The sequence below is a fragment of the Paenibacillus sp. FSL P2-0322 genome, from assembly GCF_037975315.1.
In the GTDB taxonomy this organism is placed as follows: domain Bacteria; phylum Bacillota; class Bacilli; order Paenibacillales; family Paenibacillaceae; genus Paenibacillus; species Paenibacillus polymyxa_B.
On the sequence record NZ_CP150243.1, the window covers coordinates 3,964,794 to 4,887,539 of the forward strand.

The window sequence follows — 922,746 nt, forward strand, 5'->3', positions numbered from 1 at the left end:
ATCTATTCGTAACGCATTAGTTGCTTAGGACCGGCATGGATTCGGATGTGAAATTGATCGTTTCCAGCATTCTTAGCAAAGCGCGTACTGTATCCAGTGAGGTCATGCAGACGATGCCATTCTCAACCGCTTCGCGGCGGATACGGAATCCATCACGCTCTGGCGTTTTGCCTTTGGTCAGCGTATTGAAGACAAAGTTGGCTTCACCCGTACGGATCATATCCAGGATGTTCGGGTTACCTTCGCTCAGCTTGTTGATCGTGTTCACCGGAATATTGGCCTGCTTCATAGCAGCCGCCGTTCCACCTGTTGCAATAATTTTATAGCCCAGTCTGTAAAAGCCCTGCATCAACTCGACAGCTTCTTCTTTGTCCTTATCTGCCACTGTAATGATGATTGCTCCAGTGGATGGAATTTTCATGCCAGCCCCCACAAGTCCTTTGTACAGTGCTTTGGCATACTGAATATCGCGTCCCATGACTTCACCTGTCGATTTCATTTCTGGGCCCAGCGTCGGCTCTACACGGCGCAGTTTGGCAAAGGAGAATACCGGAACCTTAACCGAGACATAATTACTTTCAGGCCAAAGGCCTTCTGAATAACCTGCATCTTTAAGCTTACCGCCCAAAATAGCCTGTGTAGCCAGATTCGCCATCGGGATATTCGTTACTTTACTCAAGAAAGGAACCGTCCGCGAGGAGCGAGGATTAACCTCGATCACGTACACCTGGTCTTGATGAATGACAAACTGGATATTTACCAGACCGATCGTTTTTAATTCTTTGGCGATACTGATTGTAATTTCCACAATTTTTTGTTTCAGCTCGGCAGACAAGTGCTGTGGTGGATACACCGCGATCGAGTCACCTGAGTGAACCCCGGCCCGTTCTACATGCTCCATAATGCCTGGTACCAATACTGTCTCGCCGTCGCAGATGGCGTCGACCTCAACTTCTTTACCCAGCATATAACGGTCGATGAGCACCGGATGCTCTGGATTGATTTTAACCGCTTCTTCCATGTACCGCAGCAATTCCGTATCTGAGTACACGATTTCCATAGCGCGCCCGCCCAGAACGTAGGATGGACGTACCAGGACCGGATAGCCTAGCGCCTGTGCGGTTCCTACTGCTTCATCTACCGATGTGACCGTGTTGCCTTTAGGCTGTGCGATAGCCAGACGAGACAAAAGTTGCTCGAACTTTTTCCGGTCTTCCGCTTCATCGATACTTTCCAGACTCGTACCCAAAATATTCACGCCTGCCGCACTCAGCGGAGCTGCGAGATTAATGGCCGTTTGACCACCGAACTGGACGATAACCCCAATCGGTTTTTCCTGCTCGATGACATTCATTACATCTTCGAAGAAGAGCGGTTCAAAGTAGAGGCGATCGGATGTGTTAAAGTCCGTAGATACCGTCTCCGGGTTGTTATTGATAATCACTGCTTCGTAGCCTGCTTTTTGAATAGCCCATACCGCATGTACGGTGGAGTAATCAAATTCAATCCCTTGCCCGATCCGAATCGGTCCGGAGCCGAGTACGATAACTTTCTCTTTGTTAGATGGAATAACTTCATTTTCCACCTCGTAAGAGGAGTAGTAGTACGGAGTTGTGGCTTCAAACTCGGCTGCGCACGTATCTACCATTTTGTAGACCGGACGCAGGTTTTGAGCTAGACGGAATTCACGTACCTCACGCTCGGTTGTCATACTGTCGTTTTGGCCCATACTGCGAATCTCGGCGATAGAGCGGTCGGTAAAACCTTTACGTTTGGCCTGATAGAGTGTTTCGTAGGTCAGCTCAGACTCTCCAGCGATGTTGGCTTCGAACTTGACGATTCCCTCTACCTTATCGAGGAACCACCAGTCAATTTTCGTCAAATCTTGAATCTCCTGCTGCTGCCAGCCGCGACGGAACGCCTCGGCTACCAAGAACAAACGCTCATCATCTGCTTTAACCAGGCGATCCTTGAGCACGTCATCAGACAGCTGTTCGGCTCCCTTAAGATGCAGACGGTGTACACCGATTTCCAAAGACCGTACCGCTTTATGGATGGACTCTTCGAATGTGCGTCCGATGGCCATGACTTCACCCGTTGCTTTCATTTGCGTGCCCAGCTTGCGGTTGGCAGAAATGAATTTGTCAAATGGCCAACGTGGTATTTTGCTCACGATGTAATCCAGTGTTGGCTCAAAGCAAGCATACGTTTGTCCCGTTACCGGGTTCACAATTTCATCCAACGTGTAGCCCAGTGCAATTTTGGCAGCCATTTTAGCAATCGGATATCCGGTTGCCTTGGAAGCCAGCGCCGAGGAGCGGCTTACGCGTGGGTTTACTTCAATTACATAGTATTGATAGCTGTGCGGATCAAGCGCAAACTGTACATTGCAGCCGCCTTCGATATTGAGGGCGCGGATAATTTTCAGAGAAGCGGAGCGCAGCATCTGGTATTCGCGATCTGACAGCGTCTGACTCGGAGCTACGACGATACTGTCACCAGTATGCACGCCGACTGGATCAAAGTTCTCCATATTACAAACAACGATGCAGTTATCATTGCCGTCACGCATGACCTCATACTCGACTTCCTTCATACCTGCGATACTTTTTTCCACCAAACATTGTCCGATTGGACTGTATCTCAAGCCAGAGCTGACGGTTTCACGCAGTTCTTCTTCTGTAGAGCAGATACCACCGCCTGTTCCCCCTAGGGTATAAGCCGGGCGAACGATAATTGGATAACCGATTTCGTTAGCAAATTCTAACGATTCCTCTAAGGTTGTTACAATTACACTCTCCGGGACAGGCTGTTCCAACTCGCGCATCAAATCACGGAACAGATCACGATCTTCGGCTTGTTCTATCGAATTCAGTTGAGTTCCCAGCAGCTTGACGTTTTCACGCTCCAGCACTCCGGCGCGAGCCAGTTCCACTGCCATATTCAGACCTGTCTGTCCTCCCAGCGTAGGAAGCAGACCATCTGGACGCTCTTGACGGATAATCTGTGTTACAAAATCAAGTGTAATCGGCTCGATGTATACTTTGTCTGCCATGTTGGTGTCTGTCATGATGGTTGCCGGATTACTGTTGATCAGTACTACCTCGACGCCTTCTTCTTTGAGCGCTTGACAAGCTTGTGTACCAGCGTAATCAAATTCTGCTGCCTGACCAATGACGATAGGACCGGAACCGATCACAAGTATTTTTTTAAGTTCTGTATTTTTCGGCATATTAGCGCTCTCCTCTCACTGCGGCGGCGATAGCAGCCTGACGCGGTTGCTTTGGATGATTTCTTTTGTGCTCACGGATCATGTCCAGAAAACGGTCAAACAGGTAGCCATTGTCGTAAGGTCCTGGTGCAGCCTCTGGATGATATTGCACCGAAAACGCGGGATGCTTGGTATGTTTAAGACCTTCAATCGTTTTATCGTTGTTATTAATATGCGTCACTTCAAGCTCAGTTCCTTGGATCGAATCCTCATTTACCGTGTAGCCGTGATTTTGCGATGTGATAAAGCAGCGTCCGCTCTCCAGTTCTTTCACCGGATGGTTACCACCGCGATGTCCGAATTTCAGCTTTTCCGTATCCGCTCCCGAAGCTAAAGCGAACAACTGGTGTCCCAAGCAAATTCCGAAAATCGGGTATTCCCCTAACAGTTCAGCTACCGTACGAACGGCATGGGGTACGTCTTTTGGATCTCCAGGGCCGTTAGACAGCTGGATACCGTCCGGGTCCAAACGGCGAATTTCCTCAGCCGTCGTATCATGTGGAACGACAACCACATCGCAGTCCCGTTTATTCAGTTCGCGCAAAATGCCGCTTTTTGCACCGTAGTCAATCAATACAATCCGCTCTCCGTTGCCAGGACTGCTGTACGGATGAGGTGTGGAAGTCATAGGAACCTGATTACGCAATTCTTCAATGGTGAGGTCAGACATCATTTCTTTCAGTTCTTCCAGCGGCTGGGAACCAGTCGTCAAAATGCCCTTCATCGTGCCGTGATGGCGAATAATCCGGGTAAGCATGCGGGTGTCGATGTCGCTAATGCCAATGATGCCATATTCCTTCAGCAAATCGCCCACGCTGTATTGAGCACGCCAGTTGCTTGGCGCCGGCTCGTAATGTCGAACAGCAAAGCCGTGGACATAAGGCCGTACCGATTCAAAGTCATCCCGAGTAATTCCGTAATTGCCAATCAGCGGGTAAGTCATCGTTACGATTTGTCCGCAGTAAGAGGGATCAGTCAGCACCTCTTGATAGCCTGTAATCCCTGTGTTGAAAACGACCTCGCCTGTTTTATCACCTTCCGCACCAAATGATGTGCCTGTAAACAGCGTGCCGTCCTGAAGTAACAATCTTGCCTGCATCCCGTCTCACTCCTCTATATTGTTTCCTGCTATTAGGTTCTATTTATTTAGTGGTTTCTATTTATTTTGCTTCGTCAGCAGACCATACCAGTTTGCCGTCTACCCAAGTTTTCACGGGCCAGCCTTTGAGCTTCCAGCCTGTAAAAGGAGTGTTGCGTCCTTTGCTGGCAAACGTTTGCGGATCAACTGCCTGCTCCTGCTCCAGATCAATCATGGTCAGGTCAGCTGGAGCCCCTTCTTCCAGGCGTCCCGTATCAAGGCGGAAGACACGCGCTGGATCAGCAGTCATACGACGCACTAGAAAGTCCAGCGTCCACTGTCCGGTGGCTACGAATTTTGTGTACAACAGCGGGAAGGCTGTCTCAAATCCAACGATTCCGAATGGCGCCAGCTCCATACCTCTTGCCTTCTCTTCCTCACTGTGCGCTGCATGGTCGGTTACGACGATGTCAATCGTACCGTCTTCCAGTCCCTCTATGCATGCCTGCACATCACGTGGGGAGCGGAGCGGAGGATTCATTTTCCAGTTCGCATCCAGCCCAGGGATGTCCTCATCTGACAATACCAAGTGGTGTGGGCATACCTCAGCCGTTACCTTGATGCCAAAAGATTTCGCGTGGCGGATTAACCGCACTGACTGCTCCGTGCTGACATGGCATACATGATAGTGTGCCCCGGTTGCCTCGGATAGTAAAATGTCTCGTCCGACGTGAATGGCTTCGGATTCGTTCGGAATGCCTTTAAGTCCGTGGCGCTTGGCAAATTCGCCGTCCGTCACCGCCGCTCCTTCAACAAGCGTGTTATCCTCACAGTGTGCAATAACCGGGATATCCAGTGCTTTGGCCCGCGCCATGGCATCCTTCATCATTTGCGCGCTTTGCACCCCGACACCATCGTCAGTAAAGCCAATTGCACCTGCTGCCTTGAGCGCTTCAAAATCTGTCAGCTCACGACCCAGTTCGTTTTTCGTAATGGCTGCGTAAGGAAGAACCTTGGCAAGCCCGGCTTCCTGTCCCTTTTTCAATACCAGCTGGACTGTGTCCACATTGTCAGTCACTGGACGTGTGTTTGGCATGCAGGCAATCGTCGTAAATCCGCCTTTCACCGCCGCACGGCTGCCCGTTTCAATCGTTTCTTTATATTCAAAGCCAGGTTCTCTCAGATGCACATGCATGTCGATTAAACCGGGGATGACCAGTTTTCCCTGGGCGTCGATTTTTTCAACTTCGCGCTCCTGCTCAGATGCCCCTTCTTCTATAAGTAGGCTGACTCCAGCATCTGCATTTGCGATAGCCAAAATTTTTCCGTCGGCGATTAGGATGGATTTCAATTCAGCCTCGCCCTGCTCGTTCAATACGCTTGCATTCATTATTAATTGTTTCATCTGAAATATTCCTCCGCTCAGTTTTCTGCAACTTTTTCCTACGATCCTACTGACAGCTTCTACAGCTTCATTGCCCGTTCCATAACCGCCATGCGGATCGGAACCCCGTTTGCCATTTGCGGAAAAATTCGCGATTGTTCGCTTTCCACAACTGCACTATCAATTTCCACATTCCGATTCACTGGAGCTGGATGCATGATAATCGTTCCGGGCTTCAGGTTCGCTGCTCTTTTTTCTGTCAAACCGTACTGCTCTCGGTACTCATCCGCTGAGCGCAACATCCCTTCAGCATGCCGTTCCAGCTGTACCCGAAGCATCATGACCACGTCCGCCTGTAGTGCCTCTTGCATCGGAACATAAGGCGCGTACGCCGCAAGATCAGGTGCTTGCATATTATCAGGAGCGCAGAAGCTAACCTTGGCTCCGAATTTTTGCAAGGCCCACAGATTCGAGCGAGCGACACGGCTGTGCAGAATGTCTCCTATGATGGATACTCTCAAGCCTTTAAGTTCACCGAAAGTTTTGCGCATGGTGTACAGGTCCAGCAGAGCCTGCGTTGGATGCTCATTGTTGCCGTCCCCCGCATTAACCAGTGGGACACTGACCTTCTCGGCGAGCTCTTGCAGCACACCGGCTGGCTTTAACCGAATGACTCCTGCATCAATGCCCATGGATTCGAGCGTACGTACTGTATCGTAAATGGACTCCCCTTTTTCCACACTGGAAGCCGCAGCGGAAAAGTTCAAAACCTGAGCGCCCAGCCGCTTCTCTGCCATTTCAAAAGAAAAGCGGGTGCGAGTGCTGTTTTCAAAAAACATGTTGGCCGCAAAGCGTGATTGCAGTACTGGAACCAGTTTTTCTGGTTGAGACTCCCAATAATGAGCGCGATCCAGAATGGACTCGATTTCATTTCGGCTAAGTTCCTTTAACCCGAGCAGGCTACGTTCTTTAAGTTGACTGGCTGTTGTGATCATAGCTGTTCCCCCCGGTTCTGAATGATTGTCACTTCGTCCTTACCGTCCGTCTCTTGAAGGGCTACTACGATTTCCTCAGATTTGGAGGTCGGGATGTTCTTGCCGATGTAATCCGGACGAATCGGAAGCTCACGGTGTCCGCGATCCGCTAGCACTGCCAGCTGAATCATTTGCGGTCGTCCGCAGTGCATCAATGCATCCATCGCCGCGCGGATGGTGCGGCCTGTATACAGCACATCGTCAAAGAGAATGACTTTCTTATCATGAACCGATACGTCAGCAGGATTCATCAAAAGCTCTTTTCCATTTCCTTTAGCTTCGGCTACGCTGCTCCGGTCATCCCGGTAGGCTGTAACATCCAGCTCTCCCCATGGAATTGGTGCGCCTTCAATCTCAGCAATTTTTTCAGCCAGACGTTGCGCCAAATGAACTCCGCGTGTTCGAATACCTACTAGCACACAATCGTCAATACCTTTGTTTTTCTCCAAAATTTCATGTGCAATCCGTGTCAATGCCCGACGAATCGCAATTTCATCCATCAGTACATGTGTTTCATGACTCATGCTTCCAGCCTCCTCAGGTGATGTTCCCTTCAGACCTGGTCCCGTGTTCGGATACAAAAAAGACTCCTTGCCCAAGTTTGGCAAGGAGTCTCGTGTGAACAGTCTTCTACTGTTCTCCGATCTCTCGGACACACTGAAGACATACCGCCGCAGCGGATGCACTGATCAGTGATCCATTCACGTTACCTTGCCAGCCTCACGGGACTGATTTAAAGGTGCTATTCAGGATTTCCTTTGTCCTGCTTCTCATAGTGTGAGATGGTTAGCCATCTCTTGGACAAAGTTCATCGCAACTACGAGAAGTATGACAGATTGAAAATCGTGTGTCAACACCCGTTCAACCGGAACCACCGGAAGCACTCTAATAATTATACAACTTCATTGTATAATTATCCATAGTTGTTTTTACCCATACCTTATCCCACAATAAAAAAACCGCCATTTAGGCGGTTTAACTTAATAATTTATTCAGGTTTGTGAATAGGAATGCAAATTGTCATTGTTTTAGCGACTACGCAAGGATGCTAACACATCCTCCATATCAGGAGGGATCGGTCTGTTGAATTCCATGTACTCTCCAGTGGATGGATGCTTAAAACCCAGTACCGCCGCATGCAGCGCCTGACCATCCATACGAACCCCTTTGCTGCGTCCATACATAGGGTCGCCAACCAATGGGTGTCCAATAAATTTCATGTGAACACGAATTTGGTGTGTGCGTCCTGTTTCCAATTGAAGTTCAAGCAGGGTATAATCCCCCAACCGTTCAATGACGAGAAAATGGGTGACTGCATGCTTGCTGTTACGTTCCGTCACTGTGAACAATTTGCGATCACCCGAATCGCGGCCAATCGGAGCATCTACCGTTCCCTGATCGTGGCTCAAATGACCGTGAACTAAGGCTATATATTTCCGAGTCACACTATGGTCCTTAAGCTGTGCTGCAAGTGATGCGTGAGCCTGATCATTTTTAGCCGCCATCAGCAGTCCTGATGTATCCTTATCAATACGGTGAACAATACCAGGACGTAATTCCCCATTGATGCCGGAAAGATCGTGGCAGTGGTACATCAGTGCGTTAACCAATGTTCCCGAAGAGTGTCCCGGTGCAGGATGCACGACCAGACCACGTTGCTTGTTAATAACAATAACGTCCGAATCCTCGTAAACGACATCCAACGGAATATTTTCCGGTACAATATCTACACTTTCTGGCTCCGGTACCGATAATACAATACGATCTCCTTCAGCCAGCTTGTAGTTCGCCTTGATCGCCGTACCGTTCACCAACACCCGACCATTTCCGATCCACAGCTGTATCTGAGAACGAGACACTTCCTTCATTTCTTCGGCGATATATTTGTCTATACGTGTTTTGGCATCCACGGAATCCGCTGTCCATTCCAGAGATTCACTCTCCAGTTCGTCTTCATAAGACAGACCTGCGGCTTCGCCATTTTCATTCACTTCGCTCATGCTATGACTTCCCTTCAATGCTATCATTGCCATTTCCTTTTTCCCGACGCGATTCCAGCAATGTATCCAAAATAATCAGTGCTACACCGATGACAATCGCCGAATCTGCCACATTAAAAATCGGGAACGTATAGCTTCCAAAATTGAATTGCGCAAAATCAACCACTTCACCTGAAATAGCCCGATCCAAAAAGTTACCGACTGCTCCCCCCAGCACCAAACTTAGCGCAACAGGAAGTAGCTTTTGTCCAGCCTTGACTGTTTTTCGCAGGTACCAGACGATACCGATCACCACTACAATTGTAATCACGATAAAAAGCCAACGTTGACCTTCCAAAATCCCAAAAGCGGCTCCACGATTACGATGGGAGGTGATTAAAAAGAAATTGCCGATGACTGGTATTTGCTCGTACAATTCCATCCGCGTAGCCACCAAATATTTTACTCCCTGATCAATCAAAAAAATAATTAGCGCAATACCAAAATAAATCACAGTCCTTCGTCACTCCGATCCGCTTATATCCGTTGTTGAACCCATTTATTGTAGCATAAGCGTTCTCAGATCGTCCACGAAACCCGCAAGCTATCAAGTACAGATCATCTATAAAATGAACTCCACTGCATTTGATTAGAATTTCCTATGTAAAAGAGGCCTTCCCGGTGCAAACTACAAGGAGCATACTCGACACAACGCATGCGCATGTAAACCTAGAACAAGGAGAGGATTCCATGTCCCCATTGACGGAGCAACAATTGCAGGGCTTGCGTAACGAACTGCTGGAACGCAAAAAAGAAATTGAGCATCGTTTGCAGGACAACGGCCATTACGGACTCGGCGATTCCCAACGCGATCAAACCGGCGAGCTTTCTCCTATTGATAACCACCCAGGAGATCTGGCTACCGAAACCTACGAGCGAGCCAAGGATATTTCCTTACTGGAGCACGACGAATTCCAATTAGAACGCATCGAATCAGCTCTGATGGCCATGGAAAAGGGGACGTATGGCATTTGTGCCGCCAGCGGTAAACCCATTCCCTATGAGCGCCTACTGGCTGTTCCCTATACCATTTACTGTAAAGAGTACAGTCCCGAAACAGAAGTGTCTAACCGCCGCCCAGTGGAGGAAGAATTTCTCGCTCCCTCGTTCGGCAGAACAAGTCTGGATGAGCGTGATGATCAAAACGGCTTCGACGGTGAAGATGCATGGCAGATCGTCGAAAATTGGGGTACCTCTAACACACCAGCCATGGCCGAAAGTAGAGAAATCCACAGTTATGATGATATGGAAATTGAAGCAGGCGACGATAATATGGGCTTCGTAGAACCATACGAAAGCTTTGTTGCTACTGACATTTATGGACAAAATGTTTCCGTTATTCGTAGTTCCATTTATCAGCGTTATATCGAAGATGGCGAGGGCGAAGGTCTACTGGAGCCGGATACGCACGAAGACGAATCGTGAACTTCAAAGTGGAGATCGCTGCCTAATAGGTAGTAAGCTCCAATTGTCGTTGTACAATTCGTACAATATCAGCGATATAATCACCGATAATCGGCAAATTCAACGCTCCGAGCACTTGCAGCACATAAATAATGGTAGCGGCAAAAAAAGTAAAACCTAGCGCGATGCCGATTCCCCTGGAAACGCCTGATATTAGATTTAGCCAAAGTAATCGCCAAGGCTTGTTCAGCAGCAAAGCATAATCTGCAATACGTGTCCGTTCCATCTGCTCTGACACAGCACGTATCAGCTTTTCAACACGACTTAATTGCTCTGCCTGATTACCTGTTTTGCTTTTATCTGCGGCTACGGCAGCTCCCTCTCCGTTCATCCCTCGGAGACTTCTCCCCTGTCTACGCCTTGATCGTGCCGTCATATGCACAATCCCCCTTTTCCCATGGCTGCCCTGAACGCAGCAAACGAGCCGAAGCACGTAACGGAGAAAAACCGTTTCCGATGCTTAGGCTCGTTTTTATATGCTGCCTGTTATTGTATTATGGGACAGGGGGCTTGTAATTATTCTCCAATATGAACGCCGATGGTTTTACCGTTCACATCCACATGTTCTACCGGTTCGGCTTGACCAAATGTCACAGTAGTAACCAATACGTTCTCACGCAACACAGAATCGAAGCTTTCGATGGCCTGACGCAGCTCGTTATCTACATCCAACGTCAACGCCACATACTTTTCAATCGGCAGATCCAGTTTTTTACGATAATCCTGTACCGCACGAACCACTTCACGTACCCAACCCTCTTGCTCCAGCTCTGGCGTAATGTCTGTGTTCAACGCTACCGTTAAGCCATAACCGGAAGCAGAAGCGAAGCCTTCTTTCGCTTTTTTCTCCACCAGCAGTTCTTCGGCCGTAACTTGCAGCTCTTCACCTTCTGGAGAAGCGACGTTTAACACTCCTTTTTCTACAACAGAACGAGTATCCTCAGCAGACATTCCTTTGAAAAAGTTTTGTAGGAAACCGACATTTTTGCCGTATTTCTTGCCTGCTACTTTCAAATTCAGTTTCAGTGTAAAATCTACAAAGCCGCTATCGTCCGTCTCAACATGAATATGCTTCACGTTAATCTCATCTTTGATGATTTCCTCATAGCCACTCAGTTCAAAGTCCTGATCCATGGACAGAATCAACTCGGACAACGGTTGACGCGTTTTCAAACCCGTTTCGTTGCGGACGTTACGCGCCAATTCAACGACACGGCGTGCCGTTTCCATATCTCGTTCCAGTTCCAAATCGATCAAGGACTCATTGGCAGTCGGATAATCATCCAGATGAACACTTTCCCCGTTGCTTAGGTTGAGGTAAATATCCTCTGCAAGCAGTGGTGTAAACGGCGCAAGCAGTTTGGCAGTCGTTAACAGCACCTCAGTCAGTGTACGGTATGCATCCAGCTTATCTTCTGTAAGACCATTGCCCCAGAATCGGTCGCGTGAACGACGGATATACCAGTTGCTCAGCTCATCAACAAACGATTCAATTGCTTTAGATGAGTTCAGGAAGTCATTTACAGCCAGCGCTTTGTCCACTACCAAAATGAGGCTGTTCAGACGGGACAAAATCCAACGATCCAACTTATGAGCCGATGGTTTGAACGGATGCTGTGCCGGATCAAATCCGTCGATATCCGCATACAAAGTCAGAAAAGCGTGTGTATTTACAAGCGTATCCACCAGCTTCGATTTAGCCTCACCTACAATGCCTTTGGAAAAACGTTTGCTATTCCATGGTGCACTATCAGACAGCAATGCCCAGCGGAAAGCATCTGTACCGTACTCGTCAATCACTTCCCACGGATCAATAACATTACCCTTGGATTTAGACATTTTCTGCCCCTGCTCATCCAGTACATGGCCTGTCGCCATGACAGCTTTATAAGGAGCTTTGCCAGTCAGCATAGTCGAAACCGCAAGCAAGCTATAGAACCAGCCACGAGTCTGGTCAATCCCTTCGCAGATCATATCTGCCGGAAATTGCTGCTCGAACGTTTCATTATTTTCAAAAGGATAATGATGCTGTGCAAACGGCATAGAGCCACTATCGAACCATACGTCGATTACTTCCGGTGTACGAGTCATCTCGTATTTACCGCATTGGCTACGAACCTTAATATCATCTACATATGGTTTGTGCAGCTCGATGTCCGCTGGTACAACGCCAATCGCACGTTCCCTCAATTCAGCAATACTATGTGGAGCGAACTGTTCTCCAGTTTCTTCACAAACCCAGATGTTTAGCGGTGTACCCCAATAGCGATCGCGACTGATGTTCCAATCCACCAGTTCCTCCAAAAACTTGCCAAAACGTCCTTCACGTATATGCCCCGGGTACCATTCGACTTCGCTGTTGTTGGCAATCAGTTGATCCTTGATCGCAGTTGTTTTGATAAACCAGCTGTCCATAGCATAGTACAATAATGGAGTATCGCAGCGCCAGCAGAACGGATAGCTATGCTCGTATTTTTCCTTGCTGTACAGCAAGCCTTTTTCGGACAGCATTTTAACAATATCTACATCACAGTCTTTTACAAAACGGCCTGCAAAATCAGTGATTTCCTCTACATAGTTACCTTGGAGATCCACTACGTTGATGAATTCAACACCATTTTCACGACATACCCGGTAATCATCCTCACCATGCGCTGGAGCCATATGAACGATACCTGTACCACTGGAGTCTGTTACGAACTTCGCACCCAGAATCTGATTACCCTTCTCAACCTGAAAATACGTAAATGGCGGGGTATACGTTTGGCCAACCAGTTCTGAACCGGATAGTGTGCCAATCACTTCATGATCGCCTTTAATTACGTCCTCAACCAGATTTTTAGCAACGATGTATACACCGTCTTCCTGCTTCACACGTGCATATTCCAGTTCAGGGTTGACGGCGAGCGCCACGTGACTCGGCAAGGTCCAAGGTGTTGTGGTCCAAGCCAGTACATATTCACCACTGCTATGCAACTTGAATTTGGCAGTGGCACTCAGATCCTTCACATCTTTGTAGCCCTGCGCTACTTCATGAGAACTTAGCGTCGTCTGACAATCCGGGCAATACGGACTCACACGATGACCACGATACAGCAGATCTTTTTCATGAATTGTCGCCAAAATGTTCCATACGCTCTCGATATAGTTATTATCCAATGTAATGTACGGGTTATCGAGGTCAGTCCAGTATCCGATCGCTTCGGTTAGATCACGCCATTGTTGCTCGTACTCAAACACGCTTGCCTTACATTTTTTAATAAACTTTTCAACGCCATATTCTTCAATTTCAGGTTTGTGGGAGATTCCCAGTTGCTTTTGTACACCCAATTCTACCGGCAAGCCATGCGTGTCCCAGCCTGCCTTACGTACGACGCGGTATCCCTTCATTGTCTGATAGCGACCTACAAAATCCTTAATTACACGGCCCAGCACGTGACCGATATGCGGTTTACCGTTAGCTGTTGGCGGGCCCTCATAAAACACAAAATTGGGCTTTCCTTCACGATTTGTTATGGATTTACGGAATGTGTCCTCTTGTTTCCATTTGCTCAGGATGCGCAGGTCACGGGACCGTGCTTTTTCTTTAACATCCACTCTGTTCATACTGTCATACTCCCTCTCTGCTCATCATTGATTTCCCTAGCATTTCCTAAAAAAAGCAACAAAAAAAGCCCCATCCCTGTAAAGGGACGAGACTGTGCTCGCGTTACCACCCTGATTCCGTAAAAACAGACCATTCTAAAATACAGTCTCATCACGGCTCTCTGAGCCCCACTCAACTACAGCAGGGCGCCATTATAACGCATGGCAAACGGTGATTGCTTACACACGCCATAAAAAATCTTAAGCGCTTCAGCTCACTTCTCCGGGAGGATCTTCGGTCATGTTCTGAACGTTGGCTTGCACCGGAAGGCCAACTCTCTGAGGGACAAATCATGACGTACTCGTTCCCATCAACGAATTAAACATGTTAAATTCATCGAATATTAAATCAGCAACATCGTTGCCTTGAATAACAACCATCAGCCGACGGACGGATAATCATTGAATTCAGTATAGTATTTACAGTTATAGCCTGTTTAAAGATAAAAGTCAACCCTAACAAAGCCTAATAAAAGCTTGTCAGAAATGAAATTAGTAAATTTCTTTCATCTCACGCTCGCGCTCCAGTACTTCGCGTTCCCGGTTTTCAAGGGCTTCCCAGCCGTCTTGGCTTAACAAGTCAAGCTGTGCTTCCACCAGTGTACGAAACCGTGCTCGGTAAATCGATGCCTGCTTCTTCAGTTCTTCAACCTCCAACGCGATCTTGCGGGATTTAGATAATGCTTCGTTCACAATACGGTCCGCATTTTTTTCCGCTTCCTTCACGATCAGTTGGGATTCTTTCTTGGCGTTGTTACGAACTTCATCAGCCGCTTCCTGCGCCACGATAATCGTCTTACTCAGCGTATCCTCAATGGTCGCGAAATGATCGAGCTTCTCCTGTACGTTCAACAACTCGGTGCTCAGTTCTTTATTTTCACGAATAACGCCCTCGTAATCTTTGATCACCTGATCCAAAAATTCATTAACCTGATCCTCATCATAACCGCGAAGCCGGCGGGCAAATTCCTTGTTATGTATATCCAATGGCGTTAATGGCATGCCGTCCACCTCCTATAAGATTGACAAAAAATACATTTTCCGCGTCACGACGCTCACTATCATCTATCGGTCATCATACCCCGTTTTGTGAATACTGTACAGAGCAAAATCGTTCCAGTTCTTCGCTATAGCTTAATTCTTTCGACAGAAAGCTCGTGATTCCTGCCTACAGCTATACAAACTTACCAATTTTGACACGGAATCTTCCCTTTTTTGTCATCCCGTCTGTTTCAAGCACTTTGAAACGCCCAAAACCCTGCATGGAAATAACGTCCCCAGCTTTAAGTGGAGTGGATGGATTCTCCTCCACCTTCCAATTTACCCGGCACCGTCCCGCCCGAATCGGTGTTAATATTTTACTGCGGCTTAGCTTGTATACATCGCTGGCAATACCGTCCAGTCGTAAAGAAGCGACAGTCAGATCTAGCGCCTCTAATGCAACTTCCTTCGTTCGCAGACTCGCTACAGGCAACAGTTCTGTCCATACATGGACACGATGTACCTGCTGCAAATGCATCGTCATAAAATCGACAATCTCTGAAGCTACCAATACATGGCACCCATCATCAAGTACATGAATGTCCCCGATTTTCCCACGTTTGATTCCAAGTCCCAGTAGGGCACCTAGATAATCACCGTGCTCAAGGGTACCTATTTTATGATCGTCAGATGTGATGGAAAGGACCTGAATCCCCATCTCCTCACCGTCCAAATACGAATAATCGGGCGCAATAAGCGCCCGCTTTCGTTCCGAAGCCATGTATCCGCCATCTACCCTAATCGTGACCTTGTCTTCCTTCGAAGCAAGTGTCTCCAATATGTACTGTTGGCGCGGGTCCAAAAAATCAGTCAGCTTCTGCTCATGATAAGCTCCCGCATGACTGATCCATTCGGAAGCGCGATCCACATAATCCCGTTCATCCGGGTGAAAATGCTCATAAATCTCAGTTCGCATAACTCCTCCTAGACGAAATTACCAATCAAAGAAATCAAACCGTATGACGCAAAACGCAGAGCAATCAGCGCAACGATGGGTGAAATATCAATCATCCCGAAGATTGGCGGTATAAACCTGCGAAAAGGAGACAAATACGGCTCCACAAACTTGGCAAGTAAATCACCAATTACACTCTCTCTGGCATTAGGAAGCCATGACAGCAGAACATATGCAATGATCATGTACGAATAAATCTGAAATAGCCAGTAAATTACCTCGATCAAGAAAAGTTCACCTCATTCTGTTAAGTTCTTGTTCAGTGTCAGCCAGTATTTCCGTAATAGAGCCTTGAATCTCAACCGTATCTGGTGTACACAGAAAAATATTGTTCCCGACCTTGGAAATACCACCACCCAGTGCATACACAGTACCACTCAAAAAATCAATAATGCGCAGCGCCTGATCCTTGCGAATTCGTTGCAAATTAACTACGACAGTGCGATGGGAACGGATATGGTCGGCAATTTCCTGTGCTTCATCATAAGAACGCGGCTCATACAGGACAACTTTCACATTTTTCTGTGAATGGATGCTGACAACATTAGTGCTCTTCTGGTTCTTACGTTTATCAAAGCTTGGGGTTTCAATTTCTTGATCTTCCGGCGTATTCATAACCTCTCGCTCTATAACTTCCTCTTCTTCCTGAAGCCCCAGAAAGTTCATGAACTTATTCATTACGCCCAATGGAAATCCTCCTCTCGTCCGACCAGTACGGAACCAAGCCGCAGCCAGGTCGCTCCCTCTTCAACCGCCACTTCAAAATCATTGGACATCCCCATAGACAAGTGAACGATGGGTTCTCTGGTCAAGGCTTGTCCATTTAACCTATCCCGTAATTCACGTAATCCCCGAAACACAGGCCGAGTTTTTTCCGGGTCTTCCTCATGAGGAGCCATCGTCATCAAGCCAATCACGTCCACATGCTCCAACTCGCGAATTTGTTCCAAAAAGGGGACAACCGCCTCAGAGGACAAGCCATATTTGGATATTTCCCCAGAAATATTGACTTGCACAAAAGCTTTAACTCGCAGTCCCAGAGCGGCTGCCTTCTTGTCCAATTCCTGAGCGAGCGATAAGCGGTCAAGCGAATGTATAAATTTAAATTTTCCAATCACATCTTTAACCTTATTCGTTTGGAGATGACCAATAAAATGCCACGTTCCCCGGTCACCCAACTTGCTCCATTTATCCGCAGCATCCTGCCAGCGATTTTCGCCCACATGCTCTAAGTCGCTATCCAATACCGATGTCATTGTCGCCGCCGAAACATATTTCGTGACAGCGATCACATTAACTTCATCACGCGAACGTCCGCTTCGGGCACATGCCGCTTCTACACGGGCATTCACTTCTTTAATTCGTTCCTCCAAAGACACGGGAGGACTCACCTCTCTTCCAGACCAATCCAACTCGCCATTCTTCCTGTGACGCCGCCTTCTTTGCGATATGAAAAAAACAAATCGCTACGGCTACTCGTGCATAAGGTAGTACATTCGATATGGCTCGGCAATATTCCTGCTTTCATCATAATGTGTCGATTGCATTGTTTCAAGTCAAGTAGTGTTTTTCCGTTGGTTAAGGGGAAGTAAACAGAACCTTCCCATTTATCATTACCCGGGCAATCATACTCCAAAACCCGAATTTGGCTCATCACGTGCTCATCCACCTCATAGGATTCAGAACCAATGGAAGGACCAATAGCTGCTAGTATATCAGACGGCTGAGATCCATATTCGTTTTGCATGGTCTGTACCATTTTCAATGCGATTTCCGCAACGGTTCCCTTCCAGCCTGCATGCGCCAACCCAATCACACGGCGCACTGGATCACAAAAATATAATGGTACACAGTCTGCATAAAAGGACGTCAGCAAAATGCCAGGTACATTCGTCAAAAGTCCATCTGTGTCCTGAAAAGCGGATGCACGATCCATAAAGCCTCGCCCGCGATCAGCAGCCTTGACCACGGCAACATGATGACCATGAACCTGTTCACCGCACGTCCACGCTTCAGCAGCAAAGCCAAGCTGCTCAGCAATGAGCCGACGGTTACGAATAACTTGCTCGGGGTCATCCCCTACATGGAACGCACAGTTCAGACTAGCGTAGGGCACCTCACTGACACCGCCATGACGACCTGTAAAACCCGCTGTTAATCCCTGAACCTGCCGCTCCCAAGATTGAATATATAACAACTCCGGTACGGGACGTCCGCCATCTTTCATAAGCGCAGCCCCCGTAGCCTCGGTGTTCACTACAAATGGTTCCATTCATTCTCACCTCTACTGCCCAGTGTACCAAAAAGCCGCCGCCGTGTCTTCACAACACACTAAAATACGTAGATCTGCAAGTTCAGAAGCCCCGTCGGTCACTCCGCTCTTGACGTTCGATATACAACTTTTCCTCCCCTTCACCCGGCGGCTCATGCAATCCTTCCAGTCGTACAAGCACAACATCCGAACCAATTTTCACAATGTTGCGCCACGGAATGACCAACTCGCTTCCGCCTCCAAACCAGCCCATAAAACGACTGCTGCCTGGAACCACAATGGCTTCAATTTTCCCCTGCCGCACGTCAATCTCCAAATCACTGATTTGTCCCAGACGTCTTCCATCTACAATGTTAATGACATCCTTGGTTTGAAACTCGGAAATTTTCATTGCTCTTACTGACGTTTCCGGTGCACTCACACGCATCACATCCTTTATTTCACTATATGAGCGGAAGAGCCCAAAAAATGTCCTGTAAACGCAAAAACGATCCGGTAGGATCGTTTTTATCGCTGAATCATTCAAGCATTCATTTCATTAGGACTTTACATGTTTTTGCATTTGCTGTATAGCCGACTTCTCTAATCTTGAAACCTGGGCTTGAGAGATACCGATTTCGTCGGCAACCTCCATTTGCGTCTTTCCTTCATAAAAACGCATAGACAATATCATCTTTTCACGCTGGCCCAGGCGATGCATCGCTTCCCGCAGAGCGATTTCCTCAATCCATGAGACGTCTTTATTTCTGTCATCACTGATCTGATCCATCACATAGATTGGGTCGCCCCCGTCGTGATATATCGGCTCGAACAGCGAAACCGGATCCTGAATCGCATCCAACGCGAACACAACGTCTTCTTTGGGCACATTCAGTGCCTCTGAAATTTCAAAAATCGTTGGTTCTCGCGAGTTCAGATTCGTCAGACTGTCCCGCACCTGAAGCGCCTTATATGCAATATCCCGTAACGAACGAGATACACGGATCGGATTGTTATCCCGCAAATAACGGCGGATCTCTCCGATAATCATCGGCACCGCATAAGTGGAGAACTTTACGTTTTGCGAAAGGTCAAAATTATCAATCGCCTTCATTAGGCCGATACATCCTACCTGGAACAAATCGTCCACAAACTCTCCCCGATTGTTAAATCGTTGAATCACACTCAGGACGAGTCGGAGATTGCCGTTGACCAATTTTTCTCTGGCTGATCGTTCATTATTTTGCTGAAGTGATGTGAACAACTCGCGCATTTCTGCATTGGTTAATACCGGCAGTTTGGCGGTATCCACACCGCAAATTTCCACTTTATTTCGGGTCATCGTGTCTTACCTCCCAAGGAGCAACATTAATGTACATTATCTCCTGAGGGCATTTTTTTATTCGCCGTTTCCATCGCTTCCGGATATACCCATGCATTATACCATTTTATTAAATTCTTTTCGTAAGCGCTTTATAATTCGCTTTTCCAGACGCGAAATATACGATTGCGAGATACCCAACAGGTCAGCAACATCCTTCTGTGTCTTCTCTTCTCCGTCTTGTAAGCCGAAGCGCAGCTCCATAATCAAACGCTCTCGATCCGTCAACTTATCCAGTGCCTTATGCAATAATTTTCGGTCCACCTGCTCCTCAATATTACGGTAAATGGTATCATTTTCCGTCCCCATCACATCGGAAAGCAATAATTCATTACCGTCCCAATCAATATTCAGAGGCTCATCAAAAGAAACTTCCGTTCTCGTTTTACTATTGCGACGCAAATACATCAAAATCTCATTCTCAATGCATCGAGACGCATATGTCGCAAGTTTGATTTTCTTCTCTGGATCAAAAGTGTTAACCGCTTTGATTAGTCCAATAGCACCAATGGATACGAGATCCTCAATGTTGATTCCCGTATTCTCAAATTTACGGGCAATATATACGACTAACCGCAAATTTCTTTCGATTAGCATCGACCGTACTGCTGCATCTCCAGAAGAAAGTTTCCCCAGCAAATATTCTTCTTCGTCTCTCGTCAGCGGTGGGGGGAGCGCCTCGCTGCCGCCAATATAATAAATTTCTTCACTTTTCAGCCCAAATAAAAATAAAATACGATAATATTGCAATTGCAACGCTAGCCTAATTTTCATCTTCAATTTCATCTGTTCCCACATATCATTCTCCCCCTTTTGAAAATAGTGCAATTCCAGCTGTGCTCCGCCCATTTCACCATTGGATATTTCTCGTCGCCTTCAAACATCATTTTGTGTTTATGCTCGTCATCCTGATTCCGTAAAATGCTCACTAAAATGTGCATCTCGTTTCTGGTTGGTATCAGCACTGCCCTCTTCTTGTGCCGTTACATCCGGGTGGATGATGGCACGATACTTACCCTCTGCTGACAATGTTCCCCCATCCAAGCCAATCAACACTCGATGATGTACAAAATGAGCCCCATTCATCACCACCTCTACTCGGTCTGGTTTGAGGGCGAGCATAAAGGAATGACTGCGGTTAATTCCACGATAGGGGACGAGACGAACACGATCCTGCCAGCTAAACGATTCGTCCCCCAGTTCCATCACCAGTTGGTCAGCATTACCCTCAGAACATTTTCGAAGCCAGGAGGCGGGCAAATACGATTCCCACAAGGCCGCCTCCATGACCATCACCGGGGTTCGGGTCAAAGGATCATAGAGCTGGTTACCTGTATCCAACAAGCCTGTACACTCAATATGATCCTGCCCAATCCACACCTGCACTTGTCCCAGAAACCCACTCATCCTTTCTGTGCGCTGCTTTGAGGACTGCACAATACGAAAGAAAAGCATCACTCCGCCAAATGCGCATAAAATAAACCAGAATGCGATTTTCAGTTCAAAAGACATTCCTCCCGAAGCGGTGTACCAGATACCATTAAACAATTCCCCCGTATTTTGGAGAAAATAATGCATCCCCAAAATGCCACCTGCAGCTACAAAATTGATCATGTAAAAAGCACCCATTGTACGAAGATACTTTTGCATGCTGCCAAATCCAAAAGCCACCAGCAGCATTATGACCGATAATGCCAGTTTGATCAGGAACGTAAATAAAAAGGACAGTTCCGGCACAAACATCATGACCACGTACATTGCGCCGATTCCAGCTGAAGCCATCAACCTCCACCACACCGGACGAATTTTTCTCATCCAGGCGGTGACCATCAGCAGCACAGCATCAATGAACAAATTGGCCAAAAAAATCAAGTCGATATAAACAACCAAGGCTTCACCCGCCCAGCGTTTGCAGGATAGGCTTAAGTATAGTAGTCATGCTGTTCAAAGTCTGTCTAACGGTGGGGACGGTGACCGACTAATTTTGTCGGAAAGAGGAGAAGCGCCTGAACTGCAGGATGCGGAAAACAGAAAGAAGCCCGCATCTCCAAGGAGAATGCGGGCAGTCTGAATTAAAACTAGTTATCGTTATTATTATTGCGCGAACGGTTACGTAAGAATGTAGGAATGTCTAATTGGTCACTGCTTTGAGTGTTACCAAATGGACGCAAGTTAGGAGAGCCTTTTTCCGCCGATTCGGAAGTAGCCGGGTTGGCTGCCGGTTTACGTCCCGGTGCCGGTTGACTTGGCTTGCCTTCAAAGCCAGTGGCAATGACGGTAACCTTGATCTCTTCTTTCAACTCTTCGTCAATGATAGCACCGAAAATCATGTTTACTTCCGGATCGGAAGCCGATGTTACAATTTCAGCTGCCTCATTAACCTCATACAGAGACAGGTTGTTGCCACCAGTGATGTTCATAATCACACCACGAGCACCTTCAATGGATGTCTCCAACAACGGGCTCATGATAGCCTTGCGTGCTGCTTCAGCCGCACGATTTTCACCAGTTGCTTCACCAATCCCCATCAAAGCGGAGCCACGCTCCGTCATGATCGTCTTAACGTCAGCAAAGTCGAGGTTGATTAGACCCGGTACAGCGATCAAATCTGAAATACCTTGTACCGCCTGACGCAGAACATTGTCTGCTTCACGGAATGCTTCCAACATTGGGGTTTTCTTGTCCACAATTTCAAGCAAACGGTCATTCGGGATTACTATCAAAGTGTCTACTTTTTCTTTTAATCCCTCAATACCAAGTTCAGCTTGATTGGAACGCTTACGCCCTTCAAACGTGAATGGTCGGGTTACCACGCCTACAGTCAGCGCGCCGCATTCCTTGGCAATTTCAGCAATGACAGGAGCCGCTCCGGTTCCAGTACCGCCACCCATTCCCGCCGTTACGAATACCATATCCGCACCTTTGAGCGTATTCATAATGAGCTCACGCGATTCTTCAGCCGCTTTTTTACCCACATCCGGGTTAGCGCCGGCACCCAGACCGCGGGTCAGCTTATCCCCAATTTGAAGCTTATGCTCAGACTTCGCTAAATGAAGTGCCTGGGCATCTGTATTGACTGTGATGAACTCCACACCCTGAACACCATTTTCGATCATTCGGTTAACCGCATTGCTGCCGCCGCCTCCGACGCCGATCACTTTAATTTGAGCCAAGCTCTCCATTTCAAAATCAAATTCCAACATACTATTCCATCTCCCCCTCAATGTGCATGGATGGCCCGTCCATGATTGGCATAATTAGCAATGAACGTTATATAAATTCACTGAACATATTTTTTAAGCGTTCAATCAACCCCTGCTTTTGCTCGCCTTCCGCAGCGGGACTACTGCTTTTGGTTCGGTTAGTCGGCTTCTTGGTACTTCCGCCACTGTTGCTAACGCTAGTCGATCTTCCGCGATAGTAACGAATAGCATTATGCAAGATTCCAACTCCGCTCGTGTAACCCGGATCCCTTACACCGATAAAATCAGGTACGGCGATCCTTACGGAAGCGGCCAGTTCGCTTTGTGCCACCTGAAGTACACCAGGCATGGAGACGGTGCCTCCGGTAAGTATATAACCTCCCGGAAGCTCTGTGTAACCCAAGCGCTTAACTTCCGCCTGAATGAGTTGAAAAATTTCCTGCACTCTCGGCTCAATAATAGCAGCCAAATCCTGCTGGTTGAACTCCTTATCCACGTTACTGCCGATACGCGTCACTTTAAAGACGACATCGGCTGCCGCATCATCATACCATGCGCAGCCGTACTTAAGCTTTACTTTTTCGGCTTGATCGGTAAGGGTTCTCAGTCCGTAGGCAATATCATTGGTTACAAATTCTCCACCAATCGGAAGTGTAGATGTGGCAACAATCGTTCCTTCCTGGAAAATGGCAACATTCGTAGAACCTGCACCAATATCCACCAGCACCGAACCCATCACCTTTTCATCCTTCGAAAGAGACAATTGTCCGGCTCCAAGAGGCAGCAAGACCAGATCTTTAATCCTCAAGCCGGCTTTCTCAACGCAGCGCAACAGATTATGTATCGGGGTCTTGCCTCCAGTAACAATCGTAGCCTCTACTTCGAGACGAACTCCAATCATACCGCGAGGGTCCTGAATGCCTTCAAGGCCATCCACGACATACTGCTTGGCTACCACGTCAATAATTTCTCTCTCCGGTGGTACAGCAATAACCTCAGCTGCCTTCAGTACACGCTCAATGTCCTCCTCACCGATTTCACGGTCCTCGTTGGACACGGCTACTACGCCATGACTATTTTGCAGGCCAATATGATTGCCTGAAATCCCCACATACACTTCTGTTATTTGAATACCAACCATGCGTTCTGCGTGATCCACGGCGTTACGGATTGATTGCACGGTTTGATCAATGTCTACAATTGCACCTTTGCGAATCCCTTCCGAGTCGGCAGATCCAACTCCAATAATATTAAAGGTTCCATTATTCATTTCCCCAATAATAGCCCGAACTTTGGATGTACCGATGTCCAAACTAACAATGATGTCATTGTTGCTCAAGTCTGTGGCACCTCCTGACTCCAAAATGAATTTCGTTCTTTAAACACACTCTGTACATATTCAACAAACTCCATGCTTTCCCTCTTTTTTCTACAAATTTTTTAGAAGCCAATTTATGGTTGCAGTCACATAAAAATTTGAAGAAAAAAGAAGGAGGCAAGTCTATTACCCATAAAATCAATTCTAGCATTTTTTCACATCACTGAGTAGTATCTTTTTCTTGGCCCTCTTCACTCGTATCCGGTTTGAACGGAACGTAGGAATCCGCCTCCAACATGGTGATCAAACCTGGATCTTCTGTTTCTAGCACCTGGTTCAAATAGCTGATTTTAGAATTCAGTAGAGAAACGGTTGTAATAACCTCAAACTGGGAACGTGTGTACATTTTGATGCGGTCCGGAAAAGAAGGAATCGGCGCGGGAATAATTTCTGAAATATCGGCTGTCCATTCCCCCGGAATGCGTGATAAAGCATCACACAGCTTCGCTTTGTACGGATCATCAGATTTCCATTTGGTCAAAATAGGCTTCTCAACGGCTATTCCGCTACTCCCCACGCCCACGCTTGTCCCGTTCGCTAGAATAGCACGAAGGCTCCCGTCACTCTGCAACTCGTAAGCGACCGTAGCAAACTCTTTAATGTGAATAGCAATAATCCCCGGAAACTGCTTGTCCACTGTGACTTGCTGTATCGATTGAATTTCCCGCAGTTTCTCAGAGATGTCGGATGAACTGACTCCGAAATACTGATCTCCAACAGCCAGACCGCTTCGATTAAGAAGCTGATCTCGGGTCGAAAATACATTACCATCAAAACGAATTTCAGAAACCCGACTCAACGAAGAACGGAAAAAGAGAACAGCAAGCAGTACGATAAACAACAAAATGAGAAGAATAGCAATCTTCCGGCTTGTACTTTTTTTCGTTCTGTTCTTTTTAAGAACAGGTATTTGAGCATTTGGCATAGCTTCTCTCCACAAAAGCCTTTTGTCCCCCCGTTAACGGAGGGACATTACAGGCATTAATTTACGAAATCCAGCTGCTCCGGCACCGGAGACTGACGGCTCATTCGGGCACCCAGTCCCTGGAAAAGACGTTCGATTCGGTCATACCCTCTGTCAATATGATGAACCTGCTCGACAATGGTACATCCTTGAGCCGCTAGACCCGCTATGACCAGCGCAGCCCCTGCCCGCAGATCGGTAGCCTCTACCGTAGCCCCGTACAGACGAGAAACTCCTCTTATAAAAGCAGCATTTGCATCAACCGTAATATCAGCACCCATTACATTTAGTTCATCTACATGTTTGAATCGGCTTTCGAAGACGGTCTCTTTCATGACACTGAATCCGTCCGCCAAGGAAAGCAGAACCATGACCTGTGATTGCAAATCCGTCGGAAAAGACGGGTAAGGGGAGGTAACGATCCTTTCCACTGCTTTGGGACGACTCATACAACTTACGGTCATTATATCATTCAAGATGCCGATTTGAACACCAGCCCGCCTGAGGACATGAATCAGAGCAGACAAGTGGGATGGATTGCAGTGGGTCAGCGACACACTTCCTCGTGTAGCTGCAGCTGCGATCATAACCGTTCCAGCTACTATGCGGTCAGGAATGACCTCATACGTACACGGATTGAGGCGACTGACCCCCGTAATTGTAATCGTGTCGGTTCCAGCACCGATAATGCGGGCTCCCATGGCATTCAAGAAGTTTTGTAGATCCTGAATTTCCGGTTCCCTCGCTGCATTGGTGATCGTTGTTCGTCCTTCAGCCAACGCAGCAGCCATCATAATATTTTCCGTTGCACCTACACTCGGGAAATCCATGTGGATGTCCGAGCCGATTAGCTTGTGGGCTCGAAATGTAATTTGCTCGTCTTTTTCCTCTATCTCTGCGCCAAGAGCTTTTAAGCCCTCTAGGTGAAGATCAATTTTGCGCTCGCCTATGGCGCAGCCTCCGGGCTGGTAAATGGAAACTTCTCCATATCTGGCGAGCAGCGGTCCCATCAGAAAGATAGATGAGCGCATTTGCTTCATCAAATCTTCTGGAATTTGGAACGTTCGGACGGACGACGTATCCACGTATACCGTTTCCTCTTCATGTCGGCATGTACAGCCGAGTCTTTCAAGGATGTGCAGCATGACCTTAATGTCTAAAAGATGGGGCACATTCCGAATTTCTACCTTACCTTGTGCTAGTAAGCTCGCTGCAAGAATAGGTAGTGCCGCATTTTTTGCCCCATGGATACGTATGGTGCCTGACAGGGGACGGCCTCCCTCAATCACCAATTTGTCCAATGTATCACCTCCGAGTTTACCGCTCACCCACTACGAAAACCTCCGGAACTAGCTTGATGCCGGTTTGAGATGATATTGTACTTTGAATATGCTTCATTAGGGTAAGCACGTCCTCTGCTGTCGCTTGACCGGTATTTACAATGAAATTGGCATGCTGTACAGATACCTCTGCGCCTCCCGCCTTCAAGCCCTTGAGACCTGCGCTCTCAATAAGACGAGCAGCATAGTCTCCTGGAGGATTACGGAATACGCTTCCTGCACAAGCTAACTGTAACGGCTGGGTCAGCCGGCGGCGGTCTTTAAAAGCCGCAAGTGCTGCTGAAATTTCCTCGCGGTCGCCCCGCTTCATCCGAAACACTGCCTCTGTCACCATTCCACGTTGCTCATGCAACACGGAGTGACGATAGCTGAAATGCATATTCTCGGCATCGTACACAACCAATTCCCCTGTATCCAGCACAATCTCAGCGGACTGGAATATTTGTGACACATCAGACCCATGGGCACCGGCGTTCATGTAGACAGCCCCACCGACTGATCCTGGGATACCACCAGCAAATTCAAGGCCGGACAGGCCCTGCTTGCTGGCCATAACGCACAGTTTGACCAGTGAAACGCCTCCTCCAGCAACGATCTGTTCATCTTCAAAATGAACATAATCAAATCCTGGCCCCAGCTTGATCACAAGTCCCCGTATCCCTTTGTCAGAGACGAGCATGTTGGAGCCCCGACCCAACTGCATCCAGGGAATTCCGTGCTCGCTAGCCAGCTTCAATACTCTTGCCAGCTGCTCTTTGGTATCCGGGATGACAAGTGCATCCGCAGGGCCTCCAATCCTCCATGTCGTATATTTGGACAGCGGCTCATGCTCCAGCACTTTTCCGATATCATGCTCCGCTAATAATGGCATCCATTGCTGCATTGTACTGAAACCTCCTTGTTGCTTGCCCCGCATGGTTATAAGGCTCTCACCTGACAACCGGCAGCCTGAGTGATGGTCACAATCTATAGGGTATCCTATGTAAATACCATCCGGTGTGTGACAACCGCCCAATTCTGCGCTGCAGACTACCTTTTATGGGCAAGACGTTCCATTTCTTTTACTAAAATATCTGCTGAGTCAGGCTTGCCAAGCGCAGACGCCGACTCTGCCATACGACTCCGCCATGCCTCATCCTTCATAATTCCCGCTATAGATTGAAACAGGGCCGGGCCACTCAGTTCCTTTTCTACAATCATGACGGATGCGCCTGCCTTTTCAAGTGTACGAGCATTAGCCTCCTGATGGTTATTCGTCACATTAGGTGATGGGATCAGAATGGACGGAATGCCCAACGATGTGATCTCTGCCAAGAAGGACGCACCTGCGCGATTAACAATTAATGAGGTACAAGCCAGCACCTCTGGCATATTGTGAATATAGGGAAGCACGTGTAGATGATTGGGCAATGAGCCGATCTGATTCCGTATGCTATCCAGCGTTTGCTCATAATAAGATTCACCGGTTACATATACAAAATGGACGTCTTTCAGTTGCGAAAGTTGCGGAGCCATTGCAATCATGGCGTCATTAATGGCCTTCGCTCCCCTGCTGCCACCGACCACAAGGACGACCGAGCTGTTCATCGGTACCCCAATAGTAGCAAATCCCCGATCCCGGTTAGCCAAACGAACTGTTGTAGCACGCGGGTTCCCGGTGTACAGTACATTTTTAGCTTTGGGGAAAGCTCCTTCTGAGCCTTCAAAGCTAACAGCCACTGTATCCACATAGCGACTCAGAAATGTATTAGTCAGCCCTGGAATTGCATTTTGCTCATGAATAATGCTGGGAATTCCCAACTTGGAAGCTGCATAAACGACGGGGCCGCATACATATCCCCCGGTGCCAATAACGACATCTGGCTTAAATTTCTTTAATAATGCTTTGGATCTGCGAACCCCTTTGAAAAAGCGCATGATCGTTTTTATATTTTCCACAGACAAGCTGCGACGAAATCCTGTGATATCAATAGCCTCAAATGGAATTTTTTCCTGAGGAACCAACTTGCTTTCGAGTCCTCGTTGACCGCCAATGTATAAAAATTCAGCGTCCGAATCAATCTCTTCGCACTGTCTGGCTACGGCCAGCGCCGGATAAATATGCCCTCCGGTGCCGCCGCCGCTCAACACGACGCGCATAAACGTTCACCTCGCATAACGTGATAAATTTAGTAAAATGCCCAGAGCAGTTAGCATTAAGGTCAGAGAAGAACCTCCATAGCTGATTAAGGGCAGTGTTATTCCTGTCACCGGCATTAAACCGATAACGACCCCAATATTAATGACGACCTGTACGGCGACCATTGCGACAATACCCACCGCAAGCAAACTACCATAGGTATCCGGAATGGTTATAGCGACACGCATTCCTCTCCACACGAGAACCAAAAAGAGCCCCAGCACCGCCATTCCACCGATAAAGCCAAGCTCCTCCGCCAAAATGGAAAAAATAAAATCAGTCTGCGGCTCAGGAACGTAGCTATATTTTTGTCGACTCATGCCAAGCCCCAAGCCCGCTAGGCCGCCAGGACCAATCGCATATAGCGATTGAATAATTTGATAACCTGCGCCAAGCGGATCGGACCAAGGGTCCAGAAAAGCGGTGATGCGCTGGAGCCGATAAGGTGCAGCTGCAATCAGTGCAGCAAACCCTGCTGCTCCCGACAAAGCCAGCAGACCGAGATGCTTCATACGCGCGCCTGCCGTAAATACGATGAGCATGGACGCTCCCATCATTACCGTGCCAGTGCCCAAATCTGGCTGGAGCATAATAAGCCCAAAAGCCAGTCCCATGAGTCCAAGCGGGGGCAACAGGCCGCGCGTAAAAGAGCTAATATCATAGTCAGGACGACTGAGCCAACGAGCGAGAAAAAGAATCATACCCAGCTTCATAAACTCGGAAGGCTGAATGCCGAAAGAGCTAATACCGAGCCAGCTTCGTGCCCCGCCTCTTACTACACCAATGCCGGGAATTAATACGGCAACCAGCAACGCAAGACAGATCAACAACACAACCTTGGCATATTTCTGCCAGATCCGGTAGTCCGTTCTGGCAGTAAAGTACATCGCTACAAGACCGAGCCCTGCAAACAGCAATTGCCGCTTTACAAAATAGTAGGAGTCCCCGTACTCGTGAAAAGCGAGGACGGCGCCCGCACTGTATACCATAACCATGCCGATGGCTAATAAGCTTACAATACAAACGAAAAGCCATAGATCCGGCGCTGGACGAGATTGCTTCATCAGGAGGCCACCCCTTGCATAAAAGTAGGGGCTTATCCAACCCCCCTACTTACAATTTATGCGCCGCCTCTTTAAAAATACGTCCACGCTCTTCATAGGATCGGAACATATCCCAGCTTGCACAGGCGGGTGAGAGTAATACTACATCTCCCGTCTCAGCAAATTCAGCAGCCTTGTTCACAGCCTCCACGAGCGTAGCGGCGGCATCCTCCCCATTATCGACGACCTTGACATGCTCTATTCCGGCCTGCTGGGCGCGCTCAGCCAACTTATGCCGTGTCTCACCCAAGAGCACAACGGCTTTCACACCTTCCTGCAATGAAGGTACGAGCTCTGTATAATCAGAACCGCGATCCAATCCTCCGGCAATGAGTACAATGGGTTGCTTAAAGGAAGATAAGGCCATCATTGTTGCTTTCGAATTGGTTGCTTTGGAATTATTGTAATAAGCTACACCAGCGTGTTCTAAAACATATTCAAGCCGATGTTCGACGCCGCGAAAAGTACTTAATGGTTCCGCCAAATTCGCTGGTTCTGCGCCTGCAGCAATGGCGATTGCGCAAGCAGCAAGAGCATTTTCTACGTTAAAACGACCCGGAAGTCCAATCTCAGCTACGCCTATAATGGGATGCAGCACACCATTTCCATCGCGGTATACGATGCTACGTTCAATATCGTCCGTCACATCCGGTATGTATGGCGGGTCAGCGAACAACCCTTCCTGCAAACGTTCTGTCATAGAGAACGGAAGCAGCTTCGCTTTTATATAGGGTACGAGCTCCCGGCAGACGGGGTCATCCCAGTTCACCACCGCAGTATCCGCCGCCGTTTGATTGGCAAATAGACGCGCCTTGGATGCAACGTAGTCCTCCATGCCTCCGTGGTAGTCCAAATGGGTCTCAGCTACATTGAGCAGGCAGGCCACAGCGGGCTTGAAATCCTTTGTTCCTTTTAACTGAAAGCTGCTCAGCTCCACAACCATCCACTCGTCCGACTTGGCGTCCACAGCCGCCTCACATAAGGGCGTACCGATATTACCAGCCACGATTGGATTCATGCCGGATGCCTCCAACAGCTTGCCTACCCAAGTGGTCGTGGTCGTCTTTCCGTTGGAGCCAGTAATTCCGATGATCGGAGCTTTACATAGATGGTAGGCGACCTCAACCTCGGTCACGACCTCAATGCCGAGCTCGACAGCTTTCTGTACGGGAGGAGCCGTATAAGGAATCCCTGGATTTTTGACAACCAGCTTCACTCCAGGATGAATTAGCCCCTCTGGGTGACCCCCGCATAAAACGGAAATTCCCAAAGCCTCTAATTCAGAAGCTTCGGGACATTGTTCCCTATCTTTTTTATCATTGACTGTCAGCTTGGCTCCGGCCTGGTGCAGCACCTTGGCAACTTGCACGCCGCTTTTGGCCAGCCCGATAATGACGACTTCCTGATCTCTGTATGCGTCTGGATGGTTCATTTGTCTACAACCCCTTGTTGAGATAAAGTCCGAGTCCTGCCAACAACAGTCCTACAGCCCAGAATGTAATAACTACGCGCCATTCGGACCAGCCGGACAGCTCGAAATGATGATGAATCGGGCTCATTTTGAAAATACGCTTGCCACGTGTTTTAAAAGAAGCTACTTGCAAGACCACGGACAGCATTTCAATTACGAATACACCACCGATAATGAGGAACAAAATTTCGCTTTTCGTAACGATGGCAATGGCACCTATGGCGCCGCCGATTCCCAGCGAGCCTGTGTCACCCATAAACACCTTGGCAGGATGAGCATTATACACGAGAAATCCGAGTACAGCGCCAATCATAGCCGCTGAGCATACTGCTGCCGGAAGCGAGGTCGCCTGAATCGCGACAATGGCATAAGCAGCAAAGGCAATGGCACTTGTACCGGACAGCAGCCCGTCCAGCCCATCCGTGAAATTGACAGCATTGCTAATCGCCAGCATCATGATAATGATGAACGGATAATAAAACCAGCCGCCCCAATCAAAAGACCATGACGTTCCAGGGATGCCGATCGCAGTACTATGATCATTACTAAGCAGAAGCCAGCACATGATCGCGCCAAACAATAATTGCCCAAACAGCTTTTGACGCGCCGTCAGACCTAACGAGCGTTTGAATACAATCTTGATATAGTCGTCCAAAAAGCCGATCAGCCCAAAACCCAGCGTAGCAACCAGCAGAACGTAAAAGTCCGTATTTTTGATAGCTGAAAACTTAAGAAAGGTCAGCGTAAAAGCCACCAGAATCACGATACCGCCCATTGTAGGCGTACCTATTTTTTTAAGATGGCTTTGTGGCCCGTCATCCCGGACCTGCTGGCCGAATTTCATTCGCCGCAGCAGCGGAATGAGCAGTGGAGCGGCAATGACCGCCAATATAAACGATACGACGATCGTCAGCAGTAATAATTGAATATCCATGGGAGTCTCCCTCTCGTCAACATCAGTTCTGTAGCGGACCGTTTTTCAGCGCATCCACAATTTCTTCTAGTCGCATCCCTCTGGATGCCTTAACCAGCACAATATCATTGGCGTGTAGATGAACCAGCAAATACTGGATCAGCTCTTGCTTATCTGTATAAGCGTGCACGTTAGCAGTTGGCATCAACCCTTGCGCACCCTGCGCAATCGAAGTGCCTAACGCACCGTAGGTAAACAGTACTTCTACGTCATGCTTTGCCGCGAAAATTCCAATTTCCTCATGGAATTGCCTTTCCTCAGGTCCCAGCTCCAGCATGTCACCAAGCACGGCGATTTTACGTCCGTCCGTTTTATACGCAGACAACGTCTGAATTGCAGCCTTCATTGAAGCCGGACTGGCATTATAAGCGTCGTTTAGCACGGTAAATCCATTAGGACAGTTCACGACCTCAATGCGCATGCCCGTCAGCTTTAAAGACGACAACCCTTTACGTATATGGTCTGCATCGACATTGAAATGACGCGCTACCGCCAGTGCTGCCAAACCATTTACAACATTGTGCTGTCCAAGCAAGGGAAGCCGGAAAGCCTCTTTTCCAGATTGGGCTGTTATAAATAAGCTGCCTTCTCCATCGGAAGTGATTTCAGTTGGATAGTCATCGTTGCCTGCAACTAGCCCGAACGTAAACAATTTTAAACCTTCAGGCTTGACCGTTTCAGACTCCGCCAACACTTGTGAAAGCAGTGGTTCATCTCCGTTGTAGATCAGCAAACCACCAGCCTTAAGGCCACTTGTGATCTCCAACTTTGCACGAGCGATTTCCGTACGAGAACCAAGCTGCAGCAAGTGCGATTCGCCTATGTTCGTTATGATAGCTACATCTGGTTGGGCAATATTAGCCAGCAGACGAATCTCTCCACGTCCACTCATGCCCATCTCCAGAATGAGAATATCTGTATCCTGCGGCATGGACAGTACCGTTAAAGGCAAACCGATATGATTGTTATAATTCCCTTCGGTTTTGTGTACTTTAAAAGTCGTGCCCAGCAGAGCGTTTACGATGTCTTTCGTTGTCGTCTTGCCGTTGCTTCCCGTGATCCCAACGACAGAAACGCCGGTTTCGCGTAAGTATGCAGCTGCTAGATGCTGAAGGGCTTCTAACGTATCCTCTACCTCAATAGCGTTCTCAGCCGGAGGTGCTCCATGATCCTTTTGCCATAAAAATGCAGCTGCACCTGCCTCGCTTACGATCTGCTGCACATAATTATGCCCATCAAACCGTTCACCCACGAGTGGAACAAACAACCCTTGGCTCTGCGCCCTGCGAGAATCTGTAAAAACGCCTTCGACCATCTGTTCGGTGTCCGCTTCTCCGTGAAGTATTCCTCCACACATAGATGCAATCTGACCGATTGTTCTTTTCATCACTTGGATAAACCCCTTATCGCTTCTTTGGCTACGATGCGGTCATCGAATTCATGCACCGTTTTTCCGATCAATTGGTAAGTCTCATGACCTTTTCCCGCAATCAATACTACATCGTCAGGGCTTGCCATTTCAACAGCTTTATGAATTGCAGTTCTGCGATCCACGATCAATTCGTATCGTTCTGCGGGTACACCTTCGTCGATCAACCCTTGTTCGATGTCTTTCAAAATCACTTTCGGGTCCTCTGTTCGCGGATTGTCGGAAGTAATAAATGAGTGATCGCTGTAACGCGCAGCAATTTTCCCCATCAATGGGCGTTTCGTACGATCTCGGTCGCCGCCGCATCCAAATACACACCATACTTTACCGACCGCAAATTCCTTTACGGTGCGAAGGACATTTTCCAATCCGTCCGGTGTATGGGCATAATCTACAATAACAGCAAAGGGCTGACCCGCATCTACAGGCTCTACCCGCCCATCTACGCCTGCAATAGACTCTAGACTGCGCTTGATATCCACCAACGAGATTCCTTCCAGCAAAGCAGCGGTAATGGCCGCCAGTGCGTTGTACACATTGAACTTGCCTACCATTCGAAGCTCAATATCGGTATCTCCTTTAAAAGTAGACACATGAAAGGAGGTTCCCTTGGAACCTATAGTGATACGAGATGCCTGCACATCAGACTCCTTTTCCACGCCGTATGTAATCACTTGGGCCGCAGTTTGAGCCTGCAAATAGGAAGAAGCCGGATCGTCTGCATTCAGAACAGCATATTTGCTATCGGATGCATCCCGCGAGAAAGCATTTCCCAACCTAGAGAATAAAAGTCCTTTTGCAGCACGGTACTCCTCCATTGTGTTGTGGTAGTCCAGGTGGTCCTGCGTCAGGTTTGTAAATATAGCGGTGCGAAAATCAGTTCCTTTGACGCGGCCCTGCTCCAACGCATGTGAGGATACTTCCATGACACAGCATTGAACCCCCTGCTCTGCCATATTTCCGAGATAACGTTGCAGTTCCACCGCTTCGGGCGTAGTGCCAGACATTGGGTAAGACTGACCACCGTAACGCATTTGAATCGTACCAATCAGTCCGGTGTTCACCCCCGCATCCTTCATAATCTTTTCAATCAGATAAGTTATCGTTGTTTTACCGTTGGTTCCGGTTATGCCGATCATGCGCATGCGTCGGCTCGGTGAATCAAACATATAATCTGCCAAAACCGCCATGGCATGTCGTGCATCCTTAACTACAAGCTGCGGAACAGGTACATCCAGTTCACGTTCAACGACCAAAGCTGCCGCCCCGGACGCAATTGCCTGCTCAGCATAGTCATGTCCGTCCACTGTAAAACCTGGCAAACACAGAAATAAATCCCCCGGTTGCACTCGACGTGAATCCGCCCCGATTCCTCGGCAATCCACTGTACCGTCACCCACCACACGGGAGACGGCCAGCAGTGAAGCCAATTGTTGAAGCTGCATCTTTCATTCCTCCATTGCTCTCTCGTTATTCATAGTATGGTATAAAATGAACCTATCAATCCCCCATGTAAATACGGATCGTTGATCCTCGCTCCAATCTGGAGCCCGGCTTCGGCGCCTGACTCACGACCGTCTTGCCTGACCCAGATTTCACGAGCATAAAGTTCATATTCATATCTTCGTACAAATCAGCTGCAGTAGCACCTACCAGATCAGGTACCGTTTCGATCGGATTTTCTCCATACTTGTACTCTTTGGCAATTTGATTGGTGCGAGGCGGTATTTTCAAGGCAATCAGCGCGTCCTTTAAAATATTTTGCACGATTGGCGCAGCAACCACCCCGCCGAATTGAATTCCCTTCGGGTTATCGACAGCGGTATAGACGACGATTTGCGGATCATCCGCCGGCGCAAAACCAATAAAGGATACAATATGCTCCGAGGAAGAATAACGTCCGTTAATGACCTTTTGTGCTGTCCCCGTTTTACCTCCCACCCGGTAGCCTTCAATGAAAGCAGGACGACCTGTACCTTTAGCAACGACGCTCTCCAGCGCTTCTCTTACCTGTCGGGAGGTCTCCTCTGAAATGACCCTACGTACTAGTTCTGGTTCTACTTTTTCCAGCACTTTTCCGGTTCCCGGCTGAACCCAACCTTTTGTAATGTGAGGCTTATAAAGATTACCGCCATTGATTGCCGCCGATACAGCGGTAACCTGCTGGATCGGAGTGACAGACACCCCTTGACCAAAAGCGGTTGTCGCCAGTTCTACAGGACCGACCTGAGGTAGCTTGAACAAAATGCCGTTGCCCTCACCAATCATGTCGATTCCCGTTTTGCTGCCGAAGCCGAAATTCCGAATGTACTTGAAAAGTGCTTCTTTACCTAACCGCTGCCCCAATGTTACAAAACCGGGGTTGCAAGAATTCTCCACCACTTGAAGGAACGTTTGGCTTCCATGTCCGCCTTTCTTCCAGCAACGCAGGCGTGCTCCACCGACTTCAATATATCCCGGATCAAAAAAACGGTCATTTTTGAGATTGACCTTCTTTTCTTCCAAGGCAGCCGCCAGTGTAATAATTTTGAAAGTAGACCCAGGTTCATATGTCATCCAGATAGGCAGATTTCGATTATAGATTTCAGGCGCATATTGCTTGTATAGTGCTGGCTCATAGCTTGGTCGTCCAGCCATGCCTAATATTTCACCCGTCTTGGGGTTCATAGCAATAGACAACGCGGACTTCGCCTGAAATTTGACCATGGCTTGGTCAAGCTCCCGTTCCATAATGGACTGCACAGACTTATCAATGGTTAATTGTAAATTCAGTCCATCCTTCGGTTCAATGTATTTTTCAGAAGAACCAGGCATCAGACGACCACCTGCATCTGATAAATACGCAATGCTTCCGTCGATTCCCCGAAGCTTACTGTTTTGCTGCTTCTCTACGCCTGTCAGCCCTTGATTATCAATTCCTGTAAACCCAAGAATATGAGCCGCTAGATCACCATAAGGATAATAACGTTTGTTGTCTTCAGCAACAACGATACCCGGCAGCTTCAAATCACGAATTTGCTGCGCTTTCTCCATCGTAATTTTCCGTCCGCCGGGCTGAAGTTTTTGGCTTGCTGTTCGTTTGGTAATCAGCTTGAGCACTTTATCCTCACTCATATCCAGCAAGGGCGCCAGCCTGCGTGCCGTTTCTTCCGGCTTCTTAATTTGCACTGGTATCGCCATGACTGTCGGCGAACTGACATTGTAGGTCAGCGCCGTACCCTGCCGATCCAAAATTTCGCCGCGCTTGGCGGCAAATGGAATATTGCGGCGCCACGAATCCTCAGCCTTGGCCGAGAGCTCGCCTCCTTTACCCAATTGAACATAGGCGAGCCGGATCGACAAGGCCGCAAACAGTACAAATAATCCCATTAGCCCCCATACCAGCCTCCGCCGCATGGTCACGTTAGATTTTTTCAAACGCGCTCCCTCCGTTCCTCAAATACTCATGACATGTCTTACCTCATGAATATTCAAAAGAACGGACATTAGAACAAGCTATCAGTTATCCTCGCCTTTAATCGCAGCAGCACTTTTCTCATCTGCAACAGCAGATATTCCTCCCTTAGGAGCTCCCGCGTCTGTTCCAGCATCAGCAGTAGTACTGGATTCGGTTTTAGTATCGGCCTCCGTTTTTGTTGCGCTGCCGGTCTGGTTAGCTGCAACTCCATTGGTCGAGTCCTGTGTTTCCTCCGGTTTCACTCCGGTCACCGTTTCTTTGGCCGGCTGAAGCGTCACGCTGACGATCCGCTTTCCATTTACCATTTGCGCCTTTTGAGAGACAACATAACCTTCGCCGCTTACCTGCACACCAACCTTCATAAGGGTCAGAACTTGAAGTGTGTCACGCAACGAAACACCTGTAAAATCAGGAATAGTCATGTTGGCACTATCCTCAGTCAGCAAGTAAATGCGTTGTCCGGGTTTCATTTTGACGCCTGCTTCAGGATATTGGCGAACAATTTTGGAGCCTTTGCCTACCGTTTCATAGGCAATTCCCTGTTTGAGCAATGCATTTTGCGCATCTTTCTTCACCTGACCAGTTAATGTTGGTACCGTTGGCAAATTCACTGTTTTTACAACAGCGCCACCTGATTTATTCGTTTTAGTTCCCGTTTTTGGAACCCCCATATATTGCAACGATTGGGATACGATTTTTTTAAATACAGGCGCTGCTGCTGTACCGCCGCCTACTGATTTGTTAGGTTCATCCATAACAACCAAAACAGCTATTTTCGGATCATTTACTGGTGCAAAACCTATAAAGGACACGACATCCTTCGAATGGTCATATACTTTTCCGACGACCTTCGTCGCTGTACCTGTTTTACCAGCTACACGATATCCGTCAATATAAGCAAGGCGTCCCGTACCAATTTCTTGGTCAGATACGACCTGCTCCAGATAGCTGCTTGTCTGGACTGCCGATTCCCGAGTAATCACTTGGCGGACTTCCTTCGGTTGAATCGTCTGAACTTCGCCTGTATCTGGGTTCATGATTTCTTTCACCAGATGAGGTTGCATCAGCTTCCCCCCGTTAGCAATTGCCGAAATTGCAGCTACCTGCTGGATTGGAGTTACCTGAACACGTCCGTGTCCATACGAAGCCGTTGCCACCTCGGATTTGTACTGGGTATGGAAAGTAATAGCTCCGGTAGACTCACTCGGAAGATCAATGCCTGTTTTCACGCCGAATCCAAAGTTATTAATATATTTCTTCAGCCTTTCGCCACCCAACTTATCCAATCCCAGATGGACGAAACCGACGTTACTTGAACGCTTGACCCCCTGAAGATAGGTTAACGTTCCCCAGTTACGGCTTACGTCACGAATATCCCAGCCTCCGACCCGAATCATACCAGATTGGTAGGATTCATTTGGATTGAACACCTTTTCTTGAACCGCAGCTGCCAAGGTGACAATCTTAAACGTGGAGCCAGGCTCGTAGATAGATTGAGTAGCATTATTACGGAAATATTCCAAGGGTGTACTCCCATATGTATTGGGATTAAAATTCGGGTAAGTCGCCATACCGAGAACATCCATCGTTTGGGGATCAGCAGCTACTACAGTCATCGTTTTCGGGTTGTATTTTGCAATAGCTTCCTGCATGGCATCCTCTATATAATACTGAATCGTATCGTCAATCGTCAGCTTTAAATTTTTACCATTTTGTGCCGGCTCATAGACACTTTCCGATCCTTGAAGAGGAACTCCCTTCCGATCCCGCTGATACAGAAGCTTTCCAGCCGTCCCCGAGAGCTCTTTATTATAATAAGCTTCCAACCCCATACCTGCTGTGCCATCTTTTCTTTGATAGCCAAGAACATGGGAAGCCAGCTTATTTTCCGGATAATAGCGTTTGGATTCTTGAACGGTGTCCACAGCTCCAATTACTTCATACTTATCCTTCAAATACTCTTTGAACGTATCCACTTGTGCCTTGACCTCAGGATCTACCTTCCAGCCCCCATTACGAATCTCGCGATTTTTTAAGTAGTTCCCCTTTTTATCCTTTGCAGAAAGATGTCCTCTCAGCTCATCCTCAGGCGTTTTGAGTAACTGGTGCAGCTTAGCTACAACCTCATTCTCCAAATCATACTCCTGAATGATGCTAGGATTGACAACTACCGTATAAGCCGGTGCATCCGTAGCTAATACGTTTCCTTTACGGTCCGTAATGGTTCCACGCTTGGGCTGAATCACCTGATCTCTTTCTACTTGATTAACTACCAGGTTATGCCAGTACTCCCCACTCACAACTTGAATCCAAAATACCTTAAGTAGCAGAACAAGAAAAAAGAGGGTAATACATCCCCCTATTAGCAGTGTGCGAAGCTTTATTCTTTTGACCATAGCTCAAACCTCTCTGCAAAAAAAATGTACGTCAGAGCATAGCTTGATGCTATGCCCTTAACTATTTGGCAGCCTGCTTTTCCACACGAATGGGCTCTCTTGTTGGTTCGATATATCCCTGTTGCTTTGCAGTCGGCACGATCTGATTTTCCAGACGCTCCTTTTGAATCTTCAGTTGGGCGATATTGGTCTGTAATTTGGAAATGTCCTTGCTTGCCGTATTAATCGAATAATTGATTTGATAAATGTGAGCGTACCTGCTAATCAACATACCAGCAATGACAATGCACGCTACAAGTGTCAATAGATACAGCAGCTTTTCTCGAATCGGCAGCTCTCTGCGGCGTGTAACGACTTTGGTGGTCTCACGATACCGTTGTTGCTGAACCTGTTCCTGACGGGCTCTTTCTTTTACAGCCAAATTACCGCGTGTATAAGCCATGTCGCCTCTCCTTCTCCATTAAATTTACAATTTTTCGGCAACTCTCAGCTTCGCTGACCGGGACCGTGGATTAAGCTCCAATTCCTGCTCTGACGCCACAATCGGCTTACGGTTCACCAGCTTCAGATCGCCTATCATTTTGTCCTCCAAAATAGGCAAATCAGATGGATAGATGCTTTTCGCCAAATACTCCTTGAAAATATGCTTGCATATCCGATCCTCCAGAGAATGGAATGTAATGACCGAAATTCTGCCTCCTGGAGCCAGACATCTTATTGCCTGATGCAAAGTATCTTCCAGTGCACCCAACTCATCATTCACAGCAATCCGCAAAGCCTGGAAACTGCGTTTAGCCGGATGTCCCCCGGTTCTGCGTGCCGCAGCCGGAATTCCTTCTTTGATAATATCGACAAGTTCCCCTGTTGTGTGAATAGGCTTGTTCAATCGACGTTCAATCATGATCTTTGCGATCCGCCGTGAAAACTTCTCTTCTCCGTAATGAAACAAAATACGCGCAATCTCTGCTTCCGACCATTCATTGACAATTTCGTAAGCCGTAAGCGAGCTACTCTGATCCATCCGCATATCAAGCGGTGCATCATGATTGTAGCTAAATCCCCGTTCCCCCTCATCGAACTGGGGCGAGGATACACCCAGATCGAACAAAATACCCTGGACCTGCGGGACGCCGTCTTTTTCGGGCAATCCCAGCTCGGTCAGCTTGTCCTGCAAGTGGCGGAAGTTGGATTTCACTAATGAAATCTTACCTTCATAGGCTGACAGCTTCTCTCGCGCATTGTTCAATGCCCAGTCGTCCTGATCAAAGGCAATGAGCCTTCCCTCAGGGCCAAGCTGTGATGCAATGACGGAACTGTGTCCTGCCCCTCCCAACGTGCAGTCCACATAAATCCCGTCCTGCCTGATGTTTAGTGCCTGTGTTGCTTCTTCTTTGAGTACGGTAATGTGGTGAAACAAACGGCTGACCTCCTAAATTACAATTCAAAGTTGAAATCAACCAATTTCTCAGCAATGTCGTTAAATGCTTCTTCTGATTGGTTGAAATATTGCTCCCAAGTATGCTTGCTCCAAATCTCTACACGGGTGGACACTCCCAATACGACGCACTCTTTAGTAAGCTTGGCGTATTCGCACAAATTCCCCGGTAAATTTACCCTGCCCTGTTTGTCCAATTCGCATTCAGTCGCCCCCGAGAAAAAAAAACGGGTAAACGCCCGCGCATCGGCCTTCATCAGAGGCAGTGCTTTAAGTTTTTTCTCCATGACAGCCCACTCATCCATGGGATACACGAAGAGGCATTGGTCCAGCCCGCGGGTAACCACGAACGAGGCACCGAGAAGTTCACGAAACTTGGCCGGTACAGTAAGCCGACCCTTCTCATCAATGCTATGTTGGAACTCCCCCATAAACATTGGTTTCGTCACCCCTTACCCCATTCTCCCACTTTGGCCCACTTTCCACCACCTAAGCATAATAGATTCGCTTTAAAAAATCAAAGACCTCTTTTTCATTACCAAAAAGTGATAGAAGCCGGATCCATACCCTTATGTCTGTTATTGTAGCCCTGCGTCACAAGATGCAAAAAAGCCCCTTACCCCATGAAGCCGGCCCCCGACAATATGCATCAGGTTTCGAAACAACACGGAATAAAGGGCTTACTCTCTGTCCATTATGCCAACCTAAACAAACACTTGCATTAAAAACGCAACACTTTTGCAGCGAAAATCGTGATGAAATAATCCGATTACGCGTTCCAGCTGTCCAAATAGATCTTTTGGTCTTCAGTTAACGTGTCAATTTGGATTCCCAGACTATCAAGCTTGAATCGAGCTACCTGTTCATCAATTTCATAAGGTACATTAATAACAGCTTTGCCTAGCTCATTGTAACGATCATTCACATATTTCAAGCCAAGCGCCTGAAGCGCAAATGTCGTATCCATAATTTCCGCAGGATGACCATCAGCAGCAGCCAGATTCACGAGGCGTCCTTCTGCCAGCAAATACATTTTACGTCCATCTTTAAAGCGATATTCCTCGATATTGCGACGCACCGTACGAATGGATTCGGAACGTTTAGCAAGCTCAGGCTTACTAACCTCCACATCAAAATGCCCTGCGTTACACAGCACAGCTCCATCCTTCATCACATCAAAGTGTTCTCCTGTAATTACAGCCTTGTTTCCAGTTACTGTAATAAAGAAGTCGCCCAGTTTGGCAGCCTCTACCATCGGCAACACATGGAACCCATCCATATGGGCTTCTACTGCCTTGATTGGATCAACTTCGGTTACAACAACGTTGGCTCCTAGCCCTTTCGCACGCATTGCAACCCCTTTGCCACACCAGCCATAACCTACCACAACCACTGTACTTCCGGCTACAACCAGATTAGTCGTACGAATAATGCCGTCGAAAGCTGACTGTCCTGTACCATAGCGGTTATCAAACAAATATTTGCAGTAAGCATCATTAACAGCCACCATCGGAAAGTGAAGTTGCCCTTCTTTTTCCAAAGCCTTCAAACGAATAATGCCAGTAGTTGTCTCCTCTGCTCCCCCACGGATCGTAGAAATCAGATCAGGCCGTTCGGATTGCAACAGAGTAACCAAGTCACCACCATCATCTATAATGAGATCCGGCTTTGTTTCCAGTGCCTTGATTTGCAAATTTTTGAATTCTTCCGGGTCCGGATTGTATTTAGCTAATACTGTAACGCCATCTTCAACTAATGCGGCGCAAACATCATCTTGTGTGGACAATGGATTACTACCCGTAATAGTTACCTGCGCTCCACCTGCTTGTACCACTTTAGCCAGATAAGCCGTTTTGGCCTCCAGATGTAGACAGATGGTTACCTTCAGACCAGCAAAAGGCTGCTCTTGCTCGAATTGTTGACGTATACGGTTCAATACTGGCATATGGGCTTCTACCCAATCAATTTTCAAATGACCTTCAGGGGCCAATTTAAGATCGTGAACTATGCTATTTTGCAGAGAATGGGAAGTCATACTTTGTTTCCTCCTTCATATTGGTTAAATTTGCTCCATGATAAATCCTATATAAAATAATAAATCATACATAAATAGCGCGATGCGTACCCAACAGATCCAATGGTACACTCATAATCATATCAATCAGGCTGAGACCATGACGGTTCAGAAAATGATAGATCGTATACGCCCGCTCCTGCGGCTGTCCAAATGGAAAAATCGACCACTCAATACGATCCCACTGGCGAAGTGCTGTTTCATTTTGCCGAAGCAACGCTTCCTGAACTTTTGCCTCCAGATAGGCGATCTGTGCCAGAATCTTATCGCGGTTGGTTTCTCCGAGCGGTAGCAAACCTTTTTCAATCAAACCTGTCTGCTGCACAAGCGGTTCGTACATGCGGACAAAAGCTTCCTTAGCCCCGGAAAACTGATCCTGCATTCCAAGCTGATCTTGAGTGGCGATCCATTGCTTTTTCCGTTCCTCAAGTCCGTCTCTAACTTGACCAAAACTCAATTCATACTTAAGCATATGCTTCTCCACGCCTGGCTCTACCAACGTAAAAGACATTCGTGGCAGCAGTATCGGCATCTGCATCTCCAACACCCCGAAAGCATCCCGTGTAATCGCCCAGTAAGCAATCTCTCCTAGACCCAGCACAGATGCCAGCACCGGAAACAGTGAATCCTGCATTAGAGGACGAGTTAGCACATTGTTACTAAAACGTTCGGGATGTCTATCTATCTCTTCAAGCAGTTCATCCACAGTAAACACCACCAGACCGTGTCGGTCCGTGAATAGTCCAGCTTTTTTGAAAAGCAGCAAGCGTTCATCTTCATGGATATAAAAGAGATTCGCGCCACCTTCATGCACATCGGCTTGTAAATGATATCCATAATCTACGATCCGCGCAGCAGTCGTCCGGTAAGCCTGCTCCAACTCATCATTGTGCTGAACCAGCCGCTTAAAAACGGATGCTTCCAGCTTGCGTAGCGAAGGATCTGCTGAATCCAAGAGTACTAATCCATAGGTGCCGAACAAAAGGCCCAGCAACTTGGCAAAGGCTTCACTCAGTCCATATGAATCCGTTAGCCCGTTCTCAATCATGCGCATTATATCAGCCTTATGTTCTGAATCTGGCAAGCTTTGCTCTATATCCGCTATCGCTTGCTTCCACTCAACAGCCTCAACTTTAATGGCACTAACCGAAGAACGGCGTTCAGGTTGCTTATTCAGCTTGATTTTGACGGCTTGTGGGTCATTTGCCATTACGTATGTATGATTGACCTCGTCCCAGTCATGATCTTCGCCAGCAATCCAGAAGACGGGAATAACCGGACGTCCAAGCCGTTCCTCAGCTTCTCTCGCCGCCTTAATTAGGGTAGCAGCTTTGTAAATGACCAGCATCGGACCTGTGAACAATCCGCTTTGCTGCCCGCCAGCTACTACTAAGGCATCTGGACTTTCCAGACGGTCCAATGAAGCACGAACCGCCTCATACGAATTGTATTTCTCATTGTATATACGAAGACATGCTACGATATCCTTACGGTTTAATCGCAGATGCCCCGTCTTATCCAGCCACTTCGCCCGTTGGGCATAAGCATCAGCATGCAGCACATTATATTCATACAAGTCGCTTGCGCGTCCTGTACCCTGTATATAATCTTCTGCCAAAGCCGACCCTCCGCGAAGCGTTTCCGGAATTATCTTCATGGGTCTGCCTCCTGTCTCCACTAAAACCTTACTGCTTGATTGTACCGAAAGCCCATGTCCACGTCAAAGCTTCCTACAAAAAAAAACCGCCGAATAACTCGGCGGTTGGTGCATAAAACAAGATCAGGCGTAAGGCTCAGCTACAAAATGTCCTTTAGACACTTCGATGAGCGTGGCATTTTCCAGGTTATAAGCCCCTGTCTTGCTGCCAGATGCATCATGAATCGGGCCTGCTTGGTCGCCTGGCATAATAATCCGTTTTTTGTTGGCTTCTACTTCTGGATCAGGAAGTGGGATCGCCGACAAAAGCATTTTCGTATAAGGATGGATCGGATTTGCATACAATTCAGCACTTTCTGCAAGCTCGACCATTCTACCCATATACATTACAGCTACCCGATCACTGATGTGCTTGACCATCGACAGATCATGCGCAATGAACAGGTATGTCAGACCCAAACGTTCTTGAAGCTCTTTTAACAGGTTGACAACCTGAGCCTGAATAGATACGTCAAGAGCTGAAATCGGCTCATCACAAATGATGAATTTAGGATTAACCGCTAGTGCGCGTGCAATGCCGATCCGTTGACGTTGACCACCAGAAAACTCATGCGGATAGCGTGTTGCATGGTCAGGGTTCAAACCAACCAGATCAAGTAACTCTTCAATCCGTTTCTTACGTTCTGCACGGCTACCCGCCATATTGTGAATATCCAGTGCCTCACCAATAATATCAGAAACGGTAAAACGCGGGTTCAATGATGCATACGGATCTTGAAAGATCATCTGCATATCACGGCGCATTGCTTTCATTTTACTTGGTGATAATTTGTAAATATCCGTACCGTTAAAACGCACGCTACCTGCTGTAGGTTCATACAAGCGCAAAATCGTACGACCCGCTGTAGACTTACCACAGCCGGATTCGCCAACCATACCCAGCGTTTCACCCTCGCGAATATAGAAATTCAGGTTGTCCACCGCTTTGAGCACACGGTTTTTGCCAACATTAAAATACTTTTTAAGACCTTCAACCTCAATTAAATTGTTGCTACTCACCATGATCTCACCTCCTATTTCTTCAACTTCGGATCAAGCGCATCACGCAAGCCGTCGCCAAAAAGGTTGAACGCAAGCATAATCAAACTGATCAAACCTGCTGGGAAAAGCATCCGCCACGGGTAATACATCCACCCGGTCAGAGCCGATTCAATCATTGAACCCAGCGACGCCTGAGGAGCCTGTACCCCTAATCCAAGGAAGCTCAGGAATGCCTCAGAGAAAATAGCACTTGGAACTGTCAAAGTCAGTGTGACAATGATTGGTCCTACCGCATTAGGCAACAAGTGACGGAACAGCAAACGACCTGCACCAGCACCCATTGAACGGGAAGCAAGTACGAATTCTCGGTTTTTAAGTTGTAACATCTCACCACGTACAATCCACGACATGTTAATCCACCCCGTTACACAGAGCGCAATAATAATTGTAGTGATACTTGGCTCCAGTACAACCAGCAACAGGATCGTAACAAGCAAGTAAGGAATGGAGTACAAGATTTCAGAAAATTTATTCATGATTTCATCAACGCGGCCACCAAAGTAACCCATAATTCCACCATAAATAACTCCAATCATCAAGTCAATCATTGCAGCAGCCAAACCAATAATCAAGGAAATCCGAGCGCCCATCCAAGTACGTACAAACATATCACGTCCCAGATCATCTGTTCCGAACCAATGTTCCGCCGAAGGAGGAAGATTGGTGCTCAACAAATCATTGGTGCGGTCATCGTATGGGGACAGCATCGGCCCAACAATTGAAGCAAGCACAATGAGAACCAACACACTCAAGCTCGTCATTGCCAGTTTATTTTTACGAAGTCGTTCCCAAGCATCTCGCCAAGCGGACAAGCTTTCGCGCTGAATAACTTCAGACTGCTTTTCATCCGCCCCGACCTTCTGGAAATCTTCCGGTTTTACCTGAAGCTTATCCAAGTTCACAGCATTATCTTTAACAGACATAAAGTTATCCCTCCTTCCCGCCAGTAAGCTTAATCCGCGGATCAATAAATCCATATGCAATATCTGTAATAAAACGCGCCACCATCAGCAAAATACCGTAAAAAATAGTAACTCCCATAATCATGGTATAATCGCGGGTTGTAATACTATCTACGAATACCTTACCAATACCGCCAATCCCGAAGATACGTTCAATAACAACTGAACCCGTAATAATATTGGCCGTCATGGGTCCCACATAGGTAACAACCGGCAAAATAGCATTACGTACAACGTGTTTGAACATAATTGTAATGGATTTCAAGCCTTTAGCTTTGGCAGTCTTAATGTAATCCGCATGAAGCACTTCCAGCATGCTGGAACGCGTTAGTCGAGCGATAAACGCAATTGGGGAAGCAGATAAAGCTGCAACAGGCAGAACGTAGTCCATCGGACCGTCAAAGCCCATAACATTAAACCAACCTAACTGTTGAGCGAAGAAAAATTGAATCAACGATGCTAGAACGAAGCTGGGAACCGCAATCCCCATGATAGCTAATACCATTGCAACGTTATCTATTAGCCTACGATGATACAAAGCTGCCAGCATACCTAGCAAGAGACCGACAATTATCGACACGATTATGGCAACAAAACCTAGTTTGAGGGAAACCGTAAAAGTTTGTCCGATAATGTCAGTTACACTTTGATTCAGCTTTTTCATAGAAATACCAAAATCACCTGAAGCAATATCACCTAAGTATTTAAAATATTGGACATATACAGGCTTATCCAGCCCATATTGTTCCATTAACCGGGCTTGAATCTCAGGAGAAGTCGCTTTTTCACTCATGAAGGGGTTACCCGGAATTGCTTTCATGAGAAAAAACGTCGCAGAGATCAGAATGAACAAAGATAGCAGCATATAGAAAAATTTACTGATCAAATAACGCGTCATTGCCCGTTTACACCCCCCATAAATTTTTTTCGACACCATTCGATTTTATCGAAATAGAATTGGACTGTCCAATCTACTTATTTGCATGGTTACATGATGATGGAAAAGACCATGACACACAAAAAAAACGGGATATATATGGTTCTATCCACATATATATCCCGAAGTAACTATCAAACTTCAGAATCGAGCTTCAGTTACTGTGTAATATACGCTCTTGTGAAATCAACTGCTCCACTAAAGTCAAGCCCAATGTCTTTTACATTCGGTTTCGTTAAAGAAACATTTGAGTAGTAGTAGATCGGAAGCATTACCATATCGTCTTGAACCAGAATTTTCTCCGCTTTCGCAAAATCTTCCATGCGTTTTGCTGGATCAGTTTCTTTCTTAGCTGCTTCAATCAAAGCATCATATGCTGGGTTAGCATAACCTGCATTGTTGTTGCCATTGCCTGTTGTCCACATATCCAGGAATGTCATTGGATCATTATAGTCAGCAGACCATCCACCACGAGCGATTTGGAAATTCAGCTTGTTACGTGTTTGGATAAATACGCCCCACTCTTGGTTTTGAGTTTTGATGTCAACACCAAGGTTTTTCTTCCACATATCAGCAACTGCCAAAGCAATCTTTTGGTGACTCTCACTGGAGTTATACAGCAATGTTACCGGAGGAAGTGTAGTTACGCCTTCTTCCTTCATACCTTCTTGAAGCAATTTTTTCGCTTCAGTGAAGTCTTCTTTGAAGTAATCATCTTTATTCTCAGTACGGAATTCTTGAGATACTCCTTTGATACCTGGAGGTACAAAGCCGTATGCAGGAATTTGACCGCCCAATGTTACTCTTTCAACGATTGGTTGGCGTTCAATAGCCATCGCAAACGCTTTACGGATTTTAACATTGTTAAATGGTTTTTCAGTTACATTAAACAGATAGTAGTACGTACTTGCAATCCCTTTTGCCTTAAATTCGTTAGGCAGTTCTTTTTTCACAGCCGGAATTTGGTCGGTAGGAATTTCACCGTTTGGCATACCTGCGTAATCGAGTTGTCCACTTCTATAAGAAGCCAGCTCTGTTGCACCGCTATTTACAAGGGACATCGTAATTTTATTCAGCTTGATATCATCTTTACCCCAATAGTTTTCACTTTTGGTTACTTCGATCTTTTGACCGCTGTCCCAAGTCGTTAATGTGTAAGGTCCGTTAGTGATCATGCTATCTTTCTTAACAGCCCACTTATCATTACCTTTAACGGAAGGATTTACAGGGTAAAAAGTGTAGAAAGAAGTCAATCCCAAGAAGTAAGGAGTTGGGTGCTCCAGCTCTACTTGCAATGTATGGTCGTCAACAGCTTTAACACCTACATCTTTAAAGTCTGTAACTTTAGTGCCTTTAAAAGATTTCGAAGTGCTCAGGTTGTAACCCTCAGCATTTTTGATATAGTACAATTGGTAAGCATATGGAGGTGCAGGAGCCGTGGAAGGATCCAATACACGTTGCCAAGCAAATACGAAATCGCTTGCTTTGACTGGGTCGCCATTACTCCATTTTGCAGTATCACGAAGCTTGAACGTATAGGTTTTGCCGTCATCGGAAATTTTCCAAGATTCAGCTACGCCAGGGATTTCTTTGCCGTCAGGACCCATACGTACGAGACCTTCATACAAAGTTTTCAGAACCGTGTTAGTTTGACTATCCTGAGCTTGTGCCGGATCGAAGGTTGGCGGCTCGGAAGCAAGGTTAATGCGCAAAATTTGCTTGTCGGCCGGAGCCGGCGTAGTCGAGGTGTTTTCTTGTGCGCCCTTACCATTATCGTTCTTGCTGGAGCCACAACCTGCGAGCAGTGCACCAACTGCAAGAATGAGTGTCAAAAGGACTAAAAAGCTTTTCCTTTTCATCTAGCGTTTTCCCCCTAGTTCTAAAGTGGTATATGTTTATAGATTATACAACCAGCGGTCAAAAAAATCTACATTACATTTCTTCAAATTGAGCTTTTTTTTCAAAAAAACATGATTAATTCATATTTTTTCACCTTTTCATGTCACCTTATATCACATGATGTTGAATATATTCTTAAATATACCAACAACAGTCAACAAAATATACGCCAATGTCATCGCTATAAAAGTTAATCTCCAGACCGCTCTACATAATCTTTTACCATCAACCTTCCCTTTTATTCGATTTTGAGCTCCTCCAATTAAACCCAAGGCCAGTAATAGGAGCAGTAGAATCAAATAAAAACCGAATCGAGATGTAAAAATGACGTTAAAGAGTGCTGCGACGGAAAATATCAGAAAAAACGTGGTAATATCCATAGAAGTAAGTAACGATTTCTTTTTTTCCATTTTAAGAATGTAGCGACAAACCGCAAACACGATCAAAAACGGAAAAAAGGGAAGAATACTGAAAGTGATAATAGTACCTTGTATAAGACTCAACTGATCACCCCTCTTTTAGCCGCATGCCTTCAATTAATTGCCACAATACCTCATGAGTTGGTGCAGTAACTCCAGCCCGATCTGCCATCTGCACCAGTTGTCCGTTAATTGAAGCAACTTCCGTCATGGACTGTGCAAGTACATCAGCTAGCATGGACGAGTGATTTTCTGCCGTTGCCCGGCATACATTCATAATTTGCTCCCACCATGCGTTTTCCCAGTGGATACCATGAGCTTCATACACTTGAATGCCTTCATCGTACAGCCTGCGCATCATATGTATTCGAATAGGGTCCGAAAGCAGCTCGCCATTACGAACTCGCCATACCGCTGTCAGCGGATTGATCACAGCATTGATCAACAACTTGCGATACATACCGTTCTCGATTTCTTTCGACAAGCAAACGTCAAATCCTGCTGCAAGCAGCTGATTTAGCACACATTGATTAAAATTATTGTTCTTCGCCTCCTCCCCTTCCTCCGAACTACCAATTTCAGTAACACCCGATCCTGCATGTACAATAGATGCTACTCCCTGCCTCTTGGCTCCTTCAGTCGTCACAGCAGGGTATACCACAGCTTCAGGCCAAGCCTGTCTAATGCGTTCTATATGGCCGATTCCATTCTGCAAGCAAACAATTCCTGTATCTCTATCCATTTGAGCTGCAGGCTGGATCTGTTCTAATACTTCCTCAATCGCCCCCTGTTTGGTCATAAGCATTATCCATCGTGCTGGAGCCTGTGAATTTAACCGTTGCCAATCTGCCAATGGCGCTACCTTCAATTTATCCCCGGAAACATGTACTGCCGTCTGTCCCTCCTTATCAAACACAGTAATCCCTTCACGAGCAATGACGCGTGCCTGCTCAAGTGTACGCGTCCACAGCCTTACTTTTGTACCCGAAGCAGACAACCTCCCGGCAAACAACAATCCCAGCGAACCCGCTCCAATAATATCAATCACCTTTGTATCGTCTCGCTTCCATCTTTTTTTCTACTATATCATATGCACTCTAAAGAAATACAAAAAACGCCAACTACGGCAAAGCGCTAGTTGACGTTTTATTTCAATATTGCAGAAGTAATCTTGTTACTCAATGCGCTCCAGATTCCCATTGGCGTCCATTTTGAATCTGGATTTAAGCTCTTCCTCATCTTCAGTGATTAAAGCCAAGCGCCGAGCTCGGTCCATAATCTGAATCAGAGCTTTATAATCATCATTCACAACACGATAGTCGGTTTGTACATCATTCACTTCTTTGGACAGCCGGTCATTAATGGAGCGAAGCTGATTCAATTCTTCTTCCTTTTCCCGTAAATCTTTCTCCAGCATCTTAATCTGCCGATTCGTTTCCTGGACGGATCCCTTCCATTGGCGCAAGAAGCGAATTACTGCATCAATAGATAATGTATCCTCACTCGCACCATCCGTTCTGTATCCACCTTCGACTGTATCAAGCGAGGCAAAAGCCGCAACCTGTGATACACCCACCGGGTTCTGCTTACGGATATAACTGCGCTTCTGGCGCTGTGCTTTGGCAATACTAATCGCTTCATCGTAACGTTTGCGCACGCAGCTATTCCAACGAAACCCACATGCTGCAGAGGTTCTTCCTATTTTTTGTCCAACCTCCTCAAACGCAGCGAGCTGCGTTCCACCTTCACGGATATGCCGCAATGTCACCTCCGCCAATATCAAGTCATCTTCCACACTCCATGCATCTTGTCTTATTGCAGTCATGCCTCTAGCCCTCCTAACAACATCCTGAAATAACCGTCTTCATGAACCGATCTTGCCGGTATTTGAATAGGGTATAAAAGCTGTTTATTCATTCCTATGCCTCTCGTAGAGTTCATAGAATCTATTTGATACTAAATTGTATTTCCATTTCTGCAAGAACTCATACGTGAACGTAAACAGTTTCGGGTTTCAAGCATGCTCAGACTGCTGTACAATAAAATGAATGGTTAAAGAAACAGAAAGGATCATATACATTACCATTAGTTTTTTTCGGGAATACATAAAAGGGGAAACCAAATGAACAAACGAATAAAAATCACAATCAGCACCCTGCTGACCACCATTATGTTGCTAACTTTCATATATGTACGTCCTACCCTGGCCGCTCCCTCCCATGAAGAAAGTCAGATTTTACAAGATAGCCTGTCGATTGTAGAGATAGACCATGAAATTGAGCGAATCAGTCAGGAGCAGCATACCCTTTTGCAGCGTCAGCAGGAACTGCGAAGTAATCTCACCGTTCAGCAAGAGCAAATGACCATACAACGGAAGCGTGCAGGTTCTGTGCTGCGATCTTATTATATGGGGGAAAGGGACAAACTGTTGAGTGTGGTGCTAGGGGCGAAAAGTATAAGGCAACTTCTCTCTCTGTACGATTACTACTTATTATTGATTAATCACGATCAGGATGTGCTTCAAGAATATGAATCCAATTATCAATCTATGCGAAAAACAGAACAACAAGTCACCCAAGCCTCAATGGAACTGGAGACTGTCAAAACAAACTTACTGGCACAACGTAAACGCATTGCTCTGCTTCAGTCGCGTGTAAATGACGGCGTTAACGCCAGTAATGACCCGGATACCCTACGCAAGCTAATTGGCGAAATGACAGCTTATTGGGAGAATGTAGGTGTCTACGAGGTAAATAAGCACTTTAAAGCATTAGCTCAAGCTATGCAGAATTTACCACAATTCATTCAACAACAACAAGGTGCCATGGTTACAAATGGAAAAGTCATTACGATAAGCATTCGTGAAGAGGACTTTAACCGTTTTTTAAAGTCAGAAAATGAATTGTTTAATCACTTCAACTTTACATTTGCGCAGGATCGAATTGTGGTAGAAGGTCAGCAGGGAACGATGAAATTAAGGGTAGAAGGTCACTACACGCTAGAGAATGAGCCGAAAAATGCAATTTTATTTCATGTGGATCGATTGGTATTTAATGGTCTGGAGCTACCTGATACGACCCGCAACAAGCTGGAAAAGGATTTTGATCTGGGTTTCTACCCACAGCAGCTTATTTCATATGTCAAAGCCACAGAAGTACGCACTTTAGCAGGAATGCTTGAAGTTAAGCTCGAATTAAACTTTAAGTAAAATTTTGCTCACCTTTCATTGTTCTGAATTTTTACGTGTATAAAACAAGAGACCCCGGGAGATTCCCGAGGTCTCTATTATTGTAATAACGGTAGGGATTTTATAGTAGATCGGCTGCCAACTGCGCGAGCTTGGAGCGTTCTCCTTTTTCCAACATAATATGCCCGCTAATCCCTTCTTGCTTAAACCGCTCCACCACATAGGTTAGACCGTTACTGGCTGCATCCAGATAAGGGTGATCAATCTGCTCTGGATCTCCCATCAAAATGATCTTGCTCCCCTCACCCACCCGGGACACAATCGTTTTGATCTCATGTCGGGATAAGTTTTGCGCCTCATCGACTATAATAAATTGCCCAGGTATCGAACGCCCGCGAATATAAGTAAGTGCCTCCACCTGAATACTGCCCAAGCCCATCAAAATTTTGTCGATATCACCTGATTTTTTGGCATCAAACAGATACTCTAGATTGTCGTAGATGGGTTGCATCCACGGGCGAAGCTTTTCATCCTTTTCTCCCGGTAAATAACCAATATCCTTACCCATAGGAACAACAGGCCGAGCAATCAGCAGTTTCTTGAAGCGATGTTCATCCTCTACCTTAAGTAAACCTGCCGCCAGCGCCAGCAGCGTTTTGCCCGTACCCGCTTTTCCTGTAATGGTCACGAGGGGGATATCGTCATTAAGCAAAAGCTCCAATGCCATCCGCTGTTGAGCATTACGCGCGCTGATTCCCCACACCGATTCGTTACTTAAGTACAGCGGCTCTAATCGCTCTGCCTCCTGATTCACTTTCAGCAAAGCTGATTTTCCAGTTCCCATTTCATCTTTCAGAATAACAAATTCATGCGGATACAGCGTATAAGGTAGTTCCAGTGGCTTGATTGGTAAAAAACGGTTAGAGTAAAATTCATCTATGATGGACGGGTGCACCTGTATTGCCGAGTATCCGGGATATAGCTCACTTAGATCGCCTGTTCTATCGGAGAGGTAGTCTTCGGTCAGCAGTCCCAGTACATCTGCCTTGATCCTGACCAGCACGTCTTTACTGACCAAAACGACCGAACGTGGTTCAGGCTGCTCCTGCTCTTCCAGATGATAATTCAAGGCGACCGCCAAAATCCGGTTATCGTTCGAAACCTCCCCGAACATCTCCTGAACTTTCAAAAAACTTCGGTGGTTTAACTCAACCTTAAGCCTCCCACCTTGGGGAAGTGCAACGCCACTGTGCAGATGACCCACTTCTCTTAACCCGTCCAACAATCGCGATACATTGCGGGCATTCCGTCCAATCTCATCCGCGTTGCGTTTTTTGGAGTCGATTTCTTCCAGAACAACAGCTGGAATGACAACTTCATGTTCTTTGAAGGTAAAAATGGCTTTCGGATCATGCAGCAGCACATTCGTATCCAGCACAAAAATTTTCTTCATTAAATCCCCTCCAAAGCGGCGTGGACAATCTCGTGTTTCATACCTATACCTATTCACCGGGTACCCAATACTTGCTGATTCCCTGAAAAAAGAACCCCAAAGCAGATAAAGCAACGAAAAGTTGTAGTGAAGATAGCTCTGAGCCTGTACATTTTTAAAATTAGACACAAAAGGCCCAGTGATTGCTCACTGGACCTAGACTTGGTTCACTATAACTTTAGACATACCTCAACCCCCTTATGTTATATAAGAGCTTTACTCGCTGCGAGTATAACATAAGAGAGGAGAAAGATACATACTCAGGAATTGGAAGAAGCTGCAGTAGTGTCGCTTGCTTTTTTAGCTAATTCCTCTTGTAGCGCTTGTTTGGCCAAATCGAGCTGTTGCTCATCAATGTACACATACGGGCTACGCCACGTTCCTGCCACCGGATTGTATTTCACATTTTGCTTGGAAATATTCCAATAGGTTTGTACGATATTTTTCATTTGCTGTGACTCGATATCTGTCATCATATTCTTATCAACCGATTTAATAATTGCGCTAAACTTGGTCAAAGCGTTAAAGGATTGCATTTGGTCAATTAGGGAATGAAGCACCTGATTTTGTCGACGATTGCGATCAAAATCGTCAGATTCAGCTGTTCTTGGACGACAATTCGATTTGCGGTAGCGAACAAAATCAAGAGCCTGATCACCGTTCAAATGCTTGGCTCCAGCTGACAGGTTAATATCGGTACCATCTGCACGGTCACGATAACACATGTTTTTATCAACCGTCACATCTACGCCACCCAAATTATCTACTACATCTCTAAAGCCCTGGAAGTTAATAACCGTCACATAATCGATATCAATGTTTAAATATTTGCCGATCATCTTCTTCATTTGTTCTTCAGCAACTTCACCAGATTCTTTCTCTCTAGCCTTAAACACCGGATAATACTCATTCAACTTGCGTGGTTTATATCCATCCATTTCTAGACGCGTATCGCGCGGTAAAGACACGATGGTAGACGATTTGGTATTGGGGTTTAATGTAGCTACCATAATAACGTCTGACAAATAAGTCGGATGATCAGGGCGGTAATCGGTTCCCAGCAATAAGATAGTCAAAGGCTTAGCTTCAGCCAATTGTGTTTTGGGTACTTCCTTGTTGATCCCCGTATCCAAAACTTCCTCTACCTGATTGTAAAGATAGTAGGTATAACCACCTGCTGCCAAAATACCTATAATGAGCAGAAACAAGACAAACTTCATAAACGATCTGAAAAAGCTTTTTTTCTTTTTCGTTTTTTTCGGTTTGGCGGATTTTTTCCCGCTTTGTGTCCGGGGAGGCAATCCGTTCGAAAGATTACTCATGCTTCAACACCTTTTCCTGCGTTTTGAGAAATATCGCTTTCTCCAAGTTTACAATCCTAAAACACATACAGCGGCGCATCCCGTTCCCGGGCGTCGCCGCTGTGGCCAAAGACCAATCCAATTAATTACGTATTTGCTTGTGCTGTTTTACGTTGTTTCTCCGCACGCTCGCGTTCACCTTTGTTCAAGATCTTTTTACGCAAACGGATGGCATTAGGCGTAATTTCGCAATACTCATCATCATTCAGATATTCGAGCGCCTGCTCCAGAGAGAAGATAACAGGTGTTTTCAGTTTAACTGTATCGTCTTTTGTTGCTGAACGAACGTTTGTCAATTGTTTTTCTTTACAAATGTTAACGACGATGTCGTTATCACGTGTGTGCTCCCCAACGATCATGCCCTCATAGATTTCAGTACCTGGCTCCAGGAACAAAATACCGCGATCTTCTACGCCCAGCATACCATAAAATGTAGAGCTGCCGTTTTCCGTTGACACGAGAACACCCTGATGACGTCCACCTACTTGACCGCCAACAAATGGTCCATAGCTGTCAAACGCATGGTTCATTACGCCGTAACCACGAGTCAAAGTCAGGAAGTTTGTAGTGTAACCGATCAGACCACGTGCAGGGATCAGGAATTCCAAGCGAACCTGTCCGGTGCCGTTATTAATCATGTTAACCATTTCGGCTTTACGGGAGCCCAAACTTTCCATAACCGCGCCCATGCTTTCTTCCGGAATATCAATGAGGAGACGTTCGATTGGCTCCATTTTCTTACCGTCAATTTCCTTGACGATAACTTCCGGTTTGGACACTTGCAGTTCGTAACCTTCACGACGCATGTTTTCAATCAGGATACCCAGATGCAACTCACCACGTCCGGATACAATAAAGGCGTCCGGGCTATCTGTTTCATCAACACGTAAGCTGACATCCGTTTCGAGTTCTTTCAGAAGACGCTCACGCAATTTACGGGATGTTACCCACTTACCATCGCGACCTGCGAATGGGCTGTTGTTAACCAGGAAGGTCATTTGCAGCGTTGGCTCATCAATCTTCAGTACAGGCAATGCTTCAGGATGATTTGGATCGGCAATGGTTTCACCGATGTTGATATCTTTAATTCCCGCAATCGCCACAATGTCACCAGCGCCCGCTTGGTCAGTTTCAATACGTTTCAGACCTTGGAAGCCGAACAGCTTCTCAATACGCGCTGATTTACTGCTACCATCACGCTGCATAACTGTGACTGCTTGCCCCTGCTTGATGATACCGCGGTTTACACGACCTACTGCAATTCGGCCAAGGTATTCGTTATAGTCCATCAGTGTTACGAGGAATTGAAGAGGCTCATCTACTTTCTCAGTTGGAGCCGGAATGTGCTCTACAACTGTTTCGTACAATGCTTGCATGTTATCGTCTTGCTTTTCAGCATCCATGCTGGATGTTCCGTTCAGCGCCGAAGCGTACACAACAGGGAATTCCAATTGCTCATCATTCGCACCCAGCTCAATGAACAAATCCAATACTTCGTCAATGACTTCTGCCGGACGAGCTGCCGGACGGTCAATTTTGTTAACTACAACGATAGGCGTCAGATTTTGTTCCAGCGCTTTACGCAGTACGAATTTCGTTTGCGGCATGCAACCTTCGTAAGCATCAACGACGAGCAAAACACCGTCAACCATTTTCATAATCCGTTCCACTTCGCCACCAAAGTCGGCGTGTCCCGGTGTATCTACAATGTTAATCAGGTAATCTTTGTAAGTGATTGCTGTATTTTTAGCCAAAATCGTAATACCGCGTTCACGCTCCAGATCGTTGGAGTCCATGGCGCGCTCCTGAACAGCCTCGTGTTCTCTAAATGTTCCGGACTGTTGAAGCAGCTTGTCGACAAGCGTCGTTTTTCCGTGGTCGACGTGGGCAATAATCGCAATATTGCGAATGTTTTCTCTTGCATGCATGGTTTGTATCCATATCCTTTCCGTATATCAAAATAGTGTCTCTATCCTGAAGCAGTGCTGATTCAAGGCTAACAATCGTTCTTTAGGCCCACTCCCTGCCAGCCTTCTATATGTTTCAGGCTTTGTACAGACAGCTTCTCTCTCCGATTCGCGTGAAAACCTTAAAATAAGCGTCAGAAATCTCCGACGCTCTTATCATATCCATTATATTATAGTTGAAATATGTCATAAAGCAAGACATTATTGCCTGTTCCGTAATTTACCGCCATAAAATCTCACAGCTTGTCGTTTTACCTTTTGCGTTTGCCACGGTTGTTTAGGACCAACCAGGTTCCAGCTCCGATCAGTAAAACTGCAATAACATATATGATGCCCGTTCTTAGCAGGGTAATGACCAATAAAAACACCGATATCAACCCCAATATCACGCCCCCTGTATAAACATTACGAGAAAGCGAAATATCATTAATGGCGTACTGCCATAATCCAATCGCCACACCTAGAAGTAGCAAAGGCCATAAATAGGCCATTAAATGCCAGCCCCAAATATTGCAGAGCAAAAATAAGAAGCCATAAACCGACAAAATCCCTGCCGGCAGCAACATAAAGGGTGAAACTTTACGCTTCATGTACATTGCATGCAGTACGATTCCAGGTATTAAAAACAGCAAAGGCCAAAAGTTTCGTCCCAAGAAGGAGAACGTCCCCAGTTTCCCCAACAAAATAATCAGTCCTACGGCAACAATGCCCACTCCGATCATACGCTCTTTTCCGGAATTCATCGTGGTCTCCTTTGTTTGCTGAATTTGTTTTTAGGTCTTTTAATGTGATTGTTTTTAAGTATATTTTAGCCGATGTTTTCCAAAAAAACTACGTTCAAATATGGCGAGCTCGTAACTGACGATATATTCCTACAATGACAACTGCTGCGGCCAAAAGTCCCGGTAACCATGCATGTATTAGCTCCCCCGCACCTGCTAACCACACACCCAATCGGGGATCACGGAGTAGCATTTCTCCTGCCGTAAAAGCCAGGATTGCAGATCCAAGCAAAACAAGTACAGGGAACCGATGAAGCCAGATCGCAATCACGTTGCTGCCCCAGACGACAATCGGAATGCTAATTGCAATACCAATGACGATAATGGCGATATCCCCATCTGCTAGGGCTGCAATAGCTAATACGTTATCTAGACTCATCACAAAGTCCGCTACCAGAATCACCTGTATAGCCTTCCATATGGTTGTTTCTGCTCTGACTCCCACATGATCCTCATTCTCATAAAGCAGCTTAAACGCAATCCATAACAGAAGTAGACCGCCTGCCGCCTGAATAAAGGGTATGCCCAGCAAAATGACAGCTACAAAAGTCAAAACACAGCGCAGGAGGACTGCACCGACTGCCCCCCACCATATAGCTTGACTCCGCTGCCTTGCAGGCAAGTTTTTGCTCGCCATGGCTATAACAACTGCATTATCACCGCTTAATACCAAATTAATCATTAATATTTTCAACAGCAAAATGATATGCTCCATGTGTACAAACACCCCCATCCTACTTGTATGCGAAATAGGACGAGGCTATGCTTATAAGCCTTGTCAAATAAGTCATCATTTATTAAAAATTGATGTCAAATTTGTTGAGTAAAGACCTTGAAATCAATAACAAACAGCAATATAATGAATCGTATTTCCGAAAAACGGGTATTAAAATAAACAACATACAATGATTTTAGGATGTTTAATCAGGGAGATGAGAACGATTGATATGTCCGGACTTCAGTTCTTTTGGCTACTGCTTAATGTGATATTTATTGATCTTCTGCTCGCAGGAGATAATGCGATTGTAATTGGACTTGCCGCCAGAAAGCTGCCTCCTGCCACGCAAAAAAAAGCGATACTGTACGGTACCGGTGGTGCCCTGCTCATTCGCATAGCAGCCACCATTGTGGTACTCTGGTTGCTTCAAGTACCGTGGTTGTTACTCATCGGGGGTGTCATGTTAGTCTGGATCGCGTATAAGTTACTCGTAGACCAGGAGGACCATACCGAAGTCAAAGCGGGAACAACGTTATGGGGTGCTATCCGCACGATTGTTGTAGCCGATGCGGCTATGGGTCTGGACAACGTGATTGCGGTTGCTGGCGCGGCCCAGCAGCATTTGCTACTTGTAGTGCTTGGCCTGTTAATTAGCGTACCGATCGTTGTATGGGGTAGCACTCTTTTTATCAAACTGATCAATAAATTTCCCTGGATTATCTATTTGGGATCGGCTGTTCTTGGTTATACAGCCTCTAATATGATTACTGAAGAACGTAAGCTGGAACCCTATTTTACCGAGCACCCTGCGCTGCGTATCTTGTTTATTGCCGCAGTTATGGCTGGTATTTTGCTCACAGGATATCTTCAAAATCGCAGAGCAGTATCCAGTCGAGAAAAAGCCGTCTAAAATGATTCAAAAACTGTTTTAACTAAAATAAAAAGGCAGACCCAAATTAGCTGGTGGGTCTGCTTTTTTATTTTAAAACCAATCTTCCTGTATAACTTCCTCTTTACGCCCCTCTATAGCTCCACCTGTCTCCAGGACAAGTGTCTCCGTTTCAGCCACAGCCTGTTCAATCAAGGCATTTAAATCCCGAATAGAGGCTTCAATCTTTTGAACAACCCACAAATTCGGATTGGTGGTTGGGGATTTGGGAACAAACAATGTGCAGCAATCCTCATATGGAAGGATGGATAGATCGTAGGTGCCAATTTGCTTTGCGATTTCCGTGATCTCCTGCTTATCCATCATTACGAGAGGTCGCAGCAATGGTAATTCTGTCGAACGGCCAATCACATTCATGCTGGATAACGTTTGACTAGCGACTTGCCCCAGACTGTCGCCCGTCACGAGTGCCAGTGCTCCTTCACGCTCAGCCAGCATCGTTGCAATTCGTAACATAGACCGTCTCATTAACGTAATAATCAGATTATCCTGTCCAGTGCGCGTAAAGGCCGTCTGCACCTCTGTAAACGGCACAAGGTGGATTTTAATCCGACCCGCATAGCCTGCTAAGACCCTTGCCAATTCAATGACCTTTTCTTTCGCACGCTCACTTGTAAACGGATAGCTATAAAAATGCACACATTCAATTTCCAATCCTCTACGCATGGAAGACCACCCTGCTACCGGGCTATCAATTCCACCAGACAGCAGCAGCATAGCTTTACCGTTCGTTCCTAACGGAAAGCCCCCTACAGCCATAATAACATCGCTGAATATATAGGCCGCCTGCTCTCTAACCTCCACACGTAACTCAATATCTGGTCGATGTACATCGACCCTCAACGCTTGAAACTCTCGCAAAATAGGAGAACCAATTAAATGGTTCATCTCTTGTGAAGAATGGGCAAATTCCTTCCACACTCTGCGGGCATTTACCTTGAAAGTCGTTCCCTCGTCCACATTCAGCTCACGCATCAAAGCTACAGCGGTCTCAATTATAGCACCAAGCTCGACAGGAGCCATTTTGACAGGACTTATTGTCGTGATGCCAAACACTTTTTGTAACACTTGAATGATCTGTTCATAAGGCTCTCCTCCGAGAACCACATAAATCCGTCCAAATTCCTTCCGCAAAGAAGCACCGGGAAACGGTTTGAGTAGCAGCTTCACGTGATTCAGTACTGCCTTTTCAAAACGAGTCCGATTCTTCCCTTTTAATGTAAATTCACCGAAGCGAAGTAACAACATATCATAGTGCATTTTAACGTTTCCACCTTTCAAGGGATTCCAGCTTGGCTACAGCCTGTCGCAGTGCAAGTATAAGCTCATCGATATCCTGTTCCGAATGCTCATCACCGAAGCTGATACGAATGCCGCCAGACGCTTCCGCCTCATTGCATCCCATCGCCAGCAGCACCCGACTGGGTTCAGCCAATTTCGAAGAGCAAGCCGATTTGGTGGATACTACCACACCCAATTGCTCCAACGTATGCAGCATTACCTCGGCCTTCATGCCCGGATACGAAAAGTGGACAATATGCGGCGCTTCTTCCCCGCTGTTCAGCCGCAGTTGACGGATTGTCTTCACTTCTGCGACCACCCGTTCTCTCCACTCGGTCATACGGCGTGCTGTCTCTGCTTGCCGTTCGCCCGCCAACCTTACCGCCTTAGACATACCGACTAGCAGCGGTACATTTTCCGTACCTGCACGAAAACCCTGCTCCTGAGAGCCGCCACTATGCAGTGGGAAAAGCTCCACACCTTCCCGAACGAATAGTAGTCCAGCACCTTTGGGTCCACGCAGCTTATGCGCAGAGAGGCTGTACAGATCAGCCTGCCAGCCCCGGATATCAACCGGTAGCTTTCCAAACCCCTGTACACCGTCAATATGAAATAGCACACGGGGGAACTGTTTCTTGAGCGCAGCTCCGATATCATGCAACGGTTGCACCCTTCCCGTCTCATTATTGACATGCATGATACTGACTAAAATCGTATCTTTACGGACAGCGGCACAAACCTGTTCGGCGCTCACATGCCCCTCCGCATCGACAGGTAAAAATGTAACCTCGAAGCCCAGATTTGTCAGTTGTCTGCAAGCTTCGTACACAGACGGGTGCTCTGTTGATACAGTAACAATATGCTTGCCTCTGGTCTGATACTGCAAAGCTGCTCCCTTAATAGCAAGATTGTTGCTTTCCGTTGCTCCGGATGTGAAGACAATCTCTGATGGATACACTCCCAAAGCCGCAGCACATACTTCGCGCGAACGCTTAAGCAACTTATCCGCGTCCTCTCCATACCGATGCATTGAAGATGGATTCCCATAGTGGCGTCTCATGACCTCGGCAACTGTTGTAATCACCTCTTCAAAAGGTGGAGTTGTCGCCGCATAATCAAAATATTTCATTACACTCCCCTTTCTCTCCTATAACTGCTACAACAAAAAAAGACCAAAACAGGGAAAGGCCGCTACATTATAGCGACACCCTTTCCCCATATTGATCCTATCTGCGGACCTAATCTAAATGAAATTACGCACTTTTTTTCGTTATAAGCTATAGGGCTTAGATCGTATATTTTTCACGTGCATTTTGAATTTTGGTAATATATCTTTGCGTTTCCAGCGGAAGCTTGTCCAGTACAGCCATTAACTGTTCATCACTATTTACACCAAGCCGCTGCACCCGCCCGGGACCTGCATTATATGCAGCCAGCGCCATATTTTCTTGTCCGTTAAACCGTTTAATCTGGTAAGACAAATAACGAACACCTGCATCAATATTTTGAACAGGATCATATGGGTCACTGACTCCCAGACCTTGAGCCGTAGCATCCATAAGCTGCATAAGCCCTTTGGCTCCAGCCGAAGAAGTGACCGACGGATTAAATGAAGATTCCGTATCAATAACTGCTTTAATCAACGCTACTGGAATGCCGTATTTCTGACTAGCCTCGTTAATCAAATCATCATATGCTGTAGGTGTTGTGGGTCCGTCTGTTGCTGTACTGGAAGGAGCGGGATACAGTGACGAAGCCGTTCCCCTGGAAGGTCCCAATTGAAGCCATAGTAAACCGTTTTCGTCTCTGGTAACATCACTTGAATTTTCTCGAGTCACAGCACCATCTGTTTCCAACTGACCTACTTGTTCCAGTAATCCGGAAAAAGCGTCCGTTGTACCCGTCTGGGTTGTAGCACTCATATTATTTAACAGCTGCATGTCTAACATGGACTTGGACACGCGCGGATCAATTTGCATGTGGTGTTCCCAACTTTCTATAGTTGTTATATCCCAAATAGCTTGTCATTACTGCTATGATACAACTTTTTACTATGTACTTCCATACCTTTTAATGAAAAAAAGCTCCGTTTCTGTCGAAAAGACAGCGGAGCTTTATAGATCAGCTTTAATGTAATTATATCACTAAGATGATTTTTCTCGGATATACAAAAGAAAACTGAGCTTTTTCCTCCAGTAGGCTCAACGAACGAACGGGATAAAAGCAAAATAACTCAATGTTGCCAGCGCCCCAAGACCAATCGACCAAATGCCGGTCGTTTTGCTGCCATTCACATAAGCAAAAAAACCTAAAACTGCAGCAATAGGCCCCAGCACAATTGACCACATAAACAATGAGGCAATTCCTGCAGCCAGACCAATATAGCCAGAAATACGACCACTATTGTTTATAACCTGCTCTTCACCCTTGACCTCATGTCGAGTCACAACTGATCCGGGAGCAACCTCTGCTGCATATTCTTCACGATCATTACGGCGCTTGGCAGATCGTTCATGAATGTGACGGGGGTAATCTACACGTTTGCGGCTAACATGCTCTTCATTCTGATGCTTGTCGTTTTCATGATCTTCCATAATAAACTGCACCTCCAAATGCGAAATGAATCGCGTAATAAAATTCACACGGACTTCGGCTTAAAAGTGTGGCAACAGGTTGCGGCTGACATGGCAGCCTTATCACGTTCTTCTGAACTGAAGCTTTCCCCCGCATATTCTTCTTTAAATTTCTTTCCGGCATGACCATCAACTTCAATCATGATCAAATCTGCCTTGCACAAGTTATTTTCTCCCCAATAATGGCAATTGGCTACGCTACACTTAACGATTGGCTTGGCCTCTTGGCTCATGATCATCACCTCGGATTCATTGTCCCCCCGCTACCCTGCACCTATGCGTTCATGGTATATGGCAGTTGGTGACATACGAAAAAAGCCGCTTCCTTCACCTCCTCCAAAATGGCAGGAAGCAAGTAGAAAACGGCTTGCTTGTCTTAGTTTTTGATTAGAAATGATCTTCCCCGTTGAATGCTTTAGGCATGAGTACGTCGAGTCTGCATCCGGCGCTGAGTCAAATAGTCACTTTCATAATAAGTCAGATCATCACGCAATTCTTCAAAATTTTTCGTGATGTCCATGATCACTTCGCGAGCGGCTGGCACTGGCGTTTTACGGAAGCGGATAGCATCTTGTCCCGTATACGCATAGCGTCCATCCTCTGCGTAAGATTCATTTTTGGGATAAAAAAAGCTGTTCACGCAGTCATGGTAAACGTTATACAATGCCTTTTCCGCAAAATCGACGTCAAAATTGGCACGGCGTAAAGCCACACCCAGCTTTTCATAAGATACTTCGGAAAAAACAAGGACATGACGGAGATCCGACAAAAAGCCTTTGTAAAAAAGTACGGACTCCTCATTGCCATCTGTAGCCAGTTGCGGCAGAGCATGCTCATTGAGGAATGTTTCCACCCGTTTCACGGCAGTTTTCAGTCTCTCCTGCGCCGACTCACATAATTTTTGTACGTTGACTGCTGACATCAAGGCAGCTCCCCCTTATTTGTTGCTTGTTCATCAATTTGGTTACCCGAAAATAGTCCCTTCTAACCGAAAGAGCTGTAATTTTCAGTATTTATCCTACCACAAATGAGCATTGAAAGGTATAAAAACATGCCAACCTCCTCACGCTAAACCATAAATTTATGAATACTCAAGGAGGACGGTCCCATGTCTCGGCGAAAATGGTTAAAACCCCTGCTAGGAGCAGCTGCCGGGGTGCTTCTCATCACACTGATGCTGCCTTCCCGTGATCATCGCCCTACACCGCAACCCGAATATACGGCCAAGATGGTGCCACAGCAAGAGAAGCAGCTCAAAAAAGGAATGTTGGCTTTGGACCTGTCCGCTACGGATACCCTCACACGCATGGATGCAAGGCAGGATATTCAATACGTGATGCGGGAGCTTGATGGTAAAACTGCTGATCAGAAAAGACAGTTTACTCGCACGCTACAGCAATCGCACAGTCATCTTCATACGTTACTGTGGATTCACACACGCGACGGGAACACGAGCACCTACACGGGCAGCAAAGCACAAACTCGTCTGCTCAGTCATCCTCAAATCAACAGCAGCTTGGCTGCGGCTCGCCGTTCCGTCATGCAAAATAAATCCTACGAATCTGCTGCATTTCAGGCTGAAGGCGGTAAATATTTTGTCATGGCAGAACCATCGGCTGACGGAACATGCGGCGTTGCTGCCCTGGTCAGTCAGCAAGTATTGCGTGACGTGGAGAAGCATCAGCGGAAGAATTTGCGTTTGATTCCCTATCCAAAAGAAGGCAGCTACAAAATCGAATCCGTACATCCCGACACATTGCACGATATTACTGTCAAGACGGGCCATGACAACGAAAATGCAAGCCATTATTTCGAAAACGAAATTGTCGTTCGCTTCCGTCACAATCCTGATTCACGACAGCTGCAGGAAATTGCAGCAGATTTACACTGTGCGCCAGGCCGCAAGCTTGGTTATACCTATGTATTTCATTCGGATAAGATGAACTTCAAGGAACTAAAACAATATTTTTCAAGAAAGTGGAACCCGCTTTATACTGAGCCTCACTATATGTATCTAACCAATGAGAAAACACCTATCAAAGCGGACAGCTCTATCCCCAATGATTTGCTCTTTTCCCGCTATCAATGGAATCTGCCGGCTACTGAAACCAACCGGGGTTGGAAATTAAGCAAAGGCAGCAAGGACGTAATTGTCGCTGTCGTAGATACAGGAGTAGATTTGGATCACCCCGACCTAAAAGGTCAAATCCTTTCAGGTCATAACGTGGTAAATCCGTCTGAAAAGCCTTATGATGACGTCGGTCACGGAACGCACGTCGCTGGCATCATTTCTGCCCTCGTGAATAATGGTGAGGGGGTCGCTGGCATGACATGGTACAACAAAGTCATGCCGATTAAGGTACTTGACCAATCCGGCTCCGGTACGACTTACTCGGTTGCAGAAGGTATTATATGGGCAGCTGATCATGGGGCCAAGGTCATCAATTTGAGTCTGGGCAATTACGCACAAGCTGAATTTTTGCATGATGCGATCAAATACGCCTATGATAAAGATGTCGTATTAGTTGCAGCTACAGGTAATGACAATACGGAACGACCTGGCTATCCAGCAGCGTATCCTGAAGTATTTGCCGTTTCCGCTACAGATTCTTCTATGCACCGTGCATCCTTTTCTAACTATGGAGATTATGTAGACGTCATGGCTCCAGGTGCAAGTATTGCCAGTACGTACCCAGGGAACCAATATGCTGCACTGTCGGGTACTTCAATGGCCAGTCCCCATGTATCAGCGCTTGCTGCACTGATTCGATCCATTAACCCCGATCTGACCAACAAAGAGGTTATGGATTTAATGAGAAGCAGCGTAATTGACTTGGGCACACCCGGGCATGACAAGTATTTCGGATATGGTCAAATTGACGTGTATAAAGCGTTGAAAGCAGCACAACGTCCATATGTTCCTTTGCAATTCTATCCACAGCATTTAAGTGACAAGTTAAAATCAATATTAAAGAAACTGGAAACGTAAGATTCCTTATTGGAAAAAAGCAGCCATGTTGCTCCATGGCTGCTTTTTTGGGCTTTATTAACGCTTGGAACTGCTTCGAACAGGACGCTTGCCATGACTGCGAGTATGACAGCAAGGTTCTCCAGGGTCCTTTATACTCACCGGAAATACGTGATGAGGTACAGGTACAATGTGCGTCTGATTAACAATTTCAATCGGATGAACCACAGGCACGACTTGTGGGAAAAATTGATGATTTACAAATTGGATCGGCGGGCACACGATCGGGTCGTAAGGGCAATGACTCATAATGTGCAACTCCTTTCGGTGAATTAGTACAGCATATTATGAAGGCGGGTGCTGTGCTTGGATGTTTACCCCCTAATACAAATATCCCTTATAAAATAGGCTTCCGTTCAACAATGACCGAATGATCAAGCAGTTCGCCCAACAAACGGCACAGTTTGTGAAGACCTGTTTTAAGTGTTTCCTTGTCCGCATACGAAAAAGAAATACGGATATGATTACTGTCCATACCACCTGCATAGCATACTGCACCAGGTAAAAAGGAAACTCCTTCTCGGTCAGCCAGCCGCTCCAATTCTGGAATATCAACATTAGGAGGAAGCTTAATCCACACATTTAAGCCGCCTTCGGGGGCATACCAACTGACCTCTGGCGGAGCATAGCGCTGGAGCGTATGCAACGCGACTGTCAACCGATCCCGCATTTGTTCCCGCAACCTAACAAGATGCTGATCAAGTCGGTTCTTGATAAAGGGCAATAGCGCTTTTTGCGTTAATAGAGGGCTCCCCAAATCCGTAGTAGACTTGGCAGCCACCAAACGATCCATTACACTGCCAGTGGCCGCTACACAAGCTATACGGCAGCCGGGAGCAACGGTTTTGCTAAAGCTTTTGATATATATCACATGTCCGGACTGATCATGCGCCTTGATAGAGAGTGGCGGCTTTGTTTTATAGTATAGGTCGGAAAATGGATCATCCTCAACAATGAGGCAATGATAACTTTGAGCTAGATCCAGTAATTGTGTGCGTCTGGCCATCGTTAAAGTTACTCCGGTAGGATTATGAAAGGTGGGTATCGTGTAGATTAGTTTTGGGGGATGAGTGTCACAGAGACGTGTGAGGATATCAATCCGCATGCCCTGCTCATCCATCGGAATCATAATTACTTTGGCACCACGACTGGTAAACACATCAATGGCCCCCGTATATGTAGGAGCCTCCATGTAGACAACATCACCAGAACCAACAAAGGTACGTGCCACCAAGTCAATGCCCTGTTGGGCACCACTAGTCACGAGCAGCTGTTCTGCCACTGTGCATATACCGCGTTCGTTCAGGTGATCTGCAAACACTTCCCTCAGCGCTAAATCACCTTCAAAAGTCCCGTATGCTGCCATTGCATCGGGATTTCCAGAGGATAGACGTTGAGTATCAGCGATGATTTCGCGTGTAGGAAGAAGCTCCGGTTGAATTGCTGCTATATGAAAAGAATAAGGAAACTGTCTGCTATGGTTAAAGTTTCTCCATAACTGTGCGCGCGGCAAATAATCGATCAGCGACATTTGCCATGACAAGTCCTGTGCTCCCTCACGTTGAACAGCTACCGAAGGCTCCGCTACATAGCAACCTTTTCCCTGTGTACAGGTAACCAAATGAATAGACTCCAACTCAGCATACGCCTTGCTTACAGTTACGGGACTTACCGCAAGCAGACTGGACAAATGACGGACAGAGGGAAGCTTTGTGCCCTGAGGCAGCAATCCAGACTGGATGCGATCTGCTAATGTTTTGGCAATCTGTAAATATAATTTGACACTGCTATTGCGGCTGAGATCAATATGCATCGGAACCGTCCCCTCCAAAAATCAACTGTTACATTTAGACGTTTACTGTTATACTTCATTATCGATATAATACAACAAATTTCATAGTACAGTATAGAACACAGGAGATGATTGGATTGGAACACAAATTTTCGGGTATGGCTCGTACTCAGGGCTCGTCCATGGTAAGGGACATTTTAAAGCTGACACAGGGAACAGATGTATTATCTCTGGCAGGCGGCCTTCCGGCCGATGCCTTTTTCCCCATCGAAGCTGTTGCTAAAGCCTATGAGCGGGTATTTCGTCTCGGCGGTACTACCGCTCTTCAATACGGCCTAACCGAGGGCTACATTCCTCTACGGGAACGTCTTGCAGCAATCATGTCATCCCAAGGCATCTCCGTCACCAGAGATAATATCATCATGACGACGGGCTCACAGCAGACCATTGATCTGGTTTCGCGTGTGTTGCTCGATCCGCAGGATACTGTATTGGTGGAGTCCCCTACTTATTTGGCAGCTCTTCAGGTATTTAATTCCTATGGTGCCAACATTGTAAGTGTAGATACAGACTCTAACGGTATGCGATTAGAAGATCTTGAAGCCAAGATCAAAAAACATCAGCCTAAATTCGTGTATGTCATCCCCACCTTCTCCAACCCGGCAGGAAGTGTTTGGAGTATGGAACGCAGAACAGGCGTTGTTGAACTATGCCGTAAATACGGCACTTTGATTTTTGAAGATGATCCTTACGGACGTCTTAAATTTGACGAAAACCTTAACTTTCCATCCCTTTTCTCAATTGATCAACAACTAGGTGGAGACGGTCATGTGATGTACACTTCTACATTCTCTAAAACCGTTGCTCCTGGTGTTCGCTCTGGATGGTTGGTAGCCGATCAAGCTATCGTCGTTAAAGTCGCGAATGCCAAACAATCTGCCGATCTGCACTCCAGCAGTATTGATCAACGTGCTTTGAATGAGTTATTGGACTTTTTTGACTTGGACGGACATATTCGTACCGTGTCCGCCGAGTACTACACTCGTATGCTACGTCTCACATCGCTGATGAAAGAACGTCAATGGGAAGGAATCACCTGGAATGATGCACTCGGCGGTATGTTTATGTGGGTTACTCTACCCGAGGGCTTCCGTTCTGATCGGTTGCTGCAACTCGCAATTCAGGAAGGAGTCGCATTTGTCCCCGGACAAGTCTTCTATGCTGACCTAAGTGGCAGCAACCACATGCGGATCAACTTCACGCATACGGATCCTTCCCTGCTGCCTAAAGCGGTTGACCGATTGGATCGAGCACTGAAGATGTACACAGAGGAAAGTGTGGTAAAAAGCGTGCGATGATGGAGTTGGCAGGATATGTACGTGAGGCCGCTTCACCAATCATTTGATTTACGATCGCTGTTACCCCTGATTCGTTTGGAATTTGAATAGTATGGTGGAATCTGGGACAAAGGTGCAGGCCTCGCTTCTACAGATTCAAATGCGTTGCTACACTAACTACGTGCCTCATCCTCGAACGGTTTTACGGTAGAGGAAGTAAAAATTAAAATGAAAGCCCCAGTAATTATGCTGGGGGCTTCATTCTAAGAAGGCACTATTTCTGCGTAAATACGGTATGTTAAAAAGGGTGTGCCATGATTCCCGTTGGAATATGACACACCCTTTTTAATTCAATAAATACATTTGGATTAAAAGCTTTCATGCAAACAGGTCATTTACAAAAGTTAAATTTATACATTTTAAGGTGTTGCAGTGGGGAAAGTTTTCCGTAAGCCGGGTTCTGTGCTATTCGTGGTACAGACGGGAACTACCCTCCCACTACAAGCGACAATCATCTATCTAGGCCGAACATTGCTATCCAGCTCCAGCGACCAACCTAGACACGCCTCGGGCTAAGGCTGCTTCGCGAAGAAGCTGTGTCCCATTAGGTCTTGCTCCAGATGGGGTTTACCAGGAACGAAGTCACCAGCGTTCCTCGGGGTCTCTTACACCTCGGTTCCATCCTTGCCTGTGCCGCAAGCGGCCATCGGCGGTCCATTTCTGTGGCACTATCCTTCAACTCGCGCTGACTGGACGTTATCCAGCATCCTGCCCTATGGAGCCCGGACTTTCCTCTCGCGGCTCACGCCGCCAGCGATTGTCTGTCAAACTTTCCGAACAACATTACATAGTATACAGGGAACGCGCGCATGATACAACCCTGAAAATATTGTAAAAAGTAGAAAGCTCCCTTTATTTTCTCATAGGCGTTGGTTTTACAAAAATTGAAAAGGCTCGGTTTCCACCTGAGATACATGTACTTCTGTTGAGTATCGACCTTCTACCAAGCATTTACGCATCCACTCTGCAGTTTTAGGCTTCATAATCTTTTCAGCGTTATGTCCAGGGTCAATAATAGCAATCCCCGCCATAAGGGCATCCTGAGCCGTGTGATAGTCAATATCCCCCGTGACTAATACGTCAGCTCCCTTAAAGAGCGACTTGTTCACATAACGGCTACCAGAGCCCCCAAGCACGGCTGCCTTTTTGATCGTACGATCTAAGTCGCCCACCACACGTACATGCTCGACGTTGAGACCGTTTTTTACAACATCGACAAACTCCCGTAACGTGCAGGTTTCCTTGAGCTTGCCGACCCGCCCCAAACCAAAGCTACGGCCTTGCAAATCCATATGGTACAGGTCATAAGCCACCTCTTCATAAGGATGAGCCTTCAGCATCGCTTGAACAACTTTACTGCGTACACCCTGCGGTACAATGGTCTCAATACGAACCTCTTCACTACGTTCCATTTTACCCGGCTCACCCAAAAACGGCTGTGTGCCTTCACCCGGTACAAAAGTTCCGTAGCCGTCAATGTTAAAGCTGCAATGGCTGTAGTTGCCGATATGTCCAGCTCCCGCCCCTAATACGGCATCAAGTACCCGTTGATGATGTGTTTTGGGTACGAAAACAACAAGCTTGAATAATTGCTCGGTGTGAACATCCTCCAGCGTACCTTCACTTTGAATACCCAGAGCTTCCGCCATCCAGTCATTCATGCCGTCCTCAGCCGTATCCAGATTCGTATGACTGATGTAGACAGCAATATCATTCTTGATCAGCTTTTCATACAATCTGCCCGCAGGCTGATCCGTGTTCAATGCTTTAAGTGGGCGGAATATAATCGCATGATGTGCAATAATGAGATCAGCTTTTATACGGATTGCCTCTTCGACAACCTCATCATTAACATCCAGGGCTACTAATATGTTTTTGATTTCCTTTTGCAGACTACCCAGCTGAAGCCCGATTCTATCGTCCGGAACTGCCAAGTATTTCGGAGCCAGCTGCTCCATGTAGCTAATCACTGTCTGTCCTTTGGCAAACATGCAAGTACCTCCTCTAGCTGTTCAATTTGCTTGCGCAATTGCTCCCGCTTATGCTGTGCGGATTCCTGATCTGATCGTGCCACTTGTGCCAGCACATCCTCAAGCTTGCGAATCTCCAATTTCCATTTATAAAAAAAGATTTCATTCGGTGCTTTGACCAATAGCGGTCCGAGTTGCATTAACAAATCCTGTGTCAGTACCAGCGAACTATCGGGAAGTTTCCATGGTTGATACAGCTCATCCTGTTTCAGTGGGCTTACCGAATCAGGTACGGCCGTCAGAATTTCATATATTTTTCCGTCTTCTTCCATAATATGTTCACTTGTTAGTACCCATTGATGTTCGATGAGCCAACGGCGTAAGATATCCTCGCCTACGTTAGGCTGTAGAACAAGCTGTTTCACTGAAACAAGCTTGTCTTTCCCTTGCTCTAAAATGGAAGCGATCAAGGCACCACCCATGCCGGCTATCGTAATAACATCAACCTCATTGGCCTTAATTACAGCCAAGCCATCTCCCTTTCTAACCGCAATGCGATCAGTAAGACCTGCTTCGGCCACCTGCTTTTGAGCCGCACGTAACGGACCATCGTTGACCTCACCCGCCACGGCTTGCGGTACTCTGCCACTACGCACTGCAGCCACAGGGAGTAGTCCATGATCCGAGCCAATATCCGCAAGTCTGCTCCCGGCAGGAATTTGTTCCATAATATATTGTAATCGTTGAGAAAGTTTCATGACGTCACCCACGTAATCCATTTTTTTCGAGTCCAAAATAAAATTCCTACAACAAATGCCAACTTCAGTATGCTGTAAAATACCACATCACCCGCCGCTTGATGGCGCAGGATAATCATGTCTGCTTCAGCCATGAATGCTAGTGTCATGCCTATAGCGAAATAAATCAAAGCGAGACCCGGAAAGCGGCGATGTACCCACCAGCTTAGCCAGATCAACAATACTGCGTGCAAAATCCAAAATGCCTCAAGCATCACTAAAGTTGCTGTAGGCCAGTGGCGGCCTATAAGGACCGCGTACACTAAAAGCAGCCCAGCAAGACCACAGTAATGAAGTAAGCTGATCCGCAAAGTTAATCCCACAAGACACCATACCACACCGCATAGGCCTACGAGCAAAAGAAACCAAACCTTAGCTTCACCTTGATGGAGCTGAATGATCCACACACCCGAACCCAGCATAATCGCACTGCCTAAAGTGCTCAACATCGCACTCATACTCTTTTCGGAAGACCGCCAAAATGCGGCCACTCCATAGCAAATCGTAGTAACTGCACTTGCCGAGAATATTTGCATTGCCAACGGAAAAGCGGTAAAATAAAAACCGATCAAACAAATGCAGGAAATAATGACAAAACCAAGAAGCCAGGCGATCCCATGCCCGTGTCTAAGATATGTAAGCAGCCCGGTGTTGTTACGGTTCTGGCTCTGCGACGGATCTTCGTCCTCCCGATACAGGTTAGACAAAAAATCGCAATATTGCTCAGGGAGCAGCCGACTTCGCCGCCAATGCTCAATTTCATGTAACAGTATTGCCCGTTTTTTCTCCTGGTCCAAGCTTCTTCCCCTCCACCAAGGCTGCCATGAGATAAAAAAAGACCTCCTGCGCGCTTCAAGCCGCAGAAGGTCCGCAATGTTACGCTTCTATTCGAGGAAATCCTTCAGTCGCTTACTGCGGCTTGGATGGCGCAACTTACGCAGCGCTTTGGCCTCAATCTGACGAATACGTTCACGTGTAACACCGAACACTTTACCCACTTCTTCAAGGGTTCTGGTTCTTCCGTCGTCCAAACCAAAGCGGAGACGCAAAACATTCTCTTCCCGTTCGGTTAACGTATCCAGTACATCCTCGAGCTGTTCCTTCAGAAGTTCATAGGCAGCCGCATCTGCAGGCGCCAATGCTTCTTGATCCTCAATGAAATCCCCCAGATGTGAGTCATCCTCTTCACCAATTGGTGTTTCCAATGAAACAGGTTCTTGGGCAATTTTCATAATTTCCCGTACTTTTTCCACGCTCAGCTCCATCTCGGCAGCCACTTCCTCCGGCGTAGGTTCGCGCCCCAACTCTTGCAACAGTTGACGCGATACGCGAATCAGCTTGTTGATCGTTTCCACCATATGCACCGGAATACGGATTGTTCTCGCCTGATCGGCTATTGCGCGCGTAATGGCCTGACGAATCCACCAGGTTGCATACGTACTGAATTTAAAGCCTTTTTCGTAATCAAATTTTTCTACTGCCTTAATCAAACCCATATTACCTTCCTGAATCAGATCCAGGAAAAGCATTCCGCGACCAACATAACGTTTGGCAATACTTACAACCAGACGCAAGTTCGCTTCTGCCAACCGACGCTTAGCTTCTTCATCGCCGTTATTGATCCGTTTGGCAAGCTCCACCTCATCATCAGCAGAAAGCAACGGTACACGACCGATTTCCTTCAAGTACATCCGGACCGGGTCATTAATTTTAATACCGGGAGGCAGGCTCAGATCGTCATCGAAATTAAAATCATCCCCATCATTATTTTCCGGGTCGTCATTTTGACGCAATCTGGTAACTTCTTCGTCGTTGTCATTCACAACTTCAATCCCCAAGTCACCCAGTTGCTCATAAAACTCATCCATTTGCTCGGGGTCCTGATCAAACGGCGACAGTTTTTCCATGATATCTTTGTAGTTCAGAGAAGAACTTTTTTTACCCAACTCAATCAGTTGATCTTTGACCTGATCCAGTGTTAGTTCCGTCTCCAGTTCAGTATGCTGATCATTCGCCATCTTTCGACTCCCTCCTCCCTAGAAACATCCGACCTCTGTGTGTTCATTGTCTCTCTAGGGCTATAATCTCACTTGCAATTTGTGCTGCGCGCAAAAAGTCACCCAAGCGCTCAGCGGCTCTCATTTCTTCCCTTTTCAAATCCAGTTGCTCCTGCAATGGAAATTTTCGCACCTGATGAATATAATCATCCAAAATGTGCGGTGCCCATACGCCTGGAGCATCCATCATCATGATCGAACTTACGTTCTTCTCCAGCCGGTCGTCTTGCAAAGATGAAATAAAACGGCTTGTATCTGGTAACTTCCCTTGCGCGTAATAGGCATATAGATAAGCAGCAATTGCTGCATGATCCTCAATATTAAAGGCGTCGCCCAGATGCTTTTCTACATACTCTGCAGCTTCTAAATCCTGCATCATCCAGTGAAGCAGCCTGCGCTCAGCCACATGGTAAGCCGGCAACAGATTAGGTGTGGAGACCTGCCCTTTTTTATGCCTACCATTATTCCACCCATTTTCGTTATTATCCCCAAAGTTCTGTTTTTTTTGCAGGGATTGACGCAGTAAATTGCATTCTTGCTTCAAGGTTTCAAAATCCACCTTGACTTCGGCTGATACTTCGCGCAGATACACTTCCCGCTCGGTCGGGGATGACAGAGGTGCAATGACATTTAATGCTTCGCGGGAATACGCGATTCTTCCTTCTTCCTCTTGCAGTATATGGTTTTTTTTCAGATATATAAGCTTAAATTTCACCGTTGAAACAGCACTTTCGATAATTTGACGCTGGAATCGTTCGCCGCCGTATTGCCGGATAAAATCATCCGGGTCCATACCGTCACTGACCAGCGCTACTTTCACGTGAAGTCCCGCATTTTCCAACAGCGGAAAATTTTTAAGCGCAGCAGCTTGTCCTGCCCGGTCACCATCATAACAAATAATGACCTCATCGCACAGTCCTTTTAACATCGTAGCATGGTGCTCCGTTAGAGCAGTGCCCATGGCGGCCACCCCATTTTGTACGCCAGCTTCCCATGCCGAGATGACATCACCGTAGCCTTCAAAAAGAACACTCTGGCGGAGCTTGCGAATTGAGGTTTTAGCATGATGAAGATTGTACAGCGTTCGGCTCTTGTTGAATAGCTTGGTCTCTGGTGAATTCAAATACTTTGGCTGTCCCTCACCAAGTATACGGCCTGCAAAAGCAATAACTTTTCCGTTGCGATTCCAAATGGGAAACATGATACGATCTCTGAACCGATCCACATATCCATCACCCTCATGCCGGGGAGAAATAAGCCCTCCCTTTTCCATCTCCACGGGATCAAAAGAACGCTTCTCCAGAAACTGAACGATCGTATCCCATCGGTTGGGTGCATAGCCAATTTGAAATTGATCAATGATCTTGTCACTGAATCCTCGTGAACGCAAGTATTCCATCGCTGGTTTGCCGTGCTCCGTATTTTTAAGCAAAAAATGGTACATCTTAGAAGTTAACTCATACGCTTGCAACAGCCTGTCCAACTCAGGATGCTGATGCGATGAATCACGTCCCTGCCATTCGCCGAGCGGGATATGACTTTCTTCTGCCATTGTCCTGACAGCTTCGGGAAAGGATAGTCCTTCGATTTCCATCATAAACTTGATGGCATTGCCTCCCGCGCCGCAGCCGTAGCAGTAAAAAATCTGACGATCCGGTGTCACGGTGAATGAAGGGGTTTTTTCGGAATGAAAAGGACAGAGGCCTTTCATATACTTCCCCTGCTTGGTCAAATGCACGTACTTGCTTACCGTATCTACAATATCATGATGTTGTAAAACTGACTCAATGATATCGTCCGGTATGTTACCTTGTCCGGCACTCATATTAACCACCTTCATCTCTTTAGCACGTAAATATAATTCGATACCGTTACTCATTCTCCTGCAAGCGAAGTAAAAGTTTTGTCAGTTTATGTTGAAAAACTTCACGATCCTCTAATGTAAACGGTTTAGGACCTTTTCCATAACGTCCTTTTTTCCGTTCTTTGGCAGAAGTATGACGTCGGTCAAGCATGAAATCTATCGAATCGTTTCGATACATAGCTCCGCGAAAAGACATCACTTCACAACCTTTTGCCAAGGCAAGTGCAGCAAGACCATAATCATTGGTGGTTACAATATCGCCGCGGCGGATATGATTGGCAATATAGAGATCGGCACTTTGGTCGCTTCGGTCTACTTTAACGATGCTTACGCCTTTGCTGCCCTGAATGAGATGATCATATGAAGATACCATAATAACCTCAATATGAAAACGGGAAGCTATCTCCGCAATTTCACTTTTAACAGGACAAGCGTCCCCGTCAACAACGATCCGCACATCCAGTAAAGTTCCGGTTCCCTCCATGAGCATCCCCCATCTCCATCCGCATTCGAGTAAAATACGGAACGGCTGCAAGATTACTCTTACACCGTTCCGTATATTTATACCCATTTTTTCAAGTTGTTCATACTACCACAACTGACGTTTAAACTACAAGCTTGGAAAAATCGGCAAAACGCTTCAGTTCTGAGTCAATAGCAGCCAGCAATGCCAAACGATTATTACGAACAGCATCATCCTCAGCCATAACCATAACGGAATCAAAGAACGCCGTCACCGCAGGGGTAATGGATGAAGCAAGCGCTAACGCCCGTGTCGCATCACCTTCCTGTAAAGCTACGCTATAAGATTCAAAAGCGCTATACCATGCTTCGTAAAGCGTTTTTTCGCCTTGCTCCGTAAACTCACCTGTATTAACTGACTTATGAACTGCTTTAGCAGCCAGATTACCTACACGATTAAAGGACTCAACTGTTGCTTTGAATACCTCACCTGTTTGTACGGCAGTCATTAACGCAGTTCCGCGGTTAACAACGGAAGCAACATCGTCATATCCAGCTGCAAGTACAGCATCAACAACGTCATAACGAAGTGTCTCAGACAATAGTTTCTTCACGCGTAATCCGAAAAACTCATGTAATTCTTTACGTATTTCATCAGCGGAACGTTTCATATTTCCAAGGTTGCCATGCACCTCGAGCGCGATATTGAACACATCAGACAACGTAGCCGAAAGCTTACGATCCAACAATATCTGCACAATACCTGCTGCCTGGCGACGAAGCGCGTAAGGGTCCTGTGAACCTGTTGGAATAATACCGATAGAGAAGCAGCCTGTAATGGTATCTATCTTGTCTGCGATACTTACAATCGCTCCAGCATTCGTTGAAGGAACCGTTTCTCCTGCATAACGCGGCTGGTAATGCTCAAACACCGCTCTTGCCACTTCTTCCTTCTCTCCAGCCTTACGAGCATAATCCTCACCCATTACACCTTGCAGTTCTGGGAACTCATATACCATTTGTGTTACCAGGTCAAATTTACAAATATCCGCTGCTCGACTAACCGACTCCTGTGTATCTGGAGAAACGCGAAGCTTCTCTGCCAGAGCATCAGCAATACGGCGAATCCGGCGCACTTTGTCTCCAACCGTTCCCAGCTCTTCGTGGAAAACGATACTTTCCAGTTTGGATAGTGCTTCCTTAATTTCCAGCTTCTGATCTTCTTCATAAAAGAATTTGGCATCAGACAGCCGCGCACGCAATACTTTTTCATTCCCTTTAGCAATGACTTCCAGCGATTGACTTCCTCCGTTACGTACCGTAACAAAGTATGGCAATAGCTCTCCTGTGTGATCCAGCACTGGGAAATAGCGTTGATGTTCGCGCATGGAAGTAATGAGTACATCTTTCGGAATGTTCAGGAACGCAGGATCAAAACCTCCGAACAGTACTGTTGGGGTTTCCACCAAATACAGCACTTCTTCCAGCAAGTCATCCTTGACCGCAATCGTCCAATCTTTTTCGGCAGCCAGCGCTTCAATCTGCTTTACAATAAGCGATTGACGTTCCTCAATGTCCACAATGACATGCTGCTTGCGAAGCACTTCAACATAGTCAGCTGGACTTTCTACTACGGCATCCTGTCCCAGGAAACGATGCCCTCTTGTCACATTTCCTGACTGCACGCCGGCAATCTCCAAATTAACAATATCGCTACCAAACAAGGCAATCAACCAGCGGATCGGACGAACAAATTTAAAGTCATAACTTGCCCAGCGCATGAATTTAGGGAATGTCATGGCATGTAAAATGTGCAATAAACCTTCGGACAGTACATCCGCTGTTGGTACACCTATGCTGCTCTTAGTTGCGTAAATATATTCCACGCCTCCAAGCTCCTTGAACGTGAACTGTTCAGGATCAACACCTTGGCTGCGAGCAAAGCCTAGTGCAGCCTTGCTCCAGTTACCAGCCTCGTCGAGTGCGATTTTGCGGGAAGGACCTTTAACTTCTTCGTTAATATCTTCCTGCTTCTCCGCTACTTCCTTGACAAGTACCGCCAAACGGCGAGGTGTAGCATAAGCCTCTACAGCACCATAAGCAATACGCGAACTGTCAAGCCACGCCGTCATACGTTGCTTCAACTGCTGAATTGCATTCGGGATAAAACGTGCAGGGACTTCTTCCAACCCGATCTCAAACAATAAATCCTTAGACATTTGCCGCACCTCCTTTCTTCAACAGCGGGAAGCCCAGCTTCTCGCGCTCCTCCAGATAGGTCGCAGCCACCTGACGCGCCAAATTACGCACTCGTATAATAAACCCAGTCCGTTCTGTCACACTGATCGCTCCGCGAGCGTCCAGCAAGTTGAACGCATGAGAACATTTCAGCACATAATCATAGGCTGGAAACACAAGATGCTGCGTCATCGCTTTATTTGCCTCTTCTTCGTACATATTAAAAAGAGTAAAGAGCATTTTGACGTCAGATACTTCGAACGTATACTTAGAATGCTCAAATTCAGGCTGGTGGAAGACATCACCGTACGTGATTCCATTGACCCACTCCAAATCGAACACATTCTCCTTGTCCTGGATGTAGGAAGCAAGACGCTCCATACCGTACGTGATTTCTACGGCAACTGGACTGGCATCAATACCGCCCACTTGCTGGAAATACGTGAATTGAGTAATTTCCATACCGTCCAGCCATACTTCCCAACCTAAGCCCCACGCTCCCAGCGTTGGTGCTTCCCAGTTGTCTTCAACGAAACGAATATCATGCTCCAGAGGGTTAATGCCCAAACGGCTCAAACTCTCCAAATACAATTCCTGAATGTTATCTGGTGAAGGCTTCAAAACTACTTGAAACTGATGATGCTGATACAGGCGATTCGGGTTCTCACCATAACGTCCGTCTGACGGACGACGAGAAGGCTCAACATAAGCTACGTTCCACGGCTCAGGTCCGATCGAACGTAAATACGTCATCGGGTTCATCGTGCCTGCCCCTTTTTCCGTGTCATACGGCTGTACAATAATACAGTTGTGTTCAGCCCAAAATTGTTGCAGCGTTAAAATCATCTGCTGAAAATTCATTGGTACACGCTCCCTTTCCAATTCCCTCAAATGTTGGTGATTTCTTCTCATTAAGCTCGTATGTACAGGGCTATTTTATCCCAAAAGCCTTGCTAGAGACAGCAAAAAGCCCCCGCCTCTACGCCTGTACAGACGTAGGGACGAGAGCTGACTCCCGCGGTTCCACCCTACTTGATTGCGATCCTACATCACCAATCAGATCGTAATCCTCTTTTCCGTGTCCATTCAGACGCTCCCGAGTGCCTTGTTCACGAAGAATTCCCACTGGGCTTACACCGTCCCCAACTCGCTAATTACAGAGAATACATCCCGCTACTTTCTCGTTCAATGCATCTGCTCCCGAAGGAGATATATAGTAGGATATTACACGTTTTCAGCAATACAGTCAAGAGAATAGGGCGTTTCACATATCGTACTTGTCGAGCTGATCCAAGAAATTGCGGGATTTCAGCTTGACCTCCAACTGCATATCCATGAACTGACGCATGACATGTTTGATCTCCAGCTTTGTGGAGTCCTTTACGTCAATGTTGCCGAGCCGATTCAAATCCATTCTGGCGAACAAGCGCAGCAACTTCAATGTACGTGGAGTCACGCTCAATGCAGCTGGATCATAATGCTTGTAGCTCCGACACAAAACTCCGCCCAGCCTCGGACTGACAAACATATCTTCATCAGCACATTGTTGACCACTTGAAATACATGCATCAAGCTGAGGAGCATATCCGGCCGCCTGCAATATTTTAAATTCATAAATACTCATGACGATCAGCGGATCTTTGCCACTCTCCAGCGCCTCCAAACATGCTTTAAGCTGCTTAAACCAGAACGCGCCTGTTTCCTCATCCTGTAGCACCCGATCGAGTAATTCACAAGCATAAGAAGCGTAAGCAGCTTTAGTAATATCCTCGCGTAATGTATGGTGGGATTGGATGATTTCACCGGCATTCAACGTGCCTAAGCCTGTGTTTCGAAAAAAAACGAATTCACCGTACGTAAACGGCTGCGTTAAAGCAGCGTGACGGCTTTTGGACTTTTTTGCACCTCTGACCAGCACGCCTGCTTTGCCTCCGCTTTCGGTGCAAAGCGTAATAATTTTGTTCCCCTCACCGTAATCCATGCTGCGGATGACGATTCCTTCCACCCTGTAAAGCATGCCTCTTCCCCCAAACATTCGCGAAGAAGCCAGTGGCTTGTACTATTCACGAGCTTCTTCATGCTCGTCCGACTCTCCCTCATCCGTGTCTTGCTCCCTTGTCACGGCGCTCTCCCGATATAACAGATACGCACCGACATCTCCAGTCATCGCAAAATACTTCCACGAAAAATCTCGCAATCGTATTCATCCTTTCTTCGGAAATGACGTTTGCATCTCAAAAATAGGATGATGCGAAGAGGGGAGAAGTATGCGATGAAATTAATGGATTACGTTGAAAAAGGCTACTGTATGAGGGTTATAACACCGCTCCGCTACAATGTGCACACAGTTACAATAACTCTTTTAAAAGCACTCCTTATTTCATCACTGGAAGAAAGGGGTAAAAAGAGCAAGAGTTAAGCGCCGCATATGCGCGGCGCTTTGAATGACCAAAAAACTGTTACTTATCTCAGTCATAGAGATCGGTACGGCCTTTTTATGATGCTTACAACAACTATACATATTTATTTAATATCAATTTTTTAGCCTCAATAAACCCTTGAACTAAAGTGACGTAGAATCAAGTTCTGTTTTTAAGCGTCGCGATGGAAGCCAAGGTCACGAAGGACGCGTTCCTGGTTGCGCCAGTCTTTTTTGACCTTAACCCAAAGTTCCAGGAAAATCTTGGAGCCTAGCAGGTTTTGGATATCCTGGCGGGCCTGTTTGCCCACTTCTTTGAGCATGGCTCCCTGTTTGCCGATAATGATCCCCTTCTGGGAGTCACGCTCTACAAAAATAACAGCCATAATATGCACTACCCCATTATCCTGCACTTTCATGTCTTCAATCATAACCGCAATAGAATGGGGTACTTCCTCACGTGTCATATGCAGAATTTTTTCCCGAACCAGTTCGGAGATGACAAACTGTTCTGGATGGTCGGTAATTTGATCATCCGGATAATATTGCGGACCTTCTGGCAAGTATTTTTGCACCTGCTCCAGCAGGGTGTTTACATTGTTGCCCATTTTGGCCGAGATCGGTATGATTTCTGCAAAGTCGTACAACTTGCGATACTGCTCAATCAGTGGCAACAACGCTTCCGGCTCAATGCGATCAATTTTATTCAGCACCAAGATAACTGGCGTTTTTACTTGTTTAAGCTGTTCCGCAATAAAACGGTCGCCACCGCCTAGACCCTCAGCAGCGTCAATAAGAAAAAGCACCGCTTCTACTTCACCCAACGTATTAAAAGCAGTCTGATTCATGTAATCGCCTAATTTTGACTGGCGCTTATGAATCCCCGGTGTATCCAAAAATACAATTTGTGTGTCCTCTGTAGTAAATACGCCGTGAATTTTGTTGCGTGTAGTTTGCGGCTTGTCCGACATAATGGCAATCTTCTGCCCAATGACATGGTTCATCAGTGTTGATTTTCCGACATTGGGTCTGCCAACAATTGCGACAAAGCCTGATTTAAAGTGTTTCTTAGCCATTTCATTTCCTCCAGCGCGATTAAGCACCTATTTTATTTTGGTTTTTCCATTAAAACAGCGAACTAATTAACGTTAACATAGGCCTATAAAACACAAATATACCAATAATTACAGCAAAAACCGCTGCCAGGAGCACGGCTCCGGCGGCGGTGTCTTTAGCCGCTTTGGCCAGCGGATGAATATCAGGTGAGATGAGATCCACCGCTGCTTCAACAGCGGTGTTGAACAGTTCGGCTACAATGACTATAGCGATAGCCACGCAGACGAATAACCAGTCGAGCCGGGAGATGTGCAGAGTTAAGCCTGCTACAATGACAAAGAGCGCCATGACCACATGTATCCGCATATTTACTTGCGTACGCAGAGCGTACATCACGCCTTCTGCCGCATAGCGAAAGGTCATTCTCCAAGGCTGACGTCTCATTACCTTGTCAACCCCGCTTGAGCCAGTACAGCTTCCTGTTTGCCCATCATTTCAGCTTCACTCACATCATCCTGATGATCATAGCCTAACAGATGCAGAAAGCCGTGAACAAACAAAAAACCGATTTCACGCTCAATCGAATGTCCGTATTCTTCGCTCTGAGCTTGCGCTGTCTGTACAGAGATTATAATATCCCCCAGAACATCCGGTACATCATTCATTGAAGTTTCTTCATTCGGTTCGTAAATAATTTCAAGCTCTTCATCCAGTGTCTCCTTCATAGCAAAAGACAACACGTCGGTGGGACGATCAATTCCCCGATAGTCCCTGTTCAACTCATGAATTTGCTCATCATTAACGAAGGTAAGGGCTACCTCACCGTCTGTGACTCCTTCCACTTTGCCTGCCTCCTCCAATAAGGTGTTCAGCAACGTAATCAAGGATTCGTTAATTACCATATCGTTTTGTTCATTATTCCAAGCTAATTGAAGGCCCATGCCAACCGCTCCTTTTAATTCTAGTGCTCTAACCGTGCTTCGTGCACAAGTTATATTAAGCTTTTCCGTTTTCAGACTTGGGCCTTTCCTCTGGATACTCAATACGGGAATGGAAAATCCCCATTACTGTTTCCTTGAGGGTTTGAGCCACGATATCAAGCTCCCGCATGGTCAGCTCACAGTCGTTAAATTGGTGATCATCAAGACGGCTCTTAATAATTTTCTCAATCATGGATTCTACCTGTTCCACCGTCGGCTTCCGTAAGGAACGAACTGCTGCCTCCACACTATCAGCAATTCCCACCACAGCAGACTCTTTAGACTGTGCCTTCGGTCCCGGATAACGGAAATCATCCTCCGTGAAGTCAGGCTCTACCCCTCGCTCTTCAGCCTCACGCAACGCCTTGTGATAAAAATAGTGCAAGAATGTCGTTCCGTGGTGCTGCTCGGCAATATCGCGAATTGGCTTGGGTAGCTTGTAATCCAATTGCATTTCCACCCCGTCACGAGCATGGGCGATAATGATGGATTTGCTCAGCTTGGGCTCTATTGTATCATGTGGATTTTCCAACCCATTTTGATTTTCAATGAAGTACGAAGGCCTCTTGGTTTTACCAATATCATGATAATACGAACCAACCCGGCACAACAAGCCGTTTGCTCCTATAGCCTCCGCTGCGGCCTCTGACAGATTACCCACCATTACACTATGATGATACGTTCCCGGTGTCTCCGTAAGCAGCTTGCGGAGCAAGGGATGGTTGGGATTCGACAGCTCAACAAGCTTCAGTGCCGACAAGATACCAAAGGTAGACTCAAAAAATGGCATTAGCCCAATAACAAGTATTGCTGTTATCAGACCGCCTGCAAAAGCAAAAGCTACCCCATAGAGCGTCGTCGTTTGAGTCCAATTCCCTTGGTCAATCAGTGCCAGAGAAAAAACAGACAGGGCCCCGAACAGGCATACCATGATCGCCCCTTTGAACAGTGTTGAACGCTGGCTGGCTCGATGGGTAGAGAAAATCGCTGCCAGACAGACCACAAGAGCAAAAAACCCAAAATTAAAGTCAAAAATTTGTCCCTGACGGACATTCAAAATAACACTTGCCAATATACTGAATATAACGGCACATACGAAAGCCAACGACATATCAAGCAACAGCGTTACGAGCATAGCTCCAAGCGCGATAGGCGCCAGATAGCCGAGATAGGAACGTTCACTGTTCTGCAGTATGGAAATTAACATCATTGCTCCCACTGTAATCACAAAGATTAATACTAGCATGAGCAACTGCGCATTATTATACTTGAAGTTTCGTGTTCGTGATTGGAATTGACGAATATACATAAACAAGCCCAACGCAAGCATCATAGACATCATCAGTAGACCAAATTGTGGCCAATAATTGATTTTATCCTTGAGCAATTCATTTTCATCAAGCAGTGTATAGATTTCCTGGGTAATAATCTCACCCTTCTTGACGAGTACTTCACCCTGTTTAATGTAAACTGTCGGTGTATCTTCACGAGCCTGTACCTTGGCGTCCTTCGTAGCTGTATCATCATAAAACTTGTTGGCGGTAATCACAAGCCTTGCAAGTTCCTGAACAACCTCCCGTGAGGTACGTTTGGTAAGCGAGCTTGTACTAACCCGCTCAGCTACCTTGGCTCGAGCTGTCTGGGCATCCGTAATTTGATCATTCATCAACCCTGTCACAATCTCACGGGCAACAGGCCGCATTTCAGCAATATCCTCAGATGTAAGGCGCGGAATTTTAATGAATGTCTCCTCTGGAATTCGGTACGTTTGCTCTTTCGTTTTTTCCAGCACTTCATCCAGCAACTTATCTGGGTAGGCATCCGCATTACGGCTGTTATTCACAAAATTTTGCACAAATTCCCGTGCACGTTGCGGAATCTCATCCTTATAAATCGAAATCTTATCTGCTCTGGAAACCTGATCATCCTGATTGAGCCGTTCAATTCGATCCAAAATACCAGTAATCAGGTTATCGTTGCGAACTGGCACAATGGTATACATGGGCTGCACACGTTCAGCTGATTCCTCTTGAGCCTTCAAAGTCGCCTTACTGTTAGGAAGCTGCATCGGGGCGACAATTTCCTTTTCACTCGGTTGATTTACCCGAATGTCATAACGCTCGGGAAGCAGCTTGGATGCAAAGCCTACATAAAAAAGAACCACCAAAAATAAAAACAGAAGATAGCGTGTCGCCACGCTATACTTCCATCCATTCATTCTATGCTGGAACGTTTTCCCTTTAGATAATTCCTTCGAGGTCATCTAAAACAATCCCTCTCCATCATCTTTTTCAAGGCAGCTACACTGCTCATTTTATACTTTTTCTGATCGTACACACCATACTCGTGATTGAATGGCTATCCATGATTTTCGGCAATACGGTCATAAGCAACAATGATTTTTTGAACTAGGGAATGACGGACAACATCCTCTTCTGCAAACTGGACAAAGCCTATTTCTTCAATCCCTTGTAAAATCGCATTCGCTTCAATCAGACCGGATTTTTTGCCACGAGGCAAATCAATTTGCGTAACATCGCCGGTAATGACCATTTTGGAGCCGAAACCAAGTCGAGTCAAAAACATTTTCATTTGCTCGGGTGTGGTGTTTTGCGCTTCGTCCAAAATAATAAATGAATCATCCAGCGTACGTCCCCGCATATAAGCCAAAGGAGCAATTTCTATTAACCCACGCTCCAGTGCCTTTGCAGTCTGCTCTGGGCCCATCACATCGTATAGGGCATCATACAATGGGCGTAAATACGGATCAACCTTTTCCTGCAAATCCCCTGGTAAAAAACCTAAATTCTCCCCTGCTTCGACCGCAGGACGAGTCAGTACAATGCGCTTGACTGAACCTTCCTTCAGGGCAGCTACAGCCAGCACTACAGCCAGATAGGTTTTACCCGTACCCGCCGGGCCAATTCCAAATACAATATCGCGTTTCTTAATCGTGGTTACATAGTGCTTTTGTCCAATCGTTTTGACGCGAATCGGTTTCCCCCGGAACGTCGTCGTAATTTCACCCTTGAACAAATCGAGCAGCTGATCAGCGCGCAAATCTTTTGCCAATTCAATCGCATAATGGACGTCCCTTTCGGTCAGTATATACCCATTGCGAATTAACTGGAGTAATACATCGAACAATTGTTCGAGCACTTCCACCTCGTGAGCATTACCAAAAACATTAACTTCTGCCTCACGAGATGCTATTTTTGCTGGAATAGCGGCTTCGATTAATTTTAAAAAGGAATCCTGCGGGCCAAATAACGCCTGTCCTTCTCCCGCATTGTTCAATGCAATTTGTATGCTGCGTTGTTGTTCTGCCAAATAGCCTCATTCTCCTTGGTTATGAACTAACGGAAGTTCTTCCGCAATATCCTGCTCCACTTCAAAAAGCACTTTCATATAAACTTTACCATTCTCTCTCTTCTCATGCAAAATTTTTTGGCTCATTATTTTCGTTCCTTTGCCGTATTTAGCTAAAATATCAGCTCGCGCGCCTTCTATTCCTGACATTTTCGCTTCTGCTTCCGTAAGCTTCTGCTCTTGTATCTTTGTCTCCCTCACACTTTCAGTCATCCAACCCATCGGAAGTTTGAAGGAACGCCAAGTTAGCGGATCATGTTCAACTGTTGTTTTATGTGTAGAATAAGGTATTTTCCCATATCCCCACAATTGTATCGCACGATTGCCTAACACCAGATACAAGCGGTCGTGACTGTTACCTGTATACGTGCTGCTGCGTTGCACCGTAGGACTGCTAATTTCGTATTCATGCCATACAAGACCCTTAACCTCTCCTTTGGCTACGACCTGCTGCTGATTCTCCTCATCTCCAAGCGTTCCCGAGATGAGGATGGCTCCTTTTTTGACACGTGTATTTTTATGCACGACAGGACGACCCTGCTCGGCAAAAATCTCAGTGACTACCGCGTCTGCCTTACTGATGATATGACGTGGGCTGTAGAGCGGCGCAGGGGTAGGCTGTGAAGCTTCAACAACCTGAATCGTTACCAAAGTACCCTGCTTTTCCACACCGATCCAGGATGCCTCTGGAAGCTTCTGCATGAGCGCACGGGAAAGCTTGTCTTGACTGGAAAGACGAAAGCTCCATTGAAACGGATACAGCCCCTCCTGTCGGGCGGCTTTGAGAACGGAGTCCGTCGAGAGCTTATCATTCCCCTTCACTTCAATGTCCCAGATAAGCGAAGACATCAGCAGGAGACCTATCCAGAACAAAGCCAATCCAGCCATAAAAAATTTACGTTTGGCAAGCCGTATAACAGTAAAGGGAAGCCCTTGCCGCTTCAGAACATGCATTTTACAGCCTGTCCTTCTCAAAAGCGGGCGTAGGAGGAAGACGTGCGGCAGCAGAAGGTTCATTTCTGCATGTCTAGTACCCATCGGCCGCACGTTCCAAACAGGTATATGGTGATCGGTGAGTAAATTAATGAAAGCTTCCACACTTTCGCCCTTGACAGCAAGGGTAACCGTGCCACGCAGCATTGCTAAAGCAGGATGTTTCACGAGCCTTCCTCCGTTCCTTCCATTTGGATATCTGTTATATGTCCCTCCACACTTACCTGCTCTGGCAGAATAGACGTAATGACTAAATCATGGCCGGACACCCTCAGCCTGCCTTTCTCAAGTGCAAGTACGAGCTGATTCGGTGTGAAATCCACCACGCCCCGGTGATTCTCCACATAAAGCTGGCGGCTGCCGATGAGGGTTAACCGCGGCAGGTCAAATAGAATGTCCTGCGGAAGCTCCAGCGTCTCGCTGGCCCACTTTCGCAGTTTGCGGCTCATCCGGCTCATACGGCGAAATCTCCTTTCCTGTCATCAAAACATCTGTTATCCAACGGCTAATGTTGTTTTGATGACAGCACGCTGCTATTTTTTCATCTTCTGTTATTGCCATTCGGTACCCATAGATGTTTCATGGCAGCTACGCTGCTGGCTTTTCATCTTATATTCTTATTATCAGTGAACGCCATTACACCAGCGCCACAGATATCTGTACTGTACATTTTATGATCCAGTCCCCGCATTTATGAGGCTAAACTTACAATTCGCAGCAGCTGCTATATTGCAGAGGAAAAAGATGTGTCCTTTCAAAATTTACAACAAAAAAGACAGCCTCATTTTCATATCGAAAACAAGGTTGTCTTTTTTTTGATTTTCATCAGATGACACAGTTATTTTTCGGTATCTCGATTCAAAAGAGAGTTTTTTCTAGAGTATAAGAAGTAAACCGCCATACCAATGACAAGCCAAATAATAAAGCGAATAAATGTCTGGCCATTCAGATTAAGAATGAGCACCCCACATGAAACGATAGCCAGGATCGGAATATACGGAACTCCAGGACATCGGAAGGCCCTGGGCAAATCAGGTTGTGTTTTTCTCATAACGATGACGGCGACCGAAATCAGAATAAATGCTGACAAGGTTCCAATGTTCACCAAACTAGCTAACTCATCCAGCGGGATCAGCCCACCCATTAATGCAGATAAAGTACCAAAAAACAACGTGTTAATGTAGGGCGTTTTATATTTAGAATGAACCTTGGATAATACTTTGGGGACTAAGCCGTCACGTGACATAGCAAACATAATGCGAGTTTGACCATAGAGCATTACCAGCATGACCGTTGTCATCCCTAAGATAGCTCCTATATCTACAATACCTGCAACCCAGTTCTGGCCCGCAACCTGCAATACCAATGACACTGGGTGAGAGATACCTTCAAATTGCATAAACGGCACAATACCTGTCATAATCGCGCTAACAATAACATACAAAAACGTACAAATAACGAGTGAGAAAATAATGCCTCGCGGTAGATCACGAGCGGGATTTTTGGTTTCTTCAGCCGCTGATGAAACAGCATCAAAACCAATAAAAGCAAAAAACACAAGTGCTGCGGCTCCAAACACCCCACTGAACCCAAACGGCATAAATGGTGTCCAATTATCTGGCTTCACATATTTAAAAGCAACGATGATAAATAATAAAATAACAATAATCTTTACAATTACCATGAAGTTGTTTATCCGTTTTGATTCTTTTATCCCAAAATAAAGCAAGAACGTGATACCCATCAAAATTAAAAAAGCTGGGAGATTAAAATAAGTAGTTTGGTCTTTTAAAGTCCCCGGTGCGGCAGTGAATTCAAGCGGAATGTGAAGGCCAATTCCATTCAAAAATGATACAAAGTAACCCGACCAACCTGCGGAAACGGCGCTGGCTGCCAGCATGTATTCCAAAATTAAATCCCATCCAATAATAAAGGCCAATAGCTCCCCCATCGTAGCATATGTAAAAGTGTAAACAGAACCGGATACTGGAACGGTGGATGCAAACTCCGCATAAGCCAATGCCGCGAATAAACAGGCGAGTCCCGCAATCACAAAAGAAAGTACCAAGCCTGGACCAGCCGTAACTGCTCCCGTACCTGTCAACACAAATATCCCCGTTCCGATAATGGCTCCAATCCCAAGCATCGTTAAATCAAACGCACCCAGTTCCCTTTTGAGTGCTTTTTCCCCCCGCGTAGCGGCAATCAACTGATCAATGCTCTTCTTTCTGAACAAGCTATTTCCCATCTATCCCATCCTCCTAGAAATTAATTTTCCATTTTTATAATCTTGTTTTATCACCTCGATATAAATCAAATTTTAGCTAAATTTGGAGTAAATTTCATAAGTATCTATCATTGAGAACATTATATATAAAAAAGAAAAAATGAAAACTGCTTTTGGAAAGCTCCATTCATATTGTTACATTTGATCATTTTTCACGAATATATTTTCATAAACGAGACCCTAAATTAGACAAAATGCCACCATTTTAGATGACAACAAATGTGAGAAACCTAGGGCGCACAAGGGATTATCACATTCGTTGTCAGGTAATTAGAGCATTTGTCGTTAATTCATTTTTTATTCTGAGCATGCTTATGTATTCCTAAAGCTCACAAAAAAAGATCCGCCACAGCCAAAGCCGTGACGGATCCACTATCATTTTAACGTCTTCCTCCACCCATATAGCGCTTGGAACGCGGAGGACCTAATATTTCTGCCCAAATCACACCTCTGCGCAGATCAGCCGTATCCACCGTATTACGGTCTTGCGAAGCTATCTCTGGCGCATCTGTAATTTCCCCTGACTCCCTCGCGTTGGATATACGATCGAGACGGGCTAAAACCAATCTGCGTTCTTCTTCCATAGCACGGATCCGATCCTCTAGAGTCGAACCGTTATCTAATGAATCCCGGTCCATCCGTTCTTCCGTTTCTGACCGATCGCCCACTTCTTCTATACGACGAGCTTCCATAACTACCCGTCGTTCATTAGGAAATTGACGTTGCAACTCTCCAGCAGCATCCTTTTGGCGCTGCTCTTGCCCATGTTCCGTTGTGAAGGGTCTGGATGACGTCGAGGGCCCACGAGAACCATGATCACCACCAAAGGTGGGCATACCTTTTCGTGGCGGAGATTTCCGCCCTGTGCCTTGGATGCTTTTCCCCAAAAAGGACACCAAAGCAAAGCCAATCACGATCAGGATATACAAATGCTCAAAGATCCAGCTGATAAAGTTCATTACTCACCACCTAGCTGCCGTAATTCATCGGCTATGTCCCGTTATTAATCCCGGTTCTTGTTATCATTCCCCGAGTTCTCATTCGGTTTGCCTAAGGAGCCACGCATTTGCGTATCCGCCTCAATATTTTTCAAATTCATATAGTCCATGACGCCAAGTTTCCCGCCACGCAGTGCTTCAGCCATTGCCAGCGGCACTTCGGATTCGGATTCCACCACGCGTGCTCTCATTTCTACGACACGTGCCTTCATTTCCTGTTCCTGCGCTACAGCCATCGCACGCCGCTCTTCTGCTTTTGCCTGCGCAATACGTTTGTCGGCTTCCGCCTGCTCTGTTTGCAGAAAAGCACCGATGTTTTTACCTACATCAACGTCCGCAATATCAATGGACAGGATTTCAAATGCTGTCCCAGCATCCAAACCTTTGGACAATACAGTTCTCGAAATTGAATCCGGATTCTCCAGCACGTCCTTATGCGAATTACTGGAACCTACGGTTGTAACGATACCTTCACCGACCCGTGCAATAATCGTTTCTTCTCCGGCACCCCCGACGAGTCGATCAATGTTGGCACGCACGGTAACACGAGCTTTAACCTTCACTTCGATACCATCCTTGGCGACCGCTGCAACAGTAGGTGTCTCAATAACACGCGGATTAACGCTCATTTGGACCGCTTGCAGAACATCCCGTCCTGCCAGGTCAATCGCAGCCGCACGTTCAAATTCAAGCGGAATGTTAGCACGCTGGGCAGCAATCAACGCATTGATCACTCGGTCTACATTCCCTCCTGCGAGAAAATGGCTTTCCAGCTGGTTGATGTTCAATCCCAGACCCGCCTTGGTTGCCTTAATGAGCGGATTGACAATTCGGCTTGGCGTGACGCGCCGTAACCGCATAGCTACCAGCGTAATGATGCCAATACGCACACCCGATGCCAATGCTGAAATCCACAGCATCACCGGGAAGAAACTGAAAAATACGCTCAATACAATAATCACTACAACGGCAATCAGCAAAACGCTGACAATACCCGATTCGAACACTCGCATCATCCTCCATTAATCTAATTCTTTGTTATTTACTTGTTTAGACGCTAGTGTCAGCCTTGACCACAATTCGCCCACCTTCTACTTTGGATACTATAATCGGCATATCTGTAGCAATAAACTCGCCGTTCGTTACAACATCGACTCGCTCATCAGCAATCAGCACCGTTCCGGCTGGACGAAGTGGTGTCAGACTGACACCCCGTTGACCTAATAGCATTTCCCGGTTCACAACTGAAGAAAAGCCTTGTTCAGCCGTTAAACTTTCTTTAAGTATAAAACGGTTCCATATCCCTCGGTCCTTGAATACAACTGCGATAATCGCCACAACAGCAACCGCAGCTGCAAAGGCAATGCCCAAAGATATAAACGCATGCTGCATGTTGTATGCTGCCCGAACAACTCCGGCGACAAGGCTGACTGAACCCAAAATGCCCAAAATACCAAAGCTTGGGATGAACATTTCAAGTATAAGCAGAGCCAGACCGATAATAAACAACAACCACGTCTCCGAACCTGCAAAACCAGCGATATAATTGCCGAAAAAATACAAACCAAATCCGAGTATGCCCAAAATTCCCGGTACACCAAAACCGGGTACGAGCAGCTCAATAACGACACCCGCGATACCGATAAATAAAAGTAACGTCTGCACAATTGGGTTGGTCAATATCTCGGCTGCTTTTTCAGCCCATGTTCGCTCCACATGAATTACATCATCCGTGCTGTAACCCATCCACTGGATAACTTCTTGTTCGGAAGACGCGATGTGATCCGCATAACCCAACTTCAGCGCTTCCTCACTGGTTAAAGAAATGATCTGACCATTTTCCTTATTAAAGTTCATCTCTGGAATAGATACGGTCGTTTTGGAGTCAACCATACCTCTGGCAATATCCGGATTACGTCCGCCAGCTTCTGCGGCAGATGCCATGCTACTCTTCCACCAAGCTACCGTTTTTGGATCTGTGATAGCCTGCCCCCTACCGTCTACTAACGCTGCTGCTCCGATAATACTCCCCGGTTTCATAACAATCTTGTTTGCGCTCAACGCAATATAGCTACCCGCTGAGGCCGCTTCGCCCCTTATATAGGCTACGGTCGGAATTGGACTGTCTTTAATCAGTTTACCCAGCTTCTCCGCTGTATCTACCCGTCCACCGGGAGTGTTAATATCCAGTAAAATCAGACCTGCTTTGGAATCTGCTGCTTCTGCAAATCCACGTTCCATAAATTTGCCTAGACCTTGCTCAATTTCCTGATCAACTGGTATAACAAACACAGCTCCACCTTTAGTTTGGGCCGCCGCTGATTCGGAATGAACTAAGGGTAACAGCAAAACGGATACCATAATCCACAACGTTAAAAAGATCAATTTGCGACTGGAGTGGTGATGTTCTCTATGCATTTCTCTCCCCCTTTCGATCTTTCTATGTTACAGCATACCAAACTTTGTTAGACAAACTATACAGTTTTCAGGATTTAATGTGAAATTATTGGGTATATTGCTAATCCTGACGGCTGTCAGATACTTTACGCACCCAACGGACATCACGTTTCACACAATTAATAATAGCGCTTACATAAAAGAATCTTCTCATCATTACATTCTATGGTAGGCATCGCATATATAGAAATAACACCCTCTGTAAACAGAGGGTGTTGTGTTTTCCTGTTTGTCGCAGGTTTATTGCAGAAATTGCTGAACCGCTTGGTTCACGAGCTTACCGTCAGCGCGGCCTTTTACCTTAGGCATCAAGGCCGTCATTACTTTCCCCATCTCGGCTTTCGAAGAAGCACCGGTTTCCTGGATGGTCTGCTGTACAATAACTTTAATTTCTTCCTCAGAAAGTTGTTCGGGAAGGTACTGAGCGATGATCTCTATTTCTGCTTTAGTGCTTGTCGCAAGTTCATCACGACCGGCTTTTTCAAATTCATGGAGGGCATCTTTTCGCTGTTTGATCTCACGACTCAGAATATCAAGCACTTCGTTGTCGTCCAAATCCCGTTTCAAATCTATTTCAAGATTTTTAATCGTAGAACGAACCATTCGAATGGTGGAGAGTTTGAACTTGTCCTTACTCTTCATTGCTTGCTTCATATCTTCGTTCAATCGTTCGCTCAAATTCATGATTGCTTAGATCCTCCTAGAACTTTCTCTTACGAGCAGCCTCGGACTTTTTCTTGCGCTTTACGCTTGGCTTTTCATAATGCTTGCGTTTCTTCACCTCAGCCAATACGCCATCCTTAGCAATGGAACGTTTAAAGCGACGAAGTGCAGCATCAATTGTCTCGTTTTTGCGAACTTTAGTTTCAGACACCAGTTTTCCCTCCCTCCGACCAGACCGTCCAAGAGCAATAACACGGTTCATCAAATTTTATTATAGGTGAAACGGAAACCAGGTGTCAACCTATAAGAAAAAATGAATACATAAAGGGCCATTTTTCTCCATTCACATCCGTATTACTGAAAAGACAAGCTCTGTCATTTTTTAAGAATGTGAGTCCGAAATACCTGTCAAGGCACCCAATTTGGCGCCGCCCAGTAAGTGATAATGCAGATGCCCCACCGCTTGTCCACTATCTGGGCCACAGTTGTTAATCAACCGATAGCCAGACTCGGCAATTCCTAACTTTTTCGCAACCTCAACCGCAACACGATGAATCTCCGCGATAAGAGGAAGATCCTCCTCTGTCACAGCGTTCATCGAAGGAATATATTTTTTTGGAATAATGAGCACGTGTACTGGCGCCGCAGGCTGGATGTCATGAAATGCGAGCACATTGTCGGTTTCCAACACCTTCTTGCTGGGGATGGTTCCATCCACAATTTTCAAAAACAGATCGTCCATTCAAAACCCTCCTTTGGCAGTGAGCCGATCATAAGCAAATAGACAAAAACAGCCCTTGCTCTCGGCATTCAAAGTTATGTATTTCCCACACTGAATAGAAACATATACAGCCATGTTTGGTTATACTTATGTTTCTTTATGTATCATAACGGAAAAAGGGTCTTAATACCAGTTTCCCTTACTAACTTCCTCTATAATAGCTTTCACCCCTGCATCAATTTGATCCAACTGCGCGCGCGAAATACTTATGCGCAAAAATTTCTCTTGTTCCCTATAGCCTGATAAATAAAAGCCTTTGCCAGCTACAACCTGGATGTTCCTCGCGGAAAGACACTGTACCAAGCGTTCCAAATTCACCGTCCGAGGCAGTTTAAACTGCATATAAACTCCTGAAGTTACAGCTGAAGTCTGAACGTATCCGGCCTGATTGTATCGTTCCACAGCCTTGTTAAGAGCACGAACGCGCTCCGAATACAGTTTATATATCGTGTGCTTGTGGCGTTCATACATTCCATTTTTAATATAAATATCAAGCGCCGCCTGAGACAAAATAGATGTGTCGACATATCTTTTATAAGTGTTAAACGTCTTCAATAGGACTTCTGGCAATACCGCAACTCCTAATCGCAAGCCGGGGAAAATGATTTTCGAGAAGCTTTTCAAATAAATAACATGGTGCGTCTGGTCGTATGCATAAATGGGATCAAAAAGATGATCGGCCCCCAAATCTGCCATATAGTCATCTTCTACGATGTACACATCATATTTGGCGGCTAAGGCAGCTATCGCTTTTCGCTCCTCTGTGTTGTAAGAGACTCCTAATGGATTATGATATCTTGACATGGTATAAAAAAACTTGATGCTCTCGTTCTTAAATTGATTCTCCAATTCGTGAAAATCCATACCTTCCGCTGTCCGGACGATGGTACTGACGGGTATGTTCTCTTCCTCCAGAAAACGCAAATATATATCGTAACTTGGCTGCTCGACCAAAACCTTTTCTTTGCCATTGGGAAACGGCATTTTAGCGAGTATCTCCAATGCCTGCTGAACACCCGAAGTAACGATAATCCGATCCATTTTTGCAAACACCTGAGTATCAGCCAAATGGGAAACCAACGTATGACGCAGTGTTTCCAGCCCTTGCGAATCGCCATAAGTGAACAGATGATATTTGTAGGTGTCAATAGCCTGATTCAAACAATGTTGGAAATCCAGATAAGGGAATACATTCAAATCCGGGGAGGCCGAAGCAAAATCAACGGAGTCTTGAATATGGCTATGGTGTAAATCGCCCGAATTTTCCACTACATAGTATCCACTTTGCGGTATGGAATAGATGGCGTGTTTCTTTTCAAGTTCAGCATATGCCCGCAGAATCGTGCTTTTGCTGCACCTGTATAATTCAGAAGCCTCACGGACCGACGGCAACTTGTAACCTGATTTATATTGTCCCTCGCGAATTTTAAGTTCTATATCCAATAAAATTGAAACGTATTTTTTCACAATATCCTCCCACCTGCTCTTTACATACTCATTACATGCTTATTCCGTCTTATGTTTCTTTACACGCTAGATATTACCATGGTTTATGAATAAACAGGATACCTCATTTCATTGAACTGTACTAATACAGTTTCAATCATTGAATCATATTCGGGATGTTTTACGTGAAAAAGAGGCTGTTTCTTCATAACGAAGAAGCAGCCTTGCATGGTGATAATGTATGGATGCGCCTTAAAGTCACTTGTACTGCACAAGAACTGTAGGCGGGAGAGAGCAGGAATTCACTATGTCTGACGACTAAGAAAATAGGATTAGTAATAAGGCAGCAAGCTAATCGCTGTCAACGCTGCAAGTGGCAGAATCAAACGATTAAAGCGACGGCGTCCGTATGGGAACCCATATGCATAAGCGGGTGCTGGATACGGGTACGGGTACGGATACGGATACGGAGGATAAGACGCATAGCCACCATAAGCACGGGAGCCGCAGCCACAATTATTAGGCGGATATGGGAGATTAACATTGACATTCTCCATTTCGTCTCCACCCATAGGAACGGCTAAGTATATCTTTTCATCATCCACATGCTCTACAATGCCGTCATACATTGTCCCGTCCTTCACCCATACGCATACATAACGATGCATATGCTTTTGACATAGTGTTTTAGCATCCGTCTGTTCCGGTGCTGTAACTTTTTCGGTTGTCATGCTTTTTTCCATGGTTGTTTCCTCCTAGGCTCTTGCATGTATACCGTATGTTATTCAAAAACGGGCTATTTGCTACATCAAATTGGGCGAATTCCGGCTTGCAAAAAAAAAAGAAGCACCCCGGGAGCTCTTGGCAGAGCCCCTCTGAACGGACGTATGATGGGAAGATTTCTTCCGCAGCATACGTCCGCCGGGGTGCTGTATGATTAACTTGTCGGCTTGGCTGTATTATAACAATAGTTTGAAACTGTATCTGTGACCTGTATCACATTGCTTCAAAAAGTTTCCATAACCACACGTGAGCCGCCTCCAGCCTGCTCTGCTGGCAGAACAACTAGCTTGCGCGGAAGACGGGCCCGTAGTTCAGGCACATGACTAATCACACCAACAGACAATTGATCATGGTGCAGCTTTTCCAGTGAGGTGATCACTGTGTCAAGCAGCTCAGGGTCCAACGTTCCAAAGCCTTCATCCAGAAAGAAAAATTGCAGAGGGTATTGGCCCCGCAATTGAATTTGAGCCGACAGCGCAAGCGCAAGCGACAAGGAGGTCAGGAACGTTTCGCCACCGGACAAGGTCGATACCGGACGTTTGACCCCACCGTTGGCATCGTCACTAATGACAAATCCACCGCTGGAATCTACCTCTAGCGCGTAACGCTGCTTGGTCAGAAAACGCAGGCGGCGTGAAGCCGACTGACTGACCTGCATGAGCTGCTCCTCGGCAATATATTCAACAAAGGCATTGCCGCGAAAAACAGACTGGAGCTTGGACATTTTTTCCGCTTCGCTACGCAAATGTATACGATTGGACTCCAGCTCCATCCAGCGGACATGTCGATGCTGCAAGTCCTCTAAATCACGCTCAGCCTTCGCGCGATTCTGAAGCGCCTCTTCGTCGCGTGCACGGCAATCACGTAGCTGTGCAGTGGCCGTTTCCCACTGTTCCTCTGTTACCGTTGCTCCATTCAGCTGCTCTTCGACATGTTTTAAGCGGGAAGACAGCTCTTTTTCCCGTTCTCGATGCAAACTCACTTCACGCTCATAGCGTGCGGCTTCTTCCGGTCCCAGGCAGCATTCCATGACCTCTGCTTCCGTAGCGAAGGAGGATGCTTCCAGACGGCTGCCCCAACGGGACTCTGCCATTTGCCGTCTTTCTTCTGCCGAGTCGGAGGCCTGCCGGGCAATCAGTGAAGCATGAACGGCTTGCTGCTTGCGTTCTTCCGCTTCGGTACGGCGGCGTGCCGCGGCTTCGGCTCCGTTTTTCAGTCCCAGCAGTCGCAAGGTCGCTTCTTCCAGCAATGAAGCCGCTTGGCCATCTCCAACCCATTTTCGGAGCTGTGCTAACTTTTCACGAAGCGAATCATCTTTGCTTTGGAGCCCTGTACGGCGGGCAATAATGATTTTGTCCTCCTCGATGATACTCTGCTGTATCTGTTGAACACGCGCCGCCTTTCCTTCGAGGAAGGTCACACTCGTCTCCAGCCGGGACCGCAGTTCTTCCGCACGCCCGTCGCGCTCCTGCATGGCACGGTAACGCTCCGCAGCTTCGCTCGGAGCGACATCCGTTAGCTGCGCCGCCCATTCGGCGCGCAGCCCCTCGCTGCGCGTGGTGCACGCCTCGCGCTTACTGCGTGCCTGCGTCAGCGCTGCTGCTGCTGCCTCCTGCTCGGCGGCAGCACGGATACGCCGCTGCTGTCCGGCGGCGTCTGCCTCGCGCAGCGCCTGTGCCTCGGCAGGCAGCGTATGCGCACGTGCGGCTAGCTCTGCCGCAGCACGCTCCAGCGCCGTGCAGCGCTCCGCCCAAGCGGCGGCACCGCGCGGCTCTGCTGGCGCTGCCGCAGGCGTGAAAGGCTCGCCCGTGGCGGCAGCGCCGCTGTCTGCGGTGGCGGGCTGGGCCAGCAAGCTGCGCTGCTCGTGCAACTGCTGGCGCAGTGTGAGGCGCAGCTCCTGCAAACCAAGCCGCAGGCGGTGCAGCTCATCTGGCGCAGCGGCATCCGCGCTATGCGCCGCGACGACGGCAGGCGCGGGGTGATGCAACGAGCCGCACACTGCGCACGGCTCGCCTTCGCGCAACTCGGCAGCGAGATGCTGAGCAAGACGGCCCAGCTCCTCGGCACGGAGCTCGTGGCGCAGTTGCTCTTCCTCGGAGGCCAGTGACGACATATCGACGGTGATCTCTGCCTCCAACGTCAGCAATGCCTCAATGCCATCAGCTGCCTGTGCAGCAAGGGCAGAACGCCGTGCCTCTGTCTCCTGTGTCTCCTGGTCCGTCAGCTGTAAACGTTCGTCAGCTTGCACAAGCCGATTCTCCTGAGCGGTGTACTCCAGTTCAGCTTCACGCAATTGCTCATTCGCGACTTCCAGCTGTTGCAGCCGTTGCACAGCCTCTTGCAGCATACGCCGCTCATCTGCCCGCACTTCATTTTGCTTTAGCTCCTGTTGAAGCTCTTGCTGTCGCTTCAAGCCTCGCGTCTGTAGCTCTTGTTCCTTTGCGAGTCCTTCTGCATGTTCAGCAAGGGTTTGTTCGCTTTGCACAAGCTCGGCCGCCAGACGTTCCCGTTCGGTCCGCAACGCTTCCGTATCACGCTCCAGTTGAAGCGCCTGCTCTAGTTGGTCGATCCGAAGCAATAGCTTCGGTTCTTCGGCACTGAGTGCTTGCCGGGCCTGCTCATCTGCTTGCGTAGACACAAGCGCAGCCTCCTGCGCGGTAGCGGCCAGGACTTCCATTTCTTCGGCAGTCTTTTGCCGTTTTTCCGCTTCAGCAATGGCTTCCTTCCAATCCGTCAGCGCAGGCAGCAATGCCTCGGCTGCAGTTGCTTGTCGAAGCTTGCGCTCCAGCAAAGCAATGCCCGGCTCCTGTGCTGCCAACTGCTCCAGCTCGTTCGATCTTTGGCTGAGCTCGATGACCAGCTCACGGGTTTTGTTTAGCGCCTCCGATTCACGTGAGACACGCTCTAGCTCGCGACGCGAAGCTTCTGCATTGGCAATCGCCTCTTTGAGACGCAACTCTACATGTTCAAGCGCTTCAGCACTCGCATCCCCCAGCCCTTGCTGCTCCGCCTCTAACGCTTTCAGTGCGCTATCGTTATCTTTCACACGACGGCTTAGCTTCTGTGCAAGTTGATCTCCGTACTTCTCCAGATGGAATAAACGCTGTAGCATCTGTCTACGTTCACTGCCTTTTAAGGACAAGAATTCCGCAAACTTTCCCTGCGGCAATACAACAGCTCGTGTAAAATCGTCCATTTTCAGGCCGATATACTCCTCTACACAGCGCGTCACATCCTGCACCTTATCGGCAAGCACTTCCTCGCCATCCTCTGTTAACGCAATAAAACGGCTAAGCGTATTATTAACCGATACGCCTCCAGCACGTTTGAAACGTCGTTCTACACGGTAACGACGAGGCCCTTGAGCTGACATTAATTCAAACGTAAACGCAACAGACAACGTATCCTCAGCATGATTCATAATGCCTTGTGTACCATTCACTGCCCGCTCCACTTTACCGTACATAGCCAACGTAATGGCATCCAGCAGCGTTGATTTTCCACTACCCGTTGGGCCAAAAATTCCAAACAGTCCAGTTTCGGTCAAATCGTCAAAGCGAATTTCCTGTGACTCCCGGTAGCTTTGCAACCCCGCCAGTTTTAGAAGGATTGGTTTCATGCGTCATCCTCCTCAGCGTGCTCTCTTGCATCATCCTGTTCCACCAGTTCCAGAAACAACTGCACTAATCCGTCATCTGGCTGTGCTCCACCTGTCTGCCGCTGATAGAATGCCCGGAACAACTCATGCACTGGCAGTTCTGATCGTTGGTGCTCCAGCTGTGCGGCAGCCATTTCTGGATACATTGGGCGAATATGAATGATGCCTTCACGGCTTTTGCGCAGCCGCTGAATATCTCCCATCGACATCGCTTCATCCAGCGTAATTTCCAGATCAATAAAGGCATCGGCATCCAGTCCTTCGTCCAGCCAGCGATATACTTCCTCCAGACCTCCCCGTGCACGCCACCTCACTAATGGGCGTCCACTGGTAATATACAGTTCCTCGACCTGAGCAGGCTTGCCAGCAACCACGTCAATTAACGTAACCGATTTGGCTTGTCCGGCTTCGGAAAAGCTATAAGCCAGCGGCGAGCCACTGTAACGCATCAGCCCGTCTCCCTTCACATATTGGGGACGATGCAAATGTCCTAGAGCCGTATACTGTGCCCCAATGCTCAAAGCAGACGGATCTACGGTATACGCCCCCCCGACCTGAATCGGACGTTCCGAGTCCGATTCCAGCCCGCCGAGCACATAAATATGGCTCATCGACAAATTAACGGTGTCAGGCCGAAATGCTGTACCCAGCTGTGACATCAGCAAGCCCACACGGCGGCTGTATGCCTCGCGCAATACTGTTTCATCTCCGTCTTCAGACAATAGCTCGTTCAGACGAGACTCGGAGGGATATGGCAAGGCTGCAATGCATGCCATTTCACCCGTTCGCGGTGTATGAACGCGTACCGCTTCCCCATGGGGCAGTCCCAGCAATGTAATTCCGCGCCCGCTCACCAGCGGTGTGACCGAGGATACCCTTTCCGGCTGATCATGATTGCCCGCAATGACGACTAGTGGTCTTCCTCCAGCCGTAAGACGGGCAGACGTTTCATAAAACAATTGCTCGGCTGCGGCCGATGGATTGACTGAGTCGTATACGTCTCCAGCCATCATAATCAAATCGGCCTGCTGATCGTCAGCCATTTTCGCCAATTCTTCCAAAAACGCCTCCTGCTCCTTTAAACGGCTGCGTCCTTCCAACGTGCGGCCCAAATGCCAATCACCTGTATGCAAAATCCGCATGCTATTCCTCCTCTCCCTATCTATATAACTACAGCCGTACACTCTCTCCAGCTTCTAAAAAATACAGCCACTTCTCAGCAACCTTTTTGCCTGTAATCTCTTCGATCACACGGGCATACAGCTCCAATTGAAATCGATATTGGTCTGTTAAATGGGACAGTGTACGATATTCAGATATCCGATCTGTTTTATAATCCACCAGCACGAGTCCTTCGGGAGTTTCAAATAGACAGTCAATAATCCCGTTCATCAGCACTTTATCTCCGTCCTGCCCACCTTCCGAATCTGTTTCTTGTCCTGGTGACATTGATGGTAAGCTGTGGTTCCAGTAATCGGTTGCCCGCATGGTATAAGTAAACGGAAGCTCTCTTTGAACATGGGATGCCCCCAGCATTCTGCTCCCCAGCTCACTAGTGAAAAAGCGTAATATTTTATCCGTCTCTAGCGCTTTTACATGAACATCCAGTAACATACGCTGATTGAGCAAACGAGCCTTGGTTTCCTCAATAACTTCGGCGCTCATCCCCCCATCTAGTGGCAAATGCAGCATCAACGTATGATAGACTGTTCCTCGTTCCGTTGGAGTCAGACGCTGATTCCCCATAAACTTAGGTCTGCGCAAGTGTAATTGACTTCCCCCAGTGTGAGAATCCTCCCAATCCTCCGGTAACTCTGCTAGTAGGGAGGTAGATAGATTCAGCCAATCGTCCGAACCCATCTCCTGCATTTCCAGCCATCTTTTCATCTCAGTAACCGATGTATTGGCTGCCGTCTTGCCAGCCCGTTCATACGGATAAATCCAGGAAAGAGCAGCTTCAATATCCGTTTCACTCTCTTCGTTCAAGTCGATTAGCTCCGCATTTCTCAGTGCTTCTGTCTTCTTTTGGCGCTCTTCTCCCGACACCTCTTCCTCATGATCTGAGTTCACACGAGAGCCGGAAAGTGTTTCCGAGGCCACGATTTTAAATAACCAGTCTGTTCCCGGCATATGTTCCAGCCTGTGATAGTACCCATCCTGATCACCTGCGGCTTCCCTCAACAAAGTAGCAGAAGGATGCCGAATCAAAGCGGGACCTACCCAGTCCAGATAGCTGCGGCCTGCCGCCAGCATATAGTCTGGTAAGACAATTTCCGTATGTTCTTTGGCACGTGCCCAACCCGCTGCGCGCGAAGCGAGATCCTTCACGGTTCCGGTCATAATCAGCTTTTCGCGCGGACGTGTAAGCGCCACGTATAACACCCGCATTTCCTCAGCCAATAGCTCCAGCTGTGAGCGTCGGCGGATCGCTAAATTAGGCAGCGTAGGGTAGCTGACACGATTTTGTTCCTCCACATATTTAGGACCAAAGCCCAACTCCTTGTGCATAAGAAACGGCGCATTGAGATCCTGTTGATTGAACATTTTTGCTGTCCCGGCAATAAACACGATAGGGAATTCAAGTCCTTTACTTTTATGAATGGTCATAATGCGAACAGCCTGATCGGGTTCAGTCCCTCCGCTAATTGATCCTAAATCACCGCCTCGCTCCCGTAGACGGGAAATGAAGGTCAGAAATCGGAACAATCCTCGGTTGGACGTAGAAGTCTCATACTGTCTCGCTCGGTCATATAGCGCCCGCAAATTGCTTTGACGCTGTGAGCCGCCAGGCAGTCCACCGACCCAATCCAGATATCCTGTTTCCTCCAGCACATTCCAAATCAATGCACTTAAGCTACCTTGTCTGGCTTCCTGCCGCCAGGCTTCCAAATTACGCAAAAATGAACGTAGTCGGGCAGACAACGTATTCCCGTCATTTCTATTACCAAAGTCAGATGAAGATAAAGAGTCCTCTGGGAAAATATCCAACTCCATGATCTCAGCTGAAATCCCTTTTTCGCTTTCTTCCAGTGGGTCAGCCTCAGCCGCCGCCAGCAATGCGCCATAAAACAATCCATCCGGCTTCTCCAACCGAATTTGTGCCAGTTCATCTTCGGTCAAGCCGACAATCGGCGAACGAAGCACTGATGCAAGCGGGATATCCTGCTGCGGATTATCAATAATGTGCAGCAGAGACAACATTACCTCAACTTCCGTTGCTTTAAAAAAGCCTGTCGTCTGCTCCCCGGAGGCCGGAATGCCCTCAAGCCGCAGTTCCTCCACAATTAGGGGGGCCCACACGCTTGCGGAACGAAGCAAAATGACGATATCACCGTAGACTGCCGGACGCATCGCTTTTAATCCTCTGTCGTAAATCAACAGTGGTTGTCCAGTGTCTCCGGTCAGTTCTTTAATCCGTTGCGCGATCGCACGAGCCTCTAACTGTGCCGTTTCTAACTCCACAAGCTCAGCCAGCTCACTTTCCTGTAAAGCAGATTCGTCCCCCGTTTCGGACAGCTCCGAAGCCTCAGAAAGACCATGTCCACCCTTATCAACTAACAGCAGCTCAGGTGCGTATACAGATGCGGCGTCTTGATCCGACTGGTCGGGATAGGATGCGCCGTGTACCAGCCATGCTCGTTCATCGTACTCAATTTCCGCCACATCCACACTCATAATCTGGCGGAACACCAAATTGACCGCATCGACAACTTCCTCCCGACTGCGGAAATTACGCGCCAGATCAATTAATAAGCCATCTTCCTGCTCCTGCATGCCGTACCGTTGATACTTATTCAAAAACAGACCCGGCTCCGCCAGCCGAAACCGATAAATACTCTGTTTCACGTCGCCCACCATAAAACGGTTACCCGGTTCCTCCCGTGATACCAGCCTGACGATATCTTCCTGTACGGTATTCGTATCCTGATACTCATCCAGCAGCACCTCGTCAAATTGCGCCTTATATTCGAGCGCAGCGTCGGAAGGTAGTAGCTTGTACGGAGTAGAATCGGGATGTCGTAATATTTTCAGACAATAATGTTCCAAATCCCCGAAGTCCACCAACCCTTTTGACTGCTTGTGTTGTTGAAATCGTTCCCCGAATACAATCACGGTTTCTATCAATTCGTCCATCAGCGGAGCCGCGGCGTGCAGCTCCTCCCAATAGGCTTCTGCTCTCCTGCCAAACAGGGAAGCCTTCATATCTGTAATCATTTTTTTGGCTGCTTCACGCAGCGTTTTAACCCGTTCCTGCAATGCAGGCTCGGTCTGATCTTTTTTGACGGGCTTGAGCTTACCGAAGGAAGCTGTCTGAAAATGATCATATAGAGATGCCCACGGCTGTGTCTCCAGCTCCTGTAACAATCCCTTCACCATCGCCGCATCCTCTTGCAGCGTCACGGCATAAGGTGCAGGACCGCCGGGCTGCATAGCTGTTTCATGCGCCTGTTCCAGCAAGCTCGCTGCTCCGCGCAATGAAAGTGCAGCATCCGCCAAAATGCTGCGAACCCAGGGAGTCTCTCCCAAAGCGGCTACATCCTGTACACGAAATGCTGCCGCTGTCTCCCGCAGCCAATGTTCTGGCCACGGATGACTTTGAGAAAAATCATACAGCCGCTGAACAAGCACGTACATTGCATCATCGGTGCGTTCTCCACTGAACCAGTCGACCAGTCTGCGGAATGTACTGCCTTCATCATGAGCCTCATATTTCTCCTCAAACAGTTCTTCTAGAAGCTCCTGACGCAGCAATTCTGTCTCATGCTCATTCATAATCCGAAAACCGGGATCAAGGGGAATGGCCTGATAATGCCTGCGGATGACCTCCATACAAAATGAGTGAAGCGTCGTAATCGAGGCCCGATTCAGCAACGATAGCTGGCGGCGTACATGCTCACTTTCCGGTTCCTGCTCCAGTACACGTTCCAACGCTTCGCGTATCCGTTGACGCATTTCGGCGGCGGCAGCCTTCGTAAAGGTCGCTACCAGTAACCGATCCACACTGAAGCCGAGCTGGGGATCGACGATTTTACGAATAATACGCTCTACGAGCACCGCTGTTTTACCAGACCCTGCCGCTGCCGCGACCAGCATGTTGTTACCAGATTCCGAAATTGCACGCCACTGGTCATCGCTCCACATACTGCCTTCCGGCTTCGGCATGCCTTTAGTGTTTGACGTGCCTATCATTGGTCCATTCCTCCTTTCCCTTCCTGTGTATGACCCAGCAGATTCCAGATCTGATCCTTACCGGGTTTACCCCATTGATTGTAGCCACTACCGTCCAGACTGTCGTCAAATTGACAAACAGGCTTAAAAGAACAGAAGGTACAAGCCGTCTCTTGCTGGATACGATAAGGTTCAATGGCCACATCGCCCTCTGTCATCCGTGTGCCAATCGTCCGAATATTATGACGTACCGAAGCTAGCAGGCTGTCCCACTGTTCCGGCGAAGCAACCGAAGCACTGCTATAAAAACTGCCGTCTGCTTTTACCGCAACAGGTAAAATAGAGGAATATCCCTTGTCCAATGCTGTATCCATTTGCCCAACTACATCCCGATCCGCGAGCAATAATCCCTTCATCTTAAAACGTTTTAAAAGCTCCTGACGGGCCTGTTCTGCGCTAAGACCGTTAGGCGACTGCAACATCGGATTGTGGACGTGAAAATACAGTGTACCCGCTGGATAAGCTGTCTCGCCCAACCATTCCTCCGCCGCATTCAGCAGCACATCCAGGTAGGTGAGCATCTGCAAGGACAGGCCATAGTACACTTCATGCAGCTTGAGATCCTTTTGGCTAGATTTGTAATCGATGACACGCAAAAGTAACCCCTTTTCTCCCTCTGCCACATCTACACGGTCAATCCGTCCGACAATTTCCATCACAACGCCGTTATCTAACCGGAAGCTTAACGGAGGAAGCTGCTGACCCGGCCCAAAGTCCAACTCCAGCCCAATCGGCTCAAAGCTACCTCTTCGCGCATGTTCACCTAAAATCAACGAGGCACGGCTCACGATGTCTTTCAATTTACGCAAAATGTAGCCATACCGCTTGGAACTCATTAAAATCTCGCCTTGCAGACGAGGAGCCAAACGCTCCACTGTACTTTCCGCCTCTTGGCGGCATTCCTCCGTGCTGAGACTGCCCCAGCTGACATTGCGTTTACGCAAATTGATCGCCATCTCTCCAAGCGCTGCATGGAATAATTGTCCGATATCCGGGGCCTTCAGGCGATACATTTGACGTTCCTTCAAACGAAGACCGTGAGAGGCAAAGTGCGAAAATGGACATGCCACAAAACGTTCCATACGAGATACGCTGGTACGCAGCTTGCTGCCGTACAGACGGCGGCTCGTTTCCTTCTGCATTTCGGCATGGTTCTCGTAAAAAAGTGAGGTCAACAGCTGACGCAGCTTGTCCTTCTCACGCCCTTGCTGGCTTGCGTACCAGTTATATACCTCCCACCAAGGGGATAAAATGTCACCGCCACGCCGCCAATGCCGTAATTGCGCAATGAGCTGCGGTAAAGCCTCGGACGGATGAGAAGCATACTCCCATTGCGTCGTCCAAGCATCCCCAGGCAAAGGGTATCCAGCCAGTGGACGCTCGTCCAGACTAGGAAACAGGTGCCGCACATGTCGTACTAACTCAGACGGCAGCAACGACTTCCCTTCTTCATCAGTCACTGCATAGCTCATCCACAGGCTTTTACCGGCTGAAGTAAGGGCCGTATAAGCGAGAAAACGTTCGTCCAACAGACGTCTTGTCATATCCGGCGCCAGCTCTACGCCTCGTTCGTTTAATGCCGTACGCTCCTGCTCATTCAGCACACCGTCCTCATGGAACACAGCCGGCATCACACCTTCGTTCATACCTAGTACAAAGGCATGTTGAATACCGGACACACGTGTACGGTCCGTGTTTCCGACTAGAACCTGATCCAGAGCTGGCGGAACAAGTCCCATACGGAACTCAGCCAATCCCGTTTCCAGCACACCCGCAAACAAAGAGGTATCCAGCCTCTCATCACCCATCATTTCGACAATTTGATCCAGTAGTTCAAGCACCGCATCCCATACTTGACGATGCTCCTTCGCCTGCTCAGGTTTTCCTGCTTCCTCTGCCTGATGAATGAAGGCGTCCAGCTTGTGGCCGATTTCTGCATCCTCCAGTAACAGATATACCGCTTCACACTTCTCAAGTGCAGTTCGTGCCTTGCCGACACGTTTCTCAAACGCACGTAAAGGCGTCACGATCACATCCCGGCACAGTTCCATCAAATCCAACGTTTCATCCCGTTGACGGCTCCGTTCCTGCTCCTCCAGCTCCAGTGACAAGCTGGGCACAGCCTGCCACGGGCGACCGTCTGTCCAACGGCTGCCTTGTATTCCGCAGGCTAGTACATAGTTTTCCAAACGGTCCATCTCCTCACGACTTACCCGACCATCCAGCGGCAGGAGAAGGTCTGTTTTGACCGCACGGAATACATCCTCATATCGCCAACGACGCTGCACGATATCCAGCGAAGCCCGAATCAATTCCACTAAGGGATGATGCAAAACACTTCTCCGCTGATCCAGAAATACTGGAACCTCATATTGTTTGAATATCGGTTCCACCCATGGCTCATAATCTTCAATATGACGTACAAACAGGGCCATCTCCCGATAACGAGCGCCCTCATCTCGGGCCAGACGACGCATTTCGCGTACAGCCCCTTCCAGCTCTGCACGGCGATTAGCCGCAGTGTACAGTTTTATGCCTTCCGGCTGTTCTTCTGTCCACTGCTCTCGTAGCTGCTGCAGCCGCATCCATTGTTCCTGATTCCGTAACCCTGTACGATGTTCAAAGTTAGCCTCCAAATACGCCAACGCCGGACGCTCCTTAAATCTCGGCAGCGGATCAGGGCGCAGTAATTGTGTCTGCGTCTCTATCATCAGCTCGTCTGCCATTCCTTTGAGCTTTACATACGTAGCCGCTGAGGGATGAAACAAATCCAGCTCATGCGGAAGCTGTCCGCTCTCGTAGCTGCGGTTGCAAGTCAGCGCCACCGTCAACGAAGAAGCGTGCAGCATAAGCTGCTCCACCACCTTGTATTCATGTGGTGTAAACCTGCGGTAGCCATCCATCCAAATATCTGCCCCACGCACAAGGGAAGACTCAGCAATCTGTTCTGCCAGCATGCGCAGCGTATCTTCACCGTCAATATATTTAAGCGTCAGCTCTCGTTCAAAATCCTCATAGATTAGACTGATATCTTTGAGCTTGCCGCGCAAAATCGGAGTTGACTCTCCAGCAGCGTTCATTCGCTCCAGTTGCTCCGGTACAGACCGAGTATCATTTCCATACTGCTTTAGCTCCGTAAACAATGTATTCAACCGATCCACAAAGCCGAGCTGGTCTCCCGAATCCTTAAACAAACTCAGTTCATCCTTGCGACGACGAATAATTTTATATAAAAGCATCTTCTTGCCTTCTTCCGTTACAGGCACCAGTGCTGAACCCCCGGTTTCCTGCATAACTAAATAGGCAAGACGATGAAATCCCATCACTTGGGCGCGCACCGACCCCTGAATACCGTTTCCGGATTCTGTAAGTAACGCATGCTCAGAAGCAAATGACGATTGCTCCGGTACAAGTAACAGCATAGGCTTACCTAGCGGCTCCTCGCGTAACATAGACGTCATTTCATTGCGGATTAACGTACTTTTACCACTCCCAGAGCGGCCAATCAACAAGCGAACCGACATGATGCGGCCTCCTTTCCAACGAACAACATTCTATTAAACAGTATAGCATATCAGGCAAGGGAGAAAAGAACGTACGTTTGCCATGTTGTAGCAATTCTTCCTCCCTCTAAAAAAACAAATCAGTCCCGCAGATTGGCTTGGTGCATGCCTTCTCTACAGGACTGATTTATACCTAAACGAGTCTATTTTACCTATTTAATCACCAAAAAGGCGATTGACTTTGACCTTGTATGAAACCTACAGCTGTGTCCGGCTGCGCACCTCAAAGATGGCGAATTTCAAGTAATGGCCTTCCTCCACACCCAAAATTTGAGGATGGTCTTTACCAGCCGCTCTCCAGTCTACCAGACGAAGGATTTTGCCGGCATCTGCCGCCGCTTCCTTAATGGTATCTAAAAACAACTCTGGCCGCATATGGAACGAGCAGCTCGCAGTCACCAGATAGCCGCCCTCATTAACCAGCTTCATCCCGTGCAGGTTGATATCTTTATATCCACGTGTAGCTCCTTTGACAGCGTTCTTCGTTTTGGCAAAGGCTGGCGGATCAAGAATGACCACGTCAAAGGTGCGTCCGCCACCTGCTGTCAGCGGCTTGGATGTATCTCCTTTGCCCCCGGCTCGTGCATTGCGTTCCTCTACACCTTTCACTTGATTGCGCAAATATTGAAAAGCATCGTCGACGACAAACTCAACGCGTTCCTCAAAACCGTTCAGCTTGACATTATCCCGCGCACTTTCAATCGCATGCTCTGAAATATCAAGACAAGTTACTTTTTTAGCACCATGTTTACATGCATTGAGCGTAAAGCTTCCCGTGTGCGAAAAACATTCCAATACGGTTGCGCCATCCCAGAATGGGAATTCAACAACCTTACCACTTTTATTCACTGGCTTCATGACCGTTGTGCCCGCATCCCCTGAGTCTGCAGCTACTTCTTGTAGCGTAATTCCACTACGTGCTCCCCAACCTGTCATCAACGGTGCTATGGCCGCACGATTTTCACGCTGGTCAAAGAAATAACCCGTCTTCTGGCCCTCTACGATATCAACCTTGATTTGCAGGCCATTTTCCGTCACTACCACATGACGCGGGCAATCACCGTACAAAGGACCCTTCGTTTGTTCCAATCCTTCCAGCTCACGGATGGATACATCACTTCGCTCATATATACCAACAGGACCCACTACTTCAACGAGCGCATCCCTGATTTCTTCCCTGCGCCGATCCATGCCAAGCGTTAACAACTGCACGACTAACACATCACCAAATCGATCTACAATCAGTCCAGGCAAAAAATCAGCCTCGCCGTACACCAACCGATAAGCGTTTCCCCCGGTCACAAAACGTTCGCGGTGCTCCAGACATTTGCGAAAGCGTTGGGCAAAAAAGTTTTGATCCATTGCTTCCAGCGGCTCGTAGGACATCACACGCACTGTAATTTGTGAAGCTGGATTATAGTAACCTGTCGCCAAATAACGCCCCTGATGGTTAACGATACTGACCAAATCGCCTGCCTCTGGGTCCCCTTCGATCTTGGCTATTTCGTTTTTAAACACCCAAGGGTGTGCGTGCTCCAGCCTTTTTTTACGGCTGCGTTCTAATATTACTGAAGGCAAAATCCTTCACTCCCATTCTTGGATTACTCAAAGTCCTTAATATCGTTCCGTAAAAAAGAGCTCAGCCATGCTTGTCATGGCTGTCCCCGACAGATCATAGGCTGTTACATAAGTATTTTTACCTAGAAAAGGGGGCTATGCCCGTGTTTATACATGTTATACTCCCACTGTGCGGCGGGCTGTTTATTTTTTTGGGCGGGATGAAGCTGATGGAAGCAGCCCTCCGGCATTTAGCCGGCCCCTTCCTCACCCGCTGGCTGAACCGCGCCACAGTTTCCCCTTGGCGGGGCATGCTGTTCAGCTCAGGCATTACGGCCCTGCTGCAAAGCAGCACCGCCGTAACGGTGCTGACGATCGGACTGGTTAACGCCGGGCTGTTGACCTACGGCCGCACGCTCGGCATCATTCTCGGCACCAATATCGGCACCTGCCTGACCACCGAGCTGATGGGGCTCCAGCTTGGCATGCTGGCTGTTCCGCTGCTCTGCGGCTCATTGCTATGCTGGAGCACTGCCGTCCTGTGGGGTGAAGCTGTCCCCAATCGCCAGTATGCGTCCGCCGGAGCTTCACCCGGCTCCAATGGGCTTAGCCGTCCGCAGGCTGTACAATATATCAGCCTCGTCTTTGCTGGATTTTCGCTGATTCTGGCAGGTATCCGCGTGATGCAAACGGTCGGCCCCTGGATTGAGCAGGCCGGACTATTCCGCTGGTTTCTTGATCACGCTGCGGCCAACATGTGGTGGGCCTTCGCTGCTGGAGCCTGTCTGACCGCGCTGGTTCACAGTAGCGCAGCCGTCATTGGCATGGCGATTAGCCTTGCCGCTGCGGGAGCCTTGCCAGCCGATGTGGGGATCGCCATCGTCATCGGCTCCAATGTAGGCACCTGCGTAACCGCCCTCATTGCCGCTGTTGGCGGCAGCGTGTCCGGCAAATTTGTAGCCTGGTCCCACGTGCTGCTGAACGTAGGCGGAGCCTTGCTCTTTATGCCGTTGATCCCTGGTCTGGAGATGGCCGCTGCCTGGATATCTACCGAGCCCGGAGCCAAGGTAGCCCATGCCCAAACTCTGTTTAACGTTATTAGCTCTCTGCTGGTCTTGCCTCTCTGCTATCTACCTGTGTGGACGCGTTTAGAGGATCGTATATCTCCCCACAGAATCAAACATTAATTCCTAGCATGGACAGCGCCTTGCTTAAAATGACATCATTATTGTCATATCCACCCTGGCGCTGGAGACGCCATGCTTCCTCAGGCGTATGCCACGCAACTCCTTTAATTTCTTCGATCTGTGCCTGTAAATCCCCATCCAGTGCCTCTACGAGATAATAATGTACTTCTTTATCTACTTCCCCAAATTCTGGATGCTGATACGTATAAGCAATCATATCTACATGCTGGATAATCCGCCCGTTCAACCCTGTTTCCTCGCGAATTTCACGTAAAGCCGTCTGTTCGATTGTTTCTCCCAACTCCATTTTCCCTTTAGCCAAGGATACCTTGCCATATCGGTCAGTAATGAGCTGAATTTCAAGCTGCTCCCCCTGTTTGCGAAACACAACGCCGCCTGCGGAAATTTCCTTTTTTGCTGCCATCCTGCAATCTCCCTTCCTTGCGCAACAAGGATTCCGTCCTCTCTGTAAGGAAAGGCGAAATCCTTGTTTGCCATCTCTATTGCCTGTTCAGGCTTTTTTTGTTCTTACAGAGCTGTTTGCAGCCCATTCTCTAGTACGCGGACCAATTGGCCTTCACTTTCATTAATGCCTGCCTTCGTCAGCTTCACGCGGCATACCTTGCCAACCAGATCCTCAGTACCTTCAAACGCCAGTTGAATATAATTGTCACTATATCCATGGAGTATGCCGCTATCTTCGGTCCCTTTCGGCGCAACTTCCGGAATGACCTCCAGCACCTGACCTACAAACTTCTCAGCATACGCCAGTTGCATCTGCTCTGACAGTTGTATCAGCTCATGCACTCGTGCATTTTTCACGTCTTCGTCCACCTGATCCTCCATACGCGCCGCAGGAGTTCCACTGCGCTTGGAGTACGGGAACACGTGCATTTCCGAAAAACCAATTTTTTTCATCAGCTCATAGCCATTGCGGAACATTTCATCCGTCTCCCCAGGGAATCCGACAATCACGTCCGTTGTAATCGCTACATCTGGCATTGCTTTGCGAATCATAAGCATTTTGTTATAAAACTCTTCTGTCGTGTACTTGCGACGCATCCGTTTCAATACAGTGTCATCCCCCGCCTGAAGCGGTATGTGAAAATGACGAACCAGCTTGGTAGAACGGTTCAGCACATCAAGCATTTTTTCATCAATCTGGCTGGCTTCAATCGAACTGATACGGATACGCTCCAGCCCTTCCACCTTCTCCAGATCCCACAGCAGATCAGATAGGTCATAATTATCCATGTCATCACCATAACCGCCAGTATGGATACCTGTGAGTACAATTTCCTTGTAGCCTGCGTGTACCAGTTGGCGCGCCTGTGCAATAATGCTCGCAGCGTCACGACTGCGGGATAGACCCCGCGACCACGGAATGATGCAGAAGGTACAGAAGTTATTGCACCCATCCTGAATTTTCAAAAAGGCCCGAGTATGATTAGCAAAATCAGGCACATCCATTTCCTCAAATACACGCGTTTTCATAATATTGCGCACGGCGTTCACCGGTTGACGCGTCCCTTGAATTTCCTGCACGAACGGAATGATTTTGTCCCGATCTTGAGTCCCGATAACGAGATCAACGCCAGGAATATCCATAATTTCGGCAGGAGAAGTCTGGGCGTAACAGCCCGTCACTGCCACAATGGCATCTGGATTCCGGCGAATCGCGCGGCGAATGATCTGACGACTCTTTTTATCACCGGTATTCGTAACGGTACATGTATTGATAAGATAGACATCAGCAGTCTGCTCATCAAAGTCCACCTGTTCATAACCTTCATTTTTAAACAGCTGCCAGATCGCTTCTGTATCATAAAAGTTTACCTTACAGCCCAATGTGTAAAATGCCACTGACGGCATATTAAACCCCTCCCATTTCTCCTGTCTCATATAAAATGCATGCCAATGCAGCCATTCCTGCGGTCTCCGCACGCAAAATACGTCTTCCCAGTCCTGTAGACTGTGCCCCGGCCTGCTCGGCCTCCAGGCTTTCCGCTTCAGTAAAGCCGCCTTCCGGGCCTACCACCAGCAGAACACGCGGCATGTCCGTCGACGCCCATTGTCCTGCCAAAGGCTGGATTACATCCCGTAGCTGTTTACCCTGCTCTTTTTCATAACAATAACATATCAAATCATACCCAGCAAAAGAAGCCAGAAGTTCTTTCCACGTCATGGGCGCGCTAATTTCTGGAATCCGGTTACGGTGGCTTTGTTCAGCCGCTTCCTTTACAATCTTGCGCCAACGCTCCAGTCGCTTGCCTTCTTTTTTGGCATCATACTGCACGACCGTACGCTCGGACAAAAACGGTACAAACCCGGTTGCTCCGATTTCTGTACATTTTTGCATCACCGTCTCCATCTTGTCTCCTTTAGGAAGACTCTGAGCGATAGTGACCTGCACATGCGGTTCAGAGGTCATCTTCAGCGGCTCAATAATCGTCGCCGTAACATGATCCTGCTCAATCGTATCCAATGCAACCAGCGCTTCCCTAGATATCCCGTCACTAACTATAATTTTGTCACCACTACGGCCCCGCATGACTTTAGCGATATGTCGCGCGTCCTCACCCGCAACAATCACGTGATCTTCTAGAAATTGCTCTGCCGGAATAAAATAACGCTGCATTCTCTCTCACACCTATTCCTGGATTTTGCAAAATCCTCATTCTAAAAATAACTGTTATCCACTAACGTTCCGTACAAAATCCGAATAAATCACCAAGCAACATCATATCATCTTTTGCGCCTGTATGACCAGTCTGTTCCCTCTTCCATTCAGGTTATACCTACCTATTCTCGTAAAAAAAGGAGCCCTTAGGCTCCAAACAATCCAGTGATATAAAAAGAGAACTGCAAAAACTGTATATAAATCATCTGGGCCAGCGTGTAAAGAGGTTCAATTGTTACAGCTCGAACCTGCGGAATGACCAGGATAAGCAGAAAAATAAAGATCGACCACTGTTCAAATTGCTGAAGTTTACGGCGTACAGGAGTGGGGGCCACATCTTCCACAATCCGGTATCCATCCAGTGGAGGCAGTGGGATCAAATTAAAGATAAACAAAAATAGATTTAAATTGATCAGAGCATTGATAAACAAATAGATTGCTTGAGCTACCCGTTGGTTCTCCATCCCCGGCAATACTTGAAAATGAAGGAGCACGGCATAGATCAAAGTAGTAACAAATGCAAGCAGCAGATTGCTCAGCGGACCCGCAGCCGATACGATAATGCCCATGAGGCGCGGACGGCTAAAATTGTCACGATTAACCGGAACTGGCTTGGCCCAGCCAAAGCCTCCGATCAACAGCAGCAGCGTACCCAGTAGGTCAATATGCACTGCCGGATTTAAAGTCACGCGCCCAAGTAGCTTGGCCGTAGGGTCACCAAATTTATTGGCATAATACGCATGTGCAAACTCATGAACCGTGAACGATATGATCACAGCCAGTAAATAAAAGGGAAGAACATTTAAATTTACACGAAAAATATTTTGTAAAAAATCCATACTTACCTCTTTCTCGCCACAAACGCCAGCCAATCTTCATCCCGGCTTATTTCGGCAATCTCAAAGCCAGCTGCTTTCAAAGCAGTTTCGACAACCTCTTCTTTGTTCTTCCAAATCCCTGAAGCAATATAAATACCACCTGGTTCCAGGGCTTTATATACATCATCAATGAACAGCAGAATAATCTCTGCCAATATATTAGCTACCACTAGCTTGACCGGTAACTGGATACCCAGTGTTGGATCGCTTGCATTAAGCACGGATAGCAAATCACTTTCTTTAATGGTAATGCGTTCCTCCAGTCCGTTCAAACGCGTATTTTCCCGCGCACTGGATACTGCCACCGGGTCCAAATCCAAGGCAAGTACATGCTTCGCTCCCAGCTTTACAGCTCCAATGGCCAAAATACCGGAACCCGTGCCGACATCAATAACTTCTTCTCCACCCTTAATCACAGACTCCAGCGTTCTCAGACAAAGGGATGTCGTAGGATGCGTTCCGGTCCCAAAGGCCATACCAGGGTCCAGCTCAATGATTTTTTCCTCTTCACTCGCAGGCTCATAGTCTTCCCAAGTGGGTTTAATCGTCAGACGGTCCGACACACGCAAAGGCTTGAAATATTGCTTCCAAGCATTTGCCCAGTCATCCTCATCAACTGTTTTCAGCTCATACTGAACCTCACCAGGATCAATATCGAAAGTTCTCAATTCTTCGACGCGCGGCTCAATCTGCGAACGAATACGATCCATGTCCACTTCTTCGGCAAAATAGCCTTTGATGATCGCTTGTCCTTCAGGTATGTCGTTCAAAGGCCGATCATACCACTGTCCATAGGACGTATCCCGCGGCTTGTTGAGCGAACCGGATTCTTCAATGGAAACCCCTCCTGCACCTGCTTCGTGCAGAAAATTCGAAATCATTTCGATGGCTTCTTCGGTTGTATGTATTGTAATTTCATTCCACAACATGGTTTTCATTTCCTCCTCATTTCACATGCATACATTACATTGTACTATATACATGCACAGGAGTTCAAAAAAGCTAATATTATCGAAGTTCAAAATATTTTTTGTAGAGCTTGTATATATTGTCCACTCTTTTAGTCCAAGCACCCTTAACTCTAGTACATACAATACAATATACTAGAAAAGGAGTGATTTAGTATGGCAAAGACGGTGTTAGATTATAATGCCAGTGTTATTACACCTATCACTAATGGTATAAATCTTCCTGTTCCGATTTCTCCAGCCGGACTTGGAATTGCTACGACGTCTGTATTTATTGATCCTGCTATTTCTGGAGCTGTCAACAACCGAGTAGAGTTAAAAGCCTCGATTGGACTACGTTTTGTCGGTGCCGGCAACATTAGAGTGCTTGTACGGATTTGGAGAGCCGGCAAGGAAATTTATTACGGACTGGAATCCAATGTCTTCGATAACAATATTATTCTTAATGTCGAAACGGTAGACGTTGCGCCTCTGGGCGTGCAAAACTACCAACTGATTATTGAAAATCAAACGCCTGCGACTACTGCTTTCGTCGCCGGTCCTCTTGTTTTTAGTGCAACAGCATACAGCGGATAATGAATAGAAAGAGGAAAGAACACAAATAAGACGGGCTATCCCACAAATCATCCTTATTAATGGAGATAACCCGTCTTATTAAATTCTACTCATTGTCGATTATGATACGCTGCTGACGACGGTCAGCTACTTCGCTACGCCGGATCGCTTCTAGATCCTCAGCATCTGCCTGATCTGCCGAGAACTCTACATCTTCATTTTTAGCAGATTGCATGCGTTTGATTTTCTCCGTTTTGGTCAGCACTTTATCAAACCGTTTGTTTTTGGACATCGGTCACTACTCCTTCCAAACTTTTCACAGCATTCCACCCGCTTGTTCCACGATGGACATCGCCTGATGATGAATGGATTCATCCACCACAGCAGTCAACAAAATATCACGGCCCGTCGGTCCGCCCTGTCCTCCATCACTCATGCCACTGGCGGACGGATCAGCTGCAGCCAGTATTGCTGGAGTTGCATCTGTAAAGTCCACGCCCTGTGTCAGTGAGGACAAGCTGCTAATCTGTCCTGAAAATACAGGCAATCCGGCGTTGCCAGTAGACTGCCGCGGATACCGGCTAAATCGGTCTATCGACACATCGGCTACCCGGAGAGCTTCCAGTTTTCTAGCGGCTCCCTGTGCTTCCTCAGGACTTTTGAAATACGCCAAAATATTTTTTTCGCCCATCTCAAAATCTCCCTGTGTAGTATTGAGCGCAACTGCTCTTCAAGAGCATAGAGCGTTACGCTTTGTTATATCCTGCTCATTGGCACGATTTTATATTCCCTACGAAGGCTAGACGGATCAGGCGGTATCGAGAACAGCAGGCCAAGACTGTGAACCATAGTTTGTGAAGAATATAACTTTTACGGGTGTAAAGTAGCAGCCGGAGCTTCACCTGACTTGGCCACTCCTGTCTCCCATGCAGCACGAATGACAGCATCCCGTACCTTTTGAACCACCTTCGGATTAAAAACATTCGGTATGATATAAGTTTCACTTAGCTCCTCAGGACAGATCGCATCAGCGATAGCAAGTCCGGCAGCTAGTTTCATTTCCTCATTAATCGTCGTAGCATGGCAATCTAGAGCACCCCGGAAAATTCCCGGGAAGCATAGCACATTGTTAATTTGATTTGGAAAATCGGAGCGGCCAGTAGCAAGCACACGTACATGAGGTGCGGCTACAGCCGGATCAATTTCCGGCTTCGGATTCGCCATGGCGAACACGATAGGATCAGTTGCCATGCTCTGTATATCCTCCACAGTCAGTATATTCGGGCCTGACACACCGATGAATACATCAGCTCCCACAATCACATCGGATAAACTTCCACTTAAATTGTGCGGATTAGTCATGTTCGCATACTCTGTCCAATGCGGGTTACTGTACTCCACGTCACGATGAATAGCTCCCTGTCGATCAACGCCAATCAGATTGCGTACACCTGCCTTAAGCAGCATACGGGAGCAGGCCATACCCGCCGCACCGATCCCTGCAAATACAACTTTGACATCCTCCATTTTTTTGCCACATACCTTTAATGCATTGACCAGACCCGCTAATACAACGACTGCCGTACCATGCTGATCATCATGAAATACTGGAATGTCCAGTTCCTGCTTCAACCGTCTCTCGATTTCAAAACAGCGTGGCGAAGATATATCTTCCAAATTAATGCCGCCAAAGGCAGGAGCAATCATTTTGACAATTTGAACAATTTCATCAGCGTCCTTCGTGTCGAGACAGATCGGGAAGGCGTCAACACCTGCAAATTGTTTGAACAACACTGCTTTACCCTCCATCACAGGCATAGCGGCCTCCGGTCCGATATCTCCTAATCCAAGTACCGCAGTTCCGTCTGATACGACTGCTACTGTATTCTTTTTGATTGTTAATTGATACGCTTTGGCTGGGTCATTGGCGATTTCCATACAGATTTCAGCTACACCCGGCGTATAAACTTTGGACAGCCCCTCCATCGTTTCAATTGGCTTCTTTGGTAAGGTCTCCATTTTGCCACCTGCGTGTAATTCTCTAATTTCATCTATTAAACTGCTCATATTTTTCTCCGTCCTTCCATGTCTCTATTTGGAATGAATCTTAGTCCTGTGTATAAAACTCATCAGCTCCATAATTGGAGTAACAAAGTTGCTAAAATGACCGTGCCTGCCCCTCCAATACGTGTTGCAATTTGCGCAAAAGGCATCAGTTCCATCCGATTGGACGCAGACAGAATGGCTACATCTCCCGTGCCCCCTAATCCACCGCGACAGCTAGTCACTAAAGCAGCTTCTACGGGATACATGTGAATCCATTTTCCTGTGAAGTATCCGGTAACAATCAATGCAACTACAACAGATGCGCAGGTGATGGCATAAGGAACCGTTAAAATCCCAACTACACTATCCAAAGGTACATACAAAATACCCAATCCCACCATCAAGGGCCACGTCAGACTTGCCGTTATACATTTGTACAAGTGAAAAGCTCCCTGCTCCAATGTGTTCGGCATGATCTGAATACACTTAATTAATGCCGCCGCCAGAATCATGAGGATCGGGCCTGGAATATGGAGATACGGCTCCAGCAACTTACCCACAATAAAGAAAGTGCAAGCTAACAGCAGACCTCCTCCCATCAATGGAAAAGAAATCGATTGCTCCAAACTTGCCGGAGCTAACTTATCTGCATCTTTCTCCAGTTTCAATAACCTCCCGTTACCTGAAGTTTTCGGATTTTTCTCTGCTAATCTCTTCAGAACACCCGCACCTATGATTGCAACAATGTTCCCGATAATTGCAGCCGGGATAAACTGGGATACGAATACTGCGGAATCCTTGCCCAGCACCAATCCATACGAAATGGACAACGGTAAAATGCCTTCCCCAATCCCACCGGAGATAATCGGAATGATGATGAAAAAAAATGTATGATAGGCGCTATAGCCAAAAGCCATCCCCACCACCATCCCCACGGCAACAGCTGCAATAGATCCTATAATAATGGGGGCAAAAATTTTGACAATTCCGTTCATCAGCATTTTCCGATCCATGCCAAGAATACTTCCCGTTACTAGACATGCGATGTAGAAGTAAAGAAAATTCGAGGTTTTCATAAGCGTGTGTACAGCACCCATCGCAGATGGACTGAACATATTCCAAAATACCATTAACGATGGAACCATAAGAGATAAAATGGCCGGCCCGCCAATATGCTTAAGCAACGGAAGTTTGGCCCCTAGATCACTGAGAAGTATACCTAAAATCATGATGACGGCAAACCCGCCCAACAGATCGTTCGGAAGTCTTTCAGTAATTGCAGCTGCATAAACAATTAGCGCGATCACGGCATAGAGTGGAAGAGGAATAACCCCCACCTTTACCCTACCCAGCATTCTGATGCCATCTACAAAATTTTTACTCCATCTTTGCCCCTTTTGAATGACAGGCTGATTCGTAGCATTTTCCATAAATCTCCCTCCATAAAGTGAAGAATGATGATCATGTTTCCATTCTACACCTTGGAAAACGCTTTATTTGGTTTTAAAACTAATCATTCACTTTTGTAATTAAAGTAATCAGAAAGAAGATTTAAATAAAACTATTCATGATGCCTTCTGCCTGTGGCAATATTCGGTATTGGTAAACAGGACGCCCTATGGTACCGTATATGGTTTCCATGGAAAGAGCCTCAATCTCTGTCATAAAAGCCAGGTACTTGCGCATAGACACCCTGGATATCCCTGCACTTTCCGCAATATCCTCGGTGGAAAATAGCACCTTATTATGCCGCTGGATACAATTCCATATCATAGACAGCGTGGATTTAGTTATGCCTTTGGGCAACCGTGCCAAGTCTTTAGTCAAGCTTTTATGATAAATCAGTCGGTCCAGTTCTTCCTGCGAAAGTAGGCTGCGCTCACGCACGATGCTAATGTGCTCTCGGTACCCCGTGAGGGCCTCCAAAAAACGGTTAAAGTGGAACGGCTTAATCAAGTAATCCACCGCGCCGAAGTTCATCGCTTTTTTGACACTGTTCATGTCACTTGCAGCCGAGATGACAATGACATCTATATTTACACCTGTCTCCCGTATGAATGACAGTAAATCGAGGCCATTGCTTTCCTGCATATACACATCTAGCAATATCAAATCAATGGCTTGTTCAGCTATATATTTCTTAGCCTCTTCCACAGAAGAAGCCCAACCCCCACATCGAAAACCTTCCACCTGCTCCATATATTTGCGGTTAAATTCCGCAACCATCGGATCATCTTCTACAATCAGGACATTAATCATGTTCATCATTCCCCGCTATAATGTATGGAATCGTAATCTGAAAACAGCACCCTTGCTCGGCTGGGATCAACTTTATGCTTCCCTGTAATCTTTTCACACTTTGCGTCACCAGATAAAGACCCATCCCTCGTGACTCTCCCTTGGTCGAAAAACCTTTTTCAAATATAGCCTTCACAAGCCCTTCCGGTATACCCGGACCATTATCGCACATGATACAGGTCAGATAGCCGTTCTTCTGGCTTTCCTCATAATAAAGTGAAAGGGTAATCCGTTTGTGCTCCAAAGATTCCATCGCCTCCACCGCATTATCAAACAGATTGCCAAGAATAGTAATCAGTTCATGCGTCGTCTGAGTTTGACTGGATTCGGGCAAGTAACTACCTGGAGTCAGTTCAAAAATCACCCCTACTTCTCTGGCCCGGCTTAATTTCCCCAACACAAACCCTGCCATAACTGGGTCCCTGATCTGCCGGGTGATGGAGCCAATTTCCACTTGATGATGCTCGACGGCATCCATAATGTAATGCTCCAGTTTATCGTACATTCCCAAGTGTACCATCCCCATAATGACATGCAGCTTGTTCATAAATTCATGAGCCTGCGCACGTAGTGCTTCCGTGTACAGGGACACTCCTGTCAAACGTTCCGCAAGCTGGTTCATCTCCGTTTTATCCCGAAAGGTTACAATTGCTCCCACAATTTCCCCTTTGACCCGTATCGGAACACTGGTGGTCAGCAAGGTTATTCCACCCAGCTCCATTTCCTCATCCATCTGTGGAGTACTCGCTTCCAAGACCTCTTGCAATCGAAAAGCGGATAAATAAACGGTAATCTCCTGTCCGGAGAATGAGAAATCTTCAATCCCCGCTTGCCTAAGCAGACGTATCGCTTCTGCATTCATCAGCATGACGCGACCGAATTCATCTACCGCAATAACCCCTTCCTTGATGGATTGCAACATAGCGCTGCGTTCCTCCAGCAAGCGTGCGATTTCCGGCGGCTCCAGTCCGACTAGCATATTTTTGATTTTACGAGCCAGCACAACCGCACCTCCAGTACCAATCAACATTCCAGTGCCAATGGCGATAGCAATAAGACGGTTGTTGCCTTCCTGAGCCATCTGTACATCTTGCATGGATATACCAACAACAATCGCCCCTACCTGTTTCCCCGTTAAACTGAACACGGGGGAAAAGGCTCGCATGGACAAGCCCAATGTTCCCTTCGCAACGGACACGCTCTCATGGCCATGAAGTGCAGTATACTCGTCTCCGCCGACAAAGGCTTTGCCGATCATCCTAGCATCCGGGTGCGTTTTACGAATTCCCTTCATATCCATAGCCACGATAAACTGGATGTGATTTGCTGCTGAAACCCTCTTCACATACTCCTGCATAGAAGGAGACGAACCCGTCCCTTGCAATTGCTCGACAATAAGCGGCGTATGGGCGAGTGTACGCGCGATGGACATTGCCTTTTCTTCCAGTCCCTTCTCAGTTTCATGTTCCACTCTCTCAGCAAATAACAGGGTTACAGGCAGAAGCACAAGTGCCATAACTAGACATACTAGCAGTGTAATTAGGCCTCTGAGCTTTAATAGTGGTTTACCCCGACGTAGCTTGAGCTGTACATTTCCGATGGAACTCACCCCTTTCTACTTGATATTAAGTCTCAACAGTTCAACATGCCTATACAAAAATGGTTATGTATGTGTTTACGTGAATATAAAAAAAGGAACTATCCCGCAATTGCGGAATAGTTTCCTTTGATTCATGGTTGAAGCTCCGCGATTCCTAATTGGGCTTAGTCGCCTCGGAAGGCGCGCTTCACACGGTCAAAAAAAGACTGCTCATTCTCATGTGTCTGCTCTCCGCTAAGCGAAGAGAATTGACGCAGCAAATCCTTTTGTTCTTCACTCAGCTTACTAGGCGTTACCACAACGACCTTAATATGCTGGTCACCCTGACCTACGCCACGCAGTTTTGGCACACCTTTTCCTTTAAGACGGAAGTAAGTACCTGTTTGCGTACCTGCTGGAACTTTCAGCTTCACTTTCTCGGTCAACGTTGGGATCTCGACTTCATCTCCCAATGCTGCCTGTGAGAACGTCAGCGGAATTTCACAGTAGATATCGTCTCCCTCACGCTCAAAGAAGTCGTGCGATTTCACACGGAACACGACGTACAAGTCACCTGCCGGTCCTCCGTTGACACCGCCTTCGCCTTCACCGTTAATACGCATTTGTGCGCCGTCATCTACACCCGCTGGAATGCGGATATGAATTTTACGTTGCTTGCGTACCCGACCCGAACCGCTACAAGTCGTACATTTTTCTTTAATGATTTTACCGGAACCGCCGCAATTGGAGCAGGCGCGTCGATTAACCATGCGACCAAACGGTGTATTCTGCACCACTTCTTCCTGTCCGCTGCCGTGGCAGACGGAGCAGGTTTGTGGTTGAGTACCCGCTTTGGCTCCCGTACCGTGACACGTATCACATGTTTCCGTACGTTCAATATGAATGTCGGTTTCTTTACCGAACACCGCTTCCTTGAATTCAATCGTCATCGTATATTGAAGATCGTTCCCACGCTGCGGTGCATTCGGATCACGTCGACCATTGCCGCCGCCACCAAAGAACATATCAAAAATATCGCCAAACCCGCCACCGAAGTCGGCGCCACCACCGAAGCCGCCTCCCATGCCCTGGTTCGGGTCTACATGACCATACTGATCGTATCTTGCCCGCTTCTGACCATCGCTGAGAACATCGTAAGCTTCTTTCACTTCTTTAAATTTAGTTTCCGCGTCCGCAGCCTTGTTCACGTCCGGATGATACTGACGCGCAAGCTTACGGTAAGCCTTTTTGACTTCTTCATCCGAAGCGCCCTTCGCGACGCCCAGCACCTCATAATAATCACGCTTATCAGCCAATGTTCCACCCCCATGCCTACAACGTGTCTGCACTACATATAAAAGGAAAGCCAAAGGCACGGGATGACCCGGCTTTGACCTTCCCATCATTTCAAGGCAGTACAACCCGTAATATGCTTATTTATCTTGGAAATAACTGTTACCCTTCGGCTAATTGTTATTTATCAAGGCAGCTACGCTGCAATTACTATTCAGTATATCATAACGCATCGGTGTACCGTAAAGCTACCACTACCCGATCCGTAGCTTAGTCTTTCTTCTGGTCTTCGTCAACAACTTCATAGTCCGCGTCAACCACATTGTCGCGGCCTTTGCTGTCTGCTGCGCCATCTTGAGCTTGTTGAGCCTGTGCTTCTTGAGCAGCTTGCTCATATAGCTTCACAGACAATTGCTGAACGATTTCAGTCAGTTCTTCAGTAGCTTTTTTGATGTCTTCCAGGTTGTCGGTTTCCAGCGTTTTTTGCAGATTTTCTTTAGCTGCATTTGCTTTTTCGACTTCGCCTGCATCCGCTTTTTCGCCCAGATCTTTAATCGTTTTGTCTACAGAGTAGATCAGTTGATCCGCAGCATTTTTCGCTTCTACCAAATCTTTGCGTTTTTTATCTTCTTCCGCATGCAACTCGGCATCCTTCATCATACGTTCTACTTCCTCGTCGCTCAAGCCGCTGGAAGATGTGATCGTAATTTTTTGGCTTTTGCCTGTGCCTTTATCTGTAGCGGATACGTTCACGATACCGTTCGCATCCAGATCAAAGGTAACTTCGATTTGTGGTACACCACGTGGTGCTGGAGGGATATCTCCCAATTGGAAACGACCCAGTGTTTTGTTGCCTGCTGCCATTTCACGTTCACCTTGCAACACGTGAATTTCTACGCTAGGCTGATTGTCGGCATATGTCGAGAATACCTGCGATTTGCTCGTAGGGATCGTCGTGTTACGATCAATCATTTTAGTAAACACGCCACCTGCGGTTTCAATACCGAGGGACAGTGGAGTTACGTCAAGGAGAACGACGTCTTTCACATCACCAGTCAGTACACCCGCTTGAACTGCCGCGCCCAAAGCTACCACTTCATCAGGGTTTACGCCTTTGTGTGGCTCTTTACCTGTCAGCTTTTTGATTGCTTCTTGTACAGCCGGAATACGTGTGGAACCGCCGACCAGAACGATTTTGTCGATGTCGCTGGCACTCATGCCTGCATCTTTCATTGCTTGACGAGTAGGTCCCAATGTACGTTCTACCAGACCTTCAGACAATTCTTCAAATTTCGCACGAGTCAGGTTCAACTCCAAATGCTGTGGAACGCCATCAGCTACTGTGATAAACGGCAAAGAAATCGTCGTTGTCAGTACGCCGGACAGTTCTTTTTTCGCTTTTTCCGCTGCATCTTTCAGACGTTGTACAGCAGCTTTATCTTTGCTCAGGTCGATGCCTTGATCTTTTTTGAACTCATTTACGAGGTAATCAATAATCACTTGGTCAAAGTCATCGCCACCCAGCTTGTTATCGCCGCTTGTTGCTTTAACTTCGAAGAAACCGTCGCCCAGTTCCAGAATGGATACGTCGAATGTACCGCCACCCAAGTCATACACGAGAATCGTTTGGTCTTCGGATTTTTCCATACCATATGCCAATGCAGCTGCTGTTGGCTCGTTGACAATCCGCAGAACTTCCAGACCGGCAATTTTACCTGCATCCTTGGTTGCTTGACGTTGACCGTCATTGAAGTAAGCTGGAACAGTAATAACAGCTTGAGTAACCGTTTGTCCCAGGTAAGCTTCAGCATCGGATTTCAGCTTTTGCAAAATCATAGCGGAAATTTCCTGTGCGGAATATTCCTTGCCGTCAATGCTTTCTTTATGGTTTGTACCCATGTGACGTTTGATGGACATGATTGTACGATCCGGGTTCGTAATTGCTTGGCGTTTTGCCGTTTCCCCTACAGTACGTTCTCCATCTTTTTTGAAACCAACAACGGAAGGGGTTGTGCGTGCGCCTTCCGGATTTGGAATAACGACCGCTTCGCCGCCCTCCATAACAGCCACACAAGAGTTGGTTGTACCTAAGTCAATACCGATTACTTTGCTCATCGGACAATTCCTCCTTCTGTATATACGAGGCCCGCAGGCCAGAATGGTTGAATCAAAATGATGTATTTCTAATGTATATTGAAAAAGCTACATGCTCACTTTTACCATCGCTGGACGAAGCACCTTGTCCTTCAGCATGTATCCTTTTTGTACCTCTTCAACGACGATGCCTTCCTCATGCTCTTCGCTCTCCACCTGCATAATAGCCTGATGGAAATCCGGATTAAACGGTTGTCCCACCGAATTCATGGCCGTTACACCCTCTGCCTGAAGCACACTCTCAAACTGGCGGAAAATCATTTCCACGCCTTTGCTGAATGACTCAGACTCCGCTCCTTGCGGTGCTGTTGCCAGCGCACGCTCGAAGTTATCCAAAACAGGCACCAACTCGGTAACCAGCTTCATAGATGCATATTTGGCAAGGTCTTCTTTTTCTTTCAGCGTACGACGGCGAAAATTATCAAAATCCGCCTGAGCGCGTAAAAACCGCTGTTGATGCTCTTCCGCCTGTGCGCGAAGCTTAGTCAGCTCTGTTTCGCTTTCTTGGTCTTCCAGTGCTGCCGCTTCATTAACCGGCTCTTCCTGCTGGCTCGTTTCGGCGGCTTCCTCTGTGCTTACATTTTGTTGTTTTTCTTCTTGGAACGCTTGTTCTTCCTTCAAAATGTTTCACCTCCTTCAAGTCATAACTACCTTTACAAAAACACGCAACAATGCACCCGCGCAGGATACAAACCGTATCCCGGCGCGGAACATGTAGTACCGCAACCTATGCGGTCTTGTTCTATTTAAACCGTTGCGTTAGCATTGCGGTCAAATCCTTAGACAGGATACCCAAAATATTAATAACTCTCGCATATTCCATCCGTGTCGGACCCAGTATGCCTATAGTGCCCAACGCTTCTCCATCTACTGCATACGTAGCAGTAATCAGGCTGCAATTGGCAAACGCCTCATGATCATTTTCAGTGCCGATGCGGACTTGAATTTCAGGTGCCCCGGCAACAGGTGTCATTAGTTTAAGCAGCGTTGGTGTTTCCTCCAGCAGATCGAGAATATGTTTAACCTTTTCTACATCTTTAAATTCAGGTTGATTGAGCATGTTCGTCGCACCGCTCAAATACAAGCGCTGATCCGATTCATTATCCAGTGCTTTATCCAGCACCTTCATAGCGTCCTCAAAATGAGACACATGCTTCTCCATCTCCTGACCAAGTGCGGTGTAAAGGCGCGATTTAAGCTGATAAATCGGCACACCGACCAGCTTGCTGTTCAGTAAATTCACAACCTTCTCCATCTCGGAAATCGAAATTCCCGGTGGAATATCTACCGTTTTATTCTCCACCTGACCGGTATTGGTCACGATTATCGCCACAGCCGTCGTTTCGTTGAGCGGCAGCAGCTGAAAATGACGCAATGAAGTATGAAAAACCTCCGGCCCAAGCAGGATGGAAGTATAATTGGTCATATGGGACAAAATGCCTGACGCATGCTGGATCACTTGCTCCATTACATTCAGCTTTTCGGCGTAAAAGGCTTTCAGTTCCCGCATTTCCATAGGCTTCAGCGTATTCAGTGGCACCAGATGGTCCACATAATAACGATAACCTTTATGAGACGGGATGCGTCCCGCTGAAGTATGGGGTTGCTCCAGATAGCCCTGTTCCTCCAAATCCGACATTTCATTACGGATCGTGGCCGGGCTGAATCCGACATCCTGCCTTTTGGATATGCTGCGGGAACCCACTGGCTCAGCCGAACGAATGTAGTCATCAATAATCGCATTCAGAATGAGTCTCTGACGTTCGGTTAACAAGCGAATCCCCCCTTGTTGTTTATCCATAATAGCATGATTGTTAAATGGAATCATTAGCACTCGTTCGCGATGAGTGCTAACCGTTAATACAAAAATACCAAACCGACCTGATCATTGTCAAGTCAGTTCAGTATTTTCAATAAACAAGATTTATCACAACAGTTTAGTTTACTGGAATGAATCCACAACGTTTACACTTTTTCACGAAAAATCTCAATATCCAGCGTATAAAAACCGTATTTATGTATAGTGACACAGAAAATAGAAAAATTCGAGACTATGTCTCCATACCATTATAGCTTCTTTGTCCTTGAGGAGGAATTAAATTTGAGAACTAATCGCCGCAATCTTTTATACGCATCGATCGCACTTTTACCTACAATTTGTATGTTTCAGATTTTAATTGAGTTGTTTCCGTATACAGGACTAGGAAGAATAGTTGCTTTGCCATTGGTTTTCATCCTGAATGCAGCCCTTATTATTTCAGTCATCCATCTAATTCGTAAATTAAGCCCCCTGTGTTGTGCCTTAATCTTGGTTCCTACAATACTTTTAAGCATATGGAATACCATTTTGTTTTAACCTCAAGAATTCAGTCCAAGTATTCCCAAGCAAATAAAATACAGTATATCGGCAATACAACATTACGATGATTTAACACTAGCCGATTGGGAAGGATATACATATAGTCCAAGCAGAAGCGGAGCGTCTGAAAGATATGTTGTCGCCTTGTATAAATATAAACACCGAGTTCCATTAGACGGCACTTCATACTTTTATAATGATACTGATTATCATAAGGACCATCCCATAAGAAGCCTGAATGGAATACCTTCCGAACTGGAGCCTCATCATCAATTCATTTGGTGGTTGCTCAAAGCATATGAGAAATGAACCAGGATTAAACAATGTAGGCTGTATAACAAACGCACGATTATGGCCTGATGAAAAAAGAACTGACCTCATTATTGACAGGTCAGTTCAGTACTTTCAACACTGCGATTTCATCACAATTGTTTTGTTTACTACAGTGAATGCAGTCGGTCCATACCTTTTCAGGGAAAATCTCTTTACTTACTACATCAAAACCGTTTTTTATAAAAAAGGAGACCTCGTAGGTCAATGCCATAATTTTAGGAATACGTTGCCGCCGTGCTTCTATAATAAGGCCCTCCACGAGCTTGGAGCCAATACCCATACCTTTATGTCCCTCAGAGATGCCAAGGGAGCGAATCTCTACCAGATCAGCGCCCAATTTGCATAAAGAACCACAACCAACAACTTCGCCGTCCACCTCTGCAACAATAAATAGCTCCAGTTGGCGCGTAAGCACTTCCCTCGAACGTGGCAGCATAATCCCCCGCTCTGCATAGCCGCTAATCATTTGATATAAAGGCTCCACATCCTCAGGAACCGCACTTCTGCACAATACATCTTTACACACTGAAGCCATCTTGCTCTCCTCCTGCCGCTTGCCGCATATAATGAATAAATATACAACATCACGCATAGAATCGCAATACTCCATTTACCCTGCTGTGACAGAATAGTGTTATAAAATGATTGTCCCAGCTTACGAAGTTGAAACGTACTGTATTGAAGCCTACGACTTACGACTTATGAATTTACCGTGATTGAACCGATGAACTCTGCAAATACATCATTTCCGAATAAAATGCCGCGTTCACTCAAACGATAACCGTCCTCAATTGATTCGATTAACCCCGCATTGAGCATTTTTCCGAGAGGAGCAGTAAACGTATCCTCCAATGCCTGACCGAATTGAGCTTCAAAGCGGGACTTGGATACGCCCTCTAGCATTCTCAAACCGACCATAAGAAAATCCTCCATGGCTTCCGCCGCCGGCACCTCAAAGCTATCCAGACGTGGTAAGCCATTACGACTAGCCTCCACATAAGGGTTAATGCCTTTAATGTTCATATGACGCTCTCTGCCAACATATCCATGTGCCCCAGCGCCGAGACCGTAATAGTCCTCATTTCGCCAATAGGTCATGTTGTGCTTGCTCCCCAAGCCTGGTTTTGCGAAATTACTAATCTCATACTGCTCATACCCCGCTTCTTTCATGCGACGCATGAGGAGTAAATACATTTCCAGTTCGTCATCCTCATGTGGAAGTGGCAGCTGATTTTTCTGGTACAGCGTATGGAAGAGTGTGTTTTCTTCAACCTTCAAGCTGTAGATAGAGTAATGAGGAAGCTCCAGCTCTAGCGCTCTACTGACGCTTTCATGCAGCATCTCCACCGTTTGGTTCGGCAAACCGAACATCAGGTCAATCGACAGGTTGTCCAAGCCAACCTTACGGGCGTTTTCCAAACTGCGATATACGTCATCTGTACTGTGAATACGACCTATGCCTGTGAGTAGCTCATTCTGAAAAGCCTGTACACCAAAGCTGAGTCGATTGACGCCGCCTTCTTTCATCACAGAGAGTTTTTCAAAATCAGTGGTGCCTGGATTGGCTTCCATGGAAAACTCAATATCTTCCGCCCAATTTGGGAAATAGGTTCGGACGCTCTTCAGGAAATATTCCATTTCTTTCGGGTTTAGGGTAGTTGGTGTTCCGCCCCCGACAAAAATGGTTTTAATCTCTCCTGGCGGGTGAAGCTTGACTGTATGTTCCATCTCCCGTTCCAGTGCATACAGATATTCCATAACAGGTTGATCCTTGAGCACATAAGAGTTGAAATCACAGTAAAAGCATTTATTCGTGCAAAAAGGTATATGCAGGTAAACCGCTTGAGGCGCGGATGAATGTTCATGTTTTTGTATGGATGCGGTCATACCGATCCTCCTTGTCAATTCAGTGTGTGGTGATTGAAAAAAATGGCGAAGAGGGGGGAGAACGCTCCGTGGATGGATCATTCTTCCGATCGCTGTTACCCCCGGATTTTTTCTTTGTAAATAAACTTAATAGGGTAAAATCCGGGGATAAAGGCGAACGCTAACGCTTCTTCAGAACGATTCCATCCACTCTGCTGCTGCCCACCACCATCGGTCATTTTTTGTGATGTAGGTGTTGCAGTAAGAGTAAAGTATCTTTAGAAATACGCTAAAGATACTGTTGTTATACTATTTTTGCAACTGAGATAACAAATACTCCATCTCTGGATAGCTTGCTCAAATAAATAACGTCCATTCTCCATGCACGGCAAATGCCCCATGAAAGAATGGACGAATACTTCAAGCAGCTTTACTCATCTATTTTCAGTACCGCCATAAATGCTTCCTGTGGTACTTCTACGTTACCGACCTGCTTCATACGCTTCTTGCCCTCTTTTTGCTTTTCAAGCAGCTTCCGTTTACGGGAAATATCGCCGCCGTAGCATTTGGCCAAGACGTTTTTACGCATCGCCTTAACGGTTTCACGCGCCACGACCTTTGTTCCCACAGATGCCTGGATTGGCACCTCGAACATTTGACGCGGGATTAGCTCGCGCAGCTTCTCACAGATAATACGTCCGCGATGATAAGCCCGATCTCTATGCACGATGAACGACAGCGCATCGACCTGCTCGCCATTCAACAAGATATCCATTTTCACCAGGTTGGACTGGCGATAGCCTGAAATCTCATAATCAAAGGAAGCATAACCTTTGGTACTTGATTTAAGCTGATCGAAGAAATCATATACGATTTCAGACAGCGGAATTTGATACGTAATGGTTACCCGTGTCGTATCCAAGTATTCCATATTTACGTACTCACCACGTTTGGTTTGACAAAGCTCCATCACCGTACCTACGTAATCATTAGGGACGATAATACCTGCTCTTACATAGGGCTCTTCCACATGTTCAATCCGTCCGATTTCCGGATAATTCGATGGGTTGTCGATCTGGATTGTTTCCCCATTCGTCAACTTAATACGGTAAATAACGCTTGGTGCCGTTGTAATCAGTGGAATGTTAAATTCACGTTCAATCCGTTCCTGAATAACGTCCATATGAAGCAGACCAAGGAATCCACAACGGAAGCCAAAACCCAACGCGCTTGATGTTTCTGGCTCAAAGCTGAGCGAAGCATCGTTCAGTTGTAGCTTTTCAAGCGCCTCACGCAGATCGTTATACTCCGATGTTTCGATTGGATACAGACCGCAATATACCATCGGATTAATTTTCCGATAGCCTGGCATCGGTTCTAATGTTGGATTTTTTGCATCTGTCACCGTATCCCCGACACGCGTATCACCCACATGCTTGATACCAGCAACGATAAAACCAACATCACCGATGTTCAGCTCGTCCACGATGCTCATACGTGGCATGAAAGCACCAACTTCAATAACCTCAAACGTTTTGTCAGTTGCCATCATTTTAATTTTGGAACCTGCCTTGATGCTACCATCTACGACGCGGACATACACAATAACGCCTTTATATGGATCATAATGCGAATCGAAAATAAGCGCCTTCAGCGGATTATTCGGATTCCCTTGCGGAGCAGGTACGCTTCTGACCACCTGTTCCAAAATTTCCTTGATACCGATTCCAGCTTTGGCCGATGCGTGGACAGTCTCGCTCGTATCCAAGCCGATAACATCCTCGATTTCCTGCTTCACCCGTTCAGGATCGGCACTTGGCAAATCAATTTTGTTAAGCACTGGCAGAATTTCCAGATTGTTGTCCAACGCCAAATATACGTTAGCCAATGTCTGTGCTTCAATACCCTGTGCCGCGTCTACAACTAGCAAGGCCCCTTCACAGGCCGCCAAGCTTCGGGAAACCTCATAGGTAAAATCGACGTGTCCCGGTGTATCAATCAGATTCAAAATGTACTCTTCGCCGTCATCGGCCTTATAAGTGAGTCGCACTGCCTGGAGCTTGATTGTAATCCCGCGCTCCCGTTCCAGATCCATCTGATCAAGCACTTGCTCCTGCATTTCACGGGATGTGAGTGCACCGGTGTATTCCAAAATCCGGTCAGCCAGCGTGGATTTACCGTGGTCTATATGTGCAATGATACTAAAGTTCCGAATTTTACGTTGTCTTGCCAATATGTCAGTCATGCCTTACCCCCACACAATGCCTAGTGTCAATCAGCTTATTATAGCAGTTGTATAGGGGGTCAGCAATATTTCTATTCTGTCACTCCGTCAAAAACAGACACAACCCATCGAATCCCCTGTCTTGATAGGTTTTGCAGCAGCCCAGCCGTTTTGTCCGCCATGGTATCCACCGAAGCTTGTTGTCCCTTGACGGATAACAGTTCACGCGGTGTCTCCAGGTCCTGAGTATTGACATGCTGCGCAGTCGTCGAATACCACCTGGATGCCCCGAGTTCCGTCTGCTCCTCATTTTCTTCCCTTCCACTAGCTTCATTTATACCCGCTCCCGTTTTCGGCTCAACCTTAACATTTCCACTTGTGCTATACGTACCGCTATATGCACGAGCGTTAGCTGCGGGTGTATCCTCAATAACCGTCTGTTCATATCCGACTTTCTGTTGATTTACCGATTGAATCGTATCCCCGTTCCATTCCGGTCCATACACTGAACGCAGGCCAGATCCTGCCAGTTGCATACCCAGTAGAATACCTGCCCCCATGAGCAATACAAATCCAAGTGCTTTCTTACGAAAATGTCCAGACATTACCTTCCCCCCTTACCGCTACCTCATTTAATTGCCGCTGTTGCTCTTTTTTGTATCCGATACGTTAGTGCCCGCTTTCTGAGCTTTCTGATCTTCCCAATACACTTCACCGATCATGTCCGCCAAAACGTCTGAGGTGCGTTTCAACTCCTCCTCGGTGTTGTCAATACCCCCGATTTCAATTAAAATGCTATGCGAAGATAAGCTTTGATTGTATTCACCGTTGTTGCCTTTGCCACCATCTTTCCCCCATACACCACGTGATACGCCATGATACGATTTTTCCAGCTTTTCATGAATACGAGCAGCAAAAGCTTCATTTTCGCGCCAATTTTTGTTGTCATGTCCGATAATAAAATACACCTTGGCATAAGAGAGCCCATTAATGGTTGCTGTTGTTTTTCCGTGACGTTGTGAATCTCGATGGATATCAAGCAAATAAGTTAAACCTTTATTTCCAGCTAAAGCTTCCTTGACTGTTTCGCGTGAATATTTATAGGAATAGTTCCAATTGTAATTTTGAACTGTAGTGGCATAATCCTTGTTTACATGCAGTGTGGATATCCCTTGATTTTCCAGCCTCTTCTTTACGAAGTCCCCTACCCTTGACACATTGGCTGATTTAGAACCTGAATTGGGGTTGGAACTGGTTTTGCTGAGTAGTGGGTTATATGCTTCTCTGGGATGAGAATGGTAGATTAATATACGCTTGTACCCTTTGGCCGTATCACCTGGATGATCTTCACGTGCCGGATCTGTTTGCGGTGTTGTCGGAATATCCGGCGTAGTAGTCGGTGGGTTCTCAGATGCATCTGAGCCACCAGGGGCATCCGCCGTTCCCTGATCGGGCTGATAATCCGTAGGACCCTCTACCTTTGTGTTCCCCGAACCCTTGCGCAGCAAGACAGGCGCTCCCGCAGACATGCCAGGAATTTCACGAGAAATGAGACTTTTGGGATCCTGCGGATTAATACCTGTAAGCATCTGAAAAACAAAAGGCGACCATTGTTCACCCGACAACGAAGATTGCTGCTTCTTTTGTGCCAAATGAGGTACTTCCATACCTAGCATATCCGCAAAAAAACCGCTAGACACCGAACCTGCCAATCCTTTCATCGAAGAAACAGGAGATGTTTGTAGACGATTTTCTGCCAATCCCCCTAGCCCCAAAACGACAAATAAAAGCGCCGAGCCCATGATCAGCAGCACAAGCGTATGTCCCATCGCCAAAATTTCGATACCTTTTCTTCTCCATCTTCCGACGTTCCAGGTCTGAATTTTTTTCATGTGAGCCTTGTCCTCCTTCGTCCCGTCGAAACCCGCTTTATATTCGGAACATAGGGTTCCTATCTGCTGCGGAAATCTCTTATACTTCAACTCTATGAACGGAGAACAATTACTAGAACACAAAAAATCTCTACTACAGGTATATCACCTCCCTTTTTGAAAGAGAATTAGATTCCTGTTAAATAGAGACTTTCGTGTATCGAAATACGATTTTACCAACCCTTGATTAATGCGTATACGCGGCGACATTGCCAGGATCAACAGCTTCGTGCAGAGCAGCGTTCAATCCAGTAGCAATGATGTTCGCGATATCTTCAATAAATTCATCGATCTCTTTAGGAGTCACAATCAGATCATGCCCCAGCGGCTGCAGTACCTCTCTCACCAGCCCAAGTCTCTCAGGTTCTGAAATATCGTCCAACATCCCCAGGATTGCTTTTGTAGAAGCCTTTTCTTTGGTAAAATGTGTTTTCATCAGTTCGATTACGTTATTGACAATGGTAGAAGCGTAGCATACCGTCGGAACGCCGATAGCGATACACGGAACACCCATAATATCCTTGGTGATACCGCGCCGCTTGTTGCCAATACCTGAACCTGGATGTATCCCGATATCAGCCACCTGAATGGTCGTATTGACGCGCTCCAGTGAACGTGACGCCAGAGCGTCAATTGCAATAATCAGTTCTGGCTTTGTGCGATCCACGATGCCTTGAACGATTTCACTGGACTCGATCCCCGTAATACCCAGGACGCCCGGTGCAATTGCGCTCACATCTCGATAGCCCGGGTTGATTTGATCAGGTGTCAGTTCAAAAAATTGACGAGTCACCATCAAATTTTCAACGACAAGCGGCCCCAGCGAATCGGGAGTAACGTTCCAGTTGCCCAGACCTACCACCAGTACCTTTGCCGTATTAGAGATCCCTATTTTTTGTATAAAATGCTCCATTTCTTTTGCAAATGCAATAGCTACACGTTGCTGGAGCCCCGTGTCGCCTTCACGCAAGCCGGGTACTTCCAACGTGACGTAATGCCCTTGTACCCGCCCAATACGGTTGGCTCCTTCTTCATTCAGTACGTCCAGCCGTGTGATTTTGATTCCGTTATCTTCCTCCACGTTCTCACTTATGCCCGACAGAGGTACAGGCTGATCCCGTTCGGCCAGTTCTCTTGCCTCTAATGCCAAATCCGTGCGTACCGCATACTTCTGCAAATCCAGATCCATCTTTTAAGCCTCCTTGGATACCATCTTTGACTATAGTGTGCGAGACACCCAACAGGTTTATGCACATCCATTTTCATCCTGTAATTCGCATCGCCTCAGAATGTTTTCTTATTGCAATTTGAGGTGTGGCATGCTAAAATATTTTAAGTTGTGAAACGTTTGTGTTCATAAGTAATGCCTTTACAGGAGGTGAATGTAATGCCAAACATCAAATCCGCTATCAAACGCGTTAAAACTAGCGACAAACGCCGTGCGTTGAACGCTTCCCAAAAATCCGCGCTTCGTACAGCAGTAAAAGCTGCCGATACAGCGTTGGTAGGTAACGAAGCTGAAACTGCTGCTGCTGCTTTCAAAGTAGCTTCCCAAAAGCTGGACAAGGCTGTAACTAAAGGTCTGATCCACAAAAATGCAGCTGCTCGCAAGAAATCCCGCTTGGCGAAAAAACTTAACGCTCTTACAGCTCAAGCGTAAGCAAGAGCTACTTTCATACGTTAATGAAAAAAACCTGACCAGCCTTGGCTGATCAGGTTTTTTTAGTTTATAACTTTTGTTAATTTATAGAGTCAGCTTTCCACGCTACATGAGCTGACTCTATAACAGCACATGGGGGATTAGATTGAAGCCCCCGCACCCATTTTCATCAAAAATAGCTCCAGTCCCAGTACCTTGTCAACGACACCTGTTTTCATATGATAATCCAGCTCGCCCAATTCGTAGAGAAGCTGACGCAGCTGCTCAGGGCGGAACCTCCGCGCTTGGTCCCCTGCAACTTTCACCCCATAAGGATGCAAACTAAGCTGACTGGCAATTTGTTGCTGGGAATAGCTTTGACCTGCCAGCTCTTTGACCTGCAACATAATACGGAACTGTCGCGTGATCAAAGCGGCAATCTTGATCGGTTCCTCTTTTTGCTTAAGCAACTCATAAAAAATACTAAGCGCCTTATCCAGCCGCAAATTAGCCAGATCCTCAACCATCGCAAATACGTTTTGCTCTGTGTTACGAGGCACCAGGGATTCTATATCAGCGGATGAGATCGTTCCCTGTGCTCCTGCGTACAAGCAGAGCTTGTCTATCTCGGCAGCCAAGGATTGCAGCCCGGTACCTGTGAATTGAATGAGGCTTTCAGCAGCTCCTGCAGCCAATTGCACTTCTCTTTCTCCTGCACGCTTATGGATCCAAGCTATAAGATCATCTCCACCCATTGGAGCAAAAGCAATAACCGAAGCATCACTTTTCAGCTTTTTGACAATCTTTTTCCGTTCATCCAACTTTTCAGCCTGAACCGTAAAAACGATGACGCTATAGTCAGTCGGGTTATCCATATAAGTCAACAGCGTCTCAAGCCGGTGCTCTATCTTACCGCTATCTTTGCCTGCTGCAAATACACTGGTATCCCGTACAATAATCAGCTTCTTTGGCACCAGAAAAGGCGCTGTTTCCGCCTCTTCCACAACCACCTCAATTGGCGTTTCGGTTAAATCATAAGGAATGATGGCGAAGTCACGATGCTCCTCTTCCACCACTTTCTCTTTAAGCATCTCAACAAACTGCTTCATTTGATATTTTTCACTGCCGTATAGCAAATACACTGGCGAAATGTCGCCTTTGCGAATAGCCTTAGAGGCTGTTTTTACATCCATTTTCCGTTCCCCCCACCCACTGATCGTACCCGACATCCGACCGGAAGGCAAGTCATGATACAAACGAAGGGACCCTGCCTATAGACAGGATCCCTTCACCACCATCTATATCAACACGGCAGCAGAAAGCTCTAGAAACTTTCGGCCGTCGGGATACGACGTCGGTTCATATAGTATATTCTCTGTTTTTAAAAGTGTGCCAACTTACGGAAACTATTTTCCAGTGCTGCGCGGGACGGTGTACGTATATTTACTTGCTGTCCCATCCTGCTCCGTCTCATACATAAAGGTCTGGCTGTCTTCTGACCAGCTTCCTTTGACCCAGGCACCTTTTAGAGTACGGACTTCCAGTGTTGTTCGGTCTACACCGTTATCAGAAAGCTTATACACTTTCAGCTTTTTGCCCTCAATAGCCACCGCATAGCTACCATCTGGCGAGTTGAGCTGATCTGTAGAGGCAGATTGGGCACTATAGCTGGAAGCATTATTGTTGTCCGGAGAGACCAGTGAATTAGATACAAATCCTTCTTTACGAACCGGGTCTTGCGACACGGATGATTGCTGATCATTAGAAGCTGCATTGCTGCTATCCGTTCCCAAGGCATTGCCCGAATCCTTTGTGATACTTTTGGAAGTCGTTTCTTTCGACGTTTCATTTGACGCAATTCGATCCTGTACCTTCAAATCCTGACTAAGCGACGAAGAAGAATCATTCGTACTTGTATTACCATTATTATCGTCCTGAGCGGTACCCGTATCCGCTAGGGGTGCTTTTTCCATTTTCGGTTCCACCTGTTCAGCAGGAGCAATCGTGGATCGATCAGATTTTTCCTGACTTAACTGTTTGTCCTCAGATTTAGGAGCATCTCCAGCAGACGGATTTTCCTTTGTCACCTGACGATCCATACGTAGCTGTCCCTGCCCTTCATCCTGATGAGAAGAATGTTCAGCTGGTGCAGACTTCGTCGAATCTTCCTCCCCAGCTCGCTGATCGTCACGTTTCCCAGCATCCCGTTTGGAAGAGTTCTTTTCATCATCTGCATTGGTTGCACCTTGTTTGCTCAGGTCAGGATCTTTATCCGCAGGTAGCTGAGATGCATCCATTCCTTGCCCCTGCTCTGACGGCTGCTGTGTAGAATCCGAACCAATGGCTGCATCACGGCCTCCACTGCCATTGGCTGTACCTGGAAGAATTTCCGTCTGATTCTGCGGATTCGTCACTTCGGGCGTCTGGGTTGTAAGTATGCCTTCCGCATCCTGCACTGTTTTAGGCTCGAAGTTAAACACTACAATCCCCAGTACAACAGCAGCGGCAGCCACGCCCATGGCAGCGCGTCCAGCCATTCGGTTCCACCAAGGTGTAGGCTGGGTACTTTGTCTAGGCACTGGTCCAGGTTTTACAGCCACAGGCTGCATTTCCTGAAGCGCACTTCCCTGCTCTTCACGTGCGCGGTCAATGGCATCAAGCTGAGGCATGATGGAATCCACCAGGCTGAACGCCGGGGAAACCGTAGGCAATTCCTCCAGCTCGCGAGAGAGTGTCTGAAGAATAAGAAATTTTTCCGCACAGTCCGGGCAAGTCGCAATATGGTTCATTAATTGGGACGTCTCTTCTTCGCCCAGCTCATGATCCACATAACGCTGCATCCAATCCATCACCTCTTCCCCACACTTCATCCTGATACACCACCTTTCTGATATTCCTGAAGTAGCCCTTGCAATTGCTGTCTTGCACGATATAAGTATGACTTGACCGTATTTAGCGGCAAATCCAGAGAATCTGCAATCTCGTTATAGGAGAAATCCTGCAAATATCTTAAGACAATTACCGTCCGGTGGTGCTCCGGAAGTTGTTGTATAGCCTCACGAACATCCTGTGCCATGTAAGAGGTCAACACCTCGACCTCCACGTTTTGGGGATCGTTGAATATCATGTCGTGCTCGTCAATGGAAACCGAGGGCTTCGTTCTTCTGAATTTGTCGATGCATATATTCGTTACAATGCGTTGGACCCAGGTTTTAAACTGCGCTTTTTCCTCATAAGAGTTAATTTTGGAATAGATCCGTATGAGGGCTTCTTGTGAAGCATCCATGGCGTCCTGCTCATTGTTTAGAATGTAATATGCCGTACGGTACACATGCTGTTCTATCTCTCTTAATAGGGTAATGAGAGCGTCGCGATCGCCCGATTGAGCGGCTCGAATGAGTCCCTGCTCTACCACAAAGGATCCCCCTCTCCCTGCAATATTACAGACGCATCCATTTTGCAAATTGTTGCAGGATAGACGTCTGACACTAATTTTATTTTTTCAACAAAAAAAATTATACCAAAAAGCCCAGAATCCCCAGCGTATCCTCCCTTAGAATAACAGAAAAAGGGAAGGTAGTCACCTTCCCCTAGCTCCTACATACATCTAAATGCTAGCCTATCGAGCTGCAAGATCATATTGTTACTTCTTGGAAACCAAAAAATCAGATATGAGTTCTAATTGATAAGTCAGAGCAATCGGATCTTGAAAATAAAAATCGTCGATTGAGTATTGATATACTTTACCTGTTTTAACGGCAGAAAGGTTCTTCCACACACTTTTAGATAAAATATCTTTTCCTTGGTCTGTTCCGTCGCCTCTAATACCCAACATTAAATAATCGGCATCGCCCAGCATCTCCGGTAAAGCCTCTATTGAAATGCTGGCCCATCCCTTCTCGAACGCTGCCTTTTCTACCTTCTCAGGAGCATGAAGTCCCAGCTCATCATAAAGTATGGCTCCTCCACGTCCATAAGATTTTCCATATAGATATAATTCTTTTCCTGTAATCTCAAAAATAGCGATTTTTTTACCCGAATCAATGACGTCAGACAAAGCCTGTTTCTTCTCAGCAATCTTGGTTGCAAAATCAGCCAGGCAATTCTTCGCTTCCTGCTCCTTGTTTAACACTTTGCCCAGCTCCATCAGACGGTCCTTATATTGATATTTACCATATGGAATATATACTGTAGGTGCTATTTTTTTCAGATTTTCATACGCTTTCTCATCATAGGTAATGATCAAATCCGGCTTCAGGGTGATTACCTTTTCAAGGGACAATGCGGAACTGTCACCGATATTTGCAACACCATTCAAATATTTTTTATAGTATGGAGCATCAAATACAGTGTCTGGAGCCCCTACAGGTGTAATACCAAGTGCTAGCACATCACCTACATAATCATCGACTGCCACTACGACACGCTGGGGATGCTCAGGAAGAGTAATTGTACCTTTATCACTTTCATATGTACGTGTGGCAGCTTCATCTCCAGTTGATGTGGTCTTGAGAGCAGTCGATTGACCGCTTTCTGTTACAGTCCCACCCCCACTTGTAGCGCATGCGCTCAATACCAGCATTAACGAAATGATGAACAAACAAGCTGATGCTCTGAATTTAAAATAACTCACAATATTCCTCCCATTAATAATGATTCTCATTTTCATTACACATATGATTCTATCAAAGCTTACAGCTACTGTCCATGCAGATTGGATTCAAAGCAAACAGCCCACTCCTGAGAGTGAGCACCCGTTTTAGTGTGTTGTTGTACTGATAAAAAAGGATTGAAAAAACTATTTGCGTTGGTACCGCACACTCAGTTTTCCTTGCTGTGCTCGAATCTGTATCTCTCCCATCGTATCTGTTCGATATATAGCAGAATTAACTGCCGATAAACGTTCCAATACCGCTTCATTCGGATGTCCGTAAGTATTGGTCGCACCGACCGAAATAACAGATACTTTCGGTCGCCAGTAGGATAACCACTCTTCCGAGGTGGAGTACTTGCTGCCGTGATGTGCTATTTTCATGACATCTATAGCTTTCCTTACTTCCCCCGTTGCTCCCTCATCTTTCACACTTGATGAAAAACGAGTTAATTCAGAGAGCAACGACGACTCTGCTGCATCATCCATATCTCCTGTGAACAAAAAAGAGGCTCCCTCCATCTCCAATATCATGGCAACAGAGTAATGATTCTGTTCCTTCATAACAGGCAACTGCTCAGATTCGTTCTCCGGTAGTGTAAACGGATAGAGAAAGCGGATTTTCGTAGCCTGGTCTGGTTCCCATTCCATACTATGATGTGCACCATACAGCTTGATCTGCTTGTCTAAAGCCGTGTTCAACAGCTTACGGAATGGGGTTTTATCTGTCAGGGTACCGTTAAAAAACAAAGTAGATACGGGAATCTGGTCAAGCACAGCCTGTAGTCCTCCGGCATGATCATGATCTCCATGCGTTAAAATGACAGCGTCCAGGCGATGCACACCTCGTTGCTTTAGCAAGGGTACAATCGTATCTTCACCCACCTCGTAGGGATCTGCACGCTTGCGCCAAGCATTTTTCCCTGTCGCAAAATCCATTGTACCCCCACCATCAACCAAGATATGTTTCCCGCCCGGTGTTGTAATTAAAATGCTGTCACCTTGGCCCACATCCAGATATTGAACAATTCCCGTATTTCCCTCACCAGGAGATTGGTAACCTGTATACAATATTCCAAGCCAAGCAATAACACTTAGAGCCAGTGCCAAATGACGATAACCATTCCACTGTCGACTTGCAAATTTCCCTGCTCCCTCAGGTTCAGGAGCCGTATGCAATATAGCCGCCCATTCTGGAGAAGCTGCTAATCCTGTATATATAGGTGATGAAATGGCAGTAGAATTCAAGACGGTAATGTCGTTCGTTTGCCTGCGGGATGTCAGCCACCTTTTGAGCCAGTACAAAACACTGTACAGAGCTGCGTAATACGCCATGACCCACAGGATGGAAGAAGACGGCCAAATACTCACATAAGCATCATCTACATTCAGCCATTTCACTAGTAAAAAGGTCAAATCGTTCAATTGCTCTGCCGGCCACGCAAGAATACGAGCCCCATCCCCCCACAAAAAGGAAAGCCCCATCGCCACCGTACCTAATGGAAGCACGATATATGTAATAAGGGGTACAAGCACAAAATTGGCCGTAAATGATAACAACGAAAATTGATTAAAGTAGAATACCGTCATTGGAAACGAAACAAGCTGTGCCGTAATTGTAATCGCAACTTCACCGCCGATTAGGAAAGGCCATTTGGCGAAAAACGGCTTCATAAGCGGCATATAAATGAGCAACCCACCTGTCACCAAAAAGGAAAGCTGAAAGCTGACACTAAGTAGATAATATGGATTCCAAATCAGCATGAGCAACGCGGATATACTTAGAATATTAAGTCCGTCTTTGAGCATACCTCGTCGGGCTGCAAACAAGCCGATCATCGCCATAATTCCCGCCCTCACAACAGAGGGAGAGGCACCTGTCAGCAGGACATAAGCCGGAATGAGTATCATCACGACCGTAAGAGATGTCTCGCGGCTAACTCTTAGTAGCTTGAGTAAATATAATAGTGTAGCTGCATATACCGCCACATGCATCCCCGATATTGCTAAAATATGCGTTAAACCAAGCTGCGTAAACTCGTTATACGTTGCTGGGTCCAACTCATCTGTTACCCCAAGTACCAGTCCTTTCATATATCCTGCGTGATGAAGTGATGTAAATGCCGATTCCATTCTCTGCCCTAGCTGCTCCCTAAGCTGATCATTCCATCTGAACAAAGTGTAGCGGTTCCACAGTGAAGCCTCCTGCTTCTGTAACGAGGCTGCCCCATCGCCTTTGAAAAGCCAGTGGATTTCCTGTGTGTGCAGGTATTCACTGTAATCAAAGCCACCAAAGTTCCCCGCTTTTGCAGGAGCCTTTAAGGTGCCACGCAGTAGGATTGCATCTCCACGTTGCCACGCTGCCGCAAGTTGCTGTTCCTGCTTGGCAGCCAACTTGATATGAACAATGACCTGTTCCGAAATTAGTGCACGATTCTCGTCCTTTTTCGAATGACTTCCGTAGTGATTGATTGAGGTGACTCTCATCTCAAACTGTGTTCGATCACCATCTACCTGTACTTCAGAAGCGATAAGCCCTGCTGCTTGAACAGACATGTCTTCCACCATAGAAGACGATACATGGAGAGCATCGGGAATACTGCTAACATTATGCGTATCATGCCAATACCAATGAAATCCACCACCGCTGAATGCAAGCCAAAGTAATACCATATGCCGGATGGGGATTTTCATCCATAAAGCTATAAGCGGAAAGATCAGGGTAACCCCCGCCCAGAGCAACAAAAGCATCCGTCCAGAATACAGACATGCCCCTGCACTTCCTGTAATCCAACAAACAGTAAGGGTCAATATAGGTCTAGTTAACACAAGTTTAGCTTGAATACAATCACCTTCCGGTAGGAAACATTGCTTTCTGTCCAAAAAACACAAAACAAAAAGAACCTCTGACAAAATAGCATTTGTCAGAGGTTCTTCCTCGTTTACTTTTTAATTCATTACATCCATCAGCGTTTCTTTCGGTGGATGATAGGTCTTCAGCATACGAAAGGCGATTCCCTTTTCCTCCATCATAGCACGAACCTTGTCGGCATCTTTGGGATAAGGTCTGTGGTATACAATCTCCACAATACCGCTGTTCGCCAACATATTGGCACACGTCCAGCATGGCTGGTCGGTGACATATACTGAAGAGCCTTCACGATCAATTCGGTCAGTAAACAGTAGCAGGTTCTGCTCCGCATGAATAGTGCGAATACAACGCTGCTTCTTAACCATTTCCTCGCGCCCATCACGGTGAATGACCTCATACTCCTCTGAGATCATACAGCCTGCCTCAGAACAGTCAGGCACCCCGGATGGTGCTCCATTATAGGCTGTCCCCAAGAGCTTTTTACCTTGTACAAGTACGGCTCCAACATGACGCCGCGCACAGCGCGAACGGGTGGATACCATATAAGCGATATCCATGAAATAGGTGTCCCAGTCCTTGCGTACATCTGCACTCATTTCCATCTCTCCCGTATAAACAAGTTAAAACGTAAACCATATCCGCTACCGCCGTTCTCAGGGCCTGTACATTGTAATCTTATATAAGTTACAAGCTGACATACGGCTTCATTTTCGCCAACATTTTAGCTCCGATTCCCTTTACATGATCCAAATCGTTCACACGTTTGAACGCCCCATGCTGATTACGGTAGTTCAAAATAGCCTCGGCTTTTTTAGCCCCAACCCCTGGTAGCTCCATTAACTCGGCAGCAGTCGCCGTGTTGATGTTTACCTTTTTTTCGCCGGAAACGGGTGTAGTAACCGAATCACTTACCGTATTGGTCCTACTCGTCGTTGCACCACTCGAACTAACAATACCTGTGTCTGAGCTCGGATTCGCAGCAGCAGATACACCAGTAGAAATCTGCACAGTATCACGTTTCACATTGTCAGCGGCTTCGGCATTCCTACTGCGCTCAGCTTTGTCTGAGGGTTCTTTTACAGCAGGCTTTTTCTGGGCATAGTCACTGCTGCGCTGCGACTCATTTGGCTCTGAATCCATCGCCACAGCCTGCTCCACCTTATGGTTAAGTAAAGTCCACTCCTCTTGCGGCTCAGAGCGCTGTCCTCCGGCAAATAAAATAAGTCCACTCCCGATTACAGCAAGCGTTATCGCTGTTCCTGTCCATACGCGTTTCATTTCCGTATCGTCCCCTACTCCACATGGATTTCGGGAAATTGAGCCGACTGAAAACACCGTCTCAATCAAACAGAGCAAGTCTGTCCAATTCCCGTTAAACCGGAGGGTGCAAACAACCTCCATACGGTTTCGCTGTGAGCATTTTCACAAATAAGTGGTACGACCCCGGGCACGATCTAACATGCTCAGACATAAAATTCGTCATGTCGGCCAAGACCAGGCGCATACACTAAGAAGAATGACAGCTGACAGCACAGCGTCTATACCGCAAAGTATGAAAGGAGGACGTTGAACAATGAAAGTTGGATTTATCGGGACTGGCAGCATGGGAAGTCTGCTAATTGAGTCTTTTATTAATTCTAACGCACTCAAGCCGCAGCAAATATCAGCAAGCAATCGAACGCATTCCAAGGTAACCGAGCTAGCCCGTCGTTATCCAGGTTTGCATGCAGCCCAAAGCAACCGTGAAACGGCAGCGGAAAGCGATGTTTTGTTTATCTGTGTGAAGCCGCTGGAATCAAAAGCCGTAACGGATGAAATACGCAACGTCATTACAGAAGAGCAAATCGTCGTATCTATCACAAGCCCGGTGCAGATTCGTATTTTGGAGCATGCACTGAAAGCCAAAGTGTCCAAAATTATTCCCAGTATCACCCACCAAGTGGGCAGCGGAGCCTCACTATGCATCCATGGAAGCCGGATTACAGAGGAGGACCGCACCCTTCTGGAAGAGCTTATGTCCCACATCAGCAGGCCGATTCGGGTTAAAGAATCTTATACTCGAATCACGTCGGATTTTTCGAGTTGCGGTCCTGCTTTCTTGGCCTTTTTTATGGACCAGTGGATTCAAGCCGCAGTTCAAGCTACAGGTATAGACCGTACGGAGCTATGCGCCCTGGCCGGTGAAATGATCATCGGCACTGGAAAGCTGCTCACGGAAGGCGGGATGACACCAGCCGAGTTACAGGCCAGAGTAGCGGTTCCCGGAGGTATTACTGCCGAAGCTCTCGCACTGTTGGACATCAGCCTGCATAGTGTCTTTCCCGAGCTGATACAGGCCACGCACAACAAGTATGAAGAAGACATGCAAAAGGTGGATGTCTCCTTCGGCTTAAAGCCAATTAACCGGCAACAATATTAACCAGCTTACCTGGAACAGCAATTACCTTGCGGATCGTTTTGCCGGCCAGTGCCTGCTGAACATTGTCCAACGACACAGCGAATGCTTCCATCGCTTTAGCATCAAGATCCTTGGCAATCGTTGCACGCTGCACAATTTTACCATTCACTTGCACAACAATTTCCACTTCGGCGTCCACCGTCCATGCTTCATCATAAGCAGGCCAGGCCGCGTAGGTAATGCTATCATTGTGCCCCAGCAGCTGCCACAATTCCTCGGCCAGATGGGGTGCAAGCGGCGACAGCATTTGCACGAAGTTTTCCATTGCTGCACGCGGCAGAAGGTCTGCTTTGTATGCATCGTTGGTGAAGATCATCAGCTGGCTGATCGCTGTATTGAAGCGCAGTGCATCCAGATCTTCGGTTACTTTTTTCAGCGTTTTATGCCAAGTACGATTGAACTCATCGCTACCGCCGTCATTTGTAATTTTATCGTTCAGGCTACCATCCTCGGAAACAAACAGGCGCCATACGCGGGACAGAAAACGATGTGCTCCCTCTACCCCATTCTCATTCCATGGCTTGGTCGCTTCCAGCGGCCCCATAAACATCTCATAAATACGCAGCGTATCGGCGCCAAACGTATTGACAATATCATCAGGATTAATGACATTACCGCGTGATTTACTCATTTTTTCATTGTTGTTGCCCAAAATCATACCCTGGTTGACCAGCTTATAAAAAGGCTCTTTCGTTTCCACTACGCCGATATCATACAGTACCTTATGCCAGAAACGGGCATACAGCAAGTGAAGAACCGCATGTTCCGCTCCGCCAATATACAAATCAACAGGCATCCATTCACGTTGTTTCTCTTTGGATACAAGCTCTTTGTCATTTTTCGGATCAATAAAGCGCAGGTAATACCAGCAACTGCCTGCCCATTGCGGCATTGTATTTGTCTCGCGGCGTGCTTTCATACCTGTCTCAGGATCAATGGTTTCGATCCAATCTGTTGCGTTCGCCAGTGGGGATTCACCTGTACCTGAAGGCTTGATATTGTCCATCTCCGGCAGTACGAGCGGAAGTTGGTCCTCAGGAACCGTTTTGATCGTTCCATCTTCCAGATGAATTACCGGAATCGGCTCGCCCCAATAGCGTTGACGGCTGAACAGCCAGTCACGCAGGCGATAGGTGACTTTACCGTGTCCTTTGCCCTCAGCTTCCAGCCATTCAATCATCTTCGGAATCGCTTCCTCGTTGGTAAGTCCATTCAGCGGGCCGGAATTGACGTGCGGTCCATCCTCAGTATATGGCTCATTAGCGACATCTCCACCTTGGACAACCTCAATGATATTCAATCCAAATTGCTTGGCAAATTCCCAGTCACGCGCATCGTGAGCAGGTACAGCCATAATCGCTCCAGTTCCGTAGCCTGCAAGTACATAGTCAGCAATCCAGATCGGCAGCTTTTCGCCGTTCACCGGGTTCACTGCATAAGCTCCTGTGAATACGCCTGTTTTATCCTTGGCCAGATCCGTACGCTCCAGATCGCTTTTACGAGCAGCTTGTTCACGGTACTGTTGCACAGCATCCTTTTGCTCAGGCGTAGTGATAATATCCACCAATTCCTGCTCTGGTGCCAGCACACAGTAGCTTGCGCCGAACAGTGTATCTGGACGGGTTGTAAACACTGTGAGTTGCTCGTCATAGCCTTCAATTGGAAAACGAACCTCTGCCCCGGTAGACTTACCGATCCAGTTCCGCTGCATATCCTTAATACTCTCAGACCAATCCAGTTCCTCCAGATCCTCCAGCAGACGATCCGCGTATTCCGTAATTTTCAGCATCCATTGACGCATTGGTTTACGGACGACCGGATGACCGCCACGCTCACTCTTACCGTCAATAACTTCTTCATTCGCTAGCACCGTTCCCAGCGCCGGGCACCAGTTCACAGGTACTTCAGCTACATATGCAAGGCCGCGCTTGTACAGCTGGATGAAGATCCACTGTGTCCATTTGTAATAATCAGGATCCGTCGTGCTGATTTCACGATCCCAGTCGTAGGAGAAGCCGAGCGATTTGATTTGACGGCGGAAGTTATTTACATTTTTCACCGTAATTTCGCGTGGGTGCTCCCCTGTATCCAGCGCATGCTGCTCGGCAGGCAGACCGAAGGCGTCCCAACCCATCGGATGCAGTACGTTGTAGCCGCGCATTCTTTTATATCGTGAAACAATATCCGTAGCTGTGTAGCCCTCTGGGTGGCCTACATGTAGGCCGGCTCCAGATGGGTACGGAAACATATCCAAAGCATAAAACTTCGGTTTGCCCGGCTCTTCCCCGGTACGGAACGTCTTGTTCTCATCCCAATATTTCTGCCATTTTGGTTCAATACTTTGCGGTTGATAGCCGTGCTTCGGCTGTGTGTCTGTCATTGTCTTTTCCTCCTCAAACGGTATGCAACAAAAAAACCTCTGCATCCCGTAGCGTGTCAGCGCTAGGGACGAGAGGTTATATTCCCGTGGTACCACCCTAGTTAGCAGAAAGCGTTCTTCGCGTTCTACTCCCTTTGCACCTGATAACGGAGGTGATCCGATGCGGGTTAATAACAGGATACAAGCACCTGTATAGGGCGTTCCTGCGTTGGACGCATATCTCCGAGGCGAGTTCACTTTGCACTGTCAACCGGCTTGCACCACCCGCCAGCTCTCTACATGTCCAGACAAAGCTACTATTCCTCATCAGCGATTGTTTAACCGTTAATAATGGCACTATTATATTGAAAACCGCGAAAAAAGTCAAATAAGGACTACCTTTGGTGTTAAAGACCCTCTTCATACTAATTGTTCATGACACATGCATACGAATGTTTTATAATGATTTCGAATTAAATCGCTTCAAGTTGAGATGAGTTGAGATAAGAAAGGTGAGCTGAGAAATGGCACAGATTAAAATTTACGGAATAAAAGAAACTCTAAATCCAATCAAAAAGCAACTTTCAGAGGTGATTCATTCTGCTGTGGTGGATGCGTTCAAATATCCTCCTGACAAGAGGTTTCAACGTTTTTTTCCTATGGATCAGGAAGACTTTATATATGCCGATGGTCGCTCTGAGGCGTACACCATTATTGAAATCAGTATCTTTGAAGGCAGAACGACAGAAGCTAAGAAGCAACTCATTAACCTGTTATTCCAAAGAATTAACGATCTTTTGGGTATTTCTCCACAGGATCTTGAGATTACTATATTTGAAACACCCAAACAGAACTGGGGCATTCGGGGTGTACCGGGTGATGAGCTTCAGCTGAGCTATAAAGTGAATATATGAGTGCAAAAAGACGCCCTTCATGTCATCATGAAAAGCGTCTTTCTTTTCCCATACTCGCTAAATGAAGCCTTGCTATTTTACAGCAACATAAAACAGTCTCGCCGCGTCATCTTCTGCTTCTACCCATTCAAAATCCGCATATACCTTCACATCACGAAAACCCGCTTTGGACAATTCTGCCTTCATCCAGTCTGGGTCATAGGCACGTTGAACATGTATTTCCTCGAAACGCTGGTATAGATCGCGTCCTTCTTGTTCTGCTTTCGCAAAGATACTAAGATGATGCTCAATTTCACAACGGGGAGTGTCCAACGCACATGTCCAGATATACGAGATAGAGCGTTCATCCAGTACGAATGGTTGCTCTTCATCATAACGTAAAAACGTCTGAGGATGATGTACATCGAACAAGAAGGTTCCGCCAGGCTTTAGACCAGCATGCGTTCTGCGAAAAGTAGAAATTATATCTTCTTCCTCCAACAAGTAATTCAGACAATCGCAAAAAGAAATTACAGAATCCACAGGCTCGGGTAAAATCCATTCTCTCATATCCTGCTGTATCCAGCGAACGCTTCCCTCACGAAACAATCGCTGTCCCTGTGGAGTGGTTTCCATTTTGCGACGGGCTACTGCCAGCATGTCAGAGGATAAGTCGATTCCAGCCACCTCGAAGCCCGAGTTAACCAGGGGGATCGTAATTGAACCCGTTCCGCAGCCCAGCTCGGCCACCGTATGAGGCATACCGTACTGATCCCAAGCCTGCCGTGCAAAGCGCAACCAGTCCGGGTACGGCATGTCCTGCATCAGCTCATCATACACATAGGCAAACTTCCGGTAAGAAGCCATTTTTTATTCCCCATTCCCGTCCTTCGGTTCAGGTATATTCTCCACCAGGTAGGTCCAGTTTTCCTTTTGTGTAACCAGTCCTTCCTTCATCAGCTTGCCCATCGCACGCTTGAAGGCGGATTTACTGATACCAAACCGTTGCTTGATAATATCCGGCGGTGTTGCGTCGGAATAAGGCATGCCGCCGCCCGGACGCTCTTTCAGAAAAGCAATCAACCGCTCCGCATCCTCATCACGGCCTACTTCCTTGCGTGGTGACATCGCCAGATTGACCCGACCGTCTTCCCGAACAAGCGTGACCCGTACCTTGACCTCTTCGCCCAAGCGAAGCATCCGGTTACGCTCCGAGGAATGAATCATTCCAATCGCGCCAAAACCAAGCACACCTCCGTTCACCAGGACGAATGTGCCCATCTGAAGCGGCTTGTACACAGTCGCCTGCACCCATGTATTCAGCCACGAATCAGGGGCGTGGAAGCACAACGGAGCCAGCTCCTGTTCCCCTGCCAGCTTAGCCCGCAGTCTGCCTTGCTTGTCATGCTCCATAATGGCATACACGTAGTCGCCCACCCGAGGATGCAAATCTCGGTTTTCTGGCAACTCACGAATCGGCAGCAAAAGCTGACGACCCAATCCCATCTCCAGGAAACAACCCAAACGCGGATGCACATCAGCCACTTCAAGCTTTGCCATTTCGCCCAACGACAAGAAAGGCTTTTTCATAGTTGCGGCCAAGCGGTCCTCTGTATCGTGAAAAATAAATACCTCCAACCGTTCACCAACTTCGATTTCACGTGTCAGCTCCGTATAATGCAGCAGCACATCCTGCTCACCAACAGTGAGAAAGTAACCGAAAGGAGATACCTCACGATCCACCATAATGGTGACATAAGTACCGGCGATCAAACTCATACCTTTTCCACAACCTTAGCATCCGACCAGAGTCGTTCAATGTTATAGTATTCGCGCTCGTCGCGATGGAAGACATGCACTACGACATCCCCCAAATCCATTAGAACCCAACGGGCGGAATCCATTCCTTCGATTCCTTTGATGGTTACACCTTCATCATGAGCGCGTTTGCGAATTTCTGTTGCAATCGCCTGTACCTGTGTATCCGAATTACCGTGGCAGATGACAAAATAATCAGCTACTAGTGATATTCCCCGCAAATCCAGTGCGACAATATTCATTGCCTTTTTATCATTTGCAGCATCAACCGCTGTTTGCATTAATTGCTCATTAGTTAGGGTCATTCATGAACCTCCGTTTTTCTCTGTTTTAGTTGTTGAATCAAGTCATTGCGCGACAAGACTGTCAGTGGAAAAATAACCTTTTTCTTTTCCAGCAACAATGTAATCGTGGAGTCAAATCCAGCGATAAGGCCCTGCTCCAAGCTTTTCTTTGCCTGTTTACGGATATGCTCAACCCCCGGAAAATCCCGTCCCGGTTCGATGTAATCAGCGAGACACACGACTTTATCCAGCAGGCTCATACCTACGCGTCCTGACGTATGCCAGCGGATCGCATTCCTTATTTCCGGATCATCCACTCCGTAATCTCTTGCTGCAACGCAGTATCCTACCTCTGAATGCCAGAGCTGCTTGTCATGTTCCAAAAGCTCCTGATCACATTCGGGATGACTGCGAATCACCTCTTCCATCTGCTGGACAGGCCAATATTTCGCTACATCATGCAAAATAGCCGCCAGTTCGGCCTTATCCGGATCTGCTCCATATCGCTGCGCAAGCTCAACTGAGGTATGCATAACACCTAGTGTGTGCTTCCAGCGCTTTTCAGGCATTTGACCAGATACGGCTTCCATTAATTGCTCACGGCTGTACTTCATACAAACCGCCCCTTGTAATATAGTCATGCACACGATCAGGCACAAGATAACGGATGGTACGCCCTTCCGCAGCACGCTCTCGAATATCCGTCGACGAAATGTCCACCACTGGCATATCCGCCAGCAGTACCTTGTCCTGCAAATAATGCGGCAACTCATCCAACGCAAGCTGGAACCCTGGGCGCCGAACACCAATAAAATAAATTCGCTGCGCCAGTTCCTCAATTCCCTGCCAATGAGGCAAGTAGTTCACCATATCCGCACCAATAATAAAATAAAAATCCACAGCAGAGTGCAACTCCTGAAGCTCCTTGATCGTGTCAATGGTATAGGATACTCCCCCGCGAAGCACTTCAATATCCAGCACTTCAAAAGCAGGATGACCCGCTACCGCTTCACTCGTCATCTCCAGACGCTCCTTACCGCTCGCCCCCGCCTGATGTTTGTGCGGAGGAATATGAGAAGGCATAAACCATACTTGATCCAGCCCATAGGCATCTCTTGCCGCTTCTCCAGCCAGCAGATGTCCAATATGAATCGGGTCAAATGTACCACCCATAATACCGATTTTCATAATTTTCTCCCCGCGTGTTATCCTCTAGGCAACTCGATTTCCTTATGATCACGGGATTCTTTGTACAAAATAATAGTGCTCCCGATGATCTGAACAAGCTCAGAACCTGTCTCCGCGGCCAGTTCTTCCGCAATTTCATGTTTGTCGTCCAAACAGTTGTTCAAAATTTGCACTTTCATCAGCTCACGCTTTTCAATCGCATCGTTGATGTGACGCATAAGATGCTCATTCGTACCGTTTTTGCCTACTTGAAAAACCGGGTCCAAATGATGCGCCATTGAACGCAGATATCTTTTTTGTTTACCTGTTAACATGTATATTTAACCCCTTCGTCGCCACATATGCAATGCAGCATTTCCATAATTTTAATGTACAATCTTACTTACGACAGGCTACTCAGCACAGCCGCTCTCATTTGCTCTACAGCAGGGACAACCCCTGTAAAATACTCAAAAGCCACAGCCCCCTGGTACACGAACATGCCCAAGCCCCCATGTACAGTGCAGCCGCGCTGTTCACGGCTTTCCCGTAAAAGTCTCGTTTCCAGCGGATTGTAGATCAAATCACTCACAATGATTCCCTCCGGAATCAAGCTCGTTTCCAGTGGAAGTTCATCCGATAAAGGGGACATTCCCACCGAGGTTGTGTTAATCAACACATTCACTGTGGCGAGCACGCTCTTGGCATCCTCGTTAGAATAACCCCTCACTGGGATCGCCTCCGTCGTCCACTCTAATGCCAGTTGCTCAGCTTTGTCACGTGTTCGGTTCAAAATAATAACCGATTCCGGTTGCTCCTCCAATAGAGCATGAATTACGCCACGAGCAGCCCCTCCGGCTCCAAGAACAGCAATTCTTGCGCCCTTCAAATCGACAGAAGTCTCTTCTTTGAGGGAACGTACGTAGCCAATTCCGTCCGTGTTATAGCCCTTGAGCCGTCCATTGTCATTCACTATCGTATTGACAGCGCCAATGAGTCTGGCCCCTTCATCAATCTCATCCAGATATTTCATAACCTCGACTTTATGGGGAATCGTCACATTGACTCCGCGGAAATGCATAGCGCAAATCCCCTTCATGGCATCTTCCAGCTGATCCGGTTTGACATGAAGAGGTACAAAATCTCCTTCAATCCCCGCTGCCCGTAAAGCTATTTTATGCATAAGAGGCGATTTGGAGTGCTTGATCGGATCACCCAATACGCCCAATAGTACAAGACCTTGTTCGGTCGCTTCAGACTCCCCGCTGTTCATCGTTGCTCTCCCCCATATTGCAAAATATTAGGCCGCACAAATACATGAATGGCGGCAGGAACCAGTACCTGTTCCTTGCCGCCCTATAACATGGTTACAGCAACGTTATATCAACGCAGGCCGCAAAAGCACACGGACTCCCCGAGGAGCATGAACCGCAACCAGAGCTCCGTTCTCGCTATTCACTCTGATCCATCCCAAACCGGAAATGTAGATGTCCGATGGAGATTTGCGTGGAACGCGGAACTCATGTCTTGTCCATTCCGGCATTTCTGCCAATTGATCGCGTGTTGGCGGAGATAACAATTCCCCGGCATGATCAGCGAACAACTGATCAGCCCGCTCCAGCTTCGTGCGATGTATTTTAAGACCACCGTTAATATAGCAGGTAAATGATTGGTGCTGACCCTCCACAAAATCAAATCGGGCCATACCGCCGAAAAACAATGTTTGTCCGGCATCAAGCTGATACGCAGCAGGCTTCAGCGGCTTGTCCGGCATAATAGCACTCAAGTCCTGACGGGAGACAATCTCACTGAATCGCCAAGGGTATACAATACCCGGAGTATCAATAATGTGCTTGCCGTCGTCGAGCGGAATATTCACCATATCGAGTGTAGTCCCCGGGTAACGGGACGTTGTGAGTTCCTGCTCCATATCGCTATAATCACGAATCAAGCGGTTAATAAGCGTCGATTTACCCACATTTGTCGCTCCGACCACATATACATCGCGGTTACCACGGAGCTCAGATACCACATCCAACAGACGGTCAAAGCCCTGATTTTTCTTAGCTGAGCACAGTACGATTTCTTCTGTGCGTAGTCCTTGCTCCTTCGCTTGCTTTTGTACCCAGTTACGCACCTTGTTCCAATTCGTTACCTTAGGCAGCAAATCGGTCTTGTTCACAGCCAGTATAACCGGATTGGAGCCTACAAAGCGTTGCAAACCGGAAATCAAGCTACCTTCAAAATCAAAAATATCTACAATGTGGATGACGAGCGCATTCTTGTCACCAATTTGACTGAGCAGCTTCAAGAACTCATCTTGATCCACCGTCACTGAAGACGTCTCATTATAGTTTTTGATCCGGAAGCAACGCTGACAGATGACAGGTTCGCGAGTAAGCAATTTTTCAGGAATATATCCCGGAAGCTCCGGGCTAGTGGTCTGCACGGTGATACCGCAACCACTACATTTGACGGCAGTGCCGCCGTCAGGTCTTTCAGTCATTCTTCTTTTCCTCCTCAAGCCATAAGCCTTTCTTACGTAACCTTGTGAGCGCGATTCGCTCCAACCGCCGATTAAATCGGGTCATGACTCCTTCATCATGAATGGATATCGGTAGCACCAACACCGTATGCAATCCCAGTCGGTTACCTCCCAATACGTCCGTCAACATTTGGTCTCCGACCATAATAGTCTCTTCCGGAGTCAGCCCCATCATACGGATGGCTCTACGAAAAGACGAGTTGGAAGGCTTCCGTGCGGCATGTATAAATTCAATGTCCAAAGGCGTAGCAAACACGGATACACGGTCCATATTGTTGTTAGACACGATGACAAGCTTAAAACCCGCCTGTTTGACCTTCTCAAACCAGGCCACCAGCTCGGGAGTCGCATTCGGCGCTTTTGCGCCGACCAGCGTGTTATCCAGATCCGTAATAATGCCGCGATATCCTTGAGCATACAAGCCTTCGAGATCAATATCAAAGACGGTATTCACCCGTAATTTGGGCATCAGCATTTCAAACAACGTCGGTCACCTCAGTTTCATACGACAAACTATACCATATTACTATGGCTTAGTAAAAAGCTATCCGCAACAAACGGACAGCTTTTTCACTAAATATATAGCTAAAGATTAAAATAGACGGCAAATTGAACCAAATCAAAAATAGACTAGTCTTGATCCTTCTGATCCGTCGCAGCTTTTCGTCCAGCCCATCGTTTTATCCATCCTTCTTTGTGTAACAGAGAGGCCTGCTGGCGAACCATATGCCAATCTTCTGCGGTTACGGATGAGGGACTATAACGCGCTTGTTCAAATCGTCCAAGCAGCTGATGTAAAATAGAAGCTTGTTCCGGTACTTCTAGCGACCATCTATCAACTGATTCCCTCAGCGTCTCGTGACTGGCGCGGACAAATCCCTTTCTTCGCATGTACCTTAACCAGTGCTCAGTTTCGACGACCACCTTTTCATCCGGGGTCAGCGGCTTACCTCTGCGTAAACGCAGCAGATAAAAGTGAATGTCTGCCCGATTACGCCAGACGATATAAGCAGCCCACAGCAGCAGAATTGCAGCAGCAGAACCTATGATTACAGGATGAATCTTTGAACCTTCCTCTGGATCAGTCTGCGGGTTCTGCTCAGGCTGTTCTGGTTCAGGCTGATCTTTAACCTCTGGGGCTTCTGGAGTCTTTGAATCCTCCTGTTCCGTAAGCAGCGGCATATCAAAGCCAGGCGTAGCTTCTACAGGAACCCAACCGTATTCACCTAAATATACTTCCGCCCAGGAATGAGCATCCGCATTTGTCACGGAGTAAGAGGACATATTTTCGTCACCTTCGCCCGTTGTTGCATCATCTGAAAACGTCTGCTGACCAGGTGCATACCCTTTAACCCAACGGGCTGGAACCCCAACAGAGCGAGCCATCATGACTAATGAGGTGGAATAATAATCGCAATAGCCCTCCCGAATCTCAAACAGAAAGGCATCCACAAAATCTCTGCTTCTTTTCCGTGAGAGGTCCGGATTGTTCGTATATGCATAATTTTGCTGCAAATACTGCTGTAGTAATCCGACTTTTTCATATGGCGTTTTCGCCGTTGACGTTACGTTCTGAGCCAAATCACGAACCCGCCGTGGTAACTCATCTGGAATTTGTAGATAGGCTTCCTGTTTGTTTTTTCTGTACAACTCATTAAAAGTTTTTGTGCGTAGCTCTTTCTCAGGGATCACAGGGACATGTGATACCAGAGTATACGTTTTAGGATAAGCAGTTCTTCGGGAGGATGGATTCCAAAGCAGTTCCGCCTGTTCCGGGTTCCAACGTAACCCCTCTGCCCGTGAATCTCTGTCCACCGATTGAACACGCTGCACCGAATAGGCGCCAAACAGAACAGGATAGCTCTGGTCATTTTGCATCGTAATGGTCTGAACGACCTGCTCAGTCGAATGCCGCGTTTCTTGTGTGTTTTCAAGCTCTGCGGTCATCGGCACATCATTTAGCGTTTGATCATCGTTTCCCCCGTCACTCCAGCCTGTACCGGAATAGGTTCGTTTCGTTTCCCCCCGCCAATAGCTTCGTTGAGTGGTCGTGATGGTCATGACAGGAGAATAATCAAAATTAAAACCTCCACCCAACCGATTATCCTGGCGACTATACCCTGATGCGGTGTTCATCCGCTGATTCAGTGCCCCAGATCCATTGCTAATCCCGGCGGTGGTTGAGCTATTTCTCTGGGTCCACGCTGTATAGGGATCCGTCAAAGCTGGCTGTACCTCGGGCATATTGACACCAGCCATAATAATGAGCGCAAAAATGACCGCAATATTGGCTGCTATTTTATATGGATAGCGTCGAATATGCTTCCACCCTTGAGGATAATGCTGCCGAAAATACTGCAGATGCTGTGTCACTAGCCAACCCATACCAGCAAAGACGATCCAGGCAACCTCCTCCCACAGCACAGTTGGCGTAAAGGAATCAAGCACTGCCAGCGCGGCGATATTAATACCCACAAAAACAAGAATCCGCTGTTTCGTTGTAACGATGAGCGGCACCATTTCAATAACTAGCCAAGCGATGAGGGAAAACCAAATATAAGGAGACATATTGGATATAAATTGGTCCAGGCGATTGGCTACCCCTCCGAAGGGGATAATGATGGAGTAAGACACCAATGTCCGATACAAAATAAAAAACAGCGCCGCCGCCTTAACAATAAATTCAATCCAAGGACGAAATGGTAGTACAATCTTCACCAGAGCCAGCATTGTAATGGTCATCAGTACAAGTGCTCTCGTCTCTTCCAGCCATAATTCGGAAGCAAAAGAAACCCATTGCATGGCAATAATAATAATCCATAAAAATGTAAAAGCGGGGGCCCAGGAACCCTTTAACGATTGTAACCAGCTCTTCATAGTGTCCCTCCCCCCATTACAGCCGGGAGCTCTTCAAGGCTCTCAACATCGTAGCCCTTGATTCCCCTTGCACGAAGCATGCTCATCCATTCTTCAGCTTCTCCCTCAGCAGAACCTTCTCCGATATAGACATGGCACGGAGTCATCCCTCGGGTATCGGCCCAACGAAGAAGCTCCATCGCCTGATAATCATTCAGCGGACTAATCAGTATAAAATAACAGCCTTGCGGAAACTGGCGCACACTGCTTTCTACAGCGGATTTCAAGCTACCTTGTGAAGTTGTGTGTATGTCTACCAAGTGATGCATCATTCGTTGTCGTTCCATTGTCTGCTCACTTGGCTGAAAGACAGTGCCTTTTTCTCCAGCTGTGCACAATCCAACCCCCATTCGCTCCCGTCCACCATATTCCAGCAATGAAGCGGTAGAGGATACAGCTAGCTCAAACTGTTCGGCGTTTACATAATGCTTCATGTGTACGTCCAGCACAAGCATCGTTTTTGGAACGGTCTCATGCTCGAATTCCTTGGATTTCCAGCTACCTGTACGAGCCGTCGCATTCCAATGGATGCGCGAAAACCGATCTCCATATACATAGTCCCGTACACCGTTAATTTGTGTCGTCTCACGCCGCGTTCGAGTTTGAACGGTCTGCGGTCCAGACATCCTTGAGCGACGGTCATTCATCTGCCAATACGGAATGAATACCGTTCGGGGCAGCACCCGAAATTCACCGCGTGCGTTCAAGCTGCCTTTGTGCTCCAACAGACCGAAGATGTCCTCACTCACACATTCAGTTTCCTCAAAGTGGTAGCTTCCTCGCTCTAAAGCGGGAGTCTGAAATGTAAGCTGACCGCCCCCTTTTAGACTAGGAATGACACTGTCCTCAAACGACCAGGATTCACCTGTATGCCGCTTGAGGACCTCACGGACAATGACATAGGGTAACGGAAGAAAACCAGGAATGCTGAGGCTCAGCTTTACATGCACCTGATCTCCCGCATGCAGCAGTTCTCCAAACTCCGAGCCTTGCGAAAGCTGCCGGGAGCCTTGCACACGGCGAACTCCACTCAGACCAACGATCCATAAATAAACGATTAACAGCGTAACCATAGACAACAGCATGACCGACGTCTTGCCGCCCTGAAACAACAAATATAGCAGGCACACCACCCATATGACCACCAGAAGCCAGATGCGGCCTGACAGCCGGGGAAGCCTGCGCTTCCTTTTGACCATATTCATTCCCTAAGGACGCTCCATTCGTACGGGTACATGAACCTGCCGAAGGACAGCTTGGAGCACGGACTGGGCATTGGAACTGTCCAGACGCGCCTCGGGACGCAGCAACAAACGATGCGTTAGCACATAAGGTGCCAGCGCCTTCACATCATCAGGCAGCACATAGTCACGGTTGTCCAGAAAAGCGTATGCCTTCGCAGCCATTACAAAAGCAAGCGCCGCCCGGGGGCTAGCTCCCAGCAGCACGGATGGATGTTCTCTTGTCGCACGCACGATATCAAGTAAATAGGACGTCACTGCTTCGTCCATATAAATTCCTCTAATTTCCTGCTGGATGTCAGCAACCTGCTCCATATGAGCTACAGCCTCCAGACGGTCTGCTGGCTGGCCTGCCTGATGATGAAGCAGCATGTTTCGCTCCGTCTCCATGTCAGGATAACCCAAGCTGATTTTGAGCATAAAACGATCTAACTGTGCTTCCGGCAGCATATAAGTGCCTTCAAAATCAATCGGATTTTGTGTCGCACACAGCATAAAAGGATGAGGCAACATATGAGTGTCCCCATCCACTGTCACACTGCGTTCCTCCATAACCTCCAGCAGAGCCGACTGGGTTTTCGTCGTCGCTCGGTTAATTTCGTCCGCCAGCAAAATATTAGTCATCACAGGACCCGGACGGAAATAAAAACGCTCGTCCCGTGGATGAAATATGGATACCCCTGTAATATCACTCGGGAGAATATCAGGATTACATTGAACACGGCGGTAATCACCGCGCATGGATTTGGCAAGCGCCTTGATCATTTGCGTTTTCCCCGTACCCGGAACGTCCTCGATCAGAATGTGTCCACCCGCCAGCATAGCCGTAAGCAGTAATTTTATTTCAAAGGATTTACCTAATATACATGATTCCAGATTAGAACGGATTGCAGATACAATCTGCACAGATTCTTGACGTACGGGCATAGCTCTGTAAACCTCCTAGATAGCAACATGTTTCCTATTATTGTACATGAAGGCGGGCACAGAGTACACTTAACCCCCTGCCCGTATTATTCAAACTCCATCCTTCTTTCGATCTTTCATGTGCAGAACAATTAAAAACCCTTCGGTCATTAGATCCGAAGGGCACATGTATATAATCATTTATTTTTATGTCATTTCTAAAGTACGCTGCTTTTATATGCTTCCTTTTGGACGAACAAACAAGCATGCCAGAAAAGAGAAAATAATCGCAGAGGAAATTCCTGCACTTGTCAGACTAAAGATCCCTGTAATGACACCCAACCATCCGTCCTTCTCCAATTCGGTTAATGCGCCGTGTACAAGTGAGTTACCAAAACTGGTAATTGGAATGGTCGCACCCGCCCCTGCAAATTTAATAAGCGGATCGTATATCCCAACAGCATCAGCAATTGCACCTGCAACTACCAACGTACTCATCGTATGTGCCGGCGTCATTTTGAACACATCCATCATCAACTGGCCCACGACACAAATGGCACCACCCACTAAAAAAGCCCATAGAAATATCATACCGTTCCTCCCGCTTCAAAAGCTACAGCATGTGCAACACAAGGAATGCTTTCACCCTGCTGTGTAGTCAAAGGAGATAATAACGCTCCGGTCGCCACGACCAGTACCTTTTGCAGCTCTCCTTTTTCGATCCGCTTCAACAAATGCCCGTAGGTTACAACAGCCGAGCAGCCACAACCACTGCCTCCTGCAATGACTTTCTTTTGCTTATTAATATCGTAAATCAGTAAACCACAATCATTAAATTCCGTCTGATTCATATCGAATCCATCTTTTTTGAGCAGCTCCTTGGCAATCGGTAGCCCCACTGAGGCTAAATCGCCCGTTACAATGAGATCATAGTAACCAGGGTCACGGCCAGTATCTCGAAAATGAGACAACAACGTATCCGCAGCCGCGGGAGCCATGGCTCCCCCCATATTAAAGGGATCTTTAATACCCATGTCCATTACACGTCCAATGGTAGCACAATCCACCACCGTCCCTGACTTGGCATGTCCTACAATTGCGGCGCCTGAGCCGGTAACAGTATACTGAGCCGTAGGGGGCTTCTGTGATCCGTATTCATTAGGATAGCGGAATTGTTTTTCTACAGTACAGTTATGGCTGGTCGTACCCGCCATCACGTAGTCACCGGCCTCTGAGTCCACAATAAGTGCGGCTAAGGCTAAGCTTTCCATTGATGTTGAGCAGGCTCCAAAAACACCCAAATAGGGAATGGCCAGCTTGCTAGCCGAGAAGGAGCTACTGATAATCTGATTCATCAGATCACCACTAATAAAAAACTGCACTTCTTCTTTGTTCAAATTGGCATTAATTAGCGCCAGCTCTGTAGAATGCTCAATCAATCTACGTTCCGCTTTTTCCCACGTTTTCTCGTTGATTTCTATATTGTCATAAATATAATCAAAATCTGTGGATAACGGTCCCTCTCCTTCATCCGGGCCCACAACGGTGGCACTTCCAATGATGCGCGGTCTTGATTCAAACTTCCAGGTTTGTCCTCCCTGTCTTCTCATAAGTGATTGCCTCCCACACCAAGGATGGCATATATAACGCCTACGATAAATGCGGCCACCACCCCGAATACGATAACTGAGCCTGCCAGCTTGAACATATTCGCGCCCACTCCGAGCACCAGTCCCTCAGAACGATATTCCAATGCAGCCGAACACATGGAGTTAGCAAAGCCTGTAATTGGCACAGCGGTTCCCGCGCCCGCCCATTGGGCAACCTTATCGTAAACCCCGATACAGGTTAATATGACCGCCAGCAAGATCATCATGGATGAGGTTGGCGGGGCGGCCTCCTTGGCTGATATGTGCATTCCTGCCATAAAAGCCTCTTGAATCGCCTGTCCAATCACACATATCCCGCCTCCAACCAGAAAAGCGCGCACACAATTGGCAAATACTTTCCTCGAGGGTTCATGCTTTTGTGAAATATTCTGATAGTCCTTCTCATTTATGGACAGCGGCGACGTATTGGTACGAAAACCGCGCTGCCCTGATTTAGCTGGCATCATTCACCACCCCTTGTCTGTAAGTTTTCGCGCTTGGCGGTTCGAATTGCTTGGGTCTTTTTCATTATGAGCTTTTTGGAGAAATGTTATGTCAGGAAAATGATATCGTGGACATTCGATACAAATCCATTCATACTGAATACATGACGACCACTGGTTAATTAATAAGGAGTGAGGTATACATCATGGAATCAAAAACATTGGAATTGTTTAAAACCTTAACGGAGTTTCCTTCCATTCCTGGACATGAGCGTGAGTTGCGGGCATGGGTTAAGGAACGGATATCCGGTTATACCGATGAAATCGTGCAAGATCGATTGGGGAGTCTTTTTGGGGTGCTTCGCGGCCAAGAGAGTGGACCACGAGTAATGGTGGCAGGCCATCTGGATGAAGTCGGTTTTATCGTGAATGGTATTACGGAAAATGGAATGATTCGTTTTCAGCCGGTTGGAGGCTGGTGGAGCCAAGCCATTATGTCACAACGTCTTCAAGTATTAACTCCAAAAGGCCCAGTTATCGGTGTAGTTGGCTCTGTCTCGCCTCATTTGCTGGATGAATCGCAACGCAGCAAACCTATGGACATCAAGCATATGTATCTGGATATCGGCGTAGACAGCAGACAAGAAGCGCAAGATCTGGGGATCTTACCAGGAACGGCCATTGCGCCGATCTGTGATTTCACTCCACTGGCAAATCCTAAAAAAATCATGGCTAAAGCGTGGGATAACCGCTACGGTGTAGGCTTGGCTATTGAACTACTTGAAGCGTTACATAAAGAAAAAGAAAAGCTTCCCAATACATTGTATGCGGGGGCCACTGTTCAAGAGGAAGTGGGACTGCGTGGTGCACGCACAGCGGCCAATCTGATTCAGCCGGATATATTCTTTGCACTGGATTGCAGTGCGGCTAACGATATGGGCGGCGACCCGAATGCTTACGGGCACCTCGGTAAAGGCGCACTGCTGCGGGTATTTGATCCGGGTATGATTACACATCGCGGAATTGTGGAATACGTGCAAGACATGGCGGAAACTCACAAAATCAAGTATCAATATTTCATCTCCACAGGGGGAACCGATGCAGGCCAAGTACACTTGAGCGGAATTGGCGTGCCATCCACCGTCATAGGCATCTGTGGACGATACATCCATACTTCCTCGTCCATTATTCACACTGATGATTATGATGCAGCCAAAGAGCTGATCATCAAGCTGGTTCAAAATCTGGATCGTACAACGCTGAATACCATTATTGAACGAGCCTAAGGTGTAACAGAGAATCGCAATCTATAAAAAAACAGTCAAGACACGTACAACGTGCATTGACTGTTTTTTTAATTTAATAGAAACAAAAGATAGAACATATCAAATCAAATGCTTATAACGAAGCAAAGCAATCACTACAAGTACAGTAGTTAAAGCAACGCAGACGTTTTCTACCTTAGCTCCCTTCCGGGTTCCAGTACTCATCAATTTAAATCGCAGCTTCCATTTAAACGGCGGCAAAGGTTTAATTCCATTATTCGTCAAGGAATCTGCCAGTAAATGCAGCAAGTACGCCATACCTCCAGCCAGCCATATGCTGTCACCGTGCAAACGTGTCGTACCATAAAGCAGCGCAGTCCATGCGACGGTTCCGTATACCGTATGTGTCAACCCCCGATGTGGGACTAGCGTACAAATGATCAGCAGACACCCGGCGATATAATTCCAAGGTGCATATGATTCTCCATACCAGGCTAGGCCGATACCAATTAAAAAGATAATAACCTTGCGCATGGATCGTGAAGGCATAAAAGAAGCACTGATCATCAGCAAAGCCAACACAAGATTCCATGGAGGTGGAGCCAAACGGGTAAAAAATACCCAACCAGCAGCCCCAATCATTAGAAGCTGTACGAGCCTAAGCATTTTGGTTGGTAGCGCTCGGCTCACGAGCATGGAGTTAGGCTCGTCAATATCCGGCAACAGTGAACCGACCACAGCAGCTGCCACGGCAGCCGGGGTCACTTCGTATCCACTTAGAGCTAATACCGACAGGGAGACCCCGGTTCCAATAATCAAATGGGCTCTTCCCATCATGGTGCAAAACATCCTTTCGTTGCAGCATACAACAGAGTTCAACATCACTCCATTTGAATCAGCATGATTCGATTGTATACGACAAACAAAAGGAGAACAATAGTTCGCTTATTCTATTTAAAAGACTTCATTCAAAAGTCCTAGTTTCGTCCCCATTATTAAACCCCTCCTCTGTGCTTACTCTCCAGTCAGCCCTGCCCTCTGTTATAAGGCTACATCTTCCTGACCTTATCGCGGCTGCCCTGCAAACTTTCTGCGAAAAAGAGCACAGTTCAACCATTTCCCAAAAAACAAGACATATGGCCTATGAGTATGTTGACAAACATCTTCAATATTTTCTTTTTGCCTCAAAGTCCTATTGTACAATTTGAAATATTAGGTAATATAGTGTTTATATTTACTATATGAATCTATTAAATGAATAAGGAGGAAATGATTATGCAAAAAAAATCGACGTTCCGAAAGTTCAAAACCATCGGTCTGACATCGTTGCTAAGTCTTGTATTATTCGCCCTTCCCGCTTCAGCTGCTTGGAATGATACATACACGGGGTACGCCACATATACGGGATCAGGTTACTCTGGAGGGGCATTACTGCTTGATCCCATCCCTTCGGATGCCAAAATTACAGCGCTTAACCGCACACAACTGAATTATAACGGAATCAAAGCTGCATTAGCTGGAGCCTATTTGGAAGTTCAAGGTCCCAAAGGGAAAACAACCGTATATGTAACTGATCTTTACCCTGAAGGTCCAAGTGGCGCGCTCGATCTGTCCCCAAACGCGTTCAACCTGATTGGAAATCAAATAGACGGAAAAATCAATATTTCATGGAAAGTTGTCAAAGCTCCGGTTAACGGCAATGTCTCCTACCGCATTAAAGAAGGCAGCAGCCAATGGTGGGCAGCCATTCAAGTACGCAATCATAAATATCCGGTCTTGAAGATGGAAGTCCAACAAAACGGACAATGGCTCAATCTCGAAAAACAGGATTACAACCACTTTCTAGGTACTAACTTAGGAAAACAACCTCTGAAAATACGGATTACGGACATTCGTGGTGTCGTGCTGAACGATACAATCCCAGCTCTAGCGGAAAATGGTACAGGCGGAGCCTATGTCGTTAAAGGTAACGTTCAATTTCCTGACTAATTGTAGTACTGTCATCTTTCCTTCTTTTATTTGAATAGACAAACCCGGCCGGGAACCGACGCAATCCAATGCGTATAAGTGTTCCTGGCCTTTTTACGAAAAAATTATTATTTTTCACAAAGAATCGGTTTGTTCACTGTCCTGTTCACAAGATCACACGTATAATGAATACATAAATAGGGTGTACTTTACAGCTACGTGCACACAGACAGGAGGCCTGTTCATATGAGCAATTTCAAAAAGCATCACAAGCTTCACAGCAAATTGCTGGTCAGCATTACGTTATGTATTACGCTAACGTTGCTGGTATCCACCACTGTGTATTATTTTTACTATATTCGCGTGGAAAAGGAGCAGGCATTCGAGGCTAATCACAACAGCTTGACGTTGAGAAGCAGAGAGGTTATTAACATGACATCTATTGCTCAGTCGTTGGCATTCCAAATGTATCGCAGCAGTACCCTGTCCAAGTTGTTGTATTATCCAAAACCTAATGTATATGATGTAACCGCTGCCATGACCGAATTGAACAATTATCTTAATTCCATGCCGTATATCGAATCCATCTACGTGTTTAACCCTAAAAGCGGCACCTTCTACATTGCGTCCTCACAAGGTCAAAACGGGTTATTCAGCAAACATGAACTAGCTGATACAGATATCATTCGCGTGCTGGATCATTATCAGGACTATAAACCCTTTACGCCTATTCCACGCATGTATCCGCTGCTGTCTGCCTCAGACTCCAGAGCTGAAGTAGAGCAAGCAAGCCCAGATATCGCAGCCTATACGTATTTATGTTATGACGCAATTAACTCGAACGAAGCAATAAATTCGGCTGTGATTGTGAATGTGTCGGCGGCATGGATGAACAAGGAAATGGCGGCGAATCCAATCTCAGGCGGGACCGCTTATATTTTAGACGATCAGGGCAGACTGTTGTCTGGTACAACATTGACAGACGAAACTTTGAACGAAAAAGAACAGCTATGGCTGCACACGAGAGTCAAAAAACAAGAAACAGGCTATTTTGTAGAAGACTTTCATGGTAAAAGATCACTCATTTCCTACACCTCTCCAGATGGACTAGGTTGGCAGTATATTAGTGTCACACCGTATGAAAGCGTTATCAAAATGGCAAGTGTTATTCGTAATGCGATGTTACTGATAGCCGCCATCATTGCATTGGCAGGATTCGTGGCTTCGTGGCTGCTGTCCAAAATGCTGTATACGCCTATTGGCCAAATTGTTGTGCATATGAATTCACTGGAATCAGAGAAACGAAACAGTATGTACACGATCCGGCAAAACATTTTAAAAAATGTGATCCGGGGAATCCGAAATCTTCCTACCGGTGAAGAACCGGAACGATTGCGCGAGCTTGGGATTACGTTCCAGTTTGACAAAGACTACCGCCTTGTGCTGCTGCGCATAGATGAATATACCCGATGGCAAAGCGAACGTGGACCTGATCTGCTACCCTATAAGTTTGCAATCATGAACATTGCTTCTGAAATATGCGGACAGACGTACCAGGTGGAGACCGTTGATATGGATGAGGACAGTGTACTGCTGATGCTTAACATTCTCGATCCCGCAGAACATACAGACACTGTACTGCTAGAAACCTTATTACGCCAAATACGTGAAGCTTGCTTTGAATATTTGAAGCTGAGTGTTTCATTAACTTACAGTGCCATCACGAGTCAACCAGAACGGCTGCATCTGCTGTACCGCCAAGTACAAGACGCATCTATGCACCGATTTTTTCAGGGGCACAGATGCATTATTAATGCGCAAAACACTACAGAGGAGGATATCCAAAATACTTACGTATATCCAGCCGATAAAGAGAAAAAAATGCTAGATATGCTACTGTCTGGTCATACGGAGGATGCACACAGTATGTTCAAAGAATTATTGATGCATATGGAAAAATATCCTTTTTCCTCTGTTCAAGTGGCGATATCCCGGCTCATCATGAGTGTAAATAATGCTGTTCGGCATATCAGTGAGCTCAATGGATTTGCTATAGAATCTAAATCTGAATTACCATCCGCTGATCGGTTAGAGACCGCTGAGAATCTTATTGATCATTATCAATTGGTCTTTGATCATATTCGCTCCAGTCTATCGGAAAAACGAAACACGAAGCAGGAACGACTGGTACGGCAAATTAATGAACGAATGGAGCAAGCCTATACGGATCCCAATTTTTGTCTCAATCAGATTGCGGAAGAACTGGATATGTCGCCGATCTATGTCAGTAGGCTATATAAGCAACAGACCATGTCAACTATCGTGGACGTCATCCAACAACTTCGTATTCGCAAGGCCTGTGAGCTGCTGGAACAGACCGACTGGTCCGTAGCTGACGTAGCAGAACAAACCGGATTTGCGAGTAGCTCTTATTTCCATCGTATGTTCAAACGTAGCTTGGGTGTAACACCGACAGATTTTCGCCGTTCTAAAGCAAATGCGCAATAAGTAAACTGCTCTACACGCCTGCTCCGAGAACGGAACATTGCTCCCAAAAAATAGACTGACATTAAAAAAGCAAGCCTCCAACTTTCTGGAGACTTGCTTTTTTCTTTATCACAATTCTTTATGTTTTATTTAACCCCCTTCTCCTTTACATAGGCTTCCCATTGTTTTGTATATTCGGTTTGAATTTTCTCCAAACCAGCTTGGTTTGCCTTTTGCAAGAAGGTCTGCAAGCCTTGATCTACATTGTCGATCAGTCCAGCTTGGAGCGGATACAGATATTGCTTCTCAACCTGTTCTAGAGCTGCTTTTTCTGCTTGATATGTCGTGTAGTCCTCTGCAAAGCCTGTAAACAGGTCAGGCTTCTGGATTTTATCCAGCTCGGCAAAAATTTTCTTCACACGGTCAAAGCCAGAATCAAACAGCATGTATTCCGGGTTACGCCAAGCCCAACTATTCATACCTTCGCGTGAAAATCCATTAGTACTGCCGCTACCTATCATTTGGTAGTAACCCTCTTTGACTTCGTAGTTTTTGCCTTCAATACCATATTGCGTGAGCAGGTTATAGCGTTTGTCCGTCACCAGCTTTTCATAAAAGGCCAATGCGCGCGCTGGATTCGGGCTGCTTTTTGGAATCGCAAAGCCGTTATGAATCGGATGCACTGGAGTTGCATAACCTGTCGTCAAAGGGAATGGGTAGTACTCGAGCTTCCAGTCCGGGTGAGATGCTTTGAGCTTAATGACCATATCATTAAACCGGGTTGGATTGTCACCGAAAATACTCGCTGCTTTACCAGAAGTCACTTGATCCTGAAGCGTATCTTTTACGTTTAATACGTTTTTGGGAATGAATCCTTTATCGGCCCAGCGTTTGTAAGTGTTCAGCTCTTCTTTTTGTTCATCCGAGCCCCAAAATTTATATACCTCTGTTGGTTTTTCGTATTTAATACCGATACCGTAAGGCAGTGTGCCCACGCTCTTCGTTACTAATTCGGTATATCGATCATGCAGATTTCCCTTAATATCGCTGTTCAGAGATACGGTTTTCATATTTGGCTCATGCTGACGTATCCCATCCATATAAGCCTCATAACTTTTCATATCTGTCGGTTTAGGCAAATTGTACTTCTCACGTAAATCCTCACGCCATACAAAACCGTTTGTGACATATTCTTTATACGTGCCAGGCACGGTATAAATTTTGCCTCCGATTTTAACTCCATCCCACATGTCCTGAGGCACAAATTTTTGCAAGGCAGGTGCAGCCTTAGGCAGCAGATCGTCTAGCGGCAGGAATGCGCCCTTTTTGGCATAGGCCTGATACTGCGTCCAATCTGCAGTGAAGATCAGGTCGATAGGCTGACCCGAAGACAATAACAGCTTATATTTTTGATCCCAGTCTGTCCACGTCGTATAGTTAAATTTGACGGTGGCATTCAGATCTTTTTCCGCCAACTTATTGATCTCTGTCTCAATGGTAGGCAAGTCCTTAGGAGCATCCCCCAGCATATAAAATTGCAGCTGTACTTTCTGGGATTTATCATCCTCTCCATTTGCTTTTTGAGCGCTGTTTCCACTACCTCCTCCACATCCGGCTAATAGCGCCGTGATGACCATTACTGCAATCAGGATGGACATGCGTTGTTTTCTTTTCTTTGTGAATGTCATGTGAATCCTCCCTTTGAAATGGTAGTCTGATTAAATAAAACGCTTACAAAGAGTGCTATTTAGATGGCACAACGTCAGCACGTCATGCCATCACAGTCCTTGAGTGCCACTTTAGCCTTTTACCGCACCAATGGTCAATCCCTTAACAAAATAGCGCTGTACGAACGGGTACAGCAGCAAAATAGGTCCGGTAACCACGATAGCCATTGCCATTTTGGTCGACTCTGTCGGCATATCGTTGGAAAGGGTTACGCCAGTACCTGCACCCATTTGAGCGATAAATTGCATGGAGTTAATTACATTATACAGATAATATTGCAACTGGTATTTATGCGGATCGTTAATAAAGAGTGAGGATGAGAACCAGTCATTCCAGTAAGCCAAGGCCAGAAACAGTCCCACAGTGGCAATACCCGGTGTAGATAAAGGCAACACAATTCGATAGTAAATTTTAAAATCACCCGCACCGTCAATTTTAGCGGACTCGAACAGCTCTTCCGGCATGGAGGAACGAATGAAGTTTTTCATTAAAATGATCAGAAACGGAGTCATCAATCCCGGGAAAATAAGCACTGTATACGTATCAAGCAATCCTAAATACTTCGTCAGCATAATGTACCAAGGTACCAAACCGCCTCCGAACAGCGTCGTAAAGTAAATATAGAATGAAAACGCATTACGGTATTTAAAATCTTTGCGTGCCAGCACATATCCTGCCATCGTCATCAGGAACAGGCCCAACGTCGTACCTACAACCGTGGTAAAAATCGTCACCCCGTATGCCCTTAACACCTCTTCAGGAAAGGTGAACACCGTCCGGTAACCTTCCAGTGAGAATTGCTGTGGTATAAAGTGATATCCATCCCTGATAATCGATTCATTACTGGTCAGTGAAGCCGAAATAATAAGTAGAAACGGGAGTAAACAAGCAATGGAAGCAATAATGATAATCACATAAGAGATAATTTTAAAAATTCGAGTGTATACATCCTCTTTGATCGCCATCCGTTTGGGTCCTCCTTTCTAGAATAAGGCATACTCGTCGTTCAACTTGCGGATGATATAGTTCACGGTCATGATCAGTACAAAGCCGAACAATGATTGGTATACGCCTGCCGCCGAAGCCATCCCCACATCAAAAGTTACTTTCAGCGAACGGTACACATAAGTGTCCAAAATATCCGTCGTATTGTACAGCACCCCATTGTTTCCGATTAACTGATAGAAAAGATCAAATTGTCCTTTCATAATACTACCAAGCGCAAACAACAGCAGCACAACGAATGTCGATTTAAGCATAGGAACGGTAATGTACCAGATTCGTTGAAAAATGTTGGCCCCATCCATTTTAGCTGCCTCATAATATTCGTCACTGATACCTGTAATCGCTGCCAGATAGATCACCATACTGTAGCCGAGATTTTTCCATAAATAGAACAGGATAATCAGGAAAATCCATACCCATGGTTTGTTGTATACATCCACGCGTTCACCACCAAATTGCAGCAGCAGCGTATTCAGGAAACCATTATCATAATTAAATATGTTATACACGATAACACTTAGAATAACGAAAGAAACAAAATAAGGCAGGAACATCACGGATTGAGCGATCTTTTTAAAGTAGCGGCCTCTCAGCTCATTCAGCAAAATAGCGAGAACAATCGCTAGCACGTTACCGAGTAAAATAAACGCTGCATTGTATCCGACCGTATTCAATGTCAGTTTTGTCAGCGTGCCGGATTGCCATAGAAAGCGAAAATTTTGGAGTCCGACGAACTTGGCATCAAACAGGCTGGTATTAAAGTCGAACTGGGTAAATGCATAATAAATACCCACCATAGGAATGTAGGAATTAATGAAGAAAAAAATTAAAGTGGGCAACAACATCAAAAATAATACCCGATTGCGGAACAGTTCATAGAAGAACCCGTGTTTTCTACCCGTTCCCAGCCTCTTACCGTTCAGGCGGGAATCCGTTGTAAGCATTGCAGAATTTTTGGGCATAGGCTGATTCAATGTGAGTCACTCCCCCTCTGTATACGTTACCGACAGCAAAGTTTGTAGCACCGCCGCCGTATAACTATATTTTATGTAAGCGCATTCAAAATGAAAAGTGAAGCCTCTCATGCTTCATGAACAAAGGAGTGTCCTGAGGAGTGAACAATTCGGATATTTGTGAAGTTTTGTGTAATATGAGGCGTCTAATCGACGCCTTAAGCCTATTCATAAAGCATATTTGAACGATCTAATCTACTCCTTTTGCCCACCCTGGAATGTGGTTTCATCCTGTTTTACCCAAAATCCGATTTTCTTTGCCTGCTCCAGCAGCTCAGCGGCATTATCCTGCGGCTTATATCCGATTAGTTCTTCCAAGTAGCCAATGTCATAATAATTATCCGTATTGGCTGACGTACCGTACAAATTAAGATAGCTCATCTCCGGACGAGCTTCGATACAGCAGACAGTCAGACGGATCATATCGCGCTCAGAGATCCAAATATGAGCGGCGCGCTCCGAATGGGGCCGATCATCTCCAGGAAAATTTCCGATACGGATATTCATTGAAGATATTTTGCCCTGATCGGCATACAGCCGTCCTAACAGTTCAATGTAGCACTTACTCAATCCATAAAAACTGTCGGGTCGGTAGGGATCTTCTACATCTATACTTTCGCCTACTTTATAAAACCCTGTGGCATGATTGGAACTGGCAAAAACAATGCGTTTTACCCCATTTTTCACCGCAGCTTCATACAGCTTGTAGGCTCCACTAACATTGCCAGACAGCACTTTGCCGAGGAAATCCCCTTCATCCTTGATCCATGCAAAATGCAGTACCGTATCCACTCCGCGTGTAAGCTCAGCCAGTCGTGCAGCATCATGTATATCCATTTCCACAATCCCTGCCTCTTCATCCCTCTTCACATCAGCAGCGATTATTTCATATTTACCTTCCGCTTTTAGCCCTTCATACAATACTTTCCCAATTGTACCTGCTGCACCTGTAATCAACAATTTTCGTGCCATCGTCCGCATCTCCCTTCTTTGCTTGGTTGTATGCTGTCATCCATATCATAATCTTAACCAACTCCCCAGGGAGGAAACCCCTTAAACTCTCGAATTAGGCAGGTCAAAGCCCACGTAGCTGTGTCTCCTGTCGGCATATAAAAAGGGACCCTGCTACTGTGCAAGAGTCCCTTGTTGTTACTATAGTTTCAAGTTCTATCTTTCAATCTCTTGGTTTCAACTACTACGCTCAAGCTTGTCGTACTACTCTCGCTCTGCGATTAACCAAATAAATGCTAAGCCCGATTAAGATTAACCCGATAAGCAGGAAAGCCGTAATCGCTTCGCCCAGCACCAACGAGCTGACAAACACCGAGATCACAGGCACCAAAAACGTATAAGACGCAACCTTACTCGCATCCCCTGAATTAACAAGTGTGAAATACAGCAACCAGGAAAGTGAAATTCCCAACACCGTGCCGAATATCAGCCCTGACACATACGGGACATTCCATACGATATCCGACCAGTTTTCCGTCACCGTTCCAGCTCCCGTCAGCACGATGCCTCCCAGTGTACATTGGAATGCAACCAGCCACAGCGAATCCACACGCTGGTTTACCTTTTTCACATATACCGTTCCCAATGCCCAGCTCACGGCTGTAATAATGGCGATGATTACACCTGCCACAGCCACATGCCCTGAAAATCCGCCCACACTGACAGCTGCAACGCCCAAAAATCCGATGATCAATCCAATCACCTTGAGTCTGGACATCGCTTCCCCTAGCCACATCCATGCAAAAATACCGACCAACACAGGCTGGAGATATACCAGCACAGAAAACAAGCCGGAGGGGACGTACATCAGTCCCACTGTTTGCAGGCCATAAAACAGTACCACGTTAAAAATACCTGAAATAGCATACACCCGCCAATTTTCTTTCCAACGAATGCGATTCCATCTCGGTACTAAAATCACTCCCAACAGCAGACCGCCCAGCAGTGTACGTAGCCCTGCAAACAACAGTGGAGGTGTGAATTCCAATGCGACTTTATAAATGGGCCAAGAAATGCCCCATAATACAACCAGCAGCGCGATCATCATTATCCGCTTGGCTGTCGTTAACTCTCCCATGACGCTCTCGCTCCTCTATGAAAAAAATCACTAGACTTTATATACTACGCCTACAGAACGACTTTATCAAACAAAAAATATGTATTGGAAAGCTCCACCTTTCATGCCCGCTTGTTCATCGAGGTATGTCTTCGGACAGAGGAATCCAGTCATTTTCCTATGTTACAATATACCAAAAAGATAGATAAAGCTTATAAGGATAGGAGGTTGTCTGCACTTGATTTATATCATCAAATTTTTGTACAGCTTTGTGCTCCCTCCCGGTTTGTTCATCCTGGTGATGGCAGGGCTCGTGATCTGGCTATGGAAAAGGGCACGTATACCTGCGGTCGTATTGCTTCTTGTCACATTGCTGCTGTATGTTTCCTCGACCAATTTGGCTGGAGATTTGTTAATCAGTAGCCTGGAAAAACAGTACTCACAACCCCGTACCGTTCAAGGCGATGTCATTGTCGTACTTGGGGGCGGAGCCACACAGGGAACCCCCGACATCAATGGACAAGGCAATCTGCTAGGATCTGCGGCTAATCGACTGCTCACTGCGGCCCGACTGCACGAAGCAACAGGCTTACCTATTCTTTTCTCCGGCGGGCAAGTGTTTGGAGACAGTGGTAATGAAGCCAATATTGCGCAGAGGCAGCTACTAGGACTCGGTATTCCGGCAAAGGACATTCTGATCGAAAACCATTCTTTGAACACACAGCAAAATGCCGTATATACATCGCAAATTTTGGGAAAACATCAACTCACTAGACCTGTTCTGGTGACCTCCGCTTTCCATATGCCACGTGCTGCACTGGAATTTCAGCGTGCAGGCATGCAGGTCATAGCTTATCCTACCGACTATCTGGCAAGTGAAAAGCTGGCACTGTATGCTGGCAAGCTCTCGCCGTCTGCTGGGGCCATGTCTACAACCGGAACAGCCCTCAAGGAATACCTAGGAATTCTTGCATTAAAGCTTAAATAATGTGATGTCTAATTGTATAGCGGCACACAGCACAAACAAGCGTCTTGCGCTCGCAGGTATAAGCCTGTAAGCTAGCAAGGCGCTTGATCTACCATTTCATATTTAATCCAAGAAAATATCCGATATTTGTTCTTCCGATATGACCTTAAAGCCTTCCTTTTTTAACAAAGCCGAGGTTACCCCGTTACCTGCTATTTTACGGTTTTCGAATGACCCATTATATATTGCTGCTGATCCGCAGGACGGGCTATTTTCTTTTAAAACAACAAATGTTGCGTTAACCTCTCTGGCTATATTCAGGGCTTCGTACGCACCTCTAATGTACATATTGCTGACATCGTTGCCTGAAAACTCGACCACCTTGGCTGTGCCGTTCAGCACATCCTCCCCTGTCCCTCCAACAATCTCAGCAGGCTCTCTCGGAGTCACAAAGCCCCCCAAAAGCTCAGGACAGATTGTCATAGCCTTCTTTTCCTCTACCAACTTCTGAATATGTACATCCAGGCTATCCGTCCCGTTATATCGTACCTTCATGCCCGCCAAACACGAACTTACCAGAATCATTAGTTCCACCTCATATCCATTGCATTCACTATTAAGTAGTTAAAGTATAAACAAATTTTCTCGTAGAGTCATCGTGCGAAAATTTAGACTCGCCACTACGTCCGCGTTCCGTAAGGTTATTCGTCCAGCTGATGTCATAATCATGATCCTGCGCTCTACCCATACCCTTTTGAATTCTGTTCGAAATACAAGTAATGAAAAAAGGCCCTGATTAGGGCCTTCAAATACTGCGGGAGTTCAACGGATCTCCTTTGTCATTTATCCCTTCTGTTTGACTTTCAATGGCCTTGATCAGTCCGATGGTACCGAAGGATATGAGGTCCTCCAAATCTTCACTGGTTTATCAAATTTAAGGAAGGCGGAACGTGTACTCATCCAAAATAACCTGATAAAAACAAGCCGGAGGCGCATGCTGGGCAGCACTACGGCTTATTTTTATTGTTGAGGTTCACCCTGCTCGTAAGTAAGATAAATTCACTCTTGCTATAAGTCGTAATTTAAGATATATTATTAATTAAATAATCAATCATTTAATTAATAAAAGTTTAGTTTAGAGAGAGGGGAATACATTTGGCAAGACCCATCAATGAAGAAAAAAGACTGGAGCGGCGTAAACGTATCCTAGAAGAAGCTGTTGTCCTGTTCGCAGAAAGTGGATATTCTAATACCACAACGGCAATCATTGCGCAGAGTGTAGGAGTGACTCCTGGAACCATTTTTCAATATTTCCCTAGCAAAGAAGCTTTATACTACGCCGCTGTTCTTGAGCCGCTTGCTGATATTCAGGCGAAATCGCTTGCTTGTCTACAACAAGAGGAGACGCCGGGCGTATTGATTAAGAACATGGTGGCAGAACAATTCAACCATATCTACTTCTATATAAATGAATTGCGGCTTGTTCAATCTGTCTTAGGACAACGAATAAGATTCCCTGAACTTACACAGAAGGTCCTTGAAAGTATAAAGGTAATGACAGATGCGATCGAATGCGTCTATGCCAAGGGACAGTTAATGGGAGAATTCAACAAAAGCTTTTCTCCAGCAATGATCTCTCGTGCCTATATCTCTTTCTTAAATGGAGTGGGCTTAACTCTTGCAGAAAGTATTATTCATCATCCCGAGTGGGAAAATCTGAAGGGGCATGCCTTTTATTTGTTCGCACCCATACAACCTAAAGAAAAACTGGAGGAGTCTGAATGAGTCAGGCATCATTACAACCCGATCTGACATTTAACGTTCGTGTAAAAAAACGAAAGAAAATTTTATGGAGCCTAGGGATCGTGCTTTTGCTTGTGATGGCTCTTATATTTTTTATATCTTATAAAGTAGTAGACACCTTGTTGCACCATCCTAGAGACACTAATGTCAGCTACGGATTGAATATCGATAAAACTCCCTACGAAGAGGTCGAGTTCAAGAGTTTGAAAAATGATAATACGATTAGAGGCTCCTTCTTTCCTGCAAGCGGTCTTTCTGGTAAAGAAAGTAATAAGACAATTATTGTCGTCCATGGATATACGAGCAATCGTTTAGTCAAAGGACGGACCCAAAAGTTAGTAGAGCATTTCGTTCCGAAAGGCTACAATGTATTGGCATTTGACCTCAGCTCACAAGGTAAATCCGATGGTGATTTGATTACACTGGGCCTCAATGAAAAATACGATTTGCTAGGAGCTGTAAGCTATTTAAAATCGAGAGACCATACGGGTGATAACATTGGAGTTATTGGCTTTTCAATGGGTGCTGCTACTACTTTGCTGGCCGCAAATGAAAATGATGACATCAAAGCCGTAATTGCAGATAGTCCTTTTCGTAATGCTGGTCTATTTCTGAGAGAGGGTTTGCCCTTCTTTTCAGGTTTACCTGCGTTTCCATTCAGTTATACATCGACATGGATGGCAAGTTGGGCCTTTAAGGTTGATCTTGATTCCATATCTCCTATGGATGCGGTAAAAAAGATGCAAGACAAGCCAGTTATGCTTATTCATGGTACTGGAGATCAGCAAATTAGTTATAAAAATACAGAAATTATTTACGAGTCCTTAAAAGATAACCCAAAAGCAGAAGTATGGTACCCGCAAAATACGGAGCACATCGATGCCATCAACCATTACCCCACTGAATATTTCAAAAGAGTAGATCGCTTTTTGGATGAGTATGTAGGAAAATAAATTCAATCCAAGAGAGCCAACTAGCGAAGGAGCTTGTCCTGATGAAGTGAAAATACCCAATATATCAAGCATTTTTATCCTGTAGTGTAGAAAAACACTACAGGCTTTTATTTGCGTTTTAAATGAAAATACATAGCAAAATAGTTATTATTTAAGCGAAAAAAACAGTGTACGAGTACTGAGCATGTTGATAAAAACAAAAAGACAAGCGTATGCTGTTCACTGGTCAGGAGAAGATCCTTTTTAGAGATCATTTGAACAAAGACCCGGAATCGAATTAATGAACTAGAAAACAACGCGTTCTCTACATGAGCAACAAAGAATAGTTCATCTGATATTTCCCATCTTGACAGTATTAAAGATATTCGGGAATTAAAGCTTATTGAACGAGTAACCACACTTATAGAAAAATTGCCTAGCGCTTTTCAGCGTAAAGGAGCAGTTGTTTTTATAGGATAGCCTTATATAAGAATATTGGATGGGCAGAGGGGGATGCAATTTAAACACGCCTCTGAAAAGAAGCAAGTAATTGAACTATGAAAAAGACCTAAAAAGGCCCTGTTAAGGGCCTCAAGCGGCTTCATATATCTCCTTATCCATTACCCCTTCTGCTTGTAAAATTCATGGTACAGCTTCATTAATGCACGCTTTTCAATGCGGGACACATACGAACGCGAAATCCCCAGCTCTCTGGCAATTTCCCGCTGTGTTCGTTCCTCTCCTCCGGCTTCCAGGCCGAAACGGCCAATCACCACTTCTTTTTCACGCTCATCTAAAATATCCAGGTTGCGATAGATTTTACTCTTCTCGATTTTAAGTTGTACTTTATCTACAATATCGTCCGCCTCGGTGCCGAGGATATCAATCAAAGTAATTTCGTTTCCTTCCTTATCAGTCCCTATAGGATCGTGGAGAGATACGTCTTTGCGTGTTTTTTTCAGAGATCGCAAATGCATCAGGATTTCATTTTCTATACAACGGGCTGCAAATGTTGCCAGCTTGGTGCCTTTCCCGGTCTGAAAGCTTTCAATGGCCTTGATCAGTCCGATGGTGCCGATGGATATAAGATCCTCCAAATCTTCGCCGGTGTTATCGAATTTTTTCACAATATGGGCCACCAGCCGTAGGTTATGCTCAATGAGTGTGTTACGGGAGTGTGCATTGCCTTCGGCAAACAGCTTTAGGTGTCGAGCTTCCTCTTTCTCAGTCAATGGCTGCGGAAAGGCGTTGTTTTTCACGTAGGAAACGAGTAGCGTCAATTCCTTGATGAACAGAGCGATAGCGCTAAATAGTCCGGGCACGGATGACACCTCCTGAGGTAGTTGCGAACTTACCGGCCTTTGTTACTTACCGGGCTTGCGGTCTGTTTATTGTATGTAGGCAGGTGCCCATCCGTGCCTGTACTCCGAAAACTGCTCCGTAACAATTTGCCGGATATCTTTCTGGAGCAACCTCCAATACTTAATTCGAAGCATAGAGATCTCTTCGACACAAATCAACGCACTCCATATAGCCAGAGGAAAACCCGGGATACGCTTTACATTATTCATCACTTGGTTTCCCCATTTTCTTTCAGTAGAGTATTAACTTCTTTCTAGATATGACAATGGAAGTGGCGAATAGACCATTGTATCTCCATCTTCATCTCGTTTTAAAATAATAGCAAACTCAGCACCATTACTTTCATCGCCTCTTGGCAACGGAAATATCATAGCCGGACAACGCAACTCATAATTATGAGGAAATTCTTTTCGAAAGTTCTCTAAAGCATAATTCAGAATCGCATCTATTTTGTCGGTAAGCACATTAAATCCACCTATTACAAAATCATTATATTCTTGGGAAGCGGTGTACTTCTCAAATAATTTTCTTTTATATTCCTCAACAGTACTAAAACAAACTTCCCAATCCAAAGGGAAAATGCCATCTCCCAAATAATAAGTGTATAACTAGTATGCATTCCATCATCAAGGAATATATTCATAGAGAGTTTCATATAAATGATATGAATCAACCTTTTCGACACATTCAAAAATTAAACTTAAGGAGGAATTTCAACATGGCAAAATTCAGTCAAAATCCAGACGACTATACTTTTTCCGTGGATCCTGTTGTTATAGCAGAGGAAAATGTTTCAACGAACGGAGATTCTAAAAATACTTTTCCGAAAAATGTTTTAATCGATAATAATCTATATTGGGAAAGTAGTTTAAGCGGTAAAGGTGGAGAAATCATCTTCAAATTAGATACAGGTAAGACGATCAATGATATTCTTTTAGCTCAACCATCTTCTCGAGCTTTTATACTTTCATTTTCTTTTTACGGCTCTAATGACGGAGAAAATTGGTTTAGGTTAGGTGAAGTCGAAGCTTTGCCAACCACTGCAAAAACAACCTATCAATTTAGTAATGAGATTCCTTTTTCATATTATAAAATAACTGTACTTTCATCTGGGATGAGTAGTACAACCTCCTATTATGGTATACGATATATTCAGCTAAAAACCGCACTCATTAATGGTGTTCCTGCCTACAGAGCATCCAATATAAACCCCGCTATTGCGGAATAAGTTAAGTTAGTACACACAAAAAAAGGGGCTGGCCAACGCCGCCCCTTGATTCGTTCTATTTCATTTGAAGCATGTTATAAATCATCTCAGCCGCTTCCGCACGTGTGACCTCCTGCTTGGCCCGAAAGCTACCATCTGGATATCCTTGTACTAAATTTATCTCCGTTAGACCAAGTACATCCTTTCTGGCCCACTCGACAATTTGAGAGGAATCCGAGTATGCACTGCTTTCTTGCTGTGGTGTAGCCTTGATAATGTTATTCACCATTTTAGCCGCCTGCTCACGGTTAATGACCCGATCTGGGCCAAATTCTCTATTACTAAACCCGCGAGCGACCTGATCTTTAATCGCCGTTTTGAGAAGATCAACGTACCACGCCGATGGATTGATATCCTCGAAACCTAAAGTCACATCTGTTTCGAGCGGTAATTTCAAGGAACGGACCAGCATAGAAGTGAACTCCATACGCGTTACAGGTCTGTTCGGCTCAAACAGCGTGTGGGTTATTCCCTTTACTATACCCAAATCGGCAAGCACATTTATTTTTTCTTTATTAAATATCCGATCAATGTCACTAAAATGATTTGGCTTCTTCTCAACGGTTGAATCCTGAATGTGCTCTGTTTCTATCGGTTCCTTTATAACAGGCTGAATCGGTTTTACACTCTCCGCCCCTCCTGCTCCGCCACCTACGTCCACAGTATTACCCGTTGTTTTTCCATGCGCTTGTTTTGCCTCTGTGCGTTTTCCTTGACTATTTTCTGCCCAAAGTTGAACTGTATACAACTGCTTCTCTTTAAGTTGTCTCCAGATATAGCTTCGATCCTTACCACGATATAGCTCTGTTCCTCCTTCACTGGCAAGGACGAAAATATCATTCTCATGGTCTGATTCCCAATGGATGATAAATTCACTATTCGTTGTTTCCGTCTTCAAAAACGCAAACGCTGGAGACGGCAGCGTCTCGACCTGACCTTCTGTCTGCTTACCTTCACCACTTGTGTTCACTGGCTTAATGGTAATACGATACACTGTAGAACTGTCCAATCCATCTACTTTAAATTCATGGGTGGTCGTATGACCGATAAGCACCTCGTTTTGGTAGACATTGTAAGCATCTGCACCCGAAGCTTCTTTCCACGTAACAACCAAATCGGTATCTGTTACTTCTTTCACTGTCAATCTATTGTCTGGTATTTGACCTGGCAAAGCGCGAAGCGTAAAGGGAGCTATATTACCTACCCCCGTTGTATTCACGGCCTGTATACCAAACGAGTAAATCATACCAGGCTGGATATCTGAAAGCTTAATATGGGCATCTCTGGTGTTAAAAACTTCCCCCGTATCTTTACGGGTTACAGTATATTGAGAAGAGCTCTTGATTTCATCCCAGCTCAGTGAAATCTGGCCACCCTCAAGTTCTGTAACATTAACATTTTGTACTTCAGGAGGAAGTGTCAGCAGCTCACCCAACGCTGGCTGGCTGAAACCACTACTGTTCCCACTGCTCACTTGAAAATCATAGTTTCTCCCACCTGTTAAACCAGATACAACCACACGTGGTTCCGTACTATAATAATTTTGACCGTTGATCGTTACCTTATATTGAGTTGCCCCATCAACCGGGGCCCATATCAATGTGGCATCGTGCTCGCGAACATCTTCAGCTGCAAGTTGCACAGCCGAATCAGGTAGTGTTAATGCCTTGATAGATGTATCTTTACCCGTGCCACTTCGATTGTAGGCTCGTATTTTAATATTGGCAGATCTACCAGCAGGCAAGTCCTCAAACGTATAAGAATGGATACCACGCGCAACCCGCACCTTCGGTTCATCGTTAACATTCAAGATGTATCCTTCAGCCCCCTGCACATCCTGCCACGAAACACCGATAGCATACACATCCTTCGTCACACTCGATAATGTCGTTACTCGATCAGGTAAAGTGATAACTCCCAGATGGGCATAGTCTCCGAATCCTGTTGCATTTTCAGCGGAAACGTTATAACCATACTCTGTTCCCGCCTGAAGATCAGTATCGGTGAATTCTGTATACACATCGTTATAAACCGATACTTCGTCACGTTCTAGGGCGTAGTAGGTGGCAGTGATTACAGAATTCCACTTCAAGTCGATTCCATCTTCTCTTACAGTTACATTCCGAAATCCGTTCGGGCTGTCTGGTAGACTTAAAAAAGATACATGCTTTGCTGTACCCTCTCCAGTGTCATTAATAGCTGATACAGAAACATCGTAATATTTACCAGGCTTCATTCCCGTAATTGGATTATACACATCCTGTGTAACCGTATCCTTAAATATGATTTCTCCCGTACTTACGTCTGCTGCTGTAATATTATATTTGTTAGCTGATGAGACTGGCGTAAAGTCAGCCATGATTTCTGCAGAATGACGAGAGACAGGTCGTAACTGGACATGCTCAGGGGCATCAGGTAACGTTAATATATGGACTCGATTGGAATAGGCATTGCCTCCTACATGATTACTAGAACGGACTTCATATTCGTATTGCCGTCCTCCTTGTAGCCCTCTATCTGTAAAAGAATTTGTCGGATGCGTAACATCCCAAACCTCATTAGTTGTTAGATTTCGGACTGTATAAACGTAACCATTATCAAGACCAGACGGGAGAGTCCACTGCAAATCAGCTTCTGTATTTCGTATGGATGTCGCAGAGAGCACAACCGACTGGGGCTGCTTTTGAATACGAAGTGCACTGCTGACCGTTTCATAAATGTTACCCACCCTGTCTTTGACCTTGGCATGAACATACCATTCACCTTCATCTGAAAGATCCATCTGGATTGTTGTATCGGCTGAAGCATCCCAGTTTTCGGGTGAATCAGGGCTGTTCGTGATTTTATACTGCATTGTGGATGACTCAATCCCCGAATGCTGATCGGCATATCGTATCCTCACATGAATATGGGTATCTTTCCATTCACGCGAATCCGGCGTCAGTTGAATCGTCGGTGGTTCCAAATCAATATAAGATATTGCGGATACTGGATCACTTCGATTCCCAGCTGAATCTACAGCTTGAGCAGTCAATTTTACGATACCCGAACCATTTAATATTCCAGACGAACCAGACACATAGGTGCCAGAACCCAATTGATATTCATAATGTACTGCTGTAGTATCCGTCGCACCCGATAGAGTAAACTGCACTGGCTTATTGGTATATCCGGTAGGTATCGTCACCTCGGAAAACGTAACTTTCGGAGGCGTTGGCTTGGTTCGATCAATCATGACCGATTGAGTCACGATTGGACTAGACACGTCGAGATTATTGATCGTCCGCGCTGATAATTCGTAAATCCCTTCTGCATTTAATGTAAAAGTACCCTTGTAGGTCAACCACTCCCCTGATGGAATCAAGCGATACTGTGTCATCTTAATTCCATTTGTAAGGTCACTTCCTGAATCAATGGTAATATTCACATCATGGTTCGTTGGGCCTGTTTCACTAGCCCGGATGACAGGAGCAGTCGGTCCCTTTTTATCAATGGTGACTTCTTTGCTTACTTCTTGGCTCACATTACCGACGCCGTCAATGGAGCGTGCATGTACCGTGCTTTTGCCATCTTTATTCACATGAAACACTCCACTATAATCCTGCCAATCCTGATTCACAACGCCCGTCAAACGAAATTGAGTATGGGCTAGTCCAGAATAATCGTCTGTTCCCGGTTGTAATGAAATCGTATAGTCATTACTGTTTCCCGTTGCGTTTAGGATGGGTGGAGTTGGTGGCATCTTGTCTATTCGGACATTCCCGGAAGAAAGACCACTATACTGGTTATTCACGTCTACTGTCCGGGCATAGATCGTATTTACACCGTGATCATATACAGTAAAGGGACCTGTGTATGGCTGGAATGCTCCTCCATTCAGGCTATATTCATAGTATTTTAGCCCTTCAGGAGCCACGTCCCCATTTATCCACACGGTTACGGGTTCTTTGGTCCATCCTGTAATCGCTTGTCCCTCTGTACCTGCATGGATCTGAGGTGGTTTAGGCATTAGGTCCGATTTGGGAATAACACGGATTCCAAACTTGGATATTTCATTGCTTGTCTGTTGGTTAGTTCCCATCGCTCTGAAATATCGAACATCCCTTAATGTAATAGAGTCGGTGATATCTATCCATTTTCCCTGGTAAAATCTATCGGCATAGAATTTCGTTACATTAGTCCATGTGTATAAGTTCGTTCCGTTAGGCCTCCAACTGTCGCCTGCTGCGTTATTAGATGTATATATATCAGTATGATACGACCCTTCAATGTAAACAAAAATTCTATAATCAGAAGTCTTAATAGATCTTCCAATATCAATAAAACGATTTGTCGGCTGCGTAGTACCATCACATTTATACCTGGCCGAACCCATGCCAGTGTATACTTCCGTTGCTCCTATCCCACTTCCTGACCAAGAGCCCCAACTGTCGCCTCCACCCGGCAAATTGTTTTGGCAAAAAGGTCCTCCCATGATCTCCTGAGTAGCAGCTGATACCCTTTCCGGAAATATGGGAATTATCGTTAATAGTAGGACTACAGCCAAAAATCCGTACACCCACTTCCTATACTTCCTTACCTTTCGCTTATTTTTTCGATACATACACTTCTCCTTACTTTATTTTATTTTCAAAGAGTTTTACAAACTCGCTTCGGATAAAATAGAAAAAGCACCTCAAACGAAGGCGTTAATGCCTAAGTTTGAGGTGCTTCCTCTATATCACGAGTATGTTTTGAAGCTATTATACTTCGTTCCAAGCAAGTTGTAAACAGAACTGACAAATTATTTGAAAGTGTTAATGGACCTGAACGCCTAAGTTCCGAAAAAATCCTCGCATATTCTGCATGTAAGAATCCTGAGTAGCGGAAGATTCCTTAAGAAGATTTTGCATACTGTTCATAAAAGCAGAAGCTGATGTCGTATCCGCTTTGTCAAACCGATTGTTTAGCGGTGTGTTATTGAGCAACTCTGCGTTCTGTCCCGTACGTTCCTTGTATTTCTCAATCCAATCGGGATGTTGAGGAACCTTTTGCGCAAAATTTAACAGTTGGCTCAGCCCATTTCCTCCACCTTTAATATCATTCATGTACGCAGTATATTTTTGAGGATCAACCTGCTTCATCACTTCCGACAGCTTGACATAATCCTCAGGAGCACCTGACGGACGATCTATTGGAGTCGTGTAGCTAATATCTCCGGTCTCTGGATCAGTGGATCGTGTCAAAGCAATACTAGCAATCTGGTTCATGGTTTCCAGAAACTCTTTGGCCTTGTCGCCTTCCATGTAATGATCGGCAATATACTTGGATTGAGTAACTCCCATCTCCAGCAGCACAGCTCGTTGACTCTCATCCGTTACTGTTCCGTCGACGATAAAATTAGATTCAATCATACTGTACACTGCATTAGACACTTCTTCTGGCTGACCTTCCAAAACCCGGTTTAATGAATCATTGATCTGTGTTGTACCGAAATACTTGGCAGCCTGTGATACAATAGCTCCTTCCGCCAACTGTCTACCGGCTTCACTAATCTCCACGGAGTCTTGAACTACCACTCTGGAGACCTGTTCTTCATGAAGCTGGGGTGGTGGAGCTTGCTTGCTTGTCGGATTGATCCGTAAGCTACTTGCATTAAGAATCGCTTGCTGTGCTCTAAGAGGTCCAAAATTCATTCTATTTCCTCCTGTCATGTTTGTAACAGGCAATCTAAGGCGTATGTATAGTGTAATGTGACCCTGTTTCTATATATATCGGACAAAGCATATATGGAATGAACATATGCTTTGTCCTAAAATTGAACAAATATTGAAACGAACTACTTTTGTTTCAGATATAAAATATTCAAGCAACAAGTTACCTTAAGTGTTAGCTTAACCCGTCCATCAGCCGCCATAAATACTATAGGCAAAGTGATATACAATATCTGTGTCTATAATCGAAGTACCTGACACCTGAACGGCTACCCCTGATAGATCATAGTAGTGTGTAAAACTGATGGCTCCAGACAGGTATTCCGCTATACTTCCAGTGGAAGATGGCAGGGAAAGAGTCACACTAAAGGCTCCATTCTGGTCCGTATAAGCTGTGCCTGTACGAGTACGATTTCCGCTGCTTTCAGTCCAGTTCTGATTCAACCAAGTCACATCAACAGGCGCATTTGCCACTGGATAACCATCAGTTGTCTTAACTACCCCCTTCACGGTAAGGTTGCTGCGTTGATTAACCCGATAATGACGACCATATGAGTAGTTCGGATAATCATTAGGACCATTAACAGAATCATAGCCGGTAATTTCAATTTTGCCAGCCCGAAGCACTGGCTTCAGTGTAAGTGTGTATAAATGATTGGGTGAATACTGATTGGTTGTGTACACTCGCACATAGTAGGTTCCTGTATTTAAGCTGACATTATGGTTCGTTTGCGGCAAAAGCGCCATTTGGTTTCCTGTAAGAGCTCCGTAGACTTCCGCTTTGTAGCCATAACCGTCCGAAACACTATCAAGCTTTACGTTCAAAGCATCATAATTGCGGCTGGCAGGGATCGTAACTTGGTACCAGTCATTATCAATGCCTGAATGAATGGAGCGTGAATTAAGCGATGAACCGCCCGTACTAAAGGTAAAGTTATAGGCATGGAAAGCACTCTCATCTGGTTCATATGCATCGTAGCTGGAGCTTGTATCGACCGTTAGATAGAAAGGATCATTGATGCTGGAACCCTTTTTGGCATGAACAGCAATCGCATATGCCTTTTCATATCCGGTAGCGTTACGGGTTCCTACGTTCTCAGGAAGTGAGGCAGCCCCCTGTTCATAATTGTTAAAATAAGTACCATAGGTGGATGCGTCAATGGCATTAGGATTAATGTCACCTGTCGTCATATCAAACTCATATAAGTATAAGTCATAGTCAAGCTGGGCTGAAAATGGACCATCCAACTGGGACTGCAACAATTCACCAGGCTGCAAATAGATCGGATATAAAAATTGTGTGCCTCCCTCTTGCGTAATCGTACCGGAATACGTAGCAGAGGAAACTGTGGCTGATGCAGCCATTGGGTTTGCCTTCAGCGAAGAAATGGGTTCCCTTTTCAATGATGTTGTCTCTGGTGTCTTGAAGTTGAGATTTTCTTGCATGACATAAACCGAAGACGTAACGTTGTCTGGCTTGTCTGCTCGCGTTAAACGCTTAATCACGTCTTCATTTCCAGTTGTTAGCTGAATATCGGATTCCACTTTAATCGCTTGATCCGATGTAGCCTCCGTACTTTCACTCGCATTCGCAGTCATTCCGAAAGCAAACAGGAGCATCATGCTTAACATAACTGCAATAGCCTTTTTGAACCTCTTCATACTGAAATCCCCTCTCAAATGGTTTAAGGAATTCCCGCTATCCCCGGATAAACCAGGGTGATTTCTAGGCTGTATGGCTCTATCATAAATCATCTTTGGTTCTATTGGAATATATTATGCAAAACAATTTCTATTTGTAATCTATGAAAACAAGACCATTTTCTTATTCTTGGTGAATAAACATGAAAAGTCGCTCTTTCAGAAATGGAAAGCCTCAGCTAACCATTCAAAAAAAGCGACTCTCATGAATCAAAACTACATTAAAGCATATCTTAATTTCTCAAGCTATAAGCAAACAGATAAACAATGTCCGTCGCACTAATCGAAGTTCCATCGACCTGAGCGGCAACTCCTGTAAGATCATAGTAGTGTGTGGAACCAATTTCACTTATATAATCTACATTTTTTCCTGTCGATTGTGGAAGAGAAAGGGTCACACTGAATTTACCGCTATCATCGGTGTACGTAGAAGCCGTTCTCGTACGGTTACCGCTGCTCTCGGTCCAGTTCTTATCCAGCCATACGACCGTGACAGGAGCATTGGGAACCAGTTGACCATCTGTTGTTTTCACAACACCGTTCACGATCAGACTGCTGCCTCCGTTAATACGATAATGACGACCGTAAGAATATGTCGGATAATCATAATAGCCATTGGAGTTATAGCCGGTAATTTCAATTTTGCCAGCTCGAAGCACTGGTTTAATCGATAGTGTATACAAATGGTCGGCTGAATACTGACTTGTGCTGTGCACTCGTACATAGTAGATCCCTGTGTTTAGGGTAACATTATGATTGGTTTGCGGTAGAAGCACCATTTGATTGCCAGTAAGAGCTGCATATACTTCCGCTTTGTACCCATAGCTTTCCGAAGTGCTGTCCAGCTTCACATTTAATGCATCATAATTACGACTGGCCGGCACTGTAACTTGATACCAATCGTTGTCTTTAGCGGAATGGATGGTGCGGAAGTTAATCGAGGAGCCTTTGTCGTTAACCGTAAAATTATAAGCATGAAAGGCACTGTCATCCGGCTCATAGGCATCATAGTTGGAGCTTACAGCTACAGTTAAATAGAAAAGGTCATTGATGCTAGCCCCCTTCTTGGCATGAACCGCAAGCGCGTAAGCCTTTTCAGCTCCGATCGAGTTGCGAGCTCCTACGTTTTCAGGAAGAGAAGCAGCTCCTTGCTCATAATTGTTAACATAATTCCCGTAGTTGGAAACGTCTATGGGATTGGAATTAATATCGCCTGTCGCCATATCAAACTCATACAGGTATAAGTCATAGTCAAGCTGGGCTGAAAATGGACCATCCAACTGAGCCTGTAACAATTCACCCGGCTGCAAATAGATCGGATATAAAAACTGTGTGCCTCCCTCTTCTGTAACCGTACCGGAATATGTAGCAGTGGACGCCGTCGCTACGGTCGCTGCGGCTTTAGATGATACTGAGTTTGCACTGGCTTTGAGCGAAGGGGTAACTCTCTTTTTCAATACAGATTTCTGTGGTGTCGCCAAGTTAATATTTTCTGTAATGGTGTACACCGAATCTGTGATACTGGCAGGCTTGTCCGCGCGTGTTAATTGTTCAATAACACTTTCCTTATCAGTTGTTAGCTGCACATTGGAAACTGTTTGAATCGTTTGATCCGTCTTCACCTCTGGGCTTGCACTCGCGTTCGCCGTCATACCGAATGAAAGCAGGAGCATTGAGCTTAGTGTAACTGAAACCACCTTTTTAAATCTTTGCATACTGAAATCTCCTCTCAAATGTATTAAAAAAATCAACCATTCCCCAAATATATACAGGGAAATTCTAGGATGTCCTTTTCTATCATAAAGTAATTCTGGTTCAAATGGAATATACTTCTTAAAAAATTCTTATTTGTAATTCCATGTGAATAGGTTTAGGTTAATCAACTTAATTTTGACACTATTTTACCATAAAAATCCTACCATTCTCTTATTTATACGATATAATCAAATAATATGGATAGTTCTTTGAGACTATTAAATAAATCGAATTACCCATAACATACATAAAAAAGGGGAATACAGATGAAAAAACTTAGCGTGTTTATGTTAGTATTATGTTGCTTCTCCATTTTGGCAGCCTGCTCTACCGATCCGATAAAAAAAGATTTAATCACGTATGTAAATGATGGAATGCTTCCTTTGGCACAAGATGAAAAAGCAGTTACTGATAAGTATGAAGCTGTGACTGGAGATAACTTTACAGATGATGTTACACTATATAATGCTTTAAAAGACGATATCATCCCGGAATACACCAAATTTGTTGATAAGTTAGAAGCTGTAAAGACGGAAACTCCTGAGGTAAGAGCCGTCCACGAAACCTACATCAAGGCCGCTAGTACTCAAAAGGAAGCCTTCATTAAGATGCTCGATGCGTTGGATAAACAGGATCTGAACTTAGTCAATGAAAGTAACACCAAGCTCAGCGAAGGTAGAAAGCTATTCAGAGATTTTGGTGAACAAGTCAACACACTTGCTAAAGAGCATGATGTGGAGATGAATAAGAAATAAATAAAAAACTCCCTTTATGGGAGTTTTTTTATACTTCAGGATTTTGCAAAATCCTCACTTATGAATATTCGAAGCAAATTACCGCTTTACTTAATTCTTGGTCGTAAAATAAATAGACGGTATCCGCCCCACACGCTTGAAAATAATACCCGGTAATGGAACCGATATAGGCAAAAGTCTCACCATTGGGACATTTAGGTACATGAAGCAGGTTGGTTTGCTCGAATTGGAGCATCTCTTCCAGAGATTCGTCATATTCCTTGATGTAACTTTGAGCCTTGTCAGACTGAAAAGCGATATCATCCAAAATTCCATTAACTTCAGGGAAACTCAGCCCCCAACCGCTGGATTGCTTTTCCTCAAAATCACGGGTGAGCTCTTCCACAGGCTTTTGGGCCTCCCCAAAGGAGGAATATGGATAAATTTTATTGTTTTCCAGGAAAAATGCTTTGCGAGCTTGGTAGTCTTGTTCATTAGCCATATACACCTGTTCCAGTCCGTCCAACGCCATAACTTCTCTCTTCATACGTAGGTACGCTTTATCCCCGGTAGATTTCAGCGCTTCATAGGTGGCTTCCAATTGCTCTTTCTGATGAAGGCTAAAATAATTCCAGTCCGCTTCAAATTTGTATTTGCCGTCAATTACATCGAAACCCAGCATATCTTCCTTGGTATATGAGGTATGAAATTGCTGAGTATTTTCACCCACACAGCCTTCGTGTATTTCTTTTACGGAAACAAAATGCAGCCACTCGTCCTGCTCCGGGAATAAAAACTGAAGATTAATCGAGCAAATCGGCAGAAAGTGCTTGCGATGATGTTCAAGATTACCAATAAATACGTCCTCATATGCTGGAAACCGTTTGATAAATCTCTCTGGTATGTTCATGATACTCCCCCTATATTGTATAGTTTTCCGGTAGCCTTTTGATCTGAAACGTTCCTTCAATGGAAATCACACTATAGAGTTCATCAAATCCTTCTTCGTAGCTTGGGACCTCTAGTTTACTCATTACACTTTTAATACCGATTTCAGGAATATACTCTTTGCCTGTGCGCTGCTCATTACGCTTAATAGATTCTGCAAAATCGGGCTCAAAATAGTAGCCAATAATTTTAAACCCCTTATTTTTACAAGCATCTATATATTTCTTTCGTTCTATAACAGTGGCATTTGTATTGTCTACAACAAAGCGCTGCATGGTTTCGATGGAGGCTTGTAGATAAATATTTTCCCTATTCCGTGTTTTAAGCATATCAAGGTTTATTCGCATATGTGTTTTGAAGAAATGTTCTTTATAAAATGTCGACTTGCCCGAAGCCTGAATTCCTATAAAAATGACACACTCCAAATCTACACATCCTTGTCCAAGTATACATATTGGTTAATATAATCTCTATTCTGTGAAAAAATCGGTGTCTCATGATCAACATCCCACTTGCTTCTGACGGCTTCGCCTTTGTTGTACTGTTGTTTGGTAATGCAAATTCCCCGCTTTTGCCAGACTGGAATATCGTTCCAGTTTAGCCCTTTTTCCACAAAAAGCTTGTCTTGTAGCTGATTTCCGTTCAATCCTTCTAATTCTGAATGCCTGAAATGGGCTTGAGCCACCATAGAAATGCTGTTTTTAGTAGCATCTTGCTGTCTCCATAGAAAGTAGTTTGTAACCTCATCCTGGGGCAAGACCCATGCTCTTGCATCAAAAGTGGCTAAAGGCTGACCTGGGTAAACCTTTTGGATTTCCTCATTAAATTTGGCTGTAGCCAGAGAAGCAGATATGGACACCATCTTTTGAAGATTATTTTCAAACCAGGATTGCGTCGTTAATTTGTCATAATTCGTAAGAAGCAATGAAATTTCATCGCTCTGATGATACACCAGTTTACATCCCATAATGTTATAGGCCAAATATTTACACGTCTCCCATAATGCAAAAATTAGTTTCTCATCAAAAGGTTTCGTCATCCCACGTGTAAAGGTATGAAAATGCGCACCATCAATTCTGATGATTACGGGTAAACGGCGTGGTAGGCTTAATCTATAGGCATTTTCATATTCCTTCATCCTATTTCCAAAATCATTTCTTTTCATAAACTATGTAGGTTCCTTTCATGATCCGTGATTTGCACATAGAGTAAAACAATGTCTATCTTCCCCAATTGACATATATAAGAATTGTAACAAATTGGCTGATACATCGCTAGGAATTAAGAAAGACAAAAAAACTTAGCAGATGGACTTGCAGAGTCTTTCATTTTTTCTTGGTATCTATTCTCCAAATGTTAGGCTATAATAATTTCAGTTTTTACTTTATTCCGATATGAAAAGGATGATATATATGAGCCAAAATCCATCTTCCATTCCGCGTCCGTTAGTCAGGGCTAATCAATGGGTAATTGTTTTATCTGTAGTTTTTACTTGGATTACAGGGGGATATGGGGTGCTAGTTATTCCTCTTATCGCGGGGTTGCTCGGCGTCCTTTTTAACTTCAATCCAGTAATGCGGATAGCCAAGCTTTTCTTGAAGAAAAGCCCCTCCTCGTATGTGCAGGAGGACCGAGAGCAGCAAAGGTTTAATCAGCTTCTTGCCGTCTTTTTTCTGTTGGTCGCTTGGGTAGGATTTATGCTCCAGTGGAGTATTGTCGCTTATGTATTCTCGGCCATGGTCCTGGTGGCGGCCTTGGTGGCTATCCTTGGTTTTTGCATAGGATGTTTTGTTCTCTACCAATGGTCCCAATATCAATATCGAAGAAGAAAAAACGTGTAAACAGAAACAGCTCTCTTTTCATTCCATTAGGACATCGTTAATTAAATCGAAGGTGCAGCCGAACTCTCCGACAATATGGATGCTATGTCGGTTCCGCCTTCTTTTTATTTTGCAGTAATATTATCTTCAAATACAAAAACGGAGATGGCTATATCTTCCTCCACTTTAATATCTGAAAAGAGGTGCAGCAGCCGGGAATCCATGTAATCCTCCAGTTCTTTATTGAAGTGTGTGGGATATATTTTTTGAACCATTTTGGTTCGGGCTGCATGCACCATCTCTTTCCCGGATTCTTCTTGTGCAAGAAACTTTTCAGATGGGGTTAAATTTCCATACAGCATCGTGATAGCCATATTATCTACAAAGGTCGTATGTATGCGTTCCGGGCCTTTCCCAAACAGCTCTTTACGTACTTTTCGAATAATTTCGTTAAAACCCGTTTCCCTTCTCATATCGCACCGCTCTCCTAAAATCTACTAAAATCCCTATTACTATTTCCATCATAACCGATTCCTATCATATAAAACAGAGACTAGCGAAAGTGATTTTTGGAACATGATTTTATCTGCAATTATAAGCGTTCATTAATTTTGATTAACATTTCCTCTAAAATTCGCTTCTCCTCTTCGGTCAGGGCTTGAACAATTTCGTCCTCCACCTTTTGGAAAGAGTCACTAAAAGCTTCAATCAATTCAATGGCTTTTGGTAAAACATAAATATTTTTTTGCCGTTCATTATTGGCCGGGATTTTGCGCTCGATGAATCCTTTTTGCTCAAGACCTTGAAGTATGCTTGTAATGCTGGCTCCGCGCAGATGAAACCGATCGGCAAGATCCTTCTGAATTAAATCATTTTCTTGATTCTCGTAGATATATTTAATCATTTTTCCTTGTTGAGCATTTAATCCCAACTCTTTTATGCTCTCGTCCGCTCTTTTCTTTAACTTAAGACCAATAATCTGAAACAAATCCAGATAAACCGTATCCTTTTGGGTTTTCATAATCATATCTCCTCAAATTATTAGAAGTCTAATTGTCAGTAAATAAACTATATAAATCTCTAAACTGTTTGTCAAATGAAAATTAGTTTATTGACAGTTATAAAACTAATAGTTAGAATTCTAAGTGTTTAAGATTGAACACTAAGGAGGAACGACATGAAGAATGTAACTCAAAGCTCTACGGTAGAAAAAGTTACAGCGATTACGAATGTACGTATTTTCGATGGTGAAAAAGTTATTGAGCCCAGAAATGTTGTCATCCATGGGGAAACCATTATTTCGGTAGGCGGAGACCTTCCGACACATGCAACGATCATCGATGGGGAAAATGCGACATTATTGCCCGGCCTGATTGATGCGCATGTCCACACTTCAATCGGTGGGTTACGAGATGCTTTAAAATTCGGCGTCACGACAGAACTCGAAATGAACGGCAGTTTTACAGAAAGAGGGCGCAAGATCCAGTTGAAAAACGTGAATGACGTCGCCGAAGTCCGTTCTGCCGGCACAGCGATCACTGCTCCAGGTGGTCATCCGGATGAATTATTGCAGGATGAGGATGAAATTCCGGAGTTCGTATTAAAGGAATTGGAGAAGTTACCTAAGGAAGACCGGGAAGCTATGCTAGCCGCCTACGCTCACGATCACGAAGAGGTGCCCCAAGTGACGACAGTGGAAGAAGCGATCAAACATGTGCATACCCAGGTGGAGAGTGGCGCCGACTATATTAAAATCATGATTGAAGAAGGGACGGTCTTGGGTGCCCCTGGACTACCTATTTTAAGCGACGAGATTTTAAAAGCAGCCGTGGCAGAAGCCCATAAATTCGATAAAATTGTCATAGCCCACGTCTTGACGGCTGATTCTTCGCAAACCGCCATCGATATGGGAGTCGACGGATTGGGTCACTTATTTCTCGACAGGCCCGAATGCACATCCGAGTTGGTGAAATCCATAGCGGATTCAGGCGCATTTGTTATACCGTGCTTAGTATTGAACTCATCCATTCTGGGAAATCCGGCATCAGAATTGGCGAATGATTCACGTGTTTATTCCAAATTAAGTCCAGAATGGATCGATATTTTGAACTCAAGCTTCCATACTTTCCCGCAAGGCAATTTGGAGAATAGCTTTAAAAATGTGATGGATCTTCACCGTGCCGGTGTGGATATTCTGGTCGGGACGGATGTCGCCCCCGTTCCTGTTCCCAATCTTGGCGGTCTTGCTCATGGAGCCAGCGTTCATCATGAAATGCAATTGCTGGTTGAGGCCGGATTTACTCCCATAGAAGCGCTTCAGTCGGCTACTGCGAAACCGGCCCGTTGCTTTGGGCTTTACGATCGCGGCTGTATTACCGAAGGTGCGCTCGCTGACCTTATACTAGTAAACGGTGATCCGACAACCAACATCTCGGATACCTTGTCGATCAAGTCCGTATGGTTCAAAGGTGTACAACAACTATGTTAATCAGAGCCTCTCGAACAGAAACAACCATCTAATCTCATTTGTACGACTTCCATTTTTACTTTCCGAGGATAGCTTAATCTTGTTGCCAACGCAAAAACACCTCCAAAGTTTATCCTCATATCTTACGACATGGGGATTCTCTTTGAAGGTGTTTTAATTGCAAGGAACATTGTAAAAACGTACAAGCAGCGGCCCCACATAGATTCGCTATGCACTAGTCATAAAATATAAGGCTTACTCGTAGGCACCGATGTTCACCGCGGCTCCCTGTACTCTGGGCTTCCCGTCAATATCCAGTGTTCCAATGATGGCACGGTCCGTGTTCCCGGCATCGATCGCCGGTGACGAAGACTGCAAATGGAAGTCGCTGTTCGCGGCATTCACGAATTTAGGATCGGCAAACAGAGAATGCGTATCGTTGCCGGTCCCCGATTTGTACGCGGAGAATCCCGTATACTCTTTATTTTTCCAGATCCAGTTAGCTTCCGAACTGCCGCTCGGAGCAAAGTATAAGTTATAATCCACAACATTGCCGGAATTTTTGGTGTATCCATTGGAGATCAGCATATCTGTGGAGCTGGCCACGAAAATATTGTTTTTGATCACATTGTTTCGCGTATCGTACTGAACCAAAAGCTGGCCGCTTCCGTCGTCAAATGTATCGTTCTTGTATAGCGTATTGTTCACGATCTTGCAGTTTACCGTTGAGCCGCGCTCCTCATTGTAACCGCCCATGGCAATACCAGTCAGCCGGTTGTTATATATCACGTTGCTGCGGACTGTAATATTGCTGGTGGCTTTGCCGGCATGCTCAGAGGCCATTTCGACGCCGATGTCGTTGTTGTAGCTGTAATTCTGCTCGATAATACTGTCCTTGCCTCCATCCACATAAATACCACCGGCCGAGTTGTCATCGCTCTTGTAAGATGGGTTATTTTGAACAGAATTATTGTACACCCGGTTGCCCTTCACTAGCCCGTTTCGCGCCTGATCGTAAGCAGTATTCGGCGCAGTTCCCTCAAAACCGATCAGATCAATCCCGATGTTGTCATTATCGTGAATGAGGTTGTCGGTCACCGCAAAGCCGTCCACGTTGCCGTTTAAAACGAGCGATTCGCTGGAGCCCAGCACGAGATTGTACAGCTCATTACCGCTGATCGTAAGGTCGTGAATCGAAGCCGGAGCTTTCGTGCCATAAACAGCGATACCGTGAGCGTCCCGGCCCAGCCGATCTTTGCCGGTCGGGGTGACCGTGTTTTTGATGTCATGGATTTTGTTGTTGGACAGATTAATGAAGCCGCCCGAACCGTGGACATAAATACCTACGGGCACTGTGTTCTTGGAAGCAGTGGTAAAATTACGGATTTCAAACCCCTGAACGGTAACGTGATTGACATCGGCCAGTTCGATCAGCCCTTCGTTCCCGCTGACCGAAAGTCCGCTGCCATCAATAATGGCGGTCTCTGTCCCATAGTTGGTGAACACAATTGGACCCTGCGAAGCGGAGCCAGAGCGGGTAATCTTTACTTTCTGCTTGTACACGCCGCCCCGGACGTAAACCGTGCTGCCCGCAGGAGCCACGTCGGCCGCATGCTGCAACGTCTTCCACGGCGCATCGTTCGTTCCGGCGTTAGAGTCGCTGCCGCTCGTGGCCACATAATATTCTGTACCGGCCGCGGAAGCGACGGGAGGTTGCACATTTCCGGCCACCAGACCAAGCCCGAAAACCATGGCTAAACCTACCAGAAACATTTGCCCGAATTTCTTCATGTTCCTCATCCCCCTTTATTTTTCTTGTAAATTGTACCATAATTCCACTAAATCTGTTCTATAGCATCGGCCATTAGTGCAACCTAATGCGCCATACCAAGGACCGGGAGGTCACCGTAATCGCTGTCGAAAGAAACAAGAAACCCTGCGTTTTAGTAATCGCAGGGTTTCTTGGTGATCTAAGCTGCTGACGTTGCCGCAGCTGCCCTATCGGCAGACTACGCATGTTCTTACTCCAACGGACTAATCCTTTACCAGTCGATTAGAAAGCATCAACATAATAAAAGAGAATAAAATGATGACAGCTACCCAGCTCCAAGAGAGTGTCATATTTCCGACCTCGGACGCGGTGTAAATCGCTGTAGGCAGGGTTTGGGTCTGTTCAGGAATATTACCCGCAAGCATCAGCGTAGCGCCAAATTCTCCTAACCCTCGGGCAAATCCGAGAATGTATCCTGAAATGAGTGGTCGGTAGGCAAGGGGCATCGTAATGTGGCGAAACACTTGCCATTCGTTGGCACCTTGCGCACGTGCAGCCTCCTCTACCTCTGGGTCTACAGCTTCAAAACCTGCTTTAATGGTACGGTAAGCCAGTGGAAAAGCAACAACTACGGCCGCCACCACTGCAGCTCCCCATGTAAATACAATCGTCTGCTGGAACAAGCTTTCGAAGGCAGTGCCAATCCAGCTTTTCCTTCCCAGCAAGATGAGCAAAATAAAGCCGACAACAGTGGGAGGCAAAACGAGCGGAAGAAGTAGGACGGTCTCAATCACGCTGGTTCCCCTCCGCGGCGTGCAGTTCGCCATCATCCGCGCTACCACAGTAGCTAATAAAAAGACGATGATGCTGGCGACGACAGCAACTTTAACAGATACGATAACCGGAGGAAGAAAAGCTGACCAATCCAACGGAACCCCCTCCTTTATCTGTGAATTCTATTTTCCCGCCATTTCTGTAGGGGCTGAAAATCCATCTTTACTGAACACACTCATAGCTTCATCTGTCCGTAGAAAATTAAGAAACTCGCCTGCTTCCTGGCTGTGTTTGGTTGCTTTTACAATGCCTTCAGGATACAGGATGGGTGCATGCAATTCCTCAGGCACTTCCAGTGCTATGACCGTTTTATCAGATGATTTGGCATCCGTCAGATAGACGAGTCCTGCATCGGCGTTGCCTGTTTCAACATAATTTAATACCTGTCTTACGTCCTTGGCGAATACCATCTTAGGTTCCAGCTTGTCCCATAGTCCAGCCTTCGTTAACGATTCTTTGGAATACTGTCCGGCGGGAACGGTAGTAGGCTCCCCAACAGCCACTTTCAGGTAAGAAGGACCCATCAAGTCATTGAGCGTAATGCTTTTGTTATCTGTGCTTTTCGCCTTATCTTGTGGAACAACCACAACCAGTTTATTTTGAAGCAACACGTTATCCTTTTCCACCAATGAAGCATCCGTTAATGCCTTCATTTGCTTCATGCCCGCCGAAATAAATACGTCAGCGGGTGCGCCTTGTTCAATTTGTTTTTGTAATGTACCAGATGAAGCGTAGTTAAAGGTAAGTTTGATATCTGGGTGCTGTTTCTCATACTGGTCCTTGAGCGTATTCAGACTATCTTGAAGACTTGCAGCGGCAGATACGACTAGTTCTGTCTTGGGTGCAGACTGTGCCGACTGTACAGCAGCCGGAGACGAGCACCCCGCCAGAACCCATGCCAACAATCCAACGAACGTGAATATGTACCCAAATTTCTTTTTCAATTTGTTCTTCCCCTATCCTATAAATTCCAAAATGAGATGACGAAAATGTGATGGCGAAAATAAGAAAACATTGTACATCTCATAACGGTTCGAATCTATTGGGTCAACCCAAATATTTGTGATAAATCGATCTCGCCTCAGCGATGTCCTTCGTGCCATGAATTAAGACGCGTCCATCCTGAAAAAGAACAATTCGATGCGTTCCGATAACAACGGATACCAGGTATGGATTATGCTCCACTTTGCCCCCCTGACGGGATAACAAACGTGCCGCTTCATTCAGATCACGTACAGTACCCGGGGCCGGGCGGATTTGAACCGTATCTCGTCCGCACAAGACAGCCGTTTTAGCCTGATGCTCCGATTGTAAAAAAGGATACACAGGGTACTCACCACATGTTGGACAATCAGCTTTCTTCATGGCGCTGATTTGGATCGCCTGATGCTGATTGTTCCACAGATCGAAGGAAATCAGCTTACCCTGTAAGGCTGATTCGTTCCCGGTGAGCAGCTTCAATGCCTCGGCGCTTTGATAAGCCGCCACCATCTGTACAGCCGGGCTAATCACACCGACCGTATCACAGGTCGCACCGCCGAGCGGTACGGTTCCGAGCAGGCAATGCAGGCACGGTGTCTGCCCTGGCACGATGGTAAAGGTTGTCCCATAGCTGCCCACACACGCCCCGTAAATCCAAGGGATTCGATGCTTGACCGCATAATCGTTCATAAGCAGACGTGTATCGAAATTGTCGGTGGCATCTACGATGAGATCCACCCCTGCTGCGATATCGTCGATTTCATCTAGCGAGACGTCCCGGACTAGCGCACGAATGTCCACGTCCGAATTGATTTGCTGCAATCGCTTCTGCGCGGCCACTGCCTTGGGGATCTGATCACGGGCATCCGCTTCGTCATAGAGCTGTTGGCGCTGCAAATTGCTCCAATCTACATAATCGCGGTCTACCAACGTCAGCCGTCCGATGCCCGCTCGCACCAGCATGTCAGCATTGGCAGTGCCCAGTGCGCCGGCCCCCACCATCAGCACGTGCTTACTACGGATATTTTGCTGGCCTGTCGGTCCAATTTTCGAGAATAATTCCTGTCTAGAATAACGGGCATGAGACGCATGCGCATGTGCTTGTGCAGCAACTTCTATTTTCTGGATTTTGTCCATTTCTGACATCGTTGGTTTACCCTCCATACTTATCCATTGATAGCTACAAGTTGATCAGACAAGCTAAAAGCTTCAGATGTCCTCGTCCTTATTCGAAAGCTTTGGGGTATTTTGAGGATTCCAGCCACCCAGCTGATGCCCCTTCCATTCTGAGCCGTCCTCCCACACTTCCTTTTTCCAAATCGGTACGATTTGCTTTAACTGTTCAATGGCATGGCGGCTGGCTTCGTAGCAAGTATCGCGGTGTGCAGCAGAGACAGCAATCACCACACTCGTCTCTCCAATTCTGACCGTGCCAAGCCGATGTGTAATCGCAGTACGTGTAGAAGGCCAACGCTCTGCAATTTCGTCACCAATCTGCTTCATCGTGTTCATGGCCATCGGGACATACGCCTCATATTCAAGCAGCACCGTTCGCTGACCTTGCGTGAATTCCCGAGTCGTACCATTAAAGGTCAGCGAGGCGCCATGAGAAGGGTCGAGCACCTTTGAGGTTACTTCATCGGCATCAATCGGGTCGTACGTAATGGCAAATAAACCACATTTTGAAACGACCGTCTCCATCCCGGGTGCTGACTGATGAAGAGCAATTGCATCTGATGGAAGCACAAGTTCATCTGGAGAAGCCAGCTTTTTATGATGGGTAAAAAAAGAACCTGGCAGTTGTGAAGTCACTTCCGGGTACAGCTCATTCAGCCTTTTTCGAATGTCTGCCATGGTCACCGTTTCATGTGAAAGTTCTACCGTGATCACATCACCAAGTTGCTCCGCCATACCTGCGAATAGCTGAATACGGTATTGCATATGATCTGCCCCCTTGCACCTATTCTATCGAATTCATCTATCTATATAATAGAATTTACCCTCCTGAAACCGGAGGAATAATCGCAATCTCATCATATATACTCACGAGGTCCTCAGGAGCGGCGTAGGCTTGATTTCTGGCAACAAAAGAACCCTGCAACTGAGCTGCCGATTCAGGGAAACACTCGGATAGCAAGTCTTTTAACGCGGCAACGGTCATCGTTTCTTGCTCAGTAGGCACCATAATTATAGGCCCTCCCATCTGTTCCGCAAGTCCGGCAAATACTTGAATATGATAGTTCATTTAACATGCCCTCCTTTTCAGTACAGTGAATGTCCACCACATATGTACCAAGAAAAACCAACATGAATGAATACCCCGAAAGGTTTTATTCCATGCTGGTTAACTATGACGGTGTACATTGTAGATTTTTATATTATATTTTAGATTCGACCAGTTCATCAATCCGTTCAGTATGCGTATACACATTCAGAGAACGACTGCGTATAAAGCCGACGGTCGTAATCCCCAGATCCTCAGCCAACTCAAGTGCAAGCTCTGTAGGAGCTGACTTGGACAAAACAACTTCACAGCCAATCTTCGCAACCTTCAACAAAATTTCAGACGAAATGCGTCCGCTGAATACTATGATTTTGTCTTGTAATACAATATCATGTTTTAAGCAATGTCCATAGATTTTATCCAGCGCATTGTGTCGGCCGATATCTATTCTGGACAGGATCATCCCGTCTTTATCGCACAACGCTGCATTATGAACACCACCGGTCTGTTGGAACGTAAGTGCCGAGCTTTGCATTAAATTCATCAAGCGGAAGCAATCGTCAAAGGACAGCGTAACATGGGTGTCATTCATTCTTTTTGCCACTTTGGCATCATTCATAAAATAAAAGCCCTGTCTACTTTTTCCGCAGCAGGAGGTAATGTACCGTTTGGAATGAAAGTTTTGATAAAACTCATTCATTCGACGGGTTTTAATATGAACAAAACCTTCTTTTTCCTGAACCCAAATATCTTCGATATCATCGTACCGTTGAATGACGCCTTCAGAGGCCAAAAAACCTACCGCCATATCCTCCACATACTCCGGTGTACAAACCATGGTAGCAAATTCCTGCTGATTGATTTTGATGGTCACCGGATGCTCCGTCACCACAGTGTCTTCAAAACGCTTGATCTGACCGTCACGATAACGTAGAATCTCACGTTTTACCTCAGCTGGCTTTTCCATGTGCTCCACTCCCTTGTTTCTGACAGGCTGGCTCTTCGGCTCACCCGCCGATGTGTGACATTTCAATTTTAGATGTTGCTTGCTGTGTATGATTCAGCCGTTCCTCTGAATAGCGATCGGTACGTTCTCTCCAAACACGCTCAATGTAAGCTCTAATCTCGTCATCGGACTGTTCAGAACGCAGCATCGCGCGAAGCTTGTACCCTTGCGAGGCAAACAGGCACGTGTACAAGGAGCCTTCAGCAGAAATTCTCGCTCGTGTACATGTGGAGCAGAAGGCGTCCGTAACAGACGAAATAATGCCGATTTCCCCGTCTCTGTCCTGATACCTGTAGCGCGTCGCCACCTCACCTTTGTACTGGGGTGGGACAGGCTCTAACGGCATATGCTCGTGAATGGCTTCGATGATCTGCTGCTTGGAAACGACCTGATCCAATTTCCAGCCATTGGTGTTGCCTACATCCATAAACTCAACAAAACGTAAAATATGCTTTCTCTTTTGGAAATAATCGGCCATGGGAACAATATCCTGATCGTTAAAGCCCTTTTGCACGACCATGTTTATTTTCACCTGCATCCCTGCTTGAGCCGCAGCCTCAATACCATCCAGCACCGCCTTTACACTGCTTCTGCCCCCGTTCATTTGGCGGAACCGATCATCATCGAGCGAATCCAGACTAACCGTCACTCTCTTTAGTCCCGCCTCTCGCAGTGCTACAGCATATTTAGGCAAAAATACGCCGTTTGTCGTCATTGCAATATCCTCAACCCCATCGAGTTGAGTTAACGAATGAATAAGCGAGGATAAATTTTTCCTCAGCAACGGCTCACCACCAGTAATGCGCAGCTTCGTAACACCCAGCGAGACAAAAATACGGGAAAGGCGCGTAATTTCCTCAAAGGTCAATATTTTTTCTTTTGGCAAAAACGGATAGTCATGGCCAAATATTTCTTCCGGCATACAATATCGGCACCGAAAATTACATCGGTCTATGACGGATATTCTTAAGTCCCGTAACGGACGATTCCATTGATCGTCGCTCCGGTTCGCCATCCTGTTCACCTCAATCCGTCTTCATTAATAAAACTCTTTACACTCTAAATTGGAACGGTATTTCCATTCATTTTATACTGAACCAAAAAAACCGGCATCACAACAACTTCTTCGCTTATGAATATCGAAGAATCTGCTAAATGCCGGTTAATTTATCTACATCAGGATTTTACGAATCCCACATCATGTGATATAGAAAAATCAAACTAACAAGCGCTGCGACAAATAAAATATACGCGATTCCCACGTACACTCCATTTACGATTGCTCTGAAATAGGTTACATTCCTATTGTTAGCAATCCTGGAACGTTTGTCAATGATTTTTCGATTTCTCAGACGATAATCATTATCAATTAAAAAATTAATAATGTACCGTTGAACTATCTTAAATTTTACGTTATAGTTACACGAGATGACATGCAGAAAATGACATATCTAAGTTATTCAGAAGTTATTGATATACAGACGGTGCGTACTGTTTGTTATTAATACATATTCAAATGGCGGATTGGCCTCCAGGACCTAGAGCTTGGTCACTACTCCACCATAAACACAAGTGCTGGAACACGAGCACTTGTGTTTATGGTGGAGTTTTTTTATTCCTAATTTTTAAATTTAAAATCTGAAAGGAGCCTGAACCGTGACTGATAGTGCGATCAAAATTACATTAAACGGACAGGAACTGAAAACGAAGAACAGCGCAACGATTCTTGAAGTGATTAACGAAAACAACATCGCCCATCCCCAGCTGTGTTACGTTCCCGAAGTCGATCCGATCCGTACCTGTGACACATGTATCGTGGAAGTGGACGGAAAACTTATGCGTTCCTGCTCGACACTGGCTTCCGATGGAATGAATATTCATTTACATTCGGATCGCGCGAAAGCAGCTCAAACCGAGGCTATGGACCGATTGCTGGAAAATCATCTCCTCTACTGCACAGTGTGCGATAACAACAACGGTAATTGTACTTTGCATAATACAGCAGAGCTAATGGAAATTGAACATCAAAAATATCCGTATCAACCGAAAGTTGACCCGACAGAAGTAGATATGTCTCATCCTTTCTATCGATATGACCCCAATCAATGTATTGCATGCGGCCAGTGCGTAGAGGTATGCCAAAACCTTCAGGTCAATGAAACGCTCTCCCTTGACTGGGAAGCTGAACGCCCTCGCGTCATATGGGACGACAGGGTTGCGATTAACGATTCCTCCTGCGTTAGCTGCGGTCAGTGTGTAACCGTCTGCCCATGCAATGCCTTGATGGAGAAATCCATGCTGGGAGAAGCAGGCTTCATGAGTGGCATGAACAAGGATTTATTAAATCCGATGGTGGATTTAATAAAGGAAGTGGAGCCGGGCTATAGTGGGATTTTTGCTATTTCCGAAGCCGAAGCAGCGATGCGTGAAACCCGTACGAAAAAAACGAAAACCGTCTGTACGTTTTGCGGTGTAGGTTGCAGCTTTGAAGTTTGGACCAAAGACCGCAAAATTTTGAAGGTACAACCTACCTCTGAGGGACCTGTTAACGGTATCTCGACATGCGTAAAAGGGAAATTTGGCTGGGATTTTGTGAACAGTGATCAGCGTCTGACCTCCCCTTTAATTCGTCAAGGTGACGAATTTGTGGAAGCAACCTGGGAAGAAGCCTTGAGCCTGATGGCCAGCAAAATGGGAGCTATTCAAGAAACTTACGGCGGTGAGGCACTCGGCTTTATTTCTTCGTCCAAATTTACCAATGAAGAAAACTATTTGATGCAGAAGTTGGCTCGTCAGGTCTTCCAAACGAATAACGTCGATAATTGCTCACGGTATTGCCAATCTCCTGCGTCATGGGGGCTGCAATACACCGGAGGCATCGGTGGGGACAGCGGTACGATTAAAGACATTGCCAAAGCAGGTTTGGTCATGCTGGTCGGTTGCGCGCCGGGAGAAGGACATCCAGTGCTGGCTACTCGTATCAAACGTGCGCATAAGCTGCACGGTCAAAAGTTGATCTCGGTCGACCTGCGCAAGCATGAAATGGCAGAACGCGCAGATCTGTTCATTCGTCCGAAGCAAGGTACTGATTATGTATGGTTATCCGCTGTAGCCAAATACATCATTGAGCAAAACTGGCATGATGCAAAATTCATTGAAGAGCATGTAAACTTCTATCCTGAATATTTGAAGTTGCTAGAGCGTTTCACCCTGGAATTTGCCGAACAGGAAACTGGTATTTCCAAAGAGACACTGATTGAGGTAGCGACTTTGATTCACGAAGCCGACGGCACTGCCATTTGTTGGGGCATGGGTGTGACGCAAAACATCGCAGGCTCTTACACTTCGATTGCAATTGCCAACCTGCTGCTGGTGACTGGAAACTTTATGCGTCCGGGTGCAGGCGCATATCCGCTTCGCGGACATAACAATGTTCAGGGTGCTGCCGATATGGGTACGATGCCGGATATTTTCCCGGGCTATCAGCCCGTGACGAACGATGTCATTCGTGCCAAGTTTGAAGCGGCCTACGGCGTACAAATTCCAGGTCAACGCGGACTGGACAACATTCAGATGCTGGAAGCCATTGAAACAGGTAAGCTCAAAGCGATGTATATCGCTGGAGAAGAGATGGCATGGGTGGATGCCGACTCCAACCATACCCAAGAAATGCTGGCGAACTTGGATTTCCTTGTCGTTCAGGATGTATTTCTGAGCAAGACAGCTGAATTCGCTGACGTTATTTTGCCAGCCGTACCTTCACTCGAAAAAGACGGAACCTTTACGAACACCGAACGTCGTGTTCAGCGTCTATATGAAGCACTCCGCCCTCTAGGAGACAGCAAACCAGATTGGTGGATTTTCAGCCAATTTGCCAAGCATATGGGATTTGATTGGGATTACAGCCATCCAAGTGAAATTTTTGAGGAAATGGCGTCGCTCACTCCATTTTTCTCCCAATGTAATTATGACGTTTTGGAAGGCTGGAATAGCTTCCACTGGGGATCGCCGGATGGTAGCAATACACCGTTGCTGCACAGCAACGGCTTTAACTTTCCGGATAAAAAAGCGCGTTTGGGACTTTTCGAATATGTACCACCGAAAGAGTACCCCGTTGAATTCGATTTGACCTTAAATAATGGTCGACTGCTCGAACAGTTTCATGAAGGAAATATGACGACCAAATCAGCGGGTATTCAGCTCAAACTTCCAAAAGTATTTGTGGAAGTGTCCCCTGAATTGGCTGAGGAGCGCGGAATCACTAATGGATCGCTGGTTCGATTGGAATCCCCTTATGGTGCGGTCAAGCTACGCGTTCTGGTTACAGACCGCGTGCAGGGAACTGAAATTTATGTGCCAATGCACTCTACCAGCCATGATGGTGCGGTCAATCTGTTAACTGGTGGAGCGTTCGATGTGGTCACCCGTACACCGGCCTATAAACAAGCCAAAGTACGGATGCAAATTTTGGAGGTAGACGGTCAAAATCCACTACCACGTATCAATCCGCGTTACAAAAAACGTCATCCGCAAAATGGGGTTGAAGTGGACCGTAAGTGGAACCGTCCCGGTTATGTCGATTTAGTGGATCAAAAATAAGGAGGTCAAGCCGTGGCTAAGCCTATTTCAATTGTGAGAAAACGCGTTCTGACAGAAGAAGAACGGCAAAAACAATCGCTGGATCAGCTTACTGCTGATCTGGCGGACAATGGGGCGGCATTGCAGAAGACGCTTGAAATCGTACGCGAGCTGCACGACAGTGGTCTTCTCGAAGCAGCTCAGTCTATGCTAAAAGCCAAAGAAAGCATCGTCAAAATCGCTGTAGGACAAGCGACGCGTAAGCCTGTGACGAACATCATCAATAATCTCATGGGAGCAGCAGGGATGCTGTCTGAGGTAGACCCCGAGCTGATGAAAAAGCTGACAAATAGCGTTACCAATGGCCTGAACGAAGCCGAAGAACATCTAAAGCAGAATAAAAAGACTCGTCTGCGCGATCTTATGAAGGCAATGAATGATCCAGATGTAAACCGGGCAATGGGATTTGGCATTCATTTTCTCAAAGGAGTGGGAAAAAGTTTGTCTGATAAATAACTCATAGAGCGTGAAGTTGGAAGACTAGTAACAACAGACAATAAAAAGAGCTGGCTCCGAAAACGGGGGCAGCTCTTTTTATTTATTTTTTATCCACCTGCAATAGCGTCACCGTTTTAAGAGAAACGGCATCTTTTATTTGCTCCTCTGCGATGACCTTGAGCTTAAGCAAACTGGCAATCTTCGACGTATCCGGCTTGGAAAACAAGCGCCATAGCTGCGGATCAGGCAGTGAATCATACAGCTTTGTATGATCGTATTCCTTGCGGTGCTGCTGTATAATCTTGACTCGGTAGTTGCCAATTTCCCAATCTGATACTTCCTGCTGTGCACAATGAGCGGTAATGTCATTACGCAAATCAGTCAGTTCACCTTCAATTTCTTTTTGCTTTTGCTTTAACTGGTAGTAGCGACGCACCTTGTTTTCCAATCCCATCACGCTCCTCTGCTTACATATGTATGTTTGCAGAAGCGTTTTAGGACAAGTTTTGTAATGTTAGGATTGAAGGTATAACTGCAAAAGCATTTCCCGGGTAATGGAAAGGTCCATAAGTTGAGAGCATCATCATCCAAACTTTATTTAGGCACATTCACACCTGGATTTACAGGCCCTGTTCCTTGGGATTTCCCCTTACGCTTCATATAATTGGCCCAGTATGCCGTCAGAATAGGTACCAAAATCGAGGTCACAATGACCGAAGCAGCAACTAAGGCCGTTGCAGATTGCGCAACAGGCAGGAACTCAGGCTTGATATTGGCGACAATGACTGGATTGGCTACTGCTGCTCCTGCTGTACTAGAGGCTGCAATTCCTGCTGTACCGTTGCCACCACCGATATATTTGTCCGCCAGAATCAGTGGAATACCTGTAATGATAATGACAAAAATACCCAATAAAATACCAAGCATACCTGTCTGGACAATGACACTCAGGTCAATGGAACAACCAAGTGCAAAACCGAAAAATGGAATCAAAGCTTGCGTTGCGTTCCCAAAATATTTTCGGAAATCATGATCCAGATTGCCCAACATAAAGCCGACCAAAAATGGTAATACCGCCCCCACAAATGTCTGCGGTTCAAAAACGGCCAGCCCAGTGCTACCCAAAATAATCATGGTCACCAACGGACCCGATTCCAGTGACATCAGTACAAATGCTCCTGCCTCTTCCTTGGAGCCATACTGCTGCATAATGGAGGCGTATAACCCGCCGTTAGTCATATCCATAGCCGAGATCAGCGCCAGCACCGACAAACCTGCAAATAGTCCACTTTCTACACCACCAATAGGCAGCAATCTGGATGCAATGATCGCCACTACCCACGCAACCGCGATTTTAGTCAATACGAGCGTTCCTGATTTACGCAATACAGTACCCGTCGCTCGCACATCTATAGAAGCACCCATACAAAAAAACCACACTGCTAAAATGGGTACCGTACCTGTCATCAGCCCCTTGGTAAAAGATCCAAAATAGTCGCCTGCCCATGGAGTAAATGTATGAAAAAGTGCGCCAATAAACAGCGGCACCAGCATAATGCCCCCTGGAATTTTATCAATGTTTTGTTTGATTTTCATTACTTCGTTCAATCCTTTCGTTTTTGCCAATGCAAAAACAAGGCCGTATTACTTGCGGCTCAAGCCGAGCTCGGGAATCAGTCTTGCGAAGGTATCATGACTCTCCTTCAGTTGCTGCGCGAATGCCTCTGCATCCTGGACACGCAATCCCAACCCATGCTTACGCATTTCCTCCCTGAATTCCTCGTCTTTCGTCCCCTTGATCAGTGCATCCGTCAGCGTTTGAGCAACTTCATCCGGTGTATCCTTGGGTACAGCCAACCCTCTCCAAGTGCCGATAAAATGTACACGCAGCCCAGTGGCTTGCTGTAGTGTCGGCACTTTTGGAAACGCTTCCGAAATAGTGTCTGCCTGGATCGCCAGTATGCGAAGTTTCCCTTCGTCCACGTATTTCTTCACTTCTGCGGGACTGACGGGTACAGCATCCACGAATCCGCTCATCAAAGCGGAGACGGCTGGGCCTGCTCCCTCATAAGGGATATGGGTAAAGCGGACTCCGCTTTTCTGCTCCAGCATTGCGGCAGCAAGGTGCCATATGCTCCCCGTGCCTGCATTCCCCATTTTGAGCTTGCCGGGATGGGCCCCAGCATCCTCCAGAAATGCCTCCGCTGTCTTCCATGGTGCATCCGCCCGGACCGTAATGGCGGAAGGGTCCATATTGGTTTGAAGCAGCGGCTTAAATCGCTCATAGGTGAGCGGTAGCAGTCCCAAATGAGGCAACGTAGTCAGCTCAGCGACCAGATACGTTACGGTATAACCGTCCGCCTGCGCCTCAGCCCCTTCCATCAGCCCGACAGAACCGCCTCCCCCCGTTCGATTAACGACGATTATCGGCTGACCGAGATGCTTTTCGGCGGCTTTCGCCAACGCTCTCGCGGTAATATCTGTACCGCCTCCAGCCGCATAAGGAACGACGAGTGTTATTGGCTTCGTAGGAAATATACGGCTGTGATCCTGCAGGGTGCGGTGATCCACATATTCACTGATACTCAAGGCAGAAAGCATAGCTACTCCCGCCGCAACCAGCACATATTTTTGCCATGGCTTTTTCTTCATTATGTTTCCTCTTCTCCAAAAATGAACTGGGCCCGTCATGCGCCCGTTTTCACCTCCAACGTTTTCGGTCTTGTTGTTTGCGTTTACATGAAGTCAATGTACCGCAACGTGGAGGGCTACAGCTATCGCTTAATCTTCGTATTTATCTTCTATTTCGCCAAAGTATCGGCCTTTTGACCGATCTGCATATTCATTGGAAGATTTGCTGATTTGTCTGAATTTCCCTGGGGTCACTTGTTTGTGCTTGCGGAATACCCGAATAAAGCTGTTCTCATTTCGGTATCCGACCTGTTCTGCAATTTCACCGATTTTCAAATGGGTTTCACATAGTAATGTGCATGCCTTTTTTACGCGTAATCCAGTCAAATAATCGTAAACGGTGGTCCCCGTTTCTTCCTTGAACATGCTGCTCACCGAGGACACGCTCATGTGAACATGATCCGCAATTTCCTGAAGCCCGATGTTCAAATGCAAATGATGTTCCATATATTCGATCATCTCTTGTACACGCACAAAATCTTTGGACTGAATGCGACCGTGCCATTTTTCTTCGATATCAGTCAACATAATGACCAGCAATACCTCAATGTCTTGAAGGTCTAGTGTCAGAATCTGATTCCAGTGGTAATCAGCAAGCTGATCCGGCGGCGTCACACTCTGAGTGGTACACCATTTTAGCAAATCTTCCAGCAATTCATGAACAAACAAGTAGACCTGGGCTGGGGATGTTCTGTGGAGTCGAAGTTCTTCTACCCAGTGGCTGATTAGCTTTACACTTGCACCAGGTTCCTGTGACTCCAGGGCACGAATCATTTCCACACGCCGATTGTCCAGCAATGTTGAATCCTGAATCTGCTCCTTTGACTGTTCATCCACTGTGTTATCCTTTTTCACACTTATGCTGCTGTCTATATTCGTATATGAACGTCCATACCCCTCATACAAACGCAAATTAAGGGCCTCTTTTCCTTTTATAAAAGACGCCCGTGCCTCTTGAATATCCGTGACTATATGACCAATCCCTATAGAAATAGTCAAAGGAAGATACTCACCGACAACCTGAATCAGCCTATCCACGCTTTTCTGAAGCAAAATGCTCTCTTGGAGGTCAGTCTCTGTACCAACTTCATTCGAACTCTCGCTGAACTGTAACAGCACAATAAAACCACTTTCCTCCTCCGGCGAGCATACTGCTTTCCAGTGAGGTTCGAGCATCTCTAGCAAAATATTGTTCAGCGCATACTTGAGCAGCATTTTATCCTCTTCTGGAAAGCTTGCGGCCCACGCAGAATACCGGTCGATGGACACGATCATGATAAACAAAGAATGGCCGTCCCAATCGGAAAAATACTGTTCCCATTTCATACGCATTTCCTGTATGCCCATTCTACGCTGGATGACATCTTCCATATATTTGGAACGCAGCTCCGGCAGGCTTCGCTCTACCACCAATGATTTGCGGTGAAACTCTCCAACCAGTTTGCTAATCACAGGTTCCAGGTCATACAATCCTCCTTGGCGCGTTCCCTTATTGCCCGAATTTAATAGGCTATTAATTTTTTTCATGGGGCGAAAAGCTGCATAATTGTAATAGTAAACTGCTGAGCACCCAGCCAGTATGGAGATAAAGGCCAGCCACAGCATCATATTGCGCGCCAGCTTTACATTTTTCAGCAGCTTGTCCATCGGAACGAGCGATACTAGACGCCAGCCCGTTACATCTGAAAAGGTTTGGTTGGCCATATATTCCATGTCCCCTATCTCCACATAAGCATAGGGGCTCACATCCAGCTCTTTCAAAATCCTGCCCATATCATTTAAGGGTAAGGACGATTTCAGCTTGGGATAGATCAACTCGCCGTCCAGATCATACACGTATTGCGAGTTGGATAAATGAATATAGAGTTTGGAAAAAAAACGATCGTAATCCAGATTGATTAGCACCGCACCCATGACCCGACCATTCTTTACTATGGGCCTGGCCAGCGAAAGCAACTCTATCGTCCCCTGCTCACGATCAGTGCCATACCATCGCCGCTTAATCAACAACGGCTTTTTTTGAATGTCCTGAATCCAGGGAACCCATGTGGTATCCGGTGCCTGCTTCCAATCAGGCATGTAACCATAATTGCTGGATACGAGAGCATGATTGTCCAAAGAAATAACTTCAACCGAATAAATTTCTTCGTGCGAAGAAAGGGTTTTCAAGTATTTCTGAAGCCGATCTATGACGGAGGCGTTGTCTTCCAGCGATTTCCCGTCCGTTTGGACACGTACAAAAGCCTCTACATCCGGATGATAGGCTGCGTCCAGCGCCTTGTTATCAGACTCACGAAAAGCCCGATTGGTCACATCCAGATTGATTTGCAATAATTCTATATTGGGTGTGTTCAGCTCGGTATCCAAACCTTCACGGTATCCTGAATACGATAGCAAGCCGATCACGCTAATCACAAGCGACACGCACAGAGTAAGCAGTAGAATCAATCTTGTCTGTTTATTTTTCAGTATCAATCGAAGCTTAAGTCGCAGCATTCCCGTAACTTCATCCTTCCGGACTTCGTTGTCCATCTTCCTCTGACCCATATACTGGTGACATATTCTCCCTATTACTATTTGACGCAAGAGTCGGAATTCCCTGCCTATGTAATTCAAACTTAATATAAGGAACAACATTCATATAAAAAAGAAGAAGTCTCCCTGTACAAGGTAGAACTTCTTCTTTGGCACTGCTTGTATTCATTATTCAGCAAAAACAGATACTTGCTTCACAGGTTTTAGCTTGTCTTTTCCACCTGAAAACGATCTAGCTCCCGCTGCATTTCCTCGCGAATCTGACGAAGCTCTTTTACCTTCTCAGCCGATTCCTCAAATGAACGCTTCTGCTCTACCGTGGAAGCCGTAATCTCTTCACTGCCTGCGGCGGATTGCTGAGTGATTGCGCTGATATTTTCGATAGCTTGCTGTACCTGTACGCTCAGTTCTCGCGATACATTCATGTCCGTTGATAACTTGCTGACTTGGCTGGCAATTTGCTGCACTTTGCCACTAATCTCTGTAAACGATTCGCCGGTTGAGGAGGTTGCCTTCTCCTGCTCACGGAACAGCTCCTGACTTTGCGCCACAGAAATCTTCACCTTATCCATAGCCTGCGTGATACCGTCAACTGCGGTATAAATTTTCTTTACAGCAGACTCTGATTGATTCGCCAGCTTTTTCACTTCATTGGCAACAACAGCAAAACCTTTTCCTGCTTCACCTGCACGTGCAGCCTCAATAGAAGCATTCAAGGACAACAGCGATGTTTGGCTGGCAATTTCGGAGACATATCCAGTCATGGTTGTAATCTCGACTGCATTAGCCTCCAGCTCCTTGACCGTCTGCTCCACTTCGGACATGGCTGAACGATTTTCTGCAACAATACGCAGTTGATCGCTCATGACCCGCGTACCCTGCTCAATGACACGCAAAGCATCCTCACTATACGCGGTCGATTGTGTGGTTTCCAGTAGATTCGATTCAAACTTCTGCTGCATCTCGTCCACAACGCCAACTGTCGACGACAGATCCTCAGCAATTTTCTGACTGCCTATTGCCAGTTCCTCTGTTGACGTGCTGACTTGTGTCACAATTTCCTTCATGGCCTCATTATGCTGATCAATATCCCGAGCCATCAGATCGACACGATTACCCGCCTGATCAATGGAGAGTACAATGCTGCGCAAGTTCCCGATCATCACCCGGAAAGATTCATTGAGCTCGTCCAGCTCATCGCGTCCCTTGGTTTGGGCAAGCTGCACTGTCAGATTTCCCTCAGCAATTTGCTTTGCGGCATCCGTTAATTTGCGTGTTCTAAGGGCAAGCTGCCTGGATGTATATGTATTATATAGCCCAACCGCCACCAGAAGTATAACTGCACCTGCCAAGGCCAATTGCCATGTAAAACGAATGCTCTTGGTCAAATCTTCTGTGTATTGGTCATAACGTGCCTTGGTCAGCAGATCCAGCATAAATACATCGTTCTGAATCCCTTGGGCACGCATGGCCTCCCGCTTGGACTCCGGGCTGTTTTGGGTACTCATGGCTTTCTCCGTTGCTACTTTCAATTGGCTGAATTTTGTTTTAATCGTATTCAGTCGCTTTTGCTGCGCTTCGGTTTGCATCATGCCCTGTGAAAGCAATGCAATCGTCTTTTCAGACTGAGTCAGTTGATTTTGCACATCGGCTTTGTTGCTCTCCGTCATGGAAGCTGAATAATTTTGCAGTGCCTGCCCTGACTGAATCAAATAGGCATTGAGCTGCTGTACATTCAACATAGCCGGAACCAGATTACTACTTTGCGAGTTAATACGAATTAATTCAAAAATGATATAAGCCACTAAAGCCAGGCAAGCGATCAAGGAAATCATCGCGTTCAGCACCAGTTTACCTTGCAGTTTCATCAGCTTTCATCCTCCGTTTGCGAAAATTTATTGGGTGGGAACAGTCAGTGTGCCGGATTTGATTTTTTCCTTTAAATCATCCAACAACTTTTGCTGATCCGGATTCAGTGTCACGACACGAATAGGCGCTAAACCTACGCCATCTTCTGCAAGACCAAACACCATATCCTTCTCCGTAAATTTTCTTTGATGATCTGCAAAGCCTTTGATTGCTGTATAAATTGCAATGTCTACATTTTTAAACATCGAGGTCACTACCGCTTTTTCCGCAATAAAAAACTGGTCACTATCGACCCCGATGGCTAATTTTTGCTGCTTTTGCGCTTCCTGTAGCGCACCTACACCCGTAAGACCTGCGGCTGCAAATATAACATCAATCTGATCCTGATTAATCATGTCATCTGCAATTTCCGTACCCAGTTCCGGCTTTCCAAAATCTCCTGCATACGTTGCAGTAACTTTGGCATTAGGCTTGACTGATTGCACCCCTGCGCGATACCCAATTTCAAATTTTTTCAACAAAGGAGATTCCGCACCTCCGAGAAAACCTACCTGTTCGGTGCGACTCGTCAAACCCGCAACGACCCCAGCCATAAAACTGCCCTCTTCTGCTTTGAAGCTAATAGAGGCCACATTCGGTAAATCTGATTTCTCATCCACGATTAAAAATTTACGGTCTGGATATTTTTTGGCAATGGACTCCAAGCTGTCCTTCACCATGTAACCCAGCCCAATGATTAAATCCGCTTTTTCTTGAGCAAGCTGCTCAAAAGCCGCATCATACGTCTTGGTCTCAGTTATTTCCCGGTATTCAAAAACAATCTTCCCCTCATCCCTTGCCTTGACCAAACCTCGAAAAGCCGCGTCGCTGTAAGATTGGTCACCCAGACCAATATCTGACAGTACGATTCCCACCTTAATGGGCTGAGCCTTGGTTTGTGCTGCCGACTGCCCACATGCACTTAGCAATAATGCAAAGACTGTGACAATGGGAATCCACCTAAAATTTAATAATACAGCTCGCTTTTTCATGACATATCACCTCAGCATAATTTGGAAATCCCCAACATCTTTATATCGGTTATAAAAGCATATTTTTTCATAAGAGTTTCTGTAAATTCATTGTAAATAGAACATGATAAATAAGATTATTTTTCTCTATATGTAAAAAATGTATATTTTTATGCTTCTTTTATTATACGAACTGTCCAAATTCACTTATTTTCGTTTATATCGTAAGAATAAAGTGTAATTTGGAAAACATAGGTACTCTGAAACCATCACTCTATTTCAATTCGAAAGGAGCAACATTAAAAATGACTTCGACAGATTTAATTCCACAGCCCAAAACTTATGGTCCCTTAGGTAATCTGCCCTTGATCGATACACATGCCCCTGTCCAGTCTCTGGTTAAGCTTTCTTATGAGTACGGTCCAATTTTTCGCATGGATCTGCCTGAAGGAACGAACATTTATATTTCCGGTCATAAGTTGGTCGCAGATGCTTGTGATGAATCCCGTTTCGACAAACAAGTGTGGGCTCCATTACAAAAAGTACGAGCTTTTGCAGGAGACGGACTATTCACAAGCTGGACTGAGGAACCGAACTGGCGCAAGGCCCACCAAATTTTGCTGCCAAGCTTCAGTCAGCGGGCCATGAAAGGTTACTACAATATGATGCTTGATCTTGCTGTTCAACTGATACAAAAATGGTCTCGGCTCAATCCCGATGAAAGTGTAGAGGTTCCGGAAGATATGACCCGGCTGACTTTGGATACGATCGGATTATGCGGCTTTAATTATCGTTTTAACAGCTTCTACCGCGATCAGCCCCATCCGTTCGTGACCAGCATGACACGCGCATTAGATGAAGCGATGGGTCAGCTGCAACGCCTTAATCTGCAAAACAAGCTGATGTTATCGAAGAAAAAGCAGTTTAAAAACGATATCGAAACGATGTTTTCTCTGGTAGACAGCATTATTCAAGAACGCAAAACCCTTGGCAACCAAGGAGAAGAGGATTTACTGGCACGTATGCTGGAAGGCAAAGATCCAGAAACTGGTGAGACGCTGGATGATGAAAATATCCGCTATCAGATCATCACCTTCCTCATCGCCGGTCATGAAACGACCAGTGGGCTTTTATCCTTTGCCATTTACTATTTGCTTAAGAATCCGCGAACGCTAACCAAGGCTTATGAAGAAGTGGATCGCGTGCTCACCGATTCGCTGCCTTCTTATACTCAGGTTCGTGAACTCAAGTACATAAGGATGATACTGAATGAAGCTCTGCGACTATGGCCGACAGCGCCCGCCTTCTCTCTCTTTGCCAAAGAAGATACGTTGCTCGACGGAACCTACCCACTTAAAAAAGGTGACAGCGTCAATGTACTCATTCCAAAACTGCACCGTGATACCGAGGCTTGGGGCGAAGATGTTGAGGAATTTCGACCGGAACGCTTCGAGGACCCATCCGCCATTCCGCAAGATGCCTACAAACCGTTTGGCAACGGTCAACGCGCCTGTATTGGACAGCAGTTTGCCTTACAGGAGGCCACTCTTGTGCTGGGTATGGTACTGAAACATTTTGAGCTGATTGATCATACTCATTATGAGTTGAAAGTCAAAGAGACGCTCACACTCAAGCCGGAGGGCTTCACCATTCAAGTACGCCCGCGCAGCACACAGACTGCTGTCATGCTGCCAGGTGCCGTTCAAGAACTTCATGAACAAGAGGAACACAAGGTTGCACCCCCCCATGCCGAAAAGCATGATACTTCTTTGCTGTCTTTGTACGGCTCGAATCTGGGTACAGCTGAGGGACTTGCAGGTGAACTAGCCGATTTAGGTCGAAATTGGGGTTTCAACAGTAGCATAGCAACTCTGAATGATCGTGTGGACAATTTGCCTAAAGAAGGCGTGGTACTTATTACGACCGCATCTTATAATGGGCATCCGCCGGACAATGCTGATGCCTTTGTACAATGGTTGGAGCAGGCAGGCGAAGGGCAACTGGCAGGCGTAAGATATGCTGTATTCGGCTGCGGCGACCGCAATTGGGCCAGCACGTATCAGCGTATTCCAAGGCTGATCGACGAGCTGATGTCTGCCAAAGGGGCAAAGCGACTGTATGACCGGGGTGAGGGCGATGCCAGCGGTGACTTCGAGAAGGATTGGGAAGCCTGGAACCACGGCTTATGGCCGGATTTGTTGAATGCTTTCGGGGTAGAGCACAATGATACAGAACCGCAGGACAGCAACAGCCTGAGCATAGAGTTCGTCAGCGCCATACTCAGTACACCTCTTGCAGACAACTACGGAGCAGTTACCGCCGTCGTTACAGCGAATCGTGAGCTGCTTGCTGCTGAAAGTGAACGTAGTACACGACATCTGGAGCTCAAATTACCAACCGGATTGTCCTATCGCGAAGGTGACCACCTTGGTGTGTTGCCGCGTAATCCTGCTTCGCTAGTCAAAAGGGTGATGCAACGCTTTAAATTACAGGAACAGGATTACATCGTATTGAGAGGCAGTGACCGGGATGCGGCGCATCTCCCCTTAGATCGGCCTGTCAGTATAGGAGATTTGCTCACTCTCAGTGTGGAACTGCAAGAACCGGCAACGAGAGCCCAGCTACGGCAACTGGTATCCTTTACAGTGTGTCCACCGCACAAGAAAGAAATTGAAGCTTTGCTGGAGGATACTACCTTTGATCGAGAGATACGACAGAAGCGCGTCACGATGCTGGATATTCTGGAGAAGTATCCAGCCTGCGAGCTGCCATTTGAAAACTTTATCTCGCTGTTACCACCACTCAAGCCTAGGTACTACTCCATCTCAAGCTCTCCGCTTGAATCGGATAATTCGGCGAGTATAACAGTGGGCGTCGTGCGTGGACCAGCCCGTAGCGGACAAGGTGAATACCTAGGAATTGCCTCCAATTATTTAGCACAGCTCCAACCAGATGATTCAATTGTCATTTTTGTGCGTAAGCCTCAGTCGGGCTTCCGATTGCCAGAAGACCCGACCGTGCCTGTCATCATGGTCGGTCCGGGCACTGGAGTGGCACCATTCCGCGGATTCCTCCAGACACGCCATGTACTTAAGGAGAGAGGAGAACAGCTCGGCGAGGCTCATCTATACTATGGCTGCCGTAATCCTAAGCTCGACTATCTGTACAAGCAAGAGCTGCAAGCCTGGGAGCAAGAGGGAATCGTTACGCTTCATACAGCCTTTTCACGTCTGCCCGATCAACCCAAAAGATACGTGCAGCATGTCATGAAGGAAAATGCGGACGCTCTGATTCACTTGCTTGATGAAGGAGCGCATCTGTATGTATGCGGTGATGGTAGCCGGATGGCTCCCGATGTAGAAGACACCCTTTGTGCTGCTTACGCGGAAGCACACCATACCAGTAAAGAAGAAGCACAGCAATGGTTGGATCGTCTCCAACAGGAAAAACGCTATGCCAAGGATGTCTGGACAGGCATCTAATGTTAACAATATAAGAGCAAGCATCATGTTAAAAAATAAAAGGGACTGATTACTGGGCTTCGATCTCGTCGCAGTAGTTCAGTCCCTTTTATGATTATCTTTCACTCCATTTGGAAGCAATCACATCTACTTTGCTTTCTATTAGGTCCATAACCTCCTCGCGCTGCCTAGCCTTGAATAAATCAATCATGTCGATCAAGTCGTTGCGGTCTAATAATTTAACCCCGTTGACAGCAGCAAGTGTTTTACAGGATTCCGTATAACGGCCGGAGGTGATGACGAGGGACTTGTCAGCTGCATAATAACGCATAGAGGTATAAATCTCCTGCACTGCTCCCAAGCCTACCGGATGTTGTACCCCATAACGTTTGGCCTGTATGACAACTCTGACGCCTTCACGGTCTGTAAAAACCAGATCCGCTCCAAAATCCCGGCTACTGGTTGTTTTATAGATGTCCTTATAGCCAAGCGCGGATAATAACCGTTGCAAATAAAGTTCAAATTCCGAGCCATCCTCCATACGATCTATATCCTGAATTCCAATTTTGCGTGGGTCCAGATCACGTAAAATCCGATTTCTGCGACTACGTATCAGTCCTCTGATGATGAGCGCAAACAACACTAAAAGTACAATGAGTCCTATTCCTAATTCCTTGTATGCCAATAATTTCTCTAGCAACATCCAACTCTCCCTTTTCTACCATAAGCGTAGCCATATCATCCTTGACAGGACACTCCCCTATGCACGCTGGCACCCGTATTACATCTGTGTTATCACATAACAATAGCCCCGCCAGATTCGACGGGGCTATCTTCGTCTTGCCTCAAAGCTGTCTATCTAAACTCCATACTCCGCATCATTATTCACGATTCAGCAAAGATTCTCCGGCAATACCAGGCTGAGTCATTTGGTACGGGTCCAATATAATGTCCAGCTCCTCCTCGGTCAGTACATTGTACAGCAAGCACAACTCACGCACCGATTTCCCAGTCGTAATTGCTTCGCGAGCAATACGTGATACCACCTCATATCCAAGATGCGGATTAAGCGCTGTAATAATGCCTACACTGTTCTCTACATATTCACGACAACGCTCCACATTCGCTTCAATCCCTTCCACACAATGAATGCGGAAGACGTGGAAGCCCTGCTTCATAATTTCCAGCGATTGCAGCAGATTGTAGACCAGTACAGGCTCCATCACATTCAGCTCGAGCTGACCAGCCTCTGAAGCCAAGCAGATTGTATGATCATTACCAATGACCTGAAAAGCAATTTGGTTAATGACCTCACACATCACCGGATTTACCTTGCCCGGCATAATGGATGACCCTGGCTGACGAGCAGGCAGACTCAGTTCTCCCAGACCTGCACGAGGTCCGGAAGCCATTAACCGGATGTCATTTGCCACCTTAGACATATTCATCATACAAATTTTCAAGGCAGCAGACACTTCAGTATAAGCATCCGTATTTTGTGTAGCATCTACAAGATTTTCGTCAGCTTCCACAGGGAAGCCACTGACTTCTGCCAGTACCTCTGCGACACGCTGAATATAACGACGGTCTGCATTCAGGCCAGTACCCACCGCAGTTGCACCCATATTAATCGTTAGCAGGTGCTGCTTGGTCGCACGGACGCGTCCGATATCACGACCCAGCACACGCGCATAAGCCTGAAACTCCTGCCCTAATCGTATGGGCACTGCATCCTGCAAGTGAGTCCGGCCCATTTTAATCACACTATCAAACTCATTTGCCTTCCGGGAAAATGCTTCCTGAAGCTCACTCATGGTAGCTAACAGCTTATCAATCATACTTAATACAGCCAAGTGTACGGCTGTAGGAAAAGCATCGTTCGTCGATTGCGCCATATTAACATGATTATTAGGACTGATCTCCTGATAATCTCCGCGTTGCTTGCCAATCAGCTCCAACGCACGGTTCGCAATCACTTCATTTGTATTCATATTAATGGACGTGCCTGCGCCGCCCTGAATCGGATCGACGATGAAATGATCATGCAACTGTCCTTGTATAATCTCATCAGCAGCCTGAATAATGGCCTCTGCTTTGGGGCGATGTAAACGGGTTAGTTCCATATTTACCGTCGCTGCTCCCTTTTTCACGATCGCCATGGCTTTAATCAACTCAGGGTGCAGTCTTTGGCCTGTAATTGGAAAATTTTCTTTTGCTCTCAGCGTTTGTACACCGTAATAGGCATCTGATGGCACTTCCTTGGTACCTAAAAAATCATGCTCCAACCTCATATTCTCTGATTCCTCCGCTGTGTTTGCTACGTTCTTCAATTCAGTACAGCCAAATTGACATAAAAAGACCTTTTCTGATCCCCTCTTTATTATACGTTTCTATTCCCGAGCTTTTCCAGTCGAATAAACGCGGAAAAAGCTATGTAATCCTATGACAAGTTATGATTACCCGTATATACCACACTTATTCGGTAAATGCTCAGCTATGACTAGAATACAGATTTAATGGCTTATAATAATATCGAGTGGCATGAAGCTGACCATCGGCTGATTGAGCATAACCCGGAATAACACCAGCTTCTACGAACCCGATCGACTCGTATAGTCCATTGGAGGGATCACCCACCCGCGTATCGAGCACCAGTAACGTTCTATCCTGACTTAGTGCCTCTTCTTCCGCTACCTTCATTAACTGTCGTGCGATCCCCAGTCTGCGTCCGGACGGATGCACCATAAGCTTTGCAATTTCCGCACGATGAATAGCGTTAGCTTTTTGAGCCAAATACAGCTGTACCGTCCCTACAGGTACTCCGTCCTTCTCAGCAATCCACAGAACTACACCGTCCTCAAGTACATTGTTCCAATAAGCTGCTGCTTCCTCATAACCTAATGGGGGTAAGAAACCTATAGATGCACCGTCTGCAACCACGTCGATTAACAGTCGACTCAGTGAATCTGCCAGGGCTTCGCTCAGAGCTTGAACAGGGTAGACTCTCATTTCGTTAGACATTGTGATTCCTCCCGGTGAGTTCGATAACATACAATAAAGAAAGCAAACTATCTTTTGAGGATAGCTTACTTTCCATAATACTTCGTTTACTTCATCATTCTTATTTCCATTACTGCTCTGCCATATAAAAGAACTCCCACAGATGACCATCCAAATCCTGAAAGCTCCATCCATACATAAAACCATGATCTTGAGGTTCGTTCGAGGGCTTACCGCCCGCTTCCAAAGCCTTGTGGACGATCTCGTCCACCTTTTCTCGGCTCTCTACCGATAAGGCAACAATCGCTTCTGTACTTTTTGTAGCATCTGAAATTTCTTTTGTCGTGAACGCTTTAAAACGTTCTTCAACCAATAACATGACAAAAATATGCTCACTAACAACCATACAGGTTGCATGTTCATCAGTGAACTGAGCGCTGAATTCAAATCCGATGGTAGTGAAAAAATCAATGGACTGTTGCAGGTTTTTAACTGGTAAATTCACAAAAATTTGTTTAGCTGTTACTCCCACGACATTTCACCTCTTCATTCGTAATTCATTCTACTTTTTCATACTACCTATCCACAAAAGATAACTTAACTATCGTATAAAGTCAATCAATCTGACATTTGTGTAATGAAGTCTCCTATTCCCAAAGTAGCTTATCCAGTGTGCGTGATAATACAATCGCTGCTTCTGCCCTCGTCACAGATGTATCCGGGCCAAAACGGCCTTTCTCGTCTCCCTTCATAATACCTAGTCCAGACAAAGTCTTCACAGCCGGAGCTGCCCATGTAGAGATCTCCTGCGCATCCGATAATGATACAGATATACTTTCACTCACTTCTCCTGTATGTTCTTCTGTGTTCCCAGCGAAGCGCAAGGCTCTCTCTATGATCACAGCCAGTTCCTCCCTCGATACCGGTGTATTAGGACGGAAGCTTCCGTCAGCATAGCCGTTGATCAGCCCGGCTACTGCTGTGGTACGTACGGAATCCGCATACCACGATTCGGTTTGAACGTCGTCAAAGCTCGTCAGCGTGCGATCTGTACGCTCCAGTCCAAGCACACGAACCAGCATCGCTGCCAGTTCAGAGCGTCGCATCTGGCCTTCAGGCTCAAAATGCATGTTCGCTAAGTCCCTTTCATGAGTCGCACTAGCTGTAGACGCTGTTGAATCGGTCCCCGTCACAAGCAGGCGAGTCGCCAGCCGTGTAATGTCTTGCTGCGCCCAATGGCCGGATATATCCATGAACGTTCTGACTTCACCAGAAGCCCCGCCATCAAGCACAGCGTAAGTCCCTCCCGAACGTCCATACACGGTTATTTCCTCACTCGCAGCGTGAAAAGGAACAGGCTGATAGGACAGCTGTCCGGCTTGGTTGGTCGATACCTTCACTACAGCAAGCTGGTCTGCATCGACCGTTGCAGGAACACGTAACAGATAACGTTCATACCCACTACCAGAGTCTCCGTTACCTGCCAAAAGCTGTTTCCGTCCATCCTCGTTTCTCAGCTCAGCGGCGATATCCAAAGCCTGTAACAGTTTGCGCCCTGTCGGAACATCCAAGCGTTTAGCCAATTCTTCGTTCAAAGCGACGGAAACATTCAAGGAAATTTGTTTTACAGGCACCTGCCAGGTATCAGCCAGTTTCTGAAGAGACAAACGACTTGTCGCTACTTCATATCCACCCTGTGGCGTTTCCACTCGAAGAGTACGAATACGGTCGTTCAAGACGGCTCCCAAAGCTTCACCGTTTAAATGAACCTCGTACGTCCTCGCTTCTACTTGCTCCCCTGCACGGATCACAAGCGTACCCTTCGCGCCATTTTGAATGGCCTTTTGTATTTCAGCAGCCGGTACTTGAGCAACTGCCTTTTTCAGTCCGTTTTGCTCCACTCCGATCATTACAGACTTGACTTGCACCACATTTGTACCAGACAGGCTGCTTCCATTGGGTTCACTACTGGCAGTCTGACCCTGCCCATTTACCGTTCCATTCATGTTACTGCTACTGCTATTCCCAGCGTTGGCGTTTCCAACGTTATCCTGCTGATCCTCATCGTCATTTCGGCCACTCCCACCATCTGTTGGTGGTTCTTCCGTTTTGCGCGGCAAATCTATTTGCGCAACCAACGGATCATGATCGCTGACCCGCCCGTCTGCCGTACTAAAGTCTGCATTCATATGAACGATATCCAGCACGGATGTTTTGCTTAGTGACGGGCTGACCAGCATATGATCCAATGTTTGCGAATTACCTTCATAAATATAGGAGTACCGTTCCTTTTCATCCAAATTGTCAATCAGATTGGTCAATTCATGCCCCCGTAGCAAAGCCAGCGTTTCAGAAAATTGAAAATCATTCAGGTCACCGAGCACCACCATATTGGCCTTGGGGTTTACTTGCAGTACCGACTTTACAAAGCCATTCACAATCGTTGCAATCTTCGCACGCTGTATTTCGCTGCTTCGCACAGGCGGCTGAATTCCTCCAAATGGCGCTTGATCGCCCCCTTTGGAATTAAAATGGTTAGAGACCACAATCACCTGCTGGCCTTCAAACTCAAATTCAGCGGCCAACGGCTTGCGCGAGTCTTCAAATGACGCATTCAGGGGATCAATCCGACCCGGGTTGAGAGAGAGTCCCTGCACTCCATAAGTGACAGACGTAACTGAATCCCCCTTGGGCTTGTCGGTCAGCGTAACACGTTGCGGATTGTACAAGAAGCCAACACGGATATTGCCACCGGGGGCACCGCCATCCTTATTATTTTCAGGGGCAATATCTGTAAAAGCGTACTCCGGGCCTCCATGAGCTCGAATCGCCTCTATGAGCACGCGGAAGCTTTCGGAAGCGTCTGTGGTCCCATCGTCTTTCTCACCGTTATTATCCTGCACTTCCAGCAATCCTATGATATCCGGATGATTCAAATTTACGGCAATAGCCTGCCCCAGCTGATCTATTCGTTTTCCATCACCGGGATCAAAGTTTTCCACATTAAAAGAAGCTACTGTCAGCTTACGATCATCGCGTATCAAACGCGTGTTGGTTGGCTGGAGGCCACCTGATACAATACCAGGCAGACGTTCTGGCAACAGCTTATAATTGCTAAAGCTATAGCTCACCACACCTGTGATAGGACCCGCAAAACGATCGCCTGTTTTCAAAGGAGCCGAAGGCTTCGCATCAATCAGAATCCGTTGCGGGTTCAGACTTCTTTCTGTCAGCATGAGTCCGCCTGCCTCCGTTACAACCTCACCTGTGTTTGGACCGTTATCAATTCGGACTGGAATTTCATAACCATAAGGACCAATCACAGTGGCATCCTTCAACTCTACACGCATGCCTTCCAGGCTTTCGAAAAAGTCCAAGCCATCCTCCTGTGGATCAAACACCGTCATTCCGTCATTATCCACAACAGATGTCGGCATCACACGTCCCTGTTCACCTAGCAAAATTGGAGATGCCAATGGACGGTCATTGGCAATTACCTTAACCGAAGAAGCCACAATTTCTGTGGTCGTCAAGTCGATTGGCTTACTTGCATATGTTCTTTCCGTGTATTCCTTCACCGAACCGCTAACCCTTACCTCATCCCCTACCTGTGCACCGTGACTAGGCTTGTACACTAAAATGGCCTCGGATGTTTTTTCATCCTGATCCACTTGATCATCCATCTCTTGGATATAGAAGCTGCTCCCCTTCACCATCGTGACAACGCCTTCAATATCCGCTACTTTTTGTCCTTCATATGGAGAACGGTGTGCTCCCCCCTGTATATCGTGGATGCGAGGCTTTTTAGGAAAATAGACATCTGCATATACACTTGCCCCTACAGTTACGGGTGAAGGTTGCACCTCTTTTCCTGCAAAAGATGCAGGCTCTGCCGAAGCTTTTCCACTGGACAACCCTACCGGCCCTCCATCCGAAAGCACCAGTATGGCACTGAGCCATGTGATCCCGAACCTTTTTAATTTCGTGGGTAATATTTTTTCTATGTATTCTTGTTTCATCAAAAGATACTCCCCTCCCCATTTTTACTATGATTACGCTTACAAATATATTCTTCTTTTAAGATACCATAAATTAGTCAATTTAGTACCTGAATTATGTAAGGATTTTGCAAAATTCGATTCCAGTCGCTCCAAAGTGCAAGATATAGACGCACTAGACCACTTCGGTCTATATATTGTTCATTGGAAGTCGCTTATTGGATTTTTGCAAAACCATCATATAAAAATGAATTCTTCTTGCCGTAGCATATTCAGATCAAATTATTGTAAACTTGTTCTAATACAGAAAAAGGTGGCACATACGCTATGGAGCATTTGCTTAACGATCAGGTTAAAAACATTCAAATCAGCGGCATCCGCAAAATTGCCAACAAAGTTGCGGCATTACCCGGAACCCTGTCATTAACGATCGGACAGCCGGATTTCCCTACCCCTGCGCATATTATGGAAGCTGCCCATCGGGCGATTAACGAAGGACGCACCTCCTATACACCTAATCCGGGACTGCCGGAATTAAGAGAAGCCGCAGCGGCGTTTGTAGCTCGTAAATACGGCCTAAATTACCGTGGACAGGATGAGGTTATCGTAACGAACGGAGCCAGTGAAGCGCTGGATATTACCTTACGCACGATTTTGTCACCTGGCGATGAAGTCATTCTGCCAGTGCCGATCTACCCAGGGTACGAGCCATTGATCCGTTTGTCAGGCGGCATTCCTGTGTTTGCCGATACCCGCAGTAGCGGCTTCAAGCTCACGGCCGAGGTGCTGGAGCCTTATCTGACCGAACGGACAAAAGCAGTCATTCTCGGATATCCTTCGAATCCAACCGGACGAGTGATGAGCCGTGAAGAACTGGAAGCGGTCGCGGATTTACTGAAGGAGCGTGATCTGTTTATCATTTCGGATGAAATATACAGTGAACTGATTTACGATACCCCCCACGTGTCCATTGCAACTCTGCCAGGTATGCGTGAGCGCACCATCGTCATTAACGGTCTGTCCAAATCACATTCCATGACGGGATGGCGCATTGGTTTTACACTTGCACCCGCTGAAATTACACAGCACATGGTCAAAGTCCATCAGTACAACGTAACCTGTGCCAGCTCGATTAGCCAATATGCTGCCCTGGAAGCCTTGACCACTGGTGTCGATGATGCACTTCCGATGCGTGAGGAATACCGCAAGCGTCGTGATTATGTACATGGAAGGCTGACAGACATGGGTATCCCGCTGGAGAAACCCGAGGGAGCCTTTTACCTTTTCCCTTCCATCGCGCATTTTGGATTAAGCTCTATGGATTTTACCTTGAAGCTGCTGGAAGAGCATGGAGTGGCTGTCGTACCTGGAGATGCCTTTTCTTCCTATGGCGAAGGATACATTCGCTTGTCTTATGCTTACGGGCAGGATGTGCTGGAGCAAGGGTTGGATAAAATAGAGAGGTTTGTTAGAGGGTTATAGGGAGTTAAGGCGGGAGGAGGCGCTACGCAGTCCTTTTGATCTTCCGATCGCTGTTGCTGGGGGATTCTTGGATTGGATAAAACATTTATAGGTAAGAATCCCACAGCAAAAGCGAACACTACCGCTTCTCCAGATTCAAATGGCCCGCTTCGCTCACTGCCCGCCTTAAAATCCCACAATTCTCTAACGTGTGTGTGGAGTATGGGGAAAAGAAGTACAATACTCACCCGCTTTTACACGGTGAATAAACAAAACAGGCCCTTGAACCACCTGTACGGATGGTTCAAGGGCCTGTTCGCTCTTCCTCTACTCCCTCATCTGGTGTGGGATTAATGGGTGCGTACCTTTAAGCACGGTGCAGCGGAGGGGGCGGAATGGTGCTGGACAAGCGAAGCGGTCGCCTTTAAATTCCGATTTTCACCTTTAAATATTCAATCAAAAAAATCGGAATTTAACAGCGATGGTAAGCACCATCCACCACCGCAGCGACCTTTAAAGCACCAACCCCTAATCCCAACGCCACTCCCCTACTTTAAATGCATTTTGAATTGCAGGAACAATTCATTGTAATGAGCGAGCATGCGCTTGCCCAGATTGTTGTATACTTCCAGCTTGTCAGTAATTTCCGACGGAGGATAAAAACGCTCGTCACCAGAGATATCTTCAGGCAACAACTTCTTTCCATCCTCATTAGGTGTGGAGTATCCTACAAACTCGGCATTTTGAGCGGCTACATCGGGCTGCATCATGAAATTGATGAACTTATGGGCCGCATCCACATGCGTAGCGGTTTTTGGAATAACCATATTATCAAACCACAAGTTGGAGCCTTCATCTGGCACGATGTAATCGAGCTTCTCGTTCTCATCCATGATTTCAGACGCATCACCGGACCATACAACGCCGGCAGCAGCTTCCTCGTTTGCCAGCAGCATTTTAATCTCGTCACCGACAACCGCTTTGACATTAGGCGCTAATTTCTCCAACTTCGTCAAAGCCTGCTGTAAATGTGCCTCATTCGTATCGTTCAAGGAATAGTGAAGGCTGTTCAGTGACATTCCTACGACTTCCCTCGCACCATCAACCAACAGTAGGTTATTACGTAGCTTTGGATTCCACAGACCGTTCCAGCTATGAAAATCAATGCCTTTCGTCAGCTCAGGGTTAAACACAATCCCGACTGTACCCCAAAAATACGGTACCGAGTATTCATTATTCGGGTCAAACGAAAGGTTTAGAAAATGAGAATCCACATGCTTCAAATTCGGCAGCTTGCTGTGGTCCAACGGGAGCAACAAGTGCTCCTGCTTCATTTTAGCCAAAGCATATTCCGAGGGAACCGCTACATCAAACGAAGTTCCTCCCTGCTCGATTTTCGTCAGCATCGCCTCATTGGAGTCAAAGGTCTGATAAATGACAGTAATCCCCGTCTCCTTCTGAAACCGTTCCAACAGCTCGGGGTCAATGTAGTCTCCCCAGTTGTACACCGTCAGTGTGTTGCCACCGGAGTAGCCTTGACTGGAATTAAGCCATGCTGCACCCCCCATCAGACCAAACGAGATGATGAAAATGGACAGAAACACGCGCACAAGTGACTTCATCTAGGCACCCCCATTTCTGCCGCAGGCTCTTTTTTACCATTACGATTCGCCTTGCGCATAATAAAGTAGTAACCCACCACCAGCAGCACAGTAAACAGGAAAATGAGCGTGGATAGCGCATTGATGGACAAGGAAACCCCTTGACGGGCACGTGAGTATATTTCCACCGATAAGGTCGAATAGCCACTACCTGTCACAAAAAAGGTCACCGCAAAATCATCCAGCGAGTATGTTAACGCCATAAAGAAGCCCGCATAAATCCCTGGCTTGATAAAGGGTAGAATCACCTTGGTCAGCACATCCATTCGGCTGGCACCCAAATCACGCGCGGCATCGACCAGAGATGGACTCATTTCCTGCAACCGCGGCAAAATCATAATGACCGCAATCGGCACACTAAATGCAATATGGGATAATAAAACGGAGTAGAAACCCAGCTTAATCCCTACCATCGTGAACAAAATGAGGAAGGAAGCGCCAATAATGACGTCCGGGTTCACGATCAATACATTATTGAGCGATAGCATCGTGTTTTTGACTCGACGGTTCTGCATCTGATGAATAGCCAGCGCCCCCATAATGCCAATAATCGTAGCCAACGCAGACGACAGCAAAGCAATCACCAAGGTGTTAATGACAATAATGATCAAACGGGTGTCTGCAAACACCTCTTTGTAATATTGGAGTGTAAAACCTTCAAACTCATGCATCGTCCCGCCACTGTTGAAGGAATAGTACATCAAATACAAAATAGGTGCGTACAACACGAGAAAAACAATCACCAAATAAATATTCCCGAATCGGTTTTTATTTACCATGCCGCACCCTCCGTTTCGTTCCCGAGGTGAGCAGCATAATGATCCCCATCGCCAAAATCAGGAACACGGCAACCGTAGAGCCCATACCCCAATCCTGAGTAACCAGAAAATGCTGCTCTATCGCCGTCCCCAGTGTAATCACACGGTTACCTGCAATCAGGCGGGTAATCATAAACAGCGACAATGCTGGAATAAACACAGCCATGCAACCGGATCGCACACCCGCAAGCGTTAACGGGAAAATAACCCTGCGAAACGCGGTCCATTTGGAGGCTCCCAAATCACGGGCTGCGTCCAGCAATGACGGGTTTAACCCTTCCAGCGCGTTATAGATGGGCAAAATCATAAAAGGCACAAAAATATAAACCGACACAAACACAAAGCTGGAGCTGGTAAACAATAATTGCTGACCACCCAACCCAACCATACCTAACACCGCATTCACTGGGCCATAGGTACCAAAGATCCCGATAAAAGCATACGTTTTGAGTAGCAAGTTAATCCAGGTCGGCAAAATAATGAGCAACAGCCACAGTTGCTTATGCTTGGTGCGTGTGAGCAAATATGCTGCCGGGTAAGCAACTAACAGTGAAAATACAGTGATCAGAAATGCATACCAGAACGAGCTAAGCGTCATGCTCAAATAAACAGGTGTCAGAAACTGAGCGTAGTTGTTGAAGGTGAGATGACCATCCACATCAAATAATGAATAGTAAAACACAAGTACAACCGGAGCTGCCACGAACAGCACAATCCATAAATAGTAAGGCAGCAGATACGCTGCTCTTGTATTACCGGACATGCTGATCCACCTCTTCATAGGCTTCCAGACGCCGATCAAATTCTTCCTCTGTTTCCCCGAACCGCATCACATGGATCGCTTCCTGGTCAAATCGCAGACCGATTTCACTGCCCAGCTCCGCCTTTTTGGTAGAATGTACGAGCCACTCCTGACCCGAATCATCATAGCAGCTTATTTCATAGTGAACACCTCGGAACAATTGGGTATCCACTTTTACACGTAGCTTGCCTTCAGCCACACTCGTAATCTCCAAGTCCTCTGGCCGGATCACAATTTCAATGGGCTCGTTCGGACGTAAGCCTCCGTCAACACATTCAAACTGTCGACCGTTAAATTCCACTTGGTAATCCGCAATCATCCGTCCTGGGACAATATTGGATTCGCCGATGAAATCAGCAACAAACCGATTAATCGGCTCATCATAAATATCATTAGGCGTACCACTCTGCTCAATCTTACCTTTGTTCATGACAAAAATTTCGTCCGACATGGCCAGCGCTTCCTCCTGATCATGCGTAACGAAAATAAAGGTAATTCCAAGGCGCTGCTGCATTTCGCGCAAAATGTACTGCATTTCTGTACGCAGCTTTAAATCCAGTGCAGACAACGGTTCATCCAACAACAGAACATCAGGCTCATTGACGATAGCCCGTGCGATGGCTACACGCTGACGCTGTCCCCCGGACATCTCAGAAATTTCTCGCTCACCGTAGCCTTCCAGATTGACAAAGGACAACGCCTGTGTCACCTTCTCCTGAATGTCCTTTTTGTTCATCTTTTTGATGCGCAGACCAAAGGCTACATTTTCAAACACATTCAGATGCGGAAATAGCGCATAATCTTGAAAAACCGTATTGACCTGCCGCTCATTGGCTGGAACACGATTAATGAGTTTTCCATTTAAATAAATAGAGCCTTCTGTCGGCTCCGCAAAACCTGCAATCATACGCAGAATCGTTGTTTTACCACAGCCGGAAGGACCCAGCAGTGTATAAAATTTACCACGCTCAATCTCAAAGCTGACGTCCGCCAGCACTGGGGGATCGTTGTCATATTGCTTGGTCACCCGTTCAAATCGGATGATGGTTTGCTCTCCCATAACACCCTCCTTCAAAAATTCGACTTCATTCCATTTCATTCTTTTCATTAAACATAATTATTCAGGGCGTATCATTTACCCTTGAGACTTCCATGTAAAATAGTCTGTCAGCACACGAATGGCTACACCAATCGCTTCCTCCGCAGGTTCCAGCTTCGCATGATGCAAACCATAAGGCGTATCAACACCAAGCCAGAACATCAGACCGGGAATTCGCTCCAGAAAATACCCAAAGTCTTCTCCGGTCATCGCTTCTCCGCATTCAATAAGCTGCACATCCTGCCGATTACGGACCCAGTTCATAAATTCCTCGGTCACCTGAGCTTCATTGTACACTTGCAAATAGTTTGAGCCATAGTGAATCTCTGCATGGCATTCAAATCCAGCTTCAACACCGCGTACCAGCGCTTCAATCCGTGATTTAACCAGCATCATTGTATCGGCTGACAACGTTCGAATCGTACCCTCCAAACGGGCGGTTTCCGCGATAATATTCTGCTTCGTGCCTCCGCTAACCTTACCCACGGTAATGACCGCTGCATCGAGTGGATTCACATTACGGGCTACAACCGTCTGTAATTGTCCCACCAGTTGGCAAGCAGCTACTACCATATCATTCGCCTTGTGTGGATACGCAGCATGCCCGCCCATACCCTTCAGGTCGATGAAAAGCTCCGACGTATTGGCAAATAGGATGCCCGGGCGAGTCGCAATTGTACCGACAGGATATTCAGGTGCAACGTGCAGCGCGACAATTTCATCGGGTATCCAGTCTGCCAGCTCCGTGCTGTCCCGCATAGGCAAGGCTCCGCCCGGCCCTTCCTCAGCCGGTTGAAACAACACAACCAGGTCATCCTTAATCGGATGGCTTGCAAAGTGAGTAACAATTCCCAATCCAATCGTCATATGTAAATCGTGTCCACAAGCATGCATATAGCCGGGATGAGTCGAACGGAAATCGTAACCTGTCTCTTCTTCAATCGGCAAACCATCCATATCACAACGATATCCATAGCGGCGTTCAGGAGCTGTTCCATGAATGAACACTAACACGCCCGTACGCCATGTACGAATTTCCAACCGCTCCTGAGGGAGCGTTTCCAAATAATCCAGCAAATATTGCTGTGTTTTGTATTCCTCAAAACCTGGCTCGGGAATTTGGTGTAAATCTCTTCGTATTTGGACAAAAGAACGATAGTCGACCGTACTCATTACCGCTACGCCTCCTCTTTATAGCTCATCAGCTCTTATCTGGCAAAAGAACAAAAGGACAAAAGCCCGGCGCAGCCGCCGAGCCTTGTCCGTTGTGCTTCGTCCCTAAGTTATGCTGTCAGTGCATCATGCTTCTGACAAGGAATCGTTCACCTTTGGTACATAAAAAACTTTTGCCTTCTTACAGAACGCGCAGTTCTTTCAAAATCTCAGTTTTAGATTTGGTCTTATCGTCGACCTGTTTGATCACACGTGCAGGTGTACCCGCCACTACGGAGTATTCAGGCACATCTTCAGTTACGACAGCTCCGGCTGCAACAACTGCACCTTTACCAATTCGCACGCCTTCCAATACGACCGAATTCGCACCGATCAATACATCGTCTTCTACTACAACTGGCTGTGCAGATGGTGGTTCAATGACACCCGCCAGGACAACGCCTGCACCGATGTGACACATGTTACCTACTTTAACACGACCGCCCAGCACAGCATTCATATCAATCATCGTGCCTTCACCAATGGTGACACCGATGTTAATCACTGCACCCATCATGATGACTGCGTTGTTACCGATGCCAACCATATCACGAATATATGCGCCTGGCTCAATGCGGGCATTGATGCCTTTCAGATCGAGCATAGGAACAGCAGAGTTACGGCGGTCATTTTCCACCACGTAGTCTTCTTCTTTCGCGTTTGCGCTATCCAGTACAGGCTTGATATCAGCCCAATCCCCAAATACAACACCACTGTCTCCAGAAATAAAAGCTTGAACATTCTCGCCAAAAGATGCGGAAGCCAAAGCTCCTTTTACATATACTTTAACAGGCGTCTTTTTCTTGCTGTTTTTAATCACGTTGATGACTTCTTGTGTATTCATTTCGATGGACATAGTAAATCTAACAACTCCTTCATCGCTTCATACGACTTCGCAAGCCGGAATGATCTTATTCTCTCATCCTTTATAGCACAAAAGTGCAGGTCTCGCAATTATAGATTAGACCCTTATAGCTCTAACCTAGCCCTTAAAATAACTATTTTCAGCGGCATGACTGCCTTAAATTCATAATTGTAAGCCGCCGACCACCCCACACCAAAGTAGGGTTATTTATTAGCTTGCAGGCTCTCCAGCGATGTATAAATGAAGGATTCGAATCCTTCAGCAGGTTCACCTTGTGGAATGTTCACTTTCACGATGAAACCGCCTGTTTTATTTTCTACAACAATATATTGTTGTGTGATCTTCGAACCGCTCACTTGCAAGAACAGACGGCTGCTGGTCAGCTCTTGAGGGACGGATGCTTTGTCCAGCTTTTGCACCTTGCCGATGGAAGCTAGATCCTTTTCGCCTTCTTTTTGAAGCTCATCCAGATTAAAATCGGAGGGCAGCTTTGTAATTTCAGCATAATAGTTATCATCTACAGCCAAGGCAACACGGTTTTGATCGGGAAACAGGGACATCGGATCAAACACATACAGTGAATATCCCTCTCCTTTTGCCAATGTTGCTGTCTGCTTTTCCTTTTTTCCTTCAAGGGTAAGCTCAAAAGCTTGAGTTTTCGAGCGTTCCCCGCCTGCTAGTTTACCAGAACTTCCGTTTTGACTGCTATCTGTTGCAGCCTCTGTTTTTTGTATTTTCGTTAAAGTCAGTTGCTTCGCCGTCGCGTCGCCCTCTACTGCTTTCTCGTTATATTCAAACGCTACTGTATCGCCTTCTTTAAGACCAGCTATTACCGTGTCCAGTCCCTCCCCCAATTGGAAGGATTGGGCTTCGCCATTGGTTTCAATTTCAACCGTATGGGGGTCAGCAGCTCCATTGTATACACCTGTGCCTTTTTTAACCTCCGGCTCAGCGATTGGCTCCGGTTTAACTTGCGGCTGCTGTTGCGTTTGCGGTTGGTCTGACCCTTGAGGTACGGTGTTATTGGTTTGCGGTTTCGTTCCACAGGCTGACAGAGCCAGCACTGCCACTACAGTCAGTAGTATGATTGAAAATGTGTTTTGTTTTTTCATAAAATCCACCTCCACTATGATAGACGAGCTTGTGCAGCAAAAGTTCTACGCAGCATCTCACTTAAAATCCTACCTCCTGCTCCCGTTTATAATATTCTCAGGATTTTGCAAAATCCTAATACCACGGGAATGTCAGGTACGGTATAATGGGCTGTATTAAACCTATTTTTCGAGATACCGCTTGGAAGGAACATAGACGTATTTACTTTCTTCCATACGGATGGAGCTGCCACATGAATCAAGCACACAAACCGTCGTTTTCCTTTGAATTATTGTACATCGTAGGTATTATCGCTATTTCGTTCTCCTCGATCTTCGTAAGATGGTCTGAAGCCGAGGTGTCCGTCATCGCTATGTACCGTTTGTACCTAACCAATCTGATCATGCTGCCTTTGGTCTGGAAGTACCGCACTGAGCTGTTTAGCCTGACCCGCAAGCAGTGGATGCTGATCCTCTGGTCCGGTATTGCGCTGGGGCTGCATTTTTTGCTCTGGATGGGCTCACTGCGACTGACCACCGTTGCAAGCTCTACCGTTATTATGACATTGGAGCCGATCCTTGTCATGCTCGGTTCTTTTTTGTTTTTCCGGACGGGCACGAATCGCGCTATGCTCATCGGAATGGGTATGGCTTTTATCGGCTCACTGGCCATCGGAGCTGGAGACTTCCATGTCTCGGGACAAGCCCTGCTCGGGGACGCACTGTCCTTCTTGGGTATGGTAGCCGTGTCCATCCATATGCTAATGGGCAAGCATCTGCGCGAGCATTTGAGCGCGTTTGTGTATAATTTTTGGGTTTTCGCCATCGCAGCCACCTCACTTGCGCTGTATAATGTGGTCAATGCTATTCCTTTTACCGGATACGCTCCACGGGAATGGGGACTGTTCCTGCTGCTTGCCATTGTGCCTACGCTGTTCGGACATTACCTGTTTAACTGGCTGCTCAAATACATTAACGCCACCGCGGTGTCGATGGCGGTACTCGGCGAGCCCGTTATTTCTTCCCTGCTAGCTTGGATGCTGCTCGGGGAAAGGCTGTCTACTTTACAATTTGGTGCAGGCTTTTTCATCCTGTTCGGGGTATGGATTTTTATCCGATACGGAGCGGATTTTAAAAAGAAAGTCATCCACCAAAGTGAGTTGCCCGACACTGAGCATCCCCTGAAGGCCAGCTCTTAACTTATTTACCCCATTTTCATAAACCATACTCAACGGATTAAATTTACTGTTAAATAAAGGAAGGCGGAATCCTCTATGAAATCCATCGTATCCAAACGCTGGCTGCTGGCCCGATTGTATGAGCCGGACATGATCATTGCTGACTGCCGTTCCCTGCTCGGACAAGCCGGGGCTGGACGGACTCAATTTAATGAAGACCATATTCCAGGGGCGGTTCACTTCGATTTGGAAGAAGACCTTACTGCTCCTCTTGGTGAGCATGGTGGTCGCCATCCATTACCTGATGCGGATACACTTGCCGCACGTCTGAGTCGTGCCGGGATCAACGCATCTTCACGCATCGTCGCTTATGATGACCAAGGCGGTATGATGGCTTCCCGCTTCTGGTGGCTCCTGCGCTATCTCGGGCATGAGCAGGTGTACGTACTGGAAGAAGGCTACAGTGCCTGGAAGGAAGCAAAATTCCCCGTTACGGCAGATCAGCCGATTCGCATTCCCTCGACCTTTGTGGCAAATGTTCAGCAACAAATGCTCACAAGTATGAAAGAAATACAACATATATCCGAAGATTCTGCTCCTGTTGGCTCCTATATCGGTTTTTCACCTATACTGATCGACTCCAGAGAGCGGCCGCGCTACCTGGGACTGGAAGAGCCCATAGATCAAGCTGCGGGGCATATCCCCGGTGCGGTGAATTACTTTTGGAAAGAAGTATTGGACGAAAAAGGCAGCTTTAAAAATGCGGAACAATTGCAGCAGCACTTTGCCGACCTTGATCCAAACGCAGAAATTATCGTGTATTGCGGTTCTGGCGTATCCGCCTGTCCCAACGTACTCGCCTTGAATGAAGCTGGATTTAGTAAGGTCCGTTTATATCCGGGAAGCTGGAGCGACTGGATCAGCTATGAGGAGAATCCGGTGGCGACCGGGGAGGAATAAAAAGTTTTCAACGGATATACAGGTTCTAAATACAAATACACTGTCCTAGCGATTAGGCTTACGGCAGTGTATTTGCTTTGTTCAAAAGTACACAAAAAATCAACTTGAGCTGAGTGAAGCAATAAAACGATGTAGAAGAAGTTGCTTGCTTCTTAGAATAGCTATCCAATCTTTTGAACAAATATATATCTTAATTCATATTTTTTCTGTTGTTTTTCTGCATATATTAGAGTCTCTCTTATGGAACCCGTTTCTAATATATTCAAATCATTAAAATGTCCTTTTAAATCTTCTTCAGTAAAGAAGTGAGCATATTTACCCTTCTTGTATTCGTATGTTCCTTCTTCAATTTCCCTACCCACACCATTATTAAAATCACAATTAGAAAAACATGTGAAATACATTACTCCCAATTCCTTCAAATGCTTCACGCAATTCTGTATCAGTTTTTTTCGGTCTTCTAACAAAAATAAATGCAATAAATCATAACAATATATTCCATCATATCTTTGGCATGTACTAAACTCTAATACCGATTCTTGAATAAAATTCGTTTTTAAGTCCCATTCTTTTGCTAGATTTATAGCTGAACTAGATATCTCAATTCCATCAACCTGAAAATAAGAAGAGAACGCCTTTGTATTTCTTCCATATCCAGCACCAGGAACCAAAATATCATGTACATTATTCTTTTTGAACAAATCTATAGCTTGGGTTACAGTTTGACTTGGTTCACAACCCCAAATCATCCCTTCTTCAGTAAATCTTTTGTTCCAATAATCCCCCATATGATTCACCCGCCTATATACTCACATAGCTCTTCTTTTAAGCTCATCAATCTGTCTTATGTGATGTTGATCATGCCAGATAAAATCTCTTAAATATGATATTACAGTAAACTTCCCGTCAGCATATTCTTTAGTAAACTTGTCGTCTTCAAAACTTTCTATACTCTCCAATATCATGTTACGGTACTGAATAGTCAATTTAATTAATTCTTCTTTCGTTTTTGTTTTTCCATATTCAATAGCATCCTGATTAAATTTATCAAAATCAATACGTGTTAATGTCAGAGGTTTATTGTTTAATATGGGACTTATTGCTGCTTCAAAAAAGTATTTATCCCACAGTAGTATATGACTTACGATATCCTGAACTGACCATTTACCTTCAGCAATCGTTATTTGCCAATCCATTTCACGAATCTCAGAAACAAAACTGATCCATTCTTTGAACTCCTCTAGTAACCGTGACTTCTCATTCATGGTATCACGCTCCTTTTTTCAAATTGCAATTATTTAGGATAACGTTTTTGTATTCACGCTCCCCCAAAGGGGGTGTCTGCTGAAAATCCTTTTTCGAGACTCCTTCTCGCAGACCTAGGCTCCGTAAGGAGATGCAGTTGAATATTAAGTATAGGATATCCACCACATTTTTTTGAGCTACTAACATCTTCTAATCCCACATAACTCACCTGATAAATAAGACGAATATTCTGTCCTAACCAAACCAGAAAATCACTCTTACATCTTCAGCATTCCCTAATTTCAATAATTTTGGAATTGTTTCATTGATGAAGTTCGAACATGTATTCATAATATTTCTGTATTCCATAAATTGATCACAATAATAATTTTCATCCCATTTAAAATTAATTAAATCCTTCAATAATAGCCAACTGTGGTCATAAAAATCATCTTTATCCTCGAATGCAACTTCACTCAATTGAGGGGAAATATCCACTGGAAGACCTCTTGGCAAAGATATAAACTTTAGATTATGATCATTCCTAGTATTCGATAGAATACTAAATAAATCATAGTTTCTATCCCCACTGTAAAATTCATAAGGATCACTTGGTTTCAATTTAGAAGTCTTGTGTTCTGGATACAGATAGTAATAAGGGTTAACAGTCCACTTATCTACACTTAACCAAGTAGCAGTATCATTTAATTCTTGCTTACTCTTTTTGATTTTTCTCCAAGTACCATCAATCTGTTCACATTCGTCTCTGAAGTACCTTTTCTCTACAAAAAACCAAATGTCTGTACCCACATATAGCCTCCCACAATGTTTTTTGCATACACCCTACTTTAAAAGTCTCTGTACCGTACCAAAGGAAATCTTCATATTAGGTGTTATACTAACCAAGATTTATCACTGAACTCTTTAGAAAAAGTTGCTTCTGCTTCATATTGTTTTTGATATTTTATTGGCTTGCTTAATTAATTCCATGCCTTTGTCAATGCCAGTATATGTTGATCCATTTGGTAGCAATGGAAGAAGCTTTAGTCCTAAATATCCAAAATCGCATCCATAATCTATGATCTTTACAGGTTTATTTATCTTCCAAACCCTTTGTATAAGAAATTCCAAGTAATCATCGTTATAGTACAACCAGCGGGTATTTCTTAGATAATCAATTTTATTGTCCCAGTAATATCAAACATAAAAATTCCCCTTGTTATTTAATTTGGCGATTCTCAGCTAACGTTTATGTATTTATCCCCCGAAAGGATTAAGGTGCTTCAGCACCGAGTCAAATACTTAGCCTTGCAAGGTTGATCGCCTGAGCCCCAGAGAGATAGCTTGGAGAAGTATAAATTTCCGAATTTTCAATTCGAAGATGTACATCTGCCCAACCAATATTACTTAGTGTATAAGTAAATTTCATGTATACTCTCCTTTTCAATATTACGGTTATTTCGGCTAACGTTTGTGTATTCACGAACATGAGAACCTTAAGGCTCTGAAGGAGCTGCCCGCTACATGGTTAAGTTCTCAGACGGTCCACTGAATTCGCTTCTTGAGCCGCATCTAGTGGACCAAGGAAGCGAAAGCGACTACAGTGTGAATACGATGTTAGGTGGAATGCACTGAAATACTCACATAATTAATTCAATTTTCCCTTTAGGCTCTACTCGAACTAATACCTCTTCTATAGTCATTTCTGGAGTTATAATTATCGTTTTGTTTAGGTTCCGACTTAAATCTTTTAGAAAGTTCATGAGTACATCTATTTTTTTCTCTGAGTCTATCTGTATTGGTGAAATATCAAATTCAATAACGCTTCCTTCATAAAAATGCCCACAAATATCAATTTCACTATATTCAATAGTTATCCCAATACTTGCTTCTTTTTTAATTCTTAACAATTCAGCAATATCCCTGATTCTAGTTAGTAGCCCATCTATAGTTACCTGATAATTAATCTCACTACTTTCTAGGTAATTAAAAATTAAGGCCCATACTTGGATGTCTGTATCCAATATATAAATATCCCTTAGACTTCCATCTTTAAAGAATACTTCATTTAATACTTCATCGTAATTCATTCAGGCCTCCTAACACTCTGTATTTCACCTAACGTTCTTATATCTACAAGCCCTCACTATCTATTAGCTTCTAATCTTCATTCATTCTATCTGCTCGTATCCAGCTCATTTCCTCAATGTTTAATAATTCTTTAAACTCTTCTACTAACTGATGCTCAGATTCCAGTTGTGTATAGTAATTATTATTCAAAATATCGTCTAATTGTTTTATTCGCTCATTATCTAGTTCAAAAAATCTAAATGTTTTTAGATTGCAATTTGTAAACTGTTTTGCTATTTTCTCATTGTATTCATTAGATCTCAGAACTTCTTCAATTAATTCAGTTCTGATTTTGTCCCCTCTAGGGTCTACATATAAAAATTCAATGTGATCTTCCTCTGGATATCTTTCTTCTGCAAGCTTAATAATTGAAGTATCTAATAACACATATGATATATGAAGACTTGCTATCTCTTGTGAATTGTAAACTACACGGTATCCCCAACAGTGATCTTCAAAATTATAAAAATATAACACTGGGATTTTTTCTGAAATTTGAAATAGACTTTCTGGAATTTCTTCACTTTCTTCTGTATCTTTGGTTACGAAAACAAACCATTTGTCATTTAAATCCTCCGCGTATATAGGATCATGCTCAAGAATTGCTTCTTTATATTTCAATAGTGATAAGCTTCCTGAAGTCAATTCACTCATTGTTTTGGCTCCTTTTTGTTTTTTTAGTCATATTTCAGCTAACGTTCTTGTATTCATGAACCCCTAAGGGGTTGTCTGCTGAAATTCCTCTCCGAAATCCACCTCGCAGACCCATACTCCGTAAGGAGCCGCTGCTTGAATATGATGTTAGGCGATACCCTTGATCTCTTTTGAGTTCCTTAAAATAATCCCTATTACTACTGTATTTTAACTTCTCAAATCGACAACCATCGTGATTGATGAATCAACTTTCCCAACTTCTTTAAATCCGAATCTCTCGTAGAGTTTCATTGCCGCTGCATTGCTCGGATCAACACTGAGGGATAATTTTTTTATATTCCTCTTCCTAGCTTCTTTAAATAATTCATCCATTAAGGCCATTCCGATTTTTCTTCCCCTGTATTCTTTTAACAAAGCCATTCCTAGTTCGGGTACATCATTATCAATAAATCCAAATCCCTTATTATCCTCGTTAAAATATCGAACTGTTATTGATCCGACGGGTTCACCCTCATGGTTCATTGCTATAAATCCAAAATCCCCCTCTCTTCCCCAACCTTCAATATATTTTGATATATAAGGGTCTTTTATTATCGCTTTATCGAATGGCTCTTGACCTTCTGGGACAAATAATGATTCATATAACATCTCCCATAAAAAAAACACATCATCTTCTATTATTGGTCGGATTCTGTATTGCATCATTGAAGTTACCTCATTTCTAGATTCTCAAAGGTTTCACCTAACGTTTCTGTATTTTCCATAAGAGCCGTAGCTTGAATATTATGTTATGCAATTCCTCCATCCTCTCCAAATCAACATTCCAAAGCTTGGCTTGCTTCTGTTAATTCATCATTTACCTCTAAATATTTCAATGTTTTTTCAATATCGTCGTGGTCCATTGTTTTCGTTATAATTAGATGTTTAATATTAAAGCCTGGTGGTTCCATTTCTTTTTTAAAGTGATTTACTAATTTTTGAGGGGTTGTCACCAAACTCCAACGTTCACTTCCATCCGAAAAAGTAAGGGTCACCTCCACCAAATCAAACTCCTTTGGATCATCATCAAACTTCCATCTTTCTAAAAAAGGCACTTCTATATTTCCTTCAATAAAATGAGCTTTTGATATCCAAACTGCTTTTCCATGGTTTCCAATAATTCTATACTTGTCCCCATCTTCTTTTTTTACGATGTATTTATTGCCCCTTGTAAGTGCATGAGCATAAACGCCTATACTCATACAAGTTATGATTGGTCCCTCCATCAATTCACTTCCATACCGTATTTAATTTACTGAGGTTTCGCATAACGTTCCTGTATTCATGAACCCCAAAGGGGGTGTCTGCTGAAATTCCTCTTCGAAATCCAACTCACAGACCTAGGCTCCATTGGAGCGGCAGCTTGAATGTTATGTTGTCAGATTACAGTGCCTTCCTTGATTTACTCAACGTCAATTTTTGTTTAAATCCTTTGTCAGTATTATTTCTAGAGGTTCGTTCTCAAGCATTAAACATCCAGCATCTCTATATCCAAGCTTTCTATAAAAATGTTGGGCTCCTTCATTTGAAAGTGTTGAGGTCATGACCATTTCAAATCCTTTTTGTTTCATTAATTCTTCCCAATACTGGACAACTTTTTTACCAATACCTGTTCCTCTATACTCCTCATCTATCCATATCATATTCATAAATGGTGTGTTGTCCCAAAAAAATCCGTATCTCATCCAACCTATTTCTTGATTGGATTCTCTAATTATTAGAATTTCATTTTCTTTTATTTTTGGTCTTATAAGTGTCTTATGTATGTGCTTGTCTCTTAACGCGATATACTCATAATCTGATTCAATCGCAAAATCAATCTGCATTGTAAATCCTCCCTTTCACTCTTTTCATTGAATAGCTTCTTGGTAACACTCAGCACTGATGTCTCATAACGTTTGTACATTACATAAGTTTATAAAGTCTTTTTAAAAATGTATAAGTCACCTTCTTCTCTAACCTTAGTAAACCCACACTTTGAATAGAAGTGATGATTCTTCACACTCCAGCTAGGAGTATCCAGCCACCATTCAGTGCTGTCTGGAAATTTACTTTCAATTTTCTCCATCACCTTCGTTCCGATTCCTTGATTTTTAAAATTTGGATCAATAAAGATTCTTCCTAGATTATGCACTTGATTACATTCTACAAATATCATAGCACCCCCGATTATTTCTCCATTAAAGAGTACCTTGAAATATTCGCAATTTTGCATCATCTCTTCTTGCCAACTTATGGAGTCATATCCTATTGGCCCAACGGTTTCGTTATTCTTAAAATGCTTTGATTCATCCTCAAAACTGGCCTTTTGTATTTCAGCAAGTTTTTGTGCATCATTTTTTCTAGCTTTTTCTAATGTCAGCACCAAACATACCTCCATTGTCTTTTTATTTTTTCCGGGGTTGTCTGCTGAAATGCCTCCTCGAACTCCATCCCAACAGGCTAAGGCTCCGTGAGGATTCTTATGCTTGAATATTATGTTATCAGAAGTTACCGAACTTCTTCACTATGCATTCAAAATCAATGGGCAAATTTTTTTATCAGCGAATTTTCTTATATGGTCTTTTTCCATTTTGTAGTTTGATTATTAGTTCATATGCATCTTTTCGAATTATATTAATTCCAATTGGCAAAGAGTATATCCATAAAATGACCTCCAGATCTTTCGTGTTCTTTATACTATAGTTTTTAGTACTTTTGAAATCTTATTATTATGTTTTAGTAATTCAAGAATTTCTGATAACGTTTGTGTATAAAGCCTCTAAATTAGAGACTCAAATGGACGATGTTCGTTCGTGTCCCTCGACACCACGGTTCAGCAAATTCCAAAATTGTTCAACCATGACCGATGCCGGATATGGCATCGAATGGGTAATCCACCATTCCAATACCCCCACTGCCGCTGAAATTAAAAATTGCACCGTAATGTCCCTGTTCATTTCCTGATCGAGGTTGATCGAATCCAGATGCTCGCTCAGACTTTGCCAAAACATTGTCTCCATTTGGTTCCGAAAAATCGTACTTCCCTTGTTCGTCAGCATTCTAGAATAGAATGAAGCATGCTGCTCCAAATATTCAAACGTACGCAGTAATGCGGTTTTGGAAGGGAGATGAAAGAAGTTATCTTCAGACATAAAATTGCGTAGTAACTCGTTAATTTGAGCTTCCATGCATTGATCACGCAGATCGTACTTGTCAGCGAAATGCAAATAAACCGTTCCGCGATTGACATTCGCTTCCTCCGCAATTTGATTGATCGTAATTCTCTCGGATTCCTTTTCTGACATCAGCCTCATAAAAGCATCAATAATGGCTTGCCTCGATTTTTGAATACGCCTGTCCATATCCTTCTCCCCTTTGCACCATCCGAAAAAATGAACATTTCGAAGTCCTCTGTTGAAAAATCAACAACCACGCTTGTTTTAACCATTGAACCCCATATACCGCTCTGATACATTCACTTTATAAAATTTATGTTGATGATTCAACATATGTTCAATTTTAGAGGAGCCATACTTATGAAAGCTATTGTTTTACAATCTTTGGATAATTTAATTTACAATGAATTAGGAGGGTTTAAAAATTGAAACTTACAGGAAACACGATTTTTATTACAGGCGGCGGTTCGGGAATTGGACGTGCGTTAGCAGAAGCTCTCCACAATCTTGGAAACAAAGTTATTATCTCCGGTCGACGTAAAGAGCGTCTGGAGGAGACGATCAAAGCGAATCCCGGCATGTCCGCAGTGGAATTGAATGTACAAGATCCTGCCCGCATAGAGGCGGCCGCCAAGCAGTTAATCGAGAATACCCGGATGTTAATGTCTTGATTAACAACGCTGGCATCATACAGTCCGATGACGCGGCGGGCGTGATCGATGAAGATGTTTTAATTTCGACTGTCACTACAAACTTGCTAGGTCCCATTCGGTTGACTTCTGCATTCATCGAGCATTTGAAGTCCAAAGAAGAAGCGGTTGTCATCAACACGACTTCAATACTCGGATATGTACCATTAGCAACAACTGCTGTATACTCCGCGACGAAAGCAGCACTTCATACCTATACGCTGTCCCAAAGGTACATGCTTAAAGACACATCGGTAAAAGTAATAGAAATTGTGCCCCCATGGGTTCAAAGCAACAACGATGAACCACGGGCGATGCCACTTACTTCATTCATTGATGCAACAATAAAGATACTTGGCACGGATACAGACGAAGTTCTAGTGGAAGAAGCGAAAATATTTCGAAATAACCCTGGTCCGAACGAAAATGTTTTTGTGACCCAGCTTAACGATACGATGAATTCCGAACCTCCAAAGATCCATTGATCCATCTGTAATTCAATTCTCAAAAATTTAGGCGAACATGAAGTAAACACTCAGTTCCGTCTACTTCATGTTCATTTTTATTGCAACTTGCTCGTGAAGCAAGAATACACGCCAAGCGGTCACACCCATGTTTACCTCTTAAATAATTATGTTGATTTCACAATATTCCCGCAGTTCAAACAGCCCTTTGTTAGGTGATGTCGGGGACATTCTCAATTTACTAAAAAAATGTTTTCATGATCTTACTTCATTTAAAAATCTTGTTATTATCGGTAGGTCGGGAGGACTTATTTGGTTGGGTATCTTGTTTAAATCAAAAAATCGTATATCTTGTACTTCAGCTTCATCACCTTTAATTATTCCACTGTATTCTTTACATATATAAGCTGCAACTACGTTATATACTTCATCTCCATGCGGATATCGATAGTAGAGTTCCGGGCCTGAAAATATATCAAGTAATTCTAACTCTTCGGCTTCTAAGCCTACCTCTTCAAAAAGTTCCCGGCTTGCAACCTCCTTCATATTCTCACCAGGCTCCATTGAACCTCCTGGTAATCCCCATAGACCATTGTCAGTTCTTTGCTGCAATAATAATCGTCCCTCATCATCTATGAGAATCACACATGCTCCTGCCATAATTATAGGTCGGGTACCTACTAACTCTCTTAATTCTTTTATGTAATTCAATATCTTCACGCCCCTTTGAGATCCTTTAACAGACCAAGGCTCCGTTAGGAGCCACTGCTTGAATTTAACGTTATATGACGGATTCACTTCTAAAATCTACTTTCGTCAATGGATAAGGTACGTAGTCTGGGTGGCTCTGCCACTTAGCCGGTTGAATGTTTCCGGTGAATCCGCCCTTCCGAAATGCATCTTCCGGGCTAAGGGTCGGGCTTGTCCCGGCCAGATGAGTTGAATGCTATGTTAGATAACGTTGACTTTTTTCGAGTTAAGTAATTATTATTCTCGTTTCCATTTATGTGTTTCGAGTAGTTTTCCAGTTTCATAAAAATACTTTATTACTTCAAGCATAGGAATTAATTCTATACAAATGTTATCGCAATAATTGCCTAACTGGCCACCAGCAACCAGATGAATTTCACCGTTTCCCTGTTTATCGTTCATAAGAGTATATATATTACCATCAATTGTAATAGACACTATAAAATATTCCGGTCCGCCTCCAACCAATGCTGAATCTGTATCTGATACCTCAAAAAAAACTAATGTAAATTTATCTCCATCGAGTTTTTTCAAAAAACTTAAAGTGTCTGCCCACGTAGGATTCATAACTATTTCTTCATTGAATGTGGTCCCAATCCATTCATCAATACTAATAGATTTTATCACTTTTTCTTTTCATCCTTTTTAGATGGTTTTATTTATTCGGGGGCTTTCATCTAACGATTCTACATTCACGATCCCAGCGAATGCTCAGGTGTCCTACAGTGATCTCCTTTTCCGAAATCCTTCTGCCGGGCCGAGGGCGTATGCCGATGTGTGACACTATGTTATCAGATGGACTATGACAACTTTGAGGATATTTACAAAATTTCTTCTCCCTTTAATATTTTATTTGAGAACTGGTCCACAGCCAACCACGTTGAAACATCCTCTTTGATATTCTTATTCCAAGCAACTAAAAAATGTACTTGACATATCTCATTAGAATCAATTAGTATCATAGGAATTTTAATGCCTTTATCAGAACTTAGGATAAAACCGTGCTTTTCAAAGTCAAGTTTAAACATAGCGATTTAGGAATCATATCTCCTTGATTTCTTCTTGCCATTAACATATCCCCGTCTTGTGTCCCCAAGTGTAAACGGTATACCTGATTCTCGTATTCGACAGCTTCAAGATCTTCCCCAGTATTAGATCCATAATCTGTCCAACTGTAACCCTCCTTCCAAGAAGCAGAAAAGCTGCACGTACTTATTTGAGTGTTCGCATGAGGCTTTATTCTAAATACTGCTCCCCAACATTCTTCTACTGTCAGATGTAAAGCGAGATTGAGCTTGGGTCTACAGACAACTAGCTCACAATCAAATGAATCATAATAATATTTATATAATGACCCACCATTTTTGAGTTTATAACTTTGTTCTGGATGATAGAAGTGATCAGAGACTGTGAGTGAAAATTCAATTATTCCAAGAGGAGTATGTATTTGTGGCTGTAAGAGATTGTTTTCTTTAATTAAGACTTGTTCTCCATGAAATAGCTTCATTTTTTCCCTCCTCATAGTCTTTCTAATAACATTCCTGTATGCATGAAACCCAACTCGCAGACCTAGGCTCCGAAGGAGACGCAACTTGAATATTATGTTATATGATGGGGATGTCTTCTTCGAATTTTCTACAGTCTATTTTAGTATTCTCCATTGTATTCAATAAAACCGGTTTGTTTAAAGAGTGTAATATGATATGGGGTATAAACATACTTTGAATTTGGACTTAAGACTTCAATAAAACTAATTGCTGCATCTATATAGTCATCTGATGAGAAAACATCTTCATCTAGAAATCCACTTAAGAGTGCTGCATCTCCTTTATATTTCAAACAAAGATAGCCATACCCAGGGTCAACTATAACTAAATTTATTATGTCATCTTCTTCTTGTTCTTTGGAGCTATCGAAATATCTAACTATTATGTCCTTATCTTTGTAATAAATCTCGGTGTCACAGGATAATTTATTATGACTAAACTTCATTGTGCTATTCCCCCCTTTTGGATTTTTTTAGCTGTTTTAAAAACTAATTTTTGCTTCCCTTTCACATAACCTTCTTGTATCTACGAATCCGAGAGGCTTAAGGCGCAAAGTGCCGGTTCCAACGGACTTAGCTTCGCAGGGTTGTGAGTTGATCCCGGCTTCTCTGCTTTCCACTTCTAGTGAATCAAGGGCAACGCCCGCAGCGTAGATGCGATGTTATATGAGGTCAATTCTTCTTCGAGCCAACTAATAATTATGCTTCCTTGCTAGTTCCCACTTCATGAATAAATTTATATCACTTATAGCATCTAATATTATTCCTTTATGTTCTATATTATTTTTTAATTCTTTCAAAATGATTGGTTTTACTAGTCTTTTATCTAACTGTTTTTTAGTTCTTGCTATATGTGCTAATCCCAATACAGAATTCGCTCTTACATTTGGATTATCATGTTGCGCTGATTTAAGACATATATCTTGAGCAAACTTCCAATTGTGATGATACATTCCAACTGAAAGTGGTAAATATATAAGTTCTTCTACTTCTTGACGAGTTAAAATATCTTTTGTTTCCTGATCTGTGTATTCCTTGATATGCTTGTAAATTCGCTCCATAGTACTTGCTCCTAAATATAATCTTTTATACCTAGCTGATTTCACGTAACGTTTCTGAATTCAAGACGTCCGGCGTATGCCGGATATGTTCGGCTGATTCTACTTCATGGCTTCTCAACTTCTGCCGAACCGAGGAGCGAATGCGACGATGCTTGGATGTGATGTTATACAAAGGTACCATGAATTCATTGAATCTACTTAGAAATCCTGTTTAATTCACCATCACCATTCTCTCCATTCTTCTGTAATATCTTGATCTTCCTCAATTTCTAATCCAGCTAGTCTTGCTGCCTTGTCTATAAATTCAGCCAATTCTTCACGCTCCATCGTTTCAATAAAATAGTCGTTCTTTTCATTCAATTCATTAAACGTAATTACAATTTCTTCTACAGCCTTCATAATACTTTCAGGATGTTTAGTTTCTTGTAATAATATTAATTGGTTTAGATAGTTATCCAGGACTTTATTAGACATTAATAATCTCTCTTCCGTAAAAAGGTCATCTCCGTATTCAACCATTCTTTTGTACCACAATTGAGTTGGTTTTTCATTAAATAGGTCCTGTAATGTCATTGGGCATATCCCTCATTTTCTGGTTTTTGTTTTAATAGATTTTCAAAAATTGTTGCATGGTATTTCACCTATGAGTTTGCTTACTAACTTGCTTTTCACTTCACTTATCTAATTTTTTCTTTGATTCATTTTTTTTCATCTGTTAGTACACCCTTAATGAAAGACCAAGTATGGTCAACATCTAGTCAGTACAATTGGCTTGGAGGGTTTATTCCCTTCTAAGTCTCAGGTAATAAAAACCCACCTTCGGCTCTTAACCTTTAGGTGATTTTTTACCTTCTCTTGTTGTTATTGATGCATGTTAAAAATGCAAGAATAGATGTCCAAAATAGTAACATTAGAGTCACCGCATCTTTTACTTCCATGGTCTCACTTTTCGAAGGAAAACCATACCCACCCAAGAGTCAATTGTATCTATATTTTACCTGTGTTCACGTCTACAAACAAGTGTTCTCATCTATTTTCTTACATTTTTCTTTTATTCTATTTGTTGTCCATCATTTCTAGCATATAACGTTTCTGTGTTCACGATGTTCCTCTGACTTATGCGAACGAAATGAGCGGCCGCCGTGCGTATGTGTCCGCCTGCCCCCACTCCCTGGCAATCCTCTTTGCCGGACCGAGGAACCGCCAGGCTCCGATGCGTGGATATGATGTTATCTGATGGATTGGCCATAAAAAAACAGTTCAACTTTCCCTCTATGACATAAGGCAAAGATGAACTGTCTTTAGTTCCTGTTAAAATCTCTATGAGCACAAGTAGCAACTTCTTCTCCCATCAAGCCAACAAAGCCTGAGCGATCTGATCCACAATGCCATTGATGCCTGTGGGTCCATAACAGCCGATCCATGTCGCGGCATCGACCGAGTGTATGTGCTGGCGCTCAACGGTATCAAGCATTCCCCAGACACGTTGCTCTGTCGCGGATATTCCCTCCTGCATGAGTTCATGGCTAAGCAAGAAGTAATGGCTAGCATGTACAGCTGGTAGTCTGTCAACTGAGATGTGATAGGCCGTGTCGGAGGTATCTGCCACAAATAACGGAACAGGCAGACCTAGATCATGGTACAGCACAGCCCCTGTACGATGAGAGGCAGAATGCACGCGAACCAGAGAATCCAGCGGACGGATCAGTGCCACGCTCTTGCCTGCCAGAACGGGAGCAAGTTCTTCGGACAGCAATGTGGTTCGTCGGTGATAATCCGCTATAATACGCTTTGCCTCTTCTCGTTTGCCTGTCAGTTCACCGAACAGAGTCAGAATAGTCTGCCAGTTTTCATTGCGCTTAAACATGAGAACTGGAGCGATCCGGCTTAACTGTTCATAGTGCGACTCATGTACCTCGGTGCAAATAATTAGATCCGGAGACAGTCGTTCCACTGCAAGCAGGTCGGGGTACTCATATGTTCCGAGTAATTCAGTATTCTGAAGTCCTGCCCTGATCGTTTGAGGGAAATGTAACACTGCATTGCCTAGTCCTACACTACCTGCTGGAGAGAGCCCCAGCGCAAGCAAATGATCGGCATATTGCACATCGAGTACAGCGATACGCTTCGGAGATCCGATAACATAGTATTCCCCTCGCATATGGCATATCACCGAGCCTTGGGCCGACTCATATGAAGAAGCTGTGCGGTTCCGCTGCAAGGAATGAGCATAGTCTATATCTGTTTTCGAAGCGGCATCAAGCCTATAACGCAGCGGAGGGACGCCATAATATTTCTTAAACGCCCTACTGAAATAATACATGTCGCGATAGCCCATTCTGTCAGCAATTTCACCGATGGGAGCATCCGTGTGACGCAGCATCCGCGATGCACTCTCCATGCGCAACTGAATGACATACTCAGTCAGTCCGAGCTGCTTCTCTTGTTTAAATCGTCGCTGCAGCTGTCTTAAGCTGCATCCAGCAAGGGCTGCCAGCTCTTTAAGCTCCAGATTCTGGCGATAATGCGACGCTATATATGAAGCGACAACATCCACCATGTCAGACGCTTCTCCTCCCTGACCACGTTCGTAATCCATGATCAGTTCGTAGATCATACCCTGAAGCAACGCATTGGCATGAAAACGTTCCATCCCTTCGCCACGACGCCATTTGGCAACGATTTTTTCTGCATTCTCGATCCATTCTGCTTGGGTTACCGAATTTTGCACAAATGAAGTGCGCAACGGATGTTTTCGATATGAAGGCAAAACAAGAGAGGCTCCCTCCATAGAAGAAGCCTTGTACATGATCACGATATAATAAATGTCGTCTGATCTGGCCGTCAGCGTTAAGGATGTCCCCTTAACAACATGACCAGCAAAAAAAGCTCCAATGTGGCAAACCTCACCATTCATTGCAAGCTCTCCTTCCCCTCCGTATGCCAGCAACAACACATTCGAGGTTAATTCCGTTTCGCGAAGAACACTGCCTGTCTGCAAAGTACCGCTATACTCGTCAAGCATCTTGATCGTTGTATCACTCCATAGACTTGTCTGTTCTTGTAGCGGCATTTCTCTCATCTCCTGACAATAGCATCCTTTGCTAGAGTGACTCTCATGACTGGACTTAACCAATTAACTACAACCAGGCCTGTTAGCAAAGTAAAATTGTTGCTGTTGTCATTTTAATTGAGATTTATTCTCATTGTCAATTTTCGGACATTTTCTGCAATATTCCCCTGACATCTGGTAATAAAAACAACAGGTGGTACGCTTGCTTTTCACGGCTGGAATGCTGTCCTTATTTTTTGTGAACCGGGTGAACGGATTTCTTTTTACACCGAACAAATGCCCGGGCGCTCCTTGCGTCAGATATGAAAAATCTGCCTGGATGTGCTGACTTCCTTGCTCAGCATTGTCTACTTCAGGAGTATATAATGGGACAATGCGTATCATGATATTCTCCCAAAGGATACTCATCGAAAGAGGAGCAATCGCAGCAAGCGTCTTTAACAGCGGTGTAAGGTGTAACGCAAACATCTCCTTTACCACCTTTTCCCGCCACACTTCCCTGTCTCCAGTTAGTGCTTCTGCCCGAAGCCCGTTCATAGCTAGAAAAGGAAAATGCGTCCCCCCCTCGTTAGCTGTGAGCGTCGGATGATAGAGAAAGCTGTTGTCTAGCCGAAAAGAAACATGCTGATGATGAACGGTCATCGCGGTCAGCAACGGAGCAATCCACAGGTAGCCGATTCGCTTAGCTAACATCGAAGCAGCTACTCTCATGTCAGGCGCACCAATATACTCTTGAAGCCAGCTTAAATACTCTCGGCATGCAGCTTCTTCATGTAGTTGACTCAAAGCAATAATACGGACATTATCTTCAGACGGCTCACCAAGCCGAATCGAGTGTTCATCCGCCGTTTGCTGCCATAAGTCAGTCGATAGATAATGGTCCATTTTAATTCGATCCCAACAGTGCTTCCGATGCCTGATCTACAATAATATTAATTGCAAGTGGGCCATAATAAGCGATCCAAAGTGTAGAATTAACATCATATGCACGGTTATTTTTGACTGCATCAAGGGATTTCCATACTGAACTGCTATCCAAAGCCTCTGCCTCTGCCGCAAACAACTCATCAGACAGAACAAAATAATGATCTGCTCCAATCTCAGGAACTTTCTCCATCGAGATTTCAACGGAGGTATCATCTTTGATCTTCTGGACTAATGCAGGCATTTTTAAGCCCAAATCCTCATACAGAATGCCGCCTGTTCGATGCTCAAGACCATGAACACGAATGCCTTCTTTTCTCGGACGAATAAGTGCTACCGTTTCCTCTCCCAACTTCTCCGACAGCTTCTCCTTCAGTCCTGCAATTTTGTCCTCATAAGCCTTACGCACAGTTTCTGCCTCTGCCTGCTTACCTGTGATCGCAGCCACTGTAGCTAACGTATCTCGCCAATCCTCGTAGAAGTCAAGTACGATTGTGGGTGCTATTTTGCTTACATTCTCATACTCTTTCTCTTGAAAATCAGTCATTAAAATAAGATCCGGGTCCAATGCTACAATCGCTTCCAGGTTGGGCTTGTCCCGTGTACCTAAAACCCGTACGTCACCCGGCTTATCCCCTAAATATTCTGGAAATGTGCTATTGCCTTCAGCGATAACACTGCCTGCCGGCTGCTCGCCAACGGCTAGCAATTGATCCAGAAATTTGACATCAAGCACAGCAATTTTCTTTGGTTTCTCGTTAAGCGTATACTGACCCTTCATATGCGAGATCGTAACCGGGAAGGCTCCGGCAGTCTGAGACGCTCCATTCGAAGGCGTGCCCGTTGGAGTTGTAGCAGACTCATTGCCGCCATTTGTACCTGCTCCGGCACCGCAAGCCGTCAGTACAAGAACAAGGGCCAGCATCCAGCCCATTAAAAATCGTGATTTATGGTCACCATGTGCCATGCTTCCGGCAGCTTGCCTCTTTGTTCCTTTATTCATGGTGAATCCTCCTTATGTATGATAATGATTTTCATTATCGAAATATAAGGCGAGTATAATATATCTCCACATCGCGTTACCATGTACTTTTGCGACATTTCAGCCGGACTAATGCGACATGTAAACCGCTTACCCAGCTTTTAATTTTTCTGCAAATATACAATTGCAATTTGTAAATGTCCGAGTATGGAATATAAACTCCCGTATTCGAAAGCTTCTCCATATATATCTTCATTTACAATTCTATCAGCTCTTTTACTAATTACTGCATAATCATCGTCTAATGTATCAAGCCAACAAAACCAAGAATCTCCCATTTTTTCTTTCCATTCATTTGGGAGTTCCGTTATTTCTAATCTAGCAACAACTATTTGATCTTCATTTTCTTCAAAAGAATATTTTTCTTTTCATTGATTTCTACCTCTTGCGTCAATGTACATTCCATATCCATTTGTTCCATTGAAACTACAACAAAGGTTTGTATGATAAATTTGTGGGTACTCTTCATTAAATTCTGAATGTGGAAACTCATAAAATGTTCCTTTGGATTCATAAGCCATTTTCGATGAAACATCTATCTTTAATACCCTTTCATCCGCAGATATTTCTATAACATTTTGCTTTCTCCTTTTATCAAGTATTTCCTATAACGTTCTTGTATTTATGAACCCGTTAGGGGGTGTCTGCTGAAATTCCTCTCCGACACCCTTCTCACAGACCCAGGCTCCAAAGGAGCCGCTGCTTGAATATTATGTTATGTGTAGTTATCACTCCAATGATTTACATTCTATTTTACGCCTTCCAACCCATCTCTTTATACAATCTTCTAATCTGTTTTATAAAACTATCATCTTCTCTACCCTTATTTATAATCTCTTCATCGGTGGTTACAGCCCATCTAAAAATTTGTTCAATACTCCCGTAGCTACGTTTAAATCCTTTGGCCAACTTCAGTATGTTTTCTTTAGTTGCGGCAAATGATAATACTACTCTTAACTCTTCATCTGTCCAAGATCTCCCCTTATTTTCTGTACTATACGCTTGTTTTTTCTCATATTCAAAAATCAACAATTTCGTTTTGTGGATTACTTGGTCTGTTGTTAGTTCTTCAATTCCTTCATTAAGTAATTCAATTAATCTATCTTTATATTCTTTCTTTTTCATACATTGCCCCTCCATGATCTTTTCAATAATTGCACATAACGTTTCTATATTCATGAACCCCAACGGGGTTGTCTGCTGAAATGCCTCTCCGAAATTCACCGCAGACCAAGGCTCCATTAGAGCCGCAGCTTGAATATTATGTTATCATATTTCAGCGTCTTCCTTGAATTACTTACAACAATCATTTTTTGTTTTTAATCACCAAACTGATAGTCTTGTCCTTGTATCATTTTCATCAGTTATATATTCCAGAGATTTATATCCCTTTCTCTTTATGTGATCATATAAGTCCTCAAGTTTTTCAAGGTCTTTGCAGTAAACTGTTATGTACACACTATCAATCACAAGAAGAATAATCTGACACTCACTCGCAATATATTCTTCATATGACATTACATCTATTATATTTGCTCCTTTTGGATACGCCTTTAAATTCGCAAATATTAAGTAGTACTTGTTGTAATCAATAATCTTTTTAAGATCTTCTCCATCCATTCCAGTAACCATGTCTGGAAAGAGATTACCCCCTAAAGTATCATCAACAATAAAATATGACTCTTCTCCACCAATAAACCAACTGAAAGTAGTTATATCTATTGGCTTTAAAATCTCTCCAAGATGGCTTCCATAAGAATTTGGAATTTCAAAACTTATGCCTCTATTCATTTATTCACCCACTTCACGCTGATTTCTGATAACGTTCCCGTATTCACGACTCAGCGTATGCTGAGTGTCCGACGCATGTCGGACCAAAAGCGAATGCTCGCAGCGTGAATATTATGTTATATGCTGCCTGTGCTCTTCCAATTTCTCTTAATCTTATTTGATCTTTTCCTTCTTTAATTCTATGCTTTCTTTCTGTCTTTCTCCAATGATTTTTTAGTTCTTCCTCGATTGTTTAGCTCTTCCTCAATCTTTTTCAAATTTCCTTTGGTTTAAAATGCTTTCCAAACTCCCTTTCTTCATTCGTCTGATCGGAAACGACTCCGTGCTTCCTATTTCAAATCTGGACTTCATGCCTTAATCGTTCTTATCTCTGTAAATCGTTCTGATTTTTTAAATGTTTTTAATCTTAAACAAAAAACGCCGATAGGGAACTCGGCGCTTTGCAATCTTATTCTTTCCCTCATGGGTTCCCAGTTTTTCAGGTTACATAGAACGTTTCCGCAGTTCCCGACGTTCCTTCCTTTTTATGCCACAGCAAAAAAAGTGGCGCAGTACTTGCTTCGTAACAGCTGTGAATCGGAAGGAATGTAGTAAATTGTCGTGTTATAGGATGTTTGTTTCGTTTAATATACAAATGCATACAATCGAAGCATATTTCACTTTATTTAATTTTCAAATATTTACCTCTTAGCTTACACAAAAAATCCGTTTCTTCGAATTCATTTTGGCTCAATATAGTCATATCAATCTGAATTCCACTATATTCATACATAATAGAACTTATTTCCTCAGAATCATATAAAACCTTATTTGTTAATTCATCGTATACTAATAAAATATCAACATCGTTTAGAATCTTATTCAAAGATAATATCGAGCCAAATAAGTATACATTTGAAAATGAATCAAACAAGGACTGATGTTGAACAAAACTATAGTAAATTTTATAAATCTTATTTAAGTCTATTAACGTATACATAAAATTTATCCATTGTTAATAATGTGACAGCCATTTCGTCAGCCAAAGCATAAGCTTCACTCGATATACATCCCTTACCATTCCAATTGTGTAGATTTACTAGAATGCTATTTTCAGATGGAGTTAGTTTCATTAGGTCTACTTTACTGAGACAGTAATTATAAATGAAGATCATTTTTTTCCCTTTCACTATAACCTCTCTCAAATTAGTGTAATCATTAAACTCAAACATAACACCTCTAGTTTTTATAAATTTATAAGCAAAGTTTAAACTGTCCAATCGAACTTTCGCTCCCCGAAAACAACCATAGTCAAAATAGAATTGTCTTAGTCTAGGTGTATCATTTAAATACAATTTAACCACATTACCATCTTCGAGAAGCTCTATGTATGGATTATCAGTGCCTAAAACTATCCCTACGAATTCACCTTGCCTTTGTAGCTTATTTATCAATATTTCTAACGACTCAACTGAGGGTAATAGTGACTGATCGACGGGTTCTATTCCAAACAAAGAGTTTATCTCTTCTGGGAACAGAACCTGTCTATGTTTTTCAACAGTAGGTCTAGTTGATTCAAATTCGGCTATATGAACAAGAAATGTGTCAATTATCGCTAAATTTGAGTAACTTTCATCGCTATGCCTTTGAATTAAATTTCGATTTTGCTCAAGCAACTTCTTTAACATATTATTATTTGCTAAAATCTTACCTTCAAACACGTTCCAAAGTTCTTTTTTATCACCAATATAGTAGTTTTCAAAAATTACTTTATTTTCTTTCAGTAATGGAGCCACTCTACTTCTGAGTTCATCAAATGCACTAAATTTTTCACCAAAAAATCTATCAAATTCTTCTTTTCTATTCTGTTTCCACATTGTCACGTGAACTTTCGTGAATGCAGAATTCTTGTCAAAATCAGTATGACAATTTGGACACAGGACTACTAAATTTTCGAATGAGTTATCTTCTGAATCGCAGAAGGGCGTTAAATGCGCTTTCTCAATTATGTCTCCATTATCTCTAAACAACTCAACCTTACAATCAGGGTTCATACACCGCCCCATTGATTCGGCATACAACATTCTTTGAACGTGATCACTAATTTTTCTGCCCATAATCTACTTCGCCTCCAGCTAGTTTATTACTCATTTATTTTGAATATCAACATTTAATTGTTTTCATAAAGTTAAACAAAACCTTCAGATGAGAAAATAATATCCTATAACATTCCTGTATTCACAACTTATCGCATGCTGAGTGTCCGGCGTCTGTCGGACCAAAGGCGTAGATACATGTCGAGTGTCTAGCGAATGCTAGACTAAGGGCTTATGCCCGCAGCGTGAATATTATGTTAGATAATGCCTATGTCCTTCCAAATCCTCTTAATCTTATTCGATCTTCCCCTTCTTCAATTCTATGCTTTCTTTCTGTCTTTCACCAATGATTTTTTAGCTCTTCCTCCATCTTTTTCAAATCCCCTTCGGTTTGAAATGCTTTCCAAATTCCCTTTCTTCATTCGTCTGATCGGAAGCGACACCGTGCTTCCTATTTCAACTCTTGGCCCCGTGCTTTAATCGTTCTTAGATCTGTAAATTCCTTTGATTTTTCAAATACTTTTACCCTAAACCAAAAACGTCGATAGGGAACTCGGCGCTTCGTTATCTTATTCTTCACCTATGATTTCCCAGTCTTTCAGGTTGCATATAACGTTTGGGCATTCCTGACGTTGACTTCCCTTAGATAGCTCTTATCTTAGGGAAATCAATGTGTCACCTGAATCTTCTTCTTCGAGATACCTCCGGTGACCAAGGGGCGAACGTCCCGCAGTAGAAATGCGATGTTAGGCGATTTATTCGTCTTCCTGTATTATCAAACAGTTTATTTGTCACTTATTCGTTTATTTTCTTGGCTCTTAAACCAGTTTCTAATTCCCTTTCCTGCAAAAGGTTCATCTAAAATCTAGGTATGACATGCATATGAGCATGAAATACATGTTGTCCTCCAACTGACCCACAGTTCCAACCCACGTTATAACCATCAGGCTTTATATCTCTATCAAGAATTACTTTTATTTCTTTTAATAATGAGAGTGTAGAATTCCACTCTTCCTCACTCAAATCAAATACGGTTTCTCGATGTTCTTTAGGTATTATTATTCCGGATCCTTCTATTTCAGGTTTTAATAGTTGTAAGTATTTGCAGTGATCATTCTCTATTAAAACTTTTTGGTGTTCTAAGGTAATATTGCAGTATTCGCAATTCTCCATTTCTATCTCCTTTAAGTTAATAAGGTTATAAATGTTTTTCAACGCACTTCGAATATTTCACCTAACGTTCCTGTATTCGTGACGCCCAGCATATGCTGGGTGTGTCTGCTGGAATTCCTCCCTGAAATCCATCCGCAGACCAAGGCTCCCTTGGGAGCCGTAGCATGAATATTATGTTATACGAAGGATCATTTCTCTTTGATAGACTCTCTACCTTAAAACTTAAATCTTTCTTTTATCATTTCAGCTACCTGATTTGCTTCCAACCCACTGTTGTTAATCCTTATATAATTTTGTTTAGTAATCTCTCCGGGTAATGAATTCAACCTATGTTTTTCATGAGTTTCAATCAACTCAGCCTCCGACCACTCCACATTTCGTTTAGTTGGTTATGTATCAATCTATTCTCAGTCGTATTTCGTTTTTTTCGTTCTTCCAAGTCGGCCTCTAGTTCAACCAAGTACACGGTTCCTCCTCTCGATTCAAATAGGTTTGAAACCTGCTCAATGTAGTTCCAATCACTTTGAAGATCAAATGCCCATACAAACGTAAATATGAGTCCTTCCAGTTCACTTTTGGACACTTCTTCAAAAATCTCTTGCCTGATTAGACTAACCAGACGCTTTCCGGCAGGTGTGCCGTAATCAAAAAATAGAGACACAAAATCAATAGACATGTGATTATGGAATAGTTTTAAATCTGTTGTTGCTTCTAAACATTGCCCTACTGTCATCTTCCCCACTGCTTGGGGGCCAAAGATTATAACCAACTTCATTTAAATAACCTCCATCAAAAATTTCACTCTATTGATCTTTCGTATAACGTTCCTGTATTCACGACGCTCGACGAAGTCGAGTGTGTCCACAGCAACAGCTTCCTTGAATCAACTTCTGGGACCGAGGGCGTAGCACGATGCGTGAATATTATGTTATAGGATGTCAGCGCCTTCTTCGAACAGCTTCAAACTAATTACTTTATATATTGCTTGAATTTCTGTTCCATTTTAATCAGTTGATCTTCAAAAATTGATATAAGATCATTAATTATTTGAGTTATTTCAGCCTGCACTTGTCGTCTAAAATTAATTGATTCTAAAGATACTCTGGCGTTTGTTCCAAACTCATCATCAGCAATTACGAGTGAAATTAATGGATGGTTAGCTGATTTAAGAATACAGTTGTCTTTTCGTTCTCTGATTTCTTTCATTTTTTCATAAAGAGCGCCGTCAATTTTATTTCCTGATTCTGCAGCCGAACTGATTGTACTTGACATTAAATCAAAATACTCTGACGGGCGTTCATACTGTGCTAAACCTTTAATAAAGTATTCGTTATTATTAAAAGAATCACGCTGACCTTTAAGTTTAAAAAGAACATCCGTCAGAAGTTTAATCTTCTCAGGGAACTCATCAATATATTTTTGCTTCGTTTGTGTGTTAATTGTTTGTCTTACACCAAGATATGTAAATAACCCGCCGATTACTCCACCGAAAATCGCTCCAAAATAACTTGCAAAAAATCCTATCCAAGATTCAGTACTTCCAAATGTAATTGATGTCCTCCATCCCATAAATGATACATTAATGAAGAATGGAAATATTGCTAAAAAAGTAATGACACAGACTAGAGCAATAACAAACTTATTGTTCATATTTTTGTTGTCTCCTAAATAATATTTTCTGTATTTTAATTTTTTAGTTTTTAGCGCTGATTTCCTATAACGTTTGGGCATTCCTGACGTTGACTTCCCTTAGATAGCTCTTATCTTAGGGAAATCAATGTGTCACCTGAATCTTCTTCTTCGAGATACCTCCGGTGACCAAGGGGCGAACGCCCCGCAGTAGAAATGCGATGTTAGGCGATTTATTCGTCTTCCTGTATTATCAAACAGTTTATTTGTCACTTATTCGTTTATTTTCTTGGCTCTTAAACCAGTTTCTAATTCCCTTTCCTGCAAAAGGTTCATCTGAAAATCTAGGTATGACATGCATATGAGCATGAAATACATGTTGTCCTCCAACTGACCCACAGTTCCAACCCACGTTATAACCATCAGGCTTTATATCTCTATCAAGAATTACTTTTATTTCTTTTAATAATGAGAGTGTGGAATTCCACTCTTCCTCACTCAAATCAAATACGGTTTCTCGATGTTCTTTAGGTATTATTATTCCGGATCCTTCTATTTCAGGTTTTAATAGTTGTAAGTATTTGCAGTGATCATTCTCTATTAAAACTTTTTGGTGTTCTAAGATAATATTGCAGTATTCGCAATTCTCCATTTCTATCTCCTTTAAGTTAATAAGGTTATAAATGCTTTTCAACGCACTTCGAATATTTCACCTAACGTTCCTGTATCTACGAACCCGAGAGGCTTAAGGCGCATCGCGCCGGGTCCGACGGACTTAGCCTCGCAGGGTTGTGAGCTGATTCAACTTCCCAGCACTATTACTTCTTGCGAACCAAGGGCAACGCCTGCAGCGTAGATATGTTGTTAGATGATGCATCTGACATCTTTGAATCTACTCTCATTAACCTCCAATATGATAGTAATCAGGATCCAAGACAATCTCACTACCATTCTTATCTAGCCACTCATTACTGATTGTTATAACATCCCAAATTCGTTTCGAAAGTTTATTCCTCGAATCGAAATTTATATTATGAAAAGATAAAAGAGGTTCTTTCTGACCAATGTTTATTATCGCTTTGTTGACTACCCTAAACTTTCCCTCAGCATCTTTCTTTGCAAGAATATATGAATTAATTGGGTTTAAAGAGTTCATTTTAGATGCGGAAATCACATCATACTTATCATCTATTTTCTTAACGTCTTGAAATATATTCAAGTTACTCCTCGGTGAAATGCTCCACCTATAACTCCTTATCCAATCTCTAAATTTTAAAATTGTTATAGCCCATTCAACTGGATAAGTATTGGAGGTAGTAATCACAGTGTAAAGATCATCTAACTTTTCACTTACATCATTCAGATTATTATATACAAAGAAACCAAGTATCTCTTTATCTTCTTGTAGCTTCTCATTTAATGTTGATTCGGTTAAATTTAGAAGTTCAGTCACTCTAGCTAATGATTCAGACATTGAAACAGTCCCAAACACGAATGAAGTCATATGCTTTAGTATTTCAAGCAAACAGAAATCTATTTTTCCTTTAATGTGATCCTTTATGGGATTAAACAATATGCCCTTTGAATGTATTTCAGAAATACTTTGATAAATTATTTTTGATACTCTCTCTTTTTCATCTAATTCATCTGAGTCGTAAAATAATATACGCTTGTGATTTAGATCAAATGGAACATCTCGTACATTTCCAAATTTCTTATTAAAGAGACATATTATTTTTTCCCATCCTAATACCTTCGCTGCATAACCTAATTCTAATAACACATTAGGATTAGGTGTCTTTCTGCCACCGTAGTCTTGATTAATTATTGATACGTCACATATAAAAATATCTGTCTTATCGATTTTATTAAATATTGTTTCACTAATGTCCGGAGAACCAGTTACACCGAGAGTATCTCGGTCATAATCGAAATAAATCGAATATCCAGTGTTTTTACTTCTTTTTATTGCCTTTTTGATCACATCTTCAATAAAGGAGCGATTTGTATTATTGGGTAAATCAGATTGCCAAGAATAAAAAATGGTATAATTCAAAAGATCAACCTCACTATCCTTTAGGTTTACAGATGTTTCATCTAACGTTCGCACATTCCTGACGTTCAAGCGGCTTAAGTGACCATAGGGAACGGGTCGTTAGACTTAGCCGATTGAATGTGTCGCCAGAATTAACTTCTCCGAAATCCCTCTTGGCGACCGAGGACGCGACGTTGTAGGAATGTAATGTTAGGTGATGTCATCGGTTCTAAGAGTTACCTGAGGTTCATTAGAAATTATTGATGGATCGTTTGTTATAAAATCGATGATCTTAATAATGTCTGTTTTTACACTTGAAAAATACTCATCTATTGCTTCCTTAGTAATCACGTTTATTACAGTATGCGGCATCCCAACAATTGGGTTTCTCCATACCATAACTCCTTTAGAAACCTCAATTACAGACATCTCATTACTTTCATTTAAATAAGTTTCAAATAGTTTACCGTCGATCACTATTACAGGCAAACAGATACTTACATATCTATCATTCTTTCTTGAATCTACACTTTTTGATATAGCTCTAGTTGCTTTAGAAACCGAAACACATGAATTATATGCAACATCATTCCCGTTTGTAAAAGCTTGTGTAAGTCCATAACCGGGGCGTTCTGGTAAGCTAAATAGATTAAGGTCTTGAATTTCTTTTTTATGTGCTAAGTTTCTCAATACAATATTTCCAATTCTTGAGCCAGCTCTTTGAGCTATTCTAGCTGGAGGAGCTAATCTTGTATTCTCTGAGGTAAATATTATCCATGGTTTATCTTTCGATACTTTGCATTCAATTATCAGGCTTATTCTAACAAGTTTATTACCAATCTCTTTTTGAAGACTTGCAACTATATCTATCTCTCTTTGTTGAGTTGACTCATCATCAATAAAATACTCCGATTGAATAACATTAAATTTTAAGTTCAGTAAAACTTCTGCCACACTCATCTCTAATGGATAGCCCTGAGAATTTAACCAATCCATTATTCGTGTATTAATATTATTGTCTGACAATATCTTCACCTTTTCCTTTCACGATGATTTCACCTAACGTTCCTGTATTCATGAACCCCGAAGGGTTGTCTGCTGAAATGCTTCCCTGAAATCCTTCTCGCAGACCAAGGCTCCGAAAGGAGCCGCTGCTTGAATACTATGTTATATGACGGAATCACTTCTTCGATTAACCAACAGTCATTCTTGATTATAATCAGTCATTGTTCTGCTATATGTTCCAATAAATCTCCTGGCTGACAACCTAAAGCCGCACATAATTTATCAATCACTTCTAATGACACATATTCGTTCGTATTGAGTTTCGCCATTGTAGCAGACGAAATACCTGTCATTTTCAATAAATCCTGCTTCTTAATCTCCCTGTCGATCAATAATTTTTGAAAAGGTTTATAACTAATCATCTGATATTCCTTTCACACATCAAGTGAATTTTTCTTTAATTATATGAAAGTATATTTTCTTTATCAAAAACATCTTCAACATGTATTGACTTAATTGTTTTACATGTTAAAATTATATTTAATAAGTTAAACTTTAATTCATAAAGTCAAATGAATTGGATGGTGTTCAGAATGCATAATTCTTTGGAAGTCTTACTTGATTCACTGATTCAGACTCGAATTGAATCTTTATATGGCGAGCTTATCAAAAACAACTCCAGCTACAACCAGTTCTCATCCGAACGGAATCTCTACTTCAAGCAGTTACATGAAGGAGTACCGGAGAATATACAGAAGATCCTATTCCTTTACGATGATGCTGAGCTTTCTGTTCAAGCTATTTTAGAACGTGAAATTTATTTGCAAGGTTTTAAGGACGCTCTTCATCTGCATAACGAATTACATATATCTTTAGATTGAGAGCCTTCAGGCTCTTTTTCATTTTGATTCTGTCATATAAAGTTTTGCCCATTCACGAACTCCGTCAGGAGTTATCTGCCACGATTTTTCGGCAGATCAAGGAACATATTAACGGTGCGTGAATGGAATGTTATGCGGAGTACTTGTCGTCACTGAATTATTTACTGACCTCCTTAGTTTCCTCGTTCGCAACAATTGCTTCAGCCTTATAATCCATCATTGTTCTCAAGTGTTTTTTATAGGCTGAAAATGTTGAATAAATATAGTAAACGTAAAATACTGGGATACCGATACCCAGATACATTAACAAGTCACCAAGTAACAATTCTGTCGAAAAAAGATTGATTTTGTTATTAATGCTGGAGTTATTATTTGTATAAAGACCTAAGATAAATATTATAATGGGTATGGGTGAGAACGTTTTTAACAGATCTAATTTTGTTTTAGTTATTTCAACAAAAGTCCCTGACCACACTGCATACATCTCTAACCTTGCATAAGATAATTTTTCTTTTTTAGTTTTATAAATCAAGTTCATGTGTCTAGAAAACTCAATAATTTCTTTATAATCCTTATAACATATACCAATTATTATGATCGAATAAATTAACCAAAAATAAAATGAAAACATAAATTTTGATACATCAGGAAAAAAAGTTTTTCCCAAATATGAAACTATAATCATTAGAATAATCTTAGATATAAAGGAATAAATAGATCGTTTTAAGTGATAGTTCAATTGTTTGTCTCCTTTTACAAGAATTTCGTATAACATTCTCGTATTCATGAACCCCAAAGGGGTTGTCTGCTGAAATCCCTCCCCGAAATCCATCTTGTAGACCAAGGCTCCATTAGGAGCCGCAGCTTGAAAATTATGTTATATGGTATAGGCCACTTCCTCGAAAGCATGCTATATTATTTCATAAATCTTCAAACTTCTAATCTTTGAATCTAGATACCTACTTGTTCCTAGTGACTCTGAATATATGGTTTCAATGCAGTGCTCAATAATTTTGTCTTTTACTCCTGTAAAATTCATAATTACTTTAGGATTCACATCAATCTTAAGCATCTCGGTAATTGCATATTTTATAATTCCTGTAAGTCCACCTCTCCCTGTTATTTCCTTCAATAAAGTTACTCTTGAGCTTGTTTTTTCTGGTAAATCGCTCCCATCAAATTGTATTAATAATTTCGTGGAAATTGACTTACTGTCACGTATATAAATATATTCATTAAGTTGTCCTACAAGTTGCTCTGGAAGATGTATAGAAAATTCGTTAATTGTTATTATCCCAATATTCTCTTTATACGAGGTTCTAGGTAAATCAATAATTTCTCTATATGCAATTCCAGTAAATATAGTTAACTTATAAATTATTGCAGACAATAGTTTATTAAAACTAATCGAATCAGATTCTGCATACCTTGATACATCCTGTATGACGCTATTACATTCATTAATTAAATCTATAATCTCTTCTTCAGTGAATCGGCTTGACTTCCCAGATTCTTTAAGGATTGGGTGATCAGAAACTGCTTTATTTATTGAATACCTAAATGAATCAATTTTATGCGCAGGTAAACCAATAGCCTTTAACAGAGGCTCATTCTTAACATGCCCTACAGTCATTATGTATACAAAAAATTCCTTTACCGCTGAAACAAACCTCTGAACAGTTGACACAGATGTTACGTTGTTCTTCGTGATATAATAATTAATACAATCAATTATTATATCAGTTGAAATTCCCCTTAAATATTCGTTAATATTTTTTTCTGTTACATCTTTACTTTCAAGAAAATCATGAAATACACCTAAATCCTTATAATATCCAACGACATTCCTTGATTGTTCATTTTGCTTTGCTTGAATGAACTCATCAATTAAATCTTTTAGCTTCATGTAAATTCCCCCACAAGAGTAATAGAACTTCTAATTATTCGGGTTATGTCATATAACGTCCTATTTACGAACTTTATGAATCCTGCACTTTTCCCCTTATTCTCGCACTTTCTGCGTTTCTATCCTCCAGCCCGCTCATCCGGTCCAACGGACTTTGATTCCCCCCAATGTCCCGTCTGCTCACATGTGTATACCGCTCCTCGTTCGCACACTCTGATGCCCTAGCAGTTCCTGAATATATAGTGAAGATCGATCCTATTCTCCAGTAAGTGGGTCGCAAAGCAATGCCTTAGCGAATGGATACTCACCTGTTTGCGAATGTCCGCTTCAACCAGCGCTTTTTCAAACACTTTCTGCGCTGAACGTTCCGTCAGGTGGCAGCCTTCTCTCTGCCCTGGAAATAGTCAGTCTTCTAGCTGTCCAACCCTTATGTACTGCTCGGCCACCGCAAAGGCCACTTTGGAGAGCAGCGTTTGCCGAACCTTCCTGCTTCATCCCGATAGAGTAGGTTTATCTTCATCTCACTTGTCTCCTTAGTATATCAGCCGTTCAAAAATTTGGAAATCTAATTTTGCACAAAAAAAGGGCCTTAAGATGGAAATTTACCTTAAGTCCCTGATTCTTTCGGATCAAATTATTGATCCTTTAAGTTCAATTTTCATTATCATAATTACTTAAAATAAGGCTCCGAAAACAGTGGAATAGTGTAACGCTAATCTCTTGTATAAGGATAAGCCGTTAAAAAGCGCATTTTATCGCCATTTTTTTCAGATAAACCGCTTGTATTACAATCATATATAAAGAACAACGAATTATATTTACCATCTATTTTACTCAAGCCATTTAATAATGGAGATAAAAAAGAATCAACGTAGGAAACATCTTTTATACCATCATCTGCCCCATCCATCAGAAAGACTCCTTCAGCAAAATCTTCGTCAAAATCATCTACTGCATGGTCATTCAAAAAACCGCTAAAAACATCCTCATTCTCATCTTCCGGGTATTTGATCTCAACATATTCAAACAACTCATCTTCAGAGGCAAAGTGACCGTACCAGACGGACACCATATTTTTTTCAAAGCAATTCATATCTTCCCCCCGCTAATATTTCAATTTATACGTATGTTCTATCTCTATCCCGCACCAACTACCATGCCCTCTACCCCTCAACAGCCGTTGAAGCTAAAAAGCCCACGCTGAACGCGGGCTTTGCTGTATATTTGGTCAAAATCATGCCTAGTAGGCTTGTTACTCGACCTTGAACTGTTTTAATTCGTCTTGAAGCTTATTGGACAATTGGTTTAATTGTTTGGATAGTTCAGCAACCTGTCCGAAGCTTTCCAATTGTTCCTGCGTGCTGGCGCTGACCTCTTCGGTTGAAGCGGAATTCTCTTCAGTGGTGGAAGAGATGATCTCCAGCGCTTGCAAAATCTCATCTTTGTGCTTGTGGACTTTGGAGGTGTTCGTGCTGATCTGGATCATTCGTAATTTCAAATCTTCCAAATCCTTGTTGATGCTAAAGAACACTTGCTTCGTGTCCTCTACCGATCTCGCATTTTCTTCTGCAATTTTCAGACCATGAACCGTATGCTCGACCGATACGCTGGTTTTTTCTTCAATCACACGTACCTTCTTGTAGATTTCCTGTGTCGCCAGTGCAGTCTGCTCAGCCAGCTTGCGAACCTCCCCGGCAACAACAGCAAACCCTTTGCCCTGTTCTCCTGCACGTGCAGCTTCAATGGAAGCATTGAGCGCCAGCAGGTTGGTCTGCGTTGCAATTTGGTTGACCGTATCGACGATGCTGGAAATCTCATGACGGCTCAGATCAATATCTTGAATAATAGACGACATCGCTTGTGTGGAATTGTGATTTTCTTCCGCCCATCTGGATAACTGATCTACTACAGCAAGCCCCTGTCCGCTTTGTTCAGCAGAGATTTGCACCATTGTTTCGATGGCTTTGGCATCATTGGCAATTTCGTCAATTTGGCCGGATAATGCTCCGGTTTTTTGTAAAATGTTATCCGTTTCAATAGATTGGTAGTTCGTTGCATTGGCAATTTCATTAATTGCTGTCGCAGTATCGTTCATCGTAATCGCGGTTCTGGAAGAAATGGATTGCAAATCATGAGAAGACTGATTCAACACTTGAGCTGAGCCACCCACCATTTGGAGCATGCCTTGAATTTTTTGAACCATATTGTAAATTCCTTGAGAAATTTGTCCGATTTCGTTGTTGGAATGCGTATCAAACTGAACGGTCAAATCTCCATTTTCAATCAGCTTGATTTTTGCAAGCAGCTTCGGTATGGATCTCAACAGATAACGGAGCGTTATATAACAAATCACAACGAGCAGGATGGTGGCTGCCGCAAAACCGCCAATGGTAATCCAGGTAAACGCTTTTAATTCTGAGAGCACCTCTTCTTCAGAAATGGTTAAGCCTACAGACCACCCCGTATCTTTACTGGTTGCATACCCGATATAACGACGTTCGCCATTATCATTAATTAGCTGTACTCCGGACTCACCAGCAATCATTTTCTTTCCAATCTCCCCAAGATCACCTGTGCTTTCGTTAATCTTTTCTTTCAGCACTTTATTTTGATCGGGGTGATACAAAATATCACCTGTTTTGGACGCAAGAATCGAATAACCTGTGCTTCCAAGCGAATAGCTTTGCATAACGGCAGGGATGTCTTTGAAAGCAATATCAACTGCAGCAAATCCGATTAATTGGTTACTGCTATCTTTAATCGGATAGAAAATGCCCATGAGCACATTACCCGAATTGACGTCCTTATAGGGTTCTGAGTAGTATAAACCGTCTGCTTCAACAGCTGGCTTGAAGTATGGGCGTGTATGGATATCAAAATCCGGTTTAGAAGCAACACCATCATTCTGAAGAAAGAAGCCTTTACCAGATATTCCTGCAATCCAGGCGTCGGCAAAAGATGGCTCTGCCTTTACAATGGCTGCCAGAGTCGCTACTGTTTCCGCAGCATAAGGAGAAGTTTTCACCATTTCTGCCGATGGGGTGGTTTCTAAATATTGCTTAAAAAGATTGTTCGTTGACATTTGTTTGACAAGCGATCCCTTTTCCTTAAACAACGCATCGAATTGAGTGACAACGGCCTGCGTCTTGGTCTGGAGCATGGCCTCTTGCTGCTTGACAAGTATGCTTTGCGTGCTTGCAAACATGAACGTCCCCAAGGTTGCAAAGACGACAACGATAATGACTAACAAGACCATGGCCAATGTGTTGGCGATGCTGGATGATCTAACTACGCGCTTCTTAATATTTTGTGACATGCTGCCATCTCCCCGAGGAATATTGAGCGAAAAGCTCTTAGATAATATGTCGGAAGTTTGCAGTTGTTTTAATAGGTTTTTAGTATACACAATTTAAAGTTTCGCTATCTGATTCCTCATAGATTCCCTCCCAACCTGTTCGGTAACTCCAGCAAAAGATTAGGACAGCACAAAGAGCCTCCGTCAGACGTAGGCTCTTTACTAAAAGCTGTATATGAGAACGCAGAGTTTTGCGGATTTAGAGCGTTTCAGCGATCCGTAAGCTCAACCCTCATCCTCCGTCGTTAACCCAACTGCATCGTTGTGATACACGTATCGTTTTTCTCATATGTAGAGAATTCAGTTTCAGCCGTTTTACCTTCATGATTCACGCTAATGCGGTATGTTTTATCCCTCGGTAGCCATAGATCAATAAAACCATTGGATTGTGATTTCATGGCGGCATTCTCCATGATGACTTTCCCTTCGGAGTCGTGAACGGTCACATTGAACGCTCCGTTTTTTATTTCGCCTTGGCAGCCCGTTAGACTATGAGTTGCACAAGGGTGGGTCTGTTCCACATATGGTGCAATCGAAACAAAAAACTCGTTGTCAGGCAAATCATAATTCATGGTCTGAGTATCGTCCCCTGTGACAATCAACTGACTGGAATTAATGGAAGCGGACTGGGCTGTTGCCTTGCCTGCACTTATATCATGCACCAATTGCTTGATATCTGTTGTCCCGAGCTTTTCCGCTCCTTCTCTCTGAATATTTCCTGCAATTAGGTACGTCCCCAATGCGGCAACAACCAACCCTGAAGCGACCAAGATTCCTTTTTTCATCTGGAGTTCATCTCCTCGTCTATTTTGTATTATTATAAGGGAGAATGCACCATAATGGGCAAAATGGGGTGCTGAAGTCACCAGATATTCACATTCAACGTAAAAATACCCCATTACTCTTGTGGAGCATTGGGGTACACTCGTTTTTAACGGTCCCTGTTCACGACATAATGTATTAAGTGCTTCAGAAAAGCAATATTACGTGGGATTTCTTCCAATGCTTCCATCGCGAGGCAATAGTGTTCCCACATCTCTTGACTGGCACCTTCAAGACCAAGGATGGACACGAAATTCGAATTGTTATTATCAGAATCTTGGCCAACAGGTTTTCCGAGTAAGAGCATATCTCCTTCCACATCAAGCAAATCATCTTTAATCTGAAAAGCAATCCCCATATGATAGGCAAATTTCTTCAAAGCAGCAATTTCCGACTCCTTGACCTGTGCAAGCATGGCTGGCATAACCAGACAAGCCTCAAACGCCACTCCTGTTTTGTAAAAGCACACCATATTCAGCTGCTCCAAGGTCAGTGCCTTTCCTTTGGAATCCAGATCCATCGCTTGCCCCATACACATATCTTCTGCTTTCTGGGCCGAGTATTGTATCAAAGCAAGCACCGTTTCAGCATTGAACTGGTCAAGTGACGATTGTTCCCCAATCGCCTTCTGGATCAGATACAGACCGGTTAGTTCCGCGGTGGCGCTATTGTGCACCTGATGCAAGGTCTGACGCCCTCTACGGGTAGACGCATTATCCTGGGAAGGAAGATCATCAAAGATCAGGGATGCGGTATGCATATACTCCAGTGATCTCAGAAGAGGCACGATTGCCGATGCATCTAATCCATATTCGTTCACGCCCATGACCCAAGTCAATATAGGCCGTATCCGCTTCCCGTCCCCTTCGAGACTGTAATTTGCAGCCTCAATAAGCTGTTCTTTCATGACCGGAATCCCTTGAGGCTTGGTAATTTCCAATTGGTTGTTAATCTGCTCACGGACCATTTTGACCGTATTGAAAAAGTCTTCCTTTTCCCTCGCATCGTTTTTCAGATGGGTAATCATCTGATCCCGAAGCAGCTTATCTAAGAAATCTACATCATCCGCTTTTTGTACCATCTTCTGAATGAGATTATTAAATTCCGGATTTCCGGATGCAAAGATCTCCATCGTTTCATCATACTTTTCAATACCTACACGTTCTTTATAACGTTTGAGTCCATTCATTGCACGATCCAGTATCACCTCACGAGCCATGGCATCGGAGTCATATACGTTATGGATCAAATAGGAAATAACCGCCCAGTATAATTCAAAGGGATTGATAAGATCCGATCTCTGATGATGATATTTTAAATAGTAGGTATAGGGTGTTACCGCACCGTCTCTCATATCGTCAACCATATCCGCAAAATCATCAGCAAGCTGGTTATAGATACCATAAAAGAATGTTCGTTGCTCAAACCCCTCATCCGCAGGAGCACTAATCACGGAACGGACAATCAATCGGGATGAGGAAGACTTCAAAATAACGGGTATATAAAGCTCTTCATTGGTATAAGTAGCTCTCGTTAGGTCCTTAATACGGTCAATATCTTGAGAATGAAAAAAGACATAGGACTGCTCGAAAAAGGTTTGCTGTGTGTCTGGCCGCTGATGTTCCTTAATATACTCAAATGCACCCGAGAGCTCCGAATGTATGTATTGAATCAACTCCATATGATTTCCGGTCCAATCGCCCAACTCAGGCACAGATCCACTGAGAAGCGCGGCACGTATCATACGGGAATATTGTTCTTTTTCTTCAACCGTCAAAACCTGAGAATCGAGAAGATCATCAATGAAAGGATAGGTTAGACCATAGGAGTACCCAAGCCTGATGGCTTCATCAAGTCTGCGAGCACGTTCCACAGGCAACACTGTATCGTCCATTTCTTCCATCACATGCAGAATAACCCCGATAATGATCTTAATCAGTTTGCGCTGGGCTTGCTCGGCATCCATCTCCTTGGGAATATGGGAGGATACGGACCTAAGTTTGTTGATCACCCAAATTATCGCGGTTTCTATACCTTCCCTCTGGGCCCACCGATACACCCCGGCCAAATTCATAAATTCCGGTTGGTCTCCCCCGTTTGCACGGGTGGATTGGATCAAGTGTTTTTTTACGTCTGCAATGACACGCTGAATCCGGGTATGTGTGTCAGGAGAATCCAGAGCTTTGCCTAGGTCCCTCATATAAATATAGGAGACACTTCGGTCCAGATAATCATCCAATTTGCCTGTATAATTCAGCCATTGAATGTATCTATTATAGTCCCGAGTATCAGGTTTTCTCTTTCTCCGTGAAAAAAAGGATAACCATGAGGAATGATGAATATGATTTTTTTTCCACTTTTGAATGTCTTCTGTCAGGGTAGTCACATAAGATTTGTCTAAGACCTGATCATACAGTAATGCAAAATACTGAATCGCCTTCCGCTCAGCCAGCTGATATCCTGTATTGGCTTGTAATTTTTCATTCATATAATGCATTACCTCAACTTCTCATTTTGTTAAACATGGTTGCATTTCTCCCTGAGGGAACGAACTTGGATCATGTTTTTATCTTTATACGGAAAAAAAACTGTAAGGTTACGAAATTATCATGCTGCTTATCGATACCCCCTCTTTGGCAATATCCATGAATTTAAACCAAAAATATAGGCTCAAAATTACTTTCAATCAACAAAAAAACCCACGTCTGCCGTGGTTTTTTATGCTAACTCTTCAACAGCCACCTGATATAGCAGAGAACCTTCACGGAGCAGCAGGCGGTTTTTTCTGAAATCCTGTTCGTGCGGCTGAAGAAACTCTTGATCGTCATTTAAAAAACGGATGTTTTGCCCTTTGCTCAAACTACCTGGCTTCACATTCTTTTTCAGGACATATTGTCCACTCTTTCCATACCCGCCATCGAATAAAAAGTGATATCCATCTGTAGCCACCCCGGAGCAGCCGGAAATCCTCGGATTCATAAACGTAATATTCGTGTGGTCACTACCGGAAATACGTCCTAATGAAAAGTCTGAATAGTAATAAAACCAGATTTCCTGTTCGCTGACTACGTTTAATGCATAGCAATCATCAATAGCTGCTGCTTGGTTCTCATATATTTTATCTCCCTTTTCATTCCAGGCAACAAGGCCGGAGGACCCAACAGGCTCAACCCAACCATAATTGCCAAATATACCTTCGTCAAAATAACTGGTCCAGATCGTACCTTCTTCTGTTACCTGAACACTCTGGATGCCGTCTCCAAGCAACATCTCATTGACGGTATGACCTTCATAATCAAGGATTTTACCATTTAGATCGTATTGACCAGGCCCATAATAATGGCACCGTGCTCCGACGAGTAACAAATGATTTTTTAGAGGCTGTACATAATGATAGTTGAACTGCTGCCCCTCCACACACACTTCTTCGATGTGATCGTCTAGGATGAGTACCTTGTAAGTATGTCTGTCTTTAAGAGAGGCAGGCGTGAACATCCCCCGCACTCGTTCTGGGACTTTATCAATCAGCAAAATATACACGCGCCCATCAGGGCCAAATTGGGTCGAAACGATCTCAAATCCTTTTATATCATTGGAAATATCAGCAAATGAATGAAGCCGTTTAAATAGATGTGACAAGGTAATTCCTCCTCTGAAGGGTCAATAAAGTGAAGTGTTATTTGTATTGAACTCATTTTGTCATAACGGCATGTTGCTGAGTAGGGCGGAAGTATGGCGATATAGCAAACAAAAAAACAAGCTGGGCTCTGCTTCATAAGAAAAGCAGCCCAGCTTGATCTTTATAGATGTTCCCCTTGGAGCGTTTGGTCCTTCTCAACCTTCTGCCATAAAGCCTCAGTCAGTTCATCTATCGTCTCCTTCATCGCCAGCTTCTCGCGCCAACGACTCGGAATACCGCTTATTCCGTAATAAGCTCCTGCAATTTGCCCGTACACCGCCCCAGTCGTATCAGCATCATCCCCCAGATTCACTGCCAACAGTGCTCCCTCTTCAAATGAAGTCGAATGGTGGAATGCCCACAACGCAGCCTCAAGGGAACGAATGACATACCCGGTTCCTTGTATTTCAGGCGGCTCTTTATGCCGGTAAGATCCCCGAATTATTTCTTCAATGGCTGCCGAATAAGCGGGCTCGTCCTGCCGCCACTTATAACAGACGTCCGCCGATAACATGGATTCTTTGTCCGCTCCTCGCAAACCTGCCACAAGGATTGAAGCAAGCACAGCACAGGACTCCACACTTTCGACTGCTCCATGGGTGGTTCGTGAGCTCATCTCAGCGTACATCACCGCCTCTTCCGGACGGTTCGCATAGGCCATAGCTACAGGTGCAAGCCTCATAATAGAGCCATTGCCGGCAGTCATGGGGTCAACGGACCCACTGTACGGATCTCCGGTAGCTTCGAAGCGATGCAGTGCTGCTCTCGTTGCACCACCGATATCAAAGCACGTTCCCGTGCTGCTCATATATCCCAAGTGGTACCAATTGGTGTATCGGCGCATTTGATCTGCCGGATCAAAGCCATCTTTTCGCACCATACTCTCGGCCAAGCAGAGCGCCATCGACGTATCGTCCGTCCACTGGCCCGGCTTTAACCCAAAGACACCGCCGCCAACGATATCCGTTACAGGTTCAAATGTACCTGGACTGCTGAATTCCACAGTGGTTCCCAAAGCATCGCCCACGGCCAGCCCAACCAGGCATCCCAAAAAACGATCCTTGATAAGTGCCATTTTGGTTTTACGCCCCTTTTCAAATGTAATAACTACCGCATATTTTCCCATCTCGCCAGGAAGGAAGCCCGACACTGCCATTTATTCGTAGCTTAAGGCTTTACAGCGGCTATCCGGTTTCAATTCAATGAAAATTCCTGCCTCTTGATGGTAAACGAGTGGAAACCGCTCCGTATCTACATATTCCCGCACACCGCTTGAAAGCCGCCATACCTGAAGCGAGACTCCTTTTCCCCATAAGAATAATCGGTCACCACAAATGGCCATATCCGCTTGGGGAAAAGGAAAAGTCCCGTCTTCAACAGGCTCACAATTTAGAGATGGAATCGCTGGAAGCACACGTCGGTACCCGGGCTGGGTCATATCGAATAGGACAACAGCCGGTTCAACTCCTTCCTCTCCCCAATCTTCCTCCTCCAGTAAATCAGCATCCATCTGTCCCCAAACCGCCAATGTATCGGGTCCTGTCCAGCACACTGGCCCATCCCAATCTATGGTTTGCCAAAGATCGCGAACCGACGGACCCTTCTCCGATGCCCATGGATTCAGCAGCCAATCCGATAACGACCAAGTTCGGACCACTCCAATCGGAGCCCACACCCATCCCGTATCCGCAATCCACTTTCCCCCTGGTGAAATCAGCAGCCTCCCATGAAAATAATCTAGATAATGCTCATTTTTGCTGTCGCTGTTATACACAGGGGTAGGTCTTGCTGTCAAAAGCATGCCTGTTTCTACATCCGTCAGATCAAGCCGGTTCCATTCCGTCCCATGAACAAGAATGCATGCACCATCTTGGTGTACAAATGCCAGGGGAAACATACTTTTATCGTAGTGATATTCGTCCCGTGATAATTGCATTTTTTCTTGAGCATGGACTAAATCATACACTGCCGCATGCCGTCCAAAACGATTGGAGATAGCTACGTAGTTGCCGTCAGAACTGGTAACCATTTGGACAGGTTGCATGGGATTAAAATCAGGAATACAAATACGTGTGCACAATTCTGCGCTGCCAGAGCGAAGTTCTAGTCTCCACAGTTCTGCTTGTGTGTTTAGTGCCAGCAGGGTTATGCTTTCCTGAGAGTCCCCCTTTAGTGGATGAATGGCTGTAAGGCGTCCGATAGACGATGGTAAGTCAGGTAAAGAAACGTGATGGAATGGCATGATTAATCCCCTTTTACTCTAGATAAATAATAATCTATACCCACATTTGTGAAGCTGGATTTATCAACAAAAAATCTGATATCAAGCAATGCAGTCAATACTTTCATAAAAACTCCCGGTTTTTTCTTGCAAAACAACTTAAGATATGTAATTTCACTAGGATCTCTTTTGAGAACAAAATAGGAGTAATTCATCAAGATCAAATGGGAGATGAACTGCTCTGTTGGAGATTGATGCTCATTGATACAGTCTATCAGCACCTCTAATACCCTATTTTTATTAGATTTGTAGGCTTGCATAAACATCGTTGCTTCTACAAATGGTTTGTTGAAATCATCGAATGGAAAATCATATACATCATGACTACCCAGCATAAAGTTGACCCATTGGCCTTGTAAAAATTTTATTTTTTCCAGCGCTGCTTGTGTATCCATATCCATCTTACTTTTGTGAATATGCTCATGCAAAATGTTAATAAGAATGTGCAGATCATAATATTGTGCGTCTTCCATTCTGTACATAATCCTATTATTTTCAATCGTTAGACGATCATAAATGTCGTCACCTAAACCCAGTTCAAATAAGAGATGGTGAAGGAAAAATAGTCTGTCCTGAGTAAGCGAGAATTCATTCCCTCTCTCTCTTAGATGTGAAACTTGATATTGATAATAAAAACAAAATACGTTTTTTCTCCTATAAGCAACATCTTTATGTATATCAAAAACATTAAAAATGAACGAAAGCAATCGAACCAGGCGTTCAGCATCCAGTTCGCTTCGAATGACATCATCCATTTTTGTAAATAGCGACCTGTCAAACAGATCATGCCATCGCACTAGAGAAACATAATCCTGTTCGTTTATATTCAGGGTTAATATTCTTAAATTTTGCTCTTGATCGGGATAAGAATAAAATAGATATTCATGACTTAAATCAGAAATTCGCTCATTAAAATAAGCTCTTAATTTGTAATCGTATATTTTAGAAAAAGACATGCTTATCCTCCTTACAAGTAAGCCTGAGCATATTAAACTAAGCACAAAACATTTTCGAACTCCTATATTGTAAAATTAATCTGGATAGACTGGCAAGGCGGCACAATTACAGAAACATATGTTCTCCAAATCTATATTATGATATCTTTAGGCTAGAAATGAAACGTTATTGTCGGAGGTCATAGCCTACAATTAGAAAGGAATGAACACCTATGAAACAGTTAAGCGAAGCTTTGGCCCGTTTTGTACAACAACAAAACTTATATAATGATGCCTACGGGCTGTTCCAAAACCACGACATCCAGCCCCGGATGGAGAACCTAACAGATTGCTGGGACAGACGGATTCCCGTATCCCCTGAGCTTGAGTACCTGTATAGCCATTATGAAATGATCGATGCTAAGGCAGCGGGAACACACAAATTAAAAAATGCAGCAGTTGAAATCGGGGATGCCGCGGTTCTCTTTTTTGCCGCACCAGAACATCTGTATCGCCAACAGCTGGGCTATCGCTGGATTACATCTGGTGAGCTTGTCCAAGAATCTTCTTCGTGGCCGCCCCATCATGTCGTGATTGCCACTTTTAATGACGATCCAGTCATTGTCGATACTAGCGCACTCGGTTCCCCTGTATATGCTGCATTCGAAGGCGGTGTCCCGCAGCAGATTGCTGACTCTTTAGCTAACTTCTTTACGGCTCTCTCCATCCTGATTGAAGGTGCCTGTACCTTTAAGGGAGAATTGAAAGATGAGGAGACCTACGAAACCAAAGCAGAATATATCGAGCACGTAAAACCGCTGCTGCATCCGCTGTTGAGCGAAAATCAAACCACGTATTTAATGGAATACCTATCCCTTTGTTAGAAATCCTTTTTTTTGAAGAGAGGTGGGACTTTTTATGATCTATATCGCATTACTGCGGGGCATCAATGTTGGCGGCAACAACAAGATCGAGATGAAGAGGCTCAAGCAAACGTTTGAAAATGCAGGTATGGGGCATGTGACAACTTACATTAATTCTGGAAACATTATTTTTTCTAGTCAGACCCAGTCTAACCAGGAGCTTTCACTCATATTGGAACAGGCGATTCTGGAGGATTTTAGCTTACCCATCCGCGTCATCGTCCGTAACATGAAGGAAATTCAGAGCATTATGGAGGCACTGCCGAATGAATGGTCTAATGATACACAGATGAAAAGTGATGTAATGTTTCTGTGGGATGAAATTAACGATATTTCCGTTCTGGACAAGCTTCCTTTGAAACCGGGAATAGGCCATGTAATATATACGACCGGGGCCGTTCTGTACTCTGTCAGCAAAGAACAAGTCACAAAAAGCGGGTTAACGAAATTAGTCGGAACCAAGCTGTATCAGCAAATGACGGTGCGGAATGTGAACACAACTCGTCAGATTTATAAGCTGATGCAAATGGCTGAACAGGAAGAGTTGCAGGATACGAGTTCTTGACTGTAATCCAAAAGCAACGTTGGAAGGGTAAACTTAAAAAGGAGCCTTTTTAGGGCTCCCCAACTGTTTTTCTTCGATGTAAAGTTTTCCCTAGTCTTTATATATTGTCTCGTTAAATTTTAAAGCCTTCGACCAGTTCATTCAGTCGGGCAGCGCTTCCCTTCACCTGATCAGACTGGTGTGCCACTTCAAGAGATTTCTCCGTCGATGAAACCATATTCTCTGCAATGTGCTGAGTGGATATAGCGGACTGTTCGCTGGCTGTTGCAATCTCATGAATTGCTCTCACCATGGTTTGGATGGTTGCATTCACCTGCTTAGAGGTAGCGTTCAAATCATTGACCGTGTTCGTATGCTCCACGGCATCATTGTAATATTGTCCTGCTGTATCCTCAAGCAGCTGATAATCCTTGCCTACCTGGGCTTGCAGGAAGTGCAGTAATTCTTCGGCATTAGTAGTTAAATTCTCTACCGATTGCACAACTTCTTGAGTAACACTCTGAATTTGGTCTACCGCGTGTTTGGAGCCGTCTGCCAACTTGCGAATCTCGTTAGCCACAACCGCAAACCCTCGACCTGACTCACCCGCACGAGCCGCTTCAATGGATGCATTTAGAGCCAGCAAATTGGTTTGTGCCGTAATTTCTAAGATAGACTGAGAAAGTAAACGAATTTGGTCTACGGCCTTGGCTCGTTCTAACGCTTCCTTCATCTTTTCATTGGCCTTCCGGTAAATTTCCTTGGCCGCTTTATTGGATTCACTTGCCGCATGCTTCAATGTTTCGGCTTTTACACTTGTATCATGGGCAGACTGAGCTCTTTCTTGAGTTTTGACCGAAATGTACTCTGCTGCCCGCTGCATTTCTTCCGCCGAATGGTTCATATTTTCGGTGTATGCCGAAGTCTCTTCCATAGCTGCTGACAGCTGTTCGACCGTGGCAGATACATCTCTAATCCGCTCATTGAGATCTGTCATATTATGATTCGTCTGATCACTCAGTTGGTTAATTTGGCGTGACTCTTTGATAACCCCCGTAATGACCATTGAGGTTGAATCTGTCATTTGTTGAATGGCACGCGCAATCACAGCGATCTCATTATTTCCTTTAAGCAAGGCAGGATCAAGTGCTGCCGTTAAATTTCCTTGGGTAATCTCCTCACAGTATTTCGTAATTGTACTCATCCGAAAACGGATATTTCGAATGGCCGCAAAGGAGATGGTGATAAGAATAGCCAGCACGAGGGCCAGAACTGTGATCAAAACAATTGTACGCATTTTAATCTCATTTTGCGTATTTTGATATAAGTTGGCGGATTGCTCATTGTTATAATCTGAAATCGTAGTCAGCATCGTAACAATTGCCGTACTGGATTTATTAATCCGGCCTCTCTCTTCCGTGTCATACGTTCCGCTATTTTTTTTGACTGCCATGATTTGCTCAATATCCTGATAATATGTGTCTATACTCCCCCGTAGTTCCTCGTACATTTTCTGTTCCTTAGCATCCAAATTCCTTTGTGAGAATTCATTTAGTCCGGTTGTAACGCTATCTTTTCCTTTCTGCACCTGCTTATACTGTTTATCTGTGTACTCCTTATTGTCGAGTATTTTTGTATAATTAGCCCGCATATTATAGAAATCACTTTTGACTTCAAGAATATTCGTTTGGTGTTGAAAGCGATCCACATACAAAATACCTTGACCCTCTTTAGCTTGATACATACCGATAACCCCTACCAACGATACAATGAGTAAACCCACTAAGCTGATTACAATCATGGAGATCATCGTTGTCGTAACCTTTAAATCTCTAAAACCCTTCCCTTTTTTAGTCCTGTCTGATAGCTTGTTACTCATCCAAACCCCTCCAGATCGTCTATGGATAATAGTTCACGCTGCTCTCAACTTTCACGAGTTTCCGCTCGGTCTCCTTGACATTGCCCTCCAAACAACACAATGAAGCAGATCACAGAACGTGATGATATCTATATTTATATATATCGGTAGAAAGCGCTTAAATTTATAAGTAAGATAACAGTGATGCAAAAATAAAGAATATTCTGATAGCCAAATTCATTTGCAGACTTGCTATGTAACTCAAAATTTTAGATACTCATGGGCTTGAAGAATTTGCTAAACCTATCTACTATTTACTTTTAGCCATATGATAACAAGCCCCGATGATAAGTTATTTCATCGGGGTATATTATCCTATGGCTATGTCCTTCTTCTCTTTATTGTTAAGTCTTCAATTTAAAACCTAGTGTGATAATTTCATGCGGCTTTACAGACTGAAGTAACTCATCAGAAGAATCCATTACGATGTCTTCTCCTTGTTCTTCGAGGATATTACTTTTATAAAAATCGTATTGCTGCGTCCTGGGCTTGATAATTAATTCGGCTATACTATGACTCATATTGTACCAGCGTAACAGCACATCCCCCGACAGCTCATTCATTTTCATAGAGGAAAAGGCAAGCTCCGTGCTTTTCCAATCAAACGGCCCATAATCTGGAGCAACTGTACCCTCATGAATCCCCGTTTGTTTTACAATCCAAGGAATTTGGTATTGATAGGCTTCTCTATACGCGCCGGACTGAATACCGTCGCCATCATGTGGAATGATTTCCAGACGGGCGGTATGCTCACCTGGACATTGCGCTTCCGGCGTCGGGAACCATCCCCAATCACCCAGCTCGCCAACTGAGCGAAGCAGCGTTACTGCAATCGTGTTACGTCCATCACGCAGCACTTCATATTCATTCAACCCGAGATTGGCCACGGTCAGACCGGTTTGTTCCCCGCTTACATCCACAAACGCCTGCTGATGCTGTGTGTTGCTTGGGTTTTCCCACTCAGGTGCGGGTTCATTGTCCCGGATTGCAATTTCAAACATGGCGTCCGCCCGATGCTCGCCAGAGTGTATTTCTGTCGGAAACAGAGCGCGTAGTCGGTGGTCCTTGGCTTGGTTGTTGAAGGTGGTTTCCATAGAAACACCCCTGCTGTTCCGAGATAAAGAAATGACAGTCCGTATCGTCAGCGGAACAGTCTGTCGGGAGCGCTGAGCCTGACGATACGGATAATAAACTAGCTCTCGCTGCTCCTGCCCCAGCGTTTCATCCGCAGAGGCCGGTATTTCCCAATGATGGATAATCTCCAAGGATGCGAGAAAAGGTGTATCTTCAAGCACACGGATGTCAGCGATCAAATCTTCGGTGGTCAGCGCCTGCTCTCCCTCGGGCTGTCTGAACATATACTCGTTGCCGATATCACCAACATTTTCATATACGCCAAGGTCTTTGTAGCTGCAGCCTGTACGCTTATCCGTCAGGGTAAAAGAGCCGTTATCCGCAATTTCGACGTGAAGCAAATCATTTTCCATACTTCGACTGCCTTGAAAAAGTGAAGAGGAGTCAGTCTCGACATTGCTTTTCAGCCAAGCATAGGTTTTTAAGCCTAGCAGGGGCACACGTTCTACCTCAAAGGTAAGGCGAACCCGACGAGACATGTAAGGCTGGCGGAATCGATCATCCGGCAAATCATAACCGAACTGTAGCCCGAGGTCCTCCACCTTGCATGCCACCGGACACCCTTCACTGTCCACCAGTACGCGCCCGGAAAGATCCACTTTCTTCGCTCGATGAGAGGCCTCCTCAAGCGTGTATCCTTCACGGAAGTATAGACGCACCACTTCCAGTTCTGCCGACACTATACCACTGCGTTCCCAGCCTGACGTATTAAAAATCACGAGTGGCAACGCATCTTCTCCAAATCGACTGAAGCCCGTCGTATCCACTGCTTGCGCAATGACCTCAATGCTTTCATCCACAATGCTCTCGGCTACATGACGGCTCTTATCAAACCGGGTCACCATCTCACGGTGCACCTCGTCCACACTACAGCCGCAAATACTGTCATGCGGATGGTTCTGCATCAGTGTTTTCCAGGCATAGGTGAACAAATGGTGAGGGTAAGCCTGCCCCAACAGATGCGCGAAGGTTGCAAGCGGCTCAGCCACTTTTTCCAGCATCACTTGTCCCAACTGGTTCATCTGTTTCAAATACACCCGGGCAGAAGCCGTATTCACCAGCGTTCCCCAGCCGTCCGTGCGCTGACTGCGAAACTCTCCCTTCACTGACGAGAGTTGCCTTTGGGAAGCCCGTTTCAGAGAGGTCAGATAATCGTTGAAATTAGAATGAATAAACTCCATATCCGGATAAAGCTTCTGTGCCGTACGGATTGCTTCCGGTAAATCAAGCTGTAAAGGCTGGTGATCGCATCCGTTCATGAACAGCAGCTCGCCAGTTGAAGCATATTTTTGCGCATCATCCAGTTTACGCTTCCAATAAACCTTGGCTTCCGCCTCATCTACCGGAACCTCATTGCCGTTGGAATACCAGTTAGCGAATAAAATACCGAGTACCTCCGATCCGTCTGGCCCCGTCCATAACAGTTCCGAAAAGGAGGACTCGTAGCCTCTATCCGACACTGTATTGTTAAACCCTGTGGGCTTTACGCCCCTTCCGAAGAAAACATTCGTAATCCCCGACTGTAGCATTAACTGCGGAGTCTGCCCAACCAGACCAAACGTATCGGGGAAGTATCCGATCTTGGACGGATTGCCGTAACGTTCAGCATCGCGGTGCCCGATCTGCATATTACGTACATTGGCTTCGCCGCTGGTCAGAAAAGCATCCTGCAAAATGTACCAGGGTCCGATAAAAATACGACCATTGCGAATATGCTGCTCCAGCCGTTCCTTATGCTCGGGGCGAACCTGTAGATAATCCTCCAGAATGATCGTCTGCCCGTCCAGATAAAAGCTTTTATAATCTGGGTCCTGCTCCAGCTTATCCAGTAGAGAATCCATCAGGCTAATCAGGCGCATATGGTGCTTCTCATAAGGCAAATACCACTCCCGATCCCAGTGGGTATGCGAAATAATATGTGCTGTCGTCTTGCTACCCGTATATGTGTCTACTTCCCTGCTTATCGCTTGATTGCTGATTGATTCATCCCTTTGCTCGCTCATTGTATATCTCCTCACCGTATATCTTGACCTGCCATTGTTCACTGCATCACTTCAATCGTCACGTCCTCGGGACGATATACTGCTAGCAACTGACCTTCTCGATCCACAGCAAACAAGACAGAGCGGCTCCTTGGCAACAGAAAAGCGTAGGATAATCCAGTCGCTTTATCTCGAACACGCACTTGCGTATCCCGGGAAAACTCCGATACGAAAATATACAAGCCCCCATTCTCGAAATTCAGCTTACGTCCATATAGTCCCGGCTGATCGCCACCGTCTATCCACTCCAGTTCTCGCTCCACCCCGGCGGCAGTGAGGGCATAGCGATATAGCTCACCAATCGGCTCATCCCTGCCATTCAACTCCAGTGGAAGCGGACTCCAGATCAAGCGCCCCTTGCCAAGCGGCAGGTTCACGACTTCATCCACCATCGCTCCATCCGCTTCCGGTGACAGTTGTTCCTCCTTAGCCACCTCAGCAATTCGCCGCTGACCGAATGAGACAGGGAAGGTTTGACCCTCCAGACTCATCACTTCCTCCCGTTGGACGTTCCCCAGCGTACGCTGCCCAATAATATCATCGACTCGGTCGCTCACTTTCCAGTAAGGATCAAGGCCCAACGGTCCGGTGACTAGTAAAGTCACACCGAAGGAACGTACCATTTCCAGAAGATGTTCCAGCGATGTACTGTCGAAATTGTGCGCGCTAGGGATCATAATCAGTTTCGGTAACTGCCGCTTGAGCGAGTCCAGATGATACTCGGAGACGGCACGGAATGGCTGCTTGAGATCATAGGACATCACCCGTGTAAGCCGTGTCGTGGCATCAAAGGCAAGCGATCGGTTGGAGAAATCATTCGAGTACGGGAATACAACAGCCGTTTCCTCCAGTTTTCGGTCTGTAAACAGATCGCGAATATCATTCATAAAACGCCCAAAATCGTAAGATACCTCTGCTTCCGGCTTCTCGGTCCCATCCGCACGTAACGCACCGATGTGAGATTCATTGGCATTATCCATATAAAAGTTCGTATTCCATATCCAATGAATCGCACCCGCTCCACCAGTCGAAAAGGCATACGCATACTTGCGCTCCAGCATATCGCGCAGCTCCGGCTCTGAACGTTTGGCTCGACCATCCGGCGTCTCAACATACATTATTCCGGTTTCCTGCACGAGATTCGGTTTGTCTGGTGTTTTGGTAAAAATACCGTCCCACACCAAATGGTCATTCAGCCACCATGAATGCACCGTCGTATAATCCACCACAGCCTCATAAAAAAACGGAGACGGCCGCTGCGCGCCCATTGCCTCGTCCTGTCCTACAGTTACCAAATGCCCGGGACAAAGCTCTCGAATCGTAGTCGCCAATTGCTCGGCCCACAGATTGTGCATATCCATTGAAAACAGACAGTAATCCAGCCACTTGGCTCCCTTTTTGGCCTGATGCATATCCTGAACGTCGAAGTTTATCTCCTCCGGCTCGGGAATTGTGGCAGAAGCAAAACAGGGAAGCTGCTGTGGCGTCATATTCCATGCTTCCTGCAAACCCTCAATGCTGCCGTGCCGTTGCCCCAGCCATGTGCTGAATGCCTCCTGTTCCCATGAGTTCCTCGCAGAACGCGGACCATCCGCGAAAATGCGCGACGGATCAAACATGGAAGGCTCGTTAATCAGATCCCAGTCTACATGGGTTGTAGTCGTGTGACGGCTGACAATACTGCGAATGAACCGCTTTTGTGCTTCCACGCTTTGCGGATCGAGATAAGGGTTAACCCCTTCCCATGTTTCCGGTGTAAAAGAAAAGAACGTGAACGTCACCTGCAATCCATGCCTTTTGGCTGTCAGCAAAAAAGCATCAATTGCTCGAAGCGCCTCTTCCGAGGCGTGCCCGTCTATCTGCATCATGTTGCGATAAGCCGTCCATACCCCTGTACGAATCCAGTTGATGCCCACTTTGGCCATCTGGGCCATATCCCGGTCCCAAATTGCTGCATTGGGCAAAAACAGAAACTTCCGTGCTACATCTGAGGTCATATAGGTCATGCCGACAACAGGCAACGGGCGCCCATCCTTTATAAAATAGTCCCGACTGCGCATGATGATCTGTCCTTCAGCCAGCAGTTCGGCATCCTGCCCCCAAAAGCCCTGTCGCAATATACGCACTTCACCATCCGATGACTCGGCTCGGCAAATGACCCGATATAAACCGCTTAGGATGAAAAAGGAAAGGGGAATACGTACAAAGTCCTGTTCTCTGCTAACTTCAATCTGCAAGCGCTTGCTCCATACCTGCTGACTGTGATCATCCAATATTTGCTCCACCGTCAGGTCAAAGCTCCATATCTCGTGATATCTGGGCGTGGCTCCTCCTCGATGCAATCTTTGGGTTTGAAGTGTCAGTATGGCTCGTTCCCCAGGCTCATAAGCAGCATAGTTTGGCTTGATAGCTAGCTCCGTCATCCCCTTGGCGCAAAAACGTGCCCATTGGGCAAGCAACTGCTCCCCATCCTGTTCCCAAAAGGAAGCTATCAACGGCAATTGGACAAACATCCAGCGTGCGCCGGCAAACAGACCTCGGGCATGCTCCCATAGCACCACCGGGGCGGCAATGTCCCGTCCGTCCTTACTTACTCCCTTGAGCAAAGGATAAATTCGCGTATTCATCGGCCCGGCAGAGCCCATTTGGTGCGGCAGATCGCTGCTTTTGGTCGTATGTGGAACGAGATTCCACGTATCCGTCACCTGGAACAGAGACTCCTGACCACACAGCACAGGAATATCCTCTGATGCGACCAGGGAAGTCACCTTCGACGCGTCTACTCTCAGCACCTCATGAATATGCAATTCCTGATGATATGCAGTCTGCTCAGTCTCAATTACCCAGTCTCCATGCTCATCAGCAGGATCGCGAACCGGATTCTTAAAGGGTGCTCCCCCGACGTTAAGCAGCCCCCCTCCCCTGTGGAGAAATGCCACGATTTCGGTCCAGGCGGACTTGGGGAAGTACGGTGCATGCAGATTGACAAAGCAGCCGTTGTCCATATGCTTTAGCGTTTCAGCCAGTTCATCGGCTCGTACGACCACCACGTCTGCAACTCCCTGAAATGCCTCGTCTGGCAACAGGCTCCCTATAGCGGGAAAGCCTCGCTCACTGAAAACAACGATGGATGGGTTTACTATGGATTCATTCATAACAAGCCATCCTTCATGGCCTTATACACAAGCTGGGCAAACAGACTGTTGGACCAGGCGAACCATTTTCTCGTATAAACCGTGGGATCATCTGCATGAAAGCCTTCATGCATATATCCGGTGTCGCCATCTGTCGCTTCCAGCATCCGGATCATCTCCAGCTTTTCTTCTGTAGTCTGGGCCGTTAACCCTTGCATAGACAGGGACATATGCCAGATGTAACCCGGCAGAGTGTGCGGACTTCCGATGCCTTTAGCCGCCTTGCCTTCATAGTAAAACGGATTCTCCTGACTTAAAGCGAAGAGTCTCGTATTTTGATAGATCGGATCGTCCGCCGTCGTATAGCCCAAATACGGAATGGACATCAATCCCGGCGTACCTGCGTCATCCATCAGGCAGTAGTTGCCAAATCCGTCCGTTTCATAAGCATATATAGGCCCGAATACCGGGTGGCGGTAAATGCCGTACAAGCGGATACCGTGCTCCACCTCAGCCTCCAGCTCCTTCAGCTCGTTCAGAAAGTCCATATCACGAAATACCCACTCCGCAAACTCCTGCATCTGCCGTAGAGCAACTACCGCAAACATATTACCGGGTATATTGTAGTGGAAATCGCAAGCATCATCACTGGAACGGAAGCCCGACCAAATCATCCCTGTATAATTTACAGGCATACCGAGTCCCAGATTGCGCAAGGAATCGGTGAAAATGCCGTTATTACGCGTAAACCGATACGCAGATTGCTCTTGGTGACGTTGCTCCGTTTTGAACACATCCACCATTTTACGCAGAGCCATCTTGAATTTTGAATCAAAAATATCGGTAAGCTCCGTTTCCTTCCAGTACATATAAGCCAGCCGAATGACAAAGCAAAGCGAGTCGATTTCAAATTTTCGTTCCCACACCCATGGCGACATTTCCGTCTCATCGGCCGCGTTCCAGTGCCAGTCATTCGCCGTCTCATTGAACGCATTCGCATACGGGTCTATGAGGACATAATGAATATGGCGCTTGATCAGACCACCAATGATACGCTGTAAATCAGCATCCTCCCTGGCTAACGGCACATAATGAATGACCTGCTCTACGGAATCCCGCAACCAAAGAGCCGGAATATCACCTGTAATGAGAAACGTTGTCCCATCATCCATTAGTTTGGTCGTTGTCTCCAGTGAATTTGGAAAACAGTTTTTAAACAGCTTCAGCAGCTTCGGCCTGTGAGCCAGTGCTTGCTCCGCTTCCTTAAGTACGTCCTGAACAGCCTGCGGCAAGTCAAGGTCGGGCATCGGTATTTTGGGAAGTCTGAATTGTTCCAATAGCTTTTTCGCTCCTTTATCATATCTATTGCAAGCGTATCGTTTTAATTTCATAAGGTGTAAAAGACAATGTGAGACAGCTACCTTCCAGCTCAAGCGGCTGAAGGGGTTCCTCCAGCGCATTCGACACGTAGGCTGCGTTGAACGTGTAAGGCCAGAGCAACTTGATCGTTTCCCGTCCCCCAGAAGATTCGTACAAACGAAGAATCGTCCCCAGTCCATCTTCGGCCGGCTTGATCGTATCCAGCATAACGTGACGGCTATCAAAGTTAATGAACGATCCGCTGCTCGGCAGCACTCCGGTGCTGCGCTTTTGCTGTTGCACAACAGGCATATCTTGGTTCAGCTCAGCCGCATGACGCAAGGTATTGGCGCTGCGCCAGTCTCCCACATGCGGATATAGCGAATACGTAAAATCGTGCTCGCCCAGATCGGCATCTTTATCCGGCCATTTGGGTGCACGCAGCAGAGACAGACGGATGGTGCTGTCTTGAATGTCGTAGCCATATTTGCAATCATTGAGCAGACTCACTCCATACCCGTGCTCGGAAATATCCGCAAATCGGTGTCCACACACTTCATACTGCGCCTGCTCCCAGCTCGTATTCCGATGAGTCGGCCGCTCCAAAGCACCAAAAGGAATTTCATATGTCGCCTTGTCCGTAACCACATCTATAGGAAAGCCTACCTTTAGCAACTTGTGCGCTTCATTCCAGCTCACATGCGTCTTGAAATCAATTCGCCGCTCATGATGATAAAAAATCACATCCTGTGTCATTTCAGATTGATGGATTCGCCATCGGAAGCGCAGCACATCCTTCGTTTTCCCCTGGAGCACTACTTGTTTTTCCAGCAACTCGGCTTCTCCTGCTACCTGTTCCTCATAGCGGTCATCCAAGTCCCATGCATCCCACAAGGTCGGACGGTCATGGAAAAAATGAAAACGGTTTGCCCGTTCCCCTTGCTTCAAGATTTCACGGTTTGCCGCTTTATCCAGCAGACGAATCATTTCGCCCCGCTCATTAAATTGCACCTTATAAAATCCCGTCTCCCAGATATCCCCCAGCGATCCAGATATCACAGCTAGCTCGGGCTTCTCACCTGTTTGAGCCTGTTCTCGCTCCAACCAAATCGTTTTGTAGCCCAGTGCAGGAACATCCGGAATACGCACCGAAATGCCGCCTTCCTCCACATCGATGTCCAGCCGCTCGGCTTCATTATTAGCGTAGTGGTAGGCATACAATCCCTTTGCCGATTCCGTAGCGATATGGATCATGGCACTACGGCTCCAGCCCAGGCTGTTAAACACAAGATACGGCATTCCTGTTCTCGAGCCTTCCGTGTTCACTTGAGCCGCCAGCGTCGTAATCCCCTGTTGAAGCCCGACATGTCCCCATTCGAAAATTTGCTGATACTCCTTATCCGAAGTCCCGTAAACCTCGGTAATCGCAGAGCCGGGGATAATATCGTGGAACTGATTCAACAAAATCAGCTTCCAGCCCTCATGCAATGCCGAACAGATGTCCTGCACCTGCTTCGGCTCCAGCTTTGGTAATGCTAGCGTGCTCCATAGCTCTGCCTCGCGGTAGACTCCCTCCGCTTTCCGGTTATTACGTTTGTTGCGAGCATGGGTCGTGTAGGTTCCCCGGTGCAACTCAAGGTACAAGTCACCATGCCATTGGGGAAGCTTCGGATGTGCCTGATCTATGCCTGCGAAAAACTGCCCCGCCGTGCTGAACCGACTCGCAGGCAGTCCCACCATTAGCGGAGAACGCTCTATATATTCCAGCATTTCACGCGTAACTCCACCGCCGCCGTCTCCATGTCCATAGAGCAACATGTGCTCAGGATGAGCCGATTTTTCACGATAGGACTGCCAATGGTCATGAATGTCCTGTGGCCGTGTATTTTCATTCACGCCATGATTGAGGTAGGACAACATCGAAGTACCATCGATGCCCACCCAGTGGAACAAATCGTAAGGAAACACATTCGTATCATTCCAGCCGAGCTTGGTCGTCATAAAATAGTCTATCTTCCCATGCTTTAAAATCTGCGGCAGGGACGCACAGTAGCCGAACGTATCCGGTAGCCATTCGATATGAGAGGTTTTGCCGAATTCCTGTTGGTAAAAACGCTGACCATACAGCATTTGGCGGATGAGTGATTCGCCACTGGGCAGGTTCAAATCAGGCTCTACCCACATCCCCCCAACCAGCTCCCACCGTCCTTCGGCGACTCTCGCTTTGACCCGTTCATACAGCTCTGGATCATTTTCTTTTACAAAAGAGAACAGCAGCGGCTGGCTCTGTGCATATTGATATGCCGGGTATTCATCCATCAGCGCATCCACCGTTGAGAAGGTTCGGCTTGTTTTCCGTACGGTCTCGCGCATCGGCCACAGCCAGGCAATGTCAATGTGCGACTGTCCTACCATGTGCTCCAAACCTTGCGCATTCCCACCGATCTCCTGAACTTGCTGAATGAGCTCCTTTTCTGTCGCTGAGATCGCTCCCCCTTCTCGAATGGCGTCTTCCTCCAAATTCGCAAAGCAATCCATCACCCCATACAGAGCTTTCAGCAGGCGTATTCTGCGGATATCGCCCTCAGGCAGCAGTAGAGCGGCTTCGCTAATAACGGTAACGGTATACATCAGACTCTGCACGGGCTTGTTTAGCCGTACAAGATAGCTTGTAATAGAAGAAATCGGAGGTTGAATGACAGCCTGCCGATTAAGTGGATCAACGGGTTCGGGTACAGGATCAAACAGTTCTATATCCAATACCGGTGAAGGTCCGATGACCTGCGGATTAAGCGTGACATAGGTATGATTGCGATCAAGCCCGTGATAGGAAGCACCATTGACCCGCAGCAATCCTTCTCCCCCGGACTCAAACACCAATCCAAAAGGCTCTCTCAACCACGCTGTCGGTACATCCAACTGCGTTTGAAAAAAATAAGTCGTCCCCTGACTGCTGGGGAATCGCTTGAGGTCCAGTCCTTCCGATAAAGGTGCGGCGTCTTCGTATTGACCTGGTGTTTGGTAAGTGGAGCGTGTAATGTTCCAGCTTCGCAAATCCAGCTTCTCCAGCCATTGGCATTCCGACAATTCCCGAATCAGGCGTTTGATACGCTCCATTATTCATCCTCCCGTACGATCAACTCGGCACACAGGGTATCTTTGGAGTGCCTGCCTACTTGAATAGAAAATCGCCCTGCCTCAACGACTGGCTGTAGATCACGCCCTATATATTGCAGCTTGTCGGAGCCTACAACAAACTCAACCGTCCGTGTTTCTCCCGGCTTTAATACAACTTTGCAGAAGCCCTTGAGCTCCCTGATTGGGCGGGTCACCAAACTCACCGTGTCCGAGATATAAAGCTGTACCACCTCAGCTCCTTCCCGTTCACCCGTGTTGGTTACATCGACTGTAACCGTAACGGATTCGTCCGCTCGGATCGTGTTGGTGCTTAATGTAAGCCTTTCATAGCTAAATGTCGTGTAGCTGAGACCGTAGCCAAACGGATAGCACGGCTCGGAATCGTCCTCCAGATACCGCTTGCCCCGGGAACGCTTGCCATTGTAATATACCGGCAACTGGCCGACATGCTTAGGGATGGAGAGGGTCAAACGTCCCGAAGGATTTACATCCCCAAATAAAATATCCGCGATTGCATGTCCTCCCTCCTGACCGGGATACCATGCTTCCACAATGGCGTGCGCATGCTGCTCCACCCACGGCTCAGCAATCGGTCGCCCGTTCATATAAACGACGACAAGTTCTTTTCCCAGCCTGTAGACTTCCTGCATGAGTTGAAGTTGTACCCCCGCAAGCCCCAACGTCATCCGGTCGATGCCTTCGCCGCATTCCATGTCGTTCCAATCGTGATCCGATACCTTCGATGCGCCGGTTTTAAGATCAATCGCCCCTTCCCCGAAATCGCGGGCGCTGGACCCTCCAACCACCATCACCACTGTATCGACCTCAGCCGCACATGCCAGTGCATTTTCAAAGCCTTCCCGGGATTCTCCCTTGATCCGGCAGCCAGGTGCGTACAGAACGCTATCCTGATCCTTGCCCAGCTTGCCACGGATACCATCAAGTACAGTTATCACGCGGGATCTCGGCTGCGGTGATGTATAATCTCCCAACTGATTGTAGACCTGATCCGCATTCGGGCCGATGACCGCAATACGCTTGGAGGTTTTCGGCAGGGGGAGCGTTCCATCGACGTTTTTGAGCAGCACAATCCCTTCTGTCGCAATCTGACGAGCCAACCGAATATGCTCCGCCTGACCAATCACCTGCTCTGCTCGTTCCGCATCCACATACGGTTTGTCAAACAGACCCAGCCTGAATTTTAGCGTGAGCACCCTGCGAACCGCCCGATCCAGCACACTCGTCTCCAGCTTGCCAACGCGAACCGCCTCGGCCAGATGACTTCCGAACATTTCGCCGGACATTTCCATATCAATCCCTGTGCGAATCGCCTGCACAGCGGCATCCGATCCATCCTCGGCCACATCGTGCCCGCTCGCCAACATTTCAATCGCGCCACAGTCCGTAATGATCACACCGTCAAATCCCCACGCCTGACGAAGAATATCGTCCAATAGCTCAGCATTCACTGTACACGGGACCCCGTCGATTTCGTTATAGGCTGGCATAACAGATTGCGCCCCTGCTTCCACCGCTTTTTGAAATGGATACAGATCCACCTCCAAAAGCTCGCGCCAGCCCATATGCACAGGTCCGGCGTTACGTCCGCCTTCCGAGCTGCCATAGCCTGCAAAATGCTTTAATGTAGCAGCTACGCTATGTTCGCTGAGTAAGCTTTCCCCCTGAAGCCCCTCCACTGCGGCAACAGCAAATTCACCGATGAGATAAGGATCTTCGCCGAAGCATTCCTCTGTGCGTCCCCAGCGCGGATCACGCACAACATCAAGCACGGGCGAGTACGTGACCGCCCCACCCTGAGCGCGGGTTTCACTCGCAACCGCACGGCACATATCGCGGTACAGATCGACATTCCATGTGCTGCCGATGGACAGCGGAACCGGAAACACAGTGCCGTCAATCGCCATATGCCCATGAGAGCATTCCTCACCGATCAGTATCGGGATGCCCAGCCGGGAATGCTCTACCGCATAGCGTTGGATCAAGTTCACAGCCTCCGCCCCTTGCTTGGCAGATAAACCATTCTCCAAGGTCACCCCGGTCCACGGATCAGCGCGAAGTACCCCGTATAAGGAACCGACTCCCCCATTTTGCACCTGCTGCTTGAAATCATGATGTAGGGACAATTCCCCATCTGTGTGCTCATACACTTGCCAGCCAAAGGGCTGCACAAGCTGTCCCACCTTTTCCTCTATTGTCATCAAACCGATTAAGTGCTCCACCCGTTCTTCGATCGGTTTGCTTTTATCTTTATAAATCAACATGGTCATGCCCTCTCCTCCCCTGTTATTCCTTCACAGCCCCAACCGTAAGCCCCTGCACAAAATAACGCTGGAAAAATGGATAAGCGAATATAATAGGTAGCGTCGCCAGTACTACCATCGCCATTCGTGAAGTATCCTGCGGAATGGATTGAAGCGCAGCCAGGCTCATAGAGCTATTCTGCGAATTTTGCTGGATGAACTGAATGCTGGATTCAATCCGCATCAGCATGGACTGAAGTGGCACCAGATTGGGATTGTCAATATACAACAGGGCATTAAACCAGTCGTTCCAGTAACCAAGCGTGCTGAATAAACCAATGGTCGCAAGTCCAGGAAGAGAGAGCGGAAGCACCATTTTTAAAAAGGTATAAAACTCGCCTGCCCCATCTATTTTGGCTGACTCGACGATGGCATCTGGCACGCTGGTGCTATAGAATGTGCGCAGGATCATAATATAAAAGGCATTCATAGCCAGCGGTAAAATCAAAGCCCAAATCGTATCCTTAAGCCCGAGCAATTGGGAAACGACCATATAGGTCGGGATCATTCCGCCATTAAAGAGCATGGTTAAAATTGCAAAAACCGAAAAAAATCTTCTATAACGGAAGCTCTTTCGTGAAATAGCATACGCATATAATGAAATAAGAATGAGACTGATCACCGTACCGATGACCGTTACAGCAATCGTCACCCCATAGGAGCGCAGTAGCGTATCACTGGTACGAAATATGAAACGATAAGCCTCCAGACTCCATTGGGACGGGAGTAACCGATATCCGTCCCGCGCCAGCGTTTTCTCATCGGTTAGGGAAATAATGACGACGAATAAAAAGGGAAATACACACAAGAACGCGAACACCCCTGCTACCACATTCAGAACAACATTCCAGCCCCGTGAAATATGATGGAAATCTCGTTTTTTTCTTTCTTTTCCAGAAGCCACAGTCCACACCCCTCTCCTCTTTTTTAGAACAAAGCGCTGTCTTTATCTATTTTTCGCACAACATGATTGGATAGGATGACGAGAACGAAGCCAACCACCGACTGATACAAACCTGCGGCTGTGCTCATCCCAATTTCCCCTGTCGTTTTCAACCCGCGATATACATAGGTGTCGATGACGTTCGTTACCGAATACAAGGTGCCCGAATCTCTTGGAACCTGATAGAACAAACCAAAATCCGCATAAAAAATCCGACCAACCGCAAGCAGCGTCATTATGATAATGATTGGCGAGAGCAAAGGGAGCGTCACATTACGAATTTGCTGCCATTTGCTGGCTCCATCTATCATGGCTGCTTCATACAAGGATTTGTCGATCCCCAAAATCGAAGCCAGATAAACGACACTGTTATATCCAATCGCCTTCCATAGACTGACTAGAATCAAGATATACGGCCAATAAGCAGCCTCCGAATACCACTGAACCGGCTCGATGCCAAACCCTGCGAGAATTTGATTCAGCATCCCCCGATCCATGCTCAGAAAGCTGAAGGCAAAGTAGCCCACAATGACCCATGACAGGAAATACGGGAGAAACATGCCTGTCTGGTACAGCTTCGCCAATCGTTTATTAATCAGTTCGGAGAGCAGAATAGCCATAGCTACCGAAAACACAAGTCCGAGAATAATAAAGACCAGGTTATACAAAAGGGTATTTCGCGTGATGACATAGGCATCGTTGTTATTGAACAGAAACTTGAAGTTATCCCAACCCACCCACTTGCTCGTATAAATACTGGCCCAGAATCCTTCCCTGTTAAAACGATATTGCTTGAAAGCAGCCACTGTCCCGACCAGCGGCAGATATGAAAAGAAGAAGAACCAGATAGCGCCGGGTAGCACCATGAACAGCATAACTTTGTTTCTCATCACATTTTTGAAAAATGCGGCCATAGGTATCCCCCCAATCTGTTATGAGAAAAGCAGCTAAAATAGCTATTGAAAAAAGACCGGGCGTAACTTACACCCGCCCGATCTCTCCTATATTTCACGACCTAAAATATTATTTGCTGTTTTTTTCCTTCCAGGCATCAAGCTGGGATTGCGCTTCCACCATCACCTTATCCAGACCAGCCTGCTTGAATTTCTCAATCACTTTCGGGAGATTCGTTTCCGGGTCCAGCGTGCCTGTCATCAGCGAAGCCCAAAATTGCTCTTTGACGTTCTGAACCGCTGCCATCTCCGTAGATACTTTACTGCTGTCAAAGTTGAAGCTCAGAATTGGAGAGTTTTTTCCTTCCGAATTGAACTTCTTGAATTGCTCCCATTTATCAGCCGGATCATTCGGATTCAGATACAACAGCATATTGTTGCCGAGTGAATACGAAGGCATATCATAGTTTTTGGAATTAGCCAGATTTTCGATATACTGGCCATCTGTTTTTTTGTAATGCACCCCTTCAATACCGGAGTCAACCATATTGCGTAATACCGGATCTGTATTCAGCAGGTTCAGGAACTGCATCGCCTTTTCAGGGTTTGCCGAGTTTGCCGAGATCGCCATAATGGAGCCCTGTACAGACGTATTGGTCACAATTGGATCGCTGGCAGGTGTCGATATCACCGGATAGCCGTAGCTTGCAGACCACAGGTTATCGGCCAGCGGTTGAGTTTGCGCACGATCCAGAAACCAGTTCCCGGACGTAGTTAAATCATTGGTCGAGCCTGTGGTTGCAGCTTCCGGTGATACGTATCCGGCCTTGTAATACTTATGCATCGTCTTCAGCGCCTGCTTCATTTCAGGCGTTTCCAAGATGTTTACGATCTTATAATCCGTGGTATCCAGTTTGACAGCCATCGGCAGGTTTTGAATGATATAGTCATATGGAACATAAGGAACATAGTTTTTGTCCATGCCGAATGCAGTTACGCCAGGCTCGTTTTCTTTAATCGTTTTGAGCAGAGGCTCCAGGCTATCCAATGAGCGGACATTTGAAAGGTCCAGCTTGTATTGCGTCAGCAATTTGTTATTGAACCGCCATACCTCTTGCTGCGGAAGCTCCTTATTGGCAGGAATGCCATAATGATGTCCATCCACCTTAGAGCCTTCCAGAAACGCAGGGTCAATCGTCTTTTTAAGATCCTGGCCGTACTTGTCAAGCAAGTCGTCCAGTTCCATGAAAGCGCCCTTTCTGGCATTTTGCACATAATCAAAGCCACCGGAAGCCGTGAATACAATATCCATGGGCTCTCCCGAAGCCACGTTCACCTGCATTTTTTGCGGGTAGTCGCCCCAATCGACCATTTTCATTCTAAACGTGGCGTTTATTTTCTTTTGGGTATACTTGCTAACCTCATCCATCACCCGATCTACATCTTTTTGAGGCGTACCAATGGTGTACCAGATCAGTTCTACCGGTTTTTCCGCTCCTCCATTCGTCGTTTCCCCGCCACCGCTGCTTCCTCCACAAGCACTGAGAATGAGCGTCAGCACCATACACATCACGAGAACAAGCGAGTAGCTTCTTTTGCTTTTACCCATGTATGATCCTCCCTTATGAATTGGAATTTGACCCTATCTTGTTCATTGGAAGTCGCTTATGGGATTTTTGCAAAATCCTCATTTATGAAGCAACTACGTTAACCTTAACTAATGTAAGCACTTTCATAAAGAAGATAAACTTAATAAAACAAGGTACAAATTAAAGAAATCCATGTACACCTGGTATTTATCCCAATCCTTTATAGTCTGTCGGGGAAATGCCCACATATTTTCTGAACTGCTTATAAAAATATCCCGTCTCCCAATACCCCACGTTCCGCGCAATTTCGTGTACCTTGAGATTGGTGTTTTTAAGCTGTTCCTTGGCTTTTTTAATCCGGTACTGATTGATATATTCAGCAAAGGTTTCGCCCGTTTCCTTATGAAACAACTGACCGAGATAAACGGGATGAAGGTGGTACTGGTATCCTAATATTTTTAATGATAGCTCCTTGGCATAATGAACATGGATATAGGACAGCACCTGACTTACGATAGGGTTTTTCATTTCTTGCAGCAGTGAATTCACCGTCTCTGTCGCCACATGCTGAAGCGCACTCACCAGCTCTGCCAATGTCGTACAGCATTTTATCTGGTGAAGCCCCTGCTGAAACCGTTCCGACTCATTGGAATGCTTGATGTTCTCCAGCTCCATCTTGAACCGGATCACCAACTCCAGCGCCATATTCCGCAGTTCATCCGGGGTAACACTTTCGAGATGCTGAAGCTGCTCAAAATCACTCTGAATTCGTGCGGTAAGCGCATCTAGGTCTCTTGCTATAATCAGCTTCACATAATCCTTCCAGTCGATGGAACAAGTCTCGCCAGCGTTGCCCTCGCTCTCCTCCAGCATTGTATAGTCAATGATCCGGCGGTCATTATATATCATAAAATATTCCAAAGATTTTTTAGCTTCATTATAACTGCGTGGAGCTGCAGCAAGCGAACCGGCGCTGCCTATCCCGATATACACCGTTTCTTCCCCGTCCGTCGACCACTGAACAGAAAAATCCTCCAAGAGCGTTAACAAGTCCTGTCTGCCCTCATCATAATTCGGTAGTGCGGCAATGATTACACTAACCGCATCAACATCGCGAAACAATGTTAAATCGGGCTGGTGTTGAATGTACTGCCTTAACTGTTGATGCATTCCTGCCGAATCCCCTTCCGTCCGTAACACAGCTACCTCCATGAAGGGGATATTTAACGAAAAACCTATCAATTCAGCACGTTCCTGGAATTCTGTAGGCGCAATCTGTCCTGTCAGCCAACGGTACAACGTATTTTCCTTGAGAACTTGCACCCCAAACGTCTCATATTGTTGATCCAACCGGGACCTGTCCAACTTCTCCGTTGTATTGCATAAAGTGGATTCCAGTTCCTCCACATTAATCGGCTTCAAAAGGTAATTTTCGATGCCCAGCTTCATGCCTTCCTTCAAGTAATCAAATTCATTAAATCCGCTCAACACAATCGCCTTCAAGTCAGCATGCAGCTTTCTCGCCTCATGAATCAGCCTGAGACCATCCATCGTCGGCATAGAAATGTCCGTAATCAGTACGTCCACGGGTCTGGAGGCCAGCGCTTCCAGCGCCAAAGATCCATTTTCCGCATGTCCGACAATTTCTAGCCCAAAAGAGGTCCAATCCACAATATCGTATAATCCCTCAATGATAAAAGGCTCATCGTCTACAATAAATACTTTATACATATATGGCATCCATCCCTTCCCTGTTAGGGCATCGTACCCGAATCGTCGTTCCCTCGCCGCTGCGGCTCTCCAGTTCAATCCCGGAATCGGCTCCGTGTAAAAACCGAAGTCGGGTGTGCACACTGCGTAGTCCAAACATTTGTCCGTCTTCCTCCTGGCGTTCCAGTTCCTCCAGAATCTGTTTCAAACGCTCCCCTTCAATGCCCTTCCCATTGTCACGGATCTCAACCAGCAGAACCTCCCCCGTTTCACGCACTTCAATGGTCAGCACATTATCATTCCGATCGCTTTGTATACCGTGAACAATATAATTCTCAATAATGGGTTGAAGCATCAGCTTCATGACAGAACGAGTATACAACTCGGGGTCGACCGTAATCGTGTAATTGAACCTTTCCTTGTAGCGTATTCTGAACAACTCAAGATATAATCTGCAAGCCTCCAATTCATCTTTAAGCGTGTATATTTTTTTCTGCTGAACCAGGCTTTTGAACAATACCGATAAGCTATAGATCATTTCTCCTACATCCTTGGCTCCCTGGGAAATCGCCCTCATACGTATCACTTCAAGCGTGTTATACAAAAAATGTGGATGAATACGTGCCTGCAAGGCAACAAGCTCCGTTTGCTTTTGCTTGATCTCTGCTTTATACACCCGTTCAATATATAGATTAAGATCGTCCAGCATATCGTTGAAGCTTCGAGAGATTTGTCCCAGCTCATCCTCTTGGGGGTCTTGGATACGAGCTGTAAGATCGCCATTTTTCACCTGACGAGTGAATTTAATAATCCGATTCGTTCGTTTAGCAAAGTTAATGACGAAAAAGGCAGGGAACAGCACAGCAAACAGAATACAAACGACACTGATTGTCAAAATCGTATTACGGATACCCCGGTACGATTGAGCCATTTCCTCATTGGGGACTGCCCCAATCACGACATACCCTTCGTCCGGAGAAATCAGCTTGTTAATATACATATTTTGCTTCGCCTGAATGATCCCGGCATCGGAATCCACATCGTCATATAATGATCGGGTCACTTCCACATAAGGGTACGTTTTTCCGTAATAGTTATTCCTTGAATCGAACAGAACGGTTCCATGGGTGGACAGAACGATAATTTCTCCCTTCAGGTTGTTCCCGTAGCTGGCAAGTGCATTGGAGATACTTTTGGAATTTAGAAATACTAGAAGCTGACCGGTATTTTTGAGTGTTTGCTTATTGTTAATGGGGACTTGTAACGAATATAACGAGGGGCTCCACTGATCGACCGCCTTGCGAATCCAGTAATTCGGAGCAGAGACGCTTTTGCTTTCGGCAGCCATCACATCCGGTACAAAGGAACGCGCCGCATGCACCGGGAATTGCTTGAATTGCTTGCTCTCATTGAAGGTGGACAAATATTGCTGGTCGGCACTGTACAATATCAAATTGCTAATATCGCTATTTTCATCCAGCCAATTTTTAAAATAAGTGAGCACATCTGTTGAATAATCATGACTCTCCATGTACGTTTCGTCCATGCGGTGCTGTACATATTCGGAATACGCGTGGTCCATAAAAAAAGAAACGTTCATCGAGAGCGCCTCATTCCGGTACATATCCCGCACCATGTTCTGAACGGATTCATGCCGGAGATGGATATAGCGGTCAACACTCTCCATCGCTGCTTTCTGGGTATCCAGTTCCCGTCGAATCATGGATTGCGATATGGATATATACGTGACATATGCAATCGTAATAATTGACAAAATGGCAATACAGGAGAACAACAATAGTATCCTCAGGAACATGTTGTTTTTAAAATAAGCTGTGTATCTATTGCCCCTTTTCATCGTATAGGCCCTCCAGGATCGTTCATGCGTAAATAAAGTATACCATGTCCTTTGCTGGATATAAGTAAGCGCATTCATTAAAATGAGGATTTTCTTTAATTTAAACGCCATATCTTTAATTTAGCCTCTATGTAAAAACCGTTTTATTGATTATCTTTAGGGGGATAAATACTCGTTAGGGGGATGAGCTATGAAACGTAACAAGGTTCACAAGTTCGCTTTAAAATGGACTGCGCTGGTTTTGACTTCTGTCCTGTTAAGTCAAACCCTCTCTCCATCCGTTTATGCAGGCGATACCCTCCCATATGAAGGAGAAAGCGCCAAAGGGCCGAATCAGCCTTATCAGCACGGATACGCAAGCTCACATATTTTGGACTGGACTCCTACCAAAGATGTCTATGGAGATATGCTTCGCGCTCGCGTCCCTCTGCAACAACGTAACAGCTCCTTCGCCGCTACACAGGCCCAACCTGCTTTAAGCCCTGACACGCAAATGTTTACACTTAGCGGCGATTATGGAAACGCTTTTTTTGATAGCTATTCCTATACCAATAAATTCAGTCAATACTTGTTTAACTATTGGCAGTATACCGACTATTACGGCTACTGGCACGGTATGCCTACCGCCCATGTACCCGAAGAGCTATACGATCCCCAAAAGGATTGGACGGAAAAATGGTTCGAGTTCGGCATTCTGAACATTCCAAATCCGGGTTATACAAATGCGGCGCACAAAAACGGCGTTCTCTCCATCGCCTGTATTTTTTTCTCGGATAATGACCGTGGACCGCAAACGTATAAGCAAATGCTCGTGCAGGATGCTCAGGGTGGATTTCCGGTAGCTAAAAAATTGATCGAAATGGCGAAATATTATGGCTATGACGGCTACTTCATCAACCAGGAGGAAGCTTCTAAAGGCGTAGCTACAGAGGATATCCCCCGTTACAAGCAGTTTATGAAATACTTGCGAGATCAGGGCATGTATGTGCAATGGTACGACTCCACCGTAAACGAAACCGGTAAAATTGCTTATCAAAATGAGTTTAATGCCGTGAACAGCCCGTTTGTCAAAGACAAGCAATACGGACAGGTGTCCGATTCTATTTTTCTCAATTATTGGTGGGACAAAGCGAAGCTGAAAAGCTCCCGCGACCATGCCAAGCAATTGGGTCTGGACTCTCTTAAAACCGTTTTTGCTGGGATTGAGGGCGGGAACGGTGACTTTGGCAGATGGAAGCAAAAATACGATCTTCGTCTGAATATCGGTGATAACGGGCAGCCAATGAACAGTATCGCGACGTTGGGAGCAGATTTCACACATAATGCGCTGGATGAAGAGTTTGGCGGACAGGACACCAATCGCAGAGCTGACAATGCGTATCAATGGATGACCTTTATCCGCGACCGTGTCTGGTGGTCAGGTCCGAATCAGAATCCCGTCCGTGCACAAAGAAACCCAAGCGTAGATTTGTCCGATGTAAAAGCTTCGGGCGCAAACTGGGACGGTATCGCGGCATATATCGCCGAACGTTCTGTCATCCGTGGCTCCCATTTTAATACCAGCTTCAATACCGGACATGGCTTGCAGTATGTCGTGAATGGAGTCATCTCCAATCCCAAGGAATGGTCCAACATCAATATTCAGGATATCCCGGTAACTTGGCAATGGTGGCTCGATACCAAAGGTAAACCGCTCTCGGTTGACTATGACTATGGTCCGAATTATACCAAAGGCACTCGGTTTACCTATCAGCCTGTGGGCGCTTATCAGGGTGGCAGCTCCCTCGTCGTTAACGGAGAGCTGAATTCAGATAACTTTTTACGCCTGTATAAAACGGATCTGTCGGTAAATAAGAATTCAAACTTGTCCATCACGTACAATAAGCCTTCCTCCGATGACAGCTCGGTGCTGAGTATCGGACTTATTTTCAAAGATAACCCCAGCCAAGTCGTAAAAGTCAGCATCCCTAACTCTGGTAAACAAACCACGGGCTGGGTAAGCCACAATCTGGATTTGAGTGCCTATAAAGGAGAAACAATTGTAGCTTTCGGTTTATCTTTTGATAACGCGAATAAAACAATCAAAAACTATCAGATGAATATCGGCCAAATCAAGATAACAGACCATTCTGTCCTGAAACCAGCCGCGCCGACGGGATTCAAAATCACCAAGGCACTGACCGATACGAACGAAATGCTCGTAGCCTGGGACCTTGAGGATTACTCCAAAGTTAAACAATACAATCTGTATGAGAACGGCTCCTATATCGGCGGAATTTATGACTCATCCTATTATATTAAATCCCTAAACCATAAATCCGGTGAATTAATGCTTACTGCAGTTGGGGCTGATGGAACGGAAAGCGAACCGGCTCGATTAAGCTACGATCTGAATGCTGCCGTCAGTCATATTAAGGTGGAGACTCAAGAAAACGGTGAGGCTACAGTAACGTGGAAAAATCCCTCTGAAGCGGACGGAACGGTTAAATTGACCTTGATCACCGACTATACGGACACCGTATTCCATAAAACCATTACGGCGGACAATAGCGCTGAAACGGCTACGTTTACCGATCTGCCCACAAACGGTGATAGCTACACACTACGTATCGCTATCGGCAATCATGAACCTGTAGCATACACTGGGTATCTCGCAGACACGACGATAGAGCCTTATGTAGAAGAGAATGTGACGGTCACTGGGTCAACGTATACGCTTGCTCTACCAACCTTGAAGGACTGGCATCGTTTATATGTATACGAAAACGATGTGCCCAAGCAATTTGGCGTAACTTATGTATCGAAAAAGTTTCCTTACATTGTCCGGGGAAGAACAAAATTAAGTGAACTGACTTTTACCCCTACTTCTCGTACCAGCTCGCTAAAGATCGTGCTTGAAGATTATGCCGGCAATCAGGCCACAACATATGTAAGATAGCTTTGTGCAAGAATCCCATGGTCCTGATTGTGTATCGCATATCCGCTACAAACAGTCCCAATGAAGAGTTCCTTCAATGGGACTGTTTGTAGACTTCTCACTATTGGCTATATATTGGGCAGAATCATGCAGGTATCAATACAATGCCCATTTTTCCGTACACAGCTCTATAAATGAATGGGCAACCTGTTCACATTCGTCATATCCCAGACTACCAGAATGAGCAAAAAGAACGGGATACTCATTGTTTCTTTTTTCCTCTCTCATATCAAACATATAGTGGTTTCCGCACCCATCCATCGCAAACGACACAGCACCCGGCATATATTCCGGCAACTCGTAGGCGAGGTTCATTTCTCTCAAATCTTCGGTATTGAAAAACTGAAAATAACGTTCTCCATTTTGAAACTCCCCACCATTAGAATATTTCAAAAACTCCATATAGCTGTCAGGAAATTGTCCTTGGGGCAGATGCCAGCCAACAGGATCTAAAGGTTTATATTGATCATAGAAAGGAGACGACTTTGGAAAAGGGTTCACTTGTCTTTGCTTGATTTCGTGAATCTCTTGCTCGGATAGCTTTATGTTCCATGTTTTCAAAAAATTCGCGATTTGTTCATCAGTTGCTTCCTGACTTATTACAAACGGTTGTTCAAATTGAATACTCCACATATGTGCCAACCTCCATGCCTTGATGCCTCTAAGAGTTGTTGTTTATACCACAAAAGCTATTCCTTATCCAATGCCACCTGCCATGCATTTGTAATGTCTATAGGTGACTTGCTGCTGGTCTCCCCTCCACCTTCTTGGGTCCATAGCGGCGGATAATATGCAAATACCTCTCCCGGCTGAAGTTGCTCCATATCCTTCTGCCAACCGTTCCAGCGGAATGTCTGGTAGAACAAGCCCAAATCTCCCTCAGCCAACCAGCTCAAGAAACCGGAATAGGCCAGCTCAGTGGATTCCCATTCCAATGCATCTGGTGCAAAATAGTAGATATGACCGCTACGTCCGAATTTCCCTATATCCAATCCAAAAAATCCACCTGCTGCATCATAGGCCACCATTAGCATCCCCTCAAGCGCAGGAACACTTTCCGGTTCTTGAAGCCCGTTCCATGAGGTCAAGCTACCATAAATTCCAGAGCCACCTGCACCCAGCAAGGTGATCCAACCGTAATCAAACACGATTCCCCCTGTCTCATAGGCAACTGTTCCCAAATACGATTTCGTACTCACCTGCAAACGGTACAGCGTGTCCCCCGTAGCGGATTCCGATTCGGCCGATACAATGTGATGTGAATTCTGGCCTTCTTTCAGAATATTTCTGACCTCTTCCCATGCATGGTTATCCTTATCCACCAGTTCATCAACAGTTAAAGTATGCATGTTCATTCCCCTTCCCGCATATTCCAAAATTCACTTTCAACCTACAAACTGATTTTTGAAAACCTGCGTTTGATCTAAAATCACCCACTGATTCACTTCGTCGTATCCTTTTACAATGGCCGTGACCTCATGCTTCGGATACATCCACTCGGATGGTGTCTTTTCCTCATATGTACGAGTGTCTGACAATCCGACCGCATGATGCTGGAAAATATGAATAAGCGTACCTTGTGGAAAAAACACTTCAATATAACCCTTTACCTTAGTTCCAACGGGCAGTGCATTTTTGATTTGATGCCATTCCTGGTTCAAGGTGTGAAGATAATTGGACCATACTTCTTCAAACTCTTTTTTTGTAATTTTCGTATAATAGGGCTCCGTGTCATCAATCGCTTTCTCAGCTAATAAGAAATGATACTGCTCGTGCTTGCGATTAGAGGCGATATACGTGCCGTCATCCTGGATAACAATTTGTCGATAAGCTATTCCATCCGAATCTATTTCAAAATACCAGGTTCCCATGCCTGGTTCCGGGCAATCCTTAAGATATTTCATGGGCCCCTCCTATTAAAAAATTCAATTCGTTTGTATCACTTTTTCCCGCCATAGGTTCTTGCCAAATATGCGAGATATTCCGAACGCGTCAGTCCTCCCGTTTGACGGTTGAACTCATCATACGAAATGTCTTCCGGGAATCCGAATTCGGCCAGTGCTTTTCGACGTTCATGCTGATGTAACGGATTATCCAGCGTTTTGTGCCACTCCCGCTCTTCCCAGGAGCCAAAACAGTCGGCAACGATACCTGAATAAGCACCGTTATTTGAAAATTTTCGCGAGGACTTGAACACGGTCTCCCCTTCCGGTTTGGAAACCGTGCCCGTTCCCCAGGACAGACTATATGTTTTTTCTTTTCTACTATCCGTACTACAGCCATAGCCGATGGGGAACACAATATCCTCTTCCACTAACAGCTTATGCCCTACTCGCTCATAGGCACCCCGCATAAAGGAATCATCCATAACAATCCAGGTCGTTTCGGATAATGGGGCGGATGTGATAGATTCCAAAGCTGTTGAACGGTCACGACTCGTAAACAAATATGGACGTACGAATAAAGGCATGGTCATGACACTGTTCCAAATGCTCTCCTCTGCAAACAACTGATCCTTTTGCATTTGGCGCAAATCTCCAACGACCAGCACATATCCATCTGTGAAAAGGTCTATTTCCACGCGGAAGATGTCTCCTGGGACCGTTTTATAACGCTGGTTTTTCATATGCTTCAACCGGTGCAACCTGCGATCGTAATCCTTGGGCACAAGTGACGGATATTGCTGAAGCCAATCGATGATCTCTTCTTTACTATGTAAATGCTCACATCCCGTAATAGGGAGTTTCACACCCGTTTTGCTATTCACAGCAGTAACATAACTAAGAGGACGATCCCTTCGAATGCCTGCTGAAAAGGTCACGCCTTCTGCCTTGATGCTCGAAACACTTGTGTAATTCAGCTTTTTCTCTTTGCCACGAGCCGTTTTAGGCAAAACAAATACCCGGTCACGCGTAAAAATCTCTACATCGGTTTCTCCATAAGTATCCTCAGTGGAAGAAATTCGCTTGCGAATAACGTCTCCATCCACACAAATAAAGTATCCTTCTTTAATTTCTACCACATCCCAATGCTCTTCCAGCGCCTCCAGCCCGAAGTACGGCCGTAATGCGTTCGTTAGCCAACTATTCATCTGTTCCTCCAGTTTCGAGTACATTTCAATGCACCCAGGCTCAATTTTCCCAAAGATTATAACATAACGCGGCATTTAGCTCGTTTATTCATACACTGTTCCAGCTTGGACCAACTCTTCCTGAATCCAGCTACTGCTGGTGGAAAGCTGGCGCAAGTCGGCAGAGATCTGTTTGACCTGCTCTTGCAATACGTGTGACTGATCCGTTCCTTCCAGAAAGCGACTCAAAAAATGAAGAAATACGTCTACCTTCCTAAGCAGCATCAATATAGGCACAGCATCAATCTCGGTGTGGCTTAAATGAACCTGGCGGCTGAAGCCCCGGCAAAAATCCCGAACTGCTGTCGTCTCCTCTGGTTGTCCCAAAAATCCTGATAAGATGACCGCCGGCTCCATGACCCGAACGTCTAGCGTACAAAATTCGAAATCAAGCAGTGCGGTTACTAGACTATGATCAGAATCCTTTACTAACAAATTGGAAGCGTTCAAGTCTCCATGTACAAGCTGATGCGGCAACTCTTCCAATGCATGAAGCGAATCTGTAATCTCTTCATAAGCTTCCCCTATTAATCGCAGTTCTTCATGCAAATCCTTTAGAGGCTCAGGCGGATGTAAACAAAAGCCCTGAACCGTTTCCCGGTTACACAACGGATAGGATTGCTGCAAAGCATAATACGGTCGATAGACTGGAGTCATATCAAGATTAACTGTCGCAAGCACAGCCGATAATTCCCCCGTAGTCTCGCCCAAAGAATAGGCAAAGCTTGAATCCTGCTCCAGGGGTGATATGCCTTCTATGTATTCGAACAGACACACATATTTACCGCTTTCCTTCTCCAGTTGAGCGAGCGTCTCTCCCCTGACCGTCGGAATAGGCGTGGGTGTCCTGAACGATAGTGAATGCTTACTCAGCTCCTGCAAAACTGCATGCTCAAATTCAATTTTGTCCCGATCCTTGTGTGTATCGTAGACGCGCAGCACTCCGTTTCGCCCACCACTCTTAACAAAATACGTCGTATTATTCCAACCCCCGGTTTGTTTCTGCAGCGTTCCGTTCCACTCTGGCCAGTGACGTCTTAGTATTGCCTCCAAGGATGTACCCTCCCTTATAAACACCAGCTTATGAATTTGCAGATATTATAACAAATATAGACGCCCATTAGAATTGGACGTCCTTGTATATCCTTCATTTCCTCAACTGTTTGTTTCGGATATTTTGCGGGGTGGCACCATATGCTGTTTTAAACTTTTTATAGAAAAAACTCATGCTGTTATATCCCACCTGTTTAAATATCATTTCGAACGGCAGATTGGTATTCACTACCAAAGAATAGGCTGCATTGAGTTTAATGTTGGCAATAAGCTGAGTGTAAGTAAGACCGGTTACTTTTTTTAACTTATTACTTAAATACGTGCTATTGTAATTAAAATGGTTAGATAATTGCTGTAGGCTTAAATGCTGATAGTGCTCTTCCATGTAATTCAGAATAGAGGTAATATTATTTTCCTGCTGGTTTAAGTGAATATTATGCTCGCTTTCCAATACACGGACCAATTCTCCAAATACAATTTGCAAATAAGCCTTCACCAATTCCATCGAATCCTCTTGCCTGGAATAATATTCGATTAAGATTCTACGCAATATATATTGAAGGTTCTCATTATGCTGCGACTCAAAAATAATAAAGTGATTATGGTGCTGATGCTGGAGGACAGAGTTGGCTAGAAATTCGCCAATCAGGCTTTTTTTCTTAGATAGCCGCTGCAGAAATAGGGATGAAATTGTTTCTCTTTGTAGCAAGATATTAATCAGTATATCGTCTTCTCCCAAAGGAGCGATGCTGTGAGGCACATCCTTATCCAGGACACATACTTGGCCTTCACAAAGCTGAATTTCTTTGCCTGCTATGATTTGATTGCACTTACCTGAGTAAACATAGTTTAATTCGATAAATTCATGCATGTGCTCCAGCATCGGAGCAAATCTATTGTGCTTGCTAATATAAATATCATGTTCTCCAAAGAAAAATAAAGCGGGCATACGGTATATATTCTGATTTATATCAAAAAAACGCTCATTCTCCGATTCTTTGGAGAGATCATTAATCACCTGATTGTTTTGCTGTTGTAAAAGTTCAATTTCCGTTTTGTTTCTCAGCAACTGATCCAACTCATGAAGGTTCATAAACACTGACTCCTCCTTCACTATATGATGGAAAACGGGCGGTTCTCCGCCCGTTGAAAAAATTACTATATCGGATACATCCCATTAACTGTGGACTGCCGCTTGAGTTTTGCTTCCCTTTCCTCTAATAGCGATTCCCAGACAAAGGAGTGCCGCAATCGTAAATACAATCGCAGAAACAAGGAAGGAAAATGAAGCCGTTTCATTTCCAGACAACACGCCAACTAACTTGATCACATAAGGCGAAGCAAACGCTCCCAAATTGGACCCTACCATCGCAATGGAAATGGATAAAGTCTCACTGCCTTTAGGTACGATTTTAGTTAGTATGGTAAAAATATAAGGAATAAACAGCGCAAAACTAAAGCCAATGATCAGCATGGCAACGGTAACCATGGTAACATTCTGAGCAAACCATAGTAGTACAAAACCAGTTGCTGTTAATAGACTGGAGATAAAGGGAGCGTAATTTCTAAACCATTTATAGATTCTACCAAACAGGAAGCCCGCAATCATGGTGGACAAGGAAAACAGCGTTAACGCAGTTCCTAAAAAACCAGCATTGGGCATGCTCTTTTCAGCAATCATAATGCCTGTTTTGGTATATACAATCATGATAAAAGTCATAAACAGAAAAAGTGCAGCCCCTAATCCAAGTACAGGTATGGATATTCCCCCGCTCTTGTGACCCTTTTCTGTCGAGTTCTCTACTGTAGGCTCCCCGCGCTCTGGTTCGGGAATGATCAGAAAGAATAATAGCGCAATAGGAATGGTGATTCCATAGCATAAAAAAGCGAACTGCCAGTCAATTAGGGCGAGCTGCCCTGCCACAAAGGTAGCCAAGCTGCTTCCGAGTCCTTGAACGGCGCTTTGAAAGCCTACTAATTGAGCACGTTCATCCCCTTCAAAAAAATCACTAATTAAACTGACGGCCAGTGAATTGAACATCCCGAGACCTGCACCTAGTACCAAACGCAGCGCAAGAATCCATGTAATATTCGTCGTGAACATGGGAAGTATTCCGCCGATGACTACGAGCAAAAGCCCTAGCAGGACTGTATTTTTTTTACCCAATCGAGAAGAAATCGGGCCACTCAATAGCACAAACAGCATCATCGAGAAGGATGGAATCGTGACTACGCTTTCAATCAGCGAACTGGAGACGCCTGATAATTGGTTCAGCATCATTGGTATGACAGCCGAAATGGCACTCGCTGACGTCAGGACTAAGGAAATGGATAGCAACGCCGTTTTAAACAAAACTTTGTTCTTTATATTCATTAAGCTCTCACCTCTAGTCTATGTTATTTAGCCTCTAGTTGCATCTGTACTGGAACGTATACTGTCCAGAACCGACCGTAAACGTCATTTCATGATCTCCGCTCCTTTGGAAAATCGCCTGTTTCCCTGTAGAACCTAATTTCCCAGCCAGCTCCTGTGGAACATCACCAGGCGGATACTGAATCGACGGATATTGCATAACAATGATTTGCTGTAGTGCATCCGGCTCCATAACGCCCGGAAGTGTAATCTCAGCCGTCGTATTATGTGGTACGTGAACCGTCATCTTCATTTCTTTATTCACGATTTCCCATTGGACTTCAAGCGTGCCATATGGCGTCTCCAGCTTGCCATGGGCCGAAGTAAGATTGGCAGGCGGTTTAGGAGCTAAACGTGATTTTTTATAGCCCGCTTCAAGCACATCGATTCCGGCAATATTTTGGTACATAAAGTCTCCTACTGAACCGTACGAATAGTGATTGAACGAGTTCATATCGGTGCTCCAGAACGAGCCATCCACTTTGATGCTGTCCCAATGCTCCCACATGGTCGTTGCTCCCCGTTCAACCTGATAGAGCCATGAAGGATAATCATTTTGAAATAAAATGTTATAAGCGACATCCGTATAGCCATGGTCGGATAAAACCAGACATAGATAGGGGGTGCCCACAAAGCCGGTATCCAGATGCATATCATTTTTTTCGATGAGCCGTACGAGCTCCTGGATCACTTGCGTTTTATACTTTTCTGGCACCAATCCGAAGTGCAAAGCCACAACCTGTGCAGTCTGGGTATTGGAGGTCAATTTGCCCGCGTCATCGAAGTAGCGGTTCGCAAAAGCCATTTTAATCCCCTCATGTAAGTTTTTATATGTGTTGTAATCGGTATAACGATTCAGCAGTTTGGCCGTCTGTGCCAAAATATGAGTCGAATACGCAAAATAAGCAGTGGCCACTAGCGTTCCGTCCGTCGCCCCAAAATAGCTTCCTTCCTCGCTATCCAGCGCAAGCCAGTCTCCCAGCTGCAAACCGGTATCCCAAAGACATTCTTCGTCCCCTTGGGCGCGAATATAATCCACCCATGCTTTCATACTGTCATACTGCTGCACTAAGATTTGCTTATCCCCATAGCATTGATATAGGGTCCACGGACATATAACCGCCGCGTCTCCCCATGCTGCCGTCGTTTTGTCCATATTATCGGCAAAGGTTCCTTTGAGGACATCCGGCACTACAAAAGGCACTGCCCCATTTTCCAGCTGGTTGTAAGCCAAATCCCTAAGCCACTTTCGGAAGAAGGAAGCCGCATTCATATTGAAGCTGGCAGTTCTAGCAAAAATCTGTGCATCGCCGGTCCAGCCTAATCGCTCATCACGCTGCGGACAATCGGTTGGCACATCCAGGAAGTTCCCCTTTTGCCCCCACACAATATTGTGTTGAAGTTGATTCAGCTTTGGATCAGATGTCTCAAACACCCCGATCGTCCCCATGTCCGAATGCAGAACAACACCCGTAAAATCTTCAATCGTAACGCCATCAGGAAAGCCCTCAAGCTTCACATATTGAAAGCCTTGAAAAGTGAAATGCGGCCTAAATATCTCCGTCCCCTTCCCGCTACAAATGTACGTAATCTGCTGCGCTGCATCCCGAATATTATCTCTGTAAAAGTTCCCTTGCTGATCCAGCACTTCACCATGAACCAGATTCAGAACCGTACCTTCGGGGGCTTCCACTTTAAATTCCAGCCAACCTACCATATTTTGACCCAAGTTAAGCACCAGCTCACCTTTAGGAGTTCGAATGAGTTCAACAGGCTTCAATCGGTTCATCACACGGACAGGTTCGTTCTCCTGAGCAATCAGATGACTTAACGGGAACGAGACGACCTGCATCATTTTCCGTTCGGTTAAGGAGCTATGTTCGGCTGCCTGCTGCTCAAGTCGGGCATCATAGATTTCGCCGTTATAAATATCCGACATTAAAATGGCACAGCTCGTTTCCTCCCAGGAAGAATCAGAGCAAATGACTTCAGAACGGCCATCTTCATAACTAATCTTCATTTGAAATAACAATGCATTCGTGTTCCCGTAGGTGTCCTTGCGCTTTTGCCAACCCAAATAACCGCTGTACCAGCCTTCTCCCACCGTGGCTGTGATTCGATTATGTTGTTCTCGAATGGTAGAAGTCACGTCATATGCTTGCACCTGGACACGATCGTTATAATCCGTCCATCCCGGGGTAAAGTAGGCATCGCCCACCCTTTGTCCATTGAACTCCAGTTCATACAGCCCAAGACTTGTAGCATAAATGACTGCTTTTTTCACTTTTCCCTCAACCGAAAAATATTTGGAAGCGGCAAAAGGAGCTCTTGTCTGAAACTGTTCATGGATGCTCCGCTCCTTCACTGTGATCCATTGTGCTTTCCAGTCCTGCTCATGGAGCAGCCCCATCTCCCAAAAGCCGGACTCACTCCATTCCGATTCTTCCGGTTCTGTGTCACCCGCTCCCTGAGCCCATACTTTTACCCGATAATAATATCTTTGTCCTGATTCCAGCGGGGGGCCTTCATAGGGAAACAAAATGGATTGATCCGAATAGGTAAAATGATTCCAAATCAGCGGTTCAAAAGTGGGATGAACGGATACTTGCAATTGGAAACGTTTTTGAGAAACATACATTTTTTCAGATTCGATCTGCCAACTTAACCGCGGTTTTAGACAACCCAATCCAATCGGATTATTTAAATGCTCGCATCTAAGCGCTTTCACTTTTAGCATTCTTATGTCCTCCCTGAGGTCTTCTTTTGTATTTCTATATTCAAATTAAAACGCTTCCATTGATTGTGCGCAATGTTGTATCCCTGCATGTTATATGCTTGATTTACAGGTGTTGAAATTCCACCCCTTATATTGAATCTTAAAATGGATTTATTGGAAAAATATGTGCGTTTGCAGAGCAGCTACACTTAAAAAAAGCCCGAATCCGTTAGAGAAGGATTCAGGCTTGATTCTTGCTAGAAGGTCTATCTATTCTTTTTCAGTTGGCTTATGCTCGTCCGGCTATCGCTTGTTCCGGCGTGGAAGCTGGATACAAGTGACAGGCTACCTGCCGCCCTGGTGCAGCTTCGGCAAAGATGGGCTGTACTTTGCTGCATATCTCCATGGCTGCCGGGCAGCGATTATGAAATGCACAACCACTTGGCGGATTTTCTGGACTGGGCACATCCCCTTTAAGTACAATCCGATCACGCTCCGCTTCCGGATCAGCTACAGGTACCGCAGACATTAGCGCCTTTGTATACGGATGCAGCGGCTCTTTGAACACTTCTTGGGTCGGTGCGAGTTCGACCAGCTTGCCCAGGTACATCACACCCACGCGGTCGCTGATAAATTTGACGACCGACAGATCATGGGAAATGAACATATACGTCAGGTCATATTGTTTTTGCAGGTCCTTCATCAGATTGAGCACTTGCGCCTGAATCGACACATCGAGGGCCGAGACTGGCTCGTCACACACGATAAATTTGGGATGAAGCGCCAGTGCCCGTGCGATCCCGATCCGCTGGCGTTGACCACCCGAGAACTCATGCGGATAACGATGTGCATGATAAGGAGACAATCCGACCACTTCGAGCAGCTCTTCCACCCGCTCTTTGAGCTGCGTTTTGCTTAGCTTTTCATGCGTGATGAGCGGTTCTTCCAGCACCTGCTGTACTGTCCATCTGGGATCAAGCGAAGCAAACGGATCTTGAAACACCATCTGCATATCCGTTCTGAATTTGCGCAGCTGCTCTGTGTTTAGCTTACGTATATCCGTGCCGTTAAACAGAATCTCTCCATCCGTCGGTTCGATCAATCTGAGAATTGCCCGTCCAGTTGTGGATTTGCCGCAGCCGGATTCTCCCACGATTGCCAGGGTTTCACCCTGCTGTACAGTCAGGTTAATACCATCCACCGCTTTGACTGCTCCCACTTGTTTGGAAAAAAGTCCTTTTTTGATCGGGTAGTGTTTTTTCAAATTACGTATTTCAAGCAGTGTACTCATGATATCCCTCCTGCTGTAGCAAGCAGCGGCTTTTGTGTCCGGGTTCCACTTCTGTAAGCTCCGGGGCCTCTGCACGGCAAATTTCCTTGGCAAACTGACAACGTGGTGCAAAGCGGCAGCCATGTGGCATATCAAGTGGGTTGGGAACCTGGCCCGGAATAGAAGCCAGACGCTCCTGATCACTGTTTAATTGTGGCAGTGAAGCTAGCAAACTTTGTGTATACGGATGCTTGGGCTCTTTAAAAAGCGTTTTTACATCGGTTTCTTCTACCACTTGTCCGGCGTACATAATCACGACCCGATCGCACATTTCAGCAACGACACCCAGGTCATGAGTAATCATCAGAATGGAAGTTCCTTCGGACTTCTGCAGCTCACGCATCAAGTCAAGAATCTGTGCTTGAATGGTTACATCTAGTGCCGTTGTCGGTTCATCGGCGATCAGCAGCTTCGGATTGCACACCATCGCCATCGCAATCATCACCCGTTGGCGCATCCCGCCCGAGAGTTCATGCGGATAAGAAGCGGCTACTTTTTCTGGACGTGGAATTCCCACTTTCGTTAGCATGTCCACAGCCATGTCTTTCGCTTTGTGTTTGCTTACACCGTGGTGGTATCGGGCAGACTCCGCAATTTGCTTGCCGATTTTGAACACAGGATTTAGCGAAGTCATCGGCTCCTGAAAAATCATGGCCATCTCGTTGCCACGAATCGAGCGCATTTTCCGCTCCGAAAAATCCAGCATGTTTTCACCGTTAAACCGTACTTCACCAGCGGCTACTTTCCCAAGTCCCTTGGGGAGGAGCTGCATAATGGAAAGGGAGGTAATGCTCTTGCCGCACCCGGATTCGCCAACGATTCCGAGTGTTTCGCCTTTGCCAACCGATAGATCGACGCCGTCCACAGCCCGGATGGTGCCAGCCGCAGTCTTGAACTCCGTCCGGAGGTTGGTTACTTCAAGCAGTTGTGCCATGCCCTCTTCCTCCTCCTTGTCCATCATTGAACCTTCATGTTCTTTTTAACTTAGGGAATAAAGCTTATTCAGACTTGCCCATCGTTTGTAGATGCTTCATAGTACCGTACAGTTTAGTAATATGTTGAAACTCCTTTTCCGAATGAAAAGAGCATTGCCCACGTCCATAAGCTTTGGCTGTTTCTACAGCCAATTTAGCCGCCAGCGCAATATCGCTTTCGTGGCTGGCCCCCGTTGCACTGCCTGGGACAGGAGCAGCGGCCGTGATGGCTACACCAACCACTGGAGCGGAAGTTGCCACCGCTGGTTGCAAAATGCTGTTGATGTGATACAGGTCGTTACCATAAGGTGTGATGTCCTGCGTAGTTACAGCAAACGTGACACACGGTTCGCCAGTAACGGTCTGAACAATATCGACGAGGTCTTCACTAATTCGTAGCACATAGCCTTGACGTACCGTCGGGGAAATGGCAATACCTTTATGGTTAATGACCCGATTCCCTTTGGTCGTATCAATGGATAGGATCGCTTCCATTTCGGGCGTCACTTCATATTTGTTCATCGTCAAAATATCTACGGGTGAATCCATAAATGGAACCGGATCATGGGGCTGAGTGGGTGCATCTGGACAAATATGTGTACAGATGATCACATCTCCGTCAAGCACATCTCCTTTGGACTGCATGCTCAGAAGTTTAGCCGCCGCCGAAATTGCCGCTGCCGCACCGTCACCATCGGATACAAATCCGATCATTTCCGGTCGTGCTCCAAGTCCACCAAGTCGCCCTACTACACCCAAGGTTGGAGAATCGCCCCCCTGAATGCGACCCGTTTTACCGGCAATGACAATTTTAATAAAATCCGTAGAGCCCTTTTCACCTTTCACGGTGGAGACCGTAATCTCCGCTTGACCCAGTTGTTCCAAATAAGCTTTGACTTCTGCCCCGCTGGCAAACGGACTATCCAAAAGGTCATAGACTTCAAAAACTTGTTTCATCATACGGCAGATCCCCTTATGCTTCTTTTTGTGTTGTTTTCAGATATTTAAGCGCCGTCAAGGCGTATACTTTCGCAGATTGAATGATCTGCCATACCGGAGCTTTTTCATTAAAATTGTGAATGGTCGACAGTTCGGCAGGACCGTATTGCAATACCGGGATATTGTATTTGCGGAATGCACGTGCGTCGCTGGTTGCCCATTGCAGTACGCCATAGGCCTCTTTACCGCTGACCTCAGCGATAGATTCCACAAGCTCCTGTACAATCGGCTCGGTTGGAGGGGTCCAGTTGGCATTACCATAAAATCCGAATTGTTTGGGTTCCGCGTCAATGCCTACACTTGCAAGCAATTCTTTGGCTTTGGCCAGTACATCGCGGTGGTCTACGCCAAATGGAACACGGGAATCCACTTGCACTGTGCAACGGTCTGCAACCACATTGACTTTGGTGCCTCCCTGAATCGTACCAATGTTCACTGTTACATGATCAAACGCTTGTCCATAGCTTGGGTTCTCCCGTTCACTTGCATAACGCTTGGAAATTTCAATGATCTCTTTGACTTCTTCCGGGATGTCCGGCTTGATGTCCCACAGTTGTTGCAGCGCTTCAATTCCTTTTGCTGCCTTCAAAATAGCACTTTCACCTGCTATCGGCTGCAAACTGCCATGACCCGGTGTGCCTTCAACGGTAAATTCAAACCAGCAGCTTCCTTTTTGCCCGATGGTCGGGTTTTGCGGGCCTGAAGGCTCTGCGATCACAGCAGCTGTTCCTTCAATCAGCTTTCTTTCCAGCACCCAAGGTACTCCAAGATGTCCCCCGGTTTCCTCGTCTGGAACTACAAGCAACGACAACGCACCTTCGAGTGGTACGCCTAGTTTGGAGAACAGCGCAACGGTAAATATTAATCCGCCCAGTCCTGCTTTCATGTCCGAAGCACCGCGACCCAGGAGATAGCCATCACGTATCTCACCACAAAACGGATCAAAATCCCAACGAGTACGATCCCCTGCCGGCACAACGTCTGTATGCCCACAGAAAATCAGTTTTTTTCCGTCCGCCGTTTCAGCGCCATAATCAGAAATGAGATTCCACATATTCGGCCCGGATTCATGCACCGTTGTTTCTATACCTGCTTCTTTAAGATAGTCCATAATGAACTGACTAATTTCGCGTGAATCACCTGGAGGATTTTCCGAAGGAAACTGAATCAACCGCGAGCATAGCTCAAGCAATTCGTCCTGCCGTTCATCTATTTCATCAAGAACCAACGTTTTCCAATCTGTCATTTCCATTCAGTCCCTTCACGTTTTTCATTTAGCCAACTAAATTTTTTACGATCCATCGGGATCAGCTTCATACTTCAGGTGTAAAATGATAGCCTTCGGCTGTAAAAACCGAAGGCATAAGGTAAGATCACAACTTACTCTTTATTCAATGAATAGAATCGGATAACCTCATCTGGGTAGTAAACATATCCAGTGACGTCTTTGCTCATGCCAACAACCCGATTGTATTCATACAGGTACGCCCATGGCGAATCTTGATTTATAAGCTCTTGTGCTTTGCCATACAGCTCTTTACGTTTATTTTCATCTTGCTCTTTGCCTGCTTGTTCCCAAAGCTTATCCACTTCTGCATTAGCATAATGCATATAATTCGAAGAACCGCCGCTGTACATCAGGAACCCGAGATGGTAACCAGGGTCGTTGACGAAGGAAGTCCATTTGGAAATGTATGCTGTCAGGTTGCCTTCTCGTTGCTGTTCAAGGAACTGTGCACGGGCAACATTGACAACATTCATCTTTACGCCAATCTTGGCAAGTTCAGCTTGAATCAATACAGCATCATCTGCCCAGTCCTGGAAGCCGGAACCCAGTGTCAAATCAAAATTAAACCCATTAGAATAACCCGCTTCTGTAAGCAGCTGTTTTGCTTTGTCCAGGTCGTGCTTGTAGCTGTAACCCGCATCGGTGTAGCCAGGCGTGTTACTCGCTACAGAACTCTTCATTTGCTTTGCTTGACCGTACATGACATCGTCGATTAATTGGTCGTAAGGAATAGCATAAGCAATGGCTTGACGCACTTTTGGATCATTAAAAGGTTTGACTTTGTTATTCATGGCGAAATACAGAATCCGGTTACTTGCATTGGATTGAACCTTCAGATCAGCGTTGGTTTCCAGCTTCGAAACGTCCTTTGCAGGAATTTCAATCGCCATGTCCACATCGCCTTTATCCAGCAGAAGTACACGGTTGGAAGCTTCCTTGGTAAACTTCATCGTTACTTTGCTCAGATTTGGCGCTCCTTGCCAGTAGCTGGCATTAGCATTAAAGACAGCTTCTGTCGCAGGGTCCCATTTTTCAAGCTTGAACGGACCTGAACCTGCCGCATGTGTTTTCAAATAGTCGCCATCGCCATTTTCTTTGACAAGCACATCATCCACAATAGAAAAGTTGTACAATGACAGGATTTGCAGAAACATATGATTGGGTTGGGACAATGTAACGACAACGGTGTGCTCATCAGGCGCTGTAGCGGTTTTAATGGAGCTCATACCATACAGGAAGCTACCGGAATCGGAATTTTTAAGCCGCTCAAAGGAATACAACACAGAATTGGCGGTCAGCGGGTTGCCGCTTTGGAATTTAACGTCTTTACGCAGATGGAGCGTATAAGTCATGTTATCAGCGGACACATCCCATTTTTCAGCCAACATGGGCTTAATTGCTTCCGTATCTGCCACTTCACCGCTATCCGTAGACTTTTTGCCGTAGGTCACAAGCTGATCATAGAGCGCAAGCACAAGGGTGTCCGAGGTAAGATCACTTGCTTCAGCAGGGTCCATGGTTGACCCTCCCTCCGAGTAAGCAAGTGTAATCGTCTTTGGTGGGGATGGGGCATCTGCGCCTTTCTCTCCAGATGAAGCGGACGGGCTGTTAGCATTGCTCGCACAGCCTGCCGTCCATAGCAACGTAGACAAGACGACAATTAGAGAAAGACTTTTTTTCAACATGGCTTACGTTCTCCCCTTTAATGATCTATTTATTTTTATTTGCTAGAGCGCAGTCTAGGATCAAGAACATCCCGCAAACCGTCTCCAAGCAAATTGAAGCCCAAAATAGCTGTCGCAATTCCAAGACCCGGGAAGGTTACAATCCACCACTCACCGGAAATGATATACGCTCGCCCTTCTGAAATCATTGCACCCCATTCAGCAATCGGGGGTTTCACACCGAGCCCCAGGAAGCTGAGACTGGCTGAGGTGAGGATGGCAAAGCCCATTCCAAGCGTTGCATTCACAAGCAGTGGGGCAAGTGCATTAGGCAAGATGTGGCGAAACAGGATCGTTCCGTTCGTTACACCAATTGCCCGGCTGGCCTCAACAAACTCCTTTTCCCGGAGAGAGATGGTTTGTCCGTGAATCAGTCTGGCGAATTCGGGTATGCCTACAATGCCCACGGCGATGAGTGCACTCATCAGTCCTGGTCCCATCGCTGCAGCAATGGCCATGGCGAGTACCAGCGACGGGAAAGCCAACAGAATATCCATACAGCGCATAATAATGCTGCCCATTCGACCGCCATAGAAACCTGCGATGGCTCCAAGCGGTACGCCGATGATAAATGAGATCGACACGGCAATCATCCCGGTCCATATGCTGATTCTGGCTCCGTAAATGACACGGCTGAGAATGTCACGTCCGTAATTATCGGTCCCAAACCAATGTTCTGCACTTGGCGGCAGCAGCTTGTTCGCCGGGTCGGTTACATAAGGATCATGTGGAACGATCCATGATGAGAGGATGGCAATGAGCGTCCAGCCAACGATAAAGATGAATCCGATTAAAGCGAGTTTATTGCCAAACAGTAATCGCCAAAAGGTCTTGCGTTTCGGTATAGCGGTTGCATTGGGCTGAGGTACAGCCGCTTTTGCCACCAAATCACTTGCAGTGCTCATCCGAGTACCTCCCCCTACTTTTGTGCTTCGTTCATTATTCGTACCGGATACGTGGATCAATCAATCCGTAAACCAAGTCGACTCCAAGATTGATAAAGCTGTAAATCAGCGCACTTACGAGGGTAAATGCTTGAATCGGTGCGTAGTCAGCCGCCAAAATGGAGTCCGTCACATAGCTGCCCACTCCTGGCCAGGTAAAAATGGTTTCGGTAATAACCGCTCCACCAATCAGGTAACCGACCTGCAAACCAAGTACGGTAAGTGTTGGAATAAAGGCGTTAATGAGTGCGTGCTTATAAATAACAATTCCTTCGCGCAGACCTTTGGCTCTGGCTGTGCGAACAAAATCCTGACCGATCACTTCCAGCATGCTGGAACGCATCATCCGTGCCACAATCGCCATAGTGCCTGTACTGAGACAGACTGCTGGCAGAACCAAATGGGATAAACTGCTTTTTAAAGCTACAAAATCACCGGTCATCAAACTATCGAGTACATAAAGTCCCGTAACGTGCGTCGGCGGATTGATGTCACCGCTAATTCGACCCATGGGCGCAGGAGCGATGCCCCATTTAGCATAGAAGATATAAATGAATAACAGGCCAATCCAGAAAATGGGCATACATGCACCGATCAAGGAAAACACACGTGAAATGTGATCCACAATCGATTCTTTACGGGTTGCTGCCAGGATGCCGATTGGGATTGCCACCAGAATCGCAATAACCAAGCTTGCCAGCGCCAACTCGATGGTTGCTGGAAACCGGGTAGCAAAGTCGCTTGCCACTGACTGTCCGGTGTGATAAGCCTGACCCAGATCACCTTGGAACAATCCAACTACATAATGAAAAAATTGAATGTACTTCGGTTGATCCAGTCCCATGCTGCTTCGAATATTTTCAATCGTCTCGGGTGTAGCCTGTTCCCCCGCAAGCATCACGGCAGGATCACCCGGAAGCACTCTTGAGATCATGAATGTAATGACGACAATACCAAGCAGTGCCGGAATCATTTGTATCAATCTACGTAGTGTGTATACGGCCACAGCCTGTCCCTCCTTATCCGTAATTCCTCGTGTCTTTGTCACCTTTCTTTTCATCACTTGTTATTTTTATTCATTGTACTAAGGAACAAGAACGGTTTCCACGTCCTGAATAACTAAAAATAATGACGAATTTTGTCGTTTGCGCACTAAAGTTACTCACCATGTTATTTAAATGTCGTGTTTTATTCGAATATAGAAATCAAAATCAGCATGATGCCAAAAAAAGCGGTCCCCTTTCAAAAGGAAATCGCTTGTTTTTTATATATAGATTGTAGTATTAGGCCGATCAGGAAAGGAGAAATAATCGCGAGCACTGCAAAGAACGAGGTGTTCGACTCAGCAGCTTGCTGTCCGGTCGCACCTTGAAGCGAGGGGGAGCGAAAATACGTATTGCTTTGTCTTTCTCTATAGATTTCCAGTCACGATAATACCATTTGCTTTCTTCAGGTGTGCTCTGACCCAAGCTATAAAGGAATCGATAAATATGCGCAATTCCGGCTCCTTGGCAGGCCAAGCATCCAATTCTGTTAATATCTCATGCCATATCGACTCCGGAATCGGATTATCCCAACAGGGATCAAAAGCCTCATACGTTTCCCCCGTATCAGGATCGTCAAGTGGATATTTGGACTTTAACGCAGACAACACGATATCAAAGTCATCTGCGTAGATAAAGATTATCTCCTCCAGCTTTGGTTCATCCGTATCCCCATAACGCAGCGGTTCAAAAGTATATCCAATATTGGCTCGTGGACCACTATAGCGATAGATTAGTGTCTGAATCTCTTTTTTGTCCTTCTTACTCAATCTCACCACTCCTTTCTTCGGCTATAACTCGAACCAATCCGCAGCGCATTTCTCTTCTTCCAGCACCCTGCACATTCCTTCCCTCCACTTCACCGCATCTTCGCCACCAATATGAAATAGACAATAGATATAAGGTTCACCATCTTTTAACCCTTCAATATTCCTTGCCTCTTCCACAGACACCTGGAACGCCTCAGGCCAATCGGGATCATTTTGAAGCAGGACAAAGCCATCCTCATCCCTTTGCATCCGATATCCGTCAATCCTAGGCAATGCTTCAGCTAAACGATCCATTAGCACTTGAATATCCTTAACATCTGCGACTTTAATTCCATACTCCCAACCCATCTGCATCCCTCCAATTTTATGAACTCCTCCTTAACTAGCCCCCCCTAAATCGGATTTCACCTTCTCATTCACCTCAGGAGTTCAGTCGTAGTCCGCATATAAGAGGTACTTTTTTGTTTAAAGCCACCCACTTTTGCTGGATTTCCATGAGCCTCCCACTTTCCTTCTGCTTTCCCTGAATTTTCTTAAAAATTATTATAATAGATATCTAAACTATGTAGTTTATGAATTAGCAAATTGAGACCTTTTGACTATCATTCAAACCAGCAAACAAAATAGGCTTCTCGTGAATATAGCACGGAAGCCTATGGGTTCATCAAACAATTCTTTTATTTATTTGGTCCTCTGAGATACCAGCTCACTATTCCCTTTTCTCTTTCTTACCCCCAACATAATGATGGCCATAACAGCTACTAGAGCTGCTATAAGAGCAAAAGGAATATATTTGTCCACCCGATATAGCGTCGTTGTCAAAATAGGAGCAATAATTGCAGAAATCCCTTGGACAGTGGCCACCAGACCAGCGGCTCCCCCTTGCTGTTCTTTACTAACAGAAAGAGAAGCCCCAGCCATAAATCCAGGCATAAGCAAGCCTGTACCTATACCAAACATAAAGAACGCTAAATAGTAAACAACCATGCTGGCTGACATGAGGAATATCAGCATACCGGCAATAAGGAACAGAGAACCGAGCAAAATCATCGGCTTGGGTTGCCATTTAAGCCATTTCATCTGAACGATCTGTACAATCAACATGGCTGCACCGGAAAACATAAGTCCAAAGGAAACCACTCTTGCTGTTTCTTCGGATGAAAGGCCTAGTTGATCTTGAAAATAAAATCCGCCTATAACCTGGATGGTCACAATACTAATCATCGTAACCAAACCTGCAAACAAATACATTCGTAGACCGGGTTGAAACGGGTTAATCCGAGCTGGCTTTTGCTGAATAACGGGCTTGGCAGACGGAATTGCCAGCAAGGCCACTACAAATGCTACAGCCGCAATCACGATCCCAAAATATAGAGGCCACAGCAAGCCTATTAAAGTAAAGGCACCTGCAATAGCAGGCCCAAATACTAATCCAAGTCCATTGGCTGCGCTAATGATCGCCATCCCACTGCCTCGATCTTCTCCCTCGGTCACATCTCCCATATAAGCTTGGGAGGATGACAATACCGCCGGGATAAACCCGCCGATCAAACCGCGTGTAACAATTAACAGGACTAACAGCAGCCCCCCGCTGAGCCAACCTTTTAATCCTACAAAAAGAGTAAGCGTAAACAGCAAGCAGCTTACACACATCCCTATGAATCCAAGCAGAATCACAGGCTTGCGTCCCTTTGCATCACTCAGATTTCCCCATATTGGGGCCATTAAGGCCATCGTTATGGAGCCAAGCGATATAATTAACCCAGAATGACTTTCTCTTAATCCCAACTCACGAATAAGGGGCGGCATAATTGGAGCAATGAGCATGAGCCCAAGCATAGCCACAAATACACTGAAAAAGATGCTCCCTTTTATTCTGTTCATCCTCGCACACTCCTCTGTTATAGATTCTCTCTATGCAGAAGTATACGAGTCACAGCACCACTCTACTGCCTATATACGGATTATTCTACGGTTAAACGGATTTTATTTTAAAATACCTTCTTTAAGGATGATGGCTTCACTCCGTATTCCCGGAAAAATTGCTCTGAAAATGCACTCACATTGCTATATCCTACAGCCATCGCAGCTTCAGTCACATTGCTTTCTTGGCTTCGGAGCAGCTTCATCGCATAATCAAGACGAATTTGGCGCAAATATTCAAATACAGTAGTTCCAAAGCAGGCTTTGAATCCTTTTTTTAATTTAAAATCGTTTAATCCAACCTTTTTGGATAATGTGATCAGTGAGGGTGGATCAATCATGCTGAACTCAAGTATCTCCCGAGCCATATGCAGCTTTCTAACATCTTCTTTAGACAAACCTTCGGGCATAGGTGTTAAATCAAATAATTGAATCATAAATCGATTTAAAATCTCAAGTGCTGCTGCTTCCATTAACAAAGGCGATTTATGCACACTTTTCAAGTCTTTGATCAAATGTTCAATCATCACTATACTTCTGTGATCCAGTTCAAAACTAAAGTGATGGAATGCAGCTCCATTAAGAATTTGATTAAATTCAATAGCTACCTGCCGACGAGCCGCTAACTGTGAAGCCGCATAATTAAACAACGAAATCGGAATGCCAAGTGCAAATGATTTGTATTGTTCGTTAACCGGAGGATGAAAGCAAGCTTTAAAATCCTGTAAAAAAATAAGTGCCCCCTGTCCCATCGGGAGTGTATAATCCAACCCAGCCACATTCACATGACGTTGACCCGAAAGCGCAAATTGGAGCTCAATCATTTGTCCACTGGAAGCAAAGTTGGTCGGATACGGCTCGTGATATTGAATATGCGAATACACGATCTCAATTCCACTATAAGTTGTAACTCGGTAGATATGTCCATGGCCCGCTTCCGGTAAAATCATATACGTATGCTCGTTCTGTTGTCTGAACGGGGTCTTTTCCAAATAATGCTGATATATTAATGATAACGAATTTGAATTCACAAGCGTCCACCTCAAATGTTTTCATTCATCCTGATCCTTCGAATGAGAATCGTTATCAATAATAGTAGCTGAATTTGAATGGTTTGACCAGACCTATTGGAGTGAGCTGTGGAGACATTCCGGGGCTTTTATAATAAAAAGCCCGCCGTAAGAGGCAGGCTCGGCTAATTAGCTCTAAGGCGTGTCAGCTCTTAATTCCCTTTATTAAGACTTTATCTAACTCTTTACAAGATTTGCTGAATGAGTGACCCGATTTCTCCCGCCACTTTTGGAAGCATACAGAGCCAAATCCGCTTGATGAACAATCGTTTGTTCCGTATCCTCTTGCGTCACCGTTGCCACACCAATACTCACAGTAATAGCATATTCTCCCCAATCCATCGAGGCCGTCGTGGAGCGGTATCTTTCCGCTGTAAGAATAGCTTCTTCTTGATCGTTGCCCGGAAGAATAATTACGAACTCCTCGCCGCCATACCGAGCGACAATGTCCCTATCCCGTGACATGGATTGCAGTAATTCTGCCAGATTCGTAAGCACTAGGTCGCCCACTGGATGACCATAAGTATCGTTAATACTTTTGAAACGATCAATATCAATGATAAGCAGCGAAAAAGATATTCCACTCTCACGAAAGGACGCGAGGCTAGCTAGTAATTGATCTTGGAAATACCTTCTATTTTTAAGACCGGTTAACGGGTCCGTTGATGCCATCGTTTCAAGCTGGAGATTAATCCTTTCTAGCTCCTGCTGTTTGATTTCATATTCTTCGTGCAACCGTTCAAGCTTCTGGTTCGCTTCATTCGTAGCCTGATATAATTCCTGAAGCTTGGTTTTGGTCTGCAGAATATCTCTCTCATGTTCAATTCGCTTACGCATCATAAGCACTACACAATCAATAACAGTTTCTCCGTTGCGTTCCTGGCGCACCCCGTTTAGAAGTACAGGCACATCCTGTCGATCACTTGTCCGAAACGAAAAGTACATCTCATCGACATGCCCGTACAACTGAATATAGGGATAAAAATAAGTATGAAAAAATAGCTTGTTGGTAACAGACATTGTGGATTCAATCGGCCGTCCGAGCAATTCATTACGGTCATAAAGTAGCATATCCAATAAAGTTTGGTTTACCGATTGAATGAAGCCAGAATCCGAGATTGAGAAATATCCACAGGGAGCTTTATCTAATTGAATATCCATTTCATGACTGCCTTTCTCCTGATATTACACACTGGCTAAATACTCTTTAATCAGATCGCTTGTTTCTCCAGGTTGACTTAAGTGAGGATAATGCCCCTTTGCCCTCATCTGTTGAAGCCTGCTGTTTTTAAGATGAGTATGTAAATAATTCCCTACTTCAATCGGAGCAATGCTATCGTCCGAGCACTGGAGAATCAGTGTAGGAATCGAAGCATGCTGGAGATCGACACGGCAATCCGAAAAAAAAGTCACTTCCGCAAATTGTCGTGCAATATGAGGGTCTCTTGAGCAAAAGGTTTTCTCCAACTCTTCGGTTAATTCCTGTCGTTCAGGATTCTGCATAACAATGGGTGCCAGGTAACTAGCCCAGCCAATGAAGTTCATTTGCATCATATCAAGCAATTCATCGATGTCACTCTTATCGAAGCCTCCATAATAATAGGGGAGGTCATTCACATAACGAGGAGAGGGACCGAGCATGACGATGCGCTCAAAATATTGGGGATTGCGGATAGAAGCAAGCATTCCGATCATACTACTAACAGAGTGTCCGACGAATATGACATTTCTTAATTCTAGCGCTTCCATAATATCTAGCACATCTTGGGCATACCCTTGTAAGTCGCTGTATTTTTCTGAATCATAGTACTTAATTTGAGATTCTCCGGAACCTACGTAATCAAATAAGACGATTTGGTAGTTGTCGATAAAGCTAGGGACGATATAACGCCACATATCCTGATCGCATCCAAAGCCATGAGCAAATACGATCGTTTGGCTGCCTGAGCCCAGCACTTTTACATTATTACGTACGAGGATGTCAACGGTCATTATAAATCACCTCTCTGAGGTAGTATCTGTTCTATCAGCTTCTTTTCATTATTATATCGGAAAAGATTTGATTATGGATAATGAATCTCATTCAGAAATACATGTACCCAATATTCTTCTAGTTCGGAGTAACTCTGTTCATTTAACTCATTCAAATTCATATCTGTATCCTCTCCGCGGCATTTATTCATCTAAATGAAAATATTTTTTTATAGGCAAGGGCATCGCAGAGAATATTAATTCGCCTAATTGCTCTGGAGATTCCTTCATGCCGTTCTCAAGCCAGTCCTTAGTCACATTCACTCCTCCATAAGCGTTAAATCTTATAGCAAAAAGGATGTCGGGAGGCAACGAAGTCCTATTTGTTTTCTTAAGAATATAATTGGTGTGGCATTCAACCGTATAGTTAAAGATATTATTATAAAAAGACAAGTGCGTATTGTCATCAAAAGCCTTTTTAAAATAGATGTAATCCACTTTAATAAACTCAACAATTCTCCCGGCAACACGTCCCCAAGGCTCTTTTTCTATATATTGTTCAATAATTTTATCTGCCTTATCACTATATATCCATGAGATCAGGTCATATTTACTGGAAAAATGATAATAAAACATCTGTCTGCTAACCTGACAATTGTCAGTAATATCCGTTACGGTGATGGACTGGATTGGATGTATTTTGGCTAAGTCTATCAAAGATTCAGCAAGAAGTTCCTTAGGAGTTGTTTTTCGAATCATGTTAGCCCTCACAAAATTTTATTTTACATTTGTACACTATGAAGCATTTGTCTACATTTTTAACACTCTTAAAAATCAGTCTATTATTATTTAATTGCCTATATTTTATACTAATGATGTAAATAGAAGCTGGACAGCCATCTACCAAATGAAAAGGTAATGGTTCAAAATCTTTTTTATAAAGGAGAATAACAGCATGAATCCCAAAAAGATTAAAAATGTAACTATTAATGCTTCATTCAACAGCGAGAATGAAGTTGCTAAAAAGAACATGGATGTCATTGTAGACTTTTTTTCTTTATATTTAGGAGATACGGACAAATTTTATTCTTTGTGGGTTGAAGATAATCCGGCTGTAATTACCCCATTTACCACTGATGATGTGGCAGTTTTGCACAATTCTGTTCAAGAAGGCTGGGATGCTGTAAAAGGCTTCTTTAATCCCATTTTTAATGATATGAAAGGGACATTTGAATGGACCATCGATGAGTTTATAGTCGGAGAAAATCCTAACACGATTGTGACAAAAACACGCAGCCATATTGATATCACAGCGAATGGACCATGGGGAGAAAATAAAAAAATAAAATACAACGGGATCTATGTCCAGATCTTTAAATTTGAAAACAATAAAATCAAATCTTTCGAAGAGTATTATGATACTGCACTGTTAAACCAACAATACTCGTAAATATTTACTATTAGAAAAAGTCTCGGCCTGTAATCTACATTTCCATACGGAATGTACAATTCACAGACCGAGACTTTTTTTCATTCTTTATTCTGCTTCAACATCATCCGTGATTTTTTCTACTAACCCTCTCAAGCCGTGGTTGGTTACATTTAATTGATCAATAATATTCATAAATTCCGTAACAAGCTTGGCTTGCTCTTGGGAGGATACCGCAATCTGTGTGATTTCTTGTTCCATGTTATAAACCGATTGTCTGACGGCTTGCAAGGACTGCTCAATCCGTCCGGTTGCTTCCTTGGTGCCCGTAGACATTTTTCGGATTTCTGTAGCCACAACCCCAAAACCAGCTCCTGCCTCACCCACTCGGGCTGCTTCAATTGCTGCATTTAATCCAAGCAAGTTCGTCTGCTCTGAAATTTCCTTAATGTAGCCGGCCACCTCAGTCACGTTACCGGAGTCCTCAACCGCCTGTTTAGTATTGCTTAGAATTTCTTCGGCTGTCGCACTAAGCTCCTCCGAATGGGCCGCCACATGCTGAATCCCTTCAACTAGCTTGCTTGTAACATCCTCGGCTTGAGTCATCAACTTCTTCAGTTGATCTTGATTATCCATACTATAGGTGATACACATTACGGCCTCGATCTCATTCTGTTCATTCTTAATCGGATGAAAGTAAGAATCAGCAGCGATGCCGAAAACTTCAGCAGCGTAACGCTCTCTGGTCTTTTCACCGCCTACTAGCATTTTGAAGTCTCTGTGTACATCAGGAAGAGGATCGCCTGCTTTGAAGTCATAAACTAAGCTTTTACCCGACTGAAAGAACAGAAATTTTTCCCTGTCCATTACGGAAATTGAAACATCTTGTCGTGCAGCTTCTTTGATAAATGGCATGGCGGTCAAAACAGCTTCTACTTGATTCATAATATGTATCCACTTCCTTATATTTTGATATAAGTCCTATCTTCTTTTTCGACATTTTCATCCCATGTGTTTAGTGAATTTTAAAATACATGGATGATGTTGAGCCCCTACCTATAAACAATCTCCGTAGTTTCCTGAAGGGAATCCATTTTTACGGCCGGGATGCATATCCATTTAAGGTATTGTTTTCATTTCATAATAAATACAAGCAGCGCGTACCGATTAAAATTGGCACGCGCTGACGGTATGACTTTTATGAAACAGGCGCTAAGATTTAATCCAACTGCTCTCCATTGGTTTCAATCACATTCTTATACCAATAGAAGCTCTTCTTTCTGGATCTGGCAAGTGTCCCTTTGCCTTCATTATCCTTATCTACGTATATAAACCCATAACGCTTTTTCATTTCACCGGTTCCCGCACTTACCAGATCAATACATCCCCAAGGCGTATACCCTATTAAGTCTACTCCATCAGCAATCGCTTCTTTCATTTGCTCAATGTGTTGCTTTAGATAATCAATTCGATAATCATCGTGAATGGAGCCGTCTTCTTCTACTGAATCTACGGCGCCAAGGCCATTTTCAACAACCATTAACGGGATTTCATATCGGTTGTAAATGTTATTGAGGGACCATCTCAACCCCTGTGGATCGATCTGCCAATCCCAGGCACTTGCTTTCAAATGAGGATTCTTTAAGCCCATAGATAAATTTCCTCCCACCTTCTCCTGGTTGGGATCGGCACTGACACAAGTAGAGGAATAATAGCTGAAGGTATAGAAATCTACGCAGCCTTCCTTTAAGATGTCCTCATCCTCTTCTTGCATTTTGATCTGAATGTTATGATCTCTAAAATAGCGTTTGGCAAATCCCGGATAAGCGCCTCTTACTTGAACATCTGAGCATAAGAAATTACTTAAGTTATCCTTTTGTTGAGCTAGCAGAATATCATCAGGATGGCATGTAAGTGGGTAGGAACACATATAAGCAATCATACAACCGATTTTAAAGTCCTTATTGATTTCATGACCCAGCTTTACAGCCTTTGCACTGGCAATAAATTGATGATGCAACGCCTGATACAAAACCTGCTCATCCTTCACTGTAGCATGGGCAAGCTCTCCATTCCCCTCCGGCATCATAGCTCCAGCCATGAATGCGCCAAATGACAAGGTTAAAATATTGATTTCATTAAAGGTTAACCAGTATTTCACAACATCTTTGTATCTGTTAAAAAGCACTTCACAATATCTCACATAAAAATCTACGACTCTGCGATCTGACCAACCATTATATTTTTGGGTCAAATGAAACGGTGCTTCATAATGTGAGATTGTAACCAAAGGCTCAATATTATACTTTTTCAATTCTGCGAATACACGATCATAGAACTGCAAGCCTTGCTCATTCGGCTCTGCATCATCTCCGTTAGGAAATATTCTTGACCACGCAATGGACATTCTAAAGACCTTGAATCCCATCTCTGCAAATAAGCGGATATCCTCTTGATAGTGGTGGAAAAAATCAATAGCCTCGTGACTCGGATAGTTCACTCCTTCTTCCAGTATAGGTGTAATTCTTCGGGAAGTCGTATGCGTTCCAGCCGTAATCACATCCGCAGTGCTTAAGCCTTTACCTTCTTCATTATATCCACCTTCAAATTGGTTGGCAGCCGTTGCACCTCCCCATAAAAATCCTTGTGGAAATTCCAATTTAGTTGTATTTTCCATTGTTAATTCCTCCTCAACATTTAATTAAGATTAGACTACGACGGTCAATAAATCCTCTTGATACTCAATCGCCTTCTTCTCTGTTTCAATGACATCCAGGTAATTCGTAGTATTGGCAACGATAACGGGTGTGGTCAAAACATAACCAGCCTCTTTTATAGCTTCCATATCAAACTCCATAAGCAGCTGGCCTTTTTTAACAGCATCTCCCTGTTTTACTTTAGGATAAAAATGTTTGCCTTTTAATTTGACCGTATCTTTGCCTACATGGATGAGGACCTCAACACCGTGATCACTTGTAATTCCAATCGCATGACCTGACGAAAATAATGATGTTAATACACCATCTACAGGTGAAACGACCTTACCTTCAGAAGGTTCAATGGCGATCCCTTTACCCAGAGCACCTGTCGAAAAGGCTTCATCTGTTACTTCAGATAAAGACTTCACTTCACCTTTTAATGGACTCATCACCGTCTCTTGTTTTACTAAAACTTCTCCTCTTGCCGCTCCTGGTGTACTGTCTTCCTTTTTTGCTTCTTTCACTTCATCATCTTTAAATCCGCCAAAGAACATAAGCAAGAAGCCTAATACAAAGCTTACCAGGATACCGATAACAGCCCCATAAAATCCGTTGTCTATTCCTGCCGGACTGATATAGCTCGGGATAGCGAAAATACCCAATCCACCAATAATGTAACCTTTAGTTCCCATCATTCCTATAATACCGCCGCCTACTGCGGATGCTATACAGCTTAAAATAAATGGTTTCTTACGTGGTAATGTAATCCCGTAAATTGCTGGTTCTGTCACACCAAAAATCCCGGAGATGACAGCTGGAATGGAAAGTGATCTCAGTTTTACATTTTTGGTCTTAAACAAAATCGCCAGTACGACGCCCGTCTGAGCAAAGGAAGCTCCCAGCGTAGCCGCAAGAATCGGATCGAATTTAAGCACTGCTAAATTGTTCATAGCGATAGGAACAAGTCCCCAGTGTAATCCAAAGATAACAAACACTTGCCAGAAAGCGCCCATGAGCATACCTTCAATAATCGGACTTAAGTTATACACAAAGAGGGTTCCAGCGCCAAGCAGTTGACCTGCCCAAGTCGAGAGAGGTCCAATCACAATCAACGCTAAGGGTACAATAACTAACAATGTGAAAAACGGAACCAAAAATGTTCTCACTACGCTAGGGATTACCTTTTTAAAGAAGTTTTCTATTTTTGAGCCTACATAGGTGGATATGATAATCGGAAGAACGGTTGACGCATAACTCATCAGAATGACCGGAATACCTAAGAAGGTGATATATACCGGTGACTCAAATATAGTACCGCTAAATAGAGTGTATAGTGGTTTGCCCGAGGCTGTTATCGTGCTAAATGTTGGGTACACAAGCGATGCACCTATAGCCATGCCTATAAAAATGTTGGCATTGAACTTTTTAGCTGACGTATACCCCAGGAAAATAGGAAAGAAGTAAAACAAACAATCACCTAAAGCATTGAGAATTTGATAGGTACCCGATGTAGTAGCCAGCCAGCCCAAAGCTACAAATAAGGCGGTGAAGCCCTTAATCATACCTGTGGCACTTAAGACACCCAGCGTGGGTGTAAATACACCTGAAATGGTATCAATGAATCTATTGAACAAACTCATTTTTTCACCTGATGCTTCTTCTGAATCTCCTGTTTGAAAACCACCTACAGCAGTAACATCAGCATAAACCTCAGGTACATGGTTACCTATAACAACCTGGTATTGCCCGCCACTCTTTACCACAGTGACAACACCATCCATATTTTTCAAAACCTCTGTATTGGCTTTACTTTCATCTTTTAATTTGAAGCGCAAGCGTGTAATACAATGAGTTAGACTATTCACATTTTCTTTGCCGCCGACATTTCTGATGATGTCTTTTGCTAATGTCTCATACTTCATTGTAACTTCCCCTTTAATTGTATTTATAAAAAAAGGCAAAACCAAAATAGATCAAATTCGATCTAGGTTGGTTTCGCCTGCATTACCAGTAACAATCCAAGAGTTATTCAATTTTCTCTTTGGGTCACACGCTGAATATGAATCGTTATATACAGCTTTTCCTCATCTGACAATACCATATCCAAGTATTTCTCAATCTTCAGCATGCAGCCATAAGCCTTTTTGTACTTTGCTTTCACTTGCCTCCACAAAAAATCGTCTTCCAGTTCTACTTTTTCTTTTTTATTTAATCGCTGAAAGAAGAACCTTAAATGCGTAATAAATCGCTCATAACTGATCGAGCGTTCATCTATGGTGGTATTATAAGAGTATTTAATAATATTCAAGATGTCGTGTATTTTTTGAGTTTGCTGAGCAACATCTGCTACCTTGTTGTAGGAGCTGTTTACTTGAGCATTTATTAAATGAAGAGCAATATTACCTGCTTCATCTTCTGACAATCGTTTGCCTGTTTCGTCTTCAATGAACTCCAGTGCTTTTAATCCAACCGCAAATTCTTTGGGATAAAATTTTTTAATCTCCCAAATTAATGGATTTGCATTTTTAAACCCTTCATCAAACATTTTAAATGCATTGTTCATGTGATCCGTAAGCGAAACATATATATAATCGCTCAATTGTGCTTCTAATATGCTTTTTCCATATTCAATGATGTCATAGCATAACGAAACATATTCTGATGGAACATCCTCTAACAATAGCTTGAATTTCTCTGAAGCATCTTTATGTTTAAGCACAAAGACCTTTTCAATTAGATGCTCTTCTACTTGTTCACCTGCACTCTTTTTGAATGCAATACCACGACCCATAACAACAAATTCATCTCTTTTTTGATCTTTGGCTATTATGGCGTTGTTATTAAATATCTTCGTTATGATCATCTAACTGCCCCCCTTATCCCATCAAATTTAAAAAAGGATTTAGTTGCTGGGCGAAATTTCAGATAGGTCACAAGACGGTAATAGCCGATCAAACCTTCGTCGTAAATCAAATGCAAATGTATTGATTTACAATTTCGTGTTATGAAAACGCATTCATAATGAGAGACAAAGCCTTACGTTTTCCCTGAATGATCTTGAGTGCTTCCAAACCGATCTGATATTCCGTTTTGAAAATGAATATAGTCGGTTAACCACGTCCTATGACATCATTTTTCGGATGTCGATTCGTTGGTCGACGTCATCATCTTTGTTGTTCAGCACTTGTAAGGCTTTATATCACTCACCTTTCTGCGTTATGGCTGGGCCATATATTCATATCATGCAGGATATCGTAAAGCTTGTATTCTAAAAAGAAAAGGCAAAACCCAACACATGGAAATCTAATTCCATGCCTCGGGTTTTGCCTTTTCAGTAACAATCCCAAGATCATAATAACATCGAATTTAAGTTTTGCCAACAAAAATGTTTGCGCTTTCTTTTTCGAGGCAACCACATCAAATACAGCACATTCTCATGGTATAAAATGTCAGCCGCCAATGTAGGACATGTTAATCTTTTTTTTGTTGTTGGCTGTCTGCTCCGTACGTTCATCGGAATACCGGTCTGTGCGTTGCTCCCATACAGAAGTAATCACATCGAGTAATTCCTGGTCATTCGCTCCATTACGAAGCATCTGACGTAGATCAAATCCGCCTGAAGCAAACAAACATGTATAAAACTTGCCATCGCACGATAAGCGGGCACGTGTACAAGACGAACAAAACGATTCAGAAACCGAAGTAATAAAACCAATCTGTGCGTCGCTGTCTTTATAACGGTAACGCTTTGCTACTTCTCCAAAGTAATCCTGATCCATCGGCTCCAGCTCGTACGCATTCTTAAGTCGTTCAACGATTTCTTTTTTGGTTAGTACCTTTTTGAAGCTCCATCCGTTGTCATTACCTACATCCATAAACTCGATAAAGCGAAGGGTTATTCCCTGCTCCTTAAAATAGGCGGCCATCGGCAAAATCTCCGAGTCATTAACGCCTTTTTGAACTACCATATTGACCTTGATTTCAAAGCCGATTTCTCTTGCATATTCGATCTGCTTCAAAATAATATCAGGCTTAATCCCCCGCCCATTCAACCGCCCAAATAGCTCGGGGTCCAGAGCGTCCAGACTGACATTAAGCCGTCGTAGCCCCGCGTCATAGAGAGGCTTAGCCTGCTGTCCTAGCAGCACACCGTTGGTGGTCAAGCCGACATCTTCCACTCCGTCAATGGACAAAATTTGGGAGACCAGGTCGGGTAGATTCCTGCGCATTAATGGTTCGCCGCCCGTGAGTCGGATCTTTTTTACACCCAGGGATACAAAGAGCTTCGTCAGCCGGTGAATCTCTTCAAACGACAGACATTCATTTTGGGGAAGAAAGGCGTAATCGTCACCGAAAATTTCTTTAGGCATGCAATAGGAACAGCGGAAATTGCAGCGGTCTGTAACCGATATACGCAGGTCACGAATCGGCCGCTGCAACTTGTCTTTCAGTGGATGAAAATTCATACGCCCCCTCCTTTCTAGTTGTTTAGCATCGTTATCATTAGCCGCCGCTGACTGGGGGAATGAAGGCTGCAATGTCTCCATCCTGTAATACATCCGTAGACAACGCATACTCCTCGTTTATCGCAATTCGCACAGACTTGATCGGCATATCTGGATATTGATCTGTTATCCAATTGGATAAATCGCCTACCGTTTGGCCCGCCAAATCTGCCAATTCTTCTGCTTTTCCCGTCACCTCACGGAGTCCCGCAAAGTAGTACAGCTTAATCATGACTGATCTCCCCCCGGCTTTTTCTTTTGATCTCCGACCCACTGCGTTCCATCTTCCCAAATCTCTCGTTTCCAAATAGGAACTATTTCTTTGATTCGTTCGATCGCGTATTCATTCGCCTCATACGCATCCGAACGGTGAGGTGAAGAAACGGCAATGACAACGGCGACATCACCGATTTGAAGCTCGCCAATGCGGTGCGCGATCGCCACTCGCGTTCCTTCCCATTTCTGTTCGATTTCGCGACCAATCTCTGCGAGTTTTTTTTGAGCCATAGGGACATAGGCCTCATAAGCAAGGTATAAGGTCCGTACGCCTTGAGTCCATTCTCGTACGTGCCCTGTAAAAATAGTCACCGCTCCTGCTTCCGGCCTTAGGACATAATCCGCATAAGCCTGCGGGATAATGGGCTCCGTTACGATTTCAAACACACTCATCTTTTCCACCTTCCAGCCACCGGACAAGCCACTCTCCGGTGACAGACTCTTTTAAATGTTTCTGCTTTTTGTATCTACATCTCATTTAACCGAACAGCTGATGATATAGTTTTTGACCGTTGGCAACACTCCGGACACCGTGTATGAGAAGCCTTCCGTTTTTGAATAAAATCATTCGATGCTTAAAAGCATAAAACTCAACGAAATAAGGGGTTCTTTTTACACGATCTGCTATAAGCCTGCCCATTTTCTCTGCATCATCAAGCGTGATCGGACGTTGTGGGTCTGGAAGAACCTGTACCACGTTCCGTCCGCACAGAGTCGCATACGCCGAGCGACGTGATGCTGTCAGTGCAGGAAACGTAGGATGTTCTCCACAGGTTGGACAATCTTGGTTACGGATGCGGGAAATCCCTATGTCCATCTGCGTATTCTCCCATAGATCAAATAGATGAACCTTGCGGCGCATCTTATCATGTCTGCCACTCAGCCACTTCATGGCTTCTGCACATTGGAGGGCAGCTGTCACCTGGACTGCGGGTGAGATGATTCCAGCCGTATCGCAGGTCTGATTGATCGCAGGCAACGATGGCAGAAGGCAGCGTAAACAAGCAGACTCGCCCGGCACGAATGGAAAAACAACGCCTGTGCTTCCAACACAGGCTCCATAAATCCATGGAATTCCTGCCTTCAGTGCAGCGTCGTTGATAAGCAGACGAGTTTCAAAATTGTCCGTAGCATCCATCAGCAATTTACTTTTGCTGGCAAGTTCTTGAACAAGCTCGGCATCCAAATTATCGAGATATGTGTGCAACCGCACGTCTTCTCGTATGGCTTTCAGCCTTTTTTCGGCTGCCATGACCTTAGGCTGCATTTCCGCGGCGTCCTGCTCCGTGAACAGCTGCTGACGTTGCAGATTCGACATCTCCACATAATCCCTGTCGACAAGATGAAGCTCCCCAACGCCCGCTCTTACCAATGTTTCGGCAATGGCGGAGCCCAGTGCCCCGCAACCGATAATGGTGACGACAGCAGCGGATAAATTACGCTGCCCTTCGCCACCAATAGGTCTAAATAAGATCTGTCTGGAATAACGCTCATTCATTAGATTGTGTCCCTTGATAATACAGCCATATAACGAGGATCAGGCTAGCCAGCGCCACTTGGGAGAGGAGCATGAATCCAATGGAATATTGGCCAGTAGCGGCATGTATCGTCGACAACAAGATCGGAGGGAAAAAGCCACCGAGACCGCCCATCATGGATACAATTCCGTTAACTATACCTGCCTGTTTATTAAAATAAAATGGAACTAGCTTGAAAATGACGCCGTTCCCCATTCCAGCACATACAGCGATCGCCAAGCAGCCTACTGTATAAAGGGTAATCCCTGGTGAAAAAGCCAAAAGAATCGCAGCGACCGTATAAACAGAGAACGTGCCTACCAGCAGGAACAGGGGCTGAAACCGATCCGCCAGCCAGCCACCGATGGGGCGGAAGAAAGTGGCAATCGCTATAAAGCCTGCTGTACGCATCCCTGCATCCACTTTAGTCAGCTCAAAATTCGATACCAGGAAATTCGGCAAGTACACCGTGAACGCTACAAATGAGCCAAATGTAATAAAATAAAAGAGCGAGAAAAACCAAAGCTTTTCATTTTTGTAAACCCCTTTAATCTGTTCCATAATGGGCGTCTTTACTTTAGCTTCATGACGGTCCCCTAAGAAGAAATTCAAAGCGATAAAAACAAGCAGCAGAATGAGATACAGCTTCACTGTAGGGGCCCAGCCAATTTGAGTAGCCACAATAGGGGCCGAGAAGGTAGTGACGGCTGTTCCCAAATTTCCTATGCCATACATCCCATTTACAAACCCATGCTTTTCCTTTGGATAATACTTCGGCAGCGAAGTCACCCCAACCGAGAACACAGCTCCCCCAATCCCAAGGAACAAGCCACCGATAATTAAATCCATCATCGTAGAAGCTTCACTGATATAGTAGACGGGAAACAAAAGCAAAATAAAGCTAACGAGAAAAACGATTCTTGCTCCGAAGATGTTGGCATAATAACCAAGCGGAATGCGCAGAATCGAACCAAGCACGACTGGAATTGCCGTGACCATGGCCAATTTTCCGGGTGGAATAGCAATATCCTCCGTAATGAACGGCATAAGAGAAGAAATGATAACCCATACCATGAATCCAAGAATCAAGTTCAATGTTTGTAACGGCAACTGCATTTTTCTAATCATTTAACTCACCTTTTCAACGTTTTTTCTGTCGAATTATTGATTTGAATTTTCTGTCCCCATTGTAGCCGCTAGCCCATCCATTCGAATATAGGGGACTCCCCTTTACCTGGCAGGGGACTCCCTGAAAATATAAAAAGCCGCTTCTATAGGAAGCGGCTTGGTCAATTCAAGAGATAAGCGTATTTAATTTGTCACATAACTTGGTCAGATCATTCCGATTGATCTGTTGCTCTGCCATAGGAAAAAGTACGGCTTCTTCTTTTATAAAATGTACAGTCAGGACTTCGAAGGCCTCCCCCGCGTTCTTGGTCGCCTCCTGAATCTCATCAAGCGTGAGCAAACTCAGATCGCCCTCCGTCTGATAAAGAAAATGATCGATATAGCCCTCTATTTCACGGTGCTCCTCCTGTATACCAACGAGCGGTCCCTGCTCAAAACCAATGTAGGTTCCTAGCATAGAAAAGAAGTGTTCTTCTTCCTTTTCGGTATGTTTCTTGAGGGGTACCCTAAAATCGATAATCTGCGTTCTCAGTTTTTCCAGTTGCTTGCGGCCTTCTTCCAAATCTAGTATTCTGTGCTGCTCAAACCACAATACAATGGCATGCCATTCATCCATCAGATAGGTTAGATAGCGATGCTCATTTTCAAGAATACGCATGGCAGGTTTGGAAAAGCGCAATTTCTCATTTTCCAGCACGCGGATTTCCTCCATTCATCGGCTAAAAATCCAGCATTTTTTTCTTTAATGCATATTGGACCAGTTCAGGCCGACTTCTTAAATTCAATTTCTCCATGATTTTCGCTTTGTTCGCTTCCACCGTCTTGACAGAGATGAACAGCTTTTCCGCAACTTCCTTGTTACCGTAACCTTTTGCGACCAGAGGTAGAATCTCCAGTTCCCGCTTGGACAGGATCTCATAAGGATCTTCTGATTGTGACGTCGTATCTTTTTTGATGAACTCACGAACGAGAGAAGTAGCCATTTTAGGATGGATATAAGTCCCACCCCCATGAATGGTTCGTATAGCAAGCAATAACTCCTCATCTGGGGCATTTTTCAAAACGTATCCTGAAGCACCATTCTTTAAAATATGAAAAAGATATTCTTCATCGTCATGCATGGTCAGAATCAGAATTTTAGTATCAGGGTGGTCCTCTTTAATCTTGCCTGTAGCGATCAATCCACTTTCGCCTGGGGGCATGCTGAGATCCATGATTAGAATATCCGGACGATATTTAGCTACCATCGTATACGCTTCAATGCCATCCGCAGCCGTTCCGACAACCTCCATATCCGATTGGAAGTTCAAAATCATGGAAAATCCGCTTCGTACAATAGCATGGTCATCCGCTAACACAATTTTGATCAAGTCTCTATTCCTCCTCTTGGCCAATCGGAATTTGTAAAAAGACTTTGGTTCCCTGACCAACATTTGAAAGGACGCCAAAACTCCCGCCTACCAGCTCTGCTCGCTCCTGCATGCCATATAAACCTAATCCCGTTCCAATAGGCTTGCTCCCCTTTTCAAAGCCAATTCCATCGTCCTCTACAGTCAAACGAAGTGTATGATCGTGCTCAGTCAAAGAAACTTTAACCATGTCTACCTGGGCATACTTCAAGGCATTGAGAACAGCCTCCTGGCAGACACGGTAAATGACCGTTTCCTTTTCACTTCCATATCGCTTTTGGGAAAGATCCGACACAAATTCAACTACCAGACCAAAGCTTTGTTCAACCCTCTTAAAGTGGGAACGAAATGCCGCTTCAAGCCCAAAATCATCAAGTGTGGCGGGGCGTAATTCCACAGACAGGTTGCGGATATCATCCAGCAATCGCGTCATGGATGCTTCAGTCTGCTTCATATTTTTGATGAGCTGTTCATCATTCGTCATGTATTTTAACACCCGTAGTTCAACAACCGCGCTCATCAATTCCTGGGCCACACTGTCGTGCAGTTCCCTGGAAAGCCGTTTGCGCTCATTTTCCTGCGCTTCAATGACATGCTTCATCATTTTGTTTTGATACAATTTTTCCTGCGTCTGAAATTGTGGAGTCAAGTCTCTCAACATCAACACCCGTGTTCCATGTTCAGAATCAATGGTGTGAAAAGAAGCGGCATAGGGAACCATTCGGTTGCTCTTCGTTTCCAGATACACCTGAAAAGAAGCGAAATCCTTGGATTCTGGCATATTGAAATAACAGTCAAGGCAGGTACGGGGCTCCGTTTCGCTTGTATAACCCCTGCATGTTCCACATAAAGCTCTTTCCTTCCCTTCATAGAGTTGGATGAGGACGTCATCGCCCACAATCTCCTCAGCTGCCGGATTCATGGCTAGGGTATTCCCTTGCCTATCAAAAAAGAAAATGGCTTCCGTACTGTTCTCAAACAACTTCACCATTAGCGCACTCAAAGAGCCAGTCCCTAAAGACAATGTCAATTCACATCACTTCCTTCCCGTTCAACTCTCCAATTCCTCTATGTGCCAAGGCTTCCAAATCACGCATCATGGCTTCGGTCATGAGCTGTTCTTCCCGAAATCCACCAAGCAGTACGCCCGCGACGCGAGCATCATTCCATAGGGGAACAGCCCCGAGACTCTTGAGCTTCTCGGATTGAACGATCGGATAGTTAAACAGGTTGTCTGCCCCCACATATTGATAAATAGATGGAATGAAAACGGATTTCCCGGTTTTAAACACGATTCCTGCTATGCCCTTACCGGATTGCAGCACAATCCGCTTAAAGCGATCATTTAAATTACCGGCTGCATTTTTCCATTTAATTACGTATTGATATTCGGCCGGTTCAACCAGAGCTAGCGCCATGAAATCATAACCGAAATGTTCGCGTATTCGCTCAAGCTCCCTTTGATAATCCATCCTATTATTCATCGCTCTCTCCTAATAGAATTAGGAAAGAAGGCAGAGCCCGCTTTCCTAATTCGATTTATGTCTTCTGTAAAGGATATAACTTCTGCGCACATAATTCAACGGAACACTCCACACATGTACAAGCCGGGTAAACGGCCAGAATGCAAAAATCGCAAAGCCCATAAGTATATGAAGCCTGAAAGACATCGGTACGTCTCTCATCAGAGTCGGGTCAACACGGAATATGAATAAACCGCGGAACCAGATCGAGATCGTCTCCCGATAATCGAATTCCGGCTGTACCGCATTCGTTACGAGAGTCGCGAACATCCCCATGCATACAATGGCCAAAAGCAATACGTTTACAATCAAATCAGACGCTGTACTTAAACGGCGCACATTGCGCATTGTAAAACGACGAGAGGTAAGAATCAACATACCGAGGAATGTCATCGCTCCAAATATTCCACCAACATAAACTGCTCCAATATGATACAGATGATCGTTTACACCCAGTGCATGCATCCAGGTTTTTGGTATGCCCAAACCGGATACATGACCCATAATAACTGGGATAATACCCAGGTGGAATAAGAGACTTCCGATCATCAATTGTTTTTTTTCAATAAACTCACTTGATTTTGCTGTCCAATTGAACTGGTCGTTTCTATAGCGGAAAATATGCCCTACAATAAAGACCACCACGCACATATAAGGGAAAATAACCCATAAAAACTGCTCTAGCATCATCATTGCGCGGCTGCCTCCTGTTCTACGCAAACTTTAAGCGTTTCACGCAGTCCCTTCACCAAATGAAAATACGGGCTTTTCATTTTTTCCAACGCTTTAAGCAAATGATATGTGCCGTCTTCCAAGATCGCGATTGGCATGCGGAAGTTTTCTGTCGTCTTCGGATCTTGCGACCATTCGGCGGCATACAGAAATTCACACATGAGCGGCAGGTAATCTGGCAGCTCTCCATCTGGCATTTCAAGACCATACATCTCGTATAGCACCTTTAACTTGACCAACATTTGTCCCCGTTCTTTTGCATCTTCGAATTTAAAGTAAGTCATATATAGTGCACAATTCTTTTGAAAATCAAAGGTTTCCGTATACATTTCCTGAATCTCTTCCATACTGAACTCTTGCATAAGGGACCAGTAGGTGTTCGCATACGTATATGCCGGATGGTTTGGATCAAACGATGTTTCCAGAAAAGCCGGATGAAAATCCAGCTTTTCTGGGTACATGAGTTGCTGGGCGAAAAACCCGAATGATGGCTTGCATTCATACAGCTTCGCTACATTAATCACGCCAAATCCCCCCGTAGAAGTTTTCTTCATACATTTCTTTGCCCGTTTTCAAAGGCTCTTCCATCCCCATCGAACTTGCCATACTACAGCCGTCACATCCAGAGCCAGAACCCATGTTTCCCATGGTATCGCCGTAACCAGCAGATCCTTGAGCCCGATACGGATTCGAGTATCCTTCTTTATGCGATGTCGGAATGACGAAACGATCCTCATACTTGGCAATCGCCAGAAGTCGATACATCTGCTCAGTCTGCCGCGGTGTCATGCCGATGCGCTCAAGACGGCTTTCATCGAAAGATTGTCCTGTGGATTGGGCACGCATATAGGAGCGCATCATAGCCATTCGCTGCAAGGATTCCTTCACGGTTTGCGTGTCGCCCGCCGTCAGCATATTGGCAAGATACTGAATGGGGGTGCGCATCTCTTCGATAGCCGGAAAGATCATATCGGGATTCTCAATCGAGTCTTTCCCTTCAAAGTAATTCATGATCGGACTAAGTGGTGGCACATACCAGACCATTGGTAATGTGCGGTATTCCGGATGAAGCGGGAATGCCAGCTTGTGCTCAATGGCAAGCTTGTAGACTGGCGAGTTCTGCGCTGCTTCAATCCAGTCCTCCGAGATACCGTCTTTTCTCGCTTGAGCAATCACTGCCGGATCACTTGGATCCATGAACAGGTCGCACTGCGCTTTATAAAGTTCTTTCTCATCCTGCGTAGAAGCGGCCTCAAGCACTCGATCCGCGTCATACAGCATAACGCCGAGGTAGCGAATTCGTCCTGTACATGTCTCGGAGCAGACTGTCGGCAGGCCCGCTTCCACACGTGGGAAACAGAAGGTACATTTTTCCGCTTTGTTCGTCTGCCAGTTAAAGTACACTTTTTTGTATGGACAGCCCGTCATGCAATACCGCCATCCGCGGCAGGCTTCCTGATCCACGAGCACGATTCCGTCCTCGTCTCGTTTGTACATGGCGCCCGAAGGACAGGACGCGACACAGCTTGGATTTAGGCAATGTTCGCAAAGCCGTGGGAGATACACCATGAACGACTTCTCAAAGTTAAATTTAATCTCTTCTTCGATTTTCTGAATATTTGGATCAAGCGGACCGGTTACATGCGCACCCGCCAGGTCATCTTCCCAGTTTGGGCCCCACTCCAAATCCATTTTTTCACCTGTTACCGCAGAATGCGCGCGTGCCACAGGTGAATGCTTCTGTTCGCCGGCGTTGGTCAGTTGCTCGTAATTGTAAGTCCAGGGCTCATAATAATCTTTCATTTCCGGCATGTCTGGATTGTAAAAAATCTTACCCAGTGCTATCTTGGACAGCTTGTTGCCTGACTTCAGTTCCAGTTTCCCTTTGCGGAGCTGCCAGCCCCCTTTATATAATTCCTGGTCTTCCCAGCGCTTCGGATAACCGATACCGGGTTTGGTTTCCACATTGTTAAACCACATATATTCCGCACCTTTGCGGTTCGTCCAGGTTGTTTTACATGTCACGCTGCACGTATGACAGCCAATACATTTATCCAGGTTCATGACCATGGCAATTTGAGCTTTAATCTTCAAGCCAGTTAACCTCCTTCATTTTACGTACCGCAACGTACACATCACGCTGGTTGCCGATCGGACCATAATAGTTGAATCCATAACTAAGCTGAGCATATCCACCGACCATCTGGGTTGGTTTGAGATGAATTCTTGTCGGTGCGTTATGACTACCGCCGCGTGTATCCGTGATTTCGGAGCCTGGCACTTGAATGTGCTTATCCTGAGCATGGTACATGAACATCGTTCCTCTTGGCATCCGGTGGCTGACAACGGTCCGGGCGGTTACGACGCCGTTACGGTTGTATACCTCTACCCAATCATTGTCGGCCAGATCATGTGCCTCTGCGTCTTCATTGTTGATCCACACCGTAGGACCTCCGCGAAACAGTGTAAGCATGTGCTGGTTATCCTGATAGGTGGAGTGAATATTCCATTTACCGTGCGGTGTCAGATAACGAAGCACAAGTGAATCTTGCCCGCCTTTTATTTCCCGGTCGCGAGGGCCGAACACCATCGGCGGCAAAGTCGGTTTGTAGATCGGCAATGATTCCCCAAATTGTTGGAAAATCTCATGATCAATATAGAAATGCTGTCTTCCCGTCAAAGTACGAAACGGAACGAGACGTTCAATATTCGTTGTAAATGGTGAATAGCGGCGTCCCTTCTTGTTCGATCCAGTGAATACCGGTGTCGGTATAACTTCACGCGGCTGTGCCGTGATACTTTGGAAAGTAATCCTTTCCGCTGCCCGATCGGCCGAGATGTCTTTGAGTTCCACACCGTGAAGCTCTTCTGCCTGCTCATAAGCCTTTTGCGACACCCGTCCATTAGTCGCGGATGAAAGGTGAAGAATTGCATTGGCCACTTGGCGAGCTGTCTGGATTTTGGGCAGCCCATCTTTAATGGACTCATCGTAATAAACTCCGTTCAACTTTTTCATTTCCTCATATTCGTCCGCTACGGAGAAGCTGACGCCATGCGCACCTGCTTTCCCAGTAGTCAAATTAGGACCGAGTGAGATAAATTTATCGTGAATTTTAGTATAATCGCGTTCGATGATGCTGAAATTCGGCATGGTTTTACCCGGAGTCGCTTCAATCTCGCCCTTCGTCCAATCCTTTACAAGACCCATCGGCTGTGAAATTTCGCCTATACTATCGTGTGCGAGCGGCGCGGTCACAAGGTCTTTATATATTCCTGGTAGATACTCTTTTGCCATATCCGAAAAGACTTCGGAAAGCTGGCGGTAAATATCCCAGTCCGCGCGGGATTCCCACAGAGGGTTAACAGCCGGATTAAATGGATGCACGAAAGGATGCATGTCTGTTGACGACAAGTCTGTTTTTTCGTACCAGGTTGCCGCCGGAAGCACGATGTCCGCGTACAATGGAGTTGTTGTCATCCGGAAATCAAGTGCAACCATCAAATCAAGCTTTCCTTCTACATCTTCTCTCCAGACGATTTCCTCAGGTTTCTGTTCTTCGTTCGGCCGGGCAAGCAGGGCATCAGATGCTCCGAGTAAATGTTTCATAAAATACTCTTGTCCCTTCGCCGAACTGGAAATCAGATTTGACCGCCAAACAAAGAGTGAGCGCGGGAAGTTCTCGGCTGCCCCAGGATCTTCTACAGCGAAGCGTGTCTTACGTGATTTAATCTCTTCCACAGAATGATTAATGATGTCCTCGTTGGACTTCTTGCCTAATTGCGCAGCCTCTTCGGCGAACAGTAGACTGTTTTTATTAAACTGTGGATAAGAAGGTAGCCATCCCAGACGCGCTGCGAGCACGTTGTAGTCTGCTGGATGTCTGTAACTGACATCTCCGCCAATCGGTGACTTCAAGGAGTCTGTTCCACTTTCTTCGTAACGCCACTGCTCTGTTGCAAAGTAGAAAAACGATGTAGCATTTTGCTGTCGAGCCGCCCCTTGCCAGTCTTTTGCAAAGGCAATCGTTGACCAGCCTTCGATTGGGCGAAGCTTTTCTTGACCCACATAATGCGCCCAGCCTCCACCGTTTACACCTTGGGAAGCAGTCAACACGACAAGATTCAAGATGGACCGATAGATCGTGTCACTATTGAACCAGTGGTTGATACCCGCACCCATAATAATCATGGAGCGACCTTTAGTATCGATAGCATTTTGGGCAAATTCCCGAGCAATCTGTACCACAACAGACGCCTTCACACCTGTGATCTTCTCCTGCCAGGCAGGGGTATAATGCGAAGCTTCGTCGTAATAATTCTTGGCGTTATGAGGGCTGTCATTGCGTGCGACACCGTACTGGCTCATCATCAAATCGTACACGGTTGCTACGTAACGTTCCGAGCCATCTGCCAAGCGTACTTTTTTGGCTGGAATTACACGTTTGAACGTTCCATTACCGGCGTTATCAAAGTAAGGGAATACGACTTCTTCCCATTGCTCGCCATGACCTTCCACAGTGAGCGCGGGCTCAACCTTTGTTCCGTCTTCCCGTTCCAGAATCAGGTTCCATTTCTTATCCTGCTCCCAGCGCTGTCCCATCGTACCGTTCGGGACCAGCATTTCCCCCGCCGCTTCGTCATATATGACCGGCTTCCAGTCCGCATGCGGCGAAACATCCCCCAGGTCACTCGCCCGTAGAAAACGTCCACCTTTCCAAGCTCCCTCGTGCGGATCAAGCAGAATCATAAACGGCATATCTGTATATTGTTTGGCATAGTTAATGAACATCGGTTCTTGGCGCTCTCTGTAAAACTCATCCAAAATAACATGCGTCATAGCCTGGGCTATGGCAGCATCTGTACCCGGATGTGGTGCAAGCCAGTTGTCAGCGAACTTCACATTCTCCGCCAAGTCGGGAGCCACGGATACGACTTTTGTTCCCTTATATCGTACTTCCGTCATAAAATGAGCGTCTGGCGTCCGGGTAAGCGGTACGTTCGATCCCCACATAATCAGGTAACCCGCATTGTACCAATCAGAAGATTCCGGTACATCCGTCTGTTCACCCCAAATTTGAGGAGATGAAGGCGGAAGGTCGGCATACCAGTCATAAAAACTCAACATCTGTCCACCGAGAAGCGAAATGAATCGGGCTCCTGAAGCGTAGCTTATCATTGACATCGCCGGAATTGGCGTAAAGCCCGCGATCCGGTCGGGACCATACTTACGAATGGTATAGATGAGTTGCGCCGAGATCAGGCGTAGGACATCGTCCCAAGCGACACGGACATGACCACCTTTTCCGCGAGCTGCTTTGTAGAGCTTGGCTTTCTCCGGATCTTCCACAATGCTTGCCCATGCTTCCACCGGATTGGCATGTTCCTGGATGGCTGCCTGCCAAAGCCGCAACAGCTTGCCGCGCATATAAGGGTATTTCACCCGTAATGGACTGTATTCATACCAGGAAAATGTAGCCCCACGCGGGCATCCGCGCGGTTCAAATTCTGGCATATCTACACCGCAGGAGGGATAATCGATCTGTTGATTTTCCCAGGTAATGATGCCGTTTTTCACAAAAACCTTCCAACTACAGGAACCGGTGCAGTTCACTCCGTGAGTCGTCCGAACCACTTTGTCGTGAGACCAACGCTGACGGTACACGTTTTCCCATTCTCTATTTTTTTCCTCAAGGATTGACCAATTTCCCGAATAGCTTTCGATCGGTTTAAAAAAGTTGAGGTTGTATTTTTTTTTCATCGATGACCAACACTCCTTTTTAGAAAGAATCATCCCAACGCAAGTTCCAAGGGAAGACTCATTCGCTTACTCTCATTATGTAATTCATTCATCTCTGTTCCCATTAGGGAATGTCCTATAGCGCTACAGGAAATCCCTCGTTCTATGGAAAGATACAAAAAAGCCTCCCCCTGCTAAAGGGAAGCTTGTATGAAGTAATTAATTGTTCTTTTGACCCGTTAACAGGAGCATGATAAAAGAAATGAGTATGATAGAGCATGTCCACGCCCAGGCCATAGGAAGATGACCAGCATCCACCGCAATATAAATGGCCGTCGGAATCGTTTGTGTTTTACCCGGAATATTTCCGGCAATCATCAGCGTAGCACCAAATTCGCCCAGGCCGCGGGCAAAACCGAGTATAAAGGCAGCCTTAAAAGAAGGGAAAATTAAAGGGAAGGTGATATATCGAAAAACCTGCCATTCACTTGCACCCATCGAACGTCCCGCGTTTTCCAAGTCCCGGTCAACAGAAGACAATCCCATTCTCAGCGTCCGATAGACAAGAGGAAAAGCCACCACCACCGCTGCTATAACCCCTGCCCACCACGAGAATATAATAGGCTCTCCAAACCATTGCTCCACAAAACGTCCGAACCCGCTTTTTCGTCCAAGTAATATTAGTAGTAAAAATCCAACAACAGTTGGTGGGAGTACCAAAGGCAGCATAAGCACGGTTTCAACGACCGTTTTCCCTTTAAATAATCCTAACCGCGACATTGACCATGCCACAAGCAAGCCTAATATGATTACCAGAACGCTGGATAACAGTGCAACCTGCAACGATAATCGGATAGGAGGCCAATATTCATTCCAATCTATATCTTGCATGCTCACTTCGGTATGGTAAATCCATACTTAGCCATAATATTCAGAGATTCTTGCGATTGTAAGTATGCATAAAAGTCTTCGGCTTCTTGAATGTGCTTTGAAGCTTTGACAATCCCGATTGGATACTCAACAGGTGAATAGGTTTTGGGATCCACCTCAAAGGCGATTTTTGCCTTCTGTGAAGTCAACGCATCTGTTTTATATACAAATCCGACATCAGCATTCCCCGTTTCCACATATTGCAACACTTGTCTAACGTCTTTTGCCTGAACCAGCTTGCTCTGTAACGTGTCCCAAAGCTTCGCTTTCATCAGCGCTTCCTGTGCGTAGTTGCCCGCAGGGACACTTTCAGGAATTCCGATCGCAACTTTCTTCACTTCTTTTTTTGTTAAATCGGTTACACTCGCGATGTTCATCGTCCCGTCTGCAGGGATAACCGCGACCAATTCGTTCGTCAGCCACGTTTTTTGTTTTTTCGTATCTATTAACTGCTGATCAACAAGGGACTTCATGTTTTTGGTCGAAGCGGACAGAAACAAATCCGACGGCGCTCCTTGCTCAATTTGTTTTTCCAACGCACCAGAGCCGCCGAAGTTAAAATTCAATTTGATGCCTGTATGGGTTGATTCGTATGAATGCTGAATTTCTTTGAGCGCATCCGTTAAACTTGCTGCTGCGGATATGGTAAGCTCAATAGTTTCAGCCGTTTTCGAAGATGTCTGGCTGGAAGATCCATTCTTACCGGCGCTGCCAACGCATCCTGATAATAATAAAATGATGGAAATAACCAAAACGAAAACAGTGCTACTTTTAATGAATTTATGCATTTGGTTCGGCTCCTCATGTTCGTTCATCATCAATTAATGGGTTTCGCGATTAGCTGTGCCTGTCTCGTACGTTCGATCAGTGTACAATTTTCAAGAAGAATATGATTAAAAATATCTGCTTCCAGGTCTTCTAACCGCTTCAATACGAGTCGGTGCGTACCACAAGCTTCCTGCATCGGCTCAAAGCCGTTTGTGATCAAGCGCATTTCCTTCAGGAATTCCACCACCGTTTGATGCTCGTCTTGCAACTTGGACAAAATTGGATTCAACTCATCTGCTCGTTCCACTGTTGATTCTTGTAAAAATGCTTCAATCATCGGAAACACAAGGTCCTCCTCATTTTGAATATGTTCCGATAATTCCTGTTTAAGCAAGGTGAACAGTTCATTAACTCGCTTTAGATGCGGATAACGTTCGCCGTGAACCCGCGTTAGTTTGGTTACATACGGCGTTAACGCCGATAGTTCTTCCCGAAGCTTCGTATGATACTCATTTTGAATATAGGCGATTAGCTCTTTTGGTTCGAGTGAAGGAGGTTGCATTTGCTTATGCTGTGCCTGCTTTTCTTCCACTTCATGTATCTGCGTTAGCAGTTCACCAGCGTGGAGGCCTCGATTGGCTGCTGCTTCACGGAGCGATATTTTCCCTCCGCAGCAGAAATCAATCCTAAGTTTGCGGAACAGATCTCCTGTTTTGGGTACTGCTTTCACAATGTCCGCCACCCATGTTTCTTCCGTTAACTGGCTCATCTTCCATTCCTCCATCATACTTCGATTTTGTGCTTAACTTTCATTCTACGTCTCCCTTAAAGCTGAACCAATCAGGGGGTTCCCTCTTTCACTAGTGGAAAGAGCCTGATTATAACAAATCAGAAAGCAACTGTTCAGCCGCTTCTTTCCCTTGAGCGATGCAATCTGGAATTCCAACGCCCCCATAGCCGGCACCGCATAGAAAAACACCCGGTAAATACTGTGCAAAGTCCTGTCTCATCTTCGCCATATGCTCTTTGTGTCCAATCGGATATTGCGGCATCGATCGATCACACCTACTGACTTCTGTGAATTCTGGTTCCGCTTCCAGGCCCATTAAATCTTTCAAATCCTTGCGCGCGGCATCCACAAGTTGATTGTCTGTCATTTGAACCCACTCCTGTGCACCTGCATGTCCGATATAGGTCCGTAAAAGCGTATATCCTTCAGGAGCAGTATGGCTCCACTTCGTCGAAGACCAAGTGCATGCGGTAATCTTTTTGCCTTCTTTGCGGGGGACTAGAAATCCCGTTCCCTCAAAAGCAAAATTAAGATCTGTGTTTTTATAAGCAAGGGCAATATTGGCTACGGAAACATAGTGAATCTTGTGTAACCAGCTAGCGCTTGCAACGCCGGAAAATAATGCAGCCGCTTCAAAAGCTGGAACAGCACAAATCACCGCATCCGCATCTATTTTTTGTCCATGTTCTAAAATGACCTGATAACCGTTTTCTTTCCTTACTTCAACTACACCTTGCCCCATAACAAAACGTACGGTATCCAGCCTTTCCTTTAGCCGCTCCACGATCGTAGATAATCCTAGCCGATAAGAAAGAAACATACTTTTCTTAGCGATATCAGGCAGTTTGTCTTGTACTGCTGGCTTTCTTCCCGCCCCTTTAGACATACCCTTAATCAGACTTCCATGCTTTTGTTCCATTAGTTTAAATTGAGGGAAAGTTGACATAAGGCTCAGAGAATGAGTATCCCCAGCATAAATTCCAGACAACAGAGGTTCTGTAATCTGATCCAGAACTTCTTTGCCGAGACGCCGTTTGATAAAATCCCCTAGAGATTCGTCCGCATCACCTTTCTTCGCCGGAATGATTAAATCCAGAGCTGCCCGTGCTTTTCCCAACGGAGAAATAAGCCCTGTCCGAATGAAGGGGGTGAGCTTTGTTGGAATGCCCAGAATGAAGCCCATCGGCATCGTATGAAGTTTGCCCTTATGCAAAATGCAAGCAGATTTGGCTTTCGGGTTTGTCGATACCAGCTCTGCTTCCAGCCCCAACTCCATGGTCAGATCCAATATTGCTGTCTTTCTGGCCAAGAAAGCATCTGGTCCTTTTTCGATCATAAAATCGTTTTGGCGAACGGTTTGTAGCTTTCCTCCCAGACGTTCACTTTTCTCCACCAGTGTAATCTCTACTTCAAGCTGCCTATCCTCAGCCAGCTTTTTCACATAAAAGGCAGCACTTAAACCGCTTATTCCTCCACCGAGAATAACGACTTTTTTAGAACTTTTTTTCATGAAAACACTTTTCCTCTCCAACTCCGGGTATATAAGCACAATAAGGGTCACTCTCCAAATAGTCTCCTGTTATTGCAAAAGCCCTTGCTCTAGAGCCCCCACAGACAGCCTTGAATTCACAGACTCCACATTTACCTTTAAGTAGGGACTTATCTCTAAGATTCATCATGATCGGAGAGTTGCGATAAATATCTGCCAGGCTATCCTTTCGTACATTCCCGCATATAAGAGGCAGGAAACCGCTCGGGTATACTTCGCCGATATGACTAATAAAAACAAATCCATCTCCATCATTTACGCCTTTAGGAGCACGTCCTAAAACATCTGCCCTTTTTTGTCCGTCTGCTACACTGCTCTCACCTGCTCTGTGCTTTTCCTGCAGTACGACCCTCCGGTAGTGAGGAGCTTCTGTAGCCTTCACACCGTACGGCATCTGTTGCTGTATTTGATACAGCCATTTCATTACGGCTTCATGCTCATCAGGAGTAATCATATCTTTCTCCATGCCACGTCCGGTTGGAACAAGGAAAAATAAACTCCATAACACGGCCTGCATTTCCTTTACCCTTTCTGCAATTTGCTCCAGATCATGAAGGTTGTACCGGGACACCGTCGTGTTCACTTGAATAGGGATATTCAGTTCCTTCAAATAACCAATTCCTCGCATGGTCGTATCGTAAGAACCCGCTGTACCCCTAAAATGATCGTGAATGTCTGCACATGAACCGTCCAGACTAAACGCCCATCGCGATAACCCAACTTGCTTTGCTTTCTCTACCGCTGCTCGTGTCACTTTAGGGGTGGCACTGGGGGTCATTGAAACCGACAGATATTTCTCTTCAATTGCATATCGAGCCAGTTCAAACAGATCAGGACGCATTAAAGGATCTCCGCCTGTGAATACAACCAACGGATGATTCATTTCAGCAATTTGATCTATCAGCTTCTTACCCTCTTCTAATGTCAGCTGGCGAGGATCAGGTTTGTACTGAGCTTCCGCTCTACAGTGAAGGCACTTTAAAGCACAAGCTCGTGTAACCTCCCAGATGACTATAAATGGGTCTGTATGATAATCACGCGGCGTTTTCAAAGATATCATTGATGTCTCTCCTTTTAGAAGTATAAAAACAACACAAAAACATAGAGCATCATTGAAAATCCAATTTCCGCCATGCCAACTTGTTTTGCCTTTAATCCGAGTTTAGGAAGCCATATGGCTCGTATCAAAAAAATCAAAAAAGGAACAAACAGAGGTAACTTTAACCAGGTAGCAAACAACAAAATCACCAAATGATAGATGATGGAAGCATAATGGTAACGTATATTTTTTCTTTCACGAATGATCGTTTTGACATACAAAGCAGTTCCGATAAAGTAAAGCATCAAAAGTAAGAATAGCTCTGTTGCTACTCTCCAATCCTCTCCTCCCCCCATATAAATAACAGGGTATATAAAAGAACAAAAGAGTAGAATTGCAACAATGTCATTGAGTAAAGCACGTTCATTTTTCGTTTTTGCAAAATAAATATTAGCCATAAAAAAGAGCAATAGAAGAACTCCATACCAGATCAAGGCAGGCTCAAACCATATCAGTGAAATTAACAAAGGAAGTAATATCACTCCGTATACAACGGCGGGTTTGCGGTATCTTTCACTGCTGCCTGTTTTGATCCATTGGAGGACAGGAAAACTGAATAAGTAGATAAAAAACCAGCACACAAATAGGGGGATATGAATGAGTTCCCCTCGAGAAGCAGCTAAACCGAATAAAAATGGAAGAACGAGCATGGCCCAGGCTCCATGTTGATTAGGTATGTATCTGCTCATCCCCTTCAAACCCTTGATCCTTTTTTCACAATCTTTTTTATGTCTGTTATTTCGGTTAATCGATTCATCATCCATTCCCCCAAGATTGAGTTTTATCTTCTAACTTCATTCTAAGTATTATATGAAATTGAACCAATTAGGGAGTTCCCTTTTCCTTAGCGGGGAATATCCTAACCGGAAAAATAACGCTATTTTCTTATGCTATACTGTACTAAAAAAGGGAACAAAGAAAGGATGAACTGTTATGGGAGGACCTTCTTTACGTCAACTGCATGCTCATCATGCCATTCATCAAGGCGGGCTAACTGGCGCTCTAGATAAGACGAGAGAAGTAGAAGAATTACTCGAAGCAAAAGAATTCAAGGTGGCGCGTCAGGCTGCCGACCACTTGATCGAATATTGGGAAACCCGCATTCTCAGCCATGCTGATGCAGAAGAGGAAGGATTCTATCAGGAAAAGGTCGAGAAAAAACCGGAACTGCAGGAGGCTGTCGTCAAACTTACACGGGATCATGACCTGCTCCGAATCATTGTAAAAGAGCTCAAAGCCGGGATCCGTGAAGAAGGGCTTACGCCTGAAGTTCTTCAGCAGTTCCACGCGCTTCTGGTTGTCAATGCTATTCATAGTCGGGAAGAAGAACGTTTGTTGTTTGAGGAACCGTCATGATCAAGATGTGGCATAACGATTCACTTTCTCTATAAAAACGTACCGAAGAAATAGTCCAACGCCTCCTGCGAGTATCTGTCATCTCCTTGCCAAGCTGCTACGGAATAAAAATCATGATTGCCGTGCTGTCGTTTACGAGGCGTGTCCTGTGGGACCAGCAGTCCGGCATATCCCCACACCTCCATGACTACATCACGCTCGTTTTTGCTGGATGGAAACACATCCTTCCAGCGCTTTTCCAATTGACGTGCACTGCTTTGGGCATCACAGTTCTGAACAGCTTCGAGCATGTTATGAAGTATAGCTAGATCCTCATCGGAAACCTGAACATCCTCTTCTTGACTGAACAATTCAAGGTCCATCCAGCAATATAGAAGGTGGTTCAGACGAATACCGCCCCATTTGATTCGTTCAAAATTCAGTACATTCAAATCTTCATTGACGTATTCATTATCAGACATCATTTTATTAAAATTACAATCCCCACAGCTACTGTAATTGGGCAGGACGACAGGCCGCTCACCATAGGTGTGCAAAGGAAGCCCAGCGGTTAATGCCCAGCTCGATAAGGCGCTTCGTAAATGAACCTTTTTCGTGGAAAGGCTGTGCAAAAATGCTGCTGCCACTCGCTCTTTTGTAGCCTTTTGCTGATGCAGCTCATGTAATCTGTTTATAATCTCGTTATGTGTAATGGTGATCGGATCGAACATCAAGCCCTTACTTTTGGCATATTCAAAATCCTCACCCGAAAAAGATCCCCGCTCCTGCTTCCAGCCGCTGGAGGACCAGAATGTGTTCATCAGTATTTTTTTTGCCTTTTTATCCACAACACATCTCCCTTACTCATCTCAACCCCTTCACCTCCAATACAAAGCTCAGGGTTGTAGTGCATTTTATGTAAGATTGCTATTCATCTTTATATTTAAAAGCAATGGCCGTATTTCCTGACCGGGGGTCAAAATAAGAAGAGATTTTCCCCCAGCTCAGTTCATATTCCATATAGGGGTAAGGCTTGGTTTGACGATAGCTTGGCTTCACGGACAAATGTTGCTGTAACAAACGATCATGCTCCCCTTGCCGCTTTCTCTCCCCTTCCTCAGACCAATTATCCCAAGAAGTTGGAAATTCATTGCCCTGAAGCGAAATCTCCACGACAATTAGGCTTGTATCCTTAAAGCATACAGACACAAAAAAATGCCGACGCAGCAAAGAAACCTGATCGAAATGATACCAGATGTAGTCATTCCCTAGCCTTCTTACAGAATGAAAATATTTCGAATACCAAGTGGTCTCTAACAACTGATCTTCTGTTAAAGACGAGTAGATCGCACGCTCACCATCGACCTGAATGATTCCCGATTCCCAGTCATTCATTGCTGCCACTCCTTCAGCTATTATGCCAATCTCCTACAGTTGCTCTCTGTCCTCATGATTGAAAATGGCCCGCCAGGCCCGATCTAGCACGTGCGTATGTAATTGTTTGGCATAAACATTTCTAACGATGGCAAGAACGATCACACCCACGAATACTACACTGAGCAAAGTGATAGAGGGAACCCAATGGTCAAACATGGCATTCGCCAGCACTTGCAGCAAATGTCGTTCGGGTTGTAAATATTCCACCGCCGCAACGATGCCTGCTGCCAGCAATATAATCACAGATATGATCATAAGCATTGCATTGATTACTTTGTATTTAGCAAGCCCTCGCTGAAAAACGCGAGTTCCAGCATATTGCTCCAGCACGATGATCTGTTTGTGAAAATCATTTTCTACCTGTTCTACAGGCAGATCGTGCTTCTGAATTAATGCATGGGCTTTCTTCAATTCGGATTGAATAAATAAACTACTCTGGATAGCAGATCCCAGCTGACCTAAAACATTCATATCTTTTTACCCCACTTCAATAGTGTCTAACTTACGAGTATATAGGGTTGCCATGCTCTACAACACGATCGGTTCCAGACTGCTCTCTAAGTGAGCTAATCAGTAAAAATCAAAGTAACCCCGCCAGGCTCCTTCATTCTGATGCTTGGCAAAATAAAAGCTGCCTCCATCGACAATATTCAATTCGGCTTTGGCATCTGAAGCAATCTGAAACACAAATTCATAGCCCTCGCCAAAGTCGATGCCCGATTGAACAAAGCTGGGATAGCCACCGATTTTGTGAACCGCATATATTTCCTCTACGATGTCCTCAAAATAGTCGGGTTCCTCCTCGTCCAAATGGTTGAGGGCATCGCCATATTCCTCAGGAATGTCTTCACCGTCCCAGACCGGATAGTCATTCTCTTTGAGCTCAGGGAATAGCGGGAACGCCTTGATTTGCATAAATGCCGGACCAAAATCTTTTTCGACCAAATCCTCTACCGACGTATACTCACGAATACACATATATCCTTCCATGTCCTCATGATCCAGTACATCGGGAGACAGAAAGACCGTCAACAGCTTGACACTGTGCATAGCCGGAGGAACAAAGGGCAAGGCAGGCAAATACAATTGCATGATCGGAGCCATAACATTCCCCTGTACATCAATGGGTTGCTCCTCCGTTGGCAAAGCCACTGTAACTCTACCAATCCAGCTCTGTTCAAGGGAACCGGACGGTCTACGGCCCCCTGTATGGAAAATAGTAGCTTTACGTTTTAGAATCGTTCTTAGCTTCTCAATAGCGTTGCTGGACAACGAAACCACTCCTTTCTAATCTAGAATAGAAACGCAACAACATCCTCTCCTGCTTTAAAACCAAACTCACTTAAGCGGTCTTCCATCTCTTGAATCTGATGTAGATAATCTTCCTGCACAGCTGGCAGACCCTGTTCATTCACTAATGTCCCGCCGAGTCTGGCGCATGCATATTCGGCACTTTTCCACATCGTCTCAAACACAGTTTGCGGCTGCACGGTCCGTACCCCATCCATACTGAAAATCAAATCTGCAAAGCGATCCTCTGCGAGTGTACTCAACCAAAAAAATCCAGGCTCGGTTCCCGTATGTACGCTAAATAGTTCATCATAGCCTCCCAGCCCGTGATGGTGTGCATGGAAAATATCCATATCTCCCCACTCCATTCCGAGGCTCAGCATGACATCCCAGATATCCGCTCCACGGTAAGATTGGCCTTGATCCGCCACCAGCCTAAGCATGACAGCGTGTTCCCTTTCACCTTCCTGATCTGTAAATGCTTTAAGTTTTTCCGCTTTTACACGTGCACGGGCAGCATCCTCCCGAGGAAGCACATGAACGGTGCCCTTCCCCTGAAAACGCGCTGGCAGTGTGTTCATAAAGTCTGCAACCTTGGCTTCATCTAAACGAATCTGCATCTCTACATTATCGAATATATCCATACAAATACAGATTTTATCAAAATGGCATTCGCCTGCCGATCTGCGTCCCACACTAGTCCATATCTGCAAATCATGCACATGTCCATACACGATATACCCCTTAAGCAATTGCAAAATATCCTCATCTGATAACGTAAAACCGCTGAATTCCACGTCAATCAGCCAATAGATATTAGAATCAGGCTCCACTTGATGGATTCCTTTTATGGTCTTCACAGGCTCATGTTCCAACTCCACGGCAAGGATGCTAGATACATCCTCACTCCCATGTTCGGGTAAATTCATGAATCTCCCTCCTAGCTAGCTGTTTTCACTTTACAGTTTCCTATAATTCTCAATCTATATTAAACTATAACTCACCAAGCACAAAATAGTATAAAACGGTGCTGGGTCGTTGAACTTAACTTTTAGAAATTCAAAGCTTCGAAAGGGGAGAACTCGTGATGCAAAAACTTTGGCAACAAGGGAAGGCTTTGTCTCTGCCTATTATGGTGTCCGCATCGCTAATATCTGGAGCGCTGTCTGTAAGTACACCTGCGGCGAATGCGGCTGCAACCAAGGAATTGCTTCAGCTATCCGGTCAGACGACTTACTATGGAGAGGTCGAGAATGGGCAGCCCAACGGACGTGGTACGATCAAATGGAGCGAATATAAGCAGTATTCGGGTGATTTTGTGAATGGCAAGCGTTCAGGTACTGGAAAATATATAAATCAATACACGGATGCAGATGGACAAAATCATAAAGTCGTATACAACGGCACATGGAGCAATGACACGATGAGTGGCAAGGGTACGCAGACTGAAAAAGTGACACAAATGGACGGAACCGTACGTTCGAACGAGATCCAAGTAGGTACCTTTCAGAACAATGGATTACAGAGTGGCTACCAAGTGATCCACGCTGTGGCAGATCCAGACTACAGCTTCACTTATAAAAATAGCAAAGAAATACTAAATATCTTGCACAGTAATCAAGATCTGGTCCAAAGATGGCAAAAAGGAGATCTCTTCTCCGTAAATTATAAAAATGGCTCTGTCCAAAAGGAATACTCTATGTTCCCTGAAGAGACTGCTACCAAAGAACGTCAAAGACAAGCGTCCATCAAGTATCTCAAAGGAATTACTGCCGAGGTCACTCCTTATTTGCAGCAGTTTGAAAAGCTGTCCAAGCATATTCCGCTAAAATAATTAAAACGACGCGAAATATGTATTAGCCTCTACGCAAGAAGGCCTCTCTTTCTAATGGAAAGCTCCATTTGAAAAGAGTGGCTTTTTTTTGTTTCGTTATGAATGACATATAAGAACTTCGGAGCATAACACCTCCTACTATTCTCCCTTATAAATCCTCAGGAACTCATACAAATGACTTATTTTTCACTTGAATCCCCTCCTTTTTTTGCTAACCCCCACTAGATTCACTAGAATATAAGTAATTATTTTAATCATCCGAGGTGGACATCATGGCAAAAATTATGGTTCCTCCTGAGAAACTTGAGGCGGTTTCCAGGCAGTTCGCACAGGCACGTGAGCTGGGGGCACAAATTTGCGGACAACTGTCACAGCATATTCAGATGTTGGAAAATAGCTGGGCAGGAACAACACAGCAGCGCTTTTATCAGGATTTTCATAAAGCGCGTGGACAAATGGATGCTTTCACTCAAACTGTCGGTTCTGTCAGCACAGAGCTGCGTTCCATTGCAGTAAAATTCAAGGAAACAGATACACAAGCAGACACGGGTATTAATAAAGGAGATCACAGAGGACAGATCGGCAGCAGTGAAGGGGCAACTTCCGGGAAAAAAGGACCCGATCCAGCAGATATAGCTATTAACAGCATTTCAGAAGCCAATAAATGGCGCGGGCAACTGGGATTTGCCGGAACAGCTATCTATAGCGGTCTGGCTTCCACACTTGTGCTCACCAAAACAGTAGAATTCAAGAAAAGTCTGAAGAATCCCACTCGAGCGGTTATACATAATGCGGCATGGGTGAATGGCAAGGGTAACAATGCGTTTATGCGTAATTTGGGCAAAAGCCTAAACCGCCAATTCGCTAAACCCGGTATTGTGATGAAGGGTTTAAAGGGCTTTGATCGTTTAGCTGGAAAGCTTCAAATGGGTAAGCTTGGCCTCGGATTCAACAAAGCCAATAGCTTTCCTCAGTGGACGCGGAACGTCATCGCCGGGGTGGAAAAAGGCCGTTACGGCATAGCCACCCGCCAAATTCCCGGCATGATTGCCAAAAAGCTATACCCTATTAATGCCACCATGAATATTGTGGGCGAGGGTATCAGTCTGGCTGGAAAATGGAAAAGCGGGAAGCTTACCGGAACGGATGTGGCTGTATCTGCTTCTAACGTAGCGATTAAAACCGCTGCAACTTATGGCGGTGCTGTTGCTTTGGGAGCCGTAGGCGGCGCTATCGGTGGTCCGGTCGGTGCAGCCGTCGGTGCTTACGTCGGCGGTACGGTGGGAAGCTGGGCAGGTGGAAAGGTCGCCAAATTCGCCGAAAAAGGGATACGTTGGGCCAGCAAACTATTTAAATGACATACACCTAACAGATGGAGAAGGAGCCTAACTATGGACAAACAAACGGTAATTTTAACGCTTGAGGAACTAGGCTTTGCCTTGACCGCACTGGGCGCAGAAGACATGGCTTCTGGTCTGCTCCAATCTTATTACGGGGAACTGACCGAAGATCGCTGGGAACTGCTTTTTCATGCCGCAACGCATAGCCTGATATCCAAGGGTTTGATGGAACAACGAGATGACGAGCAACAACAGCTTGAATTTGATGCGTTCATTGTTGAAATGCTAGCTCATCTGGTACAAAGTCGTCAGATGCTACGTGGCTACAAGGAGCAACAGGATAAGCAAAATACATTAACGATACACCATGGAAATGAACGTTTTCTGTATCATTTTTCCAGCCACAATGAACTCCATTTCTTTCGCTGGTCTTCCCCAGAAGACTGGCATCACGACATTGATCAATTGTTCGGCCTGCTTGCTTCGAACTTCAATGAGCACAGCCGATACGTCGATCTGACAGAAGAACAGTGGAATGAGTTAACCTCTTCCAGCTTCAGCATGCAGCAAATGACAACGTGGAAGCTTCATGAGTCCGCTCAGCAAATAATACAAGACTGGCGAGAGGATTTTGATCGTAATCAGTGTAGCCTAGATAATTTGAGCCAGATGATATACGCGGATACGGATGAAGATGGACCTTCCGTTACAAATCTACTATTTGTTCTTAAAGGAACGAATGATGTGTGGATCGTAAGAAATACAGAACTGGATATGCAGGCCACCCCATGTCTGCGTATTGAAAGTGTAACCGAAGCTGACTGGAGAGAACGAATAACTTATTTCATTCAGGAGTTTGTACGCGACGAGGCGGTATTCCGTGGATAAAATTGTATATCGAAGATCTTTGGCATTTTGGAAAGCCATGGGCAGCTTGATGTTTGTGCTGATTTGTCTGCTTTTGCTGCTGCTCATTTTTATCGACGAAGATATCTCAGCTCTACAAATCTTCTTCTTTATTACGTCCGCCATTGTCGGACTTCCTTTTTTCGGTAGCTATCTTGTGGTTTGTTTGAGCAGAACGCTTCGTAAGGATACCTATCTGTTCATTTTTGACGAGCACAGCATTTCCGATGGTATTCGAACTGTCCCATGGTCTGCAATCACTAAAGTCGAATTCGAAGGGGCCTCCATCCGCAAATGGTTGCGTCCTCGCTTTCCCGCCTTTATTTTTCATCTGAATGACCACAGCACCTGGGAAGTCAGCACCGATTATGTGTTGAACGATGTTGAGCTAAACCAAGCCGGGAAACAACTTCGAACTCTCATTAACCAGCATGGCAAGCCAAAGAAAAAACGTTCCTGAATAGTGCCATTGAATATGTCAAAGCTTGTCTCTATCATATGCAGCTACAAGAGCCACAACCACTGCTGCCGAGTTGGCCGCAGCCAAATCAAGATTGGAGTCAAAAGAATCCGCCGCTTCTACACCGGCAAGATCAGACAAAGAACGGACAGCCAAAAACGGAACACCAAACTGGTACGCAGTCTGAACGACCGCGGCCCCTTCCATATCCGTCACTTTCGCTTCAGGAAACTGGCTACGGATAAAATGGGCGCGCTCAGCCTGGGAGATGAAAGAGTCAGCCGTCGTAATCAATCCGTTGACGATCTGCCCCTCAATCCTGGTCTCCGCCAGCGCTTCTGTCGCAAAAGCAAGCAGCGCTGGATCGACAGGATAACTTGCCGGCATCTGTGGCACCTGTCCGTAGGTATAGCCGAACGCCGTTCCGTCCACATCGCTGTAAGTCAGCTCGGTCGCCACTACAACATCGCCAACATGCAGCGCTGGATCGAGCCCACCCGCAGACCCGGTATTAATGACAAGCTCCGGGCTAAATCGCTCAATCAGCAGCGCCGTAGTCGAGGCTGCGTTCGCTTTGCCAATTCCTGATTGCAGCAGAATAACCTCCTTGCCCTCAAGCTGGCCTGTATAAAAAATCCCGTTCGCAATCTGGGTCATCTTTATCCCTTCGATCTGCGCTTTCAAATCTGCTATTTCTTCCTCCATGGCTCCGATAATCGCTATACTCAAAGTTCTTCTCGCTCCCTCCATGAATTCCTTGTATTCCAGCTTATACTTGAAAAATACCCGTTGCTGCGATGCGCTGCACCGCCTCCAGCAGCCTTTCTTCACTGTTCACCAGACTGACCCGCACATAAGAAGCTCCCGCACGACCAAAGCCTTCTCCAGGGGCGACCGCAACATGTGCCTCGTCCAATAAAAAGTCTGCAAATGAAGCGGATGTGTAACCCTCTGGCACCTTGAACCAGGCAAAAAAAGACCCTTGGGGAACAGCTACATCCCAGCCAATACCTCGTAACGCTGCAATGAGAATATCACGGCGCCGCTCATATAACGCCGCGAGTTCCCGTACCGGTTCCTGCGTGCCCAGCAATGCCACAGCCCCCGCATCCTGTACCGCTCCAAAAACAGTGCTGTAGGCATGCGTATGATAATGCTTGAGCGCACCAATGATGGACGAATTTCCCACTGCAAAGCCGAAGCGCCATCCAGCCATGTTATACGTTTTGGAAGCCGTATACGTCTCGACGCCATATTCCTTGCCGCCGGGGATTTGCAATAAACTAATCGGCTTATGCCCGTCAAATCCAAGAGCACCGTAAGCAAAATCATTCATAACCGGAAACTGATATCGAGCGGCATAATCCAGCGTCTTTGTCAGAAAATCTGCAGTAGCTACTGCTCCAGTCGGATTGTTCGGATAATTAATCATGAGCAATTTGACCTGCTCTGCGATTTCTTCCGGCACGGTTGTATAATCAGGCAAGAAGCCATGCTTCTCATCAAGCGGAATCGTATGAATATGGGCTCTTGCCAGCGCAGCAGCGGAATAATATTGGGGATATGCCGGATCGGTGGTCAATAACCAATCACCGGGATTCAGCAGCGCCTGTGGAATCCCCATTACGCCTATGGCTGAGCCGTTGAATATGGCAACCTCCCGGTCAGGATCCAGCTCCACCTGATACTCCCGTTTATAGAACGCGGCGACAGCCTCCAGCGTGCTTTTTTTCCCATGAAAAGGTGGATAGCCCTGATTGATCGGTTGATCGACCGCTTCCTTCAAAGCGCTGATGATATGCGCCGGTGTTGGCTGATCCGGGTTGCCGGCTGCCAAATTGATTACATCTATTCCTTTGCTTTTATACAGATTCACTTTGTCATCCATTGCGCTAAAATAGTTGTCAGGCAGAGCCTTGACGAGATCAGAGGATGAAAAAATCACGTTCATCTCCACCTTTTATCCATAAGATACAGGCTGACAACGTCAGCCCGCAGAAGATAATACCCCATATTATTTGAAATAGCTTGGTAGCTTGTAGCCTTCATAAACAGGATTCGATTGGATGTACTTTTGGAATTCATCTGAATGATATCCTTCAATAATGTCTTTGACGAAGGGCTTATCCTTGTTCTTGTTGTCCACAGCTACCACGTTCGTGAACGGATCTGTCATATTTTCAAGCTTTAATGCCGAGGTCAGCTTTATTCCATTCGATACAGCAAAGTTCCCTTGTATAGCCGCAAAATCAACATCCTCTAGTGCACGTGGCCCCTGTGCCGGGTCGGTAGCAACAAATTGCAGATGATGCGGATTAGAGGTGACGTCATTCACCGAGGTTTGCAATGGATCGATTTTGTCCTTTAACGTAATCCAGCCTACTTCCTTCAAAATATTCAGCGCACGCAGCATATTGACTGGCTCGTTGGGCAGGTTGATTTGGGCTCCATCGCTGATTTCGTCAAGGCTGGTGTGCTTGCTGGAGTACAATCCCATTGGAGGAGTCGGGACCTGCACAGCACCAATCAGATCAATATTCTCCCGCTTATTCATAGAATCCAGGTAAAGCGAATGCTGGAACACATTAGCATCAATATCCCCCTTAGCCACGGCTACATTGGGCTGAACACCGTCTGTAAACTCTTTATATGTAATCGTATAGCCTTTCTTCTCCAAATATGGAGCCACACCATTCTTAAACTGATCGCTATATGGACCGGGATTAAAGCTGATATGCAGTGTTTTCTTTTCTTCACCCGCAGCGTTGCCCAACGTATTCTTGCTGCCGCAACCTGAAATAAAAAGCACGACTGCTCCCAGCAGCAATATAAATGAAATCCATGGTTTCTTCATTTTGATGTCTCCCCCTGCTCCTTGATATCATCTACTTTTGGTGAGTTAGAATGTTACAGTCGCTCAAAATACCAAGTAATTTGATGCGTTTTATAGATATTACAATGATTTTTTATTCACTGTCAACAACATTTAATTACGCATCTTCTGCATAGCAAAAAAGGGGGCACAACAGGAGATCCTCCTGAAAGCAAAACACTTCACAAGTTTGTCATATACTTCCGTTTTAAAAATACCCCATAGGGGTATTTTAAATATGTAATTAAAACCCTAAAGGAGCTGTAAATATGAGAATGCAATGGGCTTTGCTCGCTGGTGCAGTCATGATTATTTTGAGTGGGTGCGGGAACAGTAACATGTCGAACCAGGAGCACACGACAAACAGCAGTCAACAACACGACACATCGGATATGAACCATTCCACTTCCAGTGAGCTTCCTGCCGGACTAAAAGAAGCTGAAAATCCAGCCTTCAAAGTTGGTAGCCAAGCGACTATCCAAGCCGACCATATGGCAGGCATGAATGGGGCTACTGCCACGATTGTTGGTGCTTATACGACTACTGCTTATACAGTCTCATATACTCCAACCACTGGAGAAGAAAAAGTGAATAATCATAAGTGGGTTATTCATGAAGAGATTAAAGATGCAGGTAGCGAGCCCTATGCACCGGGCACAGAAATTATCCTTGGGGCAGATCATATGAAGGGGATGGATGGGGCTAAGGCTACCATTGATTCCGCCGAGCCAACGACTGTATATATGGTCGATTATACGCCGACTACAGGAGGAGAGCCTGTCAAAAATCATAAATGGGTGACGGAGAGTGAGCTTTCAGCCCATTAGAACTCTTACAACACAGGCGCTTATGATAGCAAAAGGGAGCCTTACATCGGCTCCCTTTATACGGCTTTATTTGAGTTTGGACAAACCTACTTTGCTAAATTCAGCTTGGCATCCTTGATGTCATACAAAGTCCCTTTGTTGGTTTCTACAAGCTTTTTCATTTGTTTGTTGGCTAGTCCATTCGCAGGCACGATTGCATTAAAAATAACACCATTTTTCTGTAATTGCTCGTTGATTTCATCTACTGAAAAACGGGCTTTACCCAGAGCTGTATTTTTATCATGAACTGGTGCATCTGTAATGAATATAATTGTTTTGGAATTAGAATTCTTGGGAAATTTACTTATAGCTAGCTGAATAGCCTCTAATCCCGATTCCTTCAAATCCCCGCCAGCGGAAGGGCGCAGCATATTCAAATTACCTTTTAACTTGTTTTTATCGGTCGTAAACTCCAAAAATTCTAAATCTTTATCTGCCTTCAGATTGATATCCCGAAATGCAACGACAGCAAATTGGGAACCTGCTGGAACGGAATCAACAAAGCCTTTCACCTTCTGTCTCACATAATCCAGCGTCCCTGTCATACTACTCGTAACATCTATGACGAACACAATATCCGTAGATTTGGAGAAGGTGGTGGATATCTTTTTCAGAATCGTTGGATTGGAATGTGATTCGGAAGCATCTTCATTTTCCTCCATTAATTGTTCACTTTCACTGGTTGTCAAAACCTGCGGTGGAGCAAGAAAAATCACAACGCTCTGAGCTGCAATATTCCATTTTACCTTCGCACCCAGCGCCTCACTTACAAAGCGAATAGGAACCATTACTTTGCCATTAATGAGTCTCGGCGCCGCATTGAGACGCACTAATTTACCGTTGATATAGGCATCTCTGGAGCCTACAGTTAACTTAATCGTTGTATTTCCCTTGGTTGCAGTAACGGTCTTGGTAGCTCCATCCCATTTCACTTTCGCCCCAAGCGCCTCAAAAACGGCACGAAATGGCACCAGCATACTTCCGCTAATAGAGGTCGCAGGCTGCTCATATTGTTGCAGTTTCCCGTCTATAAACACCTCAACCTGCTGAGCCTTGTTATTATTTATGGGAACAAATTGGGGTACAGATGCTGCCGAATTTCCCGACTGATCGATCATTTTGATATAAAAGTAGTATCCACCCGTAGATAAATTCAGGTTACTCAATGGGTAGCTAAATGTTGTTTCCGGATCGAACTGAATCCGTTTAATTAATTGAGCATCCGCATTTTTGACCATAACGTATGAAGTGTACGTGGGTTGAATATTTTTCATTTTCAAACGAACCGAAAATGACGTACCTGAAGAGTTGATTGTAAATGTACCCGGAAAATCTTCTCCAGACGGGATAGACAAAGGGATTTCCGGTGACTCATCCACCTCTTGGTCCACTTTAGGCTCCACGACAGGCTGGGTTACTTGAGGTTCAATGACTTTCGGTTCATCCACAGGTTGAGCAACCTCGGGTTCACTGGGAGTGGGAATCTCTTTTATATTGGTCTCCACCTCAGGCTGCGTTACTTTCGGCTCCTCAGCAAGTGGAGTTACTGTAGATTCATCGACTGACTGCACAGTCCCTTCCATAGTTGTAGCTATAGGAAACTCTATATGATTTTCTGATCCTGGCCCAGGTGCTGGTCGTGAATCCGCAATTGAAATTGTGGAGTTGGCATAATCGATCGTAAAGTCACCCGGAGGAATTTCAATATAGTTGCTATACAGACGAATTGGTGTATCAGGCTTAATCGTAAACGGGAGATCGAATTTAAACACTCTGTTTACTCCATTACCATCACCAAGGGTAAGCTTAAGCTTATCTCCATCTCTGAATACTGTCGAATTGGCAGCATGAACACTTTCTGTACACAAAGTGAACAACCCTACGAGTATCGTTAAAAACGAAAGTAGGAACATCATTCTTTTGAGCTTCATTCTTATTTCCCCTTTTGAATCTATAGTCTTGTCGGTAAATCATAGCATAGGGTTAGATGAAGTTCATGCCATCTGATTACAGTTATGGATATGCGAACTCACTTTTTCCATCATTCGCGCTCTGTTCATCTGTTCAATGTTCATATGTATCTCCTTGGCCCGCTTCTTCAACGTGGCATACGTAATATGGCCGCCTTCAGTGCTTTAGTGCCTTCTTCGCTTTTCAAATAATCCGACGGTGTTTCGTTGCCGAGTGCGGGGACTTTTCGATCCATCCAAGTCAGCAAATATTCCCCCATATCGGGCAGCAGCACAATCTGAATCTCCTTGGGAATTTTACTTTCGACCACTTTTGCTCTTATAGCCGGATCTACCTGTGCATACCGCTCCTGATAGATCTGAACCATGTTGGCCCAGTTCTCCGGCTTAAACTCTTTCAAATATATGTCTCTCATCTACGAACCCTCCTTAGGGCCTCAGACAACGCTTTTCATGCTGGAGCAACCATTCTTTTCTCCATAGCCCTCCTGCATAGCCCGTTAGTTTCTGATTGGAACCGATAATTCGGTGACATGGAATCACAATGCTCAGCTTATTTTTTCCATTAGCACTGCCTACGGCTCGGATCGCTTTTTCATTTCCAATAGCAAGAGCAATATCTTTATAAGCTGTCGTTTTACCGTACCCCACGGACACCAGAGCATTCCATACTTTTTGCTGAAAATCCGTACCTTCAAAGGCATAAGGAAACGTAAACTCAAAGCGCTCACCTTTAAAATACTCGTCAAGCTGGATAGCGCATTCCGCTAATACTTGGATTGGAACCTCTTCTATAGCCCTCGTTAAGAGCTCATTCCGATTAGAGAACATAATAGAATAGACAGCCTCATTTGTGCCCTGTATCTCTATCTCTCCAATCGGCGATACATACTTCAATACGTAAAGTTCACTCATAAAAGGATACGACCTCCTTCCTTTCCTATTCCTTACTCAACTTTCTATACTCACTAGGAGAACAATGGTTCAAGCTGCGAAACGCCTTATAGAAATGGGAGGGACTTTGGAAGCCCGTCTCATAGCAAATCTCAAGATTCGTAAGATTTGTACTTTTAAGAAGATAGGCTGCCTTATCTACTCTTATTTTTTCCAAATACGTACGCGGGGTTTCGGCGGTTTCCTGTTTAAAGATCCGATCCAAGTAAAAGGAGCTTATTCCGATATGGTCCGCAATATCCTGCAATACAAGTTTTTCCTTGTAATGATTGACCAAGAAGGTTACTACATTCTGCACAAGTCTGATATACGGCGAATGGTCTGTATGGGGCTGGCATCTTTTGCAAGCACGAAAACCCGCCTTTTCCACTTTGTCCAAATCAAAGTAAAACTCCACATTTATTTTCTTCGGCTTTTTGGATCGACAGGAAGGTCGGCAGTATATGCGGGTTGTTTTCACAGCGGTAAAAAACAACCCGTCATACTTACGATCACACGCTATAATTTTCTCCCACATTTCTTCAAAAGAAAGACTAAGGTTAGCCATGATCGAATGCTCTGTCCTTTCTATAGTTCATATTCATCTAGCTCAAGGATTTTGCAAAATCCTCATATAAATGTGATGTATCTTGAAGCTCTATCAACTGTTCTGCATTCTTTTGCAAAGCAACTATTATCTTATCAGAAAATGCATTTCCAAAGCTAAACCGTTTAACTCCTAACTGCTGAAGCTGGTGGACATTCGTCAGACCCGGCAGGGATAAAACATTAAGCGGAGCATGTATATGAAACACAACTTCCCTGATCTCTTCATCACGCTTTAATCCTGGAACAAAAATTCCGCTCGCACCACTATCCACATACGCTTTGGCCCGCTCTATGGTCTCTGAAAGTGGGGCATCCATCTGCAAATATGTATCCGTTCTTGCGTTTATAAAAAACTTTTTAAACCCACGCGTATCCAATGCTGTTCTTATTTTGGACAACAGGTTACTGTGCAGGCCCACTTCTCGAAGTCCCTTTTTCGTTTTCAAAGAATCCTCAATATTAATCCCTGCAACTCCCACATCGGCTATCCTTAAAATATGCTCAACAATCGTTGCCGTATCCTCCCCATATCCTGCTTCAATATCTGCCGACACTGGAATCTGAACATGCTCAGCAATCGTCCGAATAATGCTTACATGCTGGTCAAAATCAATAAGCTCTCCATCTGAGAATCCAAGCGTATTGGCAATTCCCCAGCTCGTCGTACCTATCGCCTTAAAACCTGCCTTCTCCAGAGCCACCGCAGATAGCATATCCCAGGCGTTCCCTAAAAATAAAAGTTCCTCTGATGTGTGAAGTGCATGAAACTGATGAATTTTGTTCATAAATATAGCCTCCTGATATGTGATGTAACTCATTTTATCAAGAGGCTATCTTTGTTTCGTCCTCATTCTTGCACTTATGGTCTGTAGGAATCTAGGAACAACTAGGTCCATTTATTCACATATAAATCATAATTTTTGAAAAAAACGGTTATTTAAGCTCTATTCAATCATATTCTTCTTATCTATACTCTTGCTAAATCAATTCGAGTTAGATGCAAATCTACGCTTTTAGCTTTTAGCCTTTCACAATTACATTATTATAGGAGGAGTTATATGTATAAAATAAGCAATAAGCTCATTTCCAATAAAACAAAGTTTCTTATGATCTTGCTAAGCTTTACTGTAATTGCTTCTTTCTCTAGCTTGTCGGGCCCACCTGCCAAGGCTTTTGCTAAAGAGAATGGAACTCCAGTACAGAAAACGATCGATTTAAATGAGGGCTTCGACAACTCAAATGAAGCTAGTATAGAGCCATTATCCCTTACCAGCGAAGCAGCTACTAGCCAAGAAGCGGTTACAGCTATTGATCATGATGCTAATTTCTCACCTTCAACACTTCAGTTTCTGAAGGCTAATACAGGACTCGACGGTGAGCAATGGGATAATATTATGAAGCTAGTGAACAAACCAGAGCAAGATTCTTTGAAATGGACTGAATTCTATGGATATGCTGAAGATATCGGCGATAATCGCGGATACACCATTGGTATCTTTGGAGCAACAACAGGCGGTTCAAATGATACGGGACCCGATGGTCCGGACTTATTCAAAGCTTTTGATGCTGCTAGTGGAGCTAGTAACCCTTCCATTGCAGGTGGATTAACACGTGCTGGCCTGAAGGGGAAAATGAGTGGTTCGATTTTAAAGCTCAGCGATAGCGATAGTGTTATCAAGAAGAAGATCAACGCTCTCCAAAACAATGAAGCTTGGAGAGAAGCCATGTGGCGTACGTTCTATGACACCTATATCGAATATAGTGTACAGCAAGCACAGAAACGCGGATTTAATACTGCTCTGACGATTGGTTCATTTGTCGACACAGCACTCAATCAAGGCGCTACTGGTGATTCAGGTAGTCTTGAAGGAATCCTCTCACGTTCAGGCAGTAGTACGAATGAGAAGAAGTTCATGACTAGCTTCTATGCTAAGCGTACATTGGTTGTCGATACCAACGATTATAACCAACCTCCCAATGGTAAGAATCGTGTGAAACAATGGAGCTCTCTCTTAGCTTCTGGCGAAACAGATCTTAAGAACGCAGATGCAGCTGTGATCAAAGCAACGAATTGGGAACTGAAGTAAATATAATATACGTCATGAGGAGGGCATATCGTATGTCCTCCTTTATCTATTTTTTATGAACATTGAGTTGGTGTTGACTGCTAACAACATCCCATTCTCCCATACAGTTCCTCTCATCATTCGAGTATGTAGGTCGCGTGTACAAATAGAGAGACTGTCCCAAAAGCCCGAAAGTTGCAAGCTCCTGAAACAGTCTTGTAAAATGGTTTATGAAGTCGAAATAAGGCCGTTAGATGATTCGATAGCCAGATGGCAGTCTACCGCTACTGCGGATATTACGGATTTGCTGCAACGTCAAACGTTGATTGGTAGAGATAATAGATTCCACATCATTCCCGCGAATCAGATCATCCAGGTCGGCGATGTTGCGATTGCCTCTAAACACACGGAAGTTACCTCTAAACCGCGTGCCAGTAAAGAGTACAAGTGTAGCATTGCTGCTAGTAGAAAAGAAACGCAAACTTTCGATGCCGTTGAGAATGTTATCGGTATTACGAATGCCTAGGTTTCCTCTGAATACTCTCCTGGAACCCCGAAAATTTTCTTCGTTGTAGACTGTAAGACGTGGATACGTTTGAGATACATATGCTTTGTTGTCCATGTTGTAATTCCTCCTTTCAACTTTATCTTATGCTTCACCATCCGATTGGCGCGGGCCTCGCAGCATCCATCTAAAAATAGTTATGTGATTGAATAGAGCAGATGCAGACTTGAAAAAGGAACATATGTTCTGTATAATCTAGCTTAGCAATTTGGAAAATCCTGAACTAACGGAGATGCGGACATGGACGATAAATTTATTGAGGAACTACGTGAAATTAGCAGAAACGACAAGCGAAGATCCGAATTTCTTATTAAGGGTATGAAGGAAACACTTCAGGAAAGAAAAGAAAAAAACTTTATCGAAAGATGGATTTGGCGACAAAAAAATAAGAAGCTTATAGCGCGGAAGTTTAAATCCTAGTAGATATAACAACTGAATCTTCATAGATTTCTACTTTTTGTTTAGGTCATAGCTCATTTTTAGGAGGCAGAGTCATGATTGAGCTACTAGTCTCAAACGACGATATATTAAATCAAAATCAATTTTTGGCTGATGAAGTTCGATACAATTTGATCCATCGAATTTGTGAGTCAGAAGAGTCAACATGCCTCAAAACGTCCGATAAAAATATGATCTTTGCTCAATCACCCGGACATAAGGCTTGGCTATGGATCTCACAACAAATCACAGATGATTATAAATTGACCTATATAGAAGAACTCTTACGTTATTTAAAAGGAACCACCCTATACCCCGCCTAATTTGCGAAAGAAAGGTTTTGCCAGCGCAATGGTATCCGAGCTATGTTGCATTTTGGAAAATGAGCATTTAGTACCCATGCTATATGCAGATTTAAAAAATTCGGTTTCCAATCAAGTTTATAATAATATCGGCTTTGAGGAAGGCGGCAAAATCACTGATATTGCGTTTGAATAAGCCTTCCTACTGCAAGAGAGCATGTTATTGCTCATTCAAATCAAAGAAGGCCGCAATGTCACCTTCATCACTGGGCCTCCTCTTCACTTATCTATACACTTTACTCCGTAACACCCACTTGTGTTTGAACTGAGGATCTTCGTGTAAGTAAATACGTAGCCACAATAGCGATACCAACCCCTGCTGCTCCAAACCAGGTGATGGAAGACAGCGAAACCTGACCAACAACTACACCGCCAATTCCGGCTCCGGCTGCCATAGCAAACTGCATTGTAGATTGATTGAGACTCAGCATCACACCGGAAGATTCAGGCACAAGTGTGACCAGATTATATTGTTGAGTAGGTCCAGTTGTCCAGGCTGCGAACGACCAAAGGATCAATAAAGCAAATACTGCGATCAGGGAATGAGCGGCAAAAGGAAGCAAGAGTAAGGAAATACCGTGCAACACCATACCCCCTAATAATGTAAAGGGTGTACCCTTTTTATCCGCACTGTACCCACCAATTTTTGACCCGATTAGACTGGCAATTCCGAAGGCGAGCAATACTGAGCTTAGCATATCCTCTCCTACACCTGATACATTCAGCAAATACGGTGAGATGTAAGTATACGCGAGTGAATAACCACCTAGCCAAAAGAAGGTAATGCCTAATCCCAAAGCAACTTCAGGCTTTTTCAGAAGAGCAAACTGTTGTAGTAAGGGGACAGGTCGATCTCCTTTTAAGCGGGGAATTGTCATAGATATAACAATTAGGGCAATAATCCCTGTCAACGCGATGCCGAGAAATACGGTTTTCCAGCCATATGCAGAAGATATCATTCTCCCAAGCGGCACCCCAATAATCAGCGAGGCTGTAAAACCCATAGTAACCGTAGCAATAGAACTGGCCTGCTTGCCGGCTGGGGCAATTTTCGCAGCAATGCTCAGTGCTGTAACCACGACCATCCCCGCCCCGAGGGCCATAAGAATACGTGCGGCGATAAACATTCCAAAACCCGGCAGAACAAAGGAGAGGACATTGGCTACTGCAAATAATCCGAGGGAACTCAAGAGCAGCTTGCGTCTGTCCCATTTAGCGGTTACTGCCATCAGGATCGGCGTGCCAATCGCGTAAGCAAGGGAAAAGACTGTAATCAGCTGGCCCGCTGCGGACACCGTAATCCCCATGGTTGTTGCAATCTGATCCAAAACGCCTGAGATAATGTATTCGGATGTGCCTACCAAAAAACTAACAATTGCCAAAATATACACTTTCCATGTACTCTGCATTTTCTAGTAACGCCTCTTTCTTTTTATATTTTTATATTTTTACAAATATCGAAATTAAGACTAAAAAAATTTATGTTATTAAGAACGGGGCATATTTCTGCGCTGCTTCCACATCCAAGCTGTAATAAATAAACGTCCCCTCTTTACGGTATGTGAGCAACCCCGACTCTGCCATTTGCTTCAGATGGTGCGATAGCGTTGAAATAGCTACACTGTTCAGCTTCTCGCCCAGCACAGAGCAGCATTGGTCGCTTTCCTCTTTTAGCAGAAGTGCTATCTTGAGACGAGTCGGTTCTCCAAGTGCTTTATATATTTTTACAGCCTGCTGCATCTCTGTTGTATCTTTCACCCTGTTCGGCTCCCTTCTGTTCCAGTCTTAATTTCGATGTTTGTCGAAATAAAATTATCACAAACATTTGTAAAAGTAAATACGTTTATTATAAAGGTACAGCTATTTTACACTCTGTGGTGTAAATGATGTTCTTTCTCATCCGATAAATAACCCCCCATCCATAAAGGATGGAGGGAAAAATGATCTGAGTAGAGAGAGAGTCATGGATGCCATGGCGTTAATTCGGGCTTGCCGTGGGTCTGACAATAATTTCATTAACATCTACATCTGCTGGCTGCTCCATGGCATACAGAATGGAACGGGCAATGGCATCAGGCGAAATCGAAATACGACGGTACTCTTTCATTCCTTGCCGGGCCTCTTCATCTGAAATACTGTCAGCAAGCTCAGATTCGGTTACTCCTGGCGATACCAGCGTCACACGAATATCTCCCCCCACCTCCAAACGCAATCCTTCAGAGATCGCCCGAACCGCATACTTCGTTGCGCAATACACCGCTGCAGTTGGGGTTACACTATACGCGCCAATAGAGGCGATATTGATAAACTGACCAAATCCTTGCTTTTTCATAATCGGAAGCCCTGCCGCAATCCCATGCAGAACGCCCCGTATATTTACATCAATCATGCGATCCCATTCCTCTACCTTCAGGGCTTCTAATTTTGAAAGAGGCATCACTCCCGCATTGTTCAAAATGACATCCACACGCCCAAATGTTTTTTCCGCGTACTTAATGAACGCTTCCATCTGGTCCCTCTTAGTCACATCCAGTTGCTGATAATCAGCCGATCCACCTTTAGAACGAATCTCAGATGTCAGAGCCTCTAGTCGCTCTGTGCGTCTGGCCCCTAATATTACATGAGCCCCATGGTGAGCAAGTAAACGGGCAGTAGCTTCACCGATCCCACTGCTTGCCCCCGTAATAGCTACGACTTTCCCTTTAATATCCAACATTCTTATTCCTCCTCTAGTTAAAAATATCACTGAAACAGATTACTTTTTTACTTCCCTGTAAAAAACCATCCCTGCATGATACAAAACACCATTTTTGAATACACCATCTGCCGTAAATCCGGTGTCGTCCACATATTCGATATAGTCATCTTCTAAGATATAGCTGCCTGTATAGGCACTTTGTCTCTGACCCCGTGCTTCATCATAACGGCCATTAGGCAAGAGTTCGTGACGGATATTTCCGTCTTCAGTTACCCACATCCCTATATAGGGATGCTGCGAAGCGTGTACACTTTTTTCCGCTTTGTTACTCTCCATGACTCCCACTCCTTTGTACTTCTATTTTTTTCTCAATTGCTCATTAGGTGTTGTATCTGCATCTTATTATGAGAGGAATGTCCATCAGCCCGGTAGAAGAATCAGAGCAAATTATTGCCTAATCCTCCAAAGCCCCTTAATATGTAATAAACTACTGAAAATGAAAACGGGCTACGTTGCAAAGAAGGGATGTGTCATGATGGGGGCAACCAAAATAGAAGGTTCTACCATGGAAAAACAAGCCGAGTTGGCAAGGCTTATAGAACGATTTTCAAATCAGGACGGAGTTCTCACTACAGCCATACCTTCGCTTCATTTCGTCCGAAGTTCAAATACAACCGTACCGATACATCAAGTCCATGAACCTGCTTTATGTATTGTGGCACAAGGCAGAAAAGTCGTGATGCTCGCAGAGGAAAGTTACCATTACGGCACATCCGATTACCTTGTTGTGTCGGTGGATTTGCCGATTTCCGGGCAGGTCATTCAAGCGTCAGCAGAAGCTCCTTATTTGTGCCTCCGGCTCAATTTTGATCCGCATCAGGTTTTGGACCTGATCAAGGAATCTGCTTTTCCCACAAGCCCAATGCCTGATTCCAGACGAGGCTTGTATGTAAGCCAAACTAACTCTCTACTGCTGGATGCCGTGGTAAGGCTAGTGCATCTTTTGGAAAACCCGCAAGATGTTCCGGTGCTGGCTCCATTAGTCATTCGTGAGATACTGTATAGGATTTTACAGGGGAATCAGGGGGAATCCTTAAAACAACTGGTCATGACCGGCAGCCATTCCAACCGGATCGCAGAAGTCATAAAGCGGATTAAGCAGGATTATGATAAGCCGTTACGTATTGAGGAATTGTCCAAACTAGCGAATATGAGTCCTTCGTCACTACATCGTCATTTTAAAGAGGTTACGGCTATGAGCCCAATGCAATATCAAAAACAATTACGTCTACAAGAGTCCCGCCGCTTGTTGTTATCTGAATCAGCGGATGCGGCAGATGTCGGTTTTCAGGTAGGCTACGAGAGTCCCTCACAATTCAGCCGCGAATACGCCCGCTTGTTCGGCCTGCCTCCAATTAGTGATATTAAACGCTTGCGCTCAGATCAGGATCACCAGACCACTTGAACCCATTGTTAGATGAACATCTGAAACCAATGGTTCTACTAACGTTTATGCCAATCATAAATGCCAGGATGTAAAAAACAGCACAAAACAGCCGCTCCTCCGGTAGAGACGCGGCTGTTCAATATATTCCTCTATGCATGTGGTCATCACTATTTGAGCATCAATACGGATTATCCAGCTTGACGAACAAGGCTCGGATGACATCCTTCTCTGCCGTAGTAAGCTTTTGTCCTGCCTGCCATTGTTGAATCTCTTTCTTGACTTCCTTGGGTTCTCTATAGCTGAGAGCATACCCGATGCTTCCTATACCTTGTGTGCGGTTGGTTTTGTCCATATTTGCCAATGCTCGAGTCATCGCAGTTCTATCTCTTGTAAACAAATCTCCCATAAGACCAGCATAGCTTTCGCTTAAAGCTCCATCCAATCCGTCAGAAGCCTGAATCAGATTTGCAAAGCTTTCCGATGGAATAAAAGCGCGCTGCCTATACAGATATTCGATAATTTCCAAGCTTTGATGTTCTTTGATTTCGTTTATCTTTCCCCATTGGATTCCTGCTAAATGGTCCGTCATATGACGGACTTTTGCTTCATCACTGAGGGATGAATCTTTATAAAAGGACAGCACTAGCTCCTCTTTACTTTGCTGGGTGTGCTGCGTATTGGCTACAGTTTGCTTGGACTCCCCATTGTTTGCCCCGGACGGCGCCGCAGTTTCAGCATCCTGTCCCACTGGATGGGGAGTGCACCCTATGGTTACAGCCAGCAATAGTGCAGTACAAGCTACAGAAACGAACCCATTACCTTTTAACATGAATCCACTCTCCTGTCTGAACAAACAATGGTCGTTATAATTGCCCAAAATCCACTCATACCCTACTACTCATCACGCCCTACCGTAGGCTTACGGATCACAGAGACGCTCGATTCCCTCACGATCAGGCGAGGCTCGAATTGCACACGCTCATAATCCCCAGGTGTCTGTTCCTGAATCCGCTTGAGCAGCAGCTCCGCAGCCAACCGTGCCACCTCTTCTCCCATGATGGAAACTGAGCTGATCTGAGGGGTCGTTACCATAGCCCACAGATTGTTATCAATACCGACTACAGCAACCTCATCTGGCACTTTTACACCCAAATCCTTAAATCGATTGACGATCCCTATCGCCACCATATCGTTAACCGCATAAATAGCATCCGGCATATGTTTCAAGCTGTAAAAATAATCGGCTGCGCGCAGCCCTGTCTCAAAGGAGAAATCATCGCCAAAATAAACGAGTGAAGGGTCCACATGCTGGAGAGACTGCTCATAAGCGAAGTATCTTTCCTCGATTTTGTCCTTCGCAGCACCTGCATAGGCAATTCTTGTTCTGCCGATTTTAAGCAAATGCTCCATCACGAGTCTTCCCTCTTGCCGGGCCAGACTGACGATATCCGCTTTGACATCTTCGCCCAGCTTCTTGCCATAGTTAATAATGGACACGGGAACGCTGGCTTTGTTAATCAGATCTACCAACATTTTGGGATACGCCAGCGGCATAATGATGAGCCCGTCGACATGCAGCTTCTTGACCTCACGAACAGTTTCAAGCTCCATTCTGGCATTCCCGGCGGTATTGATTTGCACGACCCGGTAACCATGCTGCTTGGCAGCCTGCTCTACGGACCAAGCGATCTCTGGAATAATCGCGTTACGAATATCTGGCACGGCCAGTGCGATTTGTCGTGTCTGACGAACTTTCAAGCTCTGAGCCGAGGTGTTGGGCGTAAACCCCATCTCTTCAATCACTTGCAAAATTAAGGCTTTCGTTCTCGGGCTGATGCCCTCACTATCATTAATAGCTCTGGAGACAGTCGCAATACCGACTCCTGCCCGCTTGGCTACATCCTCTATGGTTACTTTCTTTTGATCTGTCACGCCCAAAATCCTTTCAAGAACGGAATCGTTTTCTGACTTTCTAAAATAAAGTCTTAATGCTGATATTATACCACAGAATGAGTGTCTAAAATTTGAAGTCGTTTTCTTCTTGTCTTTGCTTCACCTAAAAAATTCGCAAAATCTCTTTGTATAAAAGTAATGAGCCAAATATAGCACTGTAGTCACAAGTGATTATATTCACAAAAAAATCAAGTGCTTTTTGCATTAAATTGGTTTGACAATGTGTAAAAATTGTGACATATTATTTTTCGGAAACGTTTCCTAATTCATTTACTTTTATAGAGGCAATGATCATATATTCGTCAAGGAGATGACAGACATGCAAGCATTGAGATGGCATGGAGTAAAAGACTTACGATTGGAAAACATTGAGCAGCCCGCTGCTCTGGCAGGAAAAGTAAAAATCAAAGTAGAATGGTGCGGCATTTGCGGAAGTGATCTTCACGAATATGTAGCAGGACCGATCTTCATTCCCCAAGATGCTCAGCATCCATTGACTGGCGAAAAAGCGCCGATCGTAATGGGACATGAATTCTCTGGACAAGTCGTCGAAATCGGTGAAGGTGTAACCAAGATTCAGGTTGGCGACCGTGTAGTTGTAGAACCGGTTTTTGCATGTGGAGAATGTGATGCATGTAAACAAGGCAAATATAATCTTTGCGATAAAATGGGCTTCCTCGGCCTGGCAGGCGGCGGCGGTGGATTTTCTGAATATGTCGCAGCTGACGAGCACATGGTTCACAAAATTCCAGAAAGCGTATCTTTCGAGCAAGGCGCATTGGTAGAGCCTTCGGCCGTTGCTTTGTATGCTGTTCGTCAAAGCCAACTGAAAGTCGGCGACAAAGCTGTAGTATTTGGCGCTGGTCCTATCGGCTTGCTGGTTATTGAAGCGTTGAAAGCTTCGGGCGCATCTGAGATTTATGCAGTAGAGCTTTCCGAGGAACGCAAAGCTAAAGCTGAAGAGCTGGGTGCTATTGTGCTTGATCCTAAGACTTATGATGTGGTGGAAGAACTGCACAAACGGACTAACGGCGGTGTAGATGTAGCCTATGAAGTCACTGGAGTACCTCCTGTACTGACTCAAGCTATTGAATCTACTAAAATTAGCGGACAAATCATGATCGTCAGCATTTTTGAAAAAGAAGCTCCGATCAAGCCTAACAATATCGTTATGAAGGAACGCAATCTGACTGGTATTATCGGCTACCGTGATGTATTCCCAGCTGTCATCAGCCTGATGGAAAAAGGTTATTTCCCTGCCGACAAGCTGGTTACCAAACGTATTAAGCTCGAAGAAGTGATTGAGCAAGGTTTTGAAGGACTCCTGAAAGAGAAAAATCAGGTTAAAATCCTGGTATCTCCGCAAGCCTAATTTAGAAAACAAACCAGATGTCTGCTCTGTGCAGACATCTTTTTATAAAAAAACGCTCTCCTTCCTGCGACATGCTGTCGTCAAGATGAGTAGCGTTTTTTGATTACCATTTGGATTACTTAGTTACATTTTTCAGAACATCGTCAATCATTTGACTGTTTGCAATTGTACCTGTATACAACCAGCTGGAATCCTTACCAAAATCGTATACGTGGCCTTCTTTAACGGCTGGGATTCCCGCCCATACAGGATCTTTTACAATATCTTCTTTACTTACATTTTTGCTATTCACGATAAAGATATAATCCGCATCCAGCTCGGCCAGCTTCTCCAGCGATAAATTACTCCAGTTCGCCTTAGCCGTTTTGGAAATCTCCTGTACGACTTGTGGAATCTTGAATCCCAAATCCTTATACAATACATCACCGCTGGATAGATTCTGGTTTACGACATACACGTTTTTATCCGTTACCCATAAAGCCGCCGCAGTTTTTTGTCCCACCGTCTGACCCAGCTTGGCTTTAGCCTCTGCTGCTTTTTTGTCGTAGTTGCTCAATGCCTGCTTAGCTTCATTGCTCTTATTCAGCACCTCACCCACGGTCAGCAGCTCTTCACGCCAATCATTGTTCATATTACTGCCTACCACGTAGGTTGGAGCAATTTTAGAGTATTGATTATATTTGTCGCCTTCCACCATGCTCGCACTGTCCATAATGATCAAATCAGGCTTGAAGTTCAGAACCGCCTCAAACGGAAGATCTGAAGCAATGGTAGGAACGTCCTTCAGTTCTTTTTGCAGGTAACCTTGAACTGAATTTTTGCCTACCGACCATTGGGCTACGGGTTTAACACCTAGGGCCACTAGATGATCCTCCAGATAAGAAGCGATCACACGCTGAGGCTGAGCCGGAACCTTCACCTCATGCCCAAGTGCATCCTTCAGCACCCTTTCCTGTGATGTTGGTTCCGCTGATGTATTATTGTTCCCTTGGGAAGCGCCATCGGTTGCCGCAGGACTGGATGTGCCTGAGCACGCGCTGAGCAGCAGGGTAAAACTAAGCAATAAAATAAATGCCATGGAATGCTTTGCGTTTCTATTCATTCGTAAAATCCCTTCATCATGATTTTGATAATGATTATTATCCTCAATAACAGTATGCAGGGCGCCACTTGCCGAATCAATGGAACATTCGGACATGCTTAATGGATTATCCAGACTGGTATCTCTCACAAAAGCAGATGAATATAGGCTGTCCCGGTAATGAACCGGGGATACACCCGTATATTTTTTGAATGCCCGGCTAAAGAAATAGACATCCGGGTACCCCACACTGACAGCGATATCCTGTAAAGTAGCATCCGTCTTCCGCAAAAGCTCCTTAGCCTTGTCCATTCGCAGTTGAATTAAGTACATAATCGGGCTACAATCCGTTTGTTTTTTAAATAACCGAGTCAGATGTCTCGGACTGCATTCCAACAATCCGGCCAAACGTTCGAGCGTTATGGACTCCGCGTAATGATCCTGCATAAATCGAATCGCCTGTGTCACGATATCCCGCCCAGAAGTTCGAGCCTTCGGTTCTTGCAATTGCCGCATACATTCATATGCAAAATCATAGAACCGACCCTGAGCCTGAATCTTGGATAGCGCCTCATGATCCTGCCATGCGTACTCCAGTAGTTGCAGCTTTTGGTACAGTATAACCGGATAAGGCGGTACAAAACCATGAGCTATCGAAGGATGATTATACATCGTGTGTCCCGATAGAGAAGTCGCTTTATATAGTACAAGGATATATTCTATCCCGTATTGCGAGGGTTTCATATTCAGTTCAAAGCCTTTGCTGCCATGCAGTACGTACCCTGAATGTGGCGTATCCTTCCAATCACCATCCAAACGCACGCTACCCTGCAATACAAATACAAAAGCCTGCGCTGGAAGACGATACGGTTGAAGCAACGCTTCCGGCTCCAGTCGAATATGCCGGACATCCATGACACGGATCGACGAATGAAGCCATAGGGACAGCAGTTTGTTTAACTCATCAGCTTCATGTCCCTTGCTCATCCCGGTATGGGAACCTGCCTGCTTTTGTCGATCCTGCTTCACGTATCAAAGCCTCCGCTTCATAAATATCATACTTTTTTTCCACACCAACCTTATTATATATCATCTTTTACTGCGTCTACTATGAGACAAATATTCCTGCACGAAACAAGGTGAATATACCATTTCCATGGTACAATTTGTATAAATACAAGATTTAAAATACATAGGGGGTTTGACAGCATGAGCGGTCCCAACATTGCATTGAGTACAGGAGCTAATGCACCATTCGGTAAGGAAGATACGGTGCGGGTCACCATTACATGGAAGCATGCACCTGCCGAACTGGATGTTAGCTGTTTTATGGTAGGAGCAGACGGAAAGGTTTCCTCAGATGACTACTTCATTTTTTACAATCAACCCGCTGACCCGCACGGCCATGTACGGTTACAGCGTCCAAATGACAGAACCACTGAGTTTACTGTAGCGCTCCAGGAACTGGAACGAACCGGAGTGGAAAAATGTGTGTTTGCGGCCACACTGGACGGCCCGGGTACTTTTGCCGATGTGGTCGGCTGCTCACTTACTGCTCAAGGCAAGCAATCCCATATCACCTACAGTATCACCGAAGCCACCAAAGAAACGTCACTCGTATTCGCTGAAATATACCGCCATACGTCTGGCTTCAAGCTTCGCGCAGTTGGGCGTGGTTTCAATGGAGGACTAAAGCCGCTCGCCGAAGCTCATGGTGTCACCGTAGAGGAAACGGAATCGCCAGCAGCACCGTCAGCGGATAAAGCCGGCGTGAAGGAGCCTTCTCCTGTGAATGGAAGAATTAATCTGCTTAAACAGAAGGTACAAATTTCACTCCAAAAGAAGCAGATAGACCGTGAAAAAGCACGAGTAGCGGTTGTATTCGATGCTTCTGTTTCTATGTTCAAATTGTACACGGGTGGGACGGTGCAAAAAGCCTGCGAACGTGTGTTGGCTGTAGCCGCCTGTATGGATGACAATGGTGAAATGGATGTATGGTTTTTTGCAGACAAAGCCAAGCGTGCTCCAAGCGTCACAGAGAGGAATTTCGAGAATTACATTCATAGGAATTATGCTGAGCCTAGTGAAGATAGTGAGCTGGGGTGGGGCAATAACGAGCCGGAAGTCATGAAGGATATCATACTTAAATACACAAAGGAAGATCCCAACGATATAATCCCGACCTACATTATCTTTTTCAGTGATGGAGGTATTTATGAACAGAAAAAAATAGAACAGCTGCTGATTAAAAGCTCAAGCACTCCGATTTTCTGGCAATTTGTTGGTCTTGGTAATGCTGATTTTGGAGTCCTTCAAAAGTTGGATAATCTGCGTGGTCTCGTAGTGGATAATGCAGATTTCTTTGCCTTGGATGACATTGAGTCCGTGACAGACGCAGAATTGTACGACCGTCTGCTGAATGAGTTTCCTGGTTGGCTCAAGCAAGTGCGGGCTAAAGGAATATTGCGGAGCTAATTCTTCACCGCAATGCGATACTCCTACATGATCACTTAAATATCCGCCGAGCAGAACAATAAAGGCAGAATGACCGCAGATAGAGCAATCATCAGCGCCAGCATGCTGCCTCTGTTTTCCTCAGTTTGTTCTCTAGCGATTTCAATCTCCCTACCAGATCCTATTTATTTCATTTCCTAATTGGATATTTTCATGTAGTATAAGTCTAATTGAAGTAACCCTGTTTGGGCCATGCTGAAGCTATACACTAATATGAAGGAGGATTTCATATTGAAATCAAATGAAGCAACTTTGCACAAAAAGCTGCTCCCACGGCACATTACCTTTATGGCTATGGGTGGAGTTATCGGAACGGGAATTTTTAAAGGAAGTACCGAAACGATTAGCTTGGCGGGACCTGGAGTTATTTTATCCTATGTCTTCGCAGGACTCTTGCTCTTAGTCGTTATGGGCGCAATTGCCGAGATGGCTACCGTCTACCCCAACATGAATATGAAGGATTTTATTCGCAAAGCTTTTGGAGAACGACTGTCCTTTATTATCGGCTGGTTGTATTGCTTTATGTGGCTGGCCGTCTGTATCATTGAGGTCATTGCTGCGGGGAGCTTCCTGCAATATTGGTTGCCAGATGTTCCTCTATGGGTACTCAGTTTAGTGAGTGCGGCTTTCATTATTGTCGTCAACATGCTGAGTGTCGGCGGTTTTGGGGAGCTGGAATTTTGGCTTGCGGGTATTAAGATTGCCATGATTATTATCTTCATCGCCTTGGGTGGCTGTATACTATTCGGGATTATTCCCACTGAAACTCCACCTTATCTAAGCAACTACGCGCAGCACGGCGGATTTCTACCTAATGGCTGGTTAGCTATCTTTTCAGCGCTGCTGGTCGTTACCTTTTCATACGGAGGGTCCGAGCTGATTGGACTGACGTTGACGGAGACAGAAAATCCGGAAAAGGTACTACCTAGAGTGGTTAAAAGCTTTATTCTTCGCGTTGTTTTGTTCTATACGTTGCCCATTCTCATCATTTGTGGCTTGATTCCATGGAACCAACTGGATGCGAATACCAGCCCGTTTGTACAGGTATTGTCTTCTGTAGGGCTTCAAGGCTCGGCTCATGTTATGAACTTTATTCTGATCACTGCTGTACTGTCTGCCGCCAATTCGGGAATTTACGGGGCTACACGTATGCTGCATTCGCTGGCTATCAATGGAGAAGGTCCCAAATCACTCGCCCGCTTATCTTCAAACGGGGTTCCGGTAAATAGTCTCAAATTGTGCGCTGTAGTCCTGATTGTCGGTTCCATGGTTGCTTATGTCGCTCAGGACGGGCTGTTCCGTATTTTAATGGCTGTACCTGGCTTCGTCGTGCTGCTCGTCTGGAGCTGCATTTGTCTGTCCCAATTGAAATTGCGCAAATCTTATCCAGTGGAGCCTACTTTCAAGATATGGGGATTCCCTTATGTAACGGCGGTTACAGTGGGATGCCTATGGGTCATTGCGTTTCTATTCTTGCTTGACCCGCAAAATCGCATTAGCATTAGCGTATGCGTGGCTTTCATGGCATTTCTGGTCATCTGGTCTTTGGTGAAGTTCCGGAGAAAGCAGGCGTAAGTAGCACATGATTCAATCTTACCTGTTTCCTGTTTCGTATGCCTTTCTTGCGTTTCCTTTTGCTGCCTTATTGTTCACACTGCCTTTCCTAATCGTGCAATATCGCAGGCATGGCTATATTCACAAGGCTAGAGCATGGCTGCTTTACTTGATGCTGTTATACTTAATGAACGCCTTCTTTCTGGTCATACTCCCACTTCCGGCATCGCGTCATAATGCTGCATTAGCCGGGGGAGCGTTGCAGTTGATGCCCTTGCAGTTCGTTCATGACATTATAAGAGAAACATCCATCTCACCCGCCCATCCCTCCAGCTATGTTCATTTGCTGAAGGAGCGCGCTTTTCTGCAAGTCGTTTTTAACGTTGTGATGACCGTGCCTTTCGGTATGTTCTTACGTTATTATTTCCGTGCACGATGGGGATGGTGTCTGATTCTGTCCTTTATCCTCTCCCTCTTCTTTGAGGTGACGCAGCTGACAGGACTGTATGGATTTTTTGACCATGCGTATCGTGTGTTCGATGTAGACGATTTGATGGCTAATACATTAGGCGGTATGCTAGGCTTTCTATTAGGCGAATGGTTTTCACGCTTCCTGCCCCGCTTGGAACATCTGGACAAGCATGTGGACATGGCAACGAAGCGAGTGTCCTATACCCGACGGGGCGTAGCCATTTTCGTGGATTCTATCATATGGACCGGGCTACTCGGAATCATGGAGTCTCTGCATGTGCCTGCTGCTTTCTGGGTTTCCAGTGGGGTATACTTTATGGTGGTTCCTTACCTAACGAATGGACGAACTCCAGGGAAATGGCTGGTGCGTATTCATCTCACAGGGACAGGACAACGGATTTCCCTATGGGAGCTCATAAAGCGTTACAGTCTCTTGTACTGGGTGTATTTTGGACTTAATTACGTACTGGGTGGGCCTGTCCTATGGTCTCAAGTGTCCCCTTGGCTAAGTGTTCTGATTAGCCTTTTGCTGTTAGTGATCAACGGATGGTTCTTTTTCCATCTGGTCATACGCCTATTTAAGAAAGACCCGTTATTTTATGAGGAGCTTAGCCATACTTCACACCAAATTATATGGCCCAAGCACTATCATCATCCTCAAAATGACACCGCTGACTCGGCAGAAACGTCGGGAGCGAATACCGTGAAATGATAACTGAAAGACTGACAACGTGATAAGCACCCGCGATCTACGTTGCATCTAAGCAAATAAAAAAACAGGCGAAGCAAAGGATTTCCTTTGTCCGCCTGTTTTTTATTTTGCGCATAGATATTAGTTCGTTTCCCTTATTTCCACTGTGCAATTTGATCAATAGGCAATCGTGTGGACGGATGACCATCGTTGATACCTTTACCCATGGAAATGAGCATAACAGGGACATAACGATCTTTTTCCAGACCAAAGGCTTCAGCAATTTGATCCTTTTCAAAACCGCCAATAGCGTTAGTATCATAACCATGAGCGCGCGCTACCAGCATAAGCTGCATGGATACCAAACCACCGTCAATCAGGACTGTTTCTTTGTTCACAACTGGATCAAGCGCTGCAAAATGAGCTGCCACTTTTTCCTGTTGCATTTCTTTAATGTCTTTTGGCATATAGCCCAGTTCTACAGCTTCTCCGAAAATTTGTTCGAAATTATCAAAGTTATTCAAATCCCCAAATACAGCGATCACTGCCGAAGATGTTTCTACTTGACGTTGGTTGAAACGGGCCAATGGTGCCAGTGTAGCTTTACCTTCAGGGCTGTCAATGACGAGGAAACGCCAAGGTTGCAGGTTAATGGAAGATGGTGCGCGTGTAGCTTCTGTCAAAATCTCAGTCATTTCCTCACGGCTGATCTTCACGGACGGATCGTATACTTTTACAGAACGGCGTCCCAGGGCGATTTCTTTAAAATCATTCGTTTTTACAGTACTGGATGTGTTCGTATTATTCATTCCAATCTCTCCCACTATAAATTAATATTTTCTCATGTTTTCTCACTCGTTCTTCGGTTTTCAGCCATTGACATATCGAGCACTGGAGAAGTCGTGTAAGAATCTCATTATTTTCCGTATAAGCCGGTGGCAGGAATAGAGGTTGAGACATTTTTCCCAATCTATGGATCGACTTCTATGATCGCACCTTGGATATCCACTCCTGACTCTTGACGGCTTACCCTCCCATATCACGCGGGGTCTTTGCCCTTATGGAAATGATTCCTGCGGCTGCTCCGTGCTTCCTTTGTCTCTGCTTATTCCTGTCCGATGAGAAACATAAATCCGGTTTTTCTTAAGCTGTCTTCTGTAACTGGGCCTCACGTACTGGCCCTAAAACGTCGTTTGCATCGTACCGAACTTGCTTGGTGCCGAGCGTGTGAAGAACGCGAATCAGCTTCCCGCACAACGCTACAATCGATTGCTTTTTCTTCAGTGGATTCTGGCTTCGTTTGGTAAAGTATTGGTGCAGTACCTTAAACTCCGCATTCTTCGCCACCATGAGCATCACGACCGAAACAGTAGCGCTCTTAGCCTTGCGCGTCCTCGTTTGGTTATACTGGATTTTCCTTTTTTCTTCCCCGAGCTGTTCTCTTTGAGATTCAGTCCGGCCAGCCGTATAATCTGCTGTCCATGCTCGTAACCCCTTAGATCCCCCACTTCCGCCAGGAACCCCGCCAAGGTGACCACAGCCACGCCTGGCACAGTGAGCATCTCTTTCGTTCCTGGGATTTGAGAGAGTAGACGTTCCACCTCGGCTAGAATCTCTTCGAGCTGTCTGGCGAACATGTCGTACTGTTCCAGAAGTGTTTTAATCTCTATTTTTGCTGCTGGAAGTCCTTCGGTCAGACCGATGGAACTTCTCGCCGTTTCCACCAGTTGCCGGGCTCGTTTCGTCCCTACGGCTCGCTTCACGTCTTTCTTTCAGCGCTGGACGATGGCTTCTGCACCTAATTCTACGATCTCACCTGGCGTTGGAAACTCCTGCAAGGTAATGCGCGAAGCTTTCCCTTCCCAGTCTTTAAATACCTGCGTGTACTCTGGAAAAAAGCGATCCTGCCAGTTCTGTACCCGTGCATACAGGAGGCGCTTTTTTTGTTCAAATCTCAAATTAATTCATTACAGAAATGGCTCCTTACCTTAAAAATGAATGAACCCACTTCATCTTCTGACATTAGCGATCAGATAATAATTTTCCTCCCAAACCAATGTTTTCTTTTTCGCTTTCCTTAATCAAAACAATAAAAGCCGACTCGGGTACATTCATTATGGTTGAAGCTGATGTGGTAAGTTCAGTGACCAACGATCTTTTTTGTTCTTTATTTAATTTGCCTGCTTCAATAGTAATTACTGGCATGTAAATTCCTCCTTGTTTCCCCTATGGGTATAATGTAATTGGGGTCAGTCCATATCGGACATATGACCATTCATAACTTGCAGCATATCGGCTAGCTGGTGCCGCTGGGTCTCGTCGAAGCTCTGTAGCAGCTGAGCTACAAACTGCGAGCGCTCCTGCTTAAAGATGACAATGCGTGCACGCCCATAATCGGTCAGGCTTACCAAGGTAACCCTGTTGTCCTCTGGCTTCGTGCGTCGTGTGACCATCGCTATCGTTTCAAGCTGCTTCAAATGGCGCGTTACGGCTGCAGCGTCAATGCCAACCTCTTTTTGCAGGAGAGTTTGACTAATCTCCTCCACTTGATACAACTTGCACAATAGCTGCAATCTGGATGCGCTGACTCCTGCGCAACGCTCAAACTTGGAGCTAATCTGCTTGTTCAGCAACAACAGCATGTCAAAAATATACTCAGGCTCGGATGGTGTCTGGGTGATATCAATCTCTCCTCCCTTAAGCATATCGCTGGGCTTCGTGATCCGACCTTTGATCCAACCTTTGATCCATCAATTATTGATCTATCAAGTAATATACATCCTCTTTAAAAATAAATCAAGTCCCTGAGAAAAATAAAGTGCTCTTTGCAAATAAAAGCTGAGCGACTCGCACAAGAGCCGCTCAGCTTCAATTTAAATTTATTATGTTCCGTTGTGCTAAATAATCCCGTGGGACAGCATTGCGTCGGCCACACGCACAAATCCTGCGATATTGGCTCCGACAACCAGATTGCCCGGCACGCCGTATTCCTCAGCCGCCTTCACGCTGTTAGCATAGATATTTTTCATAATATCATGCAGCTTGGTATCCACTTCCTCAAAGGTCCATGACAGACGCATGCTGTTCTGCGACATCTCAAGCGCCGAGACCGCTACTCCGCCTGCATTGGCAGCTTTGGCTGGCCCAAACAGAACTCCATTGCCCAAAAATACTTCAATGGCCTGTAACGAGGATGGCATATTGGCACCTTCGCCTATAGCTTTTACGCCATTGCTTACCAGCAGCTGGGCTGCTTGCTCGTCAATTTCATTCTGTGTGGCACATGGCAGTGCGATGTCGCATGGGATCGACCAGATCCCTGAACAGCCTTCTGTATAGATTGCGCCTGGACGCTCTTGAGTATACTCACTAATCCGCAGACGATTCACTTCTTTCAGCTGCTTCACCAGCTTCAGATCGATACCGTCTGGATCATAGATGTAGCCATTCGAGTCACTACATGCCACGACTGTAGCGCCAAGCTGCTGTGCTTTTTCAATCGCATAAATGGATACGTTCCCCGAGCCCGACACGACGACGCGTTTTCCTTCAAAGGACGATCCCTGCGCCTGCAACATCTCGTTTACAAAATAAACACAGCCATAGCCAGTCGCTTCCGTACGTGTGAGACTGCCTCCGTAATGAATCCCTTTACCCGTCAGGACGCCACCTTCATGTCCTCCGCGAATCCGCTTGTATTGTCCGAACATGTAACCGATCTCGCGGCCACCTACTCCAATATCCCCAGCCGGAACGTCGGCATCTGGACCAATATATTTATACAACTCAGTCATGAAGCTTTGTGTAAAACGCATCACTTCGTTATCTGATTTCCCTTTGGGATCAAAATCCGAGCCGCCTTTACCACCACCGATGGGAAGACCCGTCAATGCATTTTTGAAAATCTGCTCAAAACCCAAAAACTTGACGATTCCCAGATATACAGACGGATGGAAGCGAAGTCCACCTTTATAAGGCCCTATCGCACTGTTAAACTGCACACGGAAGCCACGGTTGACCTGTACAACCCCCGCATCATCCACCCAAGGTACACGGAAGGTAATGACTCGCTCCGGCTCCACTAGCCGTTCCAGAAGCCCCTGCTGCATATACTTAGGGTGCTTAGCCAATACCGGAATTAGCGAATCCAATATTTCCTTGACGGCCTGATGGAATTCATTCTCATGAGGATTGCGCGCGATAACCTTCTCAAAAACGGACTGCACATATTCGGCTGCTGCTTGTTGACTCTGCTCTGGACGGATCATGGTCATTTTTTTAATACACCCCTTTTATAATTAGCCCCTCTGTTAAATGACGGAACGACGTTATTCTGCACCTTCGAGAGTGGAACTTTATGTATTCATAAAATTTAGTTAACTATACATGATTTTTTATAATAATACATCTAATTCGCCTATAAAAAATTTTTGTATCCTTCATTAAATAACTCTATGAACCTCTCATTGTCTGTTAGTTTACTAAAGCTAAATCCCTTGATTCACGGGCTTTTTTCACGATTTCTAAGGCCCTAACACCTTACCCTACATGGCATTATAATGTGAACAAATTGAAACTAAAACATACATTATGTCTGGAATATGGAAATAAGAAAAAGAGGCTGCGCGCAGGGCGTAGCCTCTTTTCCCATTCTATAAGGGTGCAACAACACACCATGACAGAAATGATCTTTTACACATAAAAGGCTTCAAGCTGACGCACAATTTCTGCCTCGTCATGCTCTACCACCTGCTGATGCTGCGATTTAGAGAACAATTGTTCAATTTGCGCTGGGAACTCCTGCTTGATGTCCACTAGACGGATGGCTTCATCAAATTTGGCCGGATGTGCTGTCGCAAAGGTCACACATACTTCGTTCGCGCCATTATACGCCTCATACGCGGCAATACCGCATGCCGTATGGGGATCGAGCAAATAATCGTATTCGGCCTTGTATTTCTTGATTAGCTCCAGACACTGCTCATTCGAAGCGCCGAGCGCTTCAAAATCCTGCTGTACCCGTTTCAAATCCTCTGCACTGATCACAATCCGTTCCTCGGTTTTGAGGTTATTCATGTATTCAGATACCTTGGCTGCATCTTCTCCAAGGAAGTAATACAGGTATCTTTCGAAATTGCTCGCCACCTGAATGTCCATCGAAGGACTGTATGTGCTTTTGAAGTCACCTGGCTTGTATTCACCTGTCTTCACGAAGCGCTCCAAAATATTATTTTCATTGGTTGCAATAATCAGCTTATGGATCGGCAGGCCCATTTTCTTCGCAAGAAAGCCGGAAAAAATATTGCCAAAGTTGCCAGATGGCACACTGATATTGATTTTTTTCGTACCCGCAGACTCATGCGCCCGGAAATAAGCATAGAAGTAATATACGGTTTGCGCCAAAATGCGCACAAAGTTAATCGAGTTAATCGCCCGCAAATGATGTTTAGCTTTGAAATCCAGATCGGCAAACAGGTCCTTAATGACTTTTTGACAATCGTCAAAGTTCCCTTTTACGGACAGATTCAATACATTTTCATCGTCAACCGTCGTCATTTGCAGCTCTTGTACCTTGCTCACCTTTTGGTGTGGATGCAAAATACAGATTTTAATGCCTTCCTTGCCACGCACGCCCTGAATCGCTGCCGCCCCAGTATCGCCCGAGGTTGCACCCAAAATGTGAATGATCTCATTCTGCTTTTTGGACACATAGGAATAAAACTCACCCATAAATTGCAGCGCCACATCCTTGAACGCAAACGTAGGTCCGTGGAACAGCTCCAAAATAGACAGAGAATCATTGATCTTCTTCACTGGCGTAACTTCTGGATGACGGAAGCTCGCATAACTGCGCTCCACCAGCTGCTCCAAATCTTCACGAGGAATCTCATCATTGATATACAGCGCAAAAACTTCCAGCAGCAGCTCTCTGTAGCTCAATGTTGCCCATTGCTCCAGCGTAGCTGCCGACACGGTCGGAATCTGCTCAGGTACCATCAGACCTCCATCGTCAGCTAACCCCATGAGCACGGTATCAATAAATCCCTTGGCTTCTACTCGACCTCTAGTGCTTATATATCTCATATACATCCCCCAATAAAAATTCAATTCGAACCTTTTTTCGAATATATTATTGTCTATAATACCCTGTCGCGGTGCTGTAACCAAGCCTTTTTTTCATATTTCACAGACTTTCTCCTACTTTACCATACCCTGATGCATCAGGCATCTGCCATCAGTAGACAATTGGAACGTCAGGAACAGGCCGTGAGTCTGAAAAAAGAAGGCTACTTCAGTCATTAGGAACCTGAAATCGAGAGTGCAGCCAGCTTGAGCGAAGGCGATGTGCAGCTTCCCGTAAAACGCAAATCATTGCCAACTTCCTCTATCTGCTGCAACACATCAAAGAAGTTGCCCGATACGGTGATCTGATTGACCGCTCTGATCACTTGCCCCTGCTCAATCCAGTATCCCAGACAAGCCAGCGAAAAATTACCGGACGCCGTATTCGTACCCGCATGCAGCCCTTGCAGCTCTACGATCATCAGCCCGCGATCCGTCTCGCGAATCATGTCCTCCAACGTAGACGTGCCTGGTTCCACATACAGATTATGATATGACACACCAATTTTACCGTTATAGCTGCCCTTGGAAGCATTAGAGGTACTTTCCACCCCAGCCTTGCGGGCTGTCTTGCGGTTATGGAAATACGTCCGTAGTTCTCCGTCCTTGATGATCTCATTACGATGCGTTGCGCTGCCTTCGGCATCAAACGTACTGCCTGCGGGAACGTTCTCCATCAGCGGATCATCAATCAGCGTAATACGCTCACTTGCCACCTTTTGCCCCAGTTTCCCAGCCAATCGCGAAAAGCCTTTATCCACCGATTCCGCTGAAAATACCGACGTATACGCAGCCAGCAATTGCGCTGCGGCATCATGACGGAAAATGACTGGATAGTTATCCGATTGGATCGTGTGCGCACCCAGCTTGGAAACAGCCTCTTTTACGGCTTTACGCGCCACATCCACAATATCGATTTCCTCCACGCTCCGCAGCGAATAATCATGCCAGCCCCCGGTTACCGTCTCGTCATGGTCTGCTGCAATCACATACACATAAGCGCTCGCCAGACTTTTGCGACGATGGCAGTGCAGTCCTTTTGTATTTACTATTAGAACCTCATTTTCACGAATGCTGACCGAGCAATGCCGAGCCATCACAATCCGTGGATCTGCGGCAAGCGCTGTGCGCTCCATTTCTAGCGCCGCTTCGATCAGAATCTCAGGAGCCGTGTCAGCCAACGCTGCGGCATAGGCAGGCTGCTCAGGGTAGCTCTCAGAGCCTGCGAACAACTCATCCTGTTCCTCACTCTCCAATATGTCCGCGTTGCTGCGTGCCTCTTCCAATAAAAAGTCGATCACGTCCGGTTCCACCTTCTCCGTAGAGGCATAACCCATTTTCCCGTTAATGACACCCCGGAAGGAAAGCCCATCGTTTTCGACGATGGTATATTGATCAATTTCTCCCTTCAGTACCTTTACCGAAGTAGAACGTCCATTGACATAGTAGATTTCCATATCCGCGTAGCCGATTTCCCGACCTTTTGTGAACAACGCTTCCTGAAATTGCTGAATATTCATCGCCTATTCCCCCTTCCGTCCGCCAACGGTCATCTCGGACACTCGTATCGTTGGCTGTCCGCAGTTGACCGGAAGACTTCCGCTGACCGAGCCGCACATCCCCTGACCATGATCCAGATTGTTGCCGACCATATCAATATTTTGCAGGGTTTCAATCCCTTTGCCGATCAACGTTGCGCCTTTAACCGGCTCCGCAATTTTGCCGTTGCGAATCATGTATGCCTCTTCGACTGCAAAATTAAACTCGCTCGTCGAGGTATTCACCGAACCGCCGCCCAGCGATTTGGCATAGATTCCGTACTCCGTATTGGCAATGATCTCTTCACGGGTCGAATCCCCATTCGCAATAAACGTATTGTTCATACGGGAAGCAGGCGCGAATTTATAGGACTGTCTTCGTCCTGACCCTGTCGCAGGTACACCCATCTGGCGCGAGCCCATGCGGTCGATCAGATATCCTTTTAAAATGCCGTTCTCAATCAGTACATTGCGCTGTGTCGGCGCTCCTTCATCATCGATATTGAGCGAGCCCCACGCGTTCTGAATCGTTCCATCATCTATAGCCGTGACGAGCGGTGAAGCCACCTGCTGCCCGATCTTATTCGCAAACACGGAAGTTCCATGCGCCACCGCCGTAGATTCCAGCCCGTGCCCACACGCCTCGTGAAAAAGAACACCGCCGAAGCCGTTCTCAATCACGACCGGCAGTCTGCCGCTAGGTGCATATCCCGCTTTGACCATCGTGGTCGCAATACGAGCGGCGTGTCTCGCATTTTCTTCGATATTCAGATTCTCCAGGAATTCAGTCCCTGCATACGCTCCCGGCCCACGGAACCCGGATTGTCTATGCTCCCCATCGGTCGCAATCGCGCTTATTCTCATGCGTGTATACGTACGGGTATCCTCCACCAGTAGCCCGTTGCTATTGGCGATCAGCACGTTTTGGATTGAGTTACTGATCCCAATAGAGGTTTGCGTAATGGAAGGATCGTATTGGCTTGCCGCCTCATGCGCCCGTCTCATCATGTCAATCTTGGCGCGTTTCTGTGAAGCGTCAGGAATGATCGCAATTGGATGGTGATTAGGTATAGCATGAGGATGGAGTGTAATGGTGTGTGTACCTGGCGCTCCACCTCCGCGAATGGCCTTAGCGGCCGATTTGGCCAGTCGAATCAGGCTCTGGTCGCTAATATCACTGGTATAGGCATACACCGAGAAATGCTCCTTCATAATCCGAATGCCAATCCCAAAATCCCGGCCTGACAGCGCTGTATCCACGACGCCTCCGGTCATGCCCAGTTGTCCATTGGTGCGGTCCTCGACGAACACCTCTGCAAAATCCCCGCCCGTCTCCAATGCGGCTTGCAGCATATCCTGAATCTGTGTTGGATGTATCATCACGTTCCTCCTCGTTTTTGCCATGTTTCTTATTGTACGGTTAAGCGATCAAGATAATATGCGGGTTCATGTTCATTTCCCATAACTTTACTATACATGATGTTGGGAGTGGGTGTAACTATCTGGGTGGCAAGTGGTTTGGAACGGAGTGAAGAGTTATGGGGCGGGGATGGTGAGATTGAAATGAGAAAACCCGATTAGACCATTAAGGGTCATGCCGGGTTATTTGAGCAAATTGATTATCTGGTTGGATTGAGCAAGTAAGTGCAACTAAGGACGCTACGTAGACGGATTATTCTTCCGATCGCTGTTGCCCCAGATTTTTTTGATTATATTTTAACGGTAAAAATCCGGGTTCAAAGGCGAACGCTCCGCTTCTTCAGAACGATTCCGTCCGTCCCCTTCTCTCTATGCTTGGGTGTGCTTCATTTTGTTTCAATTTCTAACTTGTTAGTTAAAATACTTTTCTCTAAGCGGATATAGTACAAAACATGGTTTAGTTCAATCTCCGTTGAGTGTAAATAATAAGCCGCTTCCTTAACTGAATCCATGCTCAACGCTCCTGCTTTGGCAGCGATAATGTTAAACGCATCTCCAAGTAATTTAATACAAGTTTGAATCCTCTCTGTGTATTGCTTTTCAAGATCTACTAACTTTTCATACTCCGCTACCATGTCACTCTGAGAAGTCAAAATATTCCCCACCTTTTGGTACGTATATGAGTACCAGTTTTACAAAAATTATATGTTACGTTTATGCGTATCGTCAAGAAAAATTTGTAAAATAAGGTGGGAAACCTAATGGCTAAGAAAGTAGTTGTGAAAATTAACGAAATTACGAGAAAACACAATATCTCCTTGAGAGAACTCTCACGTTTATCTGATGTACGACACGCTGCTCTAAGCGAACTTCAATCAGGTAAACGTGAAAGCATCAATTTTAATCATATTGAAAGAATTGCCGATGCCATGGATATTGAAGATATTCGGGAGATTATTGATCTGGTTGAGATGGAAGAACTAGAATAGTTATTATTTGTCACGCAAACAGAAGAACAAACATTCTTAATATATTATTCCTATTGATAGGGTTAAAGTTCATAGATGTTTATAACTACGAGGTCAACGATCATTACGAAAAGACTCAGCAACTATTGCTGAGTCATTGAACTCGGATATCGATTAAAATTAACTTAAGTCAATTTTAATCGATAAAAATGCCTCTTCAATTATAAAGGAAAACTATCCCTCAACCTTTCTTTAAGAATTGCTAGTAGCTTCCTTAAAAACCGAGTTTCTTTAAAAAATTTCTAATCCTTCCTATTTTATTTTCAACATAACTTTCCTGTTTTAGATGTGGATCAATAATTGATTTTGAATCTTTTAAAATATTAGAGATACGCTTCACCCCGTTATTAGCGTGTGCAGTTTCTAAATTTCGGTCATCTTTTTGTTGATGACTAGTACTTATATTAAACTTTATTTTGTCCATATCTTCATAATTTAATTGAGGTTGCTGAGTTTCTTTTTCCTCTGATATGAGAAGAATATCATTTAAAGGTTTTGGATGATCTATCTCTTTTATTAAATTTATTTCCTTAGTAGTCACCAAAGTTTGTGCAGTTAGAGTGAATTTTTCCAATCGACAATTTGCAAAAAAATCTTTACCACAAGATTCGGATAATATCTCCATATGGAAATCGTGATTAAGTTCTAAAAACTTTTTTTTAGGTTTATTTTTAGCAGGCTTAACAACACCATATGCAATTACATATTTATCTTCAAATTCCAATAAATTCTTTATGTTTGCTGTTGGATATCTTAAAATTGCTGTAACCTCATAACCATCTATTATATAAGAGTTTATAAATGCTTTATCTCCCGAAGTTACTACTTTGTTTACTTTAAATATGATAAAACGTCTCTTTCCATGAGGTACTTTGTGAATACCATGACATGGAAAAACAAGTTCATCAATACTCAGTATTTCCTGACTACTTAACCGAAATGAAAACTCTAACTTACTTAGTGACTGCATACTGTTAGCTTCAATCATTTTTTTCATTTGATAAATACTTCGAATAACATCTCTAAATACCTTTTCTTTTGAGGAGTTATAGGTACCTTCGTTTAAAATTGCTTTAGGACTGTTTTTCGAAATCCTCTCTTTAGGAGGATTTACTCTGGTCAGCGCTTCAATATCGATAACAACTTTTTTGTGCTCCCCTACGCTTCCATTCCATTCAACATACTTTTTACCTTCCCAATCAGCATCAAAATATTGAGCCAAAGCCCTCCCGCAATGATGACCGCCCATATTTCTCCAAGCCATAAAAAATCCTTTTACATTATAAGTGACTTTCAAAGGAGGATCGCAAAAAGGACAATAAATATTATCATGATGAATAGATTTTTGATAATCAGATAAATGAATAATCAAATCTTTATACTTAGCTATTAACAATTTCTCAGCCATAGACACCTCGATTATGCTCTTTTATATTCTAAGCTCTCTGAGTTGCATTATCTATAAATCCAATTTCGTAACCTTCTCTTGGCACCGCACTAAATTTTTTAACCACGTTGTCTTCCAATTGCTCTTCCATATTTTCAGGCAAGTCATTGTCCACAACAATAATCTGAAAATCATGCTTACTAAGCAAGTCTTCACACATTGAGATTAAGTAATCATAAATATTTTTATACTTAAGAGGATCGCTTAGACCCTCAGCACGATCCTCAGCTTGATTAGTTAATGACAAATACTTTGGTTTAGTCTTCCCTATATATTTACCCACTGTATCAATCATAACAAGGCTTGGAAAATTAGTTTGGCTCCCTAGACTATTTCTCAAAATACTAATCAAATAACCAACTGAAACCAATGTTCTAAGACCACCTGATGTTAGTTTTGAGTAATCCTTGTCTCTAACGACAGGAAGGAATGTATTCTTACTAATACTGATTCCATAAGCATTTCGTATCGGGATTTTTCTAAGAAAATCGTTTAATATATCTCCTATTCCTCCCAGAACACCATCTACAGAAGGAGCGCTTGCCGCAAGAATCTCCAATTGACTATTTAGTTCTTCAATTTGATTTGCTAATTGGTCTGACCTTTTCGTGAGGTCGTTGACTTGATTTCGAAGTTTTTTTAAATATTCGACCCGTTTGATTTCCTCAGTTATCTCCCCTCTTCTTCTGAGAAGTATATCTCTTTGCGCGATAAAAGGTGAGACAAAGTCTTGCGTTTTTATATCTAATAACTCTTTAGCTCTGCGAATTTCATCTTGAACAGTATCTGCTTCAGAAATTAACTTTAAAATTTCTTCCCGATCTTGCTCAATTAAGGCAGTCAGTTCCTTAGCCCGATTTTTTAAGCTTTTGATTTCTTGCTCAATGGATGTTGAATCATAATGACTAAATATTTCATTAAATTTAGCAGCTTTTAACTCACTATCGCATATTGGGCAATTTATATGATGGGATTCATTCTTAGGCATTTTACGAATAACTTCAAGAGAAGCTGTTAATTTATCTATATCTTGAAGGTAATCCTTTTTCAGTCTTAGATTTTGATCCATTTGTGTTTCTTTATACATTCTACTCATGGATAAGTTATCTTGCTGACCTTGTTTATCAATAACTAACTTTCTAATCTCTTCATCTTGCTCACTGTTAGCTTTCATACTTTGGGTAATATCCAAAATTTCCAAGTCTACAGTTTGTAATGCTTCTTTTAACTGAGTGAATTTATCCTCTAACGATTCCATTGATTCTAAGCGCGCTTCTCTTAGAAAGGAAGAAACTATTGTGAATTGCTGGATAATGGATTGCTTCGCACGATTTTTCTCACCAATTTCCTCTTGCAAGAGTGTAATTTTATCGTCTAACAAATGATGAAGAAACTTAAATGTCTCTTTGTTTTTAACAAATACAGAATGGTTCTTCTGATCCAATATATCCTTATTGCCTACCTCATCTTGATCCATATAGCAGAATTTGAAGATGTCACGAAAACTTAAAGTAGACATTTTGGAATCAACTTTTGAAGGTGCTTGTTTCAATTTGACCCGTGGGATGTTAAGTGATTCTAATAAAAATTCTGATAAGTATCCAGAAGGTCCTTCTTTCCTGGAATGCGGTCCATATTCCTTTGGAAACACTTGATTAATTTGATCTACTGGGGCTTTGAAAATTTCAATATACGCATTTGAATCAAATATGTCTCTCTTAATGGTATACACTTGATCATTCAAATTGATTTCAAGTAAAGCATACTGTCCATGCATTTCAATTTCATCATACATATTGACTTCACTAGCACCTAGCAAATAATCAATTAGATTCAGAATACTTGACTTACCGGTATCTGAATCACCAAAAATTATATTTAAGCCCGATGAAAAAGGAACTATATAGTTCTTATCTCTACCAATCAAGATAAGTTTATTAATGATCATTTTAGGAGAAAGATTAGTTTTCATATTTAGAAAAGCACCCCATAATTAATTGATTTTATAAGCTTTTTCAATTGAGCATTAGACAATTTTTGGAGTGAGACCAAGACTTTACTCAGAGTTCGAGTTCGATTGAAATATGAAGACTCAAGTTCTTCAGCAAATTGATCTCCGTTAGGGGTTGTAAAATAATAAATACGTCCTTCTTTGTCATGTCTAGCTGAAATATATCCTAGATAAAATAGCGAGTACGTGATTCTTTTAATGCTATTAGAGTCATATAAGGAGGCTCGGTTTGGATACAAGGATTCAATAGAATCTCGCTCTTCATATCTTAATTCCATTAATCTACCCTGCCCTTCTGCATCCAATACTCCCTTAAGTAACACAGGATTCCTCAACAGATGATCGTACATAGCTAAACGATCGAGGCTCATAACCAACTTACCTCTCTTTGTATAAGCCAGTTCCTTTATTAAAATCAACAACCTCGCAAATCTTACATTATATTCATTTTCAGGAATAATAAAAGGTAATGTTGTCATTTTCCTCGTGCCTTTCTAAACTCTTCAATTGTTTGAATATCATGGCCTTGTGCCCACCACAAATCCTTCTCTAATTTATTCATTAGTTGATGTAACATACCTGTTTTATGAAAACTACTTAACAAAGGAATAGCACATTTGAGCGATTCTGGTTCTTTCATAATTTCATCATGAACATAGGTGACCAAGTGATTACTGTCCTTTAGTTCATTAATCATTAGCTTTCCAAAAGCAACAGAATAAAAGAATTCAATTTTCACATATAACTCTGTCAAAACCTTTATTGCATGATCCCCCTGATTCATAAGGACTTTCCTCATGTATTCTGCATTGAAAAAAGTTTGTTTAGCACTATTCACGTGAATATTATGAACATCGGCAATTAATAAACGAATTACAAAAATTTCGTCATCCATTTGGCCTTGATCTACAAATTCCTGAACCGTTAATACCGTTTTTTCCGATGCTTCTTTGGAAAATTTTTGTAATATTGATTTTACAGCAACATATACAAGCCTTTCCTTGTTAATTGGTCTAGTAATTGTATTATGATCCTCATCACAAGGCACTCTTTCCGGTTTTTCAACTTGTAACAATACAGCACTCTCTTTTGATACTACATCATCATATTGACCGTAAAAGCATACTGTTTTAGGGGTGTTTGAGCTCTCAATCCATGCCCTATTACTTTGTGACAACAACGGGCTTAAAGGGTTGAGATCAACTGCTTGTTTATTTCGAAAAAGCTTTTCACCTAAAGTAGCCCATTCTGATCCAATATGAGGAACCGCCAATGAAATAAACAATTTTACTTGAGGAGTAGTAGGACGTTGCTGTAACTCACTCAATATATAAGACTTTGCTACTAACCCACCCATACTATGTGCGATAATAATAATATTCTCATAAGACTCGCATTGATACTGAATAACTGCTTGAATGAATTCACCCAATTGTCCAATACCAACATTTCTACTTGCAGTTCCAGTATTAAAATTAAACATTCGCATTAATTTTTTTGTTTTTGACTTGATACCATATAGATCAATTAATTTGGTATAATAAGTAATATAAGCAATATCAAATTGTTCATAGATTTCCTCTTCCTCAAGAAGCATTTTTGGAAATTCTTGTCCATTTTCATTAACCCATGTTTCCTTACTCCCAGTAAATCCATGTATAAACAAAACTAAATTTTTTCTGTTGTTTTTTGATACAAACTCAATTGTATTCATTTCAACCCTCACCTATCTGCGTAGCACTGATTCATACCAGTATTTAAGTCCTATACCATTATATCTTTAGACCTATGTCGAAAGTAGTCGAAATCTGTTGTCGAATTATATTTTCCTCCAAATGTAATACGAATAACTCTAAATTCGGCAATTTTACAACCACATATTATATCCATTAAACAGGTGCAATTTATAAAAAAATTATAATTATATTCGTATTAATTATTCCTTATATAGAATTAAGAAGGTTTTTTAAATATACGAGAAAGTAAGCACATAAGCTGTTATTCATTTAAACTAGAGACACAAAAAATGCCATAAATAATTATGCGCATTCTTTAGAGATTTTAGGTATTTGCTTGTTACGAAGCGATATCCGTTCCTTGTGCATAAAAGCATCTCACCTTGTTATATTCCTTGTAATATTATTACCAAGCACTTCACATATGTCGAGACGATGGAAAGACATGCTCATCCTTACTCCTACCATAAGCTTTTTTTCTACGCTACACTTCTCTCCCATACCTTCTAATTCCAAAAATACACATTAAAAATCCCCCAATGAATGGGTCATTCTGTAAACTAAGCCTCTCTTTTAACCGATAAATACATATGCTGGGTTGTTTATTAAATATCACCTCTCGTCCCTTTATAACGTACAAACCTTGTAATACATATCTATCTTGACTGACAGATACACCCATCTGCTGCTTCTATAATCAGAAGCAATTGCAAAATGACGTGCTTCACTTGGAAATACCCATCGCATCTAGAAAGGAGTTATGAACTCACTTGAGCGTATTATCAGATGGGATCGGATATGAAAGCCTACGCTTTTATGGTCCCTTTCAGCCACTACACATCGAACAACTTCAAATAACACGCACCATTAATGATCATGCCTTTTTACATATCAGTGGCATGCTCTCCGAAGAACAAGGAGCTGTATGCATCGGACAGGATATGGAGCAAGAGCCCATTGTGATCCGTCAGTTGGATGATCAGGGACAATCGTTGAGAAGGCTGTTCCATGGGATTGTTACGCGCATGTCCGTACATTGCGTGCGAGGCGTGTATACGTTTGAACTGGAGGCCGCTTCCCATTCGCACCAGATGGATATTAAGCGTAAAAGGCGCTCCTATCAAGATATTCACCGCACCTATGATGATCTGGTCACTGCGCTGGTTCGAAAATATCAGTACGGAGATGCCATTGATACGGTAAGCAACCATGCCAAACTGGAGACATTTGTTTTACAATATGAGGAGACGGATTGGGCGTTTTTAAAACGTCTCGCTTCTCGCTTTGGTTCCGTACTTGTGCCAGAGGTAACCGCAGCCTCGCCCAAGGTTTTCTTCGGGATGCCCGAAGGCAAGCAGCATAAGGTGGAGCGAGATGTATTTTATCGAGTACGAAAAACGTTTCATGAGTTGGATGCGGAAAAGCCAGGCGAACGTGCTGGCTCGTATGTCACCTATATGATCGAAAGCCTACAATACTATGCGCTGGGCGACCTCATCACGTTACCCATTGGACAAGGCAAAGAACTGGTCGTGGTTCGAGCCGTGACCACACTAACAGATGGCTTGCTACGTACCCGTTATGATCTTCAAGCCGAACAGGATATCCGCTATGCTCGGTATGAAAACGATCAGGCCACCGGAATTTCGTTGACAGGAACGGTTCTCAAGGTACAACAGGATTTCGTACAGCTTCAACTGGACATTGACCCGAAGCAAGATCCTGCTAAAGCCTGCTGGTTTCCCGTAGCCACCCGTTATGTCGCTGAAGAACATAGCGGCTGGTACGATATGCCTGAAGTAGGAGAACAGGTGGAGTTATATCTGCCTACCCACCGCGAACAAGATGCCTATGTCACGGATTCACTGCGACAACAACGCCACACCAATGGACAGCCGAATGTGAAGGTATGGCAACATGTACAAGGTAGCGGCGTAGAAATGTCTGAGCATGAGCTGACTCTATCCACCTCCGGTGAATTCTCCATTACACTACATGAAGGTAGCGGAATTACCATCGACAGTCCGGGGAATGTGCAGATTCAAGGTGGTCACGTGAAGCTCGATGCTGGGCAGGAACTTTCACTCGAAGCTGGAACAGCGCTGTATCTAAAAGGCGGAGCCAGCAGCATGGTATTGGATGGTGAGACGGATACCAAGGCTCCGGTGATTTATCAGGAAGGTACGGTGAAAGCCCCTGTTTTCGTAGCCGACCTCCCCCCTGTGCCTGAGCCGCCACTCATGAGCATCAAAGCATATGAGGCGGCGCAAGCTCCATCAGCAGCTAAGACTTCATCAAGCAGCACTCCTACCGCCAAAGTAACAAGTCCGGCTGCACTTCAACAAGCCAACTCTTTGTTGGGTACGGTGTCCAAGCTATTAGGCTCCATTCCAGTGATGGGAAAAGTGGCTGGTGTTGTTGCGGGAGCTTTAGGTGGGCCTGCGGTGGGTGTCATTCTGAAAGCAACCGCAATGATCCCCGTTCGGAGCAAAGGAACTCCTACAATTGGAGGCGGTAAGGGGAACGGTACTCATCCGCTGAAACACTTGGCTGGTCTAGCACTCCAAGGATTGATTAATAAATATGAGCATGATCAAGCGAGACAAGCCTACTATAGCAAGTGGATTTTGGGGAAAGTGTTTACGAGTGCGCGTCATATAGCGCATTCCGGTGGCCCACTGGAACTGGTTCAAAACCTGCTGAAAGAGTCTAATGCCATGGTTCATGCGTATCAGCAGATTCCTGTAGATCTGAGACAACGCTGGAGAGCCAATTATGACAGCTACATGGCAGCTGAAAAAGCCAAAGTATCCTATAATTTTGATGAGTATGATAAAAAATTTATGGGTACTATGTGGGTCCTCAGTAAAAATGGAGTTACCGATCAGAAAGCAGCCCAAGCCACTCTTGCCTATAACGAAGCTATCAAAAATGGAGAAATCAAATTACATCACGAACCAGAAAATGTGGATATTTTCGTAGAACAGATTAAAGCAGCTAAAGAAGGAAAGAACTATTGGACAGGCGAAGAAATACCAGAATGGCAAGCAAATGCAATTATAATCAGTAGCGTATTTTCTGAATTTCAAATGGTTGGAAGTTTATACGGTGCTAAATTTGGTAGGAATATAAAGATACCTTCTAAATCAATTAAAGCTCCAGTATCTATCGTTGAAGAACCAGGAGTCGTAAAACCTGCGCCTTCTAAACCTATTGAACCACCAGCAGTTTCACGTAAAACTGGGGCTTATAACTCATCACATAACGGTACATCAGGTCAAGGATTAGGTAGGTTAGAGGGAAAAGAACTTAATGTATCCGAAAAAGGATTAAACATTGTGAAAAAACATCTTTCGTCGAATTTTGAAGAATTTCCTGAAAATACGGCTATGATCAAGAGGCTTGAAGATGCACTAGCTAATAAAAAGAAAATATCAGGTGCAGATGCGAGTTTTTACATGCATGAGGTTTCCGAATCAACTATGATGAAAAAAGGGATTGATTATGACACAGCTCATGAGATGGCACTTCAAAAATATGATGTCTCACGGTTCAGTGTGTATCACCCTGATGTTATTGAATCAATGCCAAAAATTTTTAATAAAAACTGGAGAAAGTTTTGGGGGTTAGAATAATGATTACATTAAATAATTTAGGACAGAATCGTAGAGGTAGAATTTGGATAAAAGATCTCCCTGAATTAGAATATAAGGTTATTGATAAAATATCAACTTCTATTCAATTACAACAAAATAATGATATTAAACCTTCTCAACTCGCTCTTGAACTTTTACTTTCTCGTCGTGATATGAGTAATTACGCGTTTTTAGGTGTTAGATTTACTCCAAAAAACGGAAATAAGGTAAATATTTGCGTACATGTTGGGATGGATGAAGATGAGCCATTAGATGATCATATTGCAAAGAAATCGGATAGAGTTTTTGTCGGGATACCTTGGGAGTATGCTGAAGAAATCATCATTTCCGCAAAAAAAGTGATTCAAGAGATATCTCAATTCCCTAGTGGTGATTTGGAATTTTATTTAGGAGCTCACAGTGAAGTGGGATCAAGCAAAATGACATTTTCTAAAGTTACAGAGATAATTTTAGGATTACTGATAACTGAGCCTGACAGTAGTGATGTTAATAAAATTGAGAGAATTGTCAGTAGTTATCTATAACCGACAAAAATATGAGATTCTATATAAGTTATCCGCAGTAAAATCATTCGTACAATGCAACTAACAAACCAAACACTAAAAAACATAAAATAAACTGTCAAAGGCTTATTCCGACTTGAATCTATGAGTAGGGATAAGCTTTTTTTGTATACTCAAAATCAAAAGAAGACGAAAATAAAGTCAAATCAGATATAGGTAGAAAACATTCAAACATATTTCAATGAGGGATAGAGTTGCATATGGATTGGCTACACTTAGTTGGACAATAAAAATGAGGGATTATAGAATAAACCTATCATCCTAAGGAGCGGATCCTACAATGCCGAAGCAACAACGTACGTTTACAGCAGAGTTCAAGAAACAAATAGTGCAATTATACGAGAATGCGAAGCCCAGAGCAGATTTGGTGAGAGGAATATGGCCTCACCGCATTGACTCTAGACTAGAGCGTACTGGAGGTTTGAGTAAAAATGGATTATAGGTTATCTATTGGCTCTAATTTGTCTAGGGAAGCCTTGGGAAAATTGCTTTACAATATGATATGTGAAGTGTTAGTAATGGAAATAAATTTATATGAAGTAGAAGTAAAAGATTGGTCTGATGCTCGACAGGTGAGTATTAGTTGCACTTATTTTTCTATAAGCATTAATTTAGATGACGAGGATGACTATTTAGAACGTTTTCGAGAAATGAACCTCGAAGATCACGGCGTAGATACAAATGTTCTTATTAGTATTCAATTTGTATCGCGTACTTTTGACATTGGATGGTTAAAGCTACTCGAAGTTATTGGAAAACTATTGCGATTAAACGATCAAGATTTGGTTGTTGAAGATGATTCCTCATACCCACTATTAAAAAGAATTAAAGGGTGTTTATTTATCAATAATAATCTAGATGAATATCAAACCAGGTATATCACTAAAGAAAATCTAGAACTACTGAATTATCCTTATTTAGAAGAAGACTTTTTTAAAGATAGCGGATATCGAAGGTAACTTTTTTCTGTTAATTGCATGATAAAAGTGAAATCAGAATATCTTAAATAACGTTTTTCATTACGTCGAACGGGTCGATTATGGTCAGATACTACCATGATTGACTTGTTTTTTTGCTTTCCTCTTTGCCCTAATGCCGTCTGGTGATATGAACAAGCTGATGAGATTAGAGGATAAAGGGTTGAAGGTAAAGGGTGAAAGACGAGAGATTCCCAATGACGGCAGCTATTTAACTACAGATGGTGAAAACGATGAGGAGGAATGAGCCTTTTTTCCACACAAAAAAATAATTTTTCATCCCTCCCTATCATTAGCCGACCAAAAGAATAAATTTAAAAATTAAGATGACTTTTAATCTAAGCCTGAGAGGAAGAAATATGTGGTTAAAAAAATTATACAGCTAATAACATACCCTACTTTAGATGAAGATGATCGTGTTATAGTAGCTGCTCTGAAGTTATTAAAAAATGATTGTAATTTAGAAGAATTAGTAGCTGACTACTTTGCTCAACTTGTTAGTATGATTCCTCTGGTTAAAGAACAGAGTACAAAGGCACTTTTAATCGAAACAATTGTGGAATCTCCAGAATTCGTTAACGACGATACGATACTGGACGAATATGTGAAACTTATATCAGAAGGTGCGACTAACGTTCATGAGGCGGCAAGATGTCTAGGTGCATTTACCGCCTCCGGCTCTACAAACAATCAGATATTCTTACAATTGGCCAATAAATTAAATAATGAATTTGCCGTTGAAATACTAGTTTCAATGGGACGTTCTAATTGGGGAGAAATCCCTCATTACCTAGAAACATTTGCCCAAGAGGTTCAAAAAGCACAAAGGATAAGATATCGTTCAGGAATAATTGCAGCCTTTTTATTAATTGTTCATCCTCTGTGTTCTGAATACGCTCATGTCAGTTCGTTATCTTTTGGATATCCATTTACTGAAGCAGCTGTGAATGATTGGGCGTGGGTAACTCCAAAAAATACAGAAAATATAGTACAAAAGAAAATAGTAACCTCAAAAGAAGCTGACGTATTGGTGAAATTAGGGGGATTATTGCGATATAATAAAGATTTGAATTTAAACGAAATTGCAAAGCTCTACACCGATTTTTTTGAAGATAAGAACCCATTTGATGTTATTTACACTCTACCAAAATAAAAACATAGCGCCAAAGAAGTCACTGCGAGAGTTGTTTCGTTTTGTATAGAACACGCCCCTATCTTTCCCCAAAAACAATGACTTAAGATCCCTCCCCATCTGAACGCGTTTGACTTGCAAGAGTAAATGTTCGAAGAATACAGCGCTGGTTAAGTACGGGCACCAAAACAGATAAGTAACGTTCATATTGATATTGAAGAATAGGAGGATAATTAAATGCTTATAATAAAGGCTTTAACAAAGATGTATGACGATTGGGGTGAAGATATAGACGACTTCTATATTACTTATAGTATAGATATCGGACCCAGTGAAATAAATGGAGCATCAGACATGTTTTCATTTGAACTAGTAAGTCCTAAAAGGTTAGATAGAATGACAGATCAAGGTGATATTATTATCGGTCATGGTCATTTTATAGCAAAGGACTTTAATGAAAATACACTTAAAGCCACATTAAATCGTATCATTAATAAATGCGCAGATAATGATATTAATAAGGCATACAAAAACCTATCTGCATATTTTCGCTGGGAGATGGATGAATAATTAACAATATCCCTAGAAGCCAGATTTATATTTAGCATCTACTTTAGGGGACGTGAGTTTGGTTCGGTAAGCGACCAGTATATTGCTCAGACTAAACCACCGTTGAACAGTTTAGATAAGCAGTTTAGATAAGCAATTTAAAAAACAAGCGAAGGCTACGATCGAAGCAGCAATTGAACCGAACAGAAAAGCATATTTTCACTTTGAAGGTAAGCCCGATGACAGAGTGTTAAAACAACTTAAAGAATATGCCGAAAGATAGGGTGTAGAAATAATTATTGATACTAAGCCCCTAATACCATAAGAGGATGAGTAGAAATGTTTGAGTATCACGGGTGGGTAACCATCAGAGAAAGTTCCTCATTTGAAGATGATGATGAAAAATTATCGTTAATTATTGAAGATATACAAAACTTTTTGAATGAATTGGATTGGTCTTCTGGTGTTCTCGATTTAAGAGCTGTAAATGGAGATTATCAACTCTGGATAGCAGGTCTTAACAATCATAAACCTGCTGCTAAACACAATCCAATAGAAGTATTAAAAAAGGTAGGGGAGTTAGCCCCAGGATCGTATGGAGTTTTATATGTAAGGGATAGTGATGATATGAAATTATTTAATGAATTTAGGGTTCATGCGTTAATTCGAGGTGCACTGACTGAACATACGGACCCCTTCTTGTCTCCATTCATACCTAAAGTAGAAGATGACTATGAGGATTGAAATGTTTTAAAACAGAACGATGGATTTCCCCCAGACAGTAAAACTAATCACTACAACCAACAAACGCAACATAAAAAGCAAAAAATTGATAAAAGCTCAAAGGCTTATTCCAACTTAAATCTATGAGTAGGGATAAGCTTTTTTTCTAAAGATCTAGCTGATTTATATACACACAGTTAACTCAATAATAGATTTTACAAAATATTGTCGTGATCACGATCACGGTTTAGACTGTAAATTTAAGTTAAAATACAAACAATTTTAAATTTATTTCAGCTGAAACCAAAGATACTGTGATCGATCACAAAGAAAAAACAAGGAAGTGTACAAAGATGAAAAGAACTGATTTACCTCTTGTCTATTCTTGTTCTGGATGTTCCTCCGCAGCACAAACCGCTAACATGATCGCTATACAAATGGATCGAGAAAAAGTCGCTGAAATGTCCTGCATAGCTGGTGTTGGTGGTGATGTCAAACCCCTTGTCAGAACAGCAAAATCGGGACGTGACATCATTGCAATTGACGGCTGTCCCTTGTCCTGTTGCAAGAGTTGCTTAGCAAGACATGAGGTTCAACCCAAATACCATTTCCTACTGTCTGACTTCGACGTACCCAAGATAATAGGAGAAGATCCTAACCCCGATCATTATAGGAATGCTTACACACAAATCTTAGAACAAATTGGACAATAATTCTTAGTCAAAATTAAGGTGTGTATCGAAAGATGGCTCACCCATTTTTTTATTCCTTTGAGGTGTTGGTACAATATACAGTAAAAGTATAGTTGGCTCTTATTAACAATATAAGTAAATTAGTTTTTACTGGTGGCTCCTATCGCATCTTTAAGGGGCACCAGTATTTTTTTACTCCCAGTTTAATCCAGAGTCATTTTTTAAATTTTTAAGTAGCTCATTTGCAACATCTGGCAAATCGTTTTCGAACACTTTTCTTACAAGTACTATACATTTATTCTCTTTTTTTAATTATTTTCAGATAACTAAGGTTCCCCCTCCTATATTACAAGCTCCCCCGCTCCTTGCTGCCTTGTAAAATTACTCGTCGTTACCATCCAAGCAACACAGCAACTATGTACCTGCTTACCAGCCTTGAGTTGGAGTAGTATACCATTCTCAACATCACGTTTCCAGCATTTGCACTGAACGGCGATTTTATAGCTCTCTTTGCCTTTGAGAATTACTTTGCATAATAGCGAAGAGCCTAAAAATAAACGTAATGATGAAATCAGTGAATATCACAATATGACAACAGATGTTATATTATACTTGATTGAAGTTAAGCAAAGGAGATGCTTATGATGAATCAAGAACCAAATCAGCAATTAGGTGAGATTATTGAACAGTTCATACATTCATATATTGCAGAAAATAACAATATTCGATCCCGAAAAGTAATCAACACTGCAGATGAGGATACAATAGCTCATTTAAGGGAAATTGGTTTTCCGAAAAAAGGAAGACCGATACAAGAGGTCGTCGATGAAATGAGGAAAAACGTCTATCCTCACCAAACCTTCATGCAACACCCTCGCTTTTTCGCATTGGTTCCTGGTCCAATGTCTCTTTACTCGTGGTTAGGAGATATCATGACCAGCGCTTATAATACCCATGCCGGAAGCTGGATGCTGAGTTCGAGCGCAAGCCTTTTAGAGGGGGAAGTGATCCGGTGGATGTGTGACCAAGCTGGATATCCCAATACTGCTGGAGGCTTATTTCTGTCGGGCGGATCGCTGTCGAATTTGACCGCTTTAGCGGCTGCACGCAATGCAAGGTTATCCGAGCAGGAATATGCCATTGGAACTGCTTATGTTTCAGATCAAACTCATTCATCGGTCGCCAAAGGGTTACGCATCCTCGGATTCCGTGGTGATCAAATCAGAAAGATTCCAAGTGATAAAAATTTTCGTATGGATGTTTCAGCCTTAGAAAAAAAAGTAATGGATGATCAGGCGGCTGGCATGAAGCCTTTTGCGATCATTGCCACGGCAGGCACAACCAATACGGGAAGCATTGACCCGTTGAACGAAATTGCTGACCTATGTGAAAAACATAACATTTGGTTACACGTGGATGGAGCTTACGGTGCATCGATTTTGGCTTCTTCGAAATATAAGCCCCTTTTGAGCGGGATATCGCGTTCAGATAGCATCACCTGGGATGCACATAAATGGTTAATGCAGACATACTCCTGTAGCGTAGTTTTAGCCAAAGAAAATCAACAGCTTAGAAACTGCTTCAGCACACATCCAGAATATTTGAAAGATGCCGAGACTAATGAAGAATATATTAATTATTGGGATCTGGGCCCTGAATTAACGCGGCCTGCTCGAAGTTTGAAACTATGGGTGACACTACAGGCTTTAGGAACTAATGCTGTCGGTGAAGCCATAGAGCATGGAGTTCAACTCGCAGAATGGGCTGAAGATGAAATCAAAAAACATAATCATTGGGAAATTGTATCCCCCGCACAGTTAGCGATTGTTAATTTTCGATATGCGCCAACTGGATTATCTGAGCAAGAATTAGATTCACTCAATAAAAGGATCTCCCAAGAAATGATGACAAACGGATACGCCTCTGTGCTTACGACACAACTTAATGGAAAAACTGCTCTCCGAATCTGTGCAATTCACCCAGACACTACGGAACATGAGATAAGGAATACAATTCAGCTTTTATCGAATATAGCACGATCATTGAATGAGACAAAAGCCTTTTTGTGATGAAAAATCTTGAAATGAAATGCTACGCTTTCTGTAAATGAATAAAAATGCTCAACATCACACAAATAAGAGGGGCTCGCCGCCTCTCTTTACTGTTTCCTAAACATCTTCCAAATTATTTGCCATTGTGCAATGCAGTAACAATGAACAGCACTCAATCCTAAAACGTTTTTTTGAATGCAGGAACATATTCAAGTTGCTCTTAAATCCTCATTCATCAATGCTTCTCATCTATATATCACTACCACGCACTCCACGTGTGTCGAGACTATGGAAAGGATATACCCCCTATTACCACCTGAATTTTCATAAAGCAACCTGTTCTGAGAAAGAACCAATGTAGTATACATTCGAGATGATAGAGAGATTCTTGCAAACAAGCCCGAATTATTGGAGCAGTGGTCTAATGCAGAGCAAGTAGGAGAAAATTTATTTAAAACTAAAGAAGGACAAACTATCACTGCTCCAAAGCAAACATGCGACCTAACACAACCTATCTCAATTCACGGAGGGTGAAAAATGAAACGAAAATATTTTTATAGAACGGCTGTATTATCCCTTGCAGTTCTTGTGAGTTCTATATTTGGAACCTCTTCTTATAACGCTAATGCAGCACCGATTAATCACTCTATTCATGTCAATGGAACCTCTTTGCTCAAAGTGAATGATTATGACGTTTTGTACTGCACGCCGATTGGTCCCTACGTTAATGAAGAAAAACGTCTCATGGTTCCGCTTCGTTCCGTTGCCGAGCTTCTTGGCGCAAAAGTTGATTATAACGGTAAACTTCAGGAAGCAAAAATCAGGTGGAGGTCAAATGAAATTGTGTTTCAAAAGGGAGCGAAAACATATAAACTGAACGGTACTCCAGCACAGATGGACACTCAGCCCGAAGTGATTCAGGATGCCTTTGTCATTCCGCTTGGGGTATTAGTGAGAAGTATGAATATCCCGTTTGAGTACATGAACAACAAAGTAATTTTAAAAGATCTTGCTTTTGACCAAAGCAAGATCTTTCAAAAAGTAATAGAACTGGATCGAGGAAGATCCATTGTTGACAATCCTTCTGCACTGGATATTCAAAATTTCAATCTTGTGGAAGAGAAAAACTCAGCAAGCGAAACCAGAGGGAGTATCACAGTGAGTGGGTTAAATCGGACAGGCTCCACGATTAAAAAAGGGAAAGAAGATTTGCACATCATTGGCTTCTTTAATCAAACGGTGGAAATGGATGCAGATTTCGCGTCTGTAGATATCCCGGATCGAAAACGTCCAAAAGTTAATCAGGAAGGTCGCGTGTCTCAAAGTCTGTCGTATCTTAAAATAAATGACCCTTTGCAGTATATACTAGCTGCCGGAAGAACATTACAAACGAAGAATGAACGAAAATAGTAATATTCCATTGGACTGAGGCCTTTTAGTTTTGCCTGCAACCTCATTATTTTAAATAATAGATGTATAGGTTTCAATATCCTTCTTCAGTTCCTCAAAGGTCCACCCTATGCCTTAAATTTTTCATATCTACATTAGGTCTACAATTAAAAGTGATTAAAAGCAAAAACCCGCTCAGTGAGCGGGTTTCAGTATAGAGACGTGGAGAGTTGAACCCCTGTTCAAAACTTTCTCTGCTATTCATTAAAACATTGCTCCTCAAGCCTTATGTACCAGACTTAAGGAGCAATTAGTTTGTTACCCATTCCCAAGCAATCAAGTATTATTTCTTAATGTCAACATGTAATGTTCCATTGATCTTAGTTGTATTTACTGTAGCCCCCAGAACTTCTGAAACAAATCTAAGAGGAACCATAACCCGATTTGGATATGGCGGCATAATGGGAGCACTCGGCATCATCTTTTCTTCATCGTTCATGTATGCAACTTTGTGCCACCAGAATTTCTATTACATCATTTTAGCAGATAGTCACTTTAACACTTTTCATCAAAAAAAGTTATTGCATTTATTCTCCACTAAAGCTTTTAGCCCATTCAGCAACCCTACGACTACTTTCTTCTTCTGACAAATCCTCGATTCTGGTCATAATAGACCATCTTACTCCGCAAGGATCCAATATACTTCCGAATCGATCACCTGAAACAAAGTTTGTAACTGGTTCCCTTACTTTCGCTCCTCTTGCTACCGCATTTTCAATGACCTGATCAGCATTCATGACGTAAATTCCGAAAGAATAACACGCATTGTCTTCATCTGGCGGCAAGACCAATTGATATGCCGGATTCGCTGCTCCCAGCTGCAAAAAACCATTTCCAAAATCTAATTCCGCATGAACAATTATTTTATTGCCATTCTCATCAGGATATTCAGTAATATCCTTAACCCTTGCATTGAAAAGCGTTGTATAGAACTCTATTGCTTCCGAAGGATTCTTCACTGTAATAAAAGGGGTAATAGATGTAAAGCCGTTGGGCATTCCATTCTTTGTATATTTACCTGACACTCCCGTATATTCTCTGCTTTCAGTCATTTTAACTCCTCCTTTAAATGATCGTAATAGTTCAATTTTATGCTTATACCTTCATTGGATTGAATTCATCAACTCATAGTAATATTTGGATTCACGTGTTTTGTTAAGACTATACCAGGCTTCTAATGTTTTTGAAGAAAACACACCCAGAGCTTTTAAGACATGTACAGAAAACTCCAACGGAGCTGTTCCAGATGCAGTGATCAGTTTTCCATCCGTTACAGCAGACTCCACTTTGTAATAATTTTCGCCCGTGTAGTTGGGACAGATCATTTTAAGGTATTCCAGATCATTGCTTGTATGCCAACGTGAATTCAGCAATCCTGCCTGGGCAAGTCCCATGGTAGCACCACAAATCGCTGCAACCCATATCCCTTCCTCTAAACACCTCTCAGCTATTTTTAAGATGGGTTGGTGAATGGTTTCTGTCCATGTATCTCCACCGGGTAAAATCAATGTATCTGTGCTTTCAATTTTGCACTCATCCAGTTTGATATCTGGCAGGATTTTCAATCCGCCCATTGTAGTTACAGGGGTCTTTTCCATTCCCACGGTAACTATTTTTGATGGGACCAGCTCCTTTTTATAATATCTCCCCGAGTTCAGTTCGGCAGTTAAATAACCTATCTCCCAGTCTGCCATAGTGTCAAACACATAAAGATATACCGTATTATTCATTTGCAAGTTCTCCTTATTTTATAATTTATCGAGTGTTACCAGCCCTCGGTAATCCATGATTATCCTCATTATAAAAAAGCTTCACTGACATCTACTGTCAGTGAAGCTTTTAACGTTGATAATATTCCATTAACTCCGACGCAACAGCAACAAGTTTTTCCTTCAAACTCTGTGGTTCGATGACTTGAATGGATTTCCCGTAGGGTAGGAGTAAATAAGGGACATATGTATGAAGTGATTTTTCCTCAAGCAAAAAGATGGCTTGATTGGATGTCCGCTCTTTTAGATGATGCCCCAAAAACCAATGCAGACATAAGTCATCCAATGCCTCTGACCTGCCTCCGATAGTTAAAGAAATTAAACTGTCCTTGCCCACTAAATCAGGTAATAGATTTTGCATAAAAAATTCACGGGCTGAAAAAGCTTCAGAACGCTTAAATATGATTGGAGTACGCTTGATTTGTAGAATTCGATCTGCCCGAAAGCAACGGATCTCATTTCTTAGGTGACAAAATGCAACAGTATACCATTTATTGTTCCAGTAGACCATTCCATAGGGGTCTATCACCCTATTCTTGGGTTGTTCTTCATGGCTTGTGCGATAATCCATTTCTACAGAGAATTCGTTGGCTATAGCCTGTTCTAATTCCGCCAATACCGGCTGAAGAGAAGGGTCTCCCATGCGATTAATAACTTCAAATCCGGCTAAATGACGGCTAAGTATACTTTCCTGCTCTTGATTCGAATACATTTTCAATTTTGATGTCGCATTGTCTAATGCCTCACTCAAAGGGTATCCAGCTTCTTTTGCAAAAATAGCAGCATGAAGGAGTGCCTTTTTTTCCTCAATATCAAATAGCAGAGGTGCTCTGATAAAATTATTCAGCAGGCTATACCCGCCATTATGACCTGTGTCGGATATTATAGGCACTCCACTGGCACATAGTGCATCAATATAACGATAAACTGTCCTTATATTTATTTCTAACTTTTCGGATATTTGTTTTGCAGTCATCTTTACGCCCGAATTCAGCATCCATAGAATGGCCAGCATATTATCGTTTTTTGGCATAACATGAACCCTCATCTTTCATTTAAGCTCAATCTTATATATATCTTTTTATACTCCCTCTTACCACCTATTATATACTTTTTTCCACCTTATACTTCCCTCTCATATCTTCTAATTCCAGATTTACACATAGTAAATACCACTTCCAATGGTTCATTCTGTAAAATAAATCTCTCTTTTAACCGATAAATACATATGCTGGATTTATCAATAACCACACATTACTAGCTGGGAATCTCATAATAACATTTACCAAAAACAACTATAGAAGGAGACACCTATGGAAAACATCGTGACGTACGGTCATATCGAAATCATGCCTTATGAGTTCGTCCGCCTTCATGAACTTAAAATCTTAAAAACAGTCAATGACCATGCCCGAATGATCTGTACAGGTATCATTTCGGAGAAAAATCGAGAGCTGTACGTACGTGCTTCGGATGAAGAAACCCAGGTCAAAGCTTTTGTTACGGACAAAAATGACAATCGACAGCCCCTTTTTCGAGGCATTGCCTTGGATGTGGAGGAAAAAGTCGTTCACGGGGTCCATTACCTGACCGTCGAAGCCATATCTCATACCTACGAGTTAGATATTAAGCGGCATCAACGCTCTTTTCAGAACCCCAAGCTCACCTATACGGGTCTGATCGAAAGTATTGTATCTGATTATTCCAAAGCCGAAGCCATGGATGTTGTATCCCATAAGAAGCCCATCGGTACCTTTATCATGCAATATGATGAAACCGATTGGCAATTTCTGAAACGGATGGCTTCGCACTTCTACTCTCCACTCATTCCTGCGGTGGGCTATGGAGTGCCAAAGTTTTATTTTGGCCTGCCTATGGGACTCAGCAAAGGAGAAATTAAATCTACGAATTATAAAGTAACCAAACGAGTAGCTGATTTCCAGACCGCCTCAGAGAATCATATCCCCGGCGTACGTGATGCTGATTTTATCCAATATGAAGTCGAGACGGAGAAATTGCTGGAGCCTGGCTACGAAGTGACCTTTCAAGGCCATAAACTGATCGTAGCTGAGGTGCTAACGGAGATGAAGGATGGGGTGCTGACCCATACCGCCAAGCTGTCACCACGAAGCGGCTTACGTCCGATTAAAGACTACAATCGCTCCATTATCGGCGCTTCCATTCATGGCAAGGTACTGAGCGTTCGTCGGGACAAAGTACGCGCCCAGCTTGACATGGACGATCAGCAAGATCCGAACACGGATTACTGGTTTCCCTACTCTACCATCTATGCATCTGCGGATAACACGGGCTGGTATTGTATGCCTGAAGACGGGGACAGCATCCGTATCTATTTCCCCAGTTATAAGGAAGAAGAGGGTTACGCGATCAGCTCAGTCAAAAGAGAACCACAACCTTCCGGGGGAAAATCTACTGCTACTTCTGGACATGCCACAGCTTCTGCTTCGTCTGCTGGATCAAAGTCTTCTTCGGCACTGTCTGCGGCAGCTCCTGCGCCAGATCGAATGGCTGACCCTGCCATTAAGACGCTGCGAACCAAATACGGCAAAGAAATCATGCTCGCTCCGGATCAAATCGTTATTTCTGGCAATGGCATGTCCATTGTCATTAACGATAAAACAGGCATTGATATTGTAAGCGGAAAAAATGTGAGTATTAGTGCGGCTTCGGATATTGTTATGAGTTCTGGTAACATCCAGCTTTCTGCCGGAAAAATTGAGTTGTCTGGTAAAGGCAATACCATTACGCTGGATGACAAAACGACCTTCTCCGGTACGGAAATCAAGATGAACTAACGGGAGGTTAGTAGATGGATAAACAAGCAGCGTTACAGCATTTTAAGGAACATCATTTTACACCCTTACTGGACATTCAGTTGGACATGCTGGAAGCCATGTTTCATCGCTACCAAGCTCAACTAATCTTCGATTTCAAAGAATCGTTTAGGGATTTGTGTATACACATTTTGAGCATGCAGCAACAAGGTCAAAAAGATCCCATTGGATATATCCACTACTCGTTTTTGCGTACTCAGATGCTGGAGCAAACCTACCTGTATATGGTCGAGGCTTATTCTGCTGAATGGTACGAAGATGATTCCGATTGCAAATTAACCTATGACGCTTCATGGGCCTATGCACCGATGAGTACCATGTTGGAAACCTTGGAACAGGAACGAAAAATATATATGGGGACGATTACTTCTGTGGACGTTGAACGAATGATGCTGGAATCCGCTCCTTTTTTCCACCAGTTTGTGAACTCCCTCCTGCGCTTAGGAATGGCAGAAGTGGTTCAAATGCCTGAGTATCTCGCCATTCATAAAGCTGATCGTGTAGCTATCCGAACGGGCGAGTACAAGGATATCAGCGAGAATCTATATGTCGAAGATCAGAAATCGCTTCTTGCAGATCAAGTGAGAGAGCAATTGATACATTCCAGTGAAGAAGAACCCTATGTTTACGAAAACCTAAAGCGGCTCTCTCTTCCCCACATTCACCTGATGCAAAAGGATTTGCGCTATAACGATTTTAGCCACAGTGACTTACGGGAAAGCCAGTTTCACAGCTGCATATTGATCGGAAGCATTTGGCAACGAGCGAATCTGGCAGGAAGCAGCTTTCAGGGATGCCTCCTGACCGACACGGATTTTAGATATAGCGATTTGAGAGGTGCTAACTTCAGCAGTGCCAGCGGACAGCCGCATCGGGAACATGGAGTTCGTGTGCCGGGGCTATGTGGACTTCGTTTTGAACACGCCAACCTGGATGGGGCCGATTTTACAGATGTACATTCGTTTGAACATGTGTGTTTTGAGGGGGCTACAATGCAAGGAACCCTTGTCCCGCGAAAGTACCAACAGCATTGGAAACTAAGCGAAGCACAGCGTCAATCTATTGTGTGGACGGAATAAGGAGGAATGTGTATGCGCCATTATTATGTGCTGGTCGATGATCATCGTATTTCCCGAAACATTAAACCGATGAATTTAGACCTTTTTAAAACGCCATTTGTTGGCATGCCTCCGGCTCAGGTTTTAGATGTTCATGCGACAGAAGATGCCGAGTACACGGACTGGCTACCGTTTTCACCCTCACAACCGCTATTTTCCGATCCTATGAAACGGATTCTAGAACTATACAATACACAAGCTCGTTTTAAGCAGTTGTATATCGTGAACCGGGAACCCAGCCGTCAGGAGCTATATTGGATTCCATCTGTTACCTCCGTGGATGGTATTTCGGAACAGACTGAATTTTATCCGCATGATCAAACCCTGAAACGCCTTGTGCTGGATAGTCAAAAGGTGAATGGACACCATTTTTTCAGACTCTCCAACGTGAGGGAACCTTATTTCATCATTAGCTTAGAGGCTGCTGAAAGTTTGCTGCGACGGAGTTTGAGTGGTTTTCGGCTACAAAAGCTAGAACTCTTATAAGGAGGTTCAACCTTGACGGAGCATTGGGATGAATTTTTTTTGAAACTGCATCATCAACAAACGTTGAAAGAGCAACTAAGTACAGCGGAAAACGATGAAAGCTGGATGATGATATCTATTGAAGCGGCGATGGAGGGAATTTTGAAAGGCTCACTAACCCTACCGAATGAACAGGAAATTCGATTTCAAACCCTTTCTGTCTTTGAAAATCAACACACCATTTCCCTGCCTGACTCTCTTATTCCAGAAGTTCGGGCTGGACAGACGGTAGATCCGTCGAAAAGCTTCGTTGTTCAGGACAAGCTGGGTGGAATCCTGTTAGGTCTGCACCAAAGCAGGCAAGAACTGGACCCCACGCAAATAGAAATCTATCAACAGCAGATGATTGAGCAAACGAGTCGCGCACAACCAAGTATGAAGCTCGTGGATGAAAAGGCTCTTTCTATTCATGATACCGTCATTGGTTGTTATGAAGCTATTTTTCTAGTTTCCCCCTCTCCCTATTATCAGATTGTCTTTGTGCGTTCCTGGCATGGCAAGGCTGTGATCGGAAGTTGCCAATTTAAGCTGGAGGATGCTCCCCTCTGGGTTCCCTTAACCTATGCCATGCTGCACACCGCAACATGGTCGGAGCTTTCTTGATTCTATACCTTTTATTCAAGGAGGTACTTGTATGTTTTTACCTTTACTTATTAAAGCTCTGGCTCAAGGTGCACTCAGTGGAGAACATTCTTATGTGGTGAGAGGAGCCAAGTTACAGTGCAGTCAAGGCACAGACCCTGGTGTGCTCAATATGATGTACAGCCACGGTGTTTTCATTAAAGATAAACCCGTTCTGAACGTGGACGATGCCATTTGTGGAGCCAATATTAGCAAAATCAATGCTTTTGGATTGTGTAAATTGAAGCAGGGTCTTCCCTGTGAACCGGAGATTGCGTTTGGGTCCAAGTGGACAGGCGGTAAGGAAGACGTATTGATTGAGGGGGCACCTGCCCTACTCAACAATTCTACCTTAATGTGTAGCTGTCAAGGTGTACAAGAGGCGATATCCTCCTTTTTTGGTGCAGACAGCACGGGATCAGGTGGTGGAGGTATCATCTCCATTACTGATGACGGACAGGATGGTTGATTTTATCAAGCAAGGAGATTAAGGATGAACATCGTAGCGAAAGACCGCTTTACCTATCACCACTTACATGTCACTTGGCCCTATGGCAAGCTGCGTCTTCACAACGTCCATATGAGTCACGAGCTGGGAGAGCATGCTAGACTGGTGATCACGGGTAGTCTAGAAGCCGATCAAGCAGACACAATCATTACCAAAGCAAGCAGTGACGACGAAGTTGAGCTATGGTATTCCGATGCCAAAGATCAGAAGCATCCCTTATTTATGGGACAACTATACTGCTTAGATGTGGAGCACAGACATCAGGAGATCGTGGTAACTCTCGACGTCATTTCTCATAGTTTTAAACTGGATACGCAGCTCAAAAACCGCTCCTTTCAGCACATAAACCAGAAATATGTTGAAATCGTCGACGCAGTGCTGGCCGATTATAAGGGCTCGGACAAGATTGATGAAGCTTTTGAGAAAAAAGCGACAGGCCAGTTTATGTTGCAGTATCAGGAGTCAGATTGGACTTTTTTAAAACGGCTGGCTTCGCATTTGGGAGCCCTTCTCGTCCCAAATATCGTTTCACACCACGCACAAATTTGGATCGGTATTCCGCAAGCCAGACAGCATATTCATTTGAAAGAGGTTCCTTTTTCGTTGCAGCGCAAGATTGCTCCCTATCTGGATCAGGAGGCGAACGGCTGGAGATCTGCCAGCATCGGAGATTACACCCGGTATACCTTTGAGTGGGATCAAATGCTGCAATTGGGAGATGAAGTCGAACGCAATCACGAAACCTACGTCATCACCAAACGTGAAGGACAGTTGATTCGCGGTTTGGTTACTTGGTCGTATGAATGCGCCCTGTTGGCGGGCTTGAAGGTCCCTAAAATATATAATCGAACGATCATTGGCGCCGCTATTGAGGGGAAAATATTAGAGGTCAGCCGGAATCAGGTTCGATTGCATCTGGATATAGACGATCAGCAGAATCCCAAGGATGCCCAATGGTTCCCCTATTCTGCTGAAGGTAATCAGGTTTGGTATCTGATGCCGGAAAAAGGTGCGCAGGTGAAGCTGTATTTTCCAAGTGCTGACGAAGACGATGCGATGGTCATACAATCGGTTCGAACGAAACCATCCAGCGTTGCTGTCCCTTCATCTCACGCAGCTCAAGGTGCCGTGGTCGAATCGCCTGCAGTACGCCACCAGCGTAAAACGGCCGATCCCGGGGTCAAATCCTTTGCGAATCCGCAGGGAAAAGAAATTTCCTTAGGGAACTCCGAACTGTCGATGAGTGCTCAGGAAGGATCACTATACATCTCCATGAATACCCATAACGGTGTCAGCCTGAACAGCACCCAACGTGTACAAATTCAAGCCACAGGCAGTCTTAGTCTTTCGGCAGGTAGCATCCTGCTGCAAGGAACCAACGGCTTACACTTAAATACGACAACCGATACGTTGGATCTGGAGCAGGAAGTTAACAGCGTGAGTTCAGAAATCCAGCTTAAAGCTTCCCTCCATCAATACTACCCAGAACCGATTTTGTCTGACTTTGAGAAGCAAGTCGCTGAAAACGGAATCCAAAGTGTGCTCGGAGCACGCGTTAAGGAAAATGTAGGCGCCACGCTCAAGGGAGAATGGGATGCGGGTATAGAGTTTTTAAGCGGGGTATGGGACTCAGTTGTCGATATAGCGGATATGGGGACCATGGTAATGACTCCTTTCGTTATGCCGGGAAATTACACTGGTAAAGGTTTTCTGGAGCGCAATGAGACGCTCGAGGGTATTAAGGGCGGTGCGAAGTTTGGCTGGAACTATATTGCCGATTCATTCCAAGGGAAAAAAACAAAGAAAGATGTAGTTCACGACCTTGAAACCGTGTGGGACGGCATAAAAAGCATACCCGATCCGATTGAGCGAAAATTGAATAATTTCTTCCCTAATCCATTGACCGATACCAAACAGGAAAGTTACGACGCAGGATATGACAGTATCAAGGCCGTTGAACGTGTAGCAGATATTTATGGGTTTGTCAAAGGCGGCGCAAAGTTAGTTAGAAAGCTGGGTAAGTTGGGTAAAGAAGAAGCCTCCTTATCTAAGGGACTCAAGGAAGCTGAAGAAAGGAAAGCTGGTAAAGGAGGGACACCGGGGTTATTCGGAGATTCAGCAAAGGCCGACTCTGCTCTGGCCAAAGTTGGAGATGGAAAATTCAAAACGAATGCCATCCGTTTTCCAACCAATTTTGAATCCTTGGGGAGTTACTTGCAAAGTGTAGCTAGAAAGATGAACATCCGTATAACTAAAAGGTTACCCATTTTCGAAACTGCTGGAGGTCATTATCGGTTTCATGATCCTGGTCCTGACGTCCCACATTCTAAAGGTTCCGGTGCAAAGATTTCGCCTGAGAGACAAAAACAGATTGATGCGTTAGAATCAGGAGAGTATACAGGTAAGAGCACTAAGGGGACGGGAGAAGTTCCAAAGTTTAAACTTACTGAACCTTCTTTACCAAAGGGTGGCAAACCTAAAGGGAATTATGGAGAAGGAGATTCCCATGGAATAAAGAAGCAAAATGAAACAGCCGATGTATTGGCTGATAACGGCTATGACATTGAGATGTTAGATGAAATTGATGGTGGAAATGGTCATGGCATTGCAGAAGGGTCGAATCCAGATTTTCTAATCGAAGGAAATGTATTTGATTGTTATGCACCAAAACCAGATGGAAAGATACAAAGTATAATTAAAGAAATAGCAGGAAAGACGAAGAAACAGTCTGGAAGAATTGTTTTGAACATAGACAACTTTCCAAATGAAAAAGTTACCGAAATTATCGAAACAATTTTAAGAAAAGCAAATCCGAATGGAGATCTAAAAAGACTAGAAGAATTAATTCTAGTGAAGGATGGAAAGATTACAAGAGTGTTTGGAGGTTAAAAGTGAGATGGACTGTACGTTATTCTTAGTCTCAAATTTAGATAAAGAAACACTTAAAAGCATAATTTATGAAATAGTATGCGATACAGTTGAAGATAAAGTAACTAACTACGAAGATTTTTCTCGTCTTAGCTGTAAATACTTCACACTTGATATTGAAACAGAAGATATTATTAGTATTGATTTTTTAAGAGAAGAATATGGGATGAAAATTAATGCAGAAATTGGGATTCAATTATTCGGGAAATTATTCGAGGAAGGATTAGAAGTATTATTTAAAATTTTCGGTAATATTTTAATGGTTTTTAATCCTGACATGGTGTTTGTGGAAAATGGTACAGATCAAATATTCAGAAAAGAAAATGCTACTGTAATCATAAATACAAAGCTAGATCAATACCAGAAAAAGTATCTATCAAACAAGATAATTACTTCACTGCGATACCCATATATTTTCGAACAGTTATCAAACTGAAAGCAGGATATAGAATGCTTGTTGGATATGAATCCACTCGAATCATGAACATTTTAAAGGTGGTGGGACTACCAAATGACGAATGAATCCATCATTCAACCAATAACACATATAAGCCATGTAATACCCGTATAAAGATTCCTCTATTTCGGTTGTAGGCACATCAAATGCTTTAATTTTATAACCTGAATAACGCTATTCCGTTACATCTAACAGGTTAATTATGGTCAGATACCACCATAATTGACCTGTTTTTGTTATCTTCGTTTTTTTCTTGCGTTTTTTCAAATTTACTCACAACTGTAGAATACGCCGATAAAATAGCAATAAATCGCATCTTTTAGGATAGGCACCGCCACTATTAGAGTAGGGCGGCAAAAACGAAAGATTTTTCATACGTCCGCAACTTAACGGAACATTTCAGCGATTCTTACAGCGAAGAAAGAACTCTGCTGACGAACAGTTGACATAGAGCAGGTAAGGATACGTTCTAGGCTCGCCTTCCTGACTTCATAGCCGCCGTGCGGCGGTGTAATCAAAAACGCATAAGGCAGGGATTGAAATGACAACAAGAGCGAGTGATTTCGTTTTGATTCAAAACCGCCAAGTCGCTAACGAGTACATGGACAAGGTAAGTCAAGATAGCGAGTTCACGTCACTTCATAAGGGATTTACCAAAGTGCCGCTTAAAATCCATCGTTGTTATGGCTTGAGCCAGTATGAGAAGCTGATACTGGTCGACCTTATCGCTTATATGAGCGACAAGGCTCAGTGTTACCCCACCTATGAGATGATTGCTCGAAATGTCGGGAGTAGTTAAAAAAAGCTTAAATCTATGTTTTTTCTACTTTCATTTATGTATTCCCCATCAACTCAAACTAAACTCACGCAAAAAATACACCCTCTAGCATTCACCGGATAAACCAAGAGGTTTGATCCAATGTCTACACTAGGGGGTGCTCTTCTATTCAGGCAAATTTTCTTTACCCCTTAACCGACCCGGCCGCAATCCCTTCCACAATCCGGTCACTCATGATGAGGAACACGAGCAAAATGGGCAAAATGCTGATCATCAATGTAGCTCCGATAGCTCCCCAATCGGTCGTATATTGTCCGATAAAGTTCTGGACGCCTACGGTCAGTGTTTTGTTTTCGTCCGAGCTGATGAACGTATTGACGAAAATAAACTCATTCCAGTTATAGATCATGTTAATAATAGATGTCGTTGCCATGACGGGGGTTGTCATGGGCAGTATGATCCGAAAGAACATCCGGTTGACAGAGCAGCCGTCCATAACGGCCGCTTCTTCCACTTCACGAGGCAAGGCGTAATAGAAGCCCAGCAAGATCATCATCGTTGTCGGCAGATTAAAAGCAACATACGACAGGATGATGGAGAGTGAAGTGTCTGTTAAATGCAGTTTGAGAAACATACTGAACAACGGAATCAAGGTAGAATGGACCGGAATCATCAGTCCGACCATAAAGAGCCCGAGGACCAGTTGGCTTCCTTTCCACCGCATACGCGTAATAGCAAACGTTACAAAGCTGGCTAGCAGCACCGTCAACGCCACGGATATGACCGTAATCCACACACTATTGAAAAAGTACCGCCCGATGTTGCCGCTGGTCCACACATTCATATAGTTCTCCCAATGCGGCTGGGACGGGAGTGCAAACGGCGGAAGGTTAAACACTTCCTGATTATTTTTAAGCGAGAACAGCATCAGCCACACCAGCGGTAAAAGCTGCGTCACCGCCAAGATGATTAAAATGATATACAAAGCGGCATAACCGACCCGAGTTAACATTTTGCCGCGGGTAGCGACTCCAAGCGGATAGTTGGCGGCTGCCTGGGTTTTCATATCCGTTCCTCCCTCTTTCTGTCCTTTGTTCCCTCATCTATTTGCATGACCGTATTATGAATACTGGATGGTTTCACTTGTGGCCGTAACCTTACGGATCAGCCACGTAGCGATCAGACAGATGAGCAGCAGGGCAAAGGCTGTAGCGCTGCCGTATCCAAAATCAAAGCTGCGGAATGCCTGGTGGTACATGTAAGAGGCCATCACTTCACTGGCTCCATTCGGTCCACCGTCCGTCATGACGTAGATAAGGTCAAAATATTTGAGCGAGCCGACAATCGACAATATGATCGTAACGTTAATCACCTCGCGCAGCAGGGGCAATTTGATACGAGTCGCAATCTGCCAGGGGCTGGCCCCGTCAATCCGGGCAGCCTCCATCAGCGTTTCGGGAATGTTTTTCAGCCCGGCATAGTAGATCAGGATATAAAAGCCTGCATATTGCCAAATAATCGGGATAAACAAGGCAATCAACACCAGAGACGGATTAGCTAACCATTCAGGTGGGTTGTGAACGCCGACCGACACCAGTAAGGAATTGAGTACTCCGTTCGTTGGATGATATATTTTGAGCCATAGCTGTGCGATCGCTACAGAAGACAGCAGCATGGGAATCAGATAAATTTTCCGCAGCAGATTCGCTCCCTTGATTTTCCCTGACAAAATCATCGCAATGGCCAGATAACCGATCAGACTAATTCCTGAAAACAAGGCCAGCAGCAGCGAATGCCATGCACTTTGCCAGAACGCTTTGTCTGTAAACAGATGTTGATAATTGTCCAGCCCCACAAAAGTCATAGAGCCAATTCCATTCCACTGATTCAAGCCGTAATAGCCAGTCAGTACGATGGGTACATATATAATAGCGAATAGCAATAGTAGAGAAGGCAATACATATAGAGCAATGACGAGCTTATTCGACATGACCTTTTCCACGGTCGGACCTCCTTAGGTGGTCAATTTCAATTTCCTTTCTCGATGGCAGCCTTATGCTGGTCGGCAAATTGTTGCGGTGTCACCGCTTTACCAAACAACGCCTGAATCATATTCAAATGCACCTGCGCTGCATTCGGCTTCATCTGTACATCGGCGAACAATGTAATGCTGCTAGCTTGATTCAGTCCGTTCAGCAAATCGACATACAGCTTGGGCAAATTTTCTTTGGAGGTGTCCACTTTCGTCGCCGGAATAACGCCTGCCTGTGTGACCGATTGTTCTCCCCATTTGACTACGAAGTATTCAACGAACGCTTTGGCCTCTTCTTTCACCTTGGAATTTTCCGAAACGAACAAGCCTACTCCCGGACCTCCTACCCAACTGTTCTCGTTGCCCTTGCCGCCTGCAACCATCGGGAATTTAAAGAAGCCAATTTGATCTTTAAATGCTTGTGGGATTGCGGGATTGGTCGTAAAATTCGGCAATTCCCAAGTAGCCATCAAATACATAGCTGCCTTGTCGTTCATAAACTCGGATTTTCCCTCATCATTGGACAAGCCGTTAAATCCTTTGTTAAAGGCATTCATATCCACAAGCGTCTGGACTTCGGAGGCCGCCTGAATTAAACCAGGGTCATCGAACGATCCTGAGCCGTCAATCGCTTTTTTCAGCGTTTCGTTACCCGCTATACGCTCTGCCAGATACATGTACCAGAGTGAGCCGGTCCAGCGGTCTTTATTGCCCAATGCAATCGGTGCAACTCCATGATCCGTAAGTGTTTTCACAACCTGCTTAAACTCGTCAAATGTCGCAGGTACCTTCAAGTTGTATTTTTGGAATATGGCTTTGTTGTAATAAATAGGTGTAATATTCAATTCAATCGGAAGCGCATACGTTTTGCCATTCAGCGCATAAGCTTCGGTCGTTCCCGGTACAAATTTGTCCTTCAGCTTGGAACCATTCAACAGGTCATCCATCGGTGTAAATAATCCACCTTTAACGTAAGGCTCCATAAAGCCCGCTGCCCAGGTGATTCCGATATCCGGCAATTCATTGGAAGCTGACAGCACTTTGAGTTTGTTTTTGTATTGTTCATTTTCCAGCACTTCCTGCTGAATGACGACATTCGGATGATCCTTTTGGTATTGATCTATAATCTGAGTCACAAGCTTGCTCTGCTGTGCCGAGCTTCCCTCTGGCCACAGGTGCATCATTTTGAGTGTAACCTTTCCCCCTTCTCCACTGGAACCGCCTTGACCATCCTTACCAGCACTGCAACCGGATAGCACCAGCATGAATGACAGCAGCAGGGTCAACCCAGCAAACCATTTTTGATGTGAGCGCTTACGTAAACCATACTCGTTGGACATCGTTAGACCTCCGTTTGTTGTAATTATATTTTTTGTAACCGTTATCATTTGTAAGTTTAGCACTCCATTCCTGCTTCCAACAGGGTACGCTCATTGGGTATAATTCCACTTTTATTGGGTTTGATCTGCCTATACGTCAGTCGATATTCTCCGGCCCTGTACGCATCTGCTGCCTGTAGCGACTGGGACTTACCCCCTCGGTCGCTTTGAATACTTTAATAAAATATTTATCTGTTCGGTAGCCTGATCGCTCGCCGATTTGGGCAATCGTCAACTGAGTATGCAGCAGCAACTCCTTAGCCCTTTGGATCCGCAGCCGATGCAGATATTCGCTGAAGGACAAACCACTTTGCTCCTTGAATAAAACACTAAAATAGCTGGCATTCAGGTGTGAATGCGCGGCAGTCTGCGCCATCGTAATGGATTCGTGAAGATGCTCCGCCATATAGGTGAAGGCACGTCGTACCGGATCACTAAGAGTAGCCGCCTGGAGATCAAGCTCTAGCAAAACAGGGTCAGCCAGCTTGTCCAGCTTCTCGTACCGCTGCCGCTCCTCTTCCAGCCGAAGCGCTTCATTGACCGCATTCAACAGCTCCTGCTTATCAATCGGTTTGAGCAAATAATTGACGGCTCCCAGACGAAGAGCCTGCTGGACATAATCAAACTCCGCATAACCCGATATGACAATGATCGCTGGTCGTCGTGAATCCCGTTCCAGAGAGCGGATTAAATCCAGCCCACTGAATTCCGGCAACCGGACATCCGTAATCAACAGATGAACTGTCTCCGCTCGCAGTATATTTAATGCTTCCAAACCATTATCGAATGTTACAATCCGGTATTTCCCGGCGGCCCATTTCTCCAATGTCTGGTGTATCCCCTGACGTGTTCGCTGTTCATCGTCTACAATGACAATGGTTTTGGATGAAACACTCATTCCTACCGCCCTCCATATTCATCAGGAATTTCAAAAGTGACCACAGTTCCTTCCTGCTCAGCACTATGTATCAGCACACCGTCCGTTGGATAAGATGCGCTGTCATAATAGAGAGCAAGCCTGCGCTGCACATTCACTAGTCCCATACCGGTTCCCTTGCTCTGGCAGGCTGCTCCCCCCATCAACGCTGTACGCACAGCTGCAAGCTCTTCCAGTGTCATTCCAGGTCCGTTATCTATGACCGCGATCTTGGTCCAACCCGATCTGGTCGAAGGAGTGACACTAATTTCAACACGGCCGTTGCCGATGCGATTTTCGACACCATGCAAAATGGCATTCTCTAGAATAGGCTGGATCAGCAGTTTAGGAAGCGGAATTCTGGCTGCCTCCGAAGGCATATGAATTTGCCAACTCAGACGTTCACCCAGACGCATCTCCATCAGTTCCAGATAACGACGGATTTGCGCCATTTCTTCCCCGAGTGTCACCCAAGAGTCATGGTGAGCAGGTTCGATAACATAACGAAACAGCCGCGACATGGACACCATCAGCCCGGCAAGCTCCTCCTCTCCCTTCTCCTGTAGCGACCAGTTGAAAGCATCCAGCGTATTAAAAAGAAAATGCGGATTGATCTGCGCCTGCAGAGCTTTAAGTTCGGTTTGGCTTTGTAAAACCTCCTTCTCGCAAATAACACGGATCAATTCATTAATATCGACAATCATTGTGTTGTACTCTGCATTTAATTCTCGCAGCTCGACCGCTGCTGCCGGTTCTGGATTCAGTGCCAATGCCCCTTCCCGTGAACGACGCATCGCCTGAATCAAGTGACCTATCGGTCTGGTAATCAACGTAGACAACATAAAGGACATGAACAGGAATAGCACGGCACCAAGAGACGCGGAAATGATAAGTGTAGTCCGTAAAACCGTAATTCCGTCTGTGACGACGCTAACCGGAATCAGGATCAGCAGCGACCAGCCCGTCCGCTCCGACTGCTGAACCGCCTTCACATATTCCCGTTCCCCAATATGAACCGTCTGTGTCTTGCTATGCAGTACACCTGACAAATCCGTCTGGTTCATAGGTTCACCCGACAGCAGCTGGCCTTGTCGATCTACAAGCAGCATAGTTTCATCCGCTTCTTCATTGACCGCTGTCGCACCATTCAGCCCAAAATAACTTCGCTCCATACGGGTAATCAAGTACCCTCCACGTGAGAACCAGCGATCCACCAGGCTCACCTGCCGAATTGCCAGCAGTGACCGGGAGTCTTCGGGATCAATGCCGATCCAGACCAGTCTTCCCTTCATCTGATTCGCTTCTCGGATGTCTGCCTGTCCAATACGTTCCTCCAGACTGCCCTCTCTAATCGGAAACAACATCTTTCCTTCGGCGGTATACAGCTCCAGTGAGCCGACACTCGGCATATATGCCTGATAGCTATGCATCACTTGCAGTAGTGATTGACGCTGTCCGAAATTCACCTTGCCCCCGTTACGCTCCTCCAGCAAAATATGCTGAACAGACGGGTGATTCGCGACCTGCTCCGTCAAGCTGTCCATCTGGCCGATTAATGCATCCAGCCTACCGCTTGCTTGTACCGCAGTCTGACCAATATGTCGCTCGGCACTGTCTTTTAACAGGTGAGACACATTGAGATAAATGAACGCCCCCGCCACACTCATCATAATGAGCATCACCAGTATAAATCCGATAAAAATCTGATTACGTAATGTGTTTAATGGCTGAAACCTTGACCTTGAACGCATAAGCCTTCTCCCCCTGAACCATCACAGAAAAATGGGTGATGATAGCGCTTTCCTTTTCCTATTCTATCGCATCGTTCGTCTTTGTTGGCATATTTTCAGCAGAGATTAATCAAAATGGGCAGGAATGCTATGAAATAGAAAGGTCGTAGGGTAAACGAAAAAAATGACTCCCGACAAATGCAGGAGCCATCTACTGACCAGTTACACCGAAGCTTCTTTCAAATCACCCAAACTAAGGTACCGTCCAGGCTCCGAAGCTTGCATATGAAATGGGTATCCTATTGGAGCGCAGCCAAAATGCGGTCGCACAGCTCCATCGTTTTCACGTTATCCCGTCCACTTGAATCAGGCGTCCGTCCTTCTTGGCAGCAGTTCATGAAATGTGCGATTTCACCAACAAAACCGCGCAAGTACAAATCACGGTATCCGCCCGACATCGCGGAGGCTGACGGTGTCAGAACCGTATCGTTTTCCGCAAGGGATTTCCAAGGAAGCTCTGTATGACTCTCCGACTTGTGAATGATCAGTGTATTCACCTCATCCGCGTTCGCAAAACCATGATCAAAGGTTACCGTGAACCCTTCGCTCTCGCGTGTCCATGCTGTCATACCTGCGAAGTATAGGCTACCCACTACACCATTTTCAAATTTCAGGGCAATCGTATGGGAAATACACTCGCCGTTATCGTTCGCAAATCCGGTAACCTGCACCACTTCTCCAAACAAATAACGTACCAGATCGACCATATGAACCGCCGCCAGCTTCATGAAATCTTCGCCAGTTTTGCAAAACAGGGTACTGTCCACGAGGAATTTCGCCTGAAACGAGCGTGCGGCTCCAAGCGAGCCACCCTCAATCAATTCTTTTAATTTTATGTATACAGGCGCGTAGCGCTTCATGAAACCGACCATCAGCACGACACCCGCTGCTTCTGCCGCACCTGCAATTTGGGCCGCTTCCTCGGTATTCCAGCCCAGTGGCTTGTCTACAAAAACATGTTTTCCAGCCTTAATGCAGTCCAGTACGAGCGAAGGATGATCTGCCGCTTGTGCAATCACGACAACTCCATCACAGTCTTCCTGCTCCAGCATAGCCTTGTAATTGTCATAAGGTGTGCCGCTGCTTCCAAACTGCTGAAGTGCTGTCTTCGATCTGCTTAGATCTCTAGTCGCAATCGCCTGAATTTCAGCACCTGCCCCAATGACAGCAGGATATATATTCGTTGAAGCGTGAAAGCCCGCCCCGATAAAACACAGCTTCGCCTTGCTCATGTTAGTCCCTCCCATGTACACACTAAAATAATCCGATCCCATCGTACCATATTGCCGAAGTATATATACAGTGGCATAAAGATAAAGGACATGATTCTTAAGGAGAACAAGATAAAAAAACCTTAACAAAGATAATCCCTTATCCTTGTTAAGGCTCTGTCTGTATCACCAGCAACAATCCTTAAAAATACATTCAATTACAGGGTTCAGACATTATCTTGTGGATAACGAAGCCCATTTTTGCTCCAGCCACTGATCAAATTCAGCACCCTTGTCACCTTCATAGATGTCATAAATATCGACTCTCATCTTGTGCAGCTTTTCGCGAAAATCGTTATAGGTATGGTCGGCTGGTAAGCTTTTTTTAATCCGCACCAGAATCTTCGTCAGGCCCTTAACAAGCTCACCCTCTTTGCGCACAGGCGGCTGTACATTCTCGCCCCATTCCTGAAGTCTGCGGTAAGCGGCTTCCTGAACGGCATATACCGTATCATTATTCAAACGGTGTGTCAGCAAGTCAATCGTCTGCTGGTTCTTCCATGCACCCAGATCATTTACCGCGGCTAGGCGTGTTTTCCAATCGGAGGTTCGGTTTGCAGCTACTTTGAGCTGCTCATATACATCTGCAAATTCTTGCTGAGTTTCGTTGTTTTCCAAAATCATCTCATCCTTTTCTAAAAATCACTATATTACTGTTCATCACGATTGCCGTTTGTTAAATATAACATACTTGCAGGTCTTCTTCTAAAAAAAGATAAAAAGAAATGTATCGGACATAACATGGTCAGAAGGCATTCATTCGCCTCTGTTGTCTGCCGCTGAAAGGCATCGTAAATTCCTCCAGATATCGGGGTAGATAAACCGTATTTTGAAAGGGGAATTTACAGAAAATCTGCACGTGCTGGTGTAAATGCATCTAGCAGAATACCGCCATCCTCCAGTGGGATACAGCCATGAAGAGTATCGGATGGAAAATGGATGCTGTCTCCTTCTTTGACAGTCTGCACTTCCTTTGTTTCGCCATTATCGATCATGAACTTAAAGCTTCCCTTTATTACATAAGTGACTTGTTCATGGACATGCTTATGCAACAGGATCTCCCCTGTTTGGGCTTTAGCAAACATCACTTTGACATACATAAGCTGGTCACTGTGGGCCAGCACTTTCCGGGTGGTATTACTGTCAACGATATCAATTTGAATATCTTGATCGTTAAAAAACATGGATAATTCCTCCTCTTTTTAAGGCACAAATGATTTAGATAAGTTATTTTGGAAAAACTCATAAATCGATTTAGTTTAAAACCAGCGAAAAATAAGCCAAAGTACTCCAGAAAGGGTAGTAAAGTCGGGATCGGCGAACGTTACCCCTTCGGCACCCAAAAAAGAAAAGAGCGGCAAGGTGAGAGCCGGCAGCAGACAGAGCAAGAATCCATTAAGACAACTGGAAATAACAGCTCCTCTGAAACCACCGCTGGAATTGCCGAATATCGCGGCTGCACCACCAGCGAGGAAGCAGGCCATGATCCCTGGCACAATGACAGGCAATCCGATAAACGGGAAAAGAAAGACGCAGGCAACGCCTGTGAAGAAGCTGACCAAGAAGCCTACCAACGCGGAATTGGGTGATTTGTCGAACAGTACCAGAACATCCACACCAGGGATTGCTCCAGGTGCAAACACTTGGGAGAAACCTTTGAAAGCGGGTACAATTTCAGTTGTGAACAGCTTAACACCTGCTTTTGCGATATACAAGCCGGCAGCAAAAATAGCTGACTGTTCGAGGATGAAGACGATATATTCTTTGCCATCCGATAATTTGCTGACATAATCAGAACCAGCAACCAGTCCAGATACCAGTAAAAGCACAAGCATCGTCAAGGTCGTTGCAACATTGGGGTCGCGCAAAAAACTGATGCGGTCATTAATTTTTACATTTTCGGTGTCATTTTCACGGTTGCCAAAAACTTTCCCTAAATAGGTACCTAGAATGTAAGAGGTCATGGAAGCATGAGCAATCGTATATTCATCCGATTTAATAATGTTTTTGCTGGCATTCCGGAGTAGGTAAGGAAACACCGCCATATAGCTCCCAATTACCAAAGAACCGACGATAATCGTAGTTAGCGAACTGAGACCCAGACCTTTCATAACGGCTGTAGCGGCAAAGCTCATAAACAAAATCAAGTGAAGAGACAAATAAATGTACTTGAACTTGGTCAGGCGTGCAAGCACGATGTTAAGGATCATGGAAAAGAGCAGAATGAGTGCAGCATCCGCCCCGATCTGATCAATGGTCAGTGCCATAATGGCTTCATTGCTTGGTACGACACCTTTAAGGTTGAAGGCATAAGAAAAAATTTGGCTGAAGTTAGTGAGAACGCCACCTAAAATTCCGCCGCCGACCTTGATCATGGTGAAGCCCATAAAAGAAAGGGTAGTTCCCGTAATGATCTCTGATACTTTCTTCCTCTGGAATATAAGGCCGAGTAATGTCACAATCGCGATAATGATGGATGGCTCCCTGATAATGCTCATAAACATTTCCATAGTGATCTCCGACTTTCTTTTATTTATTTTCCATTCTTACTAAATCGATTTAGTAATACTCGAAAAAAATTTCCCTCTCGGGAATGTAAAAAGAAGCAGAATCATTTTTTGTGAATTAAATCACAACTTATTCCATACATTATTCGTTAAGCTTCATTCCTCCCCTCTCTTCAATCGCAATCATCACTAAAATCAGGACATACATAAATGAAAGGGTATTCATGACTCGAATCATAAGATCATTATAGCTCTTTATTTTCTTTTTACAATAGAATTTATAAAAACGTTTTCAAAAAGATGAAAAGGACATATTCAATCATTCAGTTCAGTTTTTGGACAGATTCTCTGTGGTTAATGACCGGATTCATTCGGATGATTTCTGACATATCCTCATGATCCTGTTCTTTTTGATCAATTTTCTCCAGCAGTAGCCTGGCACTTCTTTTCCCCATTTCAAAACTCGGCTGGGAAACGGTTGTGATCGGCGGATTATAAAAAGATGCAAAGGATACATCATCTATGCCAATCAAGGAAAAATCATTAGGTATGGTCAGATGATTATTTTTTGCATAAATCAGCACCTGCTCCAAAATCATGTCATTCGTAGCAATGATTGCGGTGGGCGGATTCTCCATATGGAATAGTTGTCCAATCAGATTAGGCATTTCATCCAACCTGCCGCTTTTGATATAGTTTTCATTCACTGATATGTCATGTTTGCCCAACGTATTTCGATAACCTGACAGCCGCTCACTTCGTGTGGTGATCGCTTTTTTGCCTAAGGGGAACGTGATAATCCCAATGTTGTTATGACCATGCTCAATGAGTGCTTCAACCGCAAGCTCGCTGGCCTTTTCATTATTCAACAGCACTGTGTCTACACTGATTTCATCGATTTTTCGGTCCACAAACACGAAAGGATAGCCATTCTTGGCAAGGGAAACATATAATTTCTTGTTCTCTTCCGTCGGGAAAATGATAAGTCCATCCACTTGCCGAGCAATCATCGACTGGACATACTTTTTCTCTTTGAGCGAATCATCATCAGTATTGCAGACAATGACCTGGACATTTTCCAGTTGGCATTCATCTTCAATTGCACGCACGACTTCTGTTGTAAATCTCGATAAAATGGTTGAAGAAATAACCCCCACAATGAAGGTCTTCTTCTGCTTGAGACTACGTGCCACCTCATTAGGTATATAACTGAGATCCTCAATCGCTTGCTCGATCTTCTTCTTAGTGTTTTCACTCATATAGTTGTATCTCTTTTGCAGAAACTGCGAAACTGTACTCTTCGACACCCCGGCACGTTCTGCAACTTCCTTCATCGTTGTTACCATAATTACCCTCCTTTCTTTTTCTGCATGTCAGCCGTATTAATTTTCAAATATATATATTCTGCAACCTGTATGTAAAGTGAATTTCACTTTATTATATACCTTCTTTTACAGCAGGAAAATATAATAAATGAGGAGTTAGAGCGTGCCCTCCACCTCATATATAACCGCCCCCACAAATGCTGGACACTTAGCTTAACCATCCGTTGTTACGAATCTATTGAATTCGAACGAAATCTTAGAAATATACGAATTTTATGAACTTGTTTGATGGAAGATTTGAACATAAAATGAGAATGTAATCGGTTACAATTTCTTTTAAATAAAGGAGGAAGCAGAATTATGAAGAAAAAAGGACTGAAAAAAACATTTTTCATCATTACCTCCCTCGTAATGGGCTTCACACTGTATGGCTATACTCCCGCTTCAGTAGATGCAGCCAGTGTGAAAGGATATTATCACACCCAAGGAAACAAGATTGTAGACGAATCCGGGAAAGAAGCGGCATTTAACGGCCTGAACTGGTTCGGTCTGGAAACTCCTAATTACACCTTGCATGGACTGTGGAGCCGCTCAATGGACGACATGCTGGATCAGGTGAAGAAAGAAGGCTACAATCTGATTCGTCTGCCTTACAGCAATCAGTTATTCGATTCCAGTTCCCGTCCAGACAGTATTGATTATCACAAAAACCCTGACCTGGTCGGATTAACTCCGATTCAAATTATGGACAAGCTGATCGAAAAAGCTGGACAACGCGGTATTCAGATTATCCTTGACCGTCACCGTCCAAGCTCAGGTGGGCAATCCGAGCTGTGGTACACATCCCAGTACCCTGAGTCTCGCTGGATTAGCGACTGGAAAATGTTGGCTGATCGTTATAAAAATAACCCTACCGTCATTGGTGCGGATTTACACAATGAGCCACACGGTCAAGCAAGCTGGGGCACAGGCGATGCCTCCACAGACTGGCGTCTGGCGGCACAACGTGCAGGGAATGCGATTCTGTCCGTGAATCCGAATTGGCTGATTCTCGTAGAAGGTGTAGATCACAATGTACAAGGCAACAATAGCCAATACTGGTGGGGTGGCAACCTGACAGGTGTAGCCAACTATCCTGTCGTTCTGGACGTACCGAACCGTGTCGTATATTCTCCTCATGATTACGGCCCTGGTGTGTCTTCGCAGCCATGGTTCAACGACCCGGCCTTCCCGTCCAACCTGCCAGCGATCTGGGATCAAACCTGGGGCTACATCAGCAAGCAAAACATAGCTCCGGTGCTGGTCGGTGAATTCGGCGGTCGTAATGTTGATTTGTCTACTACTGAGGGGAAATGGCAAAATGCACTCGTAGACTATATTGGTGCCAACAACCTGTACTTTACGTACTGGTCCCTGAATCCGAATAGCGGCGACACAGGCGGTCTGCTGCTGGACGACTGGGTTACCTGGAATCGTCCGAAGCAGGATATGCTGAGCCGGATTATGAAGCCTGTTATTTTTGTAGCGGAACAAGCGAAAGCAACCGCCGAATAGGCACAGGGCTTCACTTCACTTATTGAAAAAGCCGATTTTCCTCCTTCAGGCCAGATTATACTGGGCTATGAGGATGTGGAGAAACGGCTTTTTTTTGTGATACCTGCAAACCTCCAGGATTACACTCCACGTGTGTACATGTTTTCCTCCCCTTCTTGACGCCTTCTATCCAGTTTTATACATTGTAAATTCCCCATCGAATGGGGCATTTTGTAAACTAAATCTCTCTTTTAACCGATAAATACATATGTTGGATTTGAACTCAGGAAGGAAGATTTCATGTGATTGTTTGGAAGGGTTTTGGTATTTTAAACATCGTTGTTCCAGGGATTTTATTTGTTATAGTCGGGAGTTTAGTATCCGCTCTAGGGCTTGACTCCATAGATTCCCGGCTACCGATGGCTTTTGTGTTCATTGTGTCGGGGGTTATTATCTGGTACTTGGGAAAAGCGCTTAACGCCGACTCGGACAAAGTGCTAGTTGATATGGAAACGGGGCAACGCTATCGAATGGGAACCCAGCACAGTCTGTTTTTTATCCCTATGCATTATTGGGGCCCTGCCGGTCTAGCGATCGGATTTATTTTAATCGTTGCATCGATATTTTATATAACGTTGATTTCAAAACATGAGCTATCCCGAACACCACAATGCGAGTCAGTTGCTCCCATTGTGGTCTTTTTCCTTTTCGCAGGTCAATTATGATCAGATACCACCATGATTACCTGTAGGCCAATGAATTTGGGGCAGGCAGGTGAAAACCTAGCTCATATTTCGCCCCAGCTGCTCCACCTTGCTCAGCCAATCGTTGCGCTGCTGATCCGATAATTTATTCATGAGATCAATCGCAGTAGAATGCACCGGTTTGACACCACATAGATGCAGCGTGGAATCCTTCATCATCCGATGTCCAGGCTGTCCCTGGAAAAATCGGTAGTACCAATGCGGACCGTCCATCGTTGTAATGAGGCGGGCCGTTCTTCCTTTTAGAAGCTTGTCAGGCAGGGGTTTTCCTTTTTGATACTTAAACGCAAATCCCGGCATAAAGATACGGTCAATGAATCCTTTCATTAATGCAGGCAAGCTGCCCCACCAGATCGGAAAGACAAAAACGAGGTGTTCTGCCCATTTAATCGACTCCTGTGCTTGGATCAAATCAGGTTCCAGCGGTAATTTATTACGATATCCACCTAATAGATTTGGATTAAAATCCAACGCGGACAGCTGCAACAAACGAACCTCCGCCCCTGCAGCCTTCGCTCCTTTTACATAGGATTGAGCCAGCGCTTCCCCATAACTGCCAGCGACCGGATTCCCTTGAATCACCAATATTTTTTTAGACATATAAACCACTTCCTACCTTCATATTATGATTTTAGTTAGAAGACACTAACTTTATATTTAAAAAGAAAAGGTCACTACTGACCTTTACTTAATAAAGCAGTTAAACGTTGTTTGACCTCTGCTGCAAATGGAACCAACTGCTGTGGAAGTTCACCTTCCAGGCTGGACACGGACAAGCGTGTAATGGCTCCAATGATGAGCACACCGGATAGCAGAGCATCCTGCTTCGGCAGTTCACCTTGTTGAATCCCCTGTTCGATGAATTCAGTCAACGCCTCCAGCGGCTGACGCACATTCTGGCTCTGGCTTGCTTCAACATACAGCTCATGATGCTGTGATAGTAGAAGCAAACCATACTGGTCCTCATCATGCATATTCAGCACTTCATCCACCAGTTGATGGAAACGACTAACGAAGTTCCCACTCTGCTTGCGATAGAAGTCAATTAATGTGGTGTAGCTATTACAATACTGCCCGAATACTTCCAAGGCCATCGCATCTTTACTCTTAAAATGCTTATAAATCGCGGCATCCGTCACACCGGCAGCCTCTCCAATTTCTTTGACTGAAATGCCGTCAATTCCTTTGGTTGCAAATAAGCACATTGCTGCCTGCAGAATATCTTTCTTTTTGCTGTCTACATGTGTTTTCTTATTCATAAGCTTATAGTAAGTGATAACTAACTAAAATGCAAATTATATTTATGCAGGCTCATTCTGTCTTCATACTTTCATTTGAAATATATTGAATTAAACCTAAAAACCATGTTTTATAAGCGATTAATCATAAATACCCTAAATAATACGTGCATCATCCCATTTTATTCATATAAAAAAGATATGTAACCGAATAAAACGGGCGCTAGGATAGGTGGGACTAATTATGCTTGAGGTGCATGCAGTCACCCAGCAGGGAAAAGACTCAGGCAGTCTTGGATATGGAGCGACGAGCACATTTCCCCGCTGCAAAAAGTCGTACAAGCCATCCATGACCAAGGCCCCAAAGCCGATCTTCAGCTTTGGCGTGTCGGGCGCAAAGGCTCGTTGCCCCAAGAAACAGCTGTATCTGCCTCTGGGTTGCCTCACCGCAAACAGTATCATCCACTGGATCGCACACTAAATTGGACAATTTCCACAATAATAGGTGTGCCGGAGAGAATTGCCTCTCCTTCGTTAAGGCGAATCGTCAGCGATGAAGGTGTTAGGCTATACAATGTGCTTTCTTGTATCATTCCATTAATGTATAGATTGGCATAACTGTTGCTTCCGACATTAAAACGCTTAAAGGCCTCCTGTACACCATCTACAGAAAATTGATCCGCCATTATCGTGATTGAAGATTCAATTGTAGCAGGTGCAAGATAAAAATACCGCTCAGCTATGGGTATAATTTCAATATTTGAAATGTCAGCTGCCGGGCCGGTTGGCCCTGTTATACCTCGGGCTCCAGTAGGACCAGCTATGCCCTGCGCTCCAGTAGGGCCGGGTACTCCTGTTGCACCTGGACTTCCTTGGACTCCAGCCGGACCTGGCACTCCTGGCGCTCCCCGTGTTCCTGCTGGACCCTGTATTCCTGGTATTCCTTGGACTCCCGGTGTTCCCGCAGTTCCCGATATACCTTGGGCTCCTGCTAAACCTGGAATACCTTGTACCCCTGTCAAACCGGGAATGCCTTGTGCTCCTGCCGAACCCGGTGCAGCTCGCTTTCCCGTCTGGCTCATGCTCCTCCTCCGCTTGCTAGGAGTATTTCTGCACCTCCGTTGCATGATTAGCTTTGGATGCTTTTTGGCATGGAACCCCGTTTTTGTTCTACCTTTGAATGAATAACTTGTTTTACACTTTTTACGTTTGTTGATCTTGTAATGTACGGTCCTCTTTCCTAGCCTCCTTAGTGATGAATCGCGTCTCCTCATACCAGCCGTATACACCTCCTTCTCACATGCTTATTTATGTATTGTATGCACATCCCCCTTTAGGGTTTTAGGCATTTGTAACCTTCAGATTCCAAGTATTCGCTTCCATCTATATTTGTACAAAATAGGGCCTTCTCCATTTACCCTATTATTAATAGAAAGGTTAATATGCCGTTTCCGAATAGGTTGAACAATCATTTATTGATTAAGAGCCAGCGAATGCAAATGGCTCATTACCAGTAAAGAAAGGAGATGAGAACTATGCCAATCATAAAACCTGTGTTTACAGCAGTAGCTACTGCTCCCGTGTCAACAGGTGGCGCCATAGCCACGACCGTAGCCCCAGCCACGACTCGCTTTTTTGCAACGATTACAGCTGGAATGATCGGAGCAACAGAAACAACCGTTCCTGCTGCAAGCTTTGTAGATGACGCCGATGCTCCAGTTGTTGCTTTACCGACATTAACGGCTACTGATTCTTCTAATTTTTATATTAACGGAGTTATTCAGCAGAGCTCCTTATTCACCCTCACCACAGCAAGTCTGGTCATTGCCTCCGTAGATATTACACCAGGTGTCCCAGTTGTTATAGAAATAACAGATTTTAGCGGCACAACTTCCATTATCGCGACTCAGCCTACCATCTCTGCGCCTACCGTCACTATTATCACTTAACACTTTTCATATTTTTGATTCAAGTTGGACTGAACGGTCATTCACGCTGTACATTACCCCGTATAAGCTAGAAAAGACCGATTCAGATGTCGATATCTGAATCGGTCTTTTAGATTATATAATCGTTTTCAAATGACTGGATACTGTATGATTAAGGCAAAATAGCAAAGGAGCGCACCGGAAATCCAGGGGAATCTTGAATGCTCGGAACGATATTATATATGACCGCGCCCGTCGGGGGCAGCTTGTCCAAATTCGTCAGCACCTCAACTTGATACCGATCCTGCTCCAATATGTAATATTCCCCTACCAGCTTGCCAGCTTTGCGATAAGCTACAGAGGAATCGGTATCTAGCGTTTCATGCCCAATGGCAGCCACATTCCGTTCTTCTACCAAAAAGCGCAGCGCCTCCAGCGACCAGCCCGGGCAGTGTGCATCTCCGGCGTCGTCCTTGTTCGAGAAGGCATCTGAATCAGGCCAACGTTTGCTCCAATCACTGCGAAAAGCGACAAAGGACTGATCAGCAATGCGTCCATGCTCTTTCTCAAAGTCCAAAATATCCGCAACCGTAAGTTCATAGTCAGAATTGGCTGCAACGGCTGCTGAACGGTCAATGACAACTAGCGGCAAAACCAGCTCCTTCAACGAAAGCTCATGCAAGTAACGTTTGCCCTTCACAAAATGAACGGGTGCATCAATATGAGTCCCATACTGACCGGGAAAGCAGTATTGTTTTACAAAAAAGCCATCATCGTGGGTAAACAGGGTATCCACCTGAACATTATCGAATACTGGAAAATGAGGGATTTCAGGATAAAAAGCGTGGGACAAATCCACCCACTCTTTTTGCTTCAACAACTTCAAGATATCTGCTAAATGCTCTGCCATGATGCCCATTCCTCCTCAGCTTTATTACAAGCCATTTTACCTGAGGATTCTGCAAAAATCTATAAATCGATCTGCTCTTCTAATATATAGAAAGAAATCTATTTTGTGCGACGGTATGGACGAAGAAGCTGCCATCCCAGTCTACGATGAAATGAGCAATTTATTAACATTTGATATTCATGAATGGCCTGTACCAGGCAAGAACTCCTCCAGCGACTTTTTAAGCCTCCCTAGAGATCGTTAAGCGCGAGCCAGCTTCCCGTCTATTCAAATGCTGATCAGCTCTATCTTGTACAACAGCAAAAAAAAAGACGTTTCCAGTTTATACTGGAAACGTCCTCTCGTGCCGATCTGAGCATCAACAAAATTGTACCTCTCTCTAATACTGACAGCCTCATACTTTCCATTCCTAGCACGTATATTTTCGCAAAAACGAACGAATACTGTTAATTTTCAATGTGCTATTTTATTCAACTCCTGTGCTTTTTGCGGGCTGTCTGCACCTTTACCGTTCATTAATTTGAAACTATCCCAAAAGGGGAACCTCTACTTAAATCAAGCTCTTTTGCTTCGGTTTCTCATTCGTGTAACGACTACGATCAAGAGTAAGGGAAGAACATATGCCAGATTATCGAATAAGGTCCAAGCCATGTATCCGTCCTCGTTGAAGGACGCCTGATCATGGTACATGGTAACTGAAAGAAGCAAGCAGATATATGCTATCGGAAACGTTAAAATACGGTAATTTTTTACTCTAAAAAATCGCGAAAATAAATTCGTCAATATAAATACCATGATCGAGGTTTTCATGTACGAACCGGCAATTAATGAAAATCCGATTACAGGCTCAATTCTTTCGATAATCTCCTGTATATAGATTAATCTGGCCAGCTGATACATGGAATAATTCATCTCGCCTGCTAAAGGTCCTAGAGCCAGAATGGTGCAAATAATAGATGCAATTAATGTGACTCCGTTCATTATAATAGCAAAGTACATATATTTTCCGAGCATTCGCTCTTCGCCTTTACGTGCAAACGGAAGAAGTGAAGAGTACAATACGACTTCTGCGAATGGAAACCCATAGGTGATATAGGCTCCATGAAGAATCGGTTTCATTCCGTCCGGCATGATCGGCAGTAAAAATTCTGGATGGTAGTTGGCAGAAGCCAAGACCAAAACCAATAAAATAAACCCATACATCATAATCAATAAAATGAAAAACATTCGGGCCATAACTTCAATTCCAGCCCGGGCTGTCAGTGCAGCCGTCACAAAAAACAAGGTATGGACAACAGTTACAGGCGTTTTTGTCATTATAGTACTATTGAAAAAACCGCCAACTTCAATAATTATGGCGGCGTTCTGCCAGAACAGGGCACAAGTAAAAGGAATGATCATTAAGAGGGTCAACCATTTTCCCAGCGCTTTACGGCTGTATTCGACGAAGAGCAATCCGGGATATTGGCTGTGCAAATAAAGGACGCAGGCCAATAGACACATCCCCATTACCCAAGCTATTAATAAGGAAATCCATGCTCCGTTTTTAGCAGCGCCGATTACTGAAGCAGGGATCAGAACGATGGCCGATCCCGTCATTCCGGCAAGAAACAACACCGCTGTCTGGAGCGCACTGATACTCTCTTGATTTTTCATGAGATTCCTCCGCTGATATGAAGTGAGTTCAGGTCGGGAGCCTGAACCATGCGACGATGCGTTTGGCCGGAGCGAGAAGAAAGAAATCAATAAGCTCGTCAAGATTTGGCCACGGGAGATTCGTAATATAGAGTAAGCCAAGATAGGCTATAGGCAGCATAAGCGATAGATACAGGATACGTGCTCTGCGATTTGTCCGTTTCCACTTTGGAATATCAGTGATCAGCATTGCAGCATTACAAATCATAAAAAACAAAAATTTAGCAAACATGGCTATCTCCTTTTCTAAAATGGTACTCCTATCCCCATTCCCGTACTCACAATATTAACTTCAACGGCTACATTAAACTCAGCCTTGGCAAACCGTTCGTTCCAGGTTGGCTTCCAGCGTTTCCATAATGCCGAATTTTTTTGAAAAATCTGATTGCCGATTCCTATTGCATCTAATCGTTCCTTCTGAAGAAGGGAAATCGTTTCCCTCAATTTCTCCTTAATCTCGGCTTCGAGTCTGCCTTTAAATTTATTTTGCTCCTCTCTGGTCATCACGGAAGAGCTATGCAGCTCGCCGATTGCCCCTATGATTTTGATATGTACACGAGCAACGACATCCTCTCCTTCGATAAAAGGTACTATCTTCGTTTTTAAGGAGATAACCTGGAGGCTTTCTTTGGTTTTCTTTTTTTCAGACTCTGCATCCTTATCCGCAATATCGATAACTCCGCTTTTGAATTTTCCAAGCAGCATCAATAATGGTTGGGTATTTGTCGGGCTGATAACACTTTTTACCAGCTTTCCTTCTTTAAGCAGCGCAACTCCGGCAATGGAAATCTCATCGAGGGGCTTGTCTTTGAATACATTAGGAAGCGTTGTGACTCCGGTTTCGTTTTTTAGATGAATCGCCAGATCAAGTAACGGAACTCTGGAAGTTTTGGCAGAAAACCGTGCTGTCGTTTCTTCAATTTTCCGTAATTGCTGACCTATGGTGTTCTCAATATACGGCTTGGTTTCTAAATAGTCGCTTGCTTTCCCCCGAGCAATCAGGACAAGTATGGTTTTTCTAGTTTCAGGATCTCTCATGAAAAAATCAAGAACGTCTTCTAAACCTCGTTGTCGGGACATTTCTTCCCCGATGATAAGAATGCGCATGTGATCCAATTTTGCCCTTCTACCAAGGTGGATGGGAATGTCTTTTATCGCTTCATTCATGTTATCTCCTTTTGTTAGGATATTAAATGCTTTTGAGGACTGCTTGGGGGCTCCTCCCATCTCCTGCGAACCCGAGGGATTGTAAAAATGGGTAGTGAGATATATTTCTTCACTTTGGTCCAGGTCAACCGCTATCGCTTGTGCATACCCGAATTCCACCAGCTCCGCCTTGTCCCAGCAGCCCGCGAGCAGGATGACAGCCAATATACAGAAACCAATGGATATTCGCGTTCTCATGTTTTCCCCCCTTTTCTTTTATGCAAATGGCGGTTTCGCGGTTGGTGAAGCAGTATTTTTCGCGGGGCAACAATGAATACATCGCGCAATTGATTGATTCTAAGCGGCCCCAGTGGTGCAAAATAGGGTTGACCCAAAGAGCGCAAGCAAACTAAATGCAAAAATATGAGGAGAAGTCCGAACATAATTCCAAGTCCTCCCAAAGTGCTAGCAAGGATCATTAAAGGGAATCGCAGCATGCGGATCGATATGGCCATACTGTATTGAGGCAGTGTAAACGATGCGATACCGGTCAGAGCGACGACTATGACCATTACCGGCGAAGCAATCTTGGCTTGAATCGCAGCTTGACCGATGACAAGCGCTCCGACAATGCTTACAGCAGAGCCTATCGGACGGGGCAACCTGATTCCAGCTTCCCTAAGAAGCTCGAAAAAAACCTCCATAATCAGTGCTTCCACGAAAGCGGGAAACGGAATCCCTTCTCTCGTATCCAGAATGGCTAGAAGCAGAACGGTCGGAATCATCTCAGAATGGAAGGTTGATAAGGCAATATATATGCTTGGAAGCAGGAGTGCCATCACGAATGCACCAAATCTTAGTATACGTATCAGCGAAGCGAAGATGGTTTGCTGATAGTAATCCTCACTGGAGGCGAGGAACTCAAAAAAAATTCCCGGACATATCAATATTGTTGGAGTTCCATTCACCATTACGATAATCTTTCCATCCAACAGGGCAGACACAACGGTATCTGGCCGTTCCGTGTAGCGCACCTGAGGAAAAGGAGAATAGACAGAGTCGCTGATCCATTCTTCCAAATAAGATGTTTCAAGAATCTCTTCCGTGTCGATGTCTGCAATTTTTTGTTTAAACTCTAATAGCGATTCAGGATTGACGGCCCCATCCAAATATCCGTAAGCAATTTTTCTCTGACTTATTTCTCCTACCGTGAAATACTCAAATTTAAGTTTGGCTGATTTGAGCAAGCCACGAATGATGCCTATATTCACATTCAGTTCTTCAATTGTACTTATATGAGGCCCTTGAACGACCGGTTCTGTGATCGGCTCACTAACTTGTCTAAAGGGAAGCCCACTAGCAGCATAGCTAATTGCTTCCTCCCAATGATCAAAGAATATAACTATGGCTCCACTTAATATCTGTTCATTAACTTGATCAATGTCTTTCAACAGCTTGGGAGAATGACCAGTTATTCCATGTTTTTTGAAGAAACGCATCACAGCTTTGGGAGTGACCGCCTCCGCCGAGCCAGCTTCATAAGTGATTAGATCCTCCATAGCAGATTTCATGTATTTTAAATGTTCATTTTGAATCATTGTCTCAAAGTAAACAGAAAGAGCATTATGTTCAAAACTCGAACCATAACTCCAAGGTATGAGAACAAGATCGGTACAATCGGAAAAGCTGTCCTGAATTTGTTTTAAATTTTCGGCCAAGCATTTCGATATCATCACCGTTCCCACCTCTTAGCTATCCTTTATTTAAACTATTTTTAATGTGCTGATTAGTATCTCTTTAAGATGAATCTTTTATGCAAGGCTATATCTAGTTTCTCACGAACAAATCAGCCTCTCCATATGGCAAACCCCGCGATAAATGGGTGAGGGGAACACTCCATTTTTTCTCTGGCCACAGGGTCGTTCTCAACATCTCCATAGATCCGTCTCTCCAGATGAGGTCTTAAATTTTGGCACCATGCTATCATCACCGACAAGTGTACCGTCAATGTCGATAAACACAAATGACATGATTGTTGTTATGTACTACATTTACACCGTAATTAGTGTAACGCATTACAGGTCAAATCTTTTTTGAGAAACTGATACGTTTTAAAAAAAAGCCGCCAATATGGCGACTTCCTATATGACTAAAACCTGCTTGGAGTGTAATTGCTGTTTTTTAAATACTCGATTACGAATTTGTCTAAAAATAAAAACAGATTTTCATTCATCACTTTGTAGTCACTATTTCTCAGTAGTTCTGGCTGCTGAATGAATCTGTGGCTACTACGTTCAGATAGTCCGGCTTCCGAATTCTCGATTAGAAGCTCTACCAATTCATGTTTAAACTCCATATGGCATTGAAAACCGTAGACAAGCTTCCCGTATTCTCTATAATCTGCCTCGGACAAGCTTCACTGTAGGCTATTATTTTGCAATTTTCAGTTAATCCAGGCTTATCATTTATGCCAGTGTCCAACAATACTAGTATTGTCAAAATGGGCAAATTTATCATTGCATTTTCCTTCATCTGTGAAGATTATGAAAAAAAATCCTGCTTCTAACTTTTTCAGTGTACGATTGTACGGTTATGTGTTATCCAATGTTTTTAACATTCCGCTTCGGGCGTTGTAAGATCCAACACATACTTTCTGAAAGTACAATATTCGCTAGCTCCATCAGGGTTTTTATTTCAAAGGTTGGTTGAATTGCAGATGTGTTTATTTTCCCGGTAGGGTTGAACCAACAGCTATCAATTCCGTTATTGTTCCCTCCCTGAATATCCTAAGTCAGTGAATCACCGATCATGAGAGCCTTCCTTTTATCCGAAATGACCCGCTTTGTAAATACATAATCAAAAATAGCAGCTTGTGGCTTTTGGTAACCTACTTCTTCCGAAATAATCACCTGTTCAAACACATCACGCAGTGTTTGATCTCCCAGTTATTATACAGAAGCTGGTCGTGCCATCAAGATACGATCAAGAATTGAAATCGTTAACATTCTGATAAAAATACAAAAACAATTCCATATATTCATATATACATTTCCTATTCCGTGTGATTGTTAACGTTTTCATTATTACATATACGTCTTGATTGGAAAAAGAAGGGGGCTATTGAATTATATAAAAAATTCGACAAAAATTTTAGTATGTAACTTTTATTATATTAACAAATACTGGAACAGAAAGTATGATAGAAAATGTAGAAACCACAGGAGCACCCGGGACTCCCTTCGTTCATCTACTCCATTAATCCAATATACGGAGGTATTTTATGAAAAAGAGATTTTCACTCGGAATCGCAGCGGCTCTACTGTTCACTACTCTGGCTCCTATAGGTGCACCTGCTCATGCAGCCAGCGATATTGGCAAGGAGACGCTCGGCAGCAAAAACGGATGGGCAGCCTTTTCTACAGGCACAACAGGTGGAGCTACGGCGACTACCTCCAATATTTTCACCGTAACGAATCGCAAGCAACTTGTCGATGCTTTGGGCAAAAACAGCAATAGTACGCCTAAAATCATTTATGTCAAAGGCACGATCAACGCCAACGTCGATGACAATAATAAACCGTTAGGATTGAACGACTACAAGGACTCTAAATATGAGTTTGACGCCTACCTCAAAGCGTATGACCCGTCCACATGGGGTAAAAAGGCCCCGTCTGGCACATTGGAAAAGGCACGTGAGGCTTCACAAAAAAATCAGGCCAGTCGTGTCGTCATTGAAATTCCGTCCAATACTACGATTGTCGGTCTGGGAAGCGACGCGGTCATTAATGGCGCAAACTTCCAACTAAAAAAAGGGACAGACAACGTTATTATCCGTAATATCGAATTCCAGGATGCCTACGATTATTTTCCTCAATGGGACCCGACGGACGGCAGTACAGGCAATTGGAATTCGGAATATGACAGCATTACAGTTAACGGCGCCACACATGTATGGGTAGACCACAATACCTTCAATGATGGATCTCACCCCGATAGCCAAAATGGCACCTTTTACGGCCAAGAATACCAGCATCATGATGGACTTCTCGATGTGATTAACCAAGGCGATCTGGTTACGGTTTCTTACAATCATTTTTACGATCATGATAAATCATCGATTATTGGCAACAGTGACAGTAAAACAGCAGATGAAGGGGCTTTACGTGTAACTCTGCATCACAACTATTATGAAAACACGGTACAACGCACACCACGCGTGCGGTATGGACAAGTCCATCTGTACAACAATTACTATACTGGTGATGTAAAACGCTCCGAATATCCTTCACTGTATATATGGGGCGCAGGTAAATCCTCCAAAATCTTCGCCGAAAACAATGTCATTGACGTTGCCGGTTTAACTGCAGCTAAAATCGTGACTGTCTTTGGAGGAACTGCCCTGTCAGATACGGGCACAATCCTGAATGGACAAGCTGTTAACGCAGGCTCCAGCGCGGGTCTTAGCTCCTCTGTAGGCTGGAAACCATCGCTGAACGATAAAATCTCCCCATCCGCCAGTGTGAAGGCAGAAGTCACTTCCCAAGCCGGTTCCGGTAAGCTGTAAGCACTGCCCGCTAACACAAATAACCACAGGCGCCTACAACCTGCGATTTTACACCAAAAAGGCTGTTTCCTCCGTAGAATGATTCCACACGGAGAGAACAGCCCTTTTTTTATTTTTCATTTGTTTAATTACAAATTATAACACGCCTTAACTGCCGTATTGTTCTACCAAAACCGGCTTTTCAAATGCGTTATCCAGCTTGCGAAGTTTAGCCTTTACAGCTTCTGGTGGCTCAACCGCAGGCGCATCTGGATGCAGCAACCATGATTTCACAAAGTGCGTATCGGATAATTGAAAGAGTGGAGGCTCTTTCTCAAAGTCAATTTTCATAGCATAAGAACTGCGGGCTGCAAAAGCATCCCCTACAGGTGGGTGAAGCAGATCCGGAGGTGTTCCCGGAATAGCTGCCAGCTTCTGACCATGGCTGTCCAAACTTGGCATAGAAGCGAGAAGGCCCCATGTATATGGATGTTTCGGGTTATAGAAAATTTCATTAACCGTACCTGTTTCCACGATTTGTCCTGCGTACATAACGGCAACGCGATCAGCCATCTTCGCCACAACACCGAGGTCATGAGTAATAAAGATGATGGAAGTATCGATCTTTTTCTGAAGATCCTTCATTAGCTCCAAAATTTGAGCTTGAATCGTTACGTCCAACGCAGTCGTCGGCTCATCGGCAATCAGAAGTTTCGGATTAGCAGCCAATGCCATCGCAATGACGACACGTTGACGCATACCGCCACTAAATTCATGCGGATATTGGTTAAAACGCTGTTCAGGATGTGGAATACCTACCAGATTCAGCAACTCAATACCCCGCTTGCGAGCAGCATCCTTGGATATTTTTTCATGCTTGAAAAGCACTTCCGTGATCTGCTTGCCCACTTTCATCGTCGGGTTAAGCGAAGTCATTGGGTCCTGAGAAATCAGGCCAATTTCCTTACCACGAATTTTTTGCATCTGCTTCTCTGTTTTATTAATCAGCTCTTGTCCGTCAAACATAATTTGACCCTTTTGATAAATGCCCGGAGGGGTCGGAATCAACTTCATAACAGCTTGTGAGGTTACGCTTTTGCCTGAGCCGGATTCGCCCACAATCGCCAGCGTCTCTCCTTTATTGACATGAAAGTTTACGCCACGAATGGCCTGCACTAGTCCCTGACGGGTCTTGAAAGATATCGTTAAGTCCTTCACTTCCAAAAGGCGGTTCATCTCATCACTCTTTCATTTATTATTCATCACTATTATTGACCACTATCTAAAAAAACGACGTCCATGAGTCAAGGTATATACGATTAATTTTACTCAGTTTAGTACCTACCAGTCAAGCAATATCTAAAATATCATCAAAAACCTTTCACAACATGTTATATAAATGGAATGTTTGCCCGAAAAAACGATCATTTTTAACCATTTCTGTACTCATTTATAACATGCGCTGGATATAGCTGAAGCGTGCTCCACCCCATGGCGAACGTGTGCAGAGTAGTTCTCCGTTCAATCGGGTAGCAATTTGACGACAAATAGCCAATCCAAGACCTGTGGCACCATTCGAGCCCGCATAGAATCTTCCAAATACCTCGGCTGCCTCTTGTTCGGTCAGCCCTTCCCCATCATCATCCACATGCATAACCCATACAACCTCCGGTGTTGTCCCTGTCTCCAAATGAATGACAACCTCCGTAGAGGTGTGCCGAACTGCATTTTGCAACAAATTCAATATCATACGGAACAATTGCTCGGCTGGAACGGCCACATGCAGGCCCTCTCCCTCCACTCGAAGCGAGATAGAACGTTCAGCAGCCACCGGCATCAATAGATGAACAGCATCCTCCGCCATGCTTCTAAGATCAACCAGAGAGACAGGCCATTCTTCATTCAGCGCCTCCAACCTCGATAGCTGCAGCAGCTTTTCCACCATATCAATTAACCGCTGGGACTGCACTTTGATGATACTCAGCCCCTCGTCCTGGGATACCACTTGATCCTGAATGGCATATACATAGCCTTGAATCGACATTAACGGTGTCCTTAGCTCGTGAGATACATTTTGCAGGAATTCAATTTGACCGTGGTGATGGTGCTGAATACGGGCGGACATGGAATGAAAGGTACCGATCAGCTCGCCAATCTCACTTTTATCCGCCTGCGGAAAATCACTATCCTGCGGCTGATTCGGTTCGTAGTTGCCTACCGCCTCCTTCAATCGTTTGAGCGGACGCACCAGACGTGAGACAACCATCAGACCAATGACGAGAATCACCAAAAAACCCGCGATGATAGACAGTAATGTGGTTCTCATTAAAGGTACATACAGTGCTCGCAAAGAAGATAAGGGTGAGTATACAAAAATACGAAAAGGTTGTCCGGGCAATTCTTCATTCGTAAACAGTACCTTTTTACCTTGAAGCACAGCCACCCCTTCATGTGTAGCGGTCAGATCCTGGGCAGACGGATGAACCGATGCAAAAAATCCTTGGCGGATCAAAAGCAAACGCTCTATCTTTTTGCCTTCCATTCCAGAGACGCTTGAGTCGATGATGCGGTTATCCGTGCTTAAAATAAAGTAATCAGCAGATAAAAGCACGCCCTTGATAACATAGTTAAATTCAGCATTATCCAGTCGATCAAAGCCTCCGTCGCTCATAATATGGACGGCTTTGCGTGCCTGCTCATGAAGCTTGGATTTGGCCTGATTCACCAAAATGTCGTCGATAAGCCTGATGAATAAGACCACCGTAATACAGACGGTAATAAGCATGGCGATGGTCAGGGAAAGCAGTATTTTAGCTCTCATCGTACGCATGGTTACAACTCCTGAACCGTTGCTTTATATCCGAAACCCCATACGGTGTTAATGACGAGCGTAGAGTGATATTCAGCTAACTTTTTACGAATCCGCTTGACCAAATCATCCACAACTCTCACATCACCTATAAAATCATAGCTCCACACCTGCTGAATCAGATGTTCCCTGCCGAAAGGTCTTTCCAGATGATTCGCAAGAAACAACAGCAGGTCGAATTCACGTGAGGTCAAATTTAGCTCTTGTCCGTCCACTGTGACTTTACGAAAGTCAGCAAAAATACACAGATTGCCCGCATGGCATATATCTGCGCTTTCTGCCGCTTGCCTATCGTCTGATGCAGACATTCCGGCCTTGCTCAGTCTCAGCATCGCTTTGACCCTTCCTACCAACTCCCTTGGATTAAAGGGCTTGGTCAAAAAATCGCTGCATCCCAGCTCCAGCCCGTGAATACGGTCGTTTTCTTCTCCACGGGCAGAGATCATAATAATCGGCATTTCCGTAAACTCGCGAAGCTGAGTCAGTAGAGAAAGCCCATCAATGCCAGGCATCATAATATCAAGAACGAGACAATCCGGACGGTTCGTACGGATATGCTCTACCAGTGTTTTACCACTGGAAAAGGAAGTGACCTCGTAGGATTCTTTTTTCAAATATTCAGATATTAATTGCAGAATGAACACATCGTCATCCACTACTACTATTTTTGTCATGACCTTAACCCCTTGCCGTTGTTCTGGATGCTTCCATCCTCTCTTTAAGCTTAACAGAAGCCCAGCAGAATAGACAAAAGACGGGTATACCGTTCCCGGTCCCGTCTTTCTTATCATGAATCGCTGCTGTATATGCCAGGCGAGCTGAATGCTAACTACATATCAGTCTTATTTCTTGGTTGTTACTGTTTTTGGAGCTGTTTTGACTGTTTTTGGAGCTGCTTTGGCTGGAACTGCTTTTTTAACTGGAGCTTTGTGGGTCACTTTTTTAGCTACGACATGATGTGCACGAGTTTTATGAGTTGTTGCTTTGTGTTTAACAACATTATGTTTTTTTGCATGATGTTTAACTGTACGATGCTGCACTTTCACTGCTTTTGTTTTGTGGCTTGCCACTTTTTTCGCAACGGATTTTTTGGCAGGGGCTTTCTTCGCTTTGGTTGTTGTTTTATGAGCTGTTGTAGCTTTTTTAACGGGTGCTTTCACCTCAGGTGTTTTCGTCACAGGTGATTTTGCCGGTGTTTTGGTAGCCGGAGTCGTAACCGCAGGAGCTTTGATTGCTGGTGCAGTGCTCGCTGGAGTCGTTGTTGCTGTAGCGGCGAATGCGCTGCTTGCTCCTCCCAATACACTTACTACGGTTAATACGGCTGCTGCATTTTTAGTCCATTTTTTCATGATTGAATCACCTCTCCTTTAAAGTATCTTTAGCTTATCAGGAGAATTCGGGATAATTGTGGAGCAAATGTGTGAAAAGTATATGAAAAAGCGTGCAGCCCTGTATTTAGAAAATACATGAGTCTGCACGCTATGAGTTTTACAATAACCATCTTCACTAACCAATGGCGATCCAGGAAATAATACCGTAGTTATGCGCGGTTTCGTTCCACTTGGTTACGACGATCACTGCTCCATTCGGCGTCTGAGATTTCAGCGTCGCATGAAAGAGAGGGTGGTTCGTCATCGCTACCAACGTGTAGTCCGGGTTTACAAAAGGCTCCCCGAATACAATGGTCACTTCCGTCTCTCCTTCACTGCCTTTCAAAAGAAACGGCGCTCTGCCAAACTGCTGCAATGCTGGCTGATTCGCACAAGTACGGACCGGGGTGATGCTCAAATGCTCCGGCTTCACTGCGTTCAGCTCCAGCTCACGTGAGCCTACCGAGCCTTCCACCAGATGATGACCTTCAATGCTCTGCTCTGCCACATGATGGCTTTGTACCGCAGCCGCTTGCAGATGCTCTGGTCCCACGGCTTCTGGGCTCAGCACCTCGCTGTCGACGGCCTGAGCTTTCAGATGGCTGCGAGATACACTGTTTGCCTGAAGTCTGTCGCCACTGACGCCTTCCTCTGGCAAAAGTCCCGAGAGATGTATATCTGTGGACAGCTGAGCCAGTGTCACCGAGCCCGGCTTTAGGTGATGCGAATCAATAACTTCCTCTCCAATGTGGTGGCTTGCAATAGCCTCCTCAGCCACATGGCGGGACTGTACCGTTCCATCTGCCAGCTTGCTGGACGTCACCGCTCCTTCCTGTATAGCATCCTCAGCCACTGCCTGCCAGCCTACATGCTGTGGCTGAATAGCCCCTGCCTGCAGATGCTCCGACTGGACTGAATCCAGCGCGATATGCCTGGACTGCACCACGCCTTCTGCCAGTGCGGACCCTTGGATCGCCCCCTCGGCCAAATGCTGAGCGTGTACGGCATGCTCCGTCAAATGGACGGAGTTTACGCTGGCTTCTGCCAGATTCGAAGCACGCACCGCCCGAAGCGCAAGCTTCTCAGCGTTCACGCTGCCTGCCTGGAGCGCGTGAACCGATACACTCCCGGGCGCAATATGCCGAGTCATCACTGCCGAAGCCTGCAAATGAGCAGAGGTGACGGATTCCGGAGCCAGATGGCTCGACTGGACGGCCTCTTCTGCCAAATGATTGGCTTGCACAGCTTCGTCCGTAATATGCCACGGCTGGACCGAATGAGGAGATATTTTGGCAGCAGTTACGCCATCATCCGCCAGTTTGCCGGACGTAACCGACTCATCCTGCAAAGCATCAGTTGATATTGCTTGGGATGCGATATGCACACCCTGAATGGTTCCAAGGTGTAGATGGTGCGGCTGAATGGACTCCGGTGCGATATGCACGGACTTCACTGCCCCCTCTGCCAGCGCTCTGTCCTGTACTGCGCCAGGTGCCAAATGTCGGGGGTATACGGCATGCTCAGACAACTGTGAAGGACCGACGCTTCCTTCCGCGAGATTCGTCGCTTGCACCGAGCGTGCCGCCAGCTTTTCCGAGGTGATGCTTTCTGCTTGAAGCGCACGACCTGACACACTGTCAACGGCCAGATGTCTCGCAAACACCGAGGAAGCCTGTAAATGATCAGAGGTGACGGATTCCGGAGCCAAATGGTTCGACTGGATGGCCTCTTCTGCCAAATGATTGGCTTGCACCGCTTCGTCTGTAATGTGCCACGGCTGGACCGAGTGGGCAGACAGCTTGGCGGCAGTCACGCTCTCATCCGCCAATTTGTCGGACGTAACAGATTCATTCTGCAAAGTATCGGTCGATATCGCCTGTGAGGCGATATGCACACCCTGAATGGTTCCCATTTGCAGATGATGCGACTGGATGGACTCCGGTGCGATATGCACGGACTTTACTACCCCTTCTGCCAGCGCTCTGTCCTGTACTGCGCCAGGTGCCAAATGTCGGGGGTATACGGCATGCTCAGACAACTGTGAAGGACCGACGCTTCCTTCCGCGAGATTCGTCGCTTGCACCGAGCGTGCCGCCAGCTTTTCCGAGGTGATGCTTTCTGCTTGAAGCGCACGACCTGACACACTGTCAACGGCCAGATGTCTCGCAAACACCGAGGAAGCCTGTAAATGATCAGAGGTGACGGATTCCGGAGCCAAATGGTTCGACTGGATGGCCTCTTCTGCCAAATGATTGGCTTGCACCGCTTCGTCTGTAATGTGCCACGGCTGGACCGAGTGGGCAGACAGCTTGGCGGCAGTCACGCTCTCATCCGCCAATTTGTCGGACGTAACAGATTCATTCTGCAAAGTATCGGTCGATATCGCCTGTGAGGCGATATGCACACCCTGAATGGTTCCCATTTGCAGATGATGCGACTGGATGGACTCCGGTGCGATATGCACGGACTTTACTACCCCTTCTGCCAGCGCTCTGTCCTGTACTGCGCCGGGTGCCAAATGCCGGGGGTGTATCGCCTGCGTGGACAGATGTGAAGGGCCGACGCTTCCTTCCGCGAGATTTAACGCTCGCACCGAGTGTGCCGCCAGCTTTTCCGAGGTGACGCTTTCTGTTTGAAGCGCACTACTGGATACGCTATCCGAGGCCAGATGGCTCGCAAGCACCGCCGAAGCCTGCAAATGGGCAGAGCTGACGGATTCCAGGGCCAAATGGTTGGACTGGACAGCCTCTTCTGCCAAATGATTGGCTTGCACCGCTTCGTCTGTGATGTGCCACGACTGGACTGAGTGGGCAGACAGTTTGGCGGCAGTCACGCCTTCATCCGCCAATTTGTCGGACGTAACGGACTCATTCTGCAAAGCATCAGTCGATATCGCCTGTGAGGAGATATGCACATCCTGAATGGTTCCCGTTTGCAGATGATGCGACTGGATGGACTCCGGTGCGATATGCACGGATTTCACTGCCCCTTCTGCCAGCGCTCTGTCCTGTACTGCACCCGTTGCCAAGTGCCGGGTGTGTATCGCTTGCGTGGACAGATGTGGAGGGCCAACGCTGCCTTCCGCGAGATGCGTCGCTTGCACCGAGTGTGCCGCCAGCTTTTCTGAGGTGATGCTTTCTGCTTGAAGCGCACTACTGGATACGCTATCCGGGGCCAGATGGCTCGCAAGCACCGCTGAAGCCTGCAAATGGGCAGAGGTGACCGATTCCTGGGCCAGATGATTGGACTGAACGGCTTCTTCTGCCAAATGTTTGGCTTGCACCGCTTCGTCTGTAATGTGCCACGGCTGGACCGAGTGGGCAGACAGCTTGGCGGCAGTCACGCCCTTATCCGCCAGTTTGTCGGACGTAACGGACTCATCCTGCAAAGCATCGGTCGATATGGACTGTGATGCGATGTGCTCTCCCTGAATGGTTCCAATTTGCAGATGATGTGGCTGGATGGATTCCGGTGCGATGTGCACGGACTTCACTGCACCCTCTGCCAGTGCTCTATCCTGTACTGCTCCAGCTGCCAGATGCCGAGTGTGCACCGTTTGCGCAGAAAGATGTGAAGGGCCGATGCTGCCTTCCGCGAGGTTCATTCCTTGTACCGAGCGCGCTGCCAGCTTTTCCGAGGTGACGCTTTCCGCTTGAAGCGCACGACCTGGCACACTATCCGGGGCCAAATGTCTCGTGAGCACCGAGGAAGCCTGTAGATGCACCGAGGTGACCGCTCCTGCAGCCAGATGTGCCGAATCCACGGCCGCCACAGCCAAATGGTTGCTTTGTACAGCTTCGTCCATAATATGTCCGGACTGCACGGCATGGGCAGACAGTTTCGTGGGAGTTACGCTTCCCTCCGACAGTTTGGCAGAGGTGACCGATTCATCCTGTAAAGCCGGAGTCGCTATAGCCTGCAATGCGATATGCTCTCCCTGAATGACCCCGCTTTGCAAGTGCTCCGATTGGATGGATTCGGGCGCAAGATGTGCAGACTTCACAGCATTCTGGGCTAATTCCGTCTCCTGTACTGCTCCTGCTGCCAAATGCCGAGTGTGTACGGCTTGCGCAGCCAAATGTCCTGGACCCACGCTATTTTCCGCCAGATTGGGAGCCTGCACAGCACGGGCTGCTAGCTTCTCAGAGGTGACACTTTCCGACTGAAGCGCATGACCGGATACACTATCGGGGGCGAGGTGTTTGGTTTGGACCGATGCAGATTGCAAATGATTAGAGGTGACGGATTCCGGAGCGAGATGATTCGCCTCCACCGCTTCAACAGCCAGATGGTTACTCTGCACTGCTTTATCCGTAATATGCCACGGCTGCACGGAGCGAGCAGACAACTTAGAGGAAGTGACACTACCCTCAGCTAACTTAGGAGCCGTAATCGCCAAATCATTGATTTTATCCGTGGCCACACTTTCCGGCGATAGTTTCAGCGAAGTAACAGCATGATCCTGCAAATGATGGGAGTACACCGCTCCGCTGGCCAAATGCGCGGTTTGAACAGCGCCTTCACCTAGTATGTCCGCGGTAACGGACTGTTCTTGCAAAGCCGAGGTTCCAACACTGTCTTCCCCAAGATGTTTGCTCAAAACAGAACTCTGGGCCAGATGGGCCGAATCGACGGATTGAGCCTGCAATGCCTTTCCACCCACACTGTTGTCGGCAAGGTGGTTTTCACGAATTCCCCCCGTTGCAATGTGTACGTGTGTAATGGCTTGAGAGGCAATCTTATTTCCGGTTACCGCCCCTTTGCCAATTTTAGGTTCTGTCACTGCTTCGTCAGCGATTTTGTCAGACTTAATCGCGCTCGAAGCAATGTGATTTTCCTTGACAGCCTGATTCGCCACATGGTGTTCCAGAACTGCTCCCTTCCCTAATTTCTCGCTCGTCACAGCCCCGGAATGCAAATGTTGCTCCGTAACCGCCTCCGATGCAATATGATTCTTTCGAATGATTTCGGACTGGAGGTGTACGGAAGAGACTGCCTCCGGAGAAATTTGGGGACCTTGTATGGCTGCTGTAGCAATATGTCTGGTAAGTACCGCCTCGTCGGCAATTTTGTGTGGTAATATGCTCTGATCCGATATCTTGGATGAAGTGACGGATTGATCGACAATTTGCAATGAGCCTACAGACTGATCTGCCAGTTTATTGGACTGAATACTCCGATCCGCCAGGTGACGGGCTGTTACTTGGCCCGTTCCAAGCTGCTCTTCCCCAATGGAGCCAGGACTCAGATGCTTTCTTTCAATCGCTCCAGCCTGAATATGCGAACTGGTAACTGCCTCCGACTCCAGATGACGCCCGCTGACAACACCTTCCTCCAATTGTTCCTTGCCCACAATTCCATTGGATAGCTGCTTGCGATTAATCGAACCGGGGGCCAGATGCCTTGCATGAACGGCATGCTCGGTCAGGTGTGCACTCTCAATGCTGCCAGCTTGGATTTTAGCCGCATCCACAGCCCCATCCCGCAGTTTGGAAGTGGTCACAGATTGATCGCCCAGCTTGGAGCTATCGACAGCTTCATTAGCCAAATTGTTCGATTGAATCGTACCACTGCGAATTTTATCAGATGTAACCGCCTGATCTTGAAGCATATCTGAAGACACGATCCATTGCTTGAAGTGACGGCTCTCAATGGAGCCATTCGCAATATGATCGCCGCTGATAATCTTATCAGCCAGCTTTTCTGGAGTGATGCTACCATCTCGAAGTTTTTCACCACCGATGGAGCGATCCTGCAATTTACTGCCTGCCACCGATGCGTCCGACAGATGTTCCACCGTAATGGAGTCCGGGGCAATCTTCGAAGAAGTCACAGCACCGTCGGCTATCTTAATCGTTTGAACGGCATAATCCGCCAGAGATTCCGTGTGGATACTCTCTTGCTTCAGCTTGCTGGAATCTATGGAAGCGGGAGCGATCTTCTCACCCGTTACAGCGAGATCGCTCAAATCGTCTGTATAAATGAAAGCGTTGTTTACATGCGGAGCCTTCTTATTGCTCAAAATTTCCTCCACATCAATTGGATCAGGTTCTGGTTCTGGTTCTGGCTCCGGCTCTGCTTCTAGCTCTGGGGGTTCCTCCATCGACACTTGAGTCTCCTCTGCATCCGCAAATTCAACCTCCGTCTCATGCGAAGCCTCGACTTCAGGTTCGACAACAGTCTGTAGCTCCGGCTCCTCTTTGGTTGGGGGAGGCGGAGAAGCAACTTGATGAAGTCTTGCTTCTGTCTCCCTCTCCGCAGGCTGTGGCTTCACGCGATGTATCATACTTAATTCATTCATATCCGGGTCAATTACACTATAGAGCGGCTTTTTGTTTCTTATGGTTTTGCGGCTCTTATTCTTCAAGCAGCTCTCTCCCTTCTCATATTTATCGTTACAGCATCATATGCAGGCACTTAGGCACTTGCCACCCCGTGCAAGGATACACTTTTGGGTAAAAAGGATACTTACTAAAATCCACGTTTGAAAAAAAATAGTTAAAAGTTAAAATAGTAAGGGGGAAGATCGCTACAAGAAGAGAGGAATTACAATAACATGATTATCAAACCAAGAACACGTGGCTTTATCTGCACCACTGCTCATCCGGTGGGCTGTGCCCAACATGTTCAGGAGCAAATTGACTATGTACAGGCCCGTCCTGCTATCCAAGGACCCCGTAATGTACTTGTGATCGGGGCATCTGCCGGATATGGGTTGGCCTCTCGCATTACTGCCGCCTTCGGTGCGCGTGCCAATACAATTGGTGTATATCGCCCTAGTAATGCTACCGCCACACGTACAGCATCGGCAGGCTGGTACAATTCTGCTGCATTTGAAAAAGCTGCTCAGGAAGCTGGGCTTAAATCCTTAAGCGTAACAGGCGATGCCTTCTCGGATGAGGTCAAATCCAAAACGGTGGAAGCCATTCGCGAAGAACTGGGACAAGTCGATCTGGTGATTTACAGTGTCGCTTCAGGTCGTCGTACAAATCCCCGCACAGGCGAAACGTTTAATTCCGTGCTCAAACCTATTGGTAAGCCTTACACAAACAAGACCGTTAACTTCCACACCGGGGAAGTCAGCAGCGTGACGCTTGAACCCGCAACAGAAGAAGAAGTACAAGCAACTGTAGAGGTTATGGGTGGTGAGGACTGGAAATTGTGGATTAACGCCTTGCGTGAAGGCGGTGTATTGGCTGATACTGCAACAACCTTTTCCTTTTCGTATATTGGTTCAGATATTACGCAAGCCATCTACAGAGAAGGCAGTATCGGAAGTGCAAAGGATCATTTGGAGGAGACAGCACATCAGCTGAACGATCAGCTGAAAGTTACAGGCGGACGCGCCTTCGTCGCAGTCACCAAAGGACTCGTTACCCAATCTAGCTCCGCTATCCCTGTCGTTCCTCTGTATATTTCTGCTTTATATAAGATAATGAAGGAAAAAGGGCTGCATGAAGGGTGCGTAGAACAGAGCTACCGCCTGTTTGCTGAGCGTCTGTACGCACCAGAAACTCCTGTAGATGAAGAAGGACGTATTCGTATTGATGATTGGGAACTGCGCGAAGACGTACAGGCAGAGGTTGAGAAGATATGGGAGGCGCTGACGACCAACAATATCTACGAATTGTCAGATCTTGAAGGATATCGTCACGAATTTTTCCAACTGTTCGGCTTTGAGTTTGAGGGCGTAGACTATGATGCTGACATCGATCCCATCGTAAATATTCCTAACGTGCGCTAAGTCTTTTCATATCGTCATTATGTCAGAAAAACAAAAAAAGCTGTTCTCCAGCAGAGAAACATTTCGTTCTGCATGGAGGACAGCTTTTGTTTTTTAATTAAAAGGGACACTTGTGTCCGCTTCGAACTGCAAAAAGAAGCAAACATTGCAATTTTAAAATTCATTTGATATTGTACAAGTAGGCATAGCAAAGTCCCTCTTCCTAACAAGAGGGTAAACACAGTTGGACAAGTCCTACCTTGACTGACCGTGATTATATTTGCTCAGCCCACCACATCCATATAAGGAGGTGTACAACATGGCAAAAGACGTTCTGTGTGAAGTCAATTCATGTACGCACTGGGCCCAAGAGAATAAATGCAGCGCTAGCTCCATTTACATCGTAAGCAACAGACCTGAAGACACTCACAAGTCTGAAGAAACAGACTGCAAAACCTTCGAAGCCAAGTAAATCTTTGATTTCAAGCCTAGTTTTATAATGAAGGAGCCCATGCCCGGGTTCCTTCTTTCTTATGATATTCTAACAAGAATGATAATTATTATCAAGTCCTTTTTCGGTACAGAAAAACGCTTTTCGCTTGTATACAATCATTTCTCTGCTACTTTATAAATCCAAGCCGAAAAGGACACTGCTGTTCTCGATAAAGACAAAAAAAAGAAGCGTCGCTCTGAACGATTCGCTTCTTGTGCTTGACCTTTTGTAATTGTTCTTGCTTGGTCGGCTTCATTCGTATGTGCTGTGAAATCTCGCCATAATGGTCATTCGTTTTGCGGCTTTGTGCCGCGCAATAGATTCCAGCGCGTTTTGCCTTGCTCAACGCTTTTTGTGTTTGAGTACGTGCCATACGGCTTCACTCTCCTTCATTGGACTCCTTTTATCATAGCATCCAATCGTCAAATCGTGAATGGTTTGTCTGACTCAAGCATTCTTCAATTGATTAAATGTCTGAAAAAATATCCGGATCGCCACTGGAGGCCGCTACAATAAAAACAATAACTATAAAAATGATGATCAGTGTATAAATCAGTGTACCGATAATACTACATACCAATCCAGCAATGGCCATACCTCTGCCTTGCTCACCATGACGGTTAATTTCCTTCAAGGAAAGACTGGACAAAATAATACCCACAATTCCGATAATCAACCCGATATAGGGAATGACAACAGATAAAATCCCGAGCACCATCGAGGCAACAGCTTTACTATTCGTAGGTGGAACTACTGGGGGCGGGTTAAATGGGGCGTTATAATCGTTCGTCTCCTGAAAAGGATCGGAAGATCGAGGCTCCTTGTACAAATCACTCATCTGTTAAATTCAACTCCAATACGAAAAATAGCAATTATATAAGTTCTAGGGTACCACAATCTTACAAATCAGGACAGTACTTATTTCGAATTTTTAAATTAGAACGTTAAAAAGAAGAAACCTAGCGATATTAGCACTTTTTGAGGTAACCGGGCATACAGTATTGTACCTGTTACAGATCAATTGTGCTCCATGAGAGCATCCTGCCAAGGAGGTCGGAGCTATGCTATATCGTGCAACATCCCGCAGAAAGGGCTCGCCTCACAAACGTTTAAATGCAAACACACTTAGGATAATATCCGCTGCCATGCTGCCATTTTACAAAGCTATTGCAACTCGCCGTGCGTTTGCAGTTCAATGGTCACGAGCTGTCGTTCAGGGCAACTTGGATCGGATGAAATCCCTTCTCTGCTCAGTAGCGCCATTTGCCGCCAAACAAGGCTTAGGCACGAATGGCATCGGCTACTTTATTTCCTTTTTAGCTCATCCACCGATGCTCTATTATACGAATGGAACGACGATTCCACCGGGGACTGTGCAGTTTACGTTTGAGCCGAGAGTTCATCGCGCCATTGCAAAAGCCGTTTTTCCGCTGTATCGCGAATTGGCACGCAATCCATGTTTTGCTTCTGCCTTTGCCAAAGCGATCAACAGACAAGACCAGCGTGCAGTTCATGTAATGATCCGTAGTTTGATTCCATCCTCTGCGCTGAAATCCGTACAAATTGAGGATGATGGCTTTGCATTGCTATTTAAGTATCCCTTTAGTAAGTACCCATATCGCAATCTGCTCTTTCGGGAGTTCACTTAAAAAGGTATGCTACTAGCGTGCTTGCTTGAGTTCTCCAATGAGCTCTTTCCCCAGTTGTATAGCCATATCTGTCAGCACCCGGATTTCGTCCTTGGTTGCATGATCTAAATGTGCCCCGCAGCAAATGGCAAAATTGCCTGCAAACTCTTTTCGCAAGCGAACTGCAATTTCTTCGGTAATATAAAACTCCTTGTGATTTTGCAATTGCACAGTTTGAATCGGCTCGAGTCTGGCCCCTGCTGTAATCGTTCCCAAATGAGGCTGATCACCGCCTGAAATGAGTACAATGATATCTTCCCCCATAAAATAGGCATCCAGCTCTAGACGGATACGTCCGCTTTCTTTTTGCAAATGAATCAATAGGATCCTCTCCTGCTAAAAAATATTATTCAGGATTTTGCAAAATTCGATTCCAGTCGCTCCAAAGTGCAATATATAGACGAACTAGACCATTTCGATCTATATATCGTTTATTGAAAATCGCTTATTAGATTTTTGCAAAATCCTCTATTGTGAAACGATTCACTTTATAGAGTTCTACTCATTGTACCGCTTCTTGAACGGTTCGACAATTTAAAAATGGCCCACAGCAGCCTCTATAAACCGTGGCTTGCTGTGGGCCTTCATTGTTATTCTAAAAGAAGCATTTCCTTTCCTACTGGCTGCTAACGGATCGTGATCGTATGCACAGTCTTACCACTTGCGCCGTCATTATCCGTCACCGTTAGCTCTACGGTATACGTTCCAGCTGTGGTGAATTTATGCTTCACCTTGGAACCGACCGCCGTATCGCCATCGCCAAAATTCCAGCTGTAACTAACGATCTCACCGTCTACATCACGGGAAGCTTTGGCGTTAAATTGTACATTTTTGTTCTTCTTAGCTGATTCATTAGCCTGAATAATGGCTACCGGCTTCTCATTGGATGGATTCGGATCAGGGTTCTGTCCTCCACCATTGGCTACATACAATCTTCCCGGTGCCTCCGTCTCCACTTCATTTCCCGCTGCATCCCTTACCCGGATCACGATGACTCCGCCTTCCAGATTCAGAGAAGATGAAGTGAAATAAGTACCTTCATAGTGGCCTGACGAAGTTTCATTTAATGGAATATCGTTGCGGCCCAAAGTGGACAGGTTGAAAGGCAGCTCCACATGGAAGGACGCCTCCAAACCGGATGCACTGTCAAAGGATACTCGTACCGGCTGCCCTGGAGTAATACGCACATCCTCAGCAGGGCTAATGTTTTCAAGCTTCGGCAGAGCTGTATCGACATACACCGAGCGCGTAACACTTGTTTCGTTTTCGGCAAGATCCTTGGCCGTCACCGTAATTTGATTTTCACCTTCGTTGATAAGCAACCGCTTGTTAAAGCTGCCGTCACTTCCAAATTCAGCGGGCTCACCATTAATCGTCAATTCGGTGAGGAACTCGTCATACACGGTACCGACTACACTGACTACACCCGCGTTTGTACGGGCCCCTTCATCAGGTGAAGTCAGGATCAGACCCGGTTTAGTCTGATCGAGTGTCACAACCACCGTTTCGGAACGATCCGTTAATTTGCCGTATACCGCTGCTTGAACACTTAGCGGATTAGCTCCTGGTTGAAGATCAACCGACAAACTGAAGTGGCGATCCTTCACTTTCGTTGTGCCAGCCAGCTCCTTACCGTTAAAGAGCTGAATATCGGCTCCTTCTGCCGGGGAAGTTCCTGTTACGGTAATCGACTCTTCCTGCGTATACGTAGCCTTCGTAGGAGTCGTAATCGTTGGAGCATTCACCGGATATCTGACGATAGCCCGGATCATGTAATTCCCTTCCTCCTCAGGTGATTGGCTCCATGCGCCGCTTACACCTTGCCAGCTGCGAAGTGCATTCGGGCCACTCTCATCTGTAGCAAGACCCGGCGACTGTGTGCCCACAGCAGACTGTGTATATACGATGTAGAAGTCACCTTGAACCGTCACCGGTTCTGGAAGCTGCACTGTCGTCCATTGTGACTCATCCCGCACGGCAGTCCCGTCGAATGGACCAGCCAATAATCGTCCAGGCGCTCCTGCCGCACCGGAGGCGTCATAAACAGAATATTGGAATGCCGTTCCTCCCGGATTCGGGAAGGCAGAGTTCCAGAACAAAAGCGATGCTCCCGTCACTTGAGCCACTTCCGACTCAGGCGTCATTCTGACTGCCCATGAATTGCCTGCCGCGTTAAAGGCTCTGGCATTTTCTCCTGTCCCGTCATCGTAAGCAATGCCTCCCTGGAACCCGATGAAAGGTTTCAACGTGACATTCGCTTCCACACTACCGTTCGGAGGAGCAATAACAGATACACTGTCGCTATAATAATTCTCAGCTGAAATAGACAATGTGTATGTTCCTTCCAGCACGTCCAGCGTAAATTCTCCAGCCTCATTCGTCTCTACCGGAGCAATACGTGCATCCTCCAGCACCAACACTTTCGCTTTTTGGATCTGTTCACCGGATTGCTTGTCGATAATGACCCCGTGAATCGTACCGTGAGGTATGGCCTGAAGGCTAAAGTTTGCTCTAATGACTTTGTTATTCTCAATCGTGACTGCTTTCGTTTGAGGCACGTAACCATAGGCTTCAGCCTTCAGCGTATAGTCGCCCGCTACATGGGTGAAGCTGTATTTGCCCGTGGTCGGATCGGTTTTCACCGAACGTCCGGTTTCCATTACCGTAACCGTAGCGCTGGCTGGAAGACTGTCGAGCCCGACACGTCCACTCTCCACCGTTGTTTCTGCCGGCTTCACTTTCTCCTGAAATTCACTCTTTTCAGTGCTTGTAATTTTGTACAGCGGGAATTGTTCTTCCGCTTTTTCCAGCTTGATATTCGACTCAGGTACAATGTCCTTGGTCACTGTCGCAGCTGGAATGCCCAACACACGGAAATCGTCAATGTACCAGCCGTTCTTGTTCACACTGTTATCCGATTTCAAACGGAAGCGAATTTGAATCTCATTGCCGGTGTAGCTATCCAGATTGTAATAAACCGGAGTCCACTTTTTCCCATTCGTATTGTGAGAGAACTTGCCCAGCTCGCTCCACGTGTCGCCATTGTTTTTGGACACTTCCACATAACCGTAATCATAGCCGGCCTCAATTTCAAACCAGTGATTGAAGGTCAGTGTTGCATTGCGTACAGCCTGCAAATTAATTTTTGGAGAAACCAGCGAAAATTCAGCCCCGTTCTCATAATTGCTATCAAGATCGGTTGCCCACACATTCGGTCTGGACACTGCGCTCTCTGGTCCTACTTCCTTCGGAATGCCACGTTCCCACTCATCCTTGGTACCGGAATGAGTCCAGCCATTATCCGAGCTGCCGTCAAAATGATCGCTATACAGCGTATCCGGCACGTCTACTCTCAGAGAAGCCTCATTCGACTTGATTCCTTCATTGCCACTATAATCCTCAGCCGCCACTGCATAATGATAGGTCGCTCCACCGACCGTGATGGTATCTGTGAGTGTCAGTGCTGAGGTTGTACCGATGGAAGTATAATTTTTGCCTGATTGGGTAGAACGATACACCTTGTACTGCTTCACATCTTCATCGGAGGAAGCATTCCAGGCCAGTGTGACGTTGCCCACAGTATCGGCTTCAGCAGTCAAATTGCTCGGCGCAGCAGGTGCAACGGTGTCTGGCTCCTGAATTGACAGATCGTCAATATACCAGCCATCTTTCACAACCGTATTGTCACTCGTAAAGTTGAAGAGGAGGTATACCTTTTGACCCGCGAATGCCCGCAAATCAAGATATTGTGTTTTCCAGCCGTTGCTGGTGCCAGTAAACGATAATACCTGCTCAAACGCATTCTGATTGTTTGTGGTTGCTACGTATACTTTGCCGAAATCAGAATTGTTTTCAAGATCGTACCAATGCTTGAAGCTGACCAGTGCCCCTTTTGAGCTCTCGGTCAGATCAATCGGAGGGGCCATAAAATAACTGTTGGAGTTGGCCTGATATTGGCCTTCGAGATTAGTCGCGATGACCTTTGTACCCGAATTTGCGCTTTTAGGGCCGCTTGTCGGAGTTCCCCATTTCCAAACACTGCCCTGTCCACCGATATTAATACCGGCAATGTCTTTTTCAAAGTCTTGTGTGTAACCTGGTTTTACGCCTTTGGAGATTTTAACCTTGTATACTTCAGTTTCAAATCCGTTATTACCGTAATCATTTACACGAATATAGTATTCCAGACCAGCGCTGTCCACCAAAAAAGTCGGGATGGACGCTTGATATGTACCATCTTTGCTGTCGCCGGAGGTCCGTTCCAACGGAATATATACATAGTTTGACGTACCTGCTGTTTTGGCAAATGCCTCAACGGCTGTCACGCCGACATCATCCGTTACATGAGCAGTCAGAGGTATATCAATACCTTCGAATGCCGCTGCGGGCGGTGTATGCTCGAGAACAGGTGCTTCCAGATCGTCGCCACCCGTTACAACTTTACCAGACACGGAGCCCAGACCTTGCATGACCGAACCGACTGCATCCAGCGCATTAATGACACCATGTCCGTAGCCATTGTTTGGCGAAGTAGGATATGTGCTGTCCGTGCGCGGTGTAGCTGTGTTCATCAAAATTTCCTCAAGCTGATCTACGGTAAGCGAATGATTCGCTTGCAGCAACAGGGCTGCAAGAGCCGCAACATGAGGTCCGGCCATAGAAGTACCGTTATATCCGCCTTTATAGCCGCCACCAGCGACAGATGACCGGATATTAACACCCGGTGCGGAAACTTCGGGCTTCACCTCACCATAGGGTGATGGTCCTAACAAGGAGAAGCTGGCTAGATTATCATTGATATCGGTGGCTCCAGTAGCGAAGGATTCCGGATAGTTCGCCGGATTGGCTACCGAAGCAGGTCCGCCCGGATTGGAAAGAGAGGTATTACCTGCAGAGAATTCAGGGAAGATTTGAGCATCCCGCCATGCCTGAACCACAGGCCGGAACCATTCATCAAGACCCGGTCCGCCTCCCCACGAGTTGTTCACTACGTCTGGAGCAAGCTCGGGATGAAGATTCCCTTGGGCATCTTTTGGCGCAAGCAGCCATTGACCGCCATCCAGTATAATCGCATCCGTCGTTTCCGGATTAAAAATCCGAACCGCAATCCACTTCGCACCAGGTGCAACGCCAACTCGGTTCGTTCCGTTTTCCTCAGAGCCGACCATCGTGCCCATCGTATGTGTACCATGGGAATCGTCTTCCTGATCGACCGGAAGCGTCGCATGACTATGCGGATCGTACCAGCTCAGTTCGGGATTCACGACATTGCCTGCCGCGTCCAGCCCCCGCCATTTGCGATGAAGGGCCGGATGTGTATAATCTACACCTGTATCCAGATTGGCAACCACGATTCCGGTTCCGTCAATTCCCTTTTCCCACACTTGTGGTGCGTTAATATGGGATATGTTCCATTCCACCGTAGATGGGTCTACAGCGTTCTTACCTGCATTGCCAGGCTTAGCCGATGTTTTGCCATCGTCCTTCTCCAGCTCTACAGCCTTCTCTACCGTCGTAGACTTCGCCGCGGCTGCTGTCACTGTTTTAGCTGTTTCAGCCGTTTTGGCATTTGCTCCCTCTGCTTGCTTGTCAACCGTCACCTTTTGCAGATAACGCGTTTCATTCGGCAAGACTTTATCGACCTCAGGCAGCTGCGAAATATGATCCAGCACCTCCTTGGTGCTTGTTACAGCCAATGCATTGACAATAAAAAAGCTTTTATATTCCTTCACTCCGCCGCTCTCTGATTGCTTATCCAAATAATTTTCAAGCCCATATTGGGTTCTTGAAGCCGTTTCACGCAGAGAACTGATCACATGGCTGCGTGCAGCCATTTTGGCAGCGGAAGGTGTTATTTTCTCAAGTGAGGCCTTTTGAAGAGCATTTTTGGAAACCTTGTTGGTGTCTACCTGTTCTTTTAATTTGACCAGATAGGTAACATAGTTATTCTCCTCAAACTGTTTGGTCAGTTTCGGGGATACCTTCGCGGTCGTGACCTTATGCGAGGCGGATTTCAGCTCCAGCTTGGAGCCATCTGGTGTGTTATTCGCCAAAGCGGGTTGAACAAAGGAAAAGGCCATTAGCAAAGATAGTCCGATAGATAGTGGTTTCTTGAATCGTTTAGGTTTAATCAATTACTTCTCCACTCCTTTTACTAGGTTTAATGTTTCTGGAATAACCTGTACAGAGTAAGACCTCATACCTTACACATCAAACACACGGGTTGCGCAACACGATGTGGTTGGCGATCACCTCCTTCATAGAATATAGAGGCACAAAAATATTTGGCTGTTCATAGGTAGCAGTACTTCATAGGTGAGTTTGCAATCCCAATAGAAAAGCGATGAATTCAGTAGAAACCAAGGAGAAAAAGCAGGAGAAATTCGAAGAAAAACATGTTATATCATTACATTTTATATTAAAAATTGATATATAATCATATATTATGGAATAGTATAAAGTTATCAAAACAGATATACAAGTCATTTTTTTGCATTTTTCTTGAAATTCTATGACTTTTATATTCTTTTATGTACGAAAACCCCTTTTTGCGGCTACGTAATAGTGCAATACACGGTTAATAGGTGTATGCAATCTCTGTACGAGCCGCTCAAAGGGATTTTCGGGGGTCTTTCTTAATCCTATCTTTCGCTCTATATCTTGTTCATTGGAAGTCGCTTATAGGATTTTTGCAAAATCCTCACTTAAGTACGGAGTTCACCGCAGCAAGCGCGTCGATCAGACCATATCCGTAACCATTGTTCGGTGAAGTCCGATACTGGCTATCTGTCAGCGGCGTCGCTGTTTTTGAAATAACATCCTCCAGTTGATCCACAGTCAAAGATGGCTTGGCCTGAAGCAGTAATGCCGCTAATCCAGCAGTATGCGGGCCTGCCATAGAAGTACCGTTCCATCCCCCCTCATACACTCCACCCGGTACAGAAGAACGGATGTTCACACCAGGAGCCGAAATTTCAGGCTTCACTTCGCCATAAGGAGAAGGACCGCGCAGCGAGAAGCTGGCCAGCTTGTTGTTTACGTCCGTGGCTCCTGTCGCATAAGCTTCCGGTAGATTCGCCGGATTGGCTACAGACCCAGGTCCGCCCGGATTGGACAATGTTGTGTTGCCAGCGGAGAACTCAGGGAAAATCTGAGCCGCTCTCCACGCCTTGGTGACTGGACGATACCATTCATCCAGGCCAGGTCCACCGCCCCAAGAGTTATTCACCACATCCGGTGCAAGCTCAGGGTGCTTTTTACCGTTTTTATCTACAGGAGCAAGAATCCACTGTCCACCGTCCAGTAAGATGGAGTCGGTGGTATCTGGATTGAATACTCGAACCGCAATCCATTTGGCGCCGGGAGCAACACCGATTTCATTCGTACCGTTGCTGTCCGAGCCAACGCTCGTCCCCATCGTATGTGTACCATGTCCATTTGAATCAGTTGGCAGCGATGCTCCATTAACCGCATCATACCAGCTCAGTTCTGGATTAACGACCTGGCCGGAAGCGTTCAGACCACGCCATTTTCTTTTCAGTGCCGGGTGAGTATATTCAACGCCTGTATCCAGATTGGCGACAACAATGCCTTTGCCGTCAATGCCTTTGGCCCAAACCTGTGGTGCTTTGATTTTAGAAATATTCCACTCGACACGGCTTGGCGTTACCGCATCCTTATACACGGATTCTTCCACCGATTTTTGCGCATTCTCTTCCGTCACAGCCGTATCTACAGCGGCTTGATCTGCAACCGCTTGGTCAGCTGTAGATTCCTCAACTACGGGCTGGGCATCCTTATCTATTTCTACCTTTTGCAGTTCCCGCTTTTCATCCGGTAAAATTTTGTCGATCTCAGGAAGTGTGGCGAGATTATCCATGACCTCTTTGGTGCTGGTTACCGCAAATGCGTTCACGATAAAGTAACTCTTGTATTTTTTGACGTTTCCGTTATTGACTTCCTTCTTTAAGTATTCTTCCACGGATTGTTGCGTTTTTTCTGCTGTATCCATGAGAGAGTTCACAACCGTTGTACGTACAGAAAGCTTAGCAGCAGCGGGTGAAATTTGCTCTGCAGAGGCCTTTTGGAAAGCATGCTTGGCAACTGACTCCGTATCCACCTGATCCTTCAATTTAACCAGATAGGTGACATACTCACTGGCACTGAATTGTTGGTTCAGCTTGGCTGAAACCTTGGCGGAAATGGTTGATCCTCCTGCTGAGGTGGTTGTGCTGGAATCTCCATATACCGGAGAAATTAGAGAAAAAGCAAGAAGAGCGGTAAAACTGACCGACAGCGTCTTTTTGATATTTTTCGACTTAATCAATACTTTCCCTCTCCCTTTACTTGGTTTTTTAATTCTCAAGGACAACCTTCCGGGTAGCTACGTCAAAAGTTCACAAAATAGCCTCTGGTACTCACCTCCTTTAAAAAATATAGATTCCGCTGGGGTGAAATCCATAGGTCATCATCTGAGGTGAATAACCCTTGGTGCAGACCGCAAAGAACGAGCATCGGGTATGAACAGGTGGACAAGTTTGAAAATAGTAAGTGAAAAAAATGAAGAAAAAGGTAGGGTAAGAAACTAGAAGTGATCGAGGAGGTTGATAAGCAAGTATTAAAATACAATTTAAAACAAAAGAATGAAACATATGGTATCTTTTGAATCTAGTATAGTGTCATAAAATCAGATATTCAAGCATTTTTTTGAATTTTATTCCTTTTTTTCTTTAAGAAGAGAAAAATCTCTTCCATTTTCGAAGCAAATGCAAGTCTTCATTGTGCACTTGGTTTCGGAGATTAGAAGAGATTTTTCGGCATTCAGCAACAAATTTAAAAGAGTGTTATCTGCCGCTATTTACTGGTAAGGGAACCGAAATGGCTCCGTCTGGAAAGGAAGATTTGGTTTGCTGCGATCTGCGGCACAGACTCGTACATTCTCGGAAAGCCATTTGCCTGCATCCACAGCAATGATCCTGATTCACCAGCGCAAGGGCAGCCGTAAGGGCCTCTCCTGTATGTTCGAAAAAATGCTTTTGTCCAATCATGTCGTAGCATCCGGTTTTCTGTAGTAATGCCAGCGGTTGAGGCTGGAGTCCGGAAACAAGCACCGTCCCGCCAGACTTCCGGTATTTCTGAATTAATGCGGTAAAGTTACCTTCTCCCGTCATATCCATAAAAGGGACCTTTCCCATACGCAACAACAAAATCCCTTGTAGGTGGTCAGTCTGACCTCCCACACCTGAGTTTTCCAATACCGAAGCTGCACCGAAAAATAGAGGGCCTTCCACATTGTAAATAGCCACCTGTGGACAATCATGCTGATCTGTGACCATATGCGCGCCTACTTTTTCATGTTTTACAGAAGGATCAGGAAGTACCTTGTCTACTGAAAGTGTATTGCTCATACGTTTAACAAACAATACAACCGCCAGAATTAAACCCACCTCCACAGCCGTTGTCAGCGTCGTAAATACCGTCAGCAAAAAGGTGACAACCAGCACAATAGAATCCGCTGTCCGCGTTTTGAGAATGTGCGCAAAATGCTTGCGCTCACTCATATTCCACGCTACTACCATCAGCACCGGAGCCATACTGGCCAACGGAATATTAGATGCATAAGGTGCAAAAAGCACCAGAATGAGGAGCACCACGAACCCATGTACGATGCCTGACATAGGAGAAACAGCACCGTTACGGATATTTGTGGCGGTGCGGGCAATTGCACCTGTCGCAGGAATACCTCCGAACAGCGGTGTCAGCAAATTAGCAATCCCTTGTCCAACCAGTTCACGATTGCTGTTATGCCTGGCTCCCGTCATACCGTCAGCTACCACCGCTGAAAGCAGAGATTCAATAGCTCCCAGCATTGCAATAACAAGTGCTGGCGGCAAGAGTTTCACGATCAAATCCCACGTCATCACAGGAATATGTAGCTCAGGTAAAGATGCTGGAATTGCGCCATACGCAGATCCAATGGTAGCCACCTGCCCTGGAAAAAGTAAAGCTGCCACCAGCGTTGACAAGAGTAGGCCAACCAGTGAGCCGGGTATCTTGGGCCATTTTTTAGGCACCAAAATAAGCGCGGCAAGACAGATACAAGCCGTCAGGATACTATATACATTCAGTGAAGGCAGTCGATGGATGAGCTCTGCCATGGAAGGCAGAAAAGTTTCATGTCGCTCTACCCCGCGCAAGCCGAGAAAGTTAGCAATCTGACCGCTGAATATTGTCACGGCAATTCCGGCCGTAAAGCCAATTGTTACTGGCTTGGGAATAAACTTAATCAGTGCCCCCAGCCTTAGCACACCCATTAAAATGAGCATAATGCCCGCCATAAAACCGGCTATGAGTAGGTTCTCATAACCGTATTGCATGACAATAGCCAGCAAAATCGGAATAAATGCACCAGTAGGTCCTCCGATCTGGAATTTGGACCCTCCCAGCAGCGAAACCAAAATCCCCGCAACAATGGTCGTATACAGCCCATATTCCGGCTTTACTCCTGATGCAATGGCAAACGCCATACCGAGCGGAATCGCCACAATTGCTACAATACTTCCGGAAATTAGATCCTTTCGCAAAGCCCCTGCGTTATAGCCTTCGAACCTTCCTATCCACTTCATTCCTATAACCCTTCTTTTCTGTAATAGCATTACTTCTCGTTACGTATACCTTCCAGCAACGAGATAGCTTCGACCAAATGATTGTCAAAAATCCGCCGCGCCACCGCAAGCAGCTCCGTCAAAAGCGGATCACGTAGTGAATATACAACCGATGTACCTTCCTTGAAGCTGTTCACCAAATTTTTGGCCCGTAAAACGGCCAATTGCTGCGATACGGCAGAACCTTCGGAACCGAGCGCAGTCTGCAGCTCGTTCACATTCCGTTCCCCTTCACTCAGCACCTCCAAAATGCGGATGCGCAGAGGGTGAGCCAATGCTTTGAAAAAGTCGGCCTTAAATTTCTGGAGATCTCCTTCCATGCCTGCTCCGTCCCCCTCACAGAATTGTCCTATAAACGATCAACAATATCTGAATATTTGAATATTCAGTACAATAACAGCTTTAGGCCAATTGAACTATGATGTTACTCACACTTCACCATGAGTAAAGTCACATTCTCCCACACTTCTATCTTTCAGGGGTTGACAGCTTCCACAGGTTTCCATTAACATAGCAATTAACTTTAAGAAAAGGGGGCCGACAGACATGACCGAGCTTTATATGATAACGACAGACAGGCAGCATGATACAACCACATATTTGTGTTTTCGTCTCATCGGCCCCGTTCGGGCGACATGATGGGTGATATCACGCTGTCTGACGGCGTGATTAGCCAGGCTTTTTTATTTTTTTATGCTATTGGAAGAACAGGTTATTTTACGTATTTATGAGTTGATCATAAAATGTAATGACACTTTCGGTGCAGGAAGCCGTAGACGACAAGTCTGCGGTTTTTTTTGTTTTTTAAATCTTTTTATGCAAGTATTTATGAATTTACATGAAGAAGGGAACTACCCATTTATATGAATATACAACATACAACCAACTCGTCCTTGCATGAAGGACCATACAGCCATCTGATGAAGCTTCCGGCAGGTGATCTAACCGTATATGCTTCTCAGCAACTTTTCTCCTCACTGGATTACAAGGTGTTCGAGATGGCTAATAACAATTTACAAATTCCTGGTATCCGCTATATGGGATACACACCAGATGTACATGTAGGCGTCGGAACCTGCATCGGTACGACTGCTGTATGGGGAATGGAGGACGGCTATGTATCTCCCTCCATCGTCGGCAGCGATATTGGCTGTGGCATGCGCGTACACCTGACCAATCTGCACAAGGATGCTTTGAAGGAAACCAAGCTGCGCCGTAAGCTGGTCAAAACCATCGACAAATACTTGCCCATGGAAGTCCACCAGCGCGGGCATTATTCGGATATCCGACTGGAGCATATTGTACGCAAGGGTCTGCACGGCTTACCCAACAAATATATTCCGGACAGCTACACTCCTAAGAAATCCACCTCACTCACCCATGTAGAGCACAGTAAGTTCTCCTTTGACGAGGAGGTGCTGAATCTTGTCGAAGACCGTACATGGCATCGGGCTCACCGACAGCTCGGCACACTGGGTGGAGGCAATCATTTCGTCGAAATTCAGGCGATTGAAATCGCTGAGGAAAACCGCGAAACAGCTGAAGCATGGGGTATGTTCGACGGTCAGGTGGCTGTGATGATTCATTCTGGATCGCGGGCTTGGGGTGGAGCAGTCAGCCAGGCCAGTTCATCTGCTATTGCCAAGACGATGAGCCGTCTCGGACTCGGCACCTCTGACCCGAGACTGGTATTCGCACCGCTGGACCATCCCGAGGCTGCACATTATGTCGATATGATGTATTCGGCGCTGAATTATGCCGTGGTAAACCGACATCTCATCGCATACTCGGTGCGTGAAGCCTTCCGCGATGTCTTTGGTACAAAGTGCGAGTTGCGTACTTTGTATGATCTAATGCACAATTATGCTTGGGAGGAATCCCATCCGGATCACGGCAGCGTGTTTGTGCATCGTAAAGGTGCTACGCGTGCTCTTCCAGCAGGACACCCTGACAATCCGCGGCCTTATCAGGCGACAGGGCATCCGGCCCTGATCCCCGGCTCTATGGGGACAGCCTCTTATATTATGGTAGGTTTACCGGGCGGTCAGGATAACTTCCACTCCATTTGTCATGGAGCAGGCCGTATTCGTTCGCGTTCTGCGACCAAACGACTCGTCAGTGTGGACGATTTTGCAGGGGCCCTGGGTGTAGGGACAGACGACGAAATTGTGGTCAATCAGGCATCACTGGAAAGCATTATCGACGAATCTCCGCAAGCCTACAAAAATGTAGATGATATTATCGAAAGTGTCACCGGGGCAGGACTCGCAGCAGTTGTAGCCAAATGCAAGCCGCTAGCCGCCCTGAAAGGAGCCAAATAATTTGAGTATAGACATCCCAGCTATTTACGAATTTGATGAACGTACAGATGGGCGCATTACCGGTTATGCCGCTTATGCCCGTCTGATCGACGGTATCAGTGAAGCACTCTATAACCGCTACGGCGTAAAATACGTGCTGTATGCCAGCGATGATCCCAATATTGAGTATTGGGATTTACTGGAGGAGGACATTCGTGCAGGCAGTCCCGATCTGGAGCATGTAGCACGGGTCTTCGATCGTCTGGAGGAACGCACCATCCAGTATGACGATGACGGGCCGACTCCTGAATATGGCGTGCATCTGTCGATGCGTAATAATGTATTCGCCTATCCCAAGTGGGGCATCGCGCTGGCGCGAGTTCCCTTTTTCCGTGAGAATGGCGTGTACAATGAAGATTACGTATTTGCGATAGGCGACCAAGAGCTGCAAGGCTTCCTCGCGGGAGTACGCGGTCGTGAACGTAAGCAGAATATGAAGCGTGTCACCGTTTTTACCGACACAAGCCGTGGACTTTCTCGGCAGGCAGAGCCGATAACCCGCGCAATTACGCGGGATGACGTGATTTTGAAAGCGGAAATAAAACGGGATATTTTCCGATCACTCGATCAGTTTTTTGAAGCGGATCGTACCTTCTATCAGACTTATAACATTCCTTACAAGCGTGGTATTCTGCTATACGGCCATCCGGGCAACGGTAAAACAACACTTGTAAAATCAATTGCCAGCAGTGTACCGGGTCCGGCAGCCTACTGGCAAATTACGGAGTATACAACCAGTGAATCGGTCAAAGAGGTGTTCGAGGCGGCTACTCGCCTGGCTCCGATGGTACTGGTTATTGAGGACATTGATTCCATGCCTCAGGAGGTGCGTTCTTTTTTCCTGAATACCCTCGACGGTGCTACATCCAAGGAGGGCATCTTCCTGATCGGAACGACCAATTATCCCGAAAAAATCGACCCAGGTCTGATGAACCGGGCAGGGCGTTTCGACCGGGCTTATGAAATCAGTTTGCCTGACGAAGCGCTGCGATTGGCGTATCTCAAGCTGCGCAACTTCCTTGTTTTTGCAGGGGAAACAGGTACACAGAAGGCGGCAGCCATGACTGACGGGTTTTCGCTGGCACAGCTCGGAGAACTGTATGTCAGCACTGCGCTGGAGTGGCATGAGCAGGGAAAAGCCGATATTGAACTGATTATCAAAGGTATGCGAGGCGAGCTCGATAAGAGCCGTAAGCAGGACTGGTTAAAAAATGTGGCCGAAGGACGAGTCGGGTTCTTCTGAGTTATCCTTTCATTGCCTTATCAAGAAATTTATGTTACGTTCATAAATAATAAAGTATCGAAAGGGTGACCTTAAGCCAATGATCTACTAATCCTATTCCACCAAAGAAAAAAATCGTAATCTTACGAATTTTCTGGATAGGATTAGTGTAGGCTTTGGGTATTCACGATAAGAGCATTGCTTCTTTGACGGGAGCAGTGTATCTTCTTGTTCGCACGTCTACCTCCTATCCAGAAACCAATGGATAAGGAGGTTTTTTGCATGAAAAGAATACTTGGAATTCTAATGATTAATATCTTCATCGTTATGGTGGGCGTTGGTTTAATTACCCCCATCCTGCCAGAACTGATCATTGAGTTTGGAGCCAGTGGACGGGCTATCGGTTTATTGGTAGCAGCCTATGGCATGACACAATTCCTGCTCTCTCCCCTGACTGGACAGCTGTCTGATCGATATGGGAGAAAGGCATTCATCGTCGTAGGTGTCATTGTTTTTGCTGTGGCTAAATTTATCTTTGCTATTGGAGATGAGCTGTGGATGCTGTATACCTCAAGAATTCTGGAAGGAATGGCAGCAGCCCTGATTGTTCCACCCATGATGGCATATGTAGCGGATATTACAACAACCGAAGAACGCGCCAAAGGAAATAGCCTGCTAGCCGCAGCCATGTCATTCGGATTTGTTATTGGACCTGGACTGGGTGGTTTTCTTGCAGGATATGGAACGAGAGTGCCGCTTTACGCAGCGACAGGTGCTGCTATGGTTGCTGTTATTTTTTCAGTGTTTTGTTTGCCTGAAAGTTTATCGAAAGAGCAAATGAAAGCAGCGCGGGCAAGAATGATTCAGAAGGAATCTATTTACAAACAATACGCGAGATCGTTGAAGTCAAAATATACGATGCTCTTTGTACTTGTCTTGGTGATGACCTTTGGACTCGCTAATTTTGAATCTGTTCTTGGTTTATATGTAACGAACCGCTTCCAATTCTCACCTCAAAATATTGCTGTCATTCTGACCGCAGGTGCTGTGATCGGAGTCGGTATGCAAGCATTAGTTGTTGCTAAAATAATCAATAAGTTTGGTGAACAAAGGGTGATCAAAGGATCGCTTCTTTTCACCTCAGTTGCTTATATTTTATTTCTCTTAGCCAAAGATTTTTGGAGTATCTTCCTTGTCACTTCCCTTATTTTCTTTGCCACAGCTATGCTTCGTCCAGCTCTTAATACACAATTATCGAAGATGGCCGGGAATGAGCAAGGATATGTAGCGGGTATGAATAATGCCTATATGAGTGTCGGGAATATTTTAGGCCCTACTCTAGCGGGATTTTTATTTGATGCAAATCTGTTCGCTCCATTCATAGCAGGCTGTTGTATTCTGTTGATTACTTTTTTGCTTACATTAAAATTGAAATAAAAGAGGACAACTGATGAGCAAAAGGCAGCTACGGGTGCGAGGCTTATTTTTCAATGCCCGGCTGTAGCTGCCTTTTTATTCAGTCTAAACGCTTATTTTAATAAATACTGTAATTCCCTTTATTCCGATTCCCCGCTCAGACGATTCAAAAACTGAATAGCCCGTGGACTGGTGGGCTGCTCCAGAACCTCATGCGGCGTACCCTGCTCAACGATTACACCCTGATCCATCAAAATCACATGGTCCGCGACCTCAGCTGCAAATTTCATTTCGTGGGTGACAATGACCATGGTCATCCCTTCGGCAGCCAGTTGCTTCATGACCTTAAGCACCTCGCCTACCAACTCGGGATCAAGCGCAGAGGTCGGCTCGTCGAACAATAGTACCTCAGGTTCGACCGCCATTGCCCGGGCAATACCGACCCGTTGCTGCTGTCCTCCCGATAACTGATGCGGATAAGATTCCGCTTTATCAGCCAACCCCACTTTTTTAAGCAACTCCAATGCACGTTTGCGCGCCTCATCCTTGCTCTTTTTCTGAACCGTGACTTGGCCCTCCATCACATTTTGTACTGCTGTCATATGCGGGAAGAGATTGTAGGCTTGAAATACCATCCCTGTCCGCTTGCGCAGCGCCAAAATGTTTTCTTGCCGGAGCTTCGTTCCTTTCGCAAAATTCAGTACAATATCCCCTACTTGGATCTCTCCTTGGTCAGGAATTTCCAGCAAATTCAAGCAGCGTAAAAGCGTTGTTTTACCAGAACCTGAAGGACCGATGATAACAAGCACTTTCCCCTTACCCAACGTCACGTCAACACCCTTAAGCACTTCCAGCGAGCCGAACGATTTGTGTATATTCCGAATTTGGATCACCGGTACAATCTCCTTTATCTGACGGAAAAACGGCCTAGTCGCTTCTCCAGGTAATTTTGCAGCACAGTCAAAATGGTGCTAAACAGTAGGTAAATAATCCCCGCCTCGGTATACACCAATAGCGGTTCGTATGTGGTAGCTACAATCTGGTTAGCCGTTCTGAACATTTCCACATAAGTGATGGTCGCAGCCAGTGAGGTATCCTTCACTAAGCTGATGAATGAATTAGCCAACGGAGGTACGGACACACGGGATGCTTGCGGAAGCACGATACGCCGCAATACTTGCCAGCGCGTCATACCCAGAGAGTATCCCGCCTCCCATTGGCCTTCCTGAATGGATATGATAGCCGCACGCATAATTTCAGAGCTATAAGCCCCTACGCTGAGGGTAAAGCCGATCACTGAAGCAATAAACGGGTCCAGTGTAATACCCACGGAAGGTAAACCATAGAAAATAATATACAATTGCACCAGCAAAGGAGTTCCTCGAATCACCCATACATAGAAGCCGAAAATCAGCTTGAGTATTCTCCATTTGGACAGCCGGGCCAACGCTGTAATCAGCGCCAGCACGAGTCCCAGAGCAAAGGAGATAAGCGTGAGCGGAATCGTAAAAGAAACCCCTGCTTTTAGCAGAGGCAATAATGAATCGATAATGATTTGTATTTGACGATCATCCATTGTACAGACATCCTTTGAAAAGATAGGTTTGAGAAGATTCAGTTCGACTTGGCGAACGTTTGGTCTTCATTTATTATTTGGATACGTCAGCTCCAAAATATTTCTCGGAAATTTTCAGGTACGTACCATCAGCCTTCATATCAGCCAGCGCTTTGTTTACTTCCTTGATCAAATCTTCGCTGCCTTTATTGAATACAGCTGCGCTGTGTGAAGCATCTGGAGATTCGTCCACCTTTTTGATGGGTGCGTCAGGCTTTTGCTTTTTCAGATCGAGATAGGATAATCCATCATTGACGGTCGCATCCACCCGTTTGGAAGTGAGGAGGTCGATGGCTTGGTTGAATCCCTCTGTTGCCACAATTTCCGCACCGTTGCTTTTCGCGATTTGAGTCAGGTTACTGGTCAGGGACTGCCCAGCCTTTTTTCCTTTTAGATCAGCAAATTTCTGGATGTCTGTATTGTCTTCGCTTACGATCAGAACTGCCTTGGAGACAATGTACGGATCGGAAAAATCATATTTTTGCTTACGCTCATCTGTAATGGATACTTCATTAAAAACCGTGTCAAACCGCTTGGAGTTCAACCCTGCGAATATGCCATCCCATTGCGTCTCGATAAACTCCGGTTGCACCCCCAGGCGTTTACTCACTTCAGTCGCAATATCGACATCGAAGCCTGTCAGCTTACCAGCAGCATCATGGTAGGTAAACGGAGCATAGGTACCTTCCGTGCCAATTCTTAGCTTGCCGCTTGCTTTTACAGATTCAAGAGTAGCTGTAGCAGTAGTATCTGCTTTTCCATTATTAGATCCGTTATCTCCGGTAGATGCATTATTGGTACTGGCGCCTTTATCGTTGTTACCGCAGGCCGAAACCAGCAATGCCATCACGATGAGTACAATCGGCAAAAAACTAAATTTTTTCATGGTATCCACACTCTTTCCCTTTTTCTTGATAACCTAGCACGCGGCTGGTCATTGAATAGTACATCATTCATTTTCACGCGTCAATGCTTTTATCCAATAATCCCTATGCAAAAGGTAAGTTATATATCTTTGCAGCCTAAAGTTATTCTAGGTTGACTCTTTCATTGGCAGGCTATTCATTACAACTCCCCTCACAGCAACTTTTTTTCTGTACCCTTACGTTAGAGATTTCGTATAATAGGTTTTAATATGCAGTTAAATATTTACCGGAGTGTGATCATGGATACCCAAAATTCAACCTTATCCTCTACATCACCTGAAGGAAGTCACTCGGCCTGGGCTACCTTCACTTCACCTTTAAAACAATCCAAAGCGTTCACCTTGTTGTGGCTTGGACATTGGATCGCAATGTTGGGGAGCTCAGTCACCACAGTCATTTTGCCACTGGTTATCTATTCCCTAACAGGCTCGACTACTATCATGGGACTGGCGATGACTGTTTATATGCTGCCTAACGTACTTATTCTGCCTTTCGCAGGAATGATCGTGGACAGAATTGACCGAATTCGTCTCCTTCTGTTTACGAATATCGCCCGGTTTGGACTGATGTTCATTGCGGCAGTGCTGATGTTTACAGGCGGGATGAAATTGCCGGTTCTATTCGTTGGCCTAGCGTTGTACGGATTGATGGACGGTATCTTTAATCCTGCTTATTCTGCCTTACGCGCACAGGTGTTCACACCGGACATACGTAATGCAGCTAACGCGCTTAGTCAGATCAGTATACAAGCCGTCCGTCTACTTGGCCCTCCGTTAGGAGGCTTCATTGTATCTTTTTCCTCACCGGGTGTCGGCTTTGGACTGGATTCCATCGCTTATCTGATATCTTTTGCCTGTTTTTGGATGCTGAGCGCTCATTTGGCCTCCATCATCGGCAAAGGTCAGGTAGATCCAGAACAGCAAGATCAGGGTGGACAGCATTTTCTCAAGGATTTTATCGCAGGCTTTATCATTCTCAAAAGCCACCCCTGGCTATGGATTACGATTCTTGCCTTTTCCTTCATTAATATTTGTTATTCAGGCATTATCGCTGTACTCATTCCGTGGCTGTTCAAGGTTCATCATGGCTACAATCCAGTCGTATACGGCATTGCGATGGCAAGTAGCGGCATTGGCGCCATGCTGGGGGCCTTTGTGTATGGATCACGCAAACATTGGAAGCATCGCGGTCTGCTCGCATACTTAGGAGCTTTTGTCAGCGGCCTTGCTTTACTACTGTTGTCTGTAGTCACTTGGATGCCAGGACTGATTATGAGCATGATGCTCGAAGGATTTGGCATTATGATATTTGCGATTATCTGGGAGACAAGCCTTCAGGAATTAGTCCCAGCCGAGTCTTTTGGACGTGTAGCTAGTCTGGATCTAATGTTTTCCTTTGCCCTGCTCCCTGTCGGCTATCTGGCCGTAGGTGCTGTAGCGGATAAGCTTGGTGGTATGTTCACAATTGGCATGTTTGCAACCATCGGCATGTGTATCGTGCTCGGCGTTCTAAGTGTTCCTCATATCAGGCGTTTTCAATAGGAAAAATTCGTCACTTTTCCTCAAAAAAAGCTGCTCCCACAGGTTCTTTTTCGAACCTTGCGGAAGCAGCTTCTTTCCATTTTTAGCCTTGTGCCCATAGGGGCTAGTCTATTCAATAATTCGTAAAGTTACCCTCTACTCCGTCCAACGGAACGGAAGATCAAGCTTACAATCACGACCAGCACAATCGCACCAATTAATGCAGGAACGATGTAGAACGATCCGATTTCAGGACCCCAGTTTCCCAGAATCAAGCTACCCAACCATGCGCCGATAAAACCAGCGATGATGTTACCTATCACGCCACCCGGAACATCACGACCTGCAATAATTCCTGCCAACCAACCAATAATACCACCAACAATCAATGCCCATAACCAACTCATTTTGCGTCACCTCGTTTAAGTTTTTATCGTTGTGTTCTATTATTAACCACTCGAACTCCTTTTGAACACACAAAAGACGATTGGTTAATATTACCACAGAACAAAACACTGATTTAGGGACTTGATACCATCTTACGTGCCTCTACGACTATTTATACCCCTTGTGTGAAAAGTGTGTCTCATATGCGTTTATCCTTGTATTCCTGCTTTTTTTGTGCCATCCTCACATTATGGCTTCATTAATGTCACTTCATGCATAAGTTACAAAAATAACAGATTTTAAGGAGTGACCCCAACTGGAGTGTCGAGTAGGATGTGCCGCGTGCTGTATTGCCATTACGATTTCTTCCCCTATTCCCGGCATGCCAGATGGAAAACCAGCTGGTGTTCCTTGCCCTCAGCTCACTTCCGATTACCGTTGCCGATTGTTTGGCAAACCTGAGCGCCCAGTTGTATGCAGTGGATTCCATGCTGATGAGGATACGTGTGGAAGCACTAATGAAAGAGCATTTGAACTGCTGAGAAAGCTGGAGGAGTCAACTTTACCGGGTAAAACTTAAGGAGAAGTTCATTCTATATGAAGGAGAATTTTAATTATGAATGTTATTGAAAAAAGAATTGCCGAATTAAAGCAATATCGGCCCGATCTTACCGCCCCGAAGGATATCGATTTATTCTGGGCCAAAACATTGGAAGAAGTACACACCAAACCTGTACGTGCGTTCAAAGCTCCCGTAGAAACACCATATCCTCATATCCTTGCCTACCGGGTTACTTTTGAGGGTGTCGATGATACGCCTCTGCATGCCTGGTATGTACGCCCCCGATTTGCCGGAGATCAAAAGCTGCCGTGTATCGTTCTGTTTCATGGCTATACAGGCGGAAAAGGCTATCCTGAAGATTATTCCTCTTGGCTCATGCTTGGCTTTGCTGTATTGGCAGTAGATGTACGTGGTCAGGCAGGAGAAACGGGAGACCGTCTGGGTGATCCTCACGGTACGGTTAAAGGCTGGGTAACGAAAGGAATATTGGACAAGGATACCTGCTACTACAAAACGATTACAACTGATGCCCTTAGAGCCGTAGATTGGGTAGCGGAGCAGTCGGATGTCGATTCGGCTAAAATCGCAATCAGTGGCGCCAGCCAGGGCGGCGGACTTTCATTAATGGTGGCTGCGCTCAGCGATAAAGCTGCTATTACGGTAGCGGATATCCCCAATATGTGTCATATGGATTTTGGTATGATGAATTCTACCAGTTCACTGACGGAAGCAGCTGAATTCGTCAACCGATTTCCGGAGCATTTGGAGCAGGTACTACATACATTAAGTTATTTTGACGTGATGAATCTTGCTCATCGCATTCGTACCCCGATCATGGTATCGGTAGGGTTCAAGGATACTGTGTGTATGCCAGAGACGATTTTCGCCGCTTATAACCGTATTGAATCACCGAAAACGATTGAAATTTATCCGTTTACCGGACATTGGGTTGAAGGCTTTCAAAGACGCAAAACGGCAGAATTTTTAGTTCAGCATTTTTCATAATTCCTCCGGTGCACAAAAAAAGAACACCACGCATCAAACTGCGTAATGTTCTTTTCTACTGCATCGGGGTCAGTCCCGCTTACGCTAGACAAACTCTTCGGCACTTCACACGAAAAAATCTTCTAAGATTACGATGCAGCTCGCTGTTCTGCTGCCGAATCCCCTGTCCATTTTCGCACCCAAACAAAATCCATAATCATCAGACCAAACGGGATGAAGGAGGCAAACATAATAAAAAGAGGCCGCCGTATAGACCAGTGCAGTGCTGTTTTTCCATAGATTAAAGCAACGAGGAGCAACAAAAAGCTCACCCGGTATATGTTACCAATCACCATAACCGCCTGGGTCATGCCCGCAGCTTGCAGCGGCTGGTGGGTGAATAGTATCGCCAAATAAGCTAAAGCTTGAAGCCAAAGCATGAGTCGGACACGCCCCAAAGGTGTTCTTAACACAAATTCAATCCCCTCTCCATAAGCAAGGATGTTCTCTCATCCTTTACACATCCTTTATTATAACGAAAAGGTCCCCAAACTCCAACCTATCCATTTTTGAGTTTTGACCTAATGAGTTGTGTCTGATACAGTTGTGTAAGAGGTGATTGCAAAATGCTTAAACTGGGTATACTGGACCAGTCTCATATTCCTGAAGGCGGTAATGCTCAGGATGCATTATCCAATACAACAGATTTAGCGCGTGAAGCTGATCAACTGGGATATAGCCGTTATTGGGTATCCGAACATCATGCGTCCAAAACACTAGCGCACTCCAGCCCTGAGGTGCTGATTGCGCATTTGGCTGCTCACACATCACGCATTCGTGTAGGTTCAGGCGGTATTATGCTGCCACACTACAGCGCGTATAAAGTCGCCGAAAACTTCCGCTTGCTGGAGGCACTCCATCCAGGACGCATCGACCTGGGAATAGGGCGTGCTCCCGGTGGTTTACCGCTGGCTACTCGTGCTCTGCAGGAAGGCAAGTACCAATCTGTCGAACAATATCCACAGCAGATTCTCGATTTAATCGACTACTTCCATGATTCGGTGCCTGACAATCATCGATTTGCCGGTCTTCATGCCTCCCCGATGATATCGACCGTCCCTGAATTATGGTTGCTCGGCTCCAGTGGAGAAAGCGCTAGATTGGCTGCGATGATGGGTGCCTCCTATGCCTTTGCCCAATTTTTTGGGACTCCAGGTGGTGTAGAAGCTACCGCACGTTACCACGAGCAATTCCAGCCTTCGATCCTGGGTGATAAGCCCCATTCCATGGCGGCAGTTACGATGGCCTGCGCGGAAACCGAAGAGGAAGCTGAGCAGCTGGCGTCCAGTGCTAGTTTGTATTTCCTTTTGCTCATGCAAGGTAAAGAAATGAGTTCTCTTCCGTCAGTGAAAACAGCAATGTCCTATCCGTACACGGAGTTGGATCGTGAGCGGCTGCGTCAATCCGCAGCATGGCGTGTTGTTGGTACCCCTGAACAGTGTAAGGAACAGCTGCTAAGACTGGCTGAGCAGTATCGTACCGATGAGTTGCTGATCGTTTCATCCATACATGACTTTGATAAACGTGTTCAGTCCTACCGTCTGCTGGCCAAAGCTTTTGATTTGGTATAGACACAGTTGAACGGAGGCTGAGCTTCAGAAACATAAAAACCCCCGCCTGCCTATAATGGCAACAGCGGGGGTTTGTCGTATGAGAGGGGTTCATTGGAACCACCCACTCTGCACTATGGAAGTAATTCAAGCACCACAAAAGTCGAACATCATCTGGTACTTTGGTAGTATATATACCGAAACTAAAGTGTTAGTCGTTACCTTCTAAAGTTCCAGTCCTCATATACCAAAGGCGCATATTCTATACTCCAAACCTGGGAAATCTTCCACCCAAAAGTCCCATATCTTTACTCGTTCCGATAAAGTTAGTAACGATTAAATTCTAAGGCTCTATCCCCCAAACCAGCTTACCCTGCTGATATACAGTGCCATGGTCCCAGTCTGCGAATGCTGTTTGGGTAGCACCATAGGAGTAATCGTTGGTCTCATCAAAATTGCTCCAATTTGCAGCATGAATCCGGGGTTGAATTTCTCCGCTTTCCCCTCCGGGCTGAATCGTTCCCGCTCCATCTGTGAAAGAGATCACCATATATTTATCAGCCTTAGCCTTTGGATTCGGCAATGTTACAAATGTTGCTTTTACCTTTTCATTGCCAATCCTGGCCCAGTCTACAAAAAACTGCTGAGCTTGTTTGCTTTCATCTGTGTAATAGTAGCGAATTTTTAGATCACTCAACTTCACAGCTGTTTTCCCTGTATTTTTGATATTAAATTCAGGACGGATTGCGTTATCCTTGGCGTTCGTGTCACCGGTGCGATACTGAAGCACAATCCCTTGATCGTTACTGCCTGGTGTACTTCCTCCGTTACCGTTATCGCCGCCGTTGTTGCCACCACCGTTATTACCGCCAGTGTTGCCGCCATCTCCGCCGTTATTCCCACCGTTGTTTCCGCCTCCACCATTGTTGCTGGAGCCTTCCAGAATCGCCTGTTTTACGAATTTGCCGGAAGCGGACAATTGTGAATCAGGCCATCCGCCCTTACGGTCAGCACCAGGCAACAGCGCAGCAGAGGTCTCATTTTTATCTGCCAGCGACCAGTTAGCCCAACTGATTCCACGGCTTGCCAGAAAATCAGTCCATACTTTGGATTCATTCAGGAACGGACCACCGTTACCCGAAGCATCGCTTGTACCCCACTCGGTAGCAAATATGCCCACGCCTTTGTTCAGCGCATAATCGACCCGATCGCGCAAGTACTGTCCATGCGTACCCGCATAGAAATGTACGGTATACATTGTATTCTTGTCTGGAAGTGGATGGTCTGCTGCATCATGTACATCCTGACTCCATGTGCCTGTTCCTACAATAATAATATTGTCCGGGTCCTTAGCACGAATAACCTGAGATACCTCAGACGCATAAGGTCGGATTTGATTGTTCCAGTTCACATTCCCATTCGGCTCATTGGCAAGCTCATAGATAACGTTAGGCAAATGGCCGTACTGAGTCGAAAATTCATTAAAGAAAGCTTTGGCTTCATTTTTATGAATGTTCGGATCGCCATCTGAGAGAATGTGCCAGTCAATAATGACGTACAAGCCCAGTTTCTGTGCTGCCTCAATCGCTTCCTTCACTTTATTTTTCAAAGAAGGATTGGCGATATAACCATCTTCTTCAGTGTACAGTGCAACCCGGAATACGGAAATGCCCCAATCGTCCCGTAGCCATTTCATAGAGTCCTGATTTACCAGATCCCCAAACCATTGGACGCCGTGAGAGCTAATACCTTTGAGTTGTACAGGTTTACCGTTTTTATCCACAAGTTTGCCATTCTTTACTGAAAGTTGTCCGTAACGTTCCACAGGGGTCGTCCCAGCAGCCTCTGCTGTTTGCGTATTCCAGTTGAATCCGTTCGTTAACGTTAACAATAATACTGCTGTTAGCATCACTGCTACTCTTTTTGCGATCCTTGGCAGGATCCATTGCCCATTCATCATTTACACATTCCTTCCTTTTTAAAAAGTAGATGAGACTTATCAGTACGTTGTTCTCCGCTCTTTCGTCCCCTCCTTCATACAGCAAGAGGATCAGGTCCAAACATAGACGTCACTTACCTGTATATGGATGATACTACTATTATAGTTAGTTTCATGTTACATTTCGACTTTATGATAGAAAATGAACAGGAAGTCACGGTTTTGGGATGAGTTCTGCTTAGTTGGCTACTATGGAGTACTAAAGGGACAAAAGACTCATTTGCCAATTGCAAAATTTGGAGAATTTTAGTTGTTTAATAAAAAAAGACTGCTTCCCGATGCTTTAGCTCGGTATAGCAGTCTTATAGATGATCTTATATGTGATCGAATAATGTTACAAATATCGTCTTAACGTATGATCTCCCTATTACCCCTGAGCGGTTGCTTGAGGCTCTTTGGTCGTCTGATCTTCCTTCATATCGCCGCCATCCGTCGCTTGATCTGTCAGTACAGTCTCAGATGAGTTACCTATTACCTTGTCTATAAGTTGCAGCCAAGGTTCTTCACTACCTCCACAGCTCTCAATATCACCGAGCAGGGACTCTAGCGTGGTTCCTTCTTCTGGCAAATCAATAACTAAACTGTCTTCGTCAACTTGGATGGTGCAGCAGGTTTTCATTGTAAATCCCTCGCTTAATTCATATTTGAGCATGCAGTAAGCTAGCTCAGATGGGATGAACTCCCATGGATTCCGGGATAAGCCCTTTGAATCCGTCTGAAATTATAAACCTAATGCACATCAATTGCAATGAACAAACCTTGAATTTTTAAGAATTAGCGAGTGTTACAGAATGGATATCTAAATGAAGTGTTCGCGACAGTAATTTTGGATATATAGAGAATCATTTCAAACACTCAGCGAGCTCCGTAAATATCACCCCAAGCGCATAAGCCCCCGCATCTGGATAACCGAGGCTTCTCTCTCCGACCGTTCCGGCACGACCCATGCGCGCCACGATGTCTTCCGTCTTTTTGGCCCCTGATACAGCGGCTTGAGCACCACTTACAAAGGCTGCCTTCACATCAAAATCTAATTTTACGCTCTCCAACCAGCTATCCGCACATGGCACTAATGCATCTATAAGCGTTTTATCGCCAACGACGGCTCCTCTGCCGAAAGAACGTTCGCCTGTTGATTGTATGCCTTGCACCGCAGCCTGCATCATATCCGCGAATTCGGAAACGGTGAGTTCGGTTCGTTCGCCCGCAGATCGTGCCGCTGCGCGAAATGCTGAACCCCAGATCGGACCCGAAGCGCCACCGCAATATTCCATGATGACGAGCGAGCATGAATGAAGAAAGGCTCCCATCGTCAAAGAATCTTGATTCAGGATGTCTCTCCATTCCCGTTTCAGCTGACGAAATCCCTTAGCAACGCTCATGCCAAAGTCGCCGTCGCCTGCATGAGAGTCAAGATCGCAGAAAGGTACCTCATTCTTGATGATAACCTCGCTCATCTTATCGACTAAATAGATAAGATTGTTCAACGTAACTTTGTTGTTCTCAATAACCGCGAAGGCAGGGTCCGTTTCCACCGCAAAAGATACTTGCCGCTTTTCGTCTACTACAGTTGAAATATCCGTGAATACGACATGATCAACAGGTCCAGCCACCTTGAACGCAGGTGCGTTGCTTTCATGGGAGAGGAGCGTTTTCAGTTCGTTGTCCAGCTTCATGATGGAAACCGAGATGCCTGCCATATCGATACTCGTCATATAATTGTTGACAAAAGTGCGATCGATCGTGATCCCCTTCGCTGCTAGTTCGCGAGTGACCGAATGATTGAAGAGGTACAGTTCTTGCAGAGGGGTGCCGCCGAAACCATTGATCAACAGGGCGATTTCTCCGCCGAATCCAGTTTCAATCTGCATGTCTCGAAGGAGATCGGTTACCATTCTGCCTGCCAACGTATCCGCATCCGTCAGCTTCTCACGGCTGGTCCCAGGCTCGCCGTGAATGCCGACGCCGTACTCGATTTCATCATGCCCGAGCTCTAATGTTGGCGTACCCTTCGCCGGCACGGTACACGAAGTCAATGCGAATCCGATACTGCGTACATTCGCAGCGGCTTTCTCGGCCACTGCTTTAACTTCCGCCAGACTCCGGCCCTCTTCCGCCGCTGCACCCGCGATCTTATGGACGAGTACCGTTCCCGCCACCCCGCGCCGTCCGACCGTATATAGGCTGTCTTCTACAGCGATGTCGTCTTCAACCTTTACATAGTCCACTTCCAGACCGTCTTCAGTGGCCAGATGGGCGCCGTTTCTAAAGTTCATAATATCGCCGCTGTAATTTTTAATAATCAGCAGCGCACCTTTTTTCCCGGTTGTCGCTCGGATGGCCTGATATACTTGAATTTGTGAGGGAGAGGCGAAGACATCACCGCAGACCGCGGCATCGAGCATCCCTTTTCCAACAAAGCCGGCGTGGGCGGGCTCATGACCACTGCCACCGCCGCTGATGAGCGTTACTTTCTCCGCGTTCAATTCCTTTTTTTTGAGCACTTTGTATTTTGGCAGAAATTCCAGCTCGGGATGCGCGAGCGCAATACCGCTGCACATCTCAAGGACCAAATTTTCCGCACGGTTGATGACCTTTTTCATGCTACTTTACCTCCGCTTTGTACTGGCTCCCGATACGGTCGGCCGCAGCGATTGCCGCTGCAACCTGCTCCACTGTGACCGGAAACGGCATGGAATGAATCGATTCCTCCAGAATGCAGGCCTTTGCAGCTACTTCCATGAGTTCTTCCTGGCTGATATGATCGACGCCAATATCGGCCAAGCAGACCGGTAAACCGACGGCTAAACAGAAATCAAGTACCTGATGTAATTCTTCCGTCGGTGCGTTTTCGAGCACCAGCTGTGCGATCGTGCCGAATGCAACTTTCTCTCCATGATAATAATGATGCGTGCCTTCCAAAATCGTGAGTCCATCATGAATCGCATGGGCCGCCGCAAGTCCGCCGCTCTCGAAGCCGAGGCCTGAGAGTAAAATATTAGTTTCAATGATATTTTCGAGTGCTTGCGTAACTTGGTTTTCATCACATGCCGCTTTTGCTTTGGTACCGTCTTTCAACAGCATTTCATAACATAGCGTTGCAAGTGCAATCGCCGCATTTGTACCTACTGCTGGCGCACACTGTCCTTCCCGTACTCCGTTAGGCAGTCCGGCATTGACCCTGGAGTAAGAACGGGAGGTCGCACGGGCTTCAAAGTAAGTCGACAGTGCATCACCCATGCCTGATACGAGGAATCGGGTTGGTGCATTGGCAATTACGGTGGTGTCGACTAATACGACACTCGGACTTTGCTTAAAATAGGCGTAATCGTCGAAAGCGCCTTCCGGGGTGTAAAGAACGGCCGAGTGACTTGTCGGTGCATCCGTCGCAGCAATCGTCGGACAGATGATAAGCGCTTCCCCTTGGGCCACGCATTTCGCCGCGTCGATCGCTTTCCCACCGCCGAGACCTACGATACAATCGCATCCATTCGCAGTAGCAATTTCCTGAAGTCTAGACACTTCCTGTCTGGAACACTCACCCATAAAACCGCTTTCAATAAAGGTCACGTTATATTTATCCAAAGTGGAATCAAGCTTATCTTTTACCCGCGCCACATCGGCAGGATGCGCAATCAGTAAAGCGGATTTGCCGAAGGTGCTCACATAGTAACCCAAATTCAACAATTCGTTTTCACCTTGTACATATTTGCTTGGGCTGATAAAAGCTTTTCTCATCTATAATTCCTCCTTATGATTGTGTTGGCTTCGTTCTGATTAAAACTATAACCGAACCATGTAAACTTTACATTGGAGGAATCAAGGAATATATTATAATCTACAATCGTATTTTTTTGCACTGAAGATCACAAATTGTACTTTTTTGTTATCGCTTACAGGATAATTTACCATTAAGGGATGAGAATCTTGATACGTGAACATTTGAGCATCCAGAAAATCTTTGATTTGAAAAAGTGGGAGCAGTTGCAGGATTCATTAGCATCCGTTACCAAATTAGCCATTCTCACCGTCGATTATAAAGGGAATCCCGTAACTAGCCACAGCCAATGCCAATCGTTCTGCAAGAAGGTTCGCCAGGATGAGAGTCTCCTTCCCTACTGCCAAAAATGTGACTCTCGCGGTGGACTTGAAGCGGTGCGTTCCAACAAACCTTATATTTATCTCTGTCATTATGACATCGTCGACATCGCGGTACCGATCATTATTGACGATAAGTACATCGGCGCCGTCATGGCAGGTCAGGTCCGCTTAGCCGATCCTTCGAGCGCCTTACAGCTGGAGCAAATCCTCACGTCAAAAAATGAAAAACTGTACAGTTCCAAATGGGAGGAACTTAAGAACGACTACGCCGATCTGCCATCCATGACCTATCAGGAAATTCAGACGATCTCCAACATGTTATCCTTATTGTGTAATTATATTGTTGAAGAAGCCATGAACAAAAATCTTCTCGCAGAAATGTTCGAGAAGGCGTCGGCCACACAGTCCACTCCGCAGTTGTCCGAGATCCTTCCTGGCTACTCGCTGGAGCATATCGAAAGCCTTAAGAAAGAAATGAATAATTTCTTAGCAGATGCCTATCTGAATTCCTCAGGAGATGTGGATATTCCGTGTGGAAATCCCGTACTAAAACCCGCCTTTGAATATATTTTTCAGCACAAGGGTGAAACTTTTTCTCTCAAAGCCATGGCTGACTTGTGCCACATTAGCCCAAGCTATTTTAGTCGGCTGTTTGCCAAGGAAACGGGGGAGAACTTTTCCAGCTATCTTTCCCGCCTGAAGATTAAATGGGCGAAGCAATTGCTCGAAGCTACAGATATTCCTGTATCTCAGATCAGTAGCGAGCTCGGCTTCAATGAGCCGGGATATTTCATTAAAATATTCAAAAAATATGAAGGCACAACGCCCGCGGTGTACCGAAAGTATTACAAGGGATAAAATAAACGAAAAACAGATGATTCACGGGTCTATCGTCTCCATGATCATCTGTTCATGTAAATTAGTTCTGCTCAGCTACTTATGTCCTGGTGTGCTTCTCAAGCTGCAAGAGATGGTGATTTGCGCTCAATCACCATACCCTTTTTATCAGCAATTTTATGTTGTATTGTTTCTTTATCTTTACTGTAGTGTTTCTGACTGATCCTGAACGTTCGTTTCATTGTGCACGGATTCCGATTTTTTCTTGCGAAATAATTTGGCGAAAAACTTGCCTATTACACCAAACATACCTGCACAAGCAGCACCAATAAGTATGATAACCTTAATTCCCGCGCCCTTAAAAAAAGCAATGAGTAATGCCAACAAGCCTACTTTTTTAGCTACTGCCAAGCCTGCTCCTCCCAAAATCAATCCGGTTAGGCCGTATTCGGAAATTTTGTCCGTTGAAGCATTAAATTCCTCGTACCGCTCACCTGATTTGACTGTCAGCTTGGGTAATATGTTCTCATTCAAAAACTTCTTATCTGCGTCCAAATGCGCAGGATCGGACACTAATATTGCAGAGATATAACCCTGACGAGTGAGCAAGCGAACATTATAATTGATCAGTTTTTCCTTGTTCCCATCCTCCGCCAGCATAGACCAGGTTAGATTATGGGTCGCCTCATTATAAAAAGGCTCCACATCCCAGCCCGTAACATACAGACGATCACTTTCCGCTTTTTCCTTGTTACTCTCTTCCGTACCCTCTTTATAACTATCTAGAATGGCATCCGCATCGATGTCTTCTTTTTCATCATCCTTGATGTGTCCAAGTTCATCGTATTCAAAAACAACTTCCCAATTTTGATTTTCATCTTTCGGAAATATACTCCCAATCTCCTTACCAGATAGCTTATCATGATTCATCTCGCTTACCTTTGCTGTGTTAGCCGCATCCAAGAAAAGAAGAGATGAGTCCAGTTCAACCGTAGCCATTTTTCCCAGGTCTACCTTTCGTCCACCCTCAATCCATTTTAATTGTTCATTGGATGAGGCCCACGCATTACCCCCACTGAGTAACACCAGACTAAGCGCCAACAGCGTTCCAAAAATCGTTTGGCCCCATTTCATTTTGTTACTACATCTGTTATCTAGTCTCTTGTTCAAAACTCATTACCCCTTTATAAATTCCAATATCTCCCGTGTCCCCAACCATATTAGCCACTGCTTCATATTTTGTCAATTCATAGTAGAAAAGGGATTTTCCGAGACTTAATACTCATTTTTATACACATGTATGCAAATATTCTAATCTAATCGAACTGAATTTATAATATGTGAATGAGCGATAAGAAATACTCATAAAGGACAAGCACAATTGCGCAATGGCACTACTTCTCCGGTCCAGTTTCCTACTTATGAATTCCTAAACGGGGCTTATTCCTTGATACGACAACCCCATTGACTTCTAGCTTAATTTCGAACAATCCATCTAGCATAAAAAATGTCGAATTTCATCAGATTAAGGAATGTATAATTCATCTAACAAGAGACTTTAGTCTTAGTGACTTTTTGCCTGTTTTTAAACATATGTCAACTTTTTTATTTAAAAGAATGTATAGGCTTTCATAGAGTTGATTGATTAGAAATAAGCTAATTATTGAGAAGACCCCACAGAAGTTTACTGCTTATTTGAGGGCTAGGAGTTATTCACCAGTATTTGATAGTGTCACCATACTACTTAGATCATCAGTCTTTTACCTTTTGTTTAGTCGTCTCTATCGGAATGCCTTTTCAAGTTTGATAGCACTTTGGACTATATTGGGATGACTACCATAGCACACAACTGGTCATTCTCTACAAGTAAAAAAACTTATTCCTCTCATATTTCGAGTGAAATAAGTTTTTTAAAGATCAATTATAATTTTTGGAGTCAATTAATTGAGTAACTTCATTTCACAATCTGTTATTTTTGCTCTCTTTAATTAGCTATTAACATCCTTGTTTACATGTATTTAATCTATTAACTTTAACAATATCATTTACGTTATAATCATCAAACTTTTCAAGAAGAGCATCAAAGCCTTGTGATAATTGATATTCCATTTCTTCCTGGTATATTGGACAAGCAACCAAAAATTGTATTAATTTGTCCTCACTTAACATTAACGAACTAAATCCTTCATCTTCACGAATTGGAGGTAATAATAGCATACAAGTAAAATCATTGTTATTTGCAATTGGTTCTGGAGGATCGCCATTAGGTATAGTGTCTCCATAACAAAACCAAGTGCTTCTTTCATTCGGGAACTTGCCAAGTTTTCTTAGCCAACCAAATGGCCAATAATCTTTAAAATCTTTAATATCCTCTTTAGCCACAGGCCATGATGCCGGAAGATACATGATGAGTTCTGTACATTCCCAATCTTTATTATCCTCTGAAACTTGTGCAGGTAATAAGCTCATTCCTGACGTTATAATAGTATGATAGTCTCGTTGTTCGTTTGCTCGAAAAATGATTAAGTTTATATTCAAACTTTCTGAAGCGGTCTCTATGTTTATTAAATCTGGCTCACCAATGTATTTCTTATAATGTTCTAATAATTGAACATTTATATCCAATATTTTCACTTTCCTCTTCTAAGCAATCTCTTTATATTAAGTCTCCCCATAGGTTGTTAGAATATCAATAGGCTTCCTTGAGGCCACTTACCCTTCCAACCACAAGGTATATGCCCTGAATTATATATTTCCAATAAGTCTGTATGAAAACCTGGTTTTACATATGTGCTATATGCATATTCCATCATTGCAGTAAGCAAATCCCACTCAACGCTCTCATATATACAATTATTTAATTTATTTTCTTGTATAAATGTAGAAATATTTTTAAGGACTCCGTCCTTAAGTAATAATTTAGCCTCCATAGTAATATTATTCCACTGTCTGTACCCTTCTCGCCAGTTCTCATGCAGAGTCGAAGTTAATTGATTTCTTATTTGGAGTCTAACATTATCCCAAGTAGAATTGACTTTTTTTTCAACATCAACCCAGTTGCGTACTTGCGTAACATTAACATTGAATGCAGCATTAATAGCATCCCCACAGTTACTGAAAAAGTCAATTTTAGATATTTTATTATCATAAAAATCCTTTACTTCGTTCATTGTCTTCCCCTTATTTTAGTTTTATTTTTTGAAACAAATATTTATGTGCGACCTTGCTGCCTATTTTTGGAGTGCTCTGATTATTTTTACTAATGCTTTTAGATATAAAAAAAGCTTATTTCTCTCATTGGATCAAGTTGGTTGGAATAAGCTTTCTTGATTTTTTCAAGTATTTGTTTAAGTTTGGTATAACGTTCTACTTATTGATTGTATCTACAATCCCTTAGTCAAAAAAAGTAAACAAAAGCATTACTGTTTTTAAGCAAAGTAAGCAATAAGTTTTCCTTCTTCTGGGTAATCACCATCCCACCCACATGGAAAACCACCAGCCTTATAGATTCTAAAAATTTGTTCGTAAAAATTTTCAATCTCACCATTTATTGCACGATTTATTGCGCAGTTTCTCAAATCTACTACAACACTTTCAAAAAAATCACTATAAGAGTCCGTTATTTGACTTCTAAGACCATCAGCTATTAATCCAGTTAATTCATCCAAACCACTAGGTTTTTGGGAAGAATCTAATTTATACAACTTCCCCTTAACTTTTCCCATTTCAAGTTGTCTTATATCGGACCAAGTATATTCATCTTCACCGAAAACTTCAGTAATGGCTAGCCTTTTCGCCTCTTCATATTGATTAATTGTAACAATATTTTGAGGTCTCTGTGTTTTTGGAAAATCCATCATAGAATTTGAGAATTGAATAACCTCTTCAACTAAATTACTGTGTACTCCGTAATTCATAGCTTATCAAACCACCTTTCCCACAAATCTATTGTTACGCCCCCGCCTCTGTCCCAAACAGGCTCACGACTTAGAAACAAAGGTAAAGTTAATTTCGGATTGTATTAGAGGGTAAGGGTGCTAACCTAAAACTTATCCTTTTACCTGTATCGGTTGACCGGTCGTCACCAAATGGTTTTCTCACACAATAATCCCTGCTACGCGTAGTTGAACTGCGATTAAAGTAACTTTCTTTGTCTACCTTCATTACTATAGTTGTTGTACTAACCTTATTAAAAGTTGCAATTCATGTCCGCCGTCATCTTGCCTAGGTTCCTTTCAGCCGATAGCTGAACTTTATTATTCTACCTCTTCTGGTTTTCTAAATAAACATAGAGTATCTAGTGCTTCGAAGATGTTATCTCCGAACTTGAATAATGAATATCCATTTTTTCCGTATACCTTCCCGGATTTCGAAATAAACATTATTAAATTTCCGCGATATGCTTCTCCAACTACAACAAGCGGCTCTTTTACTCATGCCTCAAATTCCTCGAAGTCTTCTTTTTCATAATAATCCCCTACAGCTTCTTCAGGACTAAAAATAAAGGTTTCCAAACTTCCATCGGGATGCTTAAATTTATATTCGACTCCACCAAATACGCTTAGTGCATCAATCACTGAATCGAATACTTGATACCCCATTGCTTCTAATAACTTTACTGTTGCGGTTAAGTCAACCTCATTAATTGGTTTCCATCCTGCTGGTATTAGTATTTCTCTCGCATCATATGATAAGTTATCCATAAGCATTCTCCTATTTTTTCAAAAATACTATTCATGAAAGTCATCAATAAAATCAAAAAATGTCTTTTCACAGTTTTACATGGCTGGTAGTACTTCTCTTTACCTTTAAAGATACTTACTAGTATATTTTCTATTTTTAATGTTGACTATAAAAGTCGATGACCGCCTGAATCTCAGCACAATTTTCAACATGCCATGATTTGAAACTTTCATCATCCTTGTACGGATTTTTGGGGTCGTTTTTGGCTTTCCTCTTGTTTCTTGTACTTTCTTAATTAAGTCAGGATTCCATTACACTTGGATTGAATTGTTACTCTCGTCTTTGAGGAACTGAACATGCTTCTCTAACTGCTCCCTAGCAAGATCTCTAATTCTCAATTAGCTTTTGTCTTTAGCACTACCCGTTCCCTATGTTGTAAAGCTAATCTATTGAAAAGTAAGATGGTTGCTAAAATACTAGCATTTCCATCTGTTTAGTTTTCTTTTTTTCTGCTTGTTCAGGCATGCGGAATACTGTTTTGTCCTTCATCATGCCGTAAATAATGTTGACTACTATCAGCGCATCTTAACTGTCCGCCTGTTGCCGTGACCCTTGTACTTTCTGGCAGTAGCCTCTTATCTCCTGATACTCTGCTTGTGTCTGTGAAATCAATCCCAATTTTTCTTCTCCTGCCTGAACCTGCTTTGCCATTTCTCTTGCCCTCCTCTGATTTTGAGCATGCAAAAAAGCTCATTCCCCCTCATCATTCAAGTTGGAACAAGCTTTGGAAAGTTTACAAGGAGTTAGATCAGAGATTTATAGTACGAAAGTGGGGTTAATAATAATACTGTATACATCTTTCTTTGGGAGGTGTCCATTCATCAACCAATAGATCTTCTCGCAGCAGTTTAGATTTGTGCTCCAGTTTGGCAATAAATAAAGCATAATAGTCGCCACCAGTTGGATAAGCAAACAATCCATACTTTTTTGGATAAATGAGATTATTGACTTCTTTTATCTTGTCAGGCACATACTCATATTCAAATTCCCCCAATTTCTCCAATTCCTCCTGGGAAGCCAATTCAAGGTTATGAGCAAATTCATAATCCAAAATATAGTTAACAATCTCCATAGATTGCTCACCTCGATAATCAAGATAGAGAAATTTCTTCGTAGACAGACCATATTTTAATACACTTTCGTAGATACTTAACTCCTCCAAATCACTTAGAATGACTTCCATGTCTTGGCGATCTTCAAATATGAGCTGTACGATTTCCTCATCAGACATGTTGATTTCCTCCGCTTATAATTATTGAAACAATTCCCCATGTTTATTCGGAATATATTCGGGATAATTTTTACGATAAAAGTTATCTATGAGGCGCAACAGCGTGTCCCATTCCGGATAAGATTCATGATCTCCAATTTCCATTTTCGCTTCTGGCGTGTTCATCAATACATCGTCAAAATGATTGAAAACAGGTAGACTCAATTTATTCCTTACATAAAGCAAGAACAATATTTCATATGGATAGAATCCATATCTAAAGTCGCCAAATTCCATGGACTCGCCTATTTCTGAGGCTAACATCGAGTGGTAAAGTGACATTTCACCAATCAGGCGGTTAATTACTTCCGAATCACGAGTTTTCCATTGCTCCAACACTCCCTTATAAACATCCAGGTCTTCCGGTATTAAATCGTATCGAAGCCCAGCTTCCTTGAATTTTTCTTTCACAGCTATATGCAAGTATTGACTCGTTCCCGCAATAGTTTTATTTCTATATTGTAAGTATAACTCCAATAAAAACCACGTATGTTTGTTCCATTCATTAGCTTCTAGTATATTACTTCCAAGGTTGTTCTCTATAAAGTCAAATAATATGTTTTCTTCTTTCTCCCACCCAAACATCGTGAAATGAATTAAGGCTGTTATGACTTCCCGAAACGAGTATTCTGGCATCATCCCAGGGTAACGGATTTTATAAAGATCTTGCCCCATACACTGGTAAAAAACGACCATTTGCATCTTTTTCAATTCTTCTACTCTATTTCCACCATTAATTAAAACATCGTACTTCCATTTTGAGAGGTAATATGAGAAAACTGAGTCTAAATCTATTAATAAAATATGATCCTTCTCTACAGCATTCAAATCGACGATATTAATTATTTCACTTTGGCACTCTTCATATTCATTTTTAATTTCTTCAAATTTGATCCCGTCAACAAAGTTTTTACTGTATCTTCTATACGCCATTTCTAGTTTTTTTGGATTTAGCATTATGTCCTCCTTAAGGTTAGTCTATTGCTTTGTTCCAATCTTTTATCTTTAATTCGTCTACACCAAATCCAGTTTTGGTTATCTTTAAATCTGTTTCTACCCTAATAAAATCAAATTGCAATCCAGGATACTCCTTTTTTAGTTTTTTCAATTTAGTCTGAAAAGCCGCATATATTGAATTGCTACTTTTTAGCATATCTTGAAAATAAGCTTCCCCTCCTAATTTTTGTTTATTAGAATAACTAAAACTGGCGGAATCTGATGCTTTTGATTCAATCATTGTTAATTTTGGTGGAGGACCCTTTGATAAAAATGTCGCATCTACACCGTTCCTACCTATTTGGAAAAAATCTGAAATGTCTTCACCTAAATTGTTATCTTTTGCTACTTTTTTCGCTACTTCTTCTCCAAAATCACCTTTATCATGACTAAAATATTTAGAGTTATCGATTTTTCTTTCATGTTCTTTTGCGTCTTTCAAGTCAAAATTATCACTAATTTCATCTTTAGTATCTAGTTTGTTTGCCAATTTGTTTCTTTTACGTGTTAATCTTTTGAGGTCATCCTCATTTCCTTCTTTTTTCAATTTCGCTATTTGTTCATCTAAAGTTTTAATTTCTTTTTTGATATTGTCAGCCTTACTACCACCTGAATCACCTTTACCCGTCCCATCAACCTTTTTCGCCGCGCTCTCTTCCATTTCCTTCATGACCTTGTTGTAATTCTTCTGCACATCCGTCTGTGGAAGTGGTCCGCTGTCCATCTTATTAACGTGCGGAACTGGCGCTCCGTTGGCTGTGGCCAACTTCCCGGGGCTGAGGCCATCTGCCATTTTACTTAGTTGCTCATTGAACTTCTGACCCAGTTTACTGCCGGTCTGCTCCAGTTTGGTTACAGCTTTACCAAAGCCTGCCCCGACTGCATCTACACCTTTGCTAATCCATTGCGGTGTAACTTTGCTGCTTACCTTTTCCGCGAATCCGCCGATGGCCTTGCCTACTTTGGAATCCAGTACGCCCACGGTGACAAAGCCCAGTCCTGCGTCCTTTGCTACTGAGCCCCAGTTGATCTTCTCACCACTTAGCACCTGACTCGCCAGATTTTCCGCAGCATTTGTCACACCACCGATCGCTGCTTTTCTTAGCAACGTTCCTCCTACACCGAGTGGACCAAAGATCGCTCCAGACACTGCCCCGATCCCCGCTTCTTTTAAGCCGGTCAGGGCATAGTCACTAAAGTCGCTCACTTCCCCTCGGGCGATATCCGATGCCGCCAAACTCGCTACGCCCAAGCCGCCTGCAAGCAGTGCTCCTCCGGCTACCGCCGCAATGACCACCGTACCCGCTCCAAGCGTCGCTACCGTAATGGCTGCTACCACGGCTACGGCTGCGACAACCGCCAAACCGCCCAAAATATTCATCCCCAGCTTGCCCCAGTTAAACGGTTCAGGGGGTGGCGGCGGTGGAGGTGGCTGCCCTTCCTTCGGCTCATCGTCGAACGGCGGGTACGCGGTTCGGTCGCTACCGTCCGCCCATACATTTCCTCCCAACACGTGGTATTCGTTCTCTACCGAAAGTCCCGTGCTTCCTCCCGTCTGGTACGCCATGACCTGACTGGTTCCGTCAATAATGATTTTCTTCGGCGTATTCAGAATGATTTTCTGCTCTGCTTCTAGTGTTAGCTTTTTGGGACTAGTTATTTCAATCCCAGTAGCATCGTCCAGACTCATCTGCAATGTCCCACCCGGATCACCCATGATATGGATGCGACCCGGTGCCATTTTCAGCTCACTTCCATGCTCCGTACCAAAATATCGATCATTGGGATTACTCGTTTTCGCGCAACCGTCTCCATTTGTACGAACCGCACCCAAAATCATTGCTCTGGAACCAGACGCATCTGGAAAATACAGGCTTGCCTGTGTTCCCACCTTCGGCATACTGTACATCGCACTTCCCGTTGGGGGAGCGAATGGATACCAATGCGGCTCGGATACCCCATCATCCTTATCAATCGTCAGCCGCAGCTTCACTTCCTCTCCCCGAACCGCGAGAACCTCTCCTTCCAGTGAAATCCCGATTGTTTTGGGATTGGGGATGAAATCACTGCGAATGCCCTCCGCGCGGGCCAACACATAACTGAATAGCAAATGCCCCTTTTCCATGCGGCTTCGCAATTCAGTTACAATCATTGTTTTCTGGCGAAATTGCACCTCGTCTCCAAGAGCATACCGTTCTCCGCTTTCGATCTCGTATTTGAAAAAGTCGGTATCATGTAGCCCGGCTGACGTTCCGCCTGCCCACTGATAGCCCTTTAAATCTTTACTTGCCGTATAAGGCGTATCCTTCCGAATCGTTCGTTGGGTGCCAGCAGGCATGCCGAAATACAGCTTCGGCGCTGCGGACTCCCATATGTCGCTGACCACCACTGTATGTAAACGGCTCGCCATCCGTTTCATAAGCTCCCAGTCGGTTTCATCATATTGTAAAATGGCTTCGCCTACCGACTGCTCTCCGGTCTGGAACAAGACATCACTTTGCTCATAGCCTTGAGCAAGCTTATGCACTAACTGTCTATATGTTTGTTTTTCCTCAGGAAAAGACCGCTTTCTTTTGACAATATCCAGCTCAAATGAGCCACTGATTCCTTCCAGTGTAAGTGTATATACTCCATTATGGTTCTCAACTTCCACCGTATGGACGACACCCTTAAACAAGCTGATTTCTTCTTGTCCATTCTGCGCATACACATGTAGCTGATCCTCTGAGGTCGCATCTAGCGCAGCCGTGGCATGACTCGACTCCTTACAAATGCCTGTGAGTGTAATACGCCCATGCTCACTCGGCTTCCACTCGATCTGAACATCCTTTAAGACCTGAATGGGGTAGGGGGAATCTATTCGAATCTGATCATATCCTATCATGTTTTCAAACCTCCCTTCCAGCTACTCCTCCTGCTGGCCATTCGTATGAAATTCGATAAATCCATGATATAAACAAGTCTGAAATGAAGAGGTCGTCAAGGCTGGCTGGCCTTCCACCTTTGTCTGTTCTTTTGTGTTTTTCCACTTATCCATCAGCATCGGCAGGCATGGTTTCCCTGAGATTGTGGAGCCATCTTCAGCGATCAGATATATAGTCTCGGCACTCGGCTGTTCCGGACTGTTACAAATTCCAAAATGAGGGACATTTTCAGGAGAATAATCTCCTTCATTCATCATGGGTTTACCATTAACAAAAGCCCCGTGGCTGTTCGGCAAATTGATCTTTCGAGGATGGGTCCCGCAAGTGCAACGCATACAGGCCCCCCGTACGACATAATACTCATTGTCTGACATGTGCCCTTTCCCTCCCTATTTCACCTCGACTTGCTCCAAAGCGATCCCTGTGTAATCACGCCGCAATATACTTTCCGCCACGTCTAAACGGACGATGATCATCGGGATAGCACTCTCCTGGATTGTAAATATCTTGTGGCTCCGAATAGCATCTGCTTGTAATACCAGCTTTCGAAACACACTTTGATCCAAATTCCATTCACTTTCCGGATGTACAGCTGTGAGCCGCTCCACAAAAGGAATATAGTAATTCTTCTGTATCCTCTGTTCGATCTGAGTAAGTATCGTTAATTTCATAGGCATCTCCGGCACATAGGCCTGGACAAGACGCTTTAAAGCATCTGAAATAAGAGGAATGGGACCTTCTAGATAATCAATAAAAATACTTTCTGCATCTGCCTTCACGTGAAACATCAATGGCTTGACAATATCCTCCGGCTGCAAATCATACAGCTTCCACGGATCAATCGTTTCCATCACCTTTTGTAGCGTAGGAACATTGGTATACCGCACATCCTGCTTTAAGAGGAAATAATCCATGAAGATTCCCCCTCTCGTGTCTCGGCTCCCTCACTATGCGTAAAACGGCACAATATTTCGCTATCATCTCGATACTCTCCGGCAAATATCGTGCATATGTCAGCTTTCGGCAACCTTTCTAGTGAAGGGGAAGCAACGAAGGCGGGCATCTGACTTTTCAGAAACTCAACGGTGAGCAGATGGTATTTAACCGCTTCAATTTGTTGAATTTGCTCAATATCCATCGTCGTAATCTTACGGGCATAATCGGACTTGAGCTTTTCCAGCTTAGCCATGCGATTGAACAGAGGCTCGAAAACAAAGTTTGCCGACCATTCCACAGCGCATTCAGCCTCATCCAGAAACCAATTCTCATCATAGGCGTCTATACGATAAACCGCTCTATTTTTCATAACACGGGTTCTGAGCAAGGAGATATAAATATATCGAATATCCCCCTTGCGACCTTGCTCGTGCTGAAGGGTAGCGAGCTGGCATAGCGACTCTAAAGCTGCTAAAAGCTCCTCTTCAATGGCTTGCTGCCGTGCCAGAAAGTTGTTTTCAATAAGTGCCAAATCATGTAGCCATTCCGTAAATACGTGCTTTTCCAGCAAATCCTGCAACGCAGCATCCCGATCCATGAGCTTCATTCAATGTTCACCTTACCCCCGGTTAATCTCACATCGTCCATGATGTCGAGTTTGGCTCCGGATTGAATAAAACTTACGCCTTCTTTCCCCTCCATAATAATTTTCGCTCCCCCTGTAATTTGGATATCTTCCTGAGCAGACAGGGTTATTTTTTTGTTACTATTAATTTCAATCCCGCCTTCATCCGTGAGACGCATGAGCATTTGCCCACTGTTGATAATTTCTACTGCACCAGGCTTGAAAACGACTTGTTTGCCGTACTTGGTGCTGATACTTTTGACCGCAGGATCACTCCTTTTAACCGGATCAGAGGAGGCAAGATCGACAGAACTGGCGGCAAAAGCATGCTGCTCCCGTTCATCCGGAAAGTACAGACGAATTTGATCCCCTGCTTCTGGCATAACATACCAGCCGCTGCCATCAGGAGAAGAATAAACCGTAGAATAGGGAAACCACATAGCCCCGGATGCAGTCGAGTCTTGATCAATTTCCAGCTTGATTTTCACTTTTTCTTTGGAAATATCAATCACCTTGCCAAACAGAGAGGCTCCTGACAGATCATAGGCATAGACGGTTGGGCATTTTAACCCATGTGCATCTCGTAAAATGTAACGATTCACGATCAGATTTCCTTCTGTGGTCGTTTCCGCCTTGGCTATGTAAAGAGTTCTTTTATGAAAAATGACGGAACTACCGAGTTCTAGCACTTTGTTGCTGGTCACTTCATAGCTCAAGCTGTTAGACTCGCCATATTCCGGCAGTCCGTTGCGGGACATGAGCTTGTGCTCCTTCAAGTCTTTTTTTATGGAATAGTTATGTTCGTTCAGCGGTTGAGGGGCACTAGAATGGGGGACACCAATCACATATTTCAGTCCTTGTTGCATCGTAATTGGAATTAAAGCAGCATGTAGCCGAGAAGCAATTCTTTTGACAAAAGCCCAGTCCGTTTCATTGTATTGCACTAATAATTCACCGATAGCTGCGCCATGAGAAGCCTCATCAATCACTTCTGCATCAGTATATGAACTTGTAACATGCGAAAACAGTTTGTTATACGACTCTCCTGTTTTTTGGAATGAACGACGTTTAGGGCGAATGTCCATCATTAAGGTTTCACTGCTAGCCTCAATCGTAAGCTCGCGTACTCCGTTTACAGCTTTTACAGCAATATTCGTGACAATTCCCTGAAAAAACCGGATCTCCTTGCCTTCACTCTTTAAAAAGACTTCGATGTGCTCATCTTCATCCGCTTTTTCTACGTATTGATCCAGCTTGTCCTCCGAAACAATTCCACGTATGCAGAAGCTCACATGTTCGTTTAACTGTTTAATGAGATGGATACTTAATACACGCTGAAACTGATAAGGGGCCACCTGAACATCTGCTGTGGTGTAAATGGGGTTACTCATTCATATCCCTCCTTTTCTGCCTCGTCAACCGTTTGAATGGTACGAATCATCTGTAGGGCGACATCCCGCCATTCAGCATACTGCTTATACGGACAACAAAATGTTCCCATGACCGTCTTTCCTTCCAGCTCAAAGTAGAACATATTGTGGTAGATGGGCTGGTCCAGCGCAGGACTTTTAAAGTCAAAATAGCCAATCTGCTTACCATGTATCTCTTCTATTTTTTCTTCATAAAATACGTGGGCAGGATTCATATTTTTCATCATAGCCTTCATGCCAGAAGTGAGCTGCTCCACCCATTCATCTTGTAACGTCTGGTCCACCCGATTCAGGGTAACATCCACACTGCCCAAATCATTCGTCAAAATCATTTCTGGACGTTGCTCATGAGGATATTTGATCTTTTGTAAATGCTTGGGCATTGGAGTAAAGATAGAGGGGACATGCATTTTCAGCCGATCCTCAAAAAAAGATCGCTCTTCAAACACATAGGATTGACCGTTAATGATTATGGGTCCTGCTAAAATATTGTTAGACCTCTTCAGCTTCTCCATCTCACGGAGCCGAGCCAAAATCTTTTCATCCTCATATTTCATAATGCACACTCCTCTACCTGATTTTCTAATCCACAATCATCCGTCCTGCTCCGCCGCCCTGCCAACGGCCTGCTGTTCGTTTTCCACGTCCGGCGCCTTCTAGAATAAGAACTAGCTGTCTATGCAACTGAGCATGAGAATAATCTCTGTATTCCGCACCATTTCGGTTTGCAATGTAATGCTGGATAGATTCTCTGTCCACGGCTTCCAGGTTCAGGCACATAAGCGCAAACATACAATCCATCGGATCTGTGGCACCACTTTTAAGCAGTTCGGATGCGAAGTAGCGCATCGTTTCCGGGCGCAATGTACTCTGCTTCAAACCCGCAAAAGGAGCATAAATATCGCTCCATGTATTGAATTCGGTAGCCATGTCAGCAAAATCCTGATAATCCGAGCGAAGCACGGCTCCATCTTTGAGCTTGAATCGGCCCAGCTCCATCTCATCCAGACCGATCTCTGCCTCATCCTCCAGCACGATATCTGCATGATGGGCTGTGAAATCCGGGCGATCTGTTTGTTCCAAAAAGAGCAGCTTCAACACCGACAGCCGCCCCGTGGCCGCATACGGCACTTCCTGCTCCTGCTCCAGCAGGTATAGTCTGTCCTTGTGCTTCACGATGCCTCTACCAATGGTCAGCGTGTACTCCCCTACAGTTACGTTCATTCCGGTAATAATGCCATCCGAAAAATCCTGATACCGGATATCCAGAAAACTGCGAGGGTAGTCTCGCAGGTTCTCTAGCATCTCGGTTTTAAGAATACGGCCCTTCTCAAACTTCGGAACGATATGCGTTAACATGGTGCTCCCCTCCTTTCCCTATTCTTCTTTATTTAGGGGAACAGATAGCCGATTCACACCGGGTGCAGGAGGCGGAACAGGAACTGCATCATCGATGGGTTGAGCTTTACTTACTCCAAGTAGTCCAGTAAATAGGCGAATATTCTTTTCTAAAAATCTGCGTATATCCATCGTGCTCCCCCTGATTGAAAACTACGGTTCATAATAATCTTAGAATCTATTTATCCACCTTTACATCCCGGCTCCCCGTTGAGCCTGCTCACGAAGGATATAGTCCAGCTCGCGTTTGTCCACAACATAGGTACGGGCAATTAGATCGTGGAGGGCCTGTTTTCTCGCCGTAAAGGCTGCCATGATAAAGCCGACGAACAAAATGATGACCGATATAAGCTTACTCCAGTAGCGGGCACTTGCACGTCCAAAGCTGAGCTTGTGATTAAACTCATCTACCACAACGATGCCGAGAGCCAGCTTGCCCACCGTGGCTTTGCATTTGGATGATTCCATAAGCGCATAATATAGCCATATAGCCCCCCAATTCAGCAAGGTCTGTCCTATTGTTTTCATTGTAAAAATATAAGGCGATCCGTCTGAGAGCAAAGAGCTTTCTGCTGGAGAGGGTACCCAATCCCCTAAGGCCCGAATTACAATCCAGATCAATCCAATTATTAAAAATACAAACCATAGAATAAGACTATCGATGATATAAGCTAAGGTGCGTTTCCAAAAACCCGCATACAGCATGCTGTCCCCTCCAAATGTGTTTACTTTTCTTATTCAATTATTTCGTGCCGTCAAAGAAATCCAGCTCGGAGAGATCATTTTCGAAGGCAAAAAAGCGTTTGGGACCCAGATGCAACAATTCATCTCGGCGGGTAATCGGGACTACATAAAAGCCCCAGCGGCTATCCCCGACAAAAACAAAATATTTCGTTTCCTCATTGCGGATGGAGTCCGTATCATCTTGCGGGATATCCCGCCCATACAACACGGCAATTTCCTCATACGGCATGGGTTCAAAAGCTTCTGGCCGACTACGATACACATGGCGCTGACGCAGCTTGCCACCGTCGGCCGTCAGGAAGAACTCCACCTCAGCCGCATGAGACGGCCGGGAAATAGAACCGCGTACCCGGTTGCTCTCCAAACTCGCAATCAGCTCCTTCTCGCGTCCCGTATGTGTCCATGCGCTGACCGTATACGGAATAGCCGGAATATGATTGGTAATGACAGGCTCAATCGTGCCCATTTTTTTAGCGTTCAGGTAACGGATAGCCCCGCGCAGACAGGCCATTTTCAACTCAGGTACCCGGCTGAGGTCCTCTGCCTTTTGACGAAACTCAATACTGCGCCCTGGTACAAATTCCTTGAGTGCTTCGCGAAATACGTCAATCCGGCAGGACTGCCCGGTTAGCTTGATAATCGAATAATCCTGCAAGCGCCCCTCCAGATAAAAATCATCCAGAAACTTGCGCACAATATTGTAGATGTCTGCCTTAAGAAGTTGCTGTATCTCCCGAATGTTAAACACCACATCAGGCAAACCATATTCATCACGAAACCGTCCGTTCTCGATGACTGAAACCAGCCAACGATCCATCACTGCAATGTTCAGGTCGCTTTCAGCAGATAATACCTGCTCGGATTCGAAGCGGCTGCGCAAGATCCCCGTACGTAGAAAAAATTCCTTTTTCATATTTTCTGCCGCGCTCCACAACAGATGAAAATTACTCAGTACCCGCTGATATTCATCCCGTGTAGCATGCTCATACTGTTTGAACGCGGTAGGCAAGATGGCCTCTGCCTCACGGTAGCGTTCCTCCAGTCCCGCATATACAGCATCTACACCAAACTCATCCACATGACGGTACAAATCTCCCGAAGGAATACCGATCAGGGCATCAATATCGGTGTCAGGCAAACGAGTCTCCGCAGCATAATAACCTGCAAATACAATTTTCATAAACTGCATAATCCGATACGTCAGATTGTTTCCGCCAAAATTGGTATCCCCATTTTCATACGTTGTGTGAATATCCAGCTTGTAAGCAATACGTCCGTCCTCAATTCGGAATCGGCAGGAAGACAAATCTGTCGTGCCTCCACCACAATCAATGACAAGTGCCTGGTACTCCTCACCGTCCGCAAAAGTCCCTCGTTCCATCTGGTCTGCCAGCGTGTTGTACAGCACCGCCAGCCCTTCGTCCAACGCATCCTCCGCTTCAATCCGGTAATCAGGCAAAATATCGCTAAACATCTCTATAAATTGGGGCTGCAGCTTGACCGGAGCAGAAAAGTGCAGATTGCGGAACCGACACTTAAATTGCTGCTCGGCTGTAGCAATCACATAACGGATAAAAGCAGCTAAAATATCGCTGCGGGAGGCAGTTGCTGTATTCCCCTCGGAATCCATTAATTCCTCGATTCGCTTGTAGTCGTTGACCCACCGCTTGATTCCCCGTAATACTGTCGCACGGCTGCCTGCCACGTCAGATCCACGTAGTGCATCCTCCCCAAATACATAAAGGATACGTTCTGGATTGGAGCAGTCTGCGACGCGAATAGCAGTCGGCAATACTTCGATCCAGTCGCCTTCTGCTCCTTCTGGGCCGGGGAATGACACATAATTGATGGCGTTCAGCCTTACCGTGCTGCTCATACCTGTATCAGGGGCCGTAACGTAGGAACTATCCAAATAAGTACCTGCTGTGGTGTTCGAGGTGCCAAAATCAATCGCAAGTACCGCATCTGTTGTTTCCGTACCCCGAATGATCAACTCTGCCACCGGAATCCGGTGACCTTGAAGCTTCAGCGGCAGCATTGGCTTATCTCCATAGTAGAGGTTATAAAAATATTCTGATTCCTGTCTTCGCAAAAATAATAGGCTATAACTATGATTGGACGTCTCTCGCAGTTCAGCATCACGATGACGAGAAAGATAATATACGCCTGTTCGTCCCTCATCCTTCACCAAATTCAAAACACCGCACAGTTCTCCTGTCGCATTCACCAGCAGCACATTAGATGAGCTCAGCCAAGGCAAATCGGATTCGATCCGGTAGTTGTCCATGCGACCTGTGCGTACACCCTGATACAGCGTGATTTTGGCGGGAACCCGGATACCGCTGCTCTCCTGCCGACGGTCGTTCCAGTTTCGCTGTAGTGCCGATTCCATGCGTTCAAAACCACCAGGATTCGGCCTTGTGATGAGTAAATGCTCTTCCGCGCTCCGAAATCGCAAAATCACGCGAATCAATTCTTCACGTGCCAGGCGATTGGCAAAGCCCTCGACTAGTCGTTCCTTATCGCATATTCCGCGTAACTGAAAGGTCGTCATTTGTTCCAATTCCGCCCGCGTGTATTTCGCCGTGAAGCGTATGCTTTTTCGATCGGTGAGCGGGTCTAGCAACCTGTATGTATAGGGTCCGTTCATCGTTCACATGTCCTTTCTTAGCCATTTAGCCTTAATAGAGGGCGATAGCGTCTATTTTCATCGTAGGATCTTCCTCTAAAATGCCGAAATGACTTGTCCAATACAATTCCGTCGTAAAACGTGCCGGAAGAAACAAATCCAGAATCAAATCCACTTTAATCCGTGACAACGGTGTCTCCTCTTGGCCGATATAGATGAGCAGTTCGTCTTTTTCCTCACAATTGGTGTAAATGATTGAGCGATGAAAGACGCGCCGCATCGTTTCTTTTAGCAGATGTACGGCTTCTCCCGTCTCATACAGGCGCAGCAGTCCTTCAGCAATCGCGTCCTGATCCTCACGGTTTAATTGTCCAAAGCCTTCCTTTACCTTCGGGCCAAAAATGCCCTCTGCAATATCACGCCGAACAAACCGGATATGGTACTCCCGCCGATTCATCCCTTGATACAAGTCCATTTCCGCCAGAAAATGCATCATAATATCAAATAGCGATTCTCTCAGCTCCAGATACTCTTCAGCATCCGGTGGAAACAGATCCCGAAAAATAGAATAAAAGCGGTAGTACGGATTTATTTCCACTACCTGCTCCAAATGGGAAGTATTCAACTCTGCCAGACTAAGCTCCATATACGGAGAGTAGCTGACAGCGGGTACGAAGCGGAATTTATCTACATCCAGCCCCTGTTCCCTCGCGCGCATGAGCAAATCCCAGACGTAATTCACACCCATTCTCCTTCACACTTGTACTCCGGAAAATACATCTGCACTTCCGATACCAGAAAGCTCATTAAATCGGATAAAATATAAGCAGGCGCGGTGGGCAAAACATCGTCAGAACCACGCCTGAACCCCAAACGCATGATCTGCTTGCCTTCCTCTGTCCGTACGTTATCGCTGACAAACGGATTTAATGGATACGTCTGGGTTTTGGTTAACAGGTTGCTTACATCATTTCTCCCTGCACCTCCCCAGATGTCCACACGTTCCAGCTCCAGCCCCTGCGCTGCTTCAAACGAGTTTACGATGCGCATGATTTCCGCTTTGGCACGGACAATCACGGCCTGTTTTCCTGCATAGCGGCCCAAAAAGCTGTCCTGTCGCCGATTGGACAATAACGGATAAGTCTGACGACTAAGTCTCGTTGTAACAGGCTTCGTAACCTTCAACACATTCCATTCGCCAGACTTATCACGTGGTGTGACAATCGTCAGTTCCTCTTCTGTACGCTTGATATACCGGATATCACCTTCAGTCCCGTCAATCAAATAACCATGCTCAGGACCTGTTTTTCGCAAAGGCAGCACATGCTCATAATTCACACGATCCATAGCGGGTATAGGAAAACCGCTGTTCTTTAGAGATAGCCTTTCAATGTTCCAAAGAGGAAAAACGTCGCCCTTCTTAAAAACATCGAATTCCTCCAATGAAATTGTAATTTCATGAATTTCTTCATGGGCAGCCGGCTCGCCGTCTCCACCAATCAATACACAGTCCACAAACTTATAAGCGTATGGGTGATTAATTGTTTTCCACGGCATGCCATTTTGCATAAAGGTATGATATAACTGCTCAATCTCCAAAATATAAGAACGGTTATGCTCCAAACGAAAACGAATCGGATAATTGCCGGTTTCCGTGACCAACATTCCTGAGAAAATTCGCTTGCTGCGCACCAGCGCTGAGATTCGTTCGGTCTCCATCTCAAGAAAAAGCGTAAACAGCGGCATCGCACCGCCTTCGCGTACCACCTCTGCCACACGGCTGATGTCCATCTGCTTTTCCTCCGTATCAGACGGTAACACAGGATATAAAAATTCATGAATTGGGTCATAGTCCTCACGCGATGTCAATGACACGTACACATCAATCTTTTCTTCCGTATTCTCAATTTCCTCAAATACCCGCCGTTCTAGCTGGCGGGTCATTTCTTCCTGATATTCGACGAGGTTCATAAATACCCCCGCCATCATATTTTTCAGTAAACGTCTCTGCTCTAAATCGTCCATCTTGCTCAAACGGTCTTGTACCAGCTCTTTCACGACGTCTCACTCCTTTCCGGCTCCAGCTTCATTGAACATGAAAAACTTAACTTCCGTTCGCAGCAGCCCGATCTTGCTTCTCTGAATCAGACGCCCCTGCTGCTTTAGAAGCGGAATCAGCAGTTCCTTGCTCTTTGTTGGTATCCACCTTGGCCGAAGGGGCAGTTCCATCGCCTGTATCCATGCTCTTTGCAGCCGAAGAGGCTTCCTTCTTCGCAGGTGTAGTTCCCGCTGAAGCCGTTGGCGCAGCCTTCGTTTGCGATTCTGCAGCAGGGATTGCAGCAGCGGAAGATGAAGCTCCACCCGCTGCGTCCCCTGCGTCCGTGTCGTTCAACGCTCCGTCAGACAATCCCAATGCAGCAGGAAGCTGACCGTTTTTCTGCTGCTCCGCGCTCTGCTTTTCCTCCGCCTTGGCTATGCTCCGCTCCAATGCCAGAACACTTTCGAGCTTATCGATCTCCTGATAAATTTCCTGTGCCCCGCTATAGGCATCAATGGCTCCTTCATAATCGAGATCCTTCATCATCCGATCCCCTTTGGCCTGAAGTTTGCCAGCTTGAATCTCCTTGAGCTGCTGCTGAATAGCTGTCAATTTATCGTTGGTCTCGGTAATTTTCTTCTCCAGTTCTTTTTGCGCGGACGTATAACCGGATTCCATCGCAGCCTTGTTCGCTTTTTTGTACAGCTTAAGCGCATTCGTGTAATCTCCGCCCTGAAATTTTAAATCTCCGTCCTTCATCCAGCTCGCCGTCTCGGCATAGCTGTCCAATTGATCGATTTTATGCTCAATATCCTTCACATTAAACGGTGGATATAGCCCGGCGCTTTTCCGTGCTTTAGCGTAGCTGGCTTCTGCTTTGGTGAAGTCCGCCTTTTCCACATAGCCGTCACCATCAACCATTAATTGAGACAGTTTCTGCTCTGCAGTATACAATCGCTTGTGAATCTTATCGTTAATTTTAACCGCCGCGTTTTTCGCTTCGCTGTAAGACTTAAGCGCCTTCGCATAATCCCCTGTCCTTGCATAATCGTCTGCGGCTTGGGCTGATTCGATCATCGTTTCCAGCGCAGCTGCCTTATTCGCAGCCATACGAGCCAGCGTAATCCATGCTCCCCCGCCCACAACAATAAAGACAAGCAACGCAATCAAAATCCGTTTAATCAGCTTACGGCGGTTTTTAGGCTTTTCCTGAAAAACTTTATTTACATAAATGGCCGCAGCTGTGTAATTATTCACCGTCCGGTGCTGTTTGCTTAGCAGAACCTCTTCCAGGGTGTCCGTCAGCATGACCGGGTCCTTCGCTTCCTCCAGCGCCCCCAGCATTTCTGCCAGCTCGACGTCCTCCCACATCCCTGATGTGGCGAGCAGCATTACATCTCCATCTGCAAGCTGCGTCTTTTTGGCGTAATGGGCATGAACCCCATTCGGATTTCCCAGGTATTCCAGCAGATTGCCTCGTTCCTCATGTGTGCTGGTCGCTTCGTCTGGAATGCGTCCATCATCTGCCAATGACTGAGCCAGGCTATGATCCTTACTGCGAAAATTAAGCCTTCCATTGCGAAAATGATATAGTCGCACATTACCGCACGAAACATACACCATTTTGTTGTAGTTGGTCACTACCATCAGCAGACTAGCTTTGAGCCGAACACGACGGCTTTCAAATTGCAGCCATTCCTGCGCTTCACGAAGATCTCTCATCAAGCGCCGTTTGGACATGGAAGGCTTCTCCATGAAGTTTTCCAGCACCGTTTTGACAACCATTTCTGCGCTGCGCAGCTCCTGATCCGAATCCAGACCGTCTGCGAGGACATAACAGGCCATGTCGTCCGTCTCCATGAATGCAAAATAGTCCCGGTTGTCTATGTAAGAGCCCGCTTCCGACACAAAGGCGGTACTAAAATCGCTGTTGTCCTTGCGCATCGCTACCCCCGTCTTTCTTGTTTCATCCTATTGCCAAAATAAGTACTGTTGCATTATCCTGACTTTTAAAGCCCTTATCATTAATGGCGTCGATCATGGCATCCGCTGTTTCCTGTGGTGTTCCACCCTTGCGCATAATCTCTTCCAGTTCAATCTCCGTCAGCGCCTCCTGAATGCCATCGCTGCACAGCAGCACATGATCGCCCGAATACAGACGAATCGGTGCACTACCCAGCTCCATGCTCTCAAAGCCCTCATAGCCCAAGTAGTTGACCAGTTGATTGCGCACTGGACTCGTTTTGGCTTCCTCCGAGGTCATTTGTCCAGCAAGCACTCGTTCCTCCAGCAGTGTTTCCGCTGTATGCTTGGAATTGACTGTTTGGAAATGACCATTACGGTAAATCGTAATCAGGCTGTCGCCCACCGCTCCGTAATACAGCTGATAACCGCACACAATGACCGCAGCCAGCGTCGTTCCTCCGCCCTGTCCATTCAAATTTTGCAAAATGCCGCGATTGCTTTGAGTTGCCGCCTCTGCAAAATATCCGTTCAAATTCGTTGCATCTTCCAGCTTGGCAAACGCCTTCGTAAAAGTCGTCACAGCCAAGGTACTGGACATACGTCCATTGGCCAGTCCGCTAATACCGTCTGCGACAACAGCCAGCGTACCGACAGGTGTCGTCATACTGGAGAAATAATCATCCTGCTCGCTCCGGCTCCCGATCGTTTGACCATTTCCGATCTCAATTCCACTCACGGTACGGCTGCCGGAAATTCGCGTCAGTCGTATACGGATCATGAGCAGAACAGCGAATAGTACCGCAGCTCCACTTACAACAAAATAAGGCTGCATATCGTTACCTCCCTGCACCATTGCCCAATTCCGTCCTAGTTTTCGTTATCCCACTCAAAATGGGCGCCACACAGCGGGATAAAGATAAATTTGCTGTGTCCCAGCTGAATCACGTCATAGGCAGCCAGCTCTGCTGGTGAATATACCGCTTCGTTATTGTGGTACGCCAAACCTGATGAATCGCCTGGCAGCAAGTAAAAGTTACGTTTCTTCGGATCATACACAATGACCGCATGATTTCTACGGGAAATCGTGTTGTCCCCGATAATGCGGACATGCATTTCCTCTGCGCGCCCGATAAAGTTTTTCTCCGCCATAATGCGATAATCTTGACCCACCTGTGCTCCTTCGATGCATACCAGCCATCCAGTTACTGGATGAATGCCCACTGTCTCACCCAAATAAGGCATTGTTTTGTCATTATCTCCCGCGACGTTTGTTTTTGCTGCTGGCTCTGCGCTCTTGGGTGCAGCTACATTTACTACCGTGTTGCAATATGGACACGTATTTCCGTGCTTTCGTGTACTGAACATGTGTCCGTTCGGGCATCTTGTCAAACTCATAGTCGGTTCCTTCCCCCATTGTCATGATTGTCTTTTCAGCGATCTAAGGATTTTGCAGCATCCTCATCTATTTAACGAGCAGTCTCGTATTGGCAATATATAATAAGTCACCTGAGTAAATCCGGTATGGCTCACCGCTTTCCAACTTCTTGGTTACACTTTCGTTGGCAGACCGCAAGCCTGTACCATTACCGGAATCCACATCCTCCACAAACCAGTCGCTGTTCACCCGGTTGAGTACCGCATGCTCCACACTTACCAGGGAGGCATAGTCTGTACCTACCAAATCAATATCCGCCTCTGAACGTGACGTTGTTTTACCGATTAAGAGCGACGTTTCGCCTTCGATATACCATTCTTTAATGGACTCGCCCTCTTCATCAATCAACACCAGCTTGGCAATCCGATGACGTTGTGCCTTTGGCTTGGCCACGGGTACAACGGACACCAGATTGCGCAATATGTATACAAGCACGCCGATTCCAATACCTATCGCGACCACGGTTTTCAAACCGCTGTAGCCTGTACGATTAAACACATAAAAGGCGATCGCCAGCATCAGCCCGAACATGGCAACATCTATGATGAAAACCCATCTGTTCTGCGCCGTTTTCACTGCTTGCTTCCCCCATTTCTATCCTGAAATCATCACTTTTTACGAATACCGAAAAATTGGTTAAACATCGCTGAGGTATCCGTCGGATCACCGGGTTTTTTCGTTTTTTTCCCTGGTGAGCCCTCCTTCGTTTTCGGATGAAAACCAAAAAATTGCTCAAAATCAGTACCTATATCAGCCGGATTGAATCCTTTGGCTGCCGTACGCGCACCGCCGGAGGATGCAGCCCCTCTGCCTCTCTCTCGCTGTTCCCCGCCAGCTCCCTCAGTTTTTCGGATGAGCTCGGCATCGTATGCCTGCCGCAATGCTTCGTCACGCAAGGTATTATAAGCCTCGTGAATTAGCTTGAACTTGCGCGTTGCTTCCTCGCTTCCCTGGTTGGTATCAGGATGATACTTTTTGGCCAGTTTACGGTAAGCCTGCTTAATCTCTGCCTCCGAAGCATCCCGGCTGACACCGAGCAGCTCATAGTAGTTGGTCATTGTGTGATGTTCCCCTCTCCGAAAAAAATAAATATTAAGAGACCCGTAGGCCTCTTAATATTTATCCACCCTGCACTTGTGTGCCGGGTGAGTGTGTGTTTAAGCTGCACTTAACGTGAAGACGTTAAGCTTAAACCGGATATCCGCCGTCGATTGTAGCCAGCTCGGTTTTGTCTTTCTTTTGTTTGATGTAGAGTGTAAATGCACCTACACCTTCTGTGTCGCCGAAGTGCTCGTTGTAGTCTACAACGAAAGCATTCGGGAAGTGGATTTTACGCACAACTTGATCAGCTGCGATAACTTCCAGTGTTACTTTACGGTAGCTGTCTGCTTTTTCAGCAGGAACCAGAGACCACAAAGCCAGTTTCAGCGTGTCATCCGCGCTGTCACCGTCTACTGCTGTGATGATTTTGCCGCTGATGCGCAGCGTGGAGCCTACGTCAGTGGAGCGTGCATTGGAATCGTCCGGTGTATCGGTGTCATAAATAACCGTTTGGATGTTATCCAAGCCCAGCTCGATTGTTTCTTGTCCTTCTACTTTCAATCTGAATCCCATGTGTGTTGCCTCCTTGAAATTAGGTAATATGATGGCGGGAGATGCAGAGCTTCTCCGCGATTTATGTATAAAGGCGGTTCTGGATAGAAACGCCTCTAACATCTTTCGTAGTGCTCGGATCATGATTTGACCGAGCTGGTTCCCTTAGTGATCATGACTTCCAGGTTTTTCACATTACCGTTGAAGACCAGATCGATATGGCACATATTGCTTTTCTCATCAATAATGAAGCTCATATCGTCTCCGTCCTGAATGATCGAGTTAACAGATCCTCTGCTGCTCAGCCACTTGCTCTTCTGACTGCTCGGATTGTTACTGAAGAAGCGGACGATATTTTCGTGTTTGAAGTCCCCTGTCTGGTAGCGCAAAATACGTTCAATGTACGTGCTGACCAGCGTCTTGTAGATGGAGTCAAAACCGTCCTCGGACATCGCCATGCTTCTCGCCTTGTAGACGGTAATCCGGCGGATATCCTTATCCTGAATCTGAGCATTCTCCGACGAGAATACAAAGCCGAAGTTTTTACGGTTGATGGCATCCTTGATCGTGTTGGTGAAACCGGTGATTTCCTTGGCCATCGTCGTCACCGTGCGCAGACTGTTGTCTCCCGCTTCAATGTCGAAGCGTACGCCAGGGAAGTTCTTATTGACCGTTTTGAACGTCTCACGCAGGTATTCAGGACACTGATAGGAAGCGACCAAGCCGGCGGCAACATAGGCTGCACCCACATAAACGCCCTCGATCCACAGCTTGAGAATATCCTCTTTCTCCTTAGAGAGCTGTACACCGTCTTCGGTCTGTAGCATTTTGCTGTCGATAATGACACCCGATTTGTCCTTCGGAATAATCGTAAAGTTCGGTACACAAGGAATGGCAAATTCGCTATATTCTCTGCGAACGAGACTGGCACATTTATCGACATATTTGTCGATACCTGCTGTCGCCATACTGTTGAAAGTCGTTTCTTCACCGGATTCAAAGTTAAAGAACATTTGAATTTTGTAATCCTTCACGACTTGCAGCAGCATCGAGAGCGATTCCATAGAATTTCCGCCCTGCTTAACGACCTTCTCGTTACCCTTGAAGCGTTCACGTGAAACTTTTACCTTACCGGCTGCTTCCAGCTCGACGGATGGAACGATACCGAACCAGATCGTGTCGCTGAATTCATTCTTAGCATTCACAGTGTTCAGGTATGTTTCCAGGCGCGGGATATTGCTGCTTTTCACCAGCATGTCCAGCTTGTTGTTCGCCACCAGCATTGTCGGCAGCATGCCTTTGCTCTTCGTTGCATATTGATCGAAGAACATTTTGACACCGAGAATTTTCTCCACAAGCGGCTTAACCGCCTTTACGAAATCGTCCTTGGCATTTTTATAGAACTCCAGATACGTGTTGTAGTTTTGAACTTCAACCGCTGTATCCACCTTGGTCTGAACTGCCGGCAGTGGCACAAACGTGCGAACCACCAAATCCTTCACATAGTCAGAAGGCGTATCTGTGATGGAGTTATAATCCTCTTCGAATACTTGGGAGAGATCGCCAGTGCTGTTCTCATCCAATAACATCAGCTCAGTACTGTCGCTCTTCGGCGCTTCAATAATTTTCAGTTCGCCGCTTTCCCCAATGGAGAGCATACCCACCTGAATCAGCTCGCCGGAGTTTTCCTCTTGGGCGCCACCGAGCAGAAGGCGGGTTTTGATGTCCTCAATTGCCAGTGGGAGCATAGCCATAACGTTGTTATAGTTCTGACTCGCTTCCTCGAACATTCCATTCAGCTTGTCACCCATGTCGAGTTTCTTTGGATCGCCATCATCCAGCTTGTCGTATTCACCATACATATAGTGAATCTCTTTGCGGACTTGACGAATATCATCCATGACCTTTTTCGGTGAAATCATATCCAGCAGATTTTCAAATTTGAAATCTACATTTGTAATTCCTTGACTGCGCTTGGTATCGATGAGCGTAAACAACATTTTCAGAAAGTCATTACTTTGATTTACACGAATTTCAGAAATGCTATCCTCATCAATTCCCTCTGGCTTTTTAAGGGTGTAGACGACTTTTTGATTGGCCGCGTTAAAAAACGAATACACGGTTGGTGAAAACTTATCCAAAAATTCGTCAAAGCTGCGCACCAGAAGGTGCTGATTAATTTCCTTGATCTTTTCATCGCTCAAGCTGTCAATACCCTTCACATCACCTACAATGGTGATCAGGTCCAGCTTTTCCGGGTTAATCTCTTCAAAAAGCATTGTACGGTTGGTTTGATAAATGATTTCCATCGCTGTCGGCAAATGAATAAAGTATGAGTTATAGGTCCATTGCTCCATATACGAACACGGGATGTCCAATTTGAAACGGACGAATACTCATTTTTAGTTCTTTTGCCTCCTCCCCCCTACTTAACATTTAAATTCGTCAAAGGATTGAGCTTATACCACATTTACGGTACAGGCATGTAACCTCGAAAATCGGTCCGAAGCGTTATTCGGCTTTTAACGGCAAAGCATACAAATGAGATGTTTTTCAAATTCAAAAGTCAGATAACACAGAAATTTTAAATTTATGATTTCGTATTCCTAACTTCAATCCCAATTTTTGCCGTTGATACGAGAGCTATCATACAAAGTACCCTTCAGTTTTGTCAATTTCTGTAGTCTCAGATTGAAACAGGGCATTTTGACTCATTTTATGCGTGAATACGTAATTTTCATGATATGTTAGACCTGTTTCTTCAGGGAAATATTCACAAATGGAACCCAATTACCGATAGAAGTCCATTGGATATTTCTGATAAGCGTAAAAGAATCAAATTCATGGCTAATGTGAGGTTTATCAGCTGTTTTGATCCTTTATCCCTTATATCCCAAGGATTAGGAGAGTTGATCCCCCCATGTTGGTCTCGACGATGGAGGAGCTTATGTTCAGAATAAGGAAACTAGGGATTATTGTTTTCATGACTTTTGTACTATTTTTACAAATGGGCTTAAATGGGGGCATTTGCACTGTAAATCAGGCTAATGCAGCATCTTTGGGTGCTGTCCCGATCGAGGGTTATGATGCCGTTTTTGTATTGGATACCAGTTATTCCATGAGAGATACTGATCCTGAGGGCATTGCTGCCGAAGTCATCAATATGTTTATGGATTTGAGTGATGCAGACCGCACACGCGTAGGATTCGTTGCCTACAATCACAACGTGGTCGCCTCGAAACCACTGACTTCGATTGCCGTGGCAGCGCAAAAATCCCAAATCCAGCAGGATATCAGAACGCTAAACCGTTCCGGTTATACGGATTTGGGACTTGGGTTGCGCAAAGGCTCGGAGCTGCTAGCGGCAGGAGCATCCCAAGGGCGTCAGCCTTTTATGATTCTATTGTCAGATGGAGAGACTGATTTTGGTGCCTCCTCTGGTTCCCGATCTAAAGGTGACTCCAATAACGATGTGTCCTCTGTCATCAAATCTGCACAGACCAAGGGATATCCGGTGTACACGATTGGTCTGAACCATGATGGCACAGTGAACCGACAAGAACTCGAACGGATCGCTTCTCAAACGGGTGGAGCTTCTTTTATTACGAGTAGTGCCGAGGATCTGCCGGAAATTCTGAACCGGATTTTCGCCAGTCAAATTCGCTCCAAGCTCGTTCCAATTGCTGCAATTACGACCACTGGCGAGATGCAAGAATTAACTGTAACTCTACCTGATTCTAGTATGGAGGAAGCCAATCTGGTGCTTTTGTCGGAGCATCCCCTTCTGGAAACACAGCTATATTCCAATTCAGAAAATGTCCGCAGGTACAAGTCGAGCCGATATGCGATTTTAAAAATCGAGCATCCACAGGCAGGTAAAGTGAAGTTGAAACTACGGGGCATACGCGGGGATTTGGTAAAAATTAATTTACTTGGCAGCTATCGACTGGAAGCCGAAGCTACCATGGGAGGAAAGCAAGCAACGGCAACTCATGGCGACAAGCCTGTGCAGTTGCTGAAAGGTCAAGCCACACCGTTTCAAGCTCAGCTCCTGTTACCCGACAGTCAAAAGCTTACGGATGAAGCCGTATATACGTCTCTCCAAGCCCATATTATAGTTACTCCAAAGGGGGGCACAGCCAAAAAGGTGCCTATGACCTATAAGTCAGGAGCCTTCCATACCGAATATGCGTTCCCTCAAACCGGGGATTATACATGGCAGCTATCCCTGGATAGTCCGCAATGGTACCGTAAGGGAACTGTACATAAAGTTCACGCGGCCAATGCAGCGCCACAAGTCTTGAAAGACCTGACGATTCGCCTGGTAAAAGAAGACGGCGATTCCCGTCGAAGTTTATCGGATTTTATCATTGACCCGAATCATGACAAGCTGAACTATAAGCTGGATTCAGAAGCCTCTGGGGATGCGGTCCATGCTGAGATTAACGGTAATGATCTGCTGCTATCCGAGCTCCACACAGGTGACACTCAGCTAAAGATTACCGCTACCGATCCGGAAGGCGCATCCAGCAGCGCTACACTAACCGTTTCCGTACAATCCCGGTATACAGCCATTAAATGGACGGTAGCCATCAGTGTCGTGGTAGCCGCTTTTCTGTATTGGTTCTTGCGGCCGAAGCCGCAGTTTGCCGGAAGAATCGAAGGATATTTTCTCGCTACAGCAAGTGGACAGGAGATTCCGGTAAAATCTTGGCCGCTCACCTCCTTTCCGGGTCGTAAGGTCAGCTTACAGGAGTTGTTCCGTACGCTTGACGTTCACGAACCGTTGCCAGAAGCGGAACGGATTCTATTTTCCGCAGGCAAAAAAGGGAGCCTAATCGTGAAACATGATACACGCTGTGCCTTACAGCATGGAAAGATCAGATTAGCCCGCAACAAAAAAGCGGTCATGGAGTACAGCGACAAACTGTACATTACATTCGAGGATGGTGTGACTGAAATCGAGCTGCGATACAAAGCGATTAAACCGAATACTTCAGTGTACACCGACCATATCCAAGCTCCGACAGGATAATGTCCGTCACAACGTAAAAAAGAGAAGCACCGTCTCTTACGATTAACGAACCGTAAGAGTAGGGCGCTTCCCTTTTTTTATCCAATATTCCGCACGTAGTGCGGCTTTAAACCATCGAAGTGAGCGGCAACGCTTGTTAGCCTGTACCTCCAGACCACGCCGAATGACATACGGCAGTAGAGAAAGTCCCGCATTTTCAATCTGAATCCGCTCGGAATGATCTGCAAACAATCGGCCTGGCACATCTGGCGGAGGTGTTCCTTTTCGGCAATAATACAGCGTGGCGGCCAAACTATAGATATCCGATACAGGCCCCTGCTGCGAACGATTAGAGTAAAATTCCAGCGGAGAATAGCCCGCCGTGGTGAAGATCGGATGCTCTTTACCTTCAAAATGCACAGCCGAACCAAAATCAATCAGCTTGATCTTGCCATTTTCCCCAATCATAATGTTACCCGGCTTAATATCCCGATGAATAATTCCTTTGTCATGAATGTACTCCATGGCATCAATTAAAGGTAGCAGCGTATGGTACAAAAAAGTGGGATCATACGTTGGCACAGCCTCTTCTTTCATCATTCGATCCAGTGTCTTGCCTGCACAGTATTCCATGACCAGATAGGCAGTTCCATTTTCCTCAAAGTGATCTATATAACCGACAATTCCCGGATGACTTAACTCCTTCAACATTTGCCCTTCACGCAAAAAATAATGCATAAACTCCACGTATTTGGATTGCATAGAAGCACCGCAAGTGACCGTTTTTCGATCCATCCCCCGCAAAGCCAGTGCATTCGGAAAAAATTCCTTCACAATGACCTTTTCTCGGTTATCCAACAGCCTTGCCGTATACACGATGGCCAGCTCACTGCGGGACAAGGCGCTTCGAATTTGATATGTATTTCGCAGCTTCGTATTGCGGGCAAGCAGATTCCCGCTTGTGTCCACGATCATGACTCGTCCTCCTGTCAGGTTCTTAGCTTATGTCTTTTGTATATATCGGCTTATTACACATCTTTTTATTATACCGTAAAATAGATTATTGGAAAAACAAATAACCTGCCATAATCTCCCTTAGAGAAATGATGACAGGTCTTTTGGCATTCATCTGGTTCTTTTTTCTCAAATCGTTTAACCCAGTTTCGTTCCAGGCTTCATGCTGCGCACACTGTTGGTATTTTTCTTCCGTTCACTGCGCAGTTTGCCTTTGCCTTGTTCTGGAGTGCGAATGGTGAGGGCAATCAGGAACGATACGACACACAGCACAGCAATCGTGGTAAAGGTAGGGATGAATCCACCGAGCAAGGCTGCGATAAATGACCCCGCCAGCGCACCGAGGCCAAAGCCTTGATACACAATACCATAGTTTTTGCTTTGATTTTTCAGGCCGAAGAAATCAGCTACGATGGCAGGAAAGACTGTAATGTTGCCGCCGAAGCAAAAAGCAATTCCTGCTACACAGGCAAAGAACAAACCATAATTCAGCGGTACCAGACTCAGCACTGTAACTGCGACCGCCGTTGTTAATAGAGCACCCGCTACTACTTTCAGACGACCTACTTTATCCGATAGCGCACCTAAAATGATCCGACCCGCCGTGTTGAAAATAGCGACCATAGCGACCGCATTAGCGGCTGTTGCTACATCTAGACCAGCCATCCGTACGCCGATATCCTTGACTACTCCAATCAGGTATAGACCACTCATACAAGCGGTAAAGAACATTACGAACAGCAGGTATGCCTGCTTGGTGCGCAGCATTTCTTTAACGGTGTAGTCCCGCTGTACAACCCCATTTTGTACCGAAGGCTTGTTCACGACTACAGCTTCTCTTACCAGGAAAGAACCACCCACAATCATGATCAGCACGATCATTCCCCAATATAAAAACGCTTGTGATACGCCAACGGACTGAATCAACGAACCATTAATATACTTGAATATAAGACTGCCTGTTCCATATGCACCAACCGAAATACCGGAAATAAGTCCTTTTTTCTCAGGAAACCACTTAATCAGATTCGACAATGATGTAATATATGCCGTTCCATCCGCAAAACCTACGACAATACCCGCCAAAATGTAAAGCAGGGACAGCGATGTTACCTGCGAACTGAGCATAAGCCCTGCTCCTAACACGACACCTGCACACAAAATCAAACGACGTAGTCCCCATTTATCCTGTAGTTTGCCTGCGAATAATGTAGCAAACGCCAGTGCAAAACTGGTAATTGAAAATGTAATGGCAACCGAACTGAGGTTCCAGCCAAAGCGGTCCACCAACGGTTGATTAAATAAACTCCATGTGTAAATGGTTCCTAATCCCATCTGGACAATTATCGTTCCAAGCACGACAAGCCAACGATTTCCGCTGTTTGTTTTCATATAAATCTCCTCTTTTCATTCCGGCTCTACAGCGTCAGTTTGTTATCATGATAACCGGGAATCCAGTACGCTTTGCGCCTGTGGAGGAGCAAGTCTGTAAGGATTCTCTCTACATGGATTATTATAACCCTGCATGTTAGCCAGAAATCGTTTGAGGAATGAAATGCACATATAGCGGAATGAAATGCCTTTAAAGTCGCATAATTTGCCGGAATTCCTTGGCTTTACTACGGCTCACAGGAATCTCTGCTTCTAGTCCACGCAAACGCAGGAGATACGTATGGTTGAACCAAGGTACAATTTCACGGATCTGCGATAGATTCACCGTGTATGAACGGTGACAGCGGAAAAAGTCCTGCTGCGGCAGCCGGGCATGAAATTCCGAAATGCTCATCGGCATCGTATATTCTTCGTGCCTTGTAAAGACACGGGTCACCTTTTCCTGCGCACACGCATAGTAAATATCGTTCGCATCCGTCACAATGATTTTGTCATTTTTCAACAAATTAATACGACCTGGCGCAGCAACAGTACTGGCTTCAGCAGCTCGGGATTGTGCAGTCTGGACAGGCTCCTGTATTGGAACATTCTGCTGCTCATAAGCATTTTCCAGCTTGCGTAGCATAGATGCGATCCGTTTTTCGTCATATGGTTTGAGGATGTAGTCGAACGCCTCCAGTTCAAAAGCCTGCGCCGCATGTTCTTTATAGGCGGTCGTAAAAATAATATAGGGCTTTTTGGCAAATTTGCTAATGTTCTGTGCCAGCAGCATCCCGTCCAATGAAGGAATGTTAATGTCCAGAAAGATCGCGTCCGTCTCCTGATCTTGCAGAAACCGAAAAACATCTAGCCCATCCTCGAAACTATCGGTCACCTCAATGTTGCTATGAGTCTGAATAAGATACTCCAGCTCTTCACGCGCCGGAAGCTCGTCTTCTACAATTATGGCCTTCATGACTTCTCCTTTGGTATGTCAAAATAGACTTCGGTGCCCGGTTCATGCTTCAGAATAATAACTCCTTCGCCGTACATAAGCTTGAGTCGTCTGTGCACATTGTACAAGCCGATCTGTTTAGCCGGAACCCGATCATGATACAGGTTATCCACAACATCATCCCGTATACCTACCCCGGTATCTGCTACAGAAATACGCACCATTTCTCCACGATCCTTTACAGAAATAGTTACTGTACCTGTCCCCTTTTTCTTGAGGATTCCGTGATTAATCGCATTCTCAACCAGGGGCTGGATAATAAGACTTGGAATACGCACAGACACCTCATCCATTACATACTCTACCTGAAGTCGGTTGCCGAAGCGTGCTTTTTCAATTTCCACGTAATCAGACACCTGCTGAAGCTCCTTATGAATTTCGATCAAATCATCATTCAGCTCCAAATTATAGCGCAGATAGCCTGATAAATTAATGATCAGCTCTCGTGCCTTATCCGGCTTGGTGCGTGTCGTAGAGGCAATGGCGTTCAGCGCGTTAAACAGAAAATGGGGATTAATTTTCGTTTGGAGCGCCTTTAGCTCGGCTTTATTCGCTGCTTCCTTAATTTGCTCCACACGTGACACTTCCATTAACGTGGAAATGATTTGAGACAAGCCAATCGCCATCGTCTGCAACGGATACGTAATTTTATAAGCTTTGCGATAATAAATCTTCAACGTTCCGGTTACTTCTCCCCGCTCCTCTAACGGGATAATGAGCAGAGACTGGATTTGGGGTGTTTTATCGTCTGCAATATGGTTGCGGATCGTGATTTTACCGCTGCGGATCGTCGATTTAGTCACATCGCTAATGATCTCATCTCCGATGTGATAACGCTCTTCGCCAAAACCGACATAGGCCAGCACATCTCTGGTATCCGTAATCGCCACCGCGTCTGCCTTGATATCTTCTTTTATGATCGAACAAATGGTATGCAAGGATTCCGCATTAATGGAGCGAAAATAAGGCAACGTCTTATTGGCAATATCCAGCGCCAGCTTGGCCTGTCTGGCCGCGATATTCTCCTTTTCCCCCTCCACACTCTGGATCAACAGAACGATTAAACCGATACTGACTTCTCCGATAATCATCGGTAGACCAATCTTGGAAACGATGTCCACTCCAAGGTTATGGGGTTGTGCCATCACCAGAATGAGCAGCATCGTTAATGCTTCGCAGACCATACCTGCGGCGATACCGACTAGCCATCTCTTGGAACGGTTGACCCGGCGGCCAATGTATCCTGACACCACACCTGCCAAAATACTCGTAATCAGACACGGAATCGAGGTCACTCCCCCGATATCAATTAGATAACGGTGGATACCTGATACAATACCTGTAACGATCCCAACCCATGGTCCGAACAAAATACCGCCTGCCATAATTGCAATGATTCGAACGTTAACAAGCGAACCTTCGACTTCAATCCCGGTGTAGGTGCCGAACAGCGCAAACATACAAAAGATCAATGTTAATATGGCCAGCTCTGCCGGAGAATGGCTGTTCTTTTGCAAGGTTTCCTTAAAGCGCGGGATACGTGTAATAAAAAATAAACAAATCAGTAACAACGCTGCGCGCTCAAATAGCTGCATCAGCATTTCCAACAAGGCGTTCACCTGCGTTCCTCCCAAATAAAAACGGATATGCCTACATAAGTTGTGTTAATTATTCACATATTTCAGTACTCACCCTGCCATTACGGGCATGGATGCTAGCCTTCCCACCAATCGGATATGTAAACTGCGGCGTAGTATGACCAAAATCAGCATCTGCAATCACTGGAATGGAGGCCAATTCTCTTTTCGAGCTAATGATTTGCCGCAGCAATTCTTCTGTCATATGCGACGCCTGCTGAAATCGTCCTATGATGATCCCCTTAACCTGATCAAATCCAGGCTGGTGCAACAGTGATTGCAAATCCCGATCAAACGTAGCGGGAGAGCTTTCGTAATCATCCTCAACAAATAGAATGCTTCCTTCCAGACTCGGCATATACGGAGTCCCCTGCAACAAATTCAGGGTACACAAGTTTCCGCCCACAATCGTACCCGTTGCTTCACCTTCATGAATCGCATACGGACCCGCATTGCGGTAAAAGCTTCTTTGATCCTGATCTAGATACCAAGTATCGTCACTCCACTCCGACGAAGACTGGATTTGAATGCTGCCCTCTTCCAACATCAACCTTTGAAAATACGCCGTCGTATAATCATTTCCTCGCAACATGGCAAACGTCAAAAAATGAGGTCCTGCATACGTGATAAGCCCCGTTTTTGCATAAATCGCATGGCTTAACGCTGTTATATCCGAATAACCACATAATCGTTTAGGATGAGCTCCAATCAGTTCATAGTCAAGATGGGTAAGGAGCTGATTGGCATTATAGCCCCCAATTGAAGTCAGAATGCCCTTTACCGTTGGATCGACAAAAGCTTCGTGCAAGTCTGCGACTCTGGACTCTATCGAGGAAGATGTAAAATCATCATTTTCCAGCACATGTTGCGAAAAACTCACTTTAAACCCTAGCTCCTCCAGTCTTTGCTGGGCAATCAAGCGATTTTCCTCAGAAACGATCGACAAGCTTCTGGACGGCGAAAGAATGCGTATCTCGTCTCCAGCTTTTAATTTGGGTGCTTGCTTTCCTATGATCATGGTCATCCCCCCTTAGTTACAAAGCATTTAAACTGCCACAAATTATACCATCAACTTCCATCTAATTATAGCTTCTAGAAATCCCCTCTTCATTTCCCTTCTTCAAGCGCAGTAAAAAACCGGAGAGTACCGCTTGATAGCGATAATCCCCGGATCTCTAGTCCGAAAATGAAGCATTTCGGTTATTTGCTTTTGCTGATTTCGGTAGGAATGTTGTCCTCCTTCTGATCATGTACCAGTTCTTTTAATTGGATAATCAACGCCTCCAGCTCACTAAACCCGGTCACCATATTGGAGGTTATATTTCGTTGCTCCTCTACTCCAGCCAAAATTTGTTCTGACGCTGCACTCGCTTGTTCCGTTACACTTGAAAATTCCGTCATTTCTTGAACAACCTGAGATGAGTATTGCTGCATGCTATTCGTACTGTTTTCCACATCTACGGCCTGCTGCAGCACTTTATTGGCATTTTGCAGGATATCCTCCAGTACAATTTCGGTCGAATGTGCCGATTCCATACTTTGCTGTAGCCTTTGCTGTCCCATGTCAAATTGACTTACGACAGAATCCATCTGAGTTCTCAGTTGAGTCAAGATACCTTCCATCGCCACCGAGGTGTTCCCTACCATTTCAGCCAAATTACGCACTTCTCCAGCCACGATGGCAAATCCTTTTCCATGCTCTCCCGCTCTGGCGGCCTCAATGGATGCATTCAAGGACAGCAAATTAGTTTGTTTTGAGATTTGAGTAATATCTTTAAGCATGGCAGACATGCTATCACTTTGTACTTTAAACTCGTCCAGTTCTTCTTTGGTACGACTCATGACCTGACCCAAATCCTTGATTTGAGACGTTAATGCCAGCAGTTGACTGCTCCCTCTGTCCCCGGCATTTTTCGTATCTTCGGAAAGCTGCTTCAGTTCTCGGGAATGATCAGCTACCTCTCGCACGTGCCGGTCAGATTGGGCCAAGTTATCCGTAACCTCGGTGATATTCGAAGCTTGCATTTCTACCCCTTTGGCAACCTCCTGAAACCCGATAGCGACTTCATTCGTCACGCTGCCCGTAGCATCCACTTGATTCCTGAATCGTTCTGTAAAGTTATGCAATCCAGCCACTGCTTGTTTAACTTGCTCAAACAGAAATTCAATTCGTTGCCTTGTAGCATCGATATCTTTATTTTGCTCTTCACTTTTCTTAAACTGCTTTTGATTTAACACCGATACCACTAACAGTAGCAAACCAATAAGTAAAACAATAATAAACTCATGCACATAGCGCAAAGAACCGGTAGCTGGGGGAACTGGGGGCGTACCGATTGTTATTTGCACAAAAATATTACAGAGATTTAAGGTCATAGCTACCAGAAAATATCGGTAAGAAGGATACAGCAAAAACAAAGAGCAAATTAATATGGTGGTCACTACCTCGACGCTAGATAAGTTCAAAAATATACACATTAATACGCTAAAAAACGTAGTAATCCACGGAATAAGGCGGATTCCTTTCTTTTTCATATTCAGGATCGTTAAAACTGCCGCGACTACAAATCCTACACCATTAGATACCCACATCGAGGGATTAGATAATGCCGGGACGATGCCGCTCAAGGCCATAATCCAAAAAATAATGATCACCAATTTGTTTCTTTGCCACAACAATTCACTCGTTCTGTCCATGATTGTGTACGCGCTCCTTAGATATATATTAGGTATTTATAAAATAAAAATGTAAATGCCATACTTTATATATCGTCATATCAGAACACGTAGTGAATGAAAATCGTACAAACACTCCACATTCCCTTTAATTTCCAAATTACAACAGAACAATTTTAAAGGGAAAGAGTATGTAATCGTAAATAAATGAATGAATGCAAAAAATCGCCCCCAGACAGGGAGCGATTTTGAATTCATTTTTGATGACTTCGCAATTGGAAAAGGTTCATATACCAACTGACAACATTAGGATTCCTTGTTTTCGGAAGCCTCTTTAGCGCCTTCGGTTGCCGCTGCATCACCTTCCACAGCAGCATTTTCCACTTCAACTGCACGCGGAACGATAATAGAAGCAAGCAGTTCTTCTTCAGGGACGTGCAGTGTTACTCCTTTAGGGAGTTTCAAGTCGCTAGCGCTCAGCTTGTCGCCAACATCCAGTGCGGATACATCCACCTCAATGGTAGATGGTAAATCAGCCGGAAGACCTTCGACTTCTACTTCCGTTTCCTGAACTTGCAGAATACCGCCTGTTTTTGTACCTACAGGTGTCCCCTGATAATCAATAGAAACACGCACGCGAAGCGGTTTGTTTTTGGCAATTTTCAAAAAATCGGCATGCAACCATTGGTTGTCACGCTGTTGATAATCTTTAATAATAACTGGAATGGTTTCTCCACCCTCTACAGTGAGGTTGAACACCTCTGAACGTCCGGTTCTGACTACTTTATTAAATTCCTTGGCATCGACATGTACAGGGGTTCCTTCAAGCTCAGAGCCGTAAACCACAGCTGGAATCCGTCCTTTTAACCTCAATTCACGAATAGCCGAACCCTTCTTCTCTGTTCTCGGCTGGGCGGTCAGTTGAATACTTCCTCCATTAGAACTCATGATATACAACCTCCTTCAGGTTACCTTACAAATGATTTTCCTCCAAGAATCTTGCCTGTTTACCAGTCGTACTACAGGATATAAGCCAGCAAGCTGGCAAAACTAAACAAGTCCATAATTCTATTTTACCCCTTTTTTCTGAAACTGACACACGTTTGCATAAAAAAATAGCATTTCTCGAAATGATCGAAAAATGCTACTTGCGTGTATATAGCGACCAAGCATACAAGTCTATCCGGCCCGATTATCATTTACCAGTAGCAAATATTCTTCTCTGCCACTATGAATCAATACCTGCATCACAGACTGGTTCGGGTCTATATCAATATATCGATCTGCCTCCACATCCTTAGCATCCCAGTGATTAAGCCGGACAATGTAGCCGATTCGCTGTATATCAGGGGCCACCTGAATACGCGCTACTGCACGACCATCATCCAAATCACGGAATTCGACATGTCCGTCGCGGTGCCCCGTTCCCCATACCCATACGTTCCAGCCAGTGTATTGCCGATCCGCACGCTCGTAGATCAGTTCAATCGTGCGAAATGGGGCGACTTCACTATCTTTTCCAAGCTGGACATCTGTCAACGCTATGGCTGTACCTGCAATTTCTTGATCTGTCCCTTCATCCGAGTCTTCCAATTCGTTCTCCGCCTGACGATTAGCCTGATCTTGTTCAGTCACAAATGAGACTCGTGCAGGTTCTTCCTGATCATATAACACCATCATCGACCAGCGTGATACGGTTACACGATGGCCTACGACTTCATACCGTGTCTCATTACCAGCCCCGTGTGCGTCCACGACCACATGCCAACGATCCGATTCCGCAGGCAATGCTATCGTCTGCTCCGTATCCGAGCCGTTATAAATCACCACAATATGATTCCAGGCATCGCCGTTAGCATGGTGCCTCAAAGCAAAAGCCACCACATGCCCACTGCTTTGCAGCACTTCCATGTGCTGCTCCACCAGCTCACGATGATCCATTCGGAATGCCGGGTGGCTGCGTCGCAAAGCAATTAAGCCTTGGTAGTAATCAAACACTGGGCGAAACCTCGCCTTGTTATCCCAACGGATGGCATTCACCACATCTGAGCTTCGGTAGCTATTATGGTCTCCACATTTGGAGCGCAGCAGTTCATCCCCTGCATGAATAAAAGGAATACCTTGAGATGTGAGTACCATGCCGTTAGCTAACAGGGACTTGCGTACGGTTTCGTTCTCTAGCAAGTTATTTTCATCCAGTTCCCAATACGGGTCTGCTTCGGCAACAGCTTGTTCAGGTGTCCTCCCATCCTGTGGCTTCCCCTGCTCCCATTGTGGAAAACGACAATGCTCCCGCAAATGTCTTACCGTCAAAATTTTATCCCACAGATTGAGATTATCGTGGGCAGTTACATAATTGACGGTCTCCGATGGCTGAGCTGTGAAATCATGAATAGCCCCAAAAGCACCTTTAAGCACCTGTTCCTCCTGATGTTCTGCCCCTGTGGCAAACCCGCTCCCAGTACCGTCGCTATCCCCCTTAATAGCAGAACGGTAGTTGTCGTTAAAAACAGCAAAGCCTTTGTCCCGTTGCGTTCCTTTTAGCGTAAGCAAGGGTTGCGGAGATTCTCCTCCCGTCCAAGGCTCACCATAGATAAGCAGATCCGAACGCACTTCAGAGCGAAGTTCTTGCGTAAGCTGCACCACGGTTGGGGTATCAATCAGACCCATCAGATCAAATCGAAAGCCGTCTATATGATATTCCTCTGCCCAATAGCGTAGTGAATCCTTGATATACTTGCGCACCATCGGACGTTCGGTTGCCACCTCATTACCTACCCCTGATCCATTGGTGAGCTGCCCTTGTTCATCTGTACGGTAATAATATCCAGGTACAACAGGCTCAAATGGCCCCTGTTCCACCGAATAAGTATGGTTGTACACAACGTCCATAATGACACCGATGCCGGCAGTATGCAAAGACTGTACCAGCAGTTTCAGCTCTCGTATGCGTGTCTCCGAATCAGCCGGATTGGAAGAATAAGACCCCTCCGGCACATTATAATGCTGCGGATCATAGCCCCAGTTATATTCAGTATCTAATTCCGCAAAGTCATTTACCGTATGAAAATCAGCTACTGGAAGCAAATGAACATGTGTAATGCCCAGCTCCAGTAGATGATCCAGCCCGATGCTGTTCCCCTCAGTATCCTTCAATCCCGTATACGTAAAGGCCTCAAACCGTCCCTGAGCAGCAGATAAGTCTTTTTCCCCCGTATTAAAATGGGTATCCATCGAAAAATCACGTACATGAAGCTCATAGAGAATGGCATCCGTCGGCCGCTTAAGTGGAGGCCCCGCATCCAATTCCCATCCGTCCGGGTTGGTTTGAGCCAAATCAATGATCGCTGTACGCTGCCCGTTGGCTGATACCCCTGTGGCATATGGATCGGCAGCATAATGAATGGTGTTGTCCGCCCACTCCAGCCTGTACATGTAATAATATTTGTTCCAATCCCCTTCCAGCTCTATAGACCATACACCTTGATCATCACGGTTCATGAGAAATTCTTGACCACCGTCGTGCTCCTGAACGTTCCCCTCCTGATCGTACACCCCCGCATCGTTATACAACGCTATATGGACCTGCTGCGCAGTCGGTGCCCATACCTTGAACTTGCTGCCCACAGGCTTATAAGTAAGACCCAAATCATAGCCTTCATATATGGGATATGTTGTGTGCTCAAGCTCTTTGAGCTGATTGAAATCTGACATTCCTGTTCACCACCCATTTCTGTACATCGGCATACAGCCTCTGTTCATCCATCATTTATGATGTTTATGACTTGTCAATATACCTCAGGATTTTGTAAAATCTTCACCTAATAGGCTATCAAAATAAGACAAGCTTGAAAAGCTGGATGATTTAAATAAGGATGACGCTTCCATTTCAACGCACACTCCATTTTATGACAAAACCATGAACAGGCTACAGCTTTTGCCCTCAAGCATAACAATAATTTCCTAGATTTCATCACTTATCGCTAAATAAGTACGTTAAAAAACACGTTAGAAAAGTCAGGACAATCTACGGTTATCCATTTCAAAAATATCGTCTGCAATCCGCATGGTAGAACTTCGGTGCGAAACAAGGACAACCGTTTTATCTTGCTGCTGTTCCTTTAACGATTTTAAAATAATTGCCTCGTTCAGGCTGTCCAAATTGCTGGTAGGCTCGTCGAGCAGTAAGAGAGGCGCATTATGGACAAAGGCTCTCGCCAGTCCCAAGCGTTGGCGTTCTCCACCGGACAGCCTGTCCCCCAATTCTCCAACTCGGCTGTCATACCCTTGAGGCAAGGTCATAATAAAATCGTGCACTGATGCCTTACGTGCTGCTTCCACAACCTGCTCATGCGTTGCATCAGGCTTTCCGATTTTGATATTAGCTGCAATTGAATCATCAAACAGGAACGTATGCTGGTCTACATAGCTCTGTAAGCCTCTCAAATGTCGGGTTCCAATTTCCTTCAAATCGTGCCCGGATAGCAAAATTCCACCTTGCTGCGGGTCCCTAAATCGCATCAGCAACTTTAGCAGCGTAGACTTGCCAGAGCCGCTTTTACCCTGAATGCCTAAAATCCGCTTATGCGGTATCGTGAGACTTACATCATTCAGCACCGTTTGACCATCGTATGCAAAAGTCACCTTGTCTACTCGTGCCCCAGTAAAGGCAACACTTATCCCTTCGATATTTTCCTCTACCTCCGGGGCTTCCTCCAATAGACTCAATACTCGTTCCCCGCTCGCCAGCGTTTGAAGCAAATTGTTGGACAAATTGCTCAGCGCGACGACAGGACCAAATGAACTAAACAGGGCAATGACAGAAATTAGCATACCTGTAAAGTCAACGTGACCATTAGACATACCGTACAATCCAGCCAGCAGCATCAAGAATGAGAATCCAACTACAGCCGCATCTGTGATGGCTCTTGTGATACCTTCATGATGCTTCAAGTCCTTCTGCTTGGCATCCAATTGATCCGTACGACGGTTAATCTCATTCAAACGTTGTTCTCCTTGCCCATATTGCACAATTTCCTTCATACCCCGTAAGCTGTCCAAAAAATAACTGCTCAGCTTGCCAAAGCTACTTCGGTATTCCATCCCCTGACGTTTGCCCATACGTGACGTGAGTAAAGGAATAAATAAACCGACAGTTAGGTAAGCAAGCGCAGCAAGCCAGCCTAATAGAGGCTCATAAGAACCGATAAAAAACACCATGAGTAGTGAAGTGATGATGCCGATCATAACAGGCGCTATCGTATGCGCATAAAATACTTCCAGTAGCTCAATATCACTCGTAATGAGTGAAATCAGATTCCCCTTGTCCTTGCCTTCCAATTTGGCTGGAGCGAGTCTGCGCAGGGCTTGAAGTACCTTATCACGCAGTACAGCCAGCAGCTTGAAAGCGAGATAATGACCACTCATTTGCTCGCCATAACGGAATACGCCGCGTAGTACGGCACAAACCACGATCGCCGTCAGCAAAAACGACATGGTGTAGCCTGTCGTGATGCCTGTTGCTGTAAGCAGAGCTAGGGCTCCAAACACTATAATGCCAATAGCACAAACAAAACCAAGCACTCCTGTAACAATCGTGATGAGTAGCACAGGTAAAAGAGGCCCCGCCAATACCAATAATTGGCCCATGATCCGTAATCCATGTCTACGCATATACAGCCCCTCCTTTTACAAACTGCTCTACCCGGTGTTGACTGAGATACATCTCCGCATAATGTCCCTGCTGGCTCAACAGCTCATGATGCGTTCCCGATTCTGCCACCAAACCGTTTTGCAGCACATAGATACAGTCGGATTGAACTACGTTTTCCAGTCTGTGAGAGATAAGAATCACTGTTTTTTGACCTGCCAGCGCATGTATAACCTCCATAATGCCTTCCTCACTTTCACTGTCAATGTTAGAGGTGGCCTCGTCAAAAATGTACACACGACTATCATGCAGCAATGCTCTGGCTAGTGCTAGCCGTTGGCGCTGTCCTCCTGACAGATTTGCCCCTTGCTCCTCCAGTTCTGCTTCCAGTCCTCCTTCTGAAAGGATAAAATCATACAGCTTCACTTGTCGCAAAGCTTCCAGCATTTGTTGCTCATCCGCGTGCTCATTGCCCATTTTTAAATTTGCTTCCACTGTGCCTTTAAAAATATAGCTGTTAAAACCGATCCAGGTCATGTGACGCATGCGGCTTCCTTCTGAAATATCGGTAAGCTCTTTTCCTCCAATCGTCAGACTTCCTCGATACCCCTCGTGGTGCCCAACGATCAATCCGGCTACCGTACTTTTACCAGAGCCTGATTCCCCAACAATTGAAACAAAGCTGCCCTGGGGAATATCCATGGATATATTTCGTAAGGTATCTCTTTCGTCGTAGGCGAAACTCACCTGTTCCAGTCGAATATCTGTGTTTTCTATGCTTTCTTGTCCTTGTATAAGATCCTCAGTACTCAACATTTGAAATATTTTGTCGCTTGCTGCCATTCCGTTCATGGCGATATGAAAGTAAGAACCCAGCAGACGCAGAGGAATGAAAAATTCTGCCGACAGCAAAACAATGATGATTGCTCCTGCCAAGCCAATATGGCCTGAAGAATATTCGCTTACCGCGACCAGTACACCCGCAGCGGCACCACCAAATGCGATAAGATCCATAATGGCCACGGAGTTAAGCTGCATAGTCAGCACTTTCATCGTCATTTTCCTAAAATCCTCAGCTGCTGTGTTCATTTCCTGATGTTTATCCTGGTCTGTTCCGTACATTTTGAGCGTAGTCAGACCTTGTACATTCTCCAAAAAGCTGTGGCCCAGATTGACGTAACTGCCCCAATATTTCCGAAAAAGCTTTTTAGCCATCCTCATAATGACAATGATCGACACTGGAATTAAGGGAACGCAGATCAATAGTATAATGGCTGCTTTGAAGCTGACAAAAGAGAGGGTGATGAATAACGTTACGGGGGCAAGCAGACTGTAAAATAGCTGAGGCATGTATCTACCGAAATAGGTTTCAAGCTGCTCTACCCCTTCTACAGCAACCTGTATAACCCCCGAGGTGGAGGTATGATCTGTATATGCGGGTCCCATTTTGAGCAACTTGCCGTAAATTTGCGAGCGCAGCGTTTTTTTAGCATTTACCGAAGCACGATAGGATAACATACTGGCTGCATAATTGCTCAGACAGCGAACTGCAATAGCAGTAATAACAATGACCGTCATAGATAGAATCAGCTTGCGAGTCACTTGTCCTTCCCATGCCTGCTGCATAACAAAGGCCATAGACAACACAGCGGCTATACTCCCCAAAAGACCGATCCACTGCACAAGCACACCCAATACGATATATTTCCGAGAATGTTCCACTAGACCGAGCAGACGGCTGTCGACCATTTTAGACCTTTTTTTCGGAGTAGGGGCAAGTGAAGATGAAGGCGTTATTTCTGCTGCAGCGTTTCTCACTGTTCCGATTCGGAATATAAAGTAATAATATTTAAAAAGGATGACCAAGACGATGAGCGCTTTGCCCCACACATTAGGGGTGAAAATAAAGCCTGTAATCAGCATCGCTGACGCTAAGCCCAATGTGGTGATTTTCGTAGACAGCTTCAACGACCTTGTTTGAACAAAACTCTCTAGATGCTTTTGGTACAGAGCGGTATTCGAAAACCACTGGTGAATCCTTTCGGATCCCCGCATAAAGAAAAAGGTCGCTAGCAGCAGAAACGGTGTAGTCGGTAGCAACGGTAGCACTACACCAATAACTCCAAGCGCCAAAAATAAAAACCCTAAGGTAATATAGATCGGTTTCACTATAATCCTCCCTAATACTTATAATAGTAATGATTTCATTTTATAGATAATGATAATCATTATCAATATAAACAATTTAAGCAGGTTGTTATGTGATGTAAATCACGCATATAAAAATCCTCTTGAAGCACATCTCTACAGAACACGTTAGTGTTGATGTGGATGCTTTATCTTCAAGAGGATTATCGAAAGTAGATGTTGATAATTCGTTGTTTTATGAATTTATAATATCATATTGCTCCAATATCTGCCGATGTAACGGGTGATCTGCGGTTATGGAAGTATAACGCGTCAGCGCCACACCCAGTCCTTCACTGCGGATCACCTGCTGAAGCTCGACTGCCTCGGGGTCTTCCGTAATATCAAATTTACAGGCAGCCGCCATTCCTAACGCCAGATGATCCGTCGGGATGCCATACTCCTGCGCTTGCAGCGCGGGACGTACAAGACGGTCATTGGGAGACAGCTTACGCAACGGTGAACGTCCGACTCGAGTAACATCGTCTGTCAGATTAGGGTTGCGAAAGCGATCCAAAATTTTAGAGATGTACTTCTTATGCTCCCCTTGATCCAAACCGAAGCGCTTCACAAGCACTGCTCCTGTCTCCTCCAGTGACCCTTGTATCGAATCCACCACCTTGCTATCCTTCATGGCCTCCTGGATGGTAGCATAACCTGCGGTATAACCAAGATAGGCTGCCACGCAATGCCCCGTATTCACCGTGAACAGCTTTCGTTCAATGTAAGGCTCTAGATCCTGCACGTACAGGATGCCTTCGATTTCTTCATGCTTAGGTGCCATTTGTGAACGATCCACCACCCACTCGTAAAAAGGCTCTACCTGCACATGTAACGGGTCCTCGTGGTGTTGGATCGGCACAATCCGGTCTACAGCAGCATTGGGGAAATATACCGAAGCCTCTGCCTTGGCACGAGTCGCCTCATCCAGTAGCGCAAAAACATGCTCTTTCAGTTGGGCGCTGCCTCCGATTGCATTTTCGCAAGCAATCACATGCAGCGGGCCTGCCCCTCGCTCCACCCGCCGCGCTATTCCCTCGGCAATACCTGCTGCAATATGCCTGAGGATGCTAACCCCTACCGCGGTCGTTACCAGATCAGCATGGTCTACCGCATCCGCTACAGCGGATGCATCTCTGCCGTCAATCGCCGTTACATTCGTGACCAGCTCCGTATCCTTTGTATCATTGGCTAGCTCTACGGTGTATTGTTTACGACGACGTAACTCGGATACAAGGGTGTCGTTGACATCTGAAAAGACAACCTCATAGCCTGCACGCGACAGAATCAATCCGATAAAGCCGCGACCAATATTTCCTGCTCCAAAGTGGACGGCTCTCATAGCTCCATCTCACTTTCGAACAGATCTATAATTTCCTGTGGGGTCACCGCGTTGCGAAGTTTATCCATATTTTCTTCCTCCGCACACACCACAGCGATACTCGTCAAAATCTCCATATGATCGCCGCCTTGTGCTGCAATGCCGATTACCATGTATGCTTTTTCTTCCCCAAAATCTATGCCTTGTGGAAACTGAACGATGGAGATGCCTGTGGATTGAATAAGCATCTTGGATTCCTTGGTGCCATGTGGAATAGCCAACCCGTTCCCGATATAGGTGGACACGATCTCCTCGCGTTCCAGCATCTTGTCAATGTACTCACTTGAAATATGTCCTGCATCCAGCAGGATTTGTCCAGCCATACGAATCGCCTCATATTTGTCTTTGGCGGTTGCGTTCATTTTTACTTTGTCTATCGTCATAATACTCACGGTAGGTTCCTCCCTGTCCCTAATTTACTGTGGAAAAATTCAGCTAGCTCACTCGATATATAATTGACAATATGATCCCTGCTACCGTGTTCCAGTAGCGTAACCATGTCTTCCTGCAAGAGTAATGCACTAATCTCGCTCAATACCTCCAAGCTTTCTCTCGGCAGCTCACGAGGTCCCAACATGAGCAGCACGCATTCTACCTGTTCGCCTGTATCCGCCAACAGCGGCTCTGCCAGCTTATACAAGGTAAGCGAAGGCTTGCGAATATAGTGGCTGCGCGTATGAACTAAAGCAATGGAGGTATCAGAGATCACCTGACTACCTTGGCGCTCTCTTTCCATGAGCTGTGCAGCAACCGCAGAAGGCTCTGTAACATTCCCCCGCCCCGCCTCCAACATGCATATAGCCTCTACGGTCGCCGCCATATCCATCCCCTGATTTTCCAGCGGATACACTTGAAATTGCTGTACAATGTGTACAATTTCCTCAAGACTTTTCCGCAGACCGGTAAGCCACTCTATATCCTGACCAGGCTGAACAGCCTGTTCCTGCTGATGGTCATTGGGATGATTGAGTGTAATATGCTGGATGAATTGACGCAGGCGATCACTCTCCTCCTGCGTCAGCAACGGGCTGATCTTAAGATACCGATCTGGTTCAAGCGGTAGCTCTACTGTCGAAATGATCAGATCATAATCCTCCTTGGGAATCCGCGCCGCCTCGTACCATGAAGCCCTATCCACAATATTGATCTGTGGGAGCTCTTTGGCGAGCCTTGTTGCCAAAAGTCTGGATGATCCAATGCCGCTCGTGCAGACTACGATGGCCCGCACCTCCCGCCGCAATTGTCGTAGCCGCTCCAGCGAAGCGCCAAAATGCATGACGAGAAATCCGATCTCTTCATCTGGCACTTTCATTTCTGTCATGCCCGCCGCAGCCTTTTTCACTGAGTCGAATAAGCTGCTGTAATCCTTGCGGATTTGCTGAAGGAGGGGGTTACGAATCGACCTGCCTTCCTTCAAACGTTTGAACACCGGGGCCATATGGGCAATCAGTCCTTCACGCAGAACACGGTCCTCTTCCAATGGCGTGCCTGTCTCTTCCTCCACACGACGAATCAACTCATGAACCGACTCCAACAGTACGAGATCATCCAACGGCAGTAGTCGGGTAGAGTGATCCTCGGCATCACGAAATAGCAGCCTGAGATAAGATCGTTCCGGCTCTGGAAATTCAATATCCAGCGCCTCTGACAACTCCGTGCATATGCGTTCCACCATAGCTGTGCGAAGCATGATATTTTCATCTGAATCTGTTTTTAAATACGAGAGAAGAGGATCTATAACATACCCGAGTCGCAGACGTACCAGCGAAACGCAAATTTGAATCAGCAGCTCCATGTATTTGCTTTCCACCATGTTTTCCAACCATTTTTCATGGGGCTGCCAGAGGGCCTTTTCCACAATCAGCAGGTTATCTCTGCCAATCATCTCCAGCAACTTGTCGGCGACACGGGTCACAGAACGAAGTTCTTCCCGGGCTGAAAACAGATCGGATTCATCCAAATATTCGAGAGCCAGCTCGGAAATCGCCCGTCTTTTGTCTGTCTCCCGTCCTGTAATCTCGACGCCGTACCCCCGTCTGCGGACAAGCACGAGCCCCCGTTCCCCAATCCAGCCTTGTAATTCGTCCAGATCATGACTGACCGTAGTTACCGTGACTTTCAAGTCTGAAGCCAGCGCCAGCAGCTTGATCGGCTCCTGTGTATCCAGCAGCATGCAGAGAACCACGATCTTTCTCTCCTCAGCCGAATATTCGTCTGACTTTGTATGCAGCAATTGCCTTCGCAGGCATACAAGCTGAGCTGGGTCAGCATCTATACAGATACCAATCCCTGACTTTTTCTCCAGCTTCACCTCATGAGCAGCCAGCCAATGCTCGACTGCGCCCAGTTCCCGATGAACCGTCCTTGTGCTGACATTGATCTTCGTGGCAATTTCCCCGGCTGTAACCTCTTTGGACTGCTCCAGAAGATATTCCACGATGTCACGTTGTCGTTTCGTAATATTCATAAGCGCATACCGTTCCTTCCCAAGCTCATCCCTCCAGCAGGAGACGTACACTGCATACAGTCCGCCTGACTACGACGGGGATTAAGAATCGGATTTCAGACGTTCAACCAGCGCTTCGTATTCAGGGCTCTTCAGAAAATTGTCAATGGAAATGTGCTCAGCATTCGGGGCTACTGTTTTAGCCCGGTCTGTCAACGTTTTTTGCGTAATGACAATATCCGCATCCTGTGGAATTTCACTGATTGCCGTATTCGTAACTGTTACGCCTACACCCGCCTGCTTCATTTTTTTGCGTAAAATCGAGGCGCCCATAGCGCTTGAGCCCATACCTGCATCACAGGAAAAGACGATCTTATTCACTTCGGATTTATCCTTGAGCGTTCGAGCTGCGGCAATCTCAGCAGCACGTTCAGATTCGTGGTTATCTTCCATTACAGTGGCGTTAGCACTTGCACTCTTGCTTTGATTTTTCATATCTTTCAGGCGGGATGCAGCTTCCTCCAGCCCCTCTTCTTTTTGCTTACTAGTCTTGAGTAACACTGCGGCAACAGCAAAGGATACGACCGCAGCAGCGATCACCCCGCTCAGCATTGGCAAATATCCGCCTTTTGGCGTCATTAGAAAATAGGCAATGATGCTGCCCGGTGAAGGAGCAGCAACCAGTCCGGCACCTGTCAACATAAAACAGAAGGTTCCCACAACGCCCCCAGCTATAGCAGCAAGAATCAAAATCGGCTTCATCAAAATATAAGGGAAATAAATTTCATGAATCCCGCCGAAAAAATGAATGATGACCGCTCCAGGAGCCGATGACTTCGCAGAGCCTTTGCCGAACAGGCAGTAGGCTAGCAAAATACCGAGCCCCGGCCCAGGGTTGGATTCCAGCATAAACAGTACGGATTTTCCTGTTCTTGCAGCTTCCTCTAACGCAATCGGACTCAATACTCCGTGATTCAGCGCGTTGTTTAAAAATAATACTTTTCCGGGCTCAATAATGAGGTTGACAAGCGGCAATAGCCCTGCGTTCACGAGGAACTGTACCCCTGCCGACAACACTTGACTGATCATTTGTACAATCGGACCAATCGCCACATGGGCAAGCAGCGCTAGAATGGCACCGATAATTCCGGCCGAAAAGTTATTGACCAGCATTTCAAAGCCTGATCTGACTTTGCCTTCAATGGCCTTGTCGAACTTCTTCAATATCCACGCAGCCAGCGGACCAGCGACCATCGCGCCCAGGAACATCGGGATATCGGCTCCCACTATGACACCCATCGTCATAATGGCACCAATCACACCTCCACGCTGTCCGTGAATCATCGTGCCCCCTGTATAACCGATCAGTAACGGCAACAAATAATTTTTCATCGGGTCAACCAATTGTGCAAAACCTTCATTCGGGAACCATCCGGTCGGAATAAAGAGTGCCGTAATCAGCCCCCACGCAATAAATGCTCCCATATTGGGCATAACCATACCGCTAAGAAAACGGCCAAAACGCTGTACGGCGACACGAGTGCCTCCTTTTGAACTTGGCTTTGCGTCCAATGTACTCATATTCAAATCCTCCTTGTAGGTAAGCATCACTACCTTTTCTTAAAATTCATACTAAATGACAGCGCTATCTTCATCAACGAAATGAAAACGTACTTTCGTCATGAACGTTGATGACAACATTTAAATTTAAATTATCCGGGAAGGTATTATACCTGCATAATTCTTCTTAATATGACCTGTAGCTATAGAAATTAGTCGAAAAACCGTGCTGGATTATGTATGATTCTTATATGGGGACAACCCTCTAAATCAGAATAAAACACGTAATTACGTTTGAAAAAAGACAAAAAAATAGCCGCTACGTCAAATCATAGCGACTATTTTATACAAAAATCGAGCAGACAAATAACCCTCTTACTCCATACTACAATGCTCCATTATTGCTCATCGGAAATCAACTGCTCATACTGATCCGCAGACAGTAGCTTGCCCAAGGCTTCCTCCACATCTTTATCCATCTCTACTTCGATCATCCAACCTTTTTCATAGGGAGATTCATTCACTAGCTCAGGTGTACTTTCCAGCGTTTCATTCACTTTTAGTATGGTTCCCGTCACCGGAGCAAAAAGGTCGGATACTGTCTTCACCGATTCAATCGTACCGATCTCCGCTCCCTGCTCAATCGTTGCTCCCGCCTCAGGTAATTCTACAAAAACAATATCACCCAGTTGATGCTGTGCAAAGTCTGTAATACCAATTCGTACCGTTCCATTCTCTGTCCGCTGAACCCACTCATGTTCGTCTGTATACCAAAGTTGCTGCTTTACTTCACCCATTCTGTTCCCCTCACTTCCATATGAATAAAATCGCTTTTGCTCACTGTACTAGACAGGTTAAGATTATGACAACAAGAACACTCATGTCAATAATACTAACAAAAATACTTCATATCACCTCATATAGCGTACTATATAAAAATATGATAGCTTATAACAAACGCTTACATATCCTTATTTATATATTAAATGTTTTTTCTATTGTTTTTGATGACATTTTTATTGACATTTTAAATGAATTTGCGTATTAATGGGTTATAGCAAATGCTTTGGGAAACACCCCGACAACTGCAAACGCGGATGAACGCGGAGGGAGAGACTGCCAAAAAGATTCGCATAGCTGTTGCCGCTTGTGAGACATAAGTGCACGCGAATCGGATCAAGTTGTTATCTGCAAAGCCAGGTAATATACCGTTGATCCCGAAGGTAGCGCCGAAGGAGTAAACCTGCATTGCAGGTGAATCTCTCAGGCAAAAGGACCTCTGCCGGACGCATCTCTGGAGAGCATTCGCTATTGGAGCGGATCACCCAAGGGGAAACCCGGTACATACCGGGGTAACTTTCTGGTATCAAGGACAGAGCTGAAAAAAAGAGTGTAGACTGCCGTCTATACGTTTTTTTCGGCCTGTCTTTTTTGTTTAGCCGATCACACCGGATAGGAGTGGAATAATGACTAATTTGCGAAAAACACCGCTATATTCGTCCTACGGGACGCAGTCTGGGGTTCGTTGTATTGACTTTGGCGGCTGGGAGCTCCCGGTTCAGTTTAGCGGCATTCAAAAGGAGCATGAGGCCGTCCGGCAACGTGCGGGTTTATTCGATGTATCGCATATGGGCGAATTTTTGGTTGAAGGCAAAGAAGCCGAAGCTTTTCTGCAAAAGGTGACCACGAATGATGTCAGCCAGTTGGAACCAGGTCAGGCACAATATTCACTCCTGTGTTACCCCGATGGAGGGGTAGTAGACGACCTACTTGTTTACTGCAAAGGACCGGAACGCTACATGCTCGTTGTGAACGCATCCAACATCGATAAGGATTGGGATTGGCTAATGCGCCATATGCCTGCATCCGTTCACATGGAGAATGTGTCTGATGCGATAGCATTGCTAGCGTTGCAAGGACCGGAGGCAGCACGTATTGCCGCAGCCGTGGCAGATACGGACATTACGAATCTGGCATCTTTCCGCTTCCATGAGAATGTGCCATTGTTCGGAGCAAAAGCACTGGTCTCACGAACCGGATATACGGGCGAAGACGGTTTTGAATTTTATATACCTGCTGCGGAAGCACCAGCCGTATGGGAGGGTTTGCTTCGTTCCGGTGAGTCGTATGGGCTGATTCCCGCTGGACTTGGTGCTCGGGATACCCTACGCTTTGAGACACGGTTGCCGCTATATGGTCAGGAGTTATCTGCCACGATTTCACCACTCGAAGCTGGTCTAGGTTTCTTCGTCAAGCTGAATAAAGGAGATTTTATCGGTAGAGAAGCACTGCAACGTCAGAAAGAACAAGGGATTCCTCGCAAATTGATCGGGCTGGAAATGATTGATCGCGGTATCCCACGCGCCCATTACCCGGTATTCGCAGAAGGACAACACATTGGTGAGGTCACAACGGGGACTCAGTCGCCCACCTTGAAGCGTAATCTGGGCCTCGCCTTGGTGGACAGTCGTTTTAGCGCCCTCTCCACACCGTTGGAGGTTGAGATTCGTGGCAAACGCCTGCGTGCCGAGGTGGTGGCAGCACCCTTTTATAAACGCCCGCGCTGATCTTAAACTCTTTTTATTTCTATAAAGCAAATATGTCAGATATGAACTTCTGGGTTTTTCATCTCACACACTTTTTTATTAGCTAATTTACGATCTAAAATCTTGCTTTTCGAAAGGAGTCAGAACCTATGAAGCAGCATCGTTATCTCCCTATGACTGAACAGGATCAAACCGAAATGCTGCGTGTGGTGGGTGTATCATCTATTGATGATTTATTCAGTGACATTCCAGAGGCCATTCGATATCAAGGGGAACTGCCTCTCTCTTCTCGACTCGATGAGAAAGCCTTAACCCGCCACTTGGCCGAGCTGGCCGGACACAACGCCAATACAGACACACATGCCAGCTTCCTTGGCGCAGGAATTTATGATCATCATATTCCGTCCGTCATCCAGCACATCACTTCACGCTCGGAATTCTATACAGCCTACACCCCCTATCAGCCGGAAGTAAGCCAAGGCGAGCTACAAGCCATTTTCGAGTTTCAGTCGTATATTTGCGAATTGACGGGCATGGCTGTAGCTAATGCCAGCATGTACGACGGAGCGACTGCACTGGCGGAAGCGGGCTCACTGTCCGCCGCAGCTACCCGCCGTAAACAGCTTATCGTATCAAGGTCCGTCCATCCGGAGGCACGTCAGGTATTGGCAGCCTATGCACGCGGATTGGATTTGGACATCGTGGAAATCGGCTGTTCGGACGGCGTAACGGATGCTGATGCGCTAGCGGCGGCCGTATCGGAACAGACCGCGGCTGTTTTGGTCCAAAGCCCCAACTTTTTCGGAGCCGTGGAAAACCTGAAGCCGATGGCTGACCTCATCCATGCGCACAAAGGTCTTTTGGTCGTCAGTGCCAATCCACTGGCACTTGGCTTGCTGGAAACACCCGGCAAACAGGGCGCGGATATTGTGGTAGGAGATGCGCAGCCACTTGGCATCTCCTCTTCTCTCGGCGGTCCGACCTGTGGATACTTTGCCGTTTCTCAGGCCCATATGCGCCGTATCCCCGGCCGTATTGTGGGTCAGACCACAGACCGCAACGGTAAACGCGGCTTCGTGCTGACCTTGCAAGCGCGGGAACAGCATATCCGCCGCGAAAAGGCCACCTCTAACATTTGCTCCAACCAAGCGTTGCTAGCTTTATCTGCATCTGTATACTTGTCTGTCATGGGTAGACAGGGGATCAAGGAAGTAGCCGAGCTAAATTTGCATAAAAGCCGTTATGCTTTAGAGCAATTGCTGAGCTTGAAGGGCGTAACTGCCTCGTTTAACGCACCAACCTTTAATGAGTTTGCCCTTAGACTGCCTGAGGGTACGGATATGAGCAAACTCCAGGCCGAGCTGCTAGCTGCTGGATTTATCGCTGGCTACGATTTGGGCCGGGACTATGAGGAACTTGCTGGTCACATGTTGATTGCCGTGACGGAGCAAAGGACCAAAGAAGAGATTGACCAATTTGTACACACCTTGGGGGGATTGCTATGACACACACCGGACAGGATCAGAAACAAGGGCTGTTGAAGGAACACGATCAAGCGCTCATTTTTGAATTGAGCCGTCCGGGTCGCATCGCCTATTCCCTTCCCGAGTGCGACGTTCCCCGTCGCCCGGTGGCAGAGCTTTTGCCAGATTATGCGCTGCGCAGCGAACCTGCGGCATTACCCGAGGTATACGAAGTAGACGTTATTCGGCATTATATTGCCTTGTCCCGGCGCAATTTCGGCGTGGACAACGGATTTTATCCGCTCGGCTCCTGTACGATGAAATACAATCCAAAAGTGAATGAGGATGTCGCCCGATATACAGGCTTCGCCAAAATCCATCCATATCAGCCCGAGGAGAGCATCCAGGGTGCCATGGAGCTGCTGCATACGCTCCAAAATGATTTGGCTGCGTTAACTGGCATGGATGCCGTCACGCTTCAGCCCGCCGCGGGCGCCCATGGCGAATGGACCGGGCTGATGATGATTCGCTCATACCACGAAGCACGTGGTGAGCGACGTACCAAGGTGCTCGTGCCGGATTCCTCGCACGGAACGAACCCCGCCAGCGCAACCGTCGCGGGCTTCGAAACAGTCACCCTTCCCTCCACCCCTGAGGGGCTGGTGGATCTGGATGCGTTACGTCAAGCCGTAGGCAACGACACCGCGGCGCTCATGCTGACCAATCCGAACACGCTTGGGCTGTTCGAGAAGCAAATCACTGACATTGCTGCCATCGTGCATGAAGCGGGTGGTCTGGTTTACTATGACGGGGCAAACTCCAACGCCATCATGGGGATTACCCGTCCCGGAGATATGGGCTTCGATGTAGTGCATCTCAATTTGCACAAAACGATGAGTACCCCGCACGGCGGCGGTGGCCCCGGCGCTGGGCCTGTCGGCGTAAAGCAACGGCTCATCCCTTATTTGCCCAAGCCGCTTGTCGTACGGGATCCGCAGGGGGTGTACCACTGGGACCGGGAACAGGGAGATTCTATTGGACGGGTTAAAGCCTTTTACGGCAACTTCGGTATTCTCGTTCGTGCCTATGCCTATATCCGTAGCTACGGTCCTGACGGCTTAAAGCGTGTATCGGAATGCGCTGTGCTCAATGCCAATTACATGATGCATCGGCTCGCTCCACATTTTGACCTGCCCTACCCTGGACATTGCAAACACGAATTTGTCATGTCAGGGCGAGGCTTGAAAAAATTTGGAGTGCGTACGCTTGATGTAGCCAAACGGCTGCTTGATTTCGGCTACCATCCGCCTACAATTTACTTCCCTCTGAATGTAGAGGAATGCATCATGATCGAGCCCACAGAGACGGAAAGTAAGGAGACACTTGATGCTTTTGTCGACACTATGATTCATATTGCGCGGGAAGCAGAAGAGAACCCTGAGCTGGTGCTCAATGCACCATATACTACTCCAGTCACACGATTGGACGAAACTACCGCAGCTCGCAAACCTGTACTGAATTGCTCATGCAGTTAAAAACAAATTCTACTTAAAGCATGCAAAAAAGCCGGTATCTATTAGATACCGGCTGCTGTATGTACACAGCAATTTTTTTGTTGGAAAAAGATATAACCTTTGAAATGTAATACCCTTCCTTAACCTTCGATGCTTTGAACCAATTCAACAACCTGTTCTGCTGTTTGCATGTCCAGAGCTTTTGTAGCCAGTTTTTCCATGTCCGCACGGGACAACTTGGAGATTTGACTACGTGCTGGCAGAATGGAAGTTGCACTCATACTGAACTCATCAAGTCCCAGACCCAGCAGCAACGGAATTGCTGTTGTATCTCCTGCCATTTCGCCACACATACCAACCCAACGCCCTTCACGGTGAGCGGCATCAATAACCATTTTCACCAGACGCAGAATGGATGGATTGTATGGTTGATACAGGTAAGAAACCCGCTCGTTCATGCGATCCGCTGCCATTGTGTATTGAATCAGATCATTTGTACCGATACTGAAGAAATCCACTTCTTTTGCGAACTGGTCAGCCAATACCGCTGTAGAAGGAATTTCTACCATGATGCCCAGCTGAATTTCTTCAGATACGGATACACCCTCGGTTACCAACTTTTCCTTTTCTTCCAACAAAACAGCTTTAGCTTCACGGAATTCGTTCAGCGTAGCAATCATTGGGAACATGATGCGCAGGTTACCATGCACACTCGCACGCAACAAAGCACGCAATTGAGTGCGGAAAATATCCTGGCGATCCAGACACAGACGAATAGCACGGAATCCGAGGAACGGATTCATTTCTTTCGGCAGGTCCAGATAAGGAAGTTCTTTGTCGCCACCGATGTCCAAAGTACGAACTACAACCGGTTTACCTTCCATTCTTTCCAGAACGGTTTTGTACGCCGTATACTGTACTTCTTCGGATGGAAGCTTATCGCGTCCCATGTACAAGAACTCCGTACGGTACAAGCCAACGCCTTCACCACCGTTGTCCAGAACACCAGCTACATCATTAGGCGTGCCAATATTGGCTGCCAGTTCGACATGGACACCATCGACAGAAACCGTAGCTTCGCCGCGCAGCTTACGCCACTCTTCGCGTTGCTTGTCGTATGCCACCTGTTTAGCACGGTATTCCGCAACAATCTCTTCGGTAGGGTTCACGAATACGTGACCATCCAAACCATCAACGATAATCAAATCACCGCTTTTAGCTTGAGACAATATATTTTTCGTTCCCACAACTGCAGGAATTTCAAGTGAGCGAGCCATAATAGCCGAATGCGAAGTACGTCCGCCGATGTTCGTTGCAAAACCTTTAACAAATTCACGGTTCAGCTGAGCTGTGTCGGAAGGTGTCAAATCTTCTGCAAGCACAATCGTTTCTTCGGCAATTTCTGCAGGACTAACAAAATGAACACCAAGCAGGTGATTCAGGATCCGCTTGGTTACATCACGCATGTCCGATGCGCGTTCTTGCAAATAGGCACTTTTCATGTTTTCAAACATGGAAATGAACTGTGTAGCTACTTCATTCAAAGCATAGTCAGCATTAAGCTGCTCGTCTCTGATTTTAGCTTTAACCGGATCGATCAATTCAGGATCATTCAGGATGAGCAGGTGAGATGCAAAAATTTCTGCTTTTTTCTCTCCCAGCTCCTGAAGCGTTTTCTCCTTAATCGATTCCAATTCGGTTTGAGATTGTGCCAAAGCCGCATCCAATCTCGCGATTTCAGCTTCAACATCACCAACCGCGCGTCTCTCTACAGCGTAATTCGGATGCTCCAAGATAAACGCCCGGGCAATGGCTATGCCTGCCGAAGCGGCAATCCCGGAAATTTTAAGCATGAACTTCGCCCAGCCCTTCGTTAACGATTACATTTTCAAGAGCTTTCAGTGCTTCGGCAGCTTCAGCGCCTTCGCAGATAATGTTAATAGTATCGCCTTGTTCCAGACCCAGGGACAATACACCCAGAATGGATTTCAAAGTTACTTTTTTACCGTTAGCTTCGGCAAAAGATTCAGCACCGCTGAATTTGTTAGCTGTATTTACCAGCGCAGTTGCAGGACGTGCATGGATACCGTCTTCATCCGTAATTCTAAAAGTTGTTTGCATAATTTGTTCCTCCCACTTTCCTAAAGATAATATTTGTTTACACGCAGTATACCAGATCATTGATCAGACGGCCTAAGCCGCCTAATCAACTAATCCGAAACACATAGAGTTTATTTTATCGTAATTATACCATCTTCGCCAGCCTTCAATACTCCAGTTTTGTTTAAAGTTACCGAAGAACCTTCTGGAAGGTTAGTAAAAATGACAGGTGAGATGATGGATTTAGCGTTTGCCTTCACGTATTCCAGGTCTACTTTCATAATAGGCTGGCCAGCTGACACAAGATCGCCTTCGTTCACCAAAACGTCAAATCCTTGGCCTTTAAGCTTCACAGTATTCACCCCGATATGAACAAGCACTTCTTTACCGCCATCGGATTGAATACCAATCGCATGCTTGCTTGGGAATACATTGAATACTTTACCATAAACAGGGGACACAATCGTTCCATCATTTGGCACGACCGCAAAACCGTCACCTGTCATACGTTCTGCAAATACCGGATCGGGAACCGTCGAGATATCAACCAATTCGCCGTTAACAGGCATTACAATATCTTCTACAATAATGGTTTGTTGTTCTTCTCCAGCTTCCTTCTCCTCTTGTGGAGCAGGTTGCGCCGGAGCTGGTGCAGGTGTACGTCCAGCCATGATATCAGCCATTTGAGATTTAATGGTGTCGGAACGTGTACCGAAAATTGCCTGTACGTTGTTACCGACTTCAAGGACACCCGATGCGCCAAGTTGTTTCAGACGAGCTTTGTCAACGTTCGATTTCTCATTAACCTCGATCCGAAGACGTGTGATACAAGCATCCAGATGCTTGATATTCGATGAACCACCGAAAGCTGCCAAAATGTTGTGCGGGAGCTCATCACTACTACCGACTGCTGCGCCATCCACATTATCTGTAGCTTCTTCACGTCCTGGTGTTTTCAAGTTGAACTTCCGTATGATGAACCGGAATCCGAAGTAGTAAATAACTGCCAAAATCAGACCGACGATAATTACATACCACCAAGGCGTACGGGTTGGAATAATCCCGAAAATCAGGAAGTCAATAAATCCGCCTGAGAAGGTCATACCGATTTTGACATGTAAAATTTGCATGGTCATAAATGACAGACCTGCGAATATACAGTGTACTGCAAACAGCAGTGGAGCTACGAACAGGAAGGAAAATTCCAGTGGCTCCGTAATACCTGTCAAGAACGAAGTCAATGCTGCTGAACCCATAATACCTGCTACATATTTTTTGTGTTCTGGTCTTGCTTCATGGTACATTGCAAGCGCTGCTGCCGGCAAACCGAACATCATGAATGGGAATTTACCCACTTGGAACGTACTTGCTGTCAACGCCACTCCGTCGCGAAGCTGGCTGAAGAAGATCTGCTGGTCACCGTGAACGGTTTGACCTGCCTTGTTAACATATTCACCAAACTCAAACCAGAACGGTGAATACCAGATGTGATGCAAACCAAATGGAATCAGCGCGCGTTCGATAACACCGAACAGGAACGCCGACAAAGTCGGGTTGGAATACACCATAAAGTGAGATACTGCATTAAGTCCTTGTTGAACTGGAGGCCAGATCAGAACCAGCGCAAGTCCGACAATCAGTGAGGATACCGCCGTTGCAATCGGAACAAAACGCTTACCCGCGAAAAAGCCCAGATACGAAGGAAGCTCAATTTTGAAAAAGCGGTTGTACATGGCCGCGGCCAGTATACCGATGATTATCCCGCCGAACACCCCGGTTTGAAGCGTTGGAATCCCCAACACGTTTGCATAACCCGGTATTTTTTGAGCAATCAGACCAGGTGTGACACCCACGGCTGTACCCAGAGTAATGTTCATAACGAGGTAACCGATGATGGCAGCCAAACCTGCTACACCCTCACCGCCCGCCAGACCGACGGCTACGCCGACTGCGAACAACAGTGCCAGATTATCAAAAACGATTTGTCCGGCATTCATCATGATCGTCGCTACCGATTGAACCCAGCCCGCATTTAATGCCGGAATGTACTGGAGAAAATCAGGATTGACCAGCATGTTACCGATACCCAATAAAAGCCCCGCAGCTGGCAAAATCGCTACAGGAAGCATTAATGCTTTACCGACACGCTGTAAAACGCCGAAAAGCTTTTTAAACATACCTTCCACATCCTTCTCTGAAATTTAGAACAGAGGCAAAACAACAAAAAAGGCATGAGCCGATTTAAGTATGTTTGAAAACAACCTTGGGATATAGCTTGCCCCAGTAGGCTGTAAACAATCATAACTTAAAACAACTCATGCCTGATCGAATCAGTAACACGTTTAATGTTCAGTTGTTGTCTTCCTCATTGCAAAATTGATTATAGCACCCCGCTAAATGCGAGGCAATACTTTTTTATTCCGGTTTTATCACTTTTGTTGCTCCCCCTGCTCTTTGCGTTGGGACAACCGCTGCAGATGCATTGTCAAATAACTAACCTCAGCTGGATACACAGATTTACGGAGTCTTTTCTCCATAATTTTCGTGAGCTTCCAGGCCAGCATATACATTTCCGGGTACTCCTCATTCAAAAGCTTGTCCAATCGATAAATCTCCTGCACAATTTCTCCCCGGCGCACACGTTCAATCGCAAACCTCAGATGAGTTAGCAGTCGAGAATAATCAAGAGATTGGAGAGGAATACGATAATCCAGTGTGGTCTCGACAACCTGAACCATATCCGCAATCAGACGAGAATCCTTCCTCACCTCGGAGATATGCTGGTTTGTCATGGCGCTATAAATATGCAGGGCCACGAATCCGATTTCATCTTCTCCCAGATCTACATCCATCTTATCCCTGATTAGAGCAACAGCCTGCTCAGCCATCTTGTATTCCTGAGGATATATTTCCCTAGTCTCATACAAAAACGGATTATGAATCGTAATTCCCTGTTTATGACGGTTGATGGAAAAAGCGATATGGTCAGTTAAAGCAATCAGTATGTGCTCATTTAGAGGCTTCTTTGCTTGAAGCTGAACAAGATGAAGTACCTCACCGATGACCTCAATGAGCTTTTCATCCAGCTCAGGAAGCAACCGTTTGTATTGCTCCTGTTCTTCATGGCTTTTTAATATAAATAATTTTTCAACTGAATCCAACGGCATAAGATCACCGGGTCTGCGATTGAAACCGATTCCTTTTCCAATCACAACAACCTCATCATGCTCGGGATGCATCCCTATAATCACATTGTTATTCAGCGCTTTGGCCACTTTTAGGCTGCTCACATCCGCACCTCTTTTATCAGAACCTTGATCCTAAGAATTATAGCATGAAGCTCAGAGGAATCCACGTTAAAGTACCAAATATTCGGCTAAAGGTCAATAAAAAGAAAACGCTTTTCATCACATTGCCGGGAAATGCTGTGATGAAAAGCGGTCTTTTGGTTAGGGGTAGATGCTCCCTAAAGACTTACCGTTATTCTTTATCTGTTAGTGCTGCCTCCACCGAGGCTGGAAGATGCTGCTTATTCCCTTCACCGGAGGACGGCACGGAATGAAGGCCTTTTTTCCCAGTCGTCAGCCCCTTGATTAACTGCTCCACATCAATGCCGGATACACTCTTCAGCATCTCAGGTGCCGTAGCCATCAGTTCGGTGACATAATTGCTGACACGCGCTGCTCCTTCTCCTTTTCCCGTATCAACTACGGTGAGTTTATCAATGGACGCAATCGGTTCGGCAATACGTCCAGCCAGATCAGGCAACATTTTTACGATAATATCGAGCACGGCGGCCTCTCCAAACTTCTGGAACGCCTCCGCCAGTTTTTCCTTGGCCTCCGCTTCTGCAAGTCCACGCAAACGGATGACATCTGCGTCTGCCGTACCTTTGGCGCGTTCGGCATCCGCTTCTGCTTGCCCGTTGAGACGTTTTTGTTCAGCTGACGCTTTAGCCTGTGTCTCAATCGAGTATTGCAGCGATTCAGCCTCACGCATTTTACGCGATTTATCTGCTTCCGCCGCTTGTTCGACCGCATACCGATCGGCTTCTGCCTTCTTTTTCACTTCCGCATCATATTGCTTTTCACGTACCTGTATTTCCTTGGATTGAAGATCAATTTCCCGTTCTTTGCGCACCAGCTCGACCTTCATCTGCTCCTCGACAGCAGTCTGCTTGGCACGGGCCTCCTGGATGTGATAAGCCTGATCGGCTTCTGCCTTCGCTGTATCCTGTTCTTTCTTAAACGAAGCCACTTTCAGTTCCTTCTCCTTGGCTGCCTCCGCAATGTTGGTATCCCGCAGCAGTTCGGCCTTCTGGCCTTCCTGTTCCGCACGCGCCTTTTGAATCCGGGCATCCCGCACAGCCTCGGCTTCTGCAATCTCAGCATCCCGTTTCACAGCGGCAATTCTCGGCTTACCAAGCGCATCCAGATATCCGTGCTTATCACGCACATCTTTGATGGTGAATGAAACGATTTGCAAGCCCATCTTTTTCAGATCACGAGCAGCCACGCCTTGCACTTCCTGCGCAAACCGATCCCGATTACGATAAACTTCTTCCACTGTCATCGAGCCGAGGATTGCGCGTAAATGCCCCTCCAGCACTTCCTGGGCCTCTCCCCTAAGAGCTTCCAGTGGCTTCCCGATGAACTGCTCGGCTGCTGTAGCTACATCCTCAATAGAACTGCCGACCTTGATGATCGCCACACCATCCGCAATCACAGGAACTCCTTGTTCCGTATACACTTCCGGTGTGGTTACGTCCAGTTTATGGGACAACAGAGAGATGAATTCGGACTGCTGAAAAATAGGCCAAATGAAGGCCCCCCCGCCGCGTACAATTTTAATTTTTCGTCCAGAGTCATCCTCGGAAATATTTTTATTTCCTAGAAAAGAACCCGTCACGATCATTCCTTCATCCGGCCCTACCGTTTTGTAACGGGCCCAAAAAGCGATCCCTAATATAACGATAACGATGACAACAATCCCAGGGACCAACACAATATCTTGCAAATTTGACACTCCCGATCACGCTCCCTTCAAGTTAAGCGAATGCGCCGTCTATGTGTCCAGGTACGCTACGCGGACGACGCCCTCTGCGACCTCAACCACGACGATACGGGTTCCCGCAGCAAGCGGTTTGTGATCGAAGCTAGATGCTGTATGTATGGTGTTGCCTGCACCCAAGCGGATCATAACCTCCCCGTAACCAACCTCAGGTACAGGAATGGTGACCTCACCGATCCGGCCAGTCAGCTCACGCATGGAGAAGCCGCTGGATACCTCCGAATTCGCCATGGGTTTGATAAACGCAAAGAACACGAGTATTCCGATGACAAACGCAATCCCTAAAGCAAGCACGACGACCCACCCCATGCTCAGCCCAGTATACTTTGTCAGCAGTACTCCAGCTCCGCCAAAAGCGGTCATGGCTCCAAGTAAAACGACAGGTCTGAACCAATCGAGGCCCGGTAGCTCCAATGCACCATCCAGCCAACCACCGAGTACATCTCCAATCAGCACACTGACTACGGTAAAGATAGCGCCCCCTGCCAATAACCACCAAAATATGGTTTCCATGCGACTCCTCCTTCCATGTACCTTTTCAGTCTGGTTTCCAGTCTATAACTATGTTTACGTATTCAACCTTAAAAAGTTTCAAAATTTTCCTCCAAAATCCCAAATCAAACCCAAAAAAGCACGTTCGTACGTCTAATGACGCACAAACGTGCTTAAAATGATACAAATGTCAGTTTACAGAGATGCTTTGTAAATTTCGACTACATCTTCGCGATTGAGCTTATTAAAGCCACCAAAAGATCCAAATTTCACAGCTTTATCAGCCATAACATCGATTTTGGACGCATCAATATCGTAATCAGCCAGACGGCTTGGTGCACCAATCGAGTTCCAGAAATCACGCAACGCCTGAATACCTTCCAACGCCACTTCTTCATCACTCTTGCCTTCTGGTTTCACATGGAACACATTGACCGCCAGTTGCTTGAAGCGTTCAGGCTTCACATGCAAATTGTGTTTCATCCAGTTCGGGAACAGAATAGCCAGTCCTCCACCATGTGGAATATCATAAACAGCAGACACCGCATGTTCGATATTGTGAGTAGCCCAGTCACCTGTCAGCCCCATATTCAGGAAGCCGTTCAGCGCCATCGTACCACAATACATAATCGTTTCACGCAGCTCGTAGTTTTCCAGATCGTTGACCAGACCTGGAGCCGCATCCATGACCGTACGCAAAATCGTTTCGCACCAGCCAAGTTGGACCGGAGTATTGGATTCCAAATGGAAATAATGCTCCAGCGTATGTGACATCATATCTACGATTCCGTAAACGGTTTGATTTTGTGGCAGTGAGTATGTGTTCACAGGATCAAGAATAGAAAACGCAGGGAACGCAAATACGCTGCCCCAGCCCAATTTTTCCTGTGTTTTTTCATTTGTAATAACAGAACCCGCATTCATTTCAGAACCGGTAGCTGCCATGGTCAAAACCGTACCTAGTGGCAATGCTGCCTGTGGTGCCGCTTTACGCTCTGCAAAATCCCACATGTCGCCATCATATTTTGCACCAACAGCAATGGCTTTGGAGCAATCCAGCACACTACCACCGCCTACAGCCAGAACGAGGTCGATTTGATGTGTTTTACACAATTCAACGCCTTTATGTACTGTAGATAAGCGAGGATTCGGTTCTACACCAGCCAGTTCCGTTACCTCTGCACCGATTTCACCAAGCAAACTTATTACATTATCGTACAAACCGCTGCGCTTAATGCTGCCGCCGCCATATACAAGCAGTACACGTTTACCATATTTAGGAACTTCACGCTTGAGAGCCTCCAATTGTCCTTTACCGAAGATCAATTGTGTAGGATTATAAAATTCGAATGCTTTCATCGCAAACGCTCGCCTCCAATAGTTCTAAAGTTTAATGTTAAGAAACTACTCTATTATAACCTTTTCGGTTACAGGAAACAAATCTGCTTTATTTTCAGAAAAAAACCACACTCCTTGAGGAGCATGGTTCCATGTCATATCTTGGGAGGGTTCTCGTAGAGTATTATGTGCTGCGCAAGCAATTTTATTCTCCCAAAGTATATCCCAATTGTTTCATAAAACGACCAAAGGCCTGATGACCGGACGGATTTCGTTTATACACTCCTGCATGCTCTAAAATTTCACTGAATTTCAGTCCAACCTCATTTTGTACGGTACGAACAGCCGTCTCCTTGTCAGGCAAACGACCGAACCGGGTGTTTAACTGATAAATCCAGTCTGCATGCTTAAACAGTGGATGTCCTTCCTGCTGCATAGCCACAGCCAGCTTGTCATCCCCACACAAAATATCTGCAATTCCATCCAGTTCATCCTTGAGCCGCCCCGGTAATATGGCAAGTCCCATAACTTCGATCAGACCGATATTTTCCTTCTTGATGTGATGCATCTCGCGGTGAGGATGGAAAATACCTTCCGGATACTCTTCACTCGTTCGGTTGTTACGCAGTACGAGATCCATCTGGTACCTGCCTTCGGCATCACGGCGCACAATCGGCGTCACGGTATTATGCGGAATCGTTTCCCCTTCCTGCTCTGTATGAGAGAGGACATCAGCTACAGGATCACTAAAAGCTTTCCAGGCTTCAAAAGCAGCATTTCCCGCTTCCAACAACGCCTCGGCATCTGTTGACGTAAAACGGATGACCGACATCGGCCAGTTTACAATCCCTGCTGTAACCTGTGGGAACGCTTCATTATGGTATATGCCGTCCACACCCGCTTTTTCAATTGGGAATGTATGACGACCACCCTGAAAATGATCATGGGTCAGAATCGATCCGCCGACAATCGGCAGATCCGCATTGGAGCCAATAAAATAATGCGGAAACGCTTTCGTAAAGGCCAGCAATCGGCGCAGTGTATCCTTCGTAAGCTTCATCGGTACATGATCATGATGGAACACAATGCAGTGCTCGTTGTAATACACATAGGGTGAATATTGAAAAAACCACGGTTCCCCATTCAATTCCACCGGAATGATGCGCAAATTTTGACGGGACGGATGATTTACTCTTCCTGCATATCCGACGTTTTCACGGCATAATTGACACTTGGGATAAACAGGCGGCGGCAAAAGCTTCGCCATCGCAATTTCCTTGGGACTTTTTTCTGGCTTGGACAAATTAATCGTGATTTCCATATCTCCGTAAGATGTCGACTGATTCCAGTACACATTGCTAGCAACCCGATCCATTCGAATGTAGTTCGAATCGATGGATAATTGATAAAAAGCATCTGTCGCCGCCTCTATGCCACGTTCAGCCTCCGTTTGATGAAAGTCACGGATGACTTCAGACGGTCTCGCCATCAGCAGTCCCATGATTTTGGAATCAAGCAAATCGCGATACGTATCTGTGTTTTCAGGGATAAGTCCTATGGCAAAACCATAATCTATCAATACATTAAGCACAGGCTGGAGAGCTTCGAGGGCCATAACGCCCCCTGCTTCCCCACCTGAATAAGGCTCCGAAAACCCAAACTGCTCCAACAGCAGATTACGGCTGTAATCTGTATCTTGCGGACCGATCAAGCCCTTGTTTTGTGCGAATGCAACCAGTTGCTCCACCGCATATAGAGCCGATTGCTGTACAGTTTCGTCGATGTCATTGGCCAGATGCCGGGAATGTTCCCGGCCTTGGCCTTTATCTGCGGATTGGCGCTCGCTCATATGTCATCGTCTCCCGTCTATTCGTCGCCGTAGCCGTGAGGGTGCGACTGATGCCATCCCCATGCTCCGCTAATAATGTCCTCTAGTTGGGTACGTGCTGGACTCCAGCCCAACACCGAACGAGCCTTGTCAGAAGATGCAACCAATATCGCTGGATCGCCTGCGCGGCGTGGCTCTGTAACAACTGGAATGTCGAGCCCAGTGACCTTGCGTGCCGTCTCAATAACTTCTTTCACAGAGAAGCCCTGCCCGTTGCCCAGGTTGAATACGTTGCTGTCATTGCCTTCGCGCAAGTAATTTACTGCACGCACATGAGCATCCGCCAGGTCACTCACGTGAATGTAATCCCGAACACACGTGCCGTCAGGTGTCGCATAATCCTCACCAAACACAGCGATGTGTGGACGCTGTTTCAGGGCTGTCTGGAGCACTAACGGGATCAGATGGCTTTCTGGTCGGTGATCTTCACCGATCTTGCCGCTCTCATGCGCACCAGCAGCATTAAAATACCGTAAAGACACATATTTGATGCCTAGAACTTTATCAAACCACGACATCATGCGCTCCATCATCAGCTTTGTTTCACCATACACGTTGGTTGGCTCTGTACGGTCTCCCTCTTCAATCGGTACCTTTTCCGGTTCGCCGTAGGTAGCCGCAGTAGAGGAAAACACGATTCGGCGCACTCCAGCATCCTTCATTGCCTCCAGCAAGCTCAGCGTGCCAAATACATTGTTGTCGTAATATTTACCAGGATTTTGCATACTTTCTCCAACCAGCGAGTTGGCTGCAAAATGGATAACTGCGTCGATACTATTTTCAGAGAACAGTTTGGACAGTAGTTCTTTATCCCTCAAATCCCCTTCATACAACTTGCCTCCAAGCAATGCTGCTTTGTGCCCGGTTTGCAAATTATCCAGCACCACAACTTTTTCTCCCAGATCCAACAATTCTGCTACGGTATGTGAACCGATATATCCAGCTCCACCTGTGACTAAAATGGCCATGTTATTCGTCCTCCTTCAGTTCTTTAACTCCGTCTCCTGCCTTGCATACATAAAAGCTGGCTTCCAGCCCTGTGCGGGTCTGATAAGCTTCGCCGACTTCCTTCACAAAACGTTCCACATCGTTCTCATGAACCAATGAAACCGTACAACCTCCAAATCCGGCTCCTGTCATACGAGCACCCAGCGTGCCAGGAATGCGTCGTGCTTCTTCAACCATGACGTCCAGCTCCGTGCAGCTGACCTCATACAAATCGCGTAATGAATCATGAGAAGCATTCATTAACTGACCAAAAGCTGCAAGTTCATTCGCCGCGAGAGCATCAACAGAGGCCAACACACGAGCGTTTTCCTCCACCACATGCTGTGCCCGCCGACGCACTGTTTCGTCCGCGATGTGATGCTGAAGCTCTCCGAAACGCGCCTCATCCAGCTGAGCGAGGTATTCCAGTGACGGTTCCTGCTGCTGCAAAATGGACAGTGCTTCGGCACACTGGCTACGACGCTCGTTATAGGCTGAGTCCACCAAACCGCGACGCTTGTTTGTATTGCCGATCACGAGCTTATAAGCCCCCGTGCGGAATGGCACTTTACGGTAATCCAGCGTATCGCACATCAGTAGAATTGCATGATCAGCTGCTCCGTTCGCTACAGCGAACTGGTCCATAATGCCGCAATTGACACCAACATAATTGTTTTCTGCCCGCTGGGACAACAAAGCGATTTCGACCGTATCTGTTTCCTGTTTTTCGATCGTGAGAAACGCGTATCCTGTAACAACCTCAATGGAGGCTGAGGAGGATAATCCAGCACCATTCGGTATTTCTCCATGATAGAGCAGGTCATATCCGTTAGACGGATAAACTCCCTTTTCAGCCAACTCCACCAGCACACCCACCGGATAGTCCACCCACTCATCCGTTTTGTTTTTACCTATTTCTCCACGGGGGATAGACACTTCATACGACAGGTTTGTTGAAGCAAAATGAATTTCATCATCATTGCGCGCACGAAGGATTAGCGTCGTTCCGAATTCCAGCGCAGCCGGGAGTACATAACCACCGTTATAGTCGATATGCTCTCCAATCAGATTGACACGTCCAGGTGCATGAAATATCCGCAGTTCATTGCTGCTTTCACCATATTTTTCAATAAAATGTTTCTTTAATTCAGTAGAGTTCATATCCGCATCCACCTCATATACCGTTAGTAAAGGCCCTCCTGATTTCCCTGTAACATCTTAATCAGGTTGACATCTCTTATGATTTCAGTATAAATGAAAGCGTCACACGATGTAATGCATCCATGTGTTTAAGCTATGGATAAATGTGACTTGGATATGTACAATGTAAGTATACCGCATCCGCTAAACCATTCACAAATGCAGGAAGGATGACCCTATTTTGCAAGCGCATTCATATAGTTATGCCGTTGCCTCTAATCCGGTGTTTTATGAAAATAGCCCGCTGCATGTGCTTTTTGCAGGAGAGAGCCAAACCAAATCCGGTCATGCCGTGGGGCCGAAAATCTATGATTACTATCTGCTACACTTTGTAGAATCGGGCAGAGGTATCTTCCGAACGGAACAGCACACATATCAGCTTGAAGAAAACGATTTTTTCCTTATTCATCCCGGTCAGCTGGTGAGCTATACCTCTGATGAAGAGAAACCGTGGCGTTATCGTTGGTCTGCGTTTACCGGGCACCATACTGAGCAGGTGGTGCAGGAGGCCGGGCTACGTGTTCACCAGCCTGTCTTTCATGCTTCCGATCAAAGTCCCATCCCCGGTTATTTGGAGCAAATGCAATTGGCCTTTTATAGCAGAAAATCTAGTTCTCATCTATCAGCCTTGGGCTATTTGTATCTGATTATGGGGGAAGCAGGCAATTACCTGAGTGACTGGACTGATCCGTCCGGGGCGGATTCGCAAATTCAACGTACAGTCAAGCAGATGGTGCAATATATGTCCACTCAGTACGCACATCCCGTTTCCATTGAGCAAATGTCTGAAGGACTTGGTTATAATCGTGCATATTTGTCACGGATATTCAAAAAGGAAACGGGCATCTCCCCCGTCACCTATCTGCTTAAGCTAAGAATCGACAAATCACGTCAACTGCTGCGTGAGCGTCCTGAATTATCGGTAGAGCAAGTGGCCGCTTCGGTCGGACTAACCGATGCCTTATATTTCTCACGTCAATTCAAGCGCTTCTGCGGTCAGTCTCCAACCGAGTACCGAAGCAAGGTTAAGCAATACCCACAGTCGTAAAGCAGGCTTAAACAGCCCGCATCCTTCAAACGGATGCGGGCTGTTGGTTATATATTGTATAAAAGGATGCGAAATTAGGCCGATGACTACAGATTAACTTTCACCATTAGGCTGTGCCGCCGTCCTGTCAGTTCCCGGCATTCAGAATCGAATCAATTCGATCCAGTTCCTCCTGAGAAAAGTCCAGATTGGATAAGGTAGCAACATTTTCTTCAATTTGGCTTACACGGCTTGCCCCAATCAAGACAGAGGTCAGACGTTCGCCGCGCAGAGCCCAGGCCAGCGAGAATTGAGCCAAACTTTGTCCGCGTGCAGCAGCCATCTGATTCAAGGCGCGTACCTTGCGAAGTGTCTCTGGCGTTACATGGTTCTCATTCAGGAAAACCGATGTACTCGCTGCACGTGAATCCTCGGGGATTCCGTTCAAATATTTATTGGTCAGCAATCCCTGAGCCAGCGGGCAAAAGGCAATGCTGCCTACCCCGTTTTCGTCCAGTACATCTTGTAATCCGCTTTCAATCCAGCGGTCGAGCAAGGAGTATTTCGGCTGATGAATCAGAAGCGGTGTTCCCAGCTCCTTCAGAATGCGAGCTGCTTCTGCTGTTTGCTCCGCACTATAATTGGACACACCCACATACAGCGCTTTGCCGGATCGTACGATATGATCCAGTGCTCCCATCGTTTCTTCCAGCGGCGTATTAGGATCAAATCGGTGAGAGTAGAATATATCGACATAGTCCAGCCCCATCCGCTTCAGGCTCTGATCCAGACTGGATATCATATACTTGCGAGATCCCCAGTCACCATAAGGCCCTGCCCACATATTGTAGCCCGCTTTGGTGGAGATGACCAACTCATCCCGGTACGGTTTCATATCACTGGCTAAGACTTGTCCAAAAAATTCCTCAGCTGATCCCGCAGGAGGGCCATAGTTATTAGCTAAATCAAAATGCGTAATTCCTAGATCAAAGGAGCGGGTAATCATGCTACGGCCATTCTCCGCGTTGTTAATCCCGCCAAAATTGTGCCACAAGCCCAGCGAAATAGCCGGCAGTTTTAGACCTGATCTCCCTGTACGGTTATATTTCATACTTTCATAACGATCTTCGCCAGCTAAATAAACCATGCTATCCCAGCCTCTCTCGAAACATTGTAATGTCCATCACAACATCATCATAGCGCTTTTATCCAGGCGTTGACAAGAAAACGATTACAGACCTAATTGATGAGCAAGTTTTTCCATAACTTTACCGATTGGATCGGTGATCAAAAGATCCGCCTTATGATCATATGAGGTGGGATCTGTATTCAGCAGCACCGTATGTTTACCACGAAAATAAGTAATCAAGCCCGCAGCAGGATGTACTGTCAGCGACGTTCCTCCAATTAACAGCAAATCAGCCTGCGAAATAGCCTGAACGGATTGATTAATGGTATCCTGATTCAGCTCCTCCTCATATAAAACGACATCCGGTTTGATAATTCCTCCATCTATCGGACATTTGGGTACAACCTCAGAGCTGTTCATCACTTCATCTAGACTGTAAAAGCGTCCGCATTCCATACAGTGGTTGCGATGCACCGAGCCATGAAGTTCTAGTACATTCACACTACCTGCCGCCTGATGTAATCCGTCAATATTTTGTGTCACAACCGCTTTAAGGAGGCCTTGCTTTTCCAATAACGCGAGGAAATGATGGCAACCGTTCGGCTCCGCATCGGGATGCAGCATTTTGCTACGATAGAAGTCGAAGAACACTTCGGGATGCTTCACAAAAAATGAACGGCTCAGCATAACCTCAGGGGAATAAGGCAATTTCTCCTCACTTTGATACAGGCCTGCTGCCGAACGAAAATCCGGAATACCGCTTTCCGTCGATGTCCCTGCTCCGCCGAAAAAAACAACATTCTGCGATTGCTGTATCCATTCCGCCAACGTATTAACTTTCATACCCTACGCACCTCCAGCTCTTCATATCCACGAACAACCTTATCCGCATCCAGCAAATGACCAGAACGTTCTGCTTCTGGCGCAAATCCAATAGCGAGCCGTACTCCGGCACGCTTGCCCATCTGCATATCCCCATTGCTGTCTCCGATGACTACCACGTCCGCCGGCGACAATCCTAGTAACGCGCAGGCTTTTTCAGCCATTTCCGGGTCAGGCTTGCCGTATGTAACCCTATCGTGTCCGATGACCTCGTCAAAATAGGATGTCAGCCCCATCCACTCCAAATGCTCCTGTGCTGCCTCTGTACTGTCAGAGGTCACAACCGCCAGCTTCAGCCCGGCATGGCGGCTTTGCTCAAGCAACGTCCGCAACCCTGGAAACACCTTCGCTGCCCGATGTCGCCGAATATCAGCCATCGCCGTTTTATTAAAGTCGCGGACAAGCTGTACCGCTTCATTCCACGGTACACCAGCAGTATAAAGCTGCCAAGCCAGTACCCCCGTACTTTCGTCCACCGTCCCCATGGCTAGTGGGCCAGAAGGATCGTAACCGATCACACGTCCCTCTAGATCGTGAACAGTACCTAGAACGGTACCTTTTTCCACCGTAAAACCGGCTCCCGCCACGGTAAGATGCTGCTCCATCATATCCAGTATAGAACGAGCCCAGGGGCCCCACAACTGAATAAAATCCAGCAACGTTCCATCTTTATCCAATAAAATACCACGGCATGGGTACCGCTCCCCCTGCACGATCAGCTCAGACATGCAGCACACCTCCTTTACTGATTCTTAGAAGCCACATCCACACTCTCTTTCATCCAGTCCTGTAAAGCCGTTACCGTCTGATTCCATTGCTCGGCAGCGCTAATTTTTGCAGGATTATCCCCTTTTTGGACACCATAACTGCCGAATTGGGCATGATTTCCCCCTTCGACTGTAAAATACAGCGTGTTGGCTGGTAAATAAGTTCTTCCACTTTGGACATTTTCCATCTGGACGACTCCATCATCACTTCCCAGTAGAGAAATAACGGGCAGATTTTTATCCTTTAAATTACCCTTGTTATCCGGGTAGGAGGCGAGGAAAAATACACCTTTGACCTGATCAGGATGTGCAGCTGCATATCGGGCCGCCATCACACCGCCTAACGAATGGCCTCCAATAACAAACGCTTCTTTCGGATATGCCTTTAGCACTTCATTCGCTAAATCCGGGGAGATCAATGCAAGGTTGAGTGGCATTTTTGCAATGATCACATGATGACCCTTTTCCGCCAGACGGCGTGCCAAGGGCGCATAACTTTCGGGCTTCACCAACGCACCTGGATACAAAATGACTCCGGCTCCGCTTCTTTTTGCAGGCTCAAAACCGACCCAATGTTCTTGTTCATTTACTTTCACAGCATCCGCTACTTCAGCTAATGCAGCAGCAGCCGTCTCGTCAGGCTGATAAGGCGTAAACACCTTCCATGCTCCCCACCCTGCGATCAGTGCAATAACAATCAGGATGCCTAAGAGAACTTTCCATATTTTCCGAGGACCACGTGTCCCATATGAATTGTATGATCTTCTTGTTCTTCTTCTCATTGTAAAAGTTCCTTTCGCCTTTCGTACCTCGTAATTCGTAATTTGAATATAAAATGTATCGCTGTATTCATCAGCGTAACTAGCCTTGTTAGGGTAACATCGTTGCACATACAGGGTCAAATCAGCATACATTTCCACGTCTTAGCCCATCTTTGTCCGGTGTTCAAGCTTTCGCCACACAATAAGGTTATGATAACGCTTACTATTGTGAATAAAATCACAATAGTAATGTCCAGAGTATCGTACCTTGTTCCTTGTAAAGAATTATTTTTTAAATAGTTTAGTCGGCAGAAGCCGTTCGGAGGGAAACACATGACGACAAGCCATGATGTACAAGGGGAAAGCTTCTTTCTCAATTTGCGATTTCTGTTGATCATATGCGTATTTGCAGGGAATGCTCTGGAGCCTCTAGTCGGTTCACTTCATATTGCCCAACAATGGTTCAGCTGGATATTCATGTTTCATATGCCGTTGTTTGTACTCGTTACAGGCTACTTTGCCCAAACTTCTTTGACCGGATCAGCAGGCCGAAAAGTTCTGCTTCAGATCGGTATGCAATATCTTATTTTTCAATCGCTCTATTCGATCTTGGATGTTGCACTCTTCCACGTTCCCCATATCCATCATTCGTTCTTTGCTCCTTATCTGCTACTCTGGTTCCTTGCCAGCCATATCTGTTGGAGACTGCTGATGCTGTCTTTTCAGAAAATACCACCTGTCCTCCAATTGGGTATATCCGTGCTGCTGGGTATCCTCGTCGGGTATCTCCCTGTGGATGGTATATGGCTGAGCGTATGCAGAACCTTTGTTTATTTGCCTTACTTTGTAGCAGGTTATCATTTGAATTATGCAGACGTTCGACGGTTCTTCACAGCTCCAGTCCGCATAATCGCTGGCGTTGTATCTCTTCTGCTTATGGTACTGGCGGGAACGTCGTATTTCGGCATCCCGGCAGGCTGGCTGTATGGCAACATGACTTACGGTGAATTGGGCCATACCGAATGGTACGCAGGAATTTACCGCATCGGCATTTATGGAGTTCAATGGATAGCATCCATGGCGTTCCTAAGCTTTGTTCCAGCTGTCACAGGACGTATAACCGAGATGGGGAGACGGACACTATATGTCTTTTTACTCCATGGCTTGATCGTCCGTACCGTCGTTGCAAAGGGAGTCTACGAGTATATAGATACTCCAGTGGAAGTCATGTTGATTGTAGTGTGTGCTGCAGGTCTGTGCTGTATGTTGACCATGCCTTGGGTTCGAACTGCAACACGACCTCTGATTGAGCCACAGGTAGAGTGGATGCTAAAGCCAGCTCCTTATCCTTTTAGACGGTCCGCGTAATCTTTTTATCCATTTTTTATTTAACATTGAACACGCGACAACCCACTCACAGACGAACATGTAAGCGAGTCTACCCCCTCTTTACTCCACTTGGAGCCTGTTTCATACAGGCGTGATGTGGTAAGTAAAGGATGCGCGCAACAAAAAACAACTTTTTTATTAAGGAGTGATTTGTAATGGCACGTAATCAAAATCAGGGGAAAATGAGTCGCGAAGAAGCAGGTCGTATGGGTGGAGAAGCTACTTCCAAGAAGCACAATAAGGAATTTTATCAGGAGATTGGTAAAAAAGGCGGGGAAGCAACCGCAAACTCTCACGATAAAGAATTTTATCAGGAAATCGGCAAAAAAGGCGGCGATGCTACAGCTGAGTCGCATGACAAAAATTTCTACAGAGACATCGGTCGTAAAGGCGGCAGAAATTAAGGTGTAATATCATATTCCGCCCTCCTTTAACATAAAACAAGCTTGAGCCCATTCGCTTTATTGCGGAATGGGCTCTTTCATATTTTACCTGATACGCAAACATGTCAGTATACATATTTCTAATATAATCAAATTCTAACTCTTCTAAATGCAATATATAGACAAATAAAACTGCTCATGTCTATATATTGTTGATTACAGAACCCTACTAGTACTTTTTCAAAATCTTCATATATGTAGAAAAAAGCTCACATCTATGATAGACTCTTTAGAAAACATCTGCGCTATTACGGCGTCCATTGAACGCCATACTATTTTTATACTTTGGGGGGAAACCAGCATCATGACAGCTAAGACGAAAATGCGTTCCGATATGATTAAAAAAGGCTTTGACCGCGCTCCTCACCGCAGCTTGCTGCGCGCAGCGGGTGTCAAGGAAGAAGATTTTGACAAACCGTTTATTGCGGTATGCAACTCGTATATTGATATCGTACCGGGCCACGTCCATTTGCAGGAATTCGGAAAAATTGTCAAGCAAGCCATTCGTGAGGCAGGCGGTGTACCTTTCGAGTTTAACACCATCGGTGTAGATGACGGCATTGCCATGGGTCACATCGGTATGCGTTATTCTCTGCCAAGCCGCGAAATTATAGCTGACTCTCTGGAAACTGTCGTTTCCGCTCACTGGTTTGATGGCATGGTTTGTATTCCTAACTGTGATAAAATTACCCCTGGCATGATGATGGGCGCATTGCGCGTTAACATTCCAACTATTTTCGTCAGCGGCGGTCCTATGAAAGCTGGTAAAGACAAGAACGGACGCTCTATTTCCCTGACCTCCGTCTTCGAAGGCGTAGGTGCATATCAGGCTGGTAAAATCGACGATCAAAGCTTGCTTGAATTAGAACAATATGGCTGTCCGACATGTGGCTCCTGTTCAGGGATGTTCACAGCGAATTCCATGAACTGTCTCGCAGAAGCGATGGGTCTGGCTATGCCGGGTAACGGCACCATTCTCGCAGTAGCAGAAGAACGTAAAGAATTCGTTAAACAATCTGCACGCCAATTGATGGAATTGATTAAGCTTGATCTTAAACCACGTGATATCGTGACTAAAGAGGCTATTGATAATGCATTTGCATTGGATATGGCAATGGGCGGTTCCACGAATACAGTATTGCATACATTGGCACTTGCCCATGAAGCAGAAGTTGACTACCCTATCGAACGTATTAATGAAGTCGCAAACCGCGTACCTCATTTGTCCAAATTGGCACCTGCTTCCGACTATCATATTGAGGATGTCCATAATGCAGGCGGCGTAAGCGCAGTGCTGAATGAATTGTTGAAGAAACCGGGCGCACTGCATGGAGACTGTATTACTGTGACCGGAAAAACCATTCGTGAAAACGTAGAAGGTCAGGAAATTCTGGATACTAACGTCATCCATAAACTGGACAACCCTTATTCTGAACGTGGCGGCCTAGCTGTATTATTCGGTAATCTGGCACCGCAAGGCTCCATCATTAAAGTCGGTGCAGTTGATCCTTCGGTTGGTGGTTATCACAAAGGTCCTGCTATCTGCTTTGATTCACAGGAAGATGCACTGGCAGGTATCGCCAACGGTAAAATTAATGAAGGACACGTTGTTGTTATCCGTTATGAAGGTCCAAAGGGCGGACCTGGTATGCCTGAAATGCTCGCTCCAACTTCACAAATCGTGGGCATGGGGCTTGGTGCCAAGGTGGGTCTGATTACAGACGGACGCTTCTCAGGTGCTTCCCGTGGTATCTCCATCGGTCATATTTCCCCCGAAGCAGCAGAAGGCGGACCTATCGCTTTTGTTGAGGACGGCGATATCATTGAGCTGGACTTGAACAATCGTAAGATTGAGCTCCACATTACGGACGAAGAATTCGAACGTCGTCGCGCCAACTGGAAAGGCTTCGAGCCGAAGGTAAAAACGGGTTACCTGGCACGTTATTCCAAGCTGGTAACGAACGCAAGTAACGGCGGAATTATGAAAATCTAAATGCGTTGCCAAGATAGGATTACTTTATAAACAGCTAAAAATCCTCTCGACCCTAACAAAGGATCGAGAGGATTTTTTTATTAGGTCATTAGGGTTAGCCTATTCAGTCATTTCGCTGTTGAGTGTATGGACATCATCTCGCTGTGCTGTTTGCTCAAGAGCTTCGTCTGAGCGGTGTAAGCCTCCCTGATGAAAACGGTCAAACAAGGTATCCATTGGCATCACAATCAGTTTCGGTACCATTACATCTTTTTTTTCACTCAATTGCTCTGAACCCAAAGGATGGATAACACGAAATAACAGCTTTAGATATACAGTGGACACATGCTTAAACAGTCCTTTGGGAAGCTCCCGAACTTGAAATCCCAACTTCTCTGGTCCCCGATGAATCATACTTACTGCGTATATCGCCTTTACACCCTTCATTTCAGAATCATGTACAATGCGTTGGGCCAGATCAGGAAGTTGTTTTTTTACAATCCGAATTAATTGAATAGCTAGATGTACCATCGACTTTGCCGTCGAACCCAATTGAAATAACTTTCTATTATCAAAATGAAGCTCAATTATCGGGTCCCCTTTTTCTAACCACCTGCTGTTCTCCATATTTACATTTGGCCCATGATAGATACGGCGACGATAATAAAAGATCGTATCCTCCTTGCTTACGGGACGAAGACGAAACAAAACATGGAATAGCCGCTCATACTGGAGCCATCCAAATACCAGCGTTCTTTTTAACCAGCCCGTACTGGACATCTCGGAGGCAGTAGGTTTATTGACAGACTGACGGCAAAACAAGGTATCCACCCGTACGCTGCGTAATTGTCGTTCTTGGGCGACCCTCAGCAGCTTCTCCAGTGCGATTAGCATATTCTGGGGCGCTTCCACGTCTGCCCCCAATGTCGTACCACAGTCATGGAGCAGCATCACTTCGCCACCCCTCAGCTTTTTGAGCATTCTCTCCGCTAATTGTTTCGCTCCGATGCTGGCCTTCCAGTCCCCGAACATGGAGGACCATAATACGATTCGACGACCATGGGTGTTGGAAATATCAAAAAAGTTCACTATCCCCCAAGGTGGGCGATAAAAGGTCGTTCCCTCGCCAGTTACTCGACGAATGACTGACTCTGTCTGAGCAATTTGTCTTCTGACGGTAACAGGCCTCATAAGCCAATTCGATTTGTGCACATAATTATGAATACCGATTAGATGACCTTCATCATGCATGCGTTTCAGAAGCTCAGGGTGTTTTTCTGCATTTATCCCAACAACAAAAAAAGTAGCCTTGGCATCAAAACGCTTCAGTAAATCAAGCAGCTGTGATGTATACACTGGATCAGGGCCATCATCAAAGGTGAGTGCATATTCTTGCTCACTTTTGCCGCGCCTGAACACCCGGAAACCAAATATACGACTAACCAGCGCCGGAATAAAAGCATAAAAAGTTGAAATGTAAAACATCCATAACAGCAAAGTCTGCACGTTTTATCCCCACTTTTCTATTCTGAACTCCCCAAGCAGGCTTCCTGAGGAAAACTCACTTACTTATATATTATCACAATGAAGCAAACATGCCGAGATTTCGCTATTGCATATGGTCAGCATTGAGGTCCAATTTAGTGTACAATAAATAAAAATCTAAAAGGAGTCGTTGTATACATATGCTTCCCTTGTACAAAAAATATTGGCGTACCGTTTTTGATATCGGTTTGATCGTATTAACCGTGTATTTAATTATGTTCGTATCCAGCAAACTGTATCAACTTGCCGCACCTGTGTTCCTTTCGTTCGTCGTGTTCTGGTGCATTGAACCTGCTGCCCGTTATTTTCATCGGAAAGGAATGAAAAAGCCTTTTGCCTCCGCACTCTCCGTATTGCTATTTATCATCCTCTTACTTGCTATTTTTTTCGGATTGGGCCTGATTCTGGTTACGCAATTTACGAAAGTCGCGCAAAACCTCCCACAATATACTCAGATTATCCAAGCGGAATTCACGCGATATCTTCATCTTTCTCAAGATAAAATCGCTGCTTTACCTCCGAGTGTTACTGAACGTGTGAATGATTATTTTGCGACTGCCACCACCATTGCTACGAAGTGGGCACAGCTAGGATTATCCTTTTTCATACAGTTCCTCAGTTCTTTCACTGTTTTTATGGGCAACTTTGCCATTGCCATCATTTTAGCGTTCTTTTTAAGTATGGAAATTAATCTTTGGAAGGGCATTGCTCGTAGTAAAACACCCAAGACACTAAAAACTGCTTACCTTTTTCTAAAAAATCACGTACTTAAAGCTATCTCCGCTTTTCTCAAGGCTCAAGCTCTACTGGTAGGGATTACCTTTGTTCTCGTATTTATAGGTTTACTCATTTTGCAAGTGGATAATGCCCTCTCATTGGCGCTCGTGGCAGCTTTGTTTGATATTCTGCCCTTGCTGGGTGTGCCTGTTATTTTTATTCCGTGGGCCGTGTATCTGTTCATCACAGGCAATACCGGCCTGGCTGTAGGCCTGCTTATTGTCATGGCTGTGACGGTGATCGTCCGCCAGCTGGCAGAGCCTAAAATCACTGGTAATTCCATCGGTGTTTCATCTGCCTATCTGATGCTTTCCTTTGCCATTATATCGTTGTCCATCTTTGGACTGGCCGGATTAATCCTGTCTCCCATTCTGATCATTTTGCTCAAGGAATTGTGGCAGCAAGGCTATCTGCAGAAATGGATTCGGTTTCCGACAGAGGAATTTGACGAGCCCCCGTTTATCGTAAAAATCCAGGAGGAAGATCGTGAAGCTACTCGTGGTACTCAAGAGGATTGAGCTAACAGATCCATTACTTGACCAAACAGTGCTGTAGCTTGATTTGCAGAATGTGTTGAAGCATTTTGCACAAGGACGGCGACCGCATAACGAGGCCGCTCTATCGGACCATAGCCTATAAACCACTGGTGATTGATAGGTTGACCGTTCTTTAAAGCTTGGGCCGTACCCGATTTGCCGGCCAGAATCCATGATTTATTACGCAAGGAGGCACCAGTTCCCTGTGTCACAACCTTTTCCATTGCTTCACGAAGCGTGCGAGCCGTCGATGTGTGAATCGAGCGGCTGCCCTCGGGTGAAGATGCAGCATGAGCAGGTAGTTCCAGTAAGGTGCTACCGTCTGCGTAGCTAATGCGTTTGACAATGCGTGGTGCATGTACTTGACCCTCGTGCAGCAAGGTGACGATGAGATTGGCAGCTTGGAGAGGCGTTACCAGCACATCGCGCTGACCGATAGCTGTCTGTACACGTACGCCCGGATCATACGCGTTCGTATGGGAGCCGAATACGGCTCCCTTTTCTTCGTGATCCAGCGGTCTGAATTGAGGTAGTCCTGCAAGATTCCGCTCCTGCCAGCCCACAGTTCGGCTCAATCCCAGTGCAGAGGCTGTGGCCTGAATTTGCTCAGGATTAAGCCGTTCGCCGAGATGAGCGAATACACTATTACAGGATACGGCAAGCCCTTCCTCCAGGTTCAGGGTACCGTGTCCTTCTTTTTTCCAGCAAGCCAAACCGTACTTGCCATAAGTTCCATGACAATGGAATTGTTCCTGCGGTTGGACAACACCTGATTCAAGTGCAGCAGCAGCCGTAACCAACTTAAAAATGGATCCAGGCGTTATCGCCTTGAGGGCACGATTAGACCAGTCTGTTTTTTTCTGCGGATCAACATGACCGGGATTATAAAAAGGGCGAGACACCATCGCCAGTAAATCCGCGTTGCCTGCATCGAGCACTACCACCGCCCCTTCTGCCAAATGACTAGATTCCGTCAGCTTTTCAATCTGTTCCTGTATAGGTAGATCAATTGTAGTCTGCACTTGTAAAGGATAGTGACCATTGGATGGAGCACTGACACGCAACGGTATATGAGTCAATGGACGACGCTGCGCATCTACAAATCGGGAGACGAACGTTTCACCGACGCCGCTCAGCAGCGGCTCCAGCGTTCTTTCCAGCCCGGCTGCCCCCATCGGCAGTTCACTCGCTCGGTCGGCACGTTCATACAGAAAGCCAAGCCATTGCCTGCCATTGGGCAAATCCCTGTAACGTTTCGCATAAGGTACAAGCTCAATAAGCGAAGGGGCTAGCTTCAGCAGCTTGCCTGCTTCATTCGGATTGATTTGTACGGGCTCTCCGCGCCCATCTCGCCATATGAGCGGGGATTGCAGCCCTTTCCATCGTGTCAGTAGTTGCTTTTTATTCGTACGCAGTAGCTTGGCCAGTTCTTCGCCATGTAAAGCCGCTTTGCCATCTACATCGGGAAAAAGCACTGGCGCCCATACGACTCCGCCAGTCAAGGGTTGCCCATGCCGGTCCGTAAACTGTCCACGTCCAGAGTCGATAGAAATGCCCTCCTGTCGCTGACGTGCTGACATTTCCTTAAGCGAATGCCCCCCATAGACGGACATATGAATGCCCGCTGTCCCCTGAATCCAAGCCAGTCGGAATAATAAAATCAGCAGTAGCGCCATCACCCCCAAGCCCATATATGCAATTCGACGTTTTCGTATGAAACTGCTACCACGCCTCGGCACACCCATCCTTCTTTCATCTTTTTTCCAGTAGTATGTCCTGTAGTTGAAAAAGAAAACCCACTCAACTTTTAACGTGAATGGGTTTCCGAATTTATTTGTATCTTGTGATGTCTGCTTCTGGGCTCCAATTTAAAAACTCGTCTAACGAATAAAAAACCGTAATAAAAATGGTAATGGCCAGTACAACCCAAGCTACCTTTGTGTTTGTATTCATCTTTTGCTTTCCTTCTTGAGGGATTTTTAAGCACATCTACTAATAAAAAGTACAAAACCACGGAGATCAGTGACAATCCTGATTTCCATGGTTTTGTTATATCTACACCGTAAACCGCGAAAGCTGTTCCTTCAAGTTCACTGATACTCCTTCCAGCTTATCCGACAAACCTACCAGTTGATTACCAATATTAGCCTGTTCAGTGCTGAGCGAAGCGACTTCCTGCGAAGTAGCTGAGGATTGCTCGGCTACCGCACTTACATTGGTCATTGCCTCGGACAAAGTGGTCTGCGATTCACTCAGATGATGAATGGAGGCAGTGACCGTTCCCAATCGTAGCGCGAACTCTCCCATTTGCTGCTGAACCGATTGGAAAATGTCCGTTGTTTCCTGCACGGCTCCCATCTGTTCCCGGAACAGCGGGTACACCTCAGATAATGCCTGTACCGTTTCATTCATTTCATTGACGATGTTGTTAGTAATGCCTGTAGCCGTACGAATAGCTTGACGTGATTGTTCAGCCAACTGCCGAACCTCATTAGCTACCACCATAAAACCACGCCCAGCCGTCCCCGCTCGTGCTGCTTCAATCGTCGCATTCAGTGATAGAATGTTCGTTTGTTTAGCAATATCCTGTAATACGTCCAGCACCTTAAAGACATCGGAAGTTGTCTTCTTCAGTTCATCTACTTTGCCCACCAGAGCATGCGTAGTTTCTTCCGTAACCTTAGTCTTGCTCAATAGATTTTTCAGCTGAATGGTCCCTTGTTCACTGGATTGTTCAACTTCTTGTGCGACCAGACTCATTTCATGATTGGAAGCCATAACCGTATCCATTTGCTGAGATATATTCCCGGTAAGTCCGCTGCCACGTTCAGCCTCTGTTGCCAAACTGGCGGCGCCATGAGCAATCTCTTCCGTTGCTGCTGCAATTTCTTTGGCTGAAATGGCTGTCTTCTTCGAGGCATCGCCTAGTTCCGTCGCTGTATTCAGAACCTCCTGAGCTGAGGCATTCGTCTGTTCTACCAGCAATGTAATTTGCTCCATCATCGTATCAAAGCTTTCTGACAACTGCCCAATTTCATCCTGAGCCTTATAGTTCGTTCGGATTTGCAAGTTGCCTTTGGCGCCTTCGACCATTAAATCCTTCAGATGTGTCAATGGACGAGCCACGAGACGCACTATCCACAGGCCAATGAACAATGCAATGAGTGCAGCCACTGCGGCAAATATCCAGGTTGTAGTTAGTATCCCCTTAGCGTCTTTCACCAGCTCAGATACAGGTACTACACCCACGAGAATCCACTTGGAAGTTCCCAGTGTATTATGAACCGCAAGCACACTTTGCTTTTTGCCGTCTGCTTCCTGCTCCATAATTTGATTTCCTTCGATCCCTTCAAGCTTGGACACGTAATCCAGCTTTGTCTTTCCTCCTGCCAAGCCCTCATTGTTAGAACCTACAAACTCACCCTTGTCTGTCACAAGACTAATCATACTGCCTGAACCCAAATTAATACCTTTTAACTCGTCCTCCACCGCACTGGACTTTAAATCCATAACCAGAACATAAGTCCCTCCCAACCCGGACATGCTGTTCATGGAGCGTGCCAGACGAAAGGTCTTGCTACCATTGTCATTCACCTGCGTAGGTAGCCAAACAATTCCTTTGTTTTTCAAAATATCCTTAAACCACGCTTCCTGCCGTACATCCTTTTGTGTTCCGGTGCCCATAGCAGTTAAATTGGTTTCTTCCGGGTACAAGTACATTGAATCAATCGCTTTATTCGTAAAAGCAAGATTCGTTAGCTTCTTATTCACTTCGCCCATAGCAACAAAAGATGCAAAGGGATTTTTATCTTGCTTTACTGCCTTTTGCAACTGATCACTTAATTCAGTATCGAAAAATACCTGTGTCGACGTGTCTTGAAAGCGCTCTAGAATAATATCAAGCTTTTCTGAAGTTTGCTGGACGGTCTGCTGATAAGCCGTAGCTGCATTTTGCTCAATCGTACTTTTAGCCTTGTAGTATGAGAGCATCCCCAAGCTGACCACAAATAACATAATTGCCGCAAAAAAGATCAGAAACAACTTCATTCCAACCGAACGTATCGGATTATAGTTTTTGACCAAATGCATGAAATCTTTACTGTACCTTTCTGGCTTAAGTAAACGCTTTAAATTGTGTGTACCTTTACGAGTCGCCTCAGCTACCCAGGGGGCAACCTTCGAAGACACCGCAACCTTTTGTTCCTCTTTATCCGTTGTCACTTTACTGCCTTTCAAACCCTGCATTTGATCCGTTTTCTTGGGTTGCCTTTTTGCTGTATTCCCCTCTTTTTTCCGTAAACCCATTTCTCTCACCTACCACCATATAATTAGTTTCTAATTCCACGTCATCCATTATGTATCTATTATCTATATAACTTCTATCGGAACTATTCGACAAGGAATGTAGCTTTCCTTTGAGTATCAACTAAATTTTGTGAAACTTTTTTCCTAGAAAACTATTCAAAAAAAAGCCTCTCCAACCGATAGGAGAGGCTTTTGAATCTTTTCACCTGTGACTTAAGGCTTATTTACTTCTTTTTACGCATCATATCAAAATACGATACGGGCTGATCTACCTTCATTCTAATTCGTTGAAGCGGGTGACGAGCAGCATCCAATTCGTTGCCTTCCTCATCCCAGATCGTTCCGACCGTTTGTTTAAAGAATGTTCCGTTCGGACCGAAAAATTCGATTTCATGCCCTGGTTTAAAATGGTTCCGTTGTTGAATGGTTGCAATGCCACTCGCGGCATCGTAGTCCATGACCAGTCCGGCAAAATCATAAGGGACTGCCTTTTCTTCCGGCTCATAAATATGATCTTCATGATCCGGTGTATCGTAGAAAAAACCTGTATTCAACGGACGATTGGCTGCCTTGTTAATTTCTTCAATCCATTCTGGTTTGAGCACATAATTTTCAGGATCAGCCATATAGGAATCAATCGCTTGACGATAGACATTCACGACGGTAGCCACATAGTGAATGGACTTCATACGTCCCTCCACTTTAAAGCTGTCTACACCTACATCAATCAGATCAGGGACATTTTCAATCATACACAGATCCTTGGAACCCATAGAAAAGGCATTATCGCTCTCTTCGAACAGTGGAAGCTGGTTAACACCGAGCTGGAACTGTTTCAGTGCATTGCTCTCCTGTGCCTCTTCCTCAGATATCCAAACCTCACCTGGGCGGGCATCCTCAAACAAATCGTATTTCCAGCGGCAAGACTGACAACATCCCCCACGATTGGAATCACGGTCTGTAAAGTGATTGGACAACACGCAGCGGCCGGAAAATGAAGAGCACATCGCACCATGGACGAATGCTTCGATTTCGATGTCCACATGCTTTTTAATTTCTTCGATTTCCTCCAAACTGGTCTCACGTCCCAGTACCACACGCGGTAGTCCCTCGTTTTTCCAAAACTTTACCGCTTGCCAGTTCAGTGTGGACTGCTGTGTACTCAAATGCACTTCCAATCCAGGAACAGCACGCAATGCCACGGATACAATAGCCGGATCAGCGACGATAACGGCATGAATTCCTGCCTCGTACAGATTGCGCAAGTATTCTTCGATTCCGGCAATATCCTCATTATGGGCATAGATATTGGTGGCTACAAGCACCTTAGCACCGTACTTGTTAGCAAATTCTACACCTTCGCGCATTTCTTCAAAACTGAAATTATCGGCGTTAGAACGCAGACCATATTTTTGTCCACCAATATATACAGCATCCGCGCCATAGTGAACGGCAAACTTCAGCTTTTCCAGATTTCCGGCAGGAGCCAATAGCTCCGGCTTATCCAGACGATTCCGTTTACCTATATATTTTCTCGTTTTGGTTATCGTCCCCATGACGTTCCCCCCTCTGTGAATTCATTTTAAAATTAATAAACCTGCTCTTTATAGAAAAATCCGAAGGAAAGTTCCCGTTCCGGATCTTGAAGACGGCGAACTTCATCCAGCCAGCTTTCATCATAAGCATAAGCATCCGGGTCAGCTGTATAATTATCTATGGCTTTACGATAAGCACGAACAACCGCCTCATTGTAAGCCGTAGGTTTCAATAAGCCCTCGATCTTAAAGCTATGCACGCCCGCCTCCATCAGAATATGCAGGTCCTCCATGATACAAAAATCATCTGAACTCATAATATGTGTCCCATTAATATCCTCGTAGATGGGGAACTTCTCTTCCTTCCGCTCTGCTTCAATCAGAAACAAGCCGCGCCCTCTACCCAAATCGCCTTCCACATTACGTCCCTGGTGCAGCATATAACTTTGAACAAGCTTACGCTTGGAGTGATAAATATTGGTCATGCCATGTACCTGAACCTGTGCTTCTATGTTCAACTTTGGTATCATTTCGGTAATTTCATCCATACTGAGCTCACGAGCCAAAATGACCCGAGAAGCTCCTTTTTCACCCCAATAGTTGGCGGTTGCGAAGTTGGTGGAGATCATCTCACCGTTCCAGAACAGCTTAAGATGCGGGGCGTACTCCTTCACGGCCATGAGCACTGCGGGATCATTAAACTCAATGGCGTCTATGCCGCATCCAGCTAGGGTCTGCACATATTCGGGAAGGAGCGGCAATAGCTCGTTCGTCATCAAATTCGTCATGGATACGTATACCTGCGCCGTATGCTTCCGTGCCTCTTCCACCACTTCACGGATTTGGTCCGGTGTAAAATGTCCCGGCAGCCGCATTCCAAAGCGGTCATCTCCAATAAGTAATGCAGTAGCTCCAGCCTCCAGCATATGGCGGGCATCCTCCGGAGAGCTGGCAGTTGCCAGTAGTTCGGGTTTGTAAGCCATAGGCTCACCTCCTAATTTGTCTTACGGTTACTTACCTGAATGTTATGCAAATGTTCTTTATACGTTTTGGCAAACAAATGTTCATGTGTCCCATCTTTTTTGGTCACGTAAAACAAATAATCTGTAGCTTTCGGCTGTAAAGCCGCTATCACTGATTTCAGACTGGGACTTGCAATCGGCCCTGGTGGAAGTCCCTGATGCATATACGTATTATAAGGGCTTTCCACAGCCAAATCCTTGTAATACAGCCGTTCCTTTTGCTTATCCAGCATATATTGAACTGTAGCATCAATTTCCAGCTTCTTATCCTGTTTGAGTCGGTTATAAATGACGCCAGCTACTACAGACCGCTCATCTTCCACAACCACTTCGCGCTCTACGAGAGAAGCAACTGTCAGCAGTTGATGCAGCGTTTCACCCCGTTGTTTTAGCTTGGCATCCAAATCAGAAACAGTCTCCAGCCGTTTTTGCGTCTGTTCTAGCATCGCCTGTATAATATCTTTGGCCGTACTACCCTTTTTCAGCTCATAGGTTTCCGGGAAAAGATAGCCCTCCAGCGCATAGCGAAGCCCCGCCTGCTTTGGAATGTCCCGCACTAGCGCGACGTCAAAAGCGGACGGATCGTTGGCCAGCTGCAAAAATTGCTGCCGGTCTGCCAGTCCTTCCTTTTGCAGCTTATCAGCCATCTGTCTAATCGTAAAACCTTCCGGGATTGTAAAACGAATCATTTCCTCTTTGACAACATCTCCAGCCGATAACTTAGTAATCAACTGATCAAAGGTTGCGCCAGGCTTCGCCTCATATTTTCCGGCCTGAAATCCGCTTCCTTGCTGTTTGAATTTTACATAAGCCTTAAACACGAGCGCATTACGTATAAGTCCCTTTTGCTCCAGCGTATCTGCAATAGCCGATGTTCCTGTTCCCTGCACCACCGTAAAAGCAACGGGTTGTGTTTGGGGCTGAACAGGCTGCATGGCATTCCAGATATAGAGGGCTGCACCTCCTGCTATAATGATAAGCAGTAGAAATAACGTAAACATCCTTGTCCTTCGCTTCACATCCACCCAACTCCTTCACAGCCAAAAAGGGCGGACTGGTCCGCCCTTTCAGGTTTGATCTCATCGTTATCCAGACTTACAGTTCTTCCGGCAACGTACATTCGTCGTACAGCTCGGAAATATCTTCCCACTCATCATCATCTTCAATGGTGGTGATGGAGATTTCGCCGTCTGTGGATGAGCTTACATGGTAAAGTTCATGTTCGCCAACAGCAGCCCCAGGTCTACGCAATACGGCGTACCGTTGCTCACCTACCTTGAACTCTGCTTCCAATTCCATGCGAATCGCATGGCCCTGTTCATCCTGCAGCTCTACATCGCCGTCGAACGTTTCCTTCAAATCAGAGGTCCAACTCAGGTCTTCACGTGAATAGCTCGTCATTTCCCGTCTTCCTCTTCATCTTCTTCTACAAATGTATTAAAGGTCTCTTCGACGATTTCCCATTCGGCATCGTCTTGGATCACAAACAATTTAATATCATCGCCTTCTTCCTCGTAACGGAAGGCGTACACATCGGACTCATCAGCTTCAGGGTCCACTGGCGCAACCATCATGTACTTCGCTTCGGAACCATCTACCTCAAACTTCATAATGACCTCGAACTCTTCCTCGTTGCCCTCGTCATCGGCAATATAAATAATTTCCGGCTCTTCTTCCATACCCACTTGATTTTCAGCCATTACGAAATCCCCCTCACCTTGTACTGTGTGCGTCCAAATAGTTTTGCAAGATCAGGCTTGCGGCCAGTTTATCTACCACCTGCTTGCGTTTTTTTCGGCTGACGTCGGCCTCCAGAAGCGTACGCTCCGCCGAACGCGTCGTCAGCCGTTCATCCCAAAGGTGAACGGGTAAACCCAGTAACTCCTTGAGTCGGTTCGCAAACTCGATGCAAATCTCACCGCGTGGACCCACGGTTCCGTTCATGTTTTTTGGCAAACCTACAACAACCTCGCCCACCTCATTGTCACGAACTAAATTTGCAATTTTACCGAACTCGCTGTCGTCACCGCGTCGTTCTATGACTTCCAATCCTTGGGCGGTCCAGCCGAAGGCATCACTTACGGCGACCCCAATTCGGCGATCCCCGTAATCCAATCCCATTACTTTCATGCCTGTCTCCTAACGGTGCTTGGCGAGATAGAAACGAACCAACTCTTCAATTAACTCATCGCGCTCTTTTTTACGTACCAGGCTTCTGGCATTATTATGCCGTGGCACATAAGCCGGATCACCGGATAGCAAATAGCCGACGATTTGATTGATCGGATTGTATTCTTTTTCTACCAACGCATCATATACGGTCAACAAAATCTCCTGAGCAGAAGCTTCCTTCTCATCTGCCTTGACATTAAATTTGACCGTTTTGTCCATGGAATCCATTGTTGACACCTCGCTTCCACAAAACATGTGTACATGTTTATGCCAGCTTATTCTTTTACATCATACCATAAGCAAAGCCCTACAAGGAAATATCTAAGCCCGTTTTTTCCCAAAAATCCGCAAAAATTATCGAAATTTATCCTTGTGAGGCTGCCGACACCAGTTCATGCGCACGTTGAAGTGCTTCGTCCAGCTTGCTGGCATCCTTACCACCGGCTTGCGCCATGTCAGGTCGTCCGCCACCACCGCCACCGCATACGGCAGCAATTTCTTTCACGAGCTTGCCTGCATGAAGTCCAGCCTTGGTATGCTCTGCCGGAACTGCTACGACAAAATTAACTTTGTCGTCCATTGCAGCGCCGAGCACCAGCACAGCAGCCGGAAGTTTCCCTTTCAGTTCATCAGCAATCGCACGCAACGCATCCATGCTGGAAGCCTGCACGCGTGCAGCCAACAGCTGCACCCCGCCTACTTGCACGACCTGATCGGTCAGCTGGCCCGCCTCAATAACGCTCAGCTTGCTTTGCAGCGATTCATTTTCACGACTGAGGTCTTTAATTTGTTGCTGCAAAGATTCGATACGCTTTGGCACCTCAGACAGCTTGGATTTTACAAGCCCAGCTGACACCTTCAACAGCTCTAATTGACCTTCCATATATTCAAAGCCAAAACGTCCGGTCACCGCTTCGATACGACGTACACCTGATCCAATGCCGCTCTCGCTGACAAGCTTGAACAAGCCAATTTGCGAAGTATTGCTGACATGACAGCCACCGCATAGTTCAATGCTGTAATCGCCAACCTTAACGACCCGTACGATATCTCCATACTTTTCACCGAACAGCGCCATTGCTCCGAGAGCCTTGGCTTCATCAATCGGTTTCAATTCAATATTAACGTCCAGTTGGCTCCAGATGGCACGGTTTACACGCAGTTCAATATCCGCCAGCTCTTCTGGTGTAATGCTTCCAAAATGGGAAAAGTCAAAACGCAGACGCCCAGGCTCAACCAAAGAACCCGCCTGATTGACATGGTCACCCAGCACTTCTTTAAGCGCTTTGTGAAGCAAATGTGTAGCCGTATGGTTTTTCTCAATTTCTCCACGTGAAGCTTGATCTACTTCTGCTTTCACCGTATCGCCCACGTTCAACTCACCAGCTTCTACAACAACCTGATGCACATGCTGACCTTGTGGCGCCTTAAACAGTCCTTCGACCTTCGCGGTTACCGTACCTCCACGCAGCAAGCCTTGGTCACTGACTTGTCCTCCGCTTTCGGCATAGAAAGGAGTCACATCCAGCACGACCTGACAAGACTGCCCTTCACTAACACTGTCCACCAGTACATCTTCATATACAATCGCCACAATTTTAGACTCAGTTACGAGGTCATTATATCCAACAAATTCACTTTTAACCGCCAGTCCGGACAAAGCTCCGCCCTGAATCTTCATGCTCGCGCTGTCCTGATGAGCATCACGAGCGCGTTTGCGTTGCTCCTGCATCGCTTCATCAAAGCCTTCACGGTCTACTTTCAAGCCCTGCTCGTCCGCATAATCCTCTGTGAGATCGAATGGGAACCCGTACGTATCATACAGTTTGAAAGCATCTGCTCCGCTAATGACATTGCGACCTTCGGCCTTCGCCTGAGCACTGATATCGGACAAAATTGCCAATCCATCTGTCAGTGTTTCATGGAAGCGTTCCTCTTCCGTTTTGATCACTTTGATGATGAAATCACGCTTGTCCACTACCTCAGGGTAATACACACCCATGACATCCCCAACGGTTTTCACCAGCTCAAACATAAATGGACGGTTCATGCCCAGCATTTTTCCATAGCGCACAGCCCGGCGCAGCAAACGGCGAATCACGTAACCCCGTCCTTCATTAGAAGGCAGCACACCGTCACCAATTGCAAAAGCTACGGTGCGGACATGGTCAGCAATAACCTTAAGAGCCACATCACTGTCCACATTTTCGTTATATTTTACTCCCGCCATCGCCGCTGTTTTTTGGATTAGTGGCTGGAAGATATCCGTATCAAAGTTGGAATCCACATTTTGCAAAATGGATGCAAAACGCTCTAATCCAGCCCCTGTATCAATATTTTTGTTTGGAAGCGGCGTATAGCTACCGTCTTTGTTATGGTTGAATTGTGAGAATACGAGGTTCCACACTTCCAGATAACGCTCATTTTCTCCCCCCGGATACATTTCAGGGTCCGTCATGTCGCTGCCGTAGGCTTCGCCACGATCATAAAAGATTTCCGTACAAGGTCCACAAGGGCCTTCACCGATATCCCAGAAGTTATCTTCCAATTTGATGATACGCTCGGCAGGAAGTCCAACTTTTTCGTTCCACAGCTTGTACGCTTCCTCATCCTCAGGATACACAGTTACAGCCAGACGTTCCGGATCAAAACCAATCCATTTTGGATCCGTCAGAAACTCCCATGCCCATGTAATGACTTCTTCCTTAAAATAGTCACCAATGGAAAAGTTGCCGAGCATTTCGAAAAAGGTGTGATGACGGCGCGTTTTGCCGACATTCTCAATGTCGTTCGTCCGGATACATTTTTGCGAATTGGCAATACGTGGATTTTCTGGCTTCACACGTCCGTCAAAATAAGGCTTAAGCGGTGCCATACCCGCATTAATCCACAGCAGGGAAGGATCTTTATGTGGAACAAGCGGCGCGCTTGGTTCAATCACATGTCCCTTGCTTTCAAAAAACTCCAGCCATTTGGAGCGGATTTCACTAGCTTTCATATAAGTAGCCTCCTAATTATGGTGTCACTGGTTCCTGGCACAGGCCATAAAAAAACAGAAAAACGCCCCTGAACGGATCAGGGACGATTGTATCGCGGTACCACCCTGGTTAACGCCGTCCCCTCTGTACGAAATGCCCATGCGCAAGCTGCACACCAACATTTGCTTAACGGACGATCGATCGCCTTGTTTTCACTGGTAACGGGAGCATCCCGGCGGGTTCAGCCCGCACTTCGAAATGAGCTTTCCCTACTGGATAAACACATTTAAACATACTCAACTCAGTATATCCGTGTCATTTAGCCGTGTCAACGCGATTTCAGACAAGATACATACGGTGTATGGACAAAATCAGATTGTTTTCCGCTTCACGTAATAAGCAAAAAAATGCTGAAGTCCTACCTTTAAGACTGCCATCACGGGAACCGCTAAAATCAAGCCGGTAATTCCCGCAATTTCCCCACCCACTAGCAGAGCGAAAATAATGGCTATCGGATGCAGATGCAACGTTCGTCCCACCACCTGGGGAGAAATGACATTGCTCTCCAACACTTGAATACAGGTGTTAACGACCACGACCAAAAGCACCATTTTTAAGGAGACCGTAGAAGCCATGACTACTGCCGGAGCGGCTCCCAAAAAGGGGCCCAAATACGGAACGATGTTAAAAATTGCAACCACTCCTGCCAGCAACAGCGCATAAGGCATGCCAATGAGCATATATCCGAGATAAGCCATCACTCCAATAATGACGCATACCAGTAATTGTCCCCTGACATAGTTGCCAAGCGCCTGATCAATTTCCTTAAGTACCGTTACAATCGCCTTGCGACGAGAACGCGGGAGGTAAGACACAATCGTCCGCTCGAACACATCAAAATCCTTCAAAATATAAAAAATGAGGAACGGTACAATGAACACATTGAACAGCATATTGATCATCCCGCCGATGTTATCCATAAAGTTAGAAATCCCTGTTGCCATCCGATTCTCTAGTTGGAAAAACCATTGATTCATACCCGTTCGCACCCCTTGGGGCAAAATGCCGCTATCCATATTCGTCATTAATCCTTGTGCATGCATGGTCAGCTCAGGCAGATGCTCATTCAGCTCATCCAGTTGTTCAATGAACATCGGAATCAGGTTCATCAGAATCACAACGAGACTGGCTAAAAACACAGCATAGATGAGCAGCACAGCTACGCTTCGAGGCACCTTGCGACCGCCCAGCATACTGACAACCGGATTAAGTACATAGGAGATGATCATCGCTACCGCAAACGGAGCAATGATTGTTTTCAGAAATTCATACAAATGCAAAAACAAAGGTCGCAGCAGCCAGATAAAATATAGAATGACAAGTCCCAGCAGCGTCCATATTCCGTACCGGAACAGTCTACTTTTCGTTAATTGCTCCATTTCGTGCCCCCTTACTGGACTAGCCTCCTTTAAGTATATGCCTGTACCTCTACTTTAATCCTTCCCGCGAGTCTGGAATGCCCCATAGATTACCATTGTAAAAAAATGATGAAAACGGATGAAAACAATTAACAAAGTCATTCCATCTGACGATATAAGTACAAAGCACTACTTTAAGTTTTCACATTTCTGAAACATCGGGGGTCGTTACATGAACTTAAAAATCAAGCTTATTCTCCTTTTCACTTGCATTGTTATCGTTGCAGCTGGGCCATTGTCGATCATTAGCATGACAAGCGTTAAAAATCAGGCCAATCATGATATCCAAGAGCTTATGAACAGCAAAACCTCCGAAACCGTCAATCAGCTCGACGGATGGATAGGTGGTAATGCCAAAATTATTGAAACATTGGCTGCAGGTCTGGAATCCAGCGATATTTCATCAGATGCCAAAGCCGTATCTCTGAAGGCAGCTTTTCAAAACTATAAAGATCAAAATATTTCCAATATTTACGCAGGCTTTGAAGATGGAGCCTACTGGGATGGATCTGGCTGGTTTGAAGCAGGTTATGATCCTCGCGCTCGACCGTGGTACAAGGATGCCAAAACCAAGGGAGAAATGTATTACTCGTCCCCGTACATTGATGCAAATAGTACGAATTTCACCATTTCTATTGCGAAGCCTCTCAAAAATTCGAATGGCTCCGTCACTGGTGTGGTCAGCGAGGATATAATGCTCAACGATATGACAAAAATAATTAAAAGCATAGACTTGAACGGATTGGGCTACGCATTTTTGATTGACCAAAATGGAGCCGTGATCGCGCACCCAGACAACAAGCTGGCTGGCAAAAACCTCAAGGACAATCCCGAGTTGGGTTCATCAACCGCGGCCCTGCTGAGCGCAGCTTCGGGAGAAACAGACTATAGCTATAATGGTAGTGACCGTCAGCTTTATTTTAAAAAGATGCCTAGCACAGGCTGGATTGTAGGGTTGTCCATTTCCAAAGATATTGCTTTTCAGGAGTATTACTCCACTCGTAATATGTTGATTATAACGGTTGCTATCATCTTGGTTGTCGCTATGCTGCTGGCGATCTGGGCGGCAAACAACTTTATTAAGCCGATTCGCAGACTCCAAGCGAATGTCAAACGTATAGCTGAAGGCGATATGACCGCTCGTGTGGATGTTAAAGGTAAAGATGAAATTGCCAGCCTGGGGACAGATTTTAATATCATGTCTGATAATCTCTCTCACCTGTTGCGCAAGGTATCAGATACGGCGGGCGATGTCAGCTCAGCTTCCCATGATATGCATCAGCACGCTAAGGATACTGGAACCATCGCGTCACAAATCTCCAGTGCAGTTCAGGAGCTTGCCCAAGGAGCGAGCGATCAGGCTGAAGCTGTATATTCCGGCTCTGAGAAGCTGACTCACATGACAGGCTCCATCGACCAGATTGGCGAAAGTGTTAAACGGACCCAAACTGCCGTTTTCGAAACAGATTCTGCCGTGCTTGCAGGGTATGAAACAGCAGAACGTCAAGCGAAACTGGCCGCCGAGTCCAGACAAACGACGACTGCGGCAGGAGAAGCCGTAGATTCGCTCGCGCTGAAAACTCAGGATATTGAGCGGCTGGCCGGGGCCATCCACGATATCGCCGCACAAACAAACCTGCTGGCCCTCAATGCATCCATCGAAGCGGCACGGGCCGGAGAACACGGACGAGGTTTTGCCGTCGTCGCGGGAGAAGTGAGAAAGCTGGCTGAGCAAGCGGGCAGTTCCAGTGACAGTATCATGAGTAAGCTGGAAGAAATTAAAATTGCAGGAGTACAAAGCGCGGAGGAAATGAAGAAGGCTCTTGCTGTAACTGTAGAACAGGAGCATGCTGCCATTGCAACGAGACAGGCGTTTGAATCCATTCGTGGGGCTTCTCAGCATATGCTTGCCCAAATTGAGGACGTTACCGCCGCTACAGATCATCTCCGTGTGAATGCTGGACATATTTCCGATGTCATTTCCAGCGTTGTCGCTGTTTCTGAACAAAGTGCAGCATCTACAGAGGAAGTGGCTTCCTCTGTGCAAGAACAAGGTCATGCCATGAACAATATTGCCGACCTTTCTGCCAAACTCGATTCTCATGCAGATCTTTTATTGGAAGAGGTCAAACGCTTTAAATTGTAGAACTAACCATCTTCACAAAAACGGTATACAAAAGAGGGTGCCCCAGCCAATATGGCCGTTCGGGGCACCCTCTTCGTTGTTTTTATCAAGCATTATCCAACCTACTAAGCGTATGTAGATCACACCTCTTAGCAAGCAGCCTGTCCACTTTCGGTGTCAAGCTTAGGAAGAAGCATGAATTTGCGGCAAGTCCTGTTGTGCCATCTCATCTCCAAAGAATAGGTCGTCCAGCGAACTGAGCGTTCCATCCTCTTCCACTTGGTAGACAGACATTTTTTCACCATTCACCTGAAGTTCGATAAAGCATCCCCAGCAATAAAATTGATGGGAGCCGATTTTGCCGATATCTTTGGAATTACAATTCGGACATCTCAATAAACTCACCCTATCCATTAACAGAATATATGGCTTTTTCCAGACGCTGCTCGCTTAACGGGGGAACCATAACAGCATTTTCCCCGATGGACATATCTTCGGTGCAGGGCAGCCATTTCCGCCCCTCTATAATATCCGATACAAAACCATCGCTGATTTCCAAGCCTATTATGTTATTGCCCATTTCCTGGTCAAAATAAACATCCGAGATGTGCCCGAGCATAAGCCCTTCCTCTGTTAGCACGGATAGATCCTTCAGTTTACCGGGTCCAAGCAAGTACGTATGTTGTATATCATGGGCCTCCGTTTTACGGACAGCCTGCTGATTGCGAATCATGATCGCATCCTCACCGTAAGCAACGATGTCATCCCAAGCAACCATTTTCACGTGAGAAGAAAAAAGCCCTTTTCCTTCCAACTCGATCCCTGTGATCCGCCAATCAGCTGTCACCATAAAGTCATGTATTTTACCAATCTGCTTCCCGTCCTCCACATCGAAAACGGCAAGTCCGATCATATCTTGAAGCTTCATATATAGGGTACCTCCTCATTTTGCAATCCGAACGAAGGTGCGGTCCTTTTCCTACATGCCTGTCAGACCTTGCTTCCGTTCATGCAATGAAATGGAAAACCGCCCCTCCCTTCTTATTAAAATGCGGAGAAATCCCTAGTACCTAGTACGCAGCCGCTTCCATATGGTTTCAATTTTCTTGGCCGTGTATTCCATTTCTTCCGTAGTATTACCCAAACCGAAGCTAAACCGAATCGCTGAATGTAAAACATCTTCAGGAAGATCCATCGCCTGCAATACATGCGATAGCTCTAGAGATCCGGAAGTACAGGCTGATCCGCTTGCTGCTGCGATTCCTTCCATGTCAAGGTTCATCAGCATGGTCTCTGTACCAATGGCCGGAAAACTAACATTAAGGACATTAGGTAAAGAATGATCAGGATCACCGTTAATTACAAAATTTTGGCTACCCAGAGTGTCTTCCAACCCTTTAAGCAGTGTCTGGCGAAGAACCGTATCGTGCACCCCACGCTCCTCAATGGAAGCATTAGCTAGAGTTGCGGCTTTAGCCAGACCCGCAATACCGGCGATGTTTTCTGTCCCGGCACGGCGTTTCTTTTCCTGAAGTCCCCCATGCATTAGCGGCTGAATGCGTGTACCTTGGCGGATATATAATGCACCCACCCCTTGTGGTCCGTTAATCTTATGACCCGACACACTCAGTAAGTCAATTGGGAGATTCCGGCAGTCGATGGATATATGACCGTAAGCTTGAACCGCATCTACATGGAATACAATGCCATGTTCTCTCGCAATCTGCCCTACTTCTGAGATCGGCTGAATGACGCCCACCTCATTGTTGGCATACATCATGCTGATCAAAAAAGTGTCCGGACGAATGGCAGCCTCGATATCCGCAGGGTTCACGCGTCCAAAACCGTTGACCGGGACATAAGTCACCTCATACCCCGCTTTTTCCAGCTCATCACAAGCATGAAGCACTGCGTGATGTTCAACCGCGGTTGTAATCATATGCCCGGAAGTACGGCCGTCTGCCGTAGCCGTCCCAAACAGGGCCAGATTATCGCTTTCTGTCCCTCCGCTCGTAAATATAATTTCTTCAGGCTTGCAGCCCAAAGAGGCCGCAACGGCATCCCGAGCAGCGCTGACGGTGCGCTTGGCATCGCGGCCAAAGGCATGAACGCTCGAAGCGTTGCCATATTGGCCGGTCATGATGTCCATCATAGTCTGCGCAACCTCAGGATGCATAGGAGTCGATGCGGCATGATCCAGATAAATTCTGTTCATGTTAATCCACCTCAAATGTAGAACATGTAATTGTCCAATTCATCATGTTCTTGGTATGTGATCAAGTCCTTAAGTGTAGTAGAATCCAACACTTCAGCAATGCTGTCACGAATTCGCAGCCACAGCTGACGTTTTGCCGGATCGTCTTCTTCCGTGAAATCTACCGGAGATATCGGACCTTCCAGTACACGAATGATGTCTCCCGCTGTTACTCCTGCCGGTTCATTCGCCAAAATATAACCGCCGTAAGCACCACGGATACTTTTTACCAAACCTGCATTACGCAAAGGCGCGATGAGCTGTTCCAGATAATGCTCTGACAACTGATTTTTTTCGGCAATACTTTTCAAAGAAGTTGGACCTTCGCCAAACCTGGCTGCAAGTTCCATCATAATGGTCAGGCCATAACGGCCCTTCGTTGATATTTTCAATTGTGCCACCTCACTTATAGTAACAATTCCGTTAAACACGCGGAATAACTGGTGTTGTAAACCTCTCTATTCCGATCCTAACCCTCAGCTTATGTTAACATATTAGGGCAGGTAAAGGGAAACATTACGGTAACAATCTTAAAAAAAGTTGCTTTCGAGCGATTTGGAACAGCTTTAGCCCATTTTATATAGCTTTCTTCCATCGTTCGCCGTGTCGTTTGATCGTCCAAACATCGTATCTTATTATCGTTTATGTTACAATAGGTGGGTTCTACAACAATATTGAAAGAATTGGGTGATGACCATGGCTAAAGCCAATCATGAAACCCGTGTCGTCGTCGGGATGTCCGGTGGCGTCGACTCATCCGTTACCGCGCTGCTGCTGAAGGAGCAGGGCTATGACGTAATCGGCATCTTCATGAAAAACTGGGATGACACGGATGAATTTGGCCGTTGTACGGCTGAGGAGGATGCGGAGGATGTGCGCCGCGTCTGTGAACAGATCGACATTCCTTACTATACCGTCAATTTTGAGAAAGAATACTTCGATAAAGTATTCTCCTATTTTCTTGATGAATATAAAGCTGGACGCACACCCAACCCGGATGTCATGTGTAACCGTGAAATTAAATTCGGCGAGTTTCTAAATAAAGCGCTGGATTTGGGAGCAGATTATGTTGCTACTGGACATTATGCACGGGTTGTGGAAGAAGACGGCCACTTTACTTTGCTGCGAGGTGTGGATAGCAACAAGGATCAGACTTATTTCCTAAATGCATTAAGCCAAACACAGTTGTCCCGAGCGATGTTTCCCATCGGTCATCTGCCGAAACCAGAAGTACGTAAAATTGCGGAAGCTGCGGGACTGTATACGGCCAAGAAGAAAGACAGCACAGGCGTATGCTTTATCGGCGAGCGTAATTTCAAGGAGTTTCTGAGTGGATATCTGCCTGCAAAAGGTGGAGACATGGTGGATATCGCTACTGGTGAAGTCAAAGGACGTCACGATGGTCTGATGTACTATACACTGGGTCAACGACAAGGCTTGGGCATTGGCGGATCGGGTTCAGGCGAACCGTGGTTTGTAGCGGATAAGGATCTGGAGAAGAATATTCTGTATGTGGTACAAGGTGATCGTCACCACAGTCTGTATTCTACCAGCCTGATTGCAACGGACGTGAACTGGATTGAAGGCGCAGATACTCGTCCGACCAGCGAATTCCGTTGCACAGCCAAGTTCCGTTATCGCCAACCTGATCAGCAAGTAACTTTACAATGGCTTGCGGATGGAACCGTGCATGTCATATTCGATGTACATCAAAAGGCCATTACACCTGGACAAGCTGTTGTATTTTACGACGGGGAACGCTGTCTGGGTGGCGGAACCATTGATAAGGTTGAAAAACTTCAGCCTGAAACAGTTTAAATAAAATGACCATTTTGCATTGATATAGCAGGGAATTAAAAAAGTCGTCTCTCCAGATTTGGGAGGCGACTTTTTTAATGAAAGATGTTTTTAGTAATGGCTTGTAAAGAATTGATAATCTGCTCTTTATGATGTCTGTCATGCTGGACAAACATTCCTTGCAAAAAATTTTCCATGGTGTATGCACGTCCCTTTTTTAATCCATTGGTATGCTTCCCATTTAAAATAGGAACCGTCATATTTAAATAAGATCGCTACAATGGACTTCTAACTTCTTCCCTATGTAATCCTTTTCGAATTAACTTGAAAGACCATTAATACATAAGGAACTTTTGATAACATCCTCATTTGGGTATATGATGTAGACAAGATCATACTTCAATTGAAAAGGAGCGTGCCTTTATGTCTGATTCATTAGGAATGCTGACACCGGGTAAAAAAGTTTCTTTGAAAGAATGGGACCCCAAGGATACAAAAAATATCAAAAATAAAGAAGAAATCCGACTGGAAACAGATCAATTGAAGGAACGCTTCACGGAATTACAAAGCAAATTATTTACAGAGAAAAAACAATCCGTTTTGTTTGTATTTCAGGGTATGGATTGCAGCGGCAAAGATGGCGTCATCAAACAGGTATTTTCCAACCTTAACCCTGCGGGGGTGACTGTCCACAGCTTTAAATCACCTACGGCTGAGGAATTGAGTCATGATTTCTTATGGCGTGCTCATAGCGTTACCCCAGGACGTGGATATATTGCAGCATTTAACCGTTCTTATTACGAGGATGTGCTGATTACACGTGTTCACGGACAGATATCCGATAAGCAGGCCAAACGGAATATTAAGCATATCAAGCATTTTGAACAATTGTTGCTGGATAATGGTGTAAAGGTGGTTAAAATCTTTTTACATATTTCAAAGCAATTTCAGTTAGAAAAGCTGATCGACCGAATTGAAAAGCCTCACAAAAACTGGAAACTCGATCCAAGTGACTTGCAGGAACGAAAATTTTGGAAGCAATATACCCAGTATTATGAGGATGTATTAGAGCTAAGCGCAACCAAACAAGCTCCTTGGTATGTCGTTCCTTCAGACAACCGTTGGTATAGGGATTATACTGTGCTACGGATTGCCGTCCAAACGCTGGAGGAAATGAAGTTGTCTGATCCTGATCCAAGACCTGAACTTGAATCCCTTTTACCTGAATTGTACAAAGAACGAGATAAAAAATAGCTGTATAGGTACAGCACTAAGCTTCCGAAACCTTATCACGGCTGAAAATGCCTTGAGTACGGGATTGGAAGCTTTTTATTGCATTTTTACGTGTTATTTCGAAAATGTATAAAGCTTAACTGACTCTGTACCCGATAGCCGCAGCTACAACTCCTACCACGACAGAGGACAGTACATACATAGCCATGCGTCGGTATTCTTTACGCTCCATCAGTTGAAGAGATTCATAGCCAAATGTGGAAAAGGTGGTGTAGCCGCCACAAAAACCTGTTCCTAGCAGCATCCAGAGTGCAGGAGACAAATGGTTTTGCGTAAACTCGCCATAGAGCCAGCCTAGCAGCAATGAACCGCTGACGTTAATGATCCACGTCCCCCACGGAAATGCGGTACCAAACCTCTTTCCGGCCCACATGCCAAGCCCGTATCTCGCCAGTGTACCCACGATACCGCCTGCCGCTGCCCACCAGATCATAAGCGTTCCTCCTTGGGAGCAGCCTGCGTCATTTTTGAACCTAGGCGGATACCTATCCATGTCAAAAACAGCCCTCCGCCTACGCTAAGCAGCAGGTACAACACAGCCGTCAGCATACGATCGTGAACCGTGAGGCGGACAGCATCCACTGCAAAGGTGGAAAAGGTGGTAAAGCCCCCTGTAAAGCCTGTTCCGATGGCAAGTCGCAATCGCGGCTTGATCCGCCATGATCGCAAGGTTACCGTAAAGAACCAACCCAGAAACAGGCAGCCGATCCAATTGATTAGCAGCACACCAAGTGGAAAATCCGCACCCGCCGCAGGCAGCAGCGATTGCAGACCATAACGGGTAGAGGTTCCAAGCGCTCCGCCCGCAGCAACGAATAGCACGTCTTTCATCTTTTTATCCCCTTCTTCGCTCTTGCACGATCATGGTGTAACGTGACGATATCGTACACACTCTGTATATGAAGTCGCACATATATTAAGACTGTGAATCCCGCCACCGCTGGTTTTGCCTGATTTTGGACTCATTCCCCTGCTCAGTAGCCTGATAGAAGGTTTGGTCTGCTATCGAATCGGGCAAATATTGCTGCTTCACATAATGATTCGGATAATTATGTGGATATTGATAGCCAACATGACCGAGCTTTTCCGAGCCTTTGTAGTGTGCGTCACGCAAATGGAGTGGCACCTCGGCCGATTTGATATCGTCCATAGCCGACATGGCCCGTGAAATCGCTGTATATACGGCATTCGATTTGGGGCTTTCCACGGCAAACAAAATGGCCTGTGCAATATTCAGTTTGGCCTCGGGCCAGCCGTTATTGCGATAAGCTTCAAGCGCACTCACCGCTTGCACCATTGCCTGCGGGTTCGCCAGGCCAATGTCCTCACTGCTCGCCGCGATGAGGCGGCGGATAAAGGTCATCGGGTCCATGCCGAGCTTTTCTACGGCATACAGGAACCAGAACAGCGCGGCGTCGCTAGAGCCGCGAATGCTTTTGTGAAAGGCCGACAGCACGTCATACTGCGTGGATTCATCTGCTTTGACAATCGGGCGGCGAATGGATTCCTCTGCGACTTCCAGTGTCACGTGAATCGTGCCGTCTGCCAGCGGAGGCGTCGTGAGCGCCGCCAGTTCTAGCGCGTTCAAAGCGCGGCGGATATCACCGTTCGCCATGGACGCGATGTGAGCCAGTGCAGCTTCATCTACCTGAAGCTGCATGTAGCCGAGCCCTTTGTCCGCATCACTCAAGGCGCGGCGCATAGCAGCCAGCGAATGCTCCTGCGTTAGCGCTTCAAGCTGGAACAGCGTAGAACGGCTCATTAAAGCGCCGTTGACGTAGTGAAAGGGATTTTCAGTCGTGGCGCCAATAAACACGATCGTGCCCTTTTCCACCGCAGGCAGCAGTGCATCCTGACGTGAACTGTTAAACCGATGTACCTCGTCGAGAAACAAAATAGTTTTTTTGCCATACATCGATTTATTCGTCTGTGCACGGTCAATGACTTCTCTTACGTCTTTCACAGATGCTTCTACAGCATTCAGACGTACAAAATCGCCTTGCGTGTGTTGCGAGATGATATGTGCCAGCGTTGTTTTGCCGCACCCCGGTGGTCCGTACAACAAAATAGAAGAGACCTGATCTGCCTCTATAGCTCTTCGCAGCAGCTTACCCGGACCCACAACATGCTCCTGTCCAATATATTCATCCAGCGAAGTCGGACGCAAGCGATCCGCAAGCAACCGATTGCTTGGCGTTGACTCTTGGGAATATGAAAATAAGTCCATTTCATTCACTTCCTTATGGTTTATGAACGAACACTTTCTCTTTTTCTTCGAAAACCTACTATATTATGTTCGCTCATACGGTTAAAAATCATGAAAATTCAAGTCATCTATAATCCTGATACAGTGTAAACCGCCTCTTATTCTACCATATCCGTTAACAAGTTGCAGATAGCATGGTCACGGCACAGCTGTAGATCTCCAAGTCAGTCGCCCACAAAAAAAGAAAGAACAGCCTTAGACGAAAGATGAATTTCGTGGCTGTTCTTCGACTGACATGACTTCCTAATTTTCATTACTAAGATAAACAGTAAACAAAAAGGAATACAACAACTCAGGCGATGCTTTACAACACTTTTCTGTTTACTCCGTCTGTGCCTGTACGTAACTAGGAAGTGAGCCATCATGCAATAGCCACAGCTCATGCAGCGCACGGGTACATCCTACATACAGCAGCTTGGCATCCCATGCCCGTTCTCCATAATGCTCATGGTCGGCATCCGCCACAATAACTGCATCGAACTCCAGACCTTTGGATAGGTACACAGGCAGTACCGACAATCCGCCTTCATATTGCTTTTTACCACCGTCAATCAAATTCACATCCAACCCCGCGCTTGTGAAAACCTCATGTAGCTCCACAGCCTCTTTTAAGGTACGGGTCAGCACAGAAATAGTACGATACTCCTTGGAGGACAGCTCTTTTAGAGCGGTGAGCAAACTCTGCTCACGCACCGATGAGTCGTAAGACATCGTACGCACCGGATCGCCACTACGAAATACCGGAACTGCCGTAATACCGCCGCGAACTCCCTGCTCCAAAATTGTGTTTGCAAATTCTATAATTTCCAAGGTTGATCTATAGCTCCGCGTAAGTGCAAAATACCCTGTATGTTCGGGCGCAAAAAGAGAACTCATTTCCTCCCACGCATGTACGCCACGATATTCATGAATGCCCTGCGATAAATCGCCCAGTATAGTGAAGGAATGCCCTTTCACGAACAAATCCAGCAATGCGATATGAAAAGGTGAAAAATCCTGCGCTTCATCAATGACCACATGGTCAAAACGTTGAGATGACTCTACCTCATGAATCAGCACGTGAAGATACACTAACGCAGTCAGATCTTCTTCACGGATAATCTGTTTTCGCAGGTCCGACTGTGTGGTCTTAAAAATAGCAGTCGGCAGAGAAGCCTTCATCTCCGCAGCCGTATCTGCGGGTAACCCTTTAGCTGCCTGAAAAAGCTGCTTATAGAGCGTCAGTGCGTCATATTGTGGCCATTTTTTAGCATATGCCTTTTCCCGTGTCCCTGCCTTTTTCTTGCGTTCCTTGAGCGCTGCCGCCGAAGGCGACTTTTTCAGTTCCATTTCAATCCAGCGGTGCACTCTTGCCAGCACACGCTCCTTCCGCTTCGCGAGCGGATAAGGCTTATATTCCTCATTAAACCAATTCAAAATCTCAGCTTGTGGCAGCACCGCTCCATCCCATGGTGAAAAATCCCCCTCGGGCACGGAGATGGGCTCCAGTCGTTCAACAAAAGCTTGAAGCAACTCCATAAAGTGAACCGAGCCCTTGAATCTTCCCGGCGCCTCATCCATGGATTCCTTTCTCAGACTGCCACTCTCAAACCAATAAGATAATGTTTCGGCAGGATCAGCCAAAGGTAAATCCAAACCCAATAAGTCCAGTGCCCAGTCTGCAAATGTACTTTGCTGAATATTCCCGACCCCCAGCTCTGGAAGTACATCTGAAATATAGTCAAGGAACATATGGTTTGGTGCGAAAATTACCATTTTGTCCGCTGATACCTGATCCTTGTATTGATACAGCAAAAATGCGAGACGATGCAGCGCTACCGTCGTCTTGCCACTACCCGCTACCCCCTGAATAACGAGGGCTGTATTTTTGGCCGCGCGGATGATCTGATCCTGCTCCGCCTGAATGGTAGACACGATATCCCGTAAACGGTTATCCTTGTTTTCTCCCAAACGATAAACGAGAAACTCATCAGAAACGGCAGGCTCGTCGCTTTCACGATTATATGTATCGGCTACCCGTTCCAGGATTTTTTTCCGAATGACAACATTACGCTTCAGATAGACCAAGCCCTCAATGGTTCCCTCAGGAGCTTCGTAAGACGCGGTTTCTTCACCACCTGTAAACGAATAAAACAAGCTGGCAATCGGTGCACGCCAATCAATCACCAGCGGATACGCTGACGTTTCTTCACGCTCCACTCCAATTTTACCGATATAAAGTGGCTTCCGCTGCCCTCTGCCACGCTCGTCAAAATCCATACGACCAAAATAAGGCTCCTGTGAGCTTTTGGCCAAAGCCTGACGTTTTTCCTCCCGTGCCGATTCCAGCACTTGCTCCGTAAAATCATGCCCGGTGTACACCGGCGTATTGCGAAGCCGTTCCAATCTCCGATCAATTTCCTCCATAGCAAGCGACAGCCTATGCTGTTCTTCTTGATAGGCACTTTGAAACTCATTCTCCATTTCAGTTACCTCCTAAGAATATCAAGTCTCGATTTCTGCATCGCATTCACTTGCTCCGACACAAAAAAAGGAAAGTAAGCGTAACACATTTAACCATAAAAATCCAACCTTATTTCCTAATACCCCTTTTTCCCTACTCTTTCACAAAAGTATGAAGCTTTGCTGCGGCACCAGTGGAGCGGGTGATTTGAATCCGAAGAAGCGGAGCGATCGGAGGATCAAATCACACGGAAGCGGCCTCTAATGCTCCATACTCCTCTCCCCCATCTCCACAAACTGCTTTTGAGCCAGCTCACGGTACACCTGATGGGACTCTAATAACTCAGTATGAGTTCCTGCACCGGTCACCTTGCCCTTGTCCAACACGATAATCTGATCGGAGTGAACCACCGTAGACAAACGATGAGCAATGACAATCGTCGTGCGTCCTTCCATCAAGTTCGCTAGGGCCTTCTGTACCTCATGCTCAGATGAGCTGTCCAGACTAGATGTAGCCTCATCCAGCATGAGAATGTCAGGGCTACGAAGAAGCGCACGCGCAATAGCGATCCGTTGACGCTGCCCTCCAGACAGCTTCATTCCCCGTTCTCCCACCTCAGTGTTGTAGCCTTGAGGTAGATCCATAATAAATGTATCCGCATACGCCATCGTGGCTGCTCGTCTCACTTCTTCCAAGTCAGCTTCGCGCCCCAAGCCATATGTAATGTTATCTCTGACCGTTCCGGTCATCATTGAGCTTTCCTGCGATACATAACCAATTTTGGAGCGCCAGGAGGAAAGTGTATATGACGATATCGGTTCGTCTCCATAACGAATTTCCCCTGTATCCGGCACATAAAAGCGTTCCAACAATGAAAACAAGGTGGACTTCCCACTTCCACTCGGTCCCACGAATGCTGTCGTCCGGTTAGCCGGGATGACCAAGTTCGCATTATGAAGGACCTCTTCACCTTCAGTATAGGAAAAGGCAACATCACGAAGTATAATATCTCTGCTCTCTTTTGCCGCTTCCTGCTTCAACTCGAGCGGTTCCTCTTCATGATCTAAAATCGTCTGAATCCGTTCAGTAGCCCCAACCACCTTTTGTAGACGTGAATACAGGGTCGTGAATTGTGCCATCGGTGTGATCACCTGAAACAGCAGCAAAATAAAAGCCACCAAATCCCCAGCGGTCAGCACACCCGATGCGACACGAACACCACCAACACCCAATATAATGACCAGCACTGCAGTCAACAAGAAGGTAGAAATGGGACCTACAAGAGCTAGGATGCGTGACTCTTGCAAACCGAAGCGGAACATCCGGTAAATACGATCCTCACCGGCCTGAGCCTCTCTGCTTTCGGTTCCGTAGGCCTTCACCAGTCTGATTTCGCCGATAACCTGACTCAACACTGAGGTCAGATCTGCCATCTCATCCTGCTGTTTTTTGGAGATACGGTACATTTTTCTGCCTACAGGAAATAAAATCAGGGCTGTTAGCGGAACAATAGCCATAATAATGAGCGTCATCACCCAATCCAGATAAAATAACAATGCAATACCACCAATAATTGCAATCACATTAGAAATCAGATTGACTAGATACTCCGTAATTAAGTTCATAATCAGGCTTGTATCATTGGTGACACGACTCATCGTATCTCCTGACCGATTTCGATCAAAGTAAGGGATAGGTAGAGATAAGATTTTATGCCATAAGCGTTTGCGCAAATTAGCCACAATCTTATGCCCAGCATAGTTCAACATATAGATAGAAACCGCCGAAGCCACCGCTTGAAGCACAAAAGCGCCAAGCAGACCAACAATGACCATACGGTTTAATGAAGAAAAGGTCAAGCCATCAATCAACCCTTTGGTCATCATGGGTACGATTAAACCAGCAGTGGTCTGAATCAGCGTCAGAATCAGGGCGATGATCAGAATGGCCTTGGGCGGATGCGCACTCGCAATCAATTTGATAAACCGCCCCATGCCAGCCTTATCGGGTCTTTTACCCGGCTTTTCCTTCATCCGGTCCTCCTGCTCATCTCGGTGTATATGATGTTCTTTTTCCATATACCATCAACCTCGCTTCCTGTCTGACCATTCTTGTTCAAACAACAACACCCGCGCTCTGCGCGGGTATGAACAGTACAATCTATCTTCGAGTTTACTACACCAGAGAATGAAGCACAAAGTTAGCCACAAACAGTACAGAAATGATATATAATGCGACAGGCACTTCCTTGCCCCGTCCTGCTGCCAGCTTGGCTACGGGGTATGCAATAAAACCAAATGCCATCCCGTCTACAATACTGTAAGTAAAGGGCATCATCACCATGATCAGAAATGCAGGAAACGCTTCAGTAAAATCACTGAAATCCATCTCTCGCACATTTTGCACCATTAGACCCCCAATGATGATCAACACGGGCGCAATGGCACTGTCAGGAATATAAGCCAACAGTGGAATAAAGAAAAACGTCGCCCCGAATAAAATAGCAGTTACCAGCGGTGTCATTCCCGAGCGGCCCCCCGCTGCAATACCAGCCGTCGATTCCGCAGCGGCTACCGCCGGACTGCTGCCCAAAATACCGGCAAAGATATTGGTTACAGCCAACACACGCAAGCTGTTTTTAAATAAATCCGGTCTTCCGATCATGTTGGTTTGTGCAGTAATCATACCAATATTCTCGAATAGTACAATGAGTAGGAGCAAAAAGACAGCGATCCAAAAAGCTACCGAGACAATGCCTGAAAAGGAAAGCTCTCCAAACAATTGCCCATACTGTCGCACCGTTTCAGAGGTTCGTACCGTGCTTGTAGGCTCTACAGCTCCCAGTATATAAGCAAGCCCAGTTCCCGCCAAAATGCTAATTAGTAAGCCTCCCTGAACGTTACGCACAAACAATACAATAGCGAGCAGCAACGTTACACAAGCCGTAATTACCTTGGGATCATTAAAATGGCCAATAGCCACAAAAGTCGTCTGATGAGCAATCACGATGCCGCTTTTTTGCAATCCGATAAAGGTTAAAAACAAACCAATGCCTACTGTAATTCCGTGCTGCAAATTATGGGGAATCGCTTGGCTAATCAGCTTGTACAATGATGTAAAGGCCACAATGGCGAATAAGATCCCTGTGATGGCAACCACCATCAACGCTTCCTGCCAACTCAGCTTCATAGAATGTACGAGCGTATAAGTGAAAAAGGCATTAATCCCCATCCCTGGTACAACGACCATTGGAGATTTCCCACCAAAAGCCATAAGCAGGCAGCCAATCATTGATGTCAGCAGTGTCCCGAGCATCGCCCCTTGGAGAGGAATCCCGGCATCTGCCAAAATAGTTGCATTAACCATAACAATGTATACAACGGAAAAATAAGAAATGGCCCCAGCGGCTAATTCCTTTTTCCAATGATGCTCGGGCTTGAAACCGAGACTTCTGGACCACAGTCCATCCTTCATACCAAAACCCTCCAGCAAGTTGTTCAATCTGTTTGCAGTAAGCTGCGCTTTTTCAAAACAAAAAAGAGCTGTAGCAACTGTGACACAAAGGATGTGATGCACAGAACTACAGGTCTTAAAGTGAATACATACTGATGTAAATCTACGAATGCACTGCCATGCTATTTTTGCAACTTACACACCAGCATGTTCTAACAAATCCTTCACGGCTACACTAACCATGATCAGTCCTGCTACCGGAGGTACAAATGCATTGCTTGCAGGCGGCTGCTTCGCCTTCCGGATTTCAGGTGCGTTTGCAGGTACAATTTTTTTTGTAATTTCTTCACGTGGCTTCATTGGTTCTTCATCGGAGAATACAACCTTGACGCCTTTGGTAATACCTTCCTTGCGCAACTTGGTGCGGATGACACGGGCAATCGGGTCCATTCTCGTCTGGGAAATATCTGCAACTTGAAAACGACTCGGATCCATTTTGTTCGCAGCCCCCATACTGGAGATCATCGGAATCCCCCGTTTCAGGCATTCCTTAATCAAATGAATTTTGTAAATAATCGTATCCGAAGCATCCAGCACATAATCCAGTTCGTACTTGAACAGCTCCTCATATGTTTCTTCCGTATAAAACATGTTCAGTGCAATCGCTTCACATTCAGGATTAATCAGCTTCACACGCTCTACCATCAGATCAGCCTTTTTTTGGCCTACCGTCGTTGTCAACGCATGTATCTGGCGATTAATATTGGTGATATCTACAACATCTTTATCAATCAAAATGATACGTCCAACACCCGTGCGCGCCAGCGCTTCCACTGCAATCGAACCGACACCGCCGATACCCAGCACGGCCACCGTGCTATTTTTCATAACCTCTAGACCTTCAGTTCCGATGGCCAATTCCGTTCGTGAAAATTGATGCAACAATATGGTATATCCTCCCTCACTGATTTAAACTCTATGCCTGAACTCCAGCATACAAACCACGAACCCATTATCCATATGAGGGTAACGGGTTCATGGCATTCTATAAGCTATCTCATGCCAATGGATGGCACTTGCAAACGTCTTAAGCTTTAGGAGCAACAGGCTTCGGAGCAATACGGATATGAAGCTGTTCCAATTGAGCTTGATCTACTTCGGCTGGTGCATCCATAAGCAGGTCTGTCGCACTAGCTGTTTTCGGGAATGCAATCGTTTCGCGCAGGTTTGTACGACCTGCAAGCAACATCACGAGGCGGTCAAAACCGAAGGCAATACCACCATGTGGAGGCGTACCATATTCGAACGCATCCAACAGATAGCCGAATTTATCAGTAACTTCTTCCGGCGCCAAGTTGAGAGCTTTGAACATTTTCTCCTGAACATCACGTTTGTAAATCCGCATCGAGCCGCCGCCCACTTCGTAGCCGTTCAGTACGATGTCATAGGCTTGAGCACGAACTTGACCTGGATCGGTATCCAAGAGGCCAAGGTCTTCGTCCTTCGGACGGGTGAACGGATGGTGTTCCGCCACATAACGTTTTTGTTCTTCGTCATAGCCGAGAAGCGGGAAGTCTACAACCCAGGCAAATTTGAATTTGTTATCGTCGATCAGTCCCAAATGACGGCCAATTTTCAGACGAAGTGCGCCCAATACATCAGCAACTACCTTTTTATTATCCGCAGAGAAGAGTAACAGATCGCCTTCTTCGGCTCCTGTGCGCTCCTTCAATGCTTCGATTTCTTCCGGTGTGAAGAATTTAACGATAGGCCCCTTGAATTCGCCTTCCTTCACTTGAATCCAAGCCAAGCCTTTAGCTCCATAGCGTGCAGCGTAAGGACCCAGGTCATCAATCTCCTTACGACTCCAAGTGCCACATCCTTTGGCATTGAGGACTTTTACTTCGCCACCCTTTTCAATTACGGAAGCGAATACTTTTACACCACTAGTTGCCACGATATCATTGACTTTAATCAACTCAAGGCCAAAACGCAGGTCCGGCTTGTCCGAGCCGTATTTGTCCATCGCATCAGCATGTGTAATCCGTTGGAACGGTGTTTCCAGTTCTACCCCAACGGTTTCTTTGAACAATTTCACCATAAGACGCTCCATCATTGGCAGCAAGTCATCCTGTTGCATGAAGGAGGTCTCGATGTCGACCTGCGTAAATTCAGGCTGACGGTCAGCACGCAAATCTTCATCACGGAAACAACGTGCAATTTGGTAGTAGCGCTCCAGGCCACCCACCATCAGCAATTGCTTGTACAGTTGTGGCGATTGCGGCAAGGCGAAAAACTCACCTTCATGCACCCGGCTAGGTACCAGATAATCACGTGCGCCCTCTGGGGAGCTTTTCGTCAAAATTGGTGTTTCCACCTCGACGAACTCTTCTCCGTCCAGGAAGTCACGGAATATTTTTGCTGCTTTGGAGCGCAGTTTCAACGTCTGGTACATTTCCGGACGACGCAGGTCCAAATAACGGTATTTCAAACGCAGAGACTCGTCCACTTCTACACCATTTTCAATGAAGAACGGAGGTGTTTTGGACGCATTCAATACTTCAATTTCAGTGACACGCACTTCAATCTCACCTGTAGGCAGGTTCGGGTTAATCGTTTCTGCATCACGCTTAACAATAGTACCGGTAACCTCAAGCACGTATTCACTACGAACACGATCCGCAATTTGCAGTGCGTCACCGGAATATGCCGGATTAAACACAATTTGTACAATTCCGCTACGGTCACGCAGGTCAATAAAAAGTACGCCCCCCAAATCACGACGGGTTTGTACCCAACCGTTCAATGTAACTGTTTCTCCGATATGCGCATGAGTCAATGCGCCGCATTCATGACTCCTTTTCATAATACACACTCCTGTTTATGTTTAGTAGTTAATGCTATATGACAACCAGAGGAAGCTCCACCGATTGATGTTACACCATTTTCTTTAGCCTAATTCTTCCACCAGCTGATCCAGTTTAACGGTACGCTGCTCGCCAGTTTCCATGTTTTTCAGTGCGATTTCACCTTGAACCAGCTCATCCTCACCCAGAATCGCAGTATACCTTGCTTTAAAGCGATCGGCTGATTTCATCTGCGCCTTCATTTTGCGTCCCAGATAATCTCGCTCCGCGGAAAATCCGGCTTGACGCAACTTGAATAGTTGTTTGGTCACTTCTGTTTCTGCTGCTTCTCCCAATGCTACCATATAGATATCTAACGGCTTGGCTTCGTTCAGTTTGACACCTTGATGCTCCAGGATCAGCTGAATTCGCTCCAGTCCAATGCCAAAACCAATGCCCGGCTGATCTGGTCCGCCCAGATCTCCAACCAATCCGTTGTAGCGGCCACCTCCACCGATCGTGTCTATGGCGCCAATTCCTTCAGCTTTGAATTCGAACGCTGTCAACGTATAATAATCCAGCCCCCGTACCAAACGCGGGTTAACTGTATATTCCACGCCCATGGCATCCAAATTTTGCTTCACTTTCTCAAAGTGTGTGCGAGATTCCTCGTCCAAGCTATCCAAAATCGAAGGTGCACCTCCAAATTTGTCCTGGTCATCTTTGCTATCCAGCACTCGCAGCGGATTACGCTCAATGCGTGCTTGGCTCTCCTTGGTCAACGTATCCTTAATTGGCATCAAGAAGTCCACCAGATGCTGACGATAAGCTGCCCGGCTGGCTGCATTACCGACGGAGTTAATCTCCACCTGTACTCCTTTCAAGCCCAGCTCACGGCAGAATTGATACCCGAAAGCAATAACTTCTGCATCCAACGCCGGATCGACCGCACCAAATGCTTCAATTCCAAATTGGTGAAACTGACGCTGACGCCCAGCCTGTGGACGCTCATACCGGAACATCGGGCCGATATAATACAGCTTAGTTACATCCGGCTCCCCGTATAGTTTGTTCTCCACATAGGAGCGGACAACCCCTGCTGTTCCTTCCGGACGCAAAGTCATGCTGCGCTTCCCTTTATCCTCAAAAGTATACATTTCTTTTTCCACCACATCCGTCGTTTCACCCACACCTCGAACGAACAAATTCGTTTGTTCGAACATTGGCGTACGAATCTCTCGGTAATTAAAGCGGCGGCTAATCTCACGGGCTTTTTCCTCGACAACTTGCCACTTTTCTACACTGCCCGGCAGCAAATCCTGTGTTCCTGTCGGTTTTTGAAAGGCCATTAACGTATCCCCCCATCGTTGTATTTCGTATTGTGCACTTTCTTCTTGCTCCACTTTCAATATAAAACAAAAAATCCCTCGTCCTGTTAACATTAACAGGGACGAGGGATTGTCGTTTACAATCACCCGTGGTACCACCCACATTCCGGAGTTTGCCCAGACAACCAGCATAAGAATCACTCATTGCCCGTCAGCATTATGCTGACTCCGCTCATACGTATAACGCCCGTAACGCGCAGTACGGCTATTATGCAGGACCATCCACTGTAGGCACAGTTGCAATGCACTTTCAGTAGGGTTTCCTCAATTGTTCGCCGCCTGTTCTCGGGGAGGTCATTCATCCGCTCATCAAGGGAATTTTTACAGCCTGGAAATTCCTCTCTGCGCTTGTGGGTTCGGAGTACTTGGTCCCGTCATCAAATCATTTTTCATTATTTTATGATTTTAATGAACCGCTTCGACAAAGTCAAGACATTCTCCCTATAATCGGACAAATAAGGCTTATAAAAAGAAAATAACCTGCGGAAACGGTCCGCAGGTTCAAAAAGATATATCAAAAGGGGGTCATGCTGTTATTATAAACAACGAATATTAAGGAATGATGTTTTGAATATTACAATTGTATTACAGTCACTCTTTTGCGGCTAAATCCCTCAAGTATCGACAATCTTGTGGCGCGCTCTCAGCTTTAATCCAACTGCGATACATATCCACGATTGGAACGTAGCTTATAAATGACCTCATCATAATCGGCGTCATTCACCTTTGCTGATAATACATACCGCAATTCATCTTGATCACCGTTAATATACACATCTGTCGCACGGAGCAACCCTCCATCATGATTCGTTGTTCCGTTCCGTTCTTCATCCAGATCCCTTTGGGCTGAGCCAGAGTTAATCTGGTCATCCTTCGCATCTGGTAGAATATTCTCGCCATAAGCACCCGCCGCAGGGATTGCCGCACCCGCAGAGCCTCCTGTGCTCACAGAGCCTGTATTGTTATAGGGGACCAGCGGAATTAAAACTCTCGTCTCCCGGCCGAGCGTATCACCCAAAGCACCTACTTCCAAATGTTCGGTTCTATAAGCTTGAAGCGAAGCTCTGGCACCCTCAGCTTCATCTTCTGTGCGAAAATAAGCCTGAATCTGTTTTGCCATATCAAATCCTCCTCGTTTGGGAATTGTACTGGCATTAATCTAAAGAAATATTCGCGTTCAGCTTACAATACTTTTAATAACTCACGCACAAAGGCAGGCTCATCCTTAGGGGTCCGAGACGTAATAAAGTTACCATCCACAACCGCCTCTCGATCCTCAAAATGAGCACCCGCATTAATCAAGTCATCTTTCAATGGAGGATAAGCTGTAATCGTCCGGCCTTGTAACAAATCAGCACTCGCCAAAATTTGTGGTCCGTGACAGATAGCGCCTATCGTTTTTTTGGACTCATTAATTTCAGTCACAAATTTCAGAACATTTGCATCTAGTCGTAGATTTTCCGGGGAGGATCCGCCGGGAATAACAACTGCATCATAGTCACTTGATTTCACATCTGCAATGGCTTTTTCAATAGTGTAGCTTGCTTTACCTTGCTTACCGCTCACTTTTTCACCTTGCTTCAGCCCAACAATATCTGCCTCATGTCCAGCCTTTTTTAATTCATCATAAGGTACCTTCATTTCGGAATCTTCAAATTGGTCAGCCAATAAAAATGCAATTTTACTCATTAATGTTCAGATCTCCTTTCCGGTTATCCTCAAAACAAGTTTAAAATTAAGTTTGTTTGTCTATCACGCTTTGTTATTACCCGCTTGATCAGTTTTTATAACAATTCGCAGCGGTGGAAAAGAAAAAGGAGCCTTTCGGCTCCTGCACTAATTCAATGCTACATATTTTGTTTTTGACCTCTTTGTGCTGCTTTCGGGTAGAACCTCATTAACGCTCCATTTAACCCGATGTTACCTGCGCGGCAAAGCACCGCGTCCCGGCTTGTCGATGGCTGTTGCAACATGCTGCAATAACGTATCAGCATTACGAGTAAGGCTGATTGCCTCCTGCATACTACCGGGAAAAAGCAGCACAGTGCTTCGATGCCCGTCCATTTTTGGGGTTTGACGCATAGCTTCGTCTCTCCTGTCACCCTTAGGCTATCCGCCTGGCTAATCACCAATCAGGATGACATTATGGTCCCTCTGAACAGCTATTTTATTCTACTCAGATCACGCCATGAATGCATAGTTACGAACGTTCGGTATCCAAAATCAGTGTCACTGGGCCCCAGTTCGTCAATGAAACATCCATCATAGCCCCAAAAATTCCCGTTTCTACCTCCAGGCCCTTGGCTCGAAGCTGACTGTTGAAGAAATCATACAGCTTCTCCGCTTCCTCTGGTTTGGCCGCCCCCATAAAGTTAGGCCTTCTTCCTTTACGGCAGTCACCATACAACGTAAATTGAGAGACAGACAAAATGGCTCCACCGACATCCAGAACGCTGTCATTCATTTTACCTTCAGCATCCTCAAATATACGTAATCCCGCTGTTTTATCCGCCAAATAAACGGCATCGGCTGCTGTATCTCCCTGACCAATACCAACCAGCAGCATTAATCCGGTTCCAATCTTGCCGACCACCTTTTGATTCACCGTCACCTGAGCGTCTTTACAGCGCTGAATAATGATCTTCATCGCCTATCCGATATCTCCTTTAACCTTCCCTTTTAAAAGGTGCTCACAGCCGTATTACGGCTCTTTTAGCAGCCTATGGGTCTTTCTACCCAAGATGTGTTACAAAGGCTATAAACCTATCTGTACGCTTAATAAGGTTATTGCATAATCCGATGCACAGTGTATACATCCTTCACCCGTTTAATCCGTTCGACAACAGAATGCAAATGATCCGTGTTGCGAATGAGAATCGTGATGTGAATCATCGCCATTTTATTTTTATCTGTACGACCTGTAACGGCCGAGAAGCTGGTTTTGTTCTCAGAAATGGCCTGAAGCACTTCATTCAGCAAACCGTTGCGATCATGCCCCGTAATCTCAATATCGACGCTGTAATTGACTTCCGCTGCTTCTTCCCACTCCACTTCAATCACGCGCGCCTGATCTTCGCCCGTACCCGAAGGAATATTCGGGCAATCCGTCCGGTGAACGGATACGCCGCGTCCACGTGTTACATAGCCGATGATGTCATCTCCCGGTACGGGATTACAACATCGTGCAAAACGAACGAGCAAATTATCGACGCCTCTGACGCTGACACCGTTGGTCGGTGTTTTTTTCCGTTCGCCCTGCGGCTTGTACTCCTTGACCTCGGTCGTCAATTCGATCAACCGTGCCTCTTCTTGTTCCTTACGCAGCTTCTCTGTCAAACGTGTACAGACCTGCGCTGCGGTTATACCACCAAAGCCAATCGCAGACAGCATATCTTCGGAATCGTTAAAAGAGAACTTCTGTGCCACTTCCTGAAGCTTGTCGTCGCTCATCCACACCGATGGCTCGATATCACGTTTTCTTAGCTCACGTTCCAGATTTTCGCGGCCTTTTTCAACATTCTCCTCACGCTTTTCTTTCTTGAACCATTGTTTGATTTTACTGCGCGCGTGAGAGGACTGAGCAATTTTGAGCCAGTCCTGACTAGGTCCATAAGAATGCTTGGACGTCATAATTTCGACAATATCACCGGTTTTAAGTCGATAATCCAAAGGTACGATTCTTCCATTTACCTTAGAGCCAATCGTTCGATTGCCAACTTCGGTATGAATACGGAAAGCAAAGTCCAGCGGAACGGATCCGGCCGGCAACTCAATGACCTCTCCCTTAGGAGTAAACACAAACACAAGGTCTGAGAAAAAGTCCATTTTGAGCGATTCCACAAATTCCGACGCATCCTTCGCCTCATTTTGCAGCTCCAGGATTTCTCGAAAAAAGGTGATTTTATCCTCAAAGTTAGTGTTGTTTGCTCCGTTGCCTTCTTTATAGGCCCAATGGGCCGCAATCCCGAATTCAGCGGTACGGTGCATATCCACTGTGCGAATTTGTACCTCGGTAGGCTCCCCGTTGGGACCTACTACTGTCGTATGAAGGGACTGATACATATTGGCCTTAGGCATAGCGATATAATCTTTAAACCGTCCCGGCATTGGCTTCCACAACGTATGGATAATCCCCAGTGTGGCGTAACAGTCTTTAATGTTATCCACAATAATTCGAATCGCCAGCAAATCATATATCTCATTGAATTGCTTGTTCTTCGTCGTCATTTTTTTAAACACACTGTAAATATGTTTAGGGCGTCCGGACAGATCAGCCTGAATGCCCATCTCTTCCAGCTTCTCTCTGATACGCTGTATGACATTATCAATAAACTGCTCCCGCTCGGCCCGCTTCTTATGCATCAAATTAGCGATGCGATAATACTGCTGAGGATTCAGATAGCGTAGAGCAATATCTTCCATTTCCCATTTAATGGCTGAAATACCCAGTCGATTCGCAACCGGACAGAAAATCTCCAACGTTTCATAAGCAATCCGACGCTGGCTTTCCTCTGACTGATATTTCAAAGTACGCATGTTGTGCAGACGATCTGCTAGCTTAATGACGATGACACGAATGTCCTGCGCCATAGCAATAAACATTTTTCGATAATTTTCGTTCTGTTGTTCTTCCTTGGAACGGAACTGGATACGCTCCAGCTTCGTCAGACCATCGACAAGCATCGCACATGTATCGCCAAAATGCTCGCGAATCTGCGCCAAAGACACCGTCGTATCCTCCACAACGTCATGTAAAAGAGCGGCGATAATGGAGATGGTATCCATCTGCATATTAACGACGATATCAGCAACCGCAAGCGGATGCAGAATATAAGGTTCACCGGACTTACGAGTCTGGCCGGAATGGGCCTGCTCGGCAAAATCATAGGCGTCCCTGATGCGGATAAGATCTGCTTCTCTGGTATAGGCCCCGGCCTTTTTAAGTAATTGCTCTATCCCCATTCTGCTCTATTCCGTGTCCTTTCTATGCAAAATGGAACCCGCCGATCAATGTCGCGCAAAGGTTCCCTTTTAAAAGTGATTTCCTACAATTATGACGGTTAGCACGTCGCACGTCAACTATTACAGGTTTGGCATTGTCGCATTATTCTGTCACACATGGATAAGTAAAATGAGGATTGTTGACGAAATGAAACGAATTATATTGAAAAAATTACGAAAAGTAATTAATGTATATAAGAATAATTGAAAGAACTAAGGAGTGAACTGCGTTGCAACGCGAAATTCAAGTTAATGAAAAGCTACCGGCAGGACCCGGGTTCCTGCTCAGCGTACAGCATTTGTTTGCCATGTTTGGCAGCACTGTGCTGGTGCCGAATATTTTCGGCGTCGATCCCGGCATGATTTTGCTAATGAACGGTATTGGCACATTGTTGTACATATGGATCTGCCGCGGCAAAATTCCCGCCTATCTCGGCTCTAGCTTCGCTTTTATCGCTCCCGTCAGTCTTGTGCTTAAAAACAATCCCGGCGGCAACGGCTATGCTATGGCCCTCGGTGCTTTCATCGTTACAGGTATTATTTTCTGCCTCGTCGCACTGGTAATTAAATATGCCGGAACCCGTTGGCTGGACGTCGTTTTTCCTCCAGCTGTTATGGGCTCCATCGTAGCCTTAATCGGTCTGGAACTGGTTCCGGTTGCAGCAGGCATGGCAGGCATTATCAATGCCGATCCTACTAAAGCCTGGTCTCCAGATCCCAAAACGATTACTCTTTCGCTCGTTACACTCGGGGTCACTGTTCTCGGTGCGGTGTTGTTTCGCGGGTTTGCCAAAATCATTCATATTCTGATCGGTATCGTAGTGGGCTATGTGCTTGCTTATTTTATGGGCATGGTCAATACACAGGCCATTGCAGACGCTCCTTTTTTCGGACATCCTGCAATTACCACTCCAGTTTTTAATACCTCTGCTATGCTGACGATTCTTCCTGTTGCTCTGGTCGTCATCGTAGAGCATATTGGTCACTTACTTGTGACTAGCAACATTGTCGGGCGCGAGTTGTCCAAAGATCCTGGTCTCCATCGCTCTCTGCTAGGTAACGGTATTTCCACCGTCATTTCCGGTTTTGTTGGTTCTACACCTAATACGACTTATGGTGAAAATATTGGTGTCATGGCATTAACTAAAGTGTACTCTGTATGGGTCATTGGCGGAGCGGCTGTCATTGCCATCCTATTGTCCTTCTCAGGCACGTTCTCAGCGATTGTTTCTAATATTCCAGCTCCAGTTATGGGTGGCGTATCCTTACTATTATTCGGTGTCATCGCTGCCTCCGGTCTAAGAATCTTCGTTGAGCAAAAGGTTGATTTCGCCAAGCCAACCAACATGCTGCTTGCGACCATCGTGCTTGTTGTAGGAATCAGCGGTACTACGCTCACTTGGGGCGCTGTAACCTTGAAAGGTATGGCATTGGCTACAATCATCGGCATCATCCTCAGCTTGTTCTTCAAGCTGATTGACGTGCTCGGCTGGTCCAACGATAAATCGCAGGAACCTTTAACCGAGAAAATACCAGATTGATATCTGTTTTTAAACTTTGAAACGCCGCTCCATGTTAGTTATGGGTCAACACGCTCAGAATGTATAGACAAGCGTGTAAAGATCCATATCTCATGGAGCGGCGTTTTTTTATGCACGGCCTTTTTAAAATAGATACTCCTTCATCCATCTTCAGAGCACCCCATCCAAGTCAGTTGCAATAACTGCTTTAACCCTCGATAAGCAACGAGCAGCATTTTTGACTTATTTCCGTATCTAGCTTCTGCTTAGCAAAAAATAAAACAAAAACTGATTGAAATCAGTATGACCACTATGCTCCTTATGACCACCTCTGCTCCTTTTTTTATTGTTCATAGACATTTACGAAATTTTTTCATACCTATTTTCCAACAAAGAAACAAAATAGTCCGATGGAGCAACTCTTTAGATAAAGAGATGTTCCATCGGACTATTTAGGCGATCCGCACATAATTATTTCCCGGGAAACCCGGGTTTCAAAATACTTAATACGTAATCAGGGTGAATACATCTACATCAGTCAGTTTCGCCCGACCGTTTAAGTCAGACAGCTCGATAAGAAAAGCAGCCCCTGCCACATTACCACCAAGCTGGCGTACCAAGTTCACGGATGTAGCAATAGTTCCACCTGTAGCAAGCAGGTCATCAGCAATCAGAACATTTTGGCCTGGCTCTATAGCATCCTTATGCATCGCCAGCGTATCTTTACCATACTCCAAACCGTATGCTTCCTCAATGGTTTCCCCAGGGAGCTTGCCACTTTTACGGATGGGAATAAAACCAACACCAAGCGCATAAGCCAAAGGAGCACCAACAACGAACCCACGTGCTTCTGGCCCTGCAATCAAATCAATTTTCAAATCCGATACCAGTTCCTTCATATCGTTGATAGCCTTGCGGTATAGTTCACCATTTTTCATCAGGGTCGTAATGTCCTTAAAACTAATCCCTGGTTGTGGAAAATCGGAAATCACCCGAATATATTCTTTGTAGTCCAACTTAGTTCCTCCTACTGTAAACTTCAAATTAGTATATACATTTTACAACATAAATTGCGAAATAGTATCTCAAGACGCACCCTTCATAAGCGACATAATCCAGCTCGTCATCTGGGTAGTGTCCGCATCCAACAAGTACTTCTCCATCTCAGCCATATTATACAATTCCTGATATCGTGGAGAAGCTGTTAAATCCCGCTTAGGCGGATTGGATACAAAACAGAATTGACCATCTGTACGCGTCATAAACTCAAGTTCTTCGAAGATGTCCAACACTTTGGATAACATGCGTACTGAACAGGAGCACTGTCGGCTAAGAGCAGGCAGCATTGCTTTTTCATCAATAGGCTGTGTCCCCATTCGGGAAAGCACAACGTAAATACGCTTGAACAGCTCTCTGTCGGGGCTTACGAGTCGACCGCCACGCTCACTGACCGAATGAAGGAGAAATACGTTCTCTACATTCTCAAAGGTAGACCATAATGCCTGAAACTGATCCGGTGTATCCGGCGGCTCTAGTACGAACAGCGACTTTACAGAGTGCTGTGCATCTCTTTGACCATCACTGGGAATAACGCTGCCATCTTTATCGTACAACCATAAGGATTCAGCATCCACGGAGCCCGAGGGACGAAGCCTAGATGACGGGTGGATCAACACCGCAACGTCTTTCTTCCTTTCCTCTATGCGTGGATGAAAGATCTTGAGTCCCCGCTCTAATTCGGCAAAAGGGTCCGACACTCCACGATAATCAAAAATTTGCGGCTCCTGCACTCGAATGTCCTGCATCATTAGCTGGAGAGACCTTTTACCGTTCCATTCGTTAATTGACAATTCACCCAGCAGATCTATCTCCGTTTGTTGCTGTAAAAAATCAGCCAAATCGCCACGACGGAAGGCAATCGCGTCCAGCGATAAACCGTTCTGCTCCAGCAAGAGCTTCACATGATTTTTCTCACGTCCCATTTTACGAGCTTCACGCAATTGCAGTCCCTGTAATACGAATCGTGGAGAAGGATTCCCCATACCAAAAGGCTGAAGCAACTCCAGTTCTTCAACCACTTGCAAAGATACCTCGTCCAAACGACAGACCATATCAGCTTCAGCTACAGGAATGAGATCTTCTGGTGTCAGAATGGAACCCGCATAGCGGTTCAGCTGCTCTTCAAACAATTCCAGATTGTCACGGGACAGCGTCATACCCGCAGCCGAAGGATGACCCCCAAAATGCTCCATAAGCTCATGGCTGTCCGTAAGAGCACTGTAAATATCCAATGCAGGAATAGAACGGGCAGAACCTTTGCACATGCCTGTCTCAGCATCTATACCAAGAATAATGGTCGGTCGATAATAACGATCCAATAGCTTGGATGCCACAATTCCGACAACGCCGACATTCCAGCCTTCACCAGCCAACACAATAACTGACGGTAGCTTGCCTCCATTCAGTTTGGATGCCAATTGTTGCTCGGCTTGCTCCACAATACGTTCGACCACCTGTTGACGCTCACGATTGAGCAGGTCCAGCGCATGCGCAAGTTGATCTGCTTCTTCCTCTTTTTCTGTCGTCAGCAGAGAAACTGCTCGTCCCGCATGATCCAGGCGCCCGCTGGCATTAATCCGCGGAGCCAATGCAAATGCGATGTTGACTGAAGTCACTGTAGATATATCCACGCCCGCTACATGGAGCAACGCACGAATACCCGGAAATGCAGAGTTTCTCATGGATTGAATCCCTCTGCGTACCATCGTCCGATTTTCACCATGTAGTGGCATCAGATCGGCTACCGTGCCGATAGCGACGATTTCAAACCATTCCTCCGGCACCTCACCCAACAGCGCCTGGGCGAGCTTCAGGGCAACACCAACACCTGCAAGACCTTTAAATGGGTATGGGCAACCGGGTAGCTTCGGATTAATCAAAGTATATGCCTCGGGAAGTACAGCAGGCGGCTCATGATGATCCGTCACAATAACATCTATCCCCAAGGAAGTTGCATAAGCAATTTGTTCTACTGCACTAATTCCCGTATCTACCGTAATGACCAGTGTAACTCCCTGCTGATGAGCCCAATCAAGGGCATGGTTATGCAGACCATATCCCTCATTAGAACGATGGGGAATATAAATATCATAAGAAGCCTTCAGAAATCGCATGAGCTGAATCATCAATGATGTACTGGATACGCCGTCCGCATCATAATCGCCATAGATTAATATATGCTCGCCACGTTCCAGAGCCTGGCGAATTCTCGGCACGGCTTCTTTCATGCCAAGAAGCAGAAAAGGGTCGTGTACATCGTCCACACTTCCGTACAAAAAGCGGTTTGCTTCCCCGGCGGTAGTGACGCCCCGGTTCACTAAAAGCCGGGACAACAATGGTGAAATCCCCAGTTCTTCTGTCAACAGCTGAGCCGCTTCCAGGTTAGCCTCTGGGGTCTTCCATCTGTACTGCGAATGAAGCAATCCTATTCACCTTTCTTTCATAGTCGTCTGCCCTATTGAAGCAAAGACGACACATCATTATCTGGCAGTTCATGATTGGATTTGTAAGGATACCCGGCTTGATAAGAAATGAACTGCATTTGTACATGGGTCACCTGTGGAAAACGGGCTAACAGTAAATTTTTTGCTCGATCGGCAATTTCCTGCGCTTCCTGTACCGTAATCCGCGGGTTCACACTTATCGTTACATCCACTGTTATGAAATGGCCTGTTTCCTGGGCATGTAAGTGTTCAACCGTTACAATACCATACACCCGTTGAATCGTCTCCATAAAGCGTCGGGAGTCTTCCTCCTGCAAGGGCTGTGCAGGAACCTGGTAAGCGGTATTCATTACCATCAAATATCCTTTACGCAGCACCAGACAGGCTACCAGCAAAGCTGCGGTTGGATCAAGATATAATAATGCAGGCCATTCCATTGCTTCGCCAGTCATTGCACCGATCATGCCGATCAATGCAATCAACGATGCATACAGCGAGTAACGTTCATGGTTAGCGTACCGATCTGCTTCCGCTTTATGACCATGTTTAATCGAGTAGCGATATTGAAACTGAAATAGCGCTTCTCTCAAAACCAACACAATAAATACGGTAATTAATGCATACAGACCGGGAGCCTCCGGTTCCGAACTGCTTAATGAACGAACCGCCGAGATAGCTAGCTGAAGACCGCTCATCAGCACTAAAATAGCCAGCACCACAGATATGACCGTCCGAACCTTTTCACCGTTCCGCAACCGTGCCAGCATTCCGTGCCCTGTAGCACCCTTGGAAAACAGAAGCTCCTGCAAACGGGAAGCACTATCCGCAGCCGTGTGCAGTGCATCCCCCAACAACGCCTTGCTGTTTGCAGCATAACCGACGGTTCCCTTTAGAACAGCCAGCGCGAGATTACCTATAATCCCGCTCAACGCCGCAGTTTCCAATGATCGGCTGCGTTCGCTATTCACAACGTTTCCCCCTCAATCCTGAACTAACCCTTTCCCAATAAAGCTCATTCTAAAATAACCGAATTTCTCAAAACCAAAAACCATTCACATTTAAGTGCCACTACTGTGCCTTACTCAAGGTAAATCTCAAAACCTTAGAAAACCGCGCCCAAGCAGACGCGGCTTTCTCTTTAATTTATACTACTGGTATTTGCGTAACTTAAGACTTTGCAGTTTTGACCGCGCCCCCGCCAGCTGTCGGGGATTTTTGTTTTCCTTTCAATGCCACCCACAGCGGGCTGGCAATGAAAATGGAGGAATAAGCACCAAACAACAAACCAATGACCATTGCAAGTGAGAACATACGGATCGATTCGCCGCCAAATATGAACAAACATACGGAGGCAATAAACACCGTAAACACGGTTGCAAGTGAACGAGTCATTGTCTGCGCAATACTGTGATCAACTACCTGTTCTAAGTCGTCTCTGGACTTCTTCTTCGCAAATCGTAGATTTTCCCGAATACGGTCAAAAATAACGACGGTGTCATTAATGGAGAAACCAACAATCGTCAGAATTGCCGTAATAAAGGTCAAATCCACCTCAAGCCGGAAAATCGAGAAAATACTGATAACGAGGAAGGCATCATGCAACAACGAAACGATGGCTGCAATGGCAAACCGCCATTCAAACCGGATCGAAATATAGACCGCGATGGCTACACATGCTAGCAAAATCGCCCATATTGCATTCCGCTCCAGTTCTTGTGCCATTTCCGTATCTACTGTATTGACCTCAAAGGAAGCCTTTGGATCAAGCTCTTTATTAAAGGAAGTCTTAAAGTCATTCACTTGCTGATCCGTCAAAACCTGTGAGAAGCGAATGCCGAAACGCTCTTTCCCCGGTGTATAATCCACCTCTTTACCGATCTTCTGCTTGTCCAGCAAAGTTTGAATCTGTTCCTGCGTAACGACTTTAGTCAAATTGACATCCACATTGGAACCGGAACGAAAGTCTACCCCGTAATTCAAGCCGAATATCGACAAGCTCAGAATACCAAGCAGTGTGATAATAATCGAGAACGTGTAAAACCACTTGCTCATCTTGATATATTTATAGTCCCAATTAAAGCGCACTAATATCACTCTCCTTCACACCAAAATACTTGGGCTTCTTCACAGCATCCGCTTTAACCAGCAGATTGAGCAAGAAGCGGGAGAAGAAGATATTCGTCAAGATACTGGTGACAATATCAACGATAAGCACCAGAGCGAAACCTCTAACGGAGCCTGTTCCGAGACCAAACATAACCGCTGCCGCTATAATTGTCGTAATATTGGCATCCATAACGGTACGGAACGAAGCCTTACTACCTGCGATAACGGAAGAACGAATCGTTTTGCCCGTCTTGATTTCTTCTTTAATCCGTTCATACGTAATAATATTGGCATCGACTGCCATCCCGATCCCGAGCACGAAGGCGGCGATACCTGGGAGCGTGAGCACGAATCCACCCAAGTAGAAGATCGCAAGCACCAGCCAAGTATGAACGATGAGACAAAAACTGGCCACTAATCCTGGTATACGGAACATCGCAATCATAAATACCAGAATAATGATTGAGCCGATCAACCCAGCACGAATCGTCTGATCCAGTGACAATTGACCCAGCGTAGCACCTACACTCTGAGAATATTTTTCCGTCAGTTTGAGCGGAAGGGCACCCAGATTAATCGTATCCGCCAGTTTATTCGCTTCATCACGAGTGTAGCTACCTGTGATTGACGCGCTACCGTCCGTTAATTCCCCACGTACTGTAGGTGCAGACAGCAATTCCTGATCCAGGAAAATAGCTAATTCTTTATTCAGAAGTCGCTTTGTGATTTCTGCAAATTTAGCTTTGTCCTTCACTTTGATACTAATCTCAGGTTGATTCAGCTGGTCATAGCCTACAACAGCGCCATTCTCCACAAAATCATTACCGCGGAGCTCAATTTTGCTGTATTGGCCTGGCTTTTTAGCATCTGCTGCCGTTGCACTGCGGAACGTTAATTCTGCAGGCTTTTTCAGCATGGAGCGGACTTCTGCCTCATTAGTGACACCAGCAAGCCGCACGCGAATTCGGTTGCTTCCCTCTGTTGTTACTTCCGGCTCAGTCGTACCGAGCGCATTAATCCGTCTCTCCAGACTTTGAGCTGTTTGTATAAGAGACTGTCTGGTTACACTCTGCCCGGCTTCCAAAGGCTGGGCTTCATATAAAATCTCAAAGCCTCCCTTTAAATCGAGGCCTAATTTTAAACTGTTCAGTAGGCCCGGGCTTGTCCCGATCATAACACCAGTAGTTATGAGCACGACCACGATGAAACTTAGAATTCTCTTCATTCCGTCCCATGTTCCCCTTTCATTCTCAATATTCCTATTATAGCTACCCCTCAAAAAGCAGTCAATTTGAACGCAAAAAAAGACCCCCTTCTATTCGAAAGTGGAGCCCCGTAATGCGGACATAGTCAAATAGTTCATAAAGCTCGTCGCTTTAAGGGAAAGTATATCGTTAACGAGCTTGTGCAGCGGAGGGATACCCTCCTTTTCATATTTATGGCTGACGCAATTCCACACGTCCTTACTTGTGACATGCTCATAACCTACGAGAATCAACTCGTCCGCCTTACTTTGACAGAGCATCTCAATTGCGTCATCCCAATCCTGCTCATCCAGCTCTTCCATACCCACGATGGCCGTTCCTCCTCCCAGCGACTACCGGTTCCGCAGATCAGCAATTAGCGGGGTTATTGACTGCTTTGTAGAACATTTCTGTCCTGATCCTGGAAAACCCTTCTTTTCGTTGAAAATAGCCTTAAATCAACAATATATGCATTCATTTCGCTCGTCAATAGCAGAATTCACCACTCTCCCTCTTGTTGTCTAAATCACTTTGTTTCTGAACGGAAAAGCTTGTCATGAAGATGGACAGGTCCAGCATATCTTCTAAAGTAATGTATAGACGCAGAATTACATTTTGGGGAAGAGGGAGTTGCGATTGAAAAAGCAGACATTCATCCATGGAGCAATTATTTTATTGGCAGCAGGAATTATCAACCGGATACTAGGTTTTATTCCCCGAATCGCACTCCCGCGTATCATCGGCCCCGAAGGAGTTGGCTTGTACCAACAGGGGTATCCCTTTTTTATCGTTTTGGTGACGCTTATTACAGGGGGAATCCCTCTTGCGGTAGCCAAGCTAGTAGCCGAAGCCGAAACGGCGGGACAGCCCGAAATGTCGCGGCGTATTTTGCACACCAGCCTGCGCTTCACCATTACACTCAGTCTGATCGCCATGGTGCTCTGTCTTGTGTTCGCGCCTTGGATCACAAGCCATCTCCTGACCGACAGCCGCGTGTATTATACATTCGTGAGCATGAGCCCAATGATAGTCATTGTAGCTGTTTCCTCAGCTTATAGGGGCTATTTTCAGGGAAAGCAAAATATGATTCCTTCTGCCACCTCCTCCATTGCGGAGACCGTTATGCGCATTTTTTGTGTCATTTGGTTTGCTTACTTGTTACTTCCCCATGGGGTAGCCTACGCTGCTGCAGGTGCCATGCTCGGTGCTCTGGCGGGCGAATTCATTGGCATGATTGTGCTGCTATGGCAATACGTGTGTAACCATCGAAAAGATCGCATCCTTCAGCCGAAGTCGCCTATCCCCTCCTCTGAGGTTCAACCCGAGCAATCATCCGTTTTGTCACGTCTTATGTCTATATCCGTTCCCGTTACTGCTGGAAGGCTTGTTGGTTCCTTATCCTATTTGCTCGAATCTATCTTGTGCATGCGTAGCCTCGCTGTAGCAGGCATTGCAACTGGCGTGGCAACCGCACAGTATGGAGCCATGCAGGGCATGGTCATTCCTGTATTATTACTACCTGGGGTTCTTACCAGTTCGCTAGCAGTTTCACTCGTTCCTTCGTTATCCGAAGCAGCAGCCAAGGGGCATATTACAGCCATTCACAAACGTCTACATCAATCGCTTCGGCTCGCATTGGTTGCAGGAGCCCCCTTTGCCGTAATCATGTATGTTTTGGCAGAACCTCTGTGTCTGCTACTCTATAATAATGGCGATATTGCAGGCATGCTTAAGCTCATGGCACCTTTTGCTCTTTTTATGTACATTCAGGCCCCGCTTCAGGCAGCACTTCAGGCATTAGACCGTCCTGGAAGTGCGTTATTAAATACCTTTATCGGAGCCGTTATCAAAATTGCGCTAATCGTCTGGCTTGCTTCTCAACCTCAGTACGGTATCTACGGAGCTGTCATCGCCATTTGTATTAACAGCGCCATTGTTACACTCCTTCATGGCTTCAGTGTCAGCAGACTGCTTCGCTTCCGCGTACGTTTGCTCGATTTCTGGAAGACCGGGATAGGTATGATCATCATGGCAGCAGCAGTATTATATACCTACAGACATCTAACGATGTTCAACCAAATGTGGCTTCAGTTTATTTTTGCCGCAGGTTTGGGAATTATACTGTACCTTTTCCTAATGACCTTGATCAAAATGATTGATTGGGACAACCTTACACGCATTCCAATCCTGAGAAGATGGTTTAAAGCATAAGAAATCTAATCCGAAGATTTTCCATAGGCCGGTGGTGTAATATACACATCACCTCTATGGTTAACCGAGCATAAAAAAACATCCTTAAAATCTTTGTGTCCCTTTGCTTGAATCTGATTTTTAAGCCAAAAACGGTTCATATCCATCCGTTCCAAATTTCGATCCAGCACCTTGCCATCCATGATTAATGGAATAGGCAGTCCCTCATATCTAAACTTTCCACCGATTTGTGGAGAAGGATGGACCTTATTCACCTGTTGCTCTTTGTTTATCAAATCTGTTCCGTTTAATTCTTGCTTCATTTTTCCGTGTTCCACTCCATCGTTATCATCCTTACCTATAACCGTTAGCTTACCTGTCGTTTCCAAAATAACATATTCGACTTCGTCCAGACTTTCTATATTTTGTTCACGAAGTTGTAACAGCAAGTCATCTAAATTGTAACGTTGTTTCACCATTTCGTCCTTGTTTAATTGTCCATTGGAGTACAATACACTGGGCCTACCATCAAATAGTAAGCGCAGTCGCCGACTTTTCAGACTAAAAAATGAAATCCCGATTTGCAAAATTAACAGCACTCCTAAAGGAATCAGCCCTTCATAAAGTGGACGTTTTATATCCTCCAGGCTGAATACAGCAATTTCTGCAATCATAATCGATATGACGAGATCGAAAACAGACAATTTGCCGATCTCCCTTTTACCCATCAAGCGCATCACCAGATATACAATAAAATACATGAGCAGCGTCCGAAAAATATGAGCAAAAATATCGTGACTCAATATGTTCGCCTCCTCCCCTGTACTTGCAATAAGACAGTAGTCGTTCATTGTACACGTATTCTGACCGTTCCTCACTTGGCTCATACAAAAAACCAAAGGCTAAATTATTGAAATAAAGAGAAAGACTGCTTGCGACTTGGTACTAAGCCGAGAGGCTTGGCCATAGAATGATAATAGTTCAAACCTTGGTACAGGAGGAATTATCAATGGAGCTCATTCGCCGCTGGTGTTCGTTTCGTCTGGCCCATCCCATTTTATCCGGCTTATTTTATGCTTTTGCATGGATGCTGCTTGGCGCATTGATTCTTTCACTACTCTTGTGGCTGACACAGATGCAGGAACAGGACTTATCATTGTATACGTACATCGTCCACGCATTCGCCATGCTATCTGGCGGCTTCGTCGCCGGTAAAAGATCCACAAACAAAGGCTGGTATCAAGGCGGTATTACAGGCATCCTGTATGGACTAATCGTTCTTCTGGTCGGTTTTCTGGCATTGGATGCGGGCATGAACGGCAAGGACCTGTTACACTTAGCTTTCGCGTTTGTCATAGGTGCAGGTGGTGGGATGTTTGGCATTAATCTCAGCAAGTAATCAAAATGTTTGTATCCATGTAATAAAACAACACAAAAAAACCGAGCCTCCTCAAAGGCTCGGTTTTTGCATAACGGTCAGAAGCATTTTACGATTTGGAAACAACTTCCTCAGATGCCGTGTCTTTTGCAATTGCATTACTAATTGCACTGCGGTCAAAGGTCAGCTTCGTGACATCATTCACACGCAAAACTACTACATCATCCGTAATCTCCACAATTGTACCGTGAAGACCTCCGATCGTAATTACTTTATCTCCCTTTTTCAAAGCTTGAAGCATCGTTTGACGCTGCTTTTGTTTTTTCTGATTCGGGCGAATCAGCAAGAAATAGAAGATTACAAACATCAGAGCCAGTGGCCAGATCATTTGAAAAAGTCCGCCAGTTCCACCGGGTGCAGTAGCGGCTGTAGCAAAATGAAACATGTTAAATCCCCCTTTCGTATACTCTCCCTAAAACTTAAAAGCCTTTATCATTATCATGAAGACCGTACTGCTCAAAAAATTCATCTCGGAAATCAAGCAGCCTGTCATCCATAATCGCTTGTCTGACATTACGCATCAATTGTATTAAGAAATGCAAGTTATGATACGTTGTCAGTCGGAGCCCGAAGGTTTCATCCGCTTTAATCAAATGCCGCAAGTAAGCACGTGAATAATTGCGACAGGTATAACAATCACAAGCGGGATCGAGCGGGCCAAAATCACTTGCATATTGGGCATTGCGAACGACAAGACGACCTTGGCTGGTCATCGTTGTCCCGTTGCGAGCAATTCGCGTTGGAAGTACACAATCAAACATATCCACACCACGGATAGCGCCTTCAATCAAGGCATCTGGAGAACCTACACCCATCAAATATCTTGGCTTGTTGGTGGGAAGCAGAGGCAGCGTGTAATCTAGCACTTCATACATCAAATGCTTCGGTTCACCTACGCTCAGTCCACCAATAGCATACCCCGGGAAATCCATGGAAGTCAAATCCGCAGCGCTTTGCTTACGCAGATCTTCATGCATGCCTCCTTGAACAATGGCAAACAGCCCTTGATCATGAGGACGCGCGTGTGCCTCCAAACAACGCTCAGCCCAACGGCTGGTACGTTCCAGTGACTTTTTCACATACTCATATTCAGCCGGAAATGGCGGGCATTCATCGAAGGCCATCATAATATCTGAGCCAAGCGAGTTTTGTATTTCCATCGCCACTTCAGGCGAAAGAAACTTCTTATCTCCATTTAAATGAGAGCGAAAATGAACACCCTCCTCTGAAATCTTGCGCATTTCACTTAAGGAAAACACCTGGAATCCACCGCTGTCCGTTAAAATAGGGCGATCCCAATTCATAAACTTGTGCAGTCCACCTGCTTCACGAATAATATCGTGGCCAGGACGAAGAAACAAATGGTACGTGTTACTCAAAATAATTTGAGCATCCATCGCTTTCAGTTCCTCAGGACTCATCGTTTTAACAGTAGCTTGAGTTCCCACAGGCATAAAGGTTGGTGTCTCAATAACTCCATGAGGTGTGTGTACACGCCCAAGACGGGCTCCCGATTGCTTGCAGGTTTTAATATGTTCGTATCTTATTGCTGGTGCCATATTTTCTCTACCATCCTTAATTAATAAATGAACATTGCGTCCCCGAAGCTGAAAAACCGATATTGTCGGTCAATCGCCTCCTGGTAAGCATGCATAATATTCTCCCTGCCCGCCAGTGCGCTGACCAGCATAACCAAGGTGGATTTAGGCAAATGAAAATTCGTAATCATCGCATCCACCACACGGAATTCATAGCCTGGATAAATAAAAATCTGTGTCCAGCCACTACTGGCCTCTAATACTCCATCTAGGAATTTATTGCCCACCGTTTCCAGCGTTCGGCAACTGGTCGTCCCCACCGCCACGACTCTTCCGCCGCGCGCCTTGGTTTCATTGAGTACATCCGCTGTTTCCTGTGACAATGAATAGTATTCTTCATGCATCACATGTTCTTCAATCGTATCCACAGACATCGGTCTGAACGTCCCTAAGCCAACATGAAGTGTGATAAAGGCAACGGTAACGCCCTTCTTTTTAATCTGGTCCAGCAATTCTTCTGTAAAGTGCAGCCCTGCCGTTGGAGCCGCAGCAGAACCTTCATGCCGAGCATAAACTGTCTGATAACGCTCGCGGTCATCCAGTTGTTCCTTGATATACGGCGGAAGCGGCATCTGCCCCAGACGGTCCAAGATCTCCTGGAAAATACCGTCATATGAAAATGAAAGTACCCTTCCGCCCATATCTCCTTCTTCCTCAATTACTGCTTTCAGCTCATCACCGAAAACGATAACAGCACCCTTTTTCAGCTTTTTACCGGGTTTCACCAGTGCTTCCCATCGATCCCCTTGCAGTTGCTTAAGCAGCAAAACCTCAGCCTTAGCTCCCGTGTCTTCCTTGATGCCAAACAAGCGTGCAGGAATCACTCTCGTATCGTTTAACACCAGCGTATCCCCTGGTTGAAGATACTGCACAATATCCGAAAACGTATGATGACCCACTTCACCATTATTTTTGTTTAACGTCAGTAATCTGGAAGCACTCCGATCAAGCAAAGGTGTCTGTGCAATTAATGTTTCAGGCAGTTCAAAATCGTAGTCGTTTACATTCATATATTGGTCAGTCCTTAACTATATCCACATTTTTGTAATAGTGTTGCAAAATTTTCTTGTAATCATACCCCTGCTCGGCCAAACCGTTGGCACCCCATTGGGATAAGCCCAAACCATGACCATTTCCTTTACCTGTAAAAATAAAGCTTTGTGTTTTGTCAATGACCCGTGCATGACGATCTTCATTCATGACGATCACCCCGTTACCACTTGAAGTACTACTGCCAGATGCGGACAGGATTTGAGTGCCTTGTGTACCACTTACATGAGAAGTAGCCCCATCAGCGCCTAATACAGTATAACTTCCGGTACTCGCAATATCAAACAGTGTGCTTGGGAGTCCGCCCATCGCTGAGCGAAACATATCCGGATATTTCACTTTCAAAGGGGATCCGTCCGCTTCAACCTCCAACACTCGCCCTGATGGACCACGTTTGGTGACATCAAGGTGATTAATAGAGGAAGGCACTGTGCCCGTGACTTTCCCTTGCAGGGATTTAGCAAGCTGAGCTGACGTAAAGGGCCCCCGCACCCATGCATAGTCTCCGGACTGAGGCACCTTTTCTAATACAATTATCTCTTCGCCCGGCTGCGCCTTGGCTATTGGTGTAACTGTCGATTGGATTTGGGGAATAGGACGCACATTTGTATTTTCCGCAGTGACGGTGATTTTGTCTAACCCCGCTTCTGTGACACCCTCCAGTTCCTTAGCATTATCCTCACGAATATAACCTGTCTTGCCACTGGAGAGAAGTACATGATACCATTCCTGTGCTCCTTTTTGTGCCGAAGTATCCCCCGAGCTGTCTACGCTGGCAAAGGCTTCGCCACCACTGTTCCACACTTCGGAAGCATCTGCTGTCACACCGCCCGCATTAGATGAAAATACAGCTTCGACCACTTTGCCGCCACTTTTAATGACTTCACCAGCTGTTGCATCTACAGCCTCATTGACATTGGCATGTTCCGAGCTCTTACCGTTGTAAGCCTGGCTTAACGTACCATCTACTACATTGCCGATCTGAAACCGATTGCCTTGGGCAAGCGCGTAGCTACGAGCCGCTACCGCTTGAGCCTTGAGCGCTTCATCTGGCCATGAGGAATAGACCTCTGCTCCTACCACGGAATACAAATACTGCTCCAAAGGAACTTCGTTCACAAGCGCCAGCTGGCCTGACGTCATGCCGATCTCCATCTCGCCGCGATATGTACGCTGGGATCTTTCGACCACTTGTATTCCATTATTACCGCCGTTAACAATTACCTTGCTATTATCAGAACCACTTAGCATGTAATGAGACATCACCTGCGAGCCAGTCGTGACTCCTGCTTCCTGTCTTATAATGAGGCCGGTTTGAGTAGCATTAACTTTAGACAGCGTGAGTCTCGGCTGCTTGCTCTCCAGTTCTGTTTTCAAAGCCGACAGCTTGCTGTCATTACTTTCTTCTCCAACCCATACAGCATACTGGCCTCTTGATTGAATCACAGTAAAAGCATCAAAGCCCGCCGCAGCAATTGTCGTTCGAACGAGATTAGCTTCCTGCTCGCTTCCGTAGCTTCCTGTGGACCAATGCTTGTTTCCCTTAACCTCGGGCTGCGCTCCGGTTGCGGAGGAAATCCGCTGTACAGCAGCCTGCGCAGACTGTTCACTAGCATATATTCCCGCGTACACTTGATACACAGAGCTACCATTTTTTGAACCGATAAAAACCGTAGGTTTATCATTAGTCTTTTGCAGGGCTTGGGCCGCTTTTATCGCCGCTGCTTCATTTCCTTCAAGTACCTTCACCCGATAGCTGTCTACACTAAAACGAACCGTACTGTCTGGCAGTCCCATCCAAGTTTGAAAACTGCCTCCACTGTTCTGTCCAACACTCAGACCTCCTGATGATTTCAAGGTTACAGCGGGAACTGTCGCTTTATATTTGCTACCTAGATCCGCAAAAATCACTACACGAATATCCTCTTGGGCGGCAGCAGCGTGAACGCCCGAAGACCAAGGTATGCACACTGTAGCTAATACCATAATCGCTGCTGCTCGTTTGGCCCGGCCCATCCATGCACCGAAAATACTTTTTCGGTTAAATGCTTCTCCACTCATTTCTGGCTCCCCCAATCTAGCTGTCTAGCACTTATATTGCGTAATTTATCGGGATCTCGACCCTTGTCTGTCCCTTTAAATACATCGGCGGAATAAACCAAAATATGAACCCGCTCGAATCTTACTTACATTCTCACTTCCCTCAATCATCCGTCAGCCGATATCGTATTCACCATACTTGCGTGTAACCATGCAATGATTTTTTTAAAAGTGCATCATGTTTCCTAATCACCGTGGATCCGTTGGCATTGGGATTCCAAGGTGGCCATATGCCGCCGGAGTCACTGTTCGCCCCCGAGGCGTTCTTTGTAAAAGGCCAATTTGTAACAAATAGGGCTCGTATACATCCTCAATTGTCTGGCTCTCCTCACCAATGGTTGCAGCAATTGTGTCCAATCCTACAGGCCCGCCCCGGAATGAATGAATCATGGCCTTAAGCATTTTATGATCAATTTCATCAAGCCCGAGTGGGTCTATTTGAAGCCTCTTTAGCGCCTCTGCAGCTAACTCAGAATGAATAATACCGTCTCCGGCAACCTGGGCAAAATCACGCACCCTTTTTAACAGTCGGTTGGCAATACGCGGTGTCCCCCGTGAACGCAATGCGATTTCCTCTGCCGCATCCCCGACAATTTCAATCTCCATAATATCCGCGTTCCTGGACACGATGTAAGCCAGCTCGTCTGTCGTATAAAACTCTAATCGACTAATAACACCAAACCGATCACGCAATGGTGCAGAGAGCAGCCCAGCGCGCGTAGTGGCCCCTATAAGGGTAAAGGGTGGCAAATCCAGACGGACCGAGCGTGCACTCGGGCCTTTACCAATCATAATGTCCAGCGCAAAATCCTCCATTGCAGGATACATGACTTCTTCCACCGTACGATGAAGGCGATGAATCTCATCAATGAACAAAACATCACCCTCTTGAAGATTGGTCAGCAATGCTGCCAAATCTCCCGGTCTTTCAATTGCAGGACCTGAAGTCGTACGCAGATTAACCCCCAACTCATTGGCGATAATGTTAGCAAGAGTTGTTTTACCCAACCCCGGCGGTCCGTACAACAGTACATGATCCAACGCTTCTTTACGCATTTTGGCCGCTTCAATATATACTTTCAGATTTTCCTTAACCTGATTTTGCCCGATATATTCATTTAGATAACGGGGGCGAAGGCTCAGCTCCGCCGTCTGGTCTTCCATCATCAAATTGGCGGAAATAATCCGGTCATCCATATTCCATCGCTCCTCTTTTCACCAGACATTTGTTAACGGACATCAGCGTCCTATCCGGCAAACAACAGTTGCAAAGCCCGCTTCATCAAAATATCAGCAGATTCATCAGGTTTCGCATCTTTCTTCATTCTGCTCCATACCTTATCCAACTCAGCATCAGTGTAACCCAGCGCCTTGAGCGCCTCACGGGCCTCGCCCCAATATGAACCTTCGCCTTCTTCTACGACAGGCTCAGCAAACAATCCGGTTGCCATCCCCAACGAGCCAATACCGTCGAGCTTATCTTTCAAATCCAGAATCATACGTTGTGCCGTCTTTTTACCGATCCCCGGTAACTTGGTGAGAAATGTGATATTCTCCTGATAAATCGCCGTTACCACATGAGCAGGCGTACCGCCTCCTAAAATACCAAGCGCAACACGCGGTCCAATACCAGATACATCAATCAGTTTACGGAACAGCTGCTGCTCCTCACGAGTCGCAAAACCGAACAGTAAAATAGCATCTTCCCTTACATGATGGTGAATGTAAATGACCACTGAACCTTCAGTTTTGGCGAACGCGTAAGGATTCGGACAAAATACCCGGTACCCTACACCTTGCACATCTAAAACGACATATTCATTTTCCAAATGGGCCACAGAACCACGCAAGAAATCTATCATTTTCGCAATACCTCATTTAATTTTGAATTTAGTCCATAAGAATGCGCATGACAAATAGCCACCGCCAAAGCATCCGCTACATCGTCCGGTTTGGGCACAACTTGAAGCTTTAGAAACATTCTAACCATTTCTTGTACCTGTTTCTTCTCAGCCTTACCATACCCTACAATAGCCTGCTTTACCTGCATCGGCGTGTATTCACCTATAGGCAAATTACGTTGTTTTGCAGCTAGTAGCAGCACCCCACGTGCCTGACTTACAGACATAGCAGTTGTAACGTTGCGATTAAAAAAGAGCTTTTCCAGTGCTACCGCATCAGGCTTATATTTATCTATTAATTGCAACATGCCTTCATACACATGAAGCAGCCTTTCTTCTTCCGGTGTATGGGCCTCCGTCTGGATGCAGCCATACTGTACAGGAACCACCTTGCTGCCAATCTTGTCTACAAATCCGAAGCCCACAATGGCAATGCCCGGATCAATTCCTAAAAAACGCAAAAAAATCTCTCCCCTATCGCTCAAACATGGCGTAACTAAACAATAGCCAGACGTTATCCTTAATATAATCATGGCCAAATACCATATAAAGCGAACATATGTGTCGTTCTTTTCATTATAACAAAACTTTGTATCTAATAGAGGAAAAAATTTAAACGTGAGTAAAAACATAAAAAGAGACGCTTCAAGCCTCACCTCATGGGCAATGCCTAACGTCTCCGTAGTTGTAATCAATAGTGCTGCTTTAATACCCTTTGTGTTCGCTCCACGGCAAAGTCACTAAAAGTGGAGATTACACTGTTATACTCATTTATATCCTGTACACGGATCCCCTGCTGAAGTTGTTTATACACCCCTTCTGGCAAGGCCGTCTCCATGGAACCCACATCCAATTGAAAAAAAGTGCGGATAACTTTTTCTCTTTTAGGTAGCCCTTCATACAATGTAAGCTGGCCGTCAGTGCTCAAACCCATGTATCCACGCTCTTTGCATGACTCTGACAAGTCTTCCACCCTGCGCTCCAGCCACACCTCTCCTTTGGTATTAAGTCGCCCCTTCCAATCGGGATGTTGCTTCAGTAAGGTCTCTAGCTGCTGTGAACTTAGTGTTCCCAAGGAAAGTGTTTCCGTACCACACACGTAGGTGGTTAATAGACGGGTCTTCCTGCTTATACCGGAAGCACGAATACTTTGCAGTAGTTGCATCTGTGAGGAGTGATCTTCAGTTGGGCTCAGATGTGAAGCCTCCTTCATGCTCTCCTCAGCCATGACGGTAGTAGCGAGTGGCTGTGACAACATAGCCTGCAAATAATTCGAAAACAGAATACCCAACCCTGCCAGCAAACAAGCCGCACCAAAAATGCTAAAAGCCCACACTGTTCTTCTCCACTGTTTCCAGCGCCGTTTCATCTGTTTTTTCCAACTTAATCGCTTCACAGTAATCCCTTCCGTCCCACTTTTTGTGTTAGTGTGACCTGACGATTACTGATTTATACAAAAAGATATGAATATAACAAAAAAGCCGCTGCTTCCAGCGACTTTCCTTTTGAATCGGGATGACACGATTTGAACATGCGACCCCCTGGTCCCAAACCAGGTGCTCTACCAAGCTGAGCTACATCCCGAAATAGATGCCGGTGAGAGGACTCGAACCTCCACGGTTTCCCTCACGATTTTGAGTCGCGCGCGTCTGCCAATTCCGCCACACCGGCTTATGAAGTTAATGGCGCGCCCTGAGAGATTCGAACTCCCGGCCTTTTGATTCGTAGTCAAACGCTCTATCCAGCTGAGCTAAGGGCGCAAATATGGAGCGGACGACGGGAATCGAACCCGCGACCCTCGCCTTGGCAAGGCGATGCTCTACCGCTGAGCCACGTCCGCAATATCATTATATCCATGACATATAAGTTCATGAATGGTGAGCCATGAAGGACTCGAACCTTCGACACCCTGATTAAAAGTCAGGTGCTCTACCAACTGAGCTAATGGCTCCCAACAGGGTAATATAACTTTGTAAAAATGGCGGAACTGACGGGATTCGAACCCGCGATCTCCTGCGTGACAGGCAGGCATGTTAGGCCTCTACACCACAGTTCCATAGCAGTTTACATTCAAAAGTTAATTGGTTGCGGGGGCAGGATTTGAACCTGCGACCTTCGGGTTATGAGCCCGACGAGCTACCGAACTGCTCCACCCCGCGATAATATTAGGGACTGCTATTTAAATAAATGGTGGAGGCTGAGGGGCTCGAACCCCCGACCCTCTGCTTGTAAGGCAGATGCTCTCCCAGCTGAGCTAAGCCTCCATACTACTTATGACCCGTAGGGGATTCGAACCCCTGTTACCTCCGTGAAAGGGAGGTGTCTTAACCCCTTGACCAACGGGCCATACAATAAAATAATTATGGCGGAGAGAGAGGGATTCGAACCCTCGAGACGCTTTTGGCGCCTACACGATTTCCAATCGTGCTCCTTCGGCCAACTCGGACACCTCTCCATATGGCTCCCCGAACAGGACTCGAACCTGTGACAACTCGATTAACAGTCGAGTGCTCTACCAACTGAGCTATCAGGGAATAATAATCATAAAGCTCTGCTTGGCGACGTCCTACTCTCCCAGGACCCTGCGGTCCAAGTACCATCGGCGCTGGAGGGCTTAACGGTCGTGTTCGGGATGGGTACGTGTGGAACCCCTCCGCTATCGCCACCAAACATGAATTTACACTGTAAATTCTTCCGTACGGTTATTCGGTTCATCACTTATCGTGTGAATGAATAGCCATGCGCTTATTGTATGTCACTTGTACATACTTTCAAGGTTACACCCTGAAAACTGGATCCGAAACTCATTTGCGTTTTATTCTTAGGATAAGCCCTCGACCGATTAGTATTGGTCAGCTCCATGCATTACTGCACTTCCACCCCCAACCTATCTACCTCGTCGTCTTCAAGGGGTCTTACTAATTGGGAAATCTCATCTTGAGGGGGGCTTCACGCTTAGATGCTTTCAGCGCTTATCCCTTCCGTACATAGCTACCCAGCGGTGCTCCTGGCGGAACAACTGGTACACCAGCGGTACGTCCATCCCGGTCCTCTCGTACTAAGGACAGCTCCTCTCAAATTTCCTACGCCCACGACAGATAGGGACCGAACTGTCTCACGACGTTCTGAACCCAGCTCGCGTACCGCTTTAATGGGCGAACAGCCCAACCCTTGGGACCTACTTCAGCCCCAGGATGCGATGAGCCGACATCGAGGTGCCAAACCTCCCCGTCGATGTGGACTCTTGGGGGAGATAAGCCTGTTATCCCCAGGGTAGCTTTTATCCGTTGAGCGATGGCCCTTCCATGCGGTACCACCGGATCACTAAGCCCGACTTTCGTCCCTGCTCGACTTGTAGGTCTCGCAGTCAAGCTCCCTTCTGCCTTTGCACTCTTCGAATGATTTCCAACCATTCTGAGGGAACCTTGGGGCGCCTCCGTTACTCTTTAGGAGGCGACCGCCCCAGTCAAACTGCCCACCTGACACTGTCCTCGCACCGGATCACGGTACCAAGTTAGAACCTAGATACGATCAGGGTGGTATCCCAAGGATGCCTCCTCTCAAGCTGGCGCTCAAGATTCAACGGCTCCCACCTATCCTGTACAGATCGTACCCAAATTCAATATCAAGCTGCAGTAAAGCTCCATGGGGTCTTTCCGTCTTGTCGCGGGTAACCTGCATCTTCACAGGTATTAAAATTTCACCGGATCTCTCGTTGAGACAGCGCCCAAGTCGTTACGCCATTCGTGCGGGTCAGAATTTACCTGACAAGGAATTTCGCTACCTTAGGACCGTTATAGTTACGGCCGCCGTTTACTGGGGCTTCGGTTCATAGCTTCGCCCGAAGGCTTACCACTCCCCTTAACCTTCCAGCACCGGGCAGGCGTCAGCCCGTATACTTCGCCTTGCGGCTTCGCACAGACCTGTGTTTTTGCTAAACAGTCGCTTGGGCCTTTTCACTGCGGCCCCCTCGGGCTATTCACCCTACCGAGGCACCCCTTCTCCCGAAGTTACGGGGTCATTTTGCCGAGTTCCTTAACGAGAGTTCTTCCGCGCGCCTTAGAATTCTCTTCTCGCCTACCTGTGTCGGTTTGCGGTACGGGCACCTTCTCCTGGCTAGAGGCTTTTCTTGGCAGTCTGAGATCATGACCTTCGCTACTACAATTTTCGCTCCCCATCACAGCCCAGCCTTACGATGTGCGGATTTGCCTACACACCAGCCTCACTGCTTAGACGGACATCCATCAGTCCGCGTCACTACCCTACTGCGTCACCCCATCGCTCATAACGGATTACGGTGGTACAGGAATTTCGACCTGTTGTCCTTCGACTACGCCTATCGGCCTCGCCTTAGGTCCCGACTTACCCTGAGCGGACGAACCTTCCTCAGGAACCCTTAGGCTTTCGGCGGATCTGATTCTCACAGATCTTTTCGTTACTCATACCGGCATTCTCACTTGAATGCAGTCCAGCGCTCCTTACGGTACACCTTCAACCCGCATTCAACGCTCCCCTACCCCTGATGCAAGCATCAAGCCATAGCTTCGGTGGTGTGTTTAGCCCCGTTACATTTTCGGCGCAGAGTCACTCGACCAGTGAGCTATTACGCACTCTTTCAATGGTGGCTGCTTCTAAGCCAACATCCTGGTTGTCTGTGCAACTCCACATCCTTTCCCACTTAACACACACTTGGGGACCTTAGCTGATGGTCTGGGCTGTTTCCCTTTCGACAATGGATCTTAGCACTCACTGTCTGACTCCCGGAACTAAATCTATGGCATTCGGAGTTTGACTGAGCTTGGTAACCCTTGCGGGCCCCGCACCCAATCAGTGCTCTACCTCCACGATTCTTTTTTCCGAGGCTAGCCCTAAAGCTATTTCGGGGAGAACCAGCTATCTCCGGGTTCGATTGGAATTTCTCCGCTACCCCCACCTCATCCCCGCATTTTTCAACATGCGTGGGTTCGGGCCTCCAGTGCGTGTTACCGCACCTTCACCCTGGACAGGGGTAGATCACCCGGTTTCGGGTCTACGTCCACGTACTCAAGTCGCCCTATTCAGACTCGCTTTCGCTGCGGCTTCAGCTCTTCACCTTAACCTTGCACGGGAACGTAACTCGCCGGTTCATTCTACAAAAGGCACGCCATCACCCCTAGATCGGGCTCTGACTTCTTGTAAGCACACGGTTTCAGGATCTATTTCACTCCCCTTCCGGGGTGCTTTTCACCTTTCCCTCACGGTACTGCTTCACTATCGGTCGCCAGGGAGTATTTAGCCTTGGCAGATGGTCCTGCCGGATTCATACGGGGTTTCACGTGCCCCGCACTACTCGGGATCCGTCTCGGAGAGAACAAGTTTTGAACTACAGGGCTTTTACCTTCTCTGGCGGGCCTTTCCAGACCTCTTCATCTAACCGGTTCCTTTGTAACTCCATGTGAGACGTCCCACAACCCCAAGGAGCAAGCTCCTTGGTTTGGGCTAATCCGCGTTCGCTCGCCGCTACTGACGGAATCACTATTGTTTTCTCTTCCTCAGGGTACTTAGATGTTTCAGTTCCCCTGGTCTGCCTCTATTCTGCCTATGTATTCAGCAGAAAGTGACTGTCGATGAAGACAGCCGGGTTTCCCCATTCGGACATCCCCGGATCAAAGCTTGCTTACAGCTCCCCGAGGCCTTATCGTTGTTCGCCACGTCCTTCGTCGGCTCCTGGCGCCTAGGCATCCTCCGTGTGCTCTTTGTAGCTTAACCTAGTATTTACATGGTAAATACGATTCGCTTTGAATTTCGGTTCAACACTTACGTGTGAATGAAATTCAAGGCAGCTACCTTTATTTCACTTGTTTACACAAGATCAGCTTAAAGGAATATTCTAAAACGCAATTTCGTTTCGGTATCCAGTTTTCAAGGTGCAATTCGCTTCTTCGAAGCGAAACCCGATGAATATTTCGGTTCCACACGGATGTGTGAATGAAACATTCGTCGAAGCTTGAGAGTTTGAGCTCTCAAAACTGAGCAACGAGTGAGTAACAGGCCTAAACCTGAGTTTTGAAGCTTACGCTTCATATTTGAATGTTTCCGTTGCAGGAAACGATTCTCCATAGAAAGGAGGTGATCCAGCCGCACCTTCCGATACGGCTACCTTGTTACGACTTCACCCCAATCATCTACCCCACCTTCGGCGGCTGGCTCCCTTGCGGGTTACCCCACCGACTTCGGGTGTTGTAAACTCTCGTGGTGTGACGGGCGGTGTGTACAAGACCCGGGAACGTATTCACCGCGGCATGCTGATCCGCGATTACTAGCAATTCCGACTTCATGTAGGCGAGTTGCAGCCTACAATCCGAACTGAGACCGGCTTTTCTAGGATTGGCTCCACCTCGCGATTTCGCTTCCCGTTGTACCGGCCATTGTAGTACGTGTGTAGCCCAGGTCATAAGGGGCATGATGATTTGACGTCATCCCCACCTTCCTCCGGTTTGTCACCGGCAGTCTGCTTAGAGTGCCCAGCTTGACCTGCTGGCAACTAAGCATAAGGGTTGCGCTCGTTGCGGGACTTAACCCAACATCTCACGACACGAGCTGACGACAACCATGCACCACCTGTCTCCTCTGTCCCGAAGGAAAGGCCTATCTCTAGACCGGTCAGAGGGATGTCAAGACCTGGTAAGGTTCTTCGCGTTGCTTCGAATTAAACCACATACTCCACTGCTTGTGCGGGTCCCCGTCAATTCCTTTGAGTTTCAGTCTTGCGACCGTACTCCCCAGGCGGAATGCTTAATGTGTTAACTTCGGCACCAAGGGTATCGAAACCCCTAACACCTAGCATTCATCGTTTACGGCGTGGACTACCAGGGTATCTAATCCTGTTTGCTCCCCACGCTTTCGCGCCTCAGCGTCAGTTACAGCCCAGAGAGTCGCCTTCGCCACTGGTGTTCCTCCACATATCTACGCATTTCACCGCTACACGTGGAATTCCACTCTCCTCTTCTGCACTCAAGCTCCCCAGTTTCCAGTGCGACCCGAAGTTGAGCCTCGGGATTAAACACCAGACTTAAAGAGCCGCCTGCGCGCGCTTTACGCCCAATAATTCCGGACAACGCTTGCCCCCTACGTATTACCGCGGCTGCTGGCACGTAGTTAGCCGGGGCTTTCTTCTCAGGTACCGTCACTCTTGTAGCAGTTACTCTACAAGACGTTCTTCCCTGGCAACAGAGCTTTACGATCCGAAAACCTTCATCACTCACGCGGCGTTGCTCCGTCAGGCTTTCGCCCATTGCGGAAGATTCCCTACTGCTGCCTCCCGTAGGAGTCTGGGCCGTGTCTCAGTCCCAGTGTGGCCGATCACCCTCTCAGGTCGGCTACGCATCGTCGCCTTGGTAGGCCTTTACCCCACCAACTAGCTAATGCGCCGCAGGCCCATCCACAAGTGACAGATTGCTCCGTCTTTCCTCCTTCTCCCATGCAGGAAAAGGATGTATCGGGTATTAGCTACCGTTTCCGGTAGTTATCCCTGTCTTGTGGGCAGGTTGCCTACGTGTTACTCACCCGTCCGCCGCTAGGTTGTTTAGAAGCAAGCTTCTAAACAACCCCGCTCGACTTGCATGTATTAGGCACGCCGCCAGCGTTCGTCCTGAGCCAGGATCAAACTCTCCATTAAAGACCAACCGAAGCTGGTTTATAGAAAGAGCGATAAGCTCATGTTGAAACTGACGAGATAAAAATATCTCTTGTTTGATTTTGCGAACAAAATCGTTTTACTCACTCGTTGTTCAGTTTTCAAAGATCAAACCTGCATTATGTCTTACTTTGTTTCACCACCGCATCTCAGCGGCGACTTAAATAATATATCATGTTTTCTACGTCTTTGCAACACTTTTTTTCAAGAGAATTTTTTAATCAATTCTGCTTTGTTTTCGTGTTGCTAACTATCTTGTAAAAGACAGCTATAAGAATATACCACATAAATACGCTAAATAGCAACACCTTTTTTTGAATTCTTTTTTCATCTTTAAATCACTGCATTTAAATAAAGAGACCATTATTCCCACAAGCAGAATAACAGTCTCTTTAACATTCATTTCTTTCTCTTAATGAATAATAAAGCCGGGGCACTACTAGGAGGTCCCTCTCTTTTTACATTTAGCCACGTCAGTCCTTAATCCATGGATTTTTACGCGAACGAGCATTATAGGATGAGGAACGGGGTTCTCCTCCACTTGAATTATGGGATTTTTGCTTCTTATTGCTAGCATTTTTACTGGAAACCTTGGCTTTAGACGTCTCTTCTTTGGATGTACTGCCAGAACCGTCTTTTGATTTACCTTTACGCACGCTACGATCCTTTGGTTTAGAAGAAGAAACATCTTCATTTTGGGATGCAATAGTCAGATTGTTACCCATCTCTTGCGTTCCTGGAATTGCTGGTGCCGACTGGGCGTTCTCTTCCCGGCATCCACAGTCTGGCATAAACATATAGGGGGTTGTATATCCCTCTAATGGATACATAGGTGCATTCCCATGCGCAAACGGATGATAAGGGGAATTCGCAGATTGTTGTCCTTGTAACTGGCTATAGTCGGACACGTTTCCACCCGCAGGCAAACCATATTGAGGTCCTCCCCATGCCTGGCTCCATTGACTGCCCTGGACTGTACTCTCTGGATACTGCTGCGGATGCCCTTGATGGATAAAGGGAGGATAGACAGGGTAGGATGCATTTTCAGACGCCTCATGACTCGGATAATATCCGGGGGCGCAGCAATCTGAATAGGCAGGATAAGGTGTTGGATGGGCATTTATGGGTGATGTCTGCACAGGCCCCCAGCACCATGGATGCTCACATTCATGATGATAGCCCTGATCAGAAACTACAGTAGGAGAGGCATATTCTGCTAAGGAGGTATTTATAGGCGCATTCCCCAAAGTTTGTGGAGACCCAATCCCCGGATACCACGAGTTCGGCATTGCATTTATTTGTGGGCTATAATCAAATGTCGGCTGTTGTATCGACCACTCGGAATTTACCATCGGCTCCGATTTTGTGCAGCCGCAAAATTTTTCAGCTACAGGTTGCTTCACAACAGTTGTAGGAAGCTGTGGCTTAGATGCAATCGGTTGGGTAACTATGGGCTGCATTTGAGGTGGAGCAGGTGGAGTAACTATGGGCTGCATTTGAGGTGGAGCAGGATTTACGGGTGCCATAGGAACTTCAGGCAGTTTTAATTCAGGAAGCTTAGGAGGATTCACTGTTTCTTTTGGCTGTGTCATCTCTTCTTTAGGGCTAGGCATATTCTCCTGCTTAGGCTGCGTCAACTCCGCCTTGGGCTGGGTAAGTTCTTGCTTGGTTGGGGATTCAGGTTTAGGCTGTGTCATCTCTTCTTTGACTGCGGTATTTTTTTTATTCTCAGTAAAATCAGACGCCTCTTCTTTGTAGTGTGGAATATTAACTGTTTCTCCAACCAGAAGTGCGTTCGGGTTTTTAAGCTGGGAATTGGCATCAATAATTAGCTTAAGCGGTACATTCCACGCCTTGGACAACTTCCACAATGAATCTCCTTGCTTAACCTTGTGTTGATATACCGTTGACGGCTGTGTTTCCATCGTAACAGGGTCTGTTGGAATTTTAATTTTCTCGCCGATGCTCAACTGATTAGGGTCTGCCAATTGGGGATTGGCGGCAATAACTTTCTCCAGCGTCACATTATACTTCTGTGCCAGCAAGTACAGAGTGTCACCTTTTTTGACGATGTGTATTTTCACAGGTCACAAACCTCCTAGACTTTCGTTCGGGCGGGATAAACGCCCGGCTTCTGTTATTACATCCTATGCACCTCCCGGGCGAATGACCCCATACAAACAAAAAAATCCTCTCAACCGAATACTCTCACGAGCATTCAGCTAAAAGGATTCGGTTTTATTTTAGTCCTGCCACACTTTGTAGCCATCCTTATCCACGATCTTCCGGAACTCAGCCAAGAGCTCCAAAGTCACTGGGCCAGCAACGCCGGAGCCGATCGTACGACCATCCACTTCATAAGCTGCAATAACTTCTGCTGCAGTTCCTGTAAAAAACACCTCGTCCGCAACATATACATCATGCAGTGTAAAAGGTTGTTCCTTAAGGGGGTATCCAAGCTTAGCACTCAAATCGATAATAGCATTACGAGTAATCCCTTCAAGCGCTCCCAAATAGCAAGGAGGTGTATATAACACTCCGTTTTTGACAATGAAAATGTTGTCCGCAGAGCCTTCCGTCACATACCCTTGGGAATTGAGCATAATAGCCTCACCCACACCAGCATAGTTAGACTGGATCTTCACGAGGATGTTGTTGAGATAGTTCAATGATTTAATCTTCGGATTCAAAGCATCTGGGATGTTGCGACGCTGAGAGACAGAAATTGTCTTCAGGCCAGTCAAGTAAGCTTCTTCCGGGTAAATGGCGAGCTGCTCCACGATAATGATGACACTCGCCTTCGCACAACGAAGAGGATCTAAACCTAGATTCCCTGCACCTCGGGATACAATCAGACGGATATATCCGTTACGCATTTCGTTAAGACGAATCGTTTCAGCCATTGCTTCCAACATTTCATCAGGAGACAACGGAATGTTTAACTGAATGGATTTCGCAGAATCATACAGACGCTCCAAGTGCTCCTTACATTTAAAAATATTCCCGTTATAAATACGAATGCCCTCAAATATACCGTCTCCGTACAAGAATCCATGATCATATACGGAAACCTTTGCGTTTTCCTTAGTCACATGCTGCCCATCCAGATAGATCCATTGTTCTGCCATTAAAACCACACCTCCGATTAATGTTCCTTTAAAATAGGTTCGATCGCTGCTTCAACATACTTGTAGCTTGGATAAGAGCCAAGAATACGTACATGGCATCCCAAAGCCTCAATCTCTGCAAAGGCTGCCGGAAGCAGAACGGAATGCAGAGATTCCAAAACTTCAATGTAAAAATAATAATTCCCCAATTGCTTTTTGGTCGGACGCGATTCAATACGGGACAGATTTAACCTGCGCCATGCAAATGCGGATAAAACCTGATGCAGCGCTCCCGGGAAATCCTGCGGTGGCGTGACCAAAATACTGGTTCGCTGACCTTCAGGTGTACCCGGGAGACTTATAGGTTGATGGCCGATCAAGACAAAGCGGGTAAAGTTGTTATCGTGATCCGTTACTTTGCTGGCCAAAATATCCAATCCGTGTTTGGCAGCCGCGAGCTTGGTTCCGAGAGCGGTCCAGCCTTTACCGGGGTTATGTTTAACAATTTCGACGGCTTCTGCCGTACTTCCTGCACTCTCCAGCTCGGCCTGAGGAGCGGAAGCCTGTATGAATTCTTTACACTGGGGAAGCGCTACAGGATGAGACATAATTTTGACCACTTTGCTCAAATCCAGCTTGTCCAAATCCTTCGTAAACTCACTACGATGTCCAATAAGATTTTGAATTGAAGGATATACCCATTCCGCCTGCATTTGAATGTCTACTTCATGTACAAGCCAATCCATATGCAAACTTACAGAGCCATCAATCGTATTTTCAATGGGAATTACACTATAGTCTGCCTGTCCCTTGTCTACTGCCTGAAATACGTCCGCAATATGCTTGTAAAACAGTAATTCATGGGACGTATCTCCTAACAAATACTTAATCGCTTCATGAGAAACGGTCCCCTCAGGAAGAAGTGCAATTCGTTTCATATCGTAAGTTCCCCTTTAATCATATCCATAAAAGGGAGTGTATTCCCTTCTGTATATACTTTAACTCCTTCACTCTCAGGGCGCAATTTTAAAACAGAAGCAGTGATCCCCTCTTTGTTCACGGTATCCGTTAAATACTGCTCCAGCTCCGCTTTCCGATTCTCCCGTTGATCCGTCAATGCCAGCAGCGTCGGTCCAGCCCCACTGAGAGCCACACCCAAGGCACCATAATGGTGCGCGTCCTGCAGGATCTCTGTCATACCCGGCACAAGCGCCGAACGGTAAGGCTGATGAAGCTGATCACGCATCGCTTCGGCAATTAAATCGGTTCTTCCCGACGCCAATGCTGCTACCAGCATGGAAGCATGACTAATATTATATACGGCATCCTTCAATGATACATGCGCGGGTAGAACCTCTCTGGCTTTCGACGTGGACAGCTGAAAATCTGGAATAACTACCATAACCTCCAGATTAGCATCCGGTTCAAGTCGTAAATGCCTAGCATGCTCGCCATCCCACATCGCTGTAATAATACCACCAAACAGGGAAGCTCCAACATTATCCGGATGTTTTTCAATGGCGCTTGCCATATCGAACAGCTTGGAATCCGGCAGAGGCGATCCAATCAACGTATTAGCAGCGACCAAGGCGCCCACAATGGCAGAAGCACTGCTGCCCAAACCACGAGTAAGTGGAATATCCGAGTACATCGAAATATCGAGCTCAGGTACAGATACACCTGCTTCCCGAAAAACCATTTGTGCTACCTTGAAAATCAGATTAGTTTTATCTTGGGGAACACCATTCATTTCATTTCCGTATAAATGAAAAGCCGTCTGTTCGGCCTCCTTCATTTCAATCCATGCATATAAGGACAATGCCATGCCCAATGTATCAAAGCCGGGACCCAAGTTGGCCGTACTCGCAGGCACACGCACTCTTGCTGTTTTTAAAACGGTCATACAGACAATTCCTCCTGCTTTTATTGACTATCCCTCTACTCGATATACGCTCTTGATGCGACGGATGACGTCCAAAGTTTCAAAATGCTCCAAAACCTTTTTCATACTCGCTTTACTGGCTAAATGAGTCACGATAATAATTTCAGCATCGGGGTTAACCTCATTCGGTTGCTGCACAACAGATGCCAGACTGACATCAAATTCAGCAAATACTTGCGTAATCCGTGCCAACACCCCTGCTTTATCATCCACATGCAGAAGCACGAAGTTTTTGAAATACACATCTTCATCGTTACTAATTTTTTTGGGATTGTAAGGAACGATGGCTTTAAGCCCATTGACACCAAGTTTGAGATTTTTCACTACAGCTACTAAATCGGCTACAACCGATGTTGCCGTCGGCATTTCACCTGCACCCGCACCATAAAACATGGTTTCACCCACTGCTTCACCATGCACATACACCGCGTTGAATACCCCGTTCACCGAAGCCAATGGATGCTGCTTGCGTACCATGGTCGGCTGAACGTTAATCGTAAATTCATCACCTTGGCGCTCTGCAATCCCGAGCAATTTCATTTCATATCCTAGTTTTTTAGCAAAAGCAATATCTTCACTGGTTACCTTTGAAATGCCGCTGACACTTACATCCTTGAGCTCTACATTAGAGCGGAAACCAAGCGTGCCGAGAATTGCCATTTTACGAGCTGCATCCAGTCCTTCCACGTCTGAGGTCGGATCCGATTCAGCATACCCAAGCTCCTGCGCTTCCTTGAGAACTTCCTCGTACGAGGCCCCTTCCTGACTCATTTTTGTTAAAATAAAGTTTGTCGTACCGTTCACAATCCCCATAATGCGGGTAATGCGGTCGGAGGAGAAGCCTTCAATTAATGTACGAATGATCGGGATACCACCTGCTACACTAGCTTCATAAAAAATATCACACTGCTTTTCCTGCGCCTTTGCTAATACTTCAGAACCGTGCAAAGCCATTAAGTCCTTATTTGCTGTTACGATGTGTTTACCCCGCTCCAGCGCTTCAAGAATGTACTCCTTCGTCTGATCAACGCCGCCCATAACTTCAATAATTACATCAATTTCAGGGTCCCGAATAACTTCCCATGGGTCCTCAGTAAGCTTGGCCGTCTCCACTTCAATGGAACGATATTTTTCTATGTTTTTTACAGCTATTTTTTCAATGATGATCGGTGAACCGACTTGTCTGCTCAAGTCTTCCTGATTGCCTTCTACGATTCGAACGACTCCCGTTCCAACCGTCCCCAAACCTAACAATCCTACTTTGACCGGTTTCATCCATTCCCCTCCCGCGAACTTATGTCTAATGAACTGAATCGCCTTAACCTTGCCCAATCAGGCGAACACGTTTAACTCCAGAGATATCTTCCAAGCCCTCCAGTAGAACACCCAACTCTTCACTGAGTCTGGACATTTCTACGGAGATGACTACGTTGGCTCTGCCTTGCAGTGGAATACTTTGCTGGATCGTCAGCACATTGCCTCCGAAATCAGCCACTCTGCCAAGCACCCTGGACAACATTCCGGATTGATGCTCTAAATCAATAGAGATATTGACAATTCGCTCACGCTCCAGCTGATTAACCAAATGTATGCCATCCTTATATTTATAAAAGGCGCTTCGGCTTAGCCCAACTTGCTCCACAGCATCATGCACGGTTTTAACATCTCCTGAAGCCAGCAGCAGTTTCACCTGTATGGTCTTAACAATAGCTTCAGGCAAAATATCTTCCCGTACCAAGTAATAGCGCTCTTTCAAGAACGTCCTCTCCTCAAAGACTTATGTTTTTGTATAGAGGACATTATATCGAAACTCTTGAAAATCGGCAAGCAAACAATGCAAAAAACGGCTACTGCCTTCTATAGAGTTTCCTATAGTACAGTAACCGTTCAGGTTTTAGACCTTTATTTGAAATTTAGTAGTAGCTGCTGCCTTCAACAAATTCGAACTCGAAATCAGCAATGCGTACAGATGTACCATCTTTGGCGCCACGCTTGCGTAACTCAGCATCCACACCCATATGGCGTAACGTTCTTGCTAATTTCAAAATGGCATCATGCGAGTTCAACTGCATGCGCTTCATCATGCGCTCAATTTTAGGGCTCTGCACCACGAATGTGTCGTTTTCACGCACAATTGTAAAGCCATCGTCTTCTGCTGTATCCAGCTTAAATACCTTACGTTCATTGACTTCTGCTACTTCCTCAACAACCGGCTCGTCCGGTATTTGATCCAGCAAATCAGCAGCCCGGTAGAGCAGTTCCTTCACACCTTGACGTGTCAGTGAGGAAATAGGCATGATTTCAAGATCAGGACGTATAGAAGCAATCTGCTCTTTGAAGTGAGTCAGGTTTTCTTCCGCCTCCGGCATATCCATTTTATTGGCCGCCACAATTTGTGGACGCTCAGCCAATGTTGCATTATATTGCTTCAATTCGTCGTTAATTTTAGTCCAATCTTCAAACGGATCACGTCCTTCGGAGCCCGCCATATCCACGACATGGATAATAATACGCGTCCGCTCAATGTGCCGCAGAAATTCATGTCCCAGCCCAATACCTTCATGAGCTCCTTCAATCAAACCAGGCAAATCCGCCATCACAAAGTTACGATGATCACCCACATCCACAACGCCCAAATTCGGAGTAATCGTTGTAAAGTGGTATGCCCCAATTTTCGGTTTTGCGGAAGATACAACCGACAACAAGGTAGACTTCCCTACACTAGGGAACCCGACCAAACCTACGTCAGCCATTACTTTTAACTCAAGCGTGATATAACGTTCTTGTCCCTCTGCGCCGTTCTCAGCCAACTCAGGCGCTGGATTATTCGGTGTAGCAAAACGGATGTTCCCGCGTCCTCCGCGTCCTCCTTTAGCTACGACGACTTGTTGACCATGACGTGTCATATCTGCTACTACTTCACCAGTATCATCATCTATGATGACCGTTCCCGGTGGTATACGTACGATCATGTGCTCCGCATTGGCTCCGTGTTGGCTTTTGTTACGACCTTTCACTCCACGTTGGGCTTTAAAATGACGTTGGTACCGAAAATCCATCAAGGTACGCAAACCCTCATCTACACGGAAAATTACGTCTCCACCGTTCCCTCCGTCACCACCACCTGGGCCACCTTCAGGAACGTATTTCTCACGGCGAAACGCAATTAATCCGTCCCCACCGTCACCGCCTTTAACAAAAATCTTCGCTTTATCTACAAACATGGTTACACCTTCCTTATGTCTGGCACTGCATCCGAATTTGAAACATTTCGCCCGTAGGGAGCTTCTCTGTTCGAATGCGTTCACTTCCGAGTACGGATCTGACCCGCTTCAGGATATTCAAATCCGCAGGTATGTCACTTCCTTCAAAACGGACGATAACATCATTCTGATCCATACCGAAAAAAAGTGTCAATCTGCGCACTTCTCCCCAGGACGACCGGCCCCCGCCATATTGATACGCACGCACCGTTTCTATGACGGCCGAGGCAAGCGACTCGCCGTCTTCGGGAGACATGACAGCGTCTAACTTTAACTGCTCCTCAACCTGTACCGACAACTGTAAATTACCGGCGTTCACGCGAAAAGACTGCAAATAAAACACCAGTGAGGGAATACCCAACTTAGATATTTTACTGTCTTCCGCCACGCGCCCTTTTATTGTTTCCACATAAGCAACAGATTTATCATGCTTATTCATACGAATATATCCATAAAGCACTTGCAAGTCATTCATCCAGTCATGCCGATGATGGTTAAGCATTGAAATCGCTGTACGCTCAAAAGAACGCAAAGCAGCTTTCCGCTCATACTCGACCTGTCTTTGCGTATACCACATACCAAAGCATGCAGCAACTACAGACCATACTGCTAATAAGATAATCGTTAATACTTCAGGATAGAGCAGTGAAAAAACCAAAGGAATCAGAATGGAACCCAACGCCAGATAAGGCGCTCTTATCCGCTGGAACATGGCTTCTCTCCGTTCTGCGAAATTAAATGGATTATTAAAGAACCTTAATCCAGTATAGCACAGACTAACTTTCCAGTTCATTACCATCATGCAAAAAAGCCTCCGACAAAAGTGCCGGAGGCTTTTCAGCGTGTCTAAGCCGCTATTAAGCTTCTACAGTAGCTGCTACTGGAGCAACGTCGATCGGGTAGATGCTCACCTTTTTGCGATCACGGCCCCAACGTTCGAACTTCACAACGCCGTCCACTTTCGCGAACAGAGTGTCGTCCTTACCGATGCCCACGTTCGTGCCCGGGTGAATTTTCGTTCCGCGTTGACGAACCAGGATGCTACCGCCGGTAACTGCTTGACCGTCAGCACGTTTCACTCCAAGACGTTTCGATCTACTGTCACGTCCGTTTTTTGTGGAACCTACACCTTTTTTCGATGCGAATAATTGAAGATCCAATGTCAATTTCAACATGATGTCTACCTCCTTCTTTGATTATTTTCTATTTGAATATACTTACCGTATGATTCAGCAATACTTGTCAGCATAATCACCATGGACTCCAGCAACAGTTGAACCTGTGCGTTCGCATCATGATAACTTTCAGGAGAAAGATACGCGCTTAAAAAGCCGTTTTCCATTTCCGTTTCCATCTCAACGTCCGTAAGAGCTCCAATCGAATTGACAGTTCCTACCGTTACCGCTGAAACGCCAGCACATACGATATCCTCGCCAGATCTAGCGAAATTCGCATGCCCTTTAACGGAAAACCCCTGTATGCTGCCATCCTCCAGTCGTGTAATACGCACGATAATCACTTATCGCACCCTCTTACGCTTGGATTTTTTCAATCGTCACTTTCGTGTACGGTTGACGATGACCTTGCTTCACATGGTAGTTCTTTTTAGGTTTGTATTTGTATACGATGACCTTTTGACCTTGACCATGCTTCTCAACTTTAGCTGTTACAGAAGCTCCAGAAAGAAGCGGTGTACCTGCTGTCAAGCCATTGTCGCCGGACACTGCCAGAACACGATCGAACGTTACAGTTTCACCATCATTAGCTTCCAACTTCTCGATGAACAATACGTCGCCCTCTTGAACTTTGTATTGCTTACCACCTGTTTCGATAATTGCGTACATTTGCTTGCACCTCCTTATGTCTCAGACTCGCCTAATAGCAGGTGACAGATTCCCTTAGGATACTGTACTTCAGTACCTGATTGGAGCGGTTACAGCATGTGCAGCCAATCTTACGCATCACACATACTAAATGATTGTAGCACAAGCTTTGTACACATTCAACCTTTAGTTTTAAAATGATTTTTGGTTTCGCACCGCTCTACACGAGCGTCTTTTCCTCACGCACTTTTTTACGGGTCATTTCCAGCAAACCTAACCGCGTCCAACCGACAACATAAGATTTGGTCCGATCCTTCTTCAATCTTGCTTCCAGCACAGAGGATACTTCCCGACGATTCTCCTCTTGTTCCATGTCAATAAAATCAATGATGATGATACCACCAATATCACGCACACGTACCAGGCGGGCAATCTCTTCGGCTGCTTCAATGTTAGTCTGGGTCACCGTCTCTTCCAGATTACTGCCTCCCGTAAACTTCCCCGTATTCACATCAATGACGGTTAATGCCTCCGTATGATCAATGACAATATAACCGCCGCCCTGCAACCATACCTTTCGCGCAAAATCGCGTTCCAGCTGCTCATGAATGCCATAAGCTTTAAAAATTGTTTCTTCTGCACCACGAAATATACTTACATGAGCTTTCGCAGGACCAATCTGTTGCAGCATTATTTCTGCGTCCTTTGCTTGCTCTTCACTGTCAATAACCAGTTCATCCTGTTCAGGTGTAAACACATCCCTAATCAATCGCTGAACGATACTTAAATCCCGATGTAATTCGCACGGAGCCGAGTGTTCACCAGCTTTACGCTGAATAGCCGCCCACTGCTTACGCAGTTGATTTAAATCATTTTCAATCGCCTCTATACTCATGTCTTCCGAAACGGTACGGATTATGAGTCCTTCCTCACTTGTGCGTAGCTGCTCTCCCATTGCTTTCAAACGGGTACGTTCGCCCTCACGTTCGATCTTCTTGGATACGGCCACATAATCAGCACGGGGCATATATACGATCCAGCGACCCGGAAGTGAAAAATGAGTGGTGACCCTGGCTCCCTTGCTACCAACAGCCTCTTTTAATACCTGCACTACAATTTCCTGCCCCACCTTTAACACTTCTGAAATGGATGGCTTTACCTCCGGCTGCTTGTCCAAATGAGCATGAAGTACGTCATCTACATACAAAAAGGCATTCTTTCGCTGTCCAATGTCAACAAAGGCGGCTTGCATACCTGGTAGCACATTGACCACCCTCGCTTTGAAAAAAGAACCTAGAATTCCCCGTTTTCGCGGTAATTCAGCCGCATATTCAACCAATCGTCCCTCTTCCAACAGCGCCATTTGGGTCATCTGCTGCTGGCATTGTACAATCATTTGCTTCATGGTTTTTCAACCTCTCTGGATACAGCCTCTTCCTTAACTCATAAAACATTATTTGGGCTTGGGTTCTCCACCATCTGGCGGGCGTGTCGCAAAATAAGAGCGAATAAGACGTTGCTCCGGCAGTACGGCTACAATCCGTCCCTGTTCATTCATAACATAAACCATATGATACCGATCTCTTCTGAAAAGACGCAAAATAGGCTCCAAATGTTTCACTGGCAGGGATACAATAGGTAAGGCAATACTCCCCTTAGCTACTTCGCGGTAAAAAAGCTCGTCCCTCCCCAGCAAAAACCGTATAAAACGGTAAGGGATATTCCGATAATCCACAATATTAGAATAAAGCAAAAAAATCCCTACCGCCAGCAGATTTAAATGCATAGGTCCATTTTGCCTTAACAACGGTGAAATACCATACATACAAAATAGCAGACTCGTTACGATACTGGCTCTAAAAGTCCACACTAATGTGCGGTGATAAGAACAAGATAAGCTAATCAATGACTGTAATATTTTTCCACCATCAAGTGGTAAAATGGGCAGCAAATTAAACAGTGCAATAACTGCATTCCCCTGAATTATATAATTTACATAATCATACTCCAGCCCACTCACATTTCTGAACCACAAAAGGATGATGATCATGATTCCGTTTTGCAGGGGCCCCGCTAGCGCAATGACAATCTCCTTCCACGCATTGAGCTTCCCCTGATCCTCAATGACCGCCACTCCTCCAAAGGGTAACATCTGTATGGAAAGCACCCGCGCGCCCAACAACGAAGCAGCTGTCGCATGACCTAGCTCATGAATAAACACCAATGTAAATAAAGTTATGATCTCGATAAAATGTCCAGTTAATATAGAGGTCAGCATAACCAATACAAACAGTGGATGTAATGATAAGGTCACCCCTCGGACATTAATCAAGGGCTACCACTTCCGACGGGTCAATGTATTGATCCCCTCTCTGAACTGCCAAAAACAAAGTTGCCGCCTCGCTGCCACTGTGACTTGCTGGCAGTACACCGATCTCATCTCCCTCCTGAACCCAGTCGTTCACTTTTAAGGTAGAGCGGGAAAGCCTTCCGTAAGTTGCTGTGATACCGCCAGTGTGTCGAACTGTAACCGAAATCCCGCTTTTGGGATGATTTAATATGTCTAATACTCGTCCTGCATCTATACTTTTAACAGCGATTGCCCCGTTGTCGGTAACATTCGGCGTAATTTCTACTCCTTTAAGGCTCAGTACAAAAGGCTGTGTTATGTTGCCTTCGATCGGTGGAGATCCCTTTCGACTTGCATCAACCTTGTGCGTTTCATGCTCCTCGCCAAAAATCGGCAAAAAGGAAGGAGCTCCGTCAAAATAAGTTTCATACCATTGTCCGACGGCTGCAAAATCCATATCCTTATTCAAGGCATCCGCAATAAACATTCTCAAATTCACTGCATAGGGAATATCCCAACGAAACATTCCCCATACCATTCCAAATAACACCGTTGCTATGACTGATCTTCGCCAAAAGGAAGTCCAAAAAGACGGACCACGATTCGTCCCAAAAGATTGCTGCCAGCGTTGCCGCTCATTTTTCCACTCAGTTTCTGGGTCTCTGGGCGAGTTGGCACTGACTATAGGCATCGACTTCATATCTTTATCCCCGTGCCTGTTCTGATATATGCCAGAGGGATACGTCTCCGCTTTGCTTCCCGCGATTAGCTGCTGTATACGTTCTTCTCTGCGCTGCTTGATTCCGGAATTTTTATTCATCCTGTTCAGCCCCCTCAGCGAGGTATGTTTGATACATCTTATGAGGACGGGCTTCAACTTATGTTGTCTGGTTCGGGAATACGCACCTAAAAATCAAAAAAAACCGGCGCTAGCGCACCGGTTATGTTTTGTATTTATGATATTTATGTAGTGACCATAAATTTTGAGAAACTGTATTATGGAAATTTAAAAAACAAACCAAAAACACTTAAATAAGATTACTACTTATTTAAGTGTCTAGTATTACAAATGAATACTACTACAGCGCCTACCTTAGAACCAATGGAAAATCACGTAGGAAGTGTGGAAGCAATTTACCAGCCATAACTTCCTGTTTTCCTCATCCACCCATACCAAAAAACTTCTTAAAGCGTGTCATCACGCTTTTCTTCTGGTCTAGCTGCATGAGGGGCACTGTATCGCCCAAAATCCGTCTCGCAATGTTACGGTAAGCAATCGCGGCCTGTGAATCTGGATTCATAACGGTAGGCTCCCCTGTATTAGCTGCTTTAATTACCATTTCATCATCCGGCACAATCCCAATAAGGTCTATGCTAAGCACTTGTAAAATCCCGTCAATATCCAGCATATCTCCGGATTTAACCATGCTATTGCGAATGCGGTTAACCACCAACTTGGGTGATATCACATGTGAGCTTTCCAGTAAACCAATTACCCGGTCTGCATCGCGTACGGCTGCATTTTCCGGAGTGGTCACAACAATGGCCTGATCCGCTCCGGCAATGGCATTTTTAAAGCCTTGTTCAATACCCGCAGGGCAGTCGATCAATATATATTCAAAATCCTTTTTAAGCTCCAAAATAATATCCTTAACCTGCTCCGGCGTAACAGCACTCTTGTCCTTGGTTTGAGCGGCTGGCAGCATATACAGCTCCTCAAAACGCTTGTCCTTAACCAGTGCCTGATTTAAACGGCAACGACCTTCCGCTACATCAACAAGGTCGTAAATAATCCGGTTTTCCAGACCCATCACAACGTCTAGATTACGCAAACCGATATCCGTATCCACCAAACATACCTTTTTGCCGAGCAGTGCAAGCGCTGTTCCTATATTGGCTGACGTCGTCGTTTTGCCGACGCCGCCTTTTCCTGAAGTGACGACGATAGCCTCTCCCATGTGCTACACCCCTTTGAACACGTTAAAATCGCGGCCCAGACGCACAATATTGCTCATTTTATCTATTTGCATAGCGCCATCCTTGAGATACGCAAATTCCATACCGGATTCACGTGTCTCCCATTCGTCTGGTGGACGGCTGATCATTTCGGAAATTCGCAGCTGTGTCGGTGCAAAATAGGAAGCCGCAATAATCGCTTCACTATTTCCCTCCATCCCTGCATGCGCCATGCCTCGCAAAGCGCCGAGGACATAAATATCACCAGTACATGTTATAATTCCACCCGGGTTTACATCTCCCAAAAAGAGTAGGTTCCCATTGTGATGAAGCACTTGACCAGAACGGATAATCCCTGTCACCGTGTGAATAGGGGGCTTTCCCTGCACTTCCACAGGCAGTCCAGGTGATTCTACAGACCTGATGAGCAGATTCCCCTTCTGCTTCAAAATCTCCAGAATACTTTCCTTCTGTTCCTCTGTCACTTCTCGGCTTCCCAGCTTAATATCCACATGAATGATCGGGCCTGTTAAAATATTTTGATGACTGTGCTCCAGCTTAAAACGCAGCTCACCCAGCAAATCCTCAAACTCGCATTGATCGTCCAGCAGGAATACCAGGCCATCTTTGATGCCTTTAATCGTGACATGATTCGATTTCACCGCCATTAGCCTGTCCCTCCTATCTCAATCATTTCGTCCCCGGGACGTCAAATCCCTGCTAACCCGGACAAAATGTGTGTAAAAAGACCTAGACAGCCTCTTCCTTTTTCACACGGGTACCCAAACGCTGCAATTGCTTGCGAACTGGGACATAAATGATGAGGGCGAACAGAAAATGGATAAATAAATCAGGAATCATATACTGAGCAAGTGCCCAATTGAAAGTCTGATGATTCAGCTGGAACAACTGATCAATAGCAAATAGCATAGAATCCAGCAGGAAACTACCAATCAACACGGCTGCCATCATAATGGGCATCTGCGCACGTCGAGCTGTAAAAACAAGCCCCAATAAGTATGCAGACAACCCCATTGCAAAAGAATAAGGTCCAATGATAAACCCGTAGAACACTACATCATGAATAAGTCCAAAAACAATACCTAGCACCAATGCTGTATGACGGCTGTAATACACAGACACAAACAAGATCACGACATACACAAAATTCGGAACCATTCTTGAATGCCAACTATCCGGAAGAAGCCATGGAAGAATCGTCCCTTCAGCTATAAACAGTACAAACAGCAGCAGTATTAGAACCTGACCGCGCATCTTCATTATTCCGGTACCTCAGGAGTGTAGAGGATGAGCAATTCTTTCCAATCCACAAAGCTGGCTGCCGGTTTAATAATCGCTGTCCGTGTTTTGCCAAACTCTCCAACCTGAATCTTCTCTACCGTTCCAATCATTAGGTTTTTGCGGAATTTCCCGCCTGCGCCAGACGTAATAATCTGATCACCCTTTGCGATTGGATCTTTTTCCTCAATGCGAGTCATTTGAAATCTGTTCGTACCCGGATCATAGCTTTCAATCATACCAAACGATTGATTTTCCTTGCCCAAGACTGTCGCTGCAATGGCATAAGAATTCGGATTTTTAGGATCCAATGTAGTCAACAGTGTAACGGTGGACGTAAAATTCCCCGTTTGACTAATGACTCCTACAAATCCTTCAAGCGAACTGACTTCCTGACCAACCTTCGCTCCGTCCTTCTCACCAATATCGATCACAAGCGTTTTGGAATCATTGCTGACACTGTTCACTTGAGCAACACGATAATCATAATTATTCTTCGCCTTTTGCGTTTGGGTGAACTTCAGTTCATTCTGCAGTCTGGCATTTGTTTCAACATAATTATGGGTCTGAATCTGGTCACGAGTCAGCTTTGCTACAGCAATTTTTAACCGTTCATTTTCTTCGTAGATGCTGCGCATATTTCCGATATCTTCAAAGAAGCCCGCTATTGCTGAAGCGGGCCTGTAAAAGATACCTTGCACAAAGCCAATTGAATCTCTGGCGAACTTCTCGGGCCAGGTTAAGGAATTTCTCTGTCCAAGTGTAATCCCCATAAGGGCAATAAACAGAACGATTCCGATCAATAGAACAAATAGTCTTTTATTGCCAAACAGCTTAAACAGTTCCTACACCCCCGATTCAACGTTTGGAACGGACGGCAGAACTGCTGCGCGATTTGAACAAATGAATATTTTCCAGCGCTCTGCCTGTACCGATTGCCACACAATCCAGAGGATTTTCCGCTACGATCACCGGCATTCCGGTTTCACCTGCCAACAGCTTGTCCAGATTACGCAGAAGTGCTCCACCACCAGTAAGTACGATTCCTCTATCCATGATGTCCGCTGCCAACTCGGGAGGGCATTTTTCCAGTGTTACTTTGACCGCATCCACGATTGCATTGACTGTATCCGATAACGCTTCGCTAATTTCATCAGAAGTAATCGTGATCGTCTTCGGCAAACCTGTTACCAGATCACGTCCGCGGATTTCTGAGGTTTCCACTTGCTCTAATGGCATAGCTGAACCAACTTCCATTTTCAGTTGCTCTGAAGTCCGTTCACCAATCATCAGATTGTATTGGCGCTTCACGTATTGGATGATGGACTCGTCCATTTCATCGCCAGCCACACGCACGGAGCGGCTTGTTACAATCCCGCCCAGGGAAATGACTGCCACTTCGGTTGTACCTCCACCGATATCGACAACCATACTGCCTGTAGGCTCCCATACAGGAAGATCAGCGCCAATTGCTGCTGCAAACGGCTCCTCTATCGTATATGCCTCTCTTGCGCCTGCTTGCTTCGTCGCATCTTCAACAGCACGCTGCTCCACCGCAGTAATGCCTGAAGGCACACAAACCATCACGTTCGGATGGCGCGGAAACAAAGAGCGTTGTGCTTGCGCCTGACGGATAAAATATTTGATCATCGTTGCTGTCGTATCAAAATCAGCAATGACACCGTCCTTCATCGGACGAATCGCACGGATATTTCCCGGTGTGCGACCGATCATTTTTTTCGCAGATTCACCAACAGCCTCAATGGTTTTTGTATCTGTACGCAAAGCGACTACAGATGGTTCACGAACCACAATTCCTTTACCTCTTACGTATACAAGCGTGTTTGCCGTCCCCAAGTCTATTCCCAAATCTTTTGTAAAGCCACCCAGCATGATGTAATCTCCTTTTCTCTTCCCTGAAATCTGTTATACATGTATAAACGGTTTATTCAGGCCGGATTATCCGGTCGTATTTAAATGTTTGATTTAAATATTATATTATATCAGACCTTGTTCCTTCAAACTTACAAAGGTCCCGTCCCCGATCACAATATGATCAAGCACGTCGATACCTACGATGTTGCCCGCTTCCATCAGGCGGCGAGTCAACTGGACATCCTCCGGGCTTGGCTTCGGATCACCGCTCGGATGGTTATGAGCGCAAATGATTGAAGCGCTGCTGCATTTGATTGCTGCCCGAAATACTTCACGAGGATGCACGATGGCAGAATTCAGGCTACCCATAGATAGTGTTTCCTGAGCAATGACATGATTTTTAGTGTTAAGGAACAAGCATACAAAATGCTCTTTCTGCAAATAACGAAGCTGCTCAAACAGCAGATCAGCCACATCCCGCGGGCAACTAATCACCGGGGTCTCCAAATGGCGAGACAATGCTAATCGACGCCCCAGTTCGATACCCGCTTTTAGCTGTATCGCTTTAGCATCCCCAATGCCCTTAATCTGGGTCAACTCGCTCAAGCTCATATCCACCAGTTGACGCAAATTTCCTGCCTGCTGCAAAATACGCTGCGCTAAATGCACCGAAGACTCATTTTGCGTTCCTGTACGCAGCAATATTGCCAGCAACTCCGCGTTGCTTAAGGCATCCGCCCCATATGTCATCATGCGCTCTCTTGGTCGTTCTTCATGGGGGAGGTCGCGAAGCATCAGTATTGGCGACTCCAGCATATGTTTATCCCCTTTATGGACGCAACACATTCACTCCAAAATCGGACAGCATGTCCGACAGCAAGGAAAGCGGCAATCCTACGACGTTAAAATAACAACCCTGAATAGATTCCACCAGCGTAGCACCCATGCCTTGAATGCCATACGCTCCTGCTTTGTCAGACGGTTCACCAGTATTCACGTATGACACAATTTGCTCTTGACTCAGAGGCTTCATTGTAACCTCCGTTTGGCGATGTCTGACAAGCATTTCGCCGGTTCCGGTATGTATGCAGGCTACCCCGGTGTACACACGGTGTGTCCTTCCCTGCAATGCAGTCAGCATGCGAACCGCGTCCGCATGGTCGGCAGGCTTGCCCAATACCGAACCATCCAGCACGACAATGGTATCACTGCCAATCACCAGTCCGGCTTCCTTCGACTGAGCGGCAGTGTTCACGACCGCTTCGGCTTTGCGTGCCGCAAGGGTCTCCACGATTTGCTGAGGCGTCCAGCTCTCAGGCGTGCTCTCATCCGCATGACTCGGCACCACCTCAAAGGGGAATCTCAAAAATGCGAGCAATTCCTTCCTTCTTGGTGAAGTCGATGCCAGAATAATGCGGGGCGTAATTTTCCCGTCCATAAGGGAAGCTCCTTTTCATCAGTTAGAGCCTGCGGTACAGCCAGAACGCGGCAATGATGCCGATCAGACTAAGCAGGCTCAATTCAAAATTTATCGTTATGTTGTAGCTGATAATATCCAGGTCCGCTCTCGGCGACCAAGATATCCTAGTGGGGTGGGTCAGAAAGGAAAGGAACTTGATCGATTGAAGGGCTTTGGCAATCCATGCACCCAAGAGCCAACCGAGCAACAAAAACAGTATAAGCATTCCTACATTTTTTTTCATCCTGATCTTCCCTCGCCATTTTTTGACACCTTCATTATTATACGGTGATTTGTACTGCAATACAAACAGAAATCCGGCATGGGGAACTATTTCCAGTTCCTTGCCGGAAAATATGGTTAGCTTATTGTTTTATGAATTGGATAAATTCCCTCTCACGCAAAACATATTCCATCATGGAGGATTGAATCTCCCAAATGTGTTCCTTGGCTGTGTTCTTGTTATATTCCCCAATTGCAGAGATCGCACTGTTCATCGCCTTTTCAAGTGAGGTTGCGGAGACAGCCGCTTCCTTCGAAAGCCCAGTGGGAAGTGCAGTGATATTTTGTGTCCACTGCTGATGCAGGTCGTTCAGCTCCTTCATGTCGGAGGCTGGCACCGTATTCGGACCTCCTTCTCCGAGCAAGGTTGAGGAAAGTCCGCTCAACTTACCCACCAATGAACTGCTTAACTGAAAAAAGCTAGTGAGTTTATCACCTTCGCCTCCGTAAGCTGCTTTTTCGAATCCAGGTAATTCAAGCTCACGAACATACAAATCGACTCCTTGTGTTTTCAACTGATTGCTGAGCAACTTGGCTTGCTCCCTATCCGGCGATATTCCTGCATATACCCGGTTTTGGTCCTCGGTATCCCCTCCTGCTGCAATGCCTGCCTTCAACAGTTCTTCTTTTGCTTGTAAGGCCCGTTCTGGAGTGCTGAAAACCCCATATTGCAGCAAATAGTAGGTTTGTGGAGGTACCTGAGCCTCTATGACAGTGACAGGGACAGAATTCTCTTTTGCAGATATTGCATCCACACCAACAGATTCTTTAAAGACCGGTACTGCCTCCTCTACTGAAGGATCTGATCCCGGGACCATGCCTCCTCCGTTAAACAGTAACAACATAATATATCCAAACATGCCTCCGGTCACCAGCGCGCTGGCTACAGAGCCAACCAGTTTCCATCTTGAAGGGTGGGGCGGACGCTTTCTGTACTCTTGGACAGAATGATAAGCTTCCTCATCCTCTTCCAGGCTATCTGGTAGAACTTCCGCATCTGACCAGGAAGCCGCCGAACGACCAAAGGGGTCATCCCATCCCTCTTGTACTCTTAATGTTGGAGCAAAACGCCGACTTGAAATGCGTTTGTTCAGATCCTCAGGCTCGTTGATCTCTGATTCTTGCGTAGCTACAGTATTTTTCTTCATTCCTCTGTTCCGTTCCGTTCCTTTATGCGAGTTATCAGTTTCACGCTGTTCGTTCGTAATCGACTCGTTTTTGTACGGAAGCACCTGTAGCTTATCCTCCCGGCTTGTCTCCGGCAACTGTTGGTCGAACCGGAATGTCATCTTGGTCTTGTTCATGGATGCACTCCCTCCTTGTCCCATACTTCCTCATAGTCTGTTGTATGAGTCAAGCTAAGAATATATGCCCCAGCATTACAAAAAAAGGGTATCCCGAAACACAGTCGTGTTCGGAATACCCTCGAATAAATGTAATTCATTGGCGTAACAGCTCATTTTTATACGTATTACACTTGCTGTCCGCGAAGATGGCGCGCTAACGCGTCACCTGCTTTCCAGATATCTCCCGCTCCCATCGTCAGCACAAGATCACCCGGCTGTAAGCGATCTTTCAACTCCTCGATCACAGCTTCTTTGGTCGGCAAATAGATTGCATTCGCATTGCTGTTTTGGACGATTAAATCCACGAGCTTGGAAGAATGCACGCCTTCAATCTGTTTTTCTCCCGCTGGTGAATAAATATCGGTAATTATGACTTCACTAGCCTCGCTAAACGCGCGGCTGAACGCATCGAGCAGGAAAAAGGTGCGGCTATAGCGTTGCGGCTGGAATACAGCAATAATACGTTTGCCAGTCGCTCTCGCTGCGCTAATCGTAGCCTCAATCTCTGTTGGGTGATGCGCATAGTCATCAATAATCAGTATGTCATTGCTTTCACCTAGTACTTGAAAACGACGCTTCGCGCCGTGAAATTCCACAATTGTCGCAGCGATTTGATCGAATGGAATCCCTGCTTCCAAACATGAAATCACAGTCGCCATCGCATTATACATGTTATGTTTACCCGGCACTGATAGTTCGATCGTTCCGAGTGCTGTTCCCTTGCGGCTCATAGTGAAGCTTAATCGACGGTCACCTAATTGGATATCTGTCGCCATATAATCCGCTTCATGCTCCACTCCATAAGTAATGACCCGAGTCTGGAGTTGAGGCAGCATTTCCCGGATGTTCTGATCATCTGCGCATACAATAGCCGCCCCATCCGGTCGAATTTGACTCAAAAACTGTACATAGGCACTTTTCAGACGATTAAAGTCGCCATCGTAATTTTCCAAATGATCCGCTTCAATATTGGTTACGATGCCTTGCCAAGGATGATATTGCAGGAAAGAACCATCACTCTCATCCGCCTCAGCAACGACAAACTCGCTTTTACCTGCTTTGGCATTCGTTCCCAAATTCGTGATTTCGCCGCCAATAATATACGTTGGATCAACGTTACATCTCTCCATAACCAGAGCGATCATGGAAGAGGTTGTCGTTTTACCGTGCGCACCCGCAACAGCTATTCCCTTACGTTCGTTAAGCAAGCGAGCCAGCATCTGCGAACGGTGCAGAGTTGGAATATTCAATTCCTCCGCTGCCACCCGCTCCACATTGTCACGTGACAATGCTGTTGAATAGACGACGATATCCGCGCCTGCAATATGCTCAGGCGTGTGTCCAATATATATTTTTGCGCCTTTTGCCGCCAGTTTTTCTGTCAGTTCTTGTGATGCCACATCTGAGCCAGTCACGGTATAACCCATCTCCAGCATGACCCGAGCAATCGCGCTCATCCCATATCCGCCGATACCGATAAAATGAACATGTTCCGAAGTAATCAACAAATTTCACCAACCTTTTTCCGAATCGGTTTGATACATAAGGGTAGCCCGTACATCCGCAATAAGGTACAGCGTGCCGGACACCACCCCCAGATCTTCCGCTTCCGTATGTGACTGAAACAGGCCAAGAGCCTTTTTCCAGTCACCTTCTACAATTATTTTTAAATCCGTTTTGGCATAAGACGGCCGCAGCTTCTCCACGAGATGAGCCAATTCAGCGGCATTCATTTTGCGGCGAAAATCGGGCTCGGTCAGGATAAGCGTATCCACTAGTGGCAGTATATGCTGCAAGTATGCTTCATGATGCTTGTTTGACAGCATCCCCATCATTAAAACCAATTTTTTGTACGAATACACTTGAGGAAGACTCTTGGCCAGCGTCTGTGCTCCTTCTGGATTATGAGCTCCATCAAGGACAATCCTCGGCGAGGTACTGACTTGTTCGAGACGCCCTGCCCAGGCAGTTTGCCTAAAGCCCTCCAGCAATTCTGCATCATCCAACACAAAAGCCATATACTGACGTAGGACCTCAAGTGCCATCATAGCTCCTGCCGCATTAGAACATTGGTGCTCGCCTAACAACGTGATGTCAATTTCCATATGTCGGAAGGGCCCCGCGAATGAAAAGGTCTGAGCTGTTTCATCCCCATTTAGCCGTTCATACGTAAACTGTTCTCCTGCCAGGTACAAGGTAGCTCCTTGCTTTGCCGCCGTTTCACGTATGACCTGAATAGCCTCGGGTTGGGAAACACAACTGACGACAGGTACACCCGGTTTGATGATACCAGCCTTTTCCCTTGCAATCTGTTCGAGCGTATCTCCCAAAATATCCGTATGATCATAGCCGACATTCGTAATAACCGAGACGATTGGACTCACGATATTAGTTACATCCATCCTTCCCCCGAGACCTGTCTCCCATACCACAACATCTGGGAAAGATACCGTAGCATAGTATAAAATAGCCAACGCTGTCGATACCTCAAACATCGTAGGTGATCCCAATTCACTATCTGCGATTTCTTTCACCAACGGATACAAGCGATTGGCAAGCAAAACCAGCGTTTCATCGGGAATATCGGTCCCATTGAATTGAAAACGGTTCGTAAATCGGGTGATGTACGGAGATGTAAAAGTTCCGACATCGTACCCACATTTCAGTAGCACAGAGGTCAGAAAGGCACAAGTCGAGCCTTTACCGTTGGTTCCCGCAATATGCACAAACTTCAGATGTCGTTGCGGATCACCCAACTTACTCATTAGCTGTTCAATTCGTTCCAATCCGGGTCTGATGCCAAACGGAATCAAGCCGTTAATCCATTCCACTGCTTCATCATAGCTTTGTAAAGGAGCCGTATCTCCGCCCCTGATCGTATCTGACATCCTCTTCACCTTCAGGTCATTTTATTGTGAGTGAAATTATCCCTTGAGTTCTTCAATACGTGCGATAACTTTAGCGCGCTTATCTGAGTAATCGGCTTGCTTGGCCTTTTCTTCCTCGATGACTTTAGCTGGTGCCTTCGCCACAAAGCCTTGGTTAGATAACTTTTTCTCCACGCGCTCCACTTCACTGTTCAAATGCTGAAGTTCTTTTTCCAGTCTGCTAATTTCCTGGGCAATATCAAGCAGTCCGGCCAGCGGCAGGTATAGCTCTGCGCCGCTAACTATAGATGTCATCGCTTTATCTGGAACGGTGAATTCTAATCCTGCGTCGAATTCAGACGTATTACAGAATCTACGTACATATTCCCCATTGCGGTTAATGATATCGAGAACGGCTTGATCGCCGGGTTTTATGAGCAATTCAATTTTCTTACTCATTGGCACGTTGACTTCAGCGCGGATATTGCGTACAGCGCGAATTACGTCGATCAGCAAATTCATTTCAGCGACTGCATCCTTATCCTCAAAAGCCGGATCATAAACAGGCCAAGCGGCCAGTGTAATCGTTTCTCCCTCATGCGGGAGATGCTGCCATATTTCCTCAGAGATAAACGGCATGAACGGATGAATCATGCGCAGCGTCCGATCCAATACATATGCAAGTACGGATTGCGTTTTCTTTTTCGCCTCTGCATTGTCGCCATATAGGGAAAGCTTCGCAAACTCAATGTACCAGTCGCACAAATCATCCCAAATAAAGTTATACAGAAGGCGGCCTGTCTCGCCAAATTCATAAGCATCTATTAGACGCGTGATGTCGCGTGAAGTTTCGTTTAGACGATGCAGGATCCAACGATCAGCAGTGCTCAAGTCACCAGTAATGTCTATATCTGCCGAAGTGACGCCTTCCAGATTCATCAGCGCAAAGCGTGACGCATTCCAGATTTTATTGGCAAAGTTACGGGCCTGCTCCACCCGCTCCCAGCGGAAACGAAGGTCTTGCCCAGGCGTGCTACTGGTGGAAATCATATAACGCATGGCATCGGTACCATATTGGTCAATCACGTCGAGCGGATCAACACCGTTGCCGAGGGATTTGGACATTTTTCTACCGTCCGCATCACGAACCAACCCGTGCATAAGTACGTCCTTGAACGGTATCTCTTCCGTAAACTCCAGCGCGGTAAAAATCATACGCGATACCCAGAAATAAATAATGTCATAGCCTGTAACCAAGACATTAGTCGGATAGTAGCGTTTGAGGTCCTCTGTCTGCTCAGGCCAGCCCAGTGTCGAAAACGGCCACAAAGCCGAGCTGAACCAGGTATCCAGCACATCCTCATCCTGTTTTAGCTTTCTGCCAGCGTACTCAGGCAAAGTTGTAGGGTCCTCCGCTGATACAATAACTTCTCCGGTTTCCTCATCGTACCAAGCCGGAATACGGTGTCCCCACCATAATTGACGGGAAATACACCAGTCACGCACATTTTCAATCCAATGCAGATAAGTACGTTCAAAGCGATCCGGTACAAAGTTTACCCCGTTGCCAGCCTTCTGCACTTCAATCGCTTTAGCTGCCAGAGGCTTCATTTCCACAAACCATTGTGTGGACAGATAAGGTTCTACAACTACACCTGTACGCTCACTGTGGCCTACTTGGTGTACGTGCTCTTCAATACGAATCAGTACGCCCTGCTCTTTCAGATCAGCGACGATTTGCTTACGGCAATCGCTACGATCAAGGCCCTGATATTTGCCTGCTTCGGCATTCATCGTTCCCGTTTCGTCCATCACCGTAATTTGTGGCAGCTGGTGACGTTGTCCCATTTCAAAGTCATTCGGGTCGTGAGCCGGTGTAATTTTAACCGCGCCGCTACCGAAATCTTTATCAACGTAGTCATCCGCAATGACCGGAATTTCCCGTCCGATGATTGGGAGCACAAGCGTTTTGCCAATCATTTGCTTGTAGCGTTCATCTTCCGGGTGTACAGCTACAGCTGTATCGCCCAGCATCGTTTCAGGACGTGTAGTAGCTACCGTAATAAATCCGCTACCGTCTTTAAGTGGATATTGCAGGTGATACAGATTTCCGTTCACCTCTTTGTATTCCACCTCAATGTCCGATAATGCAGTACGTGCAGCGGGGTCCCAGTTAATGATGCGTTTACCGCGATAAATCAGACCCTTCTTGTACAGTGTAACGAATACCTCGCGTACCGCTTGGGACAGTCCCTCATCCAGCGTAAAACGCTCACGAGAATAATCGAGAGAGAAACCCATCTTTTCCCATTGATTATGGATATTATCCAGATAAAGTTCCTTCCACTCCCACACTTTCTCCAAAAACTTCTCGCGGCCCAAATCATAACGTGTCAGGCCTTCTTCACGCAGCTTTTGCTCTACCTTTGTTTGGGTAGCAATACCCGCATGGTCTGCCCCTGGCAGCCACAAGGCATCATAACCCTGCATCCGCTTGGCGCGAATAATAATATCCTGCAAAGTAAAGTCAAGAGCATGTCCAATATGCAACATACCTGTAACATTCGGTGGTGGAATAACGATTGTAAAAGGCTCTGCCTCCGGATGTTGCCCGGCGCGGAAATAGCCCTTCTCCATCCACGTTTTGTACCATTTTTGTTCTGCTGATTTTGGATCGTACGTTGTTGGCATTTCCAAGGTTGTCTTGTTGTCTTGTTCTGACATATCAGGATACCTCCATGATTTTTCAATTGGCAAATAAAAAAAGCCCTTCATCCTCAAAGGACGAAAGGCTGTTCTCTCGCGGTACCACCTTTGTTTCACCCCTAGTGTATGTATCCACTGATCCATTACACATGGTGTGACACTTTATGCAGATAACGGTTGCGGACCGGCCTTATTCTACCGTGAACCTCTTATCTTCCGTAGGAATTAAATGAGGAACCGTTCAAACAGGCGACTCCCGGGTGACTTCGGCCAGTAGCTTCCTGCGGAACCTCACAGCGCTGCAATTCCACTCTCTGAAGGGCTTGCTGCCTACTCTTCCCGATCTCAGTCTTTCAATAACTATACCACATCATACATTTCCCATTGACTATAGTCAACACCCGCTGTGCATTTTTCAGCAACCGGATCAAGGGATGTACAATACCTGTCCTTCTTCCACATGATGCTCCGCCAATCTGTTATACAGTTGAAGCTCACGTGTGCTGAGCTGATAACGGTCAGCTATGGTTTCCAGTGTATCCTCGCGCTGTACAATGCATAAGCGCACCTTGCGAAAAGGTGTTTCATCTTGTGTATGAAAAAAAAGGTTCTTCCACTTGGCATTCTCCCGCTCTTCTTCGGCTTTCTGATCCTGATCCTGCGGCTCCTGCTCCAATTGCTGCTGGTATTCGGCTTCCTTCACCGAACGGCTGGATTGGAGCAATGATGAGTAGACAACCGGGTCTGGCTCGTCTGCCCCTTCATCCTTTTTACTGTTAAGCGCCACACGCATCTCTGGCTTATCCTCAGTAAAGGTGTCATGGGCCTCGTGGTTCACCTGTTCTGACGCTTCAGGCCTGAAGTCGAAGTTATCTACTTGACTCTCCTCCAACTGTGGCTCCAAATAGACCTCGGACTCCGTGGCAAGATGCGGTTCATTCAACAAAGGGTCATATACTACATTGGGAGATGCGGAAGATACTTTAGGTTCATTCCCCCCTGTCCATGCTTCCTCTTGCTGAAATCCCCACACTTCCGGAGACCCATGCTCATGCTTGACCTCTGGAGAGCTGTCTTCAACTGCTTTACCCGTCCAAGGCTCATAGAATCGGTTAGGGTCTACTGCCGACTCATAAGCTTGCTGTTCCGACGATGCCTTCTGTTCTCCTTGGCCCTCAGACAGCTGTTCCCATGAAACGGACTCCTGTTGTGCTGGCACTCTGTAGGAGGTTTCAGGGTCTGTAACGTAATCGGAGGTCGAGTCATTGGTAGAATAGGCCTCTGCATGGCGATGCTCTCCATCGGCGGAATGGGATTGAACCGGTTGCTCAGGTGCATGCACTACGGTGAATTCCTCATCCAGCCAGACCGCCGTCTCCTCCGCGTGCGAGCTTTCCACGCCATGCAAAGAAAGAACACCTGTAATGTTTAGACTACGTAAAGAGAGCAGGTCCACATCAAAATTTTCAATCTCGACAGAGATATCTTCCAATCTCCCTACGCGGTTTAGCGGAATGGTAATTTCCACAGGGATCAAATGATGAAGCTCGCTCGTGATCTGTTCAGGTGTGCGGTACACGCCCTCCAGCAGCAAATGCCCTCGCAAAGCGGCATGGTCGCCGTGGGTTACAACCTGAATGCGTGGCAGAAGCTCAATTTCCTCCAACTCAGCAATCCCGGCAGCTTCCTCCGTCAAATGAATGCGTTCATAAATATCAAAACGCAAGCCTTGCGGCTGATCATTCTGTTGTTTGTTCAAGGATGGCATCCTCCTTTGGGCAGTCTCCGCACATCCTCTGACTTCTGGTCAGGCGCACGGAAACTCCATATTGCAAACCGTTTCTAGGTTCAAGTATATGCGCCAAAATAGAAGGCATGCCATCTTTTATAGCTGTTTGTGCAGCTTTTGAAAATCATCCGGCCAAGCATCCTCCACGGTAATCGTTTCGCCACTCAGCGGATGACAGAAGATAAGACGCTCTCCGTGCAGCGCCTGCCTGCCAAAATCAGTAGCCCGCCCCCCGTATAATACATCCCCAAGCAACGGGTAGCCAGCATGACTAAGATGTACGCGAATCTGGTGCGTCCGGCCTGTCTCCAGCGTCAGATATACGAGACTCACTGCACTTGAACCGCTTCCCCATACTTCCCCAAGTTCAATATGGGTAACCGCCTTCTGCCCAGTCGGAGATACACGGCGGCGCTGCTTATGATGCCTGTCCTTGCCAATAGGCCAATCCAACGTTCGCAGCGATGGAGGTACTTTCCCTCGTACCAAAGCTACATACCTGCGGCCGATATCCTTAGCTCTCATTTGCTCGTCCAGCTTGAGCAACGCAAATTCATTTTTGGCATACAGCACTGGGCCCGTCGTATCCACATCCAGACGATGTACATGCCGTACCGCCGCATGTATGCCATTCATCTCATAGTAGGATGCGACAGCATGATCCAACGTCAGCGGACCATCCTGCACAGCGCCGTCCGGATGTACTGCCATACCTGCTGGTTTATGCACTACCAGGCAAAAATCATCTTCATACAGTACCTTCAAATCATACCAACGAGGGGTGATGCCAAAGTTCATTACAGGAAAAAGGGCCAGCCGCAGCCGGTCCCCTGTAAGTTCAATCTCTTTTTCATGACGCAGTCTGCGCCACAGCTTTTCCGGTAATTCCAAACGATTCAGCAACCACTGATCTACAGCATCAGCGCTGTTTTTTTCCCCGTCTGTGACTTCCCGTCCTGGCGTGACTTCCAGCCACGGTCCTCTTCTTTTCCAGCCACCTTGCCAGCTCATAGACGTTTGAGCGCGCGATAGTTCGCCTCAATGGTAGCATCAATATCCTCTACCGTATGCACGCCCGACACAAACATACCCTCAAATTGAGATGGTGCCACACTAACTCCCTCATTCACCATTTCAGTAAAGTAACGGCGGAAGTGGTCCTGATTACTCGTTTTAGCTGTGTCAAAATTGACAACCTTTTCTTCTGTAAAAAATGGACAAACCATAGAACCCACGCGATTGATCGTGACAGGGATACCCAGCTCGCTCGCATTACGTTCGAATCCGGCTTGAAGCCTTGCTGCCCGCTCTTCCAGACGTTCGTATACTTCTGGCGTCAGCAATTTAAGTGTCGAATAACCTGCTGCCATAGCCAGCGGATTTCCGCTAAGCGTACCCGCTTGATATATTGGTCCCGATGGAGCAATCTGCTCCAGAATATCGCGACGTCCGCCGTAAGCACCTACAGGGAGTCCACCACCAATCACTTTACCCAGACAGGTAAGATCCGGCGTCACACCAAAGCGACCTTGAGCCGAATGAAGTCCAACCCGGAATCCAGTCATTACTTCATCAAAAATCAGCAGACTTCCGTACTGCTGGGTTACCTCACGCAAACCTTCCAAAAATCCAGGCTGTGGCGGTACAACGCCCATATTGCCTGCTACTGGCTCGACAATAATTGCGGCAATCTCTTCGCCAAATTTCTCAAAAGCTAGCTTCACCGAAGCCAAATCATTATAAGGGACGGTGATTGTATGGGTGGCCACGACTTCAGGTACACCCGGACTATCGGGCAAGCCTAAGGTCGCAACACCAGAGCCTGCTTTAATCAGCAAGCTGTCCGCATGACCGTGATATGATCCCTCAAATTTAAGAATTTTACTACGGCTCGTAAATCCGCGTGCGAGTCGAATCGCACTCATAGTCGCCTCAGTTCCGGAGTTAACCATACGTACAATATCCATGGAAGGAACACGTTCACAAACGAGCTTGGCCATTTCAGTTTCTGCCAACGTTGGTGCGCCGAAGCTGGTTCCTTTTACAACAGCAGCCTGTAAAGCTTTAACCACTTCGGGATGTGCATGCCCCATAATAAGCGGTCCCCATGAACATACATAGTCTAAATAGGATTGACCATCAATATCATATACGCGCGATCCTTCGCCATGGTCGATATATACAGGTGTAATCCCAACAGATTTAAAAGCCCGTACCGGGCTGTTTACGCCACCCGGAATGTATTGTTTTGCCTCATCGAAGGCTACTTTGGAGTTCGTATCCTTGCGCACTGTTCGTTGTTCATCGATCAATCTGACCACTCCTATCTTCTGAAAATAGACTTATTGCTTCAACCATCTTGCCGCATCCTTGGCCGAATAGGTAATAATCATATCTGCACCCGCACGCTTCATGCTTGTCAAAATCTCTAGCACCATTGCTTTTTCATCAATCCAGCCTTGAAGAGCTGCTGCCTTGACCATGGCATATTCACCACTAACGTTGTAAGCCACCATAGGCAGATCAAATTGATCCTTAATCGTGCGCATCACGTCCAGGTAAGAAAGAGAAGGCTTCACCATCAGCATATCCGCACCCTCCAGCACATCAGATTCCGCTTCTCGCAATGCTTCACGTGCATTAGCAGGATCCATCTGATAGGATTTACGGTCACCAAACTGCGGTGCAGAATCAGCAGCTTCCCGGAAAGGACCATAAAAAGCAGACGCATATTTGACGGAATACGACATAATCGGAATATGTGAAAAGCCTTCTAGATCCAGCCCCTGCCGAATCGCCTGTACAAAACCGTCCATCATATTAGATGGCGCGATAATATCCGCACCAGCTCTGGCCTGAGAAACGGCTGTACGTACCAGCACCTTCAGAGATTCATCATTCAATACTTCACCGCATACCTCACCATCATGCTCATGCATGTGTACCATACCGCAGTGTCCATGGTCCGTAAACTCACACAAACAAGTATCAGCCACAACCAGCAGTTCGGGATAACGAGACTTGATCAAACGAGTTGCTTCCTGAACAATACCATCGTCCACAAAAGCCGAAGTCCCTACACTGTCTTTTGTTTCCGGTATGCCAAACAGGAGCACGGCGGGAATGCCAAGCTCACTAATCTCTTTCAGTTCTTCCTCCAGCCGATCCAGAGAAAAACGGTATACACCTGGCATAGAGCTAATTTCCTGTTTCACTCCAGTGCCAAATGTTACGTAAATCGGTTGGATAAAATCAGCGGGATTCAATACCGTCTCACGCACCATACTGCGGATTGCAGCTGACTGGCGCAAACGACGATGTCTAGTAAAAGGAACACTCATGAATACAAACCTCCATTTTTTATACATTCATTAGCAAAAACAAAAAATTATAATGTCATAAGAGTACTTGATCGTTTCCAGTCACATAACGATTGAATCAGACTTTCAATGGTTGCCTTCTCTGACATAAAACTCACAGTCAAACCGGCTTGGGTAGCTGTCTCACCGGTCAAAGGACCGATCACAGCAATCGTAACTCCCTCCAGCAGCGACAACGGATCATGGATCCCCATTTGTCTGAGCGCTTCCAGAAAAAAGGTGACGGTTGAGGAACTCGTAAACGTAATCGCGTGAATGGCACGTTCCTCAAGCAGCTTGAGGAGCTCGTCATCCTGTGTGTTGGCTGCCAGCACCGTTTGATACAAATCAGCCTCGGTCACATGAAGGCCCATCTCCCTCAGCTTTTCTGGCAGCCACGACCGAGCTAGATCACCCCTTGGGAGAAATACATTCTGCCCTGCCTGCAAATCCTGCTCAAACCCTTCGAGCAAGCCCTCTGCCTGAAAAGGGCCTTCGATCTGTTCTGCCGCAATTCCGTGCGTCCGAAGCGCGGCTGCTGTAGCCGGTCCGACTGCGGCAATACGCGCTTTGAACAACGCGCGTACGTCCTTGCCCTGTTCCTTTAAGTGCGTGAAAAAGTATTCCACTCCATTAACGCTGGTAAAAAACACCCAATCATATTCAGGCAGTCGTGCAAATGCCTCTTTAATTTCCTGTTTGGTTGGCTCGTCCGAAGGGGCGACAGTCTGAATAACTGGAAATTCATAAGGCTCGCCACCAAGCTCTTCAATCCGGTGAACCAGACTGCTGGCCTGCGCACGCGCGCGAGTAACTAAAATCCGCTTGCCAAACAAAGGCATGTCCTCAGCCCATTTTAACTGTTCACGTTGATTGACCACTTCTCCGACAACGATGACGGCGGGAGGCTGAAAATTCGCGGCCTTCACCTTAGCTTCAATATCCGCCAGCGTACCCACCAGCGTATCCTGCTCGGCGCGGGTCCCCCAACGGATCAAGGCAACAGGAGTATCTGACGGCTTGCCGTGTTTTATGAGCTGTTCACTGATATAGCCGATCTTTGCTACACCCATCATAAAGATCAGTGTGCCCGTTGCGTTCGTCACTTTATCCCAATGAATACTTTTGTCGAGTTTATCCGGACTTTCATGACCTGTAATGATAGAAAGCGATGAGGCCATATCTCGGTGTGTGACTGGAATGCCCGCATAGGCGGGCACACTGATCGCTGATGTGATGCCGGGTATAATTTCATAGGAAATACCGTGTTTACGCAATAGCCCAGCTTCCTCGCCGACTCGTCCAAATATAGTGGGGTCTCCCCCTTTAAGACGAACAACTGTTTTGCCCTCCAAGGCCAAATCCACCAGCAGCTGATTAATTTCCTCTTGCTTCATGGTGTGACGATCTGGCAACTTGCCGACATATATTTTTTGGGCACCTGGCTTCATCAGTCCCAAGAGGCGTGGGCTTGCCAGCCTGTCGTACACAATGACATCGCCCAATTGAATGCATTCCCAACCCTTGACCGTAATTAATCTTGCGTCTCCGGGTCCTGCACCTACCAAATATACTTTTCCTGCCATGCTATCATCCCCTCACCTGCGCCAGAATCTGTTCCGCTCCTTTGGCTATCAAACTGGCCGCCACCGCTTCTCCCAGCTTTTGCGGATCATTTCCCTGGAGCGTTTCCTTCAAAATAAACTCGCCATCTGGCGATCCTACCATGCCCGTGAGGCTGATTTCTTGACCAGCCCAGACCGCATGAGCCCCGATCGGCACTTGACATCCCCCATTTAACACGCCCAGAAAGGTTCGTTCTGCCGCAACGGTAGCCGAGGTATCCCGGTCGTTGTAAAGGCGCAGCAAGGCCAATAGCTCTTCGTCGCTCGCACGACATTCAATACCCAGCGCTCCCTGCCCAACCGCCGGCAAACAGTCTTCTTCCGGTATATAGGACGTAATTCGCTCTTTCCAGCCCATCCGATGCAAGCCTGCTGCCGCCAAAATGATAGCGTCAAAACCTTCCGTCTCCAGCTTTTTCAGACGGGAATCAATATTACCACGCACAGGCTCCAATTGTAGATCAGGTCGCATGGACTTGATTTGACTGGCTCTGCGCAGGCTGCTCGTGCCCACCTTTGCCCCTTGAGGCAAATCCTCCAGGCTCTTGGCGCCCAATGTGATCAGGCAATCACGTGGATCCTCACGGCGCGGCACAGCGCCGTTGACAAGCCCTTCCGGTAATTCGGAAGGCATATCCTTCATACTATGTACTGCCATATCAATCTCACCAGCCAGCATGGCCTGTTCAATTTCTTTGACAAAAAGCCCTTTGCCACCCACTTTGGACAAGGTTACATCCAATATTCGATCACCCTTGGTCAGGATTTTCTTCACGACAAATTGCAAATCCATTCCATGCTCCGCGCACAGCGCGTTCAAATCTTCAATGACATGCCCGGTCTGAGTTAACGCCAGCGCACTCTGTCTGCTGCCTACCACAATTGTTCGCATGTTATTCCTCCTGATTTTGCGCAATCCATAGGTCTATTTCTTTTTCGGTCCAAGCCATAAATTCATGACGGCGTATTTGATCCAAAATTCCGCTACTCGCCAAGCGCCTCAGTAGTTTGGTCCTTTGCTGTGGAGAACTTATCTTATGTTTGATGATCTGTCGCATATCGTGCATGAAATCCAGATATGGCTCGTATTCGCTACCAAACAACGTATCCAAAGCTGATGTAATATCAGCGGTCACAGCAGGGCCAGCCCCTTCTGTGGAAATACTAATCGTCAATCTTCCTCGTCGAATGATACCCGGCGTTATAAAGTCTCCATCTTCCGATCGATCCGCCACATTTACCAGTATACCCCTTTGTCTGGCCTCATGCGCAACCTCATAATTCACTTCTCTCTGGTTCGTCGCCGCATATACAAGAAAGGCTCCCTGGAGGTCACCCTCGCGATATACGCGATTTACCCAGTGGAGCTGCTTGTGATCCGCCAGAACCTGTAAATCCGGCGTTATATTCGGGCTAATGACGGTAATGAATGCCCCACTTTCCATCATCCCCTTTACCTTTCGTTCCGCAATCCTACCGCCACCTACAACACAACAGATCCTATTCTTACAATTCAACGAAATCGGGACAAAATGCTGCAAAAGGCTTTTCACTCTCCCGTCCACTGATGAAATACAGACCAGGAATTCAGCAAAAAATTAAGAATCAATAGCGTGTAGCCCACCAATGCCCACTTTGCCATCACAAGCCCTGAACGCTGATTCAATCTTTTGCTCACTAAAAATACAATATACACGCACAAGGCAATCGCTGTCATCAGCACCTTGGTATCGAGCAAGAGACGCCAGCGTTCCTCGGCAATAATAGAAATAACGGCAACTACAATAGAGACTCCCAGCAAAGGAGTACCAATCAACAGCGCCATATGCGTATACCGATCCATCATTTCCAGACTCGGCAGGCGCCTGATCGTGTCATTCCATTTCTTTACTTTCAATTTACGATGCAAAAACAGATATAACCCCGAAAATACAGCCGCTACCGTCATTGCTACAAAACCAAGATTAGCCAGCGCAATATGAATCAGGAGCAGCCCATGCACTGTATGCCAATTTCCAAGCGGGTTGTCGAGAGGCTTCATCCATATATTGTTGAGCACTAGCACTGCAAAACTAATAATATTAAGCAGCAATACCGCAAATTCGGATCGCTGATAACGTGTCAGAATCAAAGAAATCAGTACCAAAATAACTGAGAACAGAAATAGAAAATCATAGGTCACGAAAATAGGAAGATGCCCTTCATTCCAGGTTCTTATCCCCATATAAGCAAGCTGGAGCACCAGAACGACAACAAGAAGCCCTGTACCTGTCCGTTTAGCATTCGCATTGCGACGAATCCCATCCGAGAATACAAACAGAAGGCTCAGGGCAAAAACATAAATCATTGAATCATATATAAGCATGCCTGAAGCCACGTCTGTTCACCCACCTTTACAGGCTGGCCGGCGCAAACGACGCTGGCAAAGCCTGAGCCTGAACGGTCTTTTCATGAACACCGGCTTCCGGTTTCATTAACGCAGATGCATCGCTTTTATCTACTTTCTGAGCGGCGTCATCCAAACGATCCTCCAGAGCAAAAATGTGGCTAAACATGTCTAGGGCCTCATTTCCCTGCTTTTGGACAGCCAGTTCCTTTACCCGATTGATCGGATCATGCATCATCTGATTCAGCATACTCTTCGTCAAGCGGCTAATCACTTTGCGTTGCCGTTCATCCAGCTCGGGAAGCTTATTGAACAAGCTTTCCAACGTATCCTGATGTACAGACTCCGCTTTTTCCTGTAATGCACGAATCACCGGACGCACTCCCATCGTTTTCAACCATTGATAAAACTCGCTAAGCTCATCTTCGATCATATGCTCGATTTTTGTAGCTTCGGTACGGCGCATTTCCAAATTGCTCTCCACGATCCCTTCCAGATCATCAATATCGTACAGGAAAACATTCTGTAATTCACCAATAGCCGGGTCGAGATCACGCGGAACCGCAATATCAATCATAAACAAAGGACGGGACTGTCGACGTTTCATACTTGCTTCAACCCGAGTCCGATCCAGAATATAACCCTGGGCACCTGTCGAGCTAATAACAATATCCACATCCGCCAACCGATTCATGCCTTCCTCCATCGTAACCGGCGTTCCATGAAACTTGGAGGCAAGGTCTTCCGCACGGGACAAGGTTCGGTTTGCTACAATAACCTCGGCTGCTCCGCCGCTGTACAAATGCTTAACAGTAAGCTCGCTCATTTTACCAGCACCGAGAATCAGTACCTTTTTATCGGTAAACATCCCGAAAATCCGTTTGCCCAGCTCAACTGCTGCATAGCTGACAGATACGGCACTTTCTCCAATAGACGTCTCCGAATGGGCACGCTTGCCCAATGTGACGGCCTGCTTAAACAACATATTAAACCACGTTGCCGTAATTTTCTGGGATTGAGCCTGAAGAAAAGCGTTCTTTACCTGTCCCAAAATTTGTGTTTCTCCGATTACCATAGAATCAAGACCACAAGTCACACGGAACAAATGCCGAATCGCCTGCTCGTCCTCATATATATATAAATGTTGTGTAAATTGATCACGCGGAATGCCAAACCATTGCTCCATAAAACTGCGTATAAAATAACCGCACATGTGAAGGCGGTCCACCACAACATATATTTCAGTCCGATTGCAGGTTGCGACAACTACGCCTTCCAACACACTTTTGGTAAGTTTGAGTTGTTCCAGCGCTTTTGGCAAATCTTGTTCTGCAAATGTAAAACGCTCTCTGACTTCCACAGGCGCCGTACGATAATTCAACCCAACAACGACGATGTGCATTGCAAATTCACCTGCCTAAACTGTAATAAGAATAACCACTGTTATCATAAACTATGTTAATTATATCACAGAAGTCCGAATCTCCTCCGGCTGTTTTATGAATTGTTTATGAAAATTGGATGGCTTTCATGAACATCTAGCACGTTCTGTATGATTTGATTTAGTGTAAACCACTTTTAAAACAAATAACCATGGAAATGTTCCATGGTTATAATATAGGACGCACAAATGGCTCCATAAAGAACGATTTACACTAACTCGGCCAGCTTGCACTCCGGTGATTCCACCTGAAGTTCTCCCAAGCCGCGAATCAGCTTCTTCGCATATGTTTTTTTCGGTTTTAGAACGGATACCAGGTAATCAATAGCCAGCTGCGGATCGACAGTCTCACCGCAAGTATAACAATCAATAGCGGCAAATCCTCTCTCAGGATACGTATGAATAGAGAGATGACTCTCCGACAACAGTACAAGCACGGTAGCTCCCTGTGGTTCGAATTGCTTGGATTGAACGGACATCACCGTTGCTCCGCAAGCTTCAGCTGCTTCAACTAATTGAGCCTCCAAAAGCTGCGCATCATTCAGCAATTCAAACTCAACACCCCAAGTATCTACGGCAACGTGTCTTCCGAAAGTTGAGTACTCCAATTCCATCTTTCGGTTCCCCCTTCCTAGGAATAAAATGTTTGAAAAAATTTCATCCGCTAGGACCTACGTCATTCACTTCCCGAGGGAATAACCTCTCGCAACATTCAATGTCCTGAGTGAATCCTGGTTCCTATATTCATTTTCAACGAGATTAAAAATAACATCTATGTGCAGCAAATGCAATCATTTTTTTGGAATAAAAAAGCCCCTTTCGGTAAAGAAAGGGACTACACTGCATAACGATTCATTCCATATATTCATGCCTTATTAAGCTTCAAGTGCAAATAATTTCGAGCAACTCATTCGAAGCTTGTGGTCAATCTGTTCCAACTCCGAGAAAGTGCGCGCCAAATTCCGCTGGTCAAGCAACGAATTAATGAGATGATATACGTCTGATATTTCATTTTCGACGTTCTGATGCTGAAAAAGCTGTTGCAGTTCCTGTACCGTATTTTTATATTCAAATACCAGCTTAGAGCCTGCGGCATTCTTCTCCATAATTTTACGAACCGTACCTTCATTATAAAAATACACCATAGTGAATCCTTGATACATTCGGTAAACGATGCCTTCACCCTTAAAACGAACAAAAAGTTTGCGTATAAATAGGGTTAGTTGCGGATGAATTAAGCGGCAAGTCAATTCACACACTAATGCTCCCTCTTTGGCTTCAAAAAACAAATGAACTTCCTCACCCGCACTATGCTCCAGAACGATTTCCTGACTTCCGTTATCCAGAACTTTAATGTGGTAATGCACCTGCGGATCATCCACTGCCCGCAAAAATTCGTCCATTTGAGTTTCCGACAAGGTCAATGTGGTTTTAACATACTCTGTGGCTAACCGCTGAGCCATACCAATCTCCTCAATTCTTTCCTGAACCTATAAGTTTAAGCTTTATGCTTTATTATACATCAGACCTACAGTGCTTTTCTTGCACATCAATCATAAATTTCCGCCATACATCGAAAAAAACAGAAAATAATGAGGTTGAGACTGCATTATCCTCCATATACACTCACTTTTCTGCTTAAAGTCCACGAGTTCCTTTAGTTATTATATATTATTCCTACCGTTTTAGTAAGTTTATTTTCCCGAAGCCCGAATCATGAAAAAAGGACGCCCTTAAGGACGTCCCTAGCCTTACAATTCCGCCTGCTCTTCGTCGTCATTCTCTATATAGCTGGAGATGACAGACCACAGCTCTTCCTTGCCCATACCTTCTTCGGATGAAAAGGGGATAAACAATCCCCCGGGAAGTATTCCGAGTTCCTGCTTGATTACTTTATAATGCTTTTCTCGTCGCGTTTTAGGGATCTTATCTGCCTTCGTGCCTACAACACATACGGGAAGCCCATTATGACGCAGCCAATCATACATCATGATATCATCCTTGGAGGGCGGATGGCGTAAATCTACCATTTGAAGCACCAGTTTGAGTGGCTCACGCTCCAGCAAATAAGACTCAATCATCTGCCCCCAAGCCTTGCGGGACGTTTTGGATACTTTGGCGTAACCGTAACCGGGAAAATCGACAAAATAGAGATCATCATTAATCCGGTAATAATTGAGTTGCTGGGTTTTACCTGGCGTAGAACTGGTACGCGCCAAATTTTTACGGTTAATCAACCGATTAATCAGTGAAGACTTTCCTACATTGGAGCGCCCCGCCAGAGCAATCTCTGGCAAAGCGTCCACAGGAAACTGATCGGGACCAACCGCACTTATTATAAATTCTGCTTTTGTTACTTTCATTGTGTCCTTAATTCCTCTCTAATGTACCCTTGCCTGCTCAACCAAAGCATGCTTTAGCACCTGATCCATATGGGCAACGGGGACAAATTCAACATCCTGCCGGATACTGTCGGGAATATCCTTCAAATCCCGTTCATTATCTTTGGGAAGCAGAATTTTTTTGTAGCCTGCCCGATGGGCAGCCAGCGACTTCTCTTTCAAACCACCAATCGGCAATACACGACCACGCAGAGTAATTTCGCCCGTCATAGCCACATCTTTGGATACATGACGGTTGGTCAAAGCTGAAATTAATGCGGTAGCAATAGTAATTCCTGCAGATGGGCCATCCTTCGGAATCGCACCCTCAGGAATATGAATGTGGATATCATTTTTCTCATAAAAGTCCAGTTCAATGCCCAGATCAACTGCTTTCGAACGAGTGTAGCTGAATGCCGCCTGTGCAGATTCCTTCATAACGTCTCCCAGTTTACCCGTAAGAATCAGTTTACCGCTACCAGGTACGACCGTCACTTCAATCATCAATGTTTCACCACCGACTTCTGTCCATGCCAAACCTGTAACCGTACCGATCTGATCCTCCAGTTCTGCAACACCGTAACGGAATTTAGCGATACCTAGATAATCCTTCAGATTATCCGGTGTGATTTGAATCGGGCCTTCGCCACCAGATACAACGGACTTCGCCGCCTTGCGGCACAGAGAAGCCATTTGCTGCTCAAGATTCCGTACACCAGATTCACGGGTATATTCGCGAATGACACGCAATAACGTATCCTCCCCTATAACCAGTTGTTCCTCGTCCAAGCCATGCTCTCTCTTCTGCTTGGGCAATAGGTACCGATTGGCAATTTCCAGCTTCTCCAGTTCGGTGTAGCCAGGAATATAGAGTGTCTCCATGCGGTCCATTAGCGGACGCGGGATGTTGTGTGCAGCATTGGCTGTCGTTACAAACATCACATTGGACAGATCAAACGGCAGCTCGACAAAATGGTCACTGAACGTATTGTTTTGTTCAGGATCAAGCACTTCAAGCAATGCCGCCGATGGATCCCCTCGAAAATCGGAAGCCATTTTATCAATCTCATCCAGCAAAAATACCGGATTAGACGTTCCTGCGGTCTTCATCCCTTGAATGATCCGCCCTGGCATCGCGCCAACATAAGTCCGGCGGTGACCACGGATTTCCGCTTCATCCCGCACACCTCCGAGAGAGATGCGGACAAATTCCCGACCCATGGATTTGGCAATCGAACGAGCCAACGAGGTCTTGCCGACCCCTGGCGGACCTACAAGACACAGAATCGGTCCCTTAATGGTCTTCACCAGCTTACGTACAGCCAAATACTCCAATACACGCTCCTTGGGTTTATCCAGTCCGTAGTGGTCGTTATTGAGTACCTCTTCAGCTTTGACGATATCCAGATCATCATCGGTAAACTTGTTCCATGGCAAGCTTAACAACCAATCAACATAATTACGGATGACGCCACCCTCGGCAGAGCTTGCTGGCATTTTTTCCAGACGGTCGATTTCCTTTTCAACCTTCTCCTTCACCGGAACAGGCAACTCCAGTTCACTTAGCTGGTTGCGTAGTTCTTCAACTTCTCCTGCGCGACCTTCCTTCTCACCAAGTTCCTTCTGAATTGCCTTCATTTGTTCACGCAGATAATACTCCTTCTGCGTCTTTTCCATCTGCTTCTTCACACGCTGGTTGATTTTACGTTCCAGCTCCAGTACTTCACGCTCATTGTTCAAAATATCCAGAAGCTTCTCCAGACGCTGAGTAACGTCGATCGTCTCCAGTATATCCTGCTTTTCCTTAATTTTGAGCGTCAGGTGACTTGTGATCACGTCTGCAAGCCGTCCTGGCTCCTCAATATCGGATACCGCAGCGAGAGTCTCCGGTGTTACCTTTTTGGACAAGTTGATATAATGCTCGAACTGAGTTAATACAGTGCGCATAAGCGCATCCGTCTCAGGCTGTACGTTTTCTGCCTCGTGCAGCTCCTTCGCCATTACCTCGTAATATTCTTCATTGTCCGTATATTGAATAATCTCGGCGCGTTCCAGCCCTTCCACCAATACTCGAATGGTTCCATTAGGAAGCTTGAGCATCTGACGTACCTTGGCTACCGTGCCGACTCGAAAGATGTCCTCTTGTGTGGGTTCTTCAATATTTACTTCTGATTGAGAACACAGGAGAATCAAATTGTCTTCAACCATCGCTTTTTCCAAAGCCTTGACCGATTTTTCCCGGCCCACATCGAGATGCAGAACCATGCTCGGGTAGACCAGAAGCCCTCTTAAAGGCAACAAAGGAAAACGACGACCTTTTGTCTTGGTGGGTCCCATCGCTTTCGCACCTCCAGTGATTCTCAGGTTCCGGATTTTACAATCCTCACGTTGCTATCTTTCATATTTTATCAAATGTTTTATGAAAAAACCAATGAAAGGGTGGTTTATCAGCAAGATCCTGTATCTGATATCGTCCCGTTATGCGTTCCATCAGCCTGTAACAAGGAAGATTGGGATGGGCGAAAAGTCTCAATTGGCGCATGTACAGGCAAATCCGACGTCATCTCTTCCCCAAACACATGTCGGAACACTTCTGTAACCGACTGTACGGGGATGACTTTTAGACCCTCAATGCTGTCAAAAAGAGCTTGCCAGTTATCCTGCGGAATGATCACTTTTTTGGCTCCCGCCTGAAAAGCGGCTTCAACTTTGGCTAATACACCACCAATCGGTTTGACACGACCATGGATGCTAACTTCGCCGGTCATAGCAATTTCATGATCCACCGGAATTCCCCGCATCGCGGAAGCAATAGCTGTTGCCATCGCAATTCCTGCGGACGGGCCATCTACCGGCGTACCCCCGGGGAAATTGATATGCAGGTCGTAATTCGACGGAGCCAATCCGAGCGTACGCAAAACGGTCAGAACATTTTCCACAGAACCTTTAGCCATGCTCTTACGGCGCAGTGTGCGGGACCCACCTCCGATTTCTTCCTCATCCACGACTCCTGTAATATTATAGTTTCCCTTTCCCTCAGGAACCGGAACCGCGGTAACTTCAATTTCCAGCAGCATTCCCATGTTCGGACCGTATACAGCTAAACCATTAACAAATCCGATTTGCGGCAAGCCCGGTATTTTTCGGTCAGGACGCGGCTGAATTTGACTGCTGCCCGCTACCCATTCCACGTCGGAAGCATTGAGACGTTCCCTTTTCTCGGTAAGTGCCAAACCAGCAGCAAGCTGGATCATATTGACCGCCTCCCGACCGTTCGTTGCGTAACGCTGTACAACTTCTACCGCCTCAGGACAAGGACCAAAGCCTAGCTTGTGGACAGCATCCTCAGCAATACGGGCAATCTCCTGTGGCTGCAAGGCACGGAAATAAATTTCCATGCACCGGGAGCGAATCGCAGGTGGCAACTCATGCGGCGAACGGGTCGTCGCACCTACCAAACGAAAATCCGCTGGCAAACCGTTTTGGAATATATCGTGGATATAAGCAGGAGTATGCGAATCTTCCGAGTTGTAATACGCACTTTCCAAAAATACCTTGCGATCCTCCAGCACTTTCAACAGTTTATTCATCTGCGTTGGATGCAGCTCACCAATCTCATCAATGAACAGCATACCCCCATGTGCCTTCGTTACAGCTCCAGGCTTAGGCTGCGGGATACCCGCCACCCCCATCGCTCCTGCCCCTTGATAGATTGGATCATGTACTGAACCTATCAGCGGGTCCGCAATACCGCGCTCGTCAAAGCGGGCCGTCGTGGCATCAATCTCCGTGAATTTGGCATCTCCCTTGAACGGGGATGACAGATTCTTCTTCGCCTCTTCCAACACCACGCGTGCAGCAGCCGTCTTCCCTACACCCGGCGGGCCATAAATAATGACATGCTGCGGATTCGCACTACATAACGCCGCCTTGAGCGCGCGCAATCCGTCCTTCTGACCCACGATATCCTGTAATGTGGCAGGACGTGTGCGTTCAGCCAATGGTTTGGTAAGTGAAATTGAACGCAATTTGCGTAGCTTATCTAATTCCTTCCGGGATTCTCGATCCACCGCACTACGGTTCGTTTTCTGGCTCCGCAGGAGGTTCCAGAAATACAGACCAATAACAATCCCGAAAAACATTTGCACCAATAACAAAATCATAGTCAAGTCCATCGTATTTCCTCCGTTTCTCATCTCAGCAATTTGAAAAATGCCGCTCTATGAAAAACAGTATTTCCTTTTCCGCGATAGCTAAACGGCGGTCTTTCAAAAGATCAGAGAGAAATACAAAAACACCGCGAAGAACAGTTCTGTAGCAGAGCTGCTCTCCACGGCGTATAAATGATGACAATAGATTATGACTATGCCTCTTTATAATAACTGCTTTTGCCTACACCTTCTCGGCGGTATGACGTTCTTCACGTCCAGGGATTTTCCCTGTTTCCTCATATGCCTTGACGATGATATCAATTTCTTTTTTCAATTCCTCGACCATATCAGCCTCAGGTACTTTGCGAATCATTTTTCCATAACGGAACAAAAGGCCTTCACCGCGCGCTCCGGCAATTCCGATATCAGCTTCCTTCGCTTCACCCGGGCCATTCACTGCACAACCCAGTACTGATACTTTAATCGGTACCTTGAGTTTTGCAATGTAGTCTTCTACCTCGTTAGCAATAGAGAACAGATCAATATCCAGACGTCCGCAAGTCGGACAAGAAATCAGTGTAGCTGCGTTTGTGATCAATCCAAACGTCTTGAGCAACTCACGTGCTACCTTCACTTCTTCCACCGGATCGGCGCTGAGCGAAATACGCATTGTGGAGCCGATGCCTGATGCCAGCAAAGCGCCCATACCTGCCGCGCTTTTAACCGTACCCGTAAAGAGCGTCCCAGCTTCGGTAATACCCAGATGGAGCGGATATTTAATAATTTCAGCTGCCTTCGTGTAAGCGGCAATCGCCATAGGAACATCAGACGCCTTCAATGACACGATAATGTCATGGAAATCAAGCTCTTCCAGTATCCCGATATGATACAGTGCGCTTTCTACCATCGCTTCTGGCGTAGGGTAGCCATACTTATCAAGTAAATGCTGTTCCAACGACCCGGCGTTCACACCAATCCGAATTGGAATCCCTTTTTCCTTACATGCCTTAACGACAGCTTCCACTTTTTCACGTCGTCCAATGTTACCTGGATTAATGCGAACCTTATCAATTCCATTTTCAATTGCCAGTAGAGCCAGCTTGTGATTAAAGTGAATATCTGCAACCAGCGGAATATGAATCCGTTTTTTAATTTCCTTAATGGCTGCGGCAGCTTCCTCATTGTTGACGGTAACCCGCACCAGTTGACATCCGGCTTCTTCCAAGCGAAGAATCTCGGCTACAGTTGCTTCCACATCTGCTGTTTTGGTTGTACACATGCTTTGGATGATGACTTCATTGCTGCCGCCAATCGTCAGATTCCCGACTTTAACGGGACGTGTGTCTTGTCTTAAGAACATGTACTTTTCTCTCCCATTAACGCCAAACCTCCACCCCTTAAAACCTCATACAGGTTTAGTGAAGTGGAGATCCGGCTTCTCATGTTTTAGAGATCGCGAAGTATCAATCCTTAGGCGCTCTCTTCTTGTTTTTTATCCTTATCTGTACCACCGAGTTCCGGTGCGATTTTATCTTTTACAACCTGCTCATTGATGACGCAAGTAGTGATATCATCACGGGAAGGAACCTCATACATCACATCCAGCATAATGCCTTCAATGATCGCACGAAGACCACGGGCACCCGTGTTACGCTTGATGGCTTCACGGGCAATGGCTTCCAGAGCATCTTGCTTAAACTCCAAAGTAACATTATCCAGTTCAAGCATCTTCTGATACTGCTTGACTAACGCATTTTTCGGCTCAGACAAAATACGAACCAATGTGTTCTCATCAAGCGGCTCCAGCGTAGAAATAACCGGCAAACGTCCTACAAACTCCGGAATCAGACCGAATTTCAAAAGATCCTCAGGCAATACCATTGAAGTATATTCGCCTGGTTTCAGATCTTTTTGTTCGCTAGTAGCGTTAAAGCCGATGACCTTTTTACCGATACGGCGTTTAATCATTTGCTCCAAACCATCAAAGGCACCACCGCAAATGAACAGGATATTCGTGGTGTCAATTTGAATGAACTCTTGATGTGGATGCTTGCGACCGCCTTGCGGAGGTACAGAAGCAACCGTGCCTTCCAAAATTTTAAGCAACGCCTGCTGTACACCTTCACCCGATACGTCACGCGTAATGGACGGGTTTTCGGATTTGCGGGCTACTTTATCAATTTCGTCAATGTAGATAATGCCGCGTTCGGCTTTTTCCACATCATAATCGGCAGCTTGAATCAGTTTCAGCAAAATATTTTCAACGTCTTCACCCACATAACCTGCTTCCGTAAGGGAAGTGGCATCTGCGATAGCAAAAGGAACGTTCAAAATTTTAGCCATGGTTTGCGCAAGCAACGTTTTACCCGAACCTGTAGGTCCAAGCATCAAAATGTTACTTTTTTGCAGTTCCACATCATCAATTTTGTTTTGAGTATTAATACGTTTGTAGTGATTATATACCGCTACAGACAACGATTTTTTCGCTTGATCCTGACCAATGACATATTGGTCCAGAATGTCACGGATTTGCATTGGTTTCGGAATGTCTTTCAGATCTACTTCTTCTTCATGACCCAATTCCTCTTCTACAATCTCCGTGCATAACTCAATGCATTCGTCACATATATATACGCCCGGTCCAGCAACAAGCTTGCGAACCTGATCCTGAGATTTACCGCAGAAAGAACATTTCAATTGTCCTTTTTCATCATTAAATTTAAACATAGAGCCACCCCTTTACAGATTAATCGGTTTAGACAGCACCTGGTCAATGATACCGTATGCTTTTGCCTCTTCCGCTTCCATGAAGAAATCCCGGTCAGTATCACGTTCGATTTTTTCGAGGGGCTGACCCGTACGCTCTACATAGATTTGATTCAGCTTAGCACGTGTTTTGATAATCCAGTCCGCATGAATCAGCATATCGGAGGCTTGCCCCTGAATGCCACCGAGCGGCTGATGGATCATGACTTCACTGTTGGTAAGTGCGTATCTCTTGCCTGGTGCACCCGCTGTTAGCAGCAACGAACCCATACTTGCAGCCATGCCTACACAGATCGTCGATACGTCCGGCTTAATGAATTGCATTGTATCATATATACCCATGCCCGCAGTTACAGAACCGCCTGGCGAGTTAATGTACAAATTAATATCCTTCTCTGGATCTTCCGCAGAAAGGAACAATAGCTGTGCAATGACGAGATTGGCGACATCGTCATCAATCGGGCCACTTAGGAAAATAATACGATCCTTAAGCAACCGCGAGTAAATATCGTAAGATCGTTCTCCTCGATTCGTTTGTTCCACAACCATAGGGACGAGACTCATCACGACCAACCTCTTTTCTTTATTAAAATGAACACCTGTATTCATCCGCTTCCTTATGTCCCATTAAAACGGAAGCAGCAAGCATGAAACGTGAACACCTTACAAAATATTTTAACATGTTCAGAGTCTCGTGTCATATTTGCATGCGCTCATATATGCAGTGCGGGCTGTTTAAAGTACACTCTGCCGAGACCTTCTCATATTTAACCATGTTTCGTATGTATGTGCAAATATACGGTAGTGACTTATGTAAAACAAGAAAACACGACTCACAGCACTTTCCATAAACGACTAAAATTTGGGTTACCAAAGGTAAAAATAAGGCACGTAACTTTCACTACGTGCCTTATCCCTATCTAATTGCTACGTTGCAGCTTGTTACAGCATACTCCGTATATTTATCGTCTGAATTATTCAGCAGCTTCAACTGGCGCTTCTACTTCTTTGCTGTTTTCCACCAACAAAGCAATTGTTTTGCGCAGTGAAATTTCTTCTTTCAGGTTAGCGAACGAGCCGTTACCTTCCAGAATGCTGCGGATTTCCTCAACTGAACGTTTGTAAGCTTCAGCCATGTTTTTCAGTTCTTCATCAATTTCCGCTTCGGAAACTTCGATGTTTTCTGCTTTAGCCACTTGCTCCAGCACGAGGTTGTTACGTACGCGCTTCTCAGCATCAGCTTTCATTTGCTCTTCCAGGTCTTCCTTGCTTTGACCAGAGAATCCGAGGAACATTTCAAGGTTCATACCTTGGCTACGCAAACGGTTGTCGAAATCGCGAACCATGTTTTGCACTTCGCTCTTCACCATTGCTTCAGGAATGTCGATTGTTGCATTCTCAGCAACTTTCTCCACTACAGCACCCTCACGGGCTGCTTTAGCTTCGTTTTCCTTACGATCCAACAATTGCTTTTTCAAGTCTTCCTTGAATTCAGCCAGTGTGTCAAATTCGCTTACATCTTTAGCAAATTCATCGTCCAGTTCAGGAAGAACTTTGCGTTTCAGTTCGTGAACTTTCACTTTGAATACCGCTTGTTTGCCAGCGAGGTCAGCAGAATGGTAGTTCTCAGGGAACGTTACTTCAACGTCCTTGGAATCGCCAGTGTGCAAACCAACCACTTGCTCTTCAAAACCAGGGATAAATGTGTTAGAGCCCAGTTCCAAAGAATACTTCTCAGCTTGTCCGCCTTCGAACGGCACACCGTCCACGGAACCGTCGAAGTCAATAATAGCTGTATCACCGGATTGAGCAGCATCTTCATCAACGACAACCAATTCAGCATGACGTTGTTGCAGGCGCTCCAGTTCTTGAGCCAATTCTTCGTCGCTTACTTCGAGTTTGCTTACAGGCACTTCTACGCCTTTGTAATCGCCCAAAGTCACTTCAGGTTTAACAGTAACTTTCGCTTTGAACTTGAAAGATTCGCCTTTAGCAAATTGATCAATTTCAACGTCAGGGCTGTCAACCGGGAAGATGTCCGTTTGCTCTACAGCTTGGCTGTAAGCTTCTGGCAACAGGATGTCAATTGCATCCTGGTACAGACTTTCAATACCATAGCGTTTTTCAAAGATAGGACGTGGTACTTTACCTTTACGGAATCCTGGTACACTTACTTGTTTTGCCACTTTATTAAAAGCTTTGTCGAGTGCAGCGGCTACACGATCCGCGTCAACCTCAACTTCAAGAACCCCAAGGTTCTTCTCTATTTTCTCCCAAGTTGCTTTCATTTTATGCTTTCCCCTCCAACAAAATCTTCACTTAGTTTTCATTACAATCAACGCACACAAAATAACCACTATAGTATATCTAACATTACTGTCTTTTTCAAGAGCAGCCCTTTGAATGCTTCACAGGTAAACGTTTCCGGTCATTAAGGAGTGTTCATTCCCGCCGCTACGAATAGTCGCATCGAGCGATACGCCTGCTCAAAACGGAAACGCAACGCATCTGTAATGCCATATATAGCACGGGTTTCTTCCTCATTATTATTTCCGTTCAAACTTTCCGAAACTGTCTGGTGGAGTGCTGCAGCCCAAATATCCGGCATTCCGTCCTCTTCCACCAACATTGATCTATAATCTTTCGTACCGTATACTGCCATCACAAACTGTGACCACAGCTCCTGTGCAAAATAGAATAGTGTAGGCTCGTGCACCTCAGTCTGATCGGCCACCCGTTCCAAAATACGCATAATCGACTCTGGAAAATCACCTGGCTGTAACGGAACCGTTTCAATGTCGATTTCCGCTTGTTCATCACCCCGTCTGATTTCTATCGTCCCTTCCGTTCCGCGTCGTCGCATTGTCTGTAGAACACGGAATTGAAGTAAAGGATGGATTTCCCGTTCCGTAATCCAGCGAAGCAAGGCATCGTCGATTTCTGGGAGTTCCAGATAGGACAACTGCTCCAATGCTAAAATCGTCTGTTCGGATAAGGGTTCATCCATAGCCATCCGCAACAGCTTGTTGCCGTAGCCTGCATCCTGCTCCTGCTTAAAGCGTGCATGACGGCGAGCTAACTCTACTTCACTGACTTCTTCTTCCACAGCGTCCGTTACCGCCCCACTGTCAGCGTACTGTGGAAATGCAGCTTCCAGCCATTGTAATAGAGCGTTCCATTCATCGTACTGCTTCTGCTCCTGTCCCTGACACTGCATTAAAAAACGCAGCATCGCCATCGCCTCTCCGTAACGTTCGTTTTCAAGCATCACAGTAAGTTGAATTTGATAATAGTCCAGTGTCTTCGGAAACAATACAATATTATTTTCTTTTGTCGTCACCTTGGAGTCCTTTATTCAAGGCACCCCCTCTCCTTCGCAAGCTCAAGTATTTGTAGATTATATGAGAAACAGTAGCCGAAGTCCAACCACTCGTCTTACACATATTCACCTGTATTCTAACATACCCTTTTATAAGGCAAAAAAAACTACGTCTACTCAGAATTTATGCTGTATAAAGCTTAAATAAGCGATATATGCAAAATAAGACTTGAATTTCTTTTATCCATATGATATATTAATATTCGCTTGAATTTTATGTCCCAGTAGCTCAGCTGGATAGAGCAACGGCCTTCTAAGCCGTCGGTCGGGGGTTCGAATCCCTCCTGGGACGTCATAACAAGAAGCTTCCATAATGGAGGCTTTTTTTTGTTCTCATGAGATAAACCACGGGGGAACGTCGGGCCATCGGCATCGTTAGCCTATACTTCGCAGTCGACCATAGGAGAGTTCTCTCCTGATATATTACACAAAAAAAAGCTTCCGCAAGGGAGCTTTTTTTCATTATAAATAATGTAGAAAGAGTAGTCTGCCCAACGCTACTTTAGGCGCTAGTTTCAAGTCTCTACTCTTTCAAAAAAACGCAGAAATTGCTATCATCTATCATGTTGCACCATTTTTAAGTAAAGGAGGTAGACTGACTCCCTTGACTACGAATAACCTCCAAAAGTCGCGGGAAATTCATCGTTTTCTTGCCACTTTGCTTTCTATATTAGGTACTGGATTGGGTATGTTTTATCTCGCCATTCCTTCCTATATGATTGGAGGAGCGGCTCTTATCATCACACAGGGAATTCTGATCTATTTTACAATGTTTTCACTCGGATACCTGCTTATTATCTCGGGACCGTTGGCCATTTTTTTTCACATTTTAGGCATTGTTTTTACAGTACGATCTTTTCAAATTCCACACCATGCGGAGAGAGCACCGACAGGTGTATCCTTGCCATCCAAATGGCGCGCTTTACTCAGTCTCGCTTTGGGAGCTACACTTCTACTTCTTGCAGTCACAATGAAATACGTAGATATTATCGAGCCTTTTACACAAACAGGTGAAAATAAACGCAACGGAGCCGCAGAATCAGAGCAATATCTGGAGCAGAAATACGGAGAGGACTTTCAAATTCAAAATATTAGCTATCATAGTATTCCCTTCACTGAATATACCATGGAGGCGATCTCTAATCGTCATCCTTCCGTCCTCTTTAACATGACCAAGCGTCCTTATGATGATGTCCCATTTAGAGAAAATTATCTTAACGCCCTTTGGGAGAGGTAACACGGATAAAATGATCAAAGAATACGACGATTTTAAACTGAATCCCAAAGCGTTCGGCGATCAGTATATTCGTATAATTGTATTCGAGGATCTAACTGACTCAGGATTGCCCTTGGAAAAAGAACGAGTATTACAAACCGCGAAAGTTCTCGAGACAGTGTTGGCCGGAAATAAAGCCTCATTAGATATCGAATACTTCCCTTCGACTATGAATACCAAACGAAACCTTAAGGCAATAGAAATAAACGATTATATGTTTGGTCAGGACCATTTTGATGAAAAGACCTATGAAGTCCAGATAGAAGACATTTATAAACTTATGTCAACAAAGGATATACAAATCACATCGCTTGACCGCGTGAATTAGCAAGGAGATTAATCAAATGAAATTAATATCTTGGAATGTAAATGGCTTAAGAGCCTGTGTGACCAAAGGGTTTTATACTTATCTAAAAGAAACAAATGCCGATATTTTTTGCGTACAGGAAACGAAGCTTCAAGAAGGTCAAATCCTCATGGAGAACATGGAGGAATATACACAATACTGGAATTATGCTGAGAAAAAAGGATATTCCGGCACGGCTATTTTCACCAAAATCAAGCCGCTCTCTGTGCATTATGGACTTGAAGAAAATGAAGAACCGGAGGGCCGAACCATTACTCTGGAATTCGAAAAATTTTATCTCGTCAATGTGTACACACCAAATACCAAACGGGACTTATCCCGACTGCCCTACAGACTGGAATGGGAAGACCGTTTTCGCAGCTACCTGCAACAACTGGATGCTTTGAAGCCTGTCATCGTTTGTGGAGACTTGAACGTAGCTCATCAGGAGATCGACCTCAAAAATGCCAAAGCTAACTACGGAAATGCCGGATTTACGCCTGAGGAACGGGAACGCATGTCACAGCTACTAGACGCCGGATTTATAGATACCTTTAGATACTTTTATCCTGACCGGACGGATGTTTATTCCTGGTGGTCCTACATGCCAAAGGTGAGAGAAAGGAATATCGGCTGGCGGATTGATTACTTCCTCGTCTCGGAGAGACTTCGTCCGCTATTGATGGATGCGAGCATTGATTGTCATATTACAGGCAGTGACCACTGCCCTGTGATATTGGAATTGCAAGATATTTCAGCATAGGCCCCCCCTGCCTGGCACAAGGATTTATGAAGTCTTAAAAAGCCGTCATGCTCTGTTATTACAGCATGACGGCTTTAATTAATGGAGCTATTTCCCCAAATATACCTCGATACGGGAAATCAACCGCTCTCTCACATCTTGCGCCTCTTTTTGATCTAATACAGCCTGGCTTATCGTCTTCTTTTCGCCACTGGCGTAATGCAGTACATACTGGGTCACTATGCATTCCGGTGCATAAGTATCCTTGCGATCCTTATTTAAATAAGTCACCTGGCAGCTTCCGAGAAAACAGAAAGATAGCTCACCTGTAGCTGTGAACAGCCAGCCTGGCAGCTTGGGCTCCAGTCTCAAGGATAGGCCCCTATGATCATAGCCAAACGGTTGCCCGCCGGTCATCATCCATATCCACATATGAATAAATTCTGCCGTAGATCCGCTCAGCCTCGCAATATATCCCGTTCCATGCAAACTTGCATCAGGATTAGCAATACTAGCAATAAAGGAGCTGTTCTCCAGCGTGCTTCTTCCGTAGACCTCTGGGTCCATAAAAGGCGGTAACGCTTTTTTAATGTCTGAAAAAAATTCAGTGTATAGACCCGCCCTTAAGCATTCAAGTAAATATTTATATTCCATATGCATAAATATAGATTCATTTTCCAGCCAACCCGGTGTAAAAGCTCTGGAACGACCGAGTTCGAATGGCTGCCCCGCCAGACTTTCATTCACCTTATACATGCCCAGCTTCCCGTCGTAAAGTCCACTCTGCCTGATTTGCCGATACAGCTTCTGCCCATTTACAATGTCACCAACCACTTTCATAGCCCGGGTCGGTCCCTCCAGAAAATATGGTGTATCCTTACGTTCGAAGGAATGTATGTTTACGAGCTTGTCTTCGCAGTCATCCTCCTGTACCTCGAATTCTCTGGCTTCATAATAAAAGAAGGTTGGGTATATCCCCTCACCGATAAGCAGAGCCTTATCCATCCCCTGTTGGAGCTTACGTTCAGCCTGGCGCAAAAACACCAGCACATCATCAAACGCTAGTGGTGTTTCTACCCCTTCAAATCCAAAACGAACTGTTTCTCGATACGCTTCTCTAGCATCCGAAATTCGTGACCAGAAGCTGTAATCCTTGCTTTCATTCCTGTAATCAGCCTCATCAGAAGCGTGGTAGTATTCCTCCATTGTGAGCCTCAGCTGTTGGATTAACTTAGCAACTTCTCGCGGCAACCGTAGCACAGAATCGCCCGAAAGCTTCACCTGTGCATTTATTAAAAATCTTACGAGTCGCTGTAATTCACACAGTTCACTGAATCCAGAAGCAAACAGCCCCGGAAGTCCGTTCATGGAATCATTCCATCCCGGCTTGCCCGCCTCCATCTCAATTCCCAAGCCCTCCGGGTCCAGCGTGGACAGCTTGATGGCTGCCAATGACAGCAGCTTTTCATATAAATTGGACTTATAAATCTCTCCGCTTCCATGTTCGGTTCGAACCCAATGAACATCGCGATCCCGGGCGTGCAGCTGAGCTTCTTTCTCCTTGCTCTCTACGACCGCCCCGTACTGACGGATACGTCCGTCCTTCATCTGCACGTATTTGTTTCGACGTGGCTGTACCCATGCAGGACTGTCGTAATACATGTACTCTCGGGTCGCGAGCAAGAGTTCCTCTTGTTTGTCTGGATAGATACTTAGATAACTTTCGATGAGATCCATGTTATAAGTCCAATGGTCGATCCAGAAACCTTCACCAAAATCAGCCTCATAGCATTGTTCGGAATGCTTGAGAGCTTCGGTTACAAACGTCTCAACCGTTTGCTTTAGCGCGATGTTGTCATGAATGATATGTTGAATCAGCTCACCCGGGGTGAACGACGATTGGAAAAAAGCACGCAAAGACGAATGATCTGCCACCTCCACCTGTCCTAGCAACGGTTCCAGCTCTCGTATTTGAAAGCTACACCCCTTTACAACAAGCGGATTATAGCCGTCTGGCTGAATCAGGCTCATAAACAAACGGATATTGAAATCTCCTACGCCGGGGTTAAACCACACATCATTTCTCCGGTTCTGGTTTGCATCGCGAAAATTACCATTTCCTTGAGAATAATATCCCGCCTGGAGCTTAAAGAAATTATAGTCCCGTTCCAGATCCCCATGCTTGCGCGAAAATACATGATATACAAATGGTTGCTCGGTGCCGTTGTCTAGCAGCAATGGATAACCACCGCGTAACAGGTTATCCAGATAGTTCTGACGGCAGTATTCGTCAAATAACGGAATGGATGTCCGTGTTGCCATTTCATCCGTCAACTCTTCGATCAACGTTTTGGCTTCCTCCGCCTTCCGCTCAATATAAGACATGGTTGCAATTTCCGTAATCCGTTCATTGATAGAGTGAATATCATTCACATGCCCGATGATCGTACAGTGATTGACGGCAGTACCTGCCGCTAGTCGTGCTGTGTAGCCGCTAAACCCACAAGGCACTTTATTCGTCGTCACAGGCTGCTGTGAAACCAAGTCTTCGACGCGTGAATGGATAAAGCGATCCGGGAAGGTCAGTGCCGTATTTTCACCAAAGATTACGGACGGATCGACAATTGGACTCAATAGTCTGGTCTTGCCCTCCTCCTCCACAAAGCTGTACATAAAATGTCCCGCTTCAATTTGATGAATCTCACTTGTATCCGCTGTACTTCCACGTACCTTATAGTAAGGAATGCTATTGTTGAGATTATACACATCCATCCAGCTTTTCAGTGTATGTCCAAGCTCCTTGTATGCCGCATTATCAATACCGAAGGGCAGCACGGCAGGCATGCCGTCCAGCACCTCCAGTTCAAGCTCTTGAGCGGAATGATTGACAATCTCCACCTTGCGCACCAAAGCAGCGTAACTTTCATGAGGAAGCGTGAAATATTGCACACGTACCTCAAGCCCTGTGTCTGGATTAGAGCTGTGTATTTCGAGCATGTGGCGGGATATCAGCATTTTTTGCTGTTCACGCTCCACAGGATGCACAGCCGAAAATGGCTCCACATAGCTCCACTCCCCCTGCATCTTCACCTTTAAAAACGTTCGAAAGCCATGTATCGGCACAAGACTATAGCTGCGGTTGGCCGGAAAAAACTCCATGATTGCTCCATTCTTATCCTCTACACCAAAGCTTGCGATTCCTTGCCCACGATTAACATAATACGCCCACAGAGGAATCCCCTGAACCCCAGCAATACCGGGTAGAAAACTGGAAAAGGGCTTGGCCTGCGCATAATTCTCAATCACAAAACGTCCTTGATTGTCAAAATAATACTGCTGCATCGTATCCCCCTTTTCTATTTAAAACCCGTTATTCGCCATCACTTGTTTGAACCACAGCGCACTTTGTTTGGGAGTCCGTTCCTGTGTGTCGTAATTGATGTGTATAATACCGAAACGTTTGCTGTATCCCCAGGCCCATTCAAAGTTATCGAGGAATGACCAGACAAAATAGCCCTTAAGCTGACCTCCCTCCCCAATAAAGCGATGGCATGCCTTTAAATGTTCCTCAATGTAATGCTGACGCCCAATGTCCTCAATCTTTCCATTCACCAGTTCGTCCTTCATCGCTGCTCCGTTTTCCGTAATCAGGATGGGTAACCCCTTGGTAAAATCCTTCTCAATCCGCGTTAGCAGCTTATAAAAGGATTCGGGGTGAATCTCCCATCCCATATCCGTTACCGGTTCCTCTATGGAAACCTGCTCGACCTGAAGCAACGAAGCGTCTGTAGTCGCTCGAATGATGCTGCGGGCGTAGTAGTTGATGCCCAAAAAATCCCCTGGCTGCTGAATCAGCTCCATATCACCAGGCTGTACAAAATCCAATCCGTTCAAGTGCGCCCCGTACCATTCCACCATATCCTCAGGGTATTTCCCGTTAAACAATGGCTCGGCAAACCAACGATTAATAAAGCCATCCCGCCGGACAGCAGCGGCTACATCTTCAGGGTGTTCAGAGGCTGCATCGACATGCTCCATGTTCAGCGTAATACCGATGTTGCCCGCCAGGCCCTTTTCCTTGTGTAAATTCATGGCTATCCCGTGACACATCAGAATATGATGAGCGGCAGTAAAGGCTTCCCTCCAGTTCTCGTGGCCGGGGGCATGCTCGCCTGTGCCATAGCCCAAAATAGAGGCGCAGTAGGGCTCATTTATCGTATTCCACCAGCTTATACGCTGTCCAAATCGATCCATGATTACAGAGGCATACGTTTTATAATGTTGGATAATCTCTCGCTTCGTCCAACCGCCCTCGTCCTCAATCCACTGCGGTATATCCCAATGATACAGCGTCAGCATTGGAATTAGCCCGGCCGACTCAATCTCATCCAGCAGACGCTCATAGAAAAGTAGCCCCTGCTCGTTAACCACGCCGGGTGCGGGAATAATGCGCGGCCAGGCCACGGAAAAACGGTAATGTAAAAAGCCAAGTTGCTTCATTAATTGCACGTCTTCCTTAAAGCGGTGAAAATGGTCACAAGCCACATCTCCGCAGTCCCCTCCTATCACCTTCCCGGGTGCTCGACAGAAAGTATCCCAAATAGAAGGCGTTCTCCCTTCCTCATCCACGCCACCTTCAATTTGATAAGAAGAGGTCGAAGTTCCCCACATAAACGTGGTGGGGAATGTATAGGTATTCTCACTCATACTCGGTATCATCCTTTCAGGAATCAAGACTTCACAGCTCCGGCCATTGCACCGCCGACAATAAAGCGCTGGAGGAAAATATACAAAATCACGAGCGGTAGTGTAACAATCAGAATGCCGCAAGCGAGCAGCGGCCAGTTGTTCATGTATTGTCCGTAGAAGGAGAACAATCCCTTGGTCACTGGCTGATAAGCAGGATCAGACAAATAAATAGTAGGACCTATAATGTCATTCCACGCCCCAATAGCTGTCAAAATAATGCCTGTCGCCAACACTGGCTTCATCAGCGGGACAAGAATCGTAAACAAATATCGTGAATATCCGCACCCGTCCATTGCAGCCGCTTCATCCAGCTCTCGGGAGACAGACTTGATATACCCTACAAACATCAGGAAGGCGATGCCGGTACCTGTTGTTTTCAGTAAGATAAAACCAAGCTGTGTATTGTAAAGTCCCAGACTATTAATAAGAGCAAATTGCGGAATCAGAGGATTCGGGAGATACATGGATATCAGAAAAAACACATAAAAGAAGGTGCTGAACTTAACATATCCCCGCGCCAGCGGAAAAGCCGCAAACACGGATATAATCAGCGTTAATAACGTAGATACGCCTGTATACAAAATGCTGTTCCACATGTATTGAGAGAAATTCCCTTTTTCCCAAGCATCCATAAAATTCTCCAAGCGCAGACTTTTGGCTAGAGCTACAGGGTCCATCAGATACTCACTTTGAGACTTCATCGATACATTAAAAAGGTAGAAAAGCGGGAATACATACAACGAAAGCATGAGCAGTACGATGATGTAGCTCAGTATTTTGGCTCCTTTGGTACTGCTCATTACATTTCCACCTCTCTTCTACGTAAGTAATACAGGGCAATCATCGATACCGTAAACACGAACACGAACTGGATCATAGCAACTGCGGAAGCAAGGCCGTAATCTGATGTCCCAGAGCCAAAGGCTGTGGCATATACATCAAACGCAAGTGTCGTCGTGTTGAATTTACCACCTGTCAGCACATAAATAATGTCAAAGGTCTGCAATGCGCCGATAATGGACAGCAGCATATTGACGGTAAAGGACGGTGCAATCATCGGAAAGGTAATATTTTTGAACGCTTTCCATCCAGAGGCACCGTCCATATACCCTGCTTCATATAAGTCACTGGGGATAGATTGGAGTCCGGCTAAGAAAATAGTCATCGAGTAACCCATGTACATCCAAATTTGCACAAAAATAATCAACTCAAATGCAATATCGTAATCCCCGAAGAAGTTGGAGCTGGTTCCAAAAAAGTTCATCAAGGCTTGCGCAGGGCCCCCAAGCGGATTGGCAAGCAGCTGCCAGATCAGGCCGGATACCGTTACCCCGAGCACAACGGGTAGGAAAAATACAGAGCGATATAACACATCCCCTTTGAGCTTCTTATTAATAAGGATGGCCATGAACAGCCCCACTGCATTTTGAATCACAACCACCGCTACGGCAAAGTATAGGGAACGGCCAATGGAAGCGATGCGATCTCCAGAATCGGAGGAGGTGAAAAAGGTCGTGTAATTCTCGAATCCGATAAAATGCCACGTCTGCCCCGGAACCCCGGTAGCATCTGTAAAGGAAAAAAGCACGGTTACCATAGAGGGTCCAAAACCAAGAAGCAAATAGAGCAGCACCGGAATACTCAGCAAAAGATAGGGCATTATCCGGGCCGCACCCTTTCCGAAGGGATACATGGGTCTCACACCTTTTTACATTATTATGGGAGCTTTGCAGTTGCCCATTTGTTTTCCTGTAAAATCTATAGATTTATTTAGGGGCTGCCGCATCCCAGTCTGCCTGAGATTTCTGGGCAAGCTCCAAAGGCGTCTTTAACGGACCGGCAGGCGCCAAAAATTCTGCATGTACGCTGGCTTCCTTAATGTACTGTCCAACATTCTTACGATTGATAAACAGCTGATCCCAAGAGAGCTTGAAGTTTTCCAGTGAAGGCTGGATTTCATTAACAAAGTCGCTGCTTATCTTCACATCAGACTGTGTTGGCAAAAATCCAGCAGCGTTCACGAAATCGGTATAGTTCTGCTTCTCGGAGAGCATTTCAAGCCATTTGATCGCATAATCCTTGTTTGGCGATTTTTCTAATACCATCCAGGTCATATCGTACTTGCCTGCAAGGTTTTTATTTTTGGCTGGATCGTTACTGCCCGGAATCGGGAAATAACCAAATTTCAGCTCTGGATTGGCTGTCTGGATCGTAGTTGCATCCCACGTACCATCCGCAATCATAGCTACACGCCCTGAAGCAAACAAGCTTGGCAAGGTTCCATAGTCAATCCCCATAAATCCACCAATGGCGTTGTTCATTAAAACTTGTGATTTTTCCAAAACTTCGAGCTGGGCGGGGTCTGTCAGCTTCGTCTTACCTGTCCACAGCCCTTTGATATATTCCAGCTGATCATCATGGATAGAGGCTTGAAGCCCTTGGACAGCAAGGTTAATAGGCCATACATCCTTACCGCCAAAACCAAGCGGTTCTACGCCATTATCCTTGAGCACCTTCATCACATTCACCAGTTCGTCCCATGTCGTTGGCACAGTAAGATTATATTTTTCAAAAATCTCTTTGTTGTAAAACAGACCTGTCAGGGCCACCTTTCCCATGTTTACACCGTATACTTTGTCGTTGTAGGTCATGGCATTTTTGACATCTGTAGGATTATAGTTTTTGATAAAAGCTTGATCCGACAGATCTGCAATGAGTCCTCCCTCAATCCACTGCTTCCACATCGGATCAGCTGCTCCCTTAGACCATTCCTGCGGTGCGCCTACGAAGCTGAATTTCAAAGGAATAATGTCTGCATCACCGGTTGAACCAGCATTCATACGCGTTTGCATCAGTTGATCATAAGTTGAATCAGCAGGAACCGTCGTATACTCCACCTGAACATCGGGATACTTCTCTTCAAACTTTTTATTAAATTCCTTTATATAGTTATTAATATTTTCTTGCTGCCAATGAATAATCTTTAACGTGACCTTTTTATTCCCGTTCTGTCCAGCTTCACCACCTTTGCCGCAAGCAGCCAATACCACTATTAAAGCGGTTACAATAAGTAAAGAAAAACACTTTTTCAGCATTGCAAAATTCCCCCTGTACTCTTAGAATGAATGCATTTACTTTTACGAAAGCGGTTTAGTTAATTACAGCTACTATTATGTATCGGATAGCCTGTATTTGTAAATAGAGATTTGTAAATTATCGAAAAAAACACAAATTATCGTTATTACTCTTTAAAATATTAGGCAACATCCTTTATTCGCACTGTTGACTCACTTCTATGAGGTAGCATAGAATACGAGTAATCATTAAGTTTGAAAAGCAAAGTCAATTTAACTAAATCAGTTTAGTTACGGAGGATTCCATGAATATAAAAACAATAGCTAGCATGGCAGGCGTTTCAGTGGCAACGGTTTCGAAAATCATTAACAATTATACGGACATCAGTGAGGAAACCCGGCAGCGGGTACTTAAAATCATGGAGGAAACAGGCTATAGACCCTCCTCCTCGGCTAAAACGCTTGCTACCAAAAAATCTAATCTGGTAGGCGTTATATTTGCCGGCAAGCTGAATGTTGATTTTAGTCATCCTTTTTTTGTAGATATCATAAATGTCTTCAAAAAACAGATTGGCTTGCTCGGTTACGATCTGCTGTTTTTTTCAAATGAGAAATTTCTGGATAATGGAGAGGACTATTTGGCTCGCTCGAAATATTTTTCAGTGGACGGGTGCATTATTATTGCTGGAGATGAGGTGGAGAAGAGTGTTTTTGATCTCGACGCCAGCCCTATCCCCTGCATCGGTGTCGATATTGAGCTAACCGGAGCTAGTTCCTGCTATATCATGTCCGACAATCAGAAGATTTCAATGAAGGTTGTTGAGCACTTTTACATGAATGGATACCGCGAAATGGGTTTTATAGGCATTGAACGCCCCTCCTTGGTTATTAAAGAGAGAGAGGAGGCTTTTATCGCTTCACTAAAACGGTTTAGTCTTGACGTCAGACCTGAATGGATCGTGTATGGTAAGGACTACGCGGCAGAAGATGGATACCAGATCGCGAAGGCGTGGATACAGCAAGGAAATTTACCAAAAGCTATTTTTGCGGCTACCGACTTACTTGCTTTTGGTGCCATACGTGCTTTCAAGGAAAGCGGCTTGAGGGTACCCGAGGATATTGCTGTAGTGGGATGTGATGATATAGAAGCCTGTCGTTATACCGAACCTCCACTGACGACGGTAAAACAAGACAAGCAAAAAATAGGCCGTCTAGCCGCTATGGTGCTGTTTGACCTGATGAATAAACAAATGGACACGAAATGTATTAAAGTAGAGCCGGAACTAGTCATTCGTAGCTCCTGCGGAGCCCGGCAACATTGGAACCATACGAAGGTCAAGAGTTAGCATATGCCTTAAAAAAGATGACTTCTGATAAATTCAGAAGTCATCTTTTTGCAGTTTAATATTCAGAGACCCATCGCTTAATCTATTACTTGTAGGCCATCGTCGCATTCACAGCCTTTTTCCAGCCTTCATACAAGCTTTCACGTGTTGATTCATCCATATCCGGGGCAAAAGAGGTTTCCACCCTCACCCGCTTGCGAAGTTCATCCGTGCTCTTCCAATATCCAATAGCCAAACCTGCCAGACATGCAGCCCCCAGTGCCGTCGTCTCATGGATAACTGGCCGCTCCACTGTTGCATCCAAAATATCGCTCTGGAATTGCATCAGAAAATTGTTCAATACAGCTCCTCCATCCACCCGCAGCGTCTTCACTGCAATACCTGAATCAATCTCCATGGCTGTAAGCACATCCTTGGTCTGATAAGCAAGTGACTCCAATGTGGCGCGGATAAAATGCTCCTTCGTGGTCCCGCGTGTCAGGCCGAACATCGCTCCGCGCACCTCGCTATCCCAGTAGGGGCTGCCCAGTCCGACAAAAGCGGGTACAAGATACACTCCTTCTGTAGACGAAACACGGGCGGCATAAGGCTCACTGTCCTTCGCTTCACGGAACATACGCAGCCCGTCTCGCAGCCACTGGATCGCCGACCCCGCTACAAACACACTCCCCTCGAGTGCATATTGTACTTTGCCTTCCTCCAGTCCCCAAGCGATGGTCGTAATCAGGCCGTGCTTGGATTCCACTGGTTGATCCCCCGTATTCATCAGCATGAAGCAGCCTGTGCCGTAAGTATTTTTGATCATCCCTTTTTCGTAACATGCCTGACCAAACAAGGCTGCCTGCTGGTCACCTGCTGCACCGGCGATTGGTACATTCTGACCAAAGAAATGATAATCCACGGTGTGCGCATATACCTCGGAAGAAGGTCTCACCTCAGGTAGCATGATTTTCGGAACACCCAGAATGTCCAGCAGCTCTTCGTCCCACTTTAGTTCATAAATGTTGTACATCAGCGTCCTGGCTGCATTGGAGTAGTCTGTTACATGTGCCGTTCCGCCGGATAATTTCCAGATCAGCCACGAGTCAATCGTACCGAATAATAGGTCACCTCGTTCTGCCTTTTCCCGAGCGCCCTCCACATGGTCCAGTATCCACTTTACTTTAGTGCCTGAAAAATACGGGTCGATCAACAGGCCTGTTTTGCTGTGAAACAGCTCCTCGTGCCCTTGCCGCTTCAATTCTTCACAGATGTCCGAGGTTTGGCGTGATTGCCATACGAGTACGTTATACACGGGCACTCCTGTATTTTTGTCCCACACAGCCACCGATTCTCGCTGATTGGTAATGCCAATGGCAGCCACTTGATTTGCTTTTACACCGGATTCGGAAAGACAGGAGGCAATGACTCCGAGAATAGAGCTCCAGATTTCATTCGCATTCTGCTCCACCCAGCCGGGATGAGGAAAATATTGTGGAAATTCTCGCTGAGCCGAGTACACTACATCTCCTTCGCTATTGAACAAAATCGCTCTTGAGCTTGTCGTTCCCTGATCTAGTGACAAAATATATTTTCCCATTGTTCATCTCTCCTCGTGTAAATCCATCGTTTTTAAGCTGTAAGTTTGTGATCCGTTTTATGATTTTTATAAGTACGACTCATACGGAAGGTAATCAAAAGTACAATCACGATGATCCCTAGTAAAATCCAGAAAGCCGGAGTTACACTCCCCTTAAAAACAGCCTGATAAAATAGCCCTGCGAAAGATCCACCCAACAGCGGCCCTACAATGGGTACCCAGGCATATTTCCAATTGGATGCTCCCTTACCGGGAATCGGTAGTAAATAATGCATCAGACGCGGCCCAAAATCTCTCGCTGGATTGATGGCATAGCCCGTTGTGCCTCCAAAGGATAAACCGATACTGACAACCAAAAAACCCACAATCAGCGGTTTCAAGCCCCCTGTAAATGAATTGGCACCAAATGACTGCAGAGCAAGAACAAAGATGAAAGTACCTATCATTTCACTAAGCACGTTGGCAAACGGATGATCAATAGCCGGTCCTGTCGCAAATACACTGAGTTTGGTTGCTGTGTCCTCCGTCTCTTTCCAGTGAGGCCAATAATGCAAAACGACGATTATCGCACCCGCCATGGCCCCGAGAAGCTGAGCCACAATATAGCCGGGAACGTCCTGCCATGGAAAAATGCCCTGAAATGCCAACGCCAGTGTCACTGCCGGATTCAAATGCGCTCCGCTGATTTCACCCACTGCATACACCCCAATAGCAACCGCGAGCCCCCATCCCATTCCAATCACAATCCAGCCGGAAGCGTGAGCAAATGACTTTTTCAGAGACACCCCTGCGCACACTCCGCCACCTAGGGCAATAAGAATCATTGTCCCTATGAATTCGGCTGCGTATGGCGACATACAACCTACCTCCTCAATAGATCATCCGATTTCGATCGCTTTCATCGCGCAAAAAAAGAAAAGCCATCACAAACCAACCCTGTGCTGTACCATGGGTGTCTGCGTGGCTCTCTTGTCTCCGTCACGATTATTAACTTAAATTTGATACTATATAAGCATGTAAGCGATGTCAACTACGGATTTACGTCTTTTCATAGCTTAAAATAATCGTTGACCATGTTAGTTTCTCCGATTTATGATGTAAAAAAATGGTTTAATGTAAGGGTTTCAGGATGAATACGACACTCCCAAACTCGATGAAGAAGGGAAGAATGTTATGCTGAAATTTCTGCAAAAAATCGGCAAGTCGTTAATGCTTCCAGTAGCCACTCTACCCGCCGCAGGGATTTTACAAGGATTAGCACTGATTAATTATGAAACGGATATACCACTTGGTCCCGGAGTTGGCGGATTTCTGAATCATTATGTCACTCCTTTTCTGAACGAGGGGGCGGGGGCCATCTTCGGTAACCTTGCGCTCATTTTCTCCATCGGTGTTGCCATTGGTCTGGCAGGCGACGCAGTAGCCGCATTATCGGCAGTCATTGCCTATATGGTGCTGACCCGTATTTTGGCGGCAGTGCCGGGTATATTTGCATATATTCCAGACGACGTCAAGCTGGACATGGGCGTATTGGGTGGTATTTTTATCGGTGGATGGTCTGCTTTTCTGTTTAAAAAATATCACAATATTCAGCTCCCAGATTGGCTTGGCTTCTTCTCGGGCAAACGTTTTGTCCCCATGATCACCGCCTTTACGACCATGATTCTGGCCATTCTGCTCGGTATGATCTGGAGTCCGATACAAGATGGGATTGCAGTCTTCGGCAACTGGATTGTCGGCTTTGGCGGAATCGGATCAATGGTATTCATGATTGCCAATCGGCTGCTGATCCCGCTCGGTTTGCATCATGTGTTGAACTCGATCGCATGGTTTCAAATTGGTGACTACACCAATGCTGCCGGTGAGGTCGTTCATGGTGACCTGACGCGTTTTTTCGCAGGCGATACATCGGCGGGTATATTCATGTCCGGCTTCTTCCCCATTATGATGTTCGCTCTCCCAGCAGCAGCCCTCGCATTCATCCATACGGCCAAACCGGAAAAACGTAAAGCCGTCGCTTCCATTTTCATCGGTTCTGCGCTGGCATCGTTCCTGACCGGAATTACCGAGCCCCTCGAATTTTCGTTTATGTTCATTGCACCATTGCTTTACGGCGTTCATGCTCTGCTGACAGGCCTGAGCGGCCTGGTCGTATACCTATTGGATGTCAAACTCGGCTTTTCTTTTTCAGCAGGACTCATTGACTATCTGGTCAATATGAAACTCTCCACCCACCCATTACGAATGATCCCGGTTGGGCTTGTCTTTGCCCTCATCTATTACTTTCTGTTCCGATTTATCATTCTCAAATTCAACCTAAAAACTCCTGGGCGTGAAGATGATGTAGAAGACAGTCTCCTGTCTGAGGCTAACGAATCTGTACCCATTGGAAAGGCAAGCGCCACATCCGACACTCAGTCCAGTCAGGCAGGCAGAATACTAACCTATCTCGGCGGTTCAGACAATATTCAAAGCATTGATGCCTGCATCACACGGCTGCGTCTTGTCGTCAAAGACGACAAAGCGGTTAATGATCAAGCTCTCAAGCAGCTCGGAGCATCGGGAATCATCAGGCTTGGTAACGGTACCCTGCAGGTTATTTTCGGGACTCGGTCCGAAATTCTGAAAGATGAAATACAGCGATTGATGTAAGTAAGTTCAGGTTCACAAAAAGGGTATCTCTTCAATCATCGAGATACCCTTTGGGGTTGCCGTCAATACGCCAATAACTTAGATACGCCTAAATTATGATGTCATATATGCGTTGTTATCTGCATTATTTCTTTTAGGCATTTATCTTAGATCGGTGCTTTGCGCTCTTTTTTGTTTCAACAATAACCATTCACGACATACCTTTACCTTTATCTGCGCAAAGGCATAGACGATGCCGAAGGAGCATGCTACAGTCGTCAGATAAACCAAAAGCAGTGCCACAAATAAAGGAAGCTGACTTAGCAAATCACCGACCAAGCGCAGCACGATGACCAAAATAAATACGTTCGCTGTAAAGGCCCGGTACGCATAAGTAGATAACCATTTGTAATAGGGAAGTGAACGGGAATTTACGCTGATCAAATGTCTTGCCAGCATGTAAATCAGGAAAATCACTACCAAGCTGTACAAGGTCATGGATGGCTTCAGATAAATCAGATTTCCGAAGGACATATCCTCAAAACCAAAACCGAAAAATTCGTGATTTGTCCAAATGAGAATAAGAAGCATTACCGGAATGAGTATGAACTGAATCCGGCGAAGCACTCCGTCGAACTGTTTCTTATATACCCAAGCGATTCCACCTAGTAAAGCATAAATAAAATAACTAACGAAAAAGCGGTCAAGGTAACGCAGACTAATCGCATATGCTCCTTGGAATACGAAGGTATCGTACATCCATAGCCACGCTCCGAAGATCACGAAGCTCACAATAAGCAGCGGAATGACCCGCTTAGGCTTAGCCAAGTATTTGTAGCAGATGAAAATAAGGACTGGCATCAGCAATTGAAATTGCAACATCATCACCGTGTACCAAAACTGTGATGATGCATTACCGAGCACAAATGACTCGATGAGCGTCCGGAATGATGCAACGTGCTGATTAACCTGAATTTCCGGGAAGAAAATTAAGCCAGCCGCTGCCCACAGTAAATAAGGGATCACGAGCTCCCCGAATTTTTCCTTGTAAAAATGGGATACCTTCGTATGCTGATTATTTTTCACCATCCCATATACAATGGCAAAAATAAAGACTGGCGCAGTATACTTTACTATATTGAAAATGACGCCTAATAAGGCTAGGTTATCGTTAGTGTGTGCATACTTCAGAAACATCCCCAGAACGCTTTGCAAGATCGCTCCGCTGACGGCAAACACCTTTAAGATGTCGCTCTCATTAATATTAATATTCCGCTCTTCAGTGTTTTCCATAATACGCACTTCCCCTTTGACAGCTTTCCTGAAGCCAAATGGTCGTGCATTCCTCCCTTTTGCCGTTGATTATAGCTCCTTATTGCCAAGGATTACGAACGAGCTTGGGACCCGAAGAAGTTCGCAGCACCACAGTGCTGGCCCGTCTCTCAAGAATTTCGCGCAGGACGTAGGCACCGTCTCTTGTCTCCAATTGAATGTCAATTCGAACACCCAGATGCTCCAACTTGTGCACAAGTCTTTCAGCTACTGCATAATCAATAACCTCTGAACCATCTATAACAAGGTCAAGATCACTCGTTTCCTTCACAGTCGGGTATTGCGTTACTATTTCGAATCCTGCGCTCCCCGCTGGCCCCCAGCGCCAATCCGCCATCATTTCTGCTAACAAGTCCATCAACTGAAGGACAGGCTGCTGCCGTCTCTCTGTAGGCAAGGAGTTCCACATCTGACGTTTCACTATCGCATAGGGAGACACGAGCTGGGACACCCCCTTCGGGTCCAGGAATGCAGCTTCCCGTTGATTTCGCTCCTGTCCACGTACTCCGACGGGAATACAACCATCCGCCGACGGATCGGCTCGGCGAACGACCACAAAGGGGGTCCGCCTCAGCGAGGCGGTTACCCACTCCTTGTCTTCATATAAGGAGAGATATTTCAAATTGGACACTTCAATCAGATCATGTGGATGGATTACCATTGCTCCAAAAGCGCATCTCGAACGCCACGGGTTGCAGTCCGCCCGCCCGCCATAGCTTCCTTGGTCTGCAATCGGAAGCTAAGGTCGCGGGGCGCTCCTTTTGTACTCTCGATTGCCTCGGAAACGGTCTTTTCCACGATGGCTACATCACTACTCTGTGGATCGTCTGCATGGATACCGCTCAGCATCTGATATAATGCCCCCAGAGTACTGTAGCTACGAACATCGTAGGCCATAGCTGGAACTTTCTTGGTAGCTTCTTCAAGCTCGGCAATCGTCCGCTTGGTAATCCGAGCAGCAGAAGCCTTGGACATGGCCTGAATATTGACCTTGCTGTCATCCAGTGCGATCAAACGATTCGATTGCAGCCCATGCGCGAGGAAGCCCCCGGAAATCGCGTTACCGACAATCACACCGATAACTGGATGGCCTTCTAATCTAGCGGTTGCGTAAGCATCTGCACTTGCAGCCAGGGCAAGACTGATACCGACCATTTCTTCCTTATAGCCATAGGCTTGACTGGGTACATCAATGATGGCAATGATCGGACGTTTGGTTTCTTTTTTCTCATCTTGACGGATTGCGTCCCTGATGATTTGAGCCACCGTCCAGCCTTCAAGCATACCAACCTCACCGTTTCTGACACGCGGGAATCGGTTGGAGGCATTCGGAACAATGGCGATATATCTGCACAGTTGTCCGTTCTTATCCACGTCTGCCGCAAGCACTGAAGGAACATCGCTGATTGGGTGAGCAATGCCCGTCAAGCGGGAGAACCAGCGATAACCTCTACTATCCGACATGTCGGCCGCACCCTCTTTTGCCAGCGGGACAGGCTGCTGCACAGGCTGTATCTGCGTGTAAAATTCGCGATAGCGCTCAGGTGTCCAAGCTTCTGTAGGATCAAGAGTGTTTAACAGGGTCAGATAGAAATCGATTTGCTCTGTTTTAGCAGGCTTCGCCGGTGCCTTGAGCGCAGTATCAATCGCTTCGACAACTGCATCCGTCGTATCTTCCACCATTTCGTCAATCAATCCGGTTTGGAAGCGCTGGTTAGCTCCGATTGTGTTCCAAATCAAGGCTTTGTCGCTTGCATCGAACTCCATGACCCCTGCTTCCTGCTCAATGACCTCCGGCCCGTTCAGACCGAGGCGCGCTTTCTTCGTAGCAATCAGAGTGGTAAACAATTCTGCAGTAATGGACATTCCCCCAAATGCCCCTACGCGGCCCGGGATCAGTCCGATAACAGGAACGTATTTACGCAGGGCAACGATCTGGGTAGCAATCTCCGAAATCGACAACAATCCATAGTTCGCTTCCTGTAGCCGAACACCCCCTGTATCGAAGATCATGACGGGATATAGTTTGTTCCCTCTCTTATTCTCTTCCAGTGCCAGTTCGAGCGCTCCGGAAATTTTGGCCCCGCTGACTTCTCCAATCCCCCCTCCTTGAAAAGCGCCTTCCATCGAAATGATCAAGACCTTCTGTTTGTGTATTTCGCCAAGAGCCAGAATAATCCCGTCGTCGCTCTGAGGAACAATGCCTTGCGGCTCTAGGTGGGGGGATTGGATTTTGTCTAACGGCCCAAGTATCTCACGGAAAGTCCCTTCGTCCAGCAGCGCTTTAGCTCTCTCGCGTCCATTCAGCTCCACAAAACTATTCTGCATAATCCAGCACCTCCAGCACTTGCGTAAATCTAAGCATTACTACACCCGGAGTAGCTCCGAAGTCATGAACTGTAATATTGGCAGTAATCGGATAACGGTTAAAAAAACGGGTCAGAACATTCTCCCATACTTGTTCAAATCCTTCACTGCCTGTTAAAATGCTGACGTTGGTGGTCTGGCCTTTTACAGGCTCTACAATAATCTCCAAATCTCCCGAACCGACAACACCTATATGTGCCGGCTTACAGATGGGCTTCGTAGTCTGGTATTGAAACTGTAATTTTTCCATCCTTCAGAAACACCTCCAATTAAAGTATCAATCGATTAGAAATAATGTGGCAGCTAGCAGATCAGCACTACCTCCGGGTGAGAGTTGTCTAACATTACAATACTCGGACAAGCGGTAGAGCAGCTTTCTGCCCGACTGGGTTCTTAATCCATCTGCTGCAAGGAAGGCTACGGCCATACTCTGAATCGCCATCAGATCCGTCAACTGACCGCGGTGTAGGATGCAGGTATCATCCACACATGCCACCAAGGCCAATAAAGCTTCTAAGCGTGCTTCGACCTCTGTCTTCCCACAAGCCCTAGCGCGCAGCAAAGCAGGTAAAGCTTCGTCCCGGATGTGCGGAAAGCCTAGCTTCGCTTCTTCCTCTGCCCCCACTACCGCGTATTTCTTCTTAACCGTTCGTCCATTCGTCTGCTGCATCGGACGGTACCGGTCATGGAACGATGCAATTCTTCCTGCAATGCTCATAATCTGATGTGGGTCCCGCTCCCTTGGAAAGGCTGCCCGTGCACTTGTTAAAAGCCCAAGGGCCCAAATGGCACCCTTATGTGTATTGACACCGTTCGTTGCACTGAGCATCACCTTCTCGCCCTCCCGCCCGATTAGAGCGATCTGCTCACGCAAAGTCTGGTCCACCGGGTGAAGGTATGACACAATGGCTATTTCCCGAAACGTATCCTCCAATGCTCTTGCGGATGCAAGCATAAGATCGATGGACATATCAGTATGAGAGCCATTGTCTCTGGCATCGACAAGTCCAGGCTTGGGCGTAAGAAGAGCCTCTTCCATCAGTGCCTTTACAGCTTTGGCAGCCAGAGAAGCTGCGAAAGCTGAATGATTCATCGTGAGCATGGCTTTAAGACCAGCTCCGGAATTTAGCCGGTGGATCATACAATCCGTCTGACCAATCTACTAGATCGTTAATCGTCTGTGCTGCCAGCATCGAGCGCTTGGCTTGTCTGCGCATGATCCCAAGATCCTCCGGATAGGCCACGATCCCTCTGTCACGCAACAGGCTTGCATCGCTTTCATTACTTTCCATTCCTAAAGGTGTTACGCCTCCGATTGCCGCGAGAGCCTTCTTTCTCTCCTCTATGCTGTCCGTCTTGTAGAGGTATGCAATGCCTTCCTCGGTAAGGACGTGGGTGACATCATCCCCGTAGATCATGATTGGCGTAATGGCGAGACCAGATTCATCCTTCACCTTGATGGCATCTAGCGAATCTACAAATACTGGCTTTTTGTTGGCACCGTATGTTTCAACCATCTGCACGACCAATTTCCGGCCTTTGGAGAGTTCCGTCGGGCGCTCGATCATGTCAAGCCAGGCAGGAGTCGCATGTCGCCGCCCCCGAGGATCATGCCCCATATTCGGCGCTCCTCCAAAACCGGACAATCTGCCGGAAGTAACGGTAGACGAATTACCTGCACAGTCCATTTGTAGCGTTGATCCGATAAACATATCTACAGCGAACTGGCCTGCAACCTGACACATCGCGCGGTTGGAGCGCATAGATCCGTCCTTGCCGACGAAGAACACATCTGAACGAGCCGCAATGTATTTCTCCATACCGACCTCGCCTCCAAAGCTGTGAATGCTTTCGACCCAACCCGATTCAATCGCCGGAATCAAAGTTGGATGCGGATTCAGGGCCCAGTGCTTGGCAATCTTCCCTTTCAGGCCAAGCTGTTCACCATAGGTCGGCAGCAAAAGCTCAATCGCTGCAGTATTAAAGCCAATGCCGTGATTAAGCGACTGCACCTGATGTTTTCCATAAATACCCTTGATCGCCATCATGCCCATCAGGATTTGCAGTTCAGTAATATTCTGCGGATCACGGGTAAACAGTGCTTCCAGTGCGTACGGTTTTTCGGCCTGTACAATGACGTCGACCCAGGACGCTGGAATATCGGTTCGCGGTAGCTCATCCACGATTTCGTTAACCTGCACGATTACGATCCCATCCTTGAAAGCCGCCGCTTCCACGATCGTCGGAGTTTCTTCCGTATTGTTTCCGGTATACAGATTGCCCTCGCGATCTGATTTGTCTGCCGCTACCAGCACCACATCTGGAATAAGGTCAATGAAGAGACGTCCGAACAATTCCAAATACGTATGGATGTCACCGAGCTTAAGTATCCCGTCATCAATCATTTGCGCAACACGCAGGCTTTGAGAGCCACTGTAGGAGAAGTCCAGCTTCCCGGCGATGCCCTTCTCGAAAATATCCAAATGTTCGGGTCTTGAAATGCTGGACATAATCATATGCAAATCATGCACTTTGCCAGGATCGACTTCCAGCAGCTTCTGGGAAAGGAAAGACGCTTGCTTCTGGTTATCTCCTTCCAGGACGACCTTCGCGCCTGGATCAATTAGCGCCTCCATCAGGTCGACAATTCGGGAGGAGTCGATGTATTTTCCGTCGAGCCACTTTTCCACCTTTCCTAACTTTTCCTGCTTTTTATCACGTTTTTGTGACCAGGATCGCAGTACTTTATTCATTCTTCTTGCTCCTTCCATTTTCTAATCAGATACTGAGTCGCTTCCAGACCGATCTCGTCCACGGCCATTTGCCGGGTATCCTTGTGGGCTTGCTTGACAAGTCTGGAAAGAGTATGACCCGGCGGCATCTCGATGAAACAGTCAGCTCCCGATTCGACGCAGACAGCCGCCATATCCATCCACCGAACGGGATATGCTACGTTTAGTGCAAGGTCCTCCGCGATTTTTTCCTTGGCTTTCGTCTTTCTGCCCGTATGATTCACCAAATATGGTATTTGAGCGTCCCGCAAAGAAAAAGTGTGTATTTTCAGCAATAGCTTATTGGCTACCTCTGACATCAGCGGGGAGTGTGAAGGAATCGGAACCTTCAGAAGCGCCGTTTTAGCGGTCCCAAGCTCTTTCACATGCATAAATGCTTTATTTAACCCTACCAATGATCCGGATACGACGATTTGCTGCTCTGCGTTTATATTCGAGAGGTAGACTGGCGTCGCCTCACTATGGGAGAGAAGCACGGCTTGTTGAACCTCGGCCTGCGTAAGCCCAATAATCACACCCATTCCATAGCCTTCAGGAAAGGTTTCTTCCATCAACCGGGCACGGAGCCATACGATCCGAAGCGCATCCTCGAACGAGAGAACTCCCGCGATGACCGCCGCAGGAAATGCACCAATGGAATGCCCTGCCACGAATTGGGGCCGGATACCCTGCTCGATCAACCGGTAGGCTATTGCCGTCTCCTTAACGAAGAGTGCCATCTGAATCCAGACCGTTGAGCCCATAGCCTCCTCATCATCACGCAGTTCAGTTCCGATGATACTTGTTGCCTTTTTCACATACTCGGGTACATCTTGGAGCATTCCAGGAACCTGTGACCCCTGGCCGGGAAATGTAAAAACGATGTTCAGAATCTCACCACCTTTAGCGGATTCATTTTCTTTACATTGTTAATTGTAAGAAGTGAGTAAATACCTGTAAAATATATATATTCACATATGATCGATAACCTAGTGGTTATAAAGGAGATTTTTCACTATGGATTATTTGCAGCTTAAGTATTTTCAAGTGACCTCGAAGTATGAGCATGTCACACGTGCCGCGAACGAGTTGTTTATCTCACAGCCTGCCTTAAGTAAAATGATTAGAAACCTGGAGACGGAATTGGGTGTGCAGCTATTTGACCGCGAAGGAAAACATATCGTGCTGAATGAATATGGCAAGAAGTTCCTGAAAAGAGTGAACCAGTCGCTATCAGCGCTAGAGCAAGGCGTATCCGAAGTCAAAGAAATGAAGAACGAAAAGGTAGAGGTCATCACGTTATACGTCGCTGTCGGCTCTATGCTATTGCCCAACCTTGTCGGCAAGTTTCGCGATCTCTATCCTCAAATTAGATTCAACCTGACCCAGCACCCTGCGAAGATGAAGAAAGGACCGGCGTACGATTTTGCGATTACGTCCGAAGAGTTGGCGGACAACGAGCATGCGATCCTGCTGGAGGAGGAAATTTTGCTTGGCGTACCAAAATCTCACCCTCTGAGCGTTCAGGACACCGTATTCCTGAAAGATCTAGAGCATGAGAAGTTTATCAGCCTTACACCTGGTAATTCGCTTAGGAAAACAACGGACCTCTTTTTTACTCACATCCCTTTTGAACCCAACATCGTCTTTGAAAGTGATGATCCGGCAACGGTAAGAGGGTTGATTCAAACAGGACTTGGCATCTCCTTTATTCCTTCTATCCTGTGGAGGAACGTCGTAACCGAAGACATTAAGCTGCTTCAAATCAGGGAGCCTCGATGTATGCGAACAATCTATCTGTCCTTTCCTACTGGGGAACTGCACACCGATATAGAGAAATCGTTCTTCGAATTCATCATTAGATTTTTCCAAGATATTGCTCAGCATTGACGATTTAGATACCTTTTGACATAATATCTGCCTTATTGTTTTATCATTCTTCGGATTAGTAAGATCAATATCTTTAGAGTATTTAATTTCTATACATGCTTTGTTTCAATTTTTTTGTTTTTGGTTAAGTCAATGCACATAAATGGGTAACAGCTTCATATGATGGAGCTAAACCATTTACAACTTGTTTAGCAGGCAGATTATCTCAGACAGCAAGGAGGGAAATGATGTGAAAACAGTACAATGGCTGGTATTATGTCTTGCTTTTCTCACGATGTTCAGTGCTTGTAGTGGACCCTCGTTCTCTGAAAGTCAATCATCTGAAACTAATTTGTCCAACGGAAAAAAGATAACGCTTACATTGTGGTACTGGAACCGTTCCATTGACGATGAACTACTCGCCCAGGCGGAAAAACAATTTCCCAACATTGAATTAAAAACTCAAAAAATAGGCGGTGACTTCAAAGCCAAACTGAAGACAACGCTCGCAGCTCGTTCCGGTGAACCAGACATCGTAGCTCTGAACGATTGGATGGTGGAGCTGTTCCCCAGTGCGGATCGTTTTTATGACTTAAGGGAACTCGGAGCAGACCGCTTAAAGGATCAATATTTGGAATGGAAATGGAATCAGGGGATCACTCCTGATGGTAAAATGATTGCATTTCCCATGGATACAGGACCTACCGCCCTCTTCTACCGAAGTGATCTGTTTGAACAAGCAGGCTTGCCTAGTGATCCTGAAAAGGTTAGTGCCTCCATTCGCACATGGGATGATTACATGGCGGCCGGAGAACAACTTCGCCAGAAATTCGGAAGCCGTTCATTTTTGGCTGACAATATTGTAAACGTTTACAATCAGGTACTCGCTCAGCATACAAACCTTTACTTCAAGCCAGATGGCAGCTATATCGGCAATCAATCTCCTGACATCCGTCTGGGCTGGAAAACCGCTGTCGATTTCCACAAGAAGCATCTGCTCGCCAATGCGGATGGCTGGACTCCCGAATGGAACGCTTCAGTCAATAACGGCAAAATCGCCTCTTTTGTAGGGGCTATCTGGATGAAGCAAGTTCTCACAGAGGCCGCGCCGGATACAGCGGGTAAATGGAGAGTCGCCCGTGCTCCTGGAGGAGACGGCAACCTGGGTGGTTCTTTCATTTCTATCCTCAAATCCAGCAAACATCCCAAAGAAGCCTTTGAAGTGCTGACCTGGCTGCAAAACCCGGAACACCAGCTGGAAGCCTACCACAAAATCGGACTGTTCCCGTCCACTCCCGGCGTCTATAACGATCCTATCATGGGGACACCCGAGCCTTTCTTTGGTGGTCAGGCCACCGGACTCATCTTTGCCACCTCCGCACGTAATGTGAAAAGCAGCTATTTCGGCGAGCGCTATCCTGTCATCCACGGCATTGTGACCCGTCGTCTTGCTAATGTCGCCAAGCAGGATGCCAATTCCGATGCATTATGGACGGAAACCATGGATCGAATCGAACGGGAATTACAGCGGTAAAAACAAAATCCAAAAAAGGCGTGTGGACAATATGCTGAGAGAAATCTGGAAGCACCGTGCCGTTTATGCTGCGATCTCGCCGTTTTATCTACTGTTTAGCATCTTTGGACTGTTTCCGATTGGGTTTTCATTATATCTAGCGTTTCACAAATGGGACGGGATCGGAGACATGACCTACAACGGCTGGGGCAACTTTCGCTACCTTGTGACAGACAATGAATTTTGGCAGGCTGTAGGCAATACGTTTGTGATTTGGGTGTACGCCACGATTCCAATGCTATTCTTCGCACTGATTATTGCCTTTCTGCTTTATGCCCCTTTTGTGAAAATGCGCACCTTATGGCGAGTTGGATTCTTCCTGCCCAATGTGACGTCTATTGTGGCTGTTGCCATCATATTTGGTGCCTTATTTGCCAACAATTTTGGATTTCTCAACTACCTTCTGCAACTCTTGGGACTACCCATGGTTCAATGGTTGAATGTGCCATGGGGTATCCAAATTGCCATTTCTTCTATGGTCGTATGGAGATGGATGGGCTATAACGCAATCATCTATTTGGCCGGACTCCAGAGTATTCCGCATGTGCTGTATGAGGCCGCCAAAATAGACGGGGCAACCGGAGCGCAAGCTTTTTTCCGCATCACTATCCCCATGCTACGCCCATTCATTCTGTTTACGGTGATTACGTCCACCATCGGCGGTATGCAGCTCTTCACCGAGCCACAGGTCCTTGTCGGTAATGACGGCGGTTCCGGGGCAAGTGGCATGACCATCGTTTTATACCTGTATCGCGAGTCGTTCATTAACAACTATTTTGGATATGGTGCAGCCGTCGGATGGGGCATGTTCCTCATCATTGCTCTATTCTCCATCATAAACTGGAAACTCGTTCAAGGTAAAAAATAACGATGGGAAGGAGCTTCACAACATGATGCAGACACGCGCAAAATCCTTTGTTTTATATGCCGGATTGTTGGTGGGAATCATTCTGTCGATGTTTCCATTTTACTGGCTGATCGTCATGGCAACCCGTACAACCTCAGACATCTATCGTTTTCCACCACAATTGTGGTTTGGCAGCCACTTCTTGGATAACATAACGAGAGTATTACAACAGATTAATTTTGCCGGAGCCTTTTTTAATACCCTTTTTGTAGCCGGTTCTGTTACCCTATTGGTTCTGTTTTTCGATTCACTAGCAGGTTTTGCATTCGCCAAGTTTGATTTTCCGGGCAAAAAAGTGCTATTTATCGTTCTGCTAGCTACGATGATGGTCCCTTCACAACTTTCGCTTGTCCCCTCCTTTGTCATGATGGCCTCCTTTGGATGGGTAGGTACGTTCAAAGCGCTTATCATCCCGGGGATGGTAAATGCCTTCGGCATTTTCTGGATTCGTCAATATGCGGAAGAATCCATTCCAAAGGAACTGCTGGATGCGGGCCGGATGGACGGATGCAGCTTTTTTCGACTGTACTTGAATGTAGCACTGCCTATTCTACGTCCTGCGTTCGCTTTTCTCGGCGCATTTACCTTTATAGGAGCCTGGAATGATTATTTATGGCCGCTAATCGTCTTAACGGATGAACGTAAATTCACGCTCCAGATTGCACTGTCACAATTGAACGGGATTTACAATACGGATTATGCGATGGTCATTGCGGGCACCCTGCTGGCTGTACTGCCACTTATTATTTTATTTCTTTTCATTAGCCGCCAGTTTATTTCCGATCTTGCCGCCGGAGCTGTCAAAGATTAGATTTACTTGAATTCCCTTATTCATTTCATGTATAATAGCTAATCGTCATTTCAAATAGCTTACATGATGAAGTTAGGTATCCAACAGGCAATCAGGTTAAGCGATTTACGATTTGAACATGAACTATGAACTATGAACTGAGGGAAACTTACCAGATGAACAAATTCACATATTATAACCCCACCAAATTAATTTTTGGAGACAATCAAATTGAAGAACTCCAGCAGGAACTGCTGAATTACGGCAAAAACATTTTGCTGGTATATGGAGGCGGAAGTGTCAAACGAAATGGTCTATATGACCAGGTATTAAACGCGTTAGAACCGCTACATCTGAACATTCATGAATTGTCCGGCGTAGAACCGAATCCGCGCTTGTCCACCGTTAAGAAGGGTATCGACATTTGCCGAAATGAAAAAATCGACTTCTTACTTGCTGTAGGCGGTGGAAGCGTTATTGATTGCACCAAAGCCATCGCAGCAGGGGCTGAATATGACGGCGATGTGTGGGATATTATCAACAAAAAGCACATGCCGACCGAGGCTCTGCCATTCGGCACCATCCTCACACTCGCCGCCACCGGTTCAGAAATGAATCCGGATTCTGTTATCACCAACTGGGAAACGAACGAAAAATACGTATGGGGCAGCGCGGTAACGCATCCGAAATTCTCGATTCTGGACCCAAAAAACACCTTCTCTGTGCCACGTGATCAGACGGTATATGGCATGGTGGATATGATGAGCCATGTGTTTGAACAATATTTTCACAATGTTAAAAATACACCGTTGCAAGATCGTATGTGCTTTTCCGTGTTGCAAACCGTGATCGAAACTGCACCTAAGCTGCTGGAGGATTTGCACAACTACGAGCATCGTGAAACGATTTTATATGCCGGAACGATTGCCCTTAACGGAACACTACAAATGGGCTACTTCGGGGACTGGGCTTCGCATACGATTGAACATGCATTATCCGCTGTATATGATATTCCTCATGCTGGCGGTCTGGCGATCCTGTTCCCCAACTGGATGAGACATACGGTGGATCAGGATGCTGCACGCATGAAGCGGCTGATGCTCAGCATGTTTGATTTAGATACCACTGGTAAAACGGATAAGGAAATTGCTTTGGAGGGGATTGATCGCCTGAGTGCATTCTGGACAAGTCTCGGTGCCCCTTCCACCCTGGCCGATTACAATATTAATGATGAGCAATTGGAAAAAGTCGCAAACATTGCAGCCCGTGAAATGGAATACGGAGGCTTCGGTAATTATAAAAAGCTGAACCAAGAAGATATTTCAGCTATTTTGCACGCATCGTTATAACATTCAAAAGGGAGTGTCCTCAAGCCTGTGATGACTGAGGGCACTCCCTTTTGGAATTTATGAATTAACCGTTTGTCCTTTTTCTTCTACTTGGATAGCTGCCCCTACACTGGCACCTGCAAGAATGCCCTTTTTCTTACTAGAATTCAGAGAATCCATATAGGTTCGGGTTTCTGCGACTACAATTCCTGATAAGCCGAGCAGGGCAATCAGGTTCGGGAAAGCCATCATTGCGTTAAAGATATCTGCCAGCAGCCAAATCGCATCCAGTTTAATGAACGCGCCCCCGGCAACCAGTAGGATGAACAGATAGCGGTATGGCTTAATCCACTTGACCCCAAGCAAATATTCAACACAGCGTTCCCCGTAATAGTTCCAGCCGAGCATGGTGGTGAACGCAAACATAATCAGAATGATTGTGAGCAGTTCTGCCCCCAGCGGGAATGCGCTGGAAAATGCTTGCTGAGTCATCAGGCCCGCATCGGTAGGCCCGCTCCACACACCACTAACCAGTAGCGTCAACCCGGTCATCACACAAATAACCATCGTATCAATAAACACGCCTGTCATGGAAATTAGCCCTTGCTCCGCAGGCCATTTGGTTTTGGCAGCTGCGGCTGCAATCGGTGCGCTTCCCAATCCGGCCTCATTGGCAAAAATACCTCTGGCTACCCCACTTCGCATCGCCAGCATAATCGTAGCTCCGGCAAATCCGCCCGTTGCAGATGTAGTTGAAAATGCCGAATGGAGCACCAGCGCAATTGCGGCAGGTAGTTGGTCAGCAAACCGAATCAGTACGATGAGACAGATCAGTACGTACAAGCCTGTTTTAAAAGGAACGACCTTCGTCGATACCTTGGCAATGCTTTTGAGTCCTCCAATAGTAACAAGTCCTGTAAGGATAGCAATAATCAGTGCCGTTACAATGGGCGGAACGCCAAAACTGTTTTCGGTCGAAGATACAATCGCTTTGACCTGCGGAAACGTTCCAATCCCGAACAACGCTACCAGCATGCCCGAAAAAGCAAACAGCATCGCCAGCGGTTTAAAACGGCGTCCCAGACCTTTCTCAATATAATACATCGGGCCGCCGGAAAATTGCCCATTCCGATCCTTCACCCGGTATTTTACCGCAAGTACACCTTCCGCATATTTCGTCGCCATCCCAAAAAAGGCTGCAACGACCATCCAGAACAAGGCACCCGGCCCGCCCAGCTTAATGGCTGTCGCTACGCCGACAATACTTCCTGTGCCAACTGTAGCCGCCAACGCTGTACTCAAAGCCGCAAAACTACTTACATCCCCGCTGCCTTCATTCGGGGCCTTACCGATCAGCTTGATCGCCAGGGGCAGGCGGAATACCTGCAGCATCTTCAAACGTATGGTCAGCCACAACCCCGTTCCCATGACAAGAATGATGAGAGGCGCCCCCCATATCCAACTGCTAATCGCTTCTAACACATGTACCAAATTCATTTCAACCCGCTCCTCCAGCATATTAGAAAACAAAAAAGAGTCAAATCCGCTGATTCGACTCCTGGAGAGGTTAAAGGCACGAAAAAATACAACCATCTTGCGCAGGTTTCTGCCTCTAATAGCTTATAAAAAAGCCTAGGGCATTCCCTGTCACAGGTTATTCGCGTCTCTGTCCTTTTGCCTGAGAGTTTAAGCAGATGTTCTCTGCGGTGCACCTTCGGCGCCCAATTAAGGGTCTCTCCAGAGTTCTGTCCGTTTACGGTCCCCGCTTGTTGCTGTAATCAGCCTAAGCACCTGAGAGTTTTGCCCCTTCGGTCGGAACTTTCGTTCCATCTCCCGCAAACATCAACCAGACATATGAAATTTTTATTTATTATACAGAAAACTTTCAGCTTATTACAAGTGAAAAGTTTGTGAAGCCCTCTGAAACATTATTATTATGTCTATCAAAAAAAGCGGGTACAGCAGATTGCATCCTTAGGATGTCCTCTGCTATACCCGCCCGAGAAAATTTGGAATTACAATTCTTCACCATTGGTTGCTATCACATTTTTATACCAGTTAAATGAGTCCTTTTTGGAGCGTTTGAGCGTTCCGTTACCGTCATCATCCAGATCAACGTAAATAAATCCGTAGCGCTTGGACATTTCGGAAGTAGACATGCTCACAAGGTCGATAGGACCCCAGCTGGTGTAACCAATCAGATCAACACCGTCGGCAATCGCTTCCTTCATTTGGGCAATATGCTGACGCAAGTAATCAATGCGATACGTATCATGCACAGAGCCGTCTTCTTCCACCTTATCATACGCACCCAAACCATTTTCCACGATGAACAGCGGCTTTTGGTAGCGGTCATAAAACGTGTTCAGCGTAACACGCAGGCCGATCGGATCGATCTGCCATCCCCAGTCAGAGGACTGTAAATATGGATTTTTCACGCCGCCAATCAGGTTTCCTGCTGCTTTTTCGCCTTCTGGACCTGCAGATACGGTCAAGGTCATGTAGTAGCTGAATGAGATATAATCGACCGTGTTATTTTTTAAAATTTCGGCATCGCCTGGTTCTGTGTGTATAACAACATTATTTTCTTCAAAATAACGATTCATGTAGTTGGAATATTCCCCACGGGCATGCACATCCGTAAAGAACAGGTTCATCTGATTTTCATGCTGGGCTTTCAGTATATCCTCTGGATTACACGTATGTGGGTAGCTTTCCAAACGAGCCAGCATACAGCCGATTTGAGAGCCCGGGATGATCTCATGTCCTCGTTTTGTCGCCAGTGCACTAGCTACAAATTGATGATGCAGTGCTTGATATATCGCTTGCTGCTTGTTTTCTACGCGGTCAATGACCACCCCGCCACCGGTAAACGGACTCATGGTCATTACATTGATTTCATTAAAGGTCAGCCAGTATTTTACTTTATCCTTATAACGCGTGAACACAGTTTCGGCATAATTTACGTAGTGCTGTATAACTTCACGACCCAGCCAGCCATTATACTTCTGAGTCAAACCCAGCGGTGTCTCATAATGTGACAATGTTACCAGCGGTTCAATACCATATTTGCGCAGCTCATCAAATACATTGTCGTAGAATTGCAGTCCCGCTTCATTCGGCTCGGCATCATAGCCATTCGGGAAAATCCGCGACCAGTTGATGGACATACGAAATACCTTAAAGCCCATTTCCGCGAACAATGCAATATCTTCTTTGTAGTGGTGGAAGAAGTCCACACCTTCACGTTTTGGAAAACGGGCATTGACTTTGCCTGCCAAAATGTCTTCGAGTCGCTCGGACGAAATCTCCATAGCATGATCGTTCTTGCGCTCTGCTTTGGGTACATAGGCAACCATGTCGGCACTGGACAATCCTTTTCCATCTACGTCAAAAGCACCTTCCAATTGGTTGGCTGCGGTTGCACCACCCCACAGGAAATTTTCGGGAAATCCTTTTAATGTCTTAGTCATAGTATAAAAACCTCTTTCCGTATTTAAGATTTTTACTTTGGTCTAGTAAATAATACCCCTTTGGTGCAGGGAGTAGCACTTCGACAACTTTGCCGCCGGACAGTAACCGTTCTCCTTTGAAAAGCATTGACAGTTGCTTTAAAATAGACGTAATGCCTTCATAAGCATCCTAATCGTTGTAACGCGTTTCATGTCAAGTATTTTTTTCTTATGTGAGGAGAAGCACCATGTCGAATCTTGATCAAATTGCAAAACTGGCGGGCTTTTCCAAAGCTACGGTATCCAGAGTATTAAATCAGTCCCCCCATGTCAGTCACGAAACAAGAACTAAGATTTTGAAAATCATGCAGGAATTGGACTATGTTCCTAATCGGAATGCCATTTCTCTATCCAAGGGTCAGACGCTTCAGATCGGTATCATTACTTCAACTATTAATGAAATTGTTCTCGCTTTTCTGGACAGCTTTGTGGAAGTAGCCGGCCAGTATGAATTCCAAACCATTATTTATACTTCGGGAGAAGACAAAAAGAAAGAGCTTCAAGCCTTTGAGGATTTAAAAAGAAAAAGAGTCGATGCGCTGGTCATCATTTCCTGCGTGAATGACACTGATTTTTTGAGTACCTATTGCAAATATGGCCCGATCGTTTCGTGGCAACGAATGGAGCATACCGATATTCGCTCCGTCGCTATGGATCAGTATGAAGGATATATGTTAGCGCTAAAACATTTGATACAAAAAGGCTATACTCGTATAGCCAACGCTTTTGGTCGTCCGAGCAGCATCAATACCCATAGCAGACAACGAGCCTACGAACAGATCATGAGTGAGCACAATCTGCCAGTGTTGCAACACTGGAATCACTCTTCTATTTATAATATCCGTGATGGCGAACAGGTCGTACGGGATTTGTTACAGCGTCGGGAAGAATTCCCAGAGGCTATTTTATGTGCTAACGATTATGTAGCAGTGGGCATTCTCTGCGAAGCACGCAGACAACGGCTGAACGTACCGGAAGATCTGGCGATTGTCGGATTCGATAACACGGAGCTGGCGCATACGATGGGGATTACAACGATTCAAAATCCCATCATGGCTCAAGCACAAAATGCTTTTTTCATGCTTTCCCCTCAGCTGATTGGACGCCAAATGGAGCTTCATTCGCTAGAGTACTGCCTCATTGAACGTACGACCACGTAAGGTAACGATTTACTTGCAAATTAGGCAAAAGGGCCTTGATATGAAATATTTTTTGTCGAATCAGAATAAAATATGTTGAAATCGCTTTTTTTTGTGCTACAATAGCACTATATCGAAGGATTGTGACCGGTGATGCGGGCAATGCCTGAGTTCAATTGAGTGCTATTGCTAACAATAGTGTTGAATTGTGCTTAGGCATTTTTTATTGGTAAAGGATGGGAGGGGGAACTTCAATGATTATTGAGAAGGTGCTCAATAACAACGTCCTATTGACTAAAAACGATAAAGGCAAAGAGGTCATCGTGATGGGAAGAGGTATTTCCTTCAAAAAGGTGGCTGGCGATCAAGTCGATGATGATAAAATAGATAAGATTTTCATGTTAAATGAAAACGAGTTCACGGCTAAACTAACTGAACTGCTGAACGATATTCCAGTGTCTCATCTGGAGGTCGTGAATGAAATCGTAACCCATGCAACGGAAGTGCTGGATACGGAGTTAAGCGATAATATTTATTTAACATTGACCGACCATATTCATTTTGCCATACAACGGCAAGAAAAAGGACTGGCACTCCAAAACGCGATGCTGTATGAAATTAAACGCTTTTACAAAAAAGAATTTGCAGTTGGACTGGATGCTCTCCAAAAAATTGAAAATACGCTCGGAGTAAAATTGGGCGAAGATGAAGCGGGATTTATTGCATTGCATATGGTGAATGCACGGATCGACGGTAACGAAATGAAATCTACACTGAAAATGACCGAGATTGTCCAACATATATTGAACATTATTACGTATCATTACGGAATTGTGCTGGATGAGTCTTCTTTTAGCTATTCGAGATTTTTGACACATTTGCAATATTTTGCGATGCGAGTGATTCGCAAAGAAGTCATTCACAGTGGTGAAGAATTTTTGTACAACCAGGTGAAGCAGACGTATACCGAAGCTTTTGCTTGTGCCCAAAAGATCAATGAGTATCTGGAAAAAACATACGATCAATATTTAAGCAAGGATGAATACGTATATCTAACTATCCATATTCATCGGGTTACTGAGCGTAATAACATATAAGATTAACAACTTCATATCCTCATCGTTCATGGATTGTGACTGGTAAGGCAGGCAAAACCTAAACTGATGGTGAAATCGACGTTCCTCTATAGGAGAGTGCGTAGTTTTCACCACGAGTTTAGGTTTTTCTTGTTTACAAGTTTAAAAAGGTGCACGCCGGCGCATCTTAGCAACAGATGTAAACAGTAAATCCTATCAGTAGCAAGAATAACCCATAAGGAGTTCTGAACATGAGTGATAAAGAACTATCTAAAAAAATAGTGACCCTCGTTGGTGGCGAAGAGAATGTCAATTCGGTATTCCATTGCGCTACACGCTTGAGATTTAAATTAAATGATCGTACAAAAGCAGACAAAGCCGCACTGGAAGCAACCCCTGGTGTCATTACAGTAGTGGAAAGCAGCGGCCAGTTTCAAGTGGTCATCGGTAACAATGTAGGTCAAGTGTTTGAGCATATGATGGCAGAAACGAATTTGCAGGATGCAGATAATCCCAATGCCAAAAAGGAAGAATCTTCTGAAAAAACGAATTTTCTTGGCAAAGCGGTCGATATCATTTCCAGCATTTTTTCTCCCATTCTTGGTGCTCTTGCCGGGGCAGGTTTGCTTAAAGGGCTACTGGCGTTAATTTTATCTTTTCAATGGATTAATGATAAAAGCGGTACGTACCTGATCCTAAGTGCAGCTTCCGACAGTGTTTTCTATTTTCTACCTGTGTTTTTGGCTATTACATCGTCCCGTAAATTTAAGACAAACACCTTTGTATCGGTGGCAATCGCTGGAGCTCTGGTCTATCCAGCAGTTATAACGGCGGTAAGCAACCCAGAAAGATTGGCGTTTTTAGGTATTCCGATCATTCTGATTAATTACAGTTCCAGTGTCATTCCAATTATTCTCGCGGTCTGGGTTCAGTCCTATGTGGAGCGCTGGTTCAATTCCTTTATCCATCAATCGGTTAAAAACATTATCGTGCCGATGCTTTCGCTCCTGGTCGTTATTCCGTTAACATTTCTGGCCTTTGGTCCAGTAGGTAACCTGATCAGTCAGGGCTTGGCAAACGGTTTTACATGGGTATACAATTTAAGCCCACTAATTGCCGGGGCTGTTGCCGGGGCATTCTGGCAAGTGTTTGTTATTTTCGGCGTACACTGGGGCTTCGTTCCAGTCATGCTGTCGAATATTGCAACATTGGGCTATGACACGATGCTTCCGATGCTTACAGCAGCCGTACTTTCTCAGGCTGGTGCAACATTGGGGGTATTCCTGAAATCCCGGAACACTCAGATGAAGGCTTTGGCAGGTTCCTCTACGCTGGCCGCTATTTTTGGGATTACAGAACCAACAATTTATGGAATAACTTTGAAATTGAAAAAGCCGTTCATTTATGCTTGTATTTCCGGAGCAATCGGCGGGGCGATTATCGCTTCTGGCGGAGCGCACGCACAATCCTTTGCATTACCGGGTCTACTGGCGTTGCCGACTTATTTCGGACCTGGATTCTTGTGGGTAGTCATCGGTTTGCTTGTTGCCTTTGTACTTGCAGTTGTATTGGTTATGATTTTGGGCTTTGATGATCCAAAAGAAGAAACTGCAAAAACAGAAGCTGCACCCGTAAAGAAAGAAGTGGCAATCGAGAAAGAAATTCTCGTAAGCCCACTGCAAGGTAAAGTATTGCCTTTGGATCAATCTTCTGATGTTGCTTTTGCTTCAGGTGCTATGGGGAAAGGAATCCTAATTGATCCTACAGAGGGTGTGCTGACATCTCCTGTCAATGGAACGATTACGACAGTATTCCCGACCGGACATGCCATCGGTATTACTTCCAATGACGGAGCAGAAATTCTGATTCACGTGGGTGTTAATACAGTGAAGCTGAAAGGACAATTCTTTGACAAGCGCGTCAAGGAAGGCGATATAGTTAAGCAAGGACAACTGTTGCTTGAATTTGATATCGAGCAAATTAAGGCGGCAGGCTATACTACGGCTACGCCGATTATCGTAACAAATTCCGCTCAATACCTGGATGTGTTGAACACAATGGAAACTGAAGTGAAGCGTGAGGATTACTTGTTGACTGTTGTGGTCTAACGTTTAACTTTCAGACTAGAGCATTTTGCATAAATCCCAGGAGCGTTTTCAAATCAGCAGTATATAGATCGAAACGCTTTAGTTCGTCTATATACTGTACTTACAAGCGTTGGGAATCGAATTATGCAAAATGCTGATTAAAGAAGCTTTCCCCATGGAAAGCTTCTTTTTTTATACATAATGAGACAAGTGTTACAGCGAAAAATGGAAATATCATTTATTGTAAGTGTAAGAATGTAAAAAAAAGGAGGATTTCTGTGAAAAAAGGATATATCGCCGGGTTAAGTGTCATTGTGTTGCTTATCATTGGTATCGCTATTTCAGCTGTAGTTAAATTTCAAGACCTAGAGCAGGTTGTTCTACAAAAAGACAAAGAAATCCAAGCGAGCAAAAGCAATTACCCAGAAATATATGACCACTTGAATGCGGTTACATTTGATGGTTTTAAGAGTTTGATTCAACAGGATCAAAGTGTATTTGTCTATGTCGGCAGACCGAGTTGTGGCGACTGCAATCGGTTTGAGCCTAACTTTAACAAGATGATCGAACAGTATAATCTAGGCTCTAAAATTACTTTTTTGAACGTTCACAAAATCCATAAGGACAAGCCCCAATGGAATAAATTCAAAGAGGATTACAACGTTAAATACACCCCCACCATTGCAGAATTCAGAAACGGCAAGCTGGTTGATAAAATAGAATGGACGCCTAAAAGAGATCTCAGTACAGACGCTGTAAAAGAGTGGCTGACCTCCAAGAAACTTATTTTATAAGTCTCTTTTCTATCCATTTCATTACGCACACAAAGAACTGTTTATGCAAAAAAAGGTATTCATTCGTGTAGCGCATGAATACCTTTTTTAGGAATGTACAGGTCATCTAAGCTCTAATAAAAAATAGTTCCTACTACTCTTCACTGCCTTCTGATAAACCTCGTTCGTATCTATCAGTCCCTATATTGTAGACACTTCATAGAGTATGATCGTCAATCGAATCAGGAAATTCATATCGGATAATATCCGTTTCGGATACGATATGTCCGATTTGTGACTCAATGAATTCTAAATCTCCCTCTACTGCCCCTATAAAATGCTTTGTACCGGGTTCTATGACGATGACCTCACCAGGGCTGACTGTCTGTGTCACGCCATTGATAGAGACACTCCCGGTTCCAGAAACTATAGTCCAAACTTCTTTACGAAACTGATGCTCATGATAGCTGATAAATCTCCCATTTGAAATGACCACGCGTTTGGTCACTGTCTGCAATCCACTTGCCGCCTGTTGATGGGATAATACGGTTTGCTTTCCCCAGAAGCGCTCCTCAAAACGCGGGCCGATTTCAATTTCTGCCACCATATCCTTAATTCCTGTTGACGACTGTCGATCCGTAACCAGCACGCCATCTGGACCAGCAACGACAATAATGTCTGGAACATTCCAGATGCTAACCGGAATCTCCAGTTCATTGATGATATGCGAGTCATGTGAAGCTTCTGAAATATATCCCGGGCCACTCAGCTTCGAACTTACTTCCCGTACCAAAGAATCCCATGTGCCCAAGTCTCTCCATTCTCCATGATATGGGAGCACAGAGAGCTTATGAGTATGCTCTACTACCGCAATATCGAAGCTAGTTTTAGGCAAGTCTGCGTAATTTGTCGAAAGAGATTCATAGTCGGCTGGTATACCCATTTGCTTCAGAATATCCAACAAAAAGCCTAGTCTAAAAGCAAACACCCCGCAATTCCATAAGGCCCCTTCACGGATCAACGCTTCTGAACGGATCAGATCCGGCTTTTCTACAAATGAACTAACCCTATAATATGGCTGGTCAAGTGAAGGAGAGGCTGAAGGCACAATATATCCGTATTTATCTGAGGGCTCCGTTGGGGCAGCCCCCATTAATGCGATATGGCTTCCTGATTGCTCTAATATCGAAGGAAGCCTACGCAGATGCTCGAAAAATTCATCCCCCGCATACCCGTCCACAGGCATGACCCCTACGATCTCATCGCGTGATGCGCCTGCAACGTCATGCAAGTAGGCCGTAGCCAGAGAAATGGCCGGGAAGGTATCCCGTTGAGTCGGCTCCTCAATCACTATAGCATCTCCGCCAATTTGCCCCCGAATCAGCTCGGCCTGAGTTCCACTCGTTGAAAAATAGGCCTCATCTGCCAAATTCGCCTCATCTAATTGCCTCCATATTCGTTGCAGCATGCTTTCTGGACGTTCATCATGACGTAAAATAGAAAGAAACTGCTTGGGGCGGTTCACATTGGATAAGGGCCATAGACGTTTACCCGAACCTCCAGATAATAAAATCATTCGCAAAGATGCAACCTTCTTCCTCTAAATTAATATTTTTCTTTCATTATAGGACTGTTCGATTTTCGCATTTCTGCCGAATACATAAGTATGTATTATCGTGGAAAATACATACTTATGCAATGTAATTGTATCTTTATCCGTACAGGAGATGTCAGTCATGCCCATAAAAATACTCATCATTGAAGATCAAAAAAGTTTGGCAGATATGATTGCTCTTCATCTGCAGGAGGAAGGCTATCATACCGAGCTTATTTATGACTCTAAACTTGCAATTCCTACACTTATGCGTTTTAAGCCCGATATTATTGTGACCGCTCTAATGTTTTCCGGTAAAGTCGAATGTGCGCTGATCAGCCAAATCCGTCAATTTACTACGGTCCCTATGCTGGTCATCTCTAATAACACCCTGCTGAATATAAGAATAAAGGCTCTGGACGACGGAGCAGATGACTTCTTATGCAAACCATTCAGCCTGATAGAGTTAAATGCGCGCATCAAAGCCCTGCTGCGCCGCTGCGGCCCCAACATGCCCATTGAATCGCAAACGGTAACTCAAAAGCTTAAAAAGGTAAGGGTTTGGGTGAATGATTACCGTCATAGCCTGTTAGTCGATGACCAAGAAATAGAAGTCACTCAAATTGAATTTTCCATTATAAAAGAGATGTCCTGCAATCCAGGTAAAGTCTTTACCCGCAGCGAGCTGATGGATCGGATCAAAGGTGGAGATGGCGCTTATCTGGATCGTACCATCGACGTACATATTTCCAGCCTTCGCAAAAAAATAGAACGTGACCCTAAAAATCCTCAGCATATCCGTACCGTCTGGGGCAGAGGCTACAAATATGAGATGTAGCCGTATCATGGCTACCCATTTCCCCACTGAGCAGCTTGCTTTTTATGGAAGATTTCGCTTCTTCCATCGCCGATAAGGAAGAAAACAAGCTGCTCCACCCAGTATCCCTATGAGGAACAGTACCCAGCCGAAACGGTAGGCGGAAGCCAGAATAACGACGACTTTCCCGTTCCCGTTACCATTGGTAATGAATCCGGTAGTCACTCCATTGACGGACAGACGGGCTCGCTGATTTTCGCTACCTAGCCTGAACTCCCACAGTGGATTGGGTGATTCGGTCTCCCGGATCAGCACCTGTTCATGCGTTGGATTATATAGCGTAAAACTGCGTTCCATGGAATTTTCACGAGTTGCCTGAATGCTCTCCGATGCATGTGGAGCCATAAAAAAGGTATCCATATCCGATCCCTCAAACAACGTAAACTGATCCACTGTAATCATGGCTTGATAAGGGATGATGGAATATTGCTTCATTTGAAATAAGCCTGACTGCTTCTTGTGCGCATGCGCCAAAATCTGAAACTGCATCAAGGCAGTTCCTGCCGGAGCCTTCACAATTTGATCATAATGATTCCATTGTTCCTTATCTCTCTCCTCCACCTCATCAATATAGGAGGTTTGGAGAACCTGGGACGCTTTATTCAAAAAAATGACCTTCATATGCCGACTTCCAATTTGTTCTGATCGCGCATCCAACTGAACGGCATACTCTTGCAGCGGCTCTGCCTTCATTTTCTTGGACGCATAAATATTCCAGTCACAGGAATAGCTAGGTGCGTAACGGATAGAGAGTCCTTCGTCCTTGATTGACAGATTCGTCTGCCCAGGTCGAATATCCGCCACACATCCGACATCCGTCGTGCTCAATGATTCCTTCGTATCCTCCCCCGGCATCATCGTCACTTCCTGCGCAGCCATTCGATGAATATCTCCAAAACGGCTCAATGACGGCACCTGACTATCCAGCACAAGGGTTAAGCGATACTTCCCCTTGGTTAGGAACAGATTTTTAAATTCGACTCGGCCGTAGTCATTCAGCAGACCGGGAATTTGTATGATTTTCTTGGCAAAACCATCCTGATCGGGCACCGTTTCAATAACCTGCTTTTCGGATAAAGAGGTCGCGGGTAGCCGCTTATACGACTCCTTCGTACGAATCGTTCTGGTCAGCACCTTTCCCGTCTCTTCATTCGTCCACTTCATCGTTAATGACCCCTGGTACCCAGCGGGGAGATTAGCCAAAATAGCTGTGGCATAGGTTCCCGTTTTGGCGACTTCCACATCCCTGCTTAACGTCCCCTTCTGATAGCTGATCCCCCGCCCCATACTAAGTCTTGGTAAAGCACGTTCCGTCTGTACATTCCCTTGTGCGTTAAAATCGCTCTCTGCCTCCAAGGTGAAAAAAAGCTTGCCCCGCTTCAATGCCTGCTCCACTGGAAAAGATAGCTGATCTAGCTGATCCACAGGGACAATCGCAAATTGATTGATCGCATTAAAGCCTTGCAGGTTATTAACCGTGACTGGAGTATCTCCTTTTGGAAAAACATGTTCTCCCAGATCCACCCATTGAAATTGGTTTAAACCATCATCCTGAGTCTTGATACTAACCACTTTGTCCGGCAGTGTGACTTGCAGTTTCCCGCCTGCCTTATTCATAAACACTCTAGCATATACATGCGAGGTTTGAGGTTGATCCAGTTTTTTGTGCATCGTAAACGTATTAGGCTTGCTATATTGCCCCAAATCACGCAGCTGGATATCATGAATCCACCAGTAATTTTTTTGCTGTGGACGCTGTAGGGTTAACAAATCCATTCGCATCCAATAGCTACCGGGCGGCGACACGTATTCCCCGTAAAATTTCACACTGTCAAAATTATATCCCTCCGAAGGCGCCACGACATAGCTAACCCCCAGTTCACGCATTTGCTTATCGTAAAATCTCATTTTCACATGCATTTTGTTCGTTCCGCGACCGGAAACAGTAATTTGGAACTGATACGGATTATTTTCCTTGGCTTCCAGCAAACCCGATCTAGCGACCTGCCATATATTACTCGGGTCTCCCTTCATAATTTCGCCGTGCAGAGTTGGCACATCATTCAATTCCTCACGGGGATTAGCCTGCACACTGAACAACTGCGGATTATCCGGCTTGAAGAAGGTTTCGGTCCGCAACATGGAATCAAAGTCCACGACCGTCTTCCCATCGATGCTGCTCATCTGATACGGGGCCACATCCAGCTTCTTACTGGCAAAGGTGACCGCAATCCCTGCATCCATTTCCATATCGAACGGAAAGTTCCGTATATTTTGGGAGGATAAATACCATAACCAATCGTTAGTCGAGGCAAAGGTTTTGGACCATTTTAAAAAGGCATTACCATCCTCAATGGCATCAAAAGGCCGTAAGTAATCCTCTGCTGGAAGCTGTGACAACAACAAGTCATTAAAGGACGCCGCTTCCACATAATCCCCTTTGTTAATCATCTGGATGGTTTTTAGCTCAGGCTTTAACGCACTGAACAGCACCCCAAAGCGGCTAAAATCAAAACCAGGCAGATGACTGTAGCTCTCCAGTCGGCTAAAACCGTAAGGTGTTACAATTTTACTCGCAAGGATGTTCATATAGGGCGGTGTCTGATCGAGATTAAATATGGAAAATAGTCCGTTCTGGTACGTACGTTTCAGCCCGGTCTGACCTTCCAGCTGAGATAGGTGGAAATCCTGCCGCTTCTCCTGCCCCACATATTCATCATGGTAGACCAACTGATTGACCCCAAAGGTAGAGAACAGCCAGCCTAATCGGGAGCTTAATCCATTGTCCATGACATACTGCAGAAAATTCATATAGTATGTAATGCCGGGATCATTCCCCTCATGATGAAAGATCGTATTTTTAGGAGAAGAGTATACCTGAAAATCTCCGGTTGCCTTTTCGTTTGCGGTCTTCCCTTTATTCCATTTGGGCGTGGCTACTCCGTTATAGCTCTGAATCATATTGTCAGCAATCGGAAAGTATAATGCCTTGCTATCGAAACGATCCGGGTCAGTCAGCTTTTCAGCCATTTGACTATAAGCCTCCGGCACTTGTACCGGCTTGTAGTACCCCTCAATGAACTGAGTACGCAAGGGAGCAAAATATATCCCCAGGCATAAAACGACAATAACTACCGCCAGCTTTTTATATACACGCTGCAACGGGGATGATCCGAACCATTCCATAAATTGAATAACACCGAAGGTCAGCAACACCCCGAAATTAAGGGCAATCAGTCCAATAAATTTGTTAGGATCACGGAAAACCGAACCAATCACAGGGGTTTTCGTAACCAAAATGACAAACCACTTGGCAATGGATGGGAACGTCGTCCCGGTAGCTGCAACCAGAAACAGCAACGTAAGTAGCGAGAAGATCAGAATGATCGGATTTTTATGTGAACGTGTCACCATCGCATACCCGATCAATAGCAACAAAAACCCCCCTCCTACATAAAACATGACAGGCAGTGAGGACAAGGAAAACATGGGCCACCAATAGCTCAGTAAATAACCCACATTATATAAACTGCTGTTGCGGCTGAACAGAGACAACGTATCCACGACGTTAATATTATGCTGAGACGCTTGAGCGTCCATCAACATGCTACCGACATATAGAGACAACCAATAAAAACTGAGCAGACCGAAAAACACGCCAAAAATGATCCCTTTACGCAAAAAATTGCCGTATAACGGCTGCAAATAGGTGCGACCGGCCTTACGGTGGGTCCAGGTCAACTTGATTAATAGCAACATGGTGAACAATCCCAAATAAATCATGCCGAAGAAAAAATAATGAATTGCCGCAGCACTAACGGTGAATACCGCAGCCAACAGGAACAGGTCGATCCAGTTTCGCTGATACAACTTGTGGGGATGATAGTTTTTAATTTGTTGAATTTGAAACTTGGGGTCCACCGCACTGAAAAAGAATCGCAGCATTAACGGAAACAAACTATATCCACAGAGCAAATAAATATGCTGAATGCGGAAAATAACCCACGGATTCAGCGCATAAAACAACGAGCCGACCATGATGGCAAAAATACGGGTCTTCGTAAAGCTTGGTGAATAATACACGCTGACCAGTCGCTTGGCAAAGGCATACATCGAAAATGCCGAAACAAATAACAAGCCTGTAATAAACGACTTGAGCAAGACCGGGCCGCTTTCGTCAAATAAGAGTGACAGTCCATAGAAGGGCAAGATGTACAGGATACGTGGAGCATTGAACAAGGTCGAGGTAGACCATCGCTCGTTCCATACTCCGGTTATTTCCTCCAGATACCGATGAGAGGTGGCTCCAAAAGCAATGTCGCTAAACACAATTTGCCCTGGTCCATAGATGGGTGCAAGATATGCAACAATCGCAATCAGCATCAACATCATTGCCGCCATATCGTAGCGGTAACGAAATATCCATTTTTTCATGCTTGTCCCCCTCTCTTGAACTTCTCGTATATCTGTCGGTTATCTTGGGCCTATCTCCTCAAACGAACGATTGCCTGCAAGCCCTGATCGGTATTACGCAGCTTTAAACGACCGCCTATGGTCTTCAGGTATGCATCCATATGATACAGGCTGAACGCATGCTCCTGGGAGTTTTGGGAATAGTCTGGCTGGAAATAGCTCCAACGCATTTTATCATCAATCCCGCCGCCCGTGTCTTCAATGTTAATAATAATTTCTCCTTCTTCCAGCCGTGAACTAACCTTAAGCACTTGAGATTGCCGCTTGGACCGCAGACCTGTTCGGCCCTTTTCCTGATTCTCAGGCTGCTCTCCACCTTGGCCCATGGCCTGAACTGCATTTTCCAGCAGCCCCTGAATCGTTTTGTACAGCATGGGTGCTTGTGCTGCAATCGATGGAACAGGCTCTTGCCGCAAGATCACTTGAATGTTCTTCATGTTCAATGAACGGTTCGCCCATTTCAGCGACTCAGACAATACTTCATTCATATCTGTAAAGCTAATTCCACTATTATCATGCATCTTCTCTTCCAGCTCATCGCGCAAGCTACGGACTCCCGTCAGTAACTCTCCCAGTGAGGATTCCTGTCTGAGACGACCCTGGATGAAATTTTCATTCAACTCGCGAAAATACTCCAGTTCCTCATGAGAGGCTCCTTTTCCCTGACTGGAAGCCGCTTCAAAGCGGTTTGCTAGATCATGATAAAATCCCAGCAGCTTCAAATCATCACCGCCTGTGAGACGGCTAGTCTGCTCTTGCAGCTCTTGTAGCTGCTGCTCAATCGTCTGCATTAACGGCAAATAATACGTGTCCTGCTGCTGTCGCATATCTTCATCTCGCCGTTGGTCACGCACCTGATTGTTCACGATGGCATCCTTTACAATCCTTTTGCGGAACTGTACGAGCATGGCCCACAGAATGAACAATATCAGAACCATGACCATCCACAATTGTTTGCGGAAGGAGCTGATTCGCTGTGCTGTATCCTCGCTTACATCCTTAACCGATATGTAAAGGGCCTCTTCCCCAATCCGGCTGAATCCTATTCCGTGTTTCTCACCGTCATCTTCAATGACACCTGTATTGCCCTCCAGCAGCCTACGGGTTACGCCCGTGATGTCCGTTCGGTTAATATCCGAAGTACTTCGGGAAGCTACGACCTTAAATTGACCGTTATAAAATAAAGTCTCATGCTGGTTAACCGGTTTACTTTTAATAATCCCGCTGAGCATATCAGCGTCAACCGTGCGCACCATAAAACCGCCCATCTGCGCTCCTTGAATCCTGCATGCTATATACTGGGCAGGCTGATGATCCTCTGTCACAAAAGAGCTTACTGCACAACCATTTTGCAGCCATTTAATCTGCTGGACCGCACTTTTCATCTCACGATTGTCTCGCCCGACCATCACATGATACTGCTCATCCAGCACATAAAAGGCCCCGCCGCTTTCACGCTTAAACCCTTCAGGATACTGGCGTGTTCCCTGATTCAGCATATCTCTGCCCAGACTGGACGACAGCTCCTTCAGTTCAGTCTGCCATGCGGCATAACGCTCGGTTATGCTGCTGGAAAGTTCCTGTACCTCATACTGGAGCTGCTCGTTCTGAATCTCCGCCAAGTGACCACTGAATTGCCGCACAACAAACCATTGAAGCACAGCGGCCAAGAACAATGTCACACCCAGAACGATCAGGTACAGGATCAGCTTTTGCCAACCTGGTTTCAACAAAGCCCATTGCTTCATGCTTCCCTGTCCCCTCCATTCTGTTCAAGACGGCTCAAAATAGCCTGCATCAGGCATTCCAGCTCGTAGCTGACCAGCGGTAGCCGTGCGCACAGCAACCGGGGAGTACGGCGCTGGAGTGCAGCAAACCTCGCAGCGGTTTCCGTTGCCCCGTCCGTCAGTAGGATCAACTCGCATGTTTTTGCGATATATAAGCGATCCAGCTCTTCCTCGCCGTATTCTCGCAGATCAACAACGTAAATATCATGACGATCGTCCATATGCTGAAGTGCGCTGGAGACAGCCAGGGTCACTCCTGTATGCCGTGCAGCATGATACTGATGAAGGAGACGCATACCTTTTTCCCAGAGGGCATGTTCAGCCGAATCAAATCGTTCACAAAAAAGACGCAACGCCCGTTCTGTATTGACATCTTTCAAAAATGCCAAAACGCTGATATTATACATGTAGTTCCTCATTTCTTACTTCCTGATTGGAGTTGCGCAGTTCTTATGACACCCCAAAACATTCTATTTGTTGACGACAGCCCTATGGTTCTGTCCCTGCTTGAACGGACCTTGACGCAAGAAGCATTCACCTTACATACCGCTCACACGCCCAAAGAAGCCTTACAAGTGCTGGAACAGCACCCGATTGATGTGGTAGTTTCCGATCTGCTCATGCCTGGTCTGGATGGGATTACCTTCCTTCGCATGATTAAGAAGGATTATCCACATATCGTACGAATTATTTTGTCTGGTCACCTGCATACGCAGTCCATTTTATCGGCGATTAACCAAGTCGGTGTGTTCCGTTTTTTGACGAAACCGCTGGAGCTGGATGATGATACGCTAAAAAAAATACTGTATGAGGCGCTTGATCAGGCCAAACTCAACCGAAACAGCCTACATGCAGACCAGAACGTAGCTTCCAACCTGTCAGTTTTTATAGACAGCATTTTGAATGCACCGTACCGACCCTATGTGCTGCTGAATGAACAAGATATCGTAACCGCTGTACACATTGCACTCGCTGAGCTGTATCCTGTCGGCTGCTCACTACGTCATCCTGACGGGGAAGGTATTCAGTTAACCACGCATTCATTATATATACCGTATGAGGAGTCGGAATCTTCCGATCCCGACTTATACACGCTGGATACACTGACCCTCGGCCATTCATCGTTACGCCTTATCCGCCTTAGCGAGATCGCCTGAGTGACGGGTGCCGCCCTTTAACACGGCGGCTACCCCAATCACAGTCAGGCATACATACATCCACAACATCCCCATCGTCAGCAAGGGGTGACGGATATAGTTTTTCAAATTCCCCCATGTATACAGCACCGGACGGAAGAAGTACCAACGTTCCAGCGCTTTTCGCAATCCGCCCTCTTCAGATGACATCGTACGATCCATCACCGAAAAGTAGTAGGCTTTTTTACGTAATACATCGTGCAGATACACCTGTTTTTCATCATGGTATACCCGTGTAAATACCGCCCGACGAATGACTCCGCCAGACTCTATATAACGCAAGGTCGGCTGTATTTCTTCAAAAGCAATTTGCTCCGCATTAAACCCGCCCGTCGATTCGTAAGCGCTCATTCGCCAGAAGCGTGCGGCTTCAATGGAGCGTTTTCCCAAGGTTTCACCCGCATTGTTAATCACATTTCGCTCAAAAACTTTCACTTTGGAAAAAAAATTATTTGCTTCCGAATACGCCTCTTCCGGAACGACCAAGGCGCCAATATCCTGATGATCGTCAAAAAAGTCAATGCTCTGCTGAATCAGATGTTCGGCTAAAATCATATCGGAATCCAATACAAATATGTATTCGGCACCCAAGCGTTTCGCTTCCTCAACCGCCCTGACCCTAGCGACTCCCCGCTCCCCATGGGGAAGCTCCAATACCGTTACGGGTACTGAACTCCCTACCGACAGCATACGAATCGTCTCAACGGTCCGGTCATTGGAGCCATCATCAGCAATTACAATATGCAGATCCTTGTAATTTTGCCCCATACAGCTTCGCAAACAAGGCTCTATCGTCCGTTCATTGTTGTACGTGGAGAAGAGAATGACCACTTTGTCCACTCTGTTCCGCCTCCTCTACCCAATCTTCCATCAACTGCTCAAACGCAGCAGCCGTATGATCAAAATGGAATCTTAACGCATATTGATACGCCCGCTCACGGATGGCCATGTAATCTTCGCCGCCCTTTGCTGCTCTTTCCATTTGTTCAGATAATCCTCGGATGTCGCCGTGAAAGCATAGATACCCGCTCTTCCCAAAATCCGTTGCATCCACCAGACCCGGTGAATTGCTGACAATGCTAGGGGTTCCAACGGCTGCCGCTTCGGTAATCGTCAAACCCCAGCCTTCACGTAAGGAAGGAAATACGAGCGCGTGGGCACGACTCATCAGCTCCAGCTTATGCTCTGCTGAAACAAATCCGTAAAAGGTAATATCGGCTTGCGATTGCCCCTGTTCATCCGGTTCTCCGTATGTCAAACCATACTGTTTCATAATCGGCACTAATTGTTCTGCCACATAGGTTTTATCGGTTTTTCCGGCAATCCATAACATAGCCTGAGGGAACTTTTCCTTGAGCTGCCCAAAGGCCTCAACGACCAGATCAATACCTTTATATTTGACGAAGCGCCCAGCATACATGAAGGTCGGATTAGGCTCCTTCGTTAAAAATTGTTCGCGCGGCCAATGATCAAACTCAATGCCTTCCGGTAAAAGATGAACACGATCCGGGTGAAAGCCCAGCTTAAGCAGATCATATCGGGTAGACGGAGATACCGTAAGCGTCCGATCCTTACGAGCCAGCTTAAGCATCAAGGGCTCCATATGAAACCCAATAACATTTAGCGGGAATTTGGCGTTCTCAAACCATATTTCCCTTGTTAGTTGATGTATGAAAAAGATCCTCTTGGATGCCTCCACCCAAAACCGGGTAAAGAATTGATGCGTATTCGCCTGGTTAATCACATAATCGATCTTCCCTCGATGACGACGGTAATAGCGCATCGCATAATAAATAACACTGTATATGTTCCCTTTTCGAATATACGTAATACCGTCAATAATTTCATGCTCAGGCATCCCCTCAAATTGGGGTGAAAAATGAATGAACTGGAAACGTCCTTGCTGTGAGCGTTTAAGCATTTCATGGGTAAAAATTTCTGCTCCCCCGCTTTTAGGTGAACGAATGTCACGCCAGGAAAGCAATAGAACTACGGTTTTACCGTCCTGTTCATGTATGGTATTCATGGGGTAAATCCCCCTTTATCTTTATTTTGAACAAATGCACATAGGCGTCTATCACAAAGTAGAGAGCCATAACCCCGTAAACTATGAACTCAGATAGCAAAAAATCTACCGGATCTGTGTGGGCAATATGAAAGGCTACTAATAAAGCCGCGGCTCCTGCCATCAGACTGAACATAAATTTTCGTCTGCCCACCAATACGTGCACATGCACAAAAAACAGCACGATGGAAAATAGCCAGTACACCCATCCTCCCCATGGAATATAGGCCTCGGCCGATTGGTAAGAGGCTCCGAATAATATGGGAATAGAGGAAGGGAACACAAAGGTCGTGCCCACATATACACAGATTGCAGCTATAGCCATTAAACCGGCATAGACGGCAATCAACTTGCCCAAAGCTTGGCGGTCATGCCCCTGCGCACCGATCTTTGGAATAAAGGCAGCAATTAGACTATACGAAACGTAATAGACCAACTGGCTGTACTTCAGCGCAATGGCATAGCTGCTGGCCTGCTCAGGAAAGTAATGCTGTACATACAACATGTCGATGGAGATACAAAACAAAATGAATAAATTCGTCATAAGGCTATCGGTGAAATCCTGACCCAATGATTTCCATAGCCCAGAAGGGATATGTTCTCCACTGTATGTGAATAAGGACAAGCCACGAGCCGAAACGATCCAGCCGTGGAGCAGCGACAGCAGCATTCCTCCACAGCTTGCTAACAGTAGGGCTTCCAGCTTTAACCCCAGTGCAGCCAGAACAAAAAACAGGCTCAGCTTCCCTAATACCTCAATGTAATAGTTCACATTGAGCGCCAACATGCGTTCCCTGCCCTGTAAATCTCCGCGGCACGAACTTACAAGAATATGCAGTCCGATCAAGCCATACAGCATGAACAGCGGGCCGGATTCGACGCCTAATAGCGAACGCAGTAACGGATGAAAGATGAGTAAAATGATCATGGCAAGCACGGTTAGCACCAGAGGTGCTTTGAGTAATAAAGAACCGAGCGGTAAGCTTCGTAGCGCAAGCTTTTGGTCTCCCTTAGAGACCAGTTTGGCGGTTAATAGCTGGATGGATAAACCCAAAACGGATAAAAGTGCAAAAAGTGCCAGCAGCGCATTCGCCTGGCCATAAGCTTGTCCGGTAAGATACCAGCTCGCTGCAATGTGGAAGAAAAAATTAAATCCGTTAAGCAGCACATTAAAGAGAGGGAACATCAACGATCGCAATCGGTTGTTCACGTTGTTATCTCACCCGCCGATCCAGTCGCCAAATATCAATGATGGAGCGTAAAAAACGAATAGAATCCTTCCAGACATGAATGTGCGATCCATCGCGGTCAATACATTTGACGGGTAATTGCAGCACACGAAGCTGGAGTCGCTTGGCAATAAACATCATTTCTAGATCCAGCGCCAGTCCGAGCTGTTCCTTTAAATGCGGAAACATCCGTTTCACTGCAACCGAACTCATCACTTTAAGCCCAGTCTGCGAATCTACCACACCTGTTGGTAAAAAAGGACGGGAAATGACCCGCTTACCAAAGCTGACAACAGATCGCAATAAAGATCGATTCTCGGCGGTCATATCCTTGGTTCCGATCACGACATCATAATAGCCCTGCTGAACAACATTAATCATTCTGGCAATATCCTCAATAAAAAAGGAGTCGTCCGCATCCACAAATACGTAGTAATCCGCACCAATGGTCCGCATCCCTTCCAGATACGTCCCTGCCTTACGTGTATTTCGTCCCAATTCCCTTGTTTGAAGCAGCGGGCTAAGATTCTGATTAATCCTGTTTACGGACAAGTCCGTTGCTGCCTCCAACGCTTTAATCAAGGCATTGGTACCATCGTGGCTGCCATCATCAATGAGATAAATCGAACCTTCAATAATATGGCTGCGGATAAAGGCTTGCAGTCGTTCAGCAAAGGTTTTGACATGAACAAAACGTTGCTCTTCGTTATATACAGACAAGATAAATGCAATATGTTGGCTTTTGGTCGAATACTCGGGATAGAGCAAGCTTTGTATTTCCGAAAGCATTTCTTCGGTGTCATTGGCTTGCCAAAATAGCAGGCGCAAACGGCCTACTCCGGTGATTTGCACCATATGCTGATCACTGAACGGAATTGTTACATCCGTCACCAGTAACAATGGCATTTGCGGAAATTGGCTACGGATCTGATTGGCTTTCCGCACCGCCTGCCCCGGCTCCCTATAATCAATCAGGCAACAACATGCGTTCTCGTAGACTGAAGCTGCCTCCGTGTCCTCGCACTGTATATATTGGTAAAAACAAATCACATTGGGATAATCAATAGCCCTGTCGTTATCGCTAAAAATGGCTATAGGTCCCTGCACACAAACCTCTCCTTTTCCTCCGAATAGTTCTATTTTGTTGAAAAAGAATTAAGAATGTTTGCTTATAGGAGTTAAATTAATGTCCAAATACTTCATATTTCCTTAACAAAATAGCTGACACTCCATGATATATAAGGATATAAGAGAAGAAAAACTGATTTTCATATTTGATAAAAACAGAGTATTTAGACCTGATTCATTAGAACCAAAACCATCAGAATAAGTTAGCGCATCCATATCGAAAATTAGTTCTTTTAGATCAACAGAAGGAAGAATATATGGTTATTTTGTCATAGATAAATAGAAGAATAAAACAGATTCGCACGTCCATACTATGGACAACATGTCATCTTGAGGATTTTGCAAAAATCCGATAAGCGACTTTCAATGAACAAGATATAGATCGAAATGGTTTAGTTCGTCTATATCTTGCACTTCGGAGCGACTGAAATCGAATTTTGTGAAATCCTTACAATATGTAAATTAAGAGAAGGAAGGTCTTTCTATGGAAGCATTTTATGTCAATCGCGATGGGTCATTATCTACTCCATTACGGGGAAAGGATGTGTTGGCAAATCCTCTTTTGAACAAAGGTGTCGCTTTTACAGAAGAAGAACGCAAAGAGCTGGGTTTGGAAGGAATCCTTCCTCCAACCGTCCTTTCATTGGAGAAACAGAGCGTACGGGCATATCAGCAGTTTCTCGCACAACCCACCATGCTGCGTAAAAATGCTTCTCTCAACGACCTTCACAACCGAAATGTCGTACTCTACTACCGGCTGCTTACCGATCATTTGAGTGAAATGCTGCCCGTAGTCTACACGCCGACCGTAGGAACCGCGATTCAAGAATATAGTCACGAGTATAACCGCCCTGGAGGCGTATATTTGTCGATAGATAACCCGAACGGTATTGGACAAGCATTCCATAATTCCGGTTTGAGCGGCCATGATGTGGATCTGATCGTCGTGACAGATTCCGAAAGTATTTTGGGGATTGGTGACTGGGGCGTCGGGGGGATTAACATTGCTATTGGCAAGCTTGCAGTGTATACGGCTGCGGCAGGCATTCATCCCGGGCGGGTGCTGCCAATTGTACTGGATGTAGGCACGAATAATGAAAAGCTGCTGAATGATCCACTGTACATCGGAAACCGCCATAAACGGGTTCGCGGAGAAGCCTATAACCAGTTTATTGATACTTTTATCAGCAAAACGTTAGCGCAATTCCCGAAGGCGCTTTTACATTGGGAAGATGTGGGTAGCGTAAATGCGCGCCATATTATAGGAAAATACGGTCAAAGCATACTCACCTTCAACGATGATATACAAGGTACAGGAGCGGTGACCCTGGCTGCGATTCTTTCGGCGGTGGGTGTCACCAAGACTCCGCTGCGTGAACAAAAAATACTTGTTTTCGGCCCAGGGGCTGCAGGGATCGGTAACGCTGATCAAATTCGGGGCGCTATGATCGAGGATGGCCTTTCCGTAGATGATTCATTCAAGTCCTTTTGGGCCTTTGATTATCGCGGGCTGTTAACGGAAGATATGGAAGACGTATTGGAGTATCAGAAACCGTATGTGCGCAAAAAGGATGAAGTCAGCTCATGGACCCGGTCGGGTGACGGCAAAATACCGCTACTGGAGGTCATCCGTCAGGTGAAGCCTACGATATTGATTGGAACTTCCGGTGTAGCAGGTACCTTTTCTGAAGAGATCATCAAGGAGATGGCAAAGCATGTAGAACGCCCGATCATTATGCCCATGTCCAATCCTACAAACCTTGCAGAGGCAGTACCCGAGGATTTGATCCGGTGGACAGATGGCAGAGCACTGATCGCAACCGGAAGTCCTTTTGAGCCCGTTACGTATAACGATACAAATTTTGAGATTGGACAGGCGAACAATGCCTTTGTTTTTCCGGGACTGGGTCTGGGTGCGATTGTGGTTAAAGCCAAAAGGATTACCCCTGCGATGTTTACAGCCGCAGCAGTTGCTGTTGCCAATGGTGTAGATTCGAATACGCCTGGCGGTGCGCTACTCCCTCATATCCGAAAATTACGCGAAGTTTCGTACGCTGTTGCGATTGCGGTTGCAAAAGCCGCGATTCAGGATCAGGTAGCGCAGGCGCACATTTCAGATGTGGAACAAGCTATACAAGATGCAATGTGGAAACCGGAATATGCCAAGGTCAAAGCAGTGGAAAGTGTAATTCATCATCCTCACTAAGCCCAAAACACCTAACTAGAGGAAATTTAATATTTTGCACACTATGTTTGACATAGCGTATGAACGTATGTACAGTAATAGTCAAAAGAATAGAAGTCCACTAGGGGAGCCAATATGGCTGAGACAAGAATGTATCTTGGACCCTTTGAACCTGATCTAGTTCGTACTAGCGTAGGAAAGTGGAGCCTTCGTATATAAGGTTTCAAGCGTTTTTTGCGTATTGGGCCTATTGTTGAAGCCGCTCCATTTTTCCGGGGCGGCTTTTTAGCGTTGTTCCGGAATTATATTCTTACAGGACTTCTTGCTCTTCAATTTAATGGAGGTGGGGAAAATGAGTTTTACACAAGAACTCCGTCGGCAGGCGGACGGCATTTTTCAAGCGATTTTTGAGCATCCCTTTGTGAGAGGTATTGCTGAAGGAAGTTTGACAAGGGGACAGCTGATTCACTATGTAAAACAGGACTTTGAATATTTGAACGCCTACATGCGGATATACGGCATCGCAATCTCCAAATGCACGAATCGGGAGGACATGGCTGTATTTAATGAACAAATCTCTTTTATTCTCCACAGCGAGGTTCATCCGCATCAAAATTTCTGTGCTGTCGCAGGGGTGAGCTATGAAGAGTTGCAGGGATATCCGCTCGCTCCGTCGGCTCATCACTATATCCGTCACATGCTGACGGTTGCGCATGAGGGCAGCCTGGGCGAGATCTTGGCTGTGCTGCTGCCATGTATGTGGACGTATGCCGAGATTGGTCGCAGGCTGCTGGATGAAGTAAAGCCGGATGAGTCTCATCCGTTCTATGAATGGATGGGCTTCTATGGAGACCAGCTTGATGATACAACACTCAAGTTCCGAGAACGTGTAGATGCTTGGGCGGAAGGCGCAACGGCTGCTGAGCGAGAGCGGATGATTGAGCATTTTATACTGAGCTGCCAGCTGGAATATAAGTTCTGGGACATGGCCTATAAGCAGGAAGAATGGCCGGTCCAGATACAGGCAGCGGTCTTGGAATAGTCAGCTTGGCAATTCGATGCGTGAAGTACGGTTAATGCCCTGTTGAACCACCAACTATAGAGAGGATAATCATTATGAGTACATGGGAAAAAAGTTATTCGGATCTCCTGAAGAAGGTACAAAACAGCAAACCCCTCGTTCACAATATGACCAATGTGGTAGTCACTAACTTTACGGCCAACGGCCTGTATGCATTGGGCGCCTCCCCGGTGATGGCCTATGCACCCGAGGAAGTAGCAGACATGGCAAAAATAGCGGGAGCCGTCGTGTTAAACATCGGTACGCTGAACCGCGAACTGGTGGATGCCATGATCATTGCTGGACAATCGGCGAATGCACACGGTGTTCCGGTCCTGCTAGATCCGGTCGGTGCGGGAGCAACGAGCTTTAGAACTGAGTCGGCACTGCGAATCCTGAGAAAAGTCAAAATCTCATTGGTGCGGGGCAATGCAGCCGAAGTCGCGCATCTTGTTGGAGAAGCGCGTGAGATTAAAGGCGTAGATGCTGGTGACAGTGCTGACAGCGGAAATGTCGATCTGGCAATTCGGGCTGCTCGAACGCTCAATACAATGGTTGTCATTACTGGAAAAGAGGACGTCATCACCGATGGGGCCGAAGTACGAATGATAAGCGGTGGAGACGCGCTGCTCACGAAGGTAACCGGAGCAGGCTGCCTGCTGACCTCTGTGTTAGGTGCCTTTGCAGCTGTTGAACCCAACCTGCTGCTCGCAGGTACAGCAGGCTTGGCATTTTACGGTGCAGCAGCTTCCCGAGCCGCAGCACGTACCGCAGAGCTGGGGCCCGGCAGCTTCCAGATTGCCTTTCTCGACGAGCTCGCCAAACTACATACATGTTCGCTAGAGGGGCATGTCACTGTCCGTGAAGCCGGAACAACCACAGCAGGTGGTGCGCGATGACAGACGTTCGTGTACCCAGAGCACTGACGATTGCCGGTTCGGACAGTGGCGGCGGGGCCGGGATTCAAGCCGATCTCAAAACCTTTCAGGAGCTTGGCGTTTACGGCATGTCGGCTATTACGGCCATTACCGTACAGAATACTTTAGGGGTCCACGGCGTATATCCGCTGCCACAGGAAGCAACAGCGGAACAGATCGAAGCTGTAGGATTAGACCTTGGAGTGGATGCTCTGAAGACTGGCATGCTGTTTAATGCGGGCATCATCCGTCTTGTGAGCAAGCAGATTCGAAAGTTCGGCTGGAAAAAGGTTGTCGTCGATCCCGTGATGATTGCCAAGGGAGGCGCAAAGCTGCTGCAGCCAGAAGCGATGCAGGCTCTGAAGGACGACCTGCTCCCCTTGGCCCTGGTCGTTACACCGAATATCCCGGAGGCGGAAGCCCTGACAGGGATCAGTATCCATACGATGGAGGATCGCCGCGAGGCTGCGAGACATATTAGCAGTATGGGATCAAAATTCGTTGTGATCAAGGGTGGCCACGCTGACGAGAGCGAGAGCAGCGAACAGATTGTGGACCTACTCTTTGACGGAACCGCCTTTACAGAGCTGAGCGGCAAGCGAGTACGGACTGTTCATACACACGGAACAGGATGCACCTTCTCAGCAGCGATTACCGCGGAATTAGGGAAAGGGATGTCTGTACCGGAGGCTATCTCGAATGGCAAAGCCTTCATCCAGGCAGCGATTGAGGAACCTTTGCAGCTTGGACAAGGACATGGACCCACCAATCATTGGGCCTTCCGCCGTCGTCAGGAGATGCTGCTATGAACGGCAGAATGTTGTCAGAGGTGGTGCGCCGCCAGCTACAGATGTACCTGGTGCTTGGAAGCGTGAATTGCCTCGCGAAACCAGGCTGGGTCGTGCAAGAGGCTCTGGCTGGCGGCGCAACCATGGTCCAGTTCCGGGAAAAGGGTCTTGGCGCGTTAACGGGCGTTCCTATGTTCGAACTTGCGTGCCAGCTACAGGAACTGTGCCGTCACGCTGGTGTCCCCTTCATCATCAATGACGATGTGGAGCTAGCTCTTGAAATCGACGCCGACGGTGTTCACATCGGTCAAGACGATGAATCCGCCGAATCCGTCCGCGAGCGAATCGGAAATCGAATTTTAGGCGTCTCTGCCCATACCATTGAGGAAGCACGTCGAGCCATCCTGCAAGGTGCTGATTATCTCGGCGTCGGACCCATCTATCCCACCATCTCGAAAGATGATGCCCATGCCGTACAGGGACCGGCAATTTTATATGAGATGCGTAAAGCGGGAATTGATGTGCCGATTGTTGGGATCGGAGGTATTACAGTGGACCGTGTTGAGGAAGTCGCACGTGCAGGTGCAGATGGTGTGGCGGTGATTTCAGCCGTGACACAGTCAGAACAGGTTAGAGGTGCGGTCAAAGAATTAAAGGAAAATATGGTATCATTTCTCAATGATTCGATCTACATGTTTGATAATGATTCAACAGATCATCCAGCTTTTTAGATTGTTCTATTACTTTGGGATGTGTTAAAAATCCATACTTTTTCTGGACCTGGTACAGTTTCTTCCTAGCTCGTTCGACACAAAGTAAAGTCACACCTTGGTTCATCAGCATGATCCCTCCTATATGTCATATTTTATGACAAAAAGACGTTTTTTGGATTTTCGAATGATGCGCCTAACAAAAAAAGAACATCCCAAAAGTTTGCATAAACAAAGATGCCCCTAAATCCACGTTAAAAGAGCCTCCGTTTCCACTAATTAAGTGGAACAGAGGCCCTTTTCATAAAAAGATCCAATGAATACAGAGCATACATGCCAATTTGACCTAGAGATTAACCTTATTTTGTTGGCTCTCTAATAGTCGCTGAACTCCCCAAACTTGAACTAGTCGGTGAGAATTGTCTTTGTTTCTAGCCGTTTAAGCACCTCCAATTTGTACGTGAGGCGTTATTCTTTGATTTTGGTTATGCGACTGAACAGGCATTGCTAAAATAAACAAGAAGCTAGCTGCGATGACCAGCAGAATCATTTTTTTCAACATTGTCTAACCACACCTTTTCTAATAGTTTGAAATACTCTTCCCTTGTTTCGGGAAGCGCATGTGCTTGGAAATGTGCAAAAAGTCCTGTACAGTTTATGAAATAAGTCTCATTATTTAGTATATGGGCTTTTACCAATGCATATATTAAGTGTTTAAAGCCATCATTGTACATTCCCCGTCTTAAATAGTAATAAGCCAGTTCGTAACCAAACCATGCAAAATAATCCGGCATCACTTGTTGGGTGTACATATCAGTAGATTGTGATAGCAGAGCAAAAGAATTAATCTCCACTTCAAAACGTGAAAGGACATCATTAATATCTATTGCATATCGGTTAGCAGCTATCATAACGTTCAGCAACTTGGATAGCTTTTCATTCTCGGTAGTGATTGATGTGGATGCAATATATTCAACATAATGAGGAAGCACATTCGTATCTCCAGATAGGAGTTTATTTACATAAGTATTACCTTCTGCCCAATGCTTGAACAAGTTGACCCAGTGTTGAGTTTTCTGGTCTGTCTCGATCACCCAATCTAAATCTGCGTAGGCATTTGTAAATTGTAATGCTTGCTGATAATCGCCTTGGGCTTCACAGACACTCGCACACAGTAAATCAGCATAGGTAATGTACACAAACATCGGGCGACTCAGCCTCTTTTCAGACTCCTCCCACTCTCGCTTTTTCTGTTGATGTTTCAAAGAATATTGGATCTCCGCTTTGGCTCTCATTTTTCGAGCAGTTGCATCGAGCTTGTCCCATTCACGCAGAGAACGATACACATTCGCCAAATCTTTTAACGCATCAAGTTGATCTATTTCATTCAGACGTTCGACAAAGGGTTCAAATCGTGTAGCCGCCTTGAGATTTCGGATCTGATTGTTCCCCACCTGAATGGTAAACAGACGATACTGACAGATAGCCAAGCGTTCAGAGTGCTGGTACTTCTCGCCTTCCGCAATCCCTTCGTAGAGCAACAATGCAGCATTGTGCTGACCTTGTGCGAATAATTTTTCTGCTGCATCAAATAACTTTGGGGAATATAGAAGATTGTCCATAATATGTCCCACTACAAGCTGGATAGCATCCAACTTGTCCAGTTCCGCACAGCGAAACAACAACGGCTCAATTCGCCTCCAATCCGGGGAGCGCTCAATGATGTAGTTATCTATGTATAGTTCGTAAAAAAAACCCTCTGGTAGTCCCATAGCCCAAGTGATTCGATCTAACTGATGTATCGCAACAGGACGATGCTTGGCAATCCAATTATTAAGTGTTCTTTGATGAACACCTGAATATTCGGCAAATTGTGCCAGCGTCAAATTATTTTCCCCTAAATAATCCTCTAACTTCGCCAAAATCGTAGGTGTATGTCCCAAGTCATAACCACCCTTCATACAAAAAATCCAAATTTTATACTTTCACCTCAAATTATTCACCAATTATTAACATGTGTCAACATTTTTCTTCCATTATTCCTACTATATAAACTTGAATATGGTAATTAATAACCACTAACATGAAGTTCCTTTTGGAATCAGGTGGTCGCTCGTTCTACTAATTTGAATTCCAGATGATGTATCGTTTCATCCAGCCCTTCAAGGGCATTGCAAATCATAATGAACGCATTCTCCGCTTGCTTGTCTATCGGATAATGAATCGTAGTTAAATCAAGCAAATGCGAGATTTCGGTGTTATCAAAGCCTACTACTGCAAAATCGCTTGGTACAGAAACACCGAGTCTCCGTGCTTCAGTCAAAAGACCTGCTGCCAAATAATCGGTAGAACAGGCAAAAGCATCCGGTCTATCTGTTTGTTCTCGTTCTGCCCACCAATGAGCTATTTGTTCACCAGCTTCTATTGAATTTAAATCATAAAAATGCGGGAAGGCCTCAGCATCCAAATCGTATTTTTCGCAAAAGTCATGATAAGCTCGAATGCGTTCTTTTGTGTTCAACCCCCGCATGCTGCCGTACACATTCACAATTTTCCGATATCCTCGGGCGTACAAATGTTCCAACGCCAGCGTATAGCCCTGATACTGATCCATAAATACAGACGGGATTGCCTCAATGTTTACACGCTGCCAGGTCACAATCGGACCATATTTTGTATAATGCTCAATCACACTCCACTCATTAACACGAATCATACAGACCAAGGCGTCCAGTTGCTTTCTCCGCAACATTTCCAGCGCTTCAAGTTCTCGCCCCTTCTCCCCATTCGTAATAAACAGCGCTATATTAAAGCCATGCTCCTGAGCATACATTGTAAATCCACGCACAAATAAACCCAATGAATCATTAAAAGAAAGTGAAATAATCCCTATGAGCTTGGTCATGCCTTTTTTTAAAGATACCGCATTTAGATTAGGAACATAATCCAGTCGGTCTATGACCTCCTGCACACGCTGTCTTGTCGGTTCACTTACATACGGATGGTTGTTAATGACACGGGACACCGTAGCCGAGGATACGCCCGCCAGCTTTGCAATTTCATGAATATTCGCCATTTTTCTCACCTCGTTCTTTCTATTTTAGCATGTTCGTGTTTAGCATGTTCGTAGTGCCCGCCCTATAATTGTCACCTTCCCAAAATAAGTTTTTTAAAAGCGCTTGACCTGTAATGCATTACAGGGATTACAGTGAATTTGTGCTTAAGAAAGCGGTTAAAAAAACATACTTAGGAGGCACTAACCATGAAAAAAGGCATAAAGATTGCAACCATTGGCGGAGGTTCCAGTTATACACCAGAATTAGTAGAAGGCTTCATCAAACGTTATGCAGAGCTTCCCATTCGGGAATTGTGGCTGGTAGATATTGAGGCAGGACGTGAAAAACTGGAGATCGTAGGCGCCATGGCCAAACGGATGGTGAAGGCCGCAGGCATTGATTGTGAGGTACATTTGACCCTGGATCGTCGGGAAGCGTTGAAGGACGCCGATTTTGTAACGACCCAATTTCGGGTAGGCTTGCTGGAAGCCCGGATTAAGGATGAAAGTATTCCGTTAAAACATGGCATGATCGGTCAGGAGACCAATGGTGCCGGAGGAATGTTCAAAGCGTTTCGCACCATACCCGTTATCCTCAGTATCGTCGAAGATATGAAAGAACTGTGTCCGAATGCATGGTTGATTAATTTTACCAACCCTGCGGGTATGGTCACCGAAGCTGTGCTTCGTTATGGTCAGTGGGATAAAGTCATCGGATTATGTAATGTTCCAATCGGCGCGATCAAGAGTGCATCGGCTGTGCTGGACAAACCGGAAGAAGAGTTGTTCTTTAAATTTGCAGGGATTAACCACCTTCATTGGCACAAAGTTTATGACAAAACAGGAGCCGAATTAACAGAGCAAGTCATTGAAGGACTGTACGCTCCGGGCGCAAAGCCAGAGAAAGTCGTTGAAAATATTAAGAACATGCGCTTCCTGTATGATCAAGTTCGTCAATTGAAAATGCTGCCTTGTCCTTACCATCGGTATTACTATATGACGGATAACATGCTCAAGGAAGAATTAGAGGAAGCCAAAAACGAAGGAACTCGGGGTCAAGTGGTCAAACGTCTGGAAGAAAGTCTATTTGAATTGTATAAAGATCCAAATCTGGATTACAAACCAGAGGAACTATCCAAACGCGGCGGTGCGCATTACAGCGATGCAGCCTGTGAGATCATTAATTCCATTTATAACAACAAAGGCACATTGATGGTGGTTAGTACACGTAACAATGGTGCGATTGATGATGTTCCTTATGATAGCGCCATCGAAGTGACCAGTGTCATTCGCGCCCATGGTGCCGAACCTGTCAACTTTGGCAAATTCCCACCTGCACAGCGGGGCTTGCTGCAAGTGATGAAGGCAATGGAAGAGCTGACGATTGAAGCGGCGGTCACCGGTGACTATGCAACAGCACTGCAAGCCTTCACCCTGAATCCGCTCGTACCAAGTGGTGACATTGCTCAAACTGTGCTGGATGAATTGCTAGAAGCACACAAAGAGCATCTACCTCAATTCTTTGCTCATAAGGCGAAGGCGACGGTATAAAAAGGTAGGTCGCTATCATCCTGCTGGAACACAAAAAAGCTTCCTACATGTAGGAAGCTTTGCTATACGTCCCAGGAGTACTTGCTGGGACGTTGGTGTTATTGGGTTTGTACTTGGCTTGACAATCCGTCATTAAGCTTATTGATAAATTTGTTAGACTTTTTTAAAGTATCATCTCCGTTGAAAAAGCAATAACCGCTTTCCCCGTAATTTGAACTAATACGGGTTTTCCCTGTTCCTTTTTCACATGGACATGCATTGTTCCCTCCCTTTTGATTGCCTCACCTTGTAAAATATTAAAATCAAAAGACTGCTCATTCTTATTTTGCAAAATGTTATAGTGTACCAAATAGGCTCCAAGCGGTCCGTTTGCATTTCCTGTCACCGGGTCTTCAGCTATTCCAATTGCTGGAGCAAACATTCTTCCGTGAACCAATATATCCTCTTGTGGATGTAATGTAAAAACATAATATCCATTACATCCAATATGCTTGCTGATTTCTGTAAGCTTCTGCAAATCAGGTTTTAAACTATGTAGTATTTCATTGGAGTAAATCGGAACCATTACCTTAGAATGACCTGTTGAAGATATTGCAACTGGATATTCCATGCAAATATCTTTACAAGAAATACCTAACGCATTTGCAATCTGACTTCTTATTTCATCATTTAAAGGCTCTGATACAGAAGGTTCTCCCTGTGTCATTACAATAGAATAATCATCTTCATGCTTTATAACATCAACAGGCAATATACCTGCTTTTGTTTTCTGAATAATTCTTCCAGTTTCAGCTTTTCTCTCAATTGCATAAACATAATGTGCTGCTACTGTTGCATGACCACAAATTGGAACCTCTGTTGTTGGAGTAAAAAATCTTACTTCAACATCATAATTTGAAGAATCTGTTTCAAAAATAAATGCAGTTTCCGAATTATTTAATTCTCTTGCAATTCTCTGCATCTGCTCATCTGTAAGTCCATTTGCATTTGGAACAACCCCAGCAGGGTTACCATGAAATCTATTTTTTGTAAATGAGTCTACTTGATATATTCTATATTTTTTCATAATTTCGCCTCTATAAATACTAGTTTGTCTGTCTGTTAAATCTGATATTAACATACTTTTTAGGCAGTTTCACTTAAATTAAAAGATATAATATGGCCCTCTAATAAAAACGAACTGATCCTTATTATAGAATCGCGCTCTTTTATGGAAGATTGTGATTAAACTAAAGCCGCAGTTAGCTGAAATGGTCTTCTCAATCCTTATCTAAAAGTGGAATAAATCTTTTATGATTATAGATACTTTTAGATTCTGCCACGCCTGTTGAATAACCAAAATAAGTAACTCAATTCATGAAACAAGAGGTGCACTGAAGAAGAACGCGCTGAATCTGAATCAGCCATTCAACAGGTAGTTTTGAAGAAGAAATAGACGAGAAAATCGCGCAAAGGAAAGAACGGCATGTTGGGGCCATGAGGTCTGAGCAGCAACAAATAGCCAATTGAGCAGGACATAGACGATTAGAGCACAGAATAATTGCCCATAGACCGCATTTTCAGTCATGCCCAACAGCATTGGAATACTCAAATCAATCCTTTGAACTTCTTCAGGAGTCAGCATGGATTGAAGGATAGATGTAATCGTGATAGAATTTCTCATAAGATCGTCTTCTTTCGGATTCGTTTGGATGGTAACAACGATTCTGAAGAAAAGACGATCTTTTTTCTTCCATTTTGTGGTTATGCAACAGGCGTGCTACAATATAGGGGTATTAGTTTATATAGCGTGTAAAAGTCGTGTGTATAATTTGTGTAAACAGGTGTATTAATCACACTTTTTTCTAACGTTTTCTATCGTAACCCCAATAAAATAAAAAAACGCCTCAAACCCTTATATATCAAGGATTTGAAGCATTTTTAATTTCGTTCAAACTTTACATATCTGAACTCTTCGACGTCCCAGGAGGGATTCGAACCCCCGACCGACGGCTTAGCTTACCACTATAGTTTTCACTACTTATACTAGACATACCAAACATTTAAGACGTATTTATTTCGTACTAGGGATTCGGTCAAATTACGTTCTTAGACCGAAAGTATCTTTAATCAATACAATAACCTTATTTGACATTTTAATCAATACTAATCTAATTGTTTCGTTTTAAAATCCAATTTTCATTCTTGTGTCAGGTACAATCATTCTTAATACCGAAAACACCAATATATCGGAAAATACCTTCTGTGTATCTGTTATATAAACAACAATTATAACTTTTCTTTTAGAATCGATTTTAATAATTCAATTGCAGGTTCATCAATTGGATCGTTTGTACCAAGCTCACCTTTGAAGGCTTTTGTAAGGATTGACTGTTTTAATTGATCTGTATTTATCAATAATTCTCTCTGTATCTTATCAACTAAAAGAGAGTACTTATTTATCTCTTCAATAATGTATCTTTGTTTATCTAACGATGGTACAGGGAAATATATAGATTTTAAAATCGTTTGATTTAAAAATTCACGTGTAGAACCCTTACATAATTCTTTTACTTGATCCTTCACAATACCATCATTTAAAAACATAGCTACAAAAAACTCTGGCAAAATAACATCCGTATTTAAAGTGAGTTTAATGATATTCGTGGATATTATAGATGGTATTGCGGTTTTGGGTACTACACACAATTCTCCCACTGTTCCTGATCTGGAAATAATAACATCATTCTCATTAACACTAAAGGCATTTAAATCTAAAGCCTTTTCTTTAGTTATAAATACTTTGTTTGTTTTAATAAAACGACCTTTATCAATATTATCTATACCTAATACAGGAACTCCACTTTCTCGATAGTCTGTTTTTTTGAGTGCTGTACCAAAAGGTCCTGTCGTCATGGATTTTTTAGAATCTATTAATAAATCATTAATTTTAATCCATTTCCACCCTTCAGCCAAATTATCTTCTCCATATATATCACTGTTATGTTTTAAATTTGTTATATCCATTTCACCAAATAATTTCTCTTTCATAACAGCTTTTCGATTAAGCAATAATTGATGCTTAGATTCTTCAATTAACTTTTGTGCTTTATCAACCTTAGCAAATAAAATTTCAATTTTATCTGTAATCCTTTTTTGTTCTTCAAGCGGCGGTAAAATAATCACTTCTTTTTTTACAGCACTCAAATTTAACTCTATTTGATTAGTGCTACCACTATACGAATTTTCCAGCTTATTTTGAATAAAAGGGCTACTTAACCAATAATATAAATACTTTGGAAAGACTAACTTTTGATTAGCTCTAACTACTGTCACATGAGAATCTGCTACAGTTGGATTTTTCAATTCATCTTCAATGATCGCTACTCTTCCAATTGTTCCTGTACCTGTTGAGTTCCATAATAAATCTAACTTCTTCAGAAATCGTTCTTCTGTATATTTTTCTAGTGTAGCCTCGTCAATATTACGTGCTACACTTATGTCAAATCCACTCCATTGAACACATTTTTGAGATACAACTATTGCATTAGAATTTTCAACATACTTAGGAGATTTACCTCTTTGAATATAGTCGCTAACCATTTCTAATCGGAGCCATTCCCAATTATTAGGGATCTCATAAGGTTGTTCCTCCTCTGTCACTAATGCTTCATCTAATAATTCATCCAAAGTCTTTTTCTTCTTACTCACGATCTTTCACCTCAACCGCTTTCAATTCAGCTACAACTTCACCTAATAAATCCATTGCTTGTTGTAATTTATCAATCGCTTCTTCTGCTGATTCAATTGGATCTGGTAGGTTATCGTAAGCTGATAATGATTCATCAGCAATTAAACCAATATCTAAGTTATCACCTTTTGCTGCAATCGCTTCACGAGTAAATAGATTCCATCTTTCATCTTGCACTTTTGTACGTTCTTCAGACATATAAGCTTCGATGAAACCATCAAAATGCTTTTCTGTTAGAGGTGTACGTTTACCGAATGATGGCATATTTGTACGTAAATCATATACCCAAACTTCTTTGGTATTGCCTTCATCTTTTGTTCCACGTTCGAAGAATAGGACATTCGTTTTTACACCCTGAGCATAAAAAATTCCTGTTGGTAAGCGAAGGATTGTGTGAAGATTACACTTATTCATTAAGTCTTGGCGGATTTTAGCACCTACACCATCTTCAAATAATACGTTATCAGGTAATACAACAGCCGCACGTCCTGTACCATCAGTTACAAGCGAATTATAAATAAGCTGTAAGAAGTTTAACTGCTTATTAGATGTTTCAAATGTTAAGTCATCACGTGTTGCACGTTCTCCACCTTTTTTTGTACCGAATGGTGGATTTGTTAATACGACGTTAAAGTTCTTCATCCACTTACCGTTTGTAGATAAAGTATCCCCTTGCTCTAAACGCCCTTCTATATCATGAAGTAATGCGTTCATTAAAGCTAAACGGTGCGTATCTTTTACAAGCTCCATACCTGTGAAAGCTTCTTTCTTTTGGAATTCAGCCTCTTCTGGTGAAAGATCAAAATAATCATCATTTTTTTCTTTTAAATAACGGTCTGCTGCAATCATGAAACCAAATGTACCTGCTGCTGGGTCATTGCATCGTTCCCCGATTTTTGGATCAATTAGCTTCACCATCACATCAATTAATACACGTGGTGTGAAATATTGACCTGCACCTGATTTTTTCTCACTCGCATTTTTCTCAAGTAAACCCTCGTATAGATCACCTAGACCTTCTTCCTTGGCGTTATACCAATCTAATTCATCAATTGATTTCAATAACTTTTCAAGATTTTTCGGTTCATCAATACTTGTTGACGCACCATTATAAATTTGGCGTAAGCGTTCATTATTAACTTCTGATGATCCTAATTTTAATAATAATTCTTGATAAAATTCTTTTAGTTGAATCCCTTCTTTATTTAATAAGTCATCCCAACGATAAGCTTCTGGAATAACTGATTCACCTTTTCGTTCTCCACCATTATCATCTTGCTCTTTCATCATTTTTAAAAATAGAATATATGTTAATTCGGTTACATATTGTTGGTATGTAATCCCATCATCACGTAATACGTTTGCTAAGCCCCAAAGTTTTGAGACGATTTCTGTGTTATTCATGTTCTTCCTCCATGTTTCCTTTAATCTTTGTACATTATAACCTTTTTAGGTTAATCGCTCTATTAGAACTATCAAAAAAGGAGTTCCAATATAAGAACTCCTTCTCATATTATTTAATATTCGGCTTTTTCTGTAAAAATAATCTATAAATTACCACGGCTTTTTAACTAGCATATAAACTCTCATTAATTAACTTCACAATTTGATCGACTTCTTCACCTAGTTCTTTCTTCAAACGATTATATCCTCCTCGACTTTTAAACGGCTCTTCTGAAAAAGCATCTTGTGGATTTGGTGAAAGAACAGGCATTTCAATTAATTGCTTCTCTATACGCTCTAACCATTTGCGCTGTCTAGGTGTCCAATCATGCATAGAATACACTTTTTTCATTGCATTTTTCACACGTGATTCAGTCGATACTAATGCCTCTCCCAATGCTGCTTGACGAATAAAGCTAATAATATCAGCCGCAATTTCTTCATTCTTCGCTTGTTTCCATGCTGTTTGTAAATGGTCTTGCTTAAAGTGCTTCGTTGCTAAAATAACTTCAATTTCACGTAAGTCTTTACGAGTTAAGTCTTTCGGTCGTGTACACACAATTTGAAGTGCAGGGATTTCATTCATATTTTCTCGAATGAACTGTACAAATCCATCTAAATAATCAGCTGGTCTTTCATTTCCTTCTCCATAACCACGTTTCACGTCTGTCACTTCATCTTCATGATTTGCAATTACTTGTAGCTCTTTTTGCGTTTTATACGTTGCTACATAATCAAATAGCACACTGTTATGTTGTGCTTGCTCTGGTGTGTAGGTTTGTAATTCTTTCGACCATTCATCTATAGTTACACCTTTTGAAAGTTGCTCAAATTGTCGTTTTGCCTCATCATTGAATGTTTGTTTCTTACGTTGCACCTTTGCCACTAATTGATCTAAAAAGTGCTGTGCCTCATCTTGCGTCTCTGCTTGTATAAAGGATTCATGCAGCTCTGCTATTGTTACCTTTTGCTGCTTCACAACAGGCTTCATATCTGTATATTGCTGTAACTGATTATAGATTTCCACCGCATCAAAAATACGGAAATGAGATTTTTCAATCTCTGGACATAAACGAGTAGCACGCCCTAACATTTGATCGTATAGAATACGTGACTTTATACGGCGTAAGAAAACAATGTTTGTAATCTTCGGTACATCAATACCTGTCGTTAGTAAATCGACTGTTACGACAATATTTGGTAAGCGTTCATTTTTGAAACGTTTAATCATTTCATTTGGTTGATAAATCGAACCTGTAATTTTAACAATTGCATCATCTGATACATCATCACCGTTTTCTGCAAATGCTTCCTTTAGTAAACGAACGATTAAATCAGCGTGTTGATCTGTTGCTGCAAAAATTAATGTTTTTTCTTCGCTTTCTGGATCAATATAATCAATTAATTTTGTTAAAACTGCCCGGTTAAAGCCTTCTGTAATCACTCGTTTGTTAAAATGCTCTACTTCAAATTTCAGTTCATCCTCTAGCTGCTCTAAAATGATTTCGCCTTCTTCTGGATCATAAACCTCTACTTCTTCGCCTTTTTCAAACGAAATACCATGCTGTTGTAATTCCGTTTCGAATAAATAAGGTGGCTCATGGTCGACTAAATAGCCATCTAAAACCGCTTCTGTATAAGAATATTTATAAATCGGTGAACCAAAAATTTCTGTCGTATGAAGTGCTGGTGTAGCTGTCAGACCAAGAACTGCCGCATCGAAATAATCAATAACTCTACGGTATTGACTTACATAATCATTTTGATCTCGGAATAGTAGCTCATCATCTGTCATTTCTCGGTCACTTGTATAACCTCGGTGTGCTTCATCGACAATAATAAAATCATATTGTCCAACAGAAGGTAGTTGCTCTTGATCGTTATAAAACAAGCGTCTTACCATACCTTGAACTGTTGCAATTTGCACCTTTGTTTCCACATCTGGTGTCATATCTTCAAGTGATTTCACATCATAAATCGATGAAAACGGTAAACCATTTTCCATCTTAGAATCTTTTAAAGCATCTGCCGTTTGTTGACCTAGTGAATTACGATCGACTAAAAATAATATTCGACGACATTTCTTCGCTTTAATTAAACGATACATAAGAGCGATTGCTGTACGGGTTTTCCCTGTACCTGTTGCCATTGCAACAAGCATTTTTCTAGCTCCTTGCATTAATGCTTCTTCTGCTGCTAATACCGCTTTTTGTTGGTAATCACGTAAACCAAACTTCGTAATATCCTCGTTTTTTAAGCTTTCATTTGCTTGTCTATCATCCACGTCTAATAGCATCTTTAAATCTGACGGTGAGTGCCAACCTTCTAAAGCATGAGATCGCTTCGTTTGATTACGTGCATCCCAAAACCAAATACCCGATTGATCTTCAAGCTGTCTTAAATACGGTCTACCATTAGAAGCAAAAATAAACGGCACTTTATATTCTCCATTTGGTGGCAATAATTTAATACCTTCTATTGCTTGTACTTCACGTGCATATACTTTTGCTTGGCTTTCAAGTGCCGATGGAATATCACGATGCTTTGCTTTTGCTTCGACAATACCGACCAATTGCAGCCCAATGAATAAAGCATAATCCGCATATTTCGAACCAACTTTCCATTCTGCTATCGCCATATTTTTATTTTTTTCGGGCATCGTTTTATGTTTCTTTTGATTATATTTTTCTGTATCAACAAGCCAGCCAGCTGCACGTAATTTATCATCAATTAAAATACGTGTTTGAGCTTCTGATAAACGATGCTTTTGAATATGTAGCTTTGATTTTTCTTTACGTCTTACACGTACATCTTTTGTAATTTCATCCTTTGTAATTGTATCAAGCTGCGTTAGAAGTTCTTTTTCCTTTTTAGCAATTTCTTCTTCTAAAGCTTGCACCTTCAATTGAAGCTCCTTAGAACTCTCTTCTCTCTCTGGCTCTCTATATGTAGGTGCGACAAATTCCCAATCAATATATACTTCCATAAACCAAATCGAGATTTGATACGCTAATGCTAGTAACTGTTTTGCTTCTTCTGTCGTACCATAGGATGCTTCATGGGAAGCGATATTCCCTTTTCTGCGTAACGTGTGGAATATATCTAACATTTCTGGCTCTGCTAATCCTTCTTTTTTCATTGTATTTAAACGGTCTACTTGCCTTGTATCATACGCTTCACGAATGTTATCAGATGCTAAAACAGCTTTTGCAATTGATTCACCTAATAAACGTAATTTCATAATGGAAGTATGCGGATCATTATATAAATTATGCTCGGCACTTTCTCCAAGCTTCGCTAATACTTCCCATTCTCCTTTAAAAAAAGAAAAGTTACTCATTATCATCATCCACCACTTTTCTAAGTATTTGATCTAATTGTACTATAATAGGAATTATTGGACTAGGAGAACAAACATTTCAATAAAGCTTATCGTTTCGAAGTTTTAGTCGTGGTATGTGTTCAGAGCGAGTCTGTAAAATATATTGTGTCTATCTGGATGCCACCCACTTCAAGGTCAAACAAGACGGGGCCATGATCAACAAGGCCGCCTACATGGTCATTGGCATCGATTTGGACGGAAACAAGGATGTGCTAGGCATGTGGATTGGTGAGAATGAGCCCTCAGTTCTGGCTGAGTGTGCTGAATGAACTCAAGAATCGTGGAGTTCAAGACATTCTCATTATCTGCGTGGATAACTTGTTCGGGTTCTCTCAAGCAATTGCAGTCTGCTATCCCCAAACTGAAATCCAAAAGTGTGTCATTCACCAAATCCGTAGCTCCACTCGGTAGTTTCGTACAAGGATATTAAGAAAGTAACTGCCGACTTAAAGCCCATTTACAAGGCAGCTACCGAAGAAGGCGCCTTACTTGAACTCGACCGTTTTGAGGAGGTCTGTGGAGCCAAATATCCCCTTATTATCCGTTCTTGGCGAACCCATTGGGATGAGCTCGCTACCTTTTTTAAATACCCGCTAGAGATTCGCAGACTCATCTACACCACCAATAGGATTGAGAGTTACCATCGACGTCACTCGAAAATGGACAGGTCGTGTCCAAAACTGAGGCCAAATGTTGCTCCAGATGTCGGTCTTTTTCCCCGATCGGGTCGGTCAACACTTGCGATAAATCGCTACTTCCCCCTCGGGGGAATCTGTGCCTAAAAGAGTTTTCACAAAATTTTTGACAGACCCTCCTTTTCAGAGGAACTGTCCCACTTAGCTTGACAATCCGTAATATAAAAAAAAGGGATTCTGCACCAGTGACCGAAGCCCTGACCGAAGCCCTAATTTCTCACAAATCCATTTATATCAACGGTTTGTGACTGATTTAATTACGTCCCAGGAGGGATTCGAACCCCCGACCGACGGCTTAGAAGGCCGTTGCTCTATCCAGCTGAGCTACTGGGACAAGATGGTGATCAATAAAACCTTATGTATTCAGTGCATTAATTATTATATCACATTTCGGGCAACTGTCAAAAGCATTTTTTTGTGATATAGGGAAGCTGGCTGCAAAAGGAATCATTTGGACGCTAACGGGGTATTATGTACAAAGAACCATGCATAAAGGAGGGGTTAATCCGTGAAAGGTCTTTTGTCGTCACTTTGTTATTTCAGCATTTTCTTCGCACCTTTTCTAGTGCCTGTCATTGTGTGGATTGCAGTACGGGACGAATATGTTCAGGGACATGCAAAAAAGGCTATTTTATCGCATATTTTCCCCATTATTGCGGCAATTCCGCTCGTGTATTTTATTATTACGGCGAATCATACAGGTTCAGTGATCGGGTTTGTACTGCTATTCGTAGTGGTCTATCTCGGGGTTTTTGTTTATAACATCTACAAAGGGATTATGACGCTGCGTGAAGCGGCTTAGTTCAAAAAGAAGCCTCCTGCATTCCGCAAATTTGGCGGGATACGGAGGCTTCTTTAGGGTCATTTTTGATGAGTTGCTGTTGCTATTTAGTTCAATGGCTCTTATTTATTCCCAAAGCGTTTAGGACTTCTTCGTACTTCATGTCTTACGTTTTTCTCCAGCACTTCTTCCGCGAACTCATTGTTATGAATATAACTGCTGCCTTTATTTTTCTTATACTTCGCTTTGCCGTCTATGATTTCCCCCTCCTTTCACGCTGATCCGGCGATGGCGCCGGGGCCCAAATCAACAAAAGTCGAGGCATAGCACACCATATCCTCATGCCCCGAACTCCTTGGCGAACTCTGTGCTGAGCTGCCCATAGGAGAGCAATTCTTTTTTAAACTTCTCTCGCTCCTCACCAGCAGTAATGTGTGTAGAGTCGGTAAAAGCCTTGTCTGTCACTTCCTCAAATGCCGAATGCAGATTATTGTCGTACCAATCCAGCTCCAGATCGGCGTCATTGCGGATGATCCGTACCATGTCATAGTCATGCTGACCATCCGTCTGATCCTTGGCCGTGATATAGACCAGCAATTCCGGGTCATCTGCGGCACCGGGCCGCACCTCTACCTCAGCGCAGCGCACTCCGTCAAGTTCAGTGAAGCGGCGTATTTTGGCATCCTTGATGTAGTACATGGTCTCCCTCCTTCCTTGCGAGTAGACGGGTTTCCCCATCTGTAGTTTTCGGAACGGACAGACATTTTATGCTTCTTTTCGGCATATATACTGATGAACTGGGGATTTAGTTTTTGATTCATTCCAACACTGGATGAACACGACAAAGAGAGGATGAACAGACATGTGCGGAATTACAGGTTTCATACAGTGGAACGGAGACTTAATGCATCAATCTGAGCTGCTGCTGAATATGACACAAACGCTCTCCGATCGCGGACCGGATGCTGCGGGTACCTGGATATCCAACCCGTGTGCCTTCGGACACCGAAGACTGAGCGTAATGGACCCGGAAAATGGCGCTCAGCCCATGATCCGGCAGCTGGAGGATATCACTTATACGATTGTATATAACGGGGAAATATATAACGCGCCTGAGCTGAAAAAAGAGCTGCAACAGCGCGGGCATTTTTTCCGTACACAATGCGACACGGAGGTGCTGCTCGAATCCTATATCGAATGGGGCCCTGAATGTGTGGATCGGTTAAACGGCATTTTTGCGTTTGCGGTCTGGGATAGCGAGCGGGAGCAGGTATTTCTGGCACGGGATCGGCTGGGAGTGAAGCCGTTATTTTATAGCCAGACCGAAGAAGTATTCGTATTTGGCTCAGAACCCAAAGCACTGCTTCAGCATCCAGCAGTAGAAGCAGCAGTGGACGCCGAGGGATTGGCCGAAATTTTTATCATTGGGCCTGCACGTACCCCCGGACACGGCGTCTATTCGTCCATGAAGGAGCTACGTCCCGGGCATACGCTAACCTACACCCGCGACGGCGTGCGCATTCAAGCCTACTGGAAGTTGGAAAGCATTGCGCATGAGGATAACACCGAAGAAACGGCGCTCAAGGTACGAGAACTGTTGCTGGATACGGTGGAGCGGCAGCTCATTTCAGATGTTCCAGTGTGCACCTTATTGTCTGGCGGGCTGGATTCAAGCGCTCTATCCGCATTAGCTGTCGATTATTACAACCGTACCGGGCAAGGACAAGTTCATACGTATTCGGTGGATTATGTGGATAACGACAAGCATTTTAAAGCCCATGCGTTTCAACCCGGAGCCGATGCCCCCTGGATTCAGCGGATGGTGGATGAATTAGGGACAAATCATCACTGGATTGAATTCGATACGCCAGAAGTCGTAGCAGCTCTGAACAACTCCACACTAACGCGGGATTTACCCGGCATGGCGGACGTGGATTCGTCGCTGTATCTCTTTTGCCGGGAGATTAAAAAAGGAGCCACGGTCGCTATTTCCGGCGAGGCTGCGGATGAAGTTTTTGGCGGATATCCTTGGTTCCACCGGGAAGATATGCTGAATTCGGGTACATTCCCGTGGGCAGTTGCACCCGATATGAGAGCCAGTCTGTTGTCTCCCGAGGTACGGGACTGGATCAAGCCGCTGGAGTATTTGAACGATCGCTACTCAGACGCGGTAGGAGAAGTGCCGAAGCTACCGGGGGAAACAGGAAAAGCTGCGCAAATGCGCGTCATGTCCTATTTGAACATCACCCGCTTTATGCCTACTCTACTGGATCGCAAGGATCGAATGAGTATGGGAGCCGGACTCGAAGTGCGGGTGCCGTATTGCGATCATCGACTGGTACAATATGTATGGAACATTCCGTGGAGTATCAAGATGACAGGCGGACGTGAAAAAGGTATTTTGCGCAAGGCGCTGGAGGGCGTATTGCCGGATGATGTGCTGTATCGCAAAAAAAGCCCATATCCCAAAACGCATAACCCTTCCTATCTTGAGGCTGTGAAAAAGCAGGCGTTGCAGCTGCTGGATGATTCCTCTTCCCCACTGCTCAAGCTGATCGATGCGCAAAAGGTACGCGATATTGCCGCCTCACCGGAGGCATCCACCAATCTGCCTTGGTTTGGTCAGCTGATGTCGGGTCCCCAGTTGTTTGCCTACTTGGCTCAAGTGGATAACTGGTTGCGCACTTACAAGGTAGCTATTCGATAAGCTACACTGAATGCTGGAGCAATAGAGCTTCTAAGCGGCAGCGGCAATTTTTCGCTGTGTACTATATGGGGAACAGAAAGTACCAAAAAGGCTATCCGCAGCTCATGACTGACGGATAGCCTTTTTTTTCGTTATGTGAATGGGGGGATGATTTCTCCCCTGTTACCAAGCTATGCCTGTGGATTACCCAGCTTTGTTGCCAAATCACGCAGAGCTATCCCTCGGTGACTGATAGCCTGCTTTTGTTCCAACGTCAGCTCGGCCATTGTCTTTTCAAACTCTGGCAAATAAAACAGCGGATCATACCCAAACCCGCCGCTGCCGGCGGTTTCAGTAGTAATCCAGCCTTCCACGGAGCCTGTCGATTCCAACGTCTCGCCAGTCTGCGGATTATATAGAATCAAGGTACAGACGAATTGAGCCGGGCTTAGCAAAGGCTGTCCCGTATCATCACCCAGCTGCTTCGATTCCAGAACGTCGAGCAGCTTAATATTGTTTTCGTGATCGCTGGCACCTTCTCCAGCATAACGGGCAGAGTATACCCCCGGCGCACCGTCCAGCAAGTCCACGCAGAGGCCGGAATCATCGGCCAGCACGGGCAATCCGAGCACATCTCCAACCGCTTTAGCTTTTTTCAGTGCATTTTCGGCAAAGGTTTTGCCATCTTCAACGACATCAGGAATGTCGGGATAATCGTACATGCTTCTGACTTCCTTGCCAAACGGCGCAAAGGCATGCGCAAATTCCCGCACCTTTCCTTTATTTTTCGTAGCGACAATGACGACCGGGCCATCCAGCCGCATTAGGCGCCAGCTCCTGTACGTCCAGCACCGATCTTATCAGCAATCGGTCCAAGTACTTCTTTTTGGCGCTCAATCATTTGCAGAATCCCTTGTTCGCCCAAGCTAAGCAGTTGATCCAATTCGTTACGGTCAAATGGGCTTTCTTCACCTGTACCTTGCAGCTCAACATATTTTCCGCTGCCAGTCATGACAAGATTCATGTCCACTTTGGCCTTGGAATCCTCTTCATAGTTCAGATCCAGCAATGCTTTTTCACCAACAACCCCTACGCTGACGGAAGCCAGGAAATCGGTAATTGGAAAAACAGGCAGCTTGTGCTGGGTGGCAATTTTATTGACCGCAATCGCCAACGCTACGAAAGAACCGGTAATTGAGGTTGTGCGTGTTCCGCCGTCCGCCTGAATGACGTCACAATCCAACGTAATCGTCCGTTCACCAAGCGCCTGCAAATTGACCACCGAACGCAACGCTCTTCCAATCAGACGCTGAATTTCCATGGTACGGCCTGTCAGCTTGCCACGCGCAGCTTCACGCTGATTACGGCTATGAGTCGCACGCGGAAGCATGGAATACTCTGCGGTTACCCAGCCTTTTCCTTGTCCCTTCATAAAGGGTGGTACGCGTTCTTCTACAGTAGCCGTGCAAATGACTTTCGTCTCGCCAACCTCTATAAAAACAGAGCCCTCCGCGTATTTATTTACTCCTGCTGTCAATTTCATCGGGCGCAGCTCATCACCGTTTCGTCCGTTAGATCTACTCATGCTTTTTCCTCCTACGTCGTATGCAACCTGTTCTTATATGTTTATTTTACCAAAGTGTGCAGGCAAAAGCACCCCAAGGACGATTCCCGCCCTTAAAGAGGGATTTCGTTAATATGTTGCGGCTTGGCTACAGGCTCTCCATAATTTTGATTATTTTGTCCAATTACGCTTTTTTCACCATTTAGTTCAATCCGAATTTTTGTTTTGACCGCATCATCTGAATTGTCTGCCGCTGTCAGCACAACCGATTCCAAAAATTCAGCAGGCACAGCTTCTCCTTTAGCAAACATATCGTCTGAAAGAGATACCGTAATTACGTTGTCTTTGGAGCGTTCTACCGATTTCAGCGCCGTCTCCCCTGTCATCACTTCTTGTAACCCATCCTTGGTCTGCGGCCCTTGAATCAATTGATGCAGCGCTGACTGGACACGATCTTTTTCAGGGCTGACCAACCGTGTTACAGGTACGTAGTATTGAACTCCAGCAGGAGAAGATGAAGAGAAATACACGGTGACTGGACTGGAATCCAGGGGTGTTACGCCATGACCAATCTCCAAATTAATACCTACTGCACGCGTCAACGGATGATCCAGCGGTGTGCCACCAACAGGCATTTCGTTCAGTTTCTTGCCATCCACCCAGATCTGTACACTCTCAATATCGGGACGGTCGGTCAGGGTCCAGGTCAAACTCTCCATTAATTTTCGTTCTTCCTGTGGCTTATAGTTCGCGAAAGATTTATTGAACTCGACAACAGCCAGCTTGTTGTTCTTGTCCACCGTCACACTTTTCACTTCTGTACCCTGGGGTATTACACCTTTAAATCCCTCTGGTAATAATCCAGCATACGGCCCGCCCTCAACCAATGTTTCCAGCGCTGACTTGGCATCTGCCTGCACATCACCTGTAGCAATCGGTAAAGATACCGGGGCCAGCAAACCGTTATGATCTTGCAAAAAAACAGCTCTCAGTTGACCTGTACTGGCAGGTGCTTTTCCGGTTACAGCCTTAATCATGGACTGCTCTGTCGTGGACGGCGGGGGGTCAATGGATGCCGATTCGTTGCCGAAAAGGCTGCAGCCCGACAACAACAGGGGTAGGGATAGCAGTCCAGCTACAGAGGTCATACGCCATGGGTGTTTTATATTCATAAGTGAAGTTCCTCCCTAACAATTTTGTACAGATTGTACTAATATGTATACGAGCCTCGCGTAAAAAATAACTACTTTTTCAGCAGACTGGACACACTGGTCATAATTGCAGTAGAAATCAGGATCTATACGAGGAGGGGAACTTCAACTTTATGGACAAGAAAAAAGCACCTTACAGCCTGAATAGTAAAAAGGTAGCCGATGCCACCCGCGAGTTGCTGCACAAGCGTGGTGTGAACCTGACTGAAATTGCAGAACTGGTCATGCTTTTACAAAAAAAATATTACCCGACCCTAACGATGGAAGAATGTATGGAGAATGTGGACAAGGTACTGATGAAGCGCGAGGTTCAAAATGCCGTGCTCACGGGCATCCAACTGGATATCCTTGCTGAACAAGGCGCTCTTCTTCCCCCATTGCAGGACATGATTGAGAATGATGAGGGATTATACGGTGTGGATGAAATTCTGGCCTTTTCCATCGTAAATGTGTACGGCAGCATTGGATTTACCAATTACGGTTATGTCGATAAGCTCAAACCGGGTGTGCTGGAACGCCTGAATGATAAAAGCCTCGGGCCGATCCATACGTTCCTGGACGACATTGTGGGCGCTATCGCAGCTTCGGCCAGCAGCCGCATCGCCCATCGCAAACAGGCAGAGCGCGAGCAGGAGCTTGGGGAAGAAAGTGCACCGAATACAACACGTTAAATAACAAACAACGCTTGGAATACAACAGATATATACAGGGTTAGAGGAGAACTAGACATGGCAAACGTAACTGAAGGATATACATTCCGTACGATGCAGGCTGACGATTATGATCAGGCCATTGACCTTTGGAATGGCTTAGACGGATTGGGATTAAGCGAGGCCGACTCACCGGAGCGGATTGCACGCTTTTTACAACGGAACGAAGGACTTAGCTTTGTCTGTGAGCATGATGGAAGCATCATAGGCACGATTTTGGCGGGTCACGATAGTCGCAGGGGGTTTCTGTATCATCTGGGTGTAGCCACAGCACATCGTGGTCAAGGGATCGCGCCCAGACTGGTGGATAAAGCGTTATCTGCTTTGCTGAGAGAAGGCATTGATAAATGTCATCTGTTTGTGATGGAGCATAACGCAGGGGGTCAACGCTTCTGGTCAGCTAATGGCTGGGAGAAACGGGATGGAATTTTACTATATTCCCGAGGACTAGAACTAGGATCTAACGCTTGATCTATACAAATAGGAACACCGGGTCTGATTCAAGTCAAGCTATAAACGATCAGACCCGGTGCATAAAACTCACAGCTTATTCATTGGTATTCTAACATTTCAAGCTCAGATTACCTTTATTCATAAATTACAATCCATTTTGTGGACGCAGTGCACGTTCTACAATTCCCAGCGTGGATTGACGAGAGAAGAACCGGGACACCTGAGCTACCCAATAGTTTTGGCGACCGGAAATGATGTGACTACGCCCCTTTTCAAATGCTCTCAACGCGTTCTTCACAACGGTTTGGGGAGTTTCCCTAATTCCAATTGACGCTTCACTTGCGCCAACAATATCAAAAAACGGCGTTTCCGTTGAGCCTGGACAAAGGGCCAGAACTTTAAGCCCCCGTTTCCGATTTTCGGCCCATAGCGCTTCAGTAAAAGAAAGCACAAATGCTTTGGTTGCTCCATACACCGCCATATAAGGATCGGGCTGAAATGCAGCTGTGGAAGAAACATTGATTAATCCACCATCCCGCTTACGCAATAAATCAGGCATAAATGCATGTGTGATGTCGACTAAAGCAGCCACATTGAGCATCACTTCCTCATGCTGTCGTTCTCCTGAAACCTGCTCAAAGTATCCATAGGTGGCAAAACCCGCGTTGTTAATCAAGAGATCTACCTTTAGCTGTTGCTTTTGAACCTCCTGATGCAATGCTTGGGGTGCTCCTGATGTAGAAAGATCTAACGCAATCACCGTTGCTTTTACGTTATATTTAGCTGAGAGTTCTTTAGCCAGTGTCTTTAATTTGGTTTCATTGCGTGCTACCAAAATGAGATTACATTTCTTAGCTGCGAGCGAATAGGCAAAGGCCTCGCCAATACCGGATGAAGCCCCTGTGATCAGAGCTATTTTATTTGCGTACATAAACATGATGACAACCTCCATAGTATCGTTGTTTTATTTAAGAAACATTGTTACCACTACTCTATAATGAACTGAAGTCATCTACTATGACGACCTCAGTACACTTCATATTTACGATGGAGATGAGGATGTTTTAAATGCTACGAGCGCATTCTTCAGTGTAAATGCATACACTCCTTGAGCCATATCTACATCTGAAAAATGACCTGCAAACTGAAGATGTATGACTCCATGTAAAGCAGACCAAAACATCCGGACAACCAGTAGCGGATCATGTTCTTTCAATGCTCCCTGCTCCATAGCGTGTATGACGGTTTGCAGGATTTGAGACAGGGCCGTTGTGGTACCCTCCAAGCTCTGTTCATCCGGCTTGAAATCAGATAATGCCCCGCCAAACATCATTTTGTAATAGGCTGAATGAAGCTGCGCAAATTCCCAGTACGCCCAGCATAGAGCTTCAAGATCAGCGAGTACGCTTTCGGTAACGGGTACTTGCTGAAAGGATTCAGCCAATAGCCGACATCCATCCAGGTACATCTCATTGGCAAGACCATCCTTACTGCCGAAAATACTGTAAATAATTTTGGTGGAACAGCTTAATTTCTGCGCAACTCGCCGCACGGTCACGGCCTCTGGCCCTTCTTCCGCAAGAAGGATACATGCGGCGTCAATGACATTTTTACGGAGCAATTGCTGCTGCTGTAGCTTCACTTCCGAATAGGTTTTATAGGGATGCGATGGCTCGGTCATGATTGAATGCACTTCCTTTTGCTTATTAAAAACTGTTGCTTGATGCTACTATAATAAATTAAAGATCTACACAAGATCTCAGGAAACATTGTTTCTGTTAAGAACCATAGTATTCTAAGCCTGAGTGTTTGTCAAATAAAAAAGAACGCAATGAGTAGGTACACTTACCGCGCTCTGGTTGAATGCTTAAAAATGAAGCTATGTTTGGCGTTCCACGATCAGTAGGCAATGCCTACCCGTGTACGGACAAATTCGTAACTCTTGCATTGACGATAGGTAAAATCAGCCGTATCCGCGGTGGTAATTTGTGAGCCACCTTCAGGCAAAAAATCTTTTTCCACACGATAAATACCTGTCCGCGCTCCATCTGGCAGATAGGTTGGACATACGATTGTCCAGTCTAGTGCCGATTCATGCAGCAATTCGTACACTCGCCGATGTTCCTCGGCTGCACGAGTGCTGCGTCGCCGGGTCTCGGAGGACTCGTACCGATACAGGTCCGGTTCGGTCCGGCTTTGCAAAATCCCTGCCGTTCCTACTGTAATGAGCCGGGAAATGGACTGCTCCTGCATGAGCCGGACCAGCAGGGCTATATTAACGGATAAGGTAGTCGTTCCATCCGTATTCAGCGCACTGATTACAGCCGTCGCCCCACCCTTCAGCGCTTGTGCTACGTCCTCTGCATTAGTGGCATCGCCTTGTACGATTTGCAGCTGATTCCCGTACCCGGGTGCGTAATCCTCCAGCTTGTCCGGTGAACGAACAAGGACAGTAACGGCATGACCGTCCTCTAATGCATATTCTAATATATACCGTCCTACGCGTCCGGTAGCTCCCAGCAGCAGCAAATTCATAAAATCCTCTTTTCCGGCATGCATGCCGCTTGTCATGTTGCTTCGTCATGTCACTTGTTGGGTAACTTTCCGTGACTATTGACGGCAAAGGGGATGGAAGCGCGTGACTGAGTCCGTCTCGCTCATAGAGGCCCGTTCACGGCGCACCAGTTCCACCAGATGAGCCAACGTCTCGGACATGGCAAACCTTAGCTGGTGAATACCCAGTTTGCCACCAAACATGGCAATGCACAGCTCATAGGCTGTGCTGCCCTCCGGTTGGATCAGCTGCTGGAATTTATCCAGCCGTTCTTCATGATGCGCCAGCAACGCTTGCGTCCGCTCCCGAAAATAACCAAACGGATTGCGGTGCCCCGGATATGCCCACGCTACCTCCAGCTCGCCTAGACGCTGCAAGCCGTCTACATAAGACCTCAACGGCTGGGCATCGCTGCCCGGCAGCAGACTGATATTAGGAGAAATCTGCGGCAAAACTGCGTCACCGCAGAGGATAACGCCGCTATTCGGGTCATATAAGGACACATGTCCGGGCGCATGCCCTCCTGTCTCGACGGGCAGCCAACTGCGTCCACCCCATTCCAGACGAGCGTCCATTCCGGTAGGAATAACGGTAATCTCAGGCTGTGGATTCACTTGCAAATAAGCCTGCCGTATATGTAATTCCAAGGCCGACACTTGCTCCAAAGGAAAGCCATGCTGGACAAAAAAGCTAGGAAGCCTGTTCTCCATTGCGACCGTCGATTCTGGAGCGTCCCACATCATCATCGCTTCCTTATGGCTTCGAGCTGACATATGTACACGAGCCTGACTTTGCTGCTGCATCCAGCCCGCCAATCCGTAATGATCGGGGTGATGATGAGTTACCACAATGTCAGAGATATCCTCAAAGGACATCCCCAGCTGTTGGAAGACATGCGCCCATTCTGCCTCGGTATCCATATTGCGCGGCCCCGGGTCTACAATCGTAAAACCGTGCTGTCCCTTGAGCACATAGCTATTCACCCAGCGCAGCGGAAAGGACATGGATATTTTGACCTGAAAGCCTCCGTCTATTCGCTCACACGGTGTAAGCTCTGGCATTTTCATGGCTTCCCATCCGCCTTTCTGTTTTAAGCCCGCACGCCGACAAAAATCATTCGAGGCGAAGCATCTTCGATATATTGATCTTCATTATAGCTTCCGTGCACCTGCTCTACGGATAGTCCGGCTTGCTCTAGCAATCCACTGAACTTTTCATACGGATATAGCTTCACTCGTTCATGATACACGCGCGCGGGTTCTCCCTCAGTAGGAGTCGTACCCAGAGCAGAGGCTGCCTCAGTGGCCGTAACAGATGCGGCTGACCGAATCGCAATTTGCTTTTTCACAAAGCCATCTTCAATGACCCGATGCTCCTCAATCCAATTTCCTTCATCCTCCCGTGACGAATGCGGTACCAAATGAGCGGTTACGTAAGCAGGGTTCAAATAATCTATGATAAAGCGTCCTCCCGGCTTCAACAACCGATATATTTCCTTTAGTACTTTAAGCTGCTCCTCATCCTTTTCAAAATAACCGAAGGAGGTGAACAAATTCATCACCGCGTCATAGCTTTCATCCAGCGGCACCTCTCTCATATCCCCTTGATGCCAACTTACCCGCCCTTCGGAATCAGCTGCACGAGCCTCTCTCAGCAGCACATTGGAAAGGTCCACACCTGTCACCTTATAACCTGCATCTGCGAGCGCAAGCGAATGACGTCCCATCCCACAGCATAAATCCAATACGCTGGAGCCTTGCGGTAATTTGAGCCAGGAGATCATTTTTTGCACTTCCTGATAGGCCCCCTGAAAGTCGCGATGCTTGTATACCAATAAATAATCTTCCCCAAAGCTTTGCTCGTACCATTCTGCCATATCGTTTCTCCTCCATGAACTCATTTCGCTCTATTACATACTATATTAGCTTTTTCAAACTGGAAACTCAAAAGCATTACGAATAAGGGTTTTACAAAATCCTGAACAACAAACATGTTACAATAATCGTATTTGAGCTTAAATATTCATAGGAACTTCATACCAACTTCATGTGATTCACCCCATTTTATCATTAAAATGATTCATGGGAACGCCTTTCGAAGTTTTCATGAAGGAAAGGAGCGGGGAAATTATGATTCAAATTGGACTTACGGGTTGGGGCGATCACAATGACTTGTATCCAACGGGTACCAAAGCTAACCAAAAACTAAGTATCTATGGAAGCCATTTTCCGGTAGTAGAAATGGATAGCTCTTTCTATGCGGTGCAGCCCACAGATCGTATGGCACGCTGGGCGGCGGAAACCCCTGACTCTTTTTCATTTCTCGTCAAAGCCTACCAAGGCATGACTGGACATACCCGCGGCAAGCAACCTTACTTCAAAACAATAGATGCCATGTACGAAGCACTGCATGCATCGATACAGCCTCTTCACGAAGCGGGCAAGCTCAAAGCCGTACTGTTTCAGTACCCACCCTGGTTCGACTGTACACGTGAGAATGTCGCTGTACTGCGAGACACGAAAAAAAGGATGGGAGAGGTCCCATCCGTACTTGAATTCAGACATCAAAGCTGGTTCACACCCGATTTTCGGAAACAAACGCTGGCATTCATGCGTGAAGAAGGCTGGATACACAGCGTATGCGACGAGCCGCAGGCGGGACTGGGGTCAGTTCCCATTGTGCCGTTGGCTACAGACGGTAATCTGACAATCGTACGTCTCCACGGACGGAACATATCGGGCTGGAATCAAAGCTCCGCGCCTAATTGGCGGGAGGTTCGTTATCTGTATCGGTACAATGAACAAGAGTTGACCGAATGGAGAGACAGATTGCTGGAGCTGGAGCAGCAAAGCCGTGAGGTGTGCGTTATTTTCAACAACAACTCAGGTGGAGACGCCGCTGCTAACGCCAAGCAGCTCATGACCATGCTTGGCATGGACCCTAAACCTTTTCCACCTCGCAAGCCACCCGAAGAGGATAACGGGCCGGAACAGCTTGAACTATTTTGAGGAACGGGCTGAGGGTGAGGAGTTGGAAATAGCCTCCCTGAGCTTGCGTTCGTTATCCAGTAAATGCGGGTCGTCAGGTAAATAGCGTAAAGCGGTTTGGTTATGCTCATACGAAGCGTCCAGCTTACCTGCATGGGCGTAGCAATGGCTGAGCCGCACATGAGGTAACCAGGAGTAGCATGGCAGCGGAACAGGTCGCATACCCGGAAGGTGATGCTGTTGCTCCAATGCCTTTTCATACCAGTATGCGGCAGTGCTCCATTCGTTTCGTGTGAAAAACCAGTCACCGATCATGCAGCACAAGTCTGATTGCGGTACACCGTATCGAAAGGAGCGTAACAGACTATCCAGCTGTTGCTCCGGCTTCCCGAGGTGAAGATAGCATTCCGCCGAGCGCGCACAAGCGGTAATCCTCTCCTCCCGGTAGCCGCTCGGCTCCTCCAACAGATGATTGAACGCCTCTGCCGCCTCGGCATATTCTTTACGGTCAAAACATTCATTGGCATGCAAATACAGCAGACGCCCCTCCAGCTTGCCGCTTTCGCTGATCCACCTGGCGAGAATACGTTGATTACGGAGCGTGTGGTCTTGCATTCGGCGGTGTGTGACTGCCACATCTGAATGAACGATTTGCCCTTGAGGTATCACCAAATCCTCATGCAGACGTCCCTCCCAGCGATATTGTCGCTCACGCTTCACGAGACGGATACGGCGTGAGGTGAACAACAGTTCACCCTGCTCCCCCTCTGCCAAATGAAGTGGCATTACCACTGCGTCGATATCCATAGACAAACGCTGCTTCAAGGCACGCAGGCGCTCACGCTCCGGCTCCAGCAGCACATCGTCCGCATCCAGCCACATGATGTAGGAACACGTCGCCTTATCAAACGATTCATTACGGGCGGCTGCAAAATCATCCTTCCATTCAAACGTATAAAGCCGATCCGTATAGCGGGCTGCTATCGTCTTCGTCTGATCCGTCGATCCCGTGTCCACAATGATGATTTCATCCATCAGGTCTGCGACCGAATCCAGACAGCGTGCAAGTGTCTGCTCCTCGTTCTTTACGATCATGCACAAGCTGATGGTCATTGGATGCTCAGTCATGACTTCACGTCATCCCCCCTTTACCTTTAGCTGAATCTGCCGTCGTTTTTCCGGTAGACTCGCCATCAGTATATGCACCTCTCCTTTCAGCCTGCGTCTTGTCTAGCTGTTCGGCACGTACATACCTTTCCATCGGCAAAAGTTGTTCCTCCATATGCCGGATTCGCTGTACCGCCTTGTCGAGTGCGGCCTTTCGCTGATTCATTTTGCGAACATGCTGCTGCTCCACCAGTCGAAATTGTTCCTCGTCCAGTTTCATCCACTCATTCAGATGCGCTACCTCTGGTTTGACCTCACGCAGTTCTTTCGACTTCTTGCGGCCGGCAAAGCACAAATATTTGTGATGTACCTCCAGCGCTTTTTCATCAAAATAAGGATACAACACACGGGAGAGGCTCCCAGCATAGTAAGTCCGCTTGTGATCATGGAAAGGATGGTATCCATAAGGTACAGACAAGACGAGCGTTCCCTTTTTATTCAACAAGCGGTAAGCATGAGCCAGCAGGGTGTCGGGATGCGCAAAATGTTCCAAAATCTCCCCTAAAATAATGGTATCAAATCCACCGGGAGGACGCTCAAATTGTGAAATGTCCTTTAACTGAAAGTGGACTCTTCCCCGGACTGGTGCGGATTCCTGACGAAGTTCTTTTTTTGCATAAGAAATGCTGCCCTCTTCCAAATCAATAGCCGTTACCTCAAAGCCTTCCCGTCCAAGCAAAATGGACGTTATCCCCTGACTGCACCCAACATCCAGCACGGTACGCCCCTGTACTTGGCGGCAAATCCAGTGAATTCTATTGCGGGTGGCTTCATGAGATTCCTCCGAATTGATCTGCCCGTAATAACGTTCGTTTACCTGATCACGGTTAGCCAACAGCGGCGCCCCCTCCATCACCGGGATGCCCCAAGATCACGACATGTCCACCTGTACAATGTGCGGTCGCATTACGTGTATCGAAGACCAGCGGGGCATGGTCGACCAGCTGTTGGTAATCCACCACAGAATGGTCTGTCGTGATGACTACGATATCTGCACTTTCCCATAGCTGAGCATTTGCCGTTCGAGATGGGGTTGCTTCACCGTTCAGCTTAAAGCTCGATACATATGGGTCGGTGAAGCTCACCGAAGCTCCCATTTTTATTAGATGTTCAAACAGGACAAGAGCTGGGGATTCCCGAACATCATCAATGTCCTTTTTGTAGGCCACACCTGCCAGAATGATTTTGGCTTTGTTTATGGCTTTACCTTTATGAGCGAGCATGGCTTCAATTCGCTCCGCAATATACAGCGGCATACGCCGATTCATGCGATCTGCCAAGTCCACGAATTCCAGTGGAAAACCATGCTGCTCGGATTTCCATGACAAGTATAGCGGATCAACCGGGATACAGTGCCCCCCGATGCCAGGTCCCGGATAGAAAGGCATATAGCCGAATGGCTTGGTTGCCGCTGCATCCAGTACCTCCCATATATTGATGCCAATTTTCTCACAGGCGGCTGTCAGCTCATTGACCATTCCAATGTTGACGCTACGGAACGTATTCTCGAACAGCTTGGCGGCTTCCGCCACGGTTGTCGAGCTGACTGGAACAATCTGGTCCAAAAAGGAGCCATAAAAACCCACTCCCGCTGCCAGACAATCCGGCGTGCAACCGCCGATCACCTTGGGTGTGTTGCGAATATTAAAATGAATGCTGCCCGGATCAACACGTTCCGGTGAAAAGCACACATAGAAATCCTTACCTACCGTCCAGCCCCTGCGCTGCTCTATCACCGGCCGAATCAGTTCCTCGGTCGTTCCCGGATAGGTGGTGCTTTCCAGAATCAACAGTGTTTGTCTACGCAAATGAGGTATGGCCTGATCAATAGCCGTTTCAATATAGGACGTATCCGGCTGATGTCCGTCTGTCAGCGGCGTAGGCACACAAATCACGACGATGTCCGCATGCTCCAGCACCTTGATATCCGTAACTGGATGCAATTGCTGCCCGATCAGACCTTCCAATGCATCATCGCCAATGTCTATGATGTAAGACTTTCCTTGAAGCAGCTTGGCTACTTTGACAGGATCGGAATCTACACCATATACATCATAACCAGCCTGTGCCATTTCCACTGCCATGGGCAGCCCTACATAACCGAGGCCGATTACCGCAACCTTTACAGTTCCTTTAGTTATTTTTTCCATAAGCTGCAAAATACCCACCTCTTTCATTGTTACTCCATGCCTCGCAGTAGCTCAGCAATTCCAGCGCGATCCATTAACTCATCGTCCGAGCGATATTGATCGAAGCTCACTCGTTCCAATCCACCATATTGGCTCAGTAAGCGCTCGTCTGCTTGCTGGGGAAGAATAACAAAATAACGGTCATCATAGCGATACGTATGCGGCACCTCATAGGGCGAAATCAGCACCTCATGCAGCTTTTCCCCACCACGTATACCAATTTCCTTCACTTTCAACGCAGGCTGTCCCGCCTGTTCTTTCATCACTTCTGCCAGATCTGCAATATTGCAGCCCTTCATTTTCATCACAAGGGTCTCTCCCCCAATTGCCGTGACAGAAGCCTTCAGCAGTAAGCCAATCGCCTCTCCGAGCGTGAGGAAGAAGCGTGTCATATCTGGGCTCGTCAGCGTTAAATCCTGCCCTTCCGCGATCTGGTGCTTGAACAGGGGCACGACACTTCCACTCGTCCCCAACACGTTGCCGCCGCGAATACACACAAAGCGAGTACGCTCACTTAAAGTGTTGGCGCGGATCATCAGTCTTTCACCGATCGCCTTCGTCATGCCATATACATTCACCGGGTCTACCGCCTTGTCTGTAGAGACATCAATTACCTTGGCGACTCCATGCTCAATGCTGGCCCGGATCACATTTTCCGTACCGTGTACGTTCGTCTTGAAGGCCTCTTCCGGCTGTTTCTCACACACAGGGACATGCTTTAATGCCGCCAAATGGAACACATAGTCCACTCCGCGACATGCCTCCTGCAATGCCTGAAGGTCGCGAATATCTCCAATCATGAAATTCAGGCGAGGATCAGATTGAAATTGCCGCTGCATGGCAATCTGTGCAAATTCACCGCGTGAGAATATCCGGATTTCCGCCGGTCCCTCCTTCAGCAATTCAGCCGTTAGGCGTTGCCCCCAAGATCCCGTGCCTCCGGTCACTAGCAGTTTTTTTCCTTTAAACAATATAATCTCCTCCTGACCGTTACGAATTGGCAATGTCTGTTCCCAGAAATTCAGCCAGCACAGCATTCATTTCATTCTCTGACAGCCGATCCTTCGCCGGCACTTTTTTTACCGAAGTATTTGCGGCATGAATGACGTTCACATAGTTGCGAAGTGGAATGACCTCATGCGGCAGCTCCGTTACATATCCGTGCGTACCCTTCCCAGGAATGACGACACGGTAATCATTTAGAAAATCCTCCACTTGATAGCGAAACACATAAAAAGAAGGCGAACGGTGAAACACCGGTGCCATCTGCCCCTCAACCGCATCCCACAGGTAACCCATCTGGTTCACCAGCGCAACCGTCTCCGGTTGAAACTTGTAATCATGTAACTGTTGTACAAATGACTGGTGGTATAAATCGTCGGAATCTATTCGAGCAATGAGCAGTTCGTCCGCGCCTTCGATGTACGCATGAATTCGACGTTTACTTTCGATGCTCGTACCAAAACGGATGTGGTCGGGAATGGGCTCATGTCGGGCTAGTTCCTCTTCCACAATGTCACTGCATCCGCCCGCCAGCTTGACGACAGATAAGAAATCCGTATTTGTCTGACTGAGTAAACTACGCAGCGTAAAGGTTCTGAATATATCCAGTCGCTCGCTGATCCACTCACGTGTCAGGCGGTTGGGATTCATCCCATAGTTATTAAAATTAATTTCAATTACAATCTTGCGATTCATTGATCTTCCTCCCTTTCAACCGTCTTCTCTCAAGTTATGAAGACGCCTCTGAAACGGCACGTACAGATGCAACGAATCTTGTAAAAATAGGTAGAATCCAAAAAGAATAGTCGTTCATACAAAAACCTTTTCGCTTTCGACATATGATAGAATACAAAGTTTTTTGCTCCATCTGAAAAGTTGAACAAGCAGGAACGACAGGGAGGTAACATGTTATGACGAATCCAAGGTATCTGGAGATTGACGAGGTACTGAAACGATTGAAGCTGGCACTCGATCAGCACCAGTCCTTTTCGCTCATTCGTATTGGGGATGGTGAAAATTTGGTGTTGTCGCAGGACACCGTCTGGCCGATGGAAAAGGTATTACAGGAACGTTGGGCGGTCAAAGCCAATCTCGGTCAAAAGGGACTGTTTCTACCGAATACGGAACTACGGGACGCGGTGGCTGAGGCAGTGAGCAAAGCTAGCATTGCTGGCATTTTGCCATATGATGACGAATCTATTAAAGCACCATCCTATATGAAGCGGGAGCTGACCGATCAGGTCTTTGCTCACTATGCTCTTTCCCCCGCACTGACCTGCCACGCCTGCCTGAATCGGTATTTGGCTGAGACACCCGCTTTCTGGGACATGCTGAAAAATCGACGCATTCTGCTGGTCACCCGGACGGCCGCTGAAGTAAAGCCTGTTCTTGAGGCCGATCCGTACAGGCTGAATATCGCGCACACGCTGGCATTTCATCAATATGAACAAATGCCTGAAACACTCCAATGGATCGCAGCACACAAAGATGACTTTGATATTGCGCTATTCTCTTGTGGTGTCAATGCAGTCGTGTTAGCACAAAAAACAGCAGAGCTAACTGGCAAAGTAGGTATAGACTTCGGCAAGGCGATTAATATCGTCATGTTCGGCAAAGCTAATTAATGAATAAAGATAATTTGTGAAAAAATCCACTTAACAAGTAATCTTTGCTCCGTATATCAAAAAAGCACTAACAAATTTCAGTTTGCTGGTGCTTTTTGCTATCATACATTTTCCTAAAGTCCGTGATCGAAAAGAATAATCCATATAAAGCCTTGGGCCCTTGCTTGTTTAGAAATAGAATTTGAGATTTCCTGTCACTTCTTTTACAATATTACAGAAACTAGCATTCATTTAGAAATTATGAGGAGGATGTTGAAATGTCACATAACAAGAGATTGAAGACATATCCACTTACAAAAGCAAAGCATGTAAAGGTTCATGGTCGAACTACGCAAACACGTACACCTCTTACTCTGTTTTGGACAGGCAGTGGCATTGAATTGAATATCAAAGGCTCAGAGCTGTGGATTGAAATTGAGGCCGATTACCAGGTGTTTGAACCCTGGATCAGTATTGTCATCAATGGGGTTCCGATGAGTCGCCTGATGGTGACCGCAGGACGACATTGGATCTGTCTTTTGAGAGGGTTGAACCCTGACACGGTCAAAAATGTCCGTGTGGTCAAGGATGTCCAGCCTATGAGTTCGGACTCGCGCTGCTTGTTGCAAATTCATGCCCTGAAGGTTGATGGGGAATTGCTGCCAGTCACTGATAAGCCCCTCAAGGTGGAATTTATCGGTGACAGCATTACCTCGGGAGAAGGAACGATTGGAGCGAAGGAGGAGACAGACTGGGTTCCCATGCTGTTCACAGCACTACGCAATTATACAGCCATAACAGCCGAAGCACTAAATGCGGACTACCGAGTGTTATCACAAAGCGGATGGGGTGTCCTAACAAGCTGGGATAATAATCCGCATGCGAACATACCGGTATATTATGAGCAGATATGTGGTGTGCTGACCGGTGAGAGAAATGAAGCATTAGGGGCATTTTCAGATCATGATTTTACCTCATGGCAGCCGGACGTGGTCGTAGTGAATTTGGGGACTAATGACGGGGGAGCCTTTTATTCTCCTGCATGGACGGACCCAGTAAGCGGGAAAGTGTACAAGCAACGCTTGAACGAGGACGGCACATTCAATGAAGAAGATTTACAATCTTTTGAAAGCGCTATCGTACGTTTTCTTGTCAAGCTTCGGACCTGCAATCCTGCTGCCCATATTGTGTGGGCCTATGGGATGCTGGGTACTCCGATGATGCCCTCAATCTACCGAGCGGTAGACGCGTACAAGAAAAAAACGAGGGATCGGAATGTGTCTGTATTCCAACTGCCTAACACGACGGAAGAAACGATAGGATCTCGCAGCCATCCCGGGCTCTCCGCCCATGCCAAAGCAGCAGATGAGTTGACAGTGTATTTGCGAGAGATTCTAAAGAAATAGAATCCGAGAAGCACAATCAACTCTGTAGAACACGCTCATAAAGGAAATTACAACAACTAGGTCATTTGTGCTCTGGGTGTTGTTGTTGAGAATTATAGCCACGAGTCTGCAGCAGATGTCTGTCTATGCTCGTGGCTAGTTAGCGCAGCGGACTATCCTAGGAGAACCACGAACAGGCAGCGAGCATTTACTAAAGAAATAATCACTTGATATATTTACAAAAACGGAGTCGAGGCGATACCCGTGAATACCTCTGGACCATTACGAACAGTGGTCGATACACCAGAAATATAAGAAGAATATACTGTTTGTATTGCCCAGGGAGCAGATAGATCCTGTGCATTAAAAGCTTGCGTTTCATTAGCCCCAGTCACGCCCAGTACCCCCTCGGCGCGGTAGACTACCTCACTCGGATCATAGTCGGCTCCACGCACGATTTCAACCGCATACGTATCCCCAAGCTCACCGATTAGGCCAATGGAACCGCTAAAAGTCACAATCGGACCTGGCACAAGAAAGGTTCGCAGGGTGATCAAACCGAACCGCTCCGGTATAGGACCCAGCTGTATATCGGGACCCTCACCTGTTTTTGATGAATTGGTGGAGCTTCTCATATCCAGAAAAAAACCCATACCTTATCCCTCCAAATTGCAAGATACTCCATGCTATGCAAGAAATTCTTTAGCGTATTGGACAAATTAGTAATAAATCTATCAATTCAGCTCAAAATAACCGATAGTAAATACATATGGTATAAATATTAGAAATGAATATGTAGATAGAAAGCAGGGGTTTGATGAAACAACTGAGACGACTCAAAACATTAACACTACGCAAGAAATTGACAGCAGCATTTCTACTGGTCATGCTTGTTCCAAGCATTATTGTAAGTTCTTTTTCTTATCAAGCAGCATATAAACAGACGGACCGCCAATTACTCGATAGTGCGACAACTAGCGTTACCGCATCCGATCGTGCAGTTACTCAAACGATTCAAGCCAAAATCGCTGATCTCGAATATTACTCTACGACGATGACGGCTAGTGATAACAGTGCCGAAGCAGATGAAGACATCCTGAAAAGGTTACAAGTGTATTTAAAAATGCATGCGGAAGCTGTTGATATGTTTGTAGGAACTCCCGAAGGAAAACTCATTATTGGCAAAGCCGTAGGCTCCACAAACGACCCTCGTGAACGTCCGTGGTACAAACAGGCCATGGAGAAACCCGGACAAACCGTAATCAGCCCTGTCGGACTCAATACGGCTAAGGTCCCCGTTGTATATATTTCACGTACACTTCCTGACAACAGTGGTGTTCTCGGTCTTTCGCTGAACCTAAATAATTTAAAAGAAATCACAAATTTAAAAATCGGACAAAATGGCTATATTATGATATTAGATGGTACCAAACGTATCGTTACCCACCCGACAGAAGTCAGCGGAAGTACCAAAATGGGGGAAACGATACCCGAATTATTTGCCTCCAAAGAAGGTAGCTTTAGTTACGATATTAATGGCGTAGATAAACACCTGATTTTCAAAACCAATACGCTGACAGGCTGGAGAATTGCTGGAACGATGGACAAAGCAGAAACCAGTGCCTCCGCCCAACCGATTCTTATCACGACGATCATCGTGTTGGTGATTGCAGCCATCATCATTGGTGTGCTCGCAATGTGGCTAATCAGCAGTATACTTAAGCCCATCCAAAGATTACGTAATTCTATGGATGCCATCAGCCAAGGTAATCTTTCGATAAACGTGGCTACGACCAGTACAGATGAAATTGGTGAATTATCAAGATATTTTCAACAAATGGTAGATAACCTGCGTAACATGATTAAAGAAATTCAAGCGATGACAGGCAATTTGTCGGCATCCTCGCAAGAGCTTGCAGCAGGTGCAGAACAAACGACCCGTGCCATTGAGCATGTGACCATAGCCATTCAAGATGTGGCTGCAGGCAGCGAACGCCAAGTGGGCAGCGCTAAAGCTAATCAGACACGGGTTAGCGGCATGGCAACAGACATTACCGCTATGACCGAAACCATGGCTGAAATGACCACTTACTCCGCACAGGCCATTCAGGCGTCGGATGCAGGCAGCGAGCATATCGGCAACAGCGTCGTTTCCATTGATGGCATTCGCACTACCGTGGAAGAACTGGATACCATCATCAGTGCTTTGAGTGACCGCTCTGGACGAATCGGAACGATTGTCACCGTCATTACGGAAATCGCCAGCCAGACTAATCTGCTCGCATTGAACGCTTCTATTGAAGCAGCACGCGCAGGGGAGCATGGCAAAGGTTTTGCTGTCGTGGCGACAGAGGTCCGCAAGCTGGCTGAAAACTCAGCTTATTCCGCACAACAAATTCGTGAACAGATTCAAGGGATACAGAGCGGTGTATCTGAAGCCCTGATCGCTATGGAATCCGCCAAGGAACGCGTAAGTGATGGTATTAATTCCATTGACCTATCCGGTCGCTCCTTCTCTCGCATCCGTAGAGCGGTAGCCAAATCAGCGAAGCAGCTCGATAACGTCGCAGCTTCTACCGCTGGAGTCGCAGATGGAACGAGTTCAGTCGTCAGCAGCATGGAGGAAATTACACGCATCGCTGAAGAAGCGGCATCCCATACGGAGACCGTGTCCGCAGCCGCAGAGGAGCAGCTCGCCTCCATGGAAGAGATCGGTTCGTCTGCCGCAGATTTGACCCGTCTGGCGGAGCAGCTTCAAGATTTACTGACACAATTCCAATTAGATGAAACAAAATAACCGTTCCAACCGATAAATACAGAGAAAGAGTCTTCACAATGAGGGAGGGTTGGAACATGGATATCGCAGCATTATCAACAGGTATGAGTCAGGCCAGCTTAGCTCAAGCCGTAAGTATGAAGGTATTAAGTATGGCTAAGGATCAGGCCAGTGAACAAGGACAGGCTTTAGTGCAGATGATGGAAAAAAGCGTACAGCCTCATCTTGGCGGTCAACTGGACATTCGCGCATAAGTACATCCATATGCTTGGTTAAGGGCGATTCTGCTCAGGTCTGGACAGACCCGGGTAGAATCGTTTTTTTATCTCCCTATTTTTCGTTCAGCACAAAACGTAGTAAACTAGAAATATCGTCCACGACCTCGGTTCGGAGGATAGCGCAACATTCACACGATTTACATTGAAAAAGGAGGATACATAGTTTATGAGTTATTCTGATTATTTTGAAAAAGCCAGAGAGCAACAACTGGGCGAGTTACAGGAGTGGTTGTCCATTCCGAGTATCTCAGCATTATCGGAGCACAAAAAAGACATTAACCAAGCAGCTGATTGGCTCGCTGCCAAACTGACTGCTGCCGGTCTGGAAAACGTTGAAATCATTCCAACCAAAGGGCACCCGCTGGTATATGCGGATCATTTGCACGCACCTGGTAAACCAACGATCCTCGTGTATGGACACTATGATGTACAACCCGTAGATCCGCTTCACCTGTGGGAAACGCCACCGTTTGAGCCATCCATCCGTGATGGAAAATTGTATGCGCGCGGAGCGACAGATGATAAAGGGCAGGTTTTCTTGCACATTAAGGCAGTTGAGGCCATTTTGAAGCAGGAAGGAAAATTGCCGCTGAACATCAAATTCTGCATTGAAGGCGAGGAAGAAGTGTCCAGTCCGAACCTGCTTGAGTTTTTGCAAACTGGAGCTGAACGTCTGGCTGCGGATGCTGTACTGGTGTCCGACACTTCCTTGATCGAAAAAGGGAAGCCTGCCATTTGCACAGGTTTGCGTGGACTATGTTCACTGGAAGTCGCCATTCACACGGCGAACACAGATCTACATTCCGGCTCTTTCGGTGGCGGCGTGCCGAATGCCCTGCATGCTCTGGTTTCCTTGCTGGCAACCCTGCATGACGACAAAGGCGGCGTAAGCGTCGAAGGATTCTACGACGATGTTGCTCCATTATCGGCAGAGATGAGAGAAGAATTCGTGAAGCAAGGCTTCAATGAGAGCAAGCTGCAACAAGATCTTGCACTTGATTCTCTCTATGGCGAAGAAGGATTCAGCTTCGTTGAGCGTGTTGGGGCACGTCCGACACTGGAGCTGAACGGCGTATACGGTGGCTTCCAAGGGGAAGGCACGAAAACGGTCATTCCAAAAGAAGCTCATGCTAAAATCACGTGCCGCTTGGTGGCTAACCAGAATCCGCAAGACATTCTGGACAAAATCGAGCGCCATTTGCGCGCCCATGTTCAGGCAGGAGCTACCCTGGATATTCAACAGGGTGAAAAAGCGAACGCCTTTAACATCGACCCGTCACACGCGTTTCTGCAAGCGGCGGCCGATGCTTTTGAGAAGGTATACGGTGTGCGTGCCCTCTTTACCAAGGATGGAGGCTCTATCCCAATCGTGGAGACCTTCTCCCGTGTGCTGACTGCCCCAGTCGTGCTGATGGGCTTCGGCTTGCCAGATGAGAACCTGCATGCGCCAAACGAGCATTTTAACTTGGACAATTTTGACAAGGGTCTGCTGACGATTGTAGAGTTTTTGAAATCGGTGTAAGCACATGACAACTTCTTATGACTAAGTTACAATAGAGAGGGCGAAAGCCCTTTCTATTTTTTTTTGAGGAGCGCTACATAATATGATTATTCAGTTTATTCGTTTACGGTAATGTGAGGTACAGTTCATGAAAACTCAACCATTTTTCCGAAAATGGGTTGGGTCTATTTGGCTGTGCCTTTTTTCATTCACCAAATACGAATGAACGGGGTGCTTTTCTGTGTCCAAATGGAATAAACACGAGATGAAGGCTGACCTAATTGGAAAGCATCAACATCTCTTTAGGTGTCCTCTATGCTCTCAACCGATGCGTATGGTGGAAGGTAAAAGCCTCCTATGTACGAATCAGCATTGCTATGATCTCTCAAAATGCGGGTATTTACATTTAGCCGCCCGGTCCTATAAGACTAAATATGATAAACAACTATTTTCCTCCAGAAGAATGATGTGCAATAACGGATTTTTCGATCCCTTAAATGAAGCGATAAGCAGCACTATAATGAAATTTATGAAGCCACTGTTTGATCAAAAATCACACCTTTACTTGCTCGATGCAGGTTGCGGGGAAGGCACTCATTTGAGCCACATTCAGGATAAGCTGACCTGGAAGGGAATCACTGAGCTTACAAGCGTAGGTATGGATCTGTCTAAAGAAGGTATTGTGGCCGCAGCCAAAGAATATCCTCATACCCTCTGGTGTGTTGCGGATCTGGCTCATTGTCCGTTTTCAAATCAACAATTTGACGGTGTATTCAATATTTTATCCCCTTCTAATTATGCTGAATTTACAAGAATCCTTTCGGAGGACGGCTGCGTCCTGAAGGTCATTCCCGAACAATATTATCTTCGGGAATTGAGATGCTTGTATGAACAGAAAAAGAATAAGCCTGCTTATTCGAATGACAATATATTAAGCCGATTTAAAGATCATTTTAAACTTCTATCCGCCGAACGGTTAACCTATCGTTTTATGTTAAATGCCGACCTCATGAAACCTTTGCTCCATATGACTCCCTTATCGTGGGGAGCTACGGAAGCAGACTGGCAGCAAGTGCAGGAAATAAATTTACCGTATGTCACAGTAGATTTGCTCATCTTATGCGGTAAAAAATAGAATACTAAAAAGCATTCACAGCATGGAACCATCCATGCTTCGTGAATGCTTTTTTTTACGTTAGTCCCGTCGCTTAAGAAAAACGGGTGTAGCGCAACAGGTGAGCTAGCCGATTGAGCCGTTCTATCTCCCGATCCAACTCATGCAGCGGCTGTCCAGCCAAAGCAGCGTTTGCTCTCAGATCCCGTAGCGGGTTCAATTTCCGACCCATGAGTTTGAGCACCGTTGCCTTCCCCATGTTATTCACCACCACATATTGCGTTAGCGGATCAAGCTCAATCCACAATACATGATGCTGTTGAAAAAACGATAATAGTTGCTTTTTTAACGCCTCCAGCTCATCAATCTCACCTGTGATTTGCGGATGATGATGAAAAGCCACATAGCCCATCACCCGCAGGTCACTTATGATTTGTTCCAAATGAAGCGTTTCGTTTATGTACACATGGTTCGTGCTCATGCGGTTTCTTGTACCATTCGTATGATCTTCCCGGATGACGTTCACCACCTGACTATCGTTATATTAAGATTTATCTTTCCCCTTTTCCAATAGCTGCACAAGCCAGTAACCTCCAAACAACAATGCTCCTACTGCAAAAATAACGGTATACACCGTATATAACGTTGTCAGTTCAAACAAACTATTGTACCGATTAAGCAAGGTCCCCCACAAGCATAGCAGAAAATTGCTACCATTTTGCTGATGAAAGCGATGCTTGTAGATCCGTTGAATCAAAACAGCCAGGAATCCTATCAACAAAACGTGATTCAGCAAAATACTCCACATTTCCATAAGCCCCCTTTTTCACTATAGCGCAATCAGCTTTGAAAAGTCAGGACATGTACAAACCTTACGAACAAAAAAACAACCGGCTTATACGCCAGTTGTTTCCCGTTCCACAAAATACTTATTGGTCATATAATGGGCCTTGCCTCTGGAAGTATCCACCATTCCCTTTTTGTTGTCGAGAAAAACAATCTCCCGGCATTTGGTGCAGTACCACTTGGTCCGCTTAAAGGGAGATTCTGTTACATACGATGTACCACATTTGCAATCTACTTTAATTAAGGTTTCTGTTGATTTGTAAGCCTGGGACAACTCTTTTAGGCCAGTGTCCGGCTGTTGAATCGGGATAATAACCTCCTGATAGCTTGAATACTGATTATGAACTTTAAAATCAGCCACCAGTTCCGCATGCAGTCCAAAGTACTCTTTGCCGATCTCGGTTACAAATTTTTTGCCAATTCTGTAACACTCAAGCCATTCCTGTATCTGTTGATTAGACAAAGGCACTGTGCCCTTGATACCACTATTTAATGTGTAAGTCATGATGTATAAAGTATCATCTTGTCTATGTCCGTACATGAGAAGCCTCCTTATAATACACTTGATAATGTACTACAAAGCGCAAAAAACATCAATTTTATTATTTGGCAAAAGACTTAATATATCTCGGTAAGCACATAAGAGGTGTGAGTGTATGGTTAGAAAGCAACTGACAATCTGTCAGTTGCTTTGTCTTTCCACATAGTATTTGTTGGTCATGTACCACGCCTTGCCTTTATCCGTATCCACCATGCCCTTTTTACGATCTAGGAACACAATGTTATTACACTCCTTGCATGACCACTTGGTTCTTTTATGCGGTGACTCTTCTATATAGGAAGCACCACATTTACATTCTACCTGAATTAATGTTTTATACTGGCTGTACGCCTCTACCAGTGGGTCCAGCTCTACAGCTTTGCGTTCCATTACAGGCTGTATTATGGATATGTGTTCTCTCTGCTCCGAGTATTCATTATGTACCTTGAAATCTGCTACCAACTCAGGGTTTAAACCAAAATACTGTTTCCCCACAACCGTTACAAACTTGCTGCCAATTCGATATGCTTTGATCCATTCCTGCACCTGCTTACTGGTTAGGTCGACAGTTCCCTTTATACCGCTGTTCAGCGTATAAGTCATCAAGTGTTGGTTGGGTGTCATATGTCTTAACGTTCACCTCCGATCAAGAATATACCACAGGTAGCTCTAGGCAAAAGCTACTTCCTACTACCTGAAGCAATGAGCTTTTTCTGCCTTGTGATTCTTCTTCAACACCTATATATAAAAGTATAGCTCAAAACCTGATCCATCTTCCATCCTGTCGTCATGCTGAATACTGCTTTGTAGGGATTTATATTCTTAGACTATCACCAGATGCATTTCTATCTTAGTATAACTTTGTGGTACAGTCTTATGTTTTGGTCACTCCTGTTAGTTGCACTATGGTCTCTAATGGTAGTTTCTTCCTTCTATATATAGTACATCATTTACACGCAAATTCCCACATATTTCAGCGGTTATTCTGTAAAACAAAAGCCTTCATCCTTTTTAAAAGGGTTACGGGGCTGACCACATGGTAGAGGTTACTGCTTCCTTGCCGTCCCCCCGATTATGTTATAATAAAATAAAGCAAAAAGAGCGAGGTGAAGTCGATGAAATGGGAAGAAATTGCCGAATCACATCCGAGGCGATTTGTGTTGGTTGAGGCTATAAAAGCCAGTTCCAATAATCGCGTGCGCAATCTTGAAGACATGGCGGTTATTCAGGATTACGATAACCCGAAAGATGCTTGGAGCGGGTATAAACATTTACACAAACTGTATCCGTCACGCGAACTGTATGTGTTCCATACCAGTCGATCCGATGTCGAGGTTGTAGAAGAGTTTTTCTCAGGAGTACGGCAGCGTACATGAAGATTAACCTCCATAATGGTTTGCCAATTGTTTCCTTAACTTTGAGACATCACAACCAAACTGCTCTATTACCAAACGTATTGTTCGATACAGGGTGCGCTGCAACAGTGTTTGATACGGATTTACTAGCCCAAATCGGCATTCACATTGATTTCATCAACGGGAGAGCAAAGGGGATGTACGGGGTGGGCGGCACAAGTGAAATTTGCTACGAACAGGTAATTCCTCATCTAAAACTCGGGCATATTCAATTAGATACATTTCCAATTCAACTAAGCTCTATTCAAGAGCCGTATGGATTTGATGGCATATTAGGCATTGATTTTATGCTAAAAACAAAATTAATTGTTGACTTTGATTTAATGAACATCCACTCCCCACTTTCACCTTTAAAATAATTCCAAGCAGGTGGCCACATGTCTCTTCCTTTAAATCTGATTACCATCATGCTCAGCCCGTAGAAGTATTACTTATACCCTTGGTTTCTCCTGCGGGCTGAGCCTTTGCCCAAGGGAGCGTGATGGTAATGAAACCTAATCAAAAAAATCGGTATCGAGCTTATTTTAGGCACCACAGAAAACGTGTTATTCAGCGTAAAAAACGGCTTTCAGCACACCGGGGATGGGTCGTCAAATTTGATGGTGTATTCTCCAAAGGAAAAATCCATTGTTCCTGCTGGATGTGCAGTAATAAAACAAAACGACTGGGCTATCCCAAATCAGAGCTAGCAAGAATAGATAACTGCCAGGAACAGCTTCAGGATTATCGTTTCTAAACTAAAAAACGATCAAAACAAGCGAATGTCCATTGCTATGACACTCGCTTGTTTTACGTTTACAATAGATTTCCCAGCTTCTCTCCTCAATTTGAAATATAGAATAAACTTACTAGGTTTGATCAGCTAACATACCACAAAACAAAAGCCTTCCCGACCACCCTTCACTGTCGAAGGATCATCGAGAAGACTTTGTACCCCGCAAGGAACGAGAGGTCAGATTTTTAATTCGCCAAGCCTGATTAATTCTACGACCGCCTGTGAACGACCTTTTACGTTCAATTTTTGCATCACATTGGAAATATGGTTTCGGACCGTTTTTTCGCTAATAAATAGCTGTCCGGCGATGTCACGTGTTGTTTTGTCCTGCACTAGCAGTTCAAATACTTCACGTTCACGGTGAGTTAACAAAAACTTGTTTTTGTGGTCGTTACCCTTCGTCAATTTCACCCCTCCTTGCTCGGGTTTTGTGTGGTGTAACAAGGTTAAGGGATACAGTCAACACATTTTATGTCATGTGCTCAGGTATGGTTCAATATACGGATAAAAATGGGCATAGGCACCTTACTTGCTGTTTTAATGATGGGTTGGACTTTGTGTCTAAATTATGTATTGACAGGCATATGGGCCAGCCTTATGATAAGAAAAACCGCGACTGATAATCATTATCAAAATAAAAATTCGATATAGATATCGCGCAACAGACTATGGTTCAGGGCCAGTTTGGCCAGAAAGGGTGTTCATTGATTATGAAACTACGTTATGCCGTACCGGCCGGAGTGCTGGTCTCTTCTATTCTGTTCGCAGGTTGCGGGCAAACCGGAACTGCTACTCAGCAGCCTGCCGCAACGACCAAAGATGCAGGAGCCACAACACAGACAACGACTCCTGCCGCTTCTGCTCCCAATTTTGATCAAGCGGTAGCCGCTTACCGCACCTATGCCATCGAGCAATGCGATACATTTGTGAAGAAGACAGAAGAATTCACGAACGCGGTCAAAGCTGGCGAACTGGATAAAGCCAAGGCGCTATATGCCCCTGCACGTATGTACTATGAACGGATTGAACCGATTGCAGAGGCGCTGGGTGATCTTGACCCGAATATTGATGCACGTGACGGTGATGTGGATGCAGCGGATTGGCGCGGCTTTCACCGTATTGAAAAAACATTATGGGAAGAAAACACAACCAAAGGAATGGACGAGTTTTCCGACCGACTGCTGAGTGATGCCAAGCTGCTGCGTGCCAAAGTAGAAACAGTTAATATTGACGCCAGCCTGATGGTAACGGGTGCAGTCGAGTTGTTGAATGAAGTATCTACCTCGAAGGTGACGGGTGAAGAGGAGCGATATTCTCATACGGATTTGTACGATTTTGCTGCCAATGTAGAAGGCGCGCAAAAGATATATGACATTTTGAAAACAGATCTGAACCAAAAAGATGCGGCATTGGAAAAACAAATCGGTGAGCGCTTTGCGGCCTTACAGCAGGAGTTGGCTCCTTTTAAAGACGGAGAAGGCTATGTATCGTATACAAAACTGAAACCGGAAGAAGTTAAAAAGCTGAGCCAAAACCTCGATGCCTTGGCAGAACCGTTGTCCCAAATGGGGAAATTGTTAGGAGTGTAATGATATGAAAGGCTTTAAGCGGCAAAAAGGGCAAGAAAAGCCGCAGTATGCGGAATCCCATAATGAACAGGCTGATCTGGTAAAAAAGGATGCGAAGCTAGTGGAAGATGAGTCGTCAGGAAAAAGCAAATCCGTATCACGCCGAGACCTATTGAAGCTGGCCGGGGTAGGTGGACTAGGCCTCCTGCTTGGCGGCGGGGGCGTGGGAGCCGTGCTGTCAGCCGGTCAACGCCTCGAAAGCATGATGACGGATGCGGATACCAAAGATGTAATCCCTTTTTACGGTAAGCATCAGGCAGGTATTGTGACTCCGGCGCAGGATTTCATCTGCTTCGCCGCTTTTGATCTAACAACCAGCGACAAGGAACAGATGCGTAGCCTCTTCAAAGCCTGGACGGAAGCAAGCGCTACAATGACTTCTGGCGTGCTCCTTGGCAACGATAATGAAAATCTCAACCTCCCTCCTTCCGATACGGGCGAGGCGGCAGGATTGTCGCCATCCCGCACGACGATCACCTTTGGTGTGGGCCCATCCTTTTTTGATGGACGATACGGCCTGGCAAGGCTTAAACCTGCCGAGTTCCGTGAGCTGCCCCGTTTTCAAGGGGATGCCCTGGAGGAGCAATGGTGCGGCGGCGATATCGGAGTGCAGGTATGTGCCAATGACTTGCAGGTAGCTTTCCATGCCCTGCGTAATTTGGCGCGTATCGCCAGAGGAACGGCGGTGCTTCGCTGGACGCAGGAAGGCTTCCAGCGAACAGCACAGGCCGATCCTGCGGGAAGCACACCACGCAATTTGCTGGGCTTCAAGGACGGTACGGGGAACCCGGACACCTCCAAGGCAGACGAGATGAATCGGCTGGTGTGGACTCAGACCAGTGACGGACCAGCATGGATGGGCGACGGCAGTTATATGGCTGTACGCCGTGTACGCATGCGGGTAGAGGTGTGGGATCGCTCAACATTGGGCGACCAGGAGGATACTTTTGGACGTCATCGCAGCAGCGGGGCCCCACTCGGCAAGGTCAAGGAGTTCGACAAGCTTGATCTGGCGGCCAAAAATCCGGAAGGCAAGCCAGTTACACCTCCCACCTCTCATGTGGCTTTGGCTCATGGGGACGGGAGCATTAATATTTTGCGGAGGTCTTATTCGTATTCAAGCGGATTGGACAAGCAAACAGGGCAGCTGGATGCCGGGCTGCTGTTCATCAGCTACCAGCGTGATCTGTTCAAGCAGTTCGTTCATATTCAGGAGAAGCTTGCACGCAATGACAAGCTGAACGAATACATTGTACACAAAGGCAGTGCGGTGTTCGCCTGCTTCCCGGGTGTATCGCAAGGCGGCTACATCGGGGATACGTTATTTTAGCAGCAGGCAAGGAAGGGGATTTATATGAATCGGCGCAATAAAAGCTTGGGATGGGTGTTTGTGCTGGTGGCGGCTCTGCTGCTGACCGTCACTCCGTTCATGTCCGGCTCCGGGTCGGTCGCTTTTGCACAAACGGATGCCAAAGCTGTCACCAATGATCAGCTAATGCCTGTGGTGGGCGGAGCGCTGGTGGAGGCGGGACAAGCTCAATGGACGGAAGCCTCCAAGGATCTGAAAGAATTCCGCACGCTGTGGGAGGCCGCCAAAACGAATGGCGGAGATTCAGCTCACATCGCGGCTGTAGATCAAGCACTCACCGATGCGGAGCAGACACTCGCCAGTGGCGGCGGGGAACCAGCGAAAGCTGCCTTATCCGTGCTGGCGCGCTCGGTCAATGAGTACGTCACTGCGGCCGAAGGGGACAAACCAGCCCCGGCTGGAGCCAAAGCAGCGGAAAAATTGCTTCCTATGGCGAAGGGCAGTCTGGCCGCCATGCAAAAAGGCGATTGGGCTGCTGCCCGGGTGGATTACGATCGAATCGTCAAAGCCTGGTATCAGGTAGAAACACCGATCCGTTTGGACAATTTTCCGGTATACAGTTCGCTCGAAACTAAAATCAGTCTCATTCGCATCTCCATGCAAGCTGAGCCCATTCGCCAAGAACAGGCTCTTAAGGAAATGCAGGAATTAACGACTCTGCTGTCTGATTATAGTCAGGGCAAGTCTGTGAACACAGGCCAAGGAACAGATGCAGGCAATACGGCTACGGGAACGGCAAATGGTTCGGTAGCTTCTCTGACCGATGCAGTCACTTTGCTCGAATCCGCACGCCAAGATGCTGTAGCTAATCAATCAGAGCAAGCGGCTGATAAGGTAGTGCAGTTTATCGCTCTGTGGCCTTCCGTCGAAGGACATGTACAAATTTCCGATCCGACGTCTTACACTGCGATTGAAAATGAAATGACCGAAACTTCCGGATATCTGCTGTCTTCTCCACCGAATACGGACAAAGCCATTCAGACTCTTGATCAGATGCTGAACAGGCTCCGTCCGTTGACGGAAGAACGTTCTTACACTGCGTGGGATGCCGCGCTGATTTTGCTGCGTGAGGGCCTGGAGGCCATCCTCGTGCTCGCAGCTCTGCTGGCGTATGCCAAAAAAAGCGGCGAAGCCGTGGCTGGACGTTGGATATGGGCAGGAGCCGGAACGGGGCTGGTGCTGAGCGGAATTCTGGCAGTGCTGTTCACCACACTGGTGGCAGCTGCCGCATCAGGCAGCATGCGTGAGCTGCTGGAAGGTGTCACCGGGCTGGTGGCGGTCGTGCTGATGCTGACCGTGGGTAGCTGGTTGCATAGCAAATCCAACGCTGCCGCATGGAACCGCTTTGTGGAAAACAGCGTGGGCAACGCGCTGGCACGAGGAAGCCTGTGGTCGTTATTTGCGGTTTCTGCGCTCGCAATTCTGCGTGAAGGAGCCGAGACAGCTATCTTTTATGTCGGTATGGCTCCAGCCATCGAAACCTCACAATTGCTGATCGGCATTGGCTCAGCGACGATTATTCTGGTCATTCTGGCGTTTGCGATCATTAAATTCAGTGTACGATTGCCAATTCGCGCCTTTTTCCTGACTGCCACTGTACTGATTTACTATCTCGTATTCCGATTCCTGGGCGAAAGTATTCATTCGCTTCAGGTGGCTGGTAAGCTTCCGGGGCACACTGCCTCCTCGCTTCCGTCCATTAGCTGGCTGGGAATGTATCCAACTTGGGAAACATTTGTCCCACAAATCGCTGTACTGATCTTTATGGTATGGCAGCTTGTGCGTCAGGAAATGCGCAGCTCCAAGCAACAATAAGTCGATGCTACCCTACTCATCATGTAAAAAACGCCAAATCACAGGTCCGATTTATATCGGTTCCCATGAGTTTGGCGTTTTTTTACATACTTACTGCACATCCTCAGGCAACGGAATCATGCGCTGATGATGCAGCAGGTCTGTGCGGTCACCGTGTTCACGAATGACATGCACCTCCCCACGAAAATCGAGCAGCTCCGTCGGGGTAGCATGTCCTAAAAATTGTAGTGGACTATAGCTCAATCCATAGGCACCTGCATTCGGAAAGGCAATATAATCGCCCTCGTGAATCGGAGGAAGCTGCGCTTTTTTCACAATACAATCCTCGGGTGTACAAAGCGGACCGACAATGCTTACCGTCTCAAGCTCCATGGATGCCTCTTCCAGAGGCCCTCCTATTCGGTTTGCAACCTCTTCTAATGATTGTTCGACAGCCACAGCCGTTTGAGCAGAAGCGTCTCTCTGCCCCATCCATAGGGTTGCTTCCACTTCTCGTTCTTTGGGCTCTTTCAATTCTCCCGCTTGCCTGCGCATAATTCGCACCGGGTAGTTGTCCCTAATGCGGCGTCCTCGAAAAGTAGCTGCGGCGTAGTGATTCATGCCACCATCAGCCACGACAAACTTCTCCCCCTTGGATTCTTTTGTATACAATGCTCGGCAGACATACATGCCCGATTGAGCGACCAGATACCTACCGCTTTCGATGATTAGCTTAACCCCGGGCATGCGGGTTCGGGTCTGCTCCGCGAGTGCATTCAGTCCGTCAATGACGTGATCCATATCGAGCGGTTGCTCATGAGCAAAATAAGGTACACCAAACCCGCCGCCCAAATTGACCGTATGCATTGCCACACCATACTGAGCCTGTACCCGTTCTGCCAACTGCAGCGTATTCGCAAATGAAGCTAAAATCTGATCCGATTTCAACATTTGCGTACCTGTATATACCTGAATACCTTGAAAATTGACGTGCGGGCAATCTTCCAGCACCTTAAAAAAGTGATCCAGCTGCCCTTCATCCACTCCAAAGGGGCGCGGAACACCGCCCATTTTAATCGTTGCTCCAGACAAGTCGTTATCGGGATTGATGCGAACCGCTGCCCTGACAAGCTGGCCCGCTTGGGCAGCAATGTCCTCCAGCAGACGCAGCTCCCTCACCGATTCGACATGAATACAGCCGATTCCACAGGCTACCGCCTCGTTCAGCTCGGCTACTGTTTTTCCCGGTCCGGCGTACAGCACGTCTTCCGCAGCATACCCGGCCTCCATAGCGACGAACATTTCTCCAGCCGAAGCAATCTCAACACCACAACCTAACGAGCGCAGCAACCCAGCCAAGGCTACGTTACCATTAGCCTTGAGCGCATAATGTACACGCACGGCCGGGTGCAATCGGGATAGTAACGAGCTGACATGGGCATGCAGCGCATCCCCGTCATAATAGTAAAATGGCGTCGGATGCTCGCCGAAACGCTCCAGTAAGGCTTCGTCCTTTTTATCCATCTACTGAATTCCCCTCTTCTCTTTGCCTTGATACTCAGTATTTTGCATCATTCGCTCCCCACCGCTCGAAAACACAATCATACTCATACTGCATAGATCGTCTCGCCCGAGCGTGCTGCTTCATGAATGGCTGCCAGCAGTCTGACGCGTTCAGCAGCCTCGCGAAATGGAATGGGCTCCGCTTCTCCCCGGATGATGCTGCAAAAGGTATTCAACTGATTGACATAATAGTTCATAGGCTCGAAAACCGTTTTGGTATGCGAGGATGTCTGTGATAACACAGGCAGTGCGTCCGCATCCGTTATATTCGGCATGATATCCTTCTTTATTTCCGTCTTGAGTGTCATTTTATAAAAACCTAAATTTGCCCGAAAGCAGTCCTTTAAAGTGACTACTGCCGAATCAAAGGTCAGTACATGAGCACAGTGATAAGGGCGCTCAAATGAAAAGAGGGCAGATGCCTTCAATCCGCTCGGATAACGGGCTTGCGCACGAAATGTCCAGTCACAACCATGAGGACCATCAAAATCCGATTGACTGTGGAATTCAGCCTGCTCCAATCCAACGACGGCTTGAAGCAGCTGTAGCCAGTACACGCCCAGATCCCAAAAGCATCCCCCACCCTGCTCAGGACGAGATCTGTAATTGTCCGCATGTCCTTCTTTTGCCGGAATGCATAGACTCGTCTCTATGGAGCATAAGCGACCATAACGCCCCGATTCTACGATCCTCCGCAGCTCATGCTGCCAAGGATGGTGCTGCACCATGACTCCCTCCAGCAGGTAAGCGCTGCTCTGCTCGACTGTGGCTGCCAAGGGAGCCAGATCAGCCGTATTCAGACATAACGGTTTTTCCACCAGCACATGCTTATGAGCCCGTAGTGCTTTGCCAATCCACTCGGCATGCAAGTCGTTGCTGAGCGCAATATATACAGCGTCGATCTCCGGGTCCTTTAGCATATCCTCAGCATGCCGATAAATGACACTGACGCCAAAACGATCTGCCATTTCTCCTGCCTTGGCAACCGTGCGGTTCGCAAGCGCGGTCACGCGTGCCCCTGCTACATGTCGGATCGGTTCTAGCAAGGCACGCGGAGCAATAGCAGAACAGCCAATGATCCCAAAGCGAATATCTCGCATCGCAGGTTCTTGCGCAGCCGCGGCAGCGTTCATGACCCCTGCTCCATTCCCAGTGAGCTTGCTGACATTTGGATGCTATTCACATAGGACTCTATATAACGCGGCGTTCGACTGCGCAGCTCTACGATCCTGCGATGCATATCCTCCAGTATCTGAGCACTGCCGTCATAGGTTTGTATCCACGTATCGTACCGCATACCCAGTCCAAGCCGTTCCCATAGATCCGCATTATGCTTCTCATGCACACCAAATGGCTCCAGCATAATGAGCGGAGTAGCTGTAGCGAACGAATCGGTTAGGCTGCCACCACCGGGCTTGCTGACAATGGCCTGGACACGACATGCTTGGTCCAGCATGCTATGGTAATCCGGTCCAACCTGATACACTGTCTTCTCGCCTCTTTTCACCTCTCCGAAAGGTGGAAATGTATGCTCTCCGGCTTCATTTCGCTGCCATGTCCTCCACTGCGGGTCCATCTGAAAATAGCGTATACTGTCCCGCTGTTCATCCGGTTGATCCTGATCATACAACAGCAGGTCCAGCTCCCAGCCCGCTTCTTCCAACCGTCCAACCTTGTCACGGTAGGTGCCCATGCCCCAGCCGCCGCCATGTACGAATAAGCGGGATTGCCGTGCTTCAAACGGTACATACTCCACGGCCGGCACATCAATATAGTGGCTGACTCTATTGTTATCATTTTCAAAAAAGGTCGTTTCTCCACAGCCATCCGCAAAACGTGGGTTATGCTTGGCTAGATTTTTCCAGGAAGGAGAAGGTGTCGAATCCATATACACAATGTCCACATGCACCGACTTCGGTTCTCTGCGCTTGCGATACTCCTCCAGTACATACATCCAATGACCGGATAAGCATATAAAATACCGCCGATCTTCCTCTATCCATTGGTTCAGCAGTACTTCCATCGCTGCGAGATCCAGTGAATTACGCATATCCTGCGGAACCTTTTGTGACATTAAGGCCACCGCAAAATTGTCATGGTAAGCTTTGCGGCTTTTGTCGACCTTGAGACGGGCCGATTCTGGCAGCACATTTTCAAATACATGAATCGCCGTATCCACGCCCAGCCTGCGAAGACCCGCTTGCAACAACAAGCCAGGGGTATAAAAGCCCAATCCGAAACCGGAACACAAAATCGTTACCTTCATAAGCTTATCCATATTCTTACGCATGCTCATACGCCTCCCGTTTAATTCAGCACTGTAAAATGATGCTCTGCCAAAAAACGCTCCAGCTTTGTAGTCAATCGCATTTTTTCCTCATCGCTCGCAGCAACCAGTTCCAAATAAAGACGACCCTTGCCTCGTGCCCGTTCGCTTCCAGCGGTTTCTTTTTTACCATTCAAGTCCGGCTTACCCAAGCCGTTCCCTTCTGATCCGCCATCGCTGGCCCCAATCCCGCTCACACGAACCTGCTTGGCAGATGATCTGCCTCCGCGCCCAGTTGCATTTCTGCTTGGCGTGCTTGTTTGGCCCACAATCTTGTTCTCGCCATCTCGTCCACCTGTGTTCACATATAACGTATTGGCACCCAGAGGCATGACGCCTTCTTCACGTTCACCTGTGAACAACAATCCTTCACCTTTCAGCCCTTCCAGCAGTTCTTCATAGGATAGACTGCCATCATGGGACAGCGAATAATTCGTCAGCGTGCCACGCATATTTTTCCTGGCCAGAAAGGTATCGAGCTGATGCTTGATCAAACTCATCGACTTTCTAGCATTAATTTCGATAATTGGCTCCAGCTTCCCACCACGAAGTGTCATGGAATCAATGCAAACATCGCCATAATAACCGTCTTGATACAATTGCTGCCCCACATCCTGCATCAAGCTAAAATAGCCCTCGCGCTCCAGCCGCTCCAAAAATGCCCCGTCCGGCGACAAGGATTCCCGATAGGAGAATTGAGTGTTAGCCAGCCATTGTACAGATAAGATATCGACACTCCCATCATCACCAATCGTAAATTGGCATGAAAAATCCTGTTCTTTCTCCAGAAAAGGCTCCAAAAGGAAAAGCACCTGTTTGCCTTTACGCTCCTGTCCACGCAAATACGATACGATCCGGTCCAGCATTTGTGTCGAGGTAATGTGCAGGTTTCCTTTGCCCGATACGCCAAAATCATCCTTGATTAAAAAGCTTCCATCCCGTAGCAGCTTACGTCCCGCCTCAGCAACATCTGCAAACGAAGTCACAATATAGCCCGGGTTGCGCAGACCAAGGCTGCGTTTCAGATCAGAGGAATACGTTTTGGCATTTACCTTGCGAATCGTTTCCAGCGGCGGCTGATGCAGTGTTATTCCCCAAGCACGTGCAGCCTCCTCCACATGCGGTAAACCCGCAAACGGGCTAAGCACACAGCCTTCCAGTTGAGGAAACCCCTCTCCGGCATCGGCCTTGCGACTGCCCAGCAGTTCAAATACTGATGCGGTCGACACGTTGCCTGCACGCTCCATGCCATCGGTCAAGTCCCGTTCGTTGACAGCCGGATGAAAGCCCAACTGCGCGATATACTGACGATGTACGGGCGAAATGGCATAACGGGTCAATAACGCATCTCCCGGCTGGCAAAAGCTGAACAGCAGTTCATCCATGGCTGCTACAATCGCAGAAGAAGCCCGGTCTGGCAGGGCTGGCAAGGAAGCTAACTGGGCATCCCGCCAGTAAACCTCCGCTTCGAACGTTCCCATATACAAATGACGCTGATTCGGTATCGCATTCATATGATTCGCTTCCTTTCCTGCTTCATTATTGGCCTACTACACGGTAGCGCTACTGGCTCGCGCTCGTATAATCACGTAGAGCAAACTGCCATATCAGGCGGATGATCGCCAGCAGCCAGAGAGGTGCGAGAAATGCCCATACCACTAACCCGGTTTCCATTTTGCCGAGAATGAACATGGGCGGAAAATTACAAATGACAAACACCGGAAGCACGAACAAACCGATACGCTGAATCAGATTACTGTACACGGCCATCGGCACATAGTTTGTCTCGAAAATGCTGTTGGACAGCTCCGTAACGCCGTTCGTGCGGATGATCCAGAAGGCTAGCAGTTGAGGGAGCAAAAATACGGAGTATGCCGTAAGCACCCCGCATCCAAGCAGCACAGAGAACCCTCCTACAGTTTCAAAATTAAACGGCAATCCGAGTCGTTGCCAGCCGACCCCTGTCATAATTCCGCCGCCAATTACATTCGGCACGGTATAGCCCAATTCAAATTGACGCAGTGTTACCATAAATTGCAGCGATACGGGTTTAGTCATGAGCACGTCCAGTGAGCCGGTACGAATTTTGTCAGGCAGGCTTGTAAAATTACTGTAGAACAATCCACTATAAAATCCGCTCATCATCGTAAACACGCCGATATATAACAATATGGCGTCAGGAGACCAGCCATTAATATCCGTCCCAGCGCGGTATGGAACCGATGCGTACAGCAGCTTGATGAGCAAATAAGCCGTTTCAACCAGAAATGCAGTTATAAAATTAATGCGGTATTCCATCTGCGACATGACAGAAAACTGGACAAACTTCCAGTACAGTCTGATGTAGCGCCTAACGTTTCGGAAAACATTTTTCATGTTAACCCCCCACCGAGACAAAGCGTTTGACCCCGGCTTGCCACACCCAGCGTGATAGGGCCGCCAGCACTACAATCCAGAGCCATTGCACGCCAATGCCTTTAGCGGCTTCCAGCACAGTCAGCTTGCCCGTCAACGCATTCACCGGAAAAAATACGGTGTAGCTGAACGGTAGCAGACTGAACAGACGGGCCAAAACATCTCCAAAAATCGTCAGCGGAAACACGGTACCGCTAGCTACGTAAATGACAAGCGACAGCGTATAAAATAGTCCCGCCGATTCCGTCACCCAAAAGGCTATGCCGCTCAGCGCATAATAGACCACAAAATTAAGCACAAGCGCTCCCGGCAACGCCAATATGTAAAGCAGGATGTACGATAGCCCGAAGCTGATTTGTCCTTCCAGGCTAAGACATAACAGCAAAATAGCAGCCGCCAGCAGCACGACCGCAGACTGTATGACTTTGCCTCCGATAAACCGGCAAAAACGGTAAGCAAAATAATGCACAGGCTGTACCATGAATTTTGCCAGTCCACCTTCCTTGATATCTGTAGCAATTTCGTATTCAAAGCCCGTAGCAATCAGTTTTCCAGTTACTCCCGCCATGACCACATACACCAGCATTTCTGGCAGAGAATAGCCCAGCACTCTTGCTTGTCCCGAAGAACCGAATACAGCTAGCCAGAGAAAAATTTGCGTCATGATCGGCAACATAAATCCCGCCATTTGGAGCCAATAATTAGCCCGATACTCCATTTCGTTTTGCATACCAAGCTGGAGTACCTTCACATATTTGTTATTTCGCATCGGCCAGCCTGCCCCCATCGTACAAATTGGCTATCCCCTCTTCCAGCGGGACGTCCTCAATCGTAAAATCAACGACAGGCAGTGCGTCCAAAATCTTTTTGGACCAAGCCAAGGTATCTTCTGCATCCAGCTCAAATACCGCCTCCAGCTCCGAGTTGGAGCGAAGTTTGCCGAGGCTCGCCAACGTTAGGCTGGATACGGGGGTCTCCAGTCGAACCTTGAGTAATTTACGGGCACCGATGACCTCATTCACCTTGTGTAAGTCTCCGTCATAGACCAATCTGCCCCCGCTGATAATGATGGATCTACTGCACAAATCCTCAATATCCTTCATGTAATGGCTTGTCAGCAGGATGGTCGTCCGGTGCGTGCGGTTATAGGCTTTGAAAAACTCTCGAATCCGCCGCTGAGAAACAAGGTCCAGTCCGATGGTCGGCTCATCCAGCAAAATGACCCGTGGACGATGCAGCAGCGCGGCGATCAGTTCCATTTTCATACGCTCGCCGAGAGACAGCCGCCGAACCTGCACATGAAGCTGCTCCTCCACCCCAAGTAGGGTGACCAGTTCTTCTAGTGCCTCTTTATAACGGTTTTCATCGATTTCATAGATAAGCTTGTTCAGCTCGAATGACTCGCTTGCAGGCAAATCCCACCAGAGCTGGTTTTTCTGTCCCATTACAATGGAAAACTGACGTTTAAACTCTTTTTGTCGTTTCCACGGGGTAAAGCCGAGTACCGATGCCTCCCCGTCCGTGGGATGGAGAATGCCAGACAGCATTTTGAGCGTCGTTGTTTTGCCCGCCCCGTTTGGACCGAGAAATCCGACAATTTCGCCTTCCTCAATGCTAAAGCTGACATTTTGCACAGCCTCTTTGGTCAGCTGCTCACGCCTGAACAAGTTTTGTAACGATTTGCGCACGCCCGGCTCCTTTTTGTAGTACGTAAATGTTTTCGACAATTGCTTTAATGTAATGGACGGCAATCAATTCCCCTCCTCTTTCCTCTGTGCAGGACACCTGATGAACGTTTCTTATGCGGCCGAATGCTTGGACTACTCGGCTGCTTTCTCTGCTAAAATCATCAGTTCCTCCAGCATATGCCGCTGTCTTTCAATTAAGTGCAAAGCTCGTTCCGTAATTTCAGGCATCCGATGCTTGCGCAGTTGAAGCCCTGTTTTGTAAATATGCAGATTAAGCTTGTGCCAATCCGCGTACAGCGCCTGTGCCAATTCAATTACATGCTGTGTTTGTGGTCCCAGCGTGGCTTGATGCAGCAGGCAATAATCAGCTGTATAATCCGTCAAATGAAGAGCACTGCCCAATCGTAGATTGTAATAGATTTCATGACAGTACGTCCGAAAATCCTGATCCTCCATGTCTGCCAACAGACGGAAGTCACCGACAAATGCCCGGTACCCCTCATCTCCCCGCTTGACCTGCTTGCCTGTCACAGCTTTCCCCGTTTGACTTTCCGACTCATTAGACGTAGGTACGCCTCTCCAGATGGCTTCGTGTCCAGTCAAATACTGTCGAATATGATGAGCACACGCAGCATGCATCTCACTTGGCGAAAGCGGGGCAGGCTGCTCCACCAGCCATGCATACTCAATAATGCCCTGCATCAGATCGTCGAGCCGGGCTGAGCCCACATAAGTCATGGCATGTCCCGAGGAATCGAGCAGGAAGCTGTCATTCACCTGTGCTGTCCGTTCTTGCAAGTCCAACCCGCACAACTCAATCACGTGGCCCCTTGGGTAATTTTTCACATATACATCGTGATAGGTTAAAGCGGTGCTCGACGTATGCAGCATGGTACCGTAGCCCGATGTGAGTACCTGCAACAGGTTGGTTTCATCGCTGACACCAGCGACCCACGGTTCCACCCGAATAACAGGTCCACCACTGGCTGCCATTTCTTGAAGCTGCTCCGGATATTTCTCAGGTCCGAAGCGCTTCAAATCTCCACCGTACTCTGCGCACATACTTCCACACAGCATGAATAGCTCGGATTCGGCCATGTTCACCCCGTACCTCCGCAATGAGGTACGCAGGGAAGAATATACACAATGTTTCCCTGGAAGAGCGTTTGCGACTTCTTCTGCACCATAGTCCACAACGGAATCATGACGAGTCTCCATATCGGATTCCTGCATCAACCTTGTCTTTTCAGCGCCCTTATGCATATTTGCCCAGCAGACGCTCGATGCCTTGCAGTGTAGATAGATGCTCCAGCACTAGATCGTCGTCCTCCATCGTAATATCAAGCTCATTTTCCAACTCTACAATTAATTCCACAGCGGATAAGGAATTCAGCCCCAAGGTTCGCAGATCCTGATCCGGAGTCAACTGTTCCAGCTCTCCCGAATCCAGCTTCAAAATCTTTTCCAGCAAGGGTACTACATGGTATACATCTGTTTTCATTTTTGATTCCCTCCAATTTATGAGCATCCTAATCCAGCAATAATACCTTCCAATTTGTGCGCATAAGCATCAGCTTCCTGCCAGCTATCTGCCAAAATAAGTGTGAAAATCCGGTTCACATAGCCCCGCTTCACAGGAATACCAGACAATGTACCCGCCGTATACACAAACACCCCTTCTGGACGTTCGGGCGTATAGAGCAAGCCCTCCTCCGCGAGCAACCCGCACAAGCGGCTGTAGGTGAGAGGTGTAGCGGTAACGTTGCGGTAATAACGGGATAATGTTTTATGCTGTTCTCCCAGGACGGATGACAGGAACGAAATATAGGTAGACAACGTAAATCTACCATTTATCTCAATGACTGGAACCAGCAAACCTTCTTCGTCGACAAAACCGTCAATAGAGGCCATTCCCGTATACCCAATGGAATAGAGATGCGTACCCAGCTGATAGGCGCAGCGTCTCACTTCTTCCTCCAGCGCATCGCCAATCTCAGCCGGCACTTGAGATCCGATATATACGGTGCCATCCACGTTTTGCCTTTTTAGCGAAAACATCGTCACACCACCGCCCTCGTCAATGCAGAGCTGGTAGTTCAGATCCATCTGCTTATTGTGCCAGCGCTCCACCAGCCAACCGCCGGAAGATGGCGACGAGCCGCCAAAACGCTTCATCACACTCAGCAGTGTGTCCAGCTTGGACAGCTCGTCCAGCATATACATGCCTTGTCCTGAGGCACCGTGCGGTTGCTTGATAATCAGCTTCACAGGTCCATCCGATAAGTCAGCCAGTCTGGCACACTCCCTGCGGATCGCCGATTCGTCTGCACATACAGCGCCTTCGCTGACGGCAAAACCAAGCTTTTGCGCGGTCAGGCGGCTGAATATTTTATCATTCACCTGAGCACTGACCGCGGATGGAGCACCGATCAGCTCTAGCCCGCAAAGCTCCGCAATCGCTTCCTCCTGCGGTGTGACCGCATAGGGGACGAGCCACGCTTTGGCTCCGCCGCTGCTGTGGCCTGCATCTGCAACCGTGCGCAGTCGTGCCAAAAGCGCCTCATCCGCCAGCACCAGCTCTGAAATCGGCGTTAGCGGATCAGAAGGCTCCGGCACCTCAATACGCGGCAGGCTAAAGCCCAACCGTTGGAGCATGTCCAGAAACGCCTCATCCGGCTGTTCCCGAAGTACAATGACATCCTGACTTCGACATAGCAGGAGATTCATTTCCTCCATCCGGTTTACGACTTGCTGTTCATCCCGGTCTACCATGCCCCCCTTGCGGGGGGATGGATGCCACACTTGCTCTGCGCCGATATTAAACAGCCAAATCAGGACTCCATGGTCCCGTTCATGCGCAAGCGCTTCCACAAGGTTAATAGTTTTAGTCGTCACGTCTTGTCATCATCCCTCTCTCTTCCATCCAGTAACAAACAACATCCATAGAAAACTAAATGTATTTCAGAGAGCCTGCCCCGTGCAGATACAATACGCTGCATTTGGAGCACACCGGAGTCAATCCTTCATGATTAATCTTTTGACGAGTTTTCTCATACGCATCCGAGTTCCATATCTCCTTCAGACTGTGCTCACGCATGCTTCCAATCGTGAACTCACTGAAAAATTTGCAAGGCATGACCTTCCCGTCTGGTAAAATATCTGTTCTGGAGGTGAGCGCCAAACAATGATTGGAACAACGGCTGACCATTTCCTCGCCATGTATAAATTTATCAATTTCCTCATAATCCAAACCGGGCTGATAGCGCACGCGAATGTTCCATACTCGCTCATTGATCCGCTGTAGTTCCTGCATCAGAGGATCGATGTTATCCGGGTTGATTTTATATTTGAAAGCATGCCAGCTACTAATATTTTTTTCTTCAAGTTGTCGGAGCCAGGAGAAATTATGTGTGAAATATTCATCCATTTTGAGGGAGGTCTCTTTGGAAATGTACCAGGGGAACGTCAGCAGCACCAGATCCAGCCTTTTGTCCTCCAGCATTTGCAGAAATTCGTACATCCGTCCGATCATGTTATCGTTAATGACCGCATGGACAGTTACCCGTCCCTTGTACAATCCCTGGTCGCGCAGTTCAATCAGCTTATCCATCTGCCGCATTGTTTTTTGAAAGGTGCCTTTACCGCGAATTAGATCGTGTTCTCTTTCAAAACCTTCAATCGCTATTAATAACTCCAGATTTTCGGACAAATCCAAAATCCGGTCCAAATATTTATCAATAAGTAATCCATTTGTACAAAAGGTCATTTCGCGCCGATCTTCCGCCAGCACGTCCAAAATTTCATCAAAACGCCGGTGAAACATCGGTTCGCCGCCCCACATGTACAGTCTGGACTTGGCTTCCTTGGTTTCGCTCAAAATCTGCCGGAGCATGTCCGGAGCAAGATCCATGTTTTGTTCTTCTTTATCCATTTGGTGATGGTAGCCTTCCTCGTTCCATTCAAAACAGTGTGTACATCTCAGGTTGCAGCGGTTGGTCAGCTTAATGCCGATCGTCTGGGGCATGTCCGTTTTGAAAGTAGGGTCCTGTGTGGCGTTACGGTAAGATACAGAAGCGTTTTTCAGGTTACGCTTGATGAGCTTGAACGCTTTCTCATCAATCAGCACATTGCTTTTGGGCTGCATGCTAACACCTCGTTTAATGGATTTTCAGGCACATGTACCAAGCTGTACGTCAGACCGTCTCCATTCCCTCCAGGTGCGGCGCTTGTTCCGCATCGCTGATCCCCTGAATGTAGCTGCAAAACGCATCTACCGAGCTCAAATGCTCTAGCTCAAAGGAATCAAAATCAATCTCCACATCAAACGCATCCTCCACTTGCAGCATGAAATGAACCAACTGCAACGAATCCAGTCCGGCATCATGAATAATGTCCGAATGTCCATCCAGCTTAGCGACCAGTTCAGGATCTTCCTTAACCGCGCTGATCATTTCAATCACTTGGCTTTGCATAGCAAACTCCTCCTTGTGAATGAGATTCTGTTCGTTCCACCCAACGATGCCCTCTGCAAAGAAAGCTCCTAGAAAAATTCCTTCACTGGAACTTTATTCAATTATACTCCTCCAATGAAGAGACAAGTCAATAGGTTGTTTTGTAAGTAAAACTCGCAATATGTAAATTAATGTATGATAACTTCTACAATTTTCGCCGGCTATTTTTTCGCAAAATCTAATAAAAATTCTCCTCACATCTCTTGCATGAGCGGCAGAATTATTTTACAATACACATGAAAATGTTTTTCCTTATATTCTTCTTGTATACGATACTTTTTTTCATACAAACATTCTACAGCCAAAGGAGCACAGCTCATGTCCCCCATTCTTCATACATTAGCCCATAGACTGGAGCAGCTTCCCGTACAGGAGCGCAAGCTGGCGGAATCCATCCTGCAATCCCCGGAAGATGTGCTGCATTTGGGTATTCGGGAGCTGTCAGAGCGTTGTGGTGTGAGCGCGGCGACCGTTACGCGGTTTTGCAAATCACTACATTTTAAAGGCTATCCCGATTTCAAAATGAAGCTGGCCGCCGAGTTGTCCCACTCCAACCGTAATGGTGAAGAATCCTATCAGGATATTGTCGCTGGAAATTCACTTTCCCGAATTGTGCAGGCTATTCAGGCGAACCATACCGCATCCATTGCGGACACGACCCGACTGCTGGATTACGACAAGCTGGAGCAGGCCATTGCATGGCTGTCAGCCACGAGCCGCATTGATCTCTATGGGATGGCGACATCGTCGATTGTGGCACAGGATTTTTACCAGAAGCTCATCCGTATTGGCAAGAACAGCACTGCCTTTGCAGATTCGCATATGCAGATTACCTCTGCCTCCTCGCTCGGAGCGGGAGATGTCGCCTTCGCCGTCTCTTATTCAGGGGAAACCCAGGAGACCATTGCGGCTCTACGTTGTGCAAAGGAGCAGGGGGCCAAGACATTATCCCTGACCTCCTTCGGAAACAATACGCTGGCAGGTCTTGCGGATATTGCGCTATTTTCCTCCTCATTGGAGGAAGGAATGCGACGTGGGGATATGGCCTCCCGCATTGCCCAGCTTCATATCATAGATATTCTGTTTACAGGTATGGTGAGCGCAGATTTTGACAAATATATTCCGAGATTGGAAGGCTCATATCAACAAGTGAGCAAGCTCAAAAAACAACCAGGGGGTCACTAAGATGAACATACGCATTTTGAACAGCCGTGAGGACCTGAACGCTACTGCCGCCGCTGTGATCGCCAGCTTGCTGCTATCCAAACCACAGGCCATGCTTGGCCTGGCCACCGGTAGTACGCCGATTGGCATTTACCAACATCTTGCAGATATGTACAGCAAGGGACAGGTCAGTTTTGCACGAGCCTATTCCGTGAATCTTGATGAGTATGTTGGTCTTCCCCCAGAACATCCGCAGAGCTATCGAAGCTTTATGAATGAGCACTTGTTCCAGCATATCGATATTCCGATATCCCATACACGTGTCCCTAACGGGAATGCACTGGATCTGGCAGCAGAATGTGCAGCGCACGAGCAGGCCATTCTGGACCATGGACCCGTGGATCTGCAATTGCTTGGCATTGGTCATAATGGTCATATCGGCTTTAACGAACCTGGTCACTGCTTGACTGGAGCCACACATGTTGTAGATTTGAAAGAAAGTACGCGCTCGGCGAATGCCCGATTTTTTGGCGATATAGATGCTGTACCCAGGCAAGCAGTTACGATGGGAGTAGGCACGATTCTTAAGGCGAAGCAAATTATACTGGTGGCTTTTGGTGCGGATAAGGCCGACATTATAAAGCAGGCTTTAACTGGACCTGTCACGACTGAGTGTCCGGCTTCTCTGCTGCAATGTCACCCCAACGTACTTATTTTACTGGATCAGAAAGCGGGAGGATGGTTCAATTGAAGTCAGATGAAATGAGTGGTAACGTACCCCAGCTACTGTATGGGCAAGTCGTCGTTGGGAATGACATCATTGAAAAAGGGGTTGTCGTCATTGAGGGGCAATCCATTGTATTCGCTGGTTCAGAAGAGCATTTACCCGCCGATTGGACAGCGGTAGTCTTGGCAAATCAGGAAGAAACCGCAGCGAAAACCGCAAACATTGTGCGTTTGGAAGGAGGATATCTGCTACCAGGCTTTATTGATATTCATGTTCACGGCGGTAACGGTGAGGACTTTATGGACTCCAGTTCAAGGGTGCTGGATACGATCACCTCCTTTCACGGTTCACAAGGAACGACGGCTATGCTGGCTACCACCATGACCGCGCCCAAGGAACAGATTGACCGGGTATTGAGTGAAGTTCACGCATACATGGCACTACCTATGCCCTATGCTCAGTTGGAGGGCGTACATCTGGAAGGGCCGTTCATCAGTCCGAACTGGCCTGGAGCGCAAAACCCAGAACATATCGTGCCACCGAATCTCTCATGGGTGGCAGAATGGGAGCAGCGCTATCCAGGCCTTGTTCGCCAGCTCACGCTTGCGCCCGAACGGGAAGGAGCGCTGGAACTGATTGCATGGCTGCGTAGCCATGGCATTACCGCGGCTCTCGGTCATACGGATGCTACGTATGAAGAGGTTGAACAGGCAGCGACGGCGGGGCTGAATCATGCGGTGCATGCGTTTAATGCTATGACTCCGCTGCATCATCGCAAGCCGGGAGCCGCCGGAGCCGTACTCGCTGATCCGCGCATTGAAGCAGAAATCATCGCGGACGGCATTCATGTGCATCCCGCCGCCATTTCCCTGCTCGCTAGATTAAAGCAGGATCATAATCTCATTCTCATCACAGATGCCATGTCTGCTACTGGTCTGGAAGACGGTCATTATACGCTCGGCGATTTGCCGGTGATCGTGCAGGGCGGTGTAGCACGACTGGAGGATGGCGTCACTTTGGCAGGAAGCACACTAACGATGATTGAAGGCTTCCGCTACTTGGTTCAACATGTGGGTATAAGTATTCCCGCGGCATCACAAATGGCCAGCCTGAATCCGGCTCGATCCTTGCACATTGCTGATCGTACAGGTTCGCTTGAAGCAGGTAAACAAGCAGACATCCTGTTACTGGATAGAGACTTAAAGCTGCAAGGCGTATGGATTAAAGGATTGCGCAAATAATTCAGTTATAGTTATCATTCCCCAAAACTAAAGAGCTATCCACCAGCGTATTCGCTGAGATGGATAGCTCTTTCTTTGGCATTGCACACACTTATAGGGTTTGAATTAGCGATGATTCATTGGCGCGGGCGTATGATTTTGTGGGCGTGTGGGTGCTGTATTTTCCATTGGACGGTTTGTACCAGCCGCCGGGGTCGGGAATACACGTTCAATCACATCCACCATTTCATTGCTCAAGCCTCTGATCGGATGACCATTTTGCACACTGTGTGTAAAGTCAGTGGCTTGTTTAACAAAATCCGGGTTAGCCGATACATACACCTGTTCAATCGAAGGTGCAAATTGCTTAACTTTATTCGCGATTCGGCTCTTGACTGCATCACTTGGTTCATATGCAGTTCTTGCTCCCTCGATGGTGGTGTTTCCGGTATTTGCGCGATTGTTGTCCGTCAAGCCACGCAACATACCGTACGAGCCTGTACCCATCGTACCGAATAAACCGTCATCACGACGCGCAGGTGTTCCATTCCCGGTTACTCCATTGTCTGTCATTCCAGGCGTTGTAGTATCCGTAGTACGGTTTCCTCTAGTACCATTAACGCCATTCACACTCGGTACATTCCCGTTACGTCCAATACTATTTGCACTTGGAGTACCGTCAACACTTGGAGCACCGACACCTGTTCCGTTGGCTTGGTCTTTCAAGGAAACGGCTACATAGGCATGTCGTTCACCGACCAGCACTGTCGCAGACTTTACATCCGGCATCTCGGATATACGTTTGGACAAATTGCGATCGACTTGCAGATTACGGACTGGATGTCCGGTTCGGTTGGCATTTTCATTCAATGCCATCCCATCCATACCATTGGACTTAACCCCATAACGATTCACACCATCCATACCATAACGGTTCACACCATCCATATGATGTGTGCTTTGCGCGTTATAGCGTGTACTGTTCGTACGAACGTTATGATCGGCATTTCCGCACCCGGTCAAAGCAGCCATACTGGCGAGTAAAGCAGCAGAAATCGTAAAACTGATGACCTTCTTAGTTCCTGGCATGAACTCATCCTCCATACATTATAAAATGTGTGACGAGATTATCATGCGCTATGAATCATAGGGATATCCTGACTAAAAAATGACTAAAAAAATAAAATTTTAATGTAAATATGAAATACAATTGATGATTTACCACAAGATGGCATGTATAATAAGCTTGAAAAATACTTTATTTTACAAAGGAGGATTTTCAGTTTGAAAAAGATCACCGTTTTGATGCTCATTTTTTTGTTATCAGTTACTCTTGTCCCCGTTGGCGCTTTTGCAGGCTCCACTACACCCCAACCCCCAAAAGATCCCGCCGGAAGCTGGGCAGAAGGTCCACCACCTAATCGCGTTGATCCAGCCAAGCCCGCACTATTGTTCGTACATGGTTTGAACAGTAGCGCTGAAGTCTGGACCAAGAATGATAACGATATGCTTCAGCGCGCACGTGACGCCGGATACCAGACAGCCACCATTAATCTGTACGATACAAGTGGCACATCCCAAGATATGTGGGACAATGGTAAGCTTCTGGCCGACAAAATTAAGGTCATCAGCAATCACTTTGGAAAAAAGCTTATCGTCATCGCCCACAGCAAAGGTGGAGTGGATACTCAAACCGCTCTCGTATATAACGGAGCCGCTCCTTATGTACAACGTGTCATCACCCTCAGCAGTCCTCATCATGGTTCACAACTTGCAGATCTCGCCTACAGTAGCTGGGCCGGATGGCTGGCAGATATCGTCGGGTCACAAAATCCCGGTACCTCCACTTTACAAACATCTTATATGAAGTATTTCCGAACCAAGACCGATTCACTTAGTAATGCGACTACAGTTCCATTCTTCACGTTTGCTGGTGATAACTGGTCTGGCGGCACTGCTTCCTACATACTGGGCGGACTTTACCTCTCCTCCTTTGGTAAGAATGATGGAGTGGTCACAGTCGACAACGCTAAGCTTCCCGGCGGACGTGTAGTTAAAGTCGGATCTTGGGATCATGCCAAGGTTCGCACTGGTTCTTACGTCTTCTCCCTGATCCAACCCTACCTCCAAGCGAACACTCCAGCATTGAATCAGGAAACTGAGGCACTTTCAGCATCTTCCCTGACTGCTTCTGCTTTACAATCCACCTATAGCGAGATCGATAATTCATATTTTATCCGAGGCGGCGATTATAATGGAAAAGCCTCAGAAACCCTCACTGTTGAAAATGGTGTAAAATCCATTGATCTGGACTGGATCAGCGATAAACGTGTGAGTAAACTGGAACTAACCAAGCCTGACGGTACTAGTGAAATTATTAATCTGAAAGCAGGCTATGATGACGATATTTTTGCTGGTGCCTGGCATCATAACGCCGTCATTCAAAATCCAAAACCGGGCACCTATAAACTGAACGTAACGGTTCCTGATAATGGAGCGTATCTCCTGATTGCACGTTACCAGGCTGTTCAAGTTCCTGAGCTGAAATATAATTTGAATGCAGTGGGCCCGAAGCTAAATTTGAAACCACAGGATTCCCCGAACAGCGTTACACAAGTTACCTACCAAGTTCAATATTATGGTGATCCGCAGCAAAGAGTCACTTCTACATCCAAAGGTTTGACGGTACAGCAAAAAAACGTTAACCCTACCGGACAAATTGAGCTATCCAAAGCGGACAAGCCCGGCATCTATTCTGTAACCTATGAAATTAGCGGCACCACAGAGGCTGGATATCCGTACCGCCGCACAGCTGTTCAATCCATTTATATTGATGCTGACGGCAACAAGTATGTTGACTAAATAAATCTACAACCTAAAAAGCCTGCAAACCCCCATTATAGTTGGGGCGTTTGCAGGCTTTTTTTCATTACAAAACATCTTGATAGAAATAATACTTTGTAAGGCATTCGTTGTGTTCAATCCGTTGTCTGATTCCTCAGCTTATGAAGCCAATAGTAGCGGTGTATATCCATAATAAAATGAAAAAGAACACATGCCAGCATCGAGTATACACTTATCAATACTGTGACAACTAATTGTTGTGTAGCGAATCCGAGGGAAACATTAGCTATCAGATAACCAGCCCCAGTAAATGTGGTGATAGTTACTACAGGCGCTCTTTTGTTTTTTTCCTTAAACTTTGGTTTCTTCTTATGATTTGAAGGATCTTTGAATTTCGTTAAATTATATTTTATAAAGTAATACAAGGCCACTCCATAAAGGGCAAAAGAACCTACAAAATACCATGGAGTATCCAGATCCAACATGCCATAAGCAAACTTTTGTGTCATGATCATGAAGCCAATAGAACAAACCAAACCAAATACACCACGGAATAAAACGTAATTCAACTGCAATTTGCGTGGCATGATGACCAGTACAAGGGCCCAAATGTTTATCATAACAATCAGTGGCAACAGTACATAAACGTAAACTGCAATGTATGGATTTCCCACTAAGGGGATAACTAGAAACAGATCTAACAGTAATGAAACAAGAATGATGACATTGGAACGAATACTGTTGACTGGGTACATCTTCATACTTTTTTCAAAAGAAGCCCTGTTATCACTCATAAACTTATAAGCCCTCCGTTAAATAAGTAAATCTACGGATAAGGATAGCCAAGGCTATATCCATTGTCCACTTTTTACTGTCTTTAACTCTTGTTGCAGTTCTTCTATAAAATCAGTCACAATGCTTTGGACAGCATCTTCACGGGACATACGAATATACCGACTAGTCTTTTGAATGTCTTCCTCGAACAATTGAAGTATCCTACACATGGCCTCCTGATCTCCACTTCGTACTAATTTTAGCAATTGGACGAACTCAGCATCCGAAATAACTCTTTGAGCATTTTCTTTTTCCATTTATTCACCGCCTGTTGGGATAGCTTTAACTCTTTTGCAATCTGTGCTTCGGTTTTGTCTAGTATGTAAAGGTCAAAGATGATCATTTTTCCGATCTCAGAAGATAGAGAGTTGATAAGCTGTAGTGTGTACATATTAGAGTTTGAAGATTCTGTAAAAGATGGGGCGCTGACGGCTTCGTTCTTTTCCATTACAAATTCATGATTGGTTTGTACCCGAGCACGATACTGGATTCTCCAGGCAATGCGGTACAGCCTCTTTCGATATTGTTCCACCAATGTTAGCTGAGACTTATCCATTGTAAATCACCCTTTCTCTTTGGATTTGACTTTTTCTAAATCCTCATACTATAGGGTAATTTGCAAACCTATTTCACAACCAAAACAGAACATTTGTTCTTATTTATTATACTATTTTTACATGCAGTTGTATATGGTTCTTTTAATTTACCTTCCTTTATATATGGCTAAAAAGGAGGGAATACATTGCAAATGGATGATGCTCTTTCTCTGGTTACCAACGTAGGCTTTCCGGCTGGACTTTGTTTTATTTTGTTGCGGCACATCCTGCACACGATGGAAGAAAAGCTGGATAAGCTGGATCTCTCACTTCATGAGCTGATTCAGGTTATCCAAGATTTAAACGACAATAACAGCTCTTCTTCCAAAAGCAGCAAACCTGACGAATAACGAACACAAAGAAGCTCCAGACGACGATCATCCGCCGTTGGAGCCTCTTTGTGCAGCTAATTTAATTTCTAATGATTATTTTCCAGTCTGAGCTTGGTCGTGGCCATTCTGTTCAGTACGGTTCACGTCAGATACTGACAGACCATAAGCCCAGTTACTTTGTGGCGGCACAACCCATACGGTATCTGGATCATCGTTAAGCGTCCAGCCCTGATAGACCAGCTGGGAATCATCCTTACCCAGCGATATACTCAGCGTAAAGCGGTGAACAGGCTTGCTCAGCTCGGAGGCTTTGCGCAAGGCCTGACTGCTAGCCAGGTTTTTGATTTGCTGCGAGAGGGAAGTCGCCGTGTCATTGGCTACTGACTTTCCGTTTAGCGTCCAAGATGTGGAAGCACTGTCTCCGGTTCCGCTGTTACCGGAGGATTTGAGCATCCATGAAGAATTTTGGCCTTCCCACTCTATTCCGCTCAGCTTGGTATCGTCCCAATCGAACGGCGTTGTATCTATAAAATCATCAGCACCCAGCAACAACCCTGAAAGTGTATCTATAGGTACAGAAGCTATCTCTTTTTTGTCTGATAATACATAAACAGCATCTCCGGAAGGCAACGTTTCACCGAAGGCAAAGGTACGAACGTCGCCCTTCTTGGTCTTAATCTCAATCTGATCATGGGTAGCGCTGATCCCATATTTGGCTACGTCTGTAGGGGAAGATTCCACCACTTCACCCAACTTTACATTTTGAATCGCTGCTAGCCAATTGTCTATTGTATATTGGTTTAGCGGGTAAGTCCGTGGCTTGCTCATACTCCATTGACCATCATGTTGTTCAAGTTCCACCGACTTGCCGTCCTTTCCTGTGATCGCGAAAGACGTAATATTCTCTTGCGTAAGCTGAACCAGCTGGCGAGCCGCCGGCGCTTGTTCACGAAAGAAGTTTTGGCTCTTTGCATAGATTATACCCGCTCCCAATACAACTAACAGTAGCACTGTGGGTATCCATTTTCTCATGCTCTTCTTCGCCTCCACCATAATAAGATTCCGATGACCGCGAATAGCAACGGCAATCCGATGACAGATATGGTCAATATCGTTTTTGCTTGTGCAGGAGTCAAGTAAGCTACCTTATAATCCTGCTCCTGACGAGGACGAATGGTAAGCCCATCAGAATGTTCCTGCACATAATTCAGACTGTTCAGCACAAAGTCTCGATTGCCTCCTGTGTTGATCTCAGTGTCGCTTAAAAGGGCAGACGTTCCGAGAATAACGGCTTTGGGCTTGCCGTCTTTCCCTTCTACCGCATAACCGAGATTCAGCGGCCCCTGCGGGTCCTTATCATCCTTCTGCGTTTCGTTGTTCAGCAGCCCTTGGATATTCGTTTCGCCATAGCTGGCTGCAGAAGATTTCATCAAAAGCGTCGTCTTCCAATCCTTCTGCTCTCCTGCCTGCAAAGCAATAGACAGTGAAAGAACCGGGTACAGATTGGAAGCCGCCAACTTGTCGGTGATCGCATGACTGCCGAAGGTAGGAACCGTCCATAGAGGTCCAAGTGTATTCGTCTGTTCCTGATCCACCACGATGGCATGAGTGTCCTTCACTCCATAATCAGCCGCTAATGCATCAAGGTTTTTCCAATCGGACCCCATGTTCGGGTGAAAGCCTAGTGCCATAAAAAGCTTTCCGCCATCATTCAGATACGTACGAATACTCTTCAGTTCCGTTGCACTGATATCACGTTCTGGTCCGACAATAGCCAATACAGACGCATCTTTGGGCACGCTCCCCGCCTGATTGAGCTGAACTTCCTCTGTTTTCACATTATCTTGTGACAGTGAGCTACTTAATTCAGTCATTTGGGACAATGGGATTTCCTCATGTCCAGTTAGAAAGGCTACTTTCCCTTGACGGGTAGATGATAATCCCAACAGTCCACTAGTCAGCTTTTCTTCCCCGGTAAATTGGTATGCCCCTTCGCCACTCCCCTGAGCTTGCGTAAATAGACTCCCAATATCTATAACCCGCTTCTTCTCCCCCTGCACCAACACAATAGACGCTGCAGTAACACCATATTGCTTGGCCAGTATCGGTTCCTGATTCAGATCGTATTGCTCGACCTTGAGCTTGTTGTTACGCTTGGCGTATTCATTCAGCATATCCGTAACATCCCGGTTCAGCTTCTGATTTTGTGAAGTGGATACGGTAAAAGCAATGAGCCGTACGTCTTCCTTTACACCCTGGATGGTCGTCAACGTTTGGTCAGACAGCGTATACTGCTTGCCTGCCGTCAGATCCAGTTGAAAGCCACCTAACGACCGCAGAAATAACGTCAATAAAATAAAAATCCCTACAGCAGCAATCGATAGTACCACACTATTGGTATGACCCAGCCATTTTTTCATATTCATTACCTCCACCGTTTCCGTTCAACCACTTGGATGCTGAATAGCAAAAAGAGCACCGCCACCGTCACGTAGTACATCACATCGGCTCCATTCAGCAATCCTTTGGTGAAACTGTCAAACCGTGCGGTTAGTGAAAAAGGTTCCAGCCATTGCTGTACCGCCGCAGATGCACCCGTCTGTCCACCAAACGAATCCAGCATCCAGAACACAAGTAAAATAATAAAACTGACGACCGCCGACATCATCTGATGCTGTGAAAGCGTCGAAGCGAATAAGCCGATCGCCATCATGGCTGCGCCAAGCATGAACAGACCGATCACAGATGTTAATACCAGCGTCCAATCCAGCTTCCCATAAAAGGACATCACGACCGGATACGCTAGACTGCACAGCACCAATATGAGCAACATGCCCAACGACGCCAAAAATTTACCCACGATCATTTCCGTCACACTCACAGGTGAGGTAAGCAGCAGTTCATCTGTACCTTGCCTGAATTCCTCCGCAACCAGCCTCATCGTGAGCAATGGGACGACGAACACCAGCATGGACAAGGTGTCACCGAGTACCAGCCGATAGTCCAGGATGCTAGGCTGATACATAACAAAATTTGTATAAAAAAGTAACCCCGTCAGCAGCATGTACACCGCAAGCGCAAAATACGTCGTTGGTGTCCACAGATAGGCTTGCAGCTCTTTTTGACAGACCGCGAACAAACGCCTCATGACCGATTACCTCCTGTATCCTTATCTTTTTCAGCCTTATCGTCGCTGGACGCAGCTTCTCCATGCTCCACCGTGATGGCCGTAGGTGCTGCAGTATCCGAGGAATGTAGGTCTTGTACTGCTGGATCGCTGACCTGACCTTCTTCCGTCTCGCGGGTCGTTAACTGCTGGAAGATATTTTCCAAGCTAAGACTTTCTTTTTTCATCTCCAAAATCGGAAGTTTCGCATCAGACAGCACATAAAATAGCTCTTCGCGAAAATCCTCACCGGAGGCTGCTGTGAGTAACAATCCGGTCATATCTGGCTCTGCGGCAGTCAGATTCGTGTTCGCTGTAGGCAGCGTAACCGCCGAAGATTCAACCTCTACTTTTCCCCAAGTACGCAGGACATCCAGCACCTGCTCACGCTTGCCTTTAACCTCCACCTTCACCTTGAATCCATCTTCCATCGAACCGCCGAGCGCGTCAGGGCGCCCATCCATGACCAGTTTCCCTTCATGGATGATGAGAACACGATTACACAAAGCATCCACCTCAGGCAATATATGCGTACTTAGCAATACCGTATGATTTTCGCCAATCTCCTGAATGAGCTGACGAATCTCCAAAATCTGATTGGGGTCCAAACCTGAGGTCGGTTCATCCAGTACCAATAAATCCGGGTTATGAATAATCGCACCTGCCAGTCCCAAGCGCTGTTTATACCCTTTGGACAAACTGCGGACTAATTGTTTTTCCCGCCCATTCAGTCCTAGCCTGGAAATCATCTCCGAAATACGCAGCTTCTGCTCTCTCGCAGGCACGTCCCGAATACTAGCTACAAACTTTAAATAGGATCTTACGGACATATCCTCATACAAAGGGGGAGTCTCCGGCAGATAACCGATTTTGGAACGGGCCTGTCTGCCCTTATCCTGAATCGGGATACCGTCAATCGTAATCACTCCCTCGTTGGGTTGAAGATACCCTGTAATCATGCGCATCGTCGTCGTTTTACCCGCACCATTCGGCCCCAGGAAACCAACAATTTCACCGCGCTGCATTTCAAAATCCAACTTATGTACGCCCCGGTTGCCCTCATACCACTTGCTCACCTGCTGCACTTTGAGCACATGTTCCACCCTTTCTTTTATCGTAATCTTCTCCCTGCTGCTCCCCTACTTCCCTCCCACCTAAAATGTTGCATGAGTAGCGGGTAGCAGCGAAGCGGAGGATTTGAAGCTGGAGAAGCGCCAGCGTTCGCCTTTGCTGTAGGATTCTTACCTTTACATGTCTTACTTAATCACAAAAAATCCCACGGCAACAGCGATCGGAAGCCCAAAGCCTTCGCGGAGCGGTCTCCTCGCACCTTATGCTACACTTTTAAATTCTAATAATAATCCCCCACATATAACTCCAGCTTAACGTCACTTAAATAGAAGCTTAAAATAATGTGTCTGAAATGTGAACACAAAAATACACATCTGCCCTCGGAAACTTGTACGGTTCGCTAGGATATGGATTCGCATCTACTATCATTACAACGTGTGAAGGGAGTGTATAAAAGCGATGAGTGTATTGTTTACCAATCTAGTTTCTAACGGCGACTTCGAGATCGGATCAACCCTTTTTTGGAGCTCTGTCAATGTGACTGTCACTAACTTATCTGTAAAAAAGACAAACTTTTATAGTGCGATCCTGGCAGGAGGCGCAGTAGATGCATCTCTTTCCCAGGTCGTTTTTGCTGCACCAGGCGAAAGCTATACATTAAGCCTTTCAGCTGCAAAAGTAGGAAGCCTGTCCAGTCCTCAAGTTAACATATTTCTGTATTACTATGACGCAGCCTTTAGCTTCCTTGGCACGGGGCTAACTACCTATTTGAGCTCAGGCACATTGCCAGACGCTGTGAACGGAACATGGCAAAGCCTATATGAAGTAACAGCTCCTGTTCCAGCCAACGCAGCCTATGCCTTTTTGGTTATTAGTAAAAATGCCTTGGCTAACACTGCTGATGTAGCCATTGATTCTATTGCTCTTGTTAAAGCAAGTGCAGCTGGAGCTGTAGGACCAGCCGGACCTGTCGGGCCTACGGGCGCTACGGGCGACACTGGTGTTACTGGACCTGTCGGGCCTACGGGCGCTACGGGGGACACTGGTGTTACTGGACCTGTTGGGCCTACGGGAGCCACGGGGGACACAGGTGTTACTGGACCTGTCGGACCTACTGGCGCCACAGGTGACACTGGTGTTACTGGACCTGTCGGACCTACTGGTGCCACGGGTGACACAGGTGTTACTGGACCTGTCGGACCTACTGGTGCCACGGGTGACACAGGTGCTACCGGACCTATCGGGCCTACTGGCGATACCGGGCCTACGGGGCCGACTGGACCGACTGGACCATTCGGCCTTGGATTTACCGGACCTGTCGGGCCTACGGGAGCCACGGGCGACACAGGTGCTACCGGACCTGTCGGGCCCACGGGCGCTACGGGTGACACTGGTGTTACCGGACCTGTCGGACCTACTGGTGCCACGGGTGACACTGGTGTTACTGGACCTGTCGGGCCTACGGGCGCTACGGGGGACACTGGTGTTACTGGACCTGTTGGGCCTACGGGAGCCACGGGGGACACAGGTGCTACCGGACCTGTCGGGCCTACGGGCGCTACGGGTGATACAGGTGTTACCGGACCTGCTGGACCTATCGGGCCTATCGGGCCTATTGGCGACACAGGCGCTACTGGACCTGTCGGACCTACGGGCGACACGGGACCTACAGGGCCGACTGGACCTACCGGACCATTCGGCCTTGGATTTACCGGACCTGTCGGGCCTACTGGCGCCACGGGTGATACAGGTGCTACCGGACCTGTCGGGCCTACTGGCGCCACGGGTGATACAGGTGCTACCGGACCTGTCGGACCTACAGGCGCTACGGGCGACACTGGTGTTACTGGACCTGTCGGACCTACAGGCGCTACGGGTGACACTGGTGCTACCGGACCTGTCGGACCTACTGGCGCCACGGGCGACATTGGCGTTACCGGATCTATCGGGCCTACTGGCGCTACAGGCGACACTGGTGTTACTGGACCTATCGGACCTACTGGCGCCACTGGCGACACAGGTGCTACCGGACCTGTCGGGCCTACTGGCGCCACGGGGGACACTGGTGTTACTGGACCTACAGGGCCGACTGGACCGATTGGACCAACAGGAGACACAGGCCCAGAAGGACCGATTGGACCTACCGGACCTACAGGGCCGACTGGACCTACGGGGCCTACCGGACTCTAACCTCCTTTTTCTGTCACATCATTTTTAAGCGATGTACCATACCTTATCGACAAAGCCGCACAGCATGTTAAGGCTTTGTCATCCATGCCCTGCCGCGATTGCGGCAGGGCTTCTATAAATCAGACCTCTTTTAAATCCAACTTTATGTTTGATCGGAATCCTTAAATGGTTCCCAAAGGAGTGATGCTCAATTGATCAGTATCAGCCTGTGCATGATCGTCAAAAATGATCAACATACCATTGGCCGTTGCCTGGAATCGGTCCATCCTATTGTGGATGAGATCAATATCGTGGACACAGGTTCACAGGATCGGACCATTGACATATGTCGCAACTTTACAGATCGAATTTTTCCATTTGAATGGGTAGATCATTTTGCCCTTGCACGTAACTATTCGTTTGAGCAAGCTACGCAGGAGTACATTCTCTGGCTTGATGCCGATGATATTTTGAAGGAGCAGGATGCCGTCAAGCTGCTTGAGCTGAAGCAAACCCTTGATTCCTCAGCCGTACCAACCGTCGATTCTGTGTCTATGAATTATCATTATGGCTTTGATGATCATGGCAATGTCACCCTACATTTTCGCCGAAACCGCTTGATCAGAAGGTCAGCCGGGTTCCGTTGGCATGGAGCCGTGCATGAGTACCTCGCCGTTGACGGGAATATTCAACATGCCGATATCGCCATAACTCACACTAGAACACACACGGCCTCTCCAGGGCGAAACCTGCGAATTTATGAGAAATTGCTCTCCCAAGGTCATGTCTTCTCTCCTCGTGACCTCTACTATTACGCTAACGAGTTAAGAGACAATAAAAGATATGAGCAGGCCGTGCAGGCTTACCGGAATTTTCTGATTACCGGACAATGCTGGGTAGAGGATGCGATTAGTGCATGTAGCAAAATGGCCGACTGCCTGCAACAACTGGGCAAGCTGGAGCAAAGTATTACCGCGGCTCTCCATAGTTTGACCTTCGATACACCCAGGGCAGATCTATGCTGTCGGATAGGTCATTATTTTTTGCATAAAAATGAGATCACCAAAGCTATTTATTGGTACGACATGGCTACCACTCTCAATCCTCCCGACACGATGGGCCCAGTACAGGACGCGTACCAAACGTGGTTTCCTCATATCCAGCTATGCATTTGCCATTTTCGGCTGAAGGATTACACACGTGCGAATTGGCACAACGAGCAAGCTGCCACGTATATTCCCAACGACCCGCATGTCCTGCATAATCGACAATTTTTCAGCTCAATCCTGAATCCTCCCCAATAGAGATGTCCCCATACTCAACCCTCAATCTTTAAGTAAGTCAAAGGAGGAGCAAGCGGAATGCAACAATCGAATCGGTACAAGATAGCTGTCTATGCCATTAGCAAAAATGAAGCCCGATTCGCCAAACGATGGATGCACACCATGCGTGAAGCCGATGTTGTCATTGTAGCGGACACCGGCTCTACAGACGATACCGTTTCTCTGCTACGCGAAGCGGGTGCAGAGGTGCATCGTATCCAGGTAACTCCTTGGCGTTTTGACAAGGCTCGCAATGAGTCCCTACGGCTGGTCCCTGACGATATAGATATTTGTGTCTGTACGGATCTGGACGAAGTCTGGGAGGAAGGTTGGCGGTCGCGGCTGGAACGCAACTGGAGGGAAGGAACTACCCGGATGCTATATGCCTTTACACATGGACAGCCTGGGCAAGATACCGTTTATACATGGTTCTGGAAAGAAAAAATACACACTCGTCACGGTTACCGCTGGGTACGCCCGGTTCACGAGGTGCTTGAATATATCGGGGAGGGTGAAGAACGCAGCATCCGATCCGACCAGCTACGCTTGTATCATGATCCCGATCCGCACAAGTCCCGCAGCCAATACCTTCCACTGCTGGAGCAGTCTGTACGCGAGTTTCCTGAGGATGACCGCAACATGCATTACTTGGGGCGGGAATATATGTATCATGGCCGTTGGGACGAGTGCATTGCTACACTGCAACAACATCTTGCCATGCCGCAGGCACGCTGGGCAGATGAACGCAGCGCTTCGATGCGCTTTATTTCTAGAGCCTATAAGGCAAGTGAACAATGGCAGGAGGCAACACGTTGGTTATACCGGGCTATTGCGGAAGCACCGTATTTACGTGAACCTTACACAGAAATGGCTCAGCTGGCCTATCATACACGGAACTGGTCCGCTGTCTATCATATGGTTGAAGAAGCGTTGCGTATTTCAACACGACCGGATACGTACATGCAAGAGGATTTTTGCTGGGACGCCACACTGTATGATCTTGGTGCCCTCGCTTGCTACGAGTTAGGCCTTTTACACAAAGCTTGTGAATTTGCGAGAGAAGCAACAGAGCACTCCCCGGAAGACCCTCGCCTTAGCCATAATTATGCGCTGATTCAATCCAGGCTTCCATAGAAACCCACACCCCGTCCTGTGGGTTGAATAACTTGGTATAGGAGCTTGCGTTTGGCAAAGGAGGTTATTGAGATCAAAGTTCTATTTACTTTTTATATACCCAGCGGCGGTGTGGAAACCTTGAACCGCCAACGCTGTAAAGTGCTCATGCAGGACGGGATTGAGTGTCACCTTCTCTATTATCAGCAGGGGACCGGGATGCAAAACCTACACGGCGATATTCCAGTGTTCATGACCTCTTCTGAAGAAGAAATTCGAAAACTGGTGGAGGCTCATCGCTATGATGCAATTATCGTCTCTTCGGACTATCCCATGCTCCCCAGACTGCGAATGTTGGGCTATCAGGGGGTATTAATCTATGAATCGCAAGGCTTTGGCCCACACGAGGAAGCGGCATGGGTAGTCGCGGATGCGGCTCCATATCTTCAAAAGTACGCCGATGCGGTGCTCCTGCCAGATACGACTCATTTAGTGAATTTATTCTCCAGCATGTGTCCATGGCTTAATCGCTACGTGTTTCCAAACGTACTGGATACCAGCGTATTTAATTATGTATCTAACACTCCTCCAATCAATCCGATTATTGCCTGGGTTGGGCGATTGGAGCCCAACAAGAACTGGAGGCATTTTGTCGACATTTCTTACTGGATGCTGCAAAACCGTGCTGATCTTCGAATCTGGATGTTTTATGATGACACCTTGTCTCAGCCGGAGGATAAAATACAATTCGAGAACATGCTTGCTCAGCTTGGCATGTCCTCAATTATCGAGCGCTTTAAAAGCGTGCCTCATGCCAAAATGCCCCTGTATTACTCCATGATTGGCGACTCAGGCGGCTACCTGCTATCGACCTCGCTGGTGGAGGGCTTCGGCTATGCGGTTGCTGAGGCGATGGCCTGTCGTTGCCCGGTATTAAGCTCTGATTCAGACGGAGTACGAGCATTCATTGACCACAACGAAACCGGTAAATTTTATCAGCAGGGAGACATCTTGCAGGCGATACTGCAAGGACTAGACCTGATGAACAACGTACCTCAACGCGAATCTATCCGCAGAAAAGGGCTGGAGCGAATCGTTAACCTGTTGGCACCAGACAAATATGTGCGCTCCTTCCGGCAGATGATGAACACGCTGGGTGTGAGGTAACTAAAAAAACAGCTGACGACAATCCTTTTTATATACGGGCCATCGTCAGCTTTAATTTGCCTTTTATTCTTGAATATTGGAATCTATCTAATCTTTAGTAAGCGGTCTCCTACATGAATATCCTTGGAATCTTCAACTAAGATATCCGTGTACACAGCTGTATTGGTTACAATGACGGATGTGGTAATATCATATCCTTCATCCTCTATAGCTTTGGGATCGAATCCAACCAGCTTGTCCCCTTTTTGAATCGTATCCCCTTCAGACACAAAGGAAGTGAAATGTTTTCCTTTCAAGCTGACCGTATTAATTCCAATGTGAATGAGCAGTTCAACTCCATCCTCAGAAATAAGCCCGATGGCATGCTTTGTTTTGAAAACGGTAACAACAGTTCCGTTAAACGGCGCATAGGCTACTCCTTCTTTCGGAATAATTGCGGCCCCCTGGCCCATCGCACCACTGGAAAAAGCTTCATCTTTTACTTCGGTTAAACGAATTAATTCACCGTGTAGAGGACTGAATACCGTCTTTTCTTCCTCTTTGTTTTCATCTGCAACCTTAATTTCAGACGCAGGTTTTGCATTTTTATAACCGAAAAGATAGGTCAGAATAAATGCGACTACAAAAGCTACAACCAAAGATATGATAAAGCCGATGAAGCCTGCATCCATGCCTTTTGGATTAATGAATAGAGGGATACCAAAAATGCCGCCCGAAGCAAATCCATATGCCGTTGAGCCGAGTAAGCCTGCTGCAGCTCCTCCTATACCTCCAGCGATCGAGGCTAAAATAAACGGTTTTTTGGCGGGTAGCGTAACCCCGTAAATAGCTGGTTCAGTAACCCCCATCAAACCCGCAATTGTGGCAGAAGTGGCAATGGGTTTTAATTTAGGGTCCCGTGATTTCAAAGCGATGGCAAATGCCGCACCTGTTTGCGCAAAAGTCGTACAGAAAAGCATACCGTTAATCGGATCAAAACCATTCGTAACTACATTATTCAGGAGAATTGGAATGAATGCCCAATGCAGACCGAAGATAATGATGCCCTGCCAGAACCCGGCCAGAACGAGGCCAGCTACAGCCGGACTTAACTGATAAATCCACATAGAGCCTTTGGCTAACCCATCGCTGATTATAGTTGCTATCGGCCCGACAACCAGAAAAACAAGCGGTGATATGATGACCAAAGTCAGAAAAGGCACTATGAACATTTTAATGGAGCCAGGTGCAAACTTACTTATCATTTTTTCCACCTTTGCTGCCAAGAACGCTCCAATAATGATCGGTATAACAGAAGAAGTATAATTAATCAGAACGACAGGTATGGTCAAAAAGGACAGCGCCGTTTTATCCGTAAAGGCGGAAGTAATGGTCGGGTACACCATCGCTGCTCCCAAAACGGCAGACAGATACGGGTTTCCTCCAAATTTTTTACCGGCTGAAAACCCTAGAATAACCGGAAAGAAATAAAACATAGCATCTGCTGTCGCATATAAAATTTTATACGTGCCCATCTGATCAGTCATCCAGCCCAGGGATGTGCATAAAGCCAATAGTCCTTTTAGAATCCCCACAGCAGCGAGCACACCCACAACGGGCATAAACACACCTGAAATTACATCGACAAAGCGGCTAAATAGGCTCGCTTTTTCATTTTTTTGATCGTCTTCAACCATTTGATCTCCATGCTTTACTCCCATTGTATCCAAAAGAGCTTCGTATACTTTGGGAACCTCATTTCCGATGACCACCTGAAATTGGCCACCACTTTCCACAACGGTAATGACACCGTCAATCTGCTTGATCTTTTCTTTATCTGGCAATAGATTATCCTTCAGTTTAAATCTCAATCGAGTGACACAGTGAATGACACTGTTCACATTTTCATTTCCGCCCACGGCACTTAATACTTCTTTGGCTGTTTTTTTATGATCCATCATGTTCACTCCTTCTTGGATGCGCTTTCTATTTTTCTATCCGTAGTAGCTGGATGTGCTATAACTGCGACAATTACGGCACTTCTCCCAATTCAGTAGGTATATGGAATTGAGCTGCTTTTTGAAAAAGTAAATCTTAATTTCGATCACAAAATCCTTTGATTTCTGCATCCGAGATAAACTGCCATGCTTTTATATGTTTTTCCGACCAATATCCCGTTCCAATAACGCCGATTTTCCACATGTTGCTTCACTCCATCCACATTCTTCTCTGTTTTTATTTCGTTCCGATGATGACAACATCACTTTCAAAGCTGTGCATGTCTAGCACCGATTGATCCTTTTGGACGGACACGTCAGTTTGGGCAAACCGCTTCCCGGCTAAATCAATCGTTGTAAACTTGTAATCCTGCACGTTGATACTTAGTCGCACCTTCGTGTTAACCGGGACATACAAGATAAGGGTATTCTCGTTCCCCGCAGCTCTAATTTCCTCTGTCTTGTTTAAAACAATATCTAGCGGCTTTATGCCGATAAGGTTATACATTTCAAACAAATATTTAATAAAGGAATAATCCCATGCGCCCTCAAATCGCAATGCTGTTCTCCAATCATAGGGACTATCGAATCCTTCCCCTTCTACAATGCCGAATTTCTTTCCTTTTTTGTGCCAGCTCCAAATGCCATGTGCTCCGTAGGTAATGCCCGCACCCCCGCCTGCAAGGAGGCTTTGCCATGCTGCTTTTCTGGCATCCAGTGCTGTGTATCTGCCATACACATTGCGGCTATAACTAATTTGTTCATAACATGGCTCTCCATTAATGACAGGCCGTATATCCGGCTTATGGTAGAAATGTTGAGCAATCTCATGGCCCACATGCTGAAACTCGGAATTATGTCCTGATTGATACATATAGAATCCAAGACCCTTGTGTTTCTCAAAGGCTGGAGGAATTTCTCTCAATCTCCCTTGAATATGCAGCGTAGTTAAGCTTGCAGGGCTTAATTGTTGTACAATGTCCAGTGCTTTTAAATAATAGGAATTGGCGCGTTCAGTCGGAAAATCACTATCCCCGCTAACCAGAAAAATAGGATCAAATGGAGAAAAACGGTTTACGACGTACGTTACATAGGGTTCAACGCATTCAAATGGCATTTTGTTACCCTTTTGGAACATTTCGGCCCATGTATCCGGTACATAGTTACACCACAACAGAACCAGTGCCGGAACAAATCCACGCTCTACAGCCATTTTCAACATGATTTCTGCCCGGTCAAAATAAGCTTCGTTTAATGTATGGTAGTCGAAATCCCCATTTTCCAGTAATGCAAACGGCTGTAGATTCAGATCCGATTCACTTGCGTCCCATTGTCGGAGCATGTTGATTTGCAACACATTGAAACCTTGCATCTTCCGATAGTCAAGATAATCGCTCCACTCCTCTATCGTCGCGTTGGTAAATACACTCCAAACCGTATCTGCCAAATAAAAAAAAGGTTTGTCCTCTTTTGTAAAACTTCTTTGATTTTCAGCAATGTTTAAACTCAAATGAATCACCTTTCCTTTCTTGCTACATTCACAAATCTTCCTAAACAAATAACTAAAATAAATAACTAAATTTATATGTTTTTTCGCAAATAAACTAAATTAAAGCGCTTTACACTTGCATATTAACACTATAAATAATAAAAGGTCAACATTTTTTTCTTTTCATTTATTTAGTTTAGTTTAGTTTATAATCTAAACTTTCTTGTAGAGTAATGATATAATTTATGTAGTTTAGTTCAATAGGGGGTTCCACATTGAAAATTGATGATATTGCAAGGCTTGCAGGTGTTTCGAAATCTGCTGTCTCTCTTGCTTTTAATAACAAACCCGGAGTCAGTGAAGAAACCAAGGAGCAAATTCTAAAAATAGCCCAAGAGCATGGATATAAACCACGCACCATGAAGACAAGCAAGGAAGTCATTAAAAATCATCATGTGATACGCTTTGTGGCCTGTAAAAATACAGACATTGTAACAGAGCATTATGATTCACTTCCATTTTTCAATGAATTAATTCATCATATTACCAATCAGGTGAGAGTACATGGAAACACCTTGATTTTTTCGTCTTTTGATAGCCATAGCCTCGAAGAAGAATTATCTGCTTTGGAAAAAGATCAGCCTTCTTCAGGCATACTTCTGCTTGGCACCAATTTAACTTCCGAGATTATTCATTCTATACAATCCATTCATTCCAATATCGTGATTTTAGATACCTACTTTGAACACGTCGACGCCAGTTTCGTATCTATTAACAACTATCTTGGTGGGTATCAGGCAGGCCAATATTTAATTCAGTCAGGACACAGAAAGATAGGATACGTACAATCCAGTACCAGAATTCTTAACTTTAAAAAACGAAAGGAAGGGTTTATGGCGGCTTTAGAGGAGCACAATCTTTCCATAGAAAATGGGCTTATATTTGATATGCATCCCATGCTTGTGATGTCACAGGACGCATTTAAAACAGCTATTCATGAATTGAATGAGCTACCTTCGGCCCTATTTTGCGAAAATGATTATATGGCGATCAGTGCAATTAAAACGTTTCAGGAAATGAACATTCGAGTGCCTGAACAAATTTCCGTCATGGGATTTGATAATATTCATGAGGCCAAGGTCATTAGCCCGGAACTCACAACCATTCATGTGAAAAAGGATATTTTGGCCCGAACTGCTGTAAATTTGCTTATGGAGAGGCATAACAATCATCAGAGGCATCATACTCAGGTTCTTGTGAATACAGAGGTTATTGAAAGAAGATCTTGTTTAGCCTTGAAATGACCTATGATCATTGGTTTATTATTGCTTGCTCTCTCAATGATTTTAGAATAAAGCCGCCATGTTGGCGGCCTTTTCTATCATCAGATTCCATATAGAATATTCCAATTTCTCGTCATTCGCTGAAATCTTCCTCTGTCAAATCCATATTTACGCTCGCAGCGGTTCGACTGCCGTCGGCCGCGGCAAAAATCAACTGAGAAGGCATGAAGTACGATGAATCCCCGGCAGCATATACACCGGGTATGGAGGTTCTCCCCGCTTCATCCGTCTTGATCCCGCCCGACTCCGTTCTTTCACAGCCCAAACGTTCTCCAAACGGTGTACTTTGTACAAACTGGGGAGACACAAAACCGCCGACCCTCGGGACTTGAGTGCCATCCGTAAAGCGCACATGCTCCAGCTGCCCATTGTGACCGATGAACGCTGAAACAGGTTGCTCCATTACCACAATTCCCTTGGATTGAAGCCGTTCTTTTTGTTCTTCCGACAGGGATGCATGACCGTTCGTACATACGATCAAATCCTTGCTCCAATTAAGGAGTAGTTTGGCTGTATGATATATAGCCGCCGATTCAGAGACAAGGACAAGCGGTTGATCCCGCAACTCCCAGCCGTCGCAATAAGGGCAATTAAACAGACTTTTCCCGTATAACGGATAAAAACCTTCGATCTCGGGGAATATCTCCTTTACGCCCGTCGCTAATATCAATTTTCGCGCTTGAACGCGAAGGCCTGACGAATCAAGCACCTCAAATCCGGATTCGTTTTTCGTAATCGAAACAACCTCGGTTTGCAGATGATGGACAGACGGATAACGCAGCACTTCCTCATAAGCTACACGGCGGAACTCGGCTGGCGTTACGCCGTCTCTCGTAATAAAACCATGCGACGCATGCGTAACCGCATTTCTGGGCCGATTATTATCAATCAAAGCCACATTTCTTCTTGCCCTGCCCAGCACGAGGGCTGCATTCAATCCGGCGGGCCCTCCACCAATAATAGCGCAATCGTACAGCATAACACCCAACTCCTTTCCGAAGATATTAAAGACTCTTTATATCTGTAATAAAACCAAAAAAACGCTTTACATAACTGGCAACCACCCTCTTTCTATATAAAGTCGCTTACTTTTAAACTTGCGTTTGCTTTTGCGCCAAATCGACCAATTTCGTATTTTTAAGATGTCGTTCCATTTTCTCCTCTGCTTCCCTCATTACAGCTTGAATCAGGCACTCAGATCCGTGGACAAAATCACATTCAAACAAAGAATTCGTACCTTCAATGGCATGGATAATATCCAAAAAAGTAAGATCATCTTTATGACGGGATAGGCGATAGCCTCCATTGGCTCCAGAAACGGATTCGATCATTCCAGCCTTCACAAGCCTCGTCAAAATTTTTGAAAGATAAGTTGGTGAAACATTTTGGGATTCGGCCAATTGCTGAACACCTACCGGCTTAACCGACGAATCAGCAACGAGCATGAGCATGGTGTGCAGCGCATAATTTGTAGCTTTTGTAAATTTCATAACTACACCTCAATCAAAGACTTATTGTGTCTACTATATCTCTGAATCTGCTGGTGTGTCAAGGTCATCTAGGATTTACGCTGTTGTCAACCCTTCTTTTGGTTACGCTCTAACCGTTGTATACTGTTCATCAGAACAGCTAAGAAAGGGGGCTCGTTGTGCGTATTTTTGATATTCTTCGTATATTAGTTGCTGAACAGATGGTCAAAGGAGAACACTTGGCAAATGCATTGAAGGTATCTTCTCGAACGATACGAACGGATTTAAAGGAATTGGGTGCGCTGTTGTCAAAGCATGGAGCAGCAGTTAAACCCCTTAAAGGAACGGGCTACAAGTTAGAGGTTCGGGACGAACAAGCATTTCATCATCTGCTGAAGCAATTAAAGGATTATGAAAATAATGTACCCTATCCATTAGCGAATTCTTCTGAAGCCAGAAATCGTTTTTTAATGAAAAAGCTGTTGCTTACCAATGCATATGTTAAACTTGATGATTTAGCCGAGATCCTGTATGTTAGTCGATCTACTTTACAGAATGACCTCAAAGAACTACGCAAGTTATTGGCAACTTACGGACTTTCCCTGGAGAATAGACCCTATCATGGTATTCGAGTCAAAGGTAATGAGGCCAGGCTGCGTTATTGCATTTCCGACTATATATTTAATAGGATTGATGAAATAGGCAACCAGCAGATGTCCCCCCCTCCTCTGATCTCTAACGAAGAGATGGAATTCATAAGAGAAGTGATTCTGGATCGTATTGAGATCAATGATATTCAGCTGTCGGACATTGCCCTGAACAATCTGGTCATTCATATTGCTATAGCATGTAAGCGTATTCGCGAAGAAAGGTATGTTTCGTATTATCCTCAAGAGATGAAAAAAATCGAAGCGCAAAAAGAGTTTAGGGTGGCGACTGAGATCGTATCCGCCTTGGAACAAAACATGAAGTACTCCTTTCCACTTGTTGAAGTTGCGTACATTGCTGTTCACCTGTTGGGTATAAGGACCGTCGTTAGTGCCCGTATGGATGAAGTGGAGATTAAAAAGATCATTGATAAAGATATCTACGAACTGACTATTGAAATACTGGACCAAATTGATCAGCAGTTGAAAATGAACATTCAAAACGATCAAGAATTGCTGATTGCTTTTTGCCTTCACCTCAAACCGGTGATTAACCGCTATCAATACGGAATGAATTTGCGTAATCCTATGCTGGATGAAATCAAAGCCAATTACCCGCTTGCCTTTGAAGCAGGTATCATTGCTGCGGAGGTCATCAAGCAGCGGCTTCATATACACATCGAGGAAAATGAAATTGGGTATTTAGCCATTCATATCGGAGTCGCGATGGAAAGAAAGAAAATGGAGGACGCGCCCAAAAGATGTATGATCGTATGTGCTTCTGGACTCGGTAGCGCTAAGCTGCTGTATTACAAGCTTCAATCGGTCTTCGGTTCCAGGTTGGATATCGTGGGAACCACTGAATTTTATAAGCTGAAACAAATGCCGTTGGATACACTGGACTTTGTTATTAGCACGATCCCCATTTCAGAACCGCTTTCTATCCCCATGATCCATGTGAATACATTTTTAGGCGGTTCCGATATTACTAAAATTGAGCAAGCCATTTCTGAGGCCAGACTTCCTGCTGTGCAGTATGTACGAAAAAAATTGGTCTTTCTTCAGCAGAAGTTTGAGAACAAACTCCAAGTGCTTGAATTTATAGCCAAAAAAATACACGAAGCAGATCTTGTAAAAGGCCCCCTGCTGCAATCTGTAATAGAGCGTGAAGCCGTTTCCCCCACTTCATTTGGCAACTTTGTCGCGATCCCGCATCCGATGGAACCTTTCGCAGATTCTACGTTTTGGGTCATCTGTACATTACAAAAAGCTATCGACTGGGACGGCAAGCCGGTACAATTTATTTGTATGCTCTGCATACAGCGTACTAAATCAGAAGATTTACAGACTATGTATCATATTTTGCTTGATATTTTAAATAATGAACAGCTCGTCCAGCAGCTTATTCGCTGCAAATCGTATACAGAATTCATAGAAGTGTTGCATAAAAATTGTTGAACATGAGGAGTATGAAGAACGATTTATTTCCGTTAAGAAGAGGAAATAATGTGCGTTATGTTGAAAGCGATTCCAAATTATAATAGCTATACGAAGGGAAGATTGAAAGGAGAGAAGATCACGTGAATAATGATGAATCTACAGAGCACGACGTGAACATGGAGGACATGGATGATACAGAGATTGTATTCCAAATTATATTATACGCAGGGAATGCACGCAGCTCGGCCATGGAAGCGATTGAGCTTGCAAAGGCGGGGAAATTCCGTGAAGCCAAAGAAGAATTAGCCTCAGCAAAAAAAGAACTGGTGTCCTCCCACAAAATTCAAACCAGAATCATCCGCAAGGAAGCAGCAGGTGAAAAAACAGAGATGTCCGTCATGATGGTACATGCTCAAGATCATTTGATGAATGCCATCACCATTCGCGATATGGCCTCAGAGTTTGTAGACCTGTATGAACGCATTGATCAATTCGTACCGAAATCGTAGAGGGAGGGGCGCTATCTTATGGCTTTCAAAGACAAACTGGTTGACGGCCTCACATCGGTAGCAAATGCAATCAACAATTTTAAATATATTATAGCGATCAAATCAGCTTTTATCACATTGATGCCCGTTATTATTGTCGGTGCCTTTGCTGTACTGATTTCCAATATGGTCATGGACCCGGTCAATGGTTTGGCCCATTTTAGGCCATTCTCATTCCTGGCTGAGTACAAACCGATTTTCTCAGGCATTAACTATGCCAGCTTGAATATCCTTACCATTCTGGCTATTTTCATGATTGGTCTAGAGCTAGGAAAAATTAACGGTGAGAAAAATCTCTTCCCCGGTTTGCTTGCTTTAATCTGTTTTATCTCTGTGACACCGACCACGATAGAGTTGATGGTTAACGGTGACATGCAAAAAGTAACAGACGTCATAGCCCGTCAATTTACGGATACCAAGAGCTTGTTTTTAGGTATTTTCATAAGCATCCTATCCGTTGAGCTATACAGCAAACTGGGCAAGTCCGATAAACTAAAAATTAAAATGCCTGAGAGTGTTCCCAGCAATGTGGCCGTTTCTTTCTCGGCACTCATTCCTACCATTATTACGGTGACTGTCTTCTCAATGTTTGGATTCTTTTTTCATAAGTTTACAGGTCTCTACCTGTACGATGCCGTCTATAATGTGGTGCAAAAACCTCTGGAGACCGTAGTACAGGGACTGCCAGGTATACTGGTGCTGATGCTGGTTGCGCAAATCTTCTGGGTGATCGGTATTCACGGGAACCAAATGGTAAAGCCCATTCGTGAACCCCTACTGCTTGGCGCAATTACCGTCAACATGACTGCTTATGAGCAAGGACTGCCCATTCCGAACATTATTACGATGCCTTTCTGGGACGTATACATGAGTATCGGTGGTTCAGGAATTACGCTGGCCCTCTTGATTTGTATTATGATCGCTTCCAAGCGTGAAGATATGAAGGAAATAACAAAGCTTTCATTGGGTCCAGGTCTGTTTAATATTAATGAGCCTGTCATTTTTGGACTTCCGATTATGTTGAATCCATTGATGGCTATCCCTTTCATTATTACTCCGCTCATCACAGGAACGATTGGTTACTTCTCGACGTTGCTTGGATTTGCAGGTAAAGCCGTCGTCATGGTTCCATGGACTACTCCGCCTATTATTAATGCCTACCTGTCTACAGGTGGAAGCATTGGCGCCGTCGTAACTCAGATCATTTGTATTGTGGTAGCCATTATCATTTATTTCCCATTCGTCAAAATTGCCAACAAGCGAACGGCTGAATAATGCGTTACTATAGAAATACATCAATTAATTGAAAACGCATTCTTTATTCAATGAAAAGGAGAAACATGTCATGGCTAAACATACGATACAAATTCCGTCGAATTTCATCATGGGTGCAGCGGCTTCCGCTTGGCAGACAGAGGGCTGGAGCGGTAAAAAAGAAGGTCAGGACTCATACCTAGACCAATGGTACAAATATGACCGCTATGTCTGGCACAATGGATATGGACCCGCGGTTGCAACCGACTTTTATAATCGCTATACCGAAGATATTGCGCTGATGAAGCAGATTGGCTTAACCCATTATCGTACTTCTATTAATTGGTCCCGCTTCTTAACGGATTATGAGAATGTAGTGGTGGATGAAACGTATGCGGATTATATGGGCCGGGTCATTGATGAGCTGATTGCAAGCGGAGTCGAGCCGATGATTTGTCTAGAACACTATGAGGTACCCGCCTATTTGCTGGACAAATATGAGGGCTGGTCTTCCAAGCATGTGGTGGAGCTGTTTGTAAAATATGCGGAGAAAGTGTTTGAACGGTACGGCGATCGGGTCAAGCACTGGTTTACGTTTAATGAGCCCATTGTTGTACAGACTCGTGTCTATCTAGATGCCCTTCGCTATCCCTATGAACAAAATACGCGGAAGTGGATGCAATGGAACTATAATAAAACGCTGGCTACCGCGAAATGCGTACAGCTTTTCAAAGCAAAAAACTATAGTCAGCAAGGGGCTAAAATAGGCGTTATTCTGAATCCCGAAGTCACTTATGCCCGATCAAGCGCCCCTCATGACCAGTATGCCGCACATGTGTATGATTTATTTTACAATCGAGTATTTCTGGACCCGCTTATTAAAGGCGAATACCCGCAAGAATTGTTCGATCTCATGGGCAAGCATGATATTACATTTGAAGCTACAACGGAAGAACTGGCAGTCATTAAGGAAAATACCGTTGACTACGTCGGGATCAATCTCTATTATCCCCATCGGGTAAAAGCACAGAGTAAAGCGTGGAACGAAAACACCCCCTTTCACCCCTCTTACTACTATGAGCATTTTGATCTTCCGGGTAAAAGAATGAACAAGTCACGGGGCTGGGAGATTTATCCGAAAATCATTTACGATATGGGAATGCGCATCAAGAACGAATATCACAATATCGAGTGGTTTGTCGCGGAAAATGGTATGGGCATTGAGAATGAAGCTGCTTTCAAAAATGAGGAACACATTATTCAGGACGACTATCGTATTGACTTTATAACTGAGCATTTATACTACACATTACAAGCTGTAGAAGCGGGCTCCAACTGTACAGGTTATATGCTGTGGGCCTTTACAGACAACGTTTCTCCCATGAATGCTTTTAAAAATCGCTATGGACTGGTGGAAATTAACCTGGACAATGATCGAAGTCGGCATTTGAAGAAATCCGGCTACTGGTATCAAGCCGCTATCAAGGAACGCTCATTTATTGCTGATCTGGATGAAGAGTATAAATAGTTAAAAATGAATTCTGGAGGCGCTCAAATATGAAAAAAATTATTTTGGCATGTGCTGCGGGTATGTCCACATCCATTTTGGTTTCTAAAATGAAAAAAGAAGCAACAGCAAGATCCATAGAGCTGAACATCGAAGCCATCCCCGAAAGCACCATCAAGGAAGAGCTAGAAGCCGTTACAGATTCTGTGATTGCTATTTTGCTCGGACCTCAAGTGCGGATGCGTAAAAAGGCAGTAACCGAAATTGCAGCTCCCTATGGTATCCCTGTAGATGTCATTGACACGTTGGCTTATGGTAGAGGAAACGGTGCAGCTGTCCTAGATCAAGCCTTGAAGCTGGCTGGCGAGAACATCTAATTGCTATTCAAATGAAAAAGAGGCTGAGAGTTTCCTCAGTCTCTTTCTTGAGTTGCGCGCTCTTTATCACGACATACCTTCTTTGCCTGATCCCATACTGCTCACATACGTTTCCTGTAAACCGGCAGAAATGCCGTATAGCGGTTCCCAACGAAGCCAATGTCTGGCGACTGCGTTACTAAGACAGCTATGGTGAATGTCTCCCGCTCGCGCTGGTGAATACACAGGGCGGACAGACGAACCATGCAGCTTTAGTAAATCGTAAGCCAGTCGATTAATGGACGTCGTTCGTCCTGTACTTACATGTACTGTGCGTTGGTCCGCTGCATGGATAGCCGCCATATTCGCTCGAACTACATCCTTGACGTACACAAAGTCTCGGGTTTGTGTCCCATCGCCGTGAATGAGCAAGGGACTTCCTTTTTTCAGCCGCTCCATAAAGAGAGCGACTACACCACCCTCTCCCTTCGCGGCCTGACCGGGACCATACACATTTCCATAACGCAAAATCGTATAGTTCATACCGTACAGCCGATAAAAAAGTCGAATATACGATTCTGCGGTCAGCTTGGACAGTCCGTAGCCTGAAATGGGCTCCACGGGATCGTCTTCCTGTATACATTGCTTTTGCAACTCTCCATATACACCGGACGTGGATGCAAATATAAATTTCGACACACCCGCTTCATGACAAGCCTGCAACAAATGAATCGTCCCCAGCACATTCACATCCGCGTCCTCATCGGGTCGATGGATGGATTGCTGCACATCCGCCTGTGCGGCCAAGTGAAACACAATATCCGGGCTTTCCCGAATCAGCAGCGTCCTAGCTTCAGAGCTGCGAATATCCGCAATATGCATGACCGCGCGCGGGTCCACATTTGCCATATTCCCGGTCGTCAGATTATCCAGCACATGCACTCTGATGCCCGAATCAGCAAGCGCACGTACCAGCTGAGAACCAATAAATCCGGCTCCCCCGGTGACCAAAGCCTTCACTAGCTCACCCTCCTTTTGAACCGAAGCATATGACTTCCCTTCGCATCATGTTATGCGACTCCCTATAGCTTGGCGCAGGCACAAGCACAGTCCGAAGACAATCTATAATGTCTTTCTAGAATCTCAGCACCTCAGACATGCAGTCTCACGTTTTCCAGCATATAACGCCACATCTCATCCTGACCGTTCCATATATCCTCAGGTGGCAGCTCGACTGAAACCAGCCTCTCCAACCCCCAGTCCAGCTCCGTCACACCATCAGTCCCTGTATAATCCACGTATAACAAGCGAAAATCATGTGTAATCCTCTGTAATAACACATCATGTAGTTCCACCGCTTGCTCCCGACTACCCCCGAGACGAACCAGTAGCAGACGGGACGCAAGCGCGAATTGGTCCAGTAGACGTGCAATGCGGCGATCAAGCGTCGTTTTGAATGCAGGGTAGGAAGTCAGCTGCTCCGATGTATTCTGGCTAACCGGAAAATGGTGTGCTGCTGTAATCCCATAGGATGCATCCTCAACCATGAAGTTATGCTCGCCGTAATCATGCCCCGTGACACGTAGACTATCAACATCCATAAAATCGGCAAAACGGGCGTCCAGCAAACGACTGATCTGTGACAAGTTACCGGAAATCATCCAGTCCAGCGGACCCGCATAGGGACGCAGTCCGTTTTTATCCAGCTGAATGGAAGGTAAGCAATGTCCACCCAAACTGAATACAGCATCATAATCCCCCTGCAACCGCTCAAGCACGACGCCCTCCCCTTTCCGAAGACAAGGTCATCCCTTTAAAAAGGGTACGCCAGTGCGGATCACTCTTGTAATTCCATACATCGGCAAAAGGCATTTCCACCGAGCATACATGCGGAAGCTGCCAATCCACCTCCGTCAACTCCGTTACGCCGGAACAATTCACCACCAACAAACGAAATTCATTCGCTACCATGCCCGACAAAATACGTTCCAGTTCCTCTACTTCTTCATAGGTTCCCAGCATACGGACGAACAAGCTGCGCTTCGCCATCTGTGTTTTTGCAAAAAAACGTTCGATACGACGGTCTATCTTTTCCTTGAACTCGGGATAGGTCACCAGATCTGAGGACGTATTGCGTTCCTGCGGAAAATCATGTACCGAGATCACATTATAAGCGATATCTCTGACCATATAATTCAGTTGGCTCGTACCAACGACACTTAAATTAGGCAAATCCATAAATCCGGCAAACCGATTTTCAAGCAAGCGGTTCACATCGGACAGCGTGTCAGACATCATCCAATCCAGTACCCCGGCAAACGGCCGCAAACGGTTCTTTTCCAATTGAATGGCAGGTGTACAGTTTTGTCCCAGACTGAAGACCGCTTCATATTCCCCTGCCAGCTGTGCGAGTCTCATAGCCGCGCCTCCTTTTTTAATACGACCCTTCCCTCAGATCCTGCTTGGCCCTTCTTCTGTAGTCGAAAAGGGACTTCAGGCCGTAGTTTGTTCCACTCTACATTACATGCACAGCACGGCGAAAAGGGTTGGACACCGATGCGCTTTTTGTCAAAGAGGCGTACAACTATCCAGTCCAATCCCGGCTATTTTTCATATCATATTAAGGCTGGTAACCTAACGGAATTCAAGGAGGCATCATCATATGTCCGTGTTTCTTTTAACCGTCGATCACCATCTCGCTTACCACAGCGCCCACATACAAAGCTGCCATGTGACCCTTTTCAATCGTGAAAAGAGAGCCGTCGATGTGTTGCTGGAAATGGGAAATGACAGTGGCGTTTTCCGACGGCAGCTCCTTCGATTGAACCCTTCTCCCGAAGCTGGCTCCGTGCTAGAACTCAAGGATATGGAGACCGCCCAAAATCCTTTTTACCTGCGAGTGGTAACGAGTATTTACAATCCGGAAACGCTGTTTATCCTGGCTGAATTTTTGGAAAACGGGAACATTGTCGCTAAGCGTACAGCCAGTCATTTTACCGTGACACCCTAATGAACGGGCAGAGGAGGAAGAAGGTATGTTGAAATATTCAGTTCAAAACAAAGCTGAACCAGGCACATATGCACTGCCTTTTCAGGTCACCGAACAGGAGAGCGTGCTCTCTACATTAATCATTCCTGTAAGTAAATCTGGAGGACGTATTGTCATTGAAGTCTCTCTGGCATGGGAAAATCCGCTGCTCAACTGGGATATCGGGGAGTTGGACATTCGATTGCGTCGCAATGATGAGCGGGGACCTATGCTGGATTGGTTGCAAGATTCCTGTTATCAGGAGGGATTTGCCGAGTTAAGCTATGAGGAAACGGGAGAACAGGCAGAGCCTTATGTATACTGCTTGACCGTACAATCAGCTGACCGCCGTGCTGTTGTTACGGGGCCGCTCATAATTCGAGGCTCAGTTTATGAAGATTGACAAAAACCTGTTGGACAATGAACTGGAATAAACTAAAGGCAGGTGGGAGTTTTAAGCCCGACCTGCCTTTTTATAGGGTCTGTGCCTTCATGGTGCGGATTGTTTCAGACGTTCCAAAATGTCAGCGTCTGGCAGCTTATAATCTTCCGGCAACGAAGTATTAATTCGGTTCCATATTGCGTAATCGACCTTCAGATCCGGGTGCGACTGCTGGATTTCAAAAATACGGTTGTACAAGTCTCCAACGACAGGAAAAGTCATGCTCTGCCTCCTAACTGTTGAATCAACGTACTCAACGTACTTGATTCAGCGCTTGCCCATAAATATTCACGAGTCGCTCAATCATAACATCCAGAGACCAATGCGCGGTCCCCCATGCTTTGGCATGTTTCCCCATAGCTATTCGCACTTCATCCTGGGCCAGCAAATGCTGCAAATGAGCTGCCAGTGCCTCCACATCGCCAACCGGGGAGACCAGTCCGGTGTGTTCATGCTTCACCATTTCCGGCAGTCCGCCCGCATCCGATACCACTGCCGGAAGCCCCATAATCTGCGCCTCCATGACCGAAAACGGCTGATTATCCTGTATGCTCGGATGGACAAAAAGGTCCGCCAATTGTAAAAGAGCAGGTACATCTTCACGATGCCCCAAAAAAAACACGTCTTCCTCCAACCCTAGCTCCTTCGCCTGTGTTTGAAGCTCTTCCCTTTTATCTCCCTCCCCGACAATCCAGCAAACCCAATCCGTACGACTTGCTTTCAGCAGGCCAAGAGCGCTCATTAAATAATGCAGCCCTTTGATATAGACCAGCCGTGAAGGACAAATCATAACTTTTTTCCCCTCAGGTCGTACTATGTCCGTTCCCCGGGCATGGACTTCCCAGAAGTGCTCGGTATCCAATCCGTATTGGAAAGTAGCAATCTGCTGCTCAGGCACTTCGAACTCACGCACAAGCGTCTGTTTCATCCATTCTGTAGACGTAATGGTAATATCCGCGGATAGAGCGCCATAGTGCTCCAGCGCCCAATAATATTTCCACATCAACGTCTCACGGTAACCCTCCTCATGATCCCTCTCCAGAGCCATCATAACTTCACGAGCCAGCGAGCCATGAATATTCGCTACCAACGCACTGTCCTTACGTTTGACCCGACTTAGAGCACGCGTCGCAATGACATCTTGCGTGTGAATAACATCATACTGCTCAACCCCGAAATACGCCGCTGCCAGCTCCATACAGTATCGATCCTTTTCCACCGTCTGCACCCATGAATCCAAATGTAATACAGGGACAGCCGATTCATTCAGCTTCGTATGCAGCAGGGGCAGCAGTTGATCCTTCAGCAGCTCCCTATCTTCAAAAACAATATGGTATTTAGGTGTATCCGGTCCGTTCCCCATCAAGTCTACTGTGTGACCCAGTAGCTCCAGCCTCCGTTTAATTTGCAGCATAAAGGGCCATACGCCACCCAAATGAGGAATCGGCCAGTACGTAGCCAACAAAATTTTCAAAACAGCCTCACCTCCTCTGTCTCGTACGCTGAGCTACATTCCGTTGCTTCCGTAAATTTGCTGGAAACCCGATAACGCATCTGTCCAGACCGCAAAAAATCCATTATTCGGCACGATCGTTACATCAATAAAATTACCAATCGTAACGACTGGAACGGGACTAATCCCGTTAGGATTAAAGGAGCTGTCTGTTATTCTGAGGTTCGTAAATGTATTCCCTCCGTTCGTTGATTCGGCCACAAATACGTCTAATAAAGAGGTCGTTATTTGATTGGTATAATATACGATCTTAATCACACCGGTCACAGGTGAAACATCAATAGCCGGGAAAAAATGCTGTGCCCCTGCACTAGCCCCTGTCACAGATTGCGGCGCAGTCCAGCTTAATCCACCATCCACCGAACGGGCGAGCAGCACATCCGCATACCCTGCCCGATTATCCTGCCAGACCGCATAAAGTGTTCCCTGATTCGGGCTAGTAGAGCGATCCACCGCAATGTTGGCCATCGGCAGCACATTGAAGCCAAACCCGGGCACGGGCAACGGACTCGGAACCGGGACAACAGAAGATACAGGCAGCGAAGAACTGAATGCTGTCCCCCCATTGAAGGACACAATGACCTGATATTGGTTAACCGGATTAGTTACAATGTACCCGACATAAATCACCCCAGTAATGCTCACGGTGATTTCCCCCCGCGTGATCTGATTAGAGCCAGCGGTGAGCACCACGGGTGTATCCCACGTGATCCCTCCATCCTGCGAACGCTGGAAAAACATGACTGATCCGCCAAAAAAGTCAGGATTGTACTGATGCGTATAACATAAATAGATATTTCCGGTATAGGAGCTGACCTGAGAAGTATCAAATTTCACGCCGACCTCAACATTATTGACAAATGTCCCATACCCCCGCTGGGCAATCACGGGCGGATCAAATGTATTACCGTTGTCTCTGGATACATAGGTAGCGATGGTACCGCTCAAGCCGTCTGCGGTAAATACGTGACAGGCTATGACAAACAAGTTGGGAAAACCGTAGCTGACGCTATGGGATTCCGCCCCTACATAGCCGGCTGGCAGCGGTAAAATCTGCTGTGTGAAGGAGACACCGCCGTTACCTGAACGGTATACTGCTGTCAACGGCGGCCCAGTCGTAAAATCGATAGCCGCAGACACAATGGTACCGTCGAGCAGGTTGAAAGCTACACTCGGCTCCTGCGCCAGCCTTCCATTAGGCGTGAGCTGTACGTTCGGCATCAGGCTTCACCTCCCGGTACACCAGCAAAAATCGTCAGGCTGCCTGTACGCGTATCCGTCCAGACGGAAATGTAACTATTCGGCGGTACGATGGCGACATCAATATAGTCGCCGATCAGCTCTGATTCGCCTCCACCGACATTCGGATTAAAGGAGGTCGTTGTGAGACGACTGTTCGTAAAGGTGTTGCCTCCATCTGACGATTGGGCGGTGAACACATCCAGATTAAAGCCGTTCAGGCGATTGGTATAGTACACGACAACGACCAATCCCGTCTTAGGCGACACCGAAATCGCAGGAAAGAAATTTTGCGAGCCGGGCGGGCTGTCCGTCACGATGATCGGAGCACTCCAGGTACCGCCAAAATCGCTTGATTTGGACAATAAAATATTGCTGTATCCCTGACCAAAATCCTGCCAAACGGCATATAGCGTATTTGTTGTGGAAGGCACACCCGAGCAGTCCGCGGCCAAGCTAGGGAAATTCAATATCCGAAAGTCATAACCAGGAACGGGCAAAGGATTGGGCACCAGCGTTATATTGGACACAAGAATATCCCCGCTGAAAGTTGCCCCTCCATCAAAGGAGCGCCGGATAAAGAAAGCCGGTGTCTGCGGCCCTGTACGAATCCAACTGACATATACACTGCCATATTTGTCGACCGCAGGCTCAGGCCGCTCCGTGGAGGATTGGATATTGGAAAGCAATAACGGTCGATCCCAGGTCAATCCTCCATCCGTAGAACGCTGGTAAAAGGCCGCAGACCGGGCATTAAACTCTACGTTGTATTGGCGGTTATACGTAACGTAGACGTGCCCTAAATAGGGACTTGCTCCTGCATTATCCGTCGTAATATTGGTCCAGTCATTATTAATGTAATCTCCATAGCCCGGGTTAATGACCACTGGAGGATCAAAGGTGGCACCATCGTCCGTAGAGCGATAGATCACAACAGCCCCGTTCTCATTTCCTGGAAACACATGTGCGGATATGATGAAAATATTCGGGAACAGATAGGCTACCATTCCTGCCTCGGCTCCTGTATATCCCGGTGGAATTGGCAGTAAAGTATCAGTCCAGTTCGCCCCGGCGTCCAAGGAACGATACAGTCCAATCAGCGGAGGCCCGCTACTAAAGTCAACAGCGACAGCCACAACGATATTCGGATTCAACAAATTAACGGCGACACTGGGTTCAAATTTGGGTAAGCCGCTGGGTGTCACCTGAAAATTCAAAGGCATCGCAAGCATTCCCTTCATTATATAAATGAACATGCCTAAAGTATTTCTATTAAAATGTACTTTTTTCAGCACAGTCTACAGACAACCATACAAGCTTTCTTTTCAATAGATTCATAGTATAGAAGCATCCCTTCAGGGGTTTTCCAATATTCTATTTTTTGAGAGGATGATTCGATTGGCTTTTACAACCGGATATATGACCAACACTAGAGATTTCGGTACTGCCTGCTCCAATGTCGTTGTAAATTTGGTCAACGAGGATACAGTGAACGCGGCAACCGTGACCATCCAAATTTTTTTCTCGCTTGTACCGGATACCAAGATCCCCTTATACGTGACATCGGTTAACTTACCTGTAAACTCTGTTGCCCGACGTACCTTCTTTGTGCAAGGGGTACTTGCCTATGAGGTACAATACAACGTAGTCTCCGCTGCACCTGCCAATGTTGTGCTTTCCAACTTTGGACTGGATCAGTTTGGTAATGTTGTACAGGAGCATCGTGTTCTTCAGTCAGAACTGACCACAATCCCGGCGCTGTCTCCTGTTATTTAAAGTTGCCCTGCTCCAGTGCTTGATGCAATCTGTGGGTGTAATACACGTAATTCCATTCCGGCGGTACGGACTGAACCCCTCGGCCGCTACCGATGGTTGAGTGGTCATCTGTATAGTAGGAAAAGGCATGTGTATCCTGTAATGGGCGCAACAAATCCGTCAGATACAGCAAATCCGTCACGGCAATATATGGTTTGACACCGAAGCATACAACAAAGCGGGTCGTTGTTTCACCAATAGCCTGAACCAGTGCTTCCTGGACCGAATAATGCTGACGTGGCGTTACGATTAACCGAGGATCGAGCATCATCGACAGGAAAGCGGCGGCTCCCTGTTCTGGCGTTAAATCCAGCAACCGTACCACGCAATTGCTGTAGTGCTGCTCCAGCAGATTATCCAGCAATGGTTCAGCTTGAGCCATAGCCGTGACAGGCATTAAAATCGTCATTTCAAGTGGGATGCCCCGACGTGCTCTCGCCTCATGCTTGGCGATTTGGAATGCGTGCCGCCAGCGTCGGTGCTCCTTCTGGCTGTGCAGGCCGGCCGATACACTAAATGTGGAATTCACCCGGTAGTCCATCAGGATCTCCGGGATGAATTTCATGCTGCACGTCTCGGTCAGCCGCAGCCAGTAATCATAATCCTCAACTGGTTGCAGCCGATAGCCGCCAATCTGGCGGGCATATTTGCTTTTGTACATAAATGAAACCCCGACAATGCTGGCATTCAGCAATTCATGATGCGGCTGGCCTTGGTACCGGATCAAAGCTTGCTGATGCTGCTCGTCATACAACGGGTTCCCACATGCGTCAACCTGGCGAAAAGTAGAGAACACAAGGCCGAGTGAGTCCGGTCCCTGCTCCAGCTCCTGCCGCAATCGTTCAATAAAGGAAAAATTATAAACATTGTCGCTGGATACCCAGGTCACATACTTGATCGCAGGATCTTTAAACAACTCATCGAATCCTCGATTAAGGGCGTGGGATACTCCTTTGTTCTGAGGGAGTGTAACCAACTGAACGCGCGGGTCTCCCATTGCTGCGTGGAGCGCTGGCCCCACCATTTCCGGCGCTCCGTCAATAACAATGATGAAGCGAAATGCCCTGTAGCTCTGGGCTAGTACGGATGAGATCGCAGCTTGCAGATAGCCGATATCCTGTTTGTACAGTGGCATAACAATCCCCGTATCTACCATATCAATCCCCCCTGACAGACTTTCGGCTTCATGAGGATAAACCGCTCAATACCTGACTGAAGCGATCTCGATAACGCGCTTGGGTTATGTTGTACTCCCGCTCCACAGCGGGCCAATGTTTTTTGGTTCCCATTTCATCATGCCAGCGGTAGTTAACCAAGGACTCGTTCAGAAAAGGAAATGGATATCCCGCTATCATTACTCGGTACCACATATCCAGATCATGTGTGTACGGCAGCAGTTCATCAAACAAACCGATATGTGCAAACAGTTCCTTTTTAAACATAACCGTGCATCCATTAACCGGATTTCCTTGCTGAAAAAAACGGTAAAACTCCGTCATAGACGGAAACACGGCGGCTGCCTGATAACTTGTGACTTGGCTGTATTGATTGATGAAATTGAAATTGGTGTGGGAGATGTACGCACCGTTTTCCACCATAAAAGAAACCTGATTATTAATTTTGTCCCTATGATAGGTATCGTCGGAGCTGAGCCAGGCAATATATTCCCCGCTGGCATGTCGGATACCATGATTCAGGGCGCTGGCTGTTCCACCGTTGGATTTGCCTAAATAATGTATATACGGAAGATAGGCCTGAAGCATATCAACATGTTCCGTGGACCCGTCATCGACGACAATAATCTCGAGGGGCCCATAAGTTTGCTCTAGTGCACTTTGCAAAGCCTGATCCACATAGGCACAGTTATAAAAGGGAATGACGATTGTTACTTTTGGTCTCATATCGTTCCTTCCTTTCCAGCTCGGCGGTATTGAATCATATCCTCCAGAGATTGCCCCAGCTGTATGGTCGGCTTCCAGCCCATATCCTCCAGCTCTTTCGCACGATATGCCTCGGTGGATGCTGACTCTTCCACATCCCCCCATTGTATGGGGATAGATGTTTTGGCCAGCGCAACCATACGTTCCACGATATTGCCCAGTTCCACAATGCGGCCTGTGCAGACCGAGTAAACTTGGCCTGGCACCCCCTGTTCCAATAGCACACCGTATGCGCGAACGGCATCACGAACGTCGAGGAAATCACGTTGCGCATGTCGGGAAGATACCCGGAACGGGGCAGTATCAGTTACGGACTGCCCCTCCAGACGTTCCGTCTGAACGATATACCCCGCGAGTAATGCACAAAATCCGGTAGATGGACCCGGACCGATCAAGTTGCAAGGCTCTGCTAGCATGACGGATTGTTCGAACAGCGCGCCCCACGAGAGCGCGACTGCCTCTTGAAGGCTTTTGCTAAGGCTGTATGGATGAGTTGGATGATACGGAGCCTGCAAAGCCGTCTTTAGCCGAGAGCCCGCCACGACAATTCTGGCTTTGGGGAAAGGTCGCAGTACATCGAGCAGATACAGGGTGGACAGTACATTGGATTCCATGTATAGCAAGGGACTCTGCCAAGATTCAGGGACGGAATTTTTACCACCCAGGTGAAGCACATAATCCGGTGCAATCTGTCTAATGACTTCGCCCAGACGTTTCTTGTCGAGCAAGTCACACACATAAGGCGTAATACAGTTACGGGTCTCCGCCTCTGGACTGTTATTTTCATCATCGCGAGCCAATAAGATCAGTTCTGAGACTGAAGCGACAGTGCGAGTCAGCGCCGCTACCTCCCAGCCGAGCTTTGCAAAATGCCGGCAGGCATGCATCCCGGTATAGCCCGCCGCTCCGGTAATGACTATGACAGGCCGACGTTGTTCCGCTGTGCTTCCGTCCATTCCAGCAGCTCCTTCAGCATGATGCTGTAGTGAGGAACATCGTAGAGCAGATCGGCCCGGGTAGAACGAAGCGTCCGGTCCTGCACCGGCTCATCTTTCGGCACGATCCGAATATCCTCCCTATTCCAGATGTCTTTGAACAGCAGCAGCAAACCATGCTTGCTGATCGGTTCAGGGTGAACCAGATGAATGAGTCCGTCCAGCGGCTCATTCATCTGCACCTGTATCGCCTTCGCTAATTCCAGCGTCGTAACCCCGTTCCAAAAGACCCGGCGATACCCGTTAACGTCTCCGCTCTGCTGCAAGAACCAGTGCAGCAGACCAATGCCTCCCGGCCGAATTTCCGGCCCGATAATGGAGGTACGGATAGTCAAATGTCCTGCTGCCTTTACTTCTCCGAGTATTTTCGTCAAAGCATAGGCACTTGTCCCATCGGGTTGATCCGTCTCTTTATATAAACCTGGTACCCGATTTCCCTCGAATACGCAATCCGTGCTGATATGAATCAGTCGGGCACCGATACTGTCCGCTGTTCGCCGGAGAAGATGTGGCAGCAATCCATTGATTTGGTATGCTGCGATCTGATTCTCCCCGGCATGCTGATTCAGTACGCCTACCGCGTTAATAATAACGTCTGGCCGTACACTCCGTACCAGCTGCTCCACCATAAAGCTGTCCTTTACATCCAGCAGCAGACCGCCTTTATTTTCGGGATCACGGGTGGTGTAGAACACGTTATACCCGCTCTGGTTTTGGAAATACTTAACCAGAACATGGCCCGCCATGCCGTTACCACCCAAAATAAGCAGCTTCATTTGATGAACCCCCCGCTTTGGAGAATGCTGCGAATCTCCTCTTTGGACATCAAATTGAACTCCGAGCTAAAGCTGCTGAACGACACCGGAGGGCACTGAGTATAGCGGTCCTTTAATTGAGGAATATTCAGCGTTGGGAGAATAACCAAATATTGCTCGTCATAGACTACCGTCGTCAGGCTTTCAAAGTCACTCATCAGAATTTCATGAATTTTCTCGCCGGGACGCACACCTTTTTCTACAATTTCTACGTTTTCCACACCTGAATCCTCAATGAGCACCTCAGCCAAGTCCACAATACGGCAGGTTGGCATGGTCATAATAAAAATTTCCCCGCCGACACTTTCCACCGAGGCTTTGAACAGGAGACTGATCGCATCACGCAAGGTCAGGAAGAAGCGGGTCATGTTCATATCTGTGATCGAAACCTTACCCTTTTGGCGAATCTGGCTTTGGAACAGATGCACCACGCTTCCGTTTGTGCCCAAAACATTACCGCCGCGCACCGTCACGAAACGTGTATCGCTATTCAGCAGATTGGCGTAAACAATCAGTTTTTCTCCAATCGCCTTCGTCATGCCATAAAAATTAGACGGATTTGCGGCCTTGTCAGTCGATATATAAATGACTTTCTTTACCTGATTGGCAACAGCGGCCTCGATCACGTTTTGGGTGCCTACGACATTGGTTTTGAGTGCCTCATAGGGCTGATCCTCACAGACGGGAACGTGCTTGAGCGCTGCTAAATGAAATACATAGTCCACTCCTTGACAAGCGGTAGTCAGCGCATCCTTATCCCGAATATCTCCAATACAGAAGCTGAGTCGTTCATCCTCAAACTGCCTGTTCATGGCAACCTGACTGGATTCTCCACGTGAAAAGATAATGACCTCTTTGGGGTTACGCGGCAGTAACTGGGCAACCAGCTCATGCCCCCAGGAGCCGGTACCGCCGGTAACCAAGATACGTTGGTTTTCAAACATGCCGTTTCCCTCCAAGCAGAAATTTAACTACCTTATCCGACACATCTTCCGCCAGATAGCCCGCAGGACATTGCCACTTATGGGTCATCCCGGTCATTATGGCTACCGCGTTTGCTATAACCTCGCCATCAAGACCAGACACGATATTGCTGCCGCAATCTACCGTTTCCGGCCGTTCGGTCGTCCGGCGCATCGTAACCGTCGGTACCCCCATGACACAGCATTCTTCCTGTACGGTACCACTGTCCGTCAAAGCGCAGCGGGCATGCCGCTCCAGCAGAACGAAGTCAAAAAAACCGAACGGTTCGTGAAATTCCACTAGCGGGTCAAGCTGGATCGGCGGATGGCTTGCGATTCGGGCGGCAGTGCGGGGATGAATACTGCAAATGACCCGCTGCCCGAACTGCTGGGCTACCCGGTTAAGACCATCTAAAATAGCCAGCAAATGCGGTGGATGGTCGACATTTTCAGCTCTGTGGGCAGTGACCAGGAAATATTCTCCCGGCGACAGTCCCAACTTTTTCAAAATTCCACTGCCCGATACCTCTTTCTTATAGTGCTGCATCACTTCGTAGATCGGATTTCCAGTCAGTATAATTCGTTGACTTGGAAAGCCTTCGCGTAGTAGGTGCTGCTTGCTTTGCTCCGTATAAGGCATATTAATGCTGGATATTGCATCAATGACACGCCGATTCTTCTCCTCCGGCACATCCAGATCATAACAGCGGTTCCCCGCCTCCATATGCACGACCGGGTAACCCATACGTTCCGCAAGCAAGGCACATAAGGCGCTGTTCGTATCACCGAGCAATAACACATGATCAGGGCGTTCCTTGTTTAAAATATCCTCCATCTGCGAGTACATGACGGACAACTGTTTGCCCAGTGTCCCCGCTTTCTCCTGAAGTACATAATCCGGGGCACGCAGTCCCAGCTCGCGAAAGAACTGCCCGCTCAGGCTTTCGGTGTAATTTTGGCCCGTATGCACAAGCACATGTTCATCTGCATGGCGGTCCAGCTTCGGAATGATCAGGCTGAGCCGTATAATTTCCGGTCTTGTGCCGAGCACGGTCAATATTTTCATGGTTTTGGAACCCACCTTTGCTGTCGTTGTTTCATTGAATTGTGGCGTTCAATGAATGATAGCCATCCAGCAGACTGGCTGTGCTCCAGCTTAACGTTCATCTCAACGGTCCGGCGTAGATTCACCCGGACCGTTGTTTTGTATGCTGTCCAGCCTTGAGTGTGACTCGCTTCTGCTTGTGCGCGTTGTGCCGTCGTGACCGGTGCTTGAATTTCCGCTTGAGCTTCTGTCTGGACTTGGTTTTCGGATAAAGTCCCTTCGACAACGGGGACCCGTGAATTTTCTTGAGGCGACTCTTGCCGCCGCTTCTCTTATACCTGCGATTCCGCAATCTGGTACGCTTGCGGCCCTTTGGCCATCTCGCCCGAACACTACGCTTGCCGCGGAGCAATTCGGGCGGTGACTCAGGTAAAGGGGATGGTGGTTGTGGCAAGCCCTGAATGGCTGCATATTCGATTGGCGGCAGACCCAGCACAGGCAGTTGACACACCACCGATTCGGGAAATTCTCGAATCGTGCTGGTATATCCCTCCGGTATAGCAGTGACCTGACGCAGTCCTTCGCCTTCCCTCGTCCATACTGGTCCACCTGGCTGCTGAATCAACGGGAACCAATGCGGATGATGACATACCCATTGACTGACCATGAGGTGTAGACTGCTTCGGTAGGAATCAGGTCCGTATACACGTGTAGCCGCACTGTTGTTACGCACACCAATCCGTTCCACTTCCTCGGGATGATCGAGCAGATAGCTCACTTTTTGCGCCAGCATGTCGCTGTTGCCCGGCTCTACCAAAAAATCTGTATTTCCCGTCGCCTCCATCAATTCCACAAGTCCACCCTGCGCAAAGGCTACCACGGGCTTACCGTAAACTAGCCCTTCCAGGGCGGTCAGGCCAAAGCCTTCCTCCACCATACTTGGGATCACAACAATATCCATTGCGCTATAGGCCGTTGACACGGATTCCTCGAATGAATTGAACTGGAAGCGGCGGCTATAACGAGATTGGCGGATTAAAGAGACACATTTTACGTAATATTCCGAGTCCACCGAGCTGCCGATGATCCAGAAACGACACCGCGAATTGGTTTCGCACAGCTTTAGAGCCATTTGGACAAAAGGTAACAGCCCTTTGGCTTCGTAGATAAAGGAAGAAATATAACCAATGCAAATATGAAAATCCCGCAGCCCCAGTTTTTCACGTTTCCTTCTCCGTTCCAGCACATGCTCTTTGGGAGACGGCATATCCATATCCCGGCAGGGAGACAACACCGTATGCGGACGTGTCAGTCCCCCACCATGCAAAGGACGCATTACAGCTTGCGAAATGCCGATGACCCATTGGCTATAGCGCTCAATGATAGAAACAGAAACGGGCGTATGCGCATTCTGGTTAATGACCTCGGTTATTTTCCAGATCACTGGAATATTAAGCTCTTGGGCTGCCATTGCAGGCATGACGTTCACACAGGTATTGACCAGCACCACATCAGGTCGAGCATGCCGAAGCATCTGGAACAACGGTGCATACGCCACATGGGTCCGCAAATTCTCCGCATCCTGCGCCAATCCCTCATATGGGGTATACATGCCATGCAGCATGAACAGGTTCTGTGTCAGAACGGTGATTCCGCGCTTGCGGGCCATTGAGGTCAGCCGCCCTTCACCAGGCGTTACGAGAATACAATCGAAGTACGTACGCATGTCTAGACAAAATTGCAATAACAGTTTCTCTGCCCCCGTAATACTTCGGACGTTGCTAACATGGCTGAATAGCATCATTTTCGGCTTGATCGGAGTTCACCTCCTTTAAAATAGCAACCATCGGACGTGTGAATCACCTTATGGAAATATGACCGATAACAGTTGGTCAATCCGGTGACCATAGGTGTGCTCCCGCAGGGTTCGTTCCAGAGCACGCAGGGCAATCTCATGGCGCTCTTTTTCATGCGTTAAATAAAACTCAACCTTCTCCAGCAGTTCCTGCTGAGAGCTGTAGGTCTCTATCTCTTCCCCCGGCTTGTAAAAACGAGCCAGATCATCTCTTGTATCTGTCAGTTGCAACGTGCCACTGGCAGAAATTTCAAACGTGCGCGGGTTGGGCGAAGCCCCTGGAATTTTCAGTGAGTTGTTGTTCACCGAATCATCCTGATGGGAACGATGAAGATTAATTACGATTTTGCTGCCGTTATACGAATCATTGGTCTCGACCGGAGACATCCAGCGACCCAGCTCAATTTTGTCACCATACGACTGATAATCCGGGAGACGATCCCACCAGATTCCGTTGATTTTAATGTTACGGGCCATGAGCTGAGGCATAATCGGATTGAAGAAATAGATGCGGTTCCAGTAGGCTGAGCCTGTAAACCCAATCTCACGTCGTACCGAAGCGGGCGAGCTGAGTGGGAAATAGTGAGTCAGAAATGCCCCAAAGGGCAAATAGTGCACAGACGTGCAACCCAACTGACGGTACAGCTCCAGGCAGTTCATTTCTAACGTGAACACATAATCATAATTCGTAACGATTTTGGTCGTCGTGTCGGTGTAATACGGATCGTCCGTTAGCCAGATGGCGGTGGGGATGCCCAACTGGCGTACCGCAGTAACCTGCTCCAACGGAAGATCCATTCCATCCAGTGCCAGCATCAGATTCGGACGGAGCTGAGCGGCAATATCTCCTACCGGCTGACGTGGGTCTGTTACGGTAACCTGAGCCGTCATGCTTTGCAACGTGGTAATGACCGCCTCATCCAGCGGAGAATACGGAAGGCCTTTGCCGGAGACGACATACAGTACATGGATTTGTCGAAAAGGGAAAACTGCTTTCATCCGCCCAACAATTGCGTTAGCACGTCCGCGCAGATATCCTTCGTCGTATCCGTCATGCACTCCCGCAATTCTCCCCCTTTCCCAGGAGGCTGCCGCCGTCTGGTGAACAGCCGGGTCATACGGTCCTGTCGTAGATATCGTCATCACTTTCACTCCTCACTGTTTATGGTGTTTACTTTAGGCCATCGCCTTGTCCAGCAGTTCTTCCATACGATTGGAGTACATATGCTTTTGCATAGTCGTGTACAATGCGCGCCAGGCCATGCGTTCGCGTTCCCAGTCATGCTTGAGATAGTAGTCCAGCTTCACTTTCAGCTCCTCTGCTCCAGAGAAGGTTTCAATGTCATAGCCTGGTCGGTAATAACGGCTCAAATCCTTCCGAATATCCGTCATTTGAAGCGTGCCGCAAGCAGAAATTTCGTATGTCCGAGGATTGATGGACTCCGCTGAAAGCTGGTGTGTATTCCGATTATCCAGTCCGGGGTCTGTCGGGCGGTGCATATTGATGACAATTTTGGAGCCGTTATAATATTGAGCGGTCTCTTCCGGCTCCATAAAACCTGGACGGATAAAGCGTTCCAGCACATCCCGCCGGGTCAGCCGATCCCAGTGCCCACCTACGATCAGCACTCTTTTGTCCGCCAAGAAGGGAGCAAGGTAGTCGAACAGCTTCACACGGTTCCAGAAGGCATTTCCAATGAAGCAAATATCATGCTGATGTTCCCGCTCTACCCGCCGGGGATAAAAGATACGAGTTGACGCAGCCAGCGGCAAATAGTGAACCCTCGTTACTCCCTGATCGCGATAAAACGGCAGGCAAGAAATTTCGTGCGTAAATACGACATCGTAGGATTGACAGATCAACGCCGTATCCTCCGTAAAGTAAGGATCATCTACAAACCATATGGCCGTCCGAATGCCTAGGGCTCGTATTTGCTGTACCTGCTCCAGATGATCCGCCGGAAAAACATGCAGCCCGTTCATGACCAGCACGAGGTCTGGACGTTGAGCCTCGGCGTCAGCTAGCATCGTAGCAGGCGTACCGATGGCGCATGAGCTGCATATTTGGCCTAATGCCTCTTGCACACCTGTGTCTATAGCTGCGAAACCTTGCGGAATATATAACACTTTCAAATGACGAACAGCAGGCTGTATTGCCACGACCTGTGACAGAGCAGCCGTGCAACCGCCCATTCTGCGTCCTTCCCGATAGCCGCATCGGTACGCTTCGCGTTCATTTCCGCTTTGTTGATCGTTCACATCCTTCACCCTGTCCTGTTGTGGGATAAACTTCTGTCACTCCTAAACTATATGCGGAGGGGTCAAACGCATCATGGACGACTGCCACTGCCCGGACAAAATTGGCGTTTGCCCGTCCAACTGCCGAACCGCAAATAACCCCAAAGCTGTTAGCTTCGGGGGAGAACAGTAATAGATGATTTGCACAGTTTACTGAGCTTTGTAAGCGAGCTGGTGTCCATCTTCATAACCTTTGGCAAAGCCTGAATTGAAACCCTCGTTGTAAGCTGCATCATATCCCTGCTGAAATGCCTGCGGATCATGCTCCAATACAACAGTCCCGGGCTGTGGATTGTCCGCAGAAGGGGCTGCCGCCGGGTTAGCTTGAGGTTTTTTCCGCCGCCGCAAAAGAGGATGTCTTCTACGTGCAGAATGAAGTCCTCTTTTACGGCGTCTTAGAGCAAGGAGACGTCTTCTTCTCCGTTTTAATCTCCGCATGCTGGAACGCCGGGCATCTTTACGTCTTTTGCGGGCTTTGTCCCGAGTGGCGCGTTCCCACCTTGTACTCATTTTCATTCCTCCTTTGCTTTCTCGTGGTGGTTTCATTTTTCTGAACAGGCACATGGAGCCACGGCTTAGTCGGTTTCCCATATACCTGTCGTCTTAATGGAATACCCGCCAACATTTGCGTGATTTCTCCCTGGTAGTTGCTGAGTATACGAATGGTTTCTTCCAGACGGGTAGCCGACATATCCGCATGGGGCGTCAAGTCCGCAAGACTGGTCAGCATCCGAGCAACGGCGTGCTGGCTGGCAGCAATAGACTCCATCATATCCAGCTTGATCTCACGTTCACGCCTCATGCTCATTAGTTCATATCCCCCGAGCCCATTCCTCCCATCATCCCTTCCATGCCGCCACCCTGCTGCTCATCCTGATCCAGCAATGCTTTGAGATTGCTGCAAAGTCCAGTCTGAAGCCGCGTTAATCCCTCCAGCATTTCCACCATTTGCTCGTGAATCTCCAAAGGTCGTCCCAGCTGTTCTTCATCGGTTTCAAAGGCGTGGGGCGCCAGATGGTTCAGCGCCCAATTACGCACTTTTTCTGCTTCGACCGCCTTGGCCTCCAGAATCATAGACACATTCCGCTGCATTTTGGAGGCTGCGTCCAGCATGTGAATCATTGCTTTTTCCCTACTCATGTGTTCACTCCCTGCCCTCGGTTGTTACGTTACTCCTCTTCCGGGTATGCCGTTTCCTTCACGACACGAACGAGCATTTCAGCCATTGCTTCCTGAAGATCGGCAATACCGTTCAGATAGGCCACAATGCTTTTGTTTACTTGTCCCGAGCTGTCGAGAATGCCCGGAATTCCATCAAAACGCGGCTCCTCATCTGGCAGTTCATGTATGATCTGCGCCATGCGCACAACCACCTGACGTTCCGCATCCAACAACCTTGACATCTGCTGCTGCGAGTGCGAAATGTGGATCAGCAAATCATCTAACTCGTTATGCATAAGCCCCTCCTTTATGTGCTCCGCCGTGCGGAACGCACGAATTACCTACGGGCTTTCCGCTACTACAGCGTATGCCGCAGCGAGTAGTCGGTTCCGCCTAAAAGCGCCTATTCAGATCATTACAGATGCCCGTGCAGCACTGGTGGAGCAATAATAGGCTGCTTCTCCACCAAAGCCGACAAATCTCCGGGAGACAAAAACTGAATTCGGTAGTCCTCTGCCCGCCAGCTCATCGCAGCGTACAGGGTAAGGAACGGCCTTTTCCAGCCGTTACCGATTTGATACAGTTGCCCGCCCTCAGCATACAATACCTCGATCCATCGCTTGCGTTGAGCCGGTATATTCAGTGTGGGCAGCATGGACATGTTCTCCAGATCGGGAGCCGCCAGTAAAGGAATGGGTTCCTCTGGCGGCTCAGCTACAGGTGCATCAATGCTGCCGGAAACTGTGGCCTCCGGCTTCCCTACCAAGGGAAGCACCAACAAATCCAGCTGAGACACTCTAACAGGGCGCACATTTTCACCTCCCGCAGCACTGACTCCATGCAGATACCGCCTTCTTCCCGGCTCTAACCGAAATACTGCTCCAGACGGTCCCTGAACAACCGCTCCGATGGGATAAAAGCTTGCCGCTGATACGTGTGTTTCCTTACCTGTTGATATCTGGCCGTCCGTCTCCGCTGTACTGAATTTCAGGTTGTGGAACAGCTTATCCGCGTCCCCCCACTTTTGTACAAAAAAGGATCGGTTCCGGCTGCTTTCCTCCATTGAACCGCTTTTTTCGGTCGTTTGAGGAAAAGCATACACCGTATCCCGATCTCTTTCCTCATAATGGATAAAAGCATCTCCAGCAATTGCCATACGTATCCCCAACAAACGCACACGCAGTAGCCAATCTGCATGGGCTTCCTGAGTACTGTGGCAGCCTTCGTCCCAGTAGCCCGTTTTTTCCAGTGTCTCTCTGCGCAGCAATAAACAAAATCCGGCTAAGCTTTCGGTCTCTCGCCATGCATCCGGGTTAGGCATATTGTAGGTCATGGCAAATTGACGTGCTCCATTTTCGTTCATATAAGGAACCTCAATCTGCTGTTCTTTGAATGGACCATTCGTTACAGGCCCAACAACACCGATACGCGGATCGCTGTATAAACACGCTAACAACCGATCCAACCAGCCGGGGGTCACCATGGAGTTTTGATCCAGTACCACAATAGTTGTGCCTTTTGCCATCATCAGCCCCTGATTCAGGCTACCTATCATTTGAACATCCTTTTTTAACAGCGCATAACGCACAGCGATGCTTTTACGGAGCAAATAGGTGGATGTCCCGTCCGTCGAGCCGCAGTCCACCACAATAATTTCGTGAGGATGGCTCGTATTCTCCTCAATACGGTGAATGCATGCACGGAGCTGTTGAAGCTGATTGCAGGACGGAATGATAATACTGACGCCTTCAAAAACCTTGCCGAACGAAGCCTGGCCCAACCTGTTGCCTTGCTCCTGACCCCTTTTATATCCTGACCAATAGCCTTTCTTTCCGAGCCGCTTGCTGTGTTTCCTTTGCATATTCAGGCGTTTCATGCCGTTCACTCCTCCGGGTGGCATTATGCCTATACTATATGCCTGGCCCGGCCGGATGGTGTTTCATTGAAATTAGGGTAGAAGTCCTTTCATTTTCACTCCAGCTTCCTGAAGGGAATCGAAGGTTCCTGCGTCGCTCCAATAGCGCCGTAAAATATCATATTCCAGCCTGCCTTCAGCGGCATAACAGTTGTTAACATCCGTGATTTCAAGCTCACCCCGTGCCGAAGGTGTAATTTGCCGGATCTTATCGAACACGGCAGTATCGTACATATAGATACCCGTAACGCAATATTTGGATTGGGGATGCTGCGGCTTTTCTTCAATCCGCGTAATGCTCTCCGGGCGCTCAGGATCAAATACGGGTACCCCGTAACGACGAGCATCTGCCACCTTTTTCAACAACACTCTGGCGCTCCCCGGGGGCTGTTGCTTGAACCGTTCGATCACAGGTCCCAAGTCTTCCTTGAACAAATTATCACCTAACAAAACAGTGAATTTCTCTTCTGCCTGCATATAGCTTCTTGCCAGTTCGAGTGCTTCCGCAATGCCGCCCGCCTTTTCTTGAATCCGGTATGTCAGTTGGACACCATAATCGCTGCCACTGCCCAAAAAATCGGTATACAGTCCGGCCGATTGTTTACCAATAATAATAAGCATATCGGTGATCCCCGCCTGTCGCAGCCTCTCGATACCATATACGATCATGGGATACTTGCCGACCGGAAGCAGATGCTTGTTGAGTAATGTAGTCAACGGATGAAGGCGCGATCCGGTTCCTCCTGCGAGAATAACCCCTTTCATATCTTCCTTCCTCCTTCGACAGCATGTTCAGTGCATACAACCCCAGCGTTTCCAGTTTCGATGAACATTCTGGGATCTATACTCCATTTCTCTATAAACAAACGATAGTTCCGCTCGATCAGCTCTTCCATCCAGGAAGTTTCCGAGCGTGAGAAGCTCGCATTCCCCTCGTGATAGACAAAACAGTCGTTGCACATGAGCAGCTTGTAGCCATGCACGCGTGCGCGTAGACAATAATCGTCATCCTCATAATGTCCGGGGCTGAACCGTTCATCCAGCAATCCGATCCGTTCCATCAGATCGCGCCGGAACAGCAAACAAAATCCGACCAACCGCTTGACCTCCTGCCATCTGGAGGGATTACTTGCATTATTCTGCTCCGCATATCTCAGACAACTGGCCAAATCTCCTTCTAATCCGTGTATCTGCTGAATACCGCTGACGTAATTCGTCACCGGTCCCACCAATCCCACTATGCTTTCGCTCTGCAATGCAGCCAACATATTCGATAGCCATCCCCGCGTAACCGTCACATCATTGTTTAAAATAACGAACTGGTCACCGGAAGCCAGCCGGAGCCCCGTATTACATGCTGCTGGAAAGCCTCTGTTTTCAGGAAGACGTATGCTGATCAGCCGCTCGGATGCGCAAAAATCATCCGTTCCGTCATTCGAAGCGTTGTCCACAACAATGATTTCATACGGTACATCTATCGTATGTGTCCGAATCGCCTCAATGCACGGCTTTAACAGATGCAGGCCGTTATAAGTCGGAATAATGATGCTCGTCAGACTCATTGTGCATTCCTCCCTTTGGCAACGTCTACCCGTGTTGGAACAGGCCCGAGCGGGGAATACCCGGCTACCTGAAACACCGCCGTCAGTGCCTCTGCATGATCACCGACGATCAACTGTTCCATAGCGTTCCCTTTGCCAACATTGAAGGTCCGCTTACGGTTTGTTTTAATGACATCGACAGCATGTACTGCCGACACGATCATGCCATGCAGAATTGCCATGGCGTGGGCTTTTGGCGGTACGGCAAGCACGGCTGAGCCAAGCTGATCCAGTAAACGCCGAGATAAGGCATGCGGTACGGCAGTCAATGAGCTTGCTCCCAGATCCGGCCTGCGTAGTACGCGATTCAGGAATGCTTTGCACCGTGTCACGCTGTCCTGCTGGGCATAGGGCGGCAAATGTCTGCCCAGATCATTAAGCGCAACATCCGTTCCCTGATCCACCGCGTGGAGAAAAGGTAACAAATCAGATGCTGGAATCGGCAAATCTCCGTCCACGAACAGCACAATATCAGCCTGCGTCATACGCGCGCCTACTGCACGGCCAACATCATGCCCCAGTCGATCCGGCACGTTGACGAGAGTCACACTGGGATGATGTTTGGCTACGGTGGAGCGCGTGCCGTCCGTGCAGCCGTTCAATACGACAATGATATCCGTAAACGGAAGTTTTTCCAGCTCGCCCAGTACCCGGTCAATCGTTGACTCTTCATTACAGGCGCTGACCACGGCCGCTGCCGTTCCCTGTAACACAATATCTCCCGGAACTTCGCGTTCCACAGGCGGAGTCACTTCGGTCATTCCTTTCGCCCGAGGTGTGGGCTTTCTCACCCTACGGCTATGCATTGAAGTCGTCGTTCCTCGTTTTCGCTGAACACGTCTGATCCCCCAGCTCGGTTCTTCACGCTTCCCTCTGCGATACTGTCTACTCACAGTTTCACCTCGTCTCTGATCCGTTTGCGCCCCAAATCCGTATATCCCGCACGCGTTCCTAGACGCGATGTAAGCCAGGCAATGGCATCCAGATGATCCTGAACAATTACATCTGCCAGCGGGTCCTTGCCGTTCTGTTTTTTACGTGTCGCATTTATTTTACCGACAGCTATTCCATATACAGTCACCACTCTTAACCCGGAGGCGATGGACATAGCTTGAAATAAAGGAGGTTTCTCCAAGGGCTTTAGACCTATTTCCTTTAGAGCCTTTTGACTTATGGCGTGTGGAATGCCAGTCATAGATGCTCCCCCTAAATCAGCACGATTCGACAAGATATTCAATACATGCTTTGCCTCCACTACAGGATGTATGGGCGTACGATTCACAGGTCCATGGTAATCATTCAGCACCACATCCGCCCCTGCACATATGGCGTGTATAAACGGCCGGAGTCTAACGCAGGGAATGACGATATCCCCATCCAGGAAAAGCAGGATCTGTCCGGATGCCGCCTCCGCTCCAATACGACGGCCAACATCATGTCCGAGCGGTTCCGGGAAAGAAAGTACACGAGCTCCCGCCGCTGCTGCCACCTTCGCCGTTCTATCGTGTGATCCGTTCTCAACGACGATAACCTCTGTATGTGGATGGACACGGCGCGCTTCGCGAATCACAGCTCCGATTTTTTTTTGCTCATTCATGGCCGGGATAATGACAGATACGAAAAACTTTCCCACTGATGACAGTTCAGATGGTCGCTCTTCTCCGCTCTGTGCCCCTCTCTCCGTGTCGAGTACCTCCCTCATGGCAGGGGCTACCGGATTCTTATGCATGTTCGGCATTCGTAACGGCAGCCACATCTTGGAATGATAGTAAGCGCCGGAATGCCGCCTCCGTTTGATCTTGTATCCAGCTCTTCCCTGCTTCTTCATGCTCCCGTCTCACCTCCCTTCCTGCTGTATAGATGGACAGCATGATTAGGACAGTTCAACATAACCTATGCGGTCCAAAAGCCGTGTGTAACGGCAATCGTGGAGTCTTTTCGACACAGCAATTTTCGACTTTATTTTACAAATCTTATTAATCCTATTAAATAAATGAGTTATTAGGGTCTAAAGAATCATTTTGGATAAATTTGTGACATAGATCTTCTCGTCCGTCATTCTCTGTGCTAATATCAGAGCCAGATGATGGGAGTTCAAAAAATCAACATTTGTTTTTTTTGCATAAGGAAACTTTTTCCATTATCCACCATTATTCTATTTTCTTTATATACGACAGGAAAGGAGGAGTTTGTCACCTTTTTAGGCTACATGCTTCATATTGCAGTACCCTCTTTTCACGTACGCTTCATGAAAAACACTTCGGTATTTCTCTTCATGTTCCATTTTCTTCTATTCCAGACGACAACACGACCTACATAAATGGCGCAATGCCTTATTCAAGACAGGATGATTCATCCTGACATTAATCGAGGAGAGTGAATTTTTGATGAAAAAAGTATGGGTTTCGCTTCTTGGAGGAGCTATGTTATTAGGGTCTGTCGCGTCTGGTGCATCAGCGGAGAGTTCCGTTTCGGGGCCAACTCAGCTTACACCGACCTTTCACGCCGAGCAATGGAAAGCCCCTTCCTCGGTATCGGGGGACGACATTGTATGGAGCTATTTGAATCGGCAAAAGAAATCGTTACTGGGTGCGGACGACTCCAGTGTACGTGAACAATTCCGAATCGTTGATCGCACAAGCGACAAGTCCGGTGTGAGCCATTATCGGCTGAAACAGTATGTAAACGGGATTCCCGTATATGGAGCTGAACAGACTATTCATGTGGGCAAATCTGGTGAGGTCACCTCTTACTTAGGAGCGGTGGTTACTGAGGATCAGCAAGCTGAAGCTACGCAAGGTACAACTCCAAAAATCAGCGCTTCTGAAGCGGTCTACACTGCATATAAAGAAGCAGCTGCACGGATTGAAGCCCTCCCTACCTCCGACGATACGATTTCTAAAGATGTTGAGGAACAAAGCAGTGTAAGCAAAGACACTTACGCCGAAGCAGCTAACAACGAAAAAACGCTATCTACTGATAAGGACGAGCTGAGTCTTGATAAAGCATCTGCCCTGAAAGATAGCAAAATTGAAGCGGTGGAAGCAGAAAAAAGTTCCATTGCCAAAATCGCTAATCTGCAGCCAGAAGTAGATCCTAAAGCCGATCTGTACTTCTATCCTAAAGGGGATGACCTGCAGCTGGTTTATGTAACAGAAGTCAATGTTTTAGAACCTGCCCCACTGCGTACTCGCTACATTATTGATGCCAATGATGGCAGCATCGTATTCCAGTATGACATCATTAATGAAGCGACAGGCACAGGTAAAGGTGTGCTTGGTGATACCAAATCATTCACCACAACTGCTTCCGGCAGTAGCTACCAGTTAAAAGATACAACACGCGGTAACGGGGTTGTGACCTACACGGCCTCCAACCGTCAAAGCATCCCAGGTACCATTCTGACCGATGCCGATAATGTATGGAATGATCCAGCCGGCGTGGATGCCCATACGTATGCTGCCAAAACATATGATTACTATAAGGCCAAATTTGGACGCAACAGCATTGACGGACGCGGGCTGCAACTCCGTTCGACAGTCCATTACGGTAGCCGTTACAACAACGCCTTCTGGAATGGCTCCCAAATGACTTATGGAGACGGGGACGGTAGCACATTTATCGCATTCAGCGGGGACCCCGATGTGGTAGGTCATGAACTTACGCACGGTGTCACAGAGTATACTTCGAATTTGGAATATTACGGAGAGTCCGGTGCATTGAATGAGGCTTTCTCGGACGTCATCGGTAATGACATTCAGCGTAAAAATTGGCTTGTAGGCGATGATATTTATACGCCAAACATTGCAGGCGATGCTCTGCGCTCTATGTCCAATCCTACCCTGTACGATCAACCAGATCACTATTCCAACTTGTATACAGGCAGCTCCGATAACGGCGGCGTTCATACGAACAGCGGTATTATCAATAAAGCCTACTATCTGTTAGCACAAGGTGGTACTTTCCATGGCGTAACTGTAAATGGAATTGGCCGCGATGCAGCGGTTCAAATTTACTATAGTGCCTTTACGAACTACCTGACTTCTTCTTCCGACTTCTCCAACGCACGCGCTGCTGTGATCCAAGCAGCAAAAGATCAGTACGGTGCGAACTCAGCAGAAGCAACTGCAGCTGCCAAATCTTTTGACGCTGTAGGCGTAAACTAAATCATATACGCTATAATCCTCATATCCCGTCCATAGACCTTTGCCGTTGTGCAACTGTCACTTGGCCCTGACTCATACAATGGACGAAAAAATAGGGGTGCAGTGTACAAGTCTGCGCCCCTTCCCCCCTTATTTATGGCGTCCCCTCAAAGGGGCGCCCTTTTCTTGTTCATCGGGTCCCTTCGATCATTTTCGACTAAATAAGACAAATAAACAGTAAATCAGGGACTAAAGATTCATTTTGGGGTATTTTGTAAAATTAACCTTCTCGTTCGACAACCTCTGTGCTAATATCAGAGCCAAGACGATGAGATTGCAAAAAAATAAACCTTAATATTTTACATAAGGTAATTTTTATCCCATCCTCTTCACGTTTCAAAGGAGCAACAAGACTTACATATATGACGCAAGGCTTCTGCAAACAGGGTGTTTTTACCCCAACATTAATTAGGGAGAGTGAGTATGAATTGAAAAAAGTATGGGTTTCACTTCTAGGAGGAGCTATGTTATTAGGATCTATAGCACCGGGGGCCTCCGCAGCTGAAAATTCTGTTCCCGATCCGACTCAGTTTACGCCAACATTCCAAACGGTGAACTGGAAGTCCCCTTCAACGGTAACAGGCGACAATCTGGTCTGGAGCTTTTTAAATCGACAACAAAAAACATTATTGAGTCTGGACAATACCCACATCGGTTCCCATGTGCGCGAGCAATTTCGTATCGTGGATCGTACCAGTGACAAATTTGGTACAAAGCATTATCGGTTAAAACAATACGTAGACGGAATTCCCGTATTTGGAGCCGAACAGACCATCCATGTAAACAAGTCTGGTCAAATCACCTCTTATTTGGGAGCGGTCATTTCAGAAGATCAACAAGCCGATGCTAAAGAAAATACAACTCCAAAAATCAGTGCTACTGAGGCTGTATATACCGCATATGAAGATGCAGCTATACGGGTTCAATCTCTCTCTTCCTCCGTCCAAATCGTTCCTGAACCTTACGAGGATACAAGTAGTGTAAGTAAAGACACTTACGAAAAAGCATCTAACAATGAATTATCAATCTCTCTTGATAAGGACTCCTTGGATTTGGATAAAGCAGCTGAACTGGAGGACAGTAAATCGGAAGCGGTAGAGCCTGCATCCTCTATCCCCAAAATTGCCAATCTGGAACCAAGCGTGGACCCTAAAGCAGAACTGTATATCTATCCCGATGGAGACTCAACACGTCTAGTCTATGTAACCGAAGTTAATACTTTACAACCCACTCTGCTGCGCACACGTTACTTTATTGACGCTAATGATGGAAAAATCGTATTCAAGTATGACATCCTTAACGAAGTGATCGGCACAGGGCGCGGTGTATTCGGTGATACCAAAACATTTGAAACAACAGCTTCGGGCAAGAAGTATCAACTAAAGGATAGGACTCGTGGTAAAGGAATCCTAACTTATAACGTCCACAACACCGAGACGCTCCCCGGCACCCTGTATACAGATTCAGATAACGTATGGGAAGATCCGGCTGCGGTGGATGCCCACGCTTACGCTATCCGCACTTACGATTATTACAAGGATAGATTTGGACGCGACAGCATTGACGGGCATGGCATGGCCATCGCTTCGGCAGTCCATTACGGCGCAAAGAACTACAATAATGCCCACTGGGGCGGCACTCATATGCTTTACGGAGACGGAGACGGCACGTTATTTGCCCCTTTCAGCAGCGACCTTGAAATTGTTGCCCATGAGCTGACACACGGTGTGACCGAGCATTCATCAGGGCTCGTGTATTTCGCTGAATCTGGTGCATTAAGTGAAGCCATCTCAGATATTATAGGCAACGACATTGAGCGTACCAATTGGGACTTCGGCAAAGTCGCTTATACCCCTAATATTAAGGGCGACGCCATTCGCTCCCTTTCCGATCCTGTCAAATACGGTCAAGTCGATCACTACAGCAATCTCTATCCTGATCCTAACAACGAGGATTATGGTGGAGCCCATATTAATAGTGGCATTATTAATAAAGCCTACTATCTACTGGCACAAGGAGGCACCTTCCATGGTGTCAAGGTAGATGGAATCGGACGTGATGCAGCCGTATATATTTATTATAATGCCTTCACCAATTATCTGACTTCCACGTCTAACTTCTCCACCGCGCGTGCCGCTGTTATCCAAGCGGCCAAAGATAGTTATGGTGAAAATTCAATAGCCGTAACCTCTGCTATTAAGTCTTTTGACGCTGTAGGTGTGAGATAAGTAATAAATACAAACTTCCCCGATATTACAAGTTTTCCCCCTTCCCTCTTATGTATACGGCGTCCCACTGTGGGACGCCTTTTTCTAGTATGAAGTTGATTATTGGCAACTTATATTCCTGGCTTCTTATTATTGCCCCATCGCAATCCAAAGGACCAACCCTTCACATATCGGACCTGAGTGTATGCGTTCCACAGTAAGTACTGCTGAATACCTCTGACGTTGTGTGACGGATACCAGCACTCCCGGTATACTCGCACTGGCAGTGATTACATATTGTGTATCTATAAAAGGCTTCTCAAATACAACGCTCACTTCGCCCCTATCCGCTCGTGCGGGGAGATGAAAAGAAATGCTCCCATATTGAGATGAAGCTATATGATCGTCAGAAGCCTCGTCACTGGTCGCTGATTCGTCGTGAATGGCATTCAAGTCTAATTCTTTCTCCGTATCGAAAGCTGGATCGATATCTTGCTCAGGCAAGACCACGCGTTGCTTTGGGCGGTGTCTTCCTTCCGCAATGTGAATACTGGTTATGGAACAATCCAGTAATGAATCTTGCTCTGCCTGATCTTCCGTCGTAATAGACGGTTTATCGTTATCCATCCTGCCTTCCGTATCTGACTCAGGCACAGACAACAGCAGTACAGATGCTCGATTCATCTGCATCGCTTCCTCTAGCGTTTTGGGAAGCTTATGCTTCTTCCATGCCGCTTCCTCTATAGCTTGAACCGAGGTATCCTTCTCTACGGGGGCAGGGACCGTTGCCGTCCCGCGCTGGCTCAGTCTATGACTGCCGGAGGTCGAAGCCGCTTTCTCCTTGTTAACACGGGGTGAGGGAACTGCATTGGAAAGGTTACGCCGCGCTGTTCTTTTATCCTTAGGGCTATGGTTCGTACGATGGTTCATGATGATCGCTCCTTTGGCACAGGAGTGAACCAGCGGTCGCCCCGCTTCATTCACCCGGCTGGAAATCATGGCTAATGCCTATAAGATAGCCTATGCGCGTAACAGCGCCTACGTCACTCCGTTGCGCAGTCCGTTATGATTTGTGCCCAGCGTTGTGCTGAGTGCTGCCATAAAAATCGTCTTCGTACCTCGTCAAGCCCGGCTTCTCCCATCCGTCGTCGCAAGCCAGGTTGCTGGAGTAGCCTGATGATGGCATCGGCCATTTCCTGCTCACCGTGAGACGGATACACAAGCCAGCCTGTCTCGCCGTGTTGTACAACCTCCGGAATACCGCCGATTCGTGAAGCGACCACAGGCACTCCTGCCGCCATGGCTTCCAGATTGACCAGCCCGAAGGCCTCATCCTTCACTGAAGGAACAACGGTCACATCAGCTAGCTGATATAGCGAGGCCAATGCTGGATGTGGAACATAGTCGAGGAATTGCACATGCTTCCCCAACCTTAGTTTATGCATCTGCCGATGCAACGACGCCGTGTACGGCGTGAGGCGGTCATGCCCGTAATAGGCACTACCTGCAATGAGCAGCAGTATGTCCGGGCAGGCGCGGACGACATGCCGCAGGGCCTTGAGCAGTCGGTGAACGCCCTTTCCTGGCATCAGTCTGCCCGCGAATAACACGATTTGACGGCCTGACCAGCCGAAATCGTCCAATCGCGCCGATCTGGCCGCTTCTGCTGCAGGAGTCCACCTTGGTAGGAAATCACCGGGATAGATACCCAGCTTGTTTATGACGATGCGTTCCCTGACCGCGTCGGGACAGTCAGAAGCTACGATTGCCCCCAAATACGCACTGTTCACGATAATGCGATCCATCGATGCCAGCAGCCTACCCATCTCCTCCCGTTTGAGGTGGGGCTCCCGGATGAACGTGGTCGAATGCAAAGTCAGCACAACCCGACTATCGGGTAAAGCCTCGCGAATTGCATACGCAACTGCCGGACGGTTGTGTACATCTACTACCGCTGGTAACCATCTCTTTAAATCAGCAATCACCTCAGAAATATAACCTGCTCCCCGCTTATAACGCATGCAGGGAATTCCGTCGACATCGCCATGATCAGGTGCCTCTGCTCCCTTTATGCCATAGATCTGCGCTTGGAGCTCATGACTAGCCAGCGGTACCATGTGGGCAATTACCCGCTCCACAGAACTGCTGCGGGGCGAAGGTATAACAAAGGAGCCCGGTGTAACGACTGCTACCTTCGGCCTCTGCATCACCTCACCTACTTTCTGACCCTATTCCAACACTCTTCAACAATCATCTTGTATCATATCGTCCGCCTCCCTGAAAGGTGCCTCGCTTCTAACTTTGGGCTTACCGCAAGGCTAGCGTCCATGCCTGGCCGATCTTTGATACATATGATGGACTAGAATCACAGTATGATCAGTTGGAGTGACTACAAGGAGGGCGGACATACTCATGTTGCATGTCGGCGTCATGCTCAACCCGGCAACCTACCGGGGCATTCCCGCCATGAGGACGCGATATGAATCTATCGCCAATTACGAGGACGCCGGGTTAAGCTACGAGCTCATCCCCTGCTTTCTTCGTCTGGAGGATATTCATATAGCGACCGGAACATGCCGGGCTTTTGTTAAACACGGCAACGAGTATCGGCAGATGACTCTTCCGTTGCCGCCGGTCATCCACAATCGGACTCTCTATCGGCAAAATGAAAATGCTAGCGATATCAACAAGCTTGTACAAAAGGGATTCTATATTTTTAATGAACAAAACCGTTTCCACAAAGACCATATACATGCAATTCTGCAAGAAGACCCTTTGCTACGCATCCACCTCCCCAAAACATTGCAAGGCAACCTTTCCTCCATCCATACCTTGATGGAGGAAACCGGAGATGTTGTAATTAAACCCAGTAGCGGTAGCGTAGGTAGAGGAATTATGCGTCTGCGGCATTCCCGCGGAGGCTGGACTTTGCAATGTGCTCATCCGGCTATACCTGAGCGTTGGTCCACACTACGTTTGAATGTTGGGGAACTCCCATTATTTCTACACAAACGACTGCTGCATGTGCCTCATATCGTACAGGAAACCATACCGCTTGCTTTGAACAATAATCGTCCGTTTGATGTCCGTGTGTCAGTTCAGCGCGGATATGGCGGTATCTGGGGTGTGACAGGCATGTATGCTAAAATTGCTCCTTCCCACACCTTCGTTTCCAATGTTGCACAGGGCGGTACGGCCCGTTCCCTACTGGAGGTATTATCACAAACCGAGACGGTTCAGACTTCGAACGCAGTCCGGCTGATGAATGAATTGGAGCGACTCTCGTTACAAATCGTGCACCGACTGGCACAAACCCTTCCCCGTCTCGCCGACGTCGGTCTGGATCTGGGAATTACCCATGAGGGCAAGATTGTTTTTATCGAATGCAACGGTCGTGATCAGCGCTATGGCTTCAGCCAGGCGGGCATGCACAATGTCTGGAAAGAAACATACACTCAGCCGATGGCTTACGCTCGTTGGCTTCTCGAACGGATGCCTTCGTCAGACACCGAACGTTCACCAGGCCGTCCACTGTATTGATTTACGTCACATTCTGTGTCAATATAGTTCAGAGCGGCCGGACAGGTTCCGGCCAAGACGGCTCGGAAATGAACAAGGGGGATCTGTAATGGCAAAACAGTGGCTGCGGCTCATGACGGAGCTATCATCGCGCAAGTGGGTGTGCCGGATTGTAGGCTCCTTCGCGCAAAGCGGTGCAAGCCGACTTTTTATCCCCACCTTTATACGTACGTACCAGATCCAGACGCATGAGGCGGAACAGGAATGGAAGGAATACCGTTCCCTAAACGCCTATTTTACACGCAAATTAAAAGCGGGCATGCGCCCGATTGATACGAACGCCGAGGTGATGACCAGTCCGGTGGATGCACGGATTACTTTCACTGGCCCAATTACGTCCGGCACTCTTTTGGATGTCAAAGGGCAGGACTATACGCTGGAAGAGCTTCTTAACCGCTCTCCGCGTCTTGAAAAATACACACACGGCTATGCTTTTGTACTCTATCTCAGCCCGACGGATTATCATCGCATTCATGCACCAGTATCCGGTACGCTGGTAGAAAAAGAACATCTGCGCGGCAAGGTATACCCAGTGAATGACTTCGGCTTGCAACATATGCGAGCAGTTCTTAGCCGCAATGAACGACAGATTACGTACATTGCCCATGAATATGGTGAGGTGGCGGTCGTCAAGGTTGGCGCAATGAATGTGAGTAGCATCAAATATACGGATGATAAAGCCGTCTCATGGACAAAAGGAGACGATCTCGCCTATTTCGAATTTGGATCAACTGTCGTTTTGCTAACTGAAAACGGCACGTTTGATCCAGACCCCGCATTGAAGCCGGGGGATGCGGTGAAAATGGGACAACGTCTGGGTTGCTTTCGACATGATCCCAAAGCATAAGTGAATTTACCGTAACCGTATTATAGCTACACATATGAGCATCGGGATCGGATGATGCTAAATTGCTCATAAAAAAAGGACCCGGCGTAACTGCTCGGGTCCTTTTTGGAATTTATCCTTTATATTCGTTATTCGTTAATCCCATTACGCCTAAATCCGAAACAGCTTGTCCACTGTCCATAGCATTACCGGATCTCAGACGGACTTTTCCCCGTATACTGCTTGAATTGGCGGCTGAAAAAAAAGATGTCACGATACCCCAGAGCCTCTGCCACCTCGGTCACATTCATTCCGGCATGTAGTAATAGATGCTGTGCACGCTCAATCCGCATGCTGATAATATGAGATTGCGCGGACACACCCAGCAGCTCCTTGAATTTAATCGAAAAATAACGCGGTGACAGCCCCGCCCGTGCAGCCAAATCCTCGACGCGATGAGGAAGTCCCGGATGCTGACGCACATAGTTGGCCGTTTCCCGAATGACCTCGGTGAGCTGGTTACTGGCCTGTTGCTCCTGAGGCTCCTTGCGGTCCGCACGCAGCAGATGAATCATCAGTTGTTTCAGGATTAGCTTGCCTTCCTCGTCAGCTCCGTAAGCACGCTCCAGACGTAGTCGAACGTATCTGGCAAGCATATGCTCTACCTCGAACGTTTCCTCCAGCATACGGTAGCTTGCAGGGATAAGCTTTGGCTGTTCGATAAGATCAAAATGAATATAGGTAAGTATGAGCGGCTTTTGCGGGTTATGTGTGGCACGGGTATCATCCCCCGGCTTGAACAGGAAGCAACTCCCCTTGCTTACCGGATACGACGTCCCGTTTAAGATCACTGTTCCTTCTCCGCTCCATACATAAAATAAATCATAGTTTGGCATCGGCTTCTCGCGTACCTGCCACTTCCAGCCCGGCTCGCACACAATTTTGGCGAAAGCCGACAACAGGATAAACGATGACGCAGATGTATCCAGCAAAATCTGCACCTCCTCTTGTTCATCTTTGGTTGTCCTTTATCCCGTTAATTTATAATATAAGCTCAGCGCCGTCATTAAGCAAAAAAATGCGCTTTTATGTTCCAGATGCTTTTGCGTGACGCTTACCGTGTGTAATGCTATAATATGTAATCAAAATGACTTGGAAGGATGAAACGGGAATGAATCCACTGGCAGCGCAGTTAAACCAAAACATTCAGACAGGCAACGAGCATGTATATCAAATGCTTTCTCTTTTAGGGAAAGAAATTTATTTCCCAAAAGAAGGGATTTTGAGTCAATCCGCAGAAGCAGGGAAGCTTGCTAAAAAGTACAACGCCACGATTGGCATTGCTACTGAAGGCAATGGTCCTATGCATTTGGAGGTCATTCAGGAGAAGTTGTCCGCTTACAATCCCAAGGATTTATACCCTTACGCTCCCCCTGCGGGCAAACCTGAACTTCGTAGTGTATGGCGTGACAAAATGCTGAAGGAAAACCCTTCATTGGCTGGGAAAAATTACGGCCTTCCCGTAGTTACGAACGCGCTGACCCACGGTTTGAGCATCGTTGCCGACCTGTTCACGGATGAAGGGGACGCTGTCATTTATCCAGACAAAAACTGGGAAAACTATGAGCTGACTTTCGGTATTCGCCGTCATGGACGTTTGGTGAATTTCCCGTTGTTCACAGAGGATCAACGTTTTAATAGTGAAGGATTACGCGACGCGCTACTGGCACAGAAAGAATACGGCAAAGCGATCGTTGTGCTGAACTTCCCGAATAACCCAACAGGCTACACACCGGGAGTGGAAGAGGGTAAAGCAATTGTTGCTGCCATCCAGGAAGCCGCGGAAGCGGGCATCAATGTCGTAGTTGTGACGGATGACGCTTATTTTGGTCTGTTCTTCGAGGACTCCCTGCATGAATCACTATTCGGTCAGTTAGCTGGACTTCATCCGAGAATTCTACCAGTCAAAATTGACGGAGCTACCAAGGAAGAATTCGTTTGGGGCTTCCGTGTCGGATTTATTACCTTTGCTTCGGAACATCAGGATGTACTGAGCGCACTGGAACAAAAAACATTAGGGATTATTCGGGCAACGATTTCGAGCGGTCCTCACCCATCTCAAACCTTCGTCCTGGATGCCCTCAAGTCAACGGACTTTGAACAACAGAAGAAAGAAAAGTTCCAGATTATGAAGGGGCGGGCTAATAAAGTCAAAGCGTTGCTCGATAGTGGAAAATACGGAGATGTATGGAGCTACTATCCTTTCAATTCGGGTTATTTTATGTGCCTCAAGCTGAACGGCTTGTCCGCTGAACGACTGCGCACACATTTGCTGGAACAATATGGGGTAGGGACGATTGCGCTGGGTGAATATGATCTCCGAATCGCATTCTCATGTATCGAGGAAGAGTATCTGGAAGACCTGTATGACATTGTTTACCGTGGCGCACAAGATTTGTTGAACGCCTAATATGTAACAGATTAAATATAGCATCATTAGCGGTATGCCGGATGTTGCGGCATACCGCTTTTTAATGGGCTGAACCATTGTAAGTCACACTTCGCAACAAACTATCCTTCAGCAGCGAGCAAAGATTTCTGTGCGAGTGGCAGCAGGATGACTACCTCGGTTCCGACTCCGGGCTCACTCTCATAGTGTATACTTCCGTTCATAGCTTCAATGATTCGAAAGGAGACGACCGTTCCCAGTCCCGTTCCTACCTCTTTGGTTGAAAAAAACAAAGTCCCCACTCGCTCCAGATGCTCCTGACTCATGCCTTTTCCGGTATCCCTAATATGCAGACATGCCTTCTCTTCCTGAATCGCCAGCTTTATGTATACCCTGCCCCCATCATCCGCAGCTTCGATCGCATTTTTCGTCACATGTATTAACGCCTGTAACAGCTGATTACGATCCATATGTACGTATATTTCATTCCTTAGCTCAGTATACAGTCTTACTCCTTGCTTGGTCGCCATCGGTTTCAAAAGCAAAACAATCTGTTGAACCATGCCAGACAGATCCATCAGCTCTGTGTTCCCAATCTGCGGTCTGGATAAGTTCAGATAGTCGCTAATAATTCTTTCAGCCCGATCGACCTCTGCTAGTGCCAAAGCAATATATCTGCGATTTTTCCCTTCTAGCCCTGACTGAACCATTTGCAGGAACCCTTTAACCACGGTCAACGGATTCCTTACTTCATGAGCCATAGAGGCAGCCAGTTCACCTAACGTATTCAGATGCTCAGCATATTTAATCTTTCTTCTCATTTCTTCCCGTTCCAAACTAAACTCCATCCAGAAAGAGGAGGCTCCAATGCTTAGGAATTGAATCACACCGAACCAGAGTATTGCCCGGATCAGCTCGACCTCATCCTTATCCAGCCTGCCATTGGCCCAGGAATGTATTAACAAAAATATAAGCATGGCAATATTGGTCCATATACTCATTAGCATATTCATGCCCACCCGAAGCAACATACTATTGAGCTGCATAAACTTTTTTCTTACCAAGAGAGGGCCCAAATAACACAACATCATGCTGGGAAAGCTCACCACCATAGACTCAGGATCTATATACATACGAGCCATCACTATCAGCGTTATATTCAGAAGCCCTGCCTTAGGACCAAAATATAAAACAGAGAGGATCAAAGGAACATATCGGAGATCCCAATATAATCCATACCAAATGTACGAAAACATAAGGCAAAGCACAGAAGACACACCCAACACCCCTCCCATAAGCAACGGGGTATGTTTCCTATGCCGATGATCTGACAAAGCGCTATATACTAATAACGGTACAAACACAAGAAATATGTTCACGAGCAGCTTATCTACCAGCATCTCGTCTTTCCCACTTTCCAAGTGATAATGACTACGTACTTCTTCTATTCTCGATAATACGTGCCTTTTCCTCTATCCTCCCCTACATCTGATGAAAAATATAAGGCGATTCGGCAACACACCTGAGCATTGGCCCACGCAATCTGAAAATCCACTTCATAAGATACGATGTATCCTTTATCACAATGACCGAGAGGAGAATGAGCATGGGAGCAGAAGAAACAAGAGGCGGTTACGGTGGTTACGGCGCATTTACAAGCACAGGAACAATTCTGGTACTGTTCATTTTATTAGTTATCATCAGCAAAACGATCTTCATATAAGCAGACGATTATCTGCACCCACAGCTACGATAGCAGTGAGCATACAAAAAAAGGCTAATTCGCAGACAGCTCTTGCTGCTTGCGAATTAGCCTTTACTTTATTCACATAGATACACATTACACTTCTTCTTCATCCTGACCGTCCAAACGCCATTTTTTGGCTTGAGCGCCTCGTAACAGGAACACTACTGCAACTCCCCCAAGCAGCGTGAGCAGTGTAGACAGTAGATCTTCCTTTCCTTTTGCCAGAAAAGGAAGCCACAGAACCACAGCAGCCGGCAACGTCAACCGAACAACAAAGTCGAGAAAAGACGCACGACGACTATGCGCAGGAATCGGATATAACTGAAGCCATAACGAATCCTTGTGATACTGCCTTAGTGAAGTGACCTGTACACCAATGAGGAATATGAAAAATAAATATACTGCAATCCCAATCCAGCTAGCATGGGTGATATATATAATTAACAACCCCAGAATTCCAAGCCGAATGACAATACCTGCTGGCTCTGTACGCAGGAACGTCTTAAACAGCAGGTAACGATACGCTCCCCTTCTGTTCCAAGGTATGTTACCTCCCAACCAGGACAGCCAACGACGTGGCGTCACTCTCTGCGTAAGGGCGGGCACATCGACAAACCAGCCCAAAGTGCGCATCACCCGAGCAGCCTGCATACCCTCTGTACGAATCAGCTTTTCCCAAGCCACTAGCAGCTTGACCGGAAAGCGCAGAACAAGCACGTACACCACACCGACCAATATGATAAATGGCACGCTGTGTAGTGGAGGCTGCCATAGCCATGCGGCTACCATCAGCACAGCCAACACCCACCGAAGCAGACGATAGCCTACACTCCCGCCAATCGATACCATGCGAAGCTCTTGCCAGCCGCCGTAGCTGAATAGCAGCTTTAACAGCACGAACAGTAGCAGGGTCAGTAGCAGCGGCTTAGGCGCGGTATCACTGCGAATATACAGCGGCCACACGATAATAGACAGCAATAGCAAACCGAATATTTTATACACCACACCCCGAATCCGGCTGGCCTTAAAATAATCGTGCATCGCGTGCTCCTGTGGACGGAGGAAAACAATATCCGCCGCGTTTAAATACGTACGAAAGCTCGCATGAGCAATCGGAATAGCCACAATAAGCATGATCCAGCGGATGGGCAAATCCGGTGGAGTATGCATCAGCAGCGACGTGTACCATGCGGCAAAGGCAATCAGTGCAAAGCCGAAGACCACCGCCAGACCGCTCTGAATGACATAGCCCAGATAGGGCAGCACCTGTCCCCAGAACGCTACACGTCTTTCTTTATGCAAACGTTGCAAATCCATGCTCATTCCCTGCCCTGTACCAGCTCATAAAATGCATCTTCCAGCGGCATGCCCGGCTTACCCGCCTGTGCTGTCACTTCGTCCAGCGTACCCTGTGCAATGATGGCACCCTGATGAAGTACAATGAAACGATCGCAATAATTTTCAATCGTGGACAAAATATGAGAACTGAGCAGAATGGACGAACCCGAACGCTTCATCTCTAACATAAAGTCAAGCAGGGAACGAATACCAAGCGGGTCCAAACCCAAAAAAGGCTCATCTATGACATACAACGGCGGTCCCGCTAAAAATGCGCACATAATCATCACTTTCTGGCGCATCCCTTTAGACAGATGCATCGACATACTTCCACTTTTATCCCGCATACGGAACAAGTCCAGCATTTGATCACTGCGTGTGCGGAAATCTGCTTCGCTAACTCCGTACGCTCTGGCCGTGAATTCCATATGCTCCATCACCGTCATTTCAGGATACAGCTCTGGAGATTCAGGTACAAAAGCAATGGCTCCCTGATACTCCTCGGGATTTTCATCCTGCTTATGACCCTGCACACGAATTTCTCCGGCCTGCGGTGTCATCAGGCCCAAAATATGCTTCATGGTCGTACTTTTCCCGGCCCCGTTCAGACCGATCAATCCTACCATTTCGCCCGGTTTCACATCCAGCGAAATCTGATGCAGCACCGGGCGCTTGGCGCTATATCCGCCGGTCAGTCCGTTAATTTGCAACACAGGCTGTTGTTCCATGGCTCCCCCTCTTCTCCCTTACTCGTTCGGTTTTGATCCTTTTTCCTTCAGCCATCTTGGTGCACCCTTGTTTTTGCGATCACGCTCACGCTGTGCTTTTCCTGCTTTGGACAAGGCTGCTCCTTTGCTCTTGCCTGGAGCTGAACCGTTCGCGGAATTCCTGCCAGGACGTCCGTTTTCGGTACGAACAGGTGCCTTACGGTTTTCCGTCTGTGCTCCGTCAGATATGGATCTGGCCTCGGATGGTCTTACAGATGCACGCTTAGCATCCGCCGGACGCGGCACAACTACTCGACCTCCATGCAACGCACGCTCTGCGATGTCAATGCCCAGTTCACGGGAGAACTTACGCATGATGAACGTTTCACGGTCGGTAACAACCGACGCCACCAATCCTTTGCGTCCCATCCGTCCTGTCCGTCCTGCACGGTGAACATAAGCTTGACTATCCGTAGCCGGGTCAAAATGAATGACCATTTCAAGGCCCTCAATATCCAGACCACGGGCTGCCACATCCGAAGCGACCAGCACTTTGAGCTTGTCCTCGCGGAATCGGGCCAACACGTTGCTACGCGTGACTTTATCCGCATCTCCATACAAGGATGCCGTAGTCAGCCCCATATGCTTGAGCTTGGCTTCAATCTCCCCGATGGCATTGGTTGTATTCACGAACACCAGCGCTTTTCTTGGATTAAAATGACGCACCAGACGGCGCAGCATATCCACTTTATCCCGTTCTTCAGATACAAAGTAATAGTGTTCCAGTCCACTGGCCGTCTTCTGGTCGGGATCAATCCCAATTTCTACATATTCACGCATCTCTCGTTTCGCCAGCGACTGAATCTCATCGTTCAGCGTTGCGGACAGGAATACCAATTGACGATCACGTTGGGCGGTGCCCAATATGTTTGTTACATCGCCTGCTCCGCCGAGCTGGAACATCTGATCCACCTCATCAATAACAATGGCTGTAATATTGTGCATTTTCAACTTTTTCGAAGCGATGAGTTCCCGTACACGTCCTGGTGTGCCCACGACAAGCTGTGGATGATCCTTGAGCTTTTCGATTTGACGTTTGATAGCCGCCCCACCAATCAGACCGAGTACACGGATTCCGCGATGCTCTCCGTAGCGCTGACCCTCACGTACAATTTGCATGGCCAGTTCCTGGCTTGGAGCTAGTATCAGCTTTTGCGTAGCCTTTTTCTGTGGATCAATCGCTTGCAACAGCGGCAACAAATAAGCCAGTGTCTTGCCTGTGCCAGTTTGTGAACGCGCCAAAACATGCTTTCCCTTCATTATTTCCGGTATAGCCTCTGCCTGAACTGGCGAAGGCTGTGTAATTTCATGCTCAGTCAGTTTGTCCAACAGATCTTGTTCAACGCCGAGCGATTCAAAATTCAATGTCATGAAAAGGTCCAACCCCTATACGTAAATTCGTTACTCTCCATTATATGCGAAAATAGCCCTGTTACCAAATCACAAAAATAAAAGATGTCCCTCACCATAGCTAATGGCTTACGGGACATCTTTTATTTCTTATTCATCACGCCATGACCCAGCCTATCGGTTAGTCTGGGAGCTAACTGATACAGCTTGAGAAAAGGAGATACCCACCGTGGCAGATTAACCTCCTCTTTGCCAAGCTCCATCGCTCTTACGATATGCCGTGCTACCTTATCAGGTTGTAGCATAAACCAGCTTACATTTCGAACATATCCTCCTGAAGGATCTGCCAGCTCAAAAAACGGTGTGTCGATCGGCCCCGGGTTAATCGTCGTTACAGTCACTCCACTCCCGCGCAGCTCTTGCCTGAGCGCATTGCTGAAACCCAGCAATGCATGCTTCGTCGCCGTGTAAGAAGACGATTTGGCTGTCCCGATTTTCCCAGCCATTGATGCTACATTGACAATCTGTCCATGGCCCCGCTCTGTCATTTGCGGCAGAAACGCCTTGATGCAGCGAACAACACCCATGTAGTTCACGTCCATCATTTGTTCAAACTCCGTCAGGTCGGTTTCATTAAAATACTCAAACTTTCCGTAGCCCGCATTGTTAAGCAATATATCGACCCGTCCGTACTGTTCCAATACTCGTGCAGCAACAGCCTCTACCTGCTCCTGGCGGGTGACGTCCAGTTGGATAAGCTCATGCCTACCGCTGATTCCCGCAGATACTTGCTTCAGTCGCTCCTGCGAGCGTGCTGTTAAAATAGGAATCGCGCCCTTTTCGCTTAACAACTGAGCGCAAAGGGCTCCAATTCCACTAGATGCACCTGTAATCACAACTATCTTGTCCTGTAGTATACTCACGGTCATCCCTCCACATTAAGGAAACTTGCTCCTTTAATATTAAGAGATCATCACCTGAATATCCAGCTCGCCGATTCCTTCCACCGTGAGCGGAATATAAAGGGCACGCTGAGGCACAAAAGTGGTCAAGTTTTCTGATTTCATGACCTGCGGAGGCGTAATATCCACGACAATTCCCTGATTGGACAAAATCGTACTGGCATTACCACTAATCATATTGCCCAATTCTGAAATTGCGCTTTTTCCCATCTCATCAATTTCAGTCAACACAAATCCGCCCATCATCGCTGATACCATACGTAGCGCCACCTGTTCATTCAGGCCGAACACAATATTTCCGCTAAGCTGTCCGGTCATCCCGATCATAATCCAGATGTGGTCGTCCACCAGCTCGACATTTTTCACACCAAGATTTCCGGGTGAAGGAGATACTTGGATCAATTGTTCAATGACCCGTCGCGCCGACTCCAAAAAAGGATTTATCACTTCTGCCTTCACGATCAAAGCGCCCCTTTACGATGGGCTTTTAGACATACAACAAAAGTCCCATTTAAATTAGAATTTTTTAATTAAATATTACTGTAAAACGCATCGATCCTCAACAAAATGCTCTCTCTATCACTTATCGACAGCTGCCCGGTAATTTTTTATAGCTAAACCACAAAAAATGTGAATAATGTCCTATATCTTTGCTTCTTACCGATTTTAGACTGATTATTTTTGAAGGATATCAGGACTTTAGTCTTTATTTCCCAATATACCACACTTTAAGGTGCTCTGCTTCGATTCATTGCCCTTCCTGCTCGAATAACCTATAATTTAATGAAATAAAGCATAACGACGGTTTTACATATGAACCTATGGATTGGCTAAAAATATTCATTCTATACAGCTGCGACAAGATTAAGAAAAGAGAGGAGGAACTTCATGAACATCAGTCAACTTGAAACACTTATCATGATTTCCAAAACAATGAGCTTCCGCAAAGCCGGAGAACTTCTCAATTTGACGCAGCCGGCGGTGTCCGCCCAAATTAAAAGTCTAGAGGATGAGTTCAAAACCATTCTGATTGACCGCAACCAGCCCGTCACCCTGACCGACCGGGGAGCTGTTTTTTTGGAACACGCCGAGCGCATATTGGAGGTTGTTGAGGAATTAAGACAAAAATTGTACGATCTAAACGAAACACCGCAGGGTCACATTGCGCTGGGTACCACAACATCCATCGCTATTCAAATTTTACCGCGCGTGCTTTCCTACTTTCAGGATCAGTTCCCTCTCATCAAAACCTCCATTCAATCCATGGCTTCCTCAATGATTTATCAGCAGGTGGAGAACGGACTTATTGATGTTGGCATCGGCTATCTGATCGAACGTAATCCCAATTTAAGCACTTCGGTTCTGTATTACGATTCCTTCGAGCTAGTCGTGTCTCCTACTCATCCGCTGGCCTCACAACCACATGCTACCATTGAAGCCCTTCGGGAAATTCCGCTTATTCTGCTCTCTCCCGATACGGTGGGACGAAAATTCGTGGACGATGTATTTAAAAAGCACCAAATCGTACCTCATGTCGTGATCGAGTTGTCCAGCAGTGAGGAAGTCAAACGGATGGTCGAAATTAATCTCGGTGCTGCCATTATTTCCAGACTGTCGGTCACTTCGGAACTGCGTGCAGGCACATTAAAAATGATCCATATTCCCGAGCTGGAAGTTAGTCATCCGGTAGGAGTGATTTATAAATCCGGCCGATATCTAAACTCAGCCATGCAGCAATTTTTAAGTGATCTGAAGGGGATGCCGGAGACGAATTTTACCAGTTCTGAATAACGTAATTCGCTATGAACAACATACGCAATATAAACTTGGTTACGAAAGGAAGACAGGCTATGAAATTTGATCTGCACACCCATCATTTCCGCTGCGGTCATGCAGACGGCAACATTCGGGATTATATTGAAGCAGGTATTCAATCTGGCTTACAAGCTATTGGCATTTCGGATCATTCCCCCTTTCTATGTAGCGAACAGGATCAGGCTTTTCCTAAAATTTATATGGCTAAGTCACAGCTTGCTGAATACGTAGAAGAGGTACAACAGCTCAAAAAGGAATACGAAGGCCGTATTGACGTGCTGCTCGGATTGGAAACGGATTATTTTCCTGATTTCGCAGAATTATATCGTTCCACTCTGGCTCCTTATCCATTTGATTACCTCATTGGGTCGATTCACAATGTCGAAGGGGACAGCATTTTTAACCGTAACCGTTGGAACAAATTAAGCGACGCTCGTAAAATCGAGGTCAAACAAGCCTACTATGCGCTCATTCAGGAATCTGCGCGAAGCGGCATGTTTCAGATTTTAGGTCATATTGACGCAATGAAGGGGAACTTCCCTGCCTTTTCAGACATTCCTGCCGATACAGCCATTGATGAAACCTTGCGGGTAATTGCGGAATCCAATGTGGCGATTGAAATTAACACTTCGGGTAAAACCAAGCTGAGTGGCGGATGGTACCCGTCTGCTTCTATTTTAGAAAGAGCGCACCATTTTGGTGTGGAGGTCACTTTTGGTTCGGATGCCCATAAGCCTTCGCGGGTAGGCGATGATTGGGAAGAAGTAAAGGCAATGCTGAAGGATATCGGCTTCCGGGAATGGGTCTATTTTAAAGAAAAACGTAAAATTCCTGTGGCGCTTTAAAATTTAAGGTGGGAATTGCCGCTCCGCAAATCATTTGATCTTACGAACGCTGCTGCAATGGGATTGTTGGGGATTGTAATTTATAAGGTGATAATCCCATTGCAAAGGCGAATGCTTAGCAAGATTATGACATCTATGTGTGAGGAGAATTACATATGCACTTGGAAGATCCTATGGACAAGATCAAAAAGCTAAAGCATGACATCACGCGGTTTATGCTAATCTATAAATTTGCGCTCGACGAAATGGAAACCAAGATTGAAATATTAAAGCAGGAATTTCAAGCATTGCACGATTACAGCCCTATTGAGCATACCAAATCACGCCTTAAATCTCCTGAGAGCATCATGAACAAAATGCTTCGTAAAAATAGCGAGTTATCCCTGGATGCTGTCAAAAATCATATTAAGGATATCGCCGGCTTACGTATTACTTGCTCTTTTATTTCTGACATTTATGATGTCAGTAACATGCTTCAGAGACAGAGTGACTTGAAGGTGCTGGAAATTAAGGATTACATCAAGAACCCCAAGCCGAACGGTTACCAGAGCCTGCATTTGCTGGTTCAAGTTCCTGTATTCATGTCGGATTGTGAAGAGCTAGTCTGCGTAGAGGTGCAAATTCGAACCATTGCGATGGATTTCTGGGCCAGCCTGGAGCATAAAATCTTTTATAAGTACAACCAGTCTGTGCCCGAAAGTCTGACACGTGAATTAAAGAACGCAGCAGATTCCGCTAATGCGCTAGATCTCCAAATGGAGCGTCTACATCGTGAGATCAAGGAAATTAAAGACGCTAGAGGTGAAGAGGACTCCATAGAGGAGCTTCGGAAGATTATGATTAATAATCAGCAAATTACGGTGCCAGCCAATTTCTTGAAGCTTCTAGGAGAGTAAGATTAGGCGGTGCTCCACCGCTATGCGAATGATTTGATCTTATGATCAACGGATTGCATGCTTGTTCAAAAATGAAAGAATAGAATCATTGATTAAGATCGGCTTCTCTCTAAGCATGTGCGGTCGATGACTACAACCCAGAGCAATTAGATAACGTGAGTCTTGGACCCATGAGCATAATTCCAGAAGCTGCTCTTCGGTGGCAAAATCATCATGTTCACCCGCGATAAATAATGCAGGGCACGTAATGCTGCTTAGCTCGTTACGTGTCAATTGCGGATATTGGCGCCAATCCTGTGCGCTCTGTCGCATAAACTCTTGCCAATTCCCCTGATGTGCCTCCTCATGCCGTTCCATCATTTGATGGATCATTTCATAACGTTCGTTTTTGATGAGCCACTCCGGTTCAAATTCATCTGCCCCCACAGGACATGCGACTCCACTACAGCCTATGATCCTCCTCTTTTTACTTAATTGTTAGATGAACTATGTAAATAAACTAAGTATATGATAGATTGCAAAATGGTTCGGCACTAAGAGCACTTCATCAAAGTATGTTAAGCTCTTTTCATTCGCTCTGTATCCTTTACAGTCATTATTTCGTCTACCTTAATATCTGAGGATTTTGCAAAAAAAACAATAAGCGACTGGAATCGAATTTTGCAAAATCCTGATCTATGAAAACCATTCCGAAGGAGTGATAAAGTATGAGAAAGGTACTTGTATTGGGAGGAACGCGCTTTTTTGGCAAGAGACTGGTGGAACGTCTGCTGGAGAGTTCCGAGAACTCGGTTACCATCCTCACACGAGGCCAAACAAACGATTCGTTTGGTGACCGCGTTCAGCGGATCTGTGCAGACCGTACCGACCGGCAAGCGCTCGCTGAAGCGGTAGGTGAGCAAGTGTGGGATGTTGTTTATGATAATATTTGCTTTTCTCCAGATGAAGCCAGCGAAGCCTGCCGCATTTTTGATGCTAAAGCCAAGAGGTATATTGTGACCTCCAGCCTATCCGTCTATGATTCGAGCCCGGAAGTGCTGACAGAGAGCATCTTTGATCCTCAAACTTACCCGGTTCGCAAGGGCGGGAAAGACGATTTTACATATCAGGAGGCTAAACGGCAGGCAGAAGCAGTTTTTATGCAACAAGCTACATTCCCTGTAGTCGCTGTTCGTTTTCCGATTGTATTGGGAACAGATGATTATACGAAAAGGCTTCATTTTCATATCGAACATGTTCGTGAAGGAACAGAAATCGGAATACCTAATTCCACAGCACAAATCTCATTTATTCGTTCCGATGAAGCCGCAGATTTTCTGCTTTGGCTCGGTCACACTCCTTTAACAGGGCCTGTAAATGCTTGCTCCGACGGTACAGTGAGGATTGGGGAGATCATTTCGATCATTGAGCAGACAACGGGAAAACAAGCTGTGGTGAAAGAAAAAACAGCAGACGAGCACATGTCTCCATTCGGTATTACACAATCGTGGTACATGGATACGTCCAAAGCTCAGTCAGAGGGGTACTCATTTCTCTCCCTAAATGAATGGCTTCCAGAGCTGATAACCAGCCTGAACCGTTCCTAAAATCATAAAAAAAGAGGACCCGAAGCTTCGGGTCCCAGCAATATATATATTATTCAAAGGGGGTCATGTTTATGTTGTACCCACTCTATGTTAAAGTAACTTTGCAGTTATGTTTCATCTTTGTAACAAAATGAAATGCAAATGAGTCCAGCCAAGGCAAGAATTCCACTCACTGCCACAGAAATAGAGAATGCTCTGATATAATCTGACAGATTAGCTTCTGAAAGTGTGTGATTGAGCGAGGAAGAGAACAAGATACCGATCAAAGCGACACCCAACGAATTAGCCAAGTACATAAAGGTCGTAAACAAGCCTGAACCCGTTCCTGCCTCTTCAGCCGATACAGCCCCAAGGACAACATGGGCCAGTGGCGTTGTGGCCATCCCGAGACCCAGACCATATACACCTAGTATCGTGATATTTTGAATATGACATAAATGGATTGCATCTAGATGTAACGATCCAATGAGCAGAAAGCTACAAATCCCCATGATTAGCATACCTGATTTCAACACCTTGCTCCCCCACTTCTTTACTAGCCTGGACGACCATAATGAGGTGAGGAAAAAGCCAACACCAAGCGGCAAAAAGACCATGCTTGTGGATCGAACACTGTATTTCAAACCGGATTGTACATAATAATTTAAAATAAAGAAGAACGAAAACATACTAAGATAGATGACAATTACCGTCAATATCCCTGCGCCGAATGAACTCTTTCTAAATATAGATAGACGAATAAAAGGCGAGCCTTCCCTCTTTTCTTTTCCCATTTGCGTAACTATAAAAGCAACCAAAACCAGAATGGACAACAGCAGACACCCCCATGTCCATAAAGCCCAGCCCTGCTTTTGCCCGGTTGTCAACGGATAGACAAACAGCATTAAACCAAGAAGCAACAGAAAAGCCCCACCCCAATCCATATTCGGCACGGATCTGCCATAGGATTCCGTAATAATAGGACAAAAGAGTAACACTAACAGCCCAAAGGGGACATTAAAAAAGAAAATGATGCGCCAGCCCAGGCCGAAAAGGTTCCAGTCTACCAAAAATCCACCCAGAATTAAACCAAGTGTAAATCCAACCCCAATGATAGCTCCGTAAATTGCAAATACCAGTCCCTTCTCTTTGGGAAGAAAGCTGCTTTGCATGATAGATAGAATCTGGGGTTGAATCATGGCAGCTGATATCCCTTGAAGCACACGAATCATAATGATTAACGTAGGCTGCGATACGATCCCCCCTAACAGAGCCATCAATGTAAACCCCAACACCCCGATACATAACATGCGTCTTCTACCATACATATCTCCAAGTTTGCCGCCCAATATCAAGGCCACAGCCAATCCCAGAGAATATCCCGTAAATATGAGCTGTGCCTCTGAAAAACTGGCATGCAGGTCCGCCTGCATCATCGGAAGGGCAACCTGCATCATATAGTTGTTCAGTGAAATTAATAAAGTAGGAAGTAAAATAAGAGCTAATGCGTACCAGCGACGCGAATCTACCTGCTGTACTGCTTGAGGATTAGTCATGGCTATGGCAAAACGATCTTTCATTGTAGTTCCTCCAACCTATAATGGGCATCTTTAATCTTTTCATTTCTCATCTCAACTGATAACCATTATCATCTATAATGCAAGGAGGTCTCTACCTGCAAAGGTATTTTCTATCCCTATAGAAGGAGCACCAATAAAAAAACCTCCAAACATGATGGACATGCTTGAAGGATTGTTTCATTAAAATTTATTCGTAAATGTATCTGGATTACGTATTTTTTTGATATATTCGCTAGGATTACAACCATAATACTTTCGAAAGGTTGTCGTAAAATTACTGGCGTTGCTGTACCCGATTGAAAATGCCGTCTCTCCAATGTTTAATTGTTCAACTTCCAAGTACCAGAGAGCTTTTTCCATTCTTTGCTTACGCACCATTTCAAAAATAGTCATTCCGAATAAATGGGGGAATCCTTTCTTTAGCTTGAATTCATTAAGCCCAACCTTTCGGGCCAACGCTTGAATGGACAGGGGATGCTCAAAATGAAGAATGACGAATTCACGAGCCTTATGGAGCTTTGATATATCTTCACGACTTATAAAATGGCTTGTCCCCCTTGTTACATGTCCATCCATCTCCCCAAATAATGCTATAAACTCCATTGCCTTACTTTCCATGTATAACCGTTTCATCGTCCCATTGTAGTTACAATGTATCATGTCATAAACACACTTGTGCATGGCGGGCGTATCCGCGTAGGCGTCAATATTCCCTTTGTAACGTTGTAACCATGTTTCTATGCTATGCTTTTCTGCAATATCTCCGGCGTAAGAAAATAGCTCTTGTGGAGAACACCTTATTTCCACTATTTGTTGGTGAACGCCTGCCTTCTTTTCCTCATAAACCAGTTCATCCTCTAAATATAAAACATTCCCGGTCAACCGATTGGTATGACTTTCTTTGCCGTTCCATTCACAGTATATTTCACCGTTTAAGCAATAGCTGAGTTCAAAGAGCGGACAAGCCTCCTGAATATGAAGCTTCATATTCTGTTCAAAGGTGAGATCCGTGACCACGATTTCCATACCTGGACGAATCCGTGTGCGAGTCATACTTCCCTTACCTATATGCGAGGGAATCGTGAGTTGTTGCTCCGATTTTTTATGATGAATATGACCATCCACAAGCTCAGTGAATTGGTCAAATAAATGATGAATGTCTGCACTCCATATATTCAAAGCCAATGCCAGCCCTTCTTTCCTGTTCAGTTCTAACTATAGGATAACAAAAAAAGAGGACCCGAATCATCGGGTCCCAGCAACATATATTATTCAAAAGGGGGTCATGTCTGTATTGTACCCGTCCTGTGTTAGAGTTGTTTTGCAGTTATATTTCATCTTTGTAACAAAATATTCCACTGCCATTTCTACGCATAATCCCCTTGGGTCATCGAAAATACCAATACACTCGGTACCTCGCCTGAGGGATCATAAGCACCAATTGTACGCAGCAGGCGCATCTTATTTTTAATAAGCACGCGCATGGAAGCCTGATTATCCTCTTGGCAACGACTTTCGATCCGCTTGAGCTTCAAAGATCCGAAACCAAAATTCAGCATTTCTCCTACCATTTCTGTAGCCAGCCCCTGTCCCCAAAAAGGACGATCCAGAATATAGCCCAGTTGTGCCTCACCCGTTCTTTCATTCCATTGCTGAAAAGAGACGATACCGAGCAACGGTGAGGAGGTAAGCTCATTGGATTCACTAAGTAAATTGCTTTCTCCTGTATTTCTCTGATGCCATTCCACCGCAAAATGCAGGGAATCTAGTGAATCAGCAGATATTTTAATTTGCGCAACCAGACGCCGCATTCGTGTATAGACTGGCTTGCGAATTCGATTCACATATTGGATCACCAATGGATCGGATAGGATCCGTTCCAGCGCGGGATAATCCTCCGCTCTTAACTGGCGCAATCGGACTCGACGGGCGTAAAGCTCCGGTAGCCCAAGACGAAGCATTTCTCTGGTCAGCACAATGTTCCCTCCTGCGGATGGATTGGCTTTTAGAAATGAATGTTTCCATACTTAATCCAGGTCCTGAATCCCCCGATAAATTCCTGTGCGCAGCTCTCGAATATAATACGGCAAAGAAGGTACAGCAGCTTCCTCCGCTTGTTTTACCGCCAGTTCTATATCATAAGGTACACGTACAAAATGAATGGAGAAGGACGTAGGCTGCTCCTCTCCCATCTCCCCCTCTAAAATGCAGTAGGAAGCCTGCGTAACATCCAACGGATTCCCGACACTACCGACGTTAAAAAGTGTTTTTCCCTGAAAATGCTGGATAAAAGCATTGTGCACATCACCATATCCCACGACATCCGGAGCAAAAACAACTTTTCCATTTTCTTCTGCTAACGGATCGAACATGGCAAGCCGTTTTTCCGGCTCATCCCATGGCTGCACACGGTGATATACACTTTGCGGCGAGGCATGCACCAGACGGATACGGCGTCCGCTCATTCTGAAATCATAATGAAACGGTAACTGTGCCAAATACTGCACTCGTTCTGCCCCCAAGCGTTCGGCTTGCCAGCTAAAATTGAGATCATCCGTAATACTAACCAGCTCATCCCAATTCCCCCGCACGACCACTTCACAACGTTGACGGACAGCATCCAGAACCTCGCACGGGCTAGGCCCTTTGCCGATCAGATCCCCCAAACAAAACACACGGCTAATGCCTCGGGAAGCAATATCCTCCAGCACCGCCTCACAGGCAGGCCAATTGCCATGAATATCTGAAATGACAGCAATACGATCCATCTGAACCTCACTCCTTTGTCCGAAACGACTACATCTCTACACTACATTCGAGCCCTCTTTATGTAGTTCCAACATATATGATAAAGATGAAAAAAAGATCATGGCCTATTGGCCGGATTTTAACGTAATGACACTAAGCTCCGGTCTGCACAGCACGCGAATCGGCAGATGTGTCATGCCAATGCCTCGGCTGACATACAGCGGCATTCTCTCCGTTCCCACATGAAATAATCCCTGGATGTACTTGCGTCCACCCGGAGGCGGCATCGGCGCTCCAATGACCGGCAAGCGTACCTGTCCTCCATGCGTATGCCCTGACAGTTGAAGATCAAAGGACATTTGCGCCGCCACATCTGCATAGTCCGGCTCATGCATCAGCAGGAGCTTGCACATCTCATCAGGTAGTCCGTGAATGGCACGCTGCGGATTGGGCTTGCCCATGATGTTATCCTCTAAACCGACCAAGGCTACACGCTGTCCCGCAAGCTCTACAATCGCATGCTCGTTTCTCAGCAACGTAAACCCGGTTTTCGGATACAATTCCTGTACTCCGGCTGGTAAGCCTCTATAATCATGATTGCCCAGAATAGCAAATTTGCCAAGTGTGGCGTGCATAGAAGCCATAACTGGAACAGCAGCCTTCATGGATACTGCATAGTCATCCACAATATCGCCTGTAAAACAGAGCAAATCTGGTTTCAGACCTGCTATACGGTCCGCAAGCTCGCGTAGATCCTGCTCATCCATGTGAAAACCCAAGTGCACATCACTAAAATGTACGACCCTGATTCCGTCAAAAGCAGACGGAAGACGAGGGAGAAACAAGTTGAAGCGTGTAATTTCCAAATGATTAGGCTCCCATAAGGAAGCATATCCTCCAGCCAGAAGCGCGGTTCCGGCTGTGGCTAAAGCCGCTTTTTTCAAAAAATGGCGGCGCGAAGGATTGGCTGGTTCATTTGAAATGGAACGCCGCGAAGAACCGGGAGGGATAGCGGACCCCTGATGCGGGCCATCCTGACTCTCGCGGCGGGTGTGCGGCGTCTTCTCCATATGCATTCCCCCCTGCAATCTATTCCTTGATCTCACTTTTTAGAAATTCTTACTGTCCAGAAGCTTTAGCGGTAGTTGGACAACCACTGCTCCGCATAGTCTACCAAATCACGTTGCCTCGCGAAAAAACATGAAGCCTCCCCAATGTTCACCCGCGTAAAGGCTGAGGGACAGTCCCGTTCAAAATCAAGTCCCAGCTTCTCAAAGTCATCTGAGGTAATATTAAAATCCTGAAAAGATACCCACGCTTTTGCTCCATCCACCATCATAGGAGCTTGATGCGTGATCACTTCTCGTCCATTATAGGCTGTTCGATATTCCGCCAAATGCAAGGACGTGTTGCTGTCATGTTCGCAGCCCAACAGCAGTACATAGGCATCTGCCTCATACAGCTTTGCCAAGGGCGAATGCTCACCCAGCCCAAAATCAAGCTCATGCGCCTCCAGCAAGTCTGAAGCAGCAGGTCCACGTGCCGCCAGAGAAACATGCGGATGTCCGCTGCGCTTGGTTCCTGGCAGACCACGGAACGTTTCTACAATGACGCCCATCCCTCCGGTCAGCGTCCAGGCCGGATCATAAGCGGGCATTTCCTCGCGTACCAGTTCCCACCATGACTCATCCAGAGGCGGGTTCATCCAAGTCGAGGGATCAGTCAAGTCATGAGACTGTGTCGGCATTACCAGCGTCCCTTCCGGACCAACCGCTTCGGTTAGCGCGGCAAGAATGGCTGAGGCCCCGCCTGGAACAAAGCGTCCAAAGCTGCGCATCGACGAGTGAACAAGCAATGTCATGCCGCTCCGAACTCCCAGATCCTTTAATCCCTTCATTACATCCGACCTAGTGACAGGTCGATTCGTTATCGGTTGCACAGTCACCTGTCCAGCCTCCTTTTCACCAAAAACGATACACAATACCATAATTATACCATAACTGCTATCCCGCGCTCCTTTCTCCATGTTACCCTCCATCATTCCTGAGCGCAAAAAAACAGGCTTTCTCCAGTTTGAGAAAAAGCCTGTTTGTGCATAACCTATTCGCTGTCTAGTGCTATACAGTCAGCCAGCGCTTGAACATATGCTTGGTCGTTTCCTTGTTCATTTCGGCAATAGAAGTTGTCAACGGAATGCCTTTCGGGCAAGAGCGTACGCAGTTTTGCGAGTTCCCGCACCCTTCCAGCCCGTCGTCCGTCATCAACGCCTCCAGCCGCTCTTCCTGATTCATTTCCCCTGTCGGATGGCTGTTGAACAGGCGAACCTGAGATATCGCCGCAGGTCCGATGAACGTCGTCTTCTCGTTGACGTTCGGGCAAGCTTCCAGACAGACACCGCAGGTCATGCACTTGGACAGCTCATACGCCCACTGACGCTTTTTCTCTGCCATTCTAGGACCAGGGCCCAGATCGTAGGTACCGTCAATCGGAATCCACGCTTTGACCTTCTTGAGCGCATTAAACATCCGGCTGCGGTCGATGACCAAATCCCGAACTACCGGGAACGTGCTCATCGGCGCGATCGTAATCGGCTGCTCCAGCTTATCGACGAGCGCCGCACAGGCCTGACGCGGCTTGCCGTTAATCACCATGGAGCATGCTCCGCATACTTCCTCCAGGCAATTCGACTCCCAGCACACCGGAGCCGTCTCTTTACCGTGGCTGTCCACCGGGTTACGCTGAATTTCCATCAGCGCGCTAATCACATTCATCCCCGGACGATAAGCCAATTCGAATTCTTCCGTATAGGAACTGGTTTTAGGATCAGCTTGACGGGTCACAACGAACTTCACTGTTTTATTCGACTTCACTGCTTGCTCCGACATCTAAATACACTCCCTTCCGTTATTTGTTCTTGGAATAATCCCGAATACGCGGCTTGATCAGCGAAACATCCACCGCTTCATACGAGATTTGTGGTCCTTCCGGTGTCCAGTCCGCAATCGTCGTTTTCAGGAAATCCTCATCGTTGCGATCCGGGAAGTCTGGTTTGTAATGGGCCCCGCGGCTTTCGTTGCGCAACAGCGCACCTTTGGTCATCGCTTCGGCCAGCTCCATCATATTCCACAGTTGCCGTGTAAACGCCGCACCCGCATTGTTCCAGCGCGAAGCGTCATTGATGTTAATGTTAGAGTAACGCTCCTTCAGCTCCTTGATCTTGTGGATCGTAGCTTCCAGCTTGTCATTATAACGAACCACAGTCATGTTGTTCGTCATCCACTCGCCCAGCTCTTTATGAAGAACATAAGCATTTTCTTTTCCGTCCATATGCAAAATACGCTCATACTTCTCCGTCTGCTGATGAACTGCCGCATCAAATACGGAAGTAGCTATATCCTGTGCAGATTTTTTCAAGCCTTTGATATATTCCACAGCCTTAGGTCCAGCTACCATCCCGCCGTAAATGGCTGACAGCAACGAGTTCGCACCCAAACGGTTCGCACCATGATATTGGAATTCACACTCACCAGCCGCGAACAAGCCCGGTATATTCGTCATCTGATTGTAATCGACCCACATGCCGCCCATTGAATAATGAACAGCCGGGAATATTTTCATCGGGATTTTGCGCGGATCGTCACCGACGAATTTTTCATAGATTTCAATAATGCCGCCCAGCTTTACATCCAGCTCTTTCGGGTCCTTGTGGGACAGATCGAGGTAGACCATGTTCTCGCCATTAATACCCAGTCCATCATCAACGCATACACTGAATATTTCACGTGTTGCAATATCGCGAGGGACCAGATTTCCGTAAGCCGGATACTTTTCTTCGAGGAAATACCATGGCTTACCGTCCTTATACGTCCAAATACGACCGCCCTCTCCCCGTGCCGACTCGGACATGAGACGCAGCTTGTCATCCCCTGGTATAGCCGTCGGATGAATCTGGATAAACTCACCGTTCGCATAGCGTACGCCTTGCTGATACACCGCACCAGCAGCTGTGCCCGTATTAATGACGGAATTCGTGGTTTTACCGAAAATAATCCCGGGGCCACCAGACGCCAAAATAACTGCATCCGCTGCAAAAGTCTTCACTTCCATCGTACGCAAATCCTGCCCGCAAATCCCTCGACAGATGCCTTCATCATCCAGTACAGCCTGTAAAAACTCCCAATTTTCATACTTGGTCACCAAACCAGCAGATTCCCAGCGCCGTACCTGCTCATCGAGAGCGTACAGAAGCTGCTGTCCTGTCGTCGCGCCAGCAAAGGCGGTCCGATGATGCTGGGTACCGCCGAAGCGACGGAAGTCCAGCAGTCCTTCCGGTGTCCGGTTAAACATGACGCCCATGCGGTCCATGAGATGAATGATCCCTGGAGCCGCTTCGCACATCGCTTTTACCGGAGGCTGGTTGGCCAGAAAGTCCCCGCCATAGACCGAATCATCAAAGTGAATCCAGGGTGAGTCTCCCTCACCCTTGGTATTTACCGCACCATTGATGCCGCCTTGAGCACAAACGGAGTGGGACCTTTTGACCGGAACCAAAGAAAATAAATGAACGTGAACTCCCGCCTCTGCCGCCTTGATCGTAGCCATTAGACCTGCCAGACCGCCGCCCACGACAATAATGTTGGATGCTGCCATTTCTGCTCACTCCTTTTTTTCAGGATTTTAACCAAATCCCCTTTTACGTTTAAAAATAGAATCTCAACACGATGTATAATGGATATGACTCATTTACAGTAGCTGTTTAAAAGCGCTGCATTGCACCAAGGCAGTTGCCGTTTCCTGAAATTCCGCGCTGCGGAATGCAAGCAGGGAAGCGATGAAGCCGATAGACACCACCACGAACAGGGTCATACAGATATAAGAAGATACTTTTTGCGCACGCGGTCCCACAGTAATCCCCCAACTGACCATAAATGCCCACAGTCCGTTAGCAAAGTGAAAGGATGCCGAAACGACACTGATTAAATACAAAATGAAATAAACCGGGTTCGTCACGATGCCATGCATAACGCCGCCTAGCTCCTCATGAGTTACTTTACCCAGAGCTACCTGAAAGCGTGTGTCGTATACGTGCCAGATAATAAATACAAATGTAATGACGCCAGAAATACGCTGGAACAGAAAGCGCCAGTTACGTGAATAGCCGAACCTTTTGACATTCGGGTCAGCCTGATAAGCGATATACAAGCCATAAATTCCGTGGAACAGTAATGGCAAGTAGATGAATAACGTTTCTAGCACAATAACCAGCGGCAAACCATTCAGGAAGGCCACGCTGCGATTAAATCCTTCCTTGCCGCCCTCCACCGCTGTGAAGTTCGTCACCAAATGCTCAACAAAAAATAGAGCCAACGGAATGACGCCAAGAAGCGAATGCAGCTTTCTGGAATAAAATCCTCTCATCTAGGTCATGCTCCCTTCTCCCAATAATAGCGTTTTCAATAGTAATATAACATATAAAATGACAGTTCCCGACAGGAAATGTCCAACAAGGTGTCCCTTATAAGGAAAAACAAAAGTGTGAACATCTTGTGTCGCTTTCATGTTACTCCTTTTCGGCTTATAATGGAATTGCAATATACGTATTAATTATTATGTCTTTTTTGCATATAGAGAGGAAGTGGATGATTTGTTTGAGGATTTGAACGCTTTTGCCGTCATTGTCGAGCAGTCCAGCCTGAATAAAGCCTCCAAACTGCTGAATCTGTCCCAACCTGCCCTGTCTCGCAAAATTGCCAAGCTGGAGGAAGAGCTGGGTGTGAATCTCTTTGATCGTCGGGGCAAACGGCTCGAAATTACGTCCACTGGCCGATTTGTTTATACATTCGCACTAGAGCAACGGCAACGACAGCTTCGCTTTTTACAAAAGCTGTCCCAGCACAAAAATGAAGCCCAGAGTATGCTTACACTCGGTGCAAGCCTCACGACACTCCAAACGACGCTGCCTACCCTCGTCGAAGCTTTCATGAGCAAGCATCCTCAAACCGAGCTGAAGCTGCTCACCGGTAAAACCCATGAAATCGTCGCCTTTGTACGTGATAAAAAAGCAGACGCCGGTATTGTCGGGTCTGCCATTCATGAAGCCGGACTGCGTTGCATTCCGCTATTTGATGATCATTTGGAGCTTGTTGTTCCCATTGGACATGAATTAACCGTCAAGACAGGAACGGCCTCGATGAAAGATCTACAAGGATTGCCGATGATTATATTCTCCAAAGGAACCTGGTACCGCAGTCTGACGGATGACTTATTCCAGCGCAGCGGCATCATGCCGGATATCCGCATGGAAATCGACTCCTTCGAGGCAATTGTACGCCTGCTTCCAACCTGTAAGGCTTCCGCCTTGCTACCCAAATCCTATTTGCGCAGCGAACTATTACGGGATAATGGACTCACTGCATTATACTTGCCCGATTTGAAGGAGACACGCCGAACGACCTCCCTCATTTACTCGGAGACGACCGATCTCGGTCCGACAGCACGACGCTGGATTAGCGAGACACGTGCGTCGTTTGCAGGCTATCGTATGGTGTAGAGGGTTTAGCCCTCTTCATTGACATTAACAACCTCATCCTCAAAGCGACCGATATTGTCATTCGAGCCGATGATGACCATAATATCGTCTGCTTTTAGCCGATCCATAGCCGTCGGTGCGATCAGGATACCGTTCGCCGTATGAAGCGCCACGACACTACAACCAAAGCGAGTACGGGCATTTAGCTCTGCTAGCGTTTTGCCATTCAGACATGCAGGTACATTGAGTTCCACAATACTGTATTCTTTGGACAACTCCAAATAATCGAGCAAATTAGGCGTGACTAGCTGATGAGCCACCCGGATACCCATATCCCGTTCTGGATAAATGATCCGGTCCACACCGAGCTTCTCTAACGCACGCCCGTGCAGCACAGATATGGCTTTGGCTACGACTTTTTTCACACCCAGCTCCTTCAGCAAAATGGCGGTCAGGATGCTTACCTGAATGTCATCACCAATAGCAACAATGCCGCAATCGAAATTACGGATGCCCAGTGATCGCAATGAGTCTTCATCGGTAGCGTCCGCCACGACAGTATGTGTCAACATCTCACTCATACTGTCCACCACATCCTCATTCCGGTCAATGCCTAGCACCTCGCACCCCATATCCACCAATTGCAAAGCCAGGCTTGAGCCAAACCGTCCCAAGCCAATAACTACAAACTGCTGCGTTTTCATATCTACTCGAAAACTCCCTTATCTGAATCAATTTCATAAATGAGGATTTTGCAAAAATCCTGAAATAATTAAACCAACGAAATGAATATGAAATGGATTCATCCTATAATCATTTTGCCTTCCGGATGACGATATAATTCTTTACCCTTTTTCGGCCCCAGTGCATAAGCTAGCGTGAGTGGCCCCAGTCTACCTGCAAACATCGTCAGGGTAATCACCAGCTTACCTATGACTGTCAAATCAGGTGTAAGCCCCATCGACAGCCCCACCGTACCAAACGCAGACACCGTCTCAAACAAGATCATCAGAAAATGATGATCTTCGGTTGCCGACAAAATCATGGTCACCCCGATCACGAACAGCAACCCCAGCAGTGTAATGGTCAAAGCCTTGTAAATTCGTCCCTGCGCAAGTCGGTACTTGAACAGTACAATATCTTCACGCCCCCGTAGCATCGAAATCACGGCTCCAATGAGCAGCGCGAATGTTGTGGTCTTAATCCCGCCTCCAGTAGAGCCAGGAGAAGCCCCGATAAACATGAGTATGATGATAAAAAACTGCGTAGCCTGCCGCAAGCCTGCAATGTCCAGTGTATTGGCACCTGCGGTACGAGGGGTTACGGACTGGAATAAAGATCCCAGCAGTTTCCCCCCCCAATCAAGCGAGCCAAGAGTCTTTGGATTCGTAAACTCAAATACAAAAATCACGAGCGTGCCGACTACAATCATAGCGCCCGTCATGCTGAGTACCACCTTAGTATGCAAGGAAAGTCTCTTGCGCTTGCGATATTCTGCCAGGTCCGACATCACTACAAAACCAATTCCGCCTGAAATAATCAGGAACATAGCTGTAAAATTAACAATCGGATCATATACATAATCTGTCAGGCTGCGAAAGTGCCCGAATAAGTCAAAACCAGCATTGTTAAACATGGAGATGGCATGCCAAATCCCAAAATAAATCGCCCTGCCTACAGGCATATCAAACGACCAGCGAATCGCAAATATTGCAGCACATACGCCCTCAATGACCAGCGAGTACAGCAGCACCTTACGAATCAATCCGACAATTCCTTCGACAGAGGTCTGATTCATCGCTTCCTGTAAAATGAGGCGCTCCCGTAAGGAAATCCGACGTTTGAACACCAGCGCGATCAAGGTAGCCATAGTCATAAAGCCCAGGCCGCCGATCTGAATGAGCGCAACGATAACAACTTGACCAAAGGTTGTAAAAAAGGTCCCCGTATCCTTTACTACAAGCCCTGTAACACAGGTCGCGGAAGCGGCAGTAAACAAAGCGTCTATAAACGCAAGTGGCTTTCCTGTTGTATTGGAGATCGGCAGCATTAACAATAAACTACCTATTAGAATGATAATGGCAAAGCCCGCAACGAATATCTGCGGTGGAGAAAGCCGGAGCCAGCTTGCATTGGGATTCATCTATTCATCACTTCTCTCCTAATCCTTAAAACTATAAAAATAGTGATTTAATACGGTGTAAGCCCGCTACGCGTTCCATTTGATCTTCCGATCGTCGTTGCCCCTAATTTTTTTGATTTTTCCAAACCTTTAGTAACTATAATTAGCATTCCCTGAATACAGGAAGAATGCATGTCAAGCACTACTCTGCCCCCTGTGCTATTGGCGGGCAGCAGCGAAGGGGGCAGAATTGTTCTGAAGAAGCGAAGCGTTTGCCTTTATCTCCGGATTTTAACCATTAAAGGGGTTATACAATCAAAAAATCCGGGGATAACAGCAATCGGAAGAATAATCTGCACCCGCAGCGGTCTAACCAATCCAAACACTTTTATACACACAAAAAAAGACACCGGAAAACCGAGTGCCTGACTTGGTTCCTGCTCACAGCCTACGAGGTTAGCTGACGGATTCGGGCAGCACAGTATGCCCTATTTACACATCCAATCCAGCAGGATCAGCTGTAAAATTCACCCCAGTAACATGGTTCCCCCGTTTTCTCATAGAAATTCGGCTCAACTGTATATCATTACCTATGTATTTTATAGGCATTGCCTCAAGATTATAATCCTTCTATATCCAGATCACAAAACCGATTTCGCCGAAAAAACGTGAAATTGGCTTTATTTTGCGAATGGGCATCGTTTAATCGCAGCTTATCTTATTTTATTGGAACTTTAAAGTGCTTTCACTCTATTTTCATGAATATCGCTGGTCTGTTGGCGGGAACCTGTGCAGTATGATATCTTTAATGGATGTTCTTATTTACAGATTAAGGAGGAAACTCATGAATCCTATCGGGAAACCGGTCGTGCTCACGGCCAACTTCAAAAAATTAGGCTTGCTGGGCGGGATTGGCCTGATTTGCTTTTTTATCTTTCAATTGCTTATTCCCTCGCTTAGCAATCCGAGTCCAGAATCAGTAATGAACGCAAAGGTCATCAGCAAACAAGAAGCGGTCATACACGCATTGGACTTTGCCCGCTCCGAGTTGGGCTATACTGAATCACAGCCAGAGGAGCCTGTCGTGACCTATCAGGCCGAAACAGATTTGTACGGTTATTTATCTAGAGAAAAACTGCTTCAACAGTACGACCGTACATGGAAGAAAAATTACCCTTACGAAACCTTTCGGGTTGATCTGCCTGAATCCTCAGCGAAAAGCAAACTGCAAATTCATGTGGATTTATCCACTGGGAAGGTCGTTAGCTTTAAACGGATCACCTCCAGTACCAATTACACACAGGCTGATATTTCTACGGATGAAGAAGCACGTAACAGGCTTATACGTGTAGCTGAGGACGGCATGACGCTTGAAGCCAAGGAGCAGGCGGCCGCAGTATGGGTCAAGCGCTTTGGCTTTAAGCCGTCGGACTTGAAGCTCGCCACCACTGAAAAAGAAGGTGGATTAAAGTATACCGTAGACGATAAAAAAATCGGCGCCTCGGTACTTACACTGGCTTTTACTTTCGAAGACGGTGATGTTCGCTCCTTCTCTCAAAGCTTTTCGGCCCCGTCGTCCTATACCGATTATATCGAAAAGCAAACATTTTGGGCGAATTGGATGACCTATGCGGGTTATGCCCTATTTAGCTTTGTGCTGGGTGTTCTTGCCATTGTGTATGCGTCACTCACCCGACGACATACTTCATTTGTACGCGGCATTGTTCTGTCCGTTATATACTTTATTGCAAGTATAGCTGGGACAATGAACATGCTGCCTTTATTGCAAGCAGAAGCAGGCGGTAAGGGCATGCTTATATTTCTTATGGTGTTCCAGATTGGTGTTACCTTCTTCATGGCAGTAGCGCTCTACTTCTCCTTGGTCGGCGGTGACGGACTTATGCGTCAGGTTGGACTGAATGCATGGCCGCGTGCGAAAGAGCCGGGCTACGGGCTGTATGTGCTTCGCAGTATGTATGTTGGCTACTTGTGGGCCTTTATTTTACTCGGGGTACAATCCATCTTATTCTTTATACTGGAGCGCACATTTAATACATTCTCCACAACAGATGCCACGCAATCCCCTTACAATATGGCTTATCCATGGTTACTGCCGATTATGGCCTGGATGGCAGGTATTGGAGAAGAGACTGTCTACCGTCTGTTTGGTATTCCGATGGTCAAAAAAATAGTGAAAAACACTTTTGTTGCTTGTCTGATCACCACGCTGATTTGGGCACTGGGACATACACTTTATCCGATCTATCCGGTGATTTCCAGACCTATTGAGCTGACTTTTCTTGGTTTGCTGTTCAGTTTTGTGTTCCTGCGTTACGGTTTTATTGCCGCCATGTTCAGCCACGTTATTTTTGACAGCATTCTAATGGGGCTTAGTGTAATGAGTCTGGGAGACACTGTGAATGTGAGCGCTGGTCTATTCTGGATCTTACTTCCAGCCATTGTGGGTTACATCATTTATTGGTTTAGTCCTAAAAAGCCAAATCGAATTATGTTTGAACCTATTAAAAAAGAGGAGCCGTATTCTACGACTCCTCCTCCCGAAGGGCAGCTATAATCTGACGCGCAAGCTTATCCCCAATAGAGAGAGGCCGGAATTCTTCGATGCTGGCCTCTCTTATTTTTTTGAGTGATCCAAAATGCTTGAGCAGTAACTTACGCCGTTTCTCGCCGATGCCTGGAATAGAGTCCAACCGAGAAGTTACCATAGATTTGCCGCGTTGCTCGCGGTGGAACGTGATGGCAAAACGGTGAACCTCGTCCTGAATCCGTTGCAGCAGATAAAATTCTTCGCTATTGCGTGCAAGTGTCACGGCCTCAGAGGACTCTCCCACTAATAGTTGGGAAGTTCTATGTTTGGCATCCTTCACCAGACCACACACAGGAATGAACAAACCCAGCTCATTTTGCAGTACATCGGTCGCCGCCTTAATTTGTCCACGTCCACCATCCACAACGATCAAGTCGGGACGTTCCAGATTTTCCTTAAGCACACGTTCATATCTACGCCGAATAACCTCACGCATCGTTTCATAATCATCGGGTCCCTGCACAGAACGGATCTTATATTTTCGATACTCCTTCTTGGCAGGCTTGCCATCAATAAACACGATCATGGCGGAGACTGGATCGGAACCCTGGATGTTGGAGTTATCAAACGCCTCCACCCGGTGCAAGCTATCCAGCCCAATGGCACGTCCGAGATTGCTTGCAGCTTTGGATGTCCGTTCCTCATCCCGCTCGATCAGCTTAAACTTCTCATCCAAAGCAACACGTGCATTTTCCGTCGCCATGCCTGTCATTTGCTTTTTCAGTCCACGCTGCGGTACAAGTACCTTAACATCCAACCATTCAGCCAGAGCGAGAGCTGCCGTAGCTGGGTCCTCCAGTCCACCGGATAGTTGGGTTTCTGTTTCCTTTATCTCTGCATCTTGGTCACCAACTTGACCTTGATTCGTTGCTACTGCATAAGCTGCTCGTTCTTCAGCCACCAGCAGTGAGTCAGCAGAATGCTCTGTCTCCGTTTGTATCGCTTTCTCATCTGTCTGTCCGGTAACATCGGCTGTAGGTGCACTGTGGAGTGCAGTTTCTGCCGCAACCGGTTGATCGACATTGACCTGTTCTGCCTGCATCAGCTTAGGAGAATCTGGCAGCAATATTTCTTGCGGCACTGCTGGGTTGTCACTATAATATTGCGTCACATAGGACATAAAATCACTGTAAGCCTCACCATAGAAAGGAAAAGTCGACATATGGCGCTCGATCATTTTACCTTTGCGGACATATAGGATTTGTACACACATCCAGCCCTTATCTACTGAAAAACCGAATACATCTCGATCTTTCGCATCCGATGTGGTGATTTTCTGCTTTTCCATCATCGCGTCGATGCTGATAATCTGATCTCGCAGCTCCTTGGCCCGCTCAAAATACAATTCCTCTGCGGCCTCCTGCATTTTACGCTGAAGATCCTTTTTAATTTCCTCATGTCCCCCGCTCAAAAAGGAACCAATCTCCTGACCAATCTGGTCATACGTTTCCTTCTCGACCTCTTTCACACAAGGCCCCAAACATTGATGCATGTGATAATACAGGCACACTTCCTTGGGCATCACACCACACTTGCGTAACGGATACATACGATCCAGCAGCTTCTTCGTCTGATGTGCCGCGTAGGAATTGGGGTACGGTCCAAAATATTTTGCTTTATCTTTCAGAACGCGACGGGTCACCTCCAGCTTGGGGTGTGCCTCGTTCGTAATTTTCAAATACGGAAAGGTTTTATCATCCTTCAATAGCACGTTATAGCGCGGCTGGTGCTTTTTAATGAGGTTGCACTCCAGAATGAGCGCCTCCATATTACTACCTGTAACGATATATTCAAAATCACGGATATCGGAAACCAATCGCTGCGTCTTGCCGTTATGGCTACCTGTAAAATAGGAACGGACCCGGTTTTTCAACACTTTGGCCTTGCCGACATAAATGATGGTGCCTTCGCTGTTCTTCATCAGGTAACAGCCTGATGCATCCGGCAGTAACGCTAATTTGTGCCGTATGTTTTCCAGCGCCTTCTCCTGATTCTGCAAGTCCTCCGCATAAGGTTTCATTCGCCAGGTTCCTCCTTCCATTCTTAATGACTGCTCAACTAACTACTTATAATATATAGGAATAATACACAAAAACGCCCCCGGTATTTACAACCGGAGGCATTGACCTTTCATGGCCGCTCCACCAAGCCCCCGCGGGAGCATGGGTCACATGCGATGATTATTGGTGTTTAGTAAGCATGCTTTTCAGCGCTTCTTTGGAGTTCAGACCTACCACTTTATCAACAGGCTGTCCGTCTTTGAAAACGATCAGGGTAGGAATACTCATCACGCCGAAACGGGAAGCAGACTCTGGATTTTCATCCACGTTCACCTTCGCGATTTTGACGCTGTCGCCAACTTCTGTGGACAGATCCTCCAGAATGGGAGCGATCATTTTGCAAGGACCGCACCATGGCGCCCAAAAATCAACCAAAACGGTTCCTGTGCCTTCGACTTCTGCGTTGAAGGATTGATCGGACACGTTAACAATTGCCATTGTATGTTCCTCCTTTATAGAAAAGTCAAGATTATTATAACCTGTAATGTCTGTTTCGACACCTTTTAATTATATCACAATAGTCTTTTAATTGTAAGATATCAAAATAGCAGACGGATAAACGCTTACCCCCGCTGATTTTTTCCCTTTACGGTAATGACATCTACAAAAGGACGAATCCGGTCCATCAAGCGTTGTCCTTTGTACATTTCCTCTCCGTCCTTGCTCGTAAAGCTGAGATGCTTCTCCAGCCCCTGCAACGAATAATTGGAAGTATAAAAAGTAGGTTTGCGGTTCATTCGGTAATTCAAAATAGAACCCATCACATGGTCCCGTACCCACGGGCTTAAATTTTCGGCACCAATATCGTCAAATACGAGCAGATCACAATTTTTGAGCATTTCGGTCGTTTCCTTCAGCTTCTGTCCATCCTGAATCATGGACTTTAAGTCCTCCACAAAATCAGGCATATACACGATCACACCGTTCAGACCCGACAGAGCCAGCTCGTGCAATAGATAGCCCATCAAAAAAGTTTTACCCGTACCAAACGTACCTTCCAGATACAGTCCTTTTTTGGATAGACCCTGACTTTTCGTTTCTTCAATGTAACGGAATAGCTGTGTGACGGCAGGCATACGTTGTGAATCTTTGCGCGCAATCTCAAGAGCGTTATATCCCTCCAGAAGTGCCCGTTCATCCACATAAAAGCTTTTAATTCTCTGACGCACCCGTTGTTCATGTTGGGAAGCAACCAACTTCGCACATGGGGTCCGAATGTCCACGATTTCGGCTGTTCCATTCGGATATTCCACGCCCAGCTTACAAAAGTGGCCCTGAAAATCGTTAGGACACTGTTCCAGCCCCGGACAATTGTCGCAATTTCGACGATCCCGGGCATACTGAAAGAGCATGCTCATGTTGAGTCGCAATTGTGTTTCGTCCACATCAGGATGCGCAGCACAAAACTCCTGCACGAGCGGATCATTTAGAACTTGATCGGCTACATTGCGAGTGCGCTGGCGAAACGAAGGGTTCTGCATCTGCTGTAGCAAATCGCCCAGTGATTCCAAGAACGCTCCTCCTTTCTAAAATGTGCAGAGCTATGGGGGGAGACGCTTCGCGGATGGATCATTCTTACGATCGCTGTTGCCACCAGATTTTTTCTATCGTAATAGAAATTTAAAGGTGAAAATCCGGTGGCAAACGCTATCGCTTCTCCAGAACGATTCCATCCGCTCCGCTACTGACCGCCATAAAGTCGACATCTATTTGAATTGGCTTCGCTTAATAGTTTCATAAAACCTAAAATTCACTAGACTTTTTTCTGTTTTCCGGATTGCATTCGTTCGGCCAGACGCAGCAGTTCATCCAATTCTTCCTCAGATACAGACTCCTCGGAAGGGTGATCCTGAACGATTGGAATGGATGGCTTGGCTGGCCCGTTATTTTTGGCATATGCGCGGGATCGGCCGCCGGAAGGAGAAGCAGAGGACTGTTTTCCTTTTACCTTGGCTTGATCCCTTATATATTGAACGGCTTTTTCGTAAGTGTTTACCTGCTTAAGCAGCATGTTGGAAGCAACGGCCTCGACAAAGTTTCGGTTAATTCGCTGATCGCTCCCCGATACGAGCAGTGACATCAAATAATGGATCAGCACATTGATGACTTCACCGGGCAGCTTATAGCTGATATCAATTTTCTCAAATATATCCAGCAGGTTACCGGGAACCGTGCCGGGGAAAAAGGTTTGCAGCAAACGGCGATAAGGCTCGTTGCGCAACATCATATTATATTGGTGAATGTCACACTTGGCTGTGAATTGTGGTGGAACCTCCACATAAAATTCCATTTCCACAGCCTGTTCTGCAGGCGGCTCTTCAGGTGTGGAAGCTTCTCTTTGGCGCAAGGCGACCACTTTGGCGGCCTGTACCTGCTGTTCCTCCTGACGCTTCCGATCCTGTCTGGAGTGCTGACTAGCCCGAAGCTGAAGCTCGTCAAGCAACAAGTCGCCTGCTTCGGTAAAAATACCATCCTCATCCAGCAAGCGACTAATATCCTGTACAGAAAGGTCAAATTTGCGAACAACGTAATTGACCATGCCTAACTGCTCGTGTTCAAACCGGAGACGCTCCACGTGCTTGCGATTGGCAGATTCACGCGGAAAACGGAGAATAATATCTGCATAATTCAATGCTTCCTCCGATTCTGACGCTAGTGGTCCAGTCTGACGGCTAGTGGACACCTCGGACAGCGCCTGTTCCAGTTCGTAATCTATAACATGGGTATTCAATTCAAATAACTCGTAGAAAGGAATCGAAATATTTTCTTTATTATAGGAAGATTGCGACCATTCGCTAGATTCCCTACTCCACAACGATTCTCTCAGAGAAAGCACTGCAAACTTACCGATTTTGTCTCTCAACAAAAGGGTGAGATGCTGCGTTCTGAAAAATTCAGCAGGTGCGAGCGGCGGCTGCATCTCATATTCATACATATAGTCGTCCGTTTCGGGTGCATACAGCCTGGACGTCTGTAACAGACCGACGGCCTCCAGCTTGGAGGTCTGTTCAATCAAATACTTGCGTCCCTTCTCACTCGGCTCCAGTCCCAGTGTCAGAAAAAGGCGACGCTGCTGTTCCAACGGCGAATAACCGATTTGTCCGACTGGCACATGCTGGAACAACAGTCGATACAGACTGACCGCAAATGCGCCTACCATCGGCTGATAGACGCTTCCCAGCATCAATTCATCCAGTGCGCTCAAGCCAAATTCCCGATAAACGCAGTAGCGGTGGTTCTCAGTATAGTGCAGCAGGTTTTTCATCCGCATTCCAACATTCTTCCTTTCCTGACATAACGGTCTCCAAGATGTTTTTCTATTCTATCATACTTGCCTTCTCGTGGGACCAACAAAATAAGGGCAATTGTTCTCCTTTTTGGCAGCCGTATTCGTCTGAGTTCTACTTTTTTCGAGAATACTAACTATTTTAAGACTTTGTGACCTGTATCATGGTAAAAATAAAATTCTTCACACTTCTTTCATTGGTGAAAAGCTTTACTTTGAGCTACAATATAATGGTTAAGCATCACGTATTGGATACAGGAATGATATAAGGAAGTACACATATTTCGGCTAAGCTGATTATCATTTACAGACGTAAAGGAGTGTAGATCGTGAGTCAACATCAACCTCAACAAACCCCAGCAACTCCCAACGAAGTAGCCTCCACACTGGAAGGCTGGTATGCGCTTCACGATTTCCGGTCCATCAACTGGACAGCATGGAAGACCGCAGACGATGAAGAGCGCGCCGGAGCACTGGACGAGCTTCAAGAGTTTATGAAGGAATGGAACGTTACCGAGGAAGCGGGTCTGGGCAGTTCAGCTGTCTATACTGTTGTCGGACAAAAGGCTGATTTTGTCATGATGCACCTGCGCGAAACGCTGGAAGACCTCAATAAACTGGAAAATGATTTTAACAAAACAACCTTCGCCAAATATACAACCAAAACCTATTCTTATGTGAGTGTGGTGGAACTGAGTAATTATTTGAGCAAGGATGAAGATCCCATGCAAAATCCACAAATTGTCGCACGCTTGAAGCCCGTATTAAACAAGGCCCGTTATATTTGCTTCTATCCAATGAACAAAAAACGTGATCTGGACGATAACTGGTACATGCTTTCGATGGACGAGCGTCGCACCTTGATGCGCAGCCACGGTTTAATTGGACGCAGCTATGCTGGCAAAGTAAAGCAAATCATTTCCGGTTCCGTCGGCTTTGACGATTGGGAATGGGGTGTAACACTGTTCTCCGATGACGCACTTCAGTTCAAGAAGCTAATCTACGAAATGCGTTTTGATGAAGTCAGTGCCCGTTACGGTGAATTCGGCTCCTTCTATGTCGGCAGTGTGTTGAATGAAGAGACATTTGAAGACATGTTGAAGCTGTAAAGCATAAGCGTCGGAACTATGTCGCAACATACAATCAAGGATTCCGCGAACTCCCACTTTCGGGACGACGGAATCCTTTTTTATAAGACCTAAAGCTATAATAGAAGAGAAAAGGCCCCTCACGGGTGCCTGATTAAATCGTATTCTTTATGATTGCCAGGTCATAACCAAGGAATGATATCTCCGATTATTGCAGCACAGGCTCGCCCCCTACGGATGTATCCTCACTTTTCGCCAGCTTTCTTTTCTCCAAAGCGATCAGGATAAAGATAATAAGCAGCAAACCACTTAGTAAGATCAAAAATCCCCCCAATTCGGGAATAAAATATTTTAAGCTTCCACCTTTAAAGCCCATACCTCTTAAAAACTTGAAATGCCAGGTCAATGGGAGAATGTTACTTATATATTGCAGCGATGGAGGCAGCATAGCCACTGGCAATTGAGCGCCGCTCAGTAAAAACGAAGGCAGTATAATTAGCATGAGGCGTGGGGAAGCTTTTCCAGGATTGGCCGCATTCCACCCTAAAGCCATCGCAAACAAACCCAACGTAATCGTGTACAGGAGAAATGGAATACTGAGCTGCCATACATTCGCTTCAAAGCGTAGTCCGCCAATTTGCTTAAGTAAACCAATGGACAGGTAAAAGGACACACATCCTACTAACGCATACGGCAACACCCTAAGAATCAAGCCATACGAATGCTGAAGCTCCTCTTTTAATCTTCCTTGCTCCCGCAATCGCGGGACAATTGTCAGTACAGTAGCACCAATCAGTGAAATCATGACCGTATTAATGAACCCCATAACCGAGGTCATCAAAGTAGCATTGGTAGGATTATATAACAGGCGCTGCTGAAGCAGCATATTGGAAGTAAGCCCTGTAACCTGACTGTCACTCATTCCCATACCCTTTAATCCACCACCAGCCAGCATCGCATTTTCCGTCGCCATAATCTCTGTGACTGCCGAGCGTAGATTTCCAGTAGCCTGACCTACCGTATTATCTACATAAAAACCGATGTTGCTCTGAACTCCTTTAATCCTATTTTCCTCCAACCCAGCTGGAAGGTAAATCACCGCAAAAAACTTTTCATTATATAAAAGTAAATTCGGATCGGTTTCGTTCTCTTGCACATGGCGTACATCAATATACTGCGATGCATCTAATTTATTAATAAGCTGTCGGCTATAACTGCTATGATCTAAATCGACTACAGCTACAGAGGCATCGTTAAGCTGATTATTTTTAAAAACAAATCCAAAGGCAACAGCTACAACGATAGGAACGAGCAGCATAATAAAAACCATTTTGCCGCTGATCATCAGCTTCCATTCTTCTATAAACGCCTTCATTTCGTCACAACCTCTACCGTCATTCCAGGCAATAATTCAGATGTTCGCTGGACATCCACCCGTACTTGGAAGGAGCTGATATCCGACAGACCTTTGTCCCGACTCATTCTCATGTTAGTATACTGAGGGGCAGAAGTAATGTACCTCACCTTGCCTTGGACATCTTTATCTAAAGCTACAACGTGCGAAGTCACATTCCCCCCAGCTTTAAACTGTGATATGGAATCCTCGCCCACATAAATATCGTAGTATAGCTGATTGGTTTCAATAACGGCGCCCGTTGCCCCCGTAGAAACGATCTCTCCCATTTTAGGTACAATACGTGCCACCTTACCATCTGTAGATGCCTTCAGCACCATACGTCCGCGCTGCAATTCCAAAGTTTTGAGTTGAACACTCAATGCCTGCTTTTGTTGAGCCAGAAGATCCACATTGTATTCGCTATTCTTAACATCTTTTCGTGTTTGCGAGGTTTGAGTCAAGGCTTCCTTGGCTTTTTCTGTTTTGATACGAGCCTGCTGGCGTTCCTCAGCAGTCGCGCCAGCCTCCATTTTATCCAAAGCGGTTTGCTGCTGAGCGATCCCATTTTTAGCAATGTCCGATTGTTTGCTAGCTGCTATAATCTGGTTATTGGCAATTTCAACCTGATCTTTAGCTGTATCTAACGCGATTTGGGCATTATCCAGTTGGTTTTTGGCGTTATCCAATTCTGCTTTGGTTCCAGCTCCAGCATCATATAACGCTTTGATACGGTTGTAATTCACTTTAGCCAAGTCCAGAGCCTGTTGTCTGGATGCTACTGTTTTTTGCGCGATTTCCGCATTTCTTTTGGCTGTCTCTACTCCTGTCAGAGCTGCGTCCAACGATTGCTGTGCTGCTTCAATAGCCAGCTTTTGTCTTACAATATCCTCCGCACGTGTGCCTTGGTTTAATAAGGACTCTCCCGCTTGCGCGGCTTGAATGTCCAATTGCCCCTGTTTTTCTGAATTCGAAATTTTCTCCGACTGATTTTGCAGCGCGTCTTTAGCCTGTTTTATTTTCACATCAGCCTGTGCGATATCCGTTTTTAATTTCTCAATTTGCAAATCAAGGTCTACAGGATCGAGGGTCATGAGCACATCCCCTTTTTTCACCTGTTGTTCTTCCTTCACCTCAACCGTGTTTACTCTTCCCCCTACGCCCTGAAAAGCAACATTCACGGTATCTGCCGTAAGCAGTGTATTTTTTTGTTGGGCTGCCATACTCACAGCATCCTTGCCGCTCATTGCCATTAGCGTACCCCCGGTACCTAACGCGACAATAAGTAATACGTACACAATGATCTTTTTGTTCATTACAATAAACTCTCCTTCATGATGATTTAGCCAATGATAGTTAAAAATTAATAGTCGAAAACTAATAAGGAACCTGATAGTATGACGTCTAACTATTTAAGTTGGGAAATTTTTTTATTCCCGTTTTATCTGTTCAAGTCCTGAGGAAAGCTTATTTAATAACGTAGCAAATAGAATATGATCTTCCTTCGTAAATTCATTCATCAAATCAGCAAAAAGCTGCATAAACAACGGAATTCTTTCCGTCATTAACTGTTTACCTTCATTAGTCAAGGAGATTGCAGTCATACGTCGATCCGTCAGCGTACTTCTCCGGATGATGCCGTCTCGTTCCAGCTTATCAATTACACTGGTTACTGTTGAACGAGTAACTCCTGAATATTCAGCCAGCTCGGATGGAGTCAATGCACGTTCATGAAGAAACAATGGCATTAAAATTTTCAGGTTGCCTACAGACAGCCCATATTCCGACAGTCTGGAAGACACTCCATTGTACACTTCATGCGCTGCCTGCACGAAAAGTACCAACGTATTCAACGATTGGGAGTCCGCATTTGGAAACTTTTCTGCCAATAAATTTATTCTCTTGGGATCAGCATTGATATTAAAATCAGAATTCAATCTGAAGCTCCCCCTCTGTAATTAGTAACCATACTATACGTCGTCAAATAGTTATGAGTCAATACCTTTTTTTGTTCGCCTAAATAAAAAAGGTCTCCATGCTCCTTTTTAGGAGTCAAGGAAACCTTTCTACCTTTAGAAAAACCGTCCCTTTTTCAGTACCAGTGGAATTCCGCCAATGATGAACAGATAGCGGAGATCCACAATTTTTTTCAATTGTGCGGCCACCCAACCTTTTATTTTGCGTTTGCCCACCACGGCGACGGCTTCGCCTTTTCCAAGAGAAGCAACCGTCCCTTTGTTGGAAAATACAAACTTGTGCAATTCCTTTTTGCGAAGAGTAGCGGCCAGATTCTTGGCACAAAGGACCCCTTGCTGCATCGCAATTTGGGCAGTCGGTGGATAAGGGCGTCCTTCAGGATTAAACATCAGGGAACTGTCCCCGATAATAAAAATATCATCGTGGCCCGGTGCACGCAGAAAATCGTCGATTTTCACCCTTCCGCGCATCACTTCGAATCCGGCTTTCTCGATTAATCCGTTCCCACGGATCCCTCCCGTCCAGACCACCGTGCACGCTTCGATTTTCTCCCCCTCACCAACGATTACACCATCCTGCAAGCATTCCTTAATCGGAATTCCAATGCGGAAGGTGACCCCTTTATGCTTAAGGACGTTCATCGCATACTCCACCAGCTCAGGATCGAACCCTGGCAGCGCCGTAGGAGCTGCCTCGACGTTAATGATTTGAATCCGGTTAAAATCGATGTCATAGGCTCTGGCCAGCTGTGGCAATCGATCCGCCAATTCTGCTACAAACTCAATGCCGCTAAAACCAGCGCCTCCTACGACGAAATTGAGGCGACCTGGTTTACCGTCATTTTTATACAGGGCCAGCTGGTATTCAATATGCTCACGAATCAGGCGAACCGAGTTAATACTGCGAATCGTCAGCGCGAACTTATCCATTCCCGGAATACCGAATGTTTCTGGCTCGCCGCCTAATCCAATGACCAAATAGTCATAGGAGAGTGATCCATCCTCCAGCACGATTTTTTTCTCCTTCGGTATGATTTCCTTAACCGTTCCTTTGACTAAATCCACCTTGAACTCATCGATTAGCTGGGCAATCGGAATCCTTGAATGCTCAATCGTATCCGTACCTGCCGCAGGCATATGAAGATGTGTCGTAATATAGTGGTAATCATGTCGATTGATCAGTGTGACATCCGCCTCATTGTGCTTGAGCTCCTTTTGCAATTGCTGAGCCGTCAATATACCGCCATATCCGGCGCCCACAATGACAATTTTGGGAATACTGCTCATGCTTCTACCCCTTCCGATATACATAATCATTAATTATTCACAGCTGTTCTCTCAAAACGGTTAATTTATACTCACAGAAAAGTCTTCATCAAATATTAACCGCTTTAACTTTGCAAGCGGAACCCAGCAGTTTATAATGATAAACAGTGAATCATGCGTTCGGCGGCTATCTGAACCTCTATGCGGCTGATTCAATATCTACAAATCCCATACTATCCCTTTCGGAGGTGTTTTAGAGTGACAGCTCAATCCACAGGTGCGGAAATCCGCGATCTGATTATTATCGGAGGCGGTCCAGCCGGTATTTTCGCCGCTTTTTACGGGGGAATGCGTCAGGCGTCCGTCACCTTAATTGAAAGTATGCCCCAACTGGGCGGCCAGCTTGCAGCCCTTTATCCTGAAAAATATATCTATGACGTCGCTGGCTTTCCTAAAGTGACTGCACAGGAACTGGTTAACAATTTGGTTCAACAAATGAACCACTTTAATCCAGAGGTGCAGCTAGAAGAGAAAGTCGTATCATTAGAGAAAAAGGAAGAACGCCACTTCATCGTAAAAACAGACAAAGGTGGCGAGTATCATGGTAAAGCGGTTATTATTACCGCTGGTGTGGGTGCTTTCGAGCCGCGCAGACTGGAGCTTCCAGGTGCCGAACGTTTTGAAAAAACGAACCTGCATTACTTTGTCAGCGACCTGAGCAAATTTGCAGGCCGAAAAGTGCTAATTAGCGGTGGTGGTGACTCTGCTGTAGACTGGGCACTTATGCTGGAACCGATTGCAGAACAGGTTACATTGATTCACCGCCGTGACAAATTCCGTGCGCATGAACACAGTGTCGAAAACCTCCTCGCTTCCAAAGTAAACGTTATTACACCAACGGAAATTACAGAATTGCATGGAGAAGACACAATTACGAAAGTCACTCTTGCTCATGTAAAAACCAAAGAAACACAGGAAATCGAAGTGGACGATGTGATCGTTAACTTTGGATTTGTATCCACACTTGGCCCGATTGCTGAATGGGGAATTGAAATCGAAAGTAACTCTATCGTGGTCGATTCTCGCCAGGAAACTAATATTCCCGGCATTTTCGCCGCTGGGGACATTACGACCTATCCAGGCAAGCTCAAGCTGATTGCGGTCGGCTTTGGTGAAGCTCCTACGGCAGTCAACAACGCCAAGGTCTATGTAGATCCAGATGCCAAGTTATCTCCTGGTCACAGCAGTAACATGAAATTGTAGTCTAGTTTAGACTATGACAAAAAAGGGTATTTTACTCCAAATTTGAATCTTTGGAGTGAAATACCCTTTTTTACGGTGTGCCTATTCGTTGCAGTGATTGTCCGTAAAGTCATCCGAACCCTGAATGACTTCACAGTCGCAGTACGAGAGCTTGTCCGGTCTAATGAAGGACTACGGCTGTATTCATCTCTAACTTTCTTTTGTGAATCTCAGCCAGCAACAGTGCAATGAAGTCACATTCAAGTTTAAGCTCGATTGCCATCTGATAGGAATCCAAAAGCATTTCATCCGTCAGCATAGCCATCCTCGACACAACCTTTCCTTTTATTTCAAAATCTATTCTATCAAAATACCAAAATCGGAACAAGCGTTCTGTTATCCACAGTCAATTGTGGAAATCCTGTGTATAAATTGTTGGTAAGTGTCGTTAACCCATATATGTGACAGGGGATAATGTGGACAATATTTATACACAGAATTTTGACGCTCGAACACAAAAAAAATATTTTTATTATTTATATAAATATATTATATTTAGCGTCTTGTTAATAGATTATATTGGAATTTTTTTAAAGAAATCAGAAATTTATTGAGGTCTTGTATTAACCTCTAAAATCCATACCCGTCCACTCTGATCAAGCCCGTAATCAAATCCCAGTTGTCCGATCCCAGGAAATCTTCTTTCCAGTACAGGAATACAGCGCTGTGTAAGTTGAATGATTTCTCGCCGCTTTTGAATAGCAAGCCGCCGGGGATATATCATCCGAAGCGCCTCTGTTCCCTTCAGCAAAGTTCCCCCTTTGCACAGATTTGTAATGACCAGTCCGGGACGAGCATGACGTGCAACCACCGCACGAAAATCCCATCTCTGCCCTTCCTTCACGACTTTGACTCGATAGTCGACAGGTCTACCTTGAATACTTGCCAGTTGGATGCCTTGTTGAATGAGATATGGACGTTGGATTCGGAGCTTATTGATTCCGAATACAAGTGCTCTAAAATGACTGAACCGATGTGTATGCTCCATACGCGTACAGGCGTATCCTCTACGCTCCTTTGCCACACGCATGACTCCGATTCCTCCGCCTCCTTTTACAGGTTTTATAAATACAAAAGCATGCCGCCGCAGCATCATGCGCAATTGATCTTCACTATATAGACAGGTTTCCGGTATATAAACGGCGGTATGTGGATGGTGCAGCAGCGCCTTCGTCTTTAGCCATTTGCTTGCAAGTTGTCTCATCTAACCCTCTCCTTTCGCCGTCAGGTATACTTATACATACTCAACAGGAAGGTTCTATTCTTGGATGATTGTCGGTGGCATGTGTCTATTTCGACAAGATCATGGCGAACGGTAGCATGCACCGAACATCACTGGTACAATGACAATAATCTACTACCATTTGCACGGAGCAGCGGAAATTACCGGCAAATCGTTTTTTTCAACAAGGAGGTCAACTCATGAATAGCAAAATTGGCATCATGGACATTGGCTCAAACTCCATACGTCTGGTGATCTATGAAATGACAGAGACAGGAGCCTATCGAATTGTGCAGGAATGCAAAGAAGCTGCCCGACTGAGCGAAAAGGTTGGGGCCAACGGCCGTATGGAACGAGAGGCGATTCGAAGCATCGCTCCATTGCTGCGCCAATTTATGGCGGTATGCCATATGCACGGGGTTGTCCGTATGCGTGCAGCAGCAACAGCAGCCATCCGCAATGCCACGAATTCGGACGAAATCGTCCAATGGATCGCGGAGGAGACAAATTTAACACTGGAAATACTGAGCGGAGAGCAAGAAGGCTATGCCGGTTTTCTGGGAGTAGTGAACACTATGAATGTGAGTGACGGAATCATTATTGACATCGGGGGTGGCAGTACCGAAATTACGTTGTTCCGCGATCGAGAACGACTGCATACTGTGTCATTTCCCTTTGGCGCCGTCAATATGAATTGGCGCTTTGGACGTGAGGTCAAGAATGGCGAATGGTCTCCTCAGCAGATTGAGGAAATGGAGAGCTTTGTCCGTTCTTCCCTGCAAAATCATGATTGGATCTTCTCCAATCCGGGTCTGCCATTCATCGGGCTAGGTGGAACCCTGCGTACTTTGGCTAAAATCAATCAGAAACGACTGGATTACTCACTTCCTGTGACGCACCATTACGAAATGACGATAGAAGATGTCGATTACTTCTATGGCAGTCTGCCCCATCTGCCCTATGAAAAACGCAAAAAAACAGCCGGCCTGTCCAAGGACAGAGCCGACATCATTGTACCGGGTCTTATTATATTGAAAACGATATTTGAAGCTGCTCAAGGCTCCGCGTATTTAGTCAGTGGAGCGGGTCTGCGAGACGGCCTATTTCATGAGCTGGTCAACGCTGAACAGCCCGTGGTAGCTAATCCGCTTATCACATCCATTCGCAATATCCTTTCGTTTGCTGTCCCGGTTAGCGAAGCGCATGTCAAGCGGGTTAACGAGTACGCCGTCCGGCTCTATGACACATTAGCTGGCGGAACCTCAGCTGCTATGGACAAACGCTTGTTACTGACCGCAGCAACTCTTTACAAAACGGGAGCTGCCTTGAATTACTATCATTTCCGCCAGAATTCCGTGTTCTGGATCTTACATGCAGGCATTGGCGGTTTATCCCATAGGGAAACGGTACTAGCCGCGTTGATCGCGGATTACCATCCCAAGAACCGGACACCCCGTTTGCTACGCACACATGCGGATATTTTGGAGCCTTCCGACGAGGAACGTGTACATCGGCTCGGCTCGCTGCTCCAGCTCGCGATTGGCATGGATCGAAGTGAGTCCGGAATGATTAGCAGCATCAATCCCACTACAGGGGATGATGCACTGCATCTTCGTCTGGAAAGCAAGAGTGAACCCATATTAGAACAACGGGAGCTAGAATCAGTTGCCAAAGATTTCCAAAAATCATGGAATCTTACATTGTCGTGGTCCATTCTACCTTCTTCCAATTTCTAACCTTCATCGCTTCAGATTGGCTCCTGATGGGAGCCTCTTTGTCGTTTCTGGACACAAATTGATAGCTGCCGTTAGGCATAAGCTGGCGTGCCTTCACATTATCTCTTAACGATAAATGCAGAATATCTGCCAGCATTTCTTTGATCCCGTCATCATAAATCGGGCACATCAGTTCAATTCGGCGGGTCAAATTTCGCGTCATCCAATCCGCACTGGACAGAAACAACTCGGAATTGCCTCCATTTTCAAAATAAAACAATCTGGAATGTTCCAGGAAGCGGTCTACAATACTGATGGCACGTATGTTCTCGCTGAATCCTTCCACACCCGGACGCAAACAGCAGACCCCTCTAATGATAAGATCAATCTTCACACCTGCTTGGGAAGCCGCATATAGTTCATCGATCATCTCCTGATTGGATAAGGAGTTGATCTTGGCAATAATCCGGGCGGGCTTACCTGCCAATGCTTGCTCAGCTTCCCTACGGATGAGTTCAAACAGCTTGTTCTTCATTCCCGTTGGAGCCACCGTAAAAGCTTGCAAAGTCTTGAGCGCAGAGAATCCCGTAATTTCATTAAACAGTTCGGAGGCATCCTCGCCAAGTACCGGATCCGACGTAAACAATCCGATATCCGTATACACGCGCGCCGTGCTTTCATTATAATTGCCTGTGCCTACGTGCACATATCGTTTGAGTGCGTTGCGCTCATGGCGTATGACAAGAATGATTTTGGCGTGCGTCTTCAAGCCAACCAGCCCATACACTACGTGACAGCCTGCTTTTTCAAGCGTACGCGCCCAGGCAATATTACGTTCCTCATCAAAACGGGCTTTCAGCTCCACCACCACCGTTACCTGCTTGCCCGATTCGGCCGCACGTGCCAATGCCGGAATCAGCTTCGATTCCCCGTTGACACGGTACAGGGTCATTTTGATTGCCATCACATCCGGGTCCTCTGATGCCTCAATGATAAAATCAGTTACCGCATCGAATGATTCATACGGATGGTACACGAGCACGTCCCGTTTGCGAAGCACGTTGAAAATATCCTCTTGCGGGGGCAGTTCTTCCGGATACAGTGGTTTGATTGCCGGAAATTTCAAATGCGAATACCCCTCCAAATGATCGGCAAAAGACGACAAAAACGTCAGATCCAACGGCCCGTCCATCTCAAACACATGATCGAACAGCTTGAATTCGCGTTGAAGCTCCATCAGGGCATAGGGATGAATCCCTTTTTCTACTTCCAGTCTTACCGGCGCCCCCCGTCGTCTTCGACGCAGCTCTTTTTCAATCTCTTCGAGCAAATCTTCGATCTCTTCTTCATTAATGGACAAATCGGAGTTACGCGTAACACGAAAGGCATGAACCGCCTCCGGAACATATCCGGTGAACAGCGTTTGAATGTGATGCTTGATTAGTTCCTCAATTAAAATAAATGATTTCTTCTTGCTGTTCGACCGCAAAGGCACCGTAACAACACGTGGAATATTCGAAGGCACCTGCACAATGGCAAAAAGTGGTTTATCCTCCTCTGTATCCCCGGGACGTCTCAAGACGACCGCTAAATATACGTATTTATTGTGAACGAGTGGAAAAGGACGGCTCTGATCGACCGCCATCGGCGTGAGCACCGGAAATATAATTTCATGAAAATATGCATCCAGCGACTTGCGCTGTGTCGTATTTAAGTCTTCATATTCGAACAGTAAAAGACCCTTTTTCGTCAAGAGGCGAGAAATATCACGATAGGTCCGGTATTGTTCCGATACCATTGAGACGGTACGCTTGATCAGGCGTTTGTACAAACCGGAGGGGGTATATCCCGTAAAATCCTTTTGCATAAAACCCGCCTTGATCTTCTCGCGCGTCTCTGCAACACGAACAGCCATAAACTCATCCAAATTGCTAGATACAATCGCCAAAAATTTGGCTCTCTCCAGCAACGGTGTATCTGCATCCTGAGCTTCCTGAAGCACACGGCGATTAAATTCAATCCAGCTTAAATCTCGGTTAAAGTAACGTTCTGACCCGGCTTTATCCTTATTCTGACTCTCTATCAACATATGGCCTCCATCAATTCATGCAGTATAGTTACCCTTTATTGTACTATTAGATGAAACGCACTAGCATCACAGCAGTGTAAACGCAATGTAAAATGTGTGTAAACACAAACTGGATGTTTGAAAAGGTCAATCGGATGCTTTACAAAAATAGCATTAAGCGGTACAGTGTTTACGTCTGTTTCATAGAGTAGATTGACGAACCGTTCCTTTTTCAGTTGTTTATGTTCATTATGATGTGTAGTAACCACTTAGAAGCCACGTTCAATTGCTGATTTTTAAATGGCATGATATAGGGAGGATTTACGTTATGGAACCCAAGAAAACGCCACGCGTACTGCAAAAAAACATCGAATTTTTCACCGCGGCGCTATCTCAACACCTCGTTTCGGTCTGGCAAGAGGACCCTACAGGTGTATACTGTGAGATTGGCTGTGGATATATCGAGTTATTCAGTAGCGAGATGATTCGGGTGCGCAATCAAGATGGAACCCCAAGCCATTATGACCGCAATATTACCATGTTTCAGTTAATCACGAAGGATCAGCCGATATAATTATTATATGCTATGCCTGCGCTGTTCTTCCAGATTAGAATTGTTTTATGTTACAATTACCGATTTTCATATCTGCTGAATCCTGCAGTTTTTCCAAAAAGCGCCTCAGAGCGCTTTTTTTGTCGACTTTTTTTGAACATCGTTTCGAAAAGCAGTATGATAAGGGAGCATATTACCTAAATTTAAAGGGGAATCAACCGATGGAGCATACAACATCAGATGGACGCATCCTGGTTATGACCGCGGTTGAAGGCGAACGGGAAGCTGTACTGCGGGGCCTGAAAGGCGATACCCGTTTTGTGGTCGAGCTGGCTGGCGTGGGCGCACCGTCCGCAGCGGCTTCAACCGCGCTAGCACTGGCGGCGGCTGGTGACTACCGGCTGGTTATCAGCGCCGGAATTGGTGGCGGCTTCGTGGAGGTCGCTGCACTGGAAAGCGTCGTTGTTGCTGACGCGATCATTGCTGCCGACCTGGGTGCCGAGACGGCAGAGGGCTTCAGCAGCGTGGACGAGCTGGGTTTCGGCTCAAGCCGAATTGCCGTGAATGTTGCCACCGCGCAGCGATTCGTTCAGGCGTTGCGTGCCGCTGGACAGACAGCTGTCGCGGGGCCGATCCTGACCGTCTCTACGGCCACCGGTACGGCGGCAACAGCGGAACAGCTGGCCAAGCGCGTTCCCGGAGCTGCTGCCGAAGCGATGGAAGGCTACGGCGTAGCCGTGGCGGCAAATAGGCTGGAACTGCCGACGATGGAAATCCGCACGATTTCCAATGCTGTCGGTCCACGTGACCGTGCAGCCTGGCAGATCAAAGAGGCTTTGCAAGCGTTGGAAGCCGCATTTTCTACATTAACGGAGGTTATATAGATGCAAATTGCTTTTTCACCTTGTCCTAACGACACTTTTGTCTTCCATGCCCTGGCGCATGGATTGATTCCGGGCGCACCCGCGCTGGACATTACATTTGCCGATATCGACATCACCAACAATCTGGCGATCACACCAGACGGACTCGATATCATGAAAATTTCGTATGCTGCACTCCCTTGGGTGCTAGATGAATATGCCCTGTTGCCTTGCGGGGGCGCACTGGGCCGGGGTTGTGGGCCGCTCGTGCTGACCAGGGAAGGTTCCACGATCGAAGGCCCGGAAGCCCTGTCTGGCAAGCGTGTAGCCGTTCCGAGTGAACGTTCCACTGCCTATCTGCTGTTCCGCCTGTGGGCAGCCAAGCATGTGCCTGGGGGTGTCGGCGAGATCGTCGTGATGCCGTTCGACCAAATCATGCCTGCTGTCCGTGACGGGGAGATAGATGCCGGACTGGTTATTCATGAAGCACGGTTCACGTATCCGTCCTACGGACTTAGTAAGCAAGTCGATCTGGGGAACTGGTGGGAAGAAGATACAGGGCTGCCGATCCCGCTCGGAGCTATCATTGCCCGCCGTACGCTGGATCTGGATGCGATCACAAACTGGATACGCGCCTCTGTCGAATATGCTTGGAAGCATCCTGAAGCTTCGCGTGAATATGTATTGTCTCATGCGCAGGAGCTTTCACCCGATGTCGCCCAATCGCATATCGACCTTTACGTAAACGATTTTACCGCCAATCTGGGCGACAGCGGATATGCCGCCATCGAAGCTTTGCTTGGTCGCGCTGCGCAGGAAGGGCTGGTACCTTCGTTTGATTTAGCCCAACTGCGCCCTACTTCCACAACAACACGTTAAAAGGGACAGACATGCCATGCATGTTTTCATGCTGAATAGAGTAGTTTAAACATATAAAACCTCCCGAACGAGCACATGGCCTAGCCAGGCGCCCCATTCGGGAGGTTTTATCATTTCATATGGCGAATCCTCATTCGGACTCGCTTGATCCTTATTCTTAGTTCTGTTCCTGCTCCACAACCTCGGTCTTAAATACGTTATCCAGTTTGGTACCCAATCTTTTGACCAGCGGCACCTTGATATCCCGGCTCAGCTCCTTGAAAAAAGCGTCCATGTCACAATTAATCTTATCCAACACGACCTTCACGGTACCCTCTTCCAAGATCTGCTCATTCAGATCCTCCGGTACGGTAACCGAGATATCATACTTCTTGCTTAACGTTTTAATGTAGCGGGTAAAGATTTCGATAAGCTCCTCATTGTTGAACTTCTCAACTGCAACTTGCCCTTTGTTAGTAAATTTCAAATTCACTCTCACGTTAGCATTTCCCCTTTTCCTTTTGACCATTTATTTTGGATAAACGTTGAACCTTTCAGAGGCTCTTCAAAGAAAGGGCCTTACCGGTCGTTTTAGACTCTTGTCCTTTGATATACTAAGTATAACACATTAAGGCCGTTTTCATTTCCCAACTTGTCGTTTTATGATAAAAAATGATACAATTTGCGCATTTTCAGCATAAATTCTTTCTTTTCATGCCAATCATTAGAAATAGTTTATACACAAATACACAAAAAAACGCCTATCTCGCAAAAGAAAGACGTTTCCGTATAGATGCCTAAGTGGTATGCATTTACAGAGGTTTCGTACATTCCCAACCGTGTGAACGATACTCACGCACAGCGTCTCGTATATCCTCAATATCATCAGAATGCAGTAAAACGGCAGGTAGAATTACCCAATATTCATTCTCCGCTAGATCAATAAATACGTCCTCGACATCGTAATATTGCATATCGCCAAATGCCGTATCCCTAATTTTCTGTCCAACCAAAGGTGTAAACTGGGAATCAAATGTTTTCATCACCTTCGTATATTCCTTCACGCCCGTTGCCGAGATCTGCTGTGAAATAATGACGCTCAATGCTGTTACCTCCCTGACCTAATAATGCTCATTATACCCTTCTCTCAGACCTTCTACAAAACCTTGTGCAAAAAAAATCATAAAAATCAATAGGCCGATGCCAATAGCTACGGAGCTGATTACGATAATGAAGATCCCCTGCGTGTCTCTTTGTTCCATCTTTTTAGTCAAAATTCCGAAAACAAGACCTATGATCCCCAACAAGCCTCCAACGACAAAAAAACTAAATACGAACCCCAAACCTGCAAAAATCCAGCCAAATAGAGCGAGCACCCAGCCCTGCGGCTGTGGCTCACTCTGTTTCATCTGCCAGCGTTCCCTCGCTGTAGGTGTATATCTGTCCATTCCTTAGCTCCCCCGCTCATTGCATCTCTTAAGAAAAAAATTCGCTCGCCTTCTCCCGATGGACAGGCTTGATATGCATGTCCAACACTTTCAAAGCTGCCAGCACAACTCCCGCATCATCTGTAAAACCCAACATTGGAATAACATCTGATATAGCATCTAATGGAGAAATAAAATACGCCAAGGCTCCGAATGCTACCCCTTTGGCATACAGA

811 protein-coding genes, 13 tRNA genes, 3 rRNA genes, 1 other RNA gene, 11 pseudogenes, 4 riboswitches and 4 other annotated features (1 of these 847 cut by a window edge) are annotated in these 922,746 nt (G+C 45.9%); of the genes and pseudogenes, 177 read left to right on the plus strand and 662 right to left on the minus strand.

Features of this window, described 5'->3' with window-relative positions; all coding sequences use genetic code 11:
* Positions 1-16: 16 nt before the first annotated feature.
* From carB to lspA, 7 genes are all read right to left on the minus strand, one after another.
* A complete protein-coding gene (carB, locus tag MKY24_RS17425) occupies positions 17-3,232 on the minus strand; it encodes a carbamoyl-phosphate synthase large subunit (RefSeq protein ID WP_053325762.1) in 3,216 nt (1,071 codons plus the stop codon).
* 1 nt (position 3,233) lies between these two features.
* Complete coding sequence (carA, locus tag MKY24_RS17430; RefSeq protein ID WP_028540491.1) at positions 3,234-4,370, minus strand: glutamine-hydrolyzing carbamoyl-phosphate synthase small subunit; 1,137 nt, start codon at positions 4,368-4,370, stop codon at positions 3,234-3,236.
* Between the two features lie 61 nt (positions 4,371-4,431).
* Positions 4,432-5,754 carry a dihydroorotase gene (locus MKY24_RS17435; RefSeq protein WP_339200515.1) on the minus strand — a complete coding sequence of 441 codons (1,323 nt, stop codon included), beginning with the start codon at positions 5,752-5,754 and terminating at the stop codon, positions 4,432-4,434.
* 59 nt (positions 5,755-5,813) lie between these two features.
* Complete coding sequence (locus tag MKY24_RS17440; protein WP_023989427.1) at positions 5,814-6,728, minus strand: aspartate carbamoyltransferase catalytic subunit; 915 nt, start codon at positions 6,726-6,728, stop codon at positions 5,814-5,816.
* Positions 6,725-7,291 carry a bifunctional pyr operon transcriptional regulator/uracil phosphoribosyltransferase PyrR gene (gene pyrR / locus MKY24_RS17445; protein WP_023989428.1) on the minus strand — a complete coding sequence of 189 codons (567 nt, stop codon included), beginning with the start codon at positions 7,289-7,291 and terminating at the stop codon, positions 6,725-6,727. The genes MKY24_RS17440 and pyrR overlap by 4 nt, the downstream gene beginning before the upstream one ends.
* A gap of 504 nt (positions 7,292-7,795) precedes the next feature.
* A complete protein-coding gene (locus tag MKY24_RS17450) occupies positions 7,796-8,767 on the minus strand; it encodes an RluA family pseudouridine synthase (protein ID WP_023989429.1) in 972 nt (323 codons plus the stop codon).
* 1 nt (position 8,768) lies between these two features.
* Positions 8,769-9,260 (minus strand): signal peptidase II, encoded by a 492-nt coding sequence (lspA, locus tag MKY24_RS17455; RefSeq protein WP_023989430.1) that lies wholly within the window; start codon positions 9,258-9,260, stop codon positions 8,769-8,771.
* Between the two features lie 236 nt (positions 9,261-9,496).
* Here lspA and MKY24_RS17460 point away from each other — a divergent pair, with 236 nt between their 5' ends.
* Positions 9,497-10,231 (plus strand): TraR/DksA C4-type zinc finger protein, encoded by a 735-nt coding sequence (locus MKY24_RS17460; RefSeq protein ID WP_023989431.1) that lies wholly within the window; start codon positions 9,497-9,499, stop codon positions 10,229-10,231.
* Positions 10,232-10,253: 22 nt separating this feature from the next.
* Here the strand turns inward: MKY24_RS17460 and MKY24_RS17465 are convergent, their stop codons facing one another.
* From MKY24_RS17465 to MKY24_RS17645, 37 genes are all read right to left on the minus strand, one after another.
* Positions 10,254-10,646: a DUF5665 domain-containing protein gene (locus MKY24_RS17465; protein WP_230486204.1), complete on the minus strand. Its 393-nt coding sequence runs from the start codon at positions 10,644-10,646 to the stop codon at positions 10,254-10,256.
* 140 nt (positions 10,647-10,786) lie between these two features.
* Positions 10,787-13,876 carry an isoleucine--tRNA ligase gene (gene ileS / locus MKY24_RS17470; RefSeq protein WP_053325764.1) on the minus strand — a complete coding sequence of 1,030 codons (3,090 nt, stop codon included), beginning with the start codon at positions 13,874-13,876 and terminating at the stop codon, positions 10,787-10,789.
* Between the two features lie 79 nt (positions 13,877-13,955).
* Positions 13,956-14,239, minus strand: a binding site (T-box leader).
* A 168-nt stretch (positions 14,240-14,407) separates the two neighbouring features.
* The gene (locus MKY24_RS17475; protein ID WP_023989434.1) at positions 14,408-14,917 is read right to left on the minus strand and encodes a DivIVA domain-containing protein; all 510 of its coding nucleotides are present in this window, start codon (positions 14,915-14,917) and stop codon (positions 14,408-14,410) included.
* A 172-nt stretch (positions 14,918-15,089) separates the two neighbouring features.
* Entirely contained in the window at positions 15,090-15,872 is a 783-nt protein-coding gene (locus tag MKY24_RS17480; RefSeq protein ID WP_028540488.1) for a YlmH/Sll1252 family protein, read from the minus strand.
* Positions 15,873-15,880: 8 nt separating this feature from the next.
* Positions 15,881-16,138: a YggT family protein gene (locus MKY24_RS17485; protein WP_023989436.1), complete on the minus strand. Its 258-nt coding sequence runs from the start codon at positions 16,136-16,138 to the stop codon at positions 15,881-15,883.
* 7 nt (positions 16,139-16,145) lie between these two features.
* On the minus strand, positions 16,146-16,598 hold the full coding sequence (locus tag MKY24_RS17490; protein WP_023989437.1) for a cell division protein SepF: 453 nt from the start codon (positions 16,596-16,598) through the stop codon (positions 16,146-16,148).
* Entirely contained in the window at positions 16,589-17,290 is a 702-nt protein-coding gene (locus tag MKY24_RS17495) for a YggS family pyridoxal phosphate-dependent enzyme (protein WP_025718637.1), read from the minus strand. Before MKY24_RS17495 ends, MKY24_RS17490 begins: the two co-directional genes overlap by 10 nt.
* A gap of 8 nt (positions 17,291-17,298) precedes the next feature.
* Complete coding sequence (gene pgeF, locus MKY24_RS17500; protein ID WP_339200516.1) at positions 17,299-18,183, minus strand: peptidoglycan editing factor PgeF; 885 nt, start codon at positions 18,181-18,183, stop codon at positions 17,299-17,301.
* A gap of 82 nt (positions 18,184-18,265) precedes the next feature.
* On the minus strand, positions 18,266-18,610 hold the full coding sequence (locus MKY24_RS17505) for a YlmC/YmxH family sporulation protein (protein ID WP_023989440.1): 345 nt from the start codon (positions 18,608-18,610) through the stop codon (positions 18,266-18,268).
* A gap of 111 nt (positions 18,611-18,721) precedes the next feature.
* On the minus strand, positions 18,722-19,504 hold the full coding sequence (gene sigG / locus MKY24_RS17510) for an RNA polymerase sporulation sigma factor SigG (RefSeq protein WP_007431182.1): 783 nt from the start codon (positions 19,502-19,504) through the stop codon (positions 18,722-18,724).
* Positions 19,505-19,600: 96 nt separating this feature from the next.
* Positions 19,601-20,341 carry an RNA polymerase sporulation sigma factor SigE gene (gene sigE / locus MKY24_RS17515; protein ID WP_175405300.1) on the minus strand — a complete coding sequence of 247 codons (741 nt, stop codon included), beginning with the start codon at positions 20,339-20,341 and terminating at the stop codon, positions 19,601-19,603.
* A gap of 105 nt (positions 20,342-20,446) precedes the next feature.
* Entirely contained in the window at positions 20,447-21,433 is a 987-nt protein-coding gene (spoIIGA, locus tag MKY24_RS17520) for a sigma-E processing peptidase SpoIIGA (RefSeq protein WP_023989442.1), read from the minus strand.
* A gap of 188 nt (positions 21,434-21,621) precedes the next feature.
* Positions 21,622-22,746 (minus strand): cell division protein FtsZ, encoded by a 1,125-nt coding sequence (gene ftsZ, locus MKY24_RS17525; RefSeq protein WP_013311084.1) that lies wholly within the window; start codon positions 22,744-22,746, stop codon positions 21,622-21,624.
* 67 nt (positions 22,747-22,813) lie between these two features.
* Positions 22,814-24,085, minus strand: a complete 1,272-nt coding sequence (gene ftsA, locus MKY24_RS17530) for a cell division protein FtsA (RefSeq protein ID WP_013311085.1) — start codon at positions 24,083-24,085, stop codon at positions 22,814-22,816.
* Positions 24,086-24,284: 199 nt separating this feature from the next.
* Complete coding sequence (locus MKY24_RS17535) at positions 24,285-25,049, minus strand: FtsQ-type POTRA domain-containing protein (protein WP_023989444.1); 765 nt, start codon at positions 25,047-25,049, stop codon at positions 24,285-24,287.
* A gap of 56 nt (positions 25,050-25,105) precedes the next feature.
* Positions 25,106-26,416, minus strand: coding sequence for a UDP-N-acetylglucosamine 1-carboxyvinyltransferase (murA, locus tag MKY24_RS17540; protein WP_176716858.1), 1,311 nt, complete (start codon positions 26,414-26,416; stop codon positions 25,106-25,108).
* Positions 26,406-27,311: a UDP-N-acetylmuramate dehydrogenase gene (murB, locus tag MKY24_RS17545; protein WP_023989446.1), complete on the minus strand. Its 906-nt coding sequence runs from the start codon at positions 27,309-27,311 to the stop codon at positions 26,406-26,408. The genes murA and murB overlap by 11 nt, the downstream gene beginning before the upstream one ends.
* 146 nt (positions 27,312-27,457) lie before the next feature.
* Complete coding sequence (murG, locus tag MKY24_RS17550; RefSeq protein ID WP_028540482.1) at positions 27,458-28,567, minus strand: undecaprenyldiphospho-muramoylpentapeptide beta-N-acetylglucosaminyltransferase; 1,110 nt, start codon at positions 28,565-28,567, stop codon at positions 27,458-27,460.
* A 6-nt stretch (positions 28,568-28,573) separates the two neighbouring features.
* Positions 28,574-29,671, minus strand: a complete 1,098-nt coding sequence (spoVE, locus tag MKY24_RS17555) for a stage V sporulation protein E (protein WP_023989448.1) — start codon at positions 29,669-29,671, stop codon at positions 28,574-28,576.
* 49 nt (positions 29,672-29,720) lie between these two features.
* Positions 29,721-31,142, minus strand: coding sequence for a UDP-N-acetylmuramoyl-L-alanine--D-glutamate ligase (murD, locus tag MKY24_RS17560; RefSeq protein WP_028540480.1), 1,422 nt, complete (start codon positions 31,140-31,142; stop codon positions 29,721-29,723).
* A 4-nt stretch (positions 31,143-31,146) separates the two neighbouring features.
* Entirely contained in the window at positions 31,147-32,115 is a 969-nt protein-coding gene (gene mraY, locus MKY24_RS17565) for a phospho-N-acetylmuramoyl-pentapeptide-transferase (RefSeq protein ID WP_013311092.1), read from the minus strand.
* 22 nt (positions 32,116-32,137) lie between these two features.
* Entirely contained in the window at positions 32,138-33,541 is a 1,404-nt protein-coding gene (murF, locus tag MKY24_RS17570; RefSeq protein ID WP_339202352.1) for a UDP-N-acetylmuramoyl-tripeptide--D-alanyl-D-alanine ligase, read from the minus strand.
* Positions 33,541-35,028: a UDP-N-acetylmuramoyl-L-alanyl-D-glutamate--2,6-diaminopimelate ligase gene (locus MKY24_RS17575; protein WP_028540478.1), complete on the minus strand. Its 1,488-nt coding sequence runs from the start codon at positions 35,026-35,028 to the stop codon at positions 33,541-33,543. Before MKY24_RS17575 ends, murF begins: the two co-directional genes overlap by 1 nt.
* Before the next feature lie 55 nt (positions 35,029-35,083).
* The gene (locus MKY24_RS17580; RefSeq protein ID WP_028540477.1) at positions 35,084-37,000 is read right to left on the minus strand and encodes a stage V sporulation protein D; all 1,917 of its coding nucleotides are present in this window, start codon (positions 36,998-37,000) and stop codon (positions 35,084-35,086) included.
* Between the two features lie 81 nt (positions 37,001-37,081).
* A complete protein-coding gene (locus MKY24_RS17585; RefSeq protein ID WP_069080391.1) occupies positions 37,082-39,436 on the minus strand; it encodes a penicillin-binding transpeptidase domain-containing protein in 2,355 nt (784 codons plus the stop codon).
* A gap of 61 nt (positions 39,437-39,497) precedes the next feature.
* Entirely contained in the window at positions 39,498-39,878 is a 381-nt protein-coding gene (locus MKY24_RS17590; protein ID WP_025721604.1) for a hypothetical protein, read from the minus strand.
* A gap of 24 nt (positions 39,879-39,902) precedes the next feature.
* Positions 39,903-40,853 (minus strand): 16S rRNA (cytosine(1402)-N(4))-methyltransferase RsmH, encoded by a 951-nt coding sequence (gene rsmH, locus MKY24_RS17595; protein ID WP_023989455.1) that lies wholly within the window; start codon positions 40,851-40,853, stop codon positions 39,903-39,905.
* Between the two features lie 17 nt (positions 40,854-40,870).
* Positions 40,871-41,308, minus strand: a complete 438-nt coding sequence (gene mraZ, locus MKY24_RS17600) for a division/cell wall cluster transcriptional repressor MraZ (protein ID WP_013311099.1) — start codon at positions 41,306-41,308, stop codon at positions 40,871-40,873.
* Between the two features lie 332 nt (positions 41,309-41,640).
* Complete coding sequence (locus MKY24_RS17605; protein ID WP_013311100.1) at positions 41,641-42,906, minus strand: adenosylhomocysteinase; 1,266 nt, start codon at positions 42,904-42,906, stop codon at positions 41,641-41,643.
* Between the two features lie 64 nt (positions 42,907-42,970).
* A complete protein-coding gene (gene bshC, locus MKY24_RS17610; protein WP_316243960.1) occupies positions 42,971-44,602 on the minus strand; it encodes a bacillithiol biosynthesis cysteine-adding enzyme BshC in 1,632 nt (543 codons plus the stop codon).
* A 123-nt stretch (positions 44,603-44,725) separates the two neighbouring features.
* On the minus strand, positions 44,726-45,664 hold the full coding sequence (locus MKY24_RS17615) for an ATP-binding cassette domain-containing protein (RefSeq protein ID WP_013311102.1): 939 nt from the start codon (positions 45,662-45,664) through the stop codon (positions 44,726-44,728).
* A gap of 11 nt (positions 45,665-45,675) precedes the next feature.
* Positions 45,676-46,626, minus strand: a complete 951-nt coding sequence (locus MKY24_RS17620) for an ABC transporter permease (RefSeq protein WP_013311103.1) — start codon at positions 46,624-46,626, stop codon at positions 45,676-45,678.
* 4 nt (positions 46,627-46,630) lie between these two features.
* Positions 46,631-47,563 carry an ABC transporter permease gene (locus MKY24_RS17625; RefSeq protein WP_023989458.1) on the minus strand — a complete coding sequence of 311 codons (933 nt, stop codon included), beginning with the start codon at positions 47,561-47,563 and terminating at the stop codon, positions 46,631-46,633.
* 197 nt (positions 47,564-47,760) lie between these two features.
* Positions 47,761-49,461 carry a peptide ABC transporter substrate-binding protein gene (locus MKY24_RS17630; protein WP_023989459.1) on the minus strand — a complete coding sequence of 567 codons (1,701 nt, stop codon included), beginning with the start codon at positions 49,459-49,461 and terminating at the stop codon, positions 47,761-47,763.
* 153 nt (positions 49,462-49,614) lie between these two features.
* Positions 49,615-50,004: a DUF3397 domain-containing protein gene (locus MKY24_RS17635; RefSeq protein WP_013311106.1), complete on the minus strand. Its 390-nt coding sequence runs from the start codon at positions 50,002-50,004 to the stop codon at positions 49,615-49,617.
* Between the two features lie 4 nt (positions 50,005-50,008).
* On the minus strand, positions 50,009-50,968 hold the full coding sequence (locus MKY24_RS17640) for a 2-dehydropantoate 2-reductase (RefSeq protein WP_068942350.1): 960 nt from the start codon (positions 50,966-50,968) through the stop codon (positions 50,009-50,011).
* 126 nt (positions 50,969-51,094) lie between these two features.
* Complete coding sequence (locus MKY24_RS17645; RefSeq protein ID WP_013311108.1) at positions 51,095-51,745, minus strand: RsfA family transcriptional regulator; 651 nt, start codon at positions 51,743-51,745, stop codon at positions 51,095-51,097.
* Positions 51,746-52,042: 297 nt separating this feature from the next.
* On the opposite strand from MKY24_RS17645, the gene MKY24_RS17650 reads away from it, so the two are divergent.
* Positions 52,043-53,128 (plus strand): hypothetical protein, encoded by a 1,086-nt coding sequence (locus tag MKY24_RS17650; protein ID WP_068942352.1) that lies wholly within the window; start codon positions 52,043-52,045, stop codon positions 53,126-53,128.
* 100 nt (positions 53,129-53,228) lie between these two features.
* Here MKY24_RS17650 and MKY24_RS17655 read toward each other — a convergent pair whose 3' ends face one another.
* From MKY24_RS17655 to MKY24_RS17675, 5 genes are all read right to left on the minus strand, one after another.
* A complete protein-coding gene (locus tag MKY24_RS17655) occupies positions 53,229-54,560 on the minus strand; it encodes a PhoH family protein (protein WP_339200521.1) in 1,332 nt (443 codons plus the stop codon).
* A 299-nt stretch (positions 54,561-54,859) separates the two neighbouring features.
* Entirely contained in the window at positions 54,860-55,921 is a 1,062-nt protein-coding gene (locus MKY24_RS17660) for an LCP family protein (RefSeq protein ID WP_339200523.1), read from the minus strand.
* A gap of 125 nt (positions 55,922-56,046) precedes the next feature.
* The gene (gene typA / locus MKY24_RS17665) at positions 56,047-57,888 is read right to left on the minus strand and encodes a translational GTPase TypA (protein WP_013311112.1); all 1,842 of its coding nucleotides are present in this window, start codon (positions 57,886-57,888) and stop codon (positions 56,047-56,049) included.
* 290 nt (positions 57,889-58,178) lie between these two features.
* Positions 58,179-58,670 carry a hypothetical protein gene (locus MKY24_RS17670; RefSeq protein ID WP_023989464.1) on the minus strand — a complete coding sequence of 164 codons (492 nt, stop codon included), beginning with the start codon at positions 58,668-58,670 and terminating at the stop codon, positions 58,179-58,181.
* A gap of 94 nt (positions 58,671-58,764) precedes the next feature.
* A complete protein-coding gene (locus MKY24_RS17675) occupies positions 58,765-59,424 on the minus strand; it encodes a TerC family protein (protein ID WP_023989465.1) in 660 nt (219 codons plus the stop codon).
* Between the two features lie 217 nt (positions 59,425-59,641).
* On the opposite strand from MKY24_RS17675, the gene MKY24_RS17680 reads away from it, so the two are divergent.
* The gene (locus tag MKY24_RS17680) at positions 59,642-60,337 is read left to right on the plus strand and encodes a TerC family protein (protein WP_025722107.1); all 696 of its coding nucleotides are present in this window, start codon (positions 59,642-59,644) and stop codon (positions 60,335-60,337) included.
* Between the two features lie 72 nt (positions 60,338-60,409).
* Here MKY24_RS17680 and thiI read toward each other — a convergent pair whose 3' ends face one another.
* The 6 genes from thiI to MKY24_RS17710 all read right to left on the minus strand — a co-directional run bounded on the left by thiI (position 60,410) and on the right by MKY24_RS17710 (position 65,212).
* The gene (gene thiI, locus MKY24_RS17685) at positions 60,410-61,636 is read right to left on the minus strand and encodes a tRNA uracil 4-sulfurtransferase ThiI (protein ID WP_075154457.1); all 1,227 of its coding nucleotides are present in this window, start codon (positions 61,634-61,636) and stop codon (positions 60,410-60,412) included.
* A 1-nt stretch (position 61,637) separates the two neighbouring features.
* Positions 61,638-62,786: a cysteine desulfurase family protein gene (locus MKY24_RS17690; protein WP_028540469.1), complete on the minus strand. Its 1,149-nt coding sequence runs from the start codon at positions 62,784-62,786 to the stop codon at positions 61,638-61,640.
* 157 nt (positions 62,787-62,943) lie between these two features.
* On the minus strand, positions 62,944-63,636 hold the full coding sequence (locus MKY24_RS17695; protein ID WP_023989469.1) for a lytic transglycosylase domain-containing protein: 693 nt from the start codon (positions 63,634-63,636) through the stop codon (positions 62,944-62,946).
* Positions 63,637-63,858: 222 nt separating this feature from the next.
* Positions 63,859-64,251 carry a hypothetical protein gene (locus MKY24_RS17700; protein ID WP_023989470.1) on the minus strand — a complete coding sequence of 131 codons (393 nt, stop codon included), beginning with the start codon at positions 64,249-64,251 and terminating at the stop codon, positions 63,859-63,861.
* A 44-nt stretch (positions 64,252-64,295) separates the two neighbouring features.
* Positions 64,296-64,523, minus strand: coding sequence for a DUF1540 domain-containing protein (locus MKY24_RS17705; RefSeq protein ID WP_339202355.1), 228 nt, complete (start codon positions 64,521-64,523; stop codon positions 64,296-64,298).
* A gap of 182 nt (positions 64,524-64,705) precedes the next feature.
* Entirely contained in the window at positions 64,706-65,212 is a 507-nt protein-coding gene (locus tag MKY24_RS17710; RefSeq protein WP_023989471.1) for a YpuI family protein, read from the minus strand.
* 186 nt (positions 65,213-65,398) lie between these two features.
* On the opposite strand from MKY24_RS17710, the gene MKY24_RS17715 reads away from it, so the two are divergent.
* Complete coding sequence (locus tag MKY24_RS17715; RefSeq protein WP_209942897.1) at positions 65,399-67,279, plus strand: S8 family peptidase; 1,881 nt, start codon at positions 65,399-65,401, stop codon at positions 67,277-67,279.
* A gap of 57 nt (positions 67,280-67,336) precedes the next feature.
* On the opposite strand, the gene MKY24_RS17720 is transcribed toward MKY24_RS17715, so the two are convergent.
* Together MKY24_RS17720 and MKY24_RS17725 are read right to left on the minus strand one after the other, a co-directional pair.
* Entirely contained in the window at positions 67,337-67,567 is a 231-nt protein-coding gene (locus MKY24_RS17720) for a hypothetical protein (protein ID WP_071558470.1), read from the minus strand.
* Between the two features lie 88 nt (positions 67,568-67,655).
* Complete coding sequence (locus MKY24_RS17725; protein WP_053325778.1) at positions 67,656-69,131, minus strand: PLP-dependent aminotransferase family protein; 1,476 nt, start codon at positions 69,129-69,131, stop codon at positions 67,656-67,658.
* Positions 69,132-69,247: 116 nt separating this feature from the next.
* On the opposite strand from MKY24_RS17725, the gene MKY24_RS17730 reads away from it, so the two are divergent.
* The gene (locus tag MKY24_RS17730; RefSeq protein ID WP_028540464.1) at positions 69,248-70,468 is read left to right on the plus strand and encodes a PLP-dependent aminotransferase family protein; all 1,221 of its coding nucleotides are present in this window, start codon (positions 69,248-69,250) and stop codon (positions 70,466-70,468) included.
* A gap of 413 nt (positions 70,469-70,881) precedes the next feature.
* Here MKY24_RS17730 and rnpB read toward each other — a convergent pair.
* From rnpB to MKY24_RS17790, 12 genes are all read right to left on the minus strand, one after another.
* Positions 70,882-71,280: RNase P RNA component class A (gene rnpB, locus MKY24_RS17735), an RNA gene on the minus strand.
* A gap of 102 nt (positions 71,281-71,382) precedes the next feature.
* Positions 71,383-72,498 carry a Nif3-like dinuclear metal center hexameric protein gene (locus tag MKY24_RS17740; protein WP_339200526.1) on the minus strand — a complete coding sequence of 372 codons (1,116 nt, stop codon included), beginning with the start codon at positions 72,496-72,498 and terminating at the stop codon, positions 71,383-71,385.
* On the minus strand, positions 72,474-73,235 hold the full coding sequence (locus MKY24_RS17745) for a tRNA (adenine(22)-N(1))-methyltransferase TrmK (protein WP_023989476.1): 762 nt from the start codon (positions 73,233-73,235) through the stop codon (positions 72,474-72,476). The genes MKY24_RS17740 and MKY24_RS17745 overlap by 25 nt, the downstream gene beginning before the upstream one ends.
* Positions 73,232-74,071, minus strand: a complete 840-nt coding sequence (locus MKY24_RS17750; RefSeq protein ID WP_279834736.1) for a hypothetical protein — start codon at positions 74,069-74,071, stop codon at positions 73,232-73,234. Before MKY24_RS17750 ends, MKY24_RS17745 begins: the two co-directional genes overlap by 4 nt.
* A gap of 87 nt (positions 74,072-74,158) precedes the next feature.
* A complete protein-coding gene (rpoD, locus tag MKY24_RS17755) occupies positions 74,159-75,292 on the minus strand; it encodes an RNA polymerase sigma factor RpoD (RefSeq protein WP_007431230.1) in 1,134 nt (377 codons plus the stop codon).
* Positions 75,293-75,335: 43 nt separating this feature from the next.
* Positions 75,336-77,210, minus strand: coding sequence for a DNA primase (gene dnaG, locus MKY24_RS17760; RefSeq protein WP_025722118.1), 1,875 nt, complete (start codon positions 77,208-77,210; stop codon positions 75,336-75,338).
* On the minus strand, positions 77,203-77,679 hold the full coding sequence (locus tag MKY24_RS17765) for a YaiI/YqxD family protein (RefSeq protein ID WP_013311130.1): 477 nt from the start codon (positions 77,677-77,679) through the stop codon (positions 77,203-77,205). Before MKY24_RS17765 ends, dnaG begins: the two co-directional genes overlap by 8 nt.
* Positions 77,680-77,800: 121 nt before the next feature.
* Positions 77,801-79,876, minus strand: coding sequence for a glycine--tRNA ligase subunit beta (glyS, locus tag MKY24_RS17770; protein WP_339200529.1), 2,076 nt, complete (start codon positions 79,874-79,876; stop codon positions 77,801-77,803).
* A complete protein-coding gene (gene glyQ, locus MKY24_RS17775; protein WP_069080383.1) occupies positions 79,869-80,756 on the minus strand; it encodes a glycine--tRNA ligase subunit alpha in 888 nt (295 codons plus the stop codon). Before glyQ ends, glyS begins: the two co-directional genes overlap by 8 nt.
* 118 nt (positions 80,757-80,874) lie before the next feature.
* Positions 80,875-81,021 carry a hypothetical protein gene (locus tag MKY24_RS17780; protein WP_155613687.1) on the minus strand — a complete coding sequence of 49 codons (147 nt, stop codon included), beginning with the start codon at positions 81,019-81,021 and terminating at the stop codon, positions 80,875-80,877.
* Between the two features lie 138 nt (positions 81,022-81,159).
* The gene (gene recO, locus MKY24_RS17785) at positions 81,160-81,912 is read right to left on the minus strand and encodes a DNA repair protein RecO (protein ID WP_023989481.1); all 753 of its coding nucleotides are present in this window, start codon (positions 81,910-81,912) and stop codon (positions 81,160-81,162) included.
* A 42-nt stretch (positions 81,913-81,954) separates the two neighbouring features.
* Positions 81,955-82,092 carry a YqzL family protein gene (locus MKY24_RS17790; RefSeq protein ID WP_013372137.1) on the minus strand — a complete coding sequence of 46 codons (138 nt, stop codon included), beginning with the start codon at positions 82,090-82,092 and terminating at the stop codon, positions 81,955-81,957.
* 75 nt (positions 82,093-82,167) lie between these two features.
* Between MKY24_RS17790 and MKY24_RS17795 the strand changes: the two genes are divergently transcribed.
* A complete protein-coding gene (locus MKY24_RS17795) occupies positions 82,168-82,314 on the plus strand; it encodes a hypothetical protein (protein ID WP_023989483.1) in 147 nt (48 codons plus the stop codon).
* Between the two features lie 173 nt (positions 82,315-82,487).
* Here MKY24_RS17795 and era read toward each other — a convergent pair whose 3' ends face one another.
* The 21 genes from era to MKY24_RS17900 form a co-directional block, all read right to left on the minus strand.
* On the minus strand, positions 82,488-83,390 hold the full coding sequence (era, locus tag MKY24_RS17800) for a GTPase Era (protein ID WP_013311134.1): 903 nt from the start codon (positions 83,388-83,390) through the stop codon (positions 82,488-82,490).
* Between the two features lie 49 nt (positions 83,391-83,439).
* Positions 83,440-83,814, minus strand: a complete 375-nt coding sequence (locus tag MKY24_RS17805) for a diacylglycerol kinase family protein (protein ID WP_053325783.1) — start codon at positions 83,812-83,814, stop codon at positions 83,440-83,442.
* The gene (gene ybeY / locus MKY24_RS17810; RefSeq protein WP_023989485.1) at positions 83,814-84,311 is read right to left on the minus strand and encodes an rRNA maturation RNase YbeY; all 498 of its coding nucleotides are present in this window, start codon (positions 84,309-84,311) and stop codon (positions 83,814-83,816) included. The genes MKY24_RS17805 and ybeY overlap by 1 nt, the downstream gene beginning before the upstream one ends.
* Positions 84,312-84,366: 55 nt before the next feature.
* Positions 84,367-86,613 (minus strand): HDIG domain-containing metalloprotein, encoded by a 2,247-nt coding sequence (locus MKY24_RS17815; RefSeq protein ID WP_209942901.1) that lies wholly within the window; start codon positions 86,611-86,613, stop codon positions 84,367-84,369.
* Positions 86,614-86,708: 95 nt separating this feature from the next.
* The gene (locus tag MKY24_RS17820; protein WP_013311138.1) at positions 86,709-87,680 is read right to left on the minus strand and encodes a PhoH family protein; all 972 of its coding nucleotides are present in this window, start codon (positions 87,678-87,680) and stop codon (positions 86,709-86,711) included.
* Between the two features lie 6 nt (positions 87,681-87,686).
* Positions 87,687-88,880, minus strand: a complete 1,194-nt coding sequence (gene yqfD, locus MKY24_RS17825) for a sporulation protein YqfD (protein ID WP_028540459.1) — start codon at positions 88,878-88,880, stop codon at positions 87,687-87,689.
* Positions 88,877-89,170 (minus strand): sporulation protein YqfC, encoded by a 294-nt coding sequence (yqfC, locus tag MKY24_RS17830; protein ID WP_023989488.1) that lies wholly within the window; start codon positions 89,168-89,170, stop codon positions 88,877-88,879. Before yqfC ends, yqfD begins: the two co-directional genes overlap by 4 nt.
* Before the next feature lie 380 nt (positions 89,171-89,550).
* Positions 89,551-90,960 (minus strand): amino acid permease, encoded by a 1,410-nt coding sequence (locus MKY24_RS17835; RefSeq protein WP_023989489.1) that lies wholly within the window; start codon positions 90,958-90,960, stop codon positions 89,551-89,553.
* 419 nt (positions 90,961-91,379) lie between these two features.
* The gene (locus MKY24_RS17840) at positions 91,380-91,958 is read right to left on the minus strand and encodes a hypothetical protein (protein WP_339200533.1); all 579 of its coding nucleotides are present in this window, start codon (positions 91,956-91,958) and stop codon (positions 91,380-91,382) included.
* A gap of 44 nt (positions 91,959-92,002) precedes the next feature.
* On the minus strand, positions 92,003-93,004 hold the full coding sequence (gene floA, locus MKY24_RS17845; RefSeq protein WP_014282496.1) for a flotillin-like protein FloA: 1,002 nt from the start codon (positions 93,002-93,004) through the stop codon (positions 92,003-92,005).
* Between the two features lie 43 nt (positions 93,005-93,047).
* Entirely contained in the window at positions 93,048-94,415 is a 1,368-nt protein-coding gene (locus tag MKY24_RS17850; RefSeq protein WP_071558467.1) for an NfeD family protein, read from the minus strand.
* Between the two features lie 279 nt (positions 94,416-94,694).
* Complete coding sequence (locus tag MKY24_RS17855; RefSeq protein ID WP_013311146.1) at positions 94,695-95,138, minus strand: GatB/YqeY domain-containing protein; 444 nt, start codon at positions 95,136-95,138, stop codon at positions 94,695-94,697.
* A 16-nt stretch (positions 95,139-95,154) separates the two neighbouring features.
* A complete protein-coding gene (gene rpsU / locus MKY24_RS17860) occupies positions 95,155-95,328 on the minus strand; it encodes a 30S ribosomal protein S21 (protein ID WP_005547957.1) in 174 nt (57 codons plus the stop codon).
* A gap of 171 nt (positions 95,329-95,499) precedes the next feature.
* A complete protein-coding gene (locus MKY24_RS17865) occupies positions 95,500-95,859 on the minus strand; it encodes a histidine triad nucleotide-binding protein (RefSeq protein WP_025722131.1) in 360 nt (119 codons plus the stop codon).
* Positions 95,860-96,021: 162 nt separating this feature from the next.
* Positions 96,022-97,365, minus strand: coding sequence for a PLP-dependent aminotransferase family protein (locus tag MKY24_RS17870; RefSeq protein ID WP_053325788.1), 1,344 nt, complete (start codon positions 97,363-97,365; stop codon positions 96,022-96,024).
* 311 nt (positions 97,366-97,676) lie between these two features.
* Entirely contained in the window at positions 97,677-98,087 is a 411-nt protein-coding gene (locus MKY24_RS17875) for a hypothetical protein (RefSeq protein WP_068942383.1), read from the minus strand.
* Between the two features lie 263 nt (positions 98,088-98,350).
* On the minus strand, positions 98,351-101,746 hold the full coding sequence (locus tag MKY24_RS17880; RefSeq protein ID WP_339200535.1) for an SMC family ATPase: 3,396 nt from the start codon (positions 101,744-101,746) through the stop codon (positions 98,351-98,353).
* A complete protein-coding gene (locus MKY24_RS17885) occupies positions 101,743-102,927 on the minus strand; it encodes an exonuclease SbcCD subunit D (RefSeq protein WP_053325790.1) in 1,185 nt (394 codons plus the stop codon). Before MKY24_RS17885 ends, MKY24_RS17880 begins: the two co-directional genes overlap by 4 nt.
* A gap of 28 nt (positions 102,928-102,955) precedes the next feature.
* Positions 102,956-106,975 carry a helicase-exonuclease AddAB subunit AddA gene (gene addA / locus MKY24_RS17890; protein ID WP_339200537.1) on the minus strand — a complete coding sequence of 1,340 codons (4,020 nt, stop codon included), beginning with the start codon at positions 106,973-106,975 and terminating at the stop codon, positions 102,956-102,958.
* A complete protein-coding gene (addB, locus tag MKY24_RS17895) occupies positions 106,972-110,538 on the minus strand; it encodes a helicase-exonuclease AddAB subunit AddB (protein WP_076264700.1) in 3,567 nt (1,188 codons plus the stop codon). The genes addA and addB overlap by 4 nt, the downstream gene beginning before the upstream one ends.
* 237 nt (positions 110,539-110,775) lie before the next feature.
* Complete coding sequence (locus MKY24_RS17900) at positions 110,776-112,155, minus strand: class I SAM-dependent rRNA methyltransferase (protein ID WP_028540449.1); 1,380 nt, start codon at positions 112,153-112,155, stop codon at positions 110,776-110,778.
* A 143-nt stretch (positions 112,156-112,298) separates the two neighbouring features.
* Between MKY24_RS17900 and MKY24_RS17905 the strand changes: the two genes are divergently transcribed.
* Complete coding sequence (locus MKY24_RS17905) at positions 112,299-113,321, plus strand: Na/Pi symporter (protein ID WP_165178745.1); 1,023 nt, start codon at positions 112,299-112,301, stop codon at positions 113,319-113,321.
* Here the strand turns inward: MKY24_RS17905 and MKY24_RS17910 are convergent.
* The 5 genes from MKY24_RS17910 to prmA all read right to left on the minus strand — a co-directional run bounded on the left by MKY24_RS17910 (position 113,311) and on the right by prmA (position 117,808).
* The gene (locus MKY24_RS17910; RefSeq protein WP_013311157.1) at positions 113,311-113,745 is read right to left on the minus strand and encodes an NUDIX domain-containing protein; all 435 of its coding nucleotides are present in this window, start codon (positions 113,743-113,745) and stop codon (positions 113,311-113,313) included. The two genes, MKY24_RS17905 and MKY24_RS17910, sit on opposite strands and share 11 nt — an antisense overlap.
* 104 nt (positions 113,746-113,849) lie before the next feature.
* Entirely contained in the window at positions 113,850-115,193 is a 1,344-nt protein-coding gene (mtaB, locus tag MKY24_RS17915) for a tRNA (N(6)-L-threonylcarbamoyladenosine(37)-C(2))-methylthiotransferase MtaB (protein ID WP_103049601.1), read from the minus strand.
* Position 115,194: 1 nt separating this feature from the next.
* Positions 115,195-115,959, minus strand: a complete 765-nt coding sequence (locus MKY24_RS17920) for a 16S rRNA (uracil(1498)-N(3))-methyltransferase (protein ID WP_264454752.1) — start codon at positions 115,957-115,959, stop codon at positions 115,195-115,197.
* Between the two features lie 188 nt (positions 115,960-116,147).
* Positions 116,148-116,840 carry a site-2 protease family protein gene (locus MKY24_RS17925; RefSeq protein ID WP_023989504.1) on the minus strand — a complete coding sequence of 231 codons (693 nt, stop codon included), beginning with the start codon at positions 116,838-116,840 and terminating at the stop codon, positions 116,148-116,150.
* A gap of 2 nt (positions 116,841-116,842) precedes the next feature.
* Complete coding sequence (gene prmA / locus MKY24_RS17930; RefSeq protein ID WP_023989505.1) at positions 116,843-117,808, minus strand: 50S ribosomal protein L11 methyltransferase; 966 nt, start codon at positions 117,806-117,808, stop codon at positions 116,843-116,845.
* A 195-nt stretch (positions 117,809-118,003) separates the two neighbouring features.
* Here prmA and MKY24_RS17935 point away from each other — a divergent pair, with 195 nt between their 5' ends.
* A complete protein-coding gene (locus tag MKY24_RS17935; protein ID WP_023989506.1) occupies positions 118,004-118,423 on the plus strand; it encodes a hypothetical protein in 420 nt (139 codons plus the stop codon).
* An 85-nt stretch (positions 118,424-118,508) separates the two neighbouring features.
* On the opposite strand, the gene MKY24_RS17940 is transcribed toward MKY24_RS17935, so the two are convergent.
* The 16 genes from MKY24_RS17940 to gpr form a co-directional block, all read right to left on the minus strand.
* The gene (locus MKY24_RS17940; protein ID WP_023989507.1) at positions 118,509-118,694 is read right to left on the minus strand and encodes a YfhD family protein; all 186 of its coding nucleotides are present in this window, start codon (positions 118,692-118,694) and stop codon (positions 118,509-118,511) included.
* A gap of 24 nt (positions 118,695-118,718) precedes the next feature.
* Positions 118,719-119,093, minus strand: coding sequence for a hypothetical protein (locus tag MKY24_RS17945; RefSeq protein WP_013311164.1), 375 nt, complete (start codon positions 119,091-119,093; stop codon positions 118,719-118,721).
* A gap of 179 nt (positions 119,094-119,272) precedes the next feature.
* Positions 119,273-120,469, minus strand: coding sequence for a malic enzyme-like NAD(P)-binding protein (locus MKY24_RS17950; RefSeq protein WP_250239593.1), 1,197 nt, complete (start codon positions 120,467-120,469; stop codon positions 119,273-119,275).
* Between the two features lie 62 nt (positions 120,470-120,531).
* Positions 120,532-121,878 (minus strand): 2-hydroxycarboxylate transporter family protein, encoded by a 1,347-nt coding sequence (locus MKY24_RS17955; protein ID WP_023989508.1) that lies wholly within the window; start codon positions 121,876-121,878, stop codon positions 120,532-120,534.
* A gap of 121 nt (positions 121,879-121,999) precedes the next feature.
* A complete protein-coding gene (gene dcuR / locus MKY24_RS17960; RefSeq protein ID WP_160789664.1) occupies positions 122,000-122,707 on the minus strand; it encodes a two-component system response regulator DcuR in 708 nt (235 codons plus the stop codon).
* Entirely contained in the window at positions 122,700-124,355 is a 1,656-nt protein-coding gene (gene dcuS / locus MKY24_RS17965) for a DcuS/MalK family sensor histidine kinase (RefSeq protein WP_076295465.1), read from the minus strand. Before dcuS ends, dcuR begins: the two co-directional genes overlap by 8 nt.
* 155 nt (positions 124,356-124,510) lie before the next feature.
* Positions 124,511-125,641, minus strand: a complete 1,131-nt coding sequence (gene dnaJ, locus MKY24_RS17970; RefSeq protein WP_023989511.1) for a molecular chaperone DnaJ — start codon at positions 125,639-125,641, stop codon at positions 124,511-124,513.
* A 247-nt stretch (positions 125,642-125,888) separates the two neighbouring features.
* A complete protein-coding gene (gene dnaK, locus MKY24_RS17975) occupies positions 125,889-127,733 on the minus strand; it encodes a molecular chaperone DnaK (RefSeq protein ID WP_023989512.1) in 1,845 nt (614 codons plus the stop codon).
* Positions 127,734-127,820: 87 nt separating this feature from the next.
* Complete coding sequence (grpE, locus tag MKY24_RS17980; RefSeq protein ID WP_013311172.1) at positions 127,821-128,393, minus strand: nucleotide exchange factor GrpE; 573 nt, start codon at positions 128,391-128,393, stop codon at positions 127,821-127,823.
* 121 nt (positions 128,394-128,514) lie between these two features.
* Entirely contained in the window at positions 128,515-129,546 is a 1,032-nt protein-coding gene (gene hrcA / locus MKY24_RS17985; RefSeq protein WP_013372178.1) for a heat-inducible transcriptional repressor HrcA, read from the minus strand.
* 976 nt (positions 129,547-130,522) lie between these two features.
* Positions 130,523-130,999 (minus strand): N-acetyltransferase, encoded by a 477-nt coding sequence (locus MKY24_RS17990; protein WP_013311174.1) that lies wholly within the window; start codon positions 130,997-130,999, stop codon positions 130,523-130,525.
* Between the two features lie 164 nt (positions 131,000-131,163).
* Complete coding sequence (gene hemW / locus MKY24_RS17995; protein ID WP_025723343.1) at positions 131,164-132,351, minus strand: radical SAM family heme chaperone HemW; 1,188 nt, start codon at positions 132,349-132,351, stop codon at positions 131,164-131,166.
* 409 nt (positions 132,352-132,760) lie between these two features.
* Positions 132,761-134,575: a translation elongation factor 4 gene (gene lepA / locus MKY24_RS18000; RefSeq protein WP_023989515.1), complete on the minus strand. Its 1,815-nt coding sequence runs from the start codon at positions 134,573-134,575 to the stop codon at positions 132,761-132,763.
* A 71-nt stretch (positions 134,576-134,646) separates the two neighbouring features.
* Positions 134,647-135,159 carry a hypothetical protein gene (locus tag MKY24_RS18005; RefSeq protein WP_076295466.1) on the minus strand — a complete coding sequence of 171 codons (513 nt, stop codon included), beginning with the start codon at positions 135,157-135,159 and terminating at the stop codon, positions 134,647-134,649.
* Between the two features lie 27 nt (positions 135,160-135,186).
* Positions 135,187-136,446, minus strand: coding sequence for a stage II sporulation protein P (locus MKY24_RS18010; RefSeq protein WP_339200542.1), 1,260 nt, complete (start codon positions 136,444-136,446; stop codon positions 135,187-135,189).
* Positions 136,447-136,672: 226 nt separating this feature from the next.
* The gene (gene gpr, locus MKY24_RS18015) at positions 136,673-137,674 is read right to left on the minus strand and encodes a GPR endopeptidase (RefSeq protein WP_023989518.1); all 1,002 of its coding nucleotides are present in this window, start codon (positions 137,672-137,674) and stop codon (positions 136,673-136,675) included.
* A 198-nt stretch (positions 137,675-137,872) separates the two neighbouring features.
* Between gpr and rpsT the strand changes: the two genes are divergently transcribed.
* On the plus strand, positions 137,873-138,145 hold the full coding sequence (rpsT, locus tag MKY24_RS18020; protein ID WP_013311181.1) for a 30S ribosomal protein S20: 273 nt from the start codon (positions 137,873-137,875) through the stop codon (positions 138,143-138,145).
* Positions 138,146-138,285: 140 nt separating this feature from the next.
* Here the strand turns inward: rpsT and holA are convergent, their stop codons facing one another.
* The 8 genes from holA to MKY24_RS18060 all read right to left on the minus strand — a co-directional run bounded on the left by holA (position 138,286) and on the right by MKY24_RS18060 (position 146,925).
* Positions 138,286-139,317: a DNA polymerase III subunit delta gene (holA, locus tag MKY24_RS18025; protein ID WP_013311182.1), complete on the minus strand. Its 1,032-nt coding sequence runs from the start codon at positions 139,315-139,317 to the stop codon at positions 138,286-138,288.
* Between the two features lie 213 nt (positions 139,318-139,530).
* Positions 139,531-140,994: an anti-sigma factor gene (locus tag MKY24_RS18030; RefSeq protein ID WP_339200543.1), complete on the minus strand. Its 1,464-nt coding sequence runs from the start codon at positions 140,992-140,994 to the stop codon at positions 139,531-139,533.
* A complete protein-coding gene (locus MKY24_RS18035; RefSeq protein WP_013311184.1) occupies positions 140,991-141,539 on the minus strand; it encodes a sigma-70 family RNA polymerase sigma factor in 549 nt (182 codons plus the stop codon). Before MKY24_RS18035 ends, MKY24_RS18030 begins: the two co-directional genes overlap by 4 nt.
* 228 nt (positions 141,540-141,767) lie before the next feature.
* Complete coding sequence (locus tag MKY24_RS18040; RefSeq protein ID WP_081365967.1) at positions 141,768-142,757, minus strand: iron-hydroxamate ABC transporter substrate-binding protein; 990 nt, start codon at positions 142,755-142,757, stop codon at positions 141,768-141,770.
* A 165-nt stretch (positions 142,758-142,922) separates the two neighbouring features.
* A complete protein-coding gene (locus MKY24_RS18045; RefSeq protein ID WP_339202360.1) occupies positions 142,923-145,463 on the minus strand; it encodes a DNA internalization-related competence protein ComEC/Rec2 in 2,541 nt (846 codons plus the stop codon).
* A complete protein-coding gene (locus MKY24_RS18050; RefSeq protein WP_252508906.1) occupies positions 145,393-145,545 on the minus strand; it encodes a hypothetical protein in 153 nt (50 codons plus the stop codon). Before MKY24_RS18050 ends, MKY24_RS18045 begins: the two co-directional genes overlap by 71 nt.
* Positions 145,546-145,724: 179 nt before the next feature.
* The gene (locus tag MKY24_RS18055) at positions 145,725-146,243 is read right to left on the minus strand and encodes a dCMP deaminase family protein (RefSeq protein WP_339200546.1); all 519 of its coding nucleotides are present in this window, start codon (positions 146,241-146,243) and stop codon (positions 145,725-145,727) included.
* 88 nt (positions 146,244-146,331) lie between these two features.
* Positions 146,332-146,925 (minus strand): helix-hairpin-helix domain-containing protein, encoded by a 594-nt coding sequence (locus MKY24_RS18060; protein WP_028540441.1) that lies wholly within the window; start codon positions 146,923-146,925, stop codon positions 146,332-146,334.
* A gap of 295 nt (positions 146,926-147,220) precedes the next feature.
* Here MKY24_RS18060 and comER point away from each other — a divergent pair, with 295 nt between their 5' ends.
* Positions 147,221-148,066 carry a late competence protein ComER gene (comER, locus tag MKY24_RS18065; RefSeq protein ID WP_028540440.1) on the plus strand — a complete coding sequence of 282 codons (846 nt, stop codon included), beginning with the start codon at positions 147,221-147,223 and terminating at the stop codon, positions 148,064-148,066.
* Here comER and leuS read toward each other — a convergent pair.
* A complete protein-coding gene (gene leuS / locus MKY24_RS18070; protein ID WP_023989526.1) occupies positions 148,047-150,485 on the minus strand; it encodes a leucine--tRNA ligase in 2,439 nt (812 codons plus the stop codon). The two genes, comER and leuS, sit on opposite strands and share 20 nt — an antisense overlap.
* Positions 150,486-150,546: 61 nt before the next feature.
* Positions 150,547-150,804 (minus strand) — a binding site (T-box leader).
* Positions 150,805-150,988: 184 nt separating this feature from the next.
* Here leuS and MKY24_RS18075 point away from each other — a divergent pair.
* Positions 150,989-151,378 carry a tautomerase family protein gene (locus tag MKY24_RS18075; protein ID WP_028540439.1) on the plus strand — a complete coding sequence of 130 codons (390 nt, stop codon included), beginning with the start codon at positions 150,989-150,991 and terminating at the stop codon, positions 151,376-151,378.
* Between the two features lie 72 nt (positions 151,379-151,450).
* On the opposite strand, the gene MKY24_RS18080 is transcribed toward MKY24_RS18075, so the two are convergent.
* The 15 genes from MKY24_RS18080 to spoVAC all read right to left on the minus strand — a co-directional run bounded on the left by MKY24_RS18080 (position 151,451) and on the right by spoVAC (position 164,347).
* Entirely contained in the window at positions 151,451-152,224 is a 774-nt protein-coding gene (locus MKY24_RS18080; RefSeq protein ID WP_023989528.1) for a class I SAM-dependent methyltransferase, read from the minus strand.
* Between the two features lie 3 nt (positions 152,225-152,227).
* A complete protein-coding gene (locus MKY24_RS18085; protein WP_023989529.1) occupies positions 152,228-153,136 on the minus strand; it encodes a S1-like domain-containing RNA-binding protein in 909 nt (302 codons plus the stop codon).
* Positions 153,133-153,480, minus strand: a complete 348-nt coding sequence (gene rsfS / locus MKY24_RS18090; RefSeq protein WP_013311194.1) for a ribosome silencing factor — start codon at positions 153,478-153,480, stop codon at positions 153,133-153,135. Before rsfS ends, MKY24_RS18085 begins: the two co-directional genes overlap by 4 nt.
* On the minus strand, positions 153,477-154,073 hold the full coding sequence (yqeK, locus tag MKY24_RS18095; RefSeq protein WP_023989530.1) for a bis(5'-nucleosyl)-tetraphosphatase (symmetrical) YqeK: 597 nt from the start codon (positions 154,071-154,073) through the stop codon (positions 153,477-153,479). The genes rsfS and yqeK overlap by 4 nt, the downstream gene beginning before the upstream one ends.
* On the minus strand, positions 154,057-154,647 hold the full coding sequence (nadD, locus tag MKY24_RS18100) for a nicotinate-nucleotide adenylyltransferase (protein WP_013311196.1): 591 nt from the start codon (positions 154,645-154,647) through the stop codon (positions 154,057-154,059). The genes yqeK and nadD overlap by 17 nt, the downstream gene beginning before the upstream one ends.
* A 17-nt stretch (positions 154,648-154,664) precedes the next feature.
* Complete coding sequence (gene yhbY / locus MKY24_RS18105; protein WP_013311197.1) at positions 154,665-154,961, minus strand: ribosome assembly RNA-binding protein YhbY; 297 nt, start codon at positions 154,959-154,961, stop codon at positions 154,665-154,667.
* A gap of 68 nt (positions 154,962-155,029) precedes the next feature.
* The gene (aroE, locus tag MKY24_RS18110) at positions 155,030-155,899 is read right to left on the minus strand and encodes a shikimate dehydrogenase (RefSeq protein ID WP_339200547.1); all 870 of its coding nucleotides are present in this window, start codon (positions 155,897-155,899) and stop codon (positions 155,030-155,032) included.
* Positions 155,900-156,004: 105 nt separating this feature from the next.
* Positions 156,005-157,132: a ribosome biogenesis GTPase YqeH gene (gene yqeH, locus MKY24_RS18115; protein ID WP_023989533.1), complete on the minus strand. Its 1,128-nt coding sequence runs from the start codon at positions 157,130-157,132 to the stop codon at positions 156,005-156,007.
* Entirely contained in the window at positions 157,125-157,655 is a 531-nt protein-coding gene (locus MKY24_RS18120; protein ID WP_013311200.1) for a YqeG family HAD IIIA-type phosphatase, read from the minus strand. Before MKY24_RS18120 ends, yqeH begins: the two co-directional genes overlap by 8 nt.
* A gap of 146 nt (positions 157,656-157,801) precedes the next feature.
* Positions 157,802-160,048: a transglutaminase domain-containing protein gene (locus tag MKY24_RS18125; RefSeq protein WP_053325803.1), complete on the minus strand. Its 2,247-nt coding sequence runs from the start codon at positions 160,046-160,048 to the stop codon at positions 157,802-157,804.
* Positions 160,045-161,292, minus strand: coding sequence for a DUF58 domain-containing protein (locus tag MKY24_RS18130; RefSeq protein WP_023989535.1), 1,248 nt, complete (start codon positions 161,290-161,292; stop codon positions 160,045-160,047). Before MKY24_RS18130 ends, MKY24_RS18125 begins: the two co-directional genes overlap by 4 nt.
* A gap of 3 nt (positions 161,293-161,295) precedes the next feature.
* Positions 161,296-162,255, minus strand: a complete 960-nt coding sequence (locus tag MKY24_RS18135) for a MoxR family ATPase (RefSeq protein WP_028540432.1) — start codon at positions 162,253-162,255, stop codon at positions 161,296-161,298.
* A 213-nt stretch (positions 162,256-162,468) separates the two neighbouring features.
* Positions 162,469-162,825 (minus strand): stage V sporulation protein AE, encoded by a 357-nt coding sequence (gene spoVAE, locus MKY24_RS18140; protein WP_013311204.1) that lies wholly within the window; start codon positions 162,823-162,825, stop codon positions 162,469-162,471.
* Positions 162,822-163,844 (minus strand): stage V sporulation protein AD, encoded by a 1,023-nt coding sequence (gene spoVAD, locus MKY24_RS18145; protein ID WP_023989537.1) that lies wholly within the window; start codon positions 163,842-163,844, stop codon positions 162,822-162,824. Before spoVAD ends, spoVAE begins: the two co-directional genes overlap by 4 nt.
* A complete protein-coding gene (gene spoVAC / locus MKY24_RS18150) occupies positions 163,841-164,347 on the minus strand; it encodes a stage V sporulation protein AC (protein WP_023989538.1) in 507 nt (168 codons plus the stop codon). The genes spoVAD and spoVAC overlap by 4 nt, the downstream gene beginning before the upstream one ends.
* Positions 164,348-164,532: 185 nt before the next feature.
* Between spoVAC and MKY24_RS18155 the strand changes: the two genes are divergently transcribed.
* Positions 164,533-165,612: a M42 family metallopeptidase gene (locus tag MKY24_RS18155; RefSeq protein WP_339200549.1), complete on the plus strand. Its 1,080-nt coding sequence runs from the start codon at positions 164,533-164,535 to the stop codon at positions 165,610-165,612.
* 99 nt (positions 165,613-165,711) lie between these two features.
* Here the strand turns inward: MKY24_RS18155 and MKY24_RS18160 are convergent, their stop codons facing one another.
* Positions 165,712-166,428, minus strand: a complete 717-nt coding sequence (locus MKY24_RS18160; protein ID WP_028540431.1) for a metal-dependent hydrolase — start codon at positions 166,426-166,428, stop codon at positions 165,712-165,714.
* Positions 166,429-166,866: 438 nt separating this feature from the next.
* On the opposite strand from MKY24_RS18160, the gene MKY24_RS18165 reads away from it, so the two are divergent.
* Positions 166,867-167,580, plus strand: a complete 714-nt coding sequence (locus MKY24_RS18165; protein WP_028540430.1) for an expansin EXLX1 family cellulose-binding protein — start codon at positions 166,867-166,869, stop codon at positions 167,578-167,580.
* A 225-nt stretch (positions 167,581-167,805) separates the two neighbouring features.
* On the plus strand, positions 167,806-170,067 hold the full coding sequence (locus MKY24_RS18170; RefSeq protein ID WP_339200551.1) for an AraC family transcriptional regulator: 2,262 nt from the start codon (positions 167,806-167,808) through the stop codon (positions 170,065-170,067).
* A gap of 125 nt (positions 170,068-170,192) precedes the next feature.
* On the opposite strand, the gene MKY24_RS18175 is transcribed toward MKY24_RS18170, so the two are convergent.
* From MKY24_RS18175 to MKY24_RS18195, 5 genes are all read right to left on the minus strand, one after another.
* The gene (locus tag MKY24_RS18175) at positions 170,193-171,734 is read right to left on the minus strand and encodes an extracellular solute-binding protein (RefSeq protein ID WP_339200552.1); all 1,542 of its coding nucleotides are present in this window, start codon (positions 171,732-171,734) and stop codon (positions 170,193-170,195) included.
* A 111-nt stretch (positions 171,735-171,845) separates the two neighbouring features.
* Positions 171,846-172,739: a carbohydrate ABC transporter permease gene (locus MKY24_RS18180; RefSeq protein ID WP_013311212.1), complete on the minus strand. Its 894-nt coding sequence runs from the start codon at positions 172,737-172,739 to the stop codon at positions 171,846-171,848.
* Positions 172,740-172,757: 18 nt separating this feature from the next.
* Positions 172,758-173,753: an ABC transporter permease subunit gene (locus MKY24_RS18185; RefSeq protein WP_023989544.1), complete on the minus strand. Its 996-nt coding sequence runs from the start codon at positions 173,751-173,753 to the stop codon at positions 172,758-172,760.
* Between the two features lie 234 nt (positions 173,754-173,987).
* A complete protein-coding gene (locus MKY24_RS18190; protein WP_053325807.1) occupies positions 173,988-174,764 on the minus strand; it encodes an NAD(P)-dependent oxidoreductase in 777 nt (258 codons plus the stop codon).
* A 229-nt stretch (positions 174,765-174,993) separates the two neighbouring features.
* Positions 174,994-175,881 (minus strand): DMT family transporter, encoded by an 888-nt coding sequence (locus tag MKY24_RS18195; RefSeq protein WP_053325808.1) that lies wholly within the window; start codon positions 175,879-175,881, stop codon positions 174,994-174,996.
* Between the two features lie 217 nt (positions 175,882-176,098).
* Here MKY24_RS18195 and MKY24_RS18200 point away from each other — a divergent pair, with 217 nt between their 5' ends.
* The gene (locus MKY24_RS18200; RefSeq protein WP_339200554.1) at positions 176,099-176,848 is read left to right on the plus strand and encodes a YdcF family protein; all 750 of its coding nucleotides are present in this window, start codon (positions 176,099-176,101) and stop codon (positions 176,846-176,848) included.
* A 102-nt stretch (positions 176,849-176,950) separates the two neighbouring features.
* Here the strand turns inward: MKY24_RS18200 and MKY24_RS18205 are convergent, their stop codons facing one another.
* Together MKY24_RS18205 and MKY24_RS18210 are read right to left on the minus strand one after the other, a co-directional pair.
* Positions 176,951-177,412 (minus strand): DUF523 domain-containing protein, encoded by a 462-nt coding sequence (locus tag MKY24_RS18205; protein ID WP_068942415.1) that lies wholly within the window; start codon positions 177,410-177,412, stop codon positions 176,951-176,953.
* A 262-nt stretch (positions 177,413-177,674) separates the two neighbouring features.
* Positions 177,675-177,752, minus strand: a pseudogene (locus MKY24_RS18210) (RNA polymerase subunit sigma-70); the annotation flags it as partial.
* 230 nt (positions 177,753-177,982) lie between these two features.
* Here MKY24_RS18210 and MKY24_RS18215 point away from each other — a divergent pair.
* Together MKY24_RS18215 and MKY24_RS18220 are read left to right on the plus strand one after the other, a co-directional pair.
* Positions 177,983-178,612 (plus strand): TetR family transcriptional regulator, encoded by a 630-nt coding sequence (locus MKY24_RS18215; protein WP_023989549.1) that lies wholly within the window; start codon positions 177,983-177,985, stop codon positions 178,610-178,612.
* A complete protein-coding gene (locus MKY24_RS18220; protein WP_023989550.1) occupies positions 178,609-179,583 on the plus strand; it encodes an alpha/beta hydrolase in 975 nt (324 codons plus the stop codon). Before MKY24_RS18215 ends, MKY24_RS18220 begins: the two co-directional genes overlap by 4 nt.
* Before the next feature lie 599 nt (positions 179,584-180,182).
* Here the strand turns inward: MKY24_RS18220 and sigK are convergent.
* Positions 180,183-180,884, minus strand: a complete 702-nt coding sequence (gene sigK / locus MKY24_RS18225; RefSeq protein WP_013311218.1) for an RNA polymerase sporulation sigma factor SigK — start codon at positions 180,882-180,884, stop codon at positions 180,183-180,185.
* Positions 180,885-181,166: 282 nt separating this feature from the next.
* A complete protein-coding gene (locus MKY24_RS18230; RefSeq protein ID WP_028540424.1) occupies positions 181,167-181,517 on the minus strand; it encodes a hypothetical protein in 351 nt (116 codons plus the stop codon).
* 125 nt (positions 181,518-181,642) lie between these two features.
* Here MKY24_RS18230 and MKY24_RS18235 point away from each other — a divergent pair, with 125 nt between their 5' ends.
* Positions 181,643-182,152 carry a discoidin domain-containing protein gene (locus MKY24_RS18235; protein WP_023989553.1) on the plus strand — a complete coding sequence of 170 codons (510 nt, stop codon included), beginning with the start codon at positions 181,643-181,645 and terminating at the stop codon, positions 182,150-182,152.
* A 55-nt stretch (positions 182,153-182,207) separates the two neighbouring features.
* On the opposite strand, the gene MKY24_RS18240 is transcribed toward MKY24_RS18235, so the two are convergent.
* From MKY24_RS18240 to MKY24_RS18255, 4 genes are all read right to left on the minus strand, one after another.
* The gene (locus tag MKY24_RS18240; protein ID WP_339200557.1) at positions 182,208-186,794 is read right to left on the minus strand and encodes an S-layer homology domain-containing protein; all 4,587 of its coding nucleotides are present in this window, start codon (positions 186,792-186,794) and stop codon (positions 182,208-182,210) included.
* Positions 186,795-186,987: 193 nt separating this feature from the next.
* Positions 186,988-187,866 (minus strand): hypothetical protein, encoded by an 879-nt coding sequence (locus MKY24_RS18245; protein ID WP_023989555.1) that lies wholly within the window; start codon positions 187,864-187,866, stop codon positions 186,988-186,990.
* A 210-nt stretch (positions 187,867-188,076) separates the two neighbouring features.
* On the minus strand, positions 188,077-189,546 hold the full coding sequence (locus MKY24_RS18250; protein WP_023989556.1) for a hypothetical protein: 1,470 nt from the start codon (positions 189,544-189,546) through the stop codon (positions 188,077-188,079).
* A gap of 272 nt (positions 189,547-189,818) precedes the next feature.
* The gene (locus tag MKY24_RS18255) at positions 189,819-191,300 is read right to left on the minus strand and encodes an Ig-like domain-containing protein (RefSeq protein ID WP_339200559.1); all 1,482 of its coding nucleotides are present in this window, start codon (positions 191,298-191,300) and stop codon (positions 189,819-189,821) included.
* Positions 191,301-191,606: 306 nt separating this feature from the next.
* Here MKY24_RS18255 and MKY24_RS18260 point away from each other — a divergent pair, with 306 nt between their 5' ends.
* Positions 191,607-192,095, plus strand: a complete 489-nt coding sequence (locus tag MKY24_RS18260; RefSeq protein ID WP_023989558.1) for a hypothetical protein — start codon at positions 191,607-191,609, stop codon at positions 192,093-192,095.
* A 58-nt stretch (positions 192,096-192,153) separates the two neighbouring features.
* On the opposite strand, the gene MKY24_RS18265 is transcribed toward MKY24_RS18260, so the two are convergent.
* The 3 genes from MKY24_RS18265 to MKY24_RS18275 are packed head-to-tail and all read right to left on the minus strand — an operon-like array spanning position 192,154 to position 194,187.
* Complete coding sequence (locus MKY24_RS18265) at positions 192,154-192,984, minus strand: siderophore biosynthesis protein (RefSeq protein ID WP_339200560.1); 831 nt, start codon at positions 192,982-192,984, stop codon at positions 192,154-192,156.
* A 10-nt stretch (positions 192,985-192,994) separates the two neighbouring features.
* Complete coding sequence (locus MKY24_RS18270; RefSeq protein WP_339200562.1) at positions 192,995-193,447, minus strand: AAA family ATPase; 453 nt, start codon at positions 193,445-193,447, stop codon at positions 192,995-192,997.
* A gap of 2 nt (positions 193,448-193,449) precedes the next feature.
* Complete coding sequence (locus tag MKY24_RS18275; RefSeq protein ID WP_068942422.1) at positions 193,450-194,187, minus strand: tRNA(His) guanylyltransferase Thg1 family protein; 738 nt, start codon at positions 194,185-194,187, stop codon at positions 193,450-193,452.
* 247 nt (positions 194,188-194,434) lie between these two features.
* Between MKY24_RS18275 and MKY24_RS18280 the strand changes: the two genes are divergently transcribed.
* Entirely contained in the window at positions 194,435-194,863 is a 429-nt protein-coding gene (locus MKY24_RS18280) for a DUF4395 domain-containing protein (protein ID WP_023989561.1), read from the plus strand.
* A gap of 104 nt (positions 194,864-194,967) precedes the next feature.
* Here the strand turns inward: MKY24_RS18280 and MKY24_RS18285 are convergent, their stop codons facing one another.
* Positions 194,968-195,315: a DUF2294 domain-containing protein gene (locus tag MKY24_RS18285; RefSeq protein ID WP_013311231.1), complete on the minus strand. Its 348-nt coding sequence runs from the start codon at positions 195,313-195,315 to the stop codon at positions 194,968-194,970.
* 119 nt (positions 195,316-195,434) lie between these two features.
* Positions 195,435-195,863: a MarR family transcriptional regulator gene (locus MKY24_RS18290; RefSeq protein ID WP_023989562.1), complete on the minus strand. Its 429-nt coding sequence runs from the start codon at positions 195,861-195,863 to the stop codon at positions 195,435-195,437.
* 156 nt (positions 195,864-196,019) lie between these two features.
* On the opposite strand from MKY24_RS18290, the gene MKY24_RS18295 reads away from it, so the two are divergent.
* Positions 196,020-197,330, plus strand: a complete 1,311-nt coding sequence (locus MKY24_RS18295; protein WP_023989563.1) for an amidohydrolase family protein — start codon at positions 196,020-196,022, stop codon at positions 197,328-197,330.
* A 234-nt stretch (positions 197,331-197,564) separates the two neighbouring features.
* On the opposite strand, the gene MKY24_RS18300 is transcribed toward MKY24_RS18295, so the two are convergent.
* The 8 genes from MKY24_RS18300 to moaA (MKY24_RS18335) all read right to left on the minus strand — a co-directional run bounded on the left by MKY24_RS18300 (position 197,565) and on the right by moaA (MKY24_RS18335) (position 205,140).
* The gene (locus MKY24_RS18300; RefSeq protein WP_339200564.1) at positions 197,565-199,100 is read right to left on the minus strand and encodes a right-handed parallel beta-helix repeat-containing protein; all 1,536 of its coding nucleotides are present in this window, start codon (positions 199,098-199,100) and stop codon (positions 197,565-197,567) included.
* 243 nt (positions 199,101-199,343) lie between these two features.
* Positions 199,344-200,009, minus strand: coding sequence for a molybdate ABC transporter permease subunit (gene modB / locus MKY24_RS18305; RefSeq protein ID WP_023989564.1), 666 nt, complete (start codon positions 200,007-200,009; stop codon positions 199,344-199,346).
* A gap of 27 nt (positions 200,010-200,036) precedes the next feature.
* Positions 200,037-200,858, minus strand: a complete 822-nt coding sequence (gene modA / locus MKY24_RS18310) for a molybdate ABC transporter substrate-binding protein (protein WP_023989565.1) — start codon at positions 200,856-200,858, stop codon at positions 200,037-200,039.
* Between the two features lie 103 nt (positions 200,859-200,961).
* Positions 200,962-202,041 (minus strand): thiazole biosynthesis adenylyltransferase ThiF, encoded by a 1,080-nt coding sequence (locus MKY24_RS18315; protein ID WP_023989566.1) that lies wholly within the window; start codon positions 202,039-202,041, stop codon positions 200,962-200,964.
* Between the two features lie 63 nt (positions 202,042-202,104).
* The gene (locus MKY24_RS18320; RefSeq protein WP_075154520.1) at positions 202,105-202,836 is read right to left on the minus strand and encodes a molybdenum cofactor biosynthesis protein MoaE; all 732 of its coding nucleotides are present in this window, start codon (positions 202,834-202,836) and stop codon (positions 202,105-202,107) included.
* A gap of 55 nt (positions 202,837-202,891) precedes the next feature.
* Positions 202,892-203,140 (minus strand): MoaD/ThiS family protein, encoded by a 249-nt coding sequence (locus tag MKY24_RS18325; protein WP_028542528.1) that lies wholly within the window; start codon positions 203,138-203,140, stop codon positions 202,892-202,894.
* A gap of 133 nt (positions 203,141-203,273) precedes the next feature.
* Positions 203,274-204,086 carry a formate dehydrogenase accessory sulfurtransferase FdhD gene (fdhD, locus tag MKY24_RS18330; RefSeq protein ID WP_023989569.1) on the minus strand — a complete coding sequence of 271 codons (813 nt, stop codon included), beginning with the start codon at positions 204,084-204,086 and terminating at the stop codon, positions 203,274-203,276.
* A gap of 40 nt (positions 204,087-204,126) precedes the next feature.
* Positions 204,127-205,140 carry a GTP 3',8-cyclase MoaA gene (gene moaA, locus MKY24_RS18335; RefSeq protein ID WP_076295488.1) on the minus strand — a complete coding sequence of 338 codons (1,014 nt, stop codon included), beginning with the start codon at positions 205,138-205,140 and terminating at the stop codon, positions 204,127-204,129.
* Between the two features lie 641 nt (positions 205,141-205,781).
* On the opposite strand from moaA (MKY24_RS18335), the gene fdhF reads away from it, so the two are divergent.
* Together fdhF and MKY24_RS18345 are read left to right on the plus strand one after the other, a co-directional pair.
* Positions 205,782-208,724 carry a formate dehydrogenase subunit alpha gene (fdhF, locus tag MKY24_RS18340; RefSeq protein ID WP_069080354.1) on the plus strand — a complete coding sequence of 981 codons (2,943 nt, stop codon included), beginning with the start codon at positions 205,782-205,784 and terminating at the stop codon, positions 208,722-208,724.
* A 12-nt stretch (positions 208,725-208,736) separates the two neighbouring features.
* A complete protein-coding gene (locus MKY24_RS18345) occupies positions 208,737-209,219 on the plus strand; it encodes a DUF1641 domain-containing protein (protein WP_053325823.1) in 483 nt (160 codons plus the stop codon).
* Between the two features lie 82 nt (positions 209,220-209,301).
* Here the strand turns inward: MKY24_RS18345 and MKY24_RS18350 are convergent, their stop codons facing one another.
* The 6 genes from MKY24_RS18350 to MKY24_RS18375 all read right to left on the minus strand — a co-directional run bounded on the left by MKY24_RS18350 (position 209,302) and on the right by MKY24_RS18375 (position 217,327).
* On the minus strand, positions 209,302-209,655 hold the full coding sequence (locus tag MKY24_RS18350) for a hypothetical protein (RefSeq protein WP_013311244.1): 354 nt from the start codon (positions 209,653-209,655) through the stop codon (positions 209,302-209,304).
* Between the two features lie 140 nt (positions 209,656-209,795).
* On the minus strand, positions 209,796-210,797 hold the full coding sequence (gene kdgT / locus MKY24_RS18355) for a 2-keto-3-deoxygluconate transporter (protein ID WP_339200567.1): 1,002 nt from the start codon (positions 210,795-210,797) through the stop codon (positions 209,796-209,798).
* Positions 210,798-210,845: 48 nt separating this feature from the next.
* Positions 210,846-211,853, minus strand: a complete 1,008-nt coding sequence (locus tag MKY24_RS18360; RefSeq protein WP_023989574.1) for a tripartite tricarboxylate transporter substrate binding protein — start codon at positions 211,851-211,853, stop codon at positions 210,846-210,848.
* A 129-nt stretch (positions 211,854-211,982) separates the two neighbouring features.
* Positions 211,983-214,424 carry an AraC family transcriptional regulator gene (locus tag MKY24_RS18365; RefSeq protein WP_339200568.1) on the minus strand — a complete coding sequence of 814 codons (2,442 nt, stop codon included), beginning with the start codon at positions 214,422-214,424 and terminating at the stop codon, positions 211,983-211,985.
* 206 nt (positions 214,425-214,630) lie between these two features.
* Positions 214,631-216,295: a HAMP domain-containing methyl-accepting chemotaxis protein gene (locus MKY24_RS18370; RefSeq protein WP_023989576.1), complete on the minus strand. Its 1,665-nt coding sequence runs from the start codon at positions 216,293-216,295 to the stop codon at positions 214,631-214,633.
* A gap of 27 nt (positions 216,296-216,322) precedes the next feature.
* The gene (locus tag MKY24_RS18375) at positions 216,323-217,327 is read right to left on the minus strand and encodes a BMP family ABC transporter substrate-binding protein (protein ID WP_310166870.1); all 1,005 of its coding nucleotides are present in this window, start codon (positions 217,325-217,327) and stop codon (positions 216,323-216,325) included.
* Positions 217,328-217,611: 284 nt separating this feature from the next.
* Here MKY24_RS18375 and MKY24_RS18380 point away from each other — a divergent pair, with 284 nt between their 5' ends.
* The gene (locus tag MKY24_RS18380; protein ID WP_339200570.1) at positions 217,612-220,788 is read left to right on the plus strand and encodes a cytochrome P450; all 3,177 of its coding nucleotides are present in this window, start codon (positions 217,612-217,614) and stop codon (positions 220,786-220,788) included.
* 94 nt (positions 220,789-220,882) lie between these two features.
* Here MKY24_RS18380 and MKY24_RS18385 read toward each other — a convergent pair whose 3' ends face one another.
* The 5 genes from MKY24_RS18385 to MKY24_RS18405 all read right to left on the minus strand — a co-directional run bounded on the left by MKY24_RS18385 (position 220,883) and on the right by MKY24_RS18405 (position 227,786).
* Entirely contained in the window at positions 220,883-221,470 is a 588-nt protein-coding gene (locus tag MKY24_RS18385; RefSeq protein ID WP_023989579.1) for a restriction endonuclease, read from the minus strand.
* A gap of 178 nt (positions 221,471-221,648) precedes the next feature.
* Positions 221,649-223,058 (minus strand): aspartate ammonia-lyase, encoded by a 1,410-nt coding sequence (gene aspA, locus MKY24_RS18390; RefSeq protein WP_013311251.1) that lies wholly within the window; start codon positions 223,056-223,058, stop codon positions 221,649-221,651.
* 199 nt (positions 223,059-223,257) lie between these two features.
* A complete protein-coding gene (locus MKY24_RS18395) occupies positions 223,258-223,788 on the minus strand; it encodes a GNAT family N-acetyltransferase (RefSeq protein WP_339200571.1) in 531 nt (176 codons plus the stop codon).
* A gap of 109 nt (positions 223,789-223,897) precedes the next feature.
* On the minus strand, positions 223,898-224,299 hold the full coding sequence (locus tag MKY24_RS18400) for a VOC family protein (RefSeq protein ID WP_023989581.1): 402 nt from the start codon (positions 224,297-224,299) through the stop codon (positions 223,898-223,900).
* Between the two features lie 115 nt (positions 224,300-224,414).
* Positions 224,415-227,786, minus strand: a complete 3,372-nt coding sequence (locus MKY24_RS18405) for an S-layer homology domain-containing protein (protein WP_339202363.1) — start codon at positions 227,784-227,786, stop codon at positions 224,415-224,417.
* Positions 227,787-228,092: 306 nt separating this feature from the next.
* Here MKY24_RS18405 and MKY24_RS18410 point away from each other — a divergent pair, with 306 nt between their 5' ends.
* Positions 228,093-229,247, plus strand: coding sequence for an aminotransferase A (locus MKY24_RS18410; protein ID WP_053325829.1), 1,155 nt, complete (start codon positions 228,093-228,095; stop codon positions 229,245-229,247).
* A gap of 527 nt (positions 229,248-229,774) precedes the next feature.
* Here the strand turns inward: MKY24_RS18410 and MKY24_RS18415 are convergent.
* The 7 genes from MKY24_RS18415 to MKY24_RS18445 all read right to left on the minus strand — a co-directional run bounded on the left by MKY24_RS18415 (position 229,775) and on the right by MKY24_RS18445 (position 236,795).
* Entirely contained in the window at positions 229,775-230,848 is a 1,074-nt protein-coding gene (locus MKY24_RS18415) for an ABC transporter substrate-binding protein (RefSeq protein ID WP_076157256.1), read from the minus strand.
* The gene (locus MKY24_RS18420) at positions 230,845-231,666 is read right to left on the minus strand and encodes an ABC transporter permease (protein WP_023989585.1); all 822 of its coding nucleotides are present in this window, start codon (positions 231,664-231,666) and stop codon (positions 230,845-230,847) included. Before MKY24_RS18420 ends, MKY24_RS18415 begins: the two co-directional genes overlap by 4 nt.
* Entirely contained in the window at positions 231,656-232,468 is an 813-nt protein-coding gene (locus tag MKY24_RS18425) for an ABC transporter permease (RefSeq protein WP_023989586.1), read from the minus strand. Before MKY24_RS18425 ends, MKY24_RS18420 begins: the two co-directional genes overlap by 11 nt.
* Positions 232,458-233,567 (minus strand): ABC transporter ATP-binding protein, encoded by a 1,110-nt coding sequence (locus MKY24_RS18430; RefSeq protein WP_023989587.1) that lies wholly within the window; start codon positions 233,565-233,567, stop codon positions 232,458-232,460. Before MKY24_RS18430 ends, MKY24_RS18425 begins: the two co-directional genes overlap by 11 nt.
* A gap of 75 nt (positions 233,568-233,642) precedes the next feature.
* The gene (locus MKY24_RS18435; RefSeq protein WP_068942451.1) at positions 233,643-234,779 is read right to left on the minus strand and encodes an N-acetyldiaminopimelate deacetylase; all 1,137 of its coding nucleotides are present in this window, start codon (positions 234,777-234,779) and stop codon (positions 233,643-233,645) included.
* A gap of 181 nt (positions 234,780-234,960) precedes the next feature.
* Positions 234,961-235,674, minus strand: a complete 714-nt coding sequence (gene dapD, locus MKY24_RS18440; protein WP_013311259.1) for a 2,3,4,5-tetrahydropyridine-2,6-dicarboxylate N-acetyltransferase — start codon at positions 235,672-235,674, stop codon at positions 234,961-234,963.
* A 212-nt stretch (positions 235,675-235,886) separates the two neighbouring features.
* Positions 235,887-236,795: a hypothetical protein gene (locus MKY24_RS18445; RefSeq protein ID WP_339200572.1), complete on the minus strand. Its 909-nt coding sequence runs from the start codon at positions 236,793-236,795 to the stop codon at positions 235,887-235,889.
* Between the two features lie 233 nt (positions 236,796-237,028).
* On the opposite strand from MKY24_RS18445, the gene MKY24_RS18450 reads away from it, so the two are divergent.
* Together MKY24_RS18450 and MKY24_RS18455 are read left to right on the plus strand one after the other, a co-directional pair.
* Positions 237,029-237,973 carry a DMT family transporter gene (locus MKY24_RS18450; protein ID WP_053325833.1) on the plus strand — a complete coding sequence of 315 codons (945 nt, stop codon included), beginning with the start codon at positions 237,029-237,031 and terminating at the stop codon, positions 237,971-237,973.
* 75 nt (positions 237,974-238,048) lie between these two features.
* On the plus strand, positions 238,049-238,912 hold the full coding sequence (locus tag MKY24_RS18455) for a sulfurtransferase (protein WP_013311262.1): 864 nt from the start codon (positions 238,049-238,051) through the stop codon (positions 238,910-238,912).
* A 161-nt stretch (positions 238,913-239,073) separates the two neighbouring features.
* Here the strand turns inward: MKY24_RS18455 and MKY24_RS18460 are convergent, their stop codons facing one another.
* The 12 genes and pseudogenes from MKY24_RS18460 to MKY24_RS18515 form a co-directional block, all read right to left on the minus strand.
* Positions 239,074-239,700 carry a class I SAM-dependent methyltransferase gene (locus tag MKY24_RS18460; protein ID WP_028542547.1) on the minus strand — a complete coding sequence of 209 codons (627 nt, stop codon included), beginning with the start codon at positions 239,698-239,700 and terminating at the stop codon, positions 239,074-239,076.
* Positions 239,701-239,721: 21 nt separating this feature from the next.
* Positions 239,722-240,177 carry a DinB family protein gene (locus MKY24_RS18465; RefSeq protein WP_339200573.1) on the minus strand — a complete coding sequence of 152 codons (456 nt, stop codon included), beginning with the start codon at positions 240,175-240,177 and terminating at the stop codon, positions 239,722-239,724.
* 235 nt (positions 240,178-240,412) lie between these two features.
* On the minus strand, positions 240,413-240,967 hold the full coding sequence (locus MKY24_RS18470; protein WP_075154537.1) for a hypothetical protein: 555 nt from the start codon (positions 240,965-240,967) through the stop codon (positions 240,413-240,415).
* A gap of 138 nt (positions 240,968-241,105) precedes the next feature.
* Positions 241,106-241,336, minus strand: a pseudogene (locus MKY24_RS18475) (methyltransferase domain-containing protein); the annotation flags it as partial.
* 115 nt (positions 241,337-241,451) lie between these two features.
* Positions 241,452-241,586: a hypothetical protein gene (locus MKY24_RS18480; protein ID WP_256703474.1), complete on the minus strand. Its 135-nt coding sequence runs from the start codon at positions 241,584-241,586 to the stop codon at positions 241,452-241,454.
* A gap of 211 nt (positions 241,587-241,797) precedes the next feature.
* Positions 241,798-242,247: a protein export chaperone secb gene (locus MKY24_RS18485; RefSeq protein WP_068942469.1), complete on the minus strand. Its 450-nt coding sequence runs from the start codon at positions 242,245-242,247 to the stop codon at positions 241,798-241,800.
* 70 nt (positions 242,248-242,317) lie between these two features.
* On the minus strand, positions 242,318-242,941 hold the full coding sequence (locus MKY24_RS18490) for a hypothetical protein (protein WP_076157275.1): 624 nt from the start codon (positions 242,939-242,941) through the stop codon (positions 242,318-242,320).
* Positions 242,942-243,148: 207 nt separating this feature from the next.
* Positions 243,149-243,646, minus strand: a complete 498-nt coding sequence (locus tag MKY24_RS18495) for a GNAT family N-acetyltransferase (RefSeq protein ID WP_028542549.1) — start codon at positions 243,644-243,646, stop codon at positions 243,149-243,151.
* Between the two features lie 110 nt (positions 243,647-243,756).
* Entirely contained in the window at positions 243,757-244,182 is a 426-nt protein-coding gene (locus MKY24_RS18500; protein WP_339200577.1) for a hypothetical protein, read from the minus strand.
* 210 nt (positions 244,183-244,392) lie between these two features.
* Positions 244,393-244,806: a GNAT family N-acetyltransferase gene (locus MKY24_RS18505; protein ID WP_339200578.1), complete on the minus strand. Its 414-nt coding sequence runs from the start codon at positions 244,804-244,806 to the stop codon at positions 244,393-244,395.
* Between the two features lie 89 nt (positions 244,807-244,895).
* Positions 244,896-245,345: a GNAT family N-acetyltransferase gene (locus MKY24_RS18510; protein ID WP_028542551.1), complete on the minus strand. Its 450-nt coding sequence runs from the start codon at positions 245,343-245,345 to the stop codon at positions 244,896-244,898.
* A gap of 409 nt (positions 245,346-245,754) precedes the next feature.
* A complete protein-coding gene (locus MKY24_RS18515) occupies positions 245,755-246,324 on the minus strand; it encodes a TetR/AcrR family transcriptional regulator (protein ID WP_028542552.1) in 570 nt (189 codons plus the stop codon).
* A gap of 239 nt (positions 246,325-246,563) precedes the next feature.
* Here MKY24_RS18515 and MKY24_RS18520 point away from each other — a divergent pair.
* Positions 246,564-247,312 (plus strand): annotated as a pseudogene (locus tag MKY24_RS18520) (SDR family NAD(P)-dependent oxidoreductase).
* Positions 247,313-247,546: 234 nt separating this feature from the next.
* On the opposite strand, the gene MKY24_RS18525 reads toward MKY24_RS18520, so the two are convergent.
* The 22 genes and pseudogenes from MKY24_RS18525 to MKY24_RS18630 all read right to left on the minus strand — a co-directional run bounded on the left by MKY24_RS18525 (position 247,547) and on the right by MKY24_RS18630 (position 265,817).
* A complete protein-coding gene (locus tag MKY24_RS18525; protein ID WP_028542553.1) occupies positions 247,547-248,002 on the minus strand; it encodes an NUDIX domain-containing protein in 456 nt (151 codons plus the stop codon).
* Between the two features lie 276 nt (positions 248,003-248,278).
* On the minus strand, positions 248,279-248,668 hold the full coding sequence (locus MKY24_RS18530) for a hypothetical protein (protein WP_049828487.1): 390 nt from the start codon (positions 248,666-248,668) through the stop codon (positions 248,279-248,281).
* 361 nt (positions 248,669-249,029) lie between these two features.
* Complete coding sequence (locus tag MKY24_RS18535) at positions 249,030-249,548, minus strand: hypothetical protein (RefSeq protein WP_028542555.1); 519 nt, start codon at positions 249,546-249,548, stop codon at positions 249,030-249,032.
* Between the two features lie 140 nt (positions 249,549-249,688).
* Positions 249,689-250,033 (minus strand): hypothetical protein, encoded by a 345-nt coding sequence (locus MKY24_RS18540; RefSeq protein WP_028542556.1) that lies wholly within the window; start codon positions 250,031-250,033, stop codon positions 249,689-249,691.
* A gap of 246 nt (positions 250,034-250,279) precedes the next feature.
* On the minus strand, positions 250,280-250,648 hold the full coding sequence (locus MKY24_RS18545; RefSeq protein ID WP_028542557.1) for a hypothetical protein: 369 nt from the start codon (positions 250,646-250,648) through the stop codon (positions 250,280-250,282).
* Between the two features lie 31 nt (positions 250,649-250,679).
* Positions 250,680-250,829: a hypothetical protein gene (locus MKY24_RS18550; RefSeq protein ID WP_197032090.1), complete on the minus strand. Its 150-nt coding sequence runs from the start codon at positions 250,827-250,829 to the stop codon at positions 250,680-250,682.
* A 41-nt stretch (positions 250,830-250,870) separates the two neighbouring features.
* Positions 250,871-251,221: a hypothetical protein gene (locus tag MKY24_RS18555; protein WP_028542558.1), complete on the minus strand. Its 351-nt coding sequence runs from the start codon at positions 251,219-251,221 to the stop codon at positions 250,871-250,873.
* 778 nt (positions 251,222-251,999) lie between these two features.
* Positions 252,000-253,721, minus strand: coding sequence for a helix-turn-helix domain-containing protein (locus MKY24_RS18560; protein ID WP_028542560.1), 1,722 nt, complete (start codon positions 253,719-253,721; stop codon positions 252,000-252,002).
* Positions 253,722-253,829: 108 nt separating this feature from the next.
* Positions 253,830-254,606, minus strand: a complete 777-nt coding sequence (locus MKY24_RS18565) for a (2Fe-2S)-binding protein (protein WP_028542561.1) — start codon at positions 254,604-254,606, stop codon at positions 253,830-253,832.
* Between the two features lies 1 nt (position 254,607).
* Positions 254,608-255,648, minus strand: coding sequence for an iron-siderophore ABC transporter substrate-binding protein (locus MKY24_RS18570; RefSeq protein WP_339200580.1), 1,041 nt, complete (start codon positions 255,646-255,648; stop codon positions 254,608-254,610).
* Positions 255,649-255,788: 140 nt separating this feature from the next.
* Complete coding sequence (locus MKY24_RS18575; protein ID WP_155990473.1) at positions 255,789-255,965, minus strand: hypothetical protein; 177 nt, start codon at positions 255,963-255,965, stop codon at positions 255,789-255,791.
* A gap of 50 nt (positions 255,966-256,015) precedes the next feature.
* Positions 256,016-256,201: a hypothetical protein gene (locus MKY24_RS18580; protein WP_272638600.1), complete on the minus strand. Its 186-nt coding sequence runs from the start codon at positions 256,199-256,201 to the stop codon at positions 256,016-256,018.
* Between the two features lie 239 nt (positions 256,202-256,440).
* Entirely contained in the window at positions 256,441-256,812 is a 372-nt protein-coding gene (locus MKY24_RS18585) for a hypothetical protein (protein WP_028542563.1), read from the minus strand.
* A 198-nt stretch (positions 256,813-257,010) separates the two neighbouring features.
* Complete coding sequence (locus MKY24_RS18590; protein WP_028542564.1) at positions 257,011-257,478, minus strand: DUF2691 family protein; 468 nt, start codon at positions 257,476-257,478, stop codon at positions 257,011-257,013.
* Between the two features lie 953 nt (positions 257,479-258,431).
* On the minus strand, positions 258,432-259,574 hold the full coding sequence (locus tag MKY24_RS18595) for an HNH endonuclease signature motif containing protein (RefSeq protein ID WP_028542566.1): 1,143 nt from the start codon (positions 259,572-259,574) through the stop codon (positions 258,432-258,434).
* Between the two features lie 837 nt (positions 259,575-260,411).
* A complete protein-coding gene (locus MKY24_RS18600; RefSeq protein WP_339200584.1) occupies positions 260,412-260,768 on the minus strand; it encodes an HIT domain-containing protein in 357 nt (118 codons plus the stop codon).
* A gap of 173 nt (positions 260,769-260,941) precedes the next feature.
* A pseudogene (locus tag MKY24_RS18605) lies at positions 260,942-261,501 on the minus strand (AAA family ATPase).
* A gap of 194 nt (positions 261,502-261,695) precedes the next feature.
* A complete protein-coding gene (locus tag MKY24_RS18610; RefSeq protein ID WP_143109577.1) occupies positions 261,696-262,457 on the minus strand; it encodes an MFS transporter in 762 nt (253 codons plus the stop codon).
* Positions 262,458-262,617: 160 nt separating this feature from the next.
* Positions 262,618-263,007: an HIT family protein gene (locus MKY24_RS18615; RefSeq protein WP_339200585.1), complete on the minus strand. Its 390-nt coding sequence runs from the start codon at positions 263,005-263,007 to the stop codon at positions 262,618-262,620.
* Positions 263,008-263,256: 249 nt separating this feature from the next.
* On the minus strand, positions 263,257-264,411 hold the full coding sequence (locus MKY24_RS18620) for a hypothetical protein (protein ID WP_049828473.1): 1,155 nt from the start codon (positions 264,409-264,411) through the stop codon (positions 263,257-263,259).
* A 189-nt stretch (positions 264,412-264,600) separates the two neighbouring features.
* Positions 264,601-265,386 carry a hypothetical protein gene (locus MKY24_RS18625; protein ID WP_197032087.1) on the minus strand — a complete coding sequence of 262 codons (786 nt, stop codon included), beginning with the start codon at positions 265,384-265,386 and terminating at the stop codon, positions 264,601-264,603.
* A gap of 227 nt (positions 265,387-265,613) precedes the next feature.
* The gene (locus MKY24_RS18630; protein WP_010345194.1) at positions 265,614-265,817 is read right to left on the minus strand and encodes a helix-turn-helix transcriptional regulator; all 204 of its coding nucleotides are present in this window, start codon (positions 265,815-265,817) and stop codon (positions 265,614-265,616) included.
* A gap of 171 nt (positions 265,818-265,988) precedes the next feature.
* Here MKY24_RS18630 and MKY24_RS18635 point away from each other — a divergent pair, with 171 nt between their 5' ends.
* A complete protein-coding gene (locus MKY24_RS18635) occupies positions 265,989-266,276 on the plus strand; it encodes a hypothetical protein (RefSeq protein WP_028542323.1) in 288 nt (95 codons plus the stop codon).
* Positions 266,277-266,433: 157 nt separating this feature from the next.
* On the opposite strand, the gene MKY24_RS18640 is transcribed toward MKY24_RS18635, so the two are convergent.
* From MKY24_RS18640 to MKY24_RS18690, 11 genes are all read right to left on the minus strand, one after another.
* On the minus strand, positions 266,434-266,814 hold the full coding sequence (locus tag MKY24_RS18640; protein WP_339200587.1) for a hypothetical protein: 381 nt from the start codon (positions 266,812-266,814) through the stop codon (positions 266,434-266,436).
* Between the two features lie 372 nt (positions 266,815-267,186).
* Positions 267,187-268,182 carry a hypothetical protein gene (locus tag MKY24_RS18645; protein WP_028542321.1) on the minus strand — a complete coding sequence of 332 codons (996 nt, stop codon included), beginning with the start codon at positions 268,180-268,182 and terminating at the stop codon, positions 267,187-267,189.
* A gap of 221 nt (positions 268,183-268,403) precedes the next feature.
* Entirely contained in the window at positions 268,404-268,532 is a 129-nt protein-coding gene (locus tag MKY24_RS18650) for a tyrosine-type recombinase/integrase (protein ID WP_231517242.1), read from the minus strand.
* Between the two features lie 362 nt (positions 268,533-268,894).
* Positions 268,895-269,275 (minus strand): immunity 22 family protein, encoded by a 381-nt coding sequence (locus MKY24_RS18655; protein WP_339200590.1) that lies wholly within the window; start codon positions 269,273-269,275, stop codon positions 268,895-268,897.
* Between the two features lie 159 nt (positions 269,276-269,434).
* Complete coding sequence (locus MKY24_RS18660; RefSeq protein ID WP_339200592.1) at positions 269,435-271,498, minus strand: methyl-accepting chemotaxis protein; 2,064 nt, start codon at positions 271,496-271,498, stop codon at positions 269,435-269,437.
* 284 nt (positions 271,499-271,782) lie between these two features.
* The gene (locus MKY24_RS18665) at positions 271,783-272,322 is read right to left on the minus strand and encodes a CueP family metal-binding protein (protein ID WP_053325849.1); all 540 of its coding nucleotides are present in this window, start codon (positions 272,320-272,322) and stop codon (positions 271,783-271,785) included.
* A gap of 146 nt (positions 272,323-272,468) precedes the next feature.
* Positions 272,469-274,856, minus strand: coding sequence for a polyprenyl synthetase family protein (locus MKY24_RS18670; RefSeq protein ID WP_339200595.1), 2,388 nt, complete (start codon positions 274,854-274,856; stop codon positions 272,469-272,471).
* Positions 274,857-275,077: 221 nt separating this feature from the next.
* Positions 275,078-275,998: a hypothetical protein gene (locus MKY24_RS18675; protein ID WP_034095069.1), complete on the minus strand. Its 921-nt coding sequence runs from the start codon at positions 275,996-275,998 to the stop codon at positions 275,078-275,080.
* Between the two features lie 161 nt (positions 275,999-276,159).
* Positions 276,160-277,113 (minus strand): ADP-ribosylglycohydrolase family protein, encoded by a 954-nt coding sequence (locus MKY24_RS18680; protein WP_075155074.1) that lies wholly within the window; start codon positions 277,111-277,113, stop codon positions 276,160-276,162.
* An 81-nt stretch (positions 277,114-277,194) separates the two neighbouring features.
* Entirely contained in the window at positions 277,195-278,280 is a 1,086-nt protein-coding gene (locus MKY24_RS18685; RefSeq protein ID WP_339200597.1) for a hypothetical protein, read from the minus strand.
* A gap of 2 nt (positions 278,281-278,282) precedes the next feature.
* Entirely contained in the window at positions 278,283-279,275 is a 993-nt protein-coding gene (locus MKY24_RS18690) for a hypothetical protein (RefSeq protein ID WP_339200599.1), read from the minus strand.
* A 212-nt stretch (positions 279,276-279,487) separates the two neighbouring features.
* Here MKY24_RS18690 and MKY24_RS18695 point away from each other — a divergent pair, with 212 nt between their 5' ends.
* The gene (locus MKY24_RS18695) at positions 279,488-280,138 is read left to right on the plus strand and encodes a hypothetical protein (RefSeq protein ID WP_339200601.1); all 651 of its coding nucleotides are present in this window, start codon (positions 279,488-279,490) and stop codon (positions 280,136-280,138) included.
* A 34-nt stretch (positions 280,139-280,172) separates the two neighbouring features.
* Positions 280,173-280,742 carry a DUF1697 domain-containing protein gene (locus MKY24_RS18700; RefSeq protein ID WP_023989662.1) on the plus strand — a complete coding sequence of 190 codons (570 nt, stop codon included), beginning with the start codon at positions 280,173-280,175 and terminating at the stop codon, positions 280,740-280,742.
* A gap of 112 nt (positions 280,743-280,854) precedes the next feature.
* Here MKY24_RS18700 and MKY24_RS18705 read toward each other — a convergent pair whose 3' ends face one another.
* The 11 genes from MKY24_RS18705 to MKY24_RS18755 all read right to left on the minus strand — a co-directional run bounded on the left by MKY24_RS18705 (position 280,855) and on the right by MKY24_RS18755 (position 302,760).
* Positions 280,855-282,600, minus strand: a complete 1,746-nt coding sequence (locus tag MKY24_RS18705; RefSeq protein ID WP_053325855.1) for a methyl-accepting chemotaxis protein — start codon at positions 282,598-282,600, stop codon at positions 280,855-280,857.
* A 383-nt stretch (positions 282,601-282,983) separates the two neighbouring features.
* On the minus strand, positions 282,984-285,776 hold the full coding sequence (locus tag MKY24_RS18710) for an alpha-mannosidase (protein ID WP_339200606.1): 2,793 nt from the start codon (positions 285,774-285,776) through the stop codon (positions 282,984-282,986).
* A gap of 38 nt (positions 285,777-285,814) precedes the next feature.
* The gene (locus tag MKY24_RS18715; RefSeq protein WP_339200608.1) at positions 285,815-288,970 is read right to left on the minus strand and encodes a beta-galactosidase; all 3,156 of its coding nucleotides are present in this window, start codon (positions 288,968-288,970) and stop codon (positions 285,815-285,817) included.
* Complete coding sequence (locus tag MKY24_RS18720) at positions 288,967-290,286, minus strand: glycoside hydrolase family 125 protein (RefSeq protein ID WP_076264739.1); 1,320 nt, start codon at positions 290,284-290,286, stop codon at positions 288,967-288,969. Before MKY24_RS18720 ends, MKY24_RS18715 begins: the two co-directional genes overlap by 4 nt.
* 25 nt (positions 290,287-290,311) lie before the next feature.
* Positions 290,312-293,425, minus strand: coding sequence for an alpha-mannosidase (locus MKY24_RS18725; protein WP_339200610.1), 3,114 nt, complete (start codon positions 293,423-293,425; stop codon positions 290,312-290,314).
* A complete protein-coding gene (locus tag MKY24_RS18730; RefSeq protein WP_339202367.1) occupies positions 293,425-295,728 on the minus strand; it encodes a glycoside hydrolase family 3 N-terminal domain-containing protein in 2,304 nt (767 codons plus the stop codon). Before MKY24_RS18730 ends, MKY24_RS18725 begins: the two co-directional genes overlap by 1 nt.
* Before the next feature lie 22 nt (positions 295,729-295,750).
* Positions 295,751-296,671 (minus strand): carbohydrate ABC transporter permease, encoded by a 921-nt coding sequence (locus MKY24_RS18735; protein ID WP_028542304.1) that lies wholly within the window; start codon positions 296,669-296,671, stop codon positions 295,751-295,753.
* 23 nt (positions 296,672-296,694) lie between these two features.
* Positions 296,695-297,624 (minus strand): ABC transporter permease subunit, encoded by a 930-nt coding sequence (locus MKY24_RS18740; protein WP_076157362.1) that lies wholly within the window; start codon positions 297,622-297,624, stop codon positions 296,695-296,697.
* A 109-nt stretch (positions 297,625-297,733) separates the two neighbouring features.
* Positions 297,734-299,212 carry an ABC transporter substrate-binding protein gene (locus MKY24_RS18745; protein ID WP_339200611.1) on the minus strand — a complete coding sequence of 493 codons (1,479 nt, stop codon included), beginning with the start codon at positions 299,210-299,212 and terminating at the stop codon, positions 297,734-297,736.
* A 187-nt stretch (positions 299,213-299,399) separates the two neighbouring features.
* The gene (locus MKY24_RS18750) at positions 299,400-300,923 is read right to left on the minus strand and encodes a response regulator transcription factor (protein WP_254347566.1); all 1,524 of its coding nucleotides are present in this window, start codon (positions 300,921-300,923) and stop codon (positions 299,400-299,402) included.
* Positions 300,916-302,760: a sensor histidine kinase gene (locus tag MKY24_RS18755; RefSeq protein ID WP_339200613.1), complete on the minus strand. Its 1,845-nt coding sequence runs from the start codon at positions 302,758-302,760 to the stop codon at positions 300,916-300,918. Before MKY24_RS18755 ends, MKY24_RS18750 begins: the two co-directional genes overlap by 8 nt.
* A gap of 190 nt (positions 302,761-302,950) precedes the next feature.
* Here MKY24_RS18755 and MKY24_RS18760 point away from each other — a divergent pair, with 190 nt between their 5' ends.
* Complete coding sequence (locus MKY24_RS18760) at positions 302,951-305,698, plus strand: endo-beta-N-acetylglucosaminidase (protein ID WP_339200615.1); 2,748 nt, start codon at positions 302,951-302,953, stop codon at positions 305,696-305,698.
* A 135-nt stretch (positions 305,699-305,833) separates the two neighbouring features.
* On the opposite strand, the gene MKY24_RS18765 is transcribed toward MKY24_RS18760, so the two are convergent.
* The 22 genes from MKY24_RS18765 to MKY24_RS18870 all read right to left on the minus strand — a co-directional run bounded on the left by MKY24_RS18765 (position 305,834) and on the right by MKY24_RS18870 (position 329,844).
* Positions 305,834-306,370 (minus strand): SMI1/KNR4 family protein, encoded by a 537-nt coding sequence (locus MKY24_RS18765; RefSeq protein ID WP_023989666.1) that lies wholly within the window; start codon positions 306,368-306,370, stop codon positions 305,834-305,836.
* 56 nt (positions 306,371-306,426) lie between these two features.
* The gene (locus tag MKY24_RS18770; protein ID WP_339200618.1) at positions 306,427-307,086 is read right to left on the minus strand and encodes a DUF2625 domain-containing protein; all 660 of its coding nucleotides are present in this window, start codon (positions 307,084-307,086) and stop codon (positions 306,427-306,429) included.
* Between the two features lie 36 nt (positions 307,087-307,122).
* Positions 307,123-307,641 carry a hypothetical protein gene (locus MKY24_RS18775; RefSeq protein ID WP_023989668.1) on the minus strand — a complete coding sequence of 173 codons (519 nt, stop codon included), beginning with the start codon at positions 307,639-307,641 and terminating at the stop codon, positions 307,123-307,125.
* A gap of 35 nt (positions 307,642-307,676) precedes the next feature.
* Entirely contained in the window at positions 307,677-308,828 is a 1,152-nt protein-coding gene (locus MKY24_RS18780) for an immunity 26/phosphotriesterase HocA family protein (RefSeq protein WP_339200621.1), read from the minus strand.
* 84 nt (positions 308,829-308,912) lie between these two features.
* Entirely contained in the window at positions 308,913-309,920 is a 1,008-nt protein-coding gene (locus MKY24_RS18785; RefSeq protein WP_023989670.1) for a phosphotransferase, read from the minus strand.
* A 94-nt stretch (positions 309,921-310,014) separates the two neighbouring features.
* Entirely contained in the window at positions 310,015-311,013 is a 999-nt protein-coding gene (locus tag MKY24_RS18790) for a helix-turn-helix domain-containing protein (RefSeq protein WP_034095071.1), read from the minus strand.
* Positions 311,014-311,097: 84 nt separating this feature from the next.
* Positions 311,098-312,294 (minus strand): MFS transporter, encoded by a 1,197-nt coding sequence (locus tag MKY24_RS18795; protein WP_023989672.1) that lies wholly within the window; start codon positions 312,292-312,294, stop codon positions 311,098-311,100.
* A gap of 34 nt (positions 312,295-312,328) precedes the next feature.
* Positions 312,329-315,070 (minus strand): alpha-L-rhamnosidase, encoded by a 2,742-nt coding sequence (locus MKY24_RS18800; protein WP_076264743.1) that lies wholly within the window; start codon positions 315,068-315,070, stop codon positions 312,329-312,331.
* A 268-nt stretch (positions 315,071-315,338) separates the two neighbouring features.
* Positions 315,339-316,340, minus strand: coding sequence for a dipeptide ABC transporter ATP-binding protein (locus MKY24_RS18805; protein WP_209943164.1), 1,002 nt, complete (start codon positions 316,338-316,340; stop codon positions 315,339-315,341).
* Positions 316,324-317,313: an ABC transporter ATP-binding protein gene (locus MKY24_RS18810; RefSeq protein ID WP_023989675.1), complete on the minus strand. Its 990-nt coding sequence runs from the start codon at positions 317,311-317,313 to the stop codon at positions 316,324-316,326. The genes MKY24_RS18805 and MKY24_RS18810 overlap by 17 nt, the downstream gene beginning before the upstream one ends.
* Positions 317,314-317,377: 64 nt before the next feature.
* Positions 317,378-318,313 carry a DUF1177 domain-containing protein gene (locus MKY24_RS18815; RefSeq protein WP_254347570.1) on the minus strand — a complete coding sequence of 312 codons (936 nt, stop codon included), beginning with the start codon at positions 318,311-318,313 and terminating at the stop codon, positions 317,378-317,380.
* Between the two features lie 13 nt (positions 318,314-318,326).
* Positions 318,327-319,598 (minus strand): ArgE/DapE family deacylase, encoded by a 1,272-nt coding sequence (locus tag MKY24_RS18820; RefSeq protein WP_339200623.1) that lies wholly within the window; start codon positions 319,596-319,598, stop codon positions 318,327-318,329.
* A 134-nt stretch (positions 319,599-319,732) separates the two neighbouring features.
* Entirely contained in the window at positions 319,733-321,325 is a 1,593-nt protein-coding gene (locus MKY24_RS18825; RefSeq protein WP_075154562.1) for an ABC transporter substrate-binding protein, read from the minus strand.
* A 35-nt stretch (positions 321,326-321,360) separates the two neighbouring features.
* A complete protein-coding gene (locus MKY24_RS18830) occupies positions 321,361-322,269 on the minus strand; it encodes an ABC transporter permease (RefSeq protein ID WP_023989679.1) in 909 nt (302 codons plus the stop codon).
* 34 nt (positions 322,270-322,303) lie between these two features.
* On the minus strand, positions 322,304-323,314 hold the full coding sequence (locus MKY24_RS18835) for an ABC transporter permease (RefSeq protein WP_023989680.1): 1,011 nt from the start codon (positions 323,312-323,314) through the stop codon (positions 322,304-322,306).
* A gap of 405 nt (positions 323,315-323,719) precedes the next feature.
* Positions 323,720-324,121 carry a hypothetical protein gene (locus tag MKY24_RS18840; RefSeq protein WP_076157387.1) on the minus strand — a complete coding sequence of 134 codons (402 nt, stop codon included), beginning with the start codon at positions 324,119-324,121 and terminating at the stop codon, positions 323,720-323,722.
* Between the two features lie 21 nt (positions 324,122-324,142).
* Positions 324,143-324,469 carry a hypothetical protein gene (locus MKY24_RS18845; RefSeq protein WP_076157390.1) on the minus strand — a complete coding sequence of 109 codons (327 nt, stop codon included), beginning with the start codon at positions 324,467-324,469 and terminating at the stop codon, positions 324,143-324,145.
* A 333-nt stretch (positions 324,470-324,802) separates the two neighbouring features.
* Positions 324,803-326,005, minus strand: a complete 1,203-nt coding sequence (locus MKY24_RS18850) for an MFS transporter (protein ID WP_076157394.1) — start codon at positions 326,003-326,005, stop codon at positions 324,803-324,805.
* Between the two features lie 107 nt (positions 326,006-326,112).
* The gene (locus MKY24_RS18855; protein WP_075154565.1) at positions 326,113-327,075 is read right to left on the minus strand and encodes an AraC family transcriptional regulator; all 963 of its coding nucleotides are present in this window, start codon (positions 327,073-327,075) and stop codon (positions 326,113-326,115) included.
* A 216-nt stretch (positions 327,076-327,291) separates the two neighbouring features.
* On the minus strand, positions 327,292-328,275 hold the full coding sequence (locus MKY24_RS18860) for a sensor domain-containing diguanylate cyclase (RefSeq protein WP_209943184.1): 984 nt from the start codon (positions 328,273-328,275) through the stop codon (positions 327,292-327,294).
* A gap of 24 nt (positions 328,276-328,299) precedes the next feature.
* A complete protein-coding gene (locus MKY24_RS18865; RefSeq protein ID WP_028542285.1) occupies positions 328,300-329,106 on the minus strand; it encodes an alpha/beta hydrolase in 807 nt (268 codons plus the stop codon).
* A gap of 183 nt (positions 329,107-329,289) precedes the next feature.
* On the minus strand, positions 329,290-329,844 hold the full coding sequence (locus tag MKY24_RS18870; protein WP_339200627.1) for a TetR/AcrR family transcriptional regulator C-terminal domain-containing protein: 555 nt from the start codon (positions 329,842-329,844) through the stop codon (positions 329,290-329,292).
* A gap of 196 nt (positions 329,845-330,040) precedes the next feature.
* On the opposite strand from MKY24_RS18870, the gene MKY24_RS18875 reads away from it, so the two are divergent.
* Positions 330,041-330,535: a hypothetical protein gene (locus MKY24_RS18875; protein ID WP_023989689.1), complete on the plus strand. Its 495-nt coding sequence runs from the start codon at positions 330,041-330,043 to the stop codon at positions 330,533-330,535.
* An 87-nt stretch (positions 330,536-330,622) separates the two neighbouring features.
* Here MKY24_RS18875 and MKY24_RS18880 read toward each other — a convergent pair whose 3' ends face one another.
* The 23 genes from MKY24_RS18880 to MKY24_RS18990 form a co-directional block, all read right to left on the minus strand.
* Positions 330,623-331,459, minus strand: coding sequence for a methyl-accepting chemotaxis protein (locus MKY24_RS18880; protein ID WP_023989690.1), 837 nt, complete (start codon positions 331,457-331,459; stop codon positions 330,623-330,625).
* Positions 331,460-331,733: 274 nt separating this feature from the next.
* Positions 331,734-333,191: a 6-phospho-beta-glucosidase gene (locus MKY24_RS18885; RefSeq protein WP_339200628.1), complete on the minus strand. Its 1,458-nt coding sequence runs from the start codon at positions 333,189-333,191 to the stop codon at positions 331,734-331,736.
* Positions 333,192-333,221: 30 nt separating this feature from the next.
* A complete protein-coding gene (locus MKY24_RS18890; protein WP_028542282.1) occupies positions 333,222-335,135 on the minus strand; it encodes a beta-glucoside-specific PTS transporter subunit IIABC in 1,914 nt (637 codons plus the stop codon).
* Positions 335,136-335,242: 107 nt separating this feature from the next.
* A complete protein-coding gene (locus MKY24_RS18895) occupies positions 335,243-336,076 on the minus strand; it encodes a PRD domain-containing protein (RefSeq protein WP_023989692.1) in 834 nt (277 codons plus the stop codon).
* Positions 336,077-336,662: 586 nt separating this feature from the next.
* Positions 336,663-337,679, minus strand: coding sequence for a GTP 3',8-cyclase MoaA (gene moaA / locus MKY24_RS18900; RefSeq protein ID WP_023989693.1), 1,017 nt, complete (start codon positions 337,677-337,679; stop codon positions 336,663-336,665).
* Between the two features lie 37 nt (positions 337,680-337,716).
* Positions 337,717-337,950 (minus strand): MoaD/ThiS family protein, encoded by a 234-nt coding sequence (locus MKY24_RS18905; RefSeq protein ID WP_023989694.1) that lies wholly within the window; start codon positions 337,948-337,950, stop codon positions 337,717-337,719.
* Positions 337,947-338,387, minus strand: a complete 441-nt coding sequence (locus MKY24_RS18910) for a molybdenum cofactor biosynthesis protein MoaE (protein ID WP_023989695.1) — start codon at positions 338,385-338,387, stop codon at positions 337,947-337,949. Before MKY24_RS18910 ends, MKY24_RS18905 begins: the two co-directional genes overlap by 4 nt.
* 85 nt (positions 338,388-338,472) lie before the next feature.
* Entirely contained in the window at positions 338,473-339,492 is a 1,020-nt protein-coding gene (locus tag MKY24_RS18915; protein ID WP_023989696.1) for a ThiF family adenylyltransferase, read from the minus strand.
* The gene (locus tag MKY24_RS18920) at positions 339,485-340,639 is read right to left on the minus strand and encodes a nitrate/nitrite transporter (protein WP_023989697.1); all 1,155 of its coding nucleotides are present in this window, start codon (positions 340,637-340,639) and stop codon (positions 339,485-339,487) included. The genes MKY24_RS18915 and MKY24_RS18920 overlap by 8 nt, the downstream gene beginning before the upstream one ends.
* 166 nt (positions 340,640-340,805) lie before the next feature.
* Positions 340,806-341,351 (minus strand): hemerythrin domain-containing protein, encoded by a 546-nt coding sequence (locus tag MKY24_RS18925; RefSeq protein ID WP_034095072.1) that lies wholly within the window; start codon positions 341,349-341,351, stop codon positions 340,806-340,808.
* Between the two features lie 7 nt (positions 341,352-341,358).
* Positions 341,359-342,006, minus strand: a complete 648-nt coding sequence (locus MKY24_RS18930) for a response regulator transcription factor (RefSeq protein WP_023989699.1) — start codon at positions 342,004-342,006, stop codon at positions 341,359-341,361.
* A 7-nt stretch (positions 342,007-342,013) separates the two neighbouring features.
* Positions 342,014-343,078 carry an ATP-binding protein gene (locus tag MKY24_RS18935; RefSeq protein WP_023989700.1) on the minus strand — a complete coding sequence of 355 codons (1,065 nt, stop codon included), beginning with the start codon at positions 343,076-343,078 and terminating at the stop codon, positions 342,014-342,016.
* A 1-nt stretch (position 343,079) separates the two neighbouring features.
* On the minus strand, positions 343,080-343,532 hold the full coding sequence (locus tag MKY24_RS18940; RefSeq protein ID WP_023989701.1) for a GAF domain-containing protein: 453 nt from the start codon (positions 343,530-343,532) through the stop codon (positions 343,080-343,082).
* Between the two features lie 45 nt (positions 343,533-343,577).
* Positions 343,578-344,261 carry a respiratory nitrate reductase subunit gamma gene (narI, locus tag MKY24_RS18945; RefSeq protein ID WP_028542277.1) on the minus strand — a complete coding sequence of 228 codons (684 nt, stop codon included), beginning with the start codon at positions 344,259-344,261 and terminating at the stop codon, positions 343,578-343,580.
* On the minus strand, positions 344,261-344,827 hold the full coding sequence (narJ, locus tag MKY24_RS18950) for a nitrate reductase molybdenum cofactor assembly chaperone (RefSeq protein ID WP_023989703.1): 567 nt from the start codon (positions 344,825-344,827) through the stop codon (positions 344,261-344,263). The genes narI and narJ overlap by 1 nt, the downstream gene beginning before the upstream one ends.
* On the minus strand, positions 344,820-346,397 hold the full coding sequence (gene narH, locus MKY24_RS18955; protein WP_028542275.1) for a nitrate reductase subunit beta: 1,578 nt from the start codon (positions 346,395-346,397) through the stop codon (positions 344,820-344,822). The genes narJ and narH overlap by 8 nt, the downstream gene beginning before the upstream one ends.
* Entirely contained in the window at positions 346,387-350,061 is a 3,675-nt protein-coding gene (locus MKY24_RS18960; RefSeq protein WP_339200630.1) for a nitrate reductase subunit alpha, read from the minus strand. The genes narH and MKY24_RS18960 overlap by 11 nt, the downstream gene beginning before the upstream one ends.
* 198 nt (positions 350,062-350,259) lie before the next feature.
* A complete protein-coding gene (gene modB / locus MKY24_RS18965; protein WP_028542273.1) occupies positions 350,260-350,937 on the minus strand; it encodes a molybdate ABC transporter permease subunit in 678 nt (225 codons plus the stop codon).
* On the minus strand, positions 350,934-351,758 hold the full coding sequence (gene modA, locus MKY24_RS18970; RefSeq protein ID WP_209943195.1) for a molybdate ABC transporter substrate-binding protein: 825 nt from the start codon (positions 351,756-351,758) through the stop codon (positions 350,934-350,936). Before modA (MKY24_RS18970) ends, modB (MKY24_RS18965) begins: the two co-directional genes overlap by 4 nt.
* A 29-nt stretch (positions 351,759-351,787) precedes the next feature.
* Positions 351,788-352,507: an iron-sulfur cluster repair di-iron protein gene (gene ric / locus MKY24_RS18975; protein WP_025718083.1), complete on the minus strand. Its 720-nt coding sequence runs from the start codon at positions 352,505-352,507 to the stop codon at positions 351,788-351,790.
* A 109-nt stretch (positions 352,508-352,616) separates the two neighbouring features.
* Positions 352,617-354,038 (minus strand): protoporphyrinogen oxidase, encoded by a 1,422-nt coding sequence (gene hemG / locus MKY24_RS18980; RefSeq protein ID WP_339200631.1) that lies wholly within the window; start codon positions 354,036-354,038, stop codon positions 352,617-352,619.
* Entirely contained in the window at positions 354,022-355,137 is a 1,116-nt protein-coding gene (locus tag MKY24_RS18985; RefSeq protein ID WP_254347581.1) for a TIGR04053 family radical SAM/SPASM domain-containing protein, read from the minus strand. Before MKY24_RS18985 ends, hemG begins: the two co-directional genes overlap by 17 nt.
* Positions 355,138-355,151: 14 nt before the next feature.
* Positions 355,152-355,940: a YwiC-like family protein gene (locus MKY24_RS18990; RefSeq protein ID WP_254347582.1), complete on the minus strand. Its 789-nt coding sequence runs from the start codon at positions 355,938-355,940 to the stop codon at positions 355,152-355,154.
* Positions 355,941-356,109: 169 nt separating this feature from the next.
* On the opposite strand from MKY24_RS18990, the gene MKY24_RS18995 reads away from it, so the two are divergent.
* Positions 356,110-356,532, plus strand: a complete 423-nt coding sequence (locus tag MKY24_RS18995) for a hypothetical protein (protein WP_023989712.1) — start codon at positions 356,110-356,112, stop codon at positions 356,530-356,532.
* A gap of 29 nt (positions 356,533-356,561) precedes the next feature.
* Here the strand turns inward: MKY24_RS18995 and MKY24_RS19000 are convergent, their stop codons facing one another.
* The 5 genes from MKY24_RS19000 to MKY24_RS19020 all read right to left on the minus strand — a co-directional run bounded on the left by MKY24_RS19000 (position 356,562) and on the right by MKY24_RS19020 (position 360,167).
* Positions 356,562-357,359 carry a hypothetical protein gene (locus MKY24_RS19000; protein WP_023989713.1) on the minus strand — a complete coding sequence of 266 codons (798 nt, stop codon included), beginning with the start codon at positions 357,357-357,359 and terminating at the stop codon, positions 356,562-356,564.
* Positions 357,360-357,438: 79 nt separating this feature from the next.
* On the minus strand, positions 357,439-357,906 hold the full coding sequence (locus MKY24_RS19005) for a hypothetical protein (RefSeq protein ID WP_023989714.1): 468 nt from the start codon (positions 357,904-357,906) through the stop codon (positions 357,439-357,441).
* 33 nt (positions 357,907-357,939) lie between these two features.
* Entirely contained in the window at positions 357,940-358,419 is a 480-nt protein-coding gene (locus tag MKY24_RS19010) for a DUF6097 family protein (RefSeq protein WP_339200632.1), read from the minus strand.
* A 99-nt stretch (positions 358,420-358,518) separates the two neighbouring features.
* Positions 358,519-359,220, minus strand: coding sequence for a DUF1963 domain-containing protein (locus MKY24_RS19015; protein WP_339200633.1), 702 nt, complete (start codon positions 359,218-359,220; stop codon positions 358,519-358,521).
* A gap of 20 nt (positions 359,221-359,240) precedes the next feature.
* On the minus strand, positions 359,241-360,167 hold the full coding sequence (locus MKY24_RS19020; RefSeq protein WP_338532706.1) for a cell division protein ZipA C-terminal FtsZ-binding domain-containing protein: 927 nt from the start codon (positions 360,165-360,167) through the stop codon (positions 359,241-359,243).
* Between the two features lie 158 nt (positions 360,168-360,325).
* Here MKY24_RS19020 and MKY24_RS19025 point away from each other — a divergent pair, with 158 nt between their 5' ends.
* The 4 genes from MKY24_RS19025 to MKY24_RS19040 all read left to right on the plus strand — a co-directional run bounded on the left by MKY24_RS19025 (position 360,326) and on the right by MKY24_RS19040 (position 363,778).
* On the plus strand, positions 360,326-361,072 hold the full coding sequence (locus tag MKY24_RS19025; protein ID WP_338532707.1) for a hypothetical protein: 747 nt from the start codon (positions 360,326-360,328) through the stop codon (positions 361,070-361,072).
* Between the two features lie 272 nt (positions 361,073-361,344).
* Entirely contained in the window at positions 361,345-362,430 is a 1,086-nt protein-coding gene (locus MKY24_RS19030; RefSeq protein WP_053325887.1) for a WXG100 family type VII secretion target, read from the plus strand.
* Positions 362,431-362,463: 33 nt separating this feature from the next.
* Entirely contained in the window at positions 362,464-363,300 is an 837-nt protein-coding gene (locus tag MKY24_RS19035; protein ID WP_053325888.1) for a hypothetical protein, read from the plus strand.
* Positions 363,293-363,778, plus strand: a complete 486-nt coding sequence (locus MKY24_RS19040; protein ID WP_023989721.1) for a DUF5381 family protein — start codon at positions 363,293-363,295, stop codon at positions 363,776-363,778. Before MKY24_RS19035 ends, MKY24_RS19040 begins: the two co-directional genes overlap by 8 nt.
* 18 nt (positions 363,779-363,796) lie before the next feature.
* On the opposite strand, the gene MKY24_RS19045 is transcribed toward MKY24_RS19040, so the two are convergent.
* The 3 genes from MKY24_RS19045 to MKY24_RS19055 all read right to left on the minus strand — a co-directional run bounded on the left by MKY24_RS19045 (position 363,797) and on the right by MKY24_RS19055 (position 366,632).
* Positions 363,797-364,507, minus strand: a complete 711-nt coding sequence (locus tag MKY24_RS19045) for a 5'-methylthioadenosine/adenosylhomocysteine nucleosidase (RefSeq protein ID WP_013311357.1) — start codon at positions 364,505-364,507, stop codon at positions 363,797-363,799.
* Between the two features lie 40 nt (positions 364,508-364,547).
* Positions 364,548-365,723: an aminotransferase class I/II-fold pyridoxal phosphate-dependent enzyme gene (locus MKY24_RS19050; protein ID WP_081365969.1), complete on the minus strand. Its 1,176-nt coding sequence runs from the start codon at positions 365,721-365,723 to the stop codon at positions 364,548-364,550.
* A gap of 69 nt (positions 365,724-365,792) precedes the next feature.
* Complete coding sequence (locus MKY24_RS19055) at positions 365,793-366,632, minus strand: MetQ/NlpA family ABC transporter substrate-binding protein (protein ID WP_071558422.1); 840 nt, start codon at positions 366,630-366,632, stop codon at positions 365,793-365,795.
* A 287-nt stretch (positions 366,633-366,919) separates the two neighbouring features.
* Between MKY24_RS19055 and MKY24_RS19060 the strand changes: the two genes are divergently transcribed.
* A complete protein-coding gene (locus MKY24_RS19060; RefSeq protein WP_339200636.1) occupies positions 366,920-367,477 on the plus strand; it encodes a YdhK family protein in 558 nt (185 codons plus the stop codon).
* A gap of 86 nt (positions 367,478-367,563) precedes the next feature.
* On the opposite strand, the gene MKY24_RS19065 is transcribed toward MKY24_RS19060, so the two are convergent.
* The 5 genes from MKY24_RS19065 to MKY24_RS19085 form a co-directional block, all read right to left on the minus strand.
* Positions 367,564-369,447 (minus strand): stalk domain-containing protein, encoded by a 1,884-nt coding sequence (locus tag MKY24_RS19065; RefSeq protein ID WP_339200637.1) that lies wholly within the window; start codon positions 369,445-369,447, stop codon positions 367,564-367,566.
* A 167-nt stretch (positions 369,448-369,614) separates the two neighbouring features.
* Complete coding sequence (locus MKY24_RS19070; RefSeq protein WP_023989726.1) at positions 369,615-369,902, minus strand: antitoxin Xre/MbcA/ParS toxin-binding domain-containing protein; 288 nt, start codon at positions 369,900-369,902, stop codon at positions 369,615-369,617.
* Between the two features lie 13 nt (positions 369,903-369,915).
* Complete coding sequence (locus MKY24_RS19075) at positions 369,916-370,401, minus strand: methylated-DNA--[protein]-cysteine S-methyltransferase (protein ID WP_023989727.1); 486 nt, start codon at positions 370,399-370,401, stop codon at positions 369,916-369,918.
* Between the two features lie 25 nt (positions 370,402-370,426).
* On the minus strand, positions 370,427-370,987 hold the full coding sequence (locus tag MKY24_RS19080) for an Ada metal-binding domain-containing protein (RefSeq protein ID WP_023989728.1): 561 nt from the start codon (positions 370,985-370,987) through the stop codon (positions 370,427-370,429).
* Positions 370,988-371,024: 37 nt separating this feature from the next.
* Positions 371,025-371,813: an isocitrate lyase/phosphoenolpyruvate mutase family protein gene (locus MKY24_RS19085; protein WP_339200640.1), complete on the minus strand. Its 789-nt coding sequence runs from the start codon at positions 371,811-371,813 to the stop codon at positions 371,025-371,027.
* 273 nt (positions 371,814-372,086) lie between these two features.
* Between MKY24_RS19085 and MKY24_RS19090 the strand changes: the two genes are divergently transcribed.
* Entirely contained in the window at positions 372,087-373,115 is a 1,029-nt protein-coding gene (locus MKY24_RS19090; RefSeq protein WP_339200642.1) for a chitosanase, read from the plus strand.
* A gap of 229 nt (positions 373,116-373,344) precedes the next feature.
* Here MKY24_RS19090 and MKY24_RS19095 read toward each other — a convergent pair whose 3' ends face one another.
* A complete protein-coding gene (locus tag MKY24_RS19095) occupies positions 373,345-373,716 on the minus strand; it encodes a hypothetical protein (protein WP_023989731.1) in 372 nt (123 codons plus the stop codon).
* A gap of 437 nt (positions 373,717-374,153) precedes the next feature.
* Here MKY24_RS19095 and MKY24_RS19100 point away from each other — a divergent pair, with 437 nt between their 5' ends.
* Positions 374,154-374,420 (plus strand): hypothetical protein, encoded by a 267-nt coding sequence (locus MKY24_RS19100; protein WP_023989732.1) that lies wholly within the window; start codon positions 374,154-374,156, stop codon positions 374,418-374,420.
* A 28-nt stretch (positions 374,421-374,448) separates the two neighbouring features.
* On the plus strand, positions 374,449-374,595 hold the full coding sequence (locus MKY24_RS19105) for a hypothetical protein (RefSeq protein ID WP_254347592.1): 147 nt from the start codon (positions 374,449-374,451) through the stop codon (positions 374,593-374,595).
* A 100-nt stretch (positions 374,596-374,695) separates the two neighbouring features.
* On the opposite strand, the gene MKY24_RS19110 is transcribed toward MKY24_RS19105, so the two are convergent.
* The 4 genes from MKY24_RS19110 to MKY24_RS19125 all read right to left on the minus strand — a co-directional run bounded on the left by MKY24_RS19110 (position 374,696) and on the right by MKY24_RS19125 (position 377,493).
* A complete protein-coding gene (locus tag MKY24_RS19110; RefSeq protein ID WP_339200643.1) occupies positions 374,696-375,868 on the minus strand; it encodes an MFS transporter in 1,173 nt (390 codons plus the stop codon).
* A 70-nt stretch (positions 375,869-375,938) separates the two neighbouring features.
* Positions 375,939-376,217, minus strand: a complete 279-nt coding sequence (locus tag MKY24_RS19115; RefSeq protein ID WP_013311367.1) for a metalloregulator ArsR/SmtB family transcription factor — start codon at positions 376,215-376,217, stop codon at positions 375,939-375,941.
* A gap of 220 nt (positions 376,218-376,437) precedes the next feature.
* Positions 376,438-377,175, minus strand: coding sequence for an SDR family oxidoreductase (locus tag MKY24_RS19120; RefSeq protein WP_028542250.1), 738 nt, complete (start codon positions 377,173-377,175; stop codon positions 376,438-376,440).
* A gap of 39 nt (positions 377,176-377,214) precedes the next feature.
* On the minus strand, positions 377,215-377,493 hold the full coding sequence (locus tag MKY24_RS19125) for an Atu4866 domain-containing protein (protein WP_013311369.1): 279 nt from the start codon (positions 377,491-377,493) through the stop codon (positions 377,215-377,217).
* A gap of 199 nt (positions 377,494-377,692) precedes the next feature.
* Between MKY24_RS19125 and MKY24_RS19130 the strand changes: the two genes are divergently transcribed.
* The gene (locus MKY24_RS19130) at positions 377,693-378,622 is read left to right on the plus strand and encodes an AraC family transcriptional regulator (protein WP_069081184.1); all 930 of its coding nucleotides are present in this window, start codon (positions 377,693-377,695) and stop codon (positions 378,620-378,622) included.
* 160 nt (positions 378,623-378,782) lie between these two features.
* Here MKY24_RS19130 and MKY24_RS19135 read toward each other — a convergent pair whose 3' ends face one another.
* Entirely contained in the window at positions 378,783-379,433 is a 651-nt protein-coding gene (locus MKY24_RS19135; protein ID WP_023989738.1) for a hypothetical protein, read from the minus strand.
* Positions 379,434-379,498: 65 nt separating this feature from the next.
* The gene (locus MKY24_RS19140; protein ID WP_023989739.1) at positions 379,499-380,536 is read right to left on the minus strand and encodes a LacI family DNA-binding transcriptional regulator; all 1,038 of its coding nucleotides are present in this window, start codon (positions 380,534-380,536) and stop codon (positions 379,499-379,501) included.
* A gap of 340 nt (positions 380,537-380,876) precedes the next feature.
* Here MKY24_RS19140 and MKY24_RS19145 point away from each other — a divergent pair, with 340 nt between their 5' ends.
* Positions 380,877-381,929: a 2,3-butanediol dehydrogenase gene (locus MKY24_RS19145; RefSeq protein ID WP_023989740.1), complete on the plus strand. Its 1,053-nt coding sequence runs from the start codon at positions 380,877-380,879 to the stop codon at positions 381,927-381,929.
* Positions 381,930-382,044: 115 nt separating this feature from the next.
* On the opposite strand, the gene MKY24_RS19150 is transcribed toward MKY24_RS19145, so the two are convergent.
* Positions 382,045-384,039: an AraC family transcriptional regulator gene (locus MKY24_RS19150; protein WP_339200646.1), complete on the minus strand. Its 1,995-nt coding sequence runs from the start codon at positions 384,037-384,039 to the stop codon at positions 382,045-382,047.
* Positions 384,040-384,219: 180 nt separating this feature from the next.
* Between MKY24_RS19150 and MKY24_RS19155 the strand changes: the two genes are divergently transcribed.
* The 3 genes from MKY24_RS19155 to MKY24_RS19165 all read left to right on the plus strand — a co-directional run bounded on the left by MKY24_RS19155 (position 384,220) and on the right by MKY24_RS19165 (position 388,261).
* Positions 384,220-385,485 carry a VWA domain-containing protein gene (locus tag MKY24_RS19155; RefSeq protein ID WP_071558415.1) on the plus strand — a complete coding sequence of 422 codons (1,266 nt, stop codon included), beginning with the start codon at positions 384,220-384,222 and terminating at the stop codon, positions 385,483-385,485.
* A gap of 270 nt (positions 385,486-385,755) precedes the next feature.
* Positions 385,756-387,099: an amino acid permease gene (locus MKY24_RS19160; protein WP_028542243.1), complete on the plus strand. Its 1,344-nt coding sequence runs from the start codon at positions 385,756-385,758 to the stop codon at positions 387,097-387,099.
* A gap of 7 nt (positions 387,100-387,106) precedes the next feature.
* Entirely contained in the window at positions 387,107-388,261 is a 1,155-nt protein-coding gene (locus MKY24_RS19165; protein WP_069081165.1) for a VanZ family protein, read from the plus strand.
* 134 nt (positions 388,262-388,395) lie between these two features.
* Here the strand turns inward: MKY24_RS19165 and MKY24_RS19170 are convergent, their stop codons facing one another.
* The 9 genes and pseudogenes from MKY24_RS19170 to MKY24_RS19210 all read right to left on the minus strand — a co-directional run bounded on the left by MKY24_RS19170 (position 388,396) and on the right by MKY24_RS19210 (position 397,955).
* A complete protein-coding gene (locus MKY24_RS19170) occupies positions 388,396-389,049 on the minus strand; it encodes a nitroreductase family protein (RefSeq protein WP_023989745.1) in 654 nt (217 codons plus the stop codon).
* Positions 389,050-389,383: 334 nt separating this feature from the next.
* Positions 389,384-390,162, minus strand: a pseudogene (locus tag MKY24_RS19175) (transposase); the annotation flags it as partial.
* Between the two features lie 100 nt (positions 390,163-390,262).
* Positions 390,263-390,445 (minus strand): 4-oxalocrotonate tautomerase DmpI, encoded by a 183-nt coding sequence (gene dmpI / locus MKY24_RS19180; RefSeq protein ID WP_023989746.1) that lies wholly within the window; start codon positions 390,443-390,445, stop codon positions 390,263-390,265.
* A gap of 44 nt (positions 390,446-390,489) precedes the next feature.
* Entirely contained in the window at positions 390,490-390,882 is a 393-nt protein-coding gene (locus tag MKY24_RS19185; RefSeq protein ID WP_076295540.1) for a MarR family transcriptional regulator, read from the minus strand.
* A gap of 255 nt (positions 390,883-391,137) precedes the next feature.
* Positions 391,138-392,514 carry an NADP-specific glutamate dehydrogenase gene (gene gdhA, locus MKY24_RS19190; protein ID WP_339200649.1) on the minus strand — a complete coding sequence of 459 codons (1,377 nt, stop codon included), beginning with the start codon at positions 392,512-392,514 and terminating at the stop codon, positions 391,138-391,140.
* Between the two features lie 418 nt (positions 392,515-392,932).
* The gene (thrC, locus tag MKY24_RS19195; RefSeq protein ID WP_076295529.1) at positions 392,933-394,324 is read right to left on the minus strand and encodes a threonine synthase; all 1,392 of its coding nucleotides are present in this window, start codon (positions 394,322-394,324) and stop codon (positions 392,933-392,935) included.
* Positions 394,325-394,539: 215 nt separating this feature from the next.
* A complete protein-coding gene (locus MKY24_RS19200) occupies positions 394,540-395,883 on the minus strand; it encodes a TldD/PmbA family protein (RefSeq protein ID WP_339200650.1) in 1,344 nt (447 codons plus the stop codon).
* Positions 395,884-395,886: 3 nt separating this feature from the next.
* Entirely contained in the window at positions 395,887-397,281 is a 1,395-nt protein-coding gene (locus tag MKY24_RS19205) for a TldD/PmbA family protein (RefSeq protein WP_023989751.1), read from the minus strand.
* Positions 397,282-397,706: 425 nt separating this feature from the next.
* Entirely contained in the window at positions 397,707-397,955 is a 249-nt protein-coding gene (locus MKY24_RS19210) for a hypothetical protein (RefSeq protein WP_339200651.1), read from the minus strand.
* Positions 397,956-398,081: 126 nt separating this feature from the next.
* Here MKY24_RS19210 and MKY24_RS19215 point away from each other — a divergent pair, with 126 nt between their 5' ends.
* On the plus strand, positions 398,082-398,309 hold the full coding sequence (locus tag MKY24_RS19215) for a helix-turn-helix transcriptional regulator (RefSeq protein WP_339200652.1): 228 nt from the start codon (positions 398,082-398,084) through the stop codon (positions 398,307-398,309).
* Between the two features lie 253 nt (positions 398,310-398,562).
* Here MKY24_RS19215 and MKY24_RS19220 read toward each other — a convergent pair whose 3' ends face one another.
* Genes MKY24_RS19220 through MKY24_RS19235 form a run of 4 tightly spaced genes read right to left on the minus strand, consistent with a single transcriptional unit; the run spans position 398,563 to position 403,520 of the window.
* Positions 398,563-399,756, minus strand: coding sequence for a hypothetical protein (locus MKY24_RS19220; protein ID WP_339200654.1), 1,194 nt, complete (start codon positions 399,754-399,756; stop codon positions 398,563-398,565).
* 28 nt (positions 399,757-399,784) lie between these two features.
* Entirely contained in the window at positions 399,785-401,767 is a 1,983-nt protein-coding gene (locus MKY24_RS19225) for a hypothetical protein (RefSeq protein ID WP_339200655.1), read from the minus strand.
* Positions 401,768-401,769: 2 nt separating this feature from the next.
* Positions 401,770-402,285 carry an ABC-three component system middle component 4 gene (locus tag MKY24_RS19230; protein WP_339200656.1) on the minus strand — a complete coding sequence of 172 codons (516 nt, stop codon included), beginning with the start codon at positions 402,283-402,285 and terminating at the stop codon, positions 401,770-401,772.
* Positions 402,282-403,520, minus strand: coding sequence for an ABC-three component system protein (locus MKY24_RS19235; protein ID WP_339200657.1), 1,239 nt, complete (start codon positions 403,518-403,520; stop codon positions 402,282-402,284). The genes MKY24_RS19230 and MKY24_RS19235 overlap by 4 nt, the downstream gene beginning before the upstream one ends.
* Positions 403,521-404,312: 792 nt before the next feature.
* On the opposite strand from MKY24_RS19235, the gene MKY24_RS19240 reads away from it, so the two are divergent.
* The 10 genes from MKY24_RS19240 (at position 404,313) to MKY24_RS19285 (ending at position 411,855) form a co-directional block, all read left to right on the plus strand.
* Positions 404,313-407,177, plus strand: a complete 2,865-nt coding sequence (locus MKY24_RS19240) for a contractile injection system protein, VgrG/Pvc8 family (protein WP_339200658.1) — start codon at positions 404,313-404,315, stop codon at positions 407,175-407,177.
* Positions 407,177-407,722, plus strand: coding sequence for a hypothetical protein (locus tag MKY24_RS19245; RefSeq protein ID WP_076157485.1), 546 nt, complete (start codon positions 407,177-407,179; stop codon positions 407,720-407,722). The genes MKY24_RS19240 and MKY24_RS19245 overlap by 1 nt, the downstream gene beginning before the upstream one ends.
* Positions 407,723-408,041: 319 nt before the next feature.
* On the plus strand, positions 408,042-408,203 hold the full coding sequence (locus tag MKY24_RS19250) for a transposase (RefSeq protein WP_143757854.1): 162 nt from the start codon (positions 408,042-408,044) through the stop codon (positions 408,201-408,203).
* A complete protein-coding gene (locus MKY24_RS19255; RefSeq protein WP_076157488.1) occupies positions 408,193-408,720 on the plus strand; it encodes a hypothetical protein in 528 nt (175 codons plus the stop codon). The genes MKY24_RS19250 and MKY24_RS19255 overlap by 11 nt, the downstream gene beginning before the upstream one ends.
* A gap of 133 nt (positions 408,721-408,853) precedes the next feature.
* Positions 408,854-408,985 (plus strand): hypothetical protein, encoded by a 132-nt coding sequence (locus MKY24_RS19260; protein ID WP_256703624.1) that lies wholly within the window; start codon positions 408,854-408,856, stop codon positions 408,983-408,985.
* A 114-nt stretch (positions 408,986-409,099) separates the two neighbouring features.
* Positions 409,100-409,891 carry a hypothetical protein gene (locus tag MKY24_RS19265; RefSeq protein ID WP_076157491.1) on the plus strand — a complete coding sequence of 264 codons (792 nt, stop codon included), beginning with the start codon at positions 409,100-409,102 and terminating at the stop codon, positions 409,889-409,891.
* A 216-nt stretch (positions 409,892-410,107) separates the two neighbouring features.
* On the plus strand, positions 410,108-410,440 hold the full coding sequence (locus tag MKY24_RS19270; protein WP_076157494.1) for an Imm8 family immunity protein: 333 nt from the start codon (positions 410,108-410,110) through the stop codon (positions 410,438-410,440).
* A 172-nt stretch (positions 410,441-410,612) separates the two neighbouring features.
* On the plus strand, positions 410,613-410,702 hold the full coding sequence (locus MKY24_RS19275; RefSeq protein WP_256703629.1) for a hypothetical protein: 90 nt from the start codon (positions 410,613-410,615) through the stop codon (positions 410,700-410,702).
* A gap of 56 nt (positions 410,703-410,758) precedes the next feature.
* Positions 410,759-411,163, plus strand: coding sequence for an Imm7 family immunity protein (locus tag MKY24_RS19280; protein WP_023989764.1), 405 nt, complete (start codon positions 410,759-410,761; stop codon positions 411,161-411,163).
* Positions 411,164-411,495: 332 nt separating this feature from the next.
* Positions 411,496-411,855, plus strand: coding sequence for a putative zinc-binding protein (locus MKY24_RS19285; protein ID WP_076157497.1), 360 nt, complete (start codon positions 411,496-411,498; stop codon positions 411,853-411,855).
* 320 nt (positions 411,856-412,175) lie between these two features.
* Here MKY24_RS19285 and MKY24_RS19290 read toward each other — a convergent pair whose 3' ends face one another.
* Entirely contained in the window at positions 412,176-412,409 is a 234-nt protein-coding gene (locus MKY24_RS19290) for a restriction endonuclease (protein ID WP_081326432.1), read from the minus strand.
* Positions 412,410-412,475: 66 nt separating this feature from the next.
* Between MKY24_RS19290 and MKY24_RS19295 the strand changes: the two genes are divergently transcribed.
* Positions 412,476-413,903, plus strand: a complete 1,428-nt coding sequence (locus MKY24_RS19295) for an aspartate aminotransferase family protein (RefSeq protein ID WP_339200661.1) — start codon at positions 412,476-412,478, stop codon at positions 413,901-413,903.
* Positions 413,904-414,422: 519 nt separating this feature from the next.
* Positions 414,423-415,295, plus strand: coding sequence for a copper amine oxidase N-terminal domain-containing protein (locus MKY24_RS19300; RefSeq protein WP_220025760.1), 873 nt, complete (start codon positions 414,423-414,425; stop codon positions 415,293-415,295).
* A 322-nt stretch (positions 415,296-415,617) separates the two neighbouring features.
* Here the strand turns inward: MKY24_RS19300 and MKY24_RS19305 are convergent, their stop codons facing one another.
* The 4 genes from MKY24_RS19305 to MKY24_RS19320 form a co-directional block, all read right to left on the minus strand.
* The gene (locus MKY24_RS19305) at positions 415,618-415,773 is read right to left on the minus strand and encodes a stalk domain-containing protein (protein WP_071558401.1); all 156 of its coding nucleotides are present in this window, start codon (positions 415,771-415,773) and stop codon (positions 415,618-415,620) included.
* An 88-nt stretch (positions 415,774-415,861) separates the two neighbouring features.
* On the minus strand, positions 415,862-416,386 hold the full coding sequence (locus tag MKY24_RS19310) for a VOC family protein (RefSeq protein ID WP_339200664.1): 525 nt from the start codon (positions 416,384-416,386) through the stop codon (positions 415,862-415,864).
* A 51-nt stretch (positions 416,387-416,437) separates the two neighbouring features.
* Complete coding sequence (locus MKY24_RS19315) at positions 416,438-417,064, minus strand: type 1 glutamine amidotransferase family protein (RefSeq protein WP_339200665.1); 627 nt, start codon at positions 417,062-417,064, stop codon at positions 416,438-416,440.
* Between the two features lie 109 nt (positions 417,065-417,173).
* A complete protein-coding gene (locus MKY24_RS19320) occupies positions 417,174-418,136 on the minus strand; it encodes a YafY family protein (protein WP_339200667.1) in 963 nt (320 codons plus the stop codon).
* Positions 418,137-418,416: 280 nt separating this feature from the next.
* Here MKY24_RS19320 and MKY24_RS19325 point away from each other — a divergent pair, with 280 nt between their 5' ends.
* The 8 genes from MKY24_RS19325 (at position 418,417) to MKY24_RS19360 (ending at position 426,914) form a co-directional block, all read left to right on the plus strand.
* Complete coding sequence (locus MKY24_RS19325; protein ID WP_023989773.1) at positions 418,417-419,919, plus strand: hypothetical protein; 1,503 nt, start codon at positions 418,417-418,419, stop codon at positions 419,917-419,919.
* Positions 419,920-419,933: 14 nt separating this feature from the next.
* Entirely contained in the window at positions 419,934-421,037 is a 1,104-nt protein-coding gene (locus MKY24_RS19330; RefSeq protein ID WP_023989774.1) for a pentapeptide repeat-containing protein, read from the plus strand.
* 12 nt (positions 421,038-421,049) lie between these two features.
* Positions 421,050-421,562 carry a hypothetical protein gene (locus MKY24_RS19335; RefSeq protein WP_023989775.1) on the plus strand — a complete coding sequence of 171 codons (513 nt, stop codon included), beginning with the start codon at positions 421,050-421,052 and terminating at the stop codon, positions 421,560-421,562.
* Positions 421,563-421,574: 12 nt separating this feature from the next.
* Positions 421,575-422,204, plus strand: coding sequence for a hypothetical protein (locus MKY24_RS19340; protein ID WP_023989776.1), 630 nt, complete (start codon positions 421,575-421,577; stop codon positions 422,202-422,204).
* Between the two features lie 31 nt (positions 422,205-422,235).
* Positions 422,236-422,691, plus strand: a complete 456-nt coding sequence (locus MKY24_RS19345) for a DUF4280 domain-containing protein (RefSeq protein ID WP_023989777.1) — start codon at positions 422,236-422,238, stop codon at positions 422,689-422,691.
* A gap of 24 nt (positions 422,692-422,715) precedes the next feature.
* Entirely contained in the window at positions 422,716-425,619 is a 2,904-nt protein-coding gene (locus MKY24_RS19350; protein ID WP_339200670.1) for a contractile injection system protein, VgrG/Pvc8 family, read from the plus strand.
* On the plus strand, positions 425,588-426,094 hold the full coding sequence (locus tag MKY24_RS19355; protein ID WP_144390592.1) for a hypothetical protein: 507 nt from the start codon (positions 425,588-425,590) through the stop codon (positions 426,092-426,094). Before MKY24_RS19350 ends, MKY24_RS19355 begins: the two co-directional genes overlap by 32 nt.
* A 589-nt stretch (positions 426,095-426,683) precedes the next feature.
* Complete coding sequence (locus MKY24_RS19360) at positions 426,684-426,914, plus strand: hypothetical protein (protein ID WP_279835740.1); 231 nt, start codon at positions 426,684-426,686, stop codon at positions 426,912-426,914.
* A 163-nt stretch (positions 426,915-427,077) separates the two neighbouring features.
* Here the strand turns inward: MKY24_RS19360 and MKY24_RS19365 are convergent, their stop codons facing one another.
* The 10 genes from MKY24_RS19365 to MKY24_RS19410 form a co-directional block, all read right to left on the minus strand.
* A complete protein-coding gene (locus tag MKY24_RS19365) occupies positions 427,078-427,959 on the minus strand; it encodes a carbohydrate ABC transporter permease (protein ID WP_076157519.1) in 882 nt (293 codons plus the stop codon).
* A 54-nt stretch (positions 427,960-428,013) separates the two neighbouring features.
* Positions 428,014-428,895 (minus strand): sugar ABC transporter permease, encoded by an 882-nt coding sequence (locus MKY24_RS19370; RefSeq protein WP_338532733.1) that lies wholly within the window; start codon positions 428,893-428,895, stop codon positions 428,014-428,016.
* A gap of 26 nt (positions 428,896-428,921) precedes the next feature.
* Positions 428,922-430,265, minus strand: a complete 1,344-nt coding sequence (locus MKY24_RS19375; protein WP_339200672.1) for an extracellular solute-binding protein — start codon at positions 430,263-430,265, stop codon at positions 428,922-428,924.
* A 136-nt stretch (positions 430,266-430,401) separates the two neighbouring features.
* Complete coding sequence (locus MKY24_RS19380; protein WP_076295840.1) at positions 430,402-431,202, minus strand: response regulator; 801 nt, start codon at positions 431,200-431,202, stop codon at positions 430,402-430,404.
* 2 nt (positions 431,203-431,204) lie between these two features.
* Complete coding sequence (locus tag MKY24_RS19385) at positions 431,205-432,971, minus strand: sensor histidine kinase (protein ID WP_339200673.1); 1,767 nt, start codon at positions 432,969-432,971, stop codon at positions 431,205-431,207.
* Positions 432,972-433,249: 278 nt separating this feature from the next.
* Complete coding sequence (locus MKY24_RS19390; RefSeq protein ID WP_339200674.1) at positions 433,250-434,242, minus strand: Gfo/Idh/MocA family oxidoreductase; 993 nt, start codon at positions 434,240-434,242, stop codon at positions 433,250-433,252.
* A 213-nt stretch (positions 434,243-434,455) separates the two neighbouring features.
* Positions 434,456-434,899 (minus strand): HEAT repeat domain-containing protein, encoded by a 444-nt coding sequence (locus tag MKY24_RS19395; protein ID WP_028542207.1) that lies wholly within the window; start codon positions 434,897-434,899, stop codon positions 434,456-434,458.
* 224 nt (positions 434,900-435,123) lie between these two features.
* On the minus strand, positions 435,124-435,465 hold the full coding sequence (locus MKY24_RS19400) for a cupin domain-containing protein (RefSeq protein ID WP_023989787.1): 342 nt from the start codon (positions 435,463-435,465) through the stop codon (positions 435,124-435,126).
* Between the two features lie 75 nt (positions 435,466-435,540).
* Positions 435,541-436,779, minus strand: a complete 1,239-nt coding sequence (locus MKY24_RS19405) for a PTS ascorbate transporter subunit IIC (RefSeq protein ID WP_230486389.1) — start codon at positions 436,777-436,779, stop codon at positions 435,541-435,543.
* 332 nt (positions 436,780-437,111) lie between these two features.
* The gene (locus MKY24_RS19410; RefSeq protein WP_339200676.1) at positions 437,112-438,134 is read right to left on the minus strand and encodes a substrate-binding domain-containing protein; all 1,023 of its coding nucleotides are present in this window, start codon (positions 438,132-438,134) and stop codon (positions 437,112-437,114) included.
* Positions 438,135-438,473: 339 nt separating this feature from the next.
* Between MKY24_RS19410 and MKY24_RS19415 the strand changes: the two genes are divergently transcribed.
* Positions 438,474-439,667, plus strand: coding sequence for a glycoside hydrolase family 5 protein (locus tag MKY24_RS19415; protein ID WP_279835759.1), 1,194 nt, complete (start codon positions 438,474-438,476; stop codon positions 439,665-439,667).
* Positions 439,668-439,948: 281 nt separating this feature from the next.
* Positions 439,949-440,272 (plus strand): annotated as a pseudogene (locus MKY24_RS19420) (hypothetical protein); the annotation flags it as partial.
* 156 nt (positions 440,273-440,428) lie between these two features.
* Here the strand turns inward: MKY24_RS19420 and MKY24_RS19425 are convergent.
* The 3 genes from MKY24_RS19425 to MKY24_RS19435 form a co-directional block, all read right to left on the minus strand.
* Positions 440,429-441,010: an NAD(P)H-dependent oxidoreductase gene (locus tag MKY24_RS19425; protein WP_023989792.1), complete on the minus strand. Its 582-nt coding sequence runs from the start codon at positions 441,008-441,010 to the stop codon at positions 440,429-440,431.
* 74 nt (positions 441,011-441,084) lie between these two features.
* Complete coding sequence (locus MKY24_RS19430) at positions 441,085-441,669, minus strand: TetR/AcrR family transcriptional regulator (protein WP_025723259.1); 585 nt, start codon at positions 441,667-441,669, stop codon at positions 441,085-441,087.
* 437 nt (positions 441,670-442,106) lie between these two features.
* On the minus strand, positions 442,107-442,730 hold the full coding sequence (locus MKY24_RS19435; RefSeq protein ID WP_071558400.1) for a DUF4183 domain-containing protein: 624 nt from the start codon (positions 442,728-442,730) through the stop codon (positions 442,107-442,109).
* Between the two features lie 453 nt (positions 442,731-443,183).
* Here MKY24_RS19435 and MKY24_RS19440 point away from each other — a divergent pair, with 453 nt between their 5' ends.
* A complete protein-coding gene (locus MKY24_RS19440) occupies positions 443,184-443,597 on the plus strand; it encodes a DUF4183 domain-containing protein (RefSeq protein ID WP_028542200.1) in 414 nt (137 codons plus the stop codon).
* A gap of 151 nt (positions 443,598-443,748) precedes the next feature.
* On the opposite strand, the gene MKY24_RS19445 is transcribed toward MKY24_RS19440, so the two are convergent.
* The 8 genes and pseudogenes from MKY24_RS19445 to MKY24_RS19480 form a co-directional block, all read right to left on the minus strand.
* Entirely contained in the window at positions 443,749-444,486 is a 738-nt protein-coding gene (locus tag MKY24_RS19445) for a cyclase family protein (RefSeq protein ID WP_023989797.1), read from the minus strand.
* Positions 444,487-445,041: 555 nt separating this feature from the next.
* On the minus strand, positions 445,042-446,142 hold the full coding sequence (locus MKY24_RS19450) for an endospore germination permease (protein ID WP_028542198.1): 1,101 nt from the start codon (positions 446,140-446,142) through the stop codon (positions 445,042-445,044).
* Positions 446,143-446,170: 28 nt separating this feature from the next.
* On the minus strand, positions 446,171-446,389 hold the full coding sequence (locus MKY24_RS19455; RefSeq protein WP_142657861.1) for a hypothetical protein: 219 nt from the start codon (positions 446,387-446,389) through the stop codon (positions 446,171-446,173).
* Positions 446,390-446,427: 38 nt separating this feature from the next.
* Positions 446,428-447,585, minus strand: coding sequence for a Ger(x)C family spore germination protein (locus tag MKY24_RS19460; protein ID WP_339200677.1), 1,158 nt, complete (start codon positions 447,583-447,585; stop codon positions 446,428-446,430).
* Complete coding sequence (locus tag MKY24_RS19465; protein ID WP_233903758.1) at positions 447,582-449,045, minus strand: spore germination protein; 1,464 nt, start codon at positions 449,043-449,045, stop codon at positions 447,582-447,584. The genes MKY24_RS19460 and MKY24_RS19465 overlap by 4 nt, the downstream gene beginning before the upstream one ends.
* Positions 449,046-449,166: 121 nt before the next feature.
* Positions 449,167-449,296 (minus strand): annotated as a pseudogene (locus tag MKY24_RS19470) (Cof-type HAD-IIB family hydrolase); the annotation flags it as partial.
* Positions 449,297-449,476: 180 nt separating this feature from the next.
* Positions 449,477-449,683, minus strand: a complete 207-nt coding sequence (locus tag MKY24_RS19475) for a hypothetical protein (protein ID WP_052405440.1) — start codon at positions 449,681-449,683, stop codon at positions 449,477-449,479.
* Between the two features lie 241 nt (positions 449,684-449,924).
* Positions 449,925-450,257: pseudogene (locus tag MKY24_RS19480) on the minus strand (HAD-IA family hydrolase); the annotation flags it as partial.
* A 350-nt stretch (positions 450,258-450,607) separates the two neighbouring features.
* On the opposite strand from MKY24_RS19480, the gene MKY24_RS19485 reads away from it, so the two are divergent.
* Entirely contained in the window at positions 450,608-451,891 is a 1,284-nt protein-coding gene (locus MKY24_RS19485; protein WP_028542196.1) for a pectate lyase, read from the plus strand.
* Between the two features lie 147 nt (positions 451,892-452,038).
* Here the strand turns inward: MKY24_RS19485 and MKY24_RS19490 are convergent, their stop codons facing one another.
* The 5 genes from MKY24_RS19490 to MKY24_RS19510 form a co-directional block, all read right to left on the minus strand.
* Positions 452,039-453,106: an ABC transporter ATP-binding protein gene (locus MKY24_RS19490; RefSeq protein ID WP_013311421.1), complete on the minus strand. Its 1,068-nt coding sequence runs from the start codon at positions 453,104-453,106 to the stop codon at positions 452,039-452,041.
* Positions 453,107-453,320: 214 nt separating this feature from the next.
* Complete coding sequence (locus tag MKY24_RS19495; RefSeq protein ID WP_053325918.1) at positions 453,321-454,700, minus strand: HAMP domain-containing sensor histidine kinase; 1,380 nt, start codon at positions 454,698-454,700, stop codon at positions 453,321-453,323.
* A 2-nt stretch (positions 454,701-454,702) separates the two neighbouring features.
* On the minus strand, positions 454,703-455,413 hold the full coding sequence (locus MKY24_RS19500; RefSeq protein ID WP_023989808.1) for a response regulator transcription factor: 711 nt from the start codon (positions 455,411-455,413) through the stop codon (positions 454,703-454,705).
* A 168-nt stretch (positions 455,414-455,581) separates the two neighbouring features.
* Positions 455,582-456,088, minus strand: coding sequence for a hypothetical protein (locus MKY24_RS19505; protein WP_053325919.1), 507 nt, complete (start codon positions 456,086-456,088; stop codon positions 455,582-455,584).
* Positions 456,089-456,245: 157 nt separating this feature from the next.
* Complete coding sequence (locus MKY24_RS19510; protein WP_339200682.1) at positions 456,246-462,476, minus strand: WIAG-tail domain; 6,231 nt, start codon at positions 462,474-462,476, stop codon at positions 456,246-456,248.
* A gap of 189 nt (positions 462,477-462,665) precedes the next feature.
* Between MKY24_RS19510 and fabV the strand changes: the two genes are divergently transcribed.
* Both fabV and MKY24_RS19520 read left to right on the plus strand, forming a co-directional pair.
* A complete protein-coding gene (fabV, locus tag MKY24_RS19515; RefSeq protein ID WP_028542496.1) occupies positions 462,666-463,853 on the plus strand; it encodes an enoyl-ACP reductase FabV in 1,188 nt (395 codons plus the stop codon).
* Between the two features lie 298 nt (positions 463,854-464,151).
* Positions 464,152-464,304, plus strand: a complete 153-nt coding sequence (locus MKY24_RS19520) for a DUF1540 domain-containing protein (protein ID WP_023989813.1) — start codon at positions 464,152-464,154, stop codon at positions 464,302-464,304.
* A 148-nt stretch (positions 464,305-464,452) separates the two neighbouring features.
* Here MKY24_RS19520 and MKY24_RS19525 read toward each other — a convergent pair whose 3' ends face one another.
* Together MKY24_RS19525 and MKY24_RS19530 are read right to left on the minus strand one after the other, a co-directional pair.
* Positions 464,453-464,698: a hypothetical protein gene (locus tag MKY24_RS19525; RefSeq protein ID WP_068942076.1), complete on the minus strand. Its 246-nt coding sequence runs from the start codon at positions 464,696-464,698 to the stop codon at positions 464,453-464,455.
* A 93-nt stretch (positions 464,699-464,791) separates the two neighbouring features.
* Positions 464,792-465,163 (minus strand): DUF4190 domain-containing protein, encoded by a 372-nt coding sequence (locus MKY24_RS19530; RefSeq protein WP_025720792.1) that lies wholly within the window; start codon positions 465,161-465,163, stop codon positions 464,792-464,794.
* Positions 465,164-465,386: 223 nt separating this feature from the next.
* Between MKY24_RS19530 and MKY24_RS19535 the strand changes: the two genes are divergently transcribed.
* Positions 465,387-465,974 carry a hypothetical protein gene (locus MKY24_RS19535; protein WP_023989816.1) on the plus strand — a complete coding sequence of 196 codons (588 nt, stop codon included), beginning with the start codon at positions 465,387-465,389 and terminating at the stop codon, positions 465,972-465,974.
* Positions 465,975-465,986: 12 nt separating this feature from the next.
* Here MKY24_RS19535 and MKY24_RS19540 read toward each other — a convergent pair whose 3' ends face one another.
* The 5 genes from MKY24_RS19540 to MKY24_RS19560 all read right to left on the minus strand — a co-directional run bounded on the left by MKY24_RS19540 (position 465,987) and on the right by MKY24_RS19560 (position 476,997).
* Positions 465,987-466,334 carry a hypothetical protein gene (locus MKY24_RS19540; protein WP_068942071.1) on the minus strand — a complete coding sequence of 116 codons (348 nt, stop codon included), beginning with the start codon at positions 466,332-466,334 and terminating at the stop codon, positions 465,987-465,989.
* Between the two features lie 305 nt (positions 466,335-466,639).
* Positions 466,640-472,147, minus strand: a complete 5,508-nt coding sequence (locus tag MKY24_RS19545) for a S8 family serine peptidase (RefSeq protein ID WP_023989818.1) — start codon at positions 472,145-472,147, stop codon at positions 466,640-466,642.
* Between the two features lie 566 nt (positions 472,148-472,713).
* Positions 472,714-474,339: a S8 family serine peptidase gene (locus tag MKY24_RS19550; protein WP_069080315.1), complete on the minus strand. Its 1,626-nt coding sequence runs from the start codon at positions 474,337-474,339 to the stop codon at positions 472,714-472,716.
* 517 nt (positions 474,340-474,856) lie between these two features.
* Positions 474,857-476,638, minus strand: a complete 1,782-nt coding sequence (locus tag MKY24_RS19555) for a SulP family inorganic anion transporter (protein WP_023989820.1) — start codon at positions 476,636-476,638, stop codon at positions 474,857-474,859.
* A gap of 29 nt (positions 476,639-476,667) precedes the next feature.
* Positions 476,668-476,997: a metalloregulator ArsR/SmtB family transcription factor gene (locus MKY24_RS19560; RefSeq protein WP_013311437.1), complete on the minus strand. Its 330-nt coding sequence runs from the start codon at positions 476,995-476,997 to the stop codon at positions 476,668-476,670.
* Between the two features lie 543 nt (positions 476,998-477,540).
* On the opposite strand from MKY24_RS19560, the gene MKY24_RS19565 reads away from it, so the two are divergent.
* From MKY24_RS19565 to MKY24_RS19575, 3 genes are all read left to right on the plus strand, one after another.
* The gene (locus MKY24_RS19565) at positions 477,541-478,998 is read left to right on the plus strand and encodes an RtcB family protein (RefSeq protein ID WP_071558392.1); all 1,458 of its coding nucleotides are present in this window, start codon (positions 477,541-477,543) and stop codon (positions 478,996-478,998) included.
* Position 478,999: 1 nt separating this feature from the next.
* The gene (locus tag MKY24_RS19570) at positions 479,000-480,280 is read left to right on the plus strand and encodes an ATP-binding protein (protein ID WP_023989822.1); all 1,281 of its coding nucleotides are present in this window, start codon (positions 479,000-479,002) and stop codon (positions 480,278-480,280) included.
* A gap of 261 nt (positions 480,281-480,541) precedes the next feature.
* Positions 480,542-481,696, plus strand: coding sequence for an MFS transporter (locus MKY24_RS19575; RefSeq protein ID WP_339200684.1), 1,155 nt, complete (start codon positions 480,542-480,544; stop codon positions 481,694-481,696).
* Between the two features lie 119 nt (positions 481,697-481,815).
* On the opposite strand, the gene MKY24_RS19580 is transcribed toward MKY24_RS19575, so the two are convergent.
* The 3 genes from MKY24_RS19580 to MKY24_RS19590 all read right to left on the minus strand — a co-directional run bounded on the left by MKY24_RS19580 (position 481,816) and on the right by MKY24_RS19590 (position 484,176).
* Positions 481,816-482,568, minus strand: a complete 753-nt coding sequence (locus MKY24_RS19580) for an amino acid ABC transporter ATP-binding protein (protein WP_279835810.1) — start codon at positions 482,566-482,568, stop codon at positions 481,816-481,818.
* A 14-nt stretch (positions 482,569-482,582) separates the two neighbouring features.
* Entirely contained in the window at positions 482,583-483,251 is a 669-nt protein-coding gene (locus MKY24_RS19585) for an amino acid ABC transporter permease (protein ID WP_028542488.1), read from the minus strand.
* Positions 483,252-483,324: 73 nt separating this feature from the next.
* Positions 483,325-484,176: an amino acid ABC transporter substrate-binding protein gene (locus MKY24_RS19590; RefSeq protein ID WP_023989826.1), complete on the minus strand. Its 852-nt coding sequence runs from the start codon at positions 484,174-484,176 to the stop codon at positions 483,325-483,327.
* Between the two features lie 279 nt (positions 484,177-484,455).
* On the opposite strand from MKY24_RS19590, the gene MKY24_RS19595 reads away from it, so the two are divergent.
* Entirely contained in the window at positions 484,456-485,757 is a 1,302-nt protein-coding gene (locus tag MKY24_RS19595; protein ID WP_053325926.1) for an MFS transporter, read from the plus strand.
* A 128-nt stretch (positions 485,758-485,885) separates the two neighbouring features.
* Here the strand turns inward: MKY24_RS19595 and MKY24_RS19600 are convergent, their stop codons facing one another.
* Positions 485,886-486,143: a GlsB/YeaQ/YmgE family stress response membrane protein gene (locus MKY24_RS19600; protein ID WP_023989828.1), complete on the minus strand. Its 258-nt coding sequence runs from the start codon at positions 486,141-486,143 to the stop codon at positions 485,886-485,888.
* A 296-nt stretch (positions 486,144-486,439) separates the two neighbouring features.
* Between MKY24_RS19600 and MKY24_RS19605 the strand changes: the two genes are divergently transcribed.
* Both MKY24_RS19605 and MKY24_RS19610 read left to right on the plus strand, forming a co-directional pair.
* Entirely contained in the window at positions 486,440-486,703 is a 264-nt protein-coding gene (locus tag MKY24_RS19605; protein WP_176716855.1) for a YkgJ family cysteine cluster protein, read from the plus strand.
* A 36-nt stretch (positions 486,704-486,739) separates the two neighbouring features.
* Positions 486,740-487,690, plus strand: coding sequence for an acetylxylan esterase (locus MKY24_RS19610; protein WP_023989829.1), 951 nt, complete (start codon positions 486,740-486,742; stop codon positions 487,688-487,690).
* A 128-nt stretch (positions 487,691-487,818) separates the two neighbouring features.
* On the opposite strand, the gene MKY24_RS19615 is transcribed toward MKY24_RS19610, so the two are convergent.
* A complete protein-coding gene (locus MKY24_RS19615; RefSeq protein WP_023989830.1) occupies positions 487,819-488,142 on the minus strand; it encodes a DUF3817 domain-containing protein in 324 nt (107 codons plus the stop codon).
* Positions 488,143-488,295: 153 nt separating this feature from the next.
* On the opposite strand from MKY24_RS19615, the gene MKY24_RS19620 reads away from it, so the two are divergent.
* Positions 488,296-489,300, plus strand: a complete 1,005-nt coding sequence (locus MKY24_RS19620) for an LLM class flavin-dependent oxidoreductase (protein ID WP_339200687.1) — start codon at positions 488,296-488,298, stop codon at positions 489,298-489,300.
* Positions 489,301-489,622: 322 nt separating this feature from the next.
* On the opposite strand, the gene MKY24_RS19625 is transcribed toward MKY24_RS19620, so the two are convergent.
* The 4 genes from MKY24_RS19625 to MKY24_RS19640 form a co-directional block, all read right to left on the minus strand.
* The gene (locus MKY24_RS19625) at positions 489,623-491,239 is read right to left on the minus strand and encodes a cellulase family glycosylhydrolase (protein ID WP_339200688.1); all 1,617 of its coding nucleotides are present in this window, start codon (positions 491,237-491,239) and stop codon (positions 489,623-489,625) included.
* A 406-nt stretch (positions 491,240-491,645) separates the two neighbouring features.
* Positions 491,646-491,897: a hypothetical protein gene (locus MKY24_RS19630; RefSeq protein WP_025723818.1), complete on the minus strand. Its 252-nt coding sequence runs from the start codon at positions 491,895-491,897 to the stop codon at positions 491,646-491,648.
* Between the two features lie 223 nt (positions 491,898-492,120).
* Entirely contained in the window at positions 492,121-493,881 is a 1,761-nt protein-coding gene (dhaK, locus tag MKY24_RS19635) for a dihydroxyacetone kinase subunit DhaK (protein WP_028542485.1), read from the minus strand.
* 1 nt (position 493,882) lies between these two features.
* Positions 493,883-495,016, minus strand: coding sequence for a glycerol dehydrogenase (locus MKY24_RS19640; protein ID WP_053325929.1), 1,134 nt, complete (start codon positions 495,014-495,016; stop codon positions 493,883-493,885).
* Between the two features lie 189 nt (positions 495,017-495,205).
* Here MKY24_RS19640 and MKY24_RS19645 point away from each other — a divergent pair, with 189 nt between their 5' ends.
* On the plus strand, positions 495,206-496,237 hold the full coding sequence (locus tag MKY24_RS19645; RefSeq protein WP_053325930.1) for a PocR ligand-binding domain-containing protein: 1,032 nt from the start codon (positions 495,206-495,208) through the stop codon (positions 496,235-496,237).
* 180 nt (positions 496,238-496,417) lie between these two features.
* Here MKY24_RS19645 and MKY24_RS19650 read toward each other — a convergent pair whose 3' ends face one another.
* The 27 genes and pseudogenes from MKY24_RS19650 to MKY24_RS19780 form a co-directional block, all read right to left on the minus strand.
* On the minus strand, positions 496,418-497,350 hold the full coding sequence (locus MKY24_RS19650) for a DUF2167 domain-containing protein (RefSeq protein ID WP_339200691.1): 933 nt from the start codon (positions 497,348-497,350) through the stop codon (positions 496,418-496,420).
* Positions 497,351-498,211: 861 nt separating this feature from the next.
* Positions 498,212-498,850, minus strand: coding sequence for a suppressor of fused domain protein (locus MKY24_RS19655; RefSeq protein ID WP_254347614.1), 639 nt, complete (start codon positions 498,848-498,850; stop codon positions 498,212-498,214).
* A gap of 47 nt (positions 498,851-498,897) precedes the next feature.
* On the minus strand, positions 498,898-499,386 hold the full coding sequence (locus tag MKY24_RS19660) for a hypothetical protein (RefSeq protein WP_339200693.1): 489 nt from the start codon (positions 499,384-499,386) through the stop codon (positions 498,898-498,900).
* A gap of 258 nt (positions 499,387-499,644) precedes the next feature.
* Entirely contained in the window at positions 499,645-500,133 is a 489-nt protein-coding gene (locus MKY24_RS19665; RefSeq protein ID WP_023989839.1) for a hypothetical protein, read from the minus strand.
* A 339-nt stretch (positions 500,134-500,472) separates the two neighbouring features.
* Positions 500,473-500,925: pseudogene (locus tag MKY24_RS19670) on the minus strand (SUKH-3 domain-containing protein).
* 559 nt (positions 500,926-501,484) lie between these two features.
* On the minus strand, positions 501,485-501,610 hold the full coding sequence (locus tag MKY24_RS19675; protein WP_023989841.1) for a hypothetical protein: 126 nt from the start codon (positions 501,608-501,610) through the stop codon (positions 501,485-501,487).
* A gap of 124 nt (positions 501,611-501,734) precedes the next feature.
* Entirely contained in the window at positions 501,735-502,190 is a 456-nt protein-coding gene (locus MKY24_RS19680; protein WP_023989842.1) for a hypothetical protein, read from the minus strand.
* A gap of 21 nt (positions 502,191-502,211) precedes the next feature.
* Positions 502,212-503,186: a hypothetical protein gene (locus MKY24_RS19685; protein WP_023989843.1), complete on the minus strand. Its 975-nt coding sequence runs from the start codon at positions 503,184-503,186 to the stop codon at positions 502,212-502,214.
* Between the two features lie 16 nt (positions 503,187-503,202).
* Positions 503,203-506,109: a hypothetical protein gene (locus MKY24_RS19690; protein ID WP_339200695.1), complete on the minus strand. Its 2,907-nt coding sequence runs from the start codon at positions 506,107-506,109 to the stop codon at positions 503,203-503,205.
* A 21-nt stretch (positions 506,110-506,130) separates the two neighbouring features.
* Entirely contained in the window at positions 506,131-506,523 is a 393-nt protein-coding gene (locus MKY24_RS19695) for a DUF4280 domain-containing protein (protein WP_071558385.1), read from the minus strand.
* Between the two features lie 15 nt (positions 506,524-506,538).
* Positions 506,539-507,063 carry a hypothetical protein gene (locus MKY24_RS19700; RefSeq protein ID WP_028542476.1) on the minus strand — a complete coding sequence of 175 codons (525 nt, stop codon included), beginning with the start codon at positions 507,061-507,063 and terminating at the stop codon, positions 506,539-506,541.
* Positions 507,045-507,692, minus strand: a complete 648-nt coding sequence (locus MKY24_RS19705; RefSeq protein WP_023989846.1) for a hypothetical protein — start codon at positions 507,690-507,692, stop codon at positions 507,045-507,047. The genes MKY24_RS19700 and MKY24_RS19705 overlap by 19 nt, the downstream gene beginning before the upstream one ends.
* On the minus strand, positions 507,689-509,101 hold the full coding sequence (locus MKY24_RS19710; RefSeq protein WP_023989847.1) for a hypothetical protein: 1,413 nt from the start codon (positions 509,099-509,101) through the stop codon (positions 507,689-507,691). Before MKY24_RS19710 ends, MKY24_RS19705 begins: the two co-directional genes overlap by 4 nt.
* A complete protein-coding gene (locus tag MKY24_RS19715) occupies positions 509,098-509,697 on the minus strand; it encodes a hypothetical protein (RefSeq protein ID WP_071558384.1) in 600 nt (199 codons plus the stop codon). Before MKY24_RS19715 ends, MKY24_RS19710 begins: the two co-directional genes overlap by 4 nt.
* 25 nt (positions 509,698-509,722) lie before the next feature.
* Positions 509,723-510,499 carry a hypothetical protein gene (locus MKY24_RS19720; protein ID WP_023989849.1) on the minus strand — a complete coding sequence of 259 codons (777 nt, stop codon included), beginning with the start codon at positions 510,497-510,499 and terminating at the stop codon, positions 509,723-509,725.
* An 18-nt stretch (positions 510,500-510,517) separates the two neighbouring features.
* The gene (locus MKY24_RS19725; protein WP_023989850.1) at positions 510,518-510,670 is read right to left on the minus strand and encodes a hypothetical protein; all 153 of its coding nucleotides are present in this window, start codon (positions 510,668-510,670) and stop codon (positions 510,518-510,520) included.
* A gap of 60 nt (positions 510,671-510,730) precedes the next feature.
* Complete coding sequence (locus tag MKY24_RS19730; protein WP_076295853.1) at positions 510,731-511,243, minus strand: RDD family protein; 513 nt, start codon at positions 511,241-511,243, stop codon at positions 510,731-510,733.
* A gap of 37 nt (positions 511,244-511,280) precedes the next feature.
* The gene (locus MKY24_RS19735) at positions 511,281-513,932 is read right to left on the minus strand and encodes a molecular chaperone (protein WP_264454673.1); all 2,652 of its coding nucleotides are present in this window, start codon (positions 513,930-513,932) and stop codon (positions 511,281-511,283) included.
* Positions 513,933-513,963: 31 nt separating this feature from the next.
* On the minus strand, positions 513,964-514,653 hold the full coding sequence (locus tag MKY24_RS19740; RefSeq protein ID WP_028542472.1) for a hypothetical protein: 690 nt from the start codon (positions 514,651-514,653) through the stop codon (positions 513,964-513,966).
* Positions 514,650-515,969 (minus strand): hypothetical protein, encoded by a 1,320-nt coding sequence (locus MKY24_RS19745; RefSeq protein ID WP_023989854.1) that lies wholly within the window; start codon positions 515,967-515,969, stop codon positions 514,650-514,652. The genes MKY24_RS19740 and MKY24_RS19745 overlap by 4 nt, the downstream gene beginning before the upstream one ends.
* Before the next feature lie 46 nt (positions 515,970-516,015).
* Positions 516,016-517,893 carry a serine/threonine protein phosphatase gene (locus tag MKY24_RS19750; RefSeq protein ID WP_076295855.1) on the minus strand — a complete coding sequence of 626 codons (1,878 nt, stop codon included), beginning with the start codon at positions 517,891-517,893 and terminating at the stop codon, positions 516,016-516,018.
* Between the two features lie 22 nt (positions 517,894-517,915).
* Positions 517,916-518,746, minus strand: a complete 831-nt coding sequence (locus tag MKY24_RS19755) for a protein phosphatase 2C domain-containing protein (protein WP_023989856.1) — start codon at positions 518,744-518,746, stop codon at positions 517,916-517,918.
* Positions 518,747-518,781: 35 nt separating this feature from the next.
* Positions 518,782-519,309: an FHA domain-containing protein gene (locus MKY24_RS19760; RefSeq protein WP_025720819.1), complete on the minus strand. Its 528-nt coding sequence runs from the start codon at positions 519,307-519,309 to the stop codon at positions 518,782-518,784.
* Positions 519,310-519,376: 67 nt separating this feature from the next.
* Positions 519,377-519,925 carry an FHA domain-containing protein gene (locus MKY24_RS19765; RefSeq protein ID WP_028542469.1) on the minus strand — a complete coding sequence of 183 codons (549 nt, stop codon included), beginning with the start codon at positions 519,923-519,925 and terminating at the stop codon, positions 519,377-519,379.
* 32 nt (positions 519,926-519,957) lie between these two features.
* On the minus strand, positions 519,958-520,407 hold the full coding sequence (locus tag MKY24_RS19770; protein ID WP_025720823.1) for a DnaJ domain-containing protein: 450 nt from the start codon (positions 520,405-520,407) through the stop codon (positions 519,958-519,960).
* Between the two features lie 130 nt (positions 520,408-520,537).
* Complete coding sequence (locus MKY24_RS19775) at positions 520,538-520,963, minus strand: hypothetical protein (RefSeq protein WP_013311475.1); 426 nt, start codon at positions 520,961-520,963, stop codon at positions 520,538-520,540.
* A gap of 119 nt (positions 520,964-521,082) precedes the next feature.
* Positions 521,083-523,251 (minus strand): hypothetical protein, encoded by a 2,169-nt coding sequence (locus tag MKY24_RS19780; protein ID WP_023989860.1) that lies wholly within the window; start codon positions 523,249-523,251, stop codon positions 521,083-521,085.
* 638 nt (positions 523,252-523,889) lie between these two features.
* Between MKY24_RS19780 and MKY24_RS19785 the strand changes: the two genes are divergently transcribed.
* Complete coding sequence (locus MKY24_RS19785; protein WP_233903761.1) at positions 523,890-525,977, plus strand: vWA domain-containing protein; 2,088 nt, start codon at positions 523,890-523,892, stop codon at positions 525,975-525,977.
* Between the two features lie 42 nt (positions 525,978-526,019).
* Here MKY24_RS19785 and MKY24_RS19790 read toward each other — a convergent pair whose 3' ends face one another.
* From MKY24_RS19790 to gcvH, 15 genes are all read right to left on the minus strand, one after another.
* On the minus strand, positions 526,020-526,931 hold the full coding sequence (locus MKY24_RS19790) for a serine/threonine-protein kinase (RefSeq protein WP_028542467.1): 912 nt from the start codon (positions 526,929-526,931) through the stop codon (positions 526,020-526,022).
* 177 nt (positions 526,932-527,108) lie between these two features.
* A complete protein-coding gene (locus MKY24_RS19795; RefSeq protein ID WP_023989863.1) occupies positions 527,109-528,362 on the minus strand; it encodes an OFA family MFS transporter in 1,254 nt (417 codons plus the stop codon).
* A 190-nt stretch (positions 528,363-528,552) separates the two neighbouring features.
* Entirely contained in the window at positions 528,553-529,317 is a 765-nt protein-coding gene (locus MKY24_RS19800; protein WP_023989864.1) for a LytTR family DNA-binding domain-containing protein, read from the minus strand.
* Positions 529,314-530,975: a sensor histidine kinase gene (locus tag MKY24_RS19805; RefSeq protein WP_023989865.1), complete on the minus strand. Its 1,662-nt coding sequence runs from the start codon at positions 530,973-530,975 to the stop codon at positions 529,314-529,316. Before MKY24_RS19805 ends, MKY24_RS19800 begins: the two co-directional genes overlap by 4 nt.
* A gap of 49 nt (positions 530,976-531,024) precedes the next feature.
* Positions 531,025-532,011: a S66 peptidase family protein gene (locus tag MKY24_RS19810; RefSeq protein WP_339200702.1), complete on the minus strand. Its 987-nt coding sequence runs from the start codon at positions 532,009-532,011 to the stop codon at positions 531,025-531,027.
* A 182-nt stretch (positions 532,012-532,193) separates the two neighbouring features.
* Positions 532,194-533,690: a methyl-accepting chemotaxis protein gene (locus MKY24_RS19815; RefSeq protein ID WP_023989867.1), complete on the minus strand. Its 1,497-nt coding sequence runs from the start codon at positions 533,688-533,690 to the stop codon at positions 532,194-532,196.
* Between the two features lie 285 nt (positions 533,691-533,975).
* On the minus strand, positions 533,976-534,617 hold the full coding sequence (locus tag MKY24_RS19820) for a 50S ribosomal protein L25 (protein WP_028542463.1): 642 nt from the start codon (positions 534,615-534,617) through the stop codon (positions 533,976-533,978).
* 231 nt (positions 534,618-534,848) lie between these two features.
* On the minus strand, positions 534,849-537,383 hold the full coding sequence (gene pulA, locus MKY24_RS19825; protein ID WP_339200704.1) for a type I pullulanase: 2,535 nt from the start codon (positions 537,381-537,383) through the stop codon (positions 534,849-534,851).
* A gap of 303 nt (positions 537,384-537,686) precedes the next feature.
* Positions 537,687-539,342 (minus strand): ABC transporter ATP-binding protein, encoded by a 1,656-nt coding sequence (locus tag MKY24_RS19830; RefSeq protein WP_076157624.1) that lies wholly within the window; start codon positions 539,340-539,342, stop codon positions 537,687-537,689.
* Positions 539,335-541,488: a DUF454 family protein gene (locus MKY24_RS19835; protein ID WP_209943334.1), complete on the minus strand. Its 2,154-nt coding sequence runs from the start codon at positions 541,486-541,488 to the stop codon at positions 539,335-539,337. The genes MKY24_RS19830 and MKY24_RS19835 overlap by 8 nt, the downstream gene beginning before the upstream one ends.
* A 214-nt stretch (positions 541,489-541,702) precedes the next feature.
* Positions 541,703-542,848 carry a mannitol-1-phosphate 5-dehydrogenase gene (locus MKY24_RS19840; RefSeq protein ID WP_068942005.1) on the minus strand — a complete coding sequence of 382 codons (1,146 nt, stop codon included), beginning with the start codon at positions 542,846-542,848 and terminating at the stop codon, positions 541,703-541,705.
* Complete coding sequence (locus MKY24_RS19845; RefSeq protein ID WP_028542458.1) at positions 542,845-543,279, minus strand: PTS sugar transporter subunit IIA; 435 nt, start codon at positions 543,277-543,279, stop codon at positions 542,845-542,847. The genes MKY24_RS19840 and MKY24_RS19845 overlap by 4 nt, the downstream gene beginning before the upstream one ends.
* On the minus strand, positions 543,276-545,354 hold the full coding sequence (locus tag MKY24_RS19850) for a BglG family transcription antiterminator (RefSeq protein WP_339200707.1): 2,079 nt from the start codon (positions 545,352-545,354) through the stop codon (positions 543,276-543,278). Before MKY24_RS19850 ends, MKY24_RS19845 begins: the two co-directional genes overlap by 4 nt.
* Positions 545,355-545,435: 81 nt before the next feature.
* Positions 545,436-546,914 (minus strand): PTS mannitol transporter subunit IICBA, encoded by a 1,479-nt coding sequence (locus tag MKY24_RS19855; protein WP_023989875.1) that lies wholly within the window; start codon positions 546,912-546,914, stop codon positions 545,436-545,438.
* Between the two features lie 377 nt (positions 546,915-547,291).
* A complete protein-coding gene (gcvH, locus tag MKY24_RS19860) occupies positions 547,292-547,690 on the minus strand; it encodes a glycine cleavage system protein GcvH (RefSeq protein ID WP_023989876.1) in 399 nt (132 codons plus the stop codon).
* A 300-nt stretch (positions 547,691-547,990) separates the two neighbouring features.
* Positions 547,991-548,182, plus strand: a riboswitch (glycine riboswitch).
* Positions 548,183-548,359: 177 nt separating this feature from the next.
* On the opposite strand from gcvH, the gene gcvT reads away from it, so the two are divergent.
* The 3 genes from gcvT (at position 548,360) to gcvPB (ending at position 552,437) form a co-directional block, all read left to right on the plus strand.
* Positions 548,360-549,460 carry a glycine cleavage system aminomethyltransferase GcvT gene (gcvT, locus tag MKY24_RS19865; RefSeq protein ID WP_339200710.1) on the plus strand — a complete coding sequence of 367 codons (1,101 nt, stop codon included), beginning with the start codon at positions 548,360-548,362 and terminating at the stop codon, positions 549,458-549,460.
* Positions 549,461-549,588: 128 nt separating this feature from the next.
* Complete coding sequence (gcvPA, locus tag MKY24_RS19870; protein ID WP_028542454.1) at positions 549,589-550,944, plus strand: aminomethyl-transferring glycine dehydrogenase subunit GcvPA; 1,356 nt, start codon at positions 549,589-549,591, stop codon at positions 550,942-550,944.
* Positions 550,941-552,437, plus strand: coding sequence for an aminomethyl-transferring glycine dehydrogenase subunit GcvPB (gcvPB, locus tag MKY24_RS19875; protein ID WP_339200711.1), 1,497 nt, complete (start codon positions 550,941-550,943; stop codon positions 552,435-552,437). Before gcvPA ends, gcvPB begins: the two co-directional genes overlap by 4 nt.
* Before the next feature lie 119 nt (positions 552,438-552,556).
* On the opposite strand, the gene ptsP is transcribed toward gcvPB, so the two are convergent.
* From ptsP to MKY24_RS19925, 10 genes are all read right to left on the minus strand, one after another.
* Positions 552,557-554,269, minus strand: a complete 1,713-nt coding sequence (gene ptsP, locus MKY24_RS19880; protein ID WP_023989880.1) for a phosphoenolpyruvate--protein phosphotransferase — start codon at positions 554,267-554,269, stop codon at positions 552,557-552,559.
* Positions 554,262-554,537, minus strand: a complete 276-nt coding sequence (locus MKY24_RS19885; protein ID WP_013372579.1) for an HPr family phosphocarrier protein — start codon at positions 554,535-554,537, stop codon at positions 554,262-554,264. The genes ptsP and MKY24_RS19885 overlap by 8 nt, the downstream gene beginning before the upstream one ends.
* Before the next feature lie 110 nt (positions 554,538-554,647).
* Positions 554,648-556,693: a glucose-specific PTS transporter subunit IIBC gene (gene ptsG / locus MKY24_RS19890; RefSeq protein WP_023989881.1), complete on the minus strand. Its 2,046-nt coding sequence runs from the start codon at positions 556,691-556,693 to the stop codon at positions 554,648-554,650.
* Positions 556,694-556,945: 252 nt separating this feature from the next.
* The gene (locus MKY24_RS19895; RefSeq protein WP_023989882.1) at positions 556,946-557,806 is read right to left on the minus strand and encodes a PRD domain-containing protein; all 861 of its coding nucleotides are present in this window, start codon (positions 557,804-557,806) and stop codon (positions 556,946-556,948) included.
* Positions 557,807-557,996: 190 nt separating this feature from the next.
* The gene (locus tag MKY24_RS19900) at positions 557,997-559,532 is read right to left on the minus strand and encodes a flotillin family protein (RefSeq protein WP_028542452.1); all 1,536 of its coding nucleotides are present in this window, start codon (positions 559,530-559,532) and stop codon (positions 557,997-557,999) included.
* 48 nt (positions 559,533-559,580) lie between these two features.
* Positions 559,581-560,099 (minus strand): membrane protease regulatory membrane protein, encoded by a 519-nt coding sequence (locus MKY24_RS19905; RefSeq protein WP_023989884.1) that lies wholly within the window; start codon positions 560,097-560,099, stop codon positions 559,581-559,583.
* A 174-nt stretch (positions 560,100-560,273) separates the two neighbouring features.
* Positions 560,274-561,437, minus strand: a complete 1,164-nt coding sequence (locus MKY24_RS19910) for an iron-containing alcohol dehydrogenase (protein ID WP_023989885.1) — start codon at positions 561,435-561,437, stop codon at positions 560,274-560,276.
* Positions 561,438-561,621: 184 nt separating this feature from the next.
* Complete coding sequence (locus tag MKY24_RS19915; RefSeq protein WP_339200713.1) at positions 561,622-563,265, minus strand: UDP-glucose--hexose-1-phosphate uridylyltransferase; 1,644 nt, start codon at positions 563,263-563,265, stop codon at positions 561,622-561,624.
* A 17-nt stretch (positions 563,266-563,282) separates the two neighbouring features.
* Positions 563,283-564,272 carry a UDP-glucose 4-epimerase GalE gene (gene galE, locus MKY24_RS19920; RefSeq protein ID WP_071558370.1) on the minus strand — a complete coding sequence of 330 codons (990 nt, stop codon included), beginning with the start codon at positions 564,270-564,272 and terminating at the stop codon, positions 563,283-563,285.
* A 1-nt stretch (position 564,273) separates the two neighbouring features.
* Entirely contained in the window at positions 564,274-565,452 is a 1,179-nt protein-coding gene (locus MKY24_RS19925; RefSeq protein WP_071558369.1) for a galactokinase, read from the minus strand.
* Positions 565,453-565,672: 220 nt separating this feature from the next.
* Between MKY24_RS19925 and MKY24_RS19930 the strand changes: the two genes are divergently transcribed.
* Positions 565,673-566,539, plus strand: a complete 867-nt coding sequence (locus tag MKY24_RS19930) for an AraC family transcriptional regulator (protein WP_023989889.1) — start codon at positions 565,673-565,675, stop codon at positions 566,537-566,539.
* Positions 566,540-566,666: 127 nt separating this feature from the next.
* On the opposite strand, the gene mgrA is transcribed toward MKY24_RS19930, so the two are convergent.
* The 4 genes from mgrA to MKY24_RS19950 all read right to left on the minus strand — a co-directional run bounded on the left by mgrA (position 566,667) and on the right by MKY24_RS19950 (position 570,078).
* Positions 566,667-567,665, minus strand: coding sequence for an L-glyceraldehyde 3-phosphate reductase (gene mgrA, locus MKY24_RS19935; RefSeq protein ID WP_068941994.1), 999 nt, complete (start codon positions 567,663-567,665; stop codon positions 566,667-566,669).
* A gap of 84 nt (positions 567,666-567,749) precedes the next feature.
* Complete coding sequence (locus MKY24_RS19940) at positions 567,750-568,490, minus strand: NAD-dependent protein deacylase (protein WP_071558368.1); 741 nt, start codon at positions 568,488-568,490, stop codon at positions 567,750-567,752.
* The gene (locus MKY24_RS19945) at positions 568,487-569,257 is read right to left on the minus strand and encodes an HAD family hydrolase (protein ID WP_068941990.1); all 771 of its coding nucleotides are present in this window, start codon (positions 569,255-569,257) and stop codon (positions 568,487-568,489) included. Before MKY24_RS19945 ends, MKY24_RS19940 begins: the two co-directional genes overlap by 4 nt.
* A gap of 14 nt (positions 569,258-569,271) precedes the next feature.
* The gene (locus MKY24_RS19950) at positions 569,272-570,078 is read right to left on the minus strand and encodes an alpha/beta fold hydrolase (protein ID WP_068942229.1); all 807 of its coding nucleotides are present in this window, start codon (positions 570,076-570,078) and stop codon (positions 569,272-569,274) included.
* A 312-nt stretch (positions 570,079-570,390) separates the two neighbouring features.
* Here MKY24_RS19950 and MKY24_RS19955 point away from each other — a divergent pair, with 312 nt between their 5' ends.
* The 3 genes from MKY24_RS19955 (at position 570,391) to ilvD (ending at position 573,882) form a co-directional block, all read left to right on the plus strand.
* A complete protein-coding gene (locus tag MKY24_RS19955) occupies positions 570,391-571,425 on the plus strand; it encodes an acyltransferase family protein (protein ID WP_023989893.1) in 1,035 nt (344 codons plus the stop codon).
* Between the two features lie 176 nt (positions 571,426-571,601).
* Positions 571,602-571,850, plus strand: coding sequence for a general stress protein (locus tag MKY24_RS19960; RefSeq protein WP_023989894.1), 249 nt, complete (start codon positions 571,602-571,604; stop codon positions 571,848-571,850).
* Between the two features lie 343 nt (positions 571,851-572,193).
* Complete coding sequence (gene ilvD, locus MKY24_RS19965) at positions 572,194-573,882, plus strand: dihydroxy-acid dehydratase (RefSeq protein WP_023989895.1); 1,689 nt, start codon at positions 572,194-572,196, stop codon at positions 573,880-573,882.
* A gap of 99 nt (positions 573,883-573,981) precedes the next feature.
* On the opposite strand, the gene MKY24_RS19970 is transcribed toward ilvD, so the two are convergent.
* Positions 573,982-575,367, minus strand: coding sequence for a polysaccharide deacetylase family protein (locus MKY24_RS19970; RefSeq protein WP_068941984.1), 1,386 nt, complete (start codon positions 575,365-575,367; stop codon positions 573,982-573,984).
* 179 nt (positions 575,368-575,546) lie between these two features.
* Here MKY24_RS19970 and MKY24_RS19975 point away from each other — a divergent pair, with 179 nt between their 5' ends.
* Entirely contained in the window at positions 575,547-576,701 is a 1,155-nt protein-coding gene (locus MKY24_RS19975; protein WP_023989897.1) for an AI-2E family transporter, read from the plus strand.
* Here MKY24_RS19975 and MKY24_RS19980 read toward each other — a convergent pair.
* From MKY24_RS19980 to alaS, 11 genes are all read right to left on the minus strand, one after another.
* Positions 576,689-578,464: a penicillin-binding protein 2 gene (locus MKY24_RS19980; RefSeq protein ID WP_339200719.1), complete on the minus strand. Its 1,776-nt coding sequence runs from the start codon at positions 578,462-578,464 to the stop codon at positions 576,689-576,691. The genes MKY24_RS19975 and MKY24_RS19980 overlap by 13 nt on opposite strands.
* Positions 578,465-578,549: 85 nt before the next feature.
* Positions 578,550-578,672 carry a hypothetical protein gene (locus MKY24_RS19985; RefSeq protein ID WP_023989899.1) on the minus strand — a complete coding sequence of 41 codons (123 nt, stop codon included), beginning with the start codon at positions 578,670-578,672 and terminating at the stop codon, positions 578,550-578,552.
* Positions 578,673-578,774: 102 nt separating this feature from the next.
* Positions 578,775-581,024, minus strand: coding sequence for a methyl-accepting chemotaxis protein (locus tag MKY24_RS19990; protein ID WP_339200721.1), 2,250 nt, complete (start codon positions 581,022-581,024; stop codon positions 578,775-578,777).
* Positions 581,025-581,248: 224 nt separating this feature from the next.
* Positions 581,249-582,580, minus strand: coding sequence for a U32 family peptidase (locus MKY24_RS19995; RefSeq protein WP_013311519.1), 1,332 nt, complete (start codon positions 582,578-582,580; stop codon positions 581,249-581,251).
* A gap of 32 nt (positions 582,581-582,612) precedes the next feature.
* Positions 582,613-583,542, minus strand: a complete 930-nt coding sequence (locus tag MKY24_RS20000; RefSeq protein ID WP_023989901.1) for a peptidase U32 family protein — start codon at positions 583,540-583,542, stop codon at positions 582,613-582,615.
* An 11-nt stretch (positions 583,543-583,553) separates the two neighbouring features.
* Positions 583,554-584,582 (minus strand): endolytic transglycosylase MltG, encoded by a 1,029-nt coding sequence (gene mltG / locus MKY24_RS20005; protein ID WP_076265324.1) that lies wholly within the window; start codon positions 584,580-584,582, stop codon positions 583,554-583,556.
* Positions 584,583-584,676: 94 nt separating this feature from the next.
* A complete protein-coding gene (locus MKY24_RS20010) occupies positions 584,677-584,982 on the minus strand; it encodes a DUF1292 domain-containing protein (RefSeq protein WP_013311522.1) in 306 nt (101 codons plus the stop codon).
* A complete protein-coding gene (locus tag MKY24_RS20015; RefSeq protein ID WP_023989904.1) occupies positions 584,979-585,281 on the minus strand; it encodes a DUF1292 domain-containing protein in 303 nt (100 codons plus the stop codon). The genes MKY24_RS20010 and MKY24_RS20015 overlap by 4 nt, the downstream gene beginning before the upstream one ends.
* Positions 585,282-585,294: 13 nt before the next feature.
* Positions 585,295-585,711 (minus strand): Holliday junction resolvase RuvX, encoded by a 417-nt coding sequence (gene ruvX, locus MKY24_RS20020; RefSeq protein WP_014282932.1) that lies wholly within the window; start codon positions 585,709-585,711, stop codon positions 585,295-585,297.
* A 9-nt stretch (positions 585,712-585,720) separates the two neighbouring features.
* Positions 585,721-585,981: an IreB family regulatory phosphoprotein gene (locus MKY24_RS20025; RefSeq protein ID WP_007431624.1), complete on the minus strand. Its 261-nt coding sequence runs from the start codon at positions 585,979-585,981 to the stop codon at positions 585,721-585,723.
* 136 nt (positions 585,982-586,117) lie between these two features.
* Positions 586,118-588,751, minus strand: a complete 2,634-nt coding sequence (gene alaS, locus MKY24_RS20030) for an alanine--tRNA ligase (RefSeq protein ID WP_264454655.1) — start codon at positions 588,749-588,751, stop codon at positions 586,118-586,120.
* An 87-nt stretch (positions 588,752-588,838) separates the two neighbouring features.
* Between alaS and MKY24_RS20035 the strand changes: the two genes are divergently transcribed.
* Entirely contained in the window at positions 588,839-589,021 is a 183-nt protein-coding gene (locus MKY24_RS20035) for a hypothetical protein (protein WP_142657862.1), read from the plus strand.
* Between the two features lie 81 nt (positions 589,022-589,102).
* Here the strand turns inward: MKY24_RS20035 and MKY24_RS20040 are convergent, their stop codons facing one another.
* Positions 589,103-590,170 (minus strand): AI-2E family transporter, encoded by a 1,068-nt coding sequence (locus tag MKY24_RS20040; protein WP_023989907.1) that lies wholly within the window; start codon positions 590,168-590,170, stop codon positions 589,103-589,105.
* A gap of 211 nt (positions 590,171-590,381) precedes the next feature.
* Here MKY24_RS20040 and MKY24_RS20045 point away from each other — a divergent pair, with 211 nt between their 5' ends.
* Positions 590,382-592,355: a methyl-accepting chemotaxis protein gene (locus tag MKY24_RS20045; protein ID WP_023989908.1), complete on the plus strand. Its 1,974-nt coding sequence runs from the start codon at positions 590,382-590,384 to the stop codon at positions 592,353-592,355.
* Positions 592,356-592,517: 162 nt separating this feature from the next.
* Here the strand turns inward: MKY24_RS20045 and MKY24_RS20050 are convergent, their stop codons facing one another.
* The 4 genes from MKY24_RS20050 to MKY24_RS20065 all read right to left on the minus strand — a co-directional run bounded on the left by MKY24_RS20050 (position 592,518) and on the right by MKY24_RS20065 (position 594,980).
* Entirely contained in the window at positions 592,518-592,730 is a 213-nt protein-coding gene (locus MKY24_RS20050) for a hypothetical protein (protein ID WP_013311529.1), read from the minus strand.
* Positions 592,731-592,740: 10 nt separating this feature from the next.
* Positions 592,741-593,262: a PRC-barrel domain-containing protein gene (locus MKY24_RS20055; RefSeq protein WP_013311530.1), complete on the minus strand. Its 522-nt coding sequence runs from the start codon at positions 593,260-593,262 to the stop codon at positions 592,741-592,743.
* 135 nt (positions 593,263-593,397) lie between these two features.
* Positions 593,398-594,549 (minus strand): cysteine desulfurase family protein, encoded by a 1,152-nt coding sequence (locus MKY24_RS20060; RefSeq protein ID WP_028542436.1) that lies wholly within the window; start codon positions 594,547-594,549, stop codon positions 593,398-593,400.
* A gap of 11 nt (positions 594,550-594,560) precedes the next feature.
* On the minus strand, positions 594,561-594,980 hold the full coding sequence (locus tag MKY24_RS20065) for an Rrf2 family transcriptional regulator (RefSeq protein WP_013311532.1): 420 nt from the start codon (positions 594,978-594,980) through the stop codon (positions 594,561-594,563).
* A 304-nt stretch (positions 594,981-595,284) separates the two neighbouring features.
* On the opposite strand from MKY24_RS20065, the gene mnmA reads away from it, so the two are divergent.
* Together mnmA and MKY24_RS20075 are read left to right on the plus strand one after the other, a co-directional pair.
* Positions 595,285-596,406: a tRNA 2-thiouridine(34) synthase MnmA gene (mnmA, locus tag MKY24_RS20070; RefSeq protein ID WP_023989910.1), complete on the plus strand. Its 1,122-nt coding sequence runs from the start codon at positions 595,285-595,287 to the stop codon at positions 596,404-596,406.
* 402 nt (positions 596,407-596,808) lie between these two features.
* Positions 596,809-597,639, plus strand: a complete 831-nt coding sequence (locus MKY24_RS20075; RefSeq protein ID WP_023989912.1) for a PPK2 family polyphosphate kinase — start codon at positions 596,809-596,811, stop codon at positions 597,637-597,639.
* A 115-nt stretch (positions 597,640-597,754) separates the two neighbouring features.
* Here MKY24_RS20075 and crcB (MKY24_RS20080) read toward each other — a convergent pair whose 3' ends face one another.
* From crcB (MKY24_RS20080) to MKY24_RS20145, 14 genes are all read right to left on the minus strand, one after another.
* Entirely contained in the window at positions 597,755-598,111 is a 357-nt protein-coding gene (crcB, locus tag MKY24_RS20080) for a fluoride efflux transporter CrcB (protein ID WP_075154632.1), read from the minus strand.
* Positions 598,108-598,509 (minus strand): fluoride efflux transporter CrcB, encoded by a 402-nt coding sequence (crcB, locus tag MKY24_RS20085; protein WP_075154633.1) that lies wholly within the window; start codon positions 598,507-598,509, stop codon positions 598,108-598,110. The genes crcB (MKY24_RS20080) and crcB (MKY24_RS20085) overlap by 4 nt, the downstream gene beginning before the upstream one ends.
* Before the next feature lie 85 nt (positions 598,510-598,594).
* Positions 598,595-599,905 (minus strand): replication-associated recombination protein A, encoded by a 1,311-nt coding sequence (locus MKY24_RS20090; protein WP_023989915.1) that lies wholly within the window; start codon positions 599,903-599,905, stop codon positions 598,595-598,597.
* A gap of 360 nt (positions 599,906-600,265) precedes the next feature.
* The gene (locus MKY24_RS20095) at positions 600,266-602,407 is read right to left on the minus strand and encodes a UvrD-helicase domain-containing protein (protein ID WP_075154634.1); all 2,142 of its coding nucleotides are present in this window, start codon (positions 602,405-602,407) and stop codon (positions 600,266-600,268) included.
* A 240-nt stretch (positions 602,408-602,647) separates the two neighbouring features.
* Positions 602,648-604,465, minus strand: a complete 1,818-nt coding sequence (locus MKY24_RS20100; RefSeq protein WP_338532753.1) for an ABC transporter ATP-binding protein — start codon at positions 604,463-604,465, stop codon at positions 602,648-602,650.
* Positions 604,466-604,562: 97 nt separating this feature from the next.
* Entirely contained in the window at positions 604,563-605,861 is a 1,299-nt protein-coding gene (locus MKY24_RS20105) for an NCS2 family permease (protein WP_023989918.1), read from the minus strand.
* 174 nt (positions 605,862-606,035) lie between these two features.
* Positions 606,036-606,785 carry a tRNA threonylcarbamoyladenosine dehydratase gene (locus MKY24_RS20110; RefSeq protein WP_013311554.1) on the minus strand — a complete coding sequence of 250 codons (750 nt, stop codon included), beginning with the start codon at positions 606,783-606,785 and terminating at the stop codon, positions 606,036-606,038.
* Between the two features lie 142 nt (positions 606,786-606,927).
* Positions 606,928-608,706, minus strand: a complete 1,779-nt coding sequence (aspS, locus tag MKY24_RS20115; RefSeq protein WP_023989919.1) for an aspartate--tRNA ligase — start codon at positions 608,704-608,706, stop codon at positions 606,928-606,930.
* 84 nt (positions 608,707-608,790) lie between these two features.
* A complete protein-coding gene (gene hisS, locus MKY24_RS20120) occupies positions 608,791-610,035 on the minus strand; it encodes a histidine--tRNA ligase (protein ID WP_023989920.1) in 1,245 nt (414 codons plus the stop codon).
* A gap of 688 nt (positions 610,036-610,723) precedes the next feature.
* A complete protein-coding gene (locus MKY24_RS20125) occupies positions 610,724-611,194 on the minus strand; it encodes a hypothetical protein (RefSeq protein WP_023989921.1) in 471 nt (156 codons plus the stop codon).
* A gap of 62 nt (positions 611,195-611,256) precedes the next feature.
* Entirely contained in the window at positions 611,257-611,763 is a 507-nt protein-coding gene (locus tag MKY24_RS20130; protein ID WP_013311559.1) for a type 1 glutamine amidotransferase domain-containing protein, read from the minus strand.
* 231 nt (positions 611,764-611,994) lie between these two features.
* Positions 611,995-612,156 carry a hypothetical protein gene (locus MKY24_RS20135; protein WP_023989922.1) on the minus strand — a complete coding sequence of 54 codons (162 nt, stop codon included), beginning with the start codon at positions 612,154-612,156 and terminating at the stop codon, positions 611,995-611,997.
* A gap of 118 nt (positions 612,157-612,274) precedes the next feature.
* On the minus strand, positions 612,275-612,721 hold the full coding sequence (dtd, locus tag MKY24_RS20140; RefSeq protein WP_023989923.1) for a D-aminoacyl-tRNA deacylase: 447 nt from the start codon (positions 612,719-612,721) through the stop codon (positions 612,275-612,277).
* A 137-nt stretch (positions 612,722-612,858) separates the two neighbouring features.
* Positions 612,859-615,036 carry a bifunctional (p)ppGpp synthetase/guanosine-3',5'-bis(diphosphate) 3'-pyrophosphohydrolase gene (locus tag MKY24_RS20145; RefSeq protein WP_025720225.1) on the minus strand — a complete coding sequence of 726 codons (2,178 nt, stop codon included), beginning with the start codon at positions 615,034-615,036 and terminating at the stop codon, positions 612,859-612,861.
* A 269-nt stretch (positions 615,037-615,305) separates the two neighbouring features.
* On the opposite strand from MKY24_RS20145, the gene uraA reads away from it, so the two are divergent.
* Entirely contained in the window at positions 615,306-616,616 is a 1,311-nt protein-coding gene (gene uraA / locus MKY24_RS20150; protein ID WP_071558358.1) for a uracil permease, read from the plus strand.
* A gap of 482 nt (positions 616,617-617,098) precedes the next feature.
* On the opposite strand, the gene MKY24_RS20155 is transcribed toward uraA, so the two are convergent.
* The 6 genes from MKY24_RS20155 to MKY24_RS20180 form a co-directional block, all read right to left on the minus strand.
* Positions 617,099-617,611, minus strand: a complete 513-nt coding sequence (locus tag MKY24_RS20155) for an adenine phosphoribosyltransferase (RefSeq protein WP_028542428.1) — start codon at positions 617,609-617,611, stop codon at positions 617,099-617,101.
* A gap of 69 nt (positions 617,612-617,680) precedes the next feature.
* Positions 617,681-620,077 (minus strand): single-stranded-DNA-specific exonuclease RecJ, encoded by a 2,397-nt coding sequence (gene recJ / locus MKY24_RS20160; protein ID WP_339200731.1) that lies wholly within the window; start codon positions 620,075-620,077, stop codon positions 617,681-617,683.
* Between the two features lie 32 nt (positions 620,078-620,109).
* Positions 620,110-621,066 carry a cation diffusion facilitator family transporter gene (locus MKY24_RS20165; protein WP_339200733.1) on the minus strand — a complete coding sequence of 319 codons (957 nt, stop codon included), beginning with the start codon at positions 621,064-621,066 and terminating at the stop codon, positions 620,110-620,112.
* 199 nt (positions 621,067-621,265) lie between these two features.
* Positions 621,266-622,183 (minus strand): protein translocase subunit SecF, encoded by a 918-nt coding sequence (gene secF / locus MKY24_RS20170; protein ID WP_023989929.1) that lies wholly within the window; start codon positions 622,181-622,183, stop codon positions 621,266-621,268.
* The gene (gene secD, locus MKY24_RS20175) at positions 622,173-623,429 is read right to left on the minus strand and encodes a protein translocase subunit SecD (RefSeq protein ID WP_023989930.1); all 1,257 of its coding nucleotides are present in this window, start codon (positions 623,427-623,429) and stop codon (positions 622,173-622,175) included. Before secD ends, secF begins: the two co-directional genes overlap by 11 nt.
* 90 nt (positions 623,430-623,519) lie before the next feature.
* Complete coding sequence (locus tag MKY24_RS20180; RefSeq protein ID WP_013311570.1) at positions 623,520-623,777, minus strand: post-transcriptional regulator; 258 nt, start codon at positions 623,775-623,777, stop codon at positions 623,520-623,522.
* Positions 623,778-624,084: 307 nt separating this feature from the next.
* Here MKY24_RS20180 and spoVB point away from each other — a divergent pair, with 307 nt between their 5' ends.
* A complete protein-coding gene (gene spoVB / locus MKY24_RS20185) occupies positions 624,085-625,659 on the plus strand; it encodes a stage V sporulation protein B (RefSeq protein WP_023989931.1) in 1,575 nt (524 codons plus the stop codon).
* Positions 625,660-625,664: 5 nt separating this feature from the next.
* On the opposite strand, the gene MKY24_RS20190 is transcribed toward spoVB, so the two are convergent.
* Entirely contained in the window at positions 625,665-626,441 is a 777-nt protein-coding gene (locus MKY24_RS20190; RefSeq protein WP_025720234.1) for a DUF421 domain-containing protein, read from the minus strand.
* Positions 626,442-626,647: 206 nt separating this feature from the next.
* Between MKY24_RS20190 and MKY24_RS20195 the strand changes: the two genes are divergently transcribed.
* Positions 626,648-627,037 (plus strand): TIGR04086 family membrane protein, encoded by a 390-nt coding sequence (locus tag MKY24_RS20195; protein ID WP_023989933.1) that lies wholly within the window; start codon positions 626,648-626,650, stop codon positions 627,035-627,037.
* A gap of 88 nt (positions 627,038-627,125) precedes the next feature.
* Here MKY24_RS20195 and yajC read toward each other — a convergent pair whose 3' ends face one another.
* The 67 genes from yajC to MKY24_RS20530 form a co-directional block, all read right to left on the minus strand.
* Positions 627,126-627,461, minus strand: coding sequence for a preprotein translocase subunit YajC (gene yajC / locus MKY24_RS20200; RefSeq protein ID WP_023989934.1), 336 nt, complete (start codon positions 627,459-627,461; stop codon positions 627,126-627,128).
* 34 nt (positions 627,462-627,495) lie between these two features.
* On the minus strand, positions 627,496-628,635 hold the full coding sequence (gene tgt, locus MKY24_RS20205) for a tRNA guanosine(34) transglycosylase Tgt (RefSeq protein WP_013311575.1): 1,140 nt from the start codon (positions 628,633-628,635) through the stop codon (positions 627,496-627,498).
* A gap of 20 nt (positions 628,636-628,655) precedes the next feature.
* Positions 628,656-629,684, minus strand: coding sequence for a tRNA preQ1(34) S-adenosylmethionine ribosyltransferase-isomerase QueA (queA, locus tag MKY24_RS20210; RefSeq protein WP_028542424.1), 1,029 nt, complete (start codon positions 629,682-629,684; stop codon positions 628,656-628,658).
* A gap of 7 nt (positions 629,685-629,691) precedes the next feature.
* A complete protein-coding gene (locus MKY24_RS20215) occupies positions 629,692-631,785 on the minus strand; it encodes a SpoIID/LytB domain-containing protein (RefSeq protein ID WP_254347631.1) in 2,094 nt (697 codons plus the stop codon).
* A 228-nt stretch (positions 631,786-632,013) separates the two neighbouring features.
* A complete protein-coding gene (ruvB, locus tag MKY24_RS20220; protein WP_023989937.1) occupies positions 632,014-633,021 on the minus strand; it encodes a Holliday junction branch migration DNA helicase RuvB in 1,008 nt (335 codons plus the stop codon).
* Between the two features lie 50 nt (positions 633,022-633,071).
* Positions 633,072-633,686 carry a Holliday junction branch migration protein RuvA gene (gene ruvA / locus MKY24_RS20225; RefSeq protein WP_023989938.1) on the minus strand — a complete coding sequence of 205 codons (615 nt, stop codon included), beginning with the start codon at positions 633,684-633,686 and terminating at the stop codon, positions 633,072-633,074.
* Positions 633,683-634,186 carry a crossover junction endodeoxyribonuclease RuvC gene (ruvC, locus tag MKY24_RS20230; protein ID WP_339200736.1) on the minus strand — a complete coding sequence of 168 codons (504 nt, stop codon included), beginning with the start codon at positions 634,184-634,186 and terminating at the stop codon, positions 633,683-633,685. The genes ruvA and ruvC overlap by 4 nt, the downstream gene beginning before the upstream one ends.
* A 230-nt stretch (positions 634,187-634,416) precedes the next feature.
* Complete coding sequence (locus MKY24_RS20235) at positions 634,417-635,121, minus strand: BofC C-terminal domain-containing protein (protein WP_339200738.1); 705 nt, start codon at positions 635,119-635,121, stop codon at positions 634,417-634,419.
* Between the two features lie 114 nt (positions 635,122-635,235).
* Positions 635,236-635,309: transfer RNA gene (locus tag MKY24_RS20240), tRNA-Pro, on the minus strand.
* Between the two features lie 7 nt (positions 635,310-635,316).
* Positions 635,317-635,396 (minus strand) — tRNA-Leu (locus MKY24_RS20245).
* A gap of 12 nt (positions 635,397-635,408) precedes the next feature.
* Positions 635,409-635,485 (minus strand) — tRNA-Arg (locus MKY24_RS20250).
* Between the two features lie 5 nt (positions 635,486-635,490).
* Positions 635,491-635,565 (minus strand) — tRNA-Gly (locus MKY24_RS20255).
* 35 nt (positions 635,566-635,600) lie between these two features.
* Positions 635,601-635,676: transfer RNA gene (locus MKY24_RS20260), tRNA-Lys, on the minus strand.
* A 28-nt stretch (positions 635,677-635,704) separates the two neighbouring features.
* Positions 635,705-635,781, minus strand: a tRNA-Asp gene (locus MKY24_RS20265).
* Between the two features lie 26 nt (positions 635,782-635,807).
* A tRNA-Met gene (locus MKY24_RS20270) sits at positions 635,808-635,884 on the minus strand.
* A gap of 29 nt (positions 635,885-635,913) precedes the next feature.
* Positions 635,914-635,989: transfer RNA gene (locus MKY24_RS20275), tRNA-Val, on the minus strand.
* Positions 635,990-635,999: 10 nt separating this feature from the next.
* A tRNA-Glu gene (locus MKY24_RS20280) sits at positions 636,000-636,071 on the minus strand.
* A gap of 17 nt (positions 636,072-636,088) precedes the next feature.
* Positions 636,089-636,180 (minus strand) — tRNA-Ser (locus MKY24_RS20285).
* A 3-nt stretch (positions 636,181-636,183) separates the two neighbouring features.
* Positions 636,184-636,259 (minus strand) — tRNA-Asn (locus MKY24_RS20290).
* 19 nt (positions 636,260-636,278) lie between these two features.
* Positions 636,279-636,395, minus strand: a 5S ribosomal RNA gene (gene rrf / locus MKY24_RS20295).
* A gap of 152 nt (positions 636,396-636,547) precedes the next feature.
* Positions 636,548-639,473, minus strand: a 23S ribosomal RNA gene (locus tag MKY24_RS20300).
* Between the two features lie 353 nt (positions 639,474-639,826).
* A 16S ribosomal RNA gene (locus MKY24_RS20305) occupies positions 639,827-641,382 on the minus strand.
* Together the 16S, 23S and 5S rRNA genes with 11 tRNA genes alongside form the textbook arrangement of a ribosomal RNA operon.
* A 491-nt stretch (positions 641,383-641,873) precedes the next feature.
* A complete protein-coding gene (locus tag MKY24_RS20310) occupies positions 641,874-643,484 on the minus strand; it encodes a LysM peptidoglycan-binding domain-containing protein (protein ID WP_339200740.1) in 1,611 nt (536 codons plus the stop codon).
* A gap of 159 nt (positions 643,485-643,643) precedes the next feature.
* Positions 643,644-644,528, minus strand: a complete 885-nt coding sequence (ilvE, locus tag MKY24_RS20315; protein ID WP_028541580.1) for a branched-chain-amino-acid transaminase — start codon at positions 644,526-644,528, stop codon at positions 643,644-643,646.
* 17 nt (positions 644,529-644,545) lie between these two features.
* Positions 644,546-645,445, minus strand: a complete 900-nt coding sequence (pheA, locus tag MKY24_RS20320) for a prephenate dehydratase (RefSeq protein WP_160789769.1) — start codon at positions 645,443-645,445, stop codon at positions 644,546-644,548.
* Positions 645,442-646,410 (minus strand): homoserine kinase, encoded by a 969-nt coding sequence (gene thrB, locus MKY24_RS20325; RefSeq protein ID WP_160789768.1) that lies wholly within the window; start codon positions 646,408-646,410, stop codon positions 645,442-645,444. Before thrB ends, pheA begins: the two co-directional genes overlap by 4 nt.
* Before the next feature lie 27 nt (positions 646,411-646,437).
* Positions 646,438-647,724: a homoserine dehydrogenase gene (locus tag MKY24_RS20330; protein ID WP_023989944.1), complete on the minus strand. Its 1,287-nt coding sequence runs from the start codon at positions 647,722-647,724 to the stop codon at positions 646,438-646,440.
* A 43-nt stretch (positions 647,725-647,767) separates the two neighbouring features.
* Positions 647,768-648,205, minus strand: a complete 438-nt coding sequence (locus MKY24_RS20335) for an ACT domain-containing protein (protein WP_013311587.1) — start codon at positions 648,203-648,205, stop codon at positions 647,768-647,770.
* Between the two features lie 157 nt (positions 648,206-648,362).
* Positions 648,363-649,673: a GTPase ObgE gene (gene obgE, locus MKY24_RS20340; RefSeq protein WP_023989945.1), complete on the minus strand. Its 1,311-nt coding sequence runs from the start codon at positions 649,671-649,673 to the stop codon at positions 648,363-648,365.
* Between the two features lie 13 nt (positions 649,674-649,686).
* Positions 649,687-650,424, minus strand: a complete 738-nt coding sequence (locus tag MKY24_RS20345; protein ID WP_053326604.1) for a Spo0B domain-containing protein — start codon at positions 650,422-650,424, stop codon at positions 649,687-649,689.
* A 145-nt stretch (positions 650,425-650,569) separates the two neighbouring features.
* Positions 650,570-650,887, minus strand: coding sequence for a 50S ribosomal protein L27 (rpmA, locus tag MKY24_RS20350; protein ID WP_013311590.1), 318 nt, complete (start codon positions 650,885-650,887; stop codon positions 650,570-650,572).
* A 5-nt stretch (positions 650,888-650,892) separates the two neighbouring features.
* Positions 650,893-651,231, minus strand: coding sequence for a ribosomal-processing cysteine protease Prp (locus tag MKY24_RS20355; RefSeq protein ID WP_339200745.1), 339 nt, complete (start codon positions 651,229-651,231; stop codon positions 650,893-650,895).
* Positions 651,232-651,244: 13 nt separating this feature from the next.
* Positions 651,245-651,556: a 50S ribosomal protein L21 gene (rplU, locus tag MKY24_RS20360; protein ID WP_013311592.1), complete on the minus strand. Its 312-nt coding sequence runs from the start codon at positions 651,554-651,556 to the stop codon at positions 651,245-651,247.
* A gap of 13 nt (positions 651,557-651,569) precedes the next feature.
* Positions 651,570-651,657 (minus strand) — a sequence feature (ribosomal protein L21 leader region).
* A gap of 98 nt (positions 651,658-651,755) precedes the next feature.
* Positions 651,756-652,940 (minus strand): Rne/Rng family ribonuclease, encoded by a 1,185-nt coding sequence (locus tag MKY24_RS20365; protein WP_023989948.1) that lies wholly within the window; start codon positions 652,938-652,940, stop codon positions 651,756-651,758.
* Positions 652,941-652,988: 48 nt separating this feature from the next.
* Positions 652,989-653,867, minus strand: coding sequence for a M50 family metallopeptidase (locus MKY24_RS20370; protein ID WP_023989949.1), 879 nt, complete (start codon positions 653,865-653,867; stop codon positions 652,989-652,991).
* Positions 653,860-654,705, minus strand: a complete 846-nt coding sequence (locus MKY24_RS20375; protein ID WP_023989950.1) for a peptidoglycan DD-metalloendopeptidase family protein — start codon at positions 654,703-654,705, stop codon at positions 653,860-653,862. The genes MKY24_RS20370 and MKY24_RS20375 overlap by 8 nt, the downstream gene beginning before the upstream one ends.
* Positions 654,706-655,045: 340 nt before the next feature.
* A complete protein-coding gene (gene minD / locus MKY24_RS20380) occupies positions 655,046-655,843 on the minus strand; it encodes a septum site-determining protein MinD (RefSeq protein WP_013311596.1) in 798 nt (265 codons plus the stop codon).
* A gap of 3 nt (positions 655,844-655,846) precedes the next feature.
* On the minus strand, positions 655,847-656,509 hold the full coding sequence (gene minC, locus MKY24_RS20385; RefSeq protein ID WP_013311597.1) for a septum site-determining protein MinC: 663 nt from the start codon (positions 656,507-656,509) through the stop codon (positions 655,847-655,849).
* Positions 656,510-656,591: 82 nt separating this feature from the next.
* Positions 656,592-657,122: a rod shape-determining protein MreD gene (gene mreD / locus MKY24_RS20390; RefSeq protein ID WP_023989951.1), complete on the minus strand. Its 531-nt coding sequence runs from the start codon at positions 657,120-657,122 to the stop codon at positions 656,592-656,594.
* Positions 657,122-657,943 carry a rod shape-determining protein MreC gene (mreC, locus tag MKY24_RS20395; protein WP_023989952.1) on the minus strand — a complete coding sequence of 274 codons (822 nt, stop codon included), beginning with the start codon at positions 657,941-657,943 and terminating at the stop codon, positions 657,122-657,124. The genes mreD and mreC overlap by 1 nt, the downstream gene beginning before the upstream one ends.
* A 55-nt stretch (positions 657,944-657,998) precedes the next feature.
* Positions 657,999-659,033: a rod shape-determining protein gene (locus MKY24_RS20400; RefSeq protein ID WP_013311600.1), complete on the minus strand. Its 1,035-nt coding sequence runs from the start codon at positions 659,031-659,033 to the stop codon at positions 657,999-658,001.
* A 105-nt stretch (positions 659,034-659,138) separates the two neighbouring features.
* Positions 659,139-659,831 (minus strand): DNA repair protein RadC, encoded by a 693-nt coding sequence (radC, locus tag MKY24_RS20405; protein WP_025722728.1) that lies wholly within the window; start codon positions 659,829-659,831, stop codon positions 659,139-659,141.
* A gap of 13 nt (positions 659,832-659,844) precedes the next feature.
* Positions 659,845-660,453, minus strand: a complete 609-nt coding sequence (locus tag MKY24_RS20410) for a Maf family protein (protein WP_023989954.1) — start codon at positions 660,451-660,453, stop codon at positions 659,845-659,847.
* Between the two features lie 22 nt (positions 660,454-660,475).
* On the minus strand, positions 660,476-660,718 hold the full coding sequence (locus tag MKY24_RS20415) for a DUF4321 domain-containing protein (protein ID WP_023989955.1): 243 nt from the start codon (positions 660,716-660,718) through the stop codon (positions 660,476-660,478).
* Positions 660,719-660,839: 121 nt separating this feature from the next.
* Positions 660,840-662,060 (minus strand): SPOR domain-containing protein, encoded by a 1,221-nt coding sequence (locus MKY24_RS20420; protein WP_023989956.1) that lies wholly within the window; start codon positions 662,058-662,060, stop codon positions 660,840-660,842.
* Between the two features lie 167 nt (positions 662,061-662,227).
* Positions 662,228-663,607: a UDP-N-acetylmuramate--L-alanine ligase gene (murC, locus tag MKY24_RS20425; protein WP_013311605.1), complete on the minus strand. Its 1,380-nt coding sequence runs from the start codon at positions 663,605-663,607 to the stop codon at positions 662,228-662,230.
* 6 nt (positions 663,608-663,613) lie between these two features.
* The gene (locus MKY24_RS20430) at positions 663,614-664,990 is read right to left on the minus strand and encodes a folylpolyglutamate synthase/dihydrofolate synthase family protein (protein WP_339200748.1); all 1,377 of its coding nucleotides are present in this window, start codon (positions 664,988-664,990) and stop codon (positions 663,614-663,616) included.
* Positions 664,991-665,026: 36 nt separating this feature from the next.
* Positions 665,027-667,693 (minus strand): valine--tRNA ligase, encoded by a 2,667-nt coding sequence (locus MKY24_RS20435; RefSeq protein ID WP_023989958.1) that lies wholly within the window; start codon positions 667,691-667,693, stop codon positions 665,027-665,029.
* A gap of 53 nt (positions 667,694-667,746) precedes the next feature.
* Positions 667,747-668,031, minus strand: a binding site (T-box leader).
* A gap of 71 nt (positions 668,032-668,102) precedes the next feature.
* Positions 668,103-669,434 (minus strand): LysM peptidoglycan-binding domain-containing protein, encoded by a 1,332-nt coding sequence (locus MKY24_RS20440; RefSeq protein WP_339200750.1) that lies wholly within the window; start codon positions 669,432-669,434, stop codon positions 668,103-668,105.
* 126 nt (positions 669,435-669,560) lie between these two features.
* Entirely contained in the window at positions 669,561-670,475 is a 915-nt protein-coding gene (locus MKY24_RS20445; protein ID WP_023989960.1) for an RluA family pseudouridine synthase, read from the minus strand.
* A complete protein-coding gene (hemL, locus tag MKY24_RS20450; RefSeq protein ID WP_071558353.1) occupies positions 670,472-671,776 on the minus strand; it encodes a glutamate-1-semialdehyde 2,1-aminomutase in 1,305 nt (434 codons plus the stop codon). The genes MKY24_RS20445 and hemL overlap by 4 nt, the downstream gene beginning before the upstream one ends.
* A gap of 30 nt (positions 671,777-671,806) precedes the next feature.
* Entirely contained in the window at positions 671,807-672,805 is a 999-nt protein-coding gene (gene hemB, locus MKY24_RS20455) for a porphobilinogen synthase (RefSeq protein ID WP_023989962.1), read from the minus strand.
* A gap of 47 nt (positions 672,806-672,852) precedes the next feature.
* Positions 672,853-674,409 (minus strand): uroporphyrinogen-III C-methyltransferase, encoded by a 1,557-nt coding sequence (gene cobA / locus MKY24_RS20460; protein WP_023989963.1) that lies wholly within the window; start codon positions 674,407-674,409, stop codon positions 672,853-672,855.
* Between the two features lie 4 nt (positions 674,410-674,413).
* Positions 674,414-675,340, minus strand: coding sequence for a hydroxymethylbilane synthase (gene hemC, locus MKY24_RS20465; RefSeq protein ID WP_023989964.1), 927 nt, complete (start codon positions 675,338-675,340; stop codon positions 674,414-674,416).
* 1 nt (position 675,341) lies between these two features.
* Positions 675,342-675,989: an NAD(P)-dependent oxidoreductase gene (locus MKY24_RS20470; RefSeq protein ID WP_028541572.1), complete on the minus strand. Its 648-nt coding sequence runs from the start codon at positions 675,987-675,989 to the stop codon at positions 675,342-675,344.
* Between the two features lie 8 nt (positions 675,990-675,997).
* Positions 675,998-676,825: a cytochrome c biogenesis protein CcsA gene (ccsA, locus tag MKY24_RS20475; protein WP_023989966.1), complete on the minus strand. Its 828-nt coding sequence runs from the start codon at positions 676,823-676,825 to the stop codon at positions 675,998-676,000.
* 16 nt (positions 676,826-676,841) lie between these two features.
* Positions 676,842-678,236: a glutamyl-tRNA reductase gene (hemA, locus tag MKY24_RS20480; RefSeq protein WP_013311616.1), complete on the minus strand. Its 1,395-nt coding sequence runs from the start codon at positions 678,234-678,236 to the stop codon at positions 676,842-676,844.
* Between the two features lie 248 nt (positions 678,237-678,484).
* The gene (gene speD / locus MKY24_RS20485; RefSeq protein WP_053326605.1) at positions 678,485-678,883 is read right to left on the minus strand and encodes an adenosylmethionine decarboxylase; all 399 of its coding nucleotides are present in this window, start codon (positions 678,881-678,883) and stop codon (positions 678,485-678,487) included.
* Between the two features lie 267 nt (positions 678,884-679,150).
* Positions 679,151-679,738 (minus strand): hypothetical protein, encoded by a 588-nt coding sequence (locus MKY24_RS20490; RefSeq protein ID WP_023989968.1) that lies wholly within the window; start codon positions 679,736-679,738, stop codon positions 679,151-679,153.
* Positions 679,739-680,026: 288 nt separating this feature from the next.
* Positions 680,027-680,638 carry a ribosome biogenesis GTP-binding protein YihA/YsxC gene (yihA, locus tag MKY24_RS20495; RefSeq protein ID WP_053325975.1) on the minus strand — a complete coding sequence of 204 codons (612 nt, stop codon included), beginning with the start codon at positions 680,636-680,638 and terminating at the stop codon, positions 680,027-680,029.
* A gap of 18 nt (positions 680,639-680,656) precedes the next feature.
* Positions 680,657-682,993, minus strand: a complete 2,337-nt coding sequence (gene lon / locus MKY24_RS20500; RefSeq protein WP_023989969.1) for an endopeptidase La — start codon at positions 682,991-682,993, stop codon at positions 680,657-680,659.
* A gap of 110 nt (positions 682,994-683,103) precedes the next feature.
* Positions 683,104-684,831: an ATP-dependent protease LonB gene (gene lonB / locus MKY24_RS20505; RefSeq protein WP_076160836.1), complete on the minus strand. Its 1,728-nt coding sequence runs from the start codon at positions 684,829-684,831 to the stop codon at positions 683,104-683,106.
* Between the two features lie 217 nt (positions 684,832-685,048).
* Positions 685,049-686,167, minus strand: coding sequence for a flavodoxin-dependent (E)-4-hydroxy-3-methylbut-2-enyl-diphosphate synthase (gene ispG / locus MKY24_RS20510; protein ID WP_023989971.1), 1,119 nt, complete (start codon positions 686,165-686,167; stop codon positions 685,049-685,051).
* A gap of 110 nt (positions 686,168-686,277) precedes the next feature.
* Positions 686,278-687,534, minus strand: a complete 1,257-nt coding sequence (clpX, locus tag MKY24_RS20515; protein ID WP_023989972.1) for an ATP-dependent protease ATP-binding subunit ClpX — start codon at positions 687,532-687,534, stop codon at positions 686,278-686,280.
* A gap of 12 nt (positions 687,535-687,546) precedes the next feature.
* On the minus strand, positions 687,547-688,137 hold the full coding sequence (gene clpP, locus MKY24_RS20520; RefSeq protein WP_016324659.1) for an ATP-dependent Clp endopeptidase proteolytic subunit ClpP: 591 nt from the start codon (positions 688,135-688,137) through the stop codon (positions 687,547-687,549).
* 410 nt (positions 688,138-688,547) lie between these two features.
* Positions 688,548-689,861, minus strand: coding sequence for a trigger factor (tig, locus tag MKY24_RS20525; RefSeq protein WP_028541569.1), 1,314 nt, complete (start codon positions 689,859-689,861; stop codon positions 688,548-688,550).
* A 143-nt stretch (positions 689,862-690,004) separates the two neighbouring features.
* Positions 690,005-690,913 carry a hypothetical protein gene (locus tag MKY24_RS20530; protein WP_023989974.1) on the minus strand — a complete coding sequence of 303 codons (909 nt, stop codon included), beginning with the start codon at positions 690,911-690,913 and terminating at the stop codon, positions 690,005-690,007.
* Between the two features lie 257 nt (positions 690,914-691,170).
* Here MKY24_RS20530 and MKY24_RS20535 point away from each other — a divergent pair.
* From MKY24_RS20535 to MKY24_RS20550, 4 genes are all read left to right on the plus strand, one after another.
* Positions 691,171-691,244: transfer RNA gene (locus MKY24_RS20535), tRNA-Arg, on the plus strand.
* A gap of 312 nt (positions 691,245-691,556) precedes the next feature.
* On the plus strand, positions 691,557-692,189 hold the full coding sequence (locus MKY24_RS20540; protein WP_339200752.1) for a hypothetical protein: 633 nt from the start codon (positions 691,557-691,559) through the stop codon (positions 692,187-692,189).
* A 10-nt stretch (positions 692,190-692,199) separates the two neighbouring features.
* A complete protein-coding gene (locus tag MKY24_RS20545) occupies positions 692,200-692,556 on the plus strand; it encodes a hypothetical protein (RefSeq protein ID WP_076295615.1) in 357 nt (118 codons plus the stop codon).
* 16 nt (positions 692,557-692,572) lie between these two features.
* A complete protein-coding gene (locus MKY24_RS20550) occupies positions 692,573-693,337 on the plus strand; it encodes an exodeoxyribonuclease III (protein ID WP_075154650.1) in 765 nt (254 codons plus the stop codon).
* Between the two features lie 87 nt (positions 693,338-693,424).
* On the opposite strand, the gene MKY24_RS20555 is transcribed toward MKY24_RS20550, so the two are convergent.
* From MKY24_RS20555 to MKY24_RS20575, 5 genes are all read right to left on the minus strand, one after another.
* Positions 693,425-696,658: a cellobiose phosphorylase gene (locus MKY24_RS20555; protein WP_339200754.1), complete on the minus strand. Its 3,234-nt coding sequence runs from the start codon at positions 696,656-696,658 to the stop codon at positions 693,425-693,427.
* Positions 696,659-696,676: 18 nt separating this feature from the next.
* Entirely contained in the window at positions 696,677-698,023 is a 1,347-nt protein-coding gene (locus MKY24_RS20560) for a GH1 family beta-glucosidase (protein ID WP_076295613.1), read from the minus strand.
* Between the two features lie 23 nt (positions 698,024-698,046).
* Complete coding sequence (locus tag MKY24_RS20565; RefSeq protein WP_023989979.1) at positions 698,047-698,865, minus strand: carbohydrate ABC transporter permease; 819 nt, start codon at positions 698,863-698,865, stop codon at positions 698,047-698,049.
* The gene (locus MKY24_RS20570) at positions 698,865-699,758 is read right to left on the minus strand and encodes a sugar ABC transporter permease (RefSeq protein ID WP_034095085.1); all 894 of its coding nucleotides are present in this window, start codon (positions 699,756-699,758) and stop codon (positions 698,865-698,867) included. Before MKY24_RS20570 ends, MKY24_RS20565 begins: the two co-directional genes overlap by 1 nt.
* Before the next feature lie 73 nt (positions 699,759-699,831).
* Positions 699,832-701,160, minus strand: coding sequence for an extracellular solute-binding protein (locus MKY24_RS20575; RefSeq protein ID WP_076295611.1), 1,329 nt, complete (start codon positions 701,158-701,160; stop codon positions 699,832-699,834).
* A 284-nt stretch (positions 701,161-701,444) separates the two neighbouring features.
* Here MKY24_RS20575 and MKY24_RS20580 point away from each other — a divergent pair, with 284 nt between their 5' ends.
* Positions 701,445-702,485 (plus strand): LacI family DNA-binding transcriptional regulator, encoded by a 1,041-nt coding sequence (locus MKY24_RS20580; RefSeq protein ID WP_023989982.1) that lies wholly within the window; start codon positions 701,445-701,447, stop codon positions 702,483-702,485.
* Between the two features lie 85 nt (positions 702,486-702,570).
* On the opposite strand, the gene glpK is transcribed toward MKY24_RS20580, so the two are convergent.
* Together glpK and MKY24_RS20590 are read right to left on the minus strand one after the other, a co-directional pair.
* Positions 702,571-704,064 carry a glycerol kinase GlpK gene (gene glpK / locus MKY24_RS20585; protein ID WP_028541561.1) on the minus strand — a complete coding sequence of 498 codons (1,494 nt, stop codon included), beginning with the start codon at positions 704,062-704,064 and terminating at the stop codon, positions 702,571-702,573.
* A gap of 32 nt (positions 704,065-704,096) precedes the next feature.
* Positions 704,097-704,921 (minus strand): MIP/aquaporin family protein, encoded by an 825-nt coding sequence (locus MKY24_RS20590; RefSeq protein WP_028541560.1) that lies wholly within the window; start codon positions 704,919-704,921, stop codon positions 704,097-704,099.
* A gap of 316 nt (positions 704,922-705,237) precedes the next feature.
* Here MKY24_RS20590 and MKY24_RS20595 point away from each other — a divergent pair, with 316 nt between their 5' ends.
* On the plus strand, positions 705,238-706,716 hold the full coding sequence (locus tag MKY24_RS20595) for a PTS transporter subunit EIIC (RefSeq protein WP_339200759.1): 1,479 nt from the start codon (positions 705,238-705,240) through the stop codon (positions 706,714-706,716).
* 141 nt (positions 706,717-706,857) lie between these two features.
* Here the strand turns inward: MKY24_RS20595 and MKY24_RS20600 are convergent, their stop codons facing one another.
* From MKY24_RS20600 to MKY24_RS20630, 7 genes are all read right to left on the minus strand, one after another.
* Positions 706,858-707,988, minus strand: a complete 1,131-nt coding sequence (locus tag MKY24_RS20600; protein ID WP_023989986.1) for an acyltransferase — start codon at positions 707,986-707,988, stop codon at positions 706,858-706,860.
* A 79-nt stretch (positions 707,989-708,067) separates the two neighbouring features.
* The gene (locus tag MKY24_RS20605; RefSeq protein ID WP_028541558.1) at positions 708,068-708,688 is read right to left on the minus strand and encodes a malonate decarboxylase holo-ACP synthase; all 621 of its coding nucleotides are present in this window, start codon (positions 708,686-708,688) and stop codon (positions 708,068-708,070) included.
* On the minus strand, positions 708,682-710,355 hold the full coding sequence (mdcD, locus tag MKY24_RS20610; RefSeq protein ID WP_068941704.1) for a biotin-independent malonate decarboxylase subunit beta: 1,674 nt from the start codon (positions 710,353-710,355) through the stop codon (positions 708,682-708,684). The genes MKY24_RS20605 and mdcD overlap by 7 nt, the downstream gene beginning before the upstream one ends.
* Positions 710,345-710,644, minus strand: coding sequence for a malonate decarboxylase subunit delta (locus tag MKY24_RS20615; RefSeq protein WP_023989989.1), 300 nt, complete (start codon positions 710,642-710,644; stop codon positions 710,345-710,347). The genes mdcD and MKY24_RS20615 overlap by 11 nt, the downstream gene beginning before the upstream one ends.
* A gap of 27 nt (positions 710,645-710,671) precedes the next feature.
* Positions 710,672-711,496: a triphosphoribosyl-dephospho-CoA synthase gene (locus MKY24_RS20620; RefSeq protein ID WP_339202373.1), complete on the minus strand. Its 825-nt coding sequence runs from the start codon at positions 711,494-711,496 to the stop codon at positions 710,672-710,674.
* A gap of 4 nt (positions 711,497-711,500) precedes the next feature.
* Positions 711,501-713,147, minus strand: a complete 1,647-nt coding sequence (mdcA, locus tag MKY24_RS20625) for a malonate decarboxylase subunit alpha (protein WP_023989991.1) — start codon at positions 713,145-713,147, stop codon at positions 711,501-711,503.
* Positions 713,144-713,983 carry an acyltransferase domain-containing protein gene (locus MKY24_RS20630; RefSeq protein WP_231517184.1) on the minus strand — a complete coding sequence of 280 codons (840 nt, stop codon included), beginning with the start codon at positions 713,981-713,983 and terminating at the stop codon, positions 713,144-713,146. The genes mdcA and MKY24_RS20630 overlap by 4 nt, the downstream gene beginning before the upstream one ends.
* Before the next feature lie 199 nt (positions 713,984-714,182).
* On the opposite strand from MKY24_RS20630, the gene MKY24_RS20635 reads away from it, so the two are divergent.
* The 5 genes from MKY24_RS20635 (at position 714,183) to MKY24_RS20655 (ending at position 719,653) form a co-directional block, all read left to right on the plus strand.
* A complete protein-coding gene (locus MKY24_RS20635) occupies positions 714,183-715,055 on the plus strand; it encodes a LysR family transcriptional regulator (protein WP_028541556.1) in 873 nt (290 codons plus the stop codon).
* Positions 715,056-715,284: 229 nt separating this feature from the next.
* Positions 715,285-716,568 carry an extracellular solute-binding protein gene (locus tag MKY24_RS20640; RefSeq protein WP_023989994.1) on the plus strand — a complete coding sequence of 428 codons (1,284 nt, stop codon included), beginning with the start codon at positions 715,285-715,287 and terminating at the stop codon, positions 716,566-716,568.
* A 31-nt stretch (positions 716,569-716,599) separates the two neighbouring features.
* Positions 716,600-717,475, plus strand: a complete 876-nt coding sequence (locus MKY24_RS20645) for a sugar ABC transporter permease (protein WP_339202374.1) — start codon at positions 716,600-716,602, stop codon at positions 717,473-717,475.
* Positions 717,476-717,497: 22 nt separating this feature from the next.
* Positions 717,498-718,325 carry a carbohydrate ABC transporter permease gene (locus MKY24_RS20650; protein ID WP_023989996.1) on the plus strand — a complete coding sequence of 276 codons (828 nt, stop codon included), beginning with the start codon at positions 717,498-717,500 and terminating at the stop codon, positions 718,323-718,325.
* 155 nt (positions 718,326-718,480) lie between these two features.
* The gene (locus MKY24_RS20655) at positions 718,481-719,653 is read left to right on the plus strand and encodes an iron-containing alcohol dehydrogenase (protein WP_068941706.1); all 1,173 of its coding nucleotides are present in this window, start codon (positions 718,481-718,483) and stop codon (positions 719,651-719,653) included.
* Between the two features lie 57 nt (positions 719,654-719,710).
* Here the strand turns inward: MKY24_RS20655 and MKY24_RS20660 are convergent, their stop codons facing one another.
* Positions 719,711-721,129: a sodium:alanine symporter family protein gene (locus tag MKY24_RS20660; RefSeq protein WP_023989998.1), complete on the minus strand. Its 1,419-nt coding sequence runs from the start codon at positions 721,127-721,129 to the stop codon at positions 719,711-719,713.
* A 159-nt stretch (positions 721,130-721,288) separates the two neighbouring features.
* A riboswitch (glycine riboswitch) is annotated at positions 721,289-721,383 on the minus strand.
* Positions 721,384-721,647: 264 nt separating this feature from the next.
* Positions 721,648-723,105, minus strand: a complete 1,458-nt coding sequence (locus tag MKY24_RS20665; protein WP_339200762.1) for a glycoside hydrolase family 1 protein — start codon at positions 723,103-723,105, stop codon at positions 721,648-721,650.
* A gap of 227 nt (positions 723,106-723,332) precedes the next feature.
* On the opposite strand from MKY24_RS20665, the gene MKY24_RS20670 reads away from it, so the two are divergent.
* The 4 genes from MKY24_RS20670 to MKY24_RS20685 all read left to right on the plus strand — a co-directional run bounded on the left by MKY24_RS20670 (position 723,333) and on the right by MKY24_RS20685 (position 728,240).
* Positions 723,333-724,304, plus strand: coding sequence for a LacI family DNA-binding transcriptional regulator (locus MKY24_RS20670; protein WP_023990000.1), 972 nt, complete (start codon positions 723,333-723,335; stop codon positions 724,302-724,304).
* A 233-nt stretch (positions 724,305-724,537) separates the two neighbouring features.
* Complete coding sequence (locus tag MKY24_RS20675) at positions 724,538-725,380, plus strand: PRD domain-containing protein (RefSeq protein WP_023990001.1); 843 nt, start codon at positions 724,538-724,540, stop codon at positions 725,378-725,380.
* A 230-nt stretch (positions 725,381-725,610) separates the two neighbouring features.
* Positions 725,611-727,467 carry a beta-glucoside-specific PTS transporter subunit IIABC gene (locus MKY24_RS20680; RefSeq protein ID WP_075154656.1) on the plus strand — a complete coding sequence of 619 codons (1,857 nt, stop codon included), beginning with the start codon at positions 725,611-725,613 and terminating at the stop codon, positions 727,465-727,467.
* A gap of 257 nt (positions 727,468-727,724) precedes the next feature.
* Positions 727,725-728,240 (plus strand): thioredoxin family protein, encoded by a 516-nt coding sequence (locus tag MKY24_RS20685; protein WP_023990003.1) that lies wholly within the window; start codon positions 727,725-727,727, stop codon positions 728,238-728,240.
* A 196-nt stretch (positions 728,241-728,436) separates the two neighbouring features.
* Here the strand turns inward: MKY24_RS20685 and MKY24_RS20690 are convergent, their stop codons facing one another.
* Complete coding sequence (locus tag MKY24_RS20690; protein WP_339200765.1) at positions 728,437-729,795, minus strand: sugar phosphate nucleotidyltransferase; 1,359 nt, start codon at positions 729,793-729,795, stop codon at positions 728,437-728,439.
* Between the two features lie 160 nt (positions 729,796-729,955).
* On the opposite strand from MKY24_RS20690, the gene MKY24_RS20695 reads away from it, so the two are divergent.
* Positions 729,956-730,651, plus strand: coding sequence for a response regulator transcription factor (locus tag MKY24_RS20695; protein WP_023990005.1), 696 nt, complete (start codon positions 729,956-729,958; stop codon positions 730,649-730,651).
* 42 nt (positions 730,652-730,693) lie between these two features.
* On the opposite strand, the gene MKY24_RS20700 is transcribed toward MKY24_RS20695, so the two are convergent.
* From MKY24_RS20700 to MKY24_RS20710, 3 genes are read right to left on the minus strand one after another with little or no spacing between them, the layout of a single operon-like run.
* A complete protein-coding gene (locus MKY24_RS20700) occupies positions 730,694-735,124 on the minus strand; it encodes a hypothetical protein (protein ID WP_339200767.1) in 4,431 nt (1,476 codons plus the stop codon).
* Positions 735,125-735,174: 50 nt separating this feature from the next.
* On the minus strand, positions 735,175-736,911 hold the full coding sequence (locus MKY24_RS20705) for an ATP-binding protein (protein ID WP_023990007.1): 1,737 nt from the start codon (positions 736,909-736,911) through the stop codon (positions 735,175-735,177).
* Positions 736,908-737,357 carry a hypothetical protein gene (locus MKY24_RS20710; RefSeq protein WP_023990008.1) on the minus strand — a complete coding sequence of 150 codons (450 nt, stop codon included), beginning with the start codon at positions 737,355-737,357 and terminating at the stop codon, positions 736,908-736,910. The genes MKY24_RS20705 and MKY24_RS20710 overlap by 4 nt, the downstream gene beginning before the upstream one ends.
* Positions 737,358-737,402: 45 nt before the next feature.
* Here MKY24_RS20710 and MKY24_RS20715 point away from each other — a divergent pair, with 45 nt between their 5' ends.
* Complete coding sequence (locus tag MKY24_RS20715) at positions 737,403-738,107, plus strand: response regulator (protein ID WP_023990009.1); 705 nt, start codon at positions 737,403-737,405, stop codon at positions 738,105-738,107.
* On the opposite strand, the gene MKY24_RS20720 is transcribed toward MKY24_RS20715, so the two are convergent.
* From MKY24_RS20720 to MKY24_RS20735, 4 genes are read right to left on the minus strand one after another with little or no spacing between them, the layout of a single operon-like run.
* Positions 738,075-738,986, minus strand: coding sequence for a glycosyltransferase family 2 protein (locus tag MKY24_RS20720; RefSeq protein ID WP_160789922.1), 912 nt, complete (start codon positions 738,984-738,986; stop codon positions 738,075-738,077). The two genes, MKY24_RS20715 and MKY24_RS20720, sit on opposite strands and share 33 nt — an antisense overlap.
* A complete protein-coding gene (locus tag MKY24_RS20725; protein ID WP_023990011.1) occupies positions 738,946-740,172 on the minus strand; it encodes a glycosyltransferase family 4 protein in 1,227 nt (408 codons plus the stop codon). Before MKY24_RS20725 ends, MKY24_RS20720 begins: the two co-directional genes overlap by 41 nt.
* The gene (locus MKY24_RS20730) at positions 740,156-741,421 is read right to left on the minus strand and encodes a transporter (RefSeq protein WP_053325987.1); all 1,266 of its coding nucleotides are present in this window, start codon (positions 741,419-741,421) and stop codon (positions 740,156-740,158) included. Before MKY24_RS20730 ends, MKY24_RS20725 begins: the two co-directional genes overlap by 17 nt.
* A gap of 4 nt (positions 741,422-741,425) precedes the next feature.
* On the minus strand, positions 741,426-742,547 hold the full coding sequence (locus MKY24_RS20735) for a glycosyltransferase (protein ID WP_028541542.1): 1,122 nt from the start codon (positions 742,545-742,547) through the stop codon (positions 741,426-741,428).
* A gap of 505 nt (positions 742,548-743,052) precedes the next feature.
* On the opposite strand from MKY24_RS20735, the gene MKY24_RS20740 reads away from it, so the two are divergent.
* From MKY24_RS20740 to thiE, 5 genes are all read left to right on the plus strand, one after another.
* Positions 743,053-744,774, plus strand: coding sequence for an NAD-dependent malic enzyme (locus MKY24_RS20740; RefSeq protein ID WP_071558339.1), 1,722 nt, complete (start codon positions 743,053-743,055; stop codon positions 744,772-744,774).
* A gap of 92 nt (positions 744,775-744,866) precedes the next feature.
* Positions 744,867-744,969, plus strand: a riboswitch (TPP riboswitch).
* Positions 744,970-745,105: 136 nt separating this feature from the next.
* The gene (gene tenA, locus MKY24_RS20745) at positions 745,106-745,795 is read left to right on the plus strand and encodes a thiaminase II (protein WP_071558338.1); all 690 of its coding nucleotides are present in this window, start codon (positions 745,106-745,108) and stop codon (positions 745,793-745,795) included.
* A gap of 74 nt (positions 745,796-745,869) precedes the next feature.
* Positions 745,870-746,712, plus strand: coding sequence for a hydroxyethylthiazole kinase (thiM, locus tag MKY24_RS20750; protein WP_339200770.1), 843 nt, complete (start codon positions 745,870-745,872; stop codon positions 746,710-746,712).
* A complete protein-coding gene (thiD, locus tag MKY24_RS20755; protein ID WP_023990017.1) occupies positions 746,709-747,539 on the plus strand; it encodes a bifunctional hydroxymethylpyrimidine kinase/phosphomethylpyrimidine kinase in 831 nt (276 codons plus the stop codon). The genes thiM and thiD overlap by 4 nt, the downstream gene beginning before the upstream one ends.
* Positions 747,536-748,249, plus strand: coding sequence for a thiamine phosphate synthase (gene thiE, locus MKY24_RS20760; RefSeq protein WP_339202375.1), 714 nt, complete (start codon positions 747,536-747,538; stop codon positions 748,247-748,249). Before thiD ends, thiE begins: the two co-directional genes overlap by 4 nt.
* Here thiE and MKY24_RS20765 read toward each other — a convergent pair.
* The 3 genes from MKY24_RS20765 to MKY24_RS20775 form a co-directional block, all read right to left on the minus strand.
* A complete protein-coding gene (locus MKY24_RS20765; protein ID WP_339200771.1) occupies positions 748,194-748,361 on the minus strand; it encodes an aspartyl-phosphate phosphatase Spo0E family protein in 168 nt (55 codons plus the stop codon). The genes thiE and MKY24_RS20765 overlap by 56 nt on opposite strands.
* 391 nt (positions 748,362-748,752) lie before the next feature.
* Positions 748,753-750,171 (minus strand): helix-turn-helix transcriptional regulator, encoded by a 1,419-nt coding sequence (locus MKY24_RS20770; protein WP_339200773.1) that lies wholly within the window; start codon positions 750,169-750,171, stop codon positions 748,753-748,755.
* 158 nt (positions 750,172-750,329) lie between these two features.
* Positions 750,330-751,304: a LacI family DNA-binding transcriptional regulator gene (locus MKY24_RS20775; protein ID WP_053325993.1), complete on the minus strand. Its 975-nt coding sequence runs from the start codon at positions 751,302-751,304 to the stop codon at positions 750,330-750,332.
* A 186-nt stretch (positions 751,305-751,490) separates the two neighbouring features.
* Here MKY24_RS20775 and MKY24_RS20780 point away from each other — a divergent pair, with 186 nt between their 5' ends.
* The gene (locus tag MKY24_RS20780) at positions 751,491-752,834 is read left to right on the plus strand and encodes a 6-phospho-beta-glucosidase (protein ID WP_279834275.1); all 1,344 of its coding nucleotides are present in this window, start codon (positions 751,491-751,493) and stop codon (positions 752,832-752,834) included.
* A 163-nt stretch (positions 752,835-752,997) separates the two neighbouring features.
* On the opposite strand, the gene MKY24_RS20785 is transcribed toward MKY24_RS20780, so the two are convergent.
* From MKY24_RS20785 to hsdR, 5 genes are all read right to left on the minus strand, one after another.
* The gene (locus MKY24_RS20785; RefSeq protein ID WP_339200774.1) at positions 752,998-753,900 is read right to left on the minus strand and encodes a PhzF family isomerase; all 903 of its coding nucleotides are present in this window, start codon (positions 753,898-753,900) and stop codon (positions 752,998-753,000) included.
* 333 nt (positions 753,901-754,233) lie between these two features.
* Positions 754,234-754,497 (minus strand): hypothetical protein, encoded by a 264-nt coding sequence (locus MKY24_RS20790; protein WP_279834278.1) that lies wholly within the window; start codon positions 754,495-754,497, stop codon positions 754,234-754,236.
* Between the two features lie 605 nt (positions 754,498-755,102).
* On the minus strand, positions 755,103-756,524 hold the full coding sequence (locus MKY24_RS20795) for a restriction endonuclease subunit S (RefSeq protein WP_279834280.1): 1,422 nt from the start codon (positions 756,522-756,524) through the stop codon (positions 755,103-755,105).
* Positions 756,517-757,968 (minus strand): N-6 DNA methylase, encoded by a 1,452-nt coding sequence (locus MKY24_RS20800; protein WP_279834281.1) that lies wholly within the window; start codon positions 757,966-757,968, stop codon positions 756,517-756,519. Before MKY24_RS20800 ends, MKY24_RS20795 begins: the two co-directional genes overlap by 8 nt.
* Positions 757,969-758,131: 163 nt before the next feature.
* Positions 758,132-761,353, minus strand: a complete 3,222-nt coding sequence (gene hsdR, locus MKY24_RS20805) for a type I restriction-modification system endonuclease (protein ID WP_279834283.1) — start codon at positions 761,351-761,353, stop codon at positions 758,132-758,134.
* Between the two features lie 143 nt (positions 761,354-761,496).
* Between hsdR and MKY24_RS20810 the strand changes: the two are divergent.
* A pseudogene (locus tag MKY24_RS20810) lies at positions 761,497-762,136 on the plus strand (IS256 family transposase); the annotation flags it as partial.
* 208 nt (positions 762,137-762,344) lie between these two features.
* Here MKY24_RS20810 and MKY24_RS20815 read toward each other — a convergent pair.
* Positions 762,345-762,418, minus strand: a tRNA-Arg gene (locus MKY24_RS20815).
* A 174-nt stretch (positions 762,419-762,592) separates the two neighbouring features.
* Here MKY24_RS20815 and MKY24_RS20820 point away from each other — a divergent pair.
* Positions 762,593-762,886, plus strand: coding sequence for a DUF4870 domain-containing protein (locus MKY24_RS20820; RefSeq protein WP_071642629.1), 294 nt, complete (start codon positions 762,593-762,595; stop codon positions 762,884-762,886).
* A gap of 318 nt (positions 762,887-763,204) precedes the next feature.
* Here the strand turns inward: MKY24_RS20820 and MKY24_RS20825 are convergent, their stop codons facing one another.
* Complete coding sequence (locus MKY24_RS20825) at positions 763,205-763,564, minus strand: hypothetical protein (RefSeq protein WP_013311672.1); 360 nt, start codon at positions 763,562-763,564, stop codon at positions 763,205-763,207.
* Positions 763,565-763,727: 163 nt separating this feature from the next.
* On the opposite strand from MKY24_RS20825, the gene asnB reads away from it, so the two are divergent.
* Positions 763,728-765,572, plus strand: a complete 1,845-nt coding sequence (gene asnB / locus MKY24_RS20830) for an asparagine synthase (glutamine-hydrolyzing) (protein WP_028541532.1) — start codon at positions 763,728-763,730, stop codon at positions 765,570-765,572.
* Between the two features lie 170 nt (positions 765,573-765,742).
* Here the strand turns inward: asnB and MKY24_RS20835 are convergent, their stop codons facing one another.
* The 3 genes from MKY24_RS20835 to MKY24_RS20845 all read right to left on the minus strand — a co-directional run bounded on the left by MKY24_RS20835 (position 765,743) and on the right by MKY24_RS20845 (position 768,287).
* Positions 765,743-766,375: an XTP/dITP diphosphatase gene (locus MKY24_RS20835; RefSeq protein ID WP_013311674.1), complete on the minus strand. Its 633-nt coding sequence runs from the start codon at positions 766,373-766,375 to the stop codon at positions 765,743-765,745.
* Positions 766,375-767,136: a ribonuclease PH gene (rph, locus tag MKY24_RS20840; RefSeq protein WP_013311675.1), complete on the minus strand. Its 762-nt coding sequence runs from the start codon at positions 767,134-767,136 to the stop codon at positions 766,375-766,377. Before rph ends, MKY24_RS20835 begins: the two co-directional genes overlap by 1 nt.
* 92 nt (positions 767,137-767,228) lie before the next feature.
* Complete coding sequence (locus MKY24_RS20845; RefSeq protein WP_023990027.1) at positions 767,229-768,287, minus strand: GerMN domain-containing protein; 1,059 nt, start codon at positions 768,285-768,287, stop codon at positions 767,229-767,231.
* A 152-nt stretch (positions 768,288-768,439) separates the two neighbouring features.
* Here MKY24_RS20845 and MKY24_RS20850 point away from each other — a divergent pair, with 152 nt between their 5' ends.
* Positions 768,440-768,997, plus strand: a complete 558-nt coding sequence (locus tag MKY24_RS20850; RefSeq protein ID WP_023990028.1) for a phosphatidylglycerophosphatase A — start codon at positions 768,440-768,442, stop codon at positions 768,995-768,997.
* A gap of 57 nt (positions 768,998-769,054) precedes the next feature.
* Positions 769,055-769,507 (plus strand): GNAT family N-acetyltransferase, encoded by a 453-nt coding sequence (locus MKY24_RS20855; RefSeq protein ID WP_023990029.1) that lies wholly within the window; start codon positions 769,055-769,057, stop codon positions 769,505-769,507.
* 127 nt (positions 769,508-769,634) lie between these two features.
* Here the strand turns inward: MKY24_RS20855 and MKY24_RS20860 are convergent, their stop codons facing one another.
* The 5 genes from MKY24_RS20860 to MKY24_RS20880 all read right to left on the minus strand — a co-directional run bounded on the left by MKY24_RS20860 (position 769,635) and on the right by MKY24_RS20880 (position 773,919).
* Positions 769,635-770,426: an SDR family oxidoreductase gene (locus MKY24_RS20860; protein WP_254348669.1), complete on the minus strand. Its 792-nt coding sequence runs from the start codon at positions 770,424-770,426 to the stop codon at positions 769,635-769,637.
* Between the two features lie 105 nt (positions 770,427-770,531).
* Positions 770,532-771,170 carry a TetR/AcrR family transcriptional regulator gene (locus MKY24_RS20865; RefSeq protein WP_023990031.1) on the minus strand — a complete coding sequence of 213 codons (639 nt, stop codon included), beginning with the start codon at positions 771,168-771,170 and terminating at the stop codon, positions 770,532-770,534.
* 218 nt (positions 771,171-771,388) lie between these two features.
* Positions 771,389-772,024, minus strand: coding sequence for an SDR family oxidoreductase (locus MKY24_RS20870; protein ID WP_076264955.1), 636 nt, complete (start codon positions 772,022-772,024; stop codon positions 771,389-771,391).
* A 75-nt stretch (positions 772,025-772,099) separates the two neighbouring features.
* On the minus strand, positions 772,100-773,110 hold the full coding sequence (locus tag MKY24_RS20875) for an MBL fold metallo-hydrolase (protein WP_076264931.1): 1,011 nt from the start codon (positions 773,108-773,110) through the stop codon (positions 772,100-772,102).
* Positions 773,111-773,133: 23 nt separating this feature from the next.
* Positions 773,134-773,919 (minus strand): class I SAM-dependent methyltransferase, encoded by a 786-nt coding sequence (locus MKY24_RS20880; RefSeq protein WP_076264930.1) that lies wholly within the window; start codon positions 773,917-773,919, stop codon positions 773,134-773,136.
* 253 nt (positions 773,920-774,172) lie between these two features.
* On the opposite strand from MKY24_RS20880, the gene MKY24_RS20885 reads away from it, so the two are divergent.
* Positions 774,173-775,051, plus strand: a complete 879-nt coding sequence (locus tag MKY24_RS20885) for a DUF72 domain-containing protein (protein WP_076264929.1) — start codon at positions 774,173-774,175, stop codon at positions 775,049-775,051.
* On the opposite strand, the gene MKY24_RS20890 is transcribed toward MKY24_RS20885, so the two are convergent.
* From MKY24_RS20890 to MKY24_RS20910, 5 genes are read right to left on the minus strand one after another with little or no spacing between them, the layout of a single operon-like run.
* Positions 775,043-776,158, minus strand: coding sequence for a glycosyltransferase family 2 protein (locus MKY24_RS20890; protein ID WP_076264928.1), 1,116 nt, complete (start codon positions 776,156-776,158; stop codon positions 775,043-775,045). The two genes, MKY24_RS20885 and MKY24_RS20890, sit on opposite strands and share 9 nt — an antisense overlap.
* Positions 776,159-776,162: 4 nt before the next feature.
* Positions 776,163-777,032 carry a methyltransferase domain-containing protein gene (locus MKY24_RS20895; protein WP_339200782.1) on the minus strand — a complete coding sequence of 290 codons (870 nt, stop codon included), beginning with the start codon at positions 777,030-777,032 and terminating at the stop codon, positions 776,163-776,165.
* Positions 777,025-778,374 carry a nucleotide sugar dehydrogenase gene (locus MKY24_RS20900; protein ID WP_339200784.1) on the minus strand — a complete coding sequence of 450 codons (1,350 nt, stop codon included), beginning with the start codon at positions 778,372-778,374 and terminating at the stop codon, positions 777,025-777,027. The genes MKY24_RS20895 and MKY24_RS20900 overlap by 8 nt, the downstream gene beginning before the upstream one ends.
* Before the next feature lie 2 nt (positions 778,375-778,376).
* Positions 778,377-779,357, minus strand: coding sequence for a polysaccharide biosynthesis protein (locus MKY24_RS20905; protein WP_076264926.1), 981 nt, complete (start codon positions 779,355-779,357; stop codon positions 778,377-778,379).
* 19 nt (positions 779,358-779,376) lie between these two features.
* Positions 779,377-780,084, minus strand: coding sequence for a glycosyltransferase family A protein (locus MKY24_RS20910; protein WP_068941740.1), 708 nt, complete (start codon positions 780,082-780,084; stop codon positions 779,377-779,379).
* 215 nt (positions 780,085-780,299) lie between these two features.
* Between MKY24_RS20910 and MKY24_RS20915 the strand changes: the two genes are divergently transcribed.
* Complete coding sequence (locus MKY24_RS20915) at positions 780,300-781,013, plus strand: GT-D fold domain-containing glycosyltransferase (protein ID WP_023990040.1); 714 nt, start codon at positions 780,300-780,302, stop codon at positions 781,011-781,013.
* 257 nt (positions 781,014-781,270) lie between these two features.
* Positions 781,271-782,398 carry an SGNH/GDSL hydrolase family protein gene (locus MKY24_RS20920; protein WP_339200788.1) on the plus strand — a complete coding sequence of 376 codons (1,128 nt, stop codon included), beginning with the start codon at positions 781,271-781,273 and terminating at the stop codon, positions 782,396-782,398.
* A 215-nt stretch (positions 782,399-782,613) separates the two neighbouring features.
* Here the strand turns inward: MKY24_RS20920 and MKY24_RS20925 are convergent, their stop codons facing one another.
* On the minus strand, positions 782,614-783,030 hold the full coding sequence (locus MKY24_RS20925) for a hypothetical protein (RefSeq protein ID WP_023990042.1): 417 nt from the start codon (positions 783,028-783,030) through the stop codon (positions 782,614-782,616).
* Between the two features lie 164 nt (positions 783,031-783,194).
* Between MKY24_RS20925 and MKY24_RS20930 the strand changes: the two genes are divergently transcribed.
* The 5 genes and pseudogenes from MKY24_RS20930 (at position 783,195) to MKY24_RS20950 (ending at position 788,067) form a co-directional block, all read left to right on the plus strand.
* A complete protein-coding gene (locus tag MKY24_RS20930; RefSeq protein WP_028541518.1) occupies positions 783,195-785,174 on the plus strand; it encodes a methyl-accepting chemotaxis protein in 1,980 nt (659 codons plus the stop codon).
* Between the two features lie 56 nt (positions 785,175-785,230).
* On the plus strand, positions 785,231-785,407 hold the full coding sequence (locus MKY24_RS20935) for a YjfB family protein (RefSeq protein WP_081819216.1): 177 nt from the start codon (positions 785,231-785,233) through the stop codon (positions 785,405-785,407).
* Positions 785,408-785,597: 190 nt separating this feature from the next.
* Positions 785,598-786,953, plus strand: coding sequence for a dipeptidase (locus MKY24_RS20940; RefSeq protein WP_028541517.1), 1,356 nt, complete (start codon positions 785,598-785,600; stop codon positions 786,951-786,953).
* 244 nt (positions 786,954-787,197) lie between these two features.
* Positions 787,198-787,329: pseudogene (locus MKY24_RS20945) on the plus strand (putative RNA methyltransferase); the annotation flags it as partial.
* A gap of 123 nt (positions 787,330-787,452) precedes the next feature.
* Complete coding sequence (locus tag MKY24_RS20950; RefSeq protein WP_226887829.1) at positions 787,453-788,067, plus strand: methyltransferase domain-containing protein; 615 nt, start codon at positions 787,453-787,455, stop codon at positions 788,065-788,067.
* Between the two features lie 73 nt (positions 788,068-788,140).
* On the opposite strand, the gene MKY24_RS20955 is transcribed toward MKY24_RS20950, so the two are convergent.
* From MKY24_RS20955 to MKY24_RS20970, 4 genes are all read right to left on the minus strand, one after another.
* Positions 788,141-788,527, minus strand: a complete 387-nt coding sequence (locus tag MKY24_RS20955) for a hypothetical protein (protein ID WP_176716863.1) — start codon at positions 788,525-788,527, stop codon at positions 788,141-788,143.
* Between the two features lie 63 nt (positions 788,528-788,590).
* The gene (locus MKY24_RS20960; RefSeq protein ID WP_025721873.1) at positions 788,591-788,854 is read right to left on the minus strand and encodes a hypothetical protein; all 264 of its coding nucleotides are present in this window, start codon (positions 788,852-788,854) and stop codon (positions 788,591-788,593) included.
* Positions 788,855-788,941: 87 nt separating this feature from the next.
* Positions 788,942-789,433 carry a hypothetical protein gene (locus MKY24_RS20965; protein WP_013311697.1) on the minus strand — a complete coding sequence of 164 codons (492 nt, stop codon included), beginning with the start codon at positions 789,431-789,433 and terminating at the stop codon, positions 788,942-788,944.
* Positions 789,434-789,574: 141 nt separating this feature from the next.
* Complete coding sequence (locus MKY24_RS20970) at positions 789,575-790,057, minus strand: hypothetical protein (RefSeq protein ID WP_023990049.1); 483 nt, start codon at positions 790,055-790,057, stop codon at positions 789,575-789,577.
* A 491-nt stretch (positions 790,058-790,548) separates the two neighbouring features.
* Between MKY24_RS20970 and MKY24_RS20975 the strand changes: the two genes are divergently transcribed.
* From MKY24_RS20975 to MKY24_RS20985, 3 genes are all read left to right on the plus strand, one after another.
* On the plus strand, positions 790,549-790,809 hold the full coding sequence (locus MKY24_RS20975; protein ID WP_068941750.1) for a hypothetical protein: 261 nt from the start codon (positions 790,549-790,551) through the stop codon (positions 790,807-790,809).
* Positions 790,806-791,207 (plus strand): retropepsin-like aspartic protease, encoded by a 402-nt coding sequence (locus tag MKY24_RS20980; RefSeq protein ID WP_068941752.1) that lies wholly within the window; start codon positions 790,806-790,808, stop codon positions 791,205-791,207. Before MKY24_RS20975 ends, MKY24_RS20980 begins: the two co-directional genes overlap by 4 nt.
* A gap of 128 nt (positions 791,208-791,335) precedes the next feature.
* On the plus strand, positions 791,336-791,584 hold the full coding sequence (locus MKY24_RS20985) for a hypothetical protein (RefSeq protein ID WP_075154672.1): 249 nt from the start codon (positions 791,336-791,338) through the stop codon (positions 791,582-791,584).
* Between the two features lie 216 nt (positions 791,585-791,800).
* On the opposite strand, the gene MKY24_RS20990 is transcribed toward MKY24_RS20985, so the two are convergent.
* A complete protein-coding gene (locus MKY24_RS20990; RefSeq protein ID WP_028541512.1) occupies positions 791,801-792,034 on the minus strand; it encodes a LuxR C-terminal-related transcriptional regulator in 234 nt (77 codons plus the stop codon).
* A gap of 299 nt (positions 792,035-792,333) precedes the next feature.
* On the opposite strand from MKY24_RS20990, the gene efeO reads away from it, so the two are divergent.
* Genes efeO through MKY24_RS21005 form a run of 3 tightly spaced genes read left to right on the plus strand, consistent with a single transcriptional unit; the run spans position 792,334 to position 796,435 of the window.
* Entirely contained in the window at positions 792,334-793,212 is an 879-nt protein-coding gene (gene efeO, locus MKY24_RS20995) for an iron uptake system protein EfeO (RefSeq protein ID WP_028541511.1), read from the plus strand.
* Positions 793,213-793,216: 4 nt separating this feature from the next.
* Positions 793,217-794,581, plus strand: coding sequence for an iron uptake transporter deferrochelatase/peroxidase subunit (efeB, locus tag MKY24_RS21000; protein ID WP_075154673.1), 1,365 nt, complete (start codon positions 793,217-793,219; stop codon positions 794,579-794,581).
* A 24-nt stretch (positions 794,582-794,605) separates the two neighbouring features.
* On the plus strand, positions 794,606-796,435 hold the full coding sequence (locus MKY24_RS21005; protein ID WP_339200796.1) for an FTR1 family protein: 1,830 nt from the start codon (positions 794,606-794,608) through the stop codon (positions 796,433-796,435).
* 90 nt (positions 796,436-796,525) lie between these two features.
* Here the strand turns inward: MKY24_RS21005 and MKY24_RS21010 are convergent, their stop codons facing one another.
* The 12 genes from MKY24_RS21010 to MKY24_RS21065 form a co-directional block, all read right to left on the minus strand.
* On the minus strand, positions 796,526-797,938 hold the full coding sequence (locus MKY24_RS21010; protein ID WP_053326007.1) for an alanine racemase: 1,413 nt from the start codon (positions 797,936-797,938) through the stop codon (positions 796,526-796,528).
* An 83-nt stretch (positions 797,939-798,021) separates the two neighbouring features.
* A complete protein-coding gene (locus tag MKY24_RS21015; RefSeq protein WP_053326008.1) occupies positions 798,022-799,110 on the minus strand; it encodes a Gfo/Idh/MocA family oxidoreductase in 1,089 nt (362 codons plus the stop codon).
* Positions 799,107-800,267 carry a UDP-glucuronosyltransferase gene (locus MKY24_RS21020; protein ID WP_339200798.1) on the minus strand — a complete coding sequence of 387 codons (1,161 nt, stop codon included), beginning with the start codon at positions 800,265-800,267 and terminating at the stop codon, positions 799,107-799,109. The genes MKY24_RS21015 and MKY24_RS21020 overlap by 4 nt, the downstream gene beginning before the upstream one ends.
* Positions 800,268-800,284: 17 nt before the next feature.
* On the minus strand, positions 800,285-801,817 hold the full coding sequence (locus MKY24_RS21025; RefSeq protein WP_339200799.1) for a hypothetical protein: 1,533 nt from the start codon (positions 801,815-801,817) through the stop codon (positions 800,285-800,287).
* Between the two features lie 49 nt (positions 801,818-801,866).
* Positions 801,867-802,679, minus strand: coding sequence for an ABC-2 family transporter protein (locus tag MKY24_RS21030; RefSeq protein WP_023990058.1), 813 nt, complete (start codon positions 802,677-802,679; stop codon positions 801,867-801,869).
* A 1-nt stretch (position 802,680) separates the two neighbouring features.
* Positions 802,681-803,487, minus strand: a complete 807-nt coding sequence (locus tag MKY24_RS21035; RefSeq protein WP_028541504.1) for an ABC-2 family transporter protein — start codon at positions 803,485-803,487, stop codon at positions 802,681-802,683.
* Positions 803,477-804,469: an ATP-binding cassette domain-containing protein gene (locus MKY24_RS21040; protein WP_068941768.1), complete on the minus strand. Its 993-nt coding sequence runs from the start codon at positions 804,467-804,469 to the stop codon at positions 803,477-803,479. The genes MKY24_RS21035 and MKY24_RS21040 overlap by 11 nt, the downstream gene beginning before the upstream one ends.
* Positions 804,470-804,538: 69 nt before the next feature.
* Positions 804,539-805,624, minus strand: coding sequence for a hypothetical protein (locus MKY24_RS21045; RefSeq protein ID WP_023990060.1), 1,086 nt, complete (start codon positions 805,622-805,624; stop codon positions 804,539-804,541).
* 37 nt (positions 805,625-805,661) lie between these two features.
* Positions 805,662-805,907: an acyl carrier protein gene (locus MKY24_RS21050; protein ID WP_339200800.1), complete on the minus strand. Its 246-nt coding sequence runs from the start codon at positions 805,905-805,907 to the stop codon at positions 805,662-805,664.
* A 17-nt stretch (positions 805,908-805,924) separates the two neighbouring features.
* Entirely contained in the window at positions 805,925-807,301 is a 1,377-nt protein-coding gene (locus MKY24_RS21055) for a peptide ligase PGM1-related protein (RefSeq protein WP_023990062.1), read from the minus strand.
* A gap of 55 nt (positions 807,302-807,356) precedes the next feature.
* Entirely contained in the window at positions 807,357-808,550 is a 1,194-nt protein-coding gene (locus MKY24_RS21060) for a radical SAM protein (protein WP_023990063.1), read from the minus strand.
* Positions 808,551-808,599: 49 nt separating this feature from the next.
* On the minus strand, positions 808,600-808,878 hold the full coding sequence (locus tag MKY24_RS21065) for a phosphopantetheine-binding protein (RefSeq protein ID WP_013311713.1): 279 nt from the start codon (positions 808,876-808,878) through the stop codon (positions 808,600-808,602).
* A gap of 357 nt (positions 808,879-809,235) precedes the next feature.
* Here MKY24_RS21065 and MKY24_RS21070 point away from each other — a divergent pair, with 357 nt between their 5' ends.
* Genes MKY24_RS21070 through nagA form a run of 3 tightly spaced genes read left to right on the plus strand, consistent with a single transcriptional unit; the run spans position 809,236 to position 812,049 of the window.
* A complete protein-coding gene (locus tag MKY24_RS21070; RefSeq protein ID WP_023990065.1) occupies positions 809,236-810,102 on the plus strand; it encodes a MurR/RpiR family transcriptional regulator in 867 nt (288 codons plus the stop codon).
* A 1-nt stretch (position 810,103) separates the two neighbouring features.
* Positions 810,104-810,832, plus strand: a complete 729-nt coding sequence (gene nagB / locus MKY24_RS21075) for a glucosamine-6-phosphate deaminase (protein ID WP_339200801.1) — start codon at positions 810,104-810,106, stop codon at positions 810,830-810,832.
* Positions 810,829-812,049, plus strand: a complete 1,221-nt coding sequence (gene nagA, locus MKY24_RS21080) for an N-acetylglucosamine-6-phosphate deacetylase (protein WP_264454624.1) — start codon at positions 810,829-810,831, stop codon at positions 812,047-812,049. Before nagB ends, nagA begins: the two co-directional genes overlap by 4 nt.
* A gap of 105 nt (positions 812,050-812,154) precedes the next feature.
* Here nagA and MKY24_RS21085 read toward each other — a convergent pair whose 3' ends face one another.
* Positions 812,155-813,117, minus strand: a complete 963-nt coding sequence (locus MKY24_RS21085) for a YhcN/YlaJ family sporulation lipoprotein (RefSeq protein ID WP_028541499.1) — start codon at positions 813,115-813,117, stop codon at positions 812,155-812,157.
* Positions 813,118-813,312: 195 nt separating this feature from the next.
* Between MKY24_RS21085 and MKY24_RS21090 the strand changes: the two genes are divergently transcribed.
* Entirely contained in the window at positions 813,313-814,890 is a 1,578-nt protein-coding gene (locus tag MKY24_RS21090) for an alpha/beta hydrolase (protein ID WP_339200803.1), read from the plus strand.
* A gap of 116 nt (positions 814,891-815,006) precedes the next feature.
* On the opposite strand, the gene MKY24_RS21095 is transcribed toward MKY24_RS21090, so the two are convergent.
* The 3 genes from MKY24_RS21095 to MKY24_RS21105 are packed head-to-tail and all read right to left on the minus strand — an operon-like array spanning position 815,007 to position 816,262.
* Positions 815,007-815,666: a hypothetical protein gene (locus MKY24_RS21095; RefSeq protein WP_339200804.1), complete on the minus strand. Its 660-nt coding sequence runs from the start codon at positions 815,664-815,666 to the stop codon at positions 815,007-815,009.
* Between the two features lie 54 nt (positions 815,667-815,720).
* Complete coding sequence (locus MKY24_RS21100; RefSeq protein ID WP_071642683.1) at positions 815,721-815,963, minus strand: helix-turn-helix domain-containing protein; 243 nt, start codon at positions 815,961-815,963, stop codon at positions 815,721-815,723.
* Positions 815,906-816,262: a sigma-70 family RNA polymerase sigma factor gene (locus MKY24_RS21105; RefSeq protein ID WP_339200805.1), complete on the minus strand. Its 357-nt coding sequence runs from the start codon at positions 816,260-816,262 to the stop codon at positions 815,906-815,908. Before MKY24_RS21105 ends, MKY24_RS21100 begins: the two co-directional genes overlap by 58 nt.
* Before the next feature lie 186 nt (positions 816,263-816,448).
* Between MKY24_RS21105 and MKY24_RS21110 the strand changes: the two genes are divergently transcribed.
* Positions 816,449-816,652, plus strand: coding sequence for a hypothetical protein (locus tag MKY24_RS21110; protein WP_023990072.1), 204 nt, complete (start codon positions 816,449-816,451; stop codon positions 816,650-816,652).
* Between the two features lie 75 nt (positions 816,653-816,727).
* Here MKY24_RS21110 and MKY24_RS21115 read toward each other — a convergent pair whose 3' ends face one another.
* Genes MKY24_RS21115 through MKY24_RS21130 form a run of 4 tightly spaced genes read right to left on the minus strand, consistent with a single transcriptional unit; the run spans position 816,728 to position 820,894 of the window.
* Positions 816,728-817,666, minus strand: a complete 939-nt coding sequence (locus MKY24_RS21115; RefSeq protein WP_023990073.1) for a DUF4340 domain-containing protein — start codon at positions 817,664-817,666, stop codon at positions 816,728-816,730.
* Positions 817,663-819,054: a GldG family protein gene (locus tag MKY24_RS21120; RefSeq protein WP_023990074.1), complete on the minus strand. Its 1,392-nt coding sequence runs from the start codon at positions 819,052-819,054 to the stop codon at positions 817,663-817,665. The genes MKY24_RS21115 and MKY24_RS21120 overlap by 4 nt, the downstream gene beginning before the upstream one ends.
* A gap of 5 nt (positions 819,055-819,059) precedes the next feature.
* Complete coding sequence (locus tag MKY24_RS21125; RefSeq protein ID WP_028541495.1) at positions 819,060-819,782, minus strand: ABC transporter permease; 723 nt, start codon at positions 819,780-819,782, stop codon at positions 819,060-819,062.
* A complete protein-coding gene (locus MKY24_RS21130; RefSeq protein ID WP_339202381.1) occupies positions 819,779-820,894 on the minus strand; it encodes an ATP-binding cassette domain-containing protein in 1,116 nt (371 codons plus the stop codon). Before MKY24_RS21130 ends, MKY24_RS21125 begins: the two co-directional genes overlap by 4 nt.
* Positions 820,895-821,330: 436 nt before the next feature.
* Here MKY24_RS21130 and MKY24_RS21135 point away from each other — a divergent pair, with 436 nt between their 5' ends.
* The 4 genes from MKY24_RS21135 to MKY24_RS21150 all read left to right on the plus strand — a co-directional run bounded on the left by MKY24_RS21135 (position 821,331) and on the right by MKY24_RS21150 (position 826,642).
* Entirely contained in the window at positions 821,331-823,061 is a 1,731-nt protein-coding gene (locus tag MKY24_RS21135; RefSeq protein ID WP_339200806.1) for an NTTRR-F1 domain, read from the plus strand.
* Positions 823,062-823,252: 191 nt separating this feature from the next.
* Positions 823,253-824,344: a glycosyltransferase gene (locus MKY24_RS21140; RefSeq protein WP_339200807.1), complete on the plus strand. Its 1,092-nt coding sequence runs from the start codon at positions 823,253-823,255 to the stop codon at positions 824,342-824,344.
* Between the two features lie 57 nt (positions 824,345-824,401).
* A complete protein-coding gene (locus tag MKY24_RS21145; RefSeq protein ID WP_339200808.1) occupies positions 824,402-825,496 on the plus strand; it encodes a glycosyltransferase in 1,095 nt (364 codons plus the stop codon).
* A 51-nt stretch (positions 825,497-825,547) separates the two neighbouring features.
* Positions 825,548-826,642 carry a glycosyltransferase family 4 protein gene (locus tag MKY24_RS21150; protein ID WP_068941784.1) on the plus strand — a complete coding sequence of 365 codons (1,095 nt, stop codon included), beginning with the start codon at positions 825,548-825,550 and terminating at the stop codon, positions 826,640-826,642.
* A gap of 83 nt (positions 826,643-826,725) precedes the next feature.
* Here the strand turns inward: MKY24_RS21150 and MKY24_RS21155 are convergent, their stop codons facing one another.
* The 3 genes from MKY24_RS21155 to MKY24_RS21165 all read right to left on the minus strand — a co-directional run bounded on the left by MKY24_RS21155 (position 826,726) and on the right by MKY24_RS21165 (position 830,137).
* On the minus strand, positions 826,726-828,579 hold the full coding sequence (locus MKY24_RS21155) for a beta-glucoside-specific PTS transporter subunit IIABC (protein WP_339202384.1): 1,854 nt from the start codon (positions 828,577-828,579) through the stop codon (positions 826,726-826,728).
* Between the two features lie 136 nt (positions 828,580-828,715).
* Entirely contained in the window at positions 828,716-828,823 is a 108-nt protein-coding gene (locus MKY24_RS21160; RefSeq protein ID WP_254664477.1) for a Gfo/Idh/MocA family oxidoreductase, read from the minus strand.
* A gap of 33 nt (positions 828,824-828,856) precedes the next feature.
* Positions 828,857-830,137, minus strand: a complete 1,281-nt coding sequence (locus tag MKY24_RS21165) for a DUF4038 domain-containing protein (RefSeq protein ID WP_209943511.1) — start codon at positions 830,135-830,137, stop codon at positions 828,857-828,859.
* Positions 830,138-830,382: 245 nt separating this feature from the next.
* Between MKY24_RS21165 and MKY24_RS21170 the strand changes: the two genes are divergently transcribed.
* Positions 830,383-831,411 (plus strand): LacI family DNA-binding transcriptional regulator, encoded by a 1,029-nt coding sequence (locus MKY24_RS21170; protein ID WP_209943513.1) that lies wholly within the window; start codon positions 830,383-830,385, stop codon positions 831,409-831,411.
* Between the two features lie 112 nt (positions 831,412-831,523).
* On the opposite strand, the gene MKY24_RS21175 is transcribed toward MKY24_RS21170, so the two are convergent.
* Entirely contained in the window at positions 831,524-832,429 is a 906-nt protein-coding gene (locus MKY24_RS21175) for an NAD(P)/FAD-dependent oxidoreductase (protein ID WP_068941789.1), read from the minus strand.
* Between the two features lie 112 nt (positions 832,430-832,541).
* Positions 832,542-832,940 (minus strand): RrF2 family transcriptional regulator, encoded by a 399-nt coding sequence (locus tag MKY24_RS21180; protein WP_075154691.1) that lies wholly within the window; start codon positions 832,938-832,940, stop codon positions 832,542-832,544.
* A 158-nt stretch (positions 832,941-833,098) separates the two neighbouring features.
* On the opposite strand from MKY24_RS21180, the gene MKY24_RS21185 reads away from it, so the two are divergent.
* The 5 genes from MKY24_RS21185 to MKY24_RS21205 all read left to right on the plus strand — a co-directional run bounded on the left by MKY24_RS21185 (position 833,099) and on the right by MKY24_RS21205 (position 838,692).
* A complete protein-coding gene (locus MKY24_RS21185) occupies positions 833,099-835,024 on the plus strand; it encodes a BglG family transcription antiterminator (RefSeq protein WP_339200812.1) in 1,926 nt (641 codons plus the stop codon).
* Between the two features lie 122 nt (positions 835,025-835,146).
* The gene (locus MKY24_RS21190; protein WP_049828407.1) at positions 835,147-835,515 is read left to right on the plus strand and encodes a PTS lactose/cellobiose transporter subunit IIA; all 369 of its coding nucleotides are present in this window, start codon (positions 835,147-835,149) and stop codon (positions 835,513-835,515) included.
* An 18-nt stretch (positions 835,516-835,533) separates the two neighbouring features.
* Positions 835,534-836,829: a PTS transporter subunit EIIC gene (locus MKY24_RS21195; protein ID WP_028541485.1), complete on the plus strand. Its 1,296-nt coding sequence runs from the start codon at positions 835,534-835,536 to the stop codon at positions 836,827-836,829.
* A gap of 70 nt (positions 836,830-836,899) precedes the next feature.
* Positions 836,900-838,336: a glycoside hydrolase family 1 protein gene (locus MKY24_RS21200; protein ID WP_028541484.1), complete on the plus strand. Its 1,437-nt coding sequence runs from the start codon at positions 836,900-836,902 to the stop codon at positions 838,334-838,336.
* A gap of 29 nt (positions 838,337-838,365) precedes the next feature.
* On the plus strand, positions 838,366-838,692 hold the full coding sequence (locus tag MKY24_RS21205) for a PTS sugar transporter subunit IIB (RefSeq protein ID WP_023990091.1): 327 nt from the start codon (positions 838,366-838,368) through the stop codon (positions 838,690-838,692).
* A 66-nt stretch (positions 838,693-838,758) separates the two neighbouring features.
* Here the strand turns inward: MKY24_RS21205 and MKY24_RS21210 are convergent, their stop codons facing one another.
* From MKY24_RS21210 to MKY24_RS21220, 3 genes are all read right to left on the minus strand, one after another.
* On the minus strand, positions 838,759-839,691 hold the full coding sequence (locus MKY24_RS21210) for an NAD-dependent epimerase/dehydratase family protein (protein ID WP_023990092.1): 933 nt from the start codon (positions 839,689-839,691) through the stop codon (positions 838,759-838,761).
* 131 nt (positions 839,692-839,822) lie between these two features.
* Positions 839,823-840,449, minus strand: a complete 627-nt coding sequence (locus tag MKY24_RS21215) for a DUF1796 family putative cysteine peptidase (RefSeq protein WP_023990093.1) — start codon at positions 840,447-840,449, stop codon at positions 839,823-839,825.
* Positions 840,442-841,089 carry a DUF1796 family putative cysteine peptidase gene (locus tag MKY24_RS21220; RefSeq protein WP_023990094.1) on the minus strand — a complete coding sequence of 216 codons (648 nt, stop codon included), beginning with the start codon at positions 841,087-841,089 and terminating at the stop codon, positions 840,442-840,444. The genes MKY24_RS21215 and MKY24_RS21220 overlap by 8 nt, the downstream gene beginning before the upstream one ends.
* A gap of 244 nt (positions 841,090-841,333) precedes the next feature.
* Here MKY24_RS21220 and MKY24_RS21225 point away from each other — a divergent pair, with 244 nt between their 5' ends.
* Both MKY24_RS21225 and MKY24_RS21230 read left to right on the plus strand, forming a co-directional pair.
* Positions 841,334-841,681, plus strand: a complete 348-nt coding sequence (locus MKY24_RS21225) for a hypothetical protein (protein WP_023990095.1) — start codon at positions 841,334-841,336, stop codon at positions 841,679-841,681.
* A gap of 25 nt (positions 841,682-841,706) precedes the next feature.
* Entirely contained in the window at positions 841,707-842,102 is a 396-nt protein-coding gene (locus MKY24_RS21230) for a hypothetical protein (RefSeq protein ID WP_339200814.1), read from the plus strand.
* 87 nt (positions 842,103-842,189) lie between these two features.
* Here the strand turns inward: MKY24_RS21230 and MKY24_RS21235 are convergent, their stop codons facing one another.
* The 4 genes from MKY24_RS21235 to MKY24_RS21250 are packed head-to-tail and all read right to left on the minus strand — an operon-like array spanning position 842,190 to position 846,149.
* A complete protein-coding gene (locus MKY24_RS21235) occupies positions 842,190-842,363 on the minus strand; it encodes a hypothetical protein (RefSeq protein WP_167348638.1) in 174 nt (57 codons plus the stop codon).
* Between the two features lie 31 nt (positions 842,364-842,394).
* Entirely contained in the window at positions 842,395-843,615 is a 1,221-nt protein-coding gene (locus MKY24_RS21240; RefSeq protein WP_053326023.1) for a glycosyltransferase family 4 protein, read from the minus strand.
* 33 nt (positions 843,616-843,648) lie between these two features.
* Positions 843,649-844,875 (minus strand): sialidase family protein, encoded by a 1,227-nt coding sequence (locus MKY24_RS21245; protein ID WP_258297125.1) that lies wholly within the window; start codon positions 844,873-844,875, stop codon positions 843,649-843,651.
* The gene (locus MKY24_RS21250) at positions 844,875-846,149 is read right to left on the minus strand and encodes a sialidase family protein (protein ID WP_339200815.1); all 1,275 of its coding nucleotides are present in this window, start codon (positions 846,147-846,149) and stop codon (positions 844,875-844,877) included. Before MKY24_RS21250 ends, MKY24_RS21245 begins: the two co-directional genes overlap by 1 nt.
* Positions 846,150-846,312: 163 nt before the next feature.
* Here MKY24_RS21250 and MKY24_RS21255 point away from each other — a divergent pair, with 163 nt between their 5' ends.
* Entirely contained in the window at positions 846,313-846,669 is a 357-nt protein-coding gene (locus tag MKY24_RS21255) for a hypothetical protein (RefSeq protein WP_339200816.1), read from the plus strand.
* Here the strand turns inward: MKY24_RS21255 and MKY24_RS21260 are convergent.
* From MKY24_RS21260 to MKY24_RS21345, 18 genes are all read right to left on the minus strand, one after another.
* On the minus strand, positions 846,662-847,864 hold the full coding sequence (locus MKY24_RS21260; RefSeq protein WP_053326025.1) for a glycosyltransferase family A protein: 1,203 nt from the start codon (positions 847,862-847,864) through the stop codon (positions 846,662-846,664). The two genes, MKY24_RS21255 and MKY24_RS21260, sit on opposite strands and share 8 nt — an antisense overlap.
* Before the next feature lie 28 nt (positions 847,865-847,892).
* A complete protein-coding gene (locus MKY24_RS21265; protein ID WP_028541477.1) occupies positions 847,893-848,609 on the minus strand; it encodes a glycosyltransferase in 717 nt (238 codons plus the stop codon).
* Positions 848,606-849,604: an NAD-dependent epimerase/dehydratase family protein gene (locus tag MKY24_RS21270; RefSeq protein ID WP_339200818.1), complete on the minus strand. Its 999-nt coding sequence runs from the start codon at positions 849,602-849,604 to the stop codon at positions 848,606-848,608. Before MKY24_RS21270 ends, MKY24_RS21265 begins: the two co-directional genes overlap by 4 nt.
* The gene (locus MKY24_RS21275) at positions 849,565-850,419 is read right to left on the minus strand and encodes an SDR family oxidoreductase (protein ID WP_076264912.1); all 855 of its coding nucleotides are present in this window, start codon (positions 850,417-850,419) and stop codon (positions 849,565-849,567) included. The genes MKY24_RS21270 and MKY24_RS21275 overlap by 40 nt, the downstream gene beginning before the upstream one ends.
* Positions 850,416-851,402: a polysaccharide biosynthesis protein gene (locus MKY24_RS21280; protein ID WP_025722608.1), complete on the minus strand. Its 987-nt coding sequence runs from the start codon at positions 851,400-851,402 to the stop codon at positions 850,416-850,418. Before MKY24_RS21280 ends, MKY24_RS21275 begins: the two co-directional genes overlap by 4 nt.
* Complete coding sequence (gene wecB, locus MKY24_RS21285) at positions 851,395-852,486, minus strand: UDP-N-acetylglucosamine 2-epimerase (non-hydrolyzing) (protein ID WP_023990106.1); 1,092 nt, start codon at positions 852,484-852,486, stop codon at positions 851,395-851,397. Before wecB ends, MKY24_RS21280 begins: the two co-directional genes overlap by 8 nt.
* 121 nt (positions 852,487-852,607) lie before the next feature.
* Positions 852,608-854,269, minus strand: a complete 1,662-nt coding sequence (locus MKY24_RS21290) for a glycosyltransferase (protein WP_339200819.1) — start codon at positions 854,267-854,269, stop codon at positions 852,608-852,610.
* Between the two features lie 60 nt (positions 854,270-854,329).
* Positions 854,330-855,463 carry a glycosyltransferase gene (locus tag MKY24_RS21295; protein WP_023990108.1) on the minus strand — a complete coding sequence of 378 codons (1,134 nt, stop codon included), beginning with the start codon at positions 855,461-855,463 and terminating at the stop codon, positions 854,330-854,332.
* Between the two features lie 33 nt (positions 855,464-855,496).
* Entirely contained in the window at positions 855,497-856,588 is a 1,092-nt protein-coding gene (locus MKY24_RS21300; RefSeq protein ID WP_023990109.1) for a DUF3880 domain-containing protein, read from the minus strand.
* 180 nt (positions 856,589-856,768) lie between these two features.
* Complete coding sequence (locus MKY24_RS21305; protein WP_028541471.1) at positions 856,769-857,128, minus strand: hypothetical protein; 360 nt, start codon at positions 857,126-857,128, stop codon at positions 856,769-856,771.
* On the minus strand, positions 857,076-857,426 hold the full coding sequence (locus tag MKY24_RS21310; protein ID WP_013311763.1) for a hypothetical protein: 351 nt from the start codon (positions 857,424-857,426) through the stop codon (positions 857,076-857,078). Before MKY24_RS21310 ends, MKY24_RS21305 begins: the two co-directional genes overlap by 53 nt.
* Positions 857,426-857,758: a restriction endonuclease subunit S gene (locus MKY24_RS21315; RefSeq protein WP_069080653.1), complete on the minus strand. Its 333-nt coding sequence runs from the start codon at positions 857,756-857,758 to the stop codon at positions 857,426-857,428. Before MKY24_RS21315 ends, MKY24_RS21310 begins: the two co-directional genes overlap by 1 nt.
* Positions 857,759-857,787: 29 nt before the next feature.
* Complete coding sequence (locus MKY24_RS21320) at positions 857,788-858,075, minus strand: hypothetical protein (protein ID WP_013311765.1); 288 nt, start codon at positions 858,073-858,075, stop codon at positions 857,788-857,790.
* A gap of 119 nt (positions 858,076-858,194) precedes the next feature.
* Positions 858,195-859,655: a glycosyltransferase gene (locus MKY24_RS21325; protein WP_076295569.1), complete on the minus strand. Its 1,461-nt coding sequence runs from the start codon at positions 859,653-859,655 to the stop codon at positions 858,195-858,197.
* Positions 859,656-859,727: 72 nt separating this feature from the next.
* Complete coding sequence (locus tag MKY24_RS21330; protein WP_023990113.1) at positions 859,728-860,459, minus strand: sugar phosphate nucleotidyltransferase; 732 nt, start codon at positions 860,457-860,459, stop codon at positions 859,728-859,730.
* Positions 860,456-861,256 (minus strand): glycosyltransferase family 2 protein, encoded by an 801-nt coding sequence (locus tag MKY24_RS21335; protein ID WP_023990114.1) that lies wholly within the window; start codon positions 861,254-861,256, stop codon positions 860,456-860,458. The genes MKY24_RS21330 and MKY24_RS21335 overlap by 4 nt, the downstream gene beginning before the upstream one ends.
* The gene (locus MKY24_RS21340) at positions 861,253-862,188 is read right to left on the minus strand and encodes a glycosyltransferase (RefSeq protein WP_076295568.1); all 936 of its coding nucleotides are present in this window, start codon (positions 862,186-862,188) and stop codon (positions 861,253-861,255) included. The genes MKY24_RS21335 and MKY24_RS21340 overlap by 4 nt, the downstream gene beginning before the upstream one ends.
* A complete protein-coding gene (locus MKY24_RS21345) occupies positions 862,185-863,123 on the minus strand; it encodes a glycosyltransferase (protein ID WP_076295567.1) in 939 nt (312 codons plus the stop codon). Before MKY24_RS21345 ends, MKY24_RS21340 begins: the two co-directional genes overlap by 4 nt.
* 559 nt (positions 863,124-863,682) lie before the next feature.
* Between MKY24_RS21345 and MKY24_RS21350 the strand changes: the two genes are divergently transcribed.
* Complete coding sequence (locus MKY24_RS21350) at positions 863,683-865,461, plus strand: M4 family metallopeptidase (protein ID WP_023990117.1); 1,779 nt, start codon at positions 863,683-863,685, stop codon at positions 865,459-865,461.
* A 467-nt stretch (positions 865,462-865,928) separates the two neighbouring features.
* Entirely contained in the window at positions 865,929-867,728 is a 1,800-nt protein-coding gene (locus tag MKY24_RS21355; protein ID WP_076264953.1) for a M4 family metallopeptidase, read from the plus strand.
* A gap of 129 nt (positions 867,729-867,857) precedes the next feature.
* Here MKY24_RS21355 and MKY24_RS21360 read toward each other — a convergent pair whose 3' ends face one another.
* On the minus strand, positions 867,858-868,637 hold the full coding sequence (locus MKY24_RS21360) for a WIAG-tail domain (protein WP_068941811.1): 780 nt from the start codon (positions 868,635-868,637) through the stop codon (positions 867,858-867,860).
* A gap of 113 nt (positions 868,638-868,750) precedes the next feature.
* Positions 868,751-869,914 carry a glycosyltransferase family 4 protein gene (locus MKY24_RS21365; RefSeq protein WP_023990120.1) on the minus strand — a complete coding sequence of 388 codons (1,164 nt, stop codon included), beginning with the start codon at positions 869,912-869,914 and terminating at the stop codon, positions 868,751-868,753.
* Between the two features lie 205 nt (positions 869,915-870,119).
* Here MKY24_RS21365 and MKY24_RS21370 point away from each other — a divergent pair, with 205 nt between their 5' ends.
* Positions 870,120-871,247, plus strand: coding sequence for a YheC/YheD family protein (locus MKY24_RS21370; protein ID WP_023990121.1), 1,128 nt, complete (start codon positions 870,120-870,122; stop codon positions 871,245-871,247).
* Positions 871,248-871,335: 88 nt separating this feature from the next.
* Positions 871,336-872,133: an archaetidylserine decarboxylase gene (gene asd / locus MKY24_RS21375; RefSeq protein WP_028541464.1), complete on the plus strand. Its 798-nt coding sequence runs from the start codon at positions 871,336-871,338 to the stop codon at positions 872,131-872,133.
* A 185-nt stretch (positions 872,134-872,318) separates the two neighbouring features.
* On the opposite strand, the gene MKY24_RS21380 is transcribed toward asd, so the two are convergent.
* Positions 872,319-873,104 carry an AraC family transcriptional regulator gene (locus MKY24_RS21380; protein WP_023990123.1) on the minus strand — a complete coding sequence of 262 codons (786 nt, stop codon included), beginning with the start codon at positions 873,102-873,104 and terminating at the stop codon, positions 872,319-872,321.
* A gap of 179 nt (positions 873,105-873,283) precedes the next feature.
* Between MKY24_RS21380 and MKY24_RS21385 the strand changes: the two genes are divergently transcribed.
* Positions 873,284-874,582, plus strand: coding sequence for an aminotransferase class I/II-fold pyridoxal phosphate-dependent enzyme (locus MKY24_RS21385; protein ID WP_068941813.1), 1,299 nt, complete (start codon positions 873,284-873,286; stop codon positions 874,580-874,582).
* Between the two features lie 101 nt (positions 874,583-874,683).
* Here MKY24_RS21385 and MKY24_RS21390 read toward each other — a convergent pair whose 3' ends face one another.
* On the minus strand, positions 874,684-875,961 hold the full coding sequence (locus tag MKY24_RS21390) for a HAMP domain-containing sensor histidine kinase (protein WP_028541463.1): 1,278 nt from the start codon (positions 875,959-875,961) through the stop codon (positions 874,684-874,686).
* Between the two features lie 206 nt (positions 875,962-876,167).
* Between MKY24_RS21390 and MKY24_RS21395 the strand changes: the two genes are divergently transcribed.
* Positions 876,168-876,284, plus strand: coding sequence for a hypothetical protein (locus MKY24_RS21395; protein ID WP_023990126.1), 117 nt, complete (start codon positions 876,168-876,170; stop codon positions 876,282-876,284).
* Between the two features lie 117 nt (positions 876,285-876,401).
* On the opposite strand, the gene MKY24_RS21400 is transcribed toward MKY24_RS21395, so the two are convergent.
* From MKY24_RS21400 to MKY24_RS21420, 5 genes are all read right to left on the minus strand, one after another.
* Entirely contained in the window at positions 876,402-877,625 is a 1,224-nt protein-coding gene (locus tag MKY24_RS21400) for an ABC transporter permease (protein ID WP_028541462.1), read from the minus strand.
* A 2-nt stretch (positions 877,626-877,627) separates the two neighbouring features.
* Positions 877,628-878,374 carry an ABC transporter ATP-binding protein gene (locus MKY24_RS21405; protein ID WP_013311782.1) on the minus strand — a complete coding sequence of 249 codons (747 nt, stop codon included), beginning with the start codon at positions 878,372-878,374 and terminating at the stop codon, positions 877,628-877,630.
* An 18-nt stretch (positions 878,375-878,392) separates the two neighbouring features.
* Positions 878,393-879,784, minus strand: coding sequence for a DEAD/DEAH box helicase (locus MKY24_RS21410; RefSeq protein WP_028541461.1), 1,392 nt, complete (start codon positions 879,782-879,784; stop codon positions 878,393-878,395).
* Between the two features lie 122 nt (positions 879,785-879,906).
* Complete coding sequence (locus tag MKY24_RS21415) at positions 879,907-880,686, minus strand: SDR family oxidoreductase (RefSeq protein ID WP_028541460.1); 780 nt, start codon at positions 880,684-880,686, stop codon at positions 879,907-879,909.
* 39 nt (positions 880,687-880,725) lie between these two features.
* The gene (locus tag MKY24_RS21420; protein WP_023990131.1) at positions 880,726-881,184 is read right to left on the minus strand and encodes a chemotaxis protein CheX; all 459 of its coding nucleotides are present in this window, start codon (positions 881,182-881,184) and stop codon (positions 880,726-880,728) included.
* 429 nt (positions 881,185-881,613) lie between these two features.
* Between MKY24_RS21420 and MKY24_RS21425 the strand changes: the two genes are divergently transcribed.
* From MKY24_RS21425 to MKY24_RS21435, 3 genes are all read left to right on the plus strand, one after another.
* The gene (locus MKY24_RS21425) at positions 881,614-882,516 is read left to right on the plus strand and encodes a LysR family transcriptional regulator (RefSeq protein WP_023990132.1); all 903 of its coding nucleotides are present in this window, start codon (positions 881,614-881,616) and stop codon (positions 882,514-882,516) included.
* A gap of 59 nt (positions 882,517-882,575) precedes the next feature.
* A complete protein-coding gene (locus MKY24_RS21430; protein WP_028541459.1) occupies positions 882,576-883,385 on the plus strand; it encodes a histidinol-phosphatase in 810 nt (269 codons plus the stop codon).
* A gap of 155 nt (positions 883,386-883,540) precedes the next feature.
* Positions 883,541-884,281, plus strand: a complete 741-nt coding sequence (locus tag MKY24_RS21435; protein ID WP_023990134.1) for a GTP pyrophosphokinase family protein — start codon at positions 883,541-883,543, stop codon at positions 884,279-884,281.
* 45 nt (positions 884,282-884,326) lie between these two features.
* Here the strand turns inward: MKY24_RS21435 and MKY24_RS21440 are convergent, their stop codons facing one another.
* Positions 884,327-884,707 (minus strand): alpha/beta hydrolase, encoded by a 381-nt coding sequence (locus MKY24_RS21440; RefSeq protein WP_339200821.1) that lies wholly within the window; start codon positions 884,705-884,707, stop codon positions 884,327-884,329.
* 281 nt (positions 884,708-884,988) lie between these two features.
* Here MKY24_RS21440 and MKY24_RS21445 point away from each other — a divergent pair, with 281 nt between their 5' ends.
* Positions 884,989-885,867 (plus strand): NAD-dependent epimerase/dehydratase family protein, encoded by an 879-nt coding sequence (locus tag MKY24_RS21445; RefSeq protein ID WP_339200822.1) that lies wholly within the window; start codon positions 884,989-884,991, stop codon positions 885,865-885,867.
* A gap of 107 nt (positions 885,868-885,974) precedes the next feature.
* On the opposite strand, the gene MKY24_RS21450 is transcribed toward MKY24_RS21445, so the two are convergent.
* From MKY24_RS21450 to MKY24_RS21490, 9 genes are all read right to left on the minus strand, one after another.
* A complete protein-coding gene (locus MKY24_RS21450; protein ID WP_339200823.1) occupies positions 885,975-887,426 on the minus strand; it encodes an MFS transporter in 1,452 nt (483 codons plus the stop codon).
* Positions 887,427-887,606: 180 nt separating this feature from the next.
* Entirely contained in the window at positions 887,607-888,611 is a 1,005-nt protein-coding gene (locus MKY24_RS21455) for an AraC family transcriptional regulator (RefSeq protein WP_339200825.1), read from the minus strand.
* A 182-nt stretch (positions 888,612-888,793) separates the two neighbouring features.
* Positions 888,794-889,402, minus strand: coding sequence for a GNAT family N-acetyltransferase (locus MKY24_RS21460; protein WP_023990139.1), 609 nt, complete (start codon positions 889,400-889,402; stop codon positions 888,794-888,796).
* 51 nt (positions 889,403-889,453) lie between these two features.
* On the minus strand, positions 889,454-890,194 hold the full coding sequence (locus tag MKY24_RS21465; protein WP_023990140.1) for a metallophosphoesterase family protein: 741 nt from the start codon (positions 890,192-890,194) through the stop codon (positions 889,454-889,456).
* A 105-nt stretch (positions 890,195-890,299) separates the two neighbouring features.
* Entirely contained in the window at positions 890,300-891,244 is a 945-nt protein-coding gene (locus MKY24_RS21470) for a metallophosphoesterase (RefSeq protein ID WP_076295555.1), read from the minus strand.
* A gap of 65 nt (positions 891,245-891,309) precedes the next feature.
* Entirely contained in the window at positions 891,310-892,119 is an 810-nt protein-coding gene (locus MKY24_RS21475; protein ID WP_023990142.1) for an AAC(3) family N-acetyltransferase, read from the minus strand.
* Between the two features lie 172 nt (positions 892,120-892,291).
* The gene (gene sdhB / locus MKY24_RS21480; RefSeq protein WP_053326044.1) at positions 892,292-893,059 is read right to left on the minus strand and encodes a succinate dehydrogenase iron-sulfur subunit; all 768 of its coding nucleotides are present in this window, start codon (positions 893,057-893,059) and stop codon (positions 892,292-892,294) included.
* Between the two features lie 19 nt (positions 893,060-893,078).
* The gene (sdhA, locus tag MKY24_RS21485; RefSeq protein ID WP_061830109.1) at positions 893,079-894,824 is read right to left on the minus strand and encodes a succinate dehydrogenase flavoprotein subunit; all 1,746 of its coding nucleotides are present in this window, start codon (positions 894,822-894,824) and stop codon (positions 893,079-893,081) included.
* Positions 894,825-894,917: 93 nt separating this feature from the next.
* Positions 894,918-895,592 (minus strand): succinate dehydrogenase cytochrome b558 subunit, encoded by a 675-nt coding sequence (locus MKY24_RS21490; protein ID WP_023990144.1) that lies wholly within the window; start codon positions 895,590-895,592, stop codon positions 894,918-894,920.
* 226 nt (positions 895,593-895,818) lie between these two features.
* On the opposite strand from MKY24_RS21490, the gene MKY24_RS21495 reads away from it, so the two are divergent.
* Positions 895,819-896,724: a LysR family transcriptional regulator gene (locus MKY24_RS21495; protein WP_028541456.1), complete on the plus strand. Its 906-nt coding sequence runs from the start codon at positions 895,819-895,821 to the stop codon at positions 896,722-896,724.
* Between the two features lie 5 nt (positions 896,725-896,729).
* Here the strand turns inward: MKY24_RS21495 and MKY24_RS21500 are convergent, their stop codons facing one another.
* Together MKY24_RS21500 and MKY24_RS21505 are read right to left on the minus strand one after the other, a co-directional pair.
* Positions 896,730-897,407: a TrkA family potassium uptake protein gene (locus MKY24_RS21500; RefSeq protein WP_023990146.1), complete on the minus strand. Its 678-nt coding sequence runs from the start codon at positions 897,405-897,407 to the stop codon at positions 896,730-896,732.
* Positions 897,408-897,505: 98 nt separating this feature from the next.
* Positions 897,506-898,846: a TrkH family potassium uptake protein gene (locus MKY24_RS21505; RefSeq protein ID WP_339200829.1), complete on the minus strand. Its 1,341-nt coding sequence runs from the start codon at positions 898,844-898,846 to the stop codon at positions 897,506-897,508.
* A gap of 409 nt (positions 898,847-899,255) precedes the next feature.
* Positions 899,256-899,408, minus strand: a riboswitch (cyclic di-AMP (ydaO/yuaA leader).
* 261 nt (positions 899,409-899,669) lie between these two features.
* Between MKY24_RS21505 and MKY24_RS21510 the strand changes: the two genes are divergently transcribed.
* A complete protein-coding gene (locus MKY24_RS21510; protein WP_023990148.1) occupies positions 899,670-901,400 on the plus strand; it encodes a type II CAAX endopeptidase family protein in 1,731 nt (576 codons plus the stop codon).
* Here MKY24_RS21510 and uvrC read toward each other — a convergent pair.
* From uvrC to MKY24_RS21530, 4 genes are all read right to left on the minus strand, one after another.
* Positions 901,369-903,453 (minus strand): excinuclease ABC subunit UvrC, encoded by a 2,085-nt coding sequence (gene uvrC / locus MKY24_RS21515; RefSeq protein WP_053326047.1) that lies wholly within the window; start codon positions 903,451-903,453, stop codon positions 901,369-901,371. The two genes, MKY24_RS21510 and uvrC, sit on opposite strands and share 32 nt — an antisense overlap.
* A 160-nt stretch (positions 903,454-903,613) precedes the next feature.
* Positions 903,614-903,931, minus strand: a complete 318-nt coding sequence (gene trxA, locus MKY24_RS21520) for a thioredoxin (RefSeq protein WP_010347861.1) — start codon at positions 903,929-903,931, stop codon at positions 903,614-903,616.
* A 125-nt stretch (positions 903,932-904,056) separates the two neighbouring features.
* On the minus strand, positions 904,057-905,004 hold the full coding sequence (dnaI, locus tag MKY24_RS21525; protein ID WP_023990150.1) for a primosomal protein DnaI: 948 nt from the start codon (positions 905,002-905,004) through the stop codon (positions 904,057-904,059).
* 242 nt (positions 905,005-905,246) lie between these two features.
* Entirely contained in the window at positions 905,247-906,764 is a 1,518-nt protein-coding gene (locus tag MKY24_RS21530; RefSeq protein WP_264454568.1) for a DnaD domain protein, read from the minus strand.
* A gap of 344 nt (positions 906,765-907,108) precedes the next feature.
* On the opposite strand from MKY24_RS21530, the gene hemQ reads away from it, so the two are divergent.
* Positions 907,109-907,888: a hydrogen peroxide-dependent heme synthase gene (hemQ, locus tag MKY24_RS21535; protein WP_023990152.1), complete on the plus strand. Its 780-nt coding sequence runs from the start codon at positions 907,109-907,111 to the stop codon at positions 907,886-907,888.
* A 187-nt stretch (positions 907,889-908,075) separates the two neighbouring features.
* On the opposite strand, the gene MKY24_RS21540 is transcribed toward hemQ, so the two are convergent.
* The 4 genes from MKY24_RS21540 to MKY24_RS21555 form a co-directional block, all read right to left on the minus strand.
* Entirely contained in the window at positions 908,076-909,242 is a 1,167-nt protein-coding gene (locus MKY24_RS21540; protein WP_339200833.1) for an ABC transporter permease, read from the minus strand.
* Positions 909,239-910,576, minus strand: a complete 1,338-nt coding sequence (locus MKY24_RS21545; protein ID WP_339200835.1) for a biotin/lipoyl-binding protein — start codon at positions 910,574-910,576, stop codon at positions 909,239-909,241. The genes MKY24_RS21540 and MKY24_RS21545 overlap by 4 nt, the downstream gene beginning before the upstream one ends.
* Before the next feature lie 114 nt (positions 910,577-910,690).
* Complete coding sequence (locus MKY24_RS21550; protein WP_023990155.1) at positions 910,691-911,197, minus strand: MarR family transcriptional regulator; 507 nt, start codon at positions 911,195-911,197, stop codon at positions 910,691-910,693.
* 135 nt (positions 911,198-911,332) lie between these two features.
* Positions 911,333-912,523 carry an NAD(P)/FAD-dependent oxidoreductase gene (locus MKY24_RS21555; RefSeq protein WP_053326050.1) on the minus strand — a complete coding sequence of 397 codons (1,191 nt, stop codon included), beginning with the start codon at positions 912,521-912,523 and terminating at the stop codon, positions 911,333-911,335.
* Positions 912,524-912,760: 237 nt separating this feature from the next.
* On the opposite strand from MKY24_RS21555, the gene MKY24_RS21560 reads away from it, so the two are divergent.
* The gene (locus MKY24_RS21560; protein WP_023990157.1) at positions 912,761-913,765 is read left to right on the plus strand and encodes an NAD(P)/FAD-dependent oxidoreductase; all 1,005 of its coding nucleotides are present in this window, start codon (positions 912,761-912,763) and stop codon (positions 913,763-913,765) included.
* Positions 913,766-913,925: 160 nt separating this feature from the next.
* Here the strand turns inward: MKY24_RS21560 and sda are convergent, their stop codons facing one another.
* Together sda and MKY24_RS21570 are read right to left on the minus strand one after the other, a co-directional pair.
* Positions 913,926-914,069, minus strand: a complete 144-nt coding sequence (gene sda / locus MKY24_RS21565) for a sporulation histidine kinase inhibitor Sda (protein WP_023990158.1) — start codon at positions 914,067-914,069, stop codon at positions 913,926-913,928.
* Between the two features lie 282 nt (positions 914,070-914,351).
* The gene (locus tag MKY24_RS21570; protein WP_023990160.1) at positions 914,352-915,008 is read right to left on the minus strand and encodes a YheC/YheD family protein; all 657 of its coding nucleotides are present in this window, start codon (positions 915,006-915,008) and stop codon (positions 914,352-914,354) included.
* A gap of 218 nt (positions 915,009-915,226) precedes the next feature.
* On the opposite strand from MKY24_RS21570, the gene MKY24_RS21575 reads away from it, so the two are divergent.
* Positions 915,227-916,762, plus strand: coding sequence for a Ppx/GppA phosphatase family protein (locus MKY24_RS21575; RefSeq protein ID WP_023990161.1), 1,536 nt, complete (start codon positions 915,227-915,229; stop codon positions 916,760-916,762).
* On the opposite strand, the gene ppk1 is transcribed toward MKY24_RS21575, so the two are convergent.
* Complete coding sequence (gene ppk1 / locus MKY24_RS21580) at positions 916,722-918,830, minus strand: polyphosphate kinase 1 (protein WP_339200838.1); 2,109 nt, start codon at positions 918,828-918,830, stop codon at positions 916,722-916,724. The two genes, MKY24_RS21575 and ppk1, sit on opposite strands and share 41 nt — an antisense overlap.
* Before the next feature lie 307 nt (positions 918,831-919,137).
* Between ppk1 and MKY24_RS21585 the strand changes: the two genes are divergently transcribed.
* The 3 genes from MKY24_RS21585 to MKY24_RS21595 all read left to right on the plus strand — a co-directional run bounded on the left by MKY24_RS21585 (position 919,138) and on the right by MKY24_RS21595 (position 921,104).
* Positions 919,138-919,383: a hypothetical protein gene (locus MKY24_RS21585; protein WP_007431922.1), complete on the plus strand. Its 246-nt coding sequence runs from the start codon at positions 919,138-919,140 to the stop codon at positions 919,381-919,383.
* A gap of 200 nt (positions 919,384-919,583) precedes the next feature.
* Positions 919,584-920,246, plus strand: coding sequence for a futalosine hydrolase (locus tag MKY24_RS21590; protein WP_339202386.1), 663 nt, complete (start codon positions 919,584-919,586; stop codon positions 920,244-920,246).
* On the plus strand, positions 920,247-921,104 hold the full coding sequence (locus tag MKY24_RS21595; protein ID WP_023990164.1) for a 1,4-dihydroxy-6-naphthoate synthase: 858 nt from the start codon (positions 920,247-920,249) through the stop codon (positions 921,102-921,104).
* A gap of 157 nt (positions 921,105-921,261) precedes the next feature.
* Here MKY24_RS21595 and MKY24_RS21600 read toward each other — a convergent pair whose 3' ends face one another.
* The 4 genes from MKY24_RS21600 to MKY24_RS21615 all read right to left on the minus strand — a co-directional run.
* Positions 921,262-921,582 (minus strand): hypothetical protein, encoded by a 321-nt coding sequence (locus MKY24_RS21600; protein ID WP_023990165.1) that lies wholly within the window; start codon positions 921,580-921,582, stop codon positions 921,262-921,264.
* 313 nt (positions 921,583-921,895) lie between these two features.
* On the minus strand, positions 921,896-922,186 hold the full coding sequence (locus tag MKY24_RS21605; RefSeq protein ID WP_013311821.1) for a hypothetical protein: 291 nt from the start codon (positions 922,184-922,186) through the stop codon (positions 921,896-921,898).
* An 18-nt stretch (positions 922,187-922,204) separates the two neighbouring features.
* Positions 922,205-922,531, minus strand: coding sequence for a hypothetical protein (locus MKY24_RS21610; RefSeq protein WP_023990166.1), 327 nt, complete (start codon positions 922,529-922,531; stop codon positions 922,205-922,207).
* 28 nt (positions 922,532-922,559) lie between these two features.
* On the minus strand, positions 922,560-922,746 hold the 3' portion of the coding sequence (locus MKY24_RS21615) for a YkvA family protein (RefSeq protein ID WP_049828405.1). 158 nt of this gene lie beyond the right edge of the window; 187 of the gene's 345 nt are visible here — the last part of the coding sequence; its start codon lies beyond the right edge, outside the window; it ends in the stop codon at positions 922,560-922,562.

Coding starts and splice junctions, on each gene's coding strand:
- carB (WP_053325762.1), bottom strand. CDS start 3,232: ATGCCGAAAAATACAGAACTTAAAAAAATACTTGTGATCGGTTCCGGT.
- carA (WP_028540491.1), bottom strand. CDS start 4,370: ATGCAGGCAAGATTGTTACTTCAGGACGGCACGCTGTTTACAGGCACA.
- MKY24_RS17435 (WP_339200515.1), bottom strand. CDS start 5,754: ATGAAACAATTAATAATGAATGCAAGCGTATTGAACGAGCAGGGCGAG.
- MKY24_RS17440 (WP_023989427.1), bottom strand. CDS start 6,728: ATGATCACAACAGCCAGTCAACTTAAAGAACGTAGCCTGCTCGGGTTA.
- pyrR (WP_023989428.1), bottom strand. CDS start 7,291: ATGAGTCATGAAACACATGTACTGATGGATGAAATTGCGATTCGTCGG.
- MKY24_RS17450 (WP_023989429.1), bottom strand. CDS start 8,767: ATGAGCGAAGTGAATGAAAATGGCGAAGCCGCAGGTCTGTCTTATGAA.
- MKY24_RS17460 (WP_023989431.1), top strand. CDS start 9,497: ATGTCCCCATTGACGGAGCAACAATTGCAGGGCTTGCGTAACGAACTG.
- MKY24_RS17465 (WP_230486204.1), bottom strand. CDS start 10,646: ATGACGGCACGATCAAGGCGTAGACAGGGGAGAAGTCTCCGAGGGATG.
- ileS (WP_053325764.1), bottom strand. CDS start 13,876: ATGAACAGAGTGGATGTTAAAGAAAAAGCACGGTCCCGTGACCTGCGC.
- MKY24_RS17475 (WP_023989434.1), bottom strand. CDS start 14,917: ATGCCATTAACGCCATTGGATATACATAACAAGGAATTTGCCCGCCGG.
- MKY24_RS17480 (WP_028540488.1), bottom strand. CDS start 15,872: ATGCGAACTGAGATTTATGAGCATTTTCACCCGGATGAACGGGATTAT.
- pgeF (WP_339200516.1), bottom strand. CDS start 18,183: ATGGAACCATTTGTAGTGAACACCGAGGCTACGGGGGCTGCGCTTATG.
- MKY24_RS17505 (WP_023989440.1), bottom strand. CDS start 18,610: ATGCGTGTGAGTGCACCGGAAACGTCAGTAAGAGCAATGAAAATTTCC.
- sigG (WP_007431182.1), bottom strand. CDS start 19,504: ATGACCCGAAATAAAGTGGAAATTTGCGGTGTGGATACCGCCAAACTG.
- sigE (WP_175405300.1), bottom strand. CDS start 20,341: ATGTGGGAACAGATGAAATTGAAGATGAAAATTAGGCTAGCGTTGCAA.
- ftsZ (WP_013311084.1), bottom strand. CDS start 22,746: ATGTTGGAATTTGATTTTGAAATGGAGAGCTTGGCTCAAATTAAAGTG.
- MKY24_RS17535 (WP_023989444.1), bottom strand. CDS start 25,049: ATGCCAAATGCTCAAATACCTGTTCTTAAAAAGAACAGAACGAAAAAA.
- murB (WP_023989446.1), bottom strand. CDS start 27,311: ATGCAGCAATGGATGCCATTATTAGCGGAGCATGATATCGGAAAAGTG.
- murG (WP_028540482.1), bottom strand. CDS start 28,567: ATGCGCGTCGTGTTGAGCGGCGGCGGCACCGGAGGGCATATTTATCCG.
- spoVE (WP_023989448.1), bottom strand. CDS start 29,671: ATGAAGCAATCTCGTCCAGCGCCGGATCTATGGCTTTTCGTTTGTATT.
- murD (WP_028540480.1), bottom strand. CDS start 31,142: ATGAACCATCCAGACGCATACAGAGATCAGGAAGTCGTCATTATCGGG.
- mraY (WP_013311092.1), bottom strand. CDS start 32,115: ATGGATATTCAATTATTACTGCTGACGATCGTCGTATCGTTTATATTG.
- murF (WP_339202352.1), bottom strand. CDS start 33,541: ATGAAAAGAACAATCGGTCAGATTGCATCTATGTGTGGAGGAATACTT.
- MKY24_RS17575 (WP_028540478.1), bottom strand. CDS start 35,028: ATGCAGCTTCAACAATTGGCTTCACTGCTGGCCGTCTCCCGTGTGGTG.
- MKY24_RS17585 (WP_069080391.1), bottom strand. CDS start 39,436: ATGGTCAAAAGAATAAAGCTTCGCACACTGCTAATAGGGGGATGTATT.
- MKY24_RS17590 (WP_025721604.1), bottom strand. CDS start 39,878: ATGGCTTATACACGCGGTAATTTGGCTGTAAAAGAAAGAGCCCGTCAG.
- mraZ (WP_013311099.1), bottom strand. CDS start 41,308: ATGTTTATGGGGGAGTTCCAACATAGCATTGATGAGAAGGGTCGGCTT.
- MKY24_RS17605 (WP_013311100.1), bottom strand. CDS start 42,906: ATGACTTCCCATTCTCTGCAAAATAGCATAGTTCACGATCTTAAATTG.
- bshC (WP_316243960.1), bottom strand. CDS start 44,602: ATGAAGATAATTCCGGAAACGCTTCGCGGAGGGTCGGCTTTGGCAGAA.
- MKY24_RS17615 (WP_013311102.1), bottom strand. CDS start 45,664: ATGGTGAGTAGCAACAATTTAATTGAGGTTGAAGGTCTTAAAAAGTAT.
- MKY24_RS17620 (WP_013311103.1), bottom strand. CDS start 46,626: ATGTCTGTTAAAGATAATGCTGTGAACTTGGATAAGCTTCAGGTAAAA.
- MKY24_RS17625 (WP_023989458.1), bottom strand. CDS start 47,563: ATGACGCGTTATTTGATCAGTAAATTTTTCTATATGCTGCTATCTTTG.
- MKY24_RS17630 (WP_023989459.1), bottom strand. CDS start 49,461: ATGAAAAGGAAAAGCTTTTTAGTCCTTTTGACACTCATTCTTGCAGTT.
- MKY24_RS17645 (WP_013311108.1), bottom strand. CDS start 51,745: ATGACTGCAATAAGACAAGATGCATGGAGTGTGGAAGATGACTTGATA.
- MKY24_RS17650 (WP_068942352.1), top strand. CDS start 52,043: ATGAACAAACGAATAAAAATCACAATCAGCACCCTGCTGACCACCATT.
- MKY24_RS17655 (WP_339200521.1), bottom strand. CDS start 54,560: ATGAAGAAAATTTTTGTGCTGGATACGAATGTGCTGCTGCATGATCCG.
- MKY24_RS17660 (WP_339200523.1), bottom strand. CDS start 55,921: ATGAGTAATCTTTCGAACGGATTGCCTCCCCGGACACAAAGCGGGAAA.
- typA (WP_013311112.1), bottom strand. CDS start 57,888: ATGCATGCAAGAGAAAACATTCGCAATATTGCGATTATTGCCCACGTC.
- MKY24_RS17670 (WP_023989464.1), bottom strand. CDS start 58,670: ATGAATTCCGGAAAAGAGCGTATGATCGGAGTGGGCATTGTTGCCGTA.
- MKY24_RS17675 (WP_023989465.1), bottom strand. CDS start 59,424: ATGGAGCATATCATTTTGCTGTTGAAAATATTAATGATTAATTTGGTA.
- MKY24_RS17680 (WP_025722107.1), top strand. CDS start 59,642: ATGAGAACGATTGATATGTCCGGACTTCAGTTCTTTTGGCTACTGCTT.
- thiI (WP_075154457.1), bottom strand. CDS start 61,636: ATGCACTATGATATGTTGTTACTTCGCTTCGGTGAATTTACATTAAAA.
- MKY24_RS17690 (WP_028540469.1), bottom strand. CDS start 62,786: ATGAAATATTTTGATTATGCGGCGACAACTCCACCTTTTGAAGAGGTG.
- MKY24_RS17695 (WP_023989469.1), bottom strand. CDS start 63,636: ATGCAAATTGATCCGCGCGTGTCCAAGTCCATGTTAGACATGCAGCTG.
- MKY24_RS17700 (WP_023989470.1), bottom strand. CDS start 64,251: ATGGAAGATCATGAAAACGACAAGCATCAGAATGAAGAGCATGTTAGC.
- MKY24_RS17705 (WP_339202355.1), bottom strand. CDS start 64,523: ATGAGCCAAGAGGCCAAGCCAATCGTTAAGTGTAGCGTAGCCAATTGC.
- MKY24_RS17710 (WP_023989471.1), bottom strand. CDS start 65,212: ATGTCAGCAGTCAACGTACAAAAATTATGTGAGTCGGCGCAGGAGAGA.
- MKY24_RS17715 (WP_209942897.1), top strand. CDS start 65,399: ATGTCTCGGCGAAAATGGTTAAAACCCCTGCTAGGAGCAGCTGCCGGG.
- MKY24_RS17720 (WP_071558470.1), bottom strand. CDS start 67,567: ATGAGTCATTGCCCTTACGACCCGATCGTGTGCCCGCCGATCCAATTT.
- MKY24_RS17725 (WP_053325778.1), bottom strand. CDS start 69,131: ATGCATATTGATCTCAGCCGCAATAGCAGTGTCAAATTATATTTACAG.
- MKY24_RS17740 (WP_339200526.1), bottom strand. CDS start 72,498: ATGTTTGCCAAAGGACAGACAGTGATTAGCTACATGGAGCAGCTGGCT.
- MKY24_RS17745 (WP_023989476.1), bottom strand. CDS start 73,235: ATGAAACTTTCTCAACGATTACAATATATTATGGAACAAATTCCTGCC.
- rpoD (WP_007431230.1), bottom strand. CDS start 75,292: ATGGCGAATGATCAGCATACTGAACTGGAGACGGAACTAACACTGGAT.
- dnaG (WP_025722118.1), bottom strand. CDS start 77,210: ATGAGTAACGGTATCGAATTATATTTACGTGCTAAAGAGATGAAGGTG.
- MKY24_RS17765 (WP_013311130.1), bottom strand. CDS start 77,679: ATGGAGGGAACCGGAACTTTACTGGATGTGCGGATCGTTGTTGACGGG.
- glyS (WP_339200529.1), bottom strand. CDS start 79,876: ATGTCTAAGGATTTATTGTTTGAGATCGGGTTGGAAGAAGTCCCTGCA.
- glyQ (WP_069080383.1), bottom strand. CDS start 80,756: ATGAATTTTCAGCAGATGATTTTAACGCTGCAACAATTTTGGGCTGAA.
- recO (WP_023989481.1), bottom strand. CDS start 81,912: ATGCTTTACAGGGTGGAAGGAATCGTCATCCGCAGCATGGATTACGGT.
- MKY24_RS17795 (WP_023989483.1), top strand. CDS start 82,168: ATGAAATTAATGGATTACGTTGAAAAAGGCTACTGTATGAGGGTTATA.
- era (WP_013311134.1), bottom strand. CDS start 83,390: ATGGCTAAGAAACACTTTAAATCAGGCTTTGTCGCAATTGTTGGCAGA.
- MKY24_RS17805 (WP_053325783.1), bottom strand. CDS start 83,814: ATGAGACGTCAGCCTTGGAGAATGACCTTTCGCTATGCGGCAGAAGGC.
- ybeY (WP_023989485.1), bottom strand. CDS start 84,311: ATGGGCCTTCAATTAGCTTGGAATAATGAACAAAACGATATGGTAATT.
- MKY24_RS17815 (WP_209942901.1), bottom strand. CDS start 86,613: ATGACCTCGAAGGAATTATCTAAAGGGAAAACGTTCCAGCATAGAATG.
- yqfC (WP_023989488.1), bottom strand. CDS start 89,170: ATGAGCCGGATGAGCCGCAAACTGCGAAAGTGGGCCAGCGAGACGCTG.
- MKY24_RS17835 (WP_023989489.1), bottom strand. CDS start 90,960: ATGGGAAATAGCTTGTTCAGAAAGAAGAGCATTGATCAGTTGATTGCC.
- MKY24_RS17840 (WP_339200533.1), bottom strand. CDS start 91,958: ATGAACTTTATCAGCTGGATCTTTGAGCATTTGTATATCCTGATCGTG.
- MKY24_RS17850 (WP_071558467.1), bottom strand. CDS start 94,415: ATGCATAGAGAACATCACCACTCCAGTCGCAAATTGATCTTTTTAACG.
- MKY24_RS17855 (WP_013311146.1), bottom strand. CDS start 95,138: ATGAATTTGAGCGAACGATTGAACGAAGATATGAAGCAAGCAATGAAG.
- MKY24_RS17865 (WP_025722131.1), bottom strand. CDS start 95,859: ATGGACGATCTGTTTTTGAAAATTGTGGATGGAACCATCCCCAGCAAG.
- MKY24_RS17875 (WP_068942383.1), bottom strand. CDS start 98,087: ATGGAAAAAAGCATGACAACCGAAAAAGTTACAGCACCGGAACAGACG.
- MKY24_RS17880 (WP_339200535.1), bottom strand. CDS start 101,746: ATGAAACCAATCCTTCTAAAACTGGCGGGGTTGCAAAGCTACCGGGAG.
- MKY24_RS17885 (WP_053325790.1), bottom strand. CDS start 102,927: ATGCGGATTTTGCATACAGGTGATTGGCATTTGGGCCGCACGTTGGAA.
- addA (WP_339200537.1), bottom strand. CDS start 106,975: ATGATAGGCACGTCAAACACTAAAGGCATGCCGAAGCCGGAAGGCAGT.
- addB (WP_076264700.1), bottom strand. CDS start 110,538: ATGTCGGTTCGCTTGTTGATTGGCCGCTCTGGGAGTGGTAAAAGTACG.
- MKY24_RS17910 (WP_013311157.1), bottom strand. CDS start 113,745: ATGGCAGCAAAAAAGGAAATTTCCGCAGGCGGCGTTGTGTTTCGCAAA.
- mtaB (WP_103049601.1), bottom strand. CDS start 115,193: ATGCCGTCAGTGGCATTTTACACATTGGGCTGTAAGGTAAACTTTTAT.
- MKY24_RS17920 (WP_264454752.1), bottom strand. CDS start 115,959: ATGCAGCGTTATTTTATTCCGGCAGAGCAATTTCTAGAAGATCACGTG.
- MKY24_RS17925 (WP_023989504.1), bottom strand. CDS start 116,840: ATGGATTTTTTACAAAATATTTTTCGTGTAAATTTAAATGTTCTTCCC.
- prmA (WP_023989505.1), bottom strand. CDS start 117,808: ATGTTGTGGAATGAAATTACAATACATACAACCGAAGAAGCCATCGAA.
- MKY24_RS17935 (WP_023989506.1), top strand. CDS start 118,004: ATGGCAAAGACGGTGTTAGATTATAATGCCAGTGTTATTACACCTATC.
- MKY24_RS17940 (WP_023989507.1), bottom strand. CDS start 118,694: ATGTCCAAAAACAAACGGTTTGATAAAGTGCTGACCAAAACGGAGAAA.
- MKY24_RS17945 (WP_013311164.1), bottom strand. CDS start 119,093: ATGGGCGAAAAAAATATTTTGGCGTATTTCAAAAGTCCTGAGGAAGCA.
- MKY24_RS17950 (WP_250239593.1), bottom strand. CDS start 120,469: ATGAGCAGTTTAATAGATGAAATTAGAGAATTACACGCAGGTGGCAAA.
- MKY24_RS17955 (WP_023989508.1), bottom strand. CDS start 121,878: ATGGAAAATGCTACGAATCAGCCTGTCATTCAAAAGGGGCAAAGATGG.
- dcuR (WP_160789664.1), bottom strand. CDS start 122,707: ATGATTAATGTCCTGATTGTAGAAGATGATCCGATGGTTGCGGAATTT.
- dnaK (WP_023989512.1), bottom strand. CDS start 127,733: ATGAGCAAAGTAATCGGTATTGACTTAGGTACAACCAACTCTTGTGTG.
- MKY24_RS17990 (WP_013311174.1), bottom strand. CDS start 130,999: ATGGCTTCAGTGTGTAAAGATGTATTGTGCAGAAGTGCGGTTCCTGAG.
- hemW (WP_025723343.1), bottom strand. CDS start 132,351: ATGACCGCATCCATACAAAAACATGAACATTCATCCGCGCCTCAAGCG.
- lepA (WP_023989515.1), bottom strand. CDS start 134,575: ATGACTGACATATTGGCAAGACAACGTAAAATTCGGAACTTTAGTATC.
- MKY24_RS18005 (WP_076295466.1), bottom strand. CDS start 135,159: ATGTCTGGACATTTTCGTAAGAAAGCACTTGGATTTGTATTGCTCATG.
- MKY24_RS18010 (WP_339200542.1), bottom strand. CDS start 136,446: ATGAAAAAAATTCAGACCTGGAACGTCGGAAGATGGAGAAGAAAAGGT.
- gpr (WP_023989518.1), bottom strand. CDS start 137,674: ATGGATCTGGATTTGCAGAAGTATGCGGTACGCACGGATTTGGCATTA.
- rpsT (WP_013311181.1), top strand. CDS start 137,873: ATGCCAAACATCAAATCCGCTATCAAACGCGTTAAAACTAGCGACAAA.
- holA (WP_013311182.1), bottom strand. CDS start 139,317: ATGGATGTAAAAACAGCCTCTAAGGCTATTCGCAAAGGCGACATTTCG.
- MKY24_RS18030 (WP_339200543.1), bottom strand. CDS start 140,994: ATGAAGTGTGGGGAAGAGGTGATGGATTGGATGCAGCGTTATGTGGAT.
- MKY24_RS18050 (WP_252508906.1), bottom strand. CDS start 145,545: ATGTCTGTATTCTGGACGGATGCTTTTGTTGCTCTGGGCGGGGGTTAC.
- MKY24_RS18055 (WP_339200546.1), bottom strand. CDS start 146,243: ATGAGTGCAGATGTACGCAAGGACTGGGACACCTATTTCATGGATATC.
- MKY24_RS18060 (WP_028540441.1), bottom strand. CDS start 146,925: ATGAAACGCGTATGGACAGGAACAGCGATAACGCTTGCTGTAATCGGG.
- comER (WP_028540440.1), top strand. CDS start 147,221: ATGAAAGTTGGATTTATCGGGACTGGCAGCATGGGAAGTCTGCTAATT.
- leuS (WP_023989526.1), bottom strand. CDS start 150,485: ATGACAGACACACAGCCGAAGCACGGCTATCAACCGCAAAGTATTGAA.
- MKY24_RS18075 (WP_028540439.1), top strand. CDS start 150,989: ATGGCACAGATTAAAATTTACGGAATAAAAGAAACTCTAAATCCAATC.
- MKY24_RS18080 (WP_023989528.1), bottom strand. CDS start 152,224: ATGGCTTCTTACCGGAAGTTTGCCTATGTGTATGATGAGCTGATGCAG.
- MKY24_RS18085 (WP_023989529.1), bottom strand. CDS start 153,136: ATGAGTTTGATCGCCGGTACTTATGTCACCATTATGGTGGATCGTGAG.
- rsfS (WP_013311194.1), bottom strand. CDS start 153,480: ATGACCCTAACTAATGAGCAATTAATGCAAACAGCGGTTGATGCTGCA.
- yqeK (WP_023989530.1), bottom strand. CDS start 154,073: ATGAAGTACAGCCGTGAGCAATTAATGGAAGCCGTATCTGGTCAAATG.
- nadD (WP_013311196.1), bottom strand. CDS start 154,647: ATGAAAATCGGTATTATGGGTGGTACATTTGACCCGATTCATATTGGA.
- yhbY (WP_013311197.1), bottom strand. CDS start 154,961: ATGTTAACAGGTAAACAAAAAAGATATCTGCGTTCAATGGCGCATCAT.
- aroE (WP_339200547.1), bottom strand. CDS start 155,899: ATGAACAGCGGGGAGTCTGAAGCGACCGAACAAGGTCTTGTACTATTG.
- yqeH (WP_023989533.1), bottom strand. CDS start 157,132: ATGACTGAAAGACCTGACGGCGGCACTGCCGTCAAATGTAGTGGTTGC.
- MKY24_RS18125 (WP_053325803.1), bottom strand. CDS start 160,048: ATGAAGAGCTGGTTACAATCGTTAAAGGGTTCCTGGGCCCCCGCTTTT.
- MKY24_RS18130 (WP_023989535.1), bottom strand. CDS start 161,292: ATGAATATGGTCAAAAGGAAGCGCAGGCTTCCCCGGCTGTCAGGCCGC.
- MKY24_RS18135 (WP_028540432.1), bottom strand. CDS start 162,255: ATGCCCGTACGTCAAGAATCTGTGCAGATTGTATCTGCAATCCGTTCT.
- spoVAE (WP_013311204.1), bottom strand. CDS start 162,825: ATGATATTTCTATGGGCTTTTTTAGTGGGTGGTGCCATTTGTGTCGTG.
- spoVAD (WP_023989537.1), bottom strand. CDS start 163,844: ATGAGAAGACAGGGAGGACAAACCTGGAAGTTTGAATCAAGACCGCGC.
- spoVAC (WP_023989538.1), bottom strand. CDS start 164,347: ATGCCAGCTAAATCAGGGCAGCGCGGTTTTCGTACCAATACGTCGCCG.
- MKY24_RS18155 (WP_339200549.1), top strand. CDS start 164,533: ATGGAATCAAAAACATTGGAATTGTTTAAAACCTTAACGGAGTTTCCT.
- MKY24_RS18160 (WP_028540431.1), bottom strand. CDS start 166,428: ATGATGGGAAGAGCCCATTTGATTATTGGAACCGGGGTCTCCCTGTCG.
- MKY24_RS18165 (WP_028540430.1), top strand. CDS start 166,867: ATGCAAAAAAAATCGACGTTCCGAAAGTTCAAAACCATCGGTCTGACA.
- MKY24_RS18170 (WP_339200551.1), top strand. CDS start 167,806: ATGAGCAATTTCAAAAAGCATCACAAGCTTCACAGCAAATTGCTGGTC.
- MKY24_RS18175 (WP_339200552.1), bottom strand. CDS start 171,734: ATGACATTCACAAAGAAAAGAAAACAACGCATGTCCATCCTGATTGCA.
- MKY24_RS18180 (WP_013311212.1), bottom strand. CDS start 172,739: ATGGCGATCAAAGAGGATGTATACACTCGAATTTTTAAAATTATCTCT.
- MKY24_RS18190 (WP_053325807.1), bottom strand. CDS start 174,764: ATGGCACGAAAATTGTTGATTACAGGTGCAGCAGGTACAATTGGGAAA.
- MKY24_RS18195 (WP_053325808.1), bottom strand. CDS start 175,881: ATGGGAGAGTTAACGACAGCCAAGCGGATAATGATGATCGCGCTGCTG.
- MKY24_RS18205 (WP_068942415.1), bottom strand. CDS start 177,412: ATGATTCTGGTAAGTTCGTGTTTGGCGGGCATGAAGGTACGATATAAC.
- MKY24_RS18220 (WP_023989550.1), top strand. CDS start 178,609: ATGAGTCAGGCATCATTACAACCCGATCTGACATTTAACGTTCGTGTA.
- MKY24_RS18235 (WP_023989553.1), top strand. CDS start 181,643: ATGGCAAAATTCAGTCAAAATCCAGACGACTATACTTTTTCCGTGGAT.
- MKY24_RS18240 (WP_339200557.1), bottom strand. CDS start 186,794: ATGTATCGAAAAAATAAGCGAAAGGTAAGGAAGTATAGGAAGTGGGTG.
- MKY24_RS18245 (WP_023989555.1), bottom strand. CDS start 187,866: ATGAATTTTGGACCTCTTAGAGCACAGCAAGCGATTCTTAATGCAAGT.
- MKY24_RS18250 (WP_023989556.1), bottom strand. CDS start 189,546: ATGAAGAGGTTCAAAAAGGCTATTGCAGTTATGTTAAGCATGATGCTC.
- MKY24_RS18255 (WP_339200559.1), bottom strand. CDS start 191,300: ATGCAAAGATTTAAAAAGGTGGTTTCAGTTACACTAAGCTCAATGCTC.
- MKY24_RS18260 (WP_023989558.1), top strand. CDS start 191,607: ATGAAAAAACTTAGCGTGTTTATGTTAGTATTATGTTGCTTCTCCATT.
- MKY24_RS18265 (WP_339200560.1), bottom strand. CDS start 192,984: ATGAACATACCAGAGAGATTTATCAAACGGTTTCCAGCATATGAGGAC.
- MKY24_RS18275 (WP_068942422.1), bottom strand. CDS start 194,187: ATGAAAAGAAATGATTTTGGAAATAGGATGAAGGAATATGAAAATGCC.
- MKY24_RS18280 (WP_023989561.1), top strand. CDS start 194,435: ATGAGCCAAAATCCATCTTCCATTCCGCGTCCGTTAGTCAGGGCTAAT.
- MKY24_RS18285 (WP_013311231.1), bottom strand. CDS start 195,315: ATGAGAAGGGAAACGGGTTTTAACGAAATTATTCGAAAAGTACGTAAA.
- MKY24_RS18290 (WP_023989562.1), bottom strand. CDS start 195,863: ATGAAAACCCAAAAGGATACGGTTTATCTGGATTTGTTTCAGATTATT.
- MKY24_RS18295 (WP_023989563.1), top strand. CDS start 196,020: ATGAAGAATGTAACTCAAAGCTCTACGGTAGAAAAAGTTACAGCGATT.
- MKY24_RS18300 (WP_339200564.1), bottom strand. CDS start 199,100: ATGAAGAAATTCGGGCAAATGTTTCTGGTAGGTTTAGCCATGGTTTTC.
- MKY24_RS18315 (WP_023989566.1), bottom strand. CDS start 202,041: ATGTCAGAAATGGACAAAATCCAGAAAATAGAAGTTGCTGCACAAGCA.
- MKY24_RS18320 (WP_075154520.1), bottom strand. CDS start 202,836: ATGCAATACCGTATTCAGCTATTCGCAGGTATGGCGGAGCAACTTGGT.
- MKY24_RS18325 (WP_028542528.1), bottom strand. CDS start 203,140: ATGAACTATCATATTCAAGTATTTGCCGGACTTGCGGAACAGATGGGA.
- fdhD (WP_023989569.1), bottom strand. CDS start 204,086: ATGGAAAAGCCAGCTGAGGTAAAACGTGAGATTCTACGTTATCGTGAC.
- moaA (WP_076295488.1), bottom strand. CDS start 205,140: ATGGCGAACCGGAGCGACGATCAATGGAATCGTCCGTTACGGGACTTA.
- MKY24_RS18350 (WP_013311244.1), bottom strand. CDS start 209,655: ATGGGATTGGAAAACAAGGTGCGTCGCTACTACCAGTTAAAGCAAAAG.
- kdgT (WP_339200567.1), bottom strand. CDS start 210,797: ATGAAAATCAAACAAAACATTGATAAAATTCCAGGGGGCATTATGCTG.
- MKY24_RS18360 (WP_023989574.1), bottom strand. CDS start 211,853: ATGAAGAAAAAGCCATGGCAAAAATATGTGCTGGTTGCGGCGGGAGTA.
- MKY24_RS18365 (WP_339200568.1), bottom strand. CDS start 214,424: ATGGACAACGAAGTCCGGAAGGATGAAGTTACGGGAATGCTGCGACTT.
- MKY24_RS18370 (WP_023989576.1), bottom strand. CDS start 216,295: ATGAAACTGCAAGGTAAACTGGTGCTGAACGCGATGATTTCCTTGATC.
- MKY24_RS18375 (WP_310166870.1), bottom strand. CDS start 217,327: ATGAAAAAGCGAGCTGTATTATTAAATTTTAGGTGGATTCCCATTGTC.
- MKY24_RS18380 (WP_339200570.1), top strand. CDS start 217,612: ATGACTTCGACAGATTTAATTCCACAGCCCAAAACTTATGGTCCCTTA.
- MKY24_RS18385 (WP_023989579.1), bottom strand. CDS start 221,470: ATGTTGCTAGAGAAATTATTGGCATACAAGGAATTAGGAATAGGACTC.
- aspA (WP_013311251.1), bottom strand. CDS start 223,058: ATGAGGTTGGAGCATGATTTTTTAGGTACCAAGGAAGTGCCATCAGAT.
- MKY24_RS18395 (WP_339200571.1), bottom strand. CDS start 223,788: ATGTCTAACGAAATGAGAGTCTACCCTGTTCAAGCTCTGAGCGAAGCC.
- MKY24_RS18405 (WP_339202363.1), bottom strand. CDS start 227,786: ATGAAACAAGAATACATAGAAAAAATATTACCCACGAAATTAAAAAGG.
- MKY24_RS18410 (WP_053325829.1), top strand. CDS start 228,093: ATGGAGCATTTGCTTAACGATCAGGTTAAAAACATTCAAATCAGCGGC.
- MKY24_RS18415 (WP_076157256.1), bottom strand. CDS start 230,848: ATGAAGTCACTTGTGCGCGTGTTTCTGTCCATTTTCATCATCTCGTTT.
- MKY24_RS18420 (WP_023989585.1), bottom strand. CDS start 231,666: ATGGTAAATAAAAACCGATTCGGGAATATTTATTTGGTGATTGTTTTT.
- MKY24_RS18425 (WP_023989586.1), bottom strand. CDS start 232,468: ATGTCCGGTAATACAAGAGCAGCGTATCTGCTGCCTTACTATTTATGG.
- MKY24_RS18430 (WP_023989587.1), bottom strand. CDS start 233,567: ATGGGAGAGCAAACCATCATCCGATTTGAACGGGTGACCAAGCAATAT.
- MKY24_RS18435 (WP_068942451.1), bottom strand. CDS start 234,779: ATGAGTACGGTCGACTATCGTTCTTTTGTCCAAATACGAAGAGATTTA.
- dapD (WP_013311259.1), bottom strand. CDS start 235,674: ATGTCCATCGAAATGAATACACAAGAAGTCATCAACGTGATTAAAAAC.
- MKY24_RS18445 (WP_339200572.1), bottom strand. CDS start 236,795: ATGAAAAAACAAAACACATTTTCAATCATACTACTGACTGTAGTGGCA.
- MKY24_RS18450 (WP_053325833.1), top strand. CDS start 237,029: ATGAATCAAGCACACAAACCGTCGTTTTCCTTTGAATTATTGTACATC.
- MKY24_RS18455 (WP_013311262.1), top strand. CDS start 238,049: ATGAAATCCATCGTATCCAAACGCTGGCTGCTGGCCCGATTGTATGAG.
- MKY24_RS18460 (WP_028542547.1), bottom strand. CDS start 239,700: ATGGGGGATTATTGGAACAAAAGATTTACTGAAGAAGGGATGATTTGG.
- MKY24_RS18465 (WP_339200573.1), bottom strand. CDS start 240,177: ATGAATGAGAAGTCACGGTTACTAGAGGAGTTCAAAGAATGGATCAGT.
- MKY24_RS18480 (WP_256703474.1), bottom strand. CDS start 241,586: ATGAAATTTACTTATACACTAAGTAATATTGGTTGGGCAGATGTACAT.
- MKY24_RS18485 (WP_068942469.1), bottom strand. CDS start 242,247: ATGAATTACGATGAAGTATTAAATGAAGTATTCTTTAAAGATGGAAGT.
- MKY24_RS18490 (WP_076157275.1), bottom strand. CDS start 242,941: ATGAGTGAATTGACTTCAGGAAGCTTATCACTATTGAAATATAAAGAA.
- MKY24_RS18495 (WP_028542549.1), bottom strand. CDS start 243,646: ATGATGCAATACAGAATCCGACCAATAATAGAAGATGATGTGTTTTTT.
- MKY24_RS18500 (WP_339200577.1), bottom strand. CDS start 244,182: ATGAGTATAGGCGTTTATGCTCATGCACTTACAAGGGGCAATAAATAC.
- MKY24_RS18505 (WP_339200578.1), bottom strand. CDS start 244,806: ATGCAGATTGATTTTGCGATTGAATCAGATTATGAGTATATCGCGTTA.
- MKY24_RS18515 (WP_028542552.1), bottom strand. CDS start 246,324: ATGGACAGGCGTATTCAAAAATCGAGGCAAGCCATTATTGATGCTTTT.
- MKY24_RS18535 (WP_028542555.1), bottom strand. CDS start 249,548: ATGAAGCTATTTCATGGAGAACAAGTCTTAATTAAAGAAAACAATCTC.
- MKY24_RS18540 (WP_028542556.1), bottom strand. CDS start 250,033: ATGAAGTTTAGTCATAATAAATTATCCTGTGACACCGAGATTTATTAC.
- MKY24_RS18545 (WP_028542557.1), bottom strand. CDS start 250,648: ATGGAGCGAATTTACAAGCATATCAAGGAATACACAGATCAGGAAACA.
- MKY24_RS18550 (WP_197032090.1), bottom strand. CDS start 250,829: ATGGTACCTTTGTATAACATCACATCCAAGCATCGTCGCATTCGCTCC.
- MKY24_RS18555 (WP_028542558.1), bottom strand. CDS start 251,221: ATGACATTACAGGACCTATTTAATGAAAAACCAACTCAATTGTGGTAC.
- MKY24_RS18560 (WP_028542560.1), bottom strand. CDS start 253,721: ATGCCGCTACAAGAACAGACAAGTCTATGGAGTGATACAACGATCAAG.
- MKY24_RS18565 (WP_028542561.1), bottom strand. CDS start 254,606: ATGGACCATTATCTATCGACTGACTTATGGCAGCAAACGGCGGATGAA.
- MKY24_RS18570 (WP_339200580.1), bottom strand. CDS start 255,648: ATGAATAAAGGAACAAAGAGGCAAGCTGCCGGAAGCATGGCACATGGT.
- MKY24_RS18575 (WP_155990473.1), bottom strand. CDS start 255,965: ATGGGAGATTCTTGGTTTTGTTGGCTTGATACATTAGACGATGATTAT.
- MKY24_RS18580 (WP_272638600.1), bottom strand. CDS start 256,201: ATGAATCCAAAGGAACATTTTATGAGTTTCCACATTCAGAATTTAATG.
- MKY24_RS18585 (WP_028542563.1), bottom strand. CDS start 256,812: ATGAAAAAGAAAGAATATAAAGATAGATTAATTGAATTACTTAATGAA.
- MKY24_RS18590 (WP_028542564.1), bottom strand. CDS start 257,478: ATGAATAGAGGCATAAGTTTTGAAATTCCAAATTCTTATGGAAGCCAT.
- MKY24_RS18595 (WP_028542566.1), bottom strand. CDS start 259,574: ATGGGCAGAAAAATTAGTGATCACGTTCAAAGAATGTTGTATGCCGAA.
- MKY24_RS18610 (WP_143109577.1), bottom strand. CDS start 262,457: ATGCCCAAACGTTATAGGAAATCAGCGCTAAAAACTAAAAAATTAAAA.
- MKY24_RS18615 (WP_339200585.1), bottom strand. CDS start 263,007: ATGGAGAATTGCGAATACTGCAATATTATCTTAGAACACCAAAAAGTT.
- MKY24_RS18625 (WP_197032087.1), bottom strand. CDS start 265,386: ATGGATTGGTTAAATTCTCAGGGCTATCCATTAGAGATGAGTGTGGCA.
- MKY24_RS18630 (WP_010345194.1), bottom strand. CDS start 265,817: ATGATTAGTTATAAACCTTTTCAAAAATTATTGATCGACAGGGAGATT.
- MKY24_RS18635 (WP_028542323.1), top strand. CDS start 265,989: ATGCATAATTCTTTGGAAGTCTTACTTGATTCACTGATTCAGACTCGA.
- MKY24_RS18640 (WP_339200587.1), bottom strand. CDS start 266,814: ATGAACTTGATTTATAAAACTAAAAAAGAAAAATTATCTTATGCAAGG.
- MKY24_RS18645 (WP_028542321.1), bottom strand. CDS start 268,182: ATGAAGCTAAAAGATTTAATTGATGAGTTCATTCAAGCAAAGCAAAAT.
- MKY24_RS18655 (WP_339200590.1), bottom strand. CDS start 269,275: ATGAATTGCTTTGAAAAAAATATGGTGTCCGTCTGGTACGGTCACTTT.
- MKY24_RS18660 (WP_339200592.1), bottom strand. CDS start 271,498: ATGTCACAAAATATTAAGAAGCGCGTAGTTAGATCATCCAGCATCGCC.
- MKY24_RS18665 (WP_053325849.1), bottom strand. CDS start 272,322: ATGAAAAAAGGAATCTTGGTCGCTTCAGGGTTGGTTGTTGCCGCATTG.
- MKY24_RS18670 (WP_339200595.1), bottom strand. CDS start 274,856: ATGCATTATATGAATGAAAAATTACAAGCCAATACAGGATATCAGCTG.
- MKY24_RS18680 (WP_075155074.1), bottom strand. CDS start 277,113: ATGGCACTTATCAAGGATCGTTTTTTGGGATGCCTGGTTGGGCTGGCC.
- MKY24_RS18685 (WP_339200597.1), bottom strand. CDS start 278,280: ATGCCATTCCATCACGTTTCTTTACCTGACTTACCATCGTCTATCGGA.
- MKY24_RS18690 (WP_339200599.1), bottom strand. CDS start 279,275: ATGTCTTTTTCTAAAATATACGATTACAAATTAAGAGCTTATTTTAAT.
- MKY24_RS18695 (WP_339200601.1), top strand. CDS start 279,488: ATGAAACAGTTAAGCGAAGCTTTGGCCCGTTTTGTACAACAACAAAAC.
- MKY24_RS18700 (WP_023989662.1), top strand. CDS start 280,173: ATGATCTATATCGCATTACTGCGGGGCATCAATGTTGGCGGCAACAAC.
- MKY24_RS18705 (WP_053325855.1), bottom strand. CDS start 282,600: ATGAGTAACAAGCTATCAGACAGGACTAAAAAAGGGAAGGGTTTTAGA.
- MKY24_RS18710 (WP_339200606.1), bottom strand. CDS start 285,776: ATGAGCGAGCAAAGGGATGAATCAATCAGCAATCAAGCGATAAGCAGG.
- MKY24_RS18715 (WP_339200608.1), bottom strand. CDS start 288,970: ATGAATGAATCCATAGTAAACCCATCCATCGTTGTTTTCAGTGAGCGA.
- MKY24_RS18725 (WP_339200610.1), bottom strand. CDS start 293,425: ATGGAGCGTATCAAACGCCTGATTCGGGAATTGTCGGAATGCCAATGG.
- MKY24_RS18730 (WP_339202367.1), bottom strand. CDS start 295,728: ATGTTGATTTATAAAGATAAAAGCAAACCGATCGAAGAACGGGTGGAG.
- MKY24_RS18740 (WP_076157362.1), bottom strand. CDS start 297,624: ATGGCCGCATTTTTCAAAAATGTGATGAGAAACAAAGTTATGCTGTTC.
- MKY24_RS18745 (WP_339200611.1), bottom strand. CDS start 299,212: ATGGGTAAAAGCAAAAGAAGCTACTCGCTTGTTCTCGTGATGTGTATG.
- MKY24_RS18750 (WP_254347566.1), bottom strand. CDS start 300,923: ATGTATAAAGTATTTATTGTAGACGATGAGCCTTTTATCATTGAGGGA.
- MKY24_RS18755 (WP_339200613.1), bottom strand. CDS start 302,760: ATGAAAAGGGGCAATAGATACACAGCTTATTTTAAAAACAACATGTTC.
- MKY24_RS18760 (WP_339200615.1), top strand. CDS start 302,951: ATGAAACGTAACAAGGTTCACAAGTTCGCTTTAAAATGGACTGCGCTG.
- MKY24_RS18765 (WP_023989666.1), bottom strand. CDS start 306,370: ATGTGGAGTATTCAATTTGAACAACCGTTTGTAATAAGTCAGGAAGCA.
- MKY24_RS18770 (WP_339200618.1), bottom strand. CDS start 307,086: ATGCATACTTTAACTGTTGATGAACTGGTGGATAAGGATAACCATGCA.
- MKY24_RS18775 (WP_023989668.1), bottom strand. CDS start 307,641: ATGAAATATCTTAAGGATTGCCCGGAACCAGGCATGGGAACCTGGTAT.
- MKY24_RS18780 (WP_339200621.1), bottom strand. CDS start 308,828: ATGAATAGTTGGCTAACGAACGCATTACGGCCGTACTTCGGGCTGGAG.
- MKY24_RS18790 (WP_034095071.1), bottom strand. CDS start 311,013: ATGAACCTTCATGAGTTGGATCAGTTGCTGAGAAACAAAACGGAAATT.
- MKY24_RS18795 (WP_023989672.1), bottom strand. CDS start 312,294: ATGAATATAAAGAACAAAGTTTTGTTTAAAACGGCGTTGCTATCCATT.
- MKY24_RS18800 (WP_076264743.1), bottom strand. CDS start 315,070: ATGCTAAAAGTGAAAGCGCTTAGATGCGAGCATTTAAATAATCCGATT.
- MKY24_RS18805 (WP_209943164.1), bottom strand. CDS start 316,340: ATGAGTACACTGCTTGAAATACGTAATTTGAAAAAACACTACCCGATC.
- MKY24_RS18810 (WP_023989675.1), bottom strand. CDS start 317,313: ATGGCACAACTGCTTGAAGTAACCAACCTCCGGACGGAGTTCAAGACT.
- MKY24_RS18815 (WP_254347570.1), bottom strand. CDS start 318,313: ATGATGAAACAAGTTTTTGAAGTCTATGACCTTTTGGATAGTCCGTTT.
- MKY24_RS18820 (WP_339200623.1), bottom strand. CDS start 319,598: ATGACAGATTGGAAAACGTTGGTTCTTGATGAAATAGATGAACGGCAG.
- MKY24_RS18825 (WP_075154562.1), bottom strand. CDS start 321,325: ATGTTGAAAAAAAGTCTTTCTCTAATTGTCGTCTTGTCTACGTTGCTA.
- MKY24_RS18830 (WP_023989679.1), bottom strand. CDS start 322,269: ATGAGCACTGCAAGTGATTTGGTGGCAAAAGCGGCTGTACCTCAGCCC.
- MKY24_RS18845 (WP_076157390.1), bottom strand. CDS start 324,469: ATGGGTTGGGAGTATGGAATTAAAGTCGCAGATGTTAAGGATATTCAA.
- MKY24_RS18850 (WP_076157394.1), bottom strand. CDS start 326,005: ATGAACAGAATAAAAGGGAGCATCTTTTTCAGTGTATTTGTGGCTATG.
- MKY24_RS18860 (WP_209943184.1), bottom strand. CDS start 328,275: ATGGATATTCAATTAGATAAAGCTCCCTGTGGATATTTCTCAATCTCG.
- MKY24_RS18865 (WP_028542285.1), bottom strand. CDS start 329,106: ATGACCGTTGACATCCTCGTACGTAATAATGTAAAAGTGCTGGGCTCA.
- MKY24_RS18870 (WP_339200627.1), bottom strand. CDS start 329,844: ATGATTCGAAAAACAACTCCTAAGGAACTTCTTGCTGAATCTTTGATA.
- MKY24_RS18875 (WP_023989689.1), top strand. CDS start 330,041: ATGAATCCCAAAAAGATTAAAAATGTAACTATTAATGCTTCATTCAAC.
- MKY24_RS18880 (WP_023989690.1), bottom strand. CDS start 331,459: ATGAATCAAGTAGAAGCTGTTTTGACCGCCATGCCATTTATCAAAGAA.
- MKY24_RS18885 (WP_339200628.1), bottom strand. CDS start 333,191: ATGGAAAATACAACTAAATTGGAATTTCCACAAGGATTTTTATGGGGA.
- MKY24_RS18890 (WP_028542282.1), bottom strand. CDS start 335,135: ATGAAGTATGAGACATTAGCAAAAGACATCATCAGAAATGTCGGCGGC.
- MKY24_RS18895 (WP_023989692.1), bottom strand. CDS start 336,076: ATGATCATAACGAAGATATTTAATAACAACGCCATAATAGCCAAAGAT.
- moaA (WP_023989693.1), bottom strand. CDS start 337,679: ATGAATTTTCATCCACTGAAAGACAAGTTGCAGCGGCCGATTCGTGAC.
- MKY24_RS18905 (WP_023989694.1), bottom strand. CDS start 337,950: ATGATTAAGCTGTACTACTTTGCGGGACTCCGTGAGGTGACGGGAAAA.
- MKY24_RS18910 (WP_023989695.1), bottom strand. CDS start 338,387: ATGAGTGTGTTTGAAATCGTAACGGAGCCCATTATCCCGCAGGCTTAT.
- MKY24_RS18915 (WP_023989696.1), bottom strand. CDS start 339,492: ATGAATGAGCGTTATTCCAGACAGATCTTATTTAGACCTATTGGTGGC.
- MKY24_RS18920 (WP_023989697.1), bottom strand. CDS start 340,639: ATGATTAGAAAAATGCAGTTGCCGTTACAAACATTGAACTTGATTCTT.
- MKY24_RS18925 (WP_034095072.1), bottom strand. CDS start 341,351: ATGGAGGAAATCCGCGTGCTGGAAAATGAGAAATTGCGCTTTTCCAAA.
- MKY24_RS18940 (WP_023989701.1), bottom strand. CDS start 343,532: ATGAATAATAGGATGGATTATCAAAGGGAGCTTGAGCGAATACGCGAA.
- narI (WP_028542277.1), bottom strand. CDS start 344,261: ATGATGCTAGAGCAGTTTTTATGGGTTATTTTCCCTTATATGTGCGTG.
- MKY24_RS18960 (WP_339200630.1), bottom strand. CDS start 350,061: ATGAAAAAAAAATACAACCTCAACTTTTTTAAACCGATCGAAAGCTAT.
- modA (WP_209943195.1), bottom strand. CDS start 351,758: ATGCATAAATTCATTAAAAGTAGCACTGTTTTCGTTTTGGTTATTTCC.
- ric (WP_025718083.1), bottom strand. CDS start 352,507: ATGAGCCAGTTAACGGAAGAAACATGGGTGGCGGACATTGTGAAAGCA.
- hemG (WP_339200631.1), bottom strand. CDS start 354,038: ATGAAAAAAAGTTCTAAAAAAGTCGTTATTCTCGGTGGAGGAATAAGC.
- MKY24_RS18985 (WP_254347581.1), bottom strand. CDS start 355,137: ATGATATCTTTGAAAACGCCGCGTGATTATCATACAGACCCATTTATA.
- MKY24_RS18990 (WP_254347582.1), bottom strand. CDS start 355,940: ATGGATGATGAATCGATTAACCGAAATAACAGACATAAAAAAGATTGT.
- MKY24_RS18995 (WP_023989712.1), top strand. CDS start 356,110: ATGGGAGGACCTTCTTTACGTCAACTGCATGCTCATCATGCCATTCAT.
- MKY24_RS19005 (WP_023989714.1), bottom strand. CDS start 357,906: ATGAATGACTGGGAATCGGGAATCATTCAGGTCGATGGTGAGCGTGCG.
- MKY24_RS19010 (WP_339200632.1), bottom strand. CDS start 358,419: ATGAATGTTTTAGGTCAGCTGGGATCTGCTATCCAGAGTAGTTTATTT.
- MKY24_RS19020 (WP_338532706.1), bottom strand. CDS start 360,167: ATGAATTTACCCGAACATGGGAGTGAGGATGTATCTAGCATCCTTGCC.
- MKY24_RS19025 (WP_338532707.1), top strand. CDS start 360,326: ATGCAAAAACTTTGGCAACAAGGGAAGGCTTTGTCTCTGCCTATTATG.
- MKY24_RS19030 (WP_053325887.1), top strand. CDS start 361,345: ATGGCAAAAATTATGGTTCCTCCTGAGAAACTTGAGGCGGTTTCCAGG.
- MKY24_RS19035 (WP_053325888.1), top strand. CDS start 362,464: ATGGACAAACAAACGGTAATTTTAACGCTTGAGGAACTAGGCTTTGCC.
- MKY24_RS19055 (WP_071558422.1), bottom strand. CDS start 366,632: ATGAAGAAACCATGGATTTCATTTATATTGCTGCTGGGAGCAGTCGTG.
- MKY24_RS19060 (WP_339200636.1), top strand. CDS start 366,920: ATGAGAATGCAATGGGCTTTGCTCGCTGGTGCAGTCATGATTATTTTG.
- MKY24_RS19065 (WP_339200637.1), bottom strand. CDS start 369,447: ATGAAGCTCAAAAGAATGATGTTCCTACTTTCGTTTTTAACGATACTC.
- MKY24_RS19070 (WP_023989726.1), bottom strand. CDS start 369,902: ATGAGAGACATATATTTGAAAGAGTTTAAGCCGGAGAACTGGGCCAAC.
- MKY24_RS19075 (WP_023989727.1), bottom strand. CDS start 370,401: ATGAGTGAACTTTACGTATTGAAGTATGTATCGCCGATTGGAGAGATA.
- MKY24_RS19080 (WP_023989728.1), bottom strand. CDS start 370,987: ATGGCTAACCTTAGTCTTTCTTTTGAAGAAATGTGGGAGAAAATTATA.
- MKY24_RS19085 (WP_339200640.1), bottom strand. CDS start 371,813: ATGAACAAAATTCATCAGTTTCATGCACTTCACACATCAGAGGAACTT.
- MKY24_RS19090 (WP_339200642.1), top strand. CDS start 372,087: ATGTATAAAATAAGCAATAAGCTCATTTCCAATAAAACAAAGTTTCTT.
- MKY24_RS19095 (WP_023989731.1), bottom strand. CDS start 373,716: ATGGACAACAAAGCATATGTATCTCAAACGTATCCACGTCTTACAGTC.
- MKY24_RS19100 (WP_023989732.1), top strand. CDS start 374,154: ATGATTGAGCTACTAGTCTCAAACGACGATATATTAAATCAAAATCAA.
- MKY24_RS19105 (WP_254347592.1), top strand. CDS start 374,449: ATGGTATCCGAGCTATGTTGCATTTTGGAAAATGAGCATTTAGTACCC.
- MKY24_RS19110 (WP_339200643.1), bottom strand. CDS start 375,868: ATGCAGAGTACATGGAAAGTGTATATTTTGGCAATTGTTAGTTTTTTG.
- MKY24_RS19120 (WP_028542250.1), bottom strand. CDS start 377,175: ATGTTGGATATTAAAGGGAAAGTCGTAGCTATTACGGGGGCAAGCAGT.
- MKY24_RS19125 (WP_013311369.1), bottom strand. CDS start 377,493: ATGGAGAGTAACAAAGCGGAAAAAAGTGTACACGCTTCGCAGCATCCC.
- MKY24_RS19130 (WP_069081184.1), top strand. CDS start 377,693: ATGGGGGCAACCAAAATAGAAGGTTCTACCATGGAAAAACAAGCCGAG.
- MKY24_RS19135 (WP_023989738.1), bottom strand. CDS start 379,433: ATGTTAAAAGGTAATGGGTTCGTTTCTGTAGCTTGTACTGCACTATTG.
- MKY24_RS19145 (WP_023989740.1), top strand. CDS start 380,877: ATGCAAGCATTGAGATGGCATGGAGTAAAAGACTTACGATTGGAAAAC.
- MKY24_RS19155 (WP_071558415.1), top strand. CDS start 384,220: ATGAGCGGTCCCAACATTGCATTGAGTACAGGAGCTAATGCACCATTC.
- MKY24_RS19165 (WP_069081165.1), top strand. CDS start 387,107: ATGATTCAATCTTACCTGTTTCCTGTTTCGTATGCCTTTCTTGCGTTT.
- MKY24_RS19170 (WP_023989745.1), bottom strand. CDS start 389,049: ATGAATAATACGAACACATCCAGTACTGTAAAAACGAATGATTTTAAA.
- dmpI (WP_023989746.1), bottom strand. CDS start 390,445: ATGCCAGTAATTACTATTGAAGCAGGCAAATTAAATAAAGAACAAAAA.
- MKY24_RS19185 (WP_076295540.1), bottom strand. CDS start 390,882: ATGCTGTTGTTGCTGAACAAGCAGATTAGCTCCAAGTTTGAGCGTTGC.
- gdhA (WP_339200649.1), bottom strand. CDS start 392,514: ATGACCATGATCCGTCCAGAGCAGAGTCAACAAGCAGCAGCCGAATAT.
- thrC (WP_076295529.1), bottom strand. CDS start 394,324: ATGAGATATATAAGCACTAGAGGTCGAGTAGAAGCCAAGGGATTTATT.
- MKY24_RS19200 (WP_339200650.1), bottom strand. CDS start 395,883: ATGAATATTCAGCAATTTCAGGAAGCGTTGTTCACAAAAGGTCGGGAA.
- MKY24_RS19205 (WP_023989751.1), bottom strand. CDS start 397,281: ATGATACATCCAACACAGATTCAGGATATGCTGCAAGCCGCATTGGAG.
- MKY24_RS19210 (WP_339200651.1), bottom strand. CDS start 397,955: ATGGTAGCGGAGTATGAAAAGTTAGTAGATCTTGAAAAGCAATACACA.
- MKY24_RS19215 (WP_339200652.1), top strand. CDS start 398,082: ATGGCTAAGAAAGTAGTTGTGAAAATTAACGAAATTACGAGAAAACAC.
- MKY24_RS19220 (WP_339200654.1), bottom strand. CDS start 399,756: ATGGCTGAGAAATTGTTAATAGCTAAGTATAAAGATTTGATTATTCAT.
- MKY24_RS19225 (WP_339200655.1), bottom strand. CDS start 401,767: ATGAAAACTAATCTTTCTCCTAAAATGATCATTAATAAACTTATCTTG.
- MKY24_RS19230 (WP_339200656.1), bottom strand. CDS start 402,285: ATGACAACATTACCTTTTATTATTCCTGAAAATGAATATAATGTAAGA.
- MKY24_RS19235 (WP_339200657.1), bottom strand. CDS start 403,520: ATGAATACAATTGAGTTTGTATCAAAAAACAACAGAAAAAATTTAGTT.
- MKY24_RS19245 (WP_076157485.1), top strand. CDS start 407,177: ATGATTACATTAAATAATTTAGGACAGAATCGTAGAGGTAGAATTTGG.
- MKY24_RS19250 (WP_143757854.1), top strand. CDS start 408,042: ATGCCGAAGCAACAACGTACGTTTACAGCAGAGTTCAAGAAACAAATA.
- MKY24_RS19255 (WP_076157488.1), top strand. CDS start 408,193: ATGGATTATAGGTTATCTATTGGCTCTAATTTGTCTAGGGAAGCCTTG.
- MKY24_RS19260 (WP_256703624.1), top strand. CDS start 408,854: ATGCCGTCTGGTGATATGAACAAGCTGATGAGATTAGAGGATAAAGGG.
- MKY24_RS19270 (WP_076157494.1), top strand. CDS start 410,108: ATGCTTATAATAAAGGCTTTAACAAAGATGTATGACGATTGGGGTGAA.
- MKY24_RS19280 (WP_023989764.1), top strand. CDS start 410,759: ATGTTTGAGTATCACGGGTGGGTAACCATCAGAGAAAGTTCCTCATTT.
- MKY24_RS19285 (WP_076157497.1), top strand. CDS start 411,496: ATGAAAAGAACTGATTTACCTCTTGTCTATTCTTGTTCTGGATGTTCC.
- MKY24_RS19295 (WP_339200661.1), top strand. CDS start 412,476: ATGATGAATCAAGAACCAAATCAGCAATTAGGTGAGATTATTGAACAG.
- MKY24_RS19300 (WP_220025760.1), top strand. CDS start 414,423: ATGAAACGAAAATATTTTTATAGAACGGCTGTATTATCCCTTGCAGTT.
- MKY24_RS19305 (WP_071558401.1), bottom strand. CDS start 415,773: ATGAACGATGAAGAAAAGATGATGCCGAGTGCTCCCATTATGCCGCCA.
- MKY24_RS19310 (WP_339200664.1), bottom strand. CDS start 416,386: ATGACTGAAAGCAGAGAATATACGGGAGTGTCAGGTAAATATACAAAG.
- MKY24_RS19315 (WP_339200665.1), bottom strand. CDS start 417,064: ATGAATAATACGGTATATCTTTATGTGTTTGACACTATGGCAGACTGG.
- MKY24_RS19320 (WP_339200667.1), bottom strand. CDS start 418,136: ATGCCAAAAAACGATAATATGCTGGCCATTCTATGGATGCTGAATTCG.
- MKY24_RS19325 (WP_023989773.1), top strand. CDS start 418,417: ATGGAAAACATCGTGACGTACGGTCATATCGAAATCATGCCTTATGAG.
- MKY24_RS19330 (WP_023989774.1), top strand. CDS start 419,934: ATGGATAAACAAGCAGCGTTACAGCATTTTAAGGAACATCATTTTACA.
- MKY24_RS19335 (WP_023989775.1), top strand. CDS start 421,050: ATGCGCCATTATTATGTGCTGGTCGATGATCATCGTATTTCCCGAAAC.
- MKY24_RS19345 (WP_023989777.1), top strand. CDS start 422,236: ATGTTTTTACCTTTACTTATTAAAGCTCTGGCTCAAGGTGCACTCAGT.
- MKY24_RS19350 (WP_339200670.1), top strand. CDS start 422,716: ATGAACATCGTAGCGAAAGACCGCTTTACCTATCACCACTTACATGTC.
- MKY24_RS19355 (WP_144390592.1), top strand. CDS start 425,588: ATGGAAAGATTACAAGAGTGTTTGGAGGTTAAAAGTGAGATGGACTGT.
- MKY24_RS19365 (WP_076157519.1), bottom strand. CDS start 427,959: ATGAAAACCCAGGCAGCCGCCAACTATCCGCTTGGAGTCGCTACCCGC.
- MKY24_RS19375 (WP_339200672.1), bottom strand. CDS start 430,265: ATGTCCAACGAGTATGGTTTACGTAAGCGCTCACATCAAAAATGGTTT.
- MKY24_RS19380 (WP_076295840.1), bottom strand. CDS start 431,202: ATGAGTGTTTCATCCAAAACCATTGTCATTGTAGACGATGAACAGCGA.
- MKY24_RS19385 (WP_339200673.1), bottom strand. CDS start 432,971: ATGCGTTCAAGGTCAAGGTTTCAGCCATTAAACACATTACGTAATCAG.
- MKY24_RS19390 (WP_339200674.1), bottom strand. CDS start 434,242: ATGAGCAAGGCGAAGCTGTGTTTTATCGGGGCGGGCTTTCACGCTTCA.
- MKY24_RS19400 (WP_023989787.1), bottom strand. CDS start 435,465: ATGTTTTTTAACGATCAAGATATTCAAATTGATATCGTTGACAGTAAT.
- MKY24_RS19405 (WP_230486389.1), bottom strand. CDS start 436,779: ATGAGCATTATCAGGGAGCCATCCATCATTATCGCGATTGTGACATTA.
- MKY24_RS19410 (WP_339200676.1), bottom strand. CDS start 438,134: ATGGTAACAACGATGAAGGAAGTTGCAGAACGTGCCGGGGTGTCGAAG.
- MKY24_RS19415 (WP_279835759.1), top strand. CDS start 438,474: ATGAAGAAAAAAGGACTGAAAAAAACATTTTTCATCATTACCTCCCTC.
- MKY24_RS19425 (WP_023989792.1), bottom strand. CDS start 441,010: ATGTCTAAAAAAATATTGGTGATTCAAGGGAATCCGGTCGCTGGCAGT.
- MKY24_RS19430 (WP_025723259.1), bottom strand. CDS start 441,669: ATGAATAAGAAAACACATGTAGACAGCAAAAAGAAAGATATTCTGCAG.
- MKY24_RS19435 (WP_071558400.1), bottom strand. CDS start 442,730: ATGAGCCAGACGGGAAAGCGAGCTGCACCGGGTTCGGCAGGAGCACAA.
- MKY24_RS19440 (WP_028542200.1), top strand. CDS start 443,184: ATGCCAATCATAAAACCTGTGTTTACAGCAGTAGCTACTGCTCCCGTG.
- MKY24_RS19445 (WP_023989797.1), bottom strand. CDS start 444,486: ATGGCAGAGCATTTAGCAGATATCTTGAAGTTGTTGAAGCAAAAAGAG.
- MKY24_RS19450 (WP_028542198.1), bottom strand. CDS start 446,142: ATGAAAAATCAAGAGAGTATCAGTGCGCTCCAGACAGCGGTGTTGTTT.
- MKY24_RS19455 (WP_142657861.1), bottom strand. CDS start 446,389: ATGATTTGTAATGCTGCAATGCTGATCACTGATATTCCAAAGTGGAAA.
- MKY24_RS19460 (WP_339200677.1), bottom strand. CDS start 447,585: ATGAGAACGCGAATATCCATTGGTTTCTGTATATTGGCTGTCATCCTG.
- MKY24_RS19475 (WP_052405440.1), bottom strand. CDS start 449,683: ATGGAGTTTAAACATGAATTGGTAGAGCTTCTAATCGAGAATTCGGAA.
- MKY24_RS19485 (WP_028542196.1), top strand. CDS start 450,608: ATGAAAAAGAGATTTTCACTCGGAATCGCAGCGGCTCTACTGTTCACT.
- MKY24_RS19490 (WP_013311421.1), bottom strand. CDS start 453,106: ATGAACCGCCTTTTGGAAGTGAAGGACTTAACGATATCTTTCAAGACC.
- MKY24_RS19495 (WP_053325918.1), bottom strand. CDS start 454,700: ATGCGTACGATGAGAGCTAAAATACTGCTTTCCCTGACCATCGCCATG.
- MKY24_RS19500 (WP_023989808.1), bottom strand. CDS start 455,413: ATGACAAAAATAGTAGTAGTGGATGACGATGTGTTCATTCTGCAATTA.
- MKY24_RS19505 (WP_053325919.1), bottom strand. CDS start 456,088: ATGAAAAAATGGACTAAAAATGCAGCAGCCGTATTAACCGTAGTAAGT.
- fabV (WP_028542496.1), top strand. CDS start 462,666: ATGATTATCAAACCAAGAACACGTGGCTTTATCTGCACCACTGCTCAT.
- MKY24_RS19520 (WP_023989813.1), top strand. CDS start 464,152: ATGGCAAAAGACGTTCTGTGTGAAGTCAATTCATGTACGCACTGGGCC.
- MKY24_RS19525 (WP_068942076.1), bottom strand. CDS start 464,698: ATGGCACGTACTCAAACACAAAAAGCGTTGAGCAAGGCAAAACGCGCT.
- MKY24_RS19530 (WP_025720792.1), bottom strand. CDS start 465,163: ATGAGTGATTTGTACAAGGAGCCTCGATCTTCCGATCCTTTTCAGGAG.
- MKY24_RS19535 (WP_023989816.1), top strand. CDS start 465,387: ATGCTATATCGTGCAACATCCCGCAGAAAGGGCTCGCCTCACAAACGT.
- MKY24_RS19555 (WP_023989820.1), bottom strand. CDS start 476,638: ATGAAGTGGATAGGAAGGTTCGAAGGCTATAACGCAGGGGCTTTGCGA.
- MKY24_RS19560 (WP_013311437.1), bottom strand. CDS start 476,997: ATGGAAGGAGATCTCCAGAAATTTAAGGCCGACTTTTTCAAAGCATTG.
- MKY24_RS19565 (WP_071558392.1), top strand. CDS start 477,541: ATGAATATACAACATACAACCAACTCGTCCTTGCATGAAGGACCATAC.
- MKY24_RS19575 (WP_339200684.1), top strand. CDS start 480,542: ATGAAAAGAATACTTGGAATTCTAATGATTAATATCTTCATCGTTATG.
- MKY24_RS19585 (WP_028542488.1), bottom strand. CDS start 483,251: ATGGATGATCGTCAAATACAAATCATTATCGATTCATTATTGCCTCTG.
- MKY24_RS19590 (WP_023989826.1), bottom strand. CDS start 484,176: ATGAAAAAATTTAGTTTTTTGCCGATTGTACTCATCGTGATGGCATTG.
- MKY24_RS19595 (WP_053325926.1), top strand. CDS start 484,456: ATGGATACCCAAAATTCAACCTTATCCTCTACATCACCTGAAGGAAGT.
- MKY24_RS19600 (WP_023989828.1), bottom strand. CDS start 486,143: ATGAGTTGGTTATGGGCATTGATTGTTGGTGGTATTATTGGTTGGTTG.
- MKY24_RS19610 (WP_023989829.1), top strand. CDS start 486,740: ATGAATGTTATTGAAAAAAGAATTGCCGAATTAAAGCAATATCGGCCC.
- MKY24_RS19620 (WP_339200687.1), top strand. CDS start 488,296: ATGCTTAAACTGGGTATACTGGACCAGTCTCATATTCCTGAAGGCGGT.
- MKY24_RS19625 (WP_339200688.1), bottom strand. CDS start 491,239: ATGATGAATGGGCAATGGATCCTGCCAAGGATCGCAAAAAGAGTAGCA.
- MKY24_RS19630 (WP_025723818.1), bottom strand. CDS start 491,897: ATGAAAACCTGCTGCACCATCCAAGTTGACGAAGACAGTTTAGTTATT.
- dhaK (WP_028542485.1), bottom strand. CDS start 493,881: ATGAAAAAGGTCATCAACCGTGCGGAAAATTTGGTCCTTGAGATGTGC.
- MKY24_RS19640 (WP_053325929.1), bottom strand. CDS start 495,016: ATGAGAAAAGCTTTTATCAGCCCAAGCAAATATGTACAAGGTGAAAAC.
- MKY24_RS19650 (WP_339200691.1), bottom strand. CDS start 497,350: ATGAAATGGGGCCAAACGATTTTTGGAACGCTGTTGGCGCTTAGTCTG.
- MKY24_RS19660 (WP_339200693.1), bottom strand. CDS start 499,386: ATGAACGAAGTAAAGGATTTTTATGATAATAAAATATCTAAAATTGAC.
- MKY24_RS19665 (WP_023989839.1), bottom strand. CDS start 500,133: ATGAATTACGGAGTACACAGTAATTTAGTTGAAGAGGTTATTCAATTC.
- MKY24_RS19675 (WP_023989841.1), bottom strand. CDS start 501,610: ATGGCAAAGCAGGTTCAGGCAGGAGAAGAAAAATTGGGATTGATTTCA.
- MKY24_RS19680 (WP_023989842.1), bottom strand. CDS start 502,190: ATGTCTGATGAGGAAATCGTACAGCTCATATTTGAAGATCGCCAAGAC.
- MKY24_RS19685 (WP_023989843.1), bottom strand. CDS start 503,186: ATGCTAAATCCAAAAAAACTAGAAATGGCGTATAGAAGATACAGTAAA.
- MKY24_RS19690 (WP_339200695.1), bottom strand. CDS start 506,109: ATGATAGGATATGATCAGATTCGAATAGATTCCCCCTACCCCATTCAG.
- MKY24_RS19695 (WP_071558385.1), bottom strand. CDS start 506,523: ATGTCAGACAATGAGTATTATGTCGTACGGGGGGCCTGTATGCGTTGC.
- MKY24_RS19700 (WP_028542476.1), bottom strand. CDS start 507,063: ATGGATTATTTCCTCTTAAAGCAGGATGTGCGGTATACCAATGTTCCT.
- MKY24_RS19705 (WP_023989846.1), bottom strand. CDS start 507,692: ATGAAGCTCATGGATCGGGATGCTGCGTTGCAGGATTTGCTGGAAAAG.
- MKY24_RS19710 (WP_023989847.1), bottom strand. CDS start 509,101: ATGAGTAACCCCATTTACACCACAGCAGATGTTCAGGTGGCCCCTTAT.
- MKY24_RS19715 (WP_071558384.1), bottom strand. CDS start 509,697: ATGAAATATGAGGATGAAAAGATTTTGGCTCGGCTCCGTGAGATGGAG.
- MKY24_RS19720 (WP_023989849.1), bottom strand. CDS start 510,499: ATGTTAACGCATATCGTTCCGAAGTTTGAGAAGGGCCGTATTCTTAAA.
- MKY24_RS19725 (WP_023989850.1), bottom strand. CDS start 510,670: ATGGATATACGCAGATTTTTAGAAAAGAATATTCGCCTATTTACTGGA.
- MKY24_RS19730 (WP_076295853.1), bottom strand. CDS start 511,243: ATGCTGTATGCGGGTTTTTGGAAACGCACCTTAGCTTATATCATCGAT.
- MKY24_RS19735 (WP_264454673.1), bottom strand. CDS start 513,932: ATGAACGGACCCTATACATACAGGTTGCTAGACCCGCTCACCGATCGA.
- MKY24_RS19750 (WP_076295855.1), bottom strand. CDS start 517,893: ATGCGCAAGGACAACAGCGATTTTAGTACCGCCTTTGTGTCGGAAGCG.
- MKY24_RS19755 (WP_023989856.1), bottom strand. CDS start 518,746: ATGCAGCCTTATTTTGTTGTAAGTGGAGCTGCGGTACTATTCGCTGTT.
- MKY24_RS19760 (WP_025720819.1), bottom strand. CDS start 519,309: ATGAGTTTGACAAGATGCCCGAACGGACACATGTTCAGTACACGAAAG.
- MKY24_RS19770 (WP_025720823.1), bottom strand. CDS start 520,407: ATGACCAACTACTATGAGCTGCTCGGTGTCAGCCGGGATGCTTCGGAG.
- MKY24_RS19775 (WP_013311475.1), bottom strand. CDS start 520,963: ATGGGATTCAGATTGAAAGTAGAAGGACAAGAAACAATCGAGCTGGGC.
- MKY24_RS19780 (WP_023989860.1), bottom strand. CDS start 523,251: ATGGAAATCATTTATCAAACCAACCGTACAATGCTTTTTGAAGAGATT.
- MKY24_RS19785 (WP_233903761.1), top strand. CDS start 523,890: ATGTTCAGAATAAGGAAACTAGGGATTATTGTTTTCATGACTTTTGTA.
- MKY24_RS19790 (WP_028542467.1), bottom strand. CDS start 526,931: ATGATCGTGGACACAAGCGGGAATCTGCTTGCCCGCAATACGAAGCTG.
- MKY24_RS19795 (WP_023989863.1), bottom strand. CDS start 528,362: ATGAAAACAAACAGCGGAAATCGTTGGCTTGTCGTGCTTGGAACGATA.
- MKY24_RS19800 (WP_023989864.1), bottom strand. CDS start 529,317: ATGAAGGCCATAATTGTAGAAGACGAGCTTCCGGCGCGTGAAGAGCTG.
- MKY24_RS19810 (WP_339200702.1), bottom strand. CDS start 532,011: ATGATCATAGGAAAGCAAGCACCCAAATTAAAAGCTGGAGACGAGATA.
- MKY24_RS19815 (WP_023989867.1), bottom strand. CDS start 533,690: ATGGACAGAACGAGTGAATTGTTGTGGCAAAGAAACAAATTGGTGATC.
- MKY24_RS19820 (WP_028542463.1), bottom strand. CDS start 534,617: ATGAGTTCTAATGGAGGAAGTATTCAACTGACCGCCCAGCCGAGAACA.
- pulA (WP_339200704.1), bottom strand. CDS start 537,383: ATGTCAGATTTCAATCAGCTCAAAGAGCTTGAGCACACAACATATCCC.
- MKY24_RS19830 (WP_076157624.1), bottom strand. CDS start 539,342: ATGCGTAGACATGGATTACGGATCATGGGCCAATTATTGGTATTGGCG.
- MKY24_RS19840 (WP_068942005.1), bottom strand. CDS start 542,848: ATGAGAGCCGTCCACTTTGGAGCAGGAAATATTGGTCGCGGCTTTATC.
- MKY24_RS19850 (WP_339200707.1), bottom strand. CDS start 545,354: ATGAATATTACGAAACGACAACGTGACATCGTGGAATATCTTCTGGAG.
- MKY24_RS19855 (WP_023989875.1), bottom strand. CDS start 546,914: ATGAGTACATTGGACGCAAAGCCAAGTTCAAAAGGAGGCACTCGTGTC.
- gcvH (WP_023989876.1), bottom strand. CDS start 547,690: ATGGGTGAAGTAAAGCAGCAACTTTGGTATACAGACGAACATGAGTGG.
- gcvT (WP_339200710.1), top strand. CDS start 548,360: ATGACTAATTTGCGAAAAACACCGCTATATTCGTCCTACGGGACGCAG.
- gcvPA (WP_028542454.1), top strand. CDS start 549,589: ATGAAGCAGCATCGTTATCTCCCTATGACTGAACAGGATCAAACCGAA.
- gcvPB (WP_339200711.1), top strand. CDS start 550,941: ATGACACACACCGGACAGGATCAGAAACAAGGGCTGTTGAAGGAACAC.
- ptsP (WP_023989880.1), bottom strand. CDS start 554,269: ATGCTTAAAATTTCCGGGATTGCCGCTTCGGCAGGCATAGCCATTGCC.
- MKY24_RS19885 (WP_013372579.1), bottom strand. CDS start 554,537: ATGCAAACAACTTTTAGAATTACGGATGAAGACGGTATCCATGCACGT.
- ptsG (WP_023989881.1), bottom strand. CDS start 556,693: ATGTTTAAAAAGCTTTTCGGCGTTTTACAGCGTGTCGGTAAAGCATTA.
- MKY24_RS19905 (WP_023989884.1), bottom strand. CDS start 560,099: ATGGAAACCATATTTTGGTGGTTATTGGCAGGGGGCGCTATCTTTACC.
- MKY24_RS19910 (WP_023989885.1), bottom strand. CDS start 561,437: ATGAAAGCATTCGAATTTTATAATCCTACACAATTGATCTTCGGTAAA.
- MKY24_RS19915 (WP_339200713.1), bottom strand. CDS start 563,265: ATGAGCGAGCGCCAATCCGCAGATAAAGGCCAAGGCCGGGAACATTCC.
- galE (WP_071558370.1), bottom strand. CDS start 564,272: ATGGCCATTTTAGTCACAGGTGGAGCTGGATATATCGGTTCACATACC.
- MKY24_RS19925 (WP_071558369.1), bottom strand. CDS start 565,452: ATGAACTCTACTGAATTAAAGAAACATTTTATTGAAAAATATGGTGAA.
- mgrA (WP_068941994.1), bottom strand. CDS start 567,665: ATGGTTTATTTAGCTGGCGAAGATCGTTATGAAAGTATGAAATATAAC.
- MKY24_RS19940 (WP_071558368.1), bottom strand. CDS start 568,490: ATGAAAGTTAATACGTTGGCGGAATGGATACAGCAATCGCAGAATGTT.
- MKY24_RS19945 (WP_068941990.1), bottom strand. CDS start 569,257: ATGTCTGAGCTGATCGTGCAGGGGGAGCGGTACCCATGCCGTGGTATT.
- MKY24_RS19950 (WP_068942229.1), bottom strand. CDS start 570,078: ATGAGAAGAAGAACAAGAAGATCATACAATTCATATGGGACACGTGGT.
- MKY24_RS19955 (WP_023989893.1), top strand. CDS start 570,391: ATGACGACAAGCCATGATGTACAAGGGGAAAGCTTCTTTCTCAATTTG.
- MKY24_RS19960 (WP_023989894.1), top strand. CDS start 571,602: ATGGCACGTAATCAAAATCAGGGGAAAATGAGTCGCGAAGAAGCAGGT.
- ilvD (WP_023989895.1), top strand. CDS start 572,194: ATGACAGCTAAGACGAAAATGCGTTCCGATATGATTAAAAAAGGCTTT.
- MKY24_RS19975 (WP_023989897.1), top strand. CDS start 575,547: ATGCTTCCCTTGTACAAAAAATATTGGCGTACCGTTTTTGATATCGGT.
- MKY24_RS19980 (WP_339200719.1), bottom strand. CDS start 578,464: ATGGGTGTGCCGAGGCGTGGTAGCAGTTTCATACGAAAACGTCGAATT.
- MKY24_RS19985 (WP_023989899.1), bottom strand. CDS start 578,672: ATGAATACAAACACAAAGGTAGCTTGGGTTGTACTGGCCATTACCATT.
- MKY24_RS19990 (WP_339200721.1), bottom strand. CDS start 581,024: ATGGGTTTACGGAAAAAAGAGGGGAATACAGCAAAAAGGCAACCCAAG.
- MKY24_RS19995 (WP_013311519.1), bottom strand. CDS start 582,580: ATGGGGACGATAACCAAAACGAGAAAATATATAGGTAAACGGAATCGT.
- MKY24_RS20000 (WP_023989901.1), bottom strand. CDS start 583,542: ATGGCTTACAAACCCGAACTACTGGCAACTGCCAGCTCTCCGGAGGAT.
- mltG (WP_076265324.1), bottom strand. CDS start 584,582: ATGTTTACGTTATTTCTACTGCTTATCATTATAGCAGGAGGTGCAGCC.
- MKY24_RS20010 (WP_013311522.1), bottom strand. CDS start 584,982: ATGACGAGCTATTCACGTGAAGACCTGAGTTGGACCTCTGATTTGAAG.
- MKY24_RS20015 (WP_023989904.1), bottom strand. CDS start 585,281: ATGGCTGAAAATCAAGTGGGTATGGAAGAAGAGCCGGAAATTATTTAT.
- ruvX (WP_014282932.1), bottom strand. CDS start 585,711: ATGAAAGTAATGGGATTGGATTACGGGGATCGCCGAATTGGGGTCGCC.
- MKY24_RS20025 (WP_007431624.1), bottom strand. CDS start 585,981: ATGGATTCCATGGACAAAACGGTCAAATTTAATGTCAAGGCAGATGAG.
- alaS (WP_264454655.1), bottom strand. CDS start 588,751: ATGAAAGCTAGTGAAATCCGCTCCAAATGGCTGGAGTTTTTTGAAAGC.
- MKY24_RS20040 (WP_023989907.1), bottom strand. CDS start 590,170: ATGGAGCAATTAACGAAAAGTAGACTGTTCCGGTACGGAATATGGACG.
- MKY24_RS20045 (WP_023989908.1), top strand. CDS start 590,382: ATGAACTTAAAAATCAAGCTTATTCTCCTTTTCACTTGCATTGTTATC.
- MKY24_RS20055 (WP_013311530.1), bottom strand. CDS start 593,262: ATGAAGCTTCAAGATATGATCGGACTTGCCGTTTTCGATGTGGAGGAC.
- MKY24_RS20060 (WP_028542436.1), bottom strand. CDS start 594,549: ATGAACAGAATTTATCTGGATCATGCCGCATCGACTCCTATGCATCCT.
- mnmA (WP_023989910.1), top strand. CDS start 595,285: ATGGCTAAAGCCAATCATGAAACCCGTGTCGTCGTCGGGATGTCCGGT.
- MKY24_RS20075 (WP_023989912.1), top strand. CDS start 596,809: ATGTCTGATTCATTAGGAATGCTGACACCGGGTAAAAAAGTTTCTTTG.
- crcB (WP_075154632.1), bottom strand. CDS start 598,111: ATGATCTGGTGGGCAGCGGCAGGCGGTATCGTGGGTACACTGGCGAGA.
- crcB (WP_075154633.1), bottom strand. CDS start 598,509: ATGAAAGACGTGCTATTCGTTGCTGCGGGCGGAGCGCTTGGAACCTCT.
- MKY24_RS20090 (WP_023989915.1), bottom strand. CDS start 599,905: ATGGACTTATTTTCATATTCCCAAGAGTCAACGCCAAGCAATCGGTTG.
- MKY24_RS20095 (WP_075154634.1), bottom strand. CDS start 602,407: ATGGAGAATGAGTTTCAAAGTGCCTATCAAGAAGAACAGCATAGGCTG.
- MKY24_RS20100 (WP_338532753.1), bottom strand. CDS start 604,465: ATGGAAAAAGAACATCATATACACCGAGATGAGCAGGAGGACCGGATG.
- MKY24_RS20105 (WP_023989918.1), bottom strand. CDS start 605,861: ATGAAGGATGGACTGTGGTCCAGAAGTCTCGGTTTCAAGCCCGAGCAT.
- aspS (WP_023989919.1), bottom strand. CDS start 608,706: ATGAAAAGGAGTCATGAATGCGGCGCATTGACTCATGCGCATATCGGA.
- hisS (WP_023989920.1), bottom strand. CDS start 610,035: ATGGCCTTTCAAAAACCGACAGGAACACAGGATTTGCTGCCGGGCAGT.
- MKY24_RS20125 (WP_023989921.1), bottom strand. CDS start 611,194: ATGGCAAAACAGATTCAGGCTTATTTTCGCACAGAAGATGAAGCTGAG.
- MKY24_RS20130 (WP_013311559.1), bottom strand. CDS start 611,763: ATGAGTAAAATTGCATTTTTATTGGCTGACCAATTTGAAGATTCCGAA.
- MKY24_RS20135 (WP_023989922.1), bottom strand. CDS start 612,156: ATGCGTCAAACCCCAAAAATGGACGGGCATCGAAGCACTGTGCTGCTT.
- dtd (WP_023989923.1), bottom strand. CDS start 612,721: ATGAAGATCATTATTCAGCGCTGTAAAGACGCTCAGGTGACGGTGAAT.
- MKY24_RS20145 (WP_025720225.1), bottom strand. CDS start 615,036: ATGGGGATAGAGCAATTACTTAAAAAGGCCGGGGCCTATACCAGAGAA.
- secD (WP_023989930.1), bottom strand. CDS start 623,429: ATGAAGAGAATTCTAAGTTTCATCGTGGTCGTGCTCATAACTACTGGT.
- MKY24_RS20195 (WP_023989933.1), top strand. CDS start 626,648: ATGGAGCTCATTCGCCGCTGGTGTTCGTTTCGTCTGGCCCATCCCATT.
- yajC (WP_023989934.1), bottom strand. CDS start 627,461: ATGTTTCATTTTGCTACAGCCGCTACTGCACCCGGTGGAACTGGCGGA.
- tgt (WP_013311575.1), bottom strand. CDS start 628,635: ATGGCACCAGCAATAAGATACGAACATATTAAAACCTGCAAGCAATCG.
- queA (WP_028542424.1), bottom strand. CDS start 629,684: ATGAATGTAAACGACTACGATTTTGAACTGCCTGAAACATTAATTGCA.
- MKY24_RS20215 (WP_254347631.1), bottom strand. CDS start 631,785: ATGAGTGGAGAAGCATTTAACCGAAAAAGTATTTTCGGTGCATGGATG.
- ruvB (WP_023989937.1), bottom strand. CDS start 633,021: ATGGATGACCGGATTATTTCCGCCAATTTGATGATGGAAGACCAGACG.
- ruvA (WP_023989938.1), bottom strand. CDS start 633,686: ATGATAGATTTCTTGCGTGGTTCTGTGGCCCATTTGGAAAATGAATAT.
- ilvE (WP_028541580.1), bottom strand. CDS start 644,528: ATGGCAGAACAATGGATCTATCTGGATGGGCAGCATGTGACTAAGGAA.
- pheA (WP_160789769.1), bottom strand. CDS start 645,445: ATGAAACGAATTGCACTTCTTCCTGAGGGGACCGTTTCTCATGAAGCG.
- thrB (WP_160789768.1), bottom strand. CDS start 646,410: ATGACCGTTTTAAAAACAGCAAGAGTGCGTGTGCCTGCGAGTACGGCC.
- MKY24_RS20330 (WP_023989944.1), bottom strand. CDS start 647,724: ATGAAACCGGTCAAAGTAGGATTGTTAGGTTTGGGGACGGTTGGAACG.
- obgE (WP_023989945.1), bottom strand. CDS start 649,673: ATGTTTGTAGATAAAGCGAAGATTTTTGTTAAAGGCGGTGACGGTGGG.
- MKY24_RS20345 (WP_053326604.1), bottom strand. CDS start 650,424: ATGTTCCAGCGGATAAGAGCGCCTTATCTGGCGTTGGGTTCCATTCTG.
- rpmA (WP_013311590.1), bottom strand. CDS start 650,887: ATGTTGAAATTGACATTGGATCTTCAATTATTCGCATCGAAAAAAGGT.
- rplU (WP_013311592.1), bottom strand. CDS start 651,556: ATGTACGCAATTATCGAAACAGGTGGTAAGCAATACAAAGTTCAAGAG.
- MKY24_RS20365 (WP_023989948.1), bottom strand. CDS start 652,940: ATGAAGCAAATGATTGTACAATGCCAGCAGCAGATGACCCAAATGGCG.
- MKY24_RS20375 (WP_023989950.1), bottom strand. CDS start 654,705: ATGAATAAAAATTCCGGAATCAAGCAGCGCAGAGAAGAACGTATACAG.
- minD (WP_013311596.1), bottom strand. CDS start 655,843: ATGGGAGAGGCTATCGTCGTCACTTCAGGAAAAGGCGGCGTCGGCAAA.
- minC (WP_013311597.1), bottom strand. CDS start 656,509: ATGGCGGTGAAATCGAATCATGTCACGATTAAAGGCATCAAAGATGGC.
- mreD (WP_023989951.1), bottom strand. CDS start 657,122: ATGAAGATGCGCGGTCAGGTTCTAATACTGCTGCTGTTTGTACTGTTT.
- MKY24_RS20400 (WP_013311600.1), bottom strand. CDS start 659,033: ATGCTGGGTGGCTTTACAAAAGATTTGGGAATAGACTTGGGGACGGCA.
- radC (WP_025722728.1), bottom strand. CDS start 659,831: ATGCTGGAGTCGCCAATACTGATGCTTCGCGACCTCCCCCATGAAGAA.
- MKY24_RS20410 (WP_023989954.1), bottom strand. CDS start 660,453: ATGGACGGGAAAATTACGCCCCGCATTATTCTGGCATCGACTTCACCA.
- MKY24_RS20415 (WP_023989955.1), bottom strand. CDS start 660,718: ATGAAAAAAAATGTAGGAATGCTTATACTGTTTTTGTTGCTCGGTTGG.
- MKY24_RS20420 (WP_023989956.1), bottom strand. CDS start 662,060: ATGAACAAGACCAAGATGACATTCCGGTTCGACCAACAGTTGCCGGAG.
- MKY24_RS20430 (WP_339200748.1), bottom strand. CDS start 664,990: ATGTCAGATACGATCAGGGGCGGAGATACGGCTCCTTTACAAAGCTAT.
- MKY24_RS20435 (WP_023989958.1), bottom strand. CDS start 667,693: ATGTCAGAACAAGACAACAAGACAACCTTGGAAATGCCAACAACGTAC.
- MKY24_RS20445 (WP_023989960.1), bottom strand. CDS start 670,475: ATGAGCTGGCAAGGTGGCTGGAAAAGAAGAGGACCGTGGCTGGAAGTC.
- hemB (WP_023989962.1), bottom strand. CDS start 672,805: ATGAGTGTTCCTTTTACTAGACATCGTCGTTTGCGCCAGTCAGCTGCA.
- cobA (WP_023989963.1), bottom strand. CDS start 674,409: ATGGCAGGAAAAGTATATTTGGTAGGTGCAGGACCCGGAGACGCAAGA.
- hemC (WP_023989964.1), bottom strand. CDS start 675,340: ATGCGAACAATTGTGGTAGGCAGCAGACAGAGTGCGCTGGCGTTAACT.
- hemA (WP_013311616.1), bottom strand. CDS start 678,236: ATGCACATCGTCGTTGTTGGGTTGAATTATCGTACGGCGCCTGTGGAA.
- MKY24_RS20490 (WP_023989968.1), bottom strand. CDS start 679,738: ATGGCTCAGCGGTTAGCCACAGAGTATGTTAAAACCACATTGACCTTG.
- yihA (WP_053325975.1), bottom strand. CDS start 680,638: ATGAAAGTAACAAAAGCAGAATTTATAATAAGTGCGGTTGGTCCCGAT.
- lon (WP_023989969.1), bottom strand. CDS start 682,993: ATGGGACCCACCAAGACAAAAGGTCGTCGTTTTCCTTTGTTGCCTTTA.
- lonB (WP_076160836.1), bottom strand. CDS start 684,831: ATGGACTTGACTATGATTTTGTTATTGGTGCAAATGTTTTTCGGGATT.
- ispG (WP_023989971.1), bottom strand. CDS start 686,167: ATGTTCTTAAGACAAGACACACGTCCCGTTAAAGTCGGGAATCTGACG.
- clpX (WP_023989972.1), bottom strand. CDS start 687,534: ATGTTTAAATTTAATGATGAAAAAGGACAATTGAAATGTTCTTTCTGC.
- clpP (WP_016324659.1), bottom strand. CDS start 688,137: ATGAGTCTCGTCCCTATGGTTGTGGAACAAACGAATCGAGGAGAACGA.
- tig (WP_028541569.1), bottom strand. CDS start 689,861: ATGAAAGCAACTTGGGAGAAAATAGAGAAGAACCTTGGGGTTCTTGAA.
- MKY24_RS20545 (WP_076295615.1), top strand. CDS start 692,200: ATGATCAAAGAATACGACGATTTTAAACTGAATCCCAAAGCGTTCGGC.
- MKY24_RS20550 (WP_075154650.1), top strand. CDS start 692,573: ATGAAATTAATATCTTGGAATGTAAATGGCTTAAGAGCCTGTGTGACC.
- MKY24_RS20555 (WP_339200754.1), bottom strand. CDS start 696,658: ATGCAGCAGTATTATTTTGACAATCAAGGACGTTTTGTGATTGAGAAT.
- MKY24_RS20560 (WP_076295613.1), bottom strand. CDS start 698,023: ATGAGTGAGAATACCTATACATTCCCCACCACGTTTATGTGGGGAACT.
- MKY24_RS20565 (WP_023989979.1), bottom strand. CDS start 698,865: ATGAGCAGTACCAAAGGAGCCAAAATACTGAGCTACATCATCGTACTG.
- MKY24_RS20570 (WP_034095085.1), bottom strand. CDS start 699,758: ATGTATCCCTTCGGAAAGGGTGCGGCCCGGATAATGCCCTATCTTTTG.
- MKY24_RS20575 (WP_076295611.1), bottom strand. CDS start 701,160: ATGCTGAAAAAGTGTTTTTCTTTACTTATTGTAACCGCTTTAATAGTG.
- MKY24_RS20580 (WP_023989982.1), top strand. CDS start 701,445: ATGAATATAAAAACAATAGCTAGCATGGCAGGCGTTTCAGTGGCAACG.
- glpK (WP_028541561.1), bottom strand. CDS start 704,064: ATGGGAAAATATATTTTGTCACTAGATCAGGGAACGACAAGCTCAAGA.
- MKY24_RS20590 (WP_028541560.1), bottom strand. CDS start 704,921: ATGTCGCCATACGCAGCCGAATTCATAGGGACAATGATTCTTATTGCC.
- MKY24_RS20595 (WP_339200759.1), top strand. CDS start 705,238: ATGCTGAAATTTCTGCAAAAAATCGGCAAGTCGTTAATGCTTCCAGTA.
- MKY24_RS20600 (WP_023989986.1), bottom strand. CDS start 707,988: ATGGAAAACACTGAAGAGCGGAATATTAATATTAATGAGAGCGACATC.
- MKY24_RS20605 (WP_028541558.1), bottom strand. CDS start 708,688: ATGGTAATCCATCCACATGATCTGATTGAAGTGTCCAATTTGAAATAT.
- mdcD (WP_068941704.1), bottom strand. CDS start 710,355: ATGCAGAATAGTTTTGTGGAGCTGAATGGACGCGAGAGAGCTAAAGCG.
- MKY24_RS20615 (WP_023989989.1), bottom strand. CDS start 710,644: ATGGAAAAATTACAGTTTCAATACCAGACTACGAAGCCCATCTGTAAG.
- MKY24_RS20620 (WP_339202373.1), bottom strand. CDS start 711,496: ATGCTCACGATGAATCATTCAGCTTTCGCAGCTTCTCTGGCTGCCAAA.
- mdcA (WP_023989991.1), bottom strand. CDS start 713,147: ATGAATAAAGTACTGCGATCCTGGTCACAAAAACGTGATAAAAAGCAG.
- MKY24_RS20635 (WP_028541556.1), top strand. CDS start 714,183: ATGGATTATTTGCAGCTTAAGTATTTTCAAGTGACCTCGAAGTATGAG.
- MKY24_RS20645 (WP_339202374.1), top strand. CDS start 716,600: ATGCTGAGAGAAATCTGGAAGCACCGTGCCGTTTATGCTGCGATCTCG.
- MKY24_RS20650 (WP_023989996.1), top strand. CDS start 717,498: ATGATGCAGACACGCGCAAAATCCTTTGTTTTATATGCCGGATTGTTG.
- MKY24_RS20655 (WP_068941706.1), top strand. CDS start 718,481: ATGAACAAATTCACATATTATAACCCCACCAAATTAATTTTTGGAGAC.
- MKY24_RS20660 (WP_023989998.1), bottom strand. CDS start 721,129: ATGAATTTGGTACATGTGTTAGAAGCGATTAGCAGTTGGATATGGGGG.
- MKY24_RS20665 (WP_339200762.1), bottom strand. CDS start 723,105: ATGACTAAGACATTAAAAGGATTTCCCGAAAATTTCCTGTGGGGTGGT.
- MKY24_RS20670 (WP_023990000.1), top strand. CDS start 723,333: ATGTCGAATCTTGATCAAATTGCAAAACTGGCGGGCTTTTCCAAAGCT.
- MKY24_RS20675 (WP_023990001.1), top strand. CDS start 724,538: ATGATTATTGAGAAGGTGCTCAATAACAACGTCCTATTGACTAAAAAC.
- MKY24_RS20680 (WP_075154656.1), top strand. CDS start 725,611: ATGAGTGATAAAGAACTATCTAAAAAAATAGTGACCCTCGTTGGTGGC.
- MKY24_RS20690 (WP_339200765.1), bottom strand. CDS start 729,795: ATGATTTTATTATCTGGAGGTTCGGGTAAACGTCTATGGCCCTTATCC.
- MKY24_RS20695 (WP_023990005.1), top strand. CDS start 729,956: ATGCCCATAAAAATACTCATCATTGAAGATCAAAAAAGTTTGGCAGAT.
- MKY24_RS20700 (WP_339200767.1), bottom strand. CDS start 735,124: ATGAAAAAATGGATATTTCGTTACCGCTACGATATGGCGGCAATGATG.
- MKY24_RS20705 (WP_023990007.1), bottom strand. CDS start 736,911: ATGAAGCAATGGGCTTTGTTGAAACCAGGTTGGCAAAAGCTGATCCTG.
- MKY24_RS20710 (WP_023990008.1), bottom strand. CDS start 737,357: ATGTATAATATCAGCGTTTTGGCATTTTTGAAAGATGTCAATACAGAA.
- MKY24_RS20715 (WP_023990009.1), top strand. CDS start 737,403: ATGACACCCCAAAACATTCTATTTGTTGACGACAGCCCTATGGTTCTG.
- MKY24_RS20725 (WP_023990011.1), bottom strand. CDS start 740,172: ATGAATACCATACATGAACAGGACGGTAAAACCGTAGTTCTATTGCTT.
- MKY24_RS20740 (WP_071558339.1), top strand. CDS start 743,053: ATGGAAGCATTTTATGTCAATCGCGATGGGTCATTATCTACTCCATTA.
- tenA (WP_071558338.1), top strand. CDS start 745,106: ATGAGTTTTACACAAGAACTCCGTCGGCAGGCGGACGGCATTTTTCAA.
- thiM (WP_339200770.1), top strand. CDS start 745,870: ATGAGTACATGGGAAAAAAGTTATTCGGATCTCCTGAAGAAGGTACAA.
- thiD (WP_023990017.1), top strand. CDS start 746,709: ATGACAGACGTTCGTGTACCCAGAGCACTGACGATTGCCGGTTCGGAC.
- thiE (WP_339202375.1), top strand. CDS start 747,536: ATGAACGGCAGAATGTTGTCAGAGGTGGTGCGCCGCCAGCTACAGATG.
- MKY24_RS20765 (WP_339200771.1), bottom strand. CDS start 748,361: ATGCTGATGAACCAAGGTGTGACTTTACTTTGTGTCGAACGAGCTAGG.
- MKY24_RS20775 (WP_053325993.1), bottom strand. CDS start 751,304: ATGGCGAATATTCATGAAATTGCAAAGCTGGCGGGCGTATCCTCGGCT.
- MKY24_RS20780 (WP_279834275.1), top strand. CDS start 751,491: ATGAAAAAAGGCATAAAGATTGCAACCATTGGCGGAGGTTCCAGTTAT.
- MKY24_RS20785 (WP_339200774.1), bottom strand. CDS start 753,900: ATGAAAAAATATAGAATATATCAAGTAGACTCATTTACAAAAAATAGA.
- MKY24_RS20790 (WP_279834278.1), bottom strand. CDS start 754,497: ATGAGAAATTCTATCACGATTACATCTATCCTTCAATCCATGCTGACT.
- MKY24_RS20800 (WP_279834281.1), bottom strand. CDS start 757,968: ATGAATAACACAGAAATCGTCTCAAAACTTTGGGGCTTAGCAAACGTA.
- hsdR (WP_279834283.1), bottom strand. CDS start 761,353: ATGATAATGAGTAACTTTTCTTTTTTTAAAGGAGAATGGGAAGTATTA.
- MKY24_RS20825 (WP_013311672.1), bottom strand. CDS start 763,564: ATGTACTACATCAAGGATGCCAAAATACGCCGCTTCACTGAACTTGAC.
- asnB (WP_028541532.1), top strand. CDS start 763,728: ATGTGCGGAATTACAGGTTTCATACAGTGGAACGGAGACTTAATGCAT.
- MKY24_RS20835 (WP_013311674.1), bottom strand. CDS start 766,375: ATGCGGCTGGATGGCCCGGTCGTCATTGTCGCTACGAAAAATAAAGGA.
- rph (WP_013311675.1), bottom strand. CDS start 767,136: ATGAGTAGATCTAACGGACGAAACGGTGATGAGCTGCGCCCGATGAAA.
- MKY24_RS20845 (WP_023990027.1), bottom strand. CDS start 768,287: ATGAATATAAAACACCCATGGCGTATGACCTCTGTAGCTGGACTGCTA.
- MKY24_RS20850 (WP_023990028.1), top strand. CDS start 768,440: ATGGACAAGAAAAAAGCACCTTACAGCCTGAATAGTAAAAAGGTAGCC.
- MKY24_RS20855 (WP_023990029.1), top strand. CDS start 769,055: ATGGCAAACGTAACTGAAGGATATACATTCCGTACGATGCAGGCTGAC.
- MKY24_RS20860 (WP_254348669.1), bottom strand. CDS start 770,426: ATGTTTATGTACGCAAATAAAATAGCTCTGATCACAGGGGCTTCATCC.
- MKY24_RS20865 (WP_023990031.1), bottom strand. CDS start 771,170: ATGACCGAGCCATCGCATCCCTATAAAACCTATTCGGAAGTGAAGCTA.
- MKY24_RS20870 (WP_076264955.1), bottom strand. CDS start 772,024: ATGAATTTGCTGCTGCTGGGAGCTACCGGACGCGTAGGACGGTATATA.
- MKY24_RS20875 (WP_076264931.1), bottom strand. CDS start 773,110: ATGAAAATGCCAGAGCTTACACCGTGTGAGCGAATAGACGGAGGCTTT.
- MKY24_RS20880 (WP_076264930.1), bottom strand. CDS start 773,919: ATGGCAGAATGGTACGAGCAAAGCTTTGGGGAAGATTATTTATTGGTA.
- MKY24_RS20885 (WP_076264929.1), top strand. CDS start 774,173: ATGATTCAAATTGGACTTACGGGTTGGGGCGATCACAATGACTTGTAT.
- MKY24_RS20890 (WP_076264928.1), bottom strand. CDS start 776,158: ATGACTGAGCATCCAATGACCATCAGCTTGTGCATGATCGTAAAGAAC.
- MKY24_RS20900 (WP_339200784.1), bottom strand. CDS start 778,374: ATGAAAGAGGTGGGTATTTTGCAGCTTATGGAAAAAATAACTAAAGGA.
- MKY24_RS20910 (WP_068941740.1), bottom strand. CDS start 780,084: ATGAATCGCAAGATTGTAATTGAAATTAATTTTAATAACTATGGGATG.
- MKY24_RS20915 (WP_023990040.1), top strand. CDS start 780,300: ATGACGAATCCAAGGTATCTGGAGATTGACGAGGTACTGAAACGATTG.
- MKY24_RS20920 (WP_339200788.1), top strand. CDS start 781,271: ATGTCACATAACAAGAGATTGAAGACATATCCACTTACAAAAGCAAAG.
- MKY24_RS20925 (WP_023990042.1), bottom strand. CDS start 783,030: ATGGGTTTTTTTCTGGATATGAGAAGCTCCACCAATTCATCAAAAACA.
- MKY24_RS20930 (WP_028541518.1), top strand. CDS start 783,195: ATGAAACAACTGAGACGACTCAAAACATTAACACTACGCAAGAAATTG.
- MKY24_RS20935 (WP_081819216.1), top strand. CDS start 785,231: ATGGATATCGCAGCATTATCAACAGGTATGAGTCAGGCCAGCTTAGCT.
- MKY24_RS20940 (WP_028541517.1), top strand. CDS start 785,598: ATGAGTTATTCTGATTATTTTGAAAAAGCCAGAGAGCAACAACTGGGC.
- MKY24_RS20950 (WP_226887829.1), top strand. CDS start 787,453: ATGAAATTTATGAAGCCACTGTTTGATCAAAAATCACACCTTTACTTG.
- MKY24_RS20955 (WP_176716863.1), bottom strand. CDS start 788,527: ATGAGCACGAACCATGTGTACATAAACGAAACGCTTCATTTGGAACAA.
- MKY24_RS20960 (WP_025721873.1), bottom strand. CDS start 788,854: ATGTGGAGTATTTTGCTGAATCACGTTTTGTTGATAGGATTCCTGGCT.
- MKY24_RS20965 (WP_013311697.1), bottom strand. CDS start 789,433: ATGTACGGACATAGACAAGATGATACTTTATACATCATGACTTACACA.
- MKY24_RS20970 (WP_023990049.1), bottom strand. CDS start 790,057: ATGACACCCAACCAACACTTGATGACTTATACGCTGAACAGCGGTATA.
- MKY24_RS20975 (WP_068941750.1), top strand. CDS start 790,549: ATGAAATGGGAAGAAATTGCCGAATCACATCCGAGGCGATTTGTGTTG.
- MKY24_RS20980 (WP_068941752.1), top strand. CDS start 790,806: ATGAAGATTAACCTCCATAATGGTTTGCCAATTGTTTCCTTAACTTTG.
- MKY24_RS20985 (WP_075154672.1), top strand. CDS start 791,336: ATGAAACCTAATCAAAAAAATCGGTATCGAGCTTATTTTAGGCACCAC.
- efeO (WP_028541511.1), top strand. CDS start 792,334: ATGAAACTACGTTATGCCGTACCGGCCGGAGTGCTGGTCTCTTCTATT.
- efeB (WP_075154673.1), top strand. CDS start 793,217: ATGAAAGGCTTTAAGCGGCAAAAAGGGCAAGAAAAGCCGCAGTATGCG.
- MKY24_RS21005 (WP_339200796.1), top strand. CDS start 794,606: ATGAATCGGCGCAATAAAAGCTTGGGATGGGTGTTTGTGCTGGTGGCG.
- MKY24_RS21010 (WP_053326007.1), bottom strand. CDS start 797,938: ATGGATAAAAAGGACGAAGCCTTACTGGAGCGTTTCGGCGAGCATCCG.
- MKY24_RS21015 (WP_053326008.1), bottom strand. CDS start 799,110: ATGAACGCTGCCGCGGCTGCGCAAGAACCTGCGATGCGAGATATTCGC.
- MKY24_RS21020 (WP_339200798.1), bottom strand. CDS start 800,267: ATGCGTAAGAATATGGATAAGCTTATGAAGGTAACGATTTTGTGTTCC.
- MKY24_RS21025 (WP_339200799.1), bottom strand. CDS start 801,817: ATGAATGCGATACCGAATCAGCGTCATTTGTATATGGGAACGTTCGAA.
- MKY24_RS21030 (WP_023990058.1), bottom strand. CDS start 802,679: ATGAAAAATGTTTTCCGAAACGTTAGGCGCTACATCAGACTGTACTGG.
- MKY24_RS21035 (WP_028541504.1), bottom strand. CDS start 803,487: ATGCGAAATAACAAATATGTGAAGGTACTCCAGCTTGGTATGCAAAAC.
- MKY24_RS21045 (WP_023990060.1), bottom strand. CDS start 805,624: ATGGAGACTCGTCATGATTCCGTTGTGGACTATGGTGCAGAAGAAGTC.
- MKY24_RS21050 (WP_339200800.1), bottom strand. CDS start 805,907: ATGAAAACAGATGTATACCATGTAGTACCCTTGCTGGAAAAGATTTTG.
- MKY24_RS21060 (WP_023990063.1), bottom strand. CDS start 808,550: ATGCAGCCCAAAAGCAATGTGCTGATTGATGAGAAAGCGTTCAAGCTC.
- MKY24_RS21065 (WP_013311713.1), bottom strand. CDS start 808,878: ATGCAAAGCCAAGTGATTGAAATGATCAGCGCGGTTAAGGAAGATCCT.
- MKY24_RS21070 (WP_023990065.1), top strand. CDS start 809,236: ATGTCCCCCATTCTTCATACATTAGCCCATAGACTGGAGCAGCTTCCC.
- nagB (WP_339200801.1), top strand. CDS start 810,104: ATGAACATACGCATTTTGAACAGCCGTGAGGACCTGAACGCTACTGCC.
- MKY24_RS21085 (WP_028541499.1), bottom strand. CDS start 813,117: ATGCCAGGAACTAAGAAGGTCATCAGTTTTACGATTTCTGCTGCTTTA.
- MKY24_RS21095 (WP_339200804.1), bottom strand. CDS start 815,666: ATGAGTGATAACAGGGCTTCTTTTGAAAAAAGTATGAAGATGTACCCA.
- MKY24_RS21100 (WP_071642683.1), bottom strand. CDS start 815,963: ATGGAAAAAGAAAATGCTCAAAGAGTTATTTCGGATGCTGAGTTCGTC.
- MKY24_RS21105 (WP_339200805.1), bottom strand. CDS start 816,262: ATGGATAAGTCTCAGCTAACATTGGTGGAACAATATCGAAAGAGGCTG.
- MKY24_RS21115 (WP_023990073.1), bottom strand. CDS start 817,666: ATGAGAAAATGGATACCCACAGTGCTACTGTTAGTTGTATTGGGAGCG.
- MKY24_RS21120 (WP_023990074.1), bottom strand. CDS start 819,054: ATGAAAAAATGGCTGGGTCATACCAATAGTGTGGTACTATCGATTGCT.
- MKY24_RS21125 (WP_028541495.1), bottom strand. CDS start 819,782: ATGAGGCGTTTGTTCGCGGTCTGTCAAAAAGAGCTGCAAGCCTATCTG.
- MKY24_RS21135 (WP_339200806.1), top strand. CDS start 821,331: ATGAGTGTATTGTTTACCAATCTAGTTTCTAACGGCGACTTCGAGATC.
- MKY24_RS21145 (WP_339200808.1), top strand. CDS start 824,402: ATGCAACAATCGAATCGGTACAAGATAGCTGTCTATGCCATTAGCAAA.
- MKY24_RS21155 (WP_339202384.1), bottom strand. CDS start 828,579: ATGGATCATAAAAAAACAGCCAAAGAAGTATTAAGTGCCGTGGGCGGA.
- MKY24_RS21160 (WP_254664477.1), bottom strand. CDS start 828,823: ATGTGGAAAATCGGCGTTATTGGAACGGGATATTGGTCGGAAAAACAT.
- MKY24_RS21175 (WP_068941789.1), bottom strand. CDS start 832,429: ATGCTGTACGATTGCGCTATTATTGGTGGAGGGCCCGCCGGATTGAAT.
- MKY24_RS21180 (WP_075154691.1), bottom strand. CDS start 832,940: ATGAAATTTACAAAAGCTACAAATTATGCGCTGCACACCATGCTCATG.
- MKY24_RS21195 (WP_028541485.1), top strand. CDS start 835,534: ATGGCTTTCAAAGACAAACTGGTTGACGGCCTCACATCGGTAGCAAAT.
- MKY24_RS21200 (WP_028541484.1), top strand. CDS start 836,900: ATGGCTAAACATACGATACAAATTCCGTCGAATTTCATCATGGGTGCA.
- MKY24_RS21205 (WP_023990091.1), top strand. CDS start 838,366: ATGAAAAAAATTATTTTGGCATGTGCTGCGGGTATGTCCACATCCATT.
- MKY24_RS21220 (WP_023990094.1), bottom strand. CDS start 841,089: ATGAGACTCGCACAGCTGGCAGGGGAATATGAAGCGGTCTTCAGTCTG.
- MKY24_RS21225 (WP_023990095.1), top strand. CDS start 841,334: ATGTCCGTGTTTCTTTTAACCGTCGATCACCATCTCGCTTACCACAGC.
- MKY24_RS21230 (WP_339200814.1), top strand. CDS start 841,707: ATGTTGAAATATTCAGTTCAAAACAAAGCTGAACCAGGCACATATGCA.
- MKY24_RS21235 (WP_167348638.1), bottom strand. CDS start 842,363: ATGACTTTTCCTGTCGTTGGAGACTTGTACAACCGTATTTTTGAAATC.
- MKY24_RS21245 (WP_258297125.1), bottom strand. CDS start 844,875: ATGCCGAACGTACAGCTCACGCCTAATGGAAGGCTGGCGCAGGAGCCG.
- MKY24_RS21250 (WP_339200815.1), bottom strand. CDS start 846,149: ATGTTCATTTATATAATGAAGGGAATGCTTGCGATGCCTTTGAATTTT.
- MKY24_RS21255 (WP_339200816.1), top strand. CDS start 846,313: ATGACCAACACTAGAGATTTCGGTACTGCCTGCTCCAATGTCGTTGTA.
- MKY24_RS21260 (WP_053326025.1), bottom strand. CDS start 847,864: ATGGTAGATACGGGGATTGTTATGCCACTGTACAAACAGGATATCGGC.
- MKY24_RS21265 (WP_028541477.1), bottom strand. CDS start 848,609: ATGAGACCAAAAGTAACAATCGTCATTCCCTTTTATAACTGTGCCTAT.
- MKY24_RS21270 (WP_339200818.1), bottom strand. CDS start 849,604: ATGGACGGAAGCACAGCGGAACAACGTCGGCCTGTCATAGTCATTACC.
- MKY24_RS21275 (WP_076264912.1), bottom strand. CDS start 850,419: ATGAAGCTGCTTATTTTGGGTGGTAACGGCATGGCGGGCCATGTTCTG.
- MKY24_RS21280 (WP_025722608.1), bottom strand. CDS start 851,402: ATGTTTGAAAACCAACGTATCTTGGTTACCGGCGGTACCGGCTCCTGG.
- wecB (WP_023990106.1), bottom strand. CDS start 852,486: ATGAAAATATTGACCGTGCTCGGCACAAGACCGGAAATTATACGGCTC.
- MKY24_RS21290 (WP_339200819.1), bottom strand. CDS start 854,269: ATGATGCTATTCAGCCATGTTAGCAACGTCCGAAGTATTACGGGGGCA.
- MKY24_RS21295 (WP_023990108.1), bottom strand. CDS start 855,463: ATGACGATATCTACGACAGGACCGTATGACCCGGCTGTTCACCAGACG.
- MKY24_RS21305 (WP_028541471.1), bottom strand. CDS start 857,128: ATGAGTACAAGGTGGGAACGCGCCACTCGGGACAAAGCCCGCAAAAGA.
- MKY24_RS21310 (WP_013311763.1), bottom strand. CDS start 857,426: ATGAGCATGAGGCGTGAACGTGAGATCAAGCTGGATATGATGGAGTCT.
- MKY24_RS21315 (WP_069080653.1), bottom strand. CDS start 857,758: ATGAGTAGGGAAAAAGCAATGATTCACATGCTGGACGCAGCCTCCAAA.
- MKY24_RS21320 (WP_013311765.1), bottom strand. CDS start 858,075: ATGCATAACGAGTTAGATGATTTGCTGATCCACATTTCGCACTCGCAG.
- MKY24_RS21325 (WP_076295569.1), bottom strand. CDS start 859,655: ATGAAACGCCTGAATATGCAAAGGAAACACAGCAAGCGGCTCGGAAAG.
- MKY24_RS21330 (WP_023990113.1), bottom strand. CDS start 860,459: ATGAAAGGGGTTATTCTCGCAGGAGGAACCGGATCGCGCCTTCATCCG.
- MKY24_RS21335 (WP_023990114.1), bottom strand. CDS start 861,256: ATGAGTCTGACGAGCATCATTATTCCGACTTATAACGGCCTGCATCTG.
- MKY24_RS21345 (WP_076295567.1), bottom strand. CDS start 863,123: ATGAAGAAGCAGGGAAGAGCTGGATACAAGATCAAACGGAGGCGGCAT.
- MKY24_RS21350 (WP_023990117.1), top strand. CDS start 863,683: ATGAAAAAAGTATGGGTTTCGCTTCTTGGAGGAGCTATGTTATTAGGG.
- MKY24_RS21360 (WP_068941811.1), bottom strand. CDS start 868,637: ATGAACCATCGTACGAACCATAGCCCTAAGGATAAAAGAACAGCGCGG.
- MKY24_RS21365 (WP_023990120.1), bottom strand. CDS start 869,914: ATGCAGAGGCCGAAGGTAGCAGTCGTTACACCGGGCTCCTTTGTTATA.
- MKY24_RS21370 (WP_023990121.1), top strand. CDS start 870,120: ATGTTGCATGTCGGCGTCATGCTCAACCCGGCAACCTACCGGGGCATT.
- asd (WP_028541464.1), top strand. CDS start 871,336: ATGGCAAAACAGTGGCTGCGGCTCATGACGGAGCTATCATCGCGCAAG.
- MKY24_RS21385 (WP_068941813.1), top strand. CDS start 873,284: ATGAATCCACTGGCAGCGCAGTTAAACCAAAACATTCAGACAGGCAAC.
- MKY24_RS21390 (WP_028541463.1), bottom strand. CDS start 875,961: ATGCTGGTAGATAAGCTGCTCGTGAACATATTTCTTGTGTTTGTACCG.
- MKY24_RS21395 (WP_023990126.1), top strand. CDS start 876,168: ATGGGAGCAGAAGAAACAAGAGGCGGTTACGGTGGTTACGGCGCATTT.
- MKY24_RS21400 (WP_028541462.1), bottom strand. CDS start 877,625: ATGGATTTGCAACGTTTGCATAAAGAAAGACGTGTAGCGTTCTGGGGA.
- MKY24_RS21405 (WP_013311782.1), bottom strand. CDS start 878,374: ATGGAACAACAGCCTGTGTTGCAAATTAACGGACTGACCGGCGGATAT.
- MKY24_RS21410 (WP_028541461.1), bottom strand. CDS start 879,784: ATGACATTGAATTTTGAATCGCTCGGCGTTGAACAAGATCTGTTGGAC.
- MKY24_RS21425 (WP_023990132.1), top strand. CDS start 881,614: ATGAACATCAGTCAACTTGAAACACTTATCATGATTTCCAAAACAATG.
- MKY24_RS21430 (WP_028541459.1), top strand. CDS start 882,576: ATGAAATTTGATCTGCACACCCATCATTTCCGCTGCGGTCATGCAGAC.
- MKY24_RS21435 (WP_023990134.1), top strand. CDS start 883,541: ATGCACTTGGAAGATCCTATGGACAAGATCAAAAAGCTAAAGCATGAC.
- MKY24_RS21445 (WP_339200822.1), top strand. CDS start 884,989: ATGAGAAAGGTACTTGTATTGGGAGGAACGCGCTTTTTTGGCAAGAGA.
- MKY24_RS21450 (WP_339200823.1), bottom strand. CDS start 887,426: ATGAAAGATCGTTTTGCCATAGCCATGACTAATCCTCAAGCAGTACAG.
- MKY24_RS21465 (WP_023990140.1), bottom strand. CDS start 890,194: ATGGATCGTATTGCTGTCATTTCAGATATTCATGGCAATTGGCCTGCC.
- MKY24_RS21470 (WP_076295555.1), bottom strand. CDS start 891,244: ATGGAGAAGACGCCGCACACCCGCCGCGAGAGTCAGGATGGCCCGCAT.
- sdhB (WP_053326044.1), bottom strand. CDS start 893,059: ATGTCGGAGCAAGCAGTGAAGTCGAATAAAACAGTGAAGTTCGTTGTG.
- sdhA (WP_061830109.1), bottom strand. CDS start 894,824: ATGGCAGCATCCAACATTATTGTCGTGGGCGGCGGTCTGGCAGGTCTA.
- MKY24_RS21490 (WP_023990144.1), bottom strand. CDS start 895,592: ATGAGAGGATTTTATTCCAGAAAGCTGCATTCGCTTCTTGGCGTCATT.
- MKY24_RS21500 (WP_023990146.1), bottom strand. CDS start 897,407: ATGAAAACGCAGCAGTTTGTAGTTATTGGCTTGGGACGGTTTGGCTCA.
- MKY24_RS21505 (WP_339200829.1), bottom strand. CDS start 898,846: ATGAATCCCAATGCAAGCTGGCTCCGGCTTTCTCCACCGCAGATATTC.
- MKY24_RS21510 (WP_023990148.1), top strand. CDS start 899,670: ATGAATCCTATCGGGAAACCGGTCGTGCTCACGGCCAACTTCAAAAAA.
- uvrC (WP_053326047.1), bottom strand. CDS start 903,453: ATGAAACCTTATGCGGAGGACTTGCAGAATCAGGAGAAGGCGCTGGAA.
- trxA (WP_010347861.1), bottom strand. CDS start 903,931: ATGGCAATTGTTAACGTGTCCGATCAATCCTTCAACGCAGAAGTCGAA.
- MKY24_RS21530 (WP_264454568.1), bottom strand. CDS start 906,764: ATGCGGATGAAAAACCTGCTGCACTATACTGAGAACCACCGCTACTGC.
- MKY24_RS21540 (WP_339200833.1), bottom strand. CDS start 909,242: ATGAAGGCGTTTATAGAAGAATGGAAGCTGATGATCAGCGGCAAAATG.
- MKY24_RS21545 (WP_339200835.1), bottom strand. CDS start 910,576: ATGAACAAAAAGATCATTGTGTACGTATTACTTATTGTCGCGTTAGGT.
- MKY24_RS21555 (WP_053326050.1), bottom strand. CDS start 912,523: ATGAGCAGTATTCCCAAAATTGTCATTGTGGGCGCCGGATATGGCGGT.
- sda (WP_023990158.1), bottom strand. CDS start 914,069: ATGGCTATGCTGACGGATGAAATGCTTTTGGATTCCTATCAGATGGCA.
- MKY24_RS21570 (WP_023990160.1), bottom strand. CDS start 915,008: ATGAGACAACTTGCAAGCAAATGGCTAAAGACGAAGGCGCTGCTGCAC.
- MKY24_RS21575 (WP_023990161.1), top strand. CDS start 915,227: ATGAATAGCAAAATTGGCATCATGGACATTGGCTCAAACTCCATACGT.
- ppk1 (WP_339200838.1), bottom strand. CDS start 918,830: ATGTTGATAGAGAGTCAGAATAAGGATAAAGCCGGGTCAGAACGTTAC.
- MKY24_RS21585 (WP_007431922.1), top strand. CDS start 919,138: ATGGAACCCAAGAAAACGCCACGCGTACTGCAAAAAAACATCGAATTT.
- MKY24_RS21590 (WP_339202386.1), top strand. CDS start 919,584: ATGGAGCATACAACATCAGATGGACGCATCCTGGTTATGACCGCGGTT.
- MKY24_RS21595 (WP_023990164.1), top strand. CDS start 920,247: ATGCAAATTGCTTTTTCACCTTGTCCTAACGACACTTTTGTCTTCCAT.
- MKY24_RS21610 (WP_023990166.1), bottom strand. CDS start 922,531: ATGGACAGATATACACCTACAGCGAGGGAACGCTGGCAGATGAAACAG.